Annotated in this window: 876 protein-coding genes, 17 tRNA genes, 3 rRNA genes, 14 pseudogenes, 10 riboswitches and 5 other annotated features (2 of these 925 cut by a window edge); of the genes and pseudogenes, 390 read left to right on the top strand and 520 right to left on the bottom strand. The window is 52.8% G+C overall.

What is annotated here, in order from left to right:
* The 21 genes from ytfJ to VA597_RS07575 all read left to right on the top strand — a co-directional run.
* Window positions 1-259: the 3' portion of a GerW family sporulation protein gene (gene ytfJ, locus VA597_RS07475; RefSeq protein ID WP_128742145.1), read on the top strand. 182 nt of this gene lie to the left of the window's left edge; the window shows 259 of its 441 coding nt (coding positions 183-441); its start codon lies beyond the left edge, outside the window; it ends in the stop codon at window positions 257-259.
* A 47-nt stretch (window positions 260-306) separates the two neighbouring features.
* Entirely contained in the window at window positions 307-1,458 is a 1,152-nt protein-coding gene (locus VA597_RS07480) for a D-alanyl-D-alanine carboxypeptidase family protein (RefSeq protein ID WP_326975610.1), read from the top strand.
* Window positions 1,459-1,475: 17 nt separating this feature from the next.
* On the top strand, window positions 1,476-2,270 hold the full coding sequence (locus VA597_RS07485; protein WP_128742147.1) for a pseudouridine synthase: 795 nt from the start codon (window positions 1,476-1,478) through the stop codon (window positions 2,268-2,270).
* 91 nt (window positions 2,271-2,361) lie between these two features.
* Window positions 2,362-3,720 (top strand): carboxyl transferase domain-containing protein, encoded by a 1,359-nt coding sequence (locus tag VA597_RS07490; RefSeq protein WP_243112664.1) that lies wholly within the window; start codon window positions 2,362-2,364, stop codon window positions 3,718-3,720.
* A gap of 25 nt (window positions 3,721-3,745) precedes the next feature.
* Window positions 3,746-4,132, top strand: a complete 387-nt coding sequence (locus VA597_RS07495; protein WP_128742149.1) for a biotin/lipoyl-containing protein — start codon at window positions 3,746-3,748, stop codon at window positions 4,130-4,132.
* Between the two features lie 14 nt (window positions 4,133-4,146).
* The gene (locus VA597_RS07500; protein WP_128742150.1) at window positions 4,147-5,547 is read left to right on the top strand and encodes an oxaloacetate decarboxylase subunit alpha; all 1,401 of its coding nucleotides are present in this window, start codon (window positions 4,147-4,149) and stop codon (window positions 5,545-5,547) included.
* A gap of 177 nt (window positions 5,548-5,724) precedes the next feature.
* The gene (locus tag VA597_RS07505; RefSeq protein WP_326975612.1) at window positions 5,725-6,612 is read left to right on the top strand and encodes a YicC/YloC family endoribonuclease; all 888 of its coding nucleotides are present in this window, start codon (window positions 5,725-5,727) and stop codon (window positions 6,610-6,612) included.
* A gap of 21 nt (window positions 6,613-6,633) precedes the next feature.
* Entirely contained in the window at window positions 6,634-6,909 is a 276-nt protein-coding gene (gene remA / locus VA597_RS07510) for an extracellular matrix/biofilm regulator RemA (RefSeq protein WP_128742151.1), read from the top strand.
* Window positions 6,899-7,513 carry a guanylate kinase gene (gmk, locus tag VA597_RS07515; protein ID WP_128742152.1) on the top strand — a complete coding sequence of 205 codons (615 nt, stop codon included), beginning with the start codon at window positions 6,899-6,901 and terminating at the stop codon, window positions 7,511-7,513. Before remA ends, gmk begins: the two co-directional genes overlap by 11 nt.
* Window positions 7,506-7,724, top strand: coding sequence for a DNA-directed RNA polymerase subunit omega (locus VA597_RS07520; protein ID WP_128742153.1), 219 nt, complete (start codon window positions 7,506-7,508; stop codon window positions 7,722-7,724). The genes gmk and VA597_RS07520 overlap by 8 nt, the downstream gene beginning before the upstream one ends.
* Before the next feature lie 27 nt (window positions 7,725-7,751).
* On the top strand, window positions 7,752-10,205 hold the full coding sequence (gene priA / locus VA597_RS07525; protein ID WP_243112666.1) for a replication restart helicase PriA: 2,454 nt from the start codon (window positions 7,752-7,754) through the stop codon (window positions 10,203-10,205).
* 15 nt (window positions 10,206-10,220) lie between these two features.
* Window positions 10,221-10,712, top strand: a complete 492-nt coding sequence (gene def, locus VA597_RS07530) for a peptide deformylase (protein WP_128742154.1) — start codon at window positions 10,221-10,223, stop codon at window positions 10,710-10,712.
* Window positions 10,713-10,714: 2 nt separating this feature from the next.
* Entirely contained in the window at window positions 10,715-11,641 is a 927-nt protein-coding gene (gene fmt, locus VA597_RS07535) for a methionyl-tRNA formyltransferase (protein WP_128742155.1), read from the top strand.
* A 15-nt stretch (window positions 11,642-11,656) separates the two neighbouring features.
* Window positions 11,657-12,364: a zinc metallopeptidase gene (locus tag VA597_RS07540; RefSeq protein WP_128742156.1), complete on the top strand. Its 708-nt coding sequence runs from the start codon at window positions 11,657-11,659 to the stop codon at window positions 12,362-12,364.
* Window positions 12,364-13,698: a 16S rRNA (cytosine(967)-C(5))-methyltransferase RsmB gene (gene rsmB / locus VA597_RS07545; RefSeq protein ID WP_243112668.1), complete on the top strand. Its 1,335-nt coding sequence runs from the start codon at window positions 12,364-12,366 to the stop codon at window positions 13,696-13,698. Before VA597_RS07540 ends, rsmB begins: the two co-directional genes overlap by 1 nt.
* 9 nt (window positions 13,699-13,707) lie before the next feature.
* Window positions 13,708-14,757 (top strand): 23S rRNA (adenine(2503)-C(2))-methyltransferase RlmN, encoded by a 1,050-nt coding sequence (rlmN, locus tag VA597_RS07550; protein WP_128742158.1) that lies wholly within the window; start codon window positions 13,708-13,710, stop codon window positions 14,755-14,757.
* Window positions 14,738-15,469, top strand: coding sequence for a Stp1/IreP family PP2C-type Ser/Thr phosphatase (locus VA597_RS07555; protein ID WP_243112670.1), 732 nt, complete (start codon window positions 14,738-14,740; stop codon window positions 15,467-15,469). Before rlmN ends, VA597_RS07555 begins: the two co-directional genes overlap by 20 nt.
* A 20-nt stretch (window positions 15,470-15,489) precedes the next feature.
* Entirely contained in the window at window positions 15,490-17,511 is a 2,022-nt protein-coding gene (gene pknB, locus VA597_RS07560) for a Stk1 family PASTA domain-containing Ser/Thr kinase (RefSeq protein WP_128742159.1), read from the top strand.
* Window positions 17,504-18,397: a ribosome small subunit-dependent GTPase A gene (gene rsgA, locus VA597_RS07565; protein WP_243112672.1), complete on the top strand. Its 894-nt coding sequence runs from the start codon at window positions 17,504-17,506 to the stop codon at window positions 18,395-18,397. Before pknB ends, rsgA begins: the two co-directional genes overlap by 8 nt.
* Window positions 18,382-19,017 carry a thiamine diphosphokinase gene (locus tag VA597_RS07570; RefSeq protein ID WP_128742160.1) on the top strand — a complete coding sequence of 212 codons (636 nt, stop codon included), beginning with the start codon at window positions 18,382-18,384 and terminating at the stop codon, window positions 19,015-19,017. The genes rsgA and VA597_RS07570 overlap by 16 nt, the downstream gene beginning before the upstream one ends.
* Before the next feature lie 76 nt (window positions 19,018-19,093).
* Window positions 19,094-19,255, top strand: coding sequence for a hypothetical protein (locus VA597_RS07575; protein ID WP_164918984.1), 162 nt, complete (start codon window positions 19,094-19,096; stop codon window positions 19,253-19,255).
* 417 nt (window positions 19,256-19,672) lie between these two features.
* Here the strand turns inward: VA597_RS07575 and VA597_RS07580 are convergent, their stop codons facing one another.
* Window positions 19,673-19,888 (bottom strand): hypothetical protein, encoded by a 216-nt coding sequence (locus VA597_RS07580; protein ID WP_128742161.1) that lies wholly within the window; start codon window positions 19,886-19,888, stop codon window positions 19,673-19,675.
* A gap of 543 nt (window positions 19,889-20,431) precedes the next feature.
* Here VA597_RS07580 and VA597_RS07585 point away from each other — a divergent pair.
* The 5 genes from VA597_RS07585 to cphA all read left to right on the top strand — a co-directional run bounded on the left by VA597_RS07585 (window position 20,432) and on the right by cphA (window position 25,782).
* Window positions 20,432-20,626, top strand: coding sequence for a hypothetical protein (locus tag VA597_RS07585; protein ID WP_326975614.1), 195 nt, complete (start codon window positions 20,432-20,434; stop codon window positions 20,624-20,626).
* Between the two features lie 88 nt (window positions 20,627-20,714).
* Complete coding sequence (locus VA597_RS07590; RefSeq protein WP_164918985.1) at window positions 20,715-21,035, top strand: FlxA-like family protein; 321 nt, start codon at window positions 20,715-20,717, stop codon at window positions 21,033-21,035.
* Between the two features lie 172 nt (window positions 21,036-21,207).
* Complete coding sequence (iadA, locus tag VA597_RS07595) at window positions 21,208-22,329, top strand: beta-aspartyl-peptidase (RefSeq protein WP_128742164.1); 1,122 nt, start codon at window positions 21,208-21,210, stop codon at window positions 22,327-22,329.
* Window positions 22,330-22,334: 5 nt separating this feature from the next.
* Entirely contained in the window at window positions 22,335-23,153 is an 819-nt protein-coding gene (locus tag VA597_RS07600) for a cyanophycinase (protein WP_128742165.1), read from the top strand.
* A complete protein-coding gene (gene cphA / locus VA597_RS07605; protein WP_243112674.1) occupies window positions 23,137-25,782 on the top strand; it encodes a cyanophycin synthetase in 2,646 nt (881 codons plus the stop codon). Before VA597_RS07600 ends, cphA begins: the two co-directional genes overlap by 17 nt.
* Before the next feature lie 44 nt (window positions 25,783-25,826).
* Here cphA and VA597_RS07610 read toward each other — a convergent pair whose 3' ends face one another.
* Genes VA597_RS07610 through VA597_RS07620 form a run of 3 tightly spaced genes read right to left on the bottom strand, consistent with a single transcriptional unit; the run spans window position 25,827 to window position 27,124 of the window.
* Entirely contained in the window at window positions 25,827-26,375 is a 549-nt protein-coding gene (locus VA597_RS07610) for a hypothetical protein (RefSeq protein ID WP_128742166.1), read from the bottom strand.
* Window positions 26,351-26,626, bottom strand: a complete 276-nt coding sequence (locus tag VA597_RS07615; protein ID WP_128742167.1) for a helix-turn-helix domain-containing protein — start codon at window positions 26,624-26,626, stop codon at window positions 26,351-26,353. Before VA597_RS07615 ends, VA597_RS07610 begins: the two co-directional genes overlap by 25 nt.
* A gap of 9 nt (window positions 26,627-26,635) precedes the next feature.
* Window positions 26,636-27,124, bottom strand: coding sequence for a DUF2975 domain-containing protein (locus VA597_RS07620; protein WP_128742168.1), 489 nt, complete (start codon window positions 27,122-27,124; stop codon window positions 26,636-26,638).
* A 194-nt stretch (window positions 27,125-27,318) separates the two neighbouring features.
* Between VA597_RS07620 and VA597_RS07625 the strand changes: the two genes are divergently transcribed.
* The 9 genes from VA597_RS07625 to VA597_RS07665 all read left to right on the top strand — a co-directional run bounded on the left by VA597_RS07625 (window position 27,319) and on the right by VA597_RS07665 (window position 36,208).
* On the top strand, window positions 27,319-27,819 hold the full coding sequence (locus tag VA597_RS07625) for an NUDIX hydrolase (RefSeq protein WP_128742169.1): 501 nt from the start codon (window positions 27,319-27,321) through the stop codon (window positions 27,817-27,819).
* On the top strand, window positions 27,816-29,009 hold the full coding sequence (locus tag VA597_RS07630; protein ID WP_164918987.1) for an alanyl-tRNA editing protein: 1,194 nt from the start codon (window positions 27,816-27,818) through the stop codon (window positions 29,007-29,009). Before VA597_RS07625 ends, VA597_RS07630 begins: the two co-directional genes overlap by 4 nt.
* 101 nt (window positions 29,010-29,110) lie before the next feature.
* Entirely contained in the window at window positions 29,111-29,749 is a 639-nt protein-coding gene (locus tag VA597_RS07635; RefSeq protein ID WP_128742171.1) for a phosphoribosyltransferase, read from the top strand.
* A 315-nt stretch (window positions 29,750-30,064) separates the two neighbouring features.
* Entirely contained in the window at window positions 30,065-31,249 is a 1,185-nt protein-coding gene (locus tag VA597_RS07640) for an acetyl-CoA C-acetyltransferase (protein WP_128742172.1), read from the top strand.
* A gap of 38 nt (window positions 31,250-31,287) precedes the next feature.
* Window positions 31,288-32,064 carry an enoyl-CoA hydratase-related protein gene (locus VA597_RS07645; protein WP_128742173.1) on the top strand — a complete coding sequence of 259 codons (777 nt, stop codon included), beginning with the start codon at window positions 31,288-31,290 and terminating at the stop codon, window positions 32,062-32,064.
* 34 nt (window positions 32,065-32,098) lie between these two features.
* The gene (locus tag VA597_RS07650) at window positions 32,099-32,938 is read left to right on the top strand and encodes a 3-hydroxyacyl-CoA dehydrogenase family protein (RefSeq protein ID WP_128742174.1); all 840 of its coding nucleotides are present in this window, start codon (window positions 32,099-32,101) and stop codon (window positions 32,936-32,938) included.
* A gap of 287 nt (window positions 32,939-33,225) precedes the next feature.
* Complete coding sequence (locus VA597_RS07655) at window positions 33,226-34,365, top strand: acyl-CoA dehydrogenase (RefSeq protein ID WP_128742175.1); 1,140 nt, start codon at window positions 33,226-33,228, stop codon at window positions 34,363-34,365.
* Window positions 34,366-34,390: 25 nt separating this feature from the next.
* Window positions 34,391-35,173: an electron transfer flavoprotein subunit beta/FixA family protein gene (locus VA597_RS07660; protein WP_128742176.1), complete on the top strand. Its 783-nt coding sequence runs from the start codon at window positions 34,391-34,393 to the stop codon at window positions 35,171-35,173.
* An 18-nt stretch (window positions 35,174-35,191) separates the two neighbouring features.
* Complete coding sequence (locus tag VA597_RS07665) at window positions 35,192-36,208, top strand: electron transfer flavoprotein subunit alpha/FixB family protein (RefSeq protein ID WP_128742177.1); 1,017 nt, start codon at window positions 35,192-35,194, stop codon at window positions 36,206-36,208.
* Window positions 36,209-36,378: 170 nt separating this feature from the next.
* On the opposite strand, the gene VA597_RS07670 is transcribed toward VA597_RS07665, so the two are convergent.
* On the bottom strand, window positions 36,379-37,938 hold the full coding sequence (locus VA597_RS07670) for an acyl CoA:acetate/3-ketoacid CoA transferase (RefSeq protein ID WP_128742178.1): 1,560 nt from the start codon (window positions 37,936-37,938) through the stop codon (window positions 36,379-36,381).
* Window positions 37,939-38,209: 271 nt separating this feature from the next.
* On the opposite strand from VA597_RS07670, the gene VA597_RS07675 reads away from it, so the two are divergent.
* Window positions 38,210-39,988, top strand: coding sequence for a GH25 family lysozyme (locus VA597_RS07675; RefSeq protein WP_326975617.1), 1,779 nt, complete (start codon window positions 38,210-38,212; stop codon window positions 39,986-39,988).
* 58 nt (window positions 39,989-40,046) lie between these two features.
* On the opposite strand, the gene VA597_RS07680 is transcribed toward VA597_RS07675, so the two are convergent.
* Genes VA597_RS07680 through VA597_RS07700 form a run of 5 tightly spaced genes read right to left on the bottom strand, consistent with a single transcriptional unit; the run spans window position 40,047 to window position 44,578 of the window.
* A complete protein-coding gene (locus tag VA597_RS07680; RefSeq protein ID WP_128742180.1) occupies window positions 40,047-40,739 on the bottom strand; it encodes a response regulator in 693 nt (230 codons plus the stop codon).
* Window positions 40,736-42,091: a sensor histidine kinase gene (locus VA597_RS07685; protein WP_164918989.1), complete on the bottom strand. Its 1,356-nt coding sequence runs from the start codon at window positions 42,089-42,091 to the stop codon at window positions 40,736-40,738. Before VA597_RS07685 ends, VA597_RS07680 begins: the two co-directional genes overlap by 4 nt.
* Before the next feature lie 37 nt (window positions 42,092-42,128).
* Window positions 42,129-42,779 (bottom strand): potassium channel family protein, encoded by a 651-nt coding sequence (locus tag VA597_RS07690; protein WP_128742182.1) that lies wholly within the window; start codon window positions 42,777-42,779, stop codon window positions 42,129-42,131.
* A 30-nt stretch (window positions 42,780-42,809) separates the two neighbouring features.
* Entirely contained in the window at window positions 42,810-44,141 is a 1,332-nt protein-coding gene (locus VA597_RS07695) for a TrkH family potassium uptake protein (protein WP_128742183.1), read from the bottom strand.
* Window positions 44,138-44,578 carry an NAD-binding protein gene (locus tag VA597_RS07700; RefSeq protein ID WP_128742184.1) on the bottom strand — a complete coding sequence of 147 codons (441 nt, stop codon included), beginning with the start codon at window positions 44,576-44,578 and terminating at the stop codon, window positions 44,138-44,140. The genes VA597_RS07695 and VA597_RS07700 overlap by 4 nt, the downstream gene beginning before the upstream one ends.
* A 406-nt stretch (window positions 44,579-44,984) precedes the next feature.
* Here VA597_RS07700 and VA597_RS07705 point away from each other — a divergent pair, with 406 nt between their 5' ends.
* The 5 genes from VA597_RS07705 (at window position 44,985) to VA597_RS07725 (ending at window position 51,750) form a co-directional block, all read left to right on the top strand.
* A complete protein-coding gene (locus VA597_RS07705) occupies window positions 44,985-45,938 on the top strand; it encodes a LysR family transcriptional regulator (protein WP_243112676.1) in 954 nt (317 codons plus the stop codon).
* A 193-nt stretch (window positions 45,939-46,131) separates the two neighbouring features.
* On the top strand, window positions 46,132-47,424 hold the full coding sequence (locus VA597_RS07710) for an aminotransferase class I/II-fold pyridoxal phosphate-dependent enzyme (RefSeq protein WP_243112677.1): 1,293 nt from the start codon (window positions 46,132-46,134) through the stop codon (window positions 47,422-47,424).
* A 7-nt stretch (window positions 47,425-47,431) separates the two neighbouring features.
* The gene (locus VA597_RS07715) at window positions 47,432-48,694 is read left to right on the top strand and encodes a Glu/Leu/Phe/Val family dehydrogenase (RefSeq protein ID WP_128742186.1); all 1,263 of its coding nucleotides are present in this window, start codon (window positions 47,432-47,434) and stop codon (window positions 48,692-48,694) included.
* Between the two features lie 28 nt (window positions 48,695-48,722).
* The gene (locus VA597_RS07720; protein WP_442861490.1) at window positions 48,723-50,072 is read left to right on the top strand and encodes a citrate/2-methylcitrate synthase; all 1,350 of its coding nucleotides are present in this window, start codon (window positions 48,723-48,725) and stop codon (window positions 50,070-50,072) included.
* A gap of 427 nt (window positions 50,073-50,499) precedes the next feature.
* Window positions 50,500-51,750, top strand: coding sequence for a dicarboxylate/amino acid:cation symporter (locus tag VA597_RS07725; protein WP_128742188.1), 1,251 nt, complete (start codon window positions 50,500-50,502; stop codon window positions 51,748-51,750).
* Between the two features lie 196 nt (window positions 51,751-51,946).
* Here the strand turns inward: VA597_RS07725 and VA597_RS07730 are convergent, their stop codons facing one another.
* The 10 genes from VA597_RS07730 to VA597_RS07775 form a co-directional block, all read right to left on the bottom strand.
* A complete protein-coding gene (locus VA597_RS07730; protein WP_164919124.1) occupies window positions 51,947-52,321 on the bottom strand; it encodes a Rid family detoxifying hydrolase in 375 nt (124 codons plus the stop codon).
* A 23-nt stretch (window positions 52,322-52,344) separates the two neighbouring features.
* Complete coding sequence (locus tag VA597_RS07735; RefSeq protein WP_128742190.1) at window positions 52,345-53,541, bottom strand: MalY/PatB family protein; 1,197 nt, start codon at window positions 53,539-53,541, stop codon at window positions 52,345-52,347.
* Window positions 53,542-53,578: 37 nt separating this feature from the next.
* On the bottom strand, window positions 53,579-54,736 hold the full coding sequence (locus VA597_RS07740; protein WP_326975620.1) for an NAD(P)-dependent malic enzyme: 1,158 nt from the start codon (window positions 54,734-54,736) through the stop codon (window positions 53,579-53,581).
* A 14-nt stretch (window positions 54,737-54,750) separates the two neighbouring features.
* A complete protein-coding gene (gene fumC / locus VA597_RS07745; RefSeq protein ID WP_326975622.1) occupies window positions 54,751-56,115 on the bottom strand; it encodes a class II fumarate hydratase in 1,365 nt (454 codons plus the stop codon).
* Between the two features lie 48 nt (window positions 56,116-56,163).
* Complete coding sequence (locus VA597_RS07750) at window positions 56,164-56,754, bottom strand: FumA C-terminus/TtdB family hydratase beta subunit (RefSeq protein ID WP_326975623.1); 591 nt, start codon at window positions 56,752-56,754, stop codon at window positions 56,164-56,166.
* Window positions 56,755-56,770: 16 nt separating this feature from the next.
* A complete protein-coding gene (locus VA597_RS07755) occupies window positions 56,771-57,661 on the bottom strand; it encodes a fumarate hydratase (protein ID WP_128742193.1) in 891 nt (296 codons plus the stop codon).
* Window positions 57,662-57,672: 11 nt separating this feature from the next.
* The gene (locus VA597_RS07760) at window positions 57,673-59,025 is read right to left on the bottom strand and encodes an MmgE/PrpD family protein (protein WP_326975624.1); all 1,353 of its coding nucleotides are present in this window, start codon (window positions 59,023-59,025) and stop codon (window positions 57,673-57,675) included.
* 1 nt (window position 59,026) lies between these two features.
* A complete protein-coding gene (locus tag VA597_RS07765; RefSeq protein WP_164918990.1) occupies window positions 59,027-60,034 on the bottom strand; it encodes a M14 family metallopeptidase in 1,008 nt (335 codons plus the stop codon).
* A gap of 64 nt (window positions 60,035-60,098) precedes the next feature.
* Complete coding sequence (locus VA597_RS07770; protein WP_128742196.1) at window positions 60,099-61,118, bottom strand: TAXI family TRAP transporter solute-binding subunit; 1,020 nt, start codon at window positions 61,116-61,118, stop codon at window positions 60,099-60,101.
* A 60-nt stretch (window positions 61,119-61,178) separates the two neighbouring features.
* On the bottom strand, window positions 61,179-63,065 hold the full coding sequence (locus VA597_RS07775; protein WP_243112678.1) for a TRAP transporter permease: 1,887 nt from the start codon (window positions 63,063-63,065) through the stop codon (window positions 61,179-61,181).
* 312 nt (window positions 63,066-63,377) lie between these two features.
* On the opposite strand from VA597_RS07775, the gene VA597_RS07780 reads away from it, so the two are divergent.
* Window positions 63,378-64,286 (top strand): LysR family transcriptional regulator, encoded by a 909-nt coding sequence (locus VA597_RS07780; RefSeq protein ID WP_164918991.1) that lies wholly within the window; start codon window positions 63,378-63,380, stop codon window positions 64,284-64,286.
* Window positions 64,287-64,438: 152 nt separating this feature from the next.
* Here the strand turns inward: VA597_RS07780 and VA597_RS07785 are convergent, their stop codons facing one another.
* From VA597_RS07785 to VA597_RS07825, 9 genes are all read right to left on the bottom strand, one after another.
* Window positions 64,439-66,925: an ABC transporter permease gene (locus tag VA597_RS07785; protein WP_128742198.1), complete on the bottom strand. Its 2,487-nt coding sequence runs from the start codon at window positions 66,923-66,925 to the stop codon at window positions 64,439-64,441.
* Window positions 66,926-66,937: 12 nt separating this feature from the next.
* The gene (locus tag VA597_RS07790) at window positions 66,938-67,621 is read right to left on the bottom strand and encodes an ABC transporter ATP-binding protein (RefSeq protein ID WP_128742199.1); all 684 of its coding nucleotides are present in this window, start codon (window positions 67,619-67,621) and stop codon (window positions 66,938-66,940) included.
* An 81-nt stretch (window positions 67,622-67,702) separates the two neighbouring features.
* On the bottom strand, window positions 67,703-68,884 hold the full coding sequence (locus tag VA597_RS07795) for a HAMP domain-containing sensor histidine kinase (RefSeq protein ID WP_128742200.1): 1,182 nt from the start codon (window positions 68,882-68,884) through the stop codon (window positions 67,703-67,705).
* Window positions 68,872-69,546, bottom strand: a complete 675-nt coding sequence (locus tag VA597_RS07800) for a response regulator transcription factor (RefSeq protein WP_128742201.1) — start codon at window positions 69,544-69,546, stop codon at window positions 68,872-68,874. The genes VA597_RS07795 and VA597_RS07800 overlap by 13 nt, the downstream gene beginning before the upstream one ends.
* 284 nt (window positions 69,547-69,830) lie before the next feature.
* Entirely contained in the window at window positions 69,831-70,616 is a 786-nt protein-coding gene (locus tag VA597_RS07805) for an SDR family oxidoreductase (RefSeq protein ID WP_128742202.1), read from the bottom strand.
* A 39-nt stretch (window positions 70,617-70,655) separates the two neighbouring features.
* Window positions 70,656-71,624, bottom strand: a complete 969-nt coding sequence (locus VA597_RS07810) for a transketolase family protein (protein ID WP_128742203.1) — start codon at window positions 71,622-71,624, stop codon at window positions 70,656-70,658.
* Between the two features lie 5 nt (window positions 71,625-71,629).
* The gene (locus tag VA597_RS07815) at window positions 71,630-72,493 is read right to left on the bottom strand and encodes a transketolase (protein WP_128742204.1); all 864 of its coding nucleotides are present in this window, start codon (window positions 72,491-72,493) and stop codon (window positions 71,630-71,632) included.
* 42 nt (window positions 72,494-72,535) lie between these two features.
* The gene (locus VA597_RS07820) at window positions 72,536-73,594 is read right to left on the bottom strand and encodes an alcohol dehydrogenase catalytic domain-containing protein (RefSeq protein WP_128742205.1); all 1,059 of its coding nucleotides are present in this window, start codon (window positions 73,592-73,594) and stop codon (window positions 72,536-72,538) included.
* 30 nt (window positions 73,595-73,624) lie between these two features.
* The gene (locus VA597_RS07825; protein WP_326975626.1) at window positions 73,625-75,079 is read right to left on the bottom strand and encodes an MFS transporter; all 1,455 of its coding nucleotides are present in this window, start codon (window positions 75,077-75,079) and stop codon (window positions 73,625-73,627) included.
* A gap of 493 nt (window positions 75,080-75,572) precedes the next feature.
* Between VA597_RS07825 and VA597_RS07830 the strand changes: the two genes are divergently transcribed.
* The 7 genes from VA597_RS07830 (at window position 75,573) to VA597_RS07860 (ending at window position 83,397) form a co-directional block, all read left to right on the top strand.
* Window positions 75,573-76,523 carry an AraC family transcriptional regulator gene (locus VA597_RS07830; RefSeq protein WP_164918992.1) on the top strand — a complete coding sequence of 317 codons (951 nt, stop codon included), beginning with the start codon at window positions 75,573-75,575 and terminating at the stop codon, window positions 76,521-76,523.
* 224 nt (window positions 76,524-76,747) lie between these two features.
* Window positions 76,748-78,172, top strand: coding sequence for a sigma-54 interaction domain-containing protein (locus VA597_RS07835; protein WP_128742208.1), 1,425 nt, complete (start codon window positions 76,748-76,750; stop codon window positions 78,170-78,172).
* A 431-nt stretch (window positions 78,173-78,603) separates the two neighbouring features.
* A complete protein-coding gene (locus tag VA597_RS07840) occupies window positions 78,604-79,974 on the top strand; it encodes a benzoate/H(+) symporter BenE family transporter (protein WP_128742209.1) in 1,371 nt (456 codons plus the stop codon).
* A gap of 55 nt (window positions 79,975-80,029) precedes the next feature.
* Complete coding sequence (locus VA597_RS07845; RefSeq protein WP_128742210.1) at window positions 80,030-81,481, top strand: 4-hydroxyphenylacetate 3-hydroxylase family protein; 1,452 nt, start codon at window positions 80,030-80,032, stop codon at window positions 81,479-81,481.
* Between the two features lie 30 nt (window positions 81,482-81,511).
* On the top strand, window positions 81,512-81,817 hold the full coding sequence (locus VA597_RS07850; protein WP_128742211.1) for a NifU family protein: 306 nt from the start codon (window positions 81,512-81,514) through the stop codon (window positions 81,815-81,817).
* Window positions 81,814-82,092, top strand: coding sequence for a hypothetical protein (locus VA597_RS07855; RefSeq protein WP_128742212.1), 279 nt, complete (start codon window positions 81,814-81,816; stop codon window positions 82,090-82,092). Before VA597_RS07850 ends, VA597_RS07855 begins: the two co-directional genes overlap by 4 nt.
* Before the next feature lie 6 nt (window positions 82,093-82,098).
* Window positions 82,099-83,397, top strand: coding sequence for an acetyl-CoA hydrolase/transferase family protein (locus VA597_RS07860; RefSeq protein WP_128742213.1), 1,299 nt, complete (start codon window positions 82,099-82,101; stop codon window positions 83,395-83,397).
* Window positions 83,398-83,518: 121 nt separating this feature from the next.
* Here VA597_RS07860 and VA597_RS07865 read toward each other — a convergent pair whose 3' ends face one another.
* From VA597_RS07865 to VA597_RS07935, 15 genes are all read right to left on the bottom strand, one after another.
* Window positions 83,519-84,652 (bottom strand): glycerate kinase family protein, encoded by a 1,134-nt coding sequence (locus VA597_RS07865; protein WP_128742214.1) that lies wholly within the window; start codon window positions 84,650-84,652, stop codon window positions 83,519-83,521.
* A 77-nt stretch (window positions 84,653-84,729) separates the two neighbouring features.
* A complete protein-coding gene (locus VA597_RS07870; RefSeq protein WP_128742215.1) occupies window positions 84,730-86,136 on the bottom strand; it encodes a GntP family permease in 1,407 nt (468 codons plus the stop codon).
* A gap of 183 nt (window positions 86,137-86,319) precedes the next feature.
* A complete protein-coding gene (locus VA597_RS07875; RefSeq protein ID WP_128742216.1) occupies window positions 86,320-87,480 on the bottom strand; it encodes a CdaR family transcriptional regulator in 1,161 nt (386 codons plus the stop codon).
* Window positions 87,481-87,802: 322 nt separating this feature from the next.
* Window positions 87,803-88,831 carry a LacI family DNA-binding transcriptional regulator gene (locus VA597_RS07880; RefSeq protein WP_326975627.1) on the bottom strand — a complete coding sequence of 343 codons (1,029 nt, stop codon included), beginning with the start codon at window positions 88,829-88,831 and terminating at the stop codon, window positions 87,803-87,805.
* 115 nt (window positions 88,832-88,946) lie between these two features.
* The gene (locus VA597_RS07885) at window positions 88,947-89,831 is read right to left on the bottom strand and encodes a ribokinase (RefSeq protein ID WP_326975628.1); all 885 of its coding nucleotides are present in this window, start codon (window positions 89,829-89,831) and stop codon (window positions 88,947-88,949) included.
* Window positions 89,832-89,845: 14 nt separating this feature from the next.
* Entirely contained in the window at window positions 89,846-90,247 is a 402-nt protein-coding gene (gene rbsD / locus VA597_RS07890) for a D-ribose pyranase (protein ID WP_128742219.1), read from the bottom strand.
* A 16-nt stretch (window positions 90,248-90,263) separates the two neighbouring features.
* Window positions 90,264-91,298 carry an ABC transporter permease gene (locus VA597_RS07895; protein WP_326975629.1) on the bottom strand — a complete coding sequence of 345 codons (1,035 nt, stop codon included), beginning with the start codon at window positions 91,296-91,298 and terminating at the stop codon, window positions 90,264-90,266.
* Window positions 91,299-91,314: 16 nt separating this feature from the next.
* A complete protein-coding gene (locus tag VA597_RS07900) occupies window positions 91,315-92,871 on the bottom strand; it encodes a sugar ABC transporter ATP-binding protein (protein WP_128742221.1) in 1,557 nt (518 codons plus the stop codon).
* An 11-nt stretch (window positions 92,872-92,882) separates the two neighbouring features.
* Window positions 92,883-93,524: a DUF2291 family protein gene (locus tag VA597_RS07905; RefSeq protein WP_128742222.1), complete on the bottom strand. Its 642-nt coding sequence runs from the start codon at window positions 93,522-93,524 to the stop codon at window positions 92,883-92,885.
* A gap of 163 nt (window positions 93,525-93,687) precedes the next feature.
* Window positions 93,688-94,728 (bottom strand): D-ribose ABC transporter substrate-binding protein, encoded by a 1,041-nt coding sequence (locus VA597_RS07910; RefSeq protein ID WP_128742223.1) that lies wholly within the window; start codon window positions 94,726-94,728, stop codon window positions 93,688-93,690.
* 29 nt (window positions 94,729-94,757) lie between these two features.
* On the bottom strand, window positions 94,758-96,263 hold the full coding sequence (locus tag VA597_RS07915) for an FGGY-family carbohydrate kinase (protein WP_128742224.1): 1,506 nt from the start codon (window positions 96,261-96,263) through the stop codon (window positions 94,758-94,760).
* Entirely contained in the window at window positions 96,256-97,194 is a 939-nt protein-coding gene (locus VA597_RS07920) for a transketolase family protein (protein ID WP_128742225.1), read from the bottom strand. The genes VA597_RS07915 and VA597_RS07920 overlap by 8 nt, the downstream gene beginning before the upstream one ends.
* Entirely contained in the window at window positions 97,191-98,015 is an 825-nt protein-coding gene (locus VA597_RS07925; RefSeq protein ID WP_128742226.1) for a transketolase, read from the bottom strand. Before VA597_RS07925 ends, VA597_RS07920 begins: the two co-directional genes overlap by 4 nt.
* A gap of 5 nt (window positions 98,016-98,020) precedes the next feature.
* Entirely contained in the window at window positions 98,021-99,421 is a 1,401-nt protein-coding gene (locus VA597_RS07930) for an L-fucose/L-arabinose isomerase family protein (protein ID WP_128742227.1), read from the bottom strand.
* Window positions 99,422-100,083: 662 nt separating this feature from the next.
* Complete coding sequence (locus tag VA597_RS07935) at window positions 100,084-100,527, bottom strand: Lrp/AsnC family transcriptional regulator (RefSeq protein ID WP_128742228.1); 444 nt, start codon at window positions 100,525-100,527, stop codon at window positions 100,084-100,086.
* A 139-nt stretch (window positions 100,528-100,666) separates the two neighbouring features.
* Between VA597_RS07935 and VA597_RS07940 the strand changes: the two genes are divergently transcribed.
* A complete protein-coding gene (locus VA597_RS07940; protein ID WP_128742229.1) occupies window positions 100,667-101,083 on the top strand; it encodes a carboxymuconolactone decarboxylase family protein in 417 nt (138 codons plus the stop codon).
* Window positions 101,084-101,636: 553 nt separating this feature from the next.
* On the opposite strand, the gene VA597_RS07945 is transcribed toward VA597_RS07940, so the two are convergent.
* A tRNA-Ile gene (locus VA597_RS07945) sits at window positions 101,637-101,713 on the bottom strand.
* A 200-nt stretch (window positions 101,714-101,913) separates the two neighbouring features.
* On the opposite strand from VA597_RS07945, the gene VA597_RS07950 reads away from it, so the two are divergent.
* Window positions 101,914-102,183, top strand: coding sequence for a late competence development ComFB family protein (locus VA597_RS07950; protein ID WP_128742230.1), 270 nt, complete (start codon window positions 101,914-101,916; stop codon window positions 102,181-102,183).
* On the opposite strand, the gene sdaAA is transcribed toward VA597_RS07950, so the two are convergent.
* From sdaAA to VA597_RS07965, 3 genes are all read right to left on the bottom strand, one after another.
* Window positions 102,180-103,055: an L-serine ammonia-lyase, iron-sulfur-dependent, subunit alpha gene (gene sdaAA / locus VA597_RS07955; RefSeq protein WP_128744260.1), complete on the bottom strand. Its 876-nt coding sequence runs from the start codon at window positions 103,053-103,055 to the stop codon at window positions 102,180-102,182. The genes VA597_RS07950 and sdaAA overlap by 4 nt on opposite strands.
* 11 nt (window positions 103,056-103,066) lie before the next feature.
* Entirely contained in the window at window positions 103,067-103,729 is a 663-nt protein-coding gene (gene sdaAB / locus VA597_RS07960) for an L-serine ammonia-lyase, iron-sulfur-dependent subunit beta (RefSeq protein ID WP_128742231.1), read from the bottom strand.
* Window positions 103,730-103,862: 133 nt separating this feature from the next.
* Complete coding sequence (locus tag VA597_RS07965; RefSeq protein ID WP_326975630.1) at window positions 103,863-104,072, bottom strand: hypothetical protein; 210 nt, start codon at window positions 104,070-104,072, stop codon at window positions 103,863-103,865.
* A gap of 127 nt (window positions 104,073-104,199) precedes the next feature.
* Here VA597_RS07965 and VA597_RS07970 point away from each other — a divergent pair, with 127 nt between their 5' ends.
* The 8 genes from VA597_RS07970 (at window position 104,200) to VA597_RS08005 (ending at window position 111,429) form a co-directional block, all read left to right on the top strand.
* Window positions 104,200-104,520, top strand: coding sequence for a putative heavy metal-binding protein (locus VA597_RS07970; RefSeq protein ID WP_128742233.1), 321 nt, complete (start codon window positions 104,200-104,202; stop codon window positions 104,518-104,520).
* Between the two features lie 69 nt (window positions 104,521-104,589).
* Window positions 104,590-105,366 carry a M15 family metallopeptidase gene (locus VA597_RS07975; protein WP_128742234.1) on the top strand — a complete coding sequence of 259 codons (777 nt, stop codon included), beginning with the start codon at window positions 104,590-104,592 and terminating at the stop codon, window positions 105,364-105,366.
* A gap of 87 nt (window positions 105,367-105,453) precedes the next feature.
* Window positions 105,454-106,923: a glutamate--tRNA ligase gene (gene gltX / locus VA597_RS07980; protein ID WP_128742235.1), complete on the top strand. Its 1,470-nt coding sequence runs from the start codon at window positions 105,454-105,456 to the stop codon at window positions 106,921-106,923.
* Window positions 106,923-108,611 carry a glutamine--tRNA ligase/YqeY domain fusion protein gene (locus VA597_RS07985; RefSeq protein ID WP_128744261.1) on the top strand — a complete coding sequence of 563 codons (1,689 nt, stop codon included), beginning with the start codon at window positions 106,923-106,925 and terminating at the stop codon, window positions 108,609-108,611. The genes gltX and VA597_RS07985 overlap by 1 nt, the downstream gene beginning before the upstream one ends.
* 76 nt (window positions 108,612-108,687) lie before the next feature.
* Window positions 108,688-108,963, top strand: coding sequence for a hypothetical protein (locus VA597_RS07990; protein WP_128742236.1), 276 nt, complete (start codon window positions 108,688-108,690; stop codon window positions 108,961-108,963).
* 207 nt (window positions 108,964-109,170) lie between these two features.
* Window positions 109,171-109,695, top strand: coding sequence for a hypothetical protein (locus VA597_RS07995; protein ID WP_128742237.1), 525 nt, complete (start codon window positions 109,171-109,173; stop codon window positions 109,693-109,695).
* A 79-nt stretch (window positions 109,696-109,774) separates the two neighbouring features.
* Entirely contained in the window at window positions 109,775-110,464 is a 690-nt protein-coding gene (locus VA597_RS08000) for a hypothetical protein (RefSeq protein WP_128742238.1), read from the top strand.
* 134 nt (window positions 110,465-110,598) lie between these two features.
* Window positions 110,599-111,429 carry a hypothetical protein gene (locus tag VA597_RS08005; protein WP_128742239.1) on the top strand — a complete coding sequence of 277 codons (831 nt, stop codon included), beginning with the start codon at window positions 110,599-110,601 and terminating at the stop codon, window positions 111,427-111,429.
* Between the two features lie 60 nt (window positions 111,430-111,489).
* Here VA597_RS08005 and VA597_RS08010 read toward each other — a convergent pair whose 3' ends face one another.
* Window positions 111,490-112,497 carry a biotin--[acetyl-CoA-carboxylase] ligase gene (locus VA597_RS08010; protein ID WP_128744262.1) on the bottom strand — a complete coding sequence of 336 codons (1,008 nt, stop codon included), beginning with the start codon at window positions 112,495-112,497 and terminating at the stop codon, window positions 111,490-111,492.
* Window positions 112,498-112,632: 135 nt separating this feature from the next.
* On the opposite strand from VA597_RS08010, the gene VA597_RS08015 reads away from it, so the two are divergent.
* The 19 genes from VA597_RS08015 (at window position 112,633) to VA597_RS08105 (ending at window position 129,852) form a co-directional block, all read left to right on the top strand.
* The gene (locus VA597_RS08015) at window positions 112,633-112,830 is read left to right on the top strand and encodes a DUF951 domain-containing protein (RefSeq protein ID WP_128742240.1); all 198 of its coding nucleotides are present in this window, start codon (window positions 112,633-112,635) and stop codon (window positions 112,828-112,830) included.
* 40 nt (window positions 112,831-112,870) lie between these two features.
* Window positions 112,871-113,962 carry a peptide chain release factor 1 gene (gene prfA / locus VA597_RS08020; RefSeq protein WP_128742241.1) on the top strand — a complete coding sequence of 364 codons (1,092 nt, stop codon included), beginning with the start codon at window positions 112,871-112,873 and terminating at the stop codon, window positions 113,960-113,962.
* 1 nt (window position 113,963) lies between these two features.
* The gene (locus tag VA597_RS08025; RefSeq protein ID WP_128742242.1) at window positions 113,964-114,986 is read left to right on the top strand and encodes an L-threonylcarbamoyladenylate synthase; all 1,023 of its coding nucleotides are present in this window, start codon (window positions 113,964-113,966) and stop codon (window positions 114,984-114,986) included.
* Window positions 114,979-115,584, top strand: a complete 606-nt coding sequence (gene coaE, locus VA597_RS08030; protein ID WP_164918993.1) for a dephospho-CoA kinase — start codon at window positions 114,979-114,981, stop codon at window positions 115,582-115,584. Before VA597_RS08025 ends, coaE begins: the two co-directional genes overlap by 8 nt.
* A complete protein-coding gene (locus VA597_RS08035) occupies window positions 115,581-116,147 on the top strand; it encodes a lytic transglycosylase domain-containing protein (protein ID WP_128742244.1) in 567 nt (188 codons plus the stop codon). The genes coaE and VA597_RS08035 overlap by 4 nt, the downstream gene beginning before the upstream one ends.
* A 14-nt stretch (window positions 116,148-116,161) precedes the next feature.
* Window positions 116,162-117,574 (top strand): aminopeptidase, encoded by a 1,413-nt coding sequence (locus tag VA597_RS08040; RefSeq protein ID WP_128742245.1) that lies wholly within the window; start codon window positions 116,162-116,164, stop codon window positions 117,572-117,574.
* Between the two features lie 275 nt (window positions 117,575-117,849).
* Window positions 117,850-118,224 carry a response regulator gene (locus VA597_RS08045; RefSeq protein WP_128742246.1) on the top strand — a complete coding sequence of 125 codons (375 nt, stop codon included), beginning with the start codon at window positions 117,850-117,852 and terminating at the stop codon, window positions 118,222-118,224.
* A 74-nt stretch (window positions 118,225-118,298) separates the two neighbouring features.
* Entirely contained in the window at window positions 118,299-118,853 is a 555-nt protein-coding gene (locus VA597_RS08050; protein ID WP_243112680.1) for a chemotaxis protein CheC, read from the top strand.
* Window positions 118,853-119,800, top strand: a complete 948-nt coding sequence (locus VA597_RS08055) for a GGDEF domain-containing protein (protein WP_128742248.1) — start codon at window positions 118,853-118,855, stop codon at window positions 119,798-119,800. The genes VA597_RS08050 and VA597_RS08055 overlap by 1 nt, the downstream gene beginning before the upstream one ends.
* 116 nt (window positions 119,801-119,916) lie before the next feature.
* Window positions 119,917-120,123 carry a DUF1858 domain-containing protein gene (locus tag VA597_RS08060; protein WP_128742249.1) on the top strand — a complete coding sequence of 69 codons (207 nt, stop codon included), beginning with the start codon at window positions 119,917-119,919 and terminating at the stop codon, window positions 120,121-120,123.
* Window positions 120,098-120,877: a tRNA (adenine(22)-N(1))-methyltransferase gene (locus VA597_RS08065; RefSeq protein WP_128742250.1), complete on the top strand. Its 780-nt coding sequence runs from the start codon at window positions 120,098-120,100 to the stop codon at window positions 120,875-120,877. Before VA597_RS08060 ends, VA597_RS08065 begins: the two co-directional genes overlap by 26 nt.
* A gap of 18 nt (window positions 120,878-120,895) precedes the next feature.
* Window positions 120,896-121,666 carry a Nif3-like dinuclear metal center hexameric protein gene (locus VA597_RS08070; protein ID WP_243112687.1) on the top strand — a complete coding sequence of 257 codons (771 nt, stop codon included), beginning with the start codon at window positions 120,896-120,898 and terminating at the stop codon, window positions 121,664-121,666.
* An 18-nt stretch (window positions 121,667-121,684) separates the two neighbouring features.
* Window positions 121,685-123,445 carry an Rqc2 family fibronectin-binding protein gene (locus VA597_RS08075; RefSeq protein ID WP_128742252.1) on the top strand — a complete coding sequence of 587 codons (1,761 nt, stop codon included), beginning with the start codon at window positions 121,685-121,687 and terminating at the stop codon, window positions 123,443-123,445.
* 84 nt (window positions 123,446-123,529) lie between these two features.
* Window positions 123,530-125,068, top strand: coding sequence for an O-antigen polysaccharide polymerase Wzy family protein (locus VA597_RS08080; RefSeq protein ID WP_164918994.1), 1,539 nt, complete (start codon window positions 123,530-123,532; stop codon window positions 125,066-125,068).
* 5 nt (window positions 125,069-125,073) lie between these two features.
* Complete coding sequence (locus tag VA597_RS08085; protein ID WP_326975674.1) at window positions 125,074-126,315, top strand: glycosyltransferase; 1,242 nt, start codon at window positions 125,074-125,076, stop codon at window positions 126,313-126,315.
* Window positions 126,278-127,444, top strand: coding sequence for a glycosyltransferase (locus VA597_RS08090; RefSeq protein ID WP_128742255.1), 1,167 nt, complete (start codon window positions 126,278-126,280; stop codon window positions 127,442-127,444). Before VA597_RS08085 ends, VA597_RS08090 begins: the two co-directional genes overlap by 38 nt.
* Window positions 127,445-127,472: 28 nt before the next feature.
* On the top strand, window positions 127,473-128,732 hold the full coding sequence (locus VA597_RS08095) for a polysaccharide biosynthesis tyrosine autokinase (RefSeq protein WP_128742256.1): 1,260 nt from the start codon (window positions 127,473-127,475) through the stop codon (window positions 128,730-128,732).
* 65 nt (window positions 128,733-128,797) lie between these two features.
* A complete protein-coding gene (locus VA597_RS08100; protein WP_128742257.1) occupies window positions 128,798-129,475 on the top strand; it encodes a DUF421 domain-containing protein in 678 nt (225 codons plus the stop codon).
* Window positions 129,472-129,852, top strand: a complete 381-nt coding sequence (locus VA597_RS08105) for a DUF4363 family protein (protein WP_128742258.1) — start codon at window positions 129,472-129,474, stop codon at window positions 129,850-129,852. The genes VA597_RS08100 and VA597_RS08105 overlap by 4 nt, the downstream gene beginning before the upstream one ends.
* Window positions 129,853-129,895: 43 nt before the next feature.
* On the opposite strand, the gene VA597_RS08110 is transcribed toward VA597_RS08105, so the two are convergent.
* Window positions 129,896-131,152 (bottom strand): glycosyltransferase, encoded by a 1,257-nt coding sequence (locus tag VA597_RS08110; protein WP_128742259.1) that lies wholly within the window; start codon window positions 131,150-131,152, stop codon window positions 129,896-129,898.
* Window positions 131,153-131,422: 270 nt separating this feature from the next.
* Here VA597_RS08110 and VA597_RS08115 point away from each other — a divergent pair, with 270 nt between their 5' ends.
* On the top strand, window positions 131,423-132,487 hold the full coding sequence (locus VA597_RS08115; protein ID WP_128742260.1) for a glycosyltransferase family 2 protein: 1,065 nt from the start codon (window positions 131,423-131,425) through the stop codon (window positions 132,485-132,487).
* A gap of 17 nt (window positions 132,488-132,504) precedes the next feature.
* Window positions 132,505-133,713, top strand: a complete 1,209-nt coding sequence (locus tag VA597_RS08120; RefSeq protein WP_164918995.1) for a glycosyltransferase — start codon at window positions 132,505-132,507, stop codon at window positions 133,711-133,713.
* A 47-nt stretch (window positions 133,714-133,760) separates the two neighbouring features.
* Here VA597_RS08120 and VA597_RS08125 read toward each other — a convergent pair whose 3' ends face one another.
* Window positions 133,761-135,212 (bottom strand): radical SAM protein, encoded by a 1,452-nt coding sequence (locus VA597_RS08125; protein ID WP_442861481.1) that lies wholly within the window; start codon window positions 135,210-135,212, stop codon window positions 133,761-133,763.
* Window positions 135,213-135,569: 357 nt separating this feature from the next.
* Here VA597_RS08125 and VA597_RS08130 point away from each other — a divergent pair, with 357 nt between their 5' ends.
* The 3 genes from VA597_RS08130 (at window position 135,570) to VA597_RS08140 (ending at window position 139,238) form a co-directional block, all read left to right on the top strand.
* A complete protein-coding gene (locus VA597_RS08130; protein WP_326975631.1) occupies window positions 135,570-137,027 on the top strand; it encodes a UDP-N-acetylmuramoyl-L-alanyl-D-glutamate--2,6-diaminopimelate ligase in 1,458 nt (485 codons plus the stop codon).
* Window positions 137,028-137,041: 14 nt separating this feature from the next.
* Window positions 137,042-138,409 carry a UDP-N-acetylmuramoyl-tripeptide--D-alanyl-D-alanine ligase gene (locus VA597_RS08135; protein WP_128742264.1) on the top strand — a complete coding sequence of 456 codons (1,368 nt, stop codon included), beginning with the start codon at window positions 137,042-137,044 and terminating at the stop codon, window positions 138,407-138,409.
* A gap of 160 nt (window positions 138,410-138,569) precedes the next feature.
* Window positions 138,570-139,238 carry a hypothetical protein gene (locus VA597_RS08140; protein ID WP_128742265.1) on the top strand — a complete coding sequence of 223 codons (669 nt, stop codon included), beginning with the start codon at window positions 138,570-138,572 and terminating at the stop codon, window positions 139,236-139,238.
* Window positions 139,239-139,364: 126 nt separating this feature from the next.
* Here VA597_RS08140 and asnB read toward each other — a convergent pair whose 3' ends face one another.
* The 3 genes from asnB to VA597_RS08155 all read right to left on the bottom strand — a co-directional run bounded on the left by asnB (window position 139,365) and on the right by VA597_RS08155 (window position 142,727).
* Window positions 139,365-141,218 carry an asparagine synthase (glutamine-hydrolyzing) gene (asnB, locus tag VA597_RS08145; protein ID WP_326975632.1) on the bottom strand — a complete coding sequence of 618 codons (1,854 nt, stop codon included), beginning with the start codon at window positions 141,216-141,218 and terminating at the stop codon, window positions 139,365-139,367.
* Window positions 141,219-141,318: 100 nt separating this feature from the next.
* Window positions 141,319-141,873, bottom strand: a complete 555-nt coding sequence (locus VA597_RS08150) for a DUF1836 domain-containing protein (protein ID WP_128742296.1) — start codon at window positions 141,871-141,873, stop codon at window positions 141,319-141,321.
* Window positions 141,870-142,727 (bottom strand): AraC family transcriptional regulator, encoded by an 858-nt coding sequence (locus VA597_RS08155; RefSeq protein ID WP_128742297.1) that lies wholly within the window; start codon window positions 142,725-142,727, stop codon window positions 141,870-141,872. Before VA597_RS08155 ends, VA597_RS08150 begins: the two co-directional genes overlap by 4 nt.
* A 210-nt stretch (window positions 142,728-142,937) precedes the next feature.
* Between VA597_RS08155 and VA597_RS08160 the strand changes: the two genes are divergently transcribed.
* The 3 genes from VA597_RS08160 to VA597_RS08170 all read left to right on the top strand — a co-directional run bounded on the left by VA597_RS08160 (window position 142,938) and on the right by VA597_RS08170 (window position 147,058).
* Window positions 142,938-143,339: an OadG family protein gene (locus tag VA597_RS08160; protein ID WP_164918999.1), complete on the top strand. Its 402-nt coding sequence runs from the start codon at window positions 142,938-142,940 to the stop codon at window positions 143,337-143,339.
* Between the two features lie 33 nt (window positions 143,340-143,372).
* Window positions 143,373-144,518, top strand: coding sequence for a sodium ion-translocating decarboxylase subunit beta (locus VA597_RS08165; RefSeq protein ID WP_205703213.1), 1,146 nt, complete (start codon window positions 143,373-143,375; stop codon window positions 144,516-144,518).
* A gap of 218 nt (window positions 144,519-144,736) precedes the next feature.
* Window positions 144,737-147,058: an ATP-dependent helicase gene (locus VA597_RS08170; RefSeq protein ID WP_243112694.1), complete on the top strand. Its 2,322-nt coding sequence runs from the start codon at window positions 144,737-144,739 to the stop codon at window positions 147,056-147,058.
* 62 nt (window positions 147,059-147,120) lie between these two features.
* Here VA597_RS08170 and VA597_RS08175 read toward each other — a convergent pair whose 3' ends face one another.
* Window positions 147,121-147,966 (bottom strand): hypothetical protein, encoded by an 846-nt coding sequence (locus tag VA597_RS08175; protein WP_243112696.1) that lies wholly within the window; start codon window positions 147,964-147,966, stop codon window positions 147,121-147,123.
* A gap of 111 nt (window positions 147,967-148,077) precedes the next feature.
* On the bottom strand, window positions 148,078-148,296 hold the full coding sequence (locus VA597_RS08180) for a YdeI/OmpD-associated family protein (RefSeq protein WP_128742301.1): 219 nt from the start codon (window positions 148,294-148,296) through the stop codon (window positions 148,078-148,080).
* Between the two features lie 177 nt (window positions 148,297-148,473).
* Here VA597_RS08180 and thyX point away from each other — a divergent pair, with 177 nt between their 5' ends.
* The 16 genes from thyX to VA597_RS08260 all read left to right on the top strand — a co-directional run bounded on the left by thyX (window position 148,474) and on the right by VA597_RS08260 (window position 165,017).
* On the top strand, window positions 148,474-149,244 hold the full coding sequence (gene thyX, locus VA597_RS08185; protein WP_128742302.1) for an FAD-dependent thymidylate synthase: 771 nt from the start codon (window positions 148,474-148,476) through the stop codon (window positions 149,242-149,244).
* Window positions 149,241-149,921, top strand: coding sequence for a dTMP kinase (locus VA597_RS08190; RefSeq protein WP_326975633.1), 681 nt, complete (start codon window positions 149,241-149,243; stop codon window positions 149,919-149,921). The genes thyX and VA597_RS08190 overlap by 4 nt, the downstream gene beginning before the upstream one ends.
* Entirely contained in the window at window positions 149,908-150,822 is a 915-nt protein-coding gene (locus tag VA597_RS08195; protein WP_128742303.1) for a DUF2156 domain-containing protein, read from the top strand. The genes VA597_RS08190 and VA597_RS08195 overlap by 14 nt, the downstream gene beginning before the upstream one ends.
* Window positions 150,819-151,691 carry a GNAT family N-acetyltransferase gene (locus VA597_RS08200; RefSeq protein ID WP_128742304.1) on the top strand — a complete coding sequence of 291 codons (873 nt, stop codon included), beginning with the start codon at window positions 150,819-150,821 and terminating at the stop codon, window positions 151,689-151,691. Before VA597_RS08195 ends, VA597_RS08200 begins: the two co-directional genes overlap by 4 nt.
* Before the next feature lie 27 nt (window positions 151,692-151,718).
* Window positions 151,719-152,258, top strand: coding sequence for a DJ-1 family glyoxalase III (locus VA597_RS08205; protein WP_128742305.1), 540 nt, complete (start codon window positions 151,719-151,721; stop codon window positions 152,256-152,258).
* A complete protein-coding gene (locus VA597_RS08210; protein WP_243112698.1) occupies window positions 152,255-152,848 on the top strand; it encodes a 5-formyltetrahydrofolate cyclo-ligase in 594 nt (197 codons plus the stop codon). Before VA597_RS08205 ends, VA597_RS08210 begins: the two co-directional genes overlap by 4 nt.
* A gap of 21 nt (window positions 152,849-152,869) precedes the next feature.
* Entirely contained in the window at window positions 152,870-154,171 is a 1,302-nt protein-coding gene (mltG, locus tag VA597_RS08215; RefSeq protein WP_128742307.1) for an endolytic transglycosylase MltG, read from the top strand.
* Complete coding sequence (locus VA597_RS08220; protein ID WP_128742308.1) at window positions 154,168-155,400, top strand: peptidase U32 family protein; 1,233 nt, start codon at window positions 154,168-154,170, stop codon at window positions 155,398-155,400. The genes mltG and VA597_RS08220 overlap by 4 nt, the downstream gene beginning before the upstream one ends.
* A gap of 45 nt (window positions 155,401-155,445) precedes the next feature.
* Window positions 155,446-157,044: a peptidoglycan D,D-transpeptidase FtsI family protein gene (locus VA597_RS08225; RefSeq protein ID WP_164919000.1), complete on the top strand. Its 1,599-nt coding sequence runs from the start codon at window positions 155,446-155,448 to the stop codon at window positions 157,042-157,044.
* Between the two features lie 341 nt (window positions 157,045-157,385).
* The gene (gene alaS, locus VA597_RS08230) at window positions 157,386-160,025 is read left to right on the top strand and encodes an alanine--tRNA ligase (protein ID WP_128742310.1); all 2,640 of its coding nucleotides are present in this window, start codon (window positions 157,386-157,388) and stop codon (window positions 160,023-160,025) included.
* A 44-nt stretch (window positions 160,026-160,069) separates the two neighbouring features.
* The gene (locus VA597_RS08235) at window positions 160,070-160,408 is read left to right on the top strand and encodes a histidine triad nucleotide-binding protein (protein WP_128742311.1); all 339 of its coding nucleotides are present in this window, start codon (window positions 160,070-160,072) and stop codon (window positions 160,406-160,408) included.
* 36 nt (window positions 160,409-160,444) lie between these two features.
* On the top strand, window positions 160,445-160,987 hold the full coding sequence (locus VA597_RS08240; RefSeq protein ID WP_128742312.1) for a phosphoribosyltransferase family protein: 543 nt from the start codon (window positions 160,445-160,447) through the stop codon (window positions 160,985-160,987).
* A gap of 23 nt (window positions 160,988-161,010) precedes the next feature.
* Window positions 161,011-163,239, top strand: a complete 2,229-nt coding sequence (locus VA597_RS08245) for a ComEC/Rec2 family competence protein (RefSeq protein ID WP_128742313.1) — start codon at window positions 161,011-161,013, stop codon at window positions 163,237-163,239.
* Window positions 163,239-164,291, top strand: a complete 1,053-nt coding sequence (holA, locus tag VA597_RS08250) for a DNA polymerase III subunit delta (RefSeq protein ID WP_128742314.1) — start codon at window positions 163,239-163,241, stop codon at window positions 164,289-164,291. The genes VA597_RS08245 and holA overlap by 1 nt, the downstream gene beginning before the upstream one ends.
* Window positions 164,288-164,872, top strand: a complete 585-nt coding sequence (locus VA597_RS08255) for a toprim domain-containing protein (protein WP_128742315.1) — start codon at window positions 164,288-164,290, stop codon at window positions 164,870-164,872. The genes holA and VA597_RS08255 overlap by 4 nt, the downstream gene beginning before the upstream one ends.
* 60 nt (window positions 164,873-164,932) lie before the next feature.
* A tRNA-Leu gene (locus tag VA597_RS08260) sits at window positions 164,933-165,017 on the top strand.
* Window positions 165,018-165,247: 230 nt separating this feature from the next.
* On the opposite strand, the gene VA597_RS08265 is transcribed toward VA597_RS08260, so the two are convergent.
* Complete coding sequence (locus tag VA597_RS08265; protein WP_128742316.1) at window positions 165,248-166,153, bottom strand: PhzF family isomerase; 906 nt, start codon at window positions 166,151-166,153, stop codon at window positions 165,248-165,250.
* A gap of 120 nt (window positions 166,154-166,273) precedes the next feature.
* Between VA597_RS08265 and VA597_RS08270 the strand changes: the two genes are divergently transcribed.
* Window positions 166,274-166,615: a winged helix-turn-helix transcriptional regulator gene (locus tag VA597_RS08270; RefSeq protein WP_128742317.1), complete on the top strand. Its 342-nt coding sequence runs from the start codon at window positions 166,274-166,276 to the stop codon at window positions 166,613-166,615.
* Window positions 166,616-167,128: 513 nt separating this feature from the next.
* Here the strand turns inward: VA597_RS08270 and VA597_RS08275 are convergent.
* Both VA597_RS08275 and VA597_RS08280 read right to left on the bottom strand, forming a co-directional pair.
* Window positions 167,129-167,677 carry a flavodoxin family protein gene (locus VA597_RS08275; protein WP_128742318.1) on the bottom strand — a complete coding sequence of 183 codons (549 nt, stop codon included), beginning with the start codon at window positions 167,675-167,677 and terminating at the stop codon, window positions 167,129-167,131.
* Window positions 167,674-168,285 carry a sugar O-acetyltransferase gene (locus tag VA597_RS08280; protein ID WP_128742319.1) on the bottom strand — a complete coding sequence of 204 codons (612 nt, stop codon included), beginning with the start codon at window positions 168,283-168,285 and terminating at the stop codon, window positions 167,674-167,676. Before VA597_RS08280 ends, VA597_RS08275 begins: the two co-directional genes overlap by 4 nt.
* Window positions 168,286-168,389: 104 nt before the next feature.
* On the opposite strand from VA597_RS08280, the gene VA597_RS08285 reads away from it, so the two are divergent.
* The 6 genes from VA597_RS08285 (at window position 168,390) to VA597_RS08310 (ending at window position 175,966) form a co-directional block, all read left to right on the top strand.
* Entirely contained in the window at window positions 168,390-168,758 is a 369-nt protein-coding gene (locus tag VA597_RS08285) for a winged helix-turn-helix transcriptional regulator (RefSeq protein ID WP_128742320.1), read from the top strand.
* A 562-nt stretch (window positions 168,759-169,320) separates the two neighbouring features.
* Window positions 169,321-170,670, top strand: coding sequence for an enolase C-terminal domain-like protein (locus VA597_RS08290; protein ID WP_128742321.1), 1,350 nt, complete (start codon window positions 169,321-169,323; stop codon window positions 170,668-170,670).
* A 36-nt stretch (window positions 170,671-170,706) separates the two neighbouring features.
* On the top strand, window positions 170,707-172,668 hold the full coding sequence (locus VA597_RS08295; RefSeq protein WP_164919001.1) for a sigma 54-interacting transcriptional regulator: 1,962 nt from the start codon (window positions 170,707-170,709) through the stop codon (window positions 172,666-172,668).
* 131 nt (window positions 172,669-172,799) lie between these two features.
* Complete coding sequence (locus VA597_RS08300) at window positions 172,800-173,294, top strand: tripartite tricarboxylate transporter TctB family protein (protein ID WP_128742323.1); 495 nt, start codon at window positions 172,800-172,802, stop codon at window positions 173,292-173,294.
* Window positions 173,295-173,306: 12 nt separating this feature from the next.
* Window positions 173,307-174,815 carry a tripartite tricarboxylate transporter permease gene (locus VA597_RS08305; protein ID WP_128742324.1) on the top strand — a complete coding sequence of 503 codons (1,509 nt, stop codon included), beginning with the start codon at window positions 173,307-173,309 and terminating at the stop codon, window positions 174,813-174,815.
* Window positions 174,816-174,922: 107 nt separating this feature from the next.
* Window positions 174,923-175,966, top strand: coding sequence for a tripartite tricarboxylate transporter substrate binding protein (locus VA597_RS08310; protein ID WP_205703214.1), 1,044 nt, complete (start codon window positions 174,923-174,925; stop codon window positions 175,964-175,966).
* Window positions 175,967-176,840: 874 nt separating this feature from the next.
* Here VA597_RS08310 and VA597_RS08315 read toward each other — a convergent pair.
* A complete protein-coding gene (locus VA597_RS08315; RefSeq protein WP_128742325.1) occupies window positions 176,841-177,401 on the bottom strand; it encodes a tyrosine-type recombinase/integrase in 561 nt (186 codons plus the stop codon).
* A gap of 201 nt (window positions 177,402-177,602) precedes the next feature.
* Here VA597_RS08315 and VA597_RS08320 point away from each other — a divergent pair, with 201 nt between their 5' ends.
* Window positions 177,603-178,400: an HD-GYP domain-containing protein gene (locus VA597_RS08320; RefSeq protein ID WP_243112700.1), complete on the top strand. Its 798-nt coding sequence runs from the start codon at window positions 177,603-177,605 to the stop codon at window positions 178,398-178,400.
* 201 nt (window positions 178,401-178,601) lie between these two features.
* Here the strand turns inward: VA597_RS08320 and VA597_RS08325 are convergent, their stop codons facing one another.
* Window positions 178,602-179,153, bottom strand: a complete 552-nt coding sequence (locus VA597_RS08325) for a ferritin-like domain-containing protein (RefSeq protein ID WP_128742326.1) — start codon at window positions 179,151-179,153, stop codon at window positions 178,602-178,604.
* A 227-nt stretch (window positions 179,154-179,380) separates the two neighbouring features.
* Between VA597_RS08325 and VA597_RS08330 the strand changes: the two genes are divergently transcribed.
* Window positions 179,381-180,376 carry a choloylglycine hydrolase family protein gene (locus VA597_RS08330; RefSeq protein WP_326975635.1) on the top strand — a complete coding sequence of 332 codons (996 nt, stop codon included), beginning with the start codon at window positions 179,381-179,383 and terminating at the stop codon, window positions 180,374-180,376.
* Between the two features lie 118 nt (window positions 180,377-180,494).
* Here the strand turns inward: VA597_RS08330 and VA597_RS08335 are convergent, their stop codons facing one another.
* On the bottom strand, window positions 180,495-181,139 hold the full coding sequence (locus VA597_RS08335; protein ID WP_128742328.1) for a lactate utilization protein: 645 nt from the start codon (window positions 181,137-181,139) through the stop codon (window positions 180,495-180,497).
* Between the two features lie 182 nt (window positions 181,140-181,321).
* Here VA597_RS08335 and VA597_RS08340 point away from each other — a divergent pair, with 182 nt between their 5' ends.
* From VA597_RS08340 to VA597_RS08450, 23 genes are all read left to right on the top strand, one after another.
* Window positions 181,322-181,933, top strand: coding sequence for a hypothetical protein (locus VA597_RS08340; RefSeq protein ID WP_128742329.1), 612 nt, complete (start codon window positions 181,322-181,324; stop codon window positions 181,931-181,933).
* Window positions 181,930-182,529 carry a peptidase M50 gene (locus tag VA597_RS08345; protein WP_128742330.1) on the top strand — a complete coding sequence of 200 codons (600 nt, stop codon included), beginning with the start codon at window positions 181,930-181,932 and terminating at the stop codon, window positions 182,527-182,529. Before VA597_RS08340 ends, VA597_RS08345 begins: the two co-directional genes overlap by 4 nt.
* Window positions 182,530-182,697: 168 nt before the next feature.
* Complete coding sequence (gene rplS / locus VA597_RS08350; RefSeq protein WP_128742331.1) at window positions 182,698-183,042, top strand: 50S ribosomal protein L19; 345 nt, start codon at window positions 182,698-182,700, stop codon at window positions 183,040-183,042.
* 73 nt (window positions 183,043-183,115) lie between these two features.
* The gene (lepB, locus tag VA597_RS08355; protein WP_128742332.1) at window positions 183,116-183,691 is read left to right on the top strand and encodes a signal peptidase I; all 576 of its coding nucleotides are present in this window, start codon (window positions 183,116-183,118) and stop codon (window positions 183,689-183,691) included.
* Window positions 183,692-183,726: 35 nt separating this feature from the next.
* Complete coding sequence (gene lepB / locus VA597_RS08360) at window positions 183,727-184,308, top strand: signal peptidase I (RefSeq protein ID WP_243112702.1); 582 nt, start codon at window positions 183,727-183,729, stop codon at window positions 184,306-184,308.
* Between the two features lie 12 nt (window positions 184,309-184,320).
* Window positions 184,321-185,187 (top strand): ribosome biogenesis GTPase YlqF, encoded by an 867-nt coding sequence (gene ylqF / locus VA597_RS08365; RefSeq protein ID WP_326975636.1) that lies wholly within the window; start codon window positions 184,321-184,323, stop codon window positions 185,185-185,187.
* The gene (locus tag VA597_RS08370) at window positions 185,180-185,806 is read left to right on the top strand and encodes a ribonuclease HII (protein ID WP_128742334.1); all 627 of its coding nucleotides are present in this window, start codon (window positions 185,180-185,182) and stop codon (window positions 185,804-185,806) included. Before ylqF ends, VA597_RS08370 begins: the two co-directional genes overlap by 8 nt.
* The gene (locus tag VA597_RS08375; RefSeq protein WP_326975637.1) at window positions 185,793-186,170 is read left to right on the top strand and encodes a YraN family protein; all 378 of its coding nucleotides are present in this window, start codon (window positions 185,793-185,795) and stop codon (window positions 186,168-186,170) included. Before VA597_RS08370 ends, VA597_RS08375 begins: the two co-directional genes overlap by 14 nt.
* A 46-nt stretch (window positions 186,171-186,216) precedes the next feature.
* The gene (gene thrC / locus VA597_RS08380; RefSeq protein ID WP_326975638.1) at window positions 186,217-187,716 is read left to right on the top strand and encodes a threonine synthase; all 1,500 of its coding nucleotides are present in this window, start codon (window positions 186,217-186,219) and stop codon (window positions 187,714-187,716) included.
* An 11-nt stretch (window positions 187,717-187,727) separates the two neighbouring features.
* On the top strand, window positions 187,728-188,420 hold the full coding sequence (locus VA597_RS08385; protein ID WP_326975639.1) for a metallophosphoesterase: 693 nt from the start codon (window positions 187,728-187,730) through the stop codon (window positions 188,418-188,420).
* 90 nt (window positions 188,421-188,510) lie between these two features.
* Entirely contained in the window at window positions 188,511-189,803 is a 1,293-nt protein-coding gene (gene tig, locus VA597_RS08390; RefSeq protein ID WP_128742338.1) for a trigger factor, read from the top strand.
* A 103-nt stretch (window positions 189,804-189,906) separates the two neighbouring features.
* On the top strand, window positions 189,907-190,506 hold the full coding sequence (gene clpP / locus VA597_RS08395) for an ATP-dependent Clp endopeptidase proteolytic subunit ClpP (RefSeq protein ID WP_128742339.1): 600 nt from the start codon (window positions 189,907-189,909) through the stop codon (window positions 190,504-190,506).
* A gap of 9 nt (window positions 190,507-190,515) precedes the next feature.
* The gene (gene clpX / locus VA597_RS08400) at window positions 190,516-191,832 is read left to right on the top strand and encodes an ATP-dependent Clp protease ATP-binding subunit ClpX (protein WP_128742340.1); all 1,317 of its coding nucleotides are present in this window, start codon (window positions 190,516-190,518) and stop codon (window positions 191,830-191,832) included.
* A 70-nt stretch (window positions 191,833-191,902) separates the two neighbouring features.
* Window positions 191,903-194,341, top strand: a complete 2,439-nt coding sequence (lon, locus tag VA597_RS08405) for an endopeptidase La (protein ID WP_326975640.1) — start codon at window positions 191,903-191,905, stop codon at window positions 194,339-194,341.
* 12 nt (window positions 194,342-194,353) lie between these two features.
* On the top strand, window positions 194,354-194,947 hold the full coding sequence (yihA, locus tag VA597_RS08410) for a ribosome biogenesis GTP-binding protein YihA/YsxC (protein WP_128742342.1): 594 nt from the start codon (window positions 194,354-194,356) through the stop codon (window positions 194,945-194,947).
* A gap of 62 nt (window positions 194,948-195,009) precedes the next feature.
* The gene (locus VA597_RS08415) at window positions 195,010-195,312 is read left to right on the top strand and encodes a YerC/YecD family TrpR-related protein (protein WP_128742343.1); all 303 of its coding nucleotides are present in this window, start codon (window positions 195,010-195,012) and stop codon (window positions 195,310-195,312) included.
* Between the two features lie 285 nt (window positions 195,313-195,597).
* Window positions 195,598-195,674: transfer RNA gene (locus VA597_RS08420), tRNA-Val, on the top strand.
* Window positions 195,675-195,681: 7 nt separating this feature from the next.
* Window positions 195,682-195,758 (top strand) — tRNA-Asp (locus VA597_RS08425).
* Between the two features lie 6 nt (window positions 195,759-195,764).
* Window positions 195,765-195,840 (top strand) — tRNA-Phe (locus tag VA597_RS08430).
* A gap of 4 nt (window positions 195,841-195,844) precedes the next feature.
* Window positions 195,845-195,920: transfer RNA gene (locus VA597_RS08435), tRNA-Gly, on the top strand.
* 4 nt (window positions 195,921-195,924) lie between these two features.
* A tRNA-Cys gene (locus VA597_RS08440) sits at window positions 195,925-195,998 on the top strand.
* 181 nt (window positions 195,999-196,179) lie between these two features.
* The gene (locus tag VA597_RS08445; RefSeq protein WP_243112776.1) at window positions 196,180-197,055 is read left to right on the top strand and encodes a DegV family protein; all 876 of its coding nucleotides are present in this window, start codon (window positions 196,180-196,182) and stop codon (window positions 197,053-197,055) included.
* Window positions 197,056-197,157: 102 nt separating this feature from the next.
* Window positions 197,158-197,392 (top strand) — a binding site (T-box leader).
* A gap of 118 nt (window positions 197,393-197,510) precedes the next feature.
* Complete coding sequence (locus VA597_RS08450; RefSeq protein WP_128742345.1) at window positions 197,511-198,536, top strand: branched-chain amino acid aminotransferase; 1,026 nt, start codon at window positions 197,511-197,513, stop codon at window positions 198,534-198,536.
* Between the two features lie 187 nt (window positions 198,537-198,723).
* Here the strand turns inward: VA597_RS08450 and VA597_RS08455 are convergent, their stop codons facing one another.
* From VA597_RS08455 to VA597_RS08485, 7 genes are all read right to left on the bottom strand, one after another.
* The gene (locus tag VA597_RS08455) at window positions 198,724-199,485 is read right to left on the bottom strand and encodes an ABC transporter permease (RefSeq protein ID WP_128744271.1); all 762 of its coding nucleotides are present in this window, start codon (window positions 199,483-199,485) and stop codon (window positions 198,724-198,726) included.
* Between the two features lie 2 nt (window positions 199,486-199,487).
* Window positions 199,488-200,249 carry an ATP-binding cassette domain-containing protein gene (locus VA597_RS08460; RefSeq protein WP_205703215.1) on the bottom strand — a complete coding sequence of 254 codons (762 nt, stop codon included), beginning with the start codon at window positions 200,247-200,249 and terminating at the stop codon, window positions 199,488-199,490.
* Window positions 200,246-200,617, bottom strand: coding sequence for a DUF1048 domain-containing protein (locus VA597_RS08465; protein ID WP_128742346.1), 372 nt, complete (start codon window positions 200,615-200,617; stop codon window positions 200,246-200,248). Before VA597_RS08465 ends, VA597_RS08460 begins: the two co-directional genes overlap by 4 nt.
* 137 nt (window positions 200,618-200,754) lie before the next feature.
* On the bottom strand, window positions 200,755-201,099 hold the full coding sequence (locus VA597_RS08470; protein WP_128742347.1) for a DUF1048 domain-containing protein: 345 nt from the start codon (window positions 201,097-201,099) through the stop codon (window positions 200,755-200,757).
* A gap of 9 nt (window positions 201,100-201,108) precedes the next feature.
* Complete coding sequence (locus VA597_RS08475) at window positions 201,109-201,456, bottom strand: DUF1048 domain-containing protein (RefSeq protein WP_128742348.1); 348 nt, start codon at window positions 201,454-201,456, stop codon at window positions 201,109-201,111.
* On the bottom strand, window positions 201,453-201,761 hold the full coding sequence (locus VA597_RS08480; RefSeq protein ID WP_326975641.1) for a PadR family transcriptional regulator: 309 nt from the start codon (window positions 201,759-201,761) through the stop codon (window positions 201,453-201,455). Before VA597_RS08480 ends, VA597_RS08475 begins: the two co-directional genes overlap by 4 nt.
* Window positions 201,762-202,121: 360 nt before the next feature.
* The gene (locus tag VA597_RS08485; protein ID WP_128742349.1) at window positions 202,122-202,994 is read right to left on the bottom strand and encodes a DUF2935 domain-containing protein; all 873 of its coding nucleotides are present in this window, start codon (window positions 202,992-202,994) and stop codon (window positions 202,122-202,124) included.
* Between the two features lie 290 nt (window positions 202,995-203,284).
* On the opposite strand from VA597_RS08485, the gene VA597_RS08490 reads away from it, so the two are divergent.
* The 4 genes from VA597_RS08490 (at window position 203,285) to copZ (ending at window position 207,054) form a co-directional block, all read left to right on the top strand.
* On the top strand, window positions 203,285-204,124 hold the full coding sequence (locus VA597_RS08490) for a tRNA lysidine(34) synthetase (RefSeq protein ID WP_128742350.1): 840 nt from the start codon (window positions 203,285-203,287) through the stop codon (window positions 204,122-204,124).
* An 86-nt stretch (window positions 204,125-204,210) separates the two neighbouring features.
* Window positions 204,211-204,357 (top strand): LDCC motif putative metal-binding protein, encoded by a 147-nt coding sequence (locus VA597_RS08495; RefSeq protein ID WP_164919003.1) that lies wholly within the window; start codon window positions 204,211-204,213, stop codon window positions 204,355-204,357.
* 24 nt (window positions 204,358-204,381) lie between these two features.
* Window positions 204,382-206,823: a heavy metal translocating P-type ATPase gene (locus VA597_RS08500; protein WP_128742351.1), complete on the top strand. Its 2,442-nt coding sequence runs from the start codon at window positions 204,382-204,384 to the stop codon at window positions 206,821-206,823.
* Window positions 206,824-206,841: 18 nt separating this feature from the next.
* Window positions 206,842-207,054 (top strand): copper chaperone CopZ, encoded by a 213-nt coding sequence (gene copZ / locus VA597_RS08505; RefSeq protein WP_128742352.1) that lies wholly within the window; start codon window positions 206,842-206,844, stop codon window positions 207,052-207,054.
* A gap of 118 nt (window positions 207,055-207,172) precedes the next feature.
* Here copZ and tnpA (VA597_RS08510) read toward each other — a convergent pair whose 3' ends face one another.
* The 3 genes from tnpA (VA597_RS08510) to VA597_RS08520 form a co-directional block, all read right to left on the bottom strand.
* The gene (gene tnpA, locus VA597_RS08510; RefSeq protein ID WP_128742353.1) at window positions 207,173-207,637 is read right to left on the bottom strand and encodes an IS200/IS605 family transposase; all 465 of its coding nucleotides are present in this window, start codon (window positions 207,635-207,637) and stop codon (window positions 207,173-207,175) included.
* A gap of 182 nt (window positions 207,638-207,819) precedes the next feature.
* Window positions 207,820-208,347 carry a hypothetical protein gene (locus VA597_RS08515; RefSeq protein ID WP_128742354.1) on the bottom strand — a complete coding sequence of 176 codons (528 nt, stop codon included), beginning with the start codon at window positions 208,345-208,347 and terminating at the stop codon, window positions 207,820-207,822.
* A complete protein-coding gene (locus VA597_RS08520) occupies window positions 208,344-208,739 on the bottom strand; it encodes a DUF4430 domain-containing protein (RefSeq protein ID WP_164919004.1) in 396 nt (131 codons plus the stop codon). The genes VA597_RS08515 and VA597_RS08520 overlap by 4 nt, the downstream gene beginning before the upstream one ends.
* 321 nt (window positions 208,740-209,060) lie before the next feature.
* Here VA597_RS08520 and VA597_RS08525 point away from each other — a divergent pair, with 321 nt between their 5' ends.
* The 3 genes from VA597_RS08525 to ilvD all read left to right on the top strand — a co-directional run bounded on the left by VA597_RS08525 (window position 209,061) and on the right by ilvD (window position 213,959).
* Window positions 209,061-209,879 (top strand): vitamin B12 dependent-methionine synthase activation domain-containing protein, encoded by an 819-nt coding sequence (locus VA597_RS08525; RefSeq protein ID WP_128742356.1) that lies wholly within the window; start codon window positions 209,061-209,063, stop codon window positions 209,877-209,879.
* Complete coding sequence (locus VA597_RS08530) at window positions 209,863-212,232, top strand: homocysteine S-methyltransferase family protein (RefSeq protein ID WP_128742357.1); 2,370 nt, start codon at window positions 209,863-209,865, stop codon at window positions 212,230-212,232. Before VA597_RS08525 ends, VA597_RS08530 begins: the two co-directional genes overlap by 17 nt.
* A gap of 65 nt (window positions 212,233-212,297) precedes the next feature.
* Complete coding sequence (gene ilvD, locus VA597_RS08535; RefSeq protein WP_128742358.1) at window positions 212,298-213,959, top strand: dihydroxy-acid dehydratase; 1,662 nt, start codon at window positions 212,298-212,300, stop codon at window positions 213,957-213,959.
* Between the two features lie 35 nt (window positions 213,960-213,994).
* Here the strand turns inward: ilvD and VA597_RS08540 are convergent, their stop codons facing one another.
* From VA597_RS08540 to pyk, 3 genes are all read right to left on the bottom strand, one after another.
* On the bottom strand, window positions 213,995-214,207 hold the full coding sequence (locus VA597_RS08540) for a ferredoxin (RefSeq protein ID WP_128742359.1): 213 nt from the start codon (window positions 214,205-214,207) through the stop codon (window positions 213,995-213,997).
* Window positions 214,208-214,250: 43 nt separating this feature from the next.
* Complete coding sequence (locus VA597_RS08545) at window positions 214,251-215,060, bottom strand: alpha/beta fold hydrolase (protein ID WP_128742360.1); 810 nt, start codon at window positions 215,058-215,060, stop codon at window positions 214,251-214,253.
* 86 nt (window positions 215,061-215,146) lie between these two features.
* Window positions 215,147-216,907: a pyruvate kinase gene (pyk, locus tag VA597_RS08550; RefSeq protein WP_128742361.1), complete on the bottom strand. Its 1,761-nt coding sequence runs from the start codon at window positions 216,905-216,907 to the stop codon at window positions 215,147-215,149.
* A 257-nt stretch (window positions 216,908-217,164) separates the two neighbouring features.
* Between pyk and VA597_RS08555 the strand changes: the two genes are divergently transcribed.
* The 14 genes from VA597_RS08555 (at window position 217,165) to tuf (ending at window position 236,217) form a co-directional block, all read left to right on the top strand.
* Window positions 217,165-217,917, top strand: coding sequence for a M15 family metallopeptidase (locus VA597_RS08555; protein WP_326975642.1), 753 nt, complete (start codon window positions 217,165-217,167; stop codon window positions 217,915-217,917).
* A gap of 88 nt (window positions 217,918-218,005) precedes the next feature.
* Window positions 218,006-218,209: a 50S ribosomal protein L31 gene (gene rpmE, locus VA597_RS08560; protein ID WP_128742363.1), complete on the top strand. Its 204-nt coding sequence runs from the start codon at window positions 218,006-218,008 to the stop codon at window positions 218,207-218,209.
* Between the two features lie 187 nt (window positions 218,210-218,396).
* Complete coding sequence (gene tnpA, locus VA597_RS08565; protein ID WP_128742353.1) at window positions 218,397-218,861, top strand: IS200/IS605 family transposase; 465 nt, start codon at window positions 218,397-218,399, stop codon at window positions 218,859-218,861.
* Between the two features lie 121 nt (window positions 218,862-218,982).
* Window positions 218,983-219,609, top strand: coding sequence for a YigZ family protein (locus VA597_RS08570; RefSeq protein WP_128742364.1), 627 nt, complete (start codon window positions 218,983-218,985; stop codon window positions 219,607-219,609).
* A gap of 76 nt (window positions 219,610-219,685) precedes the next feature.
* Window positions 219,686-220,681, top strand: coding sequence for a deoxyguanosinetriphosphate triphosphohydrolase (locus VA597_RS08575; protein ID WP_128742365.1), 996 nt, complete (start codon window positions 219,686-219,688; stop codon window positions 220,679-220,681).
* A gap of 32 nt (window positions 220,682-220,713) precedes the next feature.
* Window positions 220,714-222,471: a DNA primase gene (gene dnaG, locus VA597_RS08580; RefSeq protein WP_326975643.1), complete on the top strand. Its 1,758-nt coding sequence runs from the start codon at window positions 220,714-220,716 to the stop codon at window positions 222,469-222,471.
* Between the two features lie 16 nt (window positions 222,472-222,487).
* A complete protein-coding gene (gene rpoD / locus VA597_RS08585; protein WP_326975675.1) occupies window positions 222,488-223,576 on the top strand; it encodes an RNA polymerase sigma factor RpoD in 1,089 nt (362 codons plus the stop codon).
* Between the two features lie 15 nt (window positions 223,577-223,591).
* Window positions 223,592-223,999, top strand: coding sequence for an RrF2 family transcriptional regulator (locus VA597_RS08590; RefSeq protein ID WP_326975644.1), 408 nt, complete (start codon window positions 223,592-223,594; stop codon window positions 223,997-223,999).
* 288 nt (window positions 224,000-224,287) lie between these two features.
* The gene (gene rpoB, locus VA597_RS08595) at window positions 224,288-228,043 is read left to right on the top strand and encodes a DNA-directed RNA polymerase subunit beta (protein WP_326975645.1); all 3,756 of its coding nucleotides are present in this window, start codon (window positions 224,288-224,290) and stop codon (window positions 228,041-228,043) included.
* A 17-nt stretch (window positions 228,044-228,060) separates the two neighbouring features.
* On the top strand, window positions 228,061-231,603 hold the full coding sequence (gene rpoC / locus VA597_RS08600) for a DNA-directed RNA polymerase subunit beta' (RefSeq protein ID WP_128742370.1): 3,543 nt from the start codon (window positions 228,061-228,063) through the stop codon (window positions 231,601-231,603).
* Between the two features lie 131 nt (window positions 231,604-231,734).
* Window positions 231,735-232,163, top strand: coding sequence for a 30S ribosomal protein S12 (gene rpsL, locus VA597_RS08605; protein WP_128742371.1), 429 nt, complete (start codon window positions 231,735-231,737; stop codon window positions 232,161-232,163).
* Between the two features lie 159 nt (window positions 232,164-232,322).
* A complete protein-coding gene (rpsG, locus tag VA597_RS08610; protein WP_205703216.1) occupies window positions 232,323-232,793 on the top strand; it encodes a 30S ribosomal protein S7 in 471 nt (156 codons plus the stop codon).
* 40 nt (window positions 232,794-232,833) lie between these two features.
* Window positions 232,834-234,915: an elongation factor G gene (gene fusA, locus VA597_RS08615; RefSeq protein WP_128742372.1), complete on the top strand. Its 2,082-nt coding sequence runs from the start codon at window positions 232,834-232,836 to the stop codon at window positions 234,913-234,915.
* A 99-nt stretch (window positions 234,916-235,014) separates the two neighbouring features.
* Complete coding sequence (gene tuf / locus VA597_RS08620) at window positions 235,015-236,217, top strand: elongation factor Tu (RefSeq protein ID WP_128742373.1); 1,203 nt, start codon at window positions 235,015-235,017, stop codon at window positions 236,215-236,217.
* 241 nt (window positions 236,218-236,458) lie between these two features.
* On the opposite strand, the gene VA597_RS08625 is transcribed toward tuf, so the two are convergent.
* The 3 genes from VA597_RS08625 to VA597_RS08635 are packed head-to-tail and all read right to left on the bottom strand — an operon-like array spanning window position 236,459 to window position 241,236.
* On the bottom strand, window positions 236,459-237,526 hold the full coding sequence (locus tag VA597_RS08625; RefSeq protein ID WP_128742374.1) for a 6-phosphofructokinase: 1,068 nt from the start codon (window positions 237,524-237,526) through the stop codon (window positions 236,459-236,461).
* A gap of 18 nt (window positions 237,527-237,544) precedes the next feature.
* Window positions 237,545-239,662 carry an RNA degradosome polyphosphate kinase gene (locus tag VA597_RS08630; RefSeq protein WP_128742375.1) on the bottom strand — a complete coding sequence of 706 codons (2,118 nt, stop codon included), beginning with the start codon at window positions 239,660-239,662 and terminating at the stop codon, window positions 237,545-237,547.
* Between the two features lie 17 nt (window positions 239,663-239,679).
* A complete protein-coding gene (locus tag VA597_RS08635) occupies window positions 239,680-241,236 on the bottom strand; it encodes a Ppx/GppA phosphatase family protein (protein WP_128742376.1) in 1,557 nt (518 codons plus the stop codon).
* Between the two features lie 209 nt (window positions 241,237-241,445).
* On the opposite strand from VA597_RS08635, the gene VA597_RS08640 reads away from it, so the two are divergent.
* The 7 genes from VA597_RS08640 (at window position 241,446) to VA597_RS08670 (ending at window position 249,660) form a co-directional block, all read left to right on the top strand.
* Window positions 241,446-242,684, top strand: coding sequence for a CapA family protein (locus VA597_RS08640; protein WP_164919006.1), 1,239 nt, complete (start codon window positions 241,446-241,448; stop codon window positions 242,682-242,684).
* Between the two features lie 38 nt (window positions 242,685-242,722).
* Window positions 242,723-242,854: riboswitch (FMN riboswitch) on the top strand.
* Window positions 242,855-242,968: 114 nt separating this feature from the next.
* Window positions 242,969-243,107: riboswitch (FMN riboswitch) on the top strand.
* Window positions 243,108-243,111: 4 nt separating this feature from the next.
* Window positions 243,112-243,750, top strand: a complete 639-nt coding sequence (locus VA597_RS08645) for an ECF transporter S component (protein WP_128742378.1) — start codon at window positions 243,112-243,114, stop codon at window positions 243,748-243,750.
* A gap of 89 nt (window positions 243,751-243,839) precedes the next feature.
* Window positions 243,840-243,940, top strand: a riboswitch (SAM riboswitch).
* Window positions 243,941-244,026: 86 nt separating this feature from the next.
* The gene (metK, locus tag VA597_RS08650) at window positions 244,027-245,211 is read left to right on the top strand and encodes a methionine adenosyltransferase (RefSeq protein ID WP_128742379.1); all 1,185 of its coding nucleotides are present in this window, start codon (window positions 244,027-244,029) and stop codon (window positions 245,209-245,211) included.
* A 48-nt stretch (window positions 245,212-245,259) separates the two neighbouring features.
* Window positions 245,260-245,595: a hypothetical protein gene (locus VA597_RS08655; RefSeq protein WP_128742380.1), complete on the top strand. Its 336-nt coding sequence runs from the start codon at window positions 245,260-245,262 to the stop codon at window positions 245,593-245,595.
* A 67-nt stretch (window positions 245,596-245,662) separates the two neighbouring features.
* The gene (recD2, locus tag VA597_RS08660; RefSeq protein WP_128742381.1) at window positions 245,663-247,879 is read left to right on the top strand and encodes an SF1B family DNA helicase RecD2; all 2,217 of its coding nucleotides are present in this window, start codon (window positions 245,663-245,665) and stop codon (window positions 247,877-247,879) included.
* A complete protein-coding gene (locus VA597_RS08665; RefSeq protein WP_128742382.1) occupies window positions 247,869-248,543 on the top strand; it encodes a ComF family protein in 675 nt (224 codons plus the stop codon). The genes recD2 and VA597_RS08665 overlap by 11 nt, the downstream gene beginning before the upstream one ends.
* A gap of 67 nt (window positions 248,544-248,610) precedes the next feature.
* Window positions 248,611-249,660: a rod shape-determining protein gene (locus VA597_RS08670; RefSeq protein WP_243112705.1), complete on the top strand. Its 1,050-nt coding sequence runs from the start codon at window positions 248,611-248,613 to the stop codon at window positions 249,658-249,660.
* Window positions 249,661-249,711: 51 nt separating this feature from the next.
* On the opposite strand, the gene VA597_RS08675 is transcribed toward VA597_RS08670, so the two are convergent.
* Window positions 249,712-249,948, bottom strand: coding sequence for a hypothetical protein (locus tag VA597_RS08675; RefSeq protein WP_128742383.1), 237 nt, complete (start codon window positions 249,946-249,948; stop codon window positions 249,712-249,714).
* 206 nt (window positions 249,949-250,154) lie between these two features.
* Between VA597_RS08675 and VA597_RS08680 the strand changes: the two genes are divergently transcribed.
* The 47 genes from VA597_RS08680 (at window position 250,155) to VA597_RS08910 (ending at window position 291,160) form a co-directional block, all read left to right on the top strand.
* Complete coding sequence (locus tag VA597_RS08680; protein WP_128742384.1) at window positions 250,155-251,057, top strand: DUF5685 family protein; 903 nt, start codon at window positions 250,155-250,157, stop codon at window positions 251,055-251,057.
* Complete coding sequence (locus VA597_RS08685) at window positions 251,050-251,688, top strand: J domain-containing protein (RefSeq protein ID WP_128742385.1); 639 nt, start codon at window positions 251,050-251,052, stop codon at window positions 251,686-251,688. The genes VA597_RS08680 and VA597_RS08685 overlap by 8 nt, the downstream gene beginning before the upstream one ends.
* A gap of 28 nt (window positions 251,689-251,716) precedes the next feature.
* Window positions 251,717-252,259, top strand: coding sequence for a hypothetical protein (locus tag VA597_RS08690; protein WP_128742386.1), 543 nt, complete (start codon window positions 251,717-251,719; stop codon window positions 252,257-252,259).
* 175 nt (window positions 252,260-252,434) lie between these two features.
* Entirely contained in the window at window positions 252,435-253,307 is an 873-nt protein-coding gene (locus VA597_RS08695; RefSeq protein WP_128742387.1) for a MurR/RpiR family transcriptional regulator, read from the top strand.
* The gene (locus VA597_RS08700; RefSeq protein ID WP_128742388.1) at window positions 253,304-254,554 is read left to right on the top strand and encodes an NAD(P)/FAD-dependent oxidoreductase; all 1,251 of its coding nucleotides are present in this window, start codon (window positions 253,304-253,306) and stop codon (window positions 254,552-254,554) included. The genes VA597_RS08695 and VA597_RS08700 overlap by 4 nt, the downstream gene beginning before the upstream one ends.
* Window positions 254,551-255,234, top strand: coding sequence for a (d)CMP kinase (gene cmk / locus VA597_RS08705; RefSeq protein WP_128742389.1), 684 nt, complete (start codon window positions 254,551-254,553; stop codon window positions 255,232-255,234). The genes VA597_RS08700 and cmk overlap by 4 nt, the downstream gene beginning before the upstream one ends.
* Complete coding sequence (locus VA597_RS08710) at window positions 255,221-255,877, top strand: lysophospholipid acyltransferase family protein (protein ID WP_243112707.1); 657 nt, start codon at window positions 255,221-255,223, stop codon at window positions 255,875-255,877. The genes cmk and VA597_RS08710 overlap by 14 nt, the downstream gene beginning before the upstream one ends.
* Window positions 255,874-257,853 (top strand): bifunctional 4-hydroxy-3-methylbut-2-enyl diphosphate reductase/30S ribosomal protein S1, encoded by a 1,980-nt coding sequence (locus VA597_RS08715; protein ID WP_128742390.1) that lies wholly within the window; start codon window positions 255,874-255,876, stop codon window positions 257,851-257,853. The genes VA597_RS08710 and VA597_RS08715 overlap by 4 nt, the downstream gene beginning before the upstream one ends.
* 120 nt (window positions 257,854-257,973) lie before the next feature.
* Window positions 257,974-258,603, top strand: a complete 630-nt coding sequence (gene yunB / locus VA597_RS08720; protein WP_128742391.1) for a sporulation protein YunB — start codon at window positions 257,974-257,976, stop codon at window positions 258,601-258,603.
* 32 nt (window positions 258,604-258,635) lie between these two features.
* Window positions 258,636-260,621, top strand: coding sequence for an NAD-dependent DNA ligase LigA (gene ligA / locus VA597_RS08725; protein WP_128742392.1), 1,986 nt, complete (start codon window positions 258,636-258,638; stop codon window positions 260,619-260,621).
* Between the two features lie 51 nt (window positions 260,622-260,672).
* Entirely contained in the window at window positions 260,673-261,554 is an 882-nt protein-coding gene (locus tag VA597_RS08730; protein ID WP_442861482.1) for an aldose 1-epimerase family protein, read from the top strand.
* A 111-nt stretch (window positions 261,555-261,665) separates the two neighbouring features.
* Entirely contained in the window at window positions 261,666-262,685 is a 1,020-nt protein-coding gene (gene spoIIIAA, locus VA597_RS08735) for a stage III sporulation protein AA (RefSeq protein ID WP_128742394.1), read from the top strand.
* Window positions 262,615-263,112: a stage III sporulation protein AB gene (locus VA597_RS08740; protein ID WP_164919007.1), complete on the top strand. Its 498-nt coding sequence runs from the start codon at window positions 262,615-262,617 to the stop codon at window positions 263,110-263,112. The genes spoIIIAA and VA597_RS08740 overlap by 71 nt, the downstream gene beginning before the upstream one ends.
* A gap of 17 nt (window positions 263,113-263,129) precedes the next feature.
* Window positions 263,130-263,324 (top strand): stage III sporulation protein AC, encoded by a 195-nt coding sequence (spoIIIAC, locus tag VA597_RS08745; RefSeq protein WP_128742396.1) that lies wholly within the window; start codon window positions 263,130-263,132, stop codon window positions 263,322-263,324.
* A gap of 1 nt (window position 263,325) precedes the next feature.
* Window positions 263,326-263,715 carry a SpoIIIAC/SpoIIIAD family protein gene (locus tag VA597_RS08750; protein WP_128742397.1) on the top strand — a complete coding sequence of 130 codons (390 nt, stop codon included), beginning with the start codon at window positions 263,326-263,328 and terminating at the stop codon, window positions 263,713-263,715.
* 3 nt (window positions 263,716-263,718) lie between these two features.
* A complete protein-coding gene (locus VA597_RS08755; protein ID WP_128742398.1) occupies window positions 263,719-264,882 on the top strand; it encodes a stage III sporulation protein AE in 1,164 nt (387 codons plus the stop codon).
* A complete protein-coding gene (locus VA597_RS08760) occupies window positions 264,879-265,358 on the top strand; it encodes a stage III sporulation protein AF (RefSeq protein ID WP_128742399.1) in 480 nt (159 codons plus the stop codon). The genes VA597_RS08755 and VA597_RS08760 overlap by 4 nt, the downstream gene beginning before the upstream one ends.
* Entirely contained in the window at window positions 265,348-265,938 is a 591-nt protein-coding gene (locus VA597_RS08765) for a stage III sporulation protein AG (protein WP_128742400.1), read from the top strand. Before VA597_RS08760 ends, VA597_RS08765 begins: the two co-directional genes overlap by 11 nt.
* A gap of 22 nt (window positions 265,939-265,960) precedes the next feature.
* Window positions 265,961-266,539: a SpoIIIAH-like family protein gene (locus VA597_RS08770; RefSeq protein ID WP_128742401.1), complete on the top strand. Its 579-nt coding sequence runs from the start codon at window positions 265,961-265,963 to the stop codon at window positions 266,537-266,539.
* 116 nt (window positions 266,540-266,655) lie between these two features.
* Entirely contained in the window at window positions 266,656-267,063 is a 408-nt protein-coding gene (nusB, locus tag VA597_RS08775; protein WP_243112709.1) for a transcription antitermination factor NusB, read from the top strand.
* The gene (locus tag VA597_RS08780; RefSeq protein ID WP_128742403.1) at window positions 267,056-267,988 is read left to right on the top strand and encodes a peptidase M22; all 933 of its coding nucleotides are present in this window, start codon (window positions 267,056-267,058) and stop codon (window positions 267,986-267,988) included. The genes nusB and VA597_RS08780 overlap by 8 nt, the downstream gene beginning before the upstream one ends.
* Window positions 267,985-269,226, top strand: a complete 1,242-nt coding sequence (gene xseA, locus VA597_RS08785; RefSeq protein ID WP_128742404.1) for an exodeoxyribonuclease VII large subunit — start codon at window positions 267,985-267,987, stop codon at window positions 269,224-269,226. Before VA597_RS08780 ends, xseA begins: the two co-directional genes overlap by 4 nt.
* A complete protein-coding gene (gene xseB / locus VA597_RS08790; RefSeq protein WP_128742405.1) occupies window positions 269,223-269,444 on the top strand; it encodes an exodeoxyribonuclease VII small subunit in 222 nt (73 codons plus the stop codon). The genes xseA and xseB overlap by 4 nt, the downstream gene beginning before the upstream one ends.
* Window positions 269,431-270,318: a polyprenyl synthetase family protein gene (locus VA597_RS08795; RefSeq protein ID WP_128742406.1), complete on the top strand. Its 888-nt coding sequence runs from the start codon at window positions 269,431-269,433 to the stop codon at window positions 270,316-270,318. The genes xseB and VA597_RS08795 overlap by 14 nt, the downstream gene beginning before the upstream one ends.
* 120 nt (window positions 270,319-270,438) lie before the next feature.
* Window positions 270,439-270,747 carry a 50S ribosomal protein L21 gene (gene rplU / locus VA597_RS08800; RefSeq protein ID WP_128742407.1) on the top strand — a complete coding sequence of 103 codons (309 nt, stop codon included), beginning with the start codon at window positions 270,439-270,441 and terminating at the stop codon, window positions 270,745-270,747.
* Between the two features lie 5 nt (window positions 270,748-270,752).
* Window positions 270,753-271,073: a ribosomal-processing cysteine protease Prp gene (locus tag VA597_RS08805; protein ID WP_128742408.1), complete on the top strand. Its 321-nt coding sequence runs from the start codon at window positions 270,753-270,755 to the stop codon at window positions 271,071-271,073.
* 3 nt (window positions 271,074-271,076) lie between these two features.
* Complete coding sequence (gene rpmA, locus VA597_RS08810; protein WP_128742409.1) at window positions 271,077-271,361, top strand: 50S ribosomal protein L27; 285 nt, start codon at window positions 271,077-271,079, stop codon at window positions 271,359-271,361.
* Between the two features lie 136 nt (window positions 271,362-271,497).
* Complete coding sequence (obgE, locus tag VA597_RS08815) at window positions 271,498-272,766, top strand: GTPase ObgE (protein ID WP_128742410.1); 1,269 nt, start codon at window positions 271,498-271,500, stop codon at window positions 272,764-272,766.
* A gap of 11 nt (window positions 272,767-272,777) precedes the next feature.
* Window positions 272,778-273,173: a Mini-ribonuclease 3 gene (locus VA597_RS08820; protein ID WP_128742411.1), complete on the top strand. Its 396-nt coding sequence runs from the start codon at window positions 272,778-272,780 to the stop codon at window positions 273,171-273,173.
* Between the two features lie 7 nt (window positions 273,174-273,180).
* Window positions 273,181-274,107, top strand: a complete 927-nt coding sequence (locus tag VA597_RS08825; protein ID WP_128744277.1) for a YitT family protein — start codon at window positions 273,181-273,183, stop codon at window positions 274,105-274,107.
* A 118-nt stretch (window positions 274,108-274,225) separates the two neighbouring features.
* A complete protein-coding gene (locus tag VA597_RS08830) occupies window positions 274,226-275,122 on the top strand; it encodes an RluA family pseudouridine synthase (protein ID WP_128742412.1) in 897 nt (298 codons plus the stop codon).
* A gap of 102 nt (window positions 275,123-275,224) precedes the next feature.
* Entirely contained in the window at window positions 275,225-276,073 is an 849-nt protein-coding gene (locus VA597_RS08835; RefSeq protein WP_128742413.1) for a transporter substrate-binding domain-containing protein, read from the top strand.
* Between the two features lie 95 nt (window positions 276,074-276,168).
* Window positions 276,169-276,945: an amino acid ABC transporter permease gene (locus VA597_RS08840; protein WP_243112711.1), complete on the top strand. Its 777-nt coding sequence runs from the start codon at window positions 276,169-276,171 to the stop codon at window positions 276,943-276,945.
* A complete protein-coding gene (locus VA597_RS08845) occupies window positions 276,932-277,666 on the top strand; it encodes an amino acid ABC transporter ATP-binding protein (RefSeq protein ID WP_128742414.1) in 735 nt (244 codons plus the stop codon). Before VA597_RS08840 ends, VA597_RS08845 begins: the two co-directional genes overlap by 14 nt.
* A gap of 195 nt (window positions 277,667-277,861) precedes the next feature.
* A complete protein-coding gene (gene tnpA / locus VA597_RS08850; protein WP_128742878.1) occupies window positions 277,862-278,323 on the top strand; it encodes an IS200/IS605 family transposase in 462 nt (153 codons plus the stop codon).
* A 184-nt stretch (window positions 278,324-278,507) separates the two neighbouring features.
* Window positions 278,508-279,386, top strand: coding sequence for a zinc dependent phospholipase C family protein (locus VA597_RS08855; RefSeq protein WP_128742415.1), 879 nt, complete (start codon window positions 278,508-278,510; stop codon window positions 279,384-279,386).
* Between the two features lie 13 nt (window positions 279,387-279,399).
* Entirely contained in the window at window positions 279,400-279,867 is a 468-nt protein-coding gene (locus VA597_RS08860) for an S-ribosylhomocysteine lyase (RefSeq protein WP_128742416.1), read from the top strand.
* 97 nt (window positions 279,868-279,964) lie between these two features.
* Window positions 279,965-281,683: a M23 family metallopeptidase gene (locus VA597_RS08865; protein WP_128742417.1), complete on the top strand. Its 1,719-nt coding sequence runs from the start codon at window positions 279,965-279,967 to the stop codon at window positions 281,681-281,683.
* A gap of 257 nt (window positions 281,684-281,940) precedes the next feature.
* Window positions 281,941-283,224 (top strand): UDP-N-acetylglucosamine 1-carboxyvinyltransferase, encoded by a 1,284-nt coding sequence (locus VA597_RS08870; RefSeq protein WP_128742418.1) that lies wholly within the window; start codon window positions 281,941-281,943, stop codon window positions 283,222-283,224.
* 77 nt (window positions 283,225-283,301) lie between these two features.
* Window positions 283,302-284,096, top strand: a complete 795-nt coding sequence (locus VA597_RS08875; RefSeq protein ID WP_128742419.1) for an MBL fold metallo-hydrolase — start codon at window positions 283,302-283,304, stop codon at window positions 284,094-284,096.
* Window position 284,097: 1 nt separating this feature from the next.
* The gene (gene rlmH, locus VA597_RS08880; protein WP_128742420.1) at window positions 284,098-284,577 is read left to right on the top strand and encodes a 23S rRNA (pseudouridine(1915)-N(3))-methyltransferase RlmH; all 480 of its coding nucleotides are present in this window, start codon (window positions 284,098-284,100) and stop codon (window positions 284,575-284,577) included.
* A 104-nt stretch (window positions 284,578-284,681) separates the two neighbouring features.
* A complete protein-coding gene (locus tag VA597_RS08885; RefSeq protein ID WP_326974482.1) occupies window positions 284,682-285,380 on the top strand; it encodes an N-acetylmuramoyl-L-alanine amidase in 699 nt (232 codons plus the stop codon).
* 50 nt (window positions 285,381-285,430) lie between these two features.
* Window positions 285,431-286,807 carry a DNA repair protein RadA gene (gene radA / locus VA597_RS08890; RefSeq protein WP_128742421.1) on the top strand — a complete coding sequence of 459 codons (1,377 nt, stop codon included), beginning with the start codon at window positions 285,431-285,433 and terminating at the stop codon, window positions 286,805-286,807.
* 260 nt (window positions 286,808-287,067) lie between these two features.
* On the top strand, window positions 287,068-288,024 hold the full coding sequence (locus VA597_RS08895; protein WP_164919008.1) for an efflux RND transporter periplasmic adaptor subunit: 957 nt from the start codon (window positions 287,068-287,070) through the stop codon (window positions 288,022-288,024).
* A gap of 2 nt (window positions 288,025-288,026) precedes the next feature.
* Window positions 288,027-289,205, top strand: coding sequence for an ABC transporter permease (locus tag VA597_RS08900; RefSeq protein ID WP_326975676.1), 1,179 nt, complete (start codon window positions 288,027-288,029; stop codon window positions 289,203-289,205).
* A 2-nt stretch (window positions 289,206-289,207) separates the two neighbouring features.
* Entirely contained in the window at window positions 289,208-289,957 is a 750-nt protein-coding gene (locus tag VA597_RS08905; protein ID WP_128742423.1) for a DUF6873 family GME fold protein, read from the top strand.
* A gap of 192 nt (window positions 289,958-290,149) precedes the next feature.
* Entirely contained in the window at window positions 290,150-291,160 is a 1,011-nt protein-coding gene (locus tag VA597_RS08910) for a tyrosine recombinase XerC (protein ID WP_128742424.1), read from the top strand.
* A 56-nt stretch (window positions 291,161-291,216) separates the two neighbouring features.
* Here VA597_RS08910 and VA597_RS08915 read toward each other — a convergent pair whose 3' ends face one another.
* From VA597_RS08915 to queA, 10 genes are all read right to left on the bottom strand, one after another.
* A complete protein-coding gene (locus tag VA597_RS08915; protein WP_326974484.1) occupies window positions 291,217-291,849 on the bottom strand; it encodes a DUF624 domain-containing protein in 633 nt (210 codons plus the stop codon).
* A 232-nt stretch (window positions 291,850-292,081) separates the two neighbouring features.
* Window positions 292,082-292,975 carry a tyrosine recombinase gene (locus VA597_RS08920; RefSeq protein WP_326974485.1) on the bottom strand — a complete coding sequence of 298 codons (894 nt, stop codon included), beginning with the start codon at window positions 292,973-292,975 and terminating at the stop codon, window positions 292,082-292,084.
* A 23-nt stretch (window positions 292,976-292,998) separates the two neighbouring features.
* Window positions 292,999-293,580 carry a stage II sporulation protein M gene (locus VA597_RS08925; RefSeq protein WP_326974486.1) on the bottom strand — a complete coding sequence of 194 codons (582 nt, stop codon included), beginning with the start codon at window positions 293,578-293,580 and terminating at the stop codon, window positions 292,999-293,001.
* Between the two features lie 126 nt (window positions 293,581-293,706).
* The gene (gene proC, locus VA597_RS08930; protein WP_326974487.1) at window positions 293,707-294,516 is read right to left on the bottom strand and encodes a pyrroline-5-carboxylate reductase; all 810 of its coding nucleotides are present in this window, start codon (window positions 294,514-294,516) and stop codon (window positions 293,707-293,709) included.
* A 136-nt stretch (window positions 294,517-294,652) separates the two neighbouring features.
* Window positions 294,653-296,023 carry a thioether cross-link-forming SCIFF peptide maturase gene (gene scfB, locus VA597_RS08935; RefSeq protein WP_326974488.1) on the bottom strand — a complete coding sequence of 457 codons (1,371 nt, stop codon included), beginning with the start codon at window positions 296,021-296,023 and terminating at the stop codon, window positions 294,653-294,655.
* Window positions 296,024-296,097: 74 nt separating this feature from the next.
* Window positions 296,098-296,244, bottom strand: coding sequence for a six-cysteine ranthipeptide SCIFF (gene scfA, locus VA597_RS08940; protein WP_128742430.1), 147 nt, complete (start codon window positions 296,242-296,244; stop codon window positions 296,098-296,100).
* A 72-nt stretch (window positions 296,245-296,316) separates the two neighbouring features.
* Window positions 296,317-296,739, bottom strand: coding sequence for a TIGR04086 family membrane protein (locus tag VA597_RS08945; protein WP_128742431.1), 423 nt, complete (start codon window positions 296,737-296,739; stop codon window positions 296,317-296,319).
* 69 nt (window positions 296,740-296,808) lie between these two features.
* Complete coding sequence (gene yajC, locus VA597_RS08950; protein WP_128742432.1) at window positions 296,809-297,132, bottom strand: preprotein translocase subunit YajC; 324 nt, start codon at window positions 297,130-297,132, stop codon at window positions 296,809-296,811.
* 66 nt (window positions 297,133-297,198) lie between these two features.
* Complete coding sequence (gene tgt, locus VA597_RS08955) at window positions 297,199-298,329, bottom strand: tRNA guanosine(34) transglycosylase Tgt (protein ID WP_326974490.1); 1,131 nt, start codon at window positions 298,327-298,329, stop codon at window positions 297,199-297,201.
* Window positions 298,330-298,342: 13 nt separating this feature from the next.
* Window positions 298,343-299,368, bottom strand: coding sequence for a tRNA preQ1(34) S-adenosylmethionine ribosyltransferase-isomerase QueA (gene queA / locus VA597_RS08960; RefSeq protein ID WP_326975677.1), 1,026 nt, complete (start codon window positions 299,366-299,368; stop codon window positions 298,343-298,345).
* A gap of 143 nt (window positions 299,369-299,511) precedes the next feature.
* A riboswitch (Lysine riboswitch) is annotated at window positions 299,512-299,683 on the top strand.
* 132 nt (window positions 299,684-299,815) lie between these two features.
* Between queA and asd the strand changes: the two genes are divergently transcribed.
* The 5 genes from asd (at window position 299,816) to VA597_RS08985 (ending at window position 304,298) form a co-directional block, all read left to right on the top strand.
* Window positions 299,816-300,898 carry an aspartate-semialdehyde dehydrogenase gene (asd, locus tag VA597_RS08965; protein ID WP_128742434.1) on the top strand — a complete coding sequence of 361 codons (1,083 nt, stop codon included), beginning with the start codon at window positions 299,816-299,818 and terminating at the stop codon, window positions 300,896-300,898.
* A 29-nt stretch (window positions 300,899-300,927) separates the two neighbouring features.
* The gene (dapA, locus tag VA597_RS08970) at window positions 300,928-301,818 is read left to right on the top strand and encodes a 4-hydroxy-tetrahydrodipicolinate synthase (RefSeq protein WP_128742435.1); all 891 of its coding nucleotides are present in this window, start codon (window positions 300,928-300,930) and stop codon (window positions 301,816-301,818) included.
* 37 nt (window positions 301,819-301,855) lie between these two features.
* Window positions 301,856-302,617, top strand: a complete 762-nt coding sequence (gene dapB / locus VA597_RS08975; RefSeq protein ID WP_128742436.1) for a 4-hydroxy-tetrahydrodipicolinate reductase — start codon at window positions 301,856-301,858, stop codon at window positions 302,615-302,617.
* A gap of 2 nt (window positions 302,618-302,619) precedes the next feature.
* Window positions 302,620-303,084, top strand: a complete 465-nt coding sequence (locus VA597_RS08980; protein WP_128742437.1) for an ACT domain-containing protein — start codon at window positions 302,620-302,622, stop codon at window positions 303,082-303,084.
* Window positions 303,085-303,341: 257 nt separating this feature from the next.
* Complete coding sequence (locus tag VA597_RS08985; protein WP_128744282.1) at window positions 303,342-304,298, top strand: 2-hydroxyacid dehydrogenase; 957 nt, start codon at window positions 303,342-303,344, stop codon at window positions 304,296-304,298.
* A gap of 75 nt (window positions 304,299-304,373) precedes the next feature.
* Here VA597_RS08985 and guaA read toward each other — a convergent pair whose 3' ends face one another.
* The 22 genes from guaA to yfmF all read right to left on the bottom strand — a co-directional run bounded on the left by guaA (window position 304,374) and on the right by yfmF (window position 333,398).
* Window positions 304,374-305,912, bottom strand: a complete 1,539-nt coding sequence (guaA, locus tag VA597_RS08990) for a glutamine-hydrolyzing GMP synthase (protein ID WP_128742438.1) — start codon at window positions 305,910-305,912, stop codon at window positions 304,374-304,376.
* A gap of 13 nt (window positions 305,913-305,925) precedes the next feature.
* Window positions 305,926-307,752 carry a glutamine--fructose-6-phosphate transaminase (isomerizing) gene (glmS, locus tag VA597_RS08995; RefSeq protein ID WP_128742439.1) on the bottom strand — a complete coding sequence of 609 codons (1,827 nt, stop codon included), beginning with the start codon at window positions 307,750-307,752 and terminating at the stop codon, window positions 305,926-305,928.
* A 120-nt stretch (window positions 307,753-307,872) separates the two neighbouring features.
* Window positions 307,873-309,150, bottom strand: a complete 1,278-nt coding sequence (locus VA597_RS09000; protein WP_128742440.1) for an adenylosuccinate synthase — start codon at window positions 309,148-309,150, stop codon at window positions 307,873-307,875.
* Between the two features lie 113 nt (window positions 309,151-309,263).
* Entirely contained in the window at window positions 309,264-310,694 is a 1,431-nt protein-coding gene (purB, locus tag VA597_RS09005; RefSeq protein ID WP_128742441.1) for an adenylosuccinate lyase, read from the bottom strand.
* A gap of 21 nt (window positions 310,695-310,715) precedes the next feature.
* Window positions 310,716-312,176 (bottom strand): amidophosphoribosyltransferase, encoded by a 1,461-nt coding sequence (gene purF, locus VA597_RS09010; RefSeq protein ID WP_128742442.1) that lies wholly within the window; start codon window positions 312,174-312,176, stop codon window positions 310,716-310,718.
* A gap of 19 nt (window positions 312,177-312,195) precedes the next feature.
* Window positions 312,196-312,900: a phosphoribosylaminoimidazolesuccinocarboxamide synthase gene (purC, locus tag VA597_RS09015; protein ID WP_128742443.1), complete on the bottom strand. Its 705-nt coding sequence runs from the start codon at window positions 312,898-312,900 to the stop codon at window positions 312,196-312,198.
* Window positions 312,901-312,919: 19 nt separating this feature from the next.
* On the bottom strand, window positions 312,920-316,138 hold the full coding sequence (gene carB, locus VA597_RS09020) for a carbamoyl-phosphate synthase large subunit (protein ID WP_128742444.1): 3,219 nt from the start codon (window positions 316,136-316,138) through the stop codon (window positions 312,920-312,922).
* Entirely contained in the window at window positions 316,135-317,211 is a 1,077-nt protein-coding gene (locus VA597_RS09025) for a carbamoyl phosphate synthase small subunit (protein WP_128744283.1), read from the bottom strand. Before VA597_RS09025 ends, carB begins: the two co-directional genes overlap by 4 nt.
* A 50-nt stretch (window positions 317,212-317,261) precedes the next feature.
* On the bottom strand, window positions 317,262-318,485 hold the full coding sequence (locus tag VA597_RS09030; protein ID WP_128742445.1) for an LL-diaminopimelate aminotransferase: 1,224 nt from the start codon (window positions 318,483-318,485) through the stop codon (window positions 317,262-317,264).
* A 57-nt stretch (window positions 318,486-318,542) separates the two neighbouring features.
* Window positions 318,543-319,376 (bottom strand): diaminopimelate epimerase, encoded by an 834-nt coding sequence (gene dapF / locus VA597_RS09035; RefSeq protein WP_128742446.1) that lies wholly within the window; start codon window positions 319,374-319,376, stop codon window positions 318,543-318,545.
* A gap of 12 nt (window positions 319,377-319,388) precedes the next feature.
* Window positions 319,389-319,931, bottom strand: a complete 543-nt coding sequence (locus VA597_RS09040) for an ANTAR domain-containing response regulator (RefSeq protein WP_128742447.1) — start codon at window positions 319,929-319,931, stop codon at window positions 319,389-319,391.
* Window positions 319,932-319,969: 38 nt separating this feature from the next.
* Entirely contained in the window at window positions 319,970-321,292 is a 1,323-nt protein-coding gene (glnA, locus tag VA597_RS09045; protein ID WP_128742448.1) for a type I glutamate--ammonia ligase, read from the bottom strand.
* 276 nt (window positions 321,293-321,568) lie between these two features.
* Window positions 321,569-322,807: a tyrosine--tRNA ligase gene (tyrS, locus tag VA597_RS09050; protein ID WP_128742449.1), complete on the bottom strand. Its 1,239-nt coding sequence runs from the start codon at window positions 322,805-322,807 to the stop codon at window positions 321,569-321,571.
* 58 nt (window positions 322,808-322,865) lie between these two features.
* Window positions 322,866-323,105, bottom strand: a binding site (T-box leader).
* Window positions 323,106-323,135: 30 nt separating this feature from the next.
* Window positions 323,136-324,818: a DNA repair protein RecN gene (gene recN, locus VA597_RS09055; protein ID WP_128742450.1), complete on the bottom strand. Its 1,683-nt coding sequence runs from the start codon at window positions 324,816-324,818 to the stop codon at window positions 323,136-323,138.
* A 5-nt stretch (window positions 324,819-324,823) separates the two neighbouring features.
* Entirely contained in the window at window positions 324,824-325,273 is a 450-nt protein-coding gene (locus VA597_RS09060) for an arginine repressor (protein ID WP_128742451.1), read from the bottom strand.
* Window positions 325,270-326,133, bottom strand: a complete 864-nt coding sequence (locus VA597_RS09065) for an NAD(+)/NADH kinase (protein WP_128742452.1) — start codon at window positions 326,131-326,133, stop codon at window positions 325,270-325,272. The genes VA597_RS09060 and VA597_RS09065 overlap by 4 nt, the downstream gene beginning before the upstream one ends.
* Complete coding sequence (locus VA597_RS09070; protein WP_128742453.1) at window positions 326,130-326,948, bottom strand: TlyA family RNA methyltransferase; 819 nt, start codon at window positions 326,946-326,948, stop codon at window positions 326,130-326,132. The genes VA597_RS09065 and VA597_RS09070 overlap by 4 nt, the downstream gene beginning before the upstream one ends.
* The gene (dxs, locus tag VA597_RS09075) at window positions 326,945-328,801 is read right to left on the bottom strand and encodes a 1-deoxy-D-xylulose-5-phosphate synthase (RefSeq protein WP_128742454.1); all 1,857 of its coding nucleotides are present in this window, start codon (window positions 328,799-328,801) and stop codon (window positions 326,945-326,947) included. Before dxs ends, VA597_RS09070 begins: the two co-directional genes overlap by 4 nt.
* 4 nt (window positions 328,802-328,805) lie before the next feature.
* Window positions 328,806-329,678 carry a bifunctional methylenetetrahydrofolate dehydrogenase/methenyltetrahydrofolate cyclohydrolase FolD gene (folD, locus tag VA597_RS09080; RefSeq protein WP_128742455.1) on the bottom strand — a complete coding sequence of 291 codons (873 nt, stop codon included), beginning with the start codon at window positions 329,676-329,678 and terminating at the stop codon, window positions 328,806-328,808.
* A complete protein-coding gene (lgt, locus tag VA597_RS09085; protein WP_128742456.1) occupies window positions 329,662-330,744 on the bottom strand; it encodes a prolipoprotein diacylglyceryl transferase in 1,083 nt (360 codons plus the stop codon). Before lgt ends, folD begins: the two co-directional genes overlap by 17 nt.
* A gap of 90 nt (window positions 330,745-330,834) precedes the next feature.
* On the bottom strand, window positions 330,835-332,118 hold the full coding sequence (yfmH, locus tag VA597_RS09090) for an EF-P 5-aminopentanol modification-associated protein YfmH (protein WP_128742457.1): 1,284 nt from the start codon (window positions 332,116-332,118) through the stop codon (window positions 330,835-330,837).
* On the bottom strand, window positions 332,118-333,398 hold the full coding sequence (gene yfmF / locus VA597_RS09095) for an EF-P 5-aminopentanol modification-associated protein YfmF (RefSeq protein ID WP_326974492.1): 1,281 nt from the start codon (window positions 333,396-333,398) through the stop codon (window positions 332,118-332,120). The genes yfmH and yfmF overlap by 1 nt, the downstream gene beginning before the upstream one ends.
* A gap of 195 nt (window positions 333,399-333,593) precedes the next feature.
* Here yfmF and VA597_RS09100 point away from each other — a divergent pair, with 195 nt between their 5' ends.
* Window positions 333,594-334,499, top strand: coding sequence for a DMT family transporter (locus tag VA597_RS09100; RefSeq protein WP_326974493.1), 906 nt, complete (start codon window positions 333,594-333,596; stop codon window positions 334,497-334,499).
* Between the two features lie 57 nt (window positions 334,500-334,556).
* On the opposite strand, the gene VA597_RS09105 is transcribed toward VA597_RS09100, so the two are convergent.
* From VA597_RS09105 to VA597_RS09120, 4 genes are read right to left on the bottom strand one after another with little or no spacing between them, the layout of a single operon-like run.
* A complete protein-coding gene (locus VA597_RS09105; protein WP_326974494.1) occupies window positions 334,557-335,828 on the bottom strand; it encodes an O-acetylhomoserine aminocarboxypropyltransferase/cysteine synthase family protein in 1,272 nt (423 codons plus the stop codon).
* Window positions 335,829-335,874: 46 nt separating this feature from the next.
* On the bottom strand, window positions 335,875-336,390 hold the full coding sequence (locus tag VA597_RS09110; RefSeq protein ID WP_128742461.1) for a hypothetical protein: 516 nt from the start codon (window positions 336,388-336,390) through the stop codon (window positions 335,875-335,877).
* A gap of 47 nt (window positions 336,391-336,437) precedes the next feature.
* Window positions 336,438-337,019 (bottom strand): dipicolinate synthase subunit B, encoded by a 582-nt coding sequence (locus VA597_RS09115; protein ID WP_128742462.1) that lies wholly within the window; start codon window positions 337,017-337,019, stop codon window positions 336,438-336,440.
* A 7-nt stretch (window positions 337,020-337,026) separates the two neighbouring features.
* Entirely contained in the window at window positions 337,027-337,884 is an 858-nt protein-coding gene (locus tag VA597_RS09120) for a dipicolinate synthase subunit DpsA (protein WP_128742463.1), read from the bottom strand.
* Window positions 337,885-338,071: 187 nt separating this feature from the next.
* On the opposite strand from VA597_RS09120, the gene murC reads away from it, so the two are divergent.
* Window positions 338,072-339,457, top strand: a complete 1,386-nt coding sequence (gene murC / locus VA597_RS09125; RefSeq protein ID WP_128742464.1) for a UDP-N-acetylmuramate--L-alanine ligase — start codon at window positions 338,072-338,074, stop codon at window positions 339,455-339,457.
* 54 nt (window positions 339,458-339,511) lie between these two features.
* Here the strand turns inward: murC and VA597_RS09130 are convergent, their stop codons facing one another.
* The 5 genes from VA597_RS09130 to pyrE are packed head-to-tail and all read right to left on the bottom strand — an operon-like array spanning window position 339,512 to window position 346,306.
* The gene (locus tag VA597_RS09130; protein WP_128742465.1) at window positions 339,512-340,114 is read right to left on the bottom strand and encodes an HAD family hydrolase; all 603 of its coding nucleotides are present in this window, start codon (window positions 340,112-340,114) and stop codon (window positions 339,512-339,514) included.
* A gap of 16 nt (window positions 340,115-340,130) precedes the next feature.
* A complete protein-coding gene (gene uvrA, locus VA597_RS09135; protein ID WP_128742466.1) occupies window positions 340,131-342,971 on the bottom strand; it encodes an excinuclease ABC subunit UvrA in 2,841 nt (946 codons plus the stop codon).
* A gap of 19 nt (window positions 342,972-342,990) precedes the next feature.
* Window positions 342,991-344,955: an excinuclease ABC subunit UvrB gene (uvrB, locus tag VA597_RS09140; RefSeq protein ID WP_128742467.1), complete on the bottom strand. Its 1,965-nt coding sequence runs from the start codon at window positions 344,953-344,955 to the stop codon at window positions 342,991-342,993.
* Between the two features lie 4 nt (window positions 344,956-344,959).
* Entirely contained in the window at window positions 344,960-345,724 is a 765-nt protein-coding gene (locus VA597_RS09145) for a JAB domain-containing protein (RefSeq protein ID WP_128742468.1), read from the bottom strand.
* A gap of 3 nt (window positions 345,725-345,727) precedes the next feature.
* Window positions 345,728-346,306 carry an orotate phosphoribosyltransferase gene (gene pyrE / locus VA597_RS09150; protein ID WP_128742469.1) on the bottom strand — a complete coding sequence of 193 codons (579 nt, stop codon included), beginning with the start codon at window positions 346,304-346,306 and terminating at the stop codon, window positions 345,728-345,730.
* A gap of 142 nt (window positions 346,307-346,448) precedes the next feature.
* Here pyrE and VA597_RS09155 point away from each other — a divergent pair, with 142 nt between their 5' ends.
* Window positions 346,449-347,447: an RluA family pseudouridine synthase gene (locus VA597_RS09155; protein WP_128742470.1), complete on the top strand. Its 999-nt coding sequence runs from the start codon at window positions 346,449-346,451 to the stop codon at window positions 347,445-347,447.
* Between the two features lie 73 nt (window positions 347,448-347,520).
* On the opposite strand, the gene hisE is transcribed toward VA597_RS09155, so the two are convergent.
* The 18 genes from hisE to VA597_RS09245 form a co-directional block, all read right to left on the bottom strand.
* Complete coding sequence (gene hisE, locus VA597_RS09160) at window positions 347,521-347,847, bottom strand: phosphoribosyl-ATP diphosphatase (protein WP_128742471.1); 327 nt, start codon at window positions 347,845-347,847, stop codon at window positions 347,521-347,523.
* Window positions 347,840-348,199: a phosphoribosyl-AMP cyclohydrolase gene (gene hisI, locus VA597_RS09165; protein ID WP_128742472.1), complete on the bottom strand. Its 360-nt coding sequence runs from the start codon at window positions 348,197-348,199 to the stop codon at window positions 347,840-347,842. The genes hisE and hisI overlap by 8 nt, the downstream gene beginning before the upstream one ends.
* Before the next feature lie 6 nt (window positions 348,200-348,205).
* On the bottom strand, window positions 348,206-348,934 hold the full coding sequence (hisA, locus tag VA597_RS09170) for a 1-(5-phosphoribosyl)-5-[(5-phosphoribosylamino)methylideneamino]imidazole-4-carboxamide isomerase (RefSeq protein WP_128742473.1): 729 nt from the start codon (window positions 348,932-348,934) through the stop codon (window positions 348,206-348,208).
* A 15-nt stretch (window positions 348,935-348,949) separates the two neighbouring features.
* Window positions 348,950-349,525, bottom strand: coding sequence for an imidazoleglycerol-phosphate dehydratase HisB (gene hisB / locus VA597_RS09175; RefSeq protein ID WP_128742474.1), 576 nt, complete (start codon window positions 349,523-349,525; stop codon window positions 348,950-348,952).
* Window positions 349,526-349,541: 16 nt separating this feature from the next.
* A complete protein-coding gene (gene hisC, locus VA597_RS09180; RefSeq protein ID WP_128742475.1) occupies window positions 349,542-350,591 on the bottom strand; it encodes a histidinol-phosphate transaminase in 1,050 nt (349 codons plus the stop codon).
* Window positions 350,545-351,876, bottom strand: coding sequence for a histidinol dehydrogenase (gene hisD / locus VA597_RS09185; RefSeq protein ID WP_128742476.1), 1,332 nt, complete (start codon window positions 351,874-351,876; stop codon window positions 350,545-350,547). The genes hisC and hisD overlap by 47 nt, the downstream gene beginning before the upstream one ends.
* Window positions 351,870-352,532 (bottom strand): ATP phosphoribosyltransferase, encoded by a 663-nt coding sequence (gene hisG / locus VA597_RS09190; RefSeq protein WP_128742477.1) that lies wholly within the window; start codon window positions 352,530-352,532, stop codon window positions 351,870-351,872. The genes hisD and hisG overlap by 7 nt, the downstream gene beginning before the upstream one ends.
* A gap of 11 nt (window positions 352,533-352,543) precedes the next feature.
* Window positions 352,544-353,740: an ATP phosphoribosyltransferase regulatory subunit gene (gene hisZ, locus VA597_RS09195; RefSeq protein ID WP_128742478.1), complete on the bottom strand. Its 1,197-nt coding sequence runs from the start codon at window positions 353,738-353,740 to the stop codon at window positions 352,544-352,546.
* A gap of 73 nt (window positions 353,741-353,813) precedes the next feature.
* Window positions 353,814-358,154 (bottom strand): PolC-type DNA polymerase III, encoded by a 4,341-nt coding sequence (locus VA597_RS09200; RefSeq protein WP_243112468.1) that lies wholly within the window; start codon window positions 358,152-358,154, stop codon window positions 353,814-353,816.
* Between the two features lie 13 nt (window positions 358,155-358,167).
* A complete protein-coding gene (gene ispG / locus VA597_RS09205; RefSeq protein WP_128742479.1) occupies window positions 358,168-359,214 on the bottom strand; it encodes a flavodoxin-dependent (E)-4-hydroxy-3-methylbut-2-enyl-diphosphate synthase in 1,047 nt (348 codons plus the stop codon).
* The gene (locus VA597_RS09210; protein ID WP_243112469.1) at window positions 359,211-360,287 is read right to left on the bottom strand and encodes a M50 family metallopeptidase; all 1,077 of its coding nucleotides are present in this window, start codon (window positions 360,285-360,287) and stop codon (window positions 359,211-359,213) included. Before VA597_RS09210 ends, ispG begins: the two co-directional genes overlap by 4 nt.
* Before the next feature lie 3 nt (window positions 360,288-360,290).
* The gene (locus tag VA597_RS09215) at window positions 360,291-361,445 is read right to left on the bottom strand and encodes a 1-deoxy-D-xylulose-5-phosphate reductoisomerase (protein ID WP_128742480.1); all 1,155 of its coding nucleotides are present in this window, start codon (window positions 361,443-361,445) and stop codon (window positions 360,291-360,293) included.
* Window positions 361,446-361,492: 47 nt separating this feature from the next.
* Window positions 361,493-362,314 (bottom strand): phosphatidate cytidylyltransferase, encoded by an 822-nt coding sequence (locus VA597_RS09220; RefSeq protein ID WP_128742481.1) that lies wholly within the window; start codon window positions 362,312-362,314, stop codon window positions 361,493-361,495.
* Window positions 362,315-363,016 (bottom strand): isoprenyl transferase, encoded by a 702-nt coding sequence (locus VA597_RS09225; protein WP_326974495.1) that lies wholly within the window; start codon window positions 363,014-363,016, stop codon window positions 362,315-362,317.
* Between the two features lie 11 nt (window positions 363,017-363,027).
* Entirely contained in the window at window positions 363,028-363,582 is a 555-nt protein-coding gene (frr, locus tag VA597_RS09230; RefSeq protein WP_128742483.1) for a ribosome recycling factor, read from the bottom strand.
* Window positions 363,579-364,304 (bottom strand): UMP kinase, encoded by a 726-nt coding sequence (pyrH, locus tag VA597_RS09235; protein ID WP_128742484.1) that lies wholly within the window; start codon window positions 364,302-364,304, stop codon window positions 363,579-363,581. The genes frr and pyrH overlap by 4 nt, the downstream gene beginning before the upstream one ends.
* Window positions 364,305-364,510: 206 nt before the next feature.
* Window positions 364,511-364,972 (bottom strand): transcriptional regulator NrdR, encoded by a 462-nt coding sequence (gene nrdR / locus VA597_RS09240; RefSeq protein ID WP_128742485.1) that lies wholly within the window; start codon window positions 364,970-364,972, stop codon window positions 364,511-364,513.
* Between the two features lie 56 nt (window positions 364,973-365,028).
* Window positions 365,029-365,823 carry a sugar phosphate isomerase/epimerase family protein gene (locus tag VA597_RS09245; protein WP_243112470.1) on the bottom strand — a complete coding sequence of 265 codons (795 nt, stop codon included), beginning with the start codon at window positions 365,821-365,823 and terminating at the stop codon, window positions 365,029-365,031.
* 113 nt (window positions 365,824-365,936) lie between these two features.
* On the opposite strand from VA597_RS09245, the gene VA597_RS09250 reads away from it, so the two are divergent.
* Window positions 365,937-366,374, top strand: coding sequence for a hypothetical protein (locus VA597_RS09250; RefSeq protein ID WP_128742486.1), 438 nt, complete (start codon window positions 365,937-365,939; stop codon window positions 366,372-366,374).
* Between the two features lie 112 nt (window positions 366,375-366,486).
* Window positions 366,487-368,388 carry a ribosomal protection-like ABC-F family protein gene (gene abc-f, locus VA597_RS09255; RefSeq protein WP_128742487.1) on the top strand — a complete coding sequence of 634 codons (1,902 nt, stop codon included), beginning with the start codon at window positions 366,487-366,489 and terminating at the stop codon, window positions 368,386-368,388.
* A 43-nt stretch (window positions 368,389-368,431) separates the two neighbouring features.
* Here the strand turns inward: abc-f and VA597_RS09260 are convergent, their stop codons facing one another.
* Window positions 368,432-368,680, bottom strand: a complete 249-nt coding sequence (locus VA597_RS09260) for an HPr family phosphocarrier protein (protein WP_128742488.1) — start codon at window positions 368,678-368,680, stop codon at window positions 368,432-368,434.
* 128 nt (window positions 368,681-368,808) lie between these two features.
* On the opposite strand from VA597_RS09260, the gene mtaB reads away from it, so the two are divergent.
* Window positions 368,809-370,134: a tRNA (N(6)-L-threonylcarbamoyladenosine(37)-C(2))-methylthiotransferase MtaB gene (gene mtaB / locus VA597_RS09265; RefSeq protein ID WP_326974496.1), complete on the top strand. Its 1,326-nt coding sequence runs from the start codon at window positions 368,809-368,811 to the stop codon at window positions 370,132-370,134.
* Here the strand turns inward: mtaB and VA597_RS09270 are convergent.
* Entirely contained in the window at window positions 370,098-371,387 is a 1,290-nt protein-coding gene (locus VA597_RS09270) for a glycoside hydrolase family 10 protein (RefSeq protein ID WP_243112471.1), read from the bottom strand. The genes mtaB and VA597_RS09270 overlap by 37 nt on opposite strands.
* A gap of 71 nt (window positions 371,388-371,458) precedes the next feature.
* On the opposite strand from VA597_RS09270, the gene VA597_RS09275 reads away from it, so the two are divergent.
* Window positions 371,459-371,824: a zinc ribbon domain-containing protein gene (locus VA597_RS09275; protein WP_128742491.1), complete on the top strand. Its 366-nt coding sequence runs from the start codon at window positions 371,459-371,461 to the stop codon at window positions 371,822-371,824.
* 17 nt (window positions 371,825-371,841) lie between these two features.
* Window positions 371,842-372,120 (top strand): DUF1294 domain-containing protein, encoded by a 279-nt coding sequence (locus tag VA597_RS09280; protein WP_128742492.1) that lies wholly within the window; start codon window positions 371,842-371,844, stop codon window positions 372,118-372,120.
* 131 nt (window positions 372,121-372,251) lie between these two features.
* Here VA597_RS09280 and VA597_RS09285 read toward each other — a convergent pair whose 3' ends face one another.
* The 22 genes from VA597_RS09285 to spoIIR all read right to left on the bottom strand — a co-directional run bounded on the left by VA597_RS09285 (window position 372,252) and on the right by spoIIR (window position 399,434).
* Window positions 372,252-372,737, bottom strand: a complete 486-nt coding sequence (locus VA597_RS09285) for a hypothetical protein (protein WP_128742493.1) — start codon at window positions 372,735-372,737, stop codon at window positions 372,252-372,254.
* Between the two features lie 72 nt (window positions 372,738-372,809).
* Window positions 372,810-375,215: a leucine--tRNA ligase gene (gene leuS, locus VA597_RS09290; protein ID WP_128742494.1), complete on the bottom strand. Its 2,406-nt coding sequence runs from the start codon at window positions 375,213-375,215 to the stop codon at window positions 372,810-372,812.
* A 63-nt stretch (window positions 375,216-375,278) separates the two neighbouring features.
* The gene (gene rsfS / locus VA597_RS09295; RefSeq protein ID WP_128742495.1) at window positions 375,279-375,632 is read right to left on the bottom strand and encodes a ribosome silencing factor; all 354 of its coding nucleotides are present in this window, start codon (window positions 375,630-375,632) and stop codon (window positions 375,279-375,281) included.
* A gap of 27 nt (window positions 375,633-375,659) precedes the next feature.
* Window positions 375,660-376,229, bottom strand: coding sequence for a bis(5'-nucleosyl)-tetraphosphatase (symmetrical) YqeK (gene yqeK, locus VA597_RS09300; RefSeq protein WP_128742496.1), 570 nt, complete (start codon window positions 376,227-376,229; stop codon window positions 375,660-375,662).
* Entirely contained in the window at window positions 376,219-376,833 is a 615-nt protein-coding gene (gene nadD / locus VA597_RS09305) for a nicotinate-nucleotide adenylyltransferase (RefSeq protein WP_128742497.1), read from the bottom strand. The genes yqeK and nadD overlap by 11 nt, the downstream gene beginning before the upstream one ends.
* A gap of 36 nt (window positions 376,834-376,869) precedes the next feature.
* Entirely contained in the window at window positions 376,870-377,175 is a 306-nt protein-coding gene (locus tag VA597_RS09310) for a YhbY family RNA-binding protein (RefSeq protein WP_128742498.1), read from the bottom strand.
* Window positions 377,169-377,756: an RdgB/HAM1 family non-canonical purine NTP pyrophosphatase gene (rdgB, locus tag VA597_RS09315; RefSeq protein WP_128742499.1), complete on the bottom strand. Its 588-nt coding sequence runs from the start codon at window positions 377,754-377,756 to the stop codon at window positions 377,169-377,171. The genes VA597_RS09310 and rdgB overlap by 7 nt, the downstream gene beginning before the upstream one ends.
* Window positions 377,731-378,675: a signal recognition particle-docking protein FtsY gene (ftsY, locus tag VA597_RS09320; RefSeq protein ID WP_207668575.1), complete on the bottom strand. Its 945-nt coding sequence runs from the start codon at window positions 378,673-378,675 to the stop codon at window positions 377,731-377,733. The genes rdgB and ftsY overlap by 26 nt, the downstream gene beginning before the upstream one ends.
* Before the next feature lie 20 nt (window positions 378,676-378,695).
* Window positions 378,696-382,268 (bottom strand): chromosome segregation protein SMC, encoded by a 3,573-nt coding sequence (smc, locus tag VA597_RS09325; protein ID WP_128742501.1) that lies wholly within the window; start codon window positions 382,266-382,268, stop codon window positions 378,696-378,698.
* Entirely contained in the window at window positions 382,234-383,283 is a 1,050-nt protein-coding gene (locus VA597_RS09330; RefSeq protein ID WP_128742502.1) for an elongator complex protein 3, read from the bottom strand. The genes smc and VA597_RS09330 overlap by 35 nt, the downstream gene beginning before the upstream one ends.
* Window positions 383,283-383,957: a ribonuclease III gene (gene rnc, locus VA597_RS09335; RefSeq protein ID WP_243112472.1), complete on the bottom strand. Its 675-nt coding sequence runs from the start codon at window positions 383,955-383,957 to the stop codon at window positions 383,283-383,285. Before rnc ends, VA597_RS09330 begins: the two co-directional genes overlap by 1 nt.
* Window positions 383,958-383,985: 28 nt before the next feature.
* Window positions 383,986-384,996 carry a phosphate acyltransferase PlsX gene (gene plsX / locus VA597_RS09340; RefSeq protein WP_128742504.1) on the bottom strand — a complete coding sequence of 337 codons (1,011 nt, stop codon included), beginning with the start codon at window positions 384,994-384,996 and terminating at the stop codon, window positions 383,986-383,988.
* A gap of 15 nt (window positions 384,997-385,011) precedes the next feature.
* Complete coding sequence (gene trmFO, locus VA597_RS09345) at window positions 385,012-386,334, bottom strand: methylenetetrahydrofolate--tRNA-(uracil(54)-C(5))-methyltransferase (FADH(2)-oxidizing) TrmFO (RefSeq protein WP_128742505.1); 1,323 nt, start codon at window positions 386,332-386,334, stop codon at window positions 385,012-385,014.
* Entirely contained in the window at window positions 386,331-388,412 is a 2,082-nt protein-coding gene (gene topA, locus VA597_RS09350; protein WP_128742506.1) for a type I DNA topoisomerase, read from the bottom strand. The genes trmFO and topA overlap by 4 nt, the downstream gene beginning before the upstream one ends.
* A 61-nt stretch (window positions 388,413-388,473) precedes the next feature.
* A complete protein-coding gene (dprA, locus tag VA597_RS09355) occupies window positions 388,474-389,646 on the bottom strand; it encodes a DNA-processing protein DprA (protein WP_128742507.1) in 1,173 nt (390 codons plus the stop codon).
* Complete coding sequence (locus tag VA597_RS09360; RefSeq protein WP_128742508.1) at window positions 389,643-390,458, bottom strand: TrmH family RNA methyltransferase; 816 nt, start codon at window positions 390,456-390,458, stop codon at window positions 389,643-389,645. The genes dprA and VA597_RS09360 overlap by 4 nt, the downstream gene beginning before the upstream one ends.
* A gap of 63 nt (window positions 390,459-390,521) precedes the next feature.
* Window positions 390,522-390,875 carry a 50S ribosomal protein L20 gene (rplT, locus tag VA597_RS09365; RefSeq protein ID WP_128742509.1) on the bottom strand — a complete coding sequence of 118 codons (354 nt, stop codon included), beginning with the start codon at window positions 390,873-390,875 and terminating at the stop codon, window positions 390,522-390,524.
* Between the two features lie 48 nt (window positions 390,876-390,923).
* Window positions 390,924-391,121: a 50S ribosomal protein L35 gene (gene rpmI / locus VA597_RS09370; protein WP_128742510.1), complete on the bottom strand. Its 198-nt coding sequence runs from the start codon at window positions 391,119-391,121 to the stop codon at window positions 390,924-390,926.
* A gap of 23 nt (window positions 391,122-391,144) precedes the next feature.
* Window positions 391,145-391,684, bottom strand: coding sequence for a translation initiation factor IF-3 (infC, locus tag VA597_RS09375; protein WP_243112473.1), 540 nt, complete (start codon window positions 391,682-391,684; stop codon window positions 391,145-391,147).
* Between the two features lie 187 nt (window positions 391,685-391,871).
* Window positions 391,872-395,420, bottom strand: a complete 3,549-nt coding sequence (gene addA, locus VA597_RS09380; protein ID WP_128742512.1) for a helicase-exonuclease AddAB subunit AddA — start codon at window positions 395,418-395,420, stop codon at window positions 391,872-391,874.
* Window positions 395,417-398,758, bottom strand: coding sequence for a PD-(D/E)XK nuclease family protein (locus VA597_RS09385; protein WP_164919011.1), 3,342 nt, complete (start codon window positions 398,756-398,758; stop codon window positions 395,417-395,419). Before VA597_RS09385 ends, addA begins: the two co-directional genes overlap by 4 nt.
* Before the next feature lie 73 nt (window positions 398,759-398,831).
* Window positions 398,832-399,434: a stage II sporulation protein R gene (gene spoIIR, locus VA597_RS09390; RefSeq protein WP_128742514.1), complete on the bottom strand. Its 603-nt coding sequence runs from the start codon at window positions 399,432-399,434 to the stop codon at window positions 398,832-398,834.
* 115 nt (window positions 399,435-399,549) lie between these two features.
* On the opposite strand from spoIIR, the gene VA597_RS09395 reads away from it, so the two are divergent.
* Window positions 399,550-400,176: a VanZ family protein gene (locus VA597_RS09395; protein WP_164919012.1), complete on the top strand. Its 627-nt coding sequence runs from the start codon at window positions 399,550-399,552 to the stop codon at window positions 400,174-400,176.
* 4 nt (window positions 400,177-400,180) lie between these two features.
* On the opposite strand, the gene ispE is transcribed toward VA597_RS09395, so the two are convergent.
* The 4 genes from ispE to VA597_RS09415 are packed head-to-tail and all read right to left on the bottom strand — an operon-like array spanning window position 400,181 to window position 403,538.
* Window positions 400,181-401,041 carry a 4-(cytidine 5'-diphospho)-2-C-methyl-D-erythritol kinase gene (gene ispE, locus VA597_RS09400; RefSeq protein WP_164919013.1) on the bottom strand — a complete coding sequence of 287 codons (861 nt, stop codon included), beginning with the start codon at window positions 401,039-401,041 and terminating at the stop codon, window positions 400,181-400,183.
* Window positions 401,034-402,242, bottom strand: coding sequence for an aminotransferase class I/II-fold pyridoxal phosphate-dependent enzyme (locus VA597_RS09405; RefSeq protein WP_128742517.1), 1,209 nt, complete (start codon window positions 402,240-402,242; stop codon window positions 401,034-401,036). Before VA597_RS09405 ends, ispE begins: the two co-directional genes overlap by 8 nt.
* On the bottom strand, window positions 402,214-402,699 hold the full coding sequence (locus VA597_RS09410) for an Lrp/AsnC family transcriptional regulator (protein WP_128742518.1): 486 nt from the start codon (window positions 402,697-402,699) through the stop codon (window positions 402,214-402,216). Before VA597_RS09410 ends, VA597_RS09405 begins: the two co-directional genes overlap by 29 nt.
* A 26-nt stretch (window positions 402,700-402,725) precedes the next feature.
* Window positions 402,726-403,538 carry a histidinol-phosphatase HisJ family protein gene (locus VA597_RS09415; protein WP_128742519.1) on the bottom strand — a complete coding sequence of 271 codons (813 nt, stop codon included), beginning with the start codon at window positions 403,536-403,538 and terminating at the stop codon, window positions 402,726-402,728.
* Window positions 403,539-403,801: 263 nt separating this feature from the next.
* Between VA597_RS09415 and VA597_RS09420 the strand changes: the two genes are divergently transcribed.
* The 11 genes from VA597_RS09420 (at window position 403,802) to VA597_RS09470 (ending at window position 414,684) form a co-directional block, all read left to right on the top strand.
* A complete protein-coding gene (locus tag VA597_RS09420) occupies window positions 403,802-404,071 on the top strand; it encodes an ACT domain-containing protein (RefSeq protein ID WP_128742520.1) in 270 nt (89 codons plus the stop codon).
* 33 nt (window positions 404,072-404,104) lie between these two features.
* Window positions 404,105-405,463: a PFL family protein gene (locus tag VA597_RS09425; protein WP_128742521.1), complete on the top strand. Its 1,359-nt coding sequence runs from the start codon at window positions 404,105-404,107 to the stop codon at window positions 405,461-405,463.
* Between the two features lie 415 nt (window positions 405,464-405,878).
* Window positions 405,879-406,190, top strand: coding sequence for a hypothetical protein (locus VA597_RS09430; protein ID WP_128742522.1), 312 nt, complete (start codon window positions 405,879-405,881; stop codon window positions 406,188-406,190).
* 9 nt (window positions 406,191-406,199) lie between these two features.
* Window positions 406,200-407,246 (top strand): V-type ATPase subunit, encoded by a 1,047-nt coding sequence (locus VA597_RS09435; protein ID WP_128742523.1) that lies wholly within the window; start codon window positions 406,200-406,202, stop codon window positions 407,244-407,246.
* A 23-nt stretch (window positions 407,247-407,269) separates the two neighbouring features.
* Complete coding sequence (locus VA597_RS09440) at window positions 407,270-409,222, top strand: V-type ATP synthase subunit I (protein ID WP_128742524.1); 1,953 nt, start codon at window positions 407,270-407,272, stop codon at window positions 409,220-409,222.
* A 38-nt stretch (window positions 409,223-409,260) separates the two neighbouring features.
* Window positions 409,261-409,719 (top strand): ATP synthase subunit C, encoded by a 459-nt coding sequence (locus VA597_RS09445; RefSeq protein WP_128742525.1) that lies wholly within the window; start codon window positions 409,261-409,263, stop codon window positions 409,717-409,719.
* Window positions 409,720-409,747: 28 nt separating this feature from the next.
* Window positions 409,748-410,056: a V-type ATP synthase subunit F gene (locus VA597_RS09450; protein ID WP_128742526.1), complete on the top strand. Its 309-nt coding sequence runs from the start codon at window positions 409,748-409,750 to the stop codon at window positions 410,054-410,056.
* A gap of 32 nt (window positions 410,057-410,088) precedes the next feature.
* On the top strand, window positions 410,089-410,688 hold the full coding sequence (locus VA597_RS09455) for a V-type ATP synthase subunit E (protein WP_128742527.1): 600 nt from the start codon (window positions 410,089-410,091) through the stop codon (window positions 410,686-410,688).
* Between the two features lie 31 nt (window positions 410,689-410,719).
* The gene (locus VA597_RS09460) at window positions 410,720-412,480 is read left to right on the top strand and encodes a V-type ATP synthase subunit A (protein ID WP_128742528.1); all 1,761 of its coding nucleotides are present in this window, start codon (window positions 410,720-410,722) and stop codon (window positions 412,478-412,480) included.
* A gap of 61 nt (window positions 412,481-412,541) precedes the next feature.
* On the top strand, window positions 412,542-414,071 hold the full coding sequence (locus VA597_RS09465) for a V-type ATP synthase subunit B (protein ID WP_128742529.1): 1,530 nt from the start codon (window positions 412,542-412,544) through the stop codon (window positions 414,069-414,071).
* On the top strand, window positions 414,064-414,684 hold the full coding sequence (locus VA597_RS09470; RefSeq protein WP_128742530.1) for a V-type ATP synthase subunit D: 621 nt from the start codon (window positions 414,064-414,066) through the stop codon (window positions 414,682-414,684). The genes VA597_RS09465 and VA597_RS09470 overlap by 8 nt, the downstream gene beginning before the upstream one ends.
* A gap of 79 nt (window positions 414,685-414,763) precedes the next feature.
* Here the strand turns inward: VA597_RS09470 and VA597_RS09475 are convergent, their stop codons facing one another.
* The gene (locus VA597_RS09475) at window positions 414,764-416,014 is read right to left on the bottom strand and encodes an acetate/propionate family kinase (RefSeq protein ID WP_128742531.1); all 1,251 of its coding nucleotides are present in this window, start codon (window positions 416,012-416,014) and stop codon (window positions 414,764-414,766) included.
* A gap of 118 nt (window positions 416,015-416,132) precedes the next feature.
* Here VA597_RS09475 and VA597_RS09480 point away from each other — a divergent pair, with 118 nt between their 5' ends.
* Together VA597_RS09480 and VA597_RS09485 are read left to right on the top strand one after the other, a co-directional pair.
* On the top strand, window positions 416,133-417,353 hold the full coding sequence (locus VA597_RS09480) for a tRNA(Met) cytidine acetate ligase (protein WP_128742532.1): 1,221 nt from the start codon (window positions 416,133-416,135) through the stop codon (window positions 417,351-417,353).
* Entirely contained in the window at window positions 417,344-418,267 is a 924-nt protein-coding gene (locus VA597_RS09485; RefSeq protein ID WP_128742533.1) for a hypothetical protein, read from the top strand. The genes VA597_RS09480 and VA597_RS09485 overlap by 10 nt, the downstream gene beginning before the upstream one ends.
* Window positions 418,268-418,381: 114 nt before the next feature.
* Here the strand turns inward: VA597_RS09485 and VA597_RS09490 are convergent, their stop codons facing one another.
* The 6 genes from VA597_RS09490 to VA597_RS09515 all read right to left on the bottom strand — a co-directional run bounded on the left by VA597_RS09490 (window position 418,382) and on the right by VA597_RS09515 (window position 425,595).
* On the bottom strand, window positions 418,382-420,352 hold the full coding sequence (locus VA597_RS09490; RefSeq protein ID WP_128742534.1) for a DUF2207 domain-containing protein: 1,971 nt from the start codon (window positions 420,350-420,352) through the stop codon (window positions 418,382-418,384).
* A gap of 26 nt (window positions 420,353-420,378) precedes the next feature.
* Complete coding sequence (locus VA597_RS09495) at window positions 420,379-420,936, bottom strand: LemA family protein (RefSeq protein WP_128742535.1); 558 nt, start codon at window positions 420,934-420,936, stop codon at window positions 420,379-420,381.
* Window positions 420,937-421,009: 73 nt separating this feature from the next.
* Window positions 421,010-421,651 carry a redox-sensing transcriptional repressor Rex gene (locus VA597_RS09500; protein WP_128742536.1) on the bottom strand — a complete coding sequence of 214 codons (642 nt, stop codon included), beginning with the start codon at window positions 421,649-421,651 and terminating at the stop codon, window positions 421,010-421,012.
* A 42-nt stretch (window positions 421,652-421,693) separates the two neighbouring features.
* Entirely contained in the window at window positions 421,694-422,902 is a 1,209-nt protein-coding gene (locus VA597_RS09505) for an NADP-dependent isocitrate dehydrogenase (RefSeq protein ID WP_128742537.1), read from the bottom strand.
* A 10-nt stretch (window positions 422,903-422,912) separates the two neighbouring features.
* The gene (locus VA597_RS09510; RefSeq protein WP_326974497.1) at window positions 422,913-423,650 is read right to left on the bottom strand and encodes a TraX family protein; all 738 of its coding nucleotides are present in this window, start codon (window positions 423,648-423,650) and stop codon (window positions 422,913-422,915) included.
* A gap of 4 nt (window positions 423,651-423,654) precedes the next feature.
* Window positions 423,655-425,595: an aconitate hydratase gene (locus VA597_RS09515; protein WP_128742539.1), complete on the bottom strand. Its 1,941-nt coding sequence runs from the start codon at window positions 425,593-425,595 to the stop codon at window positions 423,655-423,657.
* Window positions 425,596-425,848: 253 nt separating this feature from the next.
* Between VA597_RS09515 and VA597_RS09520 the strand changes: the two genes are divergently transcribed.
* The 4 genes from VA597_RS09520 to VA597_RS09535 all read left to right on the top strand — a co-directional run bounded on the left by VA597_RS09520 (window position 425,849) and on the right by VA597_RS09535 (window position 430,388).
* A complete protein-coding gene (locus VA597_RS09520; protein ID WP_128742540.1) occupies window positions 425,849-426,583 on the top strand; it encodes a ClpP family protease in 735 nt (244 codons plus the stop codon).
* A gap of 257 nt (window positions 426,584-426,840) precedes the next feature.
* Window positions 426,841-429,219 carry an FtsK/SpoIIIE family DNA translocase gene (locus VA597_RS09525; protein WP_128744287.1) on the top strand — a complete coding sequence of 793 codons (2,379 nt, stop codon included), beginning with the start codon at window positions 426,841-426,843 and terminating at the stop codon, window positions 429,217-429,219.
* Window positions 429,216-430,151, top strand: a complete 936-nt coding sequence (locus tag VA597_RS09530) for a ComEC/Rec2 family competence protein (protein ID WP_128742541.1) — start codon at window positions 429,216-429,218, stop codon at window positions 430,149-430,151. The genes VA597_RS09525 and VA597_RS09530 overlap by 4 nt, the downstream gene beginning before the upstream one ends.
* Before the next feature lie 39 nt (window positions 430,152-430,190).
* Window positions 430,191-430,388, top strand: a complete 198-nt coding sequence (locus VA597_RS09535; RefSeq protein ID WP_128742542.1) for a DUF3006 domain-containing protein — start codon at window positions 430,191-430,193, stop codon at window positions 430,386-430,388.
* 61 nt (window positions 430,389-430,449) lie between these two features.
* On the opposite strand, the gene VA597_RS09540 is transcribed toward VA597_RS09535, so the two are convergent.
* The gene (locus VA597_RS09540) at window positions 430,450-431,622 is read right to left on the bottom strand and encodes an FtsW/RodA/SpoVE family cell cycle protein (protein WP_128742543.1); all 1,173 of its coding nucleotides are present in this window, start codon (window positions 431,620-431,622) and stop codon (window positions 430,450-430,452) included.
* Between the two features lie 162 nt (window positions 431,623-431,784).
* Here VA597_RS09540 and VA597_RS09545 point away from each other — a divergent pair, with 162 nt between their 5' ends.
* The 10 genes from VA597_RS09545 (at window position 431,785) to VA597_RS09590 (ending at window position 440,295) form a co-directional block, all read left to right on the top strand.
* A complete protein-coding gene (locus VA597_RS09545) occupies window positions 431,785-433,452 on the top strand; it encodes a formate--tetrahydrofolate ligase (RefSeq protein ID WP_326974498.1) in 1,668 nt (555 codons plus the stop codon).
* 22 nt (window positions 433,453-433,474) lie between these two features.
* Window positions 433,475-433,915 carry a tRNA (adenosine(37)-N6)-threonylcarbamoyltransferase complex ATPase subunit type 1 TsaE gene (gene tsaE, locus VA597_RS09550; protein WP_128742545.1) on the top strand — a complete coding sequence of 147 codons (441 nt, stop codon included), beginning with the start codon at window positions 433,475-433,477 and terminating at the stop codon, window positions 433,913-433,915.
* Window positions 433,896-434,606 (top strand): tRNA (adenosine(37)-N6)-threonylcarbamoyltransferase complex dimerization subunit type 1 TsaB, encoded by a 711-nt coding sequence (gene tsaB / locus VA597_RS09555; RefSeq protein ID WP_128742546.1) that lies wholly within the window; start codon window positions 433,896-433,898, stop codon window positions 434,604-434,606. Before tsaE ends, tsaB begins: the two co-directional genes overlap by 20 nt.
* Window positions 434,603-435,046, top strand: a complete 444-nt coding sequence (gene rpiB / locus VA597_RS09560) for a ribose 5-phosphate isomerase B (RefSeq protein WP_128742547.1) — start codon at window positions 434,603-434,605, stop codon at window positions 435,044-435,046. The genes tsaB and rpiB overlap by 4 nt, the downstream gene beginning before the upstream one ends.
* Before the next feature lie 25 nt (window positions 435,047-435,071).
* Entirely contained in the window at window positions 435,072-435,704 is a 633-nt protein-coding gene (upp, locus tag VA597_RS09565; protein WP_128742548.1) for a uracil phosphoribosyltransferase, read from the top strand.
* A 67-nt stretch (window positions 435,705-435,771) separates the two neighbouring features.
* A complete protein-coding gene (locus VA597_RS09570; RefSeq protein WP_243112475.1) occupies window positions 435,772-435,927 on the top strand; it encodes a hypothetical protein in 156 nt (51 codons plus the stop codon).
* On the top strand, window positions 435,909-436,310 hold the full coding sequence (locus VA597_RS09575; RefSeq protein ID WP_326974499.1) for a hypothetical protein: 402 nt from the start codon (window positions 435,909-435,911) through the stop codon (window positions 436,308-436,310). The genes VA597_RS09570 and VA597_RS09575 overlap by 19 nt, the downstream gene beginning before the upstream one ends.
* Window positions 436,311-436,566: 256 nt before the next feature.
* Entirely contained in the window at window positions 436,567-436,977 is a 411-nt protein-coding gene (locus tag VA597_RS09580) for an RrF2 family transcriptional regulator (RefSeq protein WP_128742549.1), read from the top strand.
* Window positions 436,978-437,134: 157 nt separating this feature from the next.
* Window positions 437,135-439,036 (top strand): acyl-CoA dehydrogenase family protein, encoded by a 1,902-nt coding sequence (locus VA597_RS09585; RefSeq protein ID WP_128742550.1) that lies wholly within the window; start codon window positions 437,135-437,137, stop codon window positions 439,034-439,036.
* Between the two features lie 56 nt (window positions 439,037-439,092).
* On the top strand, window positions 439,093-440,295 hold the full coding sequence (locus VA597_RS09590) for an FprA family A-type flavoprotein (protein WP_128742551.1): 1,203 nt from the start codon (window positions 439,093-439,095) through the stop codon (window positions 440,293-440,295).
* Between the two features lie 231 nt (window positions 440,296-440,526).
* Here the strand turns inward: VA597_RS09590 and VA597_RS09595 are convergent, their stop codons facing one another.
* From VA597_RS09595 to VA597_RS09605, 3 genes are all read right to left on the bottom strand, one after another.
* Window positions 440,527-442,158 (bottom strand): CTP synthase, encoded by a 1,632-nt coding sequence (locus VA597_RS09595; protein WP_128742552.1) that lies wholly within the window; start codon window positions 442,156-442,158, stop codon window positions 440,527-440,529.
* Window positions 442,159-442,272: 114 nt separating this feature from the next.
* The gene (locus tag VA597_RS09600) at window positions 442,273-442,827 is read right to left on the bottom strand and encodes a DUF4870 domain-containing protein (RefSeq protein WP_326974501.1); all 555 of its coding nucleotides are present in this window, start codon (window positions 442,825-442,827) and stop codon (window positions 442,273-442,275) included.
* Entirely contained in the window at window positions 442,824-443,630 is an 807-nt protein-coding gene (locus tag VA597_RS09605; RefSeq protein ID WP_128742554.1) for a peptidylprolyl isomerase, read from the bottom strand. Before VA597_RS09605 ends, VA597_RS09600 begins: the two co-directional genes overlap by 4 nt.
* Before the next feature lie 162 nt (window positions 443,631-443,792).
* Between VA597_RS09605 and VA597_RS09610 the strand changes: the two genes are divergently transcribed.
* The gene (locus VA597_RS09610; RefSeq protein WP_128742555.1) at window positions 443,793-444,728 is read left to right on the top strand and encodes a S1 RNA-binding domain-containing protein; all 936 of its coding nucleotides are present in this window, start codon (window positions 443,793-443,795) and stop codon (window positions 444,726-444,728) included.
* A gap of 59 nt (window positions 444,729-444,787) precedes the next feature.
* On the opposite strand, the gene VA597_RS09615 is transcribed toward VA597_RS09610, so the two are convergent.
* The 33 genes from VA597_RS09615 to VA597_RS09775 all read right to left on the bottom strand — a co-directional run bounded on the left by VA597_RS09615 (window position 444,788) and on the right by VA597_RS09775 (window position 477,418).
* A complete protein-coding gene (locus VA597_RS09615; RefSeq protein WP_128742556.1) occupies window positions 444,788-445,447 on the bottom strand; it encodes a hypothetical protein in 660 nt (219 codons plus the stop codon).
* Entirely contained in the window at window positions 445,434-446,483 is a 1,050-nt protein-coding gene (locus tag VA597_RS09620; protein WP_128742557.1) for an ATP--guanido phosphotransferase, read from the bottom strand. Before VA597_RS09620 ends, VA597_RS09615 begins: the two co-directional genes overlap by 14 nt.
* Entirely contained in the window at window positions 446,480-446,971 is a 492-nt protein-coding gene (locus tag VA597_RS09625; RefSeq protein ID WP_128742558.1) for a UvrB/UvrC motif-containing protein, read from the bottom strand. The genes VA597_RS09620 and VA597_RS09625 overlap by 4 nt, the downstream gene beginning before the upstream one ends.
* 113 nt (window positions 446,972-447,084) lie before the next feature.
* Window positions 447,085-447,258: a hypothetical protein gene (locus VA597_RS09630; RefSeq protein WP_326974502.1), complete on the bottom strand. Its 174-nt coding sequence runs from the start codon at window positions 447,256-447,258 to the stop codon at window positions 447,085-447,087.
* Between the two features lie 33 nt (window positions 447,259-447,291).
* Window positions 447,292-447,552 carry a TIGR03905 family TSCPD domain-containing protein gene (locus VA597_RS09635; protein ID WP_128742559.1) on the bottom strand — a complete coding sequence of 87 codons (261 nt, stop codon included), beginning with the start codon at window positions 447,550-447,552 and terminating at the stop codon, window positions 447,292-447,294.
* On the bottom strand, window positions 447,536-448,414 hold the full coding sequence (locus VA597_RS09640; protein WP_326974503.1) for a PHP domain-containing protein: 879 nt from the start codon (window positions 448,412-448,414) through the stop codon (window positions 447,536-447,538). Before VA597_RS09640 ends, VA597_RS09635 begins: the two co-directional genes overlap by 17 nt.
* Window positions 448,415-448,482: 68 nt before the next feature.
* Entirely contained in the window at window positions 448,483-449,280 is a 798-nt protein-coding gene (locus tag VA597_RS09645) for an ABC transporter permease subunit (RefSeq protein ID WP_128742561.1), read from the bottom strand.
* Window positions 449,277-450,194 carry an ABC transporter ATP-binding protein gene (locus VA597_RS09650; protein WP_128742562.1) on the bottom strand — a complete coding sequence of 306 codons (918 nt, stop codon included), beginning with the start codon at window positions 450,192-450,194 and terminating at the stop codon, window positions 449,277-449,279. The genes VA597_RS09645 and VA597_RS09650 overlap by 4 nt, the downstream gene beginning before the upstream one ends.
* 40 nt (window positions 450,195-450,234) lie before the next feature.
* Complete coding sequence (locus VA597_RS09655; protein WP_128742563.1) at window positions 450,235-451,677, bottom strand: 4Fe-4S dicluster domain-containing protein; 1,443 nt, start codon at window positions 451,675-451,677, stop codon at window positions 450,235-450,237.
* A 327-nt stretch (window positions 451,678-452,004) separates the two neighbouring features.
* Window positions 452,005-453,264 carry a phosphoribosylamine--glycine ligase gene (gene purD / locus VA597_RS09660; RefSeq protein WP_326974504.1) on the bottom strand — a complete coding sequence of 420 codons (1,260 nt, stop codon included), beginning with the start codon at window positions 453,262-453,264 and terminating at the stop codon, window positions 452,005-452,007.
* A gap of 19 nt (window positions 453,265-453,283) precedes the next feature.
* A complete protein-coding gene (locus VA597_RS09665; protein WP_128742565.1) occupies window positions 453,284-454,462 on the bottom strand; it encodes a phosphoribosylaminoimidazolecarboxamide formyltransferase in 1,179 nt (392 codons plus the stop codon).
* 16 nt (window positions 454,463-454,478) lie between these two features.
* Window positions 454,479-455,186, bottom strand: coding sequence for an IMP cyclohydrolase (locus VA597_RS09670; RefSeq protein WP_326974505.1), 708 nt, complete (start codon window positions 455,184-455,186; stop codon window positions 454,479-454,481).
* Window positions 455,174-455,818 carry a phosphoribosylglycinamide formyltransferase gene (purN, locus tag VA597_RS09675; RefSeq protein ID WP_128742567.1) on the bottom strand — a complete coding sequence of 215 codons (645 nt, stop codon included), beginning with the start codon at window positions 455,816-455,818 and terminating at the stop codon, window positions 455,174-455,176. The genes VA597_RS09670 and purN overlap by 13 nt, the downstream gene beginning before the upstream one ends.
* Complete coding sequence (purM, locus tag VA597_RS09680; protein WP_128742568.1) at window positions 455,812-456,846, bottom strand: phosphoribosylformylglycinamidine cyclo-ligase; 1,035 nt, start codon at window positions 456,844-456,846, stop codon at window positions 455,812-455,814. Before purM ends, purN begins: the two co-directional genes overlap by 7 nt.
* 27 nt (window positions 456,847-456,873) lie before the next feature.
* Window positions 456,874-457,380, bottom strand: a complete 507-nt coding sequence (gene purE / locus VA597_RS09685; RefSeq protein WP_205703157.1) for a 5-(carboxyamino)imidazole ribonucleotide mutase — start codon at window positions 457,378-457,380, stop codon at window positions 456,874-456,876.
* Window positions 457,381-457,736: 356 nt separating this feature from the next.
* Window positions 457,737-458,651 (bottom strand): SPFH domain-containing protein, encoded by a 915-nt coding sequence (locus VA597_RS09690; protein ID WP_128742569.1) that lies wholly within the window; start codon window positions 458,649-458,651, stop codon window positions 457,737-457,739.
* Window positions 458,652-458,670: 19 nt separating this feature from the next.
* A complete protein-coding gene (locus VA597_RS09695; RefSeq protein WP_128742570.1) occupies window positions 458,671-459,099 on the bottom strand; it encodes an NfeD family protein in 429 nt (142 codons plus the stop codon).
* Window positions 459,100-459,240: 141 nt separating this feature from the next.
* Complete coding sequence (locus VA597_RS17740; protein WP_128742571.1) at window positions 459,241-459,702, bottom strand: ComEA family DNA-binding protein; 462 nt, start codon at window positions 459,700-459,702, stop codon at window positions 459,241-459,243.
* A gap of 36 nt (window positions 459,703-459,738) precedes the next feature.
* Window positions 459,739-460,656, bottom strand: coding sequence for an RluA family pseudouridine synthase (locus VA597_RS09705; protein WP_128742572.1), 918 nt, complete (start codon window positions 460,654-460,656; stop codon window positions 459,739-459,741).
* 1 nt (window position 460,657) lies between these two features.
* Entirely contained in the window at window positions 460,658-461,137 is a 480-nt protein-coding gene (gene lspA, locus VA597_RS09710; protein ID WP_128742573.1) for a signal peptidase II, read from the bottom strand.
* Between the two features lie 157 nt (window positions 461,138-461,294).
* Complete coding sequence (ileS, locus tag VA597_RS09715) at window positions 461,295-464,081, bottom strand: isoleucine--tRNA ligase (protein WP_128742574.1); 2,787 nt, start codon at window positions 464,079-464,081, stop codon at window positions 461,295-461,297.
* 43 nt (window positions 464,082-464,124) lie between these two features.
* A complete protein-coding gene (locus tag VA597_RS09720; RefSeq protein ID WP_128742575.1) occupies window positions 464,125-464,772 on the bottom strand; it encodes a DivIVA domain-containing protein in 648 nt (215 codons plus the stop codon).
* A gap of 16 nt (window positions 464,773-464,788) precedes the next feature.
* Window positions 464,789-465,544 carry a YlmH family RNA-binding protein gene (locus VA597_RS09725; RefSeq protein WP_326974506.1) on the bottom strand — a complete coding sequence of 252 codons (756 nt, stop codon included), beginning with the start codon at window positions 465,542-465,544 and terminating at the stop codon, window positions 464,789-464,791.
* Entirely contained in the window at window positions 465,544-466,029 is a 486-nt protein-coding gene (locus tag VA597_RS09730) for a cell division protein SepF (RefSeq protein WP_128742577.1), read from the bottom strand. The genes VA597_RS09725 and VA597_RS09730 overlap by 1 nt, the downstream gene beginning before the upstream one ends.
* Window positions 466,030-466,049: 20 nt before the next feature.
* Entirely contained in the window at window positions 466,050-466,787 is a 738-nt protein-coding gene (locus VA597_RS09735; RefSeq protein WP_128742578.1) for a YggS family pyridoxal phosphate-dependent enzyme, read from the bottom strand.
* A complete protein-coding gene (locus tag VA597_RS09740) occupies window positions 466,765-468,069 on the bottom strand; it encodes an HlyD family efflux transporter periplasmic adaptor subunit (protein WP_326974507.1) in 1,305 nt (434 codons plus the stop codon). The genes VA597_RS09735 and VA597_RS09740 overlap by 23 nt, the downstream gene beginning before the upstream one ends.
* A complete protein-coding gene (gene miaA / locus VA597_RS09745) occupies window positions 468,054-469,001 on the bottom strand; it encodes a tRNA (adenosine(37)-N6)-dimethylallyltransferase MiaA (RefSeq protein ID WP_128742580.1) in 948 nt (315 codons plus the stop codon). The genes VA597_RS09740 and miaA overlap by 16 nt, the downstream gene beginning before the upstream one ends.
* Window positions 469,001-470,917, bottom strand: coding sequence for a DNA mismatch repair endonuclease MutL (mutL, locus tag VA597_RS09750; RefSeq protein WP_326974508.1), 1,917 nt, complete (start codon window positions 470,915-470,917; stop codon window positions 469,001-469,003). Before mutL ends, miaA begins: the two co-directional genes overlap by 1 nt.
* A 31-nt stretch (window positions 470,918-470,948) precedes the next feature.
* Window positions 470,949-471,482, bottom strand: a complete 534-nt coding sequence (locus VA597_RS09755; protein ID WP_164919014.1) for a GNAT family N-acetyltransferase — start codon at window positions 471,480-471,482, stop codon at window positions 470,949-470,951.
* 30 nt (window positions 471,483-471,512) lie between these two features.
* Window positions 471,513-474,134, bottom strand: a complete 2,622-nt coding sequence (gene mutS, locus VA597_RS09760; RefSeq protein WP_128742583.1) for a DNA mismatch repair protein MutS — start codon at window positions 474,132-474,134, stop codon at window positions 471,513-471,515.
* Between the two features lie 69 nt (window positions 474,135-474,203).
* Window positions 474,204-474,611, bottom strand: coding sequence for a YlbF family regulator (locus VA597_RS09765; protein WP_128742584.1), 408 nt, complete (start codon window positions 474,609-474,611; stop codon window positions 474,204-474,206).
* A 23-nt stretch (window positions 474,612-474,634) separates the two neighbouring features.
* Window positions 474,635-476,056 carry a tRNA (N6-isopentenyl adenosine(37)-C2)-methylthiotransferase MiaB gene (miaB, locus tag VA597_RS09770; protein WP_243112477.1) on the bottom strand — a complete coding sequence of 474 codons (1,422 nt, stop codon included), beginning with the start codon at window positions 476,054-476,056 and terminating at the stop codon, window positions 474,635-474,637.
* A 408-nt stretch (window positions 476,057-476,464) separates the two neighbouring features.
* Entirely contained in the window at window positions 476,465-477,418 is a 954-nt protein-coding gene (locus VA597_RS09775; protein ID WP_243112791.1) for a glycosyltransferase family 2 protein, read from the bottom strand.
* A 244-nt stretch (window positions 477,419-477,662) separates the two neighbouring features.
* Here VA597_RS09775 and VA597_RS09780 point away from each other — a divergent pair, with 244 nt between their 5' ends.
* The gene (locus VA597_RS09780; protein WP_128742586.1) at window positions 477,663-478,625 is read left to right on the top strand and encodes a hypothetical protein; all 963 of its coding nucleotides are present in this window, start codon (window positions 477,663-477,665) and stop codon (window positions 478,623-478,625) included.
* Between the two features lie 2 nt (window positions 478,626-478,627).
* Here the strand turns inward: VA597_RS09780 and dhaS are convergent, their stop codons facing one another.
* Together dhaS and VA597_RS09790 are read right to left on the bottom strand one after the other, a co-directional pair.
* On the bottom strand, window positions 478,628-479,224 hold the full coding sequence (gene dhaS / locus VA597_RS09785; RefSeq protein ID WP_128742587.1) for a dihydroxyacetone kinase transcriptional activator DhaS: 597 nt from the start codon (window positions 479,222-479,224) through the stop codon (window positions 478,628-478,630).
* A 41-nt stretch (window positions 479,225-479,265) separates the two neighbouring features.
* Window positions 479,266-480,594: an HlyC/CorC family transporter gene (locus VA597_RS09790; protein ID WP_326974509.1), complete on the bottom strand. Its 1,329-nt coding sequence runs from the start codon at window positions 480,592-480,594 to the stop codon at window positions 479,266-479,268.
* A 213-nt stretch (window positions 480,595-480,807) separates the two neighbouring features.
* Between VA597_RS09790 and VA597_RS09795 the strand changes: the two genes are divergently transcribed.
* Together VA597_RS09795 and VA597_RS09800 are read left to right on the top strand one after the other, a co-directional pair.
* Window positions 480,808-480,883 (top strand) — tRNA-Ala (locus tag VA597_RS09795).
* A 153-nt stretch (window positions 480,884-481,036) separates the two neighbouring features.
* Complete coding sequence (locus tag VA597_RS09800; RefSeq protein WP_326974510.1) at window positions 481,037-482,146, top strand: hypothetical protein; 1,110 nt, start codon at window positions 481,037-481,039, stop codon at window positions 482,144-482,146.
* A 232-nt stretch (window positions 482,147-482,378) separates the two neighbouring features.
* Here the strand turns inward: VA597_RS09800 and tnpA (VA597_RS09805) are convergent, their stop codons facing one another.
* A complete protein-coding gene (gene tnpA / locus VA597_RS09805; protein ID WP_326975678.1) occupies window positions 482,379-482,885 on the bottom strand; it encodes an IS200/IS605 family transposase in 507 nt (168 codons plus the stop codon).
* Window positions 482,886-483,159: 274 nt separating this feature from the next.
* On the opposite strand from tnpA (VA597_RS09805), the gene VA597_RS09810 reads away from it, so the two are divergent.
* The 13 genes from VA597_RS09810 to VA597_RS09870 all read left to right on the top strand — a co-directional run bounded on the left by VA597_RS09810 (window position 483,160) and on the right by VA597_RS09870 (window position 495,416).
* A complete protein-coding gene (locus VA597_RS09810; RefSeq protein ID WP_326974511.1) occupies window positions 483,160-483,705 on the top strand; it encodes a hypothetical protein in 546 nt (181 codons plus the stop codon).
* A gap of 69 nt (window positions 483,706-483,774) precedes the next feature.
* Window positions 483,775-484,170 carry a nuclear transport factor 2 family protein gene (locus VA597_RS09815; protein ID WP_326974512.1) on the top strand — a complete coding sequence of 132 codons (396 nt, stop codon included), beginning with the start codon at window positions 483,775-483,777 and terminating at the stop codon, window positions 484,168-484,170.
* 568 nt (window positions 484,171-484,738) lie between these two features.
* Window positions 484,739-485,659: an ATP-binding cassette domain-containing protein gene (locus VA597_RS09820; protein ID WP_326974513.1), complete on the top strand. Its 921-nt coding sequence runs from the start codon at window positions 484,739-484,741 to the stop codon at window positions 485,657-485,659.
* Window positions 485,646-486,461: an ABC transporter permease gene (locus tag VA597_RS09825; protein ID WP_326974514.1), complete on the top strand. Its 816-nt coding sequence runs from the start codon at window positions 485,646-485,648 to the stop codon at window positions 486,459-486,461. The genes VA597_RS09820 and VA597_RS09825 overlap by 14 nt, the downstream gene beginning before the upstream one ends.
* Before the next feature lie 363 nt (window positions 486,462-486,824).
* On the top strand, window positions 486,825-487,355 hold the full coding sequence (locus tag VA597_RS09830; protein WP_326974515.1) for a hypothetical protein: 531 nt from the start codon (window positions 486,825-486,827) through the stop codon (window positions 487,353-487,355).
* 49 nt (window positions 487,356-487,404) lie between these two features.
* Window positions 487,405-488,793: a radical SAM protein gene (locus VA597_RS09835; RefSeq protein WP_326974516.1), complete on the top strand. Its 1,389-nt coding sequence runs from the start codon at window positions 487,405-487,407 to the stop codon at window positions 488,791-488,793.
* 155 nt (window positions 488,794-488,948) lie between these two features.
* On the top strand, window positions 488,949-489,782 hold the full coding sequence (locus VA597_RS09840; protein WP_326974517.1) for a DegV family protein: 834 nt from the start codon (window positions 488,949-488,951) through the stop codon (window positions 489,780-489,782).
* A gap of 374 nt (window positions 489,783-490,156) precedes the next feature.
* Window positions 490,157-491,029: a DegV family protein gene (locus VA597_RS09845; protein WP_326974518.1), complete on the top strand. Its 873-nt coding sequence runs from the start codon at window positions 490,157-490,159 to the stop codon at window positions 491,027-491,029.
* A 132-nt stretch (window positions 491,030-491,161) separates the two neighbouring features.
* On the top strand, window positions 491,162-492,067 hold the full coding sequence (locus tag VA597_RS09850) for a hypothetical protein (protein ID WP_326974519.1): 906 nt from the start codon (window positions 491,162-491,164) through the stop codon (window positions 492,065-492,067).
* 152 nt (window positions 492,068-492,219) lie between these two features.
* Window positions 492,220-492,588, top strand: a complete 369-nt coding sequence (locus VA597_RS09855; RefSeq protein WP_326974520.1) for a hypothetical protein — start codon at window positions 492,220-492,222, stop codon at window positions 492,586-492,588.
* A gap of 135 nt (window positions 492,589-492,723) precedes the next feature.
* Complete coding sequence (locus VA597_RS09860; RefSeq protein ID WP_326974521.1) at window positions 492,724-493,332, top strand: glycerol-3-phosphate acyltransferase; 609 nt, start codon at window positions 492,724-492,726, stop codon at window positions 493,330-493,332.
* Window positions 493,333-493,479: 147 nt separating this feature from the next.
* Window positions 493,480-494,091, top strand: coding sequence for a hypothetical protein (locus tag VA597_RS09865; RefSeq protein ID WP_326974522.1), 612 nt, complete (start codon window positions 493,480-493,482; stop codon window positions 494,089-494,091).
* Between the two features lie 557 nt (window positions 494,092-494,648).
* Window positions 494,649-495,416 carry an SDR family NAD(P)-dependent oxidoreductase gene (locus tag VA597_RS09870; protein WP_326974523.1) on the top strand — a complete coding sequence of 256 codons (768 nt, stop codon included), beginning with the start codon at window positions 494,649-494,651 and terminating at the stop codon, window positions 495,414-495,416.
* A 155-nt stretch (window positions 495,417-495,571) separates the two neighbouring features.
* Window positions 495,572-495,662, top strand: a riboswitch (cyclic di-GMP riboswitch).
* Between the two features lie 205 nt (window positions 495,663-495,867).
* A riboswitch (cyclic di-GMP riboswitch) is annotated at window positions 495,868-495,954 on the bottom strand.
* Here VA597_RS09870 and VA597_RS09875 read toward each other — a convergent pair.
* The 4 genes from VA597_RS09875 to VA597_RS09885 form a co-directional block, all read right to left on the bottom strand.
* A complete protein-coding gene (locus tag VA597_RS09875) occupies window positions 495,946-496,278 on the bottom strand; it encodes a YxeA family protein (RefSeq protein ID WP_243112483.1) in 333 nt (110 codons plus the stop codon). (Overlaps the previous riboswitch by 9 nt.)
* Window positions 496,229-496,348 (bottom strand): iron-sulfur cluster-binding protein, encoded by a 120-nt coding sequence (locus VA597_RS17745; RefSeq protein ID WP_442861457.1) that lies wholly within the window; start codon window positions 496,346-496,348, stop codon window positions 496,229-496,231. The genes VA597_RS09875 and VA597_RS17745 overlap by 50 nt, the downstream gene beginning before the upstream one ends.
* A complete protein-coding gene (locus tag VA597_RS09880; protein WP_128742652.1) occupies window positions 496,338-496,859 on the bottom strand; it encodes a hypothetical protein in 522 nt (173 codons plus the stop codon). Before VA597_RS09880 ends, VA597_RS17745 begins: the two co-directional genes overlap by 11 nt.
* A gap of 22 nt (window positions 496,860-496,881) precedes the next feature.
* Window positions 496,882-497,541 (bottom strand): ABC transporter permease, encoded by a 660-nt coding sequence (locus VA597_RS09885; protein WP_326974524.1) that lies wholly within the window; start codon window positions 497,539-497,541, stop codon window positions 496,882-496,884.
* Between the two features lie 17 nt (window positions 497,542-497,558).
* Here VA597_RS09885 and VA597_RS09890 point away from each other — a divergent pair, with 17 nt between their 5' ends.
* Complete coding sequence (locus tag VA597_RS09890; protein ID WP_442861491.1) at window positions 497,559-497,888, top strand: GyrI-like domain-containing protein; 330 nt, start codon at window positions 497,559-497,561, stop codon at window positions 497,886-497,888.
* On the opposite strand, the gene VA597_RS09895 is transcribed toward VA597_RS09890, so the two are convergent.
* The 16 genes and pseudogenes from VA597_RS09895 to VA597_RS09960 form a co-directional block, all read right to left on the bottom strand.
* Complete coding sequence (locus tag VA597_RS09895; RefSeq protein WP_326975693.1) at window positions 497,885-498,073, bottom strand: hypothetical protein; 189 nt, start codon at window positions 498,071-498,073, stop codon at window positions 497,885-497,887. The two genes, VA597_RS09890 and VA597_RS09895, sit on opposite strands and share 4 nt — an antisense overlap.
* Entirely contained in the window at window positions 498,049-498,486 is a 438-nt protein-coding gene (locus tag VA597_RS09900) for an antirestriction protein ArdA (RefSeq protein ID WP_326974525.1), read from the bottom strand. Before VA597_RS09900 ends, VA597_RS09895 begins: the two co-directional genes overlap by 25 nt.
* Before the next feature lie 230 nt (window positions 498,487-498,716).
* The gene (locus tag VA597_RS09905; protein ID WP_128742655.1) at window positions 498,717-500,090 is read right to left on the bottom strand and encodes an IS1182 family transposase; all 1,374 of its coding nucleotides are present in this window, start codon (window positions 500,088-500,090) and stop codon (window positions 498,717-498,719) included.
* A gap of 344 nt (window positions 500,091-500,434) precedes the next feature.
* Window positions 500,435-500,773, bottom strand: a complete 339-nt coding sequence (locus VA597_RS09910; protein ID WP_128742656.1) for a hypothetical protein — start codon at window positions 500,771-500,773, stop codon at window positions 500,435-500,437.
* 296 nt (window positions 500,774-501,069) lie between these two features.
* On the bottom strand, window positions 501,070-501,357 hold the full coding sequence (locus VA597_RS09915) for a DUF4491 family protein (RefSeq protein ID WP_128742657.1): 288 nt from the start codon (window positions 501,355-501,357) through the stop codon (window positions 501,070-501,072).
* Between the two features lie 36 nt (window positions 501,358-501,393).
* A complete protein-coding gene (locus VA597_RS09920; protein ID WP_326974526.1) occupies window positions 501,394-501,543 on the bottom strand; it encodes a hypothetical protein in 150 nt (49 codons plus the stop codon).
* On the bottom strand, window positions 501,494-501,730 hold the full coding sequence (locus tag VA597_RS17750) for an FAD:protein FMN transferase (protein WP_128744291.1): 237 nt from the start codon (window positions 501,728-501,730) through the stop codon (window positions 501,494-501,496). The genes VA597_RS09920 and VA597_RS17750 overlap by 50 nt, the downstream gene beginning before the upstream one ends.
* 127 nt (window positions 501,731-501,857) lie before the next feature.
* Window positions 501,858-502,134 (bottom strand): annotated as a pseudogene (locus VA597_RS17755) (FAD:protein FMN transferase); the annotation flags it as partial.
* On the bottom strand, window positions 502,122-502,274 hold the full coding sequence (locus VA597_RS09925) for a hypothetical protein (protein ID WP_326974527.1): 153 nt from the start codon (window positions 502,272-502,274) through the stop codon (window positions 502,122-502,124). The gene VA597_RS09925 and the pseudogene VA597_RS17755, both read right to left, overlap by 13 nt.
* 102 nt (window positions 502,275-502,376) lie before the next feature.
* Window positions 502,377-503,063, bottom strand: a complete 687-nt coding sequence (locus tag VA597_RS09930; RefSeq protein WP_442872771.1) for a 2Fe-2S iron-sulfur cluster-binding protein — start codon at window positions 503,061-503,063, stop codon at window positions 502,377-502,379.
* A 26-nt stretch (window positions 503,064-503,089) separates the two neighbouring features.
* Complete coding sequence (locus tag VA597_RS09935) at window positions 503,090-504,757, bottom strand: FAD-binding protein (protein ID WP_128742659.1); 1,668 nt, start codon at window positions 504,755-504,757, stop codon at window positions 503,090-503,092.
* Window positions 504,754-505,293, bottom strand: a complete 540-nt coding sequence (locus VA597_RS09940; RefSeq protein WP_128742660.1) for a pilus assembly protein PilX — start codon at window positions 505,291-505,293, stop codon at window positions 504,754-504,756. Before VA597_RS09940 ends, VA597_RS09935 begins: the two co-directional genes overlap by 4 nt.
* A gap of 13 nt (window positions 505,294-505,306) precedes the next feature.
* Window positions 505,307-506,848: an ABC transporter substrate-binding protein gene (locus VA597_RS09945; protein ID WP_164919023.1), complete on the bottom strand. Its 1,542-nt coding sequence runs from the start codon at window positions 506,846-506,848 to the stop codon at window positions 505,307-505,309.
* A gap of 26 nt (window positions 506,849-506,874) precedes the next feature.
* Window positions 506,875-507,617, bottom strand: a pseudogene (locus VA597_RS09950) (HAD-IC family P-type ATPase); the annotation flags it as partial.
* A 39-nt stretch (window positions 507,618-507,656) separates the two neighbouring features.
* Entirely contained in the window at window positions 507,657-508,025 is a 369-nt protein-coding gene (locus VA597_RS09955; RefSeq protein WP_128742662.1) for an ArsR/SmtB family transcription factor, read from the bottom strand.
* Between the two features lie 202 nt (window positions 508,026-508,227).
* Window positions 508,228-508,791, bottom strand: a complete 564-nt coding sequence (locus VA597_RS09960; RefSeq protein WP_128742663.1) for a hypothetical protein — start codon at window positions 508,789-508,791, stop codon at window positions 508,228-508,230.
* 130 nt (window positions 508,792-508,921) lie between these two features.
* On the opposite strand from VA597_RS09960, the gene VA597_RS09965 reads away from it, so the two are divergent.
* Window positions 508,922-509,089 (top strand): hypothetical protein, encoded by a 168-nt coding sequence (locus VA597_RS09965; protein ID WP_164919024.1) that lies wholly within the window; start codon window positions 508,922-508,924, stop codon window positions 509,087-509,089.
* A gap of 14 nt (window positions 509,090-509,103) precedes the next feature.
* On the opposite strand, the gene VA597_RS09970 is transcribed toward VA597_RS09965, so the two are convergent.
* Window positions 509,104-509,499, bottom strand: a complete 396-nt coding sequence (locus tag VA597_RS09970) for a hypothetical protein (protein WP_128742664.1) — start codon at window positions 509,497-509,499, stop codon at window positions 509,104-509,106.
* Window positions 509,500-509,987: 488 nt separating this feature from the next.
* On the opposite strand from VA597_RS09970, the pseudogene VA597_RS09975 reads away from it, so the two are divergent.
* From VA597_RS09975 to VA597_RS10005, 7 genes and pseudogenes are all read left to right on the top strand, one after another.
* Window positions 509,988-510,863: pseudogene (locus VA597_RS09975) on the top strand (helicase HerA domain-containing protein); the annotation flags it as partial.
* Window positions 510,864-510,967: 104 nt separating this feature from the next.
* Window positions 510,968-511,482, top strand: a pseudogene (locus VA597_RS09980) (amidoligase family protein); the annotation flags it as partial.
* 138 nt (window positions 511,483-511,620) lie between these two features.
* A complete protein-coding gene (locus tag VA597_RS09985; protein ID WP_243112798.1) occupies window positions 511,621-512,178 on the top strand; it encodes a DUF6329 domain-containing protein in 558 nt (185 codons plus the stop codon).
* Window positions 512,162-512,959, top strand: coding sequence for a Fic family protein (locus VA597_RS09990; RefSeq protein ID WP_128742665.1), 798 nt, complete (start codon window positions 512,162-512,164; stop codon window positions 512,957-512,959). The genes VA597_RS09985 and VA597_RS09990 overlap by 17 nt, the downstream gene beginning before the upstream one ends.
* Before the next feature lie 24 nt (window positions 512,960-512,983).
* Complete coding sequence (locus VA597_RS09995) at window positions 512,984-513,292, top strand: flavodoxin family protein (protein ID WP_128742666.1); 309 nt, start codon at window positions 512,984-512,986, stop codon at window positions 513,290-513,292.
* Between the two features lie 589 nt (window positions 513,293-513,881).
* Window positions 513,882-514,022, top strand: a pseudogene (locus VA597_RS10000) (CRISPR-associated endonuclease Cas1); the annotation flags it as partial.
* A 364-nt stretch (window positions 514,023-514,386) separates the two neighbouring features.
* Window positions 514,387-515,265: an NAD-dependent epimerase/dehydratase family protein gene (locus VA597_RS10005; RefSeq protein ID WP_128742668.1), complete on the top strand. Its 879-nt coding sequence runs from the start codon at window positions 514,387-514,389 to the stop codon at window positions 515,263-515,265.
* Window positions 515,266-515,376: 111 nt separating this feature from the next.
* On the opposite strand, the gene VA597_RS10010 is transcribed toward VA597_RS10005, so the two are convergent.
* The 5 genes and pseudogenes from VA597_RS10010 to VA597_RS10025 all read right to left on the bottom strand — a co-directional run bounded on the left by VA597_RS10010 (window position 515,377) and on the right by VA597_RS10025 (window position 519,285).
* Entirely contained in the window at window positions 515,377-515,613 is a 237-nt protein-coding gene (locus VA597_RS10010) for a hypothetical protein (protein ID WP_128742669.1), read from the bottom strand.
* 589 nt (window positions 515,614-516,202) lie between these two features.
* Complete coding sequence (locus VA597_RS10015; RefSeq protein ID WP_128742670.1) at window positions 516,203-517,372, bottom strand: iron-containing alcohol dehydrogenase; 1,170 nt, start codon at window positions 517,370-517,372, stop codon at window positions 516,203-516,205.
* Window positions 517,373-517,476: 104 nt separating this feature from the next.
* Window positions 517,477-518,271, bottom strand: a pseudogene (locus VA597_RS10020) (FAD-dependent oxidoreductase); the annotation flags it as partial.
* Window positions 518,247-518,441 (bottom strand): hypothetical protein, encoded by a 195-nt coding sequence (locus tag VA597_RS17760; protein WP_442861458.1) that lies wholly within the window; start codon window positions 518,439-518,441, stop codon window positions 518,247-518,249. The pseudogene VA597_RS10020 and the gene VA597_RS17760, both read right to left, overlap by 25 nt.
* A complete protein-coding gene (locus VA597_RS10025; RefSeq protein ID WP_243112485.1) occupies window positions 518,419-519,285 on the bottom strand; it encodes a sulfide/dihydroorotate dehydrogenase-like FAD/NAD-binding protein in 867 nt (288 codons plus the stop codon). Before VA597_RS10025 ends, VA597_RS17760 begins: the two co-directional genes overlap by 23 nt.
* A gap of 340 nt (window positions 519,286-519,625) precedes the next feature.
* Between VA597_RS10025 and VA597_RS10030 the strand changes: the two genes are divergently transcribed.
* On the top strand, window positions 519,626-520,288 hold the full coding sequence (locus VA597_RS10030) for a hypothetical protein (protein ID WP_326974529.1): 663 nt from the start codon (window positions 519,626-519,628) through the stop codon (window positions 520,286-520,288).
* Between the two features lie 196 nt (window positions 520,289-520,484).
* On the top strand, window positions 520,485-521,831 hold the full coding sequence (locus VA597_RS10035) for an APC family permease (protein WP_326974530.1): 1,347 nt from the start codon (window positions 520,485-520,487) through the stop codon (window positions 521,829-521,831).
* Window positions 521,832-521,886: 55 nt separating this feature from the next.
* On the opposite strand, the gene VA597_RS10040 is transcribed toward VA597_RS10035, so the two are convergent.
* The 10 genes from VA597_RS10040 to VA597_RS10085 all read right to left on the bottom strand — a co-directional run bounded on the left by VA597_RS10040 (window position 521,887) and on the right by VA597_RS10085 (window position 534,637).
* Window positions 521,887-523,605 carry a sigma-54 interaction domain-containing protein gene (locus VA597_RS10040; RefSeq protein WP_128742673.1) on the bottom strand — a complete coding sequence of 573 codons (1,719 nt, stop codon included), beginning with the start codon at window positions 523,603-523,605 and terminating at the stop codon, window positions 521,887-521,889.
* A gap of 637 nt (window positions 523,606-524,242) precedes the next feature.
* Window positions 524,243-525,802, bottom strand: coding sequence for an alanine/glycine:cation symporter family protein (locus VA597_RS10045; RefSeq protein ID WP_128742674.1), 1,560 nt, complete (start codon window positions 525,800-525,802; stop codon window positions 524,243-524,245).
* A 37-nt stretch (window positions 525,803-525,839) separates the two neighbouring features.
* A complete protein-coding gene (locus VA597_RS10050) occupies window positions 525,840-526,739 on the bottom strand; it encodes a sugar phosphate isomerase/epimerase family protein (protein ID WP_326974531.1) in 900 nt (299 codons plus the stop codon).
* A gap of 125 nt (window positions 526,740-526,864) precedes the next feature.
* The gene (locus tag VA597_RS10055; RefSeq protein ID WP_205703158.1) at window positions 526,865-527,485 is read right to left on the bottom strand and encodes an AraC family transcriptional regulator; all 621 of its coding nucleotides are present in this window, start codon (window positions 527,483-527,485) and stop codon (window positions 526,865-526,867) included.
* A gap of 192 nt (window positions 527,486-527,677) precedes the next feature.
* Window positions 527,678-528,457, bottom strand: coding sequence for a glycyl-radical enzyme activating protein (locus tag VA597_RS10060; RefSeq protein WP_243112800.1), 780 nt, complete (start codon window positions 528,455-528,457; stop codon window positions 527,678-527,680).
* 66 nt (window positions 528,458-528,523) lie between these two features.
* Window positions 528,524-530,920 (bottom strand): glycyl radical protein, encoded by a 2,397-nt coding sequence (locus VA597_RS10065; RefSeq protein WP_128742677.1) that lies wholly within the window; start codon window positions 530,918-530,920, stop codon window positions 528,524-528,526.
* Window positions 530,921-531,077: 157 nt separating this feature from the next.
* Entirely contained in the window at window positions 531,078-531,320 is a 243-nt protein-coding gene (locus tag VA597_RS10070) for a hypothetical protein (protein ID WP_326974532.1), read from the bottom strand.
* Between the two features lie 254 nt (window positions 531,321-531,574).
* Window positions 531,575-532,798, bottom strand: a complete 1,224-nt coding sequence (locus VA597_RS10075; RefSeq protein ID WP_326974533.1) for an NAD/NADP octopine/nopaline dehydrogenase family protein — start codon at window positions 532,796-532,798, stop codon at window positions 531,575-531,577.
* A gap of 407 nt (window positions 532,799-533,205) precedes the next feature.
* The gene (locus VA597_RS10080; protein ID WP_128742679.1) at window positions 533,206-533,847 is read right to left on the bottom strand and encodes a TetR/AcrR family transcriptional regulator; all 642 of its coding nucleotides are present in this window, start codon (window positions 533,845-533,847) and stop codon (window positions 533,206-533,208) included.
* A 70-nt stretch (window positions 533,848-533,917) separates the two neighbouring features.
* Window positions 533,918-534,637: a GntR family transcriptional regulator gene (locus VA597_RS10085; RefSeq protein WP_326974534.1), complete on the bottom strand. Its 720-nt coding sequence runs from the start codon at window positions 534,635-534,637 to the stop codon at window positions 533,918-533,920.
* A gap of 274 nt (window positions 534,638-534,911) precedes the next feature.
* Between VA597_RS10085 and nifJ (VA597_RS10090) the strand changes: the two genes are divergently transcribed.
* Window positions 534,912-538,418 carry a pyruvate:ferredoxin (flavodoxin) oxidoreductase gene (nifJ, locus tag VA597_RS10090; protein ID WP_326974535.1) on the top strand — a complete coding sequence of 1,169 codons (3,507 nt, stop codon included), beginning with the start codon at window positions 534,912-534,914 and terminating at the stop codon, window positions 538,416-538,418.
* 15 nt (window positions 538,419-538,433) lie between these two features.
* Complete coding sequence (locus VA597_RS10095) at window positions 538,434-539,924, top strand: 4-hydroxyphenylacetate 3-hydroxylase family protein (RefSeq protein ID WP_128742681.1); 1,491 nt, start codon at window positions 538,434-538,436, stop codon at window positions 539,922-539,924.
* 150 nt (window positions 539,925-540,074) lie between these two features.
* On the opposite strand, the gene VA597_RS10100 is transcribed toward VA597_RS10095, so the two are convergent.
* From VA597_RS10100 to VA597_RS10150, 11 genes are all read right to left on the bottom strand, one after another.
* On the bottom strand, window positions 540,075-541,697 hold the full coding sequence (locus VA597_RS10100; RefSeq protein WP_128742682.1) for a class I adenylate-forming enzyme family protein: 1,623 nt from the start codon (window positions 541,695-541,697) through the stop codon (window positions 540,075-540,077).
* Between the two features lie 178 nt (window positions 541,698-541,875).
* Entirely contained in the window at window positions 541,876-543,099 is a 1,224-nt protein-coding gene (locus VA597_RS10105) for a CaiB/BaiF CoA transferase family protein (RefSeq protein WP_128742683.1), read from the bottom strand.
* Between the two features lie 35 nt (window positions 543,100-543,134).
* Window positions 543,135-544,250 (bottom strand): 2-hydroxyacyl-CoA dehydratase subunit D, encoded by a 1,116-nt coding sequence (locus VA597_RS10110; RefSeq protein WP_128742684.1) that lies wholly within the window; start codon window positions 544,248-544,250, stop codon window positions 543,135-543,137.
* Window positions 544,251-544,267: 17 nt separating this feature from the next.
* The gene (locus VA597_RS10115) at window positions 544,268-545,500 is read right to left on the bottom strand and encodes a 2-hydroxyacyl-CoA dehydratase subunit D (RefSeq protein ID WP_128742685.1); all 1,233 of its coding nucleotides are present in this window, start codon (window positions 545,498-545,500) and stop codon (window positions 544,268-544,270) included.
* 19 nt (window positions 545,501-545,519) lie between these two features.
* Complete coding sequence (locus VA597_RS10120) at window positions 545,520-546,311, bottom strand: acyl-CoA dehydratase activase (protein WP_128742686.1); 792 nt, start codon at window positions 546,309-546,311, stop codon at window positions 545,520-545,522.
* 101 nt (window positions 546,312-546,412) lie between these two features.
* Complete coding sequence (locus tag VA597_RS10125; protein WP_128742687.1) at window positions 546,413-547,540, bottom strand: acyl-CoA dehydrogenase family protein; 1,128 nt, start codon at window positions 547,538-547,540, stop codon at window positions 546,413-546,415.
* 96 nt (window positions 547,541-547,636) lie between these two features.
* Window positions 547,637-548,635 carry a hypothetical protein gene (locus VA597_RS10130; RefSeq protein WP_326974537.1) on the bottom strand — a complete coding sequence of 333 codons (999 nt, stop codon included), beginning with the start codon at window positions 548,633-548,635 and terminating at the stop codon, window positions 547,637-547,639.
* 449 nt (window positions 548,636-549,084) lie between these two features.
* Window positions 549,085-550,272: a YkvI family membrane protein gene (locus VA597_RS10135; RefSeq protein WP_128742689.1), complete on the bottom strand. Its 1,188-nt coding sequence runs from the start codon at window positions 550,270-550,272 to the stop codon at window positions 549,085-549,087.
* Between the two features lie 414 nt (window positions 550,273-550,686).
* Complete coding sequence (locus VA597_RS10140; protein ID WP_164919025.1) at window positions 550,687-551,973, bottom strand: sigma-54 interaction domain-containing protein; 1,287 nt, start codon at window positions 551,971-551,973, stop codon at window positions 550,687-550,689.
* 287 nt (window positions 551,974-552,260) lie between these two features.
* Entirely contained in the window at window positions 552,261-553,199 is a 939-nt protein-coding gene (locus VA597_RS10145; protein ID WP_128742691.1) for an MBL fold metallo-hydrolase, read from the bottom strand.
* Window positions 553,200-553,592: 393 nt separating this feature from the next.
* Entirely contained in the window at window positions 553,593-553,922 is a 330-nt protein-coding gene (locus VA597_RS10150; RefSeq protein WP_128742692.1) for a helix-turn-helix domain-containing protein, read from the bottom strand.
* A gap of 450 nt (window positions 553,923-554,372) precedes the next feature.
* Here VA597_RS10150 and VA597_RS10155 point away from each other — a divergent pair, with 450 nt between their 5' ends.
* Window positions 554,373-554,954 carry a GGDEF domain-containing protein gene (locus VA597_RS10155; RefSeq protein ID WP_164919026.1) on the top strand — a complete coding sequence of 194 codons (582 nt, stop codon included), beginning with the start codon at window positions 554,373-554,375 and terminating at the stop codon, window positions 554,952-554,954.
* Between the two features lie 107 nt (window positions 554,955-555,061).
* Here the strand turns inward: VA597_RS10155 and VA597_RS10160 are convergent, their stop codons facing one another.
* Complete coding sequence (locus VA597_RS10160) at window positions 555,062-557,554, bottom strand: phosphodiester glycosidase family protein (protein ID WP_128742694.1); 2,493 nt, start codon at window positions 557,552-557,554, stop codon at window positions 555,062-555,064.
* Window positions 557,555-558,417: 863 nt separating this feature from the next.
* Between VA597_RS10160 and VA597_RS10165 the strand changes: the two genes are divergently transcribed.
* Window positions 558,418-559,701 carry an MFS transporter gene (locus tag VA597_RS10165; protein ID WP_128742695.1) on the top strand — a complete coding sequence of 428 codons (1,284 nt, stop codon included), beginning with the start codon at window positions 558,418-558,420 and terminating at the stop codon, window positions 559,699-559,701.
* A gap of 211 nt (window positions 559,702-559,912) precedes the next feature.
* Here VA597_RS10165 and tnpA (VA597_RS10170) read toward each other — a convergent pair whose 3' ends face one another.
* From tnpA (VA597_RS10170) to VA597_RS10200, 7 genes are all read right to left on the bottom strand, one after another.
* The gene (gene tnpA / locus VA597_RS10170) at window positions 559,913-560,383 is read right to left on the bottom strand and encodes an IS200/IS605 family transposase (protein ID WP_128742696.1); all 471 of its coding nucleotides are present in this window, start codon (window positions 560,381-560,383) and stop codon (window positions 559,913-559,915) included.
* A 194-nt stretch (window positions 560,384-560,577) separates the two neighbouring features.
* Window positions 560,578-561,969, bottom strand: coding sequence for an NADPH-dependent glutamate synthase (gltA, locus tag VA597_RS10175; protein WP_128742697.1), 1,392 nt, complete (start codon window positions 561,967-561,969; stop codon window positions 560,578-560,580).
* A complete protein-coding gene (locus VA597_RS10180) occupies window positions 561,962-562,810 on the bottom strand; it encodes a sulfide/dihydroorotate dehydrogenase-like FAD/NAD-binding protein (RefSeq protein ID WP_128742698.1) in 849 nt (282 codons plus the stop codon). Before VA597_RS10180 ends, gltA begins: the two co-directional genes overlap by 8 nt.
* A 224-nt stretch (window positions 562,811-563,034) precedes the next feature.
* Window positions 563,035-564,519: an aldehyde dehydrogenase family protein gene (locus tag VA597_RS10185; RefSeq protein WP_128742699.1), complete on the bottom strand. Its 1,485-nt coding sequence runs from the start codon at window positions 564,517-564,519 to the stop codon at window positions 563,035-563,037.
* A gap of 256 nt (window positions 564,520-564,775) precedes the next feature.
* On the bottom strand, window positions 564,776-566,260 hold the full coding sequence (gene spoIVA, locus VA597_RS10190; protein WP_128742700.1) for a stage IV sporulation protein A: 1,485 nt from the start codon (window positions 566,258-566,260) through the stop codon (window positions 564,776-564,778).
* A 54-nt stretch (window positions 566,261-566,314) separates the two neighbouring features.
* Window positions 566,315-567,850, bottom strand: coding sequence for a DUF3794 and LysM peptidoglycan-binding domain-containing protein (locus VA597_RS10195; RefSeq protein WP_326974538.1), 1,536 nt, complete (start codon window positions 567,848-567,850; stop codon window positions 566,315-566,317).
* A gap of 117 nt (window positions 567,851-567,967) precedes the next feature.
* Complete coding sequence (locus VA597_RS10200; RefSeq protein WP_128742702.1) at window positions 567,968-568,252, bottom strand: hypothetical protein; 285 nt, start codon at window positions 568,250-568,252, stop codon at window positions 567,968-567,970.
* Window positions 568,253-568,494: 242 nt separating this feature from the next.
* Between VA597_RS10200 and VA597_RS10205 the strand changes: the two genes are divergently transcribed.
* The gene (locus tag VA597_RS10205) at window positions 568,495-570,180 is read left to right on the top strand and encodes a M3 family oligoendopeptidase (protein ID WP_164919027.1); all 1,686 of its coding nucleotides are present in this window, start codon (window positions 568,495-568,497) and stop codon (window positions 570,178-570,180) included.
* Between the two features lie 492 nt (window positions 570,181-570,672).
* Here the strand turns inward: VA597_RS10205 and groL are convergent, their stop codons facing one another.
* The 27 genes from groL to VA597_RS10335 all read right to left on the bottom strand — a co-directional run bounded on the left by groL (window position 570,673) and on the right by VA597_RS10335 (window position 593,768).
* Window positions 570,673-572,304 (bottom strand): chaperonin GroEL, encoded by a 1,632-nt coding sequence (groL, locus tag VA597_RS10210; RefSeq protein WP_128742704.1) that lies wholly within the window; start codon window positions 572,302-572,304, stop codon window positions 570,673-570,675.
* 50 nt (window positions 572,305-572,354) lie between these two features.
* Window positions 572,355-572,639 carry a co-chaperone GroES gene (locus tag VA597_RS10215; protein WP_128742705.1) on the bottom strand — a complete coding sequence of 95 codons (285 nt, stop codon included), beginning with the start codon at window positions 572,637-572,639 and terminating at the stop codon, window positions 572,355-572,357.
* A 121-nt stretch (window positions 572,640-572,760) separates the two neighbouring features.
* A complete protein-coding gene (locus VA597_RS10220) occupies window positions 572,761-573,687 on the bottom strand; it encodes a diacylglycerol/lipid kinase family protein (RefSeq protein WP_128742706.1) in 927 nt (308 codons plus the stop codon).
* Window positions 573,687-574,097: a DUF6483 family protein gene (locus VA597_RS10225; RefSeq protein WP_128742707.1), complete on the bottom strand. Its 411-nt coding sequence runs from the start codon at window positions 574,095-574,097 to the stop codon at window positions 573,687-573,689. Before VA597_RS10225 ends, VA597_RS10220 begins: the two co-directional genes overlap by 1 nt.
* 21 nt (window positions 574,098-574,118) lie before the next feature.
* Window positions 574,119-575,237: a THUMP domain-containing class I SAM-dependent RNA methyltransferase gene (locus VA597_RS10230; protein ID WP_128744296.1), complete on the bottom strand. Its 1,119-nt coding sequence runs from the start codon at window positions 575,235-575,237 to the stop codon at window positions 574,119-574,121.
* Between the two features lie 80 nt (window positions 575,238-575,317).
* Window positions 575,318-575,851, bottom strand: a complete 534-nt coding sequence (gene hpf / locus VA597_RS10235) for a ribosome hibernation-promoting factor, HPF/YfiA family (RefSeq protein WP_128742708.1) — start codon at window positions 575,849-575,851, stop codon at window positions 575,318-575,320.
* 87 nt (window positions 575,852-575,938) lie between these two features.
* Window positions 575,939-577,102: an amidohydrolase gene (locus tag VA597_RS10240; protein WP_128742709.1), complete on the bottom strand. Its 1,164-nt coding sequence runs from the start codon at window positions 577,100-577,102 to the stop codon at window positions 575,939-575,941.
* Window positions 577,103-577,156: 54 nt separating this feature from the next.
* Window positions 577,157-577,606: a S1 RNA-binding domain-containing protein gene (locus VA597_RS10245; protein WP_128742710.1), complete on the bottom strand. Its 450-nt coding sequence runs from the start codon at window positions 577,604-577,606 to the stop codon at window positions 577,157-577,159.
* Between the two features lie 32 nt (window positions 577,607-577,638).
* Window positions 577,639-577,902 (bottom strand): FtsB family cell division protein, encoded by a 264-nt coding sequence (locus tag VA597_RS10250; protein WP_326974541.1) that lies wholly within the window; start codon window positions 577,900-577,902, stop codon window positions 577,639-577,641.
* 10 nt (window positions 577,903-577,912) lie between these two features.
* A complete protein-coding gene (yabQ, locus tag VA597_RS17765) occupies window positions 577,913-578,440 on the bottom strand; it encodes a spore cortex biosynthesis protein YabQ (protein ID WP_442861492.1) in 528 nt (175 codons plus the stop codon).
* A gap of 41 nt (window positions 578,441-578,481) precedes the next feature.
* On the bottom strand, window positions 578,482-578,760 hold the full coding sequence (gene yabP / locus VA597_RS10255; RefSeq protein WP_243112488.1) for a sporulation protein YabP: 279 nt from the start codon (window positions 578,758-578,760) through the stop codon (window positions 578,482-578,484).
* 58 nt (window positions 578,761-578,818) lie between these two features.
* Window positions 578,819-579,079 carry an RNA-binding S4 domain-containing protein gene (locus VA597_RS10260; RefSeq protein ID WP_128742714.1) on the bottom strand — a complete coding sequence of 87 codons (261 nt, stop codon included), beginning with the start codon at window positions 579,077-579,079 and terminating at the stop codon, window positions 578,819-578,821.
* Window positions 579,080-579,154: 75 nt separating this feature from the next.
* Window positions 579,155-579,430 (bottom strand): HU family DNA-binding protein, encoded by a 276-nt coding sequence (locus VA597_RS10265; protein WP_128742715.1) that lies wholly within the window; start codon window positions 579,428-579,430, stop codon window positions 579,155-579,157.
* Between the two features lie 60 nt (window positions 579,431-579,490).
* Window positions 579,491-580,204, bottom strand: coding sequence for a nucleoside triphosphate pyrophosphohydrolase (gene mazG, locus VA597_RS10270; RefSeq protein WP_326974543.1), 714 nt, complete (start codon window positions 580,202-580,204; stop codon window positions 579,491-579,493).
* A gap of 77 nt (window positions 580,205-580,281) precedes the next feature.
* Window positions 580,282-582,045 carry a putative polysaccharide biosynthesis protein gene (locus VA597_RS10275; RefSeq protein ID WP_128742717.1) on the bottom strand — a complete coding sequence of 588 codons (1,764 nt, stop codon included), beginning with the start codon at window positions 582,043-582,045 and terminating at the stop codon, window positions 580,282-580,284.
* Between the two features lie 234 nt (window positions 582,046-582,279).
* Complete coding sequence (locus VA597_RS10280) at window positions 582,280-582,645, bottom strand: zinc ribbon domain-containing protein (RefSeq protein WP_205703160.1); 366 nt, start codon at window positions 582,643-582,645, stop codon at window positions 582,280-582,282.
* Window positions 582,646-582,712: 67 nt separating this feature from the next.
* Complete coding sequence (locus VA597_RS10285; RefSeq protein WP_128742718.1) at window positions 582,713-583,669, bottom strand: uridine kinase family protein; 957 nt, start codon at window positions 583,667-583,669, stop codon at window positions 582,713-582,715.
* Window positions 583,650-585,116 (bottom strand): coproporphyrinogen dehydrogenase HemZ, encoded by a 1,467-nt coding sequence (gene hemZ / locus VA597_RS10290; protein ID WP_128742719.1) that lies wholly within the window; start codon window positions 585,114-585,116, stop codon window positions 583,650-583,652. The genes VA597_RS10285 and hemZ overlap by 20 nt, the downstream gene beginning before the upstream one ends.
* Complete coding sequence (locus VA597_RS10295; protein ID WP_128742720.1) at window positions 585,100-585,753, bottom strand: MBL fold metallo-hydrolase; 654 nt, start codon at window positions 585,751-585,753, stop codon at window positions 585,100-585,102. Before VA597_RS10295 ends, hemZ begins: the two co-directional genes overlap by 17 nt.
* 29 nt (window positions 585,754-585,782) lie before the next feature.
* Window positions 585,783-587,963, bottom strand: coding sequence for a RelA/SpoT family protein (locus VA597_RS10300; protein ID WP_128742721.1), 2,181 nt, complete (start codon window positions 587,961-587,963; stop codon window positions 585,783-585,785).
* Window positions 587,938-590,013: a single-stranded-DNA-specific exonuclease RecJ gene (gene recJ, locus VA597_RS10305; protein ID WP_243112807.1), complete on the bottom strand. Its 2,076-nt coding sequence runs from the start codon at window positions 590,011-590,013 to the stop codon at window positions 587,938-587,940. The genes VA597_RS10300 and recJ overlap by 26 nt, the downstream gene beginning before the upstream one ends.
* Before the next feature lie 151 nt (window positions 590,014-590,164).
* A complete protein-coding gene (locus VA597_RS10310; protein WP_128742723.1) occupies window positions 590,165-590,497 on the bottom strand; it encodes a spore coat protein in 333 nt (110 codons plus the stop codon).
* Window positions 590,498-590,515: 18 nt separating this feature from the next.
* Window positions 590,516-590,698, bottom strand: a complete 183-nt coding sequence (locus tag VA597_RS10315; RefSeq protein WP_128742724.1) for a spore coat protein — start codon at window positions 590,696-590,698, stop codon at window positions 590,516-590,518.
* Window positions 590,699-590,784: 86 nt separating this feature from the next.
* Window positions 590,785-591,156 (bottom strand): type II toxin-antitoxin system PemK/MazF family toxin, encoded by a 372-nt coding sequence (locus tag VA597_RS10320; protein ID WP_128742725.1) that lies wholly within the window; start codon window positions 591,154-591,156, stop codon window positions 590,785-590,787.
* Window positions 591,157-591,448: 292 nt separating this feature from the next.
* The gene (locus VA597_RS10325; protein ID WP_128742726.1) at window positions 591,449-591,982 is read right to left on the bottom strand and encodes a hypothetical protein; all 534 of its coding nucleotides are present in this window, start codon (window positions 591,980-591,982) and stop codon (window positions 591,449-591,451) included.
* Between the two features lie 30 nt (window positions 591,983-592,012).
* On the bottom strand, window positions 592,013-593,269 hold the full coding sequence (locus tag VA597_RS10330) for an NAD(P)H-hydrate dehydratase (protein WP_326974544.1): 1,257 nt from the start codon (window positions 593,267-593,269) through the stop codon (window positions 592,013-592,015).
* Entirely contained in the window at window positions 593,256-593,768 is a 513-nt protein-coding gene (locus VA597_RS10335) for a hypothetical protein (protein WP_128742728.1), read from the bottom strand. The genes VA597_RS10330 and VA597_RS10335 overlap by 14 nt, the downstream gene beginning before the upstream one ends.
* A 164-nt stretch (window positions 593,769-593,932) precedes the next feature.
* Window positions 593,933-594,145: a binding site (T-box leader), on the top strand.
* A gap of 51 nt (window positions 594,146-594,196) precedes the next feature.
* Here VA597_RS10335 and pheS point away from each other — a divergent pair.
* The 4 genes from pheS (at window position 594,197) to VA597_RS10355 (ending at window position 598,257) form a co-directional block, all read left to right on the top strand.
* Window positions 594,197-595,216 (top strand): phenylalanine--tRNA ligase subunit alpha, encoded by a 1,020-nt coding sequence (gene pheS / locus VA597_RS10340; protein WP_326975680.1) that lies wholly within the window; start codon window positions 594,197-594,199, stop codon window positions 595,214-595,216.
* Between the two features lie 12 nt (window positions 595,217-595,228).
* Entirely contained in the window at window positions 595,229-597,607 is a 2,379-nt protein-coding gene (pheT, locus tag VA597_RS10345) for a phenylalanine--tRNA ligase subunit beta (RefSeq protein ID WP_326974545.1), read from the top strand.
* Between the two features lie 64 nt (window positions 597,608-597,671).
* Window positions 597,672-597,917, top strand: a complete 246-nt coding sequence (locus tag VA597_RS10350; protein ID WP_066642453.1) for an IreB family regulatory phosphoprotein — start codon at window positions 597,672-597,674, stop codon at window positions 597,915-597,917.
* Window positions 597,918-597,954: 37 nt separating this feature from the next.
* Window positions 597,955-598,257 (top strand): hypothetical protein, encoded by a 303-nt coding sequence (locus VA597_RS10355; protein WP_128742730.1) that lies wholly within the window; start codon window positions 597,955-597,957, stop codon window positions 598,255-598,257.
* Between the two features lie 109 nt (window positions 598,258-598,366).
* On the opposite strand, the gene VA597_RS10360 is transcribed toward VA597_RS10355, so the two are convergent.
* From VA597_RS10360 to VA597_RS10390, 7 genes are all read right to left on the bottom strand, one after another.
* Window positions 598,367-599,167, bottom strand: coding sequence for a hypothetical protein (locus VA597_RS10360; RefSeq protein ID WP_326974546.1), 801 nt, complete (start codon window positions 599,165-599,167; stop codon window positions 598,367-598,369).
* Window positions 599,161-599,862 carry an ABC transporter ATP-binding protein gene (locus VA597_RS10365; RefSeq protein WP_128742732.1) on the bottom strand — a complete coding sequence of 234 codons (702 nt, stop codon included), beginning with the start codon at window positions 599,860-599,862 and terminating at the stop codon, window positions 599,161-599,163. The genes VA597_RS10360 and VA597_RS10365 overlap by 7 nt, the downstream gene beginning before the upstream one ends.
* A complete protein-coding gene (locus VA597_RS10370) occupies window positions 599,855-600,232 on the bottom strand; it encodes a GntR family transcriptional regulator (RefSeq protein WP_128742733.1) in 378 nt (125 codons plus the stop codon). Before VA597_RS10370 ends, VA597_RS10365 begins: the two co-directional genes overlap by 8 nt.
* An 89-nt stretch (window positions 600,233-600,321) precedes the next feature.
* Entirely contained in the window at window positions 600,322-601,041 is a 720-nt protein-coding gene (locus VA597_RS10375) for an ABC transporter permease (protein ID WP_243112809.1), read from the bottom strand.
* A gap of 1 nt (window position 601,042) precedes the next feature.
* Window positions 601,043-601,963: an ATP-binding cassette domain-containing protein gene (locus tag VA597_RS10380; protein ID WP_326974547.1), complete on the bottom strand. Its 921-nt coding sequence runs from the start codon at window positions 601,961-601,963 to the stop codon at window positions 601,043-601,045.
* A 176-nt stretch (window positions 601,964-602,139) separates the two neighbouring features.
* Entirely contained in the window at window positions 602,140-602,319 is a 180-nt protein-coding gene (locus tag VA597_RS10385; RefSeq protein ID WP_326974548.1) for a hypothetical protein, read from the bottom strand.
* Window positions 602,320-602,465: 146 nt separating this feature from the next.
* Complete coding sequence (locus VA597_RS10390) at window positions 602,466-603,053, bottom strand: hydrolase (RefSeq protein WP_128742736.1); 588 nt, start codon at window positions 603,051-603,053, stop codon at window positions 602,466-602,468.
* A gap of 158 nt (window positions 603,054-603,211) precedes the next feature.
* Between VA597_RS10390 and VA597_RS10395 the strand changes: the two genes are divergently transcribed.
* Complete coding sequence (locus tag VA597_RS10395) at window positions 603,212-605,149, top strand: fructose-1,6-bisphosphatase (protein WP_128742737.1); 1,938 nt, start codon at window positions 603,212-603,214, stop codon at window positions 605,147-605,149.
* Between the two features lie 47 nt (window positions 605,150-605,196).
* Here the strand turns inward: VA597_RS10395 and VA597_RS10400 are convergent, their stop codons facing one another.
* From VA597_RS10400 to VA597_RS10440, 9 genes are all read right to left on the bottom strand, one after another.
* The gene (locus VA597_RS10400; RefSeq protein ID WP_243112489.1) at window positions 605,197-606,951 is read right to left on the bottom strand and encodes a HAMP domain-containing sensor histidine kinase; all 1,755 of its coding nucleotides are present in this window, start codon (window positions 606,949-606,951) and stop codon (window positions 605,197-605,199) included.
* 18 nt (window positions 606,952-606,969) lie between these two features.
* On the bottom strand, window positions 606,970-607,662 hold the full coding sequence (locus VA597_RS10405; RefSeq protein ID WP_128742738.1) for a response regulator transcription factor: 693 nt from the start codon (window positions 607,660-607,662) through the stop codon (window positions 606,970-606,972).
* Window positions 607,663-607,674: 12 nt separating this feature from the next.
* Entirely contained in the window at window positions 607,675-608,340 is a 666-nt protein-coding gene (gene phoU / locus VA597_RS10410; protein WP_128742739.1) for a phosphate signaling complex protein PhoU, read from the bottom strand.
* A gap of 45 nt (window positions 608,341-608,385) precedes the next feature.
* Complete coding sequence (pstB, locus tag VA597_RS10415) at window positions 608,386-609,147, bottom strand: phosphate ABC transporter ATP-binding protein PstB (protein WP_128742740.1); 762 nt, start codon at window positions 609,145-609,147, stop codon at window positions 608,386-608,388.
* Between the two features lie 180 nt (window positions 609,148-609,327).
* Window positions 609,328-610,320, bottom strand: a complete 993-nt coding sequence (locus VA597_RS10420) for an ABC transporter ATP-binding protein (protein WP_128742741.1) — start codon at window positions 610,318-610,320, stop codon at window positions 609,328-609,330.
* Complete coding sequence (locus VA597_RS10425; protein ID WP_128742742.1) at window positions 610,317-611,303, bottom strand: ABC transporter ATP-binding protein; 987 nt, start codon at window positions 611,301-611,303, stop codon at window positions 610,317-610,319. The genes VA597_RS10420 and VA597_RS10425 overlap by 4 nt, the downstream gene beginning before the upstream one ends.
* Before the next feature lie 14 nt (window positions 611,304-611,317).
* Complete coding sequence (locus VA597_RS10430) at window positions 611,318-612,241, bottom strand: ABC transporter permease (protein WP_128742743.1); 924 nt, start codon at window positions 612,239-612,241, stop codon at window positions 611,318-611,320.
* 5 nt (window positions 612,242-612,246) lie between these two features.
* Window positions 612,247-613,263: an ABC transporter permease gene (locus VA597_RS10435; protein ID WP_128744299.1), complete on the bottom strand. Its 1,017-nt coding sequence runs from the start codon at window positions 613,261-613,263 to the stop codon at window positions 612,247-612,249.
* Window positions 613,264-613,421: 158 nt separating this feature from the next.
* Window positions 613,422-615,029 (bottom strand): ABC transporter substrate-binding protein, encoded by a 1,608-nt coding sequence (locus tag VA597_RS10440; RefSeq protein WP_442872772.1) that lies wholly within the window; start codon window positions 615,027-615,029, stop codon window positions 613,422-613,424.
* 814 nt (window positions 615,030-615,843) lie between these two features.
* Here VA597_RS10440 and VA597_RS10445 point away from each other — a divergent pair.
* Genes VA597_RS10445 through VA597_RS10460 form a run of 4 tightly spaced genes read left to right on the top strand, consistent with a single transcriptional unit; the run spans window position 615,844 to window position 620,205 of the window.
* A complete protein-coding gene (locus tag VA597_RS10445) occupies window positions 615,844-616,854 on the top strand; it encodes a glycosidase (protein WP_128742744.1) in 1,011 nt (336 codons plus the stop codon).
* 44 nt (window positions 616,855-616,898) lie between these two features.
* A complete protein-coding gene (locus VA597_RS10450) occupies window positions 616,899-617,942 on the top strand; it encodes a nucleotidyltransferase family protein (protein WP_128742745.1) in 1,044 nt (347 codons plus the stop codon).
* Between the two features lie 35 nt (window positions 617,943-617,977).
* Window positions 617,978-619,141, top strand: coding sequence for a glycosyltransferase family 4 protein (locus VA597_RS10455; protein WP_128742746.1), 1,164 nt, complete (start codon window positions 617,978-617,980; stop codon window positions 619,139-619,141).
* Window positions 619,138-620,205, top strand: coding sequence for a glycosyltransferase (locus VA597_RS10460; RefSeq protein WP_205703161.1), 1,068 nt, complete (start codon window positions 619,138-619,140; stop codon window positions 620,203-620,205). The genes VA597_RS10455 and VA597_RS10460 overlap by 4 nt, the downstream gene beginning before the upstream one ends.
* Window positions 620,206-620,258: 53 nt before the next feature.
* Here VA597_RS10460 and VA597_RS10465 read toward each other — a convergent pair whose 3' ends face one another.
* The 11 genes from VA597_RS10465 to rpsU all read right to left on the bottom strand — a co-directional run bounded on the left by VA597_RS10465 (window position 620,259) and on the right by rpsU (window position 628,853).
* Window positions 620,259-621,020, bottom strand: a complete 762-nt coding sequence (locus tag VA597_RS10465; RefSeq protein WP_128742747.1) for an NYN domain-containing protein — start codon at window positions 621,018-621,020, stop codon at window positions 620,259-620,261.
* A gap of 81 nt (window positions 621,021-621,101) precedes the next feature.
* Window positions 621,102-623,012, bottom strand: a complete 1,911-nt coding sequence (locus tag VA597_RS10470; protein WP_128742748.1) for a nucleoside-diphosphate sugar epimerase/dehydratase — start codon at window positions 623,010-623,012, stop codon at window positions 621,102-621,104.
* 112 nt (window positions 623,013-623,124) lie between these two features.
* A complete protein-coding gene (locus VA597_RS10475; protein ID WP_164919028.1) occupies window positions 623,125-623,742 on the bottom strand; it encodes an ABC transporter ATP-binding protein in 618 nt (205 codons plus the stop codon).
* Window positions 623,732-624,532, bottom strand: a complete 801-nt coding sequence (locus VA597_RS10480; protein WP_128742750.1) for an ABC transporter permease — start codon at window positions 624,530-624,532, stop codon at window positions 623,732-623,734. The genes VA597_RS10475 and VA597_RS10480 overlap by 11 nt, the downstream gene beginning before the upstream one ends.
* Entirely contained in the window at window positions 624,510-625,556 is a 1,047-nt protein-coding gene (locus VA597_RS10485; protein WP_128742751.1) for an ABC transporter substrate-binding protein, read from the bottom strand. The genes VA597_RS10480 and VA597_RS10485 overlap by 23 nt, the downstream gene beginning before the upstream one ends.
* A 32-nt stretch (window positions 625,557-625,588) precedes the next feature.
* Window positions 625,589-626,281: a Crp/Fnr family transcriptional regulator gene (locus VA597_RS10490; protein ID WP_164919029.1), complete on the bottom strand. Its 693-nt coding sequence runs from the start codon at window positions 626,279-626,281 to the stop codon at window positions 625,589-625,591.
* A gap of 156 nt (window positions 626,282-626,437) precedes the next feature.
* Window positions 626,438-626,902, bottom strand: a complete 465-nt coding sequence (locus VA597_RS10495) for a CD1247 N-terminal domain-containing protein (RefSeq protein WP_128742753.1) — start codon at window positions 626,900-626,902, stop codon at window positions 626,438-626,440.
* A 50-nt stretch (window positions 626,903-626,952) separates the two neighbouring features.
* The gene (gene efp / locus VA597_RS10500; protein ID WP_128742754.1) at window positions 626,953-627,510 is read right to left on the bottom strand and encodes an elongation factor P; all 558 of its coding nucleotides are present in this window, start codon (window positions 627,508-627,510) and stop codon (window positions 626,953-626,955) included.
* A 109-nt stretch (window positions 627,511-627,619) separates the two neighbouring features.
* Window positions 627,620-628,057 carry a type II 3-dehydroquinate dehydratase gene (aroQ, locus tag VA597_RS10505; RefSeq protein ID WP_128742755.1) on the bottom strand — a complete coding sequence of 146 codons (438 nt, stop codon included), beginning with the start codon at window positions 628,055-628,057 and terminating at the stop codon, window positions 627,620-627,622.
* A gap of 6 nt (window positions 628,058-628,063) precedes the next feature.
* Entirely contained in the window at window positions 628,064-628,579 is a 516-nt protein-coding gene (locus VA597_RS10510; protein ID WP_243112811.1) for a YqeG family HAD IIIA-type phosphatase, read from the bottom strand.
* A 97-nt stretch (window positions 628,580-628,676) separates the two neighbouring features.
* Complete coding sequence (gene rpsU / locus VA597_RS10515) at window positions 628,677-628,853, bottom strand: 30S ribosomal protein S21 (protein ID WP_128742757.1); 177 nt, start codon at window positions 628,851-628,853, stop codon at window positions 628,677-628,679.
* A gap of 321 nt (window positions 628,854-629,174) precedes the next feature.
* On the opposite strand from rpsU, the gene VA597_RS10520 reads away from it, so the two are divergent.
* Window positions 629,175-629,250: transfer RNA gene (locus VA597_RS10520), tRNA-Trp, on the top strand.
* Window positions 629,251-629,613: 363 nt separating this feature from the next.
* Here the strand turns inward: VA597_RS10520 and VA597_RS10525 are convergent.
* From VA597_RS10525 to VA597_RS10580, 12 genes are all read right to left on the bottom strand, one after another.
* Window positions 629,614-630,501 carry a ribokinase gene (locus VA597_RS10525; protein ID WP_128742758.1) on the bottom strand — a complete coding sequence of 296 codons (888 nt, stop codon included), beginning with the start codon at window positions 630,499-630,501 and terminating at the stop codon, window positions 629,614-629,616.
* Window positions 630,498-631,388, bottom strand: a complete 891-nt coding sequence (locus VA597_RS10530) for a dihydrodipicolinate synthase family protein (RefSeq protein WP_128742759.1) — start codon at window positions 631,386-631,388, stop codon at window positions 630,498-630,500. Before VA597_RS10530 ends, VA597_RS10525 begins: the two co-directional genes overlap by 4 nt.
* Window positions 631,389-631,404: 16 nt before the next feature.
* The gene (locus VA597_RS10535) at window positions 631,405-632,364 is read right to left on the bottom strand and encodes a phosphoglycerate dehydrogenase (protein ID WP_326974549.1); all 960 of its coding nucleotides are present in this window, start codon (window positions 632,362-632,364) and stop codon (window positions 631,405-631,407) included.
* A gap of 14 nt (window positions 632,365-632,378) precedes the next feature.
* The gene (locus VA597_RS10540) at window positions 632,379-632,810 is read right to left on the bottom strand and encodes an HIT family protein (protein WP_128742761.1); all 432 of its coding nucleotides are present in this window, start codon (window positions 632,808-632,810) and stop codon (window positions 632,379-632,381) included.
* Complete coding sequence (locus tag VA597_RS10545) at window positions 632,803-634,329, bottom strand: tripartite tricarboxylate transporter permease (RefSeq protein WP_128742762.1); 1,527 nt, start codon at window positions 634,327-634,329, stop codon at window positions 632,803-632,805. Before VA597_RS10545 ends, VA597_RS10540 begins: the two co-directional genes overlap by 8 nt.
* A 13-nt stretch (window positions 634,330-634,342) precedes the next feature.
* Window positions 634,343-634,813 carry a tripartite tricarboxylate transporter TctB family protein gene (locus VA597_RS10550; RefSeq protein WP_164919030.1) on the bottom strand — a complete coding sequence of 157 codons (471 nt, stop codon included), beginning with the start codon at window positions 634,811-634,813 and terminating at the stop codon, window positions 634,343-634,345.
* A 126-nt stretch (window positions 634,814-634,939) separates the two neighbouring features.
* Window positions 634,940-635,953, bottom strand: coding sequence for a tripartite tricarboxylate transporter substrate binding protein (locus tag VA597_RS10555; protein ID WP_128742764.1), 1,014 nt, complete (start codon window positions 635,951-635,953; stop codon window positions 634,940-634,942).
* A 23-nt stretch (window positions 635,954-635,976) separates the two neighbouring features.
* Window positions 635,977-636,870 carry a sugar phosphate isomerase/epimerase family protein gene (locus VA597_RS10560; protein ID WP_243112490.1) on the bottom strand — a complete coding sequence of 298 codons (894 nt, stop codon included), beginning with the start codon at window positions 636,868-636,870 and terminating at the stop codon, window positions 635,977-635,979.
* A gap of 9 nt (window positions 636,871-636,879) precedes the next feature.
* Window positions 636,880-637,824, bottom strand: coding sequence for a Gfo/Idh/MocA family protein (locus VA597_RS10565; protein ID WP_128742765.1), 945 nt, complete (start codon window positions 637,822-637,824; stop codon window positions 636,880-636,882).
* 34 nt (window positions 637,825-637,858) lie between these two features.
* Window positions 637,859-638,626, bottom strand: coding sequence for a 2-dehydro-3-deoxy-D-gluconate 5-dehydrogenase KduD (kduD, locus tag VA597_RS10570; RefSeq protein WP_128742766.1), 768 nt, complete (start codon window positions 638,624-638,626; stop codon window positions 637,859-637,861).
* A 373-nt stretch (window positions 638,627-638,999) separates the two neighbouring features.
* A complete protein-coding gene (locus VA597_RS10575) occupies window positions 639,000-639,923 on the bottom strand; it encodes a PfkB family carbohydrate kinase (RefSeq protein ID WP_128742767.1) in 924 nt (307 codons plus the stop codon).
* Complete coding sequence (locus VA597_RS10580) at window positions 639,901-640,914, bottom strand: LacI family DNA-binding transcriptional regulator (RefSeq protein ID WP_128742768.1); 1,014 nt, start codon at window positions 640,912-640,914, stop codon at window positions 639,901-639,903. Before VA597_RS10580 ends, VA597_RS10575 begins: the two co-directional genes overlap by 23 nt.
* 504 nt (window positions 640,915-641,418) lie before the next feature.
* On the opposite strand from VA597_RS10580, the gene VA597_RS10585 reads away from it, so the two are divergent.
* Both VA597_RS10585 and VA597_RS10590 read left to right on the top strand, forming a co-directional pair.
* A complete protein-coding gene (locus VA597_RS10585) occupies window positions 641,419-642,627 on the top strand; it encodes a MalY/PatB family protein (RefSeq protein WP_128742769.1) in 1,209 nt (402 codons plus the stop codon).
* Window positions 642,628-642,756: 129 nt separating this feature from the next.
* Window positions 642,757-643,809, top strand: a complete 1,053-nt coding sequence (locus VA597_RS10590) for a DmpA family aminopeptidase (protein ID WP_128742770.1) — start codon at window positions 642,757-642,759, stop codon at window positions 643,807-643,809.
* Window positions 643,810-644,022: 213 nt separating this feature from the next.
* Here VA597_RS10590 and VA597_RS10595 read toward each other — a convergent pair whose 3' ends face one another.
* Genes VA597_RS10595 through iadA (VA597_RS10605) form a run of 3 tightly spaced genes read right to left on the bottom strand, consistent with a single transcriptional unit; the run spans window position 644,023 to window position 647,826 of the window.
* Entirely contained in the window at window positions 644,023-645,099 is a 1,077-nt protein-coding gene (locus tag VA597_RS10595; protein ID WP_128742771.1) for a M42 family metallopeptidase, read from the bottom strand.
* Between the two features lie 30 nt (window positions 645,100-645,129).
* Window positions 645,130-646,665 carry a serine hydrolase domain-containing protein gene (locus tag VA597_RS10600; protein ID WP_128742772.1) on the bottom strand — a complete coding sequence of 512 codons (1,536 nt, stop codon included), beginning with the start codon at window positions 646,663-646,665 and terminating at the stop codon, window positions 645,130-645,132.
* A gap of 30 nt (window positions 646,666-646,695) precedes the next feature.
* Complete coding sequence (gene iadA / locus VA597_RS10605) at window positions 646,696-647,826, bottom strand: beta-aspartyl-peptidase (RefSeq protein WP_128742773.1); 1,131 nt, start codon at window positions 647,824-647,826, stop codon at window positions 646,696-646,698.
* A gap of 201 nt (window positions 647,827-648,027) precedes the next feature.
* Between iadA (VA597_RS10605) and VA597_RS10610 the strand changes: the two genes are divergently transcribed.
* Entirely contained in the window at window positions 648,028-648,897 is an 870-nt protein-coding gene (locus VA597_RS10610; protein WP_128742774.1) for a MurR/RpiR family transcriptional regulator, read from the top strand.
* Here the strand turns inward: VA597_RS10610 and VA597_RS10615 are convergent.
* The 7 genes from VA597_RS10615 to VA597_RS10645 form a co-directional block, all read right to left on the bottom strand.
* Entirely contained in the window at window positions 648,894-649,637 is a 744-nt protein-coding gene (locus VA597_RS10615) for an aspartate/glutamate racemase family protein (protein ID WP_326974553.1), read from the bottom strand. The two genes, VA597_RS10610 and VA597_RS10615, sit on opposite strands and share 4 nt — an antisense overlap.
* Before the next feature lie 2 nt (window positions 649,638-649,639).
* Window positions 649,640-650,635 carry an ABC transporter ATP-binding protein gene (locus VA597_RS10620; protein WP_128742776.1) on the bottom strand — a complete coding sequence of 332 codons (996 nt, stop codon included), beginning with the start codon at window positions 650,633-650,635 and terminating at the stop codon, window positions 649,640-649,642.
* Window positions 650,632-651,630: an ABC transporter ATP-binding protein gene (locus VA597_RS10625; RefSeq protein ID WP_128742777.1), complete on the bottom strand. Its 999-nt coding sequence runs from the start codon at window positions 651,628-651,630 to the stop codon at window positions 650,632-650,634. Before VA597_RS10625 ends, VA597_RS10620 begins: the two co-directional genes overlap by 4 nt.
* Window positions 651,631-651,641: 11 nt before the next feature.
* Window positions 651,642-652,520 (bottom strand): nickel transporter permease, encoded by an 879-nt coding sequence (gene nikC / locus VA597_RS10630; protein WP_128742778.1) that lies wholly within the window; start codon window positions 652,518-652,520, stop codon window positions 651,642-651,644.
* Window positions 652,521-652,536: 16 nt separating this feature from the next.
* Complete coding sequence (gene nikB, locus VA597_RS10635; RefSeq protein ID WP_128742779.1) at window positions 652,537-653,457, bottom strand: nickel ABC transporter permease; 921 nt, start codon at window positions 653,455-653,457, stop codon at window positions 652,537-652,539.
* A 133-nt stretch (window positions 653,458-653,590) separates the two neighbouring features.
* The gene (locus VA597_RS10640; protein ID WP_128742780.1) at window positions 653,591-655,240 is read right to left on the bottom strand and encodes a glutathione ABC transporter substrate-binding protein; all 1,650 of its coding nucleotides are present in this window, start codon (window positions 655,238-655,240) and stop codon (window positions 653,591-653,593) included.
* Between the two features lie 520 nt (window positions 655,241-655,760).
* Window positions 655,761-656,678, bottom strand: coding sequence for a MurR/RpiR family transcriptional regulator (locus tag VA597_RS10645; RefSeq protein WP_128742781.1), 918 nt, complete (start codon window positions 656,676-656,678; stop codon window positions 655,761-655,763).
* 186 nt (window positions 656,679-656,864) lie between these two features.
* Here VA597_RS10645 and VA597_RS10650 point away from each other — a divergent pair, with 186 nt between their 5' ends.
* The 9 genes from VA597_RS10650 (at window position 656,865) to VA597_RS10690 (ending at window position 668,122) form a co-directional block, all read left to right on the top strand.
* Window positions 656,865-658,268 carry a Sapep family Mn(2+)-dependent dipeptidase gene (locus VA597_RS10650; RefSeq protein WP_128742782.1) on the top strand — a complete coding sequence of 468 codons (1,404 nt, stop codon included), beginning with the start codon at window positions 656,865-656,867 and terminating at the stop codon, window positions 658,266-658,268.
* A gap of 393 nt (window positions 658,269-658,661) precedes the next feature.
* Window positions 658,662-660,260, top strand: a complete 1,599-nt coding sequence (locus VA597_RS10655; RefSeq protein ID WP_326974558.1) for an ABC transporter substrate-binding protein — start codon at window positions 658,662-658,664, stop codon at window positions 660,258-660,260.
* 96 nt (window positions 660,261-660,356) lie between these two features.
* Window positions 660,357-661,289, top strand: coding sequence for an ABC transporter permease (locus VA597_RS10660; protein ID WP_128742784.1), 933 nt, complete (start codon window positions 660,357-660,359; stop codon window positions 661,287-661,289).
* Window positions 661,289-662,203 (top strand): ABC transporter permease, encoded by a 915-nt coding sequence (locus tag VA597_RS10665; protein ID WP_128742785.1) that lies wholly within the window; start codon window positions 661,289-661,291, stop codon window positions 662,201-662,203. Before VA597_RS10660 ends, VA597_RS10665 begins: the two co-directional genes overlap by 1 nt.
* A 14-nt stretch (window positions 662,204-662,217) precedes the next feature.
* Window positions 662,218-663,207, top strand: a complete 990-nt coding sequence (locus VA597_RS10670) for an ABC transporter ATP-binding protein (protein ID WP_128742786.1) — start codon at window positions 662,218-662,220, stop codon at window positions 663,205-663,207.
* Window positions 663,207-664,223 (top strand): ABC transporter ATP-binding protein, encoded by a 1,017-nt coding sequence (locus tag VA597_RS10675; protein WP_128742787.1) that lies wholly within the window; start codon window positions 663,207-663,209, stop codon window positions 664,221-664,223. Before VA597_RS10670 ends, VA597_RS10675 begins: the two co-directional genes overlap by 1 nt.
* Window positions 664,220-665,296 (top strand): mandelate racemase/muconate lactonizing enzyme family protein, encoded by a 1,077-nt coding sequence (locus VA597_RS10680; RefSeq protein ID WP_128742788.1) that lies wholly within the window; start codon window positions 664,220-664,222, stop codon window positions 665,294-665,296. Before VA597_RS10675 ends, VA597_RS10680 begins: the two co-directional genes overlap by 4 nt.
* Before the next feature lie 13 nt (window positions 665,297-665,309).
* Entirely contained in the window at window positions 665,310-666,707 is a 1,398-nt protein-coding gene (locus tag VA597_RS10685; RefSeq protein ID WP_326974559.1) for a serine hydrolase domain-containing protein, read from the top strand.
* 47 nt (window positions 666,708-666,754) lie between these two features.
* Window positions 666,755-668,122: a transglutaminase-like domain-containing protein gene (locus tag VA597_RS10690; RefSeq protein WP_128742790.1), complete on the top strand. Its 1,368-nt coding sequence runs from the start codon at window positions 666,755-666,757 to the stop codon at window positions 668,120-668,122.
* 358 nt (window positions 668,123-668,480) lie between these two features.
* Here VA597_RS10690 and VA597_RS10695 read toward each other — a convergent pair whose 3' ends face one another.
* The 22 genes from VA597_RS10695 to VA597_RS10800 all read right to left on the bottom strand — a co-directional run bounded on the left by VA597_RS10695 (window position 668,481) and on the right by VA597_RS10800 (window position 691,605).
* Complete coding sequence (locus tag VA597_RS10695) at window positions 668,481-669,245, bottom strand: IclR family transcriptional regulator (RefSeq protein WP_128742791.1); 765 nt, start codon at window positions 669,243-669,245, stop codon at window positions 668,481-668,483.
* 16 nt (window positions 669,246-669,261) lie between these two features.
* Entirely contained in the window at window positions 669,262-669,771 is a 510-nt protein-coding gene (locus VA597_RS10700) for a MaoC family dehydratase (RefSeq protein WP_128742792.1), read from the bottom strand.
* A 174-nt stretch (window positions 669,772-669,945) separates the two neighbouring features.
* Entirely contained in the window at window positions 669,946-670,806 is an 861-nt protein-coding gene (locus VA597_RS10705) for a 3-hydroxyacyl-CoA dehydrogenase family protein (protein WP_128742793.1), read from the bottom strand.
* 19 nt (window positions 670,807-670,825) lie between these two features.
* Window positions 670,826-671,251, bottom strand: a complete 426-nt coding sequence (gene fabZ / locus VA597_RS10710) for a 3-hydroxyacyl-ACP dehydratase FabZ (RefSeq protein ID WP_326974560.1) — start codon at window positions 671,249-671,251, stop codon at window positions 670,826-670,828.
* Window positions 671,252-671,359: 108 nt separating this feature from the next.
* Complete coding sequence (nifJ, locus tag VA597_RS10715; RefSeq protein WP_128742795.1) at window positions 671,360-674,884, bottom strand: pyruvate:ferredoxin (flavodoxin) oxidoreductase; 3,525 nt, start codon at window positions 674,882-674,884, stop codon at window positions 671,360-671,362.
* A gap of 31 nt (window positions 674,885-674,915) precedes the next feature.
* Entirely contained in the window at window positions 674,916-676,022 is a 1,107-nt protein-coding gene (gene acrA / locus VA597_RS10720) for an acryloyl-CoA reductase electron transfer subunit beta (RefSeq protein WP_128742796.1), read from the bottom strand.
* Between the two features lie 20 nt (window positions 676,023-676,042).
* Window positions 676,043-676,843, bottom strand: coding sequence for an acryloyl-CoA reductase electron transfer subunit gamma (gene acrB, locus VA597_RS10725; RefSeq protein ID WP_326974563.1), 801 nt, complete (start codon window positions 676,841-676,843; stop codon window positions 676,043-676,045).
* A gap of 124 nt (window positions 676,844-676,967) precedes the next feature.
* A complete protein-coding gene (locus VA597_RS10730; RefSeq protein ID WP_128742798.1) occupies window positions 676,968-677,294 on the bottom strand; it encodes a hypothetical protein in 327 nt (108 codons plus the stop codon).
* Window positions 677,294-678,049, bottom strand: coding sequence for an SDR family NAD(P)-dependent oxidoreductase (locus VA597_RS10735; RefSeq protein ID WP_128742799.1), 756 nt, complete (start codon window positions 678,047-678,049; stop codon window positions 677,294-677,296). Before VA597_RS10735 ends, VA597_RS10730 begins: the two co-directional genes overlap by 1 nt.
* Window positions 678,042-679,499: a 4-hydroxyphenylacetate 3-hydroxylase family protein gene (locus tag VA597_RS10740; RefSeq protein ID WP_128742800.1), complete on the bottom strand. Its 1,458-nt coding sequence runs from the start codon at window positions 679,497-679,499 to the stop codon at window positions 678,042-678,044. The genes VA597_RS10735 and VA597_RS10740 overlap by 8 nt, the downstream gene beginning before the upstream one ends.
* A 45-nt stretch (window positions 679,500-679,544) precedes the next feature.
* Window positions 679,545-680,678 (bottom strand): acyl-CoA dehydrogenase, encoded by a 1,134-nt coding sequence (locus VA597_RS10745; RefSeq protein ID WP_128742801.1) that lies wholly within the window; start codon window positions 680,676-680,678, stop codon window positions 679,545-679,547.
* Between the two features lie 43 nt (window positions 680,679-680,721).
* Window positions 680,722-681,168, bottom strand: coding sequence for a MaoC family dehydratase (locus VA597_RS10750; RefSeq protein ID WP_128742802.1), 447 nt, complete (start codon window positions 681,166-681,168; stop codon window positions 680,722-680,724).
* Between the two features lie 67 nt (window positions 681,169-681,235).
* Window positions 681,236-682,363 carry a CaiB/BaiF CoA transferase family protein gene (locus tag VA597_RS10755; RefSeq protein ID WP_128742803.1) on the bottom strand — a complete coding sequence of 376 codons (1,128 nt, stop codon included), beginning with the start codon at window positions 682,361-682,363 and terminating at the stop codon, window positions 681,236-681,238.
* The gene (locus VA597_RS10760) at window positions 682,360-683,526 is read right to left on the bottom strand and encodes a CaiB/BaiF CoA transferase family protein (protein WP_128742804.1); all 1,167 of its coding nucleotides are present in this window, start codon (window positions 683,524-683,526) and stop codon (window positions 682,360-682,362) included. The genes VA597_RS10755 and VA597_RS10760 overlap by 4 nt, the downstream gene beginning before the upstream one ends.
* Window positions 683,527-683,541: 15 nt before the next feature.
* Window positions 683,542-684,726, bottom strand: a complete 1,185-nt coding sequence (locus tag VA597_RS10765; protein WP_128742805.1) for an ABC transporter substrate-binding protein — start codon at window positions 684,724-684,726, stop codon at window positions 683,542-683,544.
* A 33-nt stretch (window positions 684,727-684,759) separates the two neighbouring features.
* Entirely contained in the window at window positions 684,760-686,046 is a 1,287-nt protein-coding gene (locus VA597_RS10770) for a TRAP transporter large permease (protein ID WP_128742806.1), read from the bottom strand.
* Window positions 686,043-686,543, bottom strand: a complete 501-nt coding sequence (locus tag VA597_RS10775) for a TRAP transporter small permease (RefSeq protein WP_128742807.1) — start codon at window positions 686,541-686,543, stop codon at window positions 686,043-686,045. Before VA597_RS10775 ends, VA597_RS10770 begins: the two co-directional genes overlap by 4 nt.
* A 20-nt stretch (window positions 686,544-686,563) precedes the next feature.
* A complete protein-coding gene (locus VA597_RS10780) occupies window positions 686,564-687,724 on the bottom strand; it encodes a UxaA family hydrolase (protein WP_326974568.1) in 1,161 nt (386 codons plus the stop codon).
* A 17-nt stretch (window positions 687,725-687,741) separates the two neighbouring features.
* Window positions 687,742-688,017: a UxaA family hydrolase gene (locus VA597_RS10785; RefSeq protein WP_164919032.1), complete on the bottom strand. Its 276-nt coding sequence runs from the start codon at window positions 688,015-688,017 to the stop codon at window positions 687,742-687,744.
* A 66-nt stretch (window positions 688,018-688,083) separates the two neighbouring features.
* Entirely contained in the window at window positions 688,084-689,316 is a 1,233-nt protein-coding gene (locus VA597_RS10790) for an enolase C-terminal domain-like protein (protein ID WP_128742815.1), read from the bottom strand.
* 108 nt (window positions 689,317-689,424) lie between these two features.
* Entirely contained in the window at window positions 689,425-690,504 is a 1,080-nt protein-coding gene (locus VA597_RS10795) for a C4-dicarboxylate TRAP transporter substrate-binding protein (RefSeq protein ID WP_128742816.1), read from the bottom strand.
* Between the two features lie 204 nt (window positions 690,505-690,708).
* Window positions 690,709-691,605: a dihydrodipicolinate synthase family protein gene (locus tag VA597_RS10800; RefSeq protein WP_164919033.1), complete on the bottom strand. Its 897-nt coding sequence runs from the start codon at window positions 691,603-691,605 to the stop codon at window positions 690,709-690,711.
* A 293-nt stretch (window positions 691,606-691,898) separates the two neighbouring features.
* Here VA597_RS10800 and VA597_RS10805 point away from each other — a divergent pair, with 293 nt between their 5' ends.
* Entirely contained in the window at window positions 691,899-692,186 is a 288-nt protein-coding gene (locus VA597_RS10805; RefSeq protein WP_128742820.1) for a hypothetical protein, read from the top strand.
* Here the strand turns inward: VA597_RS10805 and VA597_RS10810 are convergent.
* The 3 genes from VA597_RS10810 to cbiM are packed head-to-tail and all read right to left on the bottom strand — an operon-like array spanning window position 692,174 to window position 694,909.
* The gene (locus VA597_RS10810) at window positions 692,174-692,941 is read right to left on the bottom strand and encodes an energy-coupling factor ABC transporter ATP-binding protein (protein ID WP_205703254.1); all 768 of its coding nucleotides are present in this window, start codon (window positions 692,939-692,941) and stop codon (window positions 692,174-692,176) included. The genes VA597_RS10805 and VA597_RS10810 overlap by 13 nt on opposite strands.
* On the bottom strand, window positions 692,941-693,870 hold the full coding sequence (gene cbiQ, locus VA597_RS10815) for a cobalt ECF transporter T component CbiQ (protein WP_128742822.1): 930 nt from the start codon (window positions 693,868-693,870) through the stop codon (window positions 692,941-692,943). Before cbiQ ends, VA597_RS10810 begins: the two co-directional genes overlap by 1 nt.
* Window position 693,871: 1 nt before the next feature.
* Window positions 693,872-694,909, bottom strand: a complete 1,038-nt coding sequence (gene cbiM, locus VA597_RS10820; RefSeq protein WP_128742823.1) for a cobalt transporter CbiM — start codon at window positions 694,907-694,909, stop codon at window positions 693,872-693,874.
* 304 nt (window positions 694,910-695,213) lie between these two features.
* Window positions 695,214-695,273, top strand: a riboswitch (Fluoride riboswitch).
* A 49-nt stretch (window positions 695,274-695,322) separates the two neighbouring features.
* Here cbiM and crcB point away from each other — a divergent pair.
* Window positions 695,323-695,700: a fluoride efflux transporter CrcB gene (gene crcB, locus VA597_RS10825; protein WP_442861460.1), complete on the top strand. Its 378-nt coding sequence runs from the start codon at window positions 695,323-695,325 to the stop codon at window positions 695,698-695,700.
* Window positions 695,701-695,713: 13 nt separating this feature from the next.
* Complete coding sequence (locus VA597_RS10830; protein WP_128742825.1) at window positions 695,714-696,049, top strand: DUF190 domain-containing protein; 336 nt, start codon at window positions 695,714-695,716, stop codon at window positions 696,047-696,049.
* A gap of 57 nt (window positions 696,050-696,106) precedes the next feature.
* Here VA597_RS10830 and hcp read toward each other — a convergent pair whose 3' ends face one another.
* Both hcp and VA597_RS10840 read right to left on the bottom strand, forming a co-directional pair.
* Window positions 696,107-697,957, bottom strand: coding sequence for a hydroxylamine reductase (hcp, locus tag VA597_RS10835; protein ID WP_128742827.1), 1,851 nt, complete (start codon window positions 697,955-697,957; stop codon window positions 696,107-696,109).
* 105 nt (window positions 697,958-698,062) lie between these two features.
* Entirely contained in the window at window positions 698,063-698,734 is a 672-nt protein-coding gene (locus VA597_RS10840; protein ID WP_128742829.1) for a Crp/Fnr family transcriptional regulator, read from the bottom strand.
* 233 nt (window positions 698,735-698,967) lie between these two features.
* Here VA597_RS10840 and rfbA point away from each other — a divergent pair, with 233 nt between their 5' ends.
* The 8 genes from rfbA (at window position 698,968) to VA597_RS10885 (ending at window position 709,498) form a co-directional block, all read left to right on the top strand.
* A complete protein-coding gene (gene rfbA, locus VA597_RS10845) occupies window positions 698,968-699,846 on the top strand; it encodes a glucose-1-phosphate thymidylyltransferase RfbA (protein WP_128742830.1) in 879 nt (292 codons plus the stop codon).
* 12 nt (window positions 699,847-699,858) lie between these two features.
* Window positions 699,859-700,428, top strand: coding sequence for a dTDP-4-dehydrorhamnose 3,5-epimerase (gene rfbC, locus VA597_RS10850; RefSeq protein WP_128742832.1), 570 nt, complete (start codon window positions 699,859-699,861; stop codon window positions 700,426-700,428).
* A 54-nt stretch (window positions 700,429-700,482) separates the two neighbouring features.
* Window positions 700,483-701,511 (top strand): dTDP-glucose 4,6-dehydratase, encoded by a 1,029-nt coding sequence (rfbB, locus tag VA597_RS10855; protein ID WP_128742834.1) that lies wholly within the window; start codon window positions 700,483-700,485, stop codon window positions 701,509-701,511.
* Window positions 701,508-702,359, top strand: a complete 852-nt coding sequence (rfbD, locus tag VA597_RS10860) for a dTDP-4-dehydrorhamnose reductase (RefSeq protein WP_128742836.1) — start codon at window positions 701,508-701,510, stop codon at window positions 702,357-702,359. The genes rfbB and rfbD overlap by 4 nt, the downstream gene beginning before the upstream one ends.
* Before the next feature lie 368 nt (window positions 702,360-702,727).
* Window positions 702,728-704,569, top strand: a complete 1,842-nt coding sequence (locus VA597_RS10865; protein ID WP_326975681.1) for an exosporium glycoprotein BclB-related protein — start codon at window positions 702,728-702,730, stop codon at window positions 704,567-704,569.
* Between the two features lie 706 nt (window positions 704,570-705,275).
* The gene (locus VA597_RS17770) at window positions 705,276-707,159 is read left to right on the top strand and encodes a BclA C-terminal domain-containing protein (RefSeq protein ID WP_442872798.1); all 1,884 of its coding nucleotides are present in this window, start codon (window positions 705,276-705,278) and stop codon (window positions 707,157-707,159) included.
* A 112-nt stretch (window positions 707,160-707,271) separates the two neighbouring features.
* Entirely contained in the window at window positions 707,272-708,375 is a 1,104-nt protein-coding gene (locus tag VA597_RS10880; RefSeq protein WP_128742838.1) for a glycosyltransferase, read from the top strand.
* Entirely contained in the window at window positions 708,362-709,498 is a 1,137-nt protein-coding gene (locus VA597_RS10885; RefSeq protein WP_128742840.1) for a tetratricopeptide repeat-containing glycosyltransferase, read from the top strand. The genes VA597_RS10880 and VA597_RS10885 overlap by 14 nt, the downstream gene beginning before the upstream one ends.
* Here VA597_RS10885 and VA597_RS10890 read toward each other — a convergent pair.
* A complete protein-coding gene (locus tag VA597_RS10890) occupies window positions 709,489-710,868 on the bottom strand; it encodes a glycosyltransferase (RefSeq protein WP_164919035.1) in 1,380 nt (459 codons plus the stop codon). The genes VA597_RS10885 and VA597_RS10890 overlap by 10 nt on opposite strands.
* Here VA597_RS10890 and VA597_RS10895 point away from each other — a divergent pair.
* From VA597_RS10895 to VA597_RS10955, 13 genes are all read left to right on the top strand, one after another.
* A complete protein-coding gene (locus VA597_RS10895; RefSeq protein WP_128742843.1) occupies window positions 710,815-711,720 on the top strand; it encodes a class I SAM-dependent methyltransferase in 906 nt (301 codons plus the stop codon). The genes VA597_RS10890 and VA597_RS10895 overlap by 54 nt on opposite strands.
* A gap of 21 nt (window positions 711,721-711,741) precedes the next feature.
* On the top strand, window positions 711,742-712,842 hold the full coding sequence (locus VA597_RS10900; RefSeq protein ID WP_128742845.1) for a glycosyltransferase WbsX family protein: 1,101 nt from the start codon (window positions 711,742-711,744) through the stop codon (window positions 712,840-712,842).
* A 588-nt stretch (window positions 712,843-713,430) separates the two neighbouring features.
* Window positions 713,431-714,783, top strand: a complete 1,353-nt coding sequence (locus VA597_RS10905; protein WP_128742847.1) for a four-carbon acid sugar kinase family protein — start codon at window positions 713,431-713,433, stop codon at window positions 714,781-714,783.
* The gene (locus VA597_RS10910; RefSeq protein ID WP_128742849.1) at window positions 714,767-715,918 is read left to right on the top strand and encodes an iron-containing alcohol dehydrogenase; all 1,152 of its coding nucleotides are present in this window, start codon (window positions 714,767-714,769) and stop codon (window positions 715,916-715,918) included. The genes VA597_RS10905 and VA597_RS10910 overlap by 17 nt, the downstream gene beginning before the upstream one ends.
* Before the next feature lie 86 nt (window positions 715,919-716,004).
* Complete coding sequence (locus tag VA597_RS10915; RefSeq protein ID WP_128742851.1) at window positions 716,005-716,928, top strand: dihydrodipicolinate synthase family protein; 924 nt, start codon at window positions 716,005-716,007, stop codon at window positions 716,926-716,928.
* Between the two features lie 184 nt (window positions 716,929-717,112).
* A complete protein-coding gene (pdxA, locus tag VA597_RS10920) occupies window positions 717,113-718,159 on the top strand; it encodes a 4-hydroxythreonine-4-phosphate dehydrogenase PdxA (RefSeq protein ID WP_128742852.1) in 1,047 nt (348 codons plus the stop codon).
* Window positions 718,156-719,130: a hydroxyacid dehydrogenase gene (locus VA597_RS10925; protein ID WP_128742854.1), complete on the top strand. Its 975-nt coding sequence runs from the start codon at window positions 718,156-718,158 to the stop codon at window positions 719,128-719,130. Before pdxA ends, VA597_RS10925 begins: the two co-directional genes overlap by 4 nt.
* Before the next feature lie 38 nt (window positions 719,131-719,168).
* Window positions 719,169-719,933: a hypothetical protein gene (locus VA597_RS10930; RefSeq protein ID WP_205703163.1), complete on the top strand. Its 765-nt coding sequence runs from the start codon at window positions 719,169-719,171 to the stop codon at window positions 719,931-719,933.
* The gene (locus tag VA597_RS10935) at window positions 719,930-721,222 is read left to right on the top strand and encodes a lactate racemase domain-containing protein (RefSeq protein WP_128742857.1); all 1,293 of its coding nucleotides are present in this window, start codon (window positions 719,930-719,932) and stop codon (window positions 721,220-721,222) included. Before VA597_RS10930 ends, VA597_RS10935 begins: the two co-directional genes overlap by 4 nt.
* Before the next feature lie 26 nt (window positions 721,223-721,248).
* Window positions 721,249-721,806 carry a tripartite tricarboxylate transporter TctB family protein gene (locus VA597_RS10940; protein ID WP_128742859.1) on the top strand — a complete coding sequence of 186 codons (558 nt, stop codon included), beginning with the start codon at window positions 721,249-721,251 and terminating at the stop codon, window positions 721,804-721,806.
* A 102-nt stretch (window positions 721,807-721,908) separates the two neighbouring features.
* Window positions 721,909-723,390 (top strand): tripartite tricarboxylate transporter permease, encoded by a 1,482-nt coding sequence (locus VA597_RS10945; RefSeq protein WP_326975683.1) that lies wholly within the window; start codon window positions 721,909-721,911, stop codon window positions 723,388-723,390.
* A gap of 81 nt (window positions 723,391-723,471) precedes the next feature.
* A complete protein-coding gene (locus VA597_RS10950; RefSeq protein WP_128744306.1) occupies window positions 723,472-724,455 on the top strand; it encodes a Bug family tripartite tricarboxylate transporter substrate binding protein in 984 nt (327 codons plus the stop codon).
* 170 nt (window positions 724,456-724,625) lie between these two features.
* Window positions 724,626-726,398: a sigma-54-dependent transcriptional regulator gene (locus VA597_RS10955; protein WP_128742863.1), complete on the top strand. Its 1,773-nt coding sequence runs from the start codon at window positions 724,626-724,628 to the stop codon at window positions 726,396-726,398.
* A 305-nt stretch (window positions 726,399-726,703) separates the two neighbouring features.
* On the opposite strand, the gene VA597_RS10960 is transcribed toward VA597_RS10955, so the two are convergent.
* Complete coding sequence (locus tag VA597_RS10960) at window positions 726,704-727,417, bottom strand: FadR/GntR family transcriptional regulator (RefSeq protein ID WP_326974576.1); 714 nt, start codon at window positions 727,415-727,417, stop codon at window positions 726,704-726,706.
* Between the two features lie 469 nt (window positions 727,418-727,886).
* Between VA597_RS10960 and VA597_RS10965 the strand changes: the two genes are divergently transcribed.
* The 6 genes from VA597_RS10965 to VA597_RS10990 all read left to right on the top strand — a co-directional run bounded on the left by VA597_RS10965 (window position 727,887) and on the right by VA597_RS10990 (window position 735,891).
* Complete coding sequence (locus tag VA597_RS10965) at window positions 727,887-729,077, top strand: mandelate racemase/muconate lactonizing enzyme family protein (protein WP_128742867.1); 1,191 nt, start codon at window positions 727,887-727,889, stop codon at window positions 729,075-729,077.
* Between the two features lie 43 nt (window positions 729,078-729,120).
* Window positions 729,121-730,344 carry a mandelate racemase/muconate lactonizing enzyme family protein gene (locus VA597_RS10970; RefSeq protein ID WP_128742869.1) on the top strand — a complete coding sequence of 408 codons (1,224 nt, stop codon included), beginning with the start codon at window positions 729,121-729,123 and terminating at the stop codon, window positions 730,342-730,344.
* A 105-nt stretch (window positions 730,345-730,449) separates the two neighbouring features.
* Window positions 730,450-731,877, top strand: coding sequence for an APC family permease (locus VA597_RS10975; protein WP_326974577.1), 1,428 nt, complete (start codon window positions 730,450-730,452; stop codon window positions 731,875-731,877).
* A 23-nt stretch (window positions 731,878-731,900) separates the two neighbouring features.
* The gene (locus VA597_RS10980; RefSeq protein WP_128742873.1) at window positions 731,901-733,106 is read left to right on the top strand and encodes a mandelate racemase/muconate lactonizing enzyme family protein; all 1,206 of its coding nucleotides are present in this window, start codon (window positions 731,901-731,903) and stop codon (window positions 733,104-733,106) included.
* A gap of 27 nt (window positions 733,107-733,133) precedes the next feature.
* Window positions 733,134-734,324, top strand: coding sequence for a mandelate racemase/muconate lactonizing enzyme family protein (locus VA597_RS10985; protein WP_128742875.1), 1,191 nt, complete (start codon window positions 733,134-733,136; stop codon window positions 734,322-734,324).
* 832 nt (window positions 734,325-735,156) lie between these two features.
* Window positions 735,157-735,891: a gamma-glutamyl-gamma-aminobutyrate hydrolase family protein gene (locus VA597_RS10990; protein ID WP_128742876.1), complete on the top strand. Its 735-nt coding sequence runs from the start codon at window positions 735,157-735,159 to the stop codon at window positions 735,889-735,891.
* A 112-nt stretch (window positions 735,892-736,003) separates the two neighbouring features.
* On the opposite strand, the pseudogene VA597_RS10995 reads toward VA597_RS10990, so the two are convergent.
* From VA597_RS10995 to VA597_RS11040, 10 genes and pseudogenes are all read right to left on the bottom strand, one after another.
* Window positions 736,004-736,284, bottom strand: a pseudogene (locus VA597_RS10995) (transposase).
* 240 nt (window positions 736,285-736,524) lie between these two features.
* Complete coding sequence (gene tnpA / locus VA597_RS11000; protein WP_128742878.1) at window positions 736,525-736,986, bottom strand: IS200/IS605 family transposase; 462 nt, start codon at window positions 736,984-736,986, stop codon at window positions 736,525-736,527.
* Between the two features lie 179 nt (window positions 736,987-737,165).
* A tRNA-Asn gene (locus VA597_RS11005) sits at window positions 737,166-737,241 on the bottom strand.
* A 9-nt stretch (window positions 737,242-737,250) separates the two neighbouring features.
* Window positions 737,251-737,366: ribosomal RNA gene (gene rrf, locus VA597_RS11010) — 5S ribosomal RNA — on the bottom strand.
* A gap of 188 nt (window positions 737,367-737,554) precedes the next feature.
* Window positions 737,555-737,629: transfer RNA gene (locus tag VA597_RS11015), tRNA-Glu, on the bottom strand.
* 68 nt (window positions 737,630-737,697) lie between these two features.
* A tRNA-Lys gene (locus tag VA597_RS11020) sits at window positions 737,698-737,773 on the bottom strand.
* A 149-nt stretch (window positions 737,774-737,922) separates the two neighbouring features.
* Window positions 737,923-740,862 (bottom strand): 23S ribosomal RNA (locus VA597_RS11025).
* Window positions 740,863-741,366: 504 nt separating this feature from the next.
* Window positions 741,367-741,443, bottom strand: a tRNA-Ile gene (locus VA597_RS11030).
* 178 nt (window positions 741,444-741,621) lie between these two features.
* Window positions 741,622-741,697: transfer RNA gene (locus tag VA597_RS11035), tRNA-Ala, on the bottom strand.
* 246 nt (window positions 741,698-741,943) lie between these two features.
* Window positions 741,944-743,462 (bottom strand): 16S ribosomal RNA (locus VA597_RS11040).
* Together the 16S, 23S and 5S rRNA genes with 5 tRNA genes alongside form the textbook arrangement of a ribosomal RNA operon.
* 421 nt (window positions 743,463-743,883) lie before the next feature.
* Here VA597_RS11040 and metA point away from each other — a divergent pair.
* Window positions 743,884-744,810 carry a homoserine O-acetyltransferase MetA gene (metA, locus tag VA597_RS11045; protein ID WP_128742880.1) on the top strand — a complete coding sequence of 309 codons (927 nt, stop codon included), beginning with the start codon at window positions 743,884-743,886 and terminating at the stop codon, window positions 744,808-744,810.
* Window positions 744,811-744,852: 42 nt separating this feature from the next.
* Here the strand turns inward: metA and VA597_RS11050 are convergent, their stop codons facing one another.
* The 8 genes and pseudogenes from VA597_RS11050 to VA597_RS11085 form a co-directional block, all read right to left on the bottom strand.
* A complete protein-coding gene (locus VA597_RS11050) occupies window positions 744,853-745,503 on the bottom strand; it encodes a sigma-70 family RNA polymerase sigma factor (protein ID WP_128742882.1) in 651 nt (216 codons plus the stop codon).
* The gene (gene spoIIAB / locus VA597_RS11055) at window positions 745,496-745,939 is read right to left on the bottom strand and encodes an anti-sigma F factor (RefSeq protein ID WP_305764108.1); all 444 of its coding nucleotides are present in this window, start codon (window positions 745,937-745,939) and stop codon (window positions 745,496-745,498) included. The genes VA597_RS11050 and spoIIAB overlap by 8 nt, the downstream gene beginning before the upstream one ends.
* A gap of 1 nt (window position 745,940) precedes the next feature.
* Window positions 745,941-746,255, bottom strand: coding sequence for an STAS domain-containing protein (locus VA597_RS11060; protein ID WP_128742884.1), 315 nt, complete (start codon window positions 746,253-746,255; stop codon window positions 745,941-745,943).
* Window positions 746,256-746,393: 138 nt separating this feature from the next.
* Entirely contained in the window at window positions 746,394-747,689 is a 1,296-nt protein-coding gene (locus tag VA597_RS11065; protein WP_128742885.1) for a bifunctional folylpolyglutamate synthase/dihydrofolate synthase, read from the bottom strand.
* A gap of 36 nt (window positions 747,690-747,725) precedes the next feature.
* Window positions 747,726-747,983, bottom strand: a pseudogene (locus tag VA597_RS11070) (TfoX/Sxy family protein).
* Window positions 747,984-748,013: 30 nt separating this feature from the next.
* Window positions 748,014-750,638 (bottom strand): valine--tRNA ligase, encoded by a 2,625-nt coding sequence (locus VA597_RS11075; protein ID WP_128742887.1) that lies wholly within the window; start codon window positions 750,636-750,638, stop codon window positions 748,014-748,016.
* Between the two features lie 73 nt (window positions 750,639-750,711).
* Window positions 750,712-751,203, bottom strand: coding sequence for a hypothetical protein (locus VA597_RS11080; RefSeq protein WP_128742888.1), 492 nt, complete (start codon window positions 751,201-751,203; stop codon window positions 750,712-750,714).
* 123 nt (window positions 751,204-751,326) lie between these two features.
* Entirely contained in the window at window positions 751,327-752,994 is a 1,668-nt protein-coding gene (locus VA597_RS11085; RefSeq protein WP_128742890.1) for a Na/Pi cotransporter family protein, read from the bottom strand.
* 413 nt (window positions 752,995-753,407) lie between these two features.
* On the opposite strand from VA597_RS11085, the gene VA597_RS11090 reads away from it, so the two are divergent.
* Window positions 753,408-754,526: a DUF3810 domain-containing protein gene (locus VA597_RS11090; RefSeq protein WP_326974579.1), complete on the top strand. Its 1,119-nt coding sequence runs from the start codon at window positions 753,408-753,410 to the stop codon at window positions 754,524-754,526.
* A 101-nt stretch (window positions 754,527-754,627) separates the two neighbouring features.
* Here the strand turns inward: VA597_RS11090 and VA597_RS11095 are convergent, their stop codons facing one another.
* The 39 genes from VA597_RS11095 to VA597_RS11285 all read right to left on the bottom strand — a co-directional run bounded on the left by VA597_RS11095 (window position 754,628) and on the right by VA597_RS11285 (window position 790,577).
* Entirely contained in the window at window positions 754,628-755,395 is a 768-nt protein-coding gene (locus tag VA597_RS11095; RefSeq protein ID WP_326974580.1) for a bactofilin family protein, read from the bottom strand.
* 226 nt (window positions 755,396-755,621) lie between these two features.
* Window positions 755,622-757,514, bottom strand: coding sequence for a molecular chaperone HtpG (gene htpG / locus VA597_RS11100; RefSeq protein ID WP_326974581.1), 1,893 nt, complete (start codon window positions 757,512-757,514; stop codon window positions 755,622-755,624).
* A 100-nt stretch (window positions 757,515-757,614) separates the two neighbouring features.
* Window positions 757,615-758,811 (bottom strand): cation diffusion facilitator family transporter, encoded by a 1,197-nt coding sequence (locus VA597_RS11105; RefSeq protein ID WP_326974582.1) that lies wholly within the window; start codon window positions 758,809-758,811, stop codon window positions 757,615-757,617.
* A 75-nt stretch (window positions 758,812-758,886) separates the two neighbouring features.
* Window positions 758,887-759,810 carry a magnesium transporter CorA family protein gene (locus VA597_RS11110; RefSeq protein ID WP_326975684.1) on the bottom strand — a complete coding sequence of 308 codons (924 nt, stop codon included), beginning with the start codon at window positions 759,808-759,810 and terminating at the stop codon, window positions 758,887-758,889.
* 444 nt (window positions 759,811-760,254) lie between these two features.
* Complete coding sequence (gene ftsZ / locus VA597_RS11115) at window positions 760,255-761,346, bottom strand: cell division protein FtsZ (protein WP_326974583.1); 1,092 nt, start codon at window positions 761,344-761,346, stop codon at window positions 760,255-760,257.
* Between the two features lie 167 nt (window positions 761,347-761,513).
* A complete protein-coding gene (locus VA597_RS11120; protein WP_326974584.1) occupies window positions 761,514-762,386 on the bottom strand; it encodes a cell division protein FtsQ/DivIB in 873 nt (290 codons plus the stop codon).
* Between the two features lie 24 nt (window positions 762,387-762,410).
* The gene (gene murA / locus VA597_RS11125) at window positions 762,411-763,664 is read right to left on the bottom strand and encodes a UDP-N-acetylglucosamine 1-carboxyvinyltransferase (protein ID WP_128742904.1); all 1,254 of its coding nucleotides are present in this window, start codon (window positions 763,662-763,664) and stop codon (window positions 762,411-762,413) included.
* 60 nt (window positions 763,665-763,724) lie between these two features.
* Window positions 763,725-764,855 carry an undecaprenyldiphospho-muramoylpentapeptide beta-N-acetylglucosaminyltransferase gene (gene murG, locus VA597_RS11130; protein ID WP_128742906.1) on the bottom strand — a complete coding sequence of 377 codons (1,131 nt, stop codon included), beginning with the start codon at window positions 764,853-764,855 and terminating at the stop codon, window positions 763,725-763,727.
* Between the two features lie 18 nt (window positions 764,856-764,873).
* Entirely contained in the window at window positions 764,874-766,085 is a 1,212-nt protein-coding gene (locus tag VA597_RS11135) for an FtsW/RodA/SpoVE family cell cycle protein (RefSeq protein WP_128744308.1), read from the bottom strand.
* Window positions 766,086-766,192: 107 nt separating this feature from the next.
* Window positions 766,193-767,200: a phospho-N-acetylmuramoyl-pentapeptide-transferase gene (gene mraY / locus VA597_RS11140; protein ID WP_128742908.1), complete on the bottom strand. Its 1,008-nt coding sequence runs from the start codon at window positions 767,198-767,200 to the stop codon at window positions 766,193-766,195.
* A 14-nt stretch (window positions 767,201-767,214) separates the two neighbouring features.
* Window positions 767,215-767,772, bottom strand: coding sequence for a hypothetical protein (locus tag VA597_RS11145; protein WP_128742910.1), 558 nt, complete (start codon window positions 767,770-767,772; stop codon window positions 767,215-767,217).
* Between the two features lie 22 nt (window positions 767,773-767,794).
* Window positions 767,795-770,005: a penicillin-binding transpeptidase domain-containing protein gene (locus VA597_RS11150; RefSeq protein WP_326974585.1), complete on the bottom strand. Its 2,211-nt coding sequence runs from the start codon at window positions 770,003-770,005 to the stop codon at window positions 767,795-767,797.
* Window positions 770,006-770,151: 146 nt separating this feature from the next.
* Complete coding sequence (locus VA597_RS11155) at window positions 770,152-770,613, bottom strand: hypothetical protein (protein ID WP_326974586.1); 462 nt, start codon at window positions 770,611-770,613, stop codon at window positions 770,152-770,154.
* Window positions 770,614-770,648: 35 nt separating this feature from the next.
* Window positions 770,649-771,596, bottom strand: a complete 948-nt coding sequence (gene rsmH / locus VA597_RS11160) for a 16S rRNA (cytosine(1402)-N(4))-methyltransferase RsmH (RefSeq protein WP_128742916.1) — start codon at window positions 771,594-771,596, stop codon at window positions 770,649-770,651.
* 12 nt (window positions 771,597-771,608) lie between these two features.
* On the bottom strand, window positions 771,609-772,028 hold the full coding sequence (gene mraZ / locus VA597_RS11165; protein ID WP_128742918.1) for a division/cell wall cluster transcriptional repressor MraZ: 420 nt from the start codon (window positions 772,026-772,028) through the stop codon (window positions 771,609-771,611).
* A gap of 235 nt (window positions 772,029-772,263) precedes the next feature.
* Complete coding sequence (locus VA597_RS11170; RefSeq protein WP_128742920.1) at window positions 772,264-772,737, bottom strand: ATPase; 474 nt, start codon at window positions 772,735-772,737, stop codon at window positions 772,264-772,266.
* Window positions 772,734-773,228, bottom strand: coding sequence for a pantetheine-phosphate adenylyltransferase (coaD, locus tag VA597_RS11175; protein WP_128742922.1), 495 nt, complete (start codon window positions 773,226-773,228; stop codon window positions 772,734-772,736). The genes VA597_RS11170 and coaD overlap by 4 nt, the downstream gene beginning before the upstream one ends.
* Window positions 773,229-773,231: 3 nt before the next feature.
* A complete protein-coding gene (gene rsmD / locus VA597_RS11180) occupies window positions 773,232-773,777 on the bottom strand; it encodes a 16S rRNA (guanine(966)-N(2))-methyltransferase RsmD (RefSeq protein WP_128742924.1) in 546 nt (181 codons plus the stop codon).
* Between the two features lie 22 nt (window positions 773,778-773,799).
* Window positions 773,800-775,695 carry an excinuclease ABC subunit UvrC gene (uvrC, locus tag VA597_RS11185; protein WP_128742926.1) on the bottom strand — a complete coding sequence of 632 codons (1,896 nt, stop codon included), beginning with the start codon at window positions 775,693-775,695 and terminating at the stop codon, window positions 773,800-773,802.
* Window positions 775,696-775,741: 46 nt separating this feature from the next.
* A complete protein-coding gene (locus VA597_RS11190; protein WP_128742927.1) occupies window positions 775,742-776,197 on the bottom strand; it encodes a GNAT family N-acetyltransferase in 456 nt (151 codons plus the stop codon).
* Window positions 776,198-776,391: 194 nt separating this feature from the next.
* Window positions 776,392-776,655 carry an HPr family phosphocarrier protein gene (locus VA597_RS11195; protein WP_128742929.1) on the bottom strand — a complete coding sequence of 88 codons (264 nt, stop codon included), beginning with the start codon at window positions 776,653-776,655 and terminating at the stop codon, window positions 776,392-776,394.
* Between the two features lie 311 nt (window positions 776,656-776,966).
* Window positions 776,967-777,716 carry a tRNA (guanosine(37)-N1)-methyltransferase TrmD gene (gene trmD / locus VA597_RS11200; RefSeq protein ID WP_128742931.1) on the bottom strand — a complete coding sequence of 250 codons (750 nt, stop codon included), beginning with the start codon at window positions 777,714-777,716 and terminating at the stop codon, window positions 776,967-776,969.
* Window positions 777,706-778,221 (bottom strand): ribosome maturation factor RimM, encoded by a 516-nt coding sequence (gene rimM / locus VA597_RS11205; RefSeq protein WP_128742933.1) that lies wholly within the window; start codon window positions 778,219-778,221, stop codon window positions 777,706-777,708. Before rimM ends, trmD begins: the two co-directional genes overlap by 11 nt.
* A gap of 21 nt (window positions 778,222-778,242) precedes the next feature.
* On the bottom strand, window positions 778,243-778,791 hold the full coding sequence (locus VA597_RS11210; protein ID WP_128742935.1) for a folate family ECF transporter S component: 549 nt from the start codon (window positions 778,789-778,791) through the stop codon (window positions 778,243-778,245).
* 57 nt (window positions 778,792-778,848) lie between these two features.
* Window positions 778,849-778,945, bottom strand: a riboswitch (THF riboswitch).
* A 15-nt stretch (window positions 778,946-778,960) separates the two neighbouring features.
* Complete coding sequence (locus tag VA597_RS11215; RefSeq protein WP_128742937.1) at window positions 778,961-779,194, bottom strand: KH domain-containing protein; 234 nt, start codon at window positions 779,192-779,194, stop codon at window positions 778,961-778,963.
* A 20-nt stretch (window positions 779,195-779,214) separates the two neighbouring features.
* Window positions 779,215-779,457 (bottom strand): 30S ribosomal protein S16, encoded by a 243-nt coding sequence (gene rpsP / locus VA597_RS11220; RefSeq protein WP_066647822.1) that lies wholly within the window; start codon window positions 779,455-779,457, stop codon window positions 779,215-779,217.
* Between the two features lie 62 nt (window positions 779,458-779,519).
* Window positions 779,520-780,848, bottom strand: a complete 1,329-nt coding sequence (ffh, locus tag VA597_RS11225) for a signal recognition particle protein (RefSeq protein WP_128742939.1) — start codon at window positions 780,846-780,848, stop codon at window positions 779,520-779,522.
* Between the two features lie 11 nt (window positions 780,849-780,859).
* The gene (gene ylxM, locus VA597_RS11230; RefSeq protein WP_128742941.1) at window positions 780,860-781,222 is read right to left on the bottom strand and encodes a YlxM family DNA-binding protein; all 363 of its coding nucleotides are present in this window, start codon (window positions 781,220-781,222) and stop codon (window positions 780,860-780,862) included.
* Between the two features lie 84 nt (window positions 781,223-781,306).
* On the bottom strand, window positions 781,307-781,966 hold the full coding sequence (locus tag VA597_RS11235) for a hypothetical protein (RefSeq protein WP_128742943.1): 660 nt from the start codon (window positions 781,964-781,966) through the stop codon (window positions 781,307-781,309).
* 123 nt (window positions 781,967-782,089) lie between these two features.
* Window positions 782,090-784,468 (bottom strand): endonuclease MutS2, encoded by a 2,379-nt coding sequence (locus VA597_RS11240; RefSeq protein ID WP_442872799.1) that lies wholly within the window; start codon window positions 784,466-784,468, stop codon window positions 782,090-782,092.
* 129 nt (window positions 784,469-784,597) lie between these two features.
* Window positions 784,598-785,125 carry a GNAT family N-acetyltransferase gene (locus VA597_RS11245; RefSeq protein WP_164919039.1) on the bottom strand — a complete coding sequence of 176 codons (528 nt, stop codon included), beginning with the start codon at window positions 785,123-785,125 and terminating at the stop codon, window positions 784,598-784,600.
* A 4-nt stretch (window positions 785,126-785,129) separates the two neighbouring features.
* The gene (gene recO, locus VA597_RS11250; RefSeq protein WP_326974589.1) at window positions 785,130-785,852 is read right to left on the bottom strand and encodes a DNA repair protein RecO; all 723 of its coding nucleotides are present in this window, start codon (window positions 785,850-785,852) and stop codon (window positions 785,130-785,132) included.
* Entirely contained in the window at window positions 785,845-786,009 is a 165-nt protein-coding gene (locus tag VA597_RS11255) for a hypothetical protein (protein WP_164919040.1), read from the bottom strand. Before VA597_RS11255 ends, recO begins: the two co-directional genes overlap by 8 nt.
* A 133-nt stretch (window positions 786,010-786,142) precedes the next feature.
* Window positions 786,143-787,066, bottom strand: a complete 924-nt coding sequence (gene era, locus VA597_RS11260; protein ID WP_128742950.1) for a GTPase Era — start codon at window positions 787,064-787,066, stop codon at window positions 786,143-786,145.
* Window positions 787,067-787,078: 12 nt separating this feature from the next.
* On the bottom strand, window positions 787,079-787,564 hold the full coding sequence (locus tag VA597_RS11265) for a diacylglycerol kinase family protein (RefSeq protein ID WP_326974590.1): 486 nt from the start codon (window positions 787,562-787,564) through the stop codon (window positions 787,079-787,081).
* Between the two features lie 2 nt (window positions 787,565-787,566).
* Window positions 787,567-788,076, bottom strand: a complete 510-nt coding sequence (ybeY, locus tag VA597_RS11270) for an rRNA maturation RNase YbeY (RefSeq protein WP_128742954.1) — start codon at window positions 788,074-788,076, stop codon at window positions 787,567-787,569.
* A 2-nt stretch (window positions 788,077-788,078) separates the two neighbouring features.
* On the bottom strand, window positions 788,079-789,038 hold the full coding sequence (locus VA597_RS11275; RefSeq protein ID WP_128742956.1) for a PhoH family protein: 960 nt from the start codon (window positions 789,036-789,038) through the stop codon (window positions 788,079-788,081).
* 102 nt (window positions 789,039-789,140) lie between these two features.
* Window positions 789,141-790,319, bottom strand: a complete 1,179-nt coding sequence (locus tag VA597_RS11280; protein WP_128742958.1) for a sporulation protein YqfD — start codon at window positions 790,317-790,319, stop codon at window positions 789,141-789,143.
* 9 nt (window positions 790,320-790,328) lie between these two features.
* Window positions 790,329-790,577: a YabP/YqfC family sporulation protein gene (locus VA597_RS11285; protein WP_243112494.1), complete on the bottom strand. Its 249-nt coding sequence runs from the start codon at window positions 790,575-790,577 to the stop codon at window positions 790,329-790,331.
* A 106-nt stretch (window positions 790,578-790,683) separates the two neighbouring features.
* Here VA597_RS11285 and VA597_RS11290 point away from each other — a divergent pair, with 106 nt between their 5' ends.
* Both VA597_RS11290 and VA597_RS11295 read left to right on the top strand, forming a co-directional pair.
* Window positions 790,684-791,745, top strand: coding sequence for a sporulation protein (locus VA597_RS11290; protein ID WP_128742960.1), 1,062 nt, complete (start codon window positions 790,684-790,686; stop codon window positions 791,743-791,745).
* A gap of 48 nt (window positions 791,746-791,793) precedes the next feature.
* Complete coding sequence (locus tag VA597_RS11295) at window positions 791,794-792,015, top strand: hypothetical protein (RefSeq protein WP_128742962.1); 222 nt, start codon at window positions 791,794-791,796, stop codon at window positions 792,013-792,015.
* Window positions 792,016-792,080: 65 nt separating this feature from the next.
* Here VA597_RS11295 and VA597_RS11300 read toward each other — a convergent pair whose 3' ends face one another.
* Window positions 792,081-793,259: an HD-GYP domain-containing protein gene (locus VA597_RS11300; protein ID WP_128742964.1), complete on the bottom strand. Its 1,179-nt coding sequence runs from the start codon at window positions 793,257-793,259 to the stop codon at window positions 792,081-792,083.
* Between the two features lie 210 nt (window positions 793,260-793,469).
* Here VA597_RS11300 and VA597_RS11305 point away from each other — a divergent pair, with 210 nt between their 5' ends.
* From VA597_RS11305 to clpB, 5 genes are all read left to right on the top strand, one after another.
* Window positions 793,470-793,643 (top strand): hypothetical protein, encoded by a 174-nt coding sequence (locus VA597_RS11305; protein WP_164919041.1) that lies wholly within the window; start codon window positions 793,470-793,472, stop codon window positions 793,641-793,643.
* Window positions 793,644-793,723: 80 nt separating this feature from the next.
* Window positions 793,724-793,927, top strand: coding sequence for a tryptophan-rich sensory protein (locus VA597_RS11310; protein ID WP_326974591.1), 204 nt, complete (start codon window positions 793,724-793,726; stop codon window positions 793,925-793,927).
* Between the two features lie 48 nt (window positions 793,928-793,975).
* Window positions 793,976-794,956 carry a D-2-hydroxyacid dehydrogenase gene (locus VA597_RS11315; protein WP_128742966.1) on the top strand — a complete coding sequence of 327 codons (981 nt, stop codon included), beginning with the start codon at window positions 793,976-793,978 and terminating at the stop codon, window positions 794,954-794,956.
* 295 nt (window positions 794,957-795,251) lie between these two features.
* Window positions 795,252-795,971, top strand: a complete 720-nt coding sequence (locus tag VA597_RS11320) for a CopG family transcriptional regulator (RefSeq protein ID WP_128742968.1) — start codon at window positions 795,252-795,254, stop codon at window positions 795,969-795,971.
* A 33-nt stretch (window positions 795,972-796,004) separates the two neighbouring features.
* The gene (clpB, locus tag VA597_RS11325) at window positions 796,005-798,617 is read left to right on the top strand and encodes an ATP-dependent chaperone ClpB (protein WP_128742970.1); all 2,613 of its coding nucleotides are present in this window, start codon (window positions 796,005-796,007) and stop codon (window positions 798,615-798,617) included.
* 86 nt (window positions 798,618-798,703) lie between these two features.
* Here clpB and VA597_RS11330 read toward each other — a convergent pair whose 3' ends face one another.
* From VA597_RS11330 to VA597_RS11395, 14 genes are all read right to left on the bottom strand, one after another.
* Window positions 798,704-799,279, bottom strand: coding sequence for a TetR/AcrR family transcriptional regulator (locus VA597_RS11330; RefSeq protein WP_128742972.1), 576 nt, complete (start codon window positions 799,277-799,279; stop codon window positions 798,704-798,706).
* Between the two features lie 182 nt (window positions 799,280-799,461).
* Window positions 799,462-799,845 (bottom strand): MarR family winged helix-turn-helix transcriptional regulator, encoded by a 384-nt coding sequence (locus tag VA597_RS11335; RefSeq protein ID WP_326974593.1) that lies wholly within the window; start codon window positions 799,843-799,845, stop codon window positions 799,462-799,464.
* Between the two features lie 227 nt (window positions 799,846-800,072).
* Window positions 800,073-800,912, bottom strand: coding sequence for an Mrp/NBP35 family ATP-binding protein (locus tag VA597_RS11340; RefSeq protein WP_128742976.1), 840 nt, complete (start codon window positions 800,910-800,912; stop codon window positions 800,073-800,075).
* 69 nt (window positions 800,913-800,981) lie between these two features.
* Entirely contained in the window at window positions 800,982-801,935 is a 954-nt protein-coding gene (locus VA597_RS11345; protein ID WP_128742978.1) for an NAD(P)H-dependent glycerol-3-phosphate dehydrogenase, read from the bottom strand.
* A 99-nt stretch (window positions 801,936-802,034) separates the two neighbouring features.
* The gene (gene cysK / locus VA597_RS11350) at window positions 802,035-802,961 is read right to left on the bottom strand and encodes a cysteine synthase A (RefSeq protein ID WP_128742979.1); all 927 of its coding nucleotides are present in this window, start codon (window positions 802,959-802,961) and stop codon (window positions 802,035-802,037) included.
* A gap of 180 nt (window positions 802,962-803,141) precedes the next feature.
* Complete coding sequence (gene leuB, locus VA597_RS11355; RefSeq protein ID WP_128742981.1) at window positions 803,142-804,215, bottom strand: 3-isopropylmalate dehydrogenase; 1,074 nt, start codon at window positions 804,213-804,215, stop codon at window positions 803,142-803,144.
* Window positions 804,216-804,239: 24 nt separating this feature from the next.
* Window positions 804,240-804,722, bottom strand: a complete 483-nt coding sequence (gene leuD / locus VA597_RS11360; RefSeq protein ID WP_128742983.1) for a 3-isopropylmalate dehydratase small subunit — start codon at window positions 804,720-804,722, stop codon at window positions 804,240-804,242.
* Window position 804,723: 1 nt separating this feature from the next.
* Window positions 804,724-805,998 carry a 3-isopropylmalate dehydratase large subunit gene (gene leuC / locus VA597_RS11365; protein ID WP_128742985.1) on the bottom strand — a complete coding sequence of 425 codons (1,275 nt, stop codon included), beginning with the start codon at window positions 805,996-805,998 and terminating at the stop codon, window positions 804,724-804,726.
* A gap of 13 nt (window positions 805,999-806,011) precedes the next feature.
* Window positions 806,012-807,550, bottom strand: coding sequence for a 2-isopropylmalate synthase (locus VA597_RS11370; protein ID WP_243112495.1), 1,539 nt, complete (start codon window positions 807,548-807,550; stop codon window positions 806,012-806,014).
* Window positions 807,551-807,626: 76 nt separating this feature from the next.
* Window positions 807,627-807,877 (bottom strand) — a binding site (T-box leader).
* Between the two features lie 75 nt (window positions 807,878-807,952).
* A complete protein-coding gene (locus VA597_RS11375; protein WP_442861461.1) occupies window positions 807,953-808,768 on the bottom strand; it encodes an ABC transporter ATP-binding protein in 816 nt (271 codons plus the stop codon).
* On the bottom strand, window positions 808,746-809,651 hold the full coding sequence (locus tag VA597_RS11380; protein WP_128742987.1) for an ABC transporter permease: 906 nt from the start codon (window positions 809,649-809,651) through the stop codon (window positions 808,746-808,748). Before VA597_RS11380 ends, VA597_RS11375 begins: the two co-directional genes overlap by 23 nt.
* 30 nt (window positions 809,652-809,681) lie before the next feature.
* Window positions 809,682-810,740 (bottom strand): ABC transporter substrate-binding protein, encoded by a 1,059-nt coding sequence (locus tag VA597_RS11385; protein ID WP_128742989.1) that lies wholly within the window; start codon window positions 810,738-810,740, stop codon window positions 809,682-809,684.
* Between the two features lie 119 nt (window positions 810,741-810,859).
* Window positions 810,860-812,242 (bottom strand): TrpB-like pyridoxal phosphate-dependent enzyme, encoded by a 1,383-nt coding sequence (locus tag VA597_RS11390; RefSeq protein ID WP_128742991.1) that lies wholly within the window; start codon window positions 812,240-812,242, stop codon window positions 810,860-810,862.
* A 55-nt stretch (window positions 812,243-812,297) separates the two neighbouring features.
* Window positions 812,298-812,549: a binding site (T-box leader), on the bottom strand.
* Window positions 812,550-812,585: 36 nt separating this feature from the next.
* Window positions 812,586-813,005: an MmcQ/YjbR family DNA-binding protein gene (locus VA597_RS11395; RefSeq protein ID WP_326974595.1), complete on the bottom strand. Its 420-nt coding sequence runs from the start codon at window positions 813,003-813,005 to the stop codon at window positions 812,586-812,588.
* 125 nt (window positions 813,006-813,130) lie between these two features.
* On the opposite strand from VA597_RS11395, the gene VA597_RS11400 reads away from it, so the two are divergent.
* The 4 genes from VA597_RS11400 to VA597_RS11415 all read left to right on the top strand — a co-directional run bounded on the left by VA597_RS11400 (window position 813,131) and on the right by VA597_RS11415 (window position 815,899).
* Window positions 813,131-813,766, top strand: a complete 636-nt coding sequence (locus tag VA597_RS11400; protein WP_128742995.1) for a cytidylate kinase-like family protein — start codon at window positions 813,131-813,133, stop codon at window positions 813,764-813,766.
* 53 nt (window positions 813,767-813,819) lie between these two features.
* Window positions 813,820-814,341, top strand: a complete 522-nt coding sequence (locus tag VA597_RS11405) for a DUF1540 domain-containing protein (protein ID WP_128742997.1) — start codon at window positions 813,820-813,822, stop codon at window positions 814,339-814,341.
* Between the two features lie 179 nt (window positions 814,342-814,520).
* The gene (locus tag VA597_RS11410) at window positions 814,521-815,426 is read left to right on the top strand and encodes a GDSL-type esterase/lipase family protein (RefSeq protein ID WP_128742999.1); all 906 of its coding nucleotides are present in this window, start codon (window positions 814,521-814,523) and stop codon (window positions 815,424-815,426) included.
* Between the two features lie 5 nt (window positions 815,427-815,431).
* Entirely contained in the window at window positions 815,432-815,899 is a 468-nt protein-coding gene (locus VA597_RS11415; protein ID WP_164919043.1) for a DUF4358 domain-containing protein, read from the top strand.
* A 56-nt stretch (window positions 815,900-815,955) separates the two neighbouring features.
* Here the strand turns inward: VA597_RS11415 and VA597_RS11420 are convergent, their stop codons facing one another.
* The 3 genes from VA597_RS11420 to VA597_RS11430 form a co-directional block, all read right to left on the bottom strand.
* Window positions 815,956-817,737: a DUF6020 family protein gene (locus VA597_RS11420; RefSeq protein ID WP_128743003.1), complete on the bottom strand. Its 1,782-nt coding sequence runs from the start codon at window positions 817,735-817,737 to the stop codon at window positions 815,956-815,958.
* Between the two features lie 98 nt (window positions 817,738-817,835).
* Complete coding sequence (locus tag VA597_RS11425) at window positions 817,836-818,687, bottom strand: Cof-type HAD-IIB family hydrolase (RefSeq protein WP_128743005.1); 852 nt, start codon at window positions 818,685-818,687, stop codon at window positions 817,836-817,838.
* Window positions 818,666-819,181 (bottom strand): flavodoxin domain-containing protein, encoded by a 516-nt coding sequence (locus tag VA597_RS11430; protein WP_164919044.1) that lies wholly within the window; start codon window positions 819,179-819,181, stop codon window positions 818,666-818,668. The genes VA597_RS11425 and VA597_RS11430 overlap by 22 nt, the downstream gene beginning before the upstream one ends.
* A gap of 321 nt (window positions 819,182-819,502) precedes the next feature.
* Here VA597_RS11430 and VA597_RS11435 point away from each other — a divergent pair, with 321 nt between their 5' ends.
* From VA597_RS11435 to VA597_RS11445, 3 genes are all read left to right on the top strand, one after another.
* Window positions 819,503-820,477 carry a DMT family transporter gene (locus VA597_RS11435; protein ID WP_128743008.1) on the top strand — a complete coding sequence of 325 codons (975 nt, stop codon included), beginning with the start codon at window positions 819,503-819,505 and terminating at the stop codon, window positions 820,475-820,477.
* Between the two features lie 208 nt (window positions 820,478-820,685).
* The gene (locus tag VA597_RS11440; protein WP_128743010.1) at window positions 820,686-822,167 is read left to right on the top strand and encodes an MBOAT family O-acyltransferase; all 1,482 of its coding nucleotides are present in this window, start codon (window positions 820,686-820,688) and stop codon (window positions 822,165-822,167) included.
* Between the two features lie 12 nt (window positions 822,168-822,179).
* Window positions 822,180-823,220 (top strand): hypothetical protein, encoded by a 1,041-nt coding sequence (locus tag VA597_RS11445; RefSeq protein WP_243112496.1) that lies wholly within the window; start codon window positions 822,180-822,182, stop codon window positions 823,218-823,220.
* Between the two features lie 6 nt (window positions 823,221-823,226).
* Here VA597_RS11445 and VA597_RS11450 read toward each other — a convergent pair whose 3' ends face one another.
* The 4 genes from VA597_RS11450 to VA597_RS11465 form a co-directional block, all read right to left on the bottom strand.
* Entirely contained in the window at window positions 823,227-824,483 is a 1,257-nt protein-coding gene (locus tag VA597_RS11450) for an Nramp family divalent metal transporter (RefSeq protein ID WP_128743014.1), read from the bottom strand.
* 262 nt (window positions 824,484-824,745) lie between these two features.
* A complete protein-coding gene (locus VA597_RS11455; protein WP_128743015.1) occupies window positions 824,746-825,435 on the bottom strand; it encodes a hypothetical protein in 690 nt (229 codons plus the stop codon).
* A 228-nt stretch (window positions 825,436-825,663) separates the two neighbouring features.
* On the bottom strand, window positions 825,664-827,466 hold the full coding sequence (locus VA597_RS11460) for a polymer-forming cytoskeletal protein (protein ID WP_128743017.1): 1,803 nt from the start codon (window positions 827,464-827,466) through the stop codon (window positions 825,664-825,666).
* 193 nt (window positions 827,467-827,659) lie between these two features.
* Window positions 827,660-828,313 (bottom strand): superoxide dismutase, encoded by a 654-nt coding sequence (locus VA597_RS11465; RefSeq protein ID WP_128743019.1) that lies wholly within the window; start codon window positions 828,311-828,313, stop codon window positions 827,660-827,662.
* A gap of 220 nt (window positions 828,314-828,533) precedes the next feature.
* Here VA597_RS11465 and VA597_RS11470 point away from each other — a divergent pair, with 220 nt between their 5' ends.
* The 4 genes from VA597_RS11470 to VA597_RS11485 all read left to right on the top strand — a co-directional run bounded on the left by VA597_RS11470 (window position 828,534) and on the right by VA597_RS11485 (window position 832,497).
* Window positions 828,534-829,553, top strand: coding sequence for a CAP domain-containing protein (locus VA597_RS11470; RefSeq protein WP_243112497.1), 1,020 nt, complete (start codon window positions 828,534-828,536; stop codon window positions 829,551-829,553).
* A 649-nt stretch (window positions 829,554-830,202) separates the two neighbouring features.
* Window positions 830,203-831,162 carry a hypothetical protein gene (locus VA597_RS11475; RefSeq protein ID WP_128743021.1) on the top strand — a complete coding sequence of 320 codons (960 nt, stop codon included), beginning with the start codon at window positions 830,203-830,205 and terminating at the stop codon, window positions 831,160-831,162.
* A gap of 174 nt (window positions 831,163-831,336) precedes the next feature.
* Window positions 831,337-831,606, top strand: coding sequence for a helix-hairpin-helix domain-containing protein (locus VA597_RS11480; protein ID WP_128743023.1), 270 nt, complete (start codon window positions 831,337-831,339; stop codon window positions 831,604-831,606).
* Window positions 831,607-832,170: 564 nt separating this feature from the next.
* Window positions 832,171-832,497 carry an LPS biosynthesis protein gene (locus VA597_RS11485; RefSeq protein ID WP_128743025.1) on the top strand — a complete coding sequence of 109 codons (327 nt, stop codon included), beginning with the start codon at window positions 832,171-832,173 and terminating at the stop codon, window positions 832,495-832,497.
* 143 nt (window positions 832,498-832,640) lie between these two features.
* Here the strand turns inward: VA597_RS11485 and VA597_RS11490 are convergent, their stop codons facing one another.
* The 5 genes from VA597_RS11490 to VA597_RS11510 form a co-directional block, all read right to left on the bottom strand.
* On the bottom strand, window positions 832,641-833,699 hold the full coding sequence (locus tag VA597_RS11490; RefSeq protein WP_243112498.1) for a sensor histidine kinase: 1,059 nt from the start codon (window positions 833,697-833,699) through the stop codon (window positions 832,641-832,643).
* Window positions 833,674-834,027 carry a hypothetical protein gene (locus VA597_RS11495; RefSeq protein WP_243112499.1) on the bottom strand — a complete coding sequence of 118 codons (354 nt, stop codon included), beginning with the start codon at window positions 834,025-834,027 and terminating at the stop codon, window positions 833,674-833,676. Before VA597_RS11495 ends, VA597_RS11490 begins: the two co-directional genes overlap by 26 nt.
* Entirely contained in the window at window positions 834,028-834,720 is a 693-nt protein-coding gene (locus VA597_RS11500; protein ID WP_128743027.1) for a response regulator transcription factor, read from the bottom strand. It abuts the gene before it with no gap.
* Between the two features lie 324 nt (window positions 834,721-835,044).
* Window positions 835,045-837,126 (bottom strand): urease accessory protein UreH domain-containing protein, encoded by a 2,082-nt coding sequence (locus tag VA597_RS11505; RefSeq protein ID WP_326974596.1) that lies wholly within the window; start codon window positions 837,124-837,126, stop codon window positions 835,045-835,047.
* A gap of 189 nt (window positions 837,127-837,315) precedes the next feature.
* Window positions 837,316-837,999 (bottom strand): class I SAM-dependent methyltransferase, encoded by a 684-nt coding sequence (locus VA597_RS11510; protein ID WP_128743029.1) that lies wholly within the window; start codon window positions 837,997-837,999, stop codon window positions 837,316-837,318.
* A gap of 286 nt (window positions 838,000-838,285) precedes the next feature.
* On the opposite strand from VA597_RS11510, the gene VA597_RS11515 reads away from it, so the two are divergent.
* The 6 genes from VA597_RS11515 (at window position 838,286) to VA597_RS11540 (ending at window position 844,833) form a co-directional block, all read left to right on the top strand.
* Complete coding sequence (locus VA597_RS11515) at window positions 838,286-838,558, top strand: metal-sensing transcriptional repressor (protein WP_128743031.1); 273 nt, start codon at window positions 838,286-838,288, stop codon at window positions 838,556-838,558.
* A gap of 121 nt (window positions 838,559-838,679) precedes the next feature.
* On the top strand, window positions 838,680-840,536 hold the full coding sequence (locus tag VA597_RS11520; protein WP_326974597.1) for a heavy metal translocating P-type ATPase: 1,857 nt from the start codon (window positions 838,680-838,682) through the stop codon (window positions 840,534-840,536).
* Between the two features lie 523 nt (window positions 840,537-841,059).
* Window positions 841,060-842,223, top strand: a complete 1,164-nt coding sequence (locus tag VA597_RS11525) for an amidohydrolase (protein ID WP_128743035.1) — start codon at window positions 841,060-841,062, stop codon at window positions 842,221-842,223.
* Window positions 842,220-843,245 (top strand): methionine ABC transporter ATP-binding protein, encoded by a 1,026-nt coding sequence (locus VA597_RS11530; RefSeq protein WP_326974598.1) that lies wholly within the window; start codon window positions 842,220-842,222, stop codon window positions 843,243-843,245. Before VA597_RS11525 ends, VA597_RS11530 begins: the two co-directional genes overlap by 4 nt.
* Complete coding sequence (locus tag VA597_RS11535; protein WP_326974599.1) at window positions 843,245-843,922, top strand: methionine ABC transporter permease; 678 nt, start codon at window positions 843,245-843,247, stop codon at window positions 843,920-843,922. Before VA597_RS11530 ends, VA597_RS11535 begins: the two co-directional genes overlap by 1 nt.
* Window positions 843,923-843,948: 26 nt before the next feature.
* Complete coding sequence (locus VA597_RS11540) at window positions 843,949-844,833, top strand: MetQ/NlpA family ABC transporter substrate-binding protein (RefSeq protein WP_326974600.1); 885 nt, start codon at window positions 843,949-843,951, stop codon at window positions 844,831-844,833.
* Window positions 844,834-845,044: 211 nt separating this feature from the next.
* Here the strand turns inward: VA597_RS11540 and VA597_RS11545 are convergent, their stop codons facing one another.
* The 4 genes from VA597_RS11545 to VA597_RS11560 form a co-directional block, all read right to left on the bottom strand.
* Window positions 845,045-845,419, bottom strand: a complete 375-nt coding sequence (locus VA597_RS11545) for a heavy-metal-associated domain-containing protein (RefSeq protein WP_128743043.1) — start codon at window positions 845,417-845,419, stop codon at window positions 845,045-845,047.
* Between the two features lie 236 nt (window positions 845,420-845,655).
* Window positions 845,656-847,788 carry a ferrous iron transport protein B gene (gene feoB / locus VA597_RS11550; protein ID WP_326974602.1) on the bottom strand — a complete coding sequence of 711 codons (2,133 nt, stop codon included), beginning with the start codon at window positions 847,786-847,788 and terminating at the stop codon, window positions 845,656-845,658.
* Between the two features lie 56 nt (window positions 847,789-847,844).
* Window positions 847,845-848,066, bottom strand: coding sequence for a FeoA family protein (locus tag VA597_RS11555; protein ID WP_128742000.1), 222 nt, complete (start codon window positions 848,064-848,066; stop codon window positions 847,845-847,847).
* Between the two features lie 21 nt (window positions 848,067-848,087).
* A complete protein-coding gene (locus VA597_RS11560) occupies window positions 848,088-848,300 on the bottom strand; it encodes a FeoA family protein (protein WP_128741999.1) in 213 nt (70 codons plus the stop codon).
* A gap of 198 nt (window positions 848,301-848,498) precedes the next feature.
* On the opposite strand from VA597_RS11560, the gene VA597_RS11565 reads away from it, so the two are divergent.
* Window positions 848,499-848,873, top strand: coding sequence for a metal-dependent transcriptional regulator (locus VA597_RS11565; protein ID WP_128743047.1), 375 nt, complete (start codon window positions 848,499-848,501; stop codon window positions 848,871-848,873).
* 39 nt (window positions 848,874-848,912) lie between these two features.
* Here the strand turns inward: VA597_RS11565 and VA597_RS11570 are convergent, their stop codons facing one another.
* From VA597_RS11570 to VA597_RS11580, 3 genes are all read right to left on the bottom strand, one after another.
* Window positions 848,913-849,341, bottom strand: coding sequence for a flavodoxin (locus tag VA597_RS11570; RefSeq protein WP_128743049.1), 429 nt, complete (start codon window positions 849,339-849,341; stop codon window positions 848,913-848,915).
* 32 nt (window positions 849,342-849,373) lie between these two features.
* Window positions 849,374-849,943 carry a DUF3793 family protein gene (locus VA597_RS11575; protein WP_128743051.1) on the bottom strand — a complete coding sequence of 190 codons (570 nt, stop codon included), beginning with the start codon at window positions 849,941-849,943 and terminating at the stop codon, window positions 849,374-849,376.
* 278 nt (window positions 849,944-850,221) lie between these two features.
* Window positions 850,222-850,596, bottom strand: coding sequence for a VOC family protein (locus VA597_RS11580; protein ID WP_326974603.1), 375 nt, complete (start codon window positions 850,594-850,596; stop codon window positions 850,222-850,224).
* 257 nt (window positions 850,597-850,853) lie between these two features.
* On the opposite strand from VA597_RS11580, the gene VA597_RS11585 reads away from it, so the two are divergent.
* Window positions 850,854-851,411: a MarR family winged helix-turn-helix transcriptional regulator gene (locus VA597_RS11585; RefSeq protein ID WP_128743055.1), complete on the top strand. Its 558-nt coding sequence runs from the start codon at window positions 850,854-850,856 to the stop codon at window positions 851,409-851,411.
* A gap of 99 nt (window positions 851,412-851,510) precedes the next feature.
* The gene (locus tag VA597_RS11590) at window positions 851,511-851,927 is read left to right on the top strand and encodes a metal-dependent transcriptional regulator (protein ID WP_128743057.1); all 417 of its coding nucleotides are present in this window, start codon (window positions 851,511-851,513) and stop codon (window positions 851,925-851,927) included.
* Window positions 851,928-852,102: 175 nt separating this feature from the next.
* On the opposite strand, the gene VA597_RS11595 is transcribed toward VA597_RS11590, so the two are convergent.
* From VA597_RS11595 to VA597_RS11610, 4 genes are all read right to left on the bottom strand, one after another.
* Complete coding sequence (locus tag VA597_RS11595; protein ID WP_243112502.1) at window positions 852,103-853,278, bottom strand: MFS transporter; 1,176 nt, start codon at window positions 853,276-853,278, stop codon at window positions 852,103-852,105.
* 12 nt (window positions 853,279-853,290) lie between these two features.
* Window positions 853,291-853,827: a Chromate resistance protein ChrB gene (locus VA597_RS11600; protein ID WP_128743059.1), complete on the bottom strand. Its 537-nt coding sequence runs from the start codon at window positions 853,825-853,827 to the stop codon at window positions 853,291-853,293.
* A gap of 228 nt (window positions 853,828-854,055) precedes the next feature.
* Window positions 854,056-854,916 carry a DUF362 domain-containing protein gene (locus VA597_RS11605; RefSeq protein ID WP_205703165.1) on the bottom strand — a complete coding sequence of 287 codons (861 nt, stop codon included), beginning with the start codon at window positions 854,914-854,916 and terminating at the stop codon, window positions 854,056-854,058.
* A gap of 87 nt (window positions 854,917-855,003) precedes the next feature.
* On the bottom strand, window positions 855,004-855,267 hold the full coding sequence (locus VA597_RS11610) for a hypothetical protein (protein ID WP_128743063.1): 264 nt from the start codon (window positions 855,265-855,267) through the stop codon (window positions 855,004-855,006).
* 381 nt (window positions 855,268-855,648) lie between these two features.
* On the opposite strand from VA597_RS11610, the gene VA597_RS11615 reads away from it, so the two are divergent.
* The 4 genes from VA597_RS11615 to VA597_RS11630 all read left to right on the top strand — a co-directional run bounded on the left by VA597_RS11615 (window position 855,649) and on the right by VA597_RS11630 (window position 858,647).
* Window positions 855,649-855,879: a hypothetical protein gene (locus tag VA597_RS11615; protein WP_326974604.1), complete on the top strand. Its 231-nt coding sequence runs from the start codon at window positions 855,649-855,651 to the stop codon at window positions 855,877-855,879.
* A 685-nt stretch (window positions 855,880-856,564) separates the two neighbouring features.
* Window positions 856,565-856,903 (top strand): PadR family transcriptional regulator, encoded by a 339-nt coding sequence (locus VA597_RS11620; RefSeq protein ID WP_164919130.1) that lies wholly within the window; start codon window positions 856,565-856,567, stop codon window positions 856,901-856,903.
* Window positions 856,878-857,555 carry a hypothetical protein gene (locus VA597_RS11625; RefSeq protein WP_128743067.1) on the top strand — a complete coding sequence of 226 codons (678 nt, stop codon included), beginning with the start codon at window positions 856,878-856,880 and terminating at the stop codon, window positions 857,553-857,555. Before VA597_RS11620 ends, VA597_RS11625 begins: the two co-directional genes overlap by 26 nt.
* 136 nt (window positions 857,556-857,691) lie before the next feature.
* Window positions 857,692-857,768, top strand: a riboswitch (ZMP/ZTP riboswitch).
* Between the two features lie 92 nt (window positions 857,769-857,860).
* A riboswitch (THF riboswitch) is annotated at window positions 857,861-857,981 on the top strand.
* Between the two features lie 63 nt (window positions 857,982-858,044).
* On the top strand, window positions 858,045-858,647 hold the full coding sequence (locus VA597_RS11630) for a folate family ECF transporter S component (protein ID WP_128743069.1): 603 nt from the start codon (window positions 858,045-858,047) through the stop codon (window positions 858,645-858,647).
* 42 nt (window positions 858,648-858,689) lie between these two features.
* Here VA597_RS11630 and VA597_RS11635 read toward each other — a convergent pair whose 3' ends face one another.
* From VA597_RS11635 to VA597_RS11655, 5 genes are all read right to left on the bottom strand, one after another.
* Window positions 858,690-858,980 carry a GNAT family N-acetyltransferase gene (locus VA597_RS11635; protein WP_326974605.1) on the bottom strand — a complete coding sequence of 97 codons (291 nt, stop codon included), beginning with the start codon at window positions 858,978-858,980 and terminating at the stop codon, window positions 858,690-858,692.
* Between the two features lie 507 nt (window positions 858,981-859,487).
* The gene (locus VA597_RS11640) at window positions 859,488-860,921 is read right to left on the bottom strand and encodes a DUF4417 domain-containing protein (protein ID WP_164919046.1); all 1,434 of its coding nucleotides are present in this window, start codon (window positions 860,919-860,921) and stop codon (window positions 859,488-859,490) included.
* Window positions 860,922-861,239: 318 nt separating this feature from the next.
* Entirely contained in the window at window positions 861,240-862,043 is an 804-nt protein-coding gene (locus tag VA597_RS11645) for a hypothetical protein (protein WP_326974606.1), read from the bottom strand.
* A gap of 258 nt (window positions 862,044-862,301) precedes the next feature.
* Entirely contained in the window at window positions 862,302-862,466 is a 165-nt protein-coding gene (locus VA597_RS11650; RefSeq protein WP_164919047.1) for a hypothetical protein, read from the bottom strand.
* Between the two features lie 313 nt (window positions 862,467-862,779).
* Window positions 862,780-863,991: a hypothetical protein gene (locus VA597_RS11655; protein WP_128743073.1), complete on the bottom strand. Its 1,212-nt coding sequence runs from the start codon at window positions 863,989-863,991 to the stop codon at window positions 862,780-862,782.
* 306 nt (window positions 863,992-864,297) lie between these two features.
* Between VA597_RS11655 and VA597_RS11665 the strand changes: the two are divergent.
* Window positions 864,298-865,670: pseudogene (locus tag VA597_RS11665) on the top strand (IS1182 family transposase).
* A gap of 217 nt (window positions 865,671-865,887) precedes the next feature.
* Here VA597_RS11665 and VA597_RS11670 read toward each other — a convergent pair.
* The 7 genes and pseudogenes from VA597_RS11670 to VA597_RS11700 all read right to left on the bottom strand — a co-directional run.
* Window positions 865,888-866,022: pseudogene (locus VA597_RS11670) on the bottom strand (Maff2 family mobile element protein); the annotation flags it as partial.
* 38 nt (window positions 866,023-866,060) lie between these two features.
* Window positions 866,061-866,315, bottom strand: a pseudogene (locus VA597_RS11675) (VirD4-like conjugal transfer protein, CD1115 family); the annotation flags it as partial.
* Between the two features lie 194 nt (window positions 866,316-866,509).
* On the bottom strand, window positions 866,510-867,832 hold the full coding sequence (locus VA597_RS11680) for an SIR2 family protein (protein ID WP_164919049.1): 1,323 nt from the start codon (window positions 867,830-867,832) through the stop codon (window positions 866,510-866,512).
* A complete protein-coding gene (locus tag VA597_RS11685) occupies window positions 867,822-869,180 on the bottom strand; it encodes a hypothetical protein (protein WP_128743076.1) in 1,359 nt (452 codons plus the stop codon). Before VA597_RS11685 ends, VA597_RS11680 begins: the two co-directional genes overlap by 11 nt.
* On the bottom strand, window positions 869,177-869,605 hold the full coding sequence (locus tag VA597_RS11690) for a hypothetical protein (RefSeq protein WP_128743077.1): 429 nt from the start codon (window positions 869,603-869,605) through the stop codon (window positions 869,177-869,179). Before VA597_RS11690 ends, VA597_RS11685 begins: the two co-directional genes overlap by 4 nt.
* Window positions 869,598-870,167 carry a hypothetical protein gene (locus tag VA597_RS11695; RefSeq protein ID WP_128743078.1) on the bottom strand — a complete coding sequence of 190 codons (570 nt, stop codon included), beginning with the start codon at window positions 870,165-870,167 and terminating at the stop codon, window positions 869,598-869,600. The genes VA597_RS11690 and VA597_RS11695 overlap by 8 nt, the downstream gene beginning before the upstream one ends.
* Before the next feature lie 167 nt (window positions 870,168-870,334).
* Window positions 870,335-871,090, bottom strand: a complete 756-nt coding sequence (locus VA597_RS11700; protein WP_128743079.1) for a DUF4368 domain-containing protein — start codon at window positions 871,088-871,090, stop codon at window positions 870,335-870,337.
* Window positions 871,091-871,134: 44 nt separating this feature from the next.
* Between VA597_RS11700 and VA597_RS17775 the strand changes: the two genes are divergently transcribed.
* Window positions 871,135-872,100 (top strand): IS30 family transposase, encoded by a 966-nt coding sequence (locus VA597_RS17775; protein WP_128741069.1) that lies wholly within the window; start codon window positions 871,135-871,137, stop codon window positions 872,098-872,100.
* Between the two features lie 132 nt (window positions 872,101-872,232).
* On the opposite strand, the pseudogene VA597_RS17780 reads toward VA597_RS17775, so the two are convergent.
* The 10 genes and pseudogenes from VA597_RS17780 to VA597_RS11750 form a co-directional block, all read right to left on the bottom strand.
* Window positions 872,233-873,072: pseudogene (locus VA597_RS17780) on the bottom strand (recombinase family protein); the annotation flags it as partial.
* A 12-nt stretch (window positions 873,073-873,084) separates the two neighbouring features.
* Entirely contained in the window at window positions 873,085-873,258 is a 174-nt protein-coding gene (locus tag VA597_RS11710; protein ID WP_164919050.1) for a hypothetical protein, read from the bottom strand.
* Window positions 873,255-873,434, bottom strand: a complete 180-nt coding sequence (locus VA597_RS11715; protein ID WP_128743080.1) for a hypothetical protein — start codon at window positions 873,432-873,434, stop codon at window positions 873,255-873,257. The genes VA597_RS11710 and VA597_RS11715 overlap by 4 nt, the downstream gene beginning before the upstream one ends.
* Before the next feature lie 175 nt (window positions 873,435-873,609).
* Complete coding sequence (mobQ, locus tag VA597_RS11720) at window positions 873,610-875,043, bottom strand: MobQ family relaxase (protein WP_128743081.1); 1,434 nt, start codon at window positions 875,041-875,043, stop codon at window positions 873,610-873,612.
* A gap of 195 nt (window positions 875,044-875,238) precedes the next feature.
* Window positions 875,239-875,472 (bottom strand): DUF3847 domain-containing protein, encoded by a 234-nt coding sequence (locus VA597_RS11725; protein ID WP_205703167.1) that lies wholly within the window; start codon window positions 875,470-875,472, stop codon window positions 875,239-875,241.
* Between the two features lie 8 nt (window positions 875,473-875,480).
* Window positions 875,481-875,912: an RNA polymerase sigma factor gene (locus VA597_RS11730; RefSeq protein WP_128743083.1), complete on the bottom strand. Its 432-nt coding sequence runs from the start codon at window positions 875,910-875,912 to the stop codon at window positions 875,481-875,483.
* Window positions 875,913-876,002: 90 nt separating this feature from the next.
* The gene (locus tag VA597_RS11735; protein ID WP_128743084.1) at window positions 876,003-876,428 is read right to left on the bottom strand and encodes an RNA polymerase sigma factor; all 426 of its coding nucleotides are present in this window, start codon (window positions 876,426-876,428) and stop codon (window positions 876,003-876,005) included.
* Between the two features lie 440 nt (window positions 876,429-876,868).
* Window positions 876,869-877,126, bottom strand: coding sequence for a hypothetical protein (locus VA597_RS11740; protein ID WP_128743085.1), 258 nt, complete (start codon window positions 877,124-877,126; stop codon window positions 876,869-876,871).
* The gene (locus tag VA597_RS11745; RefSeq protein ID WP_156990130.1) at window positions 877,123-878,274 is read right to left on the bottom strand and encodes a M56 family metallopeptidase; all 1,152 of its coding nucleotides are present in this window, start codon (window positions 878,272-878,274) and stop codon (window positions 877,123-877,125) included. Before VA597_RS11745 ends, VA597_RS11740 begins: the two co-directional genes overlap by 4 nt.
* Entirely contained in the window at window positions 878,271-878,705 is a 435-nt protein-coding gene (locus tag VA597_RS11750) for a BlaI/MecI/CopY family transcriptional regulator (protein WP_326974609.1), read from the bottom strand. The genes VA597_RS11745 and VA597_RS11750 overlap by 4 nt, the downstream gene beginning before the upstream one ends.
* A 173-nt stretch (window positions 878,706-878,878) precedes the next feature.
* Between VA597_RS11750 and VA597_RS17785 the strand changes: the two genes are divergently transcribed.
* The 6 genes from VA597_RS17785 to VA597_RS11775 all read left to right on the top strand — a co-directional run bounded on the left by VA597_RS17785 (window position 878,879) and on the right by VA597_RS11775 (window position 882,079).
* Window positions 878,879-879,139, top strand: coding sequence for a DUF6442 family protein (locus VA597_RS17785; RefSeq protein ID WP_442872773.1), 261 nt, complete (start codon window positions 878,879-878,881; stop codon window positions 879,137-879,139).
* Window positions 879,140-879,202: 63 nt separating this feature from the next.
* The gene (locus tag VA597_RS11755; RefSeq protein WP_326974610.1) at window positions 879,203-879,766 is read left to right on the top strand and encodes a hypothetical protein; all 564 of its coding nucleotides are present in this window, start codon (window positions 879,203-879,205) and stop codon (window positions 879,764-879,766) included.
* Window positions 879,767-879,885: 119 nt separating this feature from the next.
* Window positions 879,886-880,515, top strand: coding sequence for a hypothetical protein (locus VA597_RS11760; RefSeq protein ID WP_128743087.1), 630 nt, complete (start codon window positions 879,886-879,888; stop codon window positions 880,513-880,515).
* Window positions 880,515-881,045 (top strand): hypothetical protein, encoded by a 531-nt coding sequence (locus VA597_RS11765; protein WP_128743088.1) that lies wholly within the window; start codon window positions 880,515-880,517, stop codon window positions 881,043-881,045. The genes VA597_RS11760 and VA597_RS11765 overlap by 1 nt, the downstream gene beginning before the upstream one ends.
* 114 nt (window positions 881,046-881,159) lie before the next feature.
* Window positions 881,160-881,534 (top strand): hypothetical protein, encoded by a 375-nt coding sequence (locus VA597_RS11770; RefSeq protein WP_326974611.1) that lies wholly within the window; start codon window positions 881,160-881,162, stop codon window positions 881,532-881,534.
* Window positions 881,535-881,686: 152 nt separating this feature from the next.
* Entirely contained in the window at window positions 881,687-882,079 is a 393-nt protein-coding gene (locus VA597_RS11775; protein ID WP_128743090.1) for a hypothetical protein, read from the top strand.
* Between the two features lie 336 nt (window positions 882,080-882,415).
* Here the strand turns inward: VA597_RS11775 and VA597_RS11780 are convergent, their stop codons facing one another.
* The 12 genes and pseudogenes from VA597_RS11780 to tnpA (VA597_RS11835) form a co-directional block, all read right to left on the bottom strand.
* Window positions 882,416-882,769, bottom strand: a complete 354-nt coding sequence (locus VA597_RS11780; protein ID WP_128743091.1) for a TnpV protein — start codon at window positions 882,767-882,769, stop codon at window positions 882,416-882,418.
* Between the two features lie 121 nt (window positions 882,770-882,890).
* Window positions 882,891-884,432: pseudogene (locus VA597_RS11785) on the bottom strand (VirD4-like conjugal transfer protein, CD1115 family); the annotation flags it as partial.
* A pseudogene (locus VA597_RS11790) lies at window positions 884,429-884,919 on the bottom strand (PcfB family protein). The pseudogenes VA597_RS11785 and VA597_RS11790, both read right to left, overlap by 4 nt.
* A 34-nt stretch (window positions 884,920-884,953) precedes the next feature.
* The gene (locus VA597_RS11795) at window positions 884,954-885,178 is read right to left on the bottom strand and encodes a hypothetical protein (RefSeq protein WP_128743092.1); all 225 of its coding nucleotides are present in this window, start codon (window positions 885,176-885,178) and stop codon (window positions 884,954-884,956) included.
* 1 nt (window position 885,179) lies between these two features.
* On the bottom strand, window positions 885,180-885,545 hold the full coding sequence (locus VA597_RS11800) for a DUF7768 domain-containing protein (protein ID WP_114175736.1): 366 nt from the start codon (window positions 885,543-885,545) through the stop codon (window positions 885,180-885,182).
* Window positions 885,546-885,602: 57 nt separating this feature from the next.
* Window positions 885,603-886,469: a DUF6017 domain-containing protein gene (locus tag VA597_RS11805; protein WP_128743093.1), complete on the bottom strand. Its 867-nt coding sequence runs from the start codon at window positions 886,467-886,469 to the stop codon at window positions 885,603-885,605.
* Between the two features lie 30 nt (window positions 886,470-886,499).
* Window positions 886,500-888,350: a DUF5057 domain-containing protein gene (locus VA597_RS11810; RefSeq protein ID WP_128743094.1), complete on the bottom strand. Its 1,851-nt coding sequence runs from the start codon at window positions 888,348-888,350 to the stop codon at window positions 886,500-886,502.
* A 65-nt stretch (window positions 888,351-888,415) separates the two neighbouring features.
* Window positions 888,416-889,006, bottom strand: coding sequence for a hypothetical protein (locus VA597_RS11815; RefSeq protein ID WP_128743095.1), 591 nt, complete (start codon window positions 889,004-889,006; stop codon window positions 888,416-888,418).
* Between the two features lie 47 nt (window positions 889,007-889,053).
* Window positions 889,054-889,641 carry a hypothetical protein gene (locus VA597_RS11820; protein ID WP_128743096.1) on the bottom strand — a complete coding sequence of 196 codons (588 nt, stop codon included), beginning with the start codon at window positions 889,639-889,641 and terminating at the stop codon, window positions 889,054-889,056.
* Window positions 889,642-889,709: 68 nt separating this feature from the next.
* Window positions 889,710-890,648, bottom strand: coding sequence for a ParB/RepB/Spo0J family partition protein (locus tag VA597_RS11825; protein ID WP_128743097.1), 939 nt, complete (start codon window positions 890,646-890,648; stop codon window positions 889,710-889,712).
* A complete protein-coding gene (locus VA597_RS11830; RefSeq protein WP_128743098.1) occupies window positions 890,605-891,423 on the bottom strand; it encodes a ParA family protein in 819 nt (272 codons plus the stop codon). Before VA597_RS11830 ends, VA597_RS11825 begins: the two co-directional genes overlap by 44 nt.
* Window positions 891,424-891,580: 157 nt before the next feature.
* A complete protein-coding gene (gene tnpA, locus VA597_RS11835; RefSeq protein WP_128742696.1) occupies window positions 891,581-892,051 on the bottom strand; it encodes an IS200/IS605 family transposase in 471 nt (156 codons plus the stop codon).
* Window positions 892,052-892,346: 295 nt separating this feature from the next.
* Here tnpA (VA597_RS11835) and VA597_RS11840 point away from each other — a divergent pair, with 295 nt between their 5' ends.
* Window positions 892,347-893,651, top strand: a complete 1,305-nt coding sequence (locus VA597_RS11840) for a recombinase family protein (protein WP_128743099.1) — start codon at window positions 892,347-892,349, stop codon at window positions 893,649-893,651.
* A 69-nt stretch (window positions 893,652-893,720) separates the two neighbouring features.
* Here the strand turns inward: VA597_RS11840 and VA597_RS11845 are convergent.
* Together VA597_RS11845 and VA597_RS11850 are read right to left on the bottom strand one after the other, a co-directional pair.
* Window positions 893,721-893,811, bottom strand: a tRNA-Leu gene (locus VA597_RS11845).
* 169 nt (window positions 893,812-893,980) lie between these two features.
* Window positions 893,981-895,354, bottom strand: coding sequence for an APC family permease (locus VA597_RS11850; protein WP_128743100.1), 1,374 nt, complete (start codon window positions 895,352-895,354; stop codon window positions 893,981-893,983).
* Between the two features lie 397 nt (window positions 895,355-895,751).
* Here VA597_RS11850 and VA597_RS11855 point away from each other — a divergent pair, with 397 nt between their 5' ends.
* The 3 genes from VA597_RS11855 (at window position 895,752) to VA597_RS11865 (ending at window position 900,073) form a co-directional block, all read left to right on the top strand.
* Complete coding sequence (locus VA597_RS11855) at window positions 895,752-897,740, top strand: hypothetical protein (RefSeq protein WP_128743101.1); 1,989 nt, start codon at window positions 895,752-895,754, stop codon at window positions 897,738-897,740.
* A gap of 225 nt (window positions 897,741-897,965) precedes the next feature.
* Window positions 897,966-898,775: an EFR1 family ferrodoxin gene (locus tag VA597_RS11860; RefSeq protein ID WP_128743102.1), complete on the top strand. Its 810-nt coding sequence runs from the start codon at window positions 897,966-897,968 to the stop codon at window positions 898,773-898,775.
* Window positions 898,776-898,807: 32 nt separating this feature from the next.
* On the top strand, window positions 898,808-900,073 hold the full coding sequence (locus tag VA597_RS11865) for an MFS transporter (RefSeq protein WP_128743103.1): 1,266 nt from the start codon (window positions 898,808-898,810) through the stop codon (window positions 900,071-900,073).
* Window positions 900,074-900,141: 68 nt separating this feature from the next.
* On the opposite strand, the gene VA597_RS11870 is transcribed toward VA597_RS11865, so the two are convergent.
* The 4 genes from VA597_RS11870 to VA597_RS11885 are packed head-to-tail and all read right to left on the bottom strand — an operon-like array spanning window position 900,142 to window position 904,782.
* On the bottom strand, window positions 900,142-901,332 hold the full coding sequence (locus tag VA597_RS11870; protein WP_128743104.1) for a YkvI family membrane protein: 1,191 nt from the start codon (window positions 901,330-901,332) through the stop codon (window positions 900,142-900,144).
* Window positions 901,333-901,356: 24 nt separating this feature from the next.
* Window positions 901,357-902,775 carry an FAD-binding oxidoreductase gene (locus tag VA597_RS11875; protein WP_128743105.1) on the bottom strand — a complete coding sequence of 473 codons (1,419 nt, stop codon included), beginning with the start codon at window positions 902,773-902,775 and terminating at the stop codon, window positions 901,357-901,359.
* Between the two features lies 1 nt (window position 902,776).
* Window positions 902,777-903,979 carry an electron transfer flavoprotein subunit alpha gene (locus VA597_RS11880; RefSeq protein ID WP_128743106.1) on the bottom strand — a complete coding sequence of 401 codons (1,203 nt, stop codon included), beginning with the start codon at window positions 903,977-903,979 and terminating at the stop codon, window positions 902,777-902,779.
* Window positions 903,976-904,782, bottom strand: a complete 807-nt coding sequence (locus VA597_RS11885) for an electron transfer flavoprotein subunit beta/FixA family protein (protein WP_326974612.1) — start codon at window positions 904,780-904,782, stop codon at window positions 903,976-903,978. The genes VA597_RS11880 and VA597_RS11885 overlap by 4 nt, the downstream gene beginning before the upstream one ends.
* Window positions 904,783-904,997: 215 nt before the next feature.
* Here VA597_RS11885 and VA597_RS11890 point away from each other — a divergent pair, with 215 nt between their 5' ends.
* Window positions 904,998-906,986, top strand: a complete 1,989-nt coding sequence (locus VA597_RS11890) for an oxidoreductase (protein ID WP_128743107.1) — start codon at window positions 904,998-905,000, stop codon at window positions 906,984-906,986.
* Window positions 906,987-907,220: 234 nt separating this feature from the next.
* Here VA597_RS11890 and VA597_RS11895 read toward each other — a convergent pair.
* Window positions 907,221-907,297 (bottom strand) — tRNA-Val (locus VA597_RS11895).
* Between the two features lie 140 nt (window positions 907,298-907,437).
* Here VA597_RS11895 and VA597_RS11900 point away from each other — a divergent pair.
* From VA597_RS11900 to VA597_RS11915, 4 genes are all read left to right on the top strand, one after another.
* On the top strand, window positions 907,438-908,289 hold the full coding sequence (locus VA597_RS11900; protein WP_128743108.1) for a patatin-like phospholipase family protein: 852 nt from the start codon (window positions 907,438-907,440) through the stop codon (window positions 908,287-908,289).
* Between the two features lie 68 nt (window positions 908,290-908,357).
* The gene (locus VA597_RS11905; protein ID WP_128743109.1) at window positions 908,358-908,537 is read left to right on the top strand and encodes a hypothetical protein; all 180 of its coding nucleotides are present in this window, start codon (window positions 908,358-908,360) and stop codon (window positions 908,535-908,537) included.
* Between the two features lie 26 nt (window positions 908,538-908,563).
* Entirely contained in the window at window positions 908,564-908,722 is a 159-nt protein-coding gene (locus tag VA597_RS11910) for a hypothetical protein (RefSeq protein WP_164919051.1), read from the top strand.
* A 227-nt stretch (window positions 908,723-908,949) separates the two neighbouring features.
* Window positions 908,950-910,761, top strand: coding sequence for a DUF6020 family protein (locus tag VA597_RS11915; protein WP_128743110.1), 1,812 nt, complete (start codon window positions 908,950-908,952; stop codon window positions 910,759-910,761).
* Here VA597_RS11915 and VA597_RS11920 read toward each other — a convergent pair.
* The 6 genes from VA597_RS11920 to VA597_RS11945 all read right to left on the bottom strand — a co-directional run bounded on the left by VA597_RS11920 (window position 910,736) and on the right by VA597_RS11945 (window position 914,966).
* A complete protein-coding gene (locus tag VA597_RS11920) occupies window positions 910,736-911,287 on the bottom strand; it encodes a DUF1788 domain-containing protein (protein ID WP_128743111.1) in 552 nt (183 codons plus the stop codon). The two genes, VA597_RS11915 and VA597_RS11920, sit on opposite strands and share 26 nt — an antisense overlap.
* Before the next feature lie 114 nt (window positions 911,288-911,401).
* Window positions 911,402-912,010, bottom strand: coding sequence for a glycerol-3-phosphate acyltransferase (locus VA597_RS11925; RefSeq protein ID WP_128743112.1), 609 nt, complete (start codon window positions 912,008-912,010; stop codon window positions 911,402-911,404).
* 242 nt (window positions 912,011-912,252) lie between these two features.
* On the bottom strand, window positions 912,253-912,627 hold the full coding sequence (locus tag VA597_RS11930) for a desulfoferrodoxin family protein (RefSeq protein ID WP_128743113.1): 375 nt from the start codon (window positions 912,625-912,627) through the stop codon (window positions 912,253-912,255).
* 30 nt (window positions 912,628-912,657) lie between these two features.
* Window positions 912,658-913,473, bottom strand: coding sequence for a family 1 encapsulin nanocompartment shell protein (locus tag VA597_RS11935; protein ID WP_128743114.1), 816 nt, complete (start codon window positions 913,471-913,473; stop codon window positions 912,658-912,660).
* A gap of 22 nt (window positions 913,474-913,495) precedes the next feature.
* On the bottom strand, window positions 913,496-913,861 hold the full coding sequence (locus VA597_RS11940; protein ID WP_128743115.1) for a demethoxyubiquinone hydroxylase family protein: 366 nt from the start codon (window positions 913,859-913,861) through the stop codon (window positions 913,496-913,498).
* Window positions 913,862-914,015: 154 nt separating this feature from the next.
* Window positions 914,016-914,966: an ROK family protein gene (locus VA597_RS11945; protein ID WP_128743116.1), complete on the bottom strand. Its 951-nt coding sequence runs from the start codon at window positions 914,964-914,966 to the stop codon at window positions 914,016-914,018.
* 162 nt (window positions 914,967-915,128) lie between these two features.
* Here VA597_RS11945 and VA597_RS11950 point away from each other — a divergent pair, with 162 nt between their 5' ends.
* From VA597_RS11950 to VA597_RS11960, 3 genes are all read left to right on the top strand, one after another.
* Window positions 915,129-915,803, top strand: a complete 675-nt coding sequence (locus tag VA597_RS11950) for a sugar transferase (protein ID WP_243112511.1) — start codon at window positions 915,129-915,131, stop codon at window positions 915,801-915,803.
* A 68-nt stretch (window positions 915,804-915,871) separates the two neighbouring features.
* Window positions 915,872-916,849 (top strand): M23 family metallopeptidase, encoded by a 978-nt coding sequence (locus VA597_RS11955; RefSeq protein WP_128744317.1) that lies wholly within the window; start codon window positions 915,872-915,874, stop codon window positions 916,847-916,849.
* Window positions 916,850-916,906: 57 nt separating this feature from the next.
* Window positions 916,907-916,993 (top strand) — tRNA-Leu (locus tag VA597_RS11960).
* A 136-nt stretch (window positions 916,994-917,129) separates the two neighbouring features.
* On the opposite strand, the gene VA597_RS11965 is transcribed toward VA597_RS11960, so the two are convergent.
* From VA597_RS11965 to acgA, 4 genes are all read right to left on the bottom strand, one after another.
* A complete protein-coding gene (locus tag VA597_RS11965; protein ID WP_128743117.1) occupies window positions 917,130-917,387 on the bottom strand; it encodes a pyridoxamine 5'-phosphate oxidase family protein in 258 nt (85 codons plus the stop codon).
* A 5-nt stretch (window positions 917,388-917,392) separates the two neighbouring features.
* On the bottom strand, window positions 917,393-917,977 hold the full coding sequence (locus tag VA597_RS11970) for a nitroreductase family protein (protein WP_164919052.1): 585 nt from the start codon (window positions 917,975-917,977) through the stop codon (window positions 917,393-917,395).
* On the bottom strand, window positions 917,974-919,002 hold the full coding sequence (gene acgM / locus VA597_RS11975; RefSeq protein WP_128743119.1) for a radical SAM/SPASM domain protein, ACGX system: 1,029 nt from the start codon (window positions 919,000-919,002) through the stop codon (window positions 917,974-917,976). The genes VA597_RS11970 and acgM overlap by 4 nt, the downstream gene beginning before the upstream one ends.
* 78 nt (window positions 919,003-919,080) lie before the next feature.
* Complete coding sequence (gene acgA / locus VA597_RS11980) at window positions 919,081-919,281, bottom strand: ACGX-repeat peptide (RefSeq protein WP_326974617.1); 201 nt, start codon at window positions 919,279-919,281, stop codon at window positions 919,081-919,083.
* 304 nt (window positions 919,282-919,585) lie between these two features.
* Here acgA and VA597_RS11985 point away from each other — a divergent pair, with 304 nt between their 5' ends.
* Window positions 919,586-919,927: a winged helix-turn-helix transcriptional regulator gene (locus tag VA597_RS11985; RefSeq protein ID WP_128743121.1), complete on the top strand. Its 342-nt coding sequence runs from the start codon at window positions 919,586-919,588 to the stop codon at window positions 919,925-919,927.
* A gap of 202 nt (window positions 919,928-920,129) precedes the next feature.
* On the opposite strand, the gene VA597_RS11990 is transcribed toward VA597_RS11985, so the two are convergent.
* On the bottom strand, window positions 920,130-921,563 hold the full coding sequence (locus tag VA597_RS11990; protein ID WP_326974618.1) for a spore germination protein: 1,434 nt from the start codon (window positions 921,561-921,563) through the stop codon (window positions 920,130-920,132).
* 798 nt (window positions 921,564-922,361) lie between these two features.
* On the opposite strand from VA597_RS11990, the gene trpE reads away from it, so the two are divergent.
* Window positions 922,362-922,746, top strand: partial view of an anthranilate synthase component I gene (gene trpE / locus VA597_RS11995; protein ID WP_326974619.1) — the start only. 1,091 nt of this gene lie beyond the right edge of the window; 385 of the gene's 1,476 nt are visible here — the first part of the coding sequence; its start codon is at window positions 922,362-922,364; the stop codon falls past the right edge of the window.

Below are 922,746 nucleotides of genomic sequence, written 5' to 3' on the forward strand. Positions count from 1 at the left end.
GGAAAAGCAGTTGTTTGGCGGCGGTACGGGAGCGGGAGTCACCATCAATCCGGTGGCTTTCCTGACGATTTCGGAAGGGAGCGTCAAGCTGCTGCGGGTCGATCCCGGCAACACTTCGGTCGACCGGATCATCGATCTGGCCCCGGAACTGATCGAAAAAGTTTCCTCGGCTGTCAGCTCGGCGTTTCACAGGGACGGGAAGAAGGAGAAATCCTCTTCCGCTCCCGCAGAGGAAGCGGCGGGAGACCCTCAAATTTAAAATCGAATCGTATCGCTTCAACCGCCTGCATATAAATAAACCGGCAGGTGGTTGATTTGTTAAAAAAAGCGATTTCCATCCTTCTGGCCGCTTTGGCGGCGGCTTTGTTTCCCTGTGCGGCGCGGGCCCAGGGGACGGCGCCCTCCGTGTCGGCCCGGTCCGCCGTGGTGATTGGCGCGGCGGATGGGCGCGTCCTCTACGAAAAAAACAGTCATGAGAAACTTCCGATTGCGAGCACGACCAAAATCATGACGGCGCTGCTGACGCTGGAAGCCGCTGCCCGCGGCGACGAAACGGTGCTGATCACGCCGGAAATGGTCCGTGTGGAGGGTTCTTCCATGGGGCTGAAAGCCGGCGACAAGCTGACTTTGACCGCCCTCGCGGAAGGAATGCTGTCGGTTTCCGGCAACGACGCGGCAAATTCCGCGGCCATTGCCGTCGGCGGCTCCATCCAGAAATTCGCTGCTCTGATGAACCAGAAAGCGGCGCAGCTCGGCCTGTCCGACACGCATTATGTCACCCCGTCCGGATTGGATGACGAAGAGCATTATTCCTCGGCCGGTGATTTGGCGAAGCTGACCGCTGCGGCGCTGGAAGATCCGGAATTTGCGAGGATCGTCGCCCAGCCTAAAATCAAGGTCCGGTTTTCGGATCCGGACCGGACGGTAACCTATACAAACCACAATAAGCTTTTAAGCATGTATGACGGCTGCACCGGCGTCAAAACCGGGTTCACCAAGAAGTCCGGCCGGTGTCTCGTTTCGGCCGCGGAGCGGAACGGCGTGCAGTTGGTCGCCGTGACCCTCAGCGATCCGAACGACTGGGAGGATCACGAAAGGCTCCTGGATTACGGCTTTTCCAGGCTGACAAGATATCAGGCGGACGATTCGGGGTTCCATTTGAGCCTTCCCGTGGTCGGCGGGGCGGAGCGCAGCGTCTTGGTGGCGGGGTCCGCGGGCACGGCCGCGTTGCTGCCGGCCGACGAGGTGAAGGACCTGCGCCGTACGGTCGAACTGCCGCAGTTTGTGTATGCGCCCGTGACAAAAGGGCAGGTCCTTGGCCTTGTCCGGTATTCCAACAGCGACGGAACGGCCGCGACAACAAAATTGACGGCGGGCGCGGCCGTTCCGCGCCAGGCCGATCACAGAAACATGATTAAAAAATTATGGGACCGGATCCGCCAGCTGCTTTCGGTCTGAAGGATGTGTGAAATCAGTTGGGCGAAAAAATCAGGCTGCAGAAGCTGCTTTCGGAAGCCGGCGTGGCTTCCCGCAGAAAAGCGGAGGAATTGATTCTGGCGGGGAGAGTCCGCGTAAACGGAGCCGCCGCAGAGATCGGCGGCAAGGCCGATCCGGACAGGGACCGGATCACCGTCGACGGAAGGCCGCTTGAGGCGAAAGAGAAAAAAGTATATCTTATGCTTCATAAACCGAGGGGATACATCACTACCATGAGCGACGAAATGGAACGCAAATGCGTGGCGGAGCTTGTGCGCGACGTGCCCGAGCGCGTTTTTCCCGTCGGAAGGCTGGACCGGGAATCGGAGGGCCTTCTCCTGATGACGAACGACGGCGAGTTTGCGAACGCGATGACCCATCCGTCCCGCCATGTCCCGAAGATATACCGCGTGACCGTGCGCCCCAAAGTCACGGAGGAACAGCTGATTCAATTTTCGACCGGGATGACGATCGAAGGGAGAAAGACGGCGCCCGCCGTGGTGCGCGTCCTTTCGGAGGAGCCGGGACGCGCCGTGCTGGAGATCGTCCTGCGGGAGGGGCGGAACCGGCAGATCCGAAAAATGTGCGAACAGCTGGGGCTGGAGGTCGCGCGCCTGCGCCGCACTGCGGTTGGATTTTTAAAGCTTGGGATGCTGCCCGCCGGAAAGTGGCGCCCGCTGACTGCGGAGGAAGTCCGCCGCTTGTCGGGAGCGGCATCCTCCGGTCCTGATCCGCGAATTTCCTCGAAAACGAAGCGAAGAAAAACGGCGAATCATGCCGAATTCCGGCGCTGACAATAATTACTTGCCATTTGGACGCGAATCGCTTATAATAAAATATGATTATTTTTTCATCATATTGGTAGAAAATCTTGTAAACGGAGGAATGAAAATGAAGAATGGCGGTCATGCCGAAACAACGCAGGACGGGTTGAAAATCACACAGACAACGGGCTATCTGCGCCTTGTTTCGCTGCTTGACGATGGAAGCTTTCATGAGATAGACGGCCTGGCGAGGTCTCACGAGGGTTATGCGGAAGCGGTCGCTGGTTATGGCACGGTGGAAGGGTGTCCGGTTTACGCTTTTTCACAGAACAGCGATGTCGGTGGTGGTGCTATGTCGAAAGCTCAGGCCTCTAAAATCAAGAAAATCTATCAGTTGGCGGTTAAAACAGGGATGCCGGTCATTGGGATTTTTGACTCCAAGGGCGGGCGTCTGAACGAGGCTGGAGATGTTCTGGGAGCGTACGGTGAAATTCTTCTGCAGGCTAACAACCTTTCCGGTGTGGTTCCGCAGATTTCCCTGGTGCTGGGACCGTGCGCCGGCACGTCCGCGATGATCGCGGCGGGAGCGGATTTTGTCGTGATGTCCGACAAGGGGGAACTGACCATCGCGACAAACGGCGAGGGCGGTTCGGCGGAGGAAGCGGCAGAAACGGGCCTTTGCCATATCTCCGCGGCGAACGAGTCCGATGCGATCGGCGCCGTCCGCAGGCTTTTGTCCCTTCTGCCCTCCAACAACCTGTCGTCTCCGATGCTTTGTGAAGCCGTTTCGCCGTCCGGGACGCTGTCCGCAGGGGAAACGGATGCCGGAAAAATCATTGCCTCCCTCTGCGACAGCGGTGAGTTTTTGGAATTAAGCCCGAAATTCGGCGCGTCGGCCGTCACGGGCTTTGCCCGCATTGGCGGAATGACGGCGGGACTGGCTGCTTTTTCGGGAGTGATTGATTCCGGCTCCTGCTCGAAGGCGGCGCGCTTTCTCCGCTTCTGCGATTCTTTCTCCATTCCGGTCGTCACGCTGGTGGATGCGGAAAAGTTTGAATCGCTCCGCGAGGCTTCCAAACTTTCCAGCGCTTATTCGGAAGCCACGACGGCAAAGATCACGGTGATTACCGGTTCGGCGTACGGGCCCGTTTATATTGCGATTGCGGGAAGAGGAGCCAATTCAGACCTTACCATGGCCTGGCCGGATGCGGCCGTTTCCGCGGTGGCGCCCGAAACGGGAGCGATTTTCCTTTGGAACGACCGGCTTGCCGGGTCGGCGGATCCAGTGGCGGACAGGCAAAAGCTGATTGAGGAATACAAAAAAAACGAAGCCTCGGCGCAGAGAGCCGCGGAGGAAGGAATCATTGAAGCGGTCGTCGCTCCGGAAGAGACCCGTGCGCAAATTCTTGCGGGTTTGGACATGCTCAGCGGGAAACGGGTTTCCACCCTGCCGAAAAAGCATGCCGATATCCAGCTTTGATGAAATAGGACAGGGGGATAACATCATGACAAAAAATCTCAGAATTACAGTAAACGGCACGGCTTACGATGTACAGGTGGAAGACCTCGGCGCCGCTTCGGCGCCGGTCCAGGCTTCGCCGGCTCCTGCGGTTCCCGCTACCAGGGCGGCTTCGCCCGCGCCGGCCGCGCCCGCGGCGAAGCCCGCAGCTCCCGCCGGAGGAGAGACGATCTCCAGCCCGATGCCGGGGACCATTGTATCCGCCAATGTAAAACCGGGGCAGAGCGTCAAGAAGGGCGATGTTCTTGTTGTGCTGGAAGCCATGAAGATGGAAAATGAAATTATGGCTCCCCACGACGCGCAGGTTGCGGCTGTTTTGGTGAATAAAGGGGACAGCGTCGAAAGCGGAACTCCCCTTGTTACCCTCCAGTAAGGGGGCACTGGGAAATGAATAAAAAAATTGGAATTACGGAAGTGGTTCTGCGCGACGCGCACCAGTCGCTGCTTGCGACGCGCATGCCTCTCTCCGATATGCTGCCGATCCTCGGCAAGCTGGACCAGGTCGGCTTTTATTCGCTGGAGTGCTGGGGCGGCGCCACGTTCGACGCCTGTCTGCGTTTTCTGGACGAGGACCCGTGGGAGCGTCTGAGGGTGCTCCGTAAAAATTGTCCCAACACCAAGCTGCAAATGCTGTTCCGCGGGCAGAACATGCTGGGGTACCGGCATTACGCGGACGATGTCCTGGAGTATTTTGTACAGCGGTCCGTGGCGAACGGAATCGACATTATCCGAATTTTCGACGCGCTCAACGACATTAAAAACCTCAACGTCGCCATCAGGGCCGCAAAGAAGGAAGGGGCCCACGCTCAGGTTGCCATTTCCTATACGACCGGCCCCGTGTTTACCGATCAGTACTATGTGGATTATGCGAAACGGATCGAAGACGCGGGTGCGGATTCCATCTGCATCAAGGACATGGCCGCGCTGCTGACGCCCTATAAGACCTACGATCTGGTCAAGGCGATCAAATCGGCGGTCAAAATCCCGGTCCAGCTTCACACGCACTATACGTCCGGCCTCGCTTCCATGTGCGAGCTGAAGGCCGTGGAAGCGGGGGTGGATCTTCTGGATACCGCGATGTCCCCGCTCGCGCTCGGCACTTCCCATGTTCCGACGGAGTCCATGGTGGCTGCGCTGAAGGACACGCCTTACGACACGGGTCTAGATCTGATTCTGCTCAACGAGATCCGCGAATATTTCATGACGCTTCGCGACAAATATATCAAGAGCGGACTTCTCGACCCGAAAATGCTTGCGACCAACACCAAAGCGCTGGTCTATCAGGTCCCGGGCGGCATGCTGTCGAACCTGCTGTCTCAACTGAAGCAGGCGGGCAAGGAGGATCAGTTCGAGGCCGTGCTGGAGGAAGTGCCGCGCGTGCGGAAAGATGCCGGCTATCCGCCGCTGGTGACGCCGACCTCCCAGATCGTCGGAACACAGGCCGTGTTCAACATTATCACCGGGGAACGTTACAAGATGTGCACGAACGAATTCAAAGACCTGGTGGCCGGAAAATACGGCACGACCCCTGTCCCGGTTGACGACGCTTTCGTGAAAAAGATCATCGGAGACGCGCCGCGCATTACCTGCCGCCCGGCGGACCTTTTGAAACCGGAGCTGGAAGACCTGAGAAAGGAATGCGCCGAATGGACCGAGCAGGAGGAAGACGTCCTTTCCTACGCGCAGTTCCCGAAGGTGGCGACGGATTTCTTTAAGAAGCGTGCGGAAAAAAAGTACGGAATCGATGGCAGGCACGCCGATCGGAAAGAAATGGTCCATCCCGTTTGACCGTAATTATCAGCTCCGTGTCTGTTTTGCACGGAGCTGTTTTTGTTTCCGGGTTTTTTGAACCGCAGTTGACAATTGGGACGGAAAGCTGATAAAATAAATAGGATTATGATTTATTTTTGAATAAGTCATTTCTATTTTCGCTATGATTCAAGATAGGAAGACTACAGAGATGAGATGATAAGAGTGATCAAGAGCATGACCGGGTTCGGCAGAAGCGAGAAAATCGCCGGAGGGCGGGATATCGCGGTGGAGATCCGGTCCGTCAATCACCGTTATTTTGATTATTCCTCCCGCATCAGCCGCGGGTATGGTTTTCTGGATACAAAGCTGAAGTCCTTTCTTCAGGACCGGATCGCAAGGGGCAAGATAGACTTGTATGTTTCCGTGGAAACATTGGAAAGCGCGGATACGGAGGTGACAGTGAACCACTCCCTGGCTTCGGGATACATCGCCGCCCTGCGCGATCTCCAGGAGTGCTACGGGCTGAAGGACGACATCTCCGTTATGGCGGTGGCGCGTTATACGGATCTTTTCACGGTACATCAGGCGCCGGAGGACGAGGGGGCTGTCTGGGAAGACGTCCGGCAGGTCGTTGAGGAGGCGTTTCAGTCTTTTTCGGCGATGAGACAAGCGGAGGGAAGCCATTTGAGGGACGATTTTCTGGCGCGGACGGAAACGGTCCTGGAACTTGTTTCCGGCGTGGAGAAACGTTCGCCGGAGACGGTGACGGAATACCGGGAAAAGCTGCTTGCCCGCCTGCATGAGATGCTGGCCGACGCGAATATCGACGAGCAGAGGGTCGTGACGGAAGCGGCGGTTTTTGCAGACAAAGTCTCCGTCGCGGAAGAGACGGTCCGGCTTCGCAGCCATGTGAGCCAGTTTCTCTCCCTGATGGAGTCCGGCGAGGCGGTCGGCCGCAGGCTTGACTTTCTGGTCCAGGAGATGAACCGCGAGGCGAACACCATCGGTTCCAAATGTGTTGACGCCGAAATTGCCCATCTGGTTGTGGACATGAAGGCTGAGATAGAAAAAATCCGAGAACAGGTCCAAAATGTTGAATAGGATTGCAAAAAGGGGATTTTTATGAAGTTAATCAACATCGGCTTTGGCAATATGGTTTCCGCAAACCGCCTTGTTGCGATTGTCAGCCCGGAATCGGCCCCGATCAAACGCATTATCCAGGATGCCAAGGAGCGCGGCGCGCTGATTGACGCAACGTATGGCCGCAGGACCCGGGCGGTGATCATTACGGACAGCGACCATGTGATCCTCTCCGCCGTACAGCCGGAAACGGTGGCAAACCGCCTGAACGACCGCGACGAACTTTCGGACGAGGAGCTCGACGACGATGGCGAATGACGGCCTCCTGCTGATCCTTTCCGGACCTTCCGGCACGGGAAAGGGGACTGTGGTCAAGAGCCTCGTGGATGGCGAACCCGGTGTCCGTCTGTCTGTTTCCGCCACAACGCGGGCGCCTCGGCCCGGTGAAACGGAGGGAAAGGAGTATTTTTTTCTGACGCCGGATCGATTCCGTGAAATGGCCGGCGCGGGGAAAATGCTGGAAAGCGCGGAGTACTGCGGCAATTGCTACGGCACGCCGCTTGGGCCCATTCTGGACTGGACTTCCCGGGGGCTGGACGTTGTTTTGGAGATCGAGGTCCAGGGGGGCGCGCAGGTGAGAAGAAAGCGGCCGGACGCGGTGGGTATTTTTATTCTGCCCCCCTCTCTGAAAGAGCTGGAACACCGGCTGCGGCAGCGTGGCACGGAGACGGACGAAGTGATCCGGGGCCGGCTGCAGAAGGCGAAAAAGGAAATTCCTGAGGCGATCCACTACGATTATATCGTCATCAACGATACCGTGGAATCCGCGGTCGCGCAGATCCGCGCGATCATTGCCGCGGAAAAGAAACGTTCGAGCAGAAACCGAGAACTGATTGAAAGGATACTGACAGATCATGATTAAACCGATTGCCGATCTCATTCTTACTCCGCACCAGAGCCGCTATTCCCTGGTGGTTGCCATTTCGAAGCGCGCGCGGGAAATTGCGGAAAACGCGGAAAAAAGCCGGACGGTTCTGGAGGAAAAGCCGGTGGAGCTGGCGGTTCAGGAATATGTCAGCCATGAATTCACCATGATAGAAAAACCTACGCCGAACGATGACACGGACGAGTGAAAACAGCGCTGAAAGGTGAGGATCCCGGTGGCCGTTGCAAAAGTCGCAGTGGAGAATACGGTCTATCATTTTGACAAAGCGTTCGATTACCGTATCCCGGATTCGCTGCTCTCGGAAGCAAAGGAAGGCTGCCGCGTTCTCGTCCCCTTTGGCACCGCGAACACAAAGCGGCAGGGCATCATACTGGAGCGGCCCGAGCCGGGGGATGAACCCGGTCAGAAGCTGAAATCGATTGAATCCGTCCTGGACCGGGAACCGCTTTTAACGCAGGAAGCGCTCCGGATGATCCCGTGGATCGGGGAGCATACGTTTTGTACGCTTTTTGATGCGGCGAGGCTTTTTCTGCCGGCAGGCGTTCTTTTTCAGATCAGCACGGAATATCTTCTGGCCGGCCCCGCCGATGAGATCGCGGCGAAAGCGGGGGACGGGGAGGAAGCGAGAGTCGTCGCTTATCTGTCGCACCGCAGAGCCGTAAAGCGCGAAAAGCTGCTGCGCGATCTCGGGCTTGCCCCGGACAGCGGCATTCCGGAGCGGATGCTTCGCAACGGGCTGCTCCGAAAAAACAGCGGCGCGTTCCGGCGGGTTGGGGACGCGGTCCAGAAAATGGTCCGTTTCACCGAACCGCAGGAGCTGCCGAAGCTGACGGCAAGACAAAAATGCGCCCTGGAGGTCCTTCGCAGCGCGGGCTGCGCTTCTCTCAAGGAAATCTGTTATTTTGCCGGCGTCACTCCGGCGGTGGTCGACGCCCTGGTCAAAAAGGACGTGGCTCAGTATTACGATGCGGAGGTATACCGCAATCCCTATGGATCCGTTTCGGGGCCGGCGGACTCCTCTCCGCCGGCGGTCAAGCTGACCGCCGAGCAGGAGCGGGCTTACCGGAACCTGTATGGGCAGTACCGCGAGGGAAAGGGCGGCGTTTCCCTTCTGTTCGGCATTACGGGCAGCGGGAAAACGCAGGTTTTCATGAAGCTGATCGACCGGGTTCTGGAAGACGGGCGCGGCGTGATCGTCATGGTCCCTGAAATTTCTCTGACGCCGCAGACCGTTTCCCTGTTCCATGCGCGCTACGGAGCGGGAGTGGCTGTCTTTCACAGCGGACTTTCCCTCGGAGAGCGGCTGGACGAATGGAAGCGCGTCCGGAACGGAGATGCTTCCGTCGTCGTCGGCACGCGCTCCGCGGTGTTCGCCCCTTTTCGAGATCTGGGATTGATCATCATGGACGAGGAACAGGAAAGCACCTACAAATCCGAATCCTCTCCCCGCTACCATGCCCGCGAGGCCGCGAAATACCGGTGCGCGTATCATAAGTGCCTTCTGGTGCTGTCTTCGGCAACGCCGTCCGTCGAAAGCTGCTATCACGCACTCTCGGGGAAATACACCCTGAATGTGCTTTCCGAACGCTACGGCCCGGCCCGGCTGCCGGAAGTCGATATTGTAGACATGAACGGGGAGATCGAAAAAGGGAACGCCGGCATCCTCAGCGGGGAGCTCGCGCAGGCGCTGCGGGAGAATCTCCAGGACGGAATGCAGTCGATCCTCCTGCTGAACCGCCGCGGTTACAATACCTTTGCCTCCTGCCGGGCGTGCGGGCATGTCGCCGCGTGCCCGAACTGCAGCATCTCCCTGACCTATCATGCCGCGAACAACCGGCTGATGTGCCATTACTGCGGGTATTCGGTTCCGTTCACGCGGGAATGCCCGAACTGCCATGAGGAGCAGATGCGCTACACTGGTTTTGGGACCCAGCGCGCGGAACAGCAGCTGGAGGAATTGCTGCCGGGCGCGCGGATATTAAGGCTGGACGCGGATTCGACCATGACCCGGTTCGCCTATGACAAAAAACTGAAACAGTTCTCCGAAGGTGCATATGATATCATTGTCGGAACGCAGATGGTCGCGAAGGGGCTCGACTTTGAAAACGTCACCCTCGTCGGGGTCCTTTCCGCGGACCAGGCGCTTTACGGCGACGACTTCCGCAGCTATGAGCGCGCGTTTGACCTGCTGACGCAGGTGGTCGGCCGTTCCGGACGGGGCAAATATGCCGGGAAGGCGGTTATTCAGACCTATACTCCGGAAAACGATATCATCCGCCTTGCGGCGGAACAGAATTATGACGGGTTTTACCGCAGTGAGATTTCATTGAGAAAATCGCTTCTGTATCCTCCGTTTTCCGATCTCTGCGTGTTTGGATTCGTCGGCAGGGAGGAAACGCGGGTCCGTGCGGCCAGCGGGGATTTTTTCCAGCTTCTCTGCCGGACGGCGCGGGAGAAATACGCGGATCAGCCGCTGCGTGTGCTGAGCCCGTCCCCCGCGCTGATCGGGCGCGTGAGCAACCGGTACCGTTACAAACTGATTGTGAAATGCCGCGACAATAAACGCATCCGGCAGATGGTTTCGGAACTGCTGGTCCAATTTTCGTCCGACAGGAAATATTCGGATATCACGGTGTTTCCGGATATGAATCCGGAAACAATTTTATAAAATGGGGGAATAACATTGGCGATCAGGAACATCATAACGGAAGAAGATCCGTTTCTTCATAAAAAATGCCGGCCGGTGGAAAAGTTCGACCGCCGGCTCTGGACCCTGCTGGACGACATGGCGGACACGCTCCGCGAGGCAAATGGCGTCGGGCTGGCGGCGATCCAGGTCGGCGTTCTCCGCAGAGTCGTGGTGATCGATGTCGGGGACGGCAAGGGCGTGCGCGAACTGGTGAATCCCGTGATCCTGGAGAAATCCGGTGCGCAGGAGTCCATGGAAGGCTGCCTTTCCATCCCCGGAAAGTGGGGAATTACCAAACGTCCCAAGCATGTGAAAGTGCGCGCGCAGGACCGCAGCGGGAGGTTCTTTGAATACGAAGGGGAGGACCTTCTCGCAACGGCTTCCTGCCATGAGATCGACCATCTGAACGGAATTTTATTCCTGACTCATGTGGTCCGGATGCTGACGAGGGAAGAACTGGAGCGCATGCGTTCGTCGGAGGACTGAAGTTGAAAATTATTTTTATGGGGACCCCGGAGTTTGCCGTTCCTTCGCTGGCGGCGTTGATCGAGGCGGGGCACGAAATCGCGGCGGTTTTCACGCGCAGGGACAGACCGGTCGGAAGAAAACAGATTCTCACGGCGCCGCCCGTCAAAGTCCTGGCGCTGGAAAAGGAAATTCCGGTATTTCAGCCGGATTCGCTGCGCGGAACCGAAGCGGAAGGAATCATCTCCCGAATCCGGCCGGACGTGATCGTCGTGGCGGCTTACGGGAAAATTCTTCCGAAAAATATTCTGAATCTGCCGCGTTTCGGCTGTGTGAACGTGCATGCATCCCTCTTGCCGAAATACCGCGGCGCGGCCCCGATTCAGCAGGCCGTGCTGGACGGCGAAACCGTGACGGGCGTGACCGCGATGCAGATGGCCGAGGGGCTGGATACGGGGGACATCCTTCTGAGCGACCGGACGGAAATCGGCACGGAGGAAACCTCCGGCGAGCTGACCGCCCGGCTTGCAGGGATCGGCGCGAAGCTGGTTGTCCGTACTTTGTCTGAATTGGAGCACGGAACCGTCACTCCGGTTCCGCAGGATGACGCGAAGTCAAGTTATGCATCCATGCTGACCAAAGAGCGTTCGCCGATCGACTGGACCCGCGCGGCGGATCAGATTCACAACCAGGTGAGAGGCCTCTCTCCGTGGCCGGGCGCCTCCACGGTTTTTGAGGGCAAAAAGCTGAAGGTTCACCGCACCCGCCCGGCGGGGACCGGAAACGGGATTCCGGGGCAGATCCTTCCGGGCGGCCAGCTAAAAGTCGTCTGCGGCGGCGGAACCGTTCTGGAACTGCTGGAAGTTCAGCCGGAGGGCGGCAAAAAAATGCCGGGATCGGATTTTCTGCGCGGGCATCCCGCGCAGGGAGCTACTTTGGGAAACAGTTAAAGGAGGTTCGAAAAGATGTACGGATTCTATTACTTTAATTATACATATTTCTGGATCATGGTGCCCGCGCTGATCGTCACCCTGATCGCGCAGTCCCGGGTCAATTCGACATTCGCCAGGTATTCCAGGGTCCGCACGATGAACCAGATCACCGGAGCGGAGGCGGCGGAGCGCGTCGCGCGCTTCGGCGGCGTGAACCGCCTGTTTCTCAAACGCGTGGCGGGAAATCTCACGGACAACTTCGATCCGCGCAACGACACCATCAGTCTTTCGGAATCCGTCTATTCCTCCGTTTCCATTGCGGCCGTCGGCGTGGCGGCGCACGAGGCCGGCCACGCGATCCAGAACGCCGAGGGCTACTTCCCGAATAAAATCCGCACCGCTCTGGTGCCCGTTACCAATTTCGGGTCCGGCCTTTCGATGCCGCTGATTATCATCGGCCTGATTCTGCCCGTGCAGTATGATTTTATCGTTTACACCGGCATTATCCTGTACAGCCTGGTCGTCCTGTTTCAGCTTGTGACCCTTCCGGTTGAGTTCAACGCGAGTTCGCGCGCCATCCGCGCTCTGAACGATGCGGGAATTCTCTATCCGGATGAGCTGGAAGGGGCGAAAAAAGTTTTGCGGGCGGCGGCGATGACTTATCTCGCGGCCAGTTTTACAGCGCTGCTGACGCTGCTCCGCTTTCTTTTGATGGCAAACGACAGAAGGGGACGCCGCTGATGACGGGTGCGCGCGAGGCGGCGCTTCAGGCCCTCCTTCGGGTCGATTCCCAGGGCGCCTATTCCAATTTGGTTCTGGACCATCTGCTCTCAGGCGCCGCGATGGAGCCGCGCGACCGGTCGCTGGCGACAACAATTTTTTATGGAGTTCTGGAGCGCAGGATCACGCTGGATTACGTGATCGGGCGCTTTTCCAGTATCCCGCTGGAGAAAATATCACCGGTCGCTCTTGAGCTTCTGCGGATGGGCGCGTATCAGATCTTATACCTGGATAAGATCCCCGCTTCCGCGGCGGTCAACGAGTCGGTCAGCCTGGCGAAAACCTGCGGGGCCAAACGCGCGTCCGGCTTTGTCAACGCGGTTCTCCGGAATTTTGTCCGGAGCGGCGGGAAACTGCCCGCGTTCAGGCCGGAAACGGGACCGCTCCGGCGGATCAGCGTGGAATACTCCTGCCCGGAATGGATCGTTTCGCTCTGGAACGGGGCCTATGGGGAACAAATGGCTTTGCGGCTGCTGGAAAGCATGACGAAGAAGCCCGATCTTTACGCGCGCGTGAATAATACGCGCATCGGGGAGGAACAATTAATCGAAAGGCTTCGGGGCGAAGGAATTGACGCCGTTCCGGTTCCGTGGCCCGGGCAAGCGATCCGGCTGGAAAAGGGAATGGAATTCGCGGACAGCGGCTGTTACCGGGACGGACTGCTTCATATCCAGGACCTTTCCTCCCAGATTCTTTGCGCCCTCGTTGATCCTCGGCCCGGGGAAACGGTCGTGGACGTCTGTTCCGCGCCGGGCGGCAAAGCCTTTACGCTTGCGGAGCGGATGGGAGACCGCGGAAGGATTTTTGCTTATGACAAATATCCGAAGAAGGCCGGTCTGATCCGCGAGGGAGCGCGCCGACTGTGCCTTTCCTGTGTGGAGGCCGGCGTCCGCGATGCGGCGGACCCAAAAGAGGGCCCCGAACCGGCGGACCGCGTCCTGTGCGACGTCCCCTGTTCCGGGCTGGGCGTTTTAAGGCGCAAGCCTGAGATTCGCTTTAAATCGCCGGGGCCTATTGACAGTCTGCCTGATTTGCAGTACCTTATTCTGTGTAAGTCGTCCGGATTGGTGCGAAAGGGCGGGGTCCTTTTCTACAGCACGTGCACTTTAAACCCCGCGGAAAACGGAGCGGTGGCGGACCGCTTTCTGGCAGGTCACGCGGAGTTCGAGCCTCTTCCGCTTTCTTTGCCGCAGACGTTCCGGCGCGAGGTGGAGGAACCTGAAAATCAAATGACGTTTCTGCCGTATCTTCACGGCACGGATGGTTTTTTTGTCGCTGCGTTCCGCAGAAATTAGGAGGATAATTTGAACCGTACGGACCTGAAATCGATGACACTTGGGGAAATGAAAGCGGCTTTTGCCGGTCAGCCTGCTTTTCGCTCGTTGCAGGTGTACCGCTGGCTACACAGAGGCGTTTTCGATTTCGAGGAAATGACAGACCTTCCACAGATATTTCGCGCCCGGCTGGCGGACGAATATTACATAGCCGCCGCCCGGATCGAGCGAAAATATTGTTCAAAGCTGGATGATACGGTCAAGTATCTGTTTCGTTTCAACGATGGGGAAATGGTCGAAGGCGTGCTGATGAGCTATCATCACGGGCGGACGATCTGTATTTCCACGCAGGTCGGCTGCAAAATGGGCTGTGCGTTCTGCGCAACCGGGAAAAGCGGTTTTTCCCGCAATCTGACGGCTTCTGAAATGCTTTCCCAGGTTCAGGCGGCTCAGCGGGACGCGGGGGAACGGATCTCCAATATTGTTCTGATGGGCATGGGCGAGCCTCTGGATAATTACGAAGCGGTGCTCCGCTTTTTGGATCTGGTTTCCTCGGAAGAGGGAATGAAGATCGGGATGCGTCACATTTCCCTGTCCACCTGCGGACTTGTGGACAAAATCTATGATCTTGCCGAAAAGAGATATCAGCTGACTCTCTCGGTTTCTCTGCATGCGCCGAACGACGCGATCCGTTCCCGGATCATGCCGGTGGGCCACCGGTGGAATCTGGAGGAGCTGCTTCGGGCGTGCCGGTATTATGCCGAGTTGACGGGGCGCCGCATTTCTTTTGAATACGCCATGATCGGAGGGGTCAACGACAGCGCGGAATGCGCCGCGGAGCTTGCCCGCAGGCTGCGCGGAATTCTGTGTCATGTGAATTTGATTCCGGTCAACACGGTGAGCGGATCTGCGTTCCGCAAAAGTTCACAGGAGCGTCTGCACGCATTTGAAGCGGCGTTGTCAAATCATGGAATTACCGCCACGGTGCGCAGGACGCTGGGCGCGGATATCGAGGCTTCCTGCGGCCAGCTGAAACGCAGATTCAAAGAGGAGGTGGCCAATGTTGAGAATTTTCAGTAAAAGTGATGTTGGCCTTGTCAGAAAATCAAATGAGGATGCCTGTAACAGCGGAATCCTTCCGGACGGAGCCGCCTGGGCGGTTGTCTGCGACGGGATGGGGGGCGCGAACGGGGGCGGCGTTGCCAGCGGCATTGCCGTGGACCGCATTTCCGAGCGGATTCTGACCGGCTATTCCGCGGAGATCGGTGAAGTCGAAATCCAAAGCCTGATTTCGGATGCGGTTCTGAACGCGAATGATGCGGTTCACGCCCGCGCCGGCGCCGACGAGACGCTGAGCGGAATGGGAACGACCGTGGTGGTCGCCGTGGTATCCCGGGGCGTAGCGCACATCGTCCACGCGGGCGACAGCCGGGCTTACCTGATTACCCCGGATGAGATCCGGCAGCTGACCACCGACCATTCCATGGTTCAGGAGATGGTGGATAAGGGGGACCTGACCGCTCAGGAGGCAAAGAAGCACCCGCAGAAGAATATCATTACCCGGGCGCTGGGCGTGGACCCTTTTCTTCAGGCGGATTACTGCGAGGTTCCGTTTTCGGCCGGCAGCCGCCTCCTGATCTGTACGGACGGACTGACGAATTATCTTGATGAGGAACAGATTTTTCTCCTTGCGAAAGAATCGGACGCTGATGATCTGACCGCGCGGCTGGTTGCTCTTGCCAAACAGGCGGGTGGAAGTGACAATATCACGGTAACCGTCATTGAAAACTGAGCCGTTAAGGAGTTGATTGCATGGATAAATACACCGGCAAGCGGCTTGACGGCCGCTACGAGATACATGAACTTGTCGGCGTCGGAGGCATGGCGGTCGTATACCGTGCCTACGATACGATCGACGACCGCGCTGTGGCTGTCAAAATACTGAAGGATGAGTTTCTTGGCAACGAAGATTTCATCCGGCGCTTTAAGAACGAGTCGAAAGCGATCGCCGTCCTGTCCCATCCCAATATTGTGAAAGTGTTCGACGTCAGTTTCGGCGACAGAATTCAATATATTGTTGAGGAATATATCGACGGAATCACTCTCAAGGAATATCTGGACCAGCAGAAGCGGATTAAATGGAAGGAAGCCATCCATTTTACCGTTCAGATTCTGCGTGCCCTTCAGCACGCGCATGAGAAAGGGATCGTCCACCGCGACATCAAGCCGCAGAACATCATGCTGCTTCAGGACGGAACCATTAAGGTGACCGATTTCGGAATCGCGCGTTTTTCCCGCAGCGAGACCCGCACCATGACGGACAAGGCGATCGGCTCCGTCCACTATATCGCGCCCGAGCAGGCGAGGGGAGACCTGACCGACGAGAAGACGGATATCTACTCCGTCGGCGTCATGCTGTATGAGATGCTGACCGGCCAGCTTCCCTTTGAGGCGGATAACGCCGTTTCCGTCGCCATCATGCAGCTTCAGACCGACCCGAAGCCGCTGCGGGAGCTGAACCCGTCCATTCCGGAAGGGCTGGAGGAAATCACGCTGAAGGCGATGCAGAAGAATCCGGAGCGCCGCTATCAGTCCGCCGCGGAGATGCTGCGGGACATCGAGGTGTTCCGGCGGAATCCGAGCACGAGGTTCCAGTATAAGTATTTTATCGATGAGAAGCCGACCAAATATATCGATGCGATCAATTCCGTGAAAAACACCGAACAGCCCGGATACAACGACAATTACGACTATGAGGAAGAACTGGAAGAACCCGTAAGGAGGAAGAAGAGGCCGGTTGCCGTTTTGGTCATTGCCGGAATCGCCGCCGCGTTTCTGATCGTGACCATCAGCTTCGGCGTAGCGGCTTTGGTGCACAGCCTGAACTCCGGCCCGAAGGACGTCAAGCTTCCGGATTATAAGGGCCAGAACATCGACGACGTGCTGAACTCGGTCAGCAGCGGCTCGACCTATCATTTCCAGTTCAAGCAGGAGCAGAAAAGCGACCCGGACGCGGAAGCGGGCAAGATCCTTGACCAATCCCCGCCGGCCGGAACGACGGTGAAGGAAAACGCGACCGTTACGCTGACCGTGAGCAGCGGAGGACAGACGCTGACGCTGGACGATTACTCCGGCAACGCCCAGGCGGACGCCGAGGCCGCCCTCACAAAGCTGGGGCTGGACTATAAAGTTCAGACGGTTGCGAGCGATACGGTCGATAAAGGAACCGTCGTCCGTACGGATCCGCCGGCTAAGACGGAGGTCACGGTGGGGAAAGACGTGATCTATGTTTACGTCAGTTCCGGAAAGGAAATTCAAAAGGTCGCCGTTCCGAATGTGGCGGGCCGCACGCTGGAGGACGCCAAAACAATGATTACGGACGCGGGCCTGACGGTTGGCACGGTAAAGCAGCAGGCGAGCGACCAGACGGCCGGGACCGTGATTGAGACCGACCCGCTCAACGGAGTGAAGGTAGACGAGGGCAGCACGGTCAACCTCTTCGTCAGTTCCGGACCGGCGCAAAAAAAGGTTACCATTTACGTTCAGCTTCCGAAAAACGTGACGCATGACATTGTTTTGAAGGCTTATCTTGGCAATGACCTGAATGTGACCAAAACGGTCAATCCATCCTATAACGATGTGTGTCAGCTTGATTTTACCGGAGCCAGCGGCGTTCAGACCTTGACGATCACGCTGGACGGAAGCAAGTACAACATTTATTCCCTGAATTTTGACACGGGAGAGGGCAAAAGAGAGTGGTCCACGGATTATGTGGACCCCAATACTTCATCCGGCGGGGCGGCTTCCGGCGGAAGCGTTTCACCAAATGACTGACCGGATGATGCAGGGACTGATTTTACAGGGAATCGGCGGTTTCTATTCAGTGGAAGCCGCCGGTCGGATTTATGAGTGCCGGGCGCGGGGGATCTTCCGCAAAAACGGCGTGACGCCGCTTGCTGGGGATCTTGCCGCCATCTCCGCAGAGCCGGACGGCACGGGAACCGTGAACGAGATTCTGCCGCGCCGGAACTTTCTGCTCCGGCCTCCGGTCGCGAATCTGGACCAGCTGGTCGTTGTCGTCTCGGCCTGCGAGCCGTCGCCGAACCTGCTGAACACGGACCGGGCGATTGCCGCCGCCCTGGATAAGGGGATCGAACCGGCGCTTGTGTTTTCCAAGACCGACCTGATGCCGGTGGAATCGCTTGAAGAGATTTATTCCAACACAGGGATCCGCCGGTTCAGCGTCTCCTGCCAGACGGGAGAGGGGCTGCAGGACGTGCTGCGGATCCTCGCGGGAAAGACGACGGCCTTTACCGGGAATTCCGGGGTTGGGAAGTCCACGCTGTTAAACAGCCTGTTTCAAGGTTTGAATCTCCAGACCGGCGAAATCAGCCGCAAACTTGGGCGGGGCCGGCACACGACCCGGAAGGTCCAGCTTCTGAAGCTGGACGGCGGAGGCTATGTGGCCGACACACCCGGTTTTTCTTCCATCACGCTGGAAAAAAGCGACCGCATTGCCAAGGGAAACCTGCCGCTTTGCTTTCCGGAGTTTGCCCCTTATCTCAAGCAATGCCGTTTTTCCTCCTGCTCCCATACCCGTGAGAAGGGCTGCGCCGTATTGCAGGCGGTCGAAGACGGCAAAATCAGCAAGTCGAGACACGAAAGCTATACGGCAATGTATCGGGAAATGGACGGAATCAAGGAATGGAACAAAAAGTGATCTGTATGGTGATCGGTTCGGTGCCGATGGAAAGAAAGGAAATTTTTGAAGAATATCATCCGGGGGATTGTTATGTGATCTGTGCCGACGGCGGACTTGAAAACGCCAACCGCTTTCATATCAGGCCGGACCTGATCATCGGCGATTTCGACTCCTACCGGGGAGCACTTCCGGAAGGAGTGCAGACCATCCGGCTGAAAGTTGAAAAGGACGAAACCGATACTCTCGCGGCTGTAAAGGAGGGAATCCGCCGCGGATTCCGGCAGTTCGTACTGCTTGGCGGGCTGGGCGGCGAGCGTTTTGACCATTCCTTCGCGAATCTTTGCGTCCTTCAATATCTGTGCCATCAGGGCTGCAAGGCTGTCCTGGTTGGAGAAAACAGTAAACTTTTTTTAATTACGGAGGGAAGGCTGACCCTAGACGGGATGAAAGGCGCCACTGTTTCGGTCTTTCCATTTGGCTGTCCCGCCTGCCGGGTCAGCTATATCGGAATGAAATATCCGCTGACAAAGGCGGTTCTTCATTCGGACGACCCTCTCGGTGTCAGCAACCGGATCGAAGCGGAGGAGGCGCGCATTTCCGTGCATGGCGGTGATGCCCTGATTCTGGTCCAGTCCTAAATTCTCTTTAGCACACATTTCCCGCCGCTGTATATACTGTTATTAGAACTTAAAACTGCGCCGGGGCGGTGAGCATATGGGAGGCAGGCACAAGATCGATACAAAAAGCTGGGCGCACTATATTGTGGCGTTTGGCTTGGGATTACTCCTTTCCTGCTTTTGCCCTATGGGACTGATCATGCTTTTAGCGTCCATTATCATCATCACGTTGGGCATCGCACTTTTCAAAGGGTGCTGAACATATTTCCGGGAGGGATACATTCATGAAGGTTGTCGTCGTACGGAGTTCGAAATTCTGGAGCTTTTTGCTGCGCAGGATGTTTAACATCAAAAGAGAGCAATAGACTGCTGAGCTTCGGAAAGCCGGAGGCCGGCCTGTTGGGAAAAATAAGTCCTTGGAACCCGTCTCCCGCATCATGCGGGAGACGGGTTCCTTTTTGCAGCAGGCGGTGTTTTGTGCCCTCCGTTTGAACCGGCGCGGCGGCTGGGGGCGAACCGAGAGGCCCGGAACAAAAAACGGCTGATACCGATTTCGTATCAACCGTTTGCGTCGTTCTTTATTGCTGCCTTATGCATTTCTTAACGCTGTTCCGTACACGGCTTGATCAGCGGTACAGGTGCTGAACGGAGATCTTTGGCACCCGAAACCAGAAGTTCATAACGGCTTTACAAGCTTCAGTTTCCTGTATTCGTAAATGCTTTCCAGATCTTCATAGGTCCCGTCGTTATGTACAGCGCCGAGGTGCAGAAAGGCCGGACTGAAATTGCCGGAATCGAACTGAGAAGGGACGATACAGAACTCAATCAAATTGCCGTTTCGGGCCTGTAACAGCTTTTTTTCCACTTCATTTTTTGGTACAAGAATTTTCATGTACGACATCCTTTCTCCAATCATTTTCACCTTTCTTTCCTGTGTCCCGACTATAGTATAATAAAAAAAAATATAGTCTTCAAGGGTGGAAATTGTCGCCGGCTGTCGATTACAAAGAAAAATTAGTGCGGCACGGCGCCCGGCCGGCGGGACACCGTGCCGCTCAGTCAATTAAAATCTGCGGCATCCACAACGGCATCTGCAGCGGCAACCACAGCGGCAGCCACAGCCGCCAAAAGCCAGCAGAGGAATCAGCCAGCAGCACATCTCAAAAATCCCTTCTTTCCTAGAGGACTGCTCTATCATATGTTTTTGCCGCGAAGCTTGTCAATATTGCACTGCGGAATGCGAAATTGTAATTTGAGAGAGGAATTCCGATGCATTTCAGTGTCTTTTAACTTTTATCGAGTGTTTTGTCCCACTGCTTTTATGAAATTTTCATCATTTGGATATAGTGCATTCATTTTTTTACCATAGAATTATTCATAATCTTTTTCTATATTAAAGGAGTTGAAATAAAGTGCCGTCTAGAATTAAAAACGAATGGGAATGAGTGACATGATGAGCGAAGCAAGAATAAAAGCCAATCGAAAATATCTGAAAAAAATGGATGATGTCATCTTCAGGGTAAAAAAAGGACGGAAAGCTCAAATCAAAGCGCGGGCGGAGTCGCTGGGCATGAGCCTGAATGCGTATATGAATTCTTTGATTGACAGGGATATGGAAACTCACCTGTAATCTCATCATGCTCTCATTGTTTTCATATAATGTTTTCTCGTCCGGTGCCGATAATACTAATAAGAACAGCAGGAAGGGATGAATCGTTTTGGCCATATCATCAATTTCAGGAACATCCGGCTATTATGCCGCCGGTACGAGCGGCAGCTCAAACAGTCAAACGGAAATTTCACAGTTGGAAAAACAGGAGAAGAAACTGCAGGAAAAACTGGAAGACCTGGAGAAAAATTCATCAGACGAAAACTCCGAGCTGGTCCAGATGTACCAGCAGCAGATCTCGGCGATTGAAAGACAGATTCAGCAGATTGAAAACCAGCAAAGATCAGCTTCCGCACAGGAACAGAAGAACGCGACATCTGCGGAGGCGCAAAATTCGACGGAAACGAGTGTTCTTGATACGATTGTATAATCGCGGCAAAAAACCCCCGGCTGCTGGAAAAGCGGCCGGGGTTTTTTGCAGTCCGGGAAATCCGCCGATAACGGCTGCGGCGATTGAAAACATCCAAAGGCAAAGCTTTTTAAGTATAAAAACCGTTCGTTCGCAAAAACTATCCTGCGAATAACAAGGACGGAAGGTTGCCATGATTGCGCTTCTGAAAGACGCTGAGTGTTATTGCCCGCAGTACAGCGGGAAAAAGGATATATTAATCGCGGAAGACAAAATAGAAAGTATCGATCCGGTTGGAAGGTGGGGAAACTGCCCGTTTCTTGACCGGATTATTGATTGTGGAGGGCTAAAAGCATTTCCCGGCTTGATCGACCAGCACGTCCATATTGTGGGGGGCGGAGGCGAACAGGGGTTTGCCAGCAGGATCGGGGACATTGCTGCCGACGATGTTTTTTTGTCGGGCGTGACCACTTTGGTCGGCCTTCTTGGCTTTGACAGCTGTACCAAAGATCCCGCAAATCTTTTTGCGAAGGCAAAAAGCCTTCAAAAAGCGGGACTGACCGCTTATATCTATTCCGGCGGTTATACTTTTCCCATGGCTTCTCTGACCCAGAACATCCTTCATGACCTGATCATGGTGAATGAGGTGATCGGCGTCGGGGAGGTCGCGATTGCCGATCACCGCTCCTCCCAGCCGAGCGTATCGGAACTGGCGGAACTTGCCTCGGCCGTCCACGCCGGCGGGATGATCGCCGGAAAGGCGGGCGTCGTCCATATCCATCTCGGAGAGGGAAAACGAGGGCTGGGTCTGCTTCGGGATATTCTGGACCAGACGGATCTGCCGATGGAAATGTTTGTTCCGACGCATGTCAACCGTCAGCGGGAGTTGTTCACACAGGCAATGGAATACTGTAAAGCGGGAGGAAATATTGACCTGACGGCCGGGGAGACGCATGGGATCCCCGTTCCGGACGCAATCGAAATATTGGTAAAAAGCGGGATGGACCTTTCCAGGGTCACCGTCAGTTCCGACTCGAACGGAAGCGTCCCGACAGGAGGAGTGGGGAAGATTCAGGAGCTGTTTGACGATATCCGCGGCTGTATCCTCGAGAAGGGGGTCCTGCCGGAAACCGCGTTCCGTTTTGTGACGGAAAATGTCGCGAAAATACTGAAGTTATATCCGCGAAAAGGAACGCTCCGGGCAGGCGCGGATGCCGATATCGCGGTTTTGGACTGCGGTTACAATCTGAGGAAGCTGTTCTGCCGGGGCAGACAGACCGTGGAGGACGGGCGTGCTGTCCGTCCGGAGGAGTGAATGATATGGAGGATCTCCCGAAGGGTTATTTGATCATTATTGGGGGTGCGGAGGACAAAACAGGGGAGAGCGTCATTTTAAGACAGGCTCCGGAAATGCTTTCCGGCTCGGACTGTCTGACCGTACTGACCACGGCGACGGAGCAGCCGCAGGCGGCAGGGCGGAAATATCGGGAGGCTTTTACCGGCCTCGGAATGAAAAACGTGATTGTTCTGGACATCAGCAGCCGTGAACAGGCGGAAGACCCGGAAAACGGGGCGGCGATTGCAAAATCGAAATGTGTCTTTTTTACGGGCGGAGACCAGCTCAGAATCACCAGCATCCTGGGCGGAACCAGAGTGAACGCGGAACTGAAAAATCTCTACCGCAGCGGAGGCGTCATCATGGGGACCAGCGCCGGGGCGTCGGCCATGACTTCCACAATGGTCGTCCAGGGAAACGACAATGAGCCGGCCCGCAAATGCACGCTGAAAATGGCGCCCGGCCTCGGGCTGCTGAGCGGAGTGATGATCGACCAGCACTTTGATCAGCGGGGCCGCTTTGGAAGGCTGCTGTGCGGCATTGCCGAAAACCCGGACGTGCTCGGGGTCGGGATCGATGAAGATACGGCGATCAAACTTTACCCGGACCAGCATTTTGAAGTGATCGGCTCCAATGCCGTGACCATTCTGGACGGGAAAACCATTCAGAGTTCAAACGTTTCCGAATTGAATCCAGACGAGCTGCTGATGATTACGGGTGTCACGGTGCACACTCTTCCGAAGGGCTACGGCTTTGAACTGAAAAATAGAAAGGTTTTGCGACTGAATGATGGAAAGCGATAGGATTCAGATCCTCGACCACCGATATTATCGGGGAAGGAATATTTACAGTCATAAACCGGTGATGAAAATGGTTGTGGATATCGGAAAATACGGTGCGATTCCGACGAAGGATATCCCCGGCTTCAACGAAAAGCTTCTTTCCGCTTTTCCCGGGCTCAAAAAGAATTTCTGCAGCCTTGGGTACGAAGGGGGATTCCTGAAGCGTTTGGAGGAGGGCACTTACCTGGCCCACGTTCTGGAGCATACAATCCTTGAGATGCAGGCGATGCTCGGTTATGACGTCAGCTTCGGAAAGACCAGGACCATAGAAGAACCGTCAAAATACTATCTGGTTTATCAGTATATCAACGAGGTCTGCGGCCTGGAATGCGGGAAAGCCGCCGTTTTCATTTTGAACCGCTTCCTCGGGAACCAGGAAGTGGACACCGGAGAGTTTCTGGACTATCTGGGTGGAATTTCCCTGAATGCGGAGCTGGGGCCCAGCACTTCCGCAATTGTGGAAGAAGCAAAAAAACGGGGGATCCCGGTTACAAGGATCGGGCATGAAAGCCTGGTCCGGCTCGGATATGGGAAATACAGCCATCTGGTTGAGTCCACCCTGACCGATATGACCCCCTGTATTTCCGCGGATCTTTCTTCCAACAAGCAGTTGACGAAATCCATTCTGAACAAAAATAAAATCCCGGTTCCCTACGGGAAAACAGTCTACTCGGAGCTTTCCGCCGAAATGGCGGCGATGCAGATCGGCCTGCCGGCCGTTGTCAAACCGATCGACGGGAATCAGGGCAAGGGCGTTTCCCTGAATCTGAGCGGCAAAGAGGAAATCCGGGCCGCCTATCGGAACGCGGCGAAATTCAGCACCGGGGCCGTCGTGGAGCAGTATGTGAAAGGAAAGGATTTCCGCGTGCTGGTTGTCGGAGACCGGGTCCGTGCCGTCGCGGAGCGTCGGCCCGCCTGTGTGACAGGGGACGGACGCCATACGATCCGAGAGCTGATCGAACGGAAAAACAGCGATCCGGAGCGCGGAGAGGCGCATGAAAAACCGCTCACCAAAATCCGCCTGGACGAGGTGGCTCTGGAGGAGCTGAAAAAACAAAAGAAGACGCCGGAGGATATCCCGGAACAGGGAGAGACTGTTTTGCTGAGAAAAAACGGCAACCTCAGCACCGGAGGAACCGCGACCGACTGCACGGACATCATCCACCCGGAAAACGCGGAATTTGCCGTCCGCGCCGCGCAGGTGATCGGTCTCGACGTCGCGGGGGTAGACTTTGTCACGGAGGATATCGCGCAGTCCATTCGGGAAACGGGCGGAGTCATCGTGGAAGTCAACACTGCCCCGGGAATCCGGATGCACCTGTATCCGAGCGAAGGGGCGCCGAGAAACGTTGCAAAGGATATTGTGGACCAACTCTTTCCGCAGGAATACCGCTTTCCCATCGTATCGGTGACCGGGACAAACGGAAAGACCACGACCGTGCGCCTGATCCATCACGTGCTTTCCATGACGGGGCTCAACGTCGGCATGACGAGCACCAGCGGGACCTTTATCGGGGAGCGATGCGTCTGCGCGGGAGACAATTCCGGCCCGCGAAGCGCCGAGTCCCTGTTGTCCGATAAGACGGTGGAAGCCGCGGTTCTGGAGACGGCCCGCGGCGGAATCGTGCGGGAGGGGCTTGGATACGATCTTGCCGACGTCGGCGTGATCACCAATATCGCCGACGACCATCTGGGGCTGAACGGCATTGAAACGCTGGAGGACCTGGCTTTTGTCAAATCTCTGGTCGTCGAAGCCGTCAGGAAGGACGGCTGCGCTGTCCTGAACGCGGCCGATCCGATGACGCCGACGATTTTAAAACGGGTGCGTTCCAGAGTGATTCTGTTTTCCGGCAATCCCAAGACGGATGTCTTTGTGCCAAAAAACTGTGTCCGGGTTTATGAAGAGAATGGGAGAATTTTGATCCAAACGGACGGGGAAAAGCGGGAGCTGATTCGGATTTCAGATATCCCGGTGACCGGAGGCGGCCTGATCCGCTGCAATGTGGAAAACAGCCTGGCAGCCGTTTCGGCGCTCATCGCGTTGGATATTCCACCGAAAACCATTGCGGAGGGGCTGAAGAGCTTTCGGATGAATACCGGGCGGTTCGACCTGTACCGCCTTGGCGGTTTTTTCGTGATGCTGGATTACGGGCACAACCGGCCCGGATATGAGACCGTCATCCGGACCTGCGAAAGAATGGAGCACCGTCGTTTGGTCGGCGTCATCGGCATGCCGGGCGACCGGAGCGACGCGGCGATTCGGGATACCGCACAGCTTTGCGCAAAATCGTTTGATCAAATTTATGTAAAAGAGGACGAAGACCTGCGGGGGAGACAAAAAGGCGAAGTAGCTGGGCTGTTTTACCGAACGATCACGGAAAACAGTTTTCCCGAAAAACGGATTTCAGTCTGCGAGAAAGAGCTGGAAGCGCTGAAAGCCGCCGTTTCCAACGCAAAAAACGGTGATCTGATTGTCGTTTTCTACGAAAAGCTGGGGCCGCTGAAACAGTATCTGGATTCCGTGGGAGCGGAAAAAGTAGACCTTTGTCCGCCGGAGGTGCCGCGTCGGGAGAAAGTGCAGATATCATAAGAAAAGCCCCGCCGTTGCGGGGCTTTTCTTTCTGCCTGGGAGTATTAAGAGTCATATTTGTAAAAATAAATAATTTTTGCGCTTGAGTCGTACAGTGCGAAGGTGAAATCCTGAGAGTAGCGGTTTTGCAGCGGACTGATTTTTTCGCGGAGATCCGTTTCGTTTCGGTCCAGAAAGAAATAGGCGCCGGTTTGGACGCTTTTTGTTTTTTTGATCCAATCGTTTCCCAGCCCGCCGTATTGAATGGTCGTTCCCTCGTCCCCTCCGTAAATCAGCATGGTAAGATCCTTTGGCATCGGCAGGGGATGCCAGGCGTTTTGACCGGTGACTCCCATCTCTTTTTCGTCCGAGTCCAAAGGCAATGCGACCTCGATATCAACTTCGCCGTCGCCGAACCAACCGGTGGAATCGCTGTATTCGATCACGGAAGAATTACGGGGAACGGCAATCTTCAAGTTTTTTTCAACCTGTGATATTTCTTGAGTCTGCGGGTCAAAGACACGGAAAATGAGCAAATAGAGAATCGTCAGTCCGGCCAATGCCGTACCCAGCCCGATCAATACTGCCCTCAGGACCGGTTTTCGCCGGCGCATGAAAAACGCCTCCTTGATTCATCCGGTCCGGAACCGGACTTTGTATCGTCGCTTACAGATTCCAGCAGATCGCCGGGCTGGCATTTCAGCACGGTGCAAATTCGGTCCAGGGTGGAAAAGCGGATCGCTTTGGCCTTTCCGTTTTTTAAAATCGACAGATTGGCCATAGTAATCCCGACTTTTTCGGATAGCTCCGTCACGCTCATTTTTCGTTTCGCCAGCATCACGTCTAAATTTACTCTGATTGGCATTTTGGCTCCTCATATCGTCAGATCGTTTTCCTGCTTCAAATCGCAAGCCTTTTCAACAAGATGCGAAAGGGCCGCGCATACGACCGCCGCCGCTGTTCCGGCGAAGATGATAAACAAAATCAGAAGAAGGACACCCGGATGAAGCAGTTTCAGAATCAGCAGGATGACGGCGGCCGCGAAATAAAGCAGGCTTTCCGAGACGGCCAGCGCGCCGATGTCCCGAAGACGTTTTCCGTTTTCTCTGCAAAAAGAGTTGTCTTTTGCGATTTCCCGGCAGATTTGCCATGATTTCCAAAGTGCAAAATAGAAGGGAACAGCGGTGATCCAGACAAAAGTCAGACAAGGCCGGAACAGACCGCTCAGTCCCGGATTTTCCCGCGCGGTTTCTTTTCCCAATGCCGGCACGATCCAAAAACACAGGGCGGCTCCGATGAGTCCGGCAAATACGATGATGCCTTTCAGCCATTTCGATAATTCCGTCTGTTTCAGTTCCATCATCTCCTTACTGTGGTATTATAAAACAGTATATTCCGAAAATCAATATAAATTTATCGAATAACGATATAATAATCTTGAAAAACGGTGCGACAGATGACTTGCCCGGCCGGAAAAAGCGATTCCGCCGCATTCGGTTGCCTCTATGCCGGAGCCGGAGTATAATAGAAAAAACAATCGGGGAAAGAGGAATCTGCTTGCCGGAGCTTTGCGACGTTTATGACAAGGACAGAAACAAAACAGGGCGGGTCTGGCCGCGCGGCGTCCCGATGCGGCCGGATGATTTCCGACTGGTCGTTTACGCCTGGAGCCTTGGCCCGGATGGCCGCGTTTTAATGACAAAACGCCATCCGGGCAAGGTCTGGGGCGGCTGCTGGGAATGCACGGGCGGAGGCGCGCAGGCGGGGGAAACCAGTCTGCAGGCTGTGCTGCGTGAACTTCGGGAGGAAATCGGGGTGTCCTATTCGGAGCGGGACGCCTCTCTTCTGCACAGCGGCCTTGACGGAAACACATGGATCGACGTATGGCTGTTTCGGGAAAACCCGGCGCTGAATTCGCTCTGCCTTCAGCCCCGGGAAGTGACGCAGGCCAGATGGGTGAGCCGCACGGAATATGAAGGCATGTGCCGTCGGGGGATTGTGGTTCCGGCCTGCACCCGGTTTTACGAATGGCTGGAAGAAAAGGAGAAAAAAGAATGAACCGTGAAACGGAGAAGCTTTATGATTTAAATCCGAAAGTCAGGACGTTCCAGGCACATGTGCTGGAGTGCATCCCGAAGGAGGAGCGGTATTTGCTGATTCTTGACCGCACCGCCTTTTATCCGGAGGGAGGAGGGCAGCCTTCCGACCGGGGCGTTCTGAACTTTGCCAATATCCTGGACGTGCAGGAGAAAGACGGCGTGATTGTCCATACGTCGGACAGGCCCATTTCGCCGGGCGCCCTGGTGTCGGGCGGGATCGACTGGCCGCGCCGGTTTGCCCTGATGCAGCAGCATACCGGGGAACACATCGTCTCCGGATTGGCGCACCGTCTGTACGGATTGGACAATGTCGGCTTTCATATGAGCGATGCGACGCTGACGGTCGACCTGAATGGGGAACTGTCTTCAGAACAGCTCGCGCTGATTGAGCGGCTGGCAAACGAGGCGGTATGGCGGGACCTTGCGATAAAAGTGATGTATCCCTCCGGGGAGGAACTGGAAAAAATCCCTTACCGCAGCAAAAAGGAACTGACCGGAAAAGTACGCATTGTGGAAATTCCGGGTTTCGATGTTTGCGCCTGCTGCGGGACTCACGTGACCCGGACGGGGGAAATCGGGGCGATCAAGCTGCTGTTCTCCCAGCATTACAAGGGGGGGACCAGGCTGACCATGGCATGCGGCGGACAGGCTTTGCGGGACTACGGCGAACGGCTGGAGGGTGTTTCTGCGGTTTCCGTGCTGCTTTCGGCCAAACCCGCGGACATTGAGCAAGCCGCCCGGCATTTGCTGCAGGAAAATTCGGATCTGAAACGAAGGCTTTCCGTCCTTCAGACGGAACTTTTTCAGTTAAGGGCGAACACCTTTCCTTCGGGCTGCGGGAGCATACTGGCCTTTGAAGACGATCTGGCTCCGGATGAGATCCGCCGGTTTTCCCTGGCCCTCTCAAAGCGATGTTCGGCAACCGCGGCCGTTTTTTCCGGCAGTGACGCGCAGGGGTACCGCTACGCCGTTTCGGATGCCGTGCGCGACGTGAGGCCGTACGCGACGGAATTGTCCTCCGCTTTTTCCGGCAGGGGGGGCGGCCCGAAGGAATTGGTGCAGGGTTCTGTCCGTGGAATGCAAAAGGATATTATTTCATTTTTTGAGAAAAAGGATTTTCATTGTACGGAATTCGAAGCGGCAAGGTAAAACCATACAAAATATTCTGAGGCAAGCTGCAAAAATATTGCATGATGGGAAAAGAAATGCTATAATGAATAAAATATTTATTGAAAAAGTGGTGTGCCGCAATGGAAAGCAGGACCATTCAGGTTCATTGTATTCACAATCGGGAAATCGTTTTGAATCTGATCCCGGGACATTTTGCAACTTCGCATTCTCATGTCAACTATTATATTGATATGACGGGAATCAAGCACAAACACAAAATCGCAAAGCTGGCGGCGGAGGTCATGGCTCAGAAGTACGTTAATACGGTCGCGGTGGATACCATTGTCTGCATGGACGGCTGCGAGGTGATCGGGGCTTTTCTGGCAGAGGAACTTTCCAAATCGGGAATGTCCTCCATGAATGTCGGAACGGATCTCAATGTGATTACCCCTGAATTTCCAAACGGGCAGCTCCTGTTTCGCGACAATGTGCAGGATATGGTATGGAATAAGAATATTCTCCTTCTTGTCGCTTCCGCAACCACGGGCAAGACGATCAACCGGTCGTTGGAATGCATCCGGTATTACGGAGGCAAAATCGTCGGGACTTCCGCGATTTTCAGTGCGATTTCGGAGATCAGCGGAGTACAGGTCAACTCCGTTTTTACCAGCGGAGATCTGCCGAATTACTGCACTTATCCTGTCCTTGACTGTCCATATTGCAAAAACGGCCAGAAAATTGATGCAATCGTCAATAGCTACGGCTATTCAAAAGTGTGAGGAGGGCGGACGCGGAAACTGTGTCCCGCCTGGGTTTAGCCCGCCGGTTTGCAGCCTGGTGCGCAACCGCAAAATTGCTCCGAGATTTTGCGGTTGCGTTGCTTTGTTCATGCCTGGGGCGGCTTGTAAATTATGGAATCAATTTTACAATATTGGCAGGTTTGTTGACTTTATATCCAAATTTTATTTTAAAATTTTAAATTCATCTTGCAACTTGAAACATATTGTGATATATTTAACATAGTTCGTGGAATCGACAGCAAGATCGGCATTATTTTATTTTTTATAAGGATTAAAAGAATGGAGGAACAATTTATGTCAAGGAAAATTGTGTTAGCAGGCGCATGCCGTACGGCAATCGGAAAATTCGGTGGCACTCTGTCCAACGTACCGGTAGTTAACATCGGAACCACAGTGGTCAAAGAGGCGATGAAGCGTGCGGGCATTCAGCCGGACCAGGTGGATGAGGTCATCCTCGGCTGCGTGTATCAGGCCGGTGTCGGGCAGAACATTGCCCGTCAGGTGTCCGTCTACTCTGGAATCCCGATTCCGGTACCTGCTTTTACGCTGAACAATATGTGCGGTTCCGGCCTGAAAAGCATCAATGTCGCCGCAGATATGATCCTGGCAGGCGAAGCGGATGTCATCGTCGCGGGCGGAATTGAAAACATGAACGGCACGCCTTATCTGCTTAAGAACGCGCGTTTCGGCTACCGTATGCGCGACGGTAAGTTAATTGACTCCCTGATTTATGACGGCCTGGAAGATACGTTCAATCATTATCATATGGGCGTCACGGCCGAAAACGTTGCCGCGAAATACGGAATTACCCGCGAAATGCAGGACCAGTTCGGCGTCCTGAGCCAGAATCGTGCGGAAAAAGCCACGAAGGAAGGCAAGTTCAAGGAAGAAATCATTCCGATGGAAATCAAAATGAAGAAACAGACTGTTCTGTTTGAAACCGATGAGGATATCCGTCCCGGAACAACCATGGAGACTCTTGGAAAACTGAAACCGGCCTTCAAACCGGACGGAACGGTCACGGCCGGCAACGCTTCCGGTATTGACGACGGCGGCTGCGCTATCGTTCTGATGTCCGAGGAAAAAGCGAAGGAACTCGGCGTAAAGCCTTTGGCTACTTGGGTCGGCGGCGACTGGGCAGGCGTTGACCCGGCTTACATGGGAATCGGGCCGGTCGCGGCCACGAACAAGCTGATGAAGAAGATCGGCATGAAGGTTTCCGACATGGATCTGGTGGAGGCGAACGAGGCTTTTGCGGCTCAGACCCTGGCGGTTGCCCATGACCTGAACTTTGATATGGATAAGACGAATGTCAACGGCGGCGCGATCGCCCTCGGCCATCCGGTCGGATGCTCCGGCGCGCGTATCCTCACCACCCTGATTTATGAAATGAGAAGAAGACAGAGCGAGCTGGGGCTTGCCACGCTTTGCGTCGGCGGCGGCATGGGCGTTGCGACTGTTGTTAAGGTGGAAGGCTGATTCGTTCGCCCAACATTTTATGAAAGAAGGCATTGAACATGGGGTATGTGAAATATGAACAGCAGGACCTGGTCGGGATTGTCACGATTGACCGCGAAAAAGCCCTGAATGCCCTGAACGACGAGGTCCTTGCAGATCTGGAAGCGGCAATCGATTCCATCGACATGGATAAGACCCGCTGCGTTATTATCACGGGCGCCGGGCAGAAGTCTTTTGTCGCCGGCGCGGACATCGCCGCGATGAGCACGATGACGAAAGAGCAGGGCCGGGCGTTTAGCAAACGCGGGAACGACGTATTCCGCAAAATCGAAAAACTTCCGATCCCTGTCATTGCGGCCGTCAACGGCTTTGCTCTCGGCGGCGGATGCGAGCTGTCGCTGAGCTGCGATATTCGCATCGCTTCGGAAAACGCTCTGTTCGGTCAGCCGGAAGCCGGGCTCGGCATCACGCCGGGCTTCGGCGGGACGCAGCGCCTTGCGCGCACGATCGGCGTCGGGAAAGCCAAGGAACTGATTTATACCTGCGGCAAGGTGAAAGCCGACGAGGCGCTGAAGCTCGGCCTGGTCAATGCGGTTTATCCGGCGGATCAGCTGATGGACGAATGCCTGAAGCTTGCGGGCAAGATCGCGCGCAACGCCCCGATTGCGGTGCGGCAGTGCAAAAAGGCGATGAACCTCGGCCTGCAGATGGATATTGACACGGCCGTTTCTCTGGAAGCGGAACTGTTTGGATTCTGCCTGGACACGAAGGACCAGAAGAATGCGATGACAGCTTTCTGCGAGAAGAGAAAACCGGATCCTTTCATTAACGAATAAAAAATTATAAATCAAGTCGAAGGGGGCTTTTATCATGATCGTTGGCGTTATTGGCGCGGGAACTATGGGCTCCGGAATTGCACAGGCGTTTGCTCAGACGGAGGGTTATTCTGTTAAACTCTGTGATATCAACACGGAACTGGCAGCCGGCGGCAAAAAGAAAATCGAAAAAAATCTGACCAAGCTTGTTTCCAAAGGAAAAATGGATCAGGCCAAGGCGGATGCGATCCTCGCGAAAATCACAACCGGCACGAAGGAAATTACCTCCGACTGTGACCTGGTGGTGGAAGCGGCTCTGGAGCGGATGGACATTAAGAAGGCTTTGTTCAAGGAACTGGAAGGTATCTGCAAGAAGGACTGCCTCTTTGCGACAAATACTTCTTCTCTATCCATTACAGAGATTTCCAGCGGCCTTGACCGGCCTGTCTGCGGAATGCATTTCTTTAATCCCGCTCCCGTCATGAAGCTCGTCGAAGTGATCGCCGGCATCACCACTCCCGATTCCACTGTGGAAAAAATAAAAGCGATTGCCGCGGAGATCGGCAAAACGCCGGTCCAGGTCAAAGAGGCCGCCGGATTTGTCGTAAACCGCATTCTGGTTCCGATGATCAACGAGGCGGTCGGCATTTACGCCGACGGCACGGCTTCCGCGTCAGATATTGACACCGCCATGAAGCTTGGCGCGAATCATCCGATGGGCCCTCTGGCTCTCGGTGATCTGATTGGCCTGGACATTGTTCTTGCAGTTATGGAAGTTCTTCAGAATGAGACGGGAGATCCGAAATACCGTCCCCATCCGCTGCTCAAAAAGATGGTGCGCGGCGGCCTGCTTGGAATGAAGACCGGCAAGGGCTTTTACGATTACAGCAAGTAAGACCGGATTTCGCGCTCTTTGTCCATGGACTGTTTTTAGCGCCGGAACAGACGGACGTGAAAATCTGCTGAAAATCCGGAATGGTTCTTGAATTTGTTAGAAGCAGGTACAGCGATGTGCCTGCTTTTCTTCGTATGGATGAACTGCAGAATTTAAATATGTTGAATTGCACCCCGGAAGAGATTGTGATATATTTGAATAATCCGCAGGACAAGGTGTCTGCACAATATGCAGTGGCCTCTGGAGCAGAAACAGTGTCAGGCCGGCATGAGTTTGGAGGAATGGATATGGATTTTCAGCTGAGCAAGGAACATCAGATGGCTCGTGTTCTTTTCAGGGATTTCGCTGAAAAGGAAGTGAAGCCGTATGCGCGGGATGTGGACGAAAAGGAACGCTTTCCGGAAGAGGCGTATGAAAAGTTCTGCAAATATGGCTTTATGGGGATTCCCTATCCAAAAGAGCTGGGCGGTCAGGGCTGTGACACGCTGACTTATGCAATCTGTGTGGAGGAAGTGGCAAAGGCGTGCTGTACGTCGAGCACCCTCCTTTCCATTCACACTTCCCTTTGTACCTGGCCGATTTACAAATACGGTACGGAGGAACAGAAAAAAAAATACATGCCGAAGCTGACCTCCGGAGAATATCTGGGCGCCTTCGGCCTGACCGAACCGGACGCGGGGACCGATTCTTCCGCCCAGCGGACCCAGGCGGTCCCGGAGGGCGATCATTATGTTTTAAACGGAAGTAAGGTCTTCATTACAAACGCCGGCTGTGCCGATGTTTACGTGATCTTCGCCATGACCGACCGGAGCCTTGGCAACCACGGAATTTCCGCGTTTATCGTCGAAAAGGGATTCCAGGGCTTCTCCGTTGGAAGGGAAGAGAAAAAGATGGGAATCCGCGGCTCCTCTACCTGCGAACTGATTTTTCAAAACTGCATTGTTCCGAAGGAAAATCTGCTTGGGCAGGAAGGAAGAGGCTTTATCATCGCCATGACGACGCTGGACGGAGGGCGCATCGGGATCGCGGCGCAGGCCCTCGGCCTTTCGGAAGGCGCGCTGGACGAGACGATCAAATTTGTCAAGGAGAGAAAGCAGTTCGGCCGTCCTTTGGCGAAATTCCAAAACACTCAATTTGAAATTGCCGAAATGCTCACGAAAACGCAGGCCGCACAGTTGCTTCTCTACAAGGCAGCCATTGCAAAAGATAACCAGAAAAGTGTTTCGCTGGAAGCGGCCGAGGCCAAGCTTTTCTGTGCGGCCGTCGCGATGGAAGTGACGACCCGCTGTGTGCAGCTGCACGGGGGCTACGGCTATATGCGCGAATACCCGGTGGAGCGCATGATGCGTGACGCGAAGATCACCGAAATCTATGAAGGAACCAGCGAGGTTCAGAAAATGGTCATCTCCAAATACGCTCTGAAGTGAGACGTCATGGAAGGAGGGAAACCCGTTGAATATTGTTGTTTGTATAAAACAGGTGCCGAACACCGATGAAATCAGATTGGATCCCAAAACCGGGACACTGATTCGCGAAGGTGTGCCGTCCGTGATCAACCCTGACGACAAAGCGGGGCTGGAAGCCGCTCTCCGGCTGAAAGATTCCATGGGAGCGCACGTTTCGGTCCTTACTTTGGGACCGCCGCAGGCGGAGGACGTCCTTCGGGAAGCGCTCGCCATGGGTGCGGATGAGGCAGTGCTGGTGACCGACCGCGCGTTCAGCGGAGGAGACACCTTGGCAACGGCTTATGTAATCGCAGCCGCTCTAAAGACCATGGAGTATGATTTGATCGTCACCGGGCGTCAGGCAATCGACGGCGACACAGCCCAAGTCGGGCCGCAGATTGCCGAACAGCTGAATATTCCAAACATCAGTTATGCGGAAGACATCAGGGTCGAGGACAGCTCAGTCATTGTCAACAGTCAGCTCGGAGACCGCTGCTACGTTGTCAAAGCGAAGATCCCATGCCTGATTACCGTGCTGAGCGAACTGAACAAACCGCGCTATATGACTCCGGGAGGGATTTTTGACGCTTATCGAAAGGGGATCAAAAAGATTACCCGAAGGAATCTTGACGTGGATGACAGGTACCTGGGGCTGAAAGGGTCGCCTACCCGTGTCGTAAAAACATTTACAAAGACAGTTAAGACGGCTGGAACCGTTATTGATCCTTCCGACCCTCAGGAAGCGGCAAGATGCATGCTTGAAAAGCTCAGGGAAAAATTTATTCTGTAGCAGGAGGAGGGGAATCGGTTGAAAAATCGGGAATATAAAGGAGTTTATGTGTTCATTCAGCAGACGGACGGCAAGGTGGCCGGCGTTTCGCATGAGCTTCTCGGCAAGGCGAAAGAACTTGCGGATGTTCTGAAAACAAACGTAACCGCGATTCTGCTGGGATACCACATTTCGGCTCTTTGCGGGGAACTGGCAAGTTACGGCGCGGATAGGGTCCTGTTGATGGACAACAGGGACTTGGAGCTTTATTCGACAGGGCCGTACACATACTGTATCTGCCGGATCATCGAAAAATTCAAACCTGCCGTCGTGCTTTACGGCGCTACCGCAATCGGGCGCGACCTGGCTCCGCGGGTGGCGGCCAGAATCCACACCGGACTGGCGGCGGACTGCACGGAGCTTGAGATTGCGGATGATGGCACCCAAAACCTTCAAATGACGCGGCCGGCCTTTGGCGGAAATCTTATGGCGACGATCGTTTGCCCGGATTGCCGCCCTCAGATGGCGACGGTCCGCCCGGGCGTTATGCGGAAACGAAAACCGGTTGAAAATGCCTCCGCTCCGGCGGACAGGCTGGAGATTGAGATTCCCCCTTCGGAAAAAAGCGTTGAGATTTTGCAGGTTGTTAAGAAGAACCCCAAAAAGATGGATATTCAGGACGCGAAAATCCTGGTTTCCGGCGGCCGAGGGATGGGGTGCCCGGAAAACTTCAAGATGCTTGAGGAACTGGCCGGCGCGCTCGGCGGCGCCGTCAGCTCCAGCAGAGCCTGTGTTGACGCCGGTTGGGTGGAGAAGGACCTTCAAGTTGGCCAGACAGGCAAGACGGTCCGTCCGGACCTCTATCTCGCCTGTGGCATTTCCGGCGCGATTCAGCATTTGGCCGGAATGGAAGGGTCCGGTTTTATTATGGCAGTTAATCCGGATGAAAGCGCGCCGATTTTTAAAGTCGCCGAATTCGGAATTGTCGGCGATGCGCTCAAGATCATCCCTTTATTGACGGAGGAAGTGAAAAAAGCGATTGCGGACCGCGGATGAATTTTAATTCCCGAACCGATGGAATGAAAAAACCGGGCGGCTGGGAGCCTCCGCCCCGCCGGCGGCGGGTTGAGAGAAAGAAAAGCCGGAATTCTGCCAATCGGGCGGCAGATTCCGGCTTTCTCATATGTTTTGTCAGGGGGATGGATTGCGGCCCATAACAGAGGGGTCTACATGTGAAGGCCCATTTTTTCGTCCCTGAAAATCCGCTCATCCATCAAGTGAAAATCCTGGGCGATCTTTGGACGCACCGGCATATAGGCCAGAATATCCTTTTCCACATCGATTCCCGGCGCGGCCTCGCAAAGCAACAGCCCGTCCTTTGTCAGGCGGAAGACGGCCCGCTCGGTAATATACATGACAGGCTGGTTGTTTTTAATCGCCGTTTTTGCGCTGAAGGTAATTTGCTCCACGTGCTCCAGAAATTTCATTGATTTTCCTTCAGAGACGATCTTTAATTTTCCGCCACCGATTTCCGCTGCCAGGCCCGCAGCCGAAAAGGTTCCGCAAAAATAAAGTTTTTTCGCATTTTGCGTGATGTCGATGAAACCGCCGCAGCCCGGAAATCTTGTACTGAATTTGGAAACATTGACATTGCCTTCGCCGTCTCCCTGCGCAAAGCCCACAAATGCCTGATCCAATCCGCCTCCGTCGTAAAAGTCAAACATGGAAGGCATCGCGATGATACACTCGGGGTTCAGGCTCTCGCCGAAATCAAGTCCGCTCTGGGGGCTTCCGCCGATCGGCCCGGATTCCACCGTCAGGGTGAATTTATTGTTGATCCCCTCTTCCACCGCGACGGAAGAGATAAATTCCGGGATTCCGATGCCGAGATTTACGGTGCCGTCGTCTTCCAGCTCCATTGCGGCACGGCGCGCAATCACCTTTTTTGCATTGAGCGGGGCGGGTGTGAATTCGGCGAGGCCTATCTGATGCTCGCCGGAAAATCCGGGATTATAATCGGTCCCAAAGTTCTGCATACAATATTTCAAATCACTTGCAACGACAACGTAATCGACCAGGATTCCCGGAATCTCCACCTTCAGAGGGTCGAGCGAACCAGCCTTCACGACGCGCTGGACCTGGGCGAATACTTTGCCCCCGGAATTCTTGCAGGCCTGTGCCATAGCGAGGGCTTCCGCCTTGGAGCCCTCTTTTTCAAAGGAAATGTTCCCTTTTTCGTCCGCGTAGGTCCCTCCGATGATGGTATAATCCAGGGGAATGCTTTTATAGAACAGAAATTCCTCGCCGTTGATTTGTACCAGTTGGACCAGGTCCTCTTCTTTTTGCGTCAACTCGTTCATTTTTCCGCCGGAAAGCCGCGGGTCCACAAAAGTTCCCAAACCAACCCGCGTCAGTTCGCCGGGCTGATGGGCCGCGGTGGTGCGGAGCAGATGGCACATGACTCCCTGCGGAAAATCATAGGCAATCACCTTGTTTTTTACAACAAGCTCCCCTAATTTGCGGGCCATGCCGTAGTGTGCGCCGATGATACGCCGAACTAACCCTTCGTGAGCCAGATGCTGGAGGCCGCGCTTGTCGTTGTCGCCCTGGGCGGCGCAAAAAACAAGCGACAGGTTGTTTGGTTCTCCGGTTTCCAGAAATCTTTTCTCCAACTCTGCTGCGATTTCTTCTGCGAAGGTAGTTCCCATAAAACCGTTGGAAGCGAAGGTTACGCCGTTTGGAATCATGGACGCGGCTTCTTTTGCTGTTATGAATTTTACAGCCATATTGACAAATTCCCTCCAAATCCTCATTTCGGTACAATTGTTAATATTATATCATACGCGGCCCCGTCAGTTCAAGATATTCCGGCAAAAATATGGCTGGTATTTAAGAACAGGCCGGATTCTTCCATAAACAGGAAACCGCTTTTTCCATTCTTTACTTGACATGCAACTGGCAAAAAAATATAATAAATTATGTAACAGTTTCGACGTTAAATTGGTTTTAGAAGCAATTTTAAACATATCAATCAAAAAAAGAAATGGAGGAACCGTGTTGAAAAAAAGAATTCTTGCCCTGATCTTAGCCGCAGTTGCATCGGGCATAATGTGTCTGCCCCTTCCCGCCCATGCGGCAAATGCCAGTACCGGCGGGTTCCAGCTCAGCGAATCTTCGATCGGGGTGGGGGTGGGCGATTACACAAAGCTGTATGCCTACTTTGGCTCGTCGGTTGATTCAAACGTGACATGGTCTTCGGCGGACGGAACGATTGCTGCCGTGGACAGTGGGGGAACAGTGACCGGAAAAAAAATCGGGCAGACCGTCGTAACGGCCCGGGACGGTGCGTACAGCTCTTCCTGCGTTGTCAATGTCGCTTATAAAGGGATTGACGTTTCCCGTTATCAGGGAACGATTGATTGGTCCGCCGTGAAAAATTACGGCATTGATTTTGCCATGATCCGGACCGGCTATGGGAGCGAGAACTGGTCGGTTCAGACGGATCCGTATTTTCAAACATACTACAACAGCGCAAAAGCCGTTGGCCTTAAAGTCGGAGCTTATCATTACAGCTATGCCACCAGCGTGGCAATGGCGCAGGCCGAGGCCGACTTCTGCCTCAATATTCTGAACGGCCAAAAGCTGGATTATCCGGTTGCCTATGATGTGGAGGACAAAAGTCAGTGGGGGTTGTCCACAGACACGCTTGGACAGATCGTGCAGGCGTTCTGCAGCAAGCTGCAGGCGGCCGGATACAAAACGGTGGTATACAGCTACTACAGCTTTTACAACGCCCACCTGACCAGCTCTCTGGTTGCACAGTACGACACATGGATTGCCCACAGCACGGACAGAACGGATTTCAGCCCTTATACCATGTGGCAGTATGGCCAGCGCACCATTCCGGGTGTCTCAGGTTCATGTGATGTCGATTACAGCTTTTATGATTATTCGGGCAGCGGCAACGGAAGCGGCGGAATCACCACTCCGACGGTGCCGGATTCCTCTGAACAGGTTTTCACCTGCGATACGACCAATACCTATACGTTTAGTTCAAATAAGACTTACAATTATAAAATTACAACCAATGATACGTTTACTCCTTCCGTTTCTTCTTCCAACCCGGGTGCCGTCAGCGTATCTTATCTCCGGAGGCTTACCGATGGTTTTCTGTTCCAGCTGACCAATAAGGGGACCGGAGAAGCGGTGATTACGACGACCGCCGGCAACGGAACCAGCGTTTCCTTTACTGCGGTCGGTTCCGGCACCGACACTACGGTGACGACGCAGCCGGCTAACGGCGGGACGCTGAGATGCGATACAACGCTCCCTTACACATTTGGATCGAACAGTTCCTATGTTTATAAGGTGTATTCTAACAGTTCGGCCGTTCCGACCGCGGTTTCTTCCAATCCTTCCGCAGTGGTGGTTTCCTATTCTGGGAAAACTTCGGACGGATACCTGTTTCGCATTACAAATGCCGGAACGGGCGCGGCGGTTATTACAACCGCCGACGCGAGCGGGGTCTCCGTCTCTTTTACGGCGAACGGGACACTCTCCAGCCAGGCGCCTTCGGGCATCCAATCCGATACGCCCTATCAGTTTTCGATGACGAAGGGGAAGACCTACATGTTCAAATTCACCCCGGCTTCCGGAACTCCTGCACTGCGCTTCACCACCGGCAACAGCGCAGTGATTCAGACGGTTTCCGCCGTGCAGTCGGGCGGCAGCTATTTCTACAAAATCAAAGCGGTCGCCGCAGGCCAGGCAGGCGTGTATGCAACCGAATCCGGAAAATCATCACCCCAGCGCTTAAGCATTGTCACTGTGTCTTGAAGAACAATGAAAAGGGACCCTCTCAGGGGGCCCTTTTTTTGTCTGCGGAACCCCTTGGCTATTCGTCCGCAAAACGATAACCCACGCCTACTTCAGTCAGGATAAAGCGGGGGTGCGCGGTGTCCTTTTCCAGCTTGCGGCGAAGGTTTGCCATAAAAACCCTTACGCTCTTGCTGTCTCCGCCCTCGTAGCCCCAAATCTGGCGGATAATATAATTGTGCGTCAGAACCTTGCCCTTATTGGCGATCAGCAGCAACAGCGTTTTGTATTCCGTAGGCGTAAGATGAATTTCATTGCCCGATACATAGACTTTGCGCTTCTCATAATCCACTGTCAGCCAATCGCAGGAAAATTGGGAATCCCTTGGTTCAAATTCGGTGTTTTGCAGGGAACGCTCCGACACTCGGATTCGAGCCATCAGCTCTCCCATATAAAAGGGTTTGGTAATGTAATCGTTGGCCCCGAGATCGAGCGCGACAATTTTTTCTTTTTCCTGTCCGCGAGCCGAAACGACCAGAATCGGCACATCGGAAAAGGCGCGCAGGTCCCTCAGCAGATCAATCCCGTCTCTGTCCGGCAGCCCGAGATCCAGTAAGACGATGTCGGGACGGTGGGAGGAAAACAAAAACATTCCTTCTTCAGCCGTTTCCGCCACAAGGACGCGGTACCCCTCTTTGGACAGCGAAATATCGATAAAGTGCGAAATATATTTGTCGTCTTCGATAACAAGGATTGTCCGCTTTTCATTCATATGCGATCCTCCATCGGCAGCGTAAAAATAAATATCGAGCCCTTCGGAACGTTGTCCTCCACATGGATTTCCCCACCGTGCGCGTTTACGATGGCCCTGCAGATTGCAAGACCGAGGCCCAGGCCCCGGCGCCCGTCGACGACCCTTTCGTCCTGCGTCACGAAACGTTCGAAAAGATGACTGCGGATGGCCTCCGGCACACCGTTGCCGGTATCCGCCACAGACACCTCCAGCAGATTCCCGCTGGTTTTCACCGCAAGGGAAATCTCGCTGTCCGGAGGCGTGTGGCGGGCTGCGTTTTCCAGAAGGTTGATGATCACCTGAGAAATCAGCTTGCCGTCCATCGGCACGGTCACGACCTCTTCCGGAAGTTTTACCTGAAAGTTCCGGTCGCGGAGCAGACGCTCCGTGTGCTTGACGGCTTCGCCGATCACGTCGTCGATCACTTCGTCCTGCTTGTGAAGCACGATTTTCTGTTCGCTGATGCGGGTCATGTTGAGGATGTTTTCAACGAGGTCGGTAAGCCACACGATTTCTTCGCTGACGTCGGAAGCCAGCTTTCTGCGTTCGCAGTCGGTGAGCGCGTCGTAGTTGTCCGAAAGAAGATTCCCCGCCCCGGAAAGAGCGGTAAGAGGGCTTCGCAGGTCGTGCGCGACAGAGCGAAGGAACATTCCCCGCTGCTGCTCGCGTTCCATCGCAAGCTGTATTTTTTCACGATCCGCCACAAGGTTCTCCCGTTCAAGCGCGATGCCGAGCTGTGTGCAGACGGCCTGAACGATCAGCAGCTGCTGCTGATTTTCCGGCTCGCCGTGTAAAAGAACGAGCTTTCCCAGAATCCCGGAGGTGCTTTTGATATCATACCCTTTTTCGTTGTCAGCCTGGTCAAAGTCGACCCTGCAGTCCAGTCCCGCATATTGCCTGACGAGATCTTCCGCCTTTTTCACGACGCTCTCTCTGCTGCTGACGGAGAGGAAACCGGATGCGATCCGGTACATTGTCCTTGCGGTGCGTTCATTTTGGCTGGCCAGTTCCATTTCTCTCTGCAAGCGGGAAGTCACTGTCCCGGACACAGTGCCGGTTACCAGGAAGAAAGCAAGCAGCATCAGGTCGTTCGTGCTGTAAATGAAGAAAGTGTAGCGCGGCTCCGTGAAAAGAAAGTTAAAGAGCACTGCGGACAGAAGCGCAGCCCCGATAGCCCAGCCCCGGCTGCTGGTCAGTACTGCCGTAAACAGCACGCTGAGCAGAAAGACCATGATGATGCTTTCATTGTCGACGCCGAAAAGGTCGATCAGCAAGGAGAAACCTGTGGCGGAAGCCATGGCCAGGATCGTTTTGATCGTGTTTTTTCTCATAGTAGAGACCATCTCCTGATCTCATTATACCAACAGATTATTTTTTATTCATTATTTTAAGGATATTCTTTTGTTCTCCCGCCACAATGATATGCTCCTGCTCATTGAAAACATGGTCCGCGCTGATCAGAGGGAGAATATGCTTCCCCGAACGTATGCCGATGACGTTGATCCTGTGCTTTGTCCTGACGTTTAATTCACCGATATTCCGTCCGATCCAGTCAGCAGGCGGCGTGATTTCCATGATGACGTATTCCGGCGACAATTCGATATAGTCGAAAGCTCCGCGCGCGGAGTAACGGACCGCCGTGCGTTGGGCCATATCCCGCTCAGGGTATATTACGTCGTCGGCGCCGATCTTTTTGAGCAGGTCCGCCTGGATTTCCCGGTCGGATTTTGCAACCACATACGGTGCGCCCAGCTCTTTCAGCAGCGAGGTGATTTCCATTGAAGACTGGAAATTGTCGCTGATACAGACAAAGCACACGTCGAAGTCGCGGACTCCCAGGGCGGAGAGAACGTCCCTGTCCATGCAATCGCCGATTTGTACCCTTGTGACATACGGAGCAAGTTTATGTACCGCGTCTTCGTCCACATCCACGGCCATTACTTCGTTGCCAAGCTCCGTGAGTTTCACAGCTAGATTTGTGCCGAAATGCCCTGCCCCGATCACAAGCATCAGTCTCATATTATGACCTATCCTTTCCATTACCCCAAATTATCCCACAATGATTTTGCCAAATGGATTTTTTAATTTTCCGCTTCCGTTTGACCTGGAAACAGCCAAAAAGACGGTCAGACTTCCGACCCGCCCCGCGTACATCAACAGAATGAGGGCGGCCCGTGACAAGGATGGAAGCGCCGCGGTGTCGATGGTCGAAAGTCCGACAGTTCCAATGGCGGACAGGCATTCGAAAGCGGAGTCGGCGAGCGTCCCGCCCTGGGCGCAGAGCACCAGGGTCCCGCCGAATGTCAGCGCCGCGTAAACCGCGACGCCGCAAAAGGAACGCCGCAGGGTTTCGGAATCCAGCCGAAAATGCCAGACAGAGACGTCCTCGCGGCTGTAAAGCGAAGAGTTCACGGCTGCAATCATGACGACAAGTGTCGTAACTTTGATCCCTCCGCCGGTGCCGCCGGGTGCGGCCCCGATAAACATCAGAAGCATTGTAACCAGTTTTCCCCCGTCGGAAAGCGATGCGATGTCCACTGTGTTGAAGCCGGCTGTCCTCGGTGTGACCGATTGAAAGAATGCGGCCAGAAACCGGTCCTCGCCATTCATTTTGGAAAGCACCCCGCCCTGTTCGAGAAACAAAAAAAGAAGAGTCCCCGCCAGGATCAGCGTCAGCGTAGAGATCAAAACGGCGCGCGTGTGCAGGTTGAATTTTTCCGGACGGAAACGGCTGTCGATCAGGTCATTCCACACGACGAAACCAATGCCGCCAGTGATAATGAGCGCGGAGATGGTAAAAACCACCAGAGGATCGCCAAAGAAGTGCGTCAGGGAAGAAAAAGGTCCCTGCATTCCCATCAGGTCAAATCCGGCGTTGCAAAACGCGGAGACGGAATGAAAGACGGCAAACCAGATTCCGCGTCCTAAGCCGAACCGCGGAATAAAACGCACCGCCAGAAGAACGGCCCCTGCGCCTTCGAAAACGGCGGTGCCGATCAGCGTCCGCCGCACCAGGCGCACAACTCCGCCGAGTTGAGCGGCACTGACGGATTCCGCCAGCAAGGAACGTTCGCGCAGTCCGATGCGCCTTCCGACCGCGAGGGAGAACAAGATGGCGACGGTCATAAATCCCAGTCCTCCGATTTGGATGAGAAGCAAAATGACAGCCTGTCCAAACAAGGAGAATTGCGTCCATGTATCACAGACCACGAGTCCTGTCACGCAGGTGGCGGAGGCGGAGGTGAACATCGCGTTCAGGAATGAAATTCCGGCGCCGTCGCGGCTGGCAATCGGCAGGCTGAGCAGCAGTCCTCCCATGAGGATCATAAAGGCGAACCCGACCGCAAGGATCCGCTTCGTACTCCATTGTTTCATATTCATTTACAAATCCCCCGCAGTTCTGCCAGCAGAGAATCAACCGATTCATCCAACCGCAGCAAACGGTTTGCCCCGGCAACTTCAAAAATTTCACTCAGCTCAGGGTCGTTACATCGCGCAATGACAAAGATCCCGGGATCAAAATCCTTTGCCGCGCGGCAAAGGACTAAGTTTATCTGGTCGTCTCCGGATAAAATGAAAAAGACCGAGTAAAGGCCGTCTTTCGGGAAAATCGGATCCGTAAGGGTTCGGCAGTTCATGCCGGCTTTTTGAATTCTTGAAACGGCCTCCGGCGCTCCATAAACCAGCACACCCTGATTCTCGCGTCCCTGCGGACTATCAACGATACCGCCTTTTTCAATAAAATGGTCGATCCGGGACATGATGACATAGCCGAGGAGAATAATTCCCAGCATTGAAATGATCAGCAGCTCTGTCATGCCACATCACCTGTCTTTCCGCTCATCATGATAGCAGATAACGTATAGTGACGGTGTCCTGATTGCAGACGCCGTGTTATTTTTTTATAAAGATCTGCATTTGGAACTGGTGGCCGGAACCTATCCATTTCAAAAATCCCGCTCACAGTCTGATGATGTGAGCGGGATTTTTTATAGCCTTAAAAGTCGGGGAAAGCTGTATCCAGGCCGGGTTTTAAGGTGATTCTCGATCGGAAAAAAGGCATCTCAAAATAAAACGTATCCAAATAATGGTTATTTATGATATAATCTTAATAAAGCATGCCGTTATGCAATGCTTTTGGTTGAGTTTAAAATGTTTGTTATGAATTTTCCACTTTTCTGTGACGGCATATGTCGCATGTAGAGTGAAAAAGGGGAGAGTTAAGTGTTTGACAACATTTTTGACAATAAAGAACAGATATATGAAGTTTATAAGGAACAGAGTTTTTCCAAGGCCGCGAAAAACATGTATATTTCCCAGCCTTCCCTCAGCGCCATGGTGAAGCGCGCGGAGAAAAGCATCGGCAGCGAAATATTTGACAGAAGCAGCAGCCCGATCCGTTTGACAGAGTGCGGAAAGCAATATATCCAATGTATTGAGCAAATCATGGAGCTGGAACATAATTTCACAAACTACATGATGGACATGAAAAACTTAAAGACGGGCAGTTTCTCCATTGGCGGCAGCAATTTGTTTGCCTCCTACATTTTGCCGCCGCTGATTATGGCCTTCAACCAGAAGTACCCTTATATCAAAATCGAGCTGGTGGAGGACCGCACCCCCTGGCTGATCGACCAGTTGTCCGTGGGTGCGCTGGATTTTATTATCGAAAATTATGAGCTGGATGAAAAAATTTACGAAAGAAATTTCTATCAGACGGAACATCTCCTGCTTGCGGTCCCAAAGTCGTTTCCTGTCAATCGAAAATTGAATTCTTATCAGTTGAGTCTGAAATCAATTCAGGACGGCACCTATTTATCCTCGGACGTGCCCTCCGTCCCATTGGGACAGCTTTCGCAGGAGCCTTTTATTCTTCTGAAAAGCAATAACGACACATCACAGAGGAGTTTGAAATTATGCAAGCAAAGCGGATTTGCGCCTAAAGTTCTGCTGTATCTGGATCAACAGGTAACCGCATACAATATTGCCTGCCTGGGGATGGGCTGCTGTTTTGTCAGCGACACGCTGATTCGCTTCCGCCCCGCCCATGATCATGTGGCGTATTACAAATTACAGGGAAATGACGCAGAGCGAAATATCTATTTTTACTATAAACACAATAAGTACCTGACCTTTGCCATGAAAGAATTTTTACAGGTAATCGAGCGCCACGCTTAATTTGATAAAACATAAAGCAATCTGTACGAATTTTTATTAAGTTTTCTCATTGTTTAACAAAAAAATATATATTATAGAATTTATATTATAAGTTTTATACATTTATAAGTATTGGACAGATCCGGATGGCCGGAAGTATACTGACAGAAGTTGGAAGCGCTCTCAACGGAATCAATGGATGGGAGGATTTTATTTGAAGAATTCCATTACCTCTCTGACCCCAAATGCATTAACTGCGTTGAAAACAGAATTGGAGCGGGAATATCAGGATTATGTCCGGCGGGACCTCAAACTGGACATGTCGCGCGGAAAACCTGCCCCAAAGCAGCTGGACCTGTGCAACGGCATGCTTTCCATGGACCTGAAATACCGGACAGAAAACGGAACAGACGCCAGAAATTACGGAGTTATGGACGGTCTGCCGGAATGCAAGGCGTTTTTTGCGGAGCTGCTTGACCTGGACCCAAAGCAAATTGTGATTGGCGGGAATTCGAGCCTCGCCATGATGTACGATCAGGTCAGCCGGCTCATGCTGTTTGGGACCGGCGTGGAGCCGGCGTGGAAAACCTGCCAGGATGCGGGGCGCAAAATTAAGTTCCTATGCCCTGTCCCCGGATATGACCGGCATTTTAAAATCTGTGAAGCGATGAACATTGAAATGATCCCCGTTCCGCTCCATGAAGACGGGCCGGATATGGAGCTGATTTCCGGTCTGGTCCGTGCGGACGAAATGATAAAGGGCATCTGGTGCGTCCCGCTGTATTCCAATCCGCAGGGGGTCTGTTACAGCGATCAGGTCGTCGGTCAGCTGGCAAACCTTGAGACGGCTGCAAAAGATTTCAGGATTTTTTGGGATAACGCTTACGCGATCCACCCGATCTATCAGGCGGTTCCTCTGGCGTCTATTTTCAAAGCGGTAAATCGCAGCGGCGGTGAAAACCGGATCTATTACTTCTTTTCCACGTCGAAAATTTCATTCCCCGGCGCCGGCGTCGCCATGATGGCTTCCGGAGCAAAGAGCATTGCGGAAATTAAAAAGCATATGTCGGCACAGACCATAAGCTACGATAAGCTGAACCAGCTCAGGCACCTCCAATATTTTCAAAGCGCGGACGGCATGAAGGGGCATATGCGGGAGCTCGCCGATTTGCTGCGGCCCAAATTCGACATGGTTCTCTCTAAGCTTCAGGACCAGCTGGGGGGAACGGGTCTGGCCAAATGGAGCACCCCAAGGGGCGGGTATTTTATCTCTTTGGATACCTATCCCGGCTGCGCAAAAGAAGTCGTGTCCCTGGCCGGTCAGGCGGGTGTCAAGCTGACGGAGGCGGGTGCAACCTATCCATACGGATTGGATGAGAACGACAGCAATATCCGAATCGCGCCGTCTTATCCGGAGCTGGAAGAACTGGACACGGCCATGGATTTGCTGTGCATTTGTGTTAAACTGGCGGGCGTGGACAAATTGCTGAGAATTCAGGAAGGATGAAGTCAGTATGAATCAGACATATAATCCCTATGACAATGTACTTGCGGTCGTAAAGCGGGCCGCTGCCATATTAGGTTACAAGGAAAGCGATTACGAGGCCGTCAATTATCCGGAAAGGGAGTTGAAAGTTGCGGTTCCGGTCGTGATGGACGACGGGACGGTCAAAGTGTTTGAAGGGTTCCGTGTGCAGCACTCCACCTCCAGAGGGCCGGCGAAAGGCGGTGTGCGGTTTCATCCCAATGTCAATCTGGACGAAGTCAAGGCGTTGGCCGCGTGGATGACCTTTAAATGCGCGGTGGTCAATATTCCCTACGGCGGAGCCAAGGGCGGCGTCATCTGCGACCCTTCCGAATTGTCCGACCGTGAAATCCGCGCGATCACCAGAAGATATACGGCGGCCATTGCTCCGCTCATCGGGCCGGAGCAGGACATTCCCGCCCCGGATGTCGGGACAAACGCGGACGTTATGGGATGGATGATGGACACCTACAGCATGCTGAAAGGCCACTGCGTGCAGAGCGTCGTGACCGGAAAACCGCTCGAACTGGGCGGGGCGCTGGGAAGACATGAGGCTACGGGGCGCGGCGTCATGTTTACGGTTAAAAACATTCTAAGCAAATTGAATCTTCCGGTGAAGGGGACGACGGTGGCCGTTCAGGGCATGGGCAATGTGGGAAGCGTCACCGCCAAGCTGTTGGACCGGGAAGGGATGAAAATTCTGGCGGTCAGCGATGTGTCCGGCGGAATCTATCGGGAAGACGGCCTGAATATTCCGGAAATCGAGGATTATCTGGCGAAGGATCGGAAAAATCTGTTGAAAGACTATCAGGGCGAAGGGGTAAGGCATATTGGAAACGATGAGTTGCTGACGTCCAAAGTGACATTGCTGATCCCCGCGGCTTTGGAGAATCAGATCAACGAATCGAACGTGGACCGCATCCAGGCCAGGGTGATCGTCGAAGCGGCCAACGGGCCCACGACGGCGGAAGCGGATAAGGTCCTGAACCAAAAGGGAGTTGTCCTGGTCCCGGATATTCTGGCCAACGCCGGCGGCGTGGTTGTATCGTATTTTGAATGGGTGCAGAATATTCAGTCGGTCAGTTGGACGGAAGAAGTTGTAAATGTAAAATTAAAAGCGATTATGGATACCGCATTCCAGGCGGTTTGGGATATCAAGCAGGAAAAGAATACAGATACCCGCACGGCGGCTTATCTAATCGCCGTCAAGCGGGTTGTGGAAGCCAAGAAAGCCAGGGGAATCTGGCCGTAAAAGTGACCGCGGAGAAAAAGGATGTGCCATAGTGGAAAGACTGGAAGAATCTCATGCCGCGCACTTTCGGCAGCTGCTGCAGTACTGCGTTCAGTCACATAAAATAGATCCTGATTTATATACGGAATACGATGTAAAAAGGGGGCTTCGCGATTCAAACGGGAATGGTGTTCTGACCGGCCTCACCAAAATTTCCGACGTAGTCGGGTACGATGTTGAAGACGGGAAAAAAGTCCCGGCCGCGGGCCGTTTGTACTATCAGGGATATGATATTCGCAATCTGGTGGAAGGCTTTATCGGACATCGTTTTTCCTTTGAAACATCTGTTTATCTTCTGCTTTTCGGAATTCTTCCAACGAAGGATCAGCTGCGGCCATTTGTCGCTATGCTCGCTGAGATGCACAGCATTTCCGGAAGCTTTTTGCGGGATGTCATTCTGAAGGCTTCCAATTCCAACATCATGAACGCCTTACAGAGATGTGTCCTGACTCTATATACCTATGATCGGGAGGCGGAGGACGTTTCGGTTTCCAACGTTTTGCGGCAGTCTTTGCAGCTGATCGCAAAGCTGCCCGCGATTGCCGTTTATTCCTACTATGCATACAAGCACTTTCGGAAGGACAACACGCTGCTGATACGGAATCCCAAAAAAGATTTTTCCATTGCTGAAAATATTTTGTGGATGCTCCGGGAAGACGGATGCTTTACACCTTTGGAGGCGGAGGCTTTGGACATCGCGCTGGTCCTGCACGCCGAACACGGGGGAGGGAACAATTCCACTTTCACCGATCATGTTGTCACTTCCTCCGGTACCGACACTTATTCCGCGATTGCGGCTTCCATCGGGTCGCTGAAAGGTCCGAAGCACGGCGGGGCAAATCTGAAAGTACAGGATATGTTTGAAGACATTATGGAAAATTGCGGCGATTGGGAAAATGAAGAAGAATTATCCGCTTATTTGACAAAAATACTGAATCAACAGGCATTTGACCGGAAAGGGCTGATTTACGGAATAGGGCACGCGGTTTATACGGAATCGGATCCGAGGGCCGTCATCCTGAAGGACCTGGCTGAAAAGCTGGCACGGGAAAAAGGGCTGCAGGAGGAATTCAAACTTTATGACCGGGTGGAAAGACTCTCGAAACCTCTGGTCGCGCAGCACCGTCGTTTGTTTAAACCGATCTGCGCGAACGTCGATTTTTACAGCGGATTGATTTACCGTATGCTGGGGATCCCCAAAGAGTTGTTCACTTCCATATTTGCCATTTCAAGACTTGCCGGATGGAGCGCGCACCGGCTGGAGGAATTGGTGAATCAGGGAAAGATTATACGCCCTGCGTATCAATACGTAGGATCACATAAAAACCTCGTTCGTTAAAGCAAAAAACATGGTGCGAATAAGCAGGAGCAACGCAGGCTCCTGCTTATTCGCGAACATTTTTGCTTTTATTCAAAATATTGATAGAACCCGTCTCAAAGGCAGCCTTTTCTTTTTGTTTTTACGGGGAAGCTTCATAAACGATTGTATTGATCAGCGCTTCTTCGCTCAATTATCATTTAATTGGAACGGATGCGGGAACGGTCCGTTTATCTGCCTGTCATAAATAATGTTTGCTGAACAGTCCTGGGAGCCTTGCTTGATTTTAAAAACTAAGCGAAGGAAAATGATTAAAGTTTGAATCAACCTGCGCTTATGAGGGGAGGTACTTTCAAACGAATCGAAGGCATTGCATGGGATTAAAAATGCTCGTTTAGCGAGTGGTATGTTCAGCAGGCGTTAAATATTAAGAAAAGGTGTGTGAAGAATGAAAAAGAAGCAACTGTCACTTCCTGCCTGGATTGGAATCGCAATGGGCGCGGGAATTATTTTGGGAGGAATTCTTTGGGCGGCCATGGGCGTTAAGGCCGCGGAAGCATTTACCACAAGCTACATAAAACCCTTCGGCACAATTTTTATCAATCTGCTGAAATTTGTCGTTGTTCCAATTGTCCTGCTGTCCATCATCGATGGGATTGTCTCCATGAAGGACATCAAGAAAGTGGGGTCCATCGGCTGGAAAACCATGGCTTATTTTCTGGCCACCACGGCGATTGCCTGCGTGATCGGGCTGGTAATCGCAAGCTTTTTCGAAGGCTTTTTCCCGGTTCTGAAGATGTCTGAGACCCAGGCATTCCATGCCGGAGATAAGACTTCCATTATGGATACGATTGTTGACATCTTCCCCAGTAATCTGTGGTTGTCTTTGTCCAGCGCCTCCATGCTGCAAGTCATTGTAATTGCCATTCTGTTCGGGGCGGGCATTCTGATGGTCGGTGAAAAGGGAAAGCTGGCAACGGATGTTGTTTCGTCCTTTTACGCGGTTATGATGAAAGTGATGATGTTCATCATCAGCATATCGCCCATCGGTGTTTTCTGCCTGATGACCTGGGTCGTTGCGAGCCAGGGCCCTCAGATTTTGGGGAGCCTTACCATCGTGCTTGCCGCAGCCTATCTCGGTTATATCCTGCACGCCGTCATTGTATACAGCATGTCGGTCAAGGCATTTGCCGGCATGAGTCCGATGAGATTCTTCCGAAGCATTATTCCGGCTGTTGTTTTCGCGTTCTCTTCATCCTCATCCATTGCGACACTGCCCATTTCAAAGCAATGCTGTGACAAGATGGACGTGGATCCGGAAATCTCATCGTTCGTCCTGCCTTTAGGCGCAACAATCAATATGGACGGCACTGCGATTTATCAATGCGTTGCCACCGTCTTTATCGCTTGCTGCGTGGGGGTCCATCTCTCCATGAGCCAAATGGTTCTGATTGTGGTCACCGCAACCCTGGCGTCCATCGGGACGGCCGGCACCACCGGCGCCGGCGTTATCATGCTGACCATGGTTCTGCAAGCGATCGGGATTGATCCCACCTACATTGGCCTGATCTTCGGCATTGACCGTCTGTTTGACATGGGCCGCACCACGGTGAATATTGTAGGGGATATTTCCTGCTCTGTCTGCGTGCACCACTGGGAGTCCGGCAAACTTGCCAGTAAGAAAGCCGCCGTTCAATAAAAATTCCGAATGGTGCGATGGAATGCCGGGAGCCTTGCTTTATCAATTCCGTAAAACAACAACGGCGGGAAGACCCTCTTTCCCGCCGCTATCCTATATTTATATCTTTTTTATCTCATGGGTTTGATCAGTAGCCGGATTAACTCTTTATTGACGCCATGAGTTCTGTTCGCTGCATGCTCAGGGATACCCTATGTCAAATGACAGCGATCGCCTCTACTTCACATAGAGCGCCGAGCGGGATCTCCTTCACCGCAACGCAGGAACGCGCCGGCTTTTCGGTAAAATATTTCCCGTAGACCCTGTTAAAAGCCGCAAAATTTTTCATATCGGAGAGAAAGCAAGTCGTTTTAACAACATTTCCGTAATCCATCCCTTGGCTGGCAAGGATTGCACCGATGTTTTTCATGACCTGTTCTGCCTGTTGTTCAACGCTGTCCGCGTCGATTTTCCCGGATGCCGGATTCACCGGCGTCTGCCCGGAAATGTACAGGGATTTTTCCGTTTTAATTGCCTGAGAGTAAGGGCCGATTGCGCCCGGAGCCTGACTTGTACTGACCTTCGCAAACATCATTTTCCACCAATCCTATCATTTTATTTTTGACTTGTAATATATGTTTCCAGTCCTCGAATGAGACGTTCTGAAACCTTTTTTATATTTTCCCTTGGGGTGGCCAGATTGATCCGGATGTGAGTGTCCTCCGTGCCCTCCTGATAAAACCAGTCTCCAAAATCGGGGGCAAGGTGACATTTGTCCATAACGAAATCCTTCAGTTCGGAATGGGGGACATAGCCGCCCAGATCGATCCAGCTCAGGTAAGTCCCCTCCAGAGGAGAGAACACAACTCTTGGGAATTTCTCCGTCACGGTCTCGCGCAGAAAATCGTAATTCCCTTCAATTTCTTCCAGAACCGCGGCCAGCCAGGCTCCTCCTCCTGCGTAAGCGGCCTCGGCCGCCGCATAACCGCAGCTGTTGCCATTTTTAATTCTCAGATAGAGCAGATAGTCGTCAAACCTTTCGCGTATTTCCCCGCTTGGAATGATAACGTAGGAATTCTGCAGGCCAGCCAGATTGAACGTCTTGCTCGGCGCGGTCAGTGTGACAAGCATATCGTCGTAACTTCCGACCGTTGCCGCTGGAATATGGATCGAACCATGAAACAGCAGGTCGTGATGGATTTCATCGGAAATGACGAAGACATGGTGCTTTCTGCAGATATCCAGGATCCTTTTCAGTTCTTCCGGCTTCCATACCCTGCATACCGGGTTATGAGGGCTGCAGAGTAAAAATATTCTTGCTCCGTTCTTGACGATATCTTTTTCAAACCGGTCGAAATCCGGCGTGTAATATCCGTTCTGATTGACGAGAGGCGTCGTTACCAATTTGCGCCCGGTATCGGTAGCCGCGTGCATAAAGGGATAATAGACCGGCGAAAACATGATGACCGCGTCACCGGGATTCGACATGATTTCCACGAACCAGTGAAGCCCGCAGACAACGCCGGGGGAGAAGCGGATCCACTCCTTTTTGATATCGTAATGATGACGATTTTTTTCCCATTGAATGAAGTTCGTGTAATAGGCTTCCGGAACCTTAAAATAGCCGAATGACCCCTGATCGACCAGACGATGCAGCGCGTCTTGGACGCAGGCCGGCGCTTTGAAATCCATGTCGGCGACCCAGAGCGGCAGCAGGTCGTCCCTGCCGAATTTTGAAATCATATCGTCCCATTTGCGGCTATGAGTGCCGCGACGGTCGGGGAAGCATCTGTCTTGGTATTCTTTACGCATTCCAATTCCTTCTTTTTTTGATTCATCCGTCTGTTTTTCACCGCCGGGCTGACCACTCCCGCACGACGGCATCCGCAACGGCATCCGCGACGGTTTTGTCAAAGGCGGAAGGGATAATGTATTCCGGACCGAGCTTGTCCTCGGGGATCAGGCCCGCAATCGCCTTCGCGGCGCAGTGTTTCATGGACTCCGTGATTTCCGCCGCGCGGGCTTTCAGCGCGCCCTTGAAGATGCCGGGAAAGACGAGGACGTTGTTGATCTGATTCGGGAAGTCGGAGCGGCCGGTGCCGATGACAAGGGCACCGCCCTTTTTGGCTTCGTCCGGCATGATCTCCGGCGTGGGGTTCGCCAGGGCGAAGACGATCGGTTTGTTCATGGTTGAAACCATCTCCGCCGTGACCAGATCGGGGCGGGAGACCCCGATGAAGACGTCCGCGCCGCGCAGGGCGTCTGCAAGGCTACCGGTGCATTTTTTGCGGTTCGTTACGGCGGCCATCTCTTGCTTGGTCGGATTTAGGTCTGCGCGGCCCTCGTAGATTGCGCCTTTGTGGTCGCACAGAATGACGTTGCCGAATCCCATGTCCAGCAGAAGGCTGCCGATCGCGATGCCGGCGGCGCCGGCGCCGTTGATGACGATCTTTGCTTCGCCCATTTTCTTGCCGGTCACCTTGAAGGCGTTGATCAGGGCGGCGGCGACGACAATGGCGGTGCCGTGCTGGTCGTCGTGGAAGACCGGAATATCACAGAGCTGTTTCAGCCTTTTTTCCACCTCAAAGCACCGGGGAGCGGCGATATCCTCCAGATTGATCCCGCCGAAGCTCTTGGAGATCAGGTGAATGGTATCGACCAGCTTGTCCGTGTCCTGCGTGTCGACGCAGATCGGGAAGGCGTCCACGTCCCCGAACTCCTTGAACAGGGCGCATTTTCCCTCCATGACCGGCATCGCCGCGGCTGGGCCGATGTTTCCCAGCCCGAGCACCGCCGAGCCGTCCGTAACGACGGCGATCAGGTTCCCCCTGCGCGTCAGATCCCACGATCTGCCGTAGTTCTTCGCAATTTCCCGGCACGGCTCCGCCACTCCCGGCGTATAGGCGAGGGAGAGGTCCTCCCGCGTCCGGATCGGGCAGCGGGACATCACCTCGATCTTTCCATTCCATTTTTCGTGCGCTTTTAAGGATTCGTCGTATATGTTCATTGTTTTAATTCCTTTCAGGTCATATCTTCGGGATGAAAGACTTCGTCAAACTTTTCTGCGGTGATGAATCCCAGCGAGACGGCCGCTTCCTTTAGCGACAGATTTTCCTGGAACGCTTTCTTCACCGTTTTCGCCGCGTTGTCGTAGCCGATATAGGGGTTCAGCGCGGTCGCCAGCATGAGAGAATGAGTGAGATTGTACCTCATTTTTTCTTTGTTCGCAGCGATGCCGCAGACGCAGTTTTTGCGGAAGGAGCGGATGCAGTCGCCGAGCAGGCGCACCGACTGCAGAAAATTGTAGATGCACACCGGCATGAACACGTTGAGCTGGAAATTGCCCTGGGAGGCTGCCATGCCGACCGCCGCGTCGTTGGCCATGACCTGGACCGCGACCATCGTCACCGCCTCGCACTGCGTCGGGTTGACCTTGCCGGGCATGATGGAGCTTCCCGGCTCATTCGCGGGAATCGAGATTTCGCCGAGCCCGCAGCGGGGCCCGCTCGCCAGCCAGCGCACGTCATTGGCGATTTTCATCAGGTCGGCCGCGAGCGCTTTCAATGCCCCGTGAGCAAAGACGAGTTCATCTTTGGCCGTCAGCGAGTGGAACTTGTTTTCCGCCGTGACGAATTCTTTTCCGGTCAGGCCGCTGACCTGCCGGGCAACCTCTTCGGCGAAGCCCTCGGGCGCGTTCAGGCCGGTCCCGACCGCCGTGCCGCCCAGGGCCAGCTCCTTCACCTGCGGGAGGGCGGCTTCGATCATCGAGAGAGATTTTTCCATCATGCCGCGCCATCCGCTGATTTCCTGCGAGAACCGGATCGGCGTCGCGTCCTGCAGGTGGGTTCTCCCCGTCGTGGCGACCCCCTCGTTTTCCCGCTCCAGCCGCCGGAATTCCGCGGTCAGCGCATGGATCTCCGGAATCAGCCGGTCCTCTATGGCGAGCGCCGCCGCGATGTGCATGGCGGTCGGGAAGGTGTCGTTGGAGCTCTGCGACATGTTTACATGGTCGTTGGGGTGAAGCAGCCTTTTGCCCGCCATTTGATTTCCGCAGTTTGCAATGACTTCGTTGACATTCATGTTCGACTGCGTGCCGCTGCCGGTCTGCCAGACGACCAGCGGGAATTCTTCGCTCAGCTCTCCCGCGGCGATCCGGTCGCAGACCCGGCAGATCAAATCGCACCGCTCGCCGTCCAGCTTGCCAAGCTGGCGGTTGGCAAGCGCCGCCGCTTTTTTCAGGATCCCGAACGCGCGGATGATCTCGTCCGGCATCCGCTCCGTCCCGATCCGGAAGTTCTGGAAGCTCCGCTGCGTCTGGGCTCCCCACAGACGGTCCGCGGGAACCTGTATTTCTCCCATCGAATCGTGTTCCGTCCTGTATTCCATGTTACATGAACCTCACTTTTTATTTCTTTTCACAAAATCTGTCCCGTACTAAGCGGGATAAAGGACGTCGATTCGGTTGAGCGCAGATGTTCTGAGGTCTTTGTAGATGCTGTTGCCTTTTGTGTCCATCCCGACGACCAGCGGACCGAATCGGCTCGCCTGCAGGTCCCACATGGCTTCCGGCATTCCAAGCTCAAACCACGTTACATCGTTGATCCGTTCAATCCCCTGCGCCAGCTTTGCGGCGCATCCCGGTGCCGCCTGCAGATAGACATACCCGTATTTCCGGCAGGCTTCCAGCGTGTCTTCGCCCATTCCGCCTTTTCCGATGACGGCCCTGACACCGATGGAACCGACCATCTCGGCATACGGTTCCATCCGGATGCTGGTGGTGGGCCCGATCACATTCAGTTTCCAGGTTCCATCTTTATTCTTTAAAACCACAGGACCTGCGTGAAAAAGCGCCGCACCCTCAAACGGTTTCGGGAGAGGCTTATTTTCTTTCAGCAGCCGTTTCATTCTCAGATGAGCCATGTCCCGCGCCGTGAAGATGTGCCCGGAGAGATAGACGACATCGCCTGTTTCCAATTTTCTCATATCAGCTTCGGACAACGGAGTCGTAAACGTATAGCTTTTCATTGATGCGGACCCTCCTTTACAAAATTTTTTCTGTTCTGCCGTCGTCGTAAATCCGAATTCCCGCCCGGCGCGCAACCCAGCAGTGGAAATTAATTGCGACCGGCGCGATCGCGGTGTGAGTATGCGCCCGTTCGATTTTGACCGCAAGGCAGCTGGTATCTCCGCCGATTCCCGCCGCGCCCAGTTTCAAGCTGTTGATCGCATCTTTCAGTTCCGCCTCCAGAGCGGCCAGTTCCGGATCGGGATTGACGTCATCCCAGCGGCGCACGCTGATCGCTTTGCGGCTCAGCTTGGCCGCGACGTCCATCTGGCCCCCGATTCCGATCCCGATCCCGTAAGGCGGGCAAGGCTTCCCCCCCGCGTTCAGGGCGGTTTCCAGAATAAAGCGCTTCAGTCCCGCAAGGTTTTCTCCGAGTTTGGCCGGCGTCATGATCTGCATCGCGTTGCCGAGCTCCGCGCCGCAGCCCTTAAAGCTCACGATAACGTCTATGTATTTTTGTTCCGGCACGTATTCATACTCAATATTCGGAACTCCTTTCCCCGTGTTGTCGCCGGAGTTCTTCCGGGTCAAAGGATCCACCATGCTGGGGCGAAGGTACCCTTTTGCCGTTGCATCCGCAATTGCTTCGGCAACTGCGCTTTTAATTGCCGGAGAGATATTTTCCTCTCCAAATGAAACATAAACCGTTGGGTAACCCGGCGACTGACACACGGCTTTGTCCATTTCTTTCGCAATTTTCAAGTTTTCCAGCATAGAACCCAACATACTTTTTGCCGTTTCGCTGTGCTCTTTTTCCAGCGCCGATTCCAACAGACCTTTTACATCTTCCGAGATTTCAGTGACGGCCCGAATAACCGTATGATAAATCTGTTGCCGGATCAAATTTTTATGTTCATCGATGGACATGAGCAGTCCCCCTATTCAAATAATTCGTTGATATCATTGAGACGGTCGAGATTCCGGATTTTCTCAAGTGATTTCACCGACTGTTCGTGCGACAAAATTCCATCTGTCAGGGAAGAAAACTTGCTTTCCGCCATATGCCAGTCGAACGGATTATTGAAATCTCCAATCGGATAGATAATCTCTTCGGCACATGTTGTCCCATCCTTCAGAGTGATTTCCAGCCTGTGTCCCCATTGGTTTCCGTCGTGTTCATATTTCGATTCCATCGTCGGATCCTCAACGACTTCAATGCTGTCCATGAGCTTCCTGATTTCCGGTTGATTGATTTTTTCTTCGCTGAAAACGGACTGACTGACGGTGTGGTATAAAATGGCGGCGGCAATGCAGTACTGAATGCTGAACTTGCAGGCATAGGCCGAGGCGGGGTGGGGGCGGTCGGCAGTCGATTTGGCGACGGAGTATGTTTTGTCCGTTATGTGTAAGATATTCTGCGGCGAAAGCTGATATAGCTTAGACAGCTTTTGAATACCGTAAATGGCCGAATGGATATGCCGGCAGCAGGCATATGGTTTTAACGAATTCGACAGGATCTTGTAATGCCCATCGCCCAGTCCGCGGACCAAAGTGTCCATGTCGTGCCGTGGGGCAATCGCGCGGATCAGCCCTCTTTCTCCTTCCAGTATTCTGGAAGCTCCCGTGATTCCGAGTTTTGCCAGCTCTGCCGAACGTATGCCGCAAAGCGCGGCGTTTGCCGTGTGAAGCGCCTTGCTCATTGCGCCGTCCTCAAGAAATTCCCACAATCCGGCGGATTGCGTTCCGGCGCTGCCAAACGAATTCAGAAATTCTGTGTGAGTCAGTCCCAGTAATTTCGCTGCGGCGGTACAGGATGAAAACGTGCCGACAACTGCGGTTGTATGCCAAAAGCGATAGGATGAGGGGTTGATTGCTTCTCCAATCCGAGCCCCGACCTCGTAACCGGCGGCAATGGCGGCAAGCACATCCTTTCCGGAGCTCTTTTCACGCTGGCCTATGGCAATGGCGGTCGGGATGGTCACCACGCCCAAATGAGTAATGGAGGAAGTGTGTACGTCATCCAGATCCAACAAATGTCCATGCGCCGCATTCAGGGCCGCCGCATCGTCACAGGAGAGCTTTTTCAAGTGTTTGTCCCAGACAGTCGCTTCTTTTCCGGAAGAGTTCCGTGTGAAATATTCCGTCCATTTCTTCCCTTGCTGTGTAACGCTGCCCGCAACTGCTACTCCCAAAATGTCCAGCAGGCACATTTTCGCCGCATCGACCGCTTCGTCAGGCAGGTCCTGATATGATAGGTCACAAGCGAAATCAGCTAATGCTTTTGTTGACATATTAATTGCAATAATCCTCCCATTTCAGTCCCAGAAAGGCGACCCGGTCTCCGGTGTTGATCGCGGGGTATGTGCGCACCGCGATGACATAGGCGTCGCAGGGAGCCGGGTATGGGACCGGACGGTCGTTGAAATAATGCAGTTCTCCAAGGGAATCGCCTTTATGGACAATGTCTCCCGGTTTCACATTCATGTCAAGGACACCGCCGTCGTCGATCCGAACGAATTTGCGCCGAAGGATTTTATATTGCCTTGACGTTTGCAGAACAGGCGAACCGTCCAGCATCCCAAGCGTTTTCATGACGTTTTTGATTCCCTGGACCGCGATACGGATCATCGCAGGATCCGCGATGCCGCCGTGGCCGATTTCGCCCATGAATGCCGGAATTCCGTCTTTGATGCAGGTGATGTCCAACGCCCCGCTGGTAACTCCGGGCAGTTCGCCGGACGCGTCCGAAAGATTTACGATACAGTTGGCCTGTACCCCGAACGCTTTTGCCAGTTCCACCGCCGTTCGATTCACTGTTGCGTCGGCGTCCGGCACCAGCTTGGCTACTGTGTAGGGGTGAGCGTCGTACATTTTTGAAATTGTATGAAAACTGATCAGATGGGTGGCCGCTTCCCTAACGCCGTCATAGATGATTTTCGCAAGCCGCTGGGTGATCATTCCTTCGGCATCTCCCGGGAACTGAGTGTCCATGTCCAAATCATCCAGAAATGAGACCTTGCGCTGATCTAAAAATGCCGCGAGATTGGCTACCGGGGTCGCAATGACGTTTCCTCTGACTTCCCGGGGGTTTAAATCCCGGATCAGCTGCCACGATGCGTAGGAGCCATTGATTTCATCGCCGTGAACTGCTCCGTTCAGCCAGAGGGTGGGTCCCTCCGCGCCTCCGCAAAGGACGATGACAGGCAGTTTGACAGACGCACGGTTGCAGAGAGTGGGGCCGTCGAGAGTGAAATAGGATTTCTCGCCCGGATGAAATTGTCTACCGAAAACTTTTAGCAAAACGATTCCTCCTATAAATAAATGGTGGGAGGAAGGCGGATAGTCAATCTCCCTCCCGTTGAAATTATGAAATTATGCCTTTCTCTTTATAATATTTTGTCGCGCCGGGGTGCATGGGAATCAGCTTGGAATCCAGTAAAGCGTTTTCTTTATTGAACTCTGCGGCGGACACGCTGACCAGCTTCAGATCATCCTGACTGCTTAAAACGACATCGAGAAAATCATATACAACCTGCGGGTCCAAGTCCGGACTCGCAACAATCGTATTCCGCGTGCCCAGCGTCACCACGTCGGAGTCTAGATTATAGGAATCTTTCGAAATCGTTGCCTCGTTAAAATAGGGGTATTTTTCGATAATGCTTTTTCGGACATCCTCGTCAAATCCCAGCATTCTGATTCCTTTTGTCAGGGCGAGATTTGAAATATCGGAATTCGGAACCGAAGTCACAAAGACTCCATAATCAAGTGTTCCGTCCGATACTTCGTCCGCAATATCCGAAAGGGACAGGGAAACCGTTTTTACGTCGTCTTCCGACATGCCGTTCATCTCCAACAGCATGGGCCAGTAAAACTGTTCCATGGTCCCTTTGCCAACTCCGCATTTTTTCCCTTTTAGATCCTTAAAATTTTTTATCTGCGAGTTTTTCAGGACGAACTGGTTGAACACTGTTTCATAGCCGCTCATCACAAAATTGATTTTTCCTTTTGTGTTCTTGTCAAATTCCCTTTCCCCGTTGTATGCGGCGTAAGCGGCGTCCGCCATGCAAACGCCCATCTGGCAGGTTTTCTGTACGATCATCTGCACATTCTGCGCGCTGCCGGTGGAAATTTCCGGACTGAAGATATAATTGGGATAACGTTTTTGAATGAGGCTGCCCATGCTGGAAATAACCGCGTAATTTGTGGAACCGCTGGGGCCTGTCCCAACGGAAAGGGCCATCTGGGGATGGTTTGTCTGGCTTCCGGCCTGTGCTGAAGCGTTTCCGGCGCTGGCTGACGAAACGGAAGGAGAAGAGCCGCTCCCGCAGGCCGTCGAGGACACAAGCAGTGCTAGGATTGCCGCAATTGCCACAAGTTTTTTCATTTTTTAATACATCCCTTTCTTATGAAAATGGTCATGGACTTTTCTTTTGGGGTGAGAATATCACTCTTTCACAGGAGCTGGCCTTGACTTTTGAGAGAGGAAAACGCGAAATACAATCAATAAGGCCAACAGGCCGAAGCCTAACAAATCCGTTAAAAGTCCGGAATCAATCAGCAAAAATGCCACGGCTATATATAGAAGACGTTCGACCCAGGAAATTTTCCATTTGACCGCGAATCCTTCCATGGCCGCCGACAGGCAGTAAACGCCGATCAGCGCCGTAAAAAGGCTGCGCAGAATGTTATACCATGCCCCGTACAGCATCAGGCTCGGATTATACACAAACATGAACGGGAGAATGAAACCGGAAATCGCGAGATGAAATGCGGTAAAGCCGCATTTATTGGGATTGCAGTGAGCAATGCCCGCCGCCGCATAGGCTGCCAGAGCCACGGGAGGCGTAATATTAGATATGATGCCGAAATAAAAGATAAAAAGATGTGCCGCCATCGGAAGGACCTGGAGCTTGATGAGCGCGGGGGCTACCAGGACGGCAAGCACCAGATAGGCCGCAGTGGTTGGAACCCCCATTCCCAGAATAATGGAAACCAGCATGGTGAGCACAAGCAGCAACAACTTTTGCCCATGAGCCAAATCAACCAAAATGCCGGAAAGGCGGAATCCCAACCCGGTTCCCATCACGACGCCGATCACGATCCCCACCGCCGCGCAGGCCACGGCGACCGGGATGGAACCGGATACCGAGTTTTTGACAATTCTCACCAGCTTTTCTTTTGTAAGGCGGGTGTCTGAGCTGAGAAGCGAGAGAAAAATGGTGAAAATCAAAGTGTAAATGCCTGCTTTGGTGATTGTAAAATTGAAAACGCCCAGAATGACCACCAAAAAGACAAGCGGCAGGAAAAGATACGATTTTTTCAGCATGCTGCTAAGTTTGGGTACGTCGGAAACATCCATCGACTTTAAATCTTTTCTTCTGGCATGAATATCCACCGTCATCAAAATCCCGCCGAAATAGAGAATTGCAGGGACTAGTGCCGCTTTTACAACGTCAAAGTAGGGAACATTCAGCATCTGAGCTACCAGGAACGCCGTGGTTCCCATAATGGGGGGCATGATTTGTCCTCCTGTGGAAGAAGCAGCTTCGACTGCTCCGGCATATTCCGGTTCAAAACCATTCTTTTTCATCAGCGGAATGGTAAAGGTGCCGGTCCCTACTACATTTGCAATCGCACTTCCATTGACGGAGCCAAACAAGCCGCTTGCGATTACCGCAATTTTTGCAGGGCCTCCTTTGAATCTTCCAAAAGCCGTTGTCGCCAAACCCGTGAAATAATCCCCGACGCCTGTTTCACCGAAAACGGCGCCAAGAATAATGAACAGCACGATATAGACGGCGGAGGCGTAAAGCGGGGAGCCAAAAATGCCATCCGTGCTTAGAACGATAAGATTGATGAAACGTCCCCCGGACATACCGGCATGGGCCAGGAACGCTGGAAAGTATCGGCCCCCAAACGCATAAACGACAAAGAGCAGGATAATAACCAGCAGGGATGGTCCCACAACCTTGCGGGAGGCCTCCAGCAAAACAACGATCAGCATGATCCCAAAAACAATGTCGGCCGGGAGGGTAATACCGGCCCGCAGATCGATTGTTTTGTCAATAAACAGTATGTAAGCAATGGAGGCGATCGACATGACGAGCAGCAGCAGGTTGAGCAAAGTGAGCCAAATACCCCGGCTTTTACTCATATTTCCCAGAAATAAAAGGGTTAAAATCAGTCCGAGATGAATCGCTTTTTGCCCGACCCCGGGAATCACACCAAACAACGCGGTGTATACTTGGAAACATACAAATACAGTGCCAAGCAGAAAGTAAAGTTTGTCGATAAAAATTTTGCTGGGGTTGCCGTTTCCATTAACTTCCAAATGGGCCCATCTCCTTTTCTGAATTTAAATTGATTATGCTTCGAAAGTCAGTCCCGTTTAGGATCAGACGTTCCAACTTTATTTAAAAATGCTATGATCTTATTCCATTAGTTTTTGGTTTTATCGTTTTTTTCTTATACGAATGAAAAAAGATTCTAGCAATATTATAAATAATCACTAAATTCATTTACTTTTCAATAAAATTATAGTATGATATCTCTTGATTTACAAATATCAAATAGCTATTCTCTGTATAGCATTGTGCTATAATATTTTGTTTGATTATATTTGAACGTTGAAGGATGTGAAGATGTGCTGAGAGAGCTTGAATATGTGATCGCTGTTGTGGAAAACGGCAGTGTTTCAAAGGCTGCGGAATCCCTTTTCATCTCACAGCCCTCTTTAAGCCGATACCTGAAAGACCTTGAAGACAATATTGGAGTACAGCTTTTCCGCCGGGTTCACAATCGCCTTGTGCTCACCTATGCGGGTGAGCGCTATGTCGCCGTTGGAAAAAACATCCTTCGGCTTTATAATGAACTGGAAACCGAGTTACAGAATATCAACGAAGCGGTGACCGGACGGCTGCGCATTGGAATCGCTTCTTTGCGAATGTCTTATATTATGCCGGGAATCCTGAAGAACTACATTACCAAGTATCCTCTGGTGGAGGTACAAATGTTTGAGAACCCGACAAAAGAACTGGAAGAAATGTTGATTTCCGACAAGATTGACATTGCCATTATCAATGGAAACGAATGTAATGCTCAAATCACATATCAGCCATTTTTTACGGAGGAAATTTTACTTGCTGTGCCTTACAACCATCCGCTGGCCCAAAAGGGGGCTTCAAAAGATTCATGCCAATATCCCTGGATGGATTTAAGACTTACTCAGTATCAGCCATTTATCATCCTTAGTGACCATCAACGCCTGTACGATATTTCCATGCAGATTTTTGAAAAATATAATATACATCCCAAAACCGCCCTGTGCACAAAGAGTGCAGAATCGGCTTTCCGTTTGGTGGAAGCAGGGATAGGCCTTACTTTTGTTCCGGAGACTTTCACCCGTTTCAGCCTCACGGATAAACCGCCGGCACTGTTTTCCATCGGGGAACCCTGTATCCAATGGAAACTCTGCGCCGCATGGAAAACAGAGGGACTCCTTACCCCGACAGCTAAAAAGCTGATTCAGATTATAAAAAATATGTATTTATAGCGATTTCAAATAAAAGTTGGATGACAGAATATAATCTCCCCCGCCGAGGGCAGGAGAGATCACGAAATCCGTTTCACATTTTATTGAACCATGATGTTGTGAAAGTCAGATGCTTTTATCCAAATGAATTGGGATGAGACGCCGCTTTCTCCTCAATCCGTTTCGCGGAGCCTGTCAATAAGGCTGTCGCGGCTGAGAGACCGATAAACCAGCCCCGGTGTTATTGCGCACACGGTTAATACTACCGCGATGGCGGCGAGCATCTGAACGGTGGGAAAGGTAAAAACGGCGTAATCCGCCTGCTGCCGGAACAGCGTAAAAATCCAACAGGTAAAGGCACTGCCCAAGGTGCCGACCGACAGCACCGTTAACGCGCCATACGCCAGTCCCTCCGTCATCAGCATCCGCCGCATCTGCCGCTTGGTCATGCCGATGCTTTCCAGCATGGCAAGTTCCCTCTTTCGGGTCATAACGCCTGTAACCATTACATTGATAAAATTCAAAATGCCGATGAGAGCCAGAATGAGGGCGATCCCGCCTCCCAGGATATACAGCATCAGCTTGGCGTCCGTCATCGCTTCCTGCTGTTCCAGCTTGGATATCCTGGTGATCTCATGGTCGCCGCCGGTCAGGGATTTGATCTTTTCAAGCGCCTGTTCTTCCATCCCATCCTCGGTATCCAGATTCACTTTATAGATTTTAGGATCGGACGCAAGAGAACGAAGCGCTTCCTCGGACACATAAATATTGGGGGCCATGCCGCCGCCTGCGTACTGGAATCCAAGCGGAACAAAGCCGCCGAGGGTAAAACGCTTTCCGGTGCCGGAAGATTGGACGGACACGTCCATCGTATCCACATCGCGGTAAAGCTCCGGGCTGTCTGTTCCGATCAGGGCGATGTCGCCGCGCTCAAAGGCGTCGATATCAATCGCCGTATCGCCGCTTTGATTGAATTCCTCTATATAGCGGTTGTCCAGGCCGATGATATATCCCCAGAAGTTATCTTTTATCTGCTGATCCGTCAGTTTTTCCTCCACGCCGAATTTCTTGCAGAACCAGTCCATGTGCTTTGAGAATTCCGCCGGGTCATAGGCCATGCTCATCTTTTCCATGCTGGTGGTGCGCAAATTGGTGATTCCGTCTATTTTTTCCAGGTCCGCAAGGAATGCGGCGTCAAATTTCTGTTTCGCAGCGTTCCCGGAGGCCACCGCCACAGCGTCCAGCGTGTCGTTCTCCAGAACGAAATCATTTTGAACGTATGACGCGACATAATGGTCCGTATCCATGCTGGAAATCAGGGTTGTGACCGTCATGAACGCAGTGATTCCCCAAAAGAGGGACAGGAGTACGATTGCCGCGCGTTTGCGGTCGCGGAATAGGTTGCGCCACGCCATCCGGGAGGGGTTTCCGCCGCCCGTTCCGCGCTTTCGTTTCCTGCCGGCACGCGCGCCCGTGTAGCGCAGAGCCTCCGCCGGAGAGATTTTCGCCGCGGTTCCGGCCGGTTTGGCCGCCCCCAGCAGTGTCGTAACCAGCGCAAAGAATGCCGCGCCGATAAAGATGATGGGATGGAAGGAAACTGTGGCGCCCGTTTCAAGGTTGGACAGACTCAGCGCCATGGGGACGGCGGCGAAAGATAGGAATGCTCCCAGGGCAAGCCCGATGGGAATTCCGATTGCAGCCAGTAAAAGCGCCTGTTTGGATACAATTTTCCGCAGCTGTCGCGGAGAGGTGCCGATTGTTTTCAGAAGCCCATAGAACCGGATATCCTTTGAAACGGAAATATAGAAGACGTTGTAGATCAGCAGGTAGCCGGTGAACATTAAAAACAGAATCACCGCCGCGAAGGCAAATGTTGTTGTGGACCCGTCCGTGCCGGTGGATTCGTACATCGGAACGGTTTTTATCTTTTGATTTCCCGTAAGAGATAAATCCTGTTTTAGCCGCCCGTTGCACTGGTCGATGTTCTTGCCGTCCCGGTAAGCGATCGAAACGGCTCCGTCCTTTTCGACGGTGTGCCCGCTCTGCTCCGCGAATTCCTTTGAAACGAAGATAGAGCCAATGTTCCCCGTGCGGATATAAGAATAGTCCTGGCAATAGCCCGACAGCACAAAGGTTTCCGTTTGGGAGACGCTTCTTTCATCCCCGAAATAGAATGTAAGTGGAATCTCCATCCCGATCTGCGGATTGTCAATCCCCATATTCCGGAGAATCCACATCGGAACCATGATCCCATTCGCCTTCTCCGGATAGCTTCCCACAACGCCGGCGCAGGCGGGCCTGCGGAACGCTTCCCATTCCGCCTGATCGTACCAATGCAGGGAGACGGTCATATCTTTCATTTCAGATGCTATTTTTAGCTCTCCGACATTATATTGAAGTCCAACGGCTTTGACGTAAGGCAGTTCCCTCAGTTTTTCCACCTGGTCCTCCGTCGGATAGGTAACCGCAACCTGCGCCGTCGTGCCCATTAAGCGTATCTGCTGCATTTTCATGGATTTCAGATAGCTTATACCGATGCTGAATACGGAAGAAATCAGCAGGGTGGTCAGCGCAATGGCCGCTATGACGGTTCCGTTTCGGGAGCGGTTGGCTGCCAGCGTGCGCCGGGTGAGATTTTTCACCGCGTTGTTTTTCTTCATCGAAATTGCCTCCTACGCCACAATTCTGCCGTCTTCGATACGGATGATCCGGCCCGCAAGCCGGGCAATCTCCTGATTATGGGTGATCATCACGATGGTCTGGCCGAATTTTTCACTGGTGGATTTCAGGAGTGCCATGACGTCCCGGCTGGTCCCGCTGTCCAGATTTCCGGTGGGTTCGTCGGCCAGAATGACGGCGGGTTTGGCCGCCAGCGCCCTGGCGATTGCAACGCGCTGCTGCTGGCCGCCTGACAAATTGCTGGGAAGATTCTCAAGCTTTTCTGAAAGGCCGAGCATCCTTACGGCCTCGGTTATAAATTCCCGATCCGGGGTTTTGCCGTCCAGCTCGACCGGCAGCGTGATATTTTCGTAGACATTGAGCACGGGAATCAGATTGTAGTTCTGAAAAATAAAGCCGACGTTTCTGCGCCGAAATACGGCAAGCGCCTCGTCGTTCATTTTTGACAGCTCGCTGCCGCCCACCTCCACGCTGCCGGCGGTTGGAGTATCGAGGCCGCCAAGCAGATGCAGCAGCGTCGATTTTCCGCTGCCGGAGGTCCCCACGACCGCCACAAATTCACCGCTTGAGACAGAGAGGTCAATCCCGTCCAAAGCCTTTACAAGATTCGGCTCGGCCCCGTAGTATTTTCTCAGGCCGCTTGCCCGCACGATGACCTTGTTTTTCTCAGATAACATAAAAAAACACTCTCCTTATTTTTTGTACAAGGAGAGTGTAGAACATAAATTTCTACTTTTTTTCAACTTTTACCTGAAATTTTATTTTGCCAAAAAACCGGCTGTCGCCACAGCGCCGCCGTTTCGCGAATTGCGGATCGCGACCGCTCCTCCGTGTTTTTCGCACAGCGTCTTACAGATATACAGGCCGAGCCCGAAGTGGAGCTGGTCGGCATCGGATTTTCGTTTGTAATAGGGCCTCAGGGCCATTTGCAAATCTTCTTCTGAAAAACCCTGCCCGTCGTCGGCAATACCGACGCAAAACGTTTCCCCCTCGCACTGAAGGCGAACGCGAACGGTGTCTCTGGCGTACCTTATGGCGTTGGAAATCAAATTTTCGTAAACGCGCATCACGATAGAAGGATCCAGCGTCATGTGCGATTGCTTGATTTCATTGGTGAAATCAAGCGTCAGTCCGGAATCTTTCACCAACAGTGCCGCGGCGGACTGAAGCTGTTCGGCCAAAGCGCCGATTTCCACATCCTGCAAATGGGCCGTGACATCTTCCAGCTTTTGGATTTCTCCCATCTGGCGGACATAGTTTTCCAGACGGGCGATATGCCCGGACATAGTGGATATTGTGGACAGCAGTTTCTCTTCGGTGACCTTTCCTTGGGGAAGATAATTTTTCAAAAAGTCGGTGTACCCGCGCAATACCGTAAGCGGCGTCCTCAGGTCATGGGAAAAGGCGGCGTTGAGCCGTTTTCGCTCCTCCACGGCGCGCCACATCGCGAGATTGTTTTCCCTCAGCGCCTCCCGCATGGTTTCGAAAGAGGTGCAAAGCTGTCCCATTTCATCCCTGCTGTCATAGGACAGATGAAAATCCAAGTCGTTGGAGGCGATTTTGCCGGAGGCTTTATCCAACAGCTCAATAGGCTTTTTTAATTTGTTACGATAAAAAAACAACGCCGCCATAACGATGCAGAATCCGAAAAATAAAGGAACTGAGCCGATTTGGACGGCATTACAGACCGTGATGATCTCCTGATCTTTCGGCGTGTATTCGGGAGGAGGTGAAAAAATCACGACGCTGCCCGTCCTGTTGCTCACCGTATATTTGTTATCTGTATCTGCGTACGAAAAATTGATTCGGTTCTTTACAGAGTCCGCCAAGTTAATGCTGACTGAACTCAGCGCTGTAGCCAGCAATAAAAAAAGAAGCATGTACAGCATAAAGGACTTTTTGAGCGACAGATTGTAAAACGCTTTTTTTAATCGATCCATTTGTAACCGATGCCCCAAACCGTTTCAATATATTTTTTATCGCTGACTGCCGACAGCTTTGCCCGGATTCTCCGGACATGCTCTGCGACAACGCTGCTGTCGCCCTTGCTGTCCCAGCCCCAAACCCGTTCGTAGATGCGTTCTTTATCAAAGACCTGACCGCTGTTCAAAGAAAAAAGTTCAATCATATCAAATTCCTTTTTGGCAAACGGAACCTGCTCGTTTCGGCAATATACGGCCCTCGAACCGTAATCGATCACAAGATCCCCTGCGAATTTCTTTTTGGAAGCCCCGCGCATCCTTTTCTCGCGGCGGAGGTGGGCCGATACCCGCGCGCCGAGTTCGTCGATGGAAAACGGCTTCACGATATAATCGTCGCCCCCCGCGCCAAAGCCGCTGACCTTGTCGGCGTCCTCAATTTTGGCAGTCAGGAACAGGATAGGGCAGGAAACGAAGCTTCGTATTTTCGTACAGACCTGTAGTCCGTCTATATCCGGCAGGTTGATATCAAGCAAAATCAGATCGGGAAGTTTTTCGACTTGCTTTAACGCTTCCGAACCGTTGTAGGCCGTAAGGACTTCATAGCCGTTGATTTCAAAATAATCTCTGAGCAGTTCAACGATGTCTGTCTCATCGTCGACGACTAATATCTTGCAGGGCATCAGAAACACCTCCGTTCTAAATATTATATCGCATAATTTTCTACTTTTTATCAACTCTTGAAAGGTGCGGTCAAAATTTCGCATTTTCCGCATTCCGGGCCCCAGGTCCCGCACGGCCGGAAACTGCCCGGTCGCGGTGCGGAAATCTGCCCCCGCACTGAAAAGGGAATCCATCCGGCGTGTTGAGCGCCGGATGGATTCCTTGACAATTCGATTTTCCGCCGTAAGAGCGGGGAATCGTTTAAGGTCTCAGCCGGCCGCCGCTCCTTCCCTTGGCCCGCCGGTTACAGGACGGTAAAGAACCCGCCGTCGATGTTGAGATCCACGCCGTTGATGTAATCCGAAGCCCTGGAAGCCAGAAATACCATGGCGCCCATCAAGTCGTCAAGCTCCCCCCATCGCCCGGCGGCGATCCGGTTCGTGATTTTGTTGTAGAACGCGGGGTCCTTGCGAAGCTCCGCATTGACTTCGGTCGCGAGAAAGCCAGGACAAATCGCGTTGGTCTGGATGTTGTAAGGCCCCAGCTCGTTGGCAAAATTGCGCGTGATGCCGAGCACCCCGGTTTTTGCGGCCGTGTACGGCGGGCATTTCCGGTCGGAGGTATAGGACAGGGCGGAGCCGATGTTGATGATTTTGCCGCCTCCCTGTGCCTTCATGACTTTGGCCGCTTCCTTGGACAGGAAATACACCGCGTTGAAATCGAGGTCGATGCACCTGTTCCAGTATTCCTCGGGATAGTCGTCAAAATTGGCGAAAAAGCTGACGCCGGCGTTGTTTACCAGAATATCCAAACGGCCGTACTCCCGGACGCATTCGTCCACGCAGGCCTTTCGATAGTTCCGGTCCGTCAGGTCGCCGCGCAGAAAATGGATTTTGTGTCCTTCTTTCTCGACTAGCTGTTGGATTTCCCCGATCTCCTCCGTGAAATGGGGGATGAACAGATCCGCGCCGGCCTTGGCAAATGCAACGGCATAGCCCATCCCAAGTCCCTGGTTGGCGCCGGTAACCATCGCGACCCTGCCCTTGAGGCTGAACCAGTCCATGCTAAAACGCTCAAAAGGAACAGACATGACAGATTCCCCTTTCCAGATTCCGTTTTGTCCGCAGGATTACCTGCCCAGCATTTTTTTCAAAACAGCGGATATTCCGTCGCGGTCCATGCCGTAATGATGGTAGATCGCGTCCACGGAGCCCAGCACGGCGAATTCGTCCGGCATGCCGATGCGTTTAAACTTACCCCGGTAGCCGGTTTCACACAGCACTTCCGCAACGGCGCCGCCCAACCCGCCATTGATGGAGTGATCCTCCACCGTGACAATATTGCCGGTTTTTTCGGCCGCTCTCACGACGGCGTCGGCGTCCAGAGGCTTGACGGTATGCATATCCAGCACGCCGATGCTCAGCCCGCATTCCTTTTCCAGTGCCCTGGACGCCATCAGGCATTCATAGAGGTTCGAGCCGCAGGAGATGATGTAGGCGTCCGTCCCTTCCAGCGTTTCGATTGCTTTGCCGATCTCCAGCTCGTAGTCCCCGGCGTAAACATCCGGCGAACCGGCGCGGTCGATGCGGATGACCATGGGGCCGACGAAATCCATCGATTTGCGCACGAATTTGCAGCACTGATTGGCATCGGCGGGCACCACGACGGTAAGGTGGGGGATGGCGCGGTAAAGAGCCAGGTCGGCAATATCGTTGTGGGTCGGCCCTCCGCCGGCGGTGACGCCGGAATGGGTGCCGATCAGGCGGACGTTCACGTCGTTATAAGCAATGTCCGTGTGGATCTGGTCCGCTGCGCGCAGGGGCAGAAACGGACCGAACACCTGCGAAAACACAACGCAGCCCGAAAGGGCCAGACCGGCGGAGGCCCCCACCTGATCCGCCTCGGCAATGCCGAAATTGAAGCACCGTTCGGGGAATTCTTTCAGCAGCTTGCCCGCGGAGGAGGAGGGAGCCACGTTGTCGCTGTAAGTAAACACGAAATCCTTGCCTTCCTTAGCCATTTTGTACAATTCCTCGCCGTAGGCCTCGCGGGCGTTGGAAAGCATCATGTCAAAGTCATAGGTAGTCTTTGTCGCCATTTCGATCACGCCTTTCTCATTTTCGCCACATCGGCGAGCGCGATTTTCAGGTCTTCCTTGCCGATGCCGCCGCCGTGCCATTTGTGGTTGCCTTCCATAAAGCTGACGCCTTTGCCCTTGACGGTGTTGCTGATGATAAAGGTCGGTTTTTCACGCGTGCGGCAATCGCGTTCCGGCAATTGGTCCAGCGCGGCGCATACCTGCGCCATATTGTTTCCGTCTTCGATTTCGATCACATTCCAGCCGAACGCCCGGACTTTGTCGGCTACGGGGTCGATGTTCATGATCTCGCGGGTCTTGCCGGTCATCTGGAGCTGGTTTTTGTCCAGAATGCAGGTCAGATTGTTCAGCCTGTAATGGGCGCCGGACATGAGCGCTTCCCAGTTCGTTCCTTCGTCGAATTCACCGTCGCCGATCATGCAGATCACGCGGTAGTTTTCCCCGCGGTAGCGCGCGCCCAGCGCGTAGCCGACGGAAACAGGCAGCCCATGGCCGAGAGAACCCGCGGAAACCTCGATCTGCGGGCATCTTTTCCGGTTGGAATGCATGCCGAACAGGTAGGTCTCCAAGCTCTCGAAATGCTCCACCATAAAATCCTGGGTATAAGCGCCCTGATCGGAAAAAATGGTGTACAGGGTCTCGGAGCAGTGGCCTTTGGAAAGAATAAAGCGGTCGCGCCCCTCCTTATGCGGGTCCATCACGTCGAAGTTCAGGTATTTGTAATACAGGGCGACCGCCATCTCCACGATGGAAAGTTCGCCGCCAAGGTGTCCCATGCCGATCCGGTAGATAAAATTCAGCAGATTGGAACGAATGTCTACGCACTTGTCTTCCAGCTCCGCAATTGTCGTAAGTTTCGGTTCATTCATCGATTACGTCATCCTTTCCTGTTCAGCCTTCACAGGCGCTGATTATTCGCCCTCGATTTTGTTGCATCGGATCAGAATCTTGGGATATTTGCCGGAAACCTGCGCGTCGAAAGCCGCGACGGAATCGTCGATATCATATACGGTGCGGGTCAGATCGTCCAGATCGAAACGGGACAAAATCTGCGCCGCGCGCGGAAAGCAATACGGCGCGACATAGTAGCCGGAGATCGTCAGTTCATTGTAATAGCAGTATTTGTACAGATTCAGCGGCATCTCGAAATCGTTCGGATACATGGCCCCGTAAAGCAGAGTGCCTCCGCGTGCCACCAGAGGAGGAAGATCGTGGACCGCGCCCACAAAGCCGGAGCAGTCCACCACCGCGTCAAAGCCGCGGCCGCCCGTGATTCTTTTGGCGGCTTCCCCGATGTCTTCCCGGGTGGGGTCAATCACATGTTCGGCCCCGTATTTTTTGGCCAGTTCCCGGCGGCTTGCGATGGGCTCGAACAGCGTCAGGTCGGTCGCGCCCATCATGCGGAATGCCTGAATTCCGAGCAGGCCGATCGGTCCACCGCCGTTAATGGCGATTCTCATGCCGATCTTCGGCTGCACCTTATCCATCATGCGAACGGCGATGGAGACGGGCTCCAGCATACAGCCGGTTCTCAGCGGAACATGGTCTGGCAGCCGATATACCTGGGACTCGTGCCAGACGATGGTTTCGCTCATCCCGGCCCGGTTGAACTCGTCGGCGTGCTCGCAGAACTGCTGCTGCCCGTTCTGACAGTAATAACAGGTTCCACAAAATTTGAGGAAATTTCCGGCGACGCGGTCGCCGATCTTCAGGCCCTTCTTCGTGGCCTTTTCGCCCACGTCCACAATGATGCCGGAAACTTCGTGCCCAATGCCGAACGGCGGCTTCCAGCCGAAAATTCCCTCCACCAAATGGGGGTCGGAGCCGCAGATAGCGCAGTAGGCGACCTTGATCCTCACGTCTTCCGGTCCCATTTCGTACTCGGGTACTTCCAGAGTGGCGACGGCGCCCTTTTTCTCCGGGTCCTTTTCCCTCAGACTGCCGGTTTTTACGACATTGATCTGTTTCATGATTATGTATCCCCCTTTAGATTTGTTGGGTCATACGGCCGGGCAGGGATCCTTCTGCGTCTGATCCGCATTTGTCCCGGCCGCGTTGCGTTCGGCGATTTCCTTCTGCATCTGAGCGATCTTTTCCTCATTCAGGTGGTAGAACAGCCCGTAAACCACCATTGCCATAATTACGGCCGACAGTGGCAGAAGCGCGGTAAGGCTCCGGATGGCCGAGAGGCACTGGGCCGTCTGCTGCTGATTTGCCACGTAGCCGACGGAGGAGAGTACCATGTTGGGAACGGAACCGCCGATGACCATCGAAAATTTAATTCCAAGTCCGACCAGCGTCATCACGATGGCCGTATACCGTTTCCCGGTCTTCCAGTCGCAGTACTCCACCGGATCGGTGATGACGGACCAGAGGGCGCCCATCAGGACGCCGTAACCGTAGCCGGTGACGGCGCGCGCCGCCATCATGCCGCCGACGGAGGCGGGGGACATCAGATACAGCAGGATGCAGCCCGCTCCGGCCACTCCCAGGCCGAACATCACGGTGCCCTTTTTATGCAGCCGTTTGGTCAGGAACGGCACGCAGGGGACGCTGGCGACGGAAAACAGCATCATGATCATCGAAAACCACGCCAGCATGTCTTCACGCCCGGCGTAATATTTTATGTAATAGGCCCCCATCGTGGATTGAATCTGACTCATGGTATAAACGCCAAGAAACAGGAGAAAGGTCACGAAGACCGGGCTCATCCGGAACAACAGATAAAACACGTCCTTGATATTCGCCTTTTTGCCGGGGTCGATCGGCTGCGGCGGGATCCGCTCCACAATCTGATGCGAGGCCCAAAGCAGGATGCAGACCATAAAGAACGCCATAATCATGGTCGTTACCATATACCCCTGCGCCAGCGTCATGTATCTGCTCAGAAAGCCCGAGACCTCGGGCAGCATGATGGCGCAGACAACACCGCCGGTCTGTGCCAGCGTCATGCGGACGGACTGCAGACGGGTTCGCTCGCTCTGGTCGTTTGTCATCAGCGTGGCGGCCGAAATGTAAGGCTGGATGATAAAGGTGTAAAGCATGTTCAGCAGGTTGTAGGTGACGGCGGCCCAGACCACCTTGCCGGCATAACTGAAATTGGGAGTCGAGTAGGTCAGAACGGCCGCAATTCCAAACGGAACTGCACCCCACATGATATAGACCCAGTATTTTCCTTTTCTGGGCTGGACCCTCTCGCAGATCGTGCCCATCATCGGGTCGTTGACGGCGTCCCAGATTCGGGACAATGCAAAAAGGACCGCAACATGCGCTGGCTTCAGGCCAAAGATGTCGGTGTAAAAGTAGCTGATGTACAATGCAATGCACTGAAACACAAGGTTCATTGCAAAGTCAACGGACGAATAACCGATTACCTCCCGTGTGCCAAGCTTGTAATAGCCAAACTGTGCCGAAGTTTTCTTCCAGTTTTTTGAATCTTTGAAATCGCGGCTCACGAAAAAATCCCCTCCCTTACCTGTACAGTCGTTTTTTCCTATCAAAGCCGGTCTGTTGCGAGTTCCAGCCTTTCATCCGGCGGAACGAGCCCAACAAAGTTATTGTACCGGGAGGTACATCCCTTTTCAATCGTCCAAACAGACACATTTTTCAATAATTGAGTCCCAAAAGAATAAAATCTGTTAATTTTGCCGAACCGAAACCGACGCTTTTGATTTATTACATAAATGCATTCCCATAAAATAAAAAAAAGTTAGGGATTCATGCAAAAAGCTCATATTTCAAGTCCTAAAACGGACATGTTTTGTGGAAACATTGTCTCATTTCATGTATTTTCTTTCCAGAAAGCCCTTTTTTTTCCTTAGCTTGGCTTTATAATGAAATCAAAAAAGAGACCGAAGGGGAATTTCCCTTACGGCTGTCGGTCCAGGGTATTGTTTTTCAGACCAAAGAATGCGGCGCTGCTGCATTCTCGGTGGGAAGGAGAAGATCATGTTGTATCAGCAGAAGCAATATCCCTTTTACAACCCGGTCTTAGTCCGAATTTCCATGGGAGGCGGCCTCACGGTCAATTATGTGGAGTCTCTGGACCAAAGCTGCGTGGAATTTCCGCATGTTCATGAATGCTATGAGATTTATTACTGCTTGAGCGGGGAACAGCATCTTTATATCGACGGGGCCATGAACACCCTTTTCAGCGGGCACTTCGCCGTAATCCGTCCGGGGATTCATCACTATACCAATTATGAACCCAACATGCCGAAAAGATATCTGGTCTTTGTGTTCGCTCCTCCCACGGCGGCCGCGTCAAAATCCAAAGGAGATCAGGCCGAAGAGAATTTTCTGAGCAGGATTCTGAAATATTTTGAAAAGAATCCGTATTATGTCACGAAAGATCGCTTCGGCTGTGACTCGATCATCTATAAAATGGAAACTGAGATCGAGGAGAGTTATCCGGGGCGTGAGCAGATGATCTGTGCCCTGTATCAAGAATATCTGATTTCCATTTTCCGAAATCTCGATCCGGTCGAGCGGGAGAAAAACACTCCCTCCAATACAAATCTGGCTATTCAAATCACAAAGTATATGCACGCCAATTACAATAAAAACTTGACGATTCAGGACATTGCCGACTTTTTTTACATTTCTTCCCGGCATGTGAATCGGATCTTCGAGGAATATTTCGGCCAAAGCCTGAAACGGACCTTGAACATCTACCGCCTGAATTATGCAAAAAATTATTTGATCGATACGGCGTACTCAGTGGAAAAAATCGCGTCGCTTGTGGGTTTTTCCTCCCAGAAGATGCTTTATCGCCTTTTTAAGGAAATGGAGGGGATTACCGTATCGGAGTACCGCGCCATGCATCGAACCGGAAGCTCCGCCGTGAAATGCTCCGGGGCGGAGGCGCCGGAGAGCAAAAAAAACGAAAAGATCGAATAGGAGGTTTTCTTTTTCCGGATGCGTTTGGAGCATTTTCATGCAATGGCACAGGCAGATCCGCCGCGGCCGTATCCTCCGTCGGCATGGGCGAGGCGATATTTTTGATGAGACGACAAAGATAATCCCCGGCATGGGGGAAAAACAATTGACAATAAGAATCAAATATTCCATTATAAGATAATAGGAGGCTAAACAAGACGGAAAAAAACAGGGGAGGGCTGTGAATGAAAAGAGAGCGCGTTTATTTGAATGACGAAGACGGTCCCGGAATCTTCCGCGACTTGAAAGATGCCCAAAAAAAGCTGATGGCCATTATAGAAAGCTCCTATGACGGGATTTACATCACGGACGGAAATGCAAAAACCATCATGGTCAATCGCTCCTACGAAGTCATCACGGGGCTGAACCGGGAAGAAATGCTGGGAAAATACATGCAGGATCTCGAACGGGAAAGGGTAATTTCCCGTTCAGCCTCTCTGATCGTTCTCAAAAAAAAGGAACCGGTCACCATTGACCAAAAATTTAAAACCGGCAGGAACGCGATTGTCACCAGCACGCCTCTCTTTGACAAAAACAACGAGATCGCCATGATCGTGACGAACGTGCGGGACGTTTCGGAACTGTACGACCTGAAAGAACAGCTCGCAAAAAATCATGAGCTGAACCGGCATTACCAGGCGGAGATCGAGACGATCAAAAAACAGATCGGCGGTTACGGGGACCTGGTCGTGAGGGACCAGAAAATGCTGGAGCTTCTGGGCATGGCGAGGAAAGTGGCCGGGCTGGACACAACGGTGCTTCTGCTGGGTGAAACCGGCGTGGGAAAAGAAGTCGTCGCCAATTACATCTTCCGGAACAGCCGGCGCAGCAAGGGGAATTTCATAAGGGTAAACTGCGCGGCCATTACGCCTAGCCTTGTGGAGAGCGAACTTTTCGGTTATGTGCCCGGCGCTTTTACAGGGGCCAGCCCGAACGGCAAAATCGGCCTGTTTGAAATCGCGGACAAGGGAACCATCTTTCTCGACGAGATCGGGGAACTGTCCATGAACATACAGGCGAAGCTGCTCCGGGTCCTTCAGGAACAGGAGATCCTGCGCATCGGCTCCGACCGGCCTGTCAGGATCGACGTCCGGGTTATCGCGGCCACAAACCGGCATCTGAAAGAAATGGTCGGAAACAAAAGCTTTCGAGAAGACCTCTATTACAGGCTCAGCGCGTTTCCGATTCTGATTCCCCCTTTAAGGGAAAGGAAAGAAGACATTTCCGTCCTGGCGGAATACATGCTCGAAACGCTCAACGGCAAATACAGCATGCATAAAGTTTTCGCGCCGGATGTCCTGGAATGGCTTTTGGCATATGAGTGGCCCGGAAATGTGCGGGAGCTCAGAAACGCCGTGGAGAGGGCCTTCATCGTCAGCGGGGATCGGAGAATCCTCCCGGAGGATCTGCCGATCGATCCTTACAACAAGGCGGTGGTCAGCACGGAGAAAAGCGACACCGTGCTGAAGGAAATCATCGACGGGGTGGAAAAAAATTATATTTTTAACGCCTACGAGAAATATCATAATGTGCGCGACGCCGCGAAAAGCCTGCATATGAGCGCGGCTACCTATGAGCGCAGACGAAAAAAGTATCTGAATTCTGTGTAGAATGCCTATTTGGCATAAAATTTCGGGCCGCGTTCCGTTTTATGATTGGACGAGCCGAATTCTGTATCGGTATTGAATATTTGTATCAAAACTGAAACATCGCGGGAATCCATTTGGAGAATGTGATTTCCGCGATGTTTTGTTTCATATTCAAGACGCAAGCTCCATAAAAAATTATGCAAATCATCTAAAATCGCAGAGAAATGGCCAAATTTTTAGCTATTCCGATCTTGGCATCCTAGTTGCTTGTATCTTTTTGGAAGGCAAAGCAAAGCCTGTGGGCCGGGGACCGGACGGATGCGGTCATTGCGATCCGACGGCCGATTCCATGATGCGGAAAATGCGGCTCCTATTTTAAAACGTAAGGAGGCAGAAATCAAGATGCTCAGGACAGCAAAAGAAATTGTAAGGGGAAGAAGGAGTGGGTGCGTATGGCGATGAAAAGAACATATGGCGCGGAGCAGCCTTACATTCCGGCGGGCATTTTCAAGATCAGGGTGCCGTTCATCCATTACCGGTGGGAGTGGCCCGAGTTTTTTCAGGCGCTGTTGATGTGCTCGACCTGCCTGGGGGCAATTCCCGTTCTGCAGCAAGTGCTCGGGGTTTCGTTCGAGATCGCGTGGTCGATGGTCATTATCAACGGATTTCTTTACTGCCTGCACGTCCTTCTGGGCGATCCGGTGGTCCCCGGGTGGATCACTCCGGCCATCCCGCTTGTGGTCGCGTTTTTGGGAAAGTATCAACTGGGAGTGGTCCGGTATCAGGAACTGATCGCCCTTCAGCTGATCGTGGGCGTCATCTTCCTGCTGATGGGGGTTACCGGCGCGGCGGGAAAGCTGATGAAAGTCGTCCCGAACTCCATCAAGGCGGGGGTCCTGCTCGGAGCCGGGACCGCGGCGATCATCGGTGAGTTCAACACCGGAGGCCGGTTCTCGAAATATCCGGTATCCATCACGGCCGGGTGTCTGATCGCGTTCTTTTGCCTGTTTTCCTCCCAGTTTATGAAAATGCGGGCGAACAACCGTTTCTGGAATACCATCGGCAAGGTCGGTATGCTTCCGGCGATCATCATTGCCGTATTTCTCGCCCCGATGGCGGGCGAGCTGCCGTGGTTCCACATTGAGATCGGCACCTTCTTTAAGGTGGCGGATTTCGCGGGCATCTGGAACACGCTGAGCCCGTTTTCCATAGGTTTCCCCGCCGTTTCCATGTTCCTGTCGGCGCTGCCGCTGGCAATCGTGGTCTACATTATCGCGTTCGGGGACTTCATCACTTCCGAGGCGCTGATTCATGAAGCCGATGAGGTCCGCAAGGATGAAAAGATCGATTTCAACGCCAACCGCTCCAATCTGATCAGCGCGATCCGCAATATCGTGATGGCCCTCATCTGCCCCTACACCCAGCTCTGCGGCCCGCTCTGGGCGGCCGTCACCGCGTCTGTCGCCCAGCGGTACAAGGAGGGGCCGGAGGCAATGGAGTCCATCCACAGCGGCGCCGGGACTTTCCGCTGGAGCACGTTCCTCGGAGTGTCGTGCATTCCGATCGTTTCCCTGCTTCAGCCGGTGCTCCCCGTGGCGCTGTCGCTGACCCTGCTCGTTCAGGGCTATATCTGCACCCGGCTCGCGATGGATATGTGCGAAACCGATACCGACAGGGGAATCGCGGGCTGCATGGGCGCCGTCCTGGCGATCCAGGGAGCCGCGTGGGGATTGGCCGTCGGCGTTCTGCTCTATTTCGCGCTGAAAAGCTACTCGAAAAAGAAAGACGCCGATCCAATCCCGGAGGCTGCGGAAATCAAATAAACCGTCCCGTGATCAGCAAACAAAACCGATCTTAATTTGAAAGGGAGAAAAAATCATGGCGCTTATGACAGGCGAACAGTACATTGAAAGTATCCGTAAGATCAACATGCAGGTTTATATGTTCGGCAAAAAAATCGAAAACCGGGTGGATGACCCGATCCTGAGACCGTCCCTCAATTCCGTACGCATGACCTACGACCTCGCGCAGATGCCGGAGTACGAGGACCTGATGACGGCGGTCGCTCCGGAAACCGGGAAACGGATCAACCGTTTCACCCACATCCACCGCAGCACGGAGGACCTTGTAAAAAAGGTGAAAATGCAGCGGCTTTGCGGGCAGAAAACCGCGGCCTGCTTCCAGCGCTGCGTGGGCATGGACGCGTTTAACGCCGAGTACAGCACAACTTATGAGATCGATCAGAAATACGGCACCCACTATTTTGACAATTTCAAGAAGTTCATGCTTGACGTGCAGGAAAAGGATTTGACGGTCGACGGGGCGATGACCGACCCCAAGGGAGACCGTTCGCTGGCCCCGCATGAGCAGAAGGACCCGGACCTGTTCCTGCACGTGGTGGAACGCAGGCCGGACGGAATTGTGGTCCGCGGAGCGAAGGCGCATCAGACCGGCGCGCTGAACTCGCATGTGATGATCGTGATGCCCACCCAGTCCATGAAGCCCGAGGATAAGGACTACGCCGTTTCCTTCGCCGTCCCGATGGACGCGGAGGGCATCTTCATGGTGATCGGCCGCCAAAGCTGCGACACCCGCAAGCGGGAAGGCTCCGAAATGGATGTGGGGAACCCGGAGTTCGGCGGTGTGGAGGCGCTGGTCGTTTTCGACAACGTCTTTATCCCCAACGATATGATTTTCATGAACGGTGAGTCGGAGTTTGCCAATTTGCTTGTGGAACGTTTCGCGGGCTATCACCGCCAGAGCTACGGCGGCTGCAAGGTCGGCGTGGGCGACGTCCTGATCGGCGCGGCCGCGGTCGCGGCGGACTACAACGGAGTGCCGAAAGCCACCCATATCAAGGATAAGCTGATTGAGATGACGCATTTAAATGAAACGCTTTACTGCTGCGGCATCGCCTGTTCCTCCGAAGGCAGCCCGACGGAGTCCGGCAACTACCTCATCAATCTGCTTCTGGCCAACGTCTGCAAGCAGAATGTCACCCGCTTCCCTTATGAAATCGTCCGCCTCGCGGAGGATATCGCCGGTGGTCTGATGGTTACCGCGCCCTCTGAAAAGGATCTGCGCGATCCAAAGGTGGGACCGTATGTGGAAAAATACTTTAAGGGCGTCGGCGGCGTTTCCACCGAAAACCGCCTCAGGATCCTGCGCCTCATTGAAAACCTCGCGCTGGGGACGGCGGCGGTCGGCTACCGCACCGAATCGATGCACGGCGCGGGCTCTCCGCAGGCGCAGCGCATCATGATCGCGCGCCAGGGCAACCTCGCGATGAAGAAGGAACTCGCAAAGGCGATTGCTCACATTAAGGAATAACCGTCTCTCGGAAATAAGGGGGAACTGCCGTTGCGGGAGAACATACTGGACCGAATCGAAAGCGTTCTGGACAGCCGCGTCAGGCCTGCGCTGAGCGAGCATTGCGGCGGAGTCGAAATACTTGAGTATCAAGACGGGATTCTGAAGATCCGCATGCTGGGGCAATGCAGCGACTGCCCCAGCGCGGCGATCACGAACGAAGAGCTGATTGAAAAGGAAGTCCGGGAAGCTCTCCCGGAAGTGCGGCGCGTCTGCCTTGTAACCGGCGTGAGCGAAAACCTGCTGAGCACGGCCCGCTTTCTGCTTTCTCATCGGGACCGCCGGAACGCAGGATGAAAATCGGAGTCAAATATTGCGGCGGATGCAATCCGAGGTACGACAGAACCCGGATTGTGTCCAGGCTGAGGGAGGAATTCCGCGGCCTGGACATTGTCCGCGCGGATGCGCAGGGTGGGGCAGATCTCGTTGCGGTCATCTGCGGCTGTCCCGTTCAGTGCGCGGAACATGCGGACCTGAATGGATGCCTTGGAAAAGTCGTATTGACGCGGGAAGAGGATTACGAGAAACTCCGCGCGTTGATTTTACAAAATTACACTGAATTTAGGGAGTGATGACGAATGAGTTGGCAGGAACTGTACAGGCAGAAATTAACTACGGCCGATCAGGCCGTCAGGCACATCAAATCCGGGGACAAGGTCGTGGTCGCCCACGCGACCGGGGAACCGACCGCACTGCTTGACGCGATGGTCAGAAACGCCGATCAGTATGAAAACGTGGAAATCGTACACATGGTGGCAATGGGCCAGGCCGAGTACTGCAAGCCGGAAATGGAAAAGCACTTCCGCCACAACAGCCTGTTTGTGGGGGGTACCACGCGCAAGGCCGTCGCGGATGGGCGCGCGGATTTTACTCCGGTGTTTTTTTTCGAGATCCCGGATTATATCCGGAACACCTTGAAGCCCGACGTCGCGCTGGTCCACCTTTCCCAGCCGGATGAACACGGGTACTGCAGCTTCGGCATTTCCGTCGACTACACCAAACCGGCCGCGGAATGCGCCAGAACCGTGATTGCGCAGATCAATAAGAATATGCCGCGCACATTGGGGGACAGTTTCATTCATGTCAGCGACCTTGACTATATTGTGGAAGACGATTCGCCGCTGATTGAGCTTGCGCCGCCGAAGATCGGGGAGGTGGAACGTGCGATCGGCGAAAACTGCGCGTCCCTGATTCACGACGGAGACACGCTCCAGCTCGGGATCGGAGCGATTCCGGACGCCGTGCTGCTGTTTCTGAAGGACAAAAAAGACCTTGGAATCCATTCCGAAATGTTCTCCGACGGGGTTGTCGAGCTGGTGGAAGCCGGCGTGGTCACCAACAAGTGCAAGAGCATCAATCAGGGAAAGAACGTCGCGGCGTTCCTTATGGGAACCAGGCGCCTGTACGATTATGTGGACAACAACCCGGAGGTGGCCATGTACCCGGTCGATTACGTGAATGATCCGCGCGTGATCGCCCGGCACGACAATCTGGTCTCCATCAACTCCTGCGTGCAGGTGGACCTGATGGGCCAGGTGTGCTCAACGTCGGTCGGCCTGACGCAGATCAGCGGCGTGGGCGGACAGGTCGATTTTGTCCGCGGTGCAAACATGAGCCGCGGGGGAAAAAGCATCATGGCGATCCCGTCCACCGCGGGGCATGGGAAAATTTCCAAGATCGTTCCATTCCTCGATCAGGGCGCCGAGGTGACGACTTCCCGAAACGATGTCAACTATGTGGTAACCGAATTCGGGATTGCGCAGCTCCGCGGAAAAAAACTGTGCGAACGGGCGCGCGCGCTGATTGAAGTCGCGCATCCGGATTTTCGCCCCGGGCTGATCCGGGAATATGAGTCGCGGTTCCATGAAAAATATTGAGAATGAGGGCCCGAAAAGGGGGGATTGCATTCAAAAAAACTCCAGCCCTGCCCAAAGGCAGAAGCTGGAGCGCATAGCCGTTCCCGTATTCCAATTATTTAGGAAAACCGGAGCCGGAAAATTACAGATGCATGGTTGTAAAAAAGCGCATCAAATTATCCATGGTGAGCGCCAGGTCCTCCCGGCAGCGGAGCTTCGCTTCTGAGAACGGGACCGCTGCGCGGTTGATGCTGAAAATCGCACTGACACCTTCGTCGTAGGCTCCTGCGATCCGGTCCCCGATGTCTCCGACCACGGCGATCAGCGGCACCCCGTGCTTCCTGGTCCGCCGCGCCACACCGATGACGACTTTGCCGCTCAGCGACTGGGAGTCCAGTTTGCCCTCTCCGCTGAAGACGAGGTCGGCCCCCCGGAGCTGCTCGTCAAAATGCACCGTGTCAAGTACGGTCTCGATCCCCATCTGCAGCCGGCTGCCGAAAAATGCCGCCATGCCGCCGCCCATGCCGCCGGCGGCACCGGCTCCGGGCAGTGAGAGAATATCCTTTCCGAGATCCCTCCGGATCACATGAGCCAGATGCTCCAGATTCCGGTCGAGCCGCCGGACTTCTTCTTCGGTTGCGCCCTTCTGAGGGCCGAAGACGGCCGCCGCGCCGCGAGGACCGCATAATGGATTGTCAATGTCGCACATAGTCACCAGGTCGACGCTCCGCAGGGCCGGATTCAAGCCGTTCACATCGATTGACGCGATCTTTCCGAGCGTTTCCCCGACCGGGACGAATTCCTTTCCGTCCTTGTCGCGGAAACGAACGCCCAAAGCGGCGGCGGCACCCGTGCCGCCGTCGTTTGTCGCGCTTCCGCCCAGTCCGACGATCATTTTGCGGCATCCGGACTCCGCGGCGCGCGCAATCAGCTGCCCCACGCCGAAAGTGGTGGTTTTTCCCGCCGAGCGGTTTTCGCCGACAAGCGGCAATCCGGCCGCCGCGGCCATTTCCACAACGGCGGTCCCGTCCGGAAGCACGCCGTAAAACGCCGGGATTTCCTCAAAGTACGGACCCTTCACCGCAAGAGAAATTTTCTGTCCCCCGGCGGCGGCCAGAAAAGCGTCCACGCTGCCCTCTCCGCCGTCGGCGACCGGAATGCTGAGGACGCTGGCACGCGGGAAATATTTCACAATCGCGTCCCGCATGATTCCGCAGATCTCGGCCGACGACATCGTACCTTTAAAAGAATCCGGAATGAGCAATATTTTTTCCATAAGAGAAGTCTCCCAAATAATCCGCAAAATCCAACTGGGCTGCAAGCACGGACCAAAAATATTGACAGATAAAAGAATCAGCGCAGGATCAGGGACAGGATAAATACCCCGGCCATGGAGGCGAGACCTTCCACCAGAGTGACCACCGTTTGTGTTTTATAGCCCTGCTCCGGTGTCATCGCGCCGAAATTTGTTACGACCCAGAAATAAGAATCGTTCGCGTGAGATACCGTCATCGCTCCCGCGCCGATCGCCATCACGGTCAAGGCGCTCATCACGGGGGCCTGAAGGCCGAGGACCCCCATCAGCGGGGCCATAATGCCGGCTGTTGTCGTTATGGCCACCGTCGAAGAGCCCTGAGCGGTCTTCAGAATCGCCGCCAGCAGGAAGGGGAAGAAAATTCCCACGCTCTGCAGCAGCGCGGCATTGGACGTAATGTATTCCACCATTCCGGAAACGGCGATCACTTTGCCCAGAACGCCGCCGGCCGCGGTGATGAACAGGATGGGTCCGACCGTTTTCAGCGTTTCATTCGTCACGTCGTAGAAACGGCCCATCTTTTTCATATCCGCCAGCAGCCATACTCCGAACAGCGTGCCTACGGCCAGCGCAATGATCGGCGTGCCGAGGAAAGAGCAGAGCTGTGCGCCGAACCCGGACCAGTGAGCCATGGATGAAATGGAGCCCAGCGCCATGAGAAGGATCGGAACGATAATCGGGCTGAGCGCCAGCGCCCCGTTCGGCAGACGGCCGTATTCGGCTAAAATTTCTTCGTATGTTTTCACGATTTCGCCGTCCGCCGGCTTTGCGTCGGCCTCATCGGCGGATTTTACCCTTTTGCAGATATATTTCGAATAGAAGTAAGCGGCGATCAGTGCCGGGATCGAAACCAGTGCGCCCAATCCCATGACCAACAGCAGGTTTTCTCCGATTCCCAACGTATTCGCCGCGGCGATCGGGCCCGGCGTAGGCGGAATGAACACGTGAGAGGCATACAGGCCGGCGGCGAGGCAAACCGTCAGCGAGACGCTGCTTTTGCGGGTGCGCTGCACCAGCGCCTTGCGGATCGGGTTCAGGATGACGAATCCGCTGTCGCAGAATACGGGAATGGATACAACCCATCCCATAATCAGCATGGCTAAATCCGGGTGGTCCGGCCCAACCACGTGAATGACCATATCCGCCAGCTTAAAAGCGGCTCCCGTCGCCTCCAGAATCGTGCCGACCAGCGCGCCCAGAATGATGACGATGCCGATGCTGGTGAACGTGCCGCTGAAACCCGCCCCGATCACATTGGCAAGCCCCTGCACTGCAACGGTTCCATCCGCGTTTTTCTGGTCCACCAGCGGAATGCCCGCCACCAGGCCGAGTAAAAGAGATATGGCCATGATGGCCAAAAAAGGATGAATTTTAAGTTTGGAAATTGCGAGGATCATTACAATGACCGCTATGACGAATGCGATGATTAATCCAAATCCGGACATTTTGACTACCTCCTCAAAAAATTTCCGCAGTTGGCAGGATGCACAAAATATTATATCCCTGCCATTCCACTTTATTTATGATATCCTTCCCGAAAGGCCACGTCTATGGTATGAAAAACATATTTTTGTATTAGATTATGTTACATGAGACAATATTATCAAGGAATACAAAGAGTATTTGTTTTAATTGCCAAATCCTCCGAGACTCTTTTGAAGATCGCGGAAAATTTGGATGGCAATATAGTAAATCGCGCAGCCTCTTGGGAGGCGGACATCGTGCCCTGTCACGGCGGCCAGCTTTTTCAGCTTGTACTGCAATGTGTTTTTGTGCATGAACAGTTTTTCGGAAGCGCGTTCGATGGAGCCGTCCGCCTCAAAATATACCTCCAGAAGACGAATCCAGTGCCGGATTTCCTCGAAGCTGCAGCCTTGAAAAATTCTTTGCAGGTATTCCCTTTTGACGGCGGGAGGAATATCCTCCAGAAAGATTTCCGTCGTCATCTGGCTGTACAGAGTAACCTGAAACGGAGCCCTGCAGGCGTGAGAAGCCTTGTTGGCTCTGGTATAAGCGCTTTTTACATCCAGAGTTCCGTTGGGATTGTCATCGATGCCGGCCAAAAGTTCAATATTGTGGGCCGTGCGGATCCGATGGATCAGCGACTGGGCCAGCTGCTCCATCTGCTGGTCGTCCCGTGGGGTCACAAGACAGATTTGCTTGGTGGTCATGCGAAGGAACACATTGTTTGGATCCTTGCAGATCAATTGCCGGATAGATTTTTCCACTTCCTCGATCTGTTTCTGGCCTTCGTTTGTTCCTGAAAGGCTTTGAAAATTTTCCAGACGCAGAACCATCGCGCGCCGCGGACGCAGAATGTCAATGTGCAGAGCAATCCCTCTTTCGGCAAAGGAATGCCCTTTTTCCAGACCGTCTCCCAAAATCCAATTTTCCAGAAAGCGGCTTTCGATTTTTTTATCCAGCCGCTCCTGTTCCTGCGCATAGCTTTCACGGACCAGGATTTCGGTCATTTTCTTAACGATCTGACCATAATTGAAAACCTGTTCGTAAGGACCGGTGATGCCGACAACGCCGATGATTTTTCCTTCAATGGTGATGGGAAGGTTCAGCCCGGCGCGGGTAGTCTGTGTTTCGTCTTCCTTTTTCACATAAAATTCGGGAAGCTGTTCGTCGATAATTTTTTTTGCCCCGGCGTGGAAATTGCCGATCCGCTTGGGATCCGTGCTTGCGATGATATAGCCGTTTTCGTCCATCAGATTGACGTGCTGCTTCACGATGGAACTGATTTCAAGGGCAATCTGCCGTGCACTTTGAACAGAAAGGAACATAACGGTTTCCCCCTCCGGTTCGCCTGTTTTTCAAAAATGAGAGCTTTTATCGCTTCTGTGTGGCGGTATTTCTTTTTTGTCTTTTTATTATATCACGGAATCCGGAAAGGGCGGGGCATATATCTCGCTCTGCTGTTCCATCAAAAACAGACGTCCGTGCTGATGCAGTAAAACAGGCCGCCGATCGGCGGCCTGTTTTACTGCACAAAAAAGTAACGCCAATGTGCGGTCGGCGTTACTTTTTTAGCACCTTTCAGTGCCGTTGGAAAAGAGGACCAGAGGATTGGGGTGAGGCACAGAAATCGTTCCGGCCGTTTCCTGGCTATAGGACCGCGACGCTGTCGCGTTTTATCAGCATATTGCAGATTTCGATCTTCAGATGGATATCCGGATTCCCGCTGTTGATCCGTTCCACAAGACGCCGCACGGCAACCCGGCCCATTTCTTCCTTGTCAACGCGGATCGAGGTGAGCATCGGGGTAGAGATCCTGCAGAAGGGCAGGTCGTCGAAGCCGATGACCGAGATGTCTTGCGGTATGGTCACGCCGTGCTCATTCAGGGCCTTGATGGCCCCGAATGCAATAATATCGTTGTCTGCGAAAAAGGCCGTAGGCAGGGGCGGATCACTTTCCAGCAGCTTGCTCATATCTTGGTGGGCCCCCTCCACCGTCGGTGTCAGGGGAAAGGTATAGTTCGGGTCGGGTGCGATCCCGGCATCCTGCAGCGCCAGCATCCATCCCAATTCGCGATAGCTGAAATTTCGGATCCGTATTCTGCTTTTCAGGTAGCCGATCTTCTTGTGCCCGCATGCGATCAGATACTGGGTGGCTTCTTTTACAGAATCCAGATTATTGATGAAGACGCTGTCGAAAACGGTCTTTTCAAACCACGCGTCCAGAAGGACCAATGGTGCCGCCGCTCTTGCAAAAGGCACGATGTCTTCCTCCGTCAATTCCGTTGCCAACAGCAAAATGGCATAGGAAGGGTCGGACAGCAGTACCTGAAGCTGCTGCTGATAGTCCGGCTGCCCGGTGTCAAGATTGAGCAGGGTGATTTCATAACCGGCTTCCCGGCTTTCATTTTCCACTCCTTCGATCAATGCCGAAAAAAAGGGTGTGTCGGCAACAACCTGGCCGCCATTTTTTATGATCACAAATCGGATCCCGTCGATCTTGCGTGAACCCTGATATCCGCAGGCACGCGCCGCCTCCAGAATCTGACGGGCCGTTTCGGGACTGACGCCTTTTTTATTATTCAAGGCATTGGAAACCGTCGCCTGAGAAAATCCCGTCATTTCACTGATTTGTCGAATGCTTACCTTCATATGTGTCCGCACCTCTTCTGAAAACACCTCTCCGTAATTTATTATTATATTCTTGTTTGTTTACTTGCACAAGGCATTCCTGCAACTGATCATCCGGAAAGCGTCAAGGTCCATGCGGCATATCGATCCGGCAATGGAAAAATCAGGGAAACCGGGACTGAACTTCTGCCAGTGTCGGTATGCTGGCGGCGGCACCCTTGCGGGAAACTGCGATCGCCGATGCCTGTGAAGCAAGCTTCATAGCGTCTCTTAAGCCGCCCTGGCGAAGAATTTCTGAAAGGAAAAAACCGGTGAACGTGTCGCCGGCTCCGGTCGTATCCACCCTCGGCGAAGGGAAAATCGGCTGGTGGAACCGGTCGCCGCGGTCCAGGCAGACTGCGCCGTCACGGCCCAGCGTAAGCACACACACCGCCCCGGGAAACCTGGCCTGCATCCGATCCAGAATCCGGTCGGGCTCCCGTTCGCCCGTCAGTTCAGACCCTTCCACTTCGTTCAGGAAAAACATCGACACTCTGGAAAGATCGCAGGCAAGGATATTCTTGTCAAACGGCGACGGATTCAGAACGATACGCATTTTTTTACGATAGGCAAGGTCAAGGATGATAGGAATGTCGTTGATCTCGTTTTGGAGCAGAAGGACGTCGCCTTCAGAGAACCCGGACAGAGCACTCTCTGCATAATCCAATGAAATGCGGCGGTTGCTTCCGCCGTAAAGCAGAATGCAGTTTTGCCCGGAGCGGTCTACTTGGATGATGGTGTGGCCGCTTTTTCCGGGCACTGTGCGTACCAAAGAAACATCCACCCCGCTGCTGCGGCAGATCTCCAGCAGGCGTCCGCCGTCCTCGCCGACCATCCCCGCGTGGCAGACCGGCGCTCCTGCGCGTGCCAGCGCCAGAGACTGGTTGAGCCCTTTTCCGCCGCAGAAGACTTCCATGCTCAGCGAGGCCGTTGTTTCCCCCTCCCTGACAATATGGTCGACCGTATAGACATAGTCATAGTTCAGCGAGCCGAAATTCAAAATCTTCATTTCTGCAGATCCCTTCATGCGGGGAAGGCAACCCCTGCCCTGCAGATGATATTGGGGAAGGGGGTGAATTCCCCCGTGCGCACGGCGAACTTCACGTTTGCCGACATTTCCTTGAGCCTGATGTGCGGAATTTTATCACAGGTGGCTTCCGGCAGCTTTCCCTGTATATAGGCAAGAAGCTCCGGGTTTTTCTCGGTGATCTCTTCCGCAAGGGTATAATGCTCCACCACTGTTTCCGACAGGATCGCGTCCAGCACCTGACGGAACGTCGGCACACCCCCGCACACTGCCAGATCCACAACCGGCACCCCTTTCGGGATGGGCATGCCGGCATCCCCTACCATAAACAGATCCTTGTGACCCAGCGCCGCGATGTATCCGGCAAGCTGGGCGTTCAGCACTCCGCTTTTCTTCATTACAAGATGACTCCTTTTATGTATTGCGCGCCTGCAAGGCGATCTTTGCCTCCATTTTACGCTGGAACTGATCGATGATAACGGCGAGGACAATGACCAAACCTTTAATGACCTTCTGCCAGAATTCAGAAACGCCGCACATCACCATGCCGTCGTTGATTACGCCGATGACGAACGCACCGAGGATGGTGCCGCCGATGGTCCCGACACCGCCCGCCATGGAGGTGCCGCCCAGAACAGCCGCTGCGATTGCGTTCATTTCCCACGAATCACCGGTGTCAGGATGCGCCGCAACCAGCTGAGCGGACGTGATAATGCCGACGATAGCCGCGCAGATGCCGGAAACGACATAAACAATGATTGTGACTTTGTTGACCTTTACGCCGGAGAGCCTTGCGGCCCTCTGGTTGCCGCCGACCGCAAGAATGTGCCAGCCGAAGGATGTTTTCTTCAGGATTACCGCCGCGATCGCGGCAATGACAACAAAGATGATCGCCCCATTGGGGATGCCGAGCGTATTGCTGCCAAACAGGATAAACCCGGTGTTGCCGAGACCCGCCTTGCCGGTGATGTCGGAGAAGGTCGCGCCATTGCTGCGCAGGTTGGCAAAGCCGCGCGCAATATACATCATGCCGAGCGTGGCGATAAAAGGCGCCACGTTGAATTTCGTGATTACAATCCCGTTGACCCATCCGATCAGCGCGCCGACCAGTACGGTAATCAAAAATATGGACGGGACGTTAAAATACAGGGTCACGCCGAACAGGTTGAGCGTAAGCCCTTCCTGGATCAGCCCGCCCGCGATCATGCCGCCCAGTCCGACGATGGACCCGACCGAGAGGTCGATGCCTCCGGTAATGATGACGTAGGTCATGCCCACCGCAAGAATGCCATAGAGCGCAACGTGTTTCGCGATCAGGAGAAGCGTCTCTCCAGCGAGAAAATTCGGGGCCGCGATGCTGAAAAAGGCAACCAGCAAAATCAAAACGATCAGTGTACGTCCTTTCAGCAACAGCATGATGAGAGATGAATTCGACTGCTTCTTTTTCATATAACCAGTTTCTCCTTTACTCTTCAGACGATTTGGTGTGGTGGCCCTTGTAAGAGGCGAGGACCAAATCGTTTTCATTGATTGAGTCGCCGCTCAATTCACCTGTCAAAATGCCGTTGGAAAGAACGAGAATGCGGTTTGCAATTGCGATAATCTCTTTGAGCTCGGAGGAAATGACGATGATGGAAAGGCCGCGTTCCGCATACTGGCGGATGATATCGAAGACCTCCGTCTTTGCGCCGATGTCGATTCCGCGGCTCGGTTCGTCAAGCAGCAGGATCCTCGGTTCGGTCAGAATGCCCTTGCCGATAACCACCTTCTGCTGGTTGCCGCCGGAGAGCGAAAGGATAGGCAGGTTTTTGTCGGCCACCTTGATATGGATGTCCTTAATCTGTTCGTCGACATTTTTATCTTCCTCTTTCGGGTCCAGAAAAATGCCTTTTACATATCGCTTTAAGCTGGAAAGCGAGATATTCTTTTCGATGTCCAGCGTCTGCACCAGGCCTTCCCTCTGCCTGTCCTCTGGCACCATGGCAAAGCCGCGTTCGATCTGCTCCGCGACGCCGTGGATCTTGATCGGCTTTCCTTCCAGGGACACTTCGCCCGTGCTTTCGGGGTGCAGCCCCATGAGGCATTCGAAAAGCTCCGTGCGGCCGGCGCCCAGCAGGCCGTAAATGCCGAGGACCTCGCCCTTTTTCAGATCGAAGCTGACGTGGTTGACCGTGTACCCGCCGCCGTTTTTCGGCAGGCAGAGATCCTTGACCTGCAGGACGGTCTCGCGCTTGCTCCAGTCGATATCGCGGTCCAGCTTTGGGTAGGATTTGTCGCTGCCCACCATCTGCTTGACAATCCAGCCGATATTGATATCCCCGACCTCGGCGTCGGCAACATACTTCCCGTCGCGCAGGATAGTGACATGGTCGCCGATTTCCATGATCTCTTCCAGCCGGTGGGAAATATAGACAATGGAGATCCCCGCGGCCGTCAGCTCGCGGATGACCTTGAACAGGACTTCCACCTCCTGTTCGCTCAGGGAGGAAGTCGGTTCGTCCATGATGAGGATTTTCAGATTTTCCTGGACCAGGTTGCGGGCGATTTCGATCATCTGCTGCTGCCCCACGCGCAGGTCTCCGACCAGCGTATACGGGTTCAGCGGGTGTTCCAGCCGCGCCAGGACTTTTTTCGTCTCTTCAATGTGCTTTTTATTGTCCAGTTCAAAACCGTTTTTCGTTTTCTCGCGGGCCATGAATATGTTCTGGTAAACCGAAAGGTTAGGGAAGAGGCTCAGTTCCTGATGAATAATGCCGATGCCGCATTTGCGCGCGTCGTCCGTATTCCGGAAGCTGACTTCCCCGCCGTCCATGAAAATCTGTCCCGCGCTGGGCTGCTCAATGCCCGCGATAATTTTCATCAGCGTCGATTTGCCCGCTCCGTTTTCCCCGACCAGCACGTTCACTTTTCCTGTTCTGACATGGAACGAAACCTGATCGAGCGCCTTGGTGCCGGGGTAAATTTTATCGATATGGTCGGCAAACAGGCACACATTCCCGCTGCCCTTCTCGATCGTCTCCATCTGCGCGCCCCCTATTTCGCCTTAATCTGAACCGGCGTAATCCGAATCTCCGTATCGTCGCCGGCTGTAAAGCATCCGGTGAATTCAATCGTTTTGCCCGTCAGGGAAGCGACGTTTGCGGGGTCGACCGCTTCTTTCTGCACGGTCTTATTGATGCTCTGCGAGATCTGCGCCCACTGCACCTGGTTCTTGTAGTCTTCATATTTGATAAAACTCAGGCTGTCGCGCACGGAAGTCCCCATATAAACCGGACCGATCTGGATCTTGATGGCCTGTTTCCCGCTGTAGCCGTCGAGAGACAGCTGCATGGTGCCGGCCTTTTTCTGCTGATCCACCGAAGTCACTTTTCCGGTTCCCTTGACAATAAAATTCACTTCTCCGCTGGTGCCGGAAGAAAATTTGCCGTATTTTTTCGCGACCGACTGAAGGCTGCCGTTTGCTTCGGTCAGCAGAGTATTCAGGTCGACCGCCTCTTTAGTCAGTTCCGGAACCGCTTTGGACGCCCATATCTGATCGACGCTGTCTCCTGCGTTGAACGTGGTTTCGCCTGTCAGTTTGCCTTCTTCACCAATTTTAACGACCTTGGCGCATCCTGCGAAAGAAGAAACAACAAGCGCAAACGCAAGCAGTGAAGCCGCTATTTTCATTTTCATGTCTTAATTCCCCGTTTCTGGAAAACTCAAACTCTCTGATGCCCGTCTTCATGAACGAGCCAATGGCAGTGATTAGGAATATAGGGGGCGGGGGAGGTTCCCGGTCGGGACCTCTCCCGCCCCAATAAAGAATCAGGAAGAAAAGAACATCTTGCTGTCAGGGTCAGTCGGAGTATACGAAGGTATGCAGCTTGTCAACATTGTCTTTTGTGATGATTACACAGTCAATGAGCTGTTTCTCATCCTTGCCGGTAGAGCCCGTTTTCAGGTACTGGTCGGCCTGCTCCACTGCGGTTGTGGCGATAACGGCGAACTGCTGCAGGGCCGTACCGACCATGTTTCCCGACTTGATCTGGGCCGCGGCCTCGTCGGAACCGTCGACGCCGACAATCTTGATGTCTTTCTTGCCGGATTCCTTGACGGCAGCGGCGGCGCCGACCGCCATGGTGTCATTGCCGCAGACGATTCCCTTTATGTTCGGGTGGGACTGCAGAATGGTTTCGGTCTTGTCGTAAGCCTGAGTCTGCTCCCAGTTGGCCGTCTGAGTCTCAACGCATTTCATGTCGGTGTACTGGTCGATGACCTCATGGAACGCGCTGGAGCGTACGCCTGCGTTCGTGTCGGAGTCCTTGCCTTTCAACTCGGCGTATTCGCCTTTTTCGCCCATGGCTTCGACAAATTTTTCGGCGATGCCTTTCGCGCCCTGATAGTTGTTCGCGACGATCTGGGCGATGGCGACGCCGGACTGGTTGATTTCACGGTCGATCAGGAAAGTCGGAATATTGGCGTCGGCCGCTTTCTTGACGGCGGCCACAGTGGCGTCGGCGCCCGCGTTGTCACAGATAATGGCGGCCGCTTTATCTGCAATGGCATTGTCGAACAACTCGCTTTGTTTGTTGGCGTCATCGTCATGCGAAACGGCTTTGACCTCGTAACCCAGGGCCTTTGCCTTTGTGGATGCGTTGTCGGCCTCGGCCTTAAACGCGGGGTTTGAGATCGACGGAGTGATGATATAGATGATTTTGGAACTGCCGCCTGTCAGACGTTTTTGTGTGGCGGCGGACGACGATGCCTGTGAGGAAGTTTCCTCCGGCTGTGCCGCCGCGGAAGACGCTGCGGACGACCCGTTGGAACTGCAGCCTGTGAAAATTGCGCCGGTCATAATAGCCGACATAAAGATCGCTGTGGTTCTTCTGAGTTTCATACAAATTCCCCCTAAAAAATTTTTAAAACTTAACAGGGTATTGCCCTGTGTTTTACTTCATGATGCAGCGCCAGCGCCACCGCCTGCTTCCATCCGGAGAGAAGTCTCTCCCGCTCCGCCGCAGGCATCTTGCTTCTGTATTCCGTAAGATAGGCCCGATCGAAAATCTTCTCGCCGTCATACAGCCCGGCCGAAATGCCCGCTGTAAACGCCGCGCCCATGCCCGAAAGCTCCTGCAGACCGGGAATGCGGACCGGCAGCCCGATCAGGTCGCTCTGAAACTGCATCAGGTATCCGTCTCCGGTCGGGCCTCCGTCGGCGCGCAGCTCCGTAATGGGAAGACCGGACTGCCCGCGCATGCTTTCCACGATGTCCGTGATCTGGTACGCAATGCAATTCTCTGCGGCCCGCACGACTTCCGCTTTTCCTGTCGTACGGGTCATGCCCGTCATCACGGCAGTCGCCGCGCTGTCCCAGTAGGGCGCTCCCAGCCCCGTGAAAGCCGGCACCAGATAGGTGCGGTCATCCGGGTTCGCTTTTTCCGCCAGGGACTGCGCTTCCGCGGCCGACTGAATCAGGTGAAGGTCGTTCTTCAGCCAGGAAATCACGGCGCCGGTGTAGTTGATGTTTCCTTCAAGAACATAATCGACTTTGCCATCCATTCCCCAGGCCAGCGAGGTGACGACATCTTTGCCGAAAACCGGCCGGCTGCCGATATTCATCATCACGGAAGAACCCGTGCCATAGGTAGCCTTCACCATGCCGGGACGCAGACAGCCCTGGCCGAACAGGGCGCCGTGACTGTCGCCGAGTACGCCGCAGATCGGAACGGGCCTTGGCAGAAAGCCTTCAAAATCCGTTTCGCCGAAGACGCTGTCGGAGCCGCAGACCTGTGCGAGACAATGTTTCGGAATTCCAAACGCCCTGCATAGTTCCTCATCCCATCGAAGAGAAGAAATATTGAAAAGCTGCGTCCGCGATGCGTTTGAATAATCGGTTTTAAAAGCGCGGCCTCCGGTCAGGCGGTAGACAAGCCAACTGTCAACCGTTCCCATGCAGAGGGATCCCTCTGCGGCCTTTCGCTTGGCGTCCTGCACATTTTCCAGAATCCAGGCCAGCTTTGCCGCCGAAAAATACGGTGAAAGAGGAAGGCCGGTTGCCTGTTTCACCCGCTGCGCGAAATCCCCCGTGTCCAGCCGGCGGCAGATCCCGGCGCCGCGCGCACACTGCCAGACAATGGCGTTATAAACCGGTTTTCCGGACGCGCGGTCCCACGCGAGAGCCGTTTCCCGCTGGTTGCTGATGCCGACCGCCAGAATCTGCTCTTTCGCGATGCCGGCCTTTTCCGCAACATCACGCACGGCCGCCAGGGTATTGACGTAAATCTCTTCCGGGTCATGCTCTACCCAGCCGCGGTCGTTAACAATCTGCGCGTGCGCGCGGTCGCAGCGGGCAATCAGATGTCCGTCCCCGTCAAACAGCAGCCCTTTCGTCCCCTGTGTGCTTTGGTCCACCGCCAGAATGTACTTATCCATGAGGCATGACCCCTTCGGCCGCTTCCGCAATTCCCGCGGCGTTCAGGCCGTAATAGTCGAAAACCTCTTTCGACGTGCCCGTGACCACCGGGGAATCCGGCAGGGTCAGGCTCCTGACGCGGGCGGGATGTTCGGCCGCGACGATCTGGCTGACCATGGAGCCCATGCCCCCGAAGGCAGTATGCTCTTCGACCGTGACGATGCCGCGTGTTTCGGAAGCGGCCTTCAGCACGGCTTCCCGGTCGATGGGTTTCACGCAGTACATGTCCAGCACGCGTGCGGAAACGCCCTTTTCCGCCAGAAGCGCCGCCGCGTCTTTCGCGGGCCTGACCATTTCGCCGTAGGCGATGAGCGTCACGTCGTCGCCGCCGCGCACCAGCGTGGCACGATCCATTTCAAACGGGACATTGCCCTCTTCATAAACATCCTCCACGGCATTGCGTCCCACACGCACATAGGCCGGTTCCCCGCCCCTCAGCAGCGCCCGAATCAGGCACTCCGTCTGGAAGCGGTCGCTCGGCAGGTAGACGCGGAGTCCCGGGATGGAAGCCATGGTTGCGATATCGTTGGTCGAATGGTGCGTCATGCCGAGCGCGCCGTAGCTGATGCCTCCGCTGATGCCGACGAGCGTGACATTGGTGTGGGAGTAGGCGACGTCCACCTTCACCTGTTCCATGCTGCGCGTGGAAAGGAAACTCGCCGGGGAGACGGCAAAGCATTTTTTACCGCAGCGGGCAAGACCGGCGCTGACGGAAACCAGGCTCTGCTCGGCGATGCCGACTTCCACGAACTGTTCCGGGAACGCCTCCGCGAAGCCGGTCATGGAGCCGGAGCCGCGCGAGTCGCTGCACAGCACGACGATATTTCTGTCCCTGCCCGCCTCGTCCATCAGGACGCTGCAGATGACCTGCTTGTTTGCAACCTTATTCATAGCGCGGATTTCCTCTTTTCTTCCAGTTCCCTCATGGCCTGGGCGTATTCCTCCTGTGTGGGCAGGCGGTGGTGCCATCCGGCCTTGTTTTCCATGAACGACACGCCGCAGCCCTTGGTCGTGTTCGCGATGATGACCGTTGGCTTCCCTTTCGCGGCTTTCGCAAGCTCCACGGCGTTGCAGACCGCCGTCACGTCGTTTCCGGGAATGGAGAGCGTGTTCCAGCCGAACGCCGCCCAGCGTTCCTCCTGGCTGTCCTGCTTCATGACCTCTTCCGTACCGCCGGAAATCTGGAGGCGGTTGCGGTCCACGAGCGCGGTGAGATTGTCGAGCCCATAATTTGCGCCGGCCATGACGCCCTCCCAGACGGAGCCTTCGGCAAGCTCGCCGTCGCCCAGCACGGTGTAAACGCGGTACGGCGCACCGTCCATGCGGGCGGCCAGCGCCATGCCCACCGCCAGGGAAAGGCCGTGGCCCAGCGAACCGGAATTCATTTCCACACCCGGGACCTTGTTGTTCGGGTGTCCGATAAATTTCGACAGATACCTGGAATATGTATCAAACAGCTCCTGCTTCGGGAAATATCCCTTGTCTGCCAGAATGCAGTACAGAGCCTCCACGGAGTGTCCCTTGCTGAGAATGAAGCGGTCGCGGAGCGGGTCGTTTACGTTTTCCGGCGTACAGTTCATCTCCCGGTAATAGAGCGCCACCAGGATATCCGTTTCGCTCAGATCCCCGCCGATGTGCCCGCCGCCGGCCTTGCGGATCAGGGTGACGACGTCCTCTCGGATTTGCCAGGCTTTTTCTTTCAGATTCACCATGCCGATCATTCCCCCCTGAGGTAAGCTTTTACCTTTTCTTCAATCGGGTCGTAGAAATCCGGTTTGACCCCGATATATTTGCAGGCCTCGTACAAGACCGGCACGATGTTTTTGTGAATGCCGACGCAGTGATGGATGTACGGCCCGCACACGATTTTTTCTTCCAGGCGCTTGATGTTCTCAACCTCAATCCACAGGTAAGTTCCCATGCAGACCGGGCCGTCCACGCCTTTCGCGTTTCCCATCAAAAGGGAATACTCCCCTTCGTCCCCGTCGAAACGGCACAGGGTGATATCGCCGTGTTTGGCTTCCGCCGTCAGGCTGCCCGGACAGTCGAACGCCAGAGGATAGCCGACCTTCGGCTTTTCCCTCGCCACGGAAATCGGCCACGGGCCGCAGTGCTGCAGAAGCTCGCCGTTGGGGATGTCCGGGTGGCGGATGGTCCAGTCGGCAAAGAATGTGCGCACTTCGCCCATCCCGGCGGCTTCCGCCATCAGCGCGGTGACCGCGCCGTGGATATCCGTTTCGCAGACGACCGGGATGCCCTCCTCGTTCAGAAGGGCGTTCGCCGCGCAGGGCATGATGCCAAGCTCGCCCTGAAGGGCGTTCCAGCACTGGATGGCCGCCGCGTTGCACCCGTATTTTTCAATCAGGCGGCTCATAGCCACTTTCAGCGCGGCGACGGTTTCCAGCTCGCCGTCCTTGATGCGGACATCCATGTTTTTGCGTATGTAGTCCTCTACCTCAACGGCTTCCTCACCCTCCTGTTTGGCCTTTTTCACTTCGGCGGTCAGCTCCGGCAGAGAAATGGGCGCGAGCTGGATATTGAATTTTTCAAGAAGCTCGCCCTCGTTGCACATGGTGCTCCAGAAATCGAACGGGCGGGGGCCTATCTGGAGGATTCGGATATTGCGGAACGTGCGGACGACGTTGCACACAGCGAGAAAGTCCCGCACTCCGCGTTCAAATACAGGGTCGCTCAAACGGCAGTTGGTCAGATATGTAAACGGAACGTGAAATCTGCGAAGGACCTTGCCGGTCGCGAACAGGCCGCACTGCGTGTCGCGCAGCCGTACGCCGTTCGAATCCGGCCGCTCGTCAAGCGGACCCCACAGCAGCACCGGAACATTCAGCGCTTTGGCAAGACGCGCGCATTCATATTCGGTCCCAAAATTGCAGTGAGCCAACAGAATGCCGTCAACCTTTTCCCTCTTGAATTTCTCTTCTATTCTGGCAAGGCCGGCGTCATCGTACAGAAGCCCTTCCTCATTACAGTCTTTGATATCAACGAAATTCACTCCGAGCTCCCGAAGACGATCCGCAGTGAGGTCCCGGTACCTGCGTGCATCCGGAGCGCTGAAAATGCTGCGTCGTGTGGGCGCATAACCCAGCTTTACTGAATTCATAATCTGTTCCTCCACAGCCTCTGGAAAATTATCAGTCAGTCCGTCGCTGCGCGGCCGGTCCCGCTTCGCGGGTCAGGTTCTCTGCTGCAACTTCAGCTGATGATATCATAGTAAATCTTTTTATAAATATTTAGTAATATATTTAGAATTATAGACTAAAAATTTTTAAATTGATAGGATTTTATAGCGCATTCAGACCATTTCTTTTTAAAACGATGAAGATAACTTAATTAAATCCGTTGCTTCGACTACAAATCAATCAATACGTCCAATTTATTTCAATTTTCCAATTTTAATTATTTATATAAATTTTTACAACAAAAACATTCTTTTTCCTTGTTTTCTTTCCGCCGGCTCCATCAAGCGCGGCACCCTCCATACAACGGCGTCGGCCAATGATAGGACGGCGATATTCCCGACGGTGCAGCGTCCGAAAGCGGGGCAGTCGCGTCCTGAAGTAAGGGCGCTGTGGAAAGCTCTCCCGGATTTTAGGGACAGTTGTAAAGCCAATTCAGATATGACGAAGGCTCTCGGAGAAATCCGGGAGCCTTATTTTTTCTGTTTATCCGGATAACTAACAGAGCGCATCAAGAAGCAAGCAAAGAAAGCAAATACAGCTGGATAGAGAGCCACCAGACGCAATCCTGAAAATATGGCCGATTTTATAAGAACTTGTTTATACTATTATTGACTTCCACTTTTGAGAAAACGATGGATGTCTCTGTTAATGCATATGAGGATATGGCATTTATGAACTGTTCAATATCCTCTAAAGAGGGGACCGACAGTTTAACAATAAAACACGCAGCGCCCGCAATTCTGTAGCACCATTCACTGTGCTTATAATCCTTAATGAAATTTTTAAATTTCTCGTATTGCCCATCCTTCATGGTAACTTCAACAATACAATCGATTGCGAAACCAAGCTTCTTTTTGTTTAAACGGATCGTATATTCTTCAATAATGTTATTGTCCTCAAGCCTTCTTACTCTCTCGGTCACAGAAGGCGGCGAAAGATTTACTCGCTTAGATAATTCCCTTATGGAGATACGGCTGTCTGTCTGCAACTCATGCAAAATCCGCACATCTATTTCGTCTATTTTCATTTGAAACACCTTTTCCTGATAAAAATATCGATAGCCATACTGATACAAATAATATCATATCATATGGAATACAATTTTTATTATATCCCTGCTATAATTGCTTTGTCAACGGAACGTATCATTTAAGGAGGAAAAATCTATGGCGATCATTTCTTTTTCACAGAACGGGCTTACACCATTTCAACAACTATTAGGACATAATAAAAATATATTGGAGAAATGGGCTTCGCTGGAAGAATCTATTTTTTCGAGCGATACATTTCCCGCGGAATTAAAGGAGGAGGTCCGGCGCACTCTGGCATTTAATAACGGCTGCGAATACTGTAAGGCTAAGGGGGTTCCATCAAAAACCGGACTGGATGCACGGACGCAATTGGCTGTCCATATAGCGGATCGATCCAGCAAAACAATACACATCAGCGACGACGAATTTGGCATACTGAAAAAAACGTTTACCGACAGCGAGATTTCGGAACTTCTGGCACTTATTTGCTTTGTAACGGCTTGCCAAAGATTTGGGGCCTTATTGGACTTAGCTCCAAGCTGTCAAATTTGAGTGATTCACACAGATAGCACAAATAGTTAAGATTGCTGCCAGGTATGGTAGAAGGGACTGTCGCAGGCGGCGGATGCCCTCGGGGAAATGCTGAATGATTTACATCACGGTATTGACAAACGGATAGAAAGAATAAAAGGTATACCGAGCGAATTAGTTTCCTGTTTGTGAGGCTTTTTTATATTTTCTCTTGACAATTTTCCACATTCGGATTACAGTATAGATGTTGTGTATGGAGGCTCTATTCTCCGGATGCAGGGGCAGGGGTTCTTGCACTTCTCCTGTCTTCTGCTGGGTCCATCGGGATTTATTTCCGATGGACTTTTATTTTTTCTTGAAATTCACTAAATTCTCGGTTATAATAATCATATTAGAGCTTTTATAGTACAAAATTAGGGCTGTGCACGGCTTTAATAGGGGAATAAGGGCTCTTTTTATATAGCCCTCTCTGTTGCTTCGGCGGCAATGGGAGGGCTTATTTTTAATGCTGATGTTAGGAAATAAAATCCGCATCAGACAGCCAGAAAACGGCTGTCTGATGCGGATTTTTATTTGGTGGGCCATCAAGGACTCGAACCTTGGACCGACCGGTTATGAGCCGGTTGCTCTAACCAACTGAGCTAATGGCCCGTCCAATTCATCTGACGAGCGACAGAATTTCCTATGCGCATCAGAAACTAGATTATTATATCATAGCCGGTACGGCAATGCAATAAATCTGCATCAAATAAATAAAAATACAATTGGGCATTTACATTTACATAAAGAAAATGGTATAGTAAATTCGTACAAGATCGTCTTATAAGGGATATGACGTTGAGAGGTGCTTCATGAAAATTGTCAATGTTACGGAAAATCTGGTGGAGCAGAAACTGGATGAAATAATTGACACGCTTGATTGCTGTAAATGCGATCAGTGTAGGGCGGACATGATTTCCTATGCGCTGAACAGGCTGTCTCCCAAGTATGCGAATTCGGACCTCGGCAGGGCGTATATGAAGCTGGATGCCACATCGACTCAGTTTGAAATCGACCTGCTGACCGCCTTGTTTGAAGCAGCCGAAAAAGTGAAAGAGAATCCGCGGCACCGTCCCGTTTAAAGGATGCCGTGGATTTTTTTTGCCGCGGCGGCTCCGGTCGGCGTTGCGGCCAGGCCGCCTGTTCCCGTTTCTCTTAAGCAAGCCGGCATCATGTCTCCGACCGACCGCATTGAGTCGATCACTTCGTCAGGCGGAATGGCGCTGCCTATTCCCGCCAAGGCCATATCCGCGCAGCTGATCGCATTGACCGCACCGATCACATTCCTTTTTACGCACGGAATTTCCACCAGCCCGGCAACCGGGTCGCACACCAGGCCGAGCAGGTTCATCAGAGCCATGGAACAGGCGCAGGCGCTCATCTCCGGAGTCCCGTTTTTCAGGCAGACAAGCGCCGCCGCGGCCATGGCGGAAGCGGATCCGATTTCTGCCTGACAGCCTCCTTCCGCGCCTGAAATCGACGCGCGCGATGCGATGATCTGCCCGAATCCCGCCGCGACGAACAGCGCCGAGGTGATTTCCCGGTCGCCGGTTTTATTTGCCCTCGCGAATGGGATCAGGACGGCGGGCAGAACGCCGCAGGAACCCGCGGTTGGTGCGGCGACGATCCGTTTCATGCACGCATTGCTTTCCCCCATGCGCAGCGCTTCCGCAATCACTCCGGACAGATAAGCGCCCGCAATGCCGTTTCCTGTAAGGGCATAGCGGCGCATTTTTTCTCCGTCCCCGCCGACCAGCCCGCTTTTGGAGCGCGCCGCGGCGCTGTATCCTTCGCTGGCGGATTTCATCGCGGCCCAAAGCGCGTTCATCTGTCTGAAAGAATCTTCCCGGACAACACCGCGGTCCTTGACGTCCTCGTTTAAGATCACTTCCCAGAGCGGAAGGCCCTGCTCTTCCACTGCTGCCAAAAGCTGTTTTACCGATACAAATGCCATCATTGCCTCCGCTATTCGTCCAGATTTAAATAGGTCACCTTGATAATGCCGTCTTCCTTCTCAAGCGACGCGAGCGGCTCGGCGGGAATCGGCTGGTCGCATTCCAGCACCATGACCGCGTACCCTCCCCTCACGTTCCGGTAAAGCTGCATGGCGGCGATGTTCACCGAGTATTGATATAAAAGCGTCGTTACCTGCGCCACATGCCCCGGCCGGTCCAGGTTGTGGACGACCAGCGTTGGGCAGTCGCCGGAAAAATTCGTCTCGATTCCGTCAATGCGGCAGATGCGGATTCTGCCTCCGCCGAGCGAGGAGGCGACAACCTCCAGATCTTTTCCGCTTTTTCCCTTCACGCGCAGCATTGCGGTGTTTGGGTGAACATTCCGCAGCGTCACTGTTCCCGAATGAAATTTCATCCCTTCTTCTTCTGCAATCGCGAAACTGGAAGGAATCCTTTCGTCATCAGGCTTCATTCCAAGGAGTCCGGCGACCAATGCGCGGTCCGTGCCGTGTCCCTCTCCGGTTGCGGCAAAAGATCCGTGCAGCAGCATTTCTGCTTCCGCGACAGGTTCCCCCAGCAGCTTCCTGGTTACCAGTCCGATGCGGACTGCGCCCGCAGTGTGCGAGCTGGACGGCCCGACCATGATCGGGCCCATGATGTCAAAAAGGTTCATTCGGCTTCCTGCCTTTCCAGGATGCAGCGGACTGTTTCGATTTGCCTGAAAACGATTCCTCTGAGTCCCGCCTCTTATCATACCATGTCCGGCGGATAAATCAATACGGGCAAATAACCTCTTGGGCTGATCTTTAGGAGTCCGCTTTCTGATTTCCGTTGCCGGAGGACGACCCGGACACTTCCGCTGCCGCCATCAGGGAGAGCTGGTCGCCGACAACGTTGAAAAAGGCGCCGAGCACGTTCATTTCATTGGCACTCAGCCCCTGGGAAATATCAAGAGCAAATGCCGTTGCCGCGAGAATCAGTTTTGTTCCGTAGTCGTTCCGACTCAATATCATCATCCCCAGAAAACCGGATCATAACAGCATATGGCTGCAAATTTTTTGTTAGAAGCATTATATTGCGGCCTTTAAAAAAATACAATAAAGAAATCGGCTTTTATCACAATCCTAAAAGGAGGAACTGCTCATGATCTGTACGACGACCCCCGCGATTGACGGCAGAAGAATACTGGAATATAAAGGGATTGTATTCGGAGAAGTGATCTCCGGTGTTGATTTTATCAAGGATTTCGCCGCGGGACTGTCGAATTTTTTCGGCGGACGTTCAGGCACCTATGAAGAGGAGCTGATCCGGGCGAGGGAAAACGCGATTTCCGAAATGGAGCGGAGAGCCGAAAATCTCGGAGCGAATGCCGTGGTCGGCGTCAAGCTGGATTATGAAGTGCTCGGCGCCAACAACGGCATGCTGATGGTAACGGCTTCCGGCACAGCCGTGAGGCTGGAATAAGGCCGGAAAACACGAATTTTTTTCTGCATTTTTCCCATACTAGTTTTAGTCTTCAGGGGGGAATGCGGAATGGGAAATCGAAGGAAAAGACTGAAGAATTTCCTTTTTGTTTTTGCGGCTGTGGTTTCGATTTTCGTTTTTTTTGCGTCTTGTGTTATTACGTTTTTGGAGGTTTATTCTTACCGTGACAGCAGGGAGGAGACGGCGAATGTCAGCGCGGTTTCCTCTGCTGCTGCTTCACCGTCATCCTCGCCGCCTTCCGGAAAGGTTTCCTCCGCTGCGGCGGGAACTGCGGTGACGGATGAAAATCTGCTTCTGGTCAATTACGACCATAAGCTTCCGGACGGCTACCAGCCGGACCTGATCTCGGTCTACGGAGTGCAGATCAACCGCCGGGCTGCCGCGGCGTATGAGAAAATGAATGCCGCCGCGGCCTCGGCCGGGGTATCCCTTTGGATTTCCTCCGCATACCGCAGCAGCGAAAAGCAGGAAGAATTGTTTCAGGAGGAAATCGATGGCTACTCAAAATCCTATTCTTCGGTTGGGGAAGCGGAGGCTTATGCGGAAAAGTCGGTCGCCCGGCCAGGGTACAGCGAGCACGCCACGGGCCTGGCGATGGATTTGAACGGCGTAAGGGATGATTTCGACACCACGCCGGCTTTTCAGTGGCTTTCGGAGCATGCGCAGGATTACGGCTTTGTCCTGCGTTATCCAAAGGATAAACAGGAGATCACAAAAATAAAATACGAGCCGTGGCATTACCGCTATGTGGGGGTCGAAAACGCGCAGGTGATGAAGAAAAAGAACCTCTGTCTGGAGGAATACCTCGATTTCCTGCAAAAATAGGGGAGCGTTGATTGATTATCCCTCCGGAATTTGGTATAATCTACAATCAGAACTTAAAAAAGCGGAAATACGGCAGGAGGGTATTTGATGCGGCAAAAAGTCAGGACGAGGTTTGCCCCCAGCCCGACCGGCATCATGCATGTCGGCAATCTGAGGACGGCGCTGTTTGAATATTTAATTGCAAAATCCGGCGGCGGGGATTTTATCCTCCGCATTGAGGACACGGACCGCGAACGCTATGTGGAAGGCGCGCTGGACGTAATTTACCATACGCTCGACCAGGTCGGCCTGAAGCACGACGAGGGTCCGGATGTCGGCGGCGGCTACGGCCCCTATGTGCAGAGCGAGCGGAAGGAACTGTACCGGAAGTATGCGGAGCGGCTTGTGTCCGAGGGAAAGGCTTACCGTTGCTTCTGTTCCAAGGAACGCCTGGAGTCCCTGCACGAATCCAAGGAGGAAAACGGCGGCGGCTATGACCGGCACTGCAGAAATCTTCCGGAGGAGGAGGTACAGCGGCTTCTTGCCGCCGGCACGCCCTATGTCATCCGGCAGAAAATGCCGTTCGAAGGCTCCACCACCTTCCATGATGTGGTTTACGGTCCGATCACGATCGAAAACGAGGAGCTGGAGGATCAGATCCTCTTAAAATCCGACGGTTACCCGACCTATAATTTTGCGAACGTCGTCGACGATCACCTCATGGAAATCACCCACGTCGTGCGCGGAAGCGAATATCTCTCATCCACGCCGAAATATAATCTCCTTTACGAGGCGTTTGGCTGGGAGGTGCCGACTTATGTGCATCTGCCGCTGATTATGGGCAAAAACGCGGACGGAAGCGTGTCCAAGCTCTCGAAGCGGCACGGTTCCACGGGCTTTCAGGATCTGGTTGAGGAAGGCTATCTTCCCAGGGCGATTGTCAACTACATAGCCCTGCTCGGCTGGTGCCCGAAAGATAACCGGGAACTGTTCACGCTGGAGGAACTGGCAGAAAATTTCTCGATCGACGGGATCAGCAAATCGCCGGCCGTGTTCGATTACGATAAGCTGTTGTGGTTTAACGGGGAAATCATCCGCGCCATGCCGCAGGAGGAATTCCTCGAAAACGCGATGCCGTATTTCCGCAGTCTGTTCCCGCAGGGAGATTACCGTTGGGACGTTTTGGCGGGCGTGCTGCAGCCCCGCGTGACAAAGTTCAGCGAGATTCCCGGAATGATCGGTTTTTTAAAGGAACAGCCGGATTATCCGGCAGATTATTTTATCAATAAGAAAAGCAAAACCAACCTGGAAAACTCGGCGGAGATGCTGACAGCCGCCGTCCGGACGCTGGAGTCGCTGGACGGATGGTCGGCCGAGGCGATTCACGACGCGCTGATCGGGCTTGCGCAGCAGCTTGGAGTGAAAAACGGCACGCTGCTTTGGCCCGTGCGCATCGCGGCGGCCGGAGCCCTGGTGACCCCGGGCGGAGCGATCGAGATCCTGTGCTTCCTCGGCAGGGAAGAGTCGCTGCGCCGCCTGGACGCGGGTCTGGAAAAACTGAACAAGGAGTCGGCATGATGAGCGAAGAAGTTAAAAGCGCGGAGGAAAACGAAAGCGCGGGCAATTTTATTCACACCTTCGTCAAAGAGGACCTTGCGCCGGGCGGGCGATTCGAGGGCAAGACGGTTCACACGAGGTTCCCGCCCGAGCCGAACGGTTATCTTCACATCGGGCACGCGAAAGCCATCTGCATCGACTTTGGAACGGCGGAAAAATTCGGCGGCATGTGCAATCTGCGCATGGATGACACGAACCCTACGAAAGAGGACGTGGAGTATGTCGACGCGATCCGTGAGGATATCCGCTGGCTCGGCTTCTCCTGGGACGACCGCTTTTTTTACGCCTCCGACTATTTTTCCAAAATGTATGAGCTGGCGGAAAAACTGATCCGGGAGGGGTTCGCCTATGTCTGCGAGCTGACGCAGGAACAGTTCCGGGAATACCGCGGGGACCTGACGCACCCGGCCCGCAGCCCCTATCGGGACCGCCCGGCGGAAGAGAGTCTCGATTTGTTCCGCCGCATGAGGGACGGAGAATTCGAGGACGGCAGAATGACGCTCCGCGCGAAGATCGACCTTGCCTCCGGCAACTTCAATCTGCGCGACCCGGTACTTTACCGCATCAACCACATGGCGCACCACCGCACGAAAAATGAGTGGTGCATCTACCCGATGTACGATTTTGCGCACCCGATCGAGGATGCGATCGAGGGGATTACCCACTCGCTGTGTTCACTGGAGTTTGAGGACCACCGCCCTCTGTACGACTGGGTGATCGAGCATATCGGCCTTCCCGCGAAACCCCGGCAGATCGAGTTCGCGCGCCTCGGCATCAACAATACGGTCATGAGCAAGCGCAAGCTGCGGCTGTTGGTTGAAAACGGTTCTGTGTCCGGATGGGACGATCCGCGCATGCCGACCCTCTGCGGCTTAAGGCGCAGGGGTTACACGCCGGCCTCCATCCGCAATTTCTGCGAGCGTATCGGAGTCGCGAAGGTGAATTCCACGGTGGACTACGGCTTTCTGGAACACTGCCTGCGCGAAGACCTGAACGAAAATGCCGGCCGCGCGATGGCGGTTCTGGACCCGGTCAAGCTGGTTCTGACCAATTACCCGAAGGACGAAACGGAAACCTTCGACGTGGAGAATAATCCGGAACGCCCGGAAAGCGGCACCCGGCCGGTCAGTTTCTCCCGGGAACTGTGGATCGAGCGCGAGGATTTCATGGAGGTGCCGGAAAAGAAATATTTCCGCCTTTTCCCGGGGAATGAGGTGCGGCTCAAGACCGCCTATGTCGTCAAATGCACCGGATGCGAGAAGGATGAAAACGGAAACGTAACCGCGGTTACCGCCGAGTACGACCCGGCGACGCGCGGAGGCAATACGCCGGACGGGCGGAAAGTGAAAAGCACCATTCACTGGGTGGACGCAAAGACCGCGAAGGACGCCGAGGTCCGTTTGTACGACAGCCTGTTTACCGTCCCCGACCCGGAGGCCGGCGATTTTCTCGAGGAACTGAGTCCCGATTCGCTGAAAGTTCTGACCGGCTGCAAAGTGGAGCCGCTGTTGGCGGAGGCGGAGGCGCCGGCGTCGTTCCAGTTCCTGCGTCAGGGGTATTTCTGCGTGGACAGCCGCGACAGCAAGCCAGGACACCCGGTGTTCAATCGCTCCGTATCGCTCAAGGACGGCTTCAAAAGGAAAAGGTAATAGAAATATGAGAGTTGCCCGGTGCGGTTTTAATTGCGCCGGGCATTTTTCCATTTATGAAAGGAGTCACAAACGAATGAATCCGATTTTAAAGATCGTCAGCAGACTGATCGGCCTGGTGCTGCTGTTCCTGAACTTTTTGTATTGTTCGTTCCTTGTTCAGGAGGCAAAAATCGCCCAATGCCTTGAGATCAAGTGCCTGGGAAGCGGATATACAAATGATACGGCTTATATTCATCCGGTCTCCTATCTCGCCGTTATCGCAAATTTTATCATTGTGGGGTACCTTCTCTATCTGTCTTTCACTATAAAACTTGCGCGTTTTTATAAATTTTTTTCAAAAAAAGTGTAACAAATCGGGGGCCTCACACGGTATATCAGTAGAGGAAAAAATTACAGGTTCAATAATAGTCCGATTTCAATGCAGCGCGCGCATATGAAATAAGAAAACGAGGGAAGAGGATGACGCCGATGGGCCGTTTAGAGGGGGAACGCCGTTCCCCTTTACAAAAACCTTTTCGTACGCCTGTCAACCGAAACAAAACACAGAGGTAGAAAAATGTTAAGGACTTGGAAAAAAGCAATCAGCCTGGTTCTGGTTTTCGCCCTGTCTATGATGGTTTGCGTGCCCGCGTTCGCGGCGACATCAAATCCTAGCGAAACTATCGCTATCTCAAATAACAAGGCGACTCTTTCTGTTAATGATTTGCAAGACGGGGTAACAGTAAAAGCGAATACAATAACTGGTCAACAGGTAGTCTTTAGTCTAAAATTACGAGGTAATGTTGCAGGCATTAGAGAACTGCGTTGGACAGCTCATATGCCCTCAGGCTGGAGTAACCTGACAAATGTTAAAGGAAGAATATATGTTAAATCTACAAGTGCTTTATCAGATACATATTATTACGATGATTATATTGACTGCCCACATTTAAATGGTACTACAAGGACCGCAACTAATGTGACCAGTGACTTTTTTGTTCCTTCATCTGGAATTGTCACTGTTGGCTGGACAAACCTGTATCTTGTAGGGATAAGTGATACTTTTTCAGTCGGAAGCGCAGCGTCAGCAGTACGGCTTTAACTTTCTTTACCAGTGGTAATCTATACTTATCTCGGTACTTTGATACCGAGATAAGTATTAAAAAAGGAGGGAACGATTTATGTTTGTTAAAATAGAATTAGAAAAGATAAAAAATCATAACGAACCCTTAGATAGAACAAATAATTGTAAAATTGCCATTAGCCCGGCAACATATAGCCCGGATCAAATAGAATCATATTTACTTGATGATTTATTTTTACAATTTACTGTTGCTGATTTTTACTATTTTTATATAAATTGTAATGTCGATATTGCAATAACATTACCGATGACTTCTCTTAAACTAAAGGACCAAATTGGAATTTTATCAACTATCTTTAAAAGAATTTTAGTAAATTATGATTCTGTTAATAATATTTTAAGTTATCAATTAGAAGGAATTTCTACAGGATGCAAAAAAGCATATGAGAATATGATTCGGAAAAATAAAATCGATAAATTGATAAAGATTCTCTTTAACAAAGATGCGATTCAAAATGAGATTTGCCAATTTGGGTATTATGAATATATCAATTCGTCTGATATGTTCTTTCCTTGCAAAGAAATAAATACCATTGAGCAGCTGTTTGAAAACGAATTCTTTAAAACAAATGGTTCACTCAATCTAAGTTCTTTTACATTTCAAGAAATTGATAATTGCGGTCTCGTTAAGTATATAAAAACGAAGGTCAATAATGTTTACCTGTATATCTATGGCCTTGAATTTAATAAAAAAACTTACTATGTAAAATATTTACACTGGTATTGATTTCTCTCTCCAGGAGTGGCTAAATAAAAAGTGGATTTATTTCTGCAATTTCACAGATTCGTTGTTGGTTAAAAATCGATACTGGTGATCATTTGCCTTAGGTGCGTCGAAGAACTAAAGGAGGAAGCGCAGCTTTGCGAAGAAAGATATGGATTATTTATTCCGCTTTTGCAGTGCTGCTGTGGCTTGTAAGTCTGGCCAAGATGCTCTGTTATTCGCAGGAATTCCGGGCCGCGACAGGGGAGGCGGCCAAACCGCTGAATTTGGCCTTCCGGCTGAGCGAAACGGGATTCAACATGCTTTTCATTTTGTTCCTGCTTTTCCTGGGCTGGTTCCTGGCGTATGGCTTTGCAAAACTGCGCTTCGTCCTGCCCGCCGCCCTGGCGGTTTTGCTGATTTCCGCGCTGATCGAATTTGCCTTCACGCCGCAGAGTCGTGCCCCGTGGATCTTTGGAGGGCTGAAAGTTGTCAACGCGTTTCTCTGGTGCGGAGCTGTCCGGCTCGCTTTTTGGGCCGCCAAAAAGCACGGGGAAGTCCTTCAAAAGAAAAAGGTGGAAATCACCGTTTTTTCAGCTGTCGGCATTCTGCTGGCCCTGAATGGCTACGTCATTCAAACTGCGTCAATGAAAGAGATCACTCTTTTTCAGGAATTAAAAACTGAGATTAAAATGCCGCCCATTCCGCTGCTGAGTTATCATCTTCTTTATCTTTTTCTGCTCTTTCTCGCCGGTTGGTATACGGCTTACGGTTTTCTGCGCCTGCGCATCGTTTTCCCCGTAACGCTTGGAATTCTCCTGATTCCGGCGTTGACGGAATTTGCCTTTCATCCGCTCTTTGGCCCACTCAGCATTTTTGACGGAGTTTTGTTTTCTGCGGGCTGGATCGGAATCACGGGACTATACCGTTACGTTTTTCGAAAAGTTTCGACACCGGAGCATTTTTGCACTCCGGATGAAATGAGTTAACATCGCAGCATCTTTCATAGCAGCGCCCGGCGCAAAAACGCGTCGGGCGCTGCCGCTTATCTATTCCGCTTTCTGCCCGTAAATGCCCTGTACGCTGACTTCGCCCGCGGTGACGGTTTCCTTTGCCCCGTCGGGCAGCTCGACGATCAGTTCCCCCCGGGGAGAAACGTCCACGGCGGTTCCCGTCACGGCCGCCCCGCGGCGGGCGAATTTTACCTGCCGGCCAATCGAAACGCAGGCCCTTTTGTACTCCTCCCAGAACGCGGGGTCGGAATCCGCGTTCTGTTTCAGCAGAGTTTCAAACTGGATCAGAATTTCCTGCAACAGCGCGACGCGCCGTAAAGGTTTTCCACTTTCCATACGGATGGAAGTCGCTTTATCACGGATGGCCTCCGGAAATGCCGTGTTGTTTACATTGACTCCGATTCCAACCGCAACGAATTCGATGCGGTCAATTTCCGCCGTCATTTCCGTCAGAATCCCACAGACCTTTTTACTGCCGATCACGATGTCATTCGGCCATTTGATTTTGGCGTCACAGCCGGATAAGGAACGGACGGCGCGGGCCACGGCAAGGCCCGACAGCAGCGTTGTGACCGAAACGCGCAGGGGCAGGATCCCGGGCCGGAGCAGAACGGTAAACCACAGCCCCGTCCCGGTTGGAGAGGTCCAGCTGCGCCCCAAACGGCCTTTTCCCCCGGTCTGCTGTTCCGCGACGAACAGGCTGCCGTTCGGCGCTCCGGCGAGCGCCTGCCTTTTTGCTTCCTCGTTGGTGGAGTCGACGCTGTCGTGACAGAAAACGCTCCGGCCAAGAAACTCCGTTTCCAGCCCCGCGCCGATTTCCGCCGCAGAGTACCGGTCCGGACAGCTTTCGAGCCGATACCCTCGGTTCGTCGCGGACTCGATTTCATATCCCTCTTCCCGCAGGGAACGGATGGACTTCCATACCGCCGTCCTCGAAATATGAAGCTGTTCGCTGAGCTCCTCTCCGGAGACGAATTCTCCGTTTTCCCGGAGGCGGTTGAGAATTTGCTCTTTGGTTCCCATTTTGATCCCAGCCTTGCTCATTAGAATGCTTTTATTATATTCCGGCACGGGACAAACCGCAAGCATCCGAAAAAAAACGGCCCGCATATTGCCGTTCAGCGAATTTTGGTCTATACTAAAATAGTATGTTGCTTTGAAAAGAAAAGAGGTGCGTTCATGGACGTCAGACCGGGAGACGTGCTTCAAATGAGGAAGCCGCATCCCTGCGGGTGCAATCTGTTTCTGGTGCTGCGCTCCGGCATGGATTTTAAGATCCGGTGTCAAAAATGCGGCCATGAAGTGATGGTTCCGCGTTTGAAGTGTGAAAAAAATATTAAGAAAATAATAAGGAAAACCAGCCAGGATGAATTGTAGCTTCCTTTGTTTCCCTTAATAAAACAAAGGAGTAGTGTTTATGTTTGAAAATTTGGCGGTTTTTGAAAAGAGATATGAGGAGCTGAACCGGAAACTCTGCGATCCCACGGTCGCGTGCGATCCGGAGCAGTCAAGGGAACTGATGAAAGAGGTTCGTTCCATCGAACCGATTGTCGAAAAATACCGGGAATACGGGGAAACGGTGCGGACGGAGGACGGCGCCCGGCAGATCCTGGAGGAAGAGTCCGACCGGGAGCTTCACCGCATGGCCGAGGACGAGATTAGCGAGGCGCGTGCAAACCGGGAACGGATTGCCGAGGAGCTGAAAATTCTGCTGCTGCCGCGCGACCCGAATGATGAGAAGAACGTGATTGTCGAAATCCGCGGCGGAGCGGGCGGCGAGGAAGCCGCCCTGTTTTCCGGCGTTCTGTTCCGCATGTACAGCATGTACGCGCAGTCAAGGGGCTGGCAGACGGAAATCATGAACGCGAACGAAACGGAACTGGGCGGCTTTAAGGAAATCAGTTTTATGATTGCCGGGGACGGCGCCTATTCCAGGCTGAAATATGAAAGCGGCGTGCATCGCGTGCAGCGCGTGCCGGAGACGGAACAGCAGGGACGCATCCACACCTCGACGGCGACGGTTGCCGTTTTGCCGGAGGTAGAGGAAGTGGAGTTCGAACTGGACCCGAACGATCTGAAAATCGACACGTTCCGTTCCAGCGGCGCCGGCGGGCAGCACATCAACAAAACGTCGTCCGCCATCCGCGTCACCCACCTGCCGACCGGCATGGTCGTCGAGTGCCAGGACGAGCGCAGCCAGTACAAAAACAAGGACAGGGCGCTGAAAATCCTTCGCAGCCGGCTGTACGAACAGAAACAAAAGGAACAGGATGACAAGGTGGCTGCGGAACGCCGTTCCCAGGTGGGCACCGGCGACCGCTCGGAGCGCATCCGGACTTATAATTATCCGCAGGGCCGCGTGACGGATCACCGCATCGGGCTTACGCTTTACCGGCTGGACGCGGTTTTGAACGGGGACCTTGACGAAATATTCGACGCGCTGGTTGCGGCGGACCGCGCTCAAAAACTGAAAAATTCAGCGGAAAACGGAACGGATACGGGAGAATAAAATGAAAACGTTGTTGCTTGACGCGGCAAAGAGCGAATCGATCGAAGCCGCGGCCCATATAATAAGAAACGGCGGCCTTGTGGGCATGCCGACAGAGACCGTTTATGGCCTTGCGGCGAATGCATTTGACGGCACGGCGGTCAGAAAAATCTTTGAGGCGAAGGGAAGGCCGCAGGACAATCCGCTGATCGTTCACATCTCAAACCTGGATCAAATCGAAAAACTGGCTGTCCGGTTGCCGGAGTCCGCGAAAAAACTGGCAAAGACCTGCTGGCCCGGTCCGCTCACCATGGTGCTTGAAAAATCGGACTTGATCCCGTTTGAAGTCAGCGCGGGTCTGCCCACCGTTGGAATCCGGTTTCCGTCCCATCCCGTGGCGCAGGCGCTGATCTCGGCGGCCGGCGTTCCGATTGCCGCGCCGTCGGCCAATCGGTCCGGCTTTCCCAGCACCACGACGGCGGAACATGTGATGCGCGATATGGACGGAAAAATCGACGCCGTTCTGGACGGCGGTCCCTGCGGGGTTGGGGTGGAATCGACCATCGTCACGCTGGCTTCCGACCCGCCGCGGCTTCTGCGTCCCGGCGGCATTACGCTGGAACAGCTTCGCTCCGTACTGGGGCGTGTGGATGTCGACCCTGCTGTGATGAATCCGCTGCCGAAAGGGGCGCGGCCGCTTTCCCCCGGGATGAAATATAAGCACTATTCCCCAAAAGCGAATGTAGTGATCCTGAGCGGCGGGGAAAGAGCCTATGCCGATTATGTCAATTCCCATGCGGAGCCGGGCGTCGCGGCGCTCTGCTATGACGGGGAGGACCGCCTGCTGAGGGTTCCGGCGGTCTGTTACGGCGCGGAACGCGACACGGGCGCGCAGGCGCGGGAACTGTTTGAATCCCTCCGCCGCCTGGATGACATCGGTGCGAAAACGGTTTACGCGCGCTGCCCGGCTCCGGACGGGGTCGGCCTTGCGGTCTATAACCGTCTGATGCGTGCCGCCGGATTTGAGGTGCTTTCCCTTGAATAAGCCGGTGATCGGCCTGACCGGTCCGACCGGATCGGGCAAATCCACGGTGGCGGCCGCTTTCCGGGAGCTGGGGTGCGCCGTGATCGACGCGGATATTCTCGCCCGGAGAGCCGTTCAGCGCCCGGATTGCATCGCGGCGCTCAGCCGTGAATTCGGCGCGGACATTGTATCGGCGGACGGTTCTTTGGACCGCCGTCTGCTTGCAAAGCGGGCGTTTTCCAGTCCGGGACGGACGGAACGGCTCAATCAGATTACACATCCGGCCATTAAGGAGGAGACGGTCCGCCGCATCGGAGAGCTGCGCGGCAGCGGGGCAAAAGCCATTGTCCTCGACGCGGCTCTATTGTTTGAAAGCGGCGCGGATTCCCTCTGCGATACGGCGGTCGCGGTGACGGCGCCGCCTGAAATCCGGCTGAAAAGAATTATGAAACGGGACGGAATTGCGGAGGAGGCGGCAAAAGAACGCATGAACGCGCAAAATCCAAACGGGTACTATGAAAAACGGGCCAAATATGTTTTTGACGGGTGCACGGATTTTTGTGCGGTGCGTGACGGCGCGGCCCGTCTGCTGAAGCAGATTCTGGAGGAGGAGAATTGAAGTTCTCTAAGAGATTTTTCAGGTCCTATACGCTGCTGGCGATTCTGCTGGTCGGAGCCGTCCTGCTTCTCCGTGCGGGATATGACCGGTTTCAGAAATCTTTTTATCCGCTCCGCTATACGGAATACGTTGAGAAATATGCCCAGGAATATCATTTGGAGCCCGCGCTGGTCTATGCGGTCATCCGATCGGAAAGCAACTTCGACGCGGATGCCCGGTCCCGGTCCGGTGCCTGCGGCCTGATGCAGCTGATGCCGGACACGTTTGACTGGCTTCAGGAGAGCCAGAAGGACACCTATTCCGAAGAGGATCTTTTCCGCCCGGAGGTCAATATCCGGTATGGGTGCAGATATTTGTCGATGATGGCGGAAAGATACGGTTCTCTGCGCACAGCCCTGTGCGCCTACAACGCCGGCTCCGGCACGGTGGACGGATGGCTGAAGGATTCCAGATATTCTGCGGACGGGAAAAACCTGAAGCGGATTCCCTATGAGGAAACGCAGAATTATGCGGATTCCGTTCTGCAAAGTTATGACAAATATAAAAAACTTTATCAGTTGTGAAGGAGAGACAGACCATGGAGAAAAAAGAAGAAGCATCCCAGGTCAAGGAGTTAACGAAAAAGCTTTTGATTGACAGGAAAAGCGGCTATTTCAAAGTGCCGGAAAGTCAGGTGGAAAAAGCCGACCGCTTCTGCGACGGCTATATGAAGTTTATCGGCGCGGCGAAAACGGAACGGGAGGTAACGCGCTATGCGGTCGAGGCGGCCGAAAAGGCGGGGTTTGCTCCCTATGAAGAGGGAAAACGCTATCAGCCGGGCGACCGCGTTTATTACAACAACCGGGGCAAAGCGGCAATTTTCGCCGTGATTGGGGAGGAGGGCTGCCGGGATGGCGTCCGGATTGCCGCCGCCCACATTGATTCTCCCCGTCTGGATTTAAAACCCCATCCTCTTTACGAAAAAGATGGACTGGCCTTATTTAAAACGCACTACTACGGCGGAATCAAGAAATACCAGTGGACGACGATCCCGCTGTCCCTGCACGGCCGCGTTGTTCTGAAGGACGGCACACACGTAGACCTCCGCATCGGAGAAAAGCCCGGCGACCCGCAGTTTACCATAACGGACCTTCTGATCCATCTTGCGACCGAGCAGATGCAGAAGACGCTGTCCAAGGGGGTCGAGGGGGAAAACCTGAATATTCTCGCCGGCAGCCGCCCGATCCGCTCGGAAGACGGCGAGAATCTTTTCAAGCTCAACCTGATGAAGATCCTGAATGAAAAATACGGTATGACCGAAGAGGATTTTGTCTCCGCGGACCTGGAGCTCGTCCCGGCGTTCAGTGCGGTGGATATTGGGTTTGACCGCAGCATGATCGGCGCTTACGGACATGACGACCGAGTCTGCGCCTATCCGGCCCTGATGGCAGCGCTTCATGCCAAGACTCCGAAAAACACCGTATTGACGGTTCTCGCGGATAAGGAAGAGATCGGAAGCGACGGAAACACGGGCCTGAACAGCCAGTTTATGCGCTATTTTATCGCCGACCTGGCGGAAGCCGAGGGCCTTGCGGTTCGCCATGTTCTCAGCCGTTCCAAATGCCTGTCCGCGGATGTGACGGCGGCTTATGATCCTACCTATCCGGATGTGTATGAGGCGGCGAATTCCTGCTTCCTGAACAGCGGAGTGGGGATGGCAAAGTATACGGGCGCGCGCGGGAAGAGCGGTTCCAGCGAGGCTTCCGCCGAGTTTGTATCCGAAATTCGCCGGCTGTTTGAGAAAAACGGCGTTTTGTGGCAGATCGGCGAGCTTGGGAAAGTGGATGCCGGCGGCGGCGGAACGGTTGCCATGTATATCGCCAACCTGAATGTCGACGTTCTCGATATCGGAGTTCCGGTCCTGTCCATGCATTCGCCTTTTGAAGTTGTTTCCAAGCTGGATGTTTATATGACCTATGAGGGAATCAAAGCGTTCTTTGAGGCGCGTTGATTTTCAGGCCTTGCAGGGAAAAGAGAACCCGTTCTCTTTTCCCTGCTCCGTATTTTCCCGCTTTTTGCGCCGGGAACCCTTTGCCAATCGATTCGGCCTACCGGTTACCAGGCGTTTATTTTTATTGCCGCGATGACCAAACGGCTGGCGGGCGAATTGATTGACATTACTTTTTTTCCATGCTATGATAATGAAAATCGTCAGACCCTATTACTTTTTCCCAAGTTCTTCCATGTTTTGCAATAATATGCGCTTTTGGAGGCTGAACAACGACTATGATTTGTGTTCTCATAGTTGATGATTCTGTGTTTTCACAAAAAGTAACTGCTAATTTATTAAAAAAAGCAATGCCCGGCAAGGATATCGCAATCAGCTTCGCTTCTGACGGGGAAGAGGGACTGAAGAAATTCCGGGCACTGAAACCGGATTATATGTTCGTCGATCTTTTAATGCCGAAGCTGGGCGGGGCGGAACTGATCCGTGCCGTTCAAAAAGAAGGCGGCACCGGCGTCATCGTTGTGACCGCCGATATTCAGAAGTGTGTTCGTGAGGAAATCGAAGCGCTGGGTGTACTGGCTTTCGTTAATAAGCCTCTGAATGACGAAAAAATGCGGTTGTTATGCGACCGGATAGATGGTAAGGAACGATAAAAGTGGATCGAGAGTGCTTTCGTTGTGATATTTTAAGTGAATTGTTCAATATCGGGGTGGGAAGAGCGGCGGATATGCTCTCAGAGATTGTCCATCGGAAAATCAGTCTGCAAATTCCCAAAATCAGGATTCCTGAAGATGAGGACAGAGAACTTAAACTCAGCGAAGAGTTCTCAGGTTTGTTCGACGGCGCGTTGATGGTATCGACGATTTCTTTTACAAACAGTTTGAAAGGGAGGGCGAACCTGGTTTTTCCGGCGGACAAAATTAAAAAATTTGTCACTCTCTGTTCCGGCGACGGCTCCGTTCCTCCGGAAGATACTGTTTTTACCGATGTGGATTTTGACGTGATCCGCGAAATCGGCAATATCCTGCTGAACTGTATTCTCGGCGAACTTGGAAATCTGATTAATGTGCAGTTGGCTTATGATCTCCCCCATGTGGCGGTTTACGACCGAATCAATTTCAGCAAAGATATCGACAGTGAGAAAAACCATTCTTTCATAATTTTATTTGTCACGTTCCTGATCGACAGCACGGAAATAGAGGGTGCGGTCATCATCGATCTGATGGTGGAATCTTACCGTGAATTGTTTCGTTTGCTGGACGGAATTGAGGCGGGGCTTTGATGGACGGGGTTTCACATGAGGTGCTGGATCGGCTGAATCTGGGAATCCTGATTGTGGATGAGAAATTAAAAATACTGTTTCAGAACCGCTTTATGCAGAGATTTGACAAAGGGCGTGCGGATGCGGGGGAGTGCGGAAGTCTGCCTGGACTGATCCCCGGATTCAACAGCCCTTATTTTCAAATGTCCCTGATGGATGCTCTGGAACAGGGACATAATCTTTTTTTTTCCGCGGCCATGCACGAAATGCTGATGGGCTGCCGCGAAAAGTACAATATCAGGGTAACCAGGTTTATGGAAAACGGCCAAAAGCGCCTGCTGCTCGAATTCACCGAGGTGACGGATTCCTTTGAACGGATCCGCCAGCTTCGCGAAAGCATCAGTGAACTTCGCCTGCTGAATCAGGAACTGAAACAGAAGGAACAGGCCATTCAGCGCCTCGCTTATTATGACCAGTTGACCGGCGTTGCAAACAGGACGCTTTTTTACGAAATGGCGGAAAAATTCCTGCGCGCGGCGGAACGCAACCGGGAAGTCTTGGGCCTTATGTTTATTGACGTGGACAACTTCAAACAGATCAACGACACCTACGGGCATGAAGCCGGGGATAAGGTGCTGATTCAGGTGGCGGAGATTCTGACCGCGGCGACGCGCAGAAACGATATCGTCGCCCGTTACGGAGGAGATGAATTCCTGATTCTGCTCCCGCAGATCAACGAACCGGACAACTATAAAATCGTTGTTTCCAAAATTCTCCGGGCAAAACGGGACGCCATGTTGAGCAACGGCGTTTCCGTGCGAATTTGTCTGAGTGTAGGGGTGAGCTTTTATCCGCAGGACGGGGATTCGGTGGACCAACTGATCGTCAAGGCGGACCGTGCGATGTATATTGCCAAAAAGCGCGAAGGTGACAACTGGTATTACCCCGCAGAAAACGGCGAAAACTGATTCCCAATGGAACCGCACGGTGCCGGTCCTTAGAAATGTATTGCAAAGATTTTGCCTGGGTATTATAATAAGCATGTCTCATATTATGAATTTTACCTTTTTTGGAGGATACAGTTATGGTAGCGATTACCAAACAGTCTTTAATCGGAGATATTCTTGATCTTGACACCAGCACGGCTCCTTTTTTCATGGAAATGGGCATGCACTGCCTGGGATGCCCCGCTTCCCGCGGCGAATCACTGGAGGAAGCCTGTGTCGTTCACGGTGTGGATGTGGAGGAAATGGTTCAGAAGCTCAATGAACACCTCGCATCCCGCCAGTAAAAACAAGCGGCCGTCCGACAGAAGCTTTGCCGGACGGCCGTCCGGCGTGTCCCGCCGGGCATGCGCTCTGTTTTCCCTTGGAGACAGGCTTTCCCTCTGCGCTTCCATGGTGCGGGCGGGAACGGCGCTTGCGGATGTGGGAACCGACCACGCCTATCTGCCGGTCTGGCTTGCAAAACGGGGAATGATCCGAAGCGCCGTAGCCGCCGACGTCAGGCCGGGTCCTTTGGCGCGTGCGCGTGCAAATATTGACCGCTTCGGGGTATCGAATCTGGTGTCGGCGCGTCTTTCGGACGGTTTGGACCGGATAGAGCCATCGGAAGCGGAGGATCTCGTGATTGCCGGCATGGGCGGGCTGATGATGGTCCGTATTCTTGAGCGCGCGCCTTGGCTAAAGGAAACGGGCCGCCGCCTGATCCTTCAACCCATGACGAAGGCGGAGGAACTGCGCGGATTTCTTGTGCGGCAAGGGTTCCTGATCGAGCGGGAACAGGCCGCCGAAGAGGACGGCCATGTCTATTCGGTGATGCAGGTCTCCTTTTGCCCCCAGGGACGGCAGGAAGAAGAGCTGTTTTACTACATCGGCAGAATGACAGCGGATACGGTGCAGGGAAGAAAGTACCTCGAAATACAGAAGCGGCGTTTGGAAAAGCGGGCGAACGGTCTCCTCAGGTCAGGAAACGCCCGGGATGCCGGCCGCTTTTATTTCCTTGTATCCGAAATTGAAAAATTGCTGTCATCCAGACCGGCTTAATCGAAAGAGGAGCTGCTTATGACGACGACTGGCGACATTTTTCAGTTTATCGACGGATTTGCGCCGTTTCGCACGGCGATGGGTTTTGACAACCCCGGACTGCTGGTTGGCGACGAGGGCATGAACGTGACAAAATCCATCCTGTCCCTGGACATCACGCCTGAGGTGGTGCGGGAAGCGTCCGAATTGGGCGCACAGCTGATTGTCAGCCATCATCCGGTGATTTTTCATCCGCTCAAAAGACTGGACACGGCTTCGGTGCCGTATTTGCTGGCAAGCCGCTCCATCGCGGCAATCTGTGCCCATACGAATCTTGACATGGCGCCGGGCGGGGTCAACGACTGTCTTGCCGGCCGGCTCAGACTGAAAAATGTCAGAATGCTGTGTGAAAATTCGGATTCCGGCCTTCCGGAGGCGCTTTGCGGGGAAACGGACCGAGAATACAGCCCGCGCGAGTTCGCTCAATTTGTCAAGAACGCGCTGGGGTGCGAAGGACTTTGCTACGTCGACGGCGGAAGGCGCGTCAATTCGGCCGGACTCTGCGGCGGAGGCGGAGCCGACTATCTGTATGATGCGGCCCAGGCCGGCTGCCAGGCGTTTGTGACGGGAGAATGCAAGCACAATATCTTGCTGGATGCGGAGAGCCTGGGCGTCACACTGGTCGCTGCCGGACATTTTGAAACCGAGGACCCGGTGATCCCGGCGCTGATGCAAAAGCTCGCGGAACGGTTTCAGGACGTGTCTTTTGTCCGGTCACGCGCAGCGCACGGGCCGGTGCATTATCTGTAACGATTCGGAGGGAACAAAATGGCACTGGACGGAGCGTTTTTGCGCCATCTGAAGCGCGAAATTGAAGAGACTGCGGCCGGCGCCAGAGTGGACCGGATTTATCAGCCGAACCGGGATGAAATCCTTTTTTTGCTGCGGTCGAGGGACGGCGCGTTCCGCTTGCTTCTTTCGGCACGGGCGAACAGCGCGCGCGTCCATTTCACCCGCTATGCGCCGGAAAATCCAAAGGAGCCCCCCATGCTTTGCATGCTTTTGCGGAAAAAACTCTCGGGGGCGCGCCTTGCCGGCGTTCGGCAGCCGGAACTGGAACGCCTTCTTTTTTTGGATTTTGACTCGGTGAACGAGCTTGGCGACCAAGTGCGCCTGACCGTTGCCGTGGAGGTGATGGGCCGTTACAGCAATATCATTCTGATCGACAGAGACGGCAACATTGTCGACGCGCTGAAGCGCGTCGACGCGGGAATGACCTCCGGGCGGCTGGTTTTGCCGGGACTGAGGTACCGTCTGCCCCCGCCGCAGGACAAGCTGTGCCTGCTTTCATCCGGCCGGGAAGAAATCATTGAGCGTCTGCGCGCGATTCCGGGTGATATGGAGCTGTCCAAAGCGTTGCTTTCTTCTCTTCAGGGCCTTTCTCCCGTGGTCTGCAGGGAACTGGCATTCCTGACGGGGAGAGGAAGAGAACTGACCCTGCGGGGAATGGTGCAGGAGCAGTGGGGCCGGCTGTCCTTTTTTCTGGGATCGGTTTCGGACACGATCCGCAATGCCTCCGGAGACCCCTGGACCGCCTGTACCACCGACGGAAAACCGCTGGATTTTTCGTTCTTGCGAATCGGTCAGTATGGAAGCGCGGCGGTCGTCAGACAGGAAAAGAGTTTTTCCGGTCTTTTGGACGATTTTTACGAGGAGCGGGACCGGATCGCCCGCATGAAAGCGCGTTCGCAGGATCTCCTGCGGGTTCTTACGAATGCTTCTGACCGGCTGAACAGGAAAATCAACGCGCAGCGCGCGGAATTGGAGCAGTGTTCGAAACGGGACAATCTTCGGGTGTTCGGCGACTTGGTGAACGCGAACCTTTACCGGCTGGAAAAGGGACAAAGCTCCGCCGTCCTCGAAAATTTCTATGCGGAGGGACAGCCAGGCGTCGCCGTCCCGCTGGATCCCGCTCTTTCGCCCGTTCAGAATGCGCAGAAATATTATAAGGAATACCGCAAGCAGCGCACGGCGGAAGAAATCCTCACGGTTCAGATTCAACGTGCGGAACAGGAGCTGGCTTATCTGGATACGGTGTTTGAGGAACTCAGCCGCGCCGCCGATGAGAAGGATCTGAATGAGATCCGCGGGGAACTGGAGGGAGAGGGATATTTCCGCACGCAGAGAAAATCCAAACGCCGGGCTGCCGTTCAGGGTCCGATGCAGTTCGAATCTTCCGATGGGTTCCGGATCCTTGTGGGGAGGAACAACAGCCAGAACGATCTGCTGACGCTTCGTCAGGCCGGGAAAAACGACCTTTGGTTCCACACGAAAAATATTCCGGGTTCTCACGTCGTGCTGTTTACCCAGGGCAGAGAGGCGACTTCGGCCGCCGTAGCTGAGGCGGCCCTCCTTTCGGCCTGTTATAGCCGCGGGAGGGATTCATCCAATGTTGCGGTGGACTATACCCTGGTCAGGAATGTCTCGAAACCGCAGGGAGCAAAACCGGGAATGGTCATCTATGTCAGGAATAAAACTGTTTTTGCGGAACCGGACAGAAAAACGGCGGAGAAAATGAGAGTCAAATGAATTTTCCGGCGAACGCTGGCAATATTTCGTATGAATGGTATAATCGGTTTAGTATTATTTTCCAGATTCGGTTGGAGGAATAACATGACGGGTTTTTCGGTAAAAAACAGCTTCAGGAACACCGTTCTGTTCGGAACGGTTTTGCTGCTGATGCTTACTGCAAACTTTTTGACAGCGTTCGGCGGCTTTTTTTATGAAATGGCCGCAAACCTGATGTTTGCGGCGAATATCGTCCTGAATCTGGCTGTTGCCTGCGACCTGATCCCCCATGTCCGGCGCGACTTTCCGTTCCTCGTATTCGTGGGAACCTATAATATTCTGCTGCTTGGCCGCGTCTATGTGTCGTTTCTGGCGCATTACCCCGAGATCCTGTACTATCTTGAGGCGAAGGATTTTTACAGCCTTTTTACCGGGCTTCAGGTCGTCACGCTGTCCCTTCTGTGCATCTATGCCGGCTATCAGCTGGTCGGACCATTTTTCGCAAACCGGGAAAGGACGATCCGGGAAAAAGGCTGGGCGGCGGTTTCACAGAACCCGATTCTGCCGATCATCCGCCAGATCAGCACAGCCGTCCTGCTGATCAGTTCCCTGGCCTCGTTTTACACCCTGATGGAATCCATTCTGAACGTTCTCAGAAGCGGCTATCTGGGTTCGTTCACACAGGTCTCCGCCTCGAGCATTCCCTCCGCCATCAGCCGCCTGTCCATGTTCTTTGTTCCGTCCTTTGCCGTTTTTCTTGCGACTATGCCGGACCGCAGGCAGCTCAGGCTGCCGATGACGGTTTACGGCGTCTATCTGCTCGCCACTCTTTTTACCGGGCGCAGGAACACCTTTGTCTGCGAAGCGATCACCATTCTGATTTATTTTGTTCTCCGGGATTCTCTGAACGAAAAGGGAAAGCGCGTTTTTAAAAAGAGAACGGTGGTCGGCGGCGGGATCCTGGCGGTTGTCGCCATGTATCTGCTTCAGCTTCTGGCGGAAATCCGGGCATACGGACTGCTTTCTCACCGGAGCTTTCTCGATACCGTGGTCAATTTCCTTTATTCGCAGGGAGCGAGCTTCCGCGTGGTGATCCAGACGGTCAACAGCTGGGACCTGTTCGATCACGGCATGACATGGAAATACCTCTTTTACCCGTTTGAGCTTTTTGTCCACAATAATCTGATTACAAGGTCCCTGTTCGGGCTGTCGCCGATCATTGAAGTGCAGACCACGGCCTTTGTGGCTTCCACCCACAATTACGCCCATGCCCTCACTTATCTCGTGGATCCCCTGCGCTACCTGTCCGGCGGAGGCTTTGGAACATCCTTTGTGGCGGAATCCTATGTTGCGTTCGGCTTTGTCGGGGTCGTCATCGTCAGCGCCGGCGTGGGGCTGATCCTTCGCTTTTTCGCTTCGATGCTGACCCGTTCCTGGGTGGTGACGGCATCCTGTCTGCTTGCAATCAGGGATTTCGTCTATATCCCGCGCAGCTTTGCGTTTCTCTGGGTAACGAATGTCTTCAATTTCACCTATCTGAGCTTTTACATTGCCATCTATTTTGCCGCTCTTCTGGTTCTTCGGCTGGGAACTCATGTGCGCCCCGCGGCTCGAAGAGCAGAACTGGGGGAGGAGGGCCCGTGAAGCTGATGCTTCTTCTCACCTCGTCGTTTCCGTTTGACAGTGGTGAGGAGTTTCTTGGAAACGAGCTGCAATTTGCCCGCGGCTTTGACCGGATCATTGTCTGTCCCTGCGGGCTGAAGGAAAACAGCGTGCGTTCCCGGACGCTGCCGGAGGGCGTGGAGTGTATCCGCATACGGCGCTCTTCTGGCGGGCGGGGGGAATACGGCGCTCTTCTTCGGCTGCCGCACGTCCGCGGCGAATTGCTGAAGCTTGCGCGCACCGGGAGATTTTCCCTGGCGCGGGCGCATGAAACACTCTTTTTCATGAAGAACGCGGTGAGTATTTTCCGGGCTCTGAAACAGGAAAAAGTTATTTTATCCGCCGATGACGTCACGATTTACAGCTATTGGTTTTACGACACCGCGGCAGCGGGAGCGCTACTCGCGGAATTTCTCCGGTCAATGGGAAAAAGGGCAAAGCTGGTTTCCCGCGCGCATGGTTTCGACGTTCATGAGGACCGGAGCTCTCTGAAGTATCTGCCCATGCGGGACTATCTAATGGAAAGCGCCGCGGCGGTTTTTCCCTGTTCGGAGGAAGGAGCGGAAATCCTGAGAAAACGCTGTCCGCAGTTTGCCGGAAAGGTGCGCGTTTCACACCTCGGCACGTGCGACCGGGGCTGTCGCGGCGGAAACAGGGCCGGGTTTCGCATCGTTTCCTGTTCTTATATGGTTCCGGTCAAGCGCCTGCATTTGATCGCGGGAGCGCTCAGGCAGGCTGATTTTCCGGTCCGGTGGACGCATATCGGTTCCGGTCCGCTGGAATCGGAACTGAAAGAACTTGCAAAGATGTTTCCCTCTTGTGTCCGCGCGGAATTTCCGGGAGCGATGAGCAATGCGGATGTCTTGAATTTCTATCAAAGCGGTGAAACGGCTGTTTTTGTCAACGTCAGCTCCAGCGAGGGAATCCCGGTTTCCATTATGGAAGCCTGTTCGTTCGGAATTCCGGTGGTCGCGACGGACGTGGGGGGAACCTCGGAAATCGTGAAGGATGGGGAAAACGGATTCCTGCTTCGGGCGGATTTCGCGCCCGAAGAGCTGCTTCGGGCGCTGAGCCGCATCCGTTCCATGAGCGGGGATGAGTATGAGAAGCTTTGCGAAAATTCCCGTTCCGTGTGGGAAGATTCCTTCAGCGCAGAGCAGAATTATCCTGAATTTTATGAGGTGCTGGCTGATGAAACTGATTTACCTGACCTTTCAGGAGGACGCTGAGCTTTATCTGGGCGTGATCCGAAAAATAAAATGGCAGGTGCGGGCCTTTCAGGAACTTGGATATGACGTTACCCACACGCTGTGGAAAGACGAGTGCTTTATTTTTTACAGGGGGGCCGAAACGCTCAGCATGCCGGTTACAAAAGGGTATCGCCGGATGCACCGCTTTTCGCTGGCGGTATTGGATTATCTGAGCGGCCATCGGTTCGACGTGGCGTATCTCCGGCTGGACCGGATCAGCTTCGATGTGATCCGCATCTGCCGCGCATTGAAAGAAAACGGGACGCGCCGCATTCTGATCGAAATTCCGAATTACCCTTACCTTGGCGATTATCTTCGCAGCGCAAAGGGCGTCCGTCCGCTGACGCGGCAGGCCGTCACGCTGCTAAAGGTTTTTTGCACCGCGGCGGCGGACAGGTTTTCCGGCAAAAAGCTCCGCGGATGCGCCGATGCGGCTGTGCTGGTCGGGGACCGTTCCGACTGCTTTTTCGGATTGCCGGCCGTCAACATCACAAACGGGGTGGACGTTGACGAGTTCTCTTTTGTCCGCCATCCGGGGGACAGTGGAGAAGTCGTCCTCGTCGGGGTTGCCGGAACCCTCTGGTGGCAGGCGTACGACCGCGTGCTGGAGGGGATGCGGATTTATCGGGACCGGAAAAAGCCGGAGGATCCGCGCGTCCGTTTTATACTGGCCGGAGGAGACCCGAAAGAGATGCCCGCATTTTTGGAAGATGTCAGAAAGAGAGGGCTTCAGGAGGATGTGGAGTGCCGCGGTTTTTTACAGGGCGAGGAATTGATGCGCATTTACGCGTCGGCCGACCTCGGCGTTTCGACGCTCGGATGCTACCGCCGCGGCCTGACGCACTGTTCCTCGCTCAAAGCGAGGGAATACTGCGCGGCCGGCCTGCCTTTTCTTTATGCCTATGAAGATGATGCGATGGAGGGAAATCCTCCGTTCGCACTGAAGCTGCCGAACGACCCTTCTCCGGTCGACATCGGCCTGGCGGTCGAATTCGCTCTGCGCTGCCGCAGCGATCCGTCCATTTCGGAGCAAGAGAGGGAATTCGCGCGGCGGAACTACGACTGGAAAAATATTCTCGGACGAGTGTTTGCTTTTGCTGGAGTCTGAAAAAGAAAACGCATATGGGAGGACACCAATGGAACTGTTTGTAAGCTTTTCTGAAATCGTGCATTTTTACAAGAGAAACTGGATCAGATTTCTTCTTGTGGTCTTGGCGTTCGGCATTGTGGGCGGCCTTCTGCCGCTGAAATTCGTTCATCACGTTTATCAGGGCAGTACAACCTTTACCGTGACCTGCGGAGTGCCGAACGGCGCTGACAGCGATTATCACCTGCAGTACACCAATATTCTCTACAGCCGTGTGCAGAGCGCCGTGCCGCTTGCTTCCGGAGACGACCTCCTTGCAGCGACGGCGGAAAAGGCCGGCGTCGACAAATCTGAAATCACTAAGATTACGGCGGAAATGGAAAACTCGTCGCCGGTCGTCAAGATTACGGTCAACACGACAAACGCGCCAAAAGCCGCTCTCCTTTCCGACACTGCCGCCGAACTGCTTATGGATCAACTGGTCCGGCAGTTTCCGGACCCTGTTCTGACCGCAAGCATCAGCGACCATGCGGCACAGGTTAAACCGCAGTCGATGAAATCCTCCATGCTCAAAGCCGGTTTCCTTGGACTGATCCTCGGATTTATCGTCTTTGTCTGCTTCGGGATCCTGGCCGTTCTTGGCGACCGAACCATCCGCAACAGCAGGTTCGCGGAGGAAATGCTGAAAGTGCGTCTGCTTGCAGAAATCCCCCATGAAAGCAGGGAGAAAGGCAACGCGATGAGAACGCTCCGGTCCGCCGCGCTGAACGCGGCCGGCGACAGCCGGCGCTTTCTTGTGGCGAATGTCTGCGAGAACAACGGAGGGGACCGCATTGCCTCCGGCTTTGCCGCGGCGCTTGCCGTGACCGGAAAATCGGTCCTGCTGGTGGATGGCGATCTGCGAAATCCGAGGCTTGCTTCCCAGCTGGATTTGGAACCGGAAAAAACACTGAATGGAGTTTTAAGCGGGGAATGTACGCTGCGGGAAGCCGTAATGCCGGTCCGGAAGACGGGCGGGCTCAGTCTGCTGTCCGGTAAGCCGGCAGAGGGATTGAACCCGGCCGATCTGTTTACCTCGGAAGGGTTTTCAAAATTCGCGCGGGAAGCGGCCGGCTCCTATGATTACGTTGTTTTCTACGCTCCTTCCGAAATCCGGTTCCCGGATGCGGAGAGCCTTTCCGCCCACGCGCATTCGGTAATCCTGACGGCGAAATACGGCTCCACGCCCTTCGACGAGCTGAAAGAGGCCTGCAGCCGCATTTCAGCGGCGGGAGGCGATGTCATCGGTTTCGTGACCACCGATATCTAAGCTCCCTTTGCGGAGCCGATACATAATCCAGACCGTGCCGCTTATAATAATCTGCGGTGATAGAAATGACAATCTCATTTATCCGTACGGTCCTGTTGTATGCAGTGGTTATCCTGGCGGTCCGTCTGATGGGGAAAAGACAGATCAGCGAGCTTCAGACCAGCGAACTGGTGGTGACGCTGCTGATCTCGGATATTGCTTCCATTCCGATGCAGGATTCCGGGCAGCCGCTCGCCAGCGGATTGATCCCGATCGCCGCTTTGGTCATGTTTGAGATTGTGCTTTCCGTTCTGATGCTGAAAAGCACGAAATTCCGCAAGCTGATCTGCGGAAGACCGATCATCGTCATCAACAACGGCGTGGTTCAGCAGAACGAGATGAAACGTCTCCGGATGACGACGGAGGACCTGAGCGAACAGCTGAGGCAGAAAAACGTATTCAGCATCCAGGATGTGGCATATGCGATTGTCGAGACCAACGGCAAGATGAGCGTGATCAAAAAGCCGGACAAGGAGCAGCCGACGGCTGGAATGCTGGCCGTTCCTCTGCCGGATACCGGAATTGAAACCGTTGTCATCAGCGACGGTGTGATTTCCGATTTTTCCCTGCAGCTCTGCGGAAAAAGCGCAGACTGGCTGCAGGGTGTCTTGAATGGGCAGCACCTTCAGGCCGGTGAAATCTTTCTTATGACCGCCAATACAAAGGGCGATTTTTTCATTGTGAAGAGGGAGGCGCCGAAATGAAAAGAATCTGGATCTCGCTGGCAATTTTCGTCGTGCTGACCGGCGTCTGCATTCTGGGAACATGGTACACGAACCGAATCAGCACGCAGATGATCCAAGTTGTCACGCAGGCGAAGGACGCGGAGCAGCGCGGGGAAACCGAAACGGCCGTTCTGCTGAGCCGCAAAGCGGTGGATGACTGGAACTCCCTGCACTCGGTTCTCTGTACCTATATGCCGCATTCCAAGCTTGAGGCGATCGGCCAGACGCTGGCCGGGCTGCCGATGCTTTGCAGGTACGGCGGAACGGAACAATTCCTTGCTGACTGTGACCGCAGCATTGAGCAGATCTCTTATTTGAATGAGGCGGAAGTACCTAGCCTGGAAAATATCTTTTGAAAAAAATCCGCCCGAAAGGGCGGAAAAATACATATTTTGACTTTCAGGAACGTTTAGGCGTTATTTCTGCTGCAAACCGGGCATAGTTTTGTTCGGAACAAAAGTTTTCAGCCCACAGTTCCCGGCTTGCCTTCCGCATTTTTTGGCGCTTTTCGCTGGGCATATGGTACAGAAGCTCAATTTTTTCCGCGAGTTCGTTCGGGCCGAAATCACAGGGAAGCAGGTAGCCGGTCTCTTCCGGCGTCACGATTTCCGCCGTTCCGCCGACATCCGTCGCGATGACGGGAATGCCGAAAGACGCGGCTTCCATGATGCTGACGGGAAGCCCTTCAGAACTGCTGGTGTTGATAAAACAGTCCACCGGATTTTCTCTGTAAAACTCCATTAGACGGGGATTGCTGATTTCGCCGGGCAGGCTGCATTCCATGAACGAGAGATTTTCTTTTGCATAATCGCGAAGGGAATCCAGCCCGTCTCCGGCGCCGAAATGCGTCCATTTCAGCCTCAGGCCGCTGTCCTTTAACAGTGCCAGCGAATGGGCCAGCAAATCGACCCGTTTGACCGGGGAGATATGGCAGCAGCTGACGAGATGAAATACCCCGCTTTCCCTGTCCGGAGAGAGCCCCCGGTCCTGCGTGCCGAGGTAAGCCGTCCGGATTTTTCCGGCGAACCGGGGATGATATTTGATCAGATAGTTACCGCCGTCGAGAGAACAGGGGTACACTTTGTCCAGATTTTGCAGCAGATATTCCCGCATCGGAAGAAACCCGGCGGGATTTTGGTCCGCGTACAGGTCGTAACGGTGCGCGCGGCTGACGGCACGGCTGTTTTTCAGGGCAAACTCCCGCTTCAGGTTTGCCGCCGCCAGGGCCGTATCGTAAAACCAGTAGCTGTAAAAGGTCACGCCGTCGTATGCTTCGAGCCCGGCGGCGGAAAGAATGTTCCGGCAGCATTTAAAGATCTGCCCTGATTTTGCAAGAAAGTAGGAACAAAAAAGCTTTCTGCGGAATGATAGTCCGGCCTGTTCGCGGTCGGAGCCCGCTACGAACGCCGGAAGCGGCTTAAGGGCAGAGAAAGCGAGACGCGGCAGTACGGCCCGGCGGATGCGGGGCGCGGACAGAGAATGGACTTCTACATGATCCGGCACCGGCCGGGTCTGTTCGGCCCCATCGGAGACCGATGTTGCAATCAGAATGACGCGGCGAAAAGTTTTGGCAAGCAGGGGTACTTCGTTTTCAATAAATTCTTCGCCGGAATCAAACGGGTATTTTTTTGTCAGCAGAACAAGGCAGTCATTCATATCCAATTCTCCCTGTTTGTTTTGTGGATTCATCATACAGAATAGCATACTGAACTTCTTATTTCAACTGCGGAATCCGGGGAGAGCGGGCGCTTGCTTGTGTTTTTAACATCACAATGCTATAATAATGCAGCAATTTAGTCATATAATTCCAAACTAAGGCTGCATTTTCGAACTGCGGCGCGAATGGGAGCGGCGGGAGGAGAGTTCGATTGCGGCCTGGTATCGGTATAATGAAATCAGGGCAACAGGAAGACGAGGGATAAGACTGTGCCAAAAATCAGTGTGATCGTTCCAATCTACAATGTTGAAAAATATCTGGAGCGCTGTGTCAGCAGCATCCTGAACCAGACCTTTTCAGATTTTGAAGTGCTTTTAATTAACGATGCTTCCACTGATCGTTCGCTGGAGATCGCCCGGCGTTTTTCCGGGGACGGCCGCGTGCGAGTGCTGGACAAGTCCCACAGCGGGCTGGGGAATACCAGAAATTACGGCGTGGAACACGCGGGCGGTGATTACCTTCTCTTTGTCGATTCCGACGACTGGATCGACGAAAACATGCTGAAGAATCTTTACGCGGCCGCCGTGGAATATCAGGCGGACCTTGTCCTGTTCAACTATGTCCGTGAGAATCTTCAGGAGGGGGAACAGCGCATTTGCAAGCTGCCCGTCAATTATCCGGAGCTGGGCGAAGAGATCCGGGAGCTTCTGATTGCGGAGCTGGTCGGGCCGGACCGGGAGGACAGCGCCTGGAGGCAGGTGGAAATGCTCGGCTGCGCATGGCGCCGCATGTATCTGCGCAGCTGGTATCTGGAAAATGGGATCCGGTTCGGCGACGAGCGCGAAATCATGCTGGAGGACATGCCGGCGGCCATAGCGGCGCACTGCTCGGCCCGGCGTCTGCTGGTCGTGGGCGGGGCCTACTATCACTACCGGTACAACCCGGATTCGCTCAGCACGCGGTACCGCCCGCGCAAGATGGAAATGCTGACCCGCTGCTATTCGGCCGTGCGGACAATTCTGACGGAGCGGGGTCTTTACGAGCGCTATGCCAAGCGCCACCTCGCCTGGTTCCTCCGATTTGCGGTGCACTCATCGCTTGTCAATTGCTTTTCCCCGAACAACCCGGCCGGCTTTTTCAAACGGTATCGGGAGGTCCGCTCCATTTTAAAGAATCCTTATGCGAAGGAAGCCGTCCGCTCCGATTATCTGAAAAACGGAAACCGCGCGGACCGGGTCATCCGGCGCGTCGTCCGGCTGCGGTCCGCTCTTCTTGCTTATCTTTTTTACAGCATTTATTCCCGTGTTTTGATGAGGGATGTCAGGAAGAAATGAATTTTGGGAGTATTGTCATGCCTGAACGGAAAAAAATCCTGTTTCTGAACTACAGCCTCCACAGCGGCGGCATTGAAAAGAGCCTGGTCACCATTCTGTCGCTGTTCGATTACGAACGCTATGATGTGGACCTGCAGCTTTTTGCGAACGAAGGGCTGTTTTTCAGCCGCGTGCCGGAACAGGTCCGCGTTTTGCCCCCGCTGTTCCCGAAGGAATACCGGTTCAATATCCGCGCTGCTTTTCCGGCGCTTTTCCTGCACGGGCGCCCTCTGCTGGCTGTTTGCAGGCTGCTTGTCAGTATCGCCGGATTTCGCGGGACCATGGGAGAGCGGCTGTCCAGAATGTGGAAGGTCGAGCGTCATTTTGTTCGTCCGGCCCGGGGACACTATGACGCCGTCGTTGCGTTTATGGAAGGGCAGCCGCTTTATTATGCGGTTGAAAAAGTAAACGCGGGGGTCAAAATCGGATTTATCCACGGGGATTACAACGCGATGGGACTGCGCCGTGATTTCGACCGCCCGTATCTTTCCAAGCTGGACGCGCTGTGCACGGTTTCGGAATCCTGCAAAACGGCGCTGGAAACCACGTTTCCGGACCAGTCTTCAAAATTCCATGTGATCTACAATATCATTTCTTCGGCTTTTCTGCGTTCCATGGCGGAAAAGGAAACGGGGTTTGACGACGGATACTCCGGGATTCGGGTGTTGTCGATCGCCCGGCTTTCACACCAGAAAGGTCTGGATCTCGCCATGCCGGCCGTCGTCGCCCTGAATCGAAAGGGCCTTCCCGTTCGCTGGTATATCATCGGCGTCGGCCCGGAGGAGGAGAGCCTGAAACGGCAGGCGTCGGAATTGGGGGCGGGGGACAGCGTCATGTTTCTCGGGGAACGGGGCAACCCCTACCCCTATGTCAGGGAATGCGACATCTACATGCAGCCGTCCCGCTTTGAAGGAAAATCCATTGCGGTCGACGAAGCGATGGTGCTCTGCCGCCCGATTCTTCTGACCAGTTTTTCGACCGCGTCCGATCAGATCACGTCCGGGGAAGACGGGCTGATCGTTTCCATGACGACCGAGGGGGTGGAACGGGGATTGGAAAGACTGGCGCGCAGCGTGGAACTGCGGGAGAAATACGTGCAGGCGCTTTCCCGCAGGGATTTGACCAATGAAAATGAAATCGACAAGCTCTACGGCCTGATCGAGAATCGGAGAGGCCGGGAATTATAAAAGGGACTGCCCCGTTTTCCCGGGGCAGTCCCTTCTGGAGTATTCTATTAAAATCCGGATACCCGCATTTTTTTCTTGTTTTCCTTTTCTTCTGTTTTCTTTTGAAGTTCTGCTTTTTGGTCGGCTTCTTTTGCCGCCTTCCAGTCGGCCCGCTCTTTGCCTTCGCTGTTTTCCCAGATTTCCTTTGAAACCGGCGCCCATGCTTTTGCGGCTTCCACACATTTTTCAGTCAGGTGATCCACGTCTTCAGGGTGGACAAGGTCCGTTGAAACAGCTCCTGATTTTTTCACGATCTGAGAGAGCCTTCCGGGGTTGTCAAGCAGCGGGCACGGACGAAGCTGGTTGTGGTTGAACGGTTGGTTCCTCCGGTACTGCATGAACAGCGGGGAGCGGTATGCTTCCAGCAATGTCTTCTCGTGAATGTTGCTGTCCGCGTAGTGAATAAAAGCACAGGGCTCGATGTCGCCGTTCGCGTTGATGTGGAGGTATTGGCGTCCGCCGGCGATGCACCCGTTCACGTATTCTCCGTCGTTCCAGAAATCCATGGTGAACAGCGGCTTTGTCGCCCGGAATTTGCGGATCTGGTCATACATGAATTTGCGCTGTTCCGCCGTTGCCATCAAGTCCGGCTGGGCGTCGACGCCGACCGGCATGTAAGTGAACAGCCAGGCAAATTTGCAGCCTAAATCGATCAGGTGATCAATGTATTCTTCACTGCCGATGGTTTCCGCATTCTTGCTTGTGTAGCACAGGGAGGCGCCGAACGGAAGTTTCTTTTTCCTCAGCAGCTGCATCGCGCGAATCACCGCCTCGTAAGTTCCGGTTCCGCGCCGGGAGTCCGTTTCCTCCTCGTAGCCCTCGATGCTGATGGCGGGGACGAAATTCTTCACGCGCAGCATATCGTCCGCAAATTTCTCGTCGATCAGCGTTCCGTTCGTGAATGCCAGAAACTCGCAGTCGTTGTGTGTTTCACACAGTTTTATGATATCATCTTTCCGCACGAGGGGTTCTCCGCCCGAGAAGATGTACATGTAGGTGCCGAGTTCCTTGCCCTGGCGGACAATATCGTCCAGCGTTTCAAAGCTCATGTTCATCCGGTTGCCGTATTCCGCCGCCCAGCATCCGATGCAGTGCAGGTTGCAGGCGGAGGTCGGGTCCATTAAAATGGCCCAGGGGATGTTGCAGTCGTATTTTTCCACGAGCTTGTTTTTCCTTTGGCTGCCGAGGATCGCGGAGTTAATCAGAAAATTTTCAAATGTTTTTCTCCGAACGCTGTCATCGATGTCGGTATAAAGGCTGGAAATCAGTCGGTTCCAGTTATTTTCAGGGTCCTTCATAAATCCGTCGACCATATCATAAGCGTTCTGGTATAGATTGTCTCTGTCGAATTTTCTCAGCCAGCCGATCAGTTTCGGCACATTTTCTTCTGGATTGTTGTCCAGATAATTCAGGACCTTTTTCAATCCGTAAGACTCCAGCCTTTCGTTCACAGTACCCATAAACATCTGCTCCCTTTCCTGAAATAATCGGCCATCAAAGCTAAAATTCCAATGCCAGAATAACATGATTTGGCAGGAATGTAATTATACAGTTTTGTGACAAAGTACAAAATTTATACAAATGAGAAAAAATGTAATCGTAATATAGTTCTCCTCCGTACAGGCGGATTTATACATTGTAATTTTTTTACTTGATAACATTTTCCAAAATAAATGATTCATACTATTTGCGAAGAAGGCTTTCTATATAGTATACAGCCGGCGCAAAGTGCCGCAGGAAGTTGACACTTCCGGCTGCTTACGGTATAATTCAGGCAATTTCACCCAATTAAACAATATGACGGCGGAGGCGTTTTCATGCTTTTAACGGAATTAATCCGGGATTTGGACTGCACCTGTTCCGGACGGACGGAGATTGAGATAACGGATGTGGTTTATGATTCGAGGAAGGTGACGGAGGGAAGCCTGTTTATCTGTCTGTGCGGGTCTTCAGTCGACAGCCACCAGTTCGCGGGCGCGGCAGTCCAGTCCGGCGCGGCGGCGGTTGTTGCCCAGCGCCCGGTGGAGGCCGGCGGCGCGAGCGTCGTTCTGGTGAAGGACACCCGCCGGGCGATGGCGCTGATTTCCGCGGCGTGGTTCGGGTACCCCGCGAGGGAAATGACCATGGTGGGCATCACGGGGACCAAGGGCAAGACCACCGTTTCCTACATGGTGCGTTCCATTCTCGAAGACGCCGGGATCAAAACGGGGGTGATCGGCACGATCGGCACGGTGATCGGGGACCGGGTGATCAAGACGGAAAACACCACGCCGGAATCCTTTGAGATTCAGTCCTATCTGCGCCAGATGGCGGACGAGGGATGCAAAGCCGCCGTGATGGAGGCGTCCTCCATCGGCCTGCGGGACCACCGTGTTTCCGGAATCACATTCGACTACGGGATTTTCACGAATTTTTCCCCGGATCACATCGGCGGCAATGAGCACAGGGACGTGCGGGAATATATGTCCTGCAAACGCCTGCTGTTCCGGATGTGCAAAACCGGCGTCATCAATAGGGACGATGAAAACTGGCACGGGATTGTGGAAGGCCATACCTGCGAACTGGAAACCTATGGCTTTTCGCCGGATGCGGAGCTTCAGGCCCGGAATGAAGAGCTGGTTTCCCGTCCCGGCTTTCTCGGAGTGAGGTTCGACCTTTCCGGGAGGCTCGATCTTTCAGGGGTGGAGGTCGGCGTCCCCGGGCGCTTCAGCGTATATAACGCCCTGGCGGCGGTGGCTGTCTGCCTCCATTTTCCCGTGACGGAGCGGAATATCAGAGAGGGCCTCGAAAAAGTCAAGGTCCGTGGAAGGGTGGAACCGGTCGAAGTTCCGGGCGGCTATACGCTTCTGATCGATTACGCTCACAACGCGCTCGCAATGAGAAATATTCTTGAGACTCTTCGGGAATATAAGCCCAACCGGCTGATTTGCATGTTCGGCGCCGGGGGAAACCGCGCGCGTTCCCGCCGGTTTGAGATGGGGGAGGAAAGCGGGAGGGTCTCCGACCTCTCCGTGCTGACGGCGGACAATTCCCGCGACGAGGATGTGATGGACATCATCGCCGACATCCGCACGGGGATCGACAGAACGGGTGGGAAATATGTCGTGATACCGGATCGGAAACAGGCAATTAAATACTGCATGGAAAATGCGCGCGACGGGGATATCGTTGTCCTCGCCGGAAAGGGACATGAAGATTATCAGGAGATCAAGGGCGTAAAGTATCATCTGGATGAGCGCGAGGTCATTTCGGACATTTTGGCTGGAAAGCTGTAAGGGGGATCGCTGTAATGAAAATGACAGTTTCGGAAATCGTTTCCGCCTGCGGCGGCCGGCTGCTTTGCGGCGACCCGGGGACCGAGGTGACCTCGGTGTCTACAGACAGCCGCAATATCGCTCCCGGCGCGCTGTTTGTCCCGATCCGGGGCGAGCGGGTGAACGCCCATGAATTCATTCCGGCGGTGCTGCGGGCGGGCGCTGCGGCCGTCCTGACCCAGGAGCATCAGGCCGCGCGGGGACCCGGAGCGTGGATCGCGGCCGGGGATACGAGGGATGCCCTGCAGCGCATCGCGGCTGAGTACCGGAAACGTTTTTCGCTTCCTGTGGTCGGCATCACGGGAAGCGTGGGCAAGACATCCACAAAGGAAATGGTTGCGCTGGCTCTTTCGGCGAAGATGGACGTTATGAAGACCAGCGGAAACAACAACAGCCAGGTTGGAGTGCCCCTGACGATCTTCCGCCTGTCTGAAACATATGACGCTGCGGTGGTGGAAATGGGGATGAGCGAATTCGGCGAAATGAGCCGCATCGCGCAAGTCGCCGCGCCGGATTACGCGGTGATGACGAACATCGGCGTTTCGCATATTCAGCAGCTCGGCAGCCGTCAGAATATCCTTGCGGAGAAGCTGCATATCACCGACTGCTTTCATCAGGGCTCGGTCCTCTTCCTGAATGGGGACGACGCCATGCTCCATGAGCTTGCCGGCACGCTGCCGTTTGAAACCGTTCTGTTCGGCACCGGGACGGACTGCGCTTTCCGGGCGGAGCGGGTGGAAAGCGCAGGGGAATCGACCCGGTTTTTCTATCTCGCGCCGAATGGAGAAAGGGGAGAGGCCGTCATTCCCATCATCGGCGCGCACCATGTTCTAAACGCCCTGGCGGGACTCGCCGTCGCGCAGCGGCTGGGTGTTCCGCTTTCCGCCGCCGCCGCCGCTCTTTCAGGCTATCAGGCGCCCGCCATGAGGCAGCAGATCCGCCGCACGGGAAACGGCGTCACCGTGATTGACGACAGCTATAACTCCAGTCCGGACGCGGCCAAAAGCAGCCTCGGCGTCCTCAAATCCTTCCGGGGCGGAAAACGGGTGGCCGTGCTGGCGGATATGCTGGAACTGGGGAATTATTCCTCCGAGGCTCATGCCGATGTCGGCGCTTTTGCCGCCAATTCCGAAGTCGATCTTCTGATCACCGTCGGGACACGCGCCGGCGCGATGGCGGGGGGAGCGCGCTCTGTCCGACCCGATATGGACTGCCGCGTCTGCGAGAATAATCGGCAGGCTTGTGAAATACTGAAATCCCTGCTGAAACCGGGCGACGCGGTTCTGGTGAAGGGCTCCCGCTCCATGCATACGGAAGAAATCGTTTCGTTTTTGCTGTATTAGCTGAAATACTTGACAAAGATTTCTCCGATATTCTTGTAAAAATTCTACAAAATTCTTCCTGAATATCCTTTTTTAGTTGCATCTGTTACCGTTATGTGATATTATGTTACTAAGTTGTAACAGTTGGTAACAAATCGTAATTGGATTGGAAGGATGTTTCGTGGGATTCAGACGTGCAATGGCTTTGGCCGCCGTATTTGTGACCGGTTTTATTTTGTGTGGAACCCTTGCGTTTCAGGCGGTCCCCGCGGCGGCGGCGGAAACAAAAACGGGCGTCGGCCTTTCGGAACATGCTCTGATGGCTTATCGGGACGGCTGGAAATATCAGTACGGAAATTATGGCCAATATACGAACGGCGTGCGGTCCACCGACTGTTCCGGCCTGGTCAAGTCGTATCTTTGGTGGCGAGGGAATGACTGCGATCCGGAGCCGAATCTGGTCTCCGTCGCGGGAAGCTCCCAGTCAATGCTCTCATCGGCAAAGGTGAAGGGGACCATTCGTTTGTCGGATTCTTCCACACTCCCCCGGATTCATGGCCTGATCCTCTACAGTCCGGGCCATGTCGGAATTTACGTTGGAGGAAATAAATCGGTGGACAACCGTTGCACCGGCGAGAATGTCAAATATGGCGACGTCATCGGCGGCAATTATCACTGGACAACGTGGTTCAAGCTTCCGCAGGTCAGTTACCCTGAGAATGGTTTTGTGACCTTTGATGGAAATCAGTATTATTATGAAAACGGCCAGTATGTCGTTGACACGTCGCGGACGATTGACGGAGTTACATATACCTTTGATCATAATGGCGTGATGTCTTCTTCCAATTAATGCAACGGGCATGAACAAAGCATTCAGGGGACAGTGAAAACTGTCCCCTGAATGCTTTGTGTCCATTGATGGGATCCCAGCCGGTTCGCCTTGGACCCACTGCCTTGAGAAAGAAGGAAAAGTACTTTACAGCTCAATTTCTATCTCGTATGTTTTTAACCAGTAGTTAATCTGCAGCAGATAGGCCATCATTTGCGGCCCCGCCATCAGCTGCCCGAACCAGGGTCTTCCGTAATCGGACTTTTCAGCAAGCATCCGCTCTACGGCCGCTGGATTTACCAGCGTGTTGAGGGGCTCCTCCCTGTCTTTCATGACGAGGTCCAGCCTGCGGCGAAGAATGCGCTCATAGGCCGGATTATGCGTTTTGGGGTAAGGGCTTTTCCGGCGCATCCGCACGTCCTCCGGCAGCCAGGGGCGGGCGGCGTCCCGCAGCAGTCCCTTGACGACCCCGTCCGGGCATTTGTAACTCCAGGGAGCGTTGAACACATATTCCACAATCCGGTGGTCCGCGTAGGGAACGCGGACTTCCAGGCCGCTTGCCATGCTCATCCGGTCTTTGCGGTCCAGGAGGGTGCTCATAAACCACTTGATATTCAGATAGGAGATTTCCCTGCGCCGCGCTTCCTGCGGGCTTTCGTTCTCCAGTTTGGGCACTTCCGCGATGGATTCCTCATAGCGCTGGTTGACATAGGCCTCCAGATCGAGCGCGTCGTTGATTTCCGGCTTGAACAGGTCCGTCCGTACGGAGAGATCGGGGGACCAGGGGAAACAGTGTCCCTCGAATGCTTCCTTTTTGTGGAACCACGGGTAGCCGCCGAAAATCTCATCGGCGCATTCCCCACTGACCGCCACGACATGTTCCTTTTTAATCAGTCTGCAAAAATGAAGGAGGGAGGAGTCCACGTCTGCCATGCCCGGCATGTCTTTTGCGTCGACGGCGTCATAAAGCTTGTCGGCCTGGCTTAAATTGTCGCATTTCAGGACGGTGTGGTCCGTCCCGCAGTACTCCGCCATTTTTGCCGCCCAGGGGTCGTCGGCATCCGGCTGGAAGGCGGAAGGCTTGAAATACCGGTCGTTTCCCGTAAATTCAAAGGAGTAGGTGGAAAGGATCTGCCCTGACTCGCGGTATCTGCGCGCGGCGATCGATGTGATCACGCTGGAGTCCAGACCGCCGGAGAGAAACGTGCACAGCGGCACGTCGGAAACGAGCTGCCGGGTTACCGCATCCTCGACCAAATAGCGGACGTGGCTTACAGTGTCTTCGTAACTGTCGGGATGCTCATAGCTTTGCAGCTGGAAATATGGATTTGTGGAAAATCCGTCCCTGTCATAGATCGCCGAATATCCGGGCTTGATCTCAAAGATATCCTTGAAAATGCCGGTGCCCGCCGTGCGCGCGGGGCCGATGCCAAGAATCTCGCAGAGCCCCTGACGGTCCAGGACCGGATTGATCCCAGGGTATTGGAGCAGGGCCTTGACCTCCGATCCGAAGACCAGGCGGTCCCCGGAAACCGTATAGAACAGAGGCTTGACACCGAACCGGTCCCGGCAGAGAAAACAGCGGTTCCGTCTCTCGTCGTCGACGGCGAACGCAAAAATCCCGTTCAGCTTTTTGGGGCATTCCGAACCGTAATGAATATAGCATTTGAGCAGCACTTCCGTGTCGCTCGTGGTTTCGAAAACATATCCCACGGATTCCATCTCGCGGCGGAGTTCACCGCCGTTGTAAAGTTCCCCATTGTAAACGATCGTGTATCGGTAACCGCCCGAATAGGCTGTCATCGGCTGCTTGCCGCCCTCCAAATCAATGACTGCAAGCCTTTGATGGGCGAAAGCCGCGTGATTTGAAACAAATACCCCATTTTCATCGGGTCCGCGGTGCCGGAGCGTATTTCCCATGCGCCTGACAAGCTGACCTAGAAAAGGGGCCTCTTCCGTAAAATCTTCGCTGTAATTACAAAAACCTGCAATCCCACACATATGGAACCCCCTCCTTTGAAGTTACATTACCATATTATGTGAAATTGCAATTATGGTTCAAAGAAACAACCCCGCACCTGTTTGAGATGCGGGGTAAGATTTACTTTTTCTTTTTCTCCGTTTTTTCCTCAGCGCTTTTTGCAAGTTCATTCAAAATCCGTTCCGACGCTGTCCGCCGCGCGTTCGCCTCGACGGACAGCTCGATGGCCAGCCGGGTCAGATCCGCTTCGCTCTGCGATGTGGAGCGGATGCGGTCACAGACTTCTTTCATCGCGGCTGTCTGAGCGCTGCAGAACCGGTCGTATATTTCGCTTTGCGAGGCGTTCAGCAGCAGGATCTTTACCAGTAGAGAGATGTCCTGAATGGAAAGGACCTGTTTGAGCATGCAGATGACGGTCAGGATCGCCAAGTGGTCCCGGGAATACTTCTTCTGCTCCGGCCTTGGAAGAACCCCGTCCTTGACATAGTTGTTGATCATGCTGGAGGTCAAAAGATTCGTGCCCTCATCTCTTTCATACAGGCTGAGCTGTTTGTTCATATAAGTCAGCACCTGGTCCATATAAAGATAAATTTCCGGCAGCCGGTCCCATTCCACCGCCTTGGATTCTTCGATTTGTCCGACCCATTTCTGAATCCGGTCGGTAGCCTCGCTCATATCTTTTTCTCCTTTCCCACACTTTTTCCCCTGCCGAGGGCATAACGGCTCGGAGGAATTCCCATATACCGCCGGAACACCCTGGAAAAATACAGCTGATCGGAGAATCCTGTGGAATAGGCTGTCTCTCCGACCGTCAGGTCTCCCGCCGCTAAAAGTTCCGCCGCTTTTCCGACCCGGTAGCGCATCAGGTATTCGTTCGGCGGCATGGAAATATGCCGCATGAACAGGCGGTAGAGATGGCTGCGGCTGATCCCCGCGTTGGACGCGATGCTGCTGACCGTGATGTCGCCGGAATAATTGTAATCGATGAATTTAATTGCCTTTTTTACATATTCGTAACCGTTGTCCTGCGGCTGGGCGGGCTTTCCGAACCGGTCCATCAGTTCGGCGAGAAACAAAAGCAGCCCGGATTCCATGCGGGCTTCTTCGCTGGGACTTGAACCGGAAGAATTGCAGATGCCAGTCAACAGGCGTTCCAGACGGTCGTCGCCTTCATAATGGAAAACCGGCTCGCGGTCTAAAAGGCCCGTCTGTTCCATCAGGCGTTTCGCATCGCTTCCGTTGAATCCGACCCAGCAGTAGGTCCAGGGTTCCTTGCCGTCCGCGGCGTAGGAGACAAGCTGAGACGGCACAACGAGAAATCCGTCCCCCACGGACAGCCGGTGCTGTTTTCCCGAGCAGCGAAAGGTTCCGCGCCCGGAGAGAATATAGTGAATCAAATAGTGGTCGCGCACGGCGGGACCCCAGGAATGGCACGAGGCGCAGCGTTGGACACCGCAGCTGTATACCGCAAGCCCAAGGCTGTTGTGGAACGGGTCGCGAAACGAACGGCGAAATTCCTCTTCTCCCAAGCTCCCGCCCTCCCTTGGTTTTCTTCTTTATATTATAATTCCGAGCCGCCCGATATGCAATAAAAATCAGAAAATGATGAAACATAAAAAATCAAAAAATGGCGAAATACAATTGAAATCGAATACGGGATTGGTTATAATTAGATAGCGTGCTTATAAAATCATCCAATGTGTTTGTCGGAATCTTTAAATTTGGGAGTGGATATGCGAATGAATGTTCAACAGGAAGTGCAAATATCACTGACAGTTTTGATCACCGGACTTGTAGTTGTATTTTTGATGCTGATTTTCCTGACGCTGATTATTAAGGGATACGGCAATGCGGTACATTCAATCCAGTCCAGACACGATCAAAAACAGCTGCGGGACGCGCGGCCGCTCCCAGAATTTGAGCCGGTCCGGGCGGCGGAGCCAGCGGAGGGGGAATCGCCGCTGCGAATCCAGGCCGGCGGTGAGGGAATTCCGGATGAGGTGCTGGCGGTGCTCGCGGCGGCGGCTTCCAGCGCGATCCCCGGCGGGGTCGTTTCCTCTGTACGCCGCGCGGCGGCGCCGGATTTTGGCCGGTCTTCATGGAAGATCGCGGGTCTGCTGGAAAATACACGGCCGTTTTAGCCATCAAGACGGGAAAAGGGAAGGGCTGTTAAAGTGACTGTATTCAATGAATTCGTAAAATCCGTTATAAAGATATTTCAGACTTCAGGTCTGGCCGAAAACGACCCAAGAAATTACGTTATGATTGCAATTGCCGGAGTTTTAATTTATCTTGCGGTGAAAAAGCAGTTCGAACCGCTCCTGCTGCTGCCGATTGCATTTGGCATGCTGCTGGTCAATCTGTATCCGGCCATCATGGCGGCACCATCCGGTTCGGAGAACGGCGGACTGTTTTATTATCTTTACCTCGGCGTGAAGCTGGGAATTTACCCGCCGCTGATCTTTCTTGGAATCGGCGCGATGACGGATTTCGGCCCGCTGATTTCCAATCCGAAGAGTTTTCTGCTCGGCGCGGCGGCTCAGCTCGGCATATTTACAACTTTCATCGGCGCGGTCTTCCTTGGGTTCAGCACCAAACAGGCGGGTGCCATCGGGATTATCGGCGGCGCCGACGGTCCGACGGCCATTTATGTGACTTCCAAATTGGCTCCGGAGCTTCTGGGCCCCATCGCGGTGGCGGCTTATTCCTACATGGCGCTGGTCCCGATCATTCAGCCCCCGATCATGAAGGCCCTGACGACGAAAAAGGAACGCCTCGTGCGGATGGAACAGCTTCGCCCGGTTTCGAAACTGGAGAAAGTCCTGTTCCCGATCATCGTCACAGTCCTGATCTCCCTTCTGCTGCCCGATGCTGCTCCTCTGGTTGGAATGCTGATGCTCGGCAATCTGTTCCGGGAAAGCGGAGTTGTGGAACGCATCAGCAAGACTGCGCAGAATGAACTGATGAACATCATCACGATTTTCCTCGGCACTACGGTCGGCGCAACCGCTACCGGTACCCTTTTCCTTTCCTGGGGAACGATCAAGATCGTGATTCTCGGCCTGCTGGCCTTTGGTGTTGGGACGGCCGGCGGCGTGCTGTTCGGCAAATTAATGTGCCACATGAGCGGGTATAAGGTCAATCCGCTGATCGGGTCAGCGGGCGTTTCCGCGGTTCCCATGGCGGCGCGCGTCACCCAGAAAGTCGGCCAGGAAGAGGATCCCGGCAATTTCCTTCTGATGCATGCGATGGGTCCGAATGTCGCAGGCGTGATCGGCTCCGCGGTGGCGGCGGGCGTATTGCTCAGTATTTTGGGCTGAATTTTATAAATTTTAATGTTTGAAATCGCCCGCACAATGCGTGCGGGCGATTTTTTCTGCCGGCACTGTTTTCAGAACGGTGCGGTTTGCACTTTTTTGCAGAATAAGATACAATGAAAGCACACGGGCGGCAGACCCGATTTTAATTTCTGGCGGTGGAGTATATGTCTGAACGGAATGAATTAAGGAAAAGAGTCCTCGAAAAAGAATTTTCCCGGATGAATGCGAAACAAAAGGAAGCGGTTTTCGCTGTCAGCGGTCCGCTTCTGATTTTGGCGGGAGCCGGGAGCGGGAAAACAACCGTACTGGTGAACCGGATCGCCAACCTGGTCCGTTACGGCAGCGCCTATGAGTCCGCGACGGAGCCTGAACTGACCGGAGAAGAGCAGAAGGAAATTTCACTTTTTCTGGAAGGGAGAGGGGAACTGCCCCGGCAGATCATCGAAAGGCTTGCGGCTGATCCCTGCCCCCCCTGGCGCATCCTCGCCATTACGTTCACCAACAAGGCGGCGGAAGAGCTGAAGAACAGGCTGGGCGCCATGCTGGGCGAGGACGGCGGGGAAGTTTGGGCCTCCACTTTCCACTCTTCCTGCGCGCGCATGCTTCGCAGGAACGGGGAATGTCTGGGCTTTACCAGGCATTTCACCATCTATGACACCGAGGATTCCCGCAGAGTGATGAAGGACTGCCAGAAAAGACTTGGCATCGACGACAAGAAGCTTTCCTTTAAGGCGATCCTCGCGGAAATTTCCCGCGCAAAGGACAATTTGATCGGTCCCGAAGAGTATATCAGAGACGCGGGAGGGGACGAGCGGGCCGAAAAGATCGGCGCGGCCTACCGGATTTATCAGAGCTCGCTGAAAAATTCGGATGCCATGGACTTTGACGATCTGATTTTCAATACGATTTTGATGTTCCGGCAGGAACCGGAAGTTTTGGAGTACTACCAGAACCGGTTCCGCTACGTCCTGGTGGACGAGTACCAGGACACCAGCCATGCGCAGTATGTTTTCGTCAAAATGCTGGCGGAAAAAAGCCGGAACCTCTGCGTGGTGGGGGACGACGATCAGAGCATTTATCAATTCCGCGGGGCGACGATTGAAAATATCCTGAGCTTTGAAAAATCGTTTCCGCACGCAAAGGTCATCCGTCTTGAACAGAATTACCGTTCCACCAAGACGATTCTGGCCGCGGCGAACGCAGTGATCGCAAATAATGAAAACCGGAAGGGAAAGACTCTGTGGACGGAAAATCCGGCGGGACGGAAAATTCAGGTCAGGACTGCTTCCAGCGAACAGGACGAAGCCTCCTACATAGCGGACCGGATTCTGGAAGGGGTGGCCGCCGGACGAAAATTTTCGGATTTTGCCGTTCTGTACCGCATGAACACGCAATCGAATGCTCTGGAGAAAATTTTTTCCAAGTCGGGAATCCGGTACCGGATCATCGGAGGGCAGCGCTTCTACGACCGCCGGGAAATCCGGGATATGATCGCGTACCTGAATGTCATCAACAATCCGGACGACGAGGTCAGGCTTCAGCGCATTCTCAACCGGCCGAAACGGTCGATCGGGGACAAGACCATCGCGCAGACCGCGGAAATAGCCGCTCAGTTGGGGGAGAGCCTGTTTTCGGTTATCAGCCGCGCGGACGAATTCGAGCCGCTTCGGCGCGCGGCCCCAAAGCTTCTTGCTTTCGCAAAAATGATACAGGAATTGTCCGACCTGGCTTCGGACGAAACGGTCGGGCTGGGGGAGCTGTACCGGCAGCTTCTCCAAAAGACCGGATATCTTGACGCGCTGATGATTTCCGGGGAGGAAGACGCGCAGGACCGCGCCGACAACGTGCGGGAACTGTCGACCAACCTGATCAAATATGAGGAGGACAACGGAGAGGAATCGAGCCTTTCCGGATTCCTGGAGGAAGTTTCGCTGCTGACGGATATCGACAATTATGACGGCTCCTCCGATTCTGCCGTCCTGATGACCATGCATTCGGCGAAGGGATTGGAATTTCCGGTCGTTTTCCTGCCCGGCTTTGAAGAGGGGATTTTTCCCGGAATGCAGGTGCTGTACAATCCGGGGGAGATTGAAGAAGAACGCAGGCTTGCTTATGTTGCCATTACGCGGGCCAGGGAAGAGCTCTACATCCTGAATTCAGAATACAGGATGCTGTTCGGGAGCAGTCTCCACAACCTTCCGTCGCGTTTTTTAAAGGAAATCCCGGAGGATCTGACGGAGAGAAGCCGCTCCAGGGATTGGCAAAAACCGAAGCCGGGGATTGCCGTTCCGACTTCGGCAAGGGAAGCCAGGGCGGTCACTACGACTGCTGCGCGCAATTTCAGGCCGGCCTTTCAGCCGGCCCCGGCGGCGAAGCTTGTCTTCCGGGCCGGCGACGGAGTTGTTCATAAGACATTCGGGACAGGAGTGATCCTTTCCGCTTCCGCCGTGGGAAATGACACGTTGCTGGAGATTGCATTTGACAAGGCCGGGACAAAAAAGCTGATGGCGAATTTTGCCCGCCTGGAAAAATTGGAATAGGTGCTCAGGCATCCCTTCCATAAAAATCCCCGCCTGAAGGAAACATCAGACGGGGACTTTTGTTATGCGTTCTCTCCGCTCTTGCCTTTATCGCTGGAGATATCGCTGACCTTGGGCGGGAAAAAGTCTTCGGCAGGAAATTCAATGCGGCGGAACATCTCGCGCGGACTGTCGGATGTAGGCTGGCATTCCTGTTCCGGAATGCAGAATTCGTAGGATGGGATCAGCATCGGGATGTCACGGACCAGCTGAGTGATGGTAAACAGACCGATCGTCGCATAAATGGCGTGACTGCATCCAAAATCGAACTCCGCTCCGTACAGGGCGCTGATGCTTTCAGGAATTCCGCTGCACACGTCGCAGCCTTGCGGCGGGCGGTCGCAGATCTTTGCGGAGAGTCCGATCGGCTCGGAGACTCTGCAGACGGCTTTCGGGAGCACTTTGCCCGTTGTCACTTCAACGTCAGGATCTGCGCTGCAGCCGGATTCAAAGGTTTTCACATTGCCGTCGCTGCCGAACAGGATCACGCGCTTGTTTGCAAGGCATACGCCATGCAGAACATTCGGGCAGGCGGACTGAGGCAGGAATACGTCCAGGCAGACATCGAAGAAGAAGTTCAGGTCTACGGCGTAAAACCCCTGATTGAACGGAACGGGCTCCAGGTGGAGAAATACCTTGATGACTTCGGCGCTCCGGATTCGCACGTTGCATGCGTGCTCGATCAGGTCATGCTTGTCGGGAGTGAAAAAGACTCTCATATCCTCCAGGTACTCTTTTGAACTGCAGGAATCATATACCCGCGCCGCGTCAATGCAGACGGCTTCTTTGATGTTTCCTGTACTTCTGCTGTTCGGATTGCTTTGCGTATTCTGAGCTGCTACAGCCGGATCCGTATTGTTTCTATCCATAAAATCATCCTCCTAACACAAATTGGAACCTTGTATCTCTATAACATTTTATGGCGGCGATTTCATTGTGTTACAGGAATTCTTTTATGGATAATTGGATTTACAGCTGAATTAACCAAGAAATCCGCTGTTGCCCTGTTCCAGGTTTCTGACGGCGTTTTGAATGCGGCTTTTCGCCTCTTCGCCGGTGACGGAATCCTGTACGTACTGAATCACGGATTTTTGTCCCTCGTCGCCGAGAAGGGCGAAGTTTTTCATTGCGTTTTGGTGCCGCGCCAAAGACATCATCAGGCCGATCGGCATATCGGCGCCAGTTTTGTTTTCACCCATTTAAATCCCTCCTGTTTGTATTTTCTATTATTGTTGCAGGAACGGTCTGTGGCGATACGAAAATTTTTTTGTTAAAATTTGTCAGATTTCTCCTGCGAGAACTGAAAAAAGTTGCATCGGGAATCATATTTTGTTATAATAAGCCGGATCGAAATCTATGATTAAGAGTTGAAAAAAATGGCAAAAGTTACATTAATCACATACACGCCCGATCCGGATCAGCTGGTTGCCCGGGCGGCCAGGCTTTGTTATTCCTCGGCTTCCATCGAGGAGATACAGGACAGCCTGACACCGGAAAAAACGGCGTCTATGGTGGAGATGCTTGCGGGAATGGGGCATGACAGCCCCACCGAGCACGCGTCCTTCACATTCGGAATCGAAGGGGTCTCCAGGTCGTTCCTCGCGCAGATCACCAGGCACAGGATTGCATCTTACAGCGTGAAAAGCCAGCGGTATGTCAACGAAAAAAATTTTGAATTTGTCATTCCGCCTGAGATTGATGCGATTCCGAAGGCCAGGGAAGAGTTTCTTGCCGCGATGGAGGACGACCGCAGGAGGTACGAAGCAATTTCCGAGCTGCTGCTGAAAAAGCATAAAAACCGGCTGATGGAATCCGGAATGCCGGAAAAGAAAGCGAAGTCGGCGGCCCGGAAGCTGGCAAACGAGGACGCGCGATTTGTTCTCCCGAATGCCTGCGAAACAAAAATGATCTGCACGTTCGATGCGCGTTCCCTGAACCATTTCTTTTCTCTGCGCTGCTGCAACCGCGCGCAGTGGGAAATAAGGGAAGTCGCGGTTCAGATGCTCCGCCTTGCCCGGAAAGCGGCGCCGGCGCTTTTTGAAAAGGCCGGTCCGCCGTGTGTCAGGGGCGCGTGTGCGGAGGGGAAGATGTCCTGCGGCAAGGCCGGGGAAGTGCGGGAGTTTTTCGCAAATCTGGGGGAAGAATGATGAACGGCCGCCTCATAACGATCGACGGTCTGGACGGCAGCGGCAAAGCCACCCAGACGAAACTGCTTTGTAAAGAGCTGGAGCGCCGGGGAATCAGACTGCGGCGGGTTTCTTTTCCGGATTATGCCGCTGAATCGTCCGCACTGGTCAGGATGTATCTGAATGGTGAATTCGGCGGAACGCCGCAGAACGTCAATGCGTACGCTGCGTCTTCCTTTTTCGCGGTCGACCGTTTTTCCAGCTTTACCCGCGATTGGAAAGAGGAATATTTGAGCGGAACGCTCATTGTGGCGGACCGTTATACGACTTCAAATATCATTTATCAGCTCCCGAAGCTTCCCGGAAAAGAATGGAAAAGCTATATGGAATGGGTACAGGATTTTGAGTATGGGAAGCTCGGGCTTCCCAGGCCGGATCTGACCATTTATCTGGAACTTCCCCCTGAAATTTCGCAGAAGCTTTTGGACGAGCGTTACCATGGTGACGCGAAAAAGAAAGATATACATGAAAGCAATATCGAATATCTGTCGGCCTGCAGGAAAAGCGCGGATTATGCAGCTCAGCTCCTCGGCTGGAAAACAGTTGCTTGCGAAAGCGGAGGAAGCCCCAGAAAACGGGAAGAGATCCATAAGGAAATACTGAGAATCGTCTTGGAGGAATTTCATGATCAATTTTGACTTTCCTGAACTGGCGGACAGGGAATGGCTTTCCCCGGAGCTTTCCGCCAGCGGGAAATTGGGCAGCGAATGGGCCTTTGGCACGCTGTTTATCTGGAAGAATACTTACTATTCTAAAGTCTGCCGTGTTCAGGACGGTACGCTGTTCTGTTTCAGCGGCCCGCTGCACACCTACAATATGCCCCTGTGTGAGAAGGACCGGTTTGCGGATCTGATGGAAATGATGATCGCCGACGCGGCCGAAAGAGGACATCCCTTTCAGCTTTGGGGGGCAACCCGGGAGCAAACAGAAGAACTGGAACGGCTGTTTCCCGGCCGGTTCCGGTTTGAAATGGATCGGAACGGTTCCGACTATATTTATCGATCGGAGGATCTGATCCGCTTGTCTGGGAGAAAATTCCATGGCAAACGGAATCACATCGCCCAGTTTGACCGAAAATACAGTTGGAGCTACGAGGACCTTACCCGTGAAAACAGGGAGGACTGCCGTTCTGTGGCAAAACAGTGGTGCGAGGCGCATGGCGGCTGCCGTGATAAAAACGGGTTCGCAAGCGAACCTTGCGCGATCAGCCGTGCGTTGAACTACTTTGACGAGCTTCACCTTACCGGCGGTCTAATTCGGGTGGAGGGAAAACCTGCCGCCTTTACGATCGGGGAAGAAATCAATCCGAAGATTTACCTTCTTCACTTCGAAAAAGCGCTGGACGGATATGACGGCCTTTACGCCGTCATCAACCATGAGTATGCCGCGAGGCACCTGGAAGGCTATGAACTGATTAACCGGGAAGAGGACATGGGAATTGAAGGCTTGAGAAAAGCGAAGCTTTCCTATCATCCGGTGATTCTGCTGGACAGATATCGGGTGACTCTTGCGGATGAAAACGGGGATGCGGAAAAATGATCGGACCGGCCGGATGGGATATGCGCTCGGAACTCATCGGACTCTGGCAAATCTGTTTTCATGAGCCCAGGCGGTATCCGAACTATTTTATGAATAACTGCTTCCGCCCGGAGGACTGTCTGGTCTACCGGATATCCGGGCAGATTGCCGCCGCGGTCTATCTGCTTCCCGCCCGCATTGCGCCGGACGGTGTGCAGGCGCACTATATTTTCGCGGCGGGAACCCTTCCATCCTTTCGCTCCCGCGGATTCATGGCCTCGCTTTTGGCTTACGCGGCTTTGTACGGTGCAAATCGGGGCGACAGATATTCCGTTGTCCTTCCGGCCAGCCAGCCGCTTTATTCATTTTATGAACGTTGCGGGTATTTTGACTATTATAAAATCCGGTCCGTACCCGTCGTGCGGGCCCGCTTGGAGCAGCTGGCTTCCCAGCTTTCCCCCGGCAGAGTCCTTGCGTGTTCTTCCGAGCTGAACAGGCTCCGCAATTCGGTCCTTTCACGGCGAAAGGGATCCGTTCTGTGGAGCGACGAGCGGTTCCATTTCACAATGGGGTTCGGTTCGACTTATGGAGACGAACTGGTCTGTTCCGGATCGGAAGGGCGCCGATCTTACGCGATTTGCAGAAGGACCGATGGAAAAGCCTGCTCCGTGCGGGAAGCAATCGCTGTTCCGGGCGGTTTTCCAGGACTTGCCGCGGCGATTTTAGAACGTTTTCCGGCCGAGACTTATGAATTTCGTCTTCCGCCGGGCGGCGGGCTCTTTTCAGGGGAAGGGGCGGAGGAACGCTGCGGAATGCTTCGGCCCATCGGCGGAACCAAGTTGGAAGAACCCGTCGTTTCGGCCCCTTATCTGGGGCTTGCACTGGATTGACAATATGGTTAGGGAGGAAGAGTACCCATGATTTATTTGTTCCTTGCACAAGGATTTGAAGAAACGGAAGCGATTGTTCCATTGGATCTGCTGCGCCGTGCCGGCGCCGAGGTAAAGACCGTCGGGGTCGGCGGTAAGAGGATCACCGGTTCTCATGGAATCGAAGTGGCCGCGGACTTGGAGGACGGGGAGATTGACCTGCAGAATATGGAAATGGTGATTCTTCCGGGCGGGATGCCCGGAACGCGTAATCTGGAAAATTCGCCGATGGTAAGAGCCAGTGTCAGCTACTGCGCCCGGAACGGAAAAAAGATCGCCGCCATCTGTGCGGCTCCATCCATCCTGGGGCATATGGATCTGCTCTCCGGCCACAGCGCCGTTTGCTTTCCAGGGTATGAAAAGGACTTGACCGGAGCCGAAGTGAAAATGGACCCCGTTTGCGTCAGCGGTGATTTGATCACTGCGCGCGGCGCGGGAGTCGCGGTTCTCTTCGGCTTGAAACTGGTGGAGGTGCTTTTCGGAAAACAGAAGTCGGACGAAATCAAAGAAAAGGTTCAGTGTGTGTGAAGAATATTAAAGAAGTAAAGAAAAATCTGCGCGCGCAGTACAGGCAATACCGGGAGCGGATGAATCCGGTAAAAAAGTCACAGCATGATGCGGCCATTCTCAGCCGGTTCCTTTCTCTCAGGGAATATGAGAATGCGCGGACAGTTTTTACTTATGTCAGCAAGCCGATCGAAGTTGATACCACCGGGCTGATCCGTTCCGTCATCGATTCCGGAAGGAAGGTCGCGGTCCCGCTCTGTTTCCCCGAAACATGCGGAATGAAATTTTATGAGATCCATTCTTTGGAGGAACTGACCGCCGGAGCCTATGGAGTCATGGAGCCTGTGCCGGAAAACAGCGGGCCGGCGGTGGAACCCTCCGGGAACAGCATCTGCATTGTTCCCGGTTTCAGTTTCGATTCCCAGGGGTACCGCCTTGGGTACGGCAAAGGATATTACGACCGGTTTCTGTCGGAATTTAAAGGGATGACCGTCGGCCTTTGCTATGCCGGCTGCGTGAAGCTGGACCTTCCGCACGGATATTACGACAGACCGGTCGACATTCTCATAACAGAAAAATACGTTCGAAGGATGGCAGAAAAAAGGATCTGATTCAGGGAAAGGAGGAAAGATATGAACGATGATGAGCATCTGGCCGAGCGCATGCACAAAGAAAAAGTCGAAAATTTTCGCCTCCGGATGAACGAAGGCGGAGAGGAGGAATTGCCTGAGGAGGAGATATACAGCGGAGGTTCCGCAAGGCAGCCTGATTCCGACTCCGTAATCAACAGCTACAGCGATGTCAGAGAAGGCGAAAACGAGCAGCCCTCTGCCCAGCAGAGGGCCGCGGAACTTCATCGGCTGCGGAACCGTGAAAAGGGCGGCAAAAACAGGCACTTTTTCCGGCTTGTATGGTTTATCATGGTTCTGTTTGTCTCTCTCCTTCTTGCGCGTTATCTGGTTGCGGGCGTCAACGATATGCTGGCGATCGGAAGGGAGAGCCTTGACGTGACGGTCGATATTCCGCAGAAAGCGACACCGCATCAGGTTGCGCAGGCGCTTTATCAGGACGGGGTGATCCGCGACGAGGATTTTTTCCTGCTCTATGCCGCGCTGACGAAAGCCCCGGAGCAGTTCAGCGGCGGCAGTTTTCAGGTGCGGACCGATATGGATTATGAAGCCCTGATCACTTCGATTCAGTCCAATGCCAATCGGGTGGATACCATAAAGCTGACGTTCCGCGAGGGCATGAACGCGCTGGAGGTAGCCGAACTGCTGCGGCAGAACGGAGTGTGTTCTGAAAAGGATGCGGAGGCGGTCTTCAACAGCGACAGCCTCAATGAGAATTTCGATATGCTTCAGCAGATCACGAATGCGTCGGACCGCTATTATCAGCTTGAGGGATATCTGTTCCCGGATACTTATGAGTTTTTTAAAAATGAGAATCCGGAGCAGGCAATCACGAAGCTGGTCAGCAACTGCAACCGCAAATTGACGAAACAGATTCGGGAGAAGGCCTCGGACGAAGGCATGACGCTGGATCAGATGCTGACGCTCGCCTCCATGATCCAGGCGGAAGCCGCCGACAAGGACGATATGTACAAGGTTTCCAGCGTGTTTCACAACCGCCTGAAGAGCCAAAAGTCCGAACTGATGCATCTGGATTCCGACCCGACGACGTATTATCCTTACCGCAAGAAATCCCTGGTTCCTGAAAATATCCGCGGCACCTATCAAAGCAAATACGACACCTATACCATCGAGGGCCTTCCGCCCGGACCGATCTGCAATCCGGGAATGGACGCGATTGACGCCGCGCTGAATCCGTCTTCCACCGGCTACTATTATTTTTGTCACGATGCGGACGGAAAAGCCTATTATGCCAAGACGGCGAGTCAGCATCAGGCGAACCTGAAGAAAGCGGGCCTGCGATGACCGCGCAAAAAACAGGAAGCCCGGAGCTTCTGGCTCCCGCGGGGGACAGGGAGCGGCTGGAAGCGGCGGTGAGGTTCGGCGCCGACGCGGTCTACCTGGCCGGCAAAGAATTCGGCATGCGGACCGCCTCTCCGAACTTCGGAGAGGACGAACTCGCATCGGCCGTCCTCTATGCTCACGGCGCGGGCGTGAAGGTATATCTGACCTGCAATGCCATCGCTCACAATGACGAACTGAAGCGTTTGCCGGATTTTTTCCGGATGGCCGTCGAAGCGGGAGTGGATGCGCTGATTCTGACGGACCTCGGCGTCCTTCGCCTGGCCCGGCGCTGTGCGCCGGACCTGCCGGTGCATATTTCCACGCAGGCGGGAGTTGTCAACCGTGAAGCCGCGAATGCGTTCTATGAGCTGGGCGCAAAACGGATTGTTCTGGCCCGCGAGCTCAGCCTTCCGGAAATTGCGGAAATCAGGGCAAATACTCCAAAGAACCTGGAACTGGAGGCTTTTGTGCACGGCTCCATGTGCGTCTCTTTCTCGGGGAGGTGTCTGCTTTCCAGCTACCTGACCGGCCGCGACGCCAACCGGGGCGACTGCGCGCAGCCATGCCGATGGAAGTATGCCCTCACGGAGGAGAAACGGCCAGGCCAGTATTTCCCGATTTCGGAGGACGGGGACGGAACCTATCTCCTCAACTCCAGAGATATGAATATGCTGGAGCATCTTCCGGAACTGTCCGATGCCGGCGTCGGCTCGTTCAAAATCGAGGGGCGCGCCAAATCGGCCTATTATGCGGCTGTCGTTACAAATGCCTACCGGCACGCGATCGATTTCTTTGAGCAACATTCCGGAGACCAGCTGCCCGCGTGGATCCCGCAGGAATTGGAAAAGGTCAGCCACCGCGCCTACAGCACCGGCTTCTATTTGGGCGGCGAGCCCGGGCAGGTTCTGGAAAACGGGGGATATGTGCGCAGCTATGAGGAGATCGCGGTCTGCACGGGCCGCACCGGGACCCGTGCCGTCCTTTCCCAGCGAAACCGCTTTTTTCGCGGCGACGAGGCCGACGTGCTGGAACCCGGCGCGGAACCGTATTCTCTCAGGATGGACCGCATTTTCGACGAGACCGGCGAGCCGCTTGAGACCGTGAACCACGCCGCGATGACGGTCCTGCTCGAAACGGTCCGGGAAATTCCGCCCGGATCGATCTTCCGCAGAAAAATAAATCATGATTAAAAAATCCCTCCACTGGCAAAGATAGCCTAGATGGAGGGATCCTTTATGGGAAAGCGCACCATTGCATTTTTCTCCGTTCTGATGCTGGGGATGTTTCTGACCGTTCTGATGGTCTATCGGATTTCGAACGGGACGGAGCTCGCGCAGACGGCGGAAAGGCAGTCCGATTACAAACTAACGGTGGCGGCCACGCGGGGGACGATCTATGACTGCAACCTTTCCGCCCTGACCGGGACAGAACAAAAATATGTCGCCGCCGTAGTTCCGGGAATTGAAACGACGGCGGCGCTCGGCCGCATTCTTCCGGCTGCCCGGATGGAAAGCCTTTATGATACGCTGAGCGCCGGACGGCCTTTTACACTGCAGCTTCCCTCGAAAACCAAGCAGGAGGGAATCGACGTTTTCACCGTGCAGGAACGGTATTCCAATTCCGGAATGGCGGTTCATATTTTGGGGTATCTGGATGGTTCGGGAAAAGGCGCCGCCGGAATTGAAAAAGCGTATGACTCTCTCCTTGGCGGCAACAAAGGGCGGATCACCGTGACCTATAAGGTCGATGCACTCAACCGTGTTCTGGCCGGTGAAGAGAAGCAGGTCAGCGATACGACCGCTCTTGGGAAAAGCGGGGTATCCCTGACATTGGACAAATACGTTCAGACAGTCGCGGAACAGGCCGCGGACCGATACCTGACCAAGGGCGCGATTGTGATCATGGAAGTCCCTACGGGCGAGATCCGCGCGATGGCCAGCCGGCCTTCCTACGATCAGAATGACGTCGCCTCCGTCCTGAAAGAGAAGGATTCTCCGCTGCTGAACCGCGCGGTGTCGGCTTACAGCGTCGGTTCCGTTTTCAAGCTCGCCGCGGCTGCGGCGGCCCTTGAATACGGGATTTCCCCCGATTACACCTACACCTGCACCGGGGGGATCAATGTGGACGGCGGGATTTTCCATTGCTATAATTCGGAAAGTCATGGAGCGGAAAATATGAAGAAGGCCATCGCAAATTCCTGCAACACGTATTTTGTAAGCCTAATGCAGCAGGTCCCGCAGCAAAATTTTCTCAATATGGCCCACTCTCTTGGATTCGGACAGTCGTTTCAGCTCGCGCCCGGCCTTTCCTCCGATACGGGAGTTCTGCCGACGCTGAAAAGCCTGAGCATTCCACGGGCGCTCGCAAATTTTTCATTCGGGCAGGGAGAACTGACCGCGACGCCGCTGCAAGTCGCCGCAATGACCAATGCGATCGCTTCCGGCGGCCTGTTTGTCTCACCGAACCTGTATGATGGAACCGTCGACGAAAAGCTGGAATACACCGATCGCGCTCAGCGCCAGCAGGGAACGAGGGTGATGTCGGAAAACACCGCCCGGCTTCTGAGAGAATTTATGCAGGCTTCCATCGAAGGGGGGACCAGCAAGGAGGGAAAGCCGGACAAAGGCGGAGCGGGAGCGAAAACCGCAACGGCGCAGACCGGAAAATATGTCGATGGAACAGAGCTGGTGGAATCCTGGTTCACGGGCTTTTTCCCGTACGATGATCCGCGGTACGTCGTCACCATTTTCGAGGAGGGCGGAGACGGCGGAGGCCGGACCTGCGGGCCGGCTTTCAAAGAAATTGCGGACGAACTGTATCAGGTCATCGGCTGATTGCCGCTAAAAAGGCGGATTGACAATTGCGGGAAAACGGATTATAATCAAATATATTGCAGCAGTAACAACTGAACGGCGACGAAGGGCAGAAAATGCAGACCGGTCCGCGTCAGAGAGGAAATCCGAGGCTGGAAGATTTCCGCGGAAAGGATGCGTTTAGCCGGCCCGGAGCTCCGCGGCGGGGAACCGCGGCGTTTTTCCGCGTTAAGGAAGCGAAAGAGGCGTCCCTCGATGGGCGCAATTTGGGTGGTACCACGGATTTTTCCGTCCCATGGGGGCGGGGAAGTCTATTTTTTTGCAATGATCGCCGATTTTAGACGAATGGAGATTCTTAGAATATGAAATGGACAGGATTAAATGAACTGCGTGAAATTTTTCTATCGTATTTTGAATCGAAGGGACATCTGCGGCTCCCCAGCTTTCCGCTGATTCCCAAAGATGACAACAGCCTGCTTCTGATCAATTCCGGCATGGCACCGATGAAAAAGTATTTCACCGGAGAGGTGACGCCTCCGCGCAAGCGCGTGACGACCTGTCAAAAATGCATCCGCACGCCGGACATCGAGCGCGTCGGAATCACGGCGCGGCACGGTACCTTTTTTGAAATGCTGGGCAACTTTTCCTTCGGAGACTATTTCAAGCATGAGGCGATCCCGTGGGCGTGGGAATTCTGCACGAAGGTGCTCGAACTGCCGGTCGACAAACTCTGGGTGACGATCTACCTCGACGACGACGAGGCGTATGACATCTGGGTCAACGAGGTGGGCGTCGACCCGAAGCATATCGTCCGGCTCGGCAAGGAGGACAACTTCTGGGAACACGGTTCCGGTCCGTGCGGCCCCTGCTCCGAAATCTATTTCGACCGCGGCGAGCAGTACGGCTGCGGCAAGCCGACCTGCGGCGTCGGCTGTGACTGCGACCGGTATGTCGAGTTCTGGAATGTTGTGTTTTCCCAGTTCGACAGCGACGGAAAGGGCAATTATCCGCCGATGGAACATCCGAACATCGACACCGGCATGGGCCTCGAGCGTCTGGCCTGCATCATGCAGGGAGTGGATAATCTGTTTCTGGTCGACACCGTTCAGAATATCATGAAGCATATCTGCAAAATAACGGGTGTGAATTACGGAGACGACCAGAAAAAGGATGTTTCCCTGCGGGTTATTACCGACCATATCCGCAGCACGGTGTTCATGATCGGCGACGGCGTGATGCCGTCGAATGAGGGGCGCGGCTATGTTCTTCGCCGTTTGCTGCGCAGGGCGGCGCGGCACGGCCGTTTACTTGGCGTTCATGACACGTTCCTGTGGCAGGTGGCGGACACCGTCATTGCGGAAAACTGTGGCGCGTATCCGGAACTTGCCGAAAAACGCGACATGATCGTAAAGCTTCTGCGCGTCGAGGAGGAGAGCTTCTCCAAGACCGTCGACCAGGGCCTTTCTCTGGTAAACGGGTATCTGGATGAAACGGTCAAAGCCGGAAGCAAAGTTTTCTCCGGCGCGGAGGCGTTCCTGCTCAGCGACACCTACGGGTTCCCAATCGACCTGACCAAGGAAATCGCGGCGGAGCGCGGCTTGGCGGTGGATGAGGAAGAGTTTGCCCGCCTGATGAGCGAGCAGAAGGAGCGTGCGCGCGCGGCGCGCAAAAACGCCGGTGCGGACGCCTGGGCGGGGGAGAATAACGCTCTGGACGGCGTGCCGGAAACGGTATTTGCCGGTTACAAGACCATGGAGACGGAAGGAAGGGTCCTCGCCATCCTGAGCGACGGGGAGCCCTGTGAATCCGCGACGGCCGGGGACGAGGTCGCCGTGATTCTTGATAAAACCTCTTTCTATGCCGAAAGCGGCGGGCAGGTGGGAGACACCGGCACGCTGGAATCCGACGGAGCGGTCCTGACGGTGACCGGCACGACGAAAAACCGTGCAAAGAATTTTTTGCATCGTGCGGTTGTCACGGCCGGGGAACTCCACGTGGGCGATATGGTCAAGACATCGGTGGACGCAAAGCGCAGGCTGGCGGTCATGCGCAATCACACGTCCGCACATCTGCTGCAGGCGGCGCTTCGAAGAGTCCTCGGCACGCACGTGGAGCAGGCGGGCCAGTTGGTCGACGAACACCGCGTCCGGTTCGACTTCACACATTTCTCGGCACTGACCGGAGAAGAACTGCGGCAGGTCGAGGCTCTTGTCAACCGCGAAATTCTGAGCGGCCTTTCTGTTGATTGCCGAGAGATGCCGATCGGGGAAGCGAAAAAGCTCGGTGCGATGGCGCTGTTCGGCGAAAAATACGGGAACGTCGTCCGAGTGGTTTCCGCCGGGGATTTCTCCCGCGAGTTCTGCGGCGGCACCCATATGGACAACACCGCGAAAATCGGGCTGTTCAAGATCATTTCGGAAAGCGGCATTGCGGCGGGCGTACGCCGCATCGAGGCCGTGACGGGCACGAATGTCCTCGCGTATCTCGATGAGACGGAGGGCGGGCTGCGTCGGGCCGCAGCGGCGCTGAAAGTGAATAATCCGGCCGAACTCGCTCAGAGGGCGGAGCAGGTCGCCTCGGAGCTCAAGGAGAAGGACCGCGAGATCGAATCGCTGAACGGCAAGCTGGCGTCGATGCGGATGGAAAGCCTGTTCGCGGGCGCGAAAGATATAGGGGGCGTGCGGCTCATCACGGCAAAGCTGGAAGGCGCGGACGCGGAAGCCCTCCGCCTGATGTGCGACCGCGTCAAGGAACACGCGCCCGATCTGGTCGCCGTGCTGGCGGGGGCGGAGAACGGCAGGGCCAACATCGCCGTCGCCTGCGCGCCGGAGGCGCAGAAAAAAGGCGCCCACGCCGGAAAGATCGTGAAGGAAGTAGCCTCGCTCGCAGGAGGCGGCGGGGGAGGCAGGCCGGACAGCGCCATGGCGGGCACCAAACACCCGGAAAAGCTGGACGAGGCGTTGGCTGCGGCTCAAAAAATTGTTGCCAATATGATAAAATAAGTTTATAATAAATTTTCGGAATCTGATGCAAAGGAGGATTTGCCTTGGATTGTGTATTCTGCAAAATTGCTGCGGGAGAAATCCCGTGTAAAAAGATTTACGAGGACGATCGGATTTTAGCTTTTTATGACCTGGAACCACAGGCGCCGGTTCATATCCTTTTGATTCCTAAAAATCACATTGGCTCCGTCGCTGAAATCACGCCGGAAAACAGTGCCGTTGTTGCCCATATCTACGAAGTCGCGGCCCGGCTTGCAAAGGAAAACAAGCTGGACGGCGGGTTCCGCGTTGTCTGCAACACAGGCGCGGACGGCGGCCAGTCGGTGCCGCATCTGCATTTTCATCTGCTGGGCGGGCGCTCGATGAAATGGCCTCCGGGCTGAAAGCGTCAGTTTATTTTGAAAGGTCGATCTTGTGCCATGAGTGAAAAGTACTACCATATGACGATCGCGGGATGCGAACGCGATCTGCCGATCTGCCCGATCGACGAGCACCTCGACATAGCGGGCTTTATTATGCTCGGAGATGTGGAGATCACGGAAAAATCCGCGGCGGCGCTGCTTGAAAGATGCCCGGAGCACGACGTGGTCGTGACCGCGGAAACCAAGGGAATCCCGCTTTGCTATGAAATGGCCCGGCAGGGATGCGGCAAATATGTCGTGGCCCGCAAAGGCGTGAAAGCGTACATGAGAAATCCAATTTCAGTGGAAGTCAAATCCATCACGACAGATCATGTTCAGAAGCTTTTCCTCTCGGAGGAAGACGAAAAAGTGATGCGCGGCAAACGCGTCCTGATTGTGGATGACGTCATCAGCACGGGGGAATCCCTCGCTGCGATGGAAAAGCTGGTGGACCTGTACGGCGGCAGGATCGTCGGCCGGGCCTGCGTGCTCGCGGAAGGCGACGCGAAGGACCGCAAGGACATCGTTTATCTGCAGCCTTTGCCGCTGTTTTTTAAGTAGGCAGCCTTTTTGGGGGAGATTATATGAGACGGCCGCTGGTGTTGGTGGGATTTTGCTATCTGCTGACGCTGGCGGCCGCGGTTTATCTGGGCGCCGAAAATTCGTATTATTTATTTTGGTGTTGCATTGCATTTTTCGCATTGTCTGTCTCCATTCGAAAAATGCGTGAAGTCATGGTGTTCCCTGCGGCGTTTCTGACGGCGGCGGTTGCATTTGGCTGCTTTGCGGGTTATTCCCGGGCGGCGGTCGAGCCGCCCCGTGTGTTGGACGGGGCGGATGCGGAAGTAAAGGGCACGGTCTGTGAGCTGCCGTATTCGCAGTACGGGCGGTGGTATTATGTGGTCAGACTTGATTCGGTTTCGGTGCCGGGCACGCCGCAGAAGTTTAAAATCCGTCTGTCCTCGCAGAATGAGCTTTCCGTCGGCCCTTATTCCCGCATCAGCTGCAAAGTGCACTTCTTTCGTCCGCAGGGAGGGGAGGGCTACAGTTCCGAGTCTTATTATGAGTCCCGGGGAATCCGGATGTTTGCTTATCTTTCCGGGCCCGGGAGGGTCTCCGTCATGCCGCCCGGTTCGAAACCTCCGTATTATTATGCCCTTCTGCTTCGTCAGGCGATGATTTCCTCCGTGGATTCGATGCTTCCGCAGCAGGAGGCATCCAGCCTGATCCGGGGAATGCTGCTCGGAGATAAAACTTCTTTGGGGACGGAGACGGAGGAAGATTTCCGTTCCGCCGGTGTTTCCCATCTGCTCGCCGTTTCCGGCCTTCATATGGCGACGATCGCCCAACTTTTGTTTCTGCTGTTTGGTCTTCTTCGGATTCCGAAACGGCGCTCCGCCCCGATCGCCGGAGCCGGAATTCTTTGTTTTATGGCGGTAACGGGTTTTGTCCCTTCCGTGGTGCGGAGCGGCATCATGTGTCTACTCTGCCTGGCGGCGCCTCTGATGTCCCGCCGTGCCGATCCGCTCAATTCACTTGGAGCGGCGGTTTTAATCCTTTGCCTGCCGAATCCGTATGCGGCTGCGGATGTGGGATTGCTGTTGTCCTTCTCAGCCACGCTGGGCCTCATTCTGTTTGCGGGGCCGATTCAGAACTGGCTTGACGGGCGCTTGGACCGGCTCCGGCCGCTGCGGCGGCTGACGCGGGGCATTGACGGGATCCTGGCGACGTCGGCGGCCGCGATTGTATCCACGCTGCCTGTGATGATTCTCTCGTTTGGAAGCGTTTCCCTGATCGCCCCGATTTCCAACCTGCTGATGCTGGTTCCGGCTTCGCTGATGATTTCCCTGTCCGCAGTTGGGGCGGTAATCGGTCTGTTTGCTCCTCAGTCGTTTCTTCTGATGCCGTTTGCGCTTTCCGGGGGATTGCTTTCCAAATATCTGCTGACCTGTGCCAAACTGTTGGCGAGAGTGCCTTTCGCAAGCGTTTCGGCTTCCTACGGCTATATTTTTCTGTGGCTGGCCGGTTCCATTCTGCTGTTTGCGGCGGCCTTCTCCGCGCACGGAGGCCGGCGGCTGACTTTGACTGCGGGGATTCTTTCCGCAGTGATGCTCGTCACGGGCATTCTGAGCTATGGAATCATCTCCCGCGGCGTGACCCGGATCGCCGCGCTCGACGTTGGAACGGGCCTTTCCGTGGCGGTTACCGAAAACGGACATTCCGCGGTGTTCGGATGCGGCGGGTACAATTCCAATAATATAAAAAAATATCTGTCCGGCAGAAATATCCGCAGCCTTGACGAACTGTGTCTTTTGACAAAAGACCATGAAGAGGACGTCAATTCCGCCGACTTGACAAAGCGGATTTCCGCAGATCATCTATCCATGCCGGAAGGCAGCCGGTATGACGGATTCGTTCAGGAGGCCGCAGCAGGTTCCAGATCGGATTTCTTAAAAGAAGATGCTTCATCGGAACAAGCATGGCAGAATATCGAAATCCAAAAGAGGAGCTGCAACGGCGGGATAGCCGTTCGAATGAAAGTCCAAAATGTTTCCGTCCTGTTGCTGCCGGCAGAAGCTGATGCCTCCGCGTTGCCTGAAAGCTGGCTGTCTCCGGATTTCCTGATCACGGACATGCTGCCTGGTGAAGCGGCGGGGCTTCATCCTCTTTGCACGATTCTGTCCATGGATGAGCAGGACCTTTGCAAGTTGCCGGCCCAGAATGGGAATCATACTTTCTGGACGGGCGGATTCGGGACAGTTGTGCTTGAACTGAGAGGGGACCGTATTTTATCGGTCGGGAGGGAATCATAATGCCGGAAATCACGGAGGCCGAACTGAAAAAGCAAATCGAACAATCAAATTTTGCCGGACTGTATTTTTTGTATGGGGAAGAAAAATATCTGGTGTCGCACTACATGAAAAAGCTTTCGGAAAAAGCATCCGGGCGGCAGTTTACCGACTTCAACTTTCAAAAGTTCGACGGTGGGGAGACCGGAGCGGACCGGATTGCGGAGGCCGCGCAGTCGCTTCCCTTTTTTGCGGAGCGGAAATGCGTGCTCGTTTCGGACCCCGATGCGGATTCGATGAAAACTGTGGAAGCGGAAAAATGGAAAGAAATGATTATGTCACTTCCGGAAACGACAGTCCTGGTTGTTGCCCTTCCCAATTTGGAGGTGGATGAAAAGAAGGGGAAGAACTGGAAGAAGCTGATTGATCTGATGAAAAGCAATGGAAACGTTGTACGCTTCGGCAGGCGCACGGATGCTCAGCTCCAAAAACTCCTCTGCTCCGGCGCGCAGAAGCGCGGATGCGTTCTATCGCCGCGCAATGCCGGCCGCCTTGTCGCCTGCTGCGGTTCCGACTTGACCGCGCTGTTCGGCGAATTGGAAAAGCTTTGCTCCTATGTCAAGCAGGGAGAAATCACGGAGCAGCTGATCGACGGGTTTGCTGTGAAAAATCTGGAAGCACGCGTTTTCGATCTTTCCAAGGCGGTACTTTCCGGTTCAGGCGACCGGGCCTATTCCATTTTGAATCTTCTTTTGGAGCAGGGGGAGGAACCGGTTGCAATCCTAGCGGTGCTTTCCTCGGCTTATCTTGACCTTTACCGTGTCCGGGCGTCGGTCCAGAGCGGCCTGAGCGCGACGGAGCCGGCGAAACACTTCGACTACGCCCGCAAGGAATTCCGCCTCAGGAATGCCGAACGCGATGCGGGGCGCTACCCGGACGGAATGTTCCGTGGAAGCCTAAAAGAACTTCTCGCGGCGGACATTGCGCTGAAAAGTTCCCGCGGCGACCGGCGCATTGTGCTGGAAAAATTGATTGCCAGGCTTCTGATTCTGGCCGAAAGGGGAAAAACAGCTTGATTCGCGTGAAGGAAGCGGTGATCGTAGAGGGAAAATATGATAAGATCAAGCTGTCTTCCCTGATCGACGGCCTGATCCTGCAAACGAACGGATTCCGGATTTTCAAGGACCCGGATCAAATGGCGCTGATTCGCTCTCTGGCTGATACCCGCGGCATCCTGATTTTGACGGACAGCGACGCAGCGGGATTTCTGATCCGCAATTACCTCTCCAGTTGCATCGCACCTGAAAAGATTCGCCATGCCTACATCCCGGATATTCTTGGAAAAGAAAAGAGAAAGCAAAAGCCTTCCCGCGAAGGGAAACTCGGTGTGGAAGGAGTGCCGGCGGAAATTTTAAAGCGGGCACTGCTGCGCGCGGGAGCCGGTGTGGAAGAGGAGCGGCTGCCTTTGGTGCGGCGGATCACGAAGGCGGATTTCTTTTTCTGCGGCTTATCCGGCGGTCCCTCAAGTTCAGAGAAGCGCGCCGCTCTGCTGAAGAGGCTTTCTCTTCCAGAGCATTTGTCCGCAAATGCTCTGCTGGAAGTGCTCAATGGAATCCTGAGCTATGAAGAATTTGCCCGGATTGCGGCGGAACTTTAAAAAACCGGCGATTTTGTGTTGACAAGCCAGCTGCAAAGATGATATAATACCTCTTGCTGAGCGCGAGTGCTGGAATTGGCAGACAGGCACGTTTGAGGGGCGTGTGTTGTATGACGTACGGGTTCAAGTCCCGTCTCGCGCACCATATTAAACCCGGAAAGCGGCATAAATGCTGGCTTTTCGGGTTTCTTTTTTGCATATTGACCCCAATGGGGTTTATTTGGGATTTACGGGGACAATTAATTTTAAGGTGCAATCAAACTTTTAGATCAAACCATGTGTCAGGGTTTGATCCGACGCATGACTTTTAACTTCTATTTGCAAATTATTATAACAACGCGCGGTTCAGAGGACTCTCCAATGTACATAAGACCATTAAATCTCTATTTTTGTTAAAAAGGCTATGGTAGCATTCCCGAAAATTTGGACGCTGATGGGTTGTTTGTCTGAAATAGATACTTTAACTGTCATGGTGCCCATTCTTCCGATCGCTTCGCCTTGAACTGCTTCAAATGAGAACTCATTTTTGGTATTGTCTGCAAACTCAAAATGAACAAGATATGCGCCGAGCGGCCCGTTAGCGTTACCGGTTACCGGGTCTTCCGGGATGCCGATAGCCGGTGCAAACATCCTTCCATGCACAAGCGGCTGCTTTTTGGTATCAAGTGTGAACACATAGTATCCGTTGCAGCCAATGGCATTGCTAATGCGAACCAGCGCGGATAAATCAGGGTTAAGATTTTGGAGCTGTTCAATTCGTCGAATTCCAACCATTACTTTAGAATGCCCGGTCGATGCAATGGCAATTGGACAGGACGGCAAAAGCTGGTCAGCTTCCAATCCCAGCGCAGATAGAATTTGTTTTTGAAAGTCCGGGGGTAACGGTTCGTCAATTTGGATTTTTCCTTGCGTCATAGCAATCCGGTAATCATCACCTTCCCGATAAATATCCACAGGTAATATCCCGGCGCCTGTTTTTTGCAAAACGCGAGTATGACCTTGCATATGTTTTTCCAATGCATTTGCATAGTGTGCCGCGATTGTTGCGTGTCCGCAAATCGGGACTTCCTTGGTTGGCGTGAAAAAGCGTACAAGCATATCATAGCCCCTGTGCTTTTCCGTAATGATAAACGCGGTTTCCGAATTGTTAAGTTCTCTGGCGATCTGCTGCATTTCCAAATCGGATAATCCGTCTGCATTTGTAACGACACCGGCCGGATTTCCGGTAAAACGTTTTTTTGTAAAAGCATCAATTTGATATATGTGATAGACTTTTTTCATAATACACATCTCCTATTAAATTTTGTCTTATCATATCAATTATACAATTTCAATATTTATACGCAAGAATGTACTTTGGGGTTCGTTGCTAACTACGGGGTAAGAATAAGGAGAATCCAGATGGCGGATAATAGTTTTCCAAATCAGACAGAGCGAAAAAAAGACTTTACCTGCTCCATCGGTTTTGCAATAACCGTAATCGGGAGTAAGTGGAGAGCCGTCATATTATGGCACATTATAAAGGGTTCCCCTGTGCGATACGGCGCATTGAAATTAAAAGTGCCTGGAATAAGTCATAAAGTGTTCACGGAAGAGCTAAAACATTTAAAAGCTGACCATCTGATTGAAAGGAAGGTGTATCCAACGATACCGCCCAAGGTCGAATACAGTATCACGGAATTGGGTCTGTCTTTAGAGCCCGCCTTAAAAGAATTGTGTAATTGGGGCAAAAAATACATGTAAAATCTGCTTGTCACAAGCATGTGAATATTGAAATCCCACTATTTTGAAAGAGGGAGATTATAAGCGTAAACGGAAGCGATGGCAAATGCTTTTTTGACCGGATATGCCATTGAAAAACCCGAAAGGCCGAACGAATGTCGGCCCTTCGGGCTGATGTAACAGATGATATTATTTTCGGTTTAAACGTGCAATTTCAGTAGCGGCACCGCCGCGATGTCCCCCGATGCATCGGTCTGCACCTTTCCGCTTTTTCGGAGCGAAGCGGAGAAACTGACAGTCTCGTGACTATTAAAGCCATAAGGTTTACGAATGTTGCCTGCTCGCGGGCTGTAGGACACGTAATGTGATTAACAGTTTTCGATGTGTCTTGAGACGCGTGCCAGTCTTATGTCCTTTCAGGGCTTGTGCACACCACGTATCCGCCGCGTAGTTTTGATTTAAACAACCATTTCCTGAAAAAAATTTGTCTGAGCAGTATTTTGTCAATAATCTGTCTGGAATAAGACAATGTTTTTATTTTAATGACAATCCCAGTTCTTCTGCCCTTTTCAGGGCATCTGTATGTAGAATATCTCCTTTCTCTACAACGGCTGGGATCAGCAGATGGGCGAGGTCAGTCCATTTCTGATAAGACGTGATCAATTCATAGGTCCTGACCAAACCATCAAAATCAGCTTTTTCTGGAGTCTCGGCGCAAGCGAGTAAAATGCTTTCTTTAATATTGCTCTGTCTGCCGCCGATAAGCAGCGCATACATTTTATCCAGAGCCGCTTTCAGCTGCGCCGGAAAAGTAAACCAATACATAGGTGTTGCAAGGACAAGCATATCGCTTTGCTCCATAAGCGGAGCCAACGTATTGAAATCGTCTCCGAACACGCAGGCTGCCCCTTTGGAGTAACATCTGTTGCAGGCTTTACAGCCATTTATTTTCTTTAAGCCGGTTTCATACTTTTTAACTGTATTTCCGGCGGCCTGCGCTCCTTTGATAAATGCATCTGCCATCAGGTCGCTGTTGCCCTCTTTTCTGGGACTGCCTGTAAGTACCAAGATTTTCTTACTCATTTTGATCCTTTCTTATATTCTTTTCGCTTTGTGTTCCAGTATTTGGAATCCTCGTCTGTGATGGGCCGCAGCACTTTGCAGGGATTTCCGGCTGCAATAACACCGCTTGGGATATCCTTTGTAACCACAGAACCGGAACCGATCACCACATTATTGCCTATGGTAGTACCGGGATTGATGACAGTGTTTCCGCCGACCCATACGTCGTTACCGATGGCCACGGGTTTTCCGTATTCCAAGCCGGTTGCCCGTACTTCTGCGTCAATAGGGTGTGCGGCCGTATAAACGCAGACACGAGGACCAAAGAGAACATGATCGCCGATGGTCACAGTGCACACATCAATAATGAGGCAGTCGTAATTGGCGTAGAAGTTTTCTCCCACAAAAATATGACAGCCATAGTCGCAATGGAAAGTCGGCTCAATCCAGATATTTTCACCTGTTAAACCAAATAATTCTTTCAAGTAAACGATACGCTTGCCAGACTCTTCCTCATTCGTTTGATTGAACAGGCGAATCAGACGTTTTGCATTTTGATTCATCCGTGCCAGTTCTTCGTCCTGTGCAATATACAGTCTGCCTGAAAGCATTTTTTCTTTTTCCGTCATAATCAATCCCCCTTTTAATTGACACTAAGACAAGGATAGCGTATATATATTATTAGTCAAGTACTTACATTCAAGATATATACTATACTGAGGGAGAGCGTAATATGGCGATTGAAAATTGCAGCCCGACAGGTGTGGCGATGGAAGATACCGGTTTCGGCTATACTCTGTCGATTATCGGCGGTAAATATAAAATGATTATCATGTATTGGCTTTCAGAGTATAAGCCGGTGCTGAGGTTTAACGAACTGAAGCGCTGTATTGGTACAATTACCTATAAAACGCTCAGCAATACGTTGAAAGAAATGGAAACCGATCAGTTAATCGTCCGCACAGAGTATCCCCAGATACCTCCAAAGGTAGAATATACTCTTTCAAAACGCGGAGAGTCCCTGATCCCCGTCTTGAATATGATGTGCGAATGGGGCGAGAGCAACCGACTGCCGCGAAAAAAACAGCCCATAGATAAATAAAACGCTTTCTGGCACGATCGATTTATTCGGCTTTTAGGCGTAAATACCGCCTAACTGCCCGTAAGCCCATGATACGGAGAGGGGAAATACCGCGGCAAAAGATGGCGCCGCCTGCGGGCACAATGCTTAAGAGGAATGCGGCAAATGCAGCTGCATTCCTTTTTTGCTGGCAGACGATTATCCGTTTATACCGGCTTGACACGGCCGTTATCTTATCCCAAAACATCGACAAGGAAATGACCTCTAGGCAGACAGGAGCATCACTGTTTACCTAGAGGTCTATTCACAGTCCGGAATCCTGCCAGCCGGCTTTGGGCAACCCGTGAACCGGCTGTCATTTGGCTCATATAAAAAAATAAATGGAATCGCCGCTCAAAACGGCAGAATATGAAATGTTGAAATAAAAAAATGAAACTTGAAATCGCAGAAATGCTTTTTTCCCACATCCTTCAAAAATCATGGAAGAAATTCATGTAATTGCGAATGGAAAGCCGATGAAAATAATGCTATTTTAAAATAGTGCTGGTGAAAAGAATAACAGCTAGAGGAGAAATGCTAAAATATGACTAATTCACCCATCATTACGGATATGAAAGTTATTCCCGTCGCCGGATATGACAGCATGCTGATGACGCTTTCTGGCGCACATGCGCCCTATTTTACGCGCAACCTTGTGGTCCTGGAGGATTCCTCCGGCCATCAGGGCATCGGAGAAATCCACGGGGGCGATTACACCTGCGATTCTCTGAATGCAGTAAAGCCTCTGGTGATTGGGCGTGAAATCGGGCAGTATCGCCGCGTTTTGCAGACCATTCATAAAATGGCGAGTTCCGGCAAAGATCTTGAGGGAGAAGGCATTCAGACGCTCGACATCTCAAAACTGAAATTTGTCGTGAAAAGCGAATGGGCAATCGAATGCGCGATGCTTGATTTGATGGGCCAATTTTTGGGCGTTCCGATGGCGGAGCTTTTGGGCGAAGGAGTGCAGAGAAAAAAAGTCGAAATGCTGGGTTACATGTTTTATGTTTCTGATAAATCCAAGTACAAAGCCGGTGACATTCGTTATTTGGATGAATCAGACAGCCCCGATCCGTGGTTCCGTATGCGCAGAGAGGAAATCCTCACCCCAGACCGGGTCGCGGAGGAGGCCCAGTGCCTGCATGAAAAATACGGGTTCCGGAATTTCAAGCTGAAGGGCGGCGTGCTGAAAGGCGCCGAGGAAATGGAGGCGCTGCGCAGGGTAAAGAAGCTGTTCCCGGAGGCCAGGGTGAACATCGACCCGAACGGCGCCTGGAGCCTTGAAGAGGCGATTGAGCTTTCCAAGGATATGCACGGCGTGATTACTTATATGGAGGATCCCTGCGGTCCTGAATCCGGATTTTCCGGCCGTGAGATCATGAGGGAATTCAAGAACGCAACGCAGTTCCAGGTGGCCACCAACATGATCGCCACGGACTGGCGGCAATTCTATCATACCGTCAGCCTGAACGCCTGCGACATCATTCTGGCCGATCCTCATTTCTGGGGCTTTGACGGCACGATCCGAATGGCGCAGCTTCTCAAAAGCTGGGGATTGACGTGGGGAGTACACTCCAACAATCATTTCGACATTACGCTGGCGGCATTTGCGCAGGTGGGCTGTGCGGCCCCGGGCGATCCTACTCCCCTGGATACGCACTGGGTGTGGCAGGACGGGCAAAACCTTTTGAAGGATACCCCGGTGATTCAGGACGGCTATTTGTCCCTTCCCTCCAAACCTGGTCTGGGAGTAACATTGGATATGGAAAAGGTCATGAAGGCAAACGAGTTTTATAACCGGCTGCCCAGTCATGACCGGAACGATGCGGCGGCAATGCAATTTTTGATTCCAAACTGGAGATACGATCACAAAAGGCCTGCTTTGGTACGCTAAGCTTGCTTGCCGCCTAAACGAAAAGGATGGATGCCAATGGCGAAGGTAATGTTTGTGTCGCCGCATATGGATATTCAGGACCTGGCCATGAAAGTGGCGTCGCAGGAAAGGCTCCAGCATTGTCAGCCCATTTTGTTTCGGGTGGTCGACGGCCGGGAAGTGCAGAGCGTAGCAGAGGAAGCCAAAAGTGAGCATGTGGACGTTATCATTGCCCGGGGACAACAGGCGCGCCTGATCAAGCAGATGGTGGAAATCCCGCTGGTGGAGCTGCTGCTGACCGGCCAGGAAATGGGCGTCATGGTGGATGCGGCGAAAAAAATGGTTCAGATGGAAAACCCGTCCATCGCGGTGGTAGGGCAGAGCAACATGTATTCCGATATGCAGGAGTTTGACCGGCTCTTTCACGTGCAGCTCAGACAGTATTTTGTTGAAGATTCAAATTATATTGAAGAGGCGGCGCGTCAGGCGCTTCAGGATGGCAGCGACGTGATCCTCGGTGGTGACATTGCATGCCAGTACGCGCAGAAGCATGGGGTGCCGAGTATGTTTGTCAACTCCGGGCGGGAAAGCATCGCCAATGCGCTGCGGCAGGCCGAGCTGGTTGCCCTCACCAGCGACCGGGAGAGGGAAAACACGGCGCAGATGCGTGCTTTGCTGGATTATTCTTTTAACGGTATTATATGGCTGGATCCCGCAGGCCGGGTTGTCAGTATGAACCACGTGGCGGAAAGCATGCTTGACCTCCGGCCTGGAATCGCGGCCGGGCGCATGGTGGACCGCCTGATCCCGGAACTGGACATGGAGATCTTTAACGAGGTGCTGCAGAAAGGCAAAGATATTTTCGCCCGTGTCATGCAGCTGCATGAAAGAACGTTTCTGGTGAATTTCGCCCCGATTCTGGTGGGGGAACAGGTGGGCGGCGTGATCCTTTCGCTGCAGGAAAGCGTCGCGCTTTCGCGCATGGAGTCCAATATCCGGCAGGCCATCTACCGGCAGGGTTTTGTGGCGGCCTTTCACTTTTCCGCATTTGAATACGTCCATTCCACAGCGATGAAGCAAGTCCTCAGTGCGGCGAAGATCTGCGCGAAATCCGACGCCCCGCTGCTGATCACCGGGCCGGAGGGGACGGAAAAAATGCAGCTTGCCCAGGCTGTGCACAATGAGAGCCGCCGCCGCGATCATTCGTTTGTGACGTTTCACTGCGGGTGCGTGGAACCCGGGCAGTGCAGTTTGGCGCTGTTTGGCCGCGGCGGACAGGACGAGGCTTCCCACGGCATGTTCGAATCCGCCAACGATGGGACGCTGCTGCTGGAAGATGTGGAGCATCTCAGCATGGACGCGCAGCGCCGGCTGCTGCATTACCTTCAGACGGGGACGTCCATCCCCTGCGGCGCCTACAGCCCGCAGAGACTTAACGTCCGCATCATCGCAATGACCGGCTGCGACCTTGGCCTGCGCATGGAACAGGGCGCCTTTTCCGCCAGCCTTTTTTACGCAATCGATGTTTTCAGCCTGAAGGTGCCGCCGCTGCAGGAAAGAAAGGAGGACCTGGATCCGCTGATCGACCGGACCATCAACGAGCTTGAGCATCGTTACAGCCGATACCTCAGCCTGACCAAGGATGCGAAACACGAGCTGATGGAATATGACTGGCCTGGAAATCTGCCGCAGCTAAGGGCCTTTTGTGAACGTCTGCTGCTGATGTCGCCCCACAGGAGCGTGAATGGGGACTATGTCCGTCATCTGCTGATGGAGGCTTATCCGGTGGTGTTGAACTTCCCGGTTCCCGCAAAGCAGGAGCTGGACAGCCCGGAGGCCGCTCTGCTGGCGCGGCTGATTGCGAAGTATGGCGGGGATCGCGAACGGATCGCACGGGAGCTGGGTATCAGCAAGACCACGCTCTGGCGCAGGATCAAAAAACTTGGCGTGGGCAAAGTCGACAAAAACGTCGGGCTGCTGGAACCGGATGACATCCCGCAGGGTCCGGGGAAGGGATAGTGGAAGATCCGCCGATCGTCGTTTCCAACTGCCCGCGCCGGAAAGAAGCTGAGGAAACAAAAATTCGGATTTTCGATCCGGCAGGATATTAAAGTGCTGCCGTGCCGCTGAATGAAATGGGAGGATGACAATTGAACTCTAAAAACAGTCTTTTTATGAAAAAGTATAACGATCTGGTTTTCGGCCTGATTATGCTGGCGATTGCCGCAGGATACCTGATCCTTACTCTTCAGATACCGATTACCGGGGGAATGTTCAACGGCAGATTTTTTCCTCTGATTATTGATCTGATCATGTTCCTGCTCACCGCTTTTCAATTTGGCGCTTATTTTAAAAACAAAGGCCGTGAGGCGAGCGAGAGCGGCGGTGAAAAAGACGGCAAAACGGTCTTCTACACCGTTGCGCTGATCGTTGCCTATATTGCTCTGATGCAGTATATCGGATTTGTTCTGTCGACCACCTTATACCTCTTCTTACAGTTTATCGTTATGACGCCGGCCGGCAAGAAAATCGGTTATGTAAAGTATGTGGTGATTGCGGCGGTTTCCAGCGTGGCGATTTATCTGGTATTCCGGTATACGGAGCTGAACGTGATGCTGCCGCAGGGCATCTTTACAATGATTTAAGGAGACTACAAAATGGAGTTGTTTATCAATGGCTTGGCGAATGTCCTTCAGCCGTACTGCTTTGCGCTGATGATCGTGGGAACAGTCATCGGCATCATTTTCGGGGCGATCCCGGGATTGTCGTCCGTTATGGCGATCGCGCTGTTTTTGCCGATGACCTACAGCATGGACCCGGCCATAGGAATGGGGCTTCTGCTGTCGCTCTATATCGGCTCTGTGTCCGGCGGACTTATTTCCGCCATTCTTCTCAAAATACCGGGCACTCCCTCTTCCGTCGCGACATGCTTTGACGGGCATCCCATGCTGGAGCACGGCGAGGGGATCAAGGCCTTGGGGACCGGCGTCGTTTTTTCCTTTCTTGGGACGATGTTCAGCATTGTCGTTTTGATTTTCCTTGCTCCTCAGATCGCAAAGGGCGCTTTGGCGTTCGGCCCTCATGAATACTTCTCGCTTTCTATTTTTGCTTTGTGCCTGATTGCCACTCTGTCTTCCGGTTCTATGGTCAAGGGTATCTTTTCCGGAACGCTGGGCCTGGCCTTTGCCACCATCGGCATCGCGCCGGTCAACGCGGTGCAGCGCTTTACATTCGGCAGCGTCGAGCTGAGCAGCGGATTCGACGTGCTGTCCGTACTGATTGGCCTGTTTGCGGTTTCTGAGATCATCAAAACGGCGGAGACCGCAAAAAACGGCGGGGATTCGCCGGTCGCGCAAATCGATTACAAACATATCAAGGGGTTCGGGTTTACCCTCAAAGAGTTTAAGGCGCAGCTTGGGAACGCCCTGATGGCTTCGCTGATCGGCACCGGCATCGGAATCCTGCCCGGCATTGGGGCCTCGACTTCCAACTTGGTTGCCTATTCCGCGATCAAGAATCATTCCAAACATCCGGAAAAATTCGGCACCGGAATCATGGACGGAGTCGTCGCGTCGGAAACGTCCAACAATGCGTCGATCGGCGGCGCCATGATCCCGCTGCTCACTCTGGGAATCCCGGGCGACGGCGTGACGGCAATCCTTTTAGGCGCGTTCATGGTGCACGGAATTGCTCCCGGGCCGTTGCTGTTCAGCTCGCAGGGCCAGCTGGTTTATGACATTTTTGCGGCCCTTTGCATTGCCGATATCCTGATGCTGCTGATCGAATTCTTTGGCTTGCGCGTTTTCGCGAAAATGCTTCAGGTTCCCAAATATATTCTGTTGCCGATTGTTTTTGTCTTTTGCGTGGTCGGCGCCTTCGCCTTATCCGGGCGCATGTTTGACGTTTGGGCTCTGCTGGCGTTTGGCGTAATCGGATATGTGTTTACCCGGTTCCATGTTCCGCAGGCTCCTATGGTAATTGGTTTCATTCTCGGTTCCATGACGGAAACAAACTTCCTGCGGGCGCTGATGCTTTCCGGCAACAGCTTTTCCGGGTTCTTTACGCAGCCGATCAGCGCCGTATTTCTCGGGTGTACAATCATTTACCTGGGCTGGAATGCACTGAAGGGAATGCGGAAAAAGAAAACCGCCGAAAACGCCGGATGATTTCCGGCGCTGATCCGAGGATAAATTGGTTCCAAAATCGTTTCTGGTCTTAAAAGATCAGTTTGACGATAAAAAATCTAAATACAGTTTAGGGAGGAATTCAGCTTATGAATGTAAAAAAGTGGGGTTCTGTTGCGGTGGCGTTGCTGCTGGCAGCCGGGAGCATGACGGCGTGCTCCGGCAATACGTCTTCTTCCAATGCCGCTTCTTCAACAGGCAGTAAGACGGACGCAGCTTCTCAGGCGGCATCCGCTTCAACAACGGACTGGCCGAAGAAAACAGTGCAGGTCATAGTTCCGGCCGGCGCCGGCGGAGATACGGATTTCAATGCGCGTACCTTTGCGACATATTTTAAGGAAATTACCGGTCAGACCATGGTTATTACGAATCAGAGCGGCGGCGGCGGAAGCATCGCGACTTCGACTGTGAAAGACGCCGCCAAAGACGGGTACACGGTGCTGTTCGGCCACACGGGACAGATGATTGTCAACGAAGTTGCCGGACTCATCAATTACAACTTGGACTCTTTTGACATTGCCTGCATCCCCGCGGTTGACAAAGGGACGGTTCTGGTTGCAAGCAAGGCTTCCGGTATTGCCTCTGTTGCCGATCTTCTTAAAAAGGCGAAAGAGAATCCCGGAAAGCTTCTTTACGGTTCCGAACTGGGCGGCTATTCCAATCTTCAGGGTGTTATGCTGGAGGACAAAGCGGGAATCAGTTTCAAAATTGTTGATACGGGCTCCGCATCCGATAAGGTTTCCAACCTTCTGGCCGGACGAATCAGCCTTGCGGCCATTACTTACGGAACAGTGAAGGATTACCAGAAAACCGGCCAATTGAATGTCATCGCACAGTTTAACTCCGAAAGAAACGAAAATCTGAGCGATATTCCCACCTTGAAAGAGGGAGGAATTGATTTTACGATGGAAAAGCCGTATATTATTGCTTTCCCCAAGGGAACGGACCCTGCGATTATCTCCAAAATGGATTCCGTCGCAAAACAAATTACGGAGAATTCGGATTATGCACAGGCTTTGAAGGCTTCCTACAACCAGCCGGTTTCTTATTATAACAGTTCCGACGCAGTTAGCCTGTTGAAAAGCACCCGCGATGATTTCATGAATTATAAGGGCAAACTGAATAAGTCCTAATAGAGAGCGAAATTTATCAGGCCGCCCGCTGGGAGGTGGGCGGCCTGAACTCAATTCGCTGAGATACTAGGCCCCGCCGGAGAATGGCGGGGCTGATTTATTCAGAGGGTTAAACCTTATGGACTCTATGAATCTGAAGATTATTCGATTGAGCACAATAAAATAGTATGATGCGGATTTATCAGTGTGCCAGTCCGTTCCGCGTTTCCTTTATAAAATCATCAAGTATTTATTTTTTCAATGTTCACCGCAGGTTATCAAAAAACTACTTTTTTACACCCTTAATAGTCGAATTTTGTAATATAATAACTATATGGAATATTACGGAAGTGAGGGCAACAATGTGACAACAGACGATCTAAAACGGCTGGACAAACGATTGCGTCAGATTCAGGATCCGTTCGGAACGGGATTTTCAACGCAGAGCAGATTGTGGAGGGATTATGCTAAGGGCAATGGGATAACTATATGCGAAGTCAGACGGCAGTATGATGCATGGAAGCTGAATAGATAAAAAGAGTGAATATAGCCCCGCTGAAAGAGTCCTAACCCGCCAAGCTGTGGCGGGTTTTATTTTTTGGTATTTCCATCAATAGAAAAGCAATAACCGGATGGAACCGGCTCATTAAAAAATCAAGGCCGTCGAGTGCTTCCCGGCGGCCTTGATTCTGGAAAGATGAGCTAGCTTTATTGGCGGAATAATGGCAAACATAAGTATGATGAGAAAATCCGATAATATATAATAACAAAAATTAGGAAAGAAATAGTGCCGTATGTAACACTTTGATAATTTTGTTACATTTTTCTACCTTATTGTACATCATTTATACAGGTTCAAATTATCCATGCGGAATATATGGAAATTTCATTATAATTATAATTGAACCAATAAATACAGTTCATCCTGCTGGTCCTGAGTTATTCCGATATAGCGTAAAGTGATTCGCTGGGAACTGTGATTAAAAGTGCTCATAATTAAGCCGATATTGTATTTTGATTTTTTATAAGTCCAATACCCCCAGGTTTTGCGCAGACTGTGGGTTCCAAAGTTTTCTATTCCACAAAAATCCGCCGCTTCTTTCAGAACCCGGTATGCCTGAATTCTGCTGATATGCCCGCCCTTATTACTGTAGAAAAGGTAAGAGCTGACTGTGTTTTCCCTGCTCTTTAAATAGCAGATAACCTCTTTCTTAAGGGCATCGTTCAGCTTTATTTTTTTTTCTTTTTGAGTTTTCTTTTCTTTTACGACTAAATAGTCGTGAAATTCATGATCGTTTTTCAAAATGTCGCTTAATTTCAACGGAATAATGTCGCTGATCCTTAATCCGGTATTCAGGCCGAATTTGAATAAAAGCCCATATTTGGGGTCTTTTCCTTTTAAATAAAAAAACATGCTGTTTATTTTTTGTTTGTCTCGTATCGGTTCTACTGTCATGTTTATCTCCTCATTCTTAGAATTATATAAATAAAAATGTTACATTTAAAATAGCATAATATATTTCTAATAAAATAATTAATCCTGAAATACCTTGATAGTAAGCCGTTTTTTAAAGAGTGAAATGTAACAAAATTATCAAAGTGTTACATTTCAAAGATTAGATTGCTTTTTATATTATTTTTGAAAGGAGTGTGCATCGTGCCGGAAGTCATAGCAACGAGAGATATATATAATGAAAATGGAGTGTTATTGATTGCGAAGGGACAAAAACTCACAAAACGGGTTCGTCAAAAATTGTGGGATGGCAATATTGCAAGAAAGGACCAGAATGAAGTAAACGATAAAATTACAGTCAAAGACAGCGTTGAACAGATATCGGACAAATTTCCGCAGATGGCCGGGAACTCATTAAAAGATGCAAGTGCCATCGTAAGCGATATTATTTTCGGTTCAAAATCATTTCCATGGTGGATATATGTATGTGCGTTAAGCAACTATATTGATTGGATGTACACTCATTCCGTTGACGTAGCATTGATTTCAACCTTTATCGCGATAAAATCGAATTGCGACCAAAAAACGCAAAGTGAAATCTGCCTGGGGGCCTTGCTGCATGATGTCGGAAAACTTTTGATCCCCAAAAAAATTTTACAGAAGGCCGGGCAGCTCGATGAACAGGAAAAGTTGATTGTCAGGCAGCACTGTGAATTAGGCTATGATATGGCGCAGGAATGGAATTTATCGAAGGAATGCATGAATATTATATTGCAGCATCATGAGCGCCTGGATGGCAGCGGTTATCCATATGGTATTTCAGGAGATGAAATTTCGGAATACGCCAAAATCGTTATGATAGCGGATGCATTTGATGCGATAACATCTTATCGTCCATATAAGCAGCTGAAGAGCGGAAGCAATGGGATACGGGAATTGAGAAACAACGGGGAAAAATTTGCTGCAAGCTATGTCGATACGCTCGCTCAATGTATGGGATAAATAATTTCATAGGCTGAATCCGCGCTTTTCAGAACGGTTTTCTTTTCCGTCCCCGCCGGTCCTGTACCCGTATTGGGCGAATGAGACACATAAGAAATCCCGGAGGCCGCATGAACGCTGGCTTCCGGGATTCCTATTTTCCTGTTCGGCGCCTGGAATCTATCGAAGATTCATGGCCGATTGATTAAACGGCAGCAAATTTCAATATGCCAAGGAAGCGCCGCTGCCTTTCATGGCCGCGATCGTCTGGATAATGTAGCTTTTATGCAATTCCTCATCCAAAATAATTCTCTCCAGGACCTTTTTAATGAGCGGATCGTCAATCAGGGTAATATGCTTCTGATAATTTTCGATTGCTTTTATTTCACCTTCCAGCGCATTCTGAAGTTTCTGCTTAAGATCCTGTGTATAAAGTACGTTCCTAGACGTCCAATATTTTCCGCCTGAGTTGAATCCGCCGCGAAAGACCGGTTCCCCGCCCAACTGGCCGATTAGGGAGGAGAGAATGTTCATGTGGTTCATTTCAGCGATTGCGATGCGCATTGTCATTACACCGTAGTCGCCTGTTGTCTCAGCGGCGGTGTAATGGTGGTAAAAATATGTGCTCATGGCTGTAAATTCGCCTTTGGGGCCTGCAAAATCGTCCATCAGAAGATTTGCGTACTGCTTATTTGGGGCCGAAACTTTGGCGGGCGGATAAGGAGAAGAATCAGTATAGCCTCTGTATATTACTTTGCTGCTTGTTTGAGCCATGCAAAATCCCCCTTCTTCCAAGCTACATATATGAATGAAAACTCGCGCTTATTCTCTGCTGCGTATAAAAACCGAAAAAAAGGCGTCCGGCAGCCAAAGAAGACATATTTTTCCGCTGCCGCCATATCTTATGGAGAGATCAGGTTTTGCTGTATGCGGATTGTCCGCGGTGGGCTTCAGCGAAAAATTGCCCTTTAAGAATCTGTGCAGAAAGGAATGAATCGTGTTTGTGTACTGCAATCTCATTGCAATCCAGGCAGGTAGTGAATTTTTTGGGGAGAACGATGGATTTTTCCTATCCGATCGAGCCGAAGCTTTATATCGTGCGCAGAAATTATGTGTGGCATAATATTTTAAATATGAATCAGTTCAGCGATCGTTACAGCTTCATCGGAACCGGTCAGGAGAGCGAAGGCATGATGGGCTTCTTTGACGGGATCAATGAAGAAGGGTTCGCCGCCGCGGCGTTATATTTTCCTGGCTGTGCAAAGTATGACCTGAAAGCGGAAGGAGAAAAAAAGCAGCCGATTGCGGCTGTGGATTTTCTTCATTATCTCTTGGGAAAGTATGGGTCGGTCGATGAACTGGAAGAAGTTCCGTGGCAGATTTCTCTGTTTGGAGTTCCGGACCCCGTGACCAAAACGGTCGCTCCCCTGCATTGGATCGCGGCCGACCGGAGCGGGAAAAGCGCCGTGATTGAACCGACGGAACAGGGACTGAAACTGTTTTTAAATCCGATTGGGGTATTGGCGAACAGTCCCGGCTTTCAGTGGCAGATGACAAACCTGAGAAATTACATGGGGGTTTCTCCGGAGCAGAACAGCGAAGTTTCCTGGGGGGAAGTACCTCTGAAGCCGTTCGGTCAGGCAGGGGGGACCGCGCTGCTGCCGGGGGGTTATACGTCGCCTGAGCGCTTTGTGAGAACGGCCTATCAGAAAACGCACATACAATTGCCTGCTGACGATACGGAGACGGTTGTTTCCTGCTTTCATATTATGGAAAGCGTTACGGTTCCCAAGGGAGCCGTAATGACCGACAGAGGGACCTTCGACTATACGAAATATATCGCTTTTATGAACACGAAAACATGTGAGTATTTTTTTAAGACTTATGACAACAGCGAAATTGCCGTCGCCAGTCTCTGGGACAATTATGAAAACGGAAAACAGCCGATCTGCTTAGGAGACCTGACGCGCCCGGCTTTTTTCAGAAAAATCTCCTGAAACGCCGCTGCAACGATAAATAATCCCGGGAACCGGCATTCACAGGTTTCCGGGATCGCTTTATTCTGCGGGCTTCAACGTTCTCCTTAATCGGGCGCGCCTGCGAAGAAACAAGCGGTTAATACCCCAGTGTTTCCGGCAGCAGGAAAACCTTGATTCGGCCCGGTATGCGCTGAAAACTGCTGATCAGGGTGTTGCAGCACATCCGGTCCGGGCTTTTGCAGTCGGTGCATTTCCCGGTCAACGCGCAGCCGGTGGTATTTACGTTAAGACGGAAACAGTTTGCCGCGACGGACCAGTTCTTCACCCGGCTTTCGGCCTCTGCGAGGTTCTGGACCAGCTTGTTTGCGCCGGCGACCACAACTACGTTTCTGGGACCGTATGCAATCGCAGCGACGCGGTTGGAATTTCCGTCGATATTAAAAAGCTGGCCGTCCATTGTGATCGCGTTGGAGCTGGTAAAATACCAGTCGGAGTCCAGCGAACGGACAAAGATTTCCCGGATCTCTTCGGGAGTCATCCCGCTCCGGTAGCGATCAAGATACCGGAATTTTCCGCTTCGGATAAAATCCATCACACCGGTTTCTTCCAGCGTGGCGGAACCTCCGTTCGCTACAACGGCATTCTCCGGCACCATTCCGCCAAGGAGCGTTAAAAGCTCTTCCCGGTTTGGCACAAAACGCGCGTCAAAGCGGTTGGCGTTCAAAGCCTTCACCGCGGACTCGATCTTTTTCTGCGCCATTTGCGTTAAAGCAAGATTCATCTGAAATCCCTCTTTTCTCAATGGTAATTTTATCAAATATACTGCCGCGGTGCAAGAAAAATCTGTAAAAACAACAGCTTGTCCGCACCTGAAAGCCGCGCCTACTTTTTGCCCTGTCCTGTTCTGTTTGCGCGCCCTTTTTCATATGATTATTCGAATGTGATTTGCGGGAGGATCCGAAAATGAAGCGCAGTGAAAAATTGCAGGCAGAGCGGAAAAGCAAAAATCTGACGGTGACGGGCTCCAAGGGAAGAAATCCGTGGAACGACGTTGACGACCCGGAGTCGGAATTATCCGACCTGGAAGACCAGGCGCCGGATGAAAATGACATCCCCGAAAGAAAGGGAAGCACCAGGCTGCTCACAACGATCCAGATTGTCGCCTGCACGGCGGTTTTGGCGGCGGCCGTTGCGCTGCGCCTGAACGGAGGCGCGGTTTACCAGAATGTAAGGAATTGGTATTTCGAATCTCTGAATAATTCGATCGTCGCGGACTCACAGGTGGACAATATCAAACATGTGGTGATCGATCTCTGGTCCACGATCTCCAGCTCCAGGGGGGAGAACAGCCAGGCGCCGGACGGCGCATCGTCGCAAAGTCCTTCTTCCGTCCGGGAAAACGGAGCGGCATCCGGAGGCACGTTGCCGAACAATGCTTCGGCTGCGGAATCATCCGGCGCCCCGTCACAGAACAGCGCCTCAGCTCCGGTTTCGTCCGGCGTTCCGTCGCAGAACAATGCCGCCAACGCTCCTTCCGGCGGGGAAAATGTTTCCTCGCCGCCTGCTTCGCCATGACTTTCTCGGTTGGCGGCTGCCGGATCACTTTCAGCTATTTCTTTTTTGCTCTTGTGGCCCTGCTGCTTCTGTTTGACAGAAGCGGTGTGGCCGCCGCGGGCCTGGCAGCGGCGGCCCTTCATGAATGCAGCCATCTTGGGGTGATGTACGCTTTCAAAAGTCTGCCGGAGGAAATCCGGTTCAATATATTTGGGATTGATATTGTCCGGAATTCCAGGCCGGACCGCGGATATTGGAAGGATGCAGTCGTGTCGCTGTCCGGGCCCGCGGCCAATTTGCTGGCGGCGGGCTTGTTTTATGTGTTCCGCAGTGCGGCGGACAGAAATATGATGTTGGCAAATTTCACTTTGTTCCTTTTTAATATTTTGCCGATCGAGCCGTTGGATGGGGGACAGGCTCTGTACGCGCTTTTGTGCCTGCGCTGGGAACCGTCCGCCGCATGCCGTGCAGTCGGAATCGTCTCGTTCCTTTTTCTTGCGCCTCTTTCCGCCGTGGGATTTTTGACGCTGTTTCACTCCCCGGGGAATTATACTCTTTTGCTGGTCTGCATCTACCTGATGTGTTTGCTGGTCTTTAAACGGGGAAAATATTTTTGAGCCCCGCAAAAGAAAAAATGTTGCGCTGTCTGGAGGAATGTGGTATGATAATACGGTATTTGAGATCCGTCGGAGCGATCTGATGGGATTCAACGCCTGATACCAGGGCTTGAAACGGACAGTCCTCTGCCTCCGGCATGAATGTCTGAAATTTAGGAGGATAATATAATGGATGCATTAAAGACGATTGCACAGGACTCTACCAAAACGGAGCTGCCCGTCTTTCAGATCGGCGATACCGTGCGGGTGGACGTGAACATCCGCGAAGGCGAACGGGAGAGAATTCAGGCTTTTGAAGGCACTGTTGTCGCCCGTAAAGGTTCCGGGGTTGGGGAGACATTCACCGTCCGCCGCGTTTCCTACGGCGTGGGCGTGGAAAGGGTCTTTCCGCTGCATTCTCCCAATGTAAAGGGAATCACGGTGATCCGCAGCGGCCGTGTCCGCCGTGCAAAACTGTATTACCTGCGCGGCAGGGTAGGCAAAGCGGCGAAGGTCAAGGGCAAGATTCAGTAAGTGAATTGATAACGGCGCTTGAGAAGGGACATTTCGGTGTCCCTTTTTTGTTCTTTTGATCGGAGGAAATGGTATGAAGGACGAACCGGAAGCCGGCCGGAAAGAGGAAGCCGTCCGAAACAGTGTGGCGGAGAATTGCTACGAGTGGGTGGAGGCTTTGATGATTTCCCTGGCCGTTATTATGGTCTTTTTTGTTTTTCTGTTCCGTGTCAATATTGTTGTGGACGGGGATTCCATGAAGCCGAATTTTCACGACGGGAACAGGGTGCTGGTGTCCTGCGTGAACGGCGGCCTTTCTCAGGGAGACGTCGTTGTCATCGATGAACATGGAACGGGGCTCAAAGAGCGAATCATCAAGCGAGTCATCGCGACCGGGGGGCAGACGGTCGATATCGATTTCACAACCGGAGTCGTTTCGGTGGATGGAAAAGAACTCGATGAGTCGGCGTATATCAAAAACGGAATTACAAAAGATCAGTATGACGTCACGTTTCCCCGGAAAGTGCCGGACGGCCATATTTTCGTTCTGGGTGACAATCGGACGATTTCCGAGGACAGCCGGTTTGAAGAGGTAGGAATGATCGACTGCAGATATGTCGTCGGAAAGGTAATCTTTCTTTTGAATCCGTTCCATTCGGTTGTGGAATAGTGCGGTACTTGACCTGACAAGGAGCTGACTTTCCGTTGAAAAAAGCGGAACCGGAAACTGAAAAAAAGAAAAAGCCGTTTGACATTGCCGCTTTTGCCGCGAATTGCTATGAATGGATGGAGGCGCTGATCACTTCCCTGATCATTGTCGTGATCCTGTTTTCGTTCGCGATGAGAATCGTCAGCGTCAGCGGCCCATCCATGCTCCCGACTCTTCATTCCGATGACAGGGTCCTTCTTTTCAGTCAGTTTTATAAGCCGAGGCAGGGCGATGTCGTTGTGATCACCCATACGCAGGGGCTTTCGGAACCGATTATTAAACGCGTGATCGCGCTGGAAAATCAGGCGGTCGATATCGATTTTCAATCGGGCACTGTGATCGTCGACGGAAAACGGCTGGATGAGTCCCGTTATATCCAGAACGGAATCACCACACAGGCTTCCGATTACCGGTTCCCGCTGACTGTGCCGAAAGGCTGCGTGTTTGTTCTGGGCGACAACCGTCCCGTTTCCAATGACAGCCGCAGCAGCGATGTGGGAATGGTGGACCAGCGCTTTATTCTTGGCAAGGCGGAATGGGTTGTTTATCCGTTTGACCGCTTCGGAAAAATCAACTAAGGGGGAAGTTCCATGCAGCAAAGCCCGCCGATCCAGTGGTTCCCGGGCCATATGGCCAAAACCAAAAGGCAGTTGGAAAAGGATATCAGGCTGGTCGATGCGGTAGCGGAGATTCTGGACGCCAGAATTCCGGTGAGCAGCCGAAACCCGGATCTGGACCGTCTGACCAAGGGAAAGCCGCGAATGGTTCTTTTAAACAAAGCCGATCTCGCGGACCCGGCTTCGACTAAGAGATGGATCGCTTTTTTGGGCGAACGCGGTTTGAACGCAATCGCCGTGGACTGCCATACGGGAAGCGGGCTGAACGGTTTTCTTCCGCTGGCCGGGAAAATCCTTGCGGACCGGCTGGAGGCATGGAAAGCGAAGGGAATGCCGGGGCGCAGAGTCCGGATCCTTGTCGCCGGAATCCCCAATGTGGGAAAGAGCTCGCTGATCAACCGTCTTTCCCGAAACAGCCGCGCATCCGTTGAGGACAGGCCCGGCGTCACCCGCAGCAGCCAGTGGTTTCCCGTGGGCAAAGAGATGGAGATCCTCGACACCCCCGGAATCCTTTGGCCAAAGTTTGATGATCCGGCCGTTGGAGAACGCTTGGCGTTCACCGGGGCGATCAAGGATGAAATTCTCGATACGGAAACCCTCGCCTGCCGGCTGCTGGAGGTTTTGCGTGACGATTATGCGGGGCTTTTGGCCCGAAGATATCGTTTGGAAAATGAAATGTCCGACCTGAGCGGCGGTCGGCTGCTGGAGCTGATCGGCAGAAAGCGCGGAATGCTCGTCGGCGGGGGAGAAGTTGACACGGAACGGGCGTCCATCATGCTTCTGGACGAGTTCCGAGCCGGAAAAATCGGCAGAATTACGCTGGAGAAAGCCGATGAATAAAATGGTTGACTGGCATTTCTATGAAAATGCGGCCCGGCGGGACGGTCTTTCGCTGGTCTGCGGGATCGACGAGGCGGGCCGCGGCCCGCTGGCGGGGCCCGTGTTTGCCGCCGCGGTGATTTTTCCGCCTCATATCCGGATCGAGGGTCTGAACGATTCCAAAAAACTGACGCCTAAAAGACGCGAAGAGCTTTACGGCGTCATTTTGCAGACCGCTCTGGCTTACGGGATCGGCTTTGCGTCGGAGGATGAGATCGACAAAGTCAATATTCTGCAGGCGACCTTTCTTGCAATGCGGCGGGCATTCGACAGATTGCAGCTCAGACCGGACTGCGCGCTGGTGGACGGAAACCGGATGCCGGACCTCGGTGTGGAAACTCGCCTGATCGTCAAAGGCGATTCCCTTTCCGCCAGCATTGCGGCGGCGTCCATCCTTGCCAAGGTCAGCCGCGACCGGGTCATGTGCCAAATCGATGAAATTTACCCCGGCTATGGGTTCGCCAAGCACAAGGGATACGGAACCAGCCTACATAGGGAGATGCTCCGAAAAATGGGGCCCTGCCCGGTGCACCGCAGAACTTTTCTGAAAAAAATTCTGGCGGGATATGGGAATGAATAACGGGCTGGGGCCTCTTGGGGAAACATATGCTGCGGAATATCTGCGGAAGCAGGGCTTTCAGATCCTGGAACGGAACTACCGGAGCAGATTCGGGGAAATCGACATAATCGCGGAAAACGGCCAATATATTGTATTTGCCGAAGTCAAGACGCGGAGGGCGTCCTCCCTTGCCGAGCCGGAAGAGGCCGTCACGCCGGGAAAACAGAAGAAGATTGCCAAGACCGCTTTGCTGTATTTGCAGAAACATCCCACCCGGCTTCAGCCGAGATTTGACGTAATCGGGATTGTAGCGGCGGGAACCGGTTCAGCAGTGCAGTCTCTGCGCCACGTCAAAGATGCATTCAGTTACCCGTCCTATTATTGAGAATTTGAAATGACCGGACCGATCGTTCCGGCAAGGGGGAACCGAAATGAACTACCATTCTACCAGAAGCCGCGCAGGGGCGGTGATTTCCGCTCAGGCCATCGCGCAGGGACTCTGTGGGGACGGCGGCCTTTTTGTCCCGGAGCAGTTTCCGGCCGTGAGCGGCGAAGAACTTGAGAAAATGCAAAAGGAAAGCTATCAGAGGCGCGCCGAACGCATCCTCTCCAAATATCTGACCGACTTTTCAAAGGAAGAAATCAGGGACTGCGTATCGAAGGCGTATCGCTCGGAACGCTTTCCGGGCGGGCCGGCGCCGGTTGTCAGGGTGGGCGGCGGCGTTTCGTTTCTGGAGCTATGGCATGGCCCCACCTGCGCGTTCAAGGATATGGCTTTGCAGATTCTTCCTCATCTGCTGACAAAGTCGCTGAAAAAAATCGGAACCGGCCGGAAGGCTCTCATCCTTGTCGCGACCTCCGGCGATACCGGGAAAGCCGCGCTGGAAGGGTTTCAGGATGTTCCGGAGACCGAAATCCTTGTTTTTTATCCAAAGGACGGAGTCAGCCGGATGCAGGAACGGCAGATGCTCACGCAGGAGGGAAAAAATGTTGCCGTCTGCGCGGTGGAGGGGAACTTCGACGACGCGCAGACCGGGGTCAAACAGATTTTCGGAGATCGGAAGATACGGGAGCGCCTTGCGGAAAGAGGCCTGATGTTTTCCAGCGCCAACTCCATCAACTGGGGCAGGCTGCTGCCGCAGATTGTTTATTACTTCTCGGCTTACTGCGATCTGTGCGCCGCCGGGGAGATCAGGCGGGGAGAGCCGGTCAACTTTGCCGTCCCTACAGGAAATTTCGGCGACATTCTCGCCGCGTATTACGCGAAAAAAATGGGGCTTCCGGTCAAAAAACTGATTTGCGCCTCCAATTCCAACAATGTGCTGACGGATTTTCTCACCACGGGTGTTTACAGCCGGAACCGCAAGTTTTATACTACGATTTCCCCTTCGATGGACATTCTGGTTTCCAGCAACCTGGAGCGGCTTCTGTACGATCTGACGGGCCGGAATGCGGAACAGGTCGCGGGCTGGATGAACCGGCTGAATGAAACCGGCGAATACCGTGTGGATGAGAAGACCCTCGCGAAAATCAGGGAACTTTTCCATGCGGGATTCTGCGGCGACGAAGAGACCCGTGAAGAAATCAAATCGCTGTTTCAAAGCAAAAATTATCTGTGCGATCCGCACACGAGCGTGGCCGCCCGCGTTTATCGGGAGTATCGGGACAAAACGGGCGACGATACCCCGACGGTAATCGTTTCCACCGCAAGCCCGTACAAGTTCGCTTCGGAAGTCCTGAAGGCCCTGGGCGAGGATATTCCGGGCGAAAATGAATTTGCCGCCGTCAAGCGCCTCTCCGCACTGACCGGGGCCTCGGTTTCGGCGCCGATCGCCGCGCTGGAATCGAAGACGGTCCGCTTTTCCTATTCCTGTAAAAAGGAAGAGATGAGCGGGACCGTGCTGAAACTGACGGATTCAAAATTTGTCTGAGGACGTGCGCCATGTCACTGTTTGCAATCGCCGACCTTCATCTTTCCCTCGGCGCCGACAAACCGATGGATGTTTTTGAAGGCTGGCAGGGTTATACGGAGCGCCTTCGCAAGAACTGGCGCTCCGTGGTCCGGGAAGAGGACACCGTCGTGATCGCCGGGGACATCTCTTGGGCTATGAAACTGGAGGATTCCGTGAAAGACTTCCGCTTTATCCACGATCTGCCGGGACGGAAGCTGATCCTTAAGGGAAACCACGATTACTGGTGGTCCACACGGCAGAAGATAGAGAAGTTTTTCGATGCGAACGGTTTCAAAGATTTTGAAATTGTCCACAACAGCGCGGCTGCGGTCGGGGACAGAGCCGTATGCGGCACGCGGGGCTGGCTTTACAATGCCGAAAGCCAGCAGGATAAGAAAATTGTCAGCCGGGAGGCGGGCCGGCTGAACGCTTCGCTTGACGACGCCAAGCGGCGGGGACTGAAACCGATTGTATTTCTGCACTATCCGCCCGTCTACGACGGAAATGAGTGCGGGGAGATTCTTGATATCCTTGAAGACAATAAAATCAGCGATTGCTACTTCGGCCATATTCACGGCAGCCTTGCGGCAAAGCGGGCGCCGGTCGGGGAATACAGGGGAATCCGCATGCATCTGATCTCCTGCGACTATCTTGGATTTATGCCGGTTTTGGTAAATGAATAAATTAAAAACATTTCAGCGAAAGGTAGAAACTTTACTCTCCATGTGATATAATGACTTCGATAATCGCAGATTTGCAGGAGGAAATAGAAAATGAGTTTAAAATCAACCACCCAGGTGGAAAAGAACCGTTATCAGCTGGAGGTTCTTGTGGATGCGGAAGAATTCGAAAAAGCCGTGGATGCGGCATATCATAAAGAAAGCAAAAAAATAGCGATTCCAGGGTTTCGCAAAGGGAAAGCGCCCCGCAAATTCGTCGAAAAATATTATGGGGAAAACGTATTTTATGATGAAGCGATCAATTCCGTTTACCCCGATGCGCTCGACAAAGCGATTCATGAAGCAAAACTTAAGATGATTGAGGATAAAATCGACTTTGATCTGGTTTCCGCCGGCAAGGAAGGGCTTGTGTTTAAAGCGACGATCACCACGAAGCCGGAAGTGGAAATGGAAGACTGCAAGGGAATCCCGGTCACCAAAAAGATCGCCGAGGTGACCGATGCCGATGTCGATGCTGAAATCGAAAAGATCCGCGACCGCAATTCCAGAATGATCACGGTGGAAGACAGGGAGGCTCAGGATGGCGACACGGTTGTCCTTGATTTCGACGGTTCCGTCGACGGCAAGGCGTTCTCCGGAGGCAAGGCGGAAAACTACAGTCTGCAGCTCGGCTCCGGTCAGTTTATCCCGGGTTTTGAAGACCAGGTCATCGGACATAAAACAGGCGAAGAGTTTGACGTAAATGTAAAATTCCCGGACGATTACGGCGTGAAGGAACTTGAGGGCAAGGATGCGGTTTTCAAAATCAAGCTGCATGAAATTAAAGTGAAGGAACTTCCGAAGGTCGACGATGATTTCGTCAAGGATGTCAGCGAATTCGACACGCTGGACGCATATCGCGCGGACATTCGTGAAAAGCTTGCAAAAGCAAGAGAAGAAAAGGCAAAGGACGATCTGGACAATAAGTTGATCGATGCGGTTGTGTCCAGACTGAAAGCCGAGATTCCTGAAGCGATGTTTGAAAACAGAATCAACGACGACGTGCGGGATTTCAGTTATCGCCTGCAGTCGCAAGGGCTGAATCTCGACACCTATATGAAATACACCGGTCAGAATAAAGACTCGATCCGCAATCAGTTCCGTCCGCAGGCGGAGCGTCAGGTAAAGCTGCGTCTTGCGCTTGAAAAGATTGTAGAACTGGAAAAAATTGTTCCTTCCGACGAAGACATTGAGAAGGAATACGCCAAACTGGCTGAAAATTACAAGATGGATGCCGACAAGGTGAAATCTTTCGTCCGTAAAGAAGATCTCGCGGAGGATCTCGCAGTGGAGAAGGCTTTTGACCTGGTGCGCGACAGCGCCGTGGTTGCGGAAGAAAGGGAATAACCGGAAAGAGACAGCCGGCGCAGCAAAAAGATGCCGGAGAGCGGAATAAATCATCTGATTCCGCCAATGCTCTATTATTGCCGGCCACTGGAGGGATTGAGAAATGAGCAGTTTAGTGCCCTATGTAATTGAACAAACGAATCGCGGAGAGCGCTCGTACGATATTTTTTCCCGTCTGCTGAACGACAGGATCGTCATGCTGACGGACGAAGTGAATGATGCGACCTCCAGCTTGGTAGTCGCCCAGTTGCTTTATTTGGAGGGCCAGGACCCGGCCAAGGATATCAGCCTTTATATCAACAGTCCGGGGGGGTCCGTTACTGCCGGCCTTGCGATCTACGACACCATGCAGTATGTAAAATGCGACGTATCCACCATCTGTATGGGGATGGCCGCCAGCATGGGAGCGTTTCTGCTCACGGCGGGCGCGAAAGGGAAGCGCTATGCGCTGCCCAACAGCGACATCATGATTCATCAGCCGAGCGGCGGCACGCAGGGTCAGGCAACGGATATTAAAATTCAGGCGGATCACATGCTGCACATCAAGAAAAAGTTGAATGAAATTCTGTCGGAACGCACCGGGCAGCCACTCGAGGTCATTATGAAGGATACCGAACGCGATAATTTTATGACTGCGGAGGAAGCGGTTCGGTATGGATTGATTGACAAGGTGATACAAGGTCATCAAGACTCGATGAAATAGGGTGATAAAATGCCTAACAACGACGACAATAAGGGAAGGGAAATTTGCTGTTCCTTTTGCGGAAAGCCGCAGAGTGAGGCGCGCCGCCTGATTGCGGGGCCTGGTGTTTTCATCTGTGACGAATGTATCGAGCTTTGCACCTCCATCCTGAACGATGAGAAAAATCTGTCCACAAGAAAGGAAAGCTATAACGAGTCGGCTGCGGAACTGCCCAAACCGCAGGAAATCAAAAAGCAGCTCGACGAGTATGTCATTGGGCAGGAAGACGCTAAAATAGCCCTTTCGGTTGCTGTTTATAATCACTATAAAAGAATTTATTACGGCCGTGACAAGGACGATGTTGAACTGACGAAAAGCAACGTCCTTCTGCTGGGGCCGACGGGCGTCGGCAAAACCCTTCTGGCTCAGACGCTCGCCAAAATACTGGACGTTCCGTTTGCAATCGCCGACGCGACAACCCTGACGGAAGCCGGGTATGTCGGGGAAGACGTTGAAAATATCCTTCTGCGCCTGATTCAGGCGGCGGACTTTGATATTGAGAAGGCGGAGCGCGGGATTATTTATATCGACGAGATCGATAAAATCGCTAGAAAATCCGAAAACCCGTCCATTACGAGGGATGTCAGCGGCGAGGGCGTGCAACAGGCTCTGCTGAAGATATTGGAAGGAACCGTTTCCAATGTTCCCCCTCAGGGTGGAAGAAAACATCCTCAGCAGGAATTCCTGCAAATTGACACAACCAATATCCTTTTCATCTGCGGCGGCGCATTTGACGGCCTGAACAAGATCATTGAACGCCGTTCGGCCTTTTCTTCCATCGGATTCGGCGCCCAGGTGCGCAGCAAGTCGGAACTGGATTCCACTTCCTGGATGAAGGATGTCATACCGCACGATCTGGTCAAATTCGGCTTGATTCCCGAACTGGTGGGAAGGCTGCCCGTGATTGCAGCGCTGGACGGCCTTGATGAAGAGGCTTTGGTCCGTATTTTAACCGAACCGAAAAACAGCCTGGTAAACCAATACAAAAAGCTGTTTCAGCTTGACAAGGTTGAACTGGAGTTTCAGCCGGAAGCACTCAGAGCGATTGCAAAGAAAACCCTGGAACGCCGGACGGGCGCCAGAGGCCTTCGGTCGATTTTGGAGAACATGCTGACGGACTTAATGTATCATGTTCCGTCCGATTATACGGTAGAGAAAGTCGTCATCACTCAAGACGCGGTGGAGAATGGGGCAAAACCGGAAATCACTTATAATCCGGATCGAAAGCCGGTTGCGCTCAAAATCACGTCTCCCAGCAAAAGAGGGAGGAAGGACACCGCTTCCTGAGGGAACCAATGCCTGTTGCAGCGCGGCAATCAGATCGCCCTGCAACAGCTTTTTTTTCAAGGAGCTTACTATGAGTATGATAGAAACTGACATACAACACGAATCCGCCGCTATTCCGGCTCTTGCACTGAGAGGGCTCGTTATCTTTCCGGGCATGCTGCTTCAGTTTGACGTCGGCCGCCGAAAATCCATTCTTGCGCTGGAAAAAGCGATGGAGGAAAATCAATTGATTTTCCTTGTTGCTCAAAAAGATCTTTCCGAAAACGACCCGTCTGCGGAACAGATTTTTTCCATGGGGGTCGTTGCAAAAATCAAGCAGGTGATCCGGCGCAACGACGACGGAGTCCGTCTGTTTGCAGAAGGGCTTTACCGTGCGAATGCGACGTCCTATGAATCGGAGAACCCTTTCCTGCTGGTTCATTTGCAGCGGGTTGAGACTCTGCCGTCCCGGTCGACCAGGAGATCAGAGGCGCTGATTCGTTATACGCAAAACCTTTTTGAGCAGTTTATTCAGAACTACACTCACATTCCGCCGGATATTGTAATCGGCGTTGTGCAGAAAAAAGACTGCGGGGAACTGGCGGATTATATCGCGTCCAATATCATGTTTGATTTTGAGGAAAAACAGACAATCCTGGAGGAACTGCATCCGCTCCGCAGGCTGGAAAAGCTCGCGGCAATTCTGAAAAAGGAAACGCAGGTTCTTTCCATTGAGACCCAGATCAGCGAAAAGGCAAAAGAACAGATCGACCGCAACCAGAGGGAGTATTTCCTGCGCGAGCAGATGAAGGCGATCTCCTACGAGCTCGGAGAAGACGACAATCCCCAGCAGGAAGCGGACGAATTGCGCGAGAGGATCGAAAAACTCGGCCTGCCGAAAGCGCAGCATGAAAAGCTGATGAAGGAATGCGACCGTTTGTCCAAAATGCCGGATGGTTCCCATGAGGGAAGCGTGATCGTCAGTTACCTGGAAACCTGCCTGGAGCTGCCGTGGAATGTTTCCAGCAAAGAGCATATCGATTTGAGAAAAGCCCGCAGGATCCTTGACAGGGAGCATTACGGCCTGGAAAAAGTAAAGGAACGCATTCTGGAAGTACTGGCCGTGAAAAAACTCTCGCCTGATATCCGTGGGCAGATCGTCTGCCTGGTCGGCCCTCCGGGGGTCGGCAAGACGTCGATCGCCCATTCGATCGCGGAGGCGACCGGCCGCAAATACGTTCGCGTATCACTTGGCGGCGTCCGCGACGAATCAGATATCGTGGGGCACCGGCGCACCTATATCGGCTCCATGCCGGGGCGGATCATCAATGCCATGAAGCAGGCGGGAACCAACAACCCGCTGATTCTGCTCGATGAGATCGATAAGATGGGCAACAATTTTCGCGGCGATCCCTCTTCCGCCCTTCTTGAAGTTTTGGATTCCGAACAGAACAACGCTTTCTACGACCATTATATCGATATGCCGTTCGACCTGAGCAATGTGCTGTTCATTACGACCGCAAACGACGCAAGCGCGATTCCGGAGCCCCTGTATGACAGAATGGATGTCATTACGCTGGGGAGTTACACGCATCTGGAAAAATACAATATTGCTGTGAAGCATCTGATTCCCAAGCAGCTGAAAAAGCATGGAATCGCCTCCGCACAGCTGAGGATTACGCCTGAGGCCGTTCATAAACTGATCGACGGCTACACAAGGGAGGCCGGCGTCAGGACTCTGGAGCGCAATATTGCTTCACTGTGCAGAAAATGCGCAAAATATTTTGTGGAGGACCGTAAAAAAAGGATTACGATCAGCCCCAAAAAAATCGAGGAGCTTCTTGGACCGGAAAAATTCAAGGAGGACAGCCGAAGCCAGCAGGATATGGTCGGACTGGTCAACGGACTGGCCTGGACCAGCGTAGGCGGGACTCTTCTGCCGATTGAGGTCGCCGTGATGGACGGGACCGGAAAACTTGAGCTGACCGGCTCGCTTGGCGACGTGATGAAGGAATCCGCGCGCACCGCGATCAGCTGCATCCGCACAAGGGCCAGGGGCCTTGGGATCAGCCACGATTTTTACACGAAGTATGATATTCATATTCACGCTCCGGAAGGCGCGATTCCAAAGGACGGACCGTCCGCGGGTACGGCGATGGCTACGGCTATTACGTCGGCGCTCTGCAAGATTCCCGTCCGGCATGATGTTGCCATGACGGGTGAAATCACCCTGCTTGGCCGCGTGCTGCCAATCGGCGGACTGAAGGAAAAGACGATGGCGGCTTACCGCTCCGGAGTCAAAACCGTTATCATCCCTTCCGACAATGTCGCGGACCTCGAAGAAATCGATACCACAGTGAAAAATTCCATCCAGTTCAAGCCGGTTGATCAAATCGATCAGGTTTTGAAAATTGCGCTGACAAAAATGCCGACGCCTCAGGAAGCGTCGGACGCTTCTGAGCCGATGGCGCTCCCGGCCGCAAATAAAATTGACCGCATTTCTTCCGGCACAGCCTCAATTCCGCAGTGACGGTGCCGGAATATGGGGATTGAAACGGCTTTTTTCGAACTTTCGGCCGGCCGCTCGGATCAGCTTCCAGCTTCAACCCTGCCGGAAATTGCTTTTTCCGGCAGATCGAACGCAGGAAAGTCGTCGCTGATCAACCGTCTGCTTCTGCGCAAGTCTCTGGCCAGGACCAGTTCGGCCCCGGGGAAGACCGCAACCGTCAACTTTTACAACCTTGGCTTTTGCCGGTTTGTCGACCTGCCGGGGTATGGGTATGCGAAAGTGTCAAAATCGGAAAAACTTCGATGGGCGGAACTGGCGCAAGGCTATTTCCGCCAGCGGCGCGATATCCGTCTTGTCGTGCAGCTGATGGATCTGCGCCATGCCCCGACCCCGGACGACCTTCAAATGGTAAGTTTTCTGAGCGACGGAAAAGTCCCATTTCTGATTGCGGCAACCAAATGCGACAAACTCAATAAAACGGAGCGCTCTTCTCAGGAGGCAGTGTATTGCGAAAAATTTGGATCGTGTCCGGGGATTCCGATTGTCCCGTGCTCCGCCAAGTCGGGGGAAGGCGTTGGCGTGATTCGCGAAAGAATTCTCTCAGCGTGCAGCTTTGCGGAGAAATAGTTCTTCTATTTGACTTTTCTGCTTTGTAATGATATTCTGTTAAAGTTGGGAGAGTGGTTGCATTGAACTCGAGACTGAAAGACGACAGCGTGGATTTTTTGTTCAGCGCGGTTTTATCTTTAAAAACTCCGGAAGAATGCTATGCTTTTTTTGAAGATCTCTGCACGGTTTCAGAAATCAAGGCGATGTCCCAGAGGCTTTTGGTGGCTCACATGTTGAGCAATAAAAAGGTCTACAGCGATATTGTGGCGACGACCGGCGCCTCCACGGCCACGATTAGCCGTGTCAACCGGTCCCTTCACTATGGATGTGACGGGTACGAGCTCATTTTCCAGAGGCTGGAAGAGGGACAAAAGAATAAATAGATTGAAGCTTTCTTCTGCGGGGCGGTTCGGTGTTTTGCTGGATTCCTTTTAACGCGGCCTGTTGTACTTTTTGTTGGAGCAGGCCGTTCTGCGTTTCGCCGGTGCGCACGCGGAAGAAAGTTTTCTGCCGCCGAAAATTATTACCGGGCCGGCACAATGCTCTGGACCGGAAAGAAAAGAAGATTATGGTAAAAAACCTGAAAAAAGTAGTTTTTCGTGTTGACAAGCGCGGTTAAATATAGTATTATATAACACGTCGCTGATAAATGGGTGAGAACAGTTGACGGGAGCATAGCTCAGCTGGTTAGAGCACCTGCCTTACAAGCAGGGGGTCATAGGTTCGAGTCCTATTGTTCCCACCATTTAGTTGGCTCGGTAGTTCAGCTGGTTAGAACGCTAGCCTGTCACGCTAGAGGTCGTCGGTTCGATCCCGATCCGAGTCGCCATAGTATGCCTCTGTAGCTCAGTCGGTAGAGCAGGGGACTGAAAATCCCCGTGTCGGTGGTTCGATTCCGCCCGGAGGCACCAAAATGCGAACGTAGCTCATCTGGTAGAGCGCCACCTTGCCAAGGTGGAGGTAGCGAGTTCGAGCCTCGTCGTTCGCTCCAGATTGGCGTCATAGCCAAGTGGTAAGGCAAGGGTCTGCAAAACCCTCATCCCCGGTCCGAATCCGGGTGACGCCTCCAAAATGAAAAATTGATTCCATTAAAAGTAACCCGGGCTTTTGTCCGGGTTACTTTTTTGCCTGGCTCCCATTGATATTTAAAAACGCATGTTCTATACTAATTGAAAGCGGCCTGTGCGGAGTCTTCGGTTTTGATGAAAAATGGTAAACGAAGCGTTTATTAGGAAAGGATCTGTTTGAAAGTGGCGAAATTTTGTGTTTCAACAGATTCGGGCTGTGATTTACCCGGAGAATATTGCGAAAAGCGGAACATTTATTTCTATCGAATGAAATACACGGTTGGCGGGGTCGAATATGCGGACCGGATGCACCTCGGAGACTGCCGGGCGTTTTACGATAAAATGCGCGGGGGAGCGGTGCCGCGCACCAGTCAGATGACGCCCGTTGAATTCGAAAATTTCTGGTCGGAGCTTTATCAGAAATATGGGCTGCCGATTCTTCATATTGCGCTGGGAAGCGGAATTTCCGGGACCTACGACAATGCGATGATCGCCAAAACGTTGTTTTTGGGAAAATATCCCGATGCGAAATTATTTGTCATCGATTCAACGCTGGCCTCCATTGGTTACGGAATGCTCTGTATCTGGGCTGCGGACTTGCGTGACGGGGGGAAATCTCCTGAGGAGTGTGAAAAAGCTCTCAATGAGGGAAAGGTGTATATCAATACATATTACACGACCGATGATCTGAAATATTTATATCGCAGCGGGCGGGTAAGCAGGACCGGCGAAATGATCGCTACCGCCCTAAATATCAACCCCATTCTGAATCTTGACAGGGAAGGGCATTTGATCGTCCGTGAAAAAATACGAGGACGGAATCACGCGCTCGGACGTATCGGCGATATTTTAGGGCAGTTGGTTACAAGCCCCGAGAGACAAACGGTGTATATTTGTCATTCGGACTGCAAGAAAGAGGAAGTGCAGTTTTTTTCCCAGGAGATGATCAGCCGCTTTGGCTTTCGGAACTCCTTTGTCAGTTATATCGGCCCCACCATTGGTTCCCACTGCGGCCCTGGACTTTTGGCTGCTTTTTTTGTAGGCCAGGCGCGGGACTGATCGTTGGCTTTCAAAAGGGGAAATCAAATTTAATCCAAATCAATTTCTGCTGCGATATTGACTTTTTAAAGAGTTGGGAATATAATAGTTAAAATTTAAATAGTTAAAGCGATGAAGAAAAAGTATTTGTTTTTGAATGCGCAGAGAGAAGATGTTCGGTGTAAATCTTCGTGAAGAAAACAGAGAAGTCGTTTCCGAGCTGTTGAACTGAACGAGAAAAGTCTATTAGGTTCGACCGGTGCTCCGGCCGTTATAGCGGAAGCGGTATTTAATACTGCGTGAGTGCGGAGTTCTCTCTGAATTAGGTGGTACCACGGATTTTTAATTCGCCCTAAGCTGTTAGCTTAGGGCTTTTGTTTTACCGCCGACGCAGGGCACAAATCCTTACTGTCATAATTCTGAGATAATTTATAAGACTCATCAAATCAATTCATTATAGAAAGGTAGTTTGAGAGATGGAAAAAAAGGATCTCGATTGGGCGAATCTTGACTTCAGCTATAGAAAGACAGACAAAAGATTCGTTTCAAATTATCGTGACGGAGTGTGGGATGAAGGAAAACTGACTGACGATGACATGGTTACAATCAGTGAATGTGCCGGTGTCCTTCAGTATTCCCAGTCTTGTTTTGAGGGCCTGAAAGCGTATACAACGGAGGATGGCCATATCGTGGCTTTCCGTCCGGATATGAACGCAAAACGGATGGAAGGCAGCGCGAAGAGATTGGAGATGCCGGTGTTTCCGCAGGAAAGATTCGTTGATGCGGTCGTCCAGACGGTGAGAGCGAACGCCGGTTTTGTTCCGCCGTTTGGCTCGGGCGCGACTCTTTACGTCCGTCCATACATGTTTGCAAGCGGCAGGGTGATCGGCGTTGCTCCGGCTGATCAATATCAATTCCGTGTTTTTACGACTCCGGTCGGACCGTACTTTAAAGGCGGCGTGCATCCCCTCACACTCTGCGTCAGTGATTTTGACCGGGCTGCGCCGCACGGGACGGGGGACATAAAGGCGGGACTCAACTATGCGATGAGCCTTCATGCGATTGTTACGGCCCACAAAAACGGATTCAATGAGAACATGTATCTCGATGCGGCCACCCGCACCAAAGTCGAAGAAACCGGCGGCGCGAATTTTATCTTTGTTACAAAGGACAACAAGGTCGTAACTCCAAAGTCAGACAGCATTCTTCCGTCAATCACTCGCAAATCGCTTCTGCAAATCGCCAAAGACTATCTCGGCCTCGAAGTGGAAGAAAGAGAAGTGTATTTTGAGGAGGTCAAGGATTTTGCCGAGTGCGGCCTCTGCGGTACGGCGGCCGTTATTTCCCCGGTCGGAAAGATTGTAGACCATGGAAAGGAAATCTGTTTCCCGAGCGGAATGCTGAATATGGGACCAATTACTCAAAAACTGCACGACACACTCACCGGGATTCAAATGGGCCGAATCAAGGCTCCGGCGGGCTGGATCAAGGTAATCGAATAGCCTCGCTTACAATATGTTACTGTGGCACCCCTTTTGTCGAGGGGTGTCCTTTTGTTTGCCCAGTATTTATCTCATTGGTTATCGGTTCCGCGTCGCAGCGCCTGGCTCTTTGACAACTGATATATTCCGTTGTTTTACACTGATTCGCGTTTCATCACCGCGTATCTTAACCCGTGTTTTATTAACATTAGGCTGCTTTACGTTTATAGGCAAGCATTGCGAATAGATACGCAGCAATAAGAATGCCGAGGCACCATGCGAGCGCAATCCAAATGTCATTACCGACAGGCTGCCGTTCGAGCAGAGAACGAATCGCATCGACGATGGAAGTCACCGGCTGGTTTTCGGCAAAGGCGCGGACAGGTCCGGGCATGGACGCTGTTGGCACAAACGCCGAACTGATAAATGGCAGAAAGATAAGCGGGTAGGAAAAGGCGCTTGCGCCGTCCACCGACTTTGCAGTTAGTCCGGCAATCGCCGCGACCCATGTCAGGGCCAGCGTAAACAGCGCGAGGATGCCGGCAATCGCAAGCCAGGACAGTATTCCCGCCGATGAGCGAAAGCCCATAATGAGCGCCACGAGAAGGATGACGACAACCGAAATGGCGTTGGATACCAGCGAGGTCAGCACATGCCCCCACAGAATGGAGGAACGCGCGATCGGCATGGAGTTGAACCGCTCCAATATGCCCTGCTGCATATCCAAAAACAGACGGTAAGCCGTATAGGAGATCCCGGTTGCAATCGCGATCAGCAGAATACCGGGCAGCAGGTAGTTCACATAGTTATCCGTGCCGGTTTGAATGGCGCCGCCGAACACATAGACGAACAGCAGCATAAACGCGATCGGCATGAGGGTAGTGGTGATAATAGTGTCCATACTGCGGAAAATATGGCGCATGGAACGCCCCAGCATGACGCCCATGTCGCTGAAAAAGTGCCTATTCATCGTCATTTTTCGTCCTTCCTGCCAACGATCGCGAGGAATATCTCCTCCAATGTGGGTTGTTTTTCTATATACTCTGCCTTCGCGGGCGGGAACAGCTTTTTCAGCTCGTCAAGCGTGCCGCTCACGATAATCCTGCCCTCGTGCAGAATGGCGATCCGGTCGGCAAGCTGCTCGGCCTCCTCCAGATACTGCGTGGTCAGGAACACGGTCGTGCCATTATCAGCAAGCTCTTTGACCGTTTTCCAAACCTCGATGCGTGCCTCGGGGTCAAGCCCGGTGGTCGGCTCGTCGAGAAAAATAAGCTGCGGCTTTCCGATTAGGCTCATGGCGATGTCGAGCCTGCGGCGCATGCCGCCCGAATAGGTGGAAACCCTGCGGTCGGCGGTGCCGGTCAGGCCGAAGCGGTTCAATAGATCGTCCGCAACCTGCCGGGGATTTTCGAGATGCCGCAGTCTGGCGATCATGACGAGGTTTTCCCGTCCGGTCAATATCTCGTCCACGGCGGCAAACTGCCCGGTCAGGCTGATCGACCGCCGCACATAGTCGGGCTTTGACGTAACATCGAAGCCGTTGACGGTAGCGCTTCCTCCATCCGGTTTGAGCAGTGTGGTAAGAATTTTGACGATCGTCGTCTTGCCCGCGCCGTTGGAGCCGAGCAAGGCGAAAATCTCACCTCGCTTCACTTCAAGATCGACGCCCTTCAGGACTTCCGTGGCCTTGAAAGACTTCCGCAGCCCTTTTACTTGAATCGAGGTATCTATCATTTTGAATCCTTCCCCCTTCCGAATTTTTTCAGTATGTCATGGTTGAGTGCCTCGTGCCAGTCTTCCGTGTATGTTCTGGCATTGCGCAGAAGCTCGTCGCAGAAGGCGGCCACGTCCTCGCCGGTAATCTCCAAAACATGCTTGCCTTCCGCCGCGCCAGCTTTGAACAGTTCTATCAGATCATAATGAATCTTCATCATGTCATAGCCGTCACCTCCCGCGAAATTCCACATATATTTCTGGATTTTTTTAAAGACGAACTGATAGTCTTTGGGCAGAGCCTCCACCCTTGCCATCTGTTGCTTGTACTCGCGCTTGCTCTCAATTATTTTTTTTATATTGAAGTAATTATCGAAAAACTCAGGCATTTGATTGCACCTCCTTAACTAGTTTATTTTGGACGCGATAAATTTCCGCTTTTTCAGAACTTCCCCAGTCCTCACGCCCCGCGCCATTGGAACCAAGCAGGGCGAAAATACCGTTTTTTCCATCCCGCTATCCTCCTTTACTTATCCGTGACCTTTTTCATGGCCTTGTCAACTTCCTGGCTAACAGATTCCTGATAGATGTCCGCGTAAGTTTTTGAATCTTTGATCAGATCGTCGCAGAAAACCGCTACGTCACTGCCTGTCACTTCGAGCACGCCTTTCCCCAAGGCTGCGCCTTCCTCAAAAAGATCGACGATTCCAGAGAGCAGACCCGTCCCCTCGGTCAGCTCGACAGGGCCGACCTTAAAGAGATATTTTTGAATCTCTTTATAGACAATCTGATAATCCTGCGGGAGAGCTTTGACACGCGCCATGTGCGCCCGCCATTCTTTTTTACCTTCGATAATATCGTGTATTCTCATCTTATCCTCCTATTTACTTAATTTCTTGGCGATATTGTTGTTGAGTTGCTCGCGCCACTTGTCGCGATAAGACTTTGCCCCTTCTTCGCCGGCCAGCGCTGAGCAGAAACCTTTGATATCGTCACCCAAAACCTCTCGGACACTCTGGCCGTCCGCCGCCGATTCTTCAAGCAGGCCAAGCACACCGTCAAGAATTGGCATGAGGTTGCGGCCGGTGAAATCTGAGTGCGGCCAGAGGTTGGTCTTGATTTTTCCCCACGCCGCCTGATAATCAGCAGGCAGTTTTTTGACCCGCGATTCAAAAGTTTTCATTTCTTTCGTCATATCGCTGCCTGTGACTTTCTCCCAAAAATTCATTGCTTTTTCTCCTTTAACTCATTGATTCTCGATGATACGAACTCCCATTTTTCCCAGAACCTGCGCAGCTCTTCACGCCCCGCGTCATTGAGCGCAAAAAACTTTCGCGGCGGCCCCATATTGGAGGACTTTTTGGTGATCTCTACCAGATTGCTTTTTTCAAGCCGGATCAGGATGGTGTACACCGTTCCCTCCACAATATCCGCGAAGCCGAGGTCGTTCAGCCGCCGCGTGATTTCGTAGCCGTAGGTTTCTTTGCGGCTTATAATTTCGAGGACGCAGCCCTCAAGCACGCCCTTAAGCATTTCCGTTAGGTTTTCCAGCAGAATCCCTTCCTTCCTATCGTATTCTGTATTACTTACTACTTCTATATAGTAACACACAGTAGATAGTTTGTCAATAGTGCTGAACGCAGGTCCTGCCACAGAAACGCCCCCCGCCTTTAAACGGCGGCACGGCATTTTCACGGCAATACTGACAGAGTGGATAATGCATAAAATATTTTGCACAAGAAAACAGCGGTGTGCTCCCGAGGGGAAGCATATCGCTGTTTGTTGTCAGCAGCTCGTTTCACGGTCTGCGTGTAGTTCTTTAAAAGGGTGTGCAAGTATCCTATCGTTTTCGCGCCGGATTGCTTCGGAAAATAATTTACAATCAGCTTTGATTCAAGACTGCATCAAATAAATGAAATGATTCGCTTCCCGAAGAAGATGGTCCGTATAAAGCGGGAGCATAATGGATTTGACCTTGCATTCGATGATCCCCTGTGTCGCATCCGCTTTGAATCTGCTGATTGCTTGCGTATCTTCCAGAATATCGCCGTCGCTGGGCGTTCCGTTTTGCAAAATCGCGTCAAACGTCTGGGCAAACTGATTCGCAAGTTCAAAATATTTTGTTTCCGTCGGATCGAACTGGCCGCGCATCACCTTAGCGTGGTCGGACATGTTCTGAATCCAGAATTTTTTATAGTCTTCCACAACGTTTTCGTCCCTGCTCTGGAGCTTTGACAGAATCGCGCTGTATCTCTGCGCTTCCTTCAGCACATGCTCCAGATCCGCATTGTACATGAAAGTGAAAAGAGTACAGGCGTTCCGTCGATTCAGAACATCCGTCTTAAATCGCACCAGGGCGTTTGTCTGCATCAATATTGTCTGGTTCAGCGCGGAGACCTCCTGCTCTTTTCTCGGTGTTGGTACAATACCCTGGTTCAGGGGCTGGATGTTGTATTCCATGCGGGTCAAATCGCTGTTGACGGCGATGCCGGTATCCTTCCGGACAATCCTCTCCGCTTCTTCTGTGTAGCGGGTATAGTATTGGCCGGACTGCAATGCCGCCTCGGGGATCGAACCGTTCGCAAGGCCGATCGCAGACTGGAGGAGCCGGTCAAACTGCCGGCGGAATGAATCGGCTTGGGCTCCCAGCTGCTTTCCGGGAGGAGGCATTGTCCCCTCAATGAAAACGGCGTGTTCCTTCATGATTCTAAGCCAGAAAAGATTGTATGTAAGTGACAACTGCACATACTCTTCTCTCGAAAGCACAAGATCACTTCCTAATCATAATGATATACATTTTACGCCCGGCGGAAATAAATTATTACATCGGAATAGTCTGTTCCATACCGAAAAAACGGAGCGGGAAAAATCGTGACGCCGGGGACGGCCGGGACAACGCGGGCCGCATGGATGCCGGAACGAAAATGGGCGGACGCGGGTCGGCTTTCATTTCTGTTTGGTCCTTGACAAAGTGGACTAAAAAGGGATATAATCAAAACACCGGATATACATTAAGTATATCGGAATGATAGGCTATAAACATAAGGGTGAATCCAATGGGAAGCTGTGAAGAGATTGAGGCAAGCATATTCAAAAGATACAGGAGAAAGATATGGATCCCGTTTTTGACGGCGGTGAAGGATTACCGCCTGATCCGGCCGGGCGACCGGGTTGCAGTCTGCATTTCCGGCGGGAAGGACTCCATGCTGACCGCGAAATGCATGCAGCATCTTCAGAAGTACAGCGACTTTCCGTTTGAGGCCGAATATCTGGTGATGGACCCTGGATACAATAGAGAAAACAGGCGAAGGATCGAGGAAAACGCCGCGCTTTTGAATCTCCCGATCCGGATTTTCGAGACACGGATCTATGATATCGTATCCCGCCAGGACGGCTCTCCCTGTTATCTCTGCGCCAGGATGCGCAGAGGTTACCTGTACAAACGCGCGCAGGAGCTGGGCTGCAACAAAATCGCGCTCGGCCATCACTTTGACGATGTGATCGAGACAACCCTGATGAGCATGCTTTACGGCGCGGAGATCAGGACAATGCTGCCAAAGCTCCGCAGCAAGCATTATTCGGGGATGGAACTGATCCGGCCGATGTATCTGGTCCACGAGGCGGATATCAAAAGCTGGCGCGATTCCAACCATCTTGGATTCATCCAGTGCGCGTGCCGCTTTACGGAGAACTGCGAACTGAACGGCGGGAATTCGAAACGCCGGGAGACCAAGGAGCTGATCGAACAGCTCAGAAAAGCAAACCCGGGAATCGACCGGAATATTTTTCACAGCGTCCACAATGTCAATCTGGATATGGTACCCGGATACCGAAGCGGAGGAAAACAGCACAGCTTTCTGGATGACTATGACCTTGAAAGAAAACAATCCGATTGAAACGCCGGGTCTAAAACCGGCGGCGCGGGGAATCCTATAAGGGGTTTTCGGCAGGTTCATTTTCATGCCGAAAGGAGAATATGATCATGAAATTTTGGGATAAAATGAAAAAATCGGTCCAAGGATCTTTGGATAAAATGGCAAAGGAAAATCAGAAACAGTTCGGTGACGGGGTTCCCGATTGCTGCAAAATGAACCGTCAGGGCGCAAAGAAACCGGACGACAGGCAGTAATGCAACGCAGAAGGGAAGATACTTATGGTCAGAAAGGAAACCATAAAAATATCCGGAATGTCCTGCGCGGCCTGCGCCGCGAGGATTGAAAAGGGCTTGAGCAGGGTCGACGGGGTAAAGTCGGCGAACGTCAATCTGGCGATGGAACGCGCCACGGTGGAGTATGACGACGGCAAGGTCGCCCCGGAGAAGCTGGACGGGACGGTGGAAAAACTCGGATATTCCGTCATCCGCGATCCGGAGCCGCATACCGGCAGGGCGGTCCTGAATATCACGGGAATGTCCTGTGCCGCCTGCTCGGCCAGAATCGAAAAGAAGCTGAGCCGGATGGAGGGCGTCCGGAACGCGGGAGTCAATCTGACGACGGAAAAAGCGACCGTGGAATACGATCCGTCCGCCGTCCGCGTGAAGGATCTGGTCGGCGCGGTGGAGTCTCTCGGGTACGGCGCGGAGGAAGAGAGAGAGCTGTCAAAGGACCGGGAGCGGGAAGCAAGGCAAAAGGAGATCAACAGTCTGAAATATTCTTTGATCGCTTCCGTCATTCTGAGTTCTCCTCTGCTTCTGGCCATGATTTTTTCCATGGTTGGAATCGACGTGCCGCTGCTGCACAATCAGTATTTTCAGCTTGCCGTGGCCACGCCCGTCCAGTTCATCATCGGGTTCCGGTATTACCGCAATTCTTACTTCGCGCTCCGGTCCGGAAGCGCCAACATGGATGTGCTCATCGCCATGGGCACGTCCGCCGCGTATTTTTTCAGTTTGTACAATGTCTTTTTTGAGGCTCCGGCGATGGGCGGACACAAGGACCTCTACTTTGAAGCGGCGGCCACCGTCATTACCCTGATCCTTCTCGGTAAATATTTTGAGGCTGTGGCCAAGGGAAAGACGTCGGAGGCTATCAAAAAGCTGATGGGCCTTCAGGCGAAAACCGCGAGAGTGGTCCGGGACGGCAGGGAAAGCGACATCCCGATCGAGGAAGTCCGCATCGGGGACCGCGTGATTGTCCGGCCCGGCGAGCGGGTCCCGGTTGACGGAACCATTGTGGAGGGAACCTCCTCCATCGACGAGTCCATGCTCACGGGCGAGAGCATCCCGGTCGAAAAGAAGCCGGGGGACCTGTGCATCGGGGCGACCGTCAACAAATACGGAACTTTTACGTTTGAAGCCTCCCGTATCGGAAAGGATACGGTCCTTGCCCAGATCGTCAGAATGGTGGAGGACGCCCAGGGCTCCAAGGCCCCGATCCAGAAGATCGCCGACCGGGTTTCCGGCGTGTTTGTCCCCGCCGTTATCGGAATTGCCGCCGTCGTGTTTCTCGTGTGGTTCTTTGCCACCGGCGACCTGAACCGGTCCATCGTCAGCGCGGTTTCCGTCCTGGTCATCGCCTGCCCGTGCTCGCTGGGGCTGGCCACGCCGACGGCGATCATGGTCGGCACCGGACTCGGCGCGGAAAACGGGATTTTATTCAAGGGCGGGGAGCATCTGGAAACGGCTTACCGGCTGAATACGGTTGTCATGGATAAAACCGGGACCATCACAAAGGGCAAGCCGGAGGTGACCGATCTGGTCAGATTCGGCGGCCTGGAGGAAGAGGAGCTTCTCAGGCTTGCCGCTTCGGCGGAAAAACGCTCGGAGCATCCGCTCGGCGTGTCGATCTACGAATACGGCAAAGAAAAACTGGAAACGGTTCCGGACCCCTCGCAGTTTGAAACCATTCCGGGGCGCGGCGTCCGCGCGGTCTCGGAAGGAAAAAACATTCTTCTGGGCACGCGCAAGCTGCTGGAGGAGAACGAAATCGACGCGGCCGGCGCTTCTTCCGTCCTCGAAAAGCTGGAGACCGAAGGAAAGACGGCCATGCTGATGACCGTCGGCGGGCGTCTGGAAGCTGTTTTCGCGGTCGCGGACACGCTGAAGGAACATTCCGCAGAGGCGGTCCGGGAACTTCAGGGCATGGGCGTCGACGTCTATATGATGACGGGGGACAACCGCAGAACCGCCAGTGCCATCGCGAAACAGGCGGGGATCGAACACGTTCTTGCGGAAGTTCTGCCGGAGCATAAGGCGGAAGAGGTGGAAAAGCTCAAAAAAGAGGGAAAAGTGGTCGCGATGGTCGGAGACGGCATCAACGACGCTCCGGCTCTTGCGACCGCGGACATCGGAATGGCGGTCGGAACGGGGACCGACGTCGCGATGGAAGCGGCGGACATCACCCTGATGCGCGGGGACCTGCGCACGATTTCCGCGGCGATCCGCCTGTCCAGGCGGACGATGCGCAAGATCAAGCAAAACCTGTTTTGGGCTTTCTTCTATAATTCCATCGGCATTCCGTTCGCCGCGTTCGGGTTTCTGAATCCGATGATCGCGGGGGCGGCGATGGCGTTCAGCTCCGTATCGGTTGTGACGAACTCGCTGAGCCTGAAACGCTTTCATCCGATGGAACAGCCCGCAAAATCATACAAATCATAATTTGAAGGAGGATTTTTCATGTCGAAAGCCGAACTGATTCTGAATGTAAACGGCATGTCCTGCAGCCACTGCGAACATGCCGTGAAAACGGCGGTGGGCGCCCTGGACGGCGTTGAAAACGTCGCCGTGGATTTAAAGGGCAAGAAGGTCACGACACAGTACGATCCTGCGAAGGTCAATCCGGATCAGATCCGCGATGCGATTGAGGATCAGGGTTACGACGTCGTCTGATCGAATTCGGGAATAGTTACCCCCCGGCAAAGCCGGGGGTTCTTCATATGCGGGCAAAGCCCTGTATTACTGGCTGCGCCTCAAGGCGCTGGTACGGTCTGCCAATTGCAAAAGTTTGTTACTTGCTACCCGTAAACGGGTCTGCATACTCCTTAAGCGTCATCTGGTCTTCAACCTGATCTTCTTCCAATTGATTTTTGATGTACTCAGCTATTGCTTTGTCATTTTTCCCTGCCGTATCTACAAAATAGCCTCTACACCAAAATGTCCGGTTCCCATATTTGTACTTCAAATTCGCGTGCCGCTCAAATATCAGCAAAGTGCTCTTTCCTTTGATAAATCCTACGAATCCGGAAACGCTCATCTTCGGTGGTATTTTTACCAACATGTGTATATGATCCGGACACACCTCTGCTTCCATGATTTCCACCTGTTTCCAGTTACATAACTCCCGCAGTATTTTTCCTATCTCAGCCCGCATATTTCCGTACGCTACTTTTCTACGATACTTGGGTGCAAACACTATGTGGTATTTGCAATTCCAGCTCGTATGGTTTAAACTATCTATATCATTCGTCTTCATGTCGAATGTGCCTCCTTTTGATATGTTTTGTTGCAGTTGGCAGACCGCAGCTTTTATTATATCAAAAGGAGGTTTTTTACTATTATCACCGCTAAAGCTTTTTTTGAACTCCCGGCACAGCCGGGAGTTTTCGTATTACAATCAGAAACACGGCGGGCCGATCATCGGCCCGCCGTGTTTCCTTATCCAATAAAATTCTTTTTCCTCATGCGTTCAAGCCTGTCCGTCAGCGGACGGTACAGAAACAGGGTGGTGACAAAATTCGCCGCGCCGTGGGCCAGATCGAACGGGATTCCGCTGATGAGATAGGTCAGCGCGTAAACGGGTCCGAACAGGACCAGCTTGATCCCGCCGGAAGGAAGGTCGAACAGGAGCCCGAACAGGCCGAGCAGCACGGCGGCGCACAGTTCTTTGGAATCCTTTTTCAAAAAAACATGAGTCAGGACCGTCAGCAGGGGCCAGTTGATGTAATAGAGGACGATCCAGTCACCGGCCCCGTAATAGGCGCTTTCCAGCACGGTGATGGTCGTGAAAACCAGAGCGGCCGCAAGGCCGCGGCCGAACCCCATGACGACGGTGAAAACGGCAAGGAGCAGTGAAACAAGCTCCACGCCGGCGACGGGGGCGAGCACCAGTTTGACCCCGAAGGTCAGCGCCGCCCACACGCCGACCAGCGTGACGCTGCGGACGTCGGGTTTTCGTTGTTTCATAGCGGCATCAGCGTAAAGGTGTACACCTTTCCATCTTCCAGCGGAAGCCGGGAAACGCCGACCGCGGCATCGGTTCCGTTTACTTTGATGTTGAAGTACTCTTTGGAGGAATCCGCCTTGACTCCCAGCAGGCCGGAGACAAATTTGCCGTACTGACTGTCCTCCATTTCGGTCTGCAGACCGCCTTTTTCATCTTCCAGCAAGTCGGCGACATAAGACCGGTTGGTTCGGTATTCAAAGGTACGGTCAATGTTTTTTGACTCGACGACCACCTCGATTTTCACCGATTTCTGCCCGCTCTGCGCTTTGGGGGCGAGAAACGCCAGATAACCTGCGAAAAGCAGGGCGCACACGGCGAGCACTGCCGCGGAAATTCCAATCTTTTTTTTCACGGTGATTTCCCTTTCCAATGAAATATTGTGACAGACTCCCATTCAATTATAAGCGGACGCGGACCCGAAAAGCAAGGAAGAACTTTTTGCGGGAAGCATTGACTTGAAGCGCGGGCGCGGTTATAATAAAGAAAAGTTCATGTTGCAAACGCGGTGACAAAGAAAGTAAATGGTCCCAATGCGCCAAACAGAGAGCGTTCCACGGCGAAGGCCGGGCTGGGAGGAAGCTGGCGGCGGGATGATTGAAAATCACTTTTGAGCGGCGCACCGAGACGGTTTCCGTTTAGGCTGCGACGGGGTTTCCCGTTAGCGAAACAGGGTATGAAGAGCGAGAGGCTCGTACCTGATGAGGTCCTCTGCCGTGAGGCGCGGGCAAACGGAAGTGGTATCGCGGGATTTGTCGTCCCGTCTTCTTTGAGAAAGGAAGACGGGATTTTTGTTTATCCGGAAAGGGCTAAAAGGAGGGGAAACGGCGACGTGCGAACGGAAGAAAATGAAGTTCTCCGCTATCTCGGCTACCGGGGTTCTTCCGCTTCGGCGGACGTGCGGAACAAAGTGATGCTCTGCCTGGATCAACTGGCCGAAACCTGTCCCGGGCGAAGCGTTTTCCGCCGCTTTCCCGTTGTGCTCGGGGACGGCTGCGTTACGCTCGGGGAGCTGAAAATCGAAAGCAGAGAGTTGAGAGTGCACCTGGACGGATGCAGGGAGGCTTACCTATTTGCCGCGACGCTCGGCGCGCGGGCCGATCTTCTGCTTGAACGGTATTCCAGGACCGATATGAGCCTTGCGGCCGTATTTCAGGCGGCTGCCGCCGCAAGGGTGGAAAGCTACTGTGATTGGATTCAGGAACGGCTGGCGGAGGAAGCTGCCGGAGAGGGGCTGCACCTCCGGCCCCGGTACAGCCCCGGTTACGGTGACTTTTCAATCCTGCACCAGAAGGATATCCTTCGCCTTCTCGACTGTCCGAAACGAATCGGGCTCTCCATGACGGAAAGCTTTCTGCTGGTTCCGACCAAATCGGTGACGGCGGTCATTGGGATCACGGCGGACGGTACGACCTGCCATATCGGGAAATGCATGGAATGCGGCGCGGAGCACTGCCCGTTCCGAAAGGAGGACCCAAATGAATCTGAAACATGACCTTGGACGGAGGATGGTTTTCTTCGACGGCGGCATGGGGACGCTGCTCCAGGCCAACGGCCTGGGGGTGGGGGAACTCCCGGAACTTTGGAATCTTCAAAGGCCTGAATTGATCGAGAGCATCCACCGGCGGTATCTGGAGGCCGGGGCCGACCTGATTAAAACCAACACCTTCGGCGCGAATCGAATCAAGCTTCGGGACAGCGGGCGCGGCGTGGAAGAGATTATTTCCGCGGCAGTGCGGCTGGCAAAGAAGGCGACGGCGGGAACAGAGGCACTGGTCGCTATGGATATCGGCCCGACAGGGAAGCTGATGAAGCCGGTCGGAGACCTGGAGTTTGAAGATGCGGTATCCGTTTTCGCTGAAGCGGCAATGGCGGGAGAACAGGCCGGGGCGGACCTGATTCTGATCGAAACAATGGGCGACACCCTCGAATGCAAGGCGGCCGTGCTCGCCGCGAAGGAAAACACGTCACTGCCGGTATTTGCGACCGTGATCGTCGACGAGGCCGGGAGGCTGCTGACCGGAGGGGATATCCCCGCGTTCGCCGCGCTTCTGGAGGGCCTCGGCGCCGACGCATTGGGGTTAAACTGCGGATTCGGCCCGGACCAGATGAAGCGTCTTCTGCCCGGTCTCCTGGAGTGCTGCTCGATTCCGGTGATCGTAAATCCAAACGCCGGACTGCCGCGGGTCGTTGACGGACAAAATGTCTATGACGTGACCCCGGACGAATTTGCCGCCGACATGAAGGAAATGGCGGAGAGCGGCGCGTGGATCATCGGAGGCTGCTGTGGGACCACGCCCGATTATATCCGTGCGATGACCCGGCTTTGCCGGGATATCGTTCCCAAACCGATTGGAAAGAAGAGTCTCACGGTCATATCCTCTTACTCCCGCGCGGTCGTATTCGGGAGGCGTCCGGTTCTGATCGGTGAGCGGATCAACCCGACGGGCAAAAAACGGCTGAAACAGGCCCTTCGGGAAAACGACATGGATTACCTGATGCGTGAGGCTGTCACCCAGCAAAGCAACGGCGCACAGGTGCTGGACGTCAATGTCGGATTGCCGGAACTGGACGAAACGGAAGTTCTCAGCCGCGCGGTCCGGGAAATCCAGGGGGTGACCGATCTGCCGCTTCAGATCGACACATCCAGCGTAAAAGCGATGGCATCCGCCATGCGCGTTTACAACGGCAAACCGCTGGTCAATTCGGTCAACGGAAAGGAAGAATCGATGCGGTCGGTCTTTCCGCTGATTCGGAAATACGGGGGCGTGGCAATCGCCCTGACTCTGGACGAAAGCGGAATCCCGGAGACGGCGGAGGGCCGGTTCGCGGTCGCGGAAAAAATCCTGCGGACCGCAGAAGAGTACGGGCTCGGAAAAAAGGATCTCGTGTTTGATCCGCTTGCCATGACGATCAGTGCCGGCCAGCAGAATGCGAGAGTTACGCTTGAATCGCTTCGTTTGATCCGCGGCCGGCTCGGTGCGTACACGTCCCTCGGCGTTTCCAATATTTCGTTCGGCCTGCCGGGGCGGGAGCGCATCAACGCGGCGTTCTTCGTCATGGCGATGCAGAACGGCCTCGGCGCCGCCATCCTGAATCCGGGTTCGGCGGCGATGATGGACGCTTATTACGCGTTCTGCGCCCTCAGCGGAGCGGATGACCGCTGTCTGGACTATATCGGCAGATATTCCGGGCAGGAGGAGCGGAAACCTGCGCTGCCGCCGGGCGGCGATTTGCCGCTTCAGGAATCGATCCGGCGCGGTTTGAAGGACAGCGCCCGTTCGGCGGTAACCGCGCTCCTTGAGAGACGGGAGCCTCTCGAAATCATCAACTCTGAAATGATCCCGGCTCTCGACCAGGTTGGGAAAGAATTCGAAAAAGGCACCCTGTTTCTGCCCCAGCTTTTAATGAGCGCGGAAGCCGCGAAATCCGCTTTCGAGATCCTTCGGGAAAAAATGAGCGAGAGCGGGCAAACGGAGAAAAAGGGCAGAGTGATTCTTGCCACGGTCAAGGGTGATATTCACGATATCGGCAAAAACATCGTCAAGGTTCTGTTGGAAAACTACGGATTCGACGTGCTCGACCTCGGCAGGGACGTGGCTCCGGAAAAAGTCGTCGAGGCGGCGGCTGGACAGCGGGTCCGTCTGGTCGGGCTGAGCGCCCTGATGACCACCACGGTCGTGAGCATGGAGGAAACCATCCGGCAGCTTCATCTGGCGGCTCCGGACTGCAAAGTGATGGTGGGCGGCGCCGTTTTGACGCAGGAGTACGCCGACCGAATTCACGCCGATTTTTATTCTCCGGACGCGATGGGGTCCGTACGATACGCCCAAAAAGTTTTTTCATAAGTAGTCTGCCGGGAACGGCACCAATCTGACGCTCCCGTTAAAATTAATCCTGTGAGGTGTTGTCAATGAACAGTGATGCATTGAGAAAAAGCATGCCGAAACGCGCGCTGCTCCACGCGCTGGGCCTGACCAATGAAGAGATCGACCGCCCGCTGGTCGGCGTCGTCAGTTCCTACAATGAAATCGTTCCGGGGCACATGAACCTGGACAAGGTGGTGGAGGCCGTCAAGCTCGGCGTCTCCATGGCGGGCGGAACCCCGCTCGTCTTCCCCGCAATCGCTGTCTGTGACGGTCTTGCCATGGGTCATCAGGGGATGAAGTATTCGCTGGTTTCCCGCGAGCTGATCGCGGATTCCACCGAATCCATGGCGCTGGCGCATGCGTTCGACGCCCTCGTCATGGTCCCGAATTGCGACAAGAACGTTCCCGGCCTTCTGATGGCCGCGGCGCGGCTGAATCTTCCCACGATTTTTGTCAGCGGCGGACCCATGCTGGCGGGAAAAGTGAACGGAAAAAAAGTCAGCTTCTCCAGCGTTTCGGAGGCGGTCGCGGAATGCGATACCGGAAGGATTTCCAAAGAGACGCTGTGCGAGTTTGAAAACAACGGCTGCCCGACCTGCGGCTCCTGCTCCGGCATGTACACGGCAAACAGCATGAACTGCCTGACGGAGGTCCTGGGTATGGGGCTGCCGGGCAACGGAACCATTCCGGCGGTCTATTCGGAACGGATCCAGCTGGCAAAGCGCGCAGGGATGCAGGTGATGGAGCTCCTGCGCAAAGAGATCCGTCCGCGCGATATCATGACGGAAGGCGCGTTCCGCAACGCGGAGACAGTCGACATGGCGCTCGGGTGCAGCACCAACAGCATGCTGCATCTTCCGGCGATCGCTCACGAGTGCGGCATCGAGCTGAACCTTGATTTCGCGAATGAAGTCAGCGACCACACGCCCTGCCTGTGCCACCTGGCGCCCGTCGGGCATACTTACATCGAGGAACTCAACGAGGCGGGCGGCGTTCCGGCCGTCATGCATGAGATCGACAAGCTGGGGCTTTTGGACACGAATCTGATGACCTGCACGGGAAAAACGGTGAGGGAGAACATCGCGGGCGCCGTCAACCGGAATCCGGAGGTTATCCGTCCCGTGGAGCATCCGTTCAGCAAAACGGGCGGGATCGCCGTCCTTCGCGGCAATCTGGCCCCCGATTCGTGCGTGGTCAAACGCTCCGCCGTGTCGCCCGAAATGATGGTACACGAAGGTCCGGCGAAAGTGTTCGACTGCGAGGAGGATGCGATTGAGGCAATCGATTCCGGGAAAATCGCCGAGGGAGACGTTGTGGTCATCCGGTACGAAGGCCCCAAGGGGGGACCCGGCATGCGGGAGATGCTCAATCCCACCAGCGCGATCATGGGGCGCGGCCTCGGCGGCAGCGTCGCCCTGATCACCGACGGGAGGTTCAGCGGAGCCACCAGGGGGGCCGCGATCGGCCATGTGTCGCCGGAAGCGGCGGTCGGCGGGCCGATTGCTCTGGTTCGCGACGGGGACCGGATCCGCGTCGACATTCCCAACAACCGCATCGACGTTCTGCTGAGCGACGCGGAGCTGGAAACCCGCAGAAAGGAATGGAAGCCGAGAAAACCCAGAATTACAAGCGGATATCTTGCGAGATATGCCGCGCTGGTCACTTCCGGCAACCGCGGAGCCGTGCTGGAGCTTCCGAAGTGCTGACGCAATTTTACAAACAGCCCTGACCCGGGACCGGGTCAGGGCTGTTTGCTTGGTGCGGCTTTTTCTACAAAAATCACGGATACGGGGCATTCATCCCGTGCCACCAGAACGGACCGTTCGGCTTCCTTTGGAACCTGTTCGCGTATGATTCTTGCAAAGCCGTCGTCATCCATCCGGAACACTTCGGGGCAGGTGTAAGAGCACAAACCGCATCCGATGCAGTTTTTTCGGTCCAATTGCGCAATCATAGACGGTTTCCTCCGTTTCCGCACCCTGTGCGGCGGGCGCGGTTCAGCCGGTCAGAAAACTGGAAAACTCCTGGTTGAATTTTTCCAGTTCATCATAAAAGACAGCGTGCCCGCTTTTTTCAAACCGGAATAATTTGGAATTCCGAATTCCGCGGTTCAGGGCAAGCGGAAGTTCTTGCGGACATATTTTGTCCAAAACACCGTAAAAAATCCCGGTCGGAACCGTAATATGACTGAGGTCGGCCCGCAGGTCGGCATCTCTCAGCGTTTCCGCCGTTTTCAGAGTGCTGTAGCCGGGGCCGGAAAGCGTGATGGAGCGGAACCATTCCCCAAACGGCGGTGTGATCGGCTGTGCGAAAAAATTCTGACCAAAGTCGTATATTGCCTGCGGGCGGTTCCGGCTGATCTGAGCGATGAGGGAATTGACCTGCTCAAGCGGCAGCCCGCCGGAACACCCTTCCCGGCTGACAAAACAAGGGGCCGCGGCGGAGAGCAGGGCCAGCCGGGAAATTTTATATTCCCTGTGCCGCGCCATGTATCGGATGGCGATTGCGCCGCCCATGGAAAATCCGGCAAGCGCCATTGTCGAAACGCCGATCATCCGGATGATTTCGTGGATATCGTCGGCCAGCCGGTCGTAGTCATAGCCGTCCCAGGGCGCGTCTGAATTTCCAAACCCGCGCAAATCCACAGAGATGCACCGGAACCCAAGCTTTGGAAGAAGATCGAGCTGATATTCGAACATACTGTGATTCAGCGGCCATCCGTGAATCAGAAAGACCGTTTTTCTGCCGGCCGGATTCAAATCGTACACCGCAAGTTTTACTCCGCGTTCCACATTGACATAAAACATGTTTTCACCTCCGGAACACATGTATGCGCTGCGAAGGAAAAATAGAAATTACACGGATAAAAAAACTTCACCGGCCAAAAGAGGCTTTATTCGCTTTTTTCGCATTTCCGCCCGCTGAAGACGATCCCGCGGCCCGCATCCACCGTGACGGCCGTGCCGCTTTTCAAAAGCTGCGTGGCGTTTTGAGCCGCGACGATCACGGGCTTTCCGAGCGTCAATCCCACGATCGCGGCATGCGAATTCGCGCCTCCGCGTTCCGTAATGATGGCGGAGGCCGCTTTTAAAATGGGAAGGATCTCGTTTGAAGTTTCGGGAATAACGAGAATATCCCCGTCTTTAAAGCGTTTGTTTGCTTCCTCTTCATCCCTGCAGACGCAAAGGTTGCCGCATACGCTTCCCTTTGAAACGCCTCTGCCGGATACCAGAACGTCGCCAACCAGCTGGACCTTCAAAAGATTCGTCGTCCCTGAAACGCCGAGGGGAACTCCGGCCGTGATGACCACCAGGTCGCCGTCCCGCACCAGGCCGCGTTTTCTCGCCGTGTTGATCACGTGGTCGAACAGCTCGTCCGTATTGTCCTTTTCATCCACAAGGATCGGGACGACCCCCCACGAGAGGCTCATCTGGCGAAGCACGGTCGGCTCCGTCGTTCCGCTGATGATGGGGTGCGAGGGGCGGTATTTGGAAATCATTCGGGCCGTGCGACCGGTTTTCGTCACCGTGATAATGGCGACGGCGCCCAGGTCGTACGCCGTCGTGCAGGTCGCGTGCGAAATGGCGGAGGTAACGTTGGGCTGCTCGTCAAAATCGCGTTTTTTGAACCGTTCGATGTAGTTGATATCATTTTCCGTCCGTTCCGCAATCTTCGCCATGGTTTTTACGGCCAGCACGGGGTACAGTCCCGCCGCGGTTTCCCCGGAAAGCATAATTGCGCTTGTGCCGTCGTAAATCGCGTTGGCGACGTCGGTCGCCTCCGCGCGGGTCGGGCGAGGGTTCTTGATCATGGAGTCCAGCATCTGCGTCGCGGTGATGACCTGGAGCCCCGCATTGGAGGCTTTCTTAATCAGCTTTTTCTGTATGATCGGAATTTCTTCCATGGGGATTTCGACTCCCATGTCGCCCCTGGCGATCATGATGCCGTCGGAAACCCTGATGATGTCGTCGATATTCTGAACGCCCTCGGCATTTTCAATTTTAGCGATGATACGGATGCTGTGGCAGCCGAGTTTCTGCAACTCCGAGCGAAGTTCTATAATGTCCTGCGCGGTGCGGGTGAAGGACGCGGCGATGAAATCGAAATTTTCCGCTACGCCGAACGCGAGATCCTGGCGGTCCTTTTCGCTGATAAAGGGGAGGGAAAGGCGGACGCCGGGAACGTTGATTCCCTTGTGGGAGGAGATGGTTCCGCCGTTGTCCACGGTACAGAGAATATCCGTTTCCGTGCAGGATTCCACTTTCAGCTCGATCAGACCGTCGTCGATTAAAATGGTCGTACCCGGATGGACCTCCTGCGGCAGACGGTCGAATGTGACGGAGACGCACTGCTCGTCCCCTGTGACATCGCGCGTGGTCAGGATGAAGCGGTTCCCTGTTTTTAGGGTAACGGACGGCTTGCCGAAACTGCCGATCCGTATTTCCGGCCCCTTGGTGTCGAGCAGCAGAGCAATTGGAAGATCCAATTCCTGTCGAAGCTTTTTGACCAGATCAACGTAGGGTTTCTGATCCGTTCCGGCCCCGTGCGAAAAATTCAGACGGGCGACGTTCATTCCGGAAAGCATCAGATTCCGGATACTTTCTTCGTCTTTTGTGGCCGGACCCAGAGTACATACAATTTTTGTTTTCCTCATTTTCTGCAGCCTCATTCCATTACTGCTTATTTGCATCATTTACCTATTTTTACAGTCTAATCATACTAGAATCACGAAGAAAAATCAATCGAATGCCGATAAATTGGCACGGCTTCTGAAAATGATCCTGCTGTTGCATTCATTTCGGATAAGTTATACAATAAGAAAAAGAAGAAATGGCGGGATGGATGGAGCAAATGCGGAAGCGGCGGGAAAAAATAATAAAGACACACGCTCAGTGGCACAGTCAGAACCAGATGAAAAAGATCAGGATCTTTATGACGGTCATCGTGATTACGCTCGTTTTTTCTCTGGCAGCGGGAAGTTTGCTGGCGTGGTCCCGGATGCGCGGGCTGTTTGAGCCGCCGGCGAGCGGCAGTTCAACGGCGCTTTCTGAAATGAATCCCTCCAAATCCGGCGGCCTGCCGGTCTACAGCGATTCGCTGAGCCTGATGCTTGTCAATCAATCGAACCCCCTGCCGTCGGGGTATCAGGTCCGGCTAGCGGATTTTGAGGGGCAGAAGGTCGATGAGAGGATTGTGCCGGCGCTGAAACAGATGATGGAGAAGGCGCGGACGGACGGCTGCCCGCTGACCCTCTCCGGGGGATATGTGGATTCCGACGGGCAGAACCGCCTTTACGAGGATGAGGTTCAGCGGCTCATGAAGAATGGAAATCTGTCCCGTGTCCGTGCGGAAAACCAGGCGCTGAATACGGTCGGCAAGGGCGGCTACAGTGAAAACCAAACCGGCCTGGCCGTCACATTTTCTGCAGACGGAAAACAGGGCGATGATTTTGCGTCTGCCAAGCAATATCATTGGCTCTCTGAAAACAGTGTGTATTACGGTTTTATTCTTCGCTTTCCCAGCGAGAAGGAATCGCTGACGGGCATGGAGTTTCAGCCCGGTCATTTCCGTTACGTCGGCACGGGCAACGCCGTAAAAATGCGGGAGTACTCCATGTGTCTGGAGGAATATGCCGCCTATTTGAGCAAACAGTCGCAAAATTGAGATCCGGAGGAAATAATTCTTGCAATCGATTTTCCGGTGTGATATAATCATCTCAGTATGGAGTATGGCTGATAAAGAGGTGACAGGAATGAAGGAAAAGATCCATCCGCAGTATAAAGATACTACGATTACCTGCGCGTGCGGAAATGTGATTCATACAAGATCCACAAAGGAAAACATCCGTGTTGAAATTTGCTCCAAATGCCACCCGTTTTTTACGGGCAAGCAGAAGCTGGTTGATACAAGCGGTCGCGTAGATACGTTCAAAAGGCGCTACGGTCTCGACAAGTAAAGCCAATTTGGTACGAATAGACGGCGGAAAACGCCGTCTATTCTTTTTGTAATACGAAAACTCCCGGCTGTGCCGGGAGTTCAAAAAAAGCTTTAGCGGTGATAATAGTAAAAAACCTCCTTTTGATATAATAAAAGCTGCGGTCTGCCAACTGCAACAAAACATATCAAAAGGAGGCACATTCGACATGAAGACGAATGATATAGATAGTTTAAACCATACGAGCTGGAATTGCAAATACCACATAGTGTTTGCACCCAAGTATCGTAGAAAAGTAGCGTACGGAAATATGCGGGCTGAGATAGGAAAAATACTGCGGGAGTTATGTAACTGGAAACAGGTGGAAATCATGGAAGCAGAGGTGTGTCCGGATCATATACACATGTTGGTAAAAATACCACCGAAGATGAGCGTTTCCGGATTCGTAGGATTTATCAAAGGAAAGAGCACTTTGCTGATATTTGAGCGGCACGCGAATTTGAAGTACAAATATGGGAACCGGACATTTTGGTGTAGAGGCTATTTTGTAGATACGGCAGGGAAAAATGACAAAGCAATAGCTGAGTACATCAAAAATCAATTGGAAGAAGATCAGGTTGAAGACCAGATGACGCTTAAGGAGTATGCAGACCCGTTTACGGGTAGCAAGTAACAAACTTTTGCAATTGGCAGACCGTACCAGCGCCTTGAGGCGCAGCCAGTAATACAGGGCTTTGCCCGCATATGAAGAACCCCCGGCTTTGCCGGGGGGTAACTATTTAGGGGGAAGCGGAATGGAGGAAGAATATCTGACGCTGAAAGTTGCCGCCTCCGCGGAGTTCACGGAACGCCGTTCCAGATTCATTAGCGACTGCGCGCCCGTATCCAATGAGGAAGAAGCGGCCGCCTTTCTTCAGGAAGTGAAATCCCACCGCAGGGACGCAAATCATCACGTATACGCTTATAGCCTCAGGCAGGGACATATCACGCGGCATTCAGACGATGGGGAACCGCAGGGGACTGCCGGTTTGCCGGTGCTGGATGTGCTGCGGAAATCCGGGGTTACGGACGCGGCGGTTGTCGTCACCCGCTATTTCGGGGGCATCCTGCTTGGAACCGGCGGCCTGGTGCGGGCATATTCCCATGCGGCTTCGCTTGCGCTGGAGCAATCCGGGATCGCCGTGATGAAGCTCTGCTCCGTGCTGGAGGTTTGCTGCAGCTACGCACAGTATTCTTTCGTCTGCGCGCTGATTCCTCAGCACGGCGGAAATATTGAGCAGTCCGATTACACCGAGTCCGTGCGGATCCGCTTTTACATGGAAAACGGAAATATAAAAAATTTCAAAGATGCTTTGTCCGACGCAACCTGCGGAGCATGTTCGGCAGCGGTAATTACTCAAAAATATTTTGATTTCAGCTGATTTTTTTATTTCAGGTAAAGGAAAAGAATGAGAATTCGCGTATAATGCTGTGAGCGCACGGAAAGGGGAGTCTTTGATGACGGTTTGCGAACGGGTACAAAAGCTGGAAGAGCAGACCCTTTCACCTTATGCGATGCTTTCGAAAAATTCGGCGGGGCGCAAAGTACCTGAAGAGGAATGTGATCTGCGGACTCCGTATCAAAGAGACCGGGACCGGATCATCCACTGCAAGGCTTTCCGCCGGTTAAAGCATAAAACGCAGGTATTCCTTTCCCCCGAGGGGGACCACTACAGAACGCGCCTGACCCATACGCTGGAAGTCGCTCAGATCGCGCGGACGATTGCGCGCGCATTGTGCCTGAATGAAGACCTCACGGAGGCCATTTCGCTGGGGCACGATCTGGGACATACCCCCTTCGGGCACGCGGGGGAACGGGCTCTGAACGAGATTGTTCCGGGTGGGTTCCGGCATTATGAACAGAGCGTGCGGGTCGTGGAGCGGCTTGAAAAGGGCGGAAGGGGCCTGAACCTGACCAAAGAGGTGCGAAACGGGATTCTGTGTCATACTTCGGGCACGGAGGCGGTGACGATGGAAGGGCGGATCGTCCGCACGGCCGACCGGATCGCTTACCTCAACCATGATATCGACGACGCCGAACGCGCCGGGGTGCTGACGGAGGGAGAGATTCCGCCGGAAATCACCGAGGTGCTTGGCCACAAAAAGTCAAAACGGATCGACACGCTGGTGCGCTCCGTGGTGGCGAACAGCGGAGAAGGAACCGTCCGGATGGCTCCGGAGATTCAAGAAGCGTTTGATCTTTTAAATGAGTATATGTACCGCAGCGTTTATCAAAACCCTTATGCGAAAGGGGAGGAACGAAAAGTTCCAAATTTGATCGGTATTTTATTCGGGTTCCTGCAGAAACCGGAAAACCTGCCGGAAGATATGCGCAGGATTGCGGAACAGGAGGGCTGCGCGCGGGCGGCCTGCGATTTTATCGCGGGAATGACGGACCATTATGCCGTTGAGCTGTTTAAATCGATTTACATTCCGGCCTCCTGGAGGTTTTAGATGGCCGGGTGACCGAAAAGGGAGGTGGGAATATGCCGTTGCCGGAATTATTTCTTCAGGAATTGAAGGCTCGGAGCGATCTTGCGGAGATTGCGTCGAGTTATGTCAGCCTGAAGCGCAGCGGCAGAAATCTGGTCGGGCTCTGCCCGTTTCACAGCGAGAAATCGCCGTCTTTCAACATTTATCCCGAAAACGGTTCGTTTTACTGCTTTGGGTGCGGCGCGGGCGGCGATGTGATTACCTTTGTCCGCCGGATCGAGAATCTCGATTATATGGAGGCAATCCGGTTTCTGGCGCAGCGGGCCGGGATGCAGGTCCCGGAGGCGGAGGCCGACAACGGAATGGCCAGGCTGCGCACACGCATCATGGAAATCAACAGGGAGACCGCCCGGTTTTACTATTCCGTGCTGAACTCGGACGCGGGCCGCGAGGGCAGGGAATATTTCGGCCGCAGAGCCCTGAAGCCGGAAACGGTCCGGCATTTCGGGCTTGGGTACTCCCCGGCTTCCCGTTTCGCCTTGGTTGATCTGCTCGAACGGAAGGGGTATACGCCAAACGAAATGATTTTGGCCAACGTCGCGTTTCAAAGCAGAAACGGGAAAGCGGTCGACCGCTTTTTCGGCAGGGTCATGTTTCCGATCATCGACCTGCGGGGCAATGTGGTGGCGTTCGGGGGAAGGACCCTGGGAGATGACAAGCCGAAATATCTGAATACTTCCGAAACGCCCGCGTTCAGCAAGGGAGGCATGCTTTTCGCCCTTAATTTTGCCAAGAACTGCAACACGGGCAGGCTGATTTTATGCGAAGGATATATGGATGTGATCGCGCTGCATCAGGCGGGATTCCAGGAGGCGGTGGCCACGCTCGGCACCTCGCTGACCCCGGCGCAGGCGCGGCTCATGGCCCGGTATGCAAAAGAAATTGTCGTCTGCTATGACTCCGACGAGCCGGGACAAAAGGCCGCTTCGCGGGCCATTCCGATTCTGCGGGACGCCGGGCTGATTGTCCGCGTGCTGACGGTGGAGGGAGGAAAGGACCCGGACGAATACATAAAGGCGAACGGGCCGGTCAAATTCAAGCAGCTTCTCGATTCCTGCGGCAATGACGTGGAATACCGTCTGCAAAAAGCGAAGCAGGGCCGGAATCTGCAGAACCCGGAGCAGCGGGTTGAATACCTCAACGCCGCCTCCTCCATTCTCTCCACCCTGGAGAACCGCATCGAGCAGGAGGTTTACGCAGGGCGCCTCGCGCAGGAGGCGGGAATTGCTACCTCTGCAGTGATGAGCCAGATTCAGGTTTTTGGAAAAAGAAACCGGAAAAAGCAGATCAAAAAGCAGTTTCAGGCGGCTCAGCGGCAGGCCGCCGGCCTGCAGGACCGCGTGAACCCGGAAAAGGCGGAAAATCTCCGCGCGGCGGTTGCGGAGGAAGCGCTGATCGCTCATCTGCTGAAATTTCCCGAATCTGCCGGAAAAATAACCTTCAGTTTGCCGCCTGAAAAATTCATTACGGCGTTTAACCGCCGTGTATATGCGATAATTGTGGGCAGAATTACAGATGGAAAGTCAGTCGGCCTTGCGGAACTGTCGGAAGAATTTACCATGGATGAAATTTCATCTATCGCACGGATTTTAGCGGCGCAGGACGGCATTACGCTGACAGGGCAGGATGTGCAGGAATACATCAGTATTATTTCCCAGGAAAATGATAAAAAAATGATTAACCGGGACGAATCGATACGGGCTGAGGAAATAGAGGATTACCTTAAAAGATTAAGGCAGCAGAAGAAATAGGGGGACAAATATGGCGATGCCTGACAAGAAAACGGTGATCAGGGAACTGATCGAGCAGGGAAAGTCCAAGGGACAGCTTTCCACAAAGGAAATTCTTGATGCTCTCGGCGAACTGGATTTTGATCCGGAGCAAATAGAAAAATTCTATGATACGCTGGAGTCCCAAGGAGTGGAAATCGTTGAGGATTTCGGCGACGAACCGCTGGACGATCTTGAGATCGACCCTAAAATAGCCGAAAGTGAAGACCTGGAATCCACCCTCAGCACGGAAGGGATTGCAATCGACGACCCGGTCAAGGTCTATTTGAAGGAAATCGGAAGGGTGCCCCTGTTGACGCCGGAAGAAGAAATCGACCTTGCGATCCGCATTTCAAGCGGGGACGAGGCGGCAAAAAAAAGACTGTCGGAAGCAAACCTGCGTCTGGTTGTCAGCATCGCGAAGCGCTACCTCGGCAGGGGGATGCAGTTCTTGGATCTGATTCAGGAAGGAAATCTGGGACTGATCAAAGCGGTGGAAAAATTCGACTATACCAAGGGCTTTAAATTTTCCACGTATGCGACCTGGTGGATCCGCCAGGCAATCACCCGCGCCATCGCGGATCAGGCCAGAACCATCCGGATCCCGGTTCACATGGTGGAAACCATCAACAAGGTGAAAAAAGTTTCCAGCCAGCTGCTGCATACCAACGGCCATGAGCCGACAGCGGATGAAATTTCCTTTGAACTGGATATGCCGGTGGAAAAGGTCCGCGAAATCATGCGCGTTGCGCAGGAGCCTGTTTCACTGGAAACGCCGATCGGCGAGGAAGAGGACAGCCATTTGGGGGACTTTATCCCGGATGACGACGCTCCCGCGCCGGCGGACGCCGCTTCCCACACGCTGCTGAAAGAGCAGCTGGCCGACGTGCTTGACACGCTGACCCCGCGGGAGGAAAAAGTTCTTCGCCTGCGTTTCGGCCTGGAGGACGGGCGTTCCCGCACGCTGGAGGAAGTGGGAAAGGAATTCAATGTGACAAGGGAACGGATCCGCCAGATCGAGGCGAAGGCGCTCCGCAAGCTCCGCCATCCCAGCCGCAGCAAAAAGCTGAAAGACTTTCTGGATTAAGGACGGTTTTTCATTATGGTATTGACGCTTGAAGCCGACTACGCGGTCCGCATTGTGGAAGAATTGGCGCAGTCGGAACAGAAAATCGACGCACGGACCCTTTCGGAGCGTACCCGCGTCCCCCTGCGGTTTGCCCTGAAAATACTGCGAAAGCTGGTCGCTTCGGGGGTGATTGTGTCCTACAAAGGTGCGCATGGCGGTTATATACTGGCCGGTCCACCGGAAGAAATCACACTCCGTCAAGTCATTGAATCAGTAGAAGGGCCCTATATGCTCAGCCGCTGCCAGCAGGACGATTACAGCTGCACCCACGACACTTGCTGCCGCTTTCATGAAATTTATGACGAAATTTCGTCAATTGTGAGAAACAGACTGGAATCCTATACATTTGGGCCTGCGAACTGCAAAAAAAAGAATCCGTAGGGATTGCACATAAAAAAGCCGGAGTTTATCCCCCGGCTTTTTGTTATTATATAAAATATTAATGACAGCTCAAAAAATTACTTGACAACCACCATATATTGTAATAAAATAATATACTGCATCATCATGGAAACTTATACGCAGTATGATTTGTATTTATCATATCACAAGTCCTGCAAAAAGGCAATAGTTTATCCGGAGTATAATAAAACCGTAAGATACATGAAGACTTTTTGTGCTTAATTTATGCCGCGGAATGTCAAATCTATGAATGGAGTGATTGAGCCAATGGTGAATGTCAAACCGGTTAGGGTTGGCAAAAATACCCGAATGAGTTTTGCGCGTATTGACGAAGTCCTTGATATGCCGAATCTGATCGAAGTACAGAAAAAGTCCTATCAGTGGTTTCTTGACGAGGGACTCAAGGAAGTATTCAAGGAAGTTTCCGGCATTACGGATTACACAGGCAATCTCGTGCTCGATTTTGTCGACTACAAGCTGGATACTGACAAACCGAATTACAGCGTGGAAGAATGCAAGGAACGCGATGCCACTTACTCCGCGGCACTGCGGGTCACGGCGCGGCTGCTCAATAAGGAAAGCGGCGAAATCAAGGAATCCGAAGTTTTTATGGGGGATTTCCCCCTGATGACCGACAGCGGCACCTTTGTTATCAATGGGGCCGAGCGCGTTATTGTTTCCCAGCTGGTCCGGTCGCCGGGCGTTTACTATAAAATGGAGTACGACAAGACCGGCAAGGAGCTTTACAGTTCCACCGTTATCCCAAACCGGGGCGCGTGGCTGGAGTATGAAAATGACGCAAACGACGTCTTTTATGTGCGGATTGATAAAAACCGCAAAATACCGGTCACTGTATTTATCCGTTCTCTCGGACTCGGCTCTGACGAGGAGATCCGCGACTATTTCGGCAGCGACGAACGGATGGAAGCGACGATTGCCAAGGACCCCTGTAAAAACATGGAGGAGGCCCTGTTTGAGATTTACAGGAAGCTCCGCCCAAGCGAGCCGCCGACCATAGAAAGCGCACAGGCTCACATCAACAGCCTGTTTTTTGATGCCCGCCGGTATGATTTGTCGCGCGTGGGACGTTATAAATACAATAAGAAGCTGAATCTTGCCGGGCGGATTGCCGGTCAGGTCCTCTCCCGCCCGATCGCGGATCCCCGCACGGGGGAACTGCTTGCGGAGGCCGGAGCCGCCGTTTCCCGCGAGCTTGCCGAGAGGCTTGACAACGCCGGCGTTTCGGTGGCTTTCGTGCAGGTTGGGGACCGCGAGGTAAAAGTGATTTCCAACGGGATGGTCGATATTCAGAATTTCGTTTCCTTCGATGCGAAAGCGGAATGTGAGATCAACGAAAGGGTCCGTTTCACAATTCTGAATGAAATTTTGGAATCCAGTTCCAATGACGGTGAAATCAAGGAGAAGATCATCGCTAGAGCCGACGAACTGATTCCGAAGCACATCATTATCGACGATATTTTCGCTTCGATCAATTATATGAACTGCCTGGCGGTCGGTCTTGGAACATTGGACGACATCGACCACCTGGGCAACCGCCGCATCCGCTCCGTCGGCGAACTGCTGCAAAACCAGTTCCGCATCGGTTTTTCCCGCTTGGAGCGCGTGATCCGCGAACGCATGACGCTTCAGGCGCAGGACCTTGAGGTCCTTACGCCTCATTCCCTGATCAATATCCGCCCCGTGGTCGCGGCGATCCGCGAGTTTTTCGGTTCTTCTCCGCTGTCCCAGTTTATGGACCAGACCAACCCGCTGGCGGAGCTGACCCACAAACGCCGCCTCTCCGCGCTGGGCCCCGGCGGCCTTTCGAGAGACCGCGCCGGATTCGAGGTCCGCGACGTTCACTACACGCATTATGGGCGCATGTGCCCGATTGAGACGCCGGAGGGCCCCAATATCGGACTGATCTCCTATCTGGCTACCTTTGCGCGGATCAATGAGTACGGCTTTATCGAAGCCCCGTTCCGCCGCGTGGACAAAGAGACCGGCATGGTGACCAAGGAAGTCGTTTATATGACGGCGGACGTCGAGGACAACTATATTGTCGCGCAGGCGAATGAGCCTCTCGACGAAGAAGGCCGTTTTGCCAACGCGAAGGTCAACGGCCGTTACCGCGACGAGTTTGTCGAAGTGGAGCGGGAGCAGGCCGATTATATGGACGTTTCGCCTCGGATGGTCGTTTCCGTCGCGACGGCGATGATTCCGTTTTTGGAAAACGACGACGCGAACCGCGCGCTGATGGGTTCCAACATGCAGCGGCAGGCGGTCCCTCTGCTGAAGACGGAATCGCCGATCGTCGGGACGGGCATGGAATTCAAAGCGGGCGTCGACTCCGGCGTCTGCGTGCTTGCGAAACGCAGCGGCGTGGTCCGGAGCGTATCCGCGGATGAAATAAAAATCCTTGCGGACAACGGGGAGACCGACACCTATCATGTCATTAAATTTATGCGCTCCAATCAGGGAACATGCATCAATCAAGTGCCGATTGTCGATCTGAACGAGCGCGTCGCGGCCGGCGACGTGATTGCGGACGGGCCGGCGACAAAGGACGGAGAGATCAGCCTCGGCAAAAACGCCCTGATCGGCTTTATGACCTGGGAAGGCTACAATTACGAAGACGCCGTTCTGATCAGTGAAAAGGTCGTTCGGGACGATGTGTTCACCTCCATCCACATTGAGGAATACGAAACCGAGGCCAGAGATACCAAGCTCGGCCCGGAGGAAATCACGCGCGATATCCCGAACGTCAATGAGGATCTGCTCCGCGACCTGGACGACGGCGGGATCATCCGCATCGGCGCGGAGGTTCGTGCGGGAGACATTCTGGTCGGCAAGGTCACGCCGAAGGGCGAGACGGAGCTGACTGCGGAGGAGCGGCTGCTCCGCGCCATTTTCGGCGAAAAGGCGCGTGAAGTGCGCGACACTTCCCTTCGTGTTCCGCACGGGGAAAGCGGAATCGTCGTGGACGTCAAGGTTTTCACCCGCGAGAACAGCCACGACGAGCTGAGTCCCGGAGTCAACAAGGTCGTCCGCTGCTATCTGGCGCAGAAGAGAAAGATCTCGGTCGGCGACAAGATGGCGGGCCGCCATGGGAACAAGGGTGTCGTTTCGCGCATCCTCCCGGTGGAGGATATGCCGTTTCTCCCCGACGGAACTCCGCTTGACATCGTTCTGAATCCTCTGGGCGTCCCTTCCCGTATGAATATCGGGCAGGTGCTGGAAGTGCACCTCGGCCTTGCGGCGAAAGCGCTTGGCTGGAAAATTATGACTCCTGTCTTTGACGGCGCGCACGAAGACGACATCGTCGAATGCCTGAAACAGGCCGGCAGAAGCCCGGACGGCAAAATTCAGCTTCGCGACGGGCGCACGGGAGAGGATTTTGACAATCCGGTCACAGTTGGATATATGTATTACCTGAAGCTCCATCACCTGGTCGACGATAAAATTCACGCGCGTTCCACCGGACCCTATTCCCTCGTTACGCAGCAGCCTTTGGGCGGCAAAGCCCAGTTCGGCGGGCAGCGCTTCGGTGAAATGGAGGTCTGGGCGCTGGAAGCGTACGGCGCTGCTTACACTCTGCAGGAAATCCTCACCGTCAAATCCGACGATGTGGTCGGCCGCGTAAAGACTTACGAGGCGATTGTCAAAGGTCAGAATATTCCGACGCCGGGGATCCCCGAATCCTTTAAAGTTCTGATTAAGGAGCTTCAGTCCCTCGCCCTGGATGTAAAGGTACTGGATGTAAACAATGATGAAATCGATCTGAAGCAGAACTTTGATGAAGACGACGACATCGGGTTCAATCCTCAGGAGGAAAACTTCGACGAGCCGACGGTAGCGGATGGTGACTTTGAGGGCTTCTCTATGGAAGAGACAGAGGACGATGGTGAGCTTTTTGACGAATCCGACGGCTTTTCCGATGATGGAGGAGACGCTTCGGGCGATTCCGAAGATTTTGAGAAAGACGATCTGTTCGATTTGAATTCCGATGAAGATAAAACTTGACAGGAAGGGGTCGAAATATGGAATTTAACACCTTTGAATCCATAAAGATTGGACTTGCTTCACCTGAAAAAATTCGGGAGTGGTCACACGGCGAAGTCAAGAAGCCGGAAACGATCAACTACCGTACTTTAAAGCCGGAACGTGACGGATTGTTCTGCGAACGCATTTTCGGGCCCACTAAGGACTGGGAATGCCATTGCGGCAAATACAAGAGGATCCGTTACAAAGGGAAAATCTGCGAGCGCTGCGGCGTTGAGGTCACCCGTGCGAAGGTCCGCCGCGAACGCATGGGCCATATCGAACTCGCGGCCCCCGTTTCCCACATCTGGTATTTCAAGGGGATCCCTTCCCGCATGGGGCTGATGCTCGATATTTCTCCGCGGATGCTGGAAAAGGTGCTGTACTTTGCCCTTTATATTGTGACGGACCCGGGAGATGTGCGCGAACTGCAAAAAAAGCAGCTGCTGAATGAAAAAGAATACCGCGACATGCGCGAAAAATATGAGGACGATTTTCAGGCGGGCATGGGAGCGGAGGCAATCAAATCACTGCTGTCCGAGATCGATCTGGACGAAGTTTCCACGGAACTAAAGACGGAGCTTGTGAGCGCCACGGGACAGAAGAGGGTCCGCATCCTGAAACGCCTTGAGGTTGTGGAGGCGTTCCGCCTTTCCGGCAACCGTCCCGAATGGATGATCATGGACTGCATTCCGGTGATTCCGCCGGACCTGCGCCCGATGGTTCAGCTGGACGGCGGGCGGTTTGCCACTTCGGACCTGAACGATCTGTACCGCCGCGTCATCAACCGGAACAACCGGCTGAAGAGGCTTTTGGAGCTCGGCGCGCCGGATATCATCGTCCGCAATGAAAAGAGAATGCTTCAGGAAGCTGTTGACGCGCTGATCGACAACGGCCGCCGCGGGCGTCCGGTCACCGGGCCGAACAACCGTCCGCTGAAATCCCTTTCCGATATGCTGAAAGGCAAGCAGGGCCGCTTCCGTCAGAACCTTCTCGGCAAGCGCGTCGACTATTCGGGCCGGTCGGTCATCGTGGTCGGACCGGACCTGAAAATGTACCAGTGCGGCCTGCCGAAGGAAATGGCGCTGGAGCTCTTTAAGCCCTTTGTGATGAAACGCCTTGTGGAAACACAGGCGTCCGGCAATATCAAGGCGGCAAGAAAAGCGGTGGAACGCGCCAAGCCTGAAGTTTGGGATGCCCTTGAGATCGTCATCAAGAATCATCCGGTCCTTCTGAACCGCGCCCCGACCCTGCACCGCCTGGGCATTCAGGCTTTTGAGCCCGTTCTGGTCGAGGGCCGCGCCCTGAAGCTCCATCCGCTGGCTTGCACCGCTTATAACGCCGACTTCGACGGCGACCAGATGGCCGTGCACGTTCCGCTTTCCTCGGAGGCCCAGGCGGAAGCCCGCTTCCTGATGTTGGCGGCCGGGAACCTGTTAAAGCCTTCCGACGGCAGGCCTGTTACCGTGCCGACCCAGGATATGGTCCTGGGGTCCTATTACCTTACCCTGGATAAGGACGGTGAAAAGGGAGAGGGCAAATACTTTCGCAACTTCGATGAAGCGATCATGGCCTACAACGAGCAGGTCATTGACCTGCATGCAAAGATAAAAGTCCGCAGGACGCTTGTGTTTGACGGCGAACCGGAAAGCCAGATCGTGGAAACGACGGTTGGAAGGATGATTTTCAACCGCCCGATTCCGCAGGATCTCGGCTATGTGGACCGCTCCAAGCCGGAAAACCGGTTTAAATTCGAGATCGAATTCCTGGTTGGGAAAAAGCAGCTGGGACAAATCATCGACAGATGCATCAAGGTCCACGGCGTGCCGAAGACCTCCGAAGTTCTGGACGCGATCAAAGCGCAGGGATACAAGTATTCCACCCGCAGCGGAATTACGGTTTCCGTCAGCGACGCGACAATTCCGCCCCAGAAAAAGGAGATCATCGCGGACGCCGAGCAGAAAATCGACACAATTTCCGAGCAGTACAAGATGGGTCTGCTTTCCAATGGCGAGCGGTATAATGCCGTTCTGAAAACCTGGACAAAAGCGACGGAGGACGTTTCCTCCGCCCTTCAGAAAAACCTGGACCGCTACAACCCGATTTTCATGATGGCCGATTCCGGGGCCCGCGGTTCCATGAGCCAGATCCGCCAGCTGGCGGGTATGCGCGGTCTGATCGCGAATACGTCCGGTAAGACAATAGAAATTCCAATCCGGGCCAATTACCGTGAAGGCCTGAACATCCTTGAATACTTTATTTCTTCCAGAGGTGCCAGAAAGGGCCTTGCCGATACCGCTCTGCGCACGGCGGATTCCGGCTATCTGACCCGCCGCCTGGTCGATGTTTCCCAGGATGTGATTATCCGGGAAGACGACTGCGGCGCAACCGAGGGCCTTGAAATCTTTGATATCAAGGAAGGCAAGGAAATTATCGAGACCATGCACGAACGGCTGATCGGGCGTTATCTTTTGGAGGATTTTGTGGATGAAGCGACCGGCGAGGTTCTGGTCTCCAAGGATAAACTGATGGACGACCGGGACGCCGAACTGATTACCTCCAGAGGGATCAAGAAAATTAAGATCCGTTCCATTCTGGACTGCCGCGCGAAGCACGGGGTGTGCAAAAAATGCTACGGAGCGAATCTGGCGACGCGGATGCCTGTGACGGTCGGAGAGGCGGTCGGCATTATCGCCGCCCAGTCCATCGGGGAGCCGGGCACGCAGCTGACCATGCGCACGTTCCACACCGGCGGCGTTGCCAGCGCGGAGGATATTACACAGGGCCTGCCGCGCGTCGAGGAGCTGTTTGAAGGCCGGAAACCGAAACATCTTGCAATCATCAGTGAGATCGCGGGCAAGGTTTCCTTTGACGAAATCAAGAAGAGCCGCCACGTTGTCGTAACAAATTCCGAAACAGGGGAAAACAAGTCCTATTTGATTCCTTTCGGCTCCAGAATCATTGTCAGCGAGGGCGATGAAATCAAAGCTGGAACCCGCGTGACGGAAGGTTCCGTGAATCCGCACGACGTTCTGGCAATCAGCGGGACCCAGGCGGTTCAGGATTATCTGATTGAAGAAGTTCAGAAGGTTTACCGCATGCAGGGCGTTGACATCAACGACAAGCACATTGAGGTCATTGTCCGCCAGATGCTGAAAAAGGTTCGCGTGGAAGAGGCGGGTGACACGACTCTGCTTCCGAGCGCGCTGATTGAAAAAAGCGAGCTGGAAGCGGAAAACCAGATTGTCCGCGACCGGATCGCGGCCGGGGAAACCGATCTGCAGGAAGCGACCGCGACGCCGGTTCTGCTCGGGATTACAAAAGCATCCCTCGCGACGGATTCGTTCCTTTCCGCCGCCTCTTTCCAGGAAACGACGCGCGTGCTGACCGATGCGGCCATTAAAGGCAAGGTTGACCCCTTGCTTGGCCTCAAGGAGAATGTCATTATCGGCAAGCTGATTCCGGCGGGAACCGGCATGAAATGCTACAGGGATGTCGAAATCGAGCCAACCGGCGAAAACTTGACAAACAGCGCGGTTTAGGCTTATAATGTAAAATTGTGATGGCTCCATATCGGCCTTTCTGAAAAGTGCCGTTTTGGAGCGGAAGTCTGTTGTTGCAGCCGCCCGAAACCGGGCGGCTTAACATAAATAATTTTGTTAGGAGGTGTCATATGCCAACCTTTAACCAACTGGTCAATACTGGAAGAGAAGTATCTGTGAAAAAGGCGAAGGCTCCTGCGCTTTTAAGGGGCTGGAACTCAAAAAAACGGATTCCGATCGACCAGGATTCTCCTCAAAAGCGCGGTGTCTGCACGGTCGTGAAAACAGCGACTCCGAAAAAGCCGAACTCTGCCCTAAGAAAAATCGCGAGAGTCAGGCTCTCCAACGGGATTGAAGTCAGCGCCTACATTCCCGGCGTCGGCCACAATCTTCAGGAGCACAGCGTCGTAATGATCCGCGGCGGACGTGTCAAGGATCTGCCTGGTGTCCGCTATCACATTATCCGCGGAACTCTGGATACGCAGGGTGTTGCTCAGCGCATGCAGGCCCGTTCCAAGTATGGTGCAAAGCGGCCGAAGGCCGGTGCTGCAAAAAAATAACCGGCCCGGCCGGAACATGATGACAGAAACCTGACGGCTGCATGTTGAAAAACAGAATTGCAGCGGCGTTTGATCATATAGAGCGCCTCTGTACTGGCCACGGGAGTTATGTCGCTTTCGAGTACCGATGAATTCATATCTGTGAAGGAGGGAAGTAAAGTGCCAAGAAGAGGTTCAACCGCAAAGCGCGATGTTTTGCCGGATCCACTTTATAATTCCAAAATCGTAACACGGCTGATCAATAATATCATGTACGACGGAAAAAAGGGCGTTGCCCAGAAGATCGTGTACGGCGCATTTGATATTATCAGGGACAAAACGGGGAAAGAACCGTTGGATATCTTTGAACAGGCCATGGAAAATGTAATGCCTTCTCTGGAAGTCAAGGCCCGCCGCGTCGGCGGCGCCACCTATCAGGTCCCGATGGAAGTCCGTCCGGAAAGGCGGCAGACCCTGGGACTTCGCTGGGTGACTGGCTATGCAAGACAGCGCAGTGAGAAGACGATGAAAGAGAGACTTGCCGGCGAAATCCTGGATGCTGTGAACGGTGCTGGCGGCGCTGCCAAAAAGCGCGATGAAACGCATAAGATGGCAGAAGCAAACAGGGCATTTGCACATTACCGCTGGTAATGGCCGGACCGCACATTTTCAGTATATTTAGGAGGAAATTATGCCAAGGCAGGTACCACTTGAATTAACCCGTAATATCGGCATCATGGCTCATATCGATGCCGGTAAGACAACCACTACCGAACGCATCCTGTATTACACCGGCATCAATCATAAAATGGGCGAAGTACACGACGGAGCCGCCACAATGGACTGGATGGTGCAGGAGCAGGAGCGGGGCATTACCATCACTTCCGCCGCCACGACCTGCTTTTGGAAAGGCCATCGGATCAATATTATCGACACTCCGGGTCACGTGGATTTCACGGTCGAAGTGGAGCGCGCCCTGCGCGTTCTTGACGGCGCGGTAGCGGTATATGATGCAAAGGGCGGCGTGGAGCCACAGTCGGAGACGGTCTGGCGTCAGGCGGAACAGTTCAGTGTTCCGCGCATGGCTTACGTCAATAAAATGGATATCATGGGCGCGGACTTTTTCCGCACCATCCAGATGATGAGGGACCGCCTGAAATGCAATGCTGTCCCGATTCAGCTCCCGATTGGCAGCGAGGATACTTTTAAAGGGATTATCGACCTGATCGACATGAGAGCCGACGTCTATTACGACGAAATGGGCAAGGATATGGAGGTCGAGGATATTCCCGAGGACATGAAGGAACTCGCTGAAAAATATCATTCAGAGCTTCTCGAGGCGGTTGCCGAACAGGATGATGTCCTGATGGAAAAATACCTGAACGGCGAGGAGCTGACGAAGGAAGAAATCAACAAAGTGATCCGCAAGGCGACCATCGCCAACAAATTCGTGCCTGTCACCTGCGGAACTTCATACCGGAACAAGGGCGTGCAGAAACTTCTTGACGCAATTATCGCCTATCTGCCGGCGCCAACCGACGTCCCCGCAATCCGCGGCACGAATCCGGATACCGGAGAGGAAGAGGATTGCCATGCGACCGACGACGAACCGTTTGCGGCTCTTGCCTTCAAGATTGCAACGGACCCCTTTGTCGGCAAGCTGGCATTTTTCCGCGTTTATTCCGGCAAACTGGACGCCGGTTCCACCGTTTACAATTCCGCGAAGGACAACAACGAGAGAATGGGCCGCATTTTGCAGATGCACGCGAATCACCGGCAGGACCTTGAAACGGTTTACGCAGGCGATATTGCGGCGGCCGTCGGTTTGAAAAACACCACGACCGGCGACACTCTCTGCGATCCCAAGCGCAAGATCGTCCTGGAATCCATGGAGTTCCCGGATCCTGTGATCCGCGTCGCCATTGAGCCGAAGACCAAGGCCGGTCAGGAAAAGATGGGTATTGCCCTTTCCAAACTGGCGGAGGAAGATCCGACGTTCAAAGCCTATACGGATGAGGAAACCGGCCAGACCATCATCGCAGGAATGGGCGAGCTGCATCTGGAGATCATAGTCGATCGTTTGCTCCGCGAGTTCCACGTTGAGGCCAATGTCGGCAAACCGCAGGTCGCTTATAAGGAAACGATCCGGCGCCTTGCCGATGTTGAAACAAAGTACGCAAGACAGTCCGGCGGTCACGGTCAGTATGGTCATGTCAAGATCAAACTGGAACCGAATCCCGGCAAAGGGTATGAGTTTGTCAATGCCGTCACCGGCGGCGCGATTCCGAAGGAATTCATCCCAGCGGTCGACCAGGGAATCCAGGGAGCCATGCTGTCCGGCGTCATGGCCGGGTATCCGGTTGTGGACGCCAAGGTGACGCTGTACGACGGCTCTTTCCATGAAGTCGACTCCTCTGAGCTCGCTTTCAAAATTGCCGGTTCGATGGCCTTTAAGGAAGCGATGACGAAAGCCGACCCGGTCATCCTGGAACCGATCATGAAAGTCAACGTCACGGTTCCGGAGGACTATATGGGCGACGTGATGGGCGACCTTAACTCCCGCCGCGGCATGATTGAAGGCATGGATGCGATTCCGGGTGCGCAGCAGATTCGCGCGATGGTCCCGCTTTCCGAAATGTTCGGTTATGCGACGGATCTTCGCTCCAGAACGCAGGGGCGCGGACAGTATGTCATGGAACCGGGAAACTACGCCGAAGTCCCGAAAAACATTTCGGAGAAGATCGTTACTTCGCGCAGCAAAAAATCGGAATAACCAGTAAAATGTGCTTGCTTTTTAGCATCTTTATTGCTAGAATGTTAAGCATAATGAAAATTTTTATTGAGTTCAGATAAATAAAAAGGAGGATCTCCAATGGCAAAAGCAAAATTTGACAGGTCGAAACCTCATGTTAACATTGGCACCATCGGTCATGTCGACCACGGCAAGACCACACTGACTGCGGCTATCACGAAGGTTCTTAACTTCAAGGGTGAAGCCGATTTTGTCGACTATGCAAATATCGATAAGGCTCCGGAAGAAAGAGCCCGCGGCATTACCATTAATACGGCGCATGTCGAGTATCAGACGGAAGCTCGTCACTATGCCCATGTCGACTGCCCCGGCCATGCCGACTACGTGAAGAACATGATTACCGGTGCCGCTCAGATGGACGGCGCGATTCTGGTTGTTTCCGCCGCAGACGGCCCGATGCCCCAGACCCGTGAGCATATTCTGCTTGCCCGTCAGGTTGGCGTGCCTTATATTGTTGTCTATATGAACAAAGTCGATCAGGTCGACGACGAGGAACTGTTGGACCTGGTTGAGATGGAAATTCGCGACCTGTTGAATGAATATGAATTTCCGGGCGACGACACTCCGATTATTCGCGGCTCGGCTCTGAAGGCTTTGGAGAGCACATCCACCGATCCGGATGCTCCGGAATATAAATCCATTTGGGAACTGATGGATGCGGTTGACAAGTTCATCCCGACACCGGAACGCAAAGCGGACCTGCCTTTCCTGATGCCGATCGAAGACGTTATGACCATCAGCGGCCGCGGCACCGTTGCGACGGGCAGAGTGGAGCGCGGCAGGGCTAAAATCGGCGAAGAAGTCGAAATCATCGGCCTCTCTCCGGAAAAGAAAAAGTCTGTTATTACGGGCCTTGAAATGTTCCGCAAATCCCTTGATTTTGCCGAGGCCGGCGACAACATCGGCATGCTTCTCCGCGGTATCCAGAGAGAAGAGATCGAGCGCGGCCAGGTCATTGCAAAGCCGGGCAGTGTGCATCCTCATACCAAATTTGTCGGCCAGGTTTACGTTCTGACCAAGGATGAAGGCGGCCGTCATACACCGTTCTTCAATAATTACCGTCCTCAGTTCTATTTCCGCACCACGGATGTTACCGGCACCATCGACCTTCCGGAAGGAACGGAAATGTGCATGCCGGGCGATAACGTCCAGATAACAGTAGAGCTGATTACGCCGATCGCAATGGAAGAAGGACTCCGCTTCGCTATCCGCGAGGGCGGCCATACGGTTGGTTCCGGCGTTGTTTCCAAGATCATTGAGTAATTTGCGGCTGCGGCCGTATCTGGCTGGGCCGGTGAAGATTTCTTCACCGGCCCAGCTTTTTGCGTCAAAGCGGAAATAGCTCTTTTCGGGCGCGGTCTCCATGCGGACCGGGCCTGCGCGCGTTTTTTTCGCTTCCCTCGTGCGCCCTGATGTGAGCGGCGGATTCGGATCCGCGACGCCCACGTCGTAGCCGCCGCAGGCGCTTCCGGACCGGACGGTCCGCGGAAAGGGGCTATGCCCCTCAATATCCGAAACTGATTCCGATGTTCTGCGCGGTCTTAATCAGATCGCAGTCCTGCGGAACAGATTTTAATTTTCCGGCGACGTTCTCCAGCGGGACGGAAACGATGGAATCATTTTTCAAGGACACCATGCAGCCGTATTTTTCTTTTATAATCAGATCCGCCGCCGCTGCGCCAAACCGGGTGGCAAGAATCCGGTCATACGGGCAAGGGCTTCCGCCCCGCTGAAAATGTCCGGGAACGGTGACCCGCGTTTCATGTCCTGTCATTTTCTCGATTTCGTCAGCCAACCGATAGGAGATAGAGGGATGAGACATTTTAGCGCGCTCTGCTTTAAACTGCTTTTTGCTGAGCCTGGACTCATCTGTTGAGACAGCTCCTTCTGCAACGGCCAAAATGGAAAAGCGTTTTCCCTGCCGGCTTCTTCCGCGCAGCGATTCCGCCACGCAGTCAATGTTATAAGGAATTTCCGGAAGCAGAATGACGTCGGCTCCGCCTGCGATTCCTGCATGAAGCGTCAGCCATCCGGCCTTGTGCCCCATGACCTCGACAATAAAAACGCGGCTGTGGGAGGTCGCCGTGGTGTGGATGCAGTCGATGACGTAGGCCGCGTTTTCAACCGCGCTTTGGAACCCAAAGCTCATGTCCGTCCCCCAAAGATCGTTGTCGATCGTCTTTGGCAATGTGACGATGTTCAATCCTTCCTCCCGCAGCAGGTTGGCGGTTTTATGGGTTCCGTTTCCTCCAAGGATCACAAGGCAGTCGAGTCCCCAGTTGTTATAGTTGCTTTTCATATTTTTGACCTGGTCCTCGCTTCCGGAGCGAATCTGCTTAAACGGCTGCCTGGATGTCCCAAGCACAGTGCCTCCCAACGTAAGGATACCGGAGAAATCATCCGCGGCCATCCGCCGGCAATTCCCTTCAATCAGACCGCGGTATCCGTCCTGAATGCCGATTATTTCGACGCTGGCACCCATGCGGGCATAGAGCGATTTTGCGATTCCTCGCAACGCCGCGTTTAATCCCTGACAATCTCCGCCGCTTGTCAAAAGCCCTATTTTTTTCATATCCGGATCCTTTCTCGTTCAGGTATTGCGAAACAGTTCCTCGGGACCTTGAGAAAAAATTGAAGCCTCCCCCTGCATGCAATCTTTTGCATATTGCTGAGCGATCTTTGTAAATTCCTCCTGGCAGTTAAGCGGTGTTTTTCCTCTGCGGTCCACCCTGAAATAAGTCCCGTCGCTGTTCATTTCTCTCGCGTTTTCATTATCCTTCAGCATCAGATCAACCGCCTGCATGATCCTGCGGCGCAGCTGCCCGTCCTCCACCGGAAAAACAAGCTCCACCCGCCGGTCCAGGTTGCGCTGCATCCAGTCAGCGCTTCCCAGAAAGACCTTTGTGTTTCCTGCGTTTTCAAACGTAAAAATTCGGCTGTGCTCCAACAATCTTCCGACAATGCTTCTGACAGTTATGTTTTCGCTGTACCCTTCTTTTCCCGGAATCAGGCAGCAGATTCCCCGGACGATCAGCCGGACCGGGACGCCGGCTCCGGAGGCCTGATAGAGAAGGGCGATGATTTCCGGGTCCACCAGCGAGTTCACTTTGGCGGTGATTCCGCACGGCAGATTCTTTTTTGCGTTTTCCATCTCATTCCGGATCATTCTGAAGAAAAAGGAGCGCAGGCCGCTCGGCGCCACAATAAAACGGTTATATTCCGGAGGATGGGAGTAACCGGTCAGGACGTTGAACAGGGAGGAAGCGTCAATTCCATACGGTTCCCGGCATGTGAAAAGCCCGATATCCGTATACACCTTTGCCGTTGAGTCATTGTAGTTGCCGGTCGCCAGATGGACATATCTCCGGATCCCATCCTCGTCGCGCCGCACCACCAGCAGAATTTTGCAGTGCGTTTTCAGACCGCTCAAACCGTAGATGACATGACATCCGGCCTCTTCCAGCTTTTTTGCCCACATGATATTGTTTTCTTCATCGAACCGGGCTTTCAGTTCCACCAGGACAGTGACCTGCTTCCCGTTTTCCGCCGCGCGGATCAGTGCGGCGACGATGGGGGAATGCCCGCTCACGCGGTACAGCGTCTGCTTGATTGCGAGAACATTTTCGTCTTCCGCAGCCGTGCGGACAAAGTCAATGACGGTTTCAAAGCTCTCGTACGGATGGTGGACCATGCGGTCGCGTTCCCGGATTGCCTTGAAAATATCATCACATTCCACAAAGTCTCCAGGGGGGTAAATGGGCCGCATGGGGTGGTAACACAACTGTTCATAGCGCGGCAAAGTGGCAAACGCGGAGCAAAAAGTAAGATCCAGAGGACCCGGAATTTCGTAAATCTGATGATCCTCGATTTCAAGCATTTCTCTCAAGAACAGCTCGGTCTCCTGATCATGGCCGCGCGAAAGCTCCAGGCGCACGGGCTTTCCGCGTTTGCGCTTTTTAATGAATTTTTGTATTTCGATCAGAAGATCCTCGGTGTCTTCGTCAATGTCGAGATCGGAACTTCTGGTGATGCGGAATGTACTGGCGGAACGGATTTCATTCAGTTCAAACAGCTCGCCGAGCTTATGGATGATGATATTTTCCAGAAGAATATAATCGCTTCCGTTTCCCGACGGGATGCTGATGAAGCGGGACAGGATTCCGGGAACCTGAACAACTGCAAAATAGGATTCCTCCTTTCCCTTCAGGCGAACGGCAATGTTCAGACTGCGGTTTGCAAGCAAGGGGAACGGGCGGCTTCGGTCCACTGCCAGCGGAGTCAGAACAGGGAACAGAATGCGGTCGAAATATTCGGAGACATATTTTTCCTGTTCTTCGCTCAGTTCCTCCGGCTTCAAAAACCGGATCCCTCTTTTTTTCAAAGCAGGCACAACGGAGCGGGTATAACAGGAATATTGCCGTTCGGCAAAACCGTGGATTTTCTGTGATAAGATGGGAAGCAGCTCGATGGGTGACAGACCGGAATGGTCGCGGCCGAAATAGTGAGAATCCACCTGTTCTTCCACTCCGGCGACCCGCACCATGAAAAACTCGTCCAGATTGGAAGCCGTAATTCCCAAAAACCTCATCCGCTCCATGATCGGATTTTCCTTCCGAAATGCCTCTTCCAGGACGCGGTAATTAAAATCTATCCAGCTCAGTTCCCGGTTGATGTAGGGAATCGCCGGTTTTTCGTCTTTCTCGTTCAATTGTATCACAACCTTTTTTACAGCAGGTTAGACTTTATCGTCAGTTCCGGGTTATAGCCGAACACTTCTTTAAAATAAGGAGCACACTGGTCAAATGCCCACTGTTCCAAATACAGATTAGCGTCGCTCTGGGAAGAAATGGTCAGCAGATCTTTTTCCAGCCGGACTTTAAGGTCGGTCAGCTTTTGTTTTTGCGATTTGTCGAGCGAGTTTGCCAGGCGGAAAATTGCGACGAGCTTGGAAACGATCAATCTGTTTTTTTCATTCAGCGAAGCAAACGCGGCGTTGCTGTGATTCGGAATATCGTACTCGTTATAACGCGCCACAAAAGCCGTCAGAAGCATTTCTTCATCCGTAAGGCCGTAGATGTCTGTGTCCTTGATCAAGTCGTACGAGCTTTGCAAATGCCGCTTGGCGGTGACGTAATGCCCGCAGTCGTGAAGAATGGCGGCCAGCTCCAGCAGCAGACGTTCCCTTCGCCCCAGGCCGTGGGCCCCTTTCATTTTATCAAAGATCTTGCAGGAAAATTCCCGGACGCATTCCGTGTGCGTGCGGCTGCAGTGGTAGGAATCCGCGATTTTCCCGGCACAGGAAATCGCGCTGACGCGCACATGGTCCAGATACTGAGCGGAGCTTTTGGGAATCAGCATCTGACGGATCAATGCGTCCCAGAGCTCCACTTCAGGGGACAGGATCGTTGTGGACGCAGTAAAGCGAAGGAGCCGGATGGCAATTGCCAGAGAAGAATACAGCAGCTCGGCTGTTTCTTCGGAAAGGTTGTATTTGCGGCCGATGCGGTCCTGCGGCATTTTCCTGATTTGTTCAAAGAGTTCCTTAATTCGAAAGGAATCCAGCTCGTACCTCCCGTCCTTCAGTTCAATACCGCAAATTTTCGCAATCAGGCGGACCCCGCTGCCGGTCAAAACAAGATTGCCCGCCTTTCCGCTTTCCAGAGGAACATGGATATGCCACAGGATGGAATCCAGATATTCCTCAACAACGGTGGAAAAATCATCCGTCGCATTTTGGATATTTCCGAGCATATCGTGGAGTTTCAGCGATCCCATCGGAATATTCTGCGAAAAAATCATTTGTTTTCCATCATAGACGGAGAAACCGATCGTTCCGGCCCCGATATGGCAGATCAGCGCGCTCTCGCCTTTCGTTTTTTCCATCCTGCTATTCATGTAATTTAAGATTTCCCAGTAAATCAGAGTTTTTTCCTGATCATCCTCCAGAACCTCGACCTGAATCCCGTTTTGTATCTTCAGCTGGTCGATGATGAATGAGCGGTTTTCCGCCTCCCGCAAAGCCGTGGTGGCGACGGTTCTGCAGTCTGTTACGCCATATCCGGTCAGAACGTCCTCGTAGCCGTGCAGAAGGGAAGAAAGTTCGCGAAGGCTTTCAAAACTGATTTTTCCGTCGGTAAAAACCTCGTGTCCCAGGCGAAGCGGGTATTCGAGGAGATCGATATTTTCGATCTTGCCCTTTTTCAGCTGTGAGATTCTCATTTTCAAGGCATTGGAATCAATGTCAATGACAGCCGCGAGCCTGGGATTCTTTTTCCTGTTCAAAGAATTCTCTCCCTTCCACTCCGTAAGATTTATATATTATTAGGATAACAAGTTTTTATTCTGATTTCCACCTTTTTACATAGATTTTACATAAACTAAATCAGGCCGTCTTTCCTTCCATCCGGTTTCAGGATGAGATGATTTTCCGTTTCGTGTGTGATATACTGGATTCATGCAAAAGGAATGCCGAAAAGAAAGGTTTACGAATTATGAAAAAAAGACACCATTCCGCCTTCCGGCGGACGGCAGTGATCTCTGCCGCGATCATTTTCTGCGGTGTGATCGCAGCCGCAGCGGCGTTTTACCACGGACAGATCCCCGGCTTGAATCAAAGCCAAACGTCCTCGTCCGCTTTGCCGTCTTCTTCACAGACAAAGACGCCTTCTTCCTCAAAATCTGTCCCGAAACCTGTTTCCATCACTATTCTTGGCGCGGGGGATGATTTGATACACAGCACTATTTACAATCGCGCAAAAAAGCTGGCGGGCGGGAAGGGCTACGATTTCGACCCGATGTATGAACGTGTGGCCGGAAGAATTCAAACCGCCGATATTGCGGTCGTCAACCAGGAAAGTATCCTGGCCTCAAAGGTGGCGCCGATCTCGGGATATCCCCTTTTCAATTCTCCGACCGAAGTGGGGGACGAGCTGGTTCACCTCGGCTTTGACGTAATCAATCAGGCAAACAACCACGTTTTGGATATGGGACAAAAAGGAATCAAGGCGGCGCTCGACTACTGGGACACTCAGCCGGTCACAGCCATCGGGGCGTATCGGAACGACGCCGACCTTCAAAATATTCGGATTGTGGAGTCAAAGGGAATTAAGACCGCGCAGATCGGGATCACGGAAATGACAAACGGTCTGTATTTGCCGAAAGATTCGGATTACCGCATCGTCTACGCAAGTGATACCGAACTGATTAAAAGCCTGATCCAAAAGGCAAAAAGCATGGCTGACGTCGTCGTGATTTCTGTTCACTGGGGAACCGAGGATACCTACACACTGACGGATCAGCAGAAGAAACTTGCGCAGGAAATGGTCGACTGGGGCGCGGATATCATTTTCGGAAATCATCCGCACGTGGTGCAGCAGCTCACTTTGTTGACAAGGGCGTCCGACGGCGCGAAATGTCCTGTGATTTTTGCTTTCGGGAATTTCATTTCCGGCCAGCTTTACGGAAGAAATATGGTAAGCGGTCTGTTGACCGTTACGATGACTAAAAATTTTGAAACTGGGAAAACCGTTTATTCCGGCATGAAATTTGAACCGATCGTAACCCATTATGAAACCAGCTTTGCAAACCTTTCCATTTACCCGTTGAGCGAATATTCGGAAACGCTTGCAAGCAAGCATGGTGTTCGGAAGAGGACGCCCGAATTCAGCATGCGGTTTATCCAGGACATCATTGACCAAAACATTCCCAAAGAGTATCAGGCAGAGTCTTGACAGAACTTCCGAACTGTGTTATACTTCTGACAATTGAATAAGTTCTTCGGGGCGGGGTGCAATTCCCCACCGGCGGTAAAGCGGTGAGAGCCGATAAGCCCGCGAGCGGAAACGCAGATTTTGGTTTGATTCCAAAGCCGACGGTAAAGTCCGGATGAAAGAAGAAAAACAGACGATTTTTTGTGCTGTTATGCCGTCCCGCATTTTTGCGGGACTTTTTTTGTTCAATCCGTTGATTCCTGCCTCAAAGGATTATTGAAGCCTTTTTTGGCATAGATCAAAATAAACAGTTTCAGGAGAGGGTGCAATTCCCCACCGGCGGTAAAACGGCGAACAGCCGGCGAGCCCGCGAGCGGCATATCAGCCGCGGATTTTGGTTTGATTCCGAAGCCGACGGTAGAGTCCGGATGAAAGAAGAGGAGCAAAAATGACAAATAATTATGAAAAAGCCGGCAAACGCCAGAGACTAAAATTTGACGCCAGAAACATCGCACAGATTGGGGTTCTGTCCGGAATCGCATTTCTGCTGATGATGTTTGAATTTCCGCTGTGGTTTGCCCCCGCGTTTTACAGGCTGGATTTCAGCGAGCTGCCGGTTTTGATCGGAGGCTTCGCTCTGGGGCCGGTGGCCGGAATCATGATTGAACTGGTGAAGGTGATTTTGTATCTTGTAATCCACGGAAGCTCCACCGCGGGCGTGGGCGACCTTGCCAATTTCCTGATCGGATGCTCGCTGGTTGTCCCCAGCGCAATTCTTTACAAATATCATAAAAGCAGACGCAATGCGGTCATCGGTCTGGTCCTGGGCACTTTGGTGATGATTCTGGTCGGCAGCCTGGTGAATGCTTATGTGCTTCTTCCTGTCTATGCCGTGGCTTACCATATGCCGATGAGCGCACTGATCAGCATGGGCTCCGTCGTCAACCCGTCCATAAAGAACCTGCAGACCTTTATTCTCTTGGCTGTCGCACCGTTTAACCTGTTCAAAGGGGTAACGGTTTCCTGCCTGACGATGCTTCTTTATAAAAGAGTCAGCCCGATCCTGCACCATACCATGGGGAAATGAACGCTGCGGCGGATGGCCGGATCTTTAAGAATATCCCTTTACAAATTCTTTAGCCTGTGCTATACTGTAAAGCATAAAAATTGAATATTTCCTTATCAAGAGTGACGGAGGGAACAGGCCCTGTGATGTCCGGCAACCTGCTTGGAAAAAGCAAGGTGCCAAATCCTGCGGGAAAGCCGAAAGATGAGGTGGATCAGGACCGTCCGGTTTTCTTCCGGTCGGTCCTTTATTTTTTCGCCCGTTCAGGGCGTACTGAAAGAAGTCAGGAGGATATTTATGGCCAGACATTTTTTTACTTCAGAATCCGTAACGGAAGGGCATCCCGATAAAATGTGCGACCAGATCGCGGACGCCGTTTTGGACGCCATTATTGCACAGGACCCGGCCGCGCATGTAGCCTGTGAAGTGACGGCGACGACGGGTATTATTCATGTGATGGGGGAAATTTCAACGACTTGTTATGTCGACATCGCTTCCATCGCCCGCGATGTCGTAAAGGATATCGGATATAATGATCCGGACTGCGGTTTTGACGGAAATACCTGCGGTGTCCTGACTTCCATCGATGTCCAGTCGCCGGACATCGCGATGGGCGTCAACCGTTCCTTTGAAGCTCAGAATGGAGCGACGGATGAAGATGATCTGATCGGAGCCGGGGACCAGGGAATCATGTTCGGGTATGCCTGCGACGAGACGCCGGAATTGATGCCCCTGCCGATCTCGCTGGCGCATAAACTGGCCAGGCGGCTGAGCGAAGTCAGAAAAACCGATCTGGTTCCTTACCTGAGGCCCGATGGAAAAACGCAAGTGACCGTGGAATACGAGGGGGACCGCCCTGTCCGGGTCGACACCGTGGTGGTATCGGCCCAGCACAGCCCTGAAGCAAAGCTGGAACAGATTCGGAGCGATATTCTGAAATACGTCATCCAGTCCGCCATTCCGCAGCATTGGCTGGATGAAAAAACAAAATATTATGTGAATCCGACCGGCCGGTTTGTAGTAGGCGGCCCGGTCGGCGACAGCGGACTGACCGGCAGAAAAATCATCGTAGACACTTACGGCGGATATGCGCGGCACGGCGGCGGCGCTTTTTCCGGAAAGGACCCCACAAAGGTCGACCGGTCCGCCTCCTATGCGGCGCGTTACGTTGCGAAAAATATCGTGGCGGCCGGGATCGCGGGAAAGTGTGAAGTGCAGCTTGCCTATGCGATCGGCGTTGCGCGGCCGGTTTCCATTCGGGTGGACACGTTCGGGACCTCAAGATTTACCGGAGAAGAACTTTCCGGCGCGGTCGAGAAGACTTTCGATTTAAGGCCCGGCGCCATCATCCGCGAATTGGACCTCCGCCGCCCGATTTACCGCGCCGTTTCCAACTATGGACATATGGGCCGTGAAGACCTTGGCGTCTCCTGGGAAAAATGCGACCGCGTGGAAGCACTGAAAAAAGCGCTGAAAAAATAGTCAGTCAAAATTCCACTCCTGCACATAGAATGTGTTGGGGTGGTTTTTATGTTTGAAATTCTTTTCAAAACGCTTTTCGTCCTGTTTGCTATCTTGGGAATCGTGGAGGCATTCCGGATGTTTTTGTTTTGGCTGCTGAAAACGGAAAACCCCGGAAAACTTTATCTTGTTATTTCCATAAGCGGACATGACGAGAACGCCGAGCTGGTCCTCAGAAGCGCCTGCGAACGGATTCGGTGGATTCCGGACGGCAATACGGAACTGATTGTGATTGATCGCGGCATGGATGAAGAGACCAGGCAAATCTGTGAAATGGCATGTCTCGACTTTCCCGAAGTTCACATCTGCCGCGCAAATGAAGTGAGTAAAATCATTCAAGTGTAATTTGCAAATACATAGAGGATCGTTTATACTAATACTATATCATCATAGGGGACAAGAGGGAAGCTGCATGGAGGAAGCAAAGCTTCTGGAAATGACCGGCACCGTGGAGCAGGTCATTTTCCGGAATGAAAAAAACGGATATGCCGTGATCGAGGTCAATGATGGCGAGGAGCTGATAACGGCTGTGGGAAATCTGCCGTTTATCGACGCCGGCGAAGAGCTGCATCTCGTAGGAAACTGGGTTACGAACCAAAACTACGGGGAACAGTTCCGCGTCGAAGCCTTTGAACGCTCGAAACCGGCCAGCGAAGCGGCCATGCTGAAGTATCTCTCATCCGGAGCCGTGAAGGGGGTCGGCCCATCGACGGCGGAAAAGATTGTAAAACTCTTTGGAGGCAACGCGCTGAACGTGATGGAAAATGAACCGGAGCGCCTGTGTGCGGTGCGGGGCATCACAAAGCCCAAGGCGGAGAAAATCAGCGAAGAATTGAAGAGGCTCGGCGGGATAAGAGAGATGATGGTACAGCTTGGGGGTTACGGCATTTCCCCGGCGGAGGCCGTGCGCGTCTGGAAATTTTACGGTGCGCAGTCCATCGACTGTGTCAGGGAAAATCCCTACTGCCTCTGCGAGGACGGAGTGAGCATCCCTTTCGACCGGGCCGACCAAATTGCCGCTTCGCTGGAGAGGCCGCAAGACGATCTCTGCCGGGTCCGGGCGGGGATCCTGCACGTCATCCGGCATAATCTGGGAAACGGACATACCTGTCTGCCGGCGGACAAGCTGACTGCCGCCGCCGCACACCTTCTGGGGGTGGACAAAAGCCTGACCGGCGAGGTCCTGGAGGATCTGAAAGCGGATGCGTCCGTGATTTCCTATGTTTTTCGAGAGAGGGAATTTGTTTTTCTGCCGGACCTGTACCGGTCCGAGTTCTATTCGGCGGAACGGATCAAGATGCTGCTCCGGTTTCCTGCTCCGACGATTACGGGAGTCGACGGCAGAATAGAAGAAGTCGAGCGTGAATTTGGAATCCAGTATGCCGAAGGACAAAAACAGGCCGTGCGGGAAGCCCTGTCCAGAGGAATTCTGATCCTTACGGGCGGGCCGGGGACAGGGAAAACGACGACCCTGAACGCGATCATTCGTCTGCTGGAGCTCAGCGGCGAAAAGGTCCTGCTTGCGGCGCCGACCGGAAGGGCGGCGAAACGCATGTCGGAACTGACGGGAAGGGAGGCAAAAACCATTCATCGCCTGCTGCAGGTGGAATGGGATGAAAACGACCAGCCTGTCTTTGCCAGGAACGAAAAAAATCTTCTCGAGTGCGACGCCCTTGTCATCGACGAACTGTCCATGGTGGACACCGCCCTTTTCGAAGCTCTTTTGCGGGCGCTCCCGCTGGGGCGCAGGCTGATCCTGGTCGGCGACAGTGATCAGCTCCCGTCCGTCGGTCCGGGGAATGTGATCGGCGACCTGATTGGCTCCGGCCTTTTGCCGGTCGTCCAGCTTCGCCAGGTCTTTCGCCAGTCCATGCAAAGCCTGATTGTACGCAATGCCCATCGGATCGTGGCGGGCGAGATGCCGGACCTTGAAATAAGGAACGAGGACTTTTTCTTTTTGCGCTGCGGTGATCCGGCCCGGATCAGCGCGACCGTCGTCGATCTCTGCAAGCGGCGCCTGCCGGAAAGCTACGGCTTTTCCGCGCTGACGGATATTCAGGTCCTTACGCCCTCACGGAAAGGGGAACTTGGGACCCAGGAGCTGAACAAAAAGCTTCAGCAGGTCCTCAATCCTCCGGACAGCCGGAAATCGGAACTCCGCGTGAACGGTTCGATTTTCCGCGTGGGGGACAAGGTCATGCAGATCCGGAACGATTACAATCTGCCATGGACCCGCTCTGACGGCTCTGTCGGCGAGGGAGTCTTTAACGGCGACCTTGGCATCGTTCAGGAAATAGACCGCCGCGTGCCCGTTCTCACGGTCCGCATGGATGACCGCATTGTAGCCTATGAGTCGGAAGCGGCGGCGGAATTGGAGCTTGCCTATGCCATGACGGTACACAAAAGCCAGGGAAATGAATTTCCGGCGGTTGTGATTCCAATGTTCCGGGGCGCCCCGCAGCTGGCCTACCGAAACCTGCTTTACACCGCCGTGACCCGGGCGAAATCCCTGCTGATTCTGGTCGGAACGCCCGAAACCGTCCGCAACATGGTGGAAAACAACCGCAAGACCAGGCGATACACAGGTCTGCTTTATCTTTTAACCGGGGGCGGGGAGGATGAGTCTTAAAAGAATTCTTTTTTTCTGTCTGGAGCTGTTTTTCCCACCGCGCTGTGTCTTTTGCGACAAAATTATTTCGCCGGGTACAAAAATCTGCAAAACATGCGCCGCTGCGATCGCACCGGTCAATGCGCTTCGGTGCATGAATCTTCCCGGTTGCGGACAGAATATTCCTTGCATCGTCCTTTATCCCTACGAATCTCAGGTTCGCGATTCGATCATCCGGTTTAAGTTTTACGGAGAGAAAAAGAATGCGGATTTCTATGCGGAACAGCTCTCCGAACTAGTCAGGAAGCGGATGAAGCCGTCCTCGTTCGATCTGGTGACGGCCGTCCCGATTTCACGGGAACGGAAGCAGGGACGGGGGTATAACCAGTCCGAACTGGTTGCGAGGAAAGTCGCGGATCAGCTTGGGCTATCCTATGAGGAGTGCCTTGAAAAAGTCCGGGACAACCCAGAGCAGCATCTGTTGCCGCGTTTGGAGAGATTGAAGAATGTGGCTGGAGTTTACCGCGCCGACGGGAACAGGATCGCCGGCAAAAGGATTCTGCTGATCGACGATATTGTGACGACGGGTTCCACTCTCTGCGAGTGTGCCGAAGTCCTTCTGAAAACAGGCGCCCGGACCGTTTCATGTGCCGCGGTAGCCCAGGTCGGCAGGATGTCCGGTTGAAATTGAGCGTGATTTATTTTATAATAAGCAAGTGATTGGAGCGCGCATCTGCTTTTCGGATGTGTTTTTGATAAGAAATGGATGTGATTTTGTGCTGGGAACCGACCTTGCGATAGATCTCGGAACTTCGACAACAAAAATATATCTCGACGGAAAAGGAATCGTCCTGAACGAACCTTCCGTTGCGGCGGTGAATGTCGAAACCGGGGAGGTTGTCGCAACCGGAAAAGAAGCCTATACGATGATTGGGAAGACTTCCGATAAAATTAAAGTGTGTCTGCCGCTGGAGGGCGGGGTCATTTCAGATTTTGATATGGCCCAGTATCTGATCGGGACCTATTTGAAAAAAGTAAGCCAAAGCCATGTTGTTATGCCGCGCGTTGTGGTCAGCGTTCCCTGTAAAATCACAGAGGTGGAAAAGCGCGCTGTCGTGGACGCGATCAGTTCCGCCGGAGTAAGAAAAATCTGTCTGATTGAAGAGCCTGTGGCTGCCGCATTAGGGGCGGGAGTCGATATTTCGCAGCCTCATGGAACTCTTGTCGTTGATATCGGCGGGGGAACCACGGACATGGCGGTGTTGTCGCTCAGCGGAATCGCGATTTCCCGTTCGGTCAAAGTAGCCGGAAATACATTCAATGAAGCAATTGTCAAATACATCAGAAGAAAATACAATTTGATTATCGGCCGCCGCATGGCGGAAAACGCCAAGCTGGCGATCGGGTGCGTCTATCCGCGGAAGGATGTGTCTTCCTTCCGAGTAAAGGGACGCAATGCGATGACCGGTCTGCCTCAATGGGCCGATATCACCAGCGACGAGATTCTGGAGGCGCTGATTGAAAATGTGATGCAGATGATCCGCGTGATTCAGGAAATGCTGGAAAAGACTCCGCCGGAACTGATCGGCGACGTTTATTCCGACGGCATGATCCTGACGGGAGGCTCGGCCCAACTGTTCGGCTTTGACAGCCTGATTTCCAAAAAAGCAAAAATGCCGGTACATGTGGCAGACGACCCACAGAACTGTGTCGCCGTAGGTGCGGGGAAAGCCATCCGTTTTATCGACGATATGGAAAACAAGGCTTATGGTGTCCTGAACCCGCTGAGCGCCGCATATTGACAGACAAAGATGCCGCTGTAAAAATTTACAGCGGCATCCAAACGGATACGACTATTTGCTCATCATATAATTAATAAACATCAGTTCATCCTCCGGATCGTCAACGTTCAATTCCGCGGAAATTGTCGAATTTTTTGTTTTTTCCAGCAGAGAACGAATGCCGTACAACTGGCACAGCTTGCTTTTCAGATTCAGCTTGTTGCCGTCGTCTGTCACCAGATAAACATTCCCCTTTGATTTATCCAAAAGTTCAATTAATTTGATTACGTCGATATCGTATAATTTCAAATCTTTACCTCCTGTCCAAAATAATCTGTCATTTCATTATACGATACCGTTCCTGAAAAAACAATGTTTTTTCTGATTTATAATGAAGGCACGGTGAGAATAGCGGAATTGCGATCCGGTTAGAAAATTTACACAATGTTAATTAAATATTTGCTTGATTTAGAGTAAAATAAAATTGATTTAATGCGATTTCGGCAGGATTAAGGATGATTTTTTTGTTTGGTTATGTGAGACCGCGGAAATCGGAACTTCTTGTGCGGGAACTTGAGGAATATAACGGAATTTACTGTACGCTGTGCAGGAACCTCGGCAAAAAGTACGGTCTTACGGCAAGGCTTGCTTTGAATTACGACTGCACTTTTTACGCCCTTGTCCTGATTTCTGCTAAATCCAAGCCGTTTCCCAGGTTTCAAAAGGGCAGATGCGTGACAAATCCTTTCAAGCAATGCGCGTTCTGTTCCGAGGAAGATCAGGAATTTCATCAGGCGTCCGCTTTGACCGTGATTTTGGTGTATCATAAATTGATGGACGATATCCGGGATTCCAAAGCGATGAAAAAATATTTGCGCGTCCTTGCCCTGCCGGTCGTCAGACATGCCTACCGCCGGGCGGCCGCCGACTATCCGCACCTGGGGGAAATTGTCGCCGAAGCGATGAAAGAGCAAAGCGAAATCGAAAAGAATCAATCGCCTGGCCTTGACAGCTGCGCCGAGCCTACAGCTCATATGATGGAGCGGATTATGGAATTGTCGTCGGGGGAAGCCCCCATGTCCCCAAGGTCGAGGATCCTGAATCGTTTCGGATATTTTCTCGGGCGCTGGATCTATTTCATCGATGCGGCGGACGATCTGGAAGATGACATCAGGACCGGTTCGTTTAACCCGCTGGCCTCCCGCTTTCACCTGAACGGGGAAAGCGGGAAGGAAGAGCTCCGGGATGCGAAAATCTATGCCAATGATGTTTTGAACCAGACATTGTCACAGCTGGGGGGAGCTCTTAATCTGATGGAAATGAATTCAATGGGGCCGATTGTACGGAACGTCGTGATTCTTGGACTTCCCCAGATACAGAAGGAACTATTGTTTAAAAAGGAGAAAACAAATGTCTGATCCTTACAGAGTCCTTGGCGTATCGCCGAATGCGACGGATGATGAAATCAAAGCCGCTTACCGGGAGCTTGCGAAGAAATATCATCCGGACAATTATGCGGACAGCCCGCTTGCCGACCTTGCTGGGGAAAAGATGAAAGAGATCAACGAGGCGTACGACCAGGTAATTAAGGAGCGGAAACAGAGAAAGAGCGCAAATCAGGGCGGATATTCCGGCTATGCGGGGTACTCTGGATATTCCGGGTACTCCAGCCGGGGAACGGAGTTTTACGACGTGCGCAATCTGATCAATTCGGGCAGAATCGCAGATGCCGAGCAGATATTGGACGGGGTGCCTCAGGAAGGGCGCAATGCGGAATGGTATTTTTTAAAAGGCACCGTGCTTTACAGGCGCGGGTGGCTGGACGAAGCTTACAACGACTTTGCCAACGCGTGCCAAATGGACCCGTCCAATGCGGAGTATCGGGCCGCGTTCAATCAGGTGACAAATCAGCGCAACGGAATGTTTGGGGGATATAATCCCAATGTTCCTCAGTATGGCGGCGTCGGCGGCTGTGATTTGTGCACGTCCCTTTGTCTGGCAAATCTGTGCTGCAACTGTTTCGGGGGAAATGTCTATCCGTGCTGTTAATCGAGTTTTTCGCTGGGGGTAGATTGAGTTGAACCACAGCCTTCGTCTGGCTTTTTGTTCCATGGCGGCCGCCCTTGGCACGGTCGTCATGATCCTGACCGGCTTTATCCCGGTGGGGACTTATGCTTTGCCGGCGTTTTCCGGGATCCTTCTGATTGCGGTTGTGGCTGAGGTCGGTATCAAATGGGCCGTTGGCGTGTACGTTGTGCAGTCTGTTCTTTCTTTTATGCTTGCGGCGGATCAGGAAGCTGTTTTATTTTTTGTTCTCCTTTTCGGCTATTACCCGATTCTGAAGGCGGTATTGGAAAGCCGGGTGCATCAAAGATGGCTTTGTATCGTTTCGAAACTGGTTGTTTTCAACGCCGCGGCAATCCTGGAGTTTTGGCTGTCGGTTAAATTGCTCGGCGTACCTGTTGCGAGTTTCAGCGTTTTTGGTTATAATGTTCCGGGGTTGTTTCTTCTGGCTGGAAACGCCGTTTTCCTGATTTATGATTACGCGGTTTCTCTTTTGGTGATTGCGTACTTTAACAGGCTGCATCCGGTTATGAAAAAATGGTTTCACCCGAAATAGGGCGAGACGGTTTCCTTGCAGTGACACGGAACTTTTTCTTGATTTTTACCGATTGAAGAATTAAAATAAGGTGAGTCCGGAATTGTAATCCGGCCACTATTTTGACGAGAGTCTGTCTAGTGGCGGCCGTTGGCCAGCCGCTCAGGAAAGGGCTCTCTCGGAGACGGAGTTGGGTATGGACAATTTACTTGCTGTGAGAATACAGAATAAAATCGACAGCTTTTCCAAGGGTCAAAAGCGGATCGCGGCCTATATTGAAGAGCATTATGATAAAGTTGCGTTTATGACGGCGTCTAAGCTCGGTGCGACCGTCGGGGTCAGCGAATCGACCGTTGTCCGTTTTGCCACACAGATCGGATATGCGGGATACCCGCAGCTTCAGCAGGCGATTCAGGAGATGATCCGAAACAAGCTGACCTCTTTTCAGCGGATGGAAGTGACTACGGAACGAATCGGCAGCTCGGACGTGCTTGACTTTATATTTAACCAGGATATCGACGTGATTCGCCGCACGATGGAGGAAACCAGTCACGAAAGCTTTTATGCTGCGGTCGACTCCATTGTCTCAGCCAGAAAGATTTACATTCTGGCTGCAAGAAGCGCCCACGCTTTGGGTACCTTTCTGTCCTATTATCTGAATCTGCTTTTTGAAAACGTTCTGTTGGTCCAGTCCACAAGCGAAGGCGAGATCTTCGAGCAGATGATCCGCGTGGATGAAAGGGACGCCGTGATTGGCATCAGTTTTCCGCGCTATTCCAGAAAGATTGCAAAAGCCATGAATTTTGCTCACGACAGGGGAGCAAAAGTCATTGCGATCACGGACAGCTCTCTTTCACCTGTCGCGCAGGCTTCAAACTGCGTTTTGTTGGCCAGAAGCGAGATCGCTTCCATTGTAGATTCACTCTGCGCGCCGCTCAGCCTGATCAACGCGCTGATTGTCGCGACTTCTTTAAAAAAGTCTGAGGAATCGAAAAAGATCTTTCAGAATCTGGAGGATATCTGGGACACTTACGGCGTTTACGAAAAGGTGGATGACAGCTCGAATTGAAAGCGGATGTTTTGGTGATCGGGGCGGGGGCCGCCGGGATGATGGCCGCCGGGACCGCCGCCCGAAGGGGCCTGCGGGTCTGTTTGCTGGAGAAAAATCAAAGGCCTGGAAGAAAACTCGGGATTACCGGCAAGGGAAGATGCAACCTGACAAATAACTGCAGCGTGCAGAACTTTATCGCCTCCGTGCCTACGAACGGTCGATTTTTGTTCGGGGCGGCTTCCCGGTTTTCCCCCGGCGATGTGATGACTTTTTTTGAAAAATTGGGTCTGCCTCTGAAAACGGAGCGGGGCAGCCGCGTTTTTCCGCAGTCGGATAAGGCTGCCGACGTGGTCGATGCGCTGACGGGATTTGTTGTTTCCTCCGGTGCCCAAATGATCCATGGGGAAGCCAAACGCCTTTTATTTGCCGGCGGCTGCGTCCGCGGTGCGGAACTGAAGAACGGGGAAATCGTTCCGGCTGGCAACGTAATTGTCTGCTGCGGAGGAAAATCCTATCCCGCGACCGGTTCGACCGGCGACGGGTACCTTTTTGCGCACCAGGCGGGTCACACCGTGACGCCTCTGCGCCCATCCCTGGTTCCCCTTGTCGCGCGGGATCCGGACTGCGCGGAACTGATGGGACTTTCCTTAAAAAATATTTCCATATGCGTCGTGGACACGAACGACGGTAAAATTATTTATGAGGATTTCGGAGAACTCCTCTTTACGCATTTCGGGCTGTCCGGCCCTGTGATCCTCAGTGCCAGCGCCCATATGCGCGGCATGTCGCCGGGCCGCTATCAGGTTGTCATCGATCTGAAGCCCGCGCTCAGCCTGGAGAAGCTCGATGCCCGGCTGGTCCGCGATTTTCAGGAAAATCAGAACCGCGATTTTGAGAATTCCCTTTCCTCTCTTCTGCCGCATTTGATGATCCCGGCGGCAGTGCGAAGATCCGGGATTCCGCCGCATTTGAAATGCAATCTGATCACCCGGGAAATGCGCCATGATTTTGCCGCTCTTCTGAAATCCTTTCCCATCACGGTCGGCGCATTCCGTCCGATCGAAGAAGCGGTGGTCACATCGGGGGGAGTTTCCGTCAAAGAGGTCGATCCCAGGACGATGCAGTCCAAACTTGTAAAGGGACTGTACTTTGCAGGAGAAGTCCTTGACGTCGACGCCTACACAGGCGGGTATAATCTTCAAATTGCGTTTTCCACCGGCCGGCTGGCCGGAAATTCCGTTGAAAAGCAGGAGGAAGCCACATGATTGCAATTGCGGTTGACGGTCCGGCCGGCGCCGGGAAAAGCACGATTGCCCGGCAGGCGGCCAAAGCTCTGGGGTTTATTTATGTTGACACCGGCGCCCTTTACCGCGCAATTGGTCTTCATATGATAAAAAACGGCGTTAATTCATTCGATCGGGAGGCGGTGTGTGCGGAACTTTCCGGGGTTACGGTTGCGCTTGCCTTTCAGGAGGGCGGGCAGAAAGTTCTGCTCTGCGGCAAAGACGTAACCTCGGAAATCCGGGCCGAGGAGGTGTCGAAAGCCGCCTCCGCTGTTTCAGCCATTCCGGAGGTGCGGAATTTTCTGTTTTCCATGCAGAGAGAACTGGCAGAAAAAGAAAATGTTGTGATGGACGGCCGGGACATCGGGACGGTCGTCCTTCCGCACGCCCAGGTTAAGATTTTTCTGACCGCCTCACAGGAAGAGCGGGCACGGAGAAGATTTACGGAACTGCTGCAAAAGGGTCGGAAAGCGGAATACGGGGACGTTCTAAAGGATATTGAACAAAGGGACTACCGCGATTCGCACCGCGAGGTCGCCCCGCTGATTCAGGCGGAGGATTCCGTTCTCGTCGACACGACCAAAATGACTTTGGAGCAGTCGGTGGAACGGGTCGTGTGTATCATTCGGGCAGGCCTAAAAAATCTGAATGAAAATTGGTGAGACAATGAAACGCACTCCGCTTTATACATTTACAAGAACCTGCCTGGCATGGTTTTTCCGCACTTTGATGCCGATCAGGGTCAGAAACGCCGAGAATTTCCCGAAGAACGACAGAGCAATTCTTTGCTGCAACCATATGAGCATGACGGACCCTCTCAGGCTTGCTTACAGTCAGAAACGGCAAATTTATTTCATGGCGAAGGAAGAATTGTTCAAAAACAAACTGGTTTCCGCTGTAATCACGGGGCTTGGAGCTTTCCCGGTGTCGCGGGGAAAAGGGGATAAGACCGCGATTTATACGGCAAAGAACATTTTGGACAGCGGAAGCATTTTGGGAATTTTTCCTGAGGGAACCCGGACAAGAGACGGAAATTTTCTCCGCCCGAAATCCGGGGCGGTCATGCTTGCGCACATCTGCCATGCGCCGATCGTGCCCTGCTGCATTACTCCGGTAAAAGGCAGGCTGCCGAGGTTGTTTCATCCGTGCTATGTTTCCTTTGGGGCTCCGATCCCGGAAGAGGAACTCGGAATTCGGAACGGAACTCCTTCGGAATATCGGAATGCAAGCCTGCTGTTGATGAACCGGATCGCGCAGCTTCGGGAGCATGATCTTGGCCAATCGGTTCTTGAGGCGAAATCGTGAAGATCGTGATGGCAAAATCCGCTGGATTCTGCTTTGGAGTCAACCGCGCGGTGCGGATGGTCAACAAGCTGCTGGACGAGGGAAAACGGGTCTGCACCCTCGGCCCGATTATCCATAATCCCCAGACGCTGCGCCGCTTTGAGCAGCGCGGTGTGCGGATCGTCGGCTCACCCGGTGAAGTGCCCGCCGGAGCGACCCTTGTGATCCGGTCCCATGGGGTCGCCGGGAGCGTCCTCCGTGAGATTGAGGAGCGCGGAATTGAATGCTGCGATGCCACCTGCCCGTTTGTCCGGAAGATCCATAAAATCGTGGCGGAAGAATCGAAAGCGGGAAAGACGGTACTAATTGCCGGGGATGCTTCTCATCCTGAAGTTCAGGGGATTATCGGTCACTGCCGCGGCCGTTGTCTCGTGTTCAAAAATGCCGATGAACTGCGGAAAATTCTGGATGAAGCTCCGTTTGGCCGGGAAGAACCACTATGCGTTGTGTCACAGACCACATTCCGTGTGAATGAGTGGGAAAATTGTTTGGAAATCATCAAAAGGGTATATACAAACGCCTCAGTTTTTGATACAATATGTAATGCAACTGCGATACGTCAGTCGGAGGCGGCTGAACTGTCGCGGCAGTGCGACGCGATGATTGTGATTGGCGGAAGGCAGAGTTCCAACACCGCCAAGCTTTTTGAATTGTGCAAAAAGAACTGCGCCGCCTGTCTTGTCGAATCTGCGGACGAGCTTCCGCTCTCGGCCCTGCGTCGGGCCGGATGCATTGGCATTACTGCGGGCGCGTCGACGCCGGCAAGCATTATAAAGGAGGTATTTGATACCATGTCAGAATTCAACCAGGGTGCCGGTCCTAAAGAAAATAATACGGAGGGAAGCTTTGAGGAAATGCTCGAAGAGTCTCTCAAAACTTTAAATACAGATGAAAAGGTGCACGGTGTCGTTGTCGGGGTAACTCCAAGCGAAGTTCTGGTGGATGTCGGCAGAAAACAGGCGGGGTATATTCCAGCCTCCGAACTTTCGGCCGATCCCAACGTGAAACCCGAGGATCTGGTTAAAATCGGGGACGAGATGGACCTTCTCATCATGCGTACGAATGATCAGGAAGGCACGATCATGCTTTCCAAAAGGCGCCTGGATGCCACAAAGGGCTGGGAAAAGGTTGTTTCGGCGGAAGAGGACCAATCCGTTCTTGACGGGGTCGTGACCGAGATCATCAAAGGCGGCCTGATTGCCGTAACGAACGGCGTGCGCGTCTTCATTCCCGCCTCGCAGGCAACGGCGTCCCGCAGCGATCCGCTCGAGGATCTTCTGAAGAAGGAAGTTAAATTCCGCATTATTGAAGTAAACCGCAGCCGCAAGCGCGCGGTTGGTTCCATTCGTTCGGTACTCAAAGATGAACGCAAAGCGCAGGCCGACAAATTCTGGGAGACCGCAGAAGTCGGCAAGGAATACACGGGTACAGTCAAGTCACTGACTTCGTACGGCGCATTTGTGGACCTGGGCGGGATTGACGGCATGATTCATATCTCCGAGCTCTCCTGGACCAGAATCAAACATCCTTCGGAAGTAGTCAACGTCGGGGATCAGGTGACAGTCTATATCAAAGGCTTGGATCAGGAAAAGGGCAAGATTTCTCTCGGCTATAAAAAGCCGGAAGATAATCCGTGGGAAATCTTGAAACGCGACTATCCGGTCGGCAGTATCGCCGAAGTCAAAATTGTCGGGATCACGACTTTCGGCGCGTTTGCACAGGTGATTCCGGGAATCGACGGCCTGATCCACATTTCTCAGATTGCTGATCACCGGATTGAAAAGCCTCAGGATGTTTTAAAGATGAACGACGTTGTCAAGGTGAAAATCATTGATATTGATTTTGATAAACACCGCGTCAGTCTTTCCATCCGCGCTTTGCTGGAAGAAGAAAAGGAAGAGCCCGCCGAGTCTGCCGGGGATGAAACAGCCGAATAATCTGTGATCTTGTTGATAGAAACGGGCACAAAGATTCGAAAGTATCTTTGTGCCCGTTTTATTCACACAATAATTCCTCCTTGTATATGATACAGTAATATACTTTGGGAGGTGCGTCTTATGAGGCGCAGAAGGCGAAACCCGATGCCCGTCAGGGGAAAGCTGACTCTTCTTACGATAGTGCTGTTTGCGTTCATCCTGGTGTTCAACAGCCAGATCAGGCCGGTGATCGCATCCATTACCGCAAATGAGGCAAAAATAAAATCGATCAATACGATCAATGACGCGGTTATAGAAGAACTAAATAAGGACGATATTTCCTATGAAGATCTGATTACCGTGGAACGAGGCAGTGAAGGCAATGTTCTGGCCATCACAACCAATATGGTTAAAATGAATGAACTGAAAGCCAAAATTATCTCAAACATTCAGGATAAACTAAACAATGATACATATTCTACCGTCTGGGTCCCGATAGGTACTTTTATCGGCGGTGACTTCTTTCACGGAAAGGGACCAAAAATCGCGCTGAAAGCCTCTCTTTCCGGCAACGTGACCGCCGAGTTTAACAGCACGCTGGCATCGGCCGGAATCAACCAGACGAAGCACCAGATTTATCTGGATGTAAATACCAGTATTTATTCTTTTTTACCTGGATTTGATACGACGACGGAAGTCAAAACCAATGTCCTGGTCGCCGAAACAGTCATTGTCGGGTCCGTACCGCAGGTTGTTGCCAACTGGGACTGAGGCGCCGGAATTTTAGCAGGAGGCGGAAAGTGATGGAACTGGAAGAAGCGAGAAAAATTTCTAGGCAGCTTTCTGAGCAGATCCGTTACCACAATCAAAAATATTATGTCGAAGACGCGCCGGAGATCGATGATTTTGAATACGACGAGTTGTACCGTCAGCTGGAAACTCTTGAAATGGCGTTCCCGGAACTGGTAACGCCGGATTCCCCCACCCAGAAGGTCGGCGGGGAAGCGCTCGCGAAATTTTCCCCCGTAGCCCATACGGTCCCGATGGAAAGCCTTCACGACTCTTTTTCAGACGAAGAACTGCGGGATTTTGACCGCAGAGTCCGTGAAAACGTGGAACATCCGGTTTACGTTGTGGAGCCGAAATTCGACGGACTTTCGGTTTCCGCGGAATACCGGGACGGCGTCTTTGTCCGGGGTTCCACACGGGGCGACGGCCTTGTGGGGGAGGATATCACCGAAAACCTTCGGACGATCCGAAGCCTTCCCAAAAGGCTGACGAGGCCGCTCCCGTTTCTTGAAGTGCGCGGAGAAGTCTACATGTCGCACCGCATCTTTTTTAAGCTTTCGGCCCGTCAGGAGTTGGAGGGAGAAAAGCCGTTTAAGAATCCCCGCAATGCGGCGGCGGGTTCTTTGAGACAGAAAAATGCGAAAATCACCGCGTCCCGCGAACTAGACATTTTTGTTTTCAATGTTCAGCAGGTGACGGGCGCCGAACTTCGCGGGCACCAGGAGTCTTTGGATTTTTTAAGGGAACTCGGATTTGCCGTTCCCCCTTTTTACCGGACCTGCAGTTCTGTCGATGAAGTCCTGGAAGAAGTGAAACGCATCGGAGAGCTTCGGGGCACTCTGGATTATTCTATCGACGGCGCGGTTGTAAAGGTGGATTCCTTTTCACAGAGGCAGGCCCTTGGAAGCACCGCGAAATTCCCCCGGTGGGCGGAAGCCTTTAAGTACCCTCCGGAGGAAAGGCAGACAAAACTTCTTAACATTGAAGTGAACGTGGGCCGCACGGGCGCGCTGACGCCGATCGGGATTTTTGAGCCGGTGGATCTCGCGGGAACGACCGTCAGCCGGGCCACGCTGCACAACCAGGATTTCATTGAGGAAAAGGGAATTCGCGTCGGTGACACCGTCATCCTGAGAAAGGCGGGAGAAATCATCCCGGAGGTTGTCCGGGTGATTGCCCACGCCGAAGAATCCCTTCCGTTTATCATGCCGTCCGTCTGCCCGTCCTGCGGTTCTTCCGTGGTCCGGGAGGAGGGTGAGGCCGCGACCCGCTGCACCAATCCCGAGTGTCCGGCCCAGCTCCTGCGCCATCTGGTCCATTTCTGCAGCCGTGACGCGATGGATATCGACGGCATGGGGCCGGCTGTAATTGAACAGCTCGTAGGTAAAAATCTGGTTTCTTCTCCCGCCGATCTGTATTTCCTGAAACGGGAACAAATTCTTGACCTGGAGCGCAAGGGGGAAAAATCTGCGGATAATTTAATGGCGGCGATCGAGCATTCCAAGCAAAACGACCTGTACCGTCTGCTTTTTGCCCTCGGGATTCCCCACGTGGGGCAAAAGGCCGCAAAACTTCTTGCTTCGCGGTTCGGAACCATAGAAGGAATTTTCCATGCGGAGGAGGAAGAACTTGCTTCAGTGGAAGGCATCGGGGGAATTATCGCACAGAGCGTGCGCCAGTTCTTTTCTTTGCCCAATTCTGCCCATTTGATTGGCCGCTTGAAGGATGCCGGAGTCAACCTGTCTTGTCTGACGACGATGGACGACAGCCGCTTTCAGGGCAAAACTTTCGTCCTGACCGGCACGCTGGCGAATCTGACCCGGGCGCAGGCGACGGGGCTGATTGAGAAGCACGGCGGAAAAGTCAGCGGCAGCGTTTCCCAAAAAACGGATTATGTTGTTGCCGGGGAAGATGCCGGAAGCAAGCTGACGAAGGCCAATCAGCTTGGCATCGCGGTTCTCTCGGAACGAGAGCTGGAAGAGCTGCTGGGCAACGGCTGAGGTACTGCGCGATAGCCGGTCTTTCAATGAACGACAGCGGAGGTGCTTCCTTTGAAATACGGGATTTCTGACGGCGTCTTGTCAGCGGAATTCAATTCTTTCGGCGGCGAACTGACTTCCATCCGCCGTTCGGGTGTGGAATATCTCTGGCAGGGAGACAAAACTTACTGGGGAGGACAGGCCCCGGTGCTTTTTCCGATCGTGGGAAGCCTCCGCGGCAAGCGGGCCGTGACTGCTTCCGGTAAAATCTGCCGGATGGAACGGCACGGGATCGCGCGGAAAAGGGAGTTCACCTTGAAAGAGGAAAGCAGCCGTTTTATTTCTTTTGTCCTCCATTCCGACTCGAAGACAAAAGAGCGGTATCCTTTCGAGTTTGAGCTGGAAATCCAGTATATCTTGGATGGCGAAAGCCTGACGACGCGTTATATCATAACCAATGCGGATGGGGATGTGCTGCCGTTCCAGATCGGCGGCCACCCGGCTTTCCGCTGTCCGCTGAAGAAAGGGGAGAGGTTTGAGGATTATGTCGTGGAATTTGAATTTCCGGAGACAGCCGACTGCCCATCTCCCGATCCTTCCACCGGGCTGGTGGATCTGAGCCGGCGCCGGTCCATCCTGAAAAACAAATCGGTGCTCAGGCTGGACCATCGGCTGTTTGAACAGGACGCGTTGATCTTTGATACGCTCCGGTCCAGGGAAGTGTGCCTCCGTCATCCGGAAACCGGATGCGGAGTCCGGATGGAATTCGGCGATTTTGACTATTTCCTTCTTTGGTCAAGCGCAAACGGGGGTCCGTTTTTGGCTCTGGAGCCGTGGAGCGGGCTTGCCGCCTGCAGCGGCGAGGGAGATGTTTTTGAACAGAAACGCGGCGTGATCCTCCTTCCGCCGGGACAAAAGAAATCGTTTCAATATACAATTGAACTTTTCGGCTGAATACTAATCGACAAAATTCAATTCTCCGGTTCCGTACAGGTTCCGGAGAATTTTTTTGTTCTAAGCGCTCCGTGTCCTCCATATCTATTGGATGAAGGGAGAGGACAAGGAATGACCAAAGAAAGGGACGAGCGGTTTGATTCCGCTTCTAAATGCATCTGTGACCGAATAGAGGCGGCGCTTGACCATCTGCCTGTGGACGTGAAAAAGCATGTACAGGAAATCCGCCTTCGCGTAAACAGGCCGGTCTGCATCTGCTGCGCGGGAGGCACTTATTTTTTGGGTTTCGGAGGCGGGCTTACCTGCCGGCCGGTTTCGGGGTCGCTGGTGGCGGGGCCGCGGGATATGGAAGAAAGCTTTCGGAACCTATGCAGCTATTCCATTTACACCCACGAAAATGAAATCAGGAACGGTTACATCACCTTAAGCGGAGGCCATCGCGCGGGAGTCTGTGGAACCGCCGTGCTTCAGGCGGCGTCTATCAGCTCGGTCAGAAATATTTCTTCCATCAATCTGAGAATTTCACGTGAAATTCCAGGGGCCGCCGACGAGCTCCTGGACCGGTTGGAAAACAGTCTGAGCGGCGGGCTTCTGCTTGCCGGGGCGCCTTCCAGCGGAAAGACGACGATTCTGCGGGATCTTGCCCGTCAGCTTTCCAGCGGCACGCGCGGCAACCTGAAAAAGGTCGCCGTCATTGATGAGAGGGGAGAGATCGCAGGGACCTATATGGGAGTTCCGCAGAACGACCTTGGATGCTGCTGCGACGTACTGGACGGATATCCGAAGGCCGATGGAATTCTGCTTGCCGTGCGCACGCTGTCGCCGGAAATCATCGTCTGCGACGAAATCGGATCCGAAGCCGAAGTCGGCGCGGTGGAGCAGGGATTGAACACCGGCGTCGTTTTGATTGCAAGCATCCATGCCGGGTCCGTCAAAGAGCTGATGCGGCGGAAACAGGCACGGAAACTTCTCATGACCGGCGCTTTTGAAACGGTCGCGCTGCTGGACGCGGCGCGGGGACCTGGAAAAATCGCGGGAATTTATAAAGCGGGTGATTTGCTTGCTGAAGCTGACGGGGTCCCTGCTGCTGATTTTTGCGGGAACGCTCCTGGGGTTTACGGAATCGCGTAAACTTACGGTCCGGGTGGAAAGTCTGGAATCGTTTCTCAGGTTCCTTTCCGCCGCAAAAACAGAGGTGCGCTATTCCGCCGTGCCGGTGGTTCAGATTGTGGCACGGCACGGAAGAGAGCTCAGCTTTCTGCGGGAATGCGTCAAACGCTGCGGCCAGGGAGAAGGCTTTGCCGATGCATGGAAGCGTGCCGCGCTGAACAGCGGAAAGGGTGACGGCTTCGCCGCTCATGATATAGAATTGCTGCTTTCCTTTGGAGAAGGGTTTGGCGCGAGCGATACGGATGGCCAGCTGTCCCATATGGAACTGTTCTCCGGATTATTCGGCACAAATCTGAAATCGGCCCGGGAAGACCGGAACCGGAAATCCAAATTATATTTGATGCTCGGCGTATTCGCCGGCTTATTTTCGGCGCTGATGCTGTGCTAAAATCGGAGGAAGAAAAAATGAATGTGGATTTAATTTTCAAAATAGCGGCAATCGGAATCATCGTCGCGGTTTTGGATCAGCTGTTGGAACGATCCGGACGCCAGGAGCAGGCGATGATGACGACCCTTGCGGGGCTGATCGTCGTTCTGATGATGATTATTCAGCAAATCAGCACTCTGTTCAAAACGATTAAATCCATATTTGGCCTGTAAAATGAATATCGTTGGAATTGCGGGAATCGCTGTTTGCGCGGCGGTGATCGCCACCATGCTGCGCCGGTACCACCAGGAATATGCCGTTTTGCTGAGCATCGCGGCCGGAATCGTCATTTTGCTGGAGATTTTTGCGAATGTCACTCCGGCTATGAAACAGCTCCGGACACTGTTTTCCGCCTCCGGTCTGCCGGTGGATTATCTGCTGATTTTATTAAAGACGCTCGGGATCAGTTTTCTGGCTCAGTTTGCGGCCGATTCCTGCCGTGACGCGGGGGAAAACGCGCTGGCTTCCAAAATGGAACTTGCCGGAAAAATATCAATCGTGGTTCTGTCGCTGCCTCTGTTTGAAAAAATTGCGGAGACGGCCGTGAACCTGATCGGTGGGTGAAGGATGAAAAAAGCGGTTTGTCTGATTTTTGCGCTAGCTTCCGTCATACTGTTTTCCTGTTCCGTGTCTGCGGCGACAAGCGGATCATCGTTGTCCCAGGATGCGGCGGAGCGGCTTTATCAGGATCAGCTCAGACAGAGCGGAGCGGACGATCTTCCGGACAGCTTATCGCCGGAGACGAAGAAAATTCTCACTGAACTCGGAGTGAATGGAACCGACTGGAACTCCATCACTTCAATCTCACCGCAAAATTATTTTCAAAAGATTCTGCAAGTTTTTTCAGGACAGGCCAGGAGTCCTTTCAAGGTCCTGTGCGGCGTCATCGCCGTGGTCCTCCTCTGCGCGCTGTTAAACGGGATGAAGCTGTCGTTTGGGGATAAGCCGATGGGCGGCGTCATCGGGATGGTGGGCACGCTCTGCGTCTGCACCATTGTCGTCGCGCCGATTGTTTCCTGCATCGGCGACGCGGCGGATGTTCTGAATGCCGCCTCCGGTTTCCTGCTTGCGTGCATTCCGGTTCTGACGGGAATTATGATCGCAGCGGGGCAGCCGGTCTCCGCCGGTTCCTACCACATTCTGATGCTTGCCGCGGGAAATGCGGTTTCGGTCCTCTCCTCGAATTTTTTCATCCCGATGCTGAACATTTTTCTGGCGCTGTCGATTGTGTCGGCTGTCTCTCCTGGAATTAACCTGAGCGGGCTGTGCGCCGCGCTCAACAAGATGGTCAAGTGGATCATGGGACTTTGCATGACGCTTTTCACCAGCCTGGTCACCATGCATTCCATTGTGGCTTCCTCGCTGGACAATACCGGCTCGAAAGCGGCGAAGTTCGTTGTCAGCAGTTTTGTTCCCGTGGTCGGCAACGCGTTGGGGGAAGCGCTTCAGACGGTAACCGGCTGCGTCAAACTGCTGAAATCCGGCGTCAGCGCGTTTGGACTTCTCGCTGGCATTTTTATTTTCCTGCCGGTTGTCGCGGAGTGCTTCCTGTGGATTCTGACGCTGAACCTGTGCGCGGGGATCGGACAGATCTTCGATCTGAGCGGCATTACCTCCCTTTTGAAGGCTTCCTCCGACGTGGTATCGACCATGCTGGCGATCCTGCTGTGCAGCATGATGATCCTGATCATTTCAACGGTCGTGATGCTGATCGTCGGAGGCGTTAAATGAGCGGGGTAAGGGAATGGGCCACGGTGATCTGCCTTGCGGCCCTGTCGGCTGCCATGCTGCAAAGCCTCGTGCCGGACGGCTCGATGGAACGAATGGCAAAATTTGTAATCGGGGCTTTTATTATATGCGCCCTGATCTCTCCGCTTTCCAAAGCCGTCCCGCAGATCAGGTCGGGGCTGGGGACGAGCAACCGACCCGCGGAGGAAAATAAAAAGCTGAATTCCACAGTGGACCGGCAGTTCAAAGACGCGGCGAAAGAAAGCATTACGGGGCTTGTTCAGGCGGAATTGAAACGAATGGGGATAAACTGTAAAAATGTTCAGGTGATAATGGATACGGACGAAAATGGCAGCATATCAATTAATAAAGTGATTGTAACCATCGAAGGAAAAACAGGATCCGGACGTGCCGGCGTGTCATCCGCGCTGGAAAAGACGCTGGGAATTCAGACGGAGGTCGTTTTCGATGAAGGCTGATGAAAGGGACGAAAAAATTCGAAAGGGCGGCCTGCTGAACCTTTTGGCCGGAAATGAGAATTGCCGTAAAATCATTCTGGGCGCCGGGCTGATCGGAATTGCTCTGATTTTTCTTTCCAGCTTTCTGACAAACAGCGGAAAGACCGAACAGAAAACGGATCCCTCCGGAACGGCTTCCACAGCGCAGGACTACGAAACGCATCTGGAAAAGGAACTGACGGATCTGATCATGAAAATACAGGGAGTCGGCAATGCCAGCGTCATGGTGACTTTGGAACAGACAAAACAATCGGTTTATGCGAAGGAAGAGAAGAACAGCGGCCAGACGACGAAAGATCAGTCCGACGGCTCGACAAGAAATGAGACGGATCAAAGCAATGAAACCAATTATATCCTGGTGAAAGGCGCCGACGGCTCCGAACAGGCGCTCGCAGTCACTGAGATCCAGCCGGTTGTCAAGGGCGTCGTGGTGGTTTGCGACGGCGGGGGCAATGCGGCGGTTCAACAGAGTGTCATCGACGCCGTCACGACGGCTCTCGATATTTCTTCCGTGCGGGTGTGCGTGATAAAAGCAAAATAAAGAAAACAGGGGGAATTCTATTATGGCAATGGGCAAACGGCAGCTTGTTCTCGCGGCTTTGGTTGTTGCGCTGGGGGCGGCCGTCTATCTGAATTGGGCGCTGTCGGGCAACACGCAGCTTCCCGCGACGGACGCCGTCACATCCGGACGGGAACTCGGAGAAACTCTGCTGGTCAACGCGTCCGGAAGTGAAAGCGGCGCAAGCTCAGGCGAAAATTCATCGGCCGTCAACACCGGAGCGAGCGTCGCGGGAGACGACTATTTTACTTCCGCAAGGCTGTCAAGAGAGAAGGCAAGGGACGAATCCGTTGAAATGCTGCAAAAAGTCGTCAGCGGCGTGAGCGAAACGGACGCGGCGAAACAGACGGCGGTTTCTCAGGCAAACACGATCGCGCAGGACATCGTAAAAGAGACGGAGATTGAAAATCTGGTCAAGGCGAAAGGATTTGCCGACTGCGTCGCATTTCTGCAGAACGGCGAGTGCAACGTCGTGGTAAAAACCAAGTCCAATACCCAGAACGACGCGATTGTCATACGGGATATCGTGTCGGATCAAACGGGGATCACCTATGATAAAATCAAGATTGTTGAGTGCGAATAGTTGTGTTCACCCGCAAATGTGGTATAATAATTCCCGTGGATGAAACGGCAAATAAATTGACCCTCCACATTGTGGAGGGTTTTTCCATTTAAAACTATAAAATCACGGGGGAAATCATGAAAAGACGCGAAGCGCGCGAACAGGCTTTTGCTCTTGTTTTTGCAAAGAGCATCAACCATGAGAACATAAAGGACATCGTAACCGCGGCAAATGAAGCCGGTGAAGTCCCGATCGACGATTTTGCGGAGGCGGCCGCGTCCGGTGTGGAGGCAAACGAAACGGCTCTGGATGGGAAGATTGAAAGTTTTATCCGCGGGTGGTCCGTAAGCCGGCTTTCGAAAGTTTCGCTTTCCATCCTGCGTTTGGCGGCGTATGAGATCCTGTTCGAGAAGGATATCCCCGCCAGCGTGTCGATCAACGAGGCGGTCGAGCTTGCCAAAAAGTACGGTACTGCCGAGGATGCGCCGTTTGTCAACGGAGTGCTGGGTTCCCTCGTGAGAAAACAGGAAGAACAGAATGTTTAGTGTTCTTGGAATCGACACCAGCAACTATACCACCTCCGCGGCACTTTGGAGGGCCGGGGCAATGCTTCAGAATAAGATACCGCTGCCGGTCAAAAAGGGGGAACTCGGCCTCCGCCAGAGCGACGCCGTTTTTCATCATGTCGTCCAGCTCCCGCAGGTCCTGTCCCGCCTTCCGATTGTGGGCGCAGAGCTCGCGGCCATAGGGGTATCCGACCGGCCCAGAAGTGCGGAAGGTTCCTACATGCCGTGTTTTCTCACTGGACTGGGAACGGCGCAGGCGATCGCGCAGGCCGGCGGCACTTCGCTCTATCGCTTTTCCCATCAGCAGGGCCACATCGCGGCGGCGCTGTACTCCGCGAACCGGCTTGATCTTTTCAGGCAAAGGTTTCTCGCGTTTCATGTCTCCGGCGGAACGACGGAAGCGGTGCTGGTGACGCCGGAGGAAAACCAGGTCTTTCGGACCGAGATCGCGGCGCGTTCTCTCGATCTGAAAGGCGGACAGGCAGTCGACCGGGTGGGGGCCATGCTGGGACTTTCGTTTCCCGCGGGAAAGGAACTGGAAGCTCTCGCGCGGCAGTCAAACCATATGGAACCTGTTCACGCGGCGATGAGAGGAGCCGACTGTTCGCTCTCTGGCATAGAGAACCGCTGCAGGGCGATGCTGGACCGGGGAACGCCGAGGGAGGAAGTCGCCGCATTCTGCCTTTCCTCGCTTCTCGCGGCGCTGGAGGGCATGACGGAAGCACTTCTGGAACGCTTCGGGACACTTCCCCTCGTTTTCGCGGGCGGCGTGATGTCTGACGGCATCCTGCGGGAAGCGATTGAGGAAAAGTACGGGGCGTTCTTCGCGCAGCCGGAGTACTCCTGCGACAACGCAGCAGGAGCCGCCGTGCTCGCCGCCTGGAAAGGGGGTCTTCTGCAATGAACCGGACTGCGCCGATGATCCTCAGCGTGACGCAGCTCAACACCTATATCCGCTCCGTTTTTGAGCAGGACCCGCATTTGACGCAGGTGTTTGTCACAGGCGAAATTTCCAACTTTAAAAACTATTACCGTTCCGGCCACCTGTATCTCTCTTTGAAGGATGACAAGAGTATTGTCAAGGCCGTGATGTTTGCTAGGTATGCGCAGCGGCTTCGCTTCATGCCGGAAGACGGCATGAAAGTCATCGCGCGCGGTTCGGTGAGTGTTTACGAAGCGTCGGGGCAATATCAGCTCTATATTGAGGATTTGCAGCCGGACGGCGTGGGCGCTCTCAGCGTTGCATTCGAACAGCTGAAAAAGAAACTGGAGTCCGAGGGGCTTTTCAGCAATAAAAAACCGATTCCGAAATTTCCGGAAACCATTGGAGTCGTTACGTCACCGTCCGGCGCCGCGGTCCGCGACATTTTCACCGTGCTCGGCAGAAGATACCCTGCGGCGCAGATCGTGTTCTGTCCGGTTGCGGTACAGGGAAGGGATGCCGCGCCCCAGATTGCGGAGGCGGTCGGACGGTTCAACCGCTTGCGCTGCGCCGACGTGCTGATCGTGGGCAGAGGCGGCGGTTCGCTGGAAGACCTGTGGCCGTTCAATGAGGAAATCGTCGCCCGCGCGGTAGCGGCATCCGAAATCCCGGTTATCTCCGCCGTCGGACACGAAACGGATTTTACCATCTGCGATTTTGCCGCGGACCTTCGGGCGCCGACCCCCTCCGCTGCGGCGGAACTGGCCGTGCCCGACCAAACGGAGCTCGTTGCGAGACTCGATCACCTCAATCGCCGTTTCAGGCAGTCGATGGAGACGGTACTTTCCGGCGCAGGCCGCCGGATGGACCGAATCTCGGAAAGCCGCGTCTTTCGGAACCCTCTGGAACGCCTGGAACTGCGGCGCATCGAAATCGACCGGCTGACTTCCGCTTTCCAGACCGGTCTGAACCGGCAGCTGGAGTGTAAAAAAAGCCTGCTGGCTTCGGCAAGCGGCCGGCTGAACGCAATGAGCCCTCTGGCTGTTTTATCGCGCGGCTACGCGCTGGCCTGCGGCGAGAACGGGAATCCGCTCAGCCGTGCTTCAGAAGCAAGACAGGGCCAATCTCTGACTCTCAAAATGAACGACGGCGACCTCGACTGTAAAGTGGAAAAAGTTACAATCCGCAGAAAGAAACGATCGGAGGCGGGCAAGCTATGAAACAGAAGATGACTTTTGAAGAGGCGGCCGCGAGGCTGGAGGAAATTGTCGGACAAATGGAAACGGGGGAACCCACACTGGAAGAATCCCTCAAGCTTTTTGAAGAAGGCTCCGCTCTGTCCTCCTTTTGTTACCGCAAGCTGTCGGAAGCGGAGCAGAAGGTCCGCCAGATTTCGGAGCTGGAGTCAAAGGAAGGAAAAAAGGATGAGCAGGATTGAACCGCAAAAATACGGCGAAGTGGTCCAGGCATACCTGGAAAAATACGTTCCGGAGGAAAAACTTCTTCAGAGCGGTCTGTTTCAGGCGATGCGCTACAGTTTGCTTGCCGGCGGCAAGCGGATCCGTCCGATCCTCCTTCTGGAATTCTGCGGCGCCTGCGGAGGGGATCAGGAATCCGCGCTTCCGTTTGCGTGCGCCGTCGAGATGATTCATTCCTACTCTTTGATCCATGACGATCTCCCCTGCATGGACAACGACGACATGAGGCGCGGAAAGCCATCCAACCATGTTGTGTTCGGCGAGGCGCAGGCCCTGCTTGCGGGAGACGCTCTGCTGACGATGGCGTTCGAGACAATGCTTTCTCCTGACAGCGTCGCCGCGGTCGGAGCGTCCCGCGCGGCCGAGGCGGCGGGAATCCTTGCAAAGGCCGCAGGCGCTTACGGCATGGCGGGCGGGCAGATGATCGATCTCCAAAGCGAGGGAAAACAGATTTCCGCCGATACGCTGATCCGGATGGACGAGTGCAAAACGGGCGCGCTGATCTGTGCCGCGTCCAAAATGGGCTGTGTTCTTGCCGGGGCGAAGGAGCGGATGCTTCACGCGGCGGAGAAATACGCGAAGGCGATCGGCCTGGCGTTCCAGATCACCGATGATATTCTGGATGTGGAGGGACAGCAGGCTCTGCTCGGCAAACCGATCGGCAGTGACCTGGAAAAAGGAAAAAGCACCTACGTATCCACTCTGGGATTGGAGAAAGCGCGCACGCTGGTGAGGGAATTGACTGACGAGGCGGTCTCCGCGCTCAGCTGCTTCGAAGAAAGCGGGGATTATCTGCGCAGTCTTGCCGTCACGCTTTCCACAAGGAAAAATTAAAACCATCCCAATTGACAAATTTGACGGGACATGATATCATAAATAAGCCGCTTATTCCGGGCTGTAAGAGGGAAACCCGCCCGAGAATAGCGAGATTGAGAAAAGGCAGGGCCTAAAATCATGTTTGCAATCATTGAAACAGGCGGCAAGCAGTACAAGGTGCAAAAAGAAGATGTCATCTTTGTGGAAAAGCTTGCGGCTGAAAAAGATTCCACCGTTCAGTTTCCGGTGCTCGCCGTGGTCGGTGAGGACGGGACAAAAGTTGGCGCGCCGTATGTGGAGGGCGCGACCGTTACCGCCAAAGTCCTGAAAGAGGGAAAAGGGAAAAAGATCACGGTCTTTACCTATAAAGCCAAGAAGAATGAAAAACGCAAAATGGGACACAGACAGCCGTACACGCAGGTTCAGATCGCGGAAATCAACGGCTGAAAACTATGATACGCGCTGAATTTTTTACGTTTTCCGATGGAGAAAGCGCCGGATTCCGCGTCAGCGGCCATTCCGGAGCAGGAGAAGCGGGCTATGACATCGTCTGCGCCGCGGTATCCTCTGCGGCTTATCTTGTGGCCAATGCGATCACGGATGTCGCCGGTATAAAGGCCTCGGTTCACGTGAAAGACGGCGATATGGATTGTAAAATTGCTCCGGAAGACGCCGAAGCCTGTGCGGTTCTTCTGAAAGGACTCCGGTTCCATTTGATGGCGCTTTCCCGGCAGTATCCTCAGAATATTCAGATCATCGATACGGAGGTGTAAAGCATGCTGCAAATCAACATTCAGCTTTTTGCTCATAAAAAGGGAATGGGTTCCACTAAAAACGGCCGCGATTCCGAGTCCAAGCGCCTTGGGGTCAAGCGTTCCGACGGCCAGTTCGTTCTTGCAGGGAATATCCTTGTCAAACAGCGCGGGACACACATTCATCCGGGCAACAATGTCGGGATCGGTTCCGATGATTCTCTGTTTGCCCTGATCAGCGGTAAGGTGAAGTTCGAGCGCTATGACCGTGACCGCAAAAAGGTCAGCGTTTACGCAGAGGAGCAGTAACTCCGCCTTACGATTGCGGACAGGATAAATCCCGGGTGGCGAACCCGGGATTTTTTTTCCGTTCCTGAGCAAAATATGATATACTGAAATGGAAAGTTATGGTTGGTTCGCAAGGGGCGAAAAGTAAGGAGTTTTTATGTTCATTGATCATGCAAAAATCAAGATCAAGGCGGGCGACGGCGGCGACGGAGCCGTTGCGTTTCACCGGGAAAAATATGTCGCCTCCGGCGGCCCCGACGGGGGAGACGGCGGACGGGGCGGAGATATTGTCTTTCAGGTGGACGACAACCAATCCACGCTGTCGGATTTTCGTTACCGCAGAAAATTCGCGGCGGAGAACGGGCAGAGTGGGTCCGGCAAACGCTGCAATGGCCGCCGCGGCAAGGACCTTGTCATCCGCGTCCCGAGGGGAACGCTGATAAAGGATGCCGAGACGGGAAGGCTGATTGCCGACCTGTCGGCGGACGAGCCCCAGGTGATTGCAAAAGGCGGGCGGGGCGGCTGGGGAAATTCCCATTTTGCGACGGCGACAAGGCAGACCCCGCGCTTTTCCAAACCAGGCGCCACGGGGGAAGCTTTTGACGTTCAGCTGGAATTGAAGCTGCTGGCGGATGTCGGTTTGGTCGGTTATCCCAGTGTGGGAAAATCCACGCTGGTTTCCGTCGTCAGCGAGGCGAAACCTCAGATCGCCGACTATCATTTTACGACGCTGACTCCGGTCCTGGGCGTTGTCCGGATGGGCTCCGAGCGGTCGTTTGTAATCGCGGATATTCCGGGGCTGATCGAGGGTGCGAACGAAGGCGCCGGGTTGGGCCACCAGTTTCTCCGCCATGTGGAGCGGTGCAGGCTGCTGGTTCACATTGTCGACATTTCAGGCAGCGAGGGAAGGGACCCGAAAGAGGATTTCCGGGTCATTAATTCGGAATTAAAAAAATTCAATCCGGAGCTTGCCGAACGGCCGATGCTGGTGGCTGGGAACAAATGCGACCTTGCAAGCGAAGAACAGATTCAGAATTTTGAACGATTTGTGCGGAATCAGGGGTACGAGTTCTTTCCGATCATGGCCGCCATCCGCTATCAGGTCGACCCGCTGCTGAACCGCATCGACGAGCTGCTTCAAAAACTTCCTCCCGTCATCCGCTACGAGCCGGAGCCGGAACCTGAGCATCCGGAAACGGCGGGCGGCGGTGAAGTGAGCGTGGAAAACCGCAACGGTGTTTACGTCGTGGAAGGACAATGGCTGATTCCTGTTCTGCGTTCCGTCAATTTTGACGACGCGGATTCCCTGCGCTATCTTGAACGTGTTCTTCTGCGCACGGGCGTGGATGACGCGCTGCGCAAGGCGGGAGTCCGCGAGGGTGACACGGTCAGCATTTATGGGATGGAATTCGATTATGTGGAGTAGGAGTGCGCCGGTTGAAACGGTTTTATGATGCTGTCTGCGACCCGAAAAGGATGGGCGCTTTATCCCTTGCCTTTATCGGTGACGCGGTTTTTGAGGTGTTTGTCAGAGAACGATTGGTCTGTCAGGCGGAGCGTCCGGTTTCCCAACTGCACCATGCCGCTGTGGAACAGGTTTGCGCGCAGGCACAGGCCGGATTCGTCCGCAAACTTTTGCCCGTTCTGACTCAGGAGGAACAGGAGATTCTCCGTCGGGGCAGGAATGCCCACAGCAACCATGTCCCCAAAAATTCGGATCCGGCCGATTATCACGCCGCAACCGCCTTTGAGTCTCTGTTCGGATATCTGTATCTAAGCGGAAGGCTGGACCGTCTGCGCGAGCTGTTTGAAGCTGTTTGCGGGGAGGATTGATTTGTTAATGCTGCCTTACCTGAAAAACGGGGCGAAAGAGCTGCTGGGTGATCTTCTCTATTATGTAGCTGCAAGCGTATTGTGTGCCGTCAGCGTCAGGATGTTTACGGCTCCGAACCACATCGCGCCGGGCGGCGTGACAGGACTCAGCACCGTGATCAATTACCTGTTCGGCCTGCCGATCGGCATGATGGGCCTGCTTCTGAACATTCCGATTTTTGTCTGGGCTATCCTGCAGATCGGCTATAAAATGGTGGGCAAAACCATAATTGCAACTGTCTTTGTCTCAAGCGCGATCGACATCCTTTCCGTCGTTATTCCGGCTTACAGCGGCAATCCAATGCTGGCGGCGATTTTCGGAGGATTTCTGGACGGCGCCGGGCTGTCCCTGGTGTTTATGAGGGGGGCGACCACCGGCGGAACGGATTTGATTGCCAGGCTTCTGAACCGCAGGGTCCGGTTCGTTTCCATGGGCAAACTGATGCTTTGCGTTGACTTTGTGATCGTCGTGATTTCCGCGTTTGCATATCGGAGCATTGAAAGCGCATTGTATGCCCTGATTGCGATCTTCGTCTCCTCCAGAATGATCGACACGATCCTTTACGGCACGGATGTCGGAACCGGAAAAGTCATTTTTATTATCTCCGAAAAAAATGAACAGATTGCCCAGGAAATTCTGACAGATCTGGAGCGCGGCGCGACCTATCTGGATTCCAGAGGGGCTTACACCGGAAAAAAAGGGGAAGTGCTTCTCTGTGCGGCCCGCCGGTACGAGGTAGTGAAAATCAAGGATATCGTCAGGTCGATTGACAAAAACGCGTTTCTGATCGTCGGGGACGCTGGGGAGATCACCGGCGAGGGGTTTCGGGAAGCCCGCCCGGAAGACAAAACGCTTCGTGAACTGATCCATAAATTAAAAATGCAAAGAAAATAGCCGGATGAAATTTCATGTTCTCATTTTTCACGGTTCCCGCTTACATGATTCTTGCCGGCGGAACGGACCGTAAAGGTATCCTGGCGGAAATTCAAATATTGCAGAATTGGGAGTCGCCATGCGAGAGCTTCGATTTACGGTTCCATCCTGCTTTCAAGGGAGCAGACTGAAGAGCTTTCTCCGCGAGTACTGCGGAATTTCCACCCGGCTCTTGGCAAAATTGAAAAGAGAGCCAATGGGGATTGCCGTAAACGGCCGGCATGCGATCGCGACCGACCGTTTGCAAAAGGGAGATCTGATTTGTCTCCGTTTGCCGCAGGACGAAAAAATACCGGAGTCGGAAAATCTTCCTTTTCCGGTTGTTTTTGAGGATCAGGATCTTCTTGTCGTGAATAAACCGGCTGGAATGCCGATGTATCCCTGCCCCGGACACGACCGGGACAGCCTTTCGAATGCGTATTCGAATTATTGCGCGGTCCGCGGGGAACCCTCTTCTTTTCGCCCTGTTTATCGGCTCGACAGGGATACGACGGGCCTTGTCGTATTGGCCAAGCATTCCTATGCGGCTTCCGCACTTGCGGGAAATGTCAGAAAAACCTATCTGGCGGTCTGTGAAGGGATTCTGCGGGACAGCGGAAAAATAGAACAGCCGATTGGAATGAAAGAAGGTTCACGGATTCAGCGCACTGTCCGGCCCGACGGAAGATATGCGCTTACCCGTTGGAGAAGCCTTAGCGCGGGGAATGGACTCAGCCTGTTGGCGCTCCGGCTGAAAACCGGGCGGACCCATCAGATCCGCGTTCATCTGTCGAACTGCGGGCACCCTTTGGCCGGCGATGATTTTTATGGCGGAAGTCTATCCCTGATCCGCAGGCAGGCCCTTCACTGTGCTGAAATCCGTTTTGTCCATCCGGTGACAAAACAAAAAATCAGATTTGTTCAAAGGTTACCAGAGGATATGGAAAAGCTTTTCCTTTTTATGCAACAATCCGTATGCAAAGAAAATATTGAATAATATTTCAATTCAATTTCATAAACTACTTGATTTATGAATAATTATGCGTTATAATGCTTTACAGTCAATGATCTTATGAAATAAACAAAGGGGCTGTTTGTTATGAAAAAAACAAAGAAGCTTGCGGCGCTTTTCCTGGCGGTCGCCATGACCGCTTCTTTGGCCGCCTGTTCGCAGGGCAGCACTTCTTCCAGTGCGGCGTCTTCGGAAGCGTCTATCACGTCTTCGTCCGCCGGTGTTTCCTCAACTGCCGCATCTGTTCAGACGATTACGGACGGTACGCTGACCATGTCCACAAACGCGGAGTTTGAACCGTTCGAGTACAAGGATAACGGCAACATCGTCGGAATTGATGTGGAAATCGCCAATAAAATTGCCCAGAAACTGGGCCTGAAGCTCAAAATCAACGATGTCAATTTTGACTCCCTCACCGTGGAACTGCAAACCAACAAGTGCGATTTTGTGGCCGCGGGCTGGTCGATCAAGCCGGACCGCCAGAAGAACGTCGATTTTTCCAATGTTTATTACGACGCTTCCCAGGCCATTATTATTCCAAAGAGCAGTTCGATCAAAGCACCCACTGACCTGAATGGTAAAACCGTCGGTGTTCAGCAGGGAACGACCGGAGACACTTACTGCACGAATGAAGACGGCAAGAGCGAAGTGAAAGTCGGCACGGTGAAACGTTACAATAAAGCGCCGGACGCCATTCTGGATTTGATCAACGGAAGAATCGACGCAGTCGTCATTGACGATTTTCCGGCAACCAAGTATGTTGGGAAGAATTCGGACAAAATTGAGAAACTGAACGATGCTCTTACCAATGAGCAGTATGCAATCGGCGTGAAAAAGGGAAACACGGCTTTATTGGATGTGATCAACGGCGTTTTAAAGGATATGGAGTCGAGCGGCGAACTGGACCAGATCGTTGAAAAGTATAAACAGGGCTAAAATCGATCCCTATCGCAAAAGTGACAAGTAAAAATGCAGGGCCGCGGAGCTGTTTCGCGCCCCTGCATATTTCTGTTTCCAGTGGGAGGATGTGCATGAACCTGCAGTTTTCTTGGATTCCGATGCCCTTGACCGCAGACACGGGCAACGGCATCGCACAGTTTTTTGTCAACTTATATTCGAATCTGTCCGACCAGTTTTATCAGTGCTTTATCTATCAGAACCGCTATCGTTACGTGACGGACGGCTTGAAAAACACCCTGATTATCACTTTCTTTGCCGTCCTGCTCGGCGTTGTGTTGGGGACCATCATTGCCCTGGTCAGGGTTGGCCATAGCAATAATCCGAAAAAGCTCAGGATCGCAAACAGTATTTGTGCGTTATATTTGACGCTGATTCGCGGGACGCCGGTTGTCGTTCAGCTGATGATTATGTATTATGTGATTCTGAGCCAGGCAAAGGTGAACGATATCACCGCGGCCATCCTGGCTTTTGGAATTAATTCAGGGGCTTATGTCGCAGAAGTGATCCGAAGCGGAATTCAATCGGTTGACAGAGGGCAGATTGAGGCGGGCCGTTCGCTTGGATTGAGTCAGCGTACGACCATGGTAAAAATCGTTTTTCCGCAGGCTTTGAAAAACGTGCTGCCGGCGATTGGAAATGAGTTTATTGCATTGCTCAAAGAAACATCTGTGGCCGGTTATATCGGGATTCAGGACCTGACAAAGAGCGGCGACATTATCCGCAGCATTACATACCTTGCCTTTACTCCCCTGCTGACGACGGCTGCGGTGTATTTGATTGTCGTCATAGGGCTGACTGCGGTTCTGGCACGCTTGGAAAGGAGGCTGCACAGAAGTGATAATCGTTAAAAATCTTTCCAAAAGCTTTCATACGCTTGACGGAGAGATAGAAGTGTTAAAGGGGATTAACCAGGAGATTGAAAAAGGAGAAAAGGTTGTGATTGTCGGACCTTCCGGCTCCGGTAAAAGCACATTTCTCCGCTGCCTGAATCTTTTGGAACAGCCGACTAAGGGCGAAATCTGGTTTGAGGGGCAGCAAATCAACACGCCGAAATGCGATATCGACCGGCACCGCCGGAAAATGGGAATGGTTTTCCAGCACTTTAATCTGTTTCCCCATCTGACTGTCAAAGCAAACATTACGCTTGCGCCTGTGACGCTGAAACTGAAATCCCCAAAGGATGCGAATCAGCAGGCGGAACGCCTTTTGGAACGGGTAGGACTTGCCGATAAGGCGGATGCTTATCCGGGGCAGCTTTCCGGCGGGCAGAAGCAGCGGATAGCGATTGTCCGCGCGCTTGCCATGGAACCGGACGTTATGCTGTTCGATGAACCAACCAGCGCGCTGGACCCGGAAATGGTAGGCGAAGTGCTGCAGGTCATGAAGGAACTGGCCGACGAGGGCATGACCATGGTCGTCGTCACGCATGAAATGGGTTTTGCCAGAGAAGTTGCAACCCGCGTACTCTTTATGTCCGACGGCCAGATTTTGGAGGAAGCAAAACCGGACGAGTTTTTCAGCCAGCCCAAAAATCCAAGGCTGCAGGACTTTTTGTCAAAGGTCCTTTAAAATTTTTCCATCCTGTGCTAAAATGAGGAATACGGCAATCGGCCGCATTCCTTTTTGTAATACGAAAACTCCCGGCTGTGCCGGGAGTTCCCAAAAAGCTTTAGCGGTGATAATAGTAAAAAACCTCCTTTTGATATAATAAAAGCTGCGGTCTGCCAACTGCAACAAAACATATCAAAAGGAGGCACATTCGACATGAAGACGAATGACATAGATAGTTTAAACCATACGAGCTGGAATTGCAAATACCACATAGTGTTTGCACCCAAGTATCGTAGAAAAGCAGCGTACGGAAATATGCGGGCTGAGATAGGAAAAATACTGCGGGAGTTATGTAACTGGAAACAGGTGGAAATCATGGAAGCAGAGGTGTGTCCGGATCATATACACATGTTGGTAAAAATACCACCGAAGATGAGCGTTTCCGGATTCGTAGGATTTATCAAAGGAAAGAGCACTTTGCTGATATTTGAGCGGCACGCGAATTTGAAGTACAAATATGGGAACCGGACATTTTGGTGTAGAGGCTATTTTGTAGATACGGCAGGGAAAAATGACAAAGCAATAGCTGAGTACATCAAAAATCAATTGGAAGATCAGGTTGAAGACCAGATGACGCTTAAGGAGTATGCAGACCCGTTTACGGGTAGCAAGTAACAAACTTTTGCAATTGGCAGACCGTACCAGCGCCTTGAGGCGCAGCCAGTAATACAGGGCTTTGCCCGCATATGAAGAACCCCCGGCTGTGCCGGGGGGTAACTATTTTCGTTGCGGGAATACGTTGAATCATTCCGATCGCCAGAACCAGAAAAAGAGATCAGATAGCGGGGACGGTGATTGAATGCCGGCGGCGATCACGCATTATTATCAGGCGCTCAGGGTATGGGACAGCTGCAACCGGGGGATCCCGCCAAAATCAATGGACGCGTTCCTTTGGGGTGCGCAGGGACCGGATTTTCTATATTACCATCGCCTGCTTGAACCCTGGAGCAAAAACATCCGCGAAATCGGCGGTCGGCTGCACCATGAAAAACCATCCCGTCTGCTGTCTGCCATGCGCGATTATCAGAGAAACAAAGGAAATCAAATCACGGAATACTATCTTTTCGGCTTTCTTTGTCATTACAGCCTTGACCGGACCGCTCACCCGTTTGTTTACTGGGATGTAAAATCGCTGCGTGGACTTTATCCGGGCAGAGGGGACAGTTTTCTGCACAATCAGGTGGAGTCCGTGCTCGACAGTATTCTTCTTCGTTCGTTTACGGGAAAACTGGCGACTGATTTTGACCTGAAGCAGACCGCGCCGGATCATCCGGAAACGATGAGCGAAATTGCACGGCTCTATTCCGCCGTTCTTGAGCGGCTGTATGGAATTCACGGCCTTCAAAAGGCGCTTTTTCAATCCATGTCGGATTGCAGAAAAATCTGCGGCCTTCTCAATGACCGGTGGATGGTCAAAAAGCCGCTTGCGGAAGCCCTTGAGAGGCTCACGCATCACTACCTGTTTTCCAGCACGATCCGTGGAATCAGCGAACCGGATGAATTCGATTACGCCAATGTGCTGCATTCCGAGTGGAGATGGCCGGAAAGCCAATCGATATCCAGAAAAGAAAGTTTTTTTGACCTGTTTGAAGCCGCTGTCAACGAGAGCGTTTATTTTATGAATGAATTTGAAACTGCCAACCTCAGTGATTTGACACAAGACATTCCGTTTTGTTAAGGAGGAAAGAACAATGGAACGTATTGCCAGCTTTTGCGTCGACCATAACAGCCTTCTGCCCGGTATTTACACCTCCCGCATCGACGGGGACATCGTGACTTACGACATTCGGATGAGGAGACCCAATCTGCCGCCTTATCTTACGAATCCGGCTCTGCACACCATCGAGCATCTCTTTGCTACTTTCGCAAGGAATTCTGTTTGGAAAGACAATGTGATCTATTTCGGACCGATGGGATGCAGGACTGGATTTTATCTATTGCTGCGGGACATGGAGCCAGAGGATGCCATTCGCCTGATCGTCGATACCTTTCGGAAAATCGCTGATTACGCCGGACCGATTCCGGGCGCGTCCGCCTCGGAATGCGGAAATTACCGGGAACATGATTTGACTGGGGCCGTTCTGGAAGCGAAAAAGTTTCTGCCGGTCGTTCAGAACTGGAAAACGGAACAGCTAAACTATTCCGCTAAAAGTAAGTAATTCCTTTTAAAGGGTTGCAAATTTGTAACTTTTGTTATACAATTAAGGACAGGGTTACAAAGTTGTAATTATTTTGCCCTTGAAAGGATTTGTTTGAATGCAGGTCCAAAAGCTGGCCAGGCTGCCGGATGTCGACTGGGCTTCGGCCGGATTGAAGTTGCGGGATGCAAATATCTGCTTTTGCCGTTTCTTATATGTCGTAGGAGTCCAGTCGATCCGGATCATGAAGCACCTGCGCCGAAATTTGGCCATATTTTTCCGGCCGTTCACGAATGTCTGCGAGCACTTGTACTTTCTTGCGATCGGCAGAAGGCTCGTTTGGCTAAAAGAAGAAATTCATTCGATCCAAAGCGGATTTTTAATTGCAAAGCAGCGCCTTTTAAAAGCAAGAAGCCATGGAGCGCTTGCCGTTTTAAAAGAGTGTTTTCATGTTACGGGAATCAGCTTTCGTCTGCACAAAAGCTTTGTTCTATCGGTCCTCGGCGTCGCCGCTCCGTTGTTTTCGATTTTGCTTCTTTTTTTTACGGTACAATATTGGAATCACTTAAGCTACGGGTTGATTCTCGAAAACAATGGAAAGCAAATCGCATTTATCCAAAATGAGAACACCTATGAACAGGCGACGGAAATGGTGAACCAACGCATGGTTCACGATACGGTGGATGGGGAGTCCCAGCTTAAATTCAAACCGAATTTTCAGCTTTCCATTGGCGGCAGTGTTTATGCAACCGCATCTTATGTATGCAACAAACTGATAGAGCAATCAAACGGCATTATAGAAGAAGCCAGCGGCCTTTACGTGGATGGAGAACTGATGGGCGTTGTAAAAAGCGGCGCCGATCTGAGGTATTTGATTCAGAATCTGTTGGATGCCGCGAAGGAAAACGAAAAGAATGCCACGGCACAGTTTATTCAGAATGTGCAAATTGAAAACGGACTTTACCCGACGACTTCGATCATTTCCACGGACGACATGAATCAGCTTGTGACAAGTACTTCCAAAGCCGGCGTGACCTACACGGTGAAGGAAGGGGATACGGTTACTTCGATTGCCAAAGCCAATCACATGAAGATTTCCGATTTAAACAAGATCAACGGAAATCAGCTTGGCGATTCGATTCATCCGGGAGACTTGATTAATATTGAAGTTGCGGAACCGAGACTGAAAGTTGAACTGATCAAGACAGAGACGGATCAGGTATCGATTCCTTTTAAGACAGTCACCCAAAACGATGATTCACAGTATACCGATTATACAAAAGTCCTGACTCAAGGAGCCGACGGACTGCAGGAATGCGTCGAAAAAGTTTATACGGTAAACGGCATTGAAACGAAGCGCGAGACTGTCAGCAATACGATTCTGTCACAGCCGGTCGATAAGGTCGTTTTGACCGGGACCAAAAAGAGGCCTAAAACGGGAAGCGGCGTCAGCAGCGGGAGCCTGATGTGGCCGGTTCCGTCACTTCACACGATTACGACTTATTTTACCTGGCGGTGGGGACAATTCCACACTGGGATTGATATTTCCGGCTCAAGCGCGTATGGAAAAACAATTGTCGCCGCAGACGGCGGCGTTGTAATCGCAGCGGGGTGGGACGGAGGCTATGGAAATCGGGTTGTTGTCCGCCATAATGGAACTCTGAGCACTTTGTACGGCCATTGCAGCAAAATCCTTGTATCAACCGGGCAGAAGGTTTCAAAAGGCCAGGCGATTGCGCAGGTGGGCAGCACTGGAAATTCCACCGGACCGCATTGCCATTTTGAAGTGATTAAAAACGGAACAAAAGTAAATCCTATAGGATATGTACACAATTAAACGGTGATTCGCCGTTTTTAACAAACGGCGAATCATTTTTGTGTTTTTATTGACTTTTGCAAAATCCTGTATTATTATCAATAAGGTGTAATATTGCCTGATTCCCTTTCAAATGGATGTTGGCTTATACCATTTTTTATGTTCAAAATTAGATGTTTTCGTTCAAATATTTACATGTGCGGAAATGGAAAGATCATTAAATATTTGAAAAAAATTTGTTATAATAGTATTGTCAAATTAAGATTGGAGCGACCGCATTGGATAAATTCGTAATTAAAGGCGAATGCCGTCTTTCCGGTGAGGTTACCATCAGCGGAGCAAAAAATGCAGCGGTGGCAATCATCCCGGCGGCAATCCTTTCTGACGGCGTGTGCCGTATTGAAAATGTCCCCGATATCACAGATGTTTCGTCTATTACCGGCATCTTATATGATATGGGCGCCAAAATCCGTACAATTGATAGGTCCACCTTCGAGATTGATCCAGGTCCGATTCGCACCCACGTTGTTTCGGATGAGTTGGCGAGGCATATTCGCGGCTCTTATTATTTGATGGGAGCCTTGCTTGGGCGTTTTCACCATGCGGTTGTTACGATGCCGGGCGGCTGCGATTTCGGCGTGCGTCCGATTGACCAGCATTTAAAGGGCTTTTTGGCGCTGGGCGCAAAATACAAGCTGGAGAACGGAATGGTCGACGTCTCCGCCGATCATCTCAGCGGAGCCAGCATTTATCTTGACGTTGTTTCGGTCGGAGCCACGGTAAACATCATGCTTGCCGCGGTCAAGGCCGAGGGGACAACCATCATTGAAAACGCCGCCAAAGAGCCGCACATCGTTGACCTCGCCAACTTTTTGAATTCCATGGGAGCCGATATCCGCGGGGCCGGTACGGACGTAATTAAAATCTATGGAGTTCAGCATTTGAATGGCACAACCTATTCCATCATTCCCGATCAAATCGAAGCCGGAACTTATATGGTGGCCGCCGCCGCCACCAGCGGGGATGTTCTGGTTAAAAATGTGATTCCGAAACATCTGGAGTCCATTTCTGCCAAGTTGGAGGAAATGGGGGTCAAGGTGGAGGAATTTGACGATTCTATCCGCGTGGTACGCGACGGAGTTCTGAATAAATGCAATATTAAGACCATGCCGCATCCTGGATTCCCTACGGATATGCATCCTCAGATCGCAGTCCTTCTCTCCATTGCACAAGGGACAAGTATTGTAAACGAAAGCGTATGGGACAACCGTTTCCGTTATGTTGAAGAACTGAAACGGATGGGGGCTCAGATTTCCGTTGACGGCAAACTGGCCGTGATAGAAGGTGTCGACCATCTGAATGCCGCCCCCGTCCGTGCGGTTGATCTTCGTGCAGGGGCGGCAATGATTATTGCCGCTCTCTGTGCCCGCGGCACCACGCAGATTGAGGATATCCGTCATATTGAACGCGGATACGAAAATGTGGAAAGTAAGCTGCGCATGCTGGGAGCGGATATTCGCCGGATTCATATCCCCGATACCGAATCGGCCAAAGTTGTTTGAAAGCGGAGGGGTGGACAGGAGTCCTCCCTTTTTTCTTTTGTACCAATTAAGAAATCAAATTATTTGGGGGAAATCAATTGGCTCGATTTTGCGCTTTGTTCAGCGGGAGCAGCGGGAACAGTTATTACATAGGGTCCGAACGGTCGGGAATTCTGGTCGATGCCGGCAGAACGGCAAAACAGCTTGACGCCATGCTTGAAAATTGCGGAATCCGGTGTGAGGCGGTCCAGGCTGTTTTTGTGACCCATGAGCATTCCGACCATATCAAGGGCCTGAGGGTGTTTGCGTCAAAGCACCATCTGCCGGTTTTCGCATCCGCCGGTACTCTGACGGAGCTGGAACTTCTCGATTGTCTCAGTCCCAAATATGAAGCAAATGTGATCGGCGAGTCCGGAATGGAATGTGCCGGGATGTTTATCAAACCATTTCACACGTCTCACGACAGTGCGGAGAGTATCGGTTATCGAATCGAGACCCACGACGGACGGACAGTCGCCGTTTCGACGGACTTGGGATTTTTGACGGATGAGGTCCGGCAGGATTTGACCGGCGCCGATATGATCGTGTTGGAATCTAATCACGATGTCGGCATGCTGCAGAGCGGTCCGTATCCCTATTATTTAAAAAGGCGTATCCTGTCAAAAACCGGACATCTTTCCAATATGGACTGCGCGGGGGAGTTGAGCGGTTTCGCGGCCAGCGGCACGACGCGGTTTGTTTTGGCTCATCTCAGTTCGGAAAACAATACTCCGGAATTGGCTTACCAAACGTCTCTTTGTTCCCTGACCATGTCCGGGCTGAAACAGGGAACGGATTTCGAACTGTATGTTGCCCCTAAGGAAAACAGGGAAGGAAAGCTGATTCTATTTTAAAATGCTGAGATGCAATCTGATTTGTGTTGGGAAACTAAAAGAAGAATATTGGAAAAAAGCCTTTCAGGAATACGAGAAACGTCTGCAGCCGTTCTGCCGCTTTTCTGTAACCGAGCTTCCGGAGAGCTGTTTGCCGGATCAGCCGAGCGAGTCCCAGATTTCTCTGGCTCTTAACCTGGAGGCGGATCGAATTTTAGCTTCTGCGGAAGGCTCCGTTCTCATCGCTTTATGCATTGAGGGGAAATCTGTTTCTTCGGAGCAGCTGGCAAGCCAGCTCAGAGACATTGCTTTACATGGGACCAGCAAAATCAGCTTTGTCATAGGGAGTTCATTTGGACTTTCGGACAGAGTGAAACAAAAAGCATTTCTGCGGCTTTCCATGTCTGCGATGACTTTTCCGCACCAGATGGCGCGTGTTATGCTGATTGAGCAGATCTATCGTTCTTTTCAAATCATCCATAACGGTAAATATCATAAATAGCTGAAAGCATATCATAAATCACTCCCCGCATATACTTCTGCGTGGGGTGGTTGATTTTGAAGGCGACGAAAAGAGGCTTTTTGAGTAATTCGATCCCTGTTATCGTGTTGATAATTTGCTGTATAGCTTTTTTGATGCTGTCCTATTTATCTTATCACCGGATTGGCCAAATCGCTTCTACGCTCGCCGAGGGGCAGGCGCCCCGCACTGTAGTCATCGATGCAGGTCACGGCGGGGAAGACGGCGGGGCATCAGGTGCTTCCGGGGTGCCGGAAAAAGACATAAATCTTGCAATTGCAAAGGACCTGGAACAGCTGTTGACGGTTTCGGGTTACCAGGTTGTAATGACCCGAACAGACGATGCGGAGATCGGCGATAATACTTTAGGCACGATCCGCGCGCGGAAGGTCAGCGACATGCACCAGCGCCTGAAGATTCTGGAAGATCAGGGAAGCTGTATTTTTATCAGCATTCATCAGAATTTTTTTACTCAGAGCCAGTATTCCGGCACTCAGATTTTTTACTCGAAAAACAATGCGGAAAGCAAACCTCTTTCGGAGGATATCAGGGCAAGAGTGGTCGGGCTGCTGCAAAAAGACAACAAAAGGGAAACAAAACCCGCCACCAGCGCTATTTATTTGCTGTGGGAAGCGAAAGTTCCCGCGGTGTTGGTGGAATGTGGATTTTTGTCCAACGCCCAGGAGGAAGCGAAGTTGAAAGACACCTCTTATCAGCAAAAAATGGCTTTTTCCATATACAGTGGATTTTTGGATTACTGCTCCGGAATCCGCCAGCCTTCCTGAATATCCGATATATGAAATATGGCGATCATGCTGAAAGGACGTGGATTATCATGGCTGGGAAAAGAAAAAGCGTCTATATCTGTTCGGAATGCGGCTTGGAATCTCCGAAATGGTATGGAAAATGTCCCGGATGCGGCCAATGGAACACCATGAACGAGGAAATCGTAGAGTCCGCGCCCTCAAAAGCGGCGGGAAACAGTGGCGCAAGATCCGGAGGACTCGTCAGGGCGGTCTCGCTGTCGGAGCTTTCCGCCTCTGAAGAAGAGCGGTATCATACCGGAATGAGTGAGTTGGACCGTGTTCTGGGCGGAGGAATTGTCAGGGGATCTCTGGTACTTGTCAGCGGAGAGCCCGGCATTGGGAAATCAACCATTTTACTTCAAATCTGTCAGCATCTTGGACAAGCCTTAAAAATACTTTATGTTTCCGGCGAAGAATCCGGAAGGCAGATTAAGCTTCGCGCCGCGCGTCTTGGCGTGGACAGCGAAAATCTGTACATCCTGACGGAGACGGACATTCAGGCGGTTATTGAGCAGGTGCGGGAGCAGAAGCCGGATCTTCTCATGATCGATTCCATTCAGACGATGAACTTTACGGATCTGAACTCATCGCCCGGAAGCGTAACGCAGGTCAGGGAGTGCACCAATGCGATTATGCGCGCGGTAAAGTCGCTTGAAATACCGGCTTTGATCGTGGGCCATGTCAATAAGGATGGTGCCATCGCAGGGCCGAAAGTACTGGAACACATCGTCGACGCGGTCCTTTATTTCGAAGGAGACCGGCAAATGTCCTATCGTTTGCTGCGGGCCATTAAAAACAGGTACGGCTCAACCAACGAGATCGGTGTCTTCGAAATGGGGGAGGACGGCCTTCATCAGGTTGAAAATCCTTCGCAGGCCATGCTGTCCGGCCGGCCAAGCCATGTGGCGGGAACCTGCGTCACCTGTGTGATGGAAGGTTCCCGTCCGATTCTTGCGGAAATTCAGGGGCTTGCGACCACCTCCGGCTATGGGACTCCGCGCCGGATGGCCACCGGGTTTGATTACAATCGAATGTCGCTGCTTCTTGCCGTCCTTGAAAAACGGGCCGGATATTTTTTTTCCAATCTTGACGCCTATGTAAACGTCGTGGGAGGACTGCGCCTTGACGAGCCGGCCTGTGACCTTGCGGTTGCGCTGTCGTTGGTCTCCAGCCTGAAAAATAAGCCGATCACTGATTCTGCCATTGTATTCGGCGAAATCGGCCTCGCGGGGGAGTTGCGTTCCGTCACGCAGATCGATGCCCGCATCGGCGAGGCAAAACGTCTTGGCTTCAAAGTCTGCGTTCTTCCCGACCACAGCCTGAGCCGGACCCGCATCAAATGGGATGGAATCCGGCTGGTAGGTGCTAAAAATGTGAAGGAGGCGTTTGAGGCCGCGACTGATTGATATCATCCGGAGAGCGCGGCGTCACTTTAATGCAGTGAACGCATCCGTCGCCGGTGTAATTTGTAATCGCCGAGGGCGTTTCAAGGGCGCAGTAGCCGTCGTGCTGATAAATGCAGTCAACATCGCACTGAATAATACTCATGAAAATTCACCTCAATAATAGTTTGGTGGATTTCCTATGATTTATTCACCCCAGCTTTTCCGCTTGATGTTATATTTTCCCTCTCTTATCACAAAATAAGCGTGATGGGGGAATGAAAATGAAACGATATCTTTTGCTTTTCGCTTTTACACTGATTGCAGCAGCTACAATTTTCACAGCGGGCAATACGATGAAAAATTCCATTCTAAAGTTGGACGTGACAAAAATGGAACCCGTTCAGGAGGTGGAATCGGTTACCTGCACCGGAAAGGTCGAACTGTCATCGAATGGAAATGTATATGCGCCCGCTCACTCGATTGTCCAAAGGGTTTACGTCAGCTCAGGACAGAAAGTGGAGGTTGGACAGGCGTTAATGGAGGTGGACGTTCTCTCTGATGGAGAGGACGATTCTCAGGAAACCGATGCCTCCTCCTATCTGGAGCAGGAAAGCGATCTGCCGAGAACGCAGACAATCGCGGCCCCCGTCAGCGGCACGGTTTCTTCTGTTTCCGTCACGGACGCAGGTTACTATATTGATCCTACGCAGCCGGCCGTCGTCATCCGCAATTCTTCGGGACTTCAAGTCCGTTTAAACGTAAATGAATCTCAAATTTCAGATATCAAAGTGGGGCAAAAGGCAGAGATCACCGGAGTTGGTTTTAAAAGTTCCAGCTATTCCGGAAAAGTAAAGGAAATATCTTCCGAGGCAAAACAAGTGCTGACCACTTCCGGACAGGAAACGGTTGTCGAGGCTGTTGTCAGCGTGACGGATGTAAAAGAAGATATCAAGCCTGGCTTTACAGCGAAAGTGAAAATTATCACATCAAGCGATTCCTCCGTTCTGGTTGCCCCCTACAGCGCAGTCCAGGCCGACCAGGACGGAAGCGAATACGTACTCCGTGTTGTGGGGGGAAAAGCGACAAAGACTCTGGTTCAGACAGGGCGCGAATTCGACAGCGGATTTGAAATCAAGTCCGGTGTTTCCAAGGATGACAGGATTGTGACAGACGCGGAAGATATACCGGATGGTGCGCGTGTCGTTCCGGTCATCGGCAAGGCGGTGAGCGCTCAGTGATAGTGGATTTTTTGAAATCCGCATTCCGGAATTTGCGGAGAAAGAGTGCCCGAACCTTGCTCACGGTGTTGGGCATCGCAATTGGAGTTTCTTCTGTTATTATTATTGCCAATATCAGCCAGAGTGGAACGGATTCCCTGAACGACGAGCTGGAAAGCCTTGGCCTTAGCGGACTTTCCATTTCTACAAAGTCGGGAACAAATGTATCTTTGACGGAGGACGACTTGGGTTTCATCCGGAAATTCAGCCAAGTGGAACAGGCTTCTCCGGTCATGGTAGAAGATACAAGCGTCACTGTCCATGACAAGACCGCTTCCACACTGCTTTGGGGAATCGATTCCAAGGCGAGCGATATCATATCTCTGCAGGTTTTATATGGCCGCTTGTTTAATCAAAGAGACATAAACACTTGTGCGAATGTTTGTTTGGTTGACGAACAATTTTCCGAAAGCGCTTATCACAGGGGCAATATGGTCGGCAAAACCATCTCTTTTCCCTGTGGAGGAATCGAACAGGATTTTACTGTTGTGGGAGTGATTAAAACGGGAACCGGTCTTTTGCAAAATCTAATCGGAAATTACATTCCTACTTTTATCTATGTACCATACACTACGATGCAGGCTTCTACCGGCCGGGACAGTTTTGACCAAGTAGCCGTAAAAATTCATACGGGGGACAATGCTGAGAACGTAGGAAAAATGATCGTGAACCATCTGGATCTTCGCAGCGGAACAGAAGCGTTTGTATCAAATAACCTGGCAAAGCAAAAAGACGGTTTGCTGCAGGTGCTTGACCTTGTGACGCTGATTCTGTCCGCCGTCGGTTCGATTTCGCTTCTGGTCGCCAGCCTGAGCATCATGACCGTTATGCTTGTGTCGGTAAACGAGAGAACCCGTGAAATAGGAATCAAAAAAGCGCTGGGTGCAACCCGGGGCGCGATCATGCTGGAGTTTTTGTTTGAGGCGGTACTCATTTCACTGATCGGCTGCATTTTGGGAACCGGTACAGGGTACCTGATCTCCTGCGCCGGTGCGGCCTACTTTCATGTAGCGTTTCATTTCAGGATCGATATCATTTTAATGGCGGCAGGCTTTTCCATTCTTTCGGGGACTGTTTTTGGCGTATATCCGGCCTATAAGGCCGCCCGCCTGAAACCAGTGGATGCACTGCGGCAGGAGTAATCATGCGGTATATTCAAACCCCAAACCTCCCTGAGACGGATGTCAGCCTTCTCACGGCCTCCGCGGCCTATCCCGGAATATTAATGGAGCTGAAGAGATTGGGGATCAGTGCCATTCCTGTCGATCCAAGCAAATCGCTGCCGGCGCCAGTACAGGCTCACGCGGACATGCTTTGCCATCCTCTTGGCGGCCGGCGGGTTATCGTCGCGAAAGGGGAAAAAAGATTAGCGGCAGATCTGAAACAATTCGGTTTCAAAATCATAGAATCCGTCTCAAGTATTGCGGGCTCCTATCCAAATGATTCCGGACTGAACGCGGCGAGAGTTGGCAACAAATTGATTGCAAATCCCCAAATTCTTGATAAAGCGATATGGGATGATTGTTTATCAAAAGGTATAAAAATCATCGAGGTCCGGCAGGGTTATACGAAATGTTCAACCGCCGTTGTAGATGAACATTCCATTATCACATCGGATGATGGAATTGCAACGGCGGCATTCAAAGCAGGGCTGGAAGTGTTGAAAATTCAGCCGGGACATATCAGGCTTCCCGGGTATTCCTATGGATTTATCGGGGGCTGCTGCGGACTGATCGGTCGGAATCGAATGGCATTTGCAGGCAATCCGAACAGCCATCCGGATTTTTGCAGAATCAAAGAATTTCTCGACCGGAGAGAAATAGAAGTTATAATACTTTCCAAAGATTCGCTTCTGGACATCGGCGGAATGATCCCGTTGATGGAAGGGGAATAAGAGGAGTGGAAATAAATATTGACAAGAGATAAAAGAAGTGATAATATTATACAAAATAAATATTTTGTATAATTCAGGGGACCTGAATTTCCGCTTACGCATACAAAATAAGCGTTTTGTGCAAGCTGGGCAAAATGAGCGATTGATAAGCCCGCTCCATATACTTTAATACTTACTGAAAGGAACACGTTTATGAAACCAGAACTTCTCGCCGAAGCCCCCCCGGTGATCCGGGAATTTTTGGGATATATTGAAACGATCCGGGGAAAGTCGCCAAAAACAGTCGAAGAATATTATCTTGACTTAAGGACTTTTTTCCGTTACATAAAGCTGCGTCGCGGCCTTGTGCCGCCGGATACCGATTTTGAAAAAATCTGTATTTCCGATATCGACCTCGATCTGATCAAAACAATCGATTTGACGCAGGTCTTCGAGTACATGAACTATCTGAGCACCATGCGCGGAAATCGGGCGTCGACACGCTCACGAAAGGTTTCAAGTCTGCGCAGCTTTTTTAAATATTTGACTAATAAAACAGGTAAGTTGGATGTAAATCCAGTAAAGGAGCTGGAAACACCAAAACTGAAAAAATCTCTTCCCAAATATTTGTCTCTGGAACAAAGCATGGAGTTATTATCAAAGGTCGAAGGCAAAACAAAGGAACGCGACTACTGCATGCTAATTCTTTTCTTGAATTGTGGGATGCGGCTTTCAGAGTTGGTCGGGCTGAACCTGACAGATATTCATTTCGGGAATTCCACTGCCAATATCACCGGCAAGGGCAATAAAGAACGGATTGTGTATCTGAACGATGCCTGCCTCGACGCATTGAAGCGTTACCTTGCCGTCCGTCCGCGCGAGGGGGTCATCGACAAAAACGCGCTTTTTATCAGTGGGCAGCGAAAGCGGATCAGCCCGAAAACCGTTCAGCATCTCGTAAAAAAATATCTCTCTATGATAGATCTCGGCGGACCTGGCTATTCTGTACACAAGCTCCGCCACACGGCCGCGACCCTGATGTACCAGCATGGACATGTCGATATCCGGGTCCTGAAAGACATCCTGGGGCATGAGAATCTGGGAACAACCGAAATCTATACCCATCTTTCCAGTGAACAGATGGCGACGGCGGCACAGGCAAATCCGCTTTCACACGTTAAGCAGAGACCGTCTTTGGGTTCTGAAAAGCCGAAGAAAGAATAAGGAAGAGTTAGTTATAAAAAAAGAAGCGGTTTCGCTTCTTTTTTTATATGTGCAGATTATTTTTTATCCTCCGATTCCAGATCCGTTTCTTCCTTCTGAAGGCCGGTTTCCGGTTGTTTTTCCTGTTGCTTTTGATAGGGTTGAATCATCGTTTGATAGACCAAAGGATAGATGACATAATTGATCATAAAAAAGCTCAGGGAGAACAGTAATGTTGCGGCGAACAAAATTACAATTATCAGGCTGAACGGTGTGATTTGTGAGATATAAAATCCAAAATAGATTCCAAATGACAGAGCGGCCAGCAACACCGTCAGCAGGAAATTGCGCCATAGTCCTATCACCGCGAAAATCAGCGCATTTTTATAAATCTGAATCAGTTTCAGGTCGAAGGTAACGATCATGAGAGGAACGTAATATTGGGCAAAAACCAGGAATATTGCGACGGTAATGCAAAGATAGAACGCGATTGCATGGATTGCTCCGTCGGATAACCGGTCAAAATAAAACCGAATGGAAAAGTTAAGGATAAAATATAAAACATAGCAAATGAAACCGTTGATCAGGAATGCTTTCCAGTTCAGTTTCACCGCGTCGAAAAAATCAGATACCAAAAACACATGTTCTTGTTTCGCATAATTCCGTGTTACAAAAGTGATCCCGGCCAAAAACGGCGAAATCAGCAGCACGGGAATCAAACCGGACAGAAAAGGGGAAAGAAATTTTTCAGCGAAGTATGTGGTTACAAGCGAGATAGCGGCGAAAATGGAAAACAGGAGGTTCAATTCAATAAATTGGGAAAATTTCCGAAAAAAGATTAAAAAGAATCGGACGACCGCATTTTTCTCCGGTTCATCCTTTCTGACTCCTGGTCCCGGTTTATCATAATTAATGTGGAAAAGGCCCAATAAACATCCTCCCCTACCCCAGTTTTGCCCGTGGATGGCACTGGTTGTACACTTCTTTGTAATGATCGTTCAGCAGATGGACATAAATCTGTGTGGAAGAAATGTCGGCATGCCCCAGCATTGCCTGAATGTCTTTCAGCTCCGCTCCGTTTTCCAGAAGATGAAGCGCAAAGGAATGGCGAAGCGTGTGCGGCGTAATTTCCTTTACGATTTTCGCCTGTTCCGCATATCCTTTTACAATTTTCCAAAATCCCTGGCGCGTCAGCCGGCGTCCGTTCAGGTTGACAAAAAGGGCCTGTCCTCCCGCCGGGGTGATAATTTGGGACCGGACCCTCGCGATGTAATCAGAGATAGCGCTAATCGCAGTGGGGTAAACCGGGATGACGCGTTCATTTCGATCAGAACAGCACCGGAGCATTCCCGTGGAGAGGCTGATGCTTCCGATATCGAGGTCCACCAGTTCCGAAGCGCGAATCCCCGTTGCATAAAGAAGCTCCAGCATAGCCTTGTCACGGCATCCCTTGGCTTCCTGGATGTTGGGCTGGGACAGCAGAAGCTCGATTTCCTTGCCGTTTAAAATCTGCGGGAACTTTTTTTCCCCTTTTTTTAAGCGGATTGATTTTGCCGGATTGGCGCTGGCAAATCCAGAAAGGACCATATACTGATAAAAGCATCGAATGGATGCGAGATTTCTTGTAATGGTAGCTTCGGATTTTTTGTTCCGTTTCATGTCTTCAATGTAGGATTTCATCGTTTCCGTGTCGGCGGAAACCGGGTCCCCTGTTCCCTTTTCGGAAAGATAAAAAATAAAATGCTCCACGTCCCTCATATAAGACTCCAATGTATTGGCGGAAACCGATTTTTGATTCACCAAATATTCGCTGAAACCAAAACAAAAATCCTTCATTTTATTTGGTCCTTTCCATTTTGTTAAAAGGAAAACAGGCCGCCGAAACAGGCGGAGAAAAGAAGGTCAATCAGTGCCGCAAAAAAGGCAATGCCCAAAACAGCGCCGAAATGCAGCAAATAAATCTTCAATTTTGAGCGACTAATCGTTTTTGAGCCGCAGGAAACCAGCAAACGAGAAAAAGCAATGCCCTCCCTGGCCGCGAGCAAAACAGACAGGCAGCAAAAGAAAGCCCCCGGCAAAATTACGACCAGATTAAATAGGATCCCATAACCGCCGTAATTCGAGTAAAGATACCCGGAAGTCAATCCGAGGCCTAAACCTCGAAAAAATGGAATGAACGGAATCAGCAACATCCCCCACAGGGATAAACCGCATAAAAAGCAGGCGAAAATAAACAGAAAAGCGGAAGCAAAGGAAGCCACAAAGATCGAAAGAAAAGAAGCAGTCATCCGCGCTTTAAAGTTCCCCGCAAAAAGAAAATCCATCCGTTCCAGCGCCTGTGGGTCTGCGTTTCTTGCGTAGACAGCTCCGACTGCCATTCCCGCCAAAAAAACAGCCGCCAACAGAACCAGCTCCCAGTTCAGACGTGCCGCTTTTATCATATCATGCCCACAGAAAGCCGATTTTTTCCGAAATCCGCGGGCAACAACCATTACCCTTCTCATACTGATCAATTCCTCCCAACGGAGATCCTATCAAAGTGTATGAGGGACAAACGGATTCTATGTTTACTTTCCCAATTCCTCAGCGCGCGCGGTGCAGGCTCTCATCGCTTTATCAATCGTCTGTTCAAAGTGATTTTTTTCCAAAACGTCCAGCGCGGCGACAGTCGTTCCGCCGCGGGACGACACCTTCCGGATCAGTTCATCCGGCGTATCCCCCGATTTCAAAAGCATTTCCGCACTGCCAATCAGCGTCTGGCAGAAAAGCGGCAGCGAAACCGACGGCTGGATCCCCTGCTGTTCGGCGCTCTCCAAAACCGCCTTGGCAAACAAATAAATATAAGCCGGGCTGCTCCCGTTTACCGCAATGACGGCGTTCATCTGGCTCTCCTCGATCTGCGACACCATGCCGCAGGATGAAAAAAGCTTTAATACCAGATGATAAGTTTCGTCCGCCACGTTTCCGGTCCGGCAAACCGCCGTGGCACCTTTTCCGAGCGTCAGCGGTGTGTTGGGCATCGCGCGGATCACGGGACAGTCGCAGGAAAGGGCGGAGACAATGGAAGAGGATGAGATCCCGGCGGCAATAGAGACCAGAGTTTTTCCCTTTTCGACTACAGGCCGGATTTCATCCAGCATGGGCGGAAAACTCTGCGGTTTTACGGCGAGAAACACAATGCTGCATGTTTTGACCAAATCACAAGCGGAATCCACAGCAAGAATGCCTGCCTTACGGTGCAGGCTCTCCCTCTTTTCCTTATGAATATCGTAGACATAGATCTGGTCCGCGGGAAAAGTCTGATTTTTCACCACTCCGCTGATGATGGCCGCCGTCATGTTCCCGCCGCCGATAAAGCCGATTTTCTGATTTTCCATTTTTCCCCTCCGGGCATTTGAGATATCTTTATACTAAACCAATTCCCTATTTGAATCAATACAAAAAGTTACAAGATTTTGATTTTTATTGGATTCGTAAAAATTCGCGATGCAAATTTATGTAAACCATCCTCTTTTATCCCTGATCCGCGAGAGCCGCCTGGATCATAATGGCGCATTCCAGTCGTTTTTTCTCCAGCGAACAGGAAATCGCATGCGGTTTGTGAAGATCGCCCTCATATTGCCAGTTGTTCGCATTGCAGCCTCCGCTGCAATAAAATTTTGCCCAGCAGTTTCTGCACTCAGGTTTTGAATAGACGTTTGCAAGGGCAAAGCGGTCCTTCATTTCCAGATTCAGGCTTCCGTCCAGCACGCTGCCCATTTTCCACTCTTCCTGTCCGACAAACTGATGACAGGGATAAATATCTCCGGAAGGAGTCACTGCGACATACTCGTTTCCGCAGCTGCACCCCCGCAGCCTTCGGATAGCGCAGGGGCCCTGGTTCAGATCGATCATAAAATGATAGAAATCAAACCCCTTCCCTTCCCTGCTCCGCTTGATAATCAGATCGGAGAGCGTATCATATTCCTCAAAGATCCGGGGCAGGTCCTCTTCCTTGACGGAATAGTCGAGCCGTTCTTCCGAAACGACGGGTTCCATGGAAATCTCATTAAAGCCCAAGTCCAACAGATGTTCAACATCCTTGGTGAAATCCAGGTTATATTTTGTAAAAGTGCCTCTTACATAATAGTCTTTGTCCCTGCTGCGTTTGGCGACCAATTTCTGGAATTTGGGAAGGACGCTGTCATAGCATCCGGATCCGTCCACGCGCGTGCGCAGCCGGTCATGAACGCTTTTTCTGCCATCAAAGGACAAAATGCAGTTTGACATTTCGCGGTTGATAAAATCGATTTTATCATCGCTGAGCAGCAGACCGTTTGTCGTTATGGTAAAACGGAAGTTCTTATCGTAAGCCTTTTCTAAGCCTCGCGCGTAGGCAACCGTCTGTTTTACCACGTCAAAATTCATCAGGGGTTCTCCGCCGAAAAAATCGACTTCCAGATTGTGGCGTCCGACGGATTTTTCAATCAGAAAATCGATGGCGCTTTTCGCCACTTCAAACGGCATCAGCATTCTTTCGCCGCCAAAATCTCCCTGCGCCGCAAAACAGTATTCGCACCGCAGGTTACAGTCGTGAGCAATATTCAGGCACATGGATTTAATGGGAGCGCTTTTCAGCATGGCCGCGAATTTCTCATATCCATCCGGTGAAAATAACTGCCCCTTTCGGTGCAGTTCCTGAATTTCCCCGTAGGCTTCCCGGAGCGTTGCCTCATCATAACGATTCTTTAAAGCGTCCATCATCGTTTCGGGCGGATGTTCAGGCACATCGGCATCAGCCAAATAATCCAATATATCAAACGGAGCGTCGTCGAAAAGGTGGACCGCGCCGCTGTTGGTATCCAAAACGATTTTATATCCGTTTAAAGAATACTTGTGAATCATTTACATTTCTCCATCCGAACAAAATTTAAGGGACAGAATCCTGTCCCTTTGCGGCTAATTCAAATAGCCTTCTGCTATCTATTCTTATTTTCGCACTTCTGGTTGGAAACCGTGCAGGAAGTTTTGCATGCCGACTGGCAGGATGCCTGGCATTCGCCGCAGCCGCCCTTCGCAGCGCTTTCCCGCAAATTCGCCTGATTCAGCGTTTTAATCTGCTTCAATTTTAAAGCCTCCGTTTCACGAGTAAGTTATGAACGAAACTATTATAGCAATGATGGAAGGAATAGTCAAAATTATTTCCGTTTCAGCTTCGTTTTTCTGCTGACGGCAAGCACGCCGCCAATGGCGCCGGACAGAACCATCACCAGCAGGCGTATTCCGCATTGAGCCGGTTCGACCGCTTTATTCGATACTGCAAGTCCGGAAAAGAGGAACAACGCAAATAAAAGCATTCCGGAAGCCGCGCCGAACAGCAGTCCGCGCTTTTTAGAGATTCTCGCCGCGATGTATCCCGCCGCAAAAGCGCTGAGAACGGATACCGCGATGACAAGAGGGGATAAAAGCCCCTGAGGAATGCTTTCCGCAGAAACAAAAACCAATGCTGAAACACCCAAAAAGACCGCACAAATCAAAGCTCCCGCAACGGAACCGATCACGATGGCGCGAATGGCATCTAACACAGGTTTTTGACGAATGGACTTTGAACTTTTCATCATAACCGCCCCCTCCAATATCCTGACAAATAGATATTCGGAAAGGGCGGCAGATATTACAAATGATCCGGGCTATTCAGCCTGATCATGAGTCGTTTCAATACTGCCGACAGCCCATTTTTTGATTTTGATCTTTGCGCGGTCCGTACCGGTTTCAATAATCAGTGTGCCTGTATCTTCTTTGATTCCAACCACACGCCCTTCAATCCCGCCGATCGTCGTGATATCGTCTCCGACCTGGACGTTGCTGCGCATCTTTTCTTCCTGCTTTTTTCTCTTTTGCTGAGGTCTCATCAAAAGGAAATAAAAGACGCCGACAATCAGGACCATATAAAGGATTGTAATCCAAAGGCTGCTGCCTGTTCCGGCAGTTCCGCCGGTCAGTAGGAAATTCATGAATACCAACACCTCTCTCTTAATGTTTAGATTATATCAGCAAATAGGATTTCATGCAAGGTTTTCTCATATTCTGCGGTTCAAAACTTCCAGATTCTCCCGATAAAACCTTTCAAATGTTTCATTCTGCAGAGAACCCCTGATTTTCTCAAAAAAGCTGTTGTAAAAATAAATATTATGCATGACGCAAAGCCTCATGGCCAGCATTTCGCCGCTTTTGAACAGGTGGTGGAGATAAGCGCGGGAAAAGTTTTTGCAGACCGGGCAATCACAGTCCGGGTCCAGCGAAGTATCGTCCAACTCGTATTTTGCGTTGAAAAGGTTGCGTCTTCCCTGCCGTGTAAAAACGTGTCCGTGCCTCGCGTTGCGGGTCGGCATCACGCAGTCAAACAGGTCCACTCCCCTCCGGACCGCTTCCAGAATGTTCCCCGGCGTTCCCACGCCCATCAGATACCTGGGTTTGTCCATCGGCATCTCCGGGACGACCGCCTCGATGATCCGGTACATTTCCTCACTGCTTTCCCCAACCGCCAAACCGCCGATCGCATAGCCGTCCAAATCGAGGTCCCGGATCCTTTTCATGCAGTCGACGCGCAGGTCCTCATAGGTGCTTCCCTGATTGATTCCAAACAGCATCTGCCTGGGATTGATGGTTCCCGGTTCCCGGTTCAGGCGGTTCATTGCCTCCTTGGAACGGCAAAGCCAGCGGACGGTGCGGGCACAGGAATCGCGCGCGTATTCGTATGGCGCGGGATTCTGGACGCACTCATCGAACGCCATGGCGATGGTCGAAGCGAGGTTCGACTGGATTTTCATGCTCTCTTCGGGCCCCATGAAAATTTTTCTTCCGTCGATGTGGGACGCGAAGGTCACACCCTCCTCCGTAATATTCCGCAATTTTGCAAGGGAAAAAACCTGAAATCCGCCGCTGTCGGTTAAAATAGGCCCATCCCATCGCGTAAAGCGGTGGAGCCCGCCCAATTTCCGGACGGTTTCATCCCCCGGGCGCAGATGCAGATGATAGGTGTTGCAAAGCTGCACCTGACATTTCAGGTCTTTTAGATCCAGCGCGGATACCGCGCCTTTTATCGCGCCTGCGGTCGCAACGTTCATAAAAGCGGGGGTCTGAATTTTGCCGTGAGGCGTGGTGAATTCCCCGCGCCGCGCCGCATCGCAGTTTTGAATCAGATGAAACATAGCTGCCATCCTTTTAATAAATCAGCATTGCGTCGCCAAAACTGAAAAACCGGTATTTTTCCTTTACCGCGACTCGATAGGCGTTCATAATATGGTCGTAGCCGGCCAGTGCGGAAACCAGCATGATCAGCGTGCTTTCCGGCAGATGAAAGTTGGTGATCAGACCATCTAGCACCTTGAATCGATAGCCGGGATAGATAAAAATATCCGTCCATCCGGCACTTTCCCGGATGCACCCCTCTTTGGTTCCGACCGCTTCCAGCGTTCTGCAGCTCGTAGTCCCGACGGCGATCACGCGGCCGCCGTTCCGCTTTGCCCGGTTGATCTGTTCCGCTGTCTGCGCGGAAAGATAGTAATGCTCGGAATGCATCTTGTGCTCCGTGACCTTTTGCGCCGTGACGGGGCGGAATGTCCCCAAGCCGACATGGAGCGTCACGAAAGCCAAGTCGATCCCCTTGTCCTTGATCTTCTGGAGCAGCTCCGGAGTGAAATGAAGCCCGGCCGTCGGCGCGGCGGCGGACCCGACCTCTTTGGAATAGACCGTCTGGTAGCGCTCGTTGTCCCGGAGTTCTTCTTTGATATAATGAGGAAGCGGCATCTGCCCTATTTTGTCCAGAATTTCATAAAAATTTCCTTCGCAGGTAAAACGGGCAAGCCGATTTCCGTCCTCGATAATATCTAAGACCTCCGCGCGAAGGAGCCCGTCGCCGAAGGTGAATTTCGAACCGATCTTTGCACGCCTCCCCGGGCCGGTCAGGACCTCCCACACGTCGCCTTCCCGGTGGTTCAGCAATAAAAATTCAACTTTTGCCCCGGTTTCATCCTTGACTCCCAACAACCTGGCCGGAAGGACGCGGGAATCGTTCAGCACCAGACAATCCCCCGGATTCAGGTAATCAATAATATCGTAGAAATGCCGATGCTCCACTTCTCCCGTTTTCCGGTTCAAGGTCAGCAGGCGGGAAGAATCCCTCGGCTCCGCCGGTGACTGAGCAATCAGGTCTTCTGGCAGATCATAATAAAAATCTTTTGTTTTCAGATTGTCAAGATCCAGTTCCATTTTCATGTCTCCCATTCTGTCACAGGTAAATACCAATTGTCTATTATAAATAAATTGACAATCAATAGCAACCCATGCTATTATATTTTAGGATTTATCTTGTTGGTTTTACAGACGATGAAACTTAGGATAGAGGCGCGAATTTCAAGATGAGCGGGGCGAGGCTGCCAAAGCCGATGAACCCACGCGAAAGGGGAAATCGCCGAAGGGGATACTTTGGCAGAGTATTCGCCTGGTCAGCATGCAAACAGTGTGCGGACTGTCATCAGATTCTGATGGAGAGCTATCGACCTTTGAAAAGCGGCGCGCGCTGCTTTAAAATCGAGAAGCGCCACAATACTCTGATGACCGGTATTTTACCGGCTTTTTTATTACGCAGATATTTTTTCTTGTTCCTTTCATATATTATTTAGGAGGCCTGTTCTCATGAAAAATTATCGGGTGGGAATCGTCGGCGCGACCGGAATGGTTGGACAGCGTTTCGCCGTCCTTTTGGAAAACCATCCCTGGTTTACTGTAACCGCACTGGCCGCGAGTGAGCGGTCGGCCGGCAAAACCTACCGGGAAGCGGTCGGGAAACGCTGGCTGATGACAACCCCTATGCCGAAAAACTTGGAAAACATGGTAATCATGGACGCTGAAAAAGACAAGGACAAAATCGTGGAAATGGTGGATTTTGTCTTTTGCGCAGTCAATATGGAGAAACAGAAAACGAGAGAGCTGGAGGAGATGTATGCGAAGTCAGAATGCCCCGTCGTTTCCAATAACAGCGCGAACCGCCTGATTCCCGACGTTCCGATGCTGATTCCGGAAATCAACCCGGGGCACGCGGATATTATTCCGTTCCAGAGAAAACGGCTCGGGACAAAGCGCGGATTTATTGCCGTAAAGCCCAACTGTTCCATACAGGCTTATGTCCCTGCGGTTACACCCCTCCTTGATTTGAATGTGACAAAGATCCTTGCCTGCACCTATCAGGCGATTTCAGGAGCGGGCAAAACATTTGAAACCTGGCCGGAGATGGTTGACAACGTCATTCCGTTTATTGGAGGCGAAGAGGGAAAATCCGAAAACGAGCCGATGAAAATCTGGGGCCGCATTGAAAATGGCGCGATCGTCAACGCCGCCGCCCCCAATATCACAACGCAGTGTCTGCGTGTTCCGGTCAGCGACGGTCACATGGCCGCAGTGTTTCTGTCCTTCGAAAAGAAAATCCCCATGGATGAAATGATCGACCGATGGAATCATTTTAGCGGAGAGCCGCAGAAGCTTGCTCTCCCGAGCGCTCCCAAAAAGTTTTTGTATTATTTCCGGGAGGATGACCGGCCGCAGACTCGCCTGGACCGCAATCTGGAAAACGGCATGGCGGTTTCGATCGGACGCCTGCGCCCCGACAGCCAGTATGACGTAAAATTCGTGTGCCTGTCCCACAACACGCTTCGCGGCGCGGCCGGAGGCGGGGTTCTGATGGCTGAATATCTCTGTTCAAAGGGATTTATGGATGAATAATACTGCCAAAACCGGGAGGTAGATTTTTTATGAAAAAGCTTGTATTTACGGGTTCCGGCGTTGCATTGGTCACTCCGATGAAACAGGATGGCTCTGTAAATTACGATGTCTTGGAGCGTCTTGTCGATTTTCACCTTCAGAATGGAACCGATGCGATCGTTGCCTGTGCCACGACGGGCGAATCCCCCGTTCTCAGCCACGAGGAGCATTGCAGAATTGTTGAACTGATCGTTAAAAAAGTTCAAAAGCGGATTCCGGTCATTGCAAGCTCCGGAAGCAATGACACCCAATATGCCGTCGAGCTTTCACGCTCGCTACAGGACATCGGAGCGGACGCCCTTTTGCTGATTACGCCATATTATAATAAAACGTCTCAGACTGGGCTGATCAGACACTTTCATTATATTGCGGACCGGGTCGATCTCCCCATGATTCTCTATAATGTTCCATCCCGGACCGGCTGCAATATTCAGCCGGAAACTTATCAGGCAATTGCGGAGCATCCTAACATTGTCGGTACGAAGGAAGCGAACGGGGATTTACCCGCCTGTGCGAAAACGATTTCGCTCTGCGGGGATAATCTTACGGTTTACTCCGGAGAAGACAATCAGACTCTTCCGATTCTTTCTTTGGGAGGCAAGGGCGTCATCTCAGTTGCCGCAAATATTGTTCCAGAAGCAATGAAACAAATTTGTACCGACTACTTGAACGGAAATGTGGAAGCGTCGCGCAAATCCTTTTTAAATTATCTGGAACTGATGGACGCGCTCTTTTGGGATGTGAATCCCATTCCGGTGAAAACCGCTATGAATTACATGGGATTCAACTGCGGCGACTGCCGCCTCCCGCTCACCGGCATGAGCGGCGAGCTGAATGAAAAGCTCCTGAGGGTCCTAAAAAAATATCAGCTGATCAAATAATCAATGTAATTCAAAATAAAGGACGACTGAAACTGAAATGACAAGAATCATTCTGAGCGGCTGCGGCGGTGCCATGGGCAAGGTCGTTTCCAGTTGTGCCGCGGACCGAAGCGATATCGATCTTGTTGCGGGAATCGATCATCACGCCGATCAGGACCTTCCCTATCCGCTTTATTCATCCCCGGACAAGGTAGACAGAAAGGCCGATGTCCTGATTGATTTTTCCCACCCAACGCTGCTGTATCCGCTTTTGGAGTTCGGTAAAAAAACAAAGACTCCGCTTGTCCTCTGCACGACTGGATATGACAAGGAGCAGGTTCGGGCGGTGGAAGACGCTTCACGTGAAATACCAATCTTTTACTCGCGCAACATGTCTCTGGGGATCAATTTATTGATCGAGCTGGCCAGGAAAGCGGAAAGTGTTCTTGGCACTGGTTTCGATGTCGAAATAGTTGAGGCGCATCACAACCAAAAAATCGATGCGCCCAGCGGAACAGCCCTGATGATCGCAAACGCTGTGGCCGATGTTTCCGGCGGGCAAATGCACTATATGTATGACCGTCACTCCCAAAGGAAAAAACGTTCCGAAAACGAAATCGGAATTCATTCGATCCGCGGCGGTACCATCGTTGGCGAACATAAGGTCGTCTTTGCGGGTCCACATGAAATTCTTACAATTTCACACTCCGCACAGTCAAAAGAAATTTTTGCCCATGGAGCGCTGAATGCAGCCATATTTCTTTCACGTAAAGGAAAAGGGCTTTACTCTATGGCCGATCTCATTCGACAGGAGGATTGAAAATGAATTTGTCGCCTACAATCGCCACCGCCAATGACATTACGCTGATCACTCTTCAAAAATGCCCTTCCGAACTAAAGTTTATCGCTTATATTTTTCAAAGCATCGCCGGCTTTGACGTCGATGTGGATATGATATCCCTCGCACCGACACAAGGCGCCTATACTTCCGTTTCCTTTACGATTCCCGACGCCCATCTTGACAAGATCCTGAGCTTTACATCCGAACTCCGAAATCAAAACCAAATCAGTGCCGTTGTCAGCAGCGGCAATTGTAAAATATCCGTTTATGACGCCGGAATGAAAGACACACCGGGCATGGCTGCTGAAGTTTTTGAAGTGGCATCCTCTGCGCAGACGGATATTCGGCTCATTACCACGTCTGAAGTGGATATCTCTCTGCTTGTCACCGCCGCTGATTTTCAGGAAACTTTGGACGCTTTGAAAAACAGATTTCATAAATCTTAAAGAGATTTCCGTTAACCTTCAATCGGGAAGGCTTATTGCGGCCCCTCACATTCTTAATGTGAGGGGCTTTTTCGAATATAAACACCGATACGAATGTTCAGTTGATTTCTATTTTTGCATTGCAATCCGACGACGCAAATGCTACAATCGAATTTGGAGAAGCGAATAAAAAGAACCGGCAAGAACCCAGTTGCACTGTCACAATCATTGGAAGAATGAATAAGAATCCAGACTTTAAGTTTCGGAGGAGATGTTTGATAATGAAAACAGTGTTTTTGAATGCTCAAAAAATGGATTTTGACGAAAAGCTTGATTTTTCTGCCGTTATGCAATGCGGACCAATGGAAATCTATCCGTCGAGCGAAAACGATGAAATCATCGAGCGGGTTCAGAGCCACAATGTGGTGGTCACGAAGGAAATGCCGGTCGGAAGGGAAATGATCGGGAGGTTTCCCTCCTGCGTGAAAATGATCTGCGAAGCGGGAACCGGATATAACAATATCGATATTGCCGCGGCAAAGGATAAAGGAATTTTAGTCTGCAATATTCCAAGTTACAGTACGGATGCCGTCGCACAGCTCGCCATCACGTTCGTTTTGGCATTGAGTTCCTCCCTGACAAAACAGCAAGTCATGCTGAAGCAGAAAAATTATGATAATTTTTACCAATTCCTTGGTGTGCCGCACTCGGAAGTCAGCGGAAAGACTCTCGGTGTGATCGGTACCGGACATATCGGTCAGCGGGTCATCCATTCGGCCCGGGCGCTTGGGATGAATGTTCTGTGCTACAGCCGGACCAAAAAAGAATGGGATGACCCGAAGGTCAGTTCCGTAAGGCTTGAATCTCTTCTTTCAAAAAGCGATTTCGTGACGATCCATTGTCCGCTTACAAAAGAAACGACTCACCTGATCAACAGGGAAAAATTCGCTCTTATGAAGCCCTCGGCTTTTCTGATCAACACTTCCAGAGGCGCTGTTATCAATGAAACCGATCTGATTGAGGCTTTGAAAAACGGAGTGATTGCCGGAGCGGCACTCGATGTCCTTGAAAAAGAACCTCCGGAAAAGGACAATCCGCTGTTCTCGATGGAGCAGGTTATTCTGACCCCGCACATCGGGTGGAAATGCATCGAAACAAGGCAAAGGCTGATTGACCTGATTGCGGAGAACATTCAGGCGTTGATTAGCGGAAAACCAATTAATGTGGTGAACTGACTTAATTGCACGGTGGGCAAGTTGCAAGGAGCCCGGAAATCGCTGTAACGCGGTTATCCGGGCTTCTTAATGCTATTATTCCCACTCAATCGTAGCCGGGGGTTTGGATGTAATATCATAAACGACGCGGTTGACATTCTTTACTTCGTTAATGATACGGCTGGAAACCTGTTCGAGCACTTCGTAGGGAATCCGCGCCCAGTCCGCAGTCATGAAATCAGTGGTCGTTACGCCCCTGAGCGCAACCGTGTTGTCATAGGTCCGGCCGTCTCCCATCACACCGACACTTTTGATGCCAGTCAGCACGGCGAAATATTGGTTGATTTTTCTGTCGAGCCTTGCCCTTGCAATTTCCTCACGGAAGATGGCGTCCGCTTCCTTGAGAAGAGACAATTTTTCCGCCGTGACCTCCCCCATCACGCGAATGGCAAGCCCGGGCCCCGGAAACGGCTGGCGCCATACCAGAGTATCCGGAAGACCGAGCTCGGTACCGACCCTCCGGACTTCATCCTTGAACAGATAGCGAAGAGGTTCCACAAGCCCGGTAAAGCCGATCTCCTTTGGCAGCCCGCCGACATTGTGATGACTTTTGATCACGGCCGCATTCCCGGTCCCGCTCTCCACAACATCAGGATAGATCGTCCCCTGGCACAGAAAATCGACGCGCCCGATTTTTCCGGCCTCTTCCTCAAATACACGGATAAACTCTTCACCGATGATCTTACGCTTTTTCTCAGGCTCCGAAATGCCCTCTAAACGCTTCAAAAAACGATCCTGGGCATTCACGCGGATCAGATTCATATCAAACTGGCTGCGAAATACATGTTCAACCTCGTCGCCCTCGTCCTTCCTTAAAAGGCCGTGGTCTACAAAAATGCAGATAAGCTGTTTTCCGACCGCGCGGTGAACCAGTGCCGCCGCGACGGAGGAATCCACGCCGCCCGAAAGCGCGCAGATCACTTTTTTATCTCCAATGGACTGTTTCATCTGTTCAACCGCAGTCTGGATAAAAGAATCCATTTTCCAATCCCCGGAGCAGCGGCAGACACCATAAAGAAAATTGTGTAAGATTTCTTTTCCGTGAACGGTGTGTTCAACTTCCGGGTGGAACTGTGTGGCATAGAGTTTTCGTTCCGCATTCTCCATGGCAACCACCGGGCAGCTCGAACTGACAGCCGTGATGCGGAAACCCTCCGGCGGGGTTTTAATATAAACCGTATGGCTCATCCAGCAAACCGATTGTTTTTCAATTCCCTGAAACAATTCGGAATCCGCGGTGATCTGAAACTCTGTTTTTCCGTATTCGCGGATTGCAGCGTTGCCGGTTTCTCCGCCAAGGGAAAATGCAATCAGCTGAGCGCCGTAGCAGATACCGAGGATCGGAATTCCGAGGTTGAAAATTTTTCTGTCGCATTTCGGAGCACTTTCATCATAGACGTTATCCGGCCCGCCGGAAAAGATGATTCCTCTGTATCCGGCGGCAGCAATTTCTTCAGCAGGCGTGCGAAAAGACTTGATTTCACAGTAGACATGCTGATCGCGCACCCTGCGCGCAATCAGCTGACTGTATTGTCCGCCGAAATCCATGATTAAGACAGTCTCTTTTTGTTTCATACGGCCATTCTCCTTACTCAACGGTAACTGACTTGGACAGATTGCGCGGTCTGTCAATATCGCATCCTCTCAATGAAGCGATATCGTATGCAAGCATCTGAAGCGGGACAATCGCAAGTGACGGCATCATCATCTCGCAGATTTCAGGAAGATAGTACTGGTAGTCGGTTTCTTTCTCAAACTGTAGGTCGTTTTTGGACGTCAAAGAGAGGACGACAGCTCCGCGCGCCTTGACTTCTTTGATGTTGCTAATGACCTTACTGGTAAGGCGGCCCTGAGTAGCCGGGGCAACAACCAGAGTTCCTTCTTCAATCAGGGAAATCGTTCCATGTTTCAGTTCTCCCGCGGCGTATGCCTCGGAATGTATGTAAGCAATTTCTTTCAGCTTATGCGCGCCTTCAAGCGAAAGGGCATAATCCAGATTTCTTCCAATAAAAAAGATATCCTTGCAGTTATAAAATTTTTTGGCAAACTTTTTTACCATGTTCCGTCCGTGAAGAACCTCTTTAATTTGATCAGGAAGAATTTTCAATTGTGAAATATAATAGGCGTACTCCTTCGGGGAAAGGAATCCAAGGAGATCCGACAGGTAAATGGCAAGAAGATAAATCACCGCCAATTGTGTGCTGTAGGCCTTTGTTGCCGCAACCGCTGTTTCCGGGCCGGCCCATGTGTAAATCACATCGCTTGATTCGCGGGCAACGGAGCTGTCAATTGCGTTGACGATTGAAATCACGCGGGAACCATGCCTTTTTGCTTCCCTTAGAGCCGCGAGGGTATCCGAAGTTTCCCCGGACTGGCTGATAACGAGGGTAAGCACGTTTTGATTGATAATTGGGTGGCGGTAACGAAATTCGGAGGCCACATCCACTTCGACCGGAATCCGCGTGAACTGTTCCAGAATATATTTCGCGGCAACACCAGCATGATAAGCAGAACCACAGCCGATAATTTGGATTCTCACAATATTTTTCATCTGCTCCTGCGTTAGAACCATCCGGTCCAGCACGATTTTTCCATTCTGAATTCTGGGCGATATGGTATCGCGGACGGCCTTTGGCTGCTCCATGATTTCCTTTTCCATAAAATGGCTGTATCCGCTTTTTTCGGCAGCCGCGATATCCCAGGAAATATGGGTAGTTTTTTTGGGGATCGGATTGCCGTCCAAGCTGCGGATTTGAACGGAATCCTTTTTTATGATTGCCACTTCTTCTTGTTCCAAGCGGTAGACGTCCCGTGTTTTGCCCAAAATGGATGGAATATCGGACGCGATAAAATTTTCATTTTTTCCAATTCCGACCGCAAGAGGACTGTCCTTGCAGAAAGCGATGATCCGGTCGGGACAGTCACGGCAGAGGACGGCAAACGCGTAGGAACCCTCGATTTTTTGAATCGTTTTGAAAACGGCCTCAAGAATATCTCCCTCATAAAAAAATTCCAGCAGCTGGGCGGCTACTTCCGTATCCGTATCGGAGATAAAGTGAAACCCAATATCGGTTAAGCGATTCTTCAGCACACGATAGTTTTCAATGATGCCGTTGTGGACAACGGCAAACATTTCGGAGCCGCTCGCCTGCGGATGCGCGTTCACGTCCAGCGGCTTGCCGTGCGTCGCCCATCGGATGTGTCCAATCCCAACGGTACCCGAAACGTCGGTCCCATAATGTGTTTTTTCTTTCAGAACTTTCAGATTTCCCCTTGCCTTCGCTATTTCAAGAGAAGACCCATTGTAAACGGCAACGCCGGCTGAGTCGTATCCTTTGTATTCCAGCTTTTCCAGTCCCTGAAGTAAGATTGGGGCGGCCTGTTCCCCGCCCGCATACCCGACGATACCGCACATGGAGGATTCACCTCTTTCAGAAATTCCGTTAAAGAAAGAAATCCAAAACGCCGGCAAGGCGGGCTGCACTGGCAAAACCGCCGGGCCGGACATTTCAGGTCCCTATTGAGATTAAGAAAATTAACGATACAGGATATCTTCACGGGACGGGCCGTTGGAGACCATGTGAATCGGCACCCCGATCTCTTTTTCCGCAAACTCCACATAATTGCGGGCATTTTCCGGAAGGTCCCCGTAGCGCCGGATTCCACGGATATCACATTTCCAGCCCGGCAGCCTTTTCAGAATCGGTTTGCATCGCTTGAGATCCGGCGTGGTCGGGAAAGAATCGATTTTCTTACCGTCGAGCTCATAGGCGACACAAACCGGAATTTCATCCAGATATCCCAACGCATCCAGGACGGTAAAAGCGATGGAAGTGGCGCCCTGAACGCGGCATCCATAGCGCGAAGCGACCAGATCCAGCCAGCCCATTCTGCGCGGACGTCCCGTGGTAGCCCCAAATTCTCCGCCGTCTCCCCCTCTGTTGCGCAATTCGTCGGCTTCTTCCCCGAAAATTTCGCTGACAAATTCCCCTGCGCCAACCGCGCTGGAATATGCCTTTACAACTGTAATGATGTTTTTGATTTCATAGGGTGGAACCCCCGCTCCGACCGCACCGTAGGCAGCCAGGGTGTGCGAAGAAGTCACCATCGGGTAAATTCCGAAATCGGGGTCTTTCAAAGCGCCGAGCTGGCCTTCCAGAAGAATATTCTTTCCCTCACCGACGGCATGATAGAGAAATTCAAAAGTGTCCGCCACGTATGGTTCCAGTTCCCGCCTGTACTTTTTCAATTGTTCCATAAGTGCATCCACAGTCAGCTTCGGCTGGTGATACAAATACTCATAATAAACATTCTTCAGCGTCACGATCCGCTCCGCCTTTTCCCTCAGATCCGCCTCATCCCCAAAAAGCTCGCTGATCTGAAAGCCGATCTTTGCGAATTTGTCCGAATAAAACGGGGCGATTCCGGACCGTGTGGAACCGAATGAACGGGAGGAAAGCCTTGCCTCCTCAAACGAATCGAGCTGGATATGGTAGGGCATGACCAGCTGCGCCCGGTTTGAAACCATGATCTTCGGTTTCGGAACACCGCGCTCCTCTAAAGATTTCAATTCCGCAATAAATTTTTCCGCACTCAGGGCAACGCCGTTCCCGATAATATTGGTGGTATGATCATAGAATACTCCGGATGGAAGCTGATGCAGGGCAAATTTGCCGTAATGGTTGATTATGGTATGGCCCGCATTGCTGCCTCCCTGAAAGCGAATCACGATGTCAGACTTCGCAGCTTCCACGTCCGTGATTTTGCCTTTTCCTTCGTCTCCCCAGTTCGCACCAACAATCGCTGTAATCATTTTCTCACTCCGCCGCGCCGCTACGGTAAAAACTTACTGCCCTGCGGCCGGATTTAAGGCAGCATCCACACAACCTGTTTATCATAACATAAACGGACTGCAAAAACAAATGGTTAAACGGTAATATCGGCCTTAATTTCCTTCATCTGCCCGTATCGTTCCAGCGCGGGCTGGACGATTTCGCGGAGAAAGTCCTCCGTTTGCCGGGGGGCCCTTCCCACAAATTTCTCAGGGCTGACCGTCCGGTCCAGTTCTTCCCTGGTAACTCCGAAAGCGGGGTCGGCGGCGATCCGGTCCAGGAGATCGTTCTCTCCGCCCTCCTCTTTGACGATGCGGGAGGCCGCCATGGAATGCACCCGGATGCGCTCATGGAGCTGCTGGCGGTCGGCGCCGCGCTTGACGGCGTCCATCATGATATTTTCGGTCGCCATAAACGGCAGTTCCCGGTTCAGGTGCTGTAAAATCACTTTTGGATAAACGACCAGCCCGTCCGCCACATTCTCATAGAGATTGAGAATTCCGTCCACAGCCAAAAACGCCTCCGGAACGCTGATCCGCTTGTTCGCCGAGTCGTCCAGCGTGCGTTCAAACCATTGCGCCGCTTCGGTGATGCAGGGATTCAGGCTGTCGACGATCACATAGCGCGCAAGGGAAGCAATCCGCTCGCTGCGCATCGGATTCCTCTTGTAAGCCATCGCGGAGGAACCGATCTGATTCTTTTCGAACGGCTCCTCGACTTCCTTTAAGTGCTGAAGAAGGCGGATGTCGTTGGAAAACTTCGCGGCGCTTTGGGCAATCCCGCTCAAGACGGCCAAAATGCGGCTGTCCAGCTTTCTGGTATAGGTTTGCCCGGAAACGGCAAAGCAAGCCCTGTAGCCCATTTTCTCCGCGATGAGGTCATCCAGGCGCTTTACCTTTTCCTGGTCGCCGTCGAAAAGCTCCAAAAAACTCGCCTGCGTGCCTGTCGTCCCCTTGGAACCGAGCAGCTTCGACTGGGAAAGCAGATATTCCACGTCGTCCAGGTCCATCAGAAGGTCCTGAATCCAGAGGGTTGCGCGCTTCCCGACTGTGGTCGGCTGGGCGGGCTGAAAATGAGTAAACGCCAGCGTCGGCAGATCCTTATATTCCAGCGCAAATTTGGAAAGGACCCGGACCGTGCCGACCAGTTTGTTCCGGACAAGCCGGAGAGCTTCCGTCATTACGATAAGATCCGTGTTGTCGCCGACATAGCAGGAGGTCGCGCCAAGGTGGATGATCGGCTCCGCCTTCGGACACTGCTGTCCAAAAGCATAAACATGGGACATGACATCGTGCCGGACGATTCTTTCGCGCTCTTCGGCCACTTTGTAGTTGATATCGTCCTGATGGGCGGTCATTTCATCGATCTGTTCCTGGGTAATGTTCAGACCAAGCTCTTTTTCCGCCTGTGCCAGGGCGATCCATAGCCTGCGCCAGGTGCGGAACTTTTTATCCGGAGAAAAAAGATAACTCATTTCCTTACTGGCATATCGTTTGGAAAGAGGTGATTCATAGCTGTCTTTCAATCGTTTCGGCCTCCATGCAGATTACAGCCGTTTGATCGGCATGCAGTAATCATAATTTTTCTTGGCAACCAGATAATCCGGAACTTCAGCCGGATATTTTCCCGAAAAACAGGCGTCGCAGCAGCCGCTGCACCCGATCCCTGAAAGGTCAAGCATCTTCGGCAGATTTTCAAGCCTTAGAAAATCGATTGAATCCGCGAAGCTCATCTTCCCGATTTCTTCAACGCTGTGGTGACAGGCGATCAGATCATCTTTCGAGGGAATATCGGTCCCATAGTAACAGGGCCACAGGAACGGAGGAGAGCTGATTCTCAGGTGAACCTCTTTCGCGCCGGCCTCCTTGAGCATGGACACAATGCGCGCGCTGGTCGTGCCGCGGACGATGGAATCGTCCAGCATAATGACGCGCTTCCCTTTTACCGCGGTGTGAAGGGAATTCAGCTTGATCCGCACGCTGTTTTCCCGTTCCGACTGGCTCGGCTTGATAAAAGTCCGCCCGATGTAGCTGTTTTTGACGATCCCTTTCTGATAGGGAATACCGGATTCTTCGCTGTATCCGATCGCCGCGTCGATTCCGGATTCGGGGACGCCGATGACGATATCTGCGTCGACCGGATGTTGTCTGGCAAGAAGGCGCCCTGCTTTTTTCCGCGCCTCATAGACGCTGATCCCGTCGATCACGCTGTCCGTTCTGGCAAAATAAATATACTCAAAGACACAGAGCGACTTCTTTGCCGTCACCTCGTCCCGGATGGAACGCAGCCCGTTTTCATCGGCCACAACGATTTCGCCCGGCAGCACATCCCGCACAAATTCCGCGCCGCAGGCGTCAAGCGCACAGGTTTCGGATGCAAACACATAGGAGTTGTTGATCTTACCGATGCAGAGAGGGCGGAATCCGTGAACGTCGCGCACGGCAATCAGCTTCTGCGGGCTCATGATCACCATGGAGTAGGAACCGTGGACCTTTTTGACGGCGCGGTGAACGGCTTCTTCAATGGAAGGCGCCTCGACCCGTTCCCGCGCGATCATATAGGCAAACACTTCCGTGTCGATGGTAGTTTGGAAAATGCTGCCCTGTTTGGCAAGCAGCTGATGTAATTCGTAAGCATTTGTCAGATTTCCGTTATGCGCGATGGCAAGAGTCCCCTTGATATATCGCATGACCAAGGGCTGCGCATTTTCACGCACGCTTGCCCCCGCCGTGGAATACCGGACATGACCCACCGACATCTGCCCCTTGAACCGGTCGAGAATTTCGTGATTAAATACTTCCGTAACCAGACCCATGTCCTTATAGTAGGAAATCACACCCCGGTCGTTCACTGCGATGCCGCAGCTTTCCTGCCCTCTGTGCTGGAGAGCAAGAAGGCCGTTGTAGGCCGCATAGGCGGGGTCCAGAGTGCCGTCGGAATAAACGCCGAACACGCCGCATTCCTCATGCGGATGTCCGAAATCAGGTTCCGCAACGGAACAGTTCAAAAGACCACCCTCCCTTTCTTTACAGTCCGATCCGTTCCATGACCTCTTGATAGGCTTCTTCCACTCCGCCCATGTCGCGGCGGAACCGATCCTTGTCCAGCTTCTCGTGGGTGTGAACGTCCCAGAAACGGCAGGTGTCCGGGGAGATCTCATCCGCGAGGATGATTTTGCCGTGATAGCGCCCGAACTCCAGCTTGAAATCGATCAGCTCAATATTGACCGACAGGAAAAATTCTTTCAGAATTTCATTGATCTTCAGAGCGAAAGAGGAAATTTCGTCGACTTCCGCCTTCGTTGCATATCCAACAGCCAGAACGTGGCTCTCGTTGACCATGGGGTCGTCGAGCTCGTCGCATTTATAGCTGAACTCCAAGACGGGGCGCTTCAGTTCCATTCCCTCTTTCAAACCAAGCCTTTTTGCCATGCTTCCCGCGGCCTTATTGCGGATAATCACTTCCAACGGAACGATTTCCACTTTTTTAACCAGCGTTTCACGGTCGCTGAGCTGTTCCACAAAATGGGTCGGGACTCCTTTTTCTTCCAGCAGCTTGAAAAGATAGTTGGACATTTTATTGTTGACAACGCCTTTTCCGGTAATCGTTCCCCGTTTCTGGCCGTTAAATGCGGTCGCATCGTCCTTGTAATCCACAATGCAAAGATCCCTGTCGTCGGTCGCGAAAACCTTTTTTGCTTTTCCCTCATAGAGCTGTTCCAATTTTTTCATTTTCTTTTCCTCCAGACGGTTAAATAAAGTTCAAAAAAGCGGAAACTTTCGTAATATCGATGACGGACAGCTTCATGCTGTCCACATGCAGCGCGCAGTTCAGGAACGCGTTCGCCGTGTCGAGCGAGGTCAGGCACGGAATGCCGGCCTCGACGGCGTTCCGGCGGATCAGGTATCCGTCGCGCTTGTGCTCGTCCACTTTGGACGGGGTGTTGATGACCAAGTCGATTTCCCCGGAAATGATATGATCCAGAATGTCCGGTTTCCCCGCCCCTACCTTTTTCGTCCGGATGGTGGGAATACCGTTGTCGTTCAGAAAATCGGAGGTCCCCTTGGTGGAATAGATCTTCCAGCCCAGGTCGTAAAGGCCCCGCGCGATGGGCAGCATTTCCTCCTTGTCGCCGTCTTTTACCGTAAGTATGACGTGGCCTTTCTGGATCATGTGGACTCCCGCGCCGTAAAAGGCTTTGATCAGCGCCTCGTCGTAAGTATGCGCGATGCCGAGCACCTCGCCGGTTGATTTCATTTCGGGTCCAAGATTAACATCCTGCCCGTACAGTTTTTCGAACGAGAAAACGGGCATCTTGATGGCAATGAGGTCTCTTTCGTGCTGAAGCCCGTAATGATACCCCATCTCGGGGAGTTTTTTCCCGAAAAAGGCTCTGACGGCAAGCGGGACGATCGGAATGCCGGTGACCTTGCTGATATAGGGAACCGTGCGGGAAGAGCGCGGATTCGCCTCAATCACATAGACCTCATCATCCCTGACGATATACTGAACGTTCAGAAGACCGACGACATGCAGGGCTTTCGCAAGGCGGCGCGTGTATTCCACAATCCTGTTCTGCATTGCCTTCTCCACGCCGATCGCGGGGTAAACGGAAATGCTGTCCCCGGAGTGGACACCAGCGCGTTCGATATGCTGCATGATGCCGGGGATAACCGAATCGGTGCCGTCACAGACGGCATCCACTTCCACCTCGGTCCCCATAATGTACTTATCGACTAGGATCGGATGTTCCTGAGCCACGCGGTTGATGATTCCGATCTGCTGAACAATGTCCTCGTCGGCATAGGCGATCTGCATCCCCTGTCCTCCGAGCACATAGGACGGACGCACCAGAACCGGATAGCCAAGCTCATGCGCCGCCGAGATCGCTTCATCGCAGGTGAAAACGGTCCTGCCGTCCGCTCGGGGAATGCCGCACTGATTCAGAATCGCGTCGAAACGCTCGCGGTCCTCTGCGGCATCAATGCTGTCGTAGGAGGAGCCAAGCAGCGGAATTCCCATGCCCTCGATGGCCTGCGCGAGCTTGATCGCGGTCTGGCCGCCGAACTGGACAACCGCGCCGTCCGGCTGTTCCAGTTTGATGATGTGATAGACGTCCTCTTCCGTCAGCGGCTCGAAGTACAGCTTGTCGGCGATATCGAAATCCGTGCTGACGGTTTCGGGATTGTTGTTGACGATGATGGTTTCATAGCCGAGTTCTTTCAGCGCCCAGACGCTGTGTACAGAGCAGAAGTCGAATTCGATCCCCTGCCCGATCCGGATGGGCCCGGACCCGATGACCAGAATCTTTTTGCGCTCTTTCTGCGGAACCGACTCGTTCCCGGTCCCGTAGCTGGAATAGTAATACGGGGTTTCCGCGTCAAATTCCGCGGCGCAGGTATCCACCATCTTGTAAACGGGCTGAATCTTCCATTCTTCTTCGAGAGAACGGATCTCCTCGACGCTTTTGCCGCAGAGCTTCGATATGGTTTGATCCATAAACTCATATTTCTTCGCCTTCAACAGCAGAGCGTGATCCAATTCCTTTTCGGCGAGTTCTTTTTCCACCTGAATGATATTATAAAACTTCTGTAAAAACCAACAGTCAATTTTTGTAATCTCATGAATATGATCAAACGAAACGCCGCGGCGAAGAGCCTCCGCCACCGCCCACATTCGCCGGTCGTCGATCACATGCAGCCTGTTGTCCAGCTCCGGATCGGACAGCTCTGCGAACTCGGCATCCATCAGGCTATATACGTTCTGTTCCAGGCAGCGGATTGCTTTCATCAATGCCGCCTCAAAGTCGGGCGCGATGCCCATGACTTCTCCGGTCGCTTTCATCTGGGTCCCGAGAATTCGTTTTGCAAAAATGAATTTGTCAAACGGCCAGCGCGGAATTTTTACAACGCAGTAATCCAGCGTCGGCTCAAAGCAGGCAAAGGTTTTTTGGGTGATCGCGTTCGGAATTTCATCCAGCGTGTAGCCAAGCGCGATCTTTGAGGCGACTTTCGCAATCGGATACCCGGTCGCCTTGGAGGCAAGGGCCGAGGAGCGGCTCACGCGCGGATTCACTTCAATTACAACGTACTCAAAGCTGTCCGGGTTCAGCGCAAACTGTACGTTGCAGCCGCCCTCCACCTTCAGTTCCCGAATGATGGAAAGCGCCGCGCTGCGCAGCATCTGCAATTCCTTGTCTGCAAGGGTCTGGCAGGGGGCTACGACGATGGAATCGCCGGTGTGCACGCCGACCGGGTCGATATTTTCCATGTTGCAGACGGTGATGCAGTTGTCGTTTTTGTCCCGCATCACTTCGTACTCGATTTCCTTCCAGCCCGCGATGCAGCGTTCGATCAAAACCTGATGGACACGGCTCCGGTGCAGCCCGACCGTGGCGATATTGATCAGTTCCTCCTCGTCGGCCGCGATTCCTCCGCCGGTCCCGCCGAGGGTGTATGCCGGGCGCACAACAACGGGATATCCGATCTTCTTTGCAGCCTCGACGCACTCGTCAATGCTTTCAGCGATGGAACTTTCCGCCATCGGCTGACGGATGCGCTCCATTGCCTCCTTGAAAAGCTCCCGGTCCTCCGCCATCCGTATCGTATTTGCGTCTGTGCCGATCATTTCAACATGGTTCTGTTTCAGAAAGCCGGATTCTTCAAGCTCGACCGCAAGGTTCAGCGCGTTCTGGCCGCCCAGAGTCGGAAGGACGCTGTCTGGATTTTCTTTCAGAATTACCTTTTTGATCGTCTCAATCGTCAGCGGTTCAATGTAGACCTTGTCGGCGATCTGGCGGTCCGTCATGATCGTCGCAGGATTGGAGTTGATCAGAACGACTTCGATTCCCTCTTCGCGCAGCGCGCGGCAGGCCTGGGTTCCGGCATAGTCGAATTCCGCGGCCTGGCCGATGATAATCGGCCCGGAACCGATAATAACGACTTTTTTGATATCCTGTCTTTTGCTCACAGACGGCTCCCTCCCATCAGGGCAATAAACTTGTCGAAAAGAAATCCGGTGTCGAGCGGGCCCGGCGAAGCCTCCGGATGAAATTGTACGGAAAAGACTTTGCCGTTTTTATAAGTCAATCCTTCAATGCTGCCATCGTTCATACTGGTAAAACGAATGTCCGCAACTGAAGGATCGACTGTGCCGCCATTTACCACATAGCCGTGGTTCTGGGAAGTGATAAAGACCCTGTTTTCAAAAAGGTCCTTTACAGGGTGATTAATTCCTCTGTGGCCGTATTTTAATTTATAAGTATCAAACCCCATGGCAAGCGCCATCAACTGATGTCCCAGGCAGATTGCAAAGGTAGGGATTCCGTATTCGTATACCCTTTTTAACTCCGAAATGGATTTTTTACAGTCCTTGGGATCTCCCGGACCGTTTGTCAGCATGATTCCATCCGGCTGAAATTCCATCATCTCCTCAAACGATGCGTCATAGGGGAAACGCTTCACGGTGCATCCGCGCCTGACGAGAGAACGGATGATATTGTTCTTGACCCCGTAATCCGCCAGTGCCACACGGACCGGGCCGTCGCCGTAAACGGAGCTTTCCCTGCAGCTGACAATCGGTACGGTAGGCTCCAGGACAAAAGACTGAACCTGTTTCTTCATCCTCTCCGGATCAATGGAATCCCCGTAAGCGACCATTCCGCGCATGGTCCCGCTTTCCCGCAGAATTTTCGTCAGCGCTCTCGTGTCAATTCCCTGCATCCCGGGAATATGGTTATTCTTCAAAAAAGTATTCAGGTCCACATCGCAGCGGAAGTTGCTCGATCTTTCCGATAAATCGTGAACAATGTAGGCGGAGACCCACGGCCTTGTCGATTCCATGTCGTCGTAGCAGATTCCGTAATTTCCAATCAGCGGATATGCCATCACAACGCCTTGCCCCGCGTAGGATGGGTCCGTGAGAAGCTCCGAGTAGCCGCACATTGCGCTGTTAAAAACGACCTCGCAGAGGGTATCGTGTTCGTCTCCGAAGCCTGTCCCTTCAAAAGTCATGCCGTTTTCCAGCGTCAGCAGTGCTTTCATTCCATCACCAACCATTCTAAATCTCTGTTTTATATCAATTTCTTAAAAATTCAGGATGCGGAAAAGGATTCAACGATGCGTTGAACCGCTTTCTGTGTGTTTTCCGTGGTGTTGAAGCTGGTAAGACGGAAGTAGCCCTCGCCCGCCTGTCCAAACCCGGAACCCGGCGTCCCGACGACCCCTGTTCTGGAAAGGAGAAGATCAAAAAACTCCCAGGAGGAAAAGCCTTTCGGTGTTTTCAGCCAGATGTAGGGAGAATTGGTTCCTCCGTAAACTTCGAATCCGGCCTGAGCAAGACCATCCAGGATGATTTTCGCATTGCTTTGATAATAGGCGATATTTTCGCGGATTCCCCGATGCCCTTCTTCGGAATAGACCGCCTCCGCGCCGCGCTGGACAACGTAGGAAACGCCGTTCATTTTTGTGGATTGGCGGCGTGCCCACAGGGCGTTCAGAGAGACACCGTTGACCAAAAGTTCTTTGGGAATGACCGTGAACGCGCAGCGGACTCCGGTAAAACCGGCCGTCTTGGAAAAACTGCGGAATTCGATTGCGCACCGTTTCGCCCCATCTATTTCATAGATGCTGTGCGGCATTTCAGGGTCTGTAATAAACGCCTCATACGCCGCGTCGTAAAGAATGACGGAGTGATGCTCCAAGGCGTAATCCACCCATTTTTTCAGCTCCGCTTTATGGATCCCCATGCCGGTGGGGTTATTGGGAAAACAGAGGTAGATCATATCCGCCGGCTGTTCCGGCAATTCCGGAAGAAAGCCGTTTTCTTTTCTGCAGGGCATATAGACGATTTTGCTCCATCCGGCTATTGGTGAATAGTCCCCTGCCCGTCCGGCCATCACGTTCGTATCAACATAGACCGGATACACTGGGTCGCAGACCGCCACGGTATTTTCCCGGTCGAAGATATCGCCAATATTTCCAGTATCGCATTTTGCGCCGTCGCTGACAAAGATTTCATCCGATCCGATCTCGGCGCCCCTGCTCTGATAATCATTTTGGGAAATTGCATCTCTTAAGAATAAATATCCAGCCTCAGGACCATATCCGCGAAAAGTTGAAGTATCCCCCATTTCCTGTGCGGCGTTTTTCATGGCATCGACAATTGCTTTTGGCAGAGGCCTTGTCACATCTCCTATTCCAAGCCGAAGGACTTCTTTTTCAGGATGTTGCTGTGAAAACGCTTCTACCTTTTTCGCAATATCAACAAACAGATAACTTGCGGGCAGCTTCACAAAATTCTCATTGATTTTAAGCAAATTCAGCCATTCCTTTCCCCGACAATTCAGAAGTATTCATTCCAAATGTATATTATATCAGATTTTCACCACGCCGTCAAAGACAAATTCCGCAGGTCCCTTTAAGAAAATTTCATCTGTTTCTTCGCCCCAGCGGATGGAAAGGTCCCCGCCTCTCAGATGTATTTTCACCTGCCGCCCGGTTTTCCGGTTCCACGCCGCAGCACAGGCCGCAGCACAGGCGCCGGTTCCGCAGGCAAGCGTTTCGCCGGAACCCCGCTCCCAAACACGCATTTTTAATTCATCCTTTCCCAGGATCTGAACAAATTCCGTATTGACGCGGTCTGGAAAGATCGGATGATGTTCAAACAGCGGCCCGATTTCCTCCAGCTTCAAAGCGTTTACATCCTCAACGAACACAACGCAGTGGGGGTTCCCCATGGAAACGCATGTGATCCGGTATTCCCGGCCGCCGACGGACAGCGGCTCGTTCAGGACCGCTTCTTTGGAAAAAACGACGGGAATTTCGGACGCTTTCCGGATCGGCGTCCCCATGTTCACTTCCACCGATGCCACCCGGCCGTTCCTAACGTCGAGGCGCAGGGTTTTGACACCGCTGAGGGTTTCAACTTTCAGAATTTCTTTCTGGATGATGCCGCGTTCATAGACATATTTTCCGACGCACCGGATTCCGTTGCCGCACATCTTTCCCCTGGAGCCGTCCGCATTATACATATCCATTTTACAGTCGGCAAGCTCAGACGGTTCAATCAGAATGATGCCGTCAGAACCGATGCCGAAATGGCGGTCGCTCAGTTTGACGGCAAGCTCAGACGGATGTTCAACGGCTTCGTGAAAACAGTCCACATAAATATAATCGTTGCCGATCCCCTGCATTTTCGTGAATTTCATTTCAGGCCCTCCTCAGGAATTCAGAATGATCAAGGCTGCCTCCGCCATCTTTTTTCCTTTATCCATACTTTTTTTCTGAATAAATCGATGCGCCTGCGGTTCCGTAAAGTTGTTCCGTTTCATCAGTAAATCCTTTGCATTTTTAATGGATTGTTTTTCATCTAAATTTTCTGAGGCCAGCTTTTTTTTGATTGTAAGTGAGGTGTAATCGGCCAAATTCAAAAACATATTCACCGTGGAAATCAGGTCCATTCTGCTGATCGGGAGCATCAGAGTTGCCTGTTCCAGCGATTCGCACATGGAGGCGAGCTGAGAACTGACTAAAAAGAGGAAATCATAGGCGGAACCGACCATCCGTGGAAGATTGACGGCAGCCATGTCCCGCAGTTTTACGCTGCACACCACAATTCCGCCGTGGTAATGTTTGCTGGTAAAATCCATCACTTGAGCGCCGGTTGTGCAGACGGTGCTGACATATAAGCCGCTTGACCGAAGAACCGCCGTTATTTTTTTAGCGTATTCCGGATTTGAATTTGCTACGACAATGCTGCTCATAATTAACAACTCCGAAGGGAAGGATAAGACGCTGGTTTTTAAAGCCGGTCCAAATAGCGGTGCAGTTCCCAGTCAGTCACAGCGGTGGAGTATTGACGCCACTCCTCTTCTTTCGCTTCGACATACTTGTGAAAAACAAGATCGCCCAGAACCTTTTTGACAAAAGGATCTTCTTTCATCATCCGAACCGCATCCCCCAGATCGGCTGGAAGCATCTCTGAATCCGCCGGTATCGCCTCAGGCAAATGCATCGAAACGACAGAGGGAGGCGGAAGCAGGTCGCGGTCGATTCCATCCATACCGGCGGAGAGAAGCAGCGCAAAAGAAAGATACGGATTACAGGTGGGGTCCGGACTTCTCAGATCAACGCGGCTGTCGGGGCCGAGCGGCGAGGGGACGCGAATCAGGGTCCCCCTGTGATGAAAAGACCAGCCCACCAGACTGGGAGCCCCTTCGCCGCCGGGAATCAGGCGCTTATAAGAATTCACCAGAGGATTTGTGACCGCGCAGATGCTTCTGATGTGCAGGAGCAGACCCGCTATGAAGTTCAGTGCGGTACGGCTCAGACCATTTTCAGAGGAGGCGTCATAAAAAGCATTCCGCCCATTGCGAAAAAGCGAAATGTTGATGCACATGCCCGATCCCGCGCGGCTAAAAACAGGTTTCGGCATAAAAGTAGCATATAGCCCGTTCTCATTTGCACAGGATTTGACCACCATTTTGAAAGTTAAAAAATGATCCGCGGCAGTCAGTGCTTCCGCTTCTTTGAAGTCGATTTCATGCTGCCCATAGGCAGCCTCATGATGGGATGCCTCGATTTCGAATTCCATCTGCTCAAGGTCCAGGCAGATGTCGCGCCTGGCATTTTCTCCCTGATCCGCAGGTCCGAGGTCAAAATATCCGGCAGTGTCGTTTGTCTCGGTGGTAGGATGCCCCAGTTCGTCCGTCTGAAACAGATAAAATTCACATTCCGTGCCGATATAAAAAGTAAAGCCCTGATCGGCAGCCCGCTTCAGAGTCTTTTTCAGTACGCATCTCGGGTCACCCGGATACGGAGTGCCGTCCGGCCCAATGATCTCACAGATCAGCCTTGCGGCCCGGCCGCTTTGCGTACTCCAGGGATAAATCAGAAAGGTTTCGGGATCGGGCTGCAAATACATGTCTGATTCCTGAATCCGGACGAAGCCTTCCATGGAGGAACCGTCAAACATGCATTGATTATTCAGGGCCTTTTCAATTTGATCGGCGGTGACCGTGACATTTTTAAAGGATCCAGGAATATCGGTAAACTGAAGACTTAAAAAATCGACATGATTGTCATGCAGCATTTGAATCATATCGTTTCTTCCCATGCACGGCATTTAGATACCTCCCGGAACAAACACATCATATGGTATTTGGTTTTCGTCAGGTGTGTCCTAATATAATATATTTATATTATGCTTTTTCAAAAGCCGTGTCAATCATTTTTGAATTGAAAGAACGATTTCATTCTAATGCACAAAATTCGACTGAATTTCGGCCTCTTTCCATGTTTTTGCAGCCTTTCATAAGCAAAAATGCAAAAACAGCGAAGAAATTATTCTTTATAGCTAAAAAGGAACCCTGTTGAAGAACAGGGTTCCTTCCTACCATTGTCAGTGAAAAATCGTAATTTTATGATATACTTTTTTGCCCTTTTTAATAATCAGGCAGGCTTTCCCATTTCTGTCAAAGTCCTGTTCCGTAAAGATGGCAGCCGGATCGGAGACCTTATTTCCGTCGGCGGAGATGCCTCCCTGAACGACCAGCCTTTTGGCTTCACCGCGCGACGGCGCGAGATTTGCCTTGACCAGAAGATCAAGGATCCCAATGGCTCCGTCTGCAAAATCGGAGGGCGACAGCTCCGTGGTCGGCATGTTTTCCGTATCCGTGCCGCTCCCAAAAAGCGCCCGCGCCGCATCTCTGGCTTTCACCGCCTCATCCTCTCCGTGAATCTGCTTTGTCACTTCAAAGGCCAGAAGCTCTTTCGCGGGGTTCAGCTGCTCGCCGCTCAGAGAGGAGAACGCGTTGATTTGATCCATCGGGACGAAGGTCAGAATTTTCAGGCATTTTAAAACATCGGCATCCCCGACGTTTCGCCAGTACTGATAGAACTCAAACGGCGATGTTTTTCTCGGGTCGAGCCACACGGCTCCCTTTTCCGTTTTGCCCATTTTTTTGCCCTCGCTGTTGGTCAGCAGGGTAACCGTAATCCCGAAAGCTTCCTGATTTTCTTTCCTGCGGATCAGCTCCACGCCGCCGATAATGTTGCTCCACTGGTCGTCTCCGCCAAGCTGCAATCTGCAGCCATAACGCCGGTACAGCTCCAGAAAATCATAGCTCTGCATGATCATATAATTCATCTCAAAGAAAGAAAGGCCGCGCTCCAGCCTCTGCTTGTAGCATTCGGCGTCCAGCATGCGGTTCACGGAAAAGCAAACGCCGATGTCTCGGAGAAAGCTGATATAATTCAGATTGGAGAGCCAGTCCGCGTTGTTGGCCATAATTGCCTTATCATCTGAAAAATCGATCAGCCTGGACATCTGCTTCTGAAAGCAGGAGATATTGTGCGCGATTTCCTCCTCCGTCAGCATTTTCCTCATATCGGTCTTCCCCGTCGGGTCGCCGACCATGCCGGTGCCGCCTCCGAACAACGCGATCGGCGTATGGCCGGCCCGCTGCAGATGAGCCATCACCATGATCGGAATATAATGCCCCACATGCAGGCTGTCCGCAGTTGGGTCGAATCCGACATAAAACGTCGCCTTTTCCTCGTTAAGCAGGTGGCGGACCCGTTCCCGGTCCGTTGTCTGCGCAATCAGGCCCCGCTCTTCCAAAGTCTCAAAAACACCCATTCTATCATCCTCCATTTTGTCAGGGAACAATAAAAAAGCCCCCCGCAAAGTAGTTTTTGCAGAGGGCGGAAAATTCCGCGGTACCACCTCAGTTTACCGGCTTCCTCACGGAAGCGGCCTTACGGGTACAAAACCATACCCACACGCTGTAACGTGCGTTCCTTACGGCCGGACCTACTGGACGAATTCAATCCGGCGGCTCCAGGATGTATTTCATCCGGCAACCGCGCCTACTCGCACCGACCGCAGGCTCTCTGAGCGTTTGTTCCGGAGTACTTCTTCCCTTCTCAGCTGTTGAAAAATATTATAGATGCATTCCGTTCTCTTGTCAAGCTTCCGGCCGTCTTTCCGCCATCCGAAGCATTTCCTCCGCATTTTGAAGCATCAGCGGCGTGACATTCTCTCCGCCCATGATCCGGGCGAGCTCCTTCCGCCTTCCCTCCCGGTCCAGACGGTCCACCCGTGTGAACGTGCGGTTTTCCCGGACCTGTTTGCGGATCAGAAAATGCGTGTCGGCCAGCGCGGCGATCTGCGCCAAATGCGTCACGCAGATGACCTGGCGGTTTTGGGAAACTTCCCGCAATTTTAGTCCGACTTTCTGCGCCGCGCCGCCGCTGACGCCCGTGTCCACCTCGTCGAAGATCAGGGTCCCGATATCGTCCCTGCCCGCAAGGACCGTCTTGATTGCCAGCATGATGCGCGAAAGCTCGCCGCCGGATGCCACTTTCGCAATCGGCTTGGCCGGTTCCCCCGCATTGGTGGAAATATAGAATTCAATCCTGTCGCAGCCGGTTTCATCCATCGGAATAGAATCCTGCCGGATTTCAAAAGTCACGTCCGGCATGTTGAGGAACTGAAGCTCCGCCTTTACTTTTTCCGAAAAGACCTTTGCCGCACCGGCACGCCAGCAAGAAATCTCCTCGGCGAGGGATCTTGCCTGCGAATGAAACTTTTGATAGCTTGCCCTGAATTTCGCCGCGTTTTCATCCGAAAGCCGGATTGTCTCCAGTTCCATCCGGCATTTTTCAAGGTATTCAAGCATTTTCTCGACCGAGCCGCCGTATTTCAGGCCCAAACGGTAAATCGCGTCCAGTCTTGTCTCAATTTCGTCCAGTTCCGACGGATCATATTCCAGTTGAGAGGAAAAGCCTCTCATTTCCTCTCCACAGTCGTCCAGATCGTAGGAGATGGATTGAAGGCGCTCCGCCAGGCCGTGCAGCTCCGGGAGGAACCGTTCCGCATCGTTCAGCGCGGCGGCAGCCTCTGAGACGGCCGAAACAGCCCCCAATGTTTCCTCGTCTCCGCCAAGCGCCGCTTTTGCCCGAGAAATCGCCTGCGCGACCCGCTCGGAATTGCGGTACAGATTCTTCCGGCGATCCAGCTCTTCCTGTTCGCCCGGATGAAGATCCGCAGATTCCAGCTCGTCGATCTGATAGTTCAGCAGGTCGATCTGCCGTGCCTTCTGGGCCTGGTCTGTTTGACAGGAATCCAGCCCCGCTTTTGCGGCCAGCATGGAGTGATAGGCCTCCCGATAGCGCAGAGAGAGGTCAGCGGGCAAACCCATGCTGTCCAGATAGCCGACATGCAGCTCCGGAGACAGCAGACCGTAGCTCTCATGCTGTCCGTGTATGTTGATCAGCAGACTCCCGACTTCCTTCAGTACGGAAACGGTGGAAGGCCGTGCATTGATCCTGCAGGAGGTTTTGCCATCCGGGGAAATTTCCCGCTGGACAATCACGGTCCCGTCGTCTTCCACGGAATAGCCAAGCTCCCGAATCCTGTCGGCGGCGCGGCCGTTCTCAAGCTGAAAAACCGCGGAAACCAGAGCGCGGCTTGCGCCCGTGCGAATCAGCTCCCGCGACGTTCTTTCCCCCAAAACCGCATTGATGGAATCGATGATGATGGATTTGCCGGCGCCGGTTTCACCGGTCAAGATGTTGAACCCGGTGCCAAAATCGATCTGTGCTTTTTCAATCACGGCGATGTTTTCGATATAAAGCTGTGACAGCATGGCAATCACCTGACAAATTTTTTCAGTTCTGAAGACAACCTTTCCGCGGAACTATCATCCCTGGTCAAGATAAAAATCGTGTCGTCGCCTGACAGCGTTCCCACAATATTTTCCCATTGAAGAGCATCCATCGCGGCGCACACCGCATTTGCCATTCCGGTCAGGCACTTGACCGCGACCATATTCTGCGCGTAGTCGACGGAAAGGGCGGAATCGGAAAACAGAGAATAGAATTTTGTGGTGTAATCCTTTGTCTCGTCCTGCCCCACCGTATATTTGTATTTGCCGCTCGCGGTCAGGGTCTTGATCAGACGAAGCTCCTTGATGTCACGGGAAACGGTCGCCTGAGTCACTTCATACCCCTCTTCACGCAGACGGCGGAGCAGTTCCTCCTGTGTATCAATGGAATATTTCCCAATCAGCTCCAGTATTTTGGCGTGCCGTCGTTCCTTCATGGTCCGATTCTCCTCTCTCCAAGTTTATCGGTTACAATCTCATAAAAATTATTATTCTTCAGCTTTAATATTTTAACGGTGCCGGAAGATCTGGAAAATTCGATTCGGGTTCCGTCCGGAATTTTTAAAAAGATTTCACCGTCGATCGTAAGAATAATTTCGCTTTCATAATCAGAATGTGCCCGAACGCTCAGCTTTGCGTCCGGCCCGAAAACCACCGGCCTGCTGAGCAGAGAATGAGGGCAGATGGGAGAAAGAAGAATACAGTTCATCTGAGGATCAATGATCGGACCGCCTGCGGAAAGCGAGTACGCGGTGGAACCGGTCGGCGTGGAAAAAATCAGCCCGTCGGCTCGGTAATCGCACACTTTGGTGTCATCCAGCCGGACTTTGAAATCGAGAATCCGCGAAAGCGTTCCTCTCGCGATGACGGCGTCGTTGAAAGCGGTAAATATTTTGGATTTTTCCTCCTGATCGACCCGGACTTCCAGCATCATCCGGTCTTCAATCGTATAATCTCCGCTTGTCAGCTTTTCCAGGCGGTCCATCTCGTTGGTTTCCAGTCCTGCAATATAGCCCAGCCTTCCGGTATTGATGCCTAGAATCGGCTTTTGAGCAGTCGCGGCGCTACGGGCACAGTGGATAATCGTTCCGTCCCCGCCTACGGCAATAATAATATCACAGGCCTGGATCATTTCCGCTGTGTTGGAAAAAAGCAAAATTTCCTCGCCCGGAAACGACGGCCGGAACTCGGCCTTCATCAAGACCTTAATTTCAAGCTTTCGCAGCTTCTGAATCAGTCTGCGCGTGTAATACACCGCATGGTTTCGGCTCAGATTTGGAATCACCGCAGCCTTCAATCCGTTTCACCGCCATTCAGCCGCAAATGGGACTCTTTCACCAACGCGTCAATATCCGGCGCGACAGACACGGGGCAGTCAGATTTCTGAAGATATAAAAGGTATTCTATATTCCCCTCCGGCCCCTTGACCGGGGAATATGTCAACCCAAGGACAGAAAAACCATTCTCCAGAACAAAACCTATGATATTGTTAATCACCTGAGTATGAATTCTCTTGTCTCGGACGACGCCTTTCTTTCCAACGTTTTCACGCCCCGCCTCAAACTGGGGCTTGATCAGGCAGACGGCCTGTCCGTTCCCGGATAAAAAGCGACGCGCTACAGGCAGCACCAGGCGCAGAGAAATAAAGGAGACATCCACACTGAAAAATCCGATCGGCTCCGGCACCTGCTCGTTCGTCAAGTAGCGAACATTCGTCCTCTCCAAGCTGACGACACGGGGATCAATTCGCAGTTTCCAGGCAAGCTGACCGTAACCGACATCGATGGAATAAACTTTTTTCGCTCCGTTCTGAAGCATACAGTCCGTAAATCCGCCGGTGGAAGCCCCGATATCCATCGTAACTTTTCCCCTCAGGTCAATAGGAAACGCGGCAAGCGCTTTTTCCAGCTTGAGCCCCCCGCGGCTTACATAGGGAAGCCGGTCTCCCCTCACCTCAATCTGAACTTCCACTGGAAGCAAGGTACCGGGTTTATCCTGCTTTTGTCCCTCAACATAAACCTGGCCCGCCATAATGACCGCTTTGGCTTTTTCCCTGCTCTCCATGAGTCCCCGGTCAAAAATCAGGCAGTCCAGTCTTTTTTTCTGAATCAATTCGAGCACTCCGATGCAATCAATTCGGCAATACCCCCGGCGCTGAGTCCAAGCTGTGCCAAAGCCTGGGCCATCGTTTCGTGCATGACGAAACCGTTGATCGCACGGAGGTAAAATTTGCCGGCAAAAGAAGCTTGGCTGAGAAGATAGGCGAAACATTCCCCGATGCCGCCCTGTGCAATGCCTTCTTCAAAGAAGAAAATGGTCCTGGCATTTAATACACAGCGGATTGCTTCGGGATCAATCGGGAAAATGCGGTTTAACTTCAGAATTCGGATGTTCAGCCCCTTTTCCCTGAGGTAAGTCAATGCCTGACATGCATTGGAAAACAGTCTTCCATAGGTGACAAGAACGATATCGGCAGACTCTTCTCCGTAAAGGTCAAAAGCCTCGCGGCTGCCGTGAAAGTCAAACGGGCGGAAAAGCTGTTCTCCCCTTGGATAGCGCACCGCCGCCAGCCCGTCACAGTCATAGAGTGCCTGATGGAGACAGTTCTGAAGCTCATCGTAATAAGAAGGGGAATAGATCGTGATGCCGGGAACCGTTTTAAGAAAAGCGGTGTCGAAAATCCCCTGATGCGTCTCGCCGTCTTCGCCGACGATTCCCGCCCGGTCGACCGCCAGAACAATTTTAACTCTTTGCAGTGCGACGTCGTGGATCACCTGGTCATATCCCCGTTGCAAAAAAGAGGAATACACCGCAAAGACGGGAAGCATCCCGCCGCAGGCAAGCCCTCCGGCGAAAGTGACGGCATGTTCCTCGGCGATTCCGGTATCAAAAAAGCGTTCCGGAAACTTTTCGGAAAAATCCTTCAGCCCGGTGCCTTCCTGCATGGCGGCGGTAATGGCACAGATCCTTTCGTCCTCCGACGCGAGAGAACACAATTTATTTCCGAATACCGAAGAAAAACTTCCGGCCGATTTGACCGGTTTTCCCGTTTTCACATCAAAAGAGGAGATCCCGTGAAAAGCTTTGGGATTTTCCTCGGCAAATGCATAGCCCTTTCCTTTGCGTGTCAGAACATGAATGAGGACTGGGTGCTGTATGCTTTTTACGTTATTGAATACTTCGATCAGTTTTTCCGTGTCATGACCGTCAAACGGGCCGTAGTAGTAAAAGCCCATGTCCTCAAAGATCGTGCTGTTATATAAAAGCTGCTTGAGAACAGATTTCGATTTGGTCAGCGCGTGCCGGAACGGCTTGCCGACTCCGGGAATATGATCCAGGATATTCTCAATATTTCCCTTGATTTTAAAGTAAGAGGGCTTGGTGCGGATGCGCGCCAGATAGCGGGCCATGGAGCCAACGTTGCGGGAAATAGACATCTTGTTGTCATTTAAAACGACGATAAAATTCTTATGAAGGCGGCCCGCATTATTCATCCCTTCATAAGCAAGACCGCCGGTCAGGGCGCCGTCTCCAATGACGGCGACCACATGACCCGGTTCACCCTTCAGTTCCTTGGCTTTGAAAATTCCAAGGGCAGCCGAGATGGAAGTACTGCTGTGCCCGGATGTAAACGGATCGTGAGGACTTTCCATGCGGTTTGGAAAGCCCGAGATCCCCCCGTGCGTCCGAATGGTCCCAATGCGGTCAAATCTGCCCGTCAACATTTTGTGCGTATACGACTGATGCCCCACATCCCAGACGATTTTATCCTCCGGAGAATGAAAAACCCGATGCAGGGCGACGGTCAGTTCGACAACCCCAAGGTTCGAAGCCAGGTGCCCTCCGTTCGTGGAAACCGTTTGGATGATTTGTTCCCGAATCTCGTCGCACAACTGCTTCAGCTGGCCGGGCGCAAGCCGCTGCAGATCTGTCGGGGAGGAAATTGATTTTAACAGGCTGCCCATAGAATCAGCGGACTTTCTTCTGGTCCGGAATCGCGTTTTGGATTTTCGCCGCGGTCAGAGTGTTTCTCAGAAGCATGGCGATCGTCATGGGGCCAACTCCTCCCGGAACCGGAGTAAGGTAAGACGCCAGCTTGCTGACGGGCTCAAAATCAACGTCTCCGCACAGTTTGCCGTTTTCGTCGCGGTCCATGCCCACGTCGATCACGCAGGCGCCCGGCTTGACCATGTCGGCCGTGATGAATTTCGGCTTTCCGACGGCCGCAACCAAAATATCCGCCCTTCGGCAGACTTCACCAAGGTCTTTTGTCTTGCTGTGACAGATGGTGACGGTGCCATTCTCATGCATCAGCAGCATAGCCATCGGCTTGCCGACGATGTTGCTGCGTCCCACGACAACGCAATTTTTTCCCCCGACCGGTATCTTCTCCCGGTGCAGCAGCTCCATGATCCCCGCCGGAGTGCAGGGAAGAAAACGGTAATTGCCCACCATGATCCGTCCAACATTGGAAGGATGAAACGCATCCACATCCTTCCAGGGGTCGATTGCCTCGATGACAGATTCTTCATCCAGTCCGTCAGGCAGCGGAAGCTGAACAAGAATTCCATGAATTTCTTTTTTATGGTTCAGCCGGTTCACCAATTCAAAAAGCTCATCCTGGTGGGTGCTTTCCGACAAAGCATATTTTTCAGAGTAAATGCCCACCGCCGCACAGGCTTTCTCTTTTAGATTCACATAGGTCTGGGAAGCGGGATCGCTGCCGACCAAAACCACGGCAAGACCGGGGACAATTCCCTTCTGTTTCAACTCCTGGACCTCAAGCGCAACTTCGGCTTTGATTTCCGCGGAAATCGCTTTTCCGTCAATCAGCTTTGTCATTGCCTGTTTCCTCCTTCCCTTCCGGCTTCACTTCGATGGAAGAATCCGGTTCCTCACGATTTTCTGCCGCCGGTTTTTCATTCGCTTCGCCGTTGTGAGTTTCATCAATGCCCTCCGTTTCTCCTTCAATAATGGTTTTGGCCTCGTCGGCGGAAGCAAAAATTGTGCTGGTCCCGTCGTCGGTATAGCTTTCGTCGATTTCTTCCGGTTTGACTTCATCGACAATGGAATTGAGTTCCATGATTTTGCGCGATCCGCAGCCGGTCAGAACCGTTCTGTTCCGGAAAACGATCAGAAGCGCGACAGAAGCGATCACCGCGACAACCGCAACAACCTGGGATACCCTGAGAGGAACGACCGGGGTGATGAGGCTGTCGGTCCGGAGTCCCTCGATAAAGAAACGCCCCACGCCGTACCAGAGAATATAAAGAAGGAAAACCTGTCCATCGTATCTTCTGTATTTTCTGCTGACGATATGTAGCAGGAGAAAGCCGAACAGGCACCAGAGAGACTCGTAAAGAAAGCAGGGATGTACCCCTCCCGCGGAGACGAGGTCGGTGTTTTCACTGACCATCCTCCAGGGAAGGCTGGTTCCCGTGCCAAAAGCCTCCTGATTGACAAAGTTGCCCCACCGGCCGATGGATTGTCCGATCAAAAATCCAAGGGATGCGAGATCCAGGACCGCCGGAACGCTGAGTTTCCGAAATCTGGCCATCAGCGAACCGGACAGCAGCCCGCCGATAATGCCGCCGTAGATGCCAAGGCCGCCGTTCCAGATATATAGAATGCTGACCGGGTTTTTGAGGTATTGGTCGCTTGCGTCAAAGAGGACGTAATAAAGCCGCGCCCCGATGACGCCGAAAATGATTCCGACCATGACGACGTCGACAAAACGATCAGGATCGACCCTCAATTTTTTGCAGCTTGCCATCGCATATAGAAATGCCAACAGGAATCCGGCTGCAATGATAATCCCATACCAGGCGATCGGGTGGCTCCCGATCTTGAAGGCAATGGGATTCAGGGTAATATTGATCCCCAGCCCCGGGAATTGAACATGATACATCTCGCACCACCATTTCTCCACGCAATACAGCTTTTAAGCTCTCAGTTCCGCCGGGCCTCAGCGTGGAAAGCTCCGCCGGTATCCGTTTCCTTACTGGTTTGGCAATACGACGGACAAAGAAGAGAGCTCCGGCCGCAGTTGATCCTCCAGCCTGGCCAAGATGGAATCCATATCCGCTTCCGCTACCGCGTCAATGTATTCAAATAACTCACGTCCGGAAAAAGCGAGCGAAACAAGGGAATTCGCAATGCTGCCGACATGATTGAGCGAAGCAATGTTTTTCCCGTAAACCGACTTTTTGGCACGTTCGAGCATCTGCCGGTCAAAACCGTTTTTCCGCACGTTTTCTATTTCCTGTTTGATTTCCCGCGCAACCCGCTCAGGGTCCTTGGATTCTCCTGAGAAAATGACGGAGGCATAGCCGGGCCCTTCAAAATATTCATTGCCGAAAGAGGCTTCGTTAATCAAATCCGCATCCAGCAGACGGCGAAACAGAGGCGTCGCACTGGATGACAGCGCTTCCAGTAAAATCTCGGTTTCCGCAACCTGTTTCGTCGAGGGCCTTTGTCCGACGTTGAGCTCTTTAAAGCCTAGCTCAAAAAGCGGCACCGCGACGGAAAGCTTCTGTTCCACCCGGGCTTTTATAATATGGTTCGGTTCCTCTTCAAAAATGCGGTCGATCTGGACGGGTTTAGAAGGCTTGAGCATTTTATCGCAGAGCTCCGCAACCCGGTCCGGCTGAACATTCCCCGCAATGCACAGAGCCATATTATTCAGGTTATAAAACGTATGATAGCACTGATACAGCAGTTCCGGCGTGATCTGCGCAATGCTTTTCACCGTGCCGGCGATATCCAGCCTGACCGGATGCTTCTGGTAAAGCGCTTCCAGAAGGTTGAAAAGGACCCTCCACTGGGGGTCGTCGTCATACATTTTGATTTCCTGACCGATGATCCCCTGCTCCTTCTGCACGGTCTGCTCCGTAAAATAAGGCGACTGGACAAAATCAAGCAGGATTTCAAGGGATTCGTAAACGCTTTCCGTGCACGAAAACAAATAGCACGTCATATCAAACGACGTATAAGCGTTTGCCGACGCGCCGGTTTTCGCAAAGCGCTCAAAGGCGTCGCCGTCCTCGCTTTCAAACAGCTTATGTTCCAGATAATGGGCGATGCCCGCCGGAACCCGATGAGGTTCGCTTTCATCCTTTGTTTTAAAGCAGTTGTCGATCGATCCGTATTTCGTTCCGAAGATCGCATAAGTCGAATTATTCTTTTCCTTCGGATAGACCGTTACCATCAGCCCGGAGGAGTGTTTCCCTGTAAAATAATAGTCTCCCGTGCGTTCGCTTGTTACTTTTTTCAGCCAATCCATCAGGCTTCCACCCCGCTTCCTTCCAGGCGATAAACCGTATCCAAAGTGATTTTCCTCGCCGCCTCCACGACCTGTTCCCTCGTCACACTGCCGACCAGTCCCGCTTCCTCCTCCGGCTTTTTGACTTCCGGACGGAACGTCTGGGAAAGATACCACGCTTCCAGTCCGTCGAGAGAATCGGAGAGGGTCCGGTAACTGTTGCAGAGGCTCAGTTTGGCGGCGGACAGTTCCTCTTCGTCGAAATTGCCGTCTTGAACTTCTTTCAGCTGATGAAGGATCTCCTGCTTCGCGCGGTCAATATTTTTTGTTTCCACGCCGCTTTGGACCAGCATGATGCCCTTCATCGGATTGAACGTCGAACTGCAGTAATAGCAGAGGCTCAGCTTTTCCCTGACATTCAGAAACAGTTTGGAACTCGGGGTTCCGCCAAAAAGAGCGTTGAGCAGCTTCATGGCAGGAACTTCGGCCGACGGTTCCGCGCAGGCGGTGCGGAAACCCATCACCAGCTTGGACTGCACCACATCCATCTTTTCAGCGGATTCAGCCACCTTCTGTGCGGACGGAACAACTTTGTTCGGGCACTCGACGGGGTCTGTCCGGGCAAGATTCTGAAACGCCGCGTAAAAATCCCGATAAACGGGTTCCGGGTCACAATCTCCAAGCACCATGATTTCCGCTCTGGAACGGTGGATCAGATTTTCCCACGCCGGAGTGAGTTCCTCAAGCTTCAGACCCTGAAGCTGCTGACGAGTCCCGCAGCGGCCGATCCCGTAGGGCTCCTTTGAACACATCAGCTCTTCGCATTTCAGTTTGGCGTACATGCGTTTATCGTTGAATTCAGAATCCAGCATTTCGATCAGCTGTCTTTTTTCCTGGTTAAAACCCTGAACAGAAAAAAGGCCGTTTTCAAACGGAGGATCGAAAACGATACTGCAAAGCAGCTTTGCAAGCTCCGCGGAAACACGTTCTCCCTTTAAGGAATACCGGTCGGCGATGCCGGATGCGGATATGGACAGGACCTGGACGTCTCCGAGCTTTTGCACATTTGCGTCCAACACGGCGCCGTACAGTTCCGCAAGGTGTTCATTCAATTTTGTATAATCGGGATATTTTCTGCTCGCGCGGCTTAGTAGAAATGGTAAAATCGAATGCGCGGAAACGGTTTCTTTTGCAAGAGGCCATAAAAAATGAACGGACATGCGGATTGTTTTAAAACGATCGTCACGAATGCCGCTGAAATTCACGCCGCTGCAAACAGCCCGCTGTTCAATTCCTGTCATGTTAGATTTCATCTCCAAAACAGATTCGGTGAAACAAAAATAATTATACCACAATTCAACAACATAGAAAAGAATGATTCGATAGGATTCCATTAAAATTTACAGGATAGAAAACGAACGGCTCTGTTCTGTCTTGTCGATTGCGGAAAACGGTGCTATAATGTTTTTTTATCAGACTGGGATAGAGGTGTTGTCTTGAAAATCCTGCGGAATCGGTCGGTCGCTGCCGAATTGGGAATTGTTTTGGTCACCATGATCTGGGGAAGCAGTTTTGTCGTTGTGAAAAATGCAACGGACACCATTGGACCCGCGGCGATTATTGTTTTTCGGTTCGGCACTGCGGCTGTTTTTCTCTGCCTTTTCTTTTTTCGGCGTTTAAAAGAGATCCGGATATCACACGTCAAATGGGGATTGCTGATCGGTCTTCAGAACTTCGTCGCATACGAATTTCAGACGATTGGCGTAAAATACACAACCGCGGGAAAAAATGCATTTCTTACCGCGGTTTATTGTGTCATTGTACCGTTTTTATACTGGGCTGTCAAGAAACAGAAACCGCGCCTTTTCCATCTTATTTCCGCCTTTTTATGCATGGCGGGAGTCGGCCTTCTTTCCGTCCAAAGCGGCTTCTCCATCAATCCGGGAGACCTGCTTTCTCTCGTCTGCGGACTGTTTTTCGCCATGCAGATTGTAACCATCAGTATTCTAACCGAAAAAAGCGACCCTATACTGCTTTGCATCACACAGGCGGTCGCGACCACAATTTTAGCACTGCCGTTCGCGCTTTTCACAGAGAATTTTCCAACCGCTCTGCCGACGCAGTCGGTCTTTTCCCTTCTTTATCTCGGAGTAGTCGGGACCATGCTGACGACGGTGCTTCAGACGATCTGTCAAAAATACACACCGCCGTCCAAAGCTTCCTTGATCATGTCCCTGGAATCGGTGTTCGGCACCATCTGCGGGATTATTTTTCTGCATGAATCTCTGACCCTGCGTTCTTTCGGCGGTTTTCTGATGATTTTTCTTGCCATCCTGCTTTCAGAACGCGGAGATCTGCTGTTCGCCGCAAGAGGGAAACTGAAAACAGGCCAGAGCAGCTGATAAAATTGCCTCCCGGTTGGCTGCCGGGGGGCAATTTTTATCAATCGTCTGCGCGGGTCACATTTTTTCCAGTGAGCCGCGGATATCGTCGAGGATATCTTCTATATTTTCGATGCCGACGGACATGCGGATCATACTCGGGCTGATCCCGGCGGCTTTCAGCTGCTCGTCATTCAGCTGACGGTGAGTTGTGCTTGCGGGATGCAGCACGCAGGTGCGCAGATCCGCAACGTGAATGACGATGGAAGCAAGTTTCAGATTTTCCATAAACTTCGCCGCCGCCTCCCTGCCGCCTTTCACCCCGAAGGAGATGACACCGCAGGTTCCGTGGGGCATATATTTCATCGCAAGAGCGTGGTATTTGCTGCTTTCCAGTCCGGGGTAATTGACCCATTCTATTTGATTGCTGCTCTCCAGAAATTTCGCGACCGCCAAAGCATTGGAACAATGACGCTCCATTCGCAGCGCGAGCGTTTCGAGCCCCACATTCAGCAGGAATGCATTCATGGGAGCGGACTGCGCCCCAAGGTCGCGCATCAGGTGGACGCGCGCTTTCACAATGTAAGCGCTTTTCCCAAAATCCTTCGTATAGACCGTGCCGTGGTAGGATTCGTCAGGCTCGGTCAGCATCGGGAATTTCCCGTTTTCCCAATTGAAGTTTCCGCTGTCGACAATCACGCCGCCGACCTGCAACGCATGGCCGTCCATATACTTCGTGGTGGAATGCACGACAATATCAGCCCCGAACTGAAACGGGTGGCAGTTGACGGGAGTCGGGAACGTGTTGTCCACAATGAGCGGAACGCCGTGCGCGTGAGCAACTTTTGCGAAAAGCTCCAGATCCGTTACGACAAGAGAGGGATTGGACAGCGTCTCTGCGAACACACAGCGCGTATTTTCCCGGAACGCCGCATTCAGTTCTTCTTCCGTACATTCCGCGGAGACGAAAGTGCATTCGATTCCCATTTCACGCATCGTCTTATTGAAGAGATTGAAGGTCCCGCCGTAAATCGCGCTGCATGCAACAAAATGGTCGCCCGCATGACAGACGTTCAGAACGGAGATCAGGGAGGCGGCCTGGCCCGCAGAGGTCATCAGCGCACCGACGCCGCCTTCCAGCACGGCGATTTTCTTTTCCACGGCATCAACGGTAGGATTGCTGATTCTGGTATAAAAAAAGCCGTCCTCTTTCAGGTCGAAAATCGCACCGAGAGTTTCCGCGCTGTCATACTTGAAAGTCGTGCTTTGAACGATCGGGAGGACTCTCGATTCTCCGTTCTTCGGTTCGTATCCCGCATGGATGCAGTCGGTGTCAATATGATGTCCCATTCTTTCCAAACTCCTTTGTTTCGATTCATTTAAATGGTTGGTTTTATCAGTGGAATGCCGACTTTAAAAAATCGATCAAACGATCCGCCATCGTCACTACGGCCCAAACGAGGATTAAAAAAGCAGCAGCGGACACAATGCGCACAAAGGTGCGCTTCCAACGGCTCATGGCCGTTAAATCAGGTTCCTCTTCCGCCTGATTTTCAAAAGCGACCTTCTGTGCGGATCCACTCTCGTCCAATGCTCCGATTCCCTTAAGAATTTCCTCACAGCGTTCCACTTCTCCGTATGGCACAAAAATGTGATAAAGCGAGTTCGGCATCTTCCCATACAAAATGGAAGGCGGCGCACCGGGCCCACACATCCGCTCTTCATGCGGAATGCCGCCCTCATCAAACGCAGCGCGGATCATGCCGCATTTCGTTTCATCCGCCGTATAGAGCAAAACAGGGTCGTTTGCCTCAACCTCGCGGAGCTTTCTGTTTCCGCAAGACGGACATGCAGCCCCTGTTTTGACAAGGATCTGGCATCTTGGGCAGTAGCGCATCGGTTTCACTTCCATTTCTTTTCCATCATAACAATTTTTAAATTAAATTTCAAGCGGTGATTCTACTTTCCCCTTTCCCAAACCGGCTGAAGCTGTTCTCCTTTCAGTGCCGCCAGGGCGGCGGGCAGAATCAAACTGAAATCCGCGACCACAGAATTTGGCTTTTCTTCCGGATTATCCTGCTGCATGGGCACGAAATAAATATGTTTCGCATTCATCAGTCTTCCGAGGTTCTGCGCGGAAACCGCCAGCGCGTCATTGGTGGCGGGGGCCAGAACAATCGGAATGCCGATTCTCAGGCACGACTTTACAGCCATCGTAACCGAAGTGTCCGTGATGCCGTTCGCCAGTTTCGCGAGGGTATTGCCGGTGCACGGCGCGACGATCATCAGGTCCGCGAGCTTTTTCGGGCCGATCGGTTCTGAACCCACAATGCTGGTAATAACGTCTCTGCCGCAGATATCGCTGACCTGCCAGACGAAATCCTTCGCCCTCCCGAAACGCGTGTCGGTGGAAGATGCGTTTTCCGACATGATCGGCAGAAGCCGATACCCTTTGGCAGCAATTTTTCTCATCTCGTCCAGCACGGTATCAAATGTGCAATAGGATCCACACATGGCGAATCCGAATGTGAGCTCGTTCACAGCGCCGTCACTCCTTCAAAATGTGATAGATGGTTTCTTTGATGATTTCTCCCGCCGCCTTCGGCGCCACCTTACCGGGAAGATTCAGTGCCTGAACGACCGGGATTCCCAGTTCCTCCGCCGCCTGCCGGTCAACGCCTCCGGGCAGGGAGGCAAGGTCTATGATCAGAGGGCGGTTCTGCATCTTTGCCAGCACGGGACGGCTGAAAACCGGTGCGGGCACCGTGTTGAAGATCATGTCGCACTCTATTTCCCCGGCTTTTTCCGTCAGCACGGCGGAATATCCGTAGGACCGGATCCAGGCAAGATCCTGCGCCTTTCTCGCGCTGACGGTCACATTGGCGCCGATTCCTCTCAGCATCCAGGCAAGCACCTTTCCGATCCGTCCGAAGCCCGCCACAAGGCACCGGCTGCCGTTCAGCGTGCCGGCATATTCCCCGATCGCGATCCGGATCGCTCCTTCCGCCGTCGGGACCGCGTTCCTTACGGCAAATTCCTCCCACAGGCTGAAATCGTGGGTACGAATCGCTTCCCACAGCCTGCTCGTCTGAAAAAGCTGTTCCATTTTTCCCCCGAACACCCGTTTTTCAAGCAGCAGCTTTGCAAACCCGTCGTCCAGAACAACCTGTTCCCCGCTGTAGTCCATTTTCAAGTGGACCCCGTCCTTTGTAACCGGCAGAGGAAGAACGACGTTTTCATAGCTATTTATGGTTTCTTCCAAATCAGCCTTTTTGATCTTTCCGGTAAAATCGACGTCGTCAAATCCAAAAACAGCGACCGGATATCCATCCGAAGCGATGGACTCCGCCATCGCGATCTGCCGTCCGTCACCGCCCAGAATCCCAAAACTCCAGCCGACCGCCATATGAAAACCTCCGTTATTGTTTTTCCCTCATAATATGGAGAGCTTCTCCGCTGTGTGATTTCAGCGGAGAAGCATAAAAATATATTTTCTGTTGCATATCTTCCAAAAGATGATTATTATAAATATGTTTGGCAATATATTTATTGAGGCAATCTCTTCGCAAAAACGACGGTAAGGAGCATAACTGATGGAATTTGACGACATCCTGTCAAAAATTAAAAAAATACATTTTATTGGAATAGGCGGTTCGGGGATGTGCCCGATCGCGGAAATTCTGTTTCATAAAGGATATGAGCTGACCGGTTCCGACATCAGCGAATCGGATACTCTCGAGCGGGTCCGTTCTTACGGCATTCCTGTTTTTATGGGGCAAAGGGCCGAAAATATCGGCGAAGCGGAGCTGGTGGTTTATACCGCCGCCGTGAAACAGGATAATCCGGAACTGGTGGCGGCACGCGAAAGAAACATCCCTACGGTGGAGCGCTCCGTCATGCTCGGCATGGTGACGCAGCGCTACAAAAACGCGGTGGCGGTTTCCGGCACCCACGGCAAAACGACGACGACCGCCATGATCACCCAGGTCCTGCTGGGAGCGGGGAAAGACCCCTCCGCAATTATCGGCGGAAAGCTGCCGCTGATCGGCGGCAACGGCCGCGTGGGACGTTCCGATACCATTGTCTGTGAAGCCTGCGAATATGTGGATACGTTTCTGCAGCTCCACCCTGCGGTTTCCATTATTCTGAACATCGACAACGACCACCTCGACTATTTCGGCACGGTGGAAAACACCATCCGTTCCTTCCATCAGTTTGCCGAACAGACATCCCGGTTGATTATCGTAAACGGGGACAATGAAAACGCCAGAAAGGCGGTCGAGGGAGTCAGCGGACCGAAGATTGTCACGTATGGCTTTGGGAAAGAAAATGATTACTATGCGGACGAAATCCGCGATTCCCTGCGGGCGCGTGAACAGTTCAGCGTCTTCTATCGCGGCAGGAAACTGGCTGAAGTCGATCTGAGCGTTCCGGGAAAGCACAATATCTACAACGCTTTGGCCGCCTTTGCAGCGGCGGACGATCTGGGCGTCGACGCTCAGGACATCGCGGAAAACCTCCATCGATTTACCGGTGTTCACCGCCGGTTTGAACGCCTGGGCGAATTCGGCGGCGTGACGGTTGCGGATGATTTTGCACACCATCCGACCGAAATAGCAGCCACACTGACCGCGGCAAAGCAGATGGGCTTTTCCCGGGTATGGGCGGTTTTTCAGCCGCATACCTATTCCAGAACCTTTCTTTTGCTGGACGATTTCGCAAAAGTGCTGCGGATTGCCGACCGGGTCGTCCTCTCCGAAATTCTTGCCGTCCGGGAGACGAACACGTATAACATCTACGCGAAGGACCTTGCCGCAAAAATCCCCGGCTGCGTCTGGTTTAAGACGTTCGATGAGATCGCCGGCTATATGATCGAGAACGCAAGGGACGGCGACCTGATCTTGACCCTCGGCGGCGGCGATATCTATAAATGCGCGAATTTAATCGTCGAGAAATATCAGAAAATGGGCAAAAAATAACGGCGGAATTTTCCGCCGCAAAAATTTTCAGGAGCCGGTTCCGGCTCCCCTTTTTTATGTCAGAATTCTTTCCCCGGTCAGAAACCGCTCCAGCTCCTCCGCCCCCGCGAAACGATGTCCCTGAAAGCCCTGCCGCACCGCCTCGTCGATATTTTCCTGCATGTCGTCGATGAACAGGCATTCCGAAGGAAGAAGTTCAAATTTCTCACACAGCCGCCGGTAGATGGCCGGGTCCGGCTTTACGAGCTTTTCCTCCGCGGAAATCAGGAAGCCGTCGAAATGCCGGAACATCGCCACCTCCCCGTAAAACCGGAGGAAGCGCAGGCTTACATTCGAAAGCAGATACAGGCGGTATCCGTTTTGCCGGATCCGGTCCACCAGTTCCGGCATTCCCGGAACCGGGTCCAGAACGCAGCGCCAATGGTCCATGGCGGTCGCGACGGCTTCCGCAAACTGCGGAATGCGTTTCTGGACTTCAGACACGGCATAGCTTTCCTCTATGGTCCCGGCGTCCAGCAGCAGCCATTCCGGCCCGCCGAACAGCTCCTTCACCACGGCGTCGGCGGCCTCCGGGTCCTCCAGCAGAGATTCAGCGTATTTCCTCGGATTGTAATCGGACAGGACATTGCCCATGTCGAATACGACGTTTCGGACCACCGGACTCCCCCCTTTCTCACACGGCCGAATGATTTCCCGCCAGAATCTTTTTCAGGTACTGCCCGGTGTAGGACTCCGGCACCCGTGCCACCTCTTCCGGCGTGCCGGCCGCCACGACCTGTCCTCCCGCGTTACCGCCCTCCGGGCCTAAATCGACGATATAATCCGCCGTCTTGATCAGATCCAGATTATGCTCGATGACGAGGACCGTGTTTCCTCCGTCCACCAGCTTCTGCAATACTTCGATCAGTTTGTGAACGTCCGCGATGTGCAGGCCCGTGGTCGGCTCGTCCAGGATGTAAATAGTGCGGCCCGTCGGGCGCTTTCCCAGTTCCGCCGCCAGCTTGACACGCTGCGCCTCACCGCCGGAGAGAGTGGTCGCGGGCTGGCCGATCTTCACGTATCCAAGGCCCACGTCCTGAATCGTCTGCAGCTTGCGCGCGATGCGGGGAATTTCGGAAAAGAACTGAAGGCCTTCCTCCACAGTCATTTCGAGAACGTCGTAGATGCTTTTTCCCTTGTATTTGATTTCGAGCGTTTCCCGGTTGTACCGCTTTCCCTTGCACACGTCGCAGGGGACGTAGACGTCCGGAAGGAAATTCATCTCGATCTTGATGATACCGTCGCCCTCGCACGCCTCGCACCGTCCTCCCTTCACATTAAAGGAGAAACGGCTCGATGTATAACCGCGCAGCTTCGCATCCTGGGTGGAGGCGAACAGGATCCGGATATCGGTAAACACGCCGGTATAGGTTGCCGGATTGGAACGGGGCGTGCGGCCGATCGGCGACTGGTCGATCTGAATGACCTTGTCGAGCGCGTCAAGGCCGGTTATTTTTTTGAAAGAGCCGGGCCGGCTTTTCGCTCCGTTCAGTTCCGCGGCCAGATACTTGTAGAGGATTTCATTGATCAGCGAGGACTTGCCGGAGCCGGAGACACCGGTGACGCAGATGAATTCTCCGAGCGGAAATTCCACGCTGATGTTTTTCAGGTTGTTCTGCGAGGCCCCGGCGACGGAAAGTTTTTTCCCGTTGCCCTTGCGCCTGACTTCCGGAATTTCCACTTTCCTGCGGCCGCTCAGGTAGTCGCCCGTGACGGAGCCTTTGCAGTTCAGAATATCCTTCACCTTTCCGCTGAACACCACTTCCCCGCCGTGAACCCCGGCGCCCGGGCCGATATCGACGATGTGGTCGGCGGCCAGCATGGTCTCCTCGTCGTGCTCGACGACGATCACCGTGTTGCCGATATCCCGCAGGTGCTTCAGGGTATCCAGCAGCTTCGCGTTGTCTCTTTGATGCAGGCCGATGCTGGGCTCGTCCAGAATGTACAGCACGCCGGTCAAAGAGGAACCGATCTGCGTCGCGAGCCGGATCCGCTGGCTCTCCCCGCCGGAGAGCGTCCCCGCGGAGCGCGAAAGCGTCAGGTATTCCAGCCCGACGTTCTTCAGGAAGCCGAGGCGGCTGCGAATCTCCCGCAAAATCAATCGGGCGATCATGGTTTCCCGGTCCGTCAGCTTCAGCCCGTCAAAAAATTCAAGCGCCTCCGTCACCGATTTGCCGCACAGGTCGGCGATATTGATCCCGCCAACCGTGACGGACAGGCTGGTGGGCGACAGGCGCTTGCCGTGACAGGCATCGCAGGGGATTGCGCTCATATACGACTGGATCTCCTCTTTGATCCAGTTGCTCTGCGTGTCCCGGTAACGGCGCTCCAGGTTATTGACGATCCCCTCGAATTCCGTCTGATAAACGCTGTGCGCGTATTCGCTGCTGCGCTCCACCCGGATCTTTTCCCCGTTCGTGCCGTACAGCAGGATGTCGATCACCTGCTTCGGCAGTTCGCCGATTGGAGTGTCGAGTGAAAAATGATAATGCTTCGCAAGCGCGCGGAAATACATCGCCGCAATGGTGTTGCCCTCCATGGCCCATCCCCCCGCTTTGATGCCGCCCTGGTTGATGGAGAGGGATTTGTCCGGAAGGATCAGGTCCGGGTCGATTTTCATGAAGACGCCGAGTCCGGCGCACTTAGGGCAGGCCCCGAAGGGGTTGTTGAAGGAAAACATGCGGGGCGTCAGTTCCTCCACGCTGACGCCGTGTTCCGGGCAGGCGTAATTCTGGGAAAAAACATGGTCTTCCCCGTCCACAACGCTGACGACCGTCAGGCCGCCCGACAGTCCGGAGGCGGTTTCAATGGAATCCGCCAGACGGGAGCGCACGGAGGGATGGATTACAAGCCGGTCCACCACGATTTCAATGGTATGCTTTTTATTCTTTTCCAGCTTGATCGTCTCGGAAAGGTCATAGATGATGCCGTCCGCGCGTACACGGACATACCCGCTTTTTCTGGCGGCCTCAAACTCCTTGAGATGCTCTCCCTTTCTCTCGCGCACCACCGGCGCCAGCACCAGGATTTTTAAACCTTCCGGCAGATTCATGACCTGGTCGACGATCTGATCGACGGTCTGCTGGCGGATTTCCCGTCCGCAGACCGGGCAGTGAGGAATTCCGATCCGCGCGTACAGCAGACGCAGATAATCGTAGATTTCCGTCACCGTGCCGACCGTGGAACGCGGATTTTTCGAGGTCGTCTTCTGATCGATGGAAATCGCCGGGGACAGCCCGTCGATGGAATCGACGTCCGGCTTGTCCACCTGGCCCAGAAACTGGCGCGCGTAGGAAGAAAGCGACTCCACATATCTGCGCTGCCCTTCCGCGTAAATCGTGTCAAACGCAAGCGAGGACTTCCCGGAGCCGGAAAGTCCTGTAAAGACGATCAGCTTGTCGCGCGGAATCTCCAAATCAATATTTTTTAGATTATGTTCTCTTGCGCCTTTAATCAGAATGTTTTTTGCTGGCATAGTTCCTCCGTAATTCCCTCTATTTCCCGCTGCTGAGTTCCTTGATCCGATCGCGCAGCCATGCGGCGTGTTCAAATTCGAGCAGCTTGGCGGCCGCCTTCATTTCCCTGGTCAACTGTTCGATCATCTGTTTTCGTTCCGTGGCGGTCAGGCGTTTCCGTTTCTTTCCGCTCCCGGATTCCTCTTTCCGGGTGCTGATTTCCAGAATGTCGGAAACACCCTTGATGATCGTTTTCGGCGTGATGCCGTGTTCCCGGTTGTACTGCATCTGGATGTCCCGCCTGCGCTGTGTCTCCCGGATGGCGGCTTCCATGGAAGGGGTGACGGAATCCGCGTACATGATGACCTGCCCGTTCGCGTTTCGCGCCGCGCGCCCGATGGTCTGGATCAGCGAGCGTTCGCTGCGGAGGAAACCCTCCTTGTCCGCATCGAGGATCGCGACGAGGGAAACCTCCGGGATATCGAGCCCCTCGCGCAGCAGGTTGATGCCGACCAGCGTGTCGAATTCCCCGAGCCGCAGGTCGCGGATGATCTCCATGCGCTCGATGGTGTCGATATCGTGATGCATATAGCGCACGCGGATGCCCATCGAGTCCAGATAAGCGGTCAGGTCCTCCGCCATCTTTTTGGTCAGCGTCGTGACCAGCACGCGCTCTTTCTTCGCGGTTCTCAGGTTGATTTCCGAAATCAAGTCGTCGATCTGCCCGTCCGTCGGCTTCACGATGATCTCCGGGTCGACCAGCCCGGTCGGGCGGATCACCTGCTCGACGATCTGGGCCGACTTTTCCTTTTCGAGATCACCCGGCGTCGCGCTGACAAAGACCGCCTGATTGATATGCCGGTAAAACTCGTCGAAATTCAACGGGCGGTTGTCATAGGCGGACGGAAGGCGGAATCCGAAATCGATCAGCGTCTCCTTGCGCGCGCGGTCTCCCGCGTACATGGAGCGGACCTGCGGCAGCGTGACGTGGGACTCGTCCACGAACAAAATAAAATCCTTCGGGAAATAGTCGAGCAAGGTAAACGGAGAACTGCCGGGCGCGCGCCCGGAAAGAATTCGTGAATAGTTTTCAATCCCCTTGCAAAAACCGATTTCCCCCAGCATTTCCATATCGTATCTGGTGCGTTCCTGAATGCGCTGCGCCTCGATCAGCTTGTTCTGGCTTTGAAACAGCGCGACGCGTTTCTCCATTTCCCGGTTGATCTCTTCGATGGCACGATGCATTTTTTCCTTTGGAACAATATAATGGGATGCCGGGTAAATCGCAATGTGCTTTAAATCGGACTTGATGTCTCCGGTCAGCGGGTTGATCTCCCGGATCCTGTCGATTTCATCCCCGAAGAACTCGATCCGGACGGCGGTGTCGTTGGACTGAACGGGGAAAATCTCCACGACGTCCCCGTGAACGCGGAATTTATTGCGGATGAAGTTGACGTCGTTTCGCTCATATTGGATTTCCACCAGCTTTTTCAGCAGTTCGTCCCGGTTCTTCTTCATGCCCGGACGAAGGGAAATGACCATGGTGCGGTAATCGATCGGGTCGCCCAGGCTGTAAATGCAGGATACGCTGGCAACGATGATCACGTCCCTGCGCTCCGAGAGTGCGGAAGTCGCGGAGTGCCTCAGCTTGTCGATCTCATCGTTGATCGCGGAGTCCTTTTCAATGTAGGTGTCCGTCGTCGGGATATAGGCTTCCGGCTGATAATAATCGTAATAGCTGACAAAATACTCCACGGCGTTTTCCGGAAAAAATTCACGGAATTCAGAGCAGAGCTGGGCGGCGAGGGTTTTGTTGTGGGCCAGAACCAGCGCGGGGCGGTTCATCTGCGCAATCACGTTCGCCATGGTGAACGTTTTGCCGGAGCCGGTCACGCCCAGCAGGGTCTGCTCCCGGTCTCCTTTGTGGAGGCCGTCCACCAGCCGGCAAATCGCCTTCGGCTGGTCGCCGGTCGGCTGATATTTGGAAACCAATTTGAAATCCATGTTTTTACTCCAGTTCCGAGTTGAAGAGCTCCGGCATCAGCTTGCTCTGCGCGATGGACAGATAATCGTTGCCGCTGACAATAATATGGTCGATCAGCCGCACCTCCACGGTATCGAGCGCCTCGTAAACCCAGCGCGTCGTGCTCAGATCCTGCTTGGACGGCAGACAGCTTCCGCTCGGATGGTTATGGGACAGAATCGCGTAAGAGGCGTCGTACTGCACGGAAAGCCTGACGATTTTTTTGATATAGATATTGGCGGAGTTGACGGATCCCTCGTCTACGACGTCGCAGAAAAGGATCCGGGTCTTACTGTCGAGCAGCATTAGGACGACGACCTCGTTCTGCCGGCCGATGAATTTGTTGACCAGCCGCTTTCCCGCTTCATCATAGCTGTAAATGACGATCTTGTCTCTGTCAATATCTTCCTGGTACCGGCGGCAGATCTGCGGGATCAGCTTGATCAGCGTCGCGGCGGATCTTCCGATCCCGTCCACTTTCAGAAGCTCTTCATACGGCGCGTCGAAAGTGCCGGACAGGGAACCGAATTTCTGAAGAAGCTGATGCGCGATCGGATTGGTGTCCTTGAGCGGGATTGCGTAATAAAGAAGAAGCTCCAGAATAGAATGAGGCTGAAAAGAATCCAATCCGTTTTTCAGGAACTGACTTTTTACCCGTTCCCTGTGTCCGCCATGCAAGGATTTTGCTTCGGGCTGTTTTCGATTTTCATCAACGGGCTTTTTCTCCAAAACAGCCGCTCCCTTTTTCACGAATCAGCTTTTCCTGCTTCCCGGCTTCACGGGCGCCGGGGCTCCCGCTTTACACAAAGGGCAGTCCCGCGGTTCCCATGACTCGACTTCCAGTGAGACGACCGCCTGATACGGCACACCGAAATCGATTTTTCCTCCCGTGCGGTCCACGATGGAGCCGATGCCGGCGACTGCGCCGCCGCTTTGCCGGACCAGCTCCATCACTTCCCGGACGGAACCGCCGGTTGTGACGACATCCTCCACAATCAGCACGCGCTGCCCCGGATGGACGGCAAATCCCCGGCGCAAGGCCATTTTTCCGTCTTCGCCGCGCTCGGTAAAAAAATTCTCGCAATGAAGCGCGCGGCTGACCTCGTAGGCCATCTGCACCGCGCCCATTGCCGGGCCGATCACGACCTCGATTCCGTCTTTTTGATACTTTTCGGCAAGAGCGGCGCAGAGCTCTTCACTATATCTGGTATTGCGGAAAACCTTCGCGCATTGAAGGTATCGGTTGCTGTGGCGTCCGGAAGTCAGCTTGAAATGCCCTTCCAGCAGCACGCCCGCCTCCCTGAAAATTTCCAAGGCCCGTTCCTGAGTCATCTATCGAATCTCCTTTGTGCTTTGCAGTTTTTTTCTATTATATACTAAAATAATTTTTTTGAAAAGCCTTTTCGCCTTTTCGGTCCTCCCAAATCATGCTATAATCGATTCCAAAGTCTATGATTTGCAGGAGAACACACACATGAGAAAAACAATGATCATCGGCGCAAACGATGCGGGACAGCGCCTGGATAAATTTCTGACGAAATCCTTTCCGAACCTGCCGCAGTCCATGCTGTACAAAAGCATCCGGAAAAAGGATATCAGGCTCAACGGCAGGCGATGCGAAATCTCGGCCCGGCTCTCGGAAAACGACGTGCTTTCCATGTATCTGAAGGACGAATTTTTGCAGAAGGAACCGAAGGAATATGATTTTTTGAAAGCGCCCAACCGGCTGAACATCGCCTACGAGGACCAAAACCTTCTTGTTTTGGACAAGCAGCCCGGGCTGATCGTCCACCCGGACGAAACCTATCATTTCGATTCCCTGATCGCAAGGGTCCAGCACTATCTTTACGAAAAGGGAGAATACGACCCTGACGCGGAAAATTCCTTCGCCCCGGCTCTGATCAATCGTATCGACCGCAATACGGGCGGCCTTGTGCTGGCGGCGAAAAACGCGGAAACGCTTCGCATCATGAACGAGAAGGTGAAGCAGAGGGAGCTGCAGAAGCTCTATCTCTGCGTCGTCTGCGGCGTTCCGCAGAAAAAGGAAGCCACGCTGGAAGGATATCTGCAAAAGAACGAAAAGCAGAACCGGGTCTATATTTCGGACGGGCCGACGCGCGACGCGCGGATGATCCGGACAAAATACCGGGTTCTGGCGCAGCGGAGAGCGTTCAGCCTGCTGGAGGTCGAGCTGCTGACCGGCCGGACCCACCAGATCAGGGCGCACCTGGCCTCCATCGGGCATCCTCTGGCTGGGGACGGAAAATACGGAACGAACGCCCAAAATAAAGCCTCCGGCTTTCCCTATCAGGCGCTTTACTCCTATAAGCTGAAATTCCGGTTCACGTCGGACGCCGGAATCCTGGAGTACCTGAACGGAAAGGAAATCGAGGCAAAGGACATCTGGTTTTTAAAGGAGTTTTACCGGTTCCCCGAAGCGGACGGCCGGAACAGGGAGGAAACGAAATGCTGACGAAGGAAGGATTTGACCGGTGGGCGGGGGATTACGAAACGCCGCCCGGACTTTTTGATCCGGGCGGCGTTTTTCATGTATTCCTATCGACCTGATGGAATTTTTTGAGATTCCCCGTCTTTTCGCTCCGCTTTTCCAGTTCCGTTTCCACTTCCTCCAACGAAATTCCTTCATTGGCCATCAGTACGGTCAGATGATAAAGCAAATCGGAAATTTCTGAAACCGTGTCGGAATTTTTCCCGTTTTTCGCCGCGATGATCACTTCGCTGCACTCTTCCCCGCACTTTTTCAGGATCTTGTCCAGCCCTTGCTCAAACAGATAACAGGTATAGGAACCTTCGAGATGCTCCTTCTTGCGGTCCAGAACGGTTTGGTACAGGTTCTGCAATGCGTCATTCATTGGTGTCCCTCCAGATTTCGTTGAAAAAGCAGCTGTGGGAACCGGTATGGCACGCGGCGCCGGTCTGATGGACGACAACCAGAAGCGTGTCGCTGTCGCAGTCCCCCAGAATGCGTGTCACTTTCTGCACATGGCCTGAGGTGGCGCCCTTGTTCCACAGTTCCCCGCGCGAACGGCTGTAAAACCACGTGTATCCCGTTTCCAGAGTCTTCCGCATGGACTGCCGGTTCATGTAAGCAAGCATCAACACCTCGCCGGTCTCCGCCTCCTGAACGATCGCCGGGAGCAGATCCGCCTTTTGAAAAAAAGGCTCGATCGCATCCTCCGGAATCTCGGTCCGATACAGATTCACTTTGTTTCAATCTCCTTCTGTCTTTCCGCAGAGAGCAACCGCTTCCCTCAGATCGAGGCCACCGGAATAAAGCGATTTGCCGCAGATCGCCCCATACAGTTTTAAATCCCGGAGATCCTTGATATCTTTCAGGCCACTGACGCCGCCGCTCGCGATAATCCGGCAGGAAACACTGTTTTGAAGCTGTTTCAGCATCGAGAGGTTCGGGCCCGTCAGGGTTCCATCTCTGGAGATGTCCGTAAAGATAATATACTTTACGCCCACCAGCTCCATGTGTTTCGCCATGCTGAGATAATCGATAGAGGAAGTTTCGGTCCATCCTTTCTGTGCGACCATCCCGTCCCTCGCGTCGACGCCGACGGCGATCCTGTCCCCGTATTTTTCCACCGCCGAAACGACAAGTTCGGGGCTGGTCACCGCGGCCGTTCCGAGGATCACCCGGGAAATGCCGTTTTTCAGATAAAAATCAACAGTTTCCATATCCCGGATGCCGCCGCCGACCTCCAGCCGGAGCCCCGACGTTTTCCGAATGCGGAACATCAGGTCCGCGTTCACCGGCTTCGCGGCCTTCGCCCCGTTCAAATCGACGACGTGCAACCATTCGGCTCCGGCCTCCCGAAACGCGTGCGCCGTTTCCAGCGCGTCCTCGGCGACGCGGCGGGCCGTGCTGTAATCGCCCTGAAACAGGCGGACGCACTCCCCGTCCTTCAAATCAATTGCCGGCAAGAGTATCACAGCAGTTCCTCCAAATTATAAAGTTCCTTTTGTTGAAAGAGTGCCTTGCCCGGTAGGCGAAACCGCAAGGCGCATGGCATGCCCCGCCGCCTTGAAGAGAGCTTCCGTCTGGTGATGCGCGTTGGTCCCGTATTTTACCGAAGCATGGAGAGTGATCCCGGCGTTCATGGCAAACGCTCTCATGAATTCCTCCGTCAGACAGGAATCGTAATCGCCGATCCGGTCCTGGCGGAAGTCGGCGCCAAAGACAAGAAAGGGGCGCCCGCTGATATCGACGGCGGCAAATGCAAGCGCTTCGTCCATCGGAACATAGAAACTTCCGAAGCGCGCGATTCCGGACCGGTCCCCCAGCGCCCCGGCAAACGCCCTGCCCAGGACAATGCCCGTATCCTCCACCGTGTGATGCCCGTCCACATTCAGGTCGCCGGAAACCGCGATTTTTAAGCCGAAGCCTCCGTGTACCGCAAACGAATTCAGCATATGGTCAAAAAAGCCGATCCCCGTTGAAATTTCCACTTTCCCGCCATCCAGGTTCAACTGCACGGAGCAGTCGGTCTCTTTTGTCTTTCGGATCTGTTCGGAAGTCCTCACGGCGTGCGCCTCCCTTTTATAATACCGCTTCAAGCCGACGGATCAGTTCCATGTTTTCTTCCGGGGTGCCGGCGGTAATCCGAAGGTAATCCCCCATATACCGGACGACGATCCCCGCTTTCATCAGGCCCTCAAAAACACGCCTGCTTCCTGCGGCGCCGATCAGCGTGAAATTGGTCACGCTGTCATAGACATGGATTTGGCTTGGATGACGGGCCTCCAGAGATTTCAGCATGGTAAAAAGCTCTTTTTGCGATGCCTGGATTTCCGCAAGGCCGGAACGGATCCAGTCCCTTTCCCTCAGCACAACGGAACCGATTTTCTGTGAACACGCGTTGACATTGTAAGGGGATTTGACGGCGCGGATTGCTGCGGTCAGCGCCGGGTTCGCGACCGCGAAGCCCAGGCGGAGCGCGGCCATTCCGAACATCTTGGAGCAGGTCCGGAGAAGAATCAGATTATCGTACTGTTCCGCTTCGCGAATCAGGGACTGATCCCAGAAATCCATGTACGCCTCGTCCAGAACGACGAGCGCGTCGACACTGCCGACCAGCTTCCGCACCTCTTCCCTTGTGAGTCCCCGCCCGGTCGGATTGCAGGGATTCGAGAAGACCAAAGCCCTGACGCCGCTTCCCCGAACAGAAGCAATCAGCTCATCCGGATCGACGGAAAAGTCCGGATTTTTGGGGTATTCCAGACACTTTGCTTCATTCAGGTAGCCGTAAAAGCGGTACATGGAAAAGTCGGGGGAAAGCGTCATCACGGGATCGCCATTCATTATGAAAGCGCCGAGAATGACGGAAATCAGCTCGTCGGAACCGTTTCCGGCGGTGACGTTCGATCGATCCACGCCGTAGTAATCGGCAAAAGCGGCGCAGAGCTCCTCCGCATAAGGGTCGGGATACCGGTTGAACGCAGCGCTTGCCGCGGCATTTCTGATTTTTTCAAGGATTTCCTCCGTCGGACGCCGAAAGGATTCGTTCGCGTCCAGGCGGATCGGATACCGGCCGGTGACCGGCTCATAGGGCTTCAGGTCTCTGATTTTCGAGTTCAGACGATACGCCATCGGAATCCCTCACTTCAATTGAATTGGCGTGCGCGGTCAGGCCCTCCGTCCGGGCAAGCGTGATGATATCGCTTTTTGCCGAATTCAGAGCTTTTGGGGTATAGTACAGAAAACTTGACTTTTTTACAAAACTGTCCACGGAAAGCGGGGAACAAAACCGCGCGGTTCCGCTTGTGGGCAGCACGTGGTTTGGCCCCGCAAAATAGTCGCCGAGCGGTTCCGGGGAGTATTCGCCGAGGAAAACCGAACCCGCGTTGTCAATTCTTCCCAGGTATTCCATTGGCCTTTCAACACACAGTTCCAGATGCTCCGGGGCAAGCTCGTTGGCAAAGGCGACGGCGTCCTCCATGTTTTTACAAACTACAACGGCCCCGTAGTTTTCCAGGGATTTTTCGATCAGCTCCCGGCGGGAAAGCGCTTGAATCTGGCGGGAAATCTCCGCGACTGTTTTCTCCGCAACGCTTCGGGAGGTCGTCAGAAGAACCGCGGAAGCAAGGACGTCGTGCTCGGCCTGCGACATCAGGTCGGCGGCCAGAAAAACGGGATTCGCGGTTTCATCCGCCAGAATCAGGATCTCGCTCGGCCCGGCAACCATGTCGATCCCGACCGTGCCGTAAAGCTGTTTTTTGGCCGTCGCGACATAGATGTTTCCCGGTCCGACGATCTTATCGACCGTCGGAACCGTTTCGGTCCCGAACGCCAGCGCGGCTACCGCCTGCGCCCCGCCGATCTGAAAGATCCGGTCCACGCCCGCCGTATAGGCCGCCGCCAGGATGTTCGGATTCGGTTTTCCGTTTTTGCCCGGCGGCGTCGCCATCACGATCTCACCCACTCCGGCGATTTTCGCGGGGATCGCGTTCATCAGCACGGAGGAAGGATACGCCGCCGTGCCGCCCGGAACATAAATGCCGACGCGCCTGAGGCCGCGGACCCGCTGTCCCATCATCACGCCGTCCGGGCCGGTCGTAAACCAGCTCTGCTGCTTCTGCCGTTCGTGGAAATCCCTGATATTCGCCGAGGCGCGGTCAAGGGCAGCGAGGAAGGCGGGTTTGCAGCCCTGCGCGGCGGCCTTCATCTCTTCCCTGCCGAGTTTCAACGGTTCCGGGATCGAACCGTCGAACTTCATGGTATATTCGCGAACCGCCGCGTCGCCGCGCTCCCGGACCTCCGCAACGATCTCCGCGACGGTCTGTTCGATCTCCGGGCTTGACTTGCCCCCGCGCCGTTTCAGCTGAGCAATCAACTCCCTGCCGGCATCACCGTTTCCGTCCAGAATCTTCAGCATATTTTTTCCTCCCTTTCGCGGGAAGACGACCGGTGAATGAACTGTTCCATCCGGCCGGTCAGGGTCTCGATCTCCGTTTTCCTGAGTTTCATGCTCGCCGCGTTGACGATCAGCCGCGCGGAAACATCGCAGATGGTTTCGATCACCGCAAGCCCGTTTTCCCTCAGAGTCGTTCCCGTCTCGACAAGATCGACGATTGCGTCGGCAAGGCCGAGGAGCGGGGCCAGCTCGACGGACCCTTCGATCCTGATGATCCGGACGTCCATCGCCTTGCTCTCAAAATAATTCCGCGCGACCCGGGGATATTTCGTCGCGATGGTCTTGGCGGAATACCCGCTGAAAAAATCAACATTTTTCGGACCGGCTAAAGCAAATCTGCACCTGCCGAAGCCTAAATCCAACACCTCATAAAAGCTTCCGCCTTTTTCAAGGATCGTATCTTTGCCGACCACGCCGAGGTCGCAGACGCCGTATTCCACATAGGTGATAACGTCCGCCGCTTTCGCAAGGACGACTTCCATTCCGTCTCCGACCGGAAGGATCAGTTTCCTTCCCTTGTTCCGGACCGCCGAGCAGTCGCAGCCGATTTTCTCAAGAAGGCCGACCGTGCTGTCTTCCAGCCTGCCCTTTGTCAGGGCGATTCTCAGTGGTTTCATCTTTTCCCGCCTTATATCAGATTGATCGTCTTCACGGTTTCGCCGACAAAATCGATCCGTTTGATTCCGCTTGTCTGCGCATAAGCGATCGCATCGTCCTGCGTTTCGAACACGCTGGTTTCGCAGTGCAGCCCCTTTGAAATCAGATCGGAGGCATATTCGAGGGCCTTGACCTCGCAGCCTGCGTCCCCGTGGACCAGAATGTCCATCGGGAGAACCGGGCAGACATTTCCCCGGTCCAGCAGGGTCTTGGCAATCGCGTCCACGTTCACGGCGAATCCGATGGCGGGCATCGGCTGACCGAAGTGCCCCAGCAGATTGTCGTAACGGCCTCCCAGCAGAACGGCGTCGCCGAATTCCTCCACATAGGCGCTGAACACGATGCCGGTATAGTAGTCGTTTCTCTGTACCAGTCCCAAATCGATCATCAACTGGCCGCTCTGTTCCAGCTCGGAAAGAGATCGATATACTCCCCGCAGATAGTCAAGGATGCCGGCAAGCCTCTCATCGCCGCACAGATGCGAAGCGCGGTCGAACACTTCCTCGCCGCCGAAGAGCCTTGGCAGTTCCCGCAGCGCGAGCACGTCCCTGCTCTCCGGCAGTCCGTCCAGAATGCCGTTCAGGCGGGCGTAATTTTTCGTTTCGATCGCGCTTCGAATCTCTTCCCTCAGATTTTCCCCGGCTGGAATCCGCCCGGCAAGGGTACGGAAAAATCCGGCGTGGCCGATTTCCAGGCGGTATCCAGGCAAGCATTTTCCCAGCGCTTCCAGCGCCGTCGCAATCACGTCAAGGTCGGCACGGAGTCCTGAGGCGCCCAGAAGCTCGATTCCGGTCTGTACGGATTCGTCGCTTCGGCCGGTCAGCCCCGGATTGTTCCGATAGATCGGCTGCGTATAGTACAGCCGGATCGGTTTCGGCAGATTTTGAAGCCGGGTCGCGGTCAGGCGCGCGATCGGCAGCGTCGAGTCCGGACGCATGACGATCAGCCGCCCGTGCTTATCCGACATTTTGTACATGACGTCCTGGGAGATGCCTGAAAAATCCGGATCAAAAACATCATAAAACTCCAGCCCCGGGGTTACCACCTCATGAAACCCGCGGGAGGAGAAGACATCGCCGATCGTTCTTTCAATATATCTTCTTGTCAGGCACTCTTCAAATAAAAAGTCCTTGGTGCCCTCCGGCGTGATCCTGTCATTTTTCTTCATGAATGCGCTCCTTGTTTTCCCGCGGTACGCTTTACCGTGCTAATAGGATAGCATACTAAAATACTGTTGTCAACTAAAACAGAGACATCTGGCTGCTCTTGGGCAAATCTTTCAGCACTCCGGCCGTTTCAAAGGTTTCAATGACGGATTTTGACACTTTAGACCTGCCCTGCAGGTCATCCACGGAGATATACGGTCCCTTTTTCCCGGCTTCCGCAAGGCTGTTTGCGGCGGCTTCGCCGACCCCGGAAAGCGAGAGGAACGGAAGCCGGATCTTTCCGTCCTCCACCAGAAACTTCTTCGCGTCAGACCGGTGCAAGTCAAGCGGAAGGACTTCGATTTTCCTGGCCAGCATCTCATTGACGATCTGCAGCGTGGAATAGGCGGATTCCTCCTTGGCGGAGGCTTCTTTGCCCTTCATGGCGATTTCGCTCATTTTTCGCCGCACCGCCTCCCTGCCCTGCATCACGAGCGCGCCGTCGAAATCCTCGCCGCGCACGGTGAAGTAAGCGGCATAGTATTCCACCGGGCGGTGGACCTTGTACCATCCAAGCCGAAGGGTCGAAATCATGTAGGCCGCGGCGTGAGCCTTGGGGAACATGTACTTGATCTTCATGCAGGAGTCGATGTACCACTGGGGCACGCCGTGATCTTTCATGGCCTGAATGTAGTCCTCGGTCAGCAGCTTCGGCGCCTTGCCCTTTCGGGTGATCTCCATGATCTTGAACGCCATTTTCGGTTCCAGCCCTTTATGGAGCAGATATGTCATGATGCTGTCGCGCGTTCCGATGACCTCCGAAATCGTGCAGGTCCCGTTCTTGATCAGTTCCTGCGCGTTGCCGAGCCAGACATCCGTGCCGTGGGACAGCCCTGAAATCTGAAGAAGGTCGGAGAAAGTCTTCGGATTGGAGTCGAGCAGCATCTGGCGGACAAAGCTGGTGCCGACTTCAGGCAGCGAAAACGTGCCGGTCTGGGAATCGATATCCTCCGGCTTCACGCCGAGCGCTTCCGTGGAGGTGAACAGGGACATCACCTGCGGGTCGCTCATGGAAACGTCCATCACGGGAATGCCGGTGTAATCCTCCAGATAGCGGTAAATGGTCGGAACATCGTGTCCGAGCTCGTCCAGCTTGCAGATGGTGTCGTGGATGGAATGGAAGTCGAAATGCGTCGTGATGCTGTCGGAGTTCTGGTCGTTGGCCGGGTGCTGCACCGGGCAGAAATCAAAAACTTCCTTGCCCTTCGGCACAACGACCATGCCCCCCGGGTGCTGGCCCGTGGTGCGCTTGACGCCGGTGCAGCCCGCCGCGAGGCGCAGTTCCTCCGCACGGTGCAGCACCAGCCCCTTTTCCTCCTCGTATTTCTTGACAAAACCGAGCGCTGTCTTGTCGGCCACCGTCGCGATCGTTCCGGCTTTGAACACATGGTCTTTGCCGAACAGCGTCTCCGTGTAGCGGTGGGCGCTCGACTGATATTCGCCGGAAAAATTCAGATCGATATCGGGGGTCTTGTCCCCGTCGAACCCGAGAAAGGTCTCGAACGGGATCGTATGGCCGTCCCGGCTATACTCCGCTCCGCAGACGGGGCACTTCTTCGGCGGAAGGTCGAAGCCGCTGCCGATGCTGCCGTCGGTGATGAACTCGCTGTGTTTGCAGTTCGGGCAGACATAGTGCGGGTCCAGCGGATTCACTTCGGAGATTCCCGCCAGATTCGCGACGAAGGAAGAGCCGACCGAGCCGCGCGAGCCGACCAGATATCCGTGCGCAACGGAATCCGCAACCAGCTTCTGCGCGATCATATACAGGATGGAAAAGCCGTGCTTCGTGATGGAACCGAGTTCCCGCTCCAGCCGCTTTTGGACCAGTTCGGGCAGCGGATCGCCGTACAGTTCCTTGGCGCGCGTCCAGGAAATTTCAGTGAGCTGCTCCTCCGCGCCCTCGATGAACGGGGGAAAAGTCCCCTCCGGAATCGGCCGGATTTCCTCGATCCCATCCGCGATCCGGTTTGGATTCGTCACGACGACCTCATATGCCTTTTCCTTGCCCAGATAGGAAAACTCCCGCAGCATTTCCTTTGTGGTCCTGAAATAAAGCGGAGCCTGCTCATCCGTATCTTTGAAGCCGAGGCCCTGCATCAGGATTTTGCGGTAGTCCCCGTCCTTCGGGTCCATGAAATGAACGTCGCAGGTCGCGACGACGGGCAGATTCAGCTTTTCGCCCAGCCTGACCACCGTGCGGTTGAATTCACGGATTTTCTCCTCGTCCGGAACCAGCCCTTCCCGCACCATGAACCGGTTGTTCCCGATCGGCTGAATTTCCAGATAATCGTAAAACGACGCGATTTCGCACAGGGCGGACCACGGCTGCGCGCCGGAAATCGCTCTGTAAAGCTCACCGGCTTCACAGGCGCTGCCGACTATAAGGCCCTCACGGTATTTCAATAATTCAGACTTCGGAATCCGGGGATTTCGATAAAAATAATCCAGGTGTGATTTGGAAATCAGCTTGTATAGATTTTTAAGGCCTGTCTGGTTTTTTGCCAGCAGAATCATATGGTAGGATTTCATTTTTTTGATATCCCCGCCGGCAAGGCAGCTATTGATATCCTGCACCGTTTTCGCGCCGGTATCCTCTTTGAGCTGCTGAACCAGCCTTAAAAAAATCTGCCCGAGCACCGCGGCGTCGTCACAGGCGCGGTGGTGGTTGAACGGGTCGAGCTTCAGATATTTCGCGACGGTGTCCAGCTTCGCGTTTTTGATCCCCTTTAAAAGGGAGCGGCACATCGGAACGGTGTCTATGTAGGTGTTCTCAAATTCAAATCCGCTCCGCCCGGCGGCAATCCGGATAAAGGATGTGTCGAAATCCGCGTTGTGGGCAATCAGCACCGCGTCTTTTCCGCAGAATTCAAAAAATTGCCGCAGAGCCTGGGACTCCGACGGAGCGTCCCGCACCATTTGATCCGTAATTCCGGTCAGCTCCGTGATTTTCGCGGGGATGCCGCGTTCCGGATTGACAAACGTGTCGAAGGAATCTTTGACTTCTCCGTCCACGATGCGGACCGCGCCGATTTCTGTAATGCGGTCGGCGTTAGGGCTCAGTCCCGTCGTTTCAATATCGAAGGAAATGAATTCGCCCGAAAGCTCCCGGTTGTCGCTGCCCTTGACGGCCGGCACCAGATCGTTGACAAAATAGGCTTCCGTGCCGTAGAGAATTTTGATCGGCTGATCTTTCTTTTTCAATTCCTCCGCGGTGTTCATCGCATCCGGAAACGCCTGCACAACGCCGTGGTCGGTCACGGCGACGGCCTTATGCCCCCATTTTGCCGCCCGGCGGATCAGATCGGACACGGAGTTGACCCCGTCCATTGCGGACATGTTGGAGTGAAGATGCAGTTCCACGCGCTTTTCCTGCGCGTCATCCATCACTTCCACCTGCCTGACCGTCGCGATGCTCTTGGGCCGGAGGACGATCTCATGGTCGTATTTATCGTATTCCACATCTCCGCGAACTAAAACGGACATCCCTTTGGCCAGCGTGTCCAGCATTTTGCATTGGGTCGCCATCTCGATGATCTTCAGCGTAATGGAACCGGTGTAATCCGTCACGTTGACGGAATAAATTTTCCGCTGCCTGTCCCGGGTCGCCTTCTGATCGACGGAAAAGATTTCGCCCCAGATGGTGGCGCTTCCGATATCGGGCGTGATTTTGGAAATCGGGATCGGCTTGGCGCGCGGCAGATGTCCGTAAATTTCCCTGGCGCTGTCCGGAATGATGGTCGGATAAAGGGTTTCCCCTTCCCTTACGCTGATGGTTTTTGGGGTCGTTTTTTGCTGAAGGGAACGCTCCGCCGAATCCACATTTTCTGTAATCTCTTCCCTGCGGCGCGCCTCTTCCCTCACGATCTTCCGATTGATGAACGCGGCGGCCCCCGGTTCAGCCGCCAGAACACCGCCGAATTCAACGGCAAGGCTGAGTCCGAACTCCTCGCGGATCAGTCCGGAAAGAAGCCGATCCACGCGGCGGGTCTTCAGAATCTCTCCGCCGCCGTGTTTTAAAGTGATCAGAAGCCTGCCATCTTTCAGTTCCGCAATGGAATCCGTAAAAGTTCCGTTCAGGCTCGCCTCCCGGCGTTTCAATTCGGCAATCAAGCTCGGATAATAATCGGTTGAAAAAGAAGCCTGCGGAAAGGTTGGTTTCACGCAGGCTTTGGAGAGCCGGAGCGGCTTGCAGGAAACAATGCTGCGTTCCACATGGTCCAGTACGTTCCGCTCCACCAAGGCCGGAAAAAGGACGTTGGCCGTGAGCGTCCTGACGGCCGAATCAATCTGGAGGGAAGCGATCGCCCCTTCGCGGACCGGTTCCGGCAGCCGTGAAACATCTATGTATTCATGAAAAAAATCTCCAAACTTCTTCAATGACCTTCATCCTTTACATTTGGTCGATTTCCCCCAGCAGGGCTTCAACCAGCTTATCCTCCGGGACTCTGCGGACGATTTCGCCCTTTTTAAAAATCAGCCCGGCTCCGTCGCCCCCGGCAATCCCGATATCCGCTTCCCGCGCCTCTCCCGGTCCATTGACCGCACAACCCATCAAAGCTACCGTCAAATCCTTTTGAGAACCGGCAAGACGCTTTTCCACTTCATCCGCAATGGAAATCAGGTCTATTTTGGTCCTGCCGCAGGTCGGGCAGGAGACGATCCGAATGCCGCCGCGCAGAGAAAGCGCTTTGAGCAGGTCGATTCCGGCTGCCACCTCGCGCACTGGATCGGCCGTCAGGGAAACCCTGATCGTATCTCCGATTCCCCTCTGCAGCAGGGAGCCGATGCCGATCGCAGACTTCATGATTCCCATCCGTTCGCTGCCGGCTTCCGTCACGCCGAGGTGGAGCGGATAGCCGCACTGGCCCGCGACCAGTTCGTTCGCCTGAATCATCCGGTTCACATCGGACGATTTAATGGAAATGACAATATCTTCAAAATGGGATTTTTCCAGCAAGGCCGCGTGTCGCAGGGCGCTTTCCGCCAACGCTTCCGGAGCCGGTCCTCCGTATTTCGCCAGCAGGTCCTTTTCCAGCGAACCGGAGTTCACGCCGATCCGGATCGGAATTCCGCGTTCGGAACAGGCTGCGGCAACTTCCCGGACGCGTCCGTCCGAACCGATATTTCCCGGGTTGATCCGCACGGCATCCACCCCCGACTCCGCGCACGCGAGTGCAAGCCGGTAGTCAAAATGGATATCCGCCACAAGGGGAATCTTCACCGCTTTTTTGATCGCGGGCACCAGTTTCACCGCGTTTTCATCCGGCACCGCGACGCGCAGGATCTCGCATCCGGCGCGTTCCAGCGCTTCGGCCTGCCGCACATTCCCCGGAATGTCACCCGCGGGCCGGTTCAGCATCGACTGCACTGTGATTCTGGCTCCCCCGCCGACGGCGACGGGACCGACATGAACCGTTCTTGAGATTCTCACGTTCAGCCCAAGCCCTTTCCGGTGATCAGCCTCAAAATATCGCTGTAAGTCACAACCACCATAAAGCCCATCAAAAGGCAGAAACCCGCCGTCTCCACAATTCCGACATATTTCTGCTGCAGAGGCTTGCGGCGAATTGCTTCCACGAGCAAAAACAGAACTTTGCCTCCGTCCAGCGCCGGGAACGGCATCAAATTGACCACGCCGAGGTTGACGGTCAGGACCATAATCATATAGAGAATATTGTCAAGGCCTGCGACAAAGCTCTGGGCAAGCCCCGCGGAAGCCGCCTGGTTGATCGCGCTGACCGCCCCGACCGGACCGGCGACATCGTTGAATCCAAATTTGCCGGTCGCAAATCCGACCAGGCTGTACCAGACCATACGGACGGTGGATACCGTATCCTGAAAGGATTTGGTAATCAGCGTGCCGAAATTCTTTTTTATCGGCATCACATAAAAATCGAGGGTCAGATAATTTTTTCCGTTCACTTTGCGGCTGTTGAATTTCACGTTGTCAAACGCAAGTTTTTTGCCGTTCCTCAGCACTTCGATGTCGACGGAATCGGGATTCGCCGTCGCAAGAGCGAAGCTCAGATCCCGGTCCCCATAGATATGGTAGTGGTCGACGGAGACAAATTCGTCTCCCCGTTTCAGGCCGGCCTGCTGAAGAGCGGAGTTCTGATCGAACTGTGAAATCGTGGTGGAGGAAAACGCGGTTTCCTGCCCCAGAATCGTCATCATCAAAACAAGCCCGAGCAAAATATTCATCAGGGCGCCCATCACGACAACCAGCAGGCGCTTCCATACCGGCTTTTTCCCGAAGGAGCGTTCGTCCCCGCTCTCCTCGTCCTCCCCCTCCATGGCGCAGAATCCGCCGATCGGCAGCAGGCGCAGGGAGTAGCGGGTTTCTTTTCCCTGCTTATGAAACAGGGTGGGACCCATTCCGATCGCAAACTCGTTGACGCGGATCCCGCATAACTTCGCCGTGAAAAAATGACCGAATTCGTGGATAAAAATCATAAAGCCAAACAACAGAACCGCGATGATAATCAGAATTGCTTTTATGATGACACTCACCTCTCAGGGATTCACTGTATGGTAAACGTAACTGCGCGCCCGCGCATCCGCTTCCAGAATTTCTTCCATCTCTTTCACTTGTTCCACATCCGGTTGGCGTTCCGTCGCTTCCCATACCAGGTCGCCGATCTCGCAGAAGGAAATCCGGTGATCCAGGAACAGCTTTACCGCGGCTTCATTCGCCCCGTTCGCCGCCGCAGGCGCGAGGCCGCCGCGCCGCAGCGCGCGCCGGCAGGCTGCAAGGCAGCGAAAGGTTTTTTCATCCGGCCTTGCGAAGCTCAGCGTACCGTATGCCGCAAGGTCGAGCTCCTCCGTCTGGGAAGGAAGCCGTTCCGGCCAGGTGATGGCGTACTGGATCGGAAGACGCATATCCGGCACACCCATCTGGGCGATCACGGACCGGTCCTGGAATTCCACCATCGAATGAATCACGCTTTCCCTCTGCACCAAGACGTCGATTCTGTCGTCCGCTACGTCAAACAGCCGGGAAGCTTCGATCACTTCAAGGCCCTTGTTCATCATGGTGGCAGAATCGATGGTTACTTTCGGTCCCATATGCCAGTTCGGATGTTTCAGCGCCTGTTCCGGCGTCACATCACGAAGCGCCTCGGAGCTCTTTCCAAAAAAAGGCCCGCCGGAGGCCGTGAGGATAATACGGCGCACCGCCCGCTTTCCCGGGCTGCCCTGCAAACATTGAAACACGGCGGAATGCTCGCTGTCGACGGGAAGGATTTTGACATGGTGTTCCTCTGCCTCCCGCATAACCAGGGCCCCGCCGGCCACAAGAGTTTCCTTGTTGGAAAGCGCGACGTTCTTTCCGGCACGGACGGCGGCAAGCGTCGGCTTCAAGCCGACCATTCCGACAACGGAATTGCAAACAAGGCCTGCCGTTGGCAGGCAGGCCGCTTCGCACAGGCCGTCCATTCCCTGCACTACCCGGACGGGCAGGTCTCTGACCGCCGTTTTCAGTTGTTTTGCGGCGGCCGGATCAAAAACCGCGGCGACCTGCGGATGAAATTCCCTGATCTGCCGCTCCAGCAAAGCGACGTTCTTCTCAGCCGCCAGCGCGCAGATTTTCAGACCAAGGCCGCGCGCAACATCCAAAGTCTGGGTGCCGATAGACCCCGTGGAACCAAGAACAGATAAAGGTTGTTTCATTATTATTCACCAAATGTTTCGATTATTGCAATCCCGCGGCAAAATACTCACTGAACAATGGGAAGAACCTGCACAAGGAGATAAACGAAAGGAGCTTCAAAGATCACGCTGTCAAAACGATCCAGAATCCCGCCATGTCCCGGGATGATTTCACTGAAGTCCTTGATATGACAGCTTCGTTTGATCAGCGAAAAGCTGAGGTCCCCCAAAATAGAGATCACCGTTCCAAAAATGCCAATCAGCAAGAGGGGCAGATAGGAAACCCGGACGCTGTAGGCATAATAGATCGCGTGAAACAAGTAGCCGAAGACCAGCATCGCGGCCGTATTGAGCAGAAGGCCGCCCGCCGCACCCTCAATGGTCTTATTGGGGCTGATCGTAGGACAGAGTTTGTGTTTCCCCCAAAAAGTCCCGGCAAAAAAAGCGCCGACATCGGCCGTCCATGCGGAAAAGATCCCGATGATCACATAAAACATGCCGTGCTCGCCGCCGATATCCCGGAGGCTGATGATGGTTCCCAACGCGGAAGGAATCAGCAGGGACATGCTGTAGATGACTCCGACTTCACGGAATGTAATTTCGGAATGGTAAAAAATCAGCGCGGCGAAGATTACGACGGTATATAAAAAATACGCGACATCATGCCGGAAAGGAGTTGAAAGAAACGGAAATACCGCTGAAAAAAGCAGGCTCGGAATCAGAAGAATCAGATTTTTGGCAAGACCCAGCGCGGTGATGATCTCATTGACCGCGAGAACGGAGATAAGCCCAATCGCAAAATTCAAGGCAAGCGGAAGCGTGCTGTTGCAGATGACGATCGCAGCCAAAAAGATAGTCAAGGTAATTGCCGAAGAAATTCTCGTTCTCAATCAAATCCCTCCGAAACGCCTGTTGCGGGCGGCATAGAGTTCCAGTGCCCGGTCCAAATCCTCCGGCCTGAAATCAGGCCAGAGAATATCCATAAAAATAAATTCCGAATAAGCGGACTGCCACAGAAGAAAATTGGAGATTCTCTTCTCTCCGCTCGGGCGGATGATCAGATCCGGGTCGGGCTGGCCGGCCGTATATAATTTTTGTGAAAAAGCCTTTTCGTCAATTTTTTCCGGGGACAGAACTCCATCTTGAACGTCTTGAGCCAACAGCTTCGCCGCATTGAGAATCTCGGCGCGCCCGCCGTAGTTCAGCGCAATATTGAGAACCATGCCAGTTCTGTTTTTGGAAACCTCTGCGGTTTCGTCGATCAATTCTCTCAGACGGGGATCGAAGGCGGTCTCGTCACCCAGAAAACGGACCTGAATGTTTTCATCCAAAAAATTCGTGAGCGCATCGCTGAGATACTGCTTAAACAGCTTCATCAGGGTAAGGACTTCATCCTGCGGCCGCTTCCAGTTTTCCGTCGAAAAAGCATAAACCGTCAAATGCCGGATTCCGATTTTGCTGCAGTAACGGACGATGGTTTTAAAGACCGCCGCGCCGGCCGCATGGCCGGCGGACCGGGGAAGCCCCCGTTTCTTTGCCCAGCGGCCGTTGCCGTCCATAATGATCCCAACATGTGCAGGCAATTCCTTCATCGACATCGATTCTATATCTCCAAAATTTCCTTCTTCTTATTTTCCAAAACCTGGTCCGCTTCTTTGCAGTATTTGTCGGTCAGCTCCTGCGTCTGTTTCTCGGCAGTCTTTAAATCGTCTTCCGTCAGTTCGGAATTTTTTTTCTTCGCTTTCAGCTTCTCCATGGAATCGCGCCGGATGGAGCGAATCGCCACCTTGCACTCTTCCGCCATTTTGCCGATCTCCTTGACCAGGTCGCGCCGCCTTTCTTCCGAAAGCTGAGGAAACGTGAGCCGGATCACCTTGCCGTCGCTTTGGGGATTGATGCCAAGGTCGGAAGTCTCAATCGCGCGTTCGATCACCTTGCAGAGAGAAATGTCCCATGGCTGAATGGTCAGCACGCGCGCTTCGCTGACGGAAACGGCGGCAACCTGACTGATCGGGGTCGGTGATCCGTAATAATCCACCCGGATCTTATCCAGCACGGCGGGATTGGCCCTGCCCGCGCGAATCGCGCCATAATCACCCGAAAGGACGGAAACGCTCTTTTTCATACGGCTTTCCGCATCAGACAATATTTCTTTCATGACTCATCCTCCTTTATATCTTTTACGATGGTTCCGATCGGTTCTCCGCAGACCGCCCGGATAATATTTTCCGGCTGGTCAATGCTGAAAACCAGAATCGGTATGTGGTTATCCATGCAAAGCGAAGCGGCGGTGCTGTCCATGACCTGAAGCCCGCGGTTGAGCACATCCAGAAAGGAAAGGGAACTGAACTTGACCGCGTTTTTGTTTGTCCTGGGATCACAGTCATAAACCCCATCCACCATGGTGGCCTTCAGAACGATATCCGCGTCAATTTCGGCAGCTCTGAGAGCCGCGGCCGTATCGGTGGAGAAGAAAGGGTTTCCCGTGCCGCAGCCGAACACCACAACTCTTCCCTTCTCCATATGCCGGACCGCGCGGTTGCGGATATACGGCTCCGCGATCTGTCTCATCTCAATGGCGGTCTGGACGCGGACCTGGACGCCGAGCTGTTCCAGAGCGTCCGCCACGCCGAGCGCATTGATCGTGGTGGCGAGCATTCCCATATGATCCGCGCGCGTCCGGTCCATTTTTCCGCTGCTGCGCCCGCGCCAGAAATTTCCGCCGCCGACAACAATGCCGATCTGCACTCCCATTTCGGCGCACTCCTTGACCGGTTTGCAGATTTCCAGGACCCTGTCGAAATCGATCCCGTGGGTCTTGGCTCCGGCCAGACTTTCGCCGCTGAGCTTGAGCAATATTCTTTTATATTTTGGCTGCAATTCCAACACTCCTATTCAGTTTCTCTTATTTTACATGATGGATTGTGCAAAGTAAAGCGTTTCATCGCTAAATATAGTTATTCTTGCCAGGTTGCGGCTGACAAAGACAACCCTGGAAAACCTTTTTCAGCCGGTCATAAAAACAGCCGCCCAACTTCTTCACAATTGGCGGCTGGACATCCGTTTCCCAAGCGGTGAAAAACGGATTATTTAGATTTGCTCTTTATGATCCGATTCAACTCGTCCATAAACGTGTTGACATCTTTAAACTGGCGGTATACAGAGGCAAAGCGCACATAGGCCACTTCGTCCACCGTTTTCAGCTTTTCCATCGCATACTGGCCGATCAGGCTCGACGGAATTTCACGGTCCAGCGAATTTTGAAGCATGTTCTCGATTTCGTCGACGATCTTTTCCAGCGTTTCGATGGAGACAGGGCGCTTTTCACAGGCGCGCAAAAGGCCGTTCATCAGCTTATTGCGGTCGAACGCCTCTCTGGATTTATCTTTTTTGATTACGATGATGGGCACCGTCTCAATCACCTCATAGGTGGTAAAGCGCTTGGAACATTTCAGGCATTCCCTGCGTCTGCGAATCCGTTCTCCCTCATCCGTCGGGCGGGAATCAATTACCTTGCTTTCTGCGTAACCGCAATATGGGCACTTCATCGGTCGGATCACCTCTGGCTTATTATACCAATTTTCCTTATCAATATCAAGCGAAACTATGAAATCCTTCCTGTTAATTCTTCAACCACCCGTTTCGCCGCAAGCAGTTCTTCCAAACGGTTAAAGTTGTGCCGGTATACTTCAATAATAAAGTCTCCGCTGTAGTGAAAACTTTTCAGAAGACGCAGCAGCGCCGGATAATCCATGGTCCCGCAGCCGGGAAGCAGACAGTCAAAACCGGGCCTGTTGTCATTCATGTGCACATGGACGATTTGATCCCCCATCGCGGCGCAAAGCCGGAACGGGTCCTGCCCGCCGCGGACCGCCTGCTTGATGTCCAGCACAAACGCGCAGTCCTGGCCGCAGTATTTTTTCATTTTTAAAAGGAAAGCAGGATCGTCGCTCAGAAACTGATTGACATTTTCCTGTGCCACCGTGACGCCGAATTTCCTGCCGAGCTGAAATAAATCTCCGTACCGGTCAAAATACTGCTCCTCTGAAACCGGAGAATGCTTGTCGTTCCTTTTGCCATGAAGGACGAGAAAATCGGCTCCCAGCAAGTTGCAGACCTCCAGGTAGCGTTTGTAAAATTCCAGCCCGTCCTGAAACCTTCTTTCGTAATCGGAAAAAAGGAGAAAGCTTTCATAGCCGGAAGTAAATGGATGCAGCGACTTGACGCGGCTGCCGGTATCCGCGGCTTTCAGCCGGAGATCCCTGACAAAATCCGGTTTCAGTTCACTGAATGTATTGATAAAGATTTCAAATTCATGAAATCCCAACTGCAGCAATGTGGAAAAAGCGTCTTCCAAGAGCATGGGGTACAAACAGGCAGTAGAAATGCCAGCCTTCATAAAACCACCTCTAAATGATTATATCATATCGCCGACGGGGTGAAAAGTCCAGATTAAACCGCCTTGCATCCGGGCATCCTATTATTTGGTCAAGAACCGGGAGGAAGGCTGTAATGAAGCGAAAGAAAAAAAGGAATCTGATTACCGCGGAACTGTTACGGGTCTCCCGGTTAAGCATGGAAGCGGCCGAGCTGGTCCTTCCGGTCATCCGGGATGAAAATCTGAAGTACCAGGTGGAACGGCAGCGGGAAGCATACCGCACCGCCGCAGCGCGGTCCGCCGAGCTTCTCCGGAAAAACGGATTGGATCCCATCGAACAGCCGGATTTAATGGAGCGGGTTCTCCGCGGCTCCATTAAAACGGACACTTTCTGGAACAAGAGCGCTCCCCATATCGCGCAGATCGCCATTCACTGCACGGATGCCGCGATGAAGGATCTGGCCAAAACGATGAACCTGTCCGCCGACGAGGGAACGGAAAGCCGAAAGCTTGCGGAAGAGTTCCTGGACGCGGGGCAAAGGAACATCGACCTTCTGAAGCAATACCTGTAAGAATGCAGGCGGCGTCTGTCCGCTTGATTTCGACCCTCGATTCCGTTATAATAAGGAAAAAGCGGGAATGCCGCGTTCTGCGCGGGTCCGCAGTACATAGGAAGGGCATTGCATGGGCTACCTCAGTGTTGGAAATCTGGCAAAGTCGTTCGGGACCCAAACGGTTTTGAACGGCGTTTCTTTTGAAATACAGGAAAACGACAGGGTCGGTCTTATCGGAAGCAACGGCTCCGGCAAAACGACGCTGTTTAAATTGATTGCAGGAGAATTGAATCCGGATACGGGAACCATCTCCATGGCAGGCAAAACGGCGCTTGGCTATATGGAGCAACATGTTTGCCGCGACCTGGACCGGAGCGCGGTCGACGAGGTTCTGACGGTGTTTTCGCCGCTGATTTCCCAGGAGCGCGAATTGGAGGAAATCGGGCGGACCCTGCGAAGCGGCGCCGCGGACAACCTAGACGCCCTGGTGGAACGCCAGACCGCCCTGAACGACCGATTTATCGCGAACGGCGGCCTGACATTCCGAAGCCGGGCCCGTTCCGCCCTCCTTGGCCTTGGTTTCGCGGAGGAACAGGCCGGGGTTCCTGTGGGAAAGCTGAGCGGCGGGCAGCGCGCAAAACTGCAGCTGGCCAGACTGCTTCTCAGCGGCGCCAACCTGATGCTGCTCGACGAGCCGACCAACCATCTCGATCTTGCGTCCGTCGAATGGCTGGAGGAATTTCTCCTCTCTTCCAAAGCGGCATTTCTGGTCATCTCCCACGACCGCTTTTTTCTGGACCGGGTGACAAACCGGACTTTTGAACTGAAGAATCACAAATTAAGTCTTTACAAAGGAAGCTATACTTCCTATTCGGAACAAAAAGATCACAAGGAACTGTCTTTAAGGCGAAGCTATGAGAATACGAAAAAGGAAATCAACCGGCTCGAAGGCATCGTGGAACAGCAGCGCAGATGGAACCGCGAAAAAAATATCAAAACGGCGGAAAGCAAGCAGAAGATGATTAACCGGCTGGAACAGACGCTTGTAAAACCGGACGCTCAGGAGGAGGCGCTCTGTTTCCATTTCGGAACCGGCCCGCGCAGCGGAAACGACGTGCTGACAACAAAAGGGCTTGACCTGTCGTTTGGGGAAAACCGCCTGTTCCGAAACGTTTCGTTTGACATCCACCGCGGAGACCGGATCTTTCTGATCGGACCGAACGGCTGCGGCAAAACTTCCCTGTTCAAAGTGCTGCTCGGCCAGATTTCCCCCGACCATGGGTTCTGCCGTATCGGGACCGGCGTGAAAATCGGTTACTACGACCAGCTGCAAACCGGACTGAATCCGGAAAAGCGGGTCATTGATGAAATTTGGGATTATTATCCCCGGATGACGGAAACACAGGTCCGCAGCGCGCTCGCGGTTTTCCTGTTTCAGGGGGACGACGTTTTCAAGCAGACCTCCGCGCTCAGCGGCGGCGAACGGGCAAGAGTCCTGCTGCTGCGTCTGATGCTTTCCCAGGCCAACTTTCTCTTGCTGGACGAGCCGACCAATCATCTTGATCTCCCGTCGTGCGAAGCGCTGGAAGCCGCACTGAAGGATTACGACGGAACTCTGTTCGTCATTTCCCACGACCGGTATTTCATCAATAAAACCGCCAGCAGGATCTATGCTCTGAAGCCCGAGGGAGTCGAAGATTGCGGCGAAAGCTACTCTGAATATCTGGACCGGGTCAAGGGAGAGCGATCCGATCCTTTCGTCCGTGAAGTCCGCGGGGACAGCGGCTACAAAATGAAAAAAAAGCAGGAAGCAGCTCTTCGGAAACAAAAATCCGCCATTCTTCGCCTGGAACGGCAGATCGAGCAAAACGAAACTGAAATCGCGGATTTGCAGGAAAAGTTTTCCGATCCCGCCACCGCGAGCGACTACCAGGCGGCAATGGAACTAACGGAAAAAATCGACGCGATGAAAGCGGAAAACGAAAAGCTTTTCGAGGAATGGAGCCGGCTCTCCCAAAGCCAGGAGGCATAAAAAAACAGCGCCGGTCTTTTCGGGCCGCGCTGTACCTCTCATTTTAAGCTTTTACCGGTATGGGATCACATTGGAACTGTTGTAACTGCCTGATAAAATCATCCGCATTATTGCTGTCGACTTCGATTTTCAACGGCTTGGACAAATCAAGGCTGAAAATTCCCATAATCGATTTTGCATCGATTTTGTACTTGTCGGTAGCAAGATTGATCGGAAAATTATAACTGTTTGTCAATGTTACAAATTTTTTCACTGCTTCAATGCTGGAAAGAAGAATCGAAGACGTGTACATACAGTTACCTCCCTTAGTAATTTATCAGTACAAATATATATCAAATTTGACAAGAGGTCAATATTCAATCTGCCTAATAGATTTTTTATTAAGGTAAAACAAAATATCTACTTTTTAAAGGTGTGCAAATGAAAGTAACCGTCATTACCCTTGGATGCAAGGTCAATCAATATGAATCCCAGGTTCTGCTGAACCGTCTGCAAGCGGCCGGTTTTACCGAATGCGGCCCTTTGGAGGAAAGCGACGTCGTCATCCTGAACACTTGCACGGTGACGTCGATGAGCGACCGGAAAACGCGCCAGATGCTTCACAAGGCACGCAGGGAAAATCCGGACGCCGTTCTGATTGCGACCGGATGTCTGCCGCAGGCGTTTCCCGGGGCGGCGGACGACCAGCTAGCCGAAGCCGACATCGTTCTGGGAAACTCCAACCGTTCCTCCCTCCTGCCGGACCTGCAGAAATTCTTAAGGGACCGCCGGAGGATCGTCGATATTGTCCCCCATGAAAAAGACGAAAAATTCGAACCGATGAGCACGAACGGTTTTTTTGAACGGACCCGCGCTTTTCTGAAAATAGAAGACGGCTGCAACCGGTATTGCTCTTATTGCATCATCCCCTATGCGCGAGGTGCGGTGCGTTCCAAGCCTCTGGCCGAGCTGAAAGCTGAACTGAGGGAGTTGGCTGCCGGAGGATACCTGGAAGTAGTATTAACCGGAATCAACCTGTCCGCTTATGGCCAGGACCTAGGCCTGACACTCTGCGACGCGGTGGAAGCCGCCTGCGCGACGGAGGGAATCCGGCGTGTCAGGCTCGGTTCCCTGGAACCTGAGCAGTTGGATGAATCCGTAATCGCGAGGATGCGGCGTCAGGAAAAACTTTGCCCGCAGTTCCATCTTTCCCTCCAGAGCGGCTGCGACGAAACCTTAAAACGCATGAACCGTCATTACGACACGGAGGAATACCGCGGGATCGTATCCAACCTGCACCGGGAATTCGCAAACGCGGCCATCACGACGGATATCATGGTGGGATTTCCGGGTGAGACCGAAGAGGAATTCATGAAATCAAGAGCATTTCTGGAAGAAATCGGTTTTGCAAAGGCGCATGTTTTCGCTTACTCCCGGCGGCCCGGCACCGCCGCCGACCGCGCTCCGGGACAAGTGGACCCGAAAGGGAAAGAGGACCGCAGCCGCCGCATGATCGAAGCCGCCCAAAAAACGAGGTCGGCTTTTTTGCAGAGCCAACGCGGGCTGACGGAGTCCGTCCTGTTTGAGCAAAAATGCTCCGCCGGCGTCTACGAAGGTTACACGGCGAATTACACGCCAGTCAGAACGCACAGCGCAGAAGACCTCCGCGGAAAAATCCTGCCGGTCCATATTTCCGAAGCTACGGAGGACTTCTGTCTTGCGGAACCGGTTCAGGGCGAGCGCGCCAAAGCTTCCACAACGTTCTGAACCTCCTGCTTGGTCTGGTCTTTGTCCAGATAATCGGAGGAATAGAACATAAAGCCGTCGCAGGAGGTCTGGCGCCCGTATTCGACCTGGCTGGCCAGGATTCCGCTGGAGTCTTTCCATGTGCCGCTGTCCGCGTCGGAACCCGCCTTATAGACCGCAAGCCCTAAGTATAATTTGATGTCTTTGCCGGTGACCAATTGCCTCCATGTTTTTGCAGCAGTGTCGAACGGCAGAACCGGATTTTCAAAGTTTACATAAAGCTGAGGACAAATATAATCCACATATCCGGATACGGAGCACCATTCCGTGACGTCCGCACCCATCGCCAGGTCGTTCTGGACATTGCCCTGCGGCGCGATTCCAAACGGCATGGAAGGTTTGACGGATTTTATCTCCTGATACACCAGAGAGACCATTGCGCTGATATTGGCCTGCCGCCAGTCGGCCAGCGCCATCGGCGTTCCGGTTTTAGCGGCGGACGTCTTGTACGCGGCATACGCCGTCTGGTCGAACGATGCGTCCTGCGTCGGATAGAAATAGTCGTCGAATTGAATTCCGTCCACATCGTATTTTTGGGCAATTTCTTTTGTGCCGTCGGCAACCAGCCGGCGGACGCCGTCGTAAGCCGGGTTGAGATATTTGCCGCCCTCAAAGTCAACCGCCCAGTCGGATTTTCCGGAATCATTTTTCCAGGTGTTGTAGATATTGTTCACCGCTAAAATCGAAGGCGTATTGGAAACCTGGATCCGCAGAGGATTCACCCACGCCTGAATTTTCAGCCCGGCCTGATGGGAGGCTTTTACCATATCTGCCAAAGGGTCATACCCCGGATTGACTCCCTGCGTTCCGCCGACAACATGACTCCACGGAAAATAGGAGGACGGATAGAGCGCATCCGCGAAAGGCCTTACCTGGACAATCAGAGTGTTCATGCCGCATTTTTTCGCATTTCCGACAATCGTGTTGAACTTTTTCAGGAAAGCCTGTTCGCTTTTATCGTCGTCCCTGCTCATATTCAGGCTCAGATAGGGCACCCAGACCGCCCGCATCTCATCCGTGCTTCCCAAATTTTGAACGGCGGCTTCCACAGAGGAAACCGCACCGGCCGCGCCGGCTGATCCGGAAACCTCGGACAAAGATCCGGAAACGGTTTGGCTGCGGTTTAAGTTGACCGCCATGGTGACTGCGATCACAACCGCAAGGAGAAAAAAGCAAACAAAAATACTGTGCCGGTTAAACAGTCTGATTACCATTTTTTTCATCCTTTCCATCATTTGACAGGAACGGGATTATCGTGTAGAATAAGGCTCTCGGAGGTGGCAGCATGTTTTTCATCATTGGAATTACCAGCGGTACAAGGGAACTCGGCCTGCGAGACTGCGGCTTTTTCCCCTGTTGTTCCATCCGGGGAAGCAGAGCTCTTGTCACATGCGTTTACCGCCAGTTTACCTTCTTCTTTCTGCCTCTGTTCCGTTTTGGAAAACGATATTTTGTCTCCTGCCCCAACTGCGGCGCGGTATATGAAATCAACCGGGAGGAAGGCAGGCGGATCGAGCGCGACCCCTCCGCCGAAATCGATCCGGACGCGGTCTTCCGCGTGGCAGGGCGTGCAGCGCGGTTCTGCCCGAACTGCGGAACACAGGTTGACCCGGAGAGCCGCTACTGCCCGCACTGTGGGGCAAAGCTGTAAGGATAAAGGAAAAAACGATGCCTGATTATATATATTGGACTTCCTATCTGATTATTATTAATCTTGCCGCGGCGGCGGCCGTTGTTCTGGATAAACACCGGGCAAAACGTCATTTGTGGCGGGTTCCGGAAAGCAGGCTCCTGCTTCTTTCCGCTCTCGGCGGCTCCCCCGCGATGCTGCTCACCATGCTTTTGATCCGCCACAAGACAAAACACGCAAAATTCATGGTTGGGATCCCGGCAATTATGACCGTGCAGGGATTCCTTCTGTATGTTGGATTTCGATTCTTAAAGTAGCCATGAAGCAGCCGATGAAAAAAATACGCGGCGTAATCGCCGCGCTTATCGCACAAAAATGCGCTTTGAAAGATTTTAATCTATTCAAAGCGCATTTTGCAAAATAGTAATATTTATTTTTGGTTTTTTATCTACGGCAAGTATTGTTCTTCTACAGCGCTGGCCACACCATTTTGAATTGTCAGCCAAAACACAGAAGTCGATGATGCGGAAATTCTGTCCGCCAATCCGTTTAGGTCCGATTGAAACGGCGTGCCGCTTGTGTCTCTGAAAATGCTGATTTTCGCATCCTTTGCAATCTCTATGGGATTTGTCTCCTTTTTAGAATTATAAATATAAAATCCATCCGGCATATCGTCTTGGGTTAAATGCAGTTCTTCCATACGCTTTTGATCGGAAGCCGTAACCCATTCCACTCGATCAGCCGCAACGGTTCCCGACTTGCAATCACAGCGGCTGAGATACGCGATGAATTTTTCCTCACGGAGAGAGTCAGACGCTTGCTGACCATGATCCGGTTGAGAAGAAGAAACAGATACAGAGCCGACCGGCTCACTGTCGAAAGGAGCTTTTGCAGAACAGGAACTCTCAAATCCGGCAATCAGCAATGCCAGCACACAAATGCACGCAATCCGGAGGCATACAGGAATATTTGAAAACAACCCTATCACCCCGCAGAAAAAAATCAGTTACCGAACAACCAGATTGACCAGTTTCGCCGGGACATAAATTTCCTTAACCAGTTTCTTCCCTTCTATTTCAGCGGAAATCTTACCGTTCGCCTTCGCCTGGGAAAGGGCGTCCTCTTTCGCGATGTCCGCCGGGACCGTCAGCCGCGCGCGGACCTTGCCATTGACCTGGACGGCGATTTCGATGGTTTCATCCACGCATTTCGCCTCGTCAAATTCCGGCCACTCCTGCTGGCAGACCATGCCGCCGAATCGCTGGTTTTCCCAGACCTCCTCGCAGACATGGGGAGCGAACAGGTTCAGAAGGAGAGTGAAAGTTCTGAGTTCTCCTTTCGTAATGGAGCCGGCCGCCGTAACATCGTTGATCAGCGACATCAGAGCCGCGATGGCCGTGTTGAATTTCAGGTTTTCAACGTCTTCTCCGACCTTTTTGATTGCCTTGTTGAACGGCACTTCCAGCTCCCTGCGGATTTCATCCCCTCCGCAGACGATGTCCTGAAGGTTCCAGAACCGCTCGACAAAGCGGCGGCAGCCTTTGATTCCGTTGGTACTCCACGGCGCGGCCTTCTCAAAATCGCCGATGAACATCTCGTAAAGGCGCATCGTGTCGGCGCCGTATTCACGGACGATATCGTCCGGGTTGACAACGTTGCCGCGCGACTTGCTCATTTTTTCACCGTTTTCGCCGAGGATCATCCCGTGGCTGGTCCGCTTGGCATACGGCTCCGGAGTGGGCACGACGCCGATGTCGTAAAGGAACTTGTGCCAAAAGCGGCTGTACAGCACGTGAAGCGTCGTATGCTCCATCCCGCCGTTGTACCAGTCGACCGGAGTCCAGTATTTCAGCGCATCCTGGGACGCGAGCGCGTCATGGTCGTGCGCGTCGGTGTACCGCAGGAAATACCAGGAAGAACCGGCCCACTGGGGCATGGTGTCGGTTTCGCGCTGCGCCGGGCCGCCGCAGTGCGGGCAGGTGGTGTTGACCCAATCCGTCATGTGGGCCAGCGGCGACTCACCGTTGTCGGTCGGCTCATAGGACTTGACGTTCGGCAGCCGGATCGGCAGTTCGCTTTCAGGAACGGGCACATAGCCGCACTTCGGGCATTTGACGATCGGGATCGGCTCCCCCCAGTAGCGCTGGCGGGAGAAGACCCAGTCGCGCAGCTTGAAGTTGACCTTCGCGCGCCCGATCCCCTTTTCGATCAGAGCATCAATGATTTTTTTCTTTGCTTCCTCGACCGAAAGCCCGTTCAGGATCCCTGAGTTGACCAGAATCCCGGTTCCGCAGTCTGTAAAGGCCTCTTCCTGTACACTGCCGCCTTTGACGACCTCGATGATGGGAAGACCGAACTTTTTGGCGAATTCCCAGTCGCGGGTATCGTGCGCCGGAACAGCCATGATCGCGCCGGTTCCGTAGGAGACCAGAACATAGTCGGAAATGAAAATCGGGATTTCCGTCCCGTTGACCGGGTTGATCGCGCTGATTCCGTCCAGCCGGACCCCGGTTTTGTCCTTTGCGACTTCCGTGCGCTCAAAATCCGACTTTTTGGACGCTTCCTCCTGATAGGCGGAAACCTCGTCCGGATTTTTGACCATTCCCTTCCATTTTTCGAGGAGCGGATGCTCCGGGGAAACGACCATGTAGGTCACGCCGTAGAGCGTGTCGGGCCGCGTGGTGTAAACGGTGAGTTGATCCCCCGCCGTCGTGGCGAAATCGACCTCCGCGCCCGTGGAGCGGCCGATCCAGTTGATCTGCTGCGATTTGACCCGGTCCGGGTAATCCACCAGTGCGAGATCGTCGATGAGGCGCTGCGCATACTCCGTGATTTTCAGCATCCACTGCGATTTTACCTTGCGGACCACTTCGCTTCCGCAGCGCTCGCAAACGCCGTTGACAACCTCTTCGTTGGCCAGGACGCATTTGCAGGAGGTGCACCAGTTGACCGCCATCTCTTTTTTATAGGCGAGGCCGTGCTTGAACAGCTGCAAAAAGATCCACTGGGTCCATTTATAATACTCCGGATCGGTCGTATTGATCTCGCGCGTCCAATCGAACGACAGGCCCAGGGATTTCAGCTGCTCCTTAAAGCGGGCCACATTCTTTTTGGTCACCTCAGCCGGGTGCACATGATTTTTAATCGCATAGTTCTCGCTGGGCAGCCCGAACGCGTCCCAGCCGATCGGATACAGAACGTTGTAACCCTGCATGCGCCGCTTGCGCGCGATGATATCCATTGCCGTGTACGACCGCGGGTGTCCCACATGGAGTCCCTGCCCAGATGGATAGGGAAACTCGATCAGCGTGTAGTATTTCGGCATGTCATGACGGTCGGAGGCGTGAAAAACCCCGGCTTCTTCCCAGCGGTCCTGCCACTTTTTTTCAATTGGTCTGTGATCATATTTCATTGATTCATACGCCCCTAAATTTGTATCATTTTGCGCGGCAAAGGAACTCCGCCGCGCTGAAAGTCAATTTAAATATGGGGATAGATACACAATCTCTCCATCCTGCCAAAGCCTGTCCAGATCGTAAAATTTTCTGGATTCTTCTGTAAAAACATGGACCACTACATTCCCGTAGTCAAGCAGGACCCAGGAGTTGGAGCGGTATCCTTCCTTATGGCCGGGTTTGAGCCCGGATTCCTCAAGCTGAAATTCCGTTTCATCCGCAAGCGCCTTTACGTGCGTGCTGCTGGTGCCGGTTGCCAGGACAAAATAATCGGCAAGGATCGACACATCCCGGATTCCGATGATCTTGAGATCCTTCGCCTTTTTGCTGTCCAATATTTTCGCAGCCTTTGCGGCCAGTTCCAGTGACGTCATTCCCAACAACCTTTCTGATTCCGTTTTCTAAGATTGATTCTGCAAAATCGTATGGTTATAGGCCGCGATGGTGTCGGGGTGGATCGGCCGTTTCGCATCGGCCAAATCCTTGATCGTGAAGACGATCCCCGCGATCATGGCCTCTTCAAGACTGTTCCTCGCGGCTTCCCGCATCCGCTCCACGCCGGGGTAATCCCTGTCGTCCGAAATAAAATCGGCGATAAACAGAATTTTATCCAAAAGTGTCATGTTCTCCCGTCCCGTTGTGTGATAACGTACGGCCTGCAGGATTTCAGGATCGGTTACGCCCAATTCCCGGCGGATGTATTCCGCGCCCAGCATCGCATGCCACAGCTTCGGGGCACACCGCTCCACTTCCGTGAGACGGATGCCATACCGGTCCATGAGGTTTCTCTGCTCTTCCCGGGGAAGGTCCTTCATGATGTCGTGAAGGATCCCGGCGGTCTCCGCCTTCTTTTCGTCCGCGCCGTACCGACGGGCCAGCTGAGCCGCCGCACGGGAAACGCATACGGAATGCTCGTAACGCTGATCCCCCAGAAGGGTTCGGATCGCTGATTGATAGGACTCAAAGTTCATATGATTCCTCCGAATACAGGTGATGTCGGTAAATGTAATCGGCGACCGCCTGCGGGACATAAGCGGAAAGGTTTTCTTTTTTCCGAGCGGCATTCCGAACCATTGTGGAAGAAATCGGCAAAAATTCGATATCGCAGATCATCGTTTTCGCCCCCGCCCTTCCGACTCTTTCCGCATATTCGTTCAGCGCTTCGCACCCACGTTCGCTCCGCGGCGCGGCGCAGACCGTTGCCAAAGAATAAATCTTCTCCGGTTCGTGCCACTTCCCCAAAGTCAGAAACATGTCCTCCCCCGTAATGAAAAACAGCTCCGAACCGGGATTCTCCCGCTTCACAGCCAAAAGCGTGTCGGAGGTATAGCTCGGGCCGTCCCGTTCGATCTCGATGGCGCTGACCTCAAATCCGTCCCGCTCCACCGCAAGCCGGCACATCTCCAGCCGGTCCCGCGCCGGCGCCAAATCCCGGATGACTTTATGCGGCGGAATTTTTGTGGGAATCAGCAGGACGCGGTCCGCCCCGATCCTCTGCGCGAACTGGCGGACCAAATGCAGATGCCCGTTATGGACCGGATTAAAGGTTCCGCCAAAGACCGCTAGTTTCTGCATTGTTTTCACCCGGAACTCCCTTGTTTTTTTATCATATTACTTTTTTCCCGCTTTGGGAAGCATTATTTTCGGGTCCTTTTCGTTTTTGCGGTACAAAACGAACCGGGAACCGATCACCTGCACGGATTCGGCGTGAACCAGGGCGGCGATCCGGTCCGCCGCTTCCCGGGCGGAAACGGGCGAAGTTTCCAGCACTCTTCCCTTGATCAGTTCCCGCGCGGTCAGTGCATCGCCGGCCTGTTTGACCAGATCGTCCCCGATCCCGGATTTTCCAACGATCAGGATCGTATCGATCGGATTGGCAAGCGAGCGCAGATAGGCGCGCTGTTTTCCCGTCAGCATTTTGATTGCTCCTCATACTCTTTCAATTTTTCAGCAAAATCGCGCAGCGCGCGCCCCCGGTGGCTGATTCTGTCCTTTTCTTCTCCCGACAGTTCCCCGAACGACTTGTCCCCGACCAGAAACAGCGGATCGTAGCCAAACCCGCCTTCGCCCTTTGTGGCAAAGGCGATGGAACCCGCGCATTCGCCCCGCGCCGTGATCCTGCCGCCATTCGGGAACGCGCAGCAGATCGCGCAGACGAACCGTGCGCCGCGTTTTTCCACGGGGACGTCCCGGAGTGCGCTGAGCAGCTTTTGATTGCGGTCGGAGCTGCTGGCTCCTTCCCCGGCATACCGTGCGGAATAAACGCCCGGCTGCCCGTTCAGGGCGTCCACCGCGATCCCGGAATCATCTGCGACGGCAGGAAGCCCGGTAGCCCGGCAGGCGGCTTCCGCCTTTAGACGGGCATTTTCTTCAAAGGTCCGGCCGGTTTCTTCCACTTCCTCAAGCTCCGCCGTTTCCACCGACACGGACAGAGGCGATAAAATTCTTTGAAATTCCACGACTTTGTCTGGATTATGCGTCGCCACGATCAATCTCATCCGATTCTTCCTTTCTTTCAAACAATGCCCTCGCGAATTGGTCCGCATCAAATGCCTGAAGATCATCCACCTGCTCTCCAACCCCGATAAATTTTACCGGCAGGTTCAGCTCCTCCCGAATGGACAGAATTACGCCGCCCTTCGGGGTTCCGTCCAGCTTTGTCAGCACGATCCCCGTGATGTCGGCGGCGGCCTGAAATTCCCGCGCCTGATTGACGGCGTTCTGCCCGGTGGCCGCGTCCAGGACCAGAAGGACCTCTCGGTCTGCGTCCGGCGCTTCCCGCTGAATCACGCGGTTGATTTTGGCAAGCTCCTCCATCAAGTTCTTTTTATTGTGAAGCCGTCCGGCCGTATCGCAGATAACGACATCCGCTCCCCGGGCCTTGGCGGCGGCGACGGAGTCGAACACCACGGAAGCCGGATCGCTGCCCTGCGTCTGTTTGACCAGCTCCGCCCCGGAGCGCCGCGCCCACACTTCCAGCTGTTCGATCGCGGCGGCGCGGAAGGTATCCGCCGCGCCCAGGATCACTTTTTTTCCCTGCTTTTCCAGCAGGGCCGCAAGCTTGCCGATTGTCGTGGTCTTGCCCACGCCGTTGACCCCGATGACCAGAATCACGGAGGGTTTGGTTTCGATTTTCAGTTCTTCTCCGCCGCGGAGCAGATCCGCCACAATGGAGCGAAGCAGATCATAAACGGCGTTCGGGTCCTTTACCCCCTGTTCCCTGACTTTCCGGCGGAGCTCGTCGCAGATGCGGCCGGCAGTCGCAACCCCGACATCCCCCAGAATCAAGAGCTCCTCCAGCTCCTCAAACAGGGACTCGTCTATTTGGGTAAAAGAACTCAGCATGGCCGAAACGGAAGCGCCCATGCTTTCCCTTGTTCTTTTCAGGCCGTCCCTGATTTTTGAAAATAGTCCCACGGGTTTCCCCTCCTTGCCCCTCAGGGCTTGATTCCCATTTTTATCTCCAGTTCGGACGCCGGCATTTCCAGCATTTTGGAAACGCCCTCCTCCTGCATGGTCACGCCGTACAGAACGTCGGCTTCCTCCATGCTTCCGCGCCGGTGCGTGATGACGATAAACTGCGTGTTTTCCGTCATTCTGCGCAGATAAGCGGCAAACCGATTGACGTTCACGTCGTCGAGAGCCGCCTCGATCTCATCCAAAACGCAGAACGGCGGCGGATTCACTTTCATAATGGCAAAATACAGCGCAATTGCCACCAAAGCCTTTTCTCCGCCGGAAAGCGCCTCCAGATGAGAGACGATTTTCCCCGGCGGCTGAACGGAAATTTCGATTCCGGAACCAAGAACGTCGTCCGGCTCACTGAGGGAAAGCCCCGCTTCGCCGCCCTCGAACAGGTCGCGGAAGGTCTCGGAGAAACAGCGGTTGATCTGCTCGAACCGGACCGAAAACAGGTCGCGCATCCGGCCGGTCAGATCGCCGATCAGCTTTTTCAGCTCATCCCGGGACTGCTCGACGTCCGCGATCTGCGCCTTCATAAATTCGTACCGTTCGGAAACCTCCTTGTATTCCTCCACGGCAGAAAGGTTGACCGTGCCGAGCGATTTAATTCTGCTTTTCAGCTCGCTCAGCCTGCGCTGCGCTTCCTTTGGGTCCTGTGCGGGTTCCGCCTCCTGTTCCGCCTCCCGGCGGGTCAACTCGTACTCCTCCCACAGACGGGAAATAATCTCATCGTATTCCTTCTGGAGGTTGTTCCTGCGCTCTTCCAGGCGAGCCAGCTCGTGGCCGATTTTTTCCTTTTCCTCTGACTTTTCCCGTTCGGAAGCGCGCAGCTCCACCGACTTTTTCTCCAGCTCCATGCGCTCCCGGTTCAGACCATCGGCTTTTTCGGCCGCTTCCTTCGATTGGTTCCGCAATTCGCCGGCCTCCTGGCCAAGGCGTTCGATCCTGGCGTTCAGTTCGGCGTTGGAAGTTTCAATTTCCTTGATCTGATCCGCGAGGACGCCAAGTTTTTCCTTCTGCCCCAAACTGCGTTTTTCCAGATCCCCCACGGTATCCCGAAGAGACTGCGCGTCTTTCCGTGCGGAGAGGCGGTCCAGCTCGATTTGCTTCAGATCGGCGGTCAGCCTGTCCAGTTCCGTGCTGATTTCATCCCGGCTGCCCCCGGCCTTTTCAAGCTCCGTTTTCAGGGCTTCTATCTGACCGTTCAGTCTTTCCGATTCCGTCTGCGCGTTCCGGACGGCTTTTCCCTGCTCTTCCAGACGCGCATTTGCCGTCGCTTCCTCCTGCTTCAGGCTGATTGCGCTCTTCTCCGCGGTTTGCAGGTCCGCAAGGATTCTGCGGTGCTCCGCGTCGGCATGGACTCTTTCCTCCTGAACTGTCGCAAGTTCTCCCTTGGACGCCGAAAGGCCGGCTTCTTCCGATGAGACTTCCTGTGCGGCTGCTTTCAGCGTCTGGGCGGCAGCGTCAGCTTTTACGCGCAGCTCTTCCGCCTGCTTTTTCAGAGCCTCGATCTCGGAAGCTCTGCTCAGAAGACCGGAATTTTTCGCCAGGGAACCTCCCGTCAGGGAACCCCCCGCGTTCACCACCTGGCCATCCAGCGTTACAACACGGAACCGATACCCGTATTTCCCCGCAATCTGAACGGCAAAATCAAGATTTTCCGCGACGGCGATTCTGCCCAGAAGGGATTTTAAAATCTCCTGATACCGCGGGTCACAGGAGCAGAGTCCGGAGGCAACTCCGACAAAACCCGGGCATCCGGACAAACCCGGCTCCGCCAGAACCCTGCCTTTGATCACGGAGAGCGGAAGGAAGGTGGCACGGCCGGAATTTCTGTCCTTTAGAAAACCGATGGCGCGTTTGGCGTCCTGCTCCGTACCGACAACAATATTCTGCATGGAGGCGCCGAGCGCCGTTTCAACGGCCACGGCATATTCCTTCGGAACGCGGATCAGCCTGGAAACCGGGCCGTGAACTCCGTTTAATGCACCGCGGGAGGCCTCCTTCATCACCGCCTTGACGCTTTGGGAAAATCCTTCCAGATTGCGTTCCAAATCCTCCAACAGGCGGGCCCTGCGAAGGTGGTCCTCCAGATCAAGACGGAGACCGTCGCTTTGCCTGCGGGATGCTTCCAAGCGGTCCCGGCGGGTCTTCAAGCGCATTTCGTGTCCCTGCACCGTATTGCCGAGCGCTTCGATCCGTCGGTCATAATTTTCCAGCTTTTGTAAGTATTCTTTCTCTTTTTCTTTCAGCGATTCATGCTTTAATCGGATTTCTTCCGCATTTTTATGTATTTCATTCAGGCGGAGCCGGATCTCCGCAATGGACGCGGACGCCGTCATTTCGAGCATTCTGAAATCCGTAGCCTGAGAGGACAGTTCTGTCATTTCGCGGGTAAAGCCGTCCATCCTGCCCGCCGTTTCGCTCAGGCTGCCCTTCAATTGCTCCAGCCTCGCGGAACAGTCGGCAAAATCTGCGTCTCTCTTTTTGACATATCCGTTTTTTTCTTCGATCTGTTTTTCCTTATCCTGAATCATGCGCAGAAGCTCTTCCCCGGAAAGGCGGCTCTGCTCCATTTCGGTTTGAATGCGCTCTATGTTCTCGCGGTTGTGGAGAATGTCGTTTTTCAATACGGATGCTTCGGCGTCTTTTTGCGCGGCACTCTCCTGCAGCTCCGTCCCAAGCCTTCTTGTCTCGTCGATGCTCGCGGAAAATTGGTTTGACCGGCTGAAGATTTTTTCCAGTTCCTCGTCCAGCGAAAGGATCGACTGTTCCGCCGCGTCATGCTGGGACTTTGCCGCCAGAATTTTATCCTCCTGCTCCCGCAGAATGAGCGCGGATTGGTTCAGGGTCCTCAGCCACAGGCTGATTTCGGCCTTTCTTTTTTCCTCTGACAGTTTCAGGTATTCCTTCGCCTTTTCCGCCTGCTCCCCCAGCGGTCCCACCCGGCTTTCCAGCTCCGCCAGAATGTCGTTGAGGCGCAGCAGGTTGTCCTCCGCCTGGGAAAGACGGCGCTCGGACTCCTCCCTGCGGTAGCGGAAGCGGGAAATTCCCGCCGCTTCTTCAAAAATTTCCCGCCGGTCTTCGCTGCGGGCCGCGACGATGGCGTCGATCCTGCCCTGCCCGATCATGGAATACCCGTCCCGGCCGAGGCCGGTATCCATGAACAGCTCGTTGACATCCTTTAAGCGGACGTTCGTTTTATTGATCAGATATTCGCTCTCTCCGGAACGATAATAGCGGCGCGTTACGGCGACGCCGTCGGACTCAAAGGGAAGCTGACGCCCGGTGTTGTCGATATTCAGAGTGACCTCAGCAAAGCCGAGCGCCTTTCTGGCCGGCGTTCCTCCAAAGATGACATCCTCCATTTTCGTGCAGCGCAGGGAGCGGACGGACTGTTCCCCGAGCACCCAGCGGACCGCGTCGCTGATATTGCTCTTTCCGCTTCCGTTCGGTCCGACCACCGCTGTGATTCCGTCGTGAAAAGTCAGCGTCGTCCGGTCCGGAAACGTTTTAAAGCCCTGGAGCTCCAGCGATTTCAGCAGCAAGCCTTTTCCCTCCCGCATCACAAATTTGAAAATCCCCCCTGCTCAGGGCCGCGTCCTGTTCCAGCGCCGCGGAATAGCCGAATGCCGACAGCGCCTTCAGATTGCGCTTTTTCTGTCCGTTCGCAACAGAGATGCTTTTCGGATTGACCCGGATCACGATCCGGCCCTTCGGCACTCCGCTCACCGTCAGGCTGCGGGTGATCCTGTCCAGCATTCTCCGGCTTTCGCAAAGCTCTCGGAACGCCGGATGCCAGGGTCCCGCCAGAGTGTCCCGCTCCAGCTCCGGCGAAGCATGCAGCCCAAGGCGGATCACCGGAATGCGCCTCTCTTCAAAAAAATCGAGCAATCCGGCGCACAGGCTGACCGTTTCCTCCATTCCTGGCGGATGATATTTTCCCAGTAGGAACAATTCGCCCAGCTTCGTCCCCTTGAGGACAATGGTCGGGTAAATCCTCACACAGTCGGGGGATAAGGCAGCCAGTTCCTCCGCCGTATTCCATGCGCCGGATACGGTATCGCCATACAGGCCGGTCATCATCTGCAGGCCGAGAGAAAAGCCATAGGTATGGATCAGGGCGGCGGCACTTTTTACCTGCCGCGCGGTGTGCCCTCTTTCGTTCAGAGCCAGCACGCGGTCGTCCATGCTCTGGGCGCCGAGTTCAATGGTGGTCACACCGTAATTCCGCAGAATCGAAAGAATTTCAGAATCGACCGCGTCTGGGCGGGTGGAAAGCCGGATACCTGCAAAGGATCCCCTTTTTATATACGGATACGCCGCCTCCAGAAGCGAGATCATGTAAGTCCGTTCCAACGCGGTGAAGCTGCCGCCGAAAAAAGCAATCTCAGCGGATTTTGCCCGCTCCCCCAAACTGGACAAAGCCGTTTCAGCCGCGGAAATCACGTCGGCGGGCTCCGGCTGAACGGCTTTTCCCGTAATGCTCTTCTGGCTGCAGAAGCTGCATGCGTGAGGACAGCCGTTGTTCGGCACGAAGAGAGCCACGTTTGCGTGCCGCATCAGTGTCCCATCAATTCCAGAGCCTCGCGCGCCGCCTGCTGCTCCGCTTCCTTTTTGCTGCGGCCGCCGCCCTTGCCGATCACGTTGTTGTCCAGCCGGACCTCGACCGTAAAATGCTTGTCGTGGTCCGGACCGCTTTCTCCGGTCAAAACGTATTCAAGAATTTCTTCCGGATTTTTCTGTACGATTTCCTGCAGGAAGGTCTTATAATCCTTAAAAACTCTCGGCCTGGTCTCCTGTAAGAGAGGCAGAACAAAACCCAGGATGAATTTCCGGCTTTCCTCCATCCCGCCGTCCAGATAGATGGCGGCGGTGATGGATTCAAACGCATCCGCTAGAATCGAGGAGCGGGTTCTCCCGCCTGAGTTCTGTTCTCCCCGGCTTAACAGGAGATACTTTCCCACGCCAAGCTGCCGGGAAAACCCGCAGCAGGCTTTCTCACAGACCAAAGCCGCCCGTTTCTTGGTCAGGTCGCCCTCAGGCAGGTGGGGAAAGCTTTTGTACAGATAATCAGCCACCACCAGCCCGAGGATGGAATCGCCTAAAAATTCCAGCCTTTCGTTGCTCCCGCCGGGGACTTTGTTTTCGTTTGCGTAAGAAGAATGGGTCAATGCCGTTTTCAGATACTCCTGATCTCTAAAATGGTAACCGAGCTTTTCTTCCAGTTCAGTCAACCGAAACGCCCCCTTTCGTAGGTAATCGTCAGTCTTTCTTTTCCGACGAGCCGTATTTCGCGACACTGGAGGCAATTTCGTCCACGACATTGCCTTCCACATACGCCTTCGTCAATCGCAGAGCGTTATAAACCGTTTTCGCTTTCGCGCTGCCGTGCGTCTTGAAGACCGGCCTGGAGCAACCCATCAGCGGAGCTCCGCCGTATTCGTTATAGTCGAAATTCTTTTTCAGCGCCTTCACATCGCTGAGCAAAACGGCAGCCGCCAGCTTGTTTTTAACGCTGTGCGTGAAAATGTTTTTCAATTTTCCCATCAGCATCATCGCCACTCCCTCGAACATCTTCAGAATGACGTTGCCGGTAAAGCCGTCCGCCACAATCACGTCTCCGGCGTCGTTGGGAATATCGCGGGCTTCAACATTGCCGACAAAATTGAGTCCGCAGTTTTTCAGCAGGGAGAACGCGCCGTGCTGGAGCTCTCCGCCCTTATGGTCCTCCGTTCCGATGTTCGCGAGCGCCACGCGGGGATTTTTGATCCCCATGACCTTCTCCATATAAATGGAACCCATGATGCCGAACTGCTGCAGCATTTCCGGTTTGCAGTCCACATTGGCGCCGCTGTCGATCAGCATAAAGCAGCCTTTGTTTTTCGGCATGACAGGCGCGAAGGCGATGCGCCGGACCCCCTTGATCCGCTTGACGATCAGCGTCGCCCCGACCACCAGCGCTCCGCTGTTCCCGCCGGAGACAAAGGCGTCCCCCTTTCCCTGTGCGAGAAGGCGCAGGCCGAGGGCCATGGAGGAATCCGATTTTGCTTTCACGATATCGCCGGCGGAATCCTCCATCGTAATGATTTCCGGGGCGTCGCAGATTTCCATCCGCTCCAGGGACACGCCGCTTTCCTTCGCGACCGTGCGGATTTCCTGCTCCCGACCGGTCAGAACGATGTCGACGTCCAACCCTTTCACGGCATCCGCGCATCCTTTGATAATTTCAAGCGGAGCGTTGTCTCCGCCGAACGCATCGACGATGATTTTCATATCCAGCACCTCGATTCAATTGAACGTCTCTTTTTCTTCCGCCAAAACCCGGTCCAGATCGTTCAGCGCGCGCGCCGCCAGAGCGGCACAGCGTTCCCGCTTGTCCCTGATTTTTTCCGGCAGCGGCGGGATCACGCCAAAATTCGCGCCCATCGGCTGAAACGCCCCGGCCCCGCCGGATTCGACATAACGGCTGAGCGCGCCGATCATGGTCGTCTCCGGCAGGATCAGAGGTTCCCCGCCGGACCGGCGCCTAACGGCATTGATCCCGGCCATGATTCCGGACGCGGCGGATTCCATGTAGCCCTCCACGCCTGTCATCTGTCCCGCAAAAAACAGGTTGGGATTTTCCCGGAAAGCAAAGCCGGAGGTAAGGACTTTCGGCGAATTTAAAAATGTGTTCCTGTGCATCACGCCGTATCTCGCATATTCGGCACGCTCCAACCCGGGTATCATACCAAACACGCGTTTTTGCTCCGGAAACTTCAGGTTGGTCTGGAAGCCGACTAAATTATACATCGTGCCCGATTCATTTTCCTTCCGCAGTTGAAGCACCGCCCATGGCCGGTGCCCTGTCGCCGGATCGCGCAGGCCGACCGGCTTCATTGGCCCGAACCGCAGGGTATCGGGTCCGCGCCGGGCCAGAATTTCGACCGGCATGCAGCCCTCGTACACCTTCGGGTCGGCGATATCGAACTCGCGGACCGGGGCGCGCTCGGCGGAAATCAGCTCCGCGTAAAAGGCTTCGTACTCCCCGCGGTCCATCGGGCAGTTCAGGTAGTCGTCCTCTTCCCCCTTGCCATATCGGGACGCGGCGAAAATCCGTTCCCGATTCAGGCTGTCCGCCGTTACGATCGGGGCCGCCGCATCGAAAAAGCTGAGGCTTCCGCCGCAGAGAGCGGAAATTTTCTCCGCCAGCGCGTCGGAAGTCAACGGCCCCGTCGCGACCACAGCAATGCCGTCCGGTGGGAGCTCCGTCAATTCTTCCCGGACCACATGGATCATCGGATGAGAAGCGATTTTTTCCGTGACCGCTTTTGCGAATGCGTCACGGTCAACTGCGAGCGCGCCCCCGGCAGGCACGCGGCAGGCGTCCGCGCAAGGCAGCAGCACCGATCCAAGCCTTCTCATCTCCTCCTTTAACAGCCCGGCGGCGCTCTCCCGCCGCTCCGCTTTCAGGGAATTGGAACAGACAAGCTCCGCGAAATTCCCGTTCCGGTGCGCCGGAGAAAATCGGAGCGGCTTCATCTCATACAGTTCGACCGGAATCCCGGCCTCTGCGATCCGCCAAGCCGCTTCGCAGCCGGCAAAGCCGGCTCCGATCACCCGGATGCTCATTCTTCCTCCGTTTTTTCATATCCGCAGTCCGGCGTGACGCAGTACAGCTTCGGATGCTTTCCCTTTTTCTTCAGAAGCGTTTTGCCGCATTTCGGACACTTTTCCATGGAAGGTTCGTCCCAGGAGACAAAATCGCAGTTCGGGTAATTGGAGCAGCCGTAAAAGACGCGCCCTTTTTTGGTTTTTTTAACAATGACCTTTCCGCCGCATTTCGGGCATTCGGCACCGGTTTCCTGCACGTATTTTTTCACATTTTTGCACTCCGGATATCCGGGACAGGCCAGGAACTTTCCGTAACGGCCGTTTTTAATCACCATATGGCGCCCGCACTTTTCACAGATGACGTCGGTCACATCCTCCTTAAGCTGGATCTTGACCCCCTGCATCTCTTCTTTGGCGGTTTTCAGCGTTTTGTCAAAATCTCCGTAAAAAACCTCCAGCGTTTCGACCCAGTCCGTTTTCCCGCTCTGAACCGCGTCGAGATCATCTTCTACCTGCGCGGTAAATTTGACGTTGACGATTTTCGGGAACCGTTCCTTCATCAGGTTGGTGACAGTCTCTCCCAGTTCCGTCGGCTTCAAAGCCTTTCCGTCGCGGACCACGTACTCTCTTCCCGTAATGGTGGAAATCGTCGCGGCGTAAGTGGACGGGCGCCCGATGCCGTTTTCTTCCAGCGCCTTGATGAGAGAGGCCTCCGTATAGCGCGGGGGCGGCTGCGTGAAGTGCTGGCTGCCCGCGATCTCCTTCAGCTTCAGCGGCATGCCGGCTTCCAGTTCGGGCAGGGCCGTACCTTCTTCTTCCTTTTCGTCCTTGGCTTCTTCGTAAAGCACGGTAAATCCGTCGAAGGTGACCGTGAATCCGGAGGCTTTGAAAATGTAGTTCTTTGCCTGAATATCGGCCTGCGTGGTGCTTTGCAGGCAATTCGACATCTGGCTGGCCAAAAACCGTTCCCAAATGAGTTTATAAAGCTTATACTGGTCGGACGAAAGGCTTTCCTTCACCTTTTCCGGGGGAAGAGACGGCATGCTGGGCCGGATCGCTTCGTGGCCGTCCTGAGCATTTGCCCTCGACTTGTAATGGCGGGGAGAATCCGGAAGATATTTGTTCCCCCACCGCTCCCGGATATAATCGCCCGCCTCCTTGATCGCGTCCTCCGAAATGCGCAGCGAATCCGTTCTCATATAGGTGATCAGGCCGACGGCCCCAAGTCCCGGGACCTCCACGCCTTCGTACAGCTCCTGTGCAGCCTTCATCGTCCGCCTGGCCTGAAATCCGAGCCGGCGCGACGCTTCCTGCTGAAGGGTCGAAGTGATAAACGGAGGCGCCGGGGATTTGCGCCTCGTTCCCTTTTTGACCTTGACAACGCTGAAATCGGCGCCCTTCAACTCTTCCAGAATCCGATTGGACTCCTCTTCGCTGGAGATCTTCATTTTGCCGTTCTCATCGCCGTAAAAAGTTGCGGCAAAAACCTTGCGGGATCCTTTTGGAATCAGTTTCGCGTCGATCGTCCAGTATTCTTCCGGAACGAAGCCGCGGATCTCGTTTTCCCGGTCCACAATAATGCGCACCGCGACGGACTGCACCCGCCCCGCGGACAGCCCCCGCCTGATTTTCTGTGACAGAAACGGGCTGAGCTTGTAACCGACCAGCCGGTCCAGAATGCGGCGCGCCTGCTGCGCGTTGACCAGGTCAAGGTCGATGTTCCGGGGATTCTGCATCCCGTTTGAAACGCCGGTTTTTGTTATTTCATTGAAAGTGACGCGGTTTTTCTGGTTCATATCCAAGCCGAGGATATAGGCCAGATGCCATGAGATCGCCTCGCCCTCCCGGTCCGGGTCGGTCGCGAGAAGGATGGAATCGCTTTTGCCCGCCAGGTCTTTCAGTTCCTGTACCAGCTTCTCCTTTCCCTTGATAATTTCGTATTTCGGCTTGAACTTATTTTTGATATCCACGCTTAAACGGTTTTCCGGCAGATCGCGCACATGGCCCATGGACGCCACGACATCGAAACCGGTCCCGAGATATTTTTTAATCGTCTTCGCTTTCGCCGGAGATTCCACAATCACCAGCTTGGACATAAAACCACCTCGCATTGATTCACATTTTCCGCTCCATACCGGGCAAGCGGCAAGAAGAGCGTCAGCGCCGCAGACTGTAGCGGCGGCCCGAATGGGATTCGACCGCGCCTTCCAGTTCCAATTCAGTCACGGCGGAAAGCAGCCTCGCAGCCGGAAGCCGGGTGACTTCGGCCAGTTCGGCAATCGGGCACGGCCTGTCGGTCAAACCGGACAATAGTATTTGCGCATCCGGCGAAAATTTATCCTCACAGGGCACAGCCCGCTTTTTATTTTCCAAAGAAGAATCGCTTTTCACGCTATTCTCTTCTATAATAACATTTGTTTTTGTATCGTCAAGGAAAAATTTACTTTTTCTCCATTCAGGGTATTCCTCAAGGATCTCTTTTGCTCCGCTGACCGGCTTTGCTCCGGACTTGATCAGATTGTTTGCGCCGGCCGAGACGGGACTGAAAATACCGCACGGGACCGCAAAAACATCGCGCCCCTGTTCCAGCGCGTAATCCGCCGTGATCAGGGAACCGCTCTTCGCGGCGGCCTCCACCACAAGGGTCCCGAACGACAATCCGGAAATGATCCGGTTCCGGATCGGAAAATTGGAGCCGGACGCCTGTGTCTGGGGAGGAAATTCAGAAATCAGCGCCCCTTTTTCCGCTATGACGCCGCGCAGGGATGCGTTTGCCATCAGATAGTCCGTGTCGATTCCGCAACCTAGGACGCAGACGGTTTTCCCTTCCGCCTGGAGAGCGCCCTGATGGGCCGCGGTGTCGATTCCAAGCGCGCCGCCGCTGACAACGACCACTCCGTTCTGAGCCAGTTCATACGCAAAGCTGCGCGCGGCGGCCTTGCCGGTCTGCGTCGCTTTTCTGGTCCCGACAATCGATATGGCGGGCTCGCTTGAAAAATCGGGAAGGATTCCCTTGTAATAAAGTGCGCACGGCGGATTGTGGATCTGACGCAATGGGCCGGGGTAATCGTCGCAATCGGGAGCCGTCACCTTTTGACCGATCTTTTCGCAGTAAGCCAAAAGAGCCTGTGCATCGGAAATGGAATAGGTTTCCATACCGCGGAGCTCTTTCGCGGTAAAATATCCCTCCAGCAGCCAGGCTTCCCGGCCAGCCGCATAAAAATCCTCCAGATTTCTCCATCCTTCAAGGATGCGGTTTTGCTTGGAGCTTCCGGCTCCGAGCGCATGCTGCAGCCAGAGCCAGAAAGCCTTTGGGTCATAATCGCTCATGTCGCGGCGCCCCCCGCCCTGTTTCTCATCATTTCCCAGATCAGAATCGCCGCCGCCGCGGATGCGTTCAGCGATTCCGCTCTTCCCGTCATCGGGATGGTGATCTCTCTGGAACAAGCTTCCCTTGTTTCCCGCGTCAGCCCGTTTCCTTCGTTTCCGACCGCCAGCACGCACGGCGCTGAAAGATCCGTTTCCGTCGCCGGCAAAGCGTCGCGGTCGGGGACAGCCGCGGCTGTGGTGAACCCGCGCCGGTTCAGATCCGGAAACAGCTCCGGCAGACTCTCTTCCCTATAAATCGGCAGGCGGAACACCGCCCCCATGGACGCGCGGAGGACCTTGGGGGAATAAAGATCGCAGCAGTCGCCTCCCAGCAGGACCCCTCCGACTCCCAACGCTTCCGCCGTGCGTAAAATCGTTCCCATGTTGGCGGGGTCCTGAAGGTTTTCCAGGGCAAGATAGGAGCCGGACGCCGGCAGCTCGGAGCCTTTCAGGATTTTGCGCGGCATCTCGCAGATGCAGAAAATCCCCTGGGGCGTCTTGGTGCGTGACAGGGCCTGCGCCGCCTGTGGGCCGACCAGATAGGATTCCCGCGCGTTTTTGAAAAGCGGAGCGAGGTATTTTCCGTATTTTCCCCCTGCGGATTCCGTATACAGCAGCATTCGGATCGTTACGCCGCTGAACGCCGCGTCCGCGCAAAGCCGCGCCCCCTCCAGGAAATACAGTCCGCGCTCCCTGCGGCACTCCGCGGAGCCGGACAGCCGGACGGCATTTTGAATAATTTCATTTCTGCGGCTTAAAATGATCTCGGGCATACGGTCAAAACCCCCAACGGATAAAATGAGCGCCCGGAACCAGCCGGGCGCAGCTTTCGGTATTTATACCGCGGATTTTGCTTTTTCGATCAGGCTTTTAAAAGCGGCTTCATCGGCAACGGCAATCTCCGCAAGCATTTTACGGTTCAGCGTGATTCCGGCCTTTTTCAGTCCGTTCATGAACATGGAATAACTCACGCCGTTCGCGCGGCAGGCGGCCGAAATCCGGGTGATCCACAGGCGGCGGAAATCTCTTTTTCTGGCCTTGCGTCCGACAAACGCGTAGTTGCCTGATTTCATGACGGCCTGTTTGGCCATTTTAAAGTGACGGCTCTTGGCGCCAAAATAACCTTTTGCAAGTTTTAATGTCTTTTTTCTTCTTTTGCGCGTCATCAACGCGCCTTTCACACGTGCCATTCTATAATACCTCCAATAAATGGTAGATTTCCGTTTTACGAGCAGTATTTACTTATAAGGAATCAGCTTTTTAATCGTTGCCACGTTCGTCTTGTCGGCCAGGGTCGTTTTGCGCAGGCCGCGCTTGCGTTTGGTGGTCTTTTTATTCAAGATATGAGATTTATAGGCATGGGCACGGATCACCTTGCCGTTTTTTGAAAGTTTAAAGCGCTTTTTCGCACCGGTATGTGTTTTGATTTTAGGCATAACTGCCCCTCCTTATCGAAACTTTACTTAACGGGTTTGGATGCAAGGAACATCAACATGTTGCGTCCCTCCAGCTTAGGCGGTTTTTCAACATTGGCAATTTCGCTCAGGGCCTCCGCAAAGCGTTTCATGGTTTCATAGCCCTGCTCCGGGTGACCCATCTCGCGTCCGCGAAACCGGATGGAAGCCTTGACCTTGTCACCGCTTTTCAAAAACTTTTCCGCATGGCCGAGCTTCGTATTGAAATCGTGCACATCAATATTCAGCGAAAGGCGGATTTCCTTGATCTCAACGGTATGCTGATTCTTTCTGGCTTCCTTGTCGCGTTTGGCCTGTTCAAACCTGAACTTGCCGTAATCGATGATTTTGCAGACCGGCGGAGTCGCCTGGGGAGCGATTTTCACCAGATCCAGATTCATTTCCATGGCTTTCTGCAAAGCCTGGGCGGACGACATCAGGCCGAGCTGGCTGCCATCCGAGCCGATTAACCGCACCTGCCTGTCGCGGATCTGTTCGTTAATCTGAAGTTCCTTGTTGCTAATAGCTAAGCACCTCCATAACACGTCAATCTCAGAATAAAAAACGCGGGCCAACCATCCGCCCGCGCATCAATACCCACTTAGCCCCCAGAGGGGCATCCGAATGTATTGACCCGTGACGGACAAAACCCCACAGGTGGAAATACTGTTTTTTAAACCGTACTCCGCTTTGTTTTACAGTGAATTATTATAACCAGATTTTACGTTTTTGTCAAGAATTATTTCCCGTAATTTCAGCGCCCAGCGCAAAGGAATAGAGCAGACACTGCTTCACTTCCTTTTCCGTGCAAATTTCCAGAGCGCGGCGATACCATTCCAGCTGCTCCCTGTAGCGCATCCAGAGTTCCGACGGGTCCCGCGTCCGGTCTGTTTTGTAATCGACGATGACAAGGCCGTCCGGTTCCTCGAAAACGCAGTCCACCGCTCCCTGCAGGATCACGGCTTCCTCCGCCGGTCCGCCCGTCAGCCCCGGACGTATTTCGCCCGCCGGGATCTCAACGGAAAATCGGAACTCCCGTTCCATCCGGCTGGAAGCGAGAATCCGTTTTGCCAGCCCGCTCCGGAAAAACGCGCCGACAGCTCCGAGGTCGACCGCCTGCGCCTGCCAGGAAGTCAGGAAACCCTCTTCCACCAGCCGGGAAAGTTCCCGTTCGGGGTCTGCGGACGCTCCGCGGTAATCCGCGAACTGAAGATAGGCGTGCAGCGCCGTGCCGCGCTCCGCCGGAGTCAGCCCTCCCTCCCCGAGAAACGCGGGGCGGGAAGACGCGGCATACCGGGCGGAAAACTTCCCGGCAGCCAGTTCGGAGGCGGCGACCTTCGCACACATCCCGCTGATTCCGGAATAAGAATAGGCGAAGTTCAAATCGGACTCCAGCCTTGCAAGAAGCACCGCGTCCGGTTCCGCCGGGCGCCGTATCTCCAATTCCGTTTCCTCCGCCGGTCCGCCCTCCTTGGGCCGGGTAACGAAAAAGGACCAGTGTCCCTCGTCCGGAACCGCAATTGTCCCGGAAACGCCCGCCATATCCCGAAGAATTCCGGCCTCCGGATGCCTCAGGGCGCAAAGAAGCAGCCAGTCGGAAATGCTGGAAGCTCCGCGCACAACATAGGGTGGAATCCGTTCCCCGCCCGTCAGCCGGGAAGCAAGAGATCGAAGCGTCTTCCGGGCGTCGTCAAGCGTCGTCACCAGAATCAGCTTCTCCTTTGCACGCGTCATCGCAACATAGAGGACGCGCAGCTCCTCGCTCATCTCGTCCCGCTCCTGTTCCAGCGCGACGGCCTCCCGCACCATGGTGGAACGTCGCGCGCCGGTGGCGGGGTCCCTGAGCCGGATGCCCGGGCCGAGCTCCGGGTGCAGCAGCACGTCCGAGCGTTCCTTGTGAAAACCGCGCGAACATCCCGCCAAAATGCAGATTGGGAATTCGAGGCCCTTGGAATGATGCACACTCATCACCCGCACCACGTTGGCCGATTCGCTGATGGTGGACGCCGCGGACAGATCGGCGCGTCTCCTCTGCATCCGCTCGAGAAAGCGAAGAAAACCGGACAGTCCGTTGTAGCCCGAGGACTCGTATTTGCGGGCGTAGGAGAGCAGAAGCCGCAGATTTGCCAGGCGCAGTTCCCCGTTCGGCATGGCCTGAACCAGATTGGAAAGGCCGGTTCTGGCGTAAGCGGACCGAATCAGCCGGTCGGACGGCATGGTGGCCGCCAGCGTCCGGAACCGTTTGATCTCGCCGAGGAACCCGGCGGCCTTCCCGTCCCCGTCCCGGGCTGCCGCCGCGACGGCGGGATACAGCCGGCCCGCGCGGGTATGCAGCCTGATTTCCGACACCTCGTCCGGGGTAAATCCGTAAATCGGACTCATCATCACGGCAAGAAGAGGAATATCCTGCATCGGGTTGTCGATCGCCTGAAGCAGCGACAAAGCGGTGCGGATTTCACCCGCGGCGAAAAAGCCCCCTGCCGTGTCGGCCCAGGCCGGAATTCCGAGCGCAGAAAGCTCTTTTGCGTATTCTGGCGCGTACTGGTTGGCGCTCCGCAGCAAAATACAGAAATCGCGGTAGACCGCCGGCCTTTGCCTGCCGTGATCCGTCACCGAATCCGAACCGGACGTCATGGAATAAATGAGGTCCGCGATGCGCAGGCATTCCGTCCGGATCAGATCGGAATCCTTCTTGAATTCCGTTCCGGAAAGGTCGATGATTTCCAAATCAACCGAGGGCTCCGCCTCCGGGGGATAATCCGCGCCGGGGACCAGCTCCTCCGATTTCGTGTAATCCAGCTCGCCCGCCTTTTTGCTCATCAGCTGCCGGAAGACGAAGTTCACCGCCCCGGTCACGCCGCTCCGGCTGCGGAAGTTGCGGTCCAGCACCACGCAGGACGGAAACGCGGGATGAACGGGATCGTAATCCGGCAGGACGGCGCGGCGGCGAAGAAAAATCTGCGGCATGGCCTGGCGGAACCGGTAGATGCTCTGTTTGACGTCCCCGACGAGGAACAGATTGGTTTCGCCGCGGGAAATGGCGCGGAAAATCATGTCCTGAGCCTCGTTGGTATCCTGATATTCGTCCACCATGATCTCTTCATACCGTTCGGAAAGTTCCAGCGCGTCCGGGGTCCGCTCAAACCCGTTCCCCGCGTCGCGGACCAGCAGCTTCAGCGCCCAGTGCTCCAGATCGCTGAAATCCGCGGCGCGGCGCTCCGTCTTCCTCTGGGCCAGGAGTGCGCCGAAGCGCTCGGTCACCCGGAACAGCATCCGGACGCACGGGGCGAGCCGTGACATCTCTTCCGCCCATTCCTCCCGGGAACAGGAAAAAAAGGAGGAAAGGCGGCCAGCCATGGCTTTGATCTCTTTTCTGGCATCCGCGACAGAGTTCTTCAGCGGGTCTTCCGAACGCCCCCGGACCGGCCGGAATTTTGGAAATGAAAAGTCCGCACAGCGGCGCGCGCAGAGTTCCCAGTCTCCGGATGCGACCGCCTCCCCAAGTGACGTCAGATCGGCAAGGTCAGACCGAAAGGCGTCGGAATAAGCGGTGAGAAGCTCTTCGTCTCCGCTGATTCGCGCAAGGGAACTTTGAGTGACCGAAACGCCGTACTCCACCGCCTCCTCCGCGAAAGAAAGGATCGTCCGGCCCCAGACGGTCTGTTCCGCGGGGACGGCGCTGTCATACAGAGCCGACTTTTGGGAAAGCCATCGTCCGGGGAACGGATGGGAACGGACAAAATCGTACAGGCGGTTCACGGTTTCGGCAATGCGGCCGTCGTCCCGGCCCGAAGAAAATTCTTCGACAAAGTTAAAAAAGGAGGGATCCGCTTCCGCGTAAAACTCGTCCAGAGTATCGGAAACCGTCTGAGAGCGCAGGACGGCCATTTCCCCGTTGTCCAGGATGCGGAAATCCGGAGCGATTCCGAGCTTGAAGAAATTTTCGCGCACCAAGTCGCTGCAAAAGGAATCGATCGTCCCGATCTTCGCCCTGGAAAGCAGAATCTGCTGACGCTGCAGCCGGACGTTGCCCGGGTCGTTTTCCAGCATGGACGCGATCTCAGCCGCGATGCGCCCGTTCATTTCCGCCGCCGCGGCTTTCGTGAACGTGACGACCAGCATCCGGTCCGCGTCGACCGGGCTGACCGGGTCGGTGATACGCTCGATGACGCGCTGCACCAGAACCGCCGTTTTGCCGGAGCCGGCCGCGGCCGAAACGAGGAGGGCCCCGCCGCGGGCATGGATCGCATTCTTCTGGCTCTGAGTCCAGTTCCTGCTCATTCCGTCTCCCCTCCTTTCGAAAATTCCCCGATCACGGCGTCACGGTCCCATTTCTGCATTTCACGCTCCAGGTCGTCGCGCTCGTGGCCGCAAACTGCTCCATAGGGACACCATGCGCACGCGTCGTAATCTCCGGACAACGGCACGGCGGCGATTTTTCCCCGCTTCAATTCTTCCGCCATATCCGCAACGAGCCTACGAATATAATGGAAGGCCTGTTCCAGTTCCCGTTCCGTAATCAGATGCCCCTCGCCCGAAGGAACGCCTCCTTTCAGCGTGACCGGGAGATAAGTCCCTTTTCCATCCGGCTCCATCGCGGCGACTACCTCCGCATCGTTTAAGATCAGACCGTCCATGCGAAGTTTCCTTCCGAAATCCTTTTCCAGCTTCTTTCCGTCATCCTCCCGCTTTGCAGCAGCAGACGGGCGGTTGGCAGGCATGTACAGCACCCCGGCCGGAAGCACCTCGCCGTAGCGTCTCTTCCCGTTTTCACAAAGTGCCGCCAGATAAATCAGCATCTGCAGATTCATGCCGTAAATCACGTCGGAGAGGCGGAATTCTTTCTGTCCCGTTTTATAGTCCACCACGCGAAGATACCGGACCCCGTTTCGGGCCATCACGTCCACCCGGTCGATTTTTCCGTCGATCTCCACCTTGCCGCCGTCCGGCAGCGGAATGGTCAGCGGAGGAATCTCGCCGCCGATGGACAGTTCAAAATCCACCGGTTCAAATCCGCTCTGCGCAAGCTCTTCGGCGATGCGCCTGGCAACGATCTGTGCGGAGTCCGCCAGCCGGGAAATCAGGTAGGCAAAGCGCGGCGTCCGGTTTTTCAGCCCGCCGAATCTCGCCTCCACATAATCTTCGAGAAATTTCAGAATGACGCCGCGGAGCTCACGGTCCGTGACGCCGTTAATTTGAGCGCTTCCGATCTCCTGAAACAGCCGCTGCAGCAGATAATGCATCAGGCTGCCGTACTCGAGCGCGTTGAGTTCGGCGGTTTTGCGTTCCCGGGCGCCGAGCCCGTAGCGGCAGAAATACTGGAACCGGCAGAGATGATAGATCTCAATCTGGGTGGCGGAAACCTGCATTTCCCTGCTGAAAAGGCTTGTCGCTTTACGCGGATCGTGAAACGCAAAGGGCCGCTTTTCCGCCGCTCCGGCAAGAGAAGCGAGTTCTCTGTCCTTTCCCCGGCGGCGCAGAAGCTCTTTCAGCGTTTCGGAAAAGGGGTCGCCGCCGTGCCATTTCTGAGCGGACAGTTCCATGACCGGTTTTAGCGCCGTGGCAAAATAGGTCTGTTCCAGCAGAAGTTCATTCCATATCTGCACTCCCGGAAGAACGGCGCGGGTTTCCGTAAGGATGGAAGAGGGGGAATTTGCTTTTCCATCCTCATCGGAGACCGGATAGCACAGAAAAAGCCGTTGGGAAGCCGTACACATGGCGGAATAGGCCAGAAAACGTTCCTGTACCGCCGCTCCCTCCCCCGTGTCGTTCAGTTCCAGCCCCAGTCCGATCAGCTCATGGCGCTCCCTGTCGCTGATCAGCCCGCCGGAGCCGGAGACCATCGGAAACTGGCCCTGCGCGCATCCCACAAGGAATACCACCTTGGGATCCGCGGGCCGGGAGCGGTCCGCCGCGCCGACGGTTACCTCGTCCAGCCCCTGCGGGATGCTCGCGATCCGGCTGGAGAGCACCACCATCCGAAGCAGCTCGGCGTATCGCATCCCTGTCACTTTGTTTTTTCCGAGAACAAGGGCAGTCTGGTCCAGAATCCCCATCAGCAGATCCCAGACGCGCAGTTCCCGTTCCGCCAGCGCAGGATTTCCGTCGTCGGAAAGCTGTTTGGCGAACTGTTTCAGATGTTCCGCCGCGTGCAGTTCTTCCAGCAATCGATACACGGCCCCCGCCATTTCTTCCCCGTCCGCGTCCGCCGTTCTGCCCGCGAATCGCTCCAAAGGGGCAACTACCGCGATCCTGAGTTCATTGAGCTCTTTCAGCTGCGCAGCGCCGCCGGGTTTTGTTTCTTCGGCAAAGCCCTCCGGGCTGTCCTTCCATTCCTCCCGCCATTTTTTTCCCGACAGATTCCATAGGAACGTATAATTTTCCAGCAGGGAGATTTGCTCCGGCGTCAGCCCGCACAGTCCCGTTTTCAGATAAAGGAACACATCGTCGGAGCGGAAGCCGTTCTGGGTGATGCGGAACGCCGAAAGGACCAAGCGCATCAGCGGTTCCGCGTCGATTTCCTCCGGCCTGTCCATAAAATACGGTATTTCCCAGTTTTCCAGCGCCGCGTCGAGAATCCCACGGTAGGATTCCTGACTGCGGGCAACCACCGCAAAGTCCCGGTAGCGGTATCCCCCGTCGATCATCAGACGGCGAATCGTCGCGGCCACAAACGCCGACTCGTCATAGCTGTTTTTCGCCTCGTAAATGGAAATCGCTTTACAGGCTCCGGAAAATGGCTTTCTATGAGAGGGCCGATAAATTCCCTCCTCCAGAGCTTTCAGATCCTCGCTCTGAAAGCGGGTTCCGCTTTCCAATATAATCGGAGCCGCAACCGGGACCCCATTTTGTTTTGCAAGACGAATCAGGATTTTTGCCGTCCTGCGAACCAGGGAAAACAGCCCCGCGCCGCACTCCGGGTCATCGAGCCGGTCCGCGCACAGCGCGGCGCGGACTTCCTTTGCCTGTCTGAGAATCAGGGAAAGCACGTCATATTCCTGAACGGTAAAGCTCTGAAAAGAATCCACCATCACGGTATAGCCCGAAAAGAAGTCGTTCTGTTCCAGCTTTTCCTTTAACCGTGTCAGGTCGTCGAGCGGATCTATGTAGCTCTGTGCCACCAGCGCATCGTAAGCCGAAAGGATCAGCGACAGCTCGGAAACTTTTCTTCGCAGCGTCCCGTCCGGCATTTTTTCCGCCGCTTTGAAAAGATCCTCCGGCGCGACGGCACACATCTTGAATTCCGCGCAAGTATCGAGAAGGAGGCCGATCAGCTCCGTGCTTTCCGCGTTCCGGCGGTAAATGTCGAGGCGGTCCTTCACCTGCTCGAGCGCCAGACTCATGAAAATGCTGCGGCCTCCGTCGTCCAGCCGCCTTCCGGCAAAGCCGCCGTAATGCCGCAGCACCTCTTCCGCCAGCCGGGAAAAGCTCACGACGCTCACGCGGCGGGCCAGCACCGGCCCAAGCAGCCGGAGCATGGCGCGCTCGTTCTCGAACGACGCCTGCTCCGGGACGATCAGCATCAGCTTGTCGTCGCCGGAGCCGGCCAAATCTTTGAGCGCGTTCCGCACGGCCATCGTCTTGCCGCTTCCGGCGCGGCCCAAAAGTAAACGCAGCATTTTATGCCCCACATCCTTTGAAAGAAAGTATAGCATAAAATGCCGCATGAAAAAAGTCTGCCGAATCTGCGCCTTACCGCTGGCCCAGCCACTGTTTCAGCTGTTCGTAATATTCGACCGTCTTGAATTTTACCTGATAGCCTCCTCCGTCCCGGACGATTTTCAATTCGTTCGGGTTCAAAACATCCTCAAGCTGTTTTTTATCCTGAGCGGCCGGAAGACAGAGCTGCGGAAAAATGACGCACCACCAGTTGTGCCCTTCTCCGGAACCGATGGTCACTTCCAGGGCGTCGTATTCTCCGGCGGGCAAAGTCACGTCGCCATATGTCCGGGTGGTAAAGTATGTTTTGGCAAGCCGGACCGTCACCGGATACCCATAGCCCTGCCGTTTCACTTCATCCTGCGCGGCCTCCTGCAGCTGATCCAGCCTTTGGCGGACCGCTTTTTCCGCCTCTTCCCTGTCCTTCACATTGTCCAGCATCCCACGGCTTTCCTCAAGGATTCTGTCTCGGACTTTCAGCTTCAGGCTCTGATCCTGCTGGGAATCGGAGTTGGCAAGGACGTGCAGCCGGAGCACCTGCGACGGGATTTCCTCACAGCCCGCTGTAAACCCGGTAAAGTTCAGCAAAACGGCAAAAACAAAAGCCAAGCACAATGCTTTTCCAAATGTTTTCATAAAACAGCTCCTTTTTGATTTTCATCAGGAGCTTTGACCAAAATTTTCCATTTTATTCTTTTTTCCATAACTTTTATTCGCTATAATGAGGATAAAAAAAGTAAGGAGTGTTATTATGCAGGAATCGTTTCTCAATCTGCTGGTCCGGCTCAAGGACCTCCTTTTTCAAGGATCGCTGAACCTGACCGGTGCTTTGCTGTGGGGGATGATCCTTTATTTGATCTGCCTGCCCCTGTTCTTCCGAAAAAAGGAGTTTCCCCAGAATCTCTGCATTGCCGTATTGTTTTTGTACACCGCCGCGCTTTTGCAGTCCTGCCAGTGCCTGACCGTCCCGAAATCCTGGAATCCGGACGGGCCTTCCATCGCCGCGGCCTTCGGCGCCATGGAGTGGAATCCCTTTCTTTTCTCCTCATTCGGCGTCAGCGGTTTGTGGACATCCCTTCTTTCTGATTTCCTGGTTTTGATGCCAATCGGCTTTTTGGTTCCGATGGCCAGCTTTCGGGTCCGGTTTTGGAAAATGATCCTGATCGCCCTGCTGTGCGGCACCGGTCTGGAGGCTGTCCAGCTGCTTGCGAACATTCTGACACAAAGCGCTTCCCGCAGCGTCAGTACGGGAGAAGCCATTTTAAGCGCCGCGGGTTGTCTGACCGGCTATTTAATTTTCTCCGGATTGAAAAAGCTTCCCGTTATCCGGCACAGAGCGCGGGCCCGTCATTACACACATCCCGGACAAGCCGTGTAAAAGCCTAACAAGAAGAATAAGGCTCACACAGAAAAACCTCCGGGTAAATTCCAGAAAGGTCCTTGGCACAGGTCTGAGCCTGTCCAATCCGCTCAAACAGCCCGAATACGGCGGAGCCTGTCCCCGTCATGCAGGCGGCCGCCGCCCCGGACTTCAGCATTCGCGTTTTAATTTGCGGAATTTCCGGCAACAAGGCCAGAGGTTCAAACACATTGCCCGCGTATTTCGCGATTTCGGTTAAATCCCCTCCGCGGAGCGCTCCCAGCATCGGCTCCGTAAAGCGGTCGCCAAACGTTCCGTCCCGGTCCAGGGCCCGATACGCTTCCTTCGTCCCGATCCCGGCGGCAGGTTTGCAAAGAAGGATATGACAGGCGGAAAGCGGCGGCAGGCGCGTCAGCCGTTCGCCGATTCCCTCGGCCAGCATTGTCCCGTTTGTCAGACAAAACGGCACGTCGGCGCCTATGTTCAGTCCAACCTCAGACAGTTCCGCTCCGCTCAGGGGAAAAGAAAAGCGTCTGTTTAAAAGCCGAAGGGCCGAGGCCGCATCCGCGCTTCCTCCGCCAAGGCCAGCCTGCCAGGGAATCCGTTTTTCCAGCAGAAGGAAAACACCGGGATTTTGGATCCCGGCCGCCCTGAAAAAAGCCTCCGCCGCGCGGTGCACCGTGTTGTCCCGTCCGCAGGACAGCCTTGGGCGGTCGCTGGCGACACGGATCTCACCCTCCGGCCCGCTCAGAAGAGTGAGCCGGTCACATAGCGTGATGCTTTGGAAGACGGAGCGGATTGTGTGATAGCCGTCCGGGCGCTTCCCCGTGACGTCCAGCGTCAGATTGATCTTCGCATAGGCGTTCTCGACGAGATCAGGCATTGGAGCCTCCAGACAGCGTCCGGATAAAGTGTTCGATCCTTGAAAGCGCCTCCGTAATATGCCGGATGGAGTAGGAATAGGAAACACGGACATATCCTTCGCCGCAGTCCCCGAATGCGCTGCCGGGCACCACGGCCACTTTTTCAGCGTAAAGCAGCTTTTCGCAGAATTCTTCCGAGTTCATCCCCGTGCTTTTGATGCATGGAAAAACATAAAACGCCCCCTCCGGCTCGAAACAGGTCAGGCCCATCGCGTTAAAGCCGTCGACAATCAGCCGTCTGCGCAGATCGTACTGATCCCGCATGGAATTGATATCCCCGTCTCCGTTTTTCAGCGCCTCGATGGCGGCGTACTGCGCCGTCGTCGGGGCGCTCATGATCCCGAACTGATGCAGCTTTGTCATCTGCCCGATAATTTCCTTCGGACCCGCGGCGTAGCCGAGGCGCCATCCGGTCATGGCAAACGCCTTGGAAAAACCGTTGACCAGGATGGTGCGTTCCTTCATCCCGTCGATTTCCGAAAAGGATACATGGCGGTAATCGCCGTAAGTAAGCTCCCCATAGATCTCGTCCGAAAGCACCAGCAGATTATGTTCCAAAACCACCCGGGCCACCGCTTCCAGGTTCTTCCGCCGCATCACGGCCCCGGTCGGATTATTGGGATATGGAAGAATCAGCAGCTTCGTCTTCGGCGTTATTTTCTTTTCCAGTTCTTCCGCCGTCAGCCGGAACAGGTCCTCCTGCCGGGTCACAACCGGAACCGGCACGCCCCTCGCCGCGAGAGTCAGCGGTTTGTAACAGACAAAACTCGGCTCCGGGATCAGGACTTCTTCCCCCGGCTCCACCAGACTGCGGATCGTCAGGTCGATCGCCTCGCTGCCGCCGACCGTAACGACAAGATCCGTTTTCGGGTCGTAGTCCAAATGATAATGGCGCTTTAAAAAAAGGCAGATTTCCTGCCGAAGCTCGAAAAAACCGCGGTTTGGCGAGTACCACGTTTTGCCGTCCTCCAGGGAATGGATTCCCTCCTCCCGCACATGCCACGGGGTTGTAAAGTCCGGTTCGCCGATCGACAGGGAAATCACGTTGTCCATTTCATTCGCGATGTCGAAAAAGCGCCGGATCCCGGAGGGCTTCATTTTCTGTACGTTGCTGTTGAGCATGCGCTGATAGTCAATCACAGAGCACACTCCTTCTTTCATCCTTCTCATCCTCCGTATTGAGGATCACATTGCCGTCCTTGTAACGGGTCAGGATGAAATGCGTCGCGGTGGAAAGCACGGAATCCAGCGTAGAGAGGCGGCGCATGACAAACATTGCGATATCCTGCATGCTTTTCCCGTGGACCTTGACCGCAAGGTCATAACCCCCGGACATCAGGTAGACGCTCTCCACCTCCTCGAACTGCATGATCTTGCCCGCGATTTCATCAAAGCCGCGCTCTCTCTTGGGCGAAACCCGCAGCTCAATCAGGGCGATCGCCTTATTTTTGTCAATCTTTTCCCAGTTGATCAGCGCTTTATATCCCCGGATCACCCCCGCTTTTTCATAGGCCGCAATGGCATCCTCGATTTCATGTTCCGTTTTTCCAAGCATTACGGCAAGCTGCCTGTTCGACAGTCTTGCATTTTCATTTAAAAGAGCCAGAAGACGATCCATTTTCATACACTCCTTAACGTTATGAATTATTCAACCGGCAGAAACTGTGGTTTTCGGCCGGAATAGACTGCATAGTGCTGAAATCCCGCTTTGCGGAGAAGCTCCAGGCCCTGTTCTACGCCCCCTCCGACATCCGCCCAGCGATGGGCGTCGGACCCGATGGTAATCAGGCTGCCGCCCAGTTCCCGATAGCGCCGAATGACAGGATAGTCCGGCATGGAGACTCCCAGCTTCTGGCGGAAACCGGATGTGTTTACCTCAAGGGCGATCTTTTTTCTAACCAGGCTTTTCAGAACCTCTTCGATTTTGTAAAGATACCGGGAAGTTGGAATAGAAAGGCCAGATTTCCCGACGATATAGCGCCAGGGGTAGGTTAAATGGGCGAGGGAATCAAATTTTCCCCATTCGATCATTTCCATGATCTCATCAAAATATCTGCCCAAAATGACGTCCATCTTTTCCGTGGAATAATCCAGTTCAAAAAAATCCTCTTTCTCTTTTATATTGTGCAGAGAAGCAAGAATAAAATCATAGCTGAAACAGTTCAGAACGTCTTCAGCAGCTTCCGGGTCCTGCATCGGCTGGCCCAGTTCGATGCCGGAGAGCACGTGGAGCCTTCCCTGAAACGCCGCGGCGGCTTTTCTCGACTCATAGCATGACTGACGGATGGATTTGTCATATCCGTCCTTGCGATAGGAATTGCATTCACAGTGATCCGTGATAGCAACGGCATAAAATCCCAGCCGTGCGGCGCTTTCGCACATCATCATCGCGGAATCGGCGCCGTCCGGGGAACAGTCCGTATGAATGTGGCAGTCCGAAAGATATTGAATATTCATTGCACTCTCCTATCCGCTGTTTTTATCTTATTTTTTATTTTACATTTAAAGCAAGGTTTTAAAAGTTTCATATTGAAATACTATCACATCTCAGCATAAAATCATAGATGAATCATTCCCATGTTCAAAGCGCAGTTTTTTCCTTTTTTTTGACATAATGTCATTCACGAATCCAAGGCCCCGGCTTGACAGAGACTTGACAAGGAGGCTTTTTCCGCACATAATAAATTTATTGATATTGCGTTTCGCCCGGAGGTGCCAAAATGCGAGCTGTCATCACTGTTATCGGCAAGGACATGGTCGGAATTCTCGCGCGTATTTCTTCTGTCTGCGCGGAAAATGAAGTAAACGTGGTGGAAGTGACCCAGTCGATTCTCCAGGACCTTTTTGCCATGATTATGCTTGTCGATATTTCAAAATGCCGGGTCCCTTTCCCGGAACTCTCGGAACGGCTGACCCGCGCCGGAAAAGACTTGAATCTTTCCGTCCATGTAATGCATGAGGACATTTTCAATTCCATGCACCGCATCTAAACGGATTTCAGAGGAAGGCTGGAGAATTCATACATGATAAATTCCCGCGATATTTTAGAAACCATACGGATGATCGACAATGAAAACCTTGACGTGCGGACTATCACGATGGGAATTTCTCTGCTTGACTGCACTGACCCGGACATCGGCCGCGCATGCGACAAGATCTACGACAAAATCTGCCGCTATGCCAAGGATCTTGTCAGGACCGGCGAGGCAATCAGCGCAGAATACGGCATTCCGATCATCCACAAGCGCATTTCCGTCACGCCGATCGCCATGATCGCAGCGGCCTGTCCCGACAAAAGCCCCGTTCGTTTTGCGAAGGCGTTGGACCGCGCCGCCAAAACGACCGGAGTTAATTTTATCGGCGGATATTCCGCCCTGGTTCACAAGGGGTTCGGCCCCGGCGATTATGCCGTGATCGAAAGCATCCCACAGGCGCTGAGCGAAACGGAACTGGTCTGTTCCTCCGTCAATATCGGCTCCACAAAAGCAGGGATCAACATGGACGCCGTGGAAAAAATGGGCCGCATCGTCCTCGATACCGCCAGGAAAACCGCCGACCGGGAATGCATCGGCGCGGCAAAGCTGGTTGTTTTCTGCAACGCGCCGGAAGACAATCCCTTCATGGCGGGCGCGTTCCACGGTCCCGGAGAGCCCGACTGTGTGATCAATGTCGGCGTTTCCGGCCCCGGCGTCGTTCGCGCGGCGCTGGCAAAGGCGGGGGATTGCAAAATGGACGAGGTCGCCAACATCATCAAGAAAACGGCGTTCAAAGTGACGCGGATGGGCCAGCTGGTGGCGCAGGAAGCCTCCCGTCGGCTCTGCGTTCCGTTCGGGATCATCGATTTGTCCCTGGCGCCGACCCCCGCGGTCGGAGATTCCGTCGCCCATATTCTCGAGGAAATGGGGCTGGAAAGCTGCGGCGCGCATGGTACTACCGCGGCACTGGCGCTTTTGAACGACGCCGTGAAAAAGGGCGGAGTCATGGCTTCTTCCCACGTCGGCGGCCTATCCGGCGCCTTTATTCCCGTCACGGAAGACGCCGGAATGATCGACGCTGCCCGCTGCGGTTCCCTCAGCCTGACGAAACTGGAAGCAATGACCGCGGTCTGCTCGGTAGGGCTTGACATGATCGCCGTCCCCGGTGACATCCCGGCCGAGATTATTTCGGCCATCATCGCGGATGAGGCCGCCATCGGCATGGTCAATTCCAAAACGACCGCCGTCCGGCTGATTCCCGCAATCGGCAAAAAAGCCGGCGATGAACTGAACTTCGGAGGTCTGCTTGGCGGAGGCCCCGTCATGGAGGTCAACCGCTATTCTCCGCTGAAGATGATCCGGCGGGGAGGAAGGATTCCGGCTCCGATCCAAAGTTTAAAAAATTAATCTTTTACAATTTTCTTCTATTTATTTATAAATTTTAGACATGTTTGATAAATCTTCTATCATTCTGATCGACTTTTCTTTTATTCAATTATAACTCAGGATTTCCGGTCTATTATTGCAGATATCCAATTCGGCACAGCGGTAATCATAGACTTTGCTTTAAAATACAAAAAATTAAATCTTTTATAATTTTTTGTGAATTTGTTTTTAAATACTGGACATATATAATAGATTTTTTTTCATTCTGATCGGCTTTTTTCATTTTTTTAATTATAATTTCAATTATAATTTCTCATCTTCAATTATAATTCCGCATTTATGGTATAATAATTATGAATTGGACGAAACAGCGGAATGCAAAGTTGTATTCCGCCAAATCGAAACATGCCGATCGATCTATGGGAGGTATTGCCATATGCAGGATCTGATGAAGCAGATCATTGAAATGGACCGGAAAGCCCGGCAGATCACGGAATCCGCTCAGCGGGAAAAAGTGGATTCCGAAAAGGAAATACAGAAAAGACGCGAGGAAATCCGGCAGAAATACCTTGAGGAAGCGCGAAGAAGAATTGCAGCGAACGAGCCGAAAGAACGCGCTGCCGCCGAGACGACATGGGAAGAGAAAAGGAAACAGAGCGAGGAGGTGGCCAATCATCTGGACCAGCTTTACCTCGAAAACGGAGACCGGTGGGTTGACCAAATTGTCGCAAGGGTTTTAGGGGAGTGATGGAAAAGGATGTTTTCCGAATTTTCTTCAAACGTTGTCCTCTCCAAAGCCCGCGCGATGTATGGAAAAAGGCTGACCGAACAAAATTATAACGACCTGCTCGCCTGCCAGTCGGTCGGTGAAGTTGCGGTCTATCTGAAAGACAATACGGCATACGGAAAAGTTCTTTCCGGGATCGAGGAGTCGGAAATTCACCGTGGCCAGCTTGAGGCAAAACTGAGACAGAAGCTCTTGGAAGACTACGCTTCCCTTTGTCATTACGAAATCACCGTGGGCGAGCATTTTTCGCAGTATTTTATCAAAAGAAACGAGATCGACCAGATTCTGCGCGCCATTCTTTTACTGGACGCGGGCATGCCGGAAGAGTATCTGTTCAACATGCCTTCCTATCTTCTCCGCCATACAAAAATCGACCTGAAATCCCTGAGCAAAATCAAGAATTTTGAAGATCTTCTCCGCGCTTTGGGTCATACCGACTACCGCCGGCTTCTGGAGCCCTTTCAGCCGGATGAAAACGGCTGGATCAATTATACGGGGATCGAAAGCGCGCTTTATTCCTATCTGTATTCGAACATGTTCCGAATCATCCAGAAGTATACGCATGGAGAAGCTGCCGCTCAACTGAATGACATTTTAAAGTCATTTATCGACCTCACCAATTTCACCAGAATTGTCAGGTTGAAAATCTCCTACCACGCAGACCCGGAATTTATCAAAAAGGCATTGTTTCCATACGGCACTTTCAAGGAACACCTGTTGGACAAAATGATCGAGGCGGAAGGCGAAGAAGGAATCACTGCGGTCCTCGAAACCACGGAAATCGGAAAACGCGCCTTAAAATTCGAGCACGGCTACGCCGGGGAAATCCAGCGCCGCATGAACTTCCGCAACTGCCACCACTACATTGATTTTTCTACGCATCCTTCCGTTGTCCTGATTTCCTACATCTTTACAAGTGAAGCGGAAATCAGCGATATCATCACGATTGTTGAGGGAATCCGCTATCGGCTGGCAACGGATGAGATTAAGAAACTGCTCATTATCGTGAATAATTAGTTGAGAAAGAGAGGGACCTAAGCATGGCCGTTGTGAAAATAAAAATCCTCAACGTCATCGGGAGGTTGTCCGAACTGGACGAAGTGACCACAGCACTTGGCAAATCCGGGGTTTTCCATCCGGATAACGCTTTGGCCTTTTACTCTGATACTTCCGAGTTTATCCCGTTAAACGACGAAAATCCTTATACGGACGCTCTGCATCTGATGGATGAAACCTTAAAATCCATCGACAGGCATGTCGATCTCCTGAATAGCCGCACGGTTGAAAAGATAGCGCCCACCATCAAAAACTGGCGTTCTTATGTCAAGAATTTTTCGGCTTCCGTCAATAATCTTTTAAAAAGCCGGGATGAAATCGACAAAAAGATCGCCGACGACAGCAGGGAACTCGAAAAGGTCGGCCGCTTTAAGGACCTGGACCTGAACCTCGACGACCTGCGCGAATGTAAATTCATCAAAATCCGTTTTGGTTCCCTGCCGCATGAAAGCTACGACAAACTCGCAAGCTATGACAAAGACCCCTATGTCGTTTTCTTCCCCGGCAGCAGGGATGAAGAGCGTTACTGGGGAATGTACTGCGCCCCCACCGAACGGATCGCGGAAGTGGACCGGATTTTCTCAGGCCTTTATTTTGAACGCACCCGCCTGCACGAACTGACCGGCACAATGAAGACCGCCCTCAGTCAGCTGGCAAGCCGACGCGAGAGCGAAGCAGCCCAAAGGGAAGAAATCGGACGGCAGCTCGACAACCTTTGGGAAAAAGAAAAGCAGACGGTCCAAAACATATATTCTTGGCTTTCGGAAGAGTATGTCTACTATAACATACGCCGTTATGCCGCGAGATACGGCGACAATTTCATTCTGACGGGGTGGATCCCCGCCGATCGGGAAAACCAGATTCAGGCGCAGATGAATGAACTTCAAACGGTCAAGTGCACTTTTGACCACGCGGAAAACCCCGAAGTCCTGATGCATTCGCCGCCGGTCAAGCTCAAAAACAAAAAACTCTTCCGGCCGTTTGAGTATTTTGTGGAAATATATGGCCTGCCTTCCTATGATGAGATTGACCCCACCGTCCTGGTGGCCATCACCTATTTTTTACTGTTCGGAATTATGTTCGCCGACTTGGGCCAGGGGCTCTGTGTGATAGCCGCAGGTTACTATATGTGGAAAAAGCTGAAGATGAAACTTGGAAGAATTTTGATTCCATGCGGAGTCAGTTCCTCCTTTTTCGGCATTCTGTTCGGTTCTTTCTTCGGATTTGAACATTTTTTGGATCCCTTTTATCACGCCGTTTTCGGCCTTGAAGAAAAGCCGATTTCCGTCTTGGAGCCGGAGACCACCAACTATATCATTCTTTTTTCCGTGGCGGTCGGCATTTCACTGGTTATGATCGCAATGCTGATCAATATCTATTCCTCGCTGAAAAGGAAGAATTACACCAACGCTTTCTTCGGGCCGAACGGAGTCGCCGGGTTGATTTTTTACTCGTCGATCGTATTCGGCTTTGGCGGACAGATCCTGCTTGGATGGAAGATCGTCACCCTTCCCTACGTTCTATGCCTGATCGTACTTCCTCTGATTGTCATGTTTTTTCGCGAAGTGCTGGGCGGACTGGCGGAGGCGCGCCCCGATTGGAAACCGGAAAAATGGGGCGACTACATCATGCAGAATTTCTTCGAGGTTTTTGAGTTCCTGTTGAGTTTTTTGACCAATACCATGAGCTTCATCCGTGTCGGAGCATTTGTCCTTGTGCATGCCGGGATGATGATGGTTGTGTTCATGTTGGCAGAAATGTCCTCCGGCCTCGGCTTCGCGCTGATCGTTTTGATCGGCAATATTTTCGTCATCGCTCTGGAGGGCCTGCTGGTCGGCATTCAGGCTTTAAGGCTCGAATTCTATGAGATGTTCAGCCGATTCTTCGATGGGGAGGGCCGGCCTTTTCTTCCGGTCGTTGTCCGTCAGGAATCCTGATGCATGAGTTACATATTTTCATTTAGGAGGATTTATTTATGAATTATGTTTATCTTTCTTTGCCGGTGCTCTTTCTGATCGTTTCCACATTTCTCGCCATCCGCGCAGTGAAGCGGGGCCGCAAAAAGCGCAGCGCGCTGCTTGCTCAGCTTTTTGCCTTTCTTGCCGTCTGCCTGATTTCCTTCGCTGCTCCGGCTGTCGCACATGCCGTCGTCCCTGTTGTCAATGCAACGCCTACTGAGGCAGCCACACAAACTGCTGCCGCCACGACAGACTCCTCCTCTTCTCTCGGATTTACCATGCTGGCTGCGGCCCTTTCCACCGGTCTTGCCGCAATCGGCGGCGGCATTGCCGTCGCGGCCTCCGCTCCCGCCGCAATCGGGGCAACCAGTGAGGATCCCAAGGCTTTCGGTAAAGCGCTGATCTTTGTTGCTCTCGGAGAAGGCATCGCAATCTACGGACTTCTGATGTCCATCCTGATTCTGAACAAAGTCTGACCATGATTGGGGAAACGGAGGCCGGTTTATGCGCTTTTATGTAATCAGCGACAACGTGGACACTCAGGTTGGAATGCGCCTCGCGGGCATTGAAGGCGTTGTGGTTCATACGGAAGACGAGGTAAAACAGGCTCTCCAGGCGGCGATGAACCAGGAAGATATCGCTGTGGTTCTGATTACCGAAACCCTGCTCTCCCTCTGCTCCGAAATGATTTATAACGTGAAGCTGAACCACAGGCGGCCGCTGATTGTCGAGATCCCCGACCGCCATGGCAACGGGCGCACCAAGGATTCGATCACCCGCTATGTCAGGGAAGCGATTGGCGTTAAGATATAGCCAAATTAAATTGGTCGAACGGGGGTTCATAAATGGCTTATACCGACGAGAAAAAAGATAAATTTTATATCGCCATTAATCATTATGCCGAAGAGCAGCGCAAAAAAATTGAAGACGAGATCGTCGCATTTAAGGAAAAAGAACTCGGCGAAGCAGAAATAGAGGTTCTGACGGAATGCTACCTCATGATCCAAAAGGAAATGACCCAGATGCGGACGGGGATTTCCCGGGAGCTGGCTGTCCGGGAGATGGATATGAAGCGGAGGCTGTTGGAAAAACGGCAGGAAATAGCCGGCAGGGTCTTTCAGCGGGCCGCCGAAAAATTGATTGAATTTACAAAGACGGATCGTTATGCCGACTTTCTGAAAGAATCGGCGGAACAGTTTTCAAAAACTCTGCAGGGAAAACAGGATACTGTGATTTTCATAAAGCCAGGCGACGAAAAATATGAAGAAATGATTCGCAGCGCCTTTCAGGGTCCCTGTTCTTTCCAGCCGCTTGAAAGCATCCGCATCGGCGGAATCAGAGCCCGGAACGACAGTTTGGGCCTTTTTGCCGATGAAACGCTCGACACCCTGCTGGAAAACCAGCACGATTGGTTTGAAGAGCAGTCCGGGATGGCCGTTGTCTAATGATACGGATTAGTTTTTCGGAGATGAAGTTATGGATTATAAGGATACAATATACGGAATCAACGGGCCGGTCGTGACCATCAGGAACTCCCGCAGTTTTTCCATGATGGAAATGGTATTTGTCGGGAAGGAGCGCCTGGTTGGCGAAGTAATCGGTGTTTCCAACGATATGACCACGATTCAGGTCTATGAAGAAACAACCGGCCTGCGTCCCGGCGAACCGGTTTATGGCACCGGAAGCCCGATGAACGTCACTCTTGGCCCCGGAATCCTGGACAATATATTCGACGGCATCGAGCGGCCTTTAAAGGAAATCGCCAAAAGATCCGGCTCATTCATAGCGCGCGGCAGCAATATTCCCGCCCTTGACGAAAATCGGGAGTGGGATGTTACGGTCACGGCTAAACCGGGAGACCATCTCAAGGGCGGGGACATCTATGCCGAACTGCCGGAGACTCCGGTCATCCGTCACAAGTGCATGGTGCCGCCCGGACTGTCGGGGACGGTCCTTTCCGTCAAACAAAACGGCAAATATCATGTAAACGATACAGTCGTTGAATTAAAGGACGATCTGGGAAAAGTGCATGAGCTCTCCCTCTGCCAAAAGTGGCCCATCCGCTCTCCCCGCCCCGTTGCGGGACACTTGCCGCCCAATATTCCCCTCATCACCGGCCAGCGCGTCATCGATACCCTATTCCCTGTTTCCAAGGGGGGCACGGCGGCAATTCCGGGCGGCTTTGGAACCGGCAAGACCATGACCCAGCATCAGCTTGCAAAATGGTGCGATGCGGATATTATCATCTATGTCGGATGCGGGGAACGCGGCAACGAAATGAGCGAGGTGCTGCAGGAATTTGCCGAACTGACCGATCCCAAGACAGGCCGCCTCCTGATGGACCGGACTGCACTGATCGCAAATACGAGCAACATGCCCGTGTCCGCACGCGAGGCTTCCATTTACACGGGGATTACGCTCGGAGAATACTATCGTGACATGGGGTATCACGTTGCCCTGATGGCCGATTCCACTTCCCGTTGGGCGGAAGCTCTGCGCGAGATTTCCGGCCGCCTGGAAGAAATGCCGGCGGAGGAGGGATTTCCCGCCTACCTGCCGAGCCGTCTTGCCGAGTTTTACGAACGCGCGGGCATGGTTAAAAACCTGAACGATACGGACGGCTCCATTACGATTATCGGGGCCGTGTCCCCGCAGGGCTCCGATTTTTCCGAACCTGTCACTCAGAATACAAAACGCTTTACCCGCTGTTTCTGGGCGCTCGACAAGGCATTGTCCTATGCCAGGCATTATCCCGCGATCAACTGGATGCAAAGCTACAGCGAATATTTTCCCGATCTCGACCCCTGGTATGCCAAGAATGCCGGAGAGGATTTTATCCATTATCGGAAAAAAATCAATCATATTCTCCAGCAGGAAAACAAACTGATGGAAATCGTGAAATTGATTGGGTCCGACGTGCTTCCTGACGACCAAAAACTGATCATAGAAACCGCCAGGGTAATCCGGGTCGGTTTTCTGCAGCAAAACGCGTTCCATGCGGAGGACACCTATGTCCCGCTGGAAAAACAAAAGCTGATGATGAAGGTGATTCTTCATCTGTATCAAAAGTCGAAACAGTTGATTTCGGCCAGCATCCCGATTTCAAGCATTATGAAAACCGGCCTGTTTGACAAATTAGTCAAGATGAAATATGACATCCCGAACAATAAGCCGGAGATGTTTGATGACTATATGAAAGAGATTGACAGCGTCCTCTCTAAAGTTGTATCCGGTTAGCGGGCTTGGCAGTCCCGTTAAACCTGCGCTGTAAAAATGATTCATTGGAAGGCGGTTTTACATGATTCTTGATTATATCGGTGTAAAAGATATCAACGGCCCCTTGATTGTACTGGACAACGTTCAGGACGCTTTCTTTGAAGAAGTCGTGGACATCCGGCTGGAAGACGGCAGCGTTCGCCAGGGCCGCATCGTTCAAATGGAAGGGAACCGTGCCGTGATCCAGGTCTTTGAAGGGACCCGCGGTCTTTCGCTGACCAACACAAGAACAAGGCTGACAGGGCACCCAATGGAAATGTCCCTGTCCCCCGAGCTTCTTGGCCGCACTTTCGATGGCTCCGGACGGCCGATCGACGGATTGGGAGATATCTTTCCCGTGAAAAGGGCCAATGTGAACGGAACCCCGATCAATCCTTACTCAAGAATCTATCCGAAAAATTATATCAATACCGGAATTTCAACCATTGACACTTTAATGACGCTGATCCGGGGACAAAAGCTTCCGATTTTTTCCGGCTCCGGCATGAAGCACAATGAGCTGGCCGTTCAGATCGCCCGCCAGGCGAGAATCAGTGACGAGGAAAGCGGTTTTGCCATTGTTTTTGCCGCCATGGGCGTCAAAAACGACGTTGCGGATTACTTCCGCCGTTCTTTTAATGAATCCGGGATTCTGCGCCGGGTCGTCATGTTCCTGAACCTTGCAAACGACCCGATTATAGAAAGGATCCTGACACCCCGGTGCGCGCTGACGGCCGCCGAGTATCTGGCCTTTGAACTCAATATGCATATTCTTGTCATCATGACCGATATGACCGCTTACGCCGAGGCTCTCCGTGAATTCAGCTCCTCAAAAGGCGAAATTCCCGGCAGAAAGGGATATCCGGGATATCTTTATTCCGATCTTGCCTCTCTTTACGAACGCGCCGGAATGGTGAATGGAAAAACCGGTTCCGTCACACAGCTTCCGATTCTGACCATGCCGAACGACGACGTGACTCATCCCGTCCCCGATCTCACCGGCTATATCACGGAAGGCCAGATTGTTCTTGACCGCTCCCTGGACGGACAGGGGGTTTATCCTCCCGTCGCCGTGCTTCCTTCCCTCTCGCGTCTGATGAAAGACGGCATTGGCGAAGGTTATACCAGGGAAGACCACTCCGCGCTCTCCAATCAGCTTTTCGCTTCCTATGCCAAGGTAATGGATGTCCGTTCCCTGGCTTCCGTCATCGGCGAAGAAGAATTGTCGCCTGAAGACAAAAAATATCTGGAATTCGGTAAAATGTTCGAGGCCAAGTTTGTAAATCAGGGCCCTTTGGAAAACCGCTCCATTGAGCAAAGCCTTGACCTTGGATGGGAGCTTCTCTCCACCCTGCCCCGCGAAACTTTGGACCGGGTTGACGATTCTACGCTGGATAAATATTACGAGCCGGCAAAGACGCGTCTTTTAAGCCGCGATAACTCGAAAAAGGGTGCCTCCCAGGCAATATGGGACCGCCTGAACCGGATCGACGGCGGTTCGAGTGAAGAAGACAGTGAAGACAGTGAGGACGATATGGAAGACAACGGCAGCGGAGGCGTTGAAAATGAGTGATCAGACCGTCCCCACCAAGGGCAATCTTCTGTCGGTTAAAAAGACCCTCGAGCTTTCGCGCTCCGGATTTGACCTGCTGGACCGAAAACGCAACATTCTGATCCGTGAAATGATGTCCTTGATCGAAAGGGCAAACCAATTACAGGGAAAAATCGATACGGCTTACGAAGAAGCATATGCGGCCTTGCAGCGCGCCAATATAACGCTCGGCATTGTCAAGGAACTTTCGCAGACCGTTCCAATAGAAAACGGATTGAACGTGGCTTATCGCAGCGTAATGGGCGTGGAAATTCCAATGGTATCTTTTCATCCGGAGGAAGTCCAGCTTCCCTTCGGATTGGTTTCAACCAATATCCTTTTGGATCGCGCTTATTTGAAATTCGATGAGGTCAAAAAATTAACGGCGGAACTCGCCGAGGTCGAAAACAGTGTTTATCGTTTGGCTTATGCGGTGAAAAAGACCCAAAAGCGTGCAAATGCGCTCAAGAACATTATGATTCCCCGTTTTGAACAAACAGTAAAGACCATCACGGAGGCGCTTGAGGAAAAGGACCGTGAAGATTTTTCGCGGATGAAAATTATAAAACACCATAAGACCAGCAAAACGGCGTAAAAGAGCTTCCCTTCAGGGAAGCTCTTTTTTCCTCTTATTAATTCATGCAGTCCTGATACAGATCTTTCAACGCCGCTTCTCAGACGTCTTCAAGGTCAACGTTTGTCTTGTCCGGAGTGGAAGCATACACAAGCCTGCTTACAATATCCTTCGTGTCGCGGGCAATGACAAGCTCTTCATTCGTATTGATCACGTATACGGATACGGTCGAATCAAAGGAGGAGATTTTCCCCTCTTTGCCAAGAATCAACTCGTCATTTCGGATCGGATCGATTTTAACGCCGAGATATTTCAGATTCTTGCAGATGCTATAACGCATCGGCGGCTGATTTTCTCCCAGCCCCGCGGTAAAGACAATGCAGTCCACCCCGTTCATCGCCGCCGTATAAGCGCCGATTTGTTTGGAAATCTGATAATTCAGCATTTCATGGGCTAGGATCGCCTTCGGGTCTCCTCCGATCTCCGCCTTTGTTACGTCCCGGTCGTCGCTGTAGCCACAGATACCGTACATTCCGGATTTGCGGTTCAGAATCTCATCCATCTGCTTCGGAGTCAGGCCCTCTTTCTCCATAATAAACGTCACAATGGACGGGTCGAGCGAGCCGGAGCGCGTCCCCATCATAAAGCCGTCCAGCGGGGTGAGGCCCATGCTGGTATCGATAACCTTTCCATTCAATATTGCCGTAATGGAAGAACCATTGCCGATATGACAGGTTATCATTTTAATATCTTCGAGCGGCTGATGCATCAAATGCGCACAGTGAAGGCTCACATAACGATGGGAAGTCCCGTGAAATCCATAGCGGCGGATATGATATTTTTCATAATACTCATATGGAATGGCATACATATAGGCCCTCGGGGGCATCGACGCATGAAACGATGTGTCGAAAACAACACACTGAGGCTTTTCCTTGCCGAATACTTTCTGGCACGCCAGAATTGCGGTTACCTCAGGGCCGTTGTGGAGCGGGGCAAGGGGAATCAGGCGCTCAATCTGATGGATCACCTCATCCGTCACCAGAACGGATTTGTCAAAAGCGGCTCCCCCCTGAACAACGCGGTGGCCAATCGCGGAAATCTCATCCAGGCTGGAAATCACTCCCGTTTCCTTGTCGACAAGGGCATCCGTAACAAGATGAAACGCGGCCATATGATCATCAATTTCAGTTGTAATCTTTTTCTCGCGGCCGTCAAAGGTTTTGTGCTTAAATACGCCGTCCACGCCGATTCGGTCGCAGACTCCCTTTGCAAGCCATTTTTCCGTATTCATATCAATCAACTGATACTTCAGGGAAGAGCTGCCCGCATTAATAACCAATACTTTCATTTATTTTCCTCCATTATTTCACGCATTCATAGAAGAACTGTTGTAAGAACCTTTAGAATCGTGTAATATAAATATATCATAATACAGGAAAGGTATAATTTCAAGGATATCTTATAAAATGTTATCAGCAGGAATTATCTGTGAGTACAATCCATTCCATCTCGGGCACAGCTATTTAATCCGCCGGCTCCGGGAATACGGAGCGACGCATATCGTCGCCGTCATGAGCGGCAATTTTGTGCAGCGCGGAGATGCGGCAATCCTCTCCAAGCCTGCCAGAGCCCTCCAGGCGCTTCTTTGCGGCGCGGATCTTGTGGTGGAGCTTCCCCTCCCCTGGGCCGTTTCCGGTGCGGAGCGGTTTGCGCTGGGCGGCGTTTCGTTGCTTGACGCCATCGGTGTCGACCTCATCGGATTCGGAAGCGAGTGCGGAAGCGTGGAACGTTTAAAAGAAGCGTCCCTGGCGCTTTCCTCTCCGTCGCTGCGGGAGGCCATGCGCCAATCTCTCGCGAAAGGGTCAACCTTCGCCGCGGCACGGCAGCGGGCCGTTGAACAACTGTACGGAATGAAAACGGCAGAACTGCTCCGCGACCCTAACAATATTCTTGGGATCGAATATTTAAAGGCAGTCGGCCGGATCGGTTCCGGCATCGCCCCCGTAACGGTTCAACGCTACGGCTCCGCTCACGGCGGCGAGTCCGGAAGCGGGCCTTATGCTTCTTCCGGACAGATCCGAAATATGCTGCAAAATGGGCGGGACTGTTCCGCACTGATGCCGCCCGCGGCATTCTCCGTTCTGCAGGAGGAGATCAGGTTGGAAAGAGCACCGGCAAGCCTGTTCCGCGCAGAACGTGCCATTCTTGCCCAGCTTCGGCGCATGACCCGGCATGATTTTGCGCTGCTGCCCGATATCAGTGAGGGGTTGGAAAACAGGATTCTGAATGCGGTCAGACAAGCGGCAGGTCTCGAGGATCTATATTTCCTTGCAAAAACCAAACGCTACCCTCTCGCAAGGATCCGCCGCATCGTCCTTTCCGCATTTCTGGGTCTGAAAGCCGGATCCGCCTCCGGGTTTCCTCCCTATATCCGCGTCCTCGGCATCGGAGAACGGGGGCCGGAGATTCTGCAAAAAGCCAAGGCCGCCGCAAAACTGCCGATTGTTTCCCGCCCCGCCGATCTGAATGCCCTTGGGGATCGGGCCAGGGAGATCGCGGACCTTGAAAACAGGGCCGCGGATTTATATGCACTGTGCCTTCCGAAGGTCGCTCCCTGCGGCCTTGACCGGACTGAAAAAATCATTACGCTTCCATATCGAAAAGGGGGTCCCGGCTCATGGAATTGACAGAACAGGAATATGAAAATTTCGGCCGCTGCGTCAGGATCACCAACGGCGTCATCGACTGCATTGTCTCGATTGAAATCGGGCCCCGAATTTTACGTTTTGGATTCGTTGGAGAAAAGAACATTTTATATACTGACCTGAAACGCAAGTATCAGCGTCCGGCAGACGAGGCTTCGGCAGCTTCCGATAAAAATACAATCTACTACCTGTACGGAGGGCACCGCCTTCAGATACGCCAATCACCGCAGGTCGATTTTCCTGACAATTCTTCAGTGGTCTATGGCACTCCGGCGGAAGGCGTTACTTTTACAGCGCCAAAGCTGAAAAAAAAAGAAGTCCAGCTCTCCTACGAGATTATCATGGGAAAAGACGCCTCGGATATCATGATTGTTCACGCAGCTAAAAACTGCTCCAAAGAGACAATGCTGCTCGGCCTGTCTCCGGCCACCCTTCTTGAAGGCGGCGGAGTCGCCGTGATTCCACAAAATCAGCAGACGCAATCCGGGCCGCCGAGCAAAACCCTGAATCTTTGGCCGGATACGGACATTAACGACCGCAGAATCTTTTATGGAAACCGCTTTCTCACCGTCCGGCATGAGCCCGGAAATGAAAAGCCTCTTAGAATCGGCACCAACAATTTTTCGGGCTGGACCGCCTATGCGGGGAGCGGTTTTACACTGGTCAAGAGGTTCGTGGCGAATCCTCAGGCCGCCTATCCGGACTCCGGAAGCTCCGGGGAAATTTGTCTCACCCCGGACTTCGTCGAGCTTTCCACCTTAAGCCCCCTGTACGAGGTAAATCCCGGCGAAACCATCAAACACGTTGAGAATCTGTTACTCTGCCGAAGCGGCATGGTCCCCGCTTTTTCCGGAGAAGACGAGATCGGGAAATGGACAGATGAAATACTAACTTAGCGTAGAGACGCGGAAATCTGGAAGCAAAATGCGTTTTGATGCGGATTTTTCTCGCATCAAAACGCATTTTTTGTCTTCGAGCCAAAGTTTTAATCTGTTTTTCAGAGTGCCTGTTCATCGGACACCGCCGCCACCGCCGCCGCCAAAGCCGCCGCCGCCACCGGAGAAACCTCCTCCTCCGAGGCCGCCGCCGCCGAAACCGCCGAATCCGCCGAATTTTCCGCCGCCGTTCATCGCCGGATTGGAAAGCCTTGTGGCAGCCGAACCAATCTGCTGAAAGGAACTGCCCAGAGCGGCGCCAAAATCAAAGGTGCCCCGCGCCGGCGCGAGCCCTCCCCAGTAAATTCTTGGCCCGAACATAAAATACAGGTAACTGCCGGTAAAATACTGATCACGAAAAGCGGCCTCCCCAAGCTGGGGATACGCCATCCTCAATTGTTTACAGACCTCGCCGGAAACACCCATCATGGTCGCGTAAACCAAATACTCCTCCCAGAGTTCGAGCTGCGGCACCCCGTATTCTTTCATCCGGGAAAACTCAACCATATATTTTTTCAGGCCGTGCCACACGCCGTATTCATACTCTCCCCTTTCGCTCAGCTTCATTTTCGCGGACCCGCCGACCCATAGCAGAGCGCCGGAAATTAACAGGGAAAGCGGCAGATAGACCAGCAGGGCATTCAAAAAGCTCGTCGACAGAAATACGGCGGCCGCAAGAAAGACAAGCAGGGCGCCAACCCATTTGGAAGTAGAAAACAAAATCGGCCTTGCTTCATAATACCCCCGCTTTGAAATTTCCCGCTTTGCCGCAGCCAGAAAATCCTCCATTTTGCTGCTGACATATGAGCCATGCTGCTGTGCGTATTCTTCGAATTCTTTCATCGTAAAAGAATTTTCCGATTCCTCGCCCACTGTGAAAATCAGCTCGAAAAAGACCTTTTCACTCTCCGTCAGTTCCTTTCCATCGCTGTCCCCGGTCAAGATCACGGACAGCCGGTCCCCGCTGCTTTCAAAACGGACAAGGCCCTTCCGTGCAAGGCTTAATAGAGTGGCGCTAAACATCCTGTTTTTTTCTTTTTCACGCAGACCCGAATAAAAATAATATAGGTTGGCGATGCCGCCCGGACTGTTTCCCGGAGGTATTTCGCGGGTGTATTCCGGAACGGTAACAGGGTACCTTCTGTTTTTTTTGCGAAGCCTGAAAAAGAAATACAAGCTCAGGATGATCACAAGAACCGCGCTGACGGCATCAAGGATTCCAAGCACGAATTCCCTGTGGAGCTTCTGCGCATATTCGTCAGCCCATTGCTGCTCTTCCTTCTGGATTCCGGATAAAACGGACTGGGAGGAAATCTTTCCGGAAGACGGAAAGAGCTGCGGGGGCATGCAAAGGCGCACTTCCACGGAATGCCCGGCCGGGATGGAAGAAGCACGAAATCCGATCTGATCGGCCGAATCGATCGACAGATTGCTGCTCACATCCGTATGAAGCCAGGCATTCACATTGTCCTTCAAGCCGCCGGACGGGAAGCGGACGGTACCGCTGAGCGACGTGATGGGCATACTGAAATTGTTCGACAGAAAATAGTTGTATAGAACCGCCGTGTCTGCATAGACACTGACGATATTTTTCAGCCTGTAAGAAAAAGTAAAGGTCCGGACGCCCCTTTTGAGCGCGGGCATGAACCAGCCGATTTCAACGTCTTGCCCCGACCGGTGCAAATAACACCGATCCTGCATCTCGTCTCCGGAAACACTTTCCGGGTCCACATCCCCCGCGAACGAATAGGAAATCCTGCGGTCTTCGTCGTAGACAGTCAAATCCGTGATGTCGTCCGCTTTTTCGGCGTCCATCGGAAAACTACGGTACAAATTGCGGTAAGGCCTGTTCCGGTCTTTCAGATCGACTTTCCAGGTCTCCGAAACCGTCATATCGCCGTTTTCCATCAGAACGGCGGAGATGTTCAGCTGATCCAGAACCTGCTTGGAATGTTGGCCATAGTCCGAACAGCCGGAAAGCGGGATCATGCTGAAAAGCATCGCCGTGAAAAGAATCAGTCTGCCAAATCTAGCTTTTGAAACCATACGCGGGACATTCCATTTATTTAATCTCAAAACTTTACCTGCGGCACAGACCGGTCCGCTTCTTCGACTTCAAAATATTTCTTTCGTTCAAAGTGAAAAACCGACGCGATCAGATTCGATGGAAAATGCATGACATATTCATTGTATTTCATGGCAGTATCGTTATAGAACTGACGGGACATCGCGATTTTTCCTTCAATCTCACGCAGCTGTCCCTGCAGGTCCAGAAAGTTCTGATTTGCCTTCAATTCGGGATATTGTTCAGCGGTGGCGAAAAGATTGAAAATAGCCTTTGATAGCTTCGCATTATTTTCCATTGCCTCTTCCGGGGTTTTGGAATTCATTGCCGCGCTGCGCCATTTCGTCACCTCTGACAGAGTTGACTTTTCGTGAGCGGCATAGCCCTTCACGGTCTCTACCAAATTCGGAATCAAATCGACTCTTTTTTTCAGCTGCACATCGATCTGAGCCCATCCATTGTCGACGCGGACGGAAAACGATACTAATTTGTTATACGCGGAAACGCACCAGATAATCAAAATCAGCAAAATCCCCAAAAGTACTGCCAGCGGAATCCAACCCATTAAATCCCCCCTTTATCCACATTTTCTCCATGATATCAGAAATATATGATATTGATCGGTGAAAAGTGTAAAATTATTTTAAAGTCTTATTGGAAATGCGGTAACACAATGTCATCAGGCTGTCATTCAAATGCACGTTCTCGACGATGGCATCCGGATATTGCATGGAAATATCATAATGGCTGAAATTCCAAAAATTTCGGATTCCCAAACTGTAGAGTTTTTCAGCCAGTTCCGCCGCCGCGCTTGGGGGAAGACAGAAAATAGCCATTACGGGTTTTTCCTTTTTGCAGAATTCCTCCATCTCTGAAACGTCCTTCACCTTGAGATTGGCCAGTTCCATCCCGATCCGGTCAGGGGAGCTGTCAAAGATGCCGATCAAATGAAAGCCTTCCATTTCAAAAGACATATGGGTCCCGATCGCGCGGCCGAGGTTGCCGGCCCCAAACAGCACCGTAGGGTATTGGCTGGCAAGGCTGAGAATATTGGCGATTTCATCGCAAAGCTGGCTGACAATATACCCATATCCCTGCTGGCCGAATCCGCCGAAGCAGTTCAGATCCTGGCGGATCTGGGAAGCGGTAAGCCCCAGCTTGGCGGAAAGCTCCGTCGAAGAAATTCTTGTCACCCCTTTGTCCTTCAAATGGCTCAGGAAACGGTAATATCGGGGCAGCCTCCTGATAACAGACATTGAAACATTTTCACGTCTTGGCATGACGCATTCCTCCATTCCTCATCATGTGAAACATGAAATTTATTACGACTGATTCATTCGCGAACGTACGGCGTACAAAAAAGTTTCCGTATCGACTGTTTCTTTGCTTTGCAGCGTCGAAATACCCGCGAGGTCCCCCGTCATGATTCCGCTCTCGACAGTCCGAAGCAACGCCGCCTCCAGTTGATCCGCAAAACCGGAAAGCTCCGGCGTTCCGTCGAGCTCGCCCCTCTTTTTCAAGGCGCCGGTCCAGGCGCACAGGGTCGCAATCGGATTCGTCGAAGTTTTTTCCCCTTTCAGATAGCGGTAATAGTGGCGCTGTACCGTTCCGTGCGCCGCTTCATATTCATAGATGCCCTTCGGGGAAACCAGCACGCTGGTCATCATGGCAAGGCTTCCAAACGCCGTGGCGATCAGGTCGCTCATGACGTCGCCGTCATAATTTTTGCAGGCCCAGATAAAACCGCCGTCCGAACGGACGACGCGCGCGACGGCGTCGTCAATCAGCGTATAGAAATAAGTAATTCCCGCGCGTTTAAATTTTTCTTCGTATTCTTCTTCAAATATTTTCTGAAAAATATCTTTAAATCTGTGATCGTAGGTTTTGGAAATCGTGTCCTTTGTAGAAAACCAGAGATCCTCCTTCGCCTCCAGTGCATACTGAAAGCAAGAGTGGGCAAAATCGGCAATACTCTGATCCAGGTTGTGAACGCCCTGTACAACTCCGGCGGACTGAAAATCATGAATTGTCGTCCGGCTTTCCTTCCCGGAAGCATCCGTAACGACCAGTTCGGCTTTGGAGCCCGCCGGAGCGGTCATTTCAACATTTTTATACACATCGCCGTACGCGTGTCTGGCGACCGTAATCGGCTTTTTCCAAGACGGCACCAACGGGGTAATTCCCCTGACCAGAATCGGCTTGCGAAAAACCGTTCCGTCCAGTATGGAGCGGATCGTGCCGTTTGGCGATCTCCACATCTTCTTGAGCTGATATTCCTTCACACGGTCCGCATTGGGCGTGATCGTGGCACATTTGACGCCGACGCCGTATTTTTCGATCGCCCGCGCCGCTTCCTCCGTAACGCGGTCCTCCGTTTCATCGCGGTGCTTCAGGCCCAGATCATAATACTCGGTTTTCAGATCAACATACGGAGTGAGAAGAATATCTTTGATCTGTTTCCAGATAATACGTGTCATCTCGTCCCCGTCCATCTCTACGAGCGGGGTCCGCATCTTTATTTTTTCCGCCATAAAGAACCTCCTATACTGCTAGATAAATCTTGAGCAATCCCAGCGCCAGCAAATGCGCCGGATAAAAAATGTAAAATGTCCATTTGGACGTCCGTCCGCCGCCACGCCGCCCGTTGTAAAGAATAAGGACCGGGAGACACAGCAGCACTCCAAATTGAAATAGCTGGCTGTAAATCGGGTAACCTTCAGAAACCGACAAAAAGGTCTCTGCCAAAACCATACTCACGGCCAGAATGGAAAACGACTGGATCTGCCGGGACAATTCTCCCCTGTTCTGCCAAAAGCTCAGTGCAAAAAGGATGTCGAAGAACATCCAATCTCCGGGAAGCGAGAGAAGGCACAACCCGAAAACCGCCAGGAATCTGAGTTTCCTGCTGTTTATCCTGTCACAGGCCCGAATGGCCAGAAGGCTTAAAAACAGCGTATAGATCACATTGAGGGTTTCCGAAGAATTCCCGCCCACGATAAATTGCAGCTTTCCCGTTTCAAACAATGTGAACGGAACCTGTGAAATCAGGGCAAAGGCACCGAGGCGAAACGCGTATTTTCGAAAGCTGTGCGTGTGCGCATATCCTTCCGCGAGGAAGAAGCACATGGTCGGCGCCGTAATCCTGCCCACGATGTGCATCAGCTGCCCCAGCGCGGAATACGTCGGCACAAACCCCCATGCGATATGATCGATCAGCATGGCGGCAATCGCAATCCATTTCACAGCGTTTGCCGTCAGTCCCCGCGCCGGCTGCTCCAAACCTTTACACCCTTTCGCTCCGCTCCCTTGTGTCGTTCAGCAGCCCGCCCGCCAGGACGATTCTGCGCTGACGTTCGCTGAGAACGGGCTTCGCGCGGAAAGAAGTCCCCTTCGTCCGATCGGCGACCGTGACAGATTCCCCATTGCGAACTGCCTGCCGGACATTTTTCAGTTCCAATTCATCCATCTGGTCGATTCCGTCATAATCCGCTTCGTTTTCAAAAACCAGGGGAAGAATTCCGGCGTTGACCAGATTGGCGCAGTGAATCCGGGCAAAGCTTTTTACGATGACGGCCCTGATCCCAAGGTACAGCGGGACCAGCGCGGCGTGTTCGCGCGAGGATCCCTGTCCGTAATTGGAGCCGCCTATGATGATCCCACCGCCGTTTTCCTTGCAGCGCCCGGCGAACGATTGATCACACACGGCGAAGCAGAATTGAGAAAGATAAGGAATATTCGACCGATAAGGCAATATTTTGGAACCTGCCGGCATAATGTGGTCCGTCGTGATATTGTCCCCCGCCTTCAGAATCGCTTTCGCGGAAACAGACTCCGGCAGCGGCTCCGCGACCGGCAATCCTTTAATGTTTGGCCCGCGGAGCACGGAAAGGTCCCTCGCCTCTTCTACGGAAACCGGCGGAATGATCATATTGTCGTTAATCTCAAAATGGTCCGGAAGCTCAACTTCCGGTTCCTTTCCCAGCGTTCTGGGGTCCGTCAGCACGCCCGCCAGCGCGGAAGCGGCCGCAGTTTCCGGCCCAACCAAGTAGATCTGGGCGTCGGCCGTTCCGGAACGCCCGAGAAAATTCCGGTTGAAAGTCCGCAGGGAAATCCCCGCCGAATTCGGGGACTGGCCCATGCCGATGCAGGGGCCGCAGGCACATTCCAGAATTCTGGCCCCCGCACCGGCCAGGTCGGCGAGCGCGCCGTTTTCGGCAAGCATGCTGTAAACCTGCCGGGAACCGGGGGCGATGGCAAGGCTGACGCCGGGGCTGATCGTCTTCCCCTTTAAAATGGAGGCCACGCGCATCATGTCGCGCAGCGAGGAATTCGTGCAGGAACCGATGCAGACCTGATCGACCGCAATCGGTCCGATCTCCCGAACCGGCCTGACCGCATCCGGGCTGTGAGGGCACGCAGCCAGGGGCTCGACGGAAGAAAGGTCGATTTCAATCGTCTCGTTGTAAACGGCATCCGGATCCGGGGCAAGTTCCGTCCAGCCGCTCTCCCTGCCCTGCGCCTTTAAAAATTCACGGGTGACTTCATCGGACGGGAAGATGGAAGTCGTGGCGCCGAGTTCGGCACCCATATTTGTAATTGTCGCGCGCTCCGGAACAGTCAGGGTTTTGACCCCCGCACCGGCATATTCCAGTATTTTCCCAACCCCGCCTTTGACGGAAAGACGCCGAAGGACCTCCAAGATGACGTCCTTGGCGCTGACCCATGGAGAGAGGGAACCTGTCAGAACCACCCGCAGAATCTCCGGCATCGTTATGTAATACGGGCCTCCGCCCATCGCAACGGCAACGTCAAGTCCGCCGGCACCGATGGCAAGCATGCCGATGCCGCCCCCGGTCGGGGTATGGCTGTCGGAACCGATCAGGGTTTTCCCCGGAACGCCGAACCGCTCCAGGTGGACCTGATGGCAAATTCCGTTTCCCGGCCTCGAGTAATAGATGCCATATTTTTTCGCGGCCGACTGAATGAAACGGTGATCATCCGCATTTTCAAACCCGGTCTGCAGCGTGTTGTGATCGACATAGGCAACGGAACGCTCCGTTCGCACGCGGGGGATGCCCATGGCCTCAAATTCAATGTAAGCCATCGTACCAGTGGCATCCTGCGTTAGAGTCTGATCGATCTTGAGGCCGATTTCGCTGCCGACGTTCATTGATCCGCTGACAAGGTGTTTTTTAATGATTTTCTGGGACAGTGTCAAACCCATATCGGAGTCCTCTCTTCATTTCGAATCGTCCGCGTTGAAAACCTGCAAACGTATAAACAAAACCATTATGTAATAAAAATCGATGCTTGTCAATCAATTAACGTTTTATTGAGAATTTTTTTTTCAATTTAATTGAATTTGTTGATGAAAATGGCAACAAATGCTATAATATCAATGAATTGGCGGGCGCGGCCGTCCGGCATGTATGTTATGCGCTTCCGCAGGCAAACTAAGCCTTGTTGGAGGTGCCGTTATGAGCGAAGAAGAAAATAAAGAGGAAAGAACGAACCAGTCCATGGACCGCATTGTGGATTCCGGTTCCATCATCACGGGGGATGGCAAGCATCTGATCCAGTGCATGACCATCATCGGACAAATCGAGGGGCACACCGTTCTCCCCTCTCAGAATAAGACGACAAAATATGAGCACGTAATCCCCCAATTGGTTGCGATTGAGGAAGACAGGCAGATTGAAGGCCTGCTGATCCTGCTGAACACCGTTGGCGGCGACGTGGAAGCCGGGCTTGCCATCGCGGAGCTGATTGCGGGAATGGAAAAACCAACCGTGTCCGTCGTTTTGGGCGGAGGGCATTCCATCGGGGTCCCTCTCGCCGTCGCGGCGAAGCATTCGTTTATCGTTCCAAGCGCAACCATGACGCTGCATCCCGTGCGGATGAACGGCCTGACCCTTGGTGTTCCTCAGACGCTGGACTATTTTGAACGGATGCAAAAAAGGATTACGAAATTTATCACCGCTCATTCCAAAATTTCAGCCGAGCGCCTTACGGAGCTTTCGATGAACACGGAGGAGCTCGTACTGGACATCGGCTCCGTTCTGGAGGGAATGGACGCAGTCAGGGAAGGGCTGATCGATTCCCTCGGAAGCCTGTCGGATGCGATCGAATGCCTTTATGAAATGATTGACGAGAAAAAGAAGAAAAACAAAAAGAAAGCTCCGGTGCCGCAAAAACCAGTGAAATCGAAATAATCGATCCCGTATTTTGGACGGCCTTGCCGCCGTCCCTACATAGAGAAGGCGAAATCACCGCTTCGGATTGATCCTTTTTGCCGGGAACACAGTTACAAAGCCGCATCCCGCCGGTCTTACAGCTCGAATACACTGAACTTTAACGGATAGAGGTGTGCCGTTTGGCAAATAAAAAATTGAATCGGAACAACCGGAAAGCTGCAAAAAAGGCACGGTCAGGTGCCGCACCCTCCGCGAAAGACGCCGCTTCCGCGGCAATGCGGAACGCACAGGCAAATAAACAGCGAAACCAGATCAGCGCCGTGATCCTGTTCGCCTGCTCCATTCTGATGTTCTGCCTGGTCCTGATCAGCGGCGACCACGTATGGCGGTGGTTTCACAATATTCTTCTCGGCCTGTTCGGCAGTTGGGCCATTCTTTGGCCGATCCTGCTCCTGTACATATCGATTATCACCGCTCTGGAGCGCCAGGGGGCGCACACCGGCGGCAAGCTGATTCTGATGATCGTGATCATCGCGCTCTTTTGCGCTTCGGCCTATATTTTTTCCGTCAGCGGCAATGTGACCCTTCATTCTTTCTGGGCCAGTCTTGTGAACCTTTATACGGAGGGCACGGAGCACGCCGGCTCCGGATTCTTCAGCGGCCTTCTCGGAATCCCGATCGTCGCCGCGCTCGGGCCGCTGGGAGCGAAAATCGTCATTCTGCTTTTGCTTTTCGTCGCCGTCATGATTCTTACGGGGACAAGCCTGATCCAGCTTTTCCGGACGGTTGCAAAACCAGCCGGAATGGTAAAAACCGGTTTTGATTCCGCCCGTGAAAAAAGGATCGAACGCAACCGTGAAAACCTTGACATCGATATCGCGCTGGACGGCGAGGAGCTTCCCCCTCACCCGGTCCGCTCTGCCGGAAAAAAGCCGGCTCAGAAAAATGAAAAGCTGGAACACCTGGAAAAACTGTTTTCTGTCGGCGAAGCGCGGACCTCAACGCCGGCCTCGGCGGGAATGCCCGATCCTCCTGCGCCTCCCCAGGCGGAAAAAGAACCTGATTCCCCCGTCAAATCCGAATCAGCACCCGCGGCGCAAAAAAGCGCCCCGGAAAAACCTGTTCCTTTTTCCAACGATCCGCCGCAGGACGGCGAATATCATTTTCCGCCCGTTTCCATGTTGGAAACGACGCATGAACTGAGCGAACAGGAAGCGATCAGCGAAATCCAGACCAACGGGCGCATGCTGGTCGACACGCTGCAAAGTTTCGGCGTCCAGACTTCCTTTGTCGGCTACAGCCGCGGTCCCGCCGTCACCCGCTATGAGCTGCAGCCCGCCAGCGGGGTGAAAATCAGCAAGATCACCAACCTCTCCGACGATCTCTCCATGAATCTCGCCACGGCGGGAATCCGTATCGAAGCGCCTATTCCGGGCAAGGCGGCAGTCGGGATTGAAGTTCCAAATAAGAAAAACACTGTTGTGCGCATGCGGGAGCTGGTTGAAAGCAACAGCTTCACCGCAGCGAAAAGCCGTCTGACCGTCGCCCTCGGACGCGACATCGCGGGCGGCGTCGCCGTCGCCGACCTTTCCAAAATGCCCCACCTGCTGATTGCGGGCGCCACGGGCTCCGGAAAATCGGTCTGCATCAACTCCATGATTATCAGCCTGCTCTACAAATCCTCCCCGGAGGACGTCCGCTTTCTGATGATCGACCCGAAGGTTGTGGAGCTCGGCGTCTACAACGGCATTCCCCACCTCTTGGTCCCCGTCGTCACCGATCCCCGCAAGGCCGCGGGAGCGCTGAGCTGGGCAGTCAGCGAAATGCTGAAACGGTACAAAATTTTCGCATCGTACAATGTCCGCGACCTGTCCGCTTACAATTCGCTCGCAGCCCACCGCAGCTACAAGGATGACGACGGCCAGCCGATGGAGCACATGCCGCAGATCGTGATCATCATCGACGAGCTCGCCGACCTGATGATGGCCGCGCCGAACGAGGTGGAAGACTCCATCTGCCGTCTAGCGCAAATGGCGCGTGCCGCCGGGATGCATCTGGTCATCGCCACCCAGCGGCCGTCGGTGGACGTCATCACGGGCATTATCAAGGCGAATATCCCCAGCCGCATCGCCTTCGCGGTCTCCTCTCAGGTGGATTCCCGCACCATTCTGGATATGGGCGGCGCCGAAAAGCTCCTGGGGCGCGGTGACATGCTCTTCTCCCCCGTCGGCTCTCAGAAACCGATCCGGATTCAGGGGTGCTTTGTCAGCGACAGCGAAATCGAATCCATCGCCGGATTCGTGAAAAAGGCGCAGGAAGCGGATTATAATGAAAACATCGCCGAGGAAATCGAGCGCAATGCGGCGGCAGAAAAAGGCGATTCTTCTTCCGGCGAACCGGAGGAAAGCGGCGACCCGATGATGCCGGACGCCATCAAATGCATCGTGGAAGCCGGACAGGCCTCCACTTCCCTGCTTCAGCGCCGTCTGCGGCTGGGGTACGCGCGCGCCGGACGGCTGATCGACGAAATGGAGCAGATGGGCGTCATCGGTCCGCGGGACGGCTCCAAACCACGCCAAGTGCTGATTACCTACCAGCAATGGCTTGAGATGAACATGCAGAAGTCCGACGCGGAACAGGAAACCGGTTCATGACCGCCATGCGTCCTTTCCGCATCAAACACAGACTCGGGCGCGCCGCGGCGGCAGTTCTTCTGATCGGGGCCCTGGCCGCGTCCGCGCTTCCCTTTGGGGCTTCCTCCATTTGGAATCAGGTGCTTTCCCTTTTCGGGATCGGCAGTTTCTCTTCCTGCGCCGACAGTTGGCCGGTATCCGTCCATGTCCTGGACGTCGGAAAAGCGGACAGCATTCTGATCGAATGCGAAGGACACAGGATGCTGGTGGACGGCGGTACGCCGGAAAATGGGAAAAGCGTTGTCAGGTACTTGGCGCAGCGCGAAACCTCGAAATTGGAATATGTTGTCAACACGCATCCGGATGAAGATCATATCGGCGGTCTAAAATATGTTGTGGAGCGTTTTCCGGTCGGACACTATCTGACAACGAAAGTCAGAACGGATCTTCTGCCGGAGGATTCCGCCTATCTCGGTACGATGGAGGCGCTGCGGCAAAAGAAAATTTCCGAAGAGATATCAAAAGCCGGGGATAAATTCCCGCTGGGCGGCATGGACGTCCGGGTGCTGGGTCCGGTCGTCCCCGGCGACAGCACCAACAACAGTTCCCTTGTGCTCCTTCTGCGCTACCGCAACGTCCGAATCCTATTGATGGGCGACGCGGAAAAGGAGGAAGAACAGAGCCTGATCGACGCGGGAGCGGACCTTTCCGCCGACATCCTGAAAGTGGGGCACCACGGCAGCAGCACATCGACCACCGCCGAATTTTTAAACGCGGTCCGGCCTGAATACGCGGCGATTTCGGTCGGGTACGACCGGAACAAGCTTCCGAGACAGGACGTGCTGGAACGGCTGTACCGCGCCGGAATCAAAACTTACCGGACCGACGTCAGCGGAACGGTCATTTTTCTCACCGACGGAAAAACAATTTCCGTAAAGACAGAAAAAGGATAAAGAAAATCATTCCGATTCATTATTAGGAGAGTGGCTTTCATGAAAACAATGACCATCAGCCGTATGGAAGGCATCTATGCGATCTGCGAGGATGAAAACCAGAAGTTTTACGCCATAGAAATTTCCGAACTGCCAAAAGGAGCCTCCGCCGGCGACGTTTTACAGGTGGACGATGTGGAGGGAACTTTGACGGTCGACCAGGAAGCCACCATGGCCAGAAGAAAAAAGAAAAAATAATTCGAGAGCAGCTCCGCAGACTCCAAATCCTTCGGAACTGCTCTCGAATTTTTAAAATATCTTATGAAATATTCCTTCGTTTCAAAACAACCTTATCCGTATTGACGCGGTGCATAAAGACATTCAAAACCAGGCCGAATCCAAAATAAAGGCAGACGGCGGAAGAACCGCCGTAGCTGAAAAACGGCAGAGTCACACCCATGACGGGCAAAAGGTCCAGACACATCCCCAGATTGAAAACGGCCTGCGCCGCAATCATGCCGAAAAAGCCCATGCAAATGCTGCTGCCAAGAAGATCCGTCGTTTTGCGGGAAACCCTCAGCGTGTGCAGAAGGTAAATCAGAATCAGGAGCAGAATCGCCGCGCAGCCGATGAATCCAAGCTGTTCCCCGGCGACGGCAAAGATGAAATCGCTCTGCTGGACCGGAACCGCCGAGTGGTTGACCCGCGGACTCTGAAACAAACCGCGCCCCCACAGCCCGCCGCTTCCGATGGAAAGACGGCCTTGAATCTGCTGGTAAGCGTACTGCAAAGCCGCGTTCGGGTCGGAATCCAGCCGGTAAGTGATCAGCAGCCGCTCCTTCTGGTAATCCTTCACGACGTATTTCCACGCAAGCGGAAACGCAACCCCGATCGCGGCGAACAGCGCCGCAAAATACCGCAGCTGGATGCCCGCCCCGAACGCCATGGCGAGGAACATGCAGAAAAAGATGACCGCGCCTCCGTCGTCCCCCTGGTTGTGGACCAGAACGACAGGGATCATGGCGTGAAGAGCAAGCAGGACAACATGGAGCGGAGACTTGAGAAGCCCTCGCTCCTCCAAAGCGGAAAGGTGCTTGGAAAAAGTCAGGATAAATCCGATTTTGACCAGCTCGCTCGGCTGGAACGTCAGGCCGCCCGGCAGGGAGATCCACGCCTTGGCATTCACGCCCCCGCTGTTGACGACGGCGGACCCGAAAATCTGTGTATAGATAATTAAAAACAAACAAAATCCGGCAACCACATACCAGAAATTGCAGATTTCCCTGTAATCGATCAAAGAAAAAAGCACCGCTCCGATCAGACCGCCGACGACCGCCACCAGCATGGTGGTAAAATACCCCATGGTCCTTCCTTCGGGATTGGGAACAGTCCTCATCAGCAGCAGGCTGTAGGAGGAAATCAGCAGCATATAAAGCCAGTAAAGCTTGTCCGTCCGTCTGATGTAATTCGAGATAGATTTCAGTACACGCATTGTTTCTCCTCTTTAGAACATCCACATCTTACGATAGTTTATTATATGATACCTGGCACAAACTTGCAAGGCATCCGGAATAATAACCGCAAGGGATTTCCTATCCGCTCGAATTGTGTTATAATTTTGATCAAGATACATGATGTATGAGGAGAAATGCCAATGCTCACGGACATAGAAATTGCACAGCGGGTACAGCCGAAACCGATCCGGCAGATTGCGGAAGCCGTCGGAATTCGGGAAGAAGAGCTGGAGCCCTACGGAAGATTCAAGGCGAAGCTGAACGATTCCCTGTACCGAAGAATCTCGGACCGGAAAGACGGAAAACTGATTCTGGTGACTGCCATCAATCCCACTCCGGCCGGCGAGGGAAAAACGACGACCGCCATCGGCCTGGGCGACGCACTGAGAAGGATCGGAAAAAAGGCCGTCATCGCCCTGCGGGAACCTTCTCTCGGACCGGTTTTCGGAATCAAGGGCGGCGCCACGGGAGGCGGATACGCCCAGGTGATCCCAATGGAGGACATCAACCTCCATTTTACCGGGGATTTTCACGCGATCACCTCAGCCAACAATCTTCTCTGCGCAATGCTGGATAACCATATTCAGCAGGGAAACGCGCTAAATATTGATCCGCGCAGAGTTCTGATCCAACGCTGTATGGATATGAACGACCGCCAGCTTCGCGGCATTGTCTGCGGGCTTGGGGGAAAACAGAACGGCGTTCCGCGGGAAGACGGCTTCTGCATTACGGTCGCGACGGAGGTCATGGCGATTTTCTGTCTTACCAAAGACCTGAGCGATCTGAAGAAAAGGCTCGGAAGAATTCTGGTCGCCTACAGCACGGACGGCGAACCGGTTTACGCGCATCAGTTAAAAGCGGAAGGCGCCATGACGGCTTTGCTGAAGGATGCCGTTCAACCGAACCTGGTGCAAACGCTGGAAGGGACTCCCGCGCTGATCCACGGCGGACCGTTCGCGAATATCGCACACGGATGCAACTCCGTCCGTGCGACGCGCTATGCCCTGAAGCTGGCTGATTACTGCGTGACGGAAGCCGGCTTCGGTTCCGACCTCGGCGCGGAAAAATTTATGGACATCAACTGCCGTCTTGGCGGATTCAGGCCGGACGCGGCGGTCCTTGTTGCGACCGCGCGCGCCCTAAAATACAACGGCGGCGTGCCAAAAGCGGAAACCGGAAGGGAAAACCCGACCGCCCTGCGGGCGGGAATTGAAAATCTTGGCGCGCATATTGCCGGACTGAAAAAATACGGCGTGCCTATCGTGGTGGCGATCAACCGCTTTGAAAGCGACTCTGAGGAAGAGCTTGCCCTGATCGAACAATACTGCCATGAAAACGGAGCGGACTTTGCCCTTTCCGAAGTGTTTTCAAAAGGCGGCGAGGGCGGAACGGAACTGGCAAGGAAGGTCTGTGAGGCCGTGGACCGGAAGTCCGGCGTCCGGCTTCTCTATGCCGACGACGCCCCGATCTCGGAAAAAATTGAAACCGTGGCAAGAGAGATTTACGGCGCGGACGGGGTAACCTATTCGCAGCAGGCTCTTCGTTCGCTGGGGGAAATCGAATCGCTCGGCGGCAGTCAATTGCCCGTCTGCATTGCCAAGACGCAGTATTCCCTCTCGGACGATCCGAAGCTGCTCGGCAGGCCAAAGGGCTTTCGAATCGCCATCCGCGACGCAAAGCTGAACAGCGGGGCCGGGTTTGTCGTCGCGTACGCGGGCAATATCCTGACGATGCCGGGCCTGCCCTCCCATCCAGCCGCGGAGCAGATCGACGTGGATGAGAGCGGCAAAATCTCCGGACTGTTTTAAGACGTCCACGAAAGGTGATTCGATGCGGGAATATAGGACCTCCTCCCCGGAGGAAACCGAGGTGCTTGGGGAGCGGATCGCGGCTACCTTGAAAGGCGGAGAAGTCCTTGCGCTGTTCGGTGGCATGGGGATGGGAAAAACCGCCCTGACCCGCGGCATCGCCAGGGGACTTGGAATCCCAGAGGGCGTTTCCAGCCCGACGTTCGCCCTGGTCCACGAGTACCGGGGACGTCTGACCGTATATCATTTCGATATGTACCGCGTCACGAGTTGGGACGACCTTGCCTCCACCGGATTTTTTGACGATCTGGATACCGGCGCGGTCCTTGTGGTGGAATGGAGCGAAAACATTGAAAACGCGCTTCCTCCCGAATCGATCCGGATTCATCTCAGCCGGGGCGAAACGGAAAACGAACGCGTGATTGCCGTTGAGGGGATATGGGATGAAAATACTGGCGATTGATTCTTCAGCAATAACCGCCTCCGCCGCTTTGACGGAAGATGGAAAGATCCTGGGCGAATATTTTTTAAACACGGGACTGACACACAGCGAAACGCTGATGCCGATGATTGAAAGCGTCCTGCGCCGCGTCAAGGTCCGTCTTTCGGACATCGGACTGTTTGCCGTTTCGTCCGGACCCGGCTCTTTCACCGGGATCCGGATCGGAATCGCAAGCATCAAAGGACTGGCCATGCCGTTTCAGACACCCTGCGCGGGAGTTTCCACGCTCGAGGCCATCGCCCACAATCTGGAACATATTGACTGCCTGGTCTGCGCCGTCATGGACGCCCGGTGCGGGCAGGTTTACAACGCTCTTTTCCGCGCCCGGCAGGGCCGCCTCGAGAGGCTGACTCCCGACCGGGCCATCTCGATCAAAGACCTGGCGGAGGAATGCGGGACCATGGACGGACCGCTTTACCTTGCCGGCGACGGAGCGAAGCTCTGCGCGAAAGCGGAGCCTTTTCAAACAATCGGCGCCGTCCTGCCGCCGGAACCGCTGATTTACCAGAGGGCCTGGGGGGTGGCAAAAACCGCCGAACAAGCGGCTCGGGAACACCGGACGGTCTCCCCCGCTGCGTTGATGCCGTTCTATCTCCGCCCGGCACAGGCCGAGCGTTCCTTAAAAAAACAACTTGGAGGGAAACAAGAATGATTGCATTGGGAGCTGACCACGGGGGCTTCACTCTGAAAGAGGCCATCCGGCACTATCTCGACTCGGAAAAAATCGCATACCGGGATTTCGGCACATTCGATCAAAACTCGGTCGACTATCCGCCGATCGCCGCTCAGGTCGCCCATTTCATCGCGGACGGCAGCGCCGAGCTGGGAATCCTGTGCTGCGGCACGGGAATCGGCATGAGCATCGCCGCCAATAAAGTGAAAGGCATCCGCGCCGCCGTCTGCACCGACGCCTACTGCGCGGAAATCACACGCCACCACAACAACGCCAATATTCTCTGTCTGGGCGGCAGGGTCATCAGCGAAGATCAGGCGGTCGAATTTGCAAAGCTGTTTCTGAACACTTCGTTCGACGGCGGCCGCCATCAGCGCCGGGTTGATGAAATCTCTGACATCGAGCAGGGCAGGCTTTAAAGCAATTTAAATGGAGGACGTCAAAATGGAAAAACAGGTATTGATTATGGACCATCCGCTGATTCAGCACAAACTGACTTATCTGAGGGATAAAAACACAGGGTCCAAGGATTTCCGCCAGCTGGTCAGCGAAATCGCGATGCTCCTCTGCTATGAGGCGACACGCGATCTCCCACTGGAGGAAACAACCGTGGAAACCCCGGTCGCCACCGCCAAAACCAAAGTGATCGAAGGCCGAAAACTGGCTTTTGTCCCGATTCTGCGCGCCGGTCTGGGAATGGTGGACGGTGTGCTTCAGCTGGTTCCGGCGGCAAAGGTCGGCCATATCGGGCTGTACCGCGACCCCAAAACGCTGAAGCCCGTCGAATATTACAGCAAGCTCCCCTGCGACATAGACCAGCGCGACGTGATTGTTCTGGACCCGATGCTTGCGACCGGAGGTTCCTCCGTCGATGCGATTTCCATTATCAAACGCAGCAATCCGAAAAGCATCAAGTTCATGTGCATCATTGCCGCGCCGGAGGGAATCAAAGCCCTGACAAAGTCCCATCCAGACGTTCAGCTTTACTGCGCCGCGGTAGACGACCATCTGAATGAACACGGTTACATCGTTCCCGGGCTGGGCGACGCGGGAGACCGTATTTTCGGTACACTCTGAGCGGAGAAACCGCATCTTTTCAAAGCCGGACAGATTCTTTGCCGGCCGGCTTGGCAAGGAGTAAAAAATGTTTGAGTACTATCCGGAAGGCTGGATGATCGACACGCCTGAGAACCGCGCGGCAACACAAAGTATCTCCGCGGTCAACGACGTCTGCCGGGACGGTCGGATTCTGGAGGGACGCGCGATCGTTTTACGGCCGGAATGGATATCCGCGCGGTGATCAAATCCGCGGAAAGCAATCGGATCACTTTAAGCCACAAGGAGCTTCTGGGGAACTGGGAAGAAAATGCCGCCATGCTTTCCGCCGGGGAAACGGTCGCAGGGATCGTTCGTTCCGTGGAGCCCCCGAAATTTTTGTGGAGCTTACGCGCAAACCTCACCGGGCTTGCGAAAATAAAGGAGGATGTTTTCCCCGGCCAGCAAGCGAGCGTTTACATAAAAAGCATTCTCCCGGCCCGTATGAAAGTGAGTCTGGCGATCATTGATACATTCGACTTTTCATACCGGCCTTCCGCTCCGAAATACTTTTTCAGCGGGAAGCACATGGACCGCTTCGTCTATTCCCCTCCTGAAAGCGGAAAAGAGATCACGGTGGATTTTTAAGAGCCGCTTATCATGATTCGCGCATGCGGGACGGTAAGCCGTCCTCTTTTTCCGCTTCCTCCCATATGACAAAACACTGCAAAGAACGCCGCTGGAATTGAAATTCCGACGGCGTTCTTTCCGTACCCGGAGGAGAGGCGACGACTTTCTCATTCGTGTTTTTTTAATTTTAGCAAATTTTTACAGAATCATACTTGACAAAGTTTATCCAGAATGATATATTATAAATATCATAAAACAATTTGGAGGAAGCAATGTGCTAATTACACGGGAAACGGACTATGCCATACGAATTCTCCGCGCACTCGCCGGCGAAACGCAAATCACGACCGCCGAAATCTGCAAGAAAGAGTTGCTTCCGCAGCAGTTTGCGTATAAGATTCTGAAAAAACTGCAAAAGAGCGGGCTTGTCAGTGTCACCCGAGGAAAAGACGGAGGATGCCGCCTGATAGGAGATCTCCGAAAAGTAAGCCTCTACGATCTGATGGAGATTACGGATTCCGACAAATCCGTCAGCGCCTGCACCCAGCCCGGATTTCCCTGCGCGTGGCGTCAAAAATACGGCAAGCCGTGCAAGGTTCATCAGCATCTGCAGCGGCTGCAGGACAGGCTGGATCAGGAATTAAAGGCGGTTTTGCTTTCTGAAATCTTATCTGACTGCGATTGAGCAATTTAAAATCGCCTGAAATTTTTCAGGCATTAAAGTGGATAGACATTGTCAAGCATAGTTTCGGCCAATTTCCATCCGGAATTCAGCATCCAGACATGATCGGGGCTGAATTTCATAAAAATACAACACAATCATGATTTAAGGAGGCAGTTGAATGTTTTTCAAAACTACGGAAGAACAGGAAGCATTTCGCGCAGAAATCCGCGAGTTCGCGGAGTCTGAAATCAAGCCCCTGACATCCGCTCTTGACGAGGAAAACCGGTTTCCGGCGGAGATTGTCCAAAAGATGGGCGAACTGGGATGGATGGGCGTCCCCTACCCCAAAGAATACGGCGGCATGGGACTTGACATCACCAGCTACGCCATCGCCGTGGAGGAGCTTTCCCGGGTTGACGGCGGTACCGGCGTCATCCTGTCGGCCCACGTTTCGCTCGGCTCCTGGCCGATCTTCGCCTATGGCACGGAAGAACAGAAACAAAAATATCTGGTTCCTCTGGCAAAAGGTGAAAAACTGGGCGCATTCGGCCTGACGGAATCAAATGCCGGGAGCGACGCCAGCGGGACGGAAACCATCGCGGTGCGCGACGGAGACGATTACATGCTCAACGGCGGAAAAATCTTTATCACCAACGCCGACATTGCCGACACCTACGTTGTCTTTGCCGTCACGACCCCCGACATCGGCTCGCACGGCATCAGCGCTTTCATTGTGGAGAAGGGCTGGAAAGGGTTCACGTTCGGCGAGCATTACAACAAAATGGGAATCCGCTCCTCCTCCACCGCCGAGCTGATTTTTAACGACGTCAGAGTTCCAAAGGAAAACCTTCTTGGGAAAGAAGGAGACGGATTTAAAATCGCCATGTCCACTCTGGACGGAGGCAGGATCGGAATTGCCTCCCAGGCGCTGGGCATCGCCCAGGGCGCCTATGAGAGCGCGCTGGACTACTCCAAGGACCGGATTCAGTTCGGGCGGCCGATCGCCCAGCAGCAAAGCATCGCCTTCAAGCTGGCGGACATGGCGACTAAGCTCCGCGCGGCGCGCTTCCTGGTGTACAGCGCGGCGGAGCTCAAGGAAAACCATGAGCCTTACGGGATGGAATCGGCGATGGCAAAGCAGTACGCTTCCGACAGCGCGCTGGAGATCGTCAACGACGCGCTTCAGATCTACGGCGGCAGCGGCTACATCAAGGGCATCGACGTGGAGCGCGCGTATCGCGACGCAAAGATCTGCACCATCTACGAAGGAACCAATGAAATCCAAAGAGTCGTCATCGCCTCCCATATCATCGGCCGGATGCCGAAGGAAGCCGCGACCGCAAAGCAGCACGGACCGGTCACCGGCGTTCGCAAGAAGATGATCTTCAAGGAAGGGACCGCGAAGGACCAGGTCAACGCTCTGGTCGAATCCCTGAAAGCGGACGGGTACGACTTTACGGTCGGGATCAACATCGATACGCCGATCGTCAAAGCGGAGCGCGTGGTCAGCGCCGGCCGCGGAATCGGAGACAAAAAGAACATGGAGCTCGTCAGGGCTCTCGCCGTTCAGGCCGGCGCCGCCGTCGGTTCTTCCCGCCCGGTTGCCGAGACCCTGCACTATGTGCCTTTAAACCGCTATGTCGGCATGTCCGGCCAGAAATTCAGCGGCAACCTTTATATCGCGTGCGGCATTTCAGGCGCCGGACAGCATCTGAAAGGCATCAAGGATGCGACGACCATCGTCGCGATCAACACGAATCCCAACGCGCCGATTTTCAAAAACTGCGATTACGGCATCGTCGGGGACGTCTTGGAAATCCTCCCGCTGCTGACGGCTGCGCTGGACAACGGAGAGGCGAAACAGCCGGCGCCTCCGATGAAGAAGATGAAGCGCGCCATGCCCAGGAAGATCAAGCACGACTGGAAGCATTATGTCTGCAACGGCTGCGGCTACGAGTACGACCCCGCTGTCGGAGATCCGGAGAGCGATATCCAGCCGGGCACGCTGTTCGAGGCGCTTCCCGAAGAATGGATCTGCCCGGAATGCGGCGAAGAAAAAGAGAATTTCATTGAAGCGTAGGTTCCTGTTTCAAGAAAAGATATGACTGCCGAATCGATTAAAGGGGGATTTGCATTATGTATAGTGTCAGACAGGTAACGGATGATTTGTACTGGGTCGGCGCCAATGACCATCGGCTTGCGCTCTTCGAGAACATCTTTCCCATCCCGGACGGCGTTTCGTATAACTCCTATCTGCTTCTCGATGAACAAACGGTTTTGTTCGATACGGTTGACTGGTCGGCATGCCGGCAGCTCCTGCAGAATGTGGAGCACGTCCTGAACGGCAGGCCGCTGAACTATCTGGTCATCAACCATATGGAGCCGGACCACGGCGCTTCCATCGAAGAAATACTTCTTCGTTACCCGAAAGTCAAAATCATCACCACGGAAAAGGCCGTCATGCTGATGCACCAGTTCGGGTTCCACGTGGACGGACACACGGAAACGGTCAAGGAAGGCGACACAAAATCCTTCGGCAAGCACACGGTCGCGTTTGTCGCCGCACCGATGGTGCACTGGCCGGAAGCCATGGTGACTTTCGACGCCACCAGCGGCGTTCTGTTCTCCGCGGACGCCTTCGGCTCCTTCAAGGCGCTGGACGGCAAGCTGTTCAGCGACGAGGTCAATTTCGACCGCGACTGGATTGACGAAGCCAGAAGGTACTTCACCAACATCGTCGGCAAATACGGCCCGTTTGTCCAGGCATTGCTGAAAAAGGCTTCCACAATCGAAATCAAAACCATTTGCCCGCTTCACGGCCTGATCTGGCGCTCGAATCTCGGCTATTTCCTGGACAAATACGACAAATGGAGCAGATATGAGCCGGAGGAAAAGGGCGTCATGATCGTCTACGCCTCCATGTACGGAAACACGGAGAGCGCGGTCGACGCGCTGGCCGGCAAAATCGTGGAAAAAGGCATGCCGAATGTCGTGATGTACGATGTCTCCAAAACCGACGTATCCTATCTGATCTCGGAAGCATTCCGCCTCAGCCACCTTGTTCTGGCGTCGGTTACGTACAATCTGGGCATTTATCCGCCAATGAAAAACTTTATGATGGACATGAAAGCATTAAATGTTCAGAATCGAACCGTCGCCATTGTTGAAAACGGTTCGTGGGCCTGCAAATCCGGCACGCTGATGCGCGAATTCCTGGAAAACGAAATGAAAGAGATCAACGTCTTGGACGACAAACTGACGCTCAACTCTTCCATGAACGAAGACAATCTTCCAGACCTGGATGCACTGGCCGAAAGCATCGTGCAATCCATGAAATAAGCTTCCAAAGAAAAGTGCCGTTTGCAAAACAGCCTCACTGAAAAGCAACACACAAAAATGCGTCTTGAGCCGGCCTTATTGCCGTTTCAAGACGCATTTCCTTATCTTGGGACTAATATTAAAATATAATGCAAATCATACAACGGCTCCTTACGTTTCTTCCGTGCCGCCTGGATGGTCCGGCTTGTTCCGAAGAGAAAAACCGCCCCCAAAAAGGGACGGTGTAATGCCTTATTCTGGGATCTTCAACTGTTCATCCCGGCTTGAATGGTATTCCTTGGCAGCGCCGATCAGTCCCTGAAACAGTGGATGCGGGCGGTTCGGGCGGGACCTGAGCTCCGGATGGAACTGGGACCCCACAAACCAGGGATGATCCGGCAGCTCCATCATCTCTACAATGCGGTCGTCGGGAGATCTTCCGCAAAAAACGACGCCCGCTTTTTCAAACCGCTCCCTGTAATCGTTGTTGACCTCAAAGCGGTGGCGGTGGCGTTCATAAATCAGAGGGGCGCCTCCGTACATCCGGTATGCTTTTGTGCCCTGCACCAGTTTGCAGGGATATTTTCCTAAACGCATGGTGCCGCCGAGCTGAACCACATCCTTCTGTTCCGGCATCAGATCGATGACATGATTGTTGCTCTGCGGATCGAATTCCGCGGAATTGGCGTCCGTCAAACCAAGAACAAAACGCGCGTATTCCACGAGGGCAAGCTGCATGCCAAGGCAAATGCCCAAAAACGGAATGCCGTTCACACGCGCATAATGAATCGCCGTAATTTTGCCCTCGATCCCTCTCTGCCCAAAACCGCCGGGAACCAGGACACCATCCACATCCGCAAGAATTTCCGAGACATTCTCCTCATTGATCGATTCGGAATCGACCCATTTGATGTCCACTTTCACTTTATTGCCGAATCCGCCGTGAGTCAGCGCTTCGGCGACGCTGAGATAAGCGTCGTGAAGCTCGATATACTTGCCGACCAGCGCGATCGTCACGCTGTCGGTCAGCGACATGGCCGTATTGACCATGGAAATCCATTCAGACAGGTCGGGACCCGGCGTGTCAAGGCCAAAGTGTTTGCAGACAATATCGTCCAGACGCTCTTCGCGCAGGGCAAGCGGAATCGAATATAAAAGAGGCAGGTCAAGGTTTTCAATCACGCAGTTTTCGGCAACATTGCAGAACAGGGCGATTTTTTTCCTGATTTCCGCCCCGATTTCCTTTTCGGACCGCAAAACGATAATGTCCGGCTGGATTCCGATGGAGAGCAGTTCCTTCACGCTGTGCTGGGTCGGTTTGGACTTATGTTCATGGGAACATGCAAGATAAGGAACCAGCGTAACGTGAATAAACAGGCAGTTGGAACGTCCGACTTCCGTGGCGAACTGGCGGATGGCTTCTAAAAACGGCTGGCTTTCAATATCCCCCACCGTTCCGCCGACCTCGATGATCGCTACGTCCACGTTTTCTTTTCCGGCGTAAATGCGGGATTTGATTTCGTTTGTGATGTGAGGGATAACCTGAACGGTTCCCCCGCCGTAATCGCCGTTGCGCTCCTTTTGGATCACGCTCCAGTAAACCCGCCCTGCCGTCACATTGCTGTTCTGGGTCAGATTTTCATCAATAAAACGCTCGTAATGCCCTAAGTCAAGGTCGGTTTCAGCGCCGTCGTCAGTAACAAAAACCTCGCCGTGCTGAAACGGATTCATGGTCCCCGGATCGACGTTCAAATAGGGATCAAACTTCTGCATCGTGATCCTGAGACCTCTGGATTTCAGCAGCCGCCCAAGGGACGCCGCCGTAATCCCCTTTCCCAAACCGGAAACCACGCCGCCTGTTACAAATACATATTTCGCTGACATATTGCCCTCCATCATCTATCTTTATTATTTCATTCTATTGCCGCATCAAACAATACAAAATGATATCGCCCACTGTTCAGCTTTTCAACGGGCGATAGAAATGAATTTATCAAATTAATGTACAACGGTGAACAGACTCCCAATCAGCGGCAGGGGTTCCCTTTTCCCCTGTGCTGCGTGAACCACCCCTATGATCATATAAGATACGATCAGACACCATCCCGTAAACGACAGCAGCCCGCCGATCGCCGTTCCCATCCAGGACAGGACCCCGATTCCGCCGAAAACAAAACCGAAAATTCCCTCTATCATTGCTTTCGCAATCGCCAGTGAGAACATAAGCGCAAATTCAAAAATACTGAGGATGATTCCCTGATTGACGTGAAAGACAACATTCCGGTTTTCACGGTCGGCCAACAGCCCTACAAGCCACAGAATTCCAATGTAGGAAAGGATGGCGAATGCTTTTTCGTCGCTGGGAGGCAAGGGGCCGGCCTTTGGATCCCTTCTCTGCCAATCCTGCGGCGCGCCCATGTAAGGGCCCCGGTAGGTTCGTCTCCAGTCATATCCGCCGCCGGGGTAAGGCTGCCCGCAGCCCGGCTGCCTTTGTTCGGTTGGTGCCTCATTTTGTTCGTTCTGATTCTTTTCATCCATAGCGGAACTGTTCACCCCTCATATTTGACGATTTCCGCTTTTTGAATGGTAACGGTTTCCGTGGGCTTGTCCTGACCGTCCGTGGAAACCGCGGCGATCTTGTCGACCGCATCCATGCCGTCGAAAACCTGGCCGAATACAGTGTACCCCTGTTCAACCACATTATAGTAACCGTCCAGCGCGGGATTTCCTCCGTATTTTGCGTAGGCATCCTTATATTCCTGCGTCACCTTGCTCATATCGACCCAATTTGTACCGTATTGGGAAAGAAACGCTTCCTGATTCTGCTGGTACGCCTCATAGGCTTTCTGATAATTATCCCAGCCGGAAAATGCGGAAGCGGGCGCCTGATTGATGAAAAACTGGCTGCCGTTCGTGTCTTTTCCGGAGTTCGCCATCGCCAAGGCTCCGCGAAAATTCAGCAGGTTGCCGTTAAATTCATCCGCGAATTTCTTGCCCCAAATGCTTTCTCCACCGGTTCCGTTGCCGTTCGGGTCGCCGGTTTGGATCATAAAGTTCTGAATCACTCTGTGGAATATAAGATTGTTGTAATAACCCTTTTGGACCAGCCCCTTGAAATTTTCGACGGCTTTCGGCGCGGCATCCGGAAACAACCGGATTCGGATGGTTCCCATGCTGGTTGTCAGGGCTGCGATTTCCTCGCCTTTCTGCGGGAGTTCCATCTGATAACCGATCTTTTTCCCGTCATCGGGGCGAAGGCGGTTATCCGAAGCGGAGGACGCATTTCCGGAACAAGCCGTTAAAAAAAGCAGTAAGGCACCGAGGCCGATTGATAAAATGCGATTTCTTTTTTCCATTATCATAAATCCTTCCGAAATCACTATCTTGTCTATTTTATAATAGAACCGGCGCAGAATCAAGTATAGAAAGAATTTTTTACAATTTAATAATTATTTTAAGACGTATGACCCATAAAAACAGCGCATATAGATAATCGAAGAAAAAAAGGAGGGAAAAAAATGTTTGAGTACTATCCGGAAGGTTGGATGATCGACACACCCGAAAACCGCGCGGCAACACAAAGTATCTCCGCGGTCAACGACGCCTGCCGGGATGGCCAGATTTTGGAGGGACGTGCGCTGGTCTGTGACGGTTCACATAATCTGCTGGTAGACCTGGGATGCATGAAGGGAATGATTCCCCGCGAAGAAGGAGCCCTCGGAATTCGGGAGGGCACGACGCGGGATATTGCGATTATTTCCAGGGTCAATCGCCCTGTCTGCTTTCTTGTAACCGGCTTTGAAAAAAAAACCGACGGAAACATTACGGCAATCCTTTCCCGGAGGGCAGCCCAGGAAAAATGCATGAAAGAGCACATTTCCAAACTGGTCCCCGGGGATGTGATCGACGCCCGGATCACCCACCTTGAAAACTTCGGCGCTTTCGCGGATATCGGCTGCGGAATCGTCGCCCTTCTCCCGATCGACGCGATCTCCGTGTCGCGTATCGATCATCCGCGCGAGCGCTTTACGGTCGGCATGGACATCCGCACGGTGATTAAATCCGTGGAAAGCAATCGGATCACTTTAAGCCACAAGGAGCTTCTGGGGACCTGGGAAGAAAATGTCGCCATGTTTTCCGCCGGGGAAACGGTCGCCGGGATTGTCCGCTCCGTGGAGCCCTATGGCATTTTCGTCGAGCTCTCTCCGAATCTTGCCGGGCTGGCCGAGACGAAGGAAGACGTTTTTTCCGGCCAGCAGGCGAGTGTTTACATAAAAAGCATTCTTCCGGCCCGCATGAAAGTAAAGCTGGTGATCATCGACACGTTCGATTTTTCCTATCGGCCCGCAGCTCCCAAATACTTTTTCAGCGGAAATCATATGGACCGCTTTGTCTACTCCCCTCCCGGAAGCGAAAAGGAGATTGCGACGGATTTTAAGGAGCACGGCCCATAACTCAGCAGATGCAAAAACGGCGGACTGCCCTGTGAAGTGACGGGCGGTCCGCCGTTTTTCTATATTTCCGTTTTCCTTTTTTGCAGTTTTAAAATATAGGATTCAAGCAGTTCCTTGAAAATTCCGTTCCATTGTATTTTTCCCGTGGGATCCCTATACTTGATCGGATCATAATAAGGGCTGCCGCGCTGCTGAAGAAGAAAATTCAGAGTCTCCGTCCTCCCCCGGAAGCGGAGAAGCACTTCAGCGGCCTTGATGACGGCCATAGCGTTATACGGCACCAGCTCGTAAGCACGCAGGTAATTAGAGTAAGACTCCCTCAGTTCCCCGATCTCTTCCTGCGCCTTCGCAAGATCAATCAACACGCCGGCCCGCCTGGATTCCCCGTAATCCACCTGGATTCCTTCGACCATTTCCATCCTTCCGGAAAGGTCTTCCCAGCCGTCGCTTTCCAGATAACGCTCCGCAAATTGAATCGTCTGCCTGCAGTAGTTTTTTCCAAGCCAGCTGTACGCCTTTTCGCACAGATACAGTTCCATCGGCCCGGCCGGCTTCCCGCACAGTTCGATAATCCTCAGAAAAAGCTCTTCATGGCCGCCCGCCACGTTCTGAATCTGGCCGGCCTCCTTTTCCAGCTTCGGGTCATGAGGGACAGGCTCGCCCAACAGATAGAGCAGCGCGGCCGCGAGTTCAGGATTTTTGTTATTATCGTTTTGCATTAAAATCCTCCGTTCCTTGTTTCAAACCCTCGCGTATCATACGCGCGCGGAGTTTCTGGCGTTCTTCTTCGGTGAGAGCCTCGCCGTTTTCAAAAACCAAAGTTGCCGGCTGGGCTTTGCAGATCATTGTATCCATTTCGCAAACGTCGATTCCTCCGATCAGCCCCGCAGAAATTCCAAGCCGCACGGAACTGGCCCGCCGCAAAAATTCATCAAAGGATAGCAACCTGGCCTTCTGCAGAATCCCAAGGTCGCGAAGAATCGTATCCTGCACAGAAAGCTGACAGATCAAAGCGTCTCTTATTTCGTGTTCACGGGCAATAAGCTGACCGGCCATGCTGAAAAGGTTTGTCAAAGCCTCCTGTTCCGAAAGGCCCATGGTGACCTGATTGGAAAGATGGAAAAACGCCCCTCTCGGGTTCGGTCCAGGCCCGTATGCTCCCCGCAGCGTCAGCCCAAGCTTTGAAAGGTTGTTCGCAATCCTTCCAGTGGACCCGGATTCCATCAAAGCGGGCAGGTGAAGGCGCAGAGTCGCAATCATACCGGTGCCTAAATAGAATGGATTCTGAGACAAATATCCAAGCTGAGAGTCGAAAGCGAAAGACAGCAGCCTGTCGAGGTATGTGTCCAGCTCATCCGCTGAGAAATAAGCCTTTTTCAGCCGTATTCCCGCAGCCCTGGACTGAATGAGCAGATGGTCTTCTCCGTTGACGGCCACGGAAAGGGATTCGTCTTTCGATACCATCAGGCCCCGGCCGTGCCTGTCCGTTGCCATCTCGGCACTGATCAGGCCGTTTTCCGCCAGCGCTACCGCCTGAGCCTCCGACGCAGATTCGAGATCGATCTCGGCAAAATGCGCGTATTCGGAGTCCTGATCCTTTCTAAGCGCCGTCCTGATTTTTTCCAGAACGAAGCGCCGGTCCGACATACTCATTCTGGACGGAAACGGAACGCCGGTAAGATTGCGGGCAAGATTGACAAAGGTACCCGTCGAGACATCGGCATCTTTCTCCGTTGTTTCATACCACTTTTTCATTGCCCGCCTCCCTCCAGTTTGTGGATTTTATCCCGCAAAGCCGCGGCCTGCTCATAATTTTCGCTTTGGATCGCTTCGCGGAGCTGCTGGTGCATCACACTCAGCTGAGCCTTCGGAAGGACCTGCGGCAGGTCTCCTCCCGCCGTCTTGCCTCGGTGTGAAACACTGCCATGTACTTTTCGGAGAAAAGGAGCAAGCTGATTGGCAAAAGTCCGGTAGCATTCCGCACACCCAATCTTCCCGCAGCGTAGAATATCCTGAAAAGCCGATCCACAGCACGGACAGCGCAGCACTCCGGTACTGTTTTCCCCATCCGGAAAAAAATCATTCAAAGTGCTTTCGTATCCGGACAGCATGACAAACAAGAGGTTGGCATATCCCAGTTCACGGGCACATTCCGCGCAGAGCGAATATTCGACCGGTTCTCCGTTTATAATTGCCTTCACCCGGATCACAGACGGTTTTTTCCCGCACGATTCACACAGCACGCCCAACACCTCCCTGTTTCACAGCGTTTGAATTTTTAAGCGTCCCTCCAAGAAAACTTGTAACACGATTTGTTCGACTGCAATATTATATACTGTAAACCGAAAGGAGGAAATTAATAATGTGTAACAGTGGTTTCTTTGGTTGCGGTAACAATAGTTGCACCTGGGTTATTCTTCTGATTATCATTTGGGTCTGCTGTGCCGGCGGGAACAACTGCGGTTGCGGATGTGGCTGCGGCGGTGGCTGCGGTGACAATTGCGGCGGCGGCTGCGGTTGCTAAGTTCAAAAGGGGCTGCGATCTTTGTTCGCAGCCCTCAGCTTATTTTGACGCCGCTTTTTCTCGAGCCTGCATGAGGGCCTTTGCCAATTGGTCGGGACAGGAAGTAGGCCTGGAACCGCAGCGGATTCCGGAAAAGCGCCGAATTACCTCGTCAGCCTTCATTCCTTCGATCAGCGCGCAGATTCCCTGCAAATTGCCGCTGCAGCCGCCCATGATCCGAACCGAGCGGATTATGTCTCCGTCCAGTTCAATCAGCATCTCCGAAGAGCAGGTCCCGTGTGTTTTATAACGATACGTCAAGATACTTCCCCCATTGCGGCGATAATCCGGCGCGGCGCGCACCTAATTCGATCAGTCTTTTCAATTGGCCGTCCGGCGTCGTGCAGGTACCGAGCGGCACCCCCCTTTTCCGATACATTCCGTGGAAATCGGTTCCGCCCGTCATGATCAATCCATATTTTCGCGCTGTTTCCGAAAAGCTCCGTTCGTCGCCTTCCCTGTTTTTTGGGTGCCAGACTTCCACTCCGTCTATCTCGTGATCTTGGGCAAGCTGTTCCAAAAGCGCATAGCTGTCATATTCGCCGGGATGGGCCAGCACGGCAATGCCGTCCGCCTCGCGGATCCGTGCCGTCACTTCATGAACATCCGGGTAATGGACCGGCACATAGGCAAGGCCGTCCTGAGGATTGAACAAACGATGATATACGGTTCCGTAAAATTCATCCGCATCGCCCGCATCCATCAGCGCATGCATGATGTGCTGCTTGTAAACCGTCGTGCTGCCTTTCGCACGGCGTAAGATCATCTCTTTGGAAACCGGATAAATTTCAGTTACCTTTCGCATCATCATTTCCGCCGCGCGGTCCCGTTCCGCTTTCATGCGCATGCAGAGACCTTCCAAACGGCGCGGTTCTTTACAAAAATAGCACAAGATATGCGCCTTGCGCCCGGTCAGCGGGTCCACCGAGGAAAACTCCGCGCCCGGGATTACCCCGACTCCATATTTTTCCCCGGCCGCCGCGGCCCCGGCAGAGCCGGAAAAGGTATCATGGTCCGTAACGGATATCACGGGGATGCCGCTTTGCGCTGCAAGCATGAGAATTTCGTCGGCCTCAACAGACCCGTCGGATATTTTTGTGTGGCAATGCAAATCCGCAGCCAATCCGGTCCTTCCTTTCAGATTTCTGATTGATTTTCCCTATTATAATCCGAAATCCGCGCGAAGGCAACTCATTGCAAAAGTTTTTCCGGAGTGAACAGACGGGCTGAAAAAAAACAGATCAGGAAGTCAGCCACAAACAAAGCGCAGGAAATCCACAGTAAAAGAATGGCTCCAACCTGATACAGACCGGTAAACTGGCCCGTAAATAAAAGCACGAATGGGAGGACGAGATAACCGGATGTCTGGACCGATTCCACATAACTTTTGCTTTTGGCCGAAACCAAGGCCATAAAGACAACGCCGAAAACGGTTACCGCCGGAGACAGCAGGAAAAACAGGACAAGCCAGTTCCAGTTCAAAAAGAACGGCATGGCAAGCAGGACATCGCCCACAGCCATTACGATGGAAAACAAAAGAAACGAACCGGCGGTTGTGACGGCGGACAGAAAGACGCATCCCATCACCTTGGCTTTAAAGATCTTCCGTACGCTCATCGGCGTCAGAAGCAGCGTTTCCAGCGTGCCGCGCTCCTTTTCCCCCACAAAGCTGCACGCGGCGGAAACACTGGCGGACATGAGAGGAATCATCAGAAAAAACATCGGACAGATCAGATTGGTCATCAGATAAAAAATGCTCTGGCGATTGTCCAGCCCTGCCGCCTGAGGGGGCAGCAGCTTGAGCATCTGTTCCATCCCGTTCATCTTGTCCATCGGCACGTTGAGCAGAAGGGAGAGAAAAAAAACGGGCAGAACCAGGACCATGACCAGAGGGACCAGGATCAGGATACTCCGGGCCATTTTATTCTCCCAGACATCCCCGAAATCTTTACGGGCCAAAGCCTTTTCGGCGGAAGTCATCAGCTTCATTTCGCATCCCCCTTCCATTCGGCCATTCTGAAATAAATATCCTCGAGCGAAGGGCGCGCGACCTGCGCTTCATAAATGTCAAAGCCGGAGGAAACCAGATCTTTCAGCAGTCCCGGCATTTCTTCCTGATCGGCAAGGTCCCTGGCCCACCATCCGCCGTCCAGCCGTTCCAGCTTTTCCGGCGTCTGTCCTTCGCGCAGGCGGAATTTCGCGCGAAGGGGCATTCCGACTTCCCTGCTGAGGGATTCCAGATCGCCGCACGCCAGCATTCTGCCCTTGCTGATAATTCCATAGCTGTCGCACAGATCCTGCGCGCAGCTGAGCTGATGCGTACACAAAAAAACAGTGACGCCCTCCTGCCCGGCAAGCTGTGTCATCAGCGAATTGACACGCAGCACGGATTCCGGGTCCAGCCCGACGGTCGGCTCGTCCAGCAGGAGCAGCCTGGGTTTCGCAATCATGGCGCGGGCGATCGACAGCCGCTGCGCCATTCCGGTCGGGTAAGCGGAAAGCGGCTTGTCACGCGAATCCCACAAGTCAAGGCATTTCAACAACGCCTCCGCCTGCTGCCTGCATTCCCTTCTCGCCAGCCCCAGGGCCTGTCCGAAAAAAAGCATGTTTTCCATCCCGGTCAGACGGCTGTACATTTTCGCGGTTTCGGTCACAACGCCGCAGATCCGGTGGACCTCCGACGGCTTCTTCTCCGGTGAAAGGCCGAATATGGTACAGGAACCCCCCGTAGGTTTCAGCAGCCCGGCAAGCAGCTTGACCGTGGTGGTTTTTCCCGCTCCATTGGGACCAAGGAATCCAAAGACGGCACCGGAGGGAATCTCCAGTGAAAGATCATGGAGCGCATACACGGTGCCGTCGTAGGATTTCCCCAATTCCTGTGCATGAATCGCAATTTCGCTCATCCGAAATCACCTCAGTATGAGGATATCACATTTTCGGCAATTATTCCATTTTAACCTGAGAGAAATCGTGTTTCTTCTGAATATTTTCGGAAATCGACCGTTGATCCGCCCTTGCGAGAATCGCAGCGCGGTTCTTTTTCAGCTTCATCGGCTCCTCAATCCCGGCGGGACCGGCGACGCACCCGCCCTCGCAGGCCATTCCTTCCACAAAGTTTTCCGCAAGGCGTCCGGCATTCAGAATTGCCAGCGTTTTTTTGCACTCCTGAGCGCCGTTGCATTTGACGCAGGTAAAAGGCAGGTCAGCTTTTTCCTCCTGAAACACCTGGGCCACCGCGCCGGCCACCCCGCCGCTTTGGGCAAACCCCTTTCCCGCGCGGCTGCCGTCCTGCTCCGTTTCCGGTTCCGCTTCCACATCGATTCCGCGGGCTGTAAACAGCGCGGCCAGCTCTTCAAAGGTAAGCACATAATCCGCAGTGTCCGGAACCTTTTGAATTTCATTTTTCTTTGCAACGCAAGGACCGATGAATACGACTTTCGTCCGCGGATTCTGAAGGCGGAGATATCGGGCCGCCGCCGTCATAGGAGAAACCGTGTGGGACATCAGATCTTTCAGCTTGGGATAATGCTTTTCAATCAATTCCACAAAGGCAGGACAGCAGGACGTCGTCATTTTCCGTTCCGCCTCAAGCGCCTCCCTGAGTTCCCGCGCTTCCTGGGACGCGACCGCGTCCGCACCCAGAGAAACCTCCAGCGCTTCCGCAAATCCCAGCTTTTTCAGAGCACTTTTGATCATACCCGCGTCCGCCTTGCCGAAATGCCCTTCCGCCGCGGGGGCAAAACAGGCAGCGACCCGGGTTCCGTTTTTGATCGATTCTATGATCTGCAGGATCTGAGACCGGTCCGTGATGGCGCCGAACGGACAGTTTTTCATGCAGGCCCCGCAGCTGATGCAGCTGGAATAATCGATCACCGACCGCTTGTACTGATCCTTTTTAATCGCGTTGACCGGGCAGGAGCGAACACAGGGCCGCAGCGTGTCGGAAATGGCGTTGTAAGGGCAAGCCGCCGCGCAGCGTCCGCATTCTCTGCACTTCTGCGGATCGATGTACGCCCCTTTGGGCGTGATGGAAATCGCGCCGAACGGGCAGGCCTCGCGACATTTTTGGGCAAGGCAGTGCTGACAATTATCCGTGACGCGGAACCGGCTGATCGGACATCCCTCGCAGGCCGCCGGAAGAACGCCGATCACATTGCAGTCCCCTTGCCCGGGCAGATTGCCGCCGCGGGCCGAAACCATACGTTCCCTGATGATTTCACGTTCCCGATAGACACAGCAGCGGAACGTGGGAAGGGGGCCCGGGATAATCTCGTACGGAATAGAGTCAAGATGTTCTTCCAAGGTTCCGTCGAAAGCATACCTTGCGACTCTGGTCAAAACCTCGAATTTCAACTGTTTGGCTTCGTTATCGTACTCAAATTTCATAGGTTCCCTCAAATTCTTATTAATAGCGTGTAAAAAGTGTGTTAAATTTTTAACGGTTTTATGGTCTTATTATATCATTGCTCTTTTTCTTTTACAAGGGTTTGCTTCATTAAAATGCTGCAAAATTGATGTAATTTTTTGTGCATTATTTCACAGGTTTCCTATGCCGATCAAGTTGCCATGCAATGCGACATCCAAAAGCTCCTGCCCAGGGAAAATCCTGAAATCCGTTCTAGGGTATCTAGACACAGAAAATCGGCCGGCACTGTCTTTCGGATAGCGCCGGCCGATTAAATTGATCTGATTCCTCTCTGTAACGGATCATTTCTATTTTCCAATGTCATGGCGATAGAAAGCGCCCTCAAAATGGATTCCGGAAGCGGCCTGATAGGCCCTTTCCAAAGCCTGGGTAAGATTTTTCCCCAATGAAGTTACACCGAGTACGCGTCCGCCGTTGGTATAAAATTTGCCGTCCCGGAACACCGTCCCGGCATGGTAAACCACAGCGCCATCGGCCTGTCCGTTTTCGCCGAGTCCGGAAATTTCAAGTCCCTTTCGATACGCGGCCGGATATCCTCCGGACGCCAGAATAACACACGCGCAGGCTTCTTCCCTCCACTCGATCGGCTGCTGCTCCAGCTTTTCCTCAGAGACAGCTTCCATGATGTCCACCAGATCGGTTCTCAGCCTCGGCAGAACCACCTGTGCCTCCGGATCGCCAAACCGGGAATTGTATTCGATGACCTTCGGCCCGTCCGCAGTCAGCATCAGGCCGAAATACAGACAGCCCTTGAACGGACGGCCTTCCTCATTCATCGCCCGGACCGTCGGCAGGAAAATTTCGTCCATACATTGTTCGGCCAGCTCCGGCGTGTAATACGGATTGGGGCTGATGGTTCCCATTCCGCCGGTATTGAGGCCCCGGTCGCCGTCCTGAGCGCGCTTATGGTCCTTGGAAGAAACCATCGGACGGATGCATTTCCCGTCTGTAAACGCGAGGACGGAAACCTCCGGCCCGGTCAGGAACTCTTCCACCACAACACGGTTGCCGGAAGCGCCGAATATTTTGTCCTCCATGATGGTTTTAATCCCCGACTGCGCCTCCTGAAAATCAGAGGCGATGATCACGCCCTTGCCGAGCGCCAGCCCGTCCGCCTTGATGACGGCGGGGTACCGGTCCTGTTCCCGAAGATAGGCAAGCGCCGCGTCCGGCCGGTCAAACACCTCATATCCCGCCGTCGGGATTCCGTATTTTTTCATCAGGTTTTTGGAAAACACCTTGCTGCTTTCAATTTCCGCCGCATTTGCCCTCGGACCAAATGCACGGATGCCGGCATCTTCCAGCGCGTCGACCATTCCCGCGGCAAGCGGATCGTCCGGCGCAACAACGACAAGGCCGATTTGATTCTCTTTTGCAAAGGACACGATCCCTTTTATGTCCGTCGCGGCAATTGGCACGCATTCGGCATCCCGGGAAATGCCGCCGTTCCCCGGCGCGCAGTAGATTGCCTCGGCTCTGGGGCTTTCTTTCAGCTTACGCACCAGCACATGCTCGCGGCCGCCGCCGCCGACCACCAGTATTTTCATTTTCTTCCCCGCCTCCCGCTCAGTGGTGGAACAGGCGAAGGCCCGTAAACGCCATGACAATGCCGTACTTGTCACAGGTCTCGATCACATTGTCGTCCCGGATCGAGCCGCCCGGCTGCGCGATATAGGAAACACCCGACCGATGCGCGCGCTCGATGTTGTCCCCAAACGGGAAAAAAGCGTCGGAGCCAAGCGAAACGCCGGTCTGCTTCGCAAGCCATTCCTTTTTTTCCTCACGGGTCAGAGGTTCCGGTTTCACGGTGAAGAAATTCTGCCAAATGCCATTCGCCAAAACATCCTGGGCATCGTCGGAGATATATACATCAATCGTGTTGTCGCGGTCGGGGCGGCGGATGTCCCCGCGGAACGGAAGCTCCATCACCTTCGGATGCTGGCGGAGGAGCCAGTTGTCGGCCTTGTTCCCCGCGAGGCGCGTGCAGTGGATCCGGGACTGCTGCCCGGCCCCGACTCCTATGGTCCTTCCGCCCTGCGCATAGCACACGGAGTTGGACTGCGTGTATTTCAGCGCGATCAGAGAGAGGATCAGGTCGCGCTTGGCCTCTTCGGGAAGACCGCAGTTTTTCGTCACGATCTTTGTCAACAGCTCCGGGCCGATGGCAGCCTCGTTGCGTCCCTGCTCAAACGTGACGCCAAACACATCCTTATGCTCCACAGGGGCCGGTCTGTAATCCGGATCGATCCGGATGATATTGTAAGTGCCTTTCCGTTTGGATTTCAGAATTTCCAGCGCCCTTTCCGTGTAGCCAGGGGCAATCACCCCGTCGGAAACCTCTCTCTTTAAAACCAGCGCCGTCTGCTCGTCGCAGACGTCCGACAGGGCCGCGAAATCGCCGTAGGAGGACATCCGGTCCGCCCCGCGCGCTGTCGCGTAGGCAGCCGCCAGCGGTGAAAGCTCCAGATCGTCCACAAAGCAGATTTTTTTCACCGTTTCGGACAGATCCACCCCAAGCGCGGCCCCCGCAGGGCTGACATGTTTAAACGATGCAGCGGCCGGAAGACTGCACGCCGCCTTTAATTCCCGCACGAGCTGCCAGCTGTTGAACGCATCCAGAAAATTGATGTAGCCCGGACGTCCGTTCAGAACTTCTATCGGCAAGTCTCCGCCGTCCTTCATAAAGATCCGCGCAGGCTTCTGATTCGGATTGCAGCCGTATTTGAGCATGAATTCGTTTGCCATCTGGAGTTCCTCTCTTTCAGCGGTTTTTATTCAGAATTCTGGTTTCCGTCAGCCCGGTTTTCAGGCTGATAAAGCGGACAAAAAGCGATATTTTATTGTCTTCGTTCAAGGCGTTCCATATTCTGTGCGTCAGTTCGTCGATGGAGCCGTCCACCGCGACGCATACCGGTTCCCCCGCAAACGAAGGGAGCGGGTCCCCGTCTCCGGAATATGTATGAATCAGCCGTCCCTCTCCATCTGCCGGAGAAGCGCATTCAAAGAATTCCCGAACCGTGGTTCCCGATGTTTCCCCGCTTTTCAAAATGGACAGGGTGAACCGGAACCCGTTTTCCGTTTCCACGATCCCGGAAATTCGCGGAGTAAAATTCGGAGCATCCGGTTCAAATGTACGCGTCAGCAGCGCTTCCTCAAATGTTTTTCCAGCCTCCAGGTATTCGCAGACCGTGTCGGTCTGGTCCCCGTTCGTCACGACCGTGCGGTTTTCCAACACCCGCACCGGCGAATAGATGATAAGGGAAGGATCGCTCAGCTTCGATTCGTCAAACGCCTTGGTCCGAAGGCCCTGTCCCTCTTCTTCAAACACGCGGTTCCGGCTGTTTTCGCTGCGCCCCATAATAAAATAGGCGATCACCGCATTCCTTCCGTCTTCGCTTCTGCCGAGCAAAATTCCTCTTCCCGGGTATGGATTCCCGCCCAGGTAATCTTCCAAATTCATTCGCTGCAAGACAAATCCCCCTTTACCTTCACAATCCCGTTTTCAACTTCCAACAGTCCGGCGCAAAACAGCGCGGCCGCCTTTGGCAGCAGCTTCCATTCCGCCTGCTCCATCACCCTGCGCTGCAGAGTTTCCGGTGTGTCATCCGGAAGAACCGCCACCGCCTTTTGCAAGATAATCGGCCCGCCGTCGCAGATTTCATTGACAAAATGCACCGTCGCTCCCGTCACTTTGACCCCCTTTTTCAACGCGGCCTGATGCACGCGCAGTCCGTAGCAGCCCTCGCCGCAGAAAGAGGGAATCAGGGACGGATGGATATTGATGATTCTGTTTCGGTACCGGTCGATCACCCGCGGGCTGATGATGGTCATAAAGCCCGCGAGCACAACCAGCCCGATCCGCTCCCGTTCCAGCAGTCCGAGAAGCTCCGCGTCATAATCGTCCTGCCCGGTAAAATCGCGGCGCAGAAGCACCTTGGCCGGGATCCCGGCCCGCTCCGCGCGGGTCACCGCATAGGCGTCCTCCCGGCTTGAAATAACCAGCGTGATCCGTCCGTCCGGAATTTTTCCCGCCTTCTGCGCGTCGATCAGCGCCTGAAGGTTGGTTCCGCCGCCGGAAACCAGAACGGCGATATTCAGCATAATTCTACGCCTTCCCCGCCTTCGGCAATGCTGCCGATCACACGCGCCGGGGTCCCGCATCCATTCAGAAATTCCACGGCCCGGTCCGCGTCCACTGCCGAAACGGCGGCGCACATGCCGATCCCCATGTTGAACGTATTATACATATCGTGTTCCGGGATATTTCCCTGGCGCTGCAGAAGAGAAAAGATCGGCATCTGCGGCAGCCTGCTCTTTTCAATTTTCGCCGTCACGCCCTGCGGCAGCATCCGCGGAACGTTTTCATAAAATCCGCCTCCGGTAATATGGGAAACCGCCTTGACCTCGACTTGTTTCATCAGTTCCAGCATCGGTTTTACATAAATCCTGGTAGGTTTCAAAAGTTCTTCCCCCAGCGTGCAGCCAAGCTCGCCGATCAGCATGTTCACATTGCGCTCACCGACATTGAACACCTTGCGCACCAGAGAAAATCCGTTGGAATGCAGCCCGGAGGATTCCAGCCCGATCAGGGCGTCCCCGGGGCGGATCGATCCGCCGTCCAGAATCTTCTCCCGGTCCACCACGCCGACGGAAAACCCCGCAAGGTCGTACTCGTCTGCCGGATAAAAGCCCGGCATTTCGGCGGTTTCTCCTCCGACCAGGGCACAGCCGGCCTGCACGCAGCCGTCCGCGACGCCGGAAACGATTTTTTCAATGCTCTCCGGATGATTTTTTCCCACGGCGAGGTAGTCGAGAAAGAACAGCGGCTTCGCGCCGCAGCAGACAACGTCATTCACGCACATGGCGACACAGTCGATCCCGATGGTGTCGTGTTTGTCCATTAAAAAAGCAATCTTCAGCTTGGTCCCGACTCCGTCGGTCCCGCTGACAAAAACGGGCGCTTTCATTTCAGAAAGATCGGGCTGGAACAAACCCCCGAAGCCGCCGATTCCGGACAAAACCCCCGGAATGCTTGTCCGTTCCACATGGCTTTTGATTCGTTCCACGGCCTGATACCCCGCCGTCACATCCACGCCGGCGGCCTTGTAACTTTCACTGTAGCTTTTCATTCTGCCCTCCAAAATCCTGATCGTATGTTAGAGCTGCTCCGCCTGAGCGCGGATGTCAGCGTCTTTTGCAGAGACTTTTTCCTGCATTTGGCATTTCATTTGTTCCAGCTTTGCCGACAATTCCCCGTTTTCCACGGCGAGAATCTGAGCCGCAAGAACGGCGGCATTCTCCGCGCCGTTAATCGCGACGGTCGCCACCGGAATCCCGCCCGGCATCTGTACAGTGGCAAGCAATGCGTCCAGTCCCTCCAAAGCGGAGGATTTCATGGGGACCCCAATCACCGGAAGAGTCGTATACGAGGCGAGCACACCGGCAAGGTGAGCCGCCATTCCCGCTGCCGCGATGATGACCCCGAAGCCCTTTGATCTGGCGCTTTTGGCAAATTCAGCAGCCTCGGCCGGCGTCCTGTGCGCGGAAAGGACATGAACTTCGAAAGGGATTTCAAAAGATTTCAGCTTTTTAACGGCTGCCGAAACAACCGGAAAATCACTGTCACTCCCCATAATAACGGCTACTTTTTTCAGTTCCCGCATTTTCCTTCTCCTTTTCATATGCAAAAATCAATGTGAACTACCGGATTCCCCGCAGTGCGGCAAACGGCTGTGATTCACGGAAGAAAAACCAGCAGCAAAATAAAAAGAGACTGCGCCCTTCCCCGGCGCAGCCCGCGGTTCTACTGTAAAGTTTTCGCCCGCTCGGCAGATTCAGCATCGGCAGCATTCTTCCGCATGGAATTTTCTCCAAAACCTGCCATTGCGTCCACCTCCGAAACAATTCTTCTCTATTTTAGGCGATTCCGGTGCCAAATTCAACGGTCCTGCCGGCAATTCGGATTTTTTCGACTCTTTGGCAAGAGATGTCAATTCAAGCCAGTTCAATTTTGTGCAGACTAACCTTTTGGGTCCTCTTTCGGATCGTCGGTGACCAATTCTTTCAGCGAAGTCGCAAGGCCTGCCAGAGCCTGAATCTGGGACGGGATAATAATTTTGGTTGCCTTCCCATCCGCCGCTTTCTGAAATGCCTCCAGGCTTTTCAGCGCAATCACATTTTCGGTGGGATTTGACTGGTTGAGCAGAACGATGCTGTCCGCCAGAGCCTTCTGCACCAGCGCAATTGCTTCCGCCTGTCCCTGGGCTTCCAGAATCTTGGTCTGCTTGGTGGCATCCGCGCGCAGGATGGCGGACTCCTTTTCGCCTTCCGCAATCAAAATCGCGCTGCGCTTTTCGCCTTCTGCCGTCAGGATCTGGGCGCGGCGTTCGCGCTCGGCTTTCATCTGCTTTTCCATGGAATCCTGAATTTCCTTCGGCGGAATGATATTTTTCAGTTCCACGCGGTTGACCTTGATGCCCCAGGCATCAGTCGCCTCATCCAGGATCGTGCGGATCTGCGTATTGATCGTATCGCGGGACGTCAGCGTATGATCGAGTTCCAGATCGCCGATGATATTTCGCAGCGTCGTGGCCGAAAGATTCTCAATCGCCGAAAGCGGGCGTTCCACACCGTAAGCGTAGAGCTTCGGGTCCGTGATCTGAAAATAGACGACCGTGTCGATCTGCATGGTGACATTGTCTTTCGTAATGACCGGCTGCGGCGGAAAGTCGATCACCTGCTCTTTCAGCGACACTCTTTTAGAAATTTTGTCAATGAACGGCACTTTGACGTGAAGCCCGGTATTCCATGTGACATGGTATGCGCCCAGCCGCTCCATGACATAGGCGTGCGCCTGCGGCACCACCTTGATATTGGAAATCAGCAGAATTACAACCAAGAGGATAATAATAGCCCCAACAATAAAACCACCCATGAAGTTCCCTCCGTTTACATCAGTCTGTTTTCGGTCTGACAATCAGTTTCACGCCGTCTATGGATTCCACAAAGACGCGCGCTCCGACAGGAACGACGGAGCCGTCGGACGACCGGGCGGTCCAGATGCTGCCGAGCACATTGACCTGGCCCGTTCCCAGCGTGTTGTTGATCTCAACGGTAACAATGGCGATCTTGCCGAGATATCGGTCCGCATTGGTTCCGGTTGTTTTAAAATCCAGGATCTTTTTGACAAAGGGCCTGGTGGCCACCAGAGTCGCCGCCGATACAAGCGCAAACACGAGAATCTGCACGGACTGCGGCGCGCCAAACAGGCTTGCGATCAGCCCCCCTGCGCCTCCCGCGACAAACCAGATGGAGACAAGCTGAGCCGTAGCCGCTTCCAGAACGCCTGCCGCAACCATAACGGCAATCCAGACAAAAGGCATGTAAATGAATAAAACCCCCTTTATTGGGCCACTGTTTCCGGTCTATACTCCATTATTATGGTACCATAAAACTGAAAAAGATGCAATTGTCTTTCAAATTTCAGTGCAGTACCGCCTTTCCGGCTAACAGGGATTCATCGTTCAGGATACCGTAATGGAGCCGCGAATCTGCTCGAAAATCTTATCCCCGATGCCCGAAACATTTTTGATCTCTTCAATCGAATAGAACGGCCCGTTCTTTTCACGATATTCCACGATCCGCCCGGACAGAACGTCCCCGATCCCATCCAGTCCGTTGCTGAGCTCTTCTGCCGATGCCGTGTTGATATTGATCTTTCCCCGAATCTGTGAAGCAGAAGACGGCAGACCGGACGCAACCTTTTCGGAGGGGCTTTTCGATTGTAAAAGGCCGGAAGAGGCGGAAACGGAGGCCGCCCGATTTCCTTCCACGGCGGCGGAACGGGATGAGCCTGAGGAAGAGACGTTCTGTGCCCAGGCAATGGCCGCATCCGGCACATAAAAGGCGTTGTAGCCGATCATCACCGCGCAGACCACCGACGCCAGCAAAATCAAAATCCTTTTTTGCCGGGATTCCTCGTCCATGCCGGTTTTTTCCTCCCTTTTCGGGCCGCCAAAGCTCTACAATAAAGTCAGCCGGTTCAGAAAATCCGTAAAATACGCCGGAAGTTCGCTGGTGAATTCCAGGTATCTCCCGTCGCGGGGATGCTTGAAACCGATTACTTTGGCATGCAGGCACTGCCCATCCAAACCCGGCGCGGGCTTTTTGGGCCCGTACACCGGGTCCCCCGCAACCGGATGCCCCAAATACGCCATATGAACTCTGATCTGGTGGGTCCGCCCCGTTTCAAGTCTGAGCCTCACATGGGTAAAACCGCGGTATCTCGCAAGCACCTGATAATGGGTCACGGCGTCCCTGGAATGCTCCCGGGTAACCGCCATCCTTTTGCGCTCGACCGGGTGACGGCCGATCGGAGCGTCCACCGTGCCGCTGTCTTCTTTCAGGGTCCCGTGTACCACCGCTTCGTAAATCCGCGTAAAGCTGTGGTCCTTGATCTGAGCCGCCAGCTTCTGGTGGGCGAAATCATTTTTCGCAACAATAAGCAGGCCGCTGGTGTCCTTATCGATCCGATGCAGGATTCCGGGCCTCAATACGCCGTTAATCCCGGAAAGGGAGGCCCCGCAGTGCGCGAGCAGCGCATTTACAAGCGTTTTGTCCGGATGCCCCGGAGCCGGATGGACCACCATTCCCTTCGGTTTGTTGACCACCAGCAAATCGCCGTCCTCATAGGCGATTTCAAGCGGGATCTCCTCTGGGACGGCCGAAAGTGGAGCCGGGTCTGGAATCATGATTTCAATCCGGTCGCCCTCGACGCATCGGTAGCTTTTGCCCAGAGAACGGCCGTCTTTTGTAACAAGCCCCTGAACAATCCATTTTTCCGCCGCCGACCGGGTCGGTCCGTCCGCTTGCAGACTGAGAAATTTATCCAGCCGCAGGCCGGCCTGCTCTGCTTCAACGATTTTATGCCGCAGTTCCATTTTATTTTGTCCGCAGGACTTTTTCCGCTCCGTGCCCATCCTCCGCAAAAAACAGGACATGGATGATCAGAAAAATTGTCCCCACCGTCACGCAGCAGTCGCCGAAGTTGAAAATCGCCGGAAAAAAGGACACATGAATATAATCCACCACAAAGCCGTGAAAAATGCGGTCGATCAGGTTTCCGATCCCGCCCCCCACGATCAGGGCCGAAGCCGCATAGGAAAAAAATTCATGATTTTTGTAATGAAACAGCGCGTAAATAATCAATGCGGAAATGACGATCGTAATGCCGACAAACAACCATCTCTGATTTTGAAGGATGCTGAATGCCGCCCCCCGGTTTTCCACATATTGAAAAGACAGCAGACCGCCAACCAGCGTGATAACTCCGTCCGGCTTCAGGTTTTCGACCGCCAGAAGCTTTAAAATCTGGTCGGCCGCAACAAACAGAACCGACAGAAGAAGTACGATGAAAGGCAAGAGAACATCTCCTTATTGCTCATTTTACAGGAGCTCGACTTTAGTTCCATTATATAGGAGCGCCGATGGTTTGTCCACTGAAAAGGCCAAATGCAGGTCGACAGAAAACGTGCCGGACAGCCAATTCCGGCTGCCGGCACAATTTCAGTCGTTTTTATTACCCGAGTACTTTTGCGCAGCGGGCACAGATATCCGGATGCTCCGGGTCGCTGCCGACCGTGTCGCTGTAACACCAGCAGCGGCTGCATTTTTCTCCGTGCGCATGAACCACAGTGACGGAAAGCTCCGGAAGCTCTTCTCCCCGGAAGGTGCCTGAACCCTCGCGGAATACCTCAACGCCGGAGGCGATCAGAACGGTTTTCAATTCGCTTTCCACTGATTTTACAAAATCATAAAGTTCTCCGGCGCAGTAGAGACGGACTTCCGCATCCAGTGATGCGCCGATCGTTTTTTCCTTGCGCGCGATTTCCAGCGCTTTCTTCACTTCGTCACGGACTTGATGCATCCGGTCCCACTTAGCGATGAATTCTTTGTCCGCCTTGACATCCACTGGCTGCGGGAGGTCGTTCAACATCACATATTCAACATTTTCGCCGGACAGGTGAGGCATATTGTGCCAGATTTCGTCGGAAGTAAACGCAAGGATCGGAGCGACCAGCCGGGTCAGTCCGGAAAGGATCAGAAACATCGCCGTCTGGGCCGCGCGGCGTTCCTCACAGTCCGCCCTTTCCACATAAAGCCTGTCTTTCAGCACGTCCAGATAAAAGTTGGACATATCCACCACGCAGAAGTTGTGAATGGCATGATAGGCGGTGTGGAATTCAAAGGTATCATAAGCCTTGCCCACTTCCCGAATCAGATCGTTGAAACGGTTGAGCGCCCAGCGGTCGATCGGCAGAAGGCGGTCGAGAGAGACCATATCTTGATCCGGGTCGAAGTCGGAAAGATTCCCGAGGATAAAACGCGCGGTATTACGGATCTTGCGGTACGCATCGGAAAGCTGTTTCAAAATTTCATTGGAAATCCTGACGTCGCTCTGATAGTCGCTGGAGGCGACCCAGAGGCGCAGGATATCCGCGCCGTATTTCTGAACCACTTCTCCGGGGGCGATGCCGTTGCCGAGGGACTTGGACATCTTGCGCCCTTCCAGATCGATGACCATGCCGTGCGTCAGGACGGTTTTATAGGGAGCCTGTCCCCTCCAGGCGACGCTGGTCAGCAGCGAGGACTGGAACCATCCGCGGTGCTGGTCGTTCCCTTCCAGATAAAGCTCGGCCGGCCAGTGCAGGTCGCCGCGGGTCGTCAGCACGGCGGCATGGCTGCACCCGGAATCGAACCAGACATCCATGACATCGGTTTCCTTGGTAAATTCCGTGCAGCCGCAGCTGCAATGGGTTCCTTCGGGAAGGAGTTTCTCCGCGGAATGGCTGAACCAGGCATTGGAGCCCTCTTTGCGGAAAATGGACGCAACCGCGTCGATTGTCTCGCGGGTCACCAGCTCTTTGCCGCATTTTTTGCAGTAAAAGATCGGAATCGGCACGCCCCAGAGGCGCTGGCGTGAGATGCACCAGTCCTTGCGTTCGCGCACCATAGAGGTAATGCGGTCGCGGCCCCACCCGGGAATCCACTGAACCTTGTCGATTTCCTTAACCGTCTGATCCTTGATCGCTTCCACGGAACAAAACCACTGCTCCGTGGCGCGGAACAGGACCGGATGCTTGCAGCGCCAGCAGTGGGGGTACTGGTGAACAATGTGTTTGACGGCAAGCAGCGCCCCGATTTCCTTCAGATAATCCCGGATGACAGGATTGGCCTCCTCGGTCGTCAGCCCTTCAAAACGTTTTCCGGCCTCCGCAGTCATCCTTCCCTGGCTGTCGACCGGGACAATCACGGGGATTTCCGGATAATGATTATGGCAGACATCGTAGTCCTCGATGCCGTGTCCCGGCGCGGTATGGACACAGCCGGTGCCGCTCTCCAGCGTAACATGATCGCCCAGGATGATCGGAGACGCGCGGTCGATAAACGGATGCGCCGTCCGGATATGCTCAAGCTCGCTCCCTTTATATTCGGCGATTTTTTCGTATTCGCCAATTCCGGCTTCCTTCATGGTCTCTTCGGTCAGCGCGGTGGCCATCACATAGTATTCGTCCCCCGCCCTGACCAGCGAATAGTCGAAATCCGGGCCGAGGCAGATCGCCGTATTGGCCGGAATCGTCCACGTCGTGGTGGTCCAGATGACAAAATACGTTTTGGAAAGATCCGCACCTTTCGCCGTCAAAAGACCCTTGTCATCCGTCACGCGGAATTTGACATAGATGGAATCGCAGGGGTCCTCGCTGTACTCGATCTCCGCTTCGGCCAAGGCCGTCTCATCGTGCGCGCACCAGTAAACAGGCTTGAGTCCTTTATAAATATAGCCCTTTAAGGCCATTTCTCCAAATACTTCGATCTGCTTTGCTTCAAAATCGTGGGTGAGCGTCTCATAAGGATGGTCCCAGTCGCCGATCACGCCCAAACGCTGAAACTGTTCGGTCATGCTTTTGATGTGCGTCAGAGCAAAATCTTTGCATTGGTCACGAAAGTAAACGGGATCGTCGCTTCTGCTGTCCAATCCAACGCTTTCGATCGCCTTGCGCTCGATGGGAAGGCCATGCGTGTCCCATCCTGGAACATAGGGAGACTTGTATCCGGCCATATTGCGGTAGCGTACAATGATGTCCTTCAAAATCTTATTGAGAGCGGTTCCCAAATGGATGTTTCCGTTCGCATAGGGCGGGCCATCGTGAAGCACATAAAGAGGCCGGCCTTCGTTTTTCTTCATTACCTTGCCATAGATATCGTCTTCCCGCCACTTTCCAAGCAGGTCCGGTTCCCGTTTCGGCAGACCCGCCTGCATCGGAAAATCCGTTTTTGGAAGGTTCAGGGTGCTTTTATAATCCATCGGTTGACTCTCTCCTTAAGATTTAGAATTCATGCGAGCAAGATCAGTTTTGGGCCGGCTCGGCCTCAAAACAGGAAATGTCGGCCTGAAACATCTCAGGGGCTTCCTCCGTGGCGGCGGCTTCCGGCTCTTCTTTCGGCTCCGGCTGGGGCTCGGAGGCGGCGGTTGGGGCGGGGGATGTTTCCTGCTGAGGTTCCGGCTTGCTGGAAGGCAGGGCGTCAATCAGCGTAAGATGCTCCTTATAAGCGGCGAGCAGACGGGCGCGGAAATCCGAAACGGACCGCTGCAAACGCTCCATTTCCCTTTTCTGCTCCACGGTCTTCTCCTGCGCTTCCTGTTCGATGTGTTCCGCTTTCAGATTGGCGTCCTTGAGGATGATCTCGGCCCGGTGGCGCGCTTCGCGCACGGAAGCATCCCCGACTTTCTGGGCGCTGATCAGCGCATTCTTGATTTCATCCTCCTCAGAACGGAACTGTTCCACCCTGTCCGCAAGGATTTTTACCTTTTCGGTCAGCTGCTGATTTTCAGCTTTCAGCTTTTCCGCCAGTTCATCCTGCTCGACCTCTTTCTTCTGCATTTGGTCGACAGTGTCCCTGACCTGATCGATAAAAACGTCCACATCGTCGGTTTTGTATCCGGAAAAACCAGATTTGCGAAAACTGACATTGATAATGTCGTTCATCGAAAGCATAAAAAACACACCCTTACTACAAATATTTTCGGCCCCGTAAGATCAGTCTGCCTTTTTTCGTAACCGGTCCCACCTGATCTAGGGCAAAACGGCCTTTTCCCCTTACGGAAATCGTATCGCCCTCCCGCACTTCTTCAGAGGGGGAGACAACAGTTTCATGATTCAGCTGTACCAGGCCGGAGCGGATCATCGCGGATGCCTTTTCCCGGCTGGTGGAAACAGCCGCAGCCGCAGCGCAGTCCAGCCTGGCGGAAGCAACCACGGCATCCCATTCTTCAAAGCGGCGCGCCTCAGGCAGAGGCCCGTCAAAGCCCTTCGTCATCCGCACCCCGGTGCCGCCGATTTTAGAAATCTGCAAAAGCAGAAAATCAGAAATTTCGCGGCGGCAGAAAAAAACGCATCGGCCCTCCCCGACAAGGATATCGCCGAGCGCACTTCGCTCCATTCCCGTGTGAAGCAGCGCGCCGAGAAAATCCCTGTGGGAAAGCCTGTCGCATTTGCGGAAAACCGCCGTAACGGCATCGACGGGAAACTCCGCTTCATCCGGCCGGATAAAATCCGGAAACACGCCGAGCATCACGCGCTCCGCTTCGGGATAGCCTCCCCACAGAAGAATATTTCCGGCCTTTTCGCGCTCTGCAAGCTTCCGCGCCTCAAAAGCTTCCCTCTCATCGAGAAAGGCTGAAAACCTGGCCCTGCCTCCGGCTGCACAAAGGCGCACGAGGTCGCGGAACCTTGTTTCCAGCACTGAGGCACCCGGTTTCCGCTCCACTAAAAATAAACGCCGTTGTTTTCCAATTCGTCCAGAACGTCATCCCCGGTCAGGTCGACGTTGTACGGCGTGATAATAAACGTGCTGGTCGCGACGCGCTTGATTTTACCCCCGTTCGCATAGGCCACACCGCTGAGAAAGTCGATGATTCTGCGCGAAACATCCTTGTTGGTGTTTTCCAGATTCAAAACCACCGTGTGCATTTTCAGCAGCTCGTCCGCGATTGCGCAGGTCTCCTCCCCAAAGCGTTCCGGTTTGAAAAGCACCACCTGAAGCTGGGCCGTCGCGTGGATGTTGACCACCTTGTTTCCGGAATTGATGGCCTGCATGCGCCTGACCGCTTCGCGCTGCTGAAGCTCGGACTCACTTTCCTGTTTTTCGCCAGCCATTGAATTTACCTCTTCCGGTTCTTCTTCGTAGCCGTATTCATATTCGTCCTCGGGCGGATTCCACATATCCTTGATTTTTTCTACAAATCCGGGCATAAACGAACACCTCCATAAGCCTATCTGTTATAATTTCTCGGTCCAAACAGCGCTGTTCCCACGCGAACCAGGTTTGCGCCTGTCAGAATTGCCTGAAAATAGTCCGCGGACATCCCCATCGACAGGAAGTCCATAGTTACATTATCTATTTTTTTGCTCTTTATGTCAATAAAATATTGGTTCATCCGCGAAAAATAATTCATTGTCTCCCGCTCCGGGGCCCCCGCCGGAGGAATCGCCATCAGCCCGCGGATCCGAATCCCGGGAAGGGAACGGACAGATTCGAGCAGCTCGTAAAGATTCTGGGGCAAAACGCCGGATTTATTCGGTTCCTGCCCGATATTGACTTCAATCAGTATATCGGTTACAAGACTCCGCTTTTCACTTAACTGGGAAATTTCTTTTGCGAGTTTCAGCTGATCGACAGACTGGATCATGGAAACCCGGCCGATCAGATACTTTACCTTGTTGGTCTGCAGATGGCCGATGAACTGAAGCTCGCAGTTCGAAAGATCATAAGAATCATATTTATCACACAGCTCCTGCACCCGGTTCTCTCCGATATGGTCGATCCCGAGCTCTATCCCGTGGTTGATGACCTCGGCCGGCACAGTCTTGGTCGCGGCCAGGAGAGTGATGTTCTCCGGTGTCCTGCCGCTTTTTACGGCGGCCTCCGCGACCCTGCCGCGCACCGCTTTCAGATTCTCTTCCACATCCAAAAAACGCCGTTCCAGTTCACTGGACAACCTTTCCGTCATATAAATCGGTCCCTTCCACAACAACTTCATCGTGCAGTTTGAGCGTTTCGTCCGTCATCAGGCCGTCCGAGCTGGGGTTTGGGTCGCAAATGACATAATCGTCCGTGCTGTAAAGCGGCACGACCTGGCGAAAACTAATTTGATTTCCATGTAGAATGTATACCCCGCTCACTTCCTTCTTTACCGTTTTTGCTTTTCCTTTTTCGTCCTTTGTCGTTTTGGAGACAGTTTCAAAATGAAGTGACTTTTGGCTGATGCGGATTCCCGTATACTGATGTACCACCACCTGCGCCGTCTCCTTGCGAATATCTGCCAGCTCCGAATTCATGTAGTTGCATTCAAGAATCACCGCTGCCGGCGAATCGGAGCCCGACTGGTTTACCGCCGCGACGGACGCCGGAACCGTCAGGTTGGAAACAAACGGAAACTGAAGAGAAACGGTGCCTCCGTCTGCCAGCTGCCGGAAACCGGTCGCCTGCCCCGAGGATACGTTGAAAACAAAGTACCATTCATAATCTTTACTGATTTTCCCAGGGGATCCGCCGGCAGCCGCCTTGGCACCCAGCGCTGTCTGTATCTGATCACAGGTCAGCCCCTGGACCTTGGTAAAATCAATTGCCGTTTCCAGTCCGTCGGTGGAGGAAATGAAATATCCGGAAGCCGGGGATACGATCTTGCCGAGAGCGGCGCCCGCCTGTTTTTTCAGCTCGTCGAGCTTTGCCTGCAGATTTTTCAGCCTGGAACTGAAATCCGTCACCTTTCCGGTGATGATCTGGCGCTCGTTCAGCAGGTATTGAAGGTCCTCCCGCGACTGAGTCAGAGAAAGGAAGGAACCCGCAACCGTTTGACCGGCCATCTCGGATATCTGGCGGTGAATCTGTTCATCCAGGGAATCCGGGCTGGCCGCGTAGGTGTCGCCCGGCGACTGGAGCGCCTCCAGCTGATTGATCTCACTGTTCACGGTTTCCATCTCATGCCGCGCGGCCACCTGCTGCGCGCTGGAATAAATTTCCGCGACGGTTCCCCCCTTGGCGACCTTGTCGCCGGCGGAAAGGACGTAATCGATCACGCCGCCGTCCCCGCCCTTCAGCAGGGCTTCGTCGCGCACGGCGATTCCACTGACCATCACGGAATCGGACGCGGTAAAGTAAGCGGCGGTTTCCGTCTGGATGCCGGTGTGATGGGACCGGTAAATCTGATAGCCGACATAGAAGAGGAGCAAAAAGGCAATCGCCGACGCGGCGATCCTCCGGAGAAGAGGGTTGTTCATGACCGATTCCATCCCTTTCTGCAAAGAATCTCTTCCGCTTTTTGGGAAACGGATAAAAAATCCGGTTCTTCATCGATCTCAATCCATTCCGCCTGCTCCTGCCTCCGAAACCAGGTCCGCTGCCGCTTGGCATAGCGCCTGCTCTCCCGCTTCACCTGTTCCACAGCCTCCGTTAAGCCGCATTTTCCTTCAAAATAAGGGAGGAATTCCTTATAACCGATCGCCTGGCGGGCAGTCGTTCCCTCGGGAAGATTCAAAACCATTTCCGCCTCCGGCAGAAGCCCGGTTTCCATCATTTTGTCGACGCGGAGATCGATCGCCCGGTATAATTTACACCTGTCACGGTAATCCAAGCCGATCAGACATGCGTCATAGGGCGAAGGCTCCCGGCGGGAACGCTCCATTTGTTCCGTCATGGTTATCCCGGTTTCGCGGTAAATCTCAATGGACCGCACAAGCCTCCCGACGTTGTTCGGATGGATCCGCTCCGCGGACTGCGGGTCAAAACTTCTGAGTTCCTCCCAAAGGACCTTCGGGCCTTCCTTCCCGGCTCTCCGGAGCAGTTCCGCGCGCAGCGCCTCATTCCGCCCTTCCGGCGAAAAACTCAGATGGCGAAGCAGGGAGCCGACGTACAGGCCGGTCCCGCCCGCCAACACGGGGAGGCGGCCCCGCTCCCGGATCCCGCGGATACATTCCGAAGCCAGGGCGACGTAATCGGCGACGCTGAACGGCTTTTCCGGGTCATGGAATCCGATCAGATGGTGAGGAACGCCCTTCCTTTCCTCTTTCGCCGGCTGGGCCGTCCCGATCGGAAGGCCGCGGTAAATCTGCATGGAATCGGCGGAAACGACCTCCCCGTGAAAGCGCAGGGCGAGTTCGACCGCGAGCCGGCTTTTGCCCGTGGCGGTCGGCCCGACGACCGCCGCGACCGGAATCCGTTCCATCACTGGATTCTCCCGAACTGGCGCTCCAGATCCTTCCTCCGAAGCAAAAAGGAAACGGGTCTTCCGTGCGGGCAGTACCGGACGTCCTCCCGTTCCACTCTCCGGGCAAGCGCGGCAAGCTCCATCGGAGAAGTGTCGTCGCCCGCCTTCACCGCCGCGCGGCAGGCCACGTTGTGATACAGCCAATCGATCTTCTGAGTCGTCAGGTCGCTTTTGTTTTCCGCAAGATAACCCGCGATTTCCATCACCGCCCCGGAGACGTCCTCGTTTCCGAGGATCATCGGCGCGCTGCGCACCAGCACCGTCCCGCCGCCGAAATCCTCCAGTTCGAATCCCGCCTGCCTGCAAAGTTCGAGCGACTCGAGAACCGCCGAGTATTCGTTCTTTTCCAAGGTGACGGGGACCGGTTCGATCAGCATTTGACAGAACGCTTCCCCGCCTCCGCTTTTCAGCTTTTCATACAGCATCCGCTCGTGCGCCGCGTGTTTGTCGACAAATACAAGGCAGTCGCCGCGTTCCAGAACAATGTAAGTCCCGAACGCCTCCCCGATCAGACGCTCCGGAACTTCTTCCTCTTCCTGCTTTTCCGGCTGCGGCGCATCGGCCGGAGCGGCTTGAATTCCGGGGGCTGTGCCGGAGAACGAAGCGGGAAGCGGCTCCGTCAAATTTCCTTCGTTCTTGACACTTGCGAAGCTGGAAGCCGGCACCGCGCGGGGCGGCGTCGGATCCGGAAGGTCGTCGGCTTCGATGTCGCAGACGGAATCATGCACGGCGCAGCTCCTCTCCCGCACCGGCGGAGGAACCTGCGGAAAGCGCGTTTCCCCGTCCTCCCGTTCCCGCTGCGCCGCGAAGCGCACCTGCGTGACGCTCTCCTCCTGAAAGCGCGGCTCCTGCCGCTCCTTCGGCAGGTTAATCACCGGCGGTCTGTCTCCGCGGTTCAAAGCCGTTTTCACGCCGTGATAAACCGCGTCGAACACAGGCTTTTCATTGATAAAACGCACTTCCATCTTGGTCGGGTGGACATTGACGTCCACCGTGCCGAGCGGAATTTCCAGGTGGAGCACGCAGGCCGGAATCTTCCCCACCATCAGCGAGCCTTTGAACGCTTCCTCAAGCGCGACGGAAGCGGTCCGCGTCCGGACATAGCGGCCGTTGATAAAGAAATTCTGCATGCTCCGGTTCGGCCGGGCGGCGGAAGGCCTGGAAATAAAACCGCTGAGCCCGATTCCGTTCAGCTCGTAGTCAGCCGGAATCAAACCGTCGGTGAATTCCTTTCCATAGACCGCGTAAACGGCGGATTTCAGCCGACCGTCCCCCGGCGTGTGGAGCGTTTCCCTTCCGTCCCGAAGAAGCCGGAACGAAACCTCCGGATGGGACAGGGCCGCTTTGTCCACGACGGCCGCGACCGCGTTTCCCTCGGTCACATCCTTTTTCAGGAATTTCATCCGGGCCGGCGTGTTGTAAAACAGGTCGCGCACCACGATGGTCGTCCCCTGGGGGCATCCGGCGTCCTCGCAGGCCTTCTCCCCTTCTCCGTCGATCACATAGCGGGTGCCCGCAAGCTCGCCCTCCGTGCGGGTCAGGAGTTCCACATGGGCCACGGTGGCGACGGAGGCCAGAGCCTCCCCGCGAAAGCCGAGCGTCCCGATGCGGTCCAGGTCTTCGCGGCCCGAAATCTTGCTGGTCGCATGCCGCAGGAACGCGAGCGGCACATCCTCGCGCGCGATGCCGCAGCCGTCGTCCGCCACGCGCAGAAAAGTGGTTCCCCCGTTCCGGATTTCGACCGTGACGCCGGACGCGCCCGCATCCACGGCGTTTTCCACCAGTTCTTTGGCGACGGAGGCCGGGCGCTCCACCACTTCGCCCGCGGCGATCAGCTCCGCGACATGTTTGTCCAGCACATTGATTTTTCCCACAGCGCGCCCTTCTTTCCGATTCGCAGGATGTTTACAGATACAGATCCATGATGAGATCGTCGTAATAATGGCCGCCGACCCGAAAATAGTTTTTCAGCCGCCCCACGGTCTGAAACCCGAACTTCTCATACAGCCGGATGGCGTTTTCATTATTCCCGTAGACATCAAGATGGATCACTTTCAGAATTTTATTCTCTTTGGCAAAACGGATGAGTTCGGCCAGCAGGGCGCTCGCCGCACCCTGGTTCCAGTATTTTTCCCGCACGGTGATGCCCAGTTCGCAGTTGTGGGCAAGCCTCTCCTTGCTTTCCCCGGCAAGATTCGCGGAGCAAACCAGCTCCCCGCCGACAAAGCCGACTAGAAAAAGACTGGACGGACTGCTTTTCTGATCCCGGAGAAACTGTCTTTCCCCCTCCGCGGTAAAGCGGCATTCGTCTTTTCCATAAGTGAGGAAATCGCTTTCCCCGCCGACAAGGTTCAGATATGCGATCAATTGTTCCGCGTCGCTTTCCTCCGCCCGGCGGATCAAAAGTTCACGGCCGTCTCTTAAAATCGACTTTGTCAAAATGATTCCCCCTTTTTCGGAGTCCGCCGGCTATTTTGCAAGCTTGGTCAGTTCAAACAGCGCGTTCATGCACTCGATCGGCGTCAGGGTATTGACGTCCAGCGTTCCGAGCCTGTCCAGGATTTCCGAATGGTTCGGAGGAGTCAGCGCCATCTGCAGATCGTCCTCTTCTTCCCCGGATTTCGCCGCGCGCCGTTTGGGCGGGGAAATCTCGTCCCCATTGTCCAGTTCGGAGAGGATCTGCTTTGCGCGCGTGATGATCCGGTTCGGCACGCCGGCGAGCTTCGCGACTTCGATGCCGTAGCTGTCGTCTGCGCCGCCCCGCACGATGCGGCGCAGAAAGGTGATGTCGTCCCCGCGCTTTTTGACCGCGATATTGTAATTTTTGACGCCCGGAATCAGGTCTTCGAGCTCGGTCAGCTCGTGGTAATGGGTCGCGAACAGCGTTTTTGCGCCGAGCTGCTTTCGGTCCGCCACATATTCCAGGACCGCGCGGGCGATGCTCATGCCGTCGAACGTGGAGGTCCCGCGGCCGATCTCATCCAGGATCAGCAGGCTGTCCTTTGTCGCCTCCCTGACGATCTCCGCCACCTCCGACATCTCCACCATAAAGGTAGACTGGCCGGAGGCCAGATCGTCCGACGCGCCGACGCGGGTGAAGATCGCGTCCACGATCCCGATTTCCGCGGCCGAGGCCGGAACAAAGCAGCCGGTCTGCGCCATGATGACGATCAGGGCGATCTGCCGCATATAAGTGGATTTTCCCGCCATGTTCGGCCCGGTGATGATCGCGACCCGGTTTTCCTCCCGGTCCAGCTCCGCGTCGTTCGGAACGAACGGTTCCTCCGAAAGCGCCTCCACGACGGGGTGGCGGCTTTCCTTCAGAACGATTTTCCCGCTCAGGTTCACGACGGGACGGATGTATTTGCGGTCCACGGAAACCTGTGCGAACGAAAGCAGGACGTCCAGGCGGGCGACGGCCGCCGCCGTTCTCTGAACCCGGCTCATCTGGGAGGCGACCTGCTTCCGGACGGAGTCGAAGAGCTGATACTCAAGCTGGACGGATTTGTCGTGCGCGCCGAGGATGCGGCCCTCCAGCTCCTTGAGCTCCGGGGTGATGAAACGCTCACAGTTCGTCAGCGTCTGTTTGCGGATGTATTCGGGCGGCGCCTGGTCCTTATAGGCGTTGCTGATCTCTATGTAGTACCCGAAGACGCGGTTGTAACCGACTTTCAGCTTCGGGATGCCGGTTTTCTCCCGTTCCTGCGCCTCGATTTTCGCAATCACGCCGCGCCCGTCGCTCATGTCCCCTTTGAGCAGGTCCAGTTCCGCGCTGAAGCCGGGGCGGATCACGCCGCCCTCCCGGATGGAAAACGGTGGCTCGTCCACAATCGCCCGCTCGATCAGTTCCCGGACATCCTGAAGCTCGTCGAGATCCGCCCAGATTCCCCGGAGCAGCTCGGAGCGGGAATCCTTCAAAAGGGATTTGAGCATGGGGAGCGATTCGCACGCAAAGGAAAGGCTTTTGAGCTCCCTGCCGTTTGAAGTCCCGTAAACAATGCGGGACATCAGCCGCTCCAGGTCGTGGATGCCGGAAAGCCGGCCGGAAAGCCCGTCCCGCAGGATGCTGTCCTCGGAAAGCTCCTCCACCGCGTTCAGCCTCCGGCCGATCTGCGCCGGACTGAGCAGCGGGTTTTCAATCCAGCTGCGGATCAGGCGCTTGCCCATCGCGGTTTTCGTGCGGTCCAGAACCCACAGAAGCGAGCCGCGCTTTTCCTTGCTGCGCATGGTTTCCAGCAGTTCCAGGTTTCGCCGCGTGTTCAGGCTGAGGCGCATGTACTGGGTCCCGCTGTAAAGGTCCAGCTCCTCCATGCGCTCCAGTCCGGTCTTCTCGGTCCGCTTCAGATATTTGAGCAGCGCGCCGACCGCGCGCGTGATCTCCGGCTTTTCGGAAAGGTCCAGGTCCTCCAGGCTGTTTTTGTGAAACTGCTCCAGGACCAGCGGCGCGCAGGTCTCCGATGCAAAATCGTCGCCGGAAAGCAGCTCCAGGCTGACGCTCAGCCTCTTTTTGATAAAATCGGGAAGCGTGCTCAGGTCAAGCGCCTCCTGTCCGATCAGGATTTCCCTCGGAGAGAAGCGGCTCAGTTCATTGATCAGCCGCTGGGTCAGTTCCTCCGCGTTTTTCCCGGTCAGCGTGGTCGCGTGCAGTTCCCCCGTGGAAACATCCGCGAAGCAGACGCCGGCCTGCGTGCCGGAAACGCAGAGGGAACAGATGTAATTGTTGCGCGATTCGTCCAGCATGCTGCTTTCCAGAACGGTTCCGGGCGTCACGACGCGGATGATGTCCCGCTTGACCAGCCCCTTCGCAAGCGCCGGATCCTCCATCTGCTCGCAGATGGCGACCTTGTACCCCTTCGCGATCAGGCGCGCGACGTAAGTCTCATAGCTGTGAAACGGGACGCCGCACATCGGCGCCCGCTCCGGCTGGCCGCAGTCGCGCCCCGTCAGCGTCAGTTCCAGCTCGCGGGACGCAAGCTTCGCGTCGTCGTAAAACATCTCGTAAAAGTCTCCGAGGCGGAAGAACAGGATCGTGTCCGGATATTGTTTTTTCACTTCAAAATACTGCTTCATCATGGGGGATAATTCCGCCATACTCGCTGACCGCCTCCATTTCCCTTCAAATCCGCATTCGCTCCGTCTTTGCGGGATGAATCCCACTCATTAGTGGCATCCGCTGCAGGAGCCGCATTCGCCGCCGCAGGAATGCTCGACGTAATCCGCCGTCTCCGGGTCCGCGCCGTTCGCGCTCTGCTCGATGATCGCGTTGACGCGGCGCAGCAGGGTGTCCATCTGGGCCTTGGCTTCGTTGTACGCAGCCATGCTCGGAACCTTCATGATGGTTTCATACAGGCTGTTCAGCTCCTGCTGATAAGCCTGAAGCTTTTCCTGATCGCGGTCCTGTTTCCTGGCCTCCGATTCCAACGACATTCTTTTCAGGTTATACTGGCCGATCAGGTCCTGCAGGCCCTCGTCGTCATCCGTATTCTGAACCGCAAGCTGCATTTTCAGGTATCTGTCGTCCTTCTGAATTTCCTTGCCCAAATCCCTTGTCATCTGAATAATATCCATATCGTCTCTCCTTCATAAAAATGTCAGATCAGTTCCCCGCTCAGAATCCAGTTGCGCGCGCCGGTGACGCGGACGTCGGCAAACCCGCCGGTCAGGGCGGGTTTGCCCGGAAAATCGACCACGATGTTTCCGTCCGTGCGGCCGGTCAGGAGCCCCGTCTTCGGATTTTGCCTTTCGATCAGCACTCTCTGCACCGTCCCGACGGAAGAGGCGCAGCGCCTTGCGGCAATCGCCTCCTGCTCCGCGCACAGTTCCTGAAACCACTTGGTTTTTTCGCCCATCGGCACAGGATCCGGCAATCCGGCCGCTCTTGTCCCCGTGCGGGGCGAATAGATAAAAGTAAACAGGGAAGTAAATTCCACGCGCCGGATCAGATCGACCGTATCGAGGAACTCTTCATAGCTTTCCCCGGGAAATCCGACAATCACGTCGGAAGTAAGGGAAAGATCGGAAATTTTTTCTTTCGCGTAAGCAGTCAGGTCCAGGTATTGCTCCCTCGTGTAACCGCGGTTCATCTCTTTCAGAACCCGGTTGTTTCCCGACTGGAACGGCAGGTGGAGATGATGGCTGATATGCCTGCCCGCCGCGATGGTATCGATCAGCTCTTTGGTCAGGTCCTTGGGATGAGAGGTCATAAAACGGATGCGGTAATCGCCCTCGGCTTCGTCCAGCATGCGCAGGAGAGCGGCAAAGCTGACCGGGTGTGCAAGGGATTTGCCATAGGAGTTGACATTCTGGCCCAGCAGGGTAATGTCTTTGTATCCGTCCCGGACAAGCCCCCGGAATTCCTCCAGAATCGCCTCCGGCTCGCGGCTGCGCTCCCGTCCCCGAACATAGGGCACGATGCAGTAGGAACAGAAATTGTCGCAGCCGTACATGGCGGTGAGCCACGCCTTGACTTTTCCGTCCCGCTGGACCGGAAGGCCCTCCGCGATCTCGCGGTCCCCGCTGTCGTCCCCGCGCTCGAACACGCGCCCGCTTTCCGTCAGCGCGCGCAGCAGAAGCTGCGGGAAGCGGTGGATCACGTGGGTCCCGAACACAAGACCGACAAACGGAAACACGGAACGAATCCGCTCGGCGGCTTTTTCCTCCTCCATCATGCAGCCGCAGACGGCGATCAGCGTGGACGGATGCCGGCGTTTCACATTCTTCAGCGCGCCGACGTTTCCGAACACCCGGTCCTCCGCATGTTCGCGCACCGCGCAGGTATTGAACAAAATAAAATCCGCGTCTTCCTCGTTTTCCGTAAACGAAAATCCCATTTGAGCAAGGAAGCCCTTGATCTTTTCGCTGTCGGAAACATTCTGCTGGCAGCCGTAAGTGCGCACCAGCGCCAACGGCGGGCCGCCGCGCGTCCGCATCGCCATGATTTCTCGAACCCGCCGGACGGCTTCGCCGTTATCCGGCGCCGGTAGATGAGACAGGAACGGGGCTTCTTCTGGCAAACGGAATTCCTCCCATGTGTTTGGATTACAAATTATTATAACATGAACCGCGGAGCCGCATAAAAACGCGTGATCAGCCCGCAATCATGGTTCAATGTTCTCTCAGGCGTCGGAAGCTCTGCTTCCGCTTACGCCGTGAGGTTATTATAGCATAGCGCCAAACGGGCTTCAAGAAAAAAGCGGAAAAAGCCCCGTGACTTTCCAATTTGGAGCCTCGGGGCGATCTCTTGATTTTGTTGGAATTGAATCTGATCATTGCATTTGACGTGCTGACGGAAAGTCTTTTGTTTCCGCCGGAATGGCTTCACAGGTTGCTGGCGGCGCCGCTGGTGTGGGACCTCACTCCGTCGGTCATTGCGCTCAAAAGCTGGCCCGTTGTGACTAAAAACAGCCGGCTTGCCGACGCAATTAACGGGGACGGTACAGCCCGGGGGAAAAACGCCACAGCAGGATGCTCCTACGAAGCTTCGGGTCCATTCTGCGGTCCGCCGTCAGAAGACGGTTATATCCGAAGGCCTGAAGGCAGCCGCGGACGGAACGCGCATCGTTGCCCTCGCGCAGAAGGACGTCCACCGCGTTCATAACGGCCTGCGGCACTCTGATCCGTTCCACAAGCCGAAGCAGTTCCGCATCCTCCGGGCAGTTGCTCCTGACCGCGTCCGCAATGCGGAGGACCGACTCCACGCGCTGGAAAATATCCGTCCCGGCGGGCTTCTGCTTGCCGCGTTTCAGCTCGCAGGTTTCATTCCTTCTAAGCACCACAGGCGCCTGAACCACGGCGTCAGAAAGCAGCAGACACCGGGCGATGAATTCCTCCGAATACCCGTAGCGGCAGGCTTCCTCAAATTCAATCTGTCGTTCCAGCAGGAAGGATCGCCGAATCAGCACTGCGGAGATATCGATCGCCGCGCCCCGCAGAATCCAGCTTTTCAGATACTGATTTCCGCCGTGGTGAAGGATCGCGCTGCTCAGCGAACGCCGTTCCGCCGACCGGGCTTCCTCGCGGCCGGTGCAGCCAAATACAAAATCCGCCTTGGTCCGCTTTGCGGTTTCCAAAAAAGCAGGGACAAAGTTTTCATACAGCCTGCGGGCAAAAATAAAAGAAATATAACTGCCGTCGGCTTTCTGAATTCCCGTATTCAGCGCCGCGGAAGCCGTCGAATTCCCATTCTGGATCACATAACCGTGGAGTCCCATCTCTTTCATCTGCCGCACCGCCTGCAAAACGGTACGATCCACCGAACCCATATCGACAACGATCAGTTCCGAGTTCAGTTCTTCAGCCTGCTTCTGAACAAAACGAAGGATCCCGACAATCTCTTCTTCCACATTTTTAACCGGCAAGATCAAAGAAAGTTCCATAGCCTGCACTGTAATATACACCTCTGCTTCTATCAGCCATGATCCGCAAACAAAGTATACCATATTATCCACGGGATAAAAGTCTTAATTTACACAGATCGATTGGTGGAATTTCAGTTTTCTTGTTTGATTTCCACTTGGAATGAAACAATCCGACGAAAGCGTAAGAATTTGTTACACTCTTGTAAAATTGTCTATTTTATCTTCACAGAAAAGAATGTATTTTTGTCTGGGAGTGACCGATATGGAATTTGACGCGGTAATGAAACGTGCCGCCATCAGTGCGACAGTGGACCTTTCCCTTCACGGGATTGTAACCGATCCACGGCGCAGTATGAAGAACGCGGTGGATTTGTTCAGCTATCTGACGGAAGATATTTTCGGTGAAAGCATTATTTCAAAAGTCCGCCAAGAAGCGAAAAATCCCAGGAGCTGTTTTTATCGGATGATTACCTCCATGGTTCAGAACGTTGACCATTCCATTTTAAAGGAAATCGGAACCAACATGTGTTTTAACCGGGCGGCCGTCCTTACGGACCAGGTCCAGGAGCCGGAGGCGGCGGAAAGAAAAAACCTGTGGAGGATCTCACCGGAAAATTTATGTGAAGCGGTAGAATTTATTAAAAAAGAGGGGGTCTATTTTTTCGTTATCTGCGGTTTACACCCCCTCCGTTACCAGGACAAGATTTTCGAAGCGTGCAGAAAAAACCACGACTGTGTGTTTTATATCACTTCCGAAGGCTGCGACATCAGCGACAGCCTGGCGCAGAAAATCATCGAAACCGGAAATATTATTTTATCCGTGAGGATCAACACTTTCGCCGACCCGGAAAAAATGGCGGAAGGGTGCGGCCGCTCTTTTCATATTCTAAAAAGCAGGAAATGTCTCTTCGGATACATCGCGGAAATCGGCTCACCCGCTGCAAAATCATGCTGCAGCGACGGTTTCATCAACTGCATGGCAAATTACGGTTGCCTTTTCGGCTGGTACTATATTTCAAAAGCCGGACAGAAGATCGATTCCTGCCGTCTGGCGGTAAGTAAGCTGATGAATTCCTCTCTGACCTCGCGCAGCAAGCCTCTTCTCCTCCTCAGTCCCGAAACGGACCGCATGATCTTAAAGAGATTTGTAACCGGAGGGCGGTGCTATCTGATTGATTCCAGCCAGGGCATCCGGTGCCGGTATTGTACCCAGAAAGCGCGGTAAAATCAACGGCGGTCCGACCCGCCGCTTTCCCCTGTCAGCTTTCCCAAATATCGGGCGGCTGTAAACTGTTTGCTGTCATCGATAAAGTATTTTAATTTATCGACGAGTTCCTTCGGCTGTTCCTTCATTCCGTTACGCGCCCATTGTATCACAATTCCGACAAGGCCGTACGTGTAAAACTCGGCGATAAAATTTTTATCGTTCTCACGAATTCCTTTCCCATCCTCCATCTCCCCTATGATTTCAATCAACAGGCTTTTGGTGAGGTTGAAGAAGTAGTCCTGAAAGGCATTTTGCCCTGTCACGTTAAATGCGTTTCTGTAAAAGCATTTTTCCCTCTTCATTGTGCTCAGAATATCCAGCATGACGTCGCTCCAGTCATGAAAAGTTTTTTGAGAGGATACGGCGGAGACCACTTCGTTATAATAAATCCAGTTGACCAAATCATACTTATCTTTAAAATGATAATAAAATGTCTGGCGGTTGACGCCGCATTTCTTCACGATATCTGAAACCGATATTTTTCTTAGGTCCTCTTTTTTCATTAGTTCCTTAACGGATTGGGCAATCGCCTTTTTCGTAATCAATGATTCTGACATAAGCGTCCCCTTTCCCGGCTGAATGTCTGAAAAGCAAATTTTCAGTCCGCTGCTTCCCGAATGGGCTCAGGAAGTTGGATCGATACCATCGTGGCCCGTCTGGCCGCCGCTTTTGTAACCGTGAATTTCATCTTTTGAAATTCGAAATTATCGCCTGCAGCCGGAATTTTGCCAAGCCGCTCCATGACCCACCCGCTGACTGTTACGGAGTCGGACTCGTCCTCTGATTGATCTATTTTAAAGAAATCGAACATATCGTCAAGGCTGACGGCACAGTTTACCTCATAGGACAAATCATTTATTTTCTTAAAATAATCTATCACTTCATCGTGTTCATCCCAGATATCGCCTACGAGCTCTTCCAAAATATCCTCCATTGTGACGATGCCTTCCGTCCCTCCGAATTCATCCACAACAACCGCCATATGGGTTTTCATTTGCTGTAAAAGGCGCAGAAGGTCCGATATTTTCATGCCGGTTCCAACATAGGAAACTTTTTTGACTATCTGCGCGATTGCGGTTTCCCCTTTGTAAAGAGCCCGGAAATAGTCTTTTTCATGAATCATGCCAACAATGTTATCTATGGAATCTTCATAGACCGGCAGCCGTGAGTAACTTGTCTCAAGAAAAAGATCAGTAATTTTATCCATGGGCATTTTTCGGTCTACCGCGACGATATTAACCCTTGGAGTCAATATGTCATTTGCATCCAAATCATTAAATTCTATTGCGGAGCGGATCAGTTCACCGTTGCGTTCGTCAATTCCCCCATCACTCTGGGCCTCATCGACAAAAGTCATCAGTTCCTCCTGCGTAACTTTTTTTTCATCCCTGCGTTTAAAAACGTGGCCCAGCAGTTTTTTCCAGCCGGAAAAAAGATAGTTCAGAGGAGTAAACAGCATTACAAAAAAGTTTAAAATCGGTGTTGCCGACAGTGCGAAACTTTCAGGACTTTCTTTCGCCAGAAATTTTGGCGATATCTCACCAAAAATCAATACTATTGCAGTCATAGCGGCCGTCGAAACAGTGACACCTGCGCCCCCGAACAGGCTTGTAAAAAGAATGGTTGCGACGGAGGCACTGGCAATATTTACGATATTGTTGCCAATCAGTATGGTGGACAGCAGGCTGTCATAATTTTCCGCAAGCATTAGTGTGACGGCTGCACGGGTATTTCCGTTATTGGCCAGGCTTTTAATTCTCACCTTATTCAAAGTAGTAAACGCTGTTTCACTTGCTGAAAAAAACGCTGACATAAGGATAAACAACAGGATCAACAATATTTGAGACGTGGATTTATCCATGGAGGTCCCCTTAACTCTTAAAGTTTTTTTTATATTATCATAATTTCCATATTTTTTCAATTTCATTTTATTCTCAGAAACTTTTTGTAATAATTCGTTTTGACTCTTGCAAACAATCCGTAAATATGATACTATGTTAAAGCTGTCGAAAAACATGACAGACGGGGTATTAGCTCAGCTGGGAGCGCAAGCTGCCACCTGTACTCCCCCACAAGAAAAAGACAAACGAAAAATTGGAAAATCCGGAAAACCGCATGAATACTAGGTTTTCTGACATGAGGGGCATTAGCTCAGCTGGGAGAGCGCCACACTGGCAGTGTGGAGGTCAGCGGTTCGATCCCGCTATGCTCCACCAAAAACAGGAAACCACAAGGCCAAAAGCCCTGTGGTTTATCTTTTATCTGACAGTGACCGGACGCTTGATAGAAAAATCGGGGCGTGCGGAAGTTTCCATTACGAAAATACTTTACGATAAAGCCATAGCATAATGGATGGGAGGCGGTGTCAGTTGCTGCAGCTCAACGGAACCTTAATGTCCCGCGACATCCAGGTCGCCCAGGTAAAAGACGGCAATCTGGAAGTGATAAACGAGGTTCTTCTTCCTCTGTATTTAAAACGAACCGGCTATTTGGAAGGCGGGCTTGAAAGCAGGGCAATCGACCGGCACCGCACGAACTCAAGGCTTCTGAAAAAGGCGCTACGGCTCAGCAATTATGATGATGTCTCCACGGTCCTGAAAGTCAACGCCGCCACTATTACCGATACTTATTGGTTTAAAAGCGGCGAGGCAAACTCACTCGCCTATCGTGATATTGTGTTTAAAGAGAATCTATTTGACAAGCTGGCTTTGTACGGCGACCCGGACAGCTTTAATATAAAATACAGTCCCACTCCGGAGCTGACCAATATTGGCAGCTACGAAAAATGCTGGAGATTGATTGACGGGCACTGGTGGCTTTATAAGCAGGGCAACGACCTGGAACGGTTCTCAGAAATGTTTATTTATGAGCTGGGGAAAGCCTTGGGTTTCTCCATGGCGGAATATGAACTGGACGGCAAGTACATCCGCAGCCGTGATTTCACGGACGGCGCCAGTGTCAACTATGAGGCGGCGAACGGTCTTGTCGGTGACAACGACAACTATATTTTTAACTTTGATGCCTTTGAAACGTTATTTCCAGATACCGCCAAACAGTATGTCACCCTGATTTATCTGGACACTCTGTGCTTCAATATGGACAGGCATACGGAAAATTACGGGATTCTGCGCGATGTGCAGACCGGGGCGGTGCTGTCCTTGGCACCAAATTTTGATAACAACATTGCTCTTCTGTCAAGGGGTTACCCCAAAAACGAATACCGCAAAAACGACAAGCTGATCGAGCTCTTTCAGGAACTGCTGTCGAAGCGTCCAAAGGCGCTTCAATACTTTACGAAACAAATCATCCCGAAGCTCGACCGAAATCTCATCCTTTCCTGCTGTGACAAGGTTCCGGTCAAGGTCGACCGCGATTTCCTATGCAACTTCATTCTCAGCGCGGATCGTCAGATATCACAGTTTATTCAGAGCAACGGTATATCAAATGAATTCAGAGACGGACCCCGGCAATCACTGTAGCGGGAAACAGCTTTAAACAAAATCCGAATCAGTAATATATTGGTCCTATGCAGAGGCATTGGGGGATTCCAGATGCCTCTGTTTTATCTATGCGGCATGTTTTAATAGCAGCAGATCAGACCCCCACGCAGAGCGCGGGGTATGAATAACGGCCCCATAGGGGCCATAATACCAGCCGCACCTCAAAACGGGCGCATAATGAGTGACGCCAACCGCACGTTGGCGTCACTTTTTACTTGTTTGTTTCACTGTCAACCGGTACTTCCGGTGAGTCGTCTTCAAGTTCCGGCAAATTTTTGAATGGGTCCTCAAATTCTTTGAAGCTCAGCTGGTCTGCCATGATATCTTCAGTTTCTTGATTCTTGATGTACTCTTGAATAACTTTTTTGTTCGCGCCTACGGTGCTCACGTAGTACCCTTTTGACCAGAACACTCTCCTCCCATATTTGTACTTCATGTTGGCATACCTCTCGAAGATAATGAGCGTACTTTTCCCTTTCAGGTATCCCATGAAATCTGACACTGCAAGTTTCGGCCGTATTGATACCAGCATATGACTATGATCCGGCATTGCGTGTGCTTCTATGATTTCCACATGTTTAAAACCACAAAGTTGCCGCAGAATTTTCCCTATGTCCTGCCTTAACCTCCCGTAAATCACTTTGCGCCGGAACTTCGGCACAACAACTACATGGTATTGACATTTCCACTTCGTATGCGACAAACTTTTTTCGTCTATTGGTTATGGATGAACCTCCTTTTGCTTCTGTGCGGTTGGCGTTACCCGTACTTATTTTAGCAAAAGGAGCTTCTCTATTTCCATATCAACACTATCGCTACACCGTCCCACACGCATAGCGTGTGGTTTTGAATGCCAATAAAAAGCGCTTTAATTGGCCTTCTGTGCTCAATCAAAGCGTCTTTTATTTTCCGCTTAATATTTATGAAACATTTCTTAAACAATTCGCAAACATACCGCTTTTAGGATAGCCATATGGAAAGGAGGTGTGAAAATGAGTACAAAGTTAACGCTTGAAGAGCGAATCGCCCTGCACCGCCGGATGGCCGAAAGCTACCATGCTGCCTACGATAGAAAAGCGGTAAAAGACGGTGCAACCTATGAGGAATGGAAGTTCGCGGACGACGCCGTATACTTTTCCCCTTATTTTGGGAAAGAGCTTATACAGTTGAAAACACAGCCCATCTCCGTGTCTACCTCGGCAACGATGGAAGCAAAGGCATATTCGCTCAGATTTCCAGACTGGGGTCCGGTCGATTTCAAATGCTGGCCAGCCGACAACGGCTTCGTCATGAAGACCTTGTTCGAAGGACATATGAAAAACGGCACCAAAATGAGTTTCTATGCGTATGGCTTCGTTGAAACGAATGACCAAGGAGAAATCACGCGCTGGGAAACTCATGTCAATGAGGATTATAGCGCTTTTCTTGATGTCGCGATCGGCGTACACGGACCATTCACTGACGATGCCAATCCTTACATGGAGGCTCTCACCCGGACACTCAAAGAGGCCGGAGTATCCCTACCGGTGGGGAAATAGCGCATAGCGGCCTGATACCCAGGCGGTTGTTATACCGAAATACAATTATCAGAAAGGATGGATTTTACTATGAGCAAAAATTTTCAGGAGGCTATCAAGGATCGCCTTCAGAACGGATTTAAAAACTGGAATGGAGGTTACGAGAACTGGCTTACATGGTGCAATACTCTCTATGAGCCGGACGCCCATTACAACGTCTACGGCAAGCGGCTGACCCTTCAGGAGTACAAAGACATGATGGGACAGTTCTTTGCGGCATATGAGGTGGAGTTAGGCGATTTCTATAACATGCTGATTGAGGACGACTGGTGTGCCATTCGCTATTCCGTGCACATCACCAATAAAAAGACCGGCGAGAAATTCGAACAAATGTCTTTTGAGTTCGTCAACTTTAAGGACAATCCGGAGCCGATTGGTGCAAGGGTCGTTGAAGGCTGGGCGCTTTCAGACAAGCCTCTTTCCTAAATGTCAATTTCTGATTCCTTTGGGCGTTATGATAGCCTGGCTGCCAAAAACAGCGCGAAGCCTGCCTTTTCAAAAAGGGCAGGCTTTTCTCTCTTTACGGCTTCTGACGGATGATTTTGAGCATCTGGATACAGGGCTTTCGCCGCATGCCAAGGTGGAAGGAGTTCTGTATGAATAAGGGCTTCGTATCAATATGGTCTGTGCCGATGATTATTTCACCGTTGATTTTCTCCAAAGCTTTGAGTCGGAGAGCCTCATAAACGCGCTGCGCAAAACACTGGATGGGGTGGGCATCGAATACATTACATCAGAGCGCATCCAAACTGAAACGTTCAGGGACAAAGCCTTTCTTACAGCCAGCAGTCAAGCGGAGAGATACCATAAGGTCCTTGATCAAGCAAGGCGACGGCATTTCAGGCCACAGGCAAGAAATTTCTCTTAAAAGCATGGCTGCCTTGCTTGTCAATTAATATTTCTCAAACAATTCTCAAGCAATTTATAAATATTCGGGCGATAGTATAAGGTCATCAAACGGAAGCACTAAATACTGAATAGGAGTGGGATCTGCATGAATGCAATCGAAACGGGCGGATTGTCAAAAGCATTCCACAAAATGTATGCCGTGAATAACCTTAATCTGCGCGTGCCGGAAGGCTCAATTTACGGCTTTATCGGGGAAAATGGTTCCGGTAAGTCGACAACGGAGAAGCTGATCTGCGGCTTACTGGTTCCCACAGCGGGAGAGATTCGGTTATTTGGGAAGCCTTATACAGATGCGGATGTTCGTTCCCAATTGGGCGTCCTGATCGAAAATCCTGCCTGCTTTCCAAACAGCACAGTATACCAGAATTTGATGATGCAGGCTTTGAATTTAGGCATTAAAAAACCTGATGACGAAGTTCGCCGCCTCCTCGAACTTGTCAGTCTTGTGGGCGCCGCCGGACGCAAATTCAAAGAGTGTTCCCTTGGTATGAAGCAGCGAATCGGTGTTGCACAGTCCCTGCTCGGCAATCCACGAATGCTGATTCTCGACGAGCCGATTAACGGTTTAGATGCAGACGGCATGAGAATTGTGCGGGAAACGCTGATAGATCTGAACCGAGAGCAGGGTGTTACGATTCTGATTAGTTCCCATATTCTCGGTGAACTGTCGAAAATTGCAACGCACTACGGCATTCTCCGGGGCGGCACGTTAATCCGCGAAATGCCAGCGAGCGCAATGTCGGAGGAATGCCGGGACTTCGTTTTCGTAAAGACTGACAACAACCCGAGAGCGGTTGCCGCCTTATCCGCCAAATATCATGAAGTGGAGCAGAAAGACGAAGGCATTCGAATATACGATGAATCGGTCAGCTCCAACGTATCACGATTTTTGTACGAGAGCGGCATTGCCGTGGATGAAATATCATTCCAGAAAATCGGGCTGGAGGAATATTACCTTAAAACAATGTCAAGCAGGAAAGGAGGGAATAAAAATGACTGCTCATAAAACAATGGCTAGTAAAGAAACATTTAAATCCCCGACATTTGCAAACCGTCTGAATTCAATGTTGAAGCTCGACTTTTACAGGCTGTTTCACACACCGGTTTTTTATATCATGCTTTTAATCGCCGCTATTATCCCCGCTATGGTTCTCGGAATGTCGGGCGCAGATGCGTCGGGAGCAGATGTTGGAAATACGATTCAAGCTGCTCCCACTATTATATACACCAACACGTGGCAGTTGATCGAGTCGACAGGCGGCTCTGCTGCCGCCGCTAACCCTCTTGATTTCGGTGGTTACGCAAACATAAATATGGTGTTTATTTTTGCCGGGTTGCTCATGGCGATCTTCGTCGCACATGATTATAGCTCGGGCTTTGTAAAGAACATCTTCACCGTTCACTCTAAAAAGATTGATTATGTTATCTCGAAAAGTGCGGTCGGGATTTTCGGCGGCGCGGGAATGATAATTACTTATCTTCTCGGAACGGTGATCGCGGGACTGATCACGGGGAAAGCGTTCGACGTGAATTTGGGCGGCTTAATCATGTGCCTGATTTCCAAAATATTTTTAATGGGCATATTCTGTGCGCTGTTTTTGGGCGTTGCCGTGTTTTTCAGGGACAAACTTTGGCTAACGATAGTCTTCACGTTCCTGTTTGGAATGATGTTTTATCCGGCGGCAAGCGTCGCAACACTTAATTCAACTGGAATCACAGTACTTGCATCGCTGATGGCGGGCATAATCGGCGCAGTTGCAATCGGAGCTGTTTCAGCGTTTATCCTTAAAAAGCGCGACCTTGTGTGATGTGTGAAATGACAGGAGGTAAAATTGTTATGGGCATTAAGAAAGAATTTGCTTAGGGCTTTATCCTGAGCCATCGAGATACCGGCCATGAGCAGTTCACGAGATTCAAGGGACGATGGATAGAGCTAAAAAAGGACATTGAAAGCATCTTAATCGGGCGGCTGCAGTAATTTTTAAATGAAAACAGATGAGAGAGTGATTACCCCCACCAGTTTTCCGTTTATTTACTGCACAAAAGGCTGATTTTTTTGAATTAATATTTCTCAAACATTTCATAAGCAAAACCTAAACAATTCGTAAGTAAGATAGGCACGTCAGTTCAATGAAGAAGATTTGAAACCAAGGATGGAAGGGGAGATTTTTGTGGGTGAAGTTACAAAGGGAAACGGTTTTTTTGGCTATGAGTACAAAGAGATCACGATACACCGCAGCATGGAATCGGTGTATGCCGATGGGTACGCGAACTTTGGCTGGATGCTGGAGGACACCTCCACCCCCGTGCAGGGTGTAGGCTCCATCACCATGAAATTCAAGCGCGACCGCAAGATCCGCAACAAGGCGGAGCTGGGCAGACTGCAGCGCCAGTTTGAATCCTGCGCCGGCCAGATCGAAAGCCTGGAAAAAGCCAAAACCAACGGGGCCATGATCGCCGCGTTCAGCATCGGCCTTGTCGGAACCGCCTTTATGGCCGGCTCAGTGTTTTCCTATCTCGCGGGAATGCTGCCGCTCTGCATTATTCTGGCGATCCCCGCCTTCATCGGCTGGATTCTGCCGTACTTCTGCTTTCTGAACGTCCGCAGGAAAAGGACCGACAAAGTCGCGCCGCTGATCGATCAGAAATATGACGAAATGTACGAGGTGTGCGAAAAGGCCAACGGCTTGCTTGCAAAGTAAGAAAAAAACGACATGCAATACTGAAGCAAAACTTAAAGGAGAATGAACGATGCAATTGAAAGAAAAAGCTCAGGCCTTTGCTCTGGAGCAAGCGATGAACTACCTTTCGGGCGACCCTGAAAAAACCCTGCCGAAACTTCTGGCGTGGGTCGACCGCGTCGGATGGGGGAAGGATTTTTCCGGCCCGAACGGGCCCAAAGAGACGATCCATAAAATCGTGGATGACCCGGAAAACATCTGGTATCAGTATATCATGGGGCTCTGGAAGGACATTGACACCGATATCCTGAAAGCCACGTTCCGCAATTTTGTGCTGAACGCCGCCCTGTTCGGTTTCCCGAAGCAGGAAGCTCTTTCGGAGGAGTACGGCTGCAACATCCCATGGGCGATCCTGATGGACCCGACCTCCGCCTGCAACCTGCACTGCACCGGGTGCTGGGCGGCCGAATACGGCAACAGGCTGAATATGTCGTATGAGGAACTGGACGGCATCATCCGGCAAGGCACGGAGCTGGGCACTTATTTCTATCTGTATTCGGGCGGGGAACCTTTGGTGCGGAAAGTGGACATCATCCGCCTGTGCGAGGCGCATCCCGACTGCCAGTTTACCGCCTTCACCAACGGCACGCTGATCGATGAAGCCTTTGCGGACGAGATGCTGCGGGTCAAAAACTTCATCCCCGCCATCAGCGTCGAGGGATTTGAAAAGGACACCGATTTCCGCCGCGGAGAAGGGACTTTCAAAAAGGTTGAGAAAGCCATGGCGATTTTAAAAGCCAAACATCTTCCGTTCGGTATCTCCTGCTGCTACACGAGCAAGAACTGCGAAATGATCGGTTCTAAAGAATATTTTGACCAGATGATCGACTGGGGCGCGAAATTCTGCTGGTTTTTCACCTACATGCCGGTGGGCAACGCGGCCGTGCCGGAGCTGATGGTCAGCGCCGAACAGCGGGCGTTCATGTACCGCCAGATCCGCAAATTCCGGGAGACCAAGCCGATCTTCACCATGGATTTCTGGAACGACGGAGAGTACGTCGAAGGTTGTATCGCGGGCGGCAGGCGGTACTTCCATATCAACGCCGGCGGGGACATCGAGCCCTGCGCGTTTATCCACTACTCGGATTCCAATATCCGCGAAAAGACTCTACTGGAGACCCTGCGCTCTCCCCTGTTCATGGCATATCGGAAAGGCCAGCCATTTAATGAAAACCACCTGCGCCCCTGCCCTCTGCTGGATAATCCCGGTCGGCTGACGTCGATGGTCGAGACCTCCGGCGCGCATTCCACCGATCTGGAAAGTCCCGAAAATGTGCGTGATCTTTCCGCCAAGTGCCAAACGCCCGCCGAGCGCTGGGCCCCCGTAGCGGATGACCTGTGGGAATGCTCCGGGCGCTGCGCCGGATGCAAAGCGAGCCAGGAAAGCAAAATCTCGTGAAATAGCACGGGCAGGGCGCAACAAGAAACTTTTTCTGCGGCGGAAAAGGCGTTTCCATAACGTCCGGAAGGAGCGACATATACATAGCGCGGCCTCTGAGTAGGTTCCGCGCGTGGGAAGGTTTCTTATCATAACGATTTGAGGTGCTATTGCGCGTGACTTGTAAAATCATCGTGGACAGCTGCTGCGATATGACGCCGCAGCTCAAAGAACGTCTGGATGTGACATCGGTTCCCCTGACCATGCGGTTAGGCCGGAACGAGTTCACAGACGATGCTTCCCTTGACTTGGATTGTTTTATGGCGGAAATGAAAGCAAGTACCGAAAAGGTCAGCTCAGCATCTCCGCCGCCCCTTCTTTATCAGGAAGCGATGGAAAGCGCAGGAGACTCTTTTGTGGTCACTTTGTCAAGCCGGCTTTCCGGTTCCTATGCCAGCGCGGTCGCGGGCAAAACACTCGCGGAAGAAACCGGGAAGGCCGATACCTATATTTTCGATTCCAAAAGCGCCTCCGCCGGCGAGGTATTGATTGCCGTAAAAATACGCGATCTGCTTCAGAAAGGGATGCCGAAACCTCATGTTATTGAGACGATCAATCGCTTTATCGAAGACATGAAGACCTATTTCGTCCTGGAGCGGTACGACAATTTGCAGAAAAACGGGCGGCTGAACAGAATCGCCGGAAAACTGATCAGCGTTCTGAATATCAAATTGATGATGGGCTCGGATGGGAACGGAAATATTGCGCTGTACGCAAAGCTCAAAGGAATCAATCAGATGGTGGAGAAGTTCCTGTCGCTGATTGAAAACAGCGGCAAAAAAACGGACGGCGAAAATCTGGTCATTTCCCACTGCAACAATCCGGGCCTTGCAGAACGTTTGAAAGCAGCTATCGAGCAAAGATACCATTTTAAAGAAATATTCATCGTCCCGACCGGAGGGATCAGTTCTCTTTACGCGGATGACGGGGGCATTGTGTTGGCCTTTTGATCTGGCCATGCCTTGGGGCCGTGGGTTGGAGAGCCGGTGAATCAGAAGGGACATAACCAAGACGGCAGCAGATATTACTTCAAAATCCAATCTGTCGAACGCTATAACATGGAGGTCATTATGAAAAACATTTTGATTGCAGCCGGTATCGTCTTATCTGTCATAGCCGCGGTAATTGTCTTCCTGATAAAGAAGCAGTCCGATGAAGCCGGCCCCGACGATAAACGGTATTATTAATCAGGCCGGCTAAACGATCGAACCGGTCGATCATTACCGCAGGCATTGTATGCGAGCTTGTCTGCGGCGCTGTCGTGTTGCGGGCCCGGGGACGTCGGACGTGCCGCTCCGCAAAATAATGAGAAAGGTCGGCTTCCATGAAGGATTTTTGCATTTTGACGGATTCCTCCTGCGACCTGCCTGCAAAAGCGGCGGGGGAGTTGGAGATCTCCGTGGTCCCCCTTTCCGTTCTGATCGACGGCAAGTCGTATTCTAATTATCTGGACGGAAGGGAAATCGGGTTCGAGGAGTATTACGCATTGCTGCGTTCCGGGAAAAGCGCTGTTACCTCTTCGGTTAACGTCTCCCAATTCCTGACCATCATGGAAGAAATGCTGCTGCGCGGGAAAAACATCCTCTATCTCGGCTTTTCCTCCGCGCTCAGCGGCACCTATGATGCGGCCTCCCTTGCGGCAAAGGAGCTTGCTTTAAAATATCCCGAACGGAAGATCCGGACAATCGATACCTTAAGCGCGTCTTTGGGACAGGGGCTCTTGGTTTATCTGGCCGCCCGGCAGGCGGAGGCCGGCAAAACAATGGATGAAGTGGCAGATTTTGTGGTAAAAACCAGGTCCCATCTCTGCCAGTGGTTCACAGTGGACGACCTGGACTTTTTACATCGGGGAGGCCGCGTTTCCAAAGCGACCGCAGTGGTCGGCGGCGCGCTGGGCATCAGGCCGATTCTGCATGTGGACAACGGCGGCCGCCTGACGAAAGCGGGCGTTGCCAGAGGGAGAAAAGCATCCATCCAAGCTCTTGTGGAAAAAATGAAGGCATCGGTCAGCGATCCGCAGGATCAGACCGTATTCATCAGTCACGGCGACTGCATCGGGGACGCGGAATCTCTCGCACGGATGATTCGGGATGAGGTGGGCGTGAAAACCATCTTCATCAATTATATCGGTCCGGTGAACGGTGCTCATTCCGGCCCGGGAACCCTCTGCCTGTTCTTTGTGGGAGCGGAAAGATGAATGGAAACAATCACCGCCGCTATCATTAAATTGTCGTCGTTGCTGATTATACCGTCGACGCTTCGATGAAAAAGGGACATAAACAGGGGCACTCTATATCAAAATAAGTCCGGGAATGGAAGTGAGAAAACCGTGAATAAACTGAGAAAATGGATTTACGGCTTTCGCCCCAGGGCAGTGCCGTCCTGCATAGCCGCCGTTATTTTCTCAGCGACGGCCCTTCTGATCGTTGGCACGGAGGATGGCCGGCGCGTCCCGGAAATGGTGATATATGTCGTCTATGTCTGCGCGGCCGTATCGCTCACATTTGCGGTTTGGGCAGTCGTCCTTGCGGTCAGAGGCGCGTCGCTGAAAGAACGTCTGCACAATGCGGCGCAGAAGACGGGCTTCACCTCCAAGCTCATGGCGGACTATTCTTTTCGCATGGTTACCGCGACTTACGGAACGCTTGCCATAGACATCCTGCTGGCGCTCATGAAAGCCGCGGCGGGCTGGTATTTTACCTCCGCATGGCTAATGGTGCTCGCGGGTTATTACGCTGTTCTGTGTGTCGCACGATTTCTGCTTTTGCGCAGTAACCGCAGGCTTAGGGCGCTGACCGATGAAAGGGAACGCCGCCGCCATGAGCTCAGAGCTTACCGGCTCAGCGGAACGCTGCTCATTGCCATGACCGCAGTGCTGCAGGGGGTGGTCGTCCTCATCGTCCGCGAGGGGCAGGGCTTTACCTATCACGGTATGCTTATTTTCGCCGTGGCCCTGTACGACTTCTACTGCCTGATCCGCGCCGTCGTCTACATGGTCGGAACACGGAAAATGCACGGCCCCGTCCTTGTCTCCATCAAAACCTTCAGCTTTGCCTCCGCGCTCGTCGCCATGCTGTCCCTGCAAACCGCAATGTTCGCGTCTTTCGGAAGCGATACCGAACTGAGCATCCGGCAGCTTATGAATGCCCTTACCGGTTCAGCGGTCTGTCTGATCTTGCTTGCGATCGGTATTTGCATGGTAATCGGCGCGAACAAGCGGCTGCGCCGCATGTAGGATGGAAATATCGACGCCCCGTCCGCATTTTTGTATGGACGGGGCATTTTAACATTTCTCAAACATTTCATAAGCAAATCACAAACATTTGGGCCGTAAGATTAACCCATCAAATGGATGAGACATCATCCGATAATAAGGAGGGTTATATTATGAAAAAAAGCAACTTCGTCACCCTGGTCATGTCCACCGTCGGAGGCATTCTGCTGGCAATCGGCATGTGCATGTGCCTGCTGCCCGAATGGAACGCATTCAGACCCGGCATTGTGCTCGGTTCGGTCGGCCTTGTGGTTCTGCTTGCGATGGTCGCCGTCCGCCGCAAGATGGAAAACAAAGCACCCATCAAGTGGAACGGCAAAACCGTTCTGACCGTCCTGGTGGGCATCGTGGGCGCACTGGCGCTGGGCATCGGTATGTGCATGACGATGGTCTGGGGGATATTAGTCACCGGCATCTTGGTCGGTATCGTCGGCATTGTGATCCTTCTGGCACTTATCCCTATCTGCAAAGGAATCAAATAGGCGTGAGAGCAATAGAAATGACAGACGAAAGGAAAAAGTTCGTAAAAGCTTTTTTGACGAAAGATAAGCCCGAATCAGCGAACAAACAAGGGCTTCCGTGAAACGTGGAGCCAATCAGGAGGGCATCAGGCGGATATGCGACTTTTATGTATCATTATTGGATATCTGTGCGGCTGTCTCCTGACGGCCGATACTGTCGCCCGCCATAAAACCAGCAAAAGCGTCTTCGCAATCGGCACGGGAAATCCGGGCATGGCAAATATTTTGAAGTTGTTGGGGGTGAAGTGGGCTGCTGTAACTCTGCTCGGGGATGTTCTTAAGACAGTATTGCCATGCGTTCTCTGCCGATATCTCCTGTTCGGATCACTGGGCCAATCAGCGGTTCTTTACGCCGGACTGGGGGTGGCGCTCGGTCACGGGCTCCCGTTCTGGCACAGATTTCGCGGAGGCAGGGGTGTTGCAGTAATCTGTACTTATATTGTGCTATTTTCTCCAACGTGGGGACTGCTTGCCAATCTGGCCGGACTCTTCATCGTTATCGCGGCAGGATATCTGGCGTTTGGCGCCTTGGCGATTCCCAGCCTGTTTCTGATTCCGGTTTTTCTGAATTTTGGACTGGAGGCAGGTCTCGTCGCTTTGGCCGGCGTTGCGCTTATATTTTTTCTTCATCGCGATTCCATCCGAAGGATTGCAAATAAAGTAGAAAAGAAAGTCGGTTTGTTGGCAAAGTTCAAGAAACACTGATCGTTCTTTATGGCTGCCTTTTTAATGAGCCCCGGCCCAAGGCATCGAATCACGATTACTCTTGCCTCCATGGCTGCACGGTCGGAATCCTTTAGCAAATAGTGCAACTGAAGGAAACAAGAGTTGCTTCTCCCGCGAAGCACTGAGATGTTCGAAATTCAGGTAATCAGAAAAGAGGAACCCCGGGTGTACCGTTTACAACGCAGAAAAAAGTATATATCAGTTTTGCTCACCAAATATTCTGACGTGACTTCCAATATGCTTCAGATCATGACAAGAGGGAAATATACCCATGCCTCTCTTGGAATAACGGAAGATGAATTTTTCAGCTTTGTGACAAAGGGCTTTCATGTTGAAAGGCCGGCTAAAATACTGAGCAGGATGAGAGAGGATATACCGTGTGCGCTTTATCGCCTGCGGGTTTCAGATGATGTTTACGAAGAGCTGTCGTGGAAACTGCATCAACTGTCAGACTGCGGCCAGCTATATAAATACAGCCGTCTTGGTTTATTTCTTTGCCTGCTCCACATCCCGCACTTTATGGAAAGGCATTACTTCTGTTCCAGGTTTGTGGCTGAAATTTTGCAGGATTGCGAAGCATTGAAACTCAGAAAGCCTTCTTCTTTATATCTTCCTGATGATTTTGCAAAGGAGCGACAGCTTAAATTGTGTTTTGAAGGTACCTTAAAAGAACTCATTGCGTCGGATGTGAAAAGAATGAATATTTTAAATGATGGAACAAGGAATGTATGGATATAAAAGTTGTGATCACCGCCATCGTACGCTTTGCTGCCGGGATCGGTCGCGTCGTTACCGCAATTTGCATATTGATCCTGGCTTTAAAGGGACACACCAGATTACCGTTTGACAGGTGATTTTGTCCTATTCATCTCCATCGTGCCAGAGTGTTTTTCACACCCGAAAGATGGTGAAGAGATGGATACGATTGCCACCACCGTACTTATCGGCCAATGATGGAAACATGAAACCATTAATAAAACAAAGAGGTGAACAAGATGCAGGTTGCAGTCACGGTTGTGCTTGTTGTGGCAGTCGTCGCGGCTGCTGTCGCTGTCACTTATAAGAGCAGGGATAAAGATTGTTGAATCTGGAATTCCTCACTTTTGTTACCATTTTCGCTAATATTTCTTGAAAGGGGTGAAACCCTATCTTTTTTGCTCATTCATAAAGTTCAAGAAGCTCACCATGGCAGTTAACTGTCACGGGCATCTCCAAGCTCGCTGAGTCTGGCTAAGTGAACTAAGCAGGCACACTTAAAATTGTCTGCAAATATTTTTATATAAGGAGCAATAACAATGGGTATTCTTGATGGAAGAAAAGCAATTTTGGTTGGAGCCAGTTCCGGAGTCGGATATGGAACTGCGCTTCGATTCGCCCAAGAAGGCGCCGATGTCATTGCAGCCGCACGGCGCCTTGAACGGCTGGAGGCACTTGCTCAAGATGCGAAGGACAGGCGCTTCTCGGGGAAGATCATCCCTATACAGTGTGATATTTTGAAAGAAGATGATCTTAATAAGATTGTCGATACCTGCATTGACGAGTTCGGCCGGATTGATATTCTGGCCTGTATCGCACAAGCCGGTTTGAACGATCAGCATTATACCATGGAAACAAATGCAGATAACGCCCGCATGTTTTTTGACGGAGGCCCCATCTATACCATGCTGCTCATTCAAAAATGTATGCCTTATTTTCAGAGGCAACATTATGGCCGCATCGTAACCTGCGCATCCGGCGCGGGTGTCTCTCCTACTGTCGGCTTCACAGGTTACAGCATGGCTAAAGCCGGCATCGTCGCTTTGACCAGGCTCTGCGCGAAGGAGTTTGGCCAGTATGGTGTCGTCACCAACTGCTTCCTGCCAGTTATCAAAGCGGACGCTTTCGACACGAGTGAACAAGGGAAAGCGGCCATGGCGGCAGTACAGAAAATGATCCCTGTCGGTTATGTGGGCGATGCTTATAAGGATGCTTCCCCGATCGTCGCTTTTATGGCCAGTGAAGACGCTCATTATATGAATGGGCAGTTTATCAGTATCTGTGGAGGACTTAGCAGCCTTGTATGATGTGGACTTTCAGCAAATGATACCGGTACAGCTTTATCATTCGCGCGTCGTTCTCACATCGAGCGGTTCATCGATCAAGATTCTCTTAACGGCAGTAGTTCCATTCATTGTACCTTGAACATACCAAGCCTAAAGACGTTTAAAACAAAATATTTCAAAACCAAGGGCAAACTTATCTAAAGATAAGGACGCAAAGCCAAAGGTCTAAGGCGCTTTTCAAAGCATTATAATAGCCTTGCTGCCAAAGACCCGCGCAAAGTCTGCCCTTTTTTAAACTGGGCAGGCTTTTTAAACGTCCTCCAAACCCGTAAGTCTGGAGGGCACGCTATTTATTCAGGCATGAAAATAGACCCGCCAAACTCGCGTTTTTTTGTTGGGCGGGTAGCGTCTCTATTTTTTGATCCATATAAAAACCTGCCGCATAAAAAGGGCAGGTTTCCTACGCAATCCTCTCGGAAGCCAGACCGTCATCATGCTTACGCACCTTAGACCCTCTGCTTTGCGTCCCTGCCTTTCGACAGGTTTGCCCTTAACATAATATTGTTAGATTATAAAAAATATCTATAACTAAATTGGACAGTTCAGATAAACGCTTTTTACTGTTTCGGGTAAATCCTTCATATTCTTCCCAACTGATGACGCCGCGTACAGGCATAACTTCCAATTTTAGATAAGCACCTTCCCGCAGCTCACGGCTTGTTTTGAAGGAAAGGCTTTTCATATTCCCATCTGCATCGTAAGTATCGAGATGATATTCATAACTGCCCGCGCCGCTCGAAGCTGCTGTTGTCTGTTCTTTAACACGGTTGTTATCAACCATCGTATAATAAACGGTGCTGTGATCGTCGTTGCACAGGTACAAGAACGACGCACCCGCCGCAAGCACCAATACCACAGCCGGTATGATCAGTATTTTCTTTTTTATGATTCATTTGCTTCTATTTTCGCATCCGTTATCGTAAGCTCCACGGAACCTTTTAGCCCGTCGCCGGTGATTCCAAAATAGTTTCCGCCCTCCGGCAGTTCAACAGTATCCGAATATTCGCCGGAACCCTCAAGAAGAACCACAGGGTCATCGTCACCACTGAGCCAGAATAACTGAGCGGTTCCATTTTTAACATCAAATGCACAGGTAATGACCACAGAATTACCGCTTTCCCGCTCGATAGAAGTGTTTCCAAATAAATACTCCGCTCCGGTGAAACTTTTATAATCAGCCTTGTAGGTTCCTACATAGTTGTCAGCACCGAATTCGCGGTCGCCTTTCAGAAAAATTCTTTTTGTGAGTGTGGCTTTCCCGGCAGACTGGATCACGTCATTATAAGTATCCAGCACCTTGTCCTTATCAATGTTATTCAATAAAGAACAGCCCGCCGCGCCAAGTATCAGACAGGAAGCAACTGCTATCAGCCCGAATTTGATAACCGATTTTGCTATTTTCATCAGCATAACCTCCTGTTTTGAACTACCATCCCTTTTTCAGGGGGGCTTTGTGTTTTGCCTTATTTTTCACAGGTTTCTTTGACTCGACATTGCCAGACATCGACAAGATCAGAACTGTGGAAATTGCCAGCATGACCGCAATACTCAAGCAGCAAAGTGGAATGTTCCAATGCACTTCATAGCTCCGGTAATGGATCATTCCCAGACTTGCCGTGATGGGATAAAGGTTTGCCAGCTTCATACTGCCTGCGGCAAACATGCCACCGTAACCATAGACAAGGGAAATCACGACACCGGCCAGGAAACCATTCGCGGAACGGCTGGTCAAAATGATAATAGGCATGACAGAAATATACAGAAAAAGGTTCAGAAACGTGATCTGCATCAGGCCTTGTACTGCGGCCCCCGTCGAGAACCCCGGAAATCCCGTAAGCAATCCTGCAAGGATCGTAAAGACTGTACATACGAGTCCGAGAAACAGCGATATCAATCCGCAGACCAGCAGCTTTCTGACAAGCAGCCGCTTAAACGTCAGCGGAACCGTCAGTATGTTTTTTAGAGTATCGTCTTTTTGTTCACGCGCAATGATATAACCGGCAATCAGCGTGATACACACGGGGAAAACCGTAGTCATGTTGTTTTTGATTACCTGTTCGACTAAAATAGGAAACGTCCATACCATGGGCGAAAGCTAACAGCCTGTTCACAGAATCGGCGGTTATCTTGGGGATTTCACAAGACAACCCCGCAGTGATGCCGCCTGAAAACTGCCGCTATGATGTCGGCATCGTTGTTTCCGAAGATTTCACAACTACGGACACCGATATAGACGTAGCAAAACTACCCGGCGGCAAGTACGTCGTTTTTACGATTGACCATACCGCAGAAGCAATCCAGAAAGCATGGGGCGAAATCTTCGTTCAGCTATCGGCTCAGGGCCAACAGCCCGACGTTTTCCGCCCCATCCTCGAACGGTACATCCCCACCATGATCGACAGGCACCTGTGTGAAATCTGCGTTCCCGTTTAAGACCGTTCCTCTGCTTTGGCGGGCCGGTTTTTTTGGGGAACCGGTGCATCGTCGATCAGCTGCTGATACTGTTTGAGAGTGTCGCGGATAGATTTTTCAGGATCAGGGTACGCAAAAATTTTGCATTTCTCCGGCAAATTGTCCCTGTCGTTGTAAAGCTCTACGAAGCGGTCGCCGGTGTCCACAATATAGCCGTTCTCAGTGAATGTGCCGCCGTCCTCCAAGAAAACGTCCCGCCCATAGCCTCGTAGTCAATGTAATTTTCCAGATACTCCGGCACTTCCAACGCGCCCATTTCGTCGATCATATAGCGGCCCAAATCGTCCTCGTCGCAGATTCCGGGGTAATACTCATAGCAGTCAAGGTTTTGTGCGAGATTGATTAACTCTTTCAAGTCGCTTGTATGGTCGCCGCAAGAAAGGGCGGCTTCAAACTTTTCCCGGTCGCCCTCGTCCAGATCGGCGTATTCGGGGAGACAGTCATACAGACCGGAAATGTTGGTTTCGTAGTCCGTGATGAAAATTTCCTCATACCGCACCCCGTCCATATGGATACGCCGGAAAAGCGCCTGAACTTCCTCAGTAGCGGGGAGCTTCAAAAACTCTCCGTCCAAATACCCTTAATTGTAGCGCCCAAGATTAGTGACAAAGGCTTCAATCGCACTCATTGGTTCCGGCCTCCGTGCGGCACTGCCCCTTGTCGGGGTACGGGGCAGTGCCCCGTATACGGTCTTCGGGCCAAGTTCGAGGTGTTGACAAACCCCCATCATTCGGGACGAAGCCATGAGAAATCCAGGGGGAACAGGCAAAAAAAGAAGCGCCTTGGGACTTATCCCAGGCACTTAACCATGCGCTTTAGGTTTAAGGCGGTTGCCGACAAGAGGCAGTGATCTTCCGCCGCCTCGATTCCCCGTCTGAACAGACGTCTTAAGTTGTGCATCCATTTCTGGGCCGCAAAGCTGCCCTCACACCAAATCTGGCGCAGACTCAGGATATGTTTGTGGGTGAATGTACCATCCGTGTCCCGCTGCTTTTTTACGGATTCCTCAAAAATATTCTTTCGGATCGCGCGGCTTTGATGGCTGCCACTTACACACTTGCTTAGCATCGGGCAGGCCCGGCAGTTTTTCTTTTCGGCTCTGTATACCCGGCAGACGTTGTAGTGCTCCCTCTCAAGATTCCGCAGGGTCAGTTGTTTTCCAGCAGGGCAAATAAAGCAGTCCTTTTCCGCATCATACTGAAAATTCTCGCGCCTGAACTCCACCTTGTAGGTTGCCCCGCCCGTTGCTGCGGGCGTGTACAGCCAGATGCCCATATCGTCCATCGCCCGGTAAATCATGCTGGTGCCATAGGCGCTATCCGCGCCGGCTGCTTGAATATCCAGTCCCAAATGCTTCCGCATGTATTCAATGCGTCCCAGGTATGGCTCCGAATCGTTCACATTTCCCGGTGTCACTGCCACATCCACCACAATTCCGTGAGCGGCATCCACGCTTTGATGATCCAGGTAATGCATTCCTTCCGGTTTTCCGGGCCGCTGCAGCATTCCAGCGTCCGGATCGGTGGTGCTGACCGTCTTTTGCACCTTTTCGCTTTCCTTTTTCTCACGCCCCGCGCGCTGCGGCTTGATGGCGCCGGATGACTCCAGCCGCGCACGTTCCTCCGCTTCATACTGATCCAGCCGTTCCATATAGTCCGTTGTCTCGCGCTGGGCCAGTACTTTTGTATTCGCCTTAAATGAGGCATTCGCTTTTACATGCGTGGAATCCGTCAGAATGATCTTTCCATCCACCAATCCCTTTTCCATGCATAGATGCAAAATATGTTCAAACAGGTGACGGTACACCTCTTTTCCATGAAACCGTCTGCGCCGATTCTGGGAAATTGCAGAATGATCGGGCACCCGATCATCCAAATCCAACCCCAGGAACCACCGGTAGGCCATATTCACCTGAATCTCCTGCTCAATGCGACGCTCCGATTCGATACCGTACAGATATCCCACCAGTAGATATTTTACCAGCACTACCGGATCGATTCCGGGCCTGCCGTTATCCGGGCAGTACAAATCCCGAACCTCGTCGTAGATGAAGCTGAAATCCACGGCGTTTTCCAGCTTGCGCAAAAAGTGCTCCTGCGGCACCAGGTCCTCAAGGGTGACACAATGCATTTTTATCTGTATCCCGTCTCGCTCCGTCAGCATTCCCAAACACATCCCACTGCTTTTTCTTTGCCTACATTATACCATTTTTGCCTCTCCTTTTGGAACTTTGTCAACACCTCGAACTTGGCACGAAGTGATTTCTATATACAAAAACACTGCCCATAATCTCGCTTGGGCAGCGCCTTGTGTAATGTGATAGCTTCAATTTTAATTTTTGTCCTTATTCCGGGCTATTTTGCAGTTTTCCTAATACTTATGGCACATACGCTGAGAGTATTACGAGATAAGGCGCAAATTACCTCAGACTTGTAATGGATACCCGACATGATAGTTACAGATGACGAAAAAGACCGGGAAGCTGACGCGTTCAATTAAAATCTACTTCAGAAAATATTAAGCAACCTCAAAATCACAATAATTACCCCAATCCCAAAAAACGCTCCTAAAATAGCTTTATTATTCTTGGCAATCCATTTTGGGAGGAAAATATCAAAGCCTATTTCATGATCATCGGTATATCTCTCCCCCACAACCGTCAATGGACATCTCCAACCAAACAGCAAAAGAATCAATCCTTCTATTATGACCAGCCCAATGGCGATAAAGGTATATACATTGACCCTGTCAAATATACCTGCAAACAGGATATAGAAAATCACTACGACAAAAAATACCCAGATGATTGTATGAATCAGTTTTATGCATAGCAACTTCTTATTCATTTTTCCTCTTCTCAATACGGCTAAATGTCTTATAATGCTCAATGAAAAACTGCCCGTCAAATTTCTGTTTTACAAATAATCTGAATGACGCATTATACCCGAAGTTGCTCTCTGATTTGTAATTTGTCTGTGCAATTAAATTTCCCCGCTGTACAATTTTTGCCCGAATTCGTATGCTTCATCCAAATGATGTATTTTATCAATTTGGGGTCTGCCATTGGTATCGCCACAGCCGAGAAATGGTGAATTCTGTAGAGAGTTTCACCGATATCTTGGCTTTCAAATGGGAATAGATTCTATTTTCCCCTTCTCGGACCCTTTGGAAACCACCCTTTCTCCACTCTCTTTTTCTGAAGGAAAAGCTCATGGATACTCCAAAACAGCGAAAATCCTAATATCGACAGAAGGGAGGACATGAGCGTCGATTCCAAGAATAATGAAATTCCGACACAGACCAGGCCGGAAACTAAAAAAGCCAGCCACGCCCTGGTGCCGAAATAATACTCCACTTTTATGACGACCGGATGCAATATCCCGATGATCAGCAATGCCCCGACACCAATCCATACTCCATCAAAGTGCAATGTTTTTCCCCTTTCTTTCCCGATATGAAGTCGCTCCTACCGATAGCGATAGCTCAAACCCTTTCCGGTAAACTCGAAACGCCCTTTTAAGCCCGACGTGCAGACGACCCGTTTATCCACCGTAACGAAAACCGCCTCAAAGCCGCCCACCTCTTTTTGAAAAGCCAGTGCCCGCTCCGGCCCCATGACAGGCCGTGGAGTAGGCTTCGCACAGTGCACCGTTGGTTCCGATCACGCTAACCGCGCGCAGGCCGCTGTCCGCGGGATATCCCGTGCTTTTGTCGAGGATATGGTGGTATCGGCGTCCATCCTTGATAAAGGACTGCTCGTAATCGCCGGAGGTGGATAAAAACTGATTGCGCAGAGAAACGATCCCGAAGTAGGAGGTTTCGCCCCATCAATGTTCTGCAGGCCGATCCTCCACACGGAACCGTCCGGCTTTGTCCTAGGGCCAGCATCGAGGAAGTCCCCAGCGAAAAGAGCGCGGACGAAACCCTTCGCCGCCCGCACAGTTTCTTGATCCGGCCGCAGGCATAGCCTTTGGCGATGCCGCCGCAGCCGAAAGCGACCACCTCCGTCTCCTTGGAGAGAGCGGGGATCGCAGGAACACAATGCCCGACGAATCTCGGTATCGCTCGGAATCTTTCCTTGGCGCTTCCCGATGTGCCACAAGTCTACCAGTGCCCCGATTGTAGGATCATAGGCGCCGCCCGTCTGATCCGAGTAAAACAGGGCCTCTTTCAGAACGGCGGAGGTTTCGGGAGCTACCCGACCCAACCGCCGCTTTTCGATGCGTTGAGCTGTCCGATATCACTGTCCGCTTTCATTCTGGACAGCAAAAAATCCAACTTCCGGATGCAGACGGCCGATTCATCGAGGGCTTCCTGTGCGTGCAGCCCATATGCCGTGAGGCACATTCAGTACCCATTGCGGCAAAATTCAGATCTGCCCGGTTCAGTACGCCCCCAATCGGCCCGCAATGAAATCCGATAGCCGATTTTTCCACATCATCCCCGCCCCTATCTATGCCAGACCGCCGCGGCGTTTGACCGGACGAGCAGGTCCTCCAGCGGGAGGTTGAGAGGGCAGATCTTTTGGCAGGACAGAGACTTACCGCAGCCTCCAAAGTAGAATTGGCGGTACTTCCTTAAAATCTCGCTCCGGTGTCCCCCATACTCGGCCTGATCCATGAGCTTGGAAGCGGCTACCATGGAAGCGGCGCCGGTGAATTTTCCGTCCGGCCGAAAGTTCGGGCAGACCTCCAGACAGCAGCCACACATCAGGCAGCGCGAGGACTGGTACTGATTCTCATGTTCCCATTGGTTCATGGAGGCGTTTTCCTCCAGCCACAGCCTCATGCGCTTCATATTTGCAAACAGGATGCTCCGGTCCACCTTCAGGTCGGCGACAATGGGAAATTTACTCAGAGGCTCGAGAACAATAATATGTTTTCTTCCCGCAAGCTCCCCCAGGAAGGAGGAACAGGCAAGGCGCGGCAGGCCGTTGATCCGCATGGCACAGGCTCCGCATTTTTTCTGCAGGCAACTGCATTCCCAAATAATCCGGTCCGCGGGTCTGCCCTCATGATCTTCCAGCACGTCGCGGCCGTTGAGCTCATTCAGCGCAAAAGCGACGGAGTCTTCCGGAATGCCTTCGTAGGCGAAGGTCTGAAAAAAAGAGGGGCTGCCGGCGTCCTTCCGTCGCATGATTTTCAGATCAAAGCGCATGCTGTTCACCTCTCTTCCGGGATATCTTCGAGACGGACCACAACTTTTTTTCCGTCATATCGGGCGACGCTGTACTTCAAATATTCCGCGTCGTTTCGGTCCGGGTAATCGCCACGGGTATGCGCACCCCGGCTTTCCCGGCGGTTGCAGGCGCTCAACAAAAGCGCCTTGCCCAGCAGGCACAGGCTCTCCAGATTCAGGTTCTCATACGGCCCGCTGGTGGGATCGTAATTACGTACGACCTTTTCCGCAAGCAGCCGGTCGAGCGCCGTAATCCCCGCTTCCATTTGCGGCCCATTCCGAACGATGCCGAGGCTGTTGAGCAGGATGCGGCTCAGCTCCGCCCGGATACCCGGAAGGGGGAAATGCCGGTTGCCCGCCTGCAGGGATGCCACCTTCTGCCGGATCTCTTCAACGGCCTGTGCGCCGTATTTTTTAAAGTCGTTGGTGCAGCCTGCGGCATCCTGCGTGGCCGACCTTGCTGCCACGCCGCCGCCGTAAAGGGCGCCCAGCGTGGAATTCCCTCCCAAGCGGTTCGCTCCGTGGTACTGGTAGCAACATTCCCCCGCAGCGTAGAGGCGCGGGAAGGTGGTCCGGTGCTGTTCGTCCACCTGAAGGCCACCCATGAAATAGTGGATTCCGGGGGATACGGGGACCGGTTCCTTCCGTGGGTCCACATGCAGGTAGGTGATGCAGTCCTCCACTAAATCCCCCAGCCGCTTCTCCATCACTTCGGGGGGCAGGTGCGTCATGTCCAGAAAGACGGAAGTGGGGCCGCCCGACGCACTCATGATCCGCCAGATCTCGCGCGAAATCACGTCGCGGGGCATCAGGTTTCCCATTTCGGGATACTTCTCCTCCATGAAGTACCAGGGCTTTCCGTTCCGAACGGTAAAAAGCCGTCCGCCCTCGCCGCGCGCCGCCTCGCTGATGAGCAGGCGTTTGCCGAAGCAGGCCGCCGTGGTGGGATGGTACTGGATAAACTCGCCGTTCGCAATCGGCACGCCGAGCCGGAACAGCTCGGCCGCCGCCACCCCGGTGTTCTGCTGGGAGCCGGTGGTCCTTCCGAACAGGCCGTTAATGCCGCCCGACGCGACGATAATAGCATCCCCCTGTAGAGAGAGCAACTCCTGCGTCCGATTGTCCAGCGCCACGCATCCGAGGCAGCGTTTCTGTTCGTCCAAGATCAGGCTTACAAACGAATGGTCGCTGTAGCGGATGATGTTCCCTTCGGCTTCCTTCTTGCGGACCTCTTGAATGAGCGCGGTCATGATCTGCTTTCCCGTACTGCTCATAGCGAAGGCGGTGCGCTTTTTCTTTTGTCCTCCGAAATTGCGTAGATCGATGCTGCCGTGTTCGTCCCGGTTGAACACGACGCCCAAGGCCGCGAGATGGCGGACGATGCCAGGCGCGGCATTCGTAAGCGCGCTCACCGCGTTGGGGTCCGCAAGGTAGACGCCCGCCGCCATGGTGTCCTTGAAGTGTTCTTCCACGCTGTCGTCTTCGCCTTTGGTATCGAGTGCGGCGTTGATGCCGCCCTCGGCCATGACAGACTGTGCCCGTTCCGAAGGCATAGAGGAAACCAGAAGGACCTGGTACTGTTTTTCGGCTGCTGTGAGTGCGGCGGACAGGCCCGCAAGCCCGGCACCGATAATGAGGATCGTCTGGTTCATAAGTATTGCCACCCGATATAGTAAAATAGGACCGCACCAGTGAAAAACAGCAGGAAGACGGAGGCAATCAGAAAGAGATCCACCCGGCGCTCCCACTGTTTGATCACTCCCAGCGAGATCAGTAAAGGACGGAGGTTGACAAAGACATGAATGAAAAGCGCGGCGATCAGCAGAAGCTGTGTGACGAGCTTGATCATGGTGAATTCTTTAAGGCCGAACGCGCCATTCACCGTCTCGCCGTAGGCGCCGAAGTGGAAGAATAGAAGAATCAGGATGGCAACACCGCTGAAGCGCCTCGTCCAGAATGTTGCGTTTTGTCGCAGATACCAGCGGCCGAATTCGCCGCCCCCGCGCGCTGCCTGCACCGTCAGCGCCACGCCCAGCCCTGCATGGATGAGGATCAGCCCGAAGCCGACCCAAGCGAGCGTCGTCGCCGCGTCGGAGCCGATACCGAGCAGAAGGAAGCTGCCCATCACCCCGTGGGTAAGAAAGACCACGAGGATCACGCCTGACAGGATGGTGTTAATTCTGCGCAATGATTCTCCTCCTTCATTTTTTGGATGTGTCGGCCGTCAGCCGGTATCCGGCAGAACTGACAGGTAGGCCGGAAACACTTTTAGAAGCCACAACATCAGTCTGCGGGTAGCCGAGGAATACGAAAGCGGCATCCTTCACCACCAGCGACTGGATCTGGTCGGTCAGCAGCACCCGCCGATTCGAGTCGAATTCTCGTTCCAGTTGAGCAAGGTCCGCATCGACCTGCTCATTCCGGTAATGACCATAATTCAGGTTCCCTTCGGAGGCAACATACGACTCAAAAAAGTTCTGTGCGTCGCCGTTTTCTGCGGTCTGCGCCGTCATCAGGAGCAGGTCAAATTTTCCGTAACGTGCACGGGAGGTGAAGAAAACGTCGTTGTATATCCGGACGGTGATGTCAATGCCGACCTGTCCGAGCTGCGTTTTGATTGTCTGCGCTCGTTTCAGAAGCTCCGCATCCCCTGCGGGCAAGGCGAGCCGGAATGAAAGCGTCTCGCCGGCATATCCGGCTTGTGCCAGCAGAGTCTTGGCAGCGGCAGGGTCGTAAGGATAGGGGTCGGTATGATCCATGTAAGGCAGCGCCGGGGCAAAAGCGCCACCCGCCGCCTGACGGCTGATGGCCAGCGCAACGGCCTGCCGCACGGCTGAATTCGACAAAGCTGCATTTTGTTGGTTCATCATTAGAAGCTCCACACATGCGGTATCCTTAGTCTCAATCTGACATCCACTTTTGGAAAGAGTAGAGATATCCTCCTGCGGCAATCCCACCGCTGCGTCGGTCGTCCGATTCTTCAGGTTCTGTACGAGTTTATCCGTATCTGCTACAAGTCGGATGTCCGCACCGCCGAGCTTCGGCGTCCCTCCGTGGTAATCGTCGAACCGGCGCAGGACCACCTCCACCTGCCCGATGAATGTGGTGGGGATGAACGGCCCGGTGCAGACGGGAAAATACGAAAAACTTTCTTTCTGGTCCGACGCGGCATCCACAATCGTGAAGGCCGGGGCGGCAAGGTTATGGATCAGGCTTGGGCAGGGCGCTGAGGTGTGAATTGTTAGCGTCAGACCCTCCGCCTGGACAAAGGAAACGGGCAGCAGCTTCGCCGCGTCGGTATCCAGGCGGACAGCGCGCTCCAGCGACTCTTTGACGCTCTGCGCGGTCATGGTCTTATCGTTCTGGAACTTCACGCCGGGACTTAGCTTGATCTCCCAGGTGCGCGGGCCAAGGTTTCTCCACGATTGCGCAAGCCACGGCTGAATGTCCCCGTTATTTATGTAAAAAAGCGTCTCTCCCACGCCGTAGGCGAGGGTGTAGCAGCCGTTCCCATGCGCCGGGTCCAGATCCGATGGAAAGGAGGGGCCCGCGATTTTCAGCTCCGATCCTTTCAGCTCAGCTTCAAGTCCGGGAAGGGACGAATTGGTAATGGCGCTCTCTTTGAGCTTTTTGAGCTTGGTCGCGCCGGACACAGCGTCCACAGTGGAGGTGCGGCGCAGGGTTGCTCCGGTAAGGAGAAGCAGCAAAAAGGTCGCGACAAGCAGAATCAGCCTTCTTTTCACATCACCGCCTCCTCCAAAGATGCCTGTCAGTCCGCTTTTTTAATCAGCAGCACGCGCATGGCGTTCAGCACCGCGATCATCGCCACGCCGACGTCGGCAAATACGGCCGCCCACATGGAAGCAAAGCCGAGTGCGGCAAGCGCCAGCACCGCGACCTTGACCCCGAGCGCGAAGACAATGTTCTGCCAGACGATCCGCTTGGTTCTCCGGGCGATCTTCATCGCGCCGACCAGCTTCTTCATCTCGTCCGTCATCAGGACGACGTCAGCGGCCTCGATAGCCGCGTCCGAGCCCATGCCCCCATAGCGATGCCGATGTCCGCACGGGCGAGCACCGGCGCGTCGTTGATGCCGTCGCCAACGAAAGCGAGCTTGCCCTTGGGGGATTTTTCTTTCAACAGGGCTTCCAACGCCTCGACCTTCTGATCGGGCAGCAACCCGGCATGTACCTCGTCGATCCCGAGTTGCCGGCCGACCGCTTCACCCACGCTTCGGCTGTCGCCAGTAAGCATGACCGTTTTCCTCACACCCAACGCTTTGAGTTTGCGGATAGCCTCGGCGGAATCGCTTTTCACCTCGTCCGCTATGACAAGATATCCGGCAAACCGCTTCTCCACCGCGACAGAAACGACCGTGCCGACCGGCTCCGTTTTCGGGGAGGGGATACCCTTGTCCTCCATCAACCGGCTGTTGCCGACAAGGATTTCCCGGCCGCCGACAACCGCCCTGGTACCGCGCCCGGGAACCTCCTCATATTGCTGGATTTCATCCGCATCTCGAACCTCTTTGCAGGCATTGCTGTCACCTCTCTACTTTTCGGTGATGTGTTCGTACCCCTGCTGGAAGAGGGGCGCGATGTGCGCATCGTCCAGGGAGTAATAGACGATCTTGCCGTCCCGCCGGTATTTGATTAGCTGGGTCTGCCGAAGAACCTTCAGATGATGCGAGATGGCGGGCTGGGTCATGTTCAGCAGACAGGCAAGGTCGCACACGCACATTTCGGAAAGAATCAGGGCATTGATGATTTTGAGGCGTGTCGGGTCGCTCATGGCCTTAAAAAGCTCAGCGATCTTAACAAGCTGGGAATCTTCCGTTAGCTCGCCCTTCACCTTCCGCACAATATCCTCATGGATGATGGTACAACTGCAGAGTGCGTCTTCATCCTTATCCGGTATCATCGCAGTCACCCCTTAAACAATTAAGCACATGTTTATGTGTTTTATTATAAAGCGCCACACAATCGCTGTCAATAAGGCAGTTCAAAGTCAACTTGATTTTTATGCAGCAAAAGAGATCGGAACCGAAAGGTCCTGGTCTCTTTTATATATAATTTTGCTCTTACACGAAGTTCAATCTGAACCCTGTGGCTTCTCTGTGTGTTCATTTAGTTGTGTATGAGTGCTTACAATATGGGCACTTAGGATAATCTATATCATGTTTTTTTCCACATTCGGGGCAAGTCCTTTGCGCAATTTGATTTCCCCCTTTTATATTATCTGATGAGTCTAATTTTTCTAATTGCTTTTTTTTAAACCGATATAACTTAGCTTTCTTTAAGTAAACTATTCCAAACCATATGCAAACAGAAGTAGCTACCAAAAAAACTACGGTAATAACGATAAAGTTAAATAAAGGAGAACCGTCAACAAATGAAACCACAAAATAAGGAGTATTGCTGAGAAATAGAAATTTTATTAAGAAACAATAGAAAATGATTAAACCCGCTGCCTGAATAAACATCCAAATAGCAAGAGGCATAGCATTACCTGAAGCTTTAATGGCGGGGGGTATTTTTCCTGTGCCTACATAATATCCAGGATTAAACTGATTATTCTGATTTTCAATCATCTCTTCTATATAATTTTGTTCTTCCTGTTGCGATTCCTTAAAAGAATTTTGTTCCAAATTTTTATCTATGTTGAAATCTTCATCCTGTTTTGACATTTATTCCACCTGCCTAAAAATACGAAGTTACATTGCCTCTATTATACCATGCTTTGCCCTTTGTGTGTCCAGCGCCATCGCAGAAATGCGGCGGTTTTTTTATTTCTAATCTCAAAAGGAGGAAAACTACATGCCCCGTACAAACTTGAAAGTAGTTCCCGTGAGGGAGAACGTCGTGCGCCTGCAAGACTTTATTGACATGATTTCGCTCTCCGTGATCAAATTTTTCACAGATTACTTCATCTGCGGCAACACCTTCCGATGCGTCTGGGCCTTGCGTGAATACCCGACATGGTAGTTATAGATGTCAACCTATTTTTTCTCTCCAAAAAGGCTTGCAATAGGAAGAATTAAGATGCAGAAAATGGGCAAATAAATAACCTCCATAGAAATAATGGTTCGATACTTTATCAGAGAAACTGCCACAGAAAAAATTGTACCAGCAGCAAAGGCGCATGCTGTGATCTTTATAAACTTCTTAACGCCGTTTTTCTTGACATAGATTGTTACTCCCATAGGAATAGCCACGATAATTGCAAGGACCGCAGCGCACAGGATGATCAGATAGAATTCGCCAAAGAGGTTGCCCAAAGCAGGAGCGTCCACCTCGCCCTTGGCAGATATTATAAAGATAAAGGCCAACATTACTACCGTTGCAAGCAGAAACGTGATGAATATAACCTTAATTATTTGTTTTATATAATTCATATCATTAGCTCCTGTAAAAAAGTATTTTAACTTAGCGTGAAGGGTATGCATATTAGGATCGAATCCATCCTGACCCGCTCTAATTGTGAGTACCAGACATGATAAGTTATAGACGATGAAAGAGGCATTGGAAGTCGACGTAGTACATCAGCTTTCCAATTTGCCCATTAAACGCGCTTTAGAACATCCATCCAACTTAGAATGACCGTTCCCACAAAGATAACTCCCAAAACAGATAAAATGAAAAGAATAATCATCCTTCTTTTTTTCTTTCCTTCTTCGGGATTTAATTTGAGCATATAAACAATACGAATTTAATATGCGCCTATTATACCCATGTTTTCCCCAAAAAGTGTTCAGTACCGTCACAGCAAATGTGGCGGCCTTTTTGTATCTAAAATCTCAAGGGAGGAAATTTTCATGCCTCGGACAACTTATCAACAGCCCCTGTACAGAGGGACAGTGTTCATCTGCAAGACTTCATTGACATGATCGCGCCCTCGGTGGTCAAGTTTTTCACGGATTACCTCATCTGTGGCAACACCTTCCGGTGTATTTGGGCACTACGGGAATACCCCACTTCCACCGACGAGCAGGCGATCTTGCGGCACCTGGGCGAAAAGGACGGGATCACCCTTCACATCTACACCCGGCATGTCACACCTTATGAAGAAAAGAAAATCATTGCGAATGCAGCGAATAAAAATTACATGAAGAAAAGCAATACCAATGATTTGCAGCAAACGATCACCGTGGAGGATAACCTCAGGGACGTTGCCCAGGTCGTCACTGCCACGCACCGCAACCGCGAACCCCTGATTCATACCGCAGTCTACATCGAGCTGTCTACCCATGGCCTTAACCAGCTGAAGCTTCTGCAAACCGAGGTCTTGGCCGAGCTGATCCGAAGCAAGTTAAACGTCGACCGGCTCCTGCTCCGGCAGCATCAAGGATTCCTTTGTGCGATGCCAAGCGGCTGGAATGTGTTCTGTGACCAGTTTGAGCGGATTCTTCTGGCAAGCTCCGTGGCCAACCTCTATCCTTTCGCATATTCCGGGAAAACCGACGCTCACGGCTTCTATCTTGGGCGTGACAAGTTCGGCAGCAATATTCTTGTGGATTTCAACGCCCGCGCGGACGATAAGACTAACGCAAATATTCTGATCCTCGGGAATTCCGGACAGGGCAAATCATACCTGCTACAGCTCATTTTGTGCAACCTGCGGGAAGCCGGAATGAATGTCATCTGCCTTGATCCTGAAATCGAATTTGAGGATTTGACCAATAATCTCGGAGGCTGTTTCATCGACTTGATGTCCGGAGAGTACATCATCAATGTTCTGGAGCCCAAAACCTGGGACGAGCAGACTGAGTCTGCATCCAGCTCCCAGTCCGGGGTAAAGCAGAATGGCAAAGCTGTTTGGAACAGCCGGAGGAAGATGAGCAACCCGGATTCTGCATCGGGGAGATGAAGGATCAGCGTTTTGGGATTGAATCGAGCTGACCGGGCTGACGCGCCAGAGGGCCGCACAGGTCCTATCGGAATACTTCGGTACCCCACGAAGCCACGAAAGCGGTACGTATGACGCCTATTCCGTCCCGGACAGCGAGAGCCGCAGGTGGAAAATCGTCAGCGATTCCAGTATCGATGAGGAAAACAGACATGGAGATTCGAATGCCACCTATCGGGTGGAACTCGTCAGCCCCATCTGCCGGTATGCCGATATCGAAACGACTCAGGAAATTGTCCGTAAGTTTCGGGGTGCCGGGGCGATCGCCAACTCCAGTTGCGGCCTGCATATCCATGTTGACGCATCGCCGCATAGCGCCAACAGCCTGCGGAACATCACCAACATCATGGCGAGCAAGGAGGATCTGATCTATAAGGCAATGCAGGTGGAAGTTGAGCGAGAGAATCGATATTGCAGAAAAGTCGACCAGCGTTTCCTGGAGGAACTCAACCGGAAAAAGCCTAAGACGCTGTGTGGAGAAGGGCCTGAGCGTTTCCCGGAAACCGAATGTGTCGTCGAAAGGGCATTGGAATTTCCGAAGGCAGAATACCGTGAGTGCAGAAACCATTTATCCCGTGATATGCCGTTCATAGCGGAAAACCGGGACTGGATGTCGGCCGATCAAAACGGCGTCGCCCACTGCCTTCTTGTCATAGGCGAAGGCGGTTCGGAAGGAGTGCTGGTCAATTCGGAAGGATCTGATTACGCCCGCTACGCGAGCCTTGTACCGAGGGCTCGGGAACTCGTCGCCGCCGAGCAGCAGGAGCTCGAGTACATCTCCGCTGGGTTACCTTCTCTGCGGTTCCGCGACCTGATTCTACTTGGCCTGCCCGCAAACACTTATCTTGTCGATGACGATTATAATGCCGGATTTATCCCTGTCGGCGGGCTGAAAGACGGAAATATTTCCGAAAAGGCTCAGGAACGGTTTACCGACCTGCTGGACGCTCCGATCAAAGCCATCCGGCCGGGAGCCTATGGAACGGAAATCGTTATAAGCGGCGTCCCGACAGAAAGGCTGTCGGAGTTGACCAGGCTCTGGCAGACAACCAAATCGAAGCCCCGACCATGGGGACAGGAGGGAAATCAATGCCTATGCCGGGCTGAAATGTGGTATAATATAAAAAACACCATAAAAGGAGGCGGCACTTTTGGAACAGTACGATGAGGCGGTCCGGCTCTGGCAGTCCTATCGAATTACTTCCGAGGCTGATCTGGACAAACATCTGGACAGCTTCCGAATCCTTTTCGCTTACCATTCCGGAAAGATCGAGAATGAGGAAATCACCTATCACGACACCAGAGAGATCTTTGAAAACGGCAGGGTGTCCAATTATACCGGAAATCCGCGCGCGTTGTTCGAACAGCAGAATCAGAAGATCTGCTATGAATTCCTGAAGGAGAAGATCGTCCAAAAAGCGCCGCTGAGCCTGGAACTGATCCGGGAGATCCACCGTATCCTGACGGGCGGCACCTATGACGAACGGCGTTATGTTGAGAACGGAGAGAGGCCCGGCGAGTTCAAGAAGCACGATTATGTCACCGGAGTATACGAGGTCGGCTCACCGGCGGAGAGCGTGGGGAGCGACCTTCTGGAGCTTCTTGATGAGGTCAATGCCTATAACGAAAAGGAGGTCCTGAAGGCCGCCGCATATCTGCACGCCAAATTCGAGTTCATCCATCCCTTCGCGGACGGAAACGGCCGGGTCGGTCGTACCCTCCTAAACTATTATCTGATGATTCACGGCCACCCGCCTCTGATCGTTTACGATGAGGACAAGCGGCTATATTACGACTGCCTGCAAAAATATGACGAAGCAGAGGAACTGAAGCCGCTGTTCGAGTTCCTGAAATACGAGACCGGAAAGACTTGGGGAAAGGCTCTGCATCTCAGTGAAGGACAAAAGCCGGAGCGCAAAACCCTGAACGATTTCACGCCGAAGATGTAGGATAGGCCAAAAAGGAGGGGATCTTTGGGGAAGAAAATCCTTTTAGTGCTGTTTTATGTGATGCTCATCGTCTATGCCGTTCTGAAAGGCTGCCAAGGCTGCTTCTACTGTCGAACTCACGAGGGCTGTGATACAAAGGATAAGCTGTCGCCTATGTACGAAGAAATAGAACAAGCGGATGGCATAGTGGTGGGCTTTCCAATCTATTTCGGCAATATCGGCGGACAATCCAAACAGTTAATTGACCGGATGTACCCCATGATCGGCGCAGATTTTGCTCCACGTTATCCTGGGAAAAAAAGCTGTAACGATTTATTCGCAGGCAAATATTGATAAGGATATGTTTAAAGGAGCCATCGAAGCAATAATAAGTTTTTTTACACTGTTCGGTTGGGAGTTTATAGATAGTCTGCTTAGCTACGGTAGTACCGAACCTGATTATTCAATACCACAAGAACTATTGGATAAGGCGTTTGAAACGGGGAGAAAATTGGTTGGATAATTCGGCGGCTTTTCAATTATACTATAGAACCGTCGTTGTGGCAGCATAAAAAGCGCCACCGAATATGACAATCTAGAGACAGTTATCATATAGCAATTCAACTTAAAAATTGGCAAAATCCCATTCGAATGTTCATCTTATTAGGGCTATGACCCTGTTCATACTTTGATTCCAGAAGGTATCTTTCTTCAGCAAGTCTTAGATTTTACCCTTTACGGGAATACTCCTGTCACTTTGTAGGTCTCTTGATATCAAAGACGCCATTTTCCCAAGCGTCACATTACAGATGGAATGCTCGATGGCGCAAGCCTCAGTACTCGCCGTATCCTCACCTAGGTTTAACACGAGCATTAAAAATCGCTTGATTGTATTGTATCAAACTTGGAAACCAGCTTTTCGGCGGTTTCACTCCCCTTTGTCATGACGCCGGATGCCTGCCTCGCGTTGGACGGCGAAAACATCGTCATCCAGAAGGGAAAGGAGGAACTGCGGCGGATTCCGCTGCACAATCTGGACGGCATCGTCGCATTCGGTTTTACCGGAGCCAGCCCGGCCCTGATGTGGAAGGACCTTTAATTGTCTGAGTTGCGGCTTCCGGTGCGAACCAGGAGCTTCCAACGATTTACAGGAGGCTTCGCACCGGATTATCCGCATTTTATATTCTTATTTGAAACAAAGCTTTTATCGGCCGGCTGCGTGCTTTCTTGTTATTAGGGAATCAGTGAAAATTTATCTGATTTTCTTGTCTGCCTTAGTTACTTTTTCTGTCGCTCCCCATGCGGGAGCGTGGATTGAAATACACATTATCAGTATTCGAAAAGAAAAGTGAACTTCGCATAAGCGGAATAATGAGAGTTAGGCACGTATTTATCAATGACGAAAGTAAAATTGGGTGATATAGTCTTTATTTATCTGGGAGGGTAGAATGAATATATTAGTATTTGGCGGTACTAGATATTTCGGTATTCATATGGTTGAAGCGCTCATACAAAAAGGGCACAATATTACAATCGCTACAAGAGGACGAAAAAAAGATGATTTTGGAAATAGCGTTCATAGAGTGGTTATTGAGCGCTCATCACCCAAAAGCATAGCGGACGCATTTAACGGCAAAACTTTCGATGTGGTATGTGACAGCCTTGCTTATTGTTCTAACGATGTGAAATATGTATTGGATTCTGTACATTGCAAGCGCTATTTGATGACATCCTCAGCATCTGTATATCGACTGCATGTCAATACAGTAGAAAATGACTTTAACCCTCTCGAAAAGTCACTAAAATGGTGTAACAGAACAGATTACCCATATGATGAAGTCAAACGGCTTGCAGAATGTGCTTTATTTCAGGCATATCCGTCACAAAGCAGCGTGGCCGTACGGCTTCCATTTGTTATCGGAAGAGATGACTATACAAAGCGGCTGTATTTTTATGTTGAGCATATTGTAAAAGGGATCCCAATGTTTATTGACGACATAGATGCTCGGATGGGATTTGTTAGTTCAGATGAAGCAGGTAGATTTCTGGCCTTTTTGGCAGAGCAAGAGTATACAGGTGTAATTAACGGAAGCAATGGCGGAACGATATCGCTAAATGATATAATTAAATATGTCGAGGAAAAAGCAGGAAAGAACGCGATTTTATCAAAAGATGGTGACGTCGCTCCGTACAACGGTGAAATAGATTATAGTTTAAATACTGAGTTTGCATCAAAGTTGGGCTTTAGGTTCTCTCCCATAAAATTGTTTATATATGATTTGCTAAATACGTTTGTTGAGGCTGTAAATTCCCCGAACTTCGCATAATGTTTATAATCAGAATAGGGCGGCATCTTCCGCGTCCTTTTTGAGTCCGGACGCACGTCATCAGCCACAAGCTCCTGCTGCGCTTTAGTAAGCCTAATTTGCCGATTCCCACTAAAATTTTCCTATTAACCAATCTTCTGGGGAAGGAACGGTCGGGGTTGAGAAGGTGTCGTTGCGATCGCTGGCAATGCCCAGGCCGAGCTGCTTGATGACCGTCGAATCAGACTGAAGCTTGCTGGTCGAACCGGAATAGGCGGGATATCCCATATCCGCCTTTTGCAGGAATATGGAGAGCGGCAGATTTTGATGCGAAACGGACACCATCTTTGACTGTAAATTTTTGATCAAACAAAGCCGCCTCCGTGGCCGTCATGGCAAACTTGTATCCTTCAAAGGTAAGACAGGCGATCGGTTCCAAAACATAAAAAAACCTGCATGGCTCTGGGCCTTGCAGGTTTTTTGTTATTCTCCTCAATTGGAACGCGATTCAGCAGCTACCCATCAGCTTATTTTCATACAAGAACTTTGAAGATCAAACGGATTCTGTTTTGATCGTTAAGCTTTTTCATAATGAACTGCTTTGTGAATGTTCCATGATTCAAGATCAGGATGCTGCAAGCGACACCAAAGAGCAGGCCGATACCAGAAAACGCAAATTGCATTGGTTTTGCTTAATTTGGCTTTTTCTGTCTGCTGACTATTGATTTCTTCAGCTTGCCGAGGACTTGAACAGCCCTGGAAAGGGCCTGATACCAGCTAGTTTCAAGAGGAACACAATATCGCTGTCCGTATATTGCCATATACTAATACTCCAAAGCAGGATGACAATAAAAACACCTCAAGCAGCACGGTTGGGAGGCGCCGCTTTCTTTTCCGCATAGACAAACGAAACGGGAATCTGGCCTTTACGGATAACAACCCGAACAAGCAATCGGACTTAAAGCGCCATACGATAAATCTCCCTGGCGATCTCCTCGGTAAGCTTGACGAAACTGCCATGGTTTGGAGCCCCGTGGAACATGTTCCTGGCCAGGCCCGGGATGTCCTCTTCCTTGCCGCCAATCTCACTGATGGCAGTGGGCATGCCGATGGATTTTACAAACTTCTGGAACGCGGCGATACCCTCCCTAGCCGTGGTCTCCGGATCTTCAAAGTTCATCTGGCACCCCCAGACTCTGGTCGCGTATTGTACGAAACGGCCAACACCCTGATGTTTCATCGCGTAGGTCATCCAGGACGGGAACAAAATAGCCAGTCCGGCACCGTGAGAGCAGCCGTAAGTGGTAGACAGCTCGTTCTCCATATGGTGTGTACCCCAATCCTGCTGACGGCCCACGCCGGTGATGTTGTTGTGAGCCACCATGGCCGCCCACATGATATTGGCGCGCGCCCCATAGTTGCCGGGATCGGCCATGACGCGCCTGCCTTCTTTGATCATGGTCAGCATGACGGCCTCCAGGAGACGGTCCGTCAGCTCCACGTCCTTGGAATGAGAGAAATAGCGCTCCATGCAATGAGACATGATGTCTGTAATTCCGCTGGCCGTCTGGTAGGGAGGAAGCGAAGTAGTCAATTCAGGATTCATAATGGAGAACCTGGGACGGAGGACATCGCCGTCGGCGCATCTCTTATACATACCATCCTCATTGGTGACGACGGAGTCAGTGGATCCTTCGCTGCCGGAGGCTGCCAGGGTCACAATCGCAGCGATGGGAAGGGCTTCCGTCACAGGCTTGCCGCAGTAGAAGTCCCAGAAATCCCCGTCATAGGGAACGCCCAGGGCAATGGCCTTTGCGGAGTCGATAACACTGCCGCCGCCGATCGGCAGCAGAAAATCGACTTTTTCCTTGCGCGCCAGTTCGATTCCCTTATAAATCAAACCGCTTCTGGGGTTGGGCTTCACGCCGCCCAGCTCGATATAAGAGACGTTCTCCGCATCCAGGGAAGCCTTCACCCGGTCAAGCAGGCCGGACCTCACAATAGAGCCGCCGCCGTAATGGATCAGGACCTTGTGGCCGCCGTAGCGCTTGACATACTGTCCGGTCTGTTCTTCGGTGCCTTTACCGAAAACAAAGTATGTAGGGCTGTAAAACGTAAAATTTTCCATACAGTAAAACCTCCTGAATTAAGTAGTTGATAATAGAATGATATATTTTTCAAAACCGACCGCCTTGCAATTAGGATAGTCGATTTACAACGCCCGTGATGTGCTTACCTACATCTCTTTTTTGCCGTGTCTCGCTTCTTCTGAATTTTGTTCCGGCAGTACTCGTCAATTGACCTGGCTGCGTGTTTTCCCGCACCCATGGCCAAGATCACGGTTGCGGCCCCGGTAGCTGCGTCGCCGCCGGCAAAGACGCCTTCGAGGCTGGTATGGCCGTCTTCATCCGCAGCTACACAGCCCTTCCGCGTTTTCTCCAATCTCTCGGTGCCCCTGGTGCTCATGGGGTTGGGAGAAGTGCCCAGCGCCATGATGACGGCATCCACTTCCATCTTGAACTCGCTGCCCCGGATGGACTCGGGGCGGCGCCGGCCGGACGCGTCGGGTTCACCCAGAGCCATCCGCATGCAGGTCACGGACTCCACGGAGCCCTTTCCATCACCCTCAATGGAGATGGGGTTCGTCAGCAGGTCGAAAAGAATGCCCTCTTCTCTGGCATGGTGGATCTCCTCTCGGCGGGCGGGCAGTTCCCGCTCTCCCCGGCGGTAGACGATATGTACCTCTCCACCCAGTCGTTTGGCGCAGCGGGCAGCGTCCATGGCTACGTTTCCGCCGCCCACCACGGCAACCCTTTTGCTGCGGAGGATCGGAGTCGCACTCCCCTCCTTGTAAGCCTTCATCAGATTGATCCGGGTCAGGTACTCATTGGCGGAATAGACGCCCACCAGGCTCTCGCCGGGGATCTTCATAAACATGGGAAGACCGGCTCCGGAGCCGATAAACACGGCTTCGTAGCCCCGCTCAAATAGCTCCGGGATCGTCAGGACCCTGCCGATGACCATATTCCCACCGGGCACCCGCCTGCACAGGCGGGTTTTCCGCAGTTCAGGCACCGCTTGGCCTCATTGATAGCTTGTTCCAGCGTGTAACCCTGAGCCACCTCTAAAAAGTTACGATTGCGGATCCGGGGATCCTGTTCCGGCATAGGGGTCTTATTCATCTGCATATTCAGCATGGAGGGCACCCCCTTCCATGCGGCAGAAATGCTTTCTCTTCCGCCGATCTTCAAAGTCTTTGTAAGTGGCGTTCCGGGCGATAACCTCGTCAAAATCCACCTGATGGCCGTCGAAATCCGGACCGTCCACGCAGGCGAATTTCGTCTCCCCTCCTACGGTCAGGCGACACCCGCCGCACATGCCGGTGCCGTCGACCATGATGGGATTCATACTGACGGTAGTTGGGATACGGTACTTTCCGGTCAATTTACAGGCAAATTTCATCATCAGCAAGGGCCCTATGGCAAAGACATGGTCGAATTTCACTCCGCCGCCAATCAGTTCCTCCAGCTTACCCGTGACGAAACCGTGGTATCCGTAAGTGCCGTCGTCTGTGCAGAGGTGCAGGGCAGTACAGGCCTTGGACATCTCGTCCTCCAGGATGACAATGTCCTTTGTTTTGAATCCGCCAATCAGGTCCACCGTGTTTCCCGCCTCGGTCAGGGCCCGGGCAACCGGCAATGCAATGGCACAGCCTAAGCCTCCTCCCACCACGGCCACCCTTCCATAGCTTTCAATGTGGGTGGGTTGCCCCAGGGGGCCGACGAAATCATGCAGGCAGTCTCCCTCGTTCAGCTGATCCAGAACCAGAGTAGTGGCGCCCACTTTCTGGTAAATCACAATGACAAGTCCTTCCTCCACACCGGAAATAGTCAGCGGGATGCGCTCCCCGTTCTCGTCCACCCGCAGAATAATAAACTGTCCGGCTTTCGCCTTGGCGGCGATGAGCGGCGCATGGACCGAGATCTGGCTGATCTCCGGCGTCAATACCCTTTTCTTCACAATTTGATATCGCTTTCGCACGGTTTCTCCTCCCCGAATCGCATTTGCGCCATGTACTAAGTGCAGCCTCCCTTTCCAATTGACGGAGAGGGATTTCCAAACTTCGCTGCTAAAGAATAAAGAGAGCAAAAGACATGCCAACTTTAAAAAGCGAACGAATACTCCGTTAAAATATTGCATATTGCGACTTTTACCTCTGGATCAAAGAGAGAGGATTGCGGGATAAGCAAAAAATTTTTGCAATTATTGATCGGATAATGCAAAAATTTTTGCATTTCTTTGCACGAACATCCGGTGAACGCGCTATGGAAAACATTGAATTTACACCATGATATGAGCTGAAAGGCTATCAAAAACCAGAATGTATTTAAAAATCTTCCCTGTCTTTTCTGTGATTTTGTATTTACGAAACAGTTGGCATGATTATTGCTGGAATTTAGTCATGTCCTTCCGTCTCATTCTGGAGCGAGAGGCAGACGGTATCCACTGTAAGAGCAGAGGTGAAATTACTATGAAGAGAACATTCCTGCACGATTGCGTTGCTGTCCTTTTTTCAACCTTGATTCTTTGGCTGGTTTTAACATTCGTGATGGTGAAAGCTTGTTTTCTGCTGTCCGGAAATGCTGGAAAGATTGCAGTTCTTGCTGTAGGCCTGGCTGTATGCGCTTTTGCAACGGGGGCTTCCATCGCAGTTGTTTGTCATCTGAAGAAAAACCGGAGCGATTTATATAAGGAAGAGCCGCCCTGTAATGACGATGAAGAATTTCATGATGTGGATGCGCCGGCGAAAGAGCATAACACCATGTTCGAAATATTTGATTCGCTCTTTCTGATGCTTTTATGTTTTTTAACGCTTTTTCTGGCGATGCGGCTCGGGGTTAATACTGAGGGCATACTTAATTATTCTGTAAACAGGCGTACCCTTATCATAACTTGTTTGGGACTTATTTCCGTGCTGACTCTCATTATAACCAAATCAGATAAGAGTCTGAAAAAAATCATAAAAGAAGTTTATAAAAAATAGCCGTCTTAACATATTTGAGAGAGAAGGTATAAAAATTGAGCGTCTGGTGCCTGCTGAATTACGCCGCGTGGGGTTTATCCGCACTTATACTGGTATTATTGCTAAAAGACTTGATCAATGTAGAAAAGGGTAAGAAAGACTGATTTTAGCTTCATGGGAAAGCGGGGATTCAATCGTGAGCAGCAAGGACCCAAGTTTGTCTAAAAGTCTTGGTCCGTCGCATATTTGGGCTTTGGGTGTGGGAATTGTCCTTGTCGGCCAGTTTATGGGGTGGAATTTCACCATAGCCAAAGGCGGTTCGTTAGGCTCGATCATTGCATGCTGGATCACCGGCATACTGTATCTATCTCTCGTGATGATCAATACGGAAATGGGGTCGGTGGTTCCCGAAGCAGGCGGGCAATACTCAATGGCCAAATATTTCCTCGGCCCGCTGGCTGCCTTTAACGTGGGGCTGATGCTCGTTTTGCAGTATATCATGCTGGAGGCCGCCGATGCGCTTGTCGTCGGACAGCTTTTAAAGACTTTGAGCCCGGATATAAATCCTGCTCCGTTCGTCATTTTAAGCCTTTTGCTGTTTACATATCTGAACTATCACGGGATGCAGGCTACGCTCAACTTAAATATTGTTATTACCGGAATCGCCTTTATAACGATTCTCATGCTTCTGTTCAGCACAAAATTCTATTTGCCGGCAGGAGGACTGCTCCATCTTTCCAAGCTGACCAACGGGCTGCCGTTCGGATGGATCGGGATTCTGGGTGCCCTGCAATTTGGCTGCTGGTTTTATCTTGGGATTGAGGGCACCGCCCTCGCGGCCGGCGAATGCCGCTCGACAGGGCGTTCTTTGCCAGTGGGCGCCGTCATAGGCATGATCACGTTAATTATAAGCGGGACAATCACCTGGTTTATCTGCTCCGGACTGGTAAGCGCCGATCAGTTGGGCAAATCGACCTATCCGCTATACGATGCCGCACTCGCCACGGGAAAGCCTCTTATCATAGACGTTTTATTCGCGGGCACGATGTTGTCATGCCTGGCCAGCGCGAACGGCTGTATCGCGGACGCGGGCAGAGCATGGTATTCCATGGCGAAAGATACGCTCATTCCTCAAATATTTGCAAAACTGCATCCCAAGTACCGGACCCCTTACCGGGCGATCCTGTTTTTACTTCCTATCTCGATTGCGTTCGGCTTTACGGGCCTGCTCGACCATATTATTACGTTTTCGATCATGTCCGCGCTTATTACATACATTCTTACAGCTGTAATGATGATTAAATTCAGGAAAATGTATCCTCTGGGAACAATAAAAAGAGGCTATACCGCTCCATGGCATCCCATACCTGCAATCCTTGTGGCACTGATTGCAGGAGCAACGCTGTTTGGAATGTATTTCGGTTATTGGATCGACCTGATAGCGGGCGCGGTGTTTTATCTGCTGGCATCATTGTGGTTTGTTGCACACCGGTCAAAATCTCTGGATATCCGTTTATTCTTTTTGGAAGGCACCAAAAAATGGCCCCGTCCGAAAGGGTACTGATCGAACGGGTTTTCTGAAGGCTCCTCCGAAATCACAGAAGGATCAGCATATACTGCTACTTCATTTCATTGATATCGATATTGTTCCGTTTGATCCGGTATTGCAGATCCTGTCTGCTGATTCCCAATGCGCGGGCTGTTTTGGAGATATTTCTGTTATTCTCTTTCAGCTTTTTAACCAGCATGTCTCGTTCCATATCGTGGATTGTTTGATACGATGACGGATTTATCGCTCTTTCTTCGTTAGATTCAGAAAATCCCAATTCCGGTATTCCATTTAAAATATGGTCCGGGATAACGTCTCTGGTGATTTCCAGTGCGTCATCCGGCAAAATGTTCATGGCATACTCGATCGCATGCTGAAGCTCACGCACATTCCCCGGCCAGCTATATGCGCGGAATACCTCCATTACGTCCGAATTGATCCCCTTGATGTTTTTTAACAAAATCTTATTAAATTCAAGGATGAAGTGCTTGGCAAACAATGGAATATCTTCCGCCCGCTCTCTTAGCGGCGGGACCGTAAGATTGATTACGCCCAACCGGTAAAGCAGATCCGGCCGCAATTTCTTCTCTTTTACAGCCTGCCAGGGTGGAATATTGATATTTGAAATGATTCTGACGTCCACATGGATTGCAGATACCCCGCCAACCCGCCAAATTAGGCCGTCCTGTATTACCCGCAGCAGTTTGGGCTGAAGCGGAAGAGGCATCGAGTTGATCTCGTCCAAAAGCAGGGTCCCGCCGTTGGCCTGTTCAAGCAGCCCGGCCCTGCGTTCAGCTCCCGTATAGGCGCCTTTTTCAGTGCCGAACAGAAGCGATTCCAACAGGTTTTCCGGAATGGCTGCGCAGTTAATTGCCAAAAACGGGTCATTGGCACGCCGGCTCGCGTTATGAATACTCTGAGCAAACAGTTCTTTTCCGGTTCCGGTTTCTCCGTAAATCATGACACTGGAGTCAGACTTGGCACTCATTTTGCTTTTTTTGACGACATCAAACATCACCGCGCTGCTGTAAATGATATCTTTGAACTGATACTTGGCTGATAAAAAACTTTTTTTATTATTTCCTCCGGCAGCATTTTGTCCCAGTAGCTTCCCTTGTAATTCAATTACCTGTCTGTGCAGTTCATCGACCTGAGTCCAGTCTTTCATCACGCTGAAGCCGCCCAGGACCTTGCCGCTCATAATAATAGGGTATGAATCGTCGACAACGTCCACTTCTTTTCCGTGCCAGGTGACGTAACGCTGCCGAATGTTCAAGCGGGGCCGGCGTTCTTCCATCACGCGCGGAATTTCCAGATCATTTTCGTTGAGTACTTTATAAAGGTCGTGCAGGTGCCTTCCGGATACCTCCTGCTGCAAAAGAGATTCCATCTGGACGGCGGCATCGTTGAGCAAAAAAACCCGTCCCTGCTCATCGCACAGGATCACAGAATCGCTCACCTGATTGATAATGCACATCAGCATGTCATGGCAGGCGTCGTTTCTTGCGTTTCGAAAAACAATCATACGTGTATTTGGTGCCAGATCGGTTACTTCGGGTGTTGGACACTGCAGCAGATATTCTCCAAAATCAATATTCCAATATTCCTTTGATGGCTCTTTTCCACAAAAAACAGGAACGATTTCCCGTAATGAAGCCCCCAATTCTCCTTTTCCCCGCATAAGCTGAAACCCGGCGTCATTGATTGCAAGAATCCGATCTTCACCGTCGATCAGCATTGCGCCAAGCCCGCATTGAGAGAGCGTTTCCATCACATTTTCACTCGTCATGTAGTACCCCTCCCCGCCATAGATTTGAATTTATGATATAATATGTCTTAATTTGTACAAATAAATATGATATCCTCGGATCTGGGACAAAGTCCTAAAGATACACATGATTCTATTGTACCATTCGGTTATCGCTTTTCAAGAGATTCCTCTGCAGCCTTTTATAGAATCATAACCGGATTGGTGACCATATTTAAAAAAATCATACATTGGCTGCGGCCTTCCCGTGCAGCTGCACACCATCGTTTATGTAGAGATGGACGTCTCGGAAGACTATCCCTGACTGGTTTCTATTCAATCCTAAGGCGTACTTTCCACAGGAGCAGACTGCACTCTTTAATTTTTGCCTCCTGAAGATTCGTTACGGGATGATATCACAGAGGGCTGTGCTTTTCATAAGCACAGCCCTCCGTTCATGTATCTGCCACTTGCCGACCGCGCACTCCGATATCGAAGACATAGTGATTGCCGCTCAGATGTAGCTTCCTCTCGCACCAAGAGGTCTCCGCAAAGGCGTTCCAGAACACAACACCGGTGACGTTACCCGCACAAAAGGAATACCGAACCACTGTATGTAACTGAACTTGGCATCGGAACGCCCAACTTGCCAAAGAACGGTGCAATTTAGGGAATTGTTTTATAAATCAGGTTGGTTATCCGGATGGAATGATGGATTTTCCGCCTCCGTCCGGGCTTCCTGCCGCTTATCCTTCTCAATTTGTTCTTTATTTATGTCCATCCATACATCCACATTTTTAATACCCAGCTTCTGGGGGTTGAAGTACGGCTCTTCTACGCCTTTCTTGCGCTGTTCCACATAGTCGCTGTACACCTTCACGACCTTAGGGAACAGGAAGACCAGCGCGATGCCGTTGACCCACGCCATGATGCCGAACATAACCTCGCTGATCGCCCAGGCGGTGGATGCCGTGATGTTCGCCCAGATAAAGAACGTAACCGGCATGATGATGCGGATGACCCAGATCATCTTATTGCGGGCTTCCTGGCTCTTGCTCCTGGCCAGATATGCCAAGGCGGACTCGCCCTCATAATAATAGGCGATGCAGGTCGAGAACGCGAAGAACACCAGTGACAGCGCGACGATGAAGCCGCCGATATGAGGCATAACGGTATTGGCAGCCTCCTGAACCCACACCACGCCCGCGGTTCCGGTGGCAGCCTGGCTTGCCATGACGGGGGAGCCTTTGCCAATGTACATGTAGGTGCCGTCCGGGCCAAGGACGTTGAAGCAGTCGGTGATCAGAGCCATCACCGCAGAGCACAGACAGACCGTCACGTCGATGTAAACAGAGGATGCGTTGACGATGCCCTGAGTAGCGGGATGCGCGCACTCTGCCGCACCTGCGGACGGAGGCGTCTCGCCGAAACCGGAGCCGCTGGAGTTAACGGCACGCTTCACGCCGTAAGAGAACGCCGCGCCGAACAGGCCGCCGAAAACGGCATGGGTACTGAAGGCGCTGGTGAAAATCAGGCTGAGCAGGCCGGGGATCTTGCTGCCGTTCGCCACCAGAACAATAATGGTCAAAATCGCATAGACGACCGTCATGATCGGAACAATGATGGTCGAAAACTTTGCAATTCTGCGCACGCCGCCGGAGATAACCAGGAACAGCATGACCGCCACGACTGCGCCGGAGATTGCCGGGCTAATGCCCAGGCTGTTCTGGAATGCCATGCCGATGTTGTTTGCGCTGGGTCCGGTGACGATCAGAGGCACGCCGATCAGGGCCAGCAGAGCGAAAACGATTGCCAGCGGCCTCCAGCCGAGTCCCCTTTCCATATAGTTGTACGGACCGCTGCGGTACTGGCCGTCCTGACGGACCTTGTAGATCTGGCCAAGGCTGTTCTCCGCGTAGGCGATGGCGGAGGTCAGCAGCGCGGTGATAATCATCCAGAAGGGAGCGCCGGGTCCGCCGTACATGATCGCGACCATGACGCCGCCGATGTTGCCGACCGCGACGCGGTACGCTACCACCGTGCAAAAGGTCTCAAACGGAGAAATGCCTTCCACAGACCCGCCGCCGGATTTCAGCAGTTTCCACTGCAGCCTCCAGTGTCTCACAGTGCCGAACTTCATCGCAATGCAGTAGCAGATACTCGTAATAAATATCAGCGCGATAAGCGGGGTTGCCCATAGCATGTTGTCAACTTTAAAAATGAACGATGCAAAATCCATTTTTCATTCTCCATTCTTTCTATATGGATTGTGTTGATTACCGGCCGCGCACGCCGATGTCCAGAACGTTGTGCATATACTCGATGCTCTCCTTAAGGCTCTTTAGCTCCAGTTTCCTCCCCTCTTCGATGCTGTAGCCGCTCAGCGGCAGTTCGATCTCCAGGTCGATGGTATCCAGCTCCTCGGGGGCCTCGGCCCGCAAAATCTGCATAATCTTCAAGCAGTCCACGTCGCCCTGACCGATGGCGGTGCCCAAGGAATGAGTGCCGTCCGGGTCGGTGACGATCCTGTTGTCGCAGAAGTGGACGCAGTAGCAGTAAGGAGCCATCTTGCGCACGCACTCCTCGATTCCCTCCATCAGAACCAGGCAGTTGATGGTATCGCAGCAGGCGCCGATCAGGGGATGGGCCAGTTGTTTCACAAGCCAGATAACTTCGTCGGCAAAGGTATCGCAGTGGTTTTCGATCGCTACCTTCATGTTGTACTTTTCCATCAGGGGAATATTTTTCTTGAACTGTTCATAGCGGTCACACAGCTGAACCATGACCTCCGGGCACATGCAGGAGTGGCTGGCGGGCTTGGGATGTTCCGTGTCCAGGCTGAACTTTACCAGTTTGGCACCGATGGCATGGCCTACCCTCAGAGCTTCCTCCACCGTGGCGTTGACCCGGGGATCGCTGGGGGCATTGAAGGATATGTTCAGCTCCAGATCCAGGCCGTGCTTTTCGGCATTTGCCTTAACGGCTGCCAGATGCTCCGGACTCAAATCGTTGTCCAGATCCACCAGGGTGATATGCAGTACGTCCAGCCCAACCTCCACAGCCAAATCCAACAATTTGTCAAAAGAGAGCACTTTCTCAAAGGCGTGATGTTCTCCATAGGTCTGGAACCCCCAACTCTCGCCGCAGCCGCTCAGGTGAAGGGTATAACTATGCATGCCTAACTTAAATTGCCGTTTTGCATTTTTCATCTTAGTACACTCCCCGTTTATAAAATATTTGAGCACTTATAAAAACAGCGCATTCTGGTCAGAGTCGCAATGATTCTGTCTTTGTTCAGATATCAGCCGATTCTTTTGAAACAGGGGCAATCCCGATATGCTTTGGGGGTCATACCAGTGATACCGTGGAAAGCGCGGGTAAATGTGGAGTTGCTGCTGTATCCCACCATGACTGCAATTTCCATTACACTGAAACTGGTCCCTTCCAACAGCTCTTTTGCCCGATCAATCCGGATGCGGCGCAGATAAAAGCTGGGAGAAAAACCGGTCTGCTGCTTGAACCAGCTATTATAATAAGTAACATTGTAGCTTTCAATCTCCGCCAGCTGATTGACGGTAATAGGCCGATCATAATGCTCACCGATATAGCGGATCGACGGCGAGGCACAGTTCTCAATCAGCTTACTGTACAGATAGCTGTACAAGTAGCGCACCGATCTGCTGTCGGGGTTCTGTCTCAGTTCCGTCTGGATTAACTCCACCAGTTGCGTAACCTGTTCGCGCATAGGGACAATCATCGGGTTTGACAGCAGCGCGGCGTCCCGGTTTTCTGAAATGTCTCCGGAGAGATTGATGACCAGCAGTTTACCCAGATAATCGCACCGGTGAGCCATGCCGGCCGGAATAAAGCAGAGCTCCCCGCGTGTCACCTCGTATTCAGAATTTCCTACCCGGATTTTCATCGTCTCCTGCAGCGGCACAAGGATCTGCGGATAATCATGGATATGTTCTCCGCTGCATTCACGAAAGACATGGATATTTACTTTCTGATTCGTGAGATTCTCACCCCAAACAGCAGTTCTGAAAAGAACATAGTCTATTTCCGATTGGATGCATAAATTACCAGGCGCGAGGTGCCTAACACGGTCGTCCCATCATAGAACCTGGTCCACAAAATGTCTTACCTCCTCCCGGCACCAAAGCATGTGCTCCGGTGCGGGAATCTGGAGCGCCTCCAGCGGGTAGGGCCGTCCTAATTTTTTATAGGTTTCCGCCCCCAGCCGGTGGTACGGCAGCAGTTGGACATGATCCAAACGGCGCAGCCTGGCGCAAAATTCTCCCATTTTGTCCAGTTCCTCCCGGGAATCATTGATACCTGGAATGATGGGCCTCCGGACTACGAGACGGAAGCTGCCCTCCGCCTCGTTGGTCTTCAGGAGGTTCTGCAAAATCAAATCGTTGTCTGTGCCGCAGTAGCGCTTATGCAGATCATTGCTGAACAGCTTCAGGTCCACAAACACCGTATTGACATGGGGCAGTATCATACAAACGCGTTCCCAGGGCGCAAAAAACGATGTTTCGATGGCGGTATTCATGCACTCCATCCGGGAATTTTTCAGCAGGGCCAAAGTGAACTCCGGCTGGGCCAGGGGTTCTCCCCCCGACACGGTAATGCCGCCGGTGGAGATAAAAAAGAACAGAGAATCTTTTCGGAGTTCCCTCACCACATCTTCCACTGTCATCACGGTTCCGTATACGTTGTCAGCCGTCCGTTCGATTTCAAAAGACTGGCTTTCCGGAGTGGAGCACCATTGGCAGCGCAATGGGCAGCCTTTCAAAAATACGACCGTGCGAAAGCCTTCTCCGTCGTAGACTGAGGACCGTTCAATCCTCAATACCATCCCCTGTCTGTCTTTATCGAATAGTTCCATCATCAAAGTCAAATAACCTCTTCGTTAATAATTCCATTGCGTTACCGTGTTTCCCTTCCAATTTTGACGTTATCTGCCGCAGCCGCAGCTGCTCCAGCTGCTGATTTCAGTCCGGCCGATGATCTCATCCTGAACGTCCTTGCCCAGTTCCACGAAGAACGCGGTGTACCCAGCCACGCGGATCAGCAGGTCCTTATGCTTCTCTGGGTGGGCCTGGGCATCCAGCAGCGTCTGGCGGTCCACTACGTTGAACTGGACATGATACACATCCAGCGTACACAGGGTCTTCAGCAGGTTCATCCCGTGGACAAGGCCGTCTTCGCCGGCCAGAATGGCGGGCTCCAGCTTCATGTTTAACTGAGTGCCCTGCGTGTAGCGCGCGTGAGGAATATGGCTGACGGACTTGAGCAGAGCGGTAGGGCCGTGAGTATCGGTGCCGCCGGTGGCGCCGATCCCGTCGGTCAGGGGTGTCCAGGCCCGGCGGCCGGAAGGCAGGGCGCCGACCCACTCGCCGATGGGCGTATTGCCGGAAACGGGCAGCATGCCGCAAGTCATCCTGCCGAACTTGGTGTCATACTTCTCGAACTGGTCGACGACGTAGGTGAACACCTCGCCCACGCAGAAGTCGGCCCGATCATCGTCATTGCCGTATTTGGGGGCTTCCATGCACATCTTCCGGACGTCCTCGTACCCATCGAAATTGGCCGCCAGCGCGTTGCACAGCTTTTTCATGGTGATTGCCTTTTCATCGTAAATCAGGTACTTCACAGCCGCCAGGGAATTGACGATGTCCGCCTGGCCCACGGTGATGACGCCTCCGCCGCAGTTGTATTTGGCGCCGCCCATGCTGTAATCCGTGGCGCTTTCGATGCAGTGAGGATAGGTCAGGGACAAAGCGGGCACAGGGCGGTAGTTCATACTCAGATAATCCAGCAGCTGGTTACCGGACGCAACCACGTCCACAAAGTAGCGGATGTGAGTCTTGACCGCTTCAAAGAAATCGTTGAAAGTCTTGAAGCTGCTGGGATCGCCGGTGGAAACGGACACCCGCTTGCCGGTCTTGCGGCTGACGCCGTCGTTCAGCGCCATTTCGACGATGCCGCCCATGTTGATGTCGGCCATATCGGTGTACTGCTTCATCCGGCCGGACAGGTTGGTCTCCACACAGCCGCAGGGATTCCAGTCCCAGGCCTCGCTCAACGGCACGCCTTTGTTCAGAAGCATGCGGATGCCGGCGTCGTCATGGTAGACGGCAGGCATGGTCAGCCCCATCCGGATGGCCTCCACTGCCTTGCGCAGGAAGGAGTCCGGGTTCTTTGAAATATTGTAGCGGATCGTCGTATTGGGCTCTTTGAACCGGACGTCCATAACGGCCTGGATCAGCATGTAGGACACGGGGTTGACCGCGTCGTTGCCGTACTGGTCGATGCCGCCCGCGGACACCTGGACGGTGATGCAGTAGCCGGCGGCATACTGCGCGGTGACCTCGTCCTGGAACAGGCTCAATTCAGCCACCTTGATCCACAGGCAGTCCAACAGCGTCTGCGCGCCGTCGTCGTCCAGGATGCCGGCTTTCCTGTCGGCCTTGTAGTAGGGATACAGATACTGGTCCAGACGGCCCAGGTTGTAAGACGAGGCGTTCTGCTCCATGTAGATGGCATACTCGTAGAACAGGATGCTCTGGCAGGCCTCGTAGAAATTCCGGGCGGGATGCTCCGGCACCCAGCGGCAGACCTCGGCGATCTTTTCCAGCTCGGCCCTGCGCATGGGGTCCTCACACTTGGCAGCCATCTTCCCGGCCAGATCGGCATGGCGGTTGGCCAGTGTGACGATGCCCTCGCAGGCGATGAGCTCAGACTTTAAAAAAATGATTTTTTCAAGATCGCCCACATGGGCGTCGTCCAGCCTGGCCAGAGCTTCCTCCGCCTCTTTGCGAATACCGCCGATGCCCAATTGCAGCAGGCGCGTCCAGCCGGGCGTGGTCTCGCCGTAGCCGCGGACGGCCTTGCGGTCGATATAGATCATTCCGTTATCCCGCAGGGTCTCCATGTCATCGGGAGCCATGGCGCGCCAGCGGTCCAACAAGCATTTGTTCTTCCAGTAATCCGAAACCTCTTCCTTAAAGATCTTTTTGCCTTCCTCGCTGAGGTAAAAGGGGTCGAACTTGCGAGTGCTGATGGTGTCCAACTCCCTGTCCAGAATGGAACAGGAACTGTCGGCGCACAGGATACCACATCGGGGTTTGAATCCGGCACCACCTACCAGCAGCTCATCGTCCAGGATATAGATGTTTTTCTTGCGGCATTGGTGGAGAAATCCGGTTGCTTTCTGTATGCTCCAAGGCTGGCCTTCCGTTTCCCGAAAGCCTTCGGTCAGATACTTGGCATTGTAGACGTCCATGTCCACCCGGGTATCCAGGTACTGTTTGCGCAGAGCCTCGATACGTTCCATATACTTTTTTGCCATTTTTCAGATGAACCTCCTCCAAATAGATTTGTTCGTCTTAAACAAAGCAATGTTTGTGCCAATTTGCTATTTCGTGTCAACATACGCTGCTTCTTTTGTGCAAATGCTGAATTTTCTTGCGCGATATTGGGATGCCACATGACTTTTCATGCGGATTTTAAGCGCTCATTCCGTCCGTTTGCATAAAAAAGCAGCCGCTCTGAATATCGGGCGGTGCAGCGGTATTCCCCCTATTTTTGCGCAAAAAATTTTGCGTTTTTGCATAGTGCAAAAAATATTTGCGGATTTTTTCCGCCGTCACGGCAAATTGCACAACGGTTCGAAGTCTTCTGCTGGATTGCACACAATACAAGATCAGGGCTTCGATTGCGGTCACTGTTTCGGTGATGAGCTGCGGCATCGCTGAGAGATTGAATTTTTTACGCTCCGTTTCAGTCCCTGAAAGGTCGTCGAAATCAGCGGATATAAAGATATGCGGAGTGCAAAACAGCGTTTCGCGCTCCGCATAAACACGGTCAGAGATTTCAGGAGTCGAATTATTATGTCAGGCTGCAGCACTAATGCCGCCGCATTTGGAAAAACACCCGGATTCTGCCGGCCAAACCCATGAGCCAGCGGGGCCGGACCGATGTTCAAACTATTTCCCCTTAAGTTTTACTTTGCGGTATACACGCCTTCGCGCAGATACTTCTGCAGCTGGTCGTGGGTCATATGACCGATGTCCAGATAGTCCAGCGTATACTTGCTGTCCTTGATCAGATCGCGCTTGATCATCACGTTGGCCAGATGGATCATGCAATCGATGGTCGGAGTCGGGACGTCGTACTTTCTGCCAAGCTGCTGCATCAGATAGCAGCCGACGGGGACGTCTTCGGTGATGTAGCGGTTCTCGAGGCTGAACGGGCCGTCGCCGTAGAAATTCTCGTACTTCTCCTCAAAGGGAACGGCGAAGTCGGGGCCCATGTACTCCTTGCCGTACATGGTGGTGCGGGAGAAAAAGTCCTCGTAGTTCACGGTGCACAGGCCGATTTCCATTGCCTTTGCCAGAGCCTTCTCCTCTTCCCAGAAGGTCGCCTGAACCTCGGCGATAGCCGGACAGAGCGCGAATCCATACAGGGAGTAATTTTTCGGATCCTGGCCCAGAACCGTGCCGAAGTTCTGCATCGTGGAAACGCCCAGAACCGTGCCGGGAACATGGATGACCGGGTTGACGTTGGAAAGGTTGATGTCCAGAACGGTGTTGCCCGCTACAAAACCGTCTCCGGTGCGGATCGCGTCCAGGGCCGGTATGTAGTTTGCAGATTCGATGAATGCGTCGGTATCGGTCATTGGCAGGGCGCAGCCGCGGATGGTCGTGATGCGGTCCTCCACCTTGCACTCGTTGGTGGTCACACCGCCGCGATTGACAATGCGAACGCCGTAAGGCGCGGTATACCACGCGCCGATGATTACCTTTTTATTGAAGTTCATCTCACGCATCAATTTGCGGCAGACAAAAGTTCCGCAGTTGTCCGGGAAGATGTGGATGACCTGACCGTCCTCCAGCAGTGGGATCAGCTGCCTGAAGATGTTCTCATGCGCCATGGCCACAGTGGCCACTATAATGATACCCGCGCCCTTGACGGCTTTGGCCAAGTCGCTGGTTGCCAGTTCCACATAGCCGACGCCGCGGCGCTCAAATCCATAGTAGCTGAACTGGTTGCCGCTCAGCTTAATGCCCGTCCTCTCAATGTTGCGAAAGTTTTTCTCAGCAAAACCCGGCTGGTCCCAGATGCGCACCTTTGCCCCGGCCAGCGCGCAGTCTCCGGCCATCGTTTTGCCAACACCACCCGCACCCAGAATTGCAATGGGCTTATTCTTCAGATAGCTCATGTCCATAATAATGTTCCTCCTGTTGTAAATTTATGGTGGAGGCATCGCAGCCAGCCATGCCTTTTCCCTTCAAGAAGTCAGACAGCCCTCCTCTTGCTTCGGAGTTTGATCGGCATCCGATTGCATCCATAGGAGCAGATTTTGACTATAATTTATTGACTTTAATTCATTGACTTTAATTCATTGACTTTAGGTTATTATAGGCGCGACGATTAAATTTGTAAAGTCTCAAAATCAATAAAAATATGCTGGCTTCATTATGCATTTCTCCTAATACTTGATGATATCTCCCATATCCATTCGGTTTTTTGCGCGATCGTATCGATAAAAACGGCCCCCCGATCCGGATGGATGACCGGATTGGGGGGCCGTTTTGTCATATCGTGATTTGTGTTCGTCCCACGTACACTTGATTATCGCATCATCATGCCTTTCGCCGCCACCCGGACGGCGTCTTCAATCATATCCGCCAAGCTGAAATCCTGACTCTCAAAGCACCACATCACTTCGACGCCAACCATGGTGGAAAGCAGGATATTCACATATTTGTCTGTCTCTGTCCGCATATCGAGAACCTGCTCTTTTTTCCCGCTTTCCACAATCTTCTCCAGACATTTGAGCAGAGGGCGGTCTTTGCCGTAGAAGTTATACCCCTCCAGGGTAAAATAATTTGCGATCATCGCTTTAATGATCCCCCTGCCGCGCTTTTCGTACTCGGTGTAGGAAATCCTCATAAAGCGCGTAATCATGGATAAAAAGTCCAAACCTTTGACCTTTTCATACGCCTGTTTGTAAATTTCATCGGACTGCGTGAACGTATAAAAAACAAGAGCCCTCTTGGACTCAAAATACGTATAGAAAGACCCTTTTGAGACGTTGGCTTCCGTCGTAATATCCTCAATGCTGACATTACTGAAGCCCAGCTCATTGATTTTCTTCACGGCAGCATTATAAATTTTGTTTTTTGTCTCCATTGCCTGAAGCTGACGCCTGGTCTTTCTCGCGTTCTCCGCAGGGCCTTTTGTCAGGAGAGCGTTCTCAGCGTCTTTTTTCAAATCGTTTGCCACCCCATTTCTGAAGCAAGGTCATATAAACCGCATGCCTTTTCGCCGGGGCACGCGGCGGTTACGGATTCGCGGTCCGGGATGTTCCGTCGTAACATTTCAAAAGATACGGGTCGATGTGATAAAAATCTTTAATGTGCTGGCAGATCAGTGCGCGTACATCTTCCAGGTTTCCGCTGCGCATCGCTGAAATAATCGGCTTATGGTGATGAATCTGGAGCAGGCTGTGCTCAATATCCGTATATTTGGACACCTGGACGAGATGTATTTGCTGATAAATGGCATATTGTTGGCTAATCAGATGAGAATTGCCGGAAATTTTTGAAATTGCCAGATGAAAGTTGCAGTCCGTTTTAATCCGTCCGTAAATATCGCCCTTAGACGCCGCCGCTTCACAGTCATCGGCTAAACGGTCAAGGTCATCGAAATCCGACGCGCTTCCATAATAGGAAGCCAACTGCGCAGAAAGGATATCCTGCGACAGGCGGATCGCACCAATCTCTTTGATTTCATCATCAGTAAAACATGCCACGGTAGCGCCGCGGTTATGTCCGATCGTGACCAGCCCCTCAGATTCCAGGCGTCGAAGCGCATCGTGAATCGGGGTTCTGCTGATGGATAGCTTGGCCGAAATCTGCAGCTCCGGGATCCGGGCGCCGGGAAGCAGTTCCATGCGAAAAATCATATCCTTGATCTGCTGATAAGCAGTTGCACTCTGCGAAGTAATAGATAAACACCCTCCTTCTTTCCTGTGTCCCTTATATGTCAATACAGTATACAATATTTTGTTTCCAGAGTCAATTTTATTTTTTGAATCCATTTTATACTGAATGTTCGGATTCTTTTGCACATGTTTTATTCTTTTGCTTTATGCATTACGCTGGAAATTTACTTTATATATTGACAAATTGAATTCATATTGATATTATTGTATGCAATCTCACTTGTAGAATTTAATGTGTGAGATTGCATGCCGATCTGCCGCAATAAGACTCTCTTCTGCCTTGCGCGCCGAAAGCTGCACAGCAAACTAAAACATCAAGGGGGAAATCTGTATGGCGAAAAAAATTGAGTTGATGGACGGAAACCAGGCGGCCGCATATGTTTCCTACGCCTTTACGGAGGTAGCGGGCATTTACCCAATCACTCCGTCTTCACCTATGGCGGAATATGTGGACGAATGGGCGGCCAACGGGAAGAAAAACCTCTTCGGTCAGCCGGTGCAGGTGGTGGAAATGCAGTCAGAGGGCGGTGCCGCCGGTACGGTTCACGGCTCCCTGCAATCCGGCGCACTGACCACCACCTATACCGCGTCTCAGGGTCTGCTGCTGATGATTCCCAATATGTACAAAATCGCGGGTGAAATGCTGCCGGGCGTATTTCATGTCTCCGCCCGCACGCTGTCGGCCCACGCGCTGTCTATCTTCGGCGATCACTCCGACGTCATGGGCGTGCGCAGCACGGGCTTCGCTCTGCTGGCTTCCTCCTCCCCTCAGGAGGTCATGGACCTGGGCGCTGTCGCACATCTGGCCGCCATCCACTGCCGGATGCCGGTGCTGCACTTCTTCGACGGCTTCCGCACCTCTCATGAGATCCAGAAGATCGAGGCGCTGGATTACGAGGATCTTCGCCCCCTGGTGGACCAGGACGCACTTAAGGCGTTTCGCAGACACGCCCTGAATCCGGAGCATCCCGCCACCCGCGGCACCACCGTGAACCCGGACATCTTCTTCCAGTGCCGCGAGGCCTGCAATGAGAAAATTGCCCAGATTCCCGACGCAGTGGAGCACTATATGAAGGAGATCGGCAAAATCACGGGCCGAACCCACCACCTCTTCGACTATTACGGCGCTCCCGACGCCGAACAGGTCATCATCCTGATGGGCTCCGCCGCCGAAACCGCCAAGGAAACCGTGGACTATCTGGCCGCCAAGGGCGAAAAGGCAGGCCTTCTCAACGTCCATCTGTACCGTCCTTTCTCCGCGGAGCACTTTTTGGCCAGCCTGCCCGCCACGGTCAAGCGCCTGGCGATACTGGACCGAACCAAGGAGCCGGGCGCCAGGGGCGAGCCGCTGTATCAGGATATTTGCACCCTCTATCAAGAGAGAGGCATTCCCATGGAGATCGTGGGCGGCCGCTACGGTTTGAGCTCCAAGGATACTACGCCGGGGCAGATTCTGGCCGTGTACGACAACCTGAAGAAGGATCGGCCCAAGAATAACTTTACCATCGGCATTGTGGACGACGTGACCTTCACTTCTCTGCCGGTGACCAGGGAGATCGAGACCTCCCCGGCCGGCCAGACGAATGTGGAGATCTGGGGCATGGGTTCCGACGGCACTGTCGGCGCCAACAAGAACTCCATCAAAATCATCGGCCATGCCACTGATCTTTACTGCCAGGCTTATTTCGTGTATGACTCCAAAAAATCCGGTGGCCTGACCCAATCCCACCTGCGTTTCGGCAAGGTGCCGATCCGGTCCCCCTATCTGGTGCGTGCCGCGGATTTTGTGGCCTGCCATACGCCTTCCTATGTTCATACATACGACATGGTGAAAAACCTGAAGGACGGCGGCACGTTCCTGCTGAACTGCGCATGGGACACGGACGGTTTGGAAAAGAACCTTCCCGCATCCATGAAGCGGGCTCTGGCTGCCAAGCACGCCAGGCTGTACACCATCGACGCGATCGACATTGCCCGCAAGCTGGGTCTGGGCAACCGAACCAATACCATTTTGCAGGCGGCCTTCTTCAAGCTGACCGGCGTGATCCCCATCGACCAGGCCGTTGCCGAAATGAAAGACGCCATTTACAAAACCTACTACAAAAAGAAAGGCCAGACTGTGGTGGACATGAACAACGCGTCCATCGAGCATGGCATCGACGAACTGCGCGAAGTAACGATCCCCGGCGCCTGGCTCACCGCGCGGGACGATGCCGCCGAGGATAAGGCGCCCGCCTTCATCCAGGACGTCGTGGCTCCCATGAACCGCCAGGAGGGCGACGCGTTGCCGCTCTCCATGATAAAGAAATATGGCCTTGAGGACGGCACCTGGCCCGCCGGCACCTCCAAGTATGAAAAGCGCGGCGCCGCCGTCGAGGTCCCCGCCTGGAAGATGGACGCCTGCATCCAGTGCAACCAGTGCTCTCTGGTCTGCCCTCACGCCGCTATCCGCCCCATTCTGCTGAATAAGGACGAAATCAAGGCGGCTCCCGCCGGTTTCGAGACCAGGAAAGCCGTCGGCCCCGGCCTGGACCAGTACCAGTTCCGCATTCAGGTTTCGCCCTATGACTGCACCGGCTGCGGCAGCTGCGTCAACGTCTGCCCGGCCAAGGAGAAGGCTCTGGTGATGGAGAGCTTGGAGAGCCAGCTGAAGGAGACCGGAAACTGGACGTTCGCCGTGGAGAACGTTGAGATCAAGAAGGATGCCGCCAACGCAAAAACGGTGAAAAGTTCCCAGTTTGCAAAGCCCTATTTTGAATTCTCGGGTGCCTGCGCCGGATGCGGCGAGACCCCTTACATCAAGCTGGTAACCCAGCTCTTCGGCGACCGGATGTACATCACCAACGCCTCCGGCTGTTCCTCCGCTTATGGCGGCTCCACGCCGTCCTCTCCTTACTGCACCGACAAAAAGGGCTTCGGCCCCGCTTGGGCCATGTCCCTGTTCGAGGACAACGCGGAGTATGCCTACGGCTACCTGCTGGGGCAGGATGCCGTCAAGCGGCAGCTGCGCGCGAACATACAGCGGCTGTTGGAACGGGGCATTGCAGAGGACGCCTGCGCGGCCTATCTGGAAAAAGGCGATGCCGCGGAGGAATCCCGCGCCGTCAGCGACACGCTGCTGGCCGCCCTGAAAAACGACGACAGTGAGGAAGCAGTCTTCATCCGTCAGAATCGGGAGTACCTGACCAAGAAAAGCGTCTGGGCCTTCGGCGGCGACGGATGGGCTTACGACATCGGCTACGGCGGACTGGATCACGTGCTGGCCTCCGGCAAAGACGTCAACTTGCTGGTTCTGGATACCGAGGTGTATTCCAACACCGGCGGGCAGTCTTCCAAGTCCACAGCGGCGGGCGCAATCGCCAAGTTTGCCGCCGGCGGCAAGGTGACCAAGAAGAAGGATCTCGGCCTGATGGCCATGAGCTACGGTTACGTATATGTGGCGCAGGTTTCCATGGGCGCCGATCCCGCTCAGACGCTGAAAGCGATCCGGGAGGCCGAGGCATACAACGGCCCGTCCCTCGTCATCTGTTACTGTCCCTGCATCGAACACGGCGTGAAAGCCAGCATGGGGCTGAGCCAGCTGGAGGAGAAGAAAGCGGTGGAGGCCGGCTATTGGCATCTGTACCGTTACAATCCCGATCTGAAAGCGGAGGGCAGAAATCCCTTTACCCTAGATTCCAGGGAACCCACCGGCGACTTCCAGAAGTTCCTGCAGGGTGAAAACCGCTACGCATCATTAAAATTATCCTTCCCGGACAAGGCCGAAACGCTGTATTCCAAAGCGGAGAGGGACGCTAAAGAGCGGCTGGAAAGCTACCGGAATCTGGCCGGAAAATAAAAGGAGGTTTTATCAATGCCTTTAATGACCGCACAAGAGTACATCGAAAGCCTGCGCAAGCTGAAGACGCGGGTGTATCTGTTCGGAAAAAAGGTCGACAACTGGGTGGATGACCCCATCATCCGTCCATCCATCAACTGCGTTGCCATGACGTATGCCCTGGCGCAGGACCCGCAGTACGAGGATCTGATGACCGCGACCTCCAGCCTGACCGGTCGCAAGATCAACCGTTTCACCCATCTTCACCAGTCCGGCGAGGATCTGGTGAAGAAGGTAAAGATGCAGCGTCTGCTGGGCCAGAAGACCGCCAGCTGCTTCCAGCGCTGCGTGGGTATGGACGCGTTCAACGCCGTCTATTCCACCACGTTCGAGACCGACGAAAAGTACGGCACCAGCTACCATGAAAACTTCAAGAAGTTTCTGATTAAGATGCAGGACGCCGACCTGACTGTGGACGGCGCCATGACGGACCCGAAGGGCGACCGCTCCAAGGCCCCCCATGAGCAGGCGGATCCGGACGTGTTTGTCCACGTTGTGGAACGCCGCCCGGACGGTATCGTGGTCTGCGGCGCGAAGGCACACCAGACCGGCTCCGTCAACTCTCACTGGCACATCTTCATGCCCACCATCGCCATGGGGGAGGCAGACAAAGACTGGGCGGTAAGCTTTGCCTGTCCGACGGACGTCAAGGGTATGTACCTGATCTACGGCCGTCAGTCCTGCGATACCCGAAAGCTGGAAGGCTGCAACATCGATGTGGGCAACGCCAAGTTCGGCGGACAGGAGGCCCTGGTCGTCCTCGACCACGTGTTCATTCCGAATGAGTACATCTTCCTGAACGGCGAGCATGAGTTTGCCGGTATGATGGTGGAGCGATTCGCCGGATACCACCGCCAGAGCTACGGCGGCTGCAAGGTCGGCGTGGGCGATGTGGTCATCGGCGCCGCGGCGCTCGCCGCCGAGTACAACGGCGTGGAGAAGGCCTCCGCCGTCAAGGATAAGCTCATCGAAATGACCCATCTGAATGAGACGCTGTATTCCTGCGGTATCGCCTGCTCCTGTGAAGGCTGCCCCACAAAGGCGGGCAACTACCAGATCGATCTGCTGCTGGCGAACGTCTGCAAGCAGAATGTCACCCGTTTCCCCTATGAGATCGTGCGTCTGGCCGAGGACATTGCCGGCGGCCTGATGGTCACCATGCCGTCTCAGAAAGACTTTGGGTCCGACACGGTAGTCGGCAGCAGCGGTGAGACCATCGGAGATATCTGCAACAAGTATTTCGCGGGCCGGGAAGGTGTCTCTACCGAGGACCGCCAGCGCGTGATGCGCTTTCTGGAAAACATCTGTCTCGGCGCGGCGGCCGTCGGTTACCGCACCGAATCCCTGCACGGCGCGGGATCTCCGCAGGCACAGCGCATCATGATCGGCCGTCAGGGCAACATTCAGGGCAAGAAGCAGCTGGCCAGGAATATCGCCGGCATTGTCTCCGACAAGGAAGACACCTGAGCTTAAAAGTCATTCTTCTGTTTTGCGCGAAGTGAGGCTGCGAAACACGTTTTCTGACAGGCAATGACGGCAGCTTATAAAAGCTGCCGTCATTGCTTACGGTATAGAATTTTCCCGGTCTGCGATGTCAAGATATCCCTGATCAGTCGGTCAGGTTTTGCATATTGCACGCTTCTGAAGCACTTCAATTTTTTCAGCTCCCAGCCTCTTCAAAGCGGACAGATCAGCTTTGCCGCTTCCAGTCATGGGAAAGGAATCGATTTGAAATACATATTTGGGAGCTTTATAATTGGCCAGCCTGCTTTTCACAAAACGGCGGATATCCTCCGGATCCGCTGTCATAGGCTTTTTCATGACCACGAACGCAACAATCTCCTCCTGAACGACATCATTTACCGGCACGCCGACGACCTTGACGCCCGCCAGATCACCGCTGTAATGCCCGATCACGCATTCGATTTCACTGGGAGCGATATTTTCTCCGCCGCGGATGATCATATCCCCCATGCGCGCGACAAAATGGAAATAGCCGTCAGCGTCACGGAACCCCAGATCCCCGGTCCTGAGCCAGCCGTCGGGTGTAAAAGCCTTCCGGCTCTCCTCTTCCAATTTGTAGTAGCCCTTCATTACGGCAAAGCCTTTCACCTGAATCTCCCCGTGTTCATCAGTTTCCGCCAGGCGGCCGTCTTGCAGATTCCAGATCCGAACCTCCATATTTGGAATCTCTTTCCCGATGGTCTCTGACTTGAGAGCCACGCCGTCGTCATACAGTGAGAATGTGACCAGCGGCGAGGTCTCCGTCTGCCCGTACCCCATCTGCAGATGCCGGACGCCGATCTTCCGGATTATTTTCCGGTAGTCCTCGGGGGAAAAGCCGGAGCCGGCCGAAGTACCGGAGCGATAAGATGAAATATCGTACTTGCCGAAAGATCGATTCTGTACCATGAGCATAAGCATGGAAGGAACGACGTTGAATGCTGTGACCTTATATTTTTCAATGTCCTGCATGGCACGCTCGGCATTGAAAATTCGATGAATAATCATAGGAATCCCCGCGCACAGCGCCAGCATCAGGCCACAGGTCAAACCGGAGCAGTGGAACATAGGCATTGCAGCTAAAAAAATATCTTCCCCGTGCTTCCACCGAAGCAGCCGGACCAGTTCGTTTGCGTCGTTGAGCACGCTGAAATAGCTCAGCAAAACCCCTTTCGGGCGACGGGTTGTTCCGGAAGTGAACATCAGACAACACGTGTCGTCCGTGGTAACCTGCGCCTTTTTTTCCGTCAGGAGCGCCGCCGTCTCGCCTGTAACGAGACCCTGCGATCTCCGGATCGCATCCGCCTTTCCCATGCTCTCCAGCATATCAAAAGCCGCTTTCAAACAGGGCAGCGTTTCCCTGATCTCTTCGAGGGTCTTCCAATAATCCATGCCGGATTTTTCTTCACCTATGTATAAATATTCAATATCAGCATAAGAGAGGACGCTCTGCATTTCAAGGGCCTTATAAGAGTAGTTGAAGACGGAGGGAATCGCCCCGATCTTCTGCGCCGCGAAGAGGTGCATCACCAGCTGAACGGAGTTTACCGCCCACAGTCCGACGTGTGTGCCTTTTCGGATCCCCTTGTTCAGCATATCCACGGCGAGCCAGTCTGTAATCCCCTCAACTTCTTCCCAAGTATATTTCCGCTCATCGAAGATGTAAGCAATATCACAGGGGTACAATTCTGCATTTCTTTTCGTAAGTTCCGAAATCGTCACACACATCAGTTCCATCTTTATTTCTCCTATACTCCGGCAGTTGACAGCTGCTGCACGAATATTTCCAATATGGAACAGTCGGCTGCAGAACAGGCTGCAACCGGCTGCTTATGTCTGTTTTGATCAGTTCACAAGAGGCAAAATGCGCAGGACATTTGGTACAGGGCTGCCTGTTAAATATCGGTTCGCCAGCTCAGTCGTAAGTATCCTTTTTGATGACGATACCCTTCGCTTCAAGGTCTTGAATTTGCTCATCGGTGTAACCGACTTCCTTCATGACCTCGGATGTCTGTTCTCCAAGGAAGGGCGCACGCTGGCGCGGAGGAAAATTCACGCCGCCGAATTTTGCCGGAGTGGCAGCCTCGACCAATTTGTCTCCGTTTGGCAGGGTGAATTCGTTCAGGTATTTGTTTTCCCAAGCCTGTTTGGATTCCAGCAGGTCCGGCACATTGGTCACGATGGCATGGGGAATGTCGTTCTCCGCGAGAATCTTATCCAACTCATCCCTCGTGAATTTGGAGAAGCCTTCGCTGATGATCTGAATCACCTGACGGCAGTTTTTATTTCCCTTTGCAAAAGTATTGATATTGTCATCGTGAATCAGCTCTTCGCGGCCGATAATTTTCATAAAATACGGGAAATACCGCTCGTATTCGTGGCAGCAAACCATAATCCACTTGCCGTCTTTGCATTTGTAAGTGTTATTCAGCGGCGTGTTCTCCAGACGGCTTTTTGGGTATTTATCAAGGTTGCTGCACTGGATGGAAAGAATCGGCTCCGTCATATCGAAAATCGCCTGCCCGTAGAGAGAAACCACGATTTTGCTGCCCTCGCCCGTAGACTTTTGTCTGTACAGTGCGGCACAAACGGCGGCCGCCATCGTGGAGGCGATTCCGTTGTCGCCAAAGGAACTGGGAGGAATAATAGGCGCCGTGTCCTTTTCCATGCCGGCGATCATCGCGCCGCCCAAAGCCCAGAAGCACACATTGTCGAATCCCGGCTCGTTCGCCATAGGGCCGGTCTCGCCATATCCGGTCATTTGAGCATGGATCAGATTGGGATATTCTTTATGGAGGGTATCATAATCCATTCCCAGCTTCTTCAGCGCAGTCGCGCGGGTGTTCGTCAGCAGAACATTGGCCGTAGCCAGCAGCTTGTGCATGATCTCCTGGCCCTCGGGTGTTTTCAGATTCACCGCGATGCTCTTCTTGTTTGCATTATGAACATCATAGGTTATGAATTTCATGCCGGGAAGAGGAACGGCAAAGCGTGTTGAATCTCCTTTCGGGGTAGCCTCCACCTTGATGATATCGGCGCCCCAATCGGCCAGGATCCGTCCCGCGGACGGCGCCGCCACATAAGTGGCCAGTTCGATAATACGTGCTCCGCTAAGAAGCGCATATGGATTATCGCTCATAATAAAACTCCCTTTCTATCCTATTTTCGCCTGGATTAAAGGCTCTCGGCAAAGGCCTGAAGGCGTGTCTTGACTTGTTCAAGGCCCTCGTCCTGCTGATCGATCTCGATGACGGAGAGTGGGATGCCGGCTTCCTTGCACGCATCCATAATGATGGGCACGTCAAATTCCTCCGGGTCGCAGAACTTCATCAGAGCGAGGACCAGGCCGTCGGCGTTCTTGGCGCGGACCATTTCCACCAGCTTCTTGACCCTCGATTTGTACGGGTCGAAAGCCAGCGAACACCCGGTCTGGTTCTGCCACTGTTTCGCGAGGGCGCTCATGGGGCTCTTCATGTAGGGCACATCCGTGCGGAACTGGCGGGATTCGTGGGCCAGGTCGTCGGCCACGACGGCAAGGCCAAACCCGGAGAAGATGTCCAGCAGCTTGTTCGGCTCCAGAGTCAGGCCGGAAACAACAACCTTTTTCCCATCGTACTTGCCGTCTGGCAGCTTGCGCAGCTCACGGGTGATTTCTTCCACAAGGGGCTTATAGTATTTTTTGTCCATGAAATAACCGGCTTTGACGATCTGATGGCGGATTTTCGGGGTAATGACGTCCAGATGTGATTCCGCCACATCGGTAAATTCGCGCATGGCTGCCCGGTAGCCGTTGTAAAAAACGATGCTGTCCTGCAGCTGTTCGTCCGTAATCGTCACACCCAGGCACTTTTCGAGCTTGCTCCGGATCATTTCATACTCGCTGACAAGGTATGTATTTGCACAGTCCAGCCTGCGGTTCTGAGGATGAGCGAACGGAATGGCCGGGCATTTGCCCTTCCATTTCTGACCAAAATCCTTCAGCGTGTCGCAGATGCCGGGAATCAGGACCGCGGAAAGGACATCGTAAGTACCGTTCGCTTCGTATTCCATCACGGACTGCATGATCGAGCACGCAAAGACCGGCAGATAAATGCGGGCATTTTTCAGCTGCGCCGGACCGCCCCACAGGCCGATCGGGATACACCCGGCGGCATAAATAATTTCTTCCGGCGCATAAGGTTCCACCCAGCCGACGGCACGCTTCCCGTCTTTTTCGCACGCTTTTTCAACCGATTTCTTCGGAGAATCCGAAACCTCCGCCAGAATTTGAATTGCATCATTCAGACTCATCTGATGATCCTCCCTTCTCAACCGTTTTGCTTTTTCTGTTCCATTACTTCAACAAGCGCCTGGATCCGCGTCTCATACTGAGCTTTCGAATAGTTTCTGGGATCCGCCTGGTCGCCGTCGAAAGTGGTGATTGGAATTCCAAGAGACCGCTGCAACTCCTGGCCGATCTCGTATTGGAGAAAGTCGCAGTTCTTACAGCTGCGGTTAAGATGCATCACAACGCCGTCGCACCTGGTTTCCGTGATGATGTTTTTGCGCAGATCGATCTGGCCTTTCAGAGAGATGTTATTGCCCATGCTGGTATATGCCCTCGCCATCTCTTCCAGATTGCCCGGAGTATAGCGAAGCGCCCAGGCGGAAGGATACGTGGAACCAACCATATTGGCGCCGTAGCCTTTGAGCACCTTGTATGTATGGGACAGATAGGGCCAGCAGGCGATGCCGTCCCACATGATGCGGTACTTCTCCTCGGCGCCCCTTAGGCCGCCTTCCTTGTTCTTGATTTTTTCTTCCAGCTCGCTCTTGAGCTTGCGGAACGTCATGCCGCACTCCGGGCGTCCGCGCATGCAGACGATCAGCGCCATATAGTTGAACATGTCGAAGCCGCTGAGGGGGGACGGGACCGCGGAGCAGAGGGCGGTGGCGTCATACCAGTCGTTTGCGTTCTGAGAGGCGACTTTCATCACTTCGCCAAATTTCTCGTAGTCGAAAGGACGTCCGGTCAGATTCTCAAGCTGGCGGATGATCTCAGCAAACTGATCCTTGACATAGTCCACGTTTGCCTGTGTGACCTCATCCTCATGGTTAAAGGGAACGTCGACCAGCAGGAGAGGTACATTCAAAGTATAGGCGATATTCTCATACCACTTCAGCAGCGTGTCGCAGATGTTGTTGCACAGCAGCACGACATCGGGAAGGGGCATCTCCTCCGAAATGCATTTCTGCACGTCCATATAGGCCAGGTTGGCGCGGGCATAGCCGCAGATGTCGTTGTTGTAGCCCTTCTGCTCCGCATAAGCCAGCAGCTCCGGCGCGCCTTTTCTCGCGGCGATGCCGACCACGTGATTTTCGGGATAAACCGTATAAATGCCCATCGCCTCGCAGAATTCGCACGGCGCGATGGAGCTGGACCAACAGACCAGCCCGCCGCTTTTCTTCGCCTGGCGGGCATCCTCCATGTTTTTTGCGACCAGAATATCAAGCATTTCCTTTGAAGTCATCGAATCGTTGATGATTTCGCTATTATTCATTCGTGACACCTCCTAAATATCAAATCCGCTTTTCTCCATGCAGAGCTTCCCAGGCAAAGAGCGCGGCCCCCACGGCCCCGGTCATCTGGGGATGATCGGCAATATAGATCTTTCTTTTCAATTCCCTTTCCAGGGCACGCGCCACTCCGCTGTTCTGGGCTACCCCTCCGGTCAGGGCAAAATCCTCTTCCATGCGGGTCCGGTAGAGCAAACCGGCCGCCCGGTTGACAACAGATTCATGCACGCCCCGGATGATATCCTCTTTCGCTTTTTTCTGAGACAGCAGAGAAATCACTTCAGACTCAGCAAACACCGTGCAGGTGCTGCTGACGGTGACGGGATTCTGCGAAAGTTTATCGTAGTTTCCCATCTCGGTTATGTCGATTTCCAGGATTCTGGACATCACCTCAATAAAGCGCCCGGTACCGGCCGCACACTTGTCGTTCATGTAAAAATTCTGCACCGCGCCGTTTTCGTCGATTGAAATGGCTTTCACGTCCTGCCCTCCGATATCCAGAATTGTCCTTACATCCGGAAGAAAAAAGTGTACTCCCTTTGCATGACAGCTGATCTCGCTGATTTGTTTGTCGGCCGCATCCAGACTGAACCGGCCGTAGCCGGTGACGACCGTATAGGCGATGTCTTCCTGTTTTTTATTAGAGACACACATGATTTCTTCCATCACCCGGTCGGGGCCGCTGGTACCGGTGCCGGACTGAACGGCAGCCTGCGCAACGAGGTCTCTGCCGTCGCGAAGGATCACTGCTTTGGAAGACGCCGAACCGATATCGACGCCCATTGTCAGTTGCATAGTTTTCCTCCAAAACCGCGGAGTAAGGTAAAAAGGCAGCAACCGTGCTCCACCGTTGTTCTTGCCCGGCGCCTTTAGGCGGCGCCGGATCGCGGTCTTATCTACTTCAGCAGGTTGTTTGCGATCACCATCCGCTGGACCTGATTTGTGCCTTCATAAATCTGCAGGATTTTGGCGTCGCGCATCAGTTTCTCCATCGGATACTCCTTCATGTAGCCATAGCCGCCGTGAATCTGCAGGGCATCCGTGGCGACTTTCATCGCGGTATCGGAACCGATCACCTTGCTCATGGCGGAATATATGGAATAAGGCTCGCCTGCATCCATCAATTCGGCGGTGTGATAGACCACCTGGCGGGCGCTTTCGACTTGGATCTGCATATCGGCCAGCATGAACTGAATCGCCTGATTCGCGCAGATCGGTTTGCCGAACTGGACGCGGACCTTGGAGTACTCGATTGCCTCGGTCAGCGCGCGCTGGGCAAGCCCGGTGGCCAGAGCGCCCACGGACGGGCGCGAAGTGTCCAGCGTCTTCATCGTGTAGATGAAGCCCTTGCCCTCCTGGCCGATCAAATGATCCCTGGGAATGCGGACTTCGTCGAAAATCACTTCCGTCGTGTTGGAAAGGCGGATGCCCATTTTGTTTTCATGTTTTCCAGAAGAAACTCCCTTGCGGTCAGCCTCAACATAAAACGCGGAAAGGCCCTTGGTGCCCTTGGAGCGGTCCGTGGAAGCGAACACGGTATATACGCCTGCAATCCCGCCATTGGTAATGAAACACTTTGTGCCGTTCAGCACGTATTCTTCGCCGTCCAGCGTTGCCGTGGTGCGCACGCTCGCCGCGTCGGAGCCGGCGTTGGGCTCGGTCAGGCAGAAAGCCGCCCATTTGCCGCCGGTCATGATGCCGTAATAAGCGGCCTTCTGCTCCTCGGTGCCGAACAGTTCAAGGGTGGAAGCCGCGGAGTTATTGGCGCCGATGGCTGAGCCGATGCCGGCTTCATATTTTCCGATCTCCTCGGAGAGATAAATCTCCGTCTGACGGTTTAAACCCAGGCCGCCGTACTCCTCGGGTACAGAGATCAGGTTGAGGCCCATGCCGACCAGGTCGTTGTAAATTTTTTCGGGGAACTCTCCGCGCTCATCGTAATCACCCGCTACGGGGACCACTTCTTTGGTCATGTAGTCCCTGACCGTCTTTTGCAGATCTTTCATTTCATCCGTAATAATCATTGCTTTTTCTCCTTTCAACAAGTAACAACGATTGCCCATTCAAAAATAAGTAATTGGCTTTTATGCTCACCTCCAATCCCGTTCGGACCACCCAAGTCAAATCAATCCGCCGTTATCATCAAATACCATAGGATAGGGGCCTTCGATGAATTCAATCCCCTCTATATTCCTGATGCTCTCGTAAATGCTGGAGGAGACCTCAATGGTCCCCATCTCCAGCGTATTCTTGATGCGTACAATCCGCGGGTTCATAGGATCCGTACGATGGCAGGCGCGGATCGCCTGCAGTAAGGCTTCTTTGTCCGTGTTCGCATACATGGGGATGCGTCCGCCGGCGATATACCCCGTCGTCGAAGCATTCGTCCAGGTAACGTCCCAGTCCACATCGTTGAGGCAGGCTCTGGTGGTGATGTCCGCCATGCCCAGCCCGCAGCCGTTATGGTGAGCCTCGGGCGTCAGGGAACGGATAAACAGTTTCTGCAGATTCAGCATGCCGTGAAACGTATCGGACAGGTTCCGCCCGATGACATTGGGGTCACAGCCGGTGCCGCTGATGTTTTTTCCGATTTCATCGATAATCAGGACGTCGATGTCGTCAAATTTAAACTTGGCTATTTTTTCTTTTGCGGTTTTCAGAAGCCGTCTGTCCGCTTCGATCAAATGATCCTTATCACAAAAACCGATGCTGCAAATATCGTCGTACGCGTTTTGAACAACGCCGATCCCAAAGGCGAATTTACAGTGATCCAAAAAGCTCGCCGCCACTTTGGGCAGAAGTTCGGCCATACGCTCCCAGCCGAAAGAATGGAACATTGCCGCTCCCTTGTGCTTTGCAATGCCGATGGCGATCATCTTGGCCAAGCCGCTTTCGTGCTCGCCCCGCAGGTCCGTGTGCGGTTTGACTTTGTTGAAGATCACGATCCCGTCGGCTTCCAGAGCGTATTTGTCACAATAGAGAGGGACGCCCTCCAGGGTGCCGTATTGCAGGACTTCCATGGAGGACTTGATCGGAACGCCAATGGATTCTTCCGTAATGTTGTAGCCTGCCAGCATCTCCAGTTGCCCTTCGGCAGTGGCGCCGCCATGGCTCCCCATCGCCGGTATGAGGAAGGGCCTTGCCCCCCCATTCCTTCAGCACAAGGCACATTTCCCGAACCATCTCATCCAAGCGGGGAATGCCGCGGCTGCCCACGGTAATGCAAATGCTTTTTCCGGCATAACGGCTTTTGTCCGCGACTCCGTTTTCGATCGCCCGGCGGATAAAAGCGGCCGGATCCTCGATCCGATCGGAATGATAAAGCTGCTTAACCTTTACCATTTCCGGAATTCTGACACCGTCCAGACCTTGAATCTGAACATGCGCCTCAGGAAACTGAATAAACATTTTTCCAGCCCCTTTTCGAGTATTGAAGCTAAACCGAGATTCACCGTTTGATCTCATTCCGCAGGGGTGCATTCCATTTCACACCCCTGCGGGATTCGAGGAATGCCCTAACCGGCGCTTCGTTTCATCCGCTCAACAGCATAAAGGCCGCGGAACATGCTCAGGCCGGCTCCTTCTTTTCTTCCTGCTCGGATTTCGCCACAAGCTCCTTTTCGTAATCCGGGTGCGCTTCTTCAAACCTTTTATTTTTGATATGGCCGGCGATCAGGGCGGGGAGCGTAACCACGAACAGGCCGACGACGCCCATGTAGTTGAAACCGATGTTGATGATCGGGGTCAGGCCAAAGGTCGAGCACAGAACGCACGCGATAATGTAGACGGCGCCCAGGGCCGCGTTCACAGCGGTCTTGTTGGCCTGCGGCTTGTTGCGGGTAAAGAGCTCGGTGTAGCGGAGAACCATGCCGTAAATCACGCCGACGCCGGTGGATATGTAAGCGCAGAACAGGCAGGTGGTATAGGCAATCAGGACGATTCTCTGGTTGAGGGTCTCGCATACATAATACAGAGGCAGAGTAGCCGACTGAGCCTGAGGCATAAAGCCGAGCATTACGTAGCAGGTCAGGCCCAGGCCCAGAATGTTGATAATAAAGCCGATGGCCATGCTCGCGTTAATGGATTTCTTGGTGATCAGGCCCTGGCTGACACCCAGGACACCGGCGAAGCACCACATTTGAAAGCCGGTGTAGCAGAAGGCGCGGTACAGAGCGTTGCCCAAGGTAGTCGTATTGGACGCGTCCGAGGCCAGGTATGCGCCGAGGTGGAAGCCGCTGCTGCCGAAGGCGGTGAAAGAGATGATGAGAACGGAAAGAATGATCAGGATGGAGAAGACCGTGCTGGCCTTTCGGACCAGACCGGCGCCAAAGATACACAGTACCAAAATCAGCGCACCGATCAGGATGATGCCGGCCGTATAGTTCAGGCCGAACAAATTTTGAAGAACCGTGGCCCCGCCGGCAACACAAGAAGCGATTGCCAGAATGTTAGCCATGTTGTAGCAGATCTCATATAGCGGAGACATTACCTTGTTATACGGATGATACAGGACGTCGACCATCTGGCGGAAGTTGTATACCTGATAGTTCCGGCCCAGAAGGACGAGTTCACGATAAACCAGTGCGATAAAGACAAAGGTGACTGCAAATGTCCAGGTACCGTACCTGCCCCATCTGACGATAAAAGACATCGTTTGTGCACCACTGGCAAAGCCACCGCCTGCATGAATGCCAAACCAAGTAGCCGCTACGCTGAAAAGGAGTCCAATCGGAACGATTTGCTTCTTGCTGTTCATTGCTTTTTCCTCCTCTGATGTTTCGGACGTGGACCAATCCGCGCGCATCTGGTCCATGCAAGCACTTAGGTGAACCAAAAGAGTCCATTCTCCAAAGCTGTGCACCGCTCTATGAAAATTGATCTTCCTTCGGCACGTCTATGTTAGAATTTTAACAGCTATATGGTCAAAATGTCAAGAATTATAATAACACAATTTGGGCATATCTTTCATTTCTGTTGGACCACAAGTGAACCGTATGGTGCATATTGAAAAATGTTCGCACCATACGGTTCACTTGTGGTCGCTTGTAAAACGAACAGCCTGCCTGAAATTCCTATATGGGCAGCGCGTCAGCCATATAACATCTTATAAGCGTAAAAATGCCATTCCGGCTCAATAACCGGAATGGCATGATTCCTCTTGTTTTACAGATCATCTGTCACTGGCGATCCCATACTTTTTCATTTTACGGACCACGGTGGAATGGGAAACTCCCAGTGCTTCTGCCATTTTTCGCGTCGTCTTGTACAGTTCTTTCGCATCGAGCAACATTTGCTTTTCCGATTCGGCGTGGCTTTCCTTCAAAGGCTTAATCTCAAGCTGTTCCAACGTGGATATATCCGACGGGGTAAATAGCAGTTCATTGCTCTCGCTCAGAACCACCATCCGTTCGATCGCGTTTTGCAATTCACGGATATTGCCAGGCCAATCATGCTCCCTCAGATAGAGCAGCGTATTCGTAGGAATCGTTTTCTCCGTATTATACTTTTGATTAAACTCTTTGAGAAAATACAGGCTCATAGGGACAATGTCTCCCCGCCGTTCACGCAGAGGAGGGATCACCAGGCTGAGCACGGCAAGGCGATAGTACAGATCGTCGCGAAATGTCCCGTTGCGGATCCGTACCCGGATATCGCTGTTGCTGGCCGCAATGATGCGCACATGAAAAGATATCGGTTCATTGCCGTCCACGGGAGTGTATGTGTTATTTTCCAATGTCTGAATCAATTGCGTTTGAATGCCGAAAGGCAGATTTCCCACTTCATCGAGAAATAACGTGCCGGATTCCGCCTGCTGAAGCAAGCCGGGTTTTCCGCCCTCGCGGCCAAAAATGGCCTCCCCGCTTTCCCGCTCCGACAATATTCCGCATTTCGCCGTTACGAAAGGCTTGTCTTTCCTGTTGCTGTTTTGATGGATATAATCGGCGAGAGCATTTTTGCCAACGCCGGACTCACCCATAAGCATAATATTGGAATCCGACAAGGCCATTCGTCTTGCGCTGTCCATTATGCTCATAGAGACCGGGTCGGATGCGATCAATCCGCCATCGATTCCCGAATACACTTTGTGTTTTGCATCGTAGTGTGTTTTCGCGATCTCCAAATTCAGCGCCACAACCTCTGTAATGTCATAGACGGCCACCATGGCGTAATCGACTTCGCCGTTTTGATTTCGAATCAAATGGACGATCGAGACCAGCTGAGCTCCAAAATCCGTGTGAATACCCGTCAGATCCTGTCCCTGCTGCAATGCTTTGATAAGCGTCGCCGACGGTATGACCGAAGCCATATTTTTACCAACAATGTCCGCCTGCAGACGCGTAATATTTAAATAGCTATTATTTACATACAGAATAATTCCGCGGCTGTCGCTGATCAGCACACCTTCATGGCTTTCATTCAGACATTTTACAATGACATCGTTGGATATCAAGTTCATAAGATACGAATCCTCCAGAGACAAACCGCCTTTCTGTAAACATAATCCGACCATGTCAGTTTAAAAAGCTGGAAGATCGGCCTTGAATTCTACAGTGCATATTGTGCGGTTCAAATTAGGCGTAAAATAATCTATTTATAAAAATAATACCATTTATTTTATATTGTTGTCAACAAGACGTGTTTTTTACGGCAATGCGCGGCTTTTCCCGCGAATGCCGCTCTTCCGGTAACATAGCAAATACCCCTTGAATGCAGTTTAACGATCCTGCATTCAAGGGGCATTTGTCATGGCTTTTCAGGGGTGCTATTGCTTCTGCGCCAAACTTCTTTTAAAACCATAGGAACCAAATGACTTGCGTTCAGGTTGAATGCTCTCAGCGGCTGGGTTCTTCGGCATTCTTCCGTATAGAAAATATCCCTGTAGTGATCTATGATTTCAGTTTGCGTTTTTCCTTTCCGGTAATCCTCAACAATCATCTCTTTCAGCTGCTGATTCGAACGCAGGGCGTCCGTCAAAAAATCCCCGCATGCTTTCCCCGTCAGCACTCCATAATGGGGAACCAGCAGTTTTTCAATTTCCATATTCAGCGCTCTTTTGATAAAATTCAGAGATATCTCATAGCCCACAAGGTAAGAGGGAGACACCAAATGCTCCGCGGCATAAACTCCCATTGTCTCACAGGAAATCAGCATTTTTTCTTCAGGAATATAGAATGCAATCGAGCATTTCGTATGGCCCGGCGCTTCCATTACCCGCAGGGAAATATCACCGAGGTCAATGGTGTCCCCCTCGCTGACCGTGAGGTCGACATGGAGCTGGTCCAGATGATCCTCAAATTCCAGGATACCGTAATCCTGCGCGGCGCTCGCGTTCATCTCACGCATCACGGCAATAGCCGAAGGCTTTGAAAATATTTTTGCGGCGTAGGCGCTTGCCACAATTTTTACATTCTTAAAGTAAAGGCGGCAGGAAGCGCTGCCGGAAGCGTGGTCATAATGAGAATGTGTCAGAAGGACATAATCCAGCGTCCGGGACCCCAGCAACTTTTTGATATTTTCAATCATTTTATCCGCGCAAAAAGAGAACCCGGAGTCGACCAGCGCGGCCTTTTGCTCTGTTACAATCAGGAAAGCTTCTCCGCCTGGGCAGGCGCCTACATTCGTCACTGTTATGATTCCGTCCTGATAGTCCCTTTCGGGTGAAGTCTGAAATATAAGTTTCATGTTGTTTTCCTTATAGGGATACTAATTTCCAAGTTTAGCCTAATTGTTTCCCAAAGATATATTATCATAAAACTTTACAAGCTGCAACAGAAACAGCCTTCACCGCATTTCAAGAGCAAAATCGGGAAAGACATTATGCCAGCACGCCGATCGGCCATGGGACAAATTTGGTCTTTTCCCCCCGGCATCTCCGTTCCCACGGGAATATCCCGACGTGCATCACGAAATTTTAAAAAAGCCGCCGGGCAGATCAGTTACCTCCGCCTGCGGGGAGAAAAAGGCTGCGTCCGGCTTTTAAAAAGGCTGTGAATCATTTGATCTTCAGGTGGACCAGAAAAAGCAATCAAACAAATACGGATTCCGGACAAAGCCGGAATCCGCAGGATAAAAAATTTACTTTTTCTTACTCAGTACCAATATAAGGGATTTTACAACTTCTTCGATATAGGGCAGATATTCAGGATCCACATTTTCCAATAAGGCGTTCAGTTTTGAGGTGTCGTTTTTCGTCTCTCTGCCCATTAAGATATAGTCGGCCGACGCGTTCAGCCCGGAACATATTTTATGAAGGGTGTACGTCGACATGCCCTTTTTCCCGCATTCGATCTGCGCGAGAAAATGGGGAGTAATCCCGATGATTTCCGAAAATTGTTCGCGGGAAATCCCCAGATCGTCTCTTTTCTTTCGAATCCGCCACCCGATTTCCTGAAGCAGATGATCCATCCTGCCACCTCGTCTCCTAATAGTGTTATTTTAATATACCCTATAGGAGACTAAAATTATCCGTTAGTGCTTTATAATGTATCACCGATAGGGTATAATGAGGAATACGACAGGAAAACCTTTAATTCTACAAGTGATTCACAAAAGGCAAGCAGGAGAACGATGATGGATATCTTTGAATCTGTATGTACCCAGTTAGGTGAATTTATCGCCTTTGATGCCGTGCGTATTGTGGACCCGGACAGCAATCGGGTGGTTCAGGAAAAACATGCGGCTTCGTTCACAGGGCATTTTCCTGACCTTACGCTTTCACAGACCAGAAAATATCTCTGTCTCAGTACGTCCACGGGAAAGCCGGTTTTAAATTTTATCCATGAGAAGAATTGGTTATTTCTGCTGATGTCTTCCCCATTCCGGATATCAAACAAAACCATGTTGTCAGAGTCTTTGATGGATATGACCAGCCACATCTTTTTAAACGACATTGATCTCAACGACGAACGGGGACTGCTGAATGAAGTAAAACGGCTACATCTGCAGGCCGTAACGGACGAACTGACCGGGCTTTTTAACCGAAGGTACATCGATGAACGCCTGCCCTCCGAAATTCTTGCCTGCATGAAAAAGAAACGCCCTCTCTCGGTCATCTTTGCCGATCTCGACTTTTATAAACAGGTGAACGACACCTACGGACATGCTGCCGGCGATTCTATCCTGTGCGAATTGGCCGGCATTCTGACCTGCAACGTCCGCAAGGAAAAAGACTGGGTGGCAAGATACGGCGGAGAAGAATTCATCATATTCCTCAACGGCATCGGATATAAAAAATCCAGGGGAATCGCCGAGAGGATCCGGGTCGCCGTCATGGGCCACACCTTCCGCCATAACGGACGAGAGATCAAGATCACCTGCAGCTTTGGGGTCGTCACAATCGACGACTTTTCCATATCCCCCACAGTTGACGAAATCCTGGATATTGCCGACAAACGCTTATACCGGGCAAAAGAGCTCGGAAGAAACACTGTGGTCTAAAAGGCATTGATATCAACTGCTCTGATATCAATGCCTTTTTAGTTCTGTAAAAAGATAGCGGGCGGAACAGGACCAAGACCTCCGATGCTCCCGCCGTAATTTTGCTTTTAATCCGCGTAATTAAATTGAAGGTCGTCGAAAAGCAAATCGGTTTTATAGTTCTGAGACGGCTTTAAAATTCTCTCCTTGTTGGAAAGGGAGAGATAATTGAAGACAATCGGCATCCTCCAGTCCTGCGGGATATCCGCCTGCAGATATTTCCAGCCGATCCAGTTCATGCTGTCCGTCAGCAACAGGGTCTTCGGCTGCGCCTTGTTTTCGTTCCGATAGCCGCCCGCGCAGTCCGCATAGAGGGACACACTCAGCATGCAGTTTTTGTTGTCGCTGACGCCGTCATGGTTTCCATCCCCGCTGTACACCCATACGCCGAAATTTTTCGGCATGGCCTTCGCGGTAAAATTTGATTCCATCGCCGCCCGCTCTTTTTCGTTCCACTTGCCGCCGCCCGCGTAATCTTTACCGGTATCCCAGAGCGGAATCAAACTGGCAGTCCCGTTCGACGTCCGCTTCTGGTTGCTGTCGTCCCACGCCCACAGCGACGTGTCATAGGTCAGCCGGAGACTGCGGCTGCCATCCCTGACCCGGCTGTTCGGCATGCTTTTTGTCTCCAACCCCAGCATCCCGCTTTTTCCGCCGTATTGATTTTTACTTCCATACAGCACGCTGCCGGCATAATATCCTTCGATCGGGAATTGCTCGAAATTGTCGATGGTCTGTCCCTTCGGCCCGACAACCACCGGAATCGAATAGGTCTTTCCGCCGAAACTGGCGGAAACAGCAGCCGTTCCGCCGGCCGCTGTAACGGACAGCAAGCCGTTTTCAATCGTCCCTATTTTCGAGTTCGACAGGGACCATTTTACCGCGGAAGGATCGATGAGGACCATCTGATTTTCCGAGTCGCAGGCTTGAAGGGCGAACTGCTTTCTCGCACCCTTCTGAACCGCGGCCGCGCCGGTTTCTCTTAGCCCGATTGAGTTCATGCCGCCCAGATCCACGACCCGGACATCCGCCGTCCCCGAAACGCCGTCCACCGCCGCGGTCACAGTATCCTGGCAGGCGCCGCCGGGCGCCGTGTAATTTCCATTTTGATCGATCGCGCCCTTTTCCGCTTTCCAGACGACGGAATGTCCCTGCGCAGGGATCGGATTGCCGTACCGGTCCGTCAGCCGGACGGAAAAACTCGTGCGGGAGCCTTTGTAAAGGCTGGTATTTCTGTCCACCAGCACCTGGCCGACTACGCCGGCCGGCCTCGCGTCGCTGACGAACAGCAGGGAGTTGGAAACGATTCTGGAACTGCCGTCACTCGGATAGCTGACCGTAGTCAGCTTATCGCTGCCGGCGCGCCGTGCGATCATCTCGGTGGAGCCGCCCCCGTCCATGTTGATCACGTCCGTACACTGCAGCTTTTGCAGCATGTATTCGGCGGCGTCTTTCATGGCAGAGCCCCGGCTTGCGCTGAAATAGGCGCCTGCCTTGGCGACGGCGAGGACGTGGATCGTTCCGTCTTTGGTCAGGCCGATCACGGTCCTGGCGTTCTGGTCGGTCCCCGTCGCATCGACTACGGAATGGTTCAGCTCTCCATTCTTTGCCAGAAGCTGGAAGCTGTTGACGGCGGTCACTGCGTCGTCCTGCAAAGTGCCGCGGTTATCCAGAGTACCGTCCGGGTTCTCGGTATAGGAGCCCGAGTAAAGATGGCAGACGTAGGAAACGTCCATACCCGTTGCGAGCCCACGCACCTCCGCGGCCTTCGTGCCGTATCCGGCGTAGACGATGCAGTCGCTGGGGATCGAAAAGCCCGCCGAGGAATACAGGGCGGTCACTTTTCCGCTGTACTCTGTCCCCACATGCAGGAAACCTGAAAAGCCGGCGATTTGAATCAGTGCATACGCCTGATCGGCCGGCGCTTTTCCCGCGCCGTTGGCCATGACACGGTCCGTTGTGAGGTTACTGGTGAAAATCCGTGTGGAATTTGCGGGGGAAAGATAACCGGCCGGGCCCATAAAATGGTTCCGGTTGATCAAATCGGCTTCGGCCTGATAACTGCTGCCGATCCGAATGGTGCCTCCTGTCCGGAGAGCGCCGATATGCGCCTTTTGGGATGAATCGACCCAAAAAGCGGGCTGCGTTTCCGTGTATGAATTGTACGGCTGGCTGGTGATAATATCTCCGTTTTGTACCATGATGCCCCGGTTGCTGCCATAATCCATATCGTAGGAATCGGCGTTGATCCCGGCGACAACCTGATTGCCCATCGAGATTTCGCGTTGGGCCTGACTGCCGACGGTCTCCACCGCATTGACCGCACCCTTTGCTTTTCCGGCTATGATCCGGATCCCCTGCGCGCCGGGATTCACGGCAAGGTGGTTGAAGCGCACCCGATATCCCGTCGTTCCCGCATAATTTTGAATGTCTTCTTCCGTGTATCGGATGCCTTCCGCCAGATCTTCATTTGCAATAAGGACCATATCCTCATTGACGGCAGCATCCGCCCCTGTGGCAAACGGAATGCAGGAGAAAAGCAAAATCAAAACAAGAAACAACGAGAAAGGCCGCTTTATCAATTTCCGACCGGTTTTCACTGCGTCACCATCCCTTTCCGGATTCAACGATGAACTCGCTTTCAATGTGCTGTTAAGGATATCGTTCCATTTGTCCGCCGCTAAATTCCTTGAAAAATCAGGGTAATCAATTCAGAGTTAATGGGATTTTCAAATATAAGTATATCTGGTGAGGGAATTGCTGTCAAATGTTTAAAAGCCTAATTTTCTTGTATTTTCTTCTTTACGGATAGAATAAATTCCAATTTGTCAATTTATTAATGAATTGTAAATTTTTCTAATTCTGACTTTTTCGCCTTGATTTTTATGTTAATTTCCGAATAGAATTAATTAGCCCTAAGGGCATTGCAAAAGAGGTGACGATATGATTGACGAAGCTTTTGTATTTGCCCCTGCACCATACTTTGTAAGTGGTCGACGCCCACCTACATAGCCGCACTTGCGACGGGGCAAACCTAACAAAGCGGAACACCTACCGCGAAAGAAGTGCAGATTGCGAAAGAAGCGCAATCGCTACATTGCGTCGCTTGTCAGGGGACTTTTATCGGATGTTAATTGCTCAATGTAAAAAAATAGGCCAGCGTGCAGCAGTCTATGGCAAACAAATGGGTGGCGGTCGGCTAATGGTAGCGCATTGGCCGGCTTGTTTTTTGGCAAGGCCTCTAAGAAACTTTCTATTATTCCCGCGGGATATCCTTTGCCGCTTGACAGACCGGCTTAATCAGAGGATAATATTTTCATAATCTATTTATAACTTTTCGTGCGGCCCAAACGAACCGGAAATCTGTTGATCCGGCCCGATGGAAAAACCGTTTTAATTTTACATATATAACCTAGGAGAAAGAATGATCGCACTGTTCAAAAAACAACAAGATCTGCTTAAAACTACTTTCCGTTCCCTCCAATACCGCAATTTTCGCCTGTTCTGGTTCGGGCAGTGCATCTCGCTGACCGGAACCTGGATGCAGAGGACAGCCCAAACCTGGCTGGTGTATACGGTGACGAAATCTCCCATGAAAGTCGGGCTGCTCGGCGTGGCGCAGTTTATGCCTCTCCTGCTCTTTTCTCTGTTCGCCGGAGTTGTGGTAGACCGCTTCTCCAAAAAGAAACTGCTTGTCCTGACGCAATTGCTATTTCTTTTTCAGGCAATCGTTATGACAATGCTGACTTATTGGGGGATCATCCAGTACTGGCACATTCTTGCACTGAGCTTTCTGTTTGGCCTGACACAAACACTGGATATGCCCGCAAGGCAGTCCTTTTTTATCGATCTTGTCGGAAGGGAAGACCTCACCAACGCAATTTCGCTGAATTCAACCATTGTGAATCTGGCGAAAATTGTCGGGCCGGCCATATCCGGGATCATCATGGCGCGGTACGGCACCGTATTCTGCTTCTTTATTAACGCCGTCAGTTATCTGCCGGTGATTCTCGGCATCCTGATGATTCATGTCTCGGGCACCGTATCCGTATCCGCGCACAGCAGCATGCTCCCGCAGGTGGCGGACGGCATCCGCTACATCGGAAAGAACCGCACTCTGGTCACAAATGTCCTGATGATGGCCGCCGTATGCACGTTTGCGATGAATACGGACGTCATCATCCCCGTGTACGCCGAAGCGGTGCTTAACCGGGGCGCGACCGGGTATTCCTTTCTTCTCAGCATGGTCGGCATCGGCGCGTTTATCGCGGCGGTGATCATGGCCTACCTCAGCAAAAACGGCGTCGTCAATTGTCTTTTGCTGATCAGCGGAGTGGGAACCGCCGTCGCCCAGCTGTTCACCATTGCGACCGGATGGTATGCGTTCTGCGCCATTATGCTGGTTCTGACCGGCTTTTTCAATCTTCTCTTTATCAACACGGGCAATTCCATTTTCCAGATCAATTCTTCCGACGAATACCGGGGCCGCGTCATGAGCGTTTATTCCTTTCTGAACCTCGGTTCCACTCCGGTTGGGAATTTTCTGTCCGGACTCGTGATGGACCGGGTTCCGGGAGATTCGGGGTTTCTGTTCTGCGGAATCACTACGCTTGCGCTCCTCTTCGTCATCTCAGCGGTTGAACGTCGGGAAATCGTTTCCTGGTTCCGGGCCGTTAAAGTGAAAAATGAAGCACAGAGCCCATTGTAATCAGCATCTGTATTTCAAATGGACTGTAAAATCCACCGGTGCCGATCTGGCGCCGGTTTTTTTTATTTGATCGTCAAAATCAAAACCACGCGTTGAACGCGTGGTATGCACAAGCCCTGAAAGGGCATAGTACTGGCGCGCGTCTCAAGACGCACTGAAATAGGTTACCAACCGCATTACTTTTACAGGCCGCCGCTAAAGCGGCCTTCTTTTATGCCTTTGATTCCTTGCTACCCGTAAACGGGTCAATATACTCTTTGAAACTTATTTGATCTGAGGCAATATCTTCCTGCAATTGATTTTTGATATATTCTTCAATTGCTTTCTTGTTACGACCCACTGTGTCTACAAAATAGCCACGGCACCAAAAATGTCGCGTTCCATACTTATACTTCAAATTTGCATGCCTATCGAATATCATCAGGCTGTTCTTTCCTTTGAGATAGCCCATGAATTGTGCCACACTGAGATTCGGCGGAATGCTTACCGGCATGTGAATGTGGTCTGGACACGCCTCAGCTTCGAGGATTTCCACTCCCTTCTGCTCACACAGCTTCCTTAAAATCTTGCCTATATCTGCTTTTATCTGCCCATATATTTCTCTTCTGCGATATTTTGGAGCAAATACAATATGATACTGGCATCTCCACTTTGAATGTGATAAACTTTGTATGTCTTTCATGACAAAATCTCCTTTTGTTGGTAATGCGGTTGGCAAACCTGCATCTATTCTAACAAAAGGAGATTTTCTTGTATCTAAAGATTCTTATCCCACCAGCAAAGCTGGTGGTTCTTTGCGCTGAAGCTGCAACAAATTTGCGGCAGCCGGAGTTATCCGGCTGCCGCAAATTGAAAAGCCCAAATATTTTGCTTGCATCAATGTTTTGAACGGATGTACTGATCGATGGAGCGGGCCGCGTCCTTTCCGCCGCCCATGGCGAGGATCACCGTGGCCGCGCCGCTGACGGCATCGCCCGCGGCATAAACCCCCTCGCGGGAAGTTTGCATGGTTTTCTCATCGACGACAATGCAGCCGTGCCGATTGGCTTCCAGGCCCTCCGTTGTCGAGCGGATCAGGGGATTGGGGGAATTCCCGATCGCCATCACAACGCAGTCGACCGGAAGTTTGAAGTTGGAACCTTCAATCGGGATCGGTTTGCGGCGGCCGGAAGCGTCCGGTTCGCCCAGTTCCATTCTGATACATTCAATGGACTCCACCTTGCCGCCCTCGTCGCCATGGATCGCCACAGGGTTGCAAAGCAGATTGAATTCGACTCCCTCTTCTTTGGCGTGATGTACTTCCTCGCGGCGGGCCGGCATCTGCTCTTCCGCGCGGCGATAAACAATATAGACTTTTTCGGCGCCAAGGCGAAGAGAGGTTCTCGCGGCGTCCATCGCGACATTGCCGCCGCCGACGACCGCCACGCGCTTCGGCTCGATCATGGGCGTATCGTACTCCGGTTTGTATGCCTTCATCAGGTTGATGCGGGTCAAAAATTCATTTGCGGAGTACACCCCGATCAGGCTTTCGCCCGGGATGTTCATGAAGCTGGGCAGACCCGCTCCCGTTCCCACAAAGATGGCCTCATAGCCCATTTCAAACAACTCGTCGACCGAAAGGACCTTTCCGATCACCATATCGGTCTGGATTTCGACCCCCTTCTGTTTCAGGGCGTCAATTTCCTTCTGCACGATTTCCTTCGGCAGACGGAACTGGGGGATCCCGTACATCAGCACGCCGCCGGCGGCATGCAGGGCCTCAAATACCGTGACGGAATATCCCATGGCGGCAAGATCGCCCGCACAGGTCAGGCCGGCCGGCCCGGCCCCGATCACCGCGACCTTGCGTCCGTTTTTCTCCACATGAAATTCTTCATCTTTGCCGTTTTTCATATGCCAATCCGCCGCGAAACGCTCCAGCCGGCCGATTCCGACCGGTTCGCCCTTGATTCCGCGAACGCATTTTTGCTCGCACTGATTTTCCTGAGGGCAGACGCGGCCGCAGACGGCGGGCAGCGAATTGGTCAGCTTAATGGTCTGATAAGCGCCCTCCATGTCCCCCTCGGCAACGCTGCGGATAAAATCGGGAATATGGACACCGACCGGGCACCCCGAAACACAGGGCTGATTCTTGCAATGCAGGCAGCGCTCAGCCTCTTCCTTCGCCATTGCTTCCGTATAGCCGAGGGAAACCTCTTCGAAGTTCTTGCTGCGGACGCCGGGCTCCTGTTCGGGAATCGGCGTCTTTTTCGGATTCATATTAGGCATTTTCCACACTCTCCATCAAATGGCATTTGAAGTCATGGGCCGCTTGCTTTTCCATCTCCGCATAAGTGCGGGAACGCTTGATCGTCTCGTCAAAGTCCACTTCGTGGCCGTCGAAATCCGGGCCATCCACACAGGCGAATCTGGTCTTCCCGCCAACGGTCAGGCGGCAGCCGCCGCACATTCCGGTCCCGTCAATCATGATCGGATTCATGCTGACGATCGTCTTGATCCCGTATTCTTTCGTCAGGTTGCAAACGGCGCGCATCATGACCAACGGCCCGATGGCGACCACAAGGTCGTAATTTGCTCCCTTTTCGATGTTCTTTTTCAGCGCGTCGGTGACGAACCCTTTGTTTCCATTGGAACCGTCGTCCGTCATGACGGTCAGGCTGTCGCTCGCCGCGCGCATTTCATCTTCAAGGATGATGATGTCCCTGCTGCGGAAACCGGCGATCATATCCACCTTTGCGCCCATCTGGTGCAGCGCCTTGGACTGCGGATACGCGATCGCGCAGCCCGCGCCTCCGCCGATCACAGCCGCTCTGTGGTAACCCTCCAGTTCGGAGGCTTTGCCGAGCGGCCCGATGAAATCGAGAATCCCGTCGCCGACGTTCAGCTGGTCGAGCAGCATGGTTGTCTTCCCCACGATCTGGTAGATAATGGTGACTGTTCCCTTTTCCCGGTCATAGTCCGCAATGGTCAGCGGAATTCTTTCACCGAACTCATTGACCCGCAGAATAATAAACTGACCCGCTTTTGCCTTTTTTGCGATAAAAGGCGCGTCAACCACCATTAAGGTCATGGAGTCGTTGAGTTTTCTTTTTTCTATAACAGAAAACATTAGTTTCACTCCCACTGTGATTGATAAATTTTACACAAACTATTATTGCATAATCTTCCTGTTTTTGCAATAGAAAGTTTACCCTAAACTGTTTTAAAGCATATCGGGCATTGGGGATGCACAAACGCTGACAAAACGCCATCGGATTTTACCGTGACAATGGAAAAAGACGGGCGCAGCACGCCCGCCTCAATTTCCGCATCATCCAAACGTCCGGGCAAACATCACGCCTTGGGGTAAAATCCGGACGGGCTTTCAGAAAGGTTGATCATAATATTTTTCAGTTGGCTGTAATGGTCCAGAATCACTTTATGTGTCTCGCGGCCGATGCCGGATTGTTTGTAACCGCCGAACGGTGCGCCGGCCGGAATGGAATTGTAGGTATTCACCCACATGCGCCCGGTTTCCACCGCGCGGGCAACGCGGACCGCGCGGTTGATATCGCGGGTCCAGACGGCGCCGCCCAGCCCATAGACACTGTCGTTCGCCATGCGCACGGCATCCTCTTCCGTCTTGAACTTGATGACGACGGCGACAGGGCCGAAAATCTCCTCCTGCGCCACGCGCATCTTGTTATCAACATTGGCCAGCAGGGTCGGCTGCATGAAATAGCCTTTGTCCAGACCGTTTTCCGTGATCCGCTTTCCGCCGCAGGCGACCGTGGCGCCCTCTTTCTGCCCGATTTCCACATAGGAAAGGACCTTCTTCATCTGGGCCGCGTCAATCAAAGAGCCCATCTGTACGCCCGATTCCCACGGCAGGCCGACTTTGACGCGGCCGAATGCCTTGGCTGCCTCATCTACGAAACGGTCGTAGATGTCCTCCTGGACAAACACGCGGGATCCCGCGCAGCAGACCTGGCCCTGGTTAAACAGAATGCCGAGCTGGAGACCGTCCATCGCCATATCCCAATCGCAGTCCGAGAAGAAAATGTTCGCCGATTTTCCGCCGAGCTCCAGGGTCGAAGGAATCAGTTTATCCGCGGCGGCTCTGGCGATGCTCAGGCCGACTTCCGTCGAGCCGGTAAAGGCGAGCTTGCGGAACCCCTTATGTTCCAACATGTAATTTCCTGACTTGGAACCTCTGCCCGTAATGACATTTACGACGCCGTTCGGCAGGATTCCGTCGATCAGCTTCATCAGTTCCAAAACGCTCAGCGAGGTCTGGCTGGACGGTTTCAAAACGACGCAGTCCCCCGCGGCAAGCGCCGGCGCAAGTTTCCACGCCGCCATCAGGAACGGGAAATTCCACGGAATGATCTGGCCGACCACGCCGATCGGCTCCCGGAGGATCATGCTGAGCGTATTGTTGTCCAGCATGGATGCCGACCCCTCTTCCGCCCGGATACAGGCGGCAAAATAGCGGAAATGGTCCGCGGACATCGGAACGTCGATCCCCATGGTCTCGCGGAGCGGCTTGCCGTTGTCCAGCGTTTCGATCGTGGCGAGGCGTTCTTTATTTTGATCGATGACATCCGCAATCTTCATCAATAAGTCTGCGCGCTCCGACGCGGTTGTTTTTTTCCAGCCGTCCCAGGCAGCCCACGCCGCATCCACCGCTTTGTCAACATCTTTTCTGCTGGCTTCCGCGCAGGTGGAAAGAACTTCCCCATTTGCAGGGCAAACGGACTGGAAGGTCCCTCCTTCATCGGATTCGACCCACTTTCCATCCAGATACAGCCCGTACCGATCAGCTGCAAATTTTTCCATTTGAACAGACTCCTTTCATGTTTTCTGTTCTTAGTATAAGGCCTTCGATCGGATTTGTAAATAATATATAATAAAGTAGTTAATTTAACAATCATTTTTGTATGTGTTTGTTAATTGTTTTTCGAACTTTGTCAATTTTCAGACAAATTTTTCGTCTTTTTTAACAAATCTGCATCGTTCTATCGTTCAATGATGTGCAAACGGGCAAGGCCCGGACACATGGCCGAAACCTGTGCCGGGCCTGAATCAGGATTTCTTAAAGAATAATACAGATCAATCCATTGCAGCCTTCGTTGATGATCCGCTCAATGGTTTCCCGAACCTTGTCGCGCGCGTCTTCCGGCATCCGGGTCAGCTTGTTGTGAAGCCCTTCGTTGACCAGCTCATGCAGGCTCTTCCCGAAAATATTGGACTCCCAGATCTGGGAAGGATTGGATTCAAACTCCTTGAGGATATACTCCACCAGCTCCTGGGACTGCTGCTCGGAGCCGACGATCGGCGTGATCTCCGTCGTGATGCGCGTCTTCATCATATGGATGGATGGCGCCGCCGCCTTCAGGCGGATTCCATATTTTCCGCCCTGCCGGATGATTTCGGGCTCTTCCAGGCTGAGTTCGTCGATGGTGGGCATGACGATCCCGTAGCCGTTCTCCTGCACATCCCGGTAGGCGTCCCGGATGCGGTCGTATTCCTTCTTCATTTCCGCCATCTTGAGCACCTGGTCCATCAGGCTGCCTTCGTCGCTGATCTCCAGCCCGGTCTTTTCCCCGAGCACCTTGTAGAACAGATCCGGCAGCAGCGAAAGGCCGATCCGCGCGTGTCCGCAGCCGAGCTCGATGGATTTTGTCTTCGCCGAATCGACATACTCGCACTGCCCGACTTCCCCGATGATGTTCTCCACTTCGCGGATCCTGCCGACCTTCGAGGCGGCCGACTGAATGGCGGAGTAAACGGCGCTGCGGAGCCAATGGTCTTTTTCCAGGCCGGAAAGCCATTTCGGCATGTCGATGCGGATTTCGCGGACCGGGAACTCAAACAGGATCTTCGCGAGGATCGTCCGGATTTCCTTCTCTTCCATCCTCAGGCAGTTGACGGGCAGTACCGGCACGCCGTATTTTTTCTGAAGCTGCCCCGACAGGGCGGCGGCTTCGTTTGTCTCCGGATCGACGCAGTTCAGCAGAACGATGAACGGTTTGTCGATCTTTTTCAGCTCGTCGACGACGCGCTCCTCCGCTTCCTCGTATTCCTCGCGGGGGATGTCGCTGATGCTGCCGTCGGTGGTGACGACCAGGCCGATGGTCGAATGCTCTGTGATCACCTTTTTGGTGCCGATCTCCGCGGCCATGTTGAACGGGATCGGGTCGTTGTACCACGGGGTCCGGACCATGCGCGGGTTGTCGTCCTCAATATACCCCAGCGCGCTGGGGACGATATAGCCGACGCAGTCGATCATTCGCACGGCGAAGGTCGCCGTCTGGTCGATGCGGACGGTCACGGCCTGCTCCGGGACAAATTTCGGCTCCGTGGTCATGATGGTCCGCCCTGCCGCCGACTGCGGCATTTCGTCAACCGCCCGGTCGCGCTTGTAGTCGGTATCCATGTTCGGGATCACGATGGTGTCCATGAAGCGCTTGATAAAAGTGGACTTGCCGGTTCTGACCGGTCCGACAACCCCTATGTAAATATCGCCGTTGGTTCGCTCCGAAATATCTTTGTAGATATTGCTGCTGTGTTCTTCCATTTTACCTCCCCCTCAGGCTGAGATGAATTCATTCCGGTGCCGGTTAACCGCTTTCTACATGGGAATCAGCAACATTCCCCTGCTTTCCATCACGTCGCCGGTCATGCCGTTTTCCTTTTTGATGGTGTCCACCGAGGTGCGGTAATCCCGGGCAATATTCCAGATGTTCTCTCCGGCTTCCGCATAGTAAATGCAGAGCGCCGCGGAATTGTCGCGGGCGACGGGTTTTTCTTCGTCCGCCGTGACCGTCGTAATCGCCTGAAAGGTTTGCCGGCTGTAGATTTCCGCCGTGAGGCGCAGTTCGGTTTTCGCTTCGACCCCGCTGCCCATGATCCGGAAACTGATTCCGCCGACTCCCACCTGGGCTTCGCATTTCAGGTTATCGCCGGAACTGTTGCAGGCGCGGGTATATTCAAAATCGAGCAGGCGCTCGAAATAAAACGGCTTGTTTTCCTCGTTCAGAGCCAGAACGCAGAGGCTGAATTTCCCCTTGAACGTGATCTGACCGCCTTTTGTCTCGGCGGACGCAGTGCTCATTTCATTCCAGACGTCGATCACCTTCGATACCGTTCCGTCTTCCACAGACAAAGTATTTTTCTGTACCGTGGTGTCTCCGACCAGCTCCGTCAGGTTATCCATCGTTTTCGGCTTGGATTCGATCTTCAGGTCGTAATCCCTGGAATAGGCGTCGCTGACCGCCGTCACTTCGGCCCCCTGATAAGCGGCAGCGCTGGCAAACAGGCGGACCTGCGTATCGAAGAACGTCTTGTCGCCGGAATAATCGTTTTTAACCTGCGCTTCCACGCCGATCACCTCTAGCTTCACGTCGCAGAGGCAATCCTCCGTGACCCCGGCGCAGTCGAGCATCTGCGTAAACGGAATCGTGAACTCCATCGCTTCCGGCATACTGTTCTCTTCCGTCGTATCATAAAGGAATTTAACGCACACCTCGCCCTTGACCATCAGCTTTCCCGCCGTGATCTTGAAATCCTGAAGAACGGCAAAGGCGTCGGAACGCATGATATTGTCCGCGGGCGGCTTTCCTCCCCCCAGCTCCAGAATTTCGTCCACGCTGAACTGCTGCTGGCAGAAACCGGCCAGGTTGTTGACCTTCATTGCGGTCTTCTGCTGCTCGATATCGGAGCCGACAATATTCCCGACGACCTCGGAACGGCCCTGAACCACGACCTTCGCGCAGACGGAAAAGGCGCCGTGGATGTCCAGACGCCGCGGGCTTGTCGCGCGGCAGTTGATATATTCCACGCGCGGAAAGGCGTAAATCTCCGCGTTTTCAACCGCCTGTTTCAGGGCGATTTCCGTTGAGAATGTGTCGGTGCTGTCACAGAAGCGGATACGCGCTCCGTCCGGGTCGAGATAAAAGACCTTTACGGTAAAGCCTCCCTCCAGCATCAGACGGTCGCCGGAGATCGACCGTGACCCGATTCTCGGGTAGATCTGGCATTTTAAAATACGCTGTATATCCGGGCAGTAATCCGGCAGACTGATGTTGAGATCGACAGGCTGCTCCTGGCATCCGTCGAAGACGACTTCGCCGACTGCCATCGCCTCGCGGTCAAGCATATAATCCATAAAGGCCCTCTCCTTTTTTTATTTCTACGTAATTGTTATTCCGGTCTTGTCTTATTTATGCCACGGAAATGGAAAAAATCGGCGGCCGGGAAGGCGCCGGGCGGACCTTCCCCGGCTTCATCTGGACGGTTTGCCGTTCTTGACCCTCAGCACCGCGCTGTAAGCACCGTTGGACGCAAGCGCGACCAGGACCGAATTCAGCGGGATCGCCGCGGCGGTCGGCACTGTGAGCCCGCCGGTAAAATAGGTGGCCGCGTAAAGGATGACGAGGGCGATGAAATAGCTCAGCCACTGCGTCGGCAGCCTCTGAAACGTATTTTTCAAAAACTGCGTGATGATTCCCGTCGCCGCGGAGCATCCGGTAAAAGTCACCAGAGTTGACCAGGAAAAAAATTCATTCATATTCATCTTCTCCTCAGAGTTCCGGTCACAGCCCTTTGAATTTGGGGCTGAGCGGTATTGATTCGTTTATCACCATTATATGGCCGTTTTTCCGTTTCATGACTTTGGCACGGCCTGCGGAATCCGCCGGTTGATCCAAAACGGCAAAAGCCGCGTGCTTCCGTTTTTCCGTTTATTGTATTATAATGGAAATACGAATCCGGACCGTTTCAGGCGAAGATGCAACGAAAAGGAGAGATAGTATGAAATTTTCCGAGATGGAATATCAGCGTCCCGATCTCAGGGCCATACAGCAAAGCTATCGCGAGATCACGGCGAAATTCCCTGCCTGTTCCGGCGCGGCCGAACAATATGATCTCATTCTTCGGCACGAGGCGCTTCTGAGCCGTTTTCAGTCGATGGGAACCATCGCCTCCATCCGCAACAGCATCGACACCGCAGACCCGTTCTACGAGGAGGAAATGGCCTTCTTCGACTCAAACAACCCCGTTTTTGAGGAATCCGTACAGAGCTTTTACAAAGCCGTCGCGGCGTCCAAATTCAGGAAAGAGCTGGAGCAAAAAACCGGGAGCCTGTTCTTCCGGAATCTTGAAATCTCTCTCCGGTCTTTCTCTCCCGCCGTCATAGAGCTGAAGAAAAAGGAAAACGCGCTGGTGACGGAATATGAAAAGCTCCTCGCCTCCGCGAAGATCGAATTCCGCGGAGAGACCCTGAACCTTTCGGAAATCCAGAAATACCAGGTTTCGCAGGACCGGCCGGCCCGGAAAGAGGCGTGGGAAAAAACCGCCGGGTTCTTCCTTGCGAATTCCGCGCGGCTGGACCAGATCTACTCGGAGCTCGTCCAAAACCGGACCGCCCAGGCGAAGCTTCTCGGGTACGACAATTACGTCCGCCTCGGTTACGACCGCCTGGGCCGCAACTGCTACGGTCCGGACGAAGTGAAAAAGTTCCGCGACCAGGTGGCGGAGGACCTCGTCCCGGTAATCGCCGAAATCAAAAAGGGACAGGCCGAACGCCTCGGCCTGCCCGATCTGAAATTCTACGACGACAACAATCTTTTCCCGGACGGAAACCCCGCGCCGAAGGGCGGCCGGCAAACCCTGGTGAGCCAGGCGCAGAAAATGTACCGCGAAATGAGCCCTCTGACCGGAGAATTTTTTGATTTCATGGTGGAAAACGAGCTGTTTGACCTTGACAGCAAAAAGGGGAAGGCCGGCGGCGGCTACTGCACGGAAATCCCGGATTTCGGATCCCCGTTCATCTTTTCCAACTTCAACGGGACGGCCGGCGACGTGGACGTCCTGACCCACGAGGCAGGCCATGCCTTTGCCAGCTATCAGGCCCGCAGGCTTCCGCTGCTGGAGCTGAGGACGCCGACGATGGACGCCGCGGAAACCCACTCCATGTCGATGGAGCTTTTCTCCCGCCGCTGGGACCCGCTGTTTTTCGGGGAGGATACGGAAAAATTCCACCTGTATCAGTTGGAGAAAGCCATCGGTTTCATCCCTTATGGCTGCCTTGTGGACGAGTTCCAGACCGCCATGTACGAGCAGCCGGACCTCACGCCGAAGGAACGGAAACAGGTCTGGAAGGAGCTGGAAGCAAAATACCGCCCGTGGATCGATTTCGATCATCTTCCGTTCTTCGAGGACGGCGGAGGCTACCAGCGCCAGCACCATATCTACTCGTTCCCATTGTACTATATCGACTACTGCCTCGCGCAGACGGCGGCGCTGGAGTTCTGGATCGATTCGGAAAAAGACTGGGACGGCGCTTTTTCCCGCTATCTCGCCTTTGTGGAAGCCGGCGGAAGCAGGACCTACGAGGAGCTGGTCAAATCCGCGGGGCTTGCGTACCCGATGGAGGAAGGCTGCGTCCGCGCCCTGAGCGATCAGATGCTGAAATGGTTCCGCAAACACTCCAAATAGACCTCAAAGCAGCGAAAGCCGCCGCTCTCCCATTCAGGAGCGCGGCGGCTTTCCATTGGGAAAAATCGGAAACGGGTCTTGCAAAAAGATGGAAAAGCGTTATAATAGATTTTATAAGGCACAAATAAAAAGTGCAAAGCAGGAGCAAGGTGCTAGCACACCCTGCTCCCTGCATACGGAGAAAGGCCCTCCATACGCAACGGAATATCCGCGCAATGCAACCTTATTATACTTCCAACTGCCGATTTTGTACAGAGGCAAGTATTCTGTTTGTTGCACTTGTCCGTCGGGGCGCTGTGTTATGGGAATGGAATTCCGTAACCGCGCTCTTTTTTGCTGCCTTATCATCGGCGCGCTGCGGGGGAGATCCCCCAAAGATCGTCCTCCCGCAGGCATGCCTTTGATAAGTTTGTGAAAAGATGGACTCATAGAAGGGGAGAACGGACGCGTCCGGCGCGTCCGTTCTCCCCTTTGTGTGCGTATTGTGCTGGATTAATACATTCCGCCCATGCCGGCGTCCGGAGCGGGAGCCGCAGGAGGAGTGGGTTCTTTCTTGTCAGCGACGAGGGATTCCGTGGTCAGCACCATGGCCGCGACGGAAGCCGCGTTCTGCAGCGCGGAGCGGGTGACCTTGGTCGGGTCCACAACGCCGAAGCCGATCATGTCGCCGTACTTGTCGCTCTCAAAGTTGTAGCCGTAGCCGGCCTTGCCGGTTTTCAGAATGTCGTTGATGATGACGGAGCCTTCCAGACCCGCGTTGGCAGCGATCTGGCGGACCGGCTCTTCCAGAGCGCGGAGAACGATCTTCGCGCCGGTCTTTTCGTCGCCTTCGGACTTCTCGACAAAGTTCTTGACATCCGTGATCGTGTTCAGAAGGGCGACGCCGCCGCCGGCGACGATTCCCTCTTCCACCGCGGCCTTGGTCGCGGCCAGGGCGTCCTCGACGCGCATTTTCTTTTCCTTCATTTCGATCTCGGTCGCTGCGCCGACCTTGATGACGGCTACGCCGCCGGAGAGCTTCGCGAGGCGCTCCTGAAGTTTCTCCTTGTCATAATCGGAGGTCGTCTTTTCGATCTGGGAGCGGATCTGGCCGACGCGGTCGGAGATCTTCTTCTTGTCGCCCGCACCGTCGACAATGATGGTGTTCTCCTTGTCCACTTTGACCTGGCGCGCGCGTCCGAGCTGATCCATCGTGGCATCCTTGAGCTCCAGCCCGAGGTCGGAGGAAATCACCTGGCCGCCGGTCAGGATGGCGATATCCTGCAGCATTTCTTTTCTCCTGTCGCCGAAGCCCGGGGCTTTCACGCCGACGCAGGTAAAGGTTCCGCGCAGCTTGTTGAGGATCAGGGTGGAAAGAGCCTCGCCCTCGATGTCCTCAGCGATGATGACCAGCTTCTTGCCGGACTGGACGATCTTCTCGAGAAGCGGCAGGATCTCCTGCACGTTGGAGACCTTCTTGTCCGTGATCAGAAGGTAAGCGTCGTCAATGACCGCTTCCATTTTCTCGGTGTCCGTTACCATGTAAGGGGTGACATAGCCGCGGTCGAACATCATGCCTTCCACAACCTCGGAGTAAGTCTCCGCCGTTTTGGATTCCTCAACGGTGATGACGCCGTCGGAAGTGACCTTCGCCATCGCTTCGGAAATCAGTTTGCCGATAAACTCACTTGATGCGGAAATCGCCGCAACGCGCGCAATGTCGTCCGGGCCGGAAACTTTCTTGGAGTTCTTCTTCAGCGCATCCACCGCGACATCGACGGCGTCCTGGATGCCGTTGCGGATCGCCATCGGGTTCGCACCCGCCGTGACGTTCTTCATGCCTTCGCGGATCAGCGCCTGCGCGAGCAAAGTGGCGGTCGTGGTGCCGTCGCCGGCCACGTCGTTTGTCTTGGTGGCAACTTCCTTGACAAGCTGCGCGCCCATGTTTTCAAACGCGTCGTCCAGTTCGATTTCCTTCGCGATCGTCACGCCGTCGTTGGTGATGAGCGGAGCGCCGAACTTTTTGTCGAGAACAACATTGCGGCCCTTGGGGCCAAGGGTAATCTTAACCGTATCGGCAAGCTGATTTACGCCGTTCAGCAGCGCTTTTCTGGCTTCCTCGCCGTAGATAATCTGTTTTGCCATAAATCTGATTCCTCCAAATTTTAATATTTGTTAAGGCATGGGCAGTTTTTTCATTCCACGACCGCGAGAATATCGTTCTGGCGGACCAGAGTATAGTCCGTACCGTCCAGCTTGACTTCCGTCCCGGCGTATTTGCTGCAGATGACACGGTCGCCCTTTTTCACGTACATGGTGACCTCCTTGCCGTCCACCAGTCCGCCCGGGCCGACCTCGACGACGTCAGCGATCTGAGGCTTTTCTTTCGCGGAGCCGGCCAGGATAATGCCGCTCTTCGTGGTTTCCTCCGCTTCTTCCATTTTAATGAGCACTCTGTCCAACAAAGGTTTTACAGTCATAATATGTCCTCCTTAATCATTATTGCATTTAGCACTCATTAACCTTGAGTGCTAAGATTATTTTATCTGCTTCCCCACTAAAAATCAAGAGGTTTTTTGAGAAAAAGCAGGATTTCACAAATTATTTACAAATTCCTTCCGTCCCATTCTCCGGAACGATAAACCGTGCGGCTCCGGGAAGAATTTGGAAACGGGCGGCCTTGATCAAAGCGACGTCTCCGTCCCGGTTGGAAGCGACGGGTTTCTCCGCGACGATCTCCATTTTTTTCCCGCGGCGGAAGGTCAGGATTTCTTCGAATTCCTTCGCCCCGATATGCCGCCCCGCCTTGTACAGGCCGACAAGCCTCGGGATCTGATAAAGCGGCGGCTTCCGGATCAGGATAAAGTCCAGCAGGCCGTCGTCCGGGACCGCCTGCGGCGCGCCCCGGTATCCCCCTCCGTAGTACTGCCCGCTGGCGGCCAGGGCGAAAACGAAGCACCCTTCAAAGGTTTCGGAATCGTCGATCCTGACGCGCAGGTTGTCCCCGATCCGGCCGAGGAGGACCCTCAGAAGCGCCAGATCGTAAGCGGCGGGACCGCTGACAAGCGGAAGGCGCTTGATGCGCTCCATATACAAAGCCACCATCGCGTCCATGCCCACGGAGCACAGGTTGATCGAGAGCCCAAGCCCCGTGCGGATCAGGTCGACTGGCCGCGAAACCCCCGCAAGCTGCCGTTCGGGGGAGAGGAAATCTTCCATCGCGCCGAAAATTTTAATATAATCATTGCCGGACCCGCAGGGAAAAATTCCGATCTCCACATTCTTTTTCCCCGCGGCGCCCTGGGCGATTTCACCGAGCGTCCCGTCTCCGCCAAAGGCGTAAATTCTGACCGGGTCCCCTTTTTCCGCTTCCCTTTCGGTCAGCCGGATCGCCTCTCCCGGCTCCCGCGTCAGGTAACAGGCGGGATTCAGTTCCTGCGCCATAAAAAAGCGCCGGACCGCCGGAAGGACGGTCTCAGCCGCGTTCTGTTTGCCCGCGGCGGGATTGACGATCAGGACATAGCGCATCAGGGTTCCTCCCCCGGCGCCGACTGAAACAGGTCGGACAGCGGAATCCCGAACCGGCCGGCGGCTTCTTTCAGGCCGTCGCCGATCTCCCCGCGTGAAAAGCCGCAGCGCTCCAGCGTGTCGTCGTCGAGCGCGTTCAGCCTCGAATAGAAGTCGACGGCCATCTCCAGATACCGCCGGTCGCGTGAATCCATCCGTTCGAACAGCAGATTTTCCGCTTCGTTGATCTGATTTTCCCGAATCAGCTTCACCAGCGTCTGATGCAGCCGGTATGCCGAATCTTTCTTCTCTGCTTCCGAAATTTCAAACTCCGGAGTTTTTTTATTCAGCACGGCTACCGTGAGAAAATTGACGATGCTCTCGATCTGCCTCATCACCCAGTCATCCTGAAACAACTCTTGCTCCCCCATTTCCGGCGCCTCACGCAGCCGTTATTTAAAATACATGTAGTACTGGCACCGGATCATCCCGTTATAGAGCTTTCTCCGCTTGTCCGCTTTGCGCCCGAAGCAGGCCTCAAAGGTCTCGTCCGGACTGATGACGGAATAGCTCCAGAAATGTCTGCGTTCAAAAACCTTCCCCATCGCCCGGTAAAGCTCCCGCGCCTGGTTCACATCCAAAAGCCGTTCTCCGTAGGGAGGGTTGCAGATGACGCAGCCTGATTCGCCGTCCGCCCGGAATTGGGAAATTTCCTTTTTTTCAGCGCGGATGCAGTCCCCGACGCCGGCTTTTTTTGCGTTCTCCTTCGTCAGGGAAACCGCCGACGGGTCGCTGTCATAGCCGAAGCCTTCAAATGAAACGTCCCGCTTTTCCAGCTCCCTCGTACGCTCCCGCTCCCTTTGCCAGACCGCTTTCCCAATGCGGGAAAACCCTTCGGCCGCAAAGCTGCGCCCGATCCCCGGGGCGATGTTCCGCGCGTGTATCGCGCCCTCGATCAGGATGGTCCCCGAACCGCAGAACGGGTCGATCAGCCGGGCGTCCCTGCGGACGCGCGAAAGCGACGCCATGGAGGCGGCAAGCGTTTCCTTGATCGGAGCCACCGCCGAATTTGCACGGTATCCACGCTTGTGCAGCCCCTCCCCCGAAGTGTCGATCATCAGGCTGACCCGGTCCTTCAGAATCAGGAACTGAATCTGGTATTTCGTCCCCGTCTCTTCAAACCACTGCAGGGAATATTTCTGTTTCAGGCGTTCCACGACCGCCTTTTTGACAATCGACTGGCAGTCAGGCACACTGGCAAGCTGGGAGGACAGGCTGGACCCTTTTACGGGGAACGCGTCCCTCTTTCCGATCCAGCGTTCCCACGGCAGCGCCCGGACTCCCTGGAACAGCTCTTCAAAGCTCCGGGCGGGGAATTCGCCCATCAGGATCTGGATCCGCTCTCCGCACCGGGACCAAAGGTTGGAGCGGACAAGCATTTCCTCCGATCCGGCGAAAACGACGCGGCCGTTCTGTGCCTCCACCTCCTCGGCTTCCATGCGCCTGAGCTCGTCCGCGACAAGGCCCTCGACCCCAAGCATGCAGGGACAAACCAGTTTAAAATCCTCCATCATACCTCTCCTCAGAAAGAAGGGGGCCGCGCTCTGCAGCCCCTTTCCATTTGTTTTAGTATTCTTTTTTTCAAAAGAGTTTATTCCGCATCCGGCGTCAGGAGCCCATAATCCCCGTTTTTCCGCTGATAGACGACATTGATCTGGTTGTCCTCCTGGTTGCGGAACATAAAGAACTGGTGTTCCAACAGGTTCATCTGCAGGATCGCCTCTTCCACGCTCATCGGCTTGACGGAAAAATGTTTCGTCCGGACAATTTTATATTCCTCCGGCTCTTCCTTTTCCCCTGGGGTTTCCCTAAAATCCTCATCAAAAGCCAGACCGTGAATCCGTTTCGCAAGGCGTGTCTTGTTTCTGCGGATCTGGCTCGAAAGCGCGTCAATCACGTCGTCCAATGCGTCGTTCATCTCATCGGCAGTCGCTTCCGCGCGGTAAAACATCCCGCGTGACCGGATCGTGATCTCCACGGTCTGGCGGTTTTTCAGTACGGTTACGACGACTTTCGCCTCGGCATCTTCATCGAAAATGCGGTCAAAGCGAGAGAGTTTTTTCGCTGCAAGATCCTTGAAATGATCCCGCAGGCTGACTTTTCTGCCGGTAATCGTGATCTTCATGACAACATCTCCTTAAGCGTACTTGGAAGGAAATCATTCCCCGCCTATACTATAACATACGCCAAAGGAAAAAGAAATAGAAAGCTCTCAAATCGCCGTGAAAGCGATTCTTCCCCCCGCAATCACGCAGAGCGGTTTCGATTCCAGGCGGAGAGGATCCGTTTCAAACGCCACGAGGTCCGCGTCCTTTCCTTCCTCAATGGTGCCGACCCGCCCGTCGATGCCGCAGATTTTCGCCGGATTGACGGTGATCGCGCGGAGCGCCTCCTCGTGGTCCATTCCCTCGCGCACGGCGAGGGCGGCGCAGAGCGGCAGGTACTGGATCGGCGTGACCGGGTGGTCCGTGACGATCGCCGTCGGGATGCCGGCCTTCGCGAGAATCCCCGGACAGGACGGCGTCAGGTTTTTTAATTCCGGCTTGCTGCGGTCGCAGAGGATGGGGCCGGACAAAACCCTGACATGGTCGCGGAGCAGTCCGTCCGTAATCAGATGCGCTTCCGTTCCGTGGACAATCACATAGTTCAGACGGAATTCCTTTGCAATCCGGATGGCCGTATAGATATCGTCGGCACGGTGCGCGTGAAAATGCACCTCGATCTCCCCGCGGAGCGCGGGAAGAAGGGATTCGCTTTTGATATCGAAATCCGGAGGGTCCGTCTCCTCGTCGGCTTCCGAGCGCTCCAGGTCCTCCAGATACCGCTTCGCCTTGAAAAGTTCGGACCGGATCAGGGAAGCCGTTGCCATCCGGGTGGAGGGGGCTTCGTTTTTTCCGTGATAGACGGTTTTGGGGTTCTCTCCAAGCGCCATTTTAATGGCGAGAGGAGCCTTGACGATCATGTCGTCGATCCTGGTGCCGTAAGTCTTGACCGCCGCCATCTGCCCCCCGATGGGGTCCGCGCTGCCCGGCCCGGTCACCACCGTGGTCACTCCCGCGGCCAGCGCTTCCGAAAAACACCGGTCCATCGGGTTGATGGCGTCCACGGCGCGCAGCTGCGGGGAAACGGGGTCGGTCTCCTCGTTTCCGTCGTCGCCTTCAAAGGTGAGCCCGTCCTCCCACATGCCCAGGTGCGTGTGCGCATCAATAAAGCCCGGGTAAAGCCCCGCGCCGCGCAGGTCCAGCACCTTTTCACCGGAAAAAGGGGCGAGGGAACCGGCGCAGACCGTCTCGATCCTTCCGTCCCGAATCCTGACGGAGCCCTCCGGTATGGCAGTTCCCGCCATGGTATGGATTTTTGCGTTGCAAATCAGCATAACAGCCTCCAATAAAAAAGCGGAGTGCGTGCACTCCGCTGCCATTCTGTTTTTCTATTTCGCCTGGTTGGACCCGCCGCCGTGCCTGGAAAAGCCGCCGCGTTTCGATTCCATGCACCGTTTCAGATCCAGCATTTTTTCATCGCTTGTCTGCTTGAACTTGGACAGCATGTCTTCAAAGTTGGCAGGCTCGTTTCGCCTGCTCGGCTGCCACTCGTAGCTGCCCGGCCTGGATGGCCTTGCCGCGCCGCCGCCGTTTGGCCGGGCGGGCTCCGCAACCCGTTTCATGGAAAGGCTGATCTTTCCTTCCGGAGTGATATTCAGGATCTTGACCTTGACCATCTGGTTTTCCGATACGAAATCGCGAATCTCCTTTACAAAGGTGGGCGCAACCTCCGAAATATGGACCATGCCGGTCTTTCCCCCCGGAAGTTCTACAAACGCACCGAATTTCGTGATGCCCGTAACCTTCCCTTCCAGAACCGTTCCTACCTCAAGCTGCATATGTAAGTGTTTTCCTCCTTAGACAGAGCTGTTTAATGTCCGGCTATATTAACAAAAACACGTTCGCCCGGTTTGGCGTAATCGAGCTCTTCTCTGGCCTTGCGCTCAATATAATCGCTCTCGTCGTTTGCTCCCGTGCTGAAAGCATGTTTTAAATCTTCATTCTGTATTTCCTGAATCTGTATCTGTTGTCTGGCAGCTTCCAGCTCCCGTCGCTTTTCCTGGATCTTGATCTGCTGATTTACAAGCGCGACAAGCATATATGCCGCAAAAGCGAAAACTGCCAGCCGCAGCAAAAAGCTCTTTTTAGGCTTTTGATTTTCTAGCACCTTCATTTTTCCGCACGACCTTACGTTTTCGCCGATTTCGCCGAATCAGGCGCCATCCATTAGGACGATTATACACTATTTTCGCCCTTCGTTTCAAGCGTTTTTTCAGGCCCAGAACCTTTTTTTCCAAGAATTTTATCCCCCGGGCGGCTTTTTTGCCAAACCATCTGAAAATACGGTGGAAAAGCTCGGCGGCCGGATTGAAAAAGTGGCGATATAAAAAGTCCGAAACAGCCCGGAAAATGAAAGCCGTCACCTGTCCAACGGTGAAATAATAGGCAAACCAGCCGACGGCCTCCCCCGCGAGAAGGTAGAAGCGGACCGCTCCGCCCCCGAGGGGTAAAGCCAGCAAAAAGGAAAAGAAAGCGCAGAGGACCATATAGAAAAAATCCTGGAAAAACACGGCGCGCGCCCGGGAATGAAAGAAATCCCGCCAGATCCTGAGAACATCATAAAACGCGCCGAGAAGGAAACCTCCGGCGACAGAGACGGCAAAACCAAACACCTGATAGGAAAGGAAAGCTGTGATCAAGGCATTTCACGCCCCTATTTGAACAGACGGTTAAAAAGCCCGCCCGTTGTCGCCCGGTTCTCCGAATAGGTCATCGAAGTGATTTCGCCGTTGAGCGTCAGTTCCCCTGAGTCAATATTCAGTTTGTCAATATGCAGATTCGCACCGTGGATAACAAGCTCCCCCAAGTCGGTGTAGGCAACCACCGTCTGCTCGTCAAAGCTGTCGACATTGGAAACGCCAGTGGCTGTGAGCGTTTTGCGGTCTTCAAGGATCAAACTGTGTGGGGTTTTTACCGCTTTTTGTTCGGCCAAAGGAATCCCTCCCGCTTCGTACTGTTCCAATTGTATGCGAAGGCGGTTGGACATATACTTAATGCTCCGCCGGCCCTTCCGAAAGAATTTGGTACAGGTCCGACGCCTGGCCCTTTCCAACGGTCTCACCGACGCTGAGAACTTTGGCCCGGATGCTGCGGGAGCCAAGGCCGATTTCGATCAGATCGCCCACTTTGATCTCATAGGAAGCGCGCGCCGGTTTTGAATTGACCAGCACACGGCCCGCATCACAGGCCTCATTTGCAACGGTCCGGCGCTTGATCAGCCTCGACACTTTTAAATATTTATCCAGTCTCATGATTTCCCTTCCAATAAATCAACAGGACTGTAACAAGGAAACACGTTACAGTCCCGATTCATTGTAAATATATGATCAGATGGAGGTTGAATCCTTGAATGCCTTGCCCGCCTTGAACGCCGGAACTCTCGATGCGGGAATCGTAATGGGGGAATTTGTCCTCGGGTCGCGGCCCTGCCTTTCACTGCGGCTGCGAAGCTCGAATGTTCCGAACCCGACAATCTGCACTTTTTCATCCTTGGCAACCGTATCCACTATCGTGCTGAGCATGACATTGACTGCGTTATCGGCATCTTTCTTCGAAAGCCCGGTTTTTTCAGCAACAGCAGAGATTAATTCTGTCTTATTCATCTTATTGACCTCCGTTTTTTATTATTCAACAGCAATCGCTGAGAATTTCAGATCGGTCCTTTACTTTTCAATCAAGGGTTCCACGCCGGCGGATTGCTTTTCGCGCTCTTCGAACTGCAAAATAAACCGGTCGCACGCTTCAGACAAAGCCTGTTCGGCTTCAATTTTCAGAATGCCGGAAACCTCAGCCACAGAAAACAGAAGCCGGCCCAGCTTTTTTCTCTGTTCCTCTGTTTGCCCGGAGTCCGCCGAAAGCGCCAGCTCTTTTGCGTCTTCCAGCAATGAATCCACCGCTTCGGAAAGAACCTGCGGTTTTCCCTCCGCTTTCGCGGCTTTTTTAGAGATTTTCTGCGCGCGCATCAGCGAGGGAAGAGCTTTGGATACGCCTTGGAGGACCTGTGTATCGGTGTTTCGCCCTTTTTCCTGTTTTTTGATCGCTTCCCAGTTTGAAAGGACTTCCTCACTGTTTTGGACGGTACAGTCCCCAAAGACATGGGGATGGCGCAACACCAGCTTCCTGGCGATTCCATCCACGACATCTGAAAACCGAAAGCCGCCCTTTTCCTCTTCAAGCCGCGAATGTAAAACGACCTGAAGAAGCACGTCCCCCAATTCCTCCCGAAGGAGCCGGGCGTCATTCGTGTCAATCGCTTCCGCCGCCTCATAAGCCTCTTCCAAAAGATTGTTGCGGATGCTTTGGTGAGTCTGTTCCCGGTCCCAGGGACACCCCTGCGGAGAACGAAGAAGCTCCATGATATTCAGCAGATCATCCATAGTATATGTTTGCTTTTTCAGATCATACAAATCAGTCTGTCCTCCGCCCTGTCATACTCTGAAACTCCATTGTTATTCTACCTTATCCAATGGTGTTTTTCAAGTATTTTCACAATTTTTTGTCCCTTTGGCAGCATTATAATATCCCGGCGGCTGAGCGCGCGGAACCAAAGAATACAAATCAAATACAGAAACGCGGCAGCAAGAATCGCCAGTACGGTCGCCAAGTCCTCCGGTATGAGCTTTGCCGCCGTCCTCTGGAGCATCCAGGCGGCGCCGACGCTGATGCCGGAAGCCAGAGCCGGTTTGACAAAGATGGCGAAGAGATTCGGCATGACCCCCGTCTCCCGGATCAAGAAATACAAGGAGAGAAAGGTAATGAGGAAATAGCACACAAGAGTCCCGGTGCCGGCACCCATCACGTTGATTTCCGGAATGCCCACCAGAGTATAATTCAGAATGATCTTGACCACCAGGCCGACAGCCAGCAGCTTGACCGGAAGGTCCACCCTGCCGATTGCCTGAAGCATGCTGTTGATGGGCGTGCTGATGGAGGCAAATATCGCGGCAAGCCCCAGAATGACGAGAATCTTTCCGGTGATTTCCGGCGCGTTGCCCGACCGGAGGACCAGCTTTGCAATCGGTGTGGAGAGCATGGAAAGCCCAAGCCCGGACGGAATCGCCATCAGTGTGACGATCCTGAGGACGGACTCGATGCTGTGCTTGATCCGTTTGGGATCCCCCTGCGTCCAGGCGGCCGTTACGCTCGGCAGGGCGCTGACGCCGAGCGCCTGCGTGATCCCAGGCACAAGCATAAAGAAGACGGTCGCATTGCTGAAACAGCCGAACAAAAAGGACGGAACCAGATTCAGCTGAATGTCCGACTGGGGAATAATCCCCTTGTACATATTGAGCAGGACCTGCGGGCTGCTGTCCATAATATCCTTGATCCGCATCTGCAGAAACGTGCTGTCCACCAGAGTGGAAAGATTGACCGCAAGGGACCCCAGCGCAACCGGCACCGCGGTCCGGATCAGTCTGGAAGAGGTCACCCGCATCGGGAGGGGCTTCGGGGAACGCAGCAGCATCTCTCTGGAAATCCCGTCGCCGTTATGCCTGTGGTAAAACAGCAGGAACAGGAAGCCGGTCATTCCTCCGAGCGTTACGCCGAAAACGGCGCCCGCGGAAGCATAAGGCAGCGTGGCAAGCTTGGCGTATTCCGCCGACTTCATGGGCGCTCCGAACACGGTGCCGGAAGCAGCGTACTCCCTCATTCCCTCCCAGACGACCAGATAAGCGGCGCTGAGGCCGAAAATCAGCCTGCACAGCGACTCGCACACCTCGGAAATCGCGGTCGGAACCATGTTGCGCAGGCCCTCGTAGTATCCGCGGTAAATCGACATCATGCTGGTGAAGAAGACGGCGGGCGCAAGAGCATAGATGGCCGGGAGAGCGTTCTGCGGGCTCCCGCTCAGGACGTAGTTCGCATAGGGCCGGGCGCCGAAAAACATAATCGAAAAGGACAGAATCCCGAGGATGAGAAAGATCCGGATCGACGCCCGGTGGATCTGCCGCACGTCGCGAAAGCGCCCCCGCACCGAATTTTCCGACACCAGTCTGGAAATCGCGATCGGAAACCCGGCCGTCGCCAGGCTGTACAGGGGAGCATAGAGGGAATAGGCGTTGGAAAAATAACCGTTCCCGGTGGGGGTCAGGATCCAGGTCAGAGGGATCTTAAAAAAAGCGCCGATCAGCTTTTCAACGGCATACGCCACCATCAGGATCAGGGCGCCGTGAAGAAAGCTCTGCCGCCGTGCCGGAGGATTCTTCCTTTGTTCCATTGCAACACATCCGTTTCCAGTGAATCAGCGTTCCTGTCAAGGACAAATACAACTATAAAATATTATACTGCGGGATTCAAGCACCTATGAAAATAAAAAAAGAGGGTTTTGCGCCCTCCGCCCGATTTTTATCCGCAGTCCGGCTTCCTTCGGGTTGTCCTAAGTATGGCATACCTGGAAAAAGCTGCCGTTTTCATTTGCGGCAGCTTTCCTTTTTTCCCGCTTGGTCGCCTTTCAGTCACTTGACAGTTTCTGCCCGCATTTGCAGCAGTAGGCCGAACCCTGCGCGTTTTCCTGCCCGCAGTTTTTGCACACCAGTTTCGCGCGGGCGGAAGCAAGCTGGTTATTTACCGCGTCCAGCTGCTCGTAAAGGTCGTCGATCGCGGCGACACTCTCGGCAATCAGATCGGAGGTATCGTTGCCGGTTTTTTTTGCCTCGTAAACCGTGCGGCCGATCGCCTCGTACCGTTTTGAAATTTCATTATTCAAATCTGCCGCACTGATTCTCAGCTTGGAAACATCGACAATCTGGCTGGCCTTTTTCCCCACGACATTTACCGCCGTTTTCGCATTGACTACGACATCTTCAAACAGTCCCATGACAGCACACCTCTTTTTCATTTGTTTTATTATACCACCGGAGCGGCGGCAAATGCAAGAATACGGGTCAATAAATCCCGCCGCCGATAAATTCCCTCAGAATCGAGTTCTTGGGCACAAGACAGGAATCCACCGGCTCAAACCGCTCCAAAGCATTCAGCAGCATTCGCGCGGTTTTCCAGCCCGGGTCGTCCTCCGGCACGGTATGTAGGAGGGTCGCGGCCTGGTCTTTCAGCACACAGGGCCCGTGCGCATGAAAGGAATTGATCGTGTAGTCGGCGGTGGTGCGGAACGGCTTGATATATTTGTACTCTCCGTCCATCACATTGCGCCACATGCCGAGCGTTGTCCCGGGCCGCGTTCCGCGGAAGTTCTTGTCACGCACGATTCTGCGGACCAGCCGCATGTCATTCGGCCCAAGCAGTTCCCCCGCTTCGTCCCGGATTCCCTGCTTCACGCTGATGTAGATGCGGCGAATGTGCCGGGCGGGCAGGCCGGCGATCAGCAGCGGGTTCAAAGCGTGAATCCCTTCCACAATCGCGATTTCCCGGTCTTCGAGAACGACCTGCCGCCTGTGCGGGTAAGGAAGCCGGATGGTAAAATCGAAAACCGGCATATTGCAGCGCCCGCTTGCGATCAGGTCGCCGAGACACTCAAGAATTTCCGGAACATTCAGGGCCTCCACGTTTTCATAATCATGGCTGCCGTCCGGCAGCAGCGGCGCCTGATGCTCCCCGCGGTAAAAATCGTCCAGGGAGATGATCTCCGCGCCGGTTCCCCGTTCGCGCAGCGCTTCCGCAAGAAGGTGCGCGGTCGTCGTTTTGCCGCTCGCGGAGGGACCCGCAAGCATAACAAGGCGGCAGGGCGGTTCTTCCATCGCAAGGCTGTCCGCGATCCTCCTCAGATTGTCGTGATAGGCCCTTTCCCCCTTTGCGACAAACGCCTCGGGGTCTTCCCTGACCGAACGGTTGATCTGCTGCACGCTGTTCTGATATTCGACAAAATCAGTCCGAAAGGCTGCCATAAAACTCTTTCACCCTGTCTTTCCTTGTCATCATTTCCGAAAAACGACCGATATATTCATACGGATATTTAAAGTTAAAAACCCGTTCCAGACGGTTCGACGAGGGGTCGAACAGTTTTGTGACCGCACCCGCCCCGCAGGCCAGAATGGTCTCTTTTTCTTCCATGATAAAAATGTTGTAATACCCTTCGCAGCCCGGCTTTGACCAGCCGGTGTTTTCCAGGTTTCCCACCATGCGGCTCTGCCGGTAAAGATAGTAGGGCCTGTATCCGTTGTTCAACAGCTTCCCATCCGCCTCTTCCAGCATGTTCTGGGCCGTCCGCGCGTCGCCGCTGTAAGGTCCGGCGGGGTCCAGCGACAGCTTTGCCGCGCGTTTCAGCGCGAGCGTGTGGACCGTGACGCTCTCCGGCCCGAGGCCGATCACGCCGCTCAGCGTCTTTTGAAAACTGTCCTCGCTGTCTTTCGGAAGACCCGCGATCAGGTCCATGTTGATATTCCCGAAGCCGCAGCTCCGCGCAAGCGAAAAAGCGTTCAGCGTCTGCTCCGTCGTATGGGCGCGCCCGATCGCACGCAGCACCTCGTCGTTCAGCGTCTGCGGATTGATGCTGATGCGGGTCGTCCCGCCTTCCCGGAGCGCGGCGAGCTTTTCCGCCGTCACGGTGTCGGGACGTCCGGCCTCGACCGTAAGCTCCCGGCAGCGGGACAGGCCGAAATTGTTTTTCACCGTGTCAAGCACCTGCTTCAGCTGTTCCGCAGACAGCGTTGTTGGCGTTCCTCCGCCGACGTAGACGGAGTCGCAGGTCAAGCCGAGCTCCGCGGCGATTTCCGCAGTCCGGCGCAGTTCGGCGCACAGCAGTTCCACGTAATCGGGAACAAGCCGGAACGCTTTTTCCACCGAGGTTGACACAAAGGAACAGTAGGCGCAGCGCGTCGGGCAGAACGGGACCGCAATGTACAGGCTGAAGGAACGGGGACGCGGGATGGACAGAATCTCCGTCTGGTTGCTGCTGGTCATGCGGCACAGCTCCGCTTTTTCCCGCGAGACCAGCAGCTTTTCTTCAAAATACCGGACGGCCTCCTCTTCCCCCATGCTCCCGGCAAGCCGTGCAAAGAGCTTTACCGGCCGGACGCCCGTCAGGATTCCCCACTGAGGATGGAAACCGCACGCCTGCGAAAGCAGGCCGTACAACAGAACCCCCATGCGGCGCTCCACTTCCCGGGAATCCGCCGCCTCGCCGGGCGAAAGCAGTTTCTCCGCACTCTTGTACTCTCCGCTGATTTTAACGGAGACGCGGATCCGCATGCCGTCGCCGCAGGGCGTTACGCCGGTGTAGATATCCGGCTCTTTTCCTTCCTCCGCCAAGTCGATTTTCCGATCCGGGAAAAAAACGCGGCAGAGGTTTTCCATTTCATACCGGAACTCGTGGCCGTCAATACAGAGGGTCATACGAATCCGCCCCGGCCTGGAGAAACGAGTTGTTTTTCCGTTCATAGTCCAGCGTGCTCTCCGGCCCGTGTCCCGGATAAATATGATAATTACCCGGAATTTTCGCCAGCCTTTGCAGCGAATCCAGCATCTGGCGGTAGCTTCCGGTCGGAAAGTCCGTCCTCCCGCAGCTCAGCTTCATCAGCGTGTCGCCGGTAAAAAGAGCGTCTTCGACAAGGAAGCAGCACCCGCCGGAGGTATGGCCCGGCGTATGAATCGCGCGGATTTTCAGGCTTCCAAGCCCGATCTCGTCTCCGTCGCCCATGGGGACGTCGACCCGGAAGGGCGGAACTTTCGCGCCGTAAAAAACGCCCGAAGCGTTGAGCGAACCGTCGGTCACGAACATCAGCTCTTCCGAGTGCAGATAAATCTTCGCTCCGGTCAGTTCTTTTATTTTCGCGACTCCCGTAATGTGGTCAAAATGGGCATGCGTCAGCAGGATCATCGGCACCTTTCCCTTTCCTGCCGCAAGGACGCTTTCCGTCAGTTCCCCGCTTTCGAACCCGGGATCGATCACGGCGGTCAAACCGGTCTGTTCTTCCGTCAGCAGGTAGCAGTTCGTCGGAAGGGGTCCGCCCGGAATTTTGGTTACTCTCATATTATTCCTCCTAACTGGAAATGGTCCCGCTACGGACGGCGCACCGTCAAAACTCCTTCTATTTTGGAAAGGCGGTCAATGATATTCCTGAGCTGGTCCAGCCCGTTGATGGTAATCGTGGCCGTGATGACCGCTCTGTCGTCCTTTAATTCACGCGAATTCAGCGAATGAATAAAGAGGTGCATATTGAACATCTGCTGCGTAATGTCCACAAGCAGGCCCGAACGGTCCTCCGCCGTGATCTCAAGCGTGCATTTGAACTCCTCCCGAACCTCTCCGGCCCAGTGTACGCGGACCCACCGCTCCGGTTCCGCCGCTTCGGAAAGATCTTTCGGAACATTGGAGCAGCCCCGCTTGTGGATGGAAACGCCGAATCCCCTTGTGATGAAGCCGATGATTTCATCGCCCGGCAGCGGATTGCAGCACCGGGAAATCTTAATCAGGCAGTTGTCCATTCCCTCCACGATAATGCCCGCGCTCGTCTTAATGACAGACCTCGGCGGTTTTTCCGGCGCGGGGGCGGGCGGCGCGGATAATTGACGTTCCTTCTGGGCCGCTTCCCGGAGCTTCGGAAGGATCTTCCACACCTGAACTCCGCCGTAGCCGATCGCGGCATAGACATCCTCCACCGTATGGCAGTTGTGCCGGGGGCCGAGCTTTTCCAGCACGTTTCTAAGTTCTTCCTCCGAAAGGAGGATGTTGTTCCGTTTGATCTCCCGCTCGAGCTCCGATTTTCCCTCCGCGATATTCTCGTCCCGCTTTTCATGCTTGAACCAGGTCCGGATCTTGTTGCGCGCCTCGCTGGTCTGGACGATTTTCAGCCAGTCGCGGCTGGGTCCGCGCGCTTCCTTGCTGGTGAGGACCTCGACGATCTCCCCCGTCTTGACCCGGTAATCGAGCGGCACGATCCTTTTGTCCACCTTCGCGCCCGTCATCCGGTTCCCGACGGCACTGTGGATCGCGTAGGCAAAATCGATCACGGTCGCTCCGGCCGGAAGGCTGATCACGTCGCCGCGCGGCGTAAAGACAAACACCTCCTCCGGCACAAGGTCGGATTTGATCATGCGGACCAGGTCCGTCGCGTCCTCGCTGTCCTTTTCGTTGTCCAGCATCTGGCGGATCCAGGAAAGGCGCTTTTCGAACTGGTCCTGCCCTTTCGCGGACAGGCCGAGCTTGTATTTCCAGTGGGCCGCGATGCCGTATTCCGCCGTGTGGTGCATTTCCCACGTGCGGATCTGCACCTCGAACGGAATCCCCTCGGTGCCGATCACGGTCGTGTGAAGCGACTGGTACATATTGGGCTTCGGGGTGGAGATATAGTCCTTGAAGCGGTTCGGGATCGGGCGGAACATATCGTGAATGATTCCCAGCACATTATAACAGTCGTTCACCGTGTCGACGATCACTCGCACGGCGTAGATGTCGTAAATCTCATCCATGGTCTTGCCCTGGACGAACATCTTGCGGTAGATACCGTTGATGCTCTTGACACGTCCCTCCAGGTACACGTTGGGAATGATGGTTGAAACGCGTTCGAAAATCTTTTTCTTGGTCGACTCGATGAATTTGGTCCGTTCGCCGGAACGAAGCTCCAGCCCGCTTTCGATTTCCTCATAGGCCGTGGAGTCCAGGATGCGGAGGGACAGGTCCTCCAGTTCCTCCTTCACGGCCCGGATGCCGAGACGGTGCGCGATCGGCGCGTAGACCTCCATGTTTTCCAGCGCTTTGTCACGCTGCTTCTGCGGCGACCAGAATTCGCTGGTGCGCATGTTGTGCAGGCGGTCGGCCAGCTTGACGATGATCACGCGGATATCCTCGCTCATCGCGATCAGCATCTTGCGCAGGTTTTCCGCCTGCTGTACCTCGCGGGAGGAGTACGGGATGCGTCCCAGCTTTGTCACGCCGTCCGTCAGCCCGGCGATTTCAGCCCCAAATTCTTTTTTGATCTGATCAAGGCTGATGGGAGTATCCTCCACAACGTCGTGAAGGAGGCCCGCCGCGACCGATTCCGTATCCATGCCGAGCTCAACGAGGATGCAGGCCACCGCGACCGGATGAGAAATATAGGGCGAGCCGGAAAGGCGCTTCTGATCGTGATGGGAACTTTCCGCGAGCCGGTAGGCGCGCGTGATGATATCCAGGTTGTAATCGCGCTCGCTTGCCCGGATCAGGGACAGAAGATCATCAAAGGTCTTCAGCGGCCACGCCATTTTTCTCACCCGCCTTTTCAAATTGTTCCAGGGTACGCATGATTTTGGAATCCATCAGATTGATTTTTCCCTTTTGCGGAACAAGCTCCACCTGATATGTATCGTCCGATTTTTCCAGCCGGATCAGTCCCCGCTCTTCAAAAACATCCATCGCGATCAGAAGCTTTTCCATTCCCGGCGCGGGCTCCGGGACCCTCGGCAAAAGGTTCTCGGGCGCTCCGCAGTACCCGCTTCCGTCCCTCAGCGTCCGATAGATCCCGGCGAATTCCGCACGACCGGGTTTCAACCGGCCGGCTTCCTGCGCGGAAAGCGGTTCTCCCCTGTGAAATCGGTCGTAAAGCGCCCTTGCCTGAATGATCCCGTCCTGATCCATCCCGGAAAACTTTATGTCCCGTATGACAATGGACAGAAGATTTCTGCCCCCGTATTCCCGCTCCTGAAGCGTCACGGCAAGATCGACCCGGTCGCCCGGGCGGTAACAGAACTCCTCAAGCGTTGTGCGGAACTTCATGCAGCGCACCGTGCAGCCGTCCCCGGACACGCTGACGCGCAGATGCTTGCCGCCCCCAACCGGCGTGATGCCGGCAATCGTCATATCCGCCAATCCGAAGACCGGCTCCGGGTTTCCCGTCCCGAACGGTTCCAGGAACCGCATGGCCCTGGTGATTTCAAGAGACAGTTCCCTCGGCTTGATCAGACAGTCGATCGAAAGCGCGGGTGCCGGCATGGGCCGCCCGGTTTGCGCCGCATAGGCGTTGATCCGCGCCCGGAATTCATCGATCCGATCCGACGGCAGGGAGAGGCCGGCCGCCATCGGATGGCCTCCAAAACGGGTCAGAAGGTCGCGGCAGGAATCAACCGCGTCGAACAGGGAAAAGCCTTCCACGCTTCTTCCGGAGCCGCGTGCCTCTTCCCCCGTGCGCGAAATGACGATGCACGGCTTTCCAAACCGGTCGACGATCCGCGCGGCGACGATCCCGATCACGCCGTGATGCCAGTCCTCCCCGTCGACGACCAAAACGCGGTCGTATAAAAGGGATGGATTTGCCCGGAAGCGTTCCTTCGCCTTTTCCAGAATTTCATTTTCCACGCTGCGGCGGTATTCGTTGTCTTCGCAGATTTTTCCCGCAAGGAATCCCGCTTCCTCCGGGGACTCCGAAATCAAAAGCCGCACCGCCTGATCCGGAGATTCCATGCGCCCCGCGGCGTTGATGCGGGGGACCAGAAGAAAGGCAACCTGCTCCGCCGAAATCTCCCTGTTTTCCATTCCGATCTGCTCCAGCAGCGCCCGCAGACCGGGACGGTCCGTCCTCGGCAGATATCGAAGGCCCGCCGAAACCAGCGCCCTGTTCTCTCCTGTCAGCGGGACAATGTCCCCGATCGTTCCGATCGCCGCGAGGTCCCCGTAGTTTTCCAGCAGAGCGTCCACGTCGCATTCCGGACCCTCCATCGCCTGGATCAGCTTGAAAGCGACCCCGACGCCGGCGAATCCGTCGTACGGCGCTCCGCTGTCCTTCCGGAAGGGATCGACCACGGCACGGGCAGGAGGCAGGGTTTCCCGCGGGTGGTGATGGTCCGTGACGACCGTATCCATTCCCAGGCTGTTCGCGTAGGCGATTTCATCCACGCTGGAAATTCCGTTGTCCACCGTGACGATCAGACCGACACCCTGCTCCCGCAGCGTATCGACCGCCCCGAGGTTCAGGCCGTATCCCTCCCCTTCCCGCTCCGGAATATAATAGATCACGTTTCCGCCGCAGGATTCCAGATAAGAATACAGCATCGCCGTCGCGGTGACGCCGTCCGCGTCATAGTCGCCGTAAACCGCGATTTTCTCAAATCCGTCCAGAGCGCGGTTGACCCTCTCCACCGCCGGCTCCATGTCCGGAAGCAGAAACGGGTCGGAAAAAGGCGGCGCAGAAGGTTCCTCGAACACATCTTCCAGCCCGCGCGCAGCCAGGATCGCGGCAATGGAACGCGGCAGCTTCAATTCATCTGCAATTTGGGAAGCGGCGGATTCGTCATAACGACGAATCCGCCATTTTTTCACACTCAAACACCACACCTGCCCCATATCTGATTATTTTAGCATTCCGCAGGCATTTATTCAACTTTTTCTTTCATGCCGGGCACATGCGGCTGAAAAGCCGTATAGAAAAAGAGGGCGGACCGGTTGGTCCGTCCCCTTGAAATAAACTTTGTCAGCCCTGAGCGCCGGGATTCTCGTTCTGATATTTCTGCTTGGCCTGCTGGATTTTCTGCTGTTGGGCGTCGGGAATGTTATACCAGCCGCGCTGCTTCATGGTATCAAAAACATCGGATTGAATCTGATGCTCCTCATTCAGGATTTTCATAAACTCATCCCGGACATTCTGCGTGACGCACTCGTTTGAATAGGTGTTGTAGGTGTCCGTCATATATTTCTGCGATGCGAGCGCGTCATCCATAATCTCCCGTTCCGGCATCGAAGCGGTAGGCTGCGTGCCGCTGATCTGCTGATTCTGATTTTGATTCTGATTTAAATTTAAATTCATTCCTGTTTTCCTCCTCCTTTAGCAGTTTAAGAATCCCATGAGTGTGTCGTAATGGCACTGGTGCTTTTGCGCAATGGAACTGCATTTCTGCTTGAGCTCCTGGTCGTTGCACATCTGTGAATACGCATTGTATTTGGTGATCAGAACGCGCTCGTGGGCAAGCTGATCTTCAATCGCCGAAAGCTCTTTCTCGGATATCATTGAAAACACTCCTTTATAAAAAATTTGTGTTTTTAGTATCCGATGGAATGAAATAAATATACGCTTTTGTTTGCAAATCAGGCGGTCTATGTAGCCTGCCGCACCTGCTCCTGTTCGTTCAGGCCGAAGCTGATAGACAGGGCCTGATCCACCATCGACATCGCCGTATTGTCGAGCCGTCCCATGCGTTCCTTCAGTCTGTGCTTGTCAATCGTGCGCACCTGCTCCAGCAGAACGATCGAATCCTTTGCAAGCCCTGTTGTGCTGGCATTCAGCATAATGTGCGTCGGAAGATTTGCCTTTGAACGCTGGCTGGTGATCGCGGCGGCGATCACGGTTGGGCTGAACCTGTTTCCAATATTGTTCTGTATGATCAGAACCGGCCGCACTCCGCCCTGCTCGGACCCGACCACCGGGCTGAGGTCGGCATAATAAATATCTCCTCTTCGAATGTTCATTTTTCACACTCCGAATAAATCATATAACATAATTTGGCTTCGCGAATAGTATTGACATTCCAATAAGGATTTATTCGCTTTGAGGAACCTGTTATATAATATTATTGGATGGGAGCGGTTGACAGTAAATTTATGGGTTTCCAGATATGTTCAGGCCTCTGAAGCAATGGAACAAGCGGTTCCCGACCGCACCCGGGCGAATACAAGCCAATCAAAAAGGCCGGCCCGCGGTTCTGCGGGCCGGCCTTTTTGATTGGCTAACTGTGGATTTTTTAAAAATTCATTCAAAAATCTAATCCGGAACAGGATCCAGATTGAGCTCGGCGCTGATCGTTTTTTGGGCGTAATCGTAAAATTCCGCTTTCACATCGCATTCCGGCACGTTCAGCGTCAGGATCTTCCCTGTTTCCGGATCGGCGGTCAGCGTATAATCGTACCCCGCGTTCCCGGAAAATTCATTGTCGTGCGTGGGAGTCAGGGAATCCGTTTTTTCCGCCTGATCGAGTGTATTCACCAATACGGAGGCGAAAGAATCCTGTGGAAGGATGCAGTTTTCCCCGGAGGCGGCCAGTCCCTGGTACAGCGCGGTAAAGCCGTTGCCGCTCCAGCTCCAGGACAGACCCGCGGGCCCTCCTGAAAGGATTTCCAGCCCCGCGTCCTCCGGTCCGGCGCGCTGAAAAGAGCAGGTGACGCTGCCGCCCGGATAATGGATCTCCGCTTTGCAGTCGAACTGAAAGTCAAGGTCCCCGGCTTCCATTCTGGGGCTCGCACAGCCGCTCAGCAGCAGGCACAGCGCCGCAGCCGCGGCAATCACAGACCGGCGCACCGGCATTCCCCCGTTCGGGCGGCGTACACGCTACCGCCCCAATTTCAAAAACAGCTCCGGCAGTTTCCCGATCAGATCGGTGGGCAGCATGGCGCTCTGCGACAGCGACTCCGCACATCGGTCCCCGGCAAGGCCGTGCAAATACACCGCCCCGGCCGCCGCGCTGAAGGGTTCGATCCCCTGCGCGGCAAAGGACGCGATCATCCCCGCCAGCACGTCGCCGCTTCCGCCCTTCGCCATGCCCGGATTCCCGGTCGTATTCCGGTACAGCCGGCCCTCCGGTGAGGCAACCAGCGTTCCGGCTCCCTTCAGGACCAGGATCACCCCGTATTCCCGTGAAAACGAGCGGGCGCATTCCTCCCGGTTTTCCTGGACCCCCCTCACCGTCGTCTTCAAAAGGCGGGCCATCTCGCCGGGATGCGGCGTCAGAATGAGCGGGGCGCGGGCTGTTTTCAGTTCATCTATATGCTCCGACACCAGATTTATGCCATCCGCGTCCAGGACAAGCGGAACCCGCGTTTCCCTGAGCAAAAGGGAAACGGCGCCGCGCGCAAACGGACTTTTTCCCAGTCCGCAGCCGGCAAGACACGCGCTCGCCCGCGAGAGCGCCGAACGGATCTCCTGCGGGGTCCGGTCCGCCATGCCGCCCTCCGAAGAAATTTCGAGCAGGGTAAATACCGCCTCCGGCGCAAGGGCGGCGACGATCGGATAAATCGTCCGCGGGAGAGCGGTCTCCACGATCCCCGCGCCGCAGCGGAGGGCCGAAAGCGTGCTCATGGCGGCGGCGCCCGCCATGCCATCGCTGCCGCAGACGCACAGAAGGCGGCCGTAATTCCCCTTGTTGCTTTCCGGATCACGGGGCCTGAGCATGTCCCGCAGGATTTTTTCCCCTTCAGGCAGTTCCTTCGGCAACGCCTGCTCCACCGGAAGCGCTTCCTCCCCCCATCCGACGACGGTCGCGGCGGCGGATGTTGCGGTGTGCGTCACACTGACGGAAAAACGTGTTTTCCCCGCAAGTTCCGCCGCTTTTCCGGAAAGGCGAAGCTCCGGCCCGCCGTTCGGCGCGCGCAGAAGCTCCGCCTCCCGCAGGCGGAAACCTCCAAGGCCCGTCCCGACCGCTTTGGAAAAGGCCTCTTTCGCGCAGAAACTGGCCGCTACGCTCTGCACGGGAAAGCCGCGCCGGGAAAGCTGTTCATATTCTGTTTTCCCCAAAATCCGGGCACAGAACAACGGGTTCCGCATGGATTTTTCAATTCTGGCGATCTCCACCAGATCAGTACCGACCAAAAGCATCCTTTGCCACCTGCCTTTGCAAAAACGGCCGGATCGAGTTCAGTATCTTTTCGTTCGGGCTGAAAACGATCAGCACGTTCCCCCTTTCGAAATGGTGTGCGCAGAGATACCACGCGTCCGTCCCTTTTTCCGTTTCGGACGAAAAGATCCGCGCGTCGAAGTTTTTCGAGCGAAGCTTCTGAGGGTCATATTTTCCCATTTTCTCCACCGTGCGGGCATCGACGGAAATCATCCGTCTTCGTTTCCGCTTGGCAATAATCCTGTCGATCGTGAGATCGCCGTTGGTCACACTGTACTCAAATTCCAGATTCCGCGAAGTAATCAGGAGATAAGCGCCGCAGCAGACGGCGGCAAGGACAAAAATCGCCAGAGACGGGAGAAAAAGTATGGAAAGAAAAACCACCAGCGCCCCAATCAGCACAATCCCCGTGAAAAACAGATAATCCCGCGGGCCTGATTTCTTTTTAACCAGCTGTTCAATAAAAATGTCCACGGATCTCCCCCTCCAGAGCATTTTTTTATATTTTAACACATGCTGGAATCGAATACAATTTTCAGCCTTGTTTTTTAAGCGCCGGTCCCGCCCGTTCCGCGGACAAATGGATATTTCCCTTGCATTTGGATATGATCCGTGTTATATTGTATTTTGTAAAAATCAAAAACGCAATGAAAAAGGAAGTAACCTTTCTTCATTCCGATCAGAGAAAATGTGCCGTCGGCTGAAAGCGCATTTGCGGAATAGAGCGGCGAAGTTCCCTTTGGAGCGGTGCGGCTGAACCAAACGCAGTAGGCCGCAACGGACGGCGCCGTTAAAGGCTTTTTAAGTTACAATTAGGGTGGTACCACGGAGCTTTTGCCTTCGTCCCTTGCGGGAGGAGGGCTTTTTTATTTTTCACTGGAGAAGAAAGGATGACCCGTATGATCAAAGAGCAGTTGGAGTCCCTTCGCAAAAGGGCGGAGGAGGAGCTCAAGGGGACAATGGACCGGCAGGGCCTTGAAGGTCTCCGCATTAAATATCTGGGCAAAAGAGGGGAACTGACCGCCATTCTGAAGCAAATGCGCAGTCTGTCGGAACAGGAGAGACCCGTCGTCGGGCAGTTCGCGAACGAACTGCGCGCGCTGCTCGAAAGGGAACTGGCTGACCGGGCCGCCGAGCTTCACGAGGCGGAGACGGCCCTGCGGCTGAAGAGGGAAGAAATCGACGTCACCATGCCGGGAAAACGGCATGCCCTGGGCCACAGGCACCCGCTGAGCCTGGAACTTAACGAAATCAAGGAAATCTTCGTCGGGATGGGCTTCGACATCGTCAGCGGGCCGGAGGTCGAGTACGACTACTATAACTTTGAGGCTCTGAACATTCCGAAAGACCATCCCGCGCGCGACACGCAGGACACGTTTTATATCACCGACAAGATTCTGCTCCGGACGCAGACTTCCCCCGTGCAGGTGCGGACCATGGAAAAGCAGAAGCCGCCGATCCGCATGATTTCCCCCGGACGCGTCTACCGTTCCGACGCCGTGGACGCCACGCACTCCCCGCTGTTCCATCAGATCGAGGGACTTGTGGTCGACAGGGGAATCACGTTCGCGAACCTGAAGGGCACATTGGAAACCCTCATCAGGCACATGTACGGCGAGGACTCTGTCGTCCGGTTCCGCCCGCATCATTTCCCGTTCACGGAGCCTTCCGCGGAAGTCGACGTGCAGTGTTTCAGCTGCCACGGAGAAGGCTGCCGCCTGTGCAAGGGTGAAGGCTGGATCGAAATTCTCGGCTGCGGCATGGTCCATCCGAAGGTGCTCTCGAACTGCGGCATCGATCCGGAGGAATACAGCGGCTTCGCGTTCGGCATGGGGCTTGAACGCCTCGTAATGCGCAAATACAGCATCGACGACCTGCGTCTGTTCTACGAGAACGACGTGCGGTTCCTGAATCAGTTTTAAGGGGGAAGCAAAATGGATTTGTCCAAGAAATGGCTCAAGGAATTCGTTGAGCTTGAAGATATGCCGATCCGTTCCTTCACGGAGGCAATGACCATGAGCGGTTCCAAGGTGGAAAGCTGGAGGACGGAAGGCGGTGAAATTGAAAACGTGGTGGTCGGGAAAGTCCTTTCTCTGGAACGCCATCCGGATTCCGACCACATGTGGATCACCAGGACCGACGTCGGCAACGGCGAGCCGCTCCAGATCATCACCGGGGCGCAGAACTTGAAAGTCGGCGACCTCGTGCCGGCCGCGCTCCACAATTCCAGCCTTCCGGGAGGCAAGAAGATCAAAAAGGGAAAGCTGCGCGGCCTGGAAAGCAACGGGATGCTCTGCTCCCTTTCGGAGCTCGGCCTGACCAAACACGACTTTCCCTATGCCATCGAGGACGGAATCTTCGTTTTACAGGAGGACTGCCGTCCCGGCCAGCCGATTCAGGAAGCCATCGGCCTGAACGACACGATCGTCGAATTTGAGATCACCTCCAACCGGCCGGACTGCTTTTCCGTCATCGGCTTGGCCCGCGAAGCCGCCGCAACGTTCCACAAGCCCCTGAAACTCCATGTGCCCGTCGTCAAAGGCGGCCACGGCTCCGGGAAAGAACTGCTGAGCGTCTCGGTGGAAGCGCCCGACCTCTGCCCGATGTATTCCGCGCGCGTCGTGAAAAATGTGAGGGTGAAGCCCTCCCCGCGCTGGATGCGCGAGCGTCTTCGCGCGATGGGCGTGCGCCCGATCAACAACATCGTCGACATCACAAACTATGTGATGCTGGAATACGGCCAGCCGATGCACTCGTTCGACTACCGGTTCATCGAGGGGCACAAAATCACGGTGCGCCGGGCAAGGGACGGCGAAGCGATCACCACGCTGGACAGCGCGCCGCACACGCTTCATTCCAACAACCTGGTCATCGCTGATGAAAGCCGCGCGGTCGCGATCGCCGGTGTCATGGGCGGCGAAAACAGCGAAATCGTGGACGACACCACGACCATCGTGTTCGAATCCGCCTGCTTCAAGGGTTCTTCGGTCCGCACGACCGCGCGCGACCTCGGCATGCGCACGGACGCCTCTTCCCTTTACGAAAAGGGGCTGGACCCGAACAACTGCATTCCCGCGCTGAACCGGGCGTGCGAGCTGATCGAATTGCTGGACGCGGGCGATGTGACCGACGGCATCATCGAAGACCGCCATTTTCCCGAGGAGCCCCGCAGAATCCGCCTGGAGCCGGAATGGATCAACCGTTTTCTCGACATCTCCGTCGAAAAAGACGAAATGAAGAGAATTCTGGAAAAGCTGGGGTGCGGATTCGACGGCGACGAAGTTCTGGTTCCGTCCTTCCGCTCTGACCTCGTCCACAAGGCGGACATTGCAGAGGAAATCGCGCGTTTCTACGGATATGACAAAATCGCCTCCACCTCGCTCCGCGGCGGGGCGCAGGGAAGATACACCGCACGGCAAAAATTCGAGCGGCTGGTCGGGGACACCATGCTGGCGCTCGGCGCGAGCGAGATCATGACGTATTCCTTCATCAGCCCCAAATACTATGACAAGATCCTGATGCCGAAGGGTTCCCCGCTCCGCAATTCCGTCGTCATCTCGAATCCCCTCGGCGAGGACACCGGCATCATGCGCACCACCGCCCTGCCCTCCATGATGGACGTCCTCTCCCGAAACTACAATAACCGCAACGCCTCCGCCTGCCTTTATGAGCTGGCGACGGAGTACCTCCCCACCTCGGCGGACCGGCTGCCGGAGGAAAAGCTGAAGCTCATCTGCGGCATGTACGGCGACGGCGCCGATTTCTTCACCGCGAAAGGTATGGTGGAGGACCTTCTGGAAAAACTTAGTGTAACAGGCTGGGATATTGCCGCCTCGTCGGAGGAATTCAGCTACCATCCCGGCCGCTGCGCCGTATTATCCATCGGCGGCAGCCCGTTCGGCGTCATTGGGGAGCTTCATCCGAAAGCTGCGAAAAACTACGGCATGGACTGCAGGGTCATCAGCTTTACGCTTGACGTGGACACACTGTATCAGAACGCCAAAATAGAGAAGATCTATCGCCCTCTCCCCAAATTTCCGGCTGTCGAGAGGGACCTCGCCCTGATCTGCGACGACAGGATACCGGTCATGACTCTGGAGCGCGCGATCCGTTCCGGAACCGGTCCCCTGCTTGAGAAGATCGAGCTTTTCGACGTGTACCGCGGGGAACAGATTGAAAAGGGCAAAAAGAGCGCGGCATTCCGCGTCGTGCTCCGTTCTTCAAGCGGTACGCTGACGGAAGACCAGATTACGGCCGCGATGAAGCGCGCCGTGAAGGAACTTGAGAGCATCGGAGCCGTTCTTCGCTCTTAATTTGCATTTATTCTTGCATTTCACTGCCCATTGTTGTATGATGAACAATACTGGAGGTGTTTCTATGCTCGATAAAACGGTAACTTTTTCACTGGGAAGCGACCGGGAGGAAGGCATCAAGAAAATCCTCACAACCGTATATGACGCTCTGAAGGAAAAGGGCTACAATCCCATTAACCAAATTGTGGGATATATCCTTTCGGAGGACCCCACTTATATTACAACTCACAACAACGCGCGGAGTTTGATCCGCCGGATTGACCGGGATGAGCTGCTTCAGGTATTGGTAAAATCGTATCTGGGTGAATAATTCGGGTCCGAACGACATCAAAAGAGGAGGACGGCGAATGGCAGACAAACAAACAGACGGAGAACCGCAGTTTCCAACCTACAAGGGCAAGCCGCTGGTGCGCTGCGGCGATGTGATTTATTACGGAAGCATGAAAGACCGTTATGTTGTCAGGCTGGAAATCAAAAGCAAGAAAAAAGTAAAGGATATGGATGTGGCGGACCGGGTCAGCATTCAGCTGATGCTGACGGACCAAACCGTGCGCAATCGGAAACAAATCGTAAAAGCCAGTGAAAAAGACGGGCTTTACCGCGCGATGGATCTGGCGGATGTCTGGCTGAACAGGGCGTTGACTGAATAATTGCCCACAGAATAATTGATTAAAATCCGGGTTGAGTCCCATCCCGGGTATGAAAAAACCTCCGGCTGCAGAATGAACTGCATCCGGAGGTCCTTTTTATTCTTACGGCTTATTCCAAATTCAGTTTTTTGCTGAGCATCCAATTGGTGAAAAAGTAAAAGGCAACACCGAAAACCGCGGTGTAAAGGATCACGATCAGCAACGCAACCTCCGCGGGTTCGGCCGGGAACAGGCCCAGCGAGTAATGAAACGACTCGAAATAGATTTGAATCCGCGGGCCAAATCCTTTGAACAGCAGGGAGGAAATGATTTGCTCGACGATGCCAAAGCCGAGGAACGTGCCCACGCCCGCCAGCAGCTTGTGGCGTCCGGCCAGATTGCCCACTACAATCGACGCATAAATCTCCAGAATGCTGGACAGAAAAGCGACTACGATCAGGACGATGATCTCTATGGCAATCAGATGTGCGGATAATCCGTATTGCCGGTATAATTCTCCCAATTCCGCGCATCCGCGGCTGAACTGCGTCAGGGTCTGTTCGTCCGCCACCATAATGAAGACGGAGATGACCGAAACCAGAATGCTCAGCGCGGACCACAGCAGCGTGATGATCATTTTCGCGTCGATATGGCTGTGCGTTTTCACCGGCAGGGTAAAGGACAGATAGCCCTCGTCGCCCAGCAGGTTTATATTAAAGCGCTGGACGGTCACCACCAGCGTGATGACGAATGCCGCGACAATCAGCATCACATAAACGCTCATCGAAACCATGCGCGGGATGTCAAAGTTCTGTACGTCGGCATTCCAGATCAGCTTGTTGACGATGGCGAGCAAAAGGATCAATCCGTAAATCGGAAGAAAAGTCCGCGCCGTCGCTTTCATTTCATATTTCAGAAGCTTGCCTAGCATTTGAACACCTCCCTGAAAAGTGCGTCGACACTCTTTCCTTCCCTCTCCCGTATCTCGTCGACGGTGGAAGTCAGGACGATGTTGCCCATATTGATGAAAATCACTTCGTCCAGGACCTTCTCCACATCCGTAATCAGATGCGTCGAAATCAGCACCGTGGCATTTTCACTGTAATTGCTGATAATGGTATCCAAAATGTAGTCCCTTGCGGCGGGATCGACGCCGCCGATCGGCTCGTCGAGGATGTACAGCTCCGCTTCGCGGCTCATCACGAGAATCAGCTGCACCTTCTCCTTGGTCCCCTTTGACATCGTCTTTAAACGGTCTCCGGGATTGATATGCAGCCTCTGCAGCATATCATAGGCTTTGGACTTGTTGAAGTTCGCATAAAAATCGCCGAAGAAATCAATCATCGTCTGGACGCTCATCCAGTCGTTCAGGTAAGTCCTCTCCGGCAAATAGGAAACGATTTTTTTCGTTTCAATGCCCGGTGCCATGCCGCCGACCAGAATCTGCCCGGAGCTGGGCGTCAAAAGCCCGTTTGCAAGTTTAATCAATGTGCTTTTTCCGCTTCCGTTCGGTCCGAGCAGACCCACAATACGGCCTTTCGGCACGGAAATACTGACGGAATTGAGCGCAAGGCACCCCGGGAAATACTTCACCAGGCTGCGGCACTCGAGTATGCTGTCATCCATTCTGCCCTTCCTCCTTAATCATACGGTTCAGTAAGCTGACCGTCTGTTCCCTGTCGAATCCAAGTCGGTTCATCTTCTGAATAAAATCCTGTATTAAATCCGCCGCAAGATTGTTTTTCGTCTGCATGATTTTCTGTACATCCTCCGTGACATATCGTCCGCTTGTACGCTGGGAATATAAAAGTCCGTCGCTCTCCAGCCTGGAAAGCGCCCTCTGCATGGTATTCGGGTTGACCGAAGCCTCGGCGGCCATGTCGCGCACGGAGGGAAGCTTGCTTCCGGCCGCGTAGATTCCCGAAACGACCATCAGCTGGATCCGTTCAACCAGCTGGGAATAAATCGGTCTGTCGGATTTTAGATCCCATGCCATTTTCTCACCTCCGAATTGACCATTGTACTAATACATTAATACAGTTATACAATACTTTTCCCTTTCTGTCAAGTACTTCCGAAGCAGTTTCAGCAAATATCTTTTTTTCTGAAGAAAACGGCGCCAATCATGACAAAGAAAACGGCGGTGGCGGCAAAGACCGCGGCCGAAGCCGTCATCTGACCGGGAGTACCGGCGGCAATCAGATTGAACTGCGGCATAAGCAGAAAATATTTGCTCAGGCCCGACAGGTGGAACAGGTTCAGCAGAAGCTGTGGAAGATAGATCACCGCGTAAAAGGCGAATACAAACAGCGAATTTTTCTGAAGCATCATGGCGAGGAACGCGGCAATCGGAATGGCCGCCGCGTAACCGATGCAGCTCACGCCGACTCTGCGGAAAAAATCGGCCGCAAAGGCTCCCGTAAAGGAGGGGTCCTGTTTTAAGAGCAGCAGCGAGCTTCCACAGTAGGCCCCCAGGGCAACGGCGCCGACCAGGATGCCCAGAATGACCGACACCGTGACCTGGGAGCAATAAAGCTTTGTGCGGTTCAGGCCGAAGGAAACCGAGTTTTTGAGCGTATGCTCCTTGAACTCTTCCGCTCCGACCAGATCGACCAGCACCGGCATCAGAAGGACCGGCCAGGAAAGAAAATAGGCGAGCACCACCATCCATGAGTTATAAACGGTGTTTCCGGCCGAAAGCCTTGAAATGGAAAAGTTGACCAGCAGCGCAAGCGCGGACATGCCCGCAAGCAGAAAATAAAAGAACGGGCGGTGAAAGACCTTGTACAGATCGGCTCTAATCATTTTAAGCAATTTTTTTCCCTCCGATCAGATTGATAAAGTAATTTTCCAGGCTTTCGCCGGACCGATAAACCTGTGAAACCATCACGCCGGCTTCCACAAGACATTTCACGGCAAGCTCCGGCCGGTCGATGAGTTCAGGAACCTCAAGTTTGAACTCATCCAAAATCCGGACCTGTTTCAGCGACAGCCGTTCCCGCAGCACGGCGGCGGCCTTGGCGGAGTGATCCACCTCCATTTGCAGGGCGGCGCGGCATTTCTTTTCAAGCTCGTCCGCGGCGATGCATTCGACAAGCCTGCCGCCGCTGATGAAGCCGTAGCGGGTCGCAATTTGCGAGAGCTCCCCAAGAATATGGCTGGAGACCAGGATGGTCGTTCCTTTTTCATGGTTGAGTTTCAATAAGATCTCGCGGAACTCGCGGATTCCCATCGGGTCCAGGCCGTTGATCGGCTCGTCGAGGACCAGAAAGTCCGGATCGTTCAGGATCGCAAGCGCGAGGCCCAGCCGTTGTTTCATTCCCAGGGAGAAACTTTTGAATTTTTTCTCTCCGGAGGCAAGGCCAACAAAATGCAGCGCTTCTTTCACGAGGTTTTTATCGTCGATTCCTCTCTGAATCCGGTAATACTCAAGATTCTGGCTTGCCGACAGGTACGGATAAAATCCGGGCGTCTCAATAATGCTGCCGATCCGTCCGCGCGCGCGTTCCAGTCCCCTCGCGCCGGAGCTTCCGAACAGCTCCAGCGAGCCGGAGGTCGGCGGAGTCAATCCGCAGATCATTTTCAGAAGGGTCGTCTTGCCTGCGCCGTTTTGGCCGACAAGAGCAAAAATATCGCCCTTTCGCAGATCCATGCTCAGGTCGTCGACCGCAGTAAAAGTTCCAAAACGCCGCACAAGCGACCGCGATTGAAAAACAGTCTCTTCCATCTTTTCTTATCTCCTTGTATTATTGTACTATGCATCTAATACAATAATACAATATATTTATATTTTGTCAATACTTTTTTTACTTTTTATGTTATAATAGAATCGTGAAACAGCATAAAAGTTATTAAAAAAACCGCCGAATCATCGGCGGATACGGAAGTTTTCCACAAAATTTTTTACATACGGCTCAACAGCCAGACAAAAATCAGAAAAAGGATCACCGCGCAGGCAACTGCGGCGGCACGGATTCCGGAAAAAATGTGAACGGTTCTCAGGCGCAGATACAAGTTGAAATCCTCTTTCGAAAAGCCGGAACGTTTCAGTCGATAGAATTCTCCGTTAACATCCCGAAACAAATCATCTTCCAAAGGCTGGCTGGCTTTTTGGCTTTTCCCAAGGGCGCGGTTTTCTTCCGGCGAACAGTAATCCCTGTGAAAAAGTCGAATTTTTCCAGCAGCCGGTTCAGCTTTTTTTCAGCAGCCGTCAATTGTCATCACTCTCCTCAGCGGCGGTGGACCGCAGAGGTTCCCTTTTCGCGGAGATATGTACTTTCCAGGTCCGACAAATGGAGCTTGACGGCGATCGGATACTTTTCGTATGCCTGGCTGATGGCAAAGCTGCCGCCCCTGGCCGAGTCGTCAAAACCTCCCATATGCCAGCGGATGGCAATGGCCTCCGATGTCTTCAGGCGCAGAAAGCGTTCGATCAGGAACACCGACTTTTCCCCGTGGCCATAGGGGTAACTGTCGTCAATGGTGTAATAAGGGCGCTTTTCCCAGGCTCCCGTCTCCTCGTTTTTTACATTCCGGGTCCCCTTTTTGTAAAACTGGGCCTTACATACGTCGTGGAGCAGGGCACAAATGGCAAAGCTCTCCTCACTGTCCGTCTCCGGATCAAAATGTTTTTCCATCATCACATGATATACGCTTACGCTGTGCTGCACAAGCCCGCCCAGACAGGCGCAATGGAATTTCGTGCTTGCGGGCGCCGTGAAAAAATCCGTGGAATTTAGCCAGGCAAGCAGCTCCGCCGCGCCGTTTCTTTTGATTTTCTCCAGATATATCTCTTCGAACTCTTCCTTATAGCCCAATTCAATTCCCTCCCGGAAGTTTCATGATTGATGAATCATGATTTAAGTATAGCATAGTTTCATTTGTTTTCACAGTGCAAACCAGTACCTGTAACCGTTTCTTTACCTTTTGCCCGCCGGCGGGAAAGAAACGAGGAAAAATGAATGGAGTTTGAGGCATGACAGATGAACATTATTTAAAATTACTTGCAAAGAAGTATCCGAATGCGGAGGCGGCCGCCTCCGAGATCATCAATCTCCGGGCGATCATGAGCCTCCCAAAAGGCACCGAATACTTCTTCAGCGATCTGCATGGAGAGCATGAGTCCTTTCTATTTCAGCTGAAAAGCGCATCCGGAGTCGTTCGCAAAAAAGTAGACGAACTGTTTGAGCAGTCCATCTCGGAAGAGGAACGCACAGCGCTCGCCAAGCTGATCTATTATCCGGAGCCGGAGCTTGCGCGGGCCGCGCGCCGCGAATCCGGCTTTGACGACTGGTGCCGCATCACCATCTACCGGCTGGTGGAGGTCTGCAAGGAGGCCGGGTCCAAGTACACGCGTTCCAAAGTCCGCAAAAAACTGCCGGAAAATTTCGCTTACATCATCGACGAGCTCCTGCACGCCGACGGCGGAAAAAACAAGCCGCATTATTACAGTGAAATTATCAAATCGATCGTGCAGACCGGCATGAGCGTCGAATTCATCACCGCCTTATGCCACCTGATCCAGAAACTTCTGATCGACAGGCTGCACATTATCGGCGACATTTACGACCGCGGTCCCAGGCCCGATTCCATTATGGACGCACTCAGCGATTTTCACGATATCGACATCCAGTGGGGAAACCATGACATCTCCTGGATGGGTGCCGCCTCCGGGAACAAGGCTCTGATGGCAAACGTCATCCGCATCGGAATCCGGTACAATACGTTCGACCTCCTGGAAGACGGATACGGAATCAACCTGCGTCCTCTTTCCGCCTTCGCCGAGCGGGTTTATGGGAATGATCCCTGCGAATTTTTCGCTCCGCACATTCTGGACGAAAATCTGTACGATCCGGTCGACCTGCAGCTTGCCTCAAAAATGCACAAGGCAATCGCAATCATCCAGTTCAAGCTGGAGGGGCAGCTGATTGAAAAGCATCCGGAATACAAAATGGACGATCTTGTCCTGCTGCGCCGCATTGATTTTGAAAAAGGCACCGTAACGGTCAGGGGAAAAGTTTATCCCATGCGGGACAAATTATTTCCCACGGTCGACCCAAAAAATCCTCTGGAGCTGAGCAAGGAGGAAAAAGAGCTGATGAAGGCGATCGCCTATTCCTTCCGCCACAGCGAACGGCTTCAGAAGCATATCCGCTTCCTGTATTCGCACGGCAGCATGTATCTCAGCATCAACTCCAATTTGCTGTATCACGGCTGCATTCCGCTGAAGGAGGACGGCGAATTCGACGAGGTGCATCTCGGCGGCCGGGGCCGGAAAGGCCGCGAGCTTCTGGAATATCTCGACTCCGTGGCGAGGGAGGCGTATTTCGCCCCGGAAAGCACCCCGGAGCGCGAAAAGGCGAGGGACATGATGCTGTATCTTTGGTGCGGCGCCAAATCTCCGCTGTTCGGCAAAGACAGGATAACCACTTTTGAGCGGTATTTCATCGAGGCGCCGGAAACCCATAAGGAGAAAATGAATCCGTATTATCATTATATCGAGCAGCGTGAGCCATGCGAAAAAATCCTGCGGGAATTCGGCATGGATCCGTCGAAATCCCATATCATCAACGGCCATGTTCCGGTCAAACTGAAAGAGGGCGAAAGCCCTGTGAAGGGCCGGGGGCTCCTGTTTATGATCGACGGCGGAATTTCGAAGTCCTATCAGAAGCAGACCGGCATCGGGGGCTATACCTTCATCGCAAATTCCCGCTATCTGGCGCTTGCCGAGCATCAGCCCCTCAAACCGGGCAGCCTGTACGGGGAAGACTCCCCGAAAGTTATGGTTGTTGAAGCAATCAAGCAGCGCGTCACGGTAGCGGACACCGACACGGGAAAAGAGCTGGATTCGCAGATTCAGGAGCTTTCCGCTCTGTTGCAGTCCTACCGCAACGGCGCCATCAAGGAAAAATAGAGCAAAAGAAAAACAGGGACAGCGCTTTTGCTGTCCCTGTTTTGGTCCTACTGTTTTTCCTGCCCGTTCCGGCCAGGCACATCCGGCGCGAGAGGGAGGCGCACGGTAAACGTGCTTCCCTTCCCCACCTGGCTTTCCACTCCGACCTCGCCGCCATACAGCGCCGTAAGATGTTTTACAATGGAAAGGCCAAGGCCCGTGCCGCCTATTTCTCTGGACCGGCTGGCGTCGACCCGGTAAAACCGCTCGAAAAGCCTTGCAAAATGTTCCGGGGCAATGCCGATACCGGTGTCCCTGACACGGATCACCGCCGTTTTTCTCTGCCGCACGCCGATAATGTCCACACGGCCGTCCCGTCGATTATATTTAATCGCGTTCTCAATCAGATTTCCGAGCAGCTGTTCCAGCCTGGTCGGCGAGCAGGACACAACCAGGGACGGGTCCACCTGCATCTGAATGGCTATTCCCGATTTTTCAGCAATCGGTTTCAGCCTCGCAACGCAGTTCTCCGCCGCGCGGGCTACCGCGCATGGCCTGGCCGACGGGTCTTCTTTCGCATTTTCAATCTGTGACAGAACCAGCATATCGTCAATCAGATGCTGGAGCCGTTCCGCTTCGATATCCAGAACATCGTAGAAATAGCGTCTGGTCTTCTCGTCCCGGTCCGTGCTTTTCAGCAGCTCGATGCTTCCGCGGATCGAAGTGAGCGGGGTTTTCAGTTCGTGCGTGACGTTCGCCACGAACTCGCTTCTCAAACGTTCCAGTTTGCGGATTCTGGTCTCATCCGTGATGACGGCCAGCGCGGCGGCATCTTTCTGCCTCGGGATCGCCGCCGTATAGAGCGAATACTGTTTGCCGTTCTCCGCTTCAAGATCCAGCTTTTCCGAGCGGTCTCCTCTCAAAGCGGTTTTCATCCACTCTGCAATCCTGTTGATCAGCAGGCTTCCCTCCAGCTTTTGTCCGGCGGAAAGCGACGGGCTGCCCAGCAGACGGCCGGCGCTTTGATTCAGGAACAGGATCGTGCCGTTCCCGGAAACGGCAAGCACGCCGTCGTTCATCCCCTGCAGCACGCCTTCAAGCTGCTTCTGCTGACTGGTCAGCTGAGCGACCGCATTTTCCGTGCTTTCCGCCATGCGATTAAAAGACAGGGCCAGCTCCCCCACCTCATCGCGGAAATTGCCTTCCACCCGGCAGGAATAGTCTCCCCCGGATATCTGTCTCGCCGCAGACGACAGCTTCTGAAGCGGCTCCGTTACGCGGTAAACCACGTAGCCCGTAAGCGCGCAGACGACCGCGATGCCGAACAGCATGCTGAGAAGCGCCGTCGTCCACAGGCGCCTCAGCGCGGCGTCAAGCTCCGCCGTCGGCAGCGCCGCGCGCAGATAGAAATCCCCCGGAAGATAAACCGCCTCATAGTAATACCTCTGCTGGACGCTCGCGCTCATCCGGGTATCGTATCCTTTTCCGCTGCGCAGCGCCTGCTGGATCTCCGGCCGGGTCAGATGATTTTGGTTAATCTCTTCCTTCGCGCTGTCACCAATCACTTTTCCGGACGGATCGACAATACTGATCCGTATTTGCTGCCCTGACCGGGAAAGCTGCTTTCCAACATCCTCCGCGACAGATTTTGGGTCCTGTAAAATGGCTTCCCTGCGGGTTTGAAGAATTGCAAGGGCGGTGTCCAGCCGGTTGGTGAACTCCGTGCGATACTGCTCCTGCATTTTCACCCCCGCAATGGCAAATGCTACCGTAAACCCAATAATGACGATGACCGCGTTGACGGCAATCAATCTTTTTTTCAAAGTGCGGCCTCCCCTTTGTCATTCTTCGGAAAAGCGGTATCCGACTCCCCGGACGGTCTGAATACAGACCGGCGCGTCCGGGTCCTCCTCGATTTTCTGGCGAAGATAGCGCACATGAACGTCGACCGTTCTTGTGTCGCCGAAATATTCCACTCCCCAGACCTTGTCAAGGAGGGTGTCGCGGGTCATGACCCTGCCGCGGTTTTTCATCAGCATGACCAGAAGGTCGAATTCCTTCGCGGTCAGGTCGATCGTTTTTCCGCCGCGGGTAACCTGATGGCGCATCACATCCACCACCAGCGAACCATGGCGGAAAATTTCACCGTCCGGTTCTTCCCGCCGGCCGGAACGCCTTAAGACCGCCTTGACGCGCGCACAGAGCTCCTTGATGCTGAACGGCTTGACAATGTAGTCGTCAGCCCCGATTTCCAGTCCGAGCACGCGGTCGATTTCCTCTCCCCTCGCCGTCAGCATCAGGATCGGGATGGAATGCGTGTCTTCGCTTTCCCTGAGTGAACGGCAGACGGTCAGCCCGTCCGGCTGCGGCATCATCCAGTCCAGAATGATCGCATCCGGGCGCTTCTTCTTCACTTCGCTCAGCAAAGAGGTCCCGTCTGGAAATTCTTCCGTGTCGTATCCGCTGTCCTGCAGACCGATAGACACAATATTCCTGATATTCGGTTCATCGTCCGCAATATAGATCAGAGCCATATTTTCCTCCCGTCACAGATCGCCCTCATTTAAATCGGGATGGACTCCGGTTTCCATGAAGATAACCCACTCGGCGATGTTGGTCGCGTGATCCCCCATGCGCTCCGCATATTTTGAGATAAACAAAAGGTCCACCTCGCGCATGACGCTCTGCGGGTTCTCCGTGATGATTCCGCAAACCTCCAGAATGATTTTGGAAAACATGGAGTCGACCTCGTCGTCGCTTTTGCAGATTGCCCTGGCCTCGTCAACCTCCCGGCTCAAAAAGACATCCATCGAGCGGCGGAACATTTCTCTCGCCGTCTCCAGCATCTGAACAACATGAGCGGCGGCAAGGCTGTTCGTGTTCAGTTCGCCGACGGTGAGAATTTCGCAGATATCCGCGCACTGGTCGGCCTCTCTTTCGATATCAGTCAAAATTTTAAGGCAGGCGGCGATGATGCGAAGATCGCCGGCAATCGGCTGCTGCAGCGCAATCAGATCCATGCAGTTCTTTTCTATGCTGTGTTCCATCCGGTCGATTTCATTGTCTGAGCCGGCCACTTCCGCGGCAAGCTCCAAATCCATTTTCTTCAGCGAAACAATCGTCTGTTCAATTTTCCGGTCAACCGCATTCCCCATTTCCGTCATTTTGGAGATCAGGTTATTCAGTTCCCGGTCAAAAATTTTTCTGGGCATGGTTTTTCCTCCTTACAGTATAGCTGAAACCCGCGCAAAAGCAAGTCAGCCGAAGCGGCCCGTAATGTAGCGTTCCGTCCGCTCATCCTTCGGCTGGTTGAACATCAGGACTGTATCGGTAAATTCCACGACCTCGCCCAGCAGGAAAAATGCGGTTTTATCCGCGATTCTGGCCGCCTGCTGCATGTTGTGAGTGACGATGATCACCGTGTACTGTTTTCTGAGGTCATCCATCAGGTCCTCGATTTTCAAAGTTGAGATCGGGTCCAGCGCGCTGGTCGGCTCATCCATCAGGATGACTTCCGGCTCCACCGCCAGGGCCCTGGCAATACACAGACGCTGCTGCTGCCCTCCGGACAGGCCCAGCGCGGATTTTTTCAGGCGGTCCTTCACCTCGTCCCACAGAGCCGCGCTCCGCAGAGAGCGCTCCACAATCTCATCGAGCTGCTTTTTTGACCGGATGCCGTGAATCCGGGGACCATAGGCGATGTTGTCGTACAATGTCATCGGAAAGGGATTCGGGGTCTGAAAGACCATTCCAACCCTCTTCCTCAGCAATGTCACATCCATGTGCGGACTGTAAATGTCTTCCCCGTCAATCGCAACCAATCCTTCAATCCTGCAGTTCTCCACCAGATCATTCATCCGATTGATTGTTTTCAGGCACGTGGACTTGCCGCACCCGGAAGGGCCGATAAACGCGGTGACCTGATTTTTGGGAATTTCAATCGAAATATTTTTCAGAGCCTGAAATTCCCCATAATACAGATTGAGGTTTTTTAAAACCAATTTTGTTTCCGTTTGCATATTAATGATGTACCCTTTCTCCGGATATTTATTCCGCATCATCTATTTGGGGTAAACCCGGGCATAAAAGTTCATTTTTATTGTATTGGAACGATGTTAAATCCACGTTAAATCCAGATTAGGGTGATTTTAAATCGGCAGGCAAAGAGCCCGGACGCAATGCGTCCGGGCTCTTTTTATCTATTGCTGTTCCGATTCAGCACATTTGTCAAACAGATGACAGGCCACATAATGCCCCGGCGAAATTTCTTTCAGCTCCGGCGTGTCCTTGCGGCAGACATCCATCACCCGGCTGCACCTCGTGCAGAACCGGCAGCCGGAGGGGGGATCGATCGGACTGGGGACTTCACCCTGCAAAATGATCCGTTCCTTTTTCCTGGTCGGGTCGATCAGCGGAATGGCGGACAGCAGCGCCTGCGTATAGGGATGGAGCGCATTGGAATACAGCTCCTTTTCCGGCGCGATTTCCATCATCTTGCCCAGATACATCACGCCGACACGGTCGCTGATATGCTTCACCACGTTAAGCCCGTGCGCGATAAACAAATACGTCAGCCCGAATTCATCCTTCAGATCGTCCAGCAGGTTCAGCACCTGTGCCTGAATGGAAACATCCAACGCGGAAACAGGTTCGTCGCAGACAATCAGCTTTGGATTCGCGGCAAGCGCGCGGGCAATCCCGACGCGCTGACGCTGGCCCCCGGAAAATTCATAGGGGTAGCGGTTGCGCTGATGCTGCGCGAGGCCGACGCAGTTGAGTAATTCAACGACACGGTCTTCCACCTTGTTCTCCGGCAGCAAATGATTGATTCGGATCGGCTCCGCGATGATGTCTCCGATCGTCATTCTCGGATTCAGGGAGGCGTAGGGGTCTTGAAAAATCAACTGAATATCCTTGCAGTACTTTCTTCGCTCTTTTTCACTCAGAGCGGTCAGGTCCGTTCCCTCATAAAATATTTTTCCGGAACTCGGCTGATAGAGGTTCACCAGCATTTTTCCGAGCGTGGTTTTCCCGCAGCCGGACTCCCCGACAAGGCCGAACGCTTCCCCCTTGTTGATGGAGAAGGAAACATCCTCGACCGCTTTCAGAACGGAGACCGGTTTCCCGAAGAAGTTCGTTTCGACTGTAAACCTTTTTGACAAATGCTGAATATCCACCAAAGTTTCACTCATCGGTCATCCGCCTCCCTTGTGTTTTCCCCGTCATAGAGAAAGCATCGGACTTTATGCCCATCCACCGTTTTCAGTTCCGGCATCTCGCGCGTGCACCGTTCCATGCAGCGGTCGCAGCGGTCGGAAAACGGACAGCCCACCGGCATGTGCAGCGGATTCGGCACCATGCCCTTGATCATATACAGGCGTTCCCCGCTCTCGTCGTCAATTTTCGGAATGGAATTGAGAAGCCCAAGCGTATAGGGATGCATCGGCCTTGCAAACAGGCTCTTGACATCCGCCTCCTCCATGATCCGGCCGCAGTACATGACGATGACGCGGTCTGCCGCCTCGGAGACAACGCCGAGGTCGTGCGTAATCAGCAGGACGGCCATATTGAATTTCTCTCTCAATGAATAGAGCAGTTCCAATATCTGCGCCTGGATCGTCACGTCGAGCGCGGTGGTCGGCTCATCCGCAATCAGCAGCTCCGGGTTGCAGGACAGCGCCATGGCGATCATGACACGCTGGCGCATTCCGCCGCTCATCTGATGAGGGTAATCGTTGATCCTTTGTTCCGGCGAAGGGATTCCGACCGTTCTCAGCATTTCAACCGTCCGCGCAAGCGCTTCTTTTTTGGAAAGTTTCAGGTGGGTCATAATGCTTTCCATAATCTGGTCCTTGACCCGGTAAACCGGGTTCAGGGACGTCATCGGTTCCTGAAAGATCATGGAAATCTGATCGCCCCGGATTTTCCGGAGTTCCTTTTCGCTCTTTTTCAGGAGGTCCTCGCCCTTATACAGGATTTCTCCGCCTACCACCCTGCCCGGTTCCTGCAGCAGTCCCATAATGGAAAGAGAGGTCACGCTTTTGCCGGAGCCGGATTCGCCGACGATCGCGAGAATTTCTCCTTTGTCAATTCCAAAGCTGACGTCGTCGACGGCGTGTACGATCCCTTTCTTTAGTTTAAAATCCGTCTTCAGATGTTTTACTTCAAGCAACATGATTTCGCACCGCCTTATCTTATTCTGGACTTTGGATCGAGCGCATCGCGAAGTCCGTCGCCGAACAGGTTAAAAGCCAGAACGGTGATGGTGATCGCCACACCGGGAAAGATCAGCGTGTAAGGAGCGGAAAAGATAAACCCGCGCGCCCTGCCCAGCATATCGCCCCATTCCGCATAGGGCGGCTGGACGCCGAGCCCCAGGAATCCAAGCGCGGCCGTGTCCAGAATGGCGGACGAGATCCCCAGCGTCGCACGAACCACGATGGAGGAGACGATGTTGGGAAGGATATGCTTAAAGATGATCCTGTAATCATTATTTCCGATGACGCGCGCCGCCTGCACATAATCGTTTTCCTTCGCCGAAAGGATGCTCCCGCGGATAATCCGCGCGTATTCAGGAATTGAAACGAGGCCGATCGCGATGATTGCCTTGTCAATCCCTTTGCCGAGAGCGGCCATAAAGGCAATGGCGAGCAGAATGGACGGAATCGCCAGCATCATATCCATGACGCGCATGATGATTGTATCCGTCTTTCCGCCCCGGTATCCGGCGATGGAGCCGAAAACAACCCCGATCGTCATGGAGATCGCCACCGCCGCGATTCCGACAAACAGTGAAATTTTCGTCCCGTCGAGCACCCTGCTGAAAATATCCCTGCCGAGCTGATCGGTTCCGAACCAGTGCTGGCCGTTCGGCGCGATAAAGCTCTGAGACATATCCGAGGAATTGGGATCATACGGAAGGATCTGCATCCCCATCAGCTCGCTGACCCAGACAACCAGCGCGACAATCGAAAGAAGCAGGATCAGATACATTCCGGCGACCGCCGCTTTATTGGCTCTCAAAGCCTCCCACATCGCTTTGACCTGCGATTCCGGCTTATCCGTATCCTTCGCAGCCTGTACTGTGTTTTTGACTTCTTCTACCTGGCTCATACAGGCTAGACCTCCCTTTTCGCGTATTTGATCCGGGGATCAAGGAACGCATAGATAATATCCACCGCAAGGTTGACCAGAACATAGACAACCGCGACCAGCAAAACCACGCCCTGAACGACAGGAAAATCGGATTTCAAGATGCAGTTGACGGTATAAGCCCCGATTCCCGGCCAGGAAAAAACGGTTTCCGTCAGCACGGCGCCGCCCAGAAGGCTGCCGAACTGAAGGCCGATCACGGTCACGATCGGAATCAGCGCATTGCGGAGCGCATGCTTGTGGATCACTTTCCGATTGGAAATTCCCTTCGCCCTGGCGGTCCGGATATAATCCTGATCCAGGCTTTCCAGCATGCTGGAGCGAGTCATCCTCGTGATGATAGCCATGGAGTACATGCCGAGCGCAAGCGCCGGCAAAACCAGATGGCGAAGCGAATCCGCCAACGCCTGCGTATTTCCGGAAGCAATTGAATCGATCAGATAAAAGCCCGTCATCGCGGGCGGCTGATAGAGAGGATTCAGCCTCCCCGTTGAAGGCAGCCAGTGCAGCGTGCCGGAAAACAGAATGATCAACAGGATGCCCAGCCAGAAAATCGGCATGGAAACGCCGATCAGAGCCAGGACTCTTCCTCCGTTGTCAAAAATAGAATTCTTTTTTACCGCGGAGACAACCCCAAGCAGGATTCCGATGACGGAAGCAAAAATAATCGCCGCAATCGCCAGTTCAATCGTTGCGGGGAAACGCGAGAAAATCTCCTGGGTAACCGGGGCCTTTGTATAATAGGAAGTTCCGAGATTCCCCGTCAGCGCATCCTTGATGTAATTGACATACTGCAGCCAAACCGGATCGTTCAGTCCGTTGGCCTGCCTCCAGGCCTGCATGGACTCCTGCGTTGCATGCTCCCCCAGGACAATCGGCGCAGGATCGGGAGAAAACACGCGCATAATCAGAAATACGATGATGGAAACGCCGATCAGAACCGGTATCAGCATCAATATCCTCTTGATGATATATTTGATCATTTGCATCAGCCTTTCCGCCTTAGGCACTCGATTTTAAACAGCAGCCCGCTGTTTAAAATCGAACGCCCTGCGGCTTTTGACAGAATCAATCTTTTTTTGCGCTAATAACAATCTTTGCCGGACACCGCCGCGCGGTGCCCGGCTTTTGACTGAATTGATTAATCTTTGGAGACGCCGGCCAGCGGAACGACACCGGTCACATGATAATAGAAGTCATGGACATCCGGACGGTAAGCGCAAAGATTCTGGGAATGGGAAATCGTCAGCCAGGGATTTTCTTCGGCCGCAATTTTTTCAAGCTGGGTGTAAATGGCATTTCGGGAATCGCCCTCCGGCGCGGCAAGGCCCTGTGCGATCAGTTTGTTGAACTCCGGATTCTTATAACGCGCCACATTCTGACTGGGATCGTCCACGGACAGCAGGCTCATGAAGTTGTCCGGGTCGCCGTTGTCTCCGGTCCAGCCGTAGAAGCAGATATCGTAGTCGCCTTCGGTCGCCTTCGACTTATAGGTGGTCCAGTCATAAGAATCGATCTTGCAGGTGACTCCGACCTTGGTGAGATATCCCTGAATCGCTTCCGCAAGCGCCTGGCCGTTCGCCGTGTTGTACGGTCTCGGGTTCGTATAGGTGATCATATGTACCTGAGTCAGTCCGGCAGCCTGCAGCGCCGCTTTCGCAGCATCCGGATCGTAAGAGGTCTGCGTAACGCTCTTGTCATAGCCATCGATAAAAGTCGGAAGGATCGAAGTGGCCGGGTCGGAATATCCCTGGTACAGGCTCTTGACCAGTTCCGGAACATTGACCGCCTGCGAGATCGCCTTGCGGAGCTTCGCGTCGTTGAACGGCGCCTTGCTGGTGTTGTAAGCCATATAGTTGGTCGTCATGCCTTTGGCCTGAAATAGCTTGTTGCCCGCGCTTTCAATCTGATTGACAACCGTCGCGTCAATCCCGTCGATCATGTCCGCTTCGCCGTTGTTCAGAGCCACGACGCGCGCGGAGTTGTCTGCAATGAATTTAAAGACAACGTTCTTGGTCTTCGCCTTGTCGCCCCAATAGCTGTCATCGCGGACCAAAACGACATCCTCGCCTTTATCCCAGCGGACAAACTTGTAGGGTCCCGTGCCGCAGGGAGCCTGGTTGACGTTATTGTTGTTGTCCTTCAGAGCCTTCGGGCTCACGACGGGGGCACCGAACACCATGGCCAGATTTTTCAGGAGCGGCGTGCAGGCGGCTTTCAGCGTGATTTTAACGGTGTTTTCATCTACCGCCTCGGCGCTTTTCACGGAACCGTAAACAAACGAAGCGTAAGACATGTCGCTTGTCACCTTCGGCGGAAGCTGGCGCTCGATGTTATAGACAACCGCATCCGCGTTAAAGTCGGTGCCGTCCTGGAACTTTACGCCCTCCTGCAGCTTGAAGGTGTAGGTAAGTCCGTCGCCGCTGACCTCCCAGCTTTTTGCAAGGCAAGGCTCTACCTTTGTGGAATCCTTGTCATATTTTAGCAAACCCTCGTAGATATTGCACGTAATTTTCGCCGATTCTCCATCGTCGACAAGCGCCGGGTCCAGGCCTCTCGGCTCAGCGCCCTGAGCATAGGTAAGAGTATCGCTCGCTTCGGATTTCTGACTGGAGGCAGCCCCCGACGCAGAACCGGACGCCGCGGAGCCGGAACCGGACCCATTTCCGGCGCATCCTGCAAGAGACGAGAATGCAATTGCACCGGCAAGCACAATTGGAATCCACTTGTTCATTTTCTTCAATTTCATAACACTCCCAACATTTTTCAAATTTTACTATGAACAGAAGGCGTTTGACCTATTTCCCTGTCAAACGCCTTCTTCCAATGAATTTTATTTTATCATGTTCCATTTATCCATTCAATAGTAAACATTTAAAAATCCTCAAAAATGGAGAAAAAATATTTTCCTCCTTCGTATGCTGCATTACAGAAAATAAATATTGCATCTCATGGTAAAACGGCGAATAAGAATCATATGAAAAAGCCGCAGGAAAAAAAGTTTAAAAATCGCTTGAATTTATCCAGAATAAGTTATAGCATAGTTTTGATGAATAATTGATATAATAAGTGATTATCACAAAAAAAGCATACAGTATTTATTGATTTATATAAAAGAATCTTTATTTTAAAAAGCTTTTTTGTTTTATATTGACAGTTTTGTACAAAACATGTAAAATGACTTCTTGGGAGTTTAAAACGATGACCCCCGATTCACTTTAATATTGATTACAAGAGTAGCATTGGACACATACTTCTTTTCACAAAATGGAAAACGCCTTCAGAAATCTGAAGGCGTTTTCCGTTTTTATTGTTATAAATCAAACGTCCAGAATTTTCAGGAATGATTTATTACTTTGGATTAATACTATTTATGGATGTTAGCACTTGCAAAAAATCCGCGAGACAGATTTTACTTGATAAAGCATTCTATTTAGAACAAATATTCGGTTGACATAATTTCCCTAAAGTGCTAAATTGAAATAGATAATTAGCACTCACCTATTGTTAACTGCTAAAATGCAGTTTATTCTTGTAAGCCATGGGGAGAGAAATAAGGAATTATGAGTAACTTTGAGACAAGGCTGAAAAACAACGACAACACGTACAAGGAGCTGTTTCTGCGCTATCCAAATAATCCGATTTTGACCGCGAAGGACTGGCCGTATGCGGTCAACAGCGTGTTCAACCCCGCGGCAACCGTATTCAACAACAAAATTCTGCTGCTCGCAAGAGTGGAGGACCGCAGGGGATTTTCCCATTTTACCAAAGCCGTCAGTGACGACGGCGTAACAAACTGGCAGATCGACAAATGCCCCACGCTGGAGGCAAATCCGGACTATCCGGAGGAGGCCTGGGGAATTGAGGACCCGCGCATCACCAGAATTGACGAGATGAACCGCTGGGCCGTGGTTTATACTTCCTTTTCGCGCTCCGGCCCGACGGTTTCCCTGGCCCTGACCAAAGATTTCGTCAACTTTGAAAAAACGGGCTCCATCATGCCTCCGGAAGATAAGGACGCCGCATTGTTTCCCAGAAAGTTCAAAAACAAATGGCTGTTGATTCACCGTCCGATCGGGACGCACATCGGAAGCGTCTCCAGGCTTGGGCCGGGCGCGCACATCTGGGTCTCGTGCTCCGGCGACCTGAAATATTGGGGCGACCACAGCATCCTGATCAACGCCCGAAACGGCGGCTGGTGGGATGCGAACAAAGTCGGCCTCTGCGCCCAGCCTCTGGAAACCTCGGAGGGCTGGCTGATCCTTTACCATGGAGTAAGGCGTACCGCCTCCGGTTCCATCTACCGGCTGGGCCTCGCCCTGCTCGACCTTGAAAATCCCTGGAAAGTGCTTCACCGGGGGGACGAATGGATTTTTGGGCCGGAGGAAAGCTACGAGCGCGAGGGCGACGTCCGCGATGTCGTCTTTCCGTGCGGCTGGGTAATGGATAAAGCATCCGGCAAAGTGAAGATGTATTACGGCTGCGCGGATACCTGCATCGCCCTTGCCAGCGCATCCATCAGCGATTTGCTGGAATATATCAGAAGCTGCCCGGAACCGAAAGAACTTGAGTGATCTGCGGCCGGGAAAAATAAAAACCTAACGAAGGAGGAATTTATATGAAAGCACTGTTTTTGGCGGGAGGAAAAGGCACGCGCCTCAGGCCCCTTACGGATCATCTTCCGAAGCCGATGGTGCCTGTCATGGGCCGTCCGCTGCTGGAGCGCAGCCTGGAGGACCTTCGGAAATGCGGAGTCAGCGAGGTTGTGTTCAGCACATGCTACCGTGCCGACGATATCCAAAAATATTTTTCCGCAAACGAGGGGCGCGGCATGACGATTAAATACGTCTGTGAGGATATCCCCTTGGGCACCGGCGGAGCAATCAAGAACTGCGCAGGCTATTTCGACGATACGTTCCTGATTTTCAACTCCGACATTGTAAGCAATCTCGACTTAGGGGCTCTGATCCGTTTCCATAAATCAAAACACGCGGATGTGACAATCGCCGTAACGCGGGTCCCGAACCCGTCCAGTTACGGGGTAATTGAATATGACGAATTCGGTTTTGCAACTTCATTTACGGAAAAACCGAAGCCGGGAGAAGAAAAATCCGATTTTATCAACGCCGGCATCTATGTTTTTGAGCCGAAAGTCCTGGATCTGATCCCTTCCAGGAGAGTCGTTTCCATCGAAAAGGAAATTTTCCCTGCCCTCTTGCAGAACGGCTATAAAATTGCGGTATACCGGGGAGGGACCTATTGGATCGACATTGGAACACCCGAAAAATATATGCAGGTCCATTCCGATATCTTCAGCGGCCTGTGCAGGGTCCCGGAAAATAACTTCAGGGCGAATAAAGTGTTTGGCCGCGGAAAAACTGAGATTCATGGAACCTCAAAAGTGATCGGCCCCGTATGGTTTGGAGAAAATGTGCGGATCGGAGCCAACGTAACCATAGGTCCGAACGTCGTGGTGGGCGACGGCTTTGAAAGCGGAAGGGGATGTGTGATCACCGACAGTATTCTCTGGAACGACGTATCGATCGGCAGCGGAGTCAGCATTTCCAAATCGGTCGTCACGGCCGGGTGTCATATTGGAAGCGGAATCCAGTGCGCGAACACCATCTATTCGCAGGAGAGCAAACGGCATCTGGTGATCTGAGCCGCCGTTACTCACAAAAGAAAGGATTGTACAAATTGAACCAAGAAAAGAAAATCAACATCCTGTTTCTAAGCACCTATCCGCCCAGAGCCTGCGGAATCGCCACTTTCACACAGGATTTGATCTGCGAACTGGAAAAAACCGGCCGCGTCAACGCCGCGGTGGCGGCGGTCAGCGATTCGGAATATTCCTATCCCCCAAAAGTGCGGTTTACAATTGAACAGCAGAATGAAGACGCTTATGCCGAAGCCGCGGAGAAAATCAACAGCTCCGGCTTCGATCTTTTAATGGTGGAACACGAATATGGGATCTTTGGGGGCAAATGGGGCAGTTACCTTCTGAATCTTACCAGCCGCCTGAAAATTCCTTATTTTGTCACGCTGCACACGGTGCTGCCCAGTCCAGGCGAACAGCAGCGGGAAATCATGAGGGATGTGGCTTCGGGAAGCCGGAAAATCATCACCATGGCGGGCAATACCGTAGATATCCTGAAAAGCGTCTATCAGATCGACCGGGCAAAAATCGAAGTGGTTCACCACGGGGTTCCTGAATATCCGGCCGCCGAACGGGATACTTTGAAAAAGGAACTGGGACTGACCGGCCGTTTTATCGTCAGCACCTTCGGTCTGATCAGCCCTGGAAAAGGGCTGGAATACGGGATTGAAGCAATTGCAAGAGTGGCAAAAAAGCACCCTGAGATCCTTTATCTGATTCTCGGCCAGACGCATCCTGTGATCAAGCGGAAGGACGGTGAAAAATACCGCGAGAAGCTGGAACGGACCGTGAAAAATTTCGGACTTGAGGAAAAAGTCCGTTTCGTCAACCGCTATTTGAAAATCGAAGAAATCATCCGGTATCTTCAGCTGTCGGACGTCTATATGACTCCCTACCTGGGCAAAGACCAGGCCGTCAGCGGAACTCTGGCCTACGCGGCCGGATATGGCCGCGTCATCATATCAACGCCTTACCTGTACGCCCAGGAAATGCTTTCCGGCGGCAGAGGGCTTCTGGCTGATTTCCGCAGTCCCGCGGCGCTGGCGGAGCAAATCGAAGAGGTGATGAACCACCCGGAGGAACAGGAGGAAATGGAAAAGCGCACGCTCGAACTCGGAAAAACAATGTATTGGGGGCAGGTTGCCCACAATTATCTCCGCATTTTTCAAACCGAACTGCAAAACGGAAAGGAACCGCAGGAATGAATGGAATGATCGACGACCGGCATGTATTCCGCATGACCGACGACACCGGTATGTTTCAGCACGCCGTATGCGGAGTACCTGACCCAACGGAAGGCTACACTCTGGACGACAACGCGCGCGCGCTGATTATGGCGGCCCTGCTCTATCAGAGATCACCGGAAAAAAAGTACGAAGACCTTCTTTACCGCTACACTTCTTTTCTTCTCTATGCCCAAAAGCGGGGCTGGTTCCGCAACTTCATGGGATATGACCGAAGATTTCTGGAAAAGCGCGGCTCGGAGGATTCCTTCGGCCGCTGCATCTGTTCTCTCGGATACGCCGCGGCCTGCGCGGAACTTCCCGATTCAATCGGCCAGACAGCCAAAAAGCTGCTGCTTAAAACGTACCAAAGCTGTTCCAGCCTGTCTTTTCTGAAGGGAAAAGCGTATGCGCTGACAGGGCTGCTGCTGTGGGGGGACCCCGCGGGGCTGCCGGGAACTGAAATGTTGACAGAATCCATCGTCGATACATATGCGCAGTGCCGCAGAGAGGATTGGCGATGGTTCGAGGAGCAGATGACGTACTGCAGCGGCATCCTCCCCCTTTCCCTGCTGTTTGCCTACCAAAGGACCCGCCGGAAGCAAACCCTCCGCGTCGCGCTGGAAAGTCTGGACTTTCTGCTGTCCGTTACCATCCGGGACGGCATTTTCCGCCCGATCGGATGCAAAGGCTGGTATCCCAAGGGAGGAACTCCCGCCGAATTCGACGGGCAGCCCGTGGAGGCCTGCTGCACGATGATGGCCTGCCTGGCCGCACACAGGTTGACGGGCAGCATAAAATACCGGGATTCCGCAGCCAATTGTTACCGCTGGTACCTGGGTGACAATTCCCTGCGATTGCCGATGATCGACCCCGAAACCGGGGGCTGCCGCGACGGGCTCACGAAGAATGGCGTCAACCGCAACGAAGGGGCGGAAAGTATCGTCTGCTGGCTGATTGCGGCACTGATGGCGGAGCGGGAAAAATTGACGGAAGAATCGTCCGAAGAGCCGTACTCAAAACAGGCGAAACTTATTACGGAATAGAATTTTGAAGAAAGGCCGGAAAAGAATCTTTCAGATCCCCTTCCGGTCTTTCTTTATGCCTTTGCTCCGCGCCGTCCCTTTTCACGGACAAAGATCAGACGGACATGGCCGTCTTTGCTGCGGCTGCATCGGATCTCAAACACTTTTAAAGAGTTGATAAACGGCGTCAGTTTTTTGAACCCGTAATTGCGCACGTCGAAATCCGGATAACGCTTGTTCAGGATATTGCCCACATCCCCAAGCGCGGCCCAGCCGTCATCGTCGGATGTTTCGTCCACGATGGTCCGTATGGTATTCCGTACCTCGTCCAGCGACGTGTGGTCCACTCCGCTGACTTCCGCCGGCACCACCGAAGTCTGGTCATCCGGCAGATTCGGCGCCTGCGCAAGGATCTCAAGATATTTGAATTTGTTGCATGCGGCAATAAAAGCGTTTGGGGTCTTCTTTTCTCCCATTCCGACCACATACATTCCCGATTCCCTTAATCTGGCAGCAAGGCGGGTAAAGTCGCTGTCGCTCGACACGATGCAGAAGCCCTCGATGTTGCCGGCGTATAAAAGATCCATCGCATCGATGATCATCGCCGAATCGGTGGCGTTTTTCCCCGTGGTGTACCCATACTGCTGGATCGGCGTGATGGAATTGTCCAGAAGGACATTTTTCCAGGAACTCATTGTCGGCTTGGTCCAATCCCCGTAAATCCTCTTAATGGTCGCAACTCCGTCGTTCGATATTTCATCCAAAATGAATTTAACATATTTCTCGGAGACATTGTCCGCGTCAATCAAAACCGCGAATCGCTTTTCTTCAGCCATATATTCACCTCAACTATCAGTTCTTTCTATTGTACCAAAATCCACGGGTTCCGTCCAGACCTTTCGCAAACGGGAGACGGGTCATTGGGCAAGAAGATCGGTCTTTTCGGCGTGCCCCGAATAGGTGGGAACCAACTCATGCACCAATTCCATCATTTTCAGATTGTCGGCTCCGGCCACCCGCCGAAGTTCCTCCAGCTGAGATAAAAAGGTATTTTCATCAAATGGAATCGGATTCCCGATATAAATGAGCTCGTGGGAAGTTTTCTGGCAGCCGCCCTCGCTGTCAAGCAACAGTTCCTCATACAATTTTTCCCCGGGCCGCAGACCCGTGTATTGAATTTTGATGTCCTCGTCCGGCCTCAGGCCGGAAAGGCGGATCAGATTCCTTGCGAGGTCGTCAATTTTTACCGGCTGGCCCATGTCCAGGACAAAAATCTCTCCGCCCCTGGCCATGCCCCCGGCCTGAATCACAAGCCGCGCCGCCTCCGGAATCGTCATGAAAAAGCGCACGATTTCTGGGTCCGTCACGGTGACGGGGCCGCCCTCCTCGATCTGGCGCATGAAAAGCGGGATCACGCTTCCGCTGCTGCCCAGAACGTTGCCGAACCGCACGGCGACAAACCCCGTCTTGCTGTGCCGGCTGAAATACTGCATGATCAGCTCGCAGATCCGTTTGGTCGCCCCCATGATGTTGGTCGGATTGACCGCCTTGTCCGTGGAAATCAGAACCATGCGCCTGACCTGGAATTCATCGCAGGTCTGAGCGACATTCAACGTGCCGAACACATTGTTTTTCACCGCTTCGCCCGGGCTCAGCTCCATCAGGGGAACGTGTTTATGGGCGGCCGCGTGGAACACAACATCCGGCCGATACGCGGAAAAGACGCTGCGCACGCGCGCCCTGTCGCGCACCGAACCGATCACCACGTCCATGTCCAGCTTTGGAAACCTGCGGTGCAGTTCATTTTGAAGATCATAAGCATTATTCTCATAAATATCGAATACAATCAGTTTTTTCGGATGAAAGAGTGCAATCTGGCGGCAAAGCTCGCTGCCGATGGAGCCGCCGCCTCCGGTGACGAGGATGGTGCGGTTTTTCAGATATCCGCTGATGCTCTCGACATCAAGCCGGATTTCGTCGCGGCCCAAAAGGTCGACGATATTCACATCGCGGACCTTGTGCGGGTCCGCGTTCCCCTCCAGGATTTCATACAGAGCCGGAACGGTTTTCAGCTTGCAGCCCGTCGCCGCGCAGATGCGCAGAATCTCCTGCTTGTCCCTGTTCGGCGCGGTCGCAATCGCCAGGATGATCTGATCGACGCGGTAACGGTCGACCAGTTTCCGGATGCTCTCCCGGCCGCCGGCGACCTTCACGCCGTTGATGCGGGTCCCGCGCTTCTTTCTGTCGTCGTCCACCGCAACGACGGGAGTTCCCTGCGACTGGGGAGAAGACTTCAGATCCTTGATAATCATGGAGCCCATCTCCCCCGCCCCGATCACCATAACCCTGCTGAACTGGTTGGAATCCCCGCGCAGAACTTTGTTCATCCGCCTGTGTGCCAGCCGGAAGCCAAAGCGTGAAGCGCCGATAAAGAACAGCGTCAAAACCCATCCCATCACATAAACGGTGATCGGAAAGCGCTGGATGGGGTCGCCGAAAGAATCCCTGAGAATGCGGGGAAACACGGTGTACCCCATCATCGTAACGATCAGGCATGCCGTCGTGGTCCCAAAAAAAATCTGCAGCAGCTCATCCAGACTTGCGAACTGCCACATTGTGCTGTAAAAGCGAAAAAGGGCAAAGACGGCAAGGCAGATCAAAGTCATCCAGGGAATGCACAGACGGAAAGAATCAATATAGAAAAACGGAACTCCTCCCTCGTCAAAAAAACGAAGTACAAAGGAAATCCAATAGCTGAAAAAGACGCAGATCGCGTCAATGATAATTTGCGGGATCAGCTTTTTGAACCCGTCCCTTTTACTGATCATCGAATTACTCCAATACTTAAGTTTTTAACCGGTTTAGTATAGCACAAACTCCCTATGAAATAAACAAACAATTTCTAAATTTTGAAGTGAGACATGGAGTATTTGTCCATTTTCAGTCTTTATTCGTTATTTTGTCCAAAATTTTAAGAGGGATTCCACTCAAAATGCAAATAACTTCTGAAAGCCGGTCCGCCTCCTCCCGGTCATGGGTGACGAGTATTTTGAGCTTTCCGGCCGTCGTTTTCTCAATCAAATCGGCGATTTTCCTTCTGCTGCGCGAATCCAGCCGCTGGAAAGGCTCGTCCAGCAGGAACAGGTCGCCGCCGAACGCAAGAGCCCGGGCAATCGCAACGCGGCGCCGCATCCCCCCGCTGAGCTGACAGGGGTATTGATCCTGTGCGCCGTCCAATCCCACGCGGCGCAGCCATTCCAACGCCTGCGGCATCCTGTTCCGTCCGGGCAGGACGGCGGCTATATTCTGTGCCGCGGTGCTCCAGGGCAGCAGCCTGTCCTCCTGAAACAGATACGAAATCCGAAGGTTCTCCGCTCCGGAGATCCATCCGGCGTCAAGTGTTTCCAGTCCGGCGATGCAATTCAGAAGCGTCGATTTGCCGCAGCCGGAAGGCCCGAACAGACAGACGGTGCCGGAGTCGGGAAAAGACAGGGACAGCCCGTCCAGGACTTTAACGCTCTTATACGACTTAAACGCGTTTCGAATTTCAATCCCCATTGCGTTCCTCCCCGGAATAAAATCCGTAGCGCCTCCCCGCATATTTTACCACGCGCAGCAACGCCTGTTCCAGCAATACGCTGAGAACGATGACAACCGCGGTCCACGAGAACAGGTCCGCTGTTTCCAGATAGATCTTTGAATTGTAGATCTCGCCGCCAAGAGACAGGGGAAGCGAGGAAAGGACCTCCGCTGCGACCCCGCCCTTCCAGGCCATCCCCATCCCCGTGGTGCAGGCGGCGGTGAAGTACGGCAGGACGGACGGCAGATAAACCCTGCGCACGGTTCCGATTCTTCCGAAACGATACAGCTCCGCCATCTGTAAAAGTCTTCGGTCCGTCTTCCTTATCCCTTCCGATACATTCGCCCACAGGATCGGAAGCACGATCAGCGCGGATGCAAAGGATGGAACCTGAGATGTTTTCATCCAGACCAGGGCAAGAATAATGAAAGAGGCAACCGGAGTCGCCTTCATGATGCCGATGACCGGCCGGAGCAGCGCATTTCCGACGGAGCTGGTCTCCGTCAGGACAGCGGCTCCGCATCCTAAAATCACTCCAAGAAAAAAGCCTTCCGTAATTCGGCACACGGAAAGAAGGACCGTCAGCCAAAAATTTCGCTGACGGACCAAATCGAGCAGCCGACACAGGACTTCCGCCGGGGAAGCGACCAGAATTTCCTGGCCTGCCGCCAGATAAGCCCATTGCCAAATGCCGATCCAAAATAAAGCGGAAAAGGCTCCGACGGCAACCCGCCGGAACCTTTTCTTATTTCTGATAATAGAAATCATCTGCCGGCAATTTTCCTCCCACCGATTTCGGGTTCTCCTGATACAGGACCTTTAGAAAATCAGGAATTTTTTCCTTCATTTCCGCTCCGTCCAGATAGACGATCGCGCAGTTCGGAATGGCTTTCTTCGCGACGGAACTGTCCATGATCCCGAAATCCTGGGACAGCTTCGCCGCCTGCTCCACATTGGAATTCGCATATTCCGCGGAAGCCTTGTAATCGTCCAGGAAAGCGTCGAACGCCGCCTTGTTTTCCTCCGCAAATTTTTTCCTGACGATGAGGCAGCCCATGGTAAGCACGCTCTTGTCCCCCGCCGCTTTCTTCCACTCCTGCGTCAGATCCAACGCGATTTTCGCGGAGCTGTCCTTTGCCAGTACCTGCGTGACGAAAGGCTCCGGCAGCACGGCGATTTTCGCCTTTCCGGCAATCATCAGGGAAGCCAGCTCCGCATGCTCCGATTTATATTCCACCTGAACATCCTTCCCCGGTTCCAGCCCGTTCTGGCGGAGAATATAGTTCAGCGCGTACTCCGGCGTGGCTCCCTGACCGGAGGCGTAGACCGTCTTTCCTTTCAGATCCGATATTTTGCCTACGGTTTCCCCTCCCTCGGTCAGAACATACAGGACGCCCAGCGTCGTCACGGCAGCAAGACGAACGCCGCCGTTCGTCTTATTGTACAGGGTCGCCGCAAGATTGGTCGGCGCCGCCGCCACATCGACTTCTCCGCTGCTGATCTTCGCCACGATTTCATCCGGGGAAGAAACCAGGGTGAACCGATCGTCCCCGGACGCGGCTCCAGCCTTGCTGTCGCTCATCAGCTTCACCATGCTCAGGCCCGTAGGCCCTTTCAGGCCGGCAATACGGATCACCGTTTTGGCAGCGGACATACTGCTTCCGGCTGAGGAAGCCGCCTCTGAGGAAGACGCGGAACCCGAAGATGCGGTTCCGTTTGCGGAACAGCCCGCCCCTGTCAGCAGCAGCGAGACCGCAAGTGCAAAAGCCGCGATCCGTTTCGATAATTTCATAAAAATACCCCTTTCGCAATTCAGGATTCCTGTCAGAAACCCACGTTTTTTAAACCCTCCGGATTTAAAATCTCAACCAGCCGGCCGGTGCGCCGGATCAGCCTTTTTTGCGTCAGCGCATTCAGGGCCCGGTACAGGGACGCACGGCCGACGCCGAGCGTGTCGGAAAGCTGTGTCAGGGAATATGGAAGTTTCACGGAACTCTTTTTGCCTTCCTCCAAAGTGACCAGGAACTGTGCAAGTCTGGTTTCGGCCGATCCTCCGGTGAAATGGTCAATACAGGTATTCAGATAACGGATCCTGCCGGAAAGAAAGGCGATATAATTTTCCGCGACGCGCGGCTCCCGATCAATCAGGTCCCTGAGCAGACTCTGAGGTAAAAACAAAACCCGGCTGCGGCGCGCGGCCACAATATCCGAAACATACCTGCCGGAGTCTCCGAACATTCCCGCCACCCCGAAAACACCGCCCCTTTCAAAGGTGTTCAGGACAATCCCCTGTCCATCCTCTTCCCCTTTGACCGCCCTGAGCCTGCCGGACAAAACTATGCCGATGCTTTTTCGGAAATCTGTTCTCGTGTAGACAGGTTCTCCCGTTTCAAACTCTGCGCACGTACAGGAAGGAGAGGCAAACGCTGATTCGGACAGCTCCGCACCGACTCCGCGGAACAGAAATATGCCGGAAAGGATTTGCCCGTCTTGTTTTGTTTTTTTCAGCTCTTTCATATTTCCTCCAAACTGTATCATTTGATACAGCCGTCCTTGCATAGTATAAAAGAAAACCCTAAATTAGTCAATGGAAGCCATAAAAATCGGCGCAGAAAGCCGGATAAAAAAAGCACCGCCGATGGCGGTGCCAAAAAATGCGAAAGAAGTAGTAATTTATTCGTCCTTGGTGCAGGATTCGCAGGTGCACTCGGCCTCCTGCGCCTCATCCAAATCAAATTCCAGCGTCTCGCCGCAGTTGGGGCAATCTATTTGCCCGTCGCGGGCCAGATCTTCCGACAGGCAAACCGTCTCATGGCAATTCGGACAGGTGACCTCATAGTAGCATTCGGCATCGCCGATGTCTTCCTCGTCATCATCGGCATCCTCATCGTCCTCAACGCCGTCCTCTTCATCCCCGTCGTCATAAAAATCGTCTTCAAGGGAACCAAGATCCTCATCAACGGCGTCCAGCTGATCCGCCATGTCGTTCATATTGTCTTCCATTTCCGTCATGGTCAGCGTCATGTCGTCCAGAAGATCAATGATCGCATTCAAAACTTTGACTTCCTTTTTGTTTTCATCGAGCTCCAGACCTTCCGCCAAACCCCTGATGTAGGATACCCGTTCTGTGTTTTTCATAACAGCGCCCCCTTCTATTATTTGTTCGGTTTCTTAAAGAATAGTATCAGTTAAGCACGTTCCATATATTCACCGGTTCTGGTGTCAATACGGATTTTTTCGCCTTCGTTGATAAACAGAGGCACTCTGATTTCGGCGCCGGTCTCCACTGTGGCCGGTTTGGTCGCATTGGTCGCAGTGTCCCCTTTAAAGCCCGGATCCGTTTTAACAATATCCAGCTCCACAAAATTCGGCGGTTCAACCCCGAAAACATTCCCTTTATAGGAAAGGATCTTGCAGTCCATATTTTCTTTCACGAATTTAAAGTTGTCGCCAAGGACCGAAGCGCTGATCGGAATCTGTTCGAAGGAATCCGGGTCCATAAAATAGTACAGATCCCCGTCGTTATAAAGGTACTGCATGTCCTTGCGTTCAATAAACGCGGTCGGGAATTTATCGTTCGGATTGAAGGTGCGTTCCGTCACCGCTCCGGAAATGACGTTGCGGATCTTGGTGCGTACAAAAGCCGCGCCCTTGCCGGGCTTAACGTGCTGAAATTCAATAATGGAATAAACGTTGCCGTCCATCTCAAACGTCGCGCCATTCCTGAAATCGCCTGCTGATATCATTGGTTTAATCCTCCGTTTATTTTTTCCTGTAAGATAGTTTATAATATTTAAGACGCTTTTTCAAGCGGATTTTAACAAAATTGCCCGCAAAAAGAAGGAAAAGAATTCGCTAAATCAGATCACAAAGCGCATCGAGCGCCAAAAGATAGCTGGTTTTTCCAAATCCGGCAATCTGCCCCGCGCAAACCGCAGAAATGACGCTTTTGTGACGGAATTCCTCTCTGGAGTAAATATTGCTCATATGAACCTCGACAAAAGGAATCCTGACGCTTGCAATCGCGTCGCGCAGCGCATAACTGTAATGCGTCAGCGCCCCCGCGTTGATGACGACCCCGTCGTACACCCCCCTCGCCGCATGGATCCGGTCAATCAGATCACCCTCATGGTTGGATTGAAAAATGTCGCAGTCAAAGCCCACGCTCTGAGCATGCTCCGTGATCTGACGGCTGACGCTTTCCGCGGTCTCGTCGCCGTAAACACCCTTTTCGCGGATGCCGACCATATTCATATTTGGCCCGAGAAGAACCAGGATTTTTTTACGGCCCAAAATGCGTCACTCCTTTTTCAGGTATTGACTTCCACAGCTTATTTCTCTGATCTTTTTTCTGATGGGCTGCTCCAAAGCGCGGCGCAGACGAAAAGAAAGAGTTTGCTCCGTGCCGACCGGAACCAGCAGAATCGATTTAAGGCCGGCCCAGTTGGCGCCAAAAACGTCCGTAAAAATCTGGTCGCCCACCACTACGGCCTCCTCCGGTTTGACGTTCAGCCGTTTTACGGCGCGGCGGTACGCAGCCGGAAACGGCTTCAGCGACAGGGAAAGGAACGGCAGCCCATATTGGGCCGCAAAGGGTTCCACGCGTTTTTTAAAATTGTTTGAAACCAAAACGAGGCGGATTCCCGCCCCCCGCATGTACTTTGCCCATTCGATCGTACCGGGAAAGGGCGTTTGGGAACCGTGAAGGGCAAGCGTGTTGTCCACATCCAAAAGAATTGCAGTTGCGTGCATCGCGTGGATCAGTTCCGGAGTGATATCCGTCGCTTTCTGAACGGAAACGGTCGGCAAAAGCATCGACAAAAAGACACCCCCCTTGTACGCATACTGTAACTCCGTTTAAAAAAGCGGGCATAAGCCCGCTTTTTCACTATCATTCGGCAACAAGCACTGCTTATTTAAACTTGCGTTTGCGTGCCGCTTCGGATTTTTTCTTCCGCCTGACAGAGGGCTTTTCATAAGCTTCCCTCTTGCGAACTTCCGCGATCACACCGGCTCTGGCGCACTGCTTTTTAAAACGCCTGAGGGCGCTGTCCAGAGACTCATTCTCTTTTACTCGGATTTCAGCCATTTATCTTCCCTCCCATCCGCCGAAAGGCAGGGGTTTTGTAAGTCATATTACATAGAATAATTATATAGGTATTGCCTGAATCTGTCAAGTCAAATATGGCAGATTCGCGGGCTGCCGAGGGATTTAGTCATGAGATTACGAAATAGTATACCTAAAAAATAAAATTTAATGAATTATAAAACACTCGCTTGACCACATTGTCCCCGGACACAGGCCGTCTGTTTTTAAAACGGGACCCGGCATCACTGAAATCTTCTTCTGCTCTTGACACGCACTGTGAAAAATGATAGAATAATTGTCACGCCATATAAAAATGTAAATAGGGGTATAGCTCAGTTGGTAGAGCAGTGGTCTCCAAAACCACGTGCCGAGGGTTCAAATCCTTCTGCCCCTGCCACTACAAAACCCGCATGGATACTGGTTTTCAGCGTTTATGCGGGCCTTTTCTATGTTGAATAAGAAAATATTATTCTAAAAATTAATGAAACGGATTGTTTTATCGCATTTGGGGAGTCATGCAACACAAAAAGCACAGCAAAATTTTTTATAACTCACTGATGAAACGGCGTTATTAACGACAAAAGGGATCGCTTCGCTTGGGAAGCTCTCCCTTTTGTCGTTGAAGCACTGGAAAAAAGCGCATTTCGGACGCATGTTAATCAAGAAATTTATTACTTGAACCGAACGCCCAAACTGTTTTCCATGCGCATTGCTCACGCGTTTTTCGCGCCTGCTCCGGTTTTGCCGCACTTGATCCATTTCAAAAACGAGTGCCTGCCACCTCGGCCATTGTCGGAATAGAATCGAAAGCCCCTTTTTTTGTTATGGACAGGGCGGACGCAGCCGCCGCGATGCGCAGCGCTTCCCGGGTATCGTTGTTCTCCAGCGCGGCAGCCAGGAAGTAACCGGTAAAAGTATCTCCCGCGGCAGTTGTATCCACCGGTTTTACGGACGGAAATGCATCCTGATAGAGGATCTCCCCATTTTGGACACAGTATACGCCATTTTTTCCCATGGTCATTACAACCGTCCCACGGGGGCATATTCTCTGGAGCTGGCCAAGGCAGGCTTTTTCCGTCGCCTCGCGGGCGATCTGTCTTGCTTCCACTTCGTTGACAAACAGCCAGGAGGCTGTCTCCAGCATTTTCTCCGTGATTCCTTCATTCATCGGAGACGGATTCAGCGCGATCCGCAGGCCGGCCCGGTCCGCCTGCCCGATCAGATAGGAAAGATTGCTGATTTCGTTTTGGACAATCAGGACGTCGCCGGGTCCGAAATGGGTCAAAGTCTCGTCGATCATTTTTCGCGATACCGCTTGATTTGCCCCTCCGAACAGCAAAATGCAGTTTTCGCCCCGCCGGTCGATCTGGATGACGGCGCTGCCCGTCGGCACGGAAAGAGTGCGGATATAAGTGGAATCCACTCCGATTTCCGCGCATTTCTCAAGGAATTCAGCTCCGTCGGTGCCGATGCACCCGGCCAGGCAGACTTTGCGCCCGGCCCTGGCCACCGCGACCGCCTGGTTAAAGCCTTTCCCCCCGCAGTGGTTTTCCACCGACAGCGCAGAACAGGTTTCTCCAGGGCTTACAAATCCACTGACATTGTAAATATGATCGAAATTCATCGAGCCAAAGCAAAGAATTTTCATTTTTCTAAATATGGAGTGATCCGGGCGTAAAGCTCTTTTTTCTCCGCCTCATCCAGATCGATCAGCGGCGCGCGCATGTGCCCGCCCGCAAGCCCCCTGAACTGCAGAACCGCTTTAAAGATTCCCATATCCGCTCCGCTCTGCATGATTTCACAGATTTCATTCGCAATCTTTTGCTCCTGTAAGGCTTTTTTCATATCGCCTTCCCGATAGGCCTTATAAATGTTGACAAAGTGTTCCGGCATCGGCCCGGAGCAGCCGGATACCGTGCCCTCGCATCCCATGGTAAGTGCCGGCAAAAACAGGCGGTCCGCCCCAAAAAGGACGGAAAAATTTCCGTTGTTCAGATTCAGGTAATCCTTCAGCCGGATCATATCCGAATAACTGTACTTAATCCCAACGATATTTGGGCAGGTCTCGATCAGTTCAGCCACCAGGCTCGGTTTGAGGTCGTTGGCCGCGCACTGGGGAATGGAATAAAGATATATGGGAAAGTTCTTCGACACGCTGGCCGAAACCTTCTGATAGTACTGCAGCATGGCTTTGTCTTTGACTCCAAAAAAGGCGGGCGTCACGACTCCGATCCCGTCGGCGCCTATTTTTTCGGCATGCCGCGCCAGCCGGACGGTCTCCTTCAGAGTCATCGCTCCCACATGGATAAAGACGGTCGCTCTTCCGGCCGCAGCGCGCAGCACGGTTTCAGCGGCCAGTTCCCGTTCCTCCGGCGTCATGTTGAACATTTCGCCGGTGGTTCCGCATGGGTAAAGGCAGTCCACGCCTTTGGAAATGTCGAATTCGACCTGTTCTTCCAGCGCTTTTACATCGACTTTGTCGTTCGCGTCGAACGGGGTTGTCATAGCCGTAATGACACCAAACATCTTTTTCATCTATTTTATCTTCCTTTCACCGGTTCAGCCAATTCTGTGGGTTTCCGCCGTTCAGGACGTCGATCACGGCCTGCGCGGTCATCATGCTGATCGCCTTGTAAGTCTCGGCGGTCTCCGCTCCCGTGTGCGGGGTGCATAAAATCCCCTCCGTATGCAGGACGGGATCATCCGGCGGCAGGGGTTCCTTTTCATAAACATCCAAAGCCGCCCCCCGCAAAACGCCCTCCTTGACCGCCCTGCACAGAGCTTCGGTGTCCACCAGGGCTCCCCGCGCGGTATTGACCAGATAGGCTCCCCTTTTCATTTTAGCGATCAGTTCAGCGTTTACGATATGATAAGTGGAAGGGATGCTCGGCATATGTATGCTCAAAATGTCGCTCTGCAAAAGGATGGTATCCAGATCCGTCATGAGGACGCCGAGTTTCTCTGCCTTCGCAAAATCCGGCAGAGGATCATAGGCCAGAAGGCGCGCCTCAAAGCCGGAAAGCTTTTTCGCCACCTTGCCGCCGATATCGCCAAAGCCGAGAAGTCCGACGGTCTTTCCTTTCAGCTCATGACCGACCCTGCGCGCCCATTCTCCCCCGCTCAGTCTGCGGTTCAGATCAGGAATATTCCGCAGGGCGTTCAGGATCAGCGCGGCGGCCAGCTCCGCAACGGCGTTGGAATTCATCCCCCGCGCATTCACCACCTTAACGCCATGCTTTTTCGCGGCCTGAAGGTCGATGTTGTCTGTCCCAACGCCGAAGCGGGCCAGCACCTTCAGTTTCGGCGCGATGCCGAACACCTTTTCATCCCAGAGATCCATGCCGATAATGGCCGCGTCGATCACGGGCGCCCACTGTTTTAATTGTTCAAAAGAAAAATACGGGATATCGCTGTCGCCTAGAATCACCTCATGGCCGTTCTCTTTTAAAAGGTTCAGGGCATCCGCGCACAGGCTTTGGAAATGCGAAGCGGTAATCAAAACTTTCCCCATTTCTTCGCTCCTTTCTAAGCATCGTTCCGATTTAAACCATTTCTGATTTTTTCAACTTTTTCCTGATATTCACTTTGTTTCAGAAAGACCGGCCTCGGCTCGTCCGTCAGAAACATTTTTCCCCAATCTTTTCCGTCCTTGTATTTTGGAACGATGTGGACGTGCAGGTGTGTGCCGAGATCGCCGAGAATCAGATAATTGATCTTGTCCGGCGCATAAATCCCGTTCAGAACACAGGCGGCCCGATGGACGCTCCGCATAATCGCGCCGAATTCCTCGGGCGGCAGATCGGTCGCCCTTTTGACATGGCGCTCGGCGGCAAAAAGCAGTCTGCCGGGATGCGTCTGGTCCTTGTGAAAATACAGCGTTCCGCCCGGCATGGCGGCGATCCGAATCAAATCCGGACGCAGTTCGTCACCGCCGCAGAATTTACAGATTTCACTCATTTGTTCCGCCCCCGGCTTTGATTGCTTTTTTCCTGGCGGCCCTTTCTTTCACAAGCGGCAGCACGAAAGGATAAAACACGGAAAGGACGGAGAGCACGATGAAGATGCAGGAGATAGGGCGGGTGAAAAATGTGGTCCAGTCGCCGCCCGCAAGAACCAGCGAACGCCTGAAATTTTTCTCAAGAATATTCCCGAGGATCATGCCCAAAATGATCGGAGGCACGGAAAAATCCATTTTGATCAGGAAATAGCCTAAAATGCCGCATATGATCATGAGATAAACGTCGCCGATCGTGTGGTTCACGGCGAATGTGCCGACGAAGCAGAACACAAAAATCAGCGGATCCAAAATAACTTCGGGTACGCTTGAAATCTTGGTAAAGATCTTGATTCCGCCAAAACCGCAGATGGCCATGAAAATGTTCGCCGCGAACATGCCCAGAATAATCAGATAGACCTTCTCGGGATTCTCAGACATCAGCAGCGGGCCCGGCGTGATCCCCAACATCATCAGGCAGCCGAGCATGATGGCGGTGCAGGCGTCCCCCGGAATGCCGAGGGAAAGCAGCGGGATCAGAGCCCCTCCGGAAATGGCGTTGTTGGCGGCTTCCGGCCCGGCCACGCCGTCAATGGCGCCGTGCCCGAACTCCTCCGGGTGCTTTGACCAGCGCTTTGCCTCGTTATAGCCGACCCACGCCGCAATGTCTCCGCCGGTACCCGGGATGGCCCCGATGATCGTGCCGATTACGCTCGAACGGATCAAAGTCGGGAAAATGCGCCGGAGGTCGCTCCCGGAAGGCAGGATCCGCTCGAGCTTTTCCTGTACCTTGACGCGTTTCGTTTTAAAATTCTCTTCGATATTGATCAGTCCCTGAGAAAACGCGAAGAGACCGATCAGAACCGGAATATTGGAAATGCCGCCCGTCAGGTAGACCGTGCCGAACGTGAAACGGTAGACTCCCGTCGTGGAATCCACGCCGATCGTCGCGAGGAGCAGCCCGATCAAAGCTCCCATGATGCCCTTGACGATGTTCTGGCTGGAGATGCCGGCGACAATGCTGATTCCAAACAGAGCCAGCGCAAAGGATTCCTGCGCGCTGAAGGACAGGGCGAATTTGCACAGAACCGGCGAGGTCCATAACAGCATGAACGTGGAGAAGAGCCCGCCGAAAGTCGAAGCCGTGGTGGAAATGGAAATGGCGCGCCCCGCTTGATGTTTCAGCGCCAGAGGGTGACCGTCGAGGCAGGTCGCCGCAGAGTTCGCGGTGCCGGGCGTGTTGATCAGAATCGCGGTGATCGAACCGCCGTAAATGGCTCCGCAAAAGATGCCGAGCATCATCAGGATGCCGTAGTCGCCGCTCATGGTAAGCGCCACCGGCAGCATGATCGCCATGCCCATGACGGAGGACAGTCCCGGCATGACGCCGACAAAAATCCCGCACAGAACGCCACCCAGGATGGAAAGCAATCCGTAGGGCGTGAGGATCAGGGACAGACTTGAAGCAATTGCCAAATTCACAAGCGTAACCTCCTTAGAAAATGATGCCCTGCGGAAGAATGACTCCCATAAGAGTCGCAAACATCAGATAAATAGAGCCTGTAACGCAAACGGTCGTCAGACCGATCTTCAGCACTTTCCGCTCGCCCATGGCCAGCATAGTAGCCACGACAAAAAAGAGCGTCGCAGGAATAAAGCCGAAGAAGTAGAGCGCGACCGCATAGGCGACCATGATAGCGAAAATGATCAGGACGCAGTGTACCCCGGCGGATTTATAATCGATCAGGGGAGCTTCCTGCGAACCGGATTCCGGTTTCGCCAGCGCACTCTGCACAATCAGCCCAAGAGCGCACAAAATCAGGCCCACCAGCAGCATCCTCGGCCAGAACGCACCGCCCGGATCGTTGGCATTACTGGAAACAGTGTGAAACGTTGTGGTAATATAAAGGCCGGCCGAAGCGATAACAATAACGATCACGGACAGAATGTAATTATATTTTTTCACGGGTAAAAACTCCTTTGTGCCGGAAAAGGCGGGATCTGAGCACCGAAGACAGACCCCGCTCCGGTGTTCAAACACCCTGACGTCATAGTCCGTTTTAGGTAAGCCGAATCGCCGTTCTTTTTCCTGTTAGCTTTTCTTGGTCTTCGAGCAAAGCTTGGTGTAAAGCTTTTTCTGCTCGTCCAGGAACTGCTTCATCTCATCGACCGTCATGTTTGTGTCCTGCATATTCAACTTTTTCAAAGTATCGGAAAAGCTGGTGCTGTCAACCGCCGTCCGAAGCTGCTCCGAAAGATATTTCTGGATGTTCTGGTCAACCTTAGACGGGCAGGAGATAATGCAGAAACCCATCATTTCAAAATCGACCTGATCGGGAAACGTTTCTTTGAATGTGGGCGCATCCGGGTAGGTTTTCAGGCGGTCGTTCGCAAGGACCCCGATGATTTTGGCATTGCCGGCTTCGACCTGAGCCGACGCGTTGCAGGCCTGGGCAATGGTCGCGTCGATATGATTGCCCACCACAGCCGTCACGCAGTCCGCGCTTCCGTCGTAGGTGACGCTTTTGAGCTGAATCCCCAGAGCGTTCTGAATGGCCGTGACCGCCAGGGTCGGCGCTGCGCCGGTTCCGGTATCACCGATGCTCACCTCTCCGGGATGGTTTTTCGCATATTCCACAAATCCTTTCAGGTCGGAATATTTATCCGTTTTTCCAACAATCAGGACGAACGGATCCTTTAACGCACAGGCCAGAGGGGAGAAATCATCCAGAGTCAGCTCGGTATTTCCTAAAATACCGTTGATAACGAAGTCTGTGTTGACGACGCCCAGCGTATAGCCGTCCGCTTTGGAGTTGGATACCTGCGTCAGCCCGATCAGGCCGCCGTTACCGGCCACGTTGGAAACGGATAAATTGACGGGAAAATCCTTTACGCCGGACAAAACGCCGCGAACTGAAAGGTCCGTCCCGCCGCCTGCAGAGTACTGCACGATCACATTGACGTTCTGCTTGGGGTAATCCAGGGCCGCGCTGCCGGACCCGCTCGCGGCGGCGCTGCCCTCGCCAGCGGACGACTTGCTGCCGCAAGCACAGAGGGTGGTGACGGACAGGGTTGCTGCCAATAAAACTGCTAAAATCCTTTTCATTAGTTATCCTCCTTATAATTTGTCTATGTTAATTTACTAAGACAAGCTCTTAGAAAGTCGGCCGATTTTTTCATCCCGACGGAAGCGTCCGGAATATCGTCCGGGTGCCACCTTCTTTCGTATTCGAGGGAAAGCCAGCCGTTGTAGCCGAGATTCTTCAACTGCTGAAGGATCTCCGGCCAGGGCACAATCCCCTCGCCTACGATGCGTGTGAAAACATTTCGCTCCGACTCGGCGGGGCGGGACACACTCGAGGACAAGAATCTTGTATCTTCATTCCGAAACACAAAGTCCTTCACATGGACATATCTGATTTTTCCGAACTGAACCGGCAGCGCGATTTCAAACGGCTCATTTCCCGTAAAGGAAAGATTTGCCTGGTCGTATAGAATCCCGACCGAAGGGCAGTCGATCTCTTCCGAGACCGCGATGCTGTCCGCCGCCGAAACCGTCATGGTGTTAAAGTGGTTTTCAATGACAAGACAAACTCCGGCGGACTGCGCTTCAGCCCCCAAACATCTCATGTTTTTGATCAGGCAGTCTCTTTTTCTGCCGCCGTCGTCCTTCTCTTCCTGTGAAAAGTTTCCGCCGTAGATCCGAATATATTTCGCTCCCAAAAAGGCAGCATATTCCATGACGCGGCGGACGCCGTCGATTTCACGCTGACGGATGTCCTCCCGCAGATCGTTAAATCGGGAATAATACGGTGTCAGCGCAATAATTTTTACGCTCTCTGCCTCCGCAGTTCTGCGAAGCTCCTGCAGCTCCGACGCAGCGGCTTTTTCCGGGATCGCACAGCGATACCCATCCTGCACGACGATTTCGGCTCCATCAAGCCCGATTTTTTTAAAAAGCCGAATGGCATCAGGAAGCGAATATTCCGGCGTCCCCATCGTGTGCCCGGCGATCAAGAACAATTTCCCACCTCATTCCAGCCCGGGAAGACCTGCAGCCGTCAGGATCCGGTGCATGAGTTCCTGCGTCTTATATGCGTCGGCCCCGTTGGTCAGAGGCTGCCTGTTGTTTTTCAGGCAATCGAAAAAGTGGCCGTCCTCCTGAGTGAATCCCATTTTATCGGTCACCTTCGCCCAGCCGTATGCCAACGGCGTCATGGATGTCGTATGAAACTGCTCCTGATCCGTTATGGTTACGGTGTCCGGACAGGTGACCTGTATACTTTTGTTTTGGCCGTGCATTTCCAGCGTCTCCATCCATTGACCGGAGGCCCGGTCCGCTACAAGCATCGCCACGGAGCCGTTTTCAAACTGAAGCTGCGCCGTCGTCAGCGTTTCGTACATGGGATCCGTGAATTTCGAATAGGCCTCTACCCGGGTGCACTCACCGCAGAAGTACCGGAGAATGTCCACCATATGCACCGCGTTTTCCAAGGTGGCGCGGTATTCGCTGGCAGGGCGGTTCTTCTGGGCAACAAGGACATCCGGCGCCGACCGGCCCATCGCTTCCTTTGCCTTCCGATAAACCGGAGCGTATCTCCGGTTAAACCCGATCATCAGCTTTTTCCCGCTTTTTTCAGCGGCGTCCGCCATTGCCGCAGCTTCCTTCAGCGTCATCCCCATCGGCTTTTCGCAGAAAACGTCGATTCCCTCCTGAAGCAGGCGGACGACCTGTTCTGCATGGACATCCTTCGGAGACAGCACGAACGCGCAGTCCAAACCAAGATCAATCAGTTCGCCGATATCGTGCGCGGCGTGTTCGATGGCGTAACTTTTTTGGCATTCCTGAACGTCTTCGATCTCCTTCGCAATGGCACCGACCATTTCAACGTCGTCGCGCGCCGCCAAGATGGGCAGATGCGCGATGTGCGCAATGGACCCGACCCCGATCAGACCGACCCTAAACTTTTTTTCCATATAACCAAATCTCCTAAACGTTTGCTTCCCTGTTTCAGGATTTTGCCAAAAAACCTCCGTCCACCGCTATGGTAAAGCCGTTGACGTAGTCCGAGGCTTCGGAAGCCAGAAAAATTGCGGCTCCTGCAAGATCCTCTGGCTTCCCCCAGCGTTCCATCGGAATGCGGGTGTTGGTTTCCGCCATCCTTGCAGGCTCCGAGCGCATGGGGGCCGTCATATTCGTGACCATATATCCCGGAGCAATGCAGTTGATATGAATGCCGTAGCGGGCCCACTCGTTGCACATATGCATCGTGATATTGCGGACGGCCGCTTTGCTGGCCGTGTAAGGTATTACCTTGAAGCCCCCCTGATAGGAGGTCATTGACCCTATGTTGATAATTTTCCCTCCAGTGCCCTGTTTCACGAACTGACGGGCAACTCCCTGACAAATAAAGAAAGTAGCGGTCAGGTTTACATCCAGCACGTCTTGCCAGTCCTTTTTGCTGATATCAAGAGCCATAACCCGGCGGGTTATGCCGGCAGCGTTTACAAGAATATCAATCTTGCCGAACTTTTCCACTGTTTCCCGCACAATCTGGTCAGGGGCGTCTTCGGCGGCGACGTTCAATCTGAGGTTCAAATATTTTCTTCCCAGGCTTTGAACTTTATTTTTGGTTTCGCTGTCATCGCTGCGGCCGACACAGACAATATCCGCTCCCGCTTCCGCAAGACCGACCGCGATGCCTTGACCCAGGCCCCGCGTTGCGCCGGTTACGATGGCGGTCTTACCAGCCAAATTGAACTTTTCAAAAGATGTCAATGCTTACACTCCCTTTTAATAACGTTTTCAAATTTATAATGATTTAATTTACATGTTATGAAAACGTTATTTTTCGACTGTATTTTATCATTGTGGTTAGTAAATGTCAATGGCTTTTGTCGAATTATTGAAGTATTTTTATGAAAATCATAAAGATGCCGCTTCACTCCTCCGCGGGTAAACCTGCCCCGCACTCCTTTATTGGACAAAGTTTTGGGTTTTCCGTTTTCCTCCACGGAGCCAAAAAGTGCGTTTCCGTGATACGGAAACGCACTTTTGCGGCGTTCTATTCAATTCATCAGGGTCCCGATATGAAGCCGGATAAGCACGCCCTGCGGCAGCGTCCGCGCCGAAATCGAAACATGGAAATCCTCTATAAAGTTTCAAGCGATTCCGCAGAAGGAAAAGAAGCATAAACACCAACCGTCTGCATGCATAGGATCGCAGCCTTATGCGCCTTAATGGCCGCCTCCTGAACTGTCTTTCCCTTCACGATTTCGGCGGCCAGCACACCGACAAAAAAATCTATGGCTCCGGAGTAATCGACGATCTTCTGTTCCGGAACCGAATTCATGATAGAATATAAGCCATTGTCCGATACCAGAACGCCATTCGCATCCATTTGAACGATGACATTTTTCCTGACGATACTGGATAAAAGGCTGGCCGCAATCCGCCCGCTTCTAACGGTTTCATCATTCAGGCCGCATATAGAGGAAGCCTGGGAAAGATTCAATACCAGATAATCGACTTTTTCCAGAAATTGCTGCGGAATCTTAATGGACATGGAAGGACAAACCAATACTGGCACATGATATTCATTGGCCATATCAACCACATGATAGGCCACATCTATCATAGCGGGCCCCATATGGATCATCACCAGTTCCGCGGTTTGAATAACATGGCAACAAAGATCGATATCCTCTTTCGTCAGCTTATAATTGGCGCCGAGAAAATCAATAAATATATTCTCCTTTTGATTTTCGACCAATATTGTAGCCAACCCGCTGTGAACGCCCTGCATCTTGCTCAAGAATCTGCAGTCCACCTTTTCTTTTCGCAGCGTGGCCTCAATCTGCTGGCCAAAGGCGTCATCTCCGATTTTGCCGATTACAGCTGTAGAGATTCCGTCCCTGACTGCCGCAATGGCCTGCGAACTGCCGTGCCCGCCGGCATTGATGGAAATTTGCTTCCCGATGCGTTTTTTCCCAATCGTTTCATTGCCAAGCTCCATGACAAAATCTACGTTCAAGACACCGAACGACACAATTTTAGGCGATTCCATCCCCGGCATAGGTTGACCCCCTTATAATCAATCTCGTGTCCACTTCGCCGGGTTTATTGCCATTGCTCCCGCCTTCGCCGCAAATTTTTTCCAACAAATATTTTGTGCCTAAAACGCCCAATTGATAACCGTTCGGTCCGATGATGGTGATCTGCGGCGTTGTAAGCCGTGAAAGGACCGTATTCCCTATGCTCATCAGCGCGACGCTCTCTGGAACCTCTATTCTCTTTTCGCGGAAATAAGACAATGCGCCAATCGCTTGTGTATTGTACTGTGTTAAGACCGCGTTGTAACTGAAATTTTGCTTGACGGAGTAATTTTGCAGTTTTCTGAAAGCATCCTCCAAAGAGCGGCCGGCAACGCAAATTTCGCAGGCGCCGTTTTTTTTCATCAGGGTTTCCTGAAGGCCTGCAAAATAATCCATATCAATGCTCTTTAAACTGTCAATCATATACACTACTCTGTTTTTGCCCTCACGCTGCAGATAATCCGCCGCCTCTGAACCTATTTTTTTCCGGTCGATATCAATTTCAGATACCTGAGAGATACGTTTCGCATTATTTCCGGATAAAAACACCGTCCACGCCTTCTGGTAAAAAGCACCTGAAGTATCCGGTTCAAAACGATTGGGGCTGTAAATCAGAACTCCGGAAATACCTGCCGATTTAACCTTGGACAGCAGATCCAATTCATTGGTTTGTATCCCCTCGGTGCTGTAAGAAATCATAAGATAGCCATTGGAAGATAATACATCCGCGATTCCCTGATGCATTTGAGCGAAAAAAGGATCGGAAAAGTTCGGAAGCAGAACGGCGATGGCATTGAGCTTTTCCTGCCGTAAGCTCTTCGCCATAAGATTTGACGAATATCCCAATCTCTCAACAACTTCCAAAACCTTTTTTCGTGACTTGCTCGCCACTTTATCAGGGTTGTTCAGAACACGTGAGGCAGTTGCAATGCTGACACCAGCCTCTTTCGCAACATCTTTTAATGTCGCCATATCATCTACCTCCCATTTTCATAAAAAGCATATCATACTTTATAATATCAGTCAATAAATCCTTTCGATGCCAACCTCTTTGCATTCTGCGCCCACTCCCCGGCTGCGCAGCGCTCGTCTCCGAAAAAGAAGGAAAGGCTCACAAATGCCCATCGCTGTTCCCCGGCGGACTCCAAAGTTGACTGCTTTTTGGGGACATCCATCGGCACATTCGAAGCGGCTGATACATTCCGGCGGAAGCCGGCCATGGGTGCGCAACGGCAAGCATAAAAATGTTGAAATATAAGGAAAATTGAGTTATAGTAAAAGATATCGCAGCAACGAGGATTTTTCCATAAGGAGAAGGCCTCGTTGTTATCTTACCATGCCGATTGAGACGGGTCTTATCATCATCAAAAAGAAAATACACCGTTGTTCGGAACGGAACGCAGCATGCGCAATTACAATCGGTTTTCCAGCGCACAGACGAAATTTTTTGTTCCGATCGGAAAAGGAGAAACTGCCATGCAATACGATTTTACCTCAATCATGGACCGTCACGGAAAAGATGCGGTCGCGGTGGACGGTCCGGGTTCCTCGGACGGGTCCCCTGGCACGCCAAAAGAGGGATTCGACATTATCCCGATGTGGATTGCAGACATGAATTTCCCCACACTGCCGAATATCTCGGAGTCGATTATTAAGCGCGCCGGACATCCGGCTTTCGGATATTTTCAGCCAACAGACAAATATTACGACTCGATCATCCGGTGGCATGAGACCCGAAACGGCATCACCGGCCTGACAAAAGAATGCATCGGATATGAAAACGGAGTGCTGGGCGGGGTCATTTCCGCCTTGACCGCGTTTTCCGCGCCCGGCGACTCCGTTTTGCTGCATTCGCCGACTTACATCGGGTTTACTAAAAGCGTGGAGAATAATGGCCGAAAAATTGTCCACAGTCCTTTGAAGCTGGATGCAAACAACGTGTGGCGCATGGATTACGAGGATATGGATGCCAAACTGAAGGCCGGCAGGATCCACGTCGCGATTTTTTGCAGCCCCCACAACCCCTGCGGCCGCGTATGGGAAAAATGGGAAATTGAAAGAGCCATGGAAGTCTATCGGGCCAACGACTGTATCGTTATATCGGACGAAATCTGGTCGGATATCCTTCTGAACGGTCACCGGCACACGCCCACCCAGTCGGTCAGCGAGGATGCGCGCCGCCGCACCGTGGCGCTGTACGCGCCGAGCAAAACGTTTAATTTGGCGGGGCTCATCGGTTCCTACCACATCATCTACGACAGCTATCTGCGGGATCGCGTGCGCGCCCAGAGCAGCAAGCCGCACTACAACAGCATGAATGTCCTGAGCATGCACGCCCTGATCGGCGCATACTGCCCGGAAGGCTCCGAATGGGTCGACGAGCTGTGCGAGGTACTGAGCGGCAACATGAATTATGTCTGCGATTATATCGCGAAACATTTTCATGGCGTAAAATTTGCTAAGCCGGAGGGAACCTACATGCTGTTTCTGGACTGCACCGATTGGTGCAAAAAACACGGCAGGACCATCGACGAGCTGGAAAAGAGCGGATGGGACATCGGCGTGACCTGGCAGGACGGCCGCATGTTCCATGGGACCAATTCCATCCGCATGAACCTCGCGCTGCCGCTGAGCCGGGTGAAGGAAGCGATGGAACGTCTGGATCAATATGTATTCACCGCATAACCGCCGGTCTTTTGACGCCGCGCTTCATAGCCGGACATCTCTCACAAGAAAAGGGCGCCGGAAAGGAGAGTGCGGCTGCACAAGCCTATGCAAAATCTTTGCATAGAGCGGCAAAGCCGCACGGGAATTATGGGACTAGAACATCCATTAAAAAACGATATCTGTGAAAAGCCGCGGGGAAAGCGCAATTTAATTACCGACGTGCCTGGAGTGGCGGTGGGTCATGTCACACTGAACCGGGGCAATGAGAAAACCGGGGTAACCGCCATTCTCCCGCAGCCGGATCATCTGTTTTCACAAAAACTTCCCGCCGCCTCACAGGTGATCAACGGGTTCGGCAAAAGCATCGGGCTGGTTCAGATCGATGAACTGGGCACATTGGAAACGCCGATCCTCCTGACCAACACCTTTGCGGTGGGAACAGCCGGCACAGCGCTGGTCCGATATATGCTCGGGCAAAATCCCGACATCGGGGACACGACCGGCACGGTCAATCCGGTTGTGCTGGAGTGCAACGACGGATATCTGAATGATATCCGGGCAATGCCCGTCCTGGAACAGCACGCGCTGGAAGCGCTTCAGAACGCCGGGAGCGGCTTCGAGGAAGGAGCGGTCGGGGCCGGGACCGGCATGCGCTGCTACGGCCTGAAAGGCGGCATCGGTTCCTCTTCCCGGCTGATCGCGCTGAACAACGGAAAAACATACACGCTTGGCTGTCTCGTTCTCTCCAATTTCGGCGTGATGAGGGACCTGACCATCGGGGGGGACGCCGTCGGGCGCAGATTGTCGCGGGAACGGAAGCTCCCAGAGGAAAAGGGATCCATTATCGTTGTCCTGGCGACGGATCTGCCCCTGAGCGACCGGCAGCTCAAACGAATCTGCAGACGCGCCAGCGTGGGCATCACCCGGACAGGCTCTTTTATCGGCAACGGCAGCGGGGAAATCGCCGTGGCTTTCTCCACGGCGAACCGCGTCGCGCACTACGAAAAGCGGGATATCGTTCCCGTAACTCAGCTCAGCGAAAACCGGATCAACGACATTTTCCGCATGACCGCGTCGGTTGTGGAGGAATCCATTCTCAGCTCGCTGGTTCACGCAAAAACCACCGAGGGACGCGGCGGACGCGTTTGCCTGGACTTGAAAACCGCGTTAAAGCAGGCTGGCACAGCCATATTGAAGTAAACACCGCAAATGTCTGAAGAGACGGATCCCTTGGCACTGCTCCGCCCTCGCGATTTCGCGGGGCCTTTTCCGCCGGTCTGAACCAACCTGTAAATATGTGCAAAAAGATGCGCCCCGAAACGGCTTAAAAAGCCGGTCGGAGCGCATCTTCGCTTATTACAGCTTATGCGTAATTTGCCATCGTAAAGCCAGACTGCCTGCGCATCCGGCGGATCAGAAGCTGTGGATCAGGTCCGGCGTCAGCGCCTTTAAAAGACGGCACACAAGCTTCACCGCGTTCTGAAAATCCGAAAAAGCGGCGATCCCGTAATGGGTATGGATATAGCGGACCGGCAGCCCGACTACAATGACCGGCACGCCGCGGCCGGACAAATGGATGGGCGCCCCGTTTGTGGAGCCGCCGGTACGGACCGCTTCCTGGACCGGAATGCCTTCCCGGCGAGCAAGATCCAGCGCAAACCGCTGAAAGCGCGGATTGGTGATCATCTTCTTGTCAATGTGCCGGAGCATGGGCCCGCGGCGAATGGCCGTCTGGATCATAAAGGGTTCCGTGAACGTATCGTCCGCCGGACATCCTTCAAATACGATCGCGAGATCCGGCTTGATCGTATTGGCGGTGACGGCGGCCCCGCGCAGTCCCATTTCCTCCTGGACAGAGTAATCGCAGACGACATCCACGGCAAGCTCCTCGTTCCTCAGTCCGCGCAGGGTCTGAAGACTGGCCGCGCATCCCAGGCGGCAGTCGAACGCTTTGCCGTACATCAGCCCTTTTTCCGGCAGATATTCGAAATTCACATCCGGCACAATAGGCTCGCCGATGCGGACTTTAAAATCCTGAACCGCCTCCTCCAGGGAGGAAGCGCCGATATCAATCGCCATGGAAGAAATCTCCGCAGGGGCGTTTCTTTCCGCGGGCGTCATAAAATGCGGGGGCTTGGTGGCGACGATGCCCGGAATATAGTTTCCTTCCGCGTTGCGCACTCGAACCTTGTGGGCGGGTATATTGTTGGCCACCCACCCTCCCAGGGGAATAAAGCGCAGCATTCCGTTCGGCTGAACAGCCTGCACCATGAATCCCACTTCGTCGCTGTGCGCGTTGATCTGCACAACCGGCTTCCCGCCCCTGTTTTCCTTTCGGCGGAGATACAGATTCCGCATGCAGTCCTCGGAAAATCCCCCCAGTCCCTCTCCATATTGGCGCAGTGTCCTGGTGACCTCGTTTTCAAAGCCGGAAGCGCCGTTCACATTGGAAAGCGCCTCTATCATTTTGATCGCCTGTTGTTCCTCCATGCCGTTTTCTGTCCTTTCCTTTGGTTTTCTTTATTCCATTGAAGCCTTTCGAAATTCTAAATTCCTGCTCCGGTCCGTATTCAGGAAAAAACGGTCCCCGGACTCATCCGCCGCCAGATTCAGGTTGTCACGATTTTCACAAAGATAACAGTTCTCTCCTGTTTTTACAAATACCAGTTCCCCTGCGGAGGGATGAAAAAGCAGCAGCCTGTCCTTTTGGATGGACAATCGGTAAGCGGTCATCAGTTCCCGGCTGTAATACAGGCCGGAAATCCGCCTCGCCGCGAATTCGCCGAGAGGCTGTGAAAATACCCTGCGGTACCCGGTGTGCGTCCCTGCGGACCAAAGGGACAGCGTGCCCGCCGCTTCGCATGACAGAAAATTTCCGTTTTCCGCGGCATAACAGCCGCCCTCCGCCGCCCGTTCATACGTCCATGTCATGCCGTCCTGCTCCAGCAGCAGGTCCTTCCCCGCCTTTTCCAGCCGAAGCGAGTGATAATTTTCAGACACATACCACCCCGCCTGCGCGGGGACCTGCGGCTTTTCACAAACCGGCGTGGAGGAAAGCCCGCTGATTCCGTCCAGCAATTGATATGCCTTGACCATGGGAAATGAAAAGCGGTAGTTGGACAGCACCGCAATATCCAGTTTCAGAGAGGGAACCGTCAGCACTGCCGCGCGGTATCCGGCGTTCGCGCCGCTGTGCTGGTAAACGTCCAGTCCATGGTATTTCACGGCCTGAATCCCGCAGCCGTACGGAATTTCTTCCCCGGAGGCCAGGCTGAATCTTTGCAGCATTGCCTGCATGGTTTCCGGCCTGCATAGTCCGGGCCTGCGCAAATGTTCCAGCCATCTTACGCAGTCTTCGGCGGTTGTATTCAGGCCGGTTGAACCCGTGACGTCAAAAGTCATCGCCATTTCGGAATATCGGCCGCGCCGCCCGTCGTATCCATAGGAGGAAGCCCGCCCGGGCGTCACCTCGGCATGGTCGTCCCGAAAAAAGGTACGGCTCATCCCCAGCGGCTGAAAAATCCGTTCCGCCGCGAACTCACGCAGCGTTTTTCCCGTCACGGCGTGCAGGATCCAGGCTAAAACCGTAAATCCCGAATTGCAGTAAAGATAGCGGGTGCCGGGCTTAAAATTCAGGCCGCGCTGTCCGTATAAAAGATGCATCAGATTCCCCGGCGTGGCGAGGTCTTCCATGCTGTGCCCGGAAAGAGTAAACAGGTCCCACTGCTCCCTGAGGCCTCCGGCATGGTGCAGCAGCTGCCAAAGCGTCACGTCCGCGCCGAGATCCGGAAAATCCGGCAGATAGTCCCGGATGGTATCCTGCAGGGAAATTCTTCCGTCTTCCGCCAACAGCAAAATGCAGAACGCCGTAAACTGCTTGCTGACGGAAGCGGCGTGGAAAAGCGTTTCCGGCGTATTGGGGACGCCATAGGCCAGGCTGGCCATGCCGAACGCTTTGCGGTACCTTGTGCGGCCGTCCTGACGGACCGCGACGGAACACCCCGGCGTAGCACGCCCATATTGTGAAAACAGCGCATCCATTTCCACGCTTGTCACATTTGTCACCTCTTTGCCGTACAGTCGGTTTTATGCTTCAAACGTCCCTTTTTTTAAAATCTGCTTCTCCCGCATCATAAGGGTCCCGCCGGCGATCACCGTGTCGATGTCGTAATTCCGGTCCAGCAGCAAAAGGTCCGCGTCGCTGCCCTCCGCCAGGACGCCCTTTCTCGGATACAGGTCCAGCGCTTTCGCTACATTTTCCGTTACCGGACGAATGGCTTCCGGCACCGACGCCCCGCAATTCAGGATCATAGACTTTACCACTTCATGCATCGTGGTGATTTTTCCCACGCCAAGGCCGATCATTTCCTTGTGCTCATTCCATTTGGGAAGGCTTCCGTTGGAGTCGGTGCTCATGGTGATTCGGTCCTTCGGCGCCAGCTCCGCAGCCTTAACCAGCTTCTGCGCCGTTTGATCCACCTGCGCCCCGGAAGTGAAGTCGATATACCCGCCCATGTTGGCGAAACGTACCGCATCGTCGAAAATCTTCCCGACATGGGTGGGGCGGAACACGGAAATCGGGATGTTCTCGGTTTTCAGGATATCGAAAATCATGTCCAGCTTCTGCCTTCCGCTTCCCACATGCATATGTACAATCCCGGGCTTCCCGGAGAGGACTCCGCCCAGCCGCGCCTCGGACGCCAGCCGGATCATGTCTTCTTTGGAAAGGTTGGAGGAACGGTGGTCTGAAATCGCTATTTTCACACCGATGACTTCCTCAATAAATACGATATCCTTTTTTACGCTTCCGGTGATCGTCGGCGAGGGATACTCGTAGGAGCCGGTCAGGCAATAGGCTGTGAGGCCGTATTGTTTGAGCGCCTTCACCTTGGCGACCAGATTCTCCACGCTGCGGGTCGTTGCGTCCGTTCCCAGCAGGCCGACCAGCGTGGTTACGCCGCCGCGAATACAGTCCGAGGGGACCAGTTCCGGCACGCGGTTGGCATATCCGCCTTCTCCTCCGCCGCCCGTCACATGGACATGCTGGTCGATATAGCCCGGCACCGCGGTTTTGCCGGTCCCGTCCAGCACGCTGAGGTTTTTCCCTTTCACGTCCTGTCCCGGCCCTATTTCTTCCAATTTTCCACCGGCAATCAGCAAGTCGGTGACTTTCGGGGCGTTGTTTTCATAAATGGTGACATTTTTAATTAAAAGCATGGTTTCACTTAATTCCTTTCACATTTTCAGGGAACAAATCTCCCGTTTTTCTCATATCGCAGCATTTGCCTCCGCCGATTTTCTCCGGCCGTCCCCGTTCCACGGACCTCCATTTCAGACTTTTCTTTTCTTTATCGCTCTGCTATAATAACGAAAGAATTGTTCCAAGCGCAAAAACTTAACGCCACAGGAGGCCCTCCAATGGATTCCATTATAAAGATCCGCGACAGCTACGACAGACTGACCCATAAGCAGAAAAAGATCGCAGACTACCTACTGGCAAATCCCGAAGACATATGCTATATCTCCCTGAAGGACCTCAGTGAACAAACCGCCTCCTCAGAAGCAACCATTCTGCGTACGTGCAAACTTCTGGGATTCCGCAATTTTATTGAGCTGAAACAGTCTTTCCGGAAGCATACGCAGCAATTGGTGAAGAACCTGTCTTCTTCCCGTTTTTTCCTTGAGGAGCTTCCTCCCTTCGCGGAGGGCGACCAAAAGCTGCTGCTGCAAAGTATTTGCGACCATGAATCCGAAAAATGCAGCGATTTTTTCAGAAATATTGAAATGGACGAGGTTCTGAAAGCTGCGGGGCTGATTTTAAAGGCTCAAAACATCTTGCTGTTCGGTCAGGGAATTTCAAAAGTCCTCACACAGTTTTTTGAAAAGCGGCTCTCTCTTTTGGGGATTAACGCCTATGCCATCGATCCTGAAGAAATGGATAACGCGCAAACAAGGCTCGCCCGGCTGAAAAAGGGCGATGTTTGCATCGCAATTTCCTTTCCGCGGTACTACACTCCGATTCGGAATATTATCCAATACGTTGAGGAAAAGAAAATATCCGTTATCGTCATTACGGACAGTCCTAAATCCCCCCTTATTTTACAGAACAGTTTAAACTTTATCTGTCAGACTTCCACCACCATGTTTTTCAATTCGCTCTCGGTTCCGTTCGCCCTGATCAATTTGATCGCCTCCGGCGTCGTGTTGGAAATGGGGCCGCAATATGACAAGCTGGTGGCAACAACCCATGAGATCGCCCATTGCATCAACAAAATATCATATGATTAGCCGACCTGATTTTCCCGCCGTTTCCGGCAGAAAAACAGGGCGGCTTTTTCACTGATCTGTTTTCCGGCAAACAAAACAGCCTGCTTAGCCAGAACGGCGGTGGGATCGAAACATGGAATGCGCATCTGCGCCGGCTTCAAAATCAGCGGCAGCTCCGTGCATCCGAGGATGATCCCCTCCGCGCCCCCCGCCTCCAGCTTTTCCACAACAGGCCAAAGCTCGGAAGCGGGGACCTCCTCCCCCGCTTTGACGCGGTAAATCGCCTGCATCACCCGCTCCTGACCGCCTGGTTCCGGCGTCAGCGTCCGAATCCCCGCGGCGGTAAGGGCCTTTTCATAAAGGCCGCTTTTGCAGGTCCCGTCCGTCGCCAACAATCCGGCTGTTTTGATTTGATTCTCTCTCAATTCGTTCGCCGTGAGGGAGATCATGTTCAAAAAAGGAACAGTGACCGACCTTTCTAAGGAGCGAATGAAATAGTGAGCTGTGTTGCAGGGCATGATAATGACGTCCGCCCCCGCCGCTTCCAGCAATTTTGCGGATTTCATCATTTCCGGCAGCGGATCTTTCCCGTGGTGGAGAATCGCCTCCGTCCGGTCCGGAATATTTACGTTACTGTCAATGATAACCCGGATATGGTCGTTATCACTGTCGGCCTGCGTCATCAGGATGATTTTCCGGAAAAGGTCCGCCGTTGCCAGAGGACCCATTCCGCCCAGAACACCAATCGTCTTTCCTTCCATTATTATATTTCACCTTGCTTTGAGTTCCCGTCTTGGTACAGATGACAGCGAACCATGTGAGTTGGGGTAATCTCCACTTGTTTCGGCTCTTCTTTTTTGCAGATTTCCATACACTTCGGGCACCGGGTGTGAAACTTACAGCCGGCGGGCGGGTTCAGCGCGGAGGGAATGCTCCCCTGCAAAATGGCCCTGTCTTTCCGCGCGTGGGGGTCTGGGACCGGCACCGCGGAAAGCAGCGCCTGCGTGTACGGGTGGAGCGGATGGGAATACAGCCCCTCCTTGTCGCCGATCTCCACAAAATTCCCCAAATACATAACTCCCACCCGGTCGCTGATATGCTCCACCACGCTCAGGTCATGGGAAATGAAAAGATAAGTCAGGCCCATCTCTTCTTTGAGGTCGTTCATCAGGTTCAGCACCTGCGACTGGATGGAAACGTCCAGCGCAGAAACCGGTTCATCCGCGATTACCAGCTTAGGCTGCACAGCCAGCGCGCGGGCAATGCCGATTCTCTGCCGCTGCCCGCCGCTGAATTCATGCGGATAGCGGTTTGCATGGTAGTCGTCCAGCCCAACCCTGCGCAGCAGGGAGATCACCTGCCGATCGATCTCCTCTTTTGTATTCGCCAGCCTGTGGATTTTCAGCGGTTCGGCAATGATGTCCCGGACGGACATCCTGGGATTCAGCGAAGCATACGGATCCTGGAAAACCATCTGCATTTTCTTGCGCACCTCGCGCATCTGTCTGGGGGTATAGCCGGTGATGTCGTCCCCGTCAAAGCGGATCCGCCCGCCGGTCGGTTCCAGCAATTTGCTGATGGCTTGGCCAAGGGTGGATTTTCCGCAGCCGGATTCGCCCACGATGCCGAACACTTCCCCCTCTTTCACCTGGAAGCTGACACCGTCCACCGCTTTTACATATCCGACTTTCCCAAACATCCCTTTTCGGGTGGCATAATATTCCTGCAGGTCATTCACTTCAAGCAGTATGTTCTTCATGGCGCTTTTTCCGCCTCCTCATTGCCGTGCAGCCAGCACCTGCACTGATGCCCGACGCCTTCCAAGAGCGGCTCTTTTTCGCGGCATATTTCTTTCGCGTAGGGACACCTGGGTTCGAATTTGCAGCCTTTCGGCATCAGTCTGGGGTTTGGAACATTCCCCGGGATACAGTCCAGCCGGTCAACGCGCTGGCCCAGCTTCGGGATGGAATTCAGCAGCCCCTGGGTGTACGGGTGCATGGGGTTGTCAAAAATGCTTTCCACATCCCCGAACTCCACCACCCGGCCGCAGTACATCACGGCCACTTCGTCGCACAGCTCCGCCACGACTCCCAGGTTGTGCGTGATAAACATGATGGAGGTTCCGATCATATCCTTCAAATGTTCCATCAAATTCAGGATCTGCGCCTGTATCGTTACATCCAGCGCCGTGGTGGGCTCGTCTGCGATCAGTATTTTCGGGTTGCACACCAGCGCCATCGCGATCATCACCCGCTGTCTCTGGCCTCCGGAAAGCTGAAACGGATACTCGTTCATGATCTGTTCCGCGCGCGGAATGTCGGTGTTTTTCAACATCTCCAGCGCTTTTTCACGCGCCTGTTCCTTCGTCACATTCTGGTGGAGGAGGATGGATTCCATAATCTGTCTGCCAATCTTCATGACAGGGTTCAGGCTGGTCATGGGTTCCTGAAAGATCATGGCGACCTGGCTTCCCCGAAGCTTCCGTTTGGTTTCCATGCTGACGTTGACAATATCCTTGCCGTCCAGCAAAATCTTTCCGTCGACAATTTTTCCGCTGGTACCCATCAGCAGCCCCATAATGGAAAGGGCCGTGACGCTTTTTCCGCTGCCGGACTCCCCCACGATGCCGAGGGTCGTCCCTTCCTTCATCGTCAGATCCACACCGTCAACAGATTTTACGACTCCGTCATCGGTAAAGAAGTAGGTACACAGATTCTTCACTTCAAGAATGTTCTTCGATTTTGTTTCCTTCATTGTACTTACCTCTAATCGCTCAATTTGGGATCCAGCGCGTCCCGCAGTCCATCTCCCAGCAGGTTAAAGCTCAGCACCGTCAAAAAGATGGCAAGACCCGGGAACAGCGCAACATGCCACGCCGTCAGCATATAATTCCGGCCGTTGCTCAGCATCAGGCCCCACTCCGGCGTGGGAGGGGACGCACCCATCCCGAGAAAGCTGAGGCTGGACGCCGTCAGAATGGACGTGCCGATGGACATGGTATACTGCACGATGATGTTCGGCACCGAGGCGGGAAAAATATGTCCAAATAATATCCGCGCATCGGAGGCCCCCAGGTTCCTGGCCGCCTGCACATAAAGGCTCTTTTTCTGCTGAAGTGTAGTGCTCCGGACCAGCCGGGCAAAGGTCGGCGTGCCGAATACCGCCACCGCGATGACCACGTTGTACAGGCCCGGCCCCAAAATCGCCACGATCGCAATTGCCAGGATCAGGCCGGGAAATGCGAACAGCGTATCGCCGATCCGCATGATGACACTGTCGATCCACCCGCCGTAATAGCCGCCGACCATTCCTAAAATCGTACCGCAAATAGCGGCGGTGGTCACGGAAATGAACCCAACGGACAGCGATATCCGTGAACCGCACAAAACACGGCTGAAAATATCGCGTCCAAACTCGTCGGTCCCGAACCAGTGTTTCGCGCTCGGCCCTTTCAGAACGGAGCTGTAGTCGTACTGATTAATTCCATAAGGCGCTATTTGGTAGCTGATAATCGCGATAATGACCAGCAGCAAAATAAATGCCGCCGCCGCAATCGCTGTTTTTTGTTTTTTGATTTTTCGGATAAATTCGGAAAACGGCGTCCGGATTATTTCTTGATCAGATCGTTGTTTATTGCTTTTCATTCCGCTGTTTTCCTCCCTAGCTCAATTGGATTTCCGGATTCAGCACCGCATACAAAATGTCCACGATCAAGTTGATCAGGATAAAATGCAGCGAGAAAATCAGAATCAATGACTGAATCGTGGGGTAATCCCGGTAATTAATGGAATCCAACAAAAGGCTGCCAAGCCCCGGATAGGCGAATACGGATTCCACCACTACGGAACCGCCCAGCAGATGGCCGAACTGAAGCCCGGCGACCGTCACAACCGGAATCATGGCATTGCGGAACGCATGGGTCCAAACCACATGCTTTTCTTTCAGGCCCTTAGCCCTCGCAGTCCGAATATAATCTTCCTTCATAACTTCCAGAATAGAGGAACGGGTAAACCGCGCAATAATCGCGGCGATGCCGGTTCCCAATGTAAACGCCGGCAAAACCAGGCTTTTCCAGGAGGATGCTCCTGTCGTCGGAAGAATTTTAAAATTTACAGAAAAAATAATAATGACAATAAAACCAATCCAAAAGGATGGCAGCGAAATTCCGGAAACCGCCAGGGTCATGCCGGTGTAATCCTGCCATTTCGACTTGTTTCTACCTGACCAGATGCCAATCAGAACCCCAACAATACAACTCCAGGCAAGGCTGACTAAAGCAAGTGTCATGGTCTTCCAATACCGCTGTCCCACTTCAAAAGAAACGGGCCTTTTCGTTTTCAGCGAAGTGCCAAGGTCACCGTGCAGCAGCCCGCCCACATAATCCGCATATTGCGTTAAAATCGGCTTATTCAATCCAAGCTGTTCCCGGATTGTTTCAATCTGCTGTGCGGAAGCATCTTCTCCGGCAACCATTCTGGCCGGGTCCCCGGGAATCAGCCTGACAAACAAAAAAACAAAAAGGGTCACCAGAAACAGGGTGGGTATGACTTCCAATACCCGTTTGACGATATAATGCAGCATCCAGCTATTCCCCCAACCTTGCGATAATTTATTTAGTGAGGAATCCGACCCCAAGGTTACCAGGGTCGGATTCCTTGTCGATTGTATCGGTCTGATCATCCAGGTCCGATCGTCGATAGCTGAAGTACGGCCTTTACTTTACATAGACGCCGTCGCGCATGTAAATTCCGCCGTCCGGATACAGACTCAGATTCTGCACATGTTTGCCGCTGGCCCAGGTGTTAAAACTGTTGGCGACCGCAACGGCGGGAACCTTTTCCCAAAGAATTTTCTGCGCCTTTTCGTAAGCCTGCGCACGGACTGTTTTGTCCGCCGACGACAGACCGGCTTCAATTGCAGCTTCATAATCCGGGTCGTCAAAATAGGAATAGTTGGAACCGTTCGGCGGAACCATGGTCTTGCTGAACAGCGCGCGCAAAACCCAGTCGGCGTCGCCGGTGGACGGAGACCAGCCGCGCAGATACATGTCATAAACCGCGCTGGCGGGATCTCCCTTATAATCGTTGATCTCCTGCGACAGCGTGCCCTGTTCCGTCGGCTTCAGGTTGATCTTGATGCCGATCTGCGCCAGCTGCTGCTGAACAAATTCGCCCCATTTTACGGATTCGGAATTGTTCGGGGAATAAGCTGTCAAAGTCAGCCCGTTTGCGTAGCCCGCTTCGGAAAGCAAGGATTTGGCCTTCGTAGTATCGTAAGCAACGTCTCCCTGTGCCTGATAGAACTGCACCGCCGGCGCTTCAAAAGAAGTCGCGGGAGACGCCAATCCATTTTTCACCACTGAGCAGTAAGCGTTCCGGTCGATCGCCATATTGATCGCCTGCCTTACCTTCAGGTCGGAAAGCGCCTTCTTCTTCGTGTTCATATAGATGTAGTTTACGGTGATGCCCTCCGCTTTCTCGGCCTTTACATTGGAATCCGCGCTCAGCACGCTGAACGATTCCGACGGAACCGGAAAGATGAAGTCGGCATCGCCGGACTGGATCATGGAAACCCTTGTCGCCGCTTCCGTCACCGGTTTAAAGGTAATCGTCGAGAAACCGGCGTTTGAGGCAGCCAGAGGAGTTCCGCCGCTCAGGTCCGCATCGTAACCCCACCATTTGTCATTCAGCTTCAATTTTATATACTGGCCGACTTTCCAGTCGACAAATTCATATTGGCCTGTTCCGACCGGATGGGAAGAGCAGGCTTTTTCACCCGCTTTAATTTGCTTCGGGCTCATCATGACCCCCGCCGGATGAGCCAGCGTGTTGATAAAGGCGCCAAACGAATATTTCAGCGTGATCTTTATCGTATAATCGTCCACTGCATCCGTGTGATCAACCATTGCAAACAGGCCATTCCGCTTCAGTCCCAGGCTCTGGTCCGCAAGTTTGTCCAAATTGGCCTTCGCGGCATCCGCATTCCACGGCTCGCCGTCCGTAAAGGAAACGCCTTTTCTCAGCTTAATTGTAAATTCCGTCGCATTGTCGTTGGCCGTATAGTCCGTCGCCAGCATGTTGATGACTTTCATGTCTTTGTCAAAGCCAAACAGGCCGTCCATTACTAACCTTTGAATTCCGCCGTCCAGCGTGTTGGAGGTATCGGCCGGATCCATCGTAACGATATCCGAAGACATTGCCACGGTGATATCGGAGTCTGCCTCACGTTTTGTGGAAGCTGAAACCGAAGAAGCCCCCTGAGAGGAAGCTGAACTGGACGACCCGGCGCCCTGTGAGCCGCACCCGGTGAACAGGACTGCAGTCAACGCGAAAACCGCCAAAATTCTTCCTTTGAATTTTTTCATAATTTTCCTCCTTGCATTTTGGATATGTATTTCAAAAACGACTTACTTTCCCTTCACCTCCCCGATTTCTCTTATGACTGTTTCGTCGGTTGTAATAAAAAAGACAAAGCAACCATCTCTACAAGAACATATTACCTTGTAGCGCAATGACATCTTTGTCTTATAATGGGGGTACTATTTACTTTTTGAAAGGAGCTGATTTGCATAAAGTATAGCATCGATATGCTTGGATGTCAATAAATGCTTTCATTTTATTTAAAAAATAACTCAGTTACTGACATTTATTGATTGATACAGGGATATCGGGGAAATACCTTTTCGCCCCGTCCGGCACAGAGTTGGGGTCCTCGCAGATGCCGGGGCCAGGGCGGCACAGCATCTGCGGCCGATGCATAAGCAGAACCGAATAATTCATGTATTCGCACGGTGAAGCCAAAGGGCCTGCAAAAAATAAGACACGGCAATCATTGCCATGTCTTATAAAAGCGATACCGGCATATGAAGAGGATCCGGCCCCGCTTTATGCTTCGAAATGATCTTCCTTCCCCTCATCCAAGGGGCCGCCTGTCTTTTCCTTCACATTGATGAAATGAACCACTTCCTGTGAACGAAGAACCAGCTCGTCATATGCCGGCCCCATCTCAAGAACAACGCCGGAGGCAATCAGGTTGAGCAGTTCCATCGGAAGGGACAAAGAGTTATAAAACACCTTCGTCTTTGTGTCGCAATAAAAATTAAGGCTGTTTTCGGTGACAATGGGTGATGCTTTGCTGTCTGTAATCGCCGTCACCGTAGCGCCCGCATGCTCCGCATAAGTCACGACATTGCGCACGATCGAGCAGTAACGGGGAAAATCAATAACGATCACATTGTCCCCGCCGCACAGCTTCAGAAGGCTTGACTGTACGATATTCAGGTCTTCCAGCGGAACAATGAGCGCTTTCTCAATCATGGGGTCCAAACGGCGAAACAGGAATTCAGCCAGCACACCGGAAGTTCCCTGTCCGAAGATCAGGACGGTTTTTGCCTCCAGAATACGCCGGGCGGCCAGAAGAATGTTTTCCGAGCGGATCGAACTGTAAAATTTTTCACTTCGGTCGTGGGACTCGCGGCAGATGTCTCCCATGATGGCAACTTTGTTTCCCGGTTCGGAATTGGGAAGGATCATTGGAAAATTACTGGCCTTCAAAACGGTTTCCATCAGGCCTTCCATATGGATGCGGAACGCTTTTTTCAGTTCCGTAAAATTTTCGAACCCCAGGCGTTTGCAGACGCGCAGAATCGTCACCTGCGAGAAATTTGTCCGTCTGCTCAGCTCTTTCAGGGAAACGTAACACACGCTTTCCGGGCTTGCCAGGAACAGATCGACCAGCTCCTTTTGTTTTCGTGTCAAATTATGATAATTTTTTTGTATATTTTGAAAAGAATCACATTCCATTTTATTATCCGCCGTTGCCTTTCACTCTGTTATTTTTCAGTAACCGTTATTATATCAGAAAGCCGGAAAAAAGAAAAGACATCTCTCTTCGGCCGGAAACCTTTGCAAAAGAAGCACCGGCTGTGATAAAATAACTGCGTGAAAAATCATTTCCATCAATTTTGGATTAGGTAAGGAGCGGCACAAATGGATCAAAAGCGAATTGAAAATTATTTCAGCGAACATGAAAAGGAAATGCTCCGCGACATCTGCACGCTGGTTCGAATCCCAAGCGACAAAGGCGAAGCGAAAGAAGGCATGCCCTACGGCGAGGGCCCGGCAAAGGCAATGGAGGCCGCGGCAAAGCTCGCGGAAAGCCATCGTTTTTCCGTCGGCCGTCACGGAAACCGCGTGATCACGATAGACCTGAACGGCAAGCCCCGCCAGCTGGACATTCTCGCACATCTGGACGTCGTCCCGGGCGGGAACGGCTGGACCGTCACGCAGCCCTTCGAGCCTCTTCTGAAGGGCGGAAGGCTTTACGGCCGCGGTGCCGCGGATGACAAGGGCCCGGCTGTCGCGGCTCTTTATGCGATGATGGCCGTGCGCGACCTCGGCGTGCCGCTGACCAAAAACGCGCGTTTGGTGCTCGGTGGGGACGAGGAGTGCGGAAGCTCCGACATGGCCTATTATTATCAGCATGAGCCGGAAGCCCCCATGACTTTTTCTCCGGATGCGGCCTTCCCGGTCATCAATATTGAAAAGGGACGCTTCGGCACCTGGGTAAAAGCAGGTTGGGAAGAAGCCTTCTCCCTGCCGCGCATTGTTTCGGCACACGGCGGCGTCAAAAACAACGTGGTCCCGGACACCGCGGAAGCCGTGCTGGAGGGCATCGCGGCGGCGGAGGCCTCCGCGTGCGCGCGGCGGTCCGAGGAAAAAACCGGCGTGAAGTTCGAGCTTCGTGGACAAGGGGAAACGATCCGCGTTACGGCGCACGGCAGCTGTGCGCACGCTTCCACTCCGGGGGGCGGAAACAACGCGGTCACCGGGCTGATCACTTTTTTGACCGGCCTGCCTCTGCCGAAATCGGAAAGCCTGCGCGCCCTTCGCTCGCTGAACGCTCTGTTCCCGCACGGCGACTGGTCCGGCACAGCCGCGGGAGTTGCCATGCGGGACGAAATCTCAGGGGATCTGACTCTGGCCCTCGACCTGTTTGAATACGGTCCAACCGGATTGAAGGCTTATTTCGACGGCCGCACGCCGGTTTGCGCAACCAACGAAAATTTGCGCGACAAGTTTTTCGCGCGCGCCGCGGAACTCGGCCTGAACGTTGAAAAGACCGAAGTGTCGCCGGCCCATCACGTACCGGCGGATTCGCCGTTCGTCCGCACGCTGCTCCGCTGCTATGAGCAGTATTCCGGCCGGAAGGGAGAATGCGTCGCGATCGGCGGGGGAACCTACTGCCATCACTTGAAAAACGGGGTCGGCTTCGGCTGTTCGATGCCCGGAACAGAGAACCGTATGCACGGAGCGGATGAATTCGCCGTTGTGAAAGAGCTCCTGCTCGGCGCTGAGATTTTCGCACAGGCCATCATCGATCTTTGCTCATAAACAGACACTTCTTCCAAACATTCTTTCCAAACGACAGTTCGAGCCCCCGTTGTTGGATCGCGATAAAACGCCGCCTGGGATTACGCCCAAACGGCGTTTTGTCGCAATCGCGAAGAATTTTTCACGGCGAACAATATCGCTTTAAAACAAAAAGTAGTCTCTTTGATATACTTTTATAAGATTGATTTGCAGGTTTGATTAAAATATGAATCATTTTCACAGCAAAATGCTCTGAATTTAAAAGAAAAAATTAATAAATTAAATAAATCATCTTTTTCTTGTGCATTTCAAAATTATATAGTATAATGTTTGGTAAACTTACGAAAAAAGATTTTGGGTGTCGAAACGGGACATATTCCCACTGTCTTATCTCGTATCAAGGAGGTTATTTTTGTGAAAAAGGGATTGCAAGTATTGTTATCCGCAAGTTTGATCATCGGTCTGCTTGCGGGCTGTGGAAGCGGCGCGCAAACTGCTCCGGCTTCTTCGTCGGCAGGAGGATCGTCCACGGCTTCCGCCGGAACCAAAACCATCCGCATTGCGGCCGTGGATCCGCAGGTACCGCTTGATATGCAGCAGAATACATACAGCATTATCATGCGCCTAACGGATAATGTTGCCGAATCTCTCATTTCCTCTCAAAAAGACGGCTCGCTGGCCCCGCTTCTTCTAGACCAGATGCCTACGCTTTCCGAGGACAAGCTGACCTATTCCTTCACTCTGAAATCCGTGAAATTTCACGACGGAACGACGCTGGCCAGCAGCGATGTCAAGTACTCCCTGGAACGCCTGGTGAAGGAAGAGAAGATGGCCAGCCTGATGGCGTATGTCGCGGGTTACGATGCGATGGAAAGCGGCAAAGCTACCGAGCTTTCCGGCATCAAGGTCGTCGACGACACCCACTTTACCATCACGCTGTCAAAACCGTATTCGCCGTTCCTCTCGGTCCTGTCCACTCCCTACGCGGCGATTTACCCCAAAGCCGCCTGCGAAGCCGCCGGAGATACCTGGGGCCTCAAGACGCTGATCGGAACCGGCCCGTTCAAGCTGGACAGCTACACCGCCGGTTCCGGAGCCGAGTTCTCCAAATTCAGCGACTATCACGGCGGGGCGCCGAAAATCGATAAAATCAGCTACAAGTTTATCGAAGACCCCAACACCCAGGTTCTGGAATATCAGAAGGGCAACGTGGATTTTGTCGACCTTGACAACTCCCTCTACCCGGTGTACTCCAGCAACGCCGCTCTGAAAGATCAGATTCACAGCTTCCAGCAGGCCGGCGGTTATTATTTCAATTTTAATGTTAAGACGATCAAGGACCCGAAGGTCCGCGAGGCAATCTCTCTGGCCATCGACCGCAAATCCATTTGCGACAGCGTCCTTCACGGTACGGCATCGGTTCCCACGTCCTTCATTCCGGCCAGTCTGACCGGCCACGATTCCAGCGCGCAGGCTTTTGCCTACGACCCGGCGAAGGCAAAGTCCCTGCTGGCCAGCGCCGGCTATGCAAGCGGCTATAATCTGCGCGTAACGGTCAACACGAAAAGCAACCTCGGCAAATCCATCGCCACCGCATTCCAGCAGGAAGCCAAGGCGGCCGGCATCAATGTGACGGTCGAACCCGTGGATTCCGCCGCATGGTCCGACATGAAAAAGAACGGCGGCATGGACTGCAGCGTCAGCAACTGGTACGTGGACTATAACGACCCGGACAGCATGCTGTATCCGGTCAGCGACAACCGTGCCGATCTGGTTTCCAGCTTCTGGCACAACGCCCAGTTTAAACAGCTGATGGAAGACGGGGTTAAGACCGACGACAGCGCGGCAAGACAGAAAATTTACGTACAGGCCGAAAATATACTGACCCGCCAGGATTTTGCAATTGCGCCCCTGATTAACGAGACCAAGTTCTATCTGCTGAATCCGAAGGTAACCGGCTTTGAAATCAATTCCGACAACCGCATGGATTTCTCAAAAGCCGACATCGGCTGACAGGGAAAGCCGGTTTCTGAAATAGCAGGCAATTTCAATGGCTATGGCATTCCAATTGCGATGCCATAGCCAAATTCCGTTTGAAGGGGGAATTTCATGGTTTCCTACATATCCAAAAGAATCGTCCAGACCGCCGTGGTCCTGCTCGGAATCAGCCTGGTAACGTTTCTCCTTCTCCAGGTCGTGCCGGGCGATCCCGTTTCGCTGATGCTGGACCGCCGCGCCGACCCCGCGACCATCGCGTCGGTGAGGCATCAGCTCGGCCTGGATGTTTCGCTTCCGCAGCAGTACCTGAATTTTGTCAACGGTGTGATCCACATGGATCTTGGCAATTCCTACTTTACGAAGGAACCCGTCCTTTTCGCTCTGAACCGCGCGTTTCATGTCACGCTGAAGCTGGCGTCCCTTTCCTTTGTGTTTGCCGTCGTGATCGGCATTTCCTGCGGCATGATTGCCGCGCTTTATCGCGGCAAAGCGCTTGATTCCTCCCTGATGACGCTTTCGATCGTCGGCGTTTCGGCGCCCTCGTTCTGGATCGCCATTATTCTTCAGATTATTTTCGGACTGAAGCTGAACCTTCTGCCGATTTCCGGGTTCGACACCCCGGCGGCTTACATCCTGCCGAGCATCGCGCTGGGGACCCGCTACGCCGGGAGCATTGCGCGCATCACGCGCACCAGCATGCTGGACGTCATTAAGCAGGATTACATCCGCACGGCGCGCGCAAAGGGCGCCAAGCGGAAGGCTGTGATCATCCACCATGCGATGAAAAACGCGATGATCCCAATCATCACGCTGGTCGGGACCGAGCTTGGCAACATGCTGACGGGATCGATGCTGATCGAGAAGGTCTTTTCCATTCCCGGCATCGGCAAGCTTGCGGTCGATTCCATGAGCAACCGGGACCTTCCCCTGCTGGAGGGAACCGTCATGTATATTGCTCTGGTCTTTGTCGCGGTCAACCTCCTGGTCGATATTTCCTACGCATTCATCGATCCGAGAATCCGCTACGGGAAGGGGGCCGCGTGATGAAGAAATTCTTTTCCTTTTTCAGCAAACAGAAGAAGTTTGAAGAAGACGTCCTGAGCGGCAAAATGGAATATTCCAGCTATTATAAAGACAGCCTGAGGCGCTTTCGAAAGAATAAAGCGGCCATGCTGTGCCTTGCCGTCATCTTTCTTTTGATTCTGGTCGCGATTTTTGCGCGGGTCGTGGCCCCGTTCGATCCGGATTATCAGGATTACGCATCCGTCCTCGCCCGGCCAAGCTCAAAACACCTGCTCGGCGCCGACGAATACGGGCGCGACATCCTGTCGCGCATCATTTACGGCACAAGGGTCTCGCTCAGCATCGGGATCTTCGCGCAGCTTCTGGCTTCGGTGGTCGGCGTCACGCTCGGTGCCATCGCCGGATATTTCGGCGGAGTCGTGGACTCCATCATTTCCCGCGTGATGGAAATTTTCTCGGCGTTCCCCGACCTCATCTTTGCCATGGCCATCATGACTTTCATGGGCAAAAGCATTCTGAACCTTTACATCGCCCTCGGGCTGCTGACCTGGGTGCGCACGGCGCGCATGATCCGCGGCTCCGTGATTCAGCTGAAGGAAAAGGAATACGTGGAGGCCAGCCGGGCCAGCGGCGGCACCTCCTTCCGGATCATTGTGAAGCACCTGATTCCCAACTGCCTCTCCACCATTATCGTTCTGGTCACGCTGGGAATCCCGAATGCGATCATGTACGAGGCGTCCCTGAGCTTTCTGGGGCTTGGCATTCAGCCTCCCACGCCGAGCTGGGGAAACATGATCAGCGCGGCGCAGGCCGTAATCGGCTTCCTGCCCATTTACAGCATCATGCCGGGCGTCGCGATCATGATCACCGTTATCGCCTTCAACATTTTCGGCGACGGCCTGCGCGATGCGCTGGATCCCAAGCTTCGCACCTGAAAAGAGGGAGAAAAATGAAAAACGAAGCACTGCTGGAAGTGAAAAATCTGAGGACCTATTTCCATACGGACGCGGGGATCGTCAAATCCGTCGACGATGTCTCCTTCCGGGTCGAAAAGGGCAAAACCCTTGGCATCGTTGGGGAATCCGGGTGCGGAAAGAGCATCACTTCCCTCTCCGTCATGAGGCTGATCGAAACGCCTCCGGGGAAAATCGAAGGCGGAGAGATCTTATTTGAGGGAGAAAACCTTCTGGATAAAACGGAAGACGAGATGAGACAGATCCGCGGCAAGAAGATCGCGATGATTTTCCAGGAGCCGATGACTTCCCTCAACCCGGTTTACACCGTTGGCAAACAGATCACGGAGGCCCTGCTGCTGCATGAAAAGATCAGCAAGCGCGAGGCGAAAGCGCGCGCGGTTGAAATGCTGAAGCTAGTGCGGATTCCGCTGCCGGAAAAACGCTTTTACGAATACCCGCACCAGCTTTCGGGCGGCATGAGGCAGCGGGTGATGATTGCCATGGCCCTTTCCTGCAACCCGCAGCTTCTGATCTGCGACGAGCCGACAACCGCGCTGGACGTCACCATTCAGGCACAGATTCTGGAGTTGATCAATGAGCTGAAGGAAAAGACGGGTTCCTCCATCATTATGATCACGCATGACCTTGGGGTCATCTCCGAAGTGGCGGACGACGTCATGGTCATGTACGCCGGCAAGGTGGTGGAACAGGCCACCACGGACGAGATTTTCGAGAGGCCGCTTCATCCGTACACCATCGGGCTCATGGCCTGCATCCCCAAGCTGAACCAGGATGTCGAAACCCTGCGGACGATTCCGGGAATGGTGCCCGGTTTCGACGACATGCCCAGGGGCTGCGCTTTCTGCCCCCGCTGTTCCATGGCAAAAAAAATCTGCGGGGAAAAAATGCCCGGCCTGACCGACGTGGACGGACGGAAGGTCCGATGCTTCCGGTATACGAACGAATGGAAGGAGGAAGCATAATGGACCCGGAAAAAAAGAGTTCGGGCGAACCGATTCTGAAGGTATCCCATCTGAAAAAATGGTTTTCCGGCAAAAGCTCCCCGTTCTCCGGCAAAAAAGAATTCATAAAGGCGGTGGATGACGTCAGTTTCGAACTGAACGCCGGCGAGACGCTCGGCGTCGTCGGGGAATCGGGATGCGGCAAATCCACCATGGGGCGCTCCGCGCTTCGCCTGATTGAGCCTTCCGGCGGAGAAATTATCTTCGAGGGCCGGGACCTGATGCGGCTCAGGGGAAAAGAGCTTCGGAACGTGAGAAGCAAAATGCAGATCATCTTTCAGGACCCCTACGCTTCCCTGAATCCGCGCATGACCATCGGCGAGGTGATTGCGGAACCGCTGGAAATCCAGCTTCATCTGAACAGGGAAGAGACGAGGAACCGCGTCCTGGAGACGATGAAGAGGGTCGGCCTGAACACCAGGTATTACAACCGCTATCCGCACGAGTTTTCCGGCGGTCAGCGGCAGCGAATCGGGATTGCGCGCGCCATCGTCCTTCAGCCGGACGTCATCGTCTGCGACGAGCCGGTTTCGGCCCTGGACGTTTCCATCCAGGCGCAGGTGATCAACCTTTTAAAGGAACTGCAGAAAGAGATGGGGATGGCCTATTTGTTCATCTCCCACGACCTGAGCGTGATCAAGCATATTTCCGACCGGATTATCGTCATGTATTTGGGACACATTGTGGAATCGGCCCGAAAAGAGGATCTTTACGACCGCCCGCTTCACCCCTACACAACCGCGCTGCTTTCCGCCATACCGGTTCCGGACCGCAGGGAGAAACGGAAGAAAATCATCCTTGAAGGGGATCTGCCAAGCCCGGCCGATCCGCCGTCTGGCTGCGTGTTCCACACCCGCTGCTACCGGGCGCAGCCCATCTGCAGTGAAAAGGCGCCGGAATTTAAAGATTACGGCAATGGGCACTGCTGCGCGTGTCATTTCTGCAACCGTGAAAATGAGGAGGAAAAGACAAGATGAAAATTACCAACATAAAAGTACGGACGATGGAGGTTCCTCTGGCTGAACCGTTCCATATTTCACTCGGAGCGATCACTCACACGAAAAGCGCCATTGTTTCGGTGGAGACGGACGAAGGAAATGTCGGATACGGCGAAGGCTCCCCCGGAATCCTGATCACCGGCGAAAATCTGGCCGGCACGGCGCAGGGAATCGAACTCATGAAGGAAGACCTGATCGGGCTCGATCCGACCGATCTGGAAGTAATGCACAGCACGATGAACCGCTCTCAGGCACACGCCCCCAGCGTAAAGGCCGCCATCGACATCGCCTGCTACGATCTGCTGGGCCAGAAGGCGGGGCTTCCGGTGTACCGGCTTTTGGGCGGGTTCGGCAACTCCATCGAGACGGATATCACGATTGGAATCGACCGGCCCGAAACCATGGCGGCCAAGGCGAAAGGATGGGTGGAAAAGGGGTTTCGCACCATCAAAACCAAGGTGGGAACCGGGGCGGACGAAGACATTGCGCGCGTCGGGGCAATTCGCGAAGCAGTGGGTCCCGATGTAAAAATCCGCGTTGACGCAAACCAGGGCTGGTCCGCGAAAGAGGCGGTCCGCATCATTGAGCGTTTGAATCAGTATGATCTTGAGCTGGTGGAACAGCCGGTGCCCTATCACGACATCGCGGGTCTGGAATATGTTACGAAGCATACCGACGTGCTGATCATGGCGGACGAAAGCTGCTTTACGTCAGCCGACGCACTTCGCCTTGTCGAGCGCCGCGCGGTTGACGTAGTCAACATCAAGCTGATGAAATGCGGCGGCATCCGGGAAGCGCTGAAAATCAACGACATCTGCGAAGCCGCCGGAATTCCATGCATGCTCGGCTGCATGGTTGAAGAGACCAATGTCGGCGTGACCGCCGCGGCAAGCCTGGGAGCCGCCTTAAAGAACATCACCCGCGCGGACCTCGACTGCACGTTCAGCCTGAGCAGGCTTCCCCTCCGGGGCGGGATGCAGATCGAAAAAGCAAACCGCCTGGTTCTGCCGGAGAAGCCCGGATTTGGATTTCTGGGTCTTACAGAGGATTGATCTCATGAACCATATGCCAAATGATTTTCAGGACAAATTCGAGCGGCTGACGGCGCGGGTGCTGGACTCCGGCCGCGCCGTCGGGCTTGCGGCCGCGGTTGTCGGCAAGCATGGAGAGCCTCTTTACGAGGGCTTCTTCGGGTATCGCGACCGGGAAAAGATGCTGCCGGTGAACCGAGACACCATCTTCGGCCTGGCCTCGGTTACCAAGTCCTTTACAAGCCTTTCGATGCTTCAGTTGGCGGAAAAGGGAATCGTCCGTCCGGACGACCCCGTCAGCCGCTACATCCCCTCTTTTACCGGAAAAAATCGGACTGAGCCCGTCCGGTTGCGGCACCTCCTCTGCCACAGCGGCGGTTATTTCCCCCTTCCCCGCATCCTGATCGATCGGGTCGCTGAAAAGATCGGTGCCATAGAGGAACGGGACGGGGATTTTGCCTATCTCCGTTCCCTTGCCGACGAGGGGGTCCGGCTGGTGGCGGAACGTTTGGACGCGCAGACCGATTTCATCGGCAGGCCGGGAGAACGGTTCAGCTACTGCAACGACGGCTACGCCCTTCTTTCCGATATCATTCGGACGCAGGGGGACTGCGCATCCTTCGCCGAATACCTTGAGAAGCACATTCTGCAGCCTCTCGGCATGTCGCGGAGCGGCTGCAGTTTTGTCGGACCCGCGCGGGATGAAAACGCAAGCGTCCTTTACAGCTGGCAGGGCGACGGCTCGCTGCGGGCCGACCGCGACTACCATAACAACGCTTTTGTCCTGAACGGCGGCGGAGCGATGAAATCGACGATTGCGGATCTTTCCAAATACATCTGCATGTATCTGAACCACGGTACCGGTTTAAGCGGCGCAAAGATCGCGAGCCGGTACTCGATCCGTGAAATGTGCAAACCGCGTCAGTATGCATCGCCGGAGGCCTACTATTGCTATGGGCTGGAAGAAAGCAGAGTCGGGCCGTTCCTGGCGCATGGGCACGGCGGAAGCCTGCCGGGCGTTTCCTCGCATTTTCTGTGGTCGGACGACGGTGAAGTCGGGGTTGCCGTCCTCTGCAACACGATGGATGTCCCCGTCGGATATCTTGCAAAAGCAGCCCTGAGCATGTATTACGGGGAGGAGCCGGAAGAGCGGAGGATCGAATATCCCGTCCGCCCATGGTCCGGCGAGTGGATCGGAAAGGTCGGCGGGGATTACCGTTCCGGAGAAGGAGACACATTTACCCTTTATGAAAAAGACGGGAGCCTTGGAATGCGCCTGAACGGAAAGGAGCTTTCCGCCGTGCCGGTCAGCCCGGATAAGGCGCTGGTGAGGAAGCCTTTTGGCGATACTTTTCTTCAGATCTTTTCCGACGAAGAGCGCGGGGTCTGGGGCGCCCAATACGGGAGCCGCATTTTCCCCAAACGCGGCTGATCTTTGCCCCGCCGCCGAGAAAAATCGACGGCAAAGGAGGAATAAGCGTGTATTCTGATTTACAGTATCTGACCGTCCCCCTGCCGGAAGACATTCAGAAAATGAAAGGGCACGGGGATTTTGAGCTTTTACAAAAAATAATTGACCGGAGGCTGAAGACGGATCTTCCGCTCGCCCTGAGAAAGAGGCTTGAGTTGGAAAAGGAGATCCTTTTGCGCATCCCGGAGGACTATCCCTATTCCTGGGAGGAAGCGGAGGACATGCTGCGCCGGAACCTGAAAGATTTCCGGAATGGGGAGCTGGAAACCTTTTGGGAGGACAATGCGGCGGAATGGATTTATGTAAACGGCAAAGTCCGTTTCCACAGGCTTTTTCTGGACAATCTGTTTAAGACGCGCCCGGCCTTGGCGGGCCGCAATCTTTTCCCGGAAAGCCAGGCAGGGAGAACAAAAAACTTTCAGCTTCTGGATTCCGTCATCGCAAAAATGAAGAAAAACGGCCGGCTGAATTACTCTTTTCACATTCGAAGCACGATCCGGATCGCGGAAGAGGCACAGAGGATCGGGGAGAAAATCCAGGTTCATCTGCCGATTCCGGTCGAATACGCGCAGGTTGAAAACTTCCATCTCCTCTCCGCCTCTCCGGGCCCTGTGGAAATTGCGCCCAAAGAGTATCCGCAGCGGACCGTCTGCTTTGAAACCGTTCTGAAAAAGGGCATGGAATTTTCCGTCGAATACGAATTTGAAAACCACATGATCTACCGGGAGCTGGATTTCGGAAAAGTGCTGGACGCACAGCCGGCTTTTTACACGGAAGAACTTCTTCCGCACATTCATTTCACCCCTTATCTCCGCTCGCTTGCGGAAGAAATCGTCGGGGAGGAAAAGAATCCGCTGCTCAAAGCGCGTAAAATCTACAATTTTATCACTTCCCGCGTGATGTATTCCTTTGTCCGGAGCTACAGCACCATTGACGACCTTACTTCCTATGCCGCATCCGGGCTCAAGGGGGACTGCGGGATCCAGGCTCTGCTGTTCATCACCCTTTGCCGGATCTCCGGGATCCCGGCCCGTTGGCAGTCAGGCCTGTATGCGACGCCGTACGATGTGGGCAACCATGACTGGGCACAGTTTTATATCGCGCCCTACGGCTGGCTGTTCGCGGATTGCTCGTTCGGCGGGACCGCCTTCCGAAACGGGGCGCCGGAACGCCGTGAATTCTATTTTGGTCATCTGGACCCGTTCCGAATCCCCGCAGCCTCAGAATTTCAGCATGAGTTTTCCATGCCGACCGGACATTTTCGCAGCGACCCATACGATAATCAGGACGGCGAGGTCGCCTATGCCGGCGGGCACCTGCGCAGCGGGCAATTTACAACGGTCCACGAGGCATTGGAAATCAGAGAGATTCTCTAATCGCCGGTCAGATGTCCCGGTGAGCCGGAACATCTCCGCTTGTCGAAGGGCCCATCCGACGCGCAAGCAAAGGATGGGTCCCCTCTGAAACTTACAACTCCGGACTACTATGCCAGGCTGCAAAAAGCTTAAGCTATGGACAGAAAAAATCCTTCCTGTTTTTAAGGCTGCGGTCGACCAACCTCAGCCTTAAAACAGGAAGGATTTTTAGCATATTAGCATAAAAGAAAAAGACATCGAAACAAACATGCGGAATAAAAGCAAAAGCCGGAGCCCATCCGTGCTGGTAAGCATTTATTATGGCGCAGTTCTCCGAAAAATAAATTTATTACCGTAAAGAGGAAATAAGCGACTTTGATTATGGGCAGTAGCCCAGCAGGCAGGAGATTCTTCCCGCTGTTTTCTTGACCTCGGCGATCATCATTTCGCGTTCCTTTTTCATCCGGTAGTTAGGGCCGGCTATGCTGACCGCCGCAATAACCTTCTGGTCCAGGCCATAAACCGGCGCGCCGAAGCACATAAGGCCGGCCTCAATCTCGCCGTTGTCCATGGCATAACCGTCGAGTTTCGCGCGGATCAGCTGTTCGCGCAGCTGATTTGGGTCCGTAATGGTCTTCGGGGTCATAGGTTTGACCGCAGTAATCCAATCATAATATTCGTTGAGATATTCTTCACTCTGCGCGGCCAGCATAACCTTCCCGGAACTGGAAGCGTAAGCGGGCTCCCGGCTGCCGATCTTGGTGGTGCATGCCACGGAACGATGCGTTTCGACGATATCCAGATAGACGATATCATGACCTAAAAGAATGCTCAAGTTAATGGTTTCTTCCACTGTGGCAGAGAGACGCTCCAGTTCGGGGCGGGCAATGCTCCGCAGATCAGACTGTCCCAAAATGGCACTGGAGAGCAGGAGAAGCCTGGGGCCGACATGGTAGCTTTTTCGGACCGGGTCCTGCTCCAGATACTGGCGCTCCATCAGCGTGGAAATCTGGCGGAAAACGGTCGTTGTCGGCATATGCAATGTATCGACCAGAGCCTTGAGCGTCCACTCGGTTTTATTATCCATGAAACATTCCAAAACTTGCAGCGCACGTAAAATGCTGGATACTTTCTCTCTTGCCATAAGCAACAACCCTTCATTAGGATATTACAAAATTCTCAGGATGACGATATTTTACCGTTTGTATATGCTCGCAGTAAAGAACCAGTTCGCCTTTCTCCTTGAACACCTCGTAGCTTGCCCGGTATACACCCATGTCCTTATATTTCGGCGTTTTCTCAAGATCGGTTTTTATCGTATAGATAGTGTCGCCGATAAATACCGGTTTTATAAAACGCAGTTGGTCGTAACCATAGCTGAAAGCGTTCACGCAGTTGGTGGCCACCAGTCCCAGGCCAAGGCTGAACACCATGGCGCCCGCCACAAGCCGGCGGCCGAAGATGCCTTCGTTTTTTGCGAACAGTTCGTCAGCCACATACGGGTGGTAGTCCATGACCATACCATTGAAAAGCATGCATTCGCCTTCGCTGATGGTGCGGCGGATGGAACGGATCCGTCTGCCGATCTTTATGTCCTCAAAAAACCAGTTTTCCGCATTCCAGATCGGAATTTCCTTATGCTTCGACGCGTCCGGGTTTGGATTTTCCATATTCCTGTTTCTCCTTTTATTGTTTTGTCAGCCCGGTTCATTATGGCCATTCTATATGGAAAATTAGAATTCAAACGCTATTAAAGTTATCGTAGGTTTTCATTTCTTCAATAAAGAAATAATATCATATTTTTACATTATTGTTAAGATATCTTTCTCAGAACTTTAATAATTTTACTTTCGGGAATCATACTCATAAAAGCCTTTGCCGGTCTTTCTACCAAGTTCATTCGCATAGACCATCCTCCGCAGAAGGGGGCACGGGCGGTATTTGTCTTCCCCAAGCTCTTTCTGCAATACTTCCATAATAGAGAGACACACGTCCAACCCGATAATATCTCCTAGAGCCAATGGACCGATCGGATAGGAAGCTGCAAGTTTCAGCATGGAATCGATATTCTCACGTGTGGCGACACCCTCCATCAAAAGGTAAGCCGCCTCGTTGATCTGGGGGATCACCAGCCTGTTGAAAACGAACCCGGGCGCCTCCTGGACCTCAATGGCCGTCTTATGGATGGAAGTTACGATATCCTGGACCGTCCGGACCGTTTCCGGTGCTGTCTTTCGCGCCACGGCAATCTCAATGACCGGCATCATGGCCGGCGGATAAAAAAAGTGCATGCCGCACACGCGCTCCGGCGCAGCAATGGACGACGCGATTGCGCTGATGCTGATACTGGATGTGTTGGTGGCAAAAACCGTGTCTTTGCGGCAGATCCCTTCCAGCTTCCGCATCATCTCCTGTTTGACCGAAAGAGTTTCGGCAACGCTTTCCACGATCAGATCAACATCTTTCAGATCTTCGAGGTTTGTCGTGATCCGGATTCTGTCCAGCGTCTCGTTCCTTTTTTCTTCCGTCAGTTTTCCTTTTTTAACGAGGGATGCAAGAATACTGACAATATAGTCGTATCCTTCCCGAACACCGGCTTCCCGCCTTGCGTAAAACACGACGGAAAAACCGTTCTGAGCAAAAGCCTGCGCGATTCCGCGCCCCATTGTTCCGGCGCCCACCACGCCGATGGTTTGAACTGCCATCCTCTCTTCTCCTCTTTCCTTAGCGCATGGCTAAAGTTACGGTGCATTTCGCCGCCAGTTTTTCATCCAGGTAGAGTTCCGCATTACAGGAAACAACCGCTTTTTCAGCGTTCTCCCTTGCGACATTCACCTTGGCCGTCACATGACTGCCGGGGACGATTTTCTGATAAAATCTCGCCCCATCAACACCGGCAAGCAAAGGAGTCTTTCCCTTATATCTCTCCGCGGTCATCAGCATAATATCGGCTGCCTGAGCCATGCATTCCACGGACAGAACGCCCGGAAAGACCGGATTCCCCGGGAAATGGCCTTGAAAAATTTCCCATGCCGGGTCTATATACAGGGTTGCTTCAATGCTTTCCATCGGGGCGAGGGTCAATACTTCATTAATCATCAGCATGGGACTGCGATGAGGCAGCACGCTCATAACAGATTCCTGATTCATTACCGGATCTTTTTCCAGCATTTTTCCATCTTCTTTCCCTGAAACGGTTCGGGAAAACCGGCCCTCCAGTCTCGGCAGGGAGCCGGGTTCCCCTCATCGCCATTTCAATTATTTTTCTTCCGACAGCTTCACATAGGTTTCATAACGTTCTCTCGCGTCCGCCGCCGCTTTTTTGTAAAGTTCCCTTGCTCTTTCCGGGAAAGAATACTCAAGTGCCGCGAACCGTCTCTCTGAACGGAGGAATTCCAGGAAATCACCCGTAGGTGCTTTGGAGTCCATCGTAAACGGATTTTTTCCTTCTTCCTTCAACAGCGGATTGTAACGGTAAAGCTGCCAATATCCCGCTTCCACGGCGCGCTTCATTTCAATCTGGCTGTTAGACATCCCCTTGGGGATTCCATGAATGATGCAGGGGCAGTAACAAATCACCAGAGACGGGCCGGGATACGCCTCCGCTTCCCGAATCGCTTTCAAGGTCTGGGCCGGATCATAGCCCATCGCGACCTGCGCGACGTAGACATAGCCGTAGCTCATGGCGATTCTGCCCAGGTCCTTCTTTTTGACGCGTTTGCCGGAGGCCGCGAACTTCGCGATTGCCGCCGTGCTGGTGGACTTGGAAGACTGTCCGCCCGTATTGGAGTACACTTCCGTATCCATGACCAGCAGATTGATGTCGCGTCCGGAGGCCAGAACATGATCGACTCCTCCGAAACCGATGTCATACGCCCAGCCGTCGCCGCCGAAAGCCCAAACGCTTTTTTTCGTTAAAAATTCCCTATTGTTGAAAATATACTCCAGCGCCTGCTTCTGCGCGCCGTCCTGCGGCCGGCATTTTTCCAATGCCGCAGTCATCACATTGGAAACTTCTCTGGTCTTTGCGGAATCTTCTTTGTTTTCCAGATAATCTCCGCATTCCTTCACGGCAATACCGGCATCCATCAGCTCCGCCGCCTTCAGCGCCAGCTCCTGATGAACAGCTTCGTGTCCGTTCAGATAGCCGAACGCGAATTCCGCGTTATCCTCAAACAGGGACTGTTCCCATGCGGGGCCGCGGCCCTTTTGATCCGTGCAGTACGGCGTTGCCGGAAGGGCGCCGCCGTATGCCGAGGAGCAGCCGGAAGCGTTGGCCACATACATATGGTCGCCGAACAGTTGCGTAACAAGCTTGATGTATGGGGTTTCCGCACAGCCGGAGCAGGCGGCGGAAAACTCGAAGTACGGTTTGGCAAACTGGCTGGATTTTACGGTTCTGTCGTTGAACGCATCTTTTTTCAAAGACACCTTTTCGATGCCGAATTCCCAGTTTTCATGTTCCGGCAATTGGGATTCCGTCAGCTTCATCTCCAAAGCGCCCTTGGCGGGGCAGTTGTTCACACAGCTCGCGCAGCCCATGCAGTCGTAAGGAGAAACCTGCATACGGTACTGATATTGTTCGAGCCCCGCGCCCTTGGCCTGAACCGTGACAAAACCTTTGGGAGCGTTCTCCAGTTCTTCCGCCGTTGCAAGAACAGGCCGGATTGCCGCATGAGGACAAATGAAGGAGCAGCGGTTGCACTGAATGCAGGCCTCCGGATGCCATTCCACAACTTCCACGGCCGCGGCGCGCTTTTCCCATTGCGTCGTCCCATTGGGCCAGGTGCCATCGAAGCAGCCGAATTTTTTAAACGTGGAAAGCGGAAGCGAATCGCCTTCCTGACGGTTCATGGGAACCACGATTTCCCTGATAAAGTCCGGCATTGCGGGCTCCGCTTTCTTTTCTTCCTCCGCATGGAGCCATGCTTCCGGAATCGCAATCTGCTTGATGCGGACAATGCCCGCGTCCACCGCCGCACAGTTCATATCCACGACCTTCTGCCCGGCTTTCGCGTAATAGGTATTATGAATTCCCTTCTTCATATCCCTGACCGCGACATCAATGGGAATGATGTCGGCCAGTTTGAAAAAGGCTGCCTGCAGGACCGTATTGGTCCGGTTGGCCAATCCGATTTCCCTTGCGATTCCGGTCGCGTCAATGGTATAAAACCGGGCGTTTTTTTGGGCGAGTTCCCTCTTCATTTTCGCGGGAATGTGACTCTCCAACTGCTGTTCCTCCCACGGACAGTTCAAAAGGAAAACGCCGTTCGGCTTCAGGTCCTTGACGATTTCATATTTATTCAGATAGGAGGGATCATGCACCGCAACAAAATCCGCATGCCCGACAAGATATGGAGCGCGGATCGGCGTATCGCCGAAGCGCAGATGGGACTGCGTCAGGCCGCCGGACTTTTTGGCGTCATAGGCGAAATACGCCTGACTGTAAAGATCGGTGTTCATGCCGATGATTTTAATGGAGTTCTTGTTCGCTCCCACCGTGCCGTCGCCGCCGATTCCCCACAGCTTGCAGCTGGTCACGCCCTGCTGGTTCAGGTTGATTTCCTCGTAAGGAAGGGAGGTGAACGTAATATCGTCCTCAATGCCGATGGTGAAATTGTTTTTCGGTTCGTCCTTCGTCAGGTTATCGTACACCGCCACAATCTGGCCGGGAGTGGTGTCTTTCGAGGCGAGGCCGTAGCGGCCGCCCACGATTTCGATCCGGCGGTCCGAGTCCGCAAGCACGCCTTTCACGTCGAGGTACAGCGGCTCACCGTTCGCACCCGGTTCCTTTGTGCGGTCCAGAACGGCAATTTTGCGCACCGTAGCAGGCAGCGCTTTCAGAAAATGCTTTGCGGAGAACGGGCGGTACAGATGGACCGCGATCATGCCGGTTTTTCTGCCTTGCGCGTTCAGATAGTCCACCGTGTCCTTGATGGTATCCGTCACGGAACACATCGCGATGACGACTTCCGTCGCCTCCGGGTCGCCGTAATAGTCGAACAGGCCATAGCTGCGTCCGGTCAGGCGATTGATTTCATCCATGTAGCCCTGAACAGTGTCGGGGATCGCGTCATAATGCTCGTTGCAGCCTTCTCTGCACTGGAAAAAGATATCCTGGTTGGCGGAGGTCCCCCTGGTGGACGGATGCTCCGGATTCAGGGAGTTTTTGCGGAAAGCCTGCAGTTGATCGTAATCAACCAGAGGCCGCAGGTCCTCATAATCGAGAGCGTCGATTTTCTGCATTTCATGAGAAGTACGGAATCCGTCGAAGAAATGCAGAAAAGGATGCCGGGCCTTGATGGCGGACAGGTGAGCGACAGCGCCCATGTCCATCGCTTCCTGTGGGTTCGCGGAGGCAAGCATGGCAAACCCGATCATGCGGCAGGCCATTACGTCCGAATGATCGCCGAAGATGGAAAGCGCGTGCATGGAGATTGTTCTTGCGGAAACATGAAAGACGCCGGGAAGAAACTCGCCCGCTATTTTGAACATGGGAGGAATCATCAGCAGCAGACCCTGCGCCGCGGTATAAGTGGTCGTCAGGGCGCCGGACTGGAGAGAGCCGTGCGCCGTACCGGCTGCCCCCGCCTCGGACTGCATCTGGATGACGTTTACCGTGTTGCCAAACAGATTCTTTTTGCCGTTGGCTGCCCATTCATCAACAATTTCAGCCATTTGGGAGGAAGGAGTGATGGGATAAATACTGGCTACTTCCGTAAAAGCATACGAGACATACGCAGCCGCTGTATTTCCGTCCATCACGACAGTTTTTTTACTCATATTTTCACCTCAAATAAATTTCTTTCTCAGTTCACTTGGCGGCTTTAGCGGCGCGGACTGCTTCAATCAGCATCGGCGCGACCTGGAACAGGTCGCCGGAAATCCCGTAATCCGCCACTTCAAAGATAGGCGCGGAGGCATTTTGGTTGACGGCAATGATGCACTCGGAATCCTGCATGCCTGCTTTGTGCTGGATTGCGCCGGAGATGCCCAGCGCAACATAAACCTTCGGATGCACCGTTTTTCCCGTCTGCCCCACCTGATGGTCCTGGGACAGCCATCCGGAATCGACGGCCGCGCGGGACCCTCCTACTACTCCGCCCAGTTCGGCGGCAAGCTCCTCCGCCAGCTTGATTCCGCACGGAACATCTTTTGCGATGCCGCGACCCACGGAAACGACGTAATCCGCGCCGATCAGGTCCACCAGCTTTTTGGCGGCCTTTACAACCTCCAGGACCTCGGTATGAAGATCCTCCCTCTCGAGCTTTACCGCCGGTTTTACAATTTCACAGTGGTCCGCCCCGTTTTGATCGAATGGAGCTTTTTTCATGACTCCGGGACGGACCGTCGCCATGGCGGGACGGAAGCGCGGGCAGATAATGGTTGCCATCAGATGTCCGCCGAAGGCGGGGCGGGTCATCTTCAGGTTCCGGTCTTCGGCGTCCAGCTTCATGCCGTCCACATCCAGCGTGGAAGCAGACCGCAGAAAATCCAGATATTGAGAAACATCGACGTCCAAATGAGTACAGTCGGCGCACAAGCCGGTGTGAAGACGGGCGGAACAGCGCGGTGCCAGGTCGCGCCCGATGGTTGTGGCTCCAAAGAGCATGACCTCCGGCTTAAATTCCATTATCATATCGCAGATCACTTTGGAGTAACCGTCGGTGGTGTATTCTTTCAGGCAGGAAGATTCGCAGACGAACACCCGGTCGGCCCCATAGCCGCCCAGCTCACCGGCAATTCCCTCCACTTGATCCCCAAGCAGCAGTCCGCACAGTTGGACGCCCAATTCATCCGCCAGTTTACGGCCTTCGGAAATCAGCTCAAAATCAGTGGACATCAGCTTCCCCCGGCGCTGTTCGCAGAATACCCATACATCTTTGAAAGCGGCAAGATCGCTGCTTTGAAACGTAGACATGGTTGCTTTTCTCCCTTCCATCAGATGAAATGCCTGCTTGCAAGGATTCCGGCCAGTTTTTCGCAGCTCTTCCTGTCGGCGCCCTCCAACATGACGCCCGCGCTTTTTCGGGGCGGCGTAAAGGATTTAAAGATATTGGTGGGAGAGCCTTTGAGTCCGATGGTAGTCGGATCGATCAGGGGATCATCCTTCAGCGTTTCGTAATCATAAACCGACATCGGTTTACCGTACGCTTCAAAGATGCCGCGCGCGCTCAAATAGCGCGGTTCGTTCAGCTCTTTGATGCAGGTCAGGAGGCAGGGGGTCTGAACCCGGACCGTCATGTAACCGTCCTCCAGCATTCGCCGGCAGGTGACAGTACTGTCTGATTTATGAATTTCAGAGACATAGGTCACCTGAGGCAGATTCAGCTTTTCGGCAACCTGGGGTCCCACCTGCGCGGTATCACCGTCAATCGCCTGCCGGCCGCACAGGACGATATCATCCTTTTCCACCCCGAGGTGCTTTACCGCCGCAGCGAGAATCTGAGCCGTTGCGAAGGTGTCGGACCCCCCGAACTCACGGGATGAAACCAGTACTCCGTCGTCGGCGCCCATGGCCATAAGCTCCCGGAGCATTTCAGCCGCGGGCGGCGGCCCCATCGTGACGGCCGTTACCCGGCAGCCGGTTTCGTCCTTCAGCTTCAGGGCGGCCTCCATCGCGGTTTTGTCGTCCGGATTGATAATAGACTGCATGGAAGCGCGGTTCAGGGTTCCGTCCGGATTGACGGCCACTGCTCCGGAGGTATCCGGGACCTGCTTCACGCATACAATAATTTTCATCGTAGTATCCTTTCTGTCTTCTGCGGATCGGATCATCCTGTCCTGTTTTCGGAACACACGCCGGTTACAAAATAGCCGGCAGATCCCGCCTGTCTTTCTGCCCTTTGCTACGGTCAGGGTTTTTTCACGGCAGACGGCCTTCTTTTTCCTGATTGCCGAAAATCTGATCTTTCAGCAGTTTCTCCGCCTTTGTCAGCAGTTCAGACTCCCCCACACAGGGGCTCCCGTTCAGATAGTATCCTCGGATATGGACGGCCCTCGGGTCCATCGACTCATCCACGCATCCGGTCTCACACCCGTTGACGATCAGGGACGCCTGAGCGGGGGCCTGCCGATAAGGAATGACCTTCACCTGCAAATCCCGGGCAATTTTCCTGACCAGTTCTGAGGATTCAATGACCGGATTGCAGTTGCCGCACATTTTTACTTCCAACAGGAGGAACTGTTCCATTATTGCGCGGTCCAGCCCCCGTCCACCGAGTAAACAGAGCCTGTCACATAAGAAGCTTCGTCGGAAGCCAGGTAGAGCACCGTGCCCGCGACTTCCTTCGCTTCAGCGTATCGTCTCAGCGGAGTTTTGGCAAAAATCTTCTCCCGAATGACGTCCGTGTTCAGCATCTTGCCATTGAGAGCCGTAATCACGTAGCCGGGCGCAACGGCGTTTACCTGGATGTTGTACCTGGCCCATTCCAGCGCGAGACCCTTCGTCATTTGAAGGACTCCGCCTTTACTTGACAGATAGGGCAAAATCCCCTTGTCGCCCACCAGTCCGAACATTGATGCAACATTGATCACTTTGCCGGCCTTTCGCTCGATCATGGTTTTGCCGACCGCCTGACTCAGGAAGAATACGCCCTTTAAATTCGTATTCAGGACCTTATCCCAATCCTCTTCCGTCAGTTCGACCGCAGGCTTTGTTACGGCCACACCGGCATTGTTGACCAAAACGTCGATTCTTCCAAATTCTCTCACGGTGTCGGAAACCAGCGTTTCAATCGAAGAAAGCTTTGTGACGTCGCAGCTGTGAGCATAAGTCCGCACCCCGAACCTTTGGGATAAATCCGCGGAAACAGCTTCGCATTCCGCCTGATTTCTGCTGACAATCACAACATCCGCGCCGTTCTGCGCAAAGGCTTCCGCAATTCCAGCGCCGATCCCCTTGGTGGCGCCGGTCACCAATACGATTTTTCCTTTCGATTCAAACATCTTTTTTCTCCTTCTGTTCTTCCTCAATGCCGGCCAGACGCTGCGCCAGTTTTTTCTTCCGCTCCAAATTCGCCTGGCGGGTCAGCATCACGCGCTGTGCCTGCGGAGAGCCCGCTCCGTGCATGCTCTCGACCAAAGCCGTACCCCCGGTCATGTTTTCCAGCAAGCGAAGCATCCTGTAGCGGTCTTCCACGGAAACATCCTTCGCGGTCTTTAAGTACTTCTTTACGTAGGGTCCGAGTTTCGGATCGTTGAAATCAACCTCGCTGGGCATGGTCGCCAGAATTCCTCCCGCAATGTCGTGGGACAGCCGCGCAATCTCATAAATAAAGCGCGTCACGTTCTGCTTGCTCGTATTTGCCAGCAGCGGATTGACATAGTAGGAGCCGCAGGGCAGTTTGCTGCCGTCCGCCGAACAGGCCAGCGAGCAGGCGTAGAGAGTTTCCGTCAAGTGGATCATTTCCACTTCCTTGTCCCGGATGTGCGCGGCTTTGGCCGTTCCGCTGTAATCGGCCAGACTGGCCGCGGCGCCCACCATGATATCCGCCAGCCCGCCTTTGCAGCCGCCGTAATTCTGGCGATGGTAGGAAGCAAACCTCTCCACAAGGCTGCCTGAGAATTCCGTTTCACCGCACATGAACACGCGCTTCCACGGGACAAACACATCTTCCAGCACCGTCAGGCATTCTCCTCCGACCACACCGTAGTTGACATTTCCCTGGTCCATCACGTCAAATTTTCTGCCGTCGTTGGTCTGCCGCCCGAAAATGTGGAAAACGCCTTTCGCACCCACGGGAACCGCACAGGCGACCGCGTAGTCTTTTTCCTCCGGTTTTAATGAAACCGTGGGCATAATCAGCATTTCAAAGGAATTCACCATTCCGGTCATGTGCATTTTCGCCCCGCGGATGACGATTCCTTTGTCGTTCTTTTCCACAACATGGACATACATATCGGGATCATCCTGCTGGCTGGGCGAACGGCTGCGGTCCCCTTTCGGGTCCGTCATCGCACCGGCAATCATCAGGTCCTCTTTTTGAATGTACTTCAGAAACTCCCTGAAACGGGCATGGTAATCGGTCCCGCATTTCTGGTCAATATCGTATGTAACGGAATACGTCGCGTTCAAAGCGTCCATCCCGACGCAGCGCTGATAGCAGGAACCCGTCCGCTGCGAGATTGCACGCAGCATCTTGACTTTTTTAATCAGATCGTCCGTGCTCTGATGGATATGTGTAAACCGGTTGATTTTTTCGCCGGTCAAATGAGAGGTGGCGGTCAGCAGATCTTCATACTCCATTTCATGGGCCATGTCGTAAGTGGTCGCGGCAGCATTGATATGCGGCTGAACCAAAGGATGCCCTACCACGCAGTCGATTTTTTCTCCCTTAAAGTAGACGGTCGGATGGAGTTTTTTCAGAGCCTCCATATATTCGGCGCCTGTTTTCATAGTGCTTTATTCCTTTCTCTTCATTAGCCTTACCGGACGGTTTTTTTATAAAATATTATTCGAAATCACAATCCGCTGGATTTCGGAAGTTCCTTCGTAAATTTCAGTGATTTTCGCATCCCGCATCATGCGTTCAACGGGATAGTCCCTGGTGTAGCCGTAGCCGCCCAGCATCTGGACCGCCTGAGTCGTGACCTTCATCGCCGTTTCGGAGGCCGACAGTTTTGCCATCGCCGCCTCTTTGACATAGGGCAGGCCCTCCATTTTGTTCGCCGCGGCGTGATACATGAGAAGCCTTGCCGACGAGATGGCGACTTCCATATCGGCCAGCTTGAACTGCGTGTTCTGGAAATTGGAAATCGGCTTGCCGAACTGCGTCCTGACCTTCGTGTAGGCAACAGCTTCCGCCATCGCGGCCTCCGCGATGCCCAACGCCTGGGCGGCAATGCCGATTCGGCCCCCGTTCAGAGCCGTCATGGCAATTTTAAAGCCCTTTCCCAAAGATCCCAGCAGATTTTCCTTTGGAATCACACAGTCTGTAAAAACAATTTCCGCAGTGGGAGAGCCGTGCAGTCCCATCTTTTCTTCATGCTTCCCCACGGAGAAGCCCGGAAAATCTTTTTCGACGAGAAAAGCGGAAATTCCCTTTGTTCCCTTCGAAGGGTCCGTCATGGCGAATACCACAAAAAGATCCGCAACATAGCCGTTGGTAATAAAGACCTTGGAACCGTTCATCACCCAGTGGTCTCCATCCGGGAAACAGGTCGTGGTCCCTTTGGAGGCGTCCGATCCGGCGTTCGGCTCCGTCAGCGCAAACGCACCCAGATGTCCGGACGCCAGCATGGGAAGATATTTGGCTTTCTGCTCCCCGGTGCCAAACTGAATAATCGGTCCGCAGCACAACCCATTATGCGTTGCCATAATGTCGGCGGTGCTTGCACAGGCTTTTGCAACCTCTTCAATCGCCAGCGCGGAAGACAGATCGTCCGCCCCGGCTCCCCCGTACTCCTTCGGGATATTCAGACCCAAATAGCCGTAATGGAACAGCTTTTGAATCGTTTCAGCCGGGTATTCACAGGTTCGGTCCGTTTCGGCGGCGATGGGCTTGATTTCGTTTTCTGAAAATTCCCGAATCGCCTTCCGGAGCAGCGACTGCTCTTTGGTCAAGGTAAAATTCATTTGTAAACCTCCACAGCTTCGATGAGAGGGACCGGGCGCGGCATCACTGGTTTTTCATCTGGCAAAGCAGCAGATGATCCGCGACCAGGCACAGCTCTTTTTTCTGGTTGTAAACCTGAACATTCTCCACGACAAATCCCTTGTCCTGATGCTTGGGACTGGGGTATTTATTCTTTATCACCACTTTTGTTGTAAGGGTGTCGTTAATAAATACCGGACGGATAAAGCGCAGCTTATCATACCCATAAGAAAAAGCGACAGGATTGATGACGGAAGCGGTCAGGCCCACACCGATGCTGAACACAAGGGTTCCGTGCGCGATCCGCTGCCCGAATTCCGTTGTCTTGCACCATTCCGCGTCCATATGGTGCGGAAAAAAGTCTCCCGTCTGGCCCGCGTGAAGGACAATATCCGCCTCCGTGACCGTCCTGCCGGTTGTTTCTCTTTCCGCGCCAATCTTATAATCCTCATAATAGATTTCTTTTGTCATAAAAATCAGCCTCGATTCTTGATTATCTTTATCACCATATTTTTATTGACATCAGATCCAAAACGGATCAGGGTAAATCCGGATCATGTTCATCCAGCCTTGGCGAACCCTTGGAGCATTTGTATTTCTCTCCGTCGATTCGGATCGGGCAGCGCAGCGTTTCGATTTTCGTCCCGTTTGACCGGACTACCTCCTGTGTCATATCCAAAGTCTGAAACTCTTCCGTCTTCATCAAACGGTCCCAGTCCATCACATCGGAACACCAGATATCGGCCGGTTCCAGTACAGCCAACCACTCCTCCGTATTTCCGCTCAGAAGATGTTCGGCCAAAATCATCTTTATCTCGTCCCGTTTGCTGCTCCATTCCCTTTTATCCGTATACCCTTTGAGTTCATCGCACTTTAAAAGCTCTGCCAGGGTGGGAATGGAACCCATCGCCAAAGCCAGGTATCCGTTTTTGGTTCGATAGATTCCATAGGGAGCCGCAATAAACGGACTGGCGTTGTTGATCCCGCTCCGCACCGGCAGCTCATGCCCATCGTTCAGGAAGGTGGTCAGTCCTTCAAATTGAAGATCCAGCGCGGATTCCAGCAGACTGACCTCCACGTAAGCGCCGCGTCCCGTCACTCCCCTGCGGACCAGGCCGGCCATCACCCCCTGAATCAGATGTTCGCCCGCCAGGATATCCGCAACGCTGAGTCCCACCGGCAAAGGCGGCTGGTCCGCGTTCCCGTTCTGATACGCGATCCCGGACACCGCCTGAACCAGCAGATCCTGCCCCGGCCTTCCGACCCAGGGTCCTTTTTTCCCATATCCGGTCACTTCCCCGTATACCAAAGCGGGATTGATCTTTTTTACCGATTCATAATCGACTCCCAGGCGTTCCGCCACTCCGGGGCGAAAATTGATCAGCATGACATCGGCCCGGCTCAAGAGCTCATCCAGCCTGCCCCGGTCCGAGGGATCTTTCAGGTCGATCACCAGACTCTCTTTATTCCTGTTCTCCGTGTGAAACAAAGAATTCTCGCCGTCAAGATACAAATTGGAGAGCGCCATTTTGCGGCTGAGGTCGCCCCCGTTCGGATTTTCGATCTTGACCACCCTCGCGCCGAGATCCGCCAAACGGAGGCCTGCGTAAGGTCCCGCCAAAAGCTGGCTGAAATCCAGAACCAGCATTCCTTCCAGTGGTTTCAAATCCGCCTCTCCTCCTCACCTTTCAAGTGAAAATCCGAGATGATCTTCTCATTGTCCTCGCCCAGTTTCGGGGCCCATTTTTCTGACTTCAGCATCTTCCCGTCAACGCGGATCGGGCACCGGGTCGTCAGGAGTCCGGGCTGGCCGGGGCGGTGCACGTCCTGCACAAAATCAAGGACGCGGAATGCTTCATGACTCGTCATCTGTTCCCAGTTCATGACCTCCGAAGCCCAGTATCCGGCCTTCTCCAGGAGTGACATCCAATGTCCGGTCTCCTCCTGTTTCAGGTGTTCCTGAAGGACTTTTTTAATCTCATCGCGCTTTGTGAACCAGACCTCTGGATCCGTATATTCCGTCAGACGCCTGCAGCCCAGGATCTCCCCCAGGCGGACCACGGACCCCATGGTAAGCGCGAGATATCCGTTCTTTGTCTCATAGATTCCATACGGGGCGCCGAGCGCAGCGTGTGCATTGTTAAAACCGGATCGTTCCGGCATCCGGCGGCCGTTGTTCAAATAAACGGTCACGGCTTCGACCTCAAATGAAAGGATCGATTCCAGCAGGGAAATCTCAACATTTCCGCCCTCCCCCGTTTTTGCGCGGCGGATCAGGCAGGCCAGAATTCCCTGAACCAGATGGGCACCGGACACGGTGTCTACGATCGACACCGCGAACGGCATGGGCGGCTGGTCCGCATTCCCATTCAGATAAGCCAGTCCCGAAAGAGACTGAATGAGCAGATCCTGCCCCGGTTTCTTTTTCCACGGTCCTTCTGTTCCGTATCCCGTGACCGAAGCGTAGACGATCCGCCGATTGATTTTCCTGGCGTTTTCGTAATCCAGGCCGAATTTCTCCATCACGCCGGGACGGAAGTTTTCGATTAAAACATCCGCCTTGGCGATAAGTTTTTTTACCATTTCCCGGTCGCCGGCATCCTTCAGGTTGGCAGCAAAACTTTCTTTATTTCTGTTGATCGTGTAAAAGTTGACGCTGTCTCCATCCGCATACAGATTATTCAAAGAAAGCTGCCGGGCATTGTCCCCCGTTTTGGGGTTCTCCACTTTGATGACGCGGGCGCCAAGATCCGCCAGCCGCAGAGCCGCGCTGGGCCCTGCGAGGTATTGGCTGAAATCCAGCACAACCGTCCCCTCTAATGGTTTCATTCCATCCTCCTTGATTCATTGATGCACGCGGTCGGCATAATACAGTTGATTAAAATGTTCTGCGATTATTCGCGGAGATTTCTTTTCTTTGATTTGACGATGCAGATCGGCGGATTCCTCTTCCTGGAAGTCGTTCCATCGCGCTATTTTCGGCCTTACAAACGATGTTTCAAGCGTTTTGAAGGTATTTTTGAAGAAGCCGCGCGTCATTTGATTGTTTTTTTCATCCAGCCAGGCTGATTTTGCCGCCGGCTGCCCGTCCGCTTCGGTATAAATTCCCTTCTGTACCTCGGCAGAAGCGAGGTACTTGGCAAAAGCGACAGCGCTTTCCGTTTTTTCCGGTGCAATCTGTCCGGAAACAGAGATCCCTACCCCGCCCATCTGCGTGGAAACCTCCGCGTTTTCCCAAAGCAGGGGGGCGTCCCAAAACTCAAGCGGATGCCGCCGGAACCCGTCCCGGGAATAATTCGTATATCCGTAGAGATAGGGAGTGTAAACGATTTTCCCCTCTGACGACATGGCATCCAAAAGCTGAATCGGATTCATCTCAAAAGAATCGGGATGGGAAACGGATGCGAGAAGGTAAAGCAGCTCCGCGGCCTTCTCGCCAGCAGCCGGGTTAATTCCTTTCCGGAGATCAAAATAATTTTCTCCGCGCTGCTGGGCGACAAAGCTCAGGTAGATACTGAAGATATCCGTCGCGGACATTGCCGTGCCGATCCAGAAATCACCCAGCCAATTTTTCAGGTCGAGAACGTCCTGAAACGTGCGCGGCAGCGGCAGACCCTTTTTCCTGAAAAACTCCATATTTGCCGCCGCCACCTGTGTGGCCGCGTCCACCGGAAGCGCCTGGTAAAATCCGTCCACACAGTAACAGCTCAGGCTCTGTCCGATCCTCTCGCGCTCCAGCGTTTCCAGAAAAGCCGGTTCCAGATACTCGTTCAGCACCAGAAGAATTTTCTCCTGCAGTGCCTCGGCCATAAAGGGGTGGTCAACCATGATCAGATCGTACTTCTCCGCCAGCCTGCTCACGGGAAAATCACCGAAGTCCTTCAGACTGCGCCTGGTCCAGGTAATTGCAACCCCGGAATGCGCGCTGCAAAACCGTTCCGTCACCGGGATCAGTGGATTGTAGCCTCTCTCATGGTCCCAAGTGATTCCTCTGAGTTCCATTGTTTTTTTCACCTTGCTCTTTTCCATTTTGGTTTATCCCCCTGTCGGGGGGGGATTTCATCAGTAGATCAGGTCGACCAGTCCTGTCGTCAGAATCGGGATGAAGGTCATGAGCAGCAGTTCTCCCAGCAAAGTGACATAGAACGGGATACTCTCCTTGATAAACGTCTTCAGCGGACATTTTGTTTCGTTGCACACCACAAACATCAGCGTTCCCATCGGGGGAGTCAGGGACCCGATCGCCATATTGAAGATAAAGACCATGGCAAACTGGATCGCGTTGATCCCATAGCTCAGGGCAATCGGATACAGCAGAGGGACCAGAATAATCATGGCCGCGTTGCCTTCGATGAACATTCCGACAAACAGCAGGAAAAGGTTGCACAGAATCAGGAATACATATTTGCTGCTGGTCGCCTGAAGCATCATGTTCGTCAGGGACTGCGGAATCTGCTCCTTGGTCAGGATCCAGGACAGGGCGGACGCCGCACCGATAATCAGCATGATGCTGGTCGTGGAAATGACCGTTTCCTTCACTCCGTCTTTAATGGTTTTCCAATCCAGCTCTTTATAAATCAGACCCAGAATGACGGAATAGATCACCGCGACAGAACCCGCTTCCGTGGCGGTAAAAACTCCGAGCCGGATCCCGCCGATGATAATGACCGGCAGGCATAGCGGAAGGACCGCCTCTTTCAGGACAGGAAGCACTTCCTTGCTCTTTAAACGCTGCTGACGGCTCGGCATATAGCCTCTTCGCCTGGAAATGACCGATACCGTTACCATCTCGCCCAGGCAAAGCATCAGGCCCACGCCAATACCGGAAACAAACAGCTTTCCGATGGAGAGGTCGGCGAGGGATCCGAACAGAATCATCGCGATTCCCGGGGGAATCAGCGGTGTGATCATCGCGGAAGCGGCGGTAACCACGGAGGAAAACTCTTTCGACATTCCCTTCTCTTCCATGGCAGGCACCAAAATCTTGGCTTCCATCGCGGCGTCGGCAAGGCTGGAGCCGGACAGTCCGCCCATCAAAGTGGAGAGCAGGACATTTACCTGCGCAAGACCGCCGTACAGGCGTCCCGTTAGGACGTCACAAAGAGCCATGATGCGCCGCGTCACTCCGGAATAATTCATAAACACGCCCGCGCAGACGAAAAACGGAACCGCCAGAAGCGAAGAGCTTTGCACGCTTGAAACTACGCGCTGCGCCAATATCATCGAGTTGACGCCCGGATTGAGAAAAAAGTAAACCGCGCTTCCCGCGATCACGGAAAGATAGACGGGAACTTTTAAGAACAGCAGCACCAGCATGAGAATCAGTGCGATCGTGATTTGTACGCTCATAGCTTTTCCTCATCCTCTCTCTTGCGTTTTGCAAGACGCCCGCTGATTTCCGTAAAAAGAAGGCTGACAATCATCAGGAAACACCCCAGCGGAACGGCAACATACGCAAAACTGTAAGGAATGCGCAGCAGAGTTGTGAGTTTGCCGGTCGACATCAGCTGCAAATAATAAATGCCGCTTTGGAGAAACAGGTAAATAAGGATCAGAAGTTCAAGAAAAACATCAATGAATTCGACCGCCCGTTTGGCTTTTTTCGGCAGGGAATCCACCACGATTTCAATGGCAATGTGTCCGCCGGTGCGAAACGCGGCACCTGCCGCCAGAAAAATTACCCAGACAAACATGATCATCTGCATCTCTTCCATCCAAGTGATGGGGTCACGGAATACGTATCGCCTGATCACGCCTGCAAACGTCAGAATAATCAGCGCTACGGCCGTAATTCCAGACACCGTGATGTCCAAGTTCCCCAGAATCTTCAACACACGTTTTTTCATTTCGTTAAGCCACCCTCATTTCATACATAATTGCAAACCCTTGCAATCGCCATTTCCTCCAGTCCCAGAATCTCCGACTTCGTCCGCTTGCCGTCCGCCGTTTCCACAACCGTCCGAAGCAGCCGTTCGGCGAATTCGCCCATGCGCTCCGGCTGAGTGAGAAGCACGCTTACATCGCAGTCGATGTTATCCTCCATGTAGTGGTATGTATCCTGATTCGCCGTGATCTTAATCACAGGGACAATAGGATTTCCGGTGGGTGTTCCCCGCCCTGTGGAAAACACCACAAGCTGTGCGCCGCCGGCCGCCATCCCGGCGACGGACGAAGGATCGTTCCCCGGCGTGTCCATAATGACCAGGCCCTTCCGGCTCATCGGTTTTGCATAGTCGTAGACTTCTTCAATCGGCCGGTGGCCGCCTTTATGAATGCAGCCCAGGGATTTTTCCTCCAGCGTGGTCAGCCCGCCCGCCATGTTTCCGGGAGAAGGATTTCCTTCGCGCACATCCTCACCGACCAGCTTCAAAGCGTTTTCATACCGATGCACAATGTCATAAATGCGATCCTTCACCACCGGGGTCCGGGCACGGCGTGCAAGAATGTGTTCCGCGCCGATAAACTCCGTCGTTTCGGAAAGAACCGCCGTCGCTCCCAAATCGACCAGCCGGTCACACATTTCTCCAATCAGCGGATTGGACACCAGACCACTGGTCTGGTCGGATCCTCCGCATTCCGTCGCAACAACCAGTTCCGAAACCGGGATGGGGATTCTCTGCTGCATGGAGGCTTCCGCCACCATTGCTCTGGCGGCTCTGGAGGCCTTTTCCACCGTAGTGATGGTTCCGTGATTTTCCTGTATCACAAAACGCTCCAACGGTTTGTTCGTTCTTTTCCGGATTTCCTCCGTAACCAGGTCCATCTGGCATGTTTCACATCCCAGCGAAATGACGACGGTACCGTAAACATTCGGGTTGGCGGCCATCCCGGCCATCACGTCCATCGTCAGCTGCATATCGCTCGGTACCTGCGAACAGCCGTTTTGATTGTGAAACGTTACGGTCCCCTCAACCTGCTGAGCAACGATTCCGGCTGTGTCTGAAGCGCAAATGCTGGCAGGAAGAATCAGGACTTTGTTTCGGACTCCTGCTTTGCCATCCGGTCTCCGATATCCCAGAAATTCCAATTTTCCTTACCTCCTTCTTACAGCGCTTCCCGCCGACTCTGCACATTTTGAAGATGAACGTGTACTCCCGCTTCGATCTCCTCTGCCGCAACGCCGATGTGTTCGCCGTACTTTACGATCGCGTCGCCTTTTCCGATTTTGCAGACCGATATTTTATGATAACGTGGAACGTCGCTTTTTGCTTTTATGCTTAACTGAATCGCCCCGTTCCTGCAAAACACCTCCTGCCCCTCTTTTACGCTGTCCAATACAACCGCCACATTATCCTTTGGGTCAATTAAAACTGCGACCAATGCAGCCACCTCAAATTCAAAATCCGTATTTCGGAATTAAATTCCGCTGATAATAAAAAATACTTCTCACACAAAATCACAAGAATTGCCCGGTTCCTGGGGTACCATGTATCTTCCGTTCACAACCTGCGCCGGATATTTAAAATATTCACGCAGATGGGGAATGTATTCCAGGAAGAGACTTGGATGGCCTACGCTGATGTGGTTAAAGAGCACCATATGCTGATGAATCTGCCCCATATCGCCCACGTGGGGAATCACCGGAACATGATACTTTCTGGATAACAGGCTGATCAGGATAAATTCGGAGATCCCGCCGACTCTCACCGCGTCCACCTGATTAAAGCTCATCGCATTCGCCTGCAAAAAGTTCTTGAACATCACTTTATTGGGGACATGCTCGCCCAGTGCGATGCGGGTTGGATAAATCGCTCTGGCTAAAGTCTGGTGGCCGAGAACATCATCCGGGTCCGTCGGCTCTTCGACCCAGTAGGGATCGATTTCTTTCAGCCTTCCAATGATCCGGACGGCCTCCGTCAGCGTCCATTGCTGATTCGCATCCAGCATGATCGTGGCCTTCGTTCCCGCAACCCTGCGGATCAGCGCCGCGCGCCGGATGTCCCTTTCCGGGTCTTTGGAACCAACCTTGAGCTTCATGGCGGTGAAGCCTTTTTCAATCGCTTTTTTTGTGTTTTCAACCACGATCTCATCCGAATAGTTAAACCATCCCACCGAGGTATCGTAGCCGGAATACCCTGTCGAAAGAACTTTTTTGCGCTCTTCTTTTCCCTCTTCCGCCGTTTTCAGGATCTGCAGCGCGTCCCCGGCCGTCATCGCGTCTTCCATATAGCGAAAATCCAGAAGCCGGATCACTTCTTCGGGGGTCAGGTCCGTCAGCAGTTTCCAAAGCGGGACACCCTGGGATTTTGCCCAGAGATCAAAGCAGGCATTGGTGATGCTTGCCAAGGCAAGATGAACCACGCCCTTATGGGGTCCCAGCCAGCGATAACAGGGTGAGTCGGCAAGTTCGGCAAACACCTTGCCAAATTCGCTCATCAGTTCATGAATCTCTTTCCCTGCCAGAGATTCCGAGAGATATTGGATCGCCCTGCAGACCAGGTCGTTTCCGTTCCCTAAAGTAAAGGCAATTCCGATCCCTTCCATATTTTTTTCAGTTTTCAGTTTGCATACGGCGTAAGCGTATTGCGGGACGGTATGTACTGCGTCCGACCCGGCGCCGTCTTCCAGCAGAAAGCGCTTATCTTCGACTTCTATGCCCGTTATGACAACATTGCTCATAAATTTCCAACTTTCCTTTTCGATAGGAGGGCTGGAGCAGGACTGGAGTGACAGCGCGGCCTGCTCCACCCTGTGGATATCAAGAAATACTAGAAGAGATAAGCCGAATTATTTAACCAAACCCTGGATGTAACCATAGAGATCGTTGCGCCAGTCTTTCGTAATGGTGGAATCCTTGTACAGCGCTGCGGAAGCTTCCTCAAACTTGGCCCGCTCCGCGTCGCTGAGATCAATGATCGTGACGCCTTTATCCTTCATTTTGTTCATGTAATCCTCTGTGCCGTTGGTCTGCAGGTCATTATTTTTCAGGCCAGCCTGATCGCCCGTCTCAGCCAGAATCTGCTGCTGTTCTTTTGTAAGGCCGTCAAACCATTTTTCGCTGCAGATCCACTGCGCAAACATTTCAACGTGCTTCGTCATGGTGATGTATTTTGCCACTTCATAATAGGCGCCGCCGTACAGGGTGGTAAAAGTATTTTCAAGCCCGTCGATCGTTCCCTGCTGAAGTGCAGTGTAAACGTCTCCGATTGCCATCGCCGTAGGCGCGGCACCCATCAACTGGAACGCTTTCATGTAGGAAGGAGTATTCGGCGTGCGAAGGATCAGGCCTTTCATGTCGCCAATGGTTTTCACCGGCTTCGTCGTCATGATGTTTCTCTCGCCAAAAATCCAGTTGGTGGTGACAATATGAACGCCCTTTTGTGCAAGCAGATCCGCCTGCTGGCTCCACCAGTCCGTCTTAATCAGTTTCCAGCACTGGTCAAAATTCTGGAAAACATAGGGAGCGGAAACAATGGCCAACTCCGGAGCGCCGTATTCCGCCAGAAAGGACCCGTCGCAAATGGTAATGATCGGTTCCCCCATGACGATCTGATCAATCAGGTCTGTTTTGGACCCCAACTGGCTGGAGGGGAACAGTTTAATTTCCATGGTCCCGTTGCTTTTTTCCGCAATCAGCTTCTGCCATTCTTTCGCTGCGGCATCCACCGGCTCACCGGGGTTGTTTTCATAGGCCACCTGAATCACCACTTTGTCTTTGCTGCCGGCAGAATTCGCGGCGGCGTTCGATGCGCCGCTGCTCGACGCACCGGAGGTGCCGGATGGCGAACCGCAGGCCCCCAGCGTCAGAGTCATCGCAGCTGCCAGTACAATCGCAAGTGCTCTTTTCATTTTCCTCTTACTTTTCATTACAAACTCTCCTTTGTACTTATTTCCTCAGAGCGGAAATTAATTCCAGAATAGTTGAAAGTAATTGCCTATTTTGCTGAAACTGATCTCTCCCATTTTAAGGTCACACTCAGGTGATTCAATCCGGGTTTCGCTCTCGCCGCCGGATTCCACGTCGATAGCTTATCAAGTTAATTTTCCGGGTCATGGATTTTACGCTTTTGGTCAGAAGCCATTGCATCCCGGTCTCAGAAGCTCCAATATTTTCGCATCATCTTCCGCCGTAGCATCCGGCATGGGAAAGGTGCTGGTGCTGCTGGTTGCCACGCCCTGCAGCTTCAGTGCCTCTTTCAAAACGGGAAGGAACGGACTGCGTATGGTGTAAAGGCGCATCAAACGGTTAATGATTTTCTGTCCTTTCGCGATTCCCTCAATATCGTTTTTCCTGATCGCTTTGACCCAATCCGCACATACCGCCGGCACAACGTTCGAAAGGGAACCAATGCAGCCATTGCCGCCGGATAAAACATTGTGCGCAAAATTGTCATCATAACCGGAATAAATTTCAAATGAAGGAATTTTGCCCTTGACAAGCTCGATCAGCATTCGGGTGTGGTCCATTCCGGCAATCGTATCCTTTATCCCGATAATATTACCGTGGGCTTCGGCAAGTTCCAGAACGGTTTCCGCCGGAATCGTGCATCCTGTATTCTGTGGGAAATTGTACAGATACATTGGACCGTCGATCATGGATGCCAGTCGGTCATAGTACTGGAACAACGCTTCACTGCCAAACTGAAAATAGTATGGGGGTAAAATCATGACAGCATCAGCGCCGTTTTTCAGACAGAAGTTTGAAAATGACACCGTCTCGTCCGCCACCATGCTGGTTGTTCCAATCACTAATTTTACGCGGCTGCAAATCGCATCAATTGCAAACTTCGCCATCGTTTTTCTTTGTTCCATATTCATTGCGAAGAATTCACTGCTGCTTCCTTCCACCAAAATGCCGTCAATACCGTTTTCAATCAAATTGTCATACAGTTTCTTCTGGCTTACAAGATCCAATCTGCCATCTTCATGAAACAATGTAATGGCAGGCGTGAAGTAAACTGCATCCATACCCATTCCTCCTATTTTCTCAAGAACAATTATGCATCGAGGCTTCTTTTGGCCCTATGTCTTTCACACCCCCTGTTTTTACCACTCATTTTTCCGCTGTGCGGAAACGTTTTTCTATTTTTCAGGCGCATTTTTATCATATACTCCTGAGAAAAACTTGTCAAGCACTGTTTCGTAATTTTCACCGAAAAAGTTGTAAAATCAAAACAAATGTTGGGCTATCTTAAAACGATTTGCTCTTATTCAATCATCACTCCGTCAATCTCCATAGATTTGTTTCTGAAAGTCCTCCGATGATGGCGGATATGTCTTATGGAAACAAAATCAATCAGAAAAAGCAACTCGCTGAATTTTTCCATAAAAATATCCAGGAACCTGCATGGTTCCTGGATATTCTGTTCGCCGGATACGGTCCCGGCTTGACCGCCCGTGATTTGGTTTTGTTCCTCCAACTTCGATTGACCGTCTTGGTCCTCGGCCGTTCCATACAGTTTTCGGAACGAAACGGCAAAGCTTCCTTCGGGAAAGGGAATGGCCCTCCACTATTTTGTATCCGCAAACCGCCGTTTCAGATTCCGTAATATTCATCAACAAGATTGACGGATTTCAGCAGATCAATGTTTCCAATCAGATCGTCAATCCGGGAATCGGCCGCAATTTTATGTTCTTCTGAAAACAGGATTCCGCGATCCGATATTTTTGAAACAAGTTCCAAATTGTGCGTTGAGGTGATGATCGTTTTTCCAGCTTCTCCCAAAGAATTCAAAAGACGGATCAGCCAGACCTGGGTTCTGGGATCCAGACCGTTTGTCGGCTCGTCCAAAATCAGGACTTCGGGATTCATCACAAGCACGGAAGCCAAAGCGACCTTCTTCTTCTCCCCCCCGCTGAGTTTATAGGGAGTCTTTCCCAACAGATTTTCTATGCCGAGCAGCGCGGAAATGTCACTGATTCTGCTTCTGACTGTTTCCGGATCAAGCTTTTGCTGCAGCAGGCCGAACGCTATTTCATCCTCCACCGTGCTGCAAAAAAGCTGTACGTCCGGATTCTGAAAGATAAAACCTACCTGACGGTGATACTTTCCGGAAAAATGATCGTCATTCCAATCTCTCTCCGATACCACATTGTGAAAGGCGCGAAAGATCCCTTTCTGAGGAGAAAGCAAGCCCGACAGCAATTTCAGCAGTGTTGATTTGCCGCATCCGTTCGCGCCGAGAATACATACGCGCTCCCCTTTGCAGATCGTGAACCGGACGTCGTCCAGGACCGGCTGGCAGCCAGGATAGGAAAAAGAGACTCCCTCCAGCTCAAAGATTGGATTTTCTCCGTCTTTCATCACTTGACATGTTCCCCCACAATTAACAGAAATAATATCGCAGCATTGATGACAAGGAAGACACCGTCTCTCCATTCCATCTTAAGATCAAGAAGCCCAGTCGACTCTCCCGTATAGCCGCGGCAGCACATGGCCTCATAGATTTCTTCGCTCATGCCGTGTCCTTTCAAAAACAAATACGCGGCGCTGTGCGCCATAAACCGACGGTTATCCGAAGATTTCAGCTTACCCAGAGTGCGAAGGGATCTGGCTTCCATCATTTCCTGAGCAATTTCGGCCAATAAGAAGAGATAGCGATAAGTCATGTTCAAGATCGAAGTAACAATGGATGGGATATGCATGGCTTCCAACCCGGCGGTGATTTTCGACCATCTGGTTGTCAGAAAGAGCAGGAAAGCGAAGGATAGAGAAATTCCCGTCCGAAACATGAGCCGGAAGGCCGTTTTCAACCCTCCTGAGCTGAAATAGATGCCGTCCCTGATTCCAAAGCAACCGGGTCCGGTCACATAAAAAAGGGGACGGCCTTTTATCAGCAAACTGCTGACTCCCGGCAGCGAGACAAGAAAGACCGCCAGAGGAACAACCAGCCAGATCCGTCTGAAAAAAGTCTTTGCCGGTATTCCCGACAGTCCCGCGTACACAAGCGGAATCACGGAAAGAATTGTCAAAACAGCCATATTGCCCGTCATGCTGCCAAAGGCAATGAAGACAAGAAAAACGCACAGCTTGACTCTGGGATCAACGATCTGAAGAAAATTGTCCTTCGCCGCATATTTTTCACAGTACAGTTCATTCTCAACGACGCCGGATATATTTTTCAACGTTCTACGCAGAAAATGCGTTTTGGAACCGGGATGGTCCCCGAAGGAGCCATCCTCGTTCTTCAAAAGCCATTCCGGAATCCTGTTTCCGCATCCGCTTTGCTGCATTCTATTTTTGCCCGGTGCCTTTCTTGTTTTTTGTAATCAGTCTGGACATCAGGAAAATCAGGAAGGAAATCAGAAGGATGCCGACCAACGCCGAAAGTATGTAACCGGCGATAGAACCAACCTGACCGTCCCCAAGCACAGGCAGCGAATAATCGGGCATGATCGCGTTCCACCTGTCCGACATGGAAGCCAGCCCCTGCGGAATGTAACCGAGGGCGTCTTTGATTTCATCCGTCCCCCATTCGCCCCAGGCGGTCCCCGTGGCGATCAGGCCCAGCGGTGTAAGAACCACCATGACTATGATCGGGATGAGAAGATTGCGGTATTTTTGAAAAAAGGAAACTTTTCCAAGTCCTGTCGGCGACCCATTGCCGGAAAAGATCTGTGGAGTCACCTTGGCGATATAGGCGACCGCCGCTGCCGTAAGAATTCCCTCGATCGGTCCGGCTATCAGTAAATGGGCGGTCATCATCGAAGGAATCGAGACAGAGAGCGGATAAGGGCAATACAGCGGATGGCCGGCTCCACCCTGGAACAGAAGCGGCTGTATTCCAAACTCCAGAGAAGCACAGAAGGCCGCCAGATTCAGTCCCAGATAACTTCCAAAAAAGGAAGCGGCCAGATTCCGTGAACTGCCGATTTTTGAGCTGCCTGCAAACAATTTATAAAGATAATACCCCGTAAAAGGCATAATGACCGCCATATTCAGGCAATTGACGCCGTAAGCGAGGATTCCCCCGTCCCCAAAGACAAGCGCCTGAATCAATAAAGCCGTGGAAACGCACACTGTTGCCGCCCAGGGTCCCAACAGAATGGCAATCAGCACCGCCCCGACGGCATGCGCGGAGCTCCCCCCCACCACCGGAGCATTAAACATCATCGTCAGAAAAGAAAACGCGGAGCAAAGCGCAAGCGTTGGAATATTTTTTTTCTGAAGCTTTGCTTTTACTTTCTTAAAAGCAGCCGCCCAGGTGGGAAGCATGACAACAAATCCGGGGACCGTAGTCTGCGGGCCCAAATAGCCGTCTGGAACATGCATAATGATAGTCTCCTTCAAAAAATTAAGCCCATGCAAGGCTTTCAGGCCCTTCATGGGTTCAATCAACAATTCAATTATTTTTCCAGCCAGACTGATTCGGGTCTTCATGACCTTATTTGTGTTTATTTTAACCCGGTCCGCCGATTTTGTCAATCATAAACATGGGAAGATGGCTGCATGAGAGCAGGAATAAAAGTGATTTTGTAATAAGCAGATGAAATCAGCAGAAAAAAGGAACGATATTTCTTGCCTTTTCTCTATTTACAAAACGGGTGAAATCGTATAGTCTAAAGGAAAAGGAATTTGGCGAATTGGTGATGAGGCTCACCCTAATGCAGTTTCTGCTGATGGCTTCTACTTTAAGAGATTAAGGTGGAAGCCTTCTATTTTTCTCATAAAGGTGGTATAATACTGTGAAATTGAGCAGAATTATCATTGTCGGACTGGGCGGTTTTCTCGGTGCCGCACTCCGTTACATCATTTCTAACGCAACGGCAAAATATTTCGGTGATTTTCCTGTCGGAACTTTAATCGTCAACATCCTCGGCGGATTTTTGATGGGATTTCTCATGGAGGCAAGTACCAGCCTATGGACTGTTTCACCGAATACCAGGATCTTTTTAACGACCGGAATTCTGGGAGGACTCACAACGTTTTCCACCTTCAGTTATGAAACCATCTCTTTTTTAACGGATGGGGACTATCTGGCCGGTGGAGTGAACGCAGGCCTGAACCTGTTTTCCGCTTTGTTTGCCTGCTGGCTTGGAAAGATCGCCGCGCAATTGATATAAGGAGGTTTTTATTATGATAGGTCACGGGAAACTGTTGAAGATTTATATTGGGGAGTCCGCGGGTCATCACGGAGAGCCTCTTTACCATACGATTATTAAAAAAGTCAAAGAACTAGGTCTTGCGGGAGCTACCACGGTCCGCGGCATCGAAGGATTCGGCGCCAACAGCGTCATACATAGCGTGCGGTTTCTGACGCTTTCGGAAGATCTCCCGATTGTGATCGAGGTGGTCGACACGGAAGAAAAGATCAGCCGTTTGGTCGATCTCCTCGACGGAACCATCACGGCAGGCGTTTTAATGACCCTGCAGGACGTTGAAATTATAAAGTATGAGAAAGCTCAGAAGTAAAGAGCTGATCAATGCCGGGGGCCTGTTTTTCGCAGGCCCCCGGCATTTTTTGATTGATTACAGATTCAATTCTTCGTTGAGCCGGTCCAGCACCTCTTCTGCATCAATGCAATGTACGGCGCAGGCATCCGCAAGGGATTCATTCAGGGATGCCGGACAGCCCAGGCAATGCATCCCACAGCTCATTAAAACGGGGACCGCCTCCGGATACCGCTGAACGATATCGCCAATCAGCATGTCTGAAGAGATTACCTCCTTTGGAGTCTCGTTTTCACCGAAGAACAGCTTTATATCATCATCCACCGTACCGATCCCGGCGATGCCGAAATTTTCAGTCAGGACCTTGGCCACATTGGGAGAGAGAAATGCCGGAAGCGTCGGTCCAAGGTGAATGTTTTTTACGCCCAGAGACAGCAGCGCCAGCAGAACGATGACGGCTTTTTGCTCGTACCACGCGATGTTGTAAACGATCGGCAAATCGTTGACGTCACTGAGCTGAAAAATTTCCTTCAGCTTCAGCGCAATCACCGCAAGAGAATAGGAATCGTTGCACTGGCCCGCGTCCAAAACGCGCGGAATTCCGCCGATGTCTCCAAGATCGAGCTTGTTGTACTTATATTTCGCGCAGCCCGCGGTGAGGATGACCGTATCTTTGGGAAGAGCTTTCGCAAAATCGGTATAGTAATTTCTGGATTTGGCTCTTCCGTCGCAGCCCGCCATGACAACAAATTTCCTGATCGCCCCGGATTTCACCGCCGCCACGATGGTGTCGGCCAGCGCAAACAGCTGATTGTGGGCGAAACCGCCCGTAATCTCGCCCTGCTCGATCTGAGTCGGGGGCGCGCACCGCTTTGCGCGCGCGATGATTTCAGAGAAGTCCTTTTCCTCCCCTACCTCACCCGGAATGTGTTTACAGCCCGGGAACCCTGCGGCGCCCGTGGTATACAGGCGGTCTTTGTAGCTGTCTTTCGGCGGGACGATACAGTTGGTCGTCATGAGGACCGGTCCGTTGAAGCTTTCAAATTCTTCCCTTTGCTTCCACCACGCATTGCCGTAGTTGCCTACAAAATGCGGATACTTCTTAAACGCGGGGTAGTAATGCGCGGGGAGCATTTCCGAATGGGTATAAACATCCACTCCGGTGCCCCCGGTCTGCTTCAGCAGCATCTCCAGGTCGCGCAGGTCGTGCCCCGAAATCAGGATGCCGGGCCGGCTGCCGACGCCGATATTCACCTTGGTAATTTCCGGATTGCCGTAGGCGGAAGTATTTGCTTTGTCCAGCAGGGCCATGCCGGCGACCCCGTATTCGCCGGTCTCGATCGTCAGCGCGATCAAATCGTTCACGCTCAGGGAATCGTCCAACGTCCCGGCAAGCGCGGACTGCAGGAAAGCGTCGACCTTTTCGTCATCCTCCAACAGGGCGTTCGCATGCTTGCTGTAAGCGGAAAGCCCCTTGAGGCCGTACGTGATCAGCTCCCTGAGGCTGCGGATATCCTCGTCTTTGGTGGACAATACGCCGACCTCGGCCGCCTTTGCGGCGAACCCTTCGCGGTTTTCGGATTCCCACAGGGCGGCTTCCGGCAGCACCTCCGGATGCGTCACCTGCGGCAGAAGCTCCTTCTTTTTACGGAGTGTTTCCACAATGCGGTCAACAATGGCGCTTTCGTCAAAGTTTGCGTTTGTGATCGTCGTGAACAGGTTCGCTGTAACCAAATGGTTCACGTCCTGTGCGACGGATTTCCCCTCCGCGCGCAGCTGCGTGGTGACGGCGGACAATGCCTTCGACACATAGACCAGCAGATCCTGCATTGCGGCGACTTCCGGTTTCTTTCCGCAGACGCCCGTTTGCGTGCAGCCGGTACAGCCAGCCGTCTCCTGACATTGATAGCAGAACATTTTGTTTTCCATATTGGATTCCTCCTCGATCTTCATTCATATGCCATTGACCGTGTTCATCATAGCAAACGCCATAAAAAAAATCCGTAACATCGGTTACGGATTTTAGAAGTTCCATCAAATATTCTGCAGCTTCTCCAAATTGGTAATATAAATTTTTTTCTTTTCAATTTTTAAAAGCCCGTCTTCCTGCATCCGCATCAGTTCCCTGGATAAAGAGGGCCGGGCCGTATTTAAGAAGTCGGCCAGTTCCTCGCGGTTCATGGAGAGCGTGACTCTGCCGGCGGCCGAACAGTTTTGAAGAAAGATTTTCGCAATCTTCTGGCGAAGCGAGGCGCAGGACAAAATTTGGACCTTTTGATTGAGCTGATACGCCTTCTGCGCCAGGATGGCCATCATGTTGGAAATCATCTTCGAGTGGCAGCCGCAGTTTTCTCCGCAGGTGTGGGAAAGAAATTCCCTCGGGATCTGTAAAACCTTTGCGGGAGTGACCGCCTGCGCATAGTGATCATATCCCTTTTTCTCCAGAAAAAGAAACACCTCGCCAAACAGTTCCCCCGACCGGCTGAAATTTGCCATGATGCTGCGCTTTCCGGAAACGGAATCATGGCATACAGCCACGGTCCCTTCCAGCAGCACGAACAGTTTCTTAGGAATGTCTTTTTGGGAAAAGATGATTTCGTCTTTTTCGTAGGTCACGATTTCCGATTTGCTGCATGACAGGCATTTTTCGACGTCGCTTTCAGACATTCCTGTAAACAGCGGGCTTTTTCTCAATTCATAAAGCATTTTCTCACTGCATCCTTTTTCTAAACCTGAATCTGATTTATGATATTCCGGCGATGAGTTCCCTCTGCCGCAGAGAGCTCCGCTTTGTTTTACTCCCGGATAAGAATATTCCGGCCATGGGTCCGCATATGTTTTGACAGCAATGCCGTTTTTAACAAAATGTGATGCTCAACATCGCGGCCCATCAACGCAAGCGCTGATTATCTGGGTTGCCGATGTCCAATGGGGGAAACATGAAGGGAATTATTCTGGCCGGCGGGAGCGGTACCAGGCTTTACCCGCTGACGATGGTCACATCAAAACAGCTTTTGCCTATCTATGATAAACCTATGATTTATTATCCGCTTTCCACACTGATGCTTGCGGGAATTCAGGAAATTCTGATTATTTCAACGCCGGGCGATCTGCATCATTTTGAATCTCTGCTGGGGGACGGCTCAAGCTACGGGATTCGATTATCCTACCAGGCCCAGCCGTCGCCGGGCGGGCTTGCGCAGGCCTTCTTGCTGGGGGAACAATTTATTCAGGGAAATCCGTGTGCCATGATCCTCGGCGACAACATTTTTTATGGGAGCGGACTGATTCGCCATTTACGCAGGGCCGCCCAGACAGAAAAAGGAGCGACGGTCTTCGGATATTACGTCGACAATCCGCAGCGGTTCGGCATCGTGGAATTCGATCAGACAGGAAAAGCCGTTTCTCTGGAGGAGAAACCGTCCTCCCCCTTGTCTCATTATGCTGTCACAGGACTCTATTTTTATGACGGGAAGGCCAGCAGCTACGCAAAAGAATTAAAACCGTCGGACCGCGGGGAACTTGAAATCACGGATTTGAATAAAATCTACTTGGAAAAAGATCAACTGAATGTTGTTACTTTGGGCAGAGGGTATGCCTGGCTGGACGCCGGAACCGTCGACTCCCTTGCGGACGCAACTGAATTTGTCCGGGTCATCGAGTCAAGACAGGGGATTCAGATCGCCGCGATTGAAGAGATTGCCTTCCAGAACGGCTGGATCACCGGAGAAAAGCTGTTGGCAGCGGCTCAAAAATACGGAGCCACCCCCTACGGGAAGCACCTGCGGCGCGTTGCCGAGAAGAGAATTATTCATTAGAGGAGAACAACTATGACTTTACTGCCTACCGATCTTTTAGACGTCTACCTGCTTGAACCGAAGGTTTTCGGCGACTCCCGGGGCTGGTTTATGGAAACCTGGTCGGCAAGGGAACTGGAACAAGCCGGTCTGCGTTACGTCTTCGTGCAAGACAACCAGTCTTATTCTGCGAAAAAAGGAACTCTGCGCGGCATTCATTTTCAAGAAGGAGAGGTGGCTCAGGCCAAACTGGTTCGCTGCGGCCGCGGCGCTGTCCTTGATGCCGCGGTCGATCTGCGAAAAGGATCTCCCAGCTATAAAAAATGGATCGCAGTGGAGCTTTCGGCGGAAAACAAGCGCCAGCTGTTAATTCCCCGCGGCTTCGGGCACGGATTTCTTACTTTGACCGACGACGTAGAATTTTTGTATAAGGAAGACAATTTTTATTGCCCGGAAGCCGACCGCAATTTTCTTTGGAATGATTCTGAAATCGGCATTGACTGGGGAATTCAGACTCCTGTTTTATCAGAAAAAGATGCGAAGGCGCCAAGATTTTGTGATTGCGGCGCCAATTTCATTTATCAGCCGGAGAGAAGGGATTGACCTGCAACCCCGGCATGTAATCAATCTCAGATCGATTTGTTCGGAGGGATTGCTTTGAAAATCGCAGTAACCGGAGGGGCCGGATTCATCGGCGGGAACTTCATCCGCTATTTGCTGAAAAACCACCCGCAGGATGAAGTCGTCTGTTTTGACGCGCTGACCTACGCGGGAAATCTGGAATCGTTGGGGGACATCCTCGAACGACCCGGTTTTACCTTCCTTCGCGGCGACATCACAAACCGCAGCGAAGTCGATTCGCTGTTTGAGAAAGAGCGGCCTGACATTCTCGTGAACTTTGCCGCTGAAAGCCATGTGGACCGGTCGATCCAAAACCCGGGGCTCTTTTTGCAGACCAATACGGTTGGAACCGGCATACTGCTGGACGCCTGCCGCAAATTCGGCATCGAGCGGTTCCACCAGGTTTCGACCGACGAAGTTTACGGCGATCTGCCGCTGGACCGGCGCGACCTGTTTTTTACAGAGAATACTCCCATCAACACATCAAGTCCTTACTCCGCGTCAAAAGCCTCCGCCGATCTTTTGGCGATGGCTTATCACCGCACGTATCAGGTCCCCGTCACCATTTCCCGCTGCTCCAATAATTACGGGCCCTATCAGTTTCCGGAAAAACTGATTCCGCTCATGATCGCAAACGCGCTTCAGGAGCTGCCTCTTCCGGTCTACGGAAAAGGCGCGAATATCCGTGACTGGCTGTACGTGGAAGATCATTGTTCCGCCATCGACCTTATCCTTCGAAAAGGAAAAGCCGGCGAAATTTACAATATCGGCGGTCATAACGAGCGCGCAAACCTTCAGGTTGTAAAGGCGGTTCTCCGCGAGCTTGACAAACCGGAAAGCCTGATCCGGTTTGTCACAGACCGCCCCGGCCACGACCTGCGGTACGCCATCGACCCAACTAAGATTCACCGGGAACTCGGCTGGCTGCCAACGACAAAATTTGAAGACGGGATCCATACAACCATAGAGTGGTATTTACACCACAAAACATGGCGGGAACACATCGCCACCGGAGAATACCGCGATTACTACGAAAAATGGATCGAAACAGGTGATTGCCGATGAAGATCACAGTGACCGGAGTAAAAGGTCAGCTTGGCTACGACGTTATGAAAGTTCTGCATCAGCGCGGAGACGATGCCGTCGGCGTGGATATCGATGATTTTGATATCACGGATTCTTCCGCCGTATTGTCCTTCCTTGAATCCGGACGCCCGGACGCCGTGATCCACTGTTCCGCTTACACTGCGGTCGACCGCGCGGAAGAAAACGAAAAGCTCTGCAGGGCGGTCAATGTCGACGGCACCTGCAACATTGCCGCTGCGTGCAAAAAGATCGGCGCAAAAATGGTATTTCTCAGCACAGACTATGTGTTTGAAGGGACTGGCACTCAGGCTCATGAGGTTGATGACAAAAAGGCGCCCCCTAACGTCTACGGCCGTTCCAAGTTGGAAGGTGAAGACGCCGTCCGGAAAATCCTGGCCCGGCACTTCATCGTCCGCACTTCGTGGGTGTTCGGCAAGAATGGGAATAATTTTGTAAAGACAATGCTCCGGCTTGGAAAGCAGGGCGGAGAGATCAACGTGGTGAACGACCAGGTTGGTTCCCCCACCTACACTGCCGACCTCGCTCCCCTGCTCCGCGACATGATTGACACTGAAAAATTTGGGACATATCACGCTACAAACCAAGGATACTGCAGCTGGGCGGATTTTGCCATGGAGATTTTCCGACAGGCAGGCTACCCGACAAAGGTGAATTTTGTCCCGTCATCTCTTTATCCCACAAAAGCGAAGCGGCCTTTGAATTCTCGGTTGAGCAAAAAAAGCATTGAGAAAGCAGGATTCCATTTACTTCCCGCCTGGCAGAACGCTCTAGCCCGGTATTTGAAGGAGATAAAAGAACTTCCATAATTTCGATCAAAATCAAATCATTTGGAAATTTATCGCTGGACAGGAATCTTTTTTAGATTTCCTGTCCTTTTATTGTATGAGAGTCTTCTAAAGCTAAACTTACGAAAAGAAAAAATTGTCAAATTCTACTATGTTTCATACTATGGGATAAAGGGCTTATAAAAAGTCATTTTGCCATAATGAGATTCTTATTGTCCTATGAATGTAAAACTTAACCTACTATTACAATAAAGGTGAGCGGTGATTCATATATGTATTCTTCCAGCTACCCATATTCAGCAAACAACTGTGTCCCGGACGACAATAAAAACAGATATCCACAAAGCAATTATAGTACGTATTATTATAATCAATGTCATAATAATGGAATGTCAAATTGCTGTAACCCATGCAACTGCTGCGATCCATGTCGGTTTTTAAGGTCAACGGGACCAACCGGACCAACGGGGCCAACGGGACCCGCCGGCGCCCCCGGAGGCGACACCGGACCGACAGGTTTCACCGGGCCAACGGGAGCTACCGGACCCACGGGCTTTACCGGACCGACAGGTGATCCCGGACCTACGGGAGCTACCGGACCCACGGGCTTTACCGGACCGACGGGTGATCCCGGACCTACGGGAGCTACCGGGCCGACGGGCAATACCGGACCAACAGGTTTCACCGGACCGACGGGAGCTACCGGACCCACGGGCTTTACCGGACCGACGGGTGATCCCGGACCTACGGGAGCTACCGGGCCGACGGGCAATACCGGACCAACAGGTTTCACCGGGCCGACTGGCGACACTGGACCTACTGGTTTCACCGGGCCGACTGGCGACACTGGACCTACTGGCTTTACCGGACCGACTGGTGATCCCGGACCTACGGGAGCTACCGGGCCAACGGGCGACACCGGACCTACTGGCTTTACCGGACCCACCGGCGACACAGGACCTACTGGCTTTACCGGACCCACCGGCGACACAGGACCTACTGGCTTTACCGGACCCACCGGCCTTGCCGGACTACTTGGCGCTACCGGACCCACTGGCTTTACCGGACCGACCGGCGCTACCGGACCCACTGGCTTTACCGGACCGACCGGCGACACCGGACCTACTGGCTTTACCGGGCCGACTGGCTTTACCGGGCCCACCGGTGACACCGGACCTACTGGCTTTACCGGACCCACCGGCCTTGCCGGACTACTTGGCGCTACCGGACCCACTGGCTTTACCGGACCGACCGGCGATACCGGACCTACTGGCTTTACCGGGCCCACCGGTGACACCGGACCTACTGGCTTTACCGGACCCACCGGCCTTGCCGGACTACTTGGCGCTACCGGACCCACTGGCTTTACCGGGCCGACCGGCGCTACCGGGCCCACTGGCTTTACCGGACCCACCGGCGACACCGGACCTACTGGCTTTACCGGACCCACCGGCGACACAGGGCCTACTGGCTTTACCGGACCCACCGGCGACACCGGACCTACTGGCTTTACCGGACCCACCGGTGACACCGGACCTACTGGCTTTACCGGACCCACCGGCCTTGCCGGACTACTTGGCGCTACCGGACCCACTGGCTTTACCGGGCCAACCGGCGACACCGGGCCGACTGGCTTTACCGGACCAACCGGCGACACCGGACCTACTGGCTTTACCGGGCCGACTGGCTTTACCGGACCAACAGGTGATACCGGGCCCGCGGCTGCAGGTGCAATTATTCCTTTCGCCTCAGGTTCAATTGCAACGCTTACTACTGTACTTGGAGGACTGGCGGGCACTCAAGCACTGATTGCTTTCGGTTCAAATGATACCGGAACATTGGCAGGCGGTATTATTGATATTACTGGTCTTTCCAGTATGGCCTTCAGCATGCCCAGGACTGGAACGGTCACTTCAATTGCCGCATATTTCAGTGTAGGGGCTGCCGTTTCGTTGATTGGATCTACAGTTACAATTACAGCACAGTTGTACAGTTCCGCAACGCCGGATGACACCTTTACCGCGGTACCGGGTGCTACCGTCACGCTGGCACCTCCACTTACGGGTCTTGTTGCCATTGGCACTATAACAAACGGCATAACAACAGGATTGTCGATCCCGGTCACGGATCAGACACGCTTGCTCATGGTGTTTTCAGCGGCAGTCACGGCCGGTATTGATATTGCAACAATTATAAGCGGATTCTGCAGTGCAGGACTTACAATTGTTTAAACTCTAGAATTTAAATCAGCCCGTTCCCAAAACGCTTTGTAGCTTTGCTTAACAATGGGAACGGGCTTCCGTTTTACCGATATTTCAACCTGGCAGCCGATGTATCATACTATGTAGAAACATTGGAGGATATAAAATGAGTAATATAGCTTTGCAAATAGAACGTTTAACCGGTGGTTCAGTAGCACCCACCGGAAACGTTATCTTTGATCATACTGTTTTCTCATCTGGAAATATATCATACAACTCACTGACTGGTGTTATCACTTTTAATGAAGCAGGACGATATGCGGTCAATTGGTGGGTGGCAACCCAGGCAAATCAATCCATCAACGGTACTGTTTTTTCACTATCATCCTCACAAGGAGATTTATTGGCGGGTAACTCGCCATTAAAGACAGATGAGGTGTCAGGTATTGGTATCATTGAAGTCAGTACCGCTCCCGCGACGTTATCGCTTATCAACTCAAGCACAAGTACTATTATCTATGCATCTATTGTCCCTGTTATAGCATCCCTCATTATTATTGAAGATGATGTCCCGGAAGCGGGCCCGACCGGTCCAACCGGGGACACCGGGCCAATCGGTGCCACAGGACCCACCGGGTTCACCGGGCCGACCGGAGATGCCGGGGCGACGGGTGACACCGGGCCGATCGGCGCTACAGGGCCCACAGGATTCACCGGGCCGACCGGAGATGCCGGGGTGACAGGTGACACCGGGCCGATCGGTGCCACAGGACCCACAGGATTCACCGGGCCGACCGGAGATGCCGGGGCGACGGGTGACACCGGGCCGATCGGCGCTACAGGGCCCACCGGGTTCACCGGACCGACCGGAGATGCCGGGGCGACAGGTGACACCGGGCCGATCGGTGCCACAGGACCCACCGGGTTCACAGGGCCGACCGGAGATGCCGGGGCGACGGGTGACACCGGACCGATCGGCGCCACAGGACCAACTGGCGACACTGGGCCGACCGGAAATACCGGGCCAACCGGAGATACCGGACCCACCGGGTTCACAGGGCCGACCGGAGATACCGGGCCGACTGGGTTCACCGGACCGACCGGCGACACTGGGCCAACCGGCGACACTGGGCCGACCGGAAATACCGGGCCGACCGGAGATACCGGGCCAACCGGAGATACCGGGCCAACCGGAGATACCGGGCCAACCGGAGATACCGGGCCAACCGGAGATACCGGGCCAACCGGCGACACTGGACCGACCGGAGATACTGGGCCGACCGGAGATACTGGGCCAACCGGCGACACTGGACCGACCGGAGATACTGGGCCGACCGGGTTCACCGGACCGACCGGAGATACCGGAGCGACGGGTGATACCGGGCCAATCGGCGCTACAGGACCCACAGGATTCACCGGACCGACCGGAGATACTGGGCCAACCGGCGACACTGGACCGACCGGAGATACTGGGCCGACCGGAGATACTGGGCCGACCGGGTTCACCGGACCGACCGGAGATGCCGGGGCGACGGGTGACACCGGGCCGACCGGAGATACCGGGGCGACGGGTGACACCGGACCGATCGGCGCCACAGGACCAACTGGCGACACAGGGCCGACCGGAAATACCGGGCCGACCGGAGATACCGGGCCGACCGGAGATACCGGGCCAACCGGAGATACCGGGCCAACCGGAGATACCGGGCCGACTGGGTTCACCGGACCGACCGGAGATACTGGGCCAACCGGCGACACTGGACCGACCGGAGATACTGGGCCGACCGGGTTCACCGGACCGACCGGAGATACTGGGCCAACCGGCGACACTGGGCCGACTGGGTTCACCGGACCGACCGGAGATACTGGACCAACCGGCGACACTGGGCCGACTGGGTTCACCGGACCGACCGGAGATACTGGGCCGACCGGCGATACTGGGCCGACCGGCGACACTGGACCGACTGGGTTCACCGGACCGACCGGAGATACTGGGCCAACCGGCGACACTGGGCCGACTGGGTTCACCGGACCGACCGGAGATACGGGACCAACTGGCGACACTGGGCCGACTGGGTTCACCGGACCGACCGGCGATACTGGGCCGACCGGCGACACTGGGCCGACCGGCGACACTGGACCGACTGGGTTCACTGGGCCGACCGGCGATACTGGGCCAACTGGGTTCACCGGACCGACCGGAGATACCGGAGCAGGCGTCGTAACCTTTGGTTATGTTTACGACCTGGCCACCCTTGCGACTGCCACAATAGCAGGAGGAGACCCCGTTCCATTCAGCGACAACGGCCCCTTGAGCGGCGTTACGCATACCGCCGGTGCAACCACAGTTACAGTTCCTGCCGACGGAAGTTACCAGATTAACTATGGAATCTCCATCACAGCAGGACTCGGATCGTCTATTGTGATTGAAGTCAATGGTACGCCTGACCCATCCACACAGATTTCCGCTTTGGTTACAACCGGGGAACTGAGTGGAACGGCAACTCTTACTCTTGCAACCGGCGACAGTCTGACGCTGGTGAATAACTCCGCCGTCGGTCTGACATTGTCTCTGGCCCCAAACGTCGGCGCACAATTCGATATTATTTTCTTATCCTAAAATAGTCAAATCAATTGGTCTGAAGTTGAAAACAGGAGGGCGGGCCCTCGGGAAATTTCTCAGGCCCGCTTTTCCTTTCTTTTCATCTGTTGTTGGGAAGAGGGATGCTATATTGGGCAGATATAAGATTTGTGTTTACGCAATTGCAAAAAATGAGGAAAAATTCGTTGATCGTTGGATGGATGCGGTCAGTGAAGCCGATCTGGTCGTTGTGCTTGACACCGGCTCAAGCGACGGGACCGTTCAAAAACTCAGAAACAGGGGTGCGGCCGTATATACGGATCAGATTAACCCCTGGCGATTTGACACCGCGAGAAATAAAGCAATGGATCATATTCCGAAAGATTTCGATCTCTGCGTCTCAAATGACCTGGACGAAGTTTTCGAAAAAGGATGGCGGGAAAAGCTGGAAGCCGTATGGAGGCCCTCTTATACACGGGCGAGATATTTGTTCACTTACGCATATCGAAGCGACGGCACTCCGGAGAAGCAGTTTGCAATGGAGAAAATTCACCGAAGAAAAGATTTCCGTTGGGTCCATCCGGTCCACGAAATTCTGGAATACAAGGGGAAAGACCCAGACCGAACGGTTTTTGTACCCGGGCTTGTCCTGAATCATCACCCCGACCCGGCAAAATCAAGAAGCCAGTACCTTCCTCTTCTGGAACTCTCCGTGCAGGAAAATCCAAACGACGACAGAGCCGTTTTCTGGCTCGGCAGAGAATATATGTACAACGAACGCTTCGACGACTGCATCCACACGCTGCAGCGCCATCTGAAAATGCCGTCCGCGACCTGGGACGAAGAGCGGAGTGCTTCCATGCGCTTTATCGCCGAAAGTTACCAGAGGAAAAATGATCTTACACAGGCAAAGGCCTGGCTGTTCCGGGCAATTGCGGAATGTCCTCATGTGCGGGAGCCCTACCTTCAGATGACAAGGCTGGGATATTCCCAAAACGACTGGCCTCTTGTCTATTTCATGACGGATCAGGCGCTGAAAATCACGAAAAAGACAGGAAGCTATCTGCTGGAGCCGCAGGCATGGGGTTTTCTGCTCGACGACTATGCGGCAATCGCCTGCTATTGGCTTGGATTATACCGTAAAGGGCTTGAGCACGCTCAAAAAGCCTGTGATATGAGTCCGAACGATCAAAGGCTGAAAAATAATCTGGAAATTGTCAGGCAGAAAGCGGGGGGACTCCATGAACCAGTATAAAATATGCGTATACGCCATTTGTAAAAATGAAGTTAAATTCGTAGACCGCTGGATGGATTCCATGGGAGAAGCGGATGAAATCATCGTCACCGACACCGGTTCGACGGATGGGACCGCGGAAAAGCTCCGCGCAAGGGGCGCCGTCGTCTACGAGGAAAAAGTTGAGCCGTGGCGGTTTGACACGGCCCGCAACCTTTCGCTTTCCCATGTCCCCGGCGACGCGGATATCTGCGTCTGTACCGACCTGGACGAAGTTCTTGTGCGGGGATGGAGAAAAAGCCTGGAAAAAGCGTGGGTCAAGGGGGCCACAAGGGGGAAGTACATCTATAACTGGAGTCTGAAGCCCGACGGGACCCCGGGCGTTCAATTCGAATACTTTAAAGTCCATGCAAAAAAAGATTATCAATGGGTGTGCCCGGTGCATGAATATCTGACATATGTCGGAAAAGCACCTGAAAAAGTTGTCTTCATCGAAGGTATGGTCTTAAACCATTATCCCGACGACTGCAAATCACGTTCCTCCTATTTGCCTCTTTTGGAAACCGCGGTTCAGGAAGAACCGGAAAACGACCGGATGAATTATTATCTTGGGCGGGAATATATGTACAAAGGCGAGTGGCAGAAATGCATCGACACTCTGAAGCGGTATCTGACCCTCAGGACGGCGTTATGGAATGAGGAAAGGTGTGCCGCCATGCGGTGGATCGCGCGCTCCTATTCCAAACTTTCCGAAAACGCTGAAGCCTACCGGTGGTATTACCGCGCGATCGCGGAAGCTCCCCACATGCGGGACCCATACATTGAATTTGCGCTGCTGGGCTACTTCCGCCAAGACTGGGCCCTGACCTTTTACATGGTCGAAGAAGCTCTGAAAATCAAGCAGCGTTCCAAGACCTACGTGAACATGGATTATTCCTGGGACTATACCCCGGACGATCTCGGAGCAATCAGCTGCTATTGGCTTGGGATGCTGGATCAGTCTCTCAAACACGCGAAGGCGGCGCTTTCCTATTCGCCGAACGATGAACGCCTGAAAAAGAACCTCGCTCTGATTCAAAACCGATTCAACGAGCTGAATACAAAAAAAGCGGAACCGCATGAGTCATTCCAGAATCATTTTTGATATTTTACCGAGTATAAATAGGTGCAATAAAGATAGGATTTTTTTTCGTCCGCTATATCACAAACTTTTTCGATCCATCGTTTCTCCTCCTCTGAGGGCATGGAAAACCAGTGAAAGACATAAGGATTCCGATATCCGCAGCGGTCAAAGAGTTTTTGAATATCATTCAGGGTGTAAAAGGAGCGGTTGGAACGGCTCAGCAGCCCGTTCCCTGCGTACTGCCAGTTTCCCTGTAAAAGGTCGCGAATGACGCTGTAATGCATCACATTCTGGAATTTCGCGATAACGGTTCCCCCTTCCTTCAAAAGTTTCCTGATTTCGGAGAGAAAACGCTCAGGCGCTTCCGACTTTTCCAGATCATTTCCGACCAGGATGTAATCAAAATCAGTTTCCGAAAAAGAGTACGGAAAAGCTTCTATGGGATCGGATGTCACCTGCGCAACACGGCCGGCAATGGAAGCCTTGCTCCGGTCGGGTTCCACGCCGTAAAGCAGAGCGTTGGGGCACGCGTATTTGATTTTCAGCAGGTCCAGTCCGAGCCCGCACCCGATTTCCAGCACCTTGATCCGCTTTTCCCGTTCCGGTTCGCTGAATATTCTCAGCGAAGCATAGTCCACCTCGTCGAAACAGTAAGTCTGGAAACCCCATCTCCGGAAAAAGATCTCCCTGTTTTTTGAGAGAACCGGATAAAATTTAGTCAGGTCCCTCCGGAATTCCGAACCGAGATAATGGTGGATAAAGCAGTCGTGGCACAGCATCAGCTTGTAGCCCGCCGACAAAATCCGAAGGGAAAAGTCGTTATCCTCGACATAGCCCGGCGAATACTCTTCGGCAAGCGGCCCGATCTGATCCAAAACGTCCCGCCGGATCAGAATGCAGAATCCGATCAGAAAAATCTTTTCTTCCCATTTTTCGCAGTCCGAAACATTGTTTTTTTCCGCGAGGCGCTGCATCTCGGCAAGGTCCGCATAGCTGAAATCCACGCCCTGAAGATTTTCATTATGATTGCTCACCGCGCCTGCGGCGCCTATCTTTTCATCGCTGTACAGACAGGTTCTGAGGTTTTCCAGCCAGTTTGCGGTGACCACCGTGTCGTTGTTCAGAAGCAGGATATCGCTGCCGGCGGACGCGAGAGCGATCCCCATGTTGCAGCCCTTCGGGAAGCCGACATTGCTGTCGTTTTGTTTCACCCTGATATCCGGCTGTTCCTGCAGCCACTCTCTGGTTCCGTCCGTGGAGTTGTTGTCGACCACAATGATTTCATAGGTATCCTTTGCGGTATATTTTCGGATGCTTGCCAGGCAGTCTTTATTGTATTGCAGGTTGTTGTAGGTGAGGATGATAATCGCGGTTTTTCCAGCATGGTCCAATGTTCTCATCTCCAGATTAGACTGACGGACCGCGGCCGATTGAACAGCTTTCCTTTCCGAAGCCGCAGGGACAATGATCGGATGCCACAGTCGTCACATATAATATATAAGAAAGAAATTCAATTTATAACGGAAGCGGGGATGATAACAATGAAATATGATTTTCACCTCAATATGGACGTACGGAGGTCACAGACAGTCATTCTGAAAATGGTAAAACCTCAGTCTACCGTGCTGGAATTGGGATGCTATTCAGGCATTATGACCAATTACATGAAAAACCAGTTGGGGTGCAAGGTATATGTATGCGAAATCGACTCCCAGGCGCTTCAGTTCGCCCGGCAGTTCGCTCAGGATTCCTGGGAAGGCGACATCGAAACACTGGAATGGACTCAAAAATTTAAAGATGTAAAATTCGACTGCGCGATTTTTGCCGATGTGTTGGAGCATCTGAAAGATCCGGCAAAAGTGCTGAAAGCCGCAGGAAACCTGCTGAAAGATGACGGCTCGATTCTCATTTCCGTACCTAACGTAGCGCACAATTCAGTCATCTACGGGCTTCTGCACAATCAGTTCCAATATGCAGAGTATGGATTGCTCGATCAGACGCACTTAAGGTTTTATACATATTTTTCCCTGAAAAAAATGTGTGCCGAAGCAGGATTCACCCCCGTGACAGAGGATGCTATCAATGAATACTTCCGGCCTCCCTTTGCAGACCAGCTTCCGGAATCCTATTTAAACCAAGACTTCGGAAACATTTTTCAATTTATTTTTGAACTGAAAAAAACAGAATATGTCGCGGAACATAAACTCCCGACAACAAACAAAATTTCAAACAATGCGGGTTGATTTTACAAGATGCGGCAGGAGATGTCTGAGTTGGCAAAAAGCGATTCAGCTTTACAATTTATCGCATTTTATCTCCCCCAGTTCCATCAGATCAAGGAGAACGATGAATGGTGGGGAAAGGGGTTCACTGAATGGACAAATACAAGAAAGGCGGTCCCTCTTTTTCAGGGCCACAGACAGCCAAGAGAACCCCTGAATCACAATTATTATGATCTTACGGATATAAAAGCCCTGAAATGGCAGGCCGAACTGATGAAAAAATATCATGTTCACGGCCTGTGCTTTTACCATTACTGGTTTGGCGGAAAAATGCTGCTGGAAAAGCCGATGGAACTTTTGCTGGAGCATAAAGAGATCGACATGAATTTTTGTGTTTCCTGGGCAAACGAGCCGTGGACAAGAAATTGGGACGGCGGCAGCAGGGAAATCTTAATGCCTCAAATTTACGGCGGTCCGGAAGAATGGAAAAAGCATTTTGATTATCTGCTGCCCTTTTTCAAGGATAAGCGATATATTAAAATCAACAATAGGCCCTTGATTGCATTGTATTTATCGGCTCACATAGAAAACGGTAAAGCAATGGCCGACTATTGGCAAAAGCTTGCGAAAGAAAACGGGTTCGACGGCCTGTTTATCGCTGAGACCTTAAACGCGATTCAAGGTTCCCTTTATATGGAGAACTCCGATGCATGCATCGAGTTCGAGCCTTGCGTAACCCTGTTCGGCGGGTACACGCCCTGGAGCCAGCATCGCTTTTACAAAACCCTTCATCTCTTCCAATTTGATGAAGTCTGGAAAAAAATTCTTGAACGTAAAAGCACCTATGGAAACAGGGAAAAATTCTGCGGGGCCTTTACCGACTGGGATAATACCTCCAGGGTGGGAATGAGGGGCAGTGTCTGCATTGGGAGCACTCCGGAAGGATTCAAAAAACATCTGGGCGATTTAGCAAAAAAATGCATCGCCGAAGGAAACGACAGGTTCATCTTTATCAATGCATGGAATGAATGGGCCGAAAGCGCTTACCTGGAGCCGGATAAAGACAATGGTTATCAATACTTAGAAGCGGTAAGAGATGTCTATGAGAACATCATACTAAGAACGGAAGCCCAAAATTTGTAGCAGCAATGAAACAAATGGGACACCCGGAAGCCCGAAAGCATGTCGGGCCGCCGGAACCATGACCGTTACCCAAAACAGCTTCCACCGAAGCCGAGTACGTCCAACATCCAGATTTTAAAACAAAGAAGAGGGCCTATGCTTTGCATAGGCCCTCTTCTTTGGCTCCCCGCGTTGGATTCAAGCCAACGCGGGATTCGTCCGGATGCATCCTTTCGGGCTTGTGATTTCGCGCTTCACCGCTCGCTCTTCGCTAAAGGTTCGCCGCTGACAGAGCTTCCTAACGCTCAGACCCTCTCGGATCCGGTTCATTATGACTCAGTGCGCTGCCGGATCTAATCAACACAGGCCCTTACTTTTTATTGCGCGCGCAGCGGTTGGTCAGTCGTATAAAACCGTGAGGAGCATAAACCAATTGTTCCATCTTAATTCTTATCGGCTTAAATTGTTTCAAAACGAAACATATGATATTTAAAATTGTTTATAATTAAAATTTTTATTTTGTAAAGCTATTGCAAATTTAATACTTATGTGTATAATATTTGTTTAGACAAGAGAAATGTTGAAAGACAATTACAAATATTCTAAATAATGTTTCAAATTGAAACTTACAAAATAGGGGAATTGAGAAAGATGATTTTTATTATCGCGGACGATTTAACAGGCGCAAGCGATACCGGCGTTAAATACGAAAAGAACGGGTACCGCGTGATTGTGGAAACAGAATACAATTGCGAAGACGATAAATTCCGCTCATGGCTTGAAAAATACGATGTAGTGTCCATCAACGCAAATACAAGACTGCTTTCTTCCGAAGAGGCCTACCGAAAGATTCACGATCTAACACTGCAAATTGTTCGCCTGAACCCTAAGTACATATACAAAAAAATCGATTCACTTCTCCGAGGGAATCCGGCCGTTGAACTCGATGCCGTAATTGACGCCATGGATTCCGACATCGCCCTGGTGGTCCCCAGCTTTCCGGAAAACGGACGGAAACTGATCGGCGGTGTATTAAAAGCCGACGGGGAAGCGGAGATCAACGTTATAAAGATCTTCCAGGATTTCTCCCGCTATCCGGTCGGAAACATCTGCCTTGAAGATATACGGCGCGATCCGGAAGAACTGAGTAAACTCATCGAAGCGAAACATAGGAACGGTGACAAAGTTCTTGTTTTCGATGCCACAACAGACCGAGATCTTGAGGTTATCAGCAAAGCCGCCGAAAACCTGCCGGGAAAAATTATATTCTGCGGCAGCGCGGGATTTGCAAAATATCTCTGCAGGATGGAGAAATATGCGAACTTTTTGCAGTGGGAAGCAAAAAGCGACGATGTAATACTGGTTGTAGCCGGCTCGCGGAGACCAGAGACCGCCCGCCAGCTTAAAAGCATTTCCGAGTTTTACCAAACGCCTATCGTCACGATCAACACGGCCCTTATCGGGCACGATCCGGCGGAGGAAGACCGTGAAATTGAACGCTGCCGGAACAAGATTTTCAATCTTGCTGAAAATGGGCATTCGCTGATCCTGTTCGCTGTGAGCAGCCTATTCCCCGAAAAGCCAGGAAAGCAGCAGCAGATCCAGGACAGCGATGACGTCTGCATCACGCGGGCTTTGGGAAAAACCGTGGAGGAAGTTTACCGAAAAATCAGATTCCGCACGGTGATCTCGACGGGAGGAGACACTTCCTTTCAGGTGTGCAAAGCCCTGAACGCCGATGGGATCGAACTGCATGACGAAATATCGGCCGGTGTACCCATCGGCAAGATTGTCGGCGGATCGGCCAACGGCATGACGATTGTTACAAAATCAGGCGGATTCGGCGATGGAGATATCTTGATTCGAATTATCAGCTATCTCAAAAATTTAAGCGACGCCTTATCCACTTTGAAAATCAAACGATCAGAAAAGAAGGAGAAAAGCAATGAACTACAAAATTAAAATGCCCTCTTCTGTTTATGGAGGATCCGACAGCATTCAGATCCTCTCAGGAATAGTCAAGCAAAGAAAAATTGAAAATGTGCTTTTGTTTACCGATCCAGGTGTACATACATGCGGTGTACTCAAGCCGGCAACGGACGTCCTGGACAAATGCGGCGTAAGTTATCGAGTCATCGACCACGTCGTCCCAGAGCCAACCGCAGACGACGTGCAGTCGGTGTTGGATGAAACTTCGGACATGAAATGCGACCTGATCCTTGCAGTCGGCGGCGGAAGCACAATGGATACGGCAAAACTGGTCTCCGTTCTGCGAAATTCCGAATACGGGGTCCGCGATCTTCTGAAAGACAGTTCCCCCGCGGCCAAGAAAGTTTATACTGTCATGGTGCCGACCACTTGCGGCACGGGGTCGGAAGCAACCTGCAACGCGATCGTTGCCGTTCCGGAGGAAAAACTGAAAGTCGGTATTGTCAGCGATGAAATGATTCCCGACGCCGTTATTTTGGACCCCGCAATGATTGCCGGCCTGCCCCCGAAAATCATCGCATCGAGCGGAATTGACGCGCTGGCCCATTGTGTGGAATGCTACACTTCCAATAAGGCAAATCATTTCAGCGACGTCTTTGCACTGGCGGGTGCAAAACTGATTTTCGGCAACATTGAAAGGGCTTATGCGGAACCGGACGATATACAGGCTAAAAACAACATGCTGATTGGCGCTTTTTACGGAGGCGTAGCGATTACCTCGTCTGGAACTACTGCGGTCCACGCGCTCTCCTACCCGTTGGGGGGAGCTTACCATATTGCTCACGGCGTTTCCAACGCCATTTTGTTTGCCCCTGTTATGAAACATAACATGTCCGCATGCGCGGACAGGCTTGCGGCCATATGCGACGCGATCGAACCGGCATTTTCAAAAAGGTCGGAAACAGAACGCTCCGGCCGCGTCATTGACCGGATCAGCGAAATTGTGGCGTTCACAAAGATTCCGAAATCGCTGAAAAGTTTTGGCGTACCGGCTTCCGATCTCGATTTTCTTGTGGATTCGGGCAGCAAAGTGACCAGGCTGCTGAACAATAACAGAAAGAAACTGAGTTTAGAAGAAATCAGGGAAATTTATCAGGAAGTTTTGTGAAAGGGCAATGGTCCGTATCATGCTCCCCATAATAAAAGGCTCTCATTCTGTTTCTACTATATAATTTTTTTAGGAGGACTAGTAAAATGGAAAAAAAATATTATGGTGTTATTCCCCCAATCATCACCCCGGTAGACGAGCACGAAAATGTCGATGAAGAAGGCTACCGCAAACTATTGGACTATTGCATAAAAGGCGGTTTGCACGGCATCTTTGTCGCCGGGAGCAATGGGGAAACCATGGCGCTGACGCAAAAGGAACGAGATCATGCGATCAAGATCACGCTTGAACAAACCAAGGGAAAGGTCCCGGTCATGGCGGGCGTTATGGATACCAGCACGCGCCGGGTTATTGAAAACATCAAACGTTTAGAGCAAATGGGAGGAACCTGCGCCGTCATTACATCCATCTTCTATGACCGCCATACTTCGCAGGATGAAACCGTCCGTCATTTTGAAAAGATATCAAAGGAAACCAACATAGACCTGATGATATACAATATTCCAATGTTTACCGGACTGAAGCTTACGCCGGAAACAATCTTTAAAATTTCTGAATTTGACCATGTGGTCGGCTTAAAGGACAGCTCCGGAGATTTCAAAAACTTTATGAAGTGCCTGACCTATTTTGAGGGTAAGGATTTCGCAGTCCTGCAAGGGACCACCGCCTATGCGATGCCCAGCATGCTGCTGGGAGCTGACGGATTTGTTCCTTCCATAGCGCCGTTGTTCCCGGAGCTTTTTGTAAAAGCGTATGAAGCGGGGCGCGACAAAAAGACCGATCTCGCGATGAGATATGATCTCCTGCTGCGCGAGACATCAAAAATACTCGGTATGACGAAAAACGCAACCGCCGCGAACAAATTTGCTCTTTCTCTGCTGGGCTTTACGGATAAACGCGTCATCTATCCACAGGACACCATCCTTCCTGAAGAGGAGAAAGCAATTGCCAAGAAGACCAAAGAAATCCAGGCACAGTACGAAGCATTCAAAAAAAACCTTCAGGGTTAAACCATACGCAACGGAATCATCATTAAAAGTGATTTCATCGGCCGCAGAAAAAGCACGAAATTGCCGCGCAAAAAATACTTTGCTCCGCCAGAGGTTCGCCACTGGCGGAGCAAAAGCGAAAAATTGCGGGTGTCTGACAGGCCTATGATCTTTGCTTTCGTTTCTGGACGTTAGGAGGTATAAAGTGAACAGCAAACCAATCATTGGCATTACGATGGGTGATCCCGCGGGCTGCGGCCCGGAAATTACCATTCGCGCGCTGGCCAAAAAGGAAATTTACGACCGGTGCAGACCTCTGGTCGTTGGAGATATTCAGTGTATGCGGGACGCATTGCGCGTAACCAATCATCCTGAAATTAAGTTAAATCGGGTGTCCAAACCTTCCGAGGGCAAATATGAATTCGGCAGTGTGGACGTGCTCCATTTGGATCTTGTCGACATGGGCAAATTCCAGTACGGAAAGGTCAGCGCAATGTGCGGAAACGCTGCGTTTCAGTGCGTAAAAAAAGTCATCGACCTAGCGATGAAAGGAGAGATTGACGCAACTGTAACCAATGCGCTGAACAAAGAAGCTATGAACCTGGCGGGGCACCATTTTGACGGGCACACGGAAATTTATGCCCAATATACCGGTACGGAAAAATACGCAATGATGCTGGCGAACGATAATTTGCGTGTGATCCATGTTTCAACTCATGTTTCTATGCGGGAGGCCTGCGGCCGAGTCAAAAGGCAAAGAGTTCTGGATGTTATCCGTCTTGCCGATCAGGGATGCAGAGCGCTCGACATAGAAAGGCCGAAGGTTGGGGTTTGCGGCCTGAACCCTCACGCCGGTGAAGACGGCATGTTCGGCCGCGAGGAAATTGATGAGATCATGCCGGCTATCCGGGACGCTCAGGCTGAGGGAATCAACGCGATCGGCCCTCTTCCTCCCGACACCGCATTTTCCAAAGCCTTAGGCGGCTGGTATGACATCGTGGTCTGCATGTATCACGACCAGGGGCATATTCCTCTCAAGGTGATCGGGTTCGTCTATAACAAGCAGGAAAAAAAGTGGGAAGCGGTGGCGGGGGTCAATGTCACTCTCGGACTGCCCATTATCCGCGTCAGCGTTGACCATGGCACCGCTTTCGGCCACGCCGGAACCGGCGTGGCAAACGAACTGAGCCTGGTCAATTCGATCGATTACGCATTGCGCATGGCGCAGCATCGCAAGGAGGTAAAAGCATGAAATTTGTCATGACTCAGGCCGTTTGCAAGGAAGGCCTCGCCTTGCTGGACGGCGCGGCGGACATTTACATCGCGGATAATCCGGATCCGAACCAGTACCTGGACCAGATGAAGAACGCGGATGCACTGATTGTGCGCATCGCCAAATGTGACGGGCATGCGATTGAAAACAGCCCGAACCTGAAGGTAATCGGCCGTCCAGGGGTCGGCTACGACAGCGTGGACGTAAAGAAAGCGACGGAGCTGGGCATTCCTGTCGTAATCACTCCGGGAGCGAACAGCCGCAGCGTCGCGGAGCACGCGGTCGCCATGATGTTTTCTCTTGCCAAGAATCTCTATGAAGGGCAAGTGGAAATGGGAAAAGGCAACTGGAAAATCCGGGACGCACACAAAGCATTTGAATTGGAAGGAAAGAAGATCGGCATCGTCGGTTTAGGTGCCATCGGCCATGAGGTATTGAAGATCTGCACCGGCTGCGGCATGACGGCCGCGGGGTATGATCCGTTTCTCAGCAGGGAACAGATCGAAGACATGGGCGCCGTTTATTATGAAGACTATCGCGACCTGCTGAAAGACTGCGACGTTGTCACTTTGCACGTGCCTTTGAACGATAAAACCCGAGACATGATCGGAAAACCTGAACTGGACAGCATGAAGCCGACAGCCCTGCTGATCAACTGCAGCAGAGGGGGAATCGTGAATGAAAGTGATTTGGCCGAAGCTTTGCGGCAAGGGAGCATTGCCGGAGCCGGTCTGGATGTTTTCTGCAGCGAGCCTCCCAGTCCGGACGGTCAACTGATGAATGCGCCAAATCTGATTTTCAGTCCTCATTCCGCCGCACAGACACGAGAAGCGGTTATCAAAATGGCCACCATGTGCGTAAAAGGCTGCCTTACCGTCTGCCGCGGTGAAAAATGGCCCTATGTCGCGGACAGATCCGTTTACAATCATCCGAAATGGAGCAATAAATAACTACTGCAGGAAACGGTTCGATGGGGGAGGTTTTCGGGATGGAAGGATGCTTAGAAAGTCTGCAGAAAGCACGCAGGCAGATGCTGACGGCCAATATCGCTTATTTTCTTGCTTTGCTGGCCGCCGGCCTTCTGATTTTGTATCTGACGGACGAAAGGTTGCGATATCTGGGCATCGCGGTCTGCATTTCTGTGTATTTGACGGTGGTACGCCCACTGGGCAAGCGGTATAGGTTAAGCATCCGTGAGGCTGTTTTAAAAAATATCTTCGGTAAAAAGTTAAAGGACTATACCTACGAGCCGGGCCGAGGAATACAAAAAAGACAAGTCGCCGATACGGACCTTTTCCCCATGAAATCCGACAAGGCTTTTTTGAGCAGGGAGCTGGTCTGCGGCTCTTCTGGAAATTGCAGCGTTGAAATTGCGGATGTTGCTTTCCCGATTTGTATTGATCGCCAAAATGAGATGTTCAACGGCTGTTTTATCCAAGTCGAGTTCCAGAAAACCATTCATTCCAGCGTTTGCATAAAGGCGGGTAATGTTGAAGAAGAACGTGAAATAACGTACCGGACGGATAAATTTTTAAAAAAATTGGCCTCTGAATACGGCAATATCTATTTGAGGGTACAGGAAAACAAGCTTACCATGCTTTGCCGCGGAAAATTTTTAGGATTTCGCATCAATCCGCTGTATCCCGTTACGAGTGAACTGTTTTTATTTGACCCGCTACCGGAATTTAAAAAAGCAATGGATTTGGTTCAGCTTATGTCAAATGCAAGCGAAATTGAAAGGGATGCATCATGAAAATTAAGGAACAGTCTGAGATTCGCAAAATACTTTCCGGTATTGAACTGCCAAAGATGTGTCTGGTACGGCAGAAGTTCGATGCGGACCATATTGAAGACGTTGCGGGATATATGCATGCAATACTCCAGAATGACGAATTCGGAAGCCGGATCAAACCCGGCATGAAAGTGGTTTTAACGGGAAGCAGCCGCCAGATTGCGAACGCGAATGTGATTTTGAGGGAACTGGCCTCGTTCGTAAAGCTGCACGGAGGCGATCCCTGTATTATCCCGGCAATGGGCAGTCACGGCGGCGCAACTGCCGAAGGTCAGAAAGCGATTCTGGCGAGCCTCGGCATTACGGAGAACTTTTGTGGCTGCCCGATCTGTTCCAGTATGGAAACAAAGCTGGTCGGGCATCTGGAGAACGGCGATCCCGTTTACACAGACAAATTTGCAGCCGATGCCGACGCTGTTATTGTGGTAGGGCGCATCAAGGCGCATACTGCATTCCGCGGGGAATACGAATCCGGGCTGATCAAGATGATGGCAATCGGCATGGGAAAGCGCCAGGGTGCGGATTCTCTTCACAGCGCTGGCTTCGGAAAATTTGCGGAGCGCCTGCCGGCTTACGCAAAAGTAGTATTTGATGCTTGCAATATTATTTTTGGCGTTGGTATTATCGAAAATTCTTTTGACCAGACCTGCCGCATCGAACTGCTGAAACGCGAGGAAATCTTTAAAAAGGAACCCGCCCTTTTACGGTATGCCAAGGGCAGAATGCCGAAAATATTCTTTCCAGAGGCCGACGTCCTGATCGTGCATGAGATTGGGAAAAACTTCTCCGGGAGCGGTATGGACCCAAATGTGACGGGAACGTTTGCTACACCCTATTGTTCCGGCGGACTGAAAAAGCAGCGCACAGTCGTTTTGGATATCAGCGACGAATCTCACGGGAGCTTCGTCGGGCTTGGAATGGCCGACACAACCACCAACCGCACGTTTGAAAAGCTGGATACCAATGCAGCCTATTTCAATATGCTTACTTCCACGGTACTGAGCGTAGGAAAAATACCAATGATCCTCGAGAACGATAAAATGGCGATCCAGGCGGCCATCAAGACGCTGACCGGGATCGATAAAAACAAGGTGCGCATCGTGTACATTAAAAACACTTTGTCACTCCAGACGATTATGATTTCAGAAACCATGCTTGATGAAGCAAGGCTCAACGAACATGTGGATGTTCTGGAAGAACCCCGCAGATTCAGATTCGACAAAGAAGACAATCTCATAGATTTTGCATAAGATTTTTTGAAGGGAGGAGACAAGTAATGAAGCAGAAAAGCTGTAAGATTGACATTGTCCCGGGTATTGTTCTGGCTCTGTCTTCCATTTTCTATCTTTTACAGATTCCCAAAATTAATGCGTTCAAGGGCACCGGAGCAACGCCGCTGGATAATCATTTCGTCCCCGGGCTGTGGGGAGGCGTCATGCTGGTCCTCGCACTTTTCCTGATTTTCCGCGGTTGGAGGAACAGCAAAAGATTTGCGAAGCCGGCTGCTTCGGACAGTTCCGCCGTCCAGGAGAAATCCGCGGCGCCGGCGGAGCCTTTCTGGAAGAAGCTTTGGGAAAGTATTTGGGACAGGCGTGAGGTCGTCGGCAGTTTCATTTTGATGACGCTCTATGTGGCGCTGATGGAATCGGTTGGGTTTATCATTACCACGATCGTATACCTGTTTCTGCAAATCCTGCTTCTGACGCCCGTGGAAAAGTGGAAGAAAAACATCGTTCCCGCCGTGCTGACTTCCGCCGTGGTGTCGGTTGCGCTTTTCGAGATCTTCAACAAATTTCTAAATGTTCTGCTGCCCAGCGGAATCTTCAGCCTATGAGGGACCGACAAACATTTTCCGGACATTCGGAAATTTTAAAAATCCAATTCTATCGTTAAGGAGGAAAATTGAAAAGTGATTCTGCAAGGCTTACAAATTGTGATGAACCCGTATATCATTCTGCTGATCGCCGTCGGAACCGTGATTGGAATCGTGTTCGGCGCGATCCCGGGGTTGACTGCAACCATGGCGATCGCCATGTTCCTGCCGGTGACGTACTCGATGACTTCCTCGCAAGGCGTCAACCTCCTGGTCGCCCTGTACATCGGGGGAATTTCGGGCGGCCTGGTTTCCGCGATCCTGCTGAACATACCCGGCACTCCGTCCTCGGTAGCAACCTGTTTTGACGGCAAACCCCTGGCCGATAAGGGTCAGGCCGCGAAAGCCCTGAGCACCGGCGTCATCTGCTCCTTCATCGGCACCTTGATCGGCATCGCGATGCTGATCCTGATCTCCCCCGTGCTCTGCGACTTCGCGCTGAAGTTCGGTTCCTTCGAGTACTGCGCCCTGTCGGTTTTCTCCCTCAGCATGGTCATTGCACTGACGGGCAGGGATATGCCGAAAGGCCTGATCAGCGCGGTCCTCGGCTGCCTCCTTGCAACGGTCGGGCTTGCGCCGATCGACAGCCGCCCCCGATTTACGTTCGGCAACTTTCACCTCAACAACGGCTTGCAGCTGCTGACACTTTTGATCGGCCTGTTCGCAATCCCCGAATTCATGGCGTTCGCCGAAAAGGTCCATAAACCGGAAAAGGTCGTCATCAATACCAACGTTAAAATGCGCGGCGGCGGCGTTTCTGCAAAGGAGCTCTTGGGCCAGTGGTTCAATATTCTCCGTTCCGCGCTCATCGGCATCGGCATCGGCATCCTGCCGGGCATCGGCGGCGGCGTTTCCTGTGTGCTCTCCTATACCGTCGCAAAGAACATGTCCAAATACCCTGAAAAATTCGGGACCGGCATTATCGACGGCGTTGTGGCGTCTGAAACAGCCAACAACGGCACCATAGGCGGCGCGATGATCCCGCTGCTGTCCCTCGGCATTCCGGGCGACGCGGCGACCGCGATGCTTCTCGGCGGTCTGCAGATCCATAACGTGGTTCCCGGCCCGCTGATCTACCAAAACAGCGGCGCGGTCCTCTACGGCATTTTCTTCGCCATGGTCCTGTCTTCCCTGTTCATGATGCTGTTCATGCTGTTCGGAATGAAATTCTTCATTTCCGTTCTGCGCATTCCAAAGAATTACCTGCTTCCGTTGATTCTGGTCCTTTGCTGCATCGGAGCGATCGGGGACAACAACCAGGTGTTCGAGGCGTATTCCGTCGTCGGCTTCGGGCTGATGGCTTATCTGCTGGTCAAGGCGAAGATTCCTACCGTCCCCATGATCCTCGGCTTTATCCTTGGTCCGATGTTTGAAAACAACATACGCAAAAGTTCCCAGCTGATCCAGACGGATTCCCTTTTGGGGCATCCCATTTTTCTTGTGTTTATTGCCGTTACGGTCGTAGTGGTTATTCTTTCGCTCCGCGCCTATCGTAAAGAGGTGAATGCGTCGGAAACGGAGGCAGCATCGGCAACCGATACGTAATGGCTATAGATAAAAATATTTTGAGAAAGGAATTGTATTATGAAAAGAGTATTGGCTTTAGCGACTTTATTGAGCGTAGTCATGACATTAACGGCCTGCAGCGGCGGGACATCTTCCGCAGGCAGTGCCCCGGCGGGTTCCGCAGGCGGGCAGGCAGCCTCCGCCTCCAGTCAGACGGCAGCCGTCGATTGGCCCAAAAAGACTATCAACTTCTACTGCACGCACGCTTCCGGCGGCGATACGGATTACATGGCCCGGAAATTGGCATCGTCTCTGGAAAAGGTCCTCGGCGTTTCCATTGCCGTTACCAGCGTTGGAGGCTCGAACGGCGCGACATGCACAACGCAGTATAAGGACGGCCCAACCGACGGATATACCTTTATCTGCGGCAACACGGCGGCCCTGTGCGGCAACAAGGCGACCAAACTGGTCGACTTCGGCTATGAGGCTTTTGAACCCGTGGCAATTTACGGGAAGCAGTCCGGCGAAAACATCGTAACGCGCGCGGACGCCCCTTATACAAACCTGAAAGAGCTGATCGATGCGTCCAAGAAGAAACCAAACAGCATTAAATTCGGCATTTCCACCGGCGGCGGCGTTTACATTGAATCCTGCGTTCTCAAAAACCTGGGCGGCACTCAATTCAATGTTGTGGAGGCCGGCGACGGCGCCACCCGTCTGACCGCTCTGCTGGGCGGCGAAATCGACTGCACTTCCCTGCCCTATTCGACCGCGGCCGATTATATCAAAAGCGGAAAGCTGAAATCGCTCTGCACAGTTATGAGCAAGGCTCCGGATCTTATGCCGGATCAGGAATGCGCAAGCAAATATGTCCCACAGTTGAAAATCGACACCGAATATGTTATTCTGGCGCCGAAAAATACGAATTCGGCGCTCCTCAAAGCAATGAATGACGCAATTCTGAAAGTGGGACAGAGCGACGATTGGAAAAAGATAGTGAACAGCTACTGCATGCAGAACCCCTATGTCCTGAACCTGCAGGATACGCTTTCCAACCTGAAAGAACAGGACAACCTTTATATGAGTTATCAGCCCTATCTGTAATTTGAAGCCTAAAGGATAAACGAATGGACAGTGCTCCGCACTCCTGTAAACAGGGGATGTAGAGTACTGTCCTTCATAGCATTTTCTGACCGGTACTTTCCCCCCAGGGAAAGGTATCCGATACAGCCGCGTGATGAATATTAGGTACATTTGGAAGGTAGAGGATATCAATGTCTAAAATCAAGTTGCTTGTCGTTGCTCCTTACGAGGGCCTAAAGGAACTGGTGCAGTCCCTTTCAGACGAATACACTCAGTTTGAAATCCATACGGTCGTCGCCAACTTGGAGCAAGGAGCTCAAGCGGCCCTGAAAGGGGTGCAAGAAAGCAGTCAGATTATCCTGTCCAGAGGCGGTACCGCCGAAATGATCGAACGCAGTGTATCCGTGCCAGTCGTGCGAATTGATATTTCAGGGTACGACTATATGCGGATTATTACGCTTGCTAGCGGCTTTTCCGGCAAATCCGCGATGATCGGCTACCGCAGTATTACGTCGGGAGCCCAAGCGATAAAAAACCTCATGCAGAGTTCTATTGATATCTTCACTATAAATAGTTCGGAAGAACTTGCGCAACTGCTGAATCAGCTGCGCGAGGAAAATTATCAGGTAATCATCGGCGACGTTGTCACGCAGGAAAAGGCCCGGGAAATGGGCTTCACGGCCATTCTGCTCACATCCGGCGAAGAAAGCGTGCGAAAAGCTTTTGAGGAAGCTCAGAAGATCTTTGGGTATCTTGTCGAATATCAGTCGAAGCTTAATCTGCTGGAGCAAGCTCTTTCTAACATCCCGCAATATTATACCATCCTAGACGCGAAAGGTCATGCGGTCGAGACGAAGCTTCCTGCAGAACAACAAAAAGCGCTTCTTCAGAACCTTTCGGATTCATTAAACCAGGTATTGCAAGTTGGGAAATGGCAGTTCCTGCTAAAATGCGAAAATATTTTCTGGGAAATAAGCGCAAGCCGTATTGCGGATGAAAATCTCAATCTTTATGTGGTCTTCTTCCTTTCGCAGCGCCCTGCAAAGAAGGAAGAGATAGCCGGAGTTTCCGTATCCAATCCCAAAAATCCTTCCGACTTTTCCGTTTCGATTTTAGGGCGGAACAGTATCTACCTGAAAGAAGTATATGCGAAAGCACTAAAATTCGGAAACCTTCACCTTCCCGTTCTGATTACCGGGGAAGTTGGAACAGGAAAAGATGCGCTTGCAGTTCTGATTCATTCCTTTAGCAACAGGAATGCGTCTTTCCTTACGCTGGATGGGGAAAAAGCCAACCGGGCCAGTGTAGAAAGCGTAATTGAAATGATACGGTCCGATCATTCGCTGACCTTTTATATACGAATGGCAAGCAAATTAAGTGAGGAAAACCAGCAGCTTCTAACTCCCTTGCTAAGTGAACCGGGGTTTTTCGAGAAGCATCTTGTGCTGTCCTCATTTAACGAACCGCCGGAAACGGCCACAACCGGGTGCTTTTCTAAAACACTCATACGACTTCTCGGCGAATACCGCATCCATCTTCCCAGTCTGCGGGAACGCCCCGGAGATATGAAGGATTTAGCCAGCAACTATATGAACGAAGCAAATTTCAAATATGGAAAACAGGTTGTGACCATTGAAGAAGATGCTCTTCAGTTGCTGACCGAATTTAAATGGACTACGAATCTTAATCAGCTGCGAAGGATCATATTCCAACTGATCCTGCTTTCCGACGGGCCCACGATCCGCGCGGAAGCCGTTTCCGAAGCTTTGAAAGAGGAACCCGCCGCAAACGGCATCGGCGATTCTTTTTCTTCTTGCAAGACGCTCGATGAGATCATTGACAATGTTATCCGCCGTACGATCCAGATGGAAAACGGAAATCTGAGCAATGTTTCGGAACGTCTTGGTATCAGCCGGTCGACCATTTGGAGAAGAATGAAACAAAAACCGAACATCCTATCCTAACGCGTTTCGGATATGTGTCAAGAGTCTGTATAAGTCATGACCTCCGGCAAGTAAAGTGATAACCTGTAAGTAGACAGAAAAAACCACTGTTTACTTACAGGCTATCCTTTTTTATAGTACCAAAAAGATAAACTAAAACAGGGACAGCTGACCACGATCAAGCGCGGATTGCCCAGAGTATCGAAACACCCAACCGCGTGTAACGGGGCTATCCCTGGTTGTGCCGCGGCAAGCTCGATATCTCCTCGTCCGAGAGCTTGCCGTTCCTACGCTCGAAAAACGCCCTGCCGGGTGCAAGCAGTGGATCAATCAAAAACGTCAAGCCCCTGAACAGGAACAATGCCGAGCATTTCCTCATTGGCTTGATGAAGCGCCTCCAGGTCCGAATTGATGATACAGTTGTAGATCTTATTATGCGTGTCACTCTTGCCCAAAGGAGATAGCCCGGCGTTCCGGCGGCGGTGGGCCCGGGTGCTGACCAGTTCGGTAATGTGGCCCCGGATCAGCTGCTGGACCATATAATAAATGTCCTTGTAAAGTCTGTTGTGACTCATTTTCACTACACTATAATGAAAATTGAAATCTGCATCCACAGTCTGCGCGAGCGCTTGCTGGTCATCGGGATTCAGGGAGTAAGCCAGTGCGCACTGATTGTAATCGTCCAGTGCCGCTTTGAGCGCTTTTTTCTCCTCCTCGGTGGCGGAATGCACTGCCAGCCTCATGCACTCATACTCCAGAAGGTTGCGCAACTGTTGCACATCGTGATATTGGTCGCTTCCCTCATAGAAGATAGAAATCTCATTGAGAATTGGCTTAAGGGAAAAATCGCGTATGAAAGAACCTTCCCCCACACGGGTTTCAATGATCCCCAGCGTATTTAGTTTTTGAAGGGCCATACGGACACTGAGCCGATTGACTCCGAAAATCTCGGCAAATTCGGCTTCCGAGGGAAGCTTGTCTCCCGTTTTCCAGATTCCATCGGCAATGTCCTGCTTAATTGAATCGCAGACCTGATCCACAATTGAAATGCGGGATATTTTTGCCTTTCGTCCGCCGAAGCGGTTGTTACGATCTATTTTCATATCTATTCCACCTAAATATTATTGTCACGAATTTATCTCACTAAATTCATTATTATTATAGTCGATTTTGCAACAGGTGTCATCCACTTTCTATTTTTTTCGATAAAACTGCTTCTAATCCAATTATTCGGACAGTCGGTATGCAATTAACCGCCTGTCCGATTTTCGCATATCCAGCTGAATTTCAAAAAGGGAGCAACGGAGCTTGTTGAAAAATGCCCTTTGACTGAATCAGTACAAGCAATACTCTCAGGCTTCCGTTCAATCTACCTTTTGCACAAAATATATAGTCATTTTTAATGTTATCTGTAAAAATGTTAATTAATCATTGACTATCGTATAACCTAAATATATAATATATAACATAGCGAACAGCTCAATAGGTTAATGTACTGGAGGAATGACCATGAAGATCACAAAAGTAGAAGTGTTTCGGCTTTCAACGGTCAACAACAGACAAAACAGTCCCATCGGCTGCCGTATCCATACGGATACCGGGCTGCGAGGCGACGGTGAGGCCGGCATGGCCTATGGGGTGGGAGGAAGCGCCGCTTTCGGCATGGTGTGCGATTTAGCGGAACTTATCATTGGATTGGACCCCCTCCGAACAGAGTTCATTTGGGAAACTATGTATAAGAAAAGCTTCTGGGGACAAAACGGCGGCCCAGTGGTATTTTCCGGGATTGCCGCCATTGACGTGGCCCTGTGGGATATCAAGGGCAAGTATTACAATGTACCCGTTTACCAGCTATTGGGAGGTAAGGTCCGGGAAAAACTTCGCACTTATGCCAGCCAGCTTCAGTTTGGCTGGGGTCAGGTGGGAGTGAGCGATCATCTGTGGGCGGTTACCCCGGAAGACTATGCACACAATGTCAAGCTGGCCGTTGAAGAGGGCTTCGATGCAGTGAAGATCGACTTTTTTGACCGGGATGAAGAAGGAAAACCCTTAAACTTTTTGGATACCACAGGATTTCTGACTCCCAAACAGCTTAAGATGGTGGAAGCCCGCATGAAGGCGGCCCGGGAAGCTGCCGGTGACGAAGTGGATATCATCATGGAAAACCATTCTTACCCTGATGCCTTAGGTGCGGTGCAGTTGGGCAGGCTGGCGGAGAAATATCATATTCTGGCCTTTGAAGAACCCAACACGCCCACGCCGCAGACAGTGGAATACATTACAAAATATACCTCGGTTCCCATTGCGAACGGGGAGCGTATTTTTTCACGCTGGCAGTATGCGGAATATTTTAAGAAAAATCTGCTCCAGCTGGCTCAGCCGGATATCGGCAACTGCGGCGGTATCAGTGAGGTAAAGAAAATCTGCGACATGGCTCATGCTTTCGATGTCGGAGTTCAGGTCCACGTGGCGGGCAGTCCGCTTGCCACCAATGCCGCCCTTCATGTAGAATGCACCATTCCCAACTTTGTCATTCACGAACATCATACCTGCAACCGGATGGACACTTGCCTGGGTTTAACAAAATACAATCTTCAACCGGAAAACGGCTATTTTTCCGTTCCTGAACTTCCCGGAATCGGGAACGAATTTCTTCAGGAGGCCATTGACCGGGCGATTCTCTATAAACTTGTTGAGTAAATCCGCTGGTTGGATTGCCAAATAAATATTAGGAGGAGTTGTAATGAAAATCACAAGGGTTGACGTGTTTCTGGAAAAGGCCCCGGTGGAACATCCTGGATGGAGACCTGTTTTTTGCCGGATTCACACCGATGCGGGCATCTACGGTGACGGCGAGGCCGCCTTAGCCTATGGCATTGCGGCACCTGCGGCTTTCAGCATGATTAAGGATTTGGCAACGCTCATCATCGGTATGGACCCTCTGGACAATGAGGTGATTTGGGATAAACTTTACAAATGCACTTTCTGGGGTCAGAACGGCGGGCCGGTAGTGTTTGCCGGAATCAGTGCGCTTGACATCGCCCTGTGGGATATCAAAGGCAAATACTTTAACGTCCCCATCTATAAGTTGCTGGGAGGCAAGCGCCGCGACAATTTACGTACCTATGCAAGCCAGCTTACTTACGGCTGGGGCCCCGGCACAAACCATAAATGCTGTAAGCCGGAAGACTATGCCGAAAATTGCCGCATCGCCGTGGCCCAGGGCTATGACTGCGTAAAACTGGACTTTTTTGACTATGACGTGGACGGTACGGTCTGGAACGGTCCGGGCAAGGCGGAAAAAAACGAACCGATGGCGGGAGAAATCCAAACCCGCCTGCTTTCTCCTTACTATATTAAAATCGTGGAGGATCGCGTGCGGGCCTGTCGAAAAGAGGTAGGCCCAAATGTGGATATCATTGTAGAGAATCATTCTTTCCCGGACGCTCAAAGCGCCGTACAGATCGGCCGGGCTTTGGAAAAATATAATATTTTCTACTTTGAAGAGCCCAATACCCCCACACCCAAGACAGCCAAGTTTATCTCCGACAAGCTGGCTATGCCCATCTCCCACGGCGAGCGGGTCTATTCCAGATGGCAGTACGCCCCTTATTTTGAAAATATGTCCGTACAGGTCATTCAGCCGGATCTTGGAAACTGCGGCGGCATAACCGAAGGCAAAAAGATCTGTGACATGGCCTATGTATATGACATCAGCGTTCAGGCCCACGTCTGCGCCAGCCCTTTATCCACCTCAGCGGCTCTCCAATTGGAAGCTGTCATTCCTAACTTTGTCATCCATGAACATCACCAAATTAACCTGGAAGAATTCAATCAGCGCCTGTGTACGGTAAACTGGCAGCCGGTCAACGGCAGATTCATGGTGCCGGAAGGGCCTGGATTGGCGTGCGAAATATCCGACTATGCCATGACTAGCGGGGTTGATGCAAAAGCCGTGGTAGAGTAGCAACAGATCTGTCGATTTACATAGCAGAAACTCCATACCAGGAACCAGCTCGAGCAGAAAGCAGCCTGATTAATAAAAACAATCCATACAAAAGGAGACGTTATTATGGCGATCAACGTTATTCGCGAGCCGGAACCCAAAGCTGGCACCTTAGGAAAGACGGAGCTCTACGCGTTGGCCCTCGGTCAGGTCATTGGGGCGGGTGTTATCACCCTCGTCGTTCCAGCGATTAAGATGACCGGCTACTCAGCATGGCTGGCATATTTTATGGCGATTGTCATGGGCTTTATCATGGTGCTGCCCACTATTTTTGTTTCTTCTACCCTGCGTATGGGCGGCGGCAACTACTCTATGCTGTGTGATCTGGCCGGTCCCACAACAGCCGGCATTTTTGCCTTTGCCTACCTGACTCAGTGTCTTTCCCTTTCCCTCTTCGGCGCATCAGCCGCTGCGTATTTAGGTGATATCATTCCTTTCCTCAATGGCAAAATAGCTCACATCGTTGTGGGCGGCGCCTTGTTAACCTTCTTTTTTATAGTCAATCTTCTTGGCATTAACATTATGGCGAAGGCACAGAAGATCATGACCTGGCTGCTTATTGCGGCGCTGCTCATTTTTGCAATCGTCGGCATTTTCAAAATGAAACTGCCCATCTTTGATGCCGGCGATTCCAACTTTCTTACCAATGGTTGGGGGATTACTTTTACCAATGGCCAAATTAGCGGGGGCTTCACCGGCGCAGTGCTGCTGTTTGTCTACTCCTGCCAAGGCTATTACATGACGATCGCTTATGGCCGTGACGCAAAAAACGCTAAGAGGGATATTCCTGTCGCCATGATTACTACAGCTCTTTCCCTGATTGTTCTGTACATAGGCGTGGCCATGGCCGGCGCGGGCGTTATGAGTATAAAAGAGTACGGTTCCTCCATTACCTTGGTTTTTGCCGCTCAACGTATCTTCCCCGCCTGGCTGTTCTATGCCTTTATCATTGGCGGACCGATCATGGCGTTGCTGTCCACCCTGAACTCCACTTTTGCTTATAATGCCATTAATATCGGACAGTCCTGTGATGACGGCTGGCTGCCCACTATTTTCGGGAAAAAAAACAAGGTCGGGTCTCGGATATATATCTTAACATTTATGTATATTCTCGGCATGATTCCCATCATCTTCGGTTTCTCTATTGAGGTAATTGTCAACATGGTGCAGTTGATTACCTCGGCTTTCGCCTTTCTCAATATGGTGGCGTATCTTAAACTTCCCAAAAAGTATCCGAAGGCTTGGGCAAAGGCCCGCTTTCACGTGCCCAATGCTGTTTATTACATCATCTGCTGGGTGTCAATGGCCTTTTTTATCGTAGTTCTATGGAAATCCTGTCTCTCTATGAGTCCCGCTTTGGCCGCTGTCAACGTGGCCGCGATCTTGGTGCTGTCCATCATTGGCATTTGGCGTTCTAAGACCGGTAATATTGTTATCCATACCTCGGTTTGGACCGGGGACGAAGAAGAGTGTTCTGTAAAAAATGAATCTTAATACCATGAAGGAGGCAATGCTTTATGAAAATCACAAAGGTGGAAGTATTTGAAGTTCAGGCCCGACGCCCTGAATGGCGCCCCGTGCTCTGTCGGATCTACACCGACGAAGGAACTTACGGAGACGGAGAGGCTGCTTTGGCCTACTGCAATGGCGCGCCTGCGGCGGCTGGTATGATTCGTGACCTTGCGAACCTTATCATCGGTATGGACCCGTTGGATAACGAAGTCATCTGGGATAAACTTTACAAGTGCACCTTCTGGGGCCAGAACGGCGGTCCGGTGGTATTCGCCGGCATCAGTGCCATTGATATCGCCCTGTGGGACATCAAAGGGAAGCATTTCAACGTTCCCGTCTACAAGCTGTTGGGCGGCAAGCGGCGGAATGACCTGCGCACCTATGCCAGCCAGCTCCAATTTGGGTGGGGGCGGGATACATGCAAAGACAGCCTGACTATGAGCGCCCCTCACGACGCTGTTGCTGTTCAGGACTATGTGGACAACGCCATGAAAGCGGTAAAAGAAGGATATGACTGCATCAAGATCGACTTTTTCACCTACGATCCGAAAGACGGTCACGCTTACACCGATGAGGAGTGCTGCCGCCTGCTTTCTCCCTACTATGTCAATGTGGTGGAAAGCCGGGTCAAGGCTGTTCGAGAAGCCATTGGCCCTAATGTGGACATCATCATGGAAAATCATTCGCGGCCTGATGCCCAAAGCGCCGTTCAACTGGGCCGCGCGGTGCAAAAATACAATATCTTTTATTTTGAAGAACCCAACACCCCCACCCCGAAGACCGCGAAGTTTATCTCCGACAAGCTGTCCATGCCTATTTCCCACGGCGAACGGGTTTATTCACGCTGGCAGTATGCACCTTATTTTGAGGAACAAGGCATCCAGGTCATTCAGCCTGATGTTGGAAACTGCGGCGGCCTGACCGAAGCCAAGAAAATCTGTGATATGGCCTATGTGTATGATATCGGTGTTCAGGCCCACGTCTGCGCCAGTCCGCTTTCCACTGCCGCGGCACTTCATTTGGAAGCGGTCATTCCCAACTTTGTCATTCATGAGCACCATGTGTTTAATCTTCACGACTATAACCGGGAACTGTGCACGGTGGACTTCCAGCCAGTCAACGGTAGATTCAAAGTGCCTGAGGGACCCGGCTTGGGCGCTGAAATCAGCCCCTGGGCCATGGAGCACTCCATTAAGTATGCGGTGGAATAACTGTAAGAACAAGAAAGGGATAAACAGATGAAAATCACCAGTGTAGAATGCTATTTGGGCAATTTTATTACCGTGAAAATAAACACGGACGAAGGCATCAGCGGATTCGGCGAGGCAGGTTTGGCCTATGGAAATTCCTGGGAGGCGGCGTTCGGGCAGTGTCAGGACTTTGCCAAGCTGATTATCGGCATGGATCCGTTCAATACCGAGGAGATTTGGGAGCACCTGCACCGCCACACCTTCTGGGGAATGGGCGGCGGCGTTGTTATTACTTCCGCTATGGCCGCCATTGACACAGCCTGCTGGGATATTAAAGGAAAGGCTCTTAACGTCCCCGTTTATAAACTGATCGGTGGAAAAACAAACAAAAAGCTGCGGGCCTACGCCAGCCAGCTTCAGTTCGGCTGGAGCAAGTTGATTGAAGCCAATGATAATCTAACCTTGCTCTACGATCCGAAAGATTATTACGACGTGGTCAAAAACGCAGTGGAGGACGGTTATGACGCTGTAAAAATCGACCCCGTCTTCGCTCCAACCGAAACGAAACCTTTTGGTGAAGTGTTCAACACGCAGGGAACACACCACCGGGGATCCTATCGTCAGCATGACCTGCAACGGTCGGTAGAGCGTATCGCGGCAGCTCGTGAGGCCGGCGGGCCCGACCTGGATATCATCGTGGAAATCCACTCTTTGCTGGATGCAAATACAGCCGCCGAGCTGGGCAAGGCTCTGGAACCCTACCGCATCATGTACTATGAAGAGCCCACCATGCCCTGTAATCCCGAAGTTTTCAAGCATATTAAGGAACGTTGTTCTTTGCCCCTGGCCACCGGGGAGCGCAGCTACACTCGCTGGGGTTTTCGCCAGTTCTTTGAGGACCGCACCTTAAGCATTGTCCAACCCGACCTGTGCAATACCGGCGGTATTACCGAAACCAAAAAGATCTGCGACATGGCTCAGGTCTATGATGTCGGCGTGCAGATTCATGTCTGCGGCGGCCCCATTGCAACGGCGGCTGCACTCCAGGTTGAATCGGCCATTCCCAACTTTGTGATTCACGAGGAACACAACGCAAATTTGTTGACAAAATTCAGAAAAGCCGGTAAATATTATTACCATCCGGCAGATGGATTCTATCCTGTCCCGGAACTCCCCGGCATCGGTCAAGAGATGAGTGAAGAAGAAATGGAAAACGCCCGAAGGGTCATTGTGGAGTAAATCCATTCGCCTTCTCCAGGTATCTGACATTCATGCTCCAGATTTTTCAAAACAGTCTCCCCCCACTTCTTAATCCGGGAGGGAGACTGTTTCCTTTTTTTGGGATGCGTTGCATTTGCCCAGGCTTCTGACTGTCTTTCTTCTCATTCTGTTGGCAGCACTTCCTTCATACGGTATGATGACGTCACGGCAACGCTTCAATATTGTTTAGTAAAAACTCAATGAAATACTTGCTTGAGATCGGCAAGCTATTCTTATCTTTATAACCTATTGCAAGTGGTCTCCCGATAGGCGGGTCAGTCGGCAACAGAGCAATATTGTAATTTGTGCGATGAAGTATAAGCTCTGCAGGATACTGACGCCCAGCCCTGCTTCTACCATCGTCACGATTGCATAATCGTCATGATTGGTGTACCTTTAGTTTGGGGTTATTCCGATGGGTTTGAACGCCTCCAGCGATTCATAGTAGCGCTCTTCCTCCAAAAGAATGAACGCTTCTTTCGCTAAAGCTTCCAAATATCGATCCATGGTTCACAAATTCCAATATTTATATAAATATTTTTGTTTTACTTATTTATAGAGCCAGTATACAATAAGTACGAAGGGAAGGACGGGGCTGGATTGGAGAATTGGGCGTGAAAAGTTACATAGGCGCAGCACTTATATTTTCTGGTGTGGTGTTTTCAAAATTACGAATTAGAGACGAGCCAGGTATTTGTCTATTCAATAGGAAAGATACCCGTTATGAACACTAACATAAGGACATCTGCTTTGTTGCCGACAACTGTTCTTAATCATTTCATTCGGATCGTTAGAAGGCTGGGGAAATAACATGTCAAAACCAATCGTTGGAATCATGGGAAATTTTCAATCAGAGGAAGCTGGCAGGCCGGAAGGCGGCCAGCGGCTTAATGTGAGCAACGCCTATGTGGTATCGGTCATCCGTGCCGGCGGGGTACCGCTGGTGATACCGTTGACGTGGAACGACGAGGTGGTGGTGACCGCCGTACAAGCGATGGACGGTCTGATTGTCACCGGCGGCGTCGACGTCAATCCGCTGGAGTATGGGGAAGAACCGACGCTGAAGCAAGGTTTCTTCTGCGCGGAGCGGGATCACACCGACTTCTGCGCCATCCGAAACGCTTCCCGGCTTCATCGCCCCATTTTGGGTATCTGCCGAGGCATACAAGCCCTCAATGTGGCCTTTGGCGGCACGCTGTATCAGGATGTTTCTCTCAAGAGCGGATCCCCGGCACTCAAGCATTTTCAAGAGGCCGCTCCAAATGCTCCCTGCCACACGGTACATGTCCGGGCAGAGAGTTGTCTGCACAGTTTGCTGGGGGATACGGTGCGGGTCAACAGCTTCCACCATCAGGCGGTTCACCGTGTCGCCGCCGGTTTTCGGATCAGCGCTACTGCCACAGACGGTATTATTGAGGAGATCGAGCAAGAATCCAACGAATTCGTGGTCGGCATCCAGTGGCATCCGGAGTTGATGGCGGCCTATGGGGATAGGACAATGCAGGGAATTTTCGATCTGTTTGTCAACGCCTGTGCGAAAAAATAAGGGCACGATTTTTCCGGATACTGTTGCGTATAATGCCTTAGGATTCACTATATGAAAGACAATTTTGCGGTGCCCCATCAATATCCCCTTGAACAAAGCGGCTATGTGATTTCTAGCAATTGATCGCAACATCTTTCTGCAATTGATTTTTAATATATTCTTCAATTGCTTTCCTGTTACGGCCCACTGTGTCTACAAAATATCCACGGCACCAAAAATATCGCGTTCCATACTTGTACTTCAAATTTGCACGCCTATCGAATATCATCAAACTACTTTTACCCTATCCGCTTTTATCTGCCCATATATTTCCCTTCCGCGATATTTTGGAGCAAATACAATATGATACTGGCATCTCCACTTTGAATGTGATAAACTTTGTATGTCTTTCATGACAAAATCTCCTTTTGTTGTTAATGCGGTTGGCAGACCTGCATCTATTCTAACAAAAGGAGATTTTCTTGTATCTAAAGATTCTCATCTCACCTGCAAAGCTAGTGGTTCTTTTATTGCTAAAGCCGCAAGAAATAGTTACCCCCCGGCACAGCCGGGGGTTCTTCATATGCGGGCAAAGCCCTGTATTACTGGCTGCGCCTCAAGGCGCTGGTACGGTCTGCCAATTGCAAAAGTTTGTTACTTGCTACCCGTAAACGGGTCTGCATACTCCTTAAGCGTCATCTGGTCTTCAACCTGATCTTCCAATTGATTTTTGATGTACTCAGCTATTGCTTTGTCATTTTTCCCTGCCGTATCTACAAAATAGCCTCTACACCAAAATGTCCGGTTCCCATATTTGTACTTCAAATTCGCGTGCCGCTCAAATATCAGCAAAGTGCTCTTTCCTTTGATAAATCCTACGAATCCGGAAACGCTCATCTTCGGTGGTATTTTTACCAACATGTGTATATGATCCGGACACACCTCTGCTTCCATGATTTCCACCTGTTTCCAGTTACATAACTCCCGCAGTATTTTTCCTATCTCAGCCCGCATATTTCCGTACGCTGCTTTTCTACGATACTTGGGTGCAAACACTATGTGGTATTTGCAATTCCAGCTCGTATGGTTTAAACTATCTATGTCATTCGTCTTCATGTCGAATGTGCCTCCTTTTGATATGTTTTGTTGCAGTTGGCAGACCGCAGCTTTTATTATATCAAAAGGAGGTTTTTTACTATTATCACCGCTAAAGCTTTTTGGGAACTCCCGGCACAGCCGGGAGTTTTCGTATTACAACAAAACAGCAGCCCATGCTTTGCATGAACTGCTGATCTTGGCTCCCCGTGTTGGACTCGAACCAACGACCCTGCGGTTAACAGCCGCATGCTCTACCAGCTGAGCTAACGAGGAATATGAAAATGTTGGCACCACCTATTGTCCCGGGCCGTTACCAGCCAAGTATCTTCGGCGCAAATGAGCTTAACTTCCGTGTTCGGAATGGGAACGGGTGTACCCTCATCGCAATCGGCACCAACTAAATTCCAACCTATTGAATTATCAAACACCAATCCTGTGACCCGTGCGGGATTCGGCCGGATGCTCCGCATCCTTCCGGCTTGCACTTTCGCGCTTCACCACTCTTCGCTAAAGTTCTGCCACCGGCAAAACTTCTTAACGCTCAGACCCTCTCGAGTTCGAATCCGCTTTAGAATTCTAGAAATCTTGGTGACCCGTGCGGGATTCGAACCCACGTTAACGGCGTGAGAGGCCGCTGTCTTAACCACTTGACCAACGGGCCATATCAAATCCGACACTTTCGGCCGGTCCGGAAGTCAGGGTCCCTGACCCCTTTTCCGGCTTACCTTTTGGTGCACCATCAGGGATTCGAACCCGGGACACCCTGATTAAGAGTCAGGTGCTCTACCAACTGAGCTAATGGTGCATAGACCATGCGGTCGGCACGCGCCTCCGGCGATCATGCCATCGGCTTACGGGGTTTTCCCGCACTGTTTTTTCAGATACATATCGTACCTTCAAAACTGAATAAAGACTGAGAAGGGAAAAGCGAACTTGAACGGGCAAACCAAAAATATGGTCAAGCCCTCGGCCTATTAGTACTGCCAAGCTGAACACGTTACCGTGCTTACACACGCAGCCTATCAACCTTGTAGTCTACAAGGGGCCTTACCAGCTTATGCTGTGGGATATCTAATCTTGGAGTCGGCTTCACGCTTAGATGCTTTCAGCGTTTATCCGATCCGCACATAGTTGCCCAGCTGTGCCATTGGCATGACAACTGGTGCGCCAGAGGTGCGTCCATCCCGGTCCTCTCGTACTAAGGACAGCTCTCCTCAAATATCCTGCGCCCACGACAGATAGGGACCGAACTGTCTCACGACGTTCTGAACCCAGCTCGCGTACCACTTTAATCGGCGAACAGCCGAACCCTTGGGACCGAATACAGCCCCAGGATGTGATGAGCCGACATCGAGGTGCCAAACCTCCCCGTCGATGTGGACTCTTGGGGGAGATCAGCCTGTTATCCCCAGGGTAGCTTTTATCCGTTGAGCGACGGCAATTCCACTCTCATACCGCCGGATCACTAACTCCAACTTTCGTTTCTGCTCGGACCGTCATCCTCGCAGTCAGGCTGGCTTATGCGTTTACACTCTCCCGCACGGTTTCCGTCCGTGCCGAGCCAACCTTTGAGCGCCTCCGTTACGCTTTTGGAGGCGACCGCCCCAGTCAAACTGCCCGTCTAACAATGTCCCCCGGCCGGATTCACGGCCGCAGGTTAGAATTTCAGCAACTTAAGGGTGGTATCCCAAGGACGACTCCGCTCCAGCTGGCGCCAGAGTTTCAAAGTCTCCCACCTATCCTGTACATAAATTACCGAAACCCAATATTAAACTGCAGTAAAGCTCCATGGGGTCTTTCCGTCTTGTCGCGGGTAACCGGCATCTTCACCGGTACTACAATTTCGCCGGGCGGGTAATTGAGACAGTGCCCAGATCGTTACACCTTTCGTGCGGGTCGGAACTTACCCGACAAGGAATTTCGCTACCTTAGGACCGTTATAGTTACGGCCGCCGTTTACTGGGGCTTCAATTCAATGCTTGCACATCTCCTCTTAACCTTCCAGCACCGGGCAGGTGTCAGCCCCTATACGTCATCTTTCGATTTGGCAGAGACCTGTGTTTTTGCTAAACAGTCGCCTGGGCCTATTCTCTGCGGCCTCATCTCTGAGGCACCCCTTATCCCTAAGTTACGGGGTCAATTTGCCGAGTTCCTTAACTACCCTTCTCCCGTTGGCCTTGGAATCTTCTTCCTGTCTACCTGTGTCGGTTTGCGGTACGGGCGCATCGGATATCCCATAAGACTTTTCTCGCCCTGCTCTAAGCATGCTTCCCTACTAAATTTCGGTCCCTTGCGCCCGGGTCAACCAACGCCCGGGTCATGCCCTTTGCAGGTGTCATCTTACTTAAATCCTTCTGCGGCTACGGAATGTCAACCGTATGTGCATCGGCTACGCCTTTCGGCCTCACCTTAGCTCCCGGCTCACCTGGAGCGGACGAACCTTCCTCCAGAAACCTTAGACTTTCGGCCAATATGATTCTCACATATTTCTCGCTACTCATTCCGGCATTCTCTCTTGAATGAAATCCACCGGCGCTTCCGCTCCGACTTCAACTCTCATTCAACGCTCTCCTACCATGCTCAGCCATTCTCCACGCTCTCAATCCTTTTCAGCTTTTAAGTAATTTCGCGTCGCTGCGCGCCGCCAGATTCCTTCTTCACTTTCGCTAATTGAGGTTATGGAGAATGACTGAGCATCCCAAGCTTCGGTACACGATTTTAGCCCCGTTGAATTTTCGGCGCAGGGTCACTCGACCAGTGAGCTATTACGCACTCTTTTAATGAATGGCTGCTTCTGAGCCAACATCCTGGTTGTCTGTGCAACCCCACATCCTTTGCCACTTAACCGTGTTTGGGGACCTTAGCTGTGGGTCTGGGCTGTTTCCCTTTTGACGATGAAACTTATCTCACACCGTCTGACTCCCGTATATCGATTATCCGGCATTCTGAGTTTGATAGGCTTCGGTAGCCTTTCGGCCCCTAGACCATTCAGTGCTTTACCTCCGGTAATCTGATACGAGGCTAGCCCTAAAGCTATTTCGGAGAGAACCAGCTATCTCCGGGTTCGATTGGAATTTCTCCGCTACCCACACCTCATCCGCTACCATTTCAACGGGAGTCGGTTCGGTCCTCCATGGGGTTTTACCCCCACTTCAACCTGGACATGGGTAGGTCACCCGGTTTCGGGTCGAATACAACTGACTTCATGCGCCCTGTTCAGACTTGGTTTCCCTGCGGCTCCGTCCCTTAAGGACTTAACCTTGCCAGTTACATTCACTCGCCGGACCATTCTACAAAAGGTACCCGATCACCCGTTGACGGGCTCTCGGTGCTTGTAAGCACAAGGTTTCAGGTTCTTTTTCACTCCCCTTCCGGGGTCCTTTTCACCTTTCCTTCACAGTACTCTTCACTATCGGTCACTGGGTAGTATTTAGGCTTGGAGGGTGGTCCCCCCACGTTCCCACCGGATTTCTCGTGTCCGGCAGTACTCGGGATACAGCCCGCTCCGCTTTCCCTTCGCATACGTGACTTTCACACTGTCTCGTCGGCCTTTCCATGCCGTTCTGCTCGGGATCGCAGACTCTTTGGCTGTCCACACCCCGAAGGCATTGCTGCCTCCGGTTTGGCCTCTTCCGCGTTCGCTCGCCACTACTTGCGGAATCTCAATTGATTTCTCTTCCTCGCCCTACTTAGATGTTTCAGTTCAGGCGGTTCCCCCCGTAAAGCTATGAATTCACTTTACGGTGACCGGACATAACTCCGGCCGGATTGCTCCATTCGGACACCTATGGATCAAAGCCTGCTTACGACTCCCCATAGCTTTTCGCAGTTTGCCGCGTCCTTCTTCGGCTCCCAGTGCCAAGGCATTCCCCTTGCGCTCTTTGTAGCTTGACCATGTGATTTTTTGGTTCTTCAAAATTGTAGTTTTTCTATCAGATTAATCTTTTAGAATAACAACTTTTCTCGCTTTATCTGCTTCTCGCTTTATTCAGTTTTCAAGGTACAACCTGAGGTTGACGCACGTCGCGGGTCAGCTTTCAGTTCAAAGAACCTTACCTGCCGCGGCCTTTACCAGCCTGCAGATTACACACAACATTCCTTTTCACTTTCATGAACCGGAACATCATATGTATTGACACACAGTGTCTCTCGTCGCGCTCTCGCCCGTCGGTTTCCCTGACTCACGGTCGCGGATTCAAAATACCATATGTAATTGTGAACCTTTTGGGAGCGTCTTCCGACTGTCCCGCCCGATTCAGTTTGTCTCCCGCTCTTTTCTTCACGGCGGGCCGTGCATGCAGACTCAGTCTGCTGGTGGGCTTAATCCTCGAGTCACACTCTGCCTGAATGGCTTATGTGGTTCTCGTATGGATTAATCCCGAGCGCACTGTCGTGCGCTGGTGGGCTTAAGTGGACTCGAACCACCGACCTCACGCTTATCAGGCGTGCGCTCTAACCGGCTGAGCTATAAGCCCATATTTTGTTGTCGGACGCTCTGGCTAGAGGTTTGATCCCCAATCCTTCGCATTTCCAACGCCGGTTTCAGGTTCTTACCCTTCACCCTGTTCACTTTTCGGACTTCCTTCTGTTGCGCGGGCACTCTGCCGGCTGTTTCCAGCCCGTTCTGTGCGCGACGAAACGGACGTCTGTCCGTGGTGGAGATAAACGGGATCGAACCGTTGACCTCCTGCTTGCAAAGCAGGCGCTCTCCCAGCTGAGCTATACCCCCATATGGAAGTGATTCAACTGTCTGGTTCTTCTCAGTTCTCTCTCACTGAAGTTCCCTACACTGATTCCGGGAGCCTTTTCAGACTGTCCCGCCACTTAAAGGCACTTTCCTGCCGGTTCTCACCGGCGGGCCGTGCCTCCAAGCTCAGCTTGGGGCCTTCAAAATTAAACAACGATTGTTCAGAAGTCGTCTTCCGTAACCGACCTAGGATGTCTGAGCCATTGTTCATGACTCATGTCTCCATAGAAAGGAGGTGATCCAGCCGCACCTTCCGATACGGCTACCTTGTTACGACTTCACCCCAGTCGCCAATCCTACCTTCGGCGGCGCCTTCCTTGCGGTTAGGCTACCGACTTCGGGTATTACCGGCTCCCATGGTGTGACGGGCGGTGTGTACAAGGCCCGGGAACGTATTCACCGCGGCATGATGATCCGCGATTACTAGCAATTCCAGCTTCACGCAGGCGGGTTGCAGCCTGCGATCCGAACTGAGACCGTTTTTGGGGTTTTGCTCCACCTCGCGGCTTCGCTTCCCGTTGTTAACGGCCATTGTAGTACGTGTGTAGCCCAGGTCATAAGGGGCATGATGATTTGACGTCGTCCCCACCTTCCTCCGTTTTGTCAACGGCAGTCTGATTAGAGTGCTCTTGCGTAGCAACTAATCACAAGGGTTGCGCTCGTTGCGGGACTTAACCCAACATCTCACGACACGAGCTGACGACAACCATGCACCACCTGTCTCAACTTTCCCCGAAGGGCACCTAATGCATCTCTGCTTCGTTAGTTGGATGTCAAGACCTGGTAAGGTTCTTCGCGTTGCTTCGAATTAAACCACATACTCCACTGCTTGTGCGGGCCCCCGTCAATTCCTTTGAGTTTCAACCTTGCGGTCGTACTCCCCAGGTGGATTACTTATTGTGTTAACTCCGGCACGGAAGGGGTCAGACCCCCCACACCTAGTAATCATCGTTTACGGCATGGACTACCAGGGTATCTAATCCTGTTTGCTACCCATGCTTTCGTGCCTCAGCGTCAGTTAAAGCCCAGCAGGCCGCCTTCGCCACTGGTGTTCCTCCCGATCTCTACGCATTTCACCGCTACACCGGGAATTCCGCCTGCCTCTACTTCACTCAAGCACCACAGTTTCAAGTGCAATCCATGAGTTAAGCCCATGGTTTTCACACCTGACTTGCAGTGCCGCCTACGCACCCTTTACACCCAGTAAATCCGGACAACGCTTGCTCCCTACGTATTACCGCGGCTGCTGGCACGTAGTTAGCCGGAGCTTCCTCCTCAGGTACCGTCATTATCGTCCCTGAGGACAGAGGTTTACAATCCGAAAACCTTCTTCCCTCACGCGGCGTTGCTGCATCAGAGTTTCCTCCATTGTGCAATATCCCCCACTGCTGCCTCCCGTAGGAGTCTGGGCCGTGTCTCAGTCCCAATGTGGCCGTTCAGCCTCTCAGCCCGGCTACCGATCGTCGCTTTGGTGGGCCGTTGCCCCGCCAACTGGCTAATCGGACGCGAGTCCATCTCTCAGCGGATTGCTCCTTTGATTCCAGTGCCATGTGACTCCGGAATATCATGCGGTATTAGCGTCCGTTTCCAGACGTTATCCCCCTCTGAAAGGCAGGTTCCTCACGCGTTACTCACCCGTCCGCCACTAAACCATCTCTAAGCAAGCTCAAAAATGGTTCCGTTCGACTTGCATGTGTTAGGCACGCCGCCAGCGTTCGTCCTGAGCCAGGATCAAACTCTCTAAAATTTGGTATATATTCGCCTTCCGGCGTTTATATCTCTTTTAGAGCGTCTTCGGCTCTTAAAGTCCGATACACTAACGTATCGCTTGTGATTTTTTTGAAAGAGTTTTCCGTCTCTTTTTGTCCGAAAGTACTTTTCACTCTCGTCCTTTACGGGTTCCTTCTTCTGTCTCTCGTTGTTTAATTTTCAAGGTCCCATCGTCAAATATAACAGAAGAAACTGCAAAATCATTTTGCCTTTCAGCAATCTGCCTTGAGTTTTATTCCGTTTTTCGACGGCTTTACTATAATATCACGTCCTAAAACCGATGTCAATGCTTTTTTGTAGTTTTTAAAAGTTTTTTGATTGATTAAGTTCTTGAAGTAAAATCCTTTGTTTGTTATAATGTTTGTCAGCGTTCTTCGATTTAGAAAGGAGGAATCGGTTTGCCGATCAGAATACAGAATTCTCTGCCTGCCTGCCATGTGCTGGAATCGGAAAATATTTTTGTCATGACCCAGGAGCGGGCGATGAGCCAAGACATCCGCCCACTGAAAATTGTCATTTTAAATCTGATGCCGACAAAAATAGAAACGGAGACCCAGCTGCTGCGCCAGCTGAGCAATTCGCCGCTGCAGGTGGATGTGGAATTGATGCAGATGGCTTCTCATATTTCCAAAAACACGCCGCAGACGCACCTGAATACTTATTATAAAACATTCTCCGAGTTAAAAGATCAAAAATTTGACGGAATGATTATTACCGGAGCCCCGGTGGAAAAGCTTCCCTTTGAAGAGGTCGACTACTGGCCGGAGCTTTGCGACGTGATGGCGTGGAGCCGCAGAAACGTCTATTCTACCATGCACATCTGCTGGGGAGCACAGGCCGGGCTTTACTATCACTATGGAGTGCCCAAATATCTGCTGCCTAAAAAGGTGACGGGCATCTTCATGCACAGCGTCCTTTTTCCCCTGCATCCTCTGGTGCGCGGTTTCGACGACGATTTTTGGGCGCCGCATTCGCGCTACACGGAGATTCACCGAGAAGACGTTGCCGTTCATCCGGAACTTGAACTATTGACCGAGTCCGGGGAAGCGGGACCCCATATCATCGCGGCAAAAAGCGGGCGCCAGTTTTTTGTCACGGGACATGAGGAATACGACCGTGACACCCTGAAAAAAGAATATCTGCGGGACTTGGAAAAGGGAATCCACCCTGAGATGCCAAAAAATTATTTTCCGGGAAACGACGCGACAAAAGAGCCGCCGTTCGTCTGGCGCAGTCACGCGAGCCTGATGTTTTCCAACTGGCTGAACTATTATGTGTATCAGCAGACGCCCTACGATATCAAGGATATCTCCGAATCGATCTGAACAAAAACCGGGAGGCAGACTCGTTTCTGCCTCCCGGTTTTCTTATGTCAGCTTGAGCTGCAGCTCTTTCAGAATCTTCTTTTCCCTCCGGGAAACCTGGACCTGCGTCATGCCGAGCGCGGATGCGGTCTCCACCTGCGTTCGGTTCTGGAAGTAGCGGAAAATAATAATGCTGCGGTCCCGCGGCTCCAGTTCCGTCACAACCTGTTTGAGCGACAGCAATTCGGCGATTTTGTCATCCTCCGAGTCCACTTCGACATCGATCTGGCCTCCCCCGTCCTCATCCGCCGCCGTGAGAGAAACCGGCATCTGCGCCGCGCCCAGGGCCTCTGCCGCCTGTTCCGGCTCCACATTGAGCAGATCAGCCAGTTCCCGGACGGTCGGCGTCCTGCCCTCGCGTTCCGAAAATTCGGAGGAAAGACGCGTAGCCCGGAGCGAGAGCTCCTTAAGGCTGCGCCCGACTTTGATTGTCCCGCCGTCCCGGAACAATCTGCGGATCTCCCCCAGAATCACGGGAACCGCGTAAGTGGAAAATTTGACGCCGCGGTCCGGGTCAAAGTGATCGACCGCCTTGACAAGGCCCAGACATCCCGCCTGGAACAAATCGTCATACTCGACGCCGCGTCCGCGGAAATGCCTTGCGCAGGAATGGACGAGTCCGATATTTTCCCGAACCGCCTGATCCCTATCCATTTTTCTGAGGGCGGCGCTCAATTGTCTTCTTCATCGTGACCGTCGTCCCCTTTCCGGGTTTGGAGATGACGTGAAGCCGATCCATAAAGCTCTGCATTACTGCAAAACCGAGCCCGGCCCGTTCTCCCTCCTGTGTTGTAAAAAGCGGCTGCATTGCCTGTTCAATATCTTCGATTCCGCAGCCCCTGTCTCGGACCCTGACTGTAACGGCGCCGTTTTCATATAAGCGGCAGGTTATGTATACGGTTCCTATGGTATCCCGATAGGCATGCACGATACAGTTTGTCACCGCTTCCGACACCGCCGTTTTGATATCGCAGAGCTCGTCCACCGTGGGATCCAGCTGTGCGACGAACGCCGCAACCGCAGCGCGTGCGAACGCCTCATTGGACGAACAGCTTGGAAACGAAACCGACATCTCATTGAGTGACTTCAATTCAGTCCCCTCCCTTAATAGCGCAAAGCTGATTCAGCCCCGCAAGCGACACGATTTTTTCAATTTTCGGCGGAAGACGGACAATTTCCACCTTACCGCCCCACAACTGCATCAATTTGCAGCGTCCCATAATCAGCCCGATGCCGGAGCTGTCCATAAACTGCACCGCTGAAAAATCGAAAATCAATTTTTTCGGCTTGATTCTTGACGCGGTTTCATCAATTTCTCCCCGGATCTCCCTTGCGGAATGATGGTCGATTTCCCCGCTGAGAACCGCTGTCAGGACCCCCTCCTTTAGAATCAGCCTGACGCCCATATGAAAGCCCCCCGTTGAATAAATTTATTTATTATTCCCGTTTTTACCCGGATGATTCACATTCGCATAAAAAAATCCCTTACTCAATAAAGATAAGGGATTTCGACTGAAATATTGCTCGAATTTTGCGGACAGGCTCTATTTTTTCGCCGGACTCCAAAGTTTCAGCGCATGGGAACGCACCGCCCCGGCAAGATAGAGGGACCCGCAGATCAAAAGCGCGCCGTTGGAACTCAGTCTGCCGTGTGCCATGCGAAGCGCCTCGTCCTGTCCCGCCGCAGGCTCGGCGGGGATTCCCAGCCGCCGCCACCGCTCCGCCAATTCGTGGGCGCTCATGGCGCGGGGACTGGAGGGCTCCGTTGTGATCACATAGGAAAACAGTCCCGACAGGTTTTTCAGCGCCGCATCGACATCCTTATCCTTCAGCATCCCCATCACGGCGATCAGGCCGCGGCCCGGAAGGTATTGCCGGACCGCGGAAGCCAGCGCGGCGGTTCCGTCCGGGTTGTGCGCTCCGTCCAAAATCACCAGAGGCGAGCGGGACAGAACCTCGAACCGGGCGGGAAACACCGCCTCGGAAAAACCCTGCTTCACCGCTTCCTCCGGGATGGAATAACCGGAATTTCGCAGCACATCGAGCACGGCGAGGGCAGTCACCGCGTTTTTCACCTGATGCTCTCCCAAAAACGGAAGATGCAGCCGGATTCCATTCCAGGAAAGCTCCGTCCCGAAAAGATCGGTGGAAAGCTCCCTCACTCCGGAAACAGCCGTTTCAACCAAACGATTGTGCCGCTCCATGGAGGTTCTCCGGATGGTCTCCGCCGCGCCGGGCTTCTGATCGGGATAGCTGACGGTCACTCCGCCTTCCTTGATGATCCCGCACTTTTCCAGAGCAATTTGCTCCACCGTATCGCCAAGGATTTTAGTGTGGTCCAGCGAAATGGAGGTAATCACCGAAACCAACGGCTTTTGAATCACATTGGTCGCGTCCAGACGCCCCCCGAGGCCAACCTCCAGCACAACGAGGTCGCAGGCCTTATCCGCATACCACAGGAAAGCCATCGCGGTGACGGCTTCAAATTCCGTAATCATCTCTCCCTGAGATTCCATTTCTTCGATTTCCGGAAAAACGCGGCCGGCAAGAGAAGCCAGATCGGAATGGGAAATCATCTCGCCGTCGATTTGCATCCGTTCGCGAAAGTCCGACAGATGAGGAGAAAGATACAGCCCGGTACGGTATCCCGCACGGCACAGAACGGAAGCCAAGAGTGCGCAGGTCGTCCCCTTGCCGTTGGTCCCGGCCACATGGACAAATCGAAGCCCGTCCTGAGGGTTTCCTAAACGCCCCATCAGACCGCGGATGCGCTCCAGGCCCGGCCGGGAGCCGAACTGCTGCAGGGATTCAATCTTTCGGACCGCTTCTTCATACGTCATGTAATCCATCCTTCTGATACACGAAAACCGGGAGCATCAAAGCCGATGCTCCCGATAAAAGTCCTTTAACTCCCGTTTGTCCTCCTCCGATAAGCCGTGCCACCGTATTCCCTGCACCGCTCCTTCCAGCGCGCACAGACGGTTGTAACAGGCGGAAGAGTCAAAGCCCTGGATTCGCAGTCAGACCTCTCTGCTCCCCGCCTTTCTGAGCTGTTCCGGCGTTTCAATTCCGGCCTGCCGAAGCTGCTGCGCCATCATTCTGCCGATATTCGGCAAGGACTCCAGTTCATCCATACTTTCACCTCTCCCGGCTTTCAAGCCAGGCTATGATAAAGATTCCAGAGAAGACTGAATCAAAGCAATATGGTCTTTGAGCTTCGCGGCATTCTGACGGACGCCGTCCACAACATTTTCCGGAGCTTTGGAAAGGAATTTCTCATTTTTCAGTTTCGTTTCCGCCGTCGCAAGCTGCTTGAGCGCGGACTCCAGTTCTTTCGAAAGCCGTTCCCGCTCCGCCTTACGGTCTACCAGATCGTCCGTAGGAATCAGCAGTTTCGCATCCGGCGTAACGATGGTCACGGCGTCCGAAACGTTCAAATCCACACCGACCTCTACATGATTCGCATAGGCAAGCCGTTCCAAAATTGCGGCGCCGTCCAAGAAAGTTTTCTGAGATGATGTGTCGATGGAAAGATGGGTTCTGCGCGACGGCGGCACATTCATTTCCGACCGGCGGTTGCGCACGGCACGCACGGCCTCCATAATCTTTTCCATTTCCTGCGCCGCTTCCGGAAAGCTGTGGGAATCATCCGGTTCCGGCCACTTGGAAACCATGATCGACTCGCCCTCGTGCGGCAGGGTCTGCCAGATTTCCTCCGTGATGAACGGCATAAACGGATGCAGAAGCTGCAGCGTTCCGGTCATGACCCAGACCAGGACCCTGCGCGCGTCCTGCGCCGCCTGTTCATCCCCGGAATTCAGGCGGATTTTGGAAATCTCGATATACCAGTCGCAGAATTCATCCCAAAGGAAGTCATAGAGCTTCTGAACGGCAATTCCCAGCTCGAATTTATCCAGATTTTCGGTGATTTCTCCCGCCACGCGGTTAAAGGAATCCACGATCCATTTGTCTTCCAGAGCAAGCTCTTCCGGCAGGCTGTTCGGAACATCCTTTCCTTCGATGTTCATCAAGATAAAACGAGCGGCGTTCCAGATCTTATTGGCAAAATTGCGGCTTGCCTCCACCTTTTCAGTGGAATAGCGCATGTCGTTTCCGGGGCTGTTTCCGGTTGCCAGCGTAAAGCGGAGCGCATCCGCGCCGTATTTGGATATCTCCTGCAGCGGTTCGATGCCGTTTCCGAGCGATTTGCTCATCTTGCGGCCCTGCGCGTCGCGCACCAGACCGTGAATCAGAACATTGTGGAACGGAACCTCCCCCATCTGCTCGATTCCGGAGAAGATCATGCGGGCAACCCAGAAGAAGATAATATCATAGGCGGTAACCAGTGTGTCGGTCGGATAAAAATAATCCAAATCGGGAGTTTTGTCCGGCCATCCGAGCGTGGAAAACGGCCAGAGCGCGGAGGAAAACCAGGTGTCCAGCGTATCCGGGTCCTGCTCCAGATGTTTTGAACCGCACTTCGGGCAGGTATGGGGTTCCTCCCGCGCGACGATCGTCTCGCCGCAGTCTCGGCAGTACCAGGCGGGAATGCGATGCCCCCACCAGAGCTGGCGGGAAATACACCAATCCTTGATGTTTTCCATCCAATGATAATAAATTTTAGAGAACCGATCCGGAATGAACTGCGTTTTCCCCGTCTGAACTTCCGCGATGGCCGGCTCGGCCATCGGTTTCATTTTGACAAACCATTGTTTGGAGACCCGCGGCTCGACCGGAGTGCCGCAGCGGTAGCACGCGCCCACATTGTGCTTGATCGGCTCGACCTTGACCAGAAAGCCGCCCGCTTTCAGGTCTTCCACAATCTTTTTGCGGGCATCCATGCCGGTCATCCCGGAGTAGGAACCGCCGTTTTCATTGATATTGCCGCTTTCGTCCATTACGTTGATAATATCGAGATGGTGGCGCAACCCTACTTCAAAGTCGTTCGGGTCGTGAGCCGGGGTGATTTTCACCACGCCGGTCCCGAAGTCGCGTTCCACATACTCATCGGCAATCAGCGGTATTTCGCGGTTCACCAGTGGGAGAACCAGCGTCTTGCCCACAAGGCCCCTGTACCGCTCATCCTCCGGGTGAACGGCAACCGCGGTGTCACCCAGCATCGTTTCGGGACGCGTGGTCGCAAGCTGAATGTAGCCGCTGCCATCCTTAAAAGGATAGCGGATATGCCAGAAAAAGCCGTCCCGCTCGGAGAATTCCACCTCCGCGTCGGAAATGGAGGTCCTGCAGTGCGGGCACCAGTTGATAATGCGCTCACCGCGATAAATCAGGTCCTTTTCGTACAGGTTGACAAACACTTCGCGAACCGCCTTGGAGCAGCCTTCATCCAAAGTAAATCGCTCGCGCTGCCAATCGCAGGAGGAACCGAGTTTTTTCTGCTGTTCTACAATTCTTCTGCCGTATTTTTCTCTCCATTCCCAGGCGCGCTTTAAAAACGCCTCGCGGCCGATTCCTTCTTTCGTCAGGCCCTCCTTGTGCATGGCCTCGACGATCTTTGCCTCGGTGGCAATGGAGGCATGGTCCGTTCCCGGCAGCCAGAGAGCGCAGTAACCCTGCATTCTGCGGTAGCGGATCAGGATATCCTGCAGTGTACAGTCAAGGGCGTGTCCCATATGAAGCTGCCCCGTGATGTTCGGAGGCGGCATAACGATCGTATAAGGTTTTTTCCCCGGGTCGCGTTCCGCGTGAAAAAATCCGCCGGAAAGCCAGAAATCATAAATCCGGTCTTCCACGTCCTGTGGGTCATAGGTCTTCGCTAGCTCCCTGCTCATTTACTTTCCTCCAATCGGTCAAGCACGGCGGGTTTGACCGAATCATTATGACACCTTCGGCATTTTTTGTCAATTATCCTCCCGCAAGAACCGGCGCGGCGCATCCACCCGAAACCGTGCAGTCCAAAAGAGCGGCGATGCACAGGCAAAGAGGAACATTTTCCGGGTCGGCGATTTCAACGGCATAGCAGTCCCCAGCCATTCCCCAACACTTGCCGTGCGTCATGATAACCTGCGAAACGTCATTCACAATGTCGAACGAACGCATCGGAAGACTGCCGCGGAAGCGCCAGCGCTTTCCCATCATCCTGACAGGCCGCCGAAGAGAGGAGTTATTGACGGTCACCCTGACTCTTTGCCCGCCGGCCGCCACGGAATATCGGATGGAATTGGAAATACGCACGCCCGAAATCCGTCCGACGGCACCGTGTTCCTCATCGAACAATAACATCCTGCAGCCAAACGGAGTGATCTTTCCCGTCACTTCAAAAACCGGATGGCCGTCAAAATTCAAAATGGTAAAAAGACAGTGGGTTCCCCCTACAGTCTTCAAATAAAACTGCAAGCGGATCCCCCCTTTACCGATACAACTTTTTGACTATCATAACATTTTTCCCTCAGGGCAGCAACTTAAACTTTTCCCGCGCACATAAAAACACGCCGAAGCATTCTGCCCCGGCGGATATCATCAGGCCTTTTTTGCGCTCACCCTTTTCCCATTCACCAGAATTGGGACCCGCTTGGTATGCGACATGGAAAAAGCGATGTTCGTCGCGTGGTCCGCGATCCGCTCCAAATTGATGAGGAGATCGTTAAACAGCGCGCTGGATTCCGCGCTGCACTGTCCGTTGTTCAGACGGCGAATATGATTCTCTTTCAGTTCCTCCGTACGGCCGTCAATTGTTTCTTCCGTATGGTCCACCTTATAGGAAAGCTCCGCGTCGCTGCTGCCTTTCAAAAACAGCTGGAAGGAATCGCCGAGGATGCTCAGAATCAGATCCTGCATCTCATGCAGCTCATCCGACGCGCTGCCGCTCAGAGAGGCTTTTCCATCAATCACAATCTGGGCCTGTTCCCCGATATTTTCGCTGTGGTCCCCGATCCGTTCAATATCGTTTACAACATGGAACAACGCGCCGACAATCTCCCGGTCGTTATCCTCCAGATCAAGCGCATTGATTCGAATCAGGTAGGCGGTGATCCTTTTATTCAAAAAATTAATGACCCCCTCATTCTCCTCAAGCTCTTTGATTTTGACGGGGTCCTTGTCAAACAGAGCCGCCATGGAATTGAGAAAGTTGGCTTTGGCAAGGTCCGCCATACGGCCTACTTCTTTCAAAAGCTGCGTCACCGCCACGGGCGGCGTGTTCAGGATACGGGAGTCCAGGTACTTCAGGCTCATGGCCTGCGCCGTGTTGTCTTCGCCCGGAATGATTTTGTAAGCCATGCGGATCAGCACGTCGCTCATCGGCAGCAGAATGGCCGTCGTGACCGTGTTGAAGATCACATGGACCAGGAAAATCTGGAACAGCACGTTTCCGGGAGACATTCGTATCACCAGCTGCGTGAATGGAGTCAGAATCGTGATGGTCGTGAACAAGGTCGCCCCAATCACATTGAACAGCAGGTGCACGATGGCGGTGCGTCTGGCTGTTTTATTCGTTCCTATTGAAGAAAGGATGGCAGTCACGCAGGTGCCGATGTTCAGCCCGAAAATCACAAACACCACGGACTTGAGATCAACCACGCCGGAAAGGGCCAGCGACTGGAGCACTCCCACCGTAGCCGAGGAGCTTTGAATAATGGCGGTAAAAACCAAGCCGGCCATCAGACCGATGAAAGGGTTTCTGAAATTCGTGATGATGTTGGCAAAGAGCGTGGACTTCCCCAGCGGTTCCATCGACGTGCTCATCGTGGACATGCCAAGAAACAGAATTCCAAAGCCGGCAATGATTTGCCCAATATGTTTCGTATTGCTTTTCCTGGCAAGCATGATCATCCCCACACCGATAAAAACCGCCACAGGCGCGATCGCCATAAAATTGATCGCTGTGATCAGCCCCGTCACGGTGGTTCCGATATTGGCACCCATGATGATGCCGACGGCCTGAGTCAGATTCATGATCCCGGCGTTTACAAAGCCGACCACCATCACCGTCGTGGCGGAGGAACTTTGGATGACCGCGGTTACGGCAAACCCAAGAAGAGCTCCCATGTACTTGTTCGTTGTAAGCCGCTCGGCCATTTCCTTAATCCGTGACCCTGCCGCAAGCTCCAGAGATTCCCCCATCAGCTTCATTCCGTACAGGAAAAGTCCCAGGCCTCCCAGCAGCATTAAAATATTATCAAGCGTCATAGCCTCTCCTGCCAATCAAAATTTTTGATTTACTAAGTTTTTTTGATTATATATGGACCCGCAGATCAAAACACATCCTCCTTTTGTTACAATTCTGTAAAATCCATGTAAAATAATATTACGAAAAAGATGTCGTAATATTCCGATATAAAATAATCCCGCCGAAAAGATTTTTTTCCAAAGGATTCGTTTACTATAAATAGTTTAGTATCGTGCCTTCTGTCACTTTTCGCTTAATTTCTTGTTTTCCACAGGAAACGAACGATTCTGGTGTTATAATAACCTCACGGCGTAAACGGAAGCGGAGCTTCCGACGCCTGAGAGAACATTGAACCATGACTGCGGGCCGGTCGCGTGTTATTGGGTTTTGGGGTCCATGGTATAATGAAAAAACAGTTATGGGAGAGGAAATTATGCATCGAATATTCCAGAGGGCCGGACTTAGAAAGAGGCTTTGGTTTCTGATTCTTCTCCCCGCAGCGCTGGTCCTGACCGCCTGCGCCGCCTGGAAACCGTCTTTTGCACAATGGTACGCAATCAGGATCTATCCCGCCCTGTCCCTGACGGTGAACCGGATAACGGGCCTTGTCCCGTTTTCCGTAGCGGAGTGTCTGGTGATCCTGCTTCTTCTTTGCATTCCCGTGATTCTCATCTTTTTCGCGGCGGGAATGATTCGGAAAAAAGGCTCGCGCCCGCTTTTCGCGCTGAAATCGGCCGTGAATCTGGCTGTCTTTTTCAGCATCGTCTCCTTTCTGTTCACCATAAACTGCGGGATCAATTACTATCGCTATCCCTTTGCGGACACCTGCGGCCTCAAGGTGGAACCATCTACCAGTACGGAGCTGAACGAGCTCTGCGTTTCCCTGGCATCGGATGCAAACCGGCTTCGTCCCGGCCTCAAAGCCGATGACCAGGGCGTGATGGAACTGCGCCAAAAAAGCCTTTCCATGACCGCGCAGGAGGCGGCCCTGGCCTATAACCGGCTGGAGCGGGATTACCCGCTGCTGCGCTCCGGTTACGGCGCGCCGAAGCTGGTCCATTTTTCCAGGGCGATGTCGCGCTGCAATATCACCGGCATCTTTTTTCCGTTCACCCTGGAAGCGAACGTGAATACCGACGTGCCGGAATATACCATTCCCGTCACCATGTGCCACGAGCTATCCCACTTGCGCGGGTACATGCGCGAAGAGGAAGCGAATTTTATCGGTTATTTAGTCTGCTCAAAAAGCGGGGAGCCGGATTTTCAGTACTCCGGCGACATGCTCGCTTTCACATATGCTTCCAACGCTCTTTTTTCCGTTGATGCCGACGCCGCAGACAAGATTTTCTCTTCGCTCAGCTCCGGGGTTCGCCGGGATCTGGCGTACAATTCGGAATACTGGAAGCAGTTCGAAGGCCCTGTCGCAAAGGTATCGAACAGCGTAAACGACCAGTATCTGAAGGCGAACAGCCAAAGCGACGGAGTACAGAGCTACGGCAGGATGGTCGACCTGCTTCTTGCACAGCAACGCGCCGCAAAGCAAAAGAGCTGACGGAAAATCAAAACAGGCATCTCAGAAACATGCTGTCATGTTTCTGAGATGCCTGTTTTTCTGTTGTGAACCAAAGCCCTGCGGAATCCATCCGTTTCCGTTTACTGCGGATTTTCCTCATCGGCGGTTTCCGGCTCCGAAGAAGGAGCAGTCTGCCCGTTCTCTTCCGTATCGACAGGTTCAATGCCGCCGTCGGAAATTTCAACCTTGCCTTTCAGCTTTGCGCCGCTGCTGACCGTGATGGTTGTCGACGTAATATCGCCGATAATGACGGAATTGCCCTGGCAGCATACGTTGCCCATCACATGGACATTCCCTTTCAGCTTTCCGTCGATCGTCAGGTTTCCGCACTTGATGTCGCCGACGATCACGGAGTCGCTGTCCACATTGACCTCATCCGCGGCATTCAGGCTTCCGCGGACCGTGCAGGCAAACAAATCGATGCCGGCTCCCTGAACGTCCCTAACCTGCTTGCCGTTGATCTTCACATTGCCGGAAGTCAGGATGCTCCCGGTCATAGTGCCCATCATTTCGATGTTGCCGTCGGACTTCATATCGCCCGTAATCGTGGTTCCAGAGGAAATCACCGTAGTGTTTTTCTGTTCGTCGGCAAACGCACTTTCAAACCGGTTCCCATGCTGCCCTGACGGGGCCGCAGTATGGCGGACCGTCAGATTCGGCTCTTCGGCAGCTTCTTCATAGCTGTCCTCCCGTTTCGCTGTGCCGGCACGGCTAAAATGCAAATTGTCGGATCTGTCCATTGGGGCTGATTCCTCCAATTCAAACTCGGCATCCTGATAAGGTCCATTCCAGATTTTTTTCATAATCTTGGCAAATGTAGTTTCATGGTTCTCACTCGCAATATCCATATGCACATGCCCCCAATGTATAATAAGCCCTCCGGCCATCAGCACAGCATTTTCCTGTTATGTTATTATAATAATACATAATTCGATAAATTTCCACTCTTTTTTAGGGTTTTCCGTAATTATTTGTTCACAAACAAGTCAAAAAGCCATCGTCAGCCCCATTCATCTATGTGCACCATCGCCGAAAGCCGAAAAACCGGCTGTAAGCCGGTTTTTCGGGGAATATTCAATCTGTCATCAGGCTGCAGATCTGGTTGGAAAACGCAACCGGGTCGTCAATCGGGGCACCTTCGATCAGCAGGGCCTGCGTATAAAGCAGGGACGCATAAGTTTTCAGTTTCTCTTTGTCGGAGTCGAGCAGCTTGACCAGCCTGTCAAAAACCGGGTGATTCGCGTTGATTTCCAATACGCGCTGAGCCTGCACTTTTTCTTTTTCCGCATTGGGCAGTGAATTCAGCACCTTTTCCATCTCCATGGAAATCGCTCCGCTGGTGGACAGACAGACCGGGTGGGACTTCAGCTTATTGGAAAGGACCACGGCCTTTACTCTGCCGTCAAGCGCATCCTTCATAAAAGAAAGCAGGTCCTTGTTCTCTTCGACTTTTTGGGCCGCTTCCTTTTTCTCCTCTTCCGTCTCCAGATCCAGATCGTCCGCGGAAACGGATTTGAATTCCTTATCCTGATACTTCTCAAGCACCCGCACGGCGAATTCATCGATCGGATCGGTGAGATAAAGGATCTCGTATCCGCGGTCCCTCACGGCTTCCGTCTGCGGAAGCAGCGCGGCCTTCTGCACCGATTCGCCGCAGACGTAATAGATATATTTCTGATCTTCCTTCATGCGGGTGACGTATTCGGCCAAAGTGGAATACTTCTCCCCCGCCGAGGTATGAAACAGCAAAAGGTCCTGCAAACCGTCCTTGTGCGCTCCAAAATCCTGATACACCCCGTATTTCAGCTGCAGTCCAAAATTCTGGAAGAATTTTTCATAATCTTCCCGCTTATTTTTCAGCATGGATTCCAGTTCGGACTGAATTTTCTTTTCCACCCGGCCCGCGATGATTTTCAGCTGGCGGTCATGCTGCAGCATTTCTCTGGAGATGTTCAGCGAAAGGTCCTGGGAATCGACCAGGCCCCGGACAAAGCTGAAATAATCCGGCAGAAGGTCGGCGCACTTGTCCATGATCATAACGCCGTTGGAGTAAAGCTGAAGCCCCTTCTCATATTCCTTTGTATAAAAATCGTACGGAGCGCGCGCCGGCAGATACATCAGCGCGTGAAACGTGGCGGTACCCTCCGTATACATGTGGATTACTCTGGCCGGGTCCTCATAATCCATGAACTTGTCCTTGTAAAACTGATTGTACTGCTCTTTTGTGATCTCGTTTTTATTCTTGCGCCAGATCGGAACCATGCTGTTGAGCGTTTCCTCTTCGGTGTAGCTCTCGTACTCGTCCTTGCTGCCTTCCTTTAGGCGGCTTTTCTCCACATTCATGCGGATCGGGTAGCGGATATAATCGGAATACTTTTTGATCAGATTCCGAAGCGTATAGGAGTCCAGATACTCACTGAATTTTTCATCGTCGGCATCCGGCTTCAGGTCAAGAACGATATCTGTTCCGGAGGTCTCCCTCTGTTCGCAGGGTTCGACGGTGTACCCTTCGGCTCCGTGAGACTCCCAGCGGTATGTTTCTTCGCCGCCGAACGCCCGGCTCACCACGCTCACATGGTCGCTGACCATAAAAGCCGAATAAAATCCGACGCCGAACTGGCCGATGATTTCAATGTCCGGTTTGCTTTCAAACTCGTTCTTGAAATCAAGCGAACCGCTTTTGGCGATGGTTCCAAGATTAGTTTCCAGCTCCTCCTTTGTCATGCCGCAGCCATTATCCGAAATCGTCAGCGTGCGTTTTTCCTTGTCCGGCAGAATGCGAATGAGAAAATCGTCGCGGTTCAGGCCCGTGTTTTCCTCCGAGAGGGCTTTATAATATAGCTTGTCGATGGCGTCGCTCGCATTGGAAATCAGCTCGCGCAGAAAAATTTCCTTGTGAGTATAAATGGAATGGATCATCAGGTCCAAAAGATGCTTGGATTCCGCCTGGAACGGTTTGATCGGCATTTTCGATCCCATCCTTTGCAAAAAGAATTAGCACTCAATACGTTCAAGTGCTAATTCCTATTTTATCCGATCCTCCTGAAAATTTCAAGAGGACAAATTGTTAAATTTTTGTATCGGGGTTCTGTTTTGCCGGAACATAGTCGTGGTCCACCGTGATCACCGGGTAGCAGTTCCCCGGCAAATCCCGGATCTTTTGGGAAATAACCCCGATCAGCTCTTCATCTTTCATGGGAAATTCGAAAGAAACGCAAATGTCAAACACAAGATTTGCGTGGGTAGGCCCCCAGACCACCCGGAAATCGTGCATCCCGATTTCCGGGGAAATCTCCCGGAGCAGCTGCCTGACCCGGTTTTTCAGGTCATTAGTGCGCGGATTGTCCGTCGTGACCGGGTCCATGTGAATGACCAGATGAATGCCCTTTTTCTCCATAAAATCGCGTTCAATATTGTCTATGATGTCATGGCTGAGCAGGATGTCCCGTTCCGCGGGGACTTCACAGTGGACGGTCGCGAAACAACGGCCCGGTCCATAGCTGTGAACATTCAGATCGTGAATTCCGAGAATCCCGTCGTAACTGTCGATGGTTCGGTAGATATCGTCCACCAGCTTCCGGTCCGGAGCCTCGCCGAGCAGCGGGTTGCTGGTTTCCCGGACCAGTCGAAAACCGGTCACCATGATCATGACGGCGACGGCGAGGCCCATATAGCCGTCCAGATTAAAACCGGTCAGCTTTGTCAGTACGGTTCCCGCCAAAACTGCCAGGGTGGACAGGACATCATTCATGCTGTCGGCAGCCGCCGCGGAAACGGCCGACGACGAAATCGCCTTACCGATCTGGCGGTAAAAAGCCCCCTGCCAGGCCTTCAGTAAAACGGAAACCACCAGCACCGCAACCACGAACAGACTGAATTGGGTCTGCTCCGGATGAAGTATTTTTTGAAAAGACGTTTGGGCAAACTGGAAGCCCGTGACAAACACGACAAGGGACACCATCAGTCCGCTGATATATTCCATTCGGGCATGCCCGTAGGGGTGGCCGGAATCGGCGGGTTTCGCGGCCATTTTAAATCCGACCAGCGTGACAATGGACGAGGCCGAATCGCTCAGGTTGTTGACCGCATCCGCCGTTACCGAGATACTGTGGAACAAAATGCCCGCGGTGATCTTGCCGGAAAAGAGGAGCAGATTGGTCACAATACCGACAACGCCGGAAAATTTTCCGTAACGCTCCCGCACTTTCGTATTCTCTGTGTTCTGATAGTCCCTGACAAACAGCCGTATCAACAGGCGTGTCATGTTCCACCTTCTTCCCATGCTAAAAAGGGAACCGCTCGGCAGTCCCCCTAAAACACAGCATACAGTATAATATAACTATAACATTTTTTTCTTGTGAAGGATCCAATACGCAACCGCGATGCAGCCAACCGAAACGGCAGCCGGAAACCAGAAGCTCGGAAACGGGATTCCCGTGACGTTCATGCCGTAGGCGCCCGTAATCACGGCAGGCACCGAAAACAGCAGCGTGATGGACGCAAGGGCCTTCATGACGATGTTCAGATTGTTGGAAATGACAGAGGCAAAGGCATCCATGGTTCCCGACAAAATATTCAGATGAATATTGGACATTTCAATTGCCTGTTTCACTTCGATCAGAACATCCTCCAGAAGATCCTGATCCTCGTCGTACAGCTTGATCACCCTGCCTCTCATAATCTTCTCCAGCGTAATCTCATTTCCTTTGAGCGACGAGGAAAAATAGACCAGGGATTTTTCAATATCAAGCAGCTGCAAAAGCTCGGAATTTTTCATCGACTCTCTCAGCTCCGTCTCGACGGTGTTGCTGATTTTGTCGATCTGTTTTAAGTACTGAAGATAGCGGCTGGCGACGCGCAGCATGATATGCAGCAAAAATCGGGTCTTCAGGTTGGTGCGCACTCCTTTGACAAGGCCCCGCGCAAATTCATCCACTACCGAATTGTCCCGTATGGAAACCGTGATCACATTTTTTTCGGTCAGAATCAGCCCCAGCGGCATCGTGGAATAGGCCAGATGCTTTCCTTCCTGCTCCACAACGGGAATATCGATGACAACAAGCGTGTTGTCATCCTCGTTGTCAATGTGGGAGGATTCCTCTTCATCCATTGCGGCGCGGAAAAAATCCGGCTCAATTCCGAAATCCGCAATCAGGCCTTCAATTTCACGGTCGTCCGGAGCAACACAGTTGATCCAGCAGCCGGGCTCGCACGCCTCGATCTGCGTCATGCGTCCATCCACCGTTTTGTAATAGGACAGCATTGTGCTCATCTCCTCTATGAAATTTTCTTCGCGGTTTCCCCAAAGGGTCAGGATTCACAATGCCACCCCCTCTTTATAATCAAATTGTTTCTATGTGTACTTTACATGAGCTATTATAGCACATAAGGCAGAGATTGCAAGAGAGCGGGCGATATTTTAGGCCCTATTTTTCCGTACCGGTCGAAAAGCAACTTCAAATCGCTTATTTGATTGTTTTTAGCCAAATAATCTAAAAATGAAGATGCTCCCAATGTTATTTTGCTTCTTACAAAGGCAGAAAATTCACGAACCGGGTCTCAAGTGAAATGAGAGCGCCGCAGAGCGGTCTCCGCGGCGAACGGAGCACAAAAAATACGCTTCAAACCGGCCCTGAAAAGCCGTTTCAAAGCGTATTCCCAATTACACATGCCTGATAGGATCCACTCAAGGGGATGTCAGCACTCTTCACGACTTCCTGTTGAAAATCTGCATGATATCGGTAAAATCGTCGTCTTCCATTGAATTGTTGTCGGGAACGGCTACCCGTTGGGGCTTTGCCTCCTGTTTTTCCTTTGGTTCTTCGGCAGGCATTTCCCCGCTGGAAGTGGCAAAGCCCGTCGCGATCACGGTGACGCTCATTTCATCGTCCATGTTCTCATCAAACGCGGCGCCCCAGATAATATTTGCGTCCTCATGGGCCTGGGATGCAATCATGGCGGAAGCCGTCTCGATCTCATCCAACCCGATATCGGGCGACGAGGTGATATTGATGATGACACCCCTAGCTCCGTTGATGGCGGTCTCCAGCAGGGGGCTTGAAATCGCCATATTCGCCGCCTCCTGGGCCTTGTCCTTGCCGGAGGCGCGCCCGACGCCCATATGCGCGTAGCCCGCGTCCTTCATCACTGCGGTGACGTCCGCGAAATCCAGATTGACCAGGCCCGGCAGCTTGATCAGGTCGGAGATACTCTGCACACCCTGACGCAGGACATCGTCGGCGATGGAAAAAGCGTTCAGCAGGGTGATGCGCTGCTCGCTGACCAGCTTCAGGCGTTCGTTCGGAATCACAACAAGCGAATCCACATGCTCGCGCAGAGCCGTGATTCCGTTTTCCGCCTGCTCCATGCGGCGGCGTCCTTCAAACTCAAAGGGTTTCGTGACAATGCCCACCGTCAGGACGCCCATATCATGCGCGATTTCGGCGACGATCGGAGCCGCGCCGGTGCCGGTGCCTCCGCCCATGCCCGCCGTAACAAAGACCATGTCGCTGCCGCGGATCGCCGCCGCGATGGCCTCCCGGCTTTCGTCCGCGGCTTTCTGCCCCATCTCCGGCTTGGAACCCGCGCCCTTTCCGTGCGTTACCTTTTCCCCGATCTGGATTTTTTGCGTTGCCTTTGAACGGTACAAGGCCTGCCTGTCCGTATTGATGCTGATAAACTCAACGCCCTGCACGCCCATGGCGACCATGCGGTCAATCGCATTGCCGCCGCCGCCGCCGACTCCAATGACTTTTATCTGAACAATATTGTCAAAGTCATTCTCAATTTCAAAAGGCATGTGCCGCAGTCCTCCTTATGTAAATCCTGTGATTTTTTGTATCCCTGCATCTATCAAAAATCTTTTCATGATATCGTCCCATATTAAAATATTATACACGATTCAGGCTCAATTTCAATAAATATTTTCTTTTATGGCCCAAATAAAGCTTGATTCTGCCCTTTCTCTCAGGAACCCGAAGCCGGGTCGAAATAAGCGGTGTCGTTATCCCCCGCGGTAGAGAGGTTCAGAGTCCCCTTTTCCGTGCTCTTGATCTCCCCGTCGTCAAACAGCTTTTTTGCAAAACTGATTTTATAATCCAGATCGGACGGTATTCCCAGGTTGATCGTAACGCGTCCTTCATAGGTCAGCAGAATTTTGGAAGCAGAGGAAAAATCCATGCCCGTGATATTTTTCAGCCCGTTGTCTTTCAGGGCCTTTTCGACCTCCGTCAGGGACGACTGCCGCGATTTGTCAGCAAACTCGGCCGTCTTCCCCGCTTTTGGGCTTTTCAGCGTGATTCCCCGGATCAGCACACAGCTCTGCGGCAGCTTGTCCGCCATTTCCAAAACCCTGAAATCATCTCCCAGGACAACGTATTTCCCCGAAGATTCCACCGCGCCGCAGACCTGCGCCTCGGCGACCTGTATGCTGATCCGCGCCGGAAATTTCCGCCTGACCTTTACGGAACCGATATAAGGCAGGCGGGCTTGTATCTGTTTTTCCGACTGTCTGGTTTTCGCAAGAAAAAGATTTTCCCCTTTCTTGATGCCGCATGCGCCGATAATCTGCTCCTGTGTGTACCGCGAGGTCCCGCCGACCTGGATGGTATCGATCTTAAAAAGGACCGTGAGTGAAACGGCCACGGCAGCCGACACGACCGTGAAGAACAGGAAAAAATAAAAGATCAGAAGGGCCCTGCGTCTTCGGCGCCGACGATTTTCCGCGCGGATTCCGGCCCGGGAGGGCGCGCCGTCATTTCCCCTCCGGGCAGGCCTGTTTGTTCCGCTCCAGCGGCTGTCTGCGTTCAATTCTCGCCGTCCGTTCTTCAAGTCCCTCATTTTCAGTTCCTTCCAGAAATCATCCTAAACGCGTTTGATGTCCGCCCCCAGCAGGGCCAGATTTTTTTCAATACATTCATAGCCCCGGTCCAGATGATGCAGGCCGTGCACTTCCGTCGTTCCCTGCGCCGCGAGCCCCGCTACGACCAGGGCCGCTCCCCCCCGCAGATCCGAGGCTTCCACCGACGCCCCGGAAAGGCGTTTCACGCCTTCCACAACCGCGACACGTCCCTCCACCTTGATATTCGCTCCGAGCCGGAGAAGCTCTCCAACGTGCTTATAACGGCTTTCGAATATATTTTCGACAAAAATACTGGTGCCGTTTGCCACCGTGGTCATGGCCATGACGGGAGCCTGCGCGTCCGTCGGAAACCCCGGGTACGGCATTGTCCTGACGCTCTTGATCCGGCTGAGGCGCTCCGGGGCGGCGATGCTGACGGCATTGTCGTATAGGTCGATCCGGCATCCGCTTTCTTCCAGGACCGGCAAAACCGGGGCAAGATGATCCGGAATCACGCTGGAAAGCGTCAGCGTGCTCCCCGTGATGGCGGCGGCCGTCATATAGGTGGCGGCCGCGATTCGGTCCGGGATCACATTGTGTTCGCAGCCGGACAGCCGGCTGACGCCTTCGATACAGATGGTGCTGTTCCCGGCCCCGTGGATTTTTGCCCCGCAGGAATTCAGAAAGTCCGCCAGGTCTGAAATCTCCGGCTCCCTCGCGGCATTGTTGATCACGGTTTTCCCCTTTGCCCGACAGGCAGTGATGATAATATTCTCCGTCGCGCCGACGCTGGGAAAGGAAAGATTGATGACGGCTCCCTTAAGCCCGTCCGGAACCGCGCAGTCCAGGCATCCGTGGTCCTCATTGATGACGACCCCCATTTTCCGCAAAGAGGAAAGATGCAGGTCGATCGGACGCGGGCCAAGCTCACATCCCCCCGGGAACGACAGCACAGCCCGCTCCAGACGGCTGACAATCGCCCCTAGGAAGATGATGGAGGAACGCATCTCGCGCATTAAGTGGTCGGGGATGTCGTAATTTTCCGCGGGGAGAGGATTAATCACAACATCTCCGGCGGTACGTTCCACTTTGCATCCAAGATGCCGCAGGATCTTAATGGCGGTGTCCACATCCGAAAGCGCAGGGCAATTATGTAGGACACATTCGCCTCCGCATAAAAGTGACGCGGCCATCAGCGGCAGAGTGCTGTTTTTTGCACCGTGAATCTGCACTTCCCCCTTGAGTTTTTTTGTGCCATGTATCAACAGTTTCGACATAGCAACACCCCCACATAATCTGTTACCATATTATGCTGTGCGGGGGATTGCGGTGACGACTCAATCCAGCGGCGACCGGTCCAGGACTTCCTTGATCAGCCTGTAAATCCTTTCACAGGAATCCGGGATAGCCATTTTTTTCGCATTTTCCGCAAGCGTCTCTATTTTTCCCGGCTGCGAAAACAACTCCTGTACCTTCCGGCACAAAAATTCGCCGGTCAGATTTTTTTCCTCTATGATTTCCGCGGCGCCGCGGCCAACCATCGCCATGGCGTTGTGAAACTGATGATTTTCCGCGACGTTGGGAGAGGGAATCAGAATGGACGCCCTTCCGACCGCCTGCAATTCGCTCAGGGTGATCGCCCCGGCGCGGCAGATGACAAGATCCGCCGCGGCAAGACAGTCCGGCATGTCGCTGATGTATTCCCGGACGTCCAGCTCTTTGTGATCCTTTAATTCAAGGCCTTTTTCCTTTAAAAGACCGGGAAACCATTTTCCCCACTGGCCATAGCCATGGATATGTTGAAAGCGGCCGCTTTTCGCGCTCTGAACCAGCAGGTCCGCCGCCGCCTCGTTGATTTTCCGGGCACCCAGGCTTCCGCCGAAGGAAAGGATCAGCGGTCTGGAGTCAAGGCCGAGCTTTTCACGGGCCGCCTTTCGGTCGGCGCGGACAACCTCCTGCCGGACCGGATTGCCGGTCAGAACGCACCGGGCGGAAGGACTGAGATATTTTTGCGCGTCCGCCACGGCCAGCATGGTCCTGTCCGCTTTTTTCGACAGCATTTTGTTTGTGACGCCCGGGTATGCGTTCTGTTCATGGATGACCGAAGGGATCCCCATGCGAATCGCTTCCCGGACGACGGGGCCGGCCACATAGCCGCCCGTGCCGACGCAGATGTCCGGGAGAAAACCGCGGATGATCCGGCGGGCCTCCAGTGTCGAAGTGAACAGGTGAATCACCGTTTTTCCGTTTCTGACGAGATTCTTGACACTCAGGCTGCGCTGAAATCCCGAAATCGTGATGCTGCGAAACTCATATCCGGCGGATGGAACGAGGCGTTCCTCCATCCCGCCTTTCGCCCCGACGTACAAAATCCCGGCGTCCGGCTCCCGTTCCTTTATGTAGCCGGCAATGGCGAGAGCGGGGTTGATATGGCCGGCCGTACCTCCGCCGGCAAACAGTACTTTCATGGCAAACCCTCTGATTTTCTATATTTTTTCAATGGCAGACGTTCGCGAAATGGACAGAATGATCCCCATTTCGGCCAGAAGAATCACGAGCGACGTTCCTCCGTAGCTGAAAAAGGGCAGACTGATGCCGGTGTTCGGGATGGTGTTGGTCACAACCGCGATGTTCAGGATGACCTGAAGGCCGACCTGGACAATCAGCCCGATTCCAAACAGCATGCCGAACTTATCTTTCGCGCGAAGGGAAATGGTAATGCCGCGCCAGATCAGCATGGCGAACAGGATGATGATAATCAGCGCGCCGATGAATCCCAGTTCCTCGCATACGATGGCGAAGATAAAATCGTTCTGCGGCTCCGGAAGATACAGAAATTTCTGGCGCGACTGCCCCAGACCCAAACCGAGCAGACCGCCGGAACCGATCGCGTACAGGGACTGGCGCGTCTGCCAGGTGTCCGCGATCAGTTCCGGCGTCGCGTTGGAAAACGGGTCCAGCCAGGCGGTGATCCGATCGCTCGCATAGGCGTACTCTTTTGCGAACAGGACAAGGTACGCCACGCCGGCGCCCAGGATGCTGAACGCGCCGACAAACCAGCGCAGTTTCACCCCGCCGATGAACAGCATCACCGCGCCGAGCAGAACGATGATGACGGTCGCGGAAACATGGGGTTCCCACATCAGCAGCGCCGCCGTCATTCCCAGAATCAGGGCATAGGGAAGCACGCCATAAAGAAACGTTCCCATCCGGTTGAAATTCAGCGATATCAGATGCGCAAAGATCAGAACGATGGAAAATTTGGCGATTTCGGAAGGCTGAAACTGCCCGAAAGGTCCGAGATCAATCCACCTGTGTACGCCGTTGATCGCCGGCATAAACTTGACCAGCACCAGAAGCGCGTACGAGACCAGCAGAATCGGGATCGCGAATTCATGAAAATGATGATAATCAAAATAGGAAACAGCGAACATAACAATCACGCCGAGCACGGCGAAAACCGCCTGTTTGCTGATGAAAAAATAGCTGTTTCCGTTGTGGCGATAAAATGCGTTCGCATAGCTGGCGGAAAACATCATGATCAGGCCGATAATCAGCAGGACCATCACAAGGAACAGAAAGGGCAGATCCATGCCGGAGCGCACGGAAAAGATACGGAATCTTTTCCGCACTTTTTTCCCGTACGCGGTGGCGTCGCGGATTTTTCCAACCGGGCGTTTCGCCGCGTTTCCCGGCATGGGAGCAACGGCGCTCTGATTCCGTGCCATGAATGTCTCCTCCTTTCCATTTCAGGTATGATTAAAGCATAATCCCCCCGCCGAATCTGTCGGTCCCTGGGGAATTATCAGAAACCGAAAAATGCCAGCAGTACGGCGGCCGCACCGGAAAAAGCCGTGACTCCGCTGAAAACCAGGCAAATTTTCACCTCGCTCCAGCCGCAAAGCTCAAAATGGTGATGGATCGGGCTCATTTTAAACAAGCGTTTCCCATGGGTCGCCTTAAAATACGCCACCTGCAGCACAACGGACAAAATTTCAAAAATATAGACGATTCCGACCGGCAGGATCAGGATCGGCGCGTTCACATCAAATCCGAGCGCACAGACCAGTCCCCCCAGGAACAAAGAGCCGGTGTCGCCCATAAAGACCTTTGCAGGGTTGAAATTCCACACCAGAAACCCCAGGCAGCCGCCCGCGGCGGCCGCGGACATGATCCCGACCGGGATCAGCCTGAAAATGCCGGCGATGATCATGAAGGACGCAGAGGCAAAAAAGGTGACGGAAGCATTCAGCCCGTCGATGCCGTCCGTAAAGTTGACGGCATTGACCATTCCCACAATCCCAAGGAGCGACAAGACCCAGTACCAAACGCCCAGATTGACTCCGCCGGCAAACGGGACCAGCGTGACGGAACCCGCTCCGAACCGGTAAAGCGTATACAGATATGCCCCGGCCACAAGAAACTGGAGGACAAGCTTCTGCCGGACGGTAAGACCCAGATTCCTTTTTTTGACCACTTTGATGTAATCGTCAAAAAAGCCGATCAGGCCGAACCCGCAGGCCATCAGCAGACCGCCGACGGTTTTGGTCCTCATGGCAAGATTGCTCTGGGTCAGCCCCGTGGCGCCGTAATACATCGAGAGGCAGACCGCCGAAGCCGCAAGAATTCCCACAATAAACAGGAACCCGCCCATTGTCGGCGTTCCATTTTTTTTCCTGTGCCAGGAAGGCCCGACGTCGCGGATCGTCTGCCCGAAGTTCAGGCGATGGAGGAAGGGCACCATCCATTTTCCAAGAAGTGCCGTAACCCCAAACGAAATTGTCGCCGCCGCAAGAGTCCATAAAGAATTCATTGATTGATTCACCCTTATTCTGTAAACTGTCCTTCCGGTTTATACATCACCCGGTCCGCAGCGGATTCCACCGGCCTCAGGCTGTTCAGGGCCTTCAGGACTTCCGCAAACGGAATGCCGGCGCCCACCGCCGCGCAGGCCGCCGCCAGAACCTCTTCGACGTCCGAAAGGCTGCCGCCGTTCAGGCGGACGCGCCCGATCACTCCGAATCCGACGATTTCAAACGCGGCGTCCCCGTCCGGAGTCATCCGAATGTTGCGGGCGGTGAAATCCGCGTCGTCGCGCGCCAGGGAATAGGTAATCAGCTTTGCGGCGCCCGCGGCCCGGAACGAAAGCTCGCGCTCGGCAACGCACACGTCCCATCCTTCCGGATCAGATTCCGCCGCGTCCCCGCAGAGAAGCAGCACCGACTTTGCCGCGCCGCGAGGCAGCGGTTTCCCGTATTCCATTACGCGGCAGCGATCCCGGCCGCAGAACTGAAAGATCCAGCTCAGCACGGCCGCGGAACCTCCGCCCCTTTCAGCCACCGCGACCATTTTTACGCATGGGCCGCGTTCTGCTTTCAATTTCATGGAATCTCTCCCCAAACTTTCATTATTCCACCTGACTTGGCTCAATAAACGAAACCGTGACAACCGTGCCGGGCGGCACTTTGGTTCCCTCCGAAATGTCCTGCAGCTTCGATATCGCATTGGCGGATCCGGACAGAGCGGCTCCGGTCACGCTGATATTGATTCCGGCCGACGCCGCCCGCTCATTTGCCTGAGCCAGGGTCAGCCCGACGAGATCCGGAACGACAACCGTCTTTTTCCCGCTCTGCTGATCGGTGAACAGGACCACCTGGCCCCCTTTGGGAATGCTCTTGCCGGGTTCCGGAACCTGAGACACCACTTTCTCGCCGCTGCCGTAGAACTGGGAAGTCAGGCCGGCCTGGAAAACCTTGTTTTTCGCCTCCGCGATCGTCAGTCCCGTCACATTCGGCGCCTGGGCGTCCAGTTTTTTCATCTCTTCATCCGTATAGACCGGTTCCACTCCGAGATAGGGAAGAACTTCCGTCATCGTCTTCAGGAACACAGGTCCCGAGACCTGGCTTCCATAATAGCTGCTCCCGTGAGGCTCATCGTAAAATACCAGCATGGCGATCTGCGGATCGTCCGCCGGGGCAAAGCCGCAGTAGGAAGCGATATACTCCTTGCTCGTCCTGATCTCCTGCTTTTCGGAAGTCCCCGTCTTCCCCGCGATCCGATAGCCCGGAATATAACCGCTGCTCGCGGTCCCGTCCGTCGCGTCCTGCTGCAAAATCATGGATATTCTGTGCGACGTGTCCTTTGAAATCACCTGGCGTTTCGGCGTCGTGTCGGCGGTCTTGACAATATTTCCGTTGCTGTCCAAAATCCGGTCGACCACATGGGGCCTCACCAGATACCCGCCGTTCGCCACTGCGGCGCAGGCGGTGATCATCTGAATCGGAGTAATGGTAAAGCTCTGGCCGAATGCGGAAGTCGCAAGCTCGACCGGCTTGAGCTGGCTGGCCGTATAATAGAGGCTGCGGGACTCACCCGGCAGGTCAATGCCGGTTTTAGAGGTAAAACCGAACGCGTTGAAATATTTGAAAAACAGATCGGGGCCGAGCATTTGTCCGACCTGCATGAACACGACGTTGCTCGATTTGCAGATGCCCTGCGCAAAGGTCAGATGTCCGAATCCCCCGCGCCTCCAGTCGTGGATGACTCTGTCTCCGATCGTTAAAGACCCGGGGCAATTGAAAGGCGTATTTTCAGAAACCAGATTTTCCTCCATGGCCGACGCGCCTGTAATCATTTTGAATACGGAACCGGGCTGGTAGGTGTCGCTGACGCACTTGTTGCGCCACTGGGCCTGCTGGGCATCCTTGAGCGCCTTCGTTTTATCCGCCCCGTCCGGCATCTTGGCAATGGCGTCCGCCTGAGTTTTGTCCGCTATGGTGAACGGGTCGTTCGGGTCGAAGTCCCCCTTGACCGCCATGGCGATGATGCCGCCTGTCTTGACATTCATGATAATGGCGCAGCCGCGGTTCTGTACCTTGTTGTCGACAAGGCCTTCCTGCAGGTTCTTTTCCAGGATGTGCTGTACCACCTCATCAATGGTCAGAACAAGGCTGTGGCCGTCCTGAGCGGGAACCTCCTGTTCATAGTCGTACTGCATGTCGGTGCCGATCGCATTTTTTGCCGTAACCAGCTTGCCGGATACGCCGGTCAGTTCGCTGTCGTACTCCGCCTCCACGCCGGACAGGCCCTGGCTGTCCGTGCCCGTAAAGCCGAGCACCGTGGACGCCAGCGTGCCGTAGGGATAATATCGTTTATAATCCTCGATCAGCCGGACTCCGTTCGTGATGCCATTTTTGTCCTTGAACGCGACGATCTGATCCTTGACGTCCGATTCCACCTTGCGCTTGATGACATCGTAGTAGGTCCTCTTTTTGCTGTGTTCCAGAATGACATTTTTATCCATATTGAGGATTTTGGCAAGCCCGGCTGCAATCAGGTCCCGGTTTTTGTCGGTGATATAGGCGGGTTCCAGAACAACCTGCCAGACCGTCGCACTCTGCGCCAGGACTTTCATGTTTTGGTCATAGATCGTCCCGCGCTGAGCGGTCAGAACCGTATCCTTGACCTGGTTGTCGACAGCGCGCATCTTGAGCGTTTCGCCCTCGACAATCTGCAGCCGGACCAGGTTGAAAACAACGGCTCCGAACCCGGCCAGGATCATCATCAACAGAACAAAGACCGTCCTGTGCCACATTCTTATGGTTGTTCCCTTTGCCATGCCTTGTTCCTCCAGTTGCCTGAAAAAAGAATCCGAATCCAAAAATGAGAGTCAAGAACTTTTTCTCAACTCTCCTTTTATCAAACGGCGGAAGGCCTCACAGACGCCCGAACACGCTATTAATACTTATTGAACAGCCGCCTTCTTTATGACAGAAAGCGGCGCACGGAGTTGAGCAGCCGGGAAAACCAACCGTCGTTTTTGACCGGCAGCAGAATCTGCGTCTTGTCCCCGCTGGAAAGCGCTATGTTTTTCACTTGCTTCTGGTTGATTTTTTCCATGCCGAGCTTGTCCGCCGCATAGTTTTCCACAGCCTCAAGAGAGGTCTGCGCTTCCGATTTCATATTCATCTGCGTGTATACGCTCTGGTCTTCAGACAGCTGCTTTGTGACGGTTCCAAGGGAATCCGAAAGTTCGGCCAGCTGAACCTGGCCGTAAATGTAAGTGCCGGCCATGCCCGCAACAATCAGAAAGGAAAGGACGGTGGAAAGCATCTTCCAGCGGCTGTATTTCGGCCGGCGATTCTCTTCCAGCCGTTCCCGCGGAAGCTCAATGACATTATTTTTCCGCGCCGGTTCCTGCTCCGCGCGGCGTTTTGGTTCAAACATCCCAAAATCGTAAGCTGTGCCGCTGTTTGCCATGATCAGTCCGCTCCTTCCGTTTCTTCAAGTTTTATGCAAACTCTCAGCCGCGCGCTGCGGCTCCTTGGATTCTCTTCCAGCTCCTGCTCCGACGGGGAGATGCCCTTCTTATAAAGCAGTTCCGCCCTCGGCTTTTTTCCGCAGACACACACCGGGAAATCCGGGGGGCAAGTGCACCCGGTGCACCAATCCGCCATTCTTTTCTTTACCATGCGGTCCTCCAGCGAGTGAAACGTGATCACTGCCAGACGGCCGCCCGGCTTCAGGATGGAGAACGCCGCGTCCAGCCCCTCCGAAAGCCTGTCCAGTTCCCCGTTCACCCTGATCCGCAGCGCCTGAAAGGTTTTGCGGGCCGGATGCCCCGGTTTCCGGCGCACCGCGGCCGGAACGGAATTTTTGACAATGTCCGCGAGCTGCAGCGTCGTCTCGACCGGGGCCTCTTCTCTCGCCTTCACGATGCCGGCGGCAATTCTCCGGGCGTTGCTTTCCTCCCCGTATTTGTACAGAATCTCTTCCAGTTCCCTCTCGGAAAGGGAGTTGACCAAATCCCGCGCGGAAACCCCTTCCCGGCTCATCCTCATATCCAGAGGAGCGTCGGAATGATAGGAAAATCCGCGCGCCGGGTCGTCAAGCTGAAAAGAAGAAACCCCGATATCGAGCAGGACCCCGTCCGCCGGGACCAGTCCGAACCTTCTGGCCGCCTTGTCCATCAGTGAAAAATTAGTGCGGTAAACCGTTGCGCAGGGGTAATCTTTCAGGCGCCCGCCCGCCGCCTTGACAGCGTCCGGATCCTGATCGATCGCCAGCAGCTTTCCGGTCTTCAGGCGTTTTGCAATCGCAAGGGAATGGCCGCCGCCGCCCGCCGTGCCGTCAATATAGATCCCGTCCGGGCGGATATTCAGGCTTTCGATGGTTTCATCAAACAGGACCGGTTTATGATAAAATTCCATAGCCGCGCCTCTTTACAGTTCCAGAAGGTCCATCGCCTCGGCGATGTTATCCTGCGTTAAAGTCGAATTGAAGCTGACCCAGCGGTCGGTATCCCAAATTTCAGCGCGGCTGGAGGCGCCGATAAAAGTGACGTCTTTTGCCAGCTGAGCGTAATCACGAAGCGCCTGGGGCAAAAGGACGCGCCCCTGGCGGTCAGGCTGCGCTTCCACGGCCCCGGAAAAGAAAAAACGCTGAAGGCCGCGCGCTTTGGAAATCGGCATGGCGCTGATTTTCTCCTGGAGCCGGTCCCACTCTTTCGGCGAAAGGACAAAAAGGCAGCCGTCAAGGCCTTTTGTGACATAGAAATTATCCCCCAGGTCCTCGCGGAATCTGGCCGGAACAATCACGCGCCCCTTCGGGTCTATTGTATGCTGGTACTCTCCGATCAACATAATAGACGGTCCTCTTTTAAGCAAAAAGCAGAAATGGAAACCACATTCTGCTACTTGCCCCCACCTTTCACCACTTTGTTTTGATTATATCCTACCCGTTACAAAAATGCAACCTATTTTTTTGCTTTATGTCAACCGCAGATAGATTTTATTCAAGCATTTTGTATTTTGAGCGCTGCGAATAAAAAAAACGCCACAAAATCTTGTGGCGTAAAATTTTTCCTTTTTTATAAATCTATTCCATTTTATCCTGTCCGGACCGCTGGGAAGCACGGATATTCTGCCTGGTCCGCCGGAGTTCCGCCAGGATCTGGGCCAGGCTGTCGTCGGTGCGCTTCATCAGGTCGTCGATATAGTCGTTGCTGGCCTTTCTCATTTCCCGGATCTTTGCCTGGGACTGCGCAGTGGTCTCGTTCGCCTTCTGCTGCGCCTGCCGGACGATCTCGTCCTGCGCGATCAAAGCCTTTGCGCGTTCCTGAGCGACATGCACAACGGTTTCCGCTTCACGGCGGGCGTCGTCGAGAATCTGCGTGCGGTCCGCGACGATCGCTTTGGCCTGATGGATTTCCTTCGGCAGATTCTCCCGGATTTCATCCAGCACCTGTTTGACTTCCTCACCGTCAAGGACCGCACGGCCGCGGCTCAGCGGCAGACTCCACGCCTTGTCGACCATATCGTAAAGCTCGTTAATTAAGTCGTCCACGCTCATTTTCGTTTTCCTCCCACACACAAACGCTGTTCAATATCCTGCAAGATGCATTCAGGAACGAAATTGGAAATATCCCCGCCAAAGCAGGCCACCTGTTTCACGCCGCTGGAGCTTAAAAACATGTTTTCCGCCGTCGTGTTCAGATAGATCGTTTCCAGCTCGGGGTTCAGTTTTTTGTTGAAAAGGGCCATCTGAAATTCGTACTCAAAATCGGACATGGCACGGAGCCCCTTTACGATCGCCGCAGCGTCGCGGATTCTCGCGTAATCCGCGATCAGCCCGTCGAACCCGACGACCTCCACATCCTTCATGTCTCTGGCGCAGCGCTTCAGCATATTGATGCGTTCTTCCACCGTAAAAGCGGTATGCTTTTCCGGGTTGACCAAAACGGCGACAATGGTGTGGTCGAAAAGTTTTCTGGCCCGATTGATAATATCCATGTGCCCGAGCGTGACGGGATCGAAGCTGCCCGGACAAATTGCTATTTTCATGGCTTATGTCACGTCCTTGTGTTTATATAGGGTCAGCGCGATTTTGCCATAGCGATAGGAACGTCCCCGCACAAACTCCCCCGCCGACTCCGGGAGGGGTTCGTCGGTTGGATTTTCACAGACAATGGTGCCGCCCGGGTTCATATGACCGGCGACAGCGGGAAGGGCCCGCTGAAGCAGCCCGGTCCGGTAGGGAGGGTCAAGGAAAGCCAAATCAAACATCCCGCAGTCGCTCGAAAGGTAAAAAGCAAAGTCCATATGCCAGACCCTCGCCCGGTCTGAAAGGCCGGTGCCTTCCAGATTTTTTGCCACGACGGAGGCGGGCCGGCTTCCCGCGTCGACAAAGACCGCCTCCCGCGCGCCGCGGCTCAGAGCCTCGATGCCCAGCTGCCCCGAACCCGCAAACAGATCCAGGACGCGTCTGCCCTCGACCTGAAACTGAACAATGCTGAACAGCGCCTCCTTGACGCGGTCCGGAGTCGGCCGGACCGCATCACCCGCGCATACGGAAAGCTTTTTTCCTCTGGCGGAACCGGTAATGACTCTCATAGATCCTCCACCTCGATCCGACTTATTTTTTTATTATCCCATGAACCGGCTCGTCTGTCAATGCAGTTCGCACAGGTTCTTCCGGATGAAACGCAAAATATACCTTTTGCGCCGCCGGTTTCGTCATGCCGGGCGCGGCGGCAAGCTCTTCAACCGCGGCGTTCCGCACTGCGGCGACGGTTTTGAAATGCTTCAGGAGCGCCCTTGCCCTCGTGGGACCGATCCCCTCAATCATCGTAAGAGAAGAAGCAATAGCCGCTTTTTTCCTCGCCTGGCGGTGATATCCAATGGCGAACCGATGCACTTCCTCCTGAATGGAGGAAACCAGCGTAAACGCGCTCCGGCTGGAATTGATGGAAATTTCACCGCCGTCTTTCGCAATGGCGCGGGTGCGGTGCCTGTCGTCTTTTACCATGCCGAATAATGGGATCCGGAGACCGGCCTCTTCCAGCACGGGACGAACGGCGGAAACCTGCCCTTTGCCCCCGTCCAGAAGGATCAGGTCCGGCAGACGGCCGAATCCTTCGCCCGTTTCTTTGTTCTTCCAATATTCTTCCACGCGGCGGGTCATCACTTCCCGCAGACTGGCATAGTCGTCCTGCCCCGTGACAGAACGGATTTTAAATTTGCGGTAGGCAGACCGAAGGGGCCTTCCGTTTTCAAACACAACCATGCCCGCAACGTTTTCCCCGCCGGCCAGATTGGAAATATCATAGGACTCAATATAGGCGGGCGGCTCGGAAAGCCCGAGCAGACGGGCAAGCTCATCCAGCGCGGAGGCTTCCCTTCCGGTCCGGCCCATGGTCTGGGCGAGCTGTTCCGCCGCGTTGCTGCGGCACATTTCGACCAGCCGCGCCTGCTCCCCCTTTTGAGGGACCGTGACCGTTACCTTTCTGCCCGCCTTTTCCGTCAGCCATTGGGAAATCAGCTCGGCGTTTTCCACAGGACCGTCCAGCGCAATGCGGGGCGGGATCCGGCTGCGCATGGAATAGTACCGCTCCAGGAATTCGCTTCGCGCCTCTTTTGCGCCTCCGGTTTCCCCCATCAGAAAGGTTTCCCTGTCGCACAGCCTTCCATTCTGAAACCGGAACACTTCGAAGCAGCTTTTTTCCGCGCTTTGCGTCAGCGCGACGACATCCTGCTCCTTTACGCGGGAGGCGACGACCTTTTGCCTGTCGCTCATTTTCCGGATCGCCGCGATCCGGTCCCGCAGGCGGGCGGCGCGTTCAAATTCAAGACGCTCCGCCGCCTCGTTCATCTTTTCCGTCAGGGCGCGTATGCTTTTCGCGCTGCCGCCGCGCAAAAATTCCAGGGCCTCCGCCACAAATTCCCGGTACTCCGCCTCGCTGACTTTCCCGCGGCAGGGCGCGCAGCATTGCTTGATGTAGTAGTACAGGCAGGGACGGCCCTTGCCGATTTCCTGCGGGAATTTTCTTGTGCAGGACGGCAGACGGAAGATCTTGAGCGCCTCGTCCACCGACTGTTTCACAGACCAGGAACTGACGTACGGCCCGATGTACTCCGCGCCGTCGTCCGCGATCTGCTTCGCTTCCGAGATTCTCGGCCATGGGCCGGAACTGACGCGGATGTAATGATAGCCCTTGTCGTCCTTGAGCAGGATATTGTATTTCGGCGAATGCTGCTTGATGAGGCTGCATTCCAGCACCAGGGCCTCAAATTCGCTGTCCGTCAGGATATATTCAAAAGTATCGACGCTGGCAACCATGCGGCGCACCTTGGCGTCGTGATTTTTTTCGGAGCCGAAATACTGGCTGACCCGGTTTTTCAGCGCCTTGGCCTTGCCGATATAAATAATTTTACCTGACTTATCATGCATCAGGTAGACGCCCGGGCTCAGCGGCAGGCGCATGGCGCGGGCCCTGAGTTCCTTTTTATGTTTTTCCTGATCGGTCGGCATGCCCGCACCTCCTTTTTCGGTTCCTCCGGACCAATACGCACATGAATTACAGAATGGTTTTTTGCATACAGACTGAATCGGCCATATTTTTGTATGGCCCGTAGTTGTCAATCATTTCAAATCCTGTTTTTTGATACAGCCCCATCGCAGCCTTCAGCGGTTTTCCAGTTTCCAAAATAAGGCTATGATATCCCTTTTCCTTTGCTTTTTTCTCAAGAGCAGATAGTAACAGTATGGATATGCCTTTGCCTCGGTACTCTTCGCGGAGGAAAACACGCTTTACCTCGGCAACGCCCGCTTTATAATACTTAAGGCCCGCACAAGCTATGGGTAACACACCATCATAAACCAGTACAACGTCATGAATCTTTTCTAATGTGTTATATTGTGCATACTGGTTGCGCTGTTTTTCTCCCCCGACAATTTCATTTAGATAATCGTCCAGCATTTCACATAACAGAATGAAATCTTTATTTCTCCCATCCGCATATTTAAATTCCATTGTTCCTCTCCCTTTGACGTTATCAAGCAGCAAAACAGGTACGGTTTAACAGTTTTTCTTACGTATTTTCCCATACAAGTCGGCATTAGGACTGGAAAAGGCCCAACTTTCGCCAAACCGATCCGGTCGGCAGAATAAGGCTCTGCATACAAAAAAGGCACCGCACTCCAGCGGCGCCATGACGTTGCAACTGCTTATTCAGAAAAACCGGACTGCACCAGCTGAACCAAACCGTCCACAGCTTCCTGCTCATCCGCCCCGTCCGCAATAATCCTGATGTTTGTTCCGCCGACGATTCCGAGAGAAAGGACCCCCAGCAGGCTTTTCGCGTTAACGCGCCTCTCCTCTTTCTCCACCCAAATGGAAGACTTATACTCATTTGCCTTTTGAATGAAAAAAGTGGCCGGACGGGCGTGCAGACCCACCTGGTTCTGAACCAGAACTTCTTTTACATACATTCTAAATCCACTCCTACACAAAATATCCGAATGCACTCCGAACAGCAGAACACTTCCAATAGTTATCCTTATTATATCACGTTTGGACGAGCCGTCAACGCAATTGAAAAACTTTGGATTGATTGCCCATTGCAGCGTGCCGGGCTGGAACTCCTTTGTGCAATATAACGTAATTGTTGAAAGTTTTTGTTCTGTCTGCCGATTTCCGCATCCGAGCATGTTCAAAAGTAACGGCGGATGCCGGAAATTCCACCACAACACGGACACAAAACGTTCGCGCGAATATGCTCTCATATTTTATGCAGAAGAATTTACAATGTTTCTCCGGCGCCAGATCCGGAGACGGACTGCAAAAATTCCCGATCCTCCCCCGTCAGATCCGCGGAAGAAAGAAGCTCCGGACGTCTGACCGCCGTTCTTGCAAGCGATTGTTCGCGCCGCCAACGGCGGACCCTCTCGTGGTCCCCGCTGAGCAGGACCTCCGGGACCCGGCGGCCCCGCCAGTCCGCCGGACGGGTGTACTGCGGATACTCCAAAAGAGAATGGAAATGACTCTCTTCCGTGTAGCATTCGACGTCCGACAAGACACCCGGAACCATGCGGCAAACGGCATCGGCCAGCAAAAGGGCGGGCAGTTCCCCTCCGGTCACAACGTAGTCCCCGGCGGAGATCTCCTCATCGGCATAGGCCTCCAGCACACGCTCGTCCACCCCTTCGTAGTGCCCGCAGAGCAGCACCAGTCCATCCAGTTCCGAAAGCTCGCGGACCCGGTTTTGCGTCAGGGTTTTCCCTTGAGGAGAAAGATAGACGGTGTGCGGTTTTTTGCCCAGATGCGCGATCAGGTCGTCCATGCACAGGGCGATCGGCTCCGCTTTCAGCAGCATTCCCATCCCGCCGCCGAACGGGGAATCATCGACCGTGCTGTGCTTGTCCAGCGCATAATCCCGGATCTGGTGGCAGCAAACCTGCACCGCGCCCTTTTTGCGCGCCCTCCCTATGATGCTCTCCGCCATGACGGTTTCGCACATTTCAGGGAACAGCGTCAGCAGATCAATCCTCATCGTCAAAAATCCCCTTGATTGGCCGGATCATCATTTTTCCCTTCCCCAGATCAATTTCCCGAATGAACTCCGGAACCGCCGGGATCAGATAATTTCTATGGTCCTGAGCGGTAATCTGGTAGACGTCGTTGGCACCCGTGCGCATCACGCAGGTCAGCGCGCCGTAATACAGAAATGTGTCGGCATCGTAGACATCCAGCCCGATCAGGTCCTGCATGAAATAGCGGCCATCGGGGAGCGATACGTCATTCCGGTCCAGGTACAGGACCCTGTTCCGGTACGTATCCGCTTTTTCGACGGAGTCCACCCCTTCCAGCACCATGAGAAGGAGCTGTTTGTGCACGCGCGAGGAAATCACCCTGACCGGAATTTCCCCTTTGTCCAGATACAGGTTGGAAAATCGCATCAGAAATTCGGCGGAATCGCACCATGGCTGAACGCGGAGTTCTCCCTTCACGCCGTGCGTGCCCACGATTTTTCCGGCCTCCAGAAATTTCTTTTGCATAACTCCTCCCAAAATAAAAATTTATGTTTTTCTGATATGGAACAGCGCCTCTTTTTCCATTGCCTTCATCAATCCGTACAGCAACAGGATATCGATGGGCAAAAGGATCAGATTTGTCACAATGCGGGCGGACAAAACGGCAAAAAAAGCTTTTGAGTACAAGATAGAAAGCCAAAGCGGAGTCAAAAGAAGACTGGTCGCAATCGTGACGGCTGTTTTAGCCAGAAATGCTTTCAAAAGCGTGACATGCTTTTGATAAAGGAATATGCCATATAAAAAACCTGAAACAAATCCATTGATAGTAAACCCCGGAAAATACGGTCCCGTCGGGCTGATAAAATAGGACACGATATCTCCCAGCGCGCCGACCGCCCCGCCCGCCACTGGGCCGAACAGCATGCCTGCCGCCGCCACGGGAAGGAAGGAAAAACCGATCTTCAAAATCGGCGATACATTGAGGGTAAACATACCGAGGACCACTTCAAGCGCAAGAAGCATGCCGCACCCGGCAAGCAGCAGGACACCCGTGTGTTTTTGAGTCAGTTTGGCGGAGTTAAAAAAATTCTTCAAAGAAAAGACCTCCTTTTGTATTCACGCTACATAAAGGAGGTTTCCCCCAAACTATGTAGCAGCGGGATGCGGACTCTGCATCGCAAGTTTCCTTTTCGTCCGTCCGGCAACTCCCTGTCCGGTCGGCACTTAACGCGCAAAATCCTACTCTGCATTTTAAAAATCTGGATCAGTCGATTTCGACGGCCACCTTGCTGCCGTCCCGGGTAGCGGCGGCCCTCATTACGACGCGGATTGCCTTCGCGATCCGGCCCTGCCTGCCAATCACCCGGCCCATGTCGTTTTCCGCGACATGGAGATGATACACGACCGTTCCGTCCTCGGATGGTTCGTCAGCATCCACGCTGACAAGTTCCGGGGCCTCAACAAGGCCCTGGGCAATGGATAACAGCAGTTCCTTCATGGCAGCCACTCCTCCGTTTCTTAAAGCACGCCGTGCTTTTTAAACAGAACCTTAACGGTGTCGGTGGGCTGTGCGCCGTTGGCGATCCAGGCCTTGGCCTTCTCGGCGTCAACCTTCACGACGGACGGCTCTTCCAGCGGATTGTAATACCCGATTTCCTCGATAAAACGGCCGTCGCGCGGGAAGCGGGAATCCGCCACCACGATGCGGTAGAACGGAGCCTTTTTGGCGCCCATTCTGCGAAGTCTGATTTTCACTGACATTTGTTTCACCTCCACGAACCTTGCATGTATCTTCACCGGCCCGAAAGCCGGATGAATTCCACTTAAAACGGCAGTCCCATGCCGGCAAAGCGCCGGCGCGCGCCCTTCTTTTTGAATTGTTTCATCAGCTTCCGCGTCTGCTCAAACTGTTTTAAAAGCCGGTTGACGTCTTCCACCTTCATGCCGCTCCCCGCAGCGATGCGCCTTTTGCGCGACGGATTCATCAGTTCGGGCTTTTCCCGCTCCTGCGGCGTCATGGACAGCAAAATCGCCTCCGTACGGTCAATCTGGCGGTCGTCGATCTGCACGTCCTTGATTTGCTGGCCCAGGCCCGGCATCTTGCTGATGACGTCCTGGATCGGACCCATCTTCTTCATCTGGCGGATCTGGTCGAGCAGATCATTCAGATCCATCCGGTTCTGCATCATCTTTTCGGCCGCCTTTTGCGCGGCCTTCTGATCGAGATTCTTTTGGGCGTCTTCGATCAGCGTGAGAACGTCTCCCATCCCAAGGATGCGGGATGCCATGCGGTCGGGGTGAAAAACTTCCAAATCGGAAAGTTTTTCACCCGTCCCGGCGAATTTGATCGGCCGGCCGGTCACGGCCCGGACCGACAGCGCGGCGCCGCCTCTCGCGTCGCCGTCCAGCTTGGTGAGGACGACGCCCGTGATATCGAGCAGCTCATGGAACGACTTCGCCACATTGACCGCTTCCTGTCCGGTCATGGCATCCACGACCAGCAGGATATCGGTGGGAGACACGGCTTCCTTGATCCGGCGCAGCTCGTCCATCAGCGCCTCGTCGATCTGCAGGCGGCCGGCGGTATCGATCAGCACAAAATCGTTGCCGTAATCCCTCGCATGTTTGACGGCCTCCCGGCTGATTTTCACCGGATCGCCGGCACCCTGCTCAAAGACGGGGACTTCCGCCTGGCCGCCGAGGACCTGCAGCTGCTGGATCGCGGCGGGCCGGTACACGTCGCACGCAACCAGCAGAGGGCGGTGGCCCTGATTTTTCAGCATCAGCGCCAGCTTCGCGGCATGGGTCGTCTTGCCGGAACCCTGAAGGCCGCAGAACAATACCACCGCCGGCGGAGAAGACGGGCTGTTGAGGCGGGCCTCCCCGCCTCCCATCAAAGCCGTCAGTTCTTCGTTGACGATTTTGATGACCATCTGGGCCGGCGTCAGGCTTTCCATGACCTCGTTTCCGACGGCACGCTCGCTCACCTTCGCGACAAAGTCCTTCGCCACTTTGTAGCTGACATCCGCCTCCAGAAGGGCCAGGCGGACTTCCCGCATGGCTTCCTTCACGTCGGACTCGCTGAGTTTGCCCTTGGAACGCAGGCGTTTGAACGCCGCCGAAAGCTTTTCCGAGAGATTTTCAAACGCCAAGACAGTTCCTCCTATTCGCAGAGCCGGCGGGTAATTTCAAGAATCTGCTTTGCGCTTTCATCAATCTCCCGCGCGTAAATGTAATGTTCATTGTAATCCCGGATACGGTTCGCCGCCTCTTCGATTCTCTGAAAACCGTCCATCATTTCGCGGAACCTGCGGGCAAGGCCGAGCTTTTGCTCCATTTCCAGAAGCTGTTCTTCGGCGCGCTTGACAAAATCACGCACGCCCTGCCGGGTGATCCCCTCATTTTCCGCAATTTCGGAAAGGGACAGATCGTCATCGTAATAATACTCGACGATTCGCCTCTGCTTTTCCGTCAGCATCGAGCCGTAAAAGTCAAGCAGAAGCGAAATTTTCAAATCCTTCGCCATCCGACCGCCTCCGTTGCGGTGTAAAGTCATTTTCTTTACAGTAAGGGATTATACTATAAAAACGAAGGGCTGTCAAGGGGAATTTCACCCGTTCAGCCCCAACTTCAACTGGAATTTTAAAAGAAAAAGCCGATCCTGCAATTTTAACTCCGTCATTCTGAGTTGTACGGCCGCGCCGGCATAATCGGCCCGGAACAGAGAAGACGTATCGCAGAGCAGAGTGTTTCCCTGCCGGGAGAGCACGGACGGCAGCCTGCTTTCCATCAGGTTCATGGCCATTCCCACCGGAACCGGAAGACGGCCGACATGGACCGAATTGACGTCAAATTTCATCTGGTCCGCCGCGCTGTCGAAAGAGGGTGTGAGGTTCATCACAACGCCGAACGTTTTTCCCCTGTAAGCAACAGGGGCATAGACATCCGCAGTGCCGTCCTCCTTTGCCGTGACGGAAAGTGCCGAAAGCCCGGATCTGGATTTCACATCCGCATTTTTTTGGATCAGGGAATTCAGCCAGCCGGCGACTTCCTCCGGCGTCAGGCTGACTTCTTTGCCGGAAACAGAAGCCGCAACCACCTTGGAAACCGCGGAATCCGACGGCTGCGGCATGGACTTTCCGGCATTCGGGTCGCTGAACAGCATCCAGCTCAGGACGCACAGAGCCGCGAGAAACACGACAAGGACCGAAAGGACCGCTGTCAGGAGACGCGTCCCGGAATTTTTACCCTGCATATGCTTTGGATACATTTTATTTTTCTCCTTCAATTCGGATTCAGAACAGCAGGACCAACATGCCGGCGGCGGCAATGGTTTTCGGCGAAACCAACCGCGAACACGGCCCGGGACATAGCTTTCCCCTTTGCCGCCATCTTATTTCAATTCCACAATCGTCACGCCGGACTCTCCCTCGCCGAACGTGCCGAGCCGGAAGCTTTTCACGCTCGGATGGTTTTTCAGATGCTGCTGCACCGCCGCTCTCAGCGTCCCCGTTCCTTTTCCGTGAATCACCGTCAGCTGATCGACGCCGCTGAGCAGCGCGGAGTCGAGGAAGCGGTCCAGATTCAGCACCGCCTCGTCCGCCGCCTGGCCGCGCAGATCGCATTCCGTCGTCACTTTCGCGGTCGCCCGGGACGTCACATTCCGGGTAATTCCCCGGATCGGGGCACGGTGCGCTTTCTCCTCCAACAGCCGGAGGTTGGATACCGGGACCCGCGTCTGAAGGATCCCGGCCTGAATCAGCGCCTCTCCCGATTCTCCTTCGGGCGGGCGGATCACCGTGCCTTTTTTGTCGATGTCGAAAATCAGGACGGAGTCCCCGGCTTTCAGCGGGCGCGGAAGAGCATAGTCTCCGCTCTCCTTTTCCCGCACCGGGTCCGCTCCGCTTTCCAGAACTCGCATGCCGGCCTTCAGCCTCGCCTTCTGCTCGGCGGTCAGCATTTTATTCTTCTGCTTTTTTATTTCTTCCAGCTCGCCGATCAGGGAATCGGCCTGCGCCCTGGTCCGCGCGACCAGTTGAGCGGCCTTTTCTCTCGCTTTTTCCAGTTCCCCGTCCGCTTCCCTTTGGACGCGCTCCAGCTTTTCCTCCGCCTCGCGGCGCATTTCCTCGGCCCGTGTCCGGGCCAGCCGCGCCTCTTCCCGCTCGGCGTCCAGTTTCTGACGGCTCGCTTCCAGGTCCTGCACCACATCCTCGAATCTTGTGTTTTCCTGTGAAACGAGGTCTTTCGCCCTCTCCACAACCGAGCCGTCCATTCCGAGCCGGAGAGAAATGGCAAACGCGTTGGAGCGTCCCGGTACGCCGGTCAGCAGCCGGTAGGTCGGCCGCAGGGTCTCGACGTCGAATTCGCAGGAGGCGTTTTCGACCCCGGGCGTCTGGAGAGCGTAGGCTTTCAGCTCCGCGTAGTGCGTGGTGGCCGCGATTTTCGCCCCCTTCGCGCGCAGGGATTCGAGGATCGCCTCCGCAAGCGCCGCCCCTTCCACGGGGTCCGTTCCCGCGCCGAGCTCGTCGAGAAGGATCAGGCTGTCCGGCCCGGCCTGCTTCATAATCTGTATGATATTGGTCATATGGGCGGAAAAGGTCGAGAGCGACTGTTCGATGCTCTGTTCGTCGCCGATGTCCGCAAGCACCTGCCTGAACACAGACAGCTCGCTGTTTTCCGCCGCAGGAATCATCAGCCCGCACATGGCCATCAGGGTCAGGAGCCCGACCGTTTTCAGGGACACGGTTTTGCCGCCCGTGTTCGGCCCCGTGATCACAAGGGTGTCGAATCCCGCGCCAAGCTCAATGTCCGTCGGAACGACGGCCGCGGGGTCGATCAGCGGATGGCGCGCCCTTTTCAGCACGATCCGGCCGCTGTCGTTGATCTTCGGGGGCGTCGCTTTCATCCGGTAGGCGAGATCCGCCTTTGCGAAAATCACATTGAGCTCCACCGCCGTTTGATAACCGCGGACGATGGTGTCCGCGAAATTTCCGGTCTCTCCGGACAGTTCCAACAGAATGCGTTCGATCTCCTTCTGTTCCTCCGATTGGAGCACCCGAACCTGGTTGTTCATCTCCACGGCGCTCAGCGGTTCCACAAACAGGGTGGAACCGCTGGCGGACGTATCGTGCACCAATCCCGGCACCTCGTTTTTGTACTCCGCCCGCACGGGGACGACGAACCGTCCCCCGCGGATGGTGACGATCGGGTCCTGCAGATATTTCTGGTAGGACGCGGACCGCGTCATCTTGTCGAGAACCTCACGCGCCTTGGAAGACGCGGTGCGGATCTTCCGCCGGATCGCCTGCAGAGCCTGCGAAGCGCCGTCCGCCATCTCCTCCTCCGAGAGGATCGCGCCGTTGATGCGGGCCTCCAGATACTGGTTCGGCATCAGCATGGAGAAACGGTCGTCCAGGCAGCTTCTGACCCCCTCGCTTTTGCGCCGCCAGTCCGCAACGGCCCGCAGCGTGCGCAGCAGGCCGGAAACTCTCAGCAGCTCCGCCATGGTCAGCATCCCGCCGGCCTGCGCCCGGCGCAGGGAATTGGTCACGTTCGTAAGGCCGCCGAACGGCGGCGCACCGAAACGGGCCATCATCACATAGGCATCATCGGTCTCCCGAAGAAGCCTTCCGACTTCTTCGGGAGATGTCGACGGCGATAGATTTTCCGCAATCTGCGCGGCGTCGCCGCAAGCTGTGCGGGACGCCAGCAATTTCAATATTTTGTCGAGCTCCAGAGCCCGCGCGTGTTTTTGCAATCCTGTTTCAGGCATGTGTTCTTTCCTTCCCAATTTGTCATCCGTCGAACCGGCAGCCGCTTTCCTGAAGAGCGGCGGCGCAACGTAATCTTTCCCTCTTCATTAATATGTAATCCGTAAAATCGCCCGCCACCCTTTCCAGGTTCATTTCAAGCCTTCCAAAAGTTTTTCATAACAGATAAAAGCTCCCTTGCGGAACGTTACGGTTCCGGCCCTTTGGTATCCGGCGGACTCATATAACCGGATCGCCTGCGGATTTTTCACGAAAGCATCCAGCCGTATACAGCGATATCCGCGCGAGAGGGCAAACCGTTCGGCGGCTTTCAGAGTCCGCGAGCCCATTCCCCCGCCCTGCGCTCCCGCGCTCACGCAAAGGCGGTGGATCACGCCGGGCGGACCCGCTCTGCAAATCCGCCAGCCAACCGACTCATATTCCGGCGATTGCTCCGCGTTTACCGCAACGGCGGAAACCGGCTTTCCGTCTTCCACAAGCAGCAGCATGTCTCGATTTTCAACATCCGCAGACAGCATTTTTCCGTCGGGATAAATCTCATCCCACTGGTCGATCCCCTCATCGCGCATTTTCTGGATTGCCCCGGCGTAAAGCGCGAGAATATCCTTAAGATCCGATCGGTCCGCCGTCCGAATGCTCAACTTCTCGGAATGTTCCATGTTTTTATCCTTTCCACCCTGTTTCTCCCGCCGTTGCATGGTAAAAATCCAAAGTGGCAAATCCGCGCCCCAGCGTGCTGAGCACATAGGCTTCCGCCGCCCGCGCCAGCTCTTCCGTCCCCTGCCGCGACAGGGAAAAGGAAAACGCCTTGCCCGGCTCGGCGTAAATCGTATGGCGCAGCCCGGCCATGGCTCCGCGTCCCAGCCGGATCGACGGCTCGCCCTGCGGGCAGCCGCATTCATTACAGACAATCCGGCCGGAAACCGGCAGAAACCACATCGGGTCGGACCCGAATTTTCCGCACTCCGCACATCCGACAAGATCCGGCTGATAGCCGGACAAAGCGAGCATGCGCATTTCCACGACCGCTTTGACAATGCCGTTCGGCCGGTCTCCCCGGCCCAGCAGATAAAGCGCGTTGAGAACCAGGCTTAGATACTCCTCCGCCGGCGCGTCCTGCGGGGCCAGGGCGATCGAAAGCTCGCAGAAATACTGCGCAAGCGAAAGGCGCCCGATATCCTTGCGGAGGTCAAAAAAAACCTCGATCGGCCGGGCGTCATCAATTATGTATTTGTCCCGCCCCTCAAAGATGGTGAAGCGGGAATAACTGAACAGCCGCGTGGCGGAAAGCCTGCCGTCTTTGGCCCGCCCGGGCCGCTGAACAAAAGCTCGCAGAATTCCTTTTCGCTTTGTCAGAATGGTAATCAGCCGGTCACTGTCACCCACGCATTTCTCCGTGATAACCAATCCCTCGGCATCCGTTCTCATCCCGGTCCTCCTTCATCTGGCTCTCCCGGTCCACCTGCCGCAACTGGCTGTAGATCAAATAGTCCTTGACACTTCCCGTATGTTTGAAACTGTCCCATGCCGTATTCTTATCCAAGATTACCGCTCCTTTTATAAGATACTGTTTAAAGTATTTGCCTTTCACAGGCATCTATGAGCGGTAAATAAATGAATTTATCCCATAAAATGACACAATTTTCACAGAAAATATGCTTGGCCGAAAGTTGCCGTCATGCGTCGAATCCAGAAGCGTCGTACCCCATGACCCTGAGCGCCGACTGCTGATTGCGCCAGTTTTCCTTGACTTTGACCCACAGCTTCAGATTGACCCTGCATCCGAAAAACTGTTCCATGTCCCTTCGCGCAAGAGTCCCTACCTGCTTGAGCATAGCGCCGCTTTTCCCGATAATAATCGCTTTATGAGCCTCCCTTTCACAGTAGATGGTCGCGAAAATATCCGTTATATCGCCGCCGGAGGCCCGTTCCGACATGTGCTCGACCACGACGCCGATGCCGTGCGGGATCTCGGCGCTCAAAAGGCGCAGCAGTTTTTCCCTGACGATTTCGGAGGCGATGACGCGCTCCGGCTGATCGGTCAGCGTGTCGTCGTCAAAAAAATGCCCTCCGGGTTCCGCAAGATTGGAAAGCTCCTGTTTCAGTTCCTCGATTCCGCTGCCAGTCCTGGCGGAAACGGGAACGACCGCCTCAAAATCGTAAAGCCTGCTCACACTCGCAATCTGTTCCATCAAACCGCTCTTGTCCCGCAGCAGGTCAATCTTATTGATGGCCAGCACCGCCGGCATGTTCTGCGACCGGAACCGGTCGATTAGCTCCTGCGCGGACCGGGAAATCTTTTTCCCCGCCTCGATCACCAGAAGGCAGGTATCCACGCCGGAAACGGACTCCACGACGGAACGCACCATGTATTCTCCCAGACGGTTGCGCGGCTGAAGCAGCCCGGGCGTATCGATAAAAACAAGCTGTGTCTCCCCTTCGGTCAGCACGCCCATGATGCGCGTGCGGGTCGTCTGCGGCTTACGCGAAACGATCGACACTTTCTGCCCGAGCATGGAATTCAAAAGCGAGGATTTTCCGACATTCGGGCGCCCGACGATGGCGATAAACGCAGATTTATTCTTCTCCTGGTCTGACAAAACAATCTCTCCCTATTTCCCATTTTTCCTTTTTCTTAAATGGTCCCGGATTCCGAGCGGCCCCAGCGCAATATAAAAGACAGCCGCCGCCGTGGCGGCCAGCAGCAGCGCAAGAAGGAGCGGATCAGCCAGAAAATACCGCAGAATCCCGCAGAAAACGGCGGGTCTCCAGAACAGGCAGAGACCGACCGCGACCGCGAAAACGGCATTGATCAAAACCGCGCCGGACGCCATGTCTTTGACAATGCGCACAACCGGATTAAAGCTCGCCGCGTTGAAATCGGAAAGCTCTTCCGCCACCGTATTGAACAGTTCCGCCGCAATCACCTGGGCAAAAGTCAGAAAAAGCACTGCGTATTCGGCCCGTGTCAGGTGAAAAAAAAACGAAAATACAAACACATACAGCGCTGTTGCCGTGTGTATCCGCATATTTCGTTCTGTATTAATGCAGTAGATAATCCCTCGGAACGCATACCGAAAGCTCTTTAAAAAGCGCAATCCTATTCCTCATCCTCATCCAGAACGTAACTGCTTGTACTTGGCAGTCCGAGCTGAACCATGACTTCCTCTTCTTTTTCCCGCATGCGCACGCGCGCAATGCCGCCTTCCTCATGGTCGTATCCCAAAAGATGGAGCATGGAATGAGCCGTCAGATACCCGACCTCCCGCTCCAGCGAATGGCCGTAACGCTCGGCCTGCTCCACCGCTTTCTCCATGGAAATGACGATGTCCCCAAGGATCTTGGCGCCTGTGGTGTGGTTGACATCGTAAACCCCGTTTTCTCCCATGGGAAAGGATAGTACGTCCGTTGGGATGTCCTTTTTCCGATACTGGGCATTCAGCTTCTGAATCTGACCGTTGTCAACAAAGATCACGCTGATCTCCGCCGGTCCCTCGAACTTTTCCAGCTTCAGCACGGCGTTGCAGCAGCGCCGCACCAACATGCGCAGCCCGGTCGGTATTTTTACCGCCTTTTGCTTATTGTCAATAATAACCCTGATTTTTTCCACTCTTATCGCCCCGCTTCTTCATTTTTCTCATATGCTTTGATAATGTCCTGCACCAAACGATGCCGGACGACATCCTTTTCTGAAAACCGGACCTGCGCGATATCGTCGATGCCCTTTAAAATATGAAGGACGTCGCGAAGGCCGGATCTTCTTCCGTCCGGCAGATCAATCTGAGTGATATCGCCGGTGATGACCATCTTGGAATTAAATCCAAGTCTTGTCAGAAACATTTTCATCTGTTCCGGCGTCGTATTCTGCGCTTCGTCCAGAATGATGAAGCTGTCGTCCAGCGTCCTCCCCCGCATATAGGCAAGAGGCGCCACCTCGATGTTGCCGCGTTCCACATATTTCTGGTAGGTCTCCGCTCCCAGCATATCGAACAGCGCGTCGTAGAGAGGGCGCAGATACGGGTCCACCTTCTGCTGCAGGTCCCCGGGCAGAAAGCCCAGCTTTTCCCCGGCCTCCACGGCCGGACGGGTCAGGATGATCCGATTGGCCTCCTGCGCCCTGAACGCCGTGACGGCGAGCGCCACGGCCAGATAGGTCTTCCCGGTTCCCGCCGGGCCGACGCCGATCGTGATCGTGTGGCTCTGAATCGCCTGGCAATAACGCTTCTGGCCCAGCGTCTTGGCTTTGACCGGTTTGCCCTTGGAGGTGATGCAGATGCAGTCCCCGGCAAGGGCCTCAATCTTGCTTTCGCTTCCTTCGTTTACAAGGGAGATGCAATAGCGGACGTTCTGCTCGCTCAACGCCTCCCCCCGGTTGATCAAAGTCAGAAGGCTCTCGATCGCGCGGACCGCCTTTCCCACGCCGTCCGGCTCCCCGGAGACCTTCAGCTCGCTCCCCCGGTAGACGATCGAAACTCCATACTCCTGTTCAATGATCCGGATATTTTCGTCAAAACTGCCGAAAAGCGCGACCGCCTGCTCCATGCGGTCTATATTGATTCTCTGTTCAAACATCCTATCACCTAAAACCCCGGCACTCAAATTTTCGCCGGATAGATTTTAGATTATTATAGCACAATTATAGGATTTCGTCACCATAAAATATACAAAAATAACCTATGATTTTATTAATATTTCCGACTCTTCCGCAATATTTTCCTCGCATTTTAAAGTAGCGGAATAAATCAGCACATTATTTTCCGTCCTGTTCGACGCGTTAACGCTTAAAACCTTCGTGCCGTCCGGCAAATTTTTTTCGTATCCGGAAAGTTTTTCCTCCGCCTGCCCGATTGCCTGCCGGGGGGAAATCACAACGGGCAAGGTGCGCACGCCGCTCCAGTCCTCCTCATACAGGCTGACCGGCAAAAGGGTTCCAAAAAGCCTCAAATCGGTCTGCGTTCCCGCGACCTCGTAATCCCCTTTCGGCTTGCCTTCAAACGTCAGAGGAAAGACCGCCCCGAACAACCGCAGGCTTTTGCGGACGACCCGGTTTCCCGTCGGTTCGCGGACATTCTGCGCGAGCGGAATCCGGATTTCGCAGGAGCGCGAAGTCTCCGCGACGATTTCCGCCGACGCGTGAACAAGCGTGGTCCCCCCGGAGGCGTCTTCGACCACGCCACTGACCAAAAGCTGCCCCTGCGCAACGGCGTCTCCCTTTTTCACCTGCGCCGTCCCCCCGTAGACACGTATCGCAACGACCTGGCCCGTAGCCGACGCCACTATATTGCAGGCCCCGTTTTGTTTCACAATCTCCGGCTTTTCCGTCTTTTCCCTGATGCAGACCTGCATGGTGCAGCCCTGCGTGTTAATCGTCATCCACCGGATCTTCGGAAACATCAGCATCAGTTTTTGCTCCACCTTTTTCGTGTCGACCTCCGAGATCCTCACCCCCGGGGAAAGCCCGTTTTCGGAAAGCGCCGAAAGAATCGCGCGCGAATCAAGCGTGGTGTTTCCCGTCACGTCGATGCACCAGACGCGCAGCGACAGAAGAATAAGGATCGCCGCAAACGCGGCGGCACCGTATAGAATTCCGCGGTGAGTCCGCGTTCTGCGAATGAGGAACGGCAGGCCGTGCCGCCCCTTGACCCGAAGCCGGCACCCGGCCTTGCGGGCAAAGGGGCGCAGGTTCCGGTACATGCCGGAAGAGACGCAGGCGCCGCTGGCTCTGCGCGAGGTGATATTCCAAAGGACGACGCCGGATCTGGCGCAATAGTTGAAAAAGCGCTCCGGGCTTCCCCCGATCACCGAAAAACGGACATAGCCCAGAATCCACCGGATGATTTTCAGCGATAACATCTCAGCACCTCAGACCAGAAATTCGATTCCGGTAAAATAGCCCGTTACCACCAGCGAATCAGCGGTGAGGCATTTGATGACGAGGCCCCTTCCGGTAAAGCGGACCACCAGCTTGCCCGTACGGATGCGGACGACATCCGTATCGTACTCCAGGACGCCGCTGCATCCGTCCACCACCGCTTCCGTATTCCCGTTTATTTCCATATGGGTCGGCATGTTGAGTCCGGCGCGATTCAGCAGACTGATTTTTTTTGCCAAAATGAATCCCCCGCTCCCATCGTGATTACACCTAATGCTATGCTGGAGCAGGGGTAAATATCCGCGGGAGGACATATACATAAAGGGATGGGAGGGATTCTTTGCCATGAAGTTCAGAACCGGAACGCTCCTTCTGGCCGTGCTGGCTGCCGCATGCTCGCTGCTGATTTTTCCCGTGCAGGCGGCGCAGGGCGCAAAAAACGGGATCGGTTATTGCCTTGAAGTCCTGATTCCATCACTTTATCCATTTATGGTTCTTTCCGTTTTCGTGGTGAAAAGCGGCCTGGCCCACAAAGTCGGAGGCCGCCTGGAAGGATTCACGCAAAATGTGTTCCGGCTGCCGGGCAGCGCGGCTCCGACCATCCTGATGAGCGTCATCGGCGGATATCCCGCCGGGGCGCGTTCCATCGCAGCCCTTTACGAAGACGGAGAGATCACCCAGCGCCAGGCGGAGCGGATGCTGGGCTTCTGCGTCAACGCCGGCCCGTCCTTCGTAATTACAGCCGTCGGAGCCGGATTTCTGAAAAGCCCGCGCGCGGGAGCCATCCTGTTCGCCGCCCAGGTGATCGTCTTCCTGCTGCTCGGCGTCGGGTGCGGTCTGTCCGCAAAGAGGGAAACTCCCACGCATGGGAAAGAGGAAACAAGGGAAACCGGCGTGTCTCAGGCGCTGATTCTGTCCGCAGCGGACGCGGCCCGCGCCATCATCAGCATGTGTTGCTTTGTGATTCTGTTCGCGGCGCTGATGAACCTGGTGAGGATGTTCTGTACTGATCCGGCCCGTTCCGCGGCAGTGTCAGCCCTTCTGGAGGTAACGGGCGGATGTTCGGATCTGGCACGCCTCGGAGTTCCTCCATGGGCGGTTTCCGCCGCGATCGGCTGGGGCGGAATCTGCGTCCACTTTCAGGTTCTGTCGACCCTGACGGAATTGCAGTTCAGCAAAGTGCGCTTCGTTTTGTTCCGCCTGTTGCAGGCGTTTCTTTCCGCCGCTGTTTCCTGGGGGCTGATGCTTCTGTTTCCTGATACGGAGGAGGCATTCTGCAACTTCGCGGGGCCGGTCAGCGGCGCCCTTTCCTCCACGCCGCCGGCGTCGGCGGCCCTTCTGGTCCTCTGCTCGGCGCTTCTGCTGTGCATTCCGCGCAAAAAGATGGAAATTACATCGGGGAAATGATATAATGAATGACAAAGAAGATTCGTTCATCAGACCGGAGGGGTTTTTGTGTTCGGACGGAAAAAGAAACCGCTTTTTGGAAATGAAATTACGCCGGACTGCAGCTACTGCGTTCACGGCCCCGGACCGGCGGAGGAATGCGCCTGCCGGCAATTGGGAGAAGACGAAACGCCCGCGTCCTGCCGCGCCTTTCAATACGATCCTCTCCTGCGGACTCCCTACGCGACTCCGCCGCTGAAAAAGCATGATCCAAGCGAATTTGAACTTTAAAGCGCAGCTGAAACCGCCTTCCCTTTCCATGGGGAAGGCGGTTTCAGCTTGATGGAAAAAAAGCGCTATGGAAAGATAAAATTGATATCCTCCACCACCGCTGGCTCGATCAGATGGTCCCCCGCCATATCCTCCATGATCCGGACCGCATCCTCATGCGCCATGCCCCGGCGGTACGGCCGGTCCTCCGTCAAAGCCTGATAAATATCCACACAGGCGAGAATCCTCGAATTGAAATCGAGCCGGTCCTCTATCAGGCCGTATGGATATCCGGAGCCGTTGAGCTTTTCATGGTGATTGGACGCCCACTCCGTGATATCCTCAAAACCCTTGATCATCTCAAGCACCTTTCGGGTATAAAACGGATGCGACTGAATGACGCGGAATTCCCTGCTGTCAAGCTTGCCCGGTTTGTCGAGAATTTCATTCGGCACCGCAAGTTTCCCCAAGTCGTGAAGATCGGCCGCAATCCGCATTTTCCAATAGGTCGTATCGTCAAATTCATAATATTGGCAGATCAAACCCACCTTTTCACTGATGCCCCGGGAGTGTGAGCCGGTAAACGGCGATTTTGCGTCGATAATATTGCTAAAAATCTGTGAAATGATTCGAAGGTTCTGAAAATCCAGCTCCCGGGAAACCTTCGGCAGCATGGAAGTCAGGGAATTCTGAACAAACATGTCGTCCATCCCCAGCCAGAATTCCATATGCCTGCTCATTTCCAGAAACGCTTCCCGGACGACGGGATCAAAAATGCGGGCCTCCTTGTTGACCTGCGAGATAATTTCATCCGGCGTGTAGCCGGAAGCGGACCGGATGGCCACCCGGTCCGCAAGGGAAACCACGCGAGAATACATGGGAATTTCCCTGCCGGAAACGCCGAAAAATCCACTTCCGTCATAATGCTCATGATGATATAAAATCACATTCCGTTCCCGTTTCAGAAAAGGAAATGTTGCGATATTCTTCTCGCCTTCCACGCAGTGCGTGGGGTTTGTCTCCGTGTTGAATTTCTCGCGGGAAGGAGATTCCAACAAAGCCTTCATAACGCCGTTATCATGAAGCAACGAATAGGAAATGAGGTCAAACAGATTTTCATCCGGCATGGAGAGCGCAAGCGCAATTCTTCCGGCTATGTATGCAACCCGCATTCCGTGATTATAATTATTCCGGAGAACCCCTTTTTCCGCAAAATCCAGCGTTCTGGATAGAGAAATCAGAAGCTCGTTGACATTAATTCTCATGTTTTTCAGCATCCTAGCTAGATTTTTTATACGCAGAATTATTATAACAGTTTTTTCCTCGTGATTTTTCCATTTTAAAGATTAAACGACACTTTCACCAGGAACTAGAAAAATCCACCCGGGCAGCTGACCGCTCCGTTCCGACTCCTTCATTTTTCTATTTTATTTTCATAAACTCTGTTAATACTAACCAGCGAAAGGAGGAATTCGATGCAGCACTATGATAATCTGTACGGCTTGATTCAACAGAGCCAGGAAGCAGAGCGGTATTTCCACTCGCTCCCGAATTATGTCCGGGAAGCGATCAATCAGCGGGCGCAAAGTATCAATTCCATTGAAAGTCTCAGAGATTATGCTGAAAACCTGACAAGGGACGATGAGTAAGCTGGCGGAGCTTTCGCTCCGTCAGTTCTTTTAACATATTTCTTCTTCCGTAACATATGCTGCTCCGAGGTGATTGCGGCATGATTCTTTCATTGAAAAAGTTTGGCAGCTTTGCCCCCATGATTGTTTTCTTCCGGAAAATCAACCGGTCTCCCGCACTTCTGCAATTGCCTTACCTGCTCCGGGTCCTGTTTGCGGGGTATCTCCATCTGATGACTGCGATTCCGAACCGGACTTTCCTCCGGCTTGCAGCCAGAAATGATCAACCGTGTTTTGTTTTTTGAAAAGCCGTGATATAATGGGGAAAAATCATAGAATGGAGTATGGATGCCATGGAGAAAAAAACAATTCTCTTCGTTTTACCCGCCGGTTCCAAAGCTGACAAAATTCACCGGGAAAAGCTGCAGGAAACCGCCCCGAACGCTGAAATCATCTTTACGGACAGCAAAGAACTGGGACGGGATCTGATTGCCCGGGCAAATATTCTGATTGGCACGCCTCCCCGTTCCCTGCTGAAATACGCCGCCCGCCTTGAATGGTTCCAGCTGTTCAGCGCAGGGGCGGAACAATACATAGCCCCGGGTATTCTTCCCGAGGGAGTGACCCTCACCAACGCAACCGGAGCGTACGGAAAATCCATGTCCGAATATATGCTGTGTGCGGCACTCAGCCTTTTGCTGGATTTTCCGTATTACCGCGACAACCAGCGGCAGCACCTCTGGCAGGACAGAGACAGATCGAGGCATATTCTCGGCACCACGGCGCTTGTCATAGGGCTCGGAAACATCGGGAGTGAATTTGCCATGCGGTATAAAGCGCTGGGCGGAAAAGTGATCGGAATCAAACGCACGCCGGGAGAAAAGCCGGATTATCTGGACGAGCTATCCACTTCCGACCGGCTGAACGAATTTCTTCCCCGCGCGGATGTGGTGACACTGAGCCTGCCCTCCACCAGCGAAACGATGCATCTGTTCGGCAAAGACAAAATCAGTCTGATGAAACCAAGCGCCGTCCTGATCAATGTGGGCCGCGGGACGGCGGTGGACACCGACGCCCTTTCCGACGCCCTGTACGAGGGCAAAATTTACGGTGCCGCCCTCGACGTGACCGACCCGGAGCCGCTGCCCGCAGAACATCCGCTCTGGAATGCGCCGAACACCATCATTACGCCGCATATTTCCGGCGGCTGGAATGAACATGGAAATCTTGAGCGCATCTTTGAAATCATCTGTGCCAATCTTTCCCGATATTTCAGCGGCGAACCTCTGATCAACGTGGTGGATATGTCCACCGGGTACAGAAGGAACGGCTGAACATCCGCGCGATCATGGCCCGCCGGCTTTTGCCGGCGGGCCATTTGTCATTGGCAAGCATCCTATTTTTTCCTGCTTCAGGTCCTTTCCCTTTTCGGCTCCCTTCCACACGCCCGTTTCAATCAATTTCTGTGCACGGGAGGGATTTAGGAGTGAATATGCTTCCTCTAATAGAAAAAGCCAATTGCCTTTTAAAGGGCCGAAAGGGAGAAATTGCATCTTTTTTGCTGCGGAAGCACGCCGAAAAATGATTGAAGAAAAAATAATAATTTGCAATGTATATTATATAAATTGATTGACAAATTATAAATGCGTGATTATAATTTATTGCAGAAAAGAGGTGGACGAAACGGACCGCAACGTTTATAGTATCGTGCTGTTGGAAGAGTTGGTCGGCGCGGTGGACCGGCTGGCCTGCGAACACGGCATGAGCAGAAGCGGAATGATCAACAGGATCCTGGCCGAATATCTCTCCTATGCGACTCCGGAAGAAAAAATCGGAGATATCTTCAGCTGCATGGAGCATTTCTTTTCTGAAGCCGAAAATTTCCAGGTCCGCTCGCGCCAGAGCGAAACCATGCTCACGGTGCGCAGCGCTCTGATGTACCGGTATCACCCAACCATACGATACGCGCTGGAGCTTTTTCGCCAAAGCGGCTCTGCCATCGGTGAACTGAGAGTTTCACTGAGGACGAAAAATCCCGGGTTGGAAGAACGGCTGACCGAATTTTTTAAATTCCGCAGCAGAATGGAAAACCGATGGCTTGAAACGTATTTCCCCTCTCAGCACGTGCCGTGCGAGATCGGCCCAGGGCGCTTTCACAGAACCTTCCTGACTCCGGCCTCGGAGCGGGACCGCGACGCGGAAGTCATTGCCAAGGCTATTTGCGACTACATTCAGGAATTCGACCGCGAACTGAAGCAGTACTGCGCCGGTTCGGAATCTCCTGTAAAAACGCAGGTGAAACTGGAGTGGGAATACCAAAACCATCTGAAAAAATCCATTATTATTTGACTGATTCGTTGGAATAGAAGGAGGCAGGCAAACATGGACACGCAGAAATTTACGCAGAAATCGCTGGAAGCAATACAGCTCGCCCAGAACATCGCAATCGAAAACAGCAACCTGCAGGTTGGACAGGAACATCTGCTGCTGTCGCTGATGACCCAGCAAAACGGGCTGATTCCGCAGCTGCTTAAAAAAATGGACATCGACACGGACGCTTTTTCGCGCGACGCAAAGGAACTGGTGGAAAAACTGCCCGGCGTGACCGGCCCCGGAAGGGAACCCGGGAAAATTTATGTTTCCGCCGGAACGGACGCCGCGCTGACCGAATCGGAGCGCATTGCAGAACGGATGAAGGATGAATATGTCTCCGTGGAACATCTGATGCTTGCGCTGATCGATCGTCCTGATCCGGACATCCGCACGATCTTCGACCGTTATGGGATCAACCGCAACTCTTTCCTTTCCGCACTTTCGACGGTGCGCGGAAACACGCGCGTGACCAGTGACAACCCGGAGGAGACCTATGATGCCCTGACCAAATATGCGCAGGATCTTGTTTCTCTTGCAAAGAATCACAAGCTGGACCCCGTCATCGGGCGGGATGAGGAAATCCGCAATGTCATCCTCATTCTATCCCGAAAAACAAAAAACAACCCCGTCCTCATCGGCGAGCCGGGCGTCGGCAAAACCGCCATTGCGGAGGGGCTGGCTCAGCGCATCGTAAGAGGAGATGTGCCGAACAGCATTAAGGATCATACCGTCTTTTCGCTGGATATGGGGGCATTGATTGCGGGAGCTAAATTCCGCGGCGAATTCGAGGAGCGCCTGAAGGCCGTCCTGAACGAAGTCAAGAAAAGCGAAGGAAAAATCATTCTTTTTATCGACGAGCTGCATACCATCGTCGGCGCGGGCAAGACCGAGGGAAGCATGGATGCCGGAAACCTCTTAAAGCCGATGCTGGCCCGCGGCGAACTGCACTGCATCGGCGCGACGACGCTCAACGAATATCATCAGTACATTGAAAAGGACGCGGCGCTGGAGCGCCGGTTCCAGCCCGTCATGGTCGAGGAGCCGACCGTGGAGGACACGATTTCCATCCTGCGCGGCCTGAAAGAACGCTATGAAGTCTTTCACGGCGTCAAGATTCAGGACCAGGCCCTGATTGCGGCTGCGGTTCTGAGCAACCGCTACATCACCGATCGCTTTCTGCCCGACAAAGCCATCGACCTGATCGACGAGGCCTGCGCGATGGTCCGCACGGAAATCGACTCCATGCCGACCGAGCTGGATGATATCTCCCGCAGAATTATGCAGAAGGAAATTGAGGAGGCCGCCCTGAAAAAGGATACCGATCCACTTTCCCAAGAGCATTTGGCGCAGATCCGGAAAGAGCTGGCGGACGACCGCTCCCTCTTTAAGGAAATGAAAGCCAAATGGGAAAATGAAAAGCAGTCCATCGGAACCGTGCGCAAGCTGCGCGAACAGATCGAGCAGGTCAACGCGGAAATCGAAAAAGCGGAACGGAATTACGACCTGAACAAGGCGGCGGAACTGAAATACGGAAAGCTGCCGGAACTCTCCAAGCAACTGAAAACCGAGGAGGAGATCGCCGAAAAAACACAGAACAACTCCGATTCGCTCCTGCACGACCGCGTCACCGAGGACGAGATCGCCCGCATCGTCGGGCGCTGGACCGGGATCCCGGTCTCCCGCCTGATGGAAAGCGAACGGGAAAAACTGCTTCGCCTGGCGGACATCCTGCATGAACGCGTGGTCGGGCAGGACGAGGCCGTCCAAAAGGTCACGGATTCCATCCTGCGTTCCCGCGCCGGGATTCAGGACCCAAACCGCCCCATCGGTTCGTTTCTGTTTCTGGGACCGACCGGAGTCGGCAAAACAGAGCTTGCCAAAGCGCTGGCGCAAACCCTGTTCGACGATGAAAAAAATATGGTCCGTATCGATATGACCGAGTATATGGAAAAGTTCTCCGTCTCCCGCCTGATCGGGGCGCCTCCGGGCTATGTCGGCTATGAGGAAGGCGGGCAGCTGACCGAGGCGGTGCGCCGCCACCCCTATTCCGTCGTCCTGTTCGATGAAGTCGAAAAGGCACATCCGGATGTCTTCAACATTCTGCTGCAGGTCCTGGACGACGGCCGAATCACCGATTCACAGGGCCGCACCGTCGATTTCAAAAATACGATCCTGATTCTGACGTCAAATCTCGGCTCCAGCCAAATTCTGGAAGGGATCGGTCCCGACGGTCAGATCAGCGAAGAAGCCAGAAATCAGGTCAATGTTCTGCTAAGGCGCCAGTTCCGCCCGGAATTCCTGAACAGGCTGGACGAAATTGTTTTTTACCGGCCCCTCACGCGTGCCGAGATCGACAAAATCGTCGATCTTCAGATCGCCGCGCTGCAAAAGCGCCTGAACAGCAGACAGCTCAGCGTTCGGCTGACGCCGGCGGCAAGAGAATTCGTCGTCAGCCGCGGGTATGATCCCGTCTACGGCGCGAGGCCGCTGAAGCGGTTTATCCAAAGCAAAGTGGAAACCCTGATCGCAAGGAAAATGATATCGTCTTCCCTCGCTCCGCAGACAGAACTGACCATCGACAGCGACGGCGAACACTTGACCGCAAACGAAAGCCGGTCATAATTTCAAGCCAATCCGATCGGGCAACGCAAAACAACAGGGACTCGGCGAAAGCCGGTCCTTTTTGTTTCAGGCACCCGCTCAAACGGTCAAGCTGAATTTCTGCACTCCCTGTTTAAAACATTTCCATTGTAAAGAAGGTGCTGAAGATACTCAAGCTGAATACGCAGCAGGTAGTCCTCTCCGATGACTCTGTCGCTGATGACAACGCTTAAAAGCAGGAGTAAAACGGCGGACTCCTCCGTATCGTGTGGAAAAGCTCCTTTTTCCAGACCCACCTGCGGGGAAGACAGGATCTTCCTGCTGAACTCATGAATAATCTGAGAGCACATTTTACTGTAATTTGGGCTGGTCAGCACCTGTATAATGAATTTTGCCTCTGCGGAAGTCTTGGAACTAAGCTGGACAAAACGGTCCATTCTGGTTTCCAAGGGCTCCCCTTCTTCTGCCAGAACCTGCAACAGCTGGCTCAATTCCTCCTCCATATAAAGCCGGACACAGTCGACGACGATTTCATCTTTGTTTTTAAAATACTGGTAAATCGACGCTTCGTTTATTTTTGCCGCGCCTGCAAGCTTTTTAATCGGAGTACGGTCAATTCCATTTTCGGAGAATGTTTGTATAAAAGACCTTAAATATTCCTTTTTTCTTTCTTCCCGGTTCATTTCATCCCCTCCATTTCATTCTTCTATTTTAACCATATGATAAAATAAATATTTTACAATTTAGAATTATAATCATATTTTTATATTTTTTTATCATTTTATTTATATTTTAATATTTTTCAAACCGATAACGAAAAAAAATGCCCAATGCGACCATTTTAGACGCATTGGGAAAGAAGATTTTATTCTTTATGACAAGCATCTCCGTCCTTCTCGCACAGGATCAGGCGAATCCGGTTAAAAAGGCGCCTGAGTTCCGCAGTATCCTCCGGCCCCAGTTTTTCCGTAATCTGATTGATCATCGACTGGCAGGATCTCGTGGACTGTTCCAGCTGCCTTGCCCCTGATTGCGAAAGACAGACCAGGATGACTCTCCGGTCTTTTCGGTCGGTGGAACGCCGGATCAAACCTTTCTTCTCCAATACCCTCACCAGTTGGGAAATGGCAGGCTTGCTCATACCGGCGGCCGAACCCAGCTCGGATATTCTGACCCCCGGCAAACTGCCGGACGGCTGGCGGTTCAGCTGATCGACCAGGTTTAAAAAAAAGATTTCCCGTGCCGTCAACCCGGTCCGCGAAGTGAAAAAAGCGCGTACTCTTCTGATTCTTCTAAAAGCTGCCAATACTTCGCAATAATCAACCGGCTCCACTGCAGCGCCTTCTTCCTGTTTTGATCAAATAACCGTCTTTTACTATTATTCACTTGTCGAAGCGATTTGTCAATCAGTGATTGAATGAGAAAATAATAAGTCCGCCTCCCCGACTGGAAAAGCGGACTTGATTCAGAATAAATTCAATCCTGTTTCAGATGTTCCACCGCATCGGCGGCGCCCGAAAGCCACGGGGCCTCGATCTTTTCCGCCTCTCCGGCGTCGCATTCGGCGGCGATCCGGGGGTCCAGCGGGCACCTGCCCAGCACCTTCAGGCCGAATTTCTCCGCCGTCTGCTCCACATGGCTTTCCCCAAAAACAGAAATCTCCTTTCCGCAGTCCGGACATTTGATATAACTCATGTTCTCCACAATGCCGATAATCGGAACCTTCATCATTTTCGCCATGGAAACCGCCTTGGAAACGATCATGGAGACAAGCTCCTGCGGTGAGGTTACAATGACGATCCCATCCAGAGGGATCGACTGAAACACCGTCAGCGGGACGTCTCCGGTTCCCGGAGGCATATCGACAAACAGATAGTCCACGTCTTTCCAGATTACGTCCGTCCAGAACTGCTTGACCACGTTCGCAATGATCGGGCCGCGCCATACGACGGGCGCGTTTTCATCCTCCAGCAGCAGGTTGACGGAGATAATGTCGATTCCCGTGCTGGTTTTCACCGGTACAATTCCCTTTTCATTCCCCAGCGCCTGCTGATGGACGCCGAAGATCTTGGGGATGGAGGGGCCGGTCACATCCGCGTCCAAAACTCCGGTGTGATATCCCCTCCGGTTGAGGCCAACGGCGAGAAGGGAAGTCACCAGGCTTTTTCCCACTCCGCCCTTTCCGCTGACAACGCCGATCACGCGGCCGATTTTGCTCTGCGCGTTCGGCTTTTCAATAAAACTCTGCGGATTTTCGCGCGACGGGCACGATTCCCCGCAGGAGGAACAATCATGGCTGCAGCTTTCTTCACTCATATCAAATAACTCCTTTGTACAACGTACGGACTTCTTTCCTATTCTAAGATTCTATACTAAATTTGTCAACTAAAATTCCATTTTGATGCTGCGCAGAAACAGGTCGGAAAGGACCCGGTTCGGCTCTTCTCCTTTGTTGATCACCCGGTCGACCGCGTCGCTGATGGGGAGCTCTTCCTGATATTGCCTTCCAAGGATCAGCATTGCCTTTGTGGTTTCGACCCCCTCCGCCAGCTCTCCGTAATTTTCCCCGCGGACAAACAGCTCGCCGAAGCGCCGGTTATGGCTGTACGGAGAAAATACGGTGGCCTCGTAATCCCCCAGATGCGCAAGGCCGTAAGCCGTGATTTCGTTGCCGCCCATCTTCCGGATCAGGCGGGCGATCTCCCTCGTGCCGCGCGACATCAGGGCACCCTTGAGCGCCGTTTTGTTCAGGCCGTCCAACATGCCGGCGGCAATGCCGATCACGTTTTTGGAGGCCGCGCCGATCTCGTTGCCGAGCAGGTCGTCGCCATAATAAAATCGGATCAGTTCGCTGGAAAACGCTTCAACCAGATTTTTTTTCACCTGCATGGAGCGGCTGTCGATAACCATGCAATTTGGAATGCCGCGTGTAAAATCCTGAACGTGGCCCGGCCCGACCCAAATGGCGACCGGCGTTCCCGGCTGATACTCCTCAAAGATCTGCGTCAGACGCTTTCCCGTTCCCGATTCCAAACCCTTCATGCAGAGAACAGCGGTCTTTTTCTCAAGGTGATAGGAAGCCAGCTGACCCATCAAAGAACGAAACGACTGCGCGCCGACGGATATGATCAGGATCTCAGATTCCACCGCTTCCCCAAGGTCTGAAGTCAGCGCGACACGGTTGTTCAGGCTGACAAGCCCGTTCGTTCCGCTTTGCCGGAAAGCGGCAAGCCTTTGGGACCCTTCCCGGCCGTACAGCGTGACCCGGTGCCCGATACTGTCCAGATACCACGCCAGAAAGCCGCCCCAGCGGCCGCAGCCGATGACGGAAATCCGCAATTTAATCCACCTCCCGGTTTTTAGTATATCAGTATCATAGCAAAAAAAACGGGGGCGGACAACCGTCCGCCCTCATTTTCCTGAAAGCTCAGATAAAAATCAGTCAAAGACTCCGGTGGAAAGGTAACGCTCTCCTGTATCCGGCAGAAGGGCGACAATCAGCTTTCCGCTGTTTTCCGGCCGCTGTGCCAGCTGAGCGGCGGCAAACACGGCCGCTCCGGAAGAAATGCCGACAAGCAGCCCTTCGCTCCGCGCCAGATGCGCCGTAGTCGCATAAGCATCCTCGTTTGTGACCGTCAGCACTTCATCCAGCAGCTTGACGTCGAGCGTTTCCGGGATAAATCCGGCGCCGATGCCCTGAATCTTGTGCGGCCCCGGTTTGCCCTGGGAAATGACCGGAGAGCCCGCCGGCTCGACGCCGACGACCTTGACCTCCGGGTTGTGCGCTTTCAAAGCGCGCCCCGCCCCCGTCACCGTTCCGCCGGTGCCGATTCCGGCTACAAAAATATCGACTTTTCCGTCCGTGTCCCTCCAGATTTCTTCGCCGGTCGTCCTGCGATGCATTTCGGGATTCGCCGGGTTGACGAACTGCCCCGGAATCAGCGAGTTTTTAATCTGCTCATGCAGCTCATTGGCTTTTTCGATCGCGCCCTTCATCCCCTTGGCCCCTTCGGTCAGAACCAGTTCCGCACCCAGCGCCCCTACCAGACGGCGGCGCTCCAGGCTCATGGTTTCCGGCATGGTCAGGATCAGGCGATAGCCTTTCGCGGCGGCGACAAAGGCAAGGCCCACGCCCGTATTGCCGCTGGTCGGCTCAATCAGGGTGGTATCCTTGTCGATCAGCCCCTTTTCCTCCGCGTCTTTGATCAACGCGTAGCCGACCCGGTCCTTGACGGACGAAAGCGGGTTGAAGGATTCCAGCTTTGCGGCAACCTTGGCTTGCAGGCCCTTTTCACTCTCGAAATTGGACAGCTCGAGCAGAGGCGTATTTCCGATCAGCTCCGTCAGGTTCTTGGCAATTTTCATTGATAATCACTCCTAAAATTTATTTCATAGTATTCATACATAATTTATATGTTTATGTTAATTCTATTATATGCAATGCCGGCGCAGATGTCAAGCATTTTTTAGTTGTTTTACTGACACAGAAAGCGGGATGGCCCTTTGCCATCCCGCTTTCTGTGTTCGGCATTACTGGACGAAGCCTCAAACGGCTTCGGCAACGATCTGAGACATCCGCCTGCAGCCGATTACGGCCTGTCCCTGCGCGGCAATATCGCGGGTGCGGCAGCCGCTGCTCAGGGCCGACTGGACCGCCGCCTCCACCGCACGGGCCTCCTCGTCCATTTTGAACGAAATGCGCAGCATCATGGCGGCGGAAAGAATTGTCGCCAGCGGATTCGCTGCATCCTGTCCCGCGATGTCCGGAGCGGAACCGTGGATCGGCTCGTAGAGGCCGCGGGTTCCGTCACCAAGCGAGGCGGAAGGCAGCATCCCGATCGAACCGGCGGCCATGCTCGCCTCGTCGGAAAGAATATCGCCGAACATGTTCTCCGTTACGATCACGTCAAACTGCCCCGGATCGGATACAAGCTGCATGGCGGCGCTGTCCACCAGTTGGTCACGGTATTCGACCTCCGGGTACTGCCCGCTCAGGCGGTGCATCACATTCCGCCACAGGCGCGAGGTGTCCAGCACGTTGGCTTTGTCGACGCTGACCAGCTTCTTCCGGCGCATCATCGCCTGTTTGAAAGCGATCTCCCCGATGCGCTCGATCTCCTCCTCACTGTATTCCATGCGGTCAACCGCGGATCTTTTTCCGTTTTCCTTCGTCACCGTTTCGCGCTTTCCAAAATAGATGCCGCCCGTCAGTTCGCGCACCATCATCAGGTCGATCCCCTCCGCGACACGATCCTCCTTCAGCGGACATGCCCCGGACAGTTCTTTATAAAGATAGGCCGGACGCAGATTCGCATAAAGCCCCAGCGCCTTTCGAATTCCGAGAAGCCCGCGCTCCGGGCGTTTTTCTGCGGGAATCGGATCCCACTTGGGACCGCCCACCGCGCCGAGCAGGACCGCGTCGGCCTGTTTGCAGACCGCGATCGTCTCCTCCGTCAGCGGCTTGCCGCAGTCGTCGATCGACGCGCCGCCGAGCAGGGCCGGCTCCATGCGGAACCGATGTCCGAACTTTTCCTCCACTCTTTTCAGGACTGTAACGGCACCGTCCACGATTTCCGGTCCGATGCCGTCTCCCCGAAACAATACGATGGTTTTTTCCATTCTATTGCCCCCTTTATTTATGAATCATTTGCTTAACGAATTCAGCAGTCCGTCGGCATGGATGATATTCCGGATAAACTCCGGGAACGGCTCCGCCTGATAGGTTTCGTTCCTGGTTTTGTTTGCAATCACGCCGGTGTCGAAATCCACGGAGATTTGGTCCCCCTGCCGGATCTTCTCAGCGGCCTGGGGGCATTCGAGGATCGCTAGGCCGATGTTGATCGAGTTGCGGTAAAAGATCCGGGCGAAGCTCCTGGCGATCACGCAGGAGACACCGCTCGATTTAATGGCGAGCGGCGCGTGTTCGCGGGAAGAGCCGCAGCCGAAATTGCTGCCGCCGATAATGATGTCACCCGGATGGACTTTCTTCGTGAAAGAGGCATCGATGTCCTCCATGCAGTGCGCTGCGAGATCCTTCGGATCGGAGCTGTTCAGATAGCGGGCCGGGATAATCACATCCGTATCGACGTTGTCGCCATAGACAAAAACTGTTCCGTTTGCCTGCATTTCAATTCTCCTCCTGTTCCAGTTCTTCCGGTGATGCGATTCTTCCAAAAATTGCGGAAGCCGCGGCGACGGCCGGTCCGGCGAGGTAAACCTCGGATTCCGGGTGTCCCATTCTTCCGACAAAGTTCCGGTTTGTCGTCGCAACGGCGCGCTCCCCCTTCGCCAGGATGCCCATGTGCCCGCCGAGGCACGGCCCGCAGGTCGGCGTGGACACGGCACAGCCGGCTTCGACGAAGGTATCAAGATATCCGAGTTTCATCGCTTCCCGGTAAATATGCTGTGTTGCAGGAATGACGATCACGCGGACATCTTCCGCGACCTTTCTTCCCTTCATCAGCTCTGCGGCGATTTTCAGGTCGCTCAGCCTGCCGTTGGTGCAGGAACCGATCACCACCTGATCGATCTTCACATTTTTTACCTCATCAGCCGTCCTGGTATTTGACGGAAGGTGCGGACATGCAACGATCGGGCGAAGCTCCGACAAGTCGATTTCAACCGTCTCATCGTATTCCGCATCCGGATCCGGCTCGTAGATTTTGTAATCGCGGTTCACGCGCCCCTTCATATACTCTTCTGTTTTTTCGTCCACGGGGAAAATGCCGTTTTTGGCTCCCGCCTCGATCGCCATGTTTGCGACGGCAAAGCGGTCGTCCATAGATAGACAGGCAACGCCTTCCCCCGTGAATTCAAGGGATTTGTACCGCGCGCCCTCCACTCCGATCTTTCCGATCAGAGCCAGCACCACGTCCTTTCCCCCGATCCATCTGGACGGTTTTCCCGTCAGGCGCACCCGAAGGGCGGACGGGACCTTGAACCAGCATTCGCCCGTCGCCATGCCGGCGGCCATGTCGGTGGAGCCGACCCCGGTGGAAAACGCGCCGAGGGCCCCGTAGGTGCAGGTGTGGGAATCCGCCCCGATGACGGCCTCTCCCGCGGCGACCAGCCCTTTTTCCGGCAGAAGCGCGTGTTCGATCCCCATGTCGCCGACATCGTAAAAATGGGTGATGCGCTGGCATCTCGCAAACTCGCGGCACTGTTTGGACTGCTCCGCCGCCTTGATGTCTTTGTTCGGCGTGAAATGGTCCAGCACGATCGCGATTTTGTCCCCGTTGAACACCTTTTCGAGTTTGTGCTTTTCAAACTCGTTAATCGCGACGGGAGTCGTGATGTCGTTGCCGAGAACCAGATCCACTTTCGCGCGGATCAGCTGCCCCGCGCGCACCTCCGAAAGGCCCGCGTGATCCGCCAGAATTTTCTGCGTCATTGTCATTGCCATTTTTGATTCCCCCTTATTCCATCCGCGCTTCCATACGGTTCAGCGCGTTGACATACGCCTGAAGGCTCGCGCCGATGATGTCGACGTTCACTCCCCTGCCGCTGACAATCGTCCCATTGGAATTTTTCAGCCGGACGACGACTTCTCCGAGCGCGTCGTCCCCCTCCGTCACGGCCTGAATTGAAAAATTCTCCAGCGTGTATCCCTTTCCCGTCACCGTGTCGATGGCGGAGAGCGCGGCGTTGACCGGACCGGACCCAATGCCGGTCCCTTCCACAATTTTTTTGCCGTCCGGGTGTTTCACGCCCAGTTTCACCATCGCGGAAGCGGAATTGACGGAACTCGTGTTGACCACATAAGATTCCAGCGAGTAAATTTCTTCCAGCTCCATCTTTTCCGCTCCGGAAAGCAGGGCTTCCAGGTCCCGGTCCGTCACGTTTTTCTTTAAATCCGCCAGCTTTTTAAAGTCGGCGAACGCCTCCGCAAGGGCCTCCGCCGAAAGGGTATAACCGAGAGATTTCAGCCTCTCATCAAATGCATGCCGGCCGGAATGCTTGCCCAGAACCATCGTGTTGTGAGAAATTCCCACGCTTTCCGGCGTCATGATCTCATAGGTCAGCCGGTCGTTTAAAACGCCGTGCTGGTGGATGCCCGCTTCATGCGCGAAGGCGTTTGCGCCCACGACCGGCTTGGTCGGACCGATCGGAACACCGGTGATCGCGGAAAGTTTCTTGCAGGATTTATAAATCTTTGTCGTATCCACGCCCGCCGCGGCATCATAATACGACTGCCGGGTGCGCAGCGCCATGACGACCTCCTCCATGGAAGCGTTCCCGGCCCTCTCCCCGATGCCGTTGACCGTGCATTCCACCTGTTCTGCCCCCGCCTGCACGGAGGCCAGTGAATTCGCGACCGCCATGCCGAGATCATTGTGGCAGTGTACGGAAATTTCCGCGTCATCGATTCCCTTTACATTTGCCTTCAGATACGAAATCAAATGGAACATCTCGTTTGGAGTCACATAACCCACTGTGTCCGGCACATTGATCACGTTCGCCCCGCTGGCAATCGCCGTTTCATAGACCTTCACGAGAAAATTCCAATCCGTGCGGCTCGCGTCTTCCGCGGAAAACTCGATGTCCTCCACAAGGCCCTTTGCGTAACGGACCATCTCGGCGGTCTGCCTGAGCATTTCTTCCCTTGTCATGTGCAGCTTGTGCTGCAGGTGAATATCGGAGCTCGCCAGGAACACGTGAATGCGCGGCTTTTTTGCCTCTTTTACGGCATCGAAAGCGACGTCGATGTCCGATTTTGTCGCACGCGCCAGGCTCGCCACCGTCGTTTTTTGTAATAGTGCCGAAATCTGCCGCACAGATTCAAAGTCTTCCGGAGAAGAGACGGCGAAACCCGCCTCGATGATATCAACTCCCAATTCCTCCAGCTGTGCCGCCATTTCCAGTTTTTCCCCCAGATTCATGCTGCACCCGGGGCTCTGCTCGCCGTCGCGCAGGGTTGTGTCAAAAATCTTGATTCTTCTCATGGACTCCGACATACGATTACCTCCATCATTCGAAATGATTTCATCACGATTTGCAGAATCGGGGAAAAACAAAAAACACCGCCGTCTCAAAAGAGACGACGGTGAAATCCTGTCGCGGTACCACTCTTTGTTGGCATTTTTCAAAATGCCCACTCGGCCTGCATCCAACAATGCAGTTCTCCTTTAACGGGGAGAGGCCGTTCCGCTCTACTGGGTATACAAAACCTTTCGGCGGACTGCTCTAAGGTGAGTTATACATCTGCCCGGCACCGTTTCGCAGCAAACAACGGCTCTCTGAAACTCAAATGCAGACGCTTTGATCCCTATCAACGCATTCCGTGATTCAATTTAATTGGTATTGTACCGTAGAAACAGCGCGGTGTCAAGTTTTTTCGCAGTTTTTTTCCGTCGAAGTCACAAATCGTTTCCGTCTTCAATGCTGATCTCATTGAATCGGTCGGTCAGATCGCGGAGCTCCAGCGCGTCTTTTTCCCCGTCGCAGACATCGAGAACCGTTTTCCCGCGGTGCATCATCACAAGCCGGTCGCCGTAGGCCAAGGCAAAGCGGAGGTTGTGGGTCACCATCATCACCGTGATCCGTTTTTCGCGCACCAGCTTCCGCGTCAGCCCCATCACGTTTTCGCTGGAGGACGGATCGAGCGCCGCAGTGTGCTCGTCGAGAATCAGAAGGTCGATCGGCGTCATCGTGCAGATCAGAAGAGAGAGTGCCTGCCGCTGGCCGCCCGAAAGGTTCGCGACCGGCAGGTCGAGCTGATCTTCCAACCCAAGCCTCAGCAGCTCCAGCCTCGACCGGTATTCATCGATCTTTTTCCGGCTGACGCCGCGCGAAAGGCCGTACCGTTTTCCCTTGTGATCGGCGAGCGACAGATTTTCCAGAATCGTCAGCTGCGGGCAGGTTCCCAGAGCCGGGTCCTGAAACACGCGGCCGATCCGCCGGGAACGGACATGCTCCGGCTCATGGGTAATGTCTTTTCCGCCGAGCAGAATCCGCCCCCCGTCCGGCGTTTCGCCGCCGCACACCAGATTCAAAAGGGTCGTTTTGCCGGAACCGTTGCTGCCGATGATGCAGACAAACCGCCCGCGGCCGACGGACAGATTGAAATCCTCAAACAATTTGATTTCACTGACCGAACCGCTGTTGAAGGTTTTATCAATATGGCACACTTCCAGCAGGGGAGCGCCGGTTTCAGACCTGATTTCTGATGACATGCTTCTTTCTCCTCCCCGTTTCGTATGCGACCAGAACAGCGGTGAGCAGCACCGACATTAAAAGCTTCATGTAGTTGGTTGGCAAGCCCATCTGCAAAGCGGCGACCAGCACCCCGCGGTATAGAACCGCGCCCAGAACCACCGCCGTTGTGGGCCGCAAAAACTTCAGTCCGGAAAAAATATTGACCCCCACAATGACGGCCGCAAGCCCAAGCACGATCATCCCTGTCCCGCTGTAGATATCGGCGGACTCTTCCCGCTGGCAGAGGATACAGCCCGAAAGCGCCGCCAGGCCGTTGCCCAGCATCAGGCCGAGGATCTTCATATCGCCCGGATCTTTTCCCAGCGACACGACATACCGGGAGTTATTCCCCGCAGCGCGCAGCAAAAGGCCGGACTTTGTTTTTAAATATTCGTCGAGCAAAAGCTTAACAAGAACGCAGAATACGAACGCCACGGCAAGCGCGCGCAGGCTGTTGTATGAATCCGGGATCAGCGCCGCAAGACCGACGGTGTAAACGGTCGGCTGGTTGTAAAACGGCGCGACCGCACTGCCTGAGGTAACCGCCAGGTTGACGCTCCACAGCGCCGTCATCACCAGAATTCCGGAGAGCAGGTCGGTGATGTGCAGCTTGACATGCAGCAGACCCGTCACGCCCCCCGCCGCCGCCCCGCAGGCAAACGCCGCAAGGCAGGCCAGCCAAGGGCTCAATCCAGCGGAGATCATCACTCCGGCCACACAGGAACCGAGCGGGAACGTGCCCTCCACCGAAAGGTCCGGAAAATTCAGCACCTGATAGGTCACGTAGATTCCGAGCGCCATGATGCCGTAGACAAAGCCCTCCTGCAGCACGCCGGTCAGAAGTCCCAGAAACACACTCATACCATCGGTCCCTCTCTTTTCCGCCGGCTGTTATTCGGCAACGTTTTCCGCATTGGAGTAGTCTTTGGGAAGAGATATCCCCAGCTGCTTCATCACCTTTTCGTTATAAACCGGTTTGCCGAAATCGACGGTATAGACCGGCGTCGTCGCCGGATCCGCCGTTCCATCCAATACTTTCGCGGCCATCTTTCCGGTTTCTTCTCCCAGTGCGACGAAGTCGATGCTCACGGAGGCGAGGCAGCCGTCCTTGACCTGTTCCACCTCGGAACCAAAGATCGGGATCTTGGCCTCGTTCGCTGCCTGAAGCAAGCCGGGAAGGTGATTGACGACGTTGTTGTCCGTAAAGTTATTGATGCAGTCAACGCCTTTGGAGATCAGTGTTTTGACAGACGGTTCCACGTCGGAGGAGCCCGTCACGCCGATTTCGACCACCTCAAACCCGTATTTCGGCGCAAGGCTCTGGAATTTCTTCAGGCAGGCCGTGGAGTTCGGCTCGCTGGTCGTGTGCAGCACGCCGATCTTCTTCGCGTTCGGCAGGAACGCGCGGATCAGCTTGAGCTGATCTTCCAGAGGCAGAACGTCCGAAGAGCCGGTGCAGTTGACGCCGGGCTTTTCCAGCGACTTCACGATTCCAGAGGCGACCGGGTCGTTGACCGATGTGAAAATCGTCGGAATATCCGTCGACTTCGCGGCGCCGTACAGCGCCATCGCCGCCGGGGTCGCGATGCCCATCACCATATCGTATTTTTTAGCGACCATCGTCTGCGCGATCGTTTTCGCGTTATTCGCGTCCGCCTGCGCATTCTGAAAATCGACGGTCAGGTTTTCGCCCTCTTTGTAGCCTGATTCCTCCAGGCCTTTCATAAAGCCGGTATGGCAGTTGTCAAGCGACGCGTTGACCGCGTACTCGATGATTCCGATGCTCTTCGCCGCCTTTGCCGCAGAACCGGAAGATGCCGGCGTCACGGAAGACGCGGACGAAGTTCCGGCCGCGGAAGATGCGGAGCCGGAAGCGGAACAGGCGCCGAGCGCGCCGGAGACAAGAACGGCGAGAGCTGCCGCAACGATTTTTTTACTGATGTTTTTCATGACGAATCCCCTTCTGAAAATAAAATTGAGTAAACAAGAAATAAAATTATATGTTCGCCACCAGCCGTCCGGCATCGGAACCACCTCTTCTCTTTCGGAATCTCATGCGGTTTTTCTATTTACTCCTGAACTCCGGGAATTTTCGGCAGGCTGTCAAATCCGCGCTGAAGCTCCTCGTCGGTCGGAATCGTGTCCGTCATGGTCCCGTCCAGATAGGAGGAATAGGCCGCCATATCGAAATAACCGGTGCCGGTCAGTCCGAACAGAATCGTTTTCTTTTCGCCGCTTTCCCTGCAGCGGATCGCCTCGTCCATCGCGACACGGATTGCGTGCGCGGACTCCGGCGCGGGCAGGATCGTCTCATGCTTTGCGAAATAGACGGCCGCTTCGAAGACCCTGCTCTGCTCCACCGCGCGCGCTTCGTCCAGATACCCGTCGTGGTACAGCTTTGACAAGATCGGCGACATGCCGTGGTAGCGCAGTCCGCCCGCGTGATTCGCGGACGGGATGAACCCGCTGCCGAGCGTATACATTTTCGCCATCGGGGTCACCTTGCCGGTGTCGCAGAAATCGTATGCGTATTTCCCGCGCGTGAAAGACGGGCAGGAAGCCGGCTCCACCGCGATGAAATGCGGATTCGCCCTGCCGGTCAGCTTGTCGCGCATGAACGGGGCGATCAAACCGCCGAGGTTGGAGCCGCCGCCCGCGCAGCCGATGACAAGATCAGGATATTCGCCGATCTGTTTCATCGCCGTCTCGCATTCCAGGCCGATGACGGACTGGTGCAGCAGGACCTGGTTCAGAACCGAGCCGAGCACATAGCGGCATCCCTTCGTGGTCACGGCGCGCTCCACCGCCTCCGAAATCGCGCAGCCAAGGCTGCCGGTGGTCTCCGGGTCCCTTGCGAGGATCGCGCGCCCGGCGTTGGTTTTGTCGCTCGGGCTCGGAATCACCTCCGCGCCGAAGGTGCGCATCACGTCTTTGCGGTACGGCTTCTGCTGATAGGAAACCTTGACCATGAACACGGTCAGCGGGATTCCGAAATAGGAGCAGGCCTCGGCCAGCGCCGTCCCCCACTGCCCCGCGCCCGTCTCGGTCGTCAGGGAAGTCATCCCTTCCTTCTTTGCGTAATACGCCTGCGCCACCGCGGAATTCAGCTTATGGCTTCCCGACGTATTATTCCCCTCAAACTTGTAATAAATTTTCGCCGGCGTCCCCAGAGCCTTCTCCAGATTGTACGCGCGGATCAGCGGGGACGGCCTGTAAATTTTATAAAGATTGACGACTTCCTCCGGGATCTCGACATAGCGCGTGCCGGAATCCATTTCCTGATGCGCCAGCTCCTGACAAAACACGGGGTACAGATCCTCTTCCGCCGCCGGCTTCATCGTCGCCGGGTTGATCATCGGATCGGGAAGCTCCTTCATATCCGCCCGCAAATTGTACCATTGCCTTGGAATCTGCTCCTCGGATAGGGTAAGGCGATACGGTATTTTGCCCATGACAATTCTCCTTTCAGTCGGTAAAACAAAATAAAAAAACCCTTGCCCCTGCAATTACAGGGACAAGAGCCTAAACTCCTGCGGTACCACCCACATTGGCGAAAAATCGCCCGCTTTCTTCCATACACCACCATGTACGCTTCCTTGGTAACGGGTGAAGATCCCGTCGGACACTACTCGGCTCGTTCGCCTTTCGTCCCGCCCTCATAAGTCCATTCGTCCGGAACAGTCCCGCCGCAATCCCACCGCCTGCGGCTCTCTTTGGAAAATGTCAACCCGGAGTACTACTCTTACTCGCCGGTTTTTTATGTTGATAGTATTATATTCCGTCCTGCTTTTTTTGTCAATACTTTCTTTTCCGCTTTGGGAGCGTGCACCGGTAACTTGCGTCAATCCACGAGCGCAGCTCCTTATCCGGCACGCTGCCGTCCAGCAGCACGCCGATCCAGTGCTCCTTGTTCATGTGATACGCCGGGATCACGCTGCGGTAAACCCCGCGCAGGAAGTCGGCCTCGGCGGGATCGCATTTTAAATTGAGGTTGAGAATGCCGCCGTGTTCAAAAATCAGCGCGAAACTTCTCCGGTTCTCCAAGTGCCGCATGACCGTCCACGCATCCGGGGAAGACGGGTCGTCGTCAAACGGATAATCCTCGTAAGCCCCCGGCAGACGAAGGCAGTATTCAACCAGGGCCTTTCGGGCCGGTATTTCGGCTTTTTCCTTGTTTTTTGGGCAGTTCATCCTCAGGATCCTTTCCGAATTCAAACCTAATATAGCCCGTTTTCCGGACAAAGTCAAGAATCCCCGGTGCACAAAAAAACCAGCGCAATTTATTCCATTCCATGATATAATAGAAAGAATCGAGTGCGACGGAAGCGGAGGGAAACAGTGTGAAAATCGTGATTACCATTGCAAGACAATACGGGAGCGGAGGCAGGGAAATCGGCCGAAGGCTGGCGAAAAGGTTTTCCATCCCGTTCTACGACCGGGAACTGATCGCGGCAGCGGCAAAACGAAGCGGACTGAGCCGCGAGATCCTGGAGCAGGCGGATGAAAAAGTCGGGAGCAGCCTTCTTTACGCAATGATTATGGGAAATTACCCTTACGTGGACAGCGGCGCCATGGCGGCAGGCCGGTTGCCGGTTAACGACCGGCTGTTCCAGCTGCAGGCAAAACTGATCCGGGAAGCCGCGGGAAACGGTCCGTGCGTCATTGTCGGCCGCTGCGCCGACGACATCCTTCGCGGCAGGGAAAATGTGTTCAGCGTCTTTCTGTACGCCGACCTCACCTTCCGCAAAGAACGCGCCGTAAAAGAATACGGGGTTCAGCCGGAAAGCGCGGCGGGTTGGGTTGCCAAACAGGATAAACAGCGCGCGGGATACTATCATTTTTACACGGACGAAAAATGGGGAGAAACCGGAAATTACCATCTCTGCGTCGACTCCTCCTGCTTCGGCATTTCAGGAGCGGAGGAACTGATCGCCCGCGCGGTTCTGCTGCGCGAAAATCGGACGGGACAAGAATAAACCCACGCCAGCGGCACATAATAAGAAAAATTTAAACACCGAGGTGCCGTATTATGACGAATTTACACTGTGATGTGACAAACTGCGGCAATAACAAGCAACGCAACTGCTGCAGACCCGACATCATGGTGGGCGGCCCGCGCGCGAGCGCGAGCACCCAGACCTACTGCGCAAACTTCATGGATGCAAAAGACTGCAGCGGGATGCCGCAGAATGCGATCGACCATGATTCCCCGAATCCCTCTCTCGACGTTCACTGCGAAGTGACCAAATGCGCCTACAACGAACGCAGGTCCTGCAACGCCGACCGCATTGATATCCGGACAACCGAAGTCAACGGCGGCCAGGTCAAAACGGAATGCGCAACGTTTGAAAACAGGAGCGGCGGCTCCGGCGGGAGAAATTCCAGGCAGGGCCGGGAAAGAAACTCCGGCGCGGACGGCGGAAGGAGTTCCGGCCAAGGCGATGGCCTGAATTTTAAAGGGTATCCCCTGGGAGGCCTGATGGATACGGACCCGGAATCCAGCGCCAGCAGTCCGAACACGCGGGGCGAGGCCCCCAATCAGTACCATTGAACCTCTCTCCGCATCCGGCATGGCTGAAAACAGCCATGCCTTTATTTATGCCTTTCCATGGGAATTATTTCCATGGAAAGCGTCATAATATAATTATTACGATTGTGATACAATGGTTGAAACTGGATTTCAGTCTATGCTATACTACACTAGGATAGATATATCCTGGGGAAAGAAGGATGAAAATGCAGCGGTGGGCCTTTTCCGTCCTGATGATTGCAGGACTGCTGACCGGCTGTCAAAGCTCACAGGCCATGACTATGGCGGTCCCCGATTCGTCTTCCGCGGCGGCTTCCGTCAACAGTTCCGCCGCGGCGTCTTCCGAAAGCCAGGACGCTTCCTCTTTAAATCCTATCTCCGAATCATCGTTGTCCGGTTCCGCTTCCGTTTCTCTGAAAATGCCTTCTGCTTCCGCCCCCTATACGCCGCCGGTTCTGAACTGCGTTCCCGAAAGCGCGGAGAAAGACCAGTCTTTCCTGAACGGCGCGGTTTTTGTCGGCGACTCCGTTACGCTGAAGCTGAAAAACTATGTGACCCAGAAGAGAAAATCCGAACCGGGCTTTTTCGGTACCGCCGCTTTTCTCGCCGCGGGAAGCATGGGCAGCGGAAACGCTCTGCAGCCGCTCAGCGCCGATTCCATCCATCCTTATTACAACGGAGACAAGGCCCTGCTGGAAGACAGCGCGGCCAAAATGGGAGCCGACAAGGTCTATCTGATGCTCGGCATCAACGATGTCGCGCCTTACGGTGTGGAGGGCGCGGCAAAAAATCTGGAAATATTGGCAAAGCGCTTCCGCGATCAAGTTCCGGGAATCAAGATTTACATTCAGTCCGCGACCCCCATGCTTCCAGAAAAGCAGAAAAAGACGCTGAACAATCCGAATCTCGAACGCTACAACCAATTGGTATCCGAATTCTGTGAAAAGGACGGATGGCATTTTCTTGACGTCGCCTCCGTGATGCGGGACGGCACCGGTTCGCTGAAAAGGGAATACTGCAGCGACCCGGACGACTTGGGCCTTCATTTCACAGACGCCGCCTGCGAGGTCTGGATCCACTATATTCTGACACATACCGGAGGCTGATGCCGATGAAACGGATACTCCTTTTTCTCCTGACAATTGCCGCAGCCCTTTTCCTTTGGACCGGATGCGCAAAAGCGCCTCCGAAAGAGGCAAATCTCGCCAAAGTGATGGATTCCATGAAACAGAAAATCACAAATACCGAGATGATGGACCTTTCCTCGAAGGACCTGAAACCAAATCTCGGTGTCGACGCGAAAGATGTCAAACAGTTTGCCGCCTATGTGGATTCCACGGGCACCAAGGGCGATGAAATTCTTCTTTTCGAAGGGACCGATGACGGGGCCGCCGACCGGATTGAAGAAAAGCTGAACGACCGCTACCGCCAGAAAGAAACCGAAATGAAGGATTACCTGCCGGAGGAGTATGCGATGCTGCAGAAATGCAAAGTGGAACGGGATGGGAATTTTGCCGCGATGATCGTGTCTCCGCAGTACGAAGAGCTGGAACAGATCTACCACAGCGCATTGAAATAGTCAAGATTGTTTGAACGGCGGCGAAGGGATACCCTCTCTTCGCCGCCGTTCCTGTTTTATGAATCGGATTCCCCTGGCCCGGATCTCCCCAGAATAAAAAACAGCAGGAACGGCGCGCAAAGGAAAATGGAAAACACGTACCGGAATTCGCAGTAGGTGGGGGCCGCGGCCATGGTGGACAGCCACAGGCCGGCAAGCGGCGCAACCGCGGCCAGTTTGCCGTATCTTCGGCGCGCCAGCGCGTAAACCGCCAAAAACGCCGTCAGCCAGACCGCCACGCCGATATTATTGCTCATCCCCGTCGGTGCGAAATGCTCCAGATCGTCGTTCCAGTTTTCAATGTAAGGCTTTAAGCTCACCCCTGTCAGTGTTCCGAACAGATTATACGGAACGATTCCGTACGTCTCGTCTCCCCAGGGAGTGATTCCGGGCGCCACAACCCAGTTTCCGGTGCCGATGTGCCAGTACCCCAGCGTCAGCATCAGATGTGCAACCGCGTACTCCTTTCCATTTTTGACGAGCATGCCCGCCCAATCCTGAAAGAATTCCCGCTTGTTCCGCGCCAGGTACGTATAATCGAATTTATGGCTGAATTTGACCGGATCCACCGTAAACGGATTATAGGACGCTTTGATGGCTTCGATCGGCATCATTCGGTTCAGAAAAGTCCTCTCCCGCTCCGACATCCGCCCGTCTTTCGCGGCGACCCGCGCCATCTGCTGCAGCGGAACGCCAACCGACTCGTCAAACCGGTTTTGCGGGATGCCCGCCGCGCGGTACACCGGGCCCTGAATGACCAGAATGGCAGCGAGGACGGCAAGCAGCGCAGGCCCGATTCTTTTGATCCGGACGCGGCAGAAAACGGCCAGCATCACAAATGAGAACAGAAGAACATAGACCCCGTTGTTGCGCAGAAAGGCAACGGCAAAGGAAATCAGCGCAAAATGGATCATCCCTCCCCGGGTCAACAGGTTTTTCCCCCGCTTTTCCGCCGTATCCGCGAAAAAAAGAGTCAATAAAAGCATCGCGCCGCCAAACAAGACGTCTTTCCACATGGTGACCGCATATTTTCCGTAAATGGGATTCAAACCAAAAAACAGCGCCGTCACCCACAGATACGGCATGGGACAGCCACGCCTGCGGCACCAGTACAGCGCATACCCCAGGACGGACGCCATCAGCAGCATCTGCGTCAGAGAGTACAGCGCCACGCCGCGGTTGATGCTCCCCAGCAAACCGCCGGCCCAATAGAAGATGCGCAGAAAAAGCTGATAAAGTACCGGCTGCTGATTGTTGACCGGCGCCCACCCGGCCGCCCTGACCAGACAGGCAAAGGAATCCCCTGTCATCAGCCCCGGGTAATAAGTCAGGAAATACGGCAGCCACGCCGCCGCCAAAAGGGCGCTCCACAGCGCCCAGGAGGCAAGCCGGCTCCGGAAATCGGCCGGAGCCGGATGTTTTGCCACAGGAAACGGATGAAGCGCCAAAAAGCGGAACAGGGACAGGACCGCCGCCCAAACTAACAGGCACAATCCGGCAAACGGAAAAACATCATTTTTCCCAATCCCTGCGAAAGCGGGGGGCTGGACCATAATGCGCGATCCGACCAAAAACATGGCGGATATTGCCGCCGAAAAGGCTCCGGAACAAAAAAGGGTCCTGCGGTCTCCATACCCGGCCGTATACCTGATGCAGGCCGCAGCTCCCGCGGCCGCCAAAAGCCATGGCAGCCAGTGCCGGTACCAGACACCGAACACGCTGAAAGCCGCGGAGGTAAGGACAGCCCCCGCCGCCACACAAAACCAGACCTGACTTCTCACGTGGCGCAGCCAGTTCATTCTCTTTATCCCCTTCCCTGATTTTGGTTTATCTTATTAGCATGTTCTGGCATATAGCGAATATGTATGTGCCAACCGCGTTCCTTCTATTTCCAAAATCATCGTTCCGGCGAAAGAATCAACTTTTCAATGGCCTGCGCCACGCCGTCCTCCTCGTTTGTGCTGGTCACATAATCGGCCTGCCGGAAAAGGCCCGGTTCGGCGTTCCCCATCGCGATGCCAAGCCCCGCAAACCGCAGCATGCTTCTGTCATTGTCCCCGTCTCCGAACGCCGCGACCCGTCCGGGCTCAATTCCGAGGATATGGCAGAGGTGAAGCAGGCCATCCCCCTTGCTGGCTTCCGCGTCGTTGATCTCAAGGTTGACGGACCCGGAGGACGTCACGGAGTACGGCCCCATTGCCAGGACCTCCCTCGCCAGCCGTTCTTTCTCCAGAGCGGGGACATAGGGAACATTCACCTTTTCGAGCGGAGCCCCCTTCCGCTCCAGAAAATCCGGGAGGCTGCCGACAAACGTCTGGGAAGCGTCAATATAGCGGAAAAAGCGATCCGGAAGACCGGCTCCGCGGAGCGCCGGCAATGCCGCGGCGTCCGCATAGGAAACCCCGCCGCAGTACGCTTCCACAAAAAAGCCACCCGACGCAAAAAAGCGGACGATCCTCAGGGATGCATCCAATGCCATCGGGCGGGAATACACGACGGACCGGTTTTTGAGGTCGACGACGCTCGCGCCGTTGGAAGTCAGGACATATCTGGTTCCGGGCAGCTGAAGCAGCTCGTCCGGCACCATTTTGGCAACCCGCCCCGTGGCAGGTACGACCCGGATTCCCAGGGAAGCTGCCGCCTTCAGCGATCCCAGCGTGCGCGGCGATATGGTCTTGTCGTCCCGGAGAACCGTGCCGTCCAGATCGAAGGCAATCAGTTGAAACCTCATCGCGGAACCTTTTCCCATTCCGTCATCCGCTCCGCAAATTCCTTCATTTTTTCTTTTGAAAGGCTGACATAATCTGTTTTTCCGTCAGTTTGCTCGCCCTGCGACTTTAAAAATCTGTTCAGAAGCAATTTGGAGATGTTCCGCTCCAAAAAATTCATTTTTGTAAAATAGATTGCTCCTCCCGGCGCACAAAAGGAAGTGAGATGGCCGGCAAGCTCAGCCGGAAACCCGCTCTCCAGATACCGGCGGATCTCCGCTTCCTCCCGGGACAGGCAGGTTAAATAAATTCCAAGCGGCTTTTGAAGAAGGATGCCCAAATATCTCTTGCAGTAACTGCGGACTTCCTGTTGAATCTGGCCGCCGTAAACAGAGCTGCCCAGAATGACGCAGTCGAAAGGCGAAGGGTCGACCGTGCGTTTTTTCAAATCAACAATCTCAGCTCCATTCAACATCTGTTGGAGCCAACCGGCGCATTCGGCAGCCGAACCGTGGGTGCTGGAATAAGCAATCATAGTCTCCATCCTGTTTTCACACTCTTTTCCATCCTTGAATTTGCGCGGCGCTGCGTAAAATTGGAATTGATAAATCAATTCCGCATGGATAAGCTAATGTCGGCAGAGAAAATATCGTATTTTTCAAAACATGCTTTTCGCATGGATATTTTTCCTGTTAGGGCGGGCCGAAAGCCCGCCCGGTCTTTTTTCTTGCCTTTATTGATTGTAACGGGTAAAAAATCCGATGTCAAGAAATACTCCCCACGACATATCCATTTACAGATTTCGCATATCGTGTTATACTGTTATGCAATTGTTGGAAACACGAGGTCTGTATCATTGAAAAAAGGGTATCTTTACATTCTTCTCGCTACATTTCTTTTCAGCACAATGGAAATCGCCTTAAAACTGACCGCTGGGAACTTCAACGCAGTCCAGCTCACTTTCCTCCGCTTTTTGATCGGCTCGCTGATTCTGCTGCCTCCGGCTCTCAAGCAGCTGAAACGGAAAAGACTTTCCCTGCGCGCCGGAGATTTCGCTTTTTTCGCGCTGACCGGCCTGATCTGTGTCGACATCAGCATGATTCTATACCAGATGGCGGTGCTGTACGCGCCCGCCTCCACCGTCGCCGTTTTATTCAGCTGCAATTCGGTGTTCCTGATACTGTTCGCCTTTTTCATGCTGGGTGAAAAAATCCGGCTGAATACTGCGGTCTGCATCGTTCTGAGCCTGCTTGGAATGGCGGTTATGATCAATCCGTTCCATTTTGCGGGCGGAGCGGCCGGCACCGTCCTTTCGCTTGCCGCCGCCGTTGCTTTCGCGCTCTACAGCGCAATCGGGCGCTTCAGAAGCGCCCGATACGGCGGGGTCGTAATGACCTGTTTCAGTTTTTTGTTCGGGTGCGCGGAAATGCTGGCGCTGATTTCCCTCACTCATCTTCGCCCCGTGAGCCTGTTCCTGCGGAATGCGGGCCTTGCACAGTTTGCGGACGTCCCGGTCTTCTCCGGCATAAGCATCCCGTCCCTGCCGGGTCTCGCCTATGTCGGTATTTTCGTGACCGGCTGCGGTTTCGCCTTTTATTTTCTCGCAATCGAAACCGCCGGGGCCTCGAAAGCCGCGCTGGTTTTTTTCTGCAAGCCTGTGCTTGCCCCTCTGTTTTCCCTCGCTGTTCTCGGAGAACCGATCACACTGCAGATGGTTGCCGGAATCGTCCTGATTGTGGTCGGGTCGTTTATCACGTTCCTCCCGGAAACAGCACTGCACAGACATGCGGTTCCAGCGAAAACCGCCATCCAGAGGCCGCCGGATGACTGACGCGGCCGCCTTTCGCTCTCTCAGAGGCCGTCCACTTTCGGGCGGCCTATTTTGGGTCCATTTGCACTCGTGAGGATGGATTCTCATATGATTCTCATAAGAAATATGAAAAAAGATTGAAATCGGTAACAATTGATTTATAATTACATGGTTAAATAAGAGATATACACCGGCCGGACGAGAGGGCCGGATTTAGGAGGCAATCTTTTTGTCATTCGTATCCATCCAGTTTCTCCTGTTCTTCCCCGTTGTTACCCTCGTCTATTTTGCCCTTCCGCATAAGCTGCGGTGGTTTTGGCTGTTTTGCGCCAGTTATTTTTTTTACATGAGCTGGAATCCCGCTTACGGCCTTTTGCTTGCCGTTTCCACCGCCATCACGTATTTGAGCGGTCTTCTGATTGGAAAGGCGGAGCGCCTTTCCGACAAGGAGAAGGCCGTGAAAAGGAAAAAGCTGTGGGTTGCGGCAAGCTTTGCTCTGAATCTCGGCATCCTGATCATCTTTAAATATCTGAATTTCTTTGACGAGATCTATATCGGCATCACTTCGTTCCTGGGAATGCCGGCCGGGCCCATGAAGTTCGACCTGCTGCTTCCGGTCGGCATCTCCTTTTACACCTTTCAGGCACTCAGCTATACGGTGGATGTCTATCGCGGGGACCTGAAACCGGAACGGCATTTCGGGAAATACGCCCTTTTTGTCTCCTTTTTCCCCCAGCTTGTTGCCGGGCCGATAGAAAAATCAAAAGATCTTCTTCACCAGTTCAGCGAAGTACACCGGTTTGATTACGACCAGGCCAGACGCGGCTTGCTGCTGATGCTGTGGGGATATTTTCAAAAGGTCGTCGTTGCCGACCGGCTTGGCGAGCTGGTCAACACGGTCTACAGCAGTCCCGGCAAATACGGCGGGGCCGAGGTCGCCCTTGCCAGCATTTTCTTTGCCTTTCAGATTTACTGCGACTTCGGCGGCTATTCCAACATTGCGATCGGAGCCGCGCAGGTGCTCGGCTTTTCCCTGACGACCAATTTCAACCGCCCCTATTTTTCCCTTTCCATCAAGGAGTTCTGGCGCCGTTGGCACATCACGCTCGGCGCCTGGTTTCGCGACTATCTTTACATCCCTCTGGGCGGGAACCGCTGCTCTCTCGCCCGGCGCTGTTTGAACCTGTTCATCGTTTTCGCCGTTTGCGGCCTCTGGCACGGCGCTTCTTTTACTTTTGTCATCTGGGGAACCCTGCACGGCCTGTATCAGATTTTCGGCCTGCTGTTGAAACCAGCGCGTCAAAGGGCGGCCGGAATTCTGAAAATCGACCCGGACTCGCGTCCAAACCGTTTTCTGCGGGCCGTTTTCACTTTTATTCTGACAGATTTCGCCTGGATCTTTTTCCGTGCCGACACGGTGCAGGACGCCTTCGCGTTGATCGGCGACCTGTTCCGTCCTTCGGATCTTTCAAATGGGGGCATTTTCACTCTCGGGTTGACGGCGCCTGAATTCTTCACTGCTCTGGCCGGCATCGCCATCATTCTGGCCGTGGATGTTCTGAGCCTGAAAACCGACCTGAGGGCCCGGCTGCTCAAAAAGAAGCCCGCTTTCCGTTGGGCCGCCTATCTTTCCGCCGCCCTCGTCATTTTGATTTTCGGGATTTACGGATCCCAGTATACGGCTCAGCAATTTATTTACTTCCAATTCTGAGGGGAACCGATTTTGAAAAAACTGATTTGCAAGGGATTCCTGTTTTTGTCCGTTATCGCGTTCATATTGGCCTCTTTCTCCAGCGTTTTCATCTACAAAATCGATCACCGCGGAAAGCTGCTGGAGGGACTTTACCATTCGGAGGATCCATACGACGTGGTCCTGATGGGATCGAGCCACATGAACGGCGGAATCGATCCAAACGTTCTGTGGAAGCAGTACGGAATCACAAGTTTCAATTACGCGACCGGCGGTCAGCCGATCGACGTTACGTATTATCTGCTGCAGGAAGTGCTGAAAAAACACACTCCTTCCGTCGTCGTGGTCGATCTCTATTATCTCGGTATGACGACCGAGTACGGGGCGACGGGATTTACCAGCAACGCCCTCGACAACATGCGGTTTTCCTGGAACAAGCTGAAAGCCATTGGCAGCTGCACTCCGCCGGAGGAATGGATCAATTTTCTTCTGCCGACGCTGAAATACCATTTTCGCTGGTCCTCCCTGACCGCCTCCGATTTTACATATGACAGCTCCGATATTTATTACCTGAAAGGGTTCAGCGCCGGTACGCAGCAGTATGGGAAAGAAGATATCTCTTATGCGGACACGGACAAGAAAGCGGATATTCCTGAAAAGAACCTCTCTTATTTTTACAAATTCATCGAGCTCGCCAAGGAAAAGGGATTCCAGCTGGTTTTTGTCAACATGCCGTGCGACTACACCGAGTCTGATCAGTCGGACGGATGGGTGAATGACTGCGAAGCAATGTTTAACACCGTCGCCGATCTGTCTCAAAAGGAGAATGTTCCTTTTGTGGACCTCTGCGACCAGATGGACGAAATAGGGCTGGACTTCGCAAAGGATATGAATAACTCCGGCCATCTCAACGTCTGGGGCGCGTACAAGACCAGCTCCTATTTCGGCAGCTATCTGAAAGAGAATTACACCCTCTCCGACCGGCGGAGCGACGCGGAGCTCGCGGCGCGCTGGAACGAGGATTACAGCCATTCCCTCGCAGCCTCCGTCGAGAATGGAACAGCGGGGACGTAAAATCTGTTAAAGCGCACTGACGAGAAGCGCCAGATTTAAAGCAGTGACGATTCCCCCCGTGGTCCAGAGCAGGACGCGGTCCATGGGCGAATTGACGTATTTGCCCATGACCCTTTTGGATGAAGTCAGATAGACCTGCGTAAAAATCGTAATCGGAAGCTGAACGCTTAAAAGCATCTGGGAATAGATCAGCCCCTGGAAGGGGGAAGAAATCAGGAAAATCACCGCCGCCGCGGGCACCATGGTCAGCAGGACGCCGGCTTTGGAGTGGCTGTCCGAAATATCGTACGGCTCCGAAAAAATTCCGGCGAAGATGCTTCCGCCCGCCATGCCCGCCGTGATGCTGGAAGAAATCCCCGCGAACAAAAGCGCCAGCGCGAAGACAATGGAAGCCGCGTTTCCCAGAAGAGGGCGAAGCATCTCCTGCGCCTGATCCAGTTCGTCCACCTGCTGCGAATGCTGGAAAAAAGTCGCCGCGGCCGTCAGAATCATCGCGCTGTTGATCGCCCAGCCGATCAGCATGGAAAACAGCGTATCTCCAAACTCATATTTGAGCTGCCTGCGGATCACAGTTTCGTCCTGAAGGTTCCATTGGCGGCTTTGAATGACCTCGGAATGCAGGAACAGATTATGCGGCATCACAACCGCACCGAGCACGCTCATGATGACCGGCATGGAGCCGGCGGGAAAAGCCGGGGTCACCCAGCCGATCCCCGCGGCGGTCCAATCGACACGCACCATATGCAGCTCATAAACAAAGGCAAATCCAATCAGCGAAACAAAGGCGATGATGATCTTTTCAATTTTCCGATAGGAATTTGTAAACTGAAGCCAGAGGACAAACACAAGGACCAAAATGGCTCCGGCTTTGACCGGAAGGCCGAACAGCATCTGCAGGGCGATGGCGCCGCCGAGCAGCTCCGCCATCGCCGTGGAAACGGCGGCGCCCATCGCGCTGATCAGGATGACGTTTTTCAGCGCGGCCGGAAGGTATTCCGTCGCCGCCTCCGACAGGCACTTCCCCGTAACGATGCCGAGGTGAGCCGCATTATGCTGAAGCAGAATCAGCATCAGCGTGGAAAGCGTAACCATCCACAAAAGGCCATACCCGTACCCGGACCCGGCCGCGATATTGGAAGCCCAGTTTCCCGGGTCGATAAACCCAACCGTGACCAGCATCCCGGGACCGATATAACGAAAGAAGTCAATCGCCGTCAGCCTGGGGTGATGATTCCCTGAAAACCATTTGGAAAAAAGATGCATAACCAGCCTCCTTCTGTTTAACTATACACTCTTTCAGGCTTTCCTTCAAGCACAAAACGGCCCCGCCCAACCGGGCGGGGCCATAGCTTTGCCGGATTCAGTTGTTTTTGTTCAGACCGACGGCATTCAGGACGATCGTTCCGATCCCGCAGATGGTCACAACAATTCCGACGACAAGACCGGATATGCTGAGTCCCTTCGACATTAAAATCACCTCTGGTCCATTTTACCCCAAAATAGATCCGGTGTGCAAGGCTTGCGGTCAGCTCTTTGCACTTCCGCCGAGAATCACAACAGCAGAAAGTGTTTGACCGTCCGGCTGATAGACGATCTTCAAAATCGTTCCCTCCTGAATATCCGACAGGGAGGCCGTCGTTTCACCGGTTTGCTGTGATGCCGCAGAACTTTCTCCGGATGATGTTTCCTGGGAACCGCGTTCCCTTCCCATCTCCTGTTTGGACAGAACGCTTTCATCGGAGACGGTGATGGTTTTTGTTTCACCCGTCAAAGTCAGCAGGTTGTCAAAACCGCCTTTTGGGTCAGACCCTGATGCATTTCCCGTTCCGGAAGCCGCACCCTCCGGACGCGCTCCGCTTTTCCCTTCCGGCAGGCTGCCGCCGGACCCCTGACGCTCCCGGGAACCGCCGGGAGCGGATCCGCTTGCGTCCCCGTTTCCCCCGTCAGGCCCTTGGCCGCTGCCGGCCTGATCCTTCGGTCCGCCCCGTACGTTCAGCGTCCCCACTGATAAAGTGATCTTTTCTCCGTCAACCGCAGTTACCTTTCCATAAATCGTATTCTGGTCCCCGGAACTGGTGGAGGCGCTTTCGTCCGCCTGTGTGGAGGACGCCGCGGATGAGGCGCTCGTCTGTGCCGAAGAGCAGGCACTGGTGCCAATCAAACAGGCAAAAGCCAAAAGAAGGGTCCCGGTTCGAAAACGATTCCATTTTTTCATTGTTACAGCTCCTATTCACAGGTAAATTTTTCCTGAATTCTTTCACAAGAATACAATCCGGTTATGAAAGACGGATGAACAGACCCTGAGAGTTGCATGAAAAAGGAATCATCGGGCAAAGTTCCGAACTCGGCGGCATGATTCCGGCCCGGCCCGGCCCGATTCCATAAAAAACTCCCTCCGAAGAAACTTCGGAGGGAGTTTTAAGCGAAACCACCTGCGATGAACTTACGCCAGCGCGACAAGTCTGGCGCTGGTTCCCCCTGCTTTGGCACCGTTTTGCACCGTTACCTTCGTGCAAACGTTTCCGCCGCCGGATACGGAAAAGGTGACGGAAGCCGTTCCGGCCGCCTGGCCCGAGATCCTGTACAGAAGCATATTTCCGCTTTTCTTCAAAAACTGCACGGAAACACAGGACTGATCGGAAGAAGCCCAGATCGTATTGTCACCGACTCCCTTCGCCGTGACCCCTATGACATAAGTTCCGCCTGGAGCCATGGTATAAGACGATGTATCCATTGTGATGCCCGCCGAAACATCGGCAATCATCTTCTGCCCGCCGATATCGATCGTCACCTGGCCTTTTCCCGTCCCTGTGACAGGATAAATCCACGCGGGATTCCCGGCGCCGTCTTTCACGGCTGTTCCCGCGCCGACGGTTGCGACGGACGAATTATAGGACAGCGCGTACGGGGCGGTCGAAGAGGAGGTCCGCGCAAGCACGCAGTACCGGTCCCCCGTTAAAATGGAAACCGTCGAAGTGTCAAGCGCGACCGATCCGTCGGAACTGCTGTTGGAATCATCCGAATACCCGGTCGAAACGACACAGGAATCGGATTTGTAATCCCCCAAACGATCTCCGTGCGCATCCACCAGATATGCGATCAGCGTTGCCTTGTACATTCCCTTGGCGGAAGACAGGGCGGTCACCTTGCACGAAAGCCCGCCGGAATCCGTCGACTTGGAGAAAGCGGAGGTATCCCCATACAGCTCCCAGACCAGCTTCGTGCCGGTTGCGAAATCCGAGAAATCCGGCTCAACATGCGCTTTGACCGTCGCGGATTCGCCGCTGTCCAGCGACAGCGACTGGTTGCTGAGCGTGATTCCGTCCGTCAGCGCGTTGGTCAGCACAAATCTGTCCTCCGCCCCGCTGTCTTCCTTTGCTTCCAAACCGAAATCATAGAGGCGCACGCTGTCTTCATCGACGGAATCACTGTCCGCATAAAACGCCGTGTCCCCCTTGCTGACATGATTGCGGAAAATCAAAAGCGGTTTCCCTTCGATTGAACCGTAAACGGTCAGTTTTCCCGAAGGAAAATACAAAGTGCCCGGCCCCGTTAAGGTGTCCAGCTCCAAGGAAGAGCTGGTGGCGAATTCCGCGCCGTCCGTGATGTATAGTTCCTCCGCTTCAATTTTTTCATCCGCGGTCGCGACAGTATCGTCCTTTACGACGATTTTTTTCAGATTGCTCAGCGTCGGCAGAGTGTCCGTGTATTTGCTGATATTCAGGGTCCCCGTGTCGTCGCCGTCGATCCCCTTGGTTTTCAGCGTGCATTTGTTCAGCTCGATGCTCTCCTCCGCTTTGATGGTCCCGGTAACGCTCGCGTTGACTCCGGAAGAAACGGTGATCTCCTTGGATTCCAGGCTGCCGCCGATCTTCACGGTACTGCTCAGCGTAACCTCCTCGTCGCAAAAAACATCATGCCGGATGTTTCCTCCGCTGATTTTCAGATCGCCGCCGGCATCGACGGATTTCATGTCTCCCCCTTTAATTTCGGCGGCTCCGCTGCAGGAAACATCGTCCACCGTTCCGTTCTTCACCGTCAGGCTTCCGTTATAGGTCACGTCTTTCCCGGTCACATCTTCAAAGTTATCCTCGTCCCAGGTCTTGCCCCAAGCGGATGCGGAGCCAAGGTAGGTTTTCGCGCCGTGCATATCAACGACGGCCGCAGAAGATGTTGCCGCGAGAGTGTGCGGTGTGGATAAAAGCAGAAGAAATAACGGCAAAAAAACAGCGGTCCATTTTCTCATTCTCATCCCCCCTGATTTCGGGATGAATCCGCTTCCTGAGTCTGTGGGAGAGGATTCTTCATTTCCCGTTTATAATATAAATTATACCTTTAGAAGGAATATATTTCAAGGAAGATAAGAGAAAAGAAAGAATATTTTGGTGAAATTTAAGGATATCTCTACCTATAAAAGTAAAAATTTTGAAAGCAAATACCTACTTTCTGCTTTGGCGCGTCATCGGCCGTTTGAAACAGCGAAGGTAATTTTCCTCTGCCGCTTCCCAGTTAATCAGATGCAGAAACGCATCCAGATACTCATCGCGCCTGTTTTGGTATTGCAGGTAATAGGCGTGCTCCCACACGTCCACAAGAAGAACCGGACAGAAGCCGCGCGGCAGCGGAGTATCCTGATTCATGGTGCTCAATATTTTCAGCCTGCCGCGGCAGTCTGCCACCAGCCATGCGTAGCCGGAGCCAAATTGGCCGAGAGCGCAATTTTTAAATCGTTCGTCAAATTTCTCCATAGAGCCGTACGACGCGGCAATCGCGTCCTTCAGCTTTCCTCCCGGCTGCTTTCCGCCGGGATGCTCCATCAAATTGAAATAGAGATCGTGATTGTAGACGCCGCCCGCATTGTTCCATACCGCCGTCTGCACTTGGAACGGAAGCCGGTAATTCTCCCGGATCAGCCGTTCCAGCGTCCAGCTCTGATAGGCCGGCAGTTTTTCGAGCGCCTGATTCAAGTGGTCCACATACGCTTTAAAATGCTTGTCATGGTGAAATTTCAATGTTTCGGAGTCGAGATACGGCTCCAGGGCATTGTATGGATAAGGAAGCGGAGGAAGCTCAAACGGATAATGATCGTTCATGACAATCGCCCTTTCTTACAGTTCTTTTCAATTTATATTCCGTTCTCCAAGGGGATAGTCGGCCAAAAAGGCGTTTCTTTGAAAAGTTGGAAGAAATTGAGGGATTGCCTTTTTTCCATTCGAGTGCTACGATAGGGACATGAAAGTTACAAATTGTAACAGTTTACGTAATACTGATTGCATATTTGTAATTAATAAACTGTTTTAAAAGGAGTAGTTTATGAAAGGTAAATTGTTAGCGCTGCTTTTAAGCCTGATCGTCAGCGGAACAGCCGGAGTCTACGCCAAAAGCGCCGCCGCGCCGCAAAATACATCGGAAACATCCGCAAGTTCTTCATCCGTAGAAGCAGTCTCTCCGGTGTCGGCTCAAAACTCGGATGTCGTCAAAGCGGCTTCTCAGGCTGCTGCGAAACAAACGTGCAGCACGGCCCCCGTTAAGGTTTCCCCGTCCGCCAACTCCTCTTCGTGCAGCCAGTTTTCCAAGAACAGCGCGGCAGCCAGCTCCAATTCAGCAGCCGCAACAGCCTCCCAGAAGAGCAATGGTTCCACTTCCTCCGGGAGCTGCAGCCAGAATACTTACTGCGCATCCAATTCCGCCTGCGAATCCACAAAAGGCAACTGCACCCAGAACTCCTGCGTACCCGGTACCTATCAGTACTATTGCACTTCGAATTCCAACTGCAGCAATTCCGTCAACAGCTACCTGAACGACATGATCAGCCGCCTGACCGGCAAAACCTGCCCTTCATCCGGCAGCGCATCCTCTTCTCCGGCCTCCACATCCTCTAAGCCCTCGTCAAAGCCCTCCGGCAGTTCCAGTTCTTCCGCATCCTCAGGGAGCGCCGCGACAGGGACTTACGCGGATTTCCAGAATCAGGTCGTTCAACTTGTAAATCAGGAGCGCACCAGCCGTGGTCTGAGTGCCCTTTCCGTAGACACGGCGCTGACCAAAACCGCCACGCTGAAATCTCAGGACATGGCAAAGCTCGGCTATTTTGACCACACCTCTCCAACCTACGGCTCCCCGTTCGATATGATGAAACAATTCGGTATCAGCTACCGGACCGCTGGTGAAAATATTGCAATGGGACAGACTTCTCCGCAACAAGTTATGACCGGCTGGATGAATTCCGAAGGCCACAGAGCCAATATTCTGAACTCCTCGTACACCAAGATTGGTGTCGGCATTGCTCAGAACTCTAACGGTCAGTATTATTGGACTCAGCAGTTTATCGGCTGACAATGGGCGCGCGCAATCAAAACCACGCGTCGAACTGTACAAACCCTAAAAGGCATAGTACTGAAATAATTTTACCAGCCGCGTTCCAGGCCGCCGTCAAGGCGGCCTTCTTTTATGTCTTCGATTCCTTGCCCGCCCGTAAACGGGTCACGGAAAACTCCACGGGCCGTTCGTATGCCCGGCGGTGAACGAGGGCGCCGCGCCCGACCCGCTCATGGTCGCTTTAAACGTGTACGCTCCCCGGGCTGGAGGGAAATAAGAAATTATTTGATATTCCGGCAGAAGAATATGAAAAAGCGTACATATGTGATATAATGTGTACTAATATATATAATACAGATAACACAGAAAAAGGAGCGATCCATGCAGCCGGTTATCGAAGCCAAGGCCTGAAAAGAGATTGCGGAACGGGCGATACGACGGTTCAGGCGCTCGAATCCCGCTCCATCCGGATTTTCAGCCGCGAAAAAACCGCCGTCATGTTACCAGCGGGTCGGGGAAATCGACCCTGAGCCCCGCGCATGACGTTCGGCCGCCGGCTGCCGCACGATTCAGGACGGGAGAAAACGCCGCACTTTTCATCAGAAAGAAAATTCATGAATCAAACCGATGCCTGTTAAAATGATTTTAAGGGAGGGCAAGAGAAAAAATGAAAAAGGAAACCATATTCACCTTGTCTGCGATTCTGAGCGTCGCATTACTTGTCCTGATCGTATTCAGCGTCCTTTTTGCCGGCGCAGCCGACACATATGCGGATCGAGGCAGCTCCGCTCCCACGGGAAATATGAAAATCATTTCCTTTTCCCCGAGCTCTTCTTCGTCGCCGGCACCCAAAATATGGGCCATTTCCACGCTGGAGAAGGAAACTGTTGCCAACGCGATGCTGAACAGCGTCGACTATTATCAAAGCGCCGAGGGAGAATTCACGACTACTTCCCTGCATGACCACCAGGAGACGACGGTCACTTACAAAACGGATCTCACGGGCGGAAGCTCCTATCAACATATTTCGGATTCCGAGACGGATGCCGAACAATTTGTGAAGGACGGAGCCCTTACGAAATATGACAATAGGACGAAATCGTATTCTCAAAGCTATGTCCCGCAGCCGTACGAACCGGCGAACAAAACCGACCAGAATTTGGAGGCAAGAATCACCGTTGGTTCGGACGGCATCAAGAATTACTATTACCGCAACGACGCCACCCATACCGGAATCGCGACGATGAGCCTTTTTCCGCAGGAAATGACCTTCGGTCTGCTGTCCGATACCGATCTATGGGAGATCACCAGAGAGACGGGGTATCTCGGAAGATCATGCGCCGTTCTTTCGGGAAAAACAGCTCCCTCTTACGGGAGCAAACTGAATATGGAACGTTTTACCCTATATGTGGATGAAGCGACCGGGATCCTGCTGAAATTCGAGGGGTTTTCCAAAAAAGGCCTGCTCACCCAGTCCATCGCGACGAAAAACATCTCGATCGATACCGACGGTCTTGCCGACCGGATCGATCGGTTTGTCAGCTCTCAGGTCTCCCGGGATAAATATGGAAGCTATACTGAAATCAGGAGGACCGGGTCGCCAAAGCTGACAATCCAGGGAAGCTGACCGCCAGCTCAATAAGGATTCCAATGAGCGGCAGCGGGCCTGGGCGCTTTGCCCTGCGAAAAGCGAAAACGGGAGTGTCTGTATGATAGCATTTTAGCTCCACGTATGGTAAAATGTCTAAGGAACCGTCTTGCAAACAGAAATTTGAATTGTAATTCTTGAGGGAACGGAACGATGAGCGATTTAAGACAGATTCCGGGTGTTGGTGAGAACATAGAACAAGATTTAATAAACATAGGATATGACAGTATTGCCTCGCTGATCGGTCAAGACCCAGAAGATATATATCTAAAAGACTGCCTTTATAAAGGCTTTCGGGAAGACAAATGCCAACTGTACGTTTTCAGGCTGGCTGTTTATTATGCGGAAAATGAGACACATGCTCCAGAAAAATTAAAATGGTGGTATTGGAAAGACAAAGAATATAAACCCAAAGGCAAATGAGTAATTGGTGTCACAGGATTCAAACTGATGTAAAAGCTATTGCTCGGTTAACCGAAAACAATGAAAAAAGAATTGGATTTTGTGATGCTACAATCATAGTTGCGGCATATGCGGAAAATTTGTGCGTCGATAAAAATCATATAAAATCCGTCGTCGGGCGGCGATCCATCTGGGACTTCTCGGCATGGGGATGTCCTCGCTGCTTTGCGGCCCGTTGCCCGCGGAAATGGTTTGGTTCTGGGTGTTTGCAGCGTTGTGTGCGCTGCTTGGAGCCCGCTGCAACCTGTAGAACATCCCCTATATCGCCTATATGCAGGAAACTATAGCCCCGGACCGGATGGGGCGCGCTTTTTCTCTGATCGGCAGCCTCAGTTCGGCGACTATGCCTTTGGGATTGCTCATAGCAGGCCCAATTGCTGAAAACCGGGGTGTGCCGCTGTGGTTTTTTGTTTCAGGGATCGCAATGCTGCTGCTTTCCCTTGTCAGCGCTATGCTCGTCCTTCCGAATGACAGTTTGATTTCTATCCATCGGAGAGACAAAAGGGATCCGTGGGGGTTGAGAAAATGATTATTGATAATAATCCAAAAGAACTCGAAGCAATGGAAGCATTTCACCGTGGGGATAGAAAAGAAGGATTACGATTACAGGAAGAATTTGCTTCCGCGTTTCGGGAGGAATTTAAAAGCAAAGACCATTGCCCGTGCAAAAAAGCCTGCCGCTATCATGGAAACTGCAAAGAATGCGTGGCTATTCACAGGGCGCACCAGGAACATGTTCCAAATTGCATGAGGCCGATGATAAACAGGAAAATCAAGCTATTATCAGAACTTACCGAGCACACCGTTTCCTATGAAATTGAGCCGCCTAAAAAAATATTGAGAAAAGGGTAGATCTTTGTTCACCGGGAGATGATGAGCATAATCGGCAGTCAGTGAGATTCGTATTGATACGATTTCAATTTAGAGGCGGTCTGATCTCAAGCGGACCGAAGTTTACTAGAATTGTTTTGAAAGGATAGTAAAAAAACAAGTGATCAGTTGCCGATCGGGATGCTGACAGTAACCATGGTGCCTTTCCCAGGTTCGCTTGTGACGTCGATCTTCCCCTTGTGGGCATCGACAATCGCCTTTGTGATCGAAAGTCCCAGCCCGGAGCCTCCCGTCCGCCGGTTGCGGGATTTATCCGCCCGATAAAACCGTTCAAAGATATTGGGCAGGTCTTCAGGCGGAATGCCGGCGCCGTTGTCGCCGACCGACAGAGTCACGGTACTTTCAGCGCTTTTCACGCCGATATCGACACGCCCCTCCTCCGGGGTGTATTTCAGCGCGTTGGAAAGGAGATTGGTAATGACCTGGCTGATTTTATCCCGGTCCGCCCGGATGACCGCCGCATCACCGGTCAGGTTCAGCTTTACTTCCTTTTTGTAAAAATCAGGTTCAAAGTTATGGGCGATACGCCGGGCCAGCTCTGTCACGTCGAACTCCGTGAGATTCAGGACGGCATTCTCGGCCTCCGCCCGTTCCAGATTTTCAATATCGCCCACGAGCCTGTTCAGGCGCAGGATCTCCTCATGACAGCTTTCCAGCCTCTCGCCGCTCGGTTCCCATACCCCGTCGATCATCGCTTCGAGGGAACTTTGCAGGTTCGCGAGCGGCGTCCGCAATTCATGGGACACATCCGCCGCCATGGTTTTTCTGAGCTTCTGCTGTTTTTCGAGGGACTCCGCCAGATCGTTGACGGTGGCGGTCAGCTGATTGATCTCACTCGTCGTGGATTTCTCCTTGATCCTCTGCCTGAAATTCCCCTTCGAAATCTCCGACGCGGCCCGCACCGCTTTGGAAATCGGGCCGCTGATCCTTCCGGACATGACCGCCCCCAGCAGCAGAGCCACGGCAAGCGAAACAATTCCCACAATCACGAGAATCGCATTGACCCCATTCAAAAAAGTGACGTCGTTGCTCGTATAGTAATACGGGCCGTAATAACCGATGTCCGCTTCCCCGATTTTCTTGAAATTTTCCGTCAGGTCGTATCGGTTCTGGACATATCCGCCTTTTAAATAAGGATTATGGCTCTGTGTGTATTGCTCCATACGGCGCAGCATCTGCACGCAGAGGCCGTTGTTGTGGACAAACGGTGCTGCCCGAAAGGTCCTTCACCTTCAGAATGATCCCTTGTTCCAGCGCTTCCATTCCGATGTTCTCAACGGCGCCAACATTCCACTTTTCGGTTGAGGCGTCGTACTGCCTGTTGACAAGATTCACGATATTCTGGTTGTTCTGCTTTTGCTGCGCAATGACATAATCGTTGAACCGGATCCTAAAAAAATAATTGATCAGAAGGCTGATGACCCCGACAAGCAGAAGAGCCAGCATCGCATAGGTAAGGGACAATTTGGAGCGCAGGCTTTTGCTTTTCATCTAAATCCCTCCAAATTTGTAACCCAGTCCATGAACCGTAAGAATATACCGAGGATTCTTTGTATCCGTTTCAATTTTCTGCCGGATATTCTTGATATGCGAGTCGATGATTCGGTCAAATCCCTCGAAATCGCCGCCCATCGCGGAGGCAATCAGCTCTTCCCGCGTAAACACCTTTTTCGGGCGGCGCGCCAGCGTGCTGAGAATTCTGAATTCGTTCGGCGTGAGGCTCACGGGTCTGCCGTCCTTTTTGACTTCAAAGCCTTCCAGGTCGATAGTCAGTTCGCCGCCGCGAAAGACAAGCACGGACGCGGCTCCGCCGCCGGAACGGCGCAGCACGGCCCCGACCCGTGCGACAAGCTGTCTGGGGCTGAACGGCTTGGCGACGTAATCGTCCGCGCCGAAACGGAATCCTTCCAGAACTTTCTCTTCCTCCGCGCGCGCAGTCAGCATAATGACGGGAACCTTCGACCTTTTCCGTATCGTCCGGCAAATCTCCTCCCCGCTGATATCCGGAAGCATCCAGTCGAGGACAATCAGGGACGGACTTTCTCTTTCAAATTTCTCCAGGGCTTCCCTGCCGTCGTATGCCGTGAGCACGATATAACCGGCCCTTTCAAGGTAAGATTTTACCACATCCACGATTTTAGCCTCATCGTCGACAACGAGGATTCGTTTTTCATTTGCGTTCACGAAAACCACCCGAATCGAAAGACAGAAGCCCCCCTTGCGGAGCTTCTGCTCTTTTTTACTATGATAGCATGAATTCCGTCAGAAGTCGATTTCATCGTGCCCCTGGCCCTCAATCGACCGCAACGATGCGCCGGCCGGCTTTTTCGCCGGCATTGGGAGCCGATTTTATCAGCATTTCAAACGTCAGCGGTCGGCGGGCGGCGTTCCTGAAGTCTGACGCGGCCTGCGCCCGCCAGTTGGATTTTTTGCTCTTTTTCCGGGATTATACCGTTTCAGGCTCCGCGAATCTGCAACAGCGGAAACGGAACACCATGATCTCCCCTTCTATTGGCAGCAGGACATGCCGCCGGCAGACACGTAATTTTCCGCCTCGTTTTGAATCGCGTTGATGTCGATCTGACTGATGTCGTCCACAACCTTGACATAGCCGCCGAGCATTCCCATCCCGCACTGGAAGGAAAAATCGGATTGCGGGGTGAAAACGGGGGTCTCCGTCCGGCTGCTCAGATCGAGCTGGCTGTTGAGTTCCGGAAACACAACGTACTCATTGCAGGAAGTCAACCGGGTTGGATTAAATTTGATTTTCGCGGGAATGCCCTTCTGCAGGACGAGGATAGGCGGCGAATAGCCGTTGCCGCCGACCGATACGGCGACCTCCTGCTCGTTCCCGCTGATTTTCGCAACGCCGACCGCATCCGCGGAATTGCTTCCGCCGGTCCCGGTTTCCGGCTGCTCGCCGGAAGCGGGCGGAGCGGCTTCCGAAATGTCCTCGACGACCGAGATCGTACTGGTGATCATACCCATGGAGCAGGTGTAAGTGATCACGCCGGTTTGCTTCGGGGTAAAATTGATTTCATTGTCGCCCGGCTGCAACGTCTTCGCAATATTGTACTGGGGGATCGTCACCGTCCCGTTGCAGCCGTTGATGGCGCCGGCGTCCGCCCGGATCGTCCACTTGACCGGGATGCCTTTCTGTACCGTGATCGGCGTGTAGCTGTTTGCCTGAAGCTGTGTCGTGATCTCCTGCTCATCGCCCTTTACGGTTGCCGCATTGCTTTGGCTCGCGGCTTTCGCCGTGATCAGGCCGAGCGGATTGATCCCCGAAAGGGAGAAACCCCTGTTCAGCATAACGACGCCGAGAACCATGACAAGCGCTGCGCTGACCCTCATTATTTTATGGGTGAATTTACTGCTCAGAAAGGAACTGACCGCGCCAAACCCGAACATGAGCGGAACCGTGCCAAGGCTGAATACCAGCATCGACAGGGCGCCCTTCACGGGGCTGCCGGTGCCGAGCGCATAGAGCTGCATGGCCTGCAGCGGCCCGCAGGGCATCAGCCCGTTGAAAAGCCCGACAAAAAACGGGCCGTGCTCTCCGCTCATGTGGAACTTCGTGACGAATATCTTCGGCATGTGGGGGATGAAACGCCTCAGCCAAGGGAAAATGTTCAGCATGTTCAGCCCCATGATCACCATGAAAATACCCGCAGTCATAGAAACGATTCCTCTCGCCGTTCCCGAAAAGCTGACCGCGGAACCGAGCGCGCCGACAATGCCGCCGATCATGGTATAGGAGAGCACCCGCCCCGCGTTATACAACAGGCTCGGCTTCAGCGTGGCGAGTTTGCTTTTCCTTTCCTGTTCAGAAAATTTGTACGATACCGCCTGGGAAAGATTGATGCCGCCGCACATCGCGACACAGTGCAGGGAAGTAATCAGTCCCACCACGAACAGAAGGCCATACCCCATGCCCTGCGTGACATTCGGAATAAAGTTGAATCCGACTGTATTTTTGAGGACCTGATAGGCAGCGAGAATGATGATGCCGATGCCGAGCAGATGGTTGATCGGAATTCTGTCATCGTTTTTACCCTGTCTCCCATTCTCTGTGCTTTTTGGTTCGGGACTGCCGGCCGCCTGATAGCCGAGTTTTTCAATCACCCCGGCGATTTCGCTCCAGGGGACGATGCGGGGATCATAGGTGATCTCCGCGCTTCCGGCGGCATAGCTGGCCCTGATCCTGACAACGCCCTTTACCTTTTTAAGGCGGTTTTCGATCCGCATTTCACAGCCGGTGCAGAACATGCCGCCGATTTTCAGCGTCTTACGGATCAGCCCGTCGGAGGACCTGTCCGTCGCGGAACGGCTCTGCAGCGCCGGAGCATCTTCCGGCAGGATGATCATCGGCGGCGGCGGGACCGGTTTGCTCTCCGGACGCCTCGTCGCCTTTTCCGAGGAAATATAACCGGCACTGTAGATTTCTTTTGTTATTTTCTTGAGTTTTATCTTCTCCGGATCATAGGAAAACCGCACATTGGATTCCACGCTGCTCGCCTTCACGTCTCTGACGCCGTCCAGTCCATTCAATGCGAGCTCCAGTTCCGTTTCATCGGTTTCCAGCATCATTCCCTGAACCCAAAGTTGTTTTTGAATCCACCGCTGAGCCATCCGATCACTTCCAAACAGGCAGATTTCTGAGAGAAGTCCTCTGACTTCTACAGCATTTCAAATGCTATCAGCCTGTTGTGAAGATTTCATGAAGATATCTTTTTCCTTCTCGATCAACCTGCATCGTTTTTGCGTAAAAGCCCTTTATCATTCCGCCTTTTGGCAGCAAAAGCAAGCCATGGATTTTACCGTACCCAGATTTGCGCTTTGATAAAGGACCGCCAGTCGTGTTCTCAGACTCTCCTCTGTCTCAAACGGAGAACTGAAAAATCCCTTCGGCTCATAAAAATGCCGCACGAACCAATCGGTGCGCCGGATTTCGCCCCGGATATAAAAACAGCCGCAGAAAACGCCGCCGCGTTTAAGCACCCGGAAGGTCTCCCGGTAGGCTGCTTCCTTGTCCGGAAAAGCGTGGAAGCCGTTCAGGGACAGCACGATATCAAAGCTCCCATCCTCAAAGGGGAGTGCGCCGACATCGCCCTGCAGAAAGCGGACGTGCGGCAAGCCCAGCCTGGCCGCACGCCTCCGCGCCGTCGCCATCATCTCCGCCGAATTGTCCAGGCATGTCACATCCGCGTTTGCCAGCTTTCGGTAGACCGGCATGGTAAGCACCCCCGTACCAACGGGGACTTCCAGCAGCCTCCCGGAAAAGTCCTCCGGGATTCCGGAAAGGGCCTGTTGAAGATAGCGGTCGTTGTCCGCCTTGTCCATATCCCAGACCAGTTTGCAAACGATCCTGCCAAAGGCCGTAGAGCAGGTGATCATACCATCATAGGCGGTTGCCTCCCGGCCCAGTATCTGATAGGCTTGCCTGATTTCTTCATGCGCCATGCGAAAAATCTCCTTTCCTGCCGCCGGACCAAGAACATATCACATTTAAATAGCATTCATCGATCAGAAACGCACAAGAACCTTCCGATCATCTTTCAAAACCGGTTAGATATTGCTAACCTATATTGTATTATAGCATAGTGACTCGGCAAATAAAAGAGCGGGAAAACGTATCTCACAGAAAAATCAGGCATATACGGTTCACCGTACCGGCGCCGTGTTGACGCGGATGCCCCTTGATGCTATACTTTATTTTACCCTATAGGGTATTGAAGGAGGAGTTACGATGCGCCAGTGCATGGATTCGGATAACCTGCATAGACGGCTCAGCAAAATCATGGGGCAGGTTAAGGCGATTGACAAAATGGTTGACGAGGACGTCCCGTGCGAGGACGTTCTGATTCAAATAAACGCGGCGAAAAGCGCCTTGCACAAGGTGGGCGAAATCGTTTTGGAAGGTCATCTGAATCACTGCGTGCGCGAGGGGATCGAGCACGGAGACGCCGACAAGGCAATTGCGGATTTTGCGAAAGCGATCGACCATTTTTCAAGGCTGTGAGCGGAAAGAGAAACCAAACGGGACGGCTGCTTTACGGCAGCCGTTTTTTATTGACAAAGCATACCCCTTGGGGTATTATATACCTATACTAGGTATAAGTATATAAAGGGGGAATGTTCTCTTGCTACGGTTCTGGAAAGATGGAGAAAAACCAACCATGCTGATTCTTGCGGTTTCTTTCGCATCCCTGATCGTCAGCTTCTTCAACATTGGAAATCTGCCGGTTGACGCCGCATGGATCGCGATTCTGCTTTGTGGAATCCCTATCGTAAAGGAGGCAGCAGCAGGATTGGTGACAAAATTTGATATCAAGGCAGACGTGCTGGTTTCCATCGCGCTGATCGCGTCAGTCATCATTGGAGAGACCTTCGCCGCCGGCGAAGTCGCCTTTATCATGACAATCGGCGCATATCTGGAAGAACGAACGGTTGCAAAGGCGCGTTCCGGAATTGAAAAGCTGGTGCACCTCACTCCCGCTACGGCGAGGCTGGTGCAGGGTGATCGGGAATCAATCATCCCCGCCGAGCAGGTAAAGCCCGGCGATATTCTGCGCGTCCTGGCAGGCGAAACCATCGCCGTCGACGGCCGGATCACAAAGGGAAAAACCTCGATCGACCAATCCGTCATGACGGGAGAATCCCTTCCTGTGGATAAGGCGGAAGGCGACGAGGTTTTCAGCGGCACCGTCAATCAGTTCGGTATTTTTGAAATGACGGCGCTGAAGGTCGGCGAAGACAGCTCCCTCCAGCAGATGATCCGGCTTGTGAAATCGGCGGACGCCGGAAAGGCCAAAATCGTAGGAATAGCGGACCGGTGGGCGACATGGATCGTAGTGACCGCGCTTTCGGCGGCAATTTTAACATGGCTTTTTACCGGCCAGATCATCCGTTCTGTTACCATCCTGGTGGTCTTCTGCCCCTGCGCCCTGGTATTGGCCACGCCTACCGCAATCATGGCCGGAATCGGAAATGCCACGAAATACGGCATCCTGGTCCGCGAGGGCGACGCGCTGGAACGACTTGCCAAAGTGAAGCGGATCGCCTTTGACAAAACCGGTACTCTGACTTACGGAAAACCGACCGTAGTCCGTGTGGAAAGCTTTGATCAAGATTTGAGCAGCGACAGAATTTTAGAACTCGCCGCATCCGCAGAGTTAAGGTCAGAGCATCCGCTCGGGAAAGCGATTCTTTCCTGTTATCACCAAAAAAAGGACCGCTTCCCTGACGATCCGGAAGCATTCGAACTGTTCGCGGGCCGGGGAGTACTCGCGATCATAAACGGAGACGAGATCCTCGCCGGGAACGAGGCCCTGCTGGCCGAGCGGCAGGTCGGCTTGCCGGAAGCATTCCAGTCGTCCGCCGAAGAGGCGAAAAAGGAAGGCAGCACGATCATTTATCTGTGCCGCAACCAAAAACCCGCCGGATGGATCGCCCTGTCGGACACGCTGCGCCCCGACGCCGAAGAAACAGTCAGCGCAATTCACCAGATCGGCATAAAGACAGTCCTGCTGACCGGGGATGCGTCCCCGGCCGCAACCCATATGGCAAATATGGCCGGCATCAGCGACGTGAGGTCGGGCTGTCTGCCGGAGGGAAAACTGACGGCCATCGCTGAGTTTCAAGAAAAGGGGCAGCCCGTCTGTATGGTGGGCGACGGAATCAACGACGCCCCCGCTTTAAAAGCGGCGCAGGTTGGCATCGCCATGGGCAAAATGGGAAGCGACATTGCGATCGACGCCTCCGACATCGCCCTGGTAAGCGACGGCATCAAAGAAATCCCGCATCTTCTTTTACTGTCGCAAAAAACGATGCAAACCATCAATATCAATCTGATCGCATCGATGACGCTGAATTGTATCGCGGTTATACTCGCGATCATCGGCGTGCTGAATCCGGTCGTCGGCGCGCTTGTACATAACGCCGGTTCGGTCGCCGTCATTATAAACTCATCGCTGCTATTAAAATGGAGGAAAGCATAAAAGCGAACCAGCTCACTGCAAGCATTCCTGCCTCGCACACTTCTGAAACACCGTTCAAAAGCCTCGGGTCCATCGCGATACAGCTCCGGCGAATCCCACGCGGGATCTGAATTTTCGCATTGCAGAACCGAAAGATGGTTTCCCTGTTCTCACACCGTCCGCCGGCGGCCTGACCGCGGCGGCATCGCCCCGCTCTGAAAGACTGATCCCTGTACGATGAAATTATCTTGACAAATTGCAAAAACGGGGTTACAATACACTCATATAAAACATATATTGTTACTATTAATTGAGGAGGGAAAGGGTTACGATGAAGTTTTGGGCAAACGGTTCCATGAACTGCTTGATGCGCATGTTGTGCGGAATCATGTGCTGCTGTATGCCCAAAATAAAACGTGACCGGATCTTTCTGCCTTTATAGTCTGCATTTGCAGGACAGAACAAGGAAGGCTGACAGGTCACATGATCTGCCGGCTTTTTTTGTTTGTATTTCACCGCATTTGAATTTTGGGGGCTTAGAACTATGAAAACTAATGATTTTGCACTGGACGAAACGAAACTGTTTCAAACCTTTCAATGGCTCCACCGGCACCCGGAGCTCTCTTTTCAGGAGTTTGAAACCACAAAAAAGATCCGGGAACTGTTGTGCGCGGCGGATATCGAAATCCTGGATCTGCCGCTCGAAACCGGTCTGGTGGCGGAAGTGGCCGGAGCGCGGCCCGGACCGATTATCGCCGTCCGCTGCGATATCGACGCGCTTCCGATTCAGGAGCAGACGGACCTTGACTACAAGTCTGAAAATGACGGCATCATGCACGCCTGCGGCCATGATTTCCACACAGCGGCCATGTTTGGGGCGGCGCTGCTGCTCAAGCGGCGGGAAAAGGAGCTGCAGGGGACCGTAAGGATCATTTTTCAACCAGGGGAAGAATCTTCGCTCGGAGCGTTGAAAATCACGGAAAGCGGCGCACTGGATCACGCACAGGCGATCTTCGGAATCCATGTGATCCCCAATATCCCGGTCGGCACGGTCGTGATCTCGCCGGGCGCCATGACCGCGGCGGTCGACCGGTTTGAAATCACCATTTCGGGAAAGGGCGTCCATGCGGCGTATCCGCAGGACGGAATTGACCCGATCGTGACGGCGGCGCAGTTCATTTCCGCCGCGCAGACCATCGTCAGCCGGAACACCAACCCGTTCCATCAGAGCCTCGTCAGCATCACGCATGTCGCCGCTGGGAGCACCTGGAATGTGATTCCTTCCTCCGCGTTCTTGGAAGGAACCGTCCGCACGCTGCAAAAGGAGGACCGCCAGTCCATCCCGAAGCGTCTGGAGGAACTCGCCGGAAACATTGCGGAGGCTTTTCGCGCCAAAGCCGATTTCCGCTGGATCGCCGGCCCCCCGGCGACGGACAACGATCCGCGCTGGACCGCGTTTGCGGCGGAAACGGCGGAAGACGCCGGCCTGAGAGTCGTTCCGGCGATCCCGGCGCTCGGCGGCGAAGACTTTGCTTTTTATCAGCAGACCCTCCGGGGCGTCTATATCCAGATCGGGACCGGAGAGTCCGAACCGAACCACAACCCGAAATTCCGCGTTGACCCGAAGGCGCTGCCGGCCGCATCCGCCTATGTCGCTTCGCTTGCCGAAAAGGCCCTTCAAACCCTGAAAAGCGGTGGAACGGTATGATCGTCGTTCAAAATGTGAGCAAGACTTTTCCCGGCAGATCCGGAGATGTGGAAGCCTTGAAAAACGTTTCGATCCAGGTTGACGACGGGGATATCTTCGGCGTGGTCGGTTTCAGCGGGGCGGGAAAATCGACCCTGATCCGTACCGTGAATCTCCTGGAAAGGCCGGATTCAGGGAAAGTGATCATCGACGGGATCGACGTGACGGACCTGCCGAAGCGAAAACTGCGCGGGGTCCGAAAGCATATCGGCATGGTATTTCAGCAGTTCAATCTTCTGAATTCCAAAACCGTGCGGCAGAACGTCGCCATTCCTCTGGTCCTGGAGAAGAAACCCAAAGCAGAAACCGAGAAACGCGTCCGCGAGCTTTTGAGGTTTGTCGAGCTGGAAGAGAAGAAGGACGTTTACGCCGAAAATCTTTCCGGAGGCCAGAAACAGCGGGTCGGCATCGCGCGGGCGCTCGCGACCAGCCCGTCCATCCTGCTGTGCGACGAGGCCACCAGCGCGCTGGATCCGAAAACGACGGAATCCATTTTGCAGCTGCTGAAAAAAGTCAATCGGGAACTGGGAGTCACCATTTTGCTGATCACGCACCAGATGAACGTGATCAAGGAAATCTGCAACCGCGTCGCAGTCATGGAAAGCGGCGAGATCGTAGAACAGGGAAACGTTCTGGACGTTTTCGGCAACCCTCAGCACGATATCACAAAAGGATTCGTCAAAACGGTGATCGACGACACGGTCCCGGAGAGCATCCGCAAATCTATCCTGGAAGACAATAGGCAAGGAAAAATCCTCCGGCTGAAATTCACGGGAATCAGCGCTCAGGATTCCCTCCTTTCACGAATTGATAAAACTTTCAACGTGGAGACGGCCATCCTGTCCGCCACGGTAAGCGAACTGCAGGGCACGGTGCTGAGTATCCTGAAAGTTCGTCTGACGGGGCGGAATGATGAGATTGCGAAAGCGGAACAGTATATCGAAAAATCCGGCGTGGAAGTAAAGGAGGTGACTTTGGAATAATGGAAAAGCTGATTGAGCAATCCCTCGACATCTCCTCCGCAAAACTCCTGCTGGCGGCGGAACAAACCATCTATATGCTGTTCTGGGCCCTTTTGATCGGCACGCTGATCGGAGTCTCGCTGGGCATCCTGCTTGTCCTGACCAGACCAGGCGGCGTCCTTGGAAACAGAATCGCTTTCAGCCTTCTGAATGATCTGATCAACATTGTCCGTTCGGTCCCCTTTATCATTCTTCTTGTCTTTATCATGCCCCTGACCAAAGGGATCGCGGGCACAACGGTCGGGACGAGAGCCGCTCTGGTTCCGCTTGTGTTTTACATCAGCCCGTATCTGGCGCGGCTGGTGGAAAGCTCCCTCTTAGAGGTCGATTCGGGAATCATAGAGGCCGCCGAGGCAATGGGCGCTTCGACTCTCCAGATCATCTGGCATTTCCTTCTGCCGGAAGCCCTGCCGTCCCTCATTCTGACGCTTACGACGGGGACAATCGGACTGTTGGGCGTCACCGCCATGGCGGGAGCGATCGGCGCCGGGGGCGTCGGCGACCTTGCCCTCACCTACGGGTACCAGCAGTTCAATACGCCGCTTATGACCGCCACAGTCATTGTGCTGATCCTTTTCGTTCAGATGATCCAGTCCGTTGGAAACCATTTTTCCAAGAAAGTCCGCACCCATAAATAACTTGATTTTGAGAAGAGGTAAGTAGTATGAAAAAAGTATCCGCAGCTTTAAGTCTACTGGTTCTGTTATCCGTCGCGTTCACAGGATGCGCCGCACCGGGCGAAAACACGGCGGCATCGCCTTCGAGTGCCGGGCAGGCAAATTCCGCCGCGTCGGACCAATCCTCATCGTCTTCCGGCAAAACGGTTTTGAAATACGGAAAATCCCAGGGGCCCTACACGATCCTGTTCGAAGAGGCCATCAAACCGATTCTGGAAAAGGAAGGCTATCAGCTGAAGGCGGTGGAATTTTCCGACCTTCTCCAGAACGACACCGCGCTGAACAACGGGGAAATTGACTTCAATGTGGAACAGCACACCGCATACGCCGAAAATTTCAACAAAGCCTACAAGGGCGACCTGACGCCGATCAGCCCGATTCCAACCGTGCCGGCGGGGATTTTCTCCTCCAAGCACAAATCGCTGAATGAAATCAAGAAAGGCGCGGTCGTAGCGGTTCCGAACGACGCGTCGAATACTGCCAGAGCCTATGTGCTTCTGCAAAAAGCGGGCTGGATTACCCTAAATAAATCGGTCGACCTTTCCAAAGTGAAACAAAGCGATATTGCTGAAAACAAATACAACCTGTCTTTTGTCGAAATGGATTCTCTGAATATCCCTCGCTCTCTGGATGACTTCGATTACGCGGTCATCACCGGCAGCATCGTGTATAACGCAAAGATCGATCCGTCCACCGCTCTTTTGCAGGAGGACATTCTGGACCATCTGATTCTTCAGGTAGTTGTCAAGGCGGAAAACAAGGACGCGAAATGGGCAAAGGATCTTGTCGCGGCTTATCGTTCCGACGAGCTGAAGGCATACATGTCGAAGAACAACAAGGGACTCTGGTTTATTCCGAAGGAACTCCAGTAGCTGCCATGGGATCAAATACGCGGATCCCGGCGAGACGGGCCGATGTGGGATCTCGGCCAGGCGATTCCGGATTAAAAAGAACAGATACTTAAAAGTGAAAAGGCAGTAAAATGAGGAGCGCTAAAGCGCTCCTCATTTTACTCAGATCCTCAATTTTACAAGAATACCTTTTTCTTCTCATGGTCAGGAGAGACCACAATGGATGTATGCTTTATCCCTTTCTGTAGGTTCTGCGGATTTCATCCACCTTATATCCCGCAGCAGAAATCAGGCGGGTCAGCTGATCGTCGCTGACTTCCGATTTCATCAGAACCGTTGCGGTCTGCTTATTTAGATTCACCTTCGTCCAGACCCCTTCGAGCTCATTCAAAGCATTTTCCACATGGATCGCACAGTTTCCGCACGACATCCCACCGATTTTAAGTGTAGCTACGAATGAATAGTGCTTTTTATTTCTGTCTTTTACAGGTTTTCTGCGCAGTGTGTCTCCACTGCCGCAACAGCCGGAAGACATTCGTTTTAAGAAATTCTTGATTCCAAAGATAATAAATAAAAACAAAATCAGGCATATAACGGCTGTGGGCATCCTATCACTTCTTTTCAAATTAAAACAGATGGTGATTGATCTAATCGCCAGCTAAAACGACCGACATTGCGCATATTTCGTTTCTTTTTCCGCAGGAGCGGGGACCCACATTGGAATGTACGATTTCCCTGACAGGAGGGACACAGACAACCAACATCCGCGCCCCTTTCCCGCTGTTTCGGGCAGCATGTCCAGAGCAGGAGCAACCGCCTCCGCAGCCGGAATTGAAAACCATGTCAGGCATGCACCTTGGTCTCCAGGTATTGCGTGCTGTCCTTGCGGGCCGGACGGGCGATCAGGTAAATCACCGCCGCCGCGACGAGAACGGCGACAATCTGGCCGAATCCAAACGATGCGCCGAAGAACAGGCTTCCAAGCTGGTAGCTGACGAAAGCGAGAAGATAGCCGACCAGCGCCTGATAGCCGATGGCGATCCAGCCCCATTTTTTACTGCCCATCTCACGCATGGTCGTCGACATCGCGACGATGCAGGGAGGATCGAAAATATTGAGGAGCATGAACGAGAACGCGCCCATCGTTGTGAACATGGAAGCGATCCCCTGCGAAACCAGCGCGTCGTTTTCCGCGTCCGCGACCCCGTTCAGGACCGCCAGCGTGCTGATCGCCTGTTCCTTCGCCATCTCCGCGCTGATCGTCGCCACCGCGCCTTTCCAGCTGCCGAAGCCGAGCGGCGCGAAGAACCACGCGATCGCGTTGCCGATGTTGGCCAGAATGCTCTGCTCAATATCGACCATCCGCATGTTCCAGCTGAAATTGGAAAGGAACCAAATGATCACACAGGCGGTGAAAATAATGGTGCCCGCCTTGATGATGAAGGCGCGGGAACGTTCCCACATGTGAATGAGCACACCCTTGAGCGACGGGATATGGTAGGCGGGAAGCTCCATGACGAACGGAGCCGGGTCCCCTCCGAAATAGCTCGTCTTTTTCAGCGCGATGCCCGAGAGCACAATGATGGCGATGCCGAGAAAATACATGGCCGGCGCGATCAGCACCGAGCGCGGGAAAAACGTCGAGACGATCATGCCGATGATGACGGTCTTCGCCGTGCACGGAATGAAGGTGGAAAGCATGATGGTCATGCGGCGGTCCTTTTCATTCTCGATCGTCCGGGCGGCCATGATCGCCGGCACGCCGCAGCCCGTTCCGATCAGCATCGGGATGAAGGATTTTCCCGAAAGCCCGAACCGGCGGAAAATACGGTCCATGATGAACGCGACCCGCGCCATGTACCCCGAATCCTCCAGAACGGAAAGAAAGAAGAAAATCAGCAGCATCTGCGGCACGAAGCCCAGCACGGTCCCCACGCCGCCGATGATGCCGTCGATGACCAGCCCCTGCAGCCAGTCCGCCGCGCCGATCGCCTGCAAGCCCGACGTCACCGCGTTCGGGATCCAGTCCCCGAACAGCGTGTCGTTGACCCAGTCGGTCGCCATGCCGCCGATCGTCGTGATCGAGATATAGTACATCAGGATCATGACGGCGGCGAAAATCGGGAGCGCCAGAAACCGGTTGGTCACGACCCGGTCGATCCGGTCGGAGGTCGAAAGGGCTCTCTGCTTTTTGTGCAGGCAGTTCGCCGTCAGCCTGGAGATGTATTCGTAACGCGCATTGGTGATGATCGTCTCGCTGTCGTCATCCAGCTCCTTTTCCGCCTCGCTTACGACTTTTTCCAGCCGCCCGCGTTTTTCCTTCGTCATGGAGAGCTCCGCGAGCACCTTTTCATCCCGCTCGAACAGCTTGACCTCATACCACCTCGCGCGCGGGGCCTCAAGAGTCCCCTCAAAAAGCTCGGAGAGCTTTTTCAGCGCGTCTTCGATCTTCGCGCTGAATTCGCACTGGAAATGAAATTCTTTCTTCTCCCGCGCAAGGCGGATCGCCTTTTCGGTGACCTCCCGCAAGCCGGTCCCTTTCAGAGCGGAGGTTTCGACAATTTCGCATCCCAGCGCCGCGCCAAGCTTCTCCGTGTCGATCCGGTCTTTGGATTTCTTGACCACGTCCATCATGTTCAGGGCAATCACAACGGGGATCCCAAGCTCAAGAATCTGCGTCGTCAGGTACAGGTTGCGTTCCAGATTCGTCGCGTCGACCAGATCGATGATGGCGTCCGGCCTTTCATTGATCAGATAGTTGCGGCTGACGACTTCCTCGAGCGTGTAGGGCGAAAGAGAATAGATCCCCGGCAGGTCGGTGATGACCACATCCTTATTCCCTTTCAGCTTTCCCTCCTTCTTTTCGACCGTGACCCCCGGCCAGTTCCCGACATATTGGCTGCTTCCCGTCAGGCCGTTGAACATGGTCGTTTTGCCGCAGTTCGGGTTGCCGGCAAGCGCTATTTTTATCCCCATCTGTGAAAAACCCTCCTTCAATTAATTAGCCTCTGCTAACTTCCCCGCAGAAAAATTTACGCTACTTCGATATGCTCTGCCTCATTCTTCCGGATGGACAGCTCATATCCGCGGACCGTGATTTCGATCGGGTCCCCCAGCGGCGCCACCTTGCGGACCGAGATCGCCGTCCCCTTCGTGATGCCCATATCCATGATACGCCGCCGCAGGGGGCCGGTCGCGGTAAGCGTCTTGACTGCAACGGTTTCTCCCGGTTTTACTTCTTTCAGTGTTTTCATAGCATTGATCGCTCTCCTCTTTCAAATCATGATCCGGTTCGCCATGCTTCTGTCCAGCGCGATGCGGCTTTCCTTCACCTGAAGGATGAGATTCCCCGCCAGCTCGCTGACCACCGTCACCAGGCCGCATTCCACAAAACCCATCGCGGCCAGATGCTGCCGTGTCTCGTCCTTTCCGTTGATCTTCCGGATCGTCACCGTATCCCCGGCTCTCGCCATCGTCAGAGGCATCATATCCTTTTCCTCCTTTAAGTTAGCATCGGTTAACTCTTGCCCTTTTTACAAGAGGTTAGGTCTCGCTAACCTCTTTCCTGATTTTAGTTTACCACCGCTAACCATGCCTGTCAAGCGTTTCTGAACACTATTCTTGCCAAAGTGGTTAGTTTGTGCTAATCTATAGCATAATAGATTTACCACACGGAGGGATATGCGATGGAAATTCATGAATCGGCGGAAGATTATCTTGAGACGATCCTGATGCTCAAAGAACGGCAAGGGCAAGTCCGGTCCATCGATATCGTCAATGAGATGGGTTACTCCAAGCCGAGCATCAGCGTGGCTATGAAGCGGCTGCGAGAAAACGGTTATATCGAGATGAGCGACGACGGTTATATCACTCTGACAGAACCTGGAATGAAAGTAGCACAGCGCATCTACACCCGGCATAAGTTACTGACGAAATTTCTTGTCAGTCTTGGGGTGGAAGAGAAAACCGCCGCGGCTGACGCCTGTAAAATGGAGCATGACCTGAGCGACGAAACCTTTGAAAAATTAAAAGAACACGCAAGGAAACATTTGCGGGAATAATGGCGCGGACAAAGCAGGGTTTTCCCTGCTTTGTCCTGCCTAAGCCTGGGCCAGCGCCTTGCCCAGCGCTTTGCACGCTTCGGCGTCAAGCCCCTCGGGAGCGCCGTTCACCGTCACTGGCTCCGCTATCATGCGGCAGCCGGCCGATTCGCAGTCCACGGCCCAATTCCGCATCCATTCGCCGTCGCCCCAGCCGTAGGAGCCGAATAGCGCTACCGTTTTTCCGCCGAGTTCTGATTTTACGGACTGATACATGGGCTCAAACTCAGATTCTTCCAGCTGCTCCGACCCCATGGACGGACAGCCGAAAGCGATGGCCGTGTAATTCTTCGCTTTGTCGGCCGTGAATTCGCCAGCCGTAAACAAATCGGCCTGTCCGCCCGCCGACATGGCGCCATCCAATACGAGATTCGCCATGGCCTGCGTGTTGCCGGTACCGCTCCAATAAACAATCGCAATTTTAGTCATCAATATTTCATCCTTTCAATAAAATACTACCGTTAAGCGGCCACGATGAGCCGCGAAATCGGTGTCCCGTTTTCAAACATGCGTTTATAGATATAAGTGCATTTTCGGTACTGACCGGAACGTTTCCGCGCCCCGGCGGGGTTGAAATAGGCTTTCCAATAACCGCAGAAAGCGTAATTTCTGCCCTTGTGCTCCATGAAACTAATCACATCAAACAGAGGATAGCCCAGAAAAATTCCGATCTCATGAGGAAATTCCCGTTCCAGGCACAGGCGCCCGGAAAGCTGCCGCAGAAGAGCGTCACAGCCGCGCGACGTGTCATACCCAAGCGTCCGAAGAAAGGAGCAGGTCATTCGCTCCGAAAGGACCCGTGCAAGCCCCGCTTTCCGATAGACATAGACCAAATAGGAAGATTCACATTCGCATTCTTTTACGACGCACACCGACATCGCATAGGGGGCAAGCTCCCGGTCCCAACGCGCGATGTCACTGTAAACCGATTCCCGGTCTTCAGACTGATACAGGAACAGATTTGCGGGTTTCATCCCGGCCAGTGTCGGGGCGCATTGCTCCACAAGCGACGCCTCAAAAGATTTTTCCATCACCATTACCTCCCTGGCAGTATTTCGTTTTGGTTAGTTGTGACTAACTCTTGGCGATAAAATTACCGTTTTTATAAGTCACAGCATAACTTTTGATACAAAAATTTTTGTGTCTGGAACGCCAATAGCTATTACAGTCGGTTAGCATTGACTAACCGACTGTAATATTAGCACATGTTGCAATTTCTGTCAAGGCCTGAAACGTACATTTCACCTTCATGCAAAAGGCTGCCGGAGGTCCCCGGCAGCCCCGTGTTCTCCATCGGGACAGGAACCAATCAACGACGATTCTCCACAAACTGTATGGAGACGCCGTTTGGGTCCTTCACAAAAAAGAAAGAACAATCCGGCACTTTTACGGGTCCGCCGACCACAGAAATGTTTTTAGACTGGACTATTTTCAGCATATCCGTAAGCGAATCCACCTCAAATCCCAATGAAATTCCCTCTTTTGCGGTACCGGTGGCATTGCCGTTCTGCAATAGTTCAATCTTGAAATTATTCTTGTCCTCCAAAAATACGATTTCCGTACCCGGGGCGGGGGAAAATCGCCTTACAGGGGTGAGCCCGACAATTTCCTGATAGAATTTCACGGACTCTTCCAGCTTTTCCGTTGTAACCGTGCACCAGCAGCAATTCATAGATTTTTTCATTCCTTTCAGTAAATCAAAATCAGCTTTAAATTCAGAATATCATCGATGAACCACATTGTAAAGGGTACGGATGATTTTACCCTTGGGTTTGGAGGCCCCTCGTACAGCCGCATGCGGCATGTCCTTATTCTTCCGATTATAAGCCATAGGGCGCTCGATTTTTAATTAGGAGCCTAAATTAATGCTTGACAATGCTCCCCCGGAGTAGTATAACACAATCAGTTAGGTGCCTAAATTAAATTTGGAGGTATGAAATAATGAGGAACGATTCTAATAATTCGCTGAAGCTCTTCACCGCCCTTCACCGCCTTGGCCGGCAGATGCATCGGTGCGCGCACCATATCGGTCACGCAGGCGGCTATTATCGCGAACAGTCAAGGCTGTTGCTTCTCATCGCGGAAAACGACGGGGTCATCCAGCGCGATCTTGCTGAGGAAATGGATGTGCGGCCTTCTTCCATGACGGAAATGCTCGCCAAAATGGAACAGCTTGGCCTTGTGGAGAGAAAACAGGATGAAAAGGACCAGCGCGTCATGCATATTTTCCTGACGGAGCAGGGAAAAAGCGCTGTGAAAGAATCGCAGGATGCCACAAGAAAAATGACGGATACTTTGTTTGGAGGATTGTCCGGGGAGGAAATCAGCCAGATGCTGATCCTCACCGAAAAGCTCTGCACCCATTTGGACGCAATCGATTCGGCCGGACTGGAACAGGAGGCCATGCACCACGGGCATCACCGAGGCTTTGGGGGATGCCGCGGCTTTGAGGAACATCTTGACTTTGAAGGACACCACCATGGATTTAATCATTTCTGAAGCAAATTCCAGGCAATATTCTTAATCCCACGGATATTTTTGTCAGTACCCTACGTAAACACAGGCACAGAGTGCCAGAAGACAGGCAGGTGAAAACAAGTGGATGGAAAGAACTTGTCTTATTCCAGCCGGAACTATCTGGACTTCATTTACCGGCAAAGCACGCAAACAGGATATGTGCGCCCGGTTGATATATCGAACGGCCTGCACGTTGCCAAGCCAAGCGTCACAAGGGCGGTTAAAATTCTGGAAACCGAAGGTATGGTTCGGAAAGATCCCCGTGGAGGAATCGGCCTTACGGTCCTGGGAACCGCCGTCGCCAGAATTTCGCGCAACAAACGTGAAATTCTAAGAATATTCTTTGATCGGACCATCGGGGACAGATGCACATTATCCGATCAGGAAATGAACAGAATCGCCTATTCCATCAGCGACGAGGCGATTCGGGCAATCGAGGAATACCTGCAAAAAGCAGGGCCTGAGAACAGCATCATACAAAAAGCCGCTTTCCGTTAGCCCCCGCCAGGAGTCCCCGCTGCCTCGCGATGGGCGTCCCTGCCTGTTTTGATATCTCCGATCGTCTCATTCCCTGCGCCCCGGCCAGATTCCAAACAGGCCGGTAACTGTCGGTCCTGCCTTGCTTCCCCGCCCCTCCCCGGGACAGTTAAATCAAATGTTTGACACCCCGGTATCAGCACGATTCCCCAGCGCAATTATTTCCCCTGAGTATTGTTCCTATTATGACGGCTGAAACAATTCCCAGAACGCCGCCGAACAGGAATGGAACGTCGGAATTTATTTTATCCCACAGGAACCCAGCTATGATGGACGACAATAACAGTCCGAACCCCTGCAGCATGCCGTAAATTCCCAGTACGGTCCCCTTGAAGCCCGAAGGCGCGTTCTCGGCGATAAAAGCCCTCTCCGCTCCGCTGATAAACGCGGTGTATGCGCCGTATGCGATGAATAGGACCAGAATGGCGGGCTTCGACGTCAAGAGCGCAAACCCGAGATAGACAAGACCGTAGATCAGGTATCCCGGCACAAGGATTCTGCTTCTTCCAAATCGATCGGACAGCTTTCCGGACGGAATGGCAAGCACGGATGCGGCGACATTGAAAACCAGATACAGTAGAAGAACCTGCGAAGCCGAAAATCCCCTCTCCTGTGCTTTCAGAAGCAAAAAGGTGTTCGATGAGTTTCCGAGGCAAAAAACAAAGATTGCAGCAAGATATAATTTCAGTTTTCCGTCAAGCTTCAGCCCTTTCAGCGTGAGCTTTTCAGATACCATACCGCTGTTTTTGTCTTCCCGGACAGAAAAAATGATCAGGATTCCTATTACTGCAGGGATGATGGAAAGCAGGAACGCCCTGTGGAATCCAAAGCTGGTGGCAATGAAAAGATAGGCAAACAGAGCGCCAAGCGAGGAACCGGCCATGTCCAGCATTTTATGTAATCCGAACGACCCGCCGAGCTTTTTGCCGTCGCTTGATTGCGCCACAAGCGCGTCGCGCGGAGCGGTTCGGATGCCTTTCCCCGTGCGGTCGATCACCCTTGCCACTAAAACGCCGGGCCAGGACACAGCCAGAAGAAGAAATATCTTATAAATAACAGACGCGGAATATCCGGCAAAAGCGAGGCGCTTTTTATTGTGGCGCACATCACCGATGTAGCCGCTGAACACCTTGAGAAGCGAGGCTATGCTTTCGGCAATTCCTTCTATGATTCCGACTATGGCAGGCGACGCCCCAAGCGTTGCCGTTAAAAAGAGCGGGACCAGAGGGTAAACCATTTCGGTGCTCATATCGACAAACAGACTGACAAGCCCAAGCAAAACAATATTGGAAACAGCAAATTTCTTTTTCACTATGGACCCTCCCTATGTTTTATCGGTAAACTCGTATACCTTATCGCAGAATTTCTCAAGTGCTTCGGCGCATTTCGAGAGCGTTGCACTTGAGGTTTTCCCCAAGGAAGCTCCGAAAGTATCTCTCGCTTCTATTTTCGCGTACCATTGCTTCAATTTATCGAGCTCTTCTTCGTTCTCTTCTATCTCCGCAAATGTAAAGTTTTCCCGGGCAATTTCCTTGTCGATCTCCTTGAAAAATTCTTCACACTGCTCAAGAAGCTCCCCGTATTCCTCATTCCTTGCCGAGTTGAACCGCTTGATAATATTTTTTTGCCCGTCTTCGTCTACAGAAGATTTCATGACGAACGCCTCGCCGTTGTTCTGGACAACCTCGCTTTTGATATCGTTGAACAGGCTGAAATTCTCATCCGTCAGAGGCAGAATCCACATCGATTGCTGGATATTGACCGCTCCTATCTTTTTCAGCTTGCGCCATAAAGAGACGCGAACCCTCGAGGGTTCCCTCGGCAGTGTATAGTTGACGACAGCCCAATCGTTTTGATTCATACAAACCCTCCGCCAAAATGTAATACTGGTTACAAATTAAATATATCACATTGTAATACTGGTTACAAGTGTATAAGTAAAAAAAGAGCACTCCTGCGCGGGTGCATAAGGATCTGTCGTCGAAACAGACGGGAGGCCGTAGAGAAGATTCTCTTCTCTACGGCCTCCCGTCTGGATTTGCCCGTATAGGGGCACGGCCCATGAGCATGCCCGCTCTCAGATCCCGGCTCAGCTAACAGCGTTCAGCTCGTATTTCCTGCTGCCGAGCCCTATTGCTTCCGCATGTTCCAACGTGTGAATCCCATGCCGGGACTCTATGCGCTCAATCAGGTCTTTGCCGTCGGGCGCGGCATAGACGAGATCCACGCAGGCCTGGTCGAGTGCCACCGGATCGAGCGAACCCAGAATACCGATGTCCGCCATCGTCGGTTTCGCCGGATGGCTGTCGCAGTCACAGTCCACGGACAGGTTGTTCATTACATCGATGTAGAGAATACGGTCCTTCAAATAATCCGCGACGCCCTTTGCGGCCTCCGCCATCGATTCTAGAAAATCGTCCTGCGGCGTGTTGACGCCGAATCCCACCGTTTCCCTGCCCGCGCTGTGGATCAGGCTTTTCCCCGTTGAAGACGCGATGCCGATGGACATATTCTTGATGACGCCGCCGAATCCGCCCATGGCGTGCCCTTTGAAGTGCGCGAGATTGACAACAAAATCGTAGCCGGCAAAATGAGAGCCGACCACGTCCTCCTTGAGGTGCTTTCCGCCCGAGATGGGAAGATTCATGCCGCCTTCCGCGTCCATCACGTCCACCGGTGCGATAGCCTTAAAGCCGTGCTGCTCCATCGTGCGGAGGTGGCTTTTCGTATCCGCGCGGCCTCCGCCGTAGGCGGTGTTGCATTCCACGATCGTGCCGCTTACTGCTTTCACCAGCGGTTCAATCAGCTTGGGTGAAAGGAAATAGTGCCCGCCCGGCTCGCCGCTGGAGATTTTCACGGCGACTCTGCCCAAAGCCCCGCGGCCCAAAGCCCTGTAGATCCTCATCAGCCCATCAGAACTGATGTCCTTTGTCATATAAACGATTGCCATCCCAAAGAATCCTCCTTCATTCATCTTGATCAAATCCGCATCGTTTACAGCGTACAACCTGAAGTCGAGTCCAAGTCAAGAAGTTTATTAAAACTTTTTTGAAAAATGAGAAAATCCCATGGCAAAAGAGGAAAACATCTTTGCGGCGGGCGCCGTTTCGCCGTCAGCCTTCAATCGTTTCAGTATCTGAACTGCGATATCATTATCACAAGCTATCCGCCACAAGGTACCATTGTTCGGCGGGGTCCGGCGGGCATTTTGCATTTGGCGGGAACCCCGGTGATCTTTATTTGCCGTAATTTCGGATTTGAAAGCATACCTTGTTGCCAGCGACGGGTCAAGCCCGCCCATAAATTGGCAACAGCCTCTCACTGTTTTTTAAACTCGAATTAGCGCTATGTTCACATTGGATTTATAGACTTAAAGCGTGCTATGAGATATGGAGGTGGTCTTCGTATCAGTCGGCGGTTCCCGCTAATTAGGGCCGCCGCTTTTATTGCACCTCTTCCGGCATTGGTGCAAATGCATCCAGTGGATGATATTTTTGCCTGTTCGGATCTTTTGAGCAGTTTGCTTTTTGCATTAATTTTTTTGCTAACAGCGTCGGTTTTTGGCTTATGTGATGATTTTTATAAATATAATTTTATTCGACACTTTTCACTGTAACGTGTGTTCATAATAAAGACTGCTTCTAAGAGAAAAAGGTGCATTAAGTCACCTAATAAAGAAAGGATGCTAAAATTGGTAAAGATTATTGTAGACAGAAAAATGCTGAAGGAAAGGCTCTCACGGGTAAAGGATGGGCAATTAATTGAATTGGCCATTATTCCATCCCAAAACGACTGCGGAGACTGCATGCCGGCGTTCCTGCATTTTGCAGCAATACATAGCAATGGCACTTATGAGGACTTAGAGAGCATCGATGAATCCGCCGTGGAGGTGCGCGAAAAAGAGATAGCATGACTTTTCCATGGAAGGATGCCCTTTCCCCGAACCGATTCCGGTGGGCTTAGAACAGCCGCTTCCGGCGACGCCGGAAGCGATATTTTGCATTGACATTTCCTTCCAACCGGCTATAATATAAATATCTTCTTTTTATACGCATCGTTTTGCACGGCCGCACTGGAATTCCGATTCCAGCGCGGCTATTTTTGTGCAGGGCGCGCTTCCTTCGTGCGGCATTCCGCAAGGATGGCTAAGATATGATCAGTTCCTGCCTTTTTCCTTTCCATAAATTACGTTTGCAAAATAGTTACAAATTTGTTACTATTTAAATATTCCAAATACATAAGGAGGCTATGGACATGTGCTTTTCTGATCTCATGAACTATCTGTATCAGTGCCTTGGCTTTGGAACCTGCAATCAGTGATGACGCGCTTATATGCCGAAATAGCTTTTCTTTTCCGCCGTCCTCCGGTGTCCTCCTGGGGGCGAAGGGGAAACAGCACATAAGAAAAGCCGCATGAGCTACTGAATAATTCAGTAGCCATGCGGCTTTTCTATTTTTTTGTGCGATTCGCGGGCCCACTGTGTTTACTGATCAGTATAATGTTCTTGACAGTTCATCTATCATGTATTACAATATAGCAGGTGCATTGCAAGACATAATAGTTCCGAAAGAAGTGAACCTGCTTGCTCTCATCACAAATGCTGAAAGGGACATTGGAAGGCTGTATCCTCAAAGTTATCAGTCATAAAGAGACTTATGGCTATGAAATTTCTCAGGAGCTGCAAGAATACGGCTTTTTAAATATTTCAGAAGGAACCATTTACCCTCTTTTATTAAGGCTTGAAAAGAATGGACTGATTACAGCACAATACCGGGAATCCCCATTGGGGCCTAAGAGAAAATATTTTTCCATTTCGCCAGCGGGAAGAAAGGAATTGGATGCCTTTTATTCAAATTGGAGGGAGCTAGAAGATGCCGTAAACATGCTATTTAAAGATGGAGGGCAAAAGGATGGACAAACAAACGAAAGAACTTAACCGGATCAACAACGAATTAGACAAACAGGTAAACACTGAAAACCTGGATGCATTTACCAATATTATTTGTTACCTGCGGGGAGCAAATATCTCTGAGCATAATCAGGAGGTAATTCGACAGGATTTACTGGAAATGGTCTTGTCCGCACAAAAAAGAGGCGAAAATATCAAATCCGTCGTTGGGGAAGATTACAAAGTTTTTTGTGATGACATCATCGCAAGTTTGCCCCCAAAAAGTATGGCAGAAAAAGTTTTGGAGTTTTTTGATATCATTTGCTGGTGCCTGTCTATTCTTGGCGCAATCAATATCATTATCGCAGATGAGACAATCGCTTTGGTATGTGATCTTGCAACCGGGAGACCTCTTAATTTTGAGATTTCTATCTCTGTGGGAAGTATGATCTCTCTAGGCCTTACGATTGTGTCCGCCTTTATCATCGTCGAGGTCATATTAAAAAACCCTTTTAAAGCAGGGAAAAAAGAAGACGTGAGTAAAACAAGAACTTTTTTTATAGGTGCAGGTATTATGGCGGTTTTTCTATTCATTGCATGGGTCGGAAAGACTACGCTTTTTACCGTGAATGTATTCGCTGCATGTATTTTTACTCTTGCGCTATATATAGCTCACAGGGTACTTGCAAAAATTCGATAATTACTCTAACTCTTTGCTTTCTAAGTTACATTTCTACGACGTACCAGCCGCTGCCCGGATAAGGACGATGGATAGATTTTATACTTTCTCATTCAAATTTCTTGACAAAAGGCTGTCAAGGGCTTATCATTTAATTTAAGAGTCATATGACTGACGGATGTGGAGTACCACAGGGGAGTATGACAGAAAAGGCCGGCCGTCTGGGCGAACAGTCCAGATAGCCGGCCTTTTTTGCATGGTAGCGGAAAGGAGGAATTCCGCCGGTTATTATTTAATTTCGTTTTGCATTCAAATTTTAGAAAAATGGCAGAGTAGATAATTGTGGGTTATGTGCCCGAGAAACGGGGAGTTGATCTCGGGACGGAAACATTTCGTTATGGCACAAGCAATACGAAAGTTGCCGTACAATTATCGCATCCCGCTGCCGCATATAGGAGCGATCCTCCTTTATGTGGCATTGAGTCTTGCCATATTCAAGGAGGTTTTTTCATGTTAAAAAATAAAATTCGCTCAATCTTCACGCCAAAATACTGGATTACCGCTTGTTCCGAGTTTCGAAATCCCCGCTCACTTGTTTTCGCGGGATTGACCATATCTCTCAGTACAGTCCTGAGTTCACTTTATATCCCGGTAGGTGTAAATCTTCGCATTACCACCGCTTTTTTGGCTCTTGCTCTCGGTTCGATGATTTTCGGCCCGGTTGTCGGCTTATCCGCCGGATTAGCATACGATTTAATCGGTTACCTGCTTATCCCCGCCACCGTCTTTTTTCCGGGATATACTTTGTCGTCCATGCTTGAATTCTTTATTTACGGGATATTCCTCTACCAGTGCAAAATTTCTGTGTTACGGGTATTCGTTTGCAAATTGATCATCGATTTTGGCATTCATGTCGGATTAGGATGCCTTTGGAGCAGTATGCTATATGATAAAGGGTACTACTACTTTTTTGTAAAAAGTCTTATAAAAAACTCAATTATGCTCCCTCTTGAAGTTGTAATGCTTGTCGCAGTGCTGCAGGTATTTCTTCCTGTTCTTGCGCATCAAGGCGTCATCCCAAAGCAAAAAAGTAAATACATACCTCTGATTTAATCATTTCGTTTCCGTGCCAAGAATATAAGACGTCCGGATATGTCAAGGACATGTTGAATCCGACCGGGATTCCTTCTGAAATTGTGGCTCTACCAATCCAAAATTCGGTTTCAACGAAGCTATTTTCTTTATATGCGATCCGCCTGATTGTTTCAAACTTCTTTTCTGATAAAAAAGGGTTTTTCTTTTTGAAGTTAATATGCAAACACCTGATTTCCCTTGTTTTTTAGCATCATCAATACAGTAGCTGAGCAGTTGCTTTGCATATCCCTTGCCCTTAAAGGCCCCGGATACCCAGGCAATAGATATAAATCGCCAGTTACAGGAACCCAAGCTATTTCCAAAGGCACATATTCTATAAAAACTTTTCCCCTTTCGTCAAGCTTTCTGAAAATATGACCTTGTGGTATCTGTTCCTTGAGCCATTGTTTTTTATGCTGGCACCTTGCTGATGCTTTTTGTCAGAAATAGCACAACAAAATGTTCGTTATCAATGTTTTCAAGCAATATATTCTTAAAATCTTCAGCCATTGTATTTTCACCTTCTGTTCTATAAAGAACCTGAAATTCAATAGATGTTTATCTGATATTATTTCTAAAGTATAGCATGAAATAACATAAAAAACAGGCTGAGATAGATACATCTTGCATCTATCTCAGCCTGATAACTATGGTGCGGGTGTTCTTACAGCATTTATTCAAGAAAGCCAGTAATATCAAGGACCTATAGGCAGTTAAAAAGCAGTATTTACCCCTAAAAGAGCACTCAAAGCTGCATAGAACAAGAGCATTTTGCCGTACAGTCAAAATTCAAAAAAGCAGAGCACAGATCGGGGGACGTTATAATGTCCTGTCGATAATTTCCGCCTGCGTAATAATATCCCGCAGCCTGTCGCCGCCGACTTTATATTCCAGAAGTTCATCCACGGTAGCGTAAACCATACTGTCTTCTTCCATACCGTTACTCGGTCCAGCCGAAAATTTCATTTTTCCGTTCGGCCAGACTGAACTGATGGTGTAGTCAATTCCTTTCCACTCAAACTCCACATCCCCGCCTCTTGACATACTGCTTTTGAATTCACTCAGCGTTTTGAACTGATAGGCGTCTCCGTTAACTGTCAATTTCATAGGGATTTCTCCTTTATATTTGTAAAACTTAAATTCAGGTGCTCCGTTCGGATATTCTTCCGGCGGATAGTTAATATCACCATTTGAGAAATCCGGCGTTCCGTTATTCGGATTCCAGTTAATAATTTTATCGTGAGGGTCCGTATGCGCCCACGATTTGTTGTGGTCAGTATAATGACGAACTTTAATTCCCCAACCTCTGCTGTCGTATTTTACAGATACCCAGTAACCGTTTGTTCCTTTTCTGTTTTCTACATAATATTTCTGAATCGTATTTGGCGGACCCCATAAAATTCTTTCGTTTGCTTTGTCTGGGTTTGGTTTCCACATTGCGCCGTAGGCGCTACCCATGCCGGTCTGAATAATGTTATTATAGTACTCATCATTCCCACTTACAACATATCCGCTTTTAATAATGAGATTACTCCCTACCGGAAGGGACGCTTCGCCGCAGATGTATTTCGCATATTTGGATGGTGTGTATGGGTCTTCGTTCATGTACTTCCACGAACTTAGTTCATAGTCGACAAACACGATATCGCCCTGCATCTCGGGGAATGGTGTATTGTAGCAGATGATTTTCTCCGGTTCGATCCGGCGGAGCATCTCGTTATAGCCCTTTAGAAAAAACTCTTTCTGGTCCTGGCGGTTGTCATGCGCCGACACCATATAGGTGGATACTGCAACCGTGGAGCCTTTTTGAATTCCATCAAAGCAGAATTCGAATGTATTCTCATCACCCCAACTTACGGTTGGAACGACACGAATTCCCTTTGACGCAAAATAGGCACCACACCAGCGATTCCGGAATGTGTTGAAGATCTGCAGAACCGGCGCCATTTCGACATACATACTGAAGTCGGGAGAAAGCACCGCACGATATCGTTTCAGCTTTTCCAGATCGGTATCGGGATTTTTCCAGACACGCTCAAATTTATAGTCATACAGAAAAAAATGAACCATCCGGTTGAAATGCTTTGTGTCATTAAGATCCATCCTATCAAATCCTATGAGAAGCAAATCACTAAAATCATCTGCTTTCACTTTGGATTTCGGAATTACCGGAATTTGCAGTTTCCCTTTCCCTTTGAACTGATCGCGAAGGAAAAGAGGACTTGTTCGATACTTATAATTTTCTTCCGTCATTGAACTACCTCCTAAAAACATCTTCTACTTATAGGCGGTATTCAGTCAGATATTTCCCTATTTAATGCAACTATTCACAAAGTTTTAAAATATTTTTATGTGAATGGCTTCGAGTGTTCTTACAGCATTTATTTATCAAATAAGGCAGCTTTAGCGAGTAAGCCGAAGAAAATCCGAGAAAAAGAAAACAGAGCCGTCAAATTCGACGACTCTGATAGTGGTACGAGTGTTCATAACGACAAACTTGGGAACCCGCATAAAATAAGGTTTTCGGCATCAGGCAGACGAATATTACAAATATAAACATGCTGAATCACATTAAAACCATTTCTTGTCTATAAGAAGATACTCACGTATTTCCTTACGAATATCTTTGATCGTTGGAGAATGAGATTTGCTTTCATAAATAAAACTATTATAGATTGCCTGATAAGAAATATGTAAAGGGTTTTCTTCACTTGAATTAAAAGATTTGGCTTGCAAAATAAATTTTTTCAATTCAGGTATCATGTAGTTCTTCAAGTTGAAATCAATATCTGCCAGTAACGTTTCTAATAAGTTAATGATTTTTGTTGGCATAAAAGGGTTAGCAATAAATTCATTGATTTTCTGTATTGTTTTTTGATGTGTTTTAGTAAGATATAGTTTTTCCATTCTTACTACCCCTTTTTCTATCTGATCATTTAATTCTTTTTTGTAATTTTCAAACTCTTTTTCATCATCAAACAATTGCTCATGAAAAGGTGAACGATGGACTTTAAAAGTTTTAGTAGGCCCACTATCTTCAAGTAACATAAAACCACCAATATTTTCTTGAACCGCTTTGCTAATTTTATCATCAGTTAATTTAAAATTGTAAGTAGTTAACAAATCGAAAGCATTGCAAGCGGCTATCCCCATATAATCAAGGTCAAAATAGAATTCACCTTTTTCAACAGAAACAAAATCCAACAACTCAACAAGAACTTCTGTCTGTCTTTTCACAACTTCAGATCGTAAAGGTTGTAAGAGTGTATACCTTGCACGTCTATATGTTAAGATAGCAAGCAATGTTGCTATCAAAGTAAACAGAACCCATAAGACATCTTTAAGCCAACTGATATTGTTTATAACCCAATTCATTATTTATCTCCTTGACCGCCAAGTCTCAATGTCTGATAAACTTATTATAGCACATAAAAAATCGTTTCTAAAGAATGATTACTCAATTCCTTTAGAAACGATTTTGGTACGAGTGTTCATAACGACAAACTCGGGAACCCGCATAAAATAAGGGCTTTCGATGTCAAGTGAACGAATATTACACTTGAATCGAGTACATGAGCTTTTCTCTCTTCGATAGAACAAACTACAGTTCATAATTGCCTTAGAAATTCTTAATTATTTTTTTTCACCGTTTTGCTTTTCTAATTCATCTCTCAAAGTTCCTAAGAGTTTGTCGCTTCGAGTATCCCTACCGTCCGGATTTCTAAAAGATCCCGCAGGGATTTCCAACTTCTTTTCAAGATTTCCAATCTGGATATCACTTCTAATCTTCCTTTCCATATTTTCACCCCCCTTACGACAAACTTGGAACCCCGCATAAAATAAAGGCTTTAATCGTCAAGTGAACGAATATTGCACAGCTATATATCTTAATCGCAGTCGTTCTCTTTAAAAATGTATCCAATCCAACTGATTTAACTATATGTCTAACATCATGTTGGGTAACAAAATTCAGAAACAAATCATCGTCCGAATATGATATTATGCTAAAAGTTCATATGGAGAAATTAAAAAAGACTTGTAAACACTATCAAGATAGACGTAATTATTATCATAGTCTTCAATCTTAACATTACTCACATACTCATTAGTTTTATTTATGGATAGTGTTTATAGTTATTTTAGCTTTTGCCATATATGCTGAAATTGGATTATCCAAAGCCTCAGGATTTTCAAGTAACTGTCTTACTTGTCTAGCAATAGAAGTTTTATAGGTATCCAACTGGGGAACTAGAGTATATATGCTCGATGTATCGATTGTAATGGTCCTAAAATTATTTAAATCAAAAGGAATATTATCACATTTTCTAATTAAGTGTATTGTCGGTAAATTAAACGTATGTCTTAATGATAATTCATAGAAAACATTTGGATTATGATATGATAAATCTGCGATAACAAGTTTTGCATTTATTATATGTTCAATTATTTGTGATGTAATCATACCAGGTGCACTAATATTATCAGCCCTGACTACTGAAAGGTCAAATTCATTTAAAGCTGGTTCAACAATGCTGCTTAAAAACAAATCAGAGTGTTTTCGTTGCTCAGAACCTTCTTCACCAATTGGAGTAATATAAAAGCACATCTTTTCCCATTTGTCATGTTGAGCGTTGACAGTTTCGGCTGGTAAAGAATTGCCATAATTACTTTCAATAGTAGGAATTATTGCTGGAAGTATAGCTTTTTCAACAACTTGGGGTGTCGCAGAATTTATATCTTCAATTACCTGCTCAATTGTGATTATCCTTTCAGAACCAGCTAACACCTTTATTAAACCGATAAATTTTGCATTTATTATAAATAGTTCAACGCCTTTTTTACATTCTTCTTCTTCAAGTCCTTGTTCCTTAAGCGAATCAGCCAACACTGAGTTTGCTGGAACTTTCATGTTTTTAAATTGATTATACAATCCTGACAAATATGTATTGCTTCCTATAGCCAATTTAAAATTGGCTTCTGCACGTCGAGAGAGTTCTTCCTCTGGGTTTGTGGCAACTGATCCATCTGGAGTTAGTTCTATATAATCGGCTTGGTATCCACCCAAAGTTATACCATACTTTGCAGATGAAGTGACTAGAGTCCTGCTAGGCCCGCTTTCAGGAGCTTTGCCAATTTGATCGAATAAAGTTATTCTCCTAATTTTTTGGCCAGAAGCATACTGCCAGATTCCATTTGCAATAATCAGACTTTCTTCATAGGATAAGGCAGGGAAAGCACGAATAGCTCTTTTTCTTTTCCCTTCTGCTTCGGTGACTGTAGTTTGAGACCTTGCATCTTCTTCTATTGTAACTTCATCAGCCATATCCTGTTTCCTCCAAACATAATGTCACATTTTTCTTTCTAAATAATAATACACCTAAATATACCAAAAATAAAGATGCTATCCGACTAAATATGTCATTTATTATATCTATAAGAACTCCCCTTACGTTGAAAATAAAATGAATACTTGCCTAAGAATGAAGTACCGCCCACATGGACTATATGGGCGGTGTTTTTGTATATAGAAGTCACTTCGTGCCAAGTTCGAGGTGTTGACAAAGTTCCAAAAGGAGAGGCAAAAATGGTATAATGTAGGCAAAGAAAAAGCAGTGGGATGTGTTTGGGAATGCTGACGGAGCGAGACGGGATACAGATAAAAATGCATTGTGTCACCCTTGAGGACCTGGTGCCGCAGGAGCACTTTTTGCGCAAGCTGGAAAACGCCGTGGATTTCAGCTTCATCTACGACGAGGTTCGGGATTTGTACTGCCCGGATAACGGCAGGCCCGGAATCGATCCGGTAGTGCTGGTAAAATATCTACTGGTGGGATATCTGTACGGTATCGAATCGGAGCGTCGCATTGAGCAGGAGATTCAGGTGAATATGGCCTACCGGTGGTTCCTGGGGTTGGATTTGGATGATCGGGTGCCCGATCATTCTACAATTTCCCAGAATCGGCGCAGACGGTTTCATGGAAAAGAGGTGACCGTCACCTGTTTGAACATATTTTGCATCTATGCATGGAAAAGGGATTGGTGGATGGAAAGATCATTCTGACGGATTCCACGCATGTAAAAGCGAATGCCTCATTTAAGGCGAATACAAAAGTACTGGCCCAGCGCGAGACAACGGACTATATGGAACGGCTGGATCAGTATGAAGCGGAGGAACGTGCGCGGCTGGAGTCATCCGGCGCCATCAAGCCGCAGCGCGCGGGGCGTGAGAAAAAGGAAAGCGAAAAGGTGCAAAAGACGGTCAGCACCACCGATCCGGACGCTGAAATGCTGCAGCGGCCCGGAAAACCGGAAGGAATGCATTACCTGGATCATCAAAGCGTGGATGCCGCTCACGGAATTGTGGTGGATGTGGCAGTGACACCGGGAAATGTGAACGATTCGGAGCCATACCTGGGACGCATTGAATACATGCGGAAGCATTTGGGACTGGATATTCAAGCAGCCGGCGCGGATAGCGCCTATGGCACCAGCATGATTTACCGGGCGATGGACGATATGGGCATCTGGCTGTACACGCCCGCAGCAACGGGCGGGGCAACCTACAAGGTGGAGTTCAGGCGCGAGAATTTTCAGTATGATGCGGAAAAGGACTGCTTTATTTGCCCTGCTGGAAAACAACTGACCCTGCGGAATCTTGAGAGGGAGCACTACAACGTCTGCCGGGTATACAGAGCCGAAAAGAAAAACTGCCGGGCCTGCCCGATGCTAAGCAAGTGTGTAAGTGGCAGCCATCAAAGCCGCGCGATCCGAAAGAATATTTTTGAGGAATCCGTAAAAAAGCAGCGGGACACGGATGGTACATTCACCCACAAACATATCCTGAGTCTGCGCCAGATTTGGTGTGAGGGCAGCTTTGCGGCCCAGAAATGGATGCACAACTTAAGACGTCTGTTCAGACGGGGAATCGAGGCGGCGGAAGATCACTGCCTCTTGTCGGCAACCGCCTTAAACCTAAAGCGCATGGTTAAGTGCCTGGGATAAGTCCCAAGGCGCTTCTTTTTTTGCCTGTTCCCCCTGGATTTCTCATGGCTTCGTCCCGAATGATGGGGTTTGTCAACACCTCGAACTTGGCCCGAAGTCGGCGCTCCGCGCCTGTTGTTGCGTCATGTCACTATCACTTTTGATTTATAAAGATACAGTTACCATCTGTTGACTGCCTATCTCAGTTTTATTGGTTTTCTTAGTTGCTTCCTTATGAGCCCTGCGCATTCGCACCCGGATTGTCGTTGCCGTAACCTTCCAACAGGTTGATCGCGCCCCAAATGGCAAGGCCCGCGCCGAGGGCGATCACAAGGGTCTGGAGAACGCCGATTGCGGAATGAAAGAAACTCATAATACTACCTCCATTTTTTAAGTTGTATATATAAACCGCTATTCTGCGGCTTTTGGGTTCCCGGAGAGGTCAACGGAATACGTGTTGAACACATCGTCCGGTTTCGGTTTTAATTTTGTGGACAGAAACTTCTCAATATGGAAAGCGTTGCGGGGATCATAGTCGGACAGGTACTTGTAGTTCGGATGCTTTGTGATGTCGTACTTGTCCGAAAGGAAAGGCCGGACACCGCGAAGCTGGAGGATACATTTGCCGCCGTCAAGAACAGACAGCTCATCGACCGAAGCGAGATCACTGCAACATTGTCAAGGGGTAAATTAAAACCATAAGCTAAAACCGTGTCCAATAAATCACGGCTTTAGCTTATGGTTGTTATGTGCAATTTAATATTAAATTAAAACTGCCAGTACTGTGATGATGCGTTATGCAGGGAATTAACACCCAAAATAAGAGGTCGAACTATGTTGCTAAGAAGCAAAATAGTTTATTAAATATTTCTATTAAAGTAATTCTCAAATCCATTGTAATAAAAGTGTGGATTATTTCGTTTGAAAACATCTAAATATCTTTCCTCGGGTAACAGATATTTTAAATGTTGATCTCGCTTTGCTATTCTCTGAGGATTATCAGTATAGTGTAAAACCACATCAATTTCTGCATTTTCAGAAATGTTCTTCTGTAGTAACATTCGAAATTCATAGTCGGCTAAAGGAAATGAATAGCCAATAAATATTATTTTATCTGCATTCATTAGTGCGAAGCTTGCGGATTTCCATAAATTTCTATAGAGTTGATTATCAATAGATTTTATCATGGTAGGAGTTATTATTTCTGGCTGAATTAACACAGAATTTCCTTTAGAGGATTTCTTGCATATCAAACATTCTTCAGAGGATGAATCATCAAACAAATATTTCCCATATGGTTGTTTCTCAATTATAGAGAGCCCTCCGCAATCTAAGCATCTGAACCAGTTAATGGAACCATGCAGCTTAATTAGTTTTACGGACTTATCTCGTGAAACTCTCTCTTCCTTTTTTGAATCAAATTTGTAGTATTTGTCATTCAAGCACAAATTATAATTTATCCCACTTTTATTTAAATAGCCTTCCCAAAGCGTATCCCAATTTGTTGAAACTATAGTTATATTATCTAAATTTTGAGATACAAAGCTTATTACTCTTTGGTATGCAGGGTGTTTAAAAGAATGTTCCATTGTTTTTTTCCCAAAATAATATGTAAATAGACGTAAAATTGAATGCCGAACGCTATCCATATCTAAATAGGTATACTTATTATTATGCTCCTTTAAAATAATGGCTTTATCAAAAGATGTAAATACATCTTCCAAACTTACGTTAAGATGAATATCAACAAGTTTTTGCCGTATTTGTTCTTTTAATATTTCCAAATTTTTAAAATAATCGTTTAAATCTACGATGTATTCTGGCCTCTCAAAAAGTAATGAATGCATTTCTTTCGTAGCCAATTCAGCATCTGTACCCTTTAGTGTTGTAATTTCGCCCCACTTTCCGAGAAAATTATTAATTGCTTCAAACCGAGTTTTTGCTTCCAGAATGTTGATATAGCTCTTATGATATATATCGTAAGAGTCCCCATAAGAGTATAAAAGATATAATCCTACTTCAATGAAAGCTCGTAAAAACTTAATACTTTGAGGCTCTGCCTTTATATCAAGAATAGACCGTTTTTCTGGAGCCAACATTGCATCGATGATTTTATTTTGTATTGGCAATTTTGCTGGGGCTGAGAAACCAGCTCCAGTAACAATAACAATTTTATCTGGCATAAATTTCACACCATGATTTGATATTTTGATACCATTCAGGAGCATATACACTTACTGCATTAAGAAAATCTTGGATTAAAGAGTTCAACGGTTTAGTATTTACCTCATTCCATTCTCTAATTTTGCAGTATAAAAAATGTATTGCTGCAATTAAACTAGCATCTGTGGTTGGTCTATTACGGGACACAATCCCATACCTTGTTTTCATAGTAAATGGAATAGAGTCGTTATAATTACTAAAATTGTTAATATCATTTTTTATAGTGATATAGCATTGCTTACAATCGCAAATGTTATCAAAATAGTCTTTAACATAATCAGAGGAAGATTTTTTTCCACTAAAGTAACCTTTACTACTTAAAATGCTAGCAGCTTCATCAAACCTTAATCTTCTATGAATAGGGTAAAAATAATATTTATTGACCGGTAACCCACCACCGACTGGAGTTATATTCCTCGCTTCACCATACCCAACCGATTGTGCCACACCATATAATCTGTGAGTAATTTCAGTATTACAAAGAAGTATAGAATCATATCCGCCATATGCCATAATCGGTTTTTTCCCTATGGTATCAAATACTTTTAAAAGTTCGTAAAATGCTTGTCTTAAATCATAATTGGCATCAAAAGAATCAAAATCATCAATCCAAATAAACAGATAATCATACCCATTGACATTATATGTACTTTTTATCTGCTCTAAATATTCTTTTTTAAGTAAGGATTCTTTGTCCAGAACCAATTGGGCAGCTAAGTCATAAGTCTTTTCTCCAATATTTAAAGAAACATATTTTTCAATGCAGCTCTTGTTAATACTTAGCCATTTAAGATTAGTATTTCTATCATATTCATTTTTTATCATAAAATATGGTGCAATGAGGAATCTAGGAATTGGTCCAACTTTAGCAAATTTTAAATATTTATCATATTCTTTTGTTTTAATAAAACTGTCAACATATGAAGTTTCAAATTCCCATACTTTTTTAACCAATTCATCAATTTCACTTTCAACTTCATAAACTTTCGGTGTCCGTTGCTCATCAATTATAATATTAGCAAGTGCTTCCGGCATGCAATTAAGATATTTCTCAATGGATTTTTTTAAGTGCATTCTTCCCTTTTTGTTTTTCGCTTGAAGGGCTGAAATGTCATGTTGAAAAATATGGGTTTGAGGGTCAATAATATATTGCCGTTTATGTACCGAAACTAAATCTGCAACTGCCGCCCCACTATAAGCTACAATGGTAGCATTAAAAATGACTGCGTCAAATTCATTTTTAAATTTGACAAAAGCCTTTTTATCTGTTCCAGTATTGTATCTGAGAATTCTTAATGGTGAATTCATATTGTCACCCCCTTAATATAATTGATAACACTGGCTTTTTGAACGGTCCAAACATCCTCTATGTGTTTTGGCCTCAATACATATTCAAAAAAATCGTTTTCATAATTGTAAAAATATAATCCTATGCCCTGCTCAGTACAAGAATTTACAACTGTATTTATTGCTCTATCAGTTTTGGGCTTTGGAATACATATTTCAAGATAGTCAAAGCATATTCCTACACGTAAAGCTTGCTTAATAGCTCTTTTCCAATCCGATAGTTTGAATTCAATAGCAGATACTTCATGTGAAATATTGTTGTATTTTACAACATCAATAGAACGGCTAAACACAGGGACTTCACAGATAAGTTGCTGATTTTTCTCTTTGAAACTTTTCAAGAAGGATTCCCTAAGTTCTTCTTCGCTATAAGCATAATTAGTCATCACGCATTACCTCATCTTTAATCAAGGAATTTGTGGTATACTTCGGATACTTTGTATATACATATTTGAGTATTTGTTTAGGATATAATGATATAATCTTTTTCTTAAATATCTCCAGTATGGACAACTGATCTGGATCTAATGGAAGTATTTCTTCTTCCACGTATTTAATTCCTTGAGTTGCAATCTCATACTTCATATACTTCCCATCTTCTCTCACGTGACTTTGGCTTTGTTCTGTCATCTCATCAATAAACGCATCTTCTTGCCAATCGTCTACCTCTCCCATCTCTTCTGAAGCATTTATATCAGTCACTTTAATAAAGCCAAGGCCCCGGAAAAACTCTATTTGGTCATATAATTCTTTCGAAAAAGGCCCATAATTATATGCAAAGAATTCCGGCAATTTGTCAGAGTTTAATCCTTTCTTTTTCAATAATGGTGCTATCTCCTCATTAAATAAGAACATCATTTTTGTTAATCGAATAGCGCCTTTAATTGGCTTCTTGTTATCCAAATACAGTAAAAGTAATAAGTAATCCGATCCTATTAATTTACTCATATTCTATCTCTCCATACATAAAAAATTACGCAGATAATACCATTGGTAAGTGGCGAACAATATACAAATTTTGCTGCTTAAATTCTCAAATCTATAATAGCCCAATAACTGCCAATGTTCAACCACAAATTTTAAAACTTCTCTATTGAAAAAAGTAAGCGGTATTCTCATGTCGTTTCCTTTTTAATTTCACCGACGAAATTATACACGATTTTGACCCGTTGGACTTTTTCGCCGTTCTCAACATGGATTTGACCTATCACGATTTTGTCAATCAGACGGTGAACAATCGCTTCGTCCAATTCTTCAACGGCTGCGTACTGGCCGATTTCCTCAATAAAAGTCCGAACATCCTTGCTACGATCATCGACGCGGCTGAGTGTTTCCATGATTTCCTGTGTTCGAGTCTTGCCCTGTGTTTGCTCCTGCTCAAGTTGCTCTGTCATCACGACAAAGCGATGCTCCGTTAGAATGCCCTTGGATTTATCTTCATAGAGGCTCATGAACAGCTGATCAATTTCCTGATTACGCGCTGTCAAGGCGTTCAGCTCTTTCTTGAGCGACACTTCATCGACGTTTTGTTTCTGTTCCAGCTTTTTGGTGAGTTGGGTATAGAAAGCATCTGAATCCTGCAAGGCTTTCCGGGCATGTTTCTGAATATCGGCTAATACAAGGTTATATAGGTCGCGAGCTTCAATCTTATGGCTGGTACAGGCGTTTTTCCCCAACCGGTTATAGGTTTGGCAAATGTAATAGGACTTGTCGATTGGCTCCCGCTTTTCCTTGGTGACGCGGTTAATATCCATACGGCCCACCTTTTCATACCGCGCCTGCATGGATTTCCCGCAGGTTTCGCAATGAGGTGAATTAAAATAGCAAGTGCAACAGGAGGGTAGAAAGAGTCCACAAAAAGCCAAATCCATGATACAGTAGGAGTTGAAAAGACACCACTGAAGGAGAGGCTTTTATGGACTACCACCATCTTACACCAAAAGAGCGCGCATTGATAGCCCAATTGTGGAATAACGGGATCAGTATGAGGCAGCTTGCACGCAGGTTGCAAAGGGATCCGGGCACAATCAGCCGGGAGATCAAGAGGAACCGTTCGGGACAAAAATATCTTAGCGTTCCGGCACGGGCCCGGTACCTTGAACGGCGAATGGAATGCCGCCGGAAGAGGCTGTATCAAAACCCACGTCTGACAGCTTACATATCCGAAAAGCTTGAATTGTCATGGTCGCCCGAACAAATTGCCGGAAGAATCCGGTTAGACTATCCGGATGACCGGGACATGAAAATCTCGCACAGCAGCATATATCGGTGGCTACGCGCGGACTTGCTGCCACGTTCCGTACAACTTACGATGAAACTGCGTCACTATGGCCGTCAGCATGGAGAAACTCGTGGGTACAAGGCCGGGGCGCGGGAAATCCGGGAGAGAAGCAAAGAAGCTCTACGCAGAAAGAGACTTGGAGACTGGGAAGCTGACACGATCGGGTTCGGACAAGCAAAACGCGCTTATTTGCTGAATGTGACCGACCGAAAAAGTCGATACTGCTGCCTGGCCGTCCTGCGCAACATCAGACGGGAAGAAGTCATGCGGGGCTTTGAGTTCTTCTTTGAAGGCGGAAAGGTTCCGCTCCGCACGGTAACGTCGGATCGAGGGATCGAATTCAACTGCCACCGTGAATTTGAGAGCCGCTTTGAAGCGTTGTATTATTACACTCGCCCAGCCTCTCCGTGGCAGAAGCCAACTGTGGAAAATACGAACGGATTGATTCGTCAGTTTTTCCCCAGAGGAACCCGTTTTACAGAACTTACCCCAGAAGCCGTGGCATTTGTCATGGAGCGTCTCAACGACCGCCCGCGTAAATGTTTGAATTGGAAAACTCCTGCTGAAGTCATTTCTTCTTATCTGTTGCACTTCACTTGACAATTCACCATGAAGCAAACCGTGAAACAGATTATAGAAGGGACAGGCGTTGCCTTTCATGATGGGCGGGCGATGGTCGATCAGCTTTTGCACCCGTTCCCACTGCTCTTTACTGACTATGGCCTCATGACAGTTTTCGATGATTTCCCATTGGTCGCGAGGAATGGCATTGATCGTATTGGAACGGATCGCCTTCTGGTGAGTTTTACAAACAACATGAGCACCGTAGTAAACAGGATTCCGAAGAATCATGCTGATAACGGAACCGCCCCACGAGTAGTAATTAATGTCTGGATTGGCTTTGATTCTGCACCGCGTAATCGGTATTTTGCGTTCCAACAGATATTTAGAGATACGCATGTTGCCCCATCCGTCCGAAGCAAGGTCATAAATCTTTTTGACGATGGGCGCAGTCTTCGGGTCGATAATCAAATGCCCATGATCCTTCGGGTCACGTATCAGACCGTAGGGAGTGGTGCCGCCTAAAAACTTGCCCTGCCGGGAACGCGTCATCCATCCGGCTAAAACCTTTTTGGAAATATCCCGGCTGTAGAGGTCATTTAGAATGTTGCGGAATGGAGTAATGTCCAACTCCTGCTTGTTTTGACTGTCCACACCATCCGTAATGGCAATATAGCGCACATTATGGCGCGGAAAGTAGATTTCGATGTAGCTGCCCGCCTCGATATAATTGCGTCCAAGGCGGGAGAGGTCTTTGGTAATCACACAGTTGACTTTGCCCGCCTCGATGTCGGCAATCATCCGCTGAAACCCGGGACGGTTGAAATTGCGGCCCGTATATCCATCGTCCACATAAAAAGAATATTCGCCCATGCCGTTCTTTTCCGCGTAATCCTTCAACATTGCTTTCTGGTTGCTGATGCTCATGCTTTCGTTATCGCGCCCGTCTTCCATGGAAAGACGGCAGTACAGGGCGGTGGTCGGATAGATCAAATTGTTTTTCCTGCTCATTTTACGTTCTCCTTAAATGAACAGGGACACGATACCTAAAGTGTACCATGTCCCCGCCGCTTTTTCAACGCCTTGGAAAGCGTCTTGCATACTCTGTTTTCCGCTGTATTCGTGAACGATAATGTAACGGGGTTTTGCTCCTTTCGATTTACTGGAAGAAGCCACAGATTTTTCGCAATGATTCATAGGCGAGCCTCCTTTGAACGTTTGGATTGAAAATTCGGGCAATCCATTACGACGGCCCGGAAACTCTGCTTGCAGCCGTGGACGCATTTCCGGCAAAGTGAGTTGTATGTCATACGGTTTCGGTGATTTAAGAAAAGCTGCCATTCCAGCTTGTGTTTTTTGCTCATTCTCGGCATGAAAGCCACTCCTTTCGTCGCTCAAATGGATAGATGAATTTTCTGTAGCTTTCCGGTGCTGTTTTCGGGAAAAATCGGCCCTGTAAGCCCTATCTGTGAAGCGGGGCATTATGGGGATAGGGGTAGGACAGGCAGACATAAAATGTTGTGTTCCGGTATTGTTTCGGTGCGGATTTTATCGCTCATGATTGCATCCCCGATCTCTGGACTTCTCCGGCCGGGCAAGCTCGTCGGCAGTCTTGCGGATTTTCTCTATAGCCTGAATATCCGTTCGCATGGCTTTCATTTGTTGATACAGGGCGTTGCTTTGGGCAGTTAGGCGTTCCACTTCGGTCTGCCAATGCTTCGGCATAAGCTTTTCACCAGACACTTTCAGATCATCCAAATACCGTATGGCAGCATCATACAATGCAAGTTCAACACTGTGCGCGTCCTGAAATTTTTCACGAGCTTGCGGTTTCAGGGAGACAAGCCGCTGACGAACCGGTTTGTTGTCGGTGTACTGTTTCCACATGGAAAGCCGCTTATTCAATCCGTCGGTCTGGCGGGCAGTGGCAGCAATCTCGCCGCGCACACCATAATATTCCGTTTGCATGGCAGTCACTTTCGCGTGAAGCTCCTGCATGGAAGAAATGTTGTTTTCCTGTAAAAAGTTGAACAAAGCAGAGCTCTCTTTGAGGGCTTTGACCTTGCCGTACCGGGTAGCCGGTCTAATTGTGTCCTGCGCCTGCTGAAACTGCTCCCAAATGCTCGGTTTTTGTTTCGGCTTGGCTGCCTGTTGCTTCGACCAGTTGTAAAGGCGGGTGATACGTGCCTTGATTTCTTTGAGCAGCCGGTTCTGTGCGGCAATTTCCCGATTGACGGTGCCTTTTTCAGTGAAAATCCCCCGGTACTCCATCTGCGTGGTCGCGACGCCCATATGAACGGTAGGAATCTTCTGTACGCCCTGACGGACATAGCTGCGGTGGTCGATTCGCTCCGGCTTGCCGATCTGCTCCAACGTGCGGTTACAGGTATCAGCCCAAGCTGCCCGCCACACTTCGGCTTTGCCCGGATCGTTCCAATCAGTAGTATCAACCCGGTGGCTTTTGAAACCGCCACTGGGAAGTGGAATACGCTGACCGCGCGCATCAAGGTCATATTTCTTCCGGCACTTCGCGCCCCATTCGCCGCGCTCAGTCAGCGGGCGCAGGATGAGCATGATATGCGCGTGCGGGTTCCCGTTGCCTTTATCGTGAATAGAAAAATCCGCACACATGCCGGAAGCTATAAAAGTATCCCGGACATAGGCGCGAACAAGTTTGATTTGCATATCCCGGTTAAGCTCTGCTGGCAGGGCAATTTCGATTTCACGGGCAAGCTGGGCGTTGCGGCTTTTTTCGATCTGCTCCACGCTGTTCCAGAGGGTGGAACGGTCGGAAAATTCGGGTGGGGCATGGGCAGGAAGAAGAATTTCCGAATAGACTACGCCGCCTTTTTTCGTATAATCATGGGTGATGCTGTCCCACTCGTTTGTGAGCTTTTGCCCGCTGCGGTAAGCGGCGGCGGCAACGGCACTTCGGCCTTGGCTTCGCTTGATGATTTTGATGCTGCAATGGTAGATTGCCATAGGCAAGAATCCTTTCATTACAGATATAACAAAACCTCACGCCGGGTCGGATTCTCCGCAGAGAATTCGACCCGGCATGAGGTTGCACAAGAGGTTTGGAGGGCGTAGCCCCCATCGCGCCCGTCAGGGCGCAACGGCCTCGCAGAGCGCACGGCACCCGCAAGGGTGTATAAGTGCGCCCTTGTCCCAAGGGAACTATCCGCTGCCTTTGTGGGAATCTCGTTTTCCTTGAAGAAACGCTTTGACCTGTTCGCCTGTCATGGGGACGATTTCGGGAAAGATGCTTTCCAGAATTGCTCCACGCTCAATGAGGCGGTGAGTTCGTTCTTTGCGCTTCGAATCGGTCTTCCGGTTCAGCAAAATTTTCTGCCGGTTTTCAAGCTGGCGGATTTTCTCCCGCACAGCTTCCGGCTCCTGTGACGATGGCATAGTATCAATCACTCCATCCATTTCTTTTTTTCAAAATAGTGCCTGAGATTTTTCACGCCTTTTCTCACGGAATCGCATACGCCGCTGCTGTTTACGCCTTCGGCGCGGGCAATATCCACTTTCTTCATGCCAAGTATGTAATGAGCGTACACGCGCCGCGCCTGAATGGGCGGCAGGTGGTCAAGAGCTTCATAAAGCTGTTGCATTGAAACTTTTTGCATAAGGATTTCTTCGGGCGACGGCTCCGTGTGAAGAATGCTGTTTTCAATGCCGTCGCCGCGATCCAGAGAATAGTAGGCTTTGTGTCGATATGTTCTTTGACGGTAATTGTTTTCCTGACGAGTAGCTAAAAGAATGGCTTCAGCAACCTCGTCGCTAACTTCAATAAAATGATCTTCTGTAAGGAGCGGGTAATACTTGCGCAGATTGATTGTAGGCATACGGCTAACCTCCAGACAGCGAACGGGACAGACAGATTAAACCTGCCTGTCCCGTTTACTCATGTGATAGGGCAAATGCCCTTCACTTGATTAGCCTGAAAATTCCTTTCCGTACGGTGGGTACGCAAAAAAATTCCTGCATTTATTGCGTACTGCTTCAATGCTGTCCTGAACGGCAGATTTGGAACAATTGCAGAGTTTTCCAATCGCTGAATAGCTTAGTCCATGCATCGCAAAGAGAAGAAACCGCTGTCGCTGAATCTTTGTGCAGCTTTCCAACACTGACATGATTTCCTGCAAGGTTTCTTTTCGGCAGAGCCACTGCTCCGGCGTTTCGGAATAACAGCATCCCTCACGTGCGACTATGTATTCATCGAATTCCCGCCTGTCCCAATGACGGCGCTGTTCATGGGCAAGATTTTCGACCTTATGCTCGGCTTGGTCAAGATATTCACAGATCTCAACGGTAACTTCAACGGGCACGGCTTGTCCGCTGATTTTGATAGATACCTCCATGATTTTCTGTCCTTTCTGAAAGATTTGAAATTTCAGAAAGGATTGGGAGGCGAGCGACAATGCGGAAAAACGAGTGCAAAAAAGCTCACTTGGACAGAATCCAGATGAGCTTTGAAAGGGAGAGGAAATGTGAAGTCCTCTTTAATATGATTGATTGATTCCTGTTGATAGGCAGGGTTATCCTTAGAACCGCACAGGCTTTTTTTGACAGATTACTTATTAGAGCGACGCATAACAGATAGATGTCCGCTTCATCACGCCCGACCGCTGACTATCAGCGGTCGCCTGTAGTTCATGGAACATTGAACACATATAGAAAAGCCCTCCAAACTCGTAAGTCTGGAGGGAAGGGAAAAAGCGTTTATTCAAGCATAGGAATAGACCCACCAAATTTACGTTTTTTTTATTTGGCGGGTCATTTTTATGATAGGTCGAGTGGGTTATGCTGGTGTCCATTCTCCAACCCATCGCCCTGTAGTGCGGTTAAATTGTCTTTTGTAATACGCTCCATTGATTTTTTTAACGAACCAAACATATTGTGTTGCTTGTGTTGTCATTATTTGGTCAGCAGCAGAGGATATCCCTTTGGCAGATACTGTTGAAGCTTCCGCAGTGGTACACAAGGCTCCGCTCAATAAGGTTTGAAATAGCAAAGCTAAGGCTATAACTTTTGTTAAGGTTTTCTTAATGGCTTTCATTTTCTTTCCTCTCTTTCTTTTATTGGCAAATTCTTATATGGCTCTTCGAGTCCTTTTATAGTAGTTAAATATCCGGCGTTATGTAAATAAACATCATATTGTCCATCAGGCATTTTAACCAAATATGCCGTATCCGGTGTTAACGCAACCAAATCGGGCTCGCGATCACTTGGCAATGAATATTGCGGCTGTATAACGCAGGAAAAAGAAAATATTAATATGACGGCTGACATTATACTCGCTATAAAGATTCTGATATTCGAATATCTTGGTCTTTCACGCGGAAACAATAACTCAAAACGTTGTACGATCTCTGGCTGATTATTGCTATCTATAACACCCAATGTGCCATGTATTATTTTTTGTGTAGATAGCCTGGACTTTTTGTAGGTATTCAAGAGGAATTGTAAGTATCGCAGTCTCTTAGTTTCTTCCCATGTTTTACTTATAGAGAAATCAACATTTATTTCAAGAATGCAATCAGATCTTTTTCGTAACGCATAAACGAATGGATTCCACCAATAAATAGCGCAGATTAACTCGATCAAAGTTTTAACCCAAATATCCCTATTATGATAATGCTCTAACTCATGCCTGAGAACAAAATACTGTTCTTCACTAGTAAAATTTGATATTGGAAATACAATTGTCGGAGAAACAAATCCAAAAATCATTGGTATTGATACAGCGGATGTTTCAATAATTTTTAATCGCTTTGGCAATTTATATTCAGAGGCTACTTTTAGAAAAATGTCTTGATCTATATCTGTTTTTACAGGACAAAATTTGAATGATCTTTTGAGATGATATTGATTGCTCAATAATCTTATCATGCTGATTACTATACCGGTTAGCCAAACGACACCTATTAGAGAAAACAGACTAATGTTCTTTAACATCAAAACTGTAGACAAAGGAGTTCGTAAAAAAGTATCAATCTTTGGCAGAAGATTAGTTGAAAAAAACACCTTTGTATATGGAAATTCCATGGGTATTAATATCCTCACAATTATCATTAACAACAGCGTGAGAAGTACCGGAATCCCAAGCATCTTAATATATGATGTTTTCTTTGACAGAAAGCAAAATAATACAACTAGCAAATTGCTAATTATAATTGTAACAAATATGCTCCATATTGATATCACCTTGTATCACCCGATTTTTCATTCTCAATTTCTTTTTTTCTGTCATTTAACATTTTTTCAAGTTCATCGATAACGTTTGATTCATTTTCCGTATTTTCCAGTTTAAGCAGGGTTGCTACTAGATGAGGAATTGCAGTTTCCTTGCTCGGATCAAAATAATGTGTAAACTGCATTGTCGCAAAATCATTAGCGCTTAACAAAGGTTTATATTCACGTGCGTTTGTTTTATAAACCTTTGTATAAGATGATACTCCAATGACTTTCTTGGAGAGCAATGATTTAATTGTGTTTTGTACACTAAAAATACTGAAGTTGCTGTCCTCTGTAAGCTCCGATATTTCAGTAGCAGTCAATGAATTGTTTGATTTCCACAATACTTTCATTATTTCGAGCTCTCTGTTAGTAAGTTTTACGTAATTTCTGCTTTTCATTTGAGCTTCTCCTCATAATTTGATAGTGTTATTATAGCAAAGATTAATAAAATAAGTCAATAGTTAATATTTTTTGTTGACAGTAACAACCATTTGTGCTATTATATCAACGGTTGATATAATATATTAATCTTAAAATGCCTTATTGCAAGATCTATAAAAGGAGAAAGACTATGCACCAAAGGAATCCAAAATCAGGAAAAGAAACGTCGCCTTTAAGTTACGGCATCACATCGATACTTATCGTAATTTTTATAATAGTTTCCTGCCTAAGAAAGGAAAATCCCTATGATATTGTGTCACTATCCGCTTGCGTTGAAGCATTAGAAAGCTATAAGAAAATGAAAACTACCCGAGCAAAGATTGATATTGTCATTTTTATAGCCTCTGTCGTTGTTTGCATCTCCGCACTTTTACTTTTTCTTATTATATAGGTAACCCTACTTATTAAAGTGATATCTTCCCAGCCGCTTTTAATATGTGAAGGAGGTCTAAAAATGAAGAAACTTGTAAGTTTGTTCCTAGCATTGGTCATTATGTCTACGGCGAGCATTGATGCATTTGCAGCCACTACAAGTAATGTGGATGCAGATATCGCATCCAGCAAAACAACTTCCATAAAGGATTCTGACCTACAATATTTAGAAACGGCATTCAGCATTCTTATGGAAGCTCCCGATGAGTTTCTGAAAACAGCCAGCGATACGGAAATCCGTGACTACTTTAAACTCAAGGGATTAGAGTTTAAAACTCAAAAAGAACTTATGGTAAGCTCCAATGAGATTACAACACAAGATTTTTGGGATGGAGCTAAATGTGCGGCTGCTATTACGGTGGTTATTGGTGGAACCGTATTTGCAGGTGCCAAGCTACTCAAAATCAGGAAATATGTTAAAGCTATCGGTGGTGTAAAAAAAGCCGCCGCCGCTCTGATTGCCTATGCCAAAGCAGGAAATGCTATACCGCCAAATGTGAAAGCAGATGTCGGTAAGTCAATTCAGAAGCTAGCCGAAGAAGTCCTCGGAATCGCAACTATACAAGAGTATTGTTTCGGCGGGTAAACAAGTCGTTTTTCGTCAATAAAACGTACTTTTTAGGTTGGGAAGATATACAATGGCTAAATATTCTAAGATTCGCAGGGAATGAGTGCATAGATATTTAAAAGAAAGAGGTATACAATATGAATAAGCAGTTCAGAAGGGTAATTAGTTCCATATTAACGTTGGCATTAGTTTTTTCCACCTGCGTATCAGCTTTTGCAGCAGAATCAAAAGTGTCATCTAGGAAGACAGCATCTGTTACAATTGTGGAACAGGGAGTTTACATCAATGGGAATTATTATAGCCAAAACGAATTTATATCGTTACTAGACAAAGCTACCCCCGTATCGCAAGGTCAAATTAGACCTGCGGTCGCCGGTGCAGCAATTGCTGCTGGAGCTTATTTTATTCCCGGCGTGGGAGAGGTGCTTATTACAGCCACGGGAGCTATTATAGTTGCCGGAGTTATTGTAACAGCTGGCACGTGGCTATATAACACAGTAACCCACTGGTTTGCAGAACAACGCGCTCTTCAGAGTGTTATTGATAGTATCCCATCACGATTGAGATCAGGAAACAGCGTTGACTTAGGAAAATTCAATCAGAAAGTGTCTGGGAAATCAGTAAAATACAAAGAAAAGGGGGGATGGACTATCGAAAAGGATAGAGCAGGAGATAATTCGCATGGTGGGAGCGAATGGAAACTTAAAAATCCAAGTGGAGAAAGAAAAGCTACTTTGGACAAAGACGGAAAGGTGTTAAGAAAATAGTGGATAAAGGTGAACTTATTGATGTCGATGCGATTAATCAAATAAATCAAGTAACAGAAGGGATGATACAATCTCCGCAGTGCGATATTGTAGATATTTTTCCTGAGCAAATACCTAAATCTACCACATGGTATGGTGATGTGGAACAGTACTTTCTGAAAACTGAATTTCAAGACTATTTAAGAAAATGCTTTCGAATCATACTGAAATTCATCTGTTACTATCCCTACACCGTCATACAGTCTGAGTTTCCTCAACAGGTTCCCGGTACGGATCAATATCGAAATACGGAGAAAACTTATCAAAGAATTTCTATTGATGAAATGGAGTCTTTGCTATTTGATACAATAGGAAAAAACGGATGCTTTTCTATTTATTTTCGAGAAATATCCATCCTTATCGTCATTGAGTCTGAATCTTTTAGCACAGTAGTATATGGCTTAGATCAATCTTCTGAAATTTCAAATTTATTATCCGATCTGGTGCATAATGAAGGGCTTTTTCTGAGACATTGTTTTAGACAATTCTAATTTCAACAGAACAAGCGCGGAGAGTTAACTGCAGTTCTGCTTCTCTTTTGTATCACCTCAGAGGGCGGTAATCAGGATACACACTGAACAATAAATGTTGCTTATACAAAAAAGGTGAAAGCTATGCTGAAACATAGGGTCATACTTACATTTTACACCGCTTTGTTTGTAACGGTATATTTCACTAGTTTTATACATGAATTTCCAAGCTTTCTTTTGATCGTAAGTATTTGCCTTTCAATATTTCTTTTCATTTATGACGGATTAAGAGGTATCGGTGTTAAAGGAGTACTTCCTACGGCAGTCTATGTTTGCCTTGCCATTATTACTGCTATCTTGTTGGCGATTATCGAAGAGCATGCAATTATTGTAAAAGATCCAATGATTTTAAAGCAAGCTTGGATTCATAGCGCAATGTTCTACGTAATACCATTTTTGGTGACCGACATGGTTTCAGCTTTTTTCGTTAAGCAAAACCAGAAAAGTTGAGTATTGTTCAATCAAATGAAGAGGCTATTACAAGATGAAAGTTTTGTAGTAGCCTTGCTCATTAACTAGGTAAGATGGAACAATCTTGAATAATTCGATAAGAATATTATGCCCATACCATGAATTTTGGTAAACTTAGTAGGTGATCGTTTATGAATCAGACCGCAAAATGTATTGCCCTGATAATATCCATCTTATATCATGTAGCTTTTATATTTGTTTGGTCAGGAGAATTGGCTCTGCAGTTAAATGCACCGTTCCTTTGGCTTTTTCTCTTGTTAGGAGTCTTTGTTCTTATAGCGACTTATAAAGCCGTTCCAGACAGTATGAATCAAAATAAAAAACAATTTGTAATAGCCATTTTAGTATCTATTGTCTTGTTATTCATCGTCAGTGGAATAGCAGAAACAATAACTGGTAAGGCTTTTTCATACCCTAAGGGAAGATGGATAGACAGAATCTACTTCCTGTTCATTCCGGAAGCATTATTGGGAATATATAATTCAATAAAGTCAATTATCCATATTAAGCGGAATGATTCATAGTAGGGTTACGTCTTCCTTCAAAAGCATTTGTAAAATGTTCATGCAAAATGGTCGGGGTACCTGCATCGAATGGTGTTGGCTACTCCGGCTTTTCGCGTTTCATAACGCGATGTTCTAAGCAATACCATTTTTGGTGACCGATACGGTTTCAGCTTTTTTCGTTAAGCAAAACCAGAAAAATTGAATATTGCTCGATCAAGTCAGCGGGAACAAGCCATGGTATTTCCCGTTTCTTTTAGCTCCCTTAAACCGTCTGGCAGAGCAATGGTACACTACCATTCTGTCTGTAATTCCCAAATTTTTCGCTGCTTCTTTTGTCGTAATATAATCCACCCATTATACATAGATTAATTCTGACAAGATTATTTCTTCGGCCTGCGCCCTTAACGTGTTCATCAGGCCAACCCATTTCATGGGATCGCTGGCTTTCAACCGCTCTGTTACACCTACTGATTTCATCAATTCCGGCATTATTCTTTCAAGCCTGCGGTTTGCCGTTTCGTCGATTTCCAGTAAGTGCGGGTACAGTTTTTCGCTCAAAATCAGGCTGCTATACAAGCAAGGGCGGTGTTCTCGCAAATATCGTTTTCTCATGCGCCCGTATTTGCCGATAGGCTTGTCCGGCTGACCGGTAAGAGCCAAGTCAGGAATGTAGAAATCTCCGCAGCGGGAATAGGCCAGATCTGCCATTGCGGTCACTCCTTTTCTTGTTGGTATGCCGTTCTCTTTAGCACCTCCGCGAAGAGTCCAATTGATCGTGTCCCTGTCCGTAAATTTTGTGGGCAACCGAACTCTTCACGAACAAGTATGGCACATCCTTCCCCAATTTTTGATAATTGAGGCTGTGGGAAACCTCACGACCCCGGCTTTCGCCGGTGTTGTAAGTGTCGATCGTCTCTTTCCCAAGAGATTCGGTCAGTTCCTTCAAGGTCGTGCGTTCCTTGCCGCCGAGGAAAATGGCGCTGTCGCAGTTGCCGATGATCGTGTCGGCGTTGTCTTTATACAGGGCCTTGAGTTGGCTCTGCGCCTGCAAAACAAGGCAGGCCGAGATTTCACGGCTTCGTATGGTGGCAATCAGCTTTTCAAACTTGGGGATCTGCCCGATATTGGCAAATTCGTCGAGCAAACACCTGACGTAGACGGGCAAACGCCCGCCGTACACGTCGTCGGCCTTTTCGCAAAGCAGGTTGAAAAGCTGCGTGTAGGCCATCGAAACTAAAAAGTTAAAGGTGTCATCAGTATCTGAAATGATGATGAACAGGGCTGTTTTCCGGTCGCCCAGAGTGTCCAGCTCCAACTCATCGTAGGCCGTCAGGTCACGCAGCTCCTGAATGTCGAAGGGGGCCATTCTTGCTCCGCAGGAAATAAGGATACTTTTTGCTGTTTTGCCCGCCGCCAACTTGTACTTTTTATACTGCCGAACAGCGAAGTGATTCGGATTTTCTTTTTCCAGCGCCTCAAACATGAGATCCACTGGATTTTTGAATTCCTCATCATCTTCCCGGACCTCCGAAGCGTTGATAAACTCGATCAGCGTGGCGAAATTCTGTTCCTCGACCGGAGCCTCATAGTGAATGTAGCCGATGAGCGCCGTGTAAAAGAGAGTTTCTGCTTTTTCCCAGAAGTCATCTCCGGATTTGCCGTTCCCCTTGGTGTTGGCGATGAGCGCCGTGACCAGCTTCAAGATGTCCTTTTCCGAATGGATGTACGCGAAGGGATTGTATCTCATGGACTTTTTGAAGTTGATGGTGTTGAGAATCTTGATGCGGTAGCCCCTGCGCCGCAGGAGATTTCCGCACTCCACGACAATGCTGCCCTTCGGGTCCGTGACAACGAAGCTTGTCGGATAATCCTTGGAATCGCACTGCATCAGGTTCGGCTTGATGAAAAATCGCGTCTTGCCGGAACCGGAGCCGCCGACGACCAGCACGTTTTTGTTCCGGGAGGTCTTGGGGTCCTTCGGGCGGCTGTTCATGGTGAGCCGTTCCGTCTGCGTGAGAATGACGTTGTTTTCAAAAACAGGGTCGATGTACGGCTTGATGTCCTCGGCTTTGCCCCAGCGGGCCGAGCCATATTCCACGTTTTTACGAAACTTTTTGGCGTTCCGGCCCTTAAAATAGACCGCCAGCCGGAGGGCGGCGGCGAGAAGGACGCCCACGCCGAGGTCGGCCGGATAAAAGCTCGGCAGCGGGGAGGAAAACGCGGCGGTAAGGCCGTCCGTCAGGTGCAGGAGCTTTCCCGAAGCGTCCGCGCCTGCGGTCAGCCGCCACGCCTGCCCGAACTTGGTGGCGAACAGCGCGACGAACAGATACGGCAGATTCATCAGGAGCAGCTTTTTCGTTTTTTCACTCATCGCGCCCGCTCCTGTTCCTTATGCCTCACCCGGTCAACGGTATTCGCCTTGACCAGATCCTTGAACTGCCGGAGCCGCGAGAGGACGGAGGCCTTTTCGTCCGGTTTACCGTTTTCGCCGTAAACTCGGTGAAAGCGGCGGTGAGCGCGTCCGCGTCCCGCGCCTTGAAAAAGACGAGATATTTGGGCGGCGACACGCTGCGGTCTTTTTTGACGGCGTAGTCCACGCCGTATTTTCGCGCCACGCGATCAAAGGAACGGATGTTGCTGTCGGTAATTTCAATGTTGGAAACGCCCGCATTCTGCCCGACGAGCTGCTTCACCGTCTGCCTGCCGTGAGGGACCACGGGACCGGCGCGGGCCTTCGCAATTTTCTTCTCCTTCCGGTGGGTCAGATATTTGGCAATCGCCGCTTTGAGCACCCGGCCCGTGAGCTTCGTGCCGCTGATGATGAGCGTCACGGAGCGGTTTTCGATTTCTTCCTGCAAATAGAACACCTCCTGTCATGGCAAAGCCGCCCCGTTACCGTTCATCTTGGGAAGGCGGCTTTTTCTTTGCCGGAGCCGGTTTCCCGTCGGACCGACTGTCCGGCCTTTTTTTCTCACCCTTTTTCAGGAACGGTGTGAGGACGGTTTCTTTGCTGTCCATGTACATTTCCTCGGTTTTCTGCTGCGCCTGCTGGAGCTTTGAGATGGCGTCGGTCACGTCGTTGAACAGCGAGTGGTACATTTTCTGATAGTCCGGCACGTTACCTCCGCTCCTTTTCCGCGTCCTTTTCCCGGCCCTGTCCCTTGACGGTGAGAATGCCGTCCAGCGTGGTGGCGGTGATGTGCAGCCGTTCCGCCGTGGCAATATCGTTTTTTACAGTTTCGTCCACATTCCTGCCGCAGACCACCAATACATGGGCGCGGCGCAGAAAGTTGCAGGCAATGTCGATGCCGTCCTTGTGTTCCTGCGGGATGGCGTCGTTGAGAAAAAGCGGCAGGAACAGGATCGGGCAGATTGGCGAAAAGCCCGCGTCGTAAATTTTGCGGCAATACCGCGCCGCGTCCTCGGTGTTTTCTATTTCGTCCGCACTCCACGGGGCGGTGATGTATGCGAGGGGTCGTTTCATGATAAAATTACTCCTTTCCGGTTTTTGTTGGGTACAAAAACAGCCCGCGCGGGACGTTTACCGTCCGGGTGGGCCGCTTCCGTACATGTCGTGATTGACCAGCGCCGAGTAGTAGCTGCTGATGGTGGTCGGTGCTTGATACAGCGCGGTCAGGATGTAGCTTCGGATGTTGCAGACGTCGGTGGTGTTTTTATCCAGACACTCCAGCACATATTCGATATGGCTGTCGTCGAGCTTCAAAAGCCTGCTTTTCACCGTTTCGGCGGGCATATCCTCACCGGCGATCCGGATTTCCTTTTTCCGGCTGCACACAGTATCGAGCATGATGCCCACGATTTCATCCAGCCGTTCCGGATCGCACCTCTGCTGCAGAACGTCGTAGGAAATATTCTCTTTGATGATTTCGCGGTAGGTATCTGTCGCATCCATCGAATTAGCCGGGGCAACGGCCTCCGGTTTTTGATCTGCCGGATTGGATTGATAAGGATTTACTCCATACGTATTTGATTTTTTAGGAATATTAGTTCCCTTAGTATTTAATTGCGCGGGGTTTTCCGTATCCGGTTTTCCCATATCCGGGTTATCCAGATACGGCTTTTCCGTATCTGGTAAATCCGTATCCGGCGGCTTGCGCGGCTGTTCGTAGATGGTGTACTCGGTGTCTGTGATGCGCCCGTCCTTTCCGCGAAGCTGGCGGCGCTCCATATAGCCCGCGTTTTCCAGTTCCTTGAGCGCTTTTCCGATGGCGTCCACTCCCTCGCGGCAGATGGAGGCAAGGCCCCGCGTGGTGTAATCCCAATCGTCCGGAAGGGAGAGCATCATGGACAGCAGCCCTTTTGCTTTCAGGGACAAGGCCCTGTTTTTCAGGTGATGGTTGCTCATAACTGTGTAATCCCGCGTCCGTTCAACACGAAAAACCGCCATTTGTATCACTCCCTTCCTCAAACGACTGGCTTAGTTGGTAATCGTGAAATTCAGCGTCAGCTCATGTGACACATTCGTTGTCTTTACCCACGCCAAACCGAATTTAGCGGTAAGCGCCAGATTTCCCGATGCTCCGTTCGCGCCAAGCGTTCCCAGCGGCACTTCCGACGCGAGATCGCCCGTGTAAACGGGAGTTCCCCGATCAACCGCCGTCCAGCCCGAACCGGCTGTGTTACTGATTCCCACGCCGAGCGCGATTCCACTTCCGGTTTGCGCCGCCGTCAGGCTGCTCCAATCCGAGTAGGACGTGGGGGCGCCGGAAGTCGCTTTCAGCCCCGCGACGGAAACCCGGACGGGAAAAGTGGAGTGGTTGGTGATTGGAATGTCCGGCGCGGTGAACGGTGTACTGCTGTTCGGGTCAATCGCGTAACTGACACTGACCGGATGCGTCACGGAGGCGAGTTCATCCGTATGGTAGTGCGTGACAGCCGAGATATTCCCGGCGTTGTCCACGGCGGCTATATGGATGTAAAAGCTGCTGCCGGATGGCCGGGAAAAAGTGAAACTGTCCGATGTGGTTGTAATGCTCCCGTCCGGAACGGTATCAGGGTTGTTGTCCACCACGATGGAGTAGCCCTTTATCCCGGTTTTCAAAGAAGTGGAAATAACCGGGGAATCGTATTTCGCGCCGTCGTTCTGGCCGGTGGCCTCCACATAGTATTGATAGCCGGTGGCGTTGTCCTGCGAGGAATAATTGACGGTATACCGCGTCCAGCCGGAATTGTGCGTAACGCCGGAAATAGCCGGTTTGTCCGGCGCGTCCAAGTCCTGCCCCTTATGATCGTTCCAGCTTGTGTCGGTCGTGATCTGAGCAAGGTAAAACAGGGTATTAGCGGTAACGCGCTGTTCGTCCGGCGTCGCCTCGCCGTTGGAATGGCCAGTCTGAATCATGGCGCAATTCGACCAGCTTGTTAGATAAAAGGTGTTGGTGCCCTGCCCACCGGAGCCGGTGGCCTCCGCGCTTCCGCTATAGGTGTAGGGCGGCTGATACGTCATCCAGACATCCCCGAAAGCAAGCTGATTGGAATGGGACATCGGAACGTTCAAAACCGTACCCACGTCCCCGATTTTCCACGGGTAATTGGTGAGCAGACCCTTTTTGGAAACCTTGATCTGCGAACTGCCGAGAACGGTATAATGCGGGATAGTCTGAATATCGCAGTAGTGGGCGAGTTTGAAGAAGTTCGGCATGGAGATACCGTCGTTCTCCACCATCGTGTCATGCCCGAACAGAACGCCGCGCCCGGTCTTGATAAAGGCGTCGGTTTTACTTTCTGCCGCAGCGGACAAATCCTGACTTGCAAAAGCATCCCACGCGCCGAAATACAGCACGTCGTATTTATAAGTTCCGTCCGGGTTTTTCAGATAAGCGTCAGGGTTGGCGTTGAAATCGGAAATCGACACGGTGTCCACGGAAATGAGGCCCTTGCCGTAACCCTTGGAATCGTATTCGTTCGGCGTTTCCATCCACATTTTCAGAGAAGCCGATTTTGGCAGGGTGTAGCTCTTTCCCTGCCATGTCGTAAAGGAAACGGTCGGCGCAACAACGGGATAGATGTTCAGAACCTTTGCGCTGTCTTTGGATGGGATGCTCTGGGAGGTCGATTCATGCGCGGACTTTGAATAAAGCATGTAGCTGTATGGCTGGCCTTTGTCGCTGTTCGTCCAGCTCAGCGCCACATAGTTCCCAGACGGGTTCGGCGTCGCGGTCAATGTCAGAACCGATGTGGCGGAGGCCGCGAACGCGGGTGAAGCGCCGGACAGCAGAATCCCGGCGGCAAGCAACGGGACGAGAAAAAGCCGCCTGAATGATTGTCTCAAATAGAAACCCCCTTTCGGCGTGGAAGGTTGGCCGGGAAAATCCCGGCCGATTCCCACTCATGTCTTTATGCAAGCTGGAACTGGAAAACAAGCTGATGGTTGGCCGTGTATGCCCCGTCGAACGCGAGGCCGTAATCTGCCGTCAGGGACAGCGCGCCGGAAGTGTTCGGATTCAGCGTCCCGACCTGTAACGGCGAATCATTCACCGCCCAATGGGTGGACGTGCTGTACCCGCTGTTCCAGCCGGAATTGCCCTTCGCGGAAATGCCGAGCGCGATGTACTTTTTGGAATCCGCGAGGTTGAGCGAGCGCCACGCTTTTGCGGACGGATCAACGTCGGTGAAGGTAAGCGTCCCGCCCGAAGCGGCTTTCAGGGATTCCACCGTGGCGATCACCGCGACCTTGGTATTGTTGGTCACTGTGATGTCAGGCGCGGTGAAGGTTTCGGCGTCCGGGCTGATGGCGTAGGCCACGTTGATCGGATGTGTGACGGAGATGGTCAGCGGCGAAATGGAGCCGTTGATCGTCACGTTCCCCGTAATGCTGCCCGTGCCGGTGTCGGTTTTGTCGGCGGCGAGCGCCGGGACTGCCGCCGTCACGCCGAGCACGGCAAAGGTGATGATGCCCGCGAGAACCTTTCTAAACCTGTTTTTCATTTGAAAACCTCCCATAAATTTTTATATCAACCGGACCGTCCGGCTGATTACGAAACGGAAAGACGGATTTTGTAGTCGGCCATCCCGAGGTAAGCCTTAGTTGTTTTGTTATAATACTTGATTGTCGCCGTGACGCTGTAATTTCCGGGTGAAACCTGCTTGGAAAGAGAGAGGCCGTCGATGTGCTGCCCCGGATAGATCGGCGCGGATTTTGCCACGGTTTCACCGTCCAGCGTGATTTCACACTGCATAATGACGGTATTGGAAGCCGGATTTTCCACTTCCCATGTTCCGGCACCGCCTTTCGTCCCGCTGGAAAAGGACGCTTGCGCGCTTACCCTGTCGGTGACGGTGACTTCCTGCTTTTGAAGCCGGGACAGGATTTCCTGCCGGGACGGGGTGCTGCCGCTTCCCGGCTCCGCGCTCCCGGTATCGTCCAGAGACGGAGCAGACGATGATGGAACGGAACTGGAAGGTGGCGGGTTTGGTGCTGGATGCTGATTTCCGCAGCTCCGTAATAAAAGCAGCAGGAGAAGCAGCAACAACAGAAGAATTGCAAGAATGTACGGCCATTTGCGTTTTCGCTTTTCATCCTCTTTTTTACCTTTGTTTTCGTTGATTTTTTCAGTTGTCATGCGGTTTCCTCCTTCATTCAGACATGAAAAAAGGCGCTCCTTTCGGAACGCCTGAAACGACGGTTATTTTACCTTTCCTGATCCCGCTGCCGCTTTTTCTGCCATCCGTCCAGCAACCGGATGATGACCTGCTCCATCTGCTGCGGGGTGTACGATTTTGGAAAATATTTTTGGAGCTTATCAGCCTTGATGGTCAGGTCATTTTTCTCCGGCTTCTTTTCCTCAGACATGATGGCAAGAATACTGTCCTCGTTCAGATGGCCCTCCTGACTGAAGTTTTTCAGCCGTTGGGCCTGCGAGAGCGAGGGGGTGGCCTGTTCGCTTTCGATGGTGTCGAGCAAAAGCGTCTGTTCCTCCGGTTTGAGGTACGACAGCTCCACGGCGGGGGTCATGGCGATTTTTTTATCGTCTACCATCTGCTGAAGCTGCGGCGTCAGCTCGTTAAGCCGGATATACCGCTGGATAGTACGCGCACTATCCTCTGAGTTTTCCGCAATCAAATCACGGGTTTTTATCCCTCGTAAATCGTGGCCAACTTGGCCACCATTTTCAAGAGAAGGTCTACCGGCTTGACGTTTCATGGCATCCAGCTTCATTTTGTATGCCTTGGCCCGTTCGCTCGGCAGAATGTTTTCACGCTGGATGTTGCTGTCAACCATGATGATGGTCGCGGCGTCATCATCCAGATCGCGGACGATGACCGGCATGGTGGGAAGCCCAGCCAGCTCGCAGGCGTGTTTGCGCCGGTTGCCTGAAATCAGCTCATAGCCGCCGTCCGCGCGAGGATGGACGATGGCGGGAACCAACACGCCGTATTCTTTGATGCTCTCCACGGTTTCTTTCATGGAATCATCGTCCCGTACCTGAAACGGATGGTCGGGGAACGGGTGCAGTTCCGAAAGTGGCATGCCCGTGACCTTTTCCCGCTTGGCGTCCTCGCGGGTTTCCTCCGTGGAAAAAATATCATCGTAGCTGTTCAGACTTATGTTTTTGGCGCTGCTTTTCAATTTTTAGCACCTCCTTTGTCAGTTCCCGATATGCCTCGGCAACTTTGCCTTTCGGGTCATGAGTGAAAATACTCCTGCCCTCCGCGCTGATTTCGGCGGCGCGAACGGAATGAGGAATCTCTACATCAAAAACCTTAAGCTTTGAACCGTAGGTATCTCGCAGCAGGGAACTAATCTCTTTGGCGTAGTTGGTACGGCTGTCCACCATCGTCAGCAGAATGTCGTCAATTTTGAGCTTCGGATTGATCTGCCGCCGTACCTTATTGATTGTCTGCAAAAGCTGTTCGAGGCCCTTTACCGGAAGGTACTGCGCCTGAACGGGAATGAGAACGCTGTCGGCTGCGGCCAGCGCGTTGACGGTGAGCATTCCCAGCGATGGCATACAGTCCAGTAGCACGTAGTCGTATTGGCGCTTCACGCCGTCCAGATACTGTTTCAGGATTTTTTCCTGGCTCATGGCGTTGACAAGCGAAACCTCCATGCCGGAAAGCTCGATGTTGGCGGGCATCAGATCGACGCCCTCATCGTGATGCAAAAATCCCTCACCGGGGACGATGATTTCCTCGTTCAGCACCTTGCCCATGATCGTCGCCAGCGTCACGGGCAGTTGATCGGGCTGGAAACTGCCCAAACTGATGGTCAGGGAACCCTGCGGGTCACTGTCCACCAAAAGCACCTTTTTCCCTTCCTGCGCCAGCCCGATGCCGAGATTGGCGCAAGTCGTAGTCTTGCCGACGCCGCCCTTTTGATTGGCAATGGCAATTACATTGGTCATGTGATTTTTTCACCTCCCGCTGAAATCAAAACCACGCGTTGAACGCGTGGTATGCACAAGCCCTGAAAGGGCATAGTACTGGCGCGCGTCTCAAGACGCACTGAAATAGGTTACCAACCGCATTACTTTTACAGGCCGCCGCTAAAGCGGCCTTCTTTTATGCCTTTGATTCCTTGCTACCCGTAAACGGGTCAATATACTCTTTGAAACTTATTTGATCTGAGGCAATATCTTCCTGCAATTGATTTTTGATATATTCTTCAATTGCTTTCTTGTTACGACCCACTGTGTCTACAAAATAGCCACGGCACCAAAAATGTCGCGTTCCATACTTATACTTCAAATTTGCATGCCTATCGAATATCATCAGGCTGTTCTTTCCTTTGAGATAGCCCATGAATTGTGCCACACTGAGATTCGGCGGAATGCTTACCGGCATGTGAATGTGGTCTGGACACGCCTCAGCTTCGAGGATTTCCACTCCCTTCTGCTCACACAGCTTCCTTAAAATCTTGCCTATATCTGCTTTTATCTGCCCATATATTTCTCTTCTGCGATATTTTGGAGCAAATACAATATGATACTGGCATCTCCACTTTGAATGTGATAAACTTTGTATGTCTTTCATGACAAAATCTCCTTTTGTTGGTAATGCGGTTGGCAAACCTGCATCTATTCTAACAAAAGGAGATTTTCTTGTATCTAAAGATTCTTATCCCACCAGCAAAGCTGGTGGTTCTTTGCGCTGAAGCTGCAATAGAAAAAGGACGTTCCATAAGTAGGAACGTCCTAAAATGATATGCAATTCGTCATTCAGCCGGTTTTTTCAGGTTTGAGAGAGGGTTTGACTGAGAGCCACTTCGCCGCAAACCCGCATGAATACTGAGCCTTTGCCTTTTCGTTTTCACCTTCCCGAATAACGCATGTTCAACGAGTGGTACGCAAAGGATATTTCCAAAAAGCGCCGTATCGTCAATAAGCTCAAAGGAAATTCCGGCGTTCCACTTTCGCCCCCGCCCTATGGGTATCAGAAAGACCCGGACAACGCGAAACGCTGGATTGTGGACGAGGAAGCAGCCGTTGTCGTCCGCCGTATCTACCAGATGGCACTTGACGGATACGGCCTTTCTGAAACCACCACCGCGCTGGCGCGGGATGGGGTTCTCAATCCCATGTCCTATTGGCAAAGCAAGGGAATCAATCGCGGCGGGACAAAAAGCTCCGTTTTGCCCACGCAATGGGGGCATACCACAATCAAAAAGATTCTGACCATGCAGGAGTATTGCGGTGATGTGATTAACTTCAAAACCTATTCCAAATCGTATAAGATGAAAAAGCGTATTGCCAACGACGAGGAAAACCGCGTTGTATTTCCCAATGTCAATGAAGCCGTCATTGACCGGGAAACGTGGGAGAAGGTTCAGAGCTTACGCCGTGGCACCCGCCGGAAGAAACCGACGGTCAGCGGCGAACGGAGTATCTTTTCCGGTCTGCTGAAATGCCCTGAATGCGGCGGCAATCTCAACTATCACTTCAATCAGGGAAATCACGACATCAAGTTTTTTAGCTGCTGCAACCACAATACCGGATACCGGAAATGCACCTCCACCCATTACATTCGGTTGGATTTTCTGGAACAGGTGGTTTTGCAGGAAATACACCGTCTCACACAGTTTGCCGACGAGTATGAAGATGATTTCGTAAAAGAGATAATCGGACATTCGGCAAAGACGGCGGCATGTGAACGCTCGCTGCGGCAAAGGGAGCTCGACGGCCTGCTGGCGCGAGACAAGGAATTGGATGTGCTCTTTGAATGCCTCTACGAAGATAACGTGTCTGGCAAGATCGACGATGCACGGTTTTCCAAAATGGCCAAACGGTATGAGCAGGAGCAGGGCGAAAACGCCGCCAAAATCAAAGCCTTAAAGCTGGAGCTCAAAAAGTCCGGCGGCCAGCAGCTTACAACAGACTTATTCCTTGATATTGTCCGGCGCTACACAGGGGCGCAAACACTCACCCAGCGTATGGTGACGGAGCTCATTGACCATATCGACGTGTACCACGCTGAAAAGCAGGAGGACGGGATTACCACCCAGCAAGTGGTCATTCATTATAACTGCATCGGAGCCTTTGAGGTGCCGGATCGGAAGGACATTCCCGAGGTGGATGTTCTCATGGAAACAAGAAAAGGCGTAGCTGTCAGCTACACCTCGGCACAAATCGCATGATACATATTTTGAGCGTAAAAAAGCAGAGTGTCCTTATAGGATACTCAGATCCTATAAGGACACTCCGCATGGTGCGAGAGGCGGGACTTGAACCCGCATGAACGTTGAATGGTTCACAAGAACCTGAATCTTGCGCGTCTGCCAATTTCGCCACTCTCGCAACTCAGCCTGTATATCTTATCATATGAATCTATGCTTGTCAACCTTTTTCAGCCGCTTTTTATAAACTCCGCGAAAGTGATCGGATTTTCAATATTTTGGCAGAATGCAAAATTTACAATCTACGGAAAAGGAAAGGGCTCCCTTCCCTTTTCTCTCCCGGTTTGCGACTAAGTATCCTTTTTGATGGGCGATTCCTTATAGGGATCAAACAGCGCTCCGACAATTAGAATTACCGCAAATACGATTAAATAATAAACAACGGACACTCCGTGGGCAATGCAGGCCGCGACCATCATAAAGATACAACCCAATATCGCCAACAAGGGCATGACGATCCGTTTGAATGCGTTCAAGTCTTTTTCTTTGATCATCAGCATCATAAATATGGGAATATAGCCGGCATAAAGCGTGATAATCGGAAGTTCGGAGGTATCGAAACAGAAAACGCCAAACCATGGATCGGCCGCAAGATTCGCTCCATAGAAATAAAGCAGCCAAACTCCGCAGAACAAAAGTCCCAGCATGGAAGAGTTGCCAGGCATGTTTGTAACAGGATCCACTTGGCGAAATACTTCCGGCAAAGGGCCGGAACCACGGACCGCCAGCGAATACATGCCTCTGGTACAGCCGAGCATCAGGCCGTTCAGTGTGCCAAGGCAGGATATGATGACAAAAACAAAGATCAGGGAACCGCCGACAGGGCCAAAAATATTCTGAAAAGCAAGCTTTGCACCAGCCTGGCCATTTTCCATCAACGTTTTCGCCGGGACAACCCCTGCGAGGCCAATATAATAGAGAACATAAACGGCTACAACAATAAGCGAACCCCAGATCAGAGCCCTGGGCAGATTCTTTTTAGAATCTTTTAATTCCGCATTGATGGAAGTCGCAATGATCCATCCCTCATAGGCAAAGGCAACTGCGACAACGGACGCGAAAAGGCCGCCCCCGGCGCTGGAACCGGTCTCCGCCACATGGGTGAAATTCTGAACGGTCAGACCGTTTGTCAGGCCGATCAAGGTACCTGCAATCGCCATCAGAAGCAAAGGGACCAGTTTGATCACCGTAGTCGCAACCTGGAATTTGCCGGCAAGGACGGGGGACAGGGAATTCAAGGCATAGCTGCCAACCAGATAGAAACAGGAGATTGCCATGCATGCCCCTCCGGTAATGTCCCAACCAAGCAGCACACAGGTAAAGCGTGCGGATACCCACGCCAGCACGGAGGTCATAGTCGGATTGTAGATTGTTGCCATAAACCAGCCAACGTAGTAACCGTATTTTTTGCCTACCGTCATTTCCGCATAATCAACGACGCCGTTGATTTTTTCATACTTTGTGGCCATCACGGCAAACGTGTAGGAACAGACGATCATAATAAATCCGACGATCAGCCATGCGGCAATTCCCATCGGCATATTTCCGCCTGTTGCATTCAGCACCGCCTCCGCCTTAAAAAAGACGCCGCTCCCAATGACGATGCCGACTACCATGGCAATGGCTGTGAACAAGCCATATTTTTTTGTCAAACCGCTTTCCATGAAATCTGCTTCCCCCCAGAATTTCCATTATTTTTTAAATGAAGGATAAAAATGACAAAAATCCAACTTTTCTTAGTATAGCAATTGAAAACGCCGATGACAACATAAAAATTTTTTGCATTTCCAATAAACGCGGGATGTACTGCGCTTATTCCTGCGCAGCGGAAATTCTGGAAAAATCGGGAAAACTGGAGACCTTTCTTCCAGCAAAACAGATTTTTGCCAGGTTTTTTTATGAGGACATGGAAAAAAAAATACTATAATTCTCCAAAAAAATTAAATTTAAGCAATATTCCTTTCTGCGATTTCCTGCCTCTTTTTGCTTTATAAAATGGGGACACTGACCTCAATTCCCAAGAATTCGGGTTGGATGTTAACAGCAGAAAGGGAATGAAACGTGAGAAAGCAGTATCGCATCTTAAGCATGGTCCTTGCACTCACACTGGTTGTTTCAATGTTTACCGGCAACATGGCATTTGCGGAGGAAACCGGTTTATCGGTTATTTCGCTTCACGATTTCGCTTCGGTGACAACCATCGAAAAACACAGCAGAACGTTTTACGAAATCGAGATCGACCAGCCGGAGGTTACGTTGGAGGCCGCGTCCAGCGATGAATCCGTTTTGAAGACCAGCCTTACGGAGGAATCGGAGGATTCCGGGTACTACACGCTTGTTTTGGAAGCTTACAGCGAAGGAGAAGCAACCGTCACCCTGACCGCGTCCGACGGGACGGCAGCATCCCGGCAGATTACGGTTCAGGACACCGGATATGAGTGGGATTATACCGCGGACGCCGACCAGACGGGCGACTTCACCGTTCCGTCCGGAAACAGCCGCTACATAAAGATCCACTATGAAAATCTGAGCGCGGAAACCTATACCTTCCCGACTCTTGTCTCTGATCATCCGGACGACGTCGCCGTCACTCTGGAAGGGTATGAGGACAACGATTATTACTACCGTGTCGATGCGCTGGGAAACGACGGACGGACCGCGTCGCTTTACATCGGCAGTTCCGATTACGTCATCGCACGGAAACTGTGCGGTGTCTCCATCGCGAAAAATTCCGATCTCAGCATGGATACAAGATCGACTTATGTCTGCAGCGTTTTCGATACCTATCATTTTGTCGTTCATACCAAATCCGGAACCGCCCCCGAAGTGACTGCGTACAATGACAACATCACCATTACTCCGGTTGGCAAAGTCGAGGGCGGATACGAATATGTTATGGAAGCGGAGCACGAAGGAGAATCTCTGGTCCAGGCGACGCTGAACGGGGAAACGGCCGCTTTTGCCGTTTCCATCCTCTACGACGACCCGCCGTCCGTTGTTTACGATGAACCGAAAGAGGTTTCCGTTGAGCGCGGACAAACTTACACTTATAAATTTTCGATCATGGGCGGCGGAACGCCCTCCTTTGCGCCGGATCAGGCCGGTGCCTTTACCGTACAGTCGGTGCGGAAGGACGGGATCGACTACTACTGTACGGTTGCGGCCACCGGAGCCGTCGGGTCGAGCTCGTCTCTCCTGGTCTCTTTCCCGGACTCCGATGAAAGCTACACCGTAAATGCCGGAAAAGTAACCGTTGCAAAACAGGTCAGCAAGATTCTGGAATCGGACACCAACCATGATTTCTCCCTGGCCAAAGGCTCCAGCTATCTTTTCAAGATTACGGGAGCAAGCAGTTTTTACGCCGGTTCCTCCGGTATGTTCACCATCTCCAAGGAGAAAACCTCCGGCAAAGACACCTATTACCGAATTACGGCAACGGGCAAGGTTGGAGAGGCGGCCGGGTTCTATATGTACGCTCCGGGCTGCGTGCCGCTGAAGGTGTGCGCGGTCACGGTGGCACCTGTAAAAATCACTTCCGACACCAGCCATGATTTCGAACTTCCCGCAGGCGGAAGCTATCAGTTTAAAATCACCGCGCCGGGCGTCGATTCCATTCAGTTCAACGGCGGCTCCGCAGGCATTGTGCAGCCCGTTCTGGTCAAACATTCGGGGAATGACTTTTACTACAAAGTCACTGCGGTTGGCAAACCGGGGCAGCAGACCGGAATTTACGCTTCGGTCCTCGGGCAGGACGCCGTCAAGATCTGTGTTGTGACGGTTGGACAGATAAAAGTTTTATCCGACACCAACGGGGATTTCAGCCTTGCCGCCGGGGCCTCTTATCAGTTTAAGATCACAGCCCGGGGCGCGTCTTACGTCGACTTCGGAGCGGGTTCCTCCGGAGTCGTCCAGACTTCCCTTGTCAAGCACTCCGGCGACGATTTCTACTTCAAAGTCACCGGGAAGGGAGCCTCCGGCCAAAAGACGGGAATCTACGTTGCCGCTCCCAATCAGGATTCCAAAAAGGTCTGCGTGATCACAATAAAATAAAGCCGATCCCCTTTGGGCCGCCCCCCTTTCGCAATTCCGCAGGGGCGGCCCTTTTTATCCTTCCGCGATTTGTTCCGGTTATATGATTGAAATGCGATTGCTTTTTCGCCGCAAATCATGTACGATGGATACAGGCTGACAGACGAAGCACGGCGCCGGGGGACGGAGTGCGCCGCTTTCGGCTGAGGACGGCAAAAGCCGGAATTGATTACAGGGGGCATTTAAATGAGTTATCGCATTCATTCGCTCTATTTCAGCGCCACGGGAACAACGGAAAAAATCGTGTCGGAGGTTGCAGGACGGCTGTCGGAAAAAAGCGGGGGCCCCGTGGCGGGCCGCGTGGATTTTACCCTTCCGCAGGCTCGGGAAATTCCGTGTTCTTTTGGGGAAAGCGATCTCGTGGTGGCAGGGGTCCCCGTTTACGCTGGCAGGGTCCCGAACGTGCTGCTGAAATACATAAAGTCCGTCCGAGGAAACGGCGCACTGGCCGCGGCGGTCGTCCTCTACGGGAACCGGGACTACGACGACGCGCTGATCGAGCTGCGGGACCTGCTGGCGGAGGATGGGTTCCGGGTGATCGCGGGCGCCGCGTTTGTCGGAGAGCATTCCTTTTCACGCATTCTTGCCAAGGGCCGGCCCGATGAAAAGGACCTGTCGGAAGCGGACCGGTTTGCAGACCTGATTGGCAGCAGGATCGCGGAGGGAAAACTTGGCACGGTTGAAGTGAAGGGGAATACGCCTTATCGAAGCTATTATAAGCCGAAAGACCCGCAGAATAAATCGGTTGATATCAGAAAGGTCCAGCCAAAAACGACGGATGCCTGCACGCACTGCATGACCTGCGCAAAAGTCTGCCCGATGGGGTCCATCAGCGCAGACGACCCCTCCGTTCTGACGGGAATCTGCATTAAATGCGGCGCATGTGTGAAAAAATGCCCGGCCGGTGCAAAATATTTCGACGACCCCGGCTATTTGAGACATAAAACGGAGATGGAAATCGGACTGACCGCACGCAGGGAGCCGGAACTCTTCTGAAAATTTGGACCTGCCGGAAGGAAAACAATATCATGCGCTTTACAATGAAAAAAGGTCCCTGTTCTCCCTATTCAAATCTTCCCCGCGAAATTTATATTTTGTTTGCCGCGAGGATCGTCACCTGCATGGGAGGCTTTATTCAGCCGCTTCTGACCTTGATTTTAACACAGAAATTGGGGTTTTCCGCCGCGGAGGCGGGCGGATTTTCCGCCTTTCTGACCCTGACTCAGGCCCCTGCAGTGATTCTTGGCGGAAAGCTGGCAGACCGGATCGGCCGGAAGAAGATTTTGGTAGGCTGTCAGGTTCTAGGGTCGTTTTTTTATTTTCTCTGCTTCCTGTTCCCCGACCGTGCCCTGATGATCCCATGCATTACTCTTGCGGCGGACCTTTATATCGCATCCATGCCGGCCTATGACGCCATGGCAGCCGACCTTTCCACCCCGGAAAACCGGCAGTCGTCATTTTCCCTGATCTATCTGGGGATCAACATCGGCTTTACGGTCAGCCCGATCCTAGCGGGACTGCTGTTTCAATCCCACCTGCAGCTGATGTTTCTCATCGACGCCGGAACGACATTGCTTTCCACCCTGATCATCGCGATGTCCGTCCGGGAAACCCAATGGAGGGAAAATGCGGAACTCTCCGGGCTGGAGCAGACAAAGGACGATGTTTCCCTGTTCCGGCTGTTTCGGATGCTTCCCGTTCTCTTTTTCGTGATTCTATTCAGTTTTTCCTATCATTTTACCTATTCCCAATGGACTTTTTTGTTGCCGCTCCAGTTTGGGACCCTTTTCGGAAAGAACAGCGCGGTGAACTTCAGCATGATGACGGCGCTGAATTCCCTGATCGTCGTACTGTTCACGCCCATTCTGACTTGGCTGACGCATCGGCGCCGCCCGCTACGGATCATTGTAATCAGCGGCGCGGTATTCGGCACTTCCTATCTCCTGTTCGCCCTTGCAAGATCCATGCCGTTCTTTCTGCTTACCGGCGCTGTCTTCACTTTTGGAGAGATTTTAGAAAGCATCCACTTCAGGCCGTACCTGGCAGACCACGCGCCTCCGCAGTATCTCGGCAGAGTCAACTCGTTCGCAATGTTCGTTCAGGGAACCGGCAGCGCGCTGGGACCGCTGTCCTCGGGGCATATGGTCGGGCATATGGGGTATCTGCCCACATGGCTGTTTCAGGCAGCTTTCGTGTTGATTGGAACAGCAGGGATTCTGATATTGGATGAAAAGGAGAAACGGCTTGAAAACCGTGCGCACAGTCCCGCGTCCGCCGAAGATTCCATTCCGTAAGAAACGCCGCGGGCTTCCCCGCGGCGTTTCCCGTGCAAATACTGCCGTAAGTCCAATTTTTCAGAGGCCTACTCCGCAGTGCGTCGCCGTTTCTTGCCATCCGCCAGGAAACGCACCACAAAGGGAAGAAATACGGAGACCAGGGCGGCATAGCCGAGGTAGGCGTAGCCTTTTTTTACGACCGCCATCAGGCCGAACTGGGCGATGACAAACGCCACCGCGGTAAACAGCAGGGAAAATCCGACGTTCCTCAGGCGGTGTCCGGACTTCCGCTTTTCCGGCTCCCCGATCCGGCGCTCCACGGCGTTGACGCAGCGGGTGACGATCCCGGATACCATATTCACGCCGGTCGAAACGGAGCCCAGGATCATGAGGGCCGCGATGACCGGCGTCAGCACTCCGGTGCCCACGCCGTTCTGAACCAGTACCAGCATGGGGACGGAAGCGGTGGCCAGGTCGGCCGCAAATGCCACGGCCAGCAGGCCGACAATGGTCAGCATCATGGCCAGGGTATTCGTGATGAATATGTAGACGGCGGCATGATTCACCTGCTTTTCGCTGGTCAGCGGCTCCATGTGCTGATACATGACGGACACGGAGGGAAGCTGGAACAGGAAGTACAGGAACGCGCTCCACAAAGCGGCGCCGAACGAGCCGCTCTCCCCGGAGGCGACGCACATGGAGCCTCCGGCCATCTTCGAGGCGGATGCCGTGATCTCTCCCCACTGGGCGATGATATTCGGCACCAGCACCGCAACAAGGCCCGCGATGATCAGCACGGACAGAGTGGAGGCGACCCGGCGCACCATATCGGTGCCGTACAGAGCGATGAGAAAAATGAAGGCGCCCACAAGGAGCGTGCAAAGCCAATACGGAATCTGAAACAGCGTGTTCAGGGTGGAGCCGCCGGTTGCAAAAGCCGCCGCGGACGCGGTGGCGATCATGATGAGATAGGTCAGCTCAAACAGGTTGGAAAACACCGCGCGGTACCTGCCGTAGAAATGGTCGGAAAAGCTGCGGTAATCGTACAGCCTGTTGCGGTAGGCGTAGCGCATGCCGTACCAGAAAAACAGGGCGTACAGGAACTGGGTGAAAACCGGCAGGAACAGGCACCAGATGCCGTAGTTGATAAAGTAGGAATAAATTTGCGCGCCGGAGGCGAATCCTCCGCCGAACTGGGTGGTGAACGCCACAAAAGCGATTCCGACCGCCAGCGGCATCCTGCTTTTGTCGACCAGCAGGGATTTCTTCTCACTCATCGTTTTCCCTCTTTCTTTTGCTTGTCAGGCGTGGTATTCCACGATCTTGCCGGGATTCAGGACCAGCCTCTCATCGAACGCCAGCTTGATGGATTTGTAAAGCCGGATCATGCGGCCGCCGAGAAAGGGTTCCAAAAATTCCAGACGGCCGTTGCCGATGCCGTGCTCGCCGGAAAGCTGCCCGCCCAGCCGCTTCGACAGATCGTACAGCTCCGTCAGGCTGGCGTGGGTCGCCGTTTTCCACTCCTCGTCGCTCATGCCGGAGTCCCGGAGCATCTCCGTGTGGATGTTGCCGTCTCCGGCGTGGCCGCAGGGCTCCACCCGGATTCCATGGGAAAGTGCGATTCTCTTCGCCGCCTTGACGTACTCGGCAATGGCGCTGCGGGGCACGACCACGTCGCACTCCTCCTGCGACACCGAATCCGCCTTCATCCCCTCCAGAATCGCGCCCCTGACTTCCCAGACCGAGGCGATCCGCTCCGGGGTATCCGCGATCATGCAGTCCAGCGCGCCGCTTTCCAGCGCCGCGTCACACGCCGCGTCGCAGGCGGCCTCCAGTTCCCCGGGGCTGGAGGCGTCGTACATGACGATCAGCACGGCCCCGCCCCCGGGAACCGGGAAGGGCTTGTTGAGCGTGCGCTCCACGATTTCCAGCAGTTCCCGCTCCACAAACTCGATGGCGGTCGGCGTGAACGGCAGGTCGAGCACCTTCGGCACCATGTCGGCGCAAGCCTCCAGGTCCGGGAAGGGCATGACGAGCGTGCAGGTGCACTTCGGAGCGGGCAGTAGCTTGAGCGTGACCTGCGTCAGGATGCACAGCGTGCCCTCGGAGCCGATCACCAGATCTTTCACATCGTAACCGGTGGTATTCTTCACCACATTGGAGGAAAAGTTGACGATGGAGCCGTCCGGCAGCACTGCTTCCATGCAGCGGACAAAATCGCGCGTCAGGCCATACCTCACCGCTTTCATACCGCCCGCGTTCGTGATGACGTTGCCGCCGATGGTCGCCGTTTTCTCCCCCGGGTCCGGCGGATAGAACAGGCCCTCCGCCGCCGCTGCCGCCTGAACGTCCAGCAGCAGCGCGCCCGGCCCGCATGTGATGGTCTGGTTTTTCCGGTCCACCGGAAAAATGCGGTTCATCCGCATCAGGGACAGCATGATGCCGCCGTATTTGCAGGTGGAGCCCCCGGCCAATCCGGTGCCGGCGCCTCGCACCACCACCGGGATATTGTGGTCGTACCCGTATCTCATCACGGCGGATACTTCCCCTGTATTCTCGGCCTCCACATAGAGGTCGGGCGGAAAAACTCCATATTCCGGCATTTCATCATGACAGTATTCGGGCAGAATGTCGGGGCCCGCTTTCACCCGTTCGGGGGAAGTGAGGGACTTGATCGCTTCGATGCCCGCGGCATCCAGCTTCCGATAGGGGTAAGGCATTTTACTCCGCCTCCTTTCCCGCGGCGGCAAGCTGCTTCAGCAGCGCCGGAACCGCGTCAAACAGGTTGTCGACGATGCAGTAATTTGCGATGTTGAAAATCAGCGCGTTGGGGTCGGAATTGATCGCCACGACGCACTCGCTGCCGTTCATGCCGGCGGCAAACTGGATGGCGCCGGAAACGCCGCACGTGACGATCAGCTTCGGGCGGACCGTCCGGCCCGAAAGACCGATCTGATGGGCGGTGTCGCCAAAGCCGTTTTCCACCATCGGGCGGGTGAAGCAGAGCTGGCCGCCCAGGGTCTGCGCCAGACGGCGCACGAGCGCCACGCCGTCCCCGTTTTTCGCGCCGCGGCCCGCGACCACCAGAATATCCTCTTCCTCGATGGATTTTTTCCGGATCAAAGGGATGACCTCCAGCACTTCGATCCCGGAGCGCGCCATCGCGTCGCTCACCGGCATCGGGGTCACTTTTCCGTCCGGATGGTCCACTTTTCCGGCTTTGTCCATCACCCGGTAGCGGACCGTGGCGAATTGCGGCCGGGCGTCCGCGATCAGGATCTGCGCCATAATGTTGCCGCCGAAGGCGGGCCGGACCTGGACAAGGTCCGTGTTGAGCCGGATATCCAGCTTCGTGCAGTCGGCAGTCAGACCGGTGTGGAACCGAACGGACAGCCGCGGCGCCAGCGAACGGCCGAGCTCCGTGGCGCCGATCAGCACCACGGAGGGACGCAGCTGCGAGATGCAGTCCGCCGCCGCATCCGCATAGCAGTCCGCCTTGAATCCGGCAAAGCCGGGGTGTTCGTAGACAAAAGCCTCTTTAATTCCATAGGGAAGCAGTTTTTCCGCGTTTTTTTCCGTCCCATCCCCGCCGACCAGCAAGGCGGAGACCTCATACCCTACTTTGGCGGCCAGGCGGCGGGCCTCGCCGATCAGCTCATAGGTGACCGGATGAAGCTCCCCATTCTCCTGCTCCGCGTAAATCAGAATGCCCTTCCATCTGCTTTTCCCGGCGGTATCCTTCCGCGGTTTTTGCTCGAATGCGATCGCGCGGCTGGGACAGACTTTGACGCAGACGCCGCACATCCGGCATTTTTCGTTTACCCGCGGACCGTTTTCCTCCATGCTCAGCGCGTCGAATGGGCATTTTTCAATACACTGTCCGCACAGGTCGCAGGCCGCGGCGTTAAAATGGATCGCCGTCATTTCCCCGTCCCTCCCTCGATCAGTTTCTTTTCCTTCAAAACGGAAACCAGCGCGGCCGCTTTCTCTCCCGCGCTGCCCTTCAGCATCACTTTTTTTGCGTTGACCGGCGGGGCAAACATGGTTTCCACATGCGTCGGAGAGCCGGCCAGGCCGCAGCGGGAAAGATTTTTTTCCGGCAGGTCGTCAAAGCCGCAGACCCGGATCGGGCGCTCCGCGGTCTCGCGCTTGAGCCGGTAGGAGGGCAGACGCGGCACGCAGATATTTTTTTCCACCGTGATGAGGCAGGGCAGCCGAAGCCGGGACCTCTGCGTGACGGTCGCCAGTGTCTGGCGCACCTCGATGCCCGTTTCATCCACCGCCAGGATCTCGCTGACCCACGCGGCGTGGGGGATTCCGAGATGCTCCGCGACGGCGGGGCCGATCTGAGCCGTGTCCCCGTCCGTGGTCTGCCGTCCGCAGAGGATCAGATCGGCCTTGCCGAGCAGGCGGATCCCCTGGGAAAGCGTGTAGGAAGTCGCAAGCACGTCGGACCCGGCGAATTTCCGGTCTGAAAGGATCACGGCGTCGTCCGCGCCCATCCGGTAGGCATCGCGCATCATCTGTTCCGCCTGCGGCGGTCCCATCGTCAGGACCGTGACCCTTCCTCCCATCCGTTCCCGAAGACGCAGGGCCGTCTCCAGCGCGCTGAGGTCATACGGGTTCGTCTTGGCCTGGGTGCCAAGGCGCTTTAACGAGCCCGTCTCCCGGTCGATTTCCACCTGCGAGGTGGCGGGGACCTGCTTCATGCAGACCAGAATATTCATTCCTGCTAGTCAACCCCTTTTGCTAATTTACTTTAAAGTTCTAAAGTGTAAACTGCTAAAATTTTAACACAGGACGGACGCGATGTCCATCCCTAATTTAAAATTCGACTTATTTTCAGAACAAAACGGATGCTCAATGCTGAAATATATCCGGGAAATCCGCACAAACTAACGTAAAATTCTCATAAAATCAGTCTTAGAAAGGACGTGCTGCAATGACCGGACCGTATTCAAAGCTCTTTGAACCCATCACGATCGGCAAGCTGACCCTTAAAAACAGGTTTTCCATGGCTCCCCTCGGCATGGTTTCCATGTCGGATTCCCAGGGAGGCTTCACTCAAAACGCCCAGGAATATTATGTCGAACGCGCAAGGGGCGGCACGGGACTGATCGTCACCGGCGTCACCAACGTGAATTATGATGAAATGGAACCGCTGGCGCTGCCCTGTGCCTCCCACAACCCGCTGTGGTTCATGAAAACCACAGCGCCCATGAACGAGCGCATCCACGCCTACGATTCCCGCATCTTTCTCCAGCTCACCGGCGGATTCGGCCGTGTGGCAATCCCCCACCTCATGAAAAACGCCATCGCCCCCTCCCCGCAGGAAAACCGGTGGGACCCTTCCATCATGCACCGAGAGATGAGCCGCGAGGAAATTCAGGAACTCATCAAATCCTTCGTCACCTGCGCCGTGGTGGCAAAGCAAAGCCATTTCGACGGAGTGGAGATCCACGCCGTGCATGAAGGCTATCTGCTCGACCAGTTTGCCATCGCGCTCTACAACAAGCGCTCCGACGAATACGGCGGAGACCTGCGCGGACGCCTGAAAGTGGCGACCGACGTGGTGAAGGGCATCAAGGCCGCCTGCGGAGACGATTTCACCGTTTCTCTCCGCTACAGCCTCAAGAGCTTTGTCAAGGGCATCCGTCACGGCGCACTGCCCGGAGAAAAATTCGTTGAACAGGGTAAAGACATCCAGGAGGGCGTGGAAGCCGCCAAAATTCTTGTGGAGGCGGGTTACGATATCCTCAACGTGGATGCCGGCACCTATGACTCCTGGTACTGGAATCATCCGCCGATGTATTTTGAAAAGGGAATGTACCGGGAATTCGGAAAAATCCTGAAAAAGGAAGTCAATGTGCCCATCATTTTGGCGGGGCGTATGGACGACCCGAAAATGGCCTGTGAAGCGCTGGGCGTCTGCTGTGACATCATCGGCCTGGGCCGCCCGCTGCTGGCCGACCCGGAGCTGCCCCTGAAAATCCGGACCGGACGGACGGACGAGATCCGGCCGTGCATCTCCTGCCAGCTGGGCTGCCTTGCCCGCCTGGCGCAGGGGCTTCCGCTGTCCTGCGCCGTCAACCCCGCCTGCGGCCGAGAGAAGGAAACGGCGCTGACGCCGGCGCTGTGCAAAAAGAACGTTTTGATTATCGGCGGCGGGCTCGCCGGCATGGAAGCGGCCCGAGTCTGCGCCCTGCGCGGCCACAAAGTGACGCTGCTTGAAAAAGGCCCAAGACTGGGCGGCAACGTGCTGCCCGGCAGCGTGCCGGATTTCAAGGAGGATGACCGCCATTTGATCGAATGGTACGAAACCGAGCTCGGAAAGCTGCCCGTGAAAATAAAACTGAACTGTGCCGCCGACAGGGAAACGGTCGAGCGCTTCAATGCCGACGCCGTCATCATCGCCATGGGCTCCACTCCCGTCCGGCTTGATTTTGGAAACAAGAACCGGATTTTCACAGCCGAAGAGATTCTTCTCTGCCCGGAAAAGGCCGGCAGCGATATCGTGGTTGTCGGCGGCGGGCTGGTAGGCTGCGAGACGGGTCTTTGGCTGAGGCGCATGGGCAACAAAAACGTCACCATCGTCGAGGCGGCACCGGAAATTCTGGGCGGTGGAGCCGACATGTGTTTCGCCAACTACGATATGCTGAAGGACCTGCTTGCCTTTGAAAAGATTTCGGTGTTTTGCTCCTCTGAAGTGACCGGTGTGGAAAACTCTTCCGTCACGGTGCGGTCAGCGGAGGGCGAAAAAAAGATCAAGGCGGATACGGTGATGCTGGCCGTCGGCTATCGGCCCGAGACGGTTCTGTACAACGAGCTGCGCGGCTGTGCGAAGGAAATTTACAACGTGGGCGATTCCCGGCACGTGCAGAACATCATGCACGCCATCTGGGACGCGTTTCAGGTCGCGCGGGAACTGTAAACTGGCGCTCCGCCAGCCGTAGCCGCAAACGGCCAACGAAAGGCCCGAACGCTGTTTGTGACAAAGAAAAATCCCCGGAAATCCTCATCTCTGCCGGATTCCTCGGGGATTTTTATTTTATAATGCTATAGGACTCGAAAGCGCGCAGCGGTAAAATCCGCCTCCGTTGTTCCCCGACCGGATTCTCATCTGGAGCAGGTCAAGCAAAAAGACCGCCTTCCGGCGGTCTTTTATTGGTGGACGTTATAGGACTCGAACCTATGACCTTTCGCACGTCAAGCGAACGCTCTAGCCAGCTGAGCTAAACATCCAAGTTTAAAGCGCTTGATCATTATAACGTATCTCCTGTCGAAAATCAAGTAAAATCATAAAAAAATCTAAATTATTTGAAAGTCTTGTTTTCGACATTCAATTATCATATAATAAATTTCAAATAGGAGGATGATCCATTATGTCGATTGGTCTTGTGCTGGAGGGCGGCGGCATGCGTGGGTGGTACACTGCCGGCGTTCTTACCGCACTGACGGAAAACGGGATCGATTTTCCCTGCGTTTATGGCATTTCCGCAGGAGCGTCCAATGCTCTCAACTACATCAGCAAACAAAACACAAGAGACTTCGGCCGTGCCATGATCCGCTATTCCGCTGAGGAGCGTTACATCAGCGTAAGCAATCTGCAGAAGACGGGATCTCTGTTCGGATTCGACTTTATATTCGGAGAGCTGTTTCATTCGCTTCTGCCCTTTGATTACGAAACTTTTTTTGATTCGCCGGTCCAGCTTAAGGTGGGCGCGACCGACCTGAAAACGGGGCAGGCCGTATTTTTCGATAAGGCGCAGCTGGATGAGGAAATGACCGCCGTGCGGGCCTCCTGCTCCCTGCCTTTTCTCTCGAACATCGTCACTTACCGCGGCTATGAACTCCTGGATGGCGGATGCACCATGCCGATTCCGATCGAACGCTCCATCTTCGACGGAAATGAGCGCAGCGTGATCGTACTTACGCGCGACTTTTCCTATCGGAAGGGGCCGAATCCGGAATTTCCAAGGTCTGTTCTCCATGTAAAATACGGAGACTACCCTCTTTTCGTCGATGCCATGATGAAGCGGCCCGAAACCTATAACAACGAACTCGACGTGTGCCGGCGGCAGGAAAAGGCAGGAAAGGCCTTCGTCATAAGGCCGAGCAGCCCGATCGTGATCAGCCGCTACGAAAAAGATCCTGAAAAGCTGAACAAAATCTATGAAATGGGTATCCATGACTGCGAAAATTCTCTCAATAATCTGAATAAATTTTTAAATTGAGGCTATTCCTAGAATTGACATCATAGGATCCGTCCGCCTGCGCATAATACATCAGGGGTGAAAACTATATGGCGGATCAATTGAGGCGCTTACTGGAATCAGACGGAAAGGCAAAGGAATACTTTGACGGACTTCCGTACTACACAAGGGACGAGGTCAAAAAGCACGCCGAAGAAATTGACTCGGCGGCATCCCTGAAGCTTTTTGTCGAGACTTTTACGCAGGACGATTCCTTCCGGGGCGCCTGAGTCCGCGAATACGCGGAGGCGCAAAAATGGGAACATTCTATGAAAACAACCCTGATCTGAGGGATTATTTTGAATCCCTCCCGATTGAAATTAAGGACCGGATTCTGGAATCCGGCGTTGAGATTTCAACGCTCGGAGAACTGATGAAGGTGGCCGAGCACTTTGAGCAGATGAATAAAATATAAGCGGACCGGGAATTCCTGAAATATCTCCGCTTGAAAAAGCCGAAGCAGCCGTACCACATGGTATTGGCTGCTCGGCTTTTTCAATTCTGATCAACGCTTTTCATACGAATATGGATTGATTGGATAAAATTGGGAAATGTAATATCTAGGATTCAGTTCCGGAGAAATCAAAAGAAATTCATTGGTGCGACGGCCTTTTACAAAGTCCTATGGGAGGAAAAAGACAAATGTTTAAATTGAGAGCCGCAGGCAAAGAGCTATTCTGCATGGCAGCTTCGTTTCTCAGCGTCACCTCCCTGACTTATGTGCTGAAGACAAGGAACGATCCTCTTCTGATCAACAACAGTGTTCTATCCGCCGTTTTTTTCTTGGCGTTCGCAGTACTGTTTTACAAAGGGGCCAATCTGGCCCGAAGGCGCCTGCTCCTATGCTCCGCAGCCCCGGGCCTCGTGCTTGGCTCCATGCTCGTTGTTGGCAGTGAAGTGGACCAAACCGGGCGGCTGAGCCTTCGCTCCCCTCATCTCTATCTTGCTTCCGCCGGAGCGGCTTTACTGCTGACGGTTCTGATTGAATTGCTTTTCGTCAAAATGGAAAAATCCTTGTCCGTCCCTCCGCGTTTCCCCATGGCGGGCACAAGATCCTTTCTGTTGCAGTGGGCGCTGATTTTTTTATGCTGGCTTCCGTGCTTTTTCGCCATCTATCCCGGAGTCTACGCCTACGACGGACCGATTCAGCTGGCTCAAAGCCTGGCCAACGATCATGTGCTGGTGGCCCAGCACCCGATTGTGCATACGCTTTATCTGGACGCCTGCTTCTCCGCCGGCCTCCGCTTCTTTGGGACAAACAATGCCGGAATGGCGATCTATTCGATTTCCCAGATGCTGATTCTTTCCGCCGCGCTCTCGTTCTGCTGCCGCGTTCTCGCCCGGCGCGGCGCTCCCCTCGTTCTCAGAGCGGCGGCGCTTCTTTATTTTGCGCTGTTCCCGATGAACCCCGTTCTGGCGATGAGCACAACAAAGGACACTCCCTTCGCCGCCGCCCTGCTGGTTTTCATCCTGGCCGTATGGGATCTTTCTGAGAACCCCGGCGCTTTTTTTTCCTCTCCCCTCCGCCCGTTTTTGTTTTTTCTCTCGGCGTGCGCCATGTTTTTGCTCCGCAACAACGGCGCCTATCTGTTCGCGCTCTCCATCCCGGTCTGGATCCTTCTCCTCCGCGGGCACCGTGTCGGCATTTCGCTCCTCTGCGCGGCCTGCCTTGCGTTTTACGCGGTGTTCACCGGCCCGGTCTATTCCCTTCTCCACGTTATCCCGGGGGATTTTCACGAGGCGCTGAGTATTCCGGCCCAGCAGCTGGCCCGCTCCGTGATCGACCACGGGGATGAGCTCACACCCGATGAGCTTCAGACCGTATTCCGGATGATTCCTGAAAAGCAGCTGCGCGGTTACGCACCCCGGTTCGCCGATCCGGTTAAGAATGCCTTCCAAACGAAATACGTCCTGAACAACAAAAAGAAATGCCTGAACACCTGGATCAGCATAGGATTGAAATGCCCCGACAGCTACACGAACGCGTTTCTGTGCAACAGCCTTGGATTCTGGGACCCCGACGTCGACTATCAGAGCGGCTGGGCGCAGAATCCCTTCCCCTATGTCGAGTTTCAGAATAAGCCGAATTTGCCTCCGGATTGGTTTCCGGTCACGCGTCACAGTTTTCTGCCGGGACTTGACCGGTTCTACGAAAGTGTCGCAACCGGCCGCGCCGTCGACCGGGTGCCCGTTCTTTCCCTGCTGATCAGCCCCGCGCTGCCGTTCTGGGTTCTTGCCTGGAGCACCGCTTTCTGCGTTTTCCGAAAGCAATACTCCAGTCTGATCGCACTCGCGCCGCTTTTCGCCTTCTGGATCACATTGCTTCTGTCGCCCGTCGTCCTGCTGCGCTATGCCTTTCCGTTTCAGATATGCATGCCCGTGATGACCGCACTGGCGCTCCGGCCGAAGCGCGGTCTAAACGACCAGCCTAATCCACAAGCCGGTACGCTCTGAGCAGGATCGGCTTCTGCCCTTCATAATCCCCCGGATAAAACAGAACCACCGGAACGCGGTCAACCGCCTGGTGGAGGTTGCAGAGGATTTTATAAGAGCGAAGAAGCTGACAGCATTTACCGACGCCGGTCAGAAACACAACGGCCTCCTTCGGGGTGTGTTCCTGAATATATCGGATCGTCAGGCTTTCCTCTTCATTGATCAGCAGCAGATTTCCGATCGCTTTGACAATCCGTTCCATTCCCTTTGTCTTTTCAAATTTAAAGCACTGCTCCAAAAGCCCTTCCCGCTCCAGCAGATCGATCAAAATGTCGTACAGATCAAATACAACCAGCTCATAACCATCAACGCTTTTGTTATTCCTCTTGATCATGCATGCAATCCGTTCCCGGACAACCAGCTCCGTTTCCGCCGGGTAGTCGAACACGTAATATCCGGCTCTGCTCCCGGATTTTCCGCCATGGCGGAAATCCGGATCCTGGATGATCTGTTCCACGGCGTCCAGCCGTTCTTCAATACCGTCCATTATCCTCCCCCGCTCAGGTATTGATAAAAGTTCATTTCTAAAATATATGCCGCATGGGAGGATGATATATGGCCCGCCGAAAGATAATTGCCAACCGGGGCAGCCCGCGGGTAATTACAATCTTTTTCGCAGAGCGGGCAAATCGCTTTTCTCTTCCGTTCCACGCGCGATTCTCCCTATGGAATCGCGGTGAAGAAGAAAAAGCAGCGAAGCTCCGGCAAGAAAAACGAACCCCGCTTCCAGGCCGCCGTACCGGAAAGCCGGAAACAGGAAGAAAACTGGAATCGCCAAAGCTCCCAGAGCCAGGTATTTCGTCACAATTACAACACACAGGCCGATGAGTTCGGCAATCATCCCCGCGACCGGTGAAAACAAGATCAAATAAGTGCAGAAAACGGCGACGCCCCTGCCGCCGCGAAATTTGTTCCAGAATGGGAATCCGTGCCCCAGGGCAGCTCCCAAGCCTGCGTACAGAATGGCCAGCCGTCCAAGCTGCGGAAAAAAAAGATACCGGCAGCTCATGCAGGGCAAAACCGTTTTCAAAACGTCGCCCAGCAAAGTCACAGCCGCCCATTTTTTTCCGAACAGTCCCAAGATATTCGCCGTGCCGGGATTTCCTGAGCCAATCCCGCAGGCGCTTTTGCCCGTTTTCCATCGGGCCACGGCTTCGGCGGTCAGAAAACAGCCGCAGAAATAGCCCGTCATAACGCAAAAGAACCTCATGCCGATCAGAATCCTTTCCAGAATAAGCTACGGTTTCCCTGTTATCATCATCTTCTATTGTATACAAAATTCCGGGTAAAATGAATACAGAGCATATCGGAAACCTAAAAATGGCGAATGAATCTTTCCATTTTACAGATTTTACCGAATATGCTCTGTCTCTTATTCCTCAAGGCAGCTGTTCAAGTCCGTCTTTGGGGTCGATTCATGCAGGCTCTTTCAAACAGCCCTCCGGATCCGGATTAAAAATCAGCTTTCCACAGCCCGTGAAGATTGCAGTATTCATAAACCGTTCCGCTCTCCGCGTTCTTGAATTCAGCGACCGGCTGCATGCCGGGCTGCAAATATTTTAATTCCACCCTGTCGCCGGAGACAAGGGCAATCCACTCAATGTGATGCTCCGGCAGCATCGGATGCAGCGTTGAGCCAACGGCGACTTTAATCTTTCCGTTCTCTCTCGTTACGACCGGCACGTGCTTCTCCTGAGCGGCATCGGTGCTGTTGGCCGTGAGTTTTGTCATATTCTGGCCGCAGCAGACAAGCGTGCCGCCGCCGTTTTTAATTTTTACAACCATATTCCCGCATATTTCACAACGATAGAATTCTACATTTGCCATAGTAATCTCTCCTTTAAATTAAATCAATTTTTATTCGAACGCCACAACGGCGTTATTGTTTTTGATGCGCGGCAGGATCGTCTCCAGCACGCGGAACCGATGGTTCAGGTCCTTTTGCTCCAGATAGGCAACCGACAGGTCCTGTCCCACGACAAGATCCATATTTGCGGGTTCGGAACAGACCAGCACGGCCTTTTCCTTTCCCAGAGCAGTGGATTGATACACCTTGCCGTCCAGCATTTTCCGGACCCGGTCAATTTCCAGCAGTCCGGTTCCCGGCTGAATCCTCTGCAGATCAAGATAAAGGTCGGGGCTGAGGGACAGCGCGTAAGTCCCGAAAATCCCGCTGGAAGCGAAATGTTCCAACCCGGCGGCAATATCCGCAAAGGCATTTTCGCCCGATTTCCAATCGGAGCGTTTGATTTTTTGAATTCCCGGCGCGGTCATAAGGCCCTCATATCCAAGGCCCGGATTCCCAAAATAGAGGAAAGTATCCTCCAACCTGGCACAAATCGAAGCCGCGCGGACCGCCTCCGTCAGATCGGTCGGGAATCCCAGCCGGGCGCTGTTTTCCAAGTCCCTCGCCAGCAGGGTAAAATCATTGTAAACGGAAGGAATTTCAACGTACTTTCTCCCGTTGGTTGAAAGAAAACCTTCACTTTCAACCTCTTCAACTTCTCCCGTGCGATCGACTGAGATACTTTCCACGCCGATCCCAAGCGGGCCGAAAATATGTAAAAAGCGCCGGCCGGTTAAAGCCTTCCGCGCCGTCTCCACCACTGCGGCATCGATTTCCTGCCAAAGTTCCGCCGAAACCGGAGAACTCTCTCTTGAAAGATAACTCATGTCTCTTCTCCCTTCACCGTTTCTATTCCAGCAGATTTCCCACCGTCGGCTTCTGGTCCGAGGCAGCCGGACCCGTCGTCGGTTCTGCAATTCCTAAATTCTCCAGCATTTCACGGACTTCCGATTCCCCTGAGGAAAAAAGCTCCGCTTCTTTCGGGTCAAGCGTTCTCAAAAGCGTCATCAATTCTCCGACATGCGCCTTTTCCTCATCCCGAATATCCGCAAGCACTGTTTGAGCCGTCACATTGTCCGTAGCCTGAACGTGCGCATCGTAAAGGTAGATCGCTTCCAGTTCGCCCGCGATATCCAATCGGATCGCCTGAACCAGTTCCTCATCGCTCAATTTTCGTTCAACATTACCCGAAAAAGGGTTTGCAAATGCAGGCATTTTAGCTATCCTCCGATCTAATTTAATAATCATTCTTGATTTCTGTCGATATTATATCATCTCCGTTTTTAAATTGCAAGCCTTTTCATCAAAAAAATAATAAATTTTTTACCCATACAAAAAACGCCGTTTAAAACGGCGCGTGAAGTGAAATTCAGCATTCGGTTCCCAGAAGCGCGGCGCCAAGAATGCCCGCATCATTGCCCAGCTGCGCTTTGCACAAAACGGTCTGCCTCTCAGCATTGCGCGCATAGTTTTCGGCGGCGACCGCTTTTCTCAGAGGTTCCATCAGGAATTCGCCCTCGTTGCTGATTCCTCCGCCGATACAGAGAATATCCGGCTGAAAAACGTTAATGCAGTTGGCCACGCCGCAGGAAAGATAAAAGAGGTATTGATCAACGACTTTCTTTCCGGTTTCATCGCCCGCCCGCACTGCTTCAAAAGCGCTTCTTCCGTCGACCTGATCCGGATCTCCGGCGATTTTCCACAGCAGCGAGCTTTTGTCTTTCCGCATGGCCTCCCGTGTCATCGCAACCAGCCCGGTTGCTGAGGCATACGCCTCCCAGCAGCCCCGCCGGCCGCAGGTGCAGAGCTTTCCACCCGCCACAATCACGGTGTGCCCGATTTCACCGCCCGCAAAATTGCTTCCGGCATAAATCTTTCCGTCGATAATAATCCCGCTGCCGATTCCTGTTCCAAGCGTGATGGCAACGGCGTTCCTAGCGCCTTTGAGAGCGCCGGCCCTGAACTCGCCGAAGGCCGCCGCATTGGCATCGTTTTCCAGAATGACATCTTTTTTCAGCCGATCCGACAAGAGCTTCCGAAGCTCCAGATTTTCAAAAAACAGATTGTTGGAGTACTCGACCACGCCGCTGTCCCGGTTGACCGTGCCCGGAGTCCCAACTCCCACATACGGGATGTCATCCACGCTCAGCCCGGCGGCCCCCAGAGCTTCCTGAACGGTCGCGGCAAGCTGCTCACAGATTTCCAGAGGTTTGCAGGGGACAGACGTTTTCCTCTTTGCCCGCGCTACGATCCGGTATCTCTGATCGACCACGCCGGTCGCGATATTGGTCCCCCCAAGATCGATTCCAAGATAATACATGAAAGTTCCTTCCCTCTTCCCGTAATATTCATTAGTATAGCATCTCTTCCGAAACATTGTAAACACGCCTTGGCGGAATACAAAAAATAATCCACTTGCTTAAAACCTGTGCTATAATGGTACAATAAGTTTGGAATAGAATTGGTAAACGGAGAAAAATGCATGACATATGAAACCCTGCCTCAGAGCATGAAAAACGAATATACCCGGAGCTATTGGGACCGTCTGCAAAAAAAGCGCGGCACGCTCGCTTTCAAACGGGCCGGGGATATTATGGCCTCCCTGGTTATTTTGCTGGTGCTTTCACCGATCCTGCTGCTGTTGGCTCTGGCGGTCAAGCTGGATTCGCCGGGACCTGTTTTTTACCGGCAGATCCGAGTCGGCCGCTATGACCGTGACTTCAAAATCTTCAAATTCCGCACAATGGTCCAGGACGCGGACAAAATCGGCCCGGCGGTCACGACCGGCGGGGATGAGCGCATCACAAGGGTGGGAAAGCTGATCCGCCGGTGCAGGCTGGATGAATTTTCCCAGCTGCTCAACGTTTTAAACGGCACCATGAGCCTGGTCGGCCCCAGGCCGGAGGTGAGACGGTATGTGGAAGCCTACACTCCGGAAGGAATGGCGACCCTTTTAATTCGGCCCGGGATCACGGCGCCGTCCAGCATCGCTTTTAAAGATGAAGACAGGCTGTTGGTTTCTTCCGGGGACCCCGACCGGATTTATATCGAGCAGATACTGCCGCCAAAAACGGAACTGAACCTGCAATATCTGCGCGGCATCAGCGTTGCGGCCGACATGAAAATCATGGTTCGGACCATAGCGGCTGTAATTTAAGCCATATTTTCAGGGAAAGTCACATATGATTGGGTAGAACAGCGGGGGATGAAAAGTTGTTTTGCCACATGGGAAAAACCCTGAAAACAGTCCTGCTTCTTTTCCTGGCGGTCATCCTTCTGACGGCTTCCGCCGGCTATGTGCACCGGGCGGTGCCGACGCAGGCACAGGAAGAAAAGAAGTCGGATCACATTAAATATGTCGAATTCAATGTTTCCTATCTCGCTCTGAAAAAGGCGATGAACCTGGATATTGAATCCCACAAAAAGGGAGGCAGCCTCAATTGGATTCAGATTCTGGCATACCTGGGCGCGAAATACGGCGGGGATTTCAAACGGTATAGAAGCTCTGACATGGACGCCTTCGTAAAGAAGCTCCAGACCTCCGGCATAGATGAAATCACAAAGGACATGAAATATTACAAATATTACTTTGAGGCCTACACTGCCGTGCTGGGCGGGCTTCTCGGAAAATACCGGGAGGACGGAGAGGAGAAGTACGGCCTGATCGGCTATTCGCCGATTGCAAAGACTTTCCCTTACACAGACTGCGATGATTTCGGCGCACAGCGCACCTACGGCTACTCAAGGCCGCATCTGGGCCACGACATGATGGCCGCCACGGGAACTCCGATCATCGCGGTGGAATCCGGGGTTGTGGAAGCCCTGGGATGGAACCAGTACGGCGGCTGGAGAATTGGGATCCGCAGCTTTGACTCCAAACGATATTACTATTATGCCCATCTGCGCCAGAACCGTCCCTATGCCGCGAATCTGGCCGTCGGCCAGACCGTCAAGGCGGGCGACGTGATTGGATATGTCGGCCGCACGGGATACAGCACCAAGGAGAACGTGAACAACATCAAAGTCAGCCACCTGCACTTTGGATTGGAACTGGTCTTCGACGAGAGTCAAAAGGAAAGCAACAACGAAATCTGGGTGGATGTCTATGCCCTGACAAAGCTGCTGCGGCAGCATCAGTCTGAGGTGTATCGCGTTGCGGAAACGAAAGAATACTACCGGGTTAAGAATATAGAAATTGAATAGCTCATGATTCTCATTGATTTTGCCGCTGTGTCATGTTATAATGAAATCTGTGACTTTGCCGCTGTGGCGAAATTGGCAGACGCAAGGGACTTAAAATCCCTCGGTAGCAATACCGTGCCGGTCCGAGTCCGGCCAGCGGCACCAGCGTAGAATCTCTCCAAACCCAGTATTCATGAGGGTTTGGAGATTTTTTTTGCCCTTTTGCGCTTCGCTGAATTTAAGGAATCCGTGGAATTTGCCGTCTTTTTCTGTAAGGGATGTGTAACCTTCGAATCAAAACTCAGGTGCGTGTAGATATTGGCGGTTGTCTCACGATCACCTTTGCGGGGCAGGCCTCAAAACAAGCAATCTGTACCTTTTCGTTTTCCAGAAGCTCACGGCAAAAGTTTTTTCCGCGCGCGGTGAAGAAGTACATGCCGTCCGGCTCGTAATGAATCGCACTGATGTTCCGGATTTGCGGGTTGCCCTGCGTGTCCACGGTTGCAAAGCTGAGCACGCCGATCAGCTTCAATTTTTCAAGACAGGTTTTCGCATCCATTATGCTCACCTCATGATAATTGGATTGGGGTATTTTCTCGGCTTCACGCCGGGAAAACCGCCGACCGGGTAACCGAGAGTGATATGCGCTTTTGCTTCAAGATGCTCTGGAACATTCCATTTGCGCAGAATCTCTTTACCGAATTCATTATCGAATATGTCTTCTACAACACCTTCAAGACATGAGCCAATTCCAAGCGAATAAGCAGCCAGGCATATATTGCTTGCCATAATATAGCAGTCCGCATCTGCGAACCAAAACCTTTTGGGGCCAAATAAAGTGACTACCGTGGGCGCGCTGTAGAACGCGCTTGCAATCGTAGGATCATCGGCAATGCTAGGCTGGTCGGTCGAAATATACCTTCCGGGGGAAGAAATGCTAACATGAGACAAGGATTTTTTAATTTTCCCCAGCTGTTCATTCATTGCGGCATCCTGACACACAACAATTTGTGTGGTCTGCCGATTGCCCGCATTGGGGCTGAAGGAAGCAGCATACAAAATCTGCTCCAGTATATCGTCCGGCACCTGCCTGTTTTCATATTTTCGGATTGAGCGGCGCTCCATCATATTCTTGATAACTTCGTTCACGCTTTGATCTCCTTCCAACACTGCGGGTCGGGCGCATATAGATTGCCGTGGTAACCGAAGGCGACGGCCGGGCAGCCCCGGCAGAACCGCAGCAGCTCGCATTTTGAGCATTTTTCAAATTTCTCATATTCACGGTATTTATCCATTTTAGCGCCCGTAAACAGGTTATAAAGATCGTCCGTCAGGGCATTTCCCACCTTGCTCTCCATCCGGCGGCAGGCATATACCGCGCCGTCCGAAAGGATTGTCAGGTGGCAGTTACCGCAGTTACAGCCGTCATAGACATATTCGTCATTGGGATAATCCGAGAGATGAAACAGTCCTTTTTCATATTGAAACAACGTCCACAGGTGATCTTTCAGGTTAAATGTTGTGCCGCTGTCTTTATACTGCTCAAATTTTTCCCAGCAGCGCTCCATCATCTCGCGATATTCCTCCGGGGAGCAGCAGTTGTCCCGGTCGGACATGGATGGGCAGTAACGGGCAAAAGCGAAAATGTCCACGTTACTTTCTACGACGACATCCACAAGATCGGGAATTTCTTTGCTGTTCCAACGGGAAACCGTTGCCATAACAGCAACATCGATTCCGGCGTTTCGAAGGATCGGAACAACCGCCAGCGTTTCATCATAGGAACCTGGGCGGCGGATACGGTCATGTGTTTCACGCAGCCCGTCAAGAGAAAGCTGGTATTTTCGGCAACCGCAATCGTGCAGGCGTTTGCAGACCACGTCGTTCAAATGAAACGGATTGCCGAGAATGGCAAAGGGGACATTCTCAGTTTTGAGCTTTTCGGCGAGCGTCCAGAACTGCGGATGCAGAATCGGGTCGCCTCCGGTGATATAAAGATATGAGAGCCGTTTTGCCTTCTGGCAGAAAGTTTTGATGTTTTCAATGACCATATCCATCTCAGGCCCTGCCATTTCCTTGAACTTGGCATGGCTGCCGAGAGCGTAAATATAGCAGTGCTTACACCGTTGATCGCAGGCCTCGGTGATGTGCCACTGAAACGCAAAATATTCCATTTGGTTTTCCTTTCTGATTCTAGTCAGGGGCAGAAAAACATCCCCGCAAGCCACGCCTGCGGGGATGCCTTGCCGGAATTATTTCTTGTCGCCGGCGCCACAGGCTGTACCGCAGGCAGCTGGTTTTTCCTCCGGCTTTTTGTCACCGGCGCCGCAGGCCGTACCGCAAGCGGCTGGTTTTTCCTCCGGTTTCTTGTCACCCGCGCCACAAGCTGTGCCGCAAGCGGCAGGAGCTTTTCCTTCGGTTTCTTTCTTGTCAAACAAATTTTTAAGAGACATCACTCAAGTCCTCCTGATCAGAATTCAGACTTTATGCCCAGTCATTGATTTGACTGCATTCTCTGTCTGTGATTCCATTGTAGCGTGCAAAAACAGGCATGAAAAGTACGCACCTTTCTATTACCCAGTTACCTTTTTATAACCTTTGCGTGTTTATGGGCTTTTTCAACTCAAAATAATTTCGGGTATTCTTCATCTTCCTGATTGGCTTGACAGGCAGGCTGCGCAACAGTATGATATGGTATATAATATTCAAATTGAAACCTGTATTTATATTGAAACTAAAGGGGGTGGAGATGTCCATATGCTTACCAAAGAAGAACTGCCCGCCTGTCCGGTTGCAACGATCGTACAGTTGATCGGAAACAAGTGGAAACTGCTCATTATCCGAAATCTTCTCGCAGGAACACAACGCTTTAATGAAATGCGCCGCACGATTCCCGGCATCAGCCAAAAGGTTCTGACAGATAACCTTCGTTCTCTTGAAGAAGACGGACTTGTCACGCGCAGGATTTTTGCGGAGGTCCCGCCCCGTGTGGAATACTCCCTCAGCGAGCTTGGCAGGACACTGAAGCCGGTCTTTGATTCTATGCAGGCCTGGGGCGAAGGTTATCAGGAACTCGTTAGAAATAGTGCGGAAAAATAAGCATGTTATGGACACGAAGGTAAGAACATAAGTTAGACACTTAGATCAAAAGTGTCCAAACCCGCGTGAATAAAGGGTCAGACATAGAAAACAGCGGCTGATATTTAGACATTCTGAAAGAAATGTTCTAAACATCAACCGCCGTTTATTTTGTGTCATTTGCTCATTTTAGATGCAGACCCTATTATTCACAATTGAACCGTCATCCCCAATGCTTTAAACAAACGGCGCTCAGTTTGTCGTATATCTTCGCGTCTTTCCACGCGGTGAACGCGTTCTTGTACACGCCGAAGCAGTCGGTATATATCTCGTGATTCTTCATGACGGGTTCCACCTTGCCGGTGATGTGAACCATGTTCTCCACACCCTCGCTCAAGCTGCCGAATATGCCCGCGCCCGTCGCGCCCAGAACCGCCGCGCCCACGAGGCCGATAGCCTGTCCGACCGGGCGCGGCAGCCGGATACCAGCTTCCCGAAGAATTTCAAACGCGAATAGCATAATTAACGCTTCCACAAAAGCGGGAAATGGCGTTCCTTCGCGTGCTTTGGCTATAGTAAACAACAACGTGGTGGGCAGCAGTTCTTGATGAAAGGCGGTCAGAGAGATGTAAACAGCGGGACCAAACACGGCGATGAGGAACGCGACAAAGCGCAAAATTCTCGTCAGACTTGCATACAACGGACGCGTATAATAATCCTCGGCCGTCTGAAAACTTTCGATAAACAGCATTGGCGCCGTCAGCACAAATGGTGTGCCGTCTACCACAATAGCAGTGCGGCCCTCCAGAATACGCGCCGCGACCACGTCCGGTTTCTCGCTGTATCCTATGGTTGCAAATGGAGAAAACGGCGCATCGTCAATATATTCCTCAATGTAACCGGATTCCAAGATCGAATCCACATCCAGGTGGCCGATGCGGTATTTGACTGTATCCACCACTTGGGGATCGGCTACGCCATCTAAATAGATCAGGCAAATATCGGTTTGGGTTTTTCGACCGACAGTCATATGGTCCACGCGAAGATGTTCGTTGCGGATCTTACGCCGGATCAGCGACGTATTGGTGCGCAGATTTTCGGTGAAACCCTCGCGTGGTCCGCGCACAACCGTCTCGGACTGGGGTTCGCTGACACTTCGTTTTTCCCAGCCCTTTGTGCTGATGACAAGTCCGGTTACGTTGCCGTCCAGAAGAAGGATTGTATCGCCTGACAGGCAGCTCGAGGCGACCTCGGGCAGCGAACGGACAACCGTGACATCGCTGGCGCACAGTACTTCGTGTTGAAGTTCATCAAGTACTTTCTGACCCGCAGTCGGCTGGAAATTCTCAAACCGCTGATTCATCAGTGGTCGGAGGATTGCATTGGTCATGAACTTGGTGTCTACCAGTCCGTCAATAAAGATCAAAGCACCTAGCAGACTCCCGTCCGAGCCGAATCGGAAGGAATGCACTTTGAAATCATTGCTGTTTCCCATCGCGGCCTTTAGCTTGCTCAGATTTTCAGAAAGCCGTTCTTGGAGCGGTTCTTTCAGCTTCGCGGCGGCCTTTTCCTCTCCGTTTTCCAGCGTTTCATGAACCCGCGTGTGTTCGAAGCCGACAAGATGACTTATCTTCCGAAGGATAAATCCAAAGAGCAAACAAGGGCCTCCTCCCCTGGAACTTTTTATCTAATATTATATCCAAGTATTTCCTGATTAATCGTTATATTGTTCAATCTGAGTAATTATGCACCCTTTGTTAAGGATAAAATGAAAAGTTCATCTCTGGAAATGGTATACTCCCAGAACGCTCAGACGTACCTATATGTGTTTCCGCAAACGAAGGTTCGTGTTAAATTTGATTCCTGAGGATGCGATCATATCCAAGAAACTCTGAATATGACCATTGTCCTCACATAGGGGAGTAGCCTTGGCACAGGGCATAAGTGTGTCCTCATTCTGAATTTAGGTATATAAAGACGGCGTCAGGTACTCTTGGGGTAAAGTATGAAGGTCGACGGAACAAAATATCCTCCGCACCATAAATTGATGGAAAAAACATATTGACAATTTACCAAAGCACTTTTATAATAAGATAAATTTTATACGGGAAATCCGATGAGCAAAGGTAAGTAACGGACACGACGGTGGCACAGAGAGTACGGCGATGCTGAGAGCCGGCCCATGCGATGTTCCGCGAATGGATTTGTCAGGAGCGCAGGGAAAGGGGATTTTTCCCCTGGTATCTGCCGCCGCGCCCCGCGCGTTACAGCGGGAGGGTATTGATGCAACTTCTGCTGCGTACCTCTGTCTGCGACGAAGTTTCGCTGCGTACCCGGAATGAGGGAAACGGTTATCCGTTTCCGAACTAGGGTGGCACCACGAGCCTATCGTCCCTGAATTTCAGGGACGATAGGCTTTTTTGTTTGCAATTTGAACCGAAAGGAAGGACGGAATATGTTGAATCCGCCGTTAGAGACCGTGAAGGGGCTTTTGTCCGGCTATCAGATGGTGCCGGTCGCCGCATCCAGACTAATGGACCGCAGCACGCCGGTCGGCATTTTCAGTACGCTGAAAGCTTTCTGCGAAGACTGTTTTCTGTTGGAAAGCGTGGAGCGGTCGGAGCAGTGGGGGCGGTATTCTTTCCTGGGAATCCACCCGAAGTCAAAAATCACTATCCGCGGGGGGATTGCCGAGTTCGAGGAGAACGGCTCCGTTCGTTCGGAGCGGGTCGAAGATCCCGCCGGATACCTCGCAAAAATCGTGAGAGAGTATGGCTCGCCCCGACTGCCGGGATTTCCCCGGTTCACGGGCGGCCTGGTCGGGTACTTTGGCTATGATC

This window comes from Caproicibacter sp. BJN0012 (assembly GCF_035986805.1).
Lineage (GTDB): Bacteria > Bacillota > Clostridia > Oscillospirales > Acutalibacteraceae > Caproicibacter.

Bases quoted from the DNA above. Each gene is read 5' to 3' on its own strand.
- VA597_RS07490 (WP_243112664.1), top strand. From the start codon at position 2,362: ATGAAAATGAAGAATGGCGGTCATGCCGAAACAACGCAGGACGGGTTG.
- VA597_RS07495 (WP_128742149.1), top strand. From the start codon at position 3,746: ATGACAAAAAATCTCAGAATTACAGTAAACGGCACGGCTTACGATGTA.
- VA597_RS07500 (WP_128742150.1), top strand. From the start codon at position 4,147: ATGAATAAAAAAATTGGAATTACGGAAGTGGTTCTGCGCGACGCGCAC.
- VA597_RS07505 (WP_326975612.1), top strand. From the start codon at position 5,725: ATGATAAGAGTGATCAAGAGCATGACCGGGTTCGGCAGAAGCGAGAAA.
- remA (WP_128742151.1), top strand. From the start codon at position 6,634: ATGAAGTTAATCAACATCGGCTTTGGCAATATGGTTTCCGCAAACCGC.
- gmk (WP_128742152.1), top strand. From the start codon at position 6,899: ATGGCGAATGACGGCCTCCTGCTGATCCTTTCCGGACCTTCCGGCACG.
- VA597_RS07520 (WP_128742153.1), top strand. From the start codon at position 7,506: ATGATTAAACCGATTGCCGATCTCATTCTTACTCCGCACCAGAGCCGC.
- VA597_RS07540 (WP_128742156.1), top strand. From the start codon at position 11,657: ATGTACGGATTCTATTACTTTAATTATACATATTTCTGGATCATGGTG.
- rsmB (WP_243112668.1), top strand. From the start codon at position 12,364: ATGACGGGTGCGCGCGAGGCGGCGCTTCAGGCCCTCCTTCGGGTCGAT.
- VA597_RS07555 (WP_243112670.1), top strand. From the start codon at position 14,738: ATGTTGAGAATTTTCAGTAAAAGTGATGTTGGCCTTGTCAGAAAATCA.
- pknB (WP_128742159.1), top strand. From the start codon at position 15,490: ATGGATAAATACACCGGCAAGCGGCTTGACGGCCGCTACGAGATACAT.
- rsgA (WP_243112672.1), top strand. From the start codon at position 17,504: ATGACTGACCGGATGATGCAGGGACTGATTTTACAGGGAATCGGCGGT.
- VA597_RS07570 (WP_128742160.1), top strand. From the start codon at position 18,382: ATGGAACAAAAAGTGATCTGTATGGTGATCGGTTCGGTGCCGATGGAA.
- VA597_RS07575 (WP_164918984.1), top strand. From the start codon at position 19,094: ATGGGAGGCAGGCACAAGATCGATACAAAAAGCTGGGCGCACTATATT.
- VA597_RS07580 (WP_128742161.1), bottom strand. From the start codon at position 19,888: ATGAAAATTCTTGTACCAAAAAATGAAGTGGAAAAAAAGCTGTTACAG.
- VA597_RS07585 (WP_326975614.1), top strand. From the start codon at position 20,432: ATGGGAATGAGTGACATGATGAGCGAAGCAAGAATAAAAGCCAATCGA.
- iadA (WP_128742164.1), top strand. From the start codon at position 21,208: ATGATTGCGCTTCTGAAAGACGCTGAGTGTTATTGCCCGCAGTACAGC.
- VA597_RS07600 (WP_128742165.1), top strand. From the start codon at position 22,335: ATGGAGGATCTCCCGAAGGGTTATTTGATCATTATTGGGGGTGCGGAG.
- cphA (WP_243112674.1), top strand. From the start codon at position 23,137: ATGATGGAAAGCGATAGGATTCAGATCCTCGACCACCGATATTATCGG.
- VA597_RS07610 (WP_128742166.1), bottom strand. From the start codon at position 26,375: ATGCGCCGGCGAAAACCGGTCCTGAGGGCAGTATTGATCGGGCTGGGT.
- VA597_RS07615 (WP_128742167.1), bottom strand. From the start codon at position 26,626: ATGCCAATCAGAGTAAATTTAGACGTGATGCTGGCGAAACGAAAAATG.
- VA597_RS07620 (WP_128742168.1), bottom strand. From the start codon at position 27,124: ATGATGGAACTGAAACAGACGGAATTATCGAAATGGCTGAAAGGCATC.
- VA597_RS07630 (WP_164918987.1), top strand. From the start codon at position 27,816: ATGAACCGTGAAACGGAGAAGCTTTATGATTTAAATCCGAAAGTCAGG.
- VA597_RS07635 (WP_128742171.1), top strand. From the start codon at position 29,111: ATGGAAAGCAGGACCATTCAGGTTCATTGTATTCACAATCGGGAAATC.
- VA597_RS07640 (WP_128742172.1), top strand. From the start codon at position 30,065: ATGTCAAGGAAAATTGTGTTAGCAGGCGCATGCCGTACGGCAATCGGA.
- VA597_RS07645 (WP_128742173.1), top strand. From the start codon at position 31,288: ATGGGGTATGTGAAATATGAACAGCAGGACCTGGTCGGGATTGTCACG.
- VA597_RS07650 (WP_128742174.1), top strand. From the start codon at position 32,099: ATGATCGTTGGCGTTATTGGCGCGGGAACTATGGGCTCCGGAATTGCA.
- VA597_RS07655 (WP_128742175.1), top strand. From the start codon at position 33,226: ATGGATTTTCAGCTGAGCAAGGAACATCAGATGGCTCGTGTTCTTTTC.
- VA597_RS07670 (WP_128742178.1), bottom strand. From the start codon at position 37,938: ATGGCTGTAAAATTCATAACAGCAAAAGAAGCCGCGTCCATGATTCCA.
- VA597_RS07680 (WP_128742180.1), bottom strand. From the start codon at position 40,739: ATGAATGAAAAGCGGACAATCCTTGTTATCGAAGACGACAAATATATT.
- VA597_RS07685 (WP_164918989.1), bottom strand. From the start codon at position 42,091: ATGAGAAAAAACACGATCAAAACGATCCTGGCCATGGCTTCCGCCACA.
- VA597_RS07690 (WP_128742182.1), bottom strand. From the start codon at position 42,779: ATGAGACTGATGCTTGTGATCGGGGCAGGGCATTTCGGCACAAATCTA.
- VA597_RS07695 (WP_128742183.1), bottom strand. From the start codon at position 44,141: ATGAATATGAAACAATGGAGTACGAAGCGGATCCTTGCGGTCGGGTTC.
- VA597_RS07700 (WP_128742184.1), bottom strand. From the start codon at position 44,578: ATGACAGAGCTGCTGATCATTTCAATGCTGGGAATTATTCTCCTCGGC.
- VA597_RS07715 (WP_128742186.1), top strand. From the start codon at position 47,432: ATGAATCAGACATATAATCCCTATGACAATGTACTTGCGGTCGTAAAG.
- VA597_RS07725 (WP_128742188.1), top strand. From the start codon at position 50,500: ATGAAAAAGAAGCAACTGTCACTTCCTGCCTGGATTGGAATCGCAATG.
- VA597_RS07730 (WP_164919124.1), bottom strand. From the start codon at position 52,321: ATGTTTGCGAAGGTCAGTACAAGTCAGGCTCCGGGCGCAATCGGCCCT.
- VA597_RS07735 (WP_128742190.1), bottom strand. From the start codon at position 53,541: ATGCGTAAAGAATACCAAGACAGATGCTTCCCCGACCGTCGCGGCACT.
- VA597_RS07740 (WP_326975620.1), bottom strand. From the start codon at position 54,736: ATGAACATATACGACGAATCCTTAAAAGCGCACGAAAAATGGAATGGA.
- fumC (WP_326975622.1), bottom strand. From the start codon at position 56,115: ATGGAATACAGGACGGAACACGATTCGATGGGAGAAATACAGGTTCCC.
- VA597_RS07750 (WP_326975623.1), bottom strand. From the start codon at position 56,754: ATGAAAAGCTATACGTTTACGACTCCGTTGTCCGAAGCTGATATGAGA.
- VA597_RS07755 (WP_128742193.1), bottom strand. From the start codon at position 57,661: ATGTCCATCGATGAACATAAAAATTTGATCCGGCAACAGATTTATCAT.
- VA597_RS07760 (WP_326975624.1), bottom strand. From the start codon at position 59,025: ATGTCAACAAAAGCATTAGCTGATTTCGCTTGTGACCTATCATATCAG.
- VA597_RS07770 (WP_128742196.1), bottom strand. From the start codon at position 61,118: ATGAAAAAACTTGTGGCAATTGCGGCAATCCTAGCACTGCTTGTGTCC.
- VA597_RS07785 (WP_128742198.1), bottom strand. From the start codon at position 66,925: ATGAAGAAAAACAACGCGGTGAAAAATCTCACCCGGCGCACGCTGGCA.
- VA597_RS07790 (WP_128742199.1), bottom strand. From the start codon at position 67,621: ATGTTATCTGAGAAAAACAAGGTCATCGTGCGGGCAAGCGGCCTGAGA.
- VA597_RS07795 (WP_128742200.1), bottom strand. From the start codon at position 68,884: ATGGATCGATTAAAAAAAGCGTTTTACAATCTGTCGCTCAAAAAGTCC.
- VA597_RS07800 (WP_128742201.1), bottom strand. From the start codon at position 69,546: ATGCCCTGCAAGATATTAGTCGTCGACGATGAGACAGACATCGTTGAA.
- VA597_RS07805 (WP_128742202.1), bottom strand. From the start codon at position 70,616: ATGTCTGTTCCTTTTGAGCGTTTTAGCATGGACTGGTTCAGCCTCAAG.
- VA597_RS07810 (WP_128742203.1), bottom strand. From the start codon at position 71,624: ATGGCGACAAAGACTACCTATGACTTTGACATGATGCTTTCCAACGCC.
- VA597_RS07815 (WP_128742204.1), bottom strand. From the start codon at position 72,493: ATGAATGAACCGAAACTTACGACAATTGCGGAGCTGGAAGACAAGTGC.
- VA597_RS07820 (WP_128742205.1), bottom strand. From the start codon at position 73,594: ATGAAACAGATCAATGTCGTAAAAACCGGCAGTCTGAGGGAAAAGGAC.
- VA597_RS07830 (WP_164918992.1), top strand. From the start codon at position 75,573: ATGTTGTATCAGCAGAAGCAATATCCCTTTTACAACCCGGTCTTAGTC.
- VA597_RS07835 (WP_128742208.1), top strand. From the start codon at position 76,748: ATGAAAAGAGAGCGCGTTTATTTGAATGACGAAGACGGTCCCGGAATC.
- VA597_RS07840 (WP_128742209.1), top strand. From the start codon at position 78,604: ATGGCGATGAAAAGAACATATGGCGCGGAGCAGCCTTACATTCCGGCG.
- VA597_RS07845 (WP_128742210.1), top strand. From the start codon at position 80,030: ATGGCGCTTATGACAGGCGAACAGTACATTGAAAGTATCCGTAAGATC.
- VA597_RS07855 (WP_128742212.1), top strand. From the start codon at position 81,814: ATGAAAATCGGAGTCAAATATTGCGGCGGATGCAATCCGAGGTACGAC.
- VA597_RS07860 (WP_128742213.1), top strand. From the start codon at position 82,099: ATGAGTTGGCAGGAACTGTACAGGCAGAAATTAACTACGGCCGATCAG.
- VA597_RS07865 (WP_128742214.1), bottom strand. From the start codon at position 84,652: ATGGAAAAAATATTGCTCATTCCGGATTCTTTTAAAGGTACGATGTCG.
- VA597_RS07870 (WP_128742215.1), bottom strand. From the start codon at position 86,136: ATGTCCGGATTTGGATTAATCATCGCATTCGTCATAGCGGTCATTGTA.
- VA597_RS07875 (WP_128742216.1), bottom strand. From the start codon at position 87,480: ATGTTCCTTTCTGTTCAAAGTGCACGGCAGATTGCCCTTGAAATCAGT.
- VA597_RS07885 (WP_326975628.1), bottom strand. From the start codon at position 89,831: ATGAAGATTTTGAATTTCGGCTCGCTGAACTATGACTATGTCTATACG.
- rbsD (WP_128742219.1), bottom strand. From the start codon at position 90,247: ATGAAGAAAAGCGGAGTGCTGAACGCCCAGCTTGCCGGATACATCGCG.
- VA597_RS07895 (WP_326975629.1), bottom strand. From the start codon at position 91,298: ATGAAAAAGAAGCAGTCGAATTCATCTCTCATCATGCTGTTGCTGAAA.
- VA597_RS07900 (WP_128742221.1), bottom strand. From the start codon at position 92,871: ATGGAGACGATCGAGAAGGGCAGCGGGAATGTGTGCCTGTTTGCCGAC.
- VA597_RS07905 (WP_128742222.1), bottom strand. From the start codon at position 93,524: ATGAAAATGAAAATAGCGGCTTCACTGCTTGCGTTTGCGCTTGTTGTT.
- VA597_RS07910 (WP_128742223.1), bottom strand. From the start codon at position 94,728: ATGAAACTCAGAAGAACCACAGCGATCTTTATGTCGGCTATTATGACC.
- VA597_RS07915 (WP_128742224.1), bottom strand. From the start codon at position 96,263: ATGGATAAGTACATTCTGGCGGTGGACCAAAGCACACAGGGGACGAAA.
- VA597_RS07920 (WP_128742225.1), bottom strand. From the start codon at position 97,194: ATGAATAAGGTTGCAAACAAGCAGGTCATCTGCAGCGTCCTGATGGAC.
- VA597_RS07925 (WP_128742226.1), bottom strand. From the start codon at position 98,015: ATGGTGAATCTGAAAGAAAAAGCCTGGCAAATCCGAGAGGACGTCGTC.
- VA597_RS07930 (WP_128742227.1), bottom strand. From the start codon at position 99,421: ATGAATTCAGTAAAGCTGGGTTATGCGCCCACACGACGCAGCATTTTC.
- VA597_RS07935 (WP_128742228.1), bottom strand. From the start codon at position 100,527: ATGAAAATAGACGAAATAGATGTGCGGATTTTGCATGAGTTGCAGACA.
- VA597_RS07940 (WP_128742229.1), top strand. From the start codon at position 100,667: ATGGCGATCATTTCTTTTTCACAGAACGGGCTTACACCATTTCAACAA.
- VA597_RS07950 (WP_128742230.1), top strand. From the start codon at position 101,914: ATGAAAATTGTCAATGTTACGGAAAATCTGGTGGAGCAGAAACTGGAT.
- sdaAA (WP_128744260.1), bottom strand. From the start codon at position 103,055: ATGGCATTTGTATCGGTAAAACAGCTTTTGGCAGCAGTGGAAGAGCAG.
- sdaAB (WP_128742231.1), bottom strand. From the start codon at position 103,729: ATGAACCTTTTTGACATCATGGGCCCGATCATGGTCGGGCCGTCCAGC.
- VA597_RS07965 (WP_326975630.1), bottom strand. From the start codon at position 104,072: ATGATGATATTGAGTCGGAACGACTACGGAACAAAACTGATTCTCGCG.
- VA597_RS07970 (WP_128742233.1), top strand. From the start codon at position 104,200: ATGATCTGTACGACGACCCCCGCGATTGACGGCAGAAGAATACTGGAA.
- VA597_RS07975 (WP_128742234.1), top strand. From the start codon at position 104,590: ATGGGAAATCGAAGGAAAAGACTGAAGAATTTCCTTTTTGTTTTTGCG.
- gltX (WP_128742235.1), top strand. From the start codon at position 105,454: ATGCGGCAAAAAGTCAGGACGAGGTTTGCCCCCAGCCCGACCGGCATC.
- VA597_RS07985 (WP_128744261.1), top strand. From the start codon at position 106,923: ATGAGCGAAGAAGTTAAAAGCGCGGAGGAAAACGAAAGCGCGGGCAAT.
- VA597_RS07990 (WP_128742236.1), top strand. From the start codon at position 108,688: ATGAATCCGATTTTAAAGATCGTCAGCAGACTGATCGGCCTGGTGCTG.
- VA597_RS07995 (WP_128742237.1), top strand. From the start codon at position 109,171: ATGTTAAGGACTTGGAAAAAAGCAATCAGCCTGGTTCTGGTTTTCGCC.
- VA597_RS08000 (WP_128742238.1), top strand. From the start codon at position 109,775: ATGTTTGTTAAAATAGAATTAGAAAAGATAAAAAATCATAACGAACCC.
- VA597_RS08010 (WP_128744262.1), bottom strand. From the start codon at position 112,497: ATGAGCAAGGCTGGGATCAAAATGGGAACCAAAGAGCAAATTCTCAAC.
- VA597_RS08015 (WP_128742240.1), top strand. From the start codon at position 112,633: ATGGACGTCAGACCGGGAGACGTGCTTCAAATGAGGAAGCCGCATCCC.
- prfA (WP_128742241.1), top strand. From the start codon at position 112,871: ATGTTTGAAAATTTGGCGGTTTTTGAAAAGAGATATGAGGAGCTGAAC.
- VA597_RS08025 (WP_128742242.1), top strand. From the start codon at position 113,964: ATGAAAACGTTGTTGCTTGACGCGGCAAAGAGCGAATCGATCGAAGCC.
- VA597_RS08040 (WP_128742245.1), top strand. From the start codon at position 116,162: ATGGAGAAAAAAGAAGAAGCATCCCAGGTCAAGGAGTTAACGAAAAAG.
- VA597_RS08045 (WP_128742246.1), top strand. From the start codon at position 117,850: ATGATTTGTGTTCTCATAGTTGATGATTCTGTGTTTTCACAAAAAGTA.
- VA597_RS08050 (WP_243112680.1), top strand. From the start codon at position 118,299: ATGCTCTCAGAGATTGTCCATCGGAAAATCAGTCTGCAAATTCCCAAA.
- VA597_RS08055 (WP_128742248.1), top strand. From the start codon at position 118,853: ATGGACGGGGTTTCACATGAGGTGCTGGATCGGCTGAATCTGGGAATC.
- VA597_RS08060 (WP_128742249.1), top strand. From the start codon at position 119,917: ATGGTAGCGATTACCAAACAGTCTTTAATCGGAGATATTCTTGATCTT.
- VA597_RS08065 (WP_128742250.1), top strand. From the start codon at position 120,098: ATGAACACCTCGCATCCCGCCAGTAAAAACAAGCGGCCGTCCGACAGA.
- VA597_RS08070 (WP_243112687.1), top strand. From the start codon at position 120,896: ATGACGACGACTGGCGACATTTTTCAGTTTATCGACGGATTTGCGCCG.
- VA597_RS08075 (WP_128742252.1), top strand. From the start codon at position 121,685: ATGGCACTGGACGGAGCGTTTTTGCGCCATCTGAAGCGCGAAATTGAA.
- VA597_RS08080 (WP_164918994.1), top strand. From the start codon at position 123,530: ATGACGGGTTTTTCGGTAAAAAACAGCTTCAGGAACACCGTTCTGTTC.
- VA597_RS08085 (WP_326975674.1), top strand. From the start codon at position 125,074: ATGCTTCTTCTCACCTCGTCGTTTCCGTTTGACAGTGGTGAGGAGTTT.
- VA597_RS08090 (WP_128742255.1), top strand. From the start codon at position 126,278: ATGAAACTGATTTACCTGACCTTTCAGGAGGACGCTGAGCTTTATCTG.
- VA597_RS08095 (WP_128742256.1), top strand. From the start codon at position 127,473: ATGGAACTGTTTGTAAGCTTTTCTGAAATCGTGCATTTTTACAAGAGA.
- VA597_RS08100 (WP_128742257.1), top strand. From the start codon at position 128,798: ATGACAATCTCATTTATCCGTACGGTCCTGTTGTATGCAGTGGTTATC.
- VA597_RS08105 (WP_128742258.1), top strand. From the start codon at position 129,472: ATGAAAAGAATCTGGATCTCGCTGGCAATTTTCGTCGTGCTGACCGGC.
- VA597_RS08110 (WP_128742259.1), bottom strand. From the start codon at position 131,152: ATGAATGACTGCCTTGTTCTGCTGACAAAAAAATACCCGTTTGATTCC.
- VA597_RS08120 (WP_164918995.1), top strand. From the start codon at position 132,505: ATGCCTGAACGGAAAAAAATCCTGTTTCTGAACTACAGCCTCCACAGC.
- VA597_RS08125 (WP_442861481.1), bottom strand. From the start codon at position 135,212: ATGGGTACTGTGAACGAAAGGCTGGAGTCTTACGGATTGAAAAAGGTC.
- VA597_RS08130 (WP_326975631.1), top strand. From the start codon at position 135,570: ATGCTTTTAACGGAATTAATCCGGGATTTGGACTGCACCTGTTCCGGA.
- VA597_RS08135 (WP_128742264.1), top strand. From the start codon at position 137,042: ATGAAAATGACAGTTTCGGAAATCGTTTCCGCCTGCGGCGGCCGGCTG.
- asnB (WP_326975632.1), bottom strand. From the start codon at position 141,218: ATGTGTGGGATTGCAGGTTTTTGTAATTACAGCGAAGATTTTACGGAA.
- VA597_RS08150 (WP_128742296.1), bottom strand. From the start codon at position 141,873: ATGAGCGAGGCTACCGACCGGATTCAGAAATGGGTCGGACAAATCGAA.
- VA597_RS08160 (WP_164918999.1), top strand. From the start codon at position 142,938: ATGAATGTTCAACAGGAAGTGCAAATATCACTGACAGTTTTGATCACC.
- VA597_RS08170 (WP_243112694.1), top strand. From the start codon at position 144,737: ATGAATGCGAAACAAAAGGAAGCGGTTTTCGCTGTCAGCGGTCCGCTT.
- VA597_RS08175 (WP_243112696.1), bottom strand. From the start codon at position 147,966: ATGGATAGAAACAATACGGATCCGGCTGTAGCAGCTCAGAATACGCAA.
- VA597_RS08180 (WP_128742301.1), bottom strand. From the start codon at position 148,296: ATGGGTGAAAACAAAACTGGCGCCGATATGCCGATCGGCCTGATGATG.
- thyX (WP_128742302.1), top strand. From the start codon at position 148,474: ATGGCAAAAGTTACATTAATCACATACACGCCCGATCCGGATCAGCTG.
- VA597_RS08190 (WP_326975633.1), top strand. From the start codon at position 149,241: ATGATGAACGGCCGCCTCATAACGATCGACGGTCTGGACGGCAGCGGC.
- VA597_RS08195 (WP_128742303.1), top strand. From the start codon at position 149,908: ATGATCAATTTTGACTTTCCTGAACTGGCGGACAGGGAATGGCTTTCC.
- VA597_RS08200 (WP_128742304.1), top strand. From the start codon at position 150,819: ATGATCGGACCGGCCGGATGGGATATGCGCTCGGAACTCATCGGACTC.
- VA597_RS08205 (WP_128742305.1), top strand. From the start codon at position 151,719: ATGATTTATTTGTTCCTTGCACAAGGATTTGAAGAAACGGAAGCGATT.
- mltG (WP_128742307.1), top strand. From the start codon at position 152,870: ATGAACGATGATGAGCATCTGGCCGAGCGCATGCACAAAGAAAAAGTC.
- VA597_RS08220 (WP_128742308.1), top strand. From the start codon at position 154,168: ATGACCGCGCAAAAAACAGGAAGCCCGGAGCTTCTGGCTCCCGCGGGG.
- VA597_RS08225 (WP_164919000.1), top strand. From the start codon at position 155,446: ATGGGAAAGCGCACCATTGCATTTTTCTCCGTTCTGATGCTGGGGATG.
- alaS (WP_128742310.1), top strand. From the start codon at position 157,386: ATGAAATGGACAGGATTAAATGAACTGCGTGAAATTTTTCTATCGTAT.
- VA597_RS08240 (WP_128742312.1), top strand. From the start codon at position 160,445: ATGAGTGAAAAGTACTACCATATGACGATCGCGGGATGCGAACGCGAT.
- VA597_RS08245 (WP_128742313.1), top strand. From the start codon at position 161,011: ATGAGACGGCCGCTGGTGTTGGTGGGATTTTGCTATCTGCTGACGCTG.
- holA (WP_128742314.1), top strand. From the start codon at position 163,239: ATGCCGGAAATCACGGAGGCCGAACTGAAAAAGCAAATCGAACAATCA.
- VA597_RS08265 (WP_128742316.1), bottom strand. From the start codon at position 166,153: ATGAAAAAAGTCTATCACATATATCAAATTGATGCTTTTACAAAAAAA.
- VA597_RS08270 (WP_128742317.1), top strand. From the start codon at position 166,274: ATGGCGGATAATAGTTTTCCAAATCAGACAGAGCGAAAAAAAGACTTT.
- VA597_RS08275 (WP_128742318.1), bottom strand. From the start codon at position 167,677: ATGAGTAAGAAAATCTTGGTACTTACAGGCAGTCCCAGAAAAGAGGGC.
- VA597_RS08280 (WP_128742319.1), bottom strand. From the start codon at position 168,285: ATGACGGAAAAAGAAAAAATGCTTTCAGGCAGACTGTATATTGCACAG.
- VA597_RS08285 (WP_128742320.1), top strand. From the start codon at position 168,390: ATGGCGATTGAAAATTGCAGCCCGACAGGTGTGGCGATGGAAGATACC.
- VA597_RS08290 (WP_128742321.1), top strand. From the start codon at position 169,321: ATGACTAATTCACCCATCATTACGGATATGAAAGTTATTCCCGTCGCC.
- VA597_RS08295 (WP_164919001.1), top strand. From the start codon at position 170,707: ATGGCGAAGGTAATGTTTGTGTCGCCGCATATGGATATTCAGGACCTG.
- VA597_RS08305 (WP_128742324.1), top strand. From the start codon at position 173,307: ATGGAGTTGTTTATCAATGGCTTGGCGAATGTCCTTCAGCCGTACTGC.
- VA597_RS08310 (WP_205703214.1), top strand. From the start codon at position 174,923: ATGAATGTAAAAAAGTGGGGTTCTGTTGCGGTGGCGTTGCTGCTGGCA.
- VA597_RS08315 (WP_128742325.1), bottom strand. From the start codon at position 177,401: ATGACAGTAGAACCGATACGAGACAAACAAAAAATAAACAGCATGTTT.
- VA597_RS08325 (WP_128742326.1), bottom strand. From the start codon at position 179,153: ATGGCTCAAACAAGCAGCAAAGTAATATACAGAGGCTATACTGATTCT.
- VA597_RS08335 (WP_128742328.1), bottom strand. From the start codon at position 181,139: ATGAATCTTGCTTTAACGCAAATGGCGCAGAAAAAGATCGAGTCCGCG.
- VA597_RS08340 (WP_128742329.1), top strand. From the start codon at position 181,322: ATGAAGCGCAGTGAAAAATTGCAGGCAGAGCGGAAAAGCAAAAATCTG.
- VA597_RS08345 (WP_128742330.1), top strand. From the start codon at position 181,930: ATGACTTTCTCGGTTGGCGGCTGCCGGATCACTTTCAGCTATTTCTTT.
- rplS (WP_128742331.1), top strand. From the start codon at position 182,698: ATGGATGCATTAAAGACGATTGCACAGGACTCTACCAAAACGGAGCTG.
- lepB (WP_128742332.1), top strand. From the start codon at position 183,116: ATGAAGGACGAACCGGAAGCCGGCCGGAAAGAGGAAGCCGTCCGAAAC.
- ylqF (WP_326975636.1), top strand. From the start codon at position 184,321: ATGCAGCAAAGCCCGCCGATCCAGTGGTTCCCGGGCCATATGGCCAAA.
- VA597_RS08370 (WP_128742334.1), top strand. From the start codon at position 185,180: ATGAATAAAATGGTTGACTGGCATTTCTATGAAAATGCGGCCCGGCGG.
- VA597_RS08375 (WP_326975637.1), top strand. From the start codon at position 185,793: ATGGGAATGAATAACGGGCTGGGGCCTCTTGGGGAAACATATGCTGCG.
- thrC (WP_326975638.1), top strand. From the start codon at position 186,217: ATGAACTACCATTCTACCAGAAGCCGCGCAGGGGCGGTGATTTCCGCT.
- VA597_RS08385 (WP_326975639.1), top strand. From the start codon at position 187,728: ATGTCACTGTTTGCAATCGCCGACCTTCATCTTTCCCTCGGCGCCGAC.
- tig (WP_128742338.1), top strand. From the start codon at position 188,511: ATGAGTTTAAAATCAACCACCCAGGTGGAAAAGAACCGTTATCAGCTG.
- clpP (WP_128742339.1), top strand. From the start codon at position 189,907: ATGAGCAGTTTAGTGCCCTATGTAATTGAACAAACGAATCGCGGAGAG.
- clpX (WP_128742340.1), top strand. From the start codon at position 190,516: ATGCCTAACAACGACGACAATAAGGGAAGGGAAATTTGCTGTTCCTTT.
- lon (WP_326975640.1), top strand. From the start codon at position 191,903: ATGAGTATGATAGAAACTGACATACAACACGAATCCGCCGCTATTCCG.
- yihA (WP_128742342.1), top strand. From the start codon at position 194,354: ATGGGGATTGAAACGGCTTTTTTCGAACTTTCGGCCGGCCGCTCGGAT.
- VA597_RS08450 (WP_128742345.1), top strand. From the start codon at position 197,511: ATGGAAAAAAAGGATCTCGATTGGGCGAATCTTGACTTCAGCTATAGA.
- VA597_RS08455 (WP_128744271.1), bottom strand. From the start codon at position 199,485: ATGAATAGGCACTTTTTCAGCGACATGGGCGTCATGCTGGGGCGTTCC.
- VA597_RS08460 (WP_205703215.1), bottom strand. From the start codon at position 200,249: ATGATAGATACCTCGATTCAAGTAAAAGGGCTGCGGAAGTCTTTCAAG.
- VA597_RS08465 (WP_128742346.1), bottom strand. From the start codon at position 200,617: ATGCCTGAGTTTTTCGATAATTACTTCAATATAAAAAAAATAATTGAG.
- VA597_RS08470 (WP_128742347.1), bottom strand. From the start codon at position 201,099: ATGAGAATACACGATATTATCGAAGGTAAAAAAGAATGGCGGGCGCAC.
- VA597_RS08475 (WP_128742348.1), bottom strand. From the start codon at position 201,456: ATGAATTTTTGGGAGAAAGTCACAGGCAGCGATATGACGAAAGAAATG.
- VA597_RS08480 (WP_326975641.1), bottom strand. From the start codon at position 201,761: ATGCTTAAGGGCGTGCTTGAGGGCTGCGTCCTCGAAATTATAAGCCGC.
- VA597_RS08490 (WP_128742350.1), top strand. From the start codon at position 203,285: ATGGGAAGCTGTGAAGAGATTGAGGCAAGCATATTCAAAAGATACAGG.
- VA597_RS08495 (WP_164919003.1), top strand. From the start codon at position 204,211: ATGAAATTTTGGGATAAAATGAAAAAATCGGTCCAAGGATCTTTGGAT.
- VA597_RS08500 (WP_128742351.1), top strand. From the start codon at position 204,382: ATGGTCAGAAAGGAAACCATAAAAATATCCGGAATGTCCTGCGCGGCC.
- copZ (WP_128742352.1), top strand. From the start codon at position 206,842: ATGTCGAAAGCCGAACTGATTCTGAATGTAAACGGCATGTCCTGCAGC.
- tnpA (WP_128742353.1), bottom strand. From the start codon at position 207,637: ATGAAGACGAATGATATAGATAGTTTAAACCATACGAGCTGGAATTGC.
- VA597_RS08515 (WP_128742354.1), bottom strand. From the start codon at position 208,347: ATGAAACAACGAAAACCCGACGTCCGCAGCGTCACGCTGGTCGGCGTG.
- VA597_RS08525 (WP_128742356.1), top strand. From the start codon at position 209,061: ATGAAGAGCGAGAGGCTCGTACCTGATGAGGTCCTCTGCCGTGAGGCG.
- VA597_RS08530 (WP_128742357.1), top strand. From the start codon at position 209,863: ATGAATCTGAAACATGACCTTGGACGGAGGATGGTTTTCTTCGACGGC.
- ilvD (WP_128742358.1), top strand. From the start codon at position 212,298: ATGAACAGTGATGCATTGAGAAAAAGCATGCCGAAACGCGCGCTGCTC.
- VA597_RS08540 (WP_128742359.1), bottom strand. From the start codon at position 214,207: ATGATTGCGCAATTGGACCGAAAAAACTGCATCGGATGCGGTTTGTGC.
- VA597_RS08545 (WP_128742360.1), bottom strand. From the start codon at position 215,060: ATGTTTTATGTCAATGTGGAACGCGGAGTAAAACTTGCGGTGTACGAT.
- pyk (WP_128742361.1), bottom strand. From the start codon at position 216,907: ATGAGGAAAACAAAAATTGTATGTACTCTGGGTCCGGCCACAAAAGAC.
- VA597_RS08555 (WP_326975642.1), top strand. From the start codon at position 217,165: ATGAAAAAGATCAGGATCTTTATGACGGTCATCGTGATTACGCTCGTT.
- rpmE (WP_128742363.1), top strand. From the start codon at position 218,006: ATGAAGGAAAAGATCCATCCGCAGTATAAAGATACTACGATTACCTGC.
- tnpA (WP_128742353.1), top strand. From the start codon at position 218,397: ATGAAGACGAATGATATAGATAGTTTAAACCATACGAGCTGGAATTGC.
- VA597_RS08570 (WP_128742364.1), top strand. From the start codon at position 218,983: ATGGAGGAAGAATATCTGACGCTGAAAGTTGCCGCCTCCGCGGAGTTC.
- VA597_RS08575 (WP_128742365.1), top strand. From the start codon at position 219,686: ATGACGGTTTGCGAACGGGTACAAAAGCTGGAAGAGCAGACCCTTTCA.
- dnaG (WP_326975643.1), top strand. From the start codon at position 220,714: ATGCCGTTGCCGGAATTATTTCTTCAGGAATTGAAGGCTCGGAGCGAT.
- rpoD (WP_326975675.1), top strand. From the start codon at position 222,488: ATGCCTGACAAGAAAACGGTGATCAGGGAACTGATCGAGCAGGGAAAG.
- VA597_RS08590 (WP_326975644.1), top strand. From the start codon at position 223,592: ATGGTATTGACGCTTGAAGCCGACTACGCGGTCCGCATTGTGGAAGAA.
- rpoB (WP_326975645.1), top strand. From the start codon at position 224,288: ATGGTGAATGTCAAACCGGTTAGGGTTGGCAAAAATACCCGAATGAGT.
- rpoC (WP_128742370.1), top strand. From the start codon at position 228,061: ATGGAATTTAACACCTTTGAATCCATAAAGATTGGACTTGCTTCACCT.
- rpsL (WP_128742371.1), top strand. From the start codon at position 231,735: ATGCCAACCTTTAACCAACTGGTCAATACTGGAAGAGAAGTATCTGTG.
- fusA (WP_128742372.1), top strand. From the start codon at position 232,834: ATGCCAAGGCAGGTACCACTTGAATTAACCCGTAATATCGGCATCATG.
- tuf (WP_128742373.1), top strand. From the start codon at position 235,015: ATGGCAAAAGCAAAATTTGACAGGTCGAAACCTCATGTTAACATTGGC.
- VA597_RS08625 (WP_128742374.1), bottom strand. From the start codon at position 237,526: ATGAAAAAAATAGGGCTTTTGACAAGCGGCGGAGATTGTCAGGGATTA.
- VA597_RS08640 (WP_164919006.1), top strand. From the start codon at position 241,446: ATGAAAAAAAGACACCATTCCGCCTTCCGGCGGACGGCAGTGATCTCT.
- VA597_RS08645 (WP_128742378.1), top strand. From the start codon at position 243,112: ATGACAAATAATTATGAAAAAGCCGGCAAACGCCAGAGACTAAAATTT.
- metK (WP_128742379.1), top strand. From the start codon at position 244,027: ATGGCCAGACATTTTTTTACTTCAGAATCCGTAACGGAAGGGCATCCC.
- VA597_RS08655 (WP_128742380.1), top strand. From the start codon at position 245,260: ATGTTTGAAATTCTTTTCAAAACGCTTTTCGTCCTGTTTGCTATCTTG.
- recD2 (WP_128742381.1), top strand. From the start codon at position 245,663: ATGGAGGAAGCAAAGCTTCTGGAAATGACCGGCACCGTGGAGCAGGTC.
- VA597_RS08665 (WP_128742382.1), top strand. From the start codon at position 247,869: ATGAGTCTTAAAAGAATTCTTTTTTTCTGTCTGGAGCTGTTTTTCCCA.
- VA597_RS08680 (WP_128742384.1), top strand. From the start codon at position 250,155: ATGATTTTTTTGTTTGGTTATGTGAGACCGCGGAAATCGGAACTTCTT.
- VA597_RS08685 (WP_128742385.1), top strand. From the start codon at position 251,050: ATGTCTGATCCTTACAGAGTCCTTGGCGTATCGCCGAATGCGACGGAT.
- VA597_RS08695 (WP_128742387.1), top strand. From the start codon at position 252,435: ATGGACAATTTACTTGCTGTGAGAATACAGAATAAAATCGACAGCTTT.
- cmk (WP_128742389.1), top strand. From the start codon at position 254,551: ATGATTGCAATTGCGGTTGACGGTCCGGCCGGCGCCGGGAAAAGCACG.
- VA597_RS08710 (WP_243112707.1), top strand. From the start codon at position 255,221: ATGAAAATTGGTGAGACAATGAAACGCACTCCGCTTTATACATTTACA.
- yunB (WP_128742391.1), top strand. From the start codon at position 257,974: ATGAGGCGCAGAAGGCGAAACCCGATGCCCGTCAGGGGAAAGCTGACT.
- ligA (WP_128742392.1), top strand. From the start codon at position 258,636: ATGGAACTGGAAGAAGCGAGAAAAATTTCTAGGCAGCTTTCTGAGCAG.
- spoIIIAA (WP_128742394.1), top strand. From the start codon at position 261,666: ATGACCAAAGAAAGGGACGAGCGGTTTGATTCCGCTTCTAAATGCATC.
- spoIIIAC (WP_128742396.1), top strand. From the start codon at position 263,130: ATGAATGTGGATTTAATTTTCAAAATAGCGGCAATCGGAATCATCGTC.
- VA597_RS08750 (WP_128742397.1), top strand. From the start codon at position 263,326: ATGAATATCGTTGGAATTGCGGGAATCGCTGTTTGCGCGGCGGTGATC.
- VA597_RS08755 (WP_128742398.1), top strand. From the start codon at position 263,719: ATGAAAAAAGCGGTTTGTCTGATTTTTGCGCTAGCTTCCGTCATACTG.
- VA597_RS08760 (WP_128742399.1), top strand. From the start codon at position 264,879: ATGAGCGGGGTAAGGGAATGGGCCACGGTGATCTGCCTTGCGGCCCTG.
- VA597_RS08765 (WP_128742400.1), top strand. From the start codon at position 265,348: ATGAAGGCTGATGAAAGGGACGAAAAAATTCGAAAGGGCGGCCTGCTG.
- VA597_RS08770 (WP_128742401.1), top strand. From the start codon at position 265,961: ATGGCAATGGGCAAACGGCAGCTTGTTCTCGCGGCTTTGGTTGTTGCG.
- nusB (WP_243112709.1), top strand. From the start codon at position 266,656: ATGAAAAGACGCGAAGCGCGCGAACAGGCTTTTGCTCTTGTTTTTGCA.
- VA597_RS08780 (WP_128742403.1), top strand. From the start codon at position 267,056: ATGTTTAGTGTTCTTGGAATCGACACCAGCAACTATACCACCTCCGCG.
- xseA (WP_128742404.1), top strand. From the start codon at position 267,985: ATGAACCGGACTGCGCCGATGATCCTCAGCGTGACGCAGCTCAACACC.
- xseB (WP_128742405.1), top strand. From the start codon at position 269,223: ATGAAACAGAAGATGACTTTTGAAGAGGCGGCCGCGAGGCTGGAGGAA.
- VA597_RS08795 (WP_128742406.1), top strand. From the start codon at position 269,431: ATGAGCAGGATTGAACCGCAAAAATACGGCGAAGTGGTCCAGGCATAC.
- rplU (WP_128742407.1), top strand. From the start codon at position 270,439: ATGTTTGCAATCATTGAAACAGGCGGCAAGCAGTACAAGGTGCAAAAA.
- VA597_RS08805 (WP_128742408.1), top strand. From the start codon at position 270,753: ATGATACGCGCTGAATTTTTTACGTTTTCCGATGGAGAAAGCGCCGGA.
- rpmA (WP_128742409.1), top strand. From the start codon at position 271,077: ATGCTGCAAATCAACATTCAGCTTTTTGCTCATAAAAAGGGAATGGGT.
- obgE (WP_128742410.1), top strand. From the start codon at position 271,498: ATGTTCATTGATCATGCAAAAATCAAGATCAAGGCGGGCGACGGCGGC.
- VA597_RS08825 (WP_128744277.1), top strand. From the start codon at position 273,181: ATGCTGCCTTACCTGAAAAACGGGGCGAAAGAGCTGCTGGGTGATCTT.
- VA597_RS08830 (WP_128742412.1), top strand. From the start codon at position 274,226: ATGCGAGAGCTTCGATTTACGGTTCCATCCTGCTTTCAAGGGAGCAGA.
- VA597_RS08835 (WP_128742413.1), top strand. From the start codon at position 275,225: ATGAAAAAAACAAAGAAGCTTGCGGCGCTTTTCCTGGCGGTCGCCATG.
- VA597_RS08840 (WP_243112711.1), top strand. From the start codon at position 276,169: ATGAACCTGCAGTTTTCTTGGATTCCGATGCCCTTGACCGCAGACACG.
- tnpA (WP_128742878.1), top strand. From the start codon at position 277,862: ATGAAGACGAATGACATAGATAGTTTAAACCATACGAGCTGGAATTGC.
- VA597_RS08855 (WP_128742415.1), top strand. From the start codon at position 278,508: ATGCCGGCGGCGATCACGCATTATTATCAGGCGCTCAGGGTATGGGAC.
- VA597_RS08860 (WP_128742416.1), top strand. From the start codon at position 279,400: ATGGAACGTATTGCCAGCTTTTGCGTCGACCATAACAGCCTTCTGCCC.
- VA597_RS08865 (WP_128742417.1), top strand. From the start codon at position 279,965: ATGCAGGTCCAAAAGCTGGCCAGGCTGCCGGATGTCGACTGGGCTTCG.
- rlmH (WP_128742420.1), top strand. From the start codon at position 284,098: ATGCTGAGATGCAATCTGATTTGTGTTGGGAAACTAAAAGAAGAATAT.
- radA (WP_128742421.1), top strand. From the start codon at position 285,431: ATGGCTGGGAAAAGAAAAAGCGTCTATATCTGTTCGGAATGCGGCTTG.
- VA597_RS08895 (WP_164919008.1), top strand. From the start codon at position 287,068: ATGAAACGATATCTTTTGCTTTTCGCTTTTACACTGATTGCAGCAGCT.
- VA597_RS08905 (WP_128742423.1), top strand. From the start codon at position 289,208: ATGCGGTATATTCAAACCCCAAACCTCCCTGAGACGGATGTCAGCCTT.
- VA597_RS08910 (WP_128742424.1), top strand. From the start codon at position 290,150: ATGAAACCAGAACTTCTCGCCGAAGCCCCCCCGGTGATCCGGGAATTT.
- VA597_RS08920 (WP_326974485.1), bottom strand. From the start codon at position 292,975: ATGAAGGATTTTTGTTTTGGTTTCAGCGAATATTTGGTGAATCAAAAA.
- VA597_RS08925 (WP_326974486.1), bottom strand. From the start codon at position 293,580: ATGATAAAAGCGGCACGTCTGAACTGGGAGCTGGTTCTGTTGGCGGCT.
- proC (WP_326974487.1), bottom strand. From the start codon at position 294,516: ATGGAAAATCAGAAAATCGGCTTTATCGGCGGCGGGAACATGACGGCG.
- scfB (WP_326974488.1), bottom strand. From the start codon at position 296,023: ATGATTCACAAGTATTCTTTAAACGGATATAAAATCGTTTTGGATACC.
- VA597_RS08945 (WP_128742431.1), bottom strand. From the start codon at position 296,739: ATGATGAAAAGTTCAAAGTCCATTCGTCAAAAACCTGTGTTAGATGCC.
- yajC (WP_128742432.1), bottom strand. From the start codon at position 297,132: ATGAATTTCCTACTGACCGGCGGAACTGCCGGAACAGGCAGCAGCCTT.
- tgt (WP_326974490.1), bottom strand. From the start codon at position 298,329: ATGTTTCATCTGATTCAAAACTGCGATGCGGCGCGGCGCGGGGAATTC.
- asd (WP_128742434.1), top strand. From the start codon at position 299,816: ATGAAAAATTATCGGGTGGGAATCGTCGGCGCGACCGGAATGGTTGGA.
- dapA (WP_128742435.1), top strand. From the start codon at position 300,928: ATGAAAAAGCTTGTATTTACGGGTTCCGGCGTTGCATTGGTCACTCCG.
- dapB (WP_128742436.1), top strand. From the start codon at position 301,856: ATGACAAGAATCATTCTGAGCGGCTGCGGCGGTGCCATGGGCAAGGTC.
- VA597_RS08980 (WP_128742437.1), top strand. From the start codon at position 302,620: ATGAATTTGTCGCCTACAATCGCCACCGCCAATGACATTACGCTGATC.
- guaA (WP_128742438.1), bottom strand. From the start codon at position 305,912: ATGAAACAAAAAGAGACTGTCTTAATCATGGATTTCGGCGGACAATAC.
- glmS (WP_128742439.1), bottom strand. From the start codon at position 307,752: ATGTGCGGTATCGTCGGGTATGCGGGCGGGGAACAGGCCGCCCCAATC.
- VA597_RS09000 (WP_128742440.1), bottom strand. From the start codon at position 309,150: ATGATTACAGCGATTGTTGGTGCGAACTGGGGAGACGAAGGAAAAGGC.
- purC (WP_128742443.1), bottom strand. From the start codon at position 312,900: ATGAAAAAATTGGAACAGCTCTATGAGGGAAAAGCAAAAAAGGTTTTC.
- VA597_RS09025 (WP_128744283.1), bottom strand. From the start codon at position 317,211: ATGAAAGCACTGCTGACGCTGGAAAACGGCATGACTTTTGAAGGGACA.
- dapF (WP_128742446.1), bottom strand. From the start codon at position 319,376: ATGAAATTCACGAAAATGCAGGGGATCGGCAACGATTATATTTATGTG.
- VA597_RS09040 (WP_128742447.1), bottom strand. From the start codon at position 319,931: ATGAGCAGCATTGTCGTAGCAAATTCAAATCCGGAATACGCTAAAAAA.
- glnA (WP_128742448.1), bottom strand. From the start codon at position 321,292: ATGCCGTGCATGGGAAGAAACGATATGATTCAAATGCTGCATGACAAT.
- tyrS (WP_128742449.1), bottom strand. From the start codon at position 322,807: ATGGGTGTTTTTGAGACTTTGGAAGAGCGGGGCCTGATTGCGCAGACA.
- recN (WP_128742450.1), bottom strand. From the start codon at position 324,818: ATGCTGTCACAGCTTTATATCGAAAACATCGCCGTGATTGAAAAAGCA.
- VA597_RS09060 (WP_128742451.1), bottom strand. From the start codon at position 325,273: ATGAAGGAACGACGGCACGCCAAAATACTGGAGCTGATTGGGAAATAT.
- dxs (WP_128742454.1), bottom strand. From the start codon at position 328,801: ATGGGCAGCCTGTTAAAATCAATTTCCTCCCCGACAGATCTGCAGCGG.
- folD (WP_128742455.1), bottom strand. From the start codon at position 329,678: ATGACAAAGCTGATTGACGGAAAAGCGATTTCCGCGGAAATCAAAGCC.
- lgt (WP_128742456.1), bottom strand. From the start codon at position 330,744: ATGTATCATGTTCAATTCCCGGGGCTGGGGATCAATATTACCCTGAAT.
- yfmH (WP_128742457.1), bottom strand. From the start codon at position 332,118: ATGGATTGGCTGAAAAAAGTAACAAGCGAACGCACGGGAGACTATTAT.
- yfmF (WP_326974492.1), bottom strand. From the start codon at position 333,398: ATGACAGGAATTGAACAGCGGGCTGTTTGCAGCGGCGTGAATTTCAGC.
- VA597_RS09105 (WP_326974494.1), bottom strand. From the start codon at position 335,828: ATGGGACATCATATTGACACCGACTGCATCCATGCGGGATACGAACCG.
- VA597_RS09110 (WP_128742461.1), bottom strand. From the start codon at position 336,390: ATGGAAGTGAAACCGATGCGCTACTGCCCAAGATGCCAGATCCTTGTC.
- VA597_RS09120 (WP_128742463.1), bottom strand. From the start codon at position 337,884: ATGGCGGTCGGCTGGAGTTTTGGGATTCTGGGCGGTGACGGACGGCAG.
- murC (WP_128742464.1), top strand. From the start codon at position 338,072: ATGGAATTTGACGACATCCTGTCAAAAATTAAAAAAATACATTTTATT.
- uvrA (WP_128742466.1), bottom strand. From the start codon at position 342,971: ATGCCAGCAAAAAACATTCTGATTAAAGGCGCAAGAGAACATAATCTA.
- uvrB (WP_128742467.1), bottom strand. From the start codon at position 344,955: ATGGATTTCAAATTGGTTTCCAAATATCAGCCGACCGGCGACCAGCCG.
- pyrE (WP_128742469.1), bottom strand. From the start codon at position 346,306: ATGACTCAGGAACGGGCCTTGGAAATTTTCAGGGAGGCGGGCGTGCTG.
- VA597_RS09155 (WP_128742470.1), top strand. From the start codon at position 346,449: ATGAGAAAAACAATGATCATCGGCGCAAACGATGCGGGACAGCGCCTG.
- hisE (WP_128742471.1), bottom strand. From the start codon at position 347,847: ATGAATGACGCATTGCAGAACCTGTACCAAACCGTTCTGGACCGCAAG.
- hisC (WP_128742475.1), bottom strand. From the start codon at position 350,591: ATGGCGTATCGTCTGAACTCGAAAATCAGAGACCTGAAGCCCTATGAG.
- hisD (WP_128742476.1), bottom strand. From the start codon at position 351,876: ATGCTGAAGATTCTGGACGGAAACGGTGATGCCGGCAGGGAGTTGATT.
- hisG (WP_128742477.1), bottom strand. From the start codon at position 352,532: ATGAAACCACTGAGAATCGCCCTGACAAAGGGCAGGCTGGAAGACAGC.
- hisZ (WP_128742478.1), bottom strand. From the start codon at position 353,740: ATGAAGAAAAATGACAGGATCACGCCGGAGGGCACCAAGGACTTTTTA.
- VA597_RS09215 (WP_128742480.1), bottom strand. From the start codon at position 361,445: ATGAAACAACCTTTATCTGTTCTTGGTTCCACGGGGTCTATCGGCACC.
- VA597_RS09225 (WP_326974495.1), bottom strand. From the start codon at position 363,016: ATGAAGGAATTGCCTGCACATGTTGGGATCATTATGGACGGCAACGGC.
- frr (WP_128742483.1), bottom strand. From the start codon at position 363,582: ATGAAAGAAATATTGTCTGATGCGGAAAGCCGTATGAAAAAGAGCGTT.
- nrdR (WP_128742485.1), bottom strand. From the start codon at position 364,972: ATGAAGTGCCCATATTGCGGTTACGCAGAAAGCAAGGTAATTGATTCC.
- VA597_RS09245 (WP_243112470.1), bottom strand. From the start codon at position 365,823: ATGAAGGCTGGCATTTCTACTGCCTGTTTGTACCCCATGCTCTTGGAA.
- VA597_RS09250 (WP_128742486.1), top strand. From the start codon at position 365,937: ATGAAGCGAAAGAAAAAAAGGAATCTGATTACCGCGGAACTGTTACGG.
- abc-f (WP_128742487.1), top strand. From the start codon at position 366,487: ATGGGCTACCTCAGTGTTGGAAATCTGGCAAAGTCGTTCGGGACCCAA.
- VA597_RS09260 (WP_128742488.1), bottom strand. From the start codon at position 368,680: ATGTACACGTCTTCGATTCTTCTTTCCAGCATTGAAGCAGTGAAAAAA.
- mtaB (WP_326974496.1), top strand. From the start codon at position 368,809: ATGAAAGTAACCGTCATTACCCTTGGATGCAAGGTCAATCAATATGAA.
- VA597_RS09270 (WP_243112471.1), bottom strand. From the start codon at position 371,387: ATGGTAATCAGACTGTTTAACCGGCACAGTATTTTTGTTTGCTTTTTT.
- VA597_RS09275 (WP_128742491.1), top strand. From the start codon at position 371,459: ATGTTTTTCATCATTGGAATTACCAGCGGTACAAGGGAACTCGGCCTG.
- VA597_RS09280 (WP_128742492.1), top strand. From the start codon at position 371,842: ATGCCTGATTATATATATTGGACTTCCTATCTGATTATTATTAATCTT.
- leuS (WP_128742494.1), bottom strand. From the start codon at position 375,215: ATGAAATATGATCACAGACCAATTGAAAAAAAGTGGCAGGACCGCTGG.
- rsfS (WP_128742495.1), bottom strand. From the start codon at position 375,632: ATGACGTCACTGGAACTGGCCGCAAAGGCTGCGAAAATATTGGACAGC.
- yqeK (WP_128742496.1), bottom strand. From the start codon at position 376,229: ATGAACTTTGAGTCCTATCAATCAGCGATCCGAACCCTTCTGGGGGAT.
- nadD (WP_128742497.1), bottom strand. From the start codon at position 376,833: ATGCAGAAACTAGCGGTCTTTGGCGGAACCTTTAATCCGGTCCATAAC.
- VA597_RS09310 (WP_128742498.1), bottom strand. From the start codon at position 377,175: ATGCTGACGGGAAAACAGCGCGCCTATCTGCGCTCGCTTGCCAATCCG.
- rdgB (WP_128742499.1), bottom strand. From the start codon at position 377,756: ATGAGATTGATCGTGGCGACGCATAATCCAGACAAAGTCGTGGAATTT.
- VA597_RS09330 (WP_128742502.1), bottom strand. From the start codon at position 383,283: ATGCGGCACGCAAACGTGGCTCTCTTCGTGCCGAACAACGGCTGTCCT.
- plsX (WP_128742504.1), bottom strand. From the start codon at position 384,996: ATGAAAATCATCGTCGATGCGTTCGGCGGAGACAACGCTCCGCTTGAA.
- trmFO (WP_128742505.1), bottom strand. From the start codon at position 386,334: ATGAGCATCCGGGTGATCGGAGCCGGCTTTGCCGGCTGCGAAGCGGCT.
- topA (WP_128742506.1), bottom strand. From the start codon at position 388,412: ATGTCCAAGCTGGTGATTGTGGAATCTCCGGCGAAAGCGAAGACGATT.
- dprA (WP_128742507.1), bottom strand. From the start codon at position 389,646: ATGAGCGATTATGACCCAAAGGCTTTCTGGCTCTGGCTGCAGCATGCG.
- VA597_RS09360 (WP_128742508.1), bottom strand. From the start codon at position 390,458: ATGCCCGAGATCATTTTAAGCCGCAGAAATGAAATTATTCAAAATGCC.
- rplT (WP_128742509.1), bottom strand. From the start codon at position 390,875: ATGGCACGTGTGAAAGGCGCGTTGATGACGCGCAAAAGAAGAAAAAAG.
- rpmI (WP_128742510.1), bottom strand. From the start codon at position 391,121: ATGCCTAAAATCAAAACACATACCGGTGCGAAAAAGCGCTTTAAACTT.
- addA (WP_128742512.1), bottom strand. From the start codon at position 395,420: ATGAGCAGGAACTGGACTCAGAGCCAGAAGAATGCGATCCATGCCCGC.
- VA597_RS09385 (WP_164919011.1), bottom strand. From the start codon at position 398,758: ATGCTGCGTTTACTTTTGGGCCGCGCCGGAAGCGGCAAGACGATGGCC.
- spoIIR (WP_128742514.1), bottom strand. From the start codon at position 399,434: ATGAAAACATTTGGAAAAGCATTGTGCTTGGCTTTTGTTTTTGCCGTT.
- VA597_RS09395 (WP_164919012.1), top strand. From the start codon at position 399,550: ATGCAGGAATCGTTTCTCAATCTGCTGGTCCGGCTCAAGGACCTCCTT.
- ispE (WP_164919013.1), bottom strand. From the start codon at position 401,041: ATGCCTGATCTCGTCGAGAACGCCTATGCGAAGATCAATCTGACGCTG.
- VA597_RS09405 (WP_128742517.1), bottom strand. From the start codon at position 402,242: ATGAAAGAAGGAGTGTGCTCTGTGATTGACTATCAGCGCATGCTCAAC.
- VA597_RS09410 (WP_128742518.1), bottom strand. From the start codon at position 402,699: ATGGATCGTCTTCTGGCTCTTTTAAATGAAAATGCAAGACTGTCGAAC.
- VA597_RS09415 (WP_128742519.1), bottom strand. From the start codon at position 403,538: ATGAATATTCAATATCTTTCGGACTGCCACATTCATACGGACTGTTCC.
- VA597_RS09420 (WP_128742520.1), top strand. From the start codon at position 403,802: ATGCGAGCTGTCATCACTGTTATCGGCAAGGACATGGTCGGAATTCTC.
- VA597_RS09425 (WP_128742521.1), top strand. From the start codon at position 404,105: ATGATAAATTCCCGCGATATTTTAGAAACCATACGGATGATCGACAAT.
- VA597_RS09430 (WP_128742522.1), top strand. From the start codon at position 405,879: ATGCAGGATCTGATGAAGCAGATCATTGAAATGGACCGGAAAGCCCGG.
- VA597_RS09435 (WP_128742523.1), top strand. From the start codon at position 406,200: ATGTTTTCCGAATTTTCTTCAAACGTTGTCCTCTCCAAAGCCCGCGCG.
- VA597_RS09440 (WP_128742524.1), top strand. From the start codon at position 407,270: ATGGCCGTTGTGAAAATAAAAATCCTCAACGTCATCGGGAGGTTGTCC.
- VA597_RS09445 (WP_128742525.1), top strand. From the start codon at position 409,261: ATGAATTATGTTTATCTTTCTTTGCCGGTGCTCTTTCTGATCGTTTCC.
- VA597_RS09450 (WP_128742526.1), top strand. From the start codon at position 409,748: ATGCGCTTTTATGTAATCAGCGACAACGTGGACACTCAGGTTGGAATG.
- VA597_RS09455 (WP_128742527.1), top strand. From the start codon at position 410,089: ATGGCTTATACCGACGAGAAAAAAGATAAATTTTATATCGCCATTAAT.
- VA597_RS09460 (WP_128742528.1), top strand. From the start codon at position 410,720: ATGGATTATAAGGATACAATATACGGAATCAACGGGCCGGTCGTGACC.
- VA597_RS09465 (WP_128742529.1), top strand. From the start codon at position 412,542: ATGATTCTTGATTATATCGGTGTAAAAGATATCAACGGCCCCTTGATT.
- VA597_RS09470 (WP_128742530.1), top strand. From the start codon at position 414,064: ATGAGTGATCAGACCGTCCCCACCAAGGGCAATCTTCTGTCGGTTAAA.
- VA597_RS09475 (WP_128742531.1), bottom strand. From the start codon at position 416,014: ATGAAAGTATTGGTTATTAATGCGGGCAGCTCTTCCCTGAAGTATCAG.
- VA597_RS09480 (WP_128742532.1), top strand. From the start codon at position 416,133: ATGTTATCAGCAGGAATTATCTGTGAGTACAATCCATTCCATCTCGGG.
- VA597_RS09485 (WP_128742533.1), top strand. From the start codon at position 417,344: ATGGAATTGACAGAACAGGAATATGAAAATTTCGGCCGCTGCGTCAGG.
- VA597_RS09490 (WP_128742534.1), bottom strand. From the start codon at position 420,352: ATGGTTTCAAAAGCTAGATTTGGCAGACTGATTCTTTTCACGGCGATG.
- VA597_RS09495 (WP_128742535.1), bottom strand. From the start codon at position 420,936: ATGGGTTGGATTCCGCTGGCAGTACTTTTGGGGATTTTGCTGATTTTG.
- VA597_RS09500 (WP_128742536.1), bottom strand. From the start codon at position 421,651: ATGCCAAGACGTGAAAATGTTTCAATGTCTGTTATCAGGAGGCTGCCC.
- VA597_RS09505 (WP_128742537.1), bottom strand. From the start codon at position 422,902: ATGGCGGAAAAAATAAAGATGCGGACCCCGCTCGTAGAGATGGACGGG.
- VA597_RS09515 (WP_128742539.1), bottom strand. From the start codon at position 425,595: ATGGGTTTGACACTGTCCCAGAAAATCATTAAAAAACACCTTGTCAGC.
- VA597_RS09520 (WP_128742540.1), top strand. From the start codon at position 425,849: ATGAGCGAAGAAGAAAATAAAGAGGAAAGAACGAACCAGTCCATGGAC.
- VA597_RS09525 (WP_128744287.1), top strand. From the start codon at position 426,841: ATGCGGAACGCACAGGCAAATAAACAGCGAAACCAGATCAGCGCCGTG.
- VA597_RS09530 (WP_128742541.1), top strand. From the start codon at position 429,216: ATGACCGCCATGCGTCCTTTCCGCATCAAACACAGACTCGGGCGCGCC.
- VA597_RS09535 (WP_128742542.1), top strand. From the start codon at position 430,191: ATGAAAACAATGACCATCAGCCGTATGGAAGGCATCTATGCGATCTGC.
- VA597_RS09540 (WP_128742543.1), bottom strand. From the start codon at position 431,622: ATGCGTGTACTGAAATCTATCTCGAATTACATCAGACGGACGGACAAG.
- VA597_RS09545 (WP_326974498.1), top strand. From the start codon at position 431,785: ATGCTCACGGACATAGAAATTGCACAGCGGGTACAGCCGAAACCGATC.
- tsaE (WP_128742545.1), top strand. From the start codon at position 433,475: ATGCGGGAATATAGGACCTCCTCCCCGGAGGAAACCGAGGTGCTTGGG.
- tsaB (WP_128742546.1), top strand. From the start codon at position 433,896: ATGAAAATACTGGCGATTGATTCTTCAGCAATAACCGCCTCCGCCGCT.
- rpiB (WP_128742547.1), top strand. From the start codon at position 434,603: ATGATTGCATTGGGAGCTGACCACGGGGGCTTCACTCTGAAAGAGGCC.
- upp (WP_128742548.1), top strand. From the start codon at position 435,072: ATGGAAAAACAGGTATTGATTATGGACCATCCGCTGATTCAGCACAAA.
- VA597_RS09570 (WP_243112475.1), top strand. From the start codon at position 435,772: ATGTTTGAGTACTATCCGGAAGGCTGGATGATCGACACGCCTGAGAAC.
- VA597_RS09575 (WP_326974499.1), top strand. From the start codon at position 435,909: ATGGATATCCGCGCGGTGATCAAATCCGCGGAAAGCAATCGGATCACT.
- VA597_RS09585 (WP_128742550.1), top strand. From the start codon at position 437,135: ATGTTTTTCAAAACTACGGAAGAACAGGAAGCATTTCGCGCAGAAATC.
- VA597_RS09590 (WP_128742551.1), top strand. From the start codon at position 439,093: ATGTATAGTGTCAGACAGGTAACGGATGATTTGTACTGGGTCGGCGCC.
- VA597_RS09595 (WP_128742552.1), bottom strand. From the start codon at position 442,158: ATGTCAGCGAAATATGTATTTGTAACAGGCGGCGTGGTTTCCGGTTTG.
- VA597_RS09605 (WP_128742554.1), bottom strand. From the start codon at position 443,630: ATGGAAAAAAGAAATCGCATTTTATCAATCGGCCTCGGTGCCTTACTG.
- VA597_RS09610 (WP_128742555.1), top strand. From the start codon at position 443,793: ATGTTTGAGTACTATCCGGAAGGTTGGATGATCGACACACCCGAAAAC.
- VA597_RS09615 (WP_128742556.1), bottom strand. From the start codon at position 445,447: ATGCAAAACGATAATAACAAAAATCCTGAACTCGCGGCCGCGCTGCTC.
- VA597_RS09620 (WP_128742557.1), bottom strand. From the start codon at position 446,483: ATGAAAAAGTGGTATGAAACAACGGAGAAAGATGCCGATGTCTCGACG.
- VA597_RS09645 (WP_128742561.1), bottom strand. From the start codon at position 449,280: ATGAAGCTGATGACTTCCGCCGAAAAGGCTTTGGCCCGTAAAGATTTC.
- VA597_RS09650 (WP_128742562.1), bottom strand. From the start codon at position 450,194: ATGAGCGAAATTGCGATTCATGCACAGGAATTGGGGAAATCCTACGAC.
- VA597_RS09655 (WP_128742563.1), bottom strand. From the start codon at position 451,677: ATGAAATTTGAGTACGATAACGAAGCCAAACAGTTGAAATTCGAGGTT.
- purD (WP_326974504.1), bottom strand. From the start codon at position 453,264: ATGAAAATACTGGTGGTCGGCGGCGGCGGCCGCGAGCATGTGCTGGTG.
- VA597_RS09665 (WP_128742565.1), bottom strand. From the start codon at position 454,462: ATGGCAAACGAATTCATGCTCAAATACGGCTGCAATCCGAATCAGAAG.
- purN (WP_128742567.1), bottom strand. From the start codon at position 455,818: ATGCTGAATATCGCCGTTCTGGTTTCCGGCGGCGGAACCAACCTTCAG.
- purM (WP_128742568.1), bottom strand. From the start codon at position 456,846: ATGAAAAGCTACAGTGAAAGTTACAAGGCCGCCGGCGTGGATGTGACG.
- purE (WP_205703157.1), bottom strand. From the start codon at position 457,380: ATGCGGGAACTGAAAAAAGTAGCCGTTATTATGGGGAGTGACAGTGAT.
- VA597_RS09690 (WP_128742569.1), bottom strand. From the start codon at position 458,651: ATGGGTGGTTTTATTGTTGGGGCTATTATTATCCTCTTGGTTGTAATT.
- VA597_RS09695 (WP_128742570.1), bottom strand. From the start codon at position 459,099: ATGCCTTTTGTCTGGATTGCCGTTATGGTTGCGGCAGGCGTTCTGGAA.
- VA597_RS17740 (WP_128742571.1), bottom strand. From the start codon at position 459,702: ATGGACGAGGAATCCCGGCAAAAAAGGATTTTGATTTTGCTGGCGTCG.
- VA597_RS09705 (WP_128742572.1), bottom strand. From the start codon at position 460,656: ATGGAACTGCGGCATAAAATCGTTGAAGCAGAGCAGGCCGGCCTGCGG.
- ileS (WP_128742574.1), bottom strand. From the start codon at position 464,081: ATGGATTATAAAAGCACCCTGAACCTTCCAAAAACGGATTTTCCGATG.
- VA597_RS09720 (WP_128742575.1), bottom strand. From the start codon at position 464,772: ATGCTTTCGATGAACGACATTATCAATGTCAGTTTTCGCAAATCTGGT.
- VA597_RS09730 (WP_128742577.1), bottom strand. From the start codon at position 466,029: ATGCCCGGATTTGTAGAAAAAATCAAGGATATGTGGAATCCGCCCGAG.
- VA597_RS09735 (WP_128742578.1), bottom strand. From the start codon at position 466,787: ATGACGGAAAGGTTGTCCAGTGAACTGGAACGGCGTTTTTTGGATGTG.
- VA597_RS09740 (WP_326974507.1), bottom strand. From the start codon at position 468,069: ATGGAATCGGTCATGAACAACCCTCTTCTCCGGAGGATCGCCGCGTCG.
- miaA (WP_128742580.1), bottom strand. From the start codon at position 469,001: ATGGAACGGATTCCGGTCGCGGCGGTCGTCGGGCCGACCGCCACGGGC.
- mutS (WP_128742583.1), bottom strand. From the start codon at position 474,134: ATGGCGGAATTATCCCCCATGATGAAGCAGTATTTTGAAGTGAAAAAA.
- VA597_RS09765 (WP_128742584.1), bottom strand. From the start codon at position 474,611: ATGGATATTATTCAGATGACAAGGGATTTGGGCAAGGAAATTCAGAAG.
- VA597_RS09775 (WP_243112791.1), bottom strand. From the start codon at position 477,418: ATGGAACTTTCTTTGATCTTGCCGGTTAAAAATGTGGAAGAAGAGATT.
- VA597_RS09780 (WP_128742586.1), top strand. From the start codon at position 477,663: ATGGAATTTGACGCGGTAATGAAACGTGCCGCCATCAGTGCGACAGTG.
- dhaS (WP_128742587.1), bottom strand. From the start codon at position 479,224: ATGTCAGAATCATTGATTACGAAAAAGGCGATTGCCCAATCCGTTAAG.
- VA597_RS09790 (WP_326974509.1), bottom strand. From the start codon at position 480,594: ATGAAATTGAAAAAATATGGAAATTATGATAATATAAAAAAAACTTTA.
- VA597_RS09810 (WP_326974511.1), top strand. From the start codon at position 483,160: ATGAGTACAAAGTTAACGCTTGAAGAGCGAATCGCCCTGCACCGCCGG.
- VA597_RS09815 (WP_326974512.1), top strand. From the start codon at position 483,775: ATGAGCAAAAATTTTCAGGAGGCTATCAAGGATCGCCTTCAGAACGGA.
- VA597_RS09820 (WP_326974513.1), top strand. From the start codon at position 484,739: ATGAATGCAATCGAAACGGGCGGATTGTCAAAAGCATTCCACAAAATG.
- VA597_RS09825 (WP_326974514.1), top strand. From the start codon at position 485,646: ATGACTGCTCATAAAACAATGGCTAGTAAAGAAACATTTAAATCCCCG.
- VA597_RS09835 (WP_326974516.1), top strand. From the start codon at position 487,405: ATGCAATTGAAAGAAAAAGCTCAGGCCTTTGCTCTGGAGCAAGCGATG.
- VA597_RS09845 (WP_326974518.1), top strand. From the start codon at position 490,157: ATGAAGGATTTTTGCATTTTGACGGATTCCTCCTGCGACCTGCCTGCA.
- VA597_RS09855 (WP_326974520.1), top strand. From the start codon at position 492,220: ATGAAAAAAAGCAACTTCGTCACCCTGGTCATGTCCACCGTCGGAGGC.
- VA597_RS09860 (WP_326974521.1), top strand. From the start codon at position 492,724: ATGCGACTTTTATGTATCATTATTGGATATCTGTGCGGCTGTCTCCTG.
- VA597_RS09865 (WP_326974522.1), top strand. From the start codon at position 493,480: ATGTTCGAAATTCAGGTAATCAGAAAAGAGGAACCCCGGGTGTACCGT.
- VA597_RS09870 (WP_326974523.1), top strand. From the start codon at position 494,649: ATGGGTATTCTTGATGGAAGAAAAGCAATTTTGGTTGGAGCCAGTTCC.
- VA597_RS17745 (WP_442861457.1), bottom strand. From the start codon at position 496,348: ATGAATCATAAAAAAGAAAATACTGATCATACCGGCTGTGGTATTGGT.
- VA597_RS09880 (WP_128742652.1), bottom strand. From the start codon at position 496,859: ATGAAAATAGCAAAATCGGTTATCAAATTCGGGCTGATAGCAGTTGCT.
- VA597_RS09885 (WP_326974524.1), bottom strand. From the start codon at position 497,541: ATGGTATGGACGTTTCCTATTTTAGTCGAACAGGTAATCAAAAACAAC.
- VA597_RS09905 (WP_128742655.1), bottom strand. From the start codon at position 500,090: ATGCTGACGGAGCGAGACGGGATACAGATAAAAATGCATTGTGTCACC.
- VA597_RS09910 (WP_128742656.1), bottom strand. From the start codon at position 500,773: ATGAATAAGAAGTTGCTATGCATAAAACTGATTCATACAATCATCTGG.
- VA597_RS09920 (WP_326974526.1), bottom strand. From the start codon at position 501,543: ATGGGGCCGGAGCGGGCACTGGCTTTTCAAAAAGAGGTGGGCGGCTTT.
- VA597_RS09925 (WP_326974527.1), bottom strand. From the start codon at position 502,274: ATGTGCCTCACGGCATATGGGCTGCACGCACAGGAAGCCCTCGATGAA.
- VA597_RS09930 (WP_442872771.1), bottom strand. From the start codon at position 503,063: ATGCGACGGAAGGACGCCGGCAGCCCCTCTTTTTTTCAGACCTTCGCC.
- VA597_RS09935 (WP_128742659.1), bottom strand. From the start codon at position 504,757: ATGAACCAGACGATCCTCATTATCGGTGCCGGGCTTGCGGGCCTGTCC.
- VA597_RS09955 (WP_128742662.1), bottom strand. From the start codon at position 508,025: ATGATACCGGATAAGGATGAAGACGCACTCTGCAGTTGTACCATCATC.
- VA597_RS09960 (WP_128742663.1), bottom strand. From the start codon at position 508,791: ATGTCAAAACAGGATGAAGATTTCAACATAGATAAAAATTTGGAACAA.
- VA597_RS09965 (WP_164919024.1), top strand. From the start codon at position 508,922: ATGCCCCGTACAAACTTGAAAGTAGTTCCCGTGAGGGAGAACGTCGTG.
- VA597_RS09970 (WP_128742664.1), bottom strand. From the start codon at position 509,499: ATGAATTATATAAAACAAATAATTAAGGTTATATTCATCACGTTTCTG.
- VA597_RS09985 (WP_243112798.1), top strand. From the start codon at position 511,621: ATGTCGGCCGATCAAAACGGCGTCGCCCACTGCCTTCTTGTCATAGGC.
- VA597_RS10005 (WP_128742668.1), top strand. From the start codon at position 514,387: ATGAATATATTAGTATTTGGCGGTACTAGATATTTCGGTATTCATATG.
- VA597_RS10015 (WP_128742670.1), bottom strand. From the start codon at position 517,372: ATGGAAAATTTTACGTTTTACAGCCCTACATACTTTGTTTTCGGTAAA.
- VA597_RS17760 (WP_442861458.1), bottom strand. From the start codon at position 518,441: ATGCTGAATATGCAGATGAATAAGACCCCTATGCCGGAACAGGATCCC.
- VA597_RS10030 (WP_326974529.1), top strand. From the start codon at position 519,626: ATGTATTTAAAAATCTTCCCTGTCTTTTCTGTGATTTTGTATTTACGA.
- VA597_RS10040 (WP_128742673.1), bottom strand. From the start codon at position 523,605: ATGACGAGTGAAAATGTGATGGAAACGCTCTCTCAATGCGGGCTTGGC.
- VA597_RS10045 (WP_128742674.1), bottom strand. From the start codon at position 525,802: ATGGATTTTGCATCGTTCATTTTTAAAGTTGACAACATGCTATGGGCA.
- VA597_RS10050 (WP_326974531.1), bottom strand. From the start codon at position 526,739: ATGCATAGTTATACCCTTCACCTGAGCGGCTGCGGCGAGAGTTGGGGG.
- VA597_RS10055 (WP_205703158.1), bottom strand. From the start codon at position 527,485: ATGAAAATCCGGGTAGGAAATTCTGAATACGAGGTGACACGCGGGGAG.
- VA597_RS10060 (WP_243112800.1), bottom strand. From the start codon at position 528,457: ATGATGGAACTATTCGATAAAGACAGACAGGGGATGGTATTGAGGATT.
- VA597_RS10065 (WP_128742677.1), bottom strand. From the start codon at position 530,920: ATGGCAAAAAAGTATATGGAACGTATCGAGGCTCTGCGCAAACAGTAC.
- VA597_RS10070 (WP_326974532.1), bottom strand. From the start codon at position 531,320: ATGCCGCAGCTCATCACCGAAACAGTGACCGCAATCGAAGCCCTGATC.
- VA597_RS10075 (WP_326974533.1), bottom strand. From the start codon at position 532,798: ATGGACATGAGCTATCTGAAGAATAAGCCCATTGCAATTCTGGGTGCG.
- nifJ (WP_326974535.1), top strand. From the start codon at position 534,912: ATGGCGAAAAAAATTGAGTTGATGGACGGAAACCAGGCGGCCGCATAT.
- VA597_RS10095 (WP_128742681.1), top strand. From the start codon at position 538,434: ATGCCTTTAATGACCGCACAAGAGTACATCGAAAGCCTGCGCAAGCTG.
- VA597_RS10100 (WP_128742682.1), bottom strand. From the start codon at position 541,697: ATGGAACTGATGTGTGTGACGATTTCGGAACTTACGAAAAGAAATGCA.
- VA597_RS10105 (WP_128742683.1), bottom strand. From the start codon at position 543,099: ATGAGCGATAATCCATATGCGCTTCTTAGCGGAGCACGTATTATCGAA.
- VA597_RS10110 (WP_128742684.1), bottom strand. From the start codon at position 544,250: ATGAGTCTGAATGATGCAATTCAAATTCTGGCGGAGGTTTCGGATTCT.
- VA597_RS10115 (WP_128742685.1), bottom strand. From the start codon at position 545,500: ATGAATAATAGCGAAATCATCAACGATTCGATGACTTCAAAGGAAATG.
- VA597_RS10120 (WP_128742686.1), bottom strand. From the start codon at position 546,311: ATGCAACTGACAATGGGCGTCGATATCGGTTCGGCGTCTTCCAAAGCA.
- VA597_RS10125 (WP_128742687.1), bottom strand. From the start codon at position 547,540: ATGATTATTACGGATGAAATGAAAGATCTGCAAAAGACGGTCAGGGAC.
- VA597_RS10130 (WP_326974537.1), bottom strand. From the start codon at position 548,635: ATGGGGAGCCATGGCGGCGCCACTGCCGAAGGGCAACTGGAGATGCTG.
- VA597_RS10135 (WP_128742689.1), bottom strand. From the start codon at position 550,272: ATGAACAGCAAGAAGCAAATCGTTCCGATTGGACTCCTTTTCAGCGTA.
- VA597_RS10140 (WP_164919025.1), bottom strand. From the start codon at position 551,973: ATGAACTTGATATCCAACGATGTCATTGTAAAATGTCTGAATGAAAGC.
- VA597_RS10145 (WP_128742691.1), bottom strand. From the start codon at position 553,199: ATGAAACTTATATTTCAGACTTCACCCGAAAGGGACTATCAGGACGGA.
- VA597_RS10150 (WP_128742692.1), bottom strand. From the start codon at position 553,922: ATGGATCATCTGCTTCAGGAAATCGGGTGGCGGATTCGAAAGAAAAGA.
- VA597_RS10155 (WP_164919026.1), top strand. From the start codon at position 554,373: ATGGATATGACCAGCCACATCTTTTTAAACGACATTGATCTCAACGAC.
- VA597_RS10165 (WP_128742695.1), top strand. From the start codon at position 558,418: ATGATCGCACTGTTCAAAAAACAACAAGATCTGCTTAAAACTACTTTC.
- tnpA (WP_128742696.1), bottom strand. From the start codon at position 560,383: ATGAAAGACATACAAAGTTTATCACATTCAAAGTGGAGATGCCAGTAT.
- gltA (WP_128742697.1), bottom strand. From the start codon at position 561,969: ATGCCTAATATGAATCCGAAAAAGACGCCGATTCCCGAACAGGAGCCC.
- VA597_RS10180 (WP_128742698.1), bottom strand. From the start codon at position 562,810: ATGTTTTCTGTTATAGAAAAAAGAAAACTCAACGACTCCATGACCTTA.
- VA597_RS10185 (WP_128742699.1), bottom strand. From the start codon at position 564,519: ATGGAAAAATTTGCAGCTGATCGGTACGGGCTGTATCTGGATGGAAAG.
- spoIVA (WP_128742700.1), bottom strand. From the start codon at position 566,260: ATGGAAGAACACAGCAGCAATATCTACAAAGATATTTCGGAGCGAACC.
- VA597_RS10195 (WP_326974538.1), bottom strand. From the start codon at position 567,850: ATGGATTATATGCTTGACCGCGAGGCGATGGCAGTCGGCGAAGTCGTC.
- VA597_RS10200 (WP_128742702.1), bottom strand. From the start codon at position 568,252: ATGAATGAATTTTTTTCCTGGTCAACTCTGGTGACTTTTACCGGATGC.
- VA597_RS10205 (WP_164919027.1), top strand. From the start codon at position 568,495: ATGAAATTTTCCGAGATGGAATATCAGCGTCCCGATCTCAGGGCCATA.
- groL (WP_128742704.1), bottom strand. From the start codon at position 572,304: ATGGCAAAACAGATTATCTACGGCGAGGAAGCCAGAAAAGCGCTGCTG.
- VA597_RS10215 (WP_128742705.1), bottom strand. From the start codon at position 572,639: ATGACTGTAAAACCTTTGTTGGACAGAGTGCTCATTAAAATGGAAGAA.
- VA597_RS10220 (WP_128742706.1), bottom strand. From the start codon at position 573,687: ATGCGCTATGTCCTGATCGTCAATCCCGCCGCGGGCAAACAGAACGCG.
- VA597_RS10225 (WP_128742707.1), bottom strand. From the start codon at position 574,097: ATGGGGGAGCAAGAGTTGTTTCAGGATGACTGGGTGATGAGGCAGATC.
- VA597_RS10230 (WP_128744296.1), bottom strand. From the start codon at position 575,237: ATGGAGGATTTTAAACTGGTTTGTCCCTGCATGCTTGGGGTCGAGGGC.
- hpf (WP_128742708.1), bottom strand. From the start codon at position 575,851: ATGAAGATCACGATTACCGGCAGAAAAGTCAGCCTGCGGGATCATTTC.
- VA597_RS10240 (WP_128742709.1), bottom strand. From the start codon at position 577,102: ATGCTGATTTGCAACGCAAAAATCCATACCATGGCGGGAACTGCCATA.
- VA597_RS10245 (WP_128742710.1), bottom strand. From the start codon at position 577,606: ATGCAGCTTGAGGTAGGAACGGTTCTGGAAGGGAAGGTTACGGGCATC.
- VA597_RS10260 (WP_128742714.1), bottom strand. From the start codon at position 579,079: ATGAGACTGGATAAATATTTAAAAGTGTCGAGGCTGATCAAGCGCCGG.
- VA597_RS10265 (WP_128742715.1), bottom strand. From the start codon at position 579,430: ATGAATAAGACAGAATTAATCTCTGCTGTTGCTGAAAAAACCGGGCTT.
- mazG (WP_326974543.1), bottom strand. From the start codon at position 580,204: ATGGATGATCTGCTGAATATCATGGAGCTTCTTCGTTCTCCGCAGGGG.
- VA597_RS10275 (WP_128742717.1), bottom strand. From the start codon at position 582,045: ATGGAACAAAGGAAGAATCCTCCGGCACGGCGGCAGAGCTTTCTTCAC.
- VA597_RS10280 (WP_205703160.1), bottom strand. From the start codon at position 582,645: ATGGGACTGTTTGAAGATGTCGTAGTCAATGCGAAAACGGCGGTAAAT.
- VA597_RS10285 (WP_128742718.1), bottom strand. From the start codon at position 583,669: ATGGCAGCCTTTCGGACTGATTTTGTCGAATATCAGAACAGCGTGCAG.
- hemZ (WP_128742719.1), bottom strand. From the start codon at position 585,116: ATGACCCTCTGTATTGACGGCCACGAGTTCCGGTATGAAATGGAAAAC.
- VA597_RS10295 (WP_128742720.1), bottom strand. From the start codon at position 585,753: ATGAGAGTAACCAAAATTCCGGGCGGACCCCTTCCGACGAACTGCTAC.
- VA597_RS10300 (WP_128742721.1), bottom strand. From the start codon at position 587,963: ATGGCGTGGCCGCTGAAGACCTTTGATGATCTTCTGTCCCTGATCCGG.
- VA597_RS10310 (WP_128742723.1), bottom strand. From the start codon at position 590,497: ATGAATTTAAATTTAAATCAGAATCAAAATCAGAATCAGCAGATCAGC.
- VA597_RS10315 (WP_128742724.1), bottom strand. From the start codon at position 590,698: ATGATATCCGAGAAAGAGCTTTCGGCGATTGAAGATCAGCTTGCCCAC.
- VA597_RS10320 (WP_128742725.1), bottom strand. From the start codon at position 591,156: ATGAACATTCGAAGAGGAGATATTTATTATGCCGACCTCAGCCCGGTG.
- pheT (WP_326974545.1), top strand. From the start codon at position 595,229: ATGGATTTGTCCAAGAAATGGCTCAAGGAATTCGTTGAGCTTGAAGAT.
- VA597_RS10350 (WP_066642453.1), top strand. From the start codon at position 597,672: ATGCTCGATAAAACGGTAACTTTTTCACTGGGAAGCGACCGGGAGGAA.
- VA597_RS10355 (WP_128742730.1), top strand. From the start codon at position 597,955: ATGGCAGACAAACAAACAGACGGAGAACCGCAGTTTCCAACCTACAAG.
- VA597_RS10360 (WP_326974546.1), bottom strand. From the start codon at position 599,167: ATGCTAGGCAAGCTTCTGAAATATGAAATGAAAGCGACGGCGCGGACT.
- VA597_RS10365 (WP_128742732.1), bottom strand. From the start codon at position 599,862: ATGGATGACAGCATACTCGAGTGCCGCAGCCTGGTGAAGTATTTCCCG.
- VA597_RS10370 (WP_128742733.1), bottom strand. From the start codon at position 600,232: ATGGCATGGGATCTAAAATCCGACAGACCGATTTATTCCCAGCTGGTT.
- VA597_RS10375 (WP_243112809.1), bottom strand. From the start codon at position 601,041: ATGATTAGAGCCGATCTGTACAAGGTCTTTCACCGCCCGTTCTTTTAT.
- VA597_RS10380 (WP_326974547.1), bottom strand. From the start codon at position 601,963: ATGGAAGAGACTGTTTTTCAATCGCGGTCGCTTGTGCGGCGTTTTGGA.
- VA597_RS10395 (WP_128742737.1), top strand. From the start codon at position 603,212: ATGACAGATGAACATTATTTAAAATTACTTGCAAAGAAGTATCCGAAT.
- VA597_RS10405 (WP_128742738.1), bottom strand. From the start codon at position 607,662: ATGGCTCTGATCTATATTGCGGACGATGAACCGAATATCAGGAATATT.
- phoU (WP_128742739.1), bottom strand. From the start codon at position 608,340: ATGCCCAGAAAAATTTTTGACCGGGAACTGAATAACCTGATCTCCAAA.
- pstB (WP_128742740.1), bottom strand. From the start codon at position 609,147: ATGCAAACGGAAACAAAATTGGTTTTAAAAAACCTCAATCTGTATTAT.
- VA597_RS10420 (WP_128742741.1), bottom strand. From the start codon at position 610,320: ATGAGTGAAACTTTGGTGGATATTCAGCATTTGTCAAAAAGGTTTACA.
- VA597_RS10425 (WP_128742742.1), bottom strand. From the start codon at position 611,303: ATGTTGCTTGAAGTAAAACATCTGAAGACGGATTTTAAACTAAAGAAA.
- VA597_RS10430 (WP_128742743.1), bottom strand. From the start codon at position 612,241: ATGAGCCAGGTAGAAGAAGTCAAAAACACAGTACAGGCTGCGAAGGAT.
- VA597_RS10435 (WP_128744299.1), bottom strand. From the start codon at position 613,263: ATGATCAAATATATCATCAAGAGGATATTGATGCTGATACCGGTTCTG.
- VA597_RS10440 (WP_442872772.1), bottom strand. From the start codon at position 615,029: ATGAAATTGAAGAAAATGAACAAGTGGATTCCAATTGTGCTTGCCGGT.
- VA597_RS10445 (WP_128742744.1), top strand. From the start codon at position 615,844: ATGAGTAACTTTGAGACAAGGCTGAAAAACAACGACAACACGTACAAG.
- VA597_RS10450 (WP_128742745.1), top strand. From the start codon at position 616,899: ATGAAAGCACTGTTTTTGGCGGGAGGAAAAGGCACGCGCCTCAGGCCC.
- VA597_RS10460 (WP_205703161.1), top strand. From the start codon at position 619,138: ATGAATGGAATGATCGACGACCGGCATGTATTCCGCATGACCGACGAC.
- VA597_RS10465 (WP_128742747.1), bottom strand. From the start codon at position 621,020: ATGGCTGAAGAAAAGCGATTCGCGGTTTTGATTGACGCGGACAATGTC.
- VA597_RS10470 (WP_128742748.1), bottom strand. From the start codon at position 623,012: ATGATCAGTAAAAGGGACGGGTTCAAAAAGCTGATCCCGCAAATTATC.
- VA597_RS10475 (WP_164919028.1), bottom strand. From the start codon at position 623,742: ATGGGGATTGAAATTCGAAACGCGTTTAAGTCGTATAAGAGCGTTAAA.
- VA597_RS10480 (WP_128742750.1), bottom strand. From the start codon at position 624,532: ATGATTTCTATTATCAGAAATAAGAAAAGGTTCCGGCGGGTTGCCGTC.
- VA597_RS10485 (WP_128742751.1), bottom strand. From the start codon at position 625,556: ATGAAATTATCGAAACGGATCGCGGCTTTTGCACTTGCGGTCTCGCTG.
- VA597_RS10490 (WP_164919029.1), bottom strand. From the start codon at position 626,281: ATGAAAGAGCTGAAAAAAACAAAACAAGACGGGCAAATCCTTTCCGGC.
- VA597_RS10495 (WP_128742753.1), bottom strand. From the start codon at position 626,902: ATGAAAAACACAGAACGGGTATCCTACATCAGGGGTTTGGCGGAAGGT.
- efp (WP_128742754.1), bottom strand. From the start codon at position 627,510: ATGATATCAGCAGGCGATTTCAGGAATGGCGCGACGTTTGAGATGGAC.
- VA597_RS10510 (WP_243112811.1), bottom strand. From the start codon at position 628,579: ATGCTTTTGCCGACCGTTTCCGTTCAGAAAGCGACGGATATCACTCCG.
- rpsU (WP_128742757.1), bottom strand. From the start codon at position 628,853: ATGGCTGAAATCCGAGTAAAAGAGAATGAGTCTCTGGACAGCGCCCTC.
- VA597_RS10525 (WP_128742758.1), bottom strand. From the start codon at position 630,501: ATGAAAATTCTTTGCTTTGGCTCGATGAATTTCGATCATATTTACAAT.
- VA597_RS10530 (WP_128742759.1), bottom strand. From the start codon at position 631,388: ATGAAAAAGATGTTTGGTGTCATTACGGCTATGACAACCCCGTTCGAC.
- VA597_RS10535 (WP_326974549.1), bottom strand. From the start codon at position 632,364: ATGGGGAAAGTTTTGATTACCGCTTCGCATTTCCAAAGCCTGTGCGCG.
- VA597_RS10540 (WP_128742761.1), bottom strand. From the start codon at position 632,810: ATGAGTGAAATCTGTAAATTCTGCGGCGGTGACGAACTGCGTCCGGAT.
- VA597_RS10555 (WP_128742764.1), bottom strand. From the start codon at position 635,953: ATGAAAAGGATTTTAGCAGTTTTATTGGCAGCAACCCTGTCCGTCACC.
- VA597_RS10565 (WP_128742765.1), bottom strand. From the start codon at position 637,824: ATGGAAAAAAAGTTTAGGGTCGGTCTGATCGGGGTCGGGTCCATTGCG.
- VA597_RS10575 (WP_128742767.1), bottom strand. From the start codon at position 639,923: ATGCCGGGGATGGAATCGCCTAAAATTGTGTCGTTCGGTGTCTTGAAC.
- VA597_RS10580 (WP_128742768.1), bottom strand. From the start codon at position 640,914: ATGGCGACATTAAAAGATGTTGCGAAAGAGGCTGGTGTCAGCATTGCA.
- VA597_RS10585 (WP_128742769.1), top strand. From the start codon at position 641,419: ATGCAATACGATTTTACCTCAATCATGGACCGTCACGGAAAAGATGCG.
- VA597_RS10590 (WP_128742770.1), top strand. From the start codon at position 642,757: ATGGGACTAGAACATCCATTAAAAAACGATATCTGTGAAAAGCCGCGG.
- VA597_RS10595 (WP_128742771.1), bottom strand. From the start codon at position 645,099: ATGGAGGAACAACAGGCGATCAAAATGATAGAGGCGCTTTCCAATGTG.
- iadA (WP_128742773.1), bottom strand. From the start codon at position 647,826: ATGCTTTTAATTAAAAATGTCACCATTTATGAAAACAACGCCCCGAAA.
- VA597_RS10610 (WP_128742774.1), top strand. From the start codon at position 648,028: ATGGATTCCATTATAAAGATCCGCGACAGCTACGACAGACTGACCCAT.
- VA597_RS10615 (WP_326974553.1), bottom strand. From the start codon at position 649,637: ATGGAAGGAAAGACGATTGGTGTTCTGGGCGGAATGGGTCCTCTGGCA.
- VA597_RS10620 (WP_128742776.1), bottom strand. From the start codon at position 650,635: ATGAAGAACATACTGCTTGAAGTGAATGACCTGCAGGAATATTATGCC.
- VA597_RS10625 (WP_128742777.1), bottom strand. From the start codon at position 651,630: ATGAAGGAAACAAAATCGAAGAACATTCTTGAAGTGAAGAATCTGTGT.
- nikC (WP_128742778.1), bottom strand. From the start codon at position 652,520: ATGAAAAGCAATAAACAACGATCTGATCAAGAAATAATCCGGACGCCG.
- nikB (WP_128742779.1), bottom strand. From the start codon at position 653,457: ATGCTGCATTATATCGTCAAACGGGTATTGGAAGTCATACCCACCCTG.
- VA597_RS10640 (WP_128742780.1), bottom strand. From the start codon at position 655,240: ATGAAAAAATTCAAAGGAAGAATTTTGGCGGTTTTCGCGTTGACTGCA.
- VA597_RS10645 (WP_128742781.1), bottom strand. From the start codon at position 656,678: ATGGAATGTGATTCTTTTCAAAATATACAAAAAAATTATCATAATTTG.
- VA597_RS10650 (WP_128742782.1), top strand. From the start codon at position 656,865: ATGGATCAAAAGCGAATTGAAAATTATTTCAGCGAACATGAAAAGGAA.
- VA597_RS10660 (WP_128742784.1), top strand. From the start codon at position 660,357: ATGGTTTCCTACATATCCAAAAGAATCGTCCAGACCGCCGTGGTCCTG.
- VA597_RS10665 (WP_128742785.1), top strand. From the start codon at position 661,289: ATGAAGAAATTCTTTTCCTTTTTCAGCAAACAGAAGAAGTTTGAAGAA.
- VA597_RS10670 (WP_128742786.1), top strand. From the start codon at position 662,218: ATGAAAAACGAAGCACTGCTGGAAGTGAAAAATCTGAGGACCTATTTC.
- VA597_RS10675 (WP_128742787.1), top strand. From the start codon at position 663,207: ATGGACCCGGAAAAAAAGAGTTCGGGCGAACCGATTCTGAAGGTATCC.
- VA597_RS10680 (WP_128742788.1), top strand. From the start codon at position 664,220: ATGAAAATTACCAACATAAAAGTACGGACGATGGAGGTTCCTCTGGCT.
- VA597_RS10685 (WP_326974559.1), top strand. From the start codon at position 665,310: ATGCCAAATGATTTTCAGGACAAATTCGAGCGGCTGACGGCGCGGGTG.
- VA597_RS10695 (WP_128742791.1), bottom strand. From the start codon at position 669,245: ATGGCAAGAGAGAAAGTATCCAGCATTTTACGTGCGCTGCAAGTTTTG.
- VA597_RS10700 (WP_128742792.1), bottom strand. From the start codon at position 669,771: ATGGAAAATCCAAACCCGGACGCGTCGAAGCATAAGGAAATTCCGATC.
- VA597_RS10705 (WP_128742793.1), bottom strand. From the start codon at position 670,806: ATGGCAGTTCAAACCATCGGCGTGGTGGGCGCCGGAACAATGGGGCGC.
- fabZ (WP_326974560.1), bottom strand. From the start codon at position 671,251: ATGAATCAGGAATCTGTTATGAGCGTGCTGCCTCATCGCAGTCCCATG.
- nifJ (WP_128742795.1), bottom strand. From the start codon at position 674,884: ATGAGTAAAAAAACTGTCGTGATGGACGGAAATACAGCGGCTGCGTAT.
- acrA (WP_128742796.1), bottom strand. From the start codon at position 676,022: ATGTCTACGTTTCAAAGCAGCGATCTTGCCGCTTTCAAAGATGTATGG.
- acrB (WP_326974563.1), bottom strand. From the start codon at position 676,843: ATGAAAATTATTGTATGCGTGAAGCAGGTCCCGGATACCTCCGGAGCA.
- VA597_RS10730 (WP_128742798.1), bottom strand. From the start codon at position 677,294: ATGGAACAGTTCCTCCTGTTGGAAGTAAAAATGTGCGGCAACTGCAAT.
- VA597_RS10735 (WP_128742799.1), bottom strand. From the start codon at position 678,049: ATGTTTGAATCGAAAGGAAAAATCGTATTGGTGACCGGCGCCACCAAG.
- VA597_RS10740 (WP_128742800.1), bottom strand. From the start codon at position 679,499: ATGAAAACAGGCGCCGAATATATGGAGGCTCTGAAAAAACTCCATCCG.
- VA597_RS10745 (WP_128742801.1), bottom strand. From the start codon at position 680,678: ATGAATTTTACCTTGACCAAAGAGCAGTCGCTGCTCCGGAAGGCGATT.
- VA597_RS10750 (WP_128742802.1), bottom strand. From the start codon at position 681,168: ATGACAAAAGAAATCTATTATGAGGATTATAAGATTGGCGCGGAAAGA.
- VA597_RS10760 (WP_128742804.1), bottom strand. From the start codon at position 683,526: ATGAAACCATTAGAGGGGACGGTTGTGCTGGATTTCAGCCAATACCTC.
- VA597_RS10765 (WP_128742805.1), bottom strand. From the start codon at position 684,726: ATGGAAAAGAGCAAGGTGAAAAAAACAATGGAACTCAGAGGAATCACT.
- VA597_RS10770 (WP_128742806.1), bottom strand. From the start codon at position 686,046: ATGAGCGTACAAATCACGATCGCACTGATTCTCATGCTGGTGCTGCTG.
- VA597_RS10775 (WP_128742807.1), bottom strand. From the start codon at position 686,543: ATGAAAAAACGTGTGTTGAAGATTCTGGGGAACTTGGACATCACGGTG.
- VA597_RS10790 (WP_128742815.1), bottom strand. From the start codon at position 689,316: ATGAGCAATGTTGTCATAACGGGCATAGAAGTCGAAGATAAGCGCTTT.
- VA597_RS10795 (WP_128742816.1), bottom strand. From the start codon at position 690,504: ATGAAAAGTAAGAGGAAAATGAAAAGAGCACTTGCGATTGTACTGGCA.
- VA597_RS10800 (WP_164919033.1), bottom strand. From the start codon at position 691,605: ATGGATGCAGTTTACTTCACGCCTGCCATTACATTGTTTCATGAAGAT.
- VA597_RS10805 (WP_128742820.1), top strand. From the start codon at position 691,899: ATGATGGCGGATATGTCTTATGGAAACAAAATCAATCAGAAAAAGCAA.
- VA597_RS10810 (WP_205703254.1), bottom strand. From the start codon at position 692,941: ATGAAAGACGGAGAAAATCCAATCTTTGAGCTGGAGGGAGTCTCTTTT.
- cbiQ (WP_128742822.1), bottom strand. From the start codon at position 693,870: ATGCAGCAAAGCGGATGCGGAAACAGGATTCCGGAATGGCTTTTGAAG.
- cbiM (WP_128742823.1), bottom strand. From the start codon at position 694,909: ATGCATGTTCCAGACGGCTATTTGGGCCCGCAGACTACGGTCCCCGGA.
- VA597_RS10830 (WP_128742825.1), top strand. From the start codon at position 695,714: ATGATAGGTCACGGGAAACTGTTGAAGATTTATATTGGGGAGTCCGCG.
- hcp (WP_128742827.1), bottom strand. From the start codon at position 697,957: ATGGAAAACAAAATGTTCTGCTATCAATGTCAGGAGACGGCTGGCTGT.
- VA597_RS10840 (WP_128742829.1), bottom strand. From the start codon at position 698,734: ATGCTTTATGAATTGAGAAAAAGCCCGCTGTTTACAGGAATGTCTGAA.
- rfbA (WP_128742830.1), top strand. From the start codon at position 698,968: ATGAAGGGAATTATTCTGGCCGGCGGGAGCGGTACCAGGCTTTACCCG.
- rfbC (WP_128742832.1), top strand. From the start codon at position 699,859: ATGACTTTACTGCCTACCGATCTTTTAGACGTCTACCTGCTTGAACCG.
- rfbD (WP_128742836.1), top strand. From the start codon at position 701,508: ATGAAGATCACAGTGACCGGAGTAAAAGGTCAGCTTGGCTACGACGTT.
- VA597_RS10865 (WP_326975681.1), top strand. From the start codon at position 702,728: ATGTCAAATTGCTGTAACCCATGCAACTGCTGCGATCCATGTCGGTTT.
- VA597_RS10885 (WP_128742840.1), top strand. From the start codon at position 708,362: ATGAACCAGTATAAAATATGCGTATACGCCATTTGTAAAAATGAAGTT.
- VA597_RS10900 (WP_128742845.1), top strand. From the start codon at position 711,742: ATGTCTGAGTTGGCAAAAAGCGATTCAGCTTTACAATTTATCGCATTT.
- VA597_RS10905 (WP_128742847.1), top strand. From the start codon at position 713,431: ATGTTTCAAATTGAAACTTACAAAATAGGGGAATTGAGAAAGATGATT.
- VA597_RS10910 (WP_128742849.1), top strand. From the start codon at position 714,767: ATGAACTACAAAATTAAAATGCCCTCTTCTGTTTATGGAGGATCCGAC.
- VA597_RS10915 (WP_128742851.1), top strand. From the start codon at position 716,005: ATGGAAAAAAAATATTATGGTGTTATTCCCCCAATCATCACCCCGGTA.
- VA597_RS10925 (WP_128742854.1), top strand. From the start codon at position 718,156: ATGAAATTTGTCATGACTCAGGCCGTTTGCAAGGAAGGCCTCGCCTTG.
- VA597_RS10930 (WP_205703163.1), top strand. From the start codon at position 719,169: ATGGAAGGATGCTTAGAAAGTCTGCAGAAAGCACGCAGGCAGATGCTG.
- VA597_RS10935 (WP_128742857.1), top strand. From the start codon at position 719,930: ATGAAAATTAAGGAACAGTCTGAGATTCGCAAAATACTTTCCGGTATT.
- VA597_RS10940 (WP_128742859.1), top strand. From the start codon at position 721,249: ATGAAGCAGAAAAGCTGTAAGATTGACATTGTCCCGGGTATTGTTCTG.
- VA597_RS10945 (WP_326975683.1), top strand. From the start codon at position 721,909: ATGAACCCGTATATCATTCTGCTGATCGCCGTCGGAACCGTGATTGGA.
- VA597_RS10950 (WP_128744306.1), top strand. From the start codon at position 723,472: ATGACATTAACGGCCTGCAGCGGCGGGACATCTTCCGCAGGCAGTGCC.
- VA597_RS10955 (WP_128742863.1), top strand. From the start codon at position 724,626: ATGTCTAAAATCAAGTTGCTTGTCGTTGCTCCTTACGAGGGCCTAAAG.
- VA597_RS10965 (WP_128742867.1), top strand. From the start codon at position 727,887: ATGAAGATCACAAAAGTAGAAGTGTTTCGGCTTTCAACGGTCAACAAC.
- VA597_RS10970 (WP_128742869.1), top strand. From the start codon at position 729,121: ATGAAAATCACAAGGGTTGACGTGTTTCTGGAAAAGGCCCCGGTGGAA.
- VA597_RS10975 (WP_326974577.1), top strand. From the start codon at position 730,450: ATGGCGATCAACGTTATTCGCGAGCCGGAACCCAAAGCTGGCACCTTA.
- VA597_RS10980 (WP_128742873.1), top strand. From the start codon at position 731,901: ATGAAAATCACAAAGGTGGAAGTATTTGAAGTTCAGGCCCGACGCCCT.
- VA597_RS10985 (WP_128742875.1), top strand. From the start codon at position 733,134: ATGAAAATCACCAGTGTAGAATGCTATTTGGGCAATTTTATTACCGTG.
- VA597_RS10990 (WP_128742876.1), top strand. From the start codon at position 735,157: ATGTCAAAACCAATCGTTGGAATCATGGGAAATTTTCAATCAGAGGAA.
- tnpA (WP_128742878.1), bottom strand. From the start codon at position 736,986: ATGAAGACGAATGACATAGATAGTTTAAACCATACGAGCTGGAATTGC.
- VA597_RS11050 (WP_128742882.1), bottom strand. From the start codon at position 745,503: ATGGATAGGGATCAGGCGGTTCGGGAAAATATCGGACTCGTCCATTCC.
- VA597_RS11060 (WP_128742884.1), bottom strand. From the start codon at position 746,255: ATGGGCGTCAGGCTGATTCTAAAGGAGGGGGTCCTGACAGCGGTTCTC.
- VA597_RS11065 (WP_128742885.1), bottom strand. From the start codon at position 747,689: ATGACGTATGAAGAAGCGGTCCGAAAGATTGAATCCCTGCAGCAGTTC.
- VA597_RS11075 (WP_128742887.1), bottom strand. From the start codon at position 750,638: ATGAGCAGGGAGCTAGCGAAGACCTATGACCCACAGGACGTGGAAGAC.
- VA597_RS11085 (WP_128742890.1), bottom strand. From the start codon at position 752,994: ATGACGCTTGATAATATTTTAATGCTGCTGGGAGGCCTGGGACTTTTC.
- VA597_RS11090 (WP_326974579.1), top strand. From the start codon at position 753,408: ATGCATCGAATATTCCAGAGGGCCGGACTTAGAAAGAGGCTTTGGTTT.
- VA597_RS11095 (WP_326974580.1), bottom strand. From the start codon at position 755,395: ATGGATATTGCGAGTGAGAACCATGAAACTACATTTGCCAAGATTATG.
- htpG (WP_326974581.1), bottom strand. From the start codon at position 757,514: ATGCCGATCAAACCGTTCCAGGCGGAATCCAAGCATCTTTTGGACCTG.
- VA597_RS11105 (WP_326974582.1), bottom strand. From the start codon at position 758,811: ATGACACGCCTGTTGATACGGCTGTTTGTCAGGGACTATCAGAACACA.
- VA597_RS11110 (WP_326975684.1), bottom strand. From the start codon at position 759,810: ATGCTGTCCTATTACAAAACGGTGGATGGACGCATGACGCAGATCGAG.
- ftsZ (WP_326974583.1), bottom strand. From the start codon at position 761,346: ATGCCTTTTGAAATTGAGAATGACTTTGACAATATTGTTCAGATAAAA.
- VA597_RS11120 (WP_326974584.1), bottom strand. From the start codon at position 762,386: ATGAGGGACTTGAAGAACGGACGGCGAGAATTGAACGCAGACAGCCGC.
- murA (WP_128742904.1), bottom strand. From the start codon at position 763,664: ATGTCGAAACTGTTGATACATGGCACAAAAAAACTCAAGGGGGAAGTG.
- murG (WP_128742906.1), bottom strand. From the start codon at position 764,855: ATGAAAGTACTGTTTGCCGGCGGAGGTACGGCCGGCCATATCAACCCC.
- VA597_RS11135 (WP_128744308.1), bottom strand. From the start codon at position 766,085: ATGCCGGGAAACGCGGCGAAACGCCCGGTTGGAAAAATCCGCGACGCC.
- mraY (WP_128742908.1), bottom strand. From the start codon at position 767,200: ATGAATTCTTTATGGACTCTTGCGGCGGCGACAATTTCGTTTGGGGTT.
- VA597_RS11145 (WP_128742910.1), bottom strand. From the start codon at position 767,772: ATGAAATTGAAAGCAGAACGCGGCCCATGCGTAAAAATGGTCGCGGTG.
- VA597_RS11150 (WP_326974585.1), bottom strand. From the start codon at position 770,005: ATGGCAAAGGGAACAACCATAAGAATGTGGCACAGGACGGTCTTTGTT.
- VA597_RS11155 (WP_326974586.1), bottom strand. From the start codon at position 770,613: ATGTTTGAACCAAAACGCCGCGCGGAGCAGGAACCGGCGCGGAAAAAT.
- rsmH (WP_128742916.1), bottom strand. From the start codon at position 771,596: ATGGAATTTTATCATAAACCGGTCCTGTTTGATGAAACCATCGAAAGC.
- mraZ (WP_128742918.1), bottom strand. From the start codon at position 772,028: ATGTTGATCGGAGAGTACCAGCATACAATAGACCCGAAGGGGCGCGTG.
- VA597_RS11170 (WP_128742920.1), bottom strand. From the start codon at position 772,737: ATGAGCGTGGACGACTTAATTAACGAGCTTTACGATATGGTCGACAAG.
- coaD (WP_128742922.1), bottom strand. From the start codon at position 773,228: ATGAAAATAGCAATTTGTCCGGGCAGCTTCGATCCCGTCACGCTCGGG.
- rsmD (WP_128742924.1), bottom strand. From the start codon at position 773,777: ATGAGAGTCATTACCGGTTCCGCCAGAGGAAAAAAGCTTTCCGTATGC.
- uvrC (WP_128742926.1), bottom strand. From the start codon at position 775,695: ATGCCGACCGATCAGGAAAAACATAAAAAGGAACTCAGGGCCCGCGCC.
- VA597_RS11190 (WP_128742927.1), bottom strand. From the start codon at position 776,197: ATGGAATTTAAATATGCGGATGGGAGAAATAAAGATTTCATTCTGTTA.
- VA597_RS11195 (WP_128742929.1), bottom strand. From the start codon at position 776,655: ATGTATGTAAAAGAAGTTCTGGTTCAGAACCAGGTGGGTCTGCACGCC.
- trmD (WP_128742931.1), bottom strand. From the start codon at position 777,716: ATGAGGATTGATCTGCTGACGCTGTTCCCTGAAATGTGCGAAACCGTC.
- rimM (WP_128742933.1), bottom strand. From the start codon at position 778,221: ATGCAAAAGAAATTTCTGGAGGCCGGAAAAATCGTGGGCACGCACGGC.
- VA597_RS11215 (WP_128742937.1), bottom strand. From the start codon at position 779,194: ATGAAGGAACTGCTGTTATCCATTGCCCAGGGCCTTGTTGAGGCCCCG.
- rpsP (WP_066647822.1), bottom strand. From the start codon at position 779,457: ATGTCAGTGAAAATCAGACTTCGCAGAATGGGCGCCAAAAAGGCTCCG.
- ylxM (WP_128742941.1), bottom strand. From the start codon at position 781,222: ATGGCGAAGGATTTGAAAATTTCGCTTCTGCTTGACTTTTACGGCTCG.
- VA597_RS11235 (WP_128742943.1), bottom strand. From the start codon at position 781,966: ATGTATCCAAAGCATATGCAGGGTAAAAATTCCGGGACGCGTCTCCTG.
- VA597_RS11240 (WP_442872799.1), bottom strand. From the start codon at position 784,468: ATGCCTGAAACAGGATTGCAAAAACACGCGCGGGCTCTGGAGCTCGAC.
- VA597_RS11245 (WP_164919039.1), bottom strand. From the start codon at position 785,125: ATGGAACATTCCGAGAAGTTGAGCATTCGGACGGCGGACCGATCGGAT.
- VA597_RS11275 (WP_128742956.1), bottom strand. From the start codon at position 789,038: ATGTTTGAACAGAGAATCAATATAGACCGCATGGAGCAGGCGGTCGCG.
- VA597_RS11280 (WP_128742958.1), bottom strand. From the start codon at position 790,319: ATGTTATCGCTGAAAATCATCCGGTGGATTCTGGGCTATGTCCGTTTT.
- VA597_RS11290 (WP_128742960.1), top strand. From the start codon at position 790,684: ATGAAGTTCAGAACCGGAACGCTCCTTCTGGCCGTGCTGGCTGCCGCA.
- VA597_RS11300 (WP_128742964.1), bottom strand. From the start codon at position 793,259: ATGAGAATTAATGTCAACGAGCTTCTGATTTCTCTATCCAGAACGCTG.
- VA597_RS11305 (WP_164919041.1), top strand. From the start codon at position 793,470: ATGCAGCACTATGATAATCTGTACGGCTTGATTCAACAGAGCCAGGAA.
- VA597_RS11310 (WP_326974591.1), top strand. From the start codon at position 793,724: ATGATTCTTTCATTGAAAAAGTTTGGCAGCTTTGCCCCCATGATTGTT.
- VA597_RS11315 (WP_128742966.1), top strand. From the start codon at position 793,976: ATGGAGAAAAAAACAATTCTCTTCGTTTTACCCGCCGGTTCCAAAGCT.
- clpB (WP_128742970.1), top strand. From the start codon at position 796,005: ATGGACACGCAGAAATTTACGCAGAAATCGCTGGAAGCAATACAGCTC.
- VA597_RS11330 (WP_128742972.1), bottom strand. From the start codon at position 799,279: ATGAACCGGGAAGAAAGAAAAAAGGAATATTTAAGGTCTTTTATACAA.
- VA597_RS11340 (WP_128742976.1), bottom strand. From the start codon at position 800,912: ATGAGTGAAGAAAGCTGCAGCCATGATTGTTCCTCCTGCGGGGAATCG.
- cysK (WP_128742979.1), bottom strand. From the start codon at position 802,961: ATGAAAATTGCCAAGAACCTGACGGAGCTGATCGGAAATACGCCTCTG.
- leuB (WP_128742981.1), bottom strand. From the start codon at position 804,215: ATGGAAAAAACCATCGTATTGTTTCGGGGAGACGGCATCGGACCGGAA.
- leuD (WP_128742983.1), bottom strand. From the start codon at position 804,722: ATGCAGGCAAACGGAACAGTTTTTGTCTATGGCGACAACGTCGATACG.
- leuC (WP_128742985.1), bottom strand. From the start codon at position 805,998: ATGGCAATGACAATGACGCAGAAAATTCTGGCGGATCACGCGGGCCTT.
- VA597_RS11370 (WP_243112495.1), bottom strand. From the start codon at position 807,550: ATGTCGGAGTCCATGAGAAGAATCAAGATTTTTGACACAACCCTGCGC.
- VA597_RS11375 (WP_442861461.1), bottom strand. From the start codon at position 808,768: ATGTCATCAGAAATCAGGTCTGAAACCGGCGCTCCCCTGCTGGAAGTG.
- VA597_RS11380 (WP_128742987.1), bottom strand. From the start codon at position 809,651: ATGAGTGTGTTTCTGGGACTTCTGACCGGCGTGCTGCAGGAGGGCTTT.
- VA597_RS11385 (WP_128742989.1), bottom strand. From the start codon at position 810,740: ATGAAAAACATCAGTAAAAAAATCGTTGCGGCAGCTCTCGCCGTTCTT.
- VA597_RS11390 (WP_128742991.1), bottom strand. From the start codon at position 812,242: ATGGGCAAAATACCGTATCGCCTTACCCTATCCGAGGAGCAGATTCCA.
- VA597_RS11405 (WP_128742997.1), top strand. From the start codon at position 813,820: ATGACGAATTTACACTGTGATGTGACAAACTGCGGCAATAACAAGCAA.
- VA597_RS11410 (WP_128742999.1), top strand. From the start codon at position 814,521: ATGAAAATGCAGCGGTGGGCCTTTTCCGTCCTGATGATTGCAGGACTG.
- VA597_RS11415 (WP_164919043.1), top strand. From the start codon at position 815,432: ATGAAACGGATACTCCTTTTTCTCCTGACAATTGCCGCAGCCCTTTTC.
- VA597_RS11420 (WP_128743003.1), bottom strand. From the start codon at position 817,737: ATGAACTGGCTGCGCCACGTGAGAAGTCAGGTCTGGTTTTGTGTGGCG.
- VA597_RS11425 (WP_128743005.1), bottom strand. From the start codon at position 818,687: ATGGGAAAAGGTTCCGCGATGAGGTTTCAACTGATTGCCTTCGATCTG.
- VA597_RS11430 (WP_164919044.1), bottom strand. From the start codon at position 819,181: ATGATTGCTTATTCCAGCACCCACGGTTCGGCTGCCGAATGCGCCGGT.
- VA597_RS11450 (WP_128743014.1), bottom strand. From the start codon at position 824,483: ATGCATCTTTTTTCCAAATGGTTTTCAGGGAATCATCACCCCAGGCTG.
- VA597_RS11455 (WP_128743015.1), bottom strand. From the start codon at position 825,435: ATGAAAAAATGGAATCGTTTTCGAACCGGGACCCTTCTTTTGGCTTTT.
- VA597_RS11460 (WP_128743017.1), bottom strand. From the start codon at position 827,466: ATGAGAAAATGGACCGCTGTTTTTTTGCCGTTATTTCTTCTGCTTTTA.
- VA597_RS11465 (WP_128743019.1), bottom strand. From the start codon at position 828,313: ATGAACGATCATTATCCGTTTGAGCTTCCTCCGCTTCCTTATCCATAC.
- VA597_RS11470 (WP_243112497.1), top strand. From the start codon at position 828,534: ATGAAAGGTAAATTGTTAGCGCTGCTTTTAAGCCTGATCGTCAGCGGA.
- VA597_RS11475 (WP_128743021.1), top strand. From the start codon at position 830,203: ATGAAAAAGGAAACCATATTCACCTTGTCTGCGATTCTGAGCGTCGCA.
- VA597_RS11480 (WP_128743023.1), top strand. From the start codon at position 831,337: ATGAGCGATTTAAGACAGATTCCGGGTGTTGGTGAGAACATAGAACAA.
- VA597_RS11485 (WP_128743025.1), top strand. From the start codon at position 832,171: ATGATTATTGATAATAATCCAAAAGAACTCGAAGCAATGGAAGCATTT.
- VA597_RS11490 (WP_243112498.1), bottom strand. From the start codon at position 833,699: ATGGAGCAATACACACAGAGCCATAATCCTTATTTAAAAGGCGGATAT.
- VA597_RS11495 (WP_243112499.1), bottom strand. From the start codon at position 834,027: ATGAAAAGCAAAAGCCTGCGCTCCAAATTGTCCCTTACCTATGCGATG.
- VA597_RS11505 (WP_326974596.1), bottom strand. From the start codon at position 837,126: ATGATGCTGGAAACCGATGAAACGGAACTGGAGCTCGCATTGAATGGA.
- VA597_RS11510 (WP_128743029.1), bottom strand. From the start codon at position 837,999: ATGGCGCATGAAGAAATCAGGCAAGCCTATCAGATACTGGGCCGGGAG.
- VA597_RS11515 (WP_128743031.1), top strand. From the start codon at position 838,286: ATGCGCCAGTGCATGGATTCGGATAACCTGCATAGACGGCTCAGCAAA.
- VA597_RS11525 (WP_128743035.1), top strand. From the start codon at position 841,060: ATGAAAACTAATGATTTTGCACTGGACGAAACGAAACTGTTTCAAACC.
- VA597_RS11530 (WP_326974598.1), top strand. From the start codon at position 842,220: ATGATCGTCGTTCAAAATGTGAGCAAGACTTTTCCCGGCAGATCCGGA.
- VA597_RS11535 (WP_326974599.1), top strand. From the start codon at position 843,245: ATGGAAAAGCTGATTGAGCAATCCCTCGACATCTCCTCCGCAAAACTC.
- VA597_RS11540 (WP_326974600.1), top strand. From the start codon at position 843,949: ATGAAAAAAGTATCCGCAGCTTTAAGTCTACTGGTTCTGTTATCCGTC.
- VA597_RS11545 (WP_128743043.1), bottom strand. From the start codon at position 845,419: ATGCCCACAGCCGTTATATGCCTGATTTTGTTTTTATTTATTATCTTT.
- feoB (WP_326974602.1), bottom strand. From the start codon at position 847,788: ATGGGGATAAAAATAGCGCTTGCCGGCAACCCGAACTGCGGCAAAACG.
- VA597_RS11555 (WP_128742000.1), bottom strand. From the start codon at position 848,066: ATGAAAACACTGAAAGAAGTAAAACCGGGAGAAACCGTTGCAGTCAAG.
- VA597_RS11560 (WP_128741999.1), bottom strand. From the start codon at position 848,300: ATGATGCCTCTGACGATGGCGAGAGCCGGGGATACGGTGACGATCCGG.
- VA597_RS11565 (WP_128743047.1), top strand. From the start codon at position 848,499: ATGGAAATTCATGAATCGGCGGAAGATTATCTTGAGACGATCCTGATG.
- VA597_RS11570 (WP_128743049.1), bottom strand. From the start codon at position 849,341: ATGACTAAAATTGCGATTGTTTATTGGAGCGGTACCGGCAACACGCAG.
- VA597_RS11575 (WP_128743051.1), bottom strand. From the start codon at position 849,943: ATGGAAAAATCTTTTGAGGCGTCGCTTGTGGAGCAATGCGCCCCGACA.
- VA597_RS11580 (WP_326974603.1), bottom strand. From the start codon at position 850,596: ATGAAAAAATCTATGAATTGCTGCTGGTGCACGGTTACAACGGAAAAG.
- VA597_RS11585 (WP_128743055.1), top strand. From the start codon at position 850,854: ATGAGGAACGATTCTAATAATTCGCTGAAGCTCTTCACCGCCCTTCAC.
- VA597_RS11600 (WP_128743059.1), bottom strand. From the start codon at position 853,827: ATGAATCAAAACGATTGGGCTGTCGTCAACTATACACTGCCGAGGGAA.
- VA597_RS11605 (WP_205703165.1), bottom strand. From the start codon at position 854,916: ATGGCAATCGTTTATATGACAAAGGACATCAGTTCTGATGGGCTGATG.
- VA597_RS11610 (WP_128743063.1), bottom strand. From the start codon at position 855,267: ATGGGCGGGCTTGACCCGTCGCTGGCAACAAGGTATGCTTTCAAATCC.
- VA597_RS11615 (WP_326974604.1), top strand. From the start codon at position 855,649: ATGCTAAAATTGGTAAAGATTATTGTAGACAGAAAAATGCTGAAGGAA.
- VA597_RS11620 (WP_164919130.1), top strand. From the start codon at position 856,565: ATGCTGAAAGGGACATTGGAAGGCTGTATCCTCAAAGTTATCAGTCAT.
- VA597_RS11625 (WP_128743067.1), top strand. From the start codon at position 856,878: ATGGACAAACAAACGAAAGAACTTAACCGGATCAACAACGAATTAGAC.
- VA597_RS11630 (WP_128743069.1), top strand. From the start codon at position 858,045: ATGTTAAAAAATAAAATTCGCTCAATCTTCACGCCAAAATACTGGATT.
- VA597_RS11640 (WP_164919046.1), bottom strand. From the start codon at position 860,921: ATGACGGAAGAAAATTATAAGTATCGAACAAGTCCTCTTTTCCTTCGC.
- VA597_RS11645 (WP_326974606.1), bottom strand. From the start codon at position 862,043: ATGAATTGGGTTATAAACAATATCAGTTGGCTTAAAGATGTCTTATGG.
- VA597_RS11650 (WP_164919047.1), bottom strand. From the start codon at position 862,466: ATGGAAAGGAAGATTAGAAGTGATATCCAGATTGGAAATCTTGAAAAG.
- VA597_RS11655 (WP_128743073.1), bottom strand. From the start codon at position 863,991: ATGGCTGATGAAGTTACAATAGAAGAAGATGCAAGGTCTCAAACTACA.
- VA597_RS11680 (WP_164919049.1), bottom strand. From the start codon at position 867,832: ATGCCAGATAAAATTGTTATTGTTACTGGAGCTGGTTTCTCAGCCCCA.
- VA597_RS11685 (WP_128743076.1), bottom strand. From the start codon at position 869,180: ATGAATTCACCATTAAGAATTCTCAGATACAATACTGGAACAGATAAA.
- VA597_RS11690 (WP_128743077.1), bottom strand. From the start codon at position 869,605: ATGACTAATTATGCTTATAGCGAAGAAGAACTTAGGGAATCCTTCTTG.
- VA597_RS11695 (WP_128743078.1), bottom strand. From the start codon at position 870,167: ATGAGTAAATTAATAGGATCGGATTACTTATTACTTTTACTGTATTTG.
- VA597_RS11700 (WP_128743079.1), bottom strand. From the start codon at position 871,090: ATGGATTTGGCTTTTTGTGGACTCTTTCTACCCTCCTGTTGCACTTGC.
- VA597_RS17775 (WP_128741069.1), top strand. From the start codon at position 871,135: ATGGACTACCACCATCTTACACCAAAAGAGCGCGCATTGATAGCCCAA.
- VA597_RS11710 (WP_164919050.1), bottom strand. From the start codon at position 873,258: ATGAATCATTGCGAAAAATCTGTGGCTTCTTCCAGTAAATCGAAAGGA.
- VA597_RS11715 (WP_128743080.1), bottom strand. From the start codon at position 873,434: ATGCCGAGAATGAGCAAAAAACACAAGCTGGAATGGCAGCTTTTCTTA.
- mobQ (WP_128743081.1), bottom strand. From the start codon at position 875,043: ATGGCAATCTACCATTGCAGCATCAAAATCATCAAGCGAAGCCAAGGC.
- VA597_RS11725 (WP_205703167.1), bottom strand. From the start codon at position 875,472: ATGCCATCGTCACAGGAGCCGGAAGCTGTGCGGGAGAAAATCCGCCAG.
- VA597_RS11730 (WP_128743083.1), bottom strand. From the start codon at position 875,912: ATGCCTACAATCAATCTGCGCAAGTATTACCCGCTCCTTACAGAAGAT.
- VA597_RS11735 (WP_128743084.1), bottom strand. From the start codon at position 876,428: ATGGAGGTATCTATCAAAATCAGCGGACAAGCCGTGCCCGTTGAAGTT.
- VA597_RS11740 (WP_128743085.1), bottom strand. From the start codon at position 877,126: ATGAAAGCCATTAAGAAAACCTTAACAAAAGTTATAGCCTTAGCTTTG.
- VA597_RS11750 (WP_326974609.1), bottom strand. From the start codon at position 878,705: ATGAAAAGCAGAAATTACGTAAAACTTACTAACAGAGAGCTCGAAATA.
- VA597_RS17785 (WP_442872773.1), top strand. From the start codon at position 878,879: ATGCACCAAAGGAATCCAAAATCAGGAAAAGAAACGTCGCCTTTAAGT.
- VA597_RS11755 (WP_326974610.1), top strand. From the start codon at position 879,203: ATGAAGAAACTTGTAAGTTTGTTCCTAGCATTGGTCATTATGTCTACG.
- VA597_RS11760 (WP_128743087.1), top strand. From the start codon at position 879,886: ATGAATAAGCAGTTCAGAAGGGTAATTAGTTCCATATTAACGTTGGCA.
- VA597_RS11775 (WP_128743090.1), top strand. From the start codon at position 881,687: ATGAATCAGACCGCAAAATGTATTGCCCTGATAATATCCATCTTATAT.
- VA597_RS11780 (WP_128743091.1), bottom strand. From the start codon at position 882,769: ATGGCAGATCTGGCCTATTCCCGCTGCGGAGATTTCTACATTCCTGAC.
- VA597_RS11800 (WP_114175736.1), bottom strand. From the start codon at position 885,545: ATGAAACGACCCCTCGCATACATCACCGCCCCGTGGAGTGCGGACGAA.
- VA597_RS11805 (WP_128743093.1), bottom strand. From the start codon at position 886,469: ATGGCGGTTTTTCGTGTTGAACGGACGCGGGATTACACAGTTATGAGC.
- VA597_RS11815 (WP_128743095.1), bottom strand. From the start codon at position 889,006: ATGAAAAACAGGTTTAGAAAGGTTCTCGCGGGCATCATCACCTTTGCC.
- VA597_RS11820 (WP_128743096.1), bottom strand. From the start codon at position 889,641: ATGACAACTGAAAAAATCAACGAAAACAAAGGTAAAAAAGAGGATGAA.
- VA597_RS11830 (WP_128743098.1), bottom strand. From the start codon at position 891,423: ATGACCAATGTAATTGCCATTGCCAATCAAAAGGGCGGCGTCGGCAAG.
- tnpA (WP_128742696.1), bottom strand. From the start codon at position 892,051: ATGAAAGACATACAAAGTTTATCACATTCAAAGTGGAGATGCCAGTAT.
- VA597_RS11840 (WP_128743099.1), top strand. From the start codon at position 892,347: ATGTTCAACGAGTGGTACGCAAAGGATATTTCCAAAAAGCGCCGTATC.
- VA597_RS11850 (WP_128743100.1), bottom strand. From the start codon at position 895,354: ATGGAAAGCGGTTTGACAAAAAAATATGGCTTGTTCACAGCCATTGCC.
- VA597_RS11860 (WP_128743102.1), top strand. From the start codon at position 897,966: ATGAGTTATCGCATTCATTCGCTCTATTTCAGCGCCACGGGAACAACG.
- VA597_RS11865 (WP_128743103.1), top strand. From the start codon at position 898,808: ATGCGCTTTACAATGAAAAAAGGTCCCTGTTCTCCCTATTCAAATCTT.
- VA597_RS11870 (WP_128743104.1), bottom strand. From the start codon at position 901,332: ATGAGTGAGAAGAAATCCCTGCTGGTCGACAAAAGCAGGATGCCGCTG.
- VA597_RS11875 (WP_128743105.1), bottom strand. From the start codon at position 902,775: ATGCCTTACCCCTATCGGAAGCTGGATGCCGCGGGCATCGAAGCGATC.
- VA597_RS11880 (WP_128743106.1), bottom strand. From the start codon at position 903,979: ATGACGGCGATCCATTTTAACGCCGCGGCCTGCGACCTGTGCGGACAG.
- VA597_RS11885 (WP_326974612.1), bottom strand. From the start codon at position 904,782: ATGAATATTCTGGTCTGCATGAAGCAGGTCCCCGCCACCTCGCAGGTG.
- VA597_RS11890 (WP_128743107.1), top strand. From the start codon at position 904,998: ATGACCGGACCGTATTCAAAGCTCTTTGAACCCATCACGATCGGCAAG.
- VA597_RS11900 (WP_128743108.1), top strand. From the start codon at position 907,438: ATGTCGATTGGTCTTGTGCTGGAGGGCGGCGGCATGCGTGGGTGGTAC.
- VA597_RS11905 (WP_128743109.1), top strand. From the start codon at position 908,358: ATGGCGGATCAATTGAGGCGCTTACTGGAATCAGACGGAAAGGCAAAG.
- VA597_RS11910 (WP_164919051.1), top strand. From the start codon at position 908,564: ATGGGAACATTCTATGAAAACAACCCTGATCTGAGGGATTATTTTGAA.
- VA597_RS11915 (WP_128743110.1), top strand. From the start codon at position 908,950: ATGTTTAAATTGAGAGCCGCAGGCAAAGAGCTATTCTGCATGGCAGCT.
- VA597_RS11920 (WP_128743111.1), bottom strand. From the start codon at position 911,287: ATGGACGGTATTGAAGAACGGCTGGACGCCGTGGAACAGATCATCCAG.
- VA597_RS11925 (WP_128743112.1), bottom strand. From the start codon at position 912,010: ATGAGGTTCTTTTGCGTTATGACGGGCTATTTCTGCGGCTGTTTTCTG.
- VA597_RS11930 (WP_128743113.1), bottom strand. From the start codon at position 912,627: ATGGCAAATGTAGAATTCTATCGTTGTGAAATATGCGGGAATATGGTT.
- VA597_RS11935 (WP_128743114.1), bottom strand. From the start codon at position 913,473: ATGAGTTATCTTTCAAGAGAGAGTTCTCCGGTTTCGGCGGAACTTTGG.
- VA597_RS11940 (WP_128743115.1), bottom strand. From the start codon at position 913,861: ATGCCTGCATTTGCAAACCCTTTTTCGGGTAATGTTGAACGAAAATTG.
- VA597_RS11945 (WP_128743116.1), bottom strand. From the start codon at position 914,966: ATGTATTATCTTGGAATCGATCTTGGGGGGACCAATATCGCGACCGGC.
- VA597_RS11950 (WP_243112511.1), top strand. From the start codon at position 915,129: ATGACATATGAAACCCTGCCTCAGAGCATGAAAAACGAATATACCCGG.
- VA597_RS11955 (WP_128744317.1), top strand. From the start codon at position 915,872: ATGGGAAAAACCCTGAAAACAGTCCTGCTTCTTTTCCTGGCGGTCATC.
- VA597_RS11965 (WP_128743117.1), bottom strand. From the start codon at position 917,387: ATGGATGCGAAAACCTGTCTTGAAAAATTGAAGCTGATCGGCGTGCTC.
- acgM (WP_128743119.1), bottom strand. From the start codon at position 919,002: ATGGAATATTTTGCGTTTCAGTGGCACATCACCGAGGCCTGCGATCAA.
- acgA (WP_326974617.1), bottom strand. From the start codon at position 919,281: ATGTCTCTTAAAAATTTGTTTGACAAGAAAGAAACCGAAGGAAAAGCT.
- VA597_RS11985 (WP_128743121.1), top strand. From the start codon at position 919,586: ATGCTTACCAAAGAAGAACTGCCCGCCTGTCCGGTTGCAACGATCGTA.